Consider the following 787,753-nt stretch of genomic DNA (forward strand, 5'->3'; position numbering starts at 1 on the left):
CTGGTGTTAGTCAAAAACACAGTCTTATGCCTACCCGTTATTGTAAGTGGGTGACTGTGTCCGGCGTTTCAGGGGGCTGCTCCAGGAGGACAGCGGTTCGATCATGCCTCGATATGTTCCACGTTGAGCACCGACTTGATTGCGCAATACAACGAATAGCGCCTCCGAGTACTTCAAAGCGCGGTCCCGATCAATGTACGGGAATCCTTCTGGGAGCATCGAGATGATCGCTCTACTTACCGATGCAAGCGAAACGTTCCTTTCTCCCCTCGTTCCAGAATACTTGATCCCGTTCGAGCGGCACCAAAGGGAGGCGGCCGCACTGCCGGAAACCCCAACGATGTTCGCGACTTCCGTAAGAGTGACGTGACTTGACGCCCTGAGCGGCTCGAGATCCTCAGGTAGGTAGAGTTGGTTCGGATGGGTCTCATACCATTTGGCTACGGCGCGAGCATCATCCGTCATTCGCCGAATGCGAAGAATGGCCTCCGCAACGACCTCACTCATCGCCCCTACGACAAACTTTGTCATCGGCGGAGCACCTTTTGCCGGCCACCATCGCAGCCCATACTTTGTTAACGTACCCCCGCGCTCCGGCTGGTTAACCTCGCAATCCAAGGGGAGCGTGAGCACCTCGCTAATCCGCGACGGTGCCGCGCAAAGGATCGCAGTGATTGCGCTGAAGATAACGTCTGCGGGAGTGATTGCGCTTCTGAATATTTGCGGGAGTGCTGACATGGCAGCGTCGGACGGCAACTTTGAAAATCGTCGAGCGTCGAACTCTGCCCCAACTCGCTGAGTATCGTTTGGACGCGACATAGGATTGCGCCACGTAAAATTTCCGGTCACCAATCGCATGTCAATCAAAAAAGATGCGATCATTTCGAGTTGCTGTCCTACGCGATACGCGGCACCCACCCCAAAATTGTCTGTAGCGATCTGGGCCGCACGATTGAGCACCAGCCCGTTCAATTCATCCAGGCCCCGGATGCCGCCGACTTCAGCCCATGCCTTGTCCAGCATTCTAAGAGCTGCCAATCGAGGTCCAAATCCGACGATGGGGCTCAGCCCCTGCGTGTACCGAATGTACGATTTAGCGAATGCACCAATGTCGGGGCACATTGGCTGAGGAACTTTTGCTTGTCTGGAGTCGAATGAGGAAAAATGAAGCCGTATGACTTTCGCTTCAGCTCCACGAATGGACACGTGGGAAGTGATGTCCCATACGTCCTTGTCAAAGTCCAGATCGTGGCCAAATACGCCTAGCTTCGATTTGCAGAACGCAAGAAATTGGTCAAGGTTCTCCCTTGCGGCCCGATCTGTCCGGGGAACAAAGTTTAGAATCGCGCTCATTTCAGACGCACCAATCGCGCTTCGTCGCAACGTCGTACGACTTCTGCTACTGCCAATATCGTGCGATCGTTGATCGCCGAAATGCGCGCGTTACCCGCTCCGCGAAGCCTCTCTCGCTCTTTCAAAAGATGATCGAGCACCTCATCATGAGGCCCATCGAGCCAAGGCTGGAAGCTCACACATGTGTAGCATGCAATTGGGGCCATCGCCCCACAAAATCCGAAGCTTCCACAATTGCCCATGGGTGCATCGCTCATTGCGACATTAGGCCCACGTATTCGACTGGAGTGATCCCCACTGCGGTCGGCGCAAGACTCATCGCGAATGAGCTTTCCTGAAAACGCTTGCGCGAGCGGTGCAAGCCTGAGAGCCATGGCTCGGTCAATGCGATCCCCCATCGCTCGACGCGCCTCCACGTACACGCCGACGTTTTGAGTGTCGGAATGATCGAGCATTTCGGCAATGACGAGTTCACCGTGGCCCTCTTCTGCAGCTCGGGTACCAACTGTGCGACGGAATCTGTAGGCAGCCACATGAATTGGTGCCCCCGTTCGCTCCGAAATCACTCCAAGGCTGTCCACAACTGAAATCAAGGACAGAATCAACGAACTGGACGTACGGTGATATGCAAATCCGGTCGGCTCATTGCGACGGCTCAAATGTGCTGGGAAAAGTGGTGCTTCATCTGAGTCTTCAAACAAAGAGGCGAGTTTTTTTCTAACGTCGATCACGTGCTCAACTACGATCTCTCCTACGGACGGTATCAACAGCCGTTTTTTGAAATTTTCTCGAATCGACTGGAAGCGCTGCTTTGCGCGCGGCACGCAGATGATGACGTTGAGCTCTCCCGCCTCGGACCTGGAAACAAGTATGTCTTTGAGCTTAAGAGCGGCATACTGTATTGGACGTTGGCCAAGAAGCAGGAAGAGTGAAACAAGCAGATAGTTCGCTCGAGAAATACGGCGTTCCCGAAAGGCTAGCTCGAGTCGAACATGAATCGCGCCAAGCTCTATGTCGGTAAACGGCCCGTGGCAGGGGTCCGCAGCTAGCACTGCCTCTCCCTTTTGATTCCCCTTGATCGTCAAGCGATCAAGCAAACGTATTACGTCTTGCTCGACCCCTACGTATCCAAGAGCATGCCATTTCCGAATCAAAGCTGCTAATTGCCCGACGTACCATGTTTTGGAGGGAGGTAGACGAGAGAAGTACCCCATCAAAGCAGCGGAGTCGACAGTCTTTAACCTGCGTCCGGATACCAAAAACGCGTCTTCATAGAAGCGTTTGAATCGTTCAAATAGATTGACAACGTATGACGGTGAGGCGTGTCGCACAAACCATGCCAACGTCATCTTCAACGAGCTCCGCAAATCAACGCTTTCAGCCCCCATGAATGAGAAGTCTAGGCTGACGGTTTTCGCAACATCCCTGTATTGCCAGAGATCGTCGCGCGCGTTGAACACCACGCCGGAAAGAGTCGTGACCTGGGCCGGCAGAGAAACGGCTAAGTTTCGGTTAGGTCGGGCGGCCGTCATTCTGACTCCCCGTACAAGGAGCGTTGCAGCGCGATCGACGCGCGCTGCGCCTTTTCACGGACATGTCTACGTGTGTACGTAGAAGCAGCGCCTGAGAACTCCGACCATCCCATCAGATATGAGCGGAGCTTTTTCTCCTCGTCCTCTGGAACGCGTCTCTCGTCCATCAGCTCAGAAAAGCGATCATTCCAGGTATGACGCAACGTATGCGGGCTAAACGAGGATGTGATTTCCGGGCAAGCGCTACGGATTTGGGAGAACAACTTATTGAGGGACGCAATGGAGAGAGGAGCACCCGTAGAGGATGTGCAAAACAGGAAATCGTGGCGTGACGCGCCTCTTGTTTGAGTCCTGATTCGCGTGAGGTACTCCAGCGTCTGCGCACATAACTCTTCTCCGATAGGAAGCACTCGTGCGCGAGTCTTGGTTAAGGGTTGTCGAATGCGGGGGTCGTCGAGGTCGTCTGCGCTGCGATGAACTGTGACTGAGTGCCGTCGAAAATCGACATCATGTGTTCGAACGCCGAGGAGTTCACCACGCCGAACTCCCAACGCCAGGAACAAGTTAACTATCAACTCATTTCGTAGTCTGCAGTTACCTCGTGCCCACGGATTGTTTGGCGAATCCCCCCGAATCGTGTCTAGCAAGACACGCAGATCCTGTGGCGAGAGGCCCTCCCTTGAATCAAGCCGTGCACTCCGTTTTGGAGGCACTCGCGATGTCATAGCCTCAGAGATCAGCTTAATTGAGGCAAGCAATGTTGCCGAGTATTCTGAGTTCGCAGGATGCTTCGTTGCTTCACGATGCGCGCACCAGACGATGAAGTCTCTTGCGTACCGTATTCGCATCCCCGTGTAGGCGGGAACAACTGAACCATCGTCGCGCCCTTTTAGTGACGACCGCCACCGCTCGATACTCGTGATGTTGGAGCTTTTTGTCGCAGCGGATGTTCTGAGCTTATCCGACAGGAATGGCTCACGGCACTCGGCAACAAAGGCGTCCACTTCGTCGAGTGCGAGCAACCGCCCCTCAGTACGAAGCCGCTTAGACAGGTCGATATCGGCTGACGACAGAAATCGGAGCAAATGCCGAATTGCGTAAAGCGAATTGCTCAACGTACTCGAAGACGCCCCTTTGCCTCGCAGCTCTGAGAGCGCGTAGACCGTTGGCTCCCAAAGTGGCATCCCATTATCGCTGACCAAAAGCGGAAGCCGCTCGCCGTCTTGAAGCTTGACGACCCTAACCTTGGACAATTCGGACATTGTTTACGTCCCCGAAAAGGTAGTTGCCTACCAATTTTTCAGGTGCGCATGACAATTCGATGTAAACAATGAAAAAACCCCGGTAGCACAAGGCTCCGGGGTATTGTTTACATTTACCGAAAAAGTGTACTCTACAACCCTTATGAGTACCTTCGTACTGTAACTAGCGTCGAAACTATTGGTCTGAGGCCCTATCAGCTTGCAAGCGCTTGGAGAAATGTAAACAACTGACTGCGCCAGATAGAACTTATTTACATTTTTCGACCGACGGGCCGAGGCCGTGCTCCCTCGTCGAGTTTGATCGTTAATTGGACAGGGAGGGGGTATCGCTGTGGTGCCCCACTTCCTTCAACAGCGCAGTGGAATCGAACCAAGCCTCACATTCTCGTCCCCGATCCGCTTCGCGAGACGTTGGGCGAGTCGCTCGTACAGAGGATCGAGGTGCTCCGAATGAAGCCCTTTTATATAAGGTTCGTGCCGAAGAAGCATTTCTGGCAAAAACAGCGACGTGCTCGGATCGCTATTCCGTTCTGCGAGATCCGCAAGGAATGACGCCAATGTACAGTGTCCCAGTCGCACCGCCTCAAGCACGCGATCTAACTGGTCGACACTAAGAATTACCGGCGTTTGCTCATCTGAAGCCCCATCCCACAGGATGCGAGCATTTCCGAAAACGAGGTCGCTTGAGGTAACGAGTATCTGCCAAACTCTAAAATCCGCATACACCGGGTTGGCTCGAATCTGGGCTGCAACGTTCGCCAGTTGAAGCTGCCCTTTAAGCACCGTTGGTTCCAGCCTACGTTGATACGCTTTAGCCCCCGCTACGGCCGGCATGTCGTGCGCGAGCCACTTATTCTTCACCTCTAGCAGCACGATATTCCCATCGTCGACCTGAGAGTAGTCGCAGCATTTTCCTTTGACACCGAATCGTTGGCGCGTGCTCTTCTCGTCAAGAACCTCACCTGGAACACGCCGGAGCGCATCTCCAACGTAAGCCTCTAAATGTTGATCGAACGCCTGTCGCACACCACTGTCTTCTGACACTGCGATCAAGTCAGAGAACGCGTGCTCAAGATTCCGGCGTAGGTTGTGACCACCAAAGAAAAACTCTTGACTTCCCACGGTCGCGAATGGCGTACGGTATAGAAGCACAGGTTGGTGCCACTCGTCGACATGCGGCTCCCCAAGTTCCTCGCGCAGTCGCTCTTGCGACCGCATAACTCTGGCAAAAAAACTCTTCATCACTTCCTCAGGAAACGACCGCTTCACTGCAGGCCAGTGTCTACTATCGGCGAAATCGACCATTGTTCCCGTTGATTTCGTCCAGAAATACAGCGCCAGCTCAAGGAAATCGAAAAGCGGCATCCCCAAGGCGGTCTGTAGATACCTTCGAAGGCGGGAGTCTGGCGTCAGTCTCTCCGCAAGGTCAAATTGCCGAGCAAACGCGTCGAACTCGAACCCACTTTGATATGGCAGCTGGGCCAAGAGGGTCGAGCGCAGTAGCAGCTCAAGTGGCAACTGCCCTACGATGGCGAGGCCTTGGTTTAGCGTTGTGAACGCCCAATGTATGCAGTGTTCAACCTCACTTTCCGGTAATGGTCTATGTCCGTAAAGGCGCCTGTCATCCCGCAAGAGACAAAGGACAATTCGATCGGCGACCCACGGGAGCTGGGAGATCACTGCTTCATGAGAACTACCAGCAGGAACGGTACGTGTTGCAAATGCGGATAGTGCGGAGATGTATGAATACTTCCGCAATCGGTTGCGTATTACGCGAAACGTTTCCCTGTATAGGTCGTTGTTTCTCGATCGCGAGTTGCGGCGATGACTTTCTCCCAGAACAGATTCTTCCATTCACCATCTTTTATCGTTAGACACTACAAGAGGTCGAGCGGAGACCGAACCGCTTACCTCGCGGTTTTATGACACCGAGTTCTTCGCACCACGTTGTCGGGCGTCGATAAACGGAGATCCGGTGGCTGTAAAACTCGTCAGGCAGTCTAGTTTATGCATACGGCGTATGCCGTTCGCGAACCACGAATCTGCCGCAAAGCAAGTGTCCTCAGTCAAGGAGCTGACGAACAGCGATACGGCTCTCGATGAACAGTTCGTGCAGACGACTGCGTTGCGACATGCGCATCGGATCGGGTCGTTTTTCATGCCTTAATAATGCGGCTGTACGCAGCCCAATCAATTGCCGGCACCGTTCCAAGACTTTGTAGCCTCGCGAGTAGGCGGAACAGGAAGAACATCATCGCGCCCTGTTCAGACACAATGAGAGGATCACCGTCATACCTGTCGTAGCCCCCATGGTCGAGCGCGCATATACAGTCAAGGGCTAGGGTATCGTCACTGCTAAGGTTACCAAGAAATGTGTCGTCGAGACCATTGACCCAGCCCGAGCGCGGCGCGAGCAACCCCGCAAGGATGCGGAAGTGTGGCTTCGGTTGGAACGTACCGCCAGCATGGGAGATTGCCACTGAGGTCCGAGTCATGCCGCGAACCGACGCGGCCTTCTTTTCGGCATACGCGATGTAGCCTTTGTTCACCTCGGGCTTGCACTCAAACATCGCGTATACCGCCTCTGCCGGAACGTAGCGATGGTTCTTCTGATCAAGTAGCGTGGGGGTGAAGTGCCGGTCGAAGATGACCACGTCGATTTGTTCGCTACGGTTTCCCATCGAGTCGATGACGATACCGGTCGCTACTTCGTAGCGGTTCGGCAAGTAAGAGCGCAGCAGCGACAGCCAATGCTCTTCATTCACAGAGCCCATCGTGCCGGCGTGGCTTATGGATTGGGTAGCGAGCGCCATCTGACTGCCGAGGGCGGTCTGGACGTTCGCAAAGGCCTGCTTGAGCCAAGTCGTATCGTTTGCAGCCGCGCCGAGTGCGGTGGCCGTGGAGATGGTTGGGTTCTGAGTCATGGACGATTCAGGATAGCGGGAACTTCGGACCGAACAGGGCACGCCAAGCCTTCAGCGCTTCTCCGTTCTGACCTTTGCGAGCCAGGTGGATGGCGTTGGAGGCTTCACGGCTCGCAGCGAGCAGCAGTTGGTGCGCGCGGTCTTTGCGCGCGCCGTCCATACCGTCGCTGACGGGCGAGCCCAGGCCAGCCGGATCAGGCCATGCGTCCTTAATACGGTCTGCCAGCGACGAGAACATCGTCTGCAGTTCGTAGTCGAAGCGGCCTTTCCAACCGCCGTGCAGACACTCGAGTGCCATCACTTCGATGAGGAAGGACGGCTTCACGGGCTTGTCTGCACCGTGCTTCGGGTTGTTGTTCCAGTACTTGACCATCCGCACTAGGCCTTTCCACTCGCCAGAGAAGGCTTGGTGGGCATCCCGCGCTTCGGCAGCGTGGATGTCGGGGTTGGTTTTCATCCACTTGCCCGTGTCGCTGTTTGGGATCTCGTAATCGGCACCGGCCTCGACTGCGGGAACAACGTCCACGCTTAGGACCCGGTAGTCCGTGTTGTCCTCAATATCGACGACCACACCGAAATCGACGTTGATGGAGCGCCCCTGCTTGCGGACAGCATCCTTGCCGTACTTTTCCACTAGCGCCTTGTAGAAATCGTCAAGTACCACGGACGGCGGCTGTGATCGGTACCTCTCCTGCTCAGTGTCGGACAACACAAAGAAGATGTCGATATCCTTCAGCGGTTTGGTCTTCGTGTGCCGGGCGTATGAGCCAGTGAGGAAGTCCCGCCGAATCGAGAACTTCGAGCGGATGTGTTCTCGAACTTCAGTGTGGCGCTTGGACGCGTTTGCTTGCTCGCGATCATTGAGCTCAAGCCGGGACTTGAACTTGCGAAATGCATCGTCAAGGGAAATCATCAACGGTTCCTCCAGTACGCGGCGTTGGCCCCGAGGCCGTTATGTTCAACAGTCGAGCCTAAGGTCTGGCGCACCATGCCTTCGGTCGAACGGGACGGGCAAGGGCCCCAACCAGCAACGTCCGGCCGCCCAGGTTTGAGCCTCAGAATGACCTCGTAGTCCGCGTTCTCAGGTGCCACGCCGGCCTTCTTAATGGCGTATTTCAGCTGCTCAGTGTCCGTGTAAAACGAGCCGTCGCCATCGGACCACTGGTAAACGATGTCTAGGTCCCAGCGAAGAATCAACGCGTTTGTGAGCGGGTTGTAGATTTCCAGTTCAACGCGCTCGAGGTGCCGGGACTCAATCCACGCCTTGATAGCGCGATGCTTGCTCTCCCAACTGTTGACCAGATTCGCAGGAGAGAGACCGCTCAACCGGATGATGTCCTTCAGGCTCTTCAGGACGTTGTCGGTAACATACGTGACCGAGTGGGTATAGGAGTAAACAGAAACGGTGCTCATGACTTCAGGAACCCCTCCAGGTCGAGCATCACGGTGGACACGTTGGCTGACTTCTTGTCTGCATCAACCACGAAGCCACTGTCCATATCACGCGCGACCACTCGGCGGGTTTGTTTCTTCAGCGCGGCCTGAATCCAAGACAGGTCATCGGTATCAACAGCTACAGACACCTGCCAGTTGCCCTTGGTCGCATCGAACCCGAGTTTTGCCTCGTTGCTCGACTCATCAAGTGCGTCGTCGTCATACAGGCAGTAGATGCGGGTACGCGCGCCGTCGCAGGTTACGACGATCGGGCTGGACTTCGGGGTCTGGTCGGTGATGGCGCTTGCCAGAATTCCCGTCACGCTCATTAGTTCCTTGCGGGCATCCTCGTTGGGGCTACTCGCGGTGATGAGGTCGACAACGGCGCTCCACGTGTCGGCCGCGTCCCGGAACGGAACGCTACGAATGTCTCGACGGACGGTGCTCACTTGCTGGCCTCCTTGTGCGAACGCGCCGCCTTCGCATCCTTCCCAGCAGCAAGCAGATGGGCGGTCGTCAGCTTGTTCGGGTCGGCAGCCACCTCACGGTTCATGACCATCGCGTTCACAATCATCTTGCGAACTGCGCGACCGTCCAGGCCTTCGCACGCGCGTGCAATCTTGCCGATGTCATGGGAGTTTGCGATCACCTCGAGCGCCGGAAATTGTCTTGCCAGGCCGCTCAGGCATTGCTCGAGAATCTGGACGATGGCCTCCTGGCCGGGTGGCGGCACTTCGATGACCAGATCGCAGCGAGACGTGAACGCGTCGTCGATGGCTTGGGGGAAATTGCTGGTGGCGATGAACAGGATGTTCGGGTGTAGCTCCGCGAGCGAATCAAGCTGGACGAGCACTGCGTCTGTGGCCCGATGGATGTCCACCGGATTAGCGTCCAGGCTCATCCGCGAACGGTCCGCCACCAGCGTTTCGACTTCGTCCAGAAGAACGACGGTCGGGCCGTTGCTCGCCTGTTCCGAGATGGTCTGCGAGAACAGCTCGCTCACGGCCCGCTGCGTCTTACCCATCGCCGAACTCGTCAACGCATGAGGGTCAACTTCGACCAGCCGCGGCTTCGCCTTGGGCATATAGCCAGCAAGCTTGCTGGCCAGGCCCCGCGCCAAGGAGGTCTTACCCGTTCCCGGAGGGCCGACGAGAAGAATCACCCCGTGCATCGGCAACTGGTCACGCGATACTTTAGGACGCAAAGCGAAGTTCAGGATGGCCTGAGATAGCAAGCGCTCCTTGATGTTATCAGCGACGATGATGCTGCCCCAAAGCGCGTCAAGAGACTCATCGGGAAGCGCGCGGACAGCAGAAATGCCGCGAGGAAGGTCTTCAGGTCGCATCAGATACTGTGCGTTGGTGTTGGCGTTCAATTTTGTCCCGTCCTGTGCGGACGCTTTAGTTTAGATGGACATAATGTGCCAGCAAGCCGGCAAGGGTTGGTGGAAGGCTGGTTCAGGTGTACTGGCCACGCTAGCGATGGAACAAGTTTCCGGAAGGCACGGTCTTCATTTCCTGTCCCGGCCACCCCTTGATTAAGAAACCTGAACCGCTTGCCTGTAAATCCTGCATGCAGATATGAGATGCTATAGGCCTCCCTAAAACCGTCTTCCGAGGCCCTAATGATCCACATCGCTATCATCGAAGACGTACGCGAGGACAGCGACAATCTGAAGGCGCTGATTCATGGCTCGCTGGAAGCAGAGGTGCGGCAGGCGTTCAACAAGGCGGAAGCTGAAAGCCTGCTGAAAGGGGGGAAGTTCGACTTGGTCATTATGGATATCGAGCTTGGGGCTGGGCCGAAGAACCGATATGCCGGTCTAGGCCTGCTGAGTGATATCCGCGCGAACTGGCCGACCATAGTTGTTTCTGGGATGCCGGAAGACAACCTCAGAGGGTTGGCGCTCACGCTACATGCGTATGACTTCATCGCAAAACCCGTAGATGAGCGGGACCTCATCAACAAGATTGAGCATGCTCTTGAATGGTCGAGATCTGACGCTGGCAAGGACCTGACGACCCAGCACGGCTTACCAGAAGGTCTAACTGCTGACCCGCAGCGGAAGAATCGATACCTGTGGCACGGAAGACCTGTGCCGCTGACCCTAACCGAACTCAGCATACTTCAGTGCTTGATAGAGCCACCAGGCACCGTGGTGGAGACACGGAACCTAGCGAAAAACCTCAAATCGGGAATGTCAAATAAGGCAATCGCGACCCAACTGTCGAACGTACGCGCGAAGTTCCGCGATGTCGACCCAGACTTCGACCGAATTGATAACGAGCCGGGCCGTGGCTACCGCTGGAAAACCTCAACGTAAGCGCTGGCTGCAACGCCTGCAGAGCTGGGACTTCACGCTCATCACCGTAGCGCTCCTCACCCTCCTAATCCTTTGTTTGGTCGGGGCGGTCGTCGATATCAGCATCTCAGCAAATCGAAAGGAGCGGTTGGTTCAGGAGTCGGAGCTGAAGGGGCAGCTCGCCCAGTTCCTGCTCAGCACGCGCGAACCTGACGGCTCATCGCTACTTGAGAATCCGACGGAGTTCTCTGCCGTTTCCCGGCCGCTGAGCATCGTCACGTTGCGGAGGTCATTCTTCTCCTACATGCTGCAACGGGGCAACGCGAAGGTGTTCAAAGCCGGAGACATTAACTTTGAGCCTCCTCGCGCGTGCCAGGTGGAGTATCCGGGGAGTCGAAAGGACGGTCCGCTGTCCGGGAACCTCCGAGTCTGCTTCGCAGCGGTACCGGGGGACCAGACTGGACGGTACGTTTATTTCTCACTGCGCTATCCGTCCAGCAAGATTGAGCGCCACCGTCCTGGTCGGCCGCTAGCCGACGTGAATCGCGTGGTATTCACATTCGGAGGACAGCCAGAAGGTCGGCTCACGTTGGCCTATCAGGTACCGCCATTGGCCCGCTCACGTTACCCCTCACAGTTGGCACGCTTTGAGCAGGTTCACGAGCTTTCTGGCTTCGCATTGGGCGAGGGTGGGGTGCCTTCCCGTCTTGTGAGCGGCCAGGCTATCGAAACCCAGCTGGAAGAGGATGGAAGCGCACCTCAGCACTTCGTGACAGTGGTGGGCCGCATTGACGCAGCGTTTCTCCAGCCATCAGGCTCGGATGATACTTGGCCATCAGAGACCCTGAAGAAGATCACCATCGGCTTGAAGGTCTACGACAAGACAAGCCCTGACTTGCAGCCGGAAGTTCTTTTTGATGTCCCGCCGGGGAAAGCGGGCACGCCGCTGGTCTCGCTGACGCAGGCGTACCTGGCAGCCGTCCCGTCACGTGCGTCCTTACACGTCAGTTCAACCGGCGCAGGAGGGGCTCGGCACTCCATCTGGCGCTCTGACGATGCGGGCATCAGTCAATCAACAACACGACTGGGCGGTTGGTGGCAAGACATCGCCGACCGCTGGTCCGAGTTCGTTCTTTCCAAGGGGATTCTTCAGAGGGAGCCAGTCTCCGCGACGCAGTCCGTTCGAATCGTGGGGCTAATGAACGCCAGCGCCACGCTCACAGCTACTCCGTTTACGTTGCCTGACCTAGCCACACGCGCGTTCACGTGGATTTCAGGTGCGGTCGCGCTCATCGTAGCCTTGGCCCTCTACTGGGGGCATAACGTCTTAAAGCTACGTCGCCTTCGGGCGATGGCTTACGCGATGGCGGCGCAACCAACTTGGGACGGCGACCTGAAGCAGTTCGCCGCGCGAAACGAAATCGGCACGTTGGCACGCGTTTTCCACCTACTGCTGAAGCGAAGCCGCTCACGCGATGCGAATCTGGTCAAACGACTACGCAAGCAGGAGACTCGACGCGCCGAAAAGCTGCGCCTGACGGAAGCTCATGTGCAGAACCGGAAGGCGATTCTGGATGCCATCGGACACGAAATTCGAGCTCCGCTGCAATCTCTTGTTAACACAACAAAGGATCAGCCGCCAGTTCAACAAAAACTCTCCCGCATTCGTCGCGCCGTGGAGGCACTTCATGAGGCGACCGGCGTCGAGGACGGACTTCGATCTGGTGAGATTGCGATGGCACCACACGACCTAGTCGATTGGCTTCAGAGATTTGCCCACAACCTGAACCAAGACAACCGGGGCGTGGAATACGTTGGACCTAGGCATGAGGTTGTCGTGCAAATGGATTCCATCCAACTGGAGCAAATACTCGATAACCTCCTTGACAACGCTCAACGCTACCGTGAGCCTGGAACGAACATTGAGCTTCGTCTCTCGGAGTCCGGTGACCTTATTGAGCTGGCCGTCTTCAACCGCGGAGTACCTATTCCGGAGACGGACATCGAGAGAATCTTCGATCTTGGTGTATCCGACAGCGATGCGCCAAGCAATAGTGGACTTGGTCTTTTCGCGTCCCGCATCTACGCGTTGGCTATGGATGTAACCCTCCGGGCTCGCAACGAGGAGGACGGTGTCTCGTTGGTCTTGCAGTTCCCACGATCAAGTCAAGATTGAGCGGCTTCGCGTCGTAATGCAACACGCCGCAAGAAAGCCCGACAAGCCGGTAGGCGCGGCGCGCCGAGATGTTGACTGGACAGGTCAGCCTTTCGTAGACATCCTCGAGCCATAATTTGTGGCAGCCGAGAAAGGCTGTATGAGCGGCAAGAGTTACTCAGCCATTAGGGCGAGCTCCGGGCAATCGAAGCGGCCGTTTCAATCTTGATCGACTTCAGCCCGCACATAACGCCGCACAGCGCACTGAATTACCTCGCGCCATCGGAGTTCGCGGAGAAACACGGGCAACCGCGGATGCTCCTGCCGCAGTCCCGGAGCTAGTTTAAAGGGACTTTGCTAGAAGTCCGTTGGTCCTATTGAAGGGGGCAGGTCACCAGCCCTCTCGGTGCAACAGACGACGGCAACGAATGGCCGCCATATACCCACGGAAGTAACCGGGCGACGTTAATGGCATCATCAAGTGCGCGATGGTGTCTTCCTAGAAATGAAAGCCCAGCAAGGTCACACGCCTTAGCCAACCCTACGCGCTTTCCGATGCGTTGCACCTTTGCGAAAGTCCGTTTTGCGTCGTCGTGATCGAGGTTAATGGGGAATGAAATCCCGTGGAGCGAACTATCCCGGACGAGTTGAGTATGGTCATATTTTCCCCAGCTCACCCAAACGGCACCCGCTATTCTATGTTTAGCGACGAAACGTGAAAATCCCTCAGCCGCCTCAGAAAAGGTGGGGGCAGCATCCACATCGCTTTGTACGATGCCAGTCAAATTGCTACAGAACGGGGTCAAGATAGGATTAATGACGGGCCGGACAAATGTGCAATATGTGTCGATGGGGTCACCAGCAATCGATGCCCAACATGCACCGATTTCGATCGTCTCCATTCCCGCTTCATTAATGGACCCGTCTTCGGAACACGTGGCTTCGATATCAATAGTGAGGAAGCGATCACCAGGAGGTGGCATTTTTTTAATCTTGAATGTACTGGGAGTGAGACGCCATATCGCTTTTCGCTCAGCGTCCGCGGACCTTACCAGAAATTCTCGATCGATGCGAAGTGCTACTTGGTAAGCTCTGGCCTCGGTCGACAGAGGGTAGCGGTTGATTCAAAAATTCGATGCCTAAGTTTCTCGCTTGCGCGTTGTAAGCCCAGCGAGCGAATTGCGCTAATAGCTCTTTATTCTCGGCCACTAGCCTTTGATTCTCCGCTTCGAGTCTCGCAATTCTGTCAATCGCGACCTGTAACTCAGGTGAGCATGCTTCGCGCTGCGCTTTGTTTTCACCAGATACGGCAGCCTTTCGGACATTGAACGCTAAGCGAATTCGTTCGTGTTTGAAAAGCGTCTGCCGAGTATAGGTCAGCCGCTCTCGCGTCTGGACCGCGTCGGTGAGGGCGTTCCACGTCAGCCGCCCTTTCCAGCCATCCAGGATGTCCACGATTGCCTCGATCACCCTGTCATCAAGGTTCTTCTCTCGTCCACGTCTCACGTCTTCATCCTGGATTTTTAGGGAGCGATGACTTGAAATTCATCAGACGTACTCGCGTTTCGTCGGCCTGGTCCAATCGAGAGGGTATCTGCGCGGGCATCAACTGAATGAGCGAACCGTGAGCAACGGCTGGATCATCGAGTATTTTGATCAACTCTCTGACGCGGCTGAGCTGGAGTTTGTGATGGTCAGCCCAGTTGGCGGCACCTAGTACACCGTCTTCGGCAGCTCTTTCCGCCATTGCCAATAAACGCGTCGCTTCCGATTCGGTTTGCCGAATGCGCCGCTCCTTTTCTGAATCGCCCTTTACGCACACCAGCTCTCCACAATTGAGGCAGTCACGGTGCATTGAGCAAGACGACATCACATAGTCATGTATGCAGTAGCCAAAATCTGTAGTGTGCGCCGTTGGCACCTTAAGACGCGCAAATTCGTCGCGCTTGATGAGTTGTCTTCGAGGCGCCTCGGACAGCGGACCGAACATACGAGTGTCGCAGCCGATAGCTGATCTGATCCGATCAACGATCGCACCAGTGGGCTCCTGGTCGTAGCTTTGATTCTGTCTCACGTCAGTCCGACCAGACCACTTGGCAATGTCCAACTGACTCATGCCGCCCGCTTGAGCTAACGTATTCAAATAGTGGCGAAACTGATGTGTCGTCACGCAGATTTTCTCTCCATCTGGCTCAGTAAAATCAAAATTCTCGAAGATTGATCGAATACCAGAACCCGATCTTCTCCCCAGCCGCGCCTGCACATGAGTGTATGAAATCGGCTCGATAATACAACGATAGTGGGATTTTCCAACGTGCAAAAAATGCCGCTGCATTACGAATAGCGTCTCACTGTATTTAAGTCCGGTTAGCTTGCTGGCGCATGGAAAGCCGACAGGCAACTTTTTTAGAACGATGTCCTCTAGTTCGGAGAACTGCACAAGCCAACGCTTCCCAACTTTCCGTCTCAGCGGCACATCATTCACGATGCACCAAGTTCGCGATGTCTGGGGTGGGACCGGGGTTGCGTAAAGAATGAGACCGACCTCTTCCAACGTCAGCCATTCGCGAGACCTGAAATACTCAAGCTTCTCCGGCAAATATATTTGCGTAGGGTGACTCTCATACCATCGCGCGATTTCTCGGGCGCCCTGCGTAAGCTTCCTAATCTTGCCGACGGCCGACTCGACAACACCCACCATCGCGGGAACGATCCATTTCACCATTGGATCAGCCCCTTTGACAGGCCACCACCTCAGGCCGTAAGCGACTCGTGCTGAGATGTCACGAAATTTACGCACCTCGCATTCGGCCGGAAGCTCGAGAACCTCGCTGATGCGGTCTGGCGCAGAACATAGGATTGCGAGTATCGATGAGACAATCACGTCCCCAGGCGAGGTCGCCAGCGCGAATATTCGTGGAAGGGCTTCTAGTGCCGCTGCGCTTGGTAGTCGAGACGCACGCAACTGGTCTCCCTTTGCACCAACCACGTGGCAATTTGGTGGATACTGAAACGGGTGTCGCCATCGAGTCCTCGTAACAGTCAGGCTATTCTCAGCAAGGAAATTCGCAACTCTCTCCACGATTCTGCCAGTGTCGTATGCACAATTTTCCGAGTATCGATCGGCCGCAATTTGCACGGCTCGATTGAGCACGTGACTATCGATTCGCACCACTTCGGCATCAGCCCCCTCACAAAGCGCAGCCTCGATGACTCTTAATGCACGAATACAAGAGGAAACTGCAATCCTGCCCATTCCGTACTGGTAGCGAATGTACGCCTTGGCGAACGAAAGAAATGGCTCCCGCATTGCATCGAACTTACTAACGGTGCAAGTATCAAGATTGCTAAATACAAGCGTTGATGATCTTTGACCTCGTCTCTTTATCGTGCAGTCCAACGGCCACGTATTTGAGGAAAAGTCTAACGATGCACCGAAGACCGTTAATTTTGACCTGCAGAGCTCGACAAACTCACCGAGGTTATCTCGTGCATCACACTCCACTTTCGGCGTGAACCCAATGAGATTAGACATCACTCCCTCCCGCCCTCACCACTCATCGCCTGGCAGATCTGAAGGACTTCGGCTACGGCGAGAATTGTGCGATCATGAACCGCAGCTATGCGTGCATCGCCCAATGCCATCAACCGCTCACGTTCATCAAGCAAAAACTTCAATACCATGTCGTGCGGGGCGTCGGCCCACGGTTCGAAGCAAATACACGTGTAACAGGCTATCGGTTTGAGGAATCCACAATGTCCGTTTCTTCCACATGTGGCGATTGCATCAAACGAGCCAACAATCGATGGAGCAAAGATCATGCGCTCCGGCTTCAAGACCTCAGCCTCACCACTTGGTGTGTTTCGAATCTCTCCGACAAATGCCTGTGCCAGCGGGGCTAGATGCATCGCCAGCGCTCGATCAATGCGATCAATAATTGCCGATGTCGCCTGAACGTAAATGCCAACGTTCTGCGTGTCCGAATGATCGAGCAACTCAGCTATTACGAGTTCACAATGCCCTTCTTCGGCCGCCCGAGTTCCAATCGTGTATCGGAATCGTCTGGCTCCCGCTCGCAACGGTTCACCCGTCCGCTCCGACATGACGCAGAGGCCCTCTAACAAATTCTTCACCTTTTGGCAGATCATTCCAGCGGTCAAGTGGAAGTTGAACCCTGGAATCACTCGATCGGTGCAACTCCGAGGAAACAGTGGAGCTTCACCCGGGTCAGCCAGCGCCCCATTGAAACGATCAATCACGGCCTTCGATTGTTTGACAACAAGAGCCCCTAATTCAGGTGTGAGTAAGCGATCTTTGAACTCGCCACGTACGTTCCCGTGACGCATTTTTGCCCTCGGCAACCGTATCGAATAGGTCACGACGTCATCTTTCTCGTGCAAGAGAACAACGTCTTTAACCTTTAATCTGGCAAACTGGGTCGGCCGTTGGCCCAGCGCCATCGTGAGCCAACAAAGCACATAATCATCGAGACTAACCTTACCTGCCTCGTACTCCAAATTAAGTGCGGCTTGCAACGCATCAAGCTCGATAGCTGTTAGTGGACCGCGCACCGGGTCCTGAGTCAACACGTTGCGCCCTTTTGGGCATCCCTTTAGATGCATTTGCTCGAAGAGCCTGCAAGCGTCCGCACACACTCCGGCGTAACCCATTGCGCGCCAGCGCTTCAGAAGCGTGGACACAAACTGGAGCATCCACGGCTTTCTCTCAAAATGGGGGCAAAAGTTGAGGACATGCGTCCCGGTTATCTCAAGCAATGGCTGACCGCTTTCGCTGTGAACAAACCAAAAAAACTTGCGCGCCATCGAGAAGAGACCGAAGGAGTGAGAAGTCGACCAATTTTCAACGTACCAAACCATGATCGCCTTAAACGCGAGCTCAAAGTTCGGCGACATCGGAGGCAGCTCGTCGAACCGAAGATGGAAATCATAGGTCGTGGCTTCACGGAGCGTCCACGTAGAGTCATGGGGGTCGAATATCGATCCGCCGCGAGCCATAACTCTCCGGGGGAGCGTGAGTTGATCTGACTCTTCTGAGGCGGACTCAACTTTACGCTTTGTCCTCATGGCAAGGCCTCACCATTTTTCGCTGCAGCAGCAACGAGGCAGTTCGCGCCTTCCGCTCAGTTTCTCGTCGCGTGTAAACCTCAGCGGAACCTGACGTTTCCGACCACCCCATAAGCTGAGAGCGCGTTTTCCTTTCCATCTCTGGCTCCATACCCATTGCGTCCGCGATCTTGGAAAAGTTGTAGTTGTTTGTGTGACGAAGTATGTGTGGAAACACATCTCGAAGCTCCGAGTGCCTTTTTCCAAGGGAGGCAAAGATTCGGTTAAGCCCTCGTAGCGAGAGTGGAGCTCCTCCGTTTGCGACGAGGAGAAATGCATGCCCTCGGGCGGCGGGAAATACGCGCCTTTCGTTCAGGATATACAGTCGTGTGCGACGAGCCAGATCGTCACTGATCGGAAGCAATCTATCTCGGGTTTTTGCATTTGGCTGACGAACTCTTGGATCTCTAAAGTCGTCCGCTCGACGAGCGATGAAAACAGTGTTCGACTGGAAGTCAATGTCACTGATCTTGATTCCTAGGAGTTCCCCTCTACGTACTCCCAGCCCCATAAACCAGCGGATGATGAGTTCATTGCGGACTCTTGAATGCGCTCCGTGCCATGGGTTCTCTAACGAGTTGGCATGGACAACTTGCCAGAGACGCTCCTGCATAGAATCGTTAAGAGCCCTTCGGGAGCGGTTCGATGCCCCGGTTCTGCCCCTCGCGGGGATTCTCCCCGTCAAGCCGGATTCCACTCGGTCTTTGGCCACGAATAACGTAGCTCGCAATGCATGCTTTGCGTTCATGCTCAGCAGGTACCGGTCCGCTAGCCAGCCAATGAACTGCCGGATGTACCGAATTCTGATGCCGCAGGAATCCCCCGCCACTTCGTGATGACCGCTCCATGATCGGAATCGAACACTTTCGAATGAGGTGGAAATATGACCTTCCCCGACAGGCCGGAGGTCACTGAGCGCCTCGATAGCAGCCATTGGCAGACGACACAACTGCGCGAGAGCGTTAATCTCACCCAAACTTAGCAGTCGCCCCTTGGATATTCGAGCAACTAGATTGATCTCGTAAAGATCGCAAAAGATCTCAAAGACCTTAATAGCACGAAGCGCCTGTTCGATTGTGGCACTGGCGCGGTTACGCGCCCTGAGCTCGGACAAGACGAACACAGTCGGGTCGAACAGTGGTACACCACTTCTTACGTCTACCAACAATGGGAGACGCTCCCCTGACTCCAGCACTGTCAATCTGACCGTGTATCGCTCAACCATTTATCTACACAAACACAAGTGCCTGAATCTCCACCCTCCCAAGCTTAGGTCAGAATTCTGTAAACAACAAAAAGCCCGCTTCCATAAGGAACGCGGGCCCGAAATTTACAATTTACCGAAAGTGCTCGTCAGAACGGAATATCGTCGTCCATGTCGTCGAAGCCGCCGCCCGACTGCTTGGCTGGGGCTTGCTGACGGCCACCGCCACCACCGCCAGCGCCACCCCCGCGCGAATAACCGCCACCGCCGCCTGCGCCGCCACCTTCATCGCCGCCACCGCGCGAGTAGCCACCGCCACCACCGCCGCCTTCACCGCCACGGCCACCCAGCATTTGCATCTGGTCAGCCACGATTTCCGTGCTGTAACGGTCCGTGCCGTCCTGCGCCTGGTACTTGCGCGTGCGGATGCGGCCTTCGATATACACCGACGAGCCCTTCTTCAGGTACTCGTTGACGATCTCGGCGAGACGGCCGAAGAACGACACGCGGTGCCATTCCGTCATCTCCTTGAACTCGCCGGATTGCTTGTCCTTGTAACGGTCGGTCGTCGCCAGACGAATGTTCGCGACCGCATCGCCGCTCGGCAAGTAGCGGACTTCGGGGTCGGCGCCAAGGTTACCGACCAGGATCACTTTGTTGACTGATGCCATAAAACTTTCTCCGGTATTGCTGAAATCCGATCAGGATTGACGAGGCGCTGGCGTCCTCATCGGTGCGGCGATTATAAGCCACACGAAAGCCCCGGCTGCGCATGTGAGGAATATTGCGTTTTGACCGTAGTGGGTCATAAGAAAACCCCCTAGTGCCCCGCCGCAGAACAACCCAAGTGCCTGTGTCGTATTGTAAACACCCACCGCCGCGCCCTTGCGCTGCCCCGGTGCGAGCTTCGAGACCAGCGACGGCTGCGATGCTTCCAGCACATTGAAGCCCAGGAAGTACACGAACAGCACCGTCGCGATCACGGCCACCGTCGGCGGCAAGCCGCCCAGCGCCGCCTGCGCTATCGCCACCAGCGCAATCGCCGAAAGCAGCACCATCTTCATCTTCCCGCGCTTCTCGGCCGCAATGATCGCCGGCACCATCGCCACGAACGACAAGCCCATCACCGGCAGATAGACCTCCCAGTGTTGAGCCACCGGCAGCCCCGCCGCCACCAGCATGCGCGGCATTGCCACGAAAAGCGCCGTCTGCGTGGCGTGCAATACGAAGACACCGAAATTCAGACGCAGCAGTTCCGGGTTGTGCAGCACCTCGGAAAACGGCGCCGGGCCAGCCTTGGGATGCACCGGCGGTGTCGGCACGACCCACAACACCACGAAGATAGCCAGCACCGCCAGAATGCCAATGGCCGAGAACAGGCCACTCATGCCCAGCCAGTGATACAGGAACGGCGCGCACACGATCGCCACGGCGAACGACACGCCAATGCTACCGCCAATCATCGCCATCGCCTTCGTGCGATTCTCGTCGCTCGTCAGGTCGGCCACGCAGGCCATGACCGCCGATGAAATTGCCCCGGCGCCCTGAATCGCCCGGCCAACGATGATCCACGTCAAATCGTGCGCCAGCGCCGCCACGAGCGAGCCGATCGCGAACACGATCAGACCGAAGATGATGACCGGCTTGCGCCCCAGCCGGTCAGACGCCCAGCCGTAAGGGATATAGAGCAGCGACTGCGTGAGGCCGTAAATGCCGATCGCCAGTCCGACGAGAAAGGTGTTATTGCCGCCCGGAATCGTCTGAGCGAACACCGAGAACACCGGCATGATCAGGAACAGGCCAAGCATGCGCAGCGCAAAAATCCCCGCGAGCGACGCACTCGCGCGCACTTCTAGCGGGGTCATGCGGCTACCTCGGCCGCGTGTCGTGGCGGGGGAAGCGGAAGTCACGGAATCAGTCGACATTACGTCCTGGGAGATGGAAAAAACGCGTGCTGCCTCGGAGTTTTCTGATGATTGCAGCCCGGCCCTGCGGCATGCCTGCCACCCGGCGGGCGCGTCGATGGCTGGTCTCGACAACGCTCGGTCGCCGGCCTCTGGAAATCGGGCGGTTCGTCCCCATCTGTGCACTTGTGCGGTATGCCGCCCGAGACCGCCTGTCAGCAGGTTCAGCCCCGGCAATCAAACTTAGGTATATTAGCAGGTTTAGCCGCCCGGATTTCCCCCCCAGCGGCCCGTCCGACCGCTCCCGCCGCCAGTCGCGTCGACACCGGCCAACGCCGAGCCGACTCGGTCCGGCGTCCCGGGAAACTCGGACACTCTTGGGGGCCGGAACCCGCCCCGCGACAATTCGCCGCGCGGATTCCTCGGCGACGACCCGGAACCGTCAATGGAAACCATTCGTATTCGTGGGGCTCGTACCCACAACCTCAAGAACGTCAATCTCGACTTGCCGCGTCACCAGCTCGTGGTGATCACCGGCCTGTCCGGCTCCGGCAAATCGTCGCTCGCCTTCGACACGCTTTACGCGGAAGGTCAGCGGCGCTACGTCGAGAGTCTGTCGGCGTACGCGCGTCAGTTCCTGCAACTGATGGAGAAGCCTGACGTCGATCTGATCGAAGGTCTCTCGCCGGCGATCTCCATCGAACAGAAGGCCACGTCGCATAACCCGCGTTCGACGGTCGGCACGGTCACGGAAATCCACGATTACCTGCGTCTGCTCTACGCCCGCGTCGGCACACCTTACTGCCCCGACCACGGGTTGGCGCTCGAATCCCAGAGCGTCTCGCAAATGGTCGACGCGGTGCTTGCGCTGCCGGAAGACACCAAGCTCATGATCCTCGCGCCGATCGTCGTCGATCGCAAAGGAGAGCACGCCGACCTGTTCGAGTCGATGCAGGCCCAGGGTTTCGTGCGCTTTCGCATCCGCTCCGGGGGAGGCGCCGCCAATGAAGGCCGCGCGCGCGTGTACGACATCGACGCCCTGCCCAAGCTCAAGAAGACGGAAAAGCACTCGGTCGACGTGGTGATCGACCGCGTGAAGGTGCGCGCCGATTTGAAGCAGCGTCTGGCGGAATCGTTCGAAACGGCGCTGCGTCTGGCCGATGGCCGCGCCATTGCGCTGGAAATGGATACCGACAAGGAACACGTCTTCAGTTCGAAGTTCGCGTGCCCCGTGTGCTCGTATTCGTTGCAGGAACTCGAGCCGCGCCTGTTCTCGTTCAACAATCCGATGGGCGCCTGCCCGACCTGCGACGGTCTGGGCCAGATGACGTTTTTCGATCCGAAGCGCGTCGTCGCCTTCCCGGCGCTCTCGCTCGCGTCCGGCGCGATCAAGGGTTGGGATCGTCGCAATCAGTTTTACTTCCAGATGCTGCAAAGCCTCGCGGCGTTCTACGACTTCGATGTCGATACCGCTTTCGAGGACCTGCCGGAAGACACGCAGAAAATCGTGCTCTACGGCTCAGGCGAGCAGACCATTCCCTTCACCTATGTGAACGAGAAAGGCCGCACGTCGGTGCGCGAGCATGCGTTCGAGGGCATCATTCCGAATCTGGAACGGCGTTATCGCGAAACCGATTCCGTCGCGGTGCGCGAAGAACTCGCCAAGTATCAGAACAACCGCGCCTGCCCCGATTGCGAGGGCAGCCGCCTGCGCCGCGAAGCCCGTTTCGTGAAGGTGGGCGAAGGCCCGCAAGCGCGCGCGATCTATGAGATCGGCAATCTGCCGCTGCGCGAAACGCTCGGTTACTTCCACGAATTGGTGTTGCACGGCGCCAAGCGCGAGATCGCCGACAAGATCGTGAAGGAAATCGTCGCGCGTCTCACGTTCCTGAATAACGTCGGTCTCGACTATCTTTCGCTGGAGCGCAGCGCCGATACGCTCTCGGGCGGCGAAGCGCAGCGTATCCGTCTCGCATCGCAAATCGGCTCAGGGCTGACCGGCGTGATGTATGTGCTCGACGAGCCGTCCATCGGGCTGCATCAGCGCGACAACGATCGTCTGATCGGCACGCTCAAGCATCTGCGCGATCTCGGCAACTCGGTGATCGTGGTCGAGCACGACGAGGACATGATTCTCGCGAGCGACTACGTCGTCGACATGGGGCTCGGCGCGGGCATTCACGGCGGGACGGTGATTGCCCAAGGCAGCCCCGCGCAGATCGAGCAAACGCCGGAGTCGCTGACCGGGCAGTACCTGTCGGGGGTGCGACGCATCGAAGTGCCGGCGCAGCGCCACGCGCCGCGCGAGGAACGTCTGCGGATTTTCGATGCGACGGGCAACAACCTCAAGAGCGTCAATCTGGATCTGCCGGTCGGCTTGCTGACCTGCGTGACGGGCGTGTCCGGCTCGGGCAAATCGACGCTGATCAACGACACGCTGTATCACGCCATCGCGCGCCACCTCTATGGGTCATCGGCCGAGCCTGCACCGTATGACCAGATCGAAGGGCTGGAACACTTCGACAAGGTCATCAACGTCGACCAGTCCCCCATCGGACGCACGCCACGCTCGAACCCGGCCACTTATACGGGCGTGTTCACGCCGATTCGTGAACTCTTCGCCGGCGTGCCCGCAGCCAAGGAACGCGGCTACGATCCGGGCCGCTTCTCGTTCAACGTGAAGGGCGGACGCTGCGAAGCCTGTCAGGGCGACGGCGTCATCAAGGTCGAAATGCACTTTCTACCGGACGTGTACGTGCCTTGCGACGTCTGTCACAGCAAGCGCTACAACCGCGAAACGCTGGAAGTGCAGTACAAGGGCCGCAATATCTCGGAAGTGCTCGACATGACGGTCGAGCAGGCGCATGAGTTCTTCAAGCCTGTTCCGGTCGTGGCGCGCAAGCTCAAGACGCTGCTCGACGTGGGTCTGGGCTACATTCGCCTCGGCCAGTCGGCCACCACACTCTCGGGCGGCGAGGCGCAGCGGGTAAAACTCTCGCTCGAACTCTCCAAGCGCGACACTGGCCGGACGCTCTATATCCTTGATGAACCGACAACCGGGCTGCATTTTCACGATATCGAGCTGCTGCTGACGGTGATTCACAGGCTGCGCGATCAGGGCAATACTGTCGTCATCATCGAACACAATCTGGACGTGATCAAAACGGCGGATTGGGTGATCGATCTCGGGCCGGAAGGCGGCGCGGGCGGCGGTCAGATCATTGCACAGGGTACGCCCGAGCAAGTGGCGGCGAACAAGGCCAGCTTCACCGGCAAGTACCTCGCCCCACTGCTCAAGCACGAGAAGTAAGACGCACTGCCAAGCCGTCACGGCATCGCTTTTTTGAAGGACGTCATTGCATGGAACCGCGCTCTGGCTGGAATCCGGATCGGAATTTCTGGATCGAACTGGCGAGTTATGTCTTCGCCGCCGTGGCCCTCTGGCTAATTCTGAGCATTCACCTGCTTTCGGTGGTGCTCTCGGGAATGGTCGTTTATCAACTCGTGCATGTGCTCGGGCCACGCTTGGAACTGCGTATCTCCAGCGAGCGCGCACGGCTGGTTGCCGTTGCCCTGCTGTCGGCGGTGATCGTCGCGCTGATGACCGCGCTCATTTTCGGCATCATCACGTTCTTCCGCAGCGATGCGGGCCACTTGCAGCACATCAACGGCAGGATGATGGAAGTCGTCGAGCAGGCGCGTGCGCAGTTGCCTGCATGGATCACCGCACGGCTGCCCGCCGACATTGACGACATTCACCAGTCGATCACCGGCTACCTGAAAGACCACACGCAGGAGATGTCGCTGGTTGGCAAGGAAGCGCTCAACGCGATGGTGCACATCGTGGTGGGCCTTGTGCTCGGTGCCCTCGTGGCGCTCTCCACCATCCGGCCCGTGCACAGCATGCGTCCGCTCGCGGCCGCGCTCACGCGCCGGGTCACGCTGTTTGGCGATGCCTTTCGCCGCATCGTGTTCGCGCAGGTGAAGATTTCGGCGATCAATACCGTCTTTACCGCAATCTTTCTGATCGGCGTGCTGCCGCTGTTCGACATTCACCTTCCGCTACGCAAGACGATGATCGTGGTGACGTTCGTCGTCGGGCTGCTGCCGGTCGTGGGCAATCTGATCTCGAACACGTTCATCGTGGTGCTGGGTCTGTCGGTGTCGCTGTATGTGGCCATCACGGCGCTGGTCTTCCTGATCGTGATTCACAAGTTCGAATACTTCCTCAACGCCCGTATCGTCGGCACGCAGATCCAGTCCCGCGCGTGGGAACTGCTGCTGGCCATGATCGTGATGGAAGCGGCATTCGGGCTGCCAGGGCTTATCGCCGCACCGATCTATTACGGATACATCAAGAGCGAACTGGCGGAAAAAGAACTCGTCTGAGCGCACCCCGGTCGCCCCCTGTCCGCTGCCTCCACCCGAGGCAGAAGGACACCGGGCGATTTTTTTGGCCGAAATTTGACATTTCGTCATTGATCGACATAATGTCAAATCATGAAATCTGCCAAATCTCCCGCCACGGGCAAGCTCGACGAGAACACGCTGTTGTTGCGCGAAGGGCGCAAGATCGTCGAGGCGCTCGGCCAGACGTTCGCGCCGCTCGTCGAAGTAGTGCTGCACGACCTGACCGATCCCGACCACGCCATTGTGGCAATCTCCAACAATTTGTCGGGGCGCAAGCCGGGTGATGCCGTCACGGAGATGGGGCTTGCGCGCATCGCCGATCCGGCGTTTCCCGAGGTCATCGCGAACTATGCGAACCGGTTTCCGGACGGACGACCGGTCAAGAGCACGTCCATCGGGCTGAAGAACAGCAGCGGCGAGTACGTCGCGGCCATCTGCCTGAACATGGACATCTCGATGCTCACCGCAGCGGCGGCCAGCATGCAGCAATTGGTGAACGTACCGAATCGCGCCCCGACGCCGGTTCGCGAGACGCTTTCCAGCCGGCGGCTCGACGACATCTCCCCACTCATCACCGACTTTGCCGCGCAGCGCAACACGACCCCGCAGGGCCTGACGCTCGCGCAACGTCGCGAGGCCATCCGTCTCATCGAAGCCCGCGGCCTGCTCGACCTGCGTCACGCTCACGCCGAAGTCGCACGTGCGTTGGGTATCGCCCGCTCAACCGTCTACACCTACCTCTCCGACCCGAAAGACGCATCATGACCGCTCCTCCTCTGGCAATCACTTATGGCGACGTCGTCGCCGCCCACGACCGGATTCGCGAAGCCGCGCATCGCACGCCGGTGCTCACGTCGCGCACCGCCAACGCCATGACCGGCGCCAGCCTGTTTTTCAAGGCGGAGAATTTCCAGCGCATGGGCGCCTTCAAGTTTCGCGGGGCGTTCAACGCGATCTCGCAATTCACGGCCGAGCAAAAACGCGGCGGGGTGCTGGCATTCTCGTCTGGCAATCATGCGCAGGCGATTGCACTCTCGGCGCGCGAACTGGGCGTGCCCGCAGTGATCCTGATGCCGCAAGATGCGCCGCAGATGAAGATCGACGCGACACGTGGCTATGGCGCGGAGGTCATTCTTTTCGATCGCTACAAGGAAGATCGCGAAGCGCTTTCCAGGCGGCTGGCGCAGGAGCGCGGCATGACGTTGATTCCGCCGTACGACCATCCGCATGTCATGGCGGGACAGGGCACGGCAACCAAGGAGTTGATCGAAGACGTGGGCGAGCTGGACACCCTCGTGGTGTGTCTCGGCGGCGGCGGACTGCTCTCGGGTAGTGCGATCGCAGCGCGCGCGCTGAATCCCGAGATCGAGATTTTTGGTGTCGAGCCGGAAGCGGCCAACGATGCTCAGCAGAGTTTTCGCGCGGGCAAGATCGTGCACATCGAGACGCCGCGCACGATTGCAGACGGTGCGCAAACCCAGCATCTCGGCGCGCTTACGTTCCCGGTGATTCGCTCGCTCGTGGACGATATCCTGACCGTAACCGATAACGAACTGGTGCAGACGATGACGTTCTTCGCCAGCCGCATGAAGATCGTGGTCGAGCCGACGGGCTGCCTGGCTGCGGCGGCAGTTCTGCAAGGCAAATTGGATGTGCGAGGCAAGCGCGTGGGCGTCATCGTGTCGGGCGGCAACATCGATATGGAACGCTTCGCCAAACTCACGCTCGGGGAGGCCGTATGAGCGCACAGAAACGTGGTATCGAAGCGGTCAACGTACCGGCGCTGCAACCGCCGCGCGGTCACTATTCGCATGGCGTGTGCGCGGGCGGCTTCGTGTTCGTGTCGGGACAGTTGCCGATCACGCCGGAGGGCGAACGCCTCGTCGGCGCGCCGTTCGCGGTGCAGGCGAAACAGGCACTGGATAACGTTGCGGCAATTCTTGCCGCTTGCGGCACACGTATCGATCGGCTGGTGCAGGTGCGCGTGTACATCACGAACGTCGACGATTGGGGGCCGTTCAACGAGGTCTACGCCGCCTGGGCGGGCGACGCGAAACCCGCTCGCGCCGTCGTGCCGGTGCCCGCACTCAGCCACGGCGTCGCGGTGGAGATCGAGGCGACAGCGTTGGCGGGGTGACGACAGGGTGTCGTCTCCGTGAGCGTTAGCGCAGTGCCCGTACCGCCCTCGTCGTGATATGCCCTCCCCCAAAAAAAGGGCGCATATCGCGGCGATTGAGGGAACTGCTTCCCAAAAGGTTACATGTAGAAGCAAAAGAAGCCCCCCGCACATAGCCATCTACGGAAAACCCCGCTACGCTAGGGGCTTTTGAGAAACTGGCGTCTGCGCTGGGTCGCGGCACGATACAAAGTCGCGACCGTCGACGTTGGTCAATTCTGATTGCCCATGACGACTCCTCCCATCTCCCCCCAAGATTCTGCCGACCCCACGCCCGCGCCGGACATGTCGATATCGCCGGAAAGCGCCCATACAACGCCGCGGCCGATGGCCGACGACGAACCCATGCAGTTGATCACGAGCTTCAACGACGTATTCGTCGTGGTGGCGTCGGCGCTGCTCGTGTTCGGCACGGTGTGGCTGACGAACACCCTGCCGCCATGGCTCATCGCACTGATTTGTGCAGCCCTGTTCTGGGGACTGTCTGAAGTCTTCGTGCGGCGCCGCCGCATGGCGTTGCCCGCACTTTTCTATAGTTTCGGGTTCATTGCCGCGCTCGCCTGCGCCGGCTTTGCGGCAATCCCCGCGATGCATGGGTACAGCGGCGCTTCCGACGTGCACATCGAAACCAGAGGGCTCGCGTGGTACCTTCCGCAGCTGGTTGCGAGCTACGTCGGCATCGCCATCGGCGCCGTGACTTATTGGCGACGCTTTCGGGTACCGGCCACCATCGCATTGGGGGTTGGCGGTGCGGTCTGCCTGACGTGGTTCCTCGTTCTCGTTGCCGGCCAGGACTATATCGGCCCGATGCGGGTGGCGAACATCGTCGCCGGTCTCGCCATCTTCGTCTGGGCGCTGCGCTGGGATGCGCAAGACCCGCAACGTAAGACCATCCGCTCGGACGTCGCCTTCTGGCTACACCTGCTCGCCGCCTGCATGGTCACGCACCCGATCTTCTGGGCGCTCATGCCCGGCTATCCGATCGCCGTCATCGCCGTCTTTGTACTGCTGACCGGTATATCGCTCGCTATCGATCGCCGCGCGCTGATGATGTCGTCGCTGCTGTATGTGATCAGTGCGATTCTGAGCGTTGTCGTGACTTCGGCAGCCACACATGCGCTGGCGGTGGTCGCCGTCGTTGTGGGAGGCGCGCTGTTGCTGTTGTCCGCACTCTGGCGCCCTGCGCGCGCCGTCGTGCTGAAGTTGCTTCCTGCTGGCTGGCGTGCGCGTCTGCCTCAGTAGTTGCCACGCAAACGCACTCGGTCATCACGTCGGGGAGGGCCGCGCCCTCCCCGGTCAATGAATCGGCGCACTGCTGCGGCTTTCTGCACGTCAGCGCGTCCCGCCCTTACTGCAGCGTCACCCGTTCCAACACCTTCATGTAGTGATCGAGCGACGGCGTCGCCATGCCGGCAACCTTTGCCCGATCGTCCCAGCGACGCAACCGAAGCGCCGCCCCGGCGTGCTCACGAGCGAGAAACGTCTCCGCCTCGTCATCACTGAATACTCCGCCCTGCAATGCCAGACTGCGCACCGAATCGGCCGAGAGCTTGCCGTAATACTCGGGATCGATGGCGCACAGACAACGCTTGGCGTCTACGTGCAGACGAATCGGATCGAGCACCGCGTCGCTGAACAACGGACGCAGGAAAGGCAACGCGAAGTACTGGTGCAGATCGTCGATGCCGCGCTCGGTGGGTGTTTCGCCCTGAAGATTGAGCAGATGGCCGAGATCGTGGAGGAAACTGGCCGCGACGAGCGCCTCGTCGGCGCCTTCGCGCTCGGCGAGCGCGCCGCTTTGCAGCGCGTGCTCCAGTTGGGTGACAGGCTCGCCGCTGTAGGCAAGCGAGCCGAATTTATCGAACAGGGTGCGGATGTCCGGCAGGCTCAGGGCCATCGTGTGAACTCTCGTTATCGTCGCGAGAACTTGGGGCAGCGGCCGCCGCGACATCGGCAAGCGCCGCCAGCTTCGACACTTTCGTTTCCTTCGGTGTCTTGGTGTCCTTCATCTCCTTGCCGTCCTTCGGCTTGTCTCGCATGCGGCTCTTGCGCAATGCGCCGGCGTCGTCGAGCACCGGGTACGCCGTCGAGCAGAACAGCGAATTAAGACGCTTCATGTCGCTGATGATGTCCAGATGCAGCGAACTTGTCTCGATACTCTGCACCGACTGGCCCGCCAAACGGTTCAGGTGCGTGTACGAATAGGCGCGCTCCAGATCGCGAAAGCTCTCCTTCTCGGCCATGAGCCGCTGCGCACTCTTGAGGTCCGTGTTCAGGAACACCGACAACCCGAGTTGCAGGTTCGTCACCAGACGCGCGTGCATGTCGCAGATTTCCTGCAACCCCGCCTCGGAGAACGACAGTTTGTGCGAGATTTTCTTCTCCTCGACTTCCGTCACCATGCGCTCGATGATATCGCCCGCATGCTCCAGATTGATCGTGAGCGAGATGATGTCCGTCCAGCGCCGGCTGTCCTGCTCGCTCAGGTTCTCGCGCGACACGCGCGTGAGGTACATCTTCACCGCGGTATAGAGATGGTCGACGTCATCGTCCATCCGGCGCGTCTCGCGTGCCCGTGCCACGTCGTTGCTGCGAATGACATCGAGCAAACCATTGAGCATCTGCTCGACGATATCGCCCATGCGCAACGTTTCGCGCGTTGCATTGGCCAGCGCCACCGACGGCATCTCCAACGCACTCTCATCCAGGTGGCGCGCACGTGTCACACCGTCGGCTTCCGGCTTGTCGGCGAGCAGACGCACGCACAGGCGCGCCATCGGCTCGGTGAACGCGAGGAACACCACGCAGCGCACCAGGTTGTAGAGCACATGGAAGTTGACGACGGCTTGTGCGGGGGCGTCCGAGAGCCAGTTCACGAGCATCGGCGCATAGTCGACGAACGGCAGCACGAGCAGGCAGCCGATCAACTTGAAGAGCAGGCTGCCGAAGACCACCCGACGCCCCGCCGCGTTCTGTCCGGCCGAGGTCAGCATGGCGAGCATGCCGCTGCCCAGATTCGCGCCGATCACCAGGCACAGCGCCACCTTGAGCGAAATCACACCCGACGATGCCAGCGTCGCCGTGAGCAGCACCGCCGCCAGACTCGAATACGACACCATGGCAAAAAGCGCGCCGATGAGCGTATCGAGCATCACGTCGCCCGTCAGCGAGCCGAACAGCACCTTCACGCCCGCCGCTTCGGTCATCGGCGTGGTGGCGCCCACGATCAGTTGCAACGCCAGAATAATCAGGCCCAGTCCAATCGACACGCGGCCAAGTTGACCCGCGCGGGTCTGTTTGCGCGACAGGAAAAAGATGACGCCGAAGAAAATCAGCAGCGGCGAGAGCCAGCGCAGATCGAACGTCAGTATCCGCGCCATGAGCGCCGTGCCGACGTCCGCACCGAGCATGATCGACAGTGCGGGGGCCAGCGAGATCAGACCCTGCGCGCCGAACGAGGAGACGATAAGTGCCGTCGCGTTGCTGCTCTGCACGAGGCCCGTCACGAGCACCCCCGCCGCGAACGCGAGGAAGCGATTCGAGATGCTGTGCGACAGAATGCGCCGCAAGTCGGCACCGTAGACGCGCAGGACCCCGGTACGCACGATGTGCGTACCCCAGATCAGCATCGCCACGCCGGAGAGAAGGTTGAGCAGTGTCAGCATGCCAGTGTTCCGTGATCTTATTGTCGACGGGACAGGCAGCGCTTCGCGCCGCCGACATGACGCACCCACTGGTTTGCCAAACCGGCATCCCGCGTCAGTCCAACACTGGCGTCGGGATGCGTATGAAGTTCACGCGTCATGCGTATCCCCAATCGACACACCGTACACCAAAACGACCATTGCAACAATCGTGTCATCAATTTGTCACAATTTTTTTTCTGATTCTGCTAAGCCTTGTTGCGTAAGGGGGACAGGCCGAGCCGACCGGCCGTGCAGCGCCCCCTTCCAGCCCGTTTCATCGTCCCCCGGCCGCCGCTGTCGCATCCTGAATTCGACCTCAGATTCCCCACGGCAGCGTAAAGGTTTTGGTGTTGGTGAAGCTCTTCATCGCTTCCTGCACACCTTCCTTGTAGCCCAGACCGGAATCTTTGATACCGCCAAAAGGCGTCAGTTCGATGCGATATCCCGGCACCTCCCAGACATTGACCGTTCCCACCTGAAGCTCGTTGGTGAAACGCGTGACGTAGTCGAGGCGGTTCGTACACACCCCCGATGACAGACCGAATGCCGTGCCGTTCGACATGGCGATGGCTTCGTCGATGCTGCCGAACGTGAGGATCGGCGACACCGGCCCGAAGGTTTCTTCACGCACGACGGTCATTGACGGATCGACACGATCGATGACGGTGGGCGAGTACAGCGCGCCATCGCGCTTGTTGCCCACGAGCAAACGGGCTCCCTGCGAAACCGCCTCAGTCACGCGCGCCTCGAACAGACGGGCCGCCGCTTCGTCGATGACCGTGCCCATGTCGTTCGCCCCATCGGCCGGATCGCCGTACTTCCAGGCGAGGGTCTTCTCCACGACCAGTTCGGTGAAGCGTGCCGCAACGTCACGGTGCACGAGCATCCGCTTGACCGCCGTGCAGCGCTGCCCCGAATTCTTGTACGAGCCCTGCACCGCGAGATCCGCAGCGCGCTCAAGGTCCGCATCTTCCATCACGATCAGCGGGTCGTTGCCCCCCAGCTCCAGCACGATGCGACGATAACCCGCCTTCGACGCGATGTATTTGCCGATCGACACACCGCCCGTAAACGTAATCATGTCGACGTTCTCGTTCGTGATCATCTCGTCGGCAATCTCCATCGGATCGCCCGTGATGACCTGAAGCATCTCCGGCGGCAGACCGGCTTCGTAAAGCGTGTCGGCCAGATAAAACGCCGAGAGCGGCACTTTCTCCGACGGCTTGAGCACCATCCGGTTGTTGGTCGCAATTGACGGCGCCACCTTGTGCGCGACCTGATTCATCGGATGATTGAACGGTGTGATGGCCGAAATCGCTCCCAGCAGCGGCTCGCGCTGCGTGACCACGCGACGCTTCTTGCCATGCGGCGTGAGGTCGCAAGAGAAAGCCTGACCGTCGTCCTTGAGCGCCTCGCCGGCGGCGAAGCCGAGAACATCGGCCACGCGCCCGATCTCGTAGACGGCATCTTTCTTGCACAGCCCCGACTCCATCGTGATGATCGCGGCCGCCTCGGCAGCACGCCCACGCAGCAGCGCCGCGGCCTTATCGAGGACGTTGGCGCGCTCGAAGCGAGTGAGTGTCGAGCGGTACTGTTTGGCAATCGAGAACGCGCGGCGCACGTCGTCGAGCGAGGCCTTCGGCACCGTGCCGACCAGATCGCCCGAGTACGGGTTGAAGACTTCGATGATGCGTTCGCGGGTCACTTTCTCGCCACCGATGCGAAGCGCTTCGGTGCGGAACTCGGGAGACAGCTTGTGCGGCGCGTTCATGGGGTTCTCCACTGCATATCCAACGGGACAGGGGCCCGGCGACGCCAATGTTCTGAGGTTTGCGCACCGTTGGTTCTCATTGGCAGATCCTCGCGGCGCGGGCTCAAACGTGATTGAGCGCGACGTCGAGAATGTCGAAGTTGCGTAGCCGCGCCTTACCCGGAATACCTTCCGTCTTCCGGTTAAAGAGCAGCGGCACCGTCTGTTCCGAGATCCCGCCGTGCGAGCGCAGCGGCACCGTGAGACCGGTCAGATCGTGACGGCTCGCACTCGTGCCCAGCACCACCGATTGACCGCTCACGACGACGAGATCGCCCACGCGGTCGGGCGGCAGTTCGAAGCGCGCACATGCTTGCGCATTGGTGAGCACGACCTCGATGCCGGGCAGCGCGGCAATGCGCTGGCGGACGGCGTCGCGATCCACGTCGCGCGGCAGATAGATCGTGGCGAACGATCCCAGCGCGCCGTGATGCACCACGTACGGATCGGTAATCGGCAGAATCACGCGCGCACCACCGGCTTCCACTCCCTTGCCAAGCCAGTCGTCGAGCAGATCCTGCAAATAAATGACGTTGGGCTGACCGGTCTTGGGATCGTGCTTGGCGTTCATGCCGTGATCGGCCGTCAGGCCGATGACCGCGCCCAGTTCGTCCATGCGGCGCAGGTACTTGTCCATCATCGCGTAGAAGTCGTTCGCGCCCTGCGTACCCGGCGCCCACTTGTGCTGAACGTAATCCGTCGTCGAGAGATACATCAGGTCGATCTGACGCGTCTCGAGCAGGCGAACGCCTGCGGCGAACACAAACTCGGAGAGTGCCGCGCTGTAGACGTCGGGCACCGGCATGCCAACGAGACCCAGCACGTCTTCGATACCGTTCTCGGCGAGCGTGACCTGATCGGACCTTTCCGACGAGAAGCAGATGCCTTTCATGCGATGGCCGAGCAACTTGCGCAGCTTGTCCTTGGCGGTCACGACCGCGACGCTCGCGCCCGCATCGGCGGCGGCCGCCGGCACGGTGCCGACACGCAAATAGGCCGGGTCGTTCATCATAACTTCCGCGCCGCGACCACCGTCGGCGGCCGGGTCGAAGAAGTAATTACCGCAGATGCCGTGCACGGCAGGGGGCACACCGGTCACGATCGACAGATTGTTCGGGTTGGTGAACGACGGCACGACACAGTCGCCCTGGAAGACCGCGCCTTCGTTCAGCAGATGCTTCAGGTACGGCGCAACACCTGCCGCAGCAGCGGCTTCGAGATACTCGAACTGACAGCCGTCGACACACACGATGACGGTCGGCTGTTGCGGCAGCCGGTACTGGCGGCCGTTCACCTGGATCTGCACGGACTGGCTCACGTCGGGCCTCCTCAAACGCAACTGGGTTGACCGCCGCTGACATCGTCTTCGATACGATGCCCGCGCGGCGGCCTGATATTCAACAAGACATCCATTTCACCGACCGTCGGGCGACACTTAGCCGGCCTTCGCCCGCGCCGGGGCACCCGGCGCCCGCGAGAGTGCGTCGCGGATGCGGGCCCGGCCGCGCGCCAGATGCTCTCGCGTGACCTGCGCTGCCCGCTCGGGATCGCGCGAGGCAATCGCGCTCACGATGTCGCGGTGCTCGCGCTCCGACTTCGGCGGCGCGGTCGTATCGCCCGTCAAGGCTTCGTGACGGAACAAGCTCAACTCCTTGACCAGCCGCCGGTAGGTTTCAAGCAACGTGCGGTTGCCGGCCATCTCGACGAGCGAATCGTGAAACGACACGTTCAATTGGTAGTACGCTTCGCTGTCGCCCGACGCCACCGCACGATGCATCGCTTCGACCGATTCGCGCAACCGGGTGAGTTGCTCGGACGTGATCGTCTCGGCCAGCGTGCGGCTCACGTATTCGTCGAGCACACCACGCAACGTGTAAATCTCTTCCGCCTCTTCCAGCGAAATGGCTCGCACGAACACGCCGCGATTCTTCTCCGTGCGCAGCAACCCCGCCTCTTCCAGCGCACGAAATGCCTCGCGCACCGGACCGCGCGACACACCCAGACGGCCGGCCACCTCGATCTCGTTGAGCTTGGTGCCGGGCGTGAGCGTGCCCGCGACGATCTGGCGCTCGATCTCATGCTGGACCAGCGTGGTGAGCGACTGGCTCTGCAACAACTCGATTGCCGTGGGCGACGTGGGCTTGTGGGTCATACCGGTCTTCCTTATCTCTGAACGCTGACGCTATCGCGTACCGCCAGCCACCCAAAACGCCAAATTGCTTCGACAAGTGAACTTGGCGATTTGTGGCATTACGTGACTATTTTTGTTGTTCAACATTCAAACATGATCGTTTGTATATTGTCAACAAACTATGTCTAACTTGGCGGGTGAGTTTTTCAACATCGCCGGAGGAGCCGCCGCAACAAGCGATAAAACGCTATCTTAATCAACGATCTCCATACTATTAAAGGTATTTGACGAACCGATGACAAAGATTGTCACCTTCAATAAAAAGACATAAATTGCCAATAATATGCAACACATTGCCTCATAAGAGACGTTTGCCGCACAGAACACTGCGCCATGCGTGCTACCGCTGCGCTCACCAGGCAGCTCATGCCGGTCGCAACACGAAGGTCGACAGTGTTGTCACTTCCCTAGCTTGTTTTCCTGCTTGATAGGAGGCGCTCATGATTCTCGGTCAGGAACCGATTCTGCTCACCCCCGGCCCGCTCACCACGTCGCCGGCGACCCGACAGGCCATGCTGCACGATTGGGGCTCGTGGGACGCCCAATTCAACTGCATCACGGCCTCGCTGTGCCGCGATCTGGTAGACGTCGTGCATGGCGGCGACGACTATGTCTGCGTGCCGCTGCAAGGCTCGGGCACGTTCTCCGTCGAAGCGGCCATCGGCACGCTCACGCCCCGCGGCGCGCGCATTCTCGTGCCCGATAACGGCGCGTACTGCCAACGCATTCTGAAAATCTGCCGCTATCTGGGACGCGACGCCGTCGCACTGCCCATCCCCGAAGATCAGGCAGCCGGCGCCGCCGCCATCGACGACATGCTCACGCGGGACCCGTCTATCACGCACGTTGCGCAGGTGCATCTGGAAACCGGTGCAGGGGTACTCAATCCGCTCGCCGACATCGCACGGGTCTGCCAGAAGCATGGCAAGGGACTTATCGTCGACGCCATGAGTTCGTTTGGCGCGGTCGAGATCGACGTGCGGTCGATGCCGTTCGATGCCCTCATCGCCGCGAGCGGCAAGTGCCTCGAAGGCGTGCCGGGCATGGGCTTCGTGATCGCCAGGAAGTGGGTGCTGGAGGCTAGCGCCGGCAACAGCCATTCGCTGGCGATGGATCTGCACGACCAGTACGCCTATATGCAGAAGACCATGCAATGGCGCTTCACACCGCCCACGCATGTCGTCGCTGCATTGCGCGCGGCCGTCGATCAGTTCCTGACCGAAGGGGGACAGGCGGTACGCGGCGAGCGTTACCGGAAGAACTGTCGCACGTTGATCGACGGGATGGCCTCGTTGGGCTTTCGTCCGTTCCTTGCGCCGGAAGTCCAGGCGCCTGTCATCGTGACGTTTCATGCACCTGCCGACAGCAAGTACGATTTCAAGGCGTTTTACACGGCCGTGCGCGAGCGCGGCTACATCCTCTATCCGGGCAAGCTCACGCAGATCGAGACGTTCCGCGTCGGCTGTATCGGCGCCATCGACGACAACGAGATGCGCAACGTCGTCACGGCAATTGCGCAGTCGCTGGCGTCGCTCGGTATTCGGCAAGTGGCGCCACTCACGCGTGCCGCGTAGGACGCCAGCGGCAAGACAACGGGTGGCCTACGCGGTCGCCCATCTTCGATGATTTCCGCCAATGTAGGGAATCGTCCGAAACCAGTCATTTCCACCGACGATGCAATGGCATCGCCGCGTCATCGCACGGCCTTGATTCCCCAGCCAATTCCCGCTTCGCTGCCCGGTCTTTGCCCGCGCGTGCCACCGGCGCGCAACGGGCACCTTCCCATCGCGCTTCCTAGAATGTCCCGCACATCGCCCGCGCATTAGCGCTTCATCCGGCAAGACATTAAACGGTTCGCTACACGCATTGACCGTTTGTCGGCCGCTGTCGTCGCCTCCCCCCGAATGTCGGCTGTCATAGGCACGCGCTCGTCTCGCGCGCCGCCTTCCCGCTCTGCACGTCATTTGAGAACCCGAGCACGATGAACAAGCACCTCTATCGGTTGGTATGGCGGCATTGCCGCGTTGACGTCGTCCCTGCGCCGGAGACTGCCAGTCAAAGTGCGGGCGCACCGGCATCGCGCGTGCGCCGCGCGCGCAGCGGCAAACGCTCGTCATCGCTCCCGCTCCCGCTCGCGCTTTCGCTCAGCCGCGTTTGCCTTGCATGCATCGCTCTGCTCGCGGCCGCGGCACCCGGGACGGTGTGGGCGGTCTGCACGGCAGCGGGCAGCGCGGTGACGTGCAGCGGTGCCGCCAATCCGCTGGCCCCGTCGTACGCGAATGCTGCGGATAACCTTCAAGTGAACGTCAACAGCAGCGCAGGCGTGGGGGTATTGCTCGGCCTTGGCGGCACGGCGATGTCTCTGACAGGCAACAACGTGACGCTGGTGAATGGCGGCACCATCGACCCCTCCCTGCTCGGCGGCATCGGCATCCTTGCGAGTGGCGCCGTCATCGGCAATGCCAATGCGGGTGGCAGTACGCAAACGGTGACAAACGACGCGATCATGCGTGGCACAGTGGGCCTTCTCGGCGCGAGCCTGCCGGACCTCTCCGGCCTCGCGTTGACGGTGCAGAACGCCACCGGGGGCACCACCACCATCAACAACAGCGGCACCCTCGGCGCCACACCGCTGCTCGGCATCTCGCTCACTGGCACCGGCAGTGCCCCCATAGCCGCGGCTTACGGAGGCGGGGGCGTGGACTTCAGCAACACGGGCACCGTGCTGGGACGCATCGCGTTTCAGGCGAACGGAACACCAAGCGCCGGCAACACTTTCACCAACGAGGGTTCGCTTAGTGGCAGCGTCTCGCTCGGCGCAAACAGCACGAACACGTTCACGGCAGTCACCGGCTCGACGGTCGACGATGGCGGCAGCACAGGCCTCGGCGCCCTGAGCGTCGCCGGTTTCGATCTCGCATTTGCGGCCACGGGGGTGATCGACGCAGGCGCGGGCGGCACCAATTCGCTGGTGCTGCGCAACTCGGCGAACAACGCCTCGACGACCGGCACCGGCGCAATCAACGGGGCGAGCTATCTGAACTTCTCGCAAGCCACGGTCAGTGGCGGCACGTGGACGCTCCACGGCCCATTGGCCGTCACCTCGACAACGCTTGACGGCGGCCTCAGCATCTTCGACGACCCCGGCAGCTTCGGCACGGGTTCGCTCACCGTCAACGGCGGTGCCATACAGGCCGCGAGCACCGGGCTGAGCATCGCGCTTCCCGTCATGCTCGGGACCAATGGCCTGACAATCTCCGGCGCGAATCCGCTCGTCCTCAGCAACGCGGTCACCGGTAGCGGCAGCATGTCGCTGACAGGCACCGGCAGCCTGACGCTCTCGGGACACAACACCTATTCCGGCGGCACCTCGCTGGCCAGCGGCACGCTGATCGCCGGCAGCAACACGGCGCTCGGTGGCGGCACGGTGCAAGTGTCGGGCACAGCCGGTGTGCTGGATGCCAGCACCCCCGTCACGCTCGCGAACCGGATCGCGATTGGCGGTGGCAGCACTTTGACACTCGGCGGTAGCGCACCACTCACCCTGTCGGGGCAAATCACCGGCGGCGGCAGCGTCACCAAACAAGGCGCGCAGACAGTCACGCTCTCCGGCGCCAATACGTTCAGTGGGGGTATCAACGTTACGGTGGGAACACTGGCGCTGTCGGGCGCCGGCACGTTGCGGATCGGAGGCTCGCCGCTCACGCTCTCGGGGGCTGGGGCGATCTTCGATATGTCGAACGCGGACGGCGACCGGACAATCACCGAGCTGTCGGGCGTCGCGAACACACAAGTCCATCTGGGCAGCCACAACCTCACCCTGGGCAACAGCGCAGGCGGCGCATTCGCCGGCACGATCAGCGGCACGGGCGGCATCGTCAAGACGAACGGCGACACGCAAACGCTCTCGGGGGCGAATACCTTCACCGGCGGCACTACGATCAACGCTGGCGGCATCGCACTCGGTGCTGGCGGTTCGCTTGCCAGCACCGGCGCCGTATCGCTGCTCGGCGGGGGCACCACGTTCGACATCAGTCAGGCGTCCGCGCAAACCATCGGCGCGTTGACCGGCATTGCCAACACATCCATCGCACTGGGCAACAACACGCTGACCTTCGGCGATGCCACCAGCCAGACGTTCGCCGGGATCTTCACCGGCAGTGGCGGCGGCATCGTGAAGCAAGGCACCGGCTCGATGACGCTGACCGGCACCAATACCGCCGGAGGCGGTATCAATGTCCGGGCAGGCACGCTCGTGCTTCAGGGCAGTGCGTTTGCCAACGCCACGCCGCTTGCCCTCACGGGCAACGGCGCCACGCTCGATCTCTCCACGGCCACCGGCATGACGTTCGGCGCGCTCTCCGGGGTGAACGGATCGACGGTGTTGATCGGCAATCAGACGCTAACCGTCGGCGACGCCGGAAACTCGACGTTCGGCGGCACGATCTCGGGGGCAGGCGGCATCGTCAAACAGGGCACAGGCTCGCTACTGCTTTCGGGAGCGCAAACCTTCACTGGCGGCATCGATGTCGCGGCCGGCCGGCTCGCGCTACAGGGCAACAACACGCTCACCGGCAGCAACGTGCTGACCGTTGCCGATGGCGCCACGTTCGATATCGGTGGCGCGGGTTCCGCGAGCATCGGCTCGCTGATCGGTACGTCCAATAGTCAGGTGACGCTGGGCAGCACCACGCTCACGCTCGGCGATGCGGCCAGCGAGACCTTCGCAGGCAGCATCGGGGGAACGGGCGGTATCGTCAAAACCGGCGCGGGCACGCAAACGCTGACCGGACAGAACGCATTCACGGGCCAAATCAACATCGTCGGCGGCACGCTGGCCCTGAGCGGCACCGGTACCCTCTCGGCCAACCGCGTCAGCATTGCGGGCGGTGCCGCACTCGATATCAGCAACGGCGAAAACCAGACCATCAGCGCCTTGTCAGGGGCGGCAGGCAGCACGATCAATCTCGGCGGCAACACGCTCTCCTTTGGCGACAGCAGCAATCGAACCTTCGCGGGCACGCTGACCGGCAGTGGCGGGAGCATCGCCAAGTTCGGTACGGGCACGCAGACGATTACGGCACCGCAAACGTTCACCGGGAGAATTGTGATCGGCGGCGGCACCCTCGCCATAGGGGCGGGCGGCAGTTTGTCGTCGCAGAATGCGGTCACACTGGGCGACAACACAACGGCACTGGACATCAGCGCGGCAGGCAATCAGACCATCGGTTCGTTAAGCGGCGGCGCCGCACAGGTTTTTCTCGGTTCGAACACGCTGACCTTCGGCGACAACACGGGTGAGACATTCAACGGCAGCATTCACGGCACCGGGGCACTGGTCAAACAAGGCAGCGGTGTGGGGACGCTGGCCGGCGCCAGCGACTTCACAGGCGGAGTCAACGTCACCGCCGGCGGGCTTCAGTTAGGCAACGCCAATGCCATCGGGACGGGCGTGCTCACGATGAGCAATGGGACAACGCTCGATACCACGCAGACGCTCACCCTCGGCAACAACATCACGCTGAACGGCACGTCAGACTTCCTCGGCAGTCGCGATCTGACGTTGACGGGCGGCGTCTCGGGCAACGGCGCATTGCAAAAGGCCGGTGCGGCGACATTGACACTGAACGGTGCAGGCGGATGGACGGGCGGCACGACGATCAGCGACGGCGTGCTCGCACTCGGTGCCGGAGGCTCGCTTGCCACTCAAGGTGCCGTCGTACTTACCGGCCCTACGGCAACGTTCGACATTAGCGGCGCGTCGGGCGCACAAACGATCGGCGCACTCTCGGGCACGGGCGGCACGCTCGCCCTGGGCGCCAACACACTGACCTTTGGCGATGCGAGCGATCAGACATTGGCCGCGACATTGACCGGAACCGGGGGCATCGTCAAGCAGGGCGCGGGGCGCCAAACGCTTTCGACGACGCAGACCTTTTCCGGAGGGATCGGCATCGCCAACGGCACGCTGGCACTAGGCAGTGGCACATCGCTTCAAGGGGCGAACGCCTTGACGCTGAGCAGCGCGAACAGCGCGTTCGACATCAGCCAGGGCGGTACCTCGGTAATTGGTGCGCTGAATGGCGTGACCGGCAGCACCGTATCGCTCGGCTCGCAAACGCTGACATTCGGCGGGAATAGCGACGCGTCGTTTGGCGGCGCGATTCACGGGGCGGGTGCGCTCGTCAAGACGGGCACCGGCGTACAGACCTTTCTGGGCGCGAGCGATTTCACCGGTGGCGTGACCGTGAGCGCAGGCGGCCTCGTCGCAGGTAACGATCACGCTTTCGGCACGGGTGCGCTCACACTCGGCGGCAACACGAGCCTCGACAGCACGCAGGCGGTCACGCTTGGCAACAACGTCGGTTTGTCGGGGACGTTGACGGTGCTTGGCGGTCACGACCTGACGCTTAACGGCGTATTGTCCGGTGCCGGCGGGCTGACCAAGCGCGGCGCAGCAACGCTGACGCTGGGTGGCAGCAGCACCTACACCGGAGCGACCATCGTCAACGCGGGCACGCTGGCGCTGGGCGCCGGGGCGTCGCTCAACGCCTCGGGCACGATCAACATTGCCAGCGGCGCAACGCTCGATCTGTCGGCAGGCAACGGAACGCAGGTCATCGGTGGCATCGATGGCGCGGGAACCGTCAACATCGGTGCCCTCGTGACCGAAATCGGTGGCACCGGCAGCGATACCTTCAGCGGCAACCTCACGGGTTCAGGGTCGGTCGTCAAGATCGGAACCGGCACGGAAACGCTCACCGGACAAAGCACCTATACGGGCGGCACGGTCGTGCGGGTGGGCACCCTGGCATTGGGCGGCGCAGGCACCCTCGCCCCGAATGGTGCGCTCACGCTGAACAATGCCGGTTCGACGTTCGATATTTCCGGTGCGAACGGATCGAGAGCAGTCGGCGCACTCTCTGCCGATGCCGCGACCCAAATCCAGCTTGGCAACAACACGCTGACCTTCGGCGACGCGACGAGCCATACCGTCGCGGCGATCATCGGTGGCAGCGGCGGCATCGTCAAACGCGGCAGCGGGATAACGACGCTGCTCGGCGCCCAGCAGTACACCGGAACCACGACGATTGCCGATGGCACACTCGCCATCGGCACGACGGGCAACTTGGGAACCGGTGCGGTCGTGGCATTGACGGGGGCCAATGCCGTGTTCGATGTCAGCGCGGCGGGCAATCAATCCATCGGTCATCTGTCGGGCACCGGCGGCGGTGTCGTCCTCGGGGGCGGCCGTACCTTGCGTGTGGGCAACAACGACAACGCCACGTTGGCGAGCGCCATTTCAGGCACAGGTGCACTCATCATGGACGGCAGTGGGCGGTTGACGCTCGGTGGCGTCAACACGTTCACAGGTCACGTGGGCGTGAACAGCGGCACGCTCGCGCTGGGCGCAGGCGGCACGTTATCGAGCGCGAACGACGTGACGCTCGCGTCCGGCGCAACGTTCGATGTGAGCGCCGCCACGGCCCCCGTCATCGGATCGCTGACGGGGGCCGCCGGCAGTGCGGTCAACACGGGCACGCAGGCGCTCACGCTCGGCAGCGCAGGAAATGGAACCTTCACCGGCACGCTGAACGGCACCGGCGGCCTCATCAAGCAGGGCAGTGGCACGCAAACGCTCGATGGCGGCGCGGCACTGACCGGGAACGTCCGCATCGACGCCGGAACGCTGGCGCTACGCAATGGCACGCAGTTGGGCGGCAACGCGCTCACCCTCGACGGCGCGACGGGTGTGCTCGACATCTCGACGGGGCCGAACCAAACCGTCGCGTCAATGGCGGGTGTCGCCGGCAGCAGCATCAACCTCGGCAACACGGCACTGACACTCGCCGACGCGGCGGGCAACACATTAGCGTCCGACATTCATGGTGCCGGCGGCAGCCTCGTCAAGCTCGGCAACGGTATGCAAACGCTCGCGGGCAACAACGACTTCAGTGGCGGGGTGGACGTTCGGGCCGGCGGCGTCGCGGTGAGCAGCAACACCGCCTTGGGGACGGGTGGCGTGCGCTTCGCCGACGGCACGTCGCTCGACGCGGCACAAACCAGCACGCTGGGTAATCAGATCACGCTCGCAGGCAATCTCAACGTCGTTGGCTCGAACGATCTCACGCTCAATGGCGCGATCAGCGGCGTGGGGGGCCTCACGAAGAACGGCGCGGCAACGCTGACCCTCAATGGTCAGAACACATACACCGGTGCGACCCACGTCAACACCGGCACTCTGGCGCTCGGCGCTGGCGCGAGCCTCAACGCGGCAGGCGTCGTCAACGTGGCAACGGGCGCGATGTTCGACCTGTCGGCGGGCAATGGCACGCAGACGTTCGGCGCGCTCATGGGCGGCGGCGCCGTCAACATGGGAAGCAACACGCTTGAAGTCGGCGCGAACGGTCTCGACGAAATCTACAGTGGCGGGATATTGGGCACCGGCACCCTCGTGAAAGTCGGCACGGGGACCGAGACGATGACGGGCGCGAATACGTTCACCGGGGGGACGGTCGTGCAGGCGGGCGCGCTCGCGTTGGGCGGCGCCGGTACGTTGTCGGCATCGGGCGCCGTCACATTGCAGAACCCGGGGGCGACGCTGGACATTTCCGGCGCGAATGGCAACCGCGCTATCGGCGCCCTCACGGCACAGGCAGGCACGAGTGTCATGCTGGGCAATAACACGCTGACATTCGGTAACGCGTCGAGCCACACCGTGAGCGGCACGATCACGGGCGCGGGCGGCATCGTCAAGCAAGGCAGCGGAACGCAAACGCTCATCGGGCAACAACAGTTCACGGGCACGACCACCATCGCCGATGGCACACTCGCACTCGGTGCTACAGGGCGGCTTGCGAACAACGCGAATGTCGTCGTGACGGGGGCCAACGCAACGTTCGATATCGCCGCGGCGGGAAGTCAGACGCTTGGAACGTTGGCGGGCACCGCTGGTCACGTAAACCTCGGCGGCAATACGCTGACGTTCGGCAACGGCAGCAACCTGGCACTGGCTGCGTCCATCGCGGGCGCTGGCGGCATCGTCAAGACCGGCGCGGGCACGCAAACCCTGACGGGACAAAACACCTTCACCGGTGCCATTCACGTGGTAAGCGGCACGGTCGCGCTCGGCTCGGGCGGCACACTTTCCGGTGCCAACAACATCACGCTCGCTGCCGGGACGGCGCTGGATATCACGCACGCCACAGCACCCGCCGTTATCGCAGGCATTGACGGTGCCACCGGCTCCGCAGTGTCGCTCGGCGCGCAATCACTCACGCTCGGTGGCGGCTCGACGAACAGCACGTTCGATGGCGTCATTAACGGCACAGGGGGCATCACCAAACAAGGCAACGCCACGGTCACGCTCGGCGGCACCAATACCTACACCGGCGCGACGTCGGTAACCGGCGGCACGTTGGCACTCGGCGCATCCGGACAAGTCAGCAGCAGCACGGGTCTGGCGTTGCGCAATGCCGGGTCGACGTTCGATGCCTCCGCATCTGCTGCACCACTGGCATTCGCCTCGCTCGAAGCGGACACGGGCACACAGCTTGTGCTCGGCAATGGCGGGTTGATCACCGGCGGCAACGGGAATCACTCGTTCGGCGGCACATTGTCGGGTGTGGGCAGATTGTTCAAGAACGGGACGGGAACGCTTTCTCTCAGCGCACCGAATACGTTCACCGGCGGCACGACGCTGAACGCCGGGACGCTATCGCTTGGCAACAGCGCGGCGCTCGGTTCGGGTGGCCTTACGGTGAACGGGAACGGTGCGCTCGCCGCGAATGCGCCGGCCAACGCGCCAGTCGCAATCGGTAACAGTGTGACGCTAAACAACGGCGCGCCGCTCAGTGTTTCCGGCGCTTCGCCCCTCACCCTCAGCGGCAACGTTTCAGGTACCGGCGGCCTTTCCCTGAACAACCCGCAGGGAGTCACGCTAAGTGGCAACAACAGCTATTCGGGCGGTACGGCCGTCACCGGGGGGAGTGTCAGCGTCACCTCGCCGACCGGCCTTGGCACTGGCGGGCTCACCGTCTCGCAAGGTACGGTGGCGACACAGGGTGTCAACGTCGCATTGCCGTCGTTGAGTGGCACGGCGCAAGGCAGCGTCGCCATCAATGGTGGATCGGTCACGGTCTCGGCAGGCGCTTTCCCCGGCAGTGTCTCTGGTAGCGGTGGCCTGACCAAAACCGGACCCGGCACACTCACGCTCGGCGGGCAAAACCCGCTCACCGGACCGACGACCGTGGCGGGCGGCACACTCAGCATCGGCAGTCTTCCGAACTCGCCGGTGACGGTGCAAGCGGGCGCCACGCTCACGACCCCTGCCCCGGCATCGCCGGGTGTGGATACCGCGCCGTTGCCCCGCAGCAGAAGCGCAGGCGCGTATATGCGGCGGTTAACCGCCAGCACCGGCGCAGGCGCGCAAACCGGGCCGCTGACGGCAAGTAGCGGCAGCCAGATCGTTGTCGCCTCCCCCGGCACGACGCTGAGCGTCAATGGCAATCTCACGCTTGCGCCGGGTTCGACGCTGCAAGTGAGTGTCGCCCCCGGCACCGCACCCAGTCAGGTGAAAGCGAGCGGCAGTGCATCGATCGGCGGCAGCAATCTTGTCGTCAACGCGGCGCCGGGCACGCAACCCGCCGACGCCTCGGACGCCGTGATCGTCTCGGCACCCGGCGGCGTCTCCGGGCAATTTGCGTCGACGTCGACCAATCTGCTCTACCTCACGCCGCAAGTCAGCTATACGCCGACATCTGCATTGCTGACGTTCGCACCCAACGGTACGCCGTTTCCCGCTGGCGCAGTCACGCCGAATCAGCGGGCGGTCGCGGAAGCGGTCTCCGCACTCGACGCAGGCAGCGCGCTCTATCAGGCCGCGCTCGGTCTGAGCGCCGCGTCGGCACCCGCAGCCTTCGAGAGTCTCGACGGCAGTCTGCACGCATCGATTACGTCGATGTTGCTCAGCCAAAGCCAAATGGCGCGCGATGCCGTCTCGCAGCGGCTGCGGGAGAGCCTTGCTCTTTCGCAGGAGTGCGAGCCTTCGTCGTCCGCTGACGAGCGCTCGTCCAGCAGGCCAGCGCGGGCCGACCGCAGTAGTGATTGCCGCACGCGGTCACGCGCAACACAAGCCTGGGCGTCGGTCTATGGCAACAATGGTCAGATGCGCGGCAAACCGGTGGCGCACGGCGGATCAGGCGCATCGACATTGCACCGCCGCGGCATGAGTGTGCTGGCCGGTGTCGACGCCCCACTCGCCGGCACATGGCGTGCAGGCGGCTTCGGCGGCCTCGGTCACAGCACGTTCAACACCAGACCGGGTGCCTCCGGGAACAGCAACGATGCGCAGATCGGCGCCTACCTGAACCGTCGCTTCGGACGCCTCGGCGCCACGATTGGCGGTGCCTACGGATGGCAGCAAATCACGTCGCAGCGTAGCGTGGCCATCGGCCCCATCGCGCAAACGGCACGGGCGAGCTACAACGCCGCGGTATGGCAAGTCTTCGGTGAAGCCGCATGGCGATTGGACGCTGGCCCCGCGAGTTTCGAGCCGTTCGCCAACGTGGCGTACGCGCGTGTGCGCACCGATGCATTCGACGAAACGGACAGCATCGCCGCACTTCACGCCGACGAACAATCGCAAGGCATCACCTTCTCGACAGCCGGCTTGCGTGGCGAGATGGCCTTCGGTACCGGCGCGATGGCATGGGGACGCCTGCGGGTGTCGGCAGGCTGGCGTCACGCTTACGGCGCGAACACGCCCGACATGCGGTTCGCGTTCTCCGGCACCTCGGCAGCCTTCACGGTGGGCGGCCTTCCCATCGCACGCGACGCGGCTGTCGTCAGCGCCGGTGTCGACGCCTTTATCGGCGATGCGTTGACGCTGGGCGTGAGCTACTCGGGCCAGTTCGGCGGGCAGGTCAGCGACAACACGATCTACGGGAATCTCAACTGGCGCTTCTGACGGATGCGCCGACTTACCGGCACAAACAACGCCATGTCGAAGACAGGGGAGGAGGTGCCATGGGCCGGCGGCGCGATCTGGCGTCGCCGGTCGAAGGCGAGACTCGCCTGTGCCGATCGCCTCCGGTAAGCTCTCGGGTGTCGCGCGCTTGCGCGCCCACCCCCGGAGGTTGTCCCCCATGTCGTCATCGAAAGCCACTGACGCTGCGCCGCCAACCAAGGCCGGCGCGGCTCGCAAGCGCGGCGTCAAGCCCCCCGAGATTCTCTTCAAGCGCGTCTACGACGCCCCCGATCCCGCCGACGGACAGCGCATCCTTGCCGACCGTCTCTGGCCGCGCGGTCTCGCCAAGGTCAAGGCGCACATCGACTTCTGGGCCAAGGACGTCACGCCGAGCACAACGCTGCGTCAGTGGTTTCACCAGCACCCCGAGCAGTTCGACGAATTCCGCCAACGCTTTCTCGACGAACTCGCCGCGCTCGATGCCGCGCGCAACGCCATGCTCGCCGAACTTCGAACGCGATTGACCGAAGGCCGCGTCACGTTGCTCACCGCCGCCCATCAGCTCGAAGACGACGAAGCGCACACGCACCTTCGCGTGCTGCAGGACTTCCTCGAATCGCGTTAGACCGGTTTGCCCATCACGGCGAGCCGATGAATCGACGAAGGCCTGAGCGCCTGCATCGCCAACGGGGCACCGGAGGCGTAGTTCGCCAGACACATACTGCGACACGGCATTCCGCCCTTTAAAACGAAGCCGCAAGACGCCGATGCCGTGGAAACCCACATGACGTCTGGCGTCGCACACGAACGCGACGGGCGGCGGCGAAGTTTGCTATAACGCACACAGCGCAGCCCCCATGTCTGCCGTGTGCGGCGCAGCCTGCCTATCGTCCACTGCGTCCGCTGCATCCGCTGTCCCCGACGACGCACGAGATGACGTGCACCGTCTCGAATTTCCAATACTTATTCCCGCTGCCGCCACGGCAACACCACGCCTCATGCTCGTTCCGCTGATAGTTGCCTGCGCGCTGTTCATGGAGAACATGGATTCCACCGTGTTATCCACCTCGTTGCCGTTGATCGCGAAAGATCTCGGCGAGAGCCCTATCACGCTCAAGCTCGCACTCACCACCTACCTCATCAGCCTTGCGGTCTTCATTCCGGTCAGCGGCTGGATTGCCGACCGCTTCGGCACGCGCAACGTCTTTCGCACCGCCATCGGTGTGTTCGTCCTCAGTTCGATTTGCTGCGGCATTTCGACCAATCTGCCGGAACTGGTCATCGCACGCTTCGTGCAAGGCATGGGCGGCGCGATGATGGTGCCGGTCGGACGCCTCGCGTTGCTCAAGTCGGTGGAGAGGCGCGACATGGTGCGTGCGCTCAACTACCTGACCATCCCCGCGCTGGTCGGCCCGGTACTCGGGCCGCCGCTCGGCGGCTTCATCACGACGTATTGGCACTGGCGCTGGATCTTCTTCATCAACATCCCGATCGGCGTGCTCGGCTTCATCCTTGCCACGAAGTACATTCCCGATCTGTATGAGGACGAAGTGCCGCCGCTCGACATCCGGGGCTTCATCCTGTCGGGCCTCGGGCTATCGATCCTGATGCTTGGTCTGTCCACCATTGGCCGCCATCTGATTCCCACGCCGCTCGCGTTGGGACTCGTCGCTATCGGCATCGCGCTGCTGGCCTCGTATCTGCGTCACGCGAAAGGGCTCACGCACCCGTTGTTGCGACTCGACCTCTTCCGTATTCCGACGTTCCGCGCCGGTGTCGCGGGTGGCACGCTGTTCCGCATCGGGGTGGGCGCAACGCCGTTCCTGCTGCCATTGATGCTGCAACTCGGCTTCGGCATGACACCGATGGAGTCGGGCGCGCTCACGTTCGTTTCGGCGGCGGGCGCGATGTTCATGAAGACGCTCTCGCTGCGCATTTTGCAGCGCTGGGGCTTCCGCCGGGTGCTGATGACCAATGCGCTCATCGCCTCGGCGACCATTGGAAGCTATGGGCTGTTCACCGACCAGACATCGCATCTGGTGATCCTTGGCACGCTGCTGTTCGGCGGATGTTTCCGCTCGTTGCAATTCACCAGCCTGAACGCGATCTCCTACGCCGATGTGCCCTCGCATCGCATGAGTCAGGCGACCAGTCTGGCCAGCGTCGCGCAACAAGTGTCGCTTACGCTGGGCATCACCATCGGGGCGGCCGTGTTGCAGACGTCGTCCTGGCTGCACGGCCGCGATCATGTGACCGACGTCGACTTCCCGTGGGCTTTCCTGATCGTGGGGCTGGTCGCCGTGAGTTCGACGATTTCGATTGCGCGTCTCGCACGCGATGCCGGCAGCGAATTGGCGCGGCGTAGTTAGCGTGCCCACCGACAATACGCCGCCAGAAACGACAACGCCCGAGACATGATGTCCCGGGCGTTTTCTCTTCTACGGCGCACGACAGTGCTTAGCGGAAGATCACCGTCTTATGGCCGTTGAGCAGAATACGGTGCTCGGCGTGATAGCGCACGGCACGCGCAAGCGCCACGCATTCCACATCGCGACCGATGGCGGTCAGTTGCTCGGGGTCCATCGTGTGGTCCACGCGCTCGACTTCCTGTTCGATGATCGGACCTTCGTCGAGATCGGACGTTACGTAGTGCGCCGTCGCCCCGATCAGCTTCACGCCACGGTCGAACGCCTGATAGTACGGCTTCGCGCCCTTGAAGCTCGGCAGAAACGAGTGATGGATGTTGATCGCACGGCCGGCGAGCTTCTTGCAAAGATCGCTGGAAAGCACTTGCATATAGCGCGCGAGCACCACCAGATCGATATTGTTGTCCTGCACCAGCTCATACACCTTCGCTTCCTGTGCGGCCTTCGACTCCGGCGTCGAATTCAGGAGCGGCAGATGATGGAACGGAATGTTGTAGCTCGCCGCCAGTTGGTAGAAATCCTTGTGGTTCGAGACGATCGCGGGGATTTCGATGTTCAGCTGGCCAGTCTTGTAGCGGAACAGCAGATCGTTCAGGCAGTGGCCGATCTTCGAGACCATGAGCATGACGCGCGGCTTGATCGCGGCGTCGACCAGTTCCCACTGCATCTCGAACTGCTCGGCGAGCGGGGCGAAGTCGCGCTGCAACGTGGCCAGATCGCTCTGCCCCGTCAGTTGCTGGAAATGCACGCGCATGAAGAAGCCGCCCGTGAAGCGATCGTTGAACTGGGCCGAGTCGAGAATATTGCCGCCGCGCTCGACCAGGAAACCGGCCACCGTGTGGACGATGCCGGGACGGTCCGGGCAGGACAACTTCAGAATGTAGCTATTTTCGATCGGTGCCATGATTGCTCCTGGGCAAAAGCTTGCAATGTCGTTGCAGTGTTGAAATTCTTGTCGGTGACCCTGCGGCCGATTGCCGGATTATTCGTCGGCCGGCTTGAACAGCGCTTCGATACCGGCGCAGTCCTTTGCGCGGACGGCGCCTTCGCGCAGCAGAAAATCCAGGCTCGCGAGGCTCGCGTCGACGGTCATCTTGCCGCGCGCGATCACGTCGCGCACATCGCCGGCAGAGCACAGCCAGTGTGCGCTCGCCTCGCCGTCCTGATTCTTGGGCGCGAAACCGCGCGGCAGGGCGAGATCGTAGACGAATATCTGCTCGGACTGCACGCCCTCCGGAATCTCAGCGAGGATGTGCAGCGTGCGGCCCGGCCGTGCTTCGTTGGTCAGATAGGCCGGAATGCCTGCTTCTTCCCAGCATTCCTTGACGAGCGTGTCGCCCACGCCAATGCCGTTACCGATGCCGCCAGCCGCCGCGTTGTCGAGATAACCGGGATCGGTCGCCTTGAGCACGCTGCGCCGTGCGATCCACATCTTCGGCGCTTCTCCGACGAAGCGGGCCGGCACGTAGCCATTCACATGCACGGCGAACGTGCGCGTGCCGAAGAAGCGGGAGGCCGCGCGTTCGATCCACGCAAGCGGTGCGTCGTAAAGCCGTTGACGGATCGCGTAACGCTCGTTTCGCCAGCCGGTAATGCGCCCTTGCGCCGCCAGCGTCTCGATCACCGGTGCTAGCGCCTGCGTGCGCGCTTCGCACGTGTCGTGACGTGGATGAATACGGACCGCCAACGAACTGATCTCGAACACGTCGGGCCAACGGCGCAGCGATTCGACGTCGCGACGGCGAATCCATCCATAACGCTGCGAACCGATCACGAGCGGCAGATGCGCCGTGTCGTCGAAGCGGCGCGCCGCCGCAATACAAGCAAAAGACATACGTCAAAGACCTGACGCGCCCCTCATGGGAAGCACGCGAAAGCGAGGCAAAACCGGCATTTTACAGAAGCGGCGGCGAGTCCGCCCGTGTCCGGTGTCACGGCCCGCCCCGGCCCCAAGGGCTCAGCCCGGCTTCGTCAGCAAATTAAGGAGACGATCCCCCGCCTGCGCCAACGCGCCGTCATTGGCAATCACCGTGAGGGGAGTGCTTTCGGGGGGGGCCCATTGCACCTGATGCGCGACGCGCTTGTCGAGGGCGTCGCCGGTTTCGCGGCCGCGGCTGGCGAGGCGCTGGGCACGCACGGCCGGATCGACGCGGACTTCCACCAGATGCAGGCGCTCACCGTAACGATGGACCGCTTGCTCCAGAAACGCGCGCGACCCGTTGATGACGACATTCGCCCCGGCCGCCAGCCAGGCATCGATCTCGATGCCGATGCCGTACCGGCAGTCGTGGCTCGTCCAGTCGAGTGCAAAGCAACCCAGCGAGTGCCGCACCGCGAATTCGGCGGGCGACAACGCGACGTGGTTTTCCCCCTCGGATGGCGCCCGCGTGATGTAGCGATGCGCGAAAAGCACCGGCGTGCCACCGGGCGACGCCACACCGATCCGTTCGCGTGCGTATGCCAGCAACGAGTCCTTGCCCGCGCCCGAGGGTCCCATCACGTAGAAGAGGCGTGCGTGATTCATGCCCCCTCCCCGAAGACGAAGCGCTCGTGCAGCAGGAACGGCTCGCCGGGCGACGGTTGCACGAAGAGCGCCAGACTGTCGACGCGCATGACCCCAAGCGCCTGCACGCGCGGTTGCCACCAGCCGGCAATCGCGGCCGCGTCGTTCGCGTCCACACGATCGGACAGCGTCACATGAAATCGGAATTCGTCGAACACGTACGGATATCCCCACTGCGCGAGCAATTCGCGTTGACGTGACGATAACGGTTGCGCGTGGCGTTTGGCCAATTCGGCGTCTGTCGGCGGCGCACGCAGATCGTCGAACGCCTGCACGCAGTCGGCAGCGAGGGCGTCGACCGCCTTCGCGCCCGCTGACCCGACGGTGGAGCGCAGCGCGACAAAGCCCGGCCGCTTGCCGTTGTCGGTATCGACGACATCGGTGCGCACTGCGAGATCGAACGGTGCGTGACGCGCGGCCACTGCGGCAGCGATACCGGATAAACGCGCAAGCGCGTCCTGAGACGCGAGCCTCATCGGCGCCTTGAGCGTCGCGTGTAATCCATAACGCCGCGGATCGGCCGTCACGTCATGCAGCGGACGTGACAGGCCAGTCACTTGCGGCGCATTGAGCAGACGCCCGGTGATCGCGTCACGTCCCAGCCACCGACTGCCTTCGTTCCACCAACACGAGCCTGCGGATGGCGCGTAGTAGATCGCGAAGCGCGCCACGGACAAATCGAGCGGCGGTTGCGGCGCGCCGCTCATGCCATGTCTCCCTGCACCACGAGTTGCATGCGATCCGCCGGGAAATAAGCGATGCCGTACTTGACGGGCTTGCCCGCTTCGTCGACGTCGGTGCTCTCTACACTCAACACCGGCTGCTGACGATTGATGCCGAGATGCCGTGCGATCTCGCCGTCCGGAAGCCGCGCCCCGATTCGGCTCTCGCGCCGCGTGTAGTCCGTGACACCGAAGCTCGCAAGCGCTGCACTGACCGATGTGTGCTGCGCGAAGACTTCGGGGAAGTCGGGAAAGCGCGCCGCCGGAAACCAGTTCTCGCTGTACGCGAGCGGCAGCTCGATGCCTTGCGCGTCGAGACTGCGGCGCGTGAGTTCGACACGATACACCGGCGCACCCACGCGAATCTCGAGCGCATGCGCCACGGTGGCCTCGGCCTTCACCTTCTGCGCCGAGAGAATCTGCTGCGCTGTCTTGAGATTGTGCTGAGACAGATTTTCGGTAAAGCGCGTGCGGCGTCCGATCACGTAGCCGATGGCCCCCGCCTGCACGAAAGTGCCGCGACCGTGCTCGACATTCACGAGTCCCTGCTCCGAGAGCCCGAGAATGGCGCGGCGCACTGTGTGACGGTTCACGCCAAAGCGCTGCGCGAGTTCGGTCTCGCTCGGCAGACGGTCGTCGGGCAGACCTTCGCCATAGCGGCGCTCACCGATTTCCGTGGCGAGAATCTGCGCAATCTGCCGCCAGACGGCGACGCCGCCGCCACGTTCGAGTTGTGCTGTCATCAAATTGACACCCGGCAAAGTTGTAATGGGTTCGCTTGCATTACCTCATCCGAAGTTATTGTAATCATACACACGTCTATACGACTAGACAATCATGCCGAACACATCTTCCTACATTGCGTGCGGCGAAGGCGATGCCGCCCCGCCCGCCCGCGCGCAATGGCTTGCGCTGCTCGCCCGCGCCACGCGCGACGAGCTTGACGACGCCATCGCCCGCTGTCCGGACGCCCCTGAATTCGTCTGGCTGCGCGCACCGCAGACCGGACTGGTGATGGTGCAGGGCCGCGTCGGCGGCTGCGGCGATCGCTTCAACCTCGGCGAAACGACCGTGACGCGCTGCACGTTGCGTCAGCACGACGGTGTCGTCGGCGCCGGTTACGTGCTGGGGCGCGACGCCGAGCGAGCCGCGCGCGTGGCGCGTGTCGATGCGCTCATGCAGATGCCGCGCCACCGCAACGTACTCGCCGCCGGCCCGCTCGCCACGATTGCCGAACGTCTGGCGGCCGCCGCGGCCCGGAACGACGCCGACACGGCCGCGAGCCGCGTCGAGTTCTTCACCATGGTCCGGGAGGCCTGAATGTTGATGGCATCGATACCTGACTGGTCGCAGTTGCAACCCGGCTTCGCCGATCCCGTTCATGACGCACAAGGGGTGTTCCGCGCGGTGCTCGACGCGCTGGCGCGCCCCGGTGGGCTGCGCAGTGTCGGCAGCCGGCTCGCGCCGAGCAAAGAAACGAGCATCGCCGCGCGCGCCACGCTGCTCGCTCTGGCCGACGCGACAACCTCCGTCTGGCTGCAATTTCCGTTGCCCGAAGTGGCGAGCGCGCTGCGCTTTCACACGGGTGCCCCATTGCTGAGTGGCGAAGCGGATCTGGCGACGGCGCAATTCGCGCTGCTCACCGACCCCGCACGCTGCCCCGCACTCGAGCGTTTCGCGTTCGGTACGGCAGAGTCGCCCGAACACAGCGCCACGCTGATCGTCGATGTGCCGGCGCTCGCCGCCGGTCACACCGGCACGGGCGGCCTGCATCTGCGGCTGCGCGGCCCCGGCATTGCCTCGCATGCCGACGTGACGGTCGGCGGGCTCGACACGGCTTTCTGGCAAGCGCGCGCCGCGCTCGCCCCGCGCTTTCCCGCCGGGCTCGATCTGTTGATCGCCGCTGGCGACACGGTGCTCGGCCTGCCGCGCACTACGCATGTGGAGGTTTGCTGATGTACGTCGCAGTCAAAGGTGGCGAGCGCGCCATCGAACAATCGTGGGATCTGCTCGCCCGGGCGCGACGCGGCAATCCCGAGGTGCCCGCGCTGAGCGTTGCGCAAATCCGCGAACAGATGCGTCTGGCCGTGGCGCGCGTGATGAGCGAGGGCGCGCTGTATGACGAAACGCTCGCGGCACTGGCGATCAAACAGGCGGCGGGCGATCTCGTCGAAGCGATATTCCTGTTGCGTGCCTATCGCACGACGCTACCGCGTCTGGGCACGACAACGCCCATCGACACCGCCGCGATGCGCTTGTCGCGCCGCATCTCCGCCACGTTCAAGGACGTTCCGGGCGGTCAGGTGCTGGGCGCCACGTACGACTACACGCAACGGCTGCTCGACTTCGCGCTGCTCGCGGAAGACGAGACGCATGCGCACAACGGCCGTGAGCCATTGCCCGGAGAAGTTGGTGCCGATACCGATACCGATGCCGCGCACGGCACCGCACGCGCCGAATCGCGCAGCGCCGTCGCACAGGGTGATGTCGCCATCCCTGGCGTGCCGCCCATCGGCGTCACACCGCGTGTGACCGACATTCTGGGACGCGACGGTCTGCTCGAAGCGCTGCGTGCCGATGGCACCGACCCCGAGCCGCATGACCTCGTGCACGCTCCGCTATTCACGCCCGCATCGCGCACGGCACGGTTGCAGAATCTCGCTCGCGGCGACGAAGGCTTCCTGCTTGCCCTCGGCTACTCTACGCAGCGCGGCTATGGCAACGACCATCCATTCGCGGGCGAAATCCGCATCGGGCATGTCGCCGTGGAGATCGTGCCGGAAGAACTCGGCTTTGCCATCGACATTGGCGAGATCGCTGTCACCGAGTGCCAGATGGTCACGCAGTTCGGCGGCAATCAGAACGTGCCGCCGCAGTTCACGCAAGGTTACGGTCTCGCGTTCGGCCACAACGAGCGCAAGGCGCTGGCCATGTCGCTGGTCGACCGCGCACTGCGCACGCAGGAACTGGGCGACGCCGTCACTTCGCCCGCGCAGCAGCAGGAATTCGTGCTCTATCACAGCGACAACGTCGAAGCCTCCGGCTTCGTCCAGCATCTGAAGCTGCCGCATTACGTCGACTTTCAGGCCGAGCTGGAATTGGTGCGCCGTCTGCGCGCCGAGCACACTGCGAAATACGGAACACAGGACGCTGGCGACGACACCGGCCCCGCCGTTCAGAACACTCGGGAGGCCGCATGAGCGACGCCGCGCAAACGCTTTCGCCCGCGGCCGGTGCCGCAACCGTGGAGGGCTACAACTTCGCGTTCCTCGACGAACAGACCAAACGCATGATTCGCCGCAGCCTGCTCAAGGCGGTGGCGATTCCGGGCTATCAGGTGCCGTTCGGCAGCCGCGAGATGCCGCTGCCCTATGGCTGGGGCACGGGCGGCATTCAGGTGAGCGCCGCCGTGATCGGCGCCGACGACACGCTCAAGGTCATCGACCAGGGCGCGGACGACACGACTAACGCCGTGAACATCCGCCGCTTCTTCGCGCGCACGGCCGGTGTGGCCACGACGACGAAAACGTCGGAGGCCACCGTCATCCAGACTCGTCACCGCATTCCCGAAGCGGCGCTGCACGAAGGCCAGATCATGGTCTATCAGGTGCCGATGCCCGAGCCGCTCTTCCGCCTGGAGCCGCGCATCGCCGAGTCGCGCAAGCTGCATGCGCTGGGCGAGTACGGCCTCATGCGCGTGCGTCTGTACGAGGACATCGTGCGGCACGGCGCCATCGCGACGACCTACGACTATCCGGTCATCGTGAACGGGCGCTACCTCACGTCGCCCTCCCCGATTCCGAAATTCGACAACCCCAAGCTGCATATGAACCCGGCGCTGCAACTCTTCGGTGCGGGACGCGAGCGGCGTCTGTACGCGATTCCGCCGTACACGCCGGTCGAGAGCCTCGACTTCGACGACCACCCGTTCCAGATCCAGAAGTGGGACGCGCATTGCGCCTTGTGCGGCGCGACGGACAGCTTCCTCGACGAAGTCATCACGGACGATGCGGGTACCCGCATGTATGTGTGCTCGGACAGCGACTACTGTGGCAGCCGCACGGCAACGAAGGAGGCCGCATGAACGCGCTCTCGAATGCGTTCTCGAATGCGGCCCTGCCCGCCGTACCGCCGATGGACGAACCGCTGCTGCGCGTGGCGGGTTTGGGCAAACACTACGGCGAGCGCATCGGCTGCGCCGACGTGACGTTCGATCTCTGGCCCGGCGAAGTGGTTTGCGTGGTAGGCGAATCGGGATCGGGCAAGTCGACGCTGCTCAACGCGCTGGCGCTGCGTCATGAGATCGACGCCGGCACGCTGCACTATCGCGGCACCGACGGCACGTTGCACGACCTGAGCACGCTGGACGAGGCAAACAAGCGTCGTCTGCTGCGTACCGAGTGGGGCTTCGTGGAGCAGAATCCGCGCGACGGGTTGCGCATGAATGTCTCGGCGGGCGGCAACATCGGCGATCGCCTGATGGCCGTCGGTGCGCGCCACTTCGGCGACATCCGCACCACGGCCCGCCACTGGATGGCACAGGTCGAACTCGACCCGGCCCGCGTCGACGAAATGCCCGGCGCGTTCTCCGGCGGGATGCAGCAACGTCTGCAAATTGCTCGCAATCTCGTGACCGAACCGCGCCTCGTGTTCATGGACGAGCCGACCGCCGGTCTCGATGTATCGGTGCAGGCGCGTTTGCTCGATCTGTTGCGCTCGCTCGTCGAGCGCCTTCATCTTGCCGCCATCATCGTCACGCACGATATCGGCGTGGCGCGGCTCATCGCGCATCGCCTGATTGTGATGCAGGCCGGCCATGTGGTCGAGGCCGGGCTGACCGATCAGGTACTCGACGATCCCCAACATTCCTACACGCAATTGCTGGTTTCCTCGGTGCTGCCCGTATGAACTCCGGAACGAATTTTCCCACGGCTGCCTCGTCTCCCAACGGGGCAGCGCTCCGGCAGGAATCCATTACCCTCGCCACGCGCGAGCACGACGTCATGCTGCGCGCTCAGGGCCTGCACAAGACGTTCCGGCTACACGCTCAGGGCGGCACGGCGATTCCCGCGCTCGACGGCGTGGATCTGTGCGTGCGGCACGGCGAATGTGTGGCACTGGTTGGCCCATCGGGAGCGGGCAAGAGCACTCTGCTGCGCTGCCTCTACGGCAACTACCTCGTGGGCGAAGGCCGCATCGAGATCCGTCACGACGACGGTCACACGCAGCGCTGGGTCGATCTGAGCACCGCCACCGCCCGCGAAGTGCTCTCGGTACGCCGCACTACGCTCGGCTACGTCAGCCAGTTCCTGCGCGTGATTCCGCGCGTGAGCACGCTCGACATCGTGGCGGAGCCATTGCGCCGTCTGGGGTATGGCGACGGCGACGCCGCAGGCCGTGCCCGCGATCTGCTCGCCCGTCTGAATATTCCCGAACGGCTGTGGGCGCTCGCCCCAGCGACGTTCTCGGGCGGAGAGCAGCAGCGCATCAATATCGCACGCGGTCTGATTGCCGCCGCGCCAGTGCTGCTACTCGACGAACCGACCGCATCGCTCGACGCCCAGAACCGGGCCGTGGTCGCACAACTGATTGGCGAGGCGCGTGCCGCCGGCAGCGCGATCGTCGGCATTTTCCACGACGAAGCGACCCGCGATGAGGTTGCCTCCCGCACGCTCGCCATGCGCCCCGTGCTTCGTCCCGCTCATTGATCCACCGGAGTTTGTCATGCTTATCAAGAACGCCCGCATCGTCACGCCCGAAACCACCTTCACCGGGGTCGTCGACGTGCGCGAAGGCCGCATTCATTCCGTGGAAGAAGGCACGACGCAGGTGCCGGAGGCCATCGACTGGGAGGGCGATCATCTATTGCCCGGTCTGGTGGAGTTGCATACCGACAATCTGGAAAAGCACCTCGCGCCACGCCCCGGTGTGCTCTGGAACACGCACGCCGCGTTCGCAATTCACGACGCACAAGTCGCCGCCGCCGGCATCACCACGGTCTTCGACTCACTGGTGATCGGCGAACGCGACGCGTTCGGCCTGCGCAGCCGAAAAGTGCAGAACGAGTGCGGTCAGGCACTGCTCGACACCGCCGCCGCCGGTCTGTTCCGTGCCGATCACTTCCTGCATCTGCGCTGCGAGGTCGCCACGCGCGACGCGGCAGAAGCGTTCGCCGAAATGAGCGACCACCCGCTGCTGCGGCTCGTGTCGGTCATGGATCACACGCCGGGGCAGCGCCAGTGGCACGACCCCGTGCAGTATCGCCAGTATCACGAGCGCAACGGCAAGGTGTCGGACGAGACGTGGCAGGCGATGCTGACCGATCTGAAGGCGCAGCAAGAGACATTCGCCTTGCCGCATCGCCGCACCATCGTGGCAATGAGCCGCGAGCGCGGTCTGCCGCTGGCGAGTCACGACGACACGTCGATTGAACACGTGGATGAAGCCGTGCGCGACGGTGTGGCACTCTCGGAATTCCCAACGACGCTCACCGCAGCACGCGCAGCGCGCGAGAAGGCGATTGGCGTGATCATGGGCGCACCCAACATCGTGCGCGGCGGGTCGCACTCGGGCAATGTCGCGGCAGCCGATCTCGCACGCGAAGGCATGCTCGATATCCTCTCGTCGGACTACGTGCCGTCTAGCCTGCTGCAAGCCGCCTTCCAACTCCATAGCGATATCGGCTGGTCGCTCTCGAAGGCAATGCGCACCGTGTCGTGGACGCCCGCGCAGTCAGTCGGCCTCACCGACCGTGGCGGCATCATGCCAGGCTTGCGAGCAGACATGGTACGCGTCGCCATCCGCCCCGGCATGCCGCCAGTGCCGCGTGCCACGTATCTGGAAGGTCAGCGCGTCGCCTGAGCCCATAGCGAACCAACTCCCCTCCCCCAACACCTCCCTCCCGACGGACCGGGGCCCCTTTCCGCCTCTCAGACATAAACCCAACTCGCTGCAGAAAGAGGCCCCGGTCCATCCCCCTCCACGCCCTTGGTACTTCCGCCGACACCCCTCCCGGCTTCATTTTTCCCCCGCGGAAACGCAAAACGCCAATCTCCTGGGATCGGCGTTCTGCTTTCTGTCGACTGAGCCCTTGTTCGGCTTCAGATCACCTGTTTCCGCACGCGCGCCGAGAAAACGTCAATGCACGTCACTACGACGATCATTATCAACATCACAGCACACGTCTGCGCATACTGGAAACTACGGATCACCTCATACAGCACCACGCCGATTCCGCCCGCTCCAACCATCCCGACCACCGACGCCGAACGCACGTTCGACTCGAAACGGTACAGCGTGTACGAAATCCACAAGGGCATGACCTGCGGCAGCACCCCGTACAAGATTTCGTCAATGGCTCGCGCTCCCGTAGCACGCACGCCCTCCACCGGACGCGGATCAATCGCTTCAACCGCTTCGGCAAACAGCTTCGAGAGCGTGCCCGTCGTATGTACCCACAGCGCAAGCACACCCGCGAATGGGCCCAGACCCACCGCGACGATGAAGAGCATCGCGAAAACCATTTCGTTGATCGCGCGGCAGGAATCCATCACGCGACGCACCGGCTGATACACCCACGCCGGCACCATGTTCGACGCCGAGAGCAACCCCATCGGAATCGAACACACAACCGCGAGCACCGTGCCCCACACCGCGATATGAATAGTCACGAGCATCTCGTGCACATATACACGCCAGTCGTGGAAATCGGGCGGGAAGAAATCGTGCGCGAACTGGCTCATGTTGCCCGAATCGCGAATCAGATCGAGCGGACGCATGTCGGCGCCGCCCCACGACCACACCAGGATCAGGAAGAATGCCCCCCAGCCGATCAAGGACAACCACGAACGCTTGGGCGGCTCGCCCGACAGGCGGCCATTTGCAATGAGGGATTCGCTGGTGTTCATGTCGAGTACCACAAGTCATACCGGCATAACATCGGCCGGAGAATAATCGGACCGCAGAAGACACGGCGGATACGAGGGTCCGGCTCGCAGGTATTCGTCACAGAACAACACGCGCGTGCTGCCCTGTGACGTCGCTTGAATCAATGACTGACTTCTGTGCGGTGAAACGCTTACTTCGCTTTGTTCAGTTCCTGGTCGAGCGCGGCAAGCTTGCCGTCGATTTCAACCAGTTGCGACTTCTTCTTGGCAGCGTCGATGTTGGCATCCGACTCGAGCTGTACCTTCTGCTTGAACAGTTCAAGCTGGCGGATCGGCAGCAGTTGAGCATCGGTCGACGCACGGAAACCACCGTAGTTGTAGATGTTCTTCAGCACTTCCTTCTCGTGCGCGTCCTTGCCGTAGGCCAGGAAGAAGTCGCGGATCTTCTTCTTCGTGGCATCCGGCAAGTCCTTGCGCCACAGCATCGGGTCCGACGGGATCAGCGGCGACTTCCAGATCACATGAACCTGCTTGGCCTTCTCCGGCTGCGTTGCCTCGAGCTTACTCAGCTCTTCGGTGTTGTTGGTCGCCACGTCAACCTGGTTGTTGAGCACGGCCATCAGGTTCGCACCGTGGTTCGAGCTGCGCGCAGTCTTGAAGTACGTGCGCGGATCGATGTTGTTCTTCGCGAACACGTAGTATCCCGGCACCAGCGTGCCCGACGTCGAGGTCGGATCGCCCAGGCCGAAGTTGATCTTCTTGCCGTTCTTGATCACGTCGTCGAGCGTCTTGTACGGGCTCGACTTGTTCGAGATCAGCAACGAGTAGTAACCCTCCGTGCCGTCGGCGTACACGATCTTCGCGAAGACTTCGCCTTGCGAGCGATCCACGGCTTCCATCGCGCCCTTGTTACCCATCCAGGCGAGCTGCACCTTGTTGAAGCGCATGCCTTCGATCACACCGGCGTAGTCGGTGGCGAAGAACGGGGTCACCTTCAGGCCCGTTTGCTTCTCCATGTCGTCGATCAGCGGCTGCCAACGCTGGCGCAGGGCCGCGCTCGAGTCGGTCGAGATAATGCCGAAATTGATTTCCTGCGCGTGCGCTGCCGCCACCGAGGCGATCATGGCCGCGCCGGCCAGCAGGGTTTTCCACAGTTTCATGAGAGCAAGCTCCAGGTCAGGTCAGACTTAGGGACATCGAGGTAAGAAATGGCGCTTCGGCATCGGCCGGCTTCGTGCCCGTCACGTTCTCCGGGGCATCGGCGTCTTCGTTGAGCAACTCGCTCGCCTGCACGCCATAAAGACGGCGCAGCAGGTCTGGCGTGAGTGCCGCAGACGGGCCGTCGTAGACCACACGCCCCTGATGCAACGCCACGGTGCGCACGCAGTAGCGCATCGCTACGTCCACCTGATGCAGGGAGACGACTACCGTCAGCTTGTGATCGCGGTTCATGCGCGCGAGCATGTCCATCACCTTGCGGGCAGACTCCGGATCGAGCGACGCAATCGGTTCGTCCGCGAGAATGATCTTCGCGCCCTGCACAAGCGTGCGCGCCAATGCCGCACGCTGTTGCTGGCCACCCGAGAGCGTGCTGGCACGCTGGAAGGCCAGATCGGCAATGCCCACTTCGGCCAGCGCCGCGAGCGCCGCCTGACGCTCTTCAGCAGTGAAACGGAACATCAGGCTGCGCCACACCGGCACACGCGCAAGCAGGCCCGTCAGCACATTGGTAATGACCGGCAGGCGACCCACCAGATTGAACTGCTGGAAGACGAAGCCGATATCGCGGCGAATCTGGCGCACTTCGCGCACGATACGACCGTCGCGCTGAATCGGACGGCCCAGAATTTCGATGCTGCCCGGCTGCTGATCCGCAGCCACGAAGCCCGCAATGTGACGCATCAACGTCGACTTGCCCGAACCCGACGCCCCGATGAGCGCAACCATTTCGCCCGGCATGACTTTGAGCGCCACTTCGTCGAGGGCACGGCGCCCGCTTCCGAAAGTCTTGGTCAGTCGCTCGATTCGAATCGCTTCGTCCACGGTTCACCTGTCAGTCGAATCGCCGGTCAGACCCGATGCATCCGTGTCGACGGCCCCCCCTGAAAATGGAGTGCTTCGCCCGCATCGCTCGACTAGCTGTTTTGTGGCAATTTGTGCCAAAAGTGAACGCAGTCTAAAAAGCCTCGGTGACAACACAGTGACAATCGATCAGCTTTTTCATCGCCCGCGGAAACCCTTATCCGGTCAATGCTTTGGGAGTGTTTTCGGGGCTTCGGCGGGTGTTGCCGCACAGACGTCGCCGTCGGGACCGGGTGGCACGAGATAACGTCGCCCCCGGCACATGCACCGATTTTGTCTACATATTTTCGAGAGACTGGCGAGGAGCGCCGGCGAGGCAACAAGCGCCGCAAGGCCGCGCCACCGGCAACACCGCAAAGGTGTAGAGATGAGACCGCCGGTCGAATGTCTGCCCGTCGTGGCGACGTGTGGCGTGCTGTGGCGAACCGTGGTCGCGTTTGCGTAGATCGGCAGGGAGGCGAGGATGGCATCGTCGAACGGAGATGCCTGACGGTCTGCGGAAGATGGGCCGTCAGGCCGCCCGCTCGCCCCCGCTCGCGTGCTTACATACTTACGTGTCTAAGCGATGAGGAGTTCCGGGCCGCGTGCGCGCAGTTGCGCCAGCATGCTCTTGTGCGGTGCGGCATCGCTGATGAGGTAACGGGCGGCTTCGAAATGGCGAATGCGCACGGGCGTCACACGACCGAACTTGGTGTGGTCCGCCACGACGGCCGATACGTTGGCACACAGCAACATGCGAGCGCGCAACTCAGCCGCCGCGCGGTTGAAGTCGGTAATGCCACCGTCTTCCGTCACGCCGCCCACGCCAATGAAAGCGAAGTCGGCGTGGTATTGAGAGATCTGGTTGATGGCGTCCCAACCTTGTACGGCGTCTTCGTTATCCTGCAACTCTCCGCCAAGCAGCGTCACCCGGTTGTCGTGGTGACGCCCCAACAAACGCGCAATCTGCCAGTCGTTCGTGTAGATGCGAAGACGATGCTTGGAGAGCAACGCCTGCGCCACGGCGCGCGTGGTCGTGCCGTAGTCGATGATGACCGACGCGCCGTCGGGCACGAGTTCCGCCGCGCGCACGCCGATGGCGCGCTTGCCCACGGCGTTGACATTCTCGCGCAGCGTCCAGTCGGGCTCGCTGCGGTCGGCGGCCAGCGCGCCGCCGTGCGTCATGAGCAACAGGCCGCGCGCGGCCAGCGTGTTCAGGTCACGACGCACCGTCTCTCGTGAGACACCCAACTCACGCACCAGATCGCTGATCGCGAGGGCTCCGGTCTTGGCGAGTTGTTCGAGCACGTATTGTTGGCGTTGTTCGGCAAGCATGATCGGACAATGTCGGTTGGACTACGAAATCTCTGGCGGCATCGGCAAAGCCGATGCCGGTCATGCACAAGCGCTGGCGCCGCCCGCCAGTGTCGTCGTTACCCCTGCAATGCGACACGCAGACCCAGGCCGATGAAGATCGCACCGGCCACGCGGTCGAGCCAACGCCCCGCGCCCGGACGGCGCTTGAGCCACGTCCCCAGCACGCCCGCGAACCAGCCGTACGCGCTGAACACGCCGATGGTCTGCCCCATGAACACGAGGCCGAGCAGCAGCATTTGCCCGCCCGGGTGGGCCGCGTCGGCGCGCACGAACTGCGGCAGGAACACGAGAAAGAAAAGGGTGACTTTCGGATTGAGCATGTTCGCGAACACGCTCTGACGAAAGACCGCCGAGAGCGGTTGCGGTGCGGCGTCGTTGGCCAGTGCCATGGCGCCACGCGCGCGCAGCGCCTTGATGCCGATCCAGATGAGATAGGCCGCACCCGCCAGCTTGATCGCTTCGAACGCCCACGGCGACGAACGCAGCACGGCGGCCAGGCCGACGGCCGCGACGGTCGTGTGGAATAGGCAACCGAACGTGAAGCCGGCCGCAGCAGCCAGCCCGGCACGGCGTCCCTGCGCAATGCCGCGCGCGATGACCTGCATGTTGTCTGGGCCCGGCGCAAGCGTGATCGCGACCGAGGTCAGCAGGAACAGCCAGAGATTGGGCATCGACGCGGTCCAGGTCAGCGAGAAAGGATGGGGGGATGGAGGCGGGCCAGGCGTGCGGTCAGTGGCCTTCGAACGAGCACAGCAGGAACAGCGGCAATCCGGCATCGCGAATCAGACGCGAGCCGCCCAGCTCAGGCAAGTCGACGATGGCCGCGCCTTCAATGACGGTGGCCCCCAGACGCTCGAGCAGTTTCTTGCCCGCCAGCATGGTGCCGCCAGTGGCGACGAGATCGTCGATCAGCAACACGCGATCGCCCGGACCGCAGGCGTCGGCGTGAATCTCGACGGTCGCACTGCCATATTCCAGCTCGTACTCTTCCGCGACCGTCTGATACGGCAGCTTCCCCTTCTTTCGAATGGGGATGAAGCCGATGTTCAACTCGTACGCCAGAATCGAACCGAGGATGAAACCGCGCGCGTCGAGCCCGGCAATGTAATCGGGCCGGTGCTCCATGTAGCGATGCACGAATACGTCGATCAACACCCGCAAGGTGCGCGGGTTCTTGAGCAACGGGGTGATATCGCGAAACTGCACGCCGGGCGAGGGCCAATCCGGCACGGTGCGGATCTGGCTTTTGATATAGGCGGCAGGAGACTCATCGATCTGCACGGGGATCCTTCTTGGGGTACTGATAGGTAACACGCCACATTATGCCAAAAAGGCCCGGCGCCCCGTCGTCATTTGGGGAAGACGCCCCCGAGCAGGTGCCCTGCCTCCTCTGCACACGTCCGGGCGTCTTCGAACGTCTGCTATTCGCGCCCCAACAGACGGTGTTCGGCCGCCATCAGCTTTTCGGGCAGACCGCGCAGCACCACGATGTCTTCGGCCATCAGACGCGTTTCCGATACCGGCTCGACCCCGCGGATACCATGCCGGCGGATGGCCGTGACCGTCACGCCGAGCTTGTCGAGCCGAAGTTCACCGAGCGTGCGCCCGACGGCATCGGCGTTCAGCGACAGTGGCACCGATTGCAGACGGACCTGCTCGCGCTCGCCACCTTCGTCTTCGTCGTCAAAGCCGTGGAAATAGCCGCGCAGCAGGCTGTAGCGCTCGTTACGCGCCTGCGCCACCCGGCGCAGCACACGGCGCATCGGCACGCCCATGAGCACCAGCGCGTGCGACGCCAACATCAGACTGCCCTCCACGATCTCGGGCACGACTTCGGTCGCGCCTGCGGCAATCAGGTCGTCGATGTGCGTGTCGTCGACCGTGCGCACGACGACCGGCAAGGTTGGCTCCAATGCCTGAACCTGCGCCAGCACCTTTAGCGCAGCCGGGGTGCTGTCGTACGTCACCACGATACCGGCGGCGCGGTGAATCCCCGCAGCGACGAGCGCTTCGCGCCGGGCCGCGTCACCGAACACGACCGTCTCGCCGGAACTGGCCGCCTCCATCACGCGGTCCGGGTCGAGGTCGAGCGCCACGTACCCGATGCCTTCCTGCTCAAGCATGCGCGCCAAGTTCTGGCCGCATCGCCCATACCCGCAGATGATGACGTGCCCCGAGGTCTTGATGCTCTGCGTGGCGATCTTGGTCATCTGCAACGACTGCATCATCCATTCGTTGGCGACGAAACGCAGCGCGATCCGGTCGGCGTTGATGATGAGAAACGGCGCGCACAGCATCGAGAGCAGCATGCCCGCCAGCACAGCCTGCGACAGCGAGGGGTCGAGCAGTTGCCGGTCGATCACCAGATTGAGCAGCACGAAGCCGAATTCGCCAGCCTGCGCCAAGCCCAGACCGGTACGGATCGCCGTGCCGGGCGGGCTGCCGAACAAACGCGCGAGACCCGCGATCAGCGTGAATTTGACGACCAGCGGGCCGACAAAGAACAACAGCACGAGCAGCGGTTGCTTCATGACGATGGCCGGGTCGAGCAACATGCCGGTCGTAATGAAGAACAGGCCCAGCAGTACGTCACGGAACGGCTTGATGTCGTCTTCCACCTGATGACGGAACGGCGTCTCTGCGATCAGCATGCCCGCGATGAACGCGCCCAGGGCCATCGACAGGCCAAGATGCTCGGTGATATACGCAAGGCCCAGCGTGAGCAGCAACAGGTTGAGCATGAACAGCTCTTGCGAGCGCCGCGCAGCCACGATGTGGAACCAGCGGCCAACCAGCTTCTGACCAACCCACAACAACAACGTCAGCGCGCCCGTAATCTTGAGCGCAGCCAGCGACAGCGCCAGCACCAACGCTTTCGAATTGCCGCCAAGGGCAGAGATCACGATCAGCAGCGGCACGACGGCCAGATCCTGGAACAGCAGCACGCCCATGATGTTGCGGCCGTGCTCCGTCTCCAGTTCCAGACGCTCCGCCAGCATCTTGGTAACGATGGCCGTCGACGACATGGCAAGCGCGCCACCGAGTGCTACCGACGCCTGCCACGAGAACGACCAGAACAGATTGACGACCGCCCCCAGCCCGACCGCTACGAACAATGTCCCCAGGACCTGAGAGACACCGAGCCCCAGCACCACGCGGCGCATGCTCTTGAGCTTGGGTAGCGAAAACTCGATGCCGATGGAGAACATCAGGAAGACGACACCGAACTCCGCGAGGTATTGCACACGCTGCGAATCGGCTGCCAGCCCCAGCGCATGCGGACCGATCACGATGCCTACGCTCAAGTAGCCGAGCATCGGCGGCAAATGGAGTATGCGGAACAACACCACCCCAACGCAGGCGGCAAACAACAGGACGAGAGTGAGTTCGAGCGGTGATGCCATCAGCTAAGGTGGGTTTCCTGGGTGAATCCGAATACGCACGGCACGGATGACGCAAATGCCGTGCCAGATTGCGTCCGTGCGGCGGCATCCGAGAGGGACTAGGCCGCGTCGCTAGACGACGCGAACGCTGCGGGGCCAAGCCTGGCGCGGCTGTCCTCGGCGCCGCGTCCGTTTTGATATACTCCGCGCATGATAGCGAAAATCAATCCAGGCCGGGCACTCGAGGTCGCCCGGGAGGTGTTGCGCACGGAAGCCGACGCCATCGAACGCGTCTCCGCACACCTCGACGACAGCTTCTTCGAAGCGGTCTCGCTGCTGCTCGATTGCCGCGGGCGCGTGGTCGTCACCGGGATGGGGAAATCCGGTCACATTGGCCGCAAACTGGCCGCCACGTTCGCCAGCACCGGCACCCCCGCATTCTTCGTTCACCCCGCCGAAGCCAGCCACGGCGACCTGGGCATGATTACGGCCGATGACGTCGTCGTCGCCTTGTCCAACTCGGGCGAGACGGGCGAACTCGTCAGCGTCCTGCCGATGATAAAGCGCATCGGCGCGAAGCTCATCGCCATGACCGGCAACGCCAGCTCCAGCCTCGGACGCCTGTCCAATGTGCATCTCGACGCGCACGTCGACCGGGAAGCCTGCCCTCTGGGGCTCGCCCCCACGGCCAGCACCACGGCTGCCCTCGCCCTCGGCGATGCGCTGGCCGTCGCGCTGCTCGACGCCCGCGGGTTCGGCGCAGAGGACTTTGCCCGCTCGCACCCGGGCGGTGCCCTCGGCCGGCGTCTGCTCACCTTCGTGCGCGATGTCATGCGTACCGGTGAACGCATTCCGCGGGTGCACACCGATGCCAGCCTGTCCGATGCCCTGCTTGAGATGACGGCCAAGGGTCTTGGCATGACGGCGATTGTCGATACCGACGATCGCGTGGTGGGTATCTTCACCGACGGCGATCTGCGCAGATTGTTCAAACGTACGCTCGACTTCACTACGCTCACCCTGGCCGACGTCATGAAAGCCGGCCCGCGCACCATCGGCCCCGATCAACTCGCCGCCGAAGCCGCCGAGCTGATGGAGCGTTTCGGCATCACACAACTGCTCGTGACCGAGAACGACCGCCTCGTCGGTGCGCTGAACGTCCACGACCTGTTCGCCGCCAAGGTCGTGTGAGTCTCCAGCCCATGAGTCAACCCAGCATCGCCCAATCCACTTCGTCCAACACGGTCCATGCGGCCGACGCGCGCGCGCGCGCCGCTCGCCTGCGTGTCATGGTGTTCGACGTCGACGGTGTGCTCACCGACGGCGGCCTGCGCTACGGCCCGGCCGGCGAGGTCATCAAGACGTTCGATTCGCTCGACGGGCACGGCCTGAAGCTGCTCGCCGACGCCGGCATCGTCACCGCCATCATCTCCGGCCGCCACTCCGACATCGTCGCCAAGCGCGCGGCGGATCTTCGCGTCGCCCACGTCTATCAAGGCGTGCACGACAAACGTGCCGCGTTCGAAGACCTATGCGCCAAGGTGTCGGTGACGGCCGATGTGTGCGGACATATCGGCGACGACTGGCCCGATCTGCCCGTGCTCACACGCGTCGGCTTCGCCGCCTGCCCGGCCAATGCCCACGCCGAAGTGCGGGCGCGTTGCCACTGGATTGCCGGCACGCGTGGCGGTGAGGGCGCCGCGCGCGAGCTGTGCGACTTCATCCTGCGCGCTCAGGGACGTTACGACGCCCTGCTCGCCGAAGCCCTGGTTTGACACGCAGAGGAAGCCGATCACTCATGGCCATTCAACGCGTCTCATCTGCCTCCCTGATCGCCGTCGTCGTGCTGGCCAGCCTGGCGGCCGGCACGTACTGGCTCGTGCAACGCACGCTGCCGTCCGACGCCGATCGCGCACCGTACGTGAAGCGGCACGTTCCCGATTACTATGCCGACGATATGGCTATCTCCACGCTGTCGGCGAGCGGGCTCACGCAATACCGCATCAATGCGGTCCACATGACGCATTTCGAGGACGATCAGACCACGGCACTCACGATGCCCGCCGTGCGCGCGTTCACGCCGGATCAACCGGAAGTGACGGCCACGAGCAAGCGCGGCACGCTCAACGCCGATATGTCGATCGTCGATATGTACGACGATGCGGTAGTCGTGCGTCAGGCCGGACCGCGCGATCCGGAAATGCGCGCGCTGTCCGAACACTTCCAGGTGCTTGTGAATGAAGACATCGTACGCACGGAACTGCCCGTCCAGCTCTTCCGAGGGTCTTCCGTGATGTACGGCGACGGCATGATTTTCAATAACATCTCGCGCGCCGTACAATTGCTCGGCAATGTTCACGGCACGATCCAGCCGGCGGAAATGGGCAGCAAACGCCCGGCACCGCCCGACGTAACCAACGCGCCTCTCCAGACCAAACAGGGCTCCAAGACCCCATGACCGATCGCCGCAACCCGCGACCCGTTTTCCTGTCGATGCGTACCCTGCGCGCGCTGGCCACCGCCTTCGCCGTGCTCGGCGCACTCGTGTCGCCGCTCGCCCACGCCGAGCGCGCCGACCGCGACAAGCCGCTCAATATCGAGTCGGATCACATGAGCTATGACGACCTCAAGCAGGTCAACATCTTCACCGGCAACGTGACGATGACCAAGGGGACGATTCTCCTGAAGGCCGATCGCGTCGAAGTGACTCAGGACCCGGAGGGCTATCAGTACGCTACGGCCTACTACAAGCCAGGCGGCCCGCTCGCCTATATGCGCCAGAAGCGCGACGGACTCGACGAGTACATCGACGGCTGGGGCCAGACGATTTACTACAACGGCAAGACCGAAGTCGCCACGCTCACCACGCAAGCCACGCTCAAGCGTCTGGCCGGCGGCACGAAGGTGCTCGACGAGATCCACGGCAGCGTGATCACGTACGACACGTATAACGAGGTCTATACCGCGAACAGCGGTGCAGATCAGGTCAATGCCAACAATCCGAACGGCCGCGTGCGCGCCACGCTCGCCCCGCGCAATGCAACAGGCGCAAATCAGGTGCAGCCCGGCGGCGCGAGCAAGCCGGCCGCAGCCGCCAAGGGCGATCTGCCGCCGCTGTCTCCCTCAAAAAGTATCGGGAATCCGCGTGAGTAATTCTGCCAACAGCAACGCCTCGACCATCAATCCCGGCCTCGGCCCGGCGGGCAAGCCAAGCGCGCTCGTCGTACGCTCGCTCAAGAAGCAGTACGGCGCCCGTACCGTCGTCAAGGATGTCTCACTGGACGTGAAAAGCGGCGAAGTCGTGGGTCTGCTGGGCCCGAACGGCGCAGGCAAGACAACGTCGTTCTACATGATCGTGGGCCTCGTGCCGGCCGACGACGGTGAAATTCAGCTCGACGGCAATCTGATCAGCGAACTGCCGATTCACGAACGCGCCCGCATGGGAGTCTCGTATCTGCCGCAGGAAGCGTCGGTATTTCGCAAGCTGACGGTCGAGGACAACATCCGCGCCGTGCTCGAATTGCAGCTCGATGCGCAGGGCAAACCGCTCAAGCGCGACGAAATCGAACGCCGCATCGAAGCGCTGCTCGACGAATTGCAGGTGAGCCATCTGCGCGAAAATCCGGCAATGTCGCTCTCGGGCGGCGAGCGCCGCCGTGTGGAAATCGCCCGTGCACTGGCCACGCAACCGCGCTTTATTTTGCTCGACGAACCATTTGCAGGTGTCGATCCGATTGCCGTGTTGGAAATCCAGCGCATCGTGCGCTTCCTGAAGGACCGCGGCATCGGCGTCCTGATTACCGATCACAACGTGCGCGAGACGCTCGGCATCTGCGATCACGCCTACATTATCAGCGAAGGCTCGGTGCTCGCTGCCGGCACACCCGACCAGATCGTGGCCGACGAAAGCGTTCGCCGCGTCTATCTGGGCGAGAATTTCCGGATGTAAAGCAAATTTTTCGCATGTAAACCCTGCCTCCGATAGGGGGCGGGGCCGGTTCCGCTGGCGTGACAAAGCCTCTACAATGAAGGCGAGATACGCTATGAAACCGACTCTTCAACTCCGCACCTCCCAGCACCTGACCCTCACGCCGCAGTTGCAACAATCGATCCGGTTGTTGCAACTGTCCACGCTCGAACTTCAGCAAGAAGTCGAGCACGCCCTCACCCAGAACCCGATGCTCGAACGCGAGGACGATTGGCTCGCGGGCTCGGTACGCGTGGGCACGGACGGGTCCCTGCGCAACGAGCGGAGCACGTCGGGTAGCGGCGCGAACGACAGCTCGGAACCCGCCAGCGGCCGCGACGAAACCCGCGAACTCGACGGCGAGACCCGCTTCGACGACAACGCCCAGGACAGCGGCAGCGACTGGAGCCTGAACGACTTCGCCCGCTCGGGCAGCGCGTCGGACGACGACGACAACGCCCGGCCGCAACTTCACGTCGACCACCCCAATCTTCGCGAACACCTGTTGGCCCAGTTGCGCCTGACCAAAGCCAGTCCGCGCGACCGGGCGCTGGTGGAATTCCTGATCGAATCGCTCGACGAAGATGGCTACCTCGGCACCATGCTCGACGAAATTCAGGCGGAAATGCCCGAAGAGCTGGCGCTCGAGACCGAAGAGATCAACGCCGCGCTCGCGCTGCTGCAAAGCTTCGACCCGGCGGGCGTGGGCGCCCGCACCCCGGCAGAGTGCCTGCGGCTGCAACTCCAGCGCCTGCCCGCGAGCAACGTTCGCACGCTTTCGCTGCGAATCGTCAGCGACCACCTGGAACTGCTCGCCGCACGCGATTACACCCGTCTGCGCCGCCTGCTGGGCGTGAACGAAGACAGCTTGCGCGCCGCCCATCAACTGATTCGTTCGCTCGACCCGTTCCCCGGCGCCGCCTATGGCTCGCCCCAGGCCGATTACGTCGTGCCCGATGTGCTTGTACGCAAACAGGGCAGCGGCTGGACTGCGGAACTCAATCCCGATGTCATGCCGCGCCTGCGCATCAACGAAATGTATGCGCGCATACTGCGCAATAACCGCAACGATCCCGGCACCGGCAACCTACAGCAGCAGCTTCAGGAAGCCCGCTGGCTGATCAAGAACATCCAGCAGCGTTTCGATACGATCCTGCGCGTAGCGCAGGCGATTGTCGAGCGTCAAAAGAACTTCTTCACGCATGGCGAAATCGGCATGCGGCCCTTGGTTTTACGCGAGATTGCTGATACGCTGGGTTTACACGAATCCACGATTTCACGCGTGACTACCAGTAAGTACATGCTCACTCCATTTGGAACCTTTGAGCTGAAGTACTTCTTTGGTTCACATGTGGCAACGGAAGCCGGGGGCGCAGCGTCATCGACTGCTATCCGAGCACTCATCAAGCAACTCATAGGAGCAGAAGACCCGCAGACCCCCCTTTCCGACAGTCGTATCGCGGAACTGCTGGCAGAGCAAGGGTTCGTGGTGGCGCGGCGCACCGTCGCGAAATACCGCGAGGCCATGCGAATCCCGGCAGTGAACTTGCGCAGATCTTTGTAGGACAGTCCTGGTGCGCCATGTTGGCTCGCTGGGGCATAACGCCGCAGTGCGACATTGCGTCACGTCAATGGCTTGCACTCCCGCTAGCCAGCGTCGTTCATGACGCAGCCTGCACTTCGGCATTTCAGCAAGGAGAGCAGCTATGAATCTGAAGATCAGTGGACATCACCTCGAACTCACGCCATCATTGCGCGAATTTGTCGTCAACAAGCTCGAACGCGTGTTGAGGCATTTCGACCAGCTCATTGGTGCCGAGGTGATCCTATCTGTCGACAAGACTAAGGAGAAGGCCGGACGCCAGATTGCTAGCGTCACCGTGTATCTCAAGGGCAAGGAGATTTTCGTCGAGAAGTGTGACGAAAATATGTATGCTGCCATCGACAAGCTGATCGACATGCTCGACCGCAAGGTAATGCAATACAAGGACAAGGTTCAGGATCACGGTCGCGAGGCCCTCAAGCACCAGCAACCTCCCGAGGCAGAGCCGCTGCAATGAGTCTGTCCGGGCGAGGTAGTCGCATCGACTGACAGGCATGTGAGTTCTCACGGAACCACCCGAGCGCATACCCGTCTGTCATAAGTCTGGCATCACCCACCGCGGGGCCGTTGAACGGCCCCTTTTATATGGTTCCGCCAAGTTCCATGGATTGCCGCGAGCGCCGCGGCGGGTGGTCTATAATGCGAGGTCAATCGGGGGTTGGAGGGCGACGAAGCGTTCGCCCGCATTACAAGATGAACCGTTTAGTCAAACTCTTACCTGCGTCCAACATCCTGCTTGGACTGTCCGTCACCAGCAAGAAGCGCGTCTTCGAGCAAGCCGGGCTTCTTTTCGAGAACAATGCCGGCCTGTCGCGCGCGCTTGTGACCGACAATCTGTTCGCCCGCGAGCGTCTGGGCTCGACCGGACTGGGTGAAGGCGTGGCCATTCCGCATGGCCGTATCAAGGGCCTCAAACATCCGATGGCAGCATTTGTGCGCCTCGAAGACCCGATTCCCTTCGAAGCGCCCGACAGTCAGCCGGTTTCCCTGCTGTTTTTTTTATTGGTGCCTGAGCAGGCAACGCAGCAACATCTCGAGATTCTTTCCGAAATTGCCCAGTTGCTCTCCGATCGCGCGATGCGCGAGACGTTGAGCCACGCACCGAGTGCCGACGAGATCCACGCCGCACTCGCCAACTGGCAGCCCTGAACCGGCGCATGTGCCGGTATCCGCCGCGAAACTCAGAGAATTCGTAGCTCCCACACCCAACCGAACGAGGCGACGCGGTGGAACTGACCGGCATCAACGCGCAAAGCATTTTCGACGACAACGCCGCCACGCTGCGGTTGTCGTGGCTGACCGGCCATGAGGGATGGGAGCGCGGTTTCACGCCCGAGAGCGTGGCTACCGCCACCTCCAGCGCCGACCTCGTGGGTCACTTGAACCTCATCCACCCGAACCGGATTCAGGTGCTGGGGGAGGCTGAGCTGCGCTACTATCAGCGCCTCACGGACGAAAACCGCAAGCGTCATATGGGCGAAGTGATTGCGCTCGAACCGCCGTTCCTCGTGGTAGCCGACGGTCTCAAAGCCCCGTCCGATCTGGTATTGCGCTGTACCCGCTCCTCCACGCCGCTGTTCACTACGTCGATGTCGACGGCAGCAGTCATCGACAGCCTGCGTTTGTACATTTCGCGTGTGTTCGCCCCGCGATGCACGATGCACGGCGTATTTCTCGACATTTTGGGCATGGGCGTGCTGCTCACCGGCGACTCCGGTCTCGGCAAGAGCGAACTCGGTCTGGAACTGATCAGCCGGGGTCACGGACTGGTCGCAGACGACGCCGTCGATTTCGTGCGCCTCGGGCCGGATTTCGTCGAAGGCCGTTGCCCGCCACTACTGCAAAACCTGCTGGAAGTGCGTGGCCTGGGCCTGCTCGACATCAAGACGATCTTCGGTGAAACGGCAGTGCGCCGGAAGATGAAGCTCAAGCTGATCGTCCAGTTGGTGCGCCGCCCCGACGGCGAATTCCAGCGCCTGCCGCTCGAAGCGCAGACGGTGGATGTGCTGGGCCTGCCCATCAACAAGGTCATCCTGCAAGTGGCAGCCGGGCGAAACCTCGCCGTGCTGGTCGAAGCCGCCGTGCGGAATACGATCCTGCAACTTCGCGGCATCGATACCCTCAAGGACTTCATGGAGCGCCAGCGGCAAGCCATGCAGGACCCGGACGGCATGCAGAGCAAGCTGCTCTGAATCCCCCACGGGGGGCGCCTACCGTCGCCCGAAGCGCCGGGGTTTACCGCAATTTCCGCTTTTTTCTGTCAACGCCGCGCGATTGCGGCGCGTTTTCTTTCATGTTGTAATCGCCACGCGGTCCCTTCCCGTGCGTGTCGACCTTATGGAGAGACAATCATGAAAAAAGCACTCGCTGCATTGCTTCTGGTATCCCCGCTGCTCGCATCGCCCGTATTTGCCCAGACGGCCGCCCCGGCGACTGCTCCCAAGGCAGCCAACGCCCAGCAGAACAAGATGAGCACCTGCAACACGCAAGCAGCCGGTAAGAAGGGTGACGACCGCAAGGCGTTCATGAAGGAATGCCTGTCGAGCAAGCCCGCCGCCGCCAAGCCGACCCAGCAGGAAAAGATGAAGACCTGTAACGCACAGGCGGGCGACAAGAAGGGCGATGATCGCAAAGCGTTCATGAAGTCGTGCCTGTCGAACAAGCCGGCGGCCTGAAGCCTTTTCCCCGCTAACGCATACCCAGCGGCGCCCTACGGGCGCCGCTGTCGCATGTGCAACGCTTTTTTCTCGTGAAACGAGAGAAATCCCCGGGAACGTTCTTGTTTCTGTCGGCTCGACACCCGTAAGACACAATCGCTTACCATCATGGTTGTATTCGGGGAATGTCATGAAGATCGTACTGATTACCGGCGTTTCGGGTTCCGGCAAATCGCTGGCCCTGAACGTCCTTGAGGACGCAGGTTACTACTGCGTCGACAATTTGCCGTCGCGCTTCCTGCCTGAACTCGCCGAATATCTCGAAACGCAGAACTACACACGTCTCGCGGTCGCCATCGACGCACGCAGCGGCGGCTCGCTCGCCGATCTGCCACCGATCATCGGCGGACTGCGCCGCTTCGGCCACGACGTGCGGGTACTGTTCCTCAACGCCACCACGCAAACGCTCGTGCAGCGTTTTTCCGAGACGCGCCGCCGTCATCCGCTCTCTGTCCTGGGCGACGATACGGTGTCGGCCACTGGCTCGCTCGTCGAAGCGATCGAGAAAGAGCGCGAAATGCTCAATAGCGTGACCGAACTCGGTCACCAGATCGACACCAGCAATTTGCGCGCGAGTGCATTGCGCCGCTGGATCCGCGAATTCGTCCAGCACGATCACGCCGGACTCACGCTGATGTTCGAGTCTTTCGGATTCAAGCACGGTGTGCCGCTGGACGCCGATCTCGTGTTCGATGTCCGCTCTCTGCCCAATCCGTATTACGACGCGCAGCTTCGTCCGCTAACCGGCCGCGATCAGCCGGTGATCGACTTCCTCTCGTCCATCCCAGAAGTCGACGAGATGACCAACGATATCGGCGCGTATCTGCAGAAGTGGCTGCCGAGCTACATGCGCGACAACCGTAGCTACCTGACGGTGGCGATCGGCTGCACGGGCGGCCAGCACCGCTCTGTCTTCATCGCCGAAAGGCTGGGCGAGCGCTTTCGCGCGGAAGCCAGCGTGCTCGTGCGGCATCGCGAACTCGCCCCCCTCGACCCTGCAACCTGACTCAGGCCGGCAGGCAGAGTTGGCCGTCGCCCGGCGAAACAACGCGCAGCGCGTCGGCAATCTTGCGGATCGGCGACGGCAATCCGGCCGCGTCGATGCCCGCCGAGTCGAGCCATGCATGGTGTGAATCGCTCGATCGGGCAGCAAACGCCCGCTGCGCAGAAGCCCCGGACAGCGCCACCAGCCACGGACGCAAATGCAGCCGGAAATGCGTGAAGACGTGTGTGAGCCCCTGCAGCGGCACAAGTGACTGCACGGTGCCTTGCGTTGCACCAAGGGCGGCGGCATGCGCTGTCAGACGCTCACGCAGCGACGCGTCGTCCACCTCGCGCTCTCCGGTGGGCGGCGTCAGTTCCGGCAAGCTCCATAGCCCGCCCCAGATGCCACTGTCGGGGCGCCGCTCGAACAACATATGCTCGCCCGAGCAGATCACCAGCACGTCGACGTAACGCTCCGGCTGAACCTTCTTCGGCTTGGACGTCGGCAATATCCGCTCGCGTCCCGTCGCATGCGCGACGCAATCGCTGTCGAACGGGCACTCGCCGCAACGCGGCTTGCCGCGCGCGCATAGCGTCGCGCCGAGATCCATCATCCCCTGCGTGTAGGCGGGCAAATCGCTTCCGGGCAGCAACGATTCGGCCAACGCCCACATTTCCCGCTCGATTTTCGGCGTGCCCGGAAACCCTTCGATACCGAACACGCGCGCAAGCACCCGCTTGACGTTGCCGTCGAGAATCGCGGCGTGCGCATCGTAGGCAAACGCGGCAATCGCGGCGGCCGTCGAGCGGCCAATACCCGGCAGCGTGGCGAGCGTCTCGGGGTCCGCCGGGAAACGTCCGCCATGCTCCGCGAGCACGACCTGCGCGCAACGATGCAGATTGCGCGCCCGCGAGTAGTAGCCGAGGCCGCTCCAGAGTGCCATCACATCGTCCTGCGGCGCGTTCGCCAACGCGGCGACATCGGGGAAGCGTTCGAGAAATCGCGCGTAATAGGGGATCACCGTGGCGACCTGTGTCTGCTGCAACATGATCTCGGACAGCCAGATGCGATAGGCGTCGCGCGTGTTCTGCCACGGCAGATCGTGGCGGCCATGCTCGGCCTGCCAAGCGATCAGACGCTCGGCAAAAGTGCCCGCAAGCGGGTTGGCAGGAAGGTCGTTGGACAATTCGTTCATAGCGTTTTTTAGGGTGTCTTGTACGGCGATCGGTGGCAGTCGGGCCGGACTTTCCGGTCATCCCTCTTGCCGCCGCAGCAGCGTCATTTCTGACAATGCGGGCAGAAGAACGTGGAGCGCTGGCCCTGCACGATCTGCCGGATTGGCGTGCCACACACGCGACATGGCTGTCCGGCACGGTCGTAGACGAAATACTCCTGCTGGAAATAGCCGCTCTTGCCGTCGCTACCCACGAAGTCGCGCAACGTGCTGCCACCTTTCTCAATGGCTGCGGCGAGCACATCCTTGATTGCTTTTGCGAGCTTTTCCGCGCGCGGCCGGGAGAGTTTGCCTGCCTGCATGCGCGGGTGGATGCCAGCACGAAAAAGACTCTCCGACGCATAGATGTTACCCACGCCCACGACGATGCTGCCTGCGAGCAATGCCTGCTTGATGGCGACCGTGCGCCCGCGTGTGCCTGCATACAGGCGCTGTCCGTCGAAGTCGTCTGTCAGCGGTTCCACCCCGAGACTGGCGAGCAGCGGATGCATGAGCACGTCGCCTGCCGAGCGCGGGTGGAACAGCACCGCGCCGAAGCGGCGCGGATCGCGATAGCGCAGCGCGCACCGCTCGAACACGAGGTCGATGTGGTCATGCACGCCAGCGGCGGGCAGCGCGTGCGGCTCGGACATGACGCGCAACGTGCCGGTCATGCCCAGATGCACGAGCAACCAGCCGGGGGCATATTCGAGCAGCAGGTATTTGCCGCGACGGGTCACGCCGACGAGCGTTTCGCCACGCAGGAGCGTGTCGAGGCCGTCGGGCACCGGCCAGCGCAGCGAGGCGTTGCGCACGTCGATACGCGCGACACGCGTGCCCGCCACGTGCGGCGCAATACCGCGGCGGGTGACTTCGACTTCCGGGAGTTCAGGCATGCCTGCGAACGTTTGCTGAGGATTTAGACTCTATTGTATCGGGCGCGCTACAATCGCTCGAAACTTGCCGTGGATCCCTATGCCGAACACCCGATTCCAGTCCATTCCCGCCGCCGAGAACACGGTGGTCACCGTGGCACCCGTGGTCTTGCGCCTGCGCGGCGCCCTGGCACGCGGGGCGTGGGCCGGCGCAACGGCGCTCGGCGTCACCTGCGCCAGCGCGATCATGGCATTCCTGCCATCTTCGAGCGCGTTCGCACAAACCAGGCCCGCCACGCAAACCGCACAGAAAGCGCCGGCGCCTCCCGCCAGCGCCCCGGCGGCTGCGCCGTCCAAGGCAAGCGCTCCGCGCGCGGCCGGCGAGGCGGACACCGATAGCGACGACTTCAAGTCGAATGCGAACGCCCCCCGCGAAAATCTCCCGAACGTCGCGCTCTCCAGCGAGATCGTCTTCGAAGTGATGGCCGCCGAACTGAGCCTGCAACAGGGCAACCTGGCCCCGGCGTTCAACACGTACATCGCACTGGCGAATCGGACGAAGGACCCGCGCATGGCGCGCCGCGCCGTCGAGATCGCGCTGGGTGCGCGCCAGCTCGGCGACGCGCTGGTCGCCGCGCGGCTGTGGCATCAACTCGATCCCGCCTGGCGTCCGGCCTCGCAATTGCTCGCAAGCCTTCAAGTCGGCACCGGCCATTTGGCGGAAGCCGAACCGCTGCTCGTCGACGAACTGAACAAGGTGCCGGAGGCGCGTCGCGGTCAGGCCATTCTCGAACTGCAGCAGATGATTGCGCGCAGTCCGGAACGCGCCACAGGCATCGACTCGCTCAAGCGCATGCTGGCCAACGACATGCAACGCCCCGAGGCACAACTGGCCATCGCCCGCTCGCAACTCGATGCCGGCGACACAGTCGGTGCGCGCACGTCGCTCGAAACGGCGCTCAAGCTCAAACCCGACTATGAAGCCGCCGCCCTGCTTTACGGCCAGATGGGCCCGGAAGAGCGCACCAGCGCCATCGCCGGATTGAAGACTTTCCTCGATCGCAATCCGAACGCCAAGGAAGCCCGCTTCGCCTACGCCAAGCTGCTGCTCGCGGACAATCAGCTCGACGCCGCACAAAAGCAGTTCGAGACGCTGGAGAAGCGTTTTCCGCATGAACTCTCGACGCTGATGGCGCTCGCATTGCTCAACCTGCACGCCAAGCATCCGGAGCAAGCCGAACAGTATTTGCAGAAATACGCGGCAGAGGCGGAGCAACAGAATACCGACGGCGCGCAAGCGTACGTTTATCTCGCGCAGATCGCGCAGGATCGCAAGGATTACCCGGCCGCCGACAAGTGGCTCTCGAAGATTCGCGAAGACAGCAACGCGTATCTGCCCGCACAGATCGGGCGCGCGCAATTGCTCGCCGATCAGGGCAAGGTCGAGGAAGGCCGCGCGCTGCTGCATGGCATCAAGTCGAGCGACCCGCGCGAGCAACTCGCGCTCAAGCGAGCCGAGTCGGATCTACTCGTCAAGGCAAAGCGCTACGACGACGCCGAAAAACTGCTTGCCGCCGAGGTCAAGAACAATCCCGACGATCCGGATCTGCTCTATCAGTACGGTATGGTGGCCGAACTGAACAAGCACTACGACGTGATGGAAAAAGCGATGCGTCGCGTGATGACGTCGCAGCCCGAGAACGCGCAGGCCTACAACGCACTCGGCTATTCGCTGACCGAGCGCAACACGCGTTTGCCTGAAGCGCTCAAGCTGCTGCAGAAGGCGGCGTCGCTCGCACCGGAAGATCCGTACATCATGGACAGCCTCGGCTGGGTGAAATACCGCCTCGGCGACAAGCAACAGGCGCTCGATCTGCTGCGCCGCGCCTACGGCATTCAGGCGCAGGCGGAAATCGGCGCGCATCTGGGTGAAGTGCTGTGGGAGTCGGGCCAGCAGGACGAGGCGCGCAAGACCTGGCGCGAAGCCTTGAAGCTCGACGGCGACGACGACACCCTGCGCTCGACCATGAAACGTTACAACGTCGCACCGTAATGCAGAAGATGTCGACGTTTTCGTTTCGTGCAGCATCGCTCTCGTTCGTTGTGTCTCGCTCGCTTCGCACCATGACGCTGGCGCTGGCTTGCGCGAGCGCCGTGTTGGCGACGGGGTGCGCGAGTCTTGCGCCACCCACGCCTGTCACGCCACCGGACGGCGCCAGCGTCGAGCACTATCGCGGTCGCTTTGCGGTGCGTTACGAGCAAAACGGCGAGGCGCGCAATACCTACGGCAATTTCGACTGGCAGCAAAGCGGCGAGAACGCGACCGTCCAACTGCTCGACCCGCTTGGGCAGACGCAGGCGATCGTGCGCGAGAGTCCGCGAACGGCATCGCTCGAATTGCCCGGCAAGGCCCCGTTGACCGGTCCACGTCTCGAAGACGTCATGCACGATGCATTGGGCTTTGCACTGCCGGTAGGCGGCCTGCGCTATTGGCTGCGCATGCAGGGTGCGCCGGGCTCGCACGCGAGCATCGAGCGCGATCCGCAGACACAACGTCCGACCCATTTGAAGCAGGACGGCTGGACGATCGATTACCAGGCCTATTTCGACGGCTCGCCGCTGCGGGTCAAACGCATCGACCTCTCGCGCGACCTCGACGGCTCGCCGCTCGCCGTTCGGCTGGTGATCGACGAGTAAGTCTCGGGCGGTATTGCCTTATTCTCCGCTTCGCTTTCGCCATGGTGACGTCGATACCCGTACGGGCATCGTCACCGCGACGGTGCTATCCTTGGCCCCGCCCCATCAGACGTATGTCGACATCGTGAGCGCTCATGCGAGTGCGGCGTCTTTGTCGATTGGACTGCATCGGGACCATCTTCCCCTTTTCCGGATACCCGCGTCGCGGCATTGCGATGCGGGTGTCCGATAGCCATCGTTTCGCATCGCCATGTACGAAATCCTGCGTGACTGCCCGGCTCCGGCCAAGCTGAACCTGTTCCTGCACATCGTGGGACGCCGGCCCAATGGCTATCACGAGTTGCAAACCGTCTTCCAACTGATCGACTGGGCCGATACGCTGCATTTCGAGCGCCGGAGCGATGCCCGGATCGTGCACACGAACCCGCTGCCGGGCGTGCCGCCGGAGACCGATCTGACCGTGCGGGCGGCCCGTTTGCTTCAGGAACATTGCGGTGTGCACTTCGGCGTGGACATCGCCATCGAGAAGCGGCTGCCGGCCGGCGGCGGTATCGGCGGCGGCAGCTCCGATGCCGCGACGACATTGCTCGCACTCAATCGCATGTGGCAACTCGATCTGCCACGCGCAGAACTCCAGACGCTCGCATTGAAGCTCGGCGCCGATGTGCCGTTTTTCGTTTTCGGCCGCAATGCCTTTGCCGAGGGACTGGGCGAGGAGTTGTACGCGGTGGATTTGCCGCAGCGACACTTCCTCGTTGTGAACCCGCGCGTACACGTCGCGACAGACAAAATATTTCGTGATCCCCTGTTGACAAGGGATACGAAGATCGTCACAATGGCGTTCTTTCTTGAGCACGCCAGCAAAAATTTGCTCGAAACGGATGAAATTTTCCGTAACGACATGCAGGCGGCAGTGACTCGAGAATACGCGGAAGTCGCTGCTGTGATTGACTGGTTCAGAACCTTCACCATGGCACGCATGACAGGATCTGGCGCCAGCGTGTTTGCCGTATTCGACACGAAGGCAGAAGCAGAAGCCGCATGCAAGCGATTGCCGGAACGCTGGCTCGGTCAAGTGACCACCAGCCTGGCCGAACATCCGATGTTCGGATTCGCGTGAAATGGTTTTACTTTGTTGCGTTTCCTACGACGCAGCAAGGGCATCGGTTAGTGTAGGGGAGTCGCCAAGTTGGTTAAGGCACCGGATTTTGATTCCGGCATACGAGGGTTCGAGTCCTTCCTCCCCTGCCAATTTCTCTGTCGCGCAGTGTCAGCATTCAAACGTTCCGCAGGTAGCCAGATGAGTAGTGATAACCTAATGGTATTCACCGGGAACGCCAATCCCGCCCTGGCCCAAGCGGTCGTCGACACTCTCGGTATTCCGCTCGGCAAGGCAATGGCGAGCCGGTTCTCCGACGGTGAAATTCAGGTCGAAATCCAGGAAAACGTGCGTGGCAAGGATGTCTTTGTCCTCCAGTCGACGTGCGCTCCGACCAACGACAATCTGATGGAACTGATGATCATGGTCGACGCGCTCAAGCGCGCTTCTGCCGGCCGGATCACCGCTGCCATCCCGTATTTCGGCTATGCCCGTCAGGATCGTCGTCCCCGTTCGGCGCGTGTGGCGATCTCGGCAAAGGTCGTAGCCAACATGCTGCAAATCGCAGGCGTCGAGCGCATCATCACGATGGACCTGCATGCCGACCAGATTCAGGGTTTCTTCGATATCCCGGTCGACAACATTTATGCTTCGCCGCTACTACTTGCAGACGTGCGCGGGCAGGACCACGAAAACCTGCTGGTGGTGTCGCCAGACGTTGGCGGTGTGGTGCGTGCTCGTGCGCTCGCAAAGCAACTGCACTGCGATCTGGCCATCATCGACAAGCGCCGTCCGAAGGCCAACGTGGCCGAAGTGATGAACGTCATCGGGGAAGTCGAAGGCCGTACGTGCGTCATCATGGATGACATGGTCGACACCGCCGGCACGCTCTGCAAGGCAGCGCAAGTGCTAAAGGCGCGTGGCGCACAGAAGGTTTATGCGTACTGCACGCACCCGGTGCTTTCCGGTGGTGCCGCGGCGCGTATCAACGCCTCGGAGCTGGACGAAGTGGTCGTGACGGATACGATTCCGCTGCGCGACGACTCGAAGGGCGGCAAGATTCGCCAGTTGAGCTGCGCCAATCTGCTCGCCGAAACGTTCTCGCGTATTCGTCGCGGCGACTCGGTGATGTCGCTGTTCGCGGAATAAGCGTCCGGTAGAATTTTGCGGCGGCGCCTGTGTGGCGCCGTTGTTATGTCGGCGGGGAGCATCTCCCCGCCTTTGTCGTTCCTGAAGCCTGCGTTTTTTGGCATGATCTTCGGGAAGAAATCGCTGCCTGGTCGCGGGCAGTACAAGGAGTTGTTATGAAAGTCGTCGCTTTTGAGCGTAATCTGCAAGGTACGGGTGCGAGCCGCCGCCTGCGCAATGCCGGTAAGACCGCGGGCATCGTGTACGGTGGTAATGTCGATCCGAAGCTGATCGAACTCGATCACAACGCCCTGTGGCACGCCCTCCGCAAGGAAGCTTTCCACTCGTCGATTCTCGAGCTGGAAATCGCTGGCAAGACCGAACAAGTGCTGCTGCGCGATGTGCAGTACCACCCGTTCAAGCAACTGGTTCTGCACGTGGATTTCCAACGTGTCGACCCGAACAAGTCGATCCACATGAAGGTGCCCCTGCACTTCCTGGGTGCTGAGAACGCCCCGGCCGTGAAGCTGGCTTCGAACGTGATCAGCCACACCATGAACGAACTGGACATCAACTGCCTGCCGGGCAAGCTGCCGGAATTCCTGGAAGTTGACCTGTCGAAGCTGGAAGCCGGTCAATCGGTGCATGCCAAGGACGTCAAGCTGCCCGCCGGTGTGACGCTGACGCTGCACGTCGAGCAAGAAAACCCGGCAGTGGCGCAAGCCGTTCAACCGGCTGGTGTTGCTGCTGACGAAGCGGCTGCCCCGGCTGCCGAAGGCGAAACGCCGGCTGCCTAAGCCTAGTGCGTTAGCTTTCAGCGGCGACGCTGGACGCAAGACCCGCCGCGACATCATGTCCGGCGGGTTTTTTATTGGCGGTGCGTAGACCTGACGGCGAGCGCGCCAAGATCCTGATACCGAAATGATCAAGCTGATCGTAGGGCTCGGCAATCCGGGCGCCGAATATACAGCGACGCGTCACAATGCCGGCTTCTGGTTCGTCGACGCGCTGGCGCAGCAATGCGGCGCATCGCTCACGAACCAGAAGAACTTCCACGGTTTCGCTGCGCGTGCGCGCATCGCCGGTCAGGAAGTGTGGCTGCTCGAGCCGCAGACTTTCATGAACCGTTCGGGGCAGTCGGTCGTCGCGCTCGCGCGCTTCTATAAGATCCTGCCGGACGAGATTCTTGCCGTGCACGACGAACTGGATCTGCTGCCCGGCAGCGTGAAGCTCAAGCGGGGTGGCGGCAGCGGCGGTCACAACGGCCTGAAAGACATTGCCGCACACCTGACGACGCCCGAATTCTGGCGCCTGCGCCTGGGCATCGGCCACCCCCGCACACTGCAACCGGCGGGCAGCCAGCAGCAGGTGGTGGACTTCGTGCTCAAGCCGCCACGCAAGGAAGAGCAAGCGCAGATCGACGACGCGATGTCGCGCTCGCTCGACGTCGTCGATCTGGTCGTCAAAGGCGACATGGAAAAGGCGATGATGCGTCTGCACGCCACGCCGGGGAAGTAAGACGAAGCAGAAAAATGAGCGGCTATTCGCCGCTCAGGCAGTCTTGTTTGCTTGCAGGCGGGTGTACTTCTCGAGCAGTTGCTCGGGCGTCTCGACGTGTTCGGGGTTGATGGGAATGCACTCCACCGGACACACTTGCACACACTGCGGTTCATCGAAGTGACCGACACACTCGGTGCACTTGTTCGGATCGATCTCGTAGATCTCGACCCCCATCGAAATTGCGTCGTTCGGGCACTCCGGCTCGCACACGTCGCAATTGATGCACTCATCGGTAATCATCAAGGCCATACGGCACCTCCAGTCGTATCGCAATACCGGTCAGCCGTCAGGCACCGACCGGCGCGCACGATACTCATTCCTTCGCCGACAGGTCGCCGACTTTCGTCACCAGCCATTTTTCGACGGAAGGAAACACGAACTTGCTGACGTCGCCGCCCAATTGTGCGATCTCGCGCACGATCGTGCCCGAGATGAACTGGTATTGGTCGGACGGCGTCATGAACATCGTTTCCACATCGGGCAACAGATAGCGGTTCATGCCTGCCATCTGAAACTCGTACTCGAAGTCGGACACGGCACGCAAACCGCGTACGATTACTCGGGCTTGATGCTTGCGCACGAAGTCCTTGAGCAGCCCGGAAAACCCTTCCACGCTGACGTTCGGATAGTGACCCAGAACCTCACGCGCAATGTCGATGCGCTCGTCGAGCGAGAAGAACGGCTTCTTGTTTCGGCTATCCGCCACACCGACAACGAGCTTGTCGAAGATGCCCGCCGCACGGCGAACCAGATCTTCGTGTCCTCGGGTAAGCGGGTCGAACGTCCCCGGATAAATCGCCACTACCATGCCAACGTCTCCTCGCGGCTGGGGACCAGTGCTACGTACTTGTTCATTGTGGTCTCTAGGTTTTCGGAATCGATTCAAGCAGATGATAATGCACCGCTCCAGCTTTCGCCCGGCGCAGGCACACGAGGCCGAGTGCGGCAAGCGCGTCGTCCTCCAGCGGGCGGTCGGATTCGGCGTAGATCACACCGTTCGGGGCCAGCAGGCGACCTGCGGGCGCCAGCAGGCCGCTCAGCCAACCGCTCGCAAACGGGGGGTCGAGAAACACCACGTCGAAAGCCCCAGGTGCGAGTGTGGTTATCAGACGCCTCGCGTCGGCCTGCACGATCTCGATCTGGCTCGCGCCGAGCTTCGCCTGATTGGCGCGAAGCTGCCGTACGGCCGGTGCGGCGTGTTCGATCATCAGCACCCGTGCGGCGCCCCGCGACGCCGCCTCGAACCCCAGCGCGCCGCTTCCGGCGAACGCGTCGAGACACTGCATGCCACTCAGATCCTGGCCGAGCCAGTTGAACAGCGTTTCGCGCACGCGATCTGGGGTGGGGCGCAAACCGTCGCCCGAGGGTACCGGCAACGGCGTACGCTTCCACTGGCCGCCGATGATGCGCACCTGCTGTGGCGCGCCGCGTGCCACGTTACCTGCACCGGACTTCATACCGTCCTCCGCGACACAGCCCTGCCGATTGCACCGCCACCGGGGCGAAAATGAGTTCGCGCGCATCGCTGCGCACACCAGAAATCCAAAATCATGACATTTCACGCTACATTGTTGAGGCGAAACATACCACATCGCCCGCAATGGCCGCCTCATAGGGGCACGCAATCTGTCAGGCGATGCGTCAGCCCCGGCGGGCCGGTGTCAGACAATGCGCAGATGCCGCACGAGGAACTCGCCCAGCCACTCAACAGGAAACCGCCCGACTTGCCATGACCGATGCCGCCATCGAGGTAACCGAACTATGCAAGGCCTACGACGGCCGCCCCGTCGTCGATCACCTGTCGCTGCGCGTGGCGCCGGGCGAATGCTTCGGTCTGCTCGGACCTAACGGGGCCGGCAAGACCACCACCTTGCGTATGCTGCTGGGACTGGTCACCCCCGACGCCGGTGAAATCCGCCTCGGCGGCATGCCCATCCCGCGACTGGCGCCGCAGGCGCGGCGCCACGTCGGTGTCGTGCCGCAATTCGACAATCTGGACCCCGACTTCACCGTGCGCGAGAACCTCGCGGTGTTCGGCCGCTATTTTGGGCTCTCTTCGGCTGACCTTCGCGAGCGCGTGCCCGCCCTGCTCGCGTTTGCGCGTCTCGAATCGAAAGCGAATGCCCGCGTCAGCCAGCTCTCGGGCGGCATGAAACGACGTCTCACCCTTGCCCGTGCCCTCGTCAACAATCCGGATCTGCTGATACTCGACGAGCCGACCACCGGTCTCGACCCGCAAGCCCGGCACTTGATCTGGGAGCGGCTCAAATCGCTGATGAACGAGGGCAAGACGATTCTGCTCACGACCCACTTCATGGAAGAAGCCGAGCGCTTGTGTCATCGCCTCTGCGTGATCGATAACGGCCGCAAGATCGCCGAGGGCACGCCGCCCGACCTCGTCGCCCGGGAGATCGGCTGCGACGTCGTAGAGGTGTTCGGCGACGTGCCTCAGGCGTTGCTCGCCCGGCTCGCTCCGCTCACCGAACGCCTCGAAACCAGCGGCGAGACCCACTTCTGCTATGTGCGCGACGCCGTCCCGGTCGTGAACGCGCTGCAAGATCAGCCCGGTGTGCGCTATCTGCATCGGCGCGCCAATCTGGAGGACGTCTTCCTCAAACTCACGGGACGGGAGATGCGCGATGACTGAACACGATCGACACGGCCCCGGTAGTTCAGCCCACGCGGAAGGCGCCGCTGCCGCCACGGCGAGTGCACCTCGCGCCGCCTCTCCGAAGGGACATCCTCCCGACGCGCCCCGCTATCTCCCGGGGATCACGCCGTGGACGGGCGTCTGGCGGCGCAACTTCCTCGTATGGCGCAAGCTCGCCATTGCGTCGATGTTCGGCAATCTGGCCGACCCGATGATCTACCTCTTCGGGCTGGGATTCGGCCTCGGGATGATGGTCGGCGAAGTCGACGGCACCTCGTACATCGCGTTTCTCGCCGCAGGTACGGTGGGGTCGAGCGTGATGTTTTCCGCGAGCTTCGAATCGATGTATTCGGGCTTCTCACGCATGCACGTTCAGCGCACATGGGAAGCGTTGATGCACACGCCGCTCACATTGGGCGATGTGGTGCTTGGTGAAGTCGTATGGGCTGCCAGCAAGGCGGTGCTCTCGGGCCTCGCCATTCTGGTGGTGGCCTGCGTACTCGGCTATGCGCGCATCGACAGCCTGCCCATGGTGTTGCCAGCGGTTCTGCTCGCGGGTCTGGCGTTCGCGAGTCTGGCGATGGTGATGACGGCGCTCGCACCGAGCTACGACTTCTTCATGTTCTACCAGACGCTCGTGATGACCCCGATGTTGCTGCTCTCCGGCGTGTTCTTCCCGCTGTCGCAACTCCCGGCAGCGGCACGTCACGTGACGGAGTGGTTGCCGCTCGCCCATGCCGTCGCGCTGATCCGTCCGGCCATGCTCGGACGCGCCATCGATCTGCCGTGGTCGCACGCCGGTGCGCTTGCCCTATACGCCATCGTCGGATTCGCGGTCGCACTGGTGTTACTGCGCCGGCGGATTCTCCGGTAACACTCGCAGCGTGTGCGCCACGCGCTTTGTCACCCACGAAAAACGGCACCGGGAATCTCCGGTGCCGTTTTTTTCGTTCATCGCGCCAATCACGCGACGTGTGCCGCGATACCGCGATTACTTCGCCTTCGCTGCTGCAATGGGCTTGCCGCCCGGCGCAGCAGCGCCAGCGCTGGCCGCACCGAAGACGTCGTTCGGGCCAACGACCACGGTGACAAGCCGCTCCGGCTGCACGTGACGCACGAAGGCATCCCGTACCTGCGCTGCGGTGACGGCCTGAACCTTGTCGGTCCATGTGTCCAGGTAATCTAGCGGCAGGTTATAGAAGCCGATGGCGGCAATGTTCGCCAACAGTTTGCGGTTACTGTCGAGGCGTAGCGGGAAGCCATTGATCAGGTTGTCCTTTGCGGCCTGCATCTCCGCATCGGTCGGCCCGTCCAGCACAAATCTGGCGAGCGTTTCACGCACAACCTTGAGCGCTTCGGGCGCTTGCTCGCGTCGCGTCTGCAAGCTGATCTCGAAGGGCCCCTCCTGCAACTGCGGAACGAAGCCGCTCGACACGCCGTACGTCAGACCGCGTTTCTCGCGCACTTCTGCCGTGAGACGCGAGACAAACCCGCCGCCGCCCAGCACGTAGTTCCCCACGAGCAACGGGAAGTAGTCGGGATCGCTTCGGGCCACCGATGCCTGTCCGGTCACGATGTGCGCCTGCTCGGCCGGATGCGGCAGATCGATCTGCACCGCGCTGCGCAGCGCCGCCACCGGCGGCATGGTCGGCGGTGTCACCCCTGCCGGCATTGCATCGATCAGCGTGGCGACGAGCTTCTCCGCCTGCGGACGATCAATGTCGCCGACGATCGTGACGACCGCCCGCTTCGGGCTGTACATATCCCGGTAGAAGCGCACCACATCTTCGCGCTTCACGGCCTTGACGCTGGCCACCGTCGGACTCACGCCATAAGGATGGCTCCCGTAGATCGCGCTGCGAAACGCCTTCTCGGCAATCGCTTCGGGCTTCGTGTCGGCTTCGGCAATCGCCGCAGCCAGACGCGCAGCTTCACGCTTGAGCACTAGATCGGGGAAGGTCGGATGTTGCAGGAACTGCGCCATCGTGCTCACGGCGGCATCGCGCTCGGTCGCCGAGGACAGCGTGCGCATGGTGACGGTCGCGGCGTCGCGGCCGGCGCTCGTCGACTCCATCGCGCCCACATCGGCAAAGCGGTCGGCAATCTGCGCTTCGCTCAACGCCGGGCGCCCCCCCGCAGCAGACGCCCCGGAATCGAGCAGACCTGCCGTGAACAACGCCAGTCCGGACTTGCCCGGCGGATCGTAGCGGCTGCCCGCATCGAAATCGATATTCACGTCGATCATCGGGATCGAACGACTTTCCACGAGCAGGACCTTGGCGCCCGACGGCGAGACCCAGCGTTGAATCGGCAGCGCCGCCTGGGCGCCAATGGGCATCACCGCCACCAACACGCCTGCGGCAACCGAAGCCAGAAGGCCCGTACGCGCAGGCACCGAGAACGCACGCAACAGTGCGGAAATTTTCATCATCGTGTGGCCTCTCTCAGCGCATGTTCTTCAGGTCTTCCGCCCCTTGGGCGCGGCGCTTGCGTGTCGCTTCGTCGATCGGCTGCGGCACGAGCGTCGCCACCGTCAGCGACGCGTCGCCGAAATACTTGCCGGCCACCGCCTGCACCTGCGCAGGCGTCACCGCCTTCACCTTCTCGAGCATGCGATCGATCTTCCGCCACGAGATTCCCGACATTTCGTTCAGACCGATTTCCATCGCCTGACCGAAGACAGAATCCCGCTTGTAGATCTGCGAAGCCACCACTTGCGCCTTCACGCGCCCCAGCTCCGCCTCTGTCACGCCGCGTGCCGCGATGTCGGCCACCTGTGCACGCAACGCCTTCTCGATCTGCTCGGGCGTCTTGCCCTGTGCTGGCGTGCCATCCAGGATAAAGAACTGCGGACCACGACCCACGCCGTCATAACCGGCGCCGACATCGTTAGCGATACGTTGCTCGCGCACGAGACGGCTCGTCAGACGCGCATTGGCATAGCCGTCGAGCACGGCGGCGAGTACTTGCAGCGCATAGACATCGTCATCCTTCTCGATGTCGGTCAGACGCGGCGCACGCCACGCGAGCATCACGTGCGGATTCTCGGCAGGCGCTTTTACGAATATCCGGCGTACGCCAAGTTGTGCCGGTTCGTTCTGCGCACGGCGCTCCGGCAACGCACGCTGCTTGAGCGGACCGTAGTACTTCTCGGCGAGTTGCTTGACCTGCGCCGGGTCCACGTCGCCGCTCACCACCACCACGGCATTGTTCGGTGTGTACCAACGCTCGTACCAGTCGCGCGCGTCCTGCACGGTCATGTGCTGCAAGTCGTCCATCCAGCCGACGATCGGGCGACGATAAGGGTTGGCGACGAGCGCCGTGGCCATCAGTTGCTCGTAGAGCAATGCGCGCGGCTGGTCGTCCGTACGAAGACGGCGCTCCTCCATGACCACTTGGATCTCTTTGGCGAACTCGTCGGCCGTGAGCGCGAGGTTGGCCATGCGATCGGCCTCAAGACGCATCATCTCCGGCAAGCGGGACTTCTCCGTCTGCTCGAAGTACCCTGTGTAGTCCTTGCTGGTGAACGCATTCTCGCGGCCGCCGAGGGCGGCGACCTGACGCGAAAACTGGCCCGGCCCGACCGTCTTGGTGCCCTTGAACATCATGTGTTCGAGCGCATGGGCCACCCCCGTCGTGCCATTGAACTCGTCGAGCGAGCCCGCGCGGTACCAGACCACATGGGCAACCGTCGGTGCCCGATGATCTTCGCGCACGATCAGCCGCAGGCCGTTCGATAGCGTGAATTCCGAAGTGTTATCCGTCGTTTTGCTGCCCGCGGTGTCCGCAGCATGGCTCAGGCTCATCACACCGGCCAAGGTCAGTCCGACCAAGGCATGTCGCCAGCGCATGGTTCCCGTCATGGATCCCCTTTCGCCCGTCATGGACGTCGATACGCGTCTGATAAAATACGTCGCATTTCCCGCGTCGGAAATCACGACCCGCCCATTGTAGGGCGTTTTGTGCGACGCGAATGGCAAGACAAATCACAGACGCACGCCGACCGCGCGCGCCCACGTCGAGTTCTTCACCCCATGTTCAGCTTCTTCAAGCGCTTCAAGTCAGGCGGCAACAAGACCGTCGAGACGAGCCCCGCATCGGCCGAATCGCCAGAATCCGTCGAATCGGCAACATTGCCGGAAACGCCCGAATCGCCGGGCACTGCGGTTGAACGCAGTGCCGCGAAGGCCGAGGTTACGCAGGCTCAGCCCGCCACGCCTGCGCCGCTTACCCCGCCGCAGCCTGTCGTACCGGTCGCTGCGCCCTCTGCCCCCCCTGCCCCGGCAGCCGCCACACCACAGGCACCTGCCGCGCCGGTGGACACGCCGCGTGCGTCCGTCAGCGCTATCGAGAATACGGCGCATTCCGAGTCGTCACCGGCGAATGTCCCAGCGCTCGGCACGCCAACGCAGCCCACCCTCACGCCTGCCCCGCAAATTACGGCCGAACCCGTCGCGCCGGCCCCGGCACCGGTCGTCGTGAAGGATTCGCGTGGCGAAGCCATTGGCGAGATCGTGGCCGCCCCGGCGCCGGCGCCGGCCGCCAAACGCTCCTGGCTCACGCGCCTGAAGGCCGGCCTGTCGAAGACGAGCGCCGGCCTCACCGGCATCTTCGTCGGCGTGAAGGTTGACGAAAACCTGTTCGAAGAACTCGAAGGCGCTTTGCTGATGAGCGATGCGGGTGTCGAAGCCACCACGTTCCTGATCGAAGCGCTGCGCAAGAAGGTCAAGACCGAACGGCTGACCGAAGGCGAGCAGGTCAAGCGCGCCCTGCACGATCTGCTGGTCGATCTGTTGCAACCGCTGGAGCAAAGCCTCGTACTCGGCCGCGAAGCGCCGATGGTCGTGATGATCGCGGGCGTAAACGGCGCAGGCAAGACGACGAGCATCGGCAAGCTCGCCAAACACTTCCAGCACTATGACCAGTCGGTGCTGCTCGCCGCCGGCGACACCTTCCGTGCAGCAGCACGCGAGCAACTGACGATCTGGGGCGAGCGCAACAACGTCGCCGTCGTCTCGCAGGAGAGCGGAGACCCCGCCGCCGTCGTGTTCGACGCCGTGAATGCCGCCCGCGCCCGCAAGATCGACATCGTGATGGCCGACACGGCCGGCCGCCTGCCGACGCAGTTGCATCTGATGGAAGAACTCAAGAAGATCAAGCGCGTGCTGGCCAAGGCCGCCGACGGCGCGCCGCACGAAGTGCTGCTCGTGATCGACGCCAATACCGGTCAAAACGCGCTCGCACAGGTCAAGGCATTCGACGACGCGCTGCAACTCACCGGTCTCATCGTCACCAAGCTCGACGGCACGGCCAAGGGCGGCATTCTCGCCGCGATTGCGCGCCAACGTCCGGTGCCGGTGTACTTCATCGGCGTAGGCGAAAAGGTCGAAGACCTGCAACCGTTCTCGGCGCGCGAATTCGCCGATGCCCTGCTGGGATAAACGCTTCCCGCGACACGCGTCACAAGACAAACGGCCCGCCATTTCACATGAGCGGGCCGTTTGCATTTTCGGACGACACGGGACGGCCATACATCGCCGCCACCGAACGATACGTTACAACTGCTGGGCGACGAGTCCTGCGCACAACCCCCACATCATCATGCCGACGATGCCGTCGAGGATCTGCCATGCCCGTGCGCGAGAGAATAGTGGTGCGAGCAAACGCGCACCGTAGCCAAGGACGGTGAACCACAGCACGGAGGCCGTCATCGCGCCTGCGGCGAACCAGACATTGCCGGGCGACGGCTCACGCGCCCCGATGCCGCCGAGCAGAATCACCGTATCGAGATAAACGTGAGGATTGAGCAGCGAGAGCATCAGCACAAGTATGAACGCGCGTTGCCACGTCATGCTCTGCGTGGCCGCGCGGCTGCCATCGGCCTGCAACGCACCCGCTCCGCGAAACGCCGCGTGCCACGCGCGCAGGCCGTACCAGAACAGAAATGCCGCACCGCCCCACGTCACTGCCGTGAGAAAGCGCGGATACGCGGCGATGAGCCCGCCCATGCCTGCCACGCCTGCCGCGATCAACCCCATATCGCTGATCGCGCACACGGCCACGACCACGCCCACGTGACGCTTCAGAATGCCCTGCCGCAGCACAAATGCGTTCTGCGCCCCGATCGCCATGATGAGGCTGGCGCCCAGCGCCAGGCCCCGCCAGAAAGCCGGATCGAGCATTGCGGGACTTACTCGGCGTCGGGTTGCGCTTCGGGCGCAGCACGGCGGAAGGCGTCGAGCGTTTGGCAATGGGCGTCGATGGCGGCAATTCGCGGGAACGGCGTCATGTCGACCTTGAAGCGGTTCGCGTTGTAGACCTGCGGCACAAGGCAGCAGTCCGCCAGCGTCGGCGTGTCGCCGAATACGAACCTGCCCTGCGACGATTGCACCGCCAGCCTGGCTTCCAGCGCAGTGAAACCCTCCACGATCCAGTGAACGTACCAGGCGTTCTTCTGCGCTTCGCTCACACCCAGATCGTGCTTGAGGTACCTCAGCACGCGCAGGTTGTCTATCGGGTGGATGTCGGCGGCGATGTCCAGCGCCAGTGCCCGCACCTGCGCGCGCGCCACCGGGTCGGCCGGCAGGAGTGCAGGTGTCGGATGCACCTCTTCCAGATACTCGATGATGGCGAGCGACTGATGGATGTTCACTTCGCCATCGATGAACGTCGGCACCAGGCCGTTGACGTTGAGCGCGCGGTACGCCGGTTTGAGCTGTTCGCCGCCGTCACGCACCAGATGTATGGGCGCGGTGTCGTAATCGAGCCCCTTCAGGTTCAGGGCGATCCGGACACGATACGCGGCGGAACTGCGGAAATAGCTGTACAGCGTGGACATGGCAGACCTCGAAAGCGGAATGTGGGAAGACGCGGAAGGTGCGAGAAATCTCGGGTCACGCGCGTCTGAACACGAGATGGTACTTCAAGCGCCGCCCCCGAGGACACCCGATTGCGTATGATGAACGGATACGAATTCAGATGCCCCGTGTCATGACCTCTGCCGCCCCTTTCGCCTGTGCGCCGCTGCTCAAAATCATCGCCCGAGGCGCAAAAGGCGCGCGCCCGCTCGACGCCGGCGAGGCACGCACCCTGTTCGACGCCATCCTCGCCGAGCGCGTGGCACCGGCGGAACTGGGCGGGGTTCTGATCGCCTATCGCATCAAGGGCGAGACGCCCGTCGAACTGCGCGCGATGCTCGACGCCGCGCACGCAACGTTCACGCCGCTCACCTCACCGGCCGATGCACCGCCGCCGGTCTTGCTGCCCAGCTACAACGGCGCACGCAAACAACCGAATCTCACGCCACTGCTCGCCTTGCTGCTCGCCCGCGAGGGCATTCCGGTGCTCGTCCATGGCCAGCATCACAGCGGCGCGAATCGTGTCGGCACCCAGGCGATCTTCGAGGAACTGGGCCACGCTGCCTGTGGGTCGGCCGCCGAGGCCGAGGCAGCGCTACGGACGCGCCGTGTTGCCTATCTGCCGATTGCCGCGCTCTCGCCCCCGTTGGAGCGACTACTGGAAATGCGCGCCGCACTGGGCGTACGGAACTCCGGCCATACGGTGGTGAAGTTGCTGCAGCCGTTTGCCGGGCCCGCGCTGCGGCTCGTGAACTACACGCATCCCGAATACCGGGAAACGCTCAGCGAGATGTTCGCCGACGCCGCCAACAGCCCGGCGCCGGGCGTGCTGCTCGCGCGCGGCACGGAAGGCGAACCGGTCGCCGACGCCCGCCGTCAGGCCGCCATCGACGGATTTTCGGACGGGGTGTATCACATGTGGCAAACGGCGGAGGAAGGTGCCACAGGGATACCGCCGACGCTTCCTGCCGCCGACGCCCCATCCACGGCCCGGTGGATTGAAGCCGTACTGGCCGGTGAGATCGCCGTGCCCGCCCCGATCGCACGGCAGGTCGAAGTGATTCGTCAGGTGCTGGGGATGGTCAGTTGAATGCGACGGGCGTTTCTGCTGCTTATTTGGCCGCTCATTCGGACGTTATCCGGACACCATGCCAGCCCGTTTGTCCGAAATTCATCGCAAATCGCCGGAAATCGATAAATTCAATATTTTTCGGAACATTTTATCCCGAAATTCATCAAATCTTCTGATAGGAGAGTACGTCTGATGAGTATCGGGCGAGGCAGTCGGCGAATCCGCCGACTGCCAACCGGCGATTCATTCGGCCGATGCCATGCGGGTCGCCTGCCAGGAGATGAGATGCCATTCATCGGCCTCGAGCACATGGACGGCCGTATAGGCCATTTGTGATTCGAGCGAGCCGGTCGCGGTTTCCAGTTCGACCTTGAGCTTGCCGGTGACGACGACAGTGTCGCCAAACTGGCGCAGTTCCTGTGCCCGGATATCGATATCGAGATATCGACGGCGGCCCGAGGTCAGGGCGTCGAGAAATTCGCGCTTGGTTTCGCGTTTGCCGTTTGAATGCACGTAGTGAAGGCCGTCTGCCAGGAGAGCATCGAGTTGTTCGACGTCACCCTCGACCATTGCGTCGAAGCGCGCCGATTCGCGCTCTCGCACTACGTCAATGTGCTTTCCTGCCATGTTGACCTCCCGTCTTCGCCGACCTCAAACGCTCGCGACGTGGGTTGCAATTTACACCATCCACGCGACATTTGCGCCAGTGACTTATCCGGTTTTTCGGGGGGTGCTGGAAAACCCCGAGGCGCCGGAAACTTCCCGCCCGGTAAGGGTTCTAACGTCCTTAGCACTCATCTGAAGAGAGTGCTAAAATGTTTTCCCAGAGGCTAACCAGGAGTCCACCACTTGAGTACTGCCGCCACTTTGCATCCGACGACGCCGGCCACCGGCACGGCGCCGAATTCTCGTGCCCTTGCTCTCGCCCCGTCTGCATTGATGCTGCCGGGCAGTCTGGGCAATATCGACAGCTATATTCAGGCTGTCCACCGCATTCCCTTGCTCACCGCCGAGGAAGAGCAGTCGCTCGCCAAGCGCCTACGTGAGAACGACGACCTCGAAGCCGCTCGTCAGCTCGTGCTGTCGCACCTGCGTCTGGTGGTGTCGATCGCACGTAACTACCTCGGCTATGGTCTGCCACACGCCGACCTGATTCAGGAAGGCAACATCGGCCTGATGAAGGCCGTCAAGCGCTTCGATCCGACTCAGGGGGTACGACTTGTGTCGTACGCCATGCATTGGATCAAGGCGGAGATTCACGAGTACGTTCTGCGCAACTGGCGCACGGTCAAGGTCGCCACGACCAAGGCCCAGCGCAAGCTCTTCTTCAATCTGCGTAGCCAGAAGCAAGGCTTGCAGGCGTTCACGCCGGAAGAGATCGATCAGGTCGCCCGTGATCTGAACGTGAAGCGCGAAGACGTCATCGAGATGGAAACGCGTATGTCGGGTGGCGATATCGCCCTCGAAGGTCACAGCGACGACAGCGACAGCCCAAGCTTCGCTCCCATCGCGTACCTCGCCGACACGCACCAGGAACCGACCGCCGTGATCGCCGCGCGCGAGCGCGACCATCTGCAAAGCGACGGTCTGCAAACGGCACTCGGCCGCCTCGACTCGCGCAGCCGCCGCATCATCGAAGCGCGCTGGCTGTCGGTGGCCGATGACGGTAGTGGCGGCGCCACGCTGCACGAACTGGCTGATGAATTCGGTGTATCTGCCGAGCGCATCCGTCAGATCGAAGTCGCAGCAATGAAGAAGATGAAAGGCGCGCTGCAAGCCTTCGCGTAATGCATTGATCTGACGGGGCCGTGGCAGCGCGGCAAATTGCCACACGACCCACCAGATCGCCGTCGGTCATTCATGGCCGACTCGCAAGCCCCGTGAGACTCACGGGGCTTTTTTATTGAACTTCGAAAGTTCACGGGGCATTTGCATCGGACTTGATGCATCGCAAGGTCGCCCGGACGGTCGGTCGCTAGAATCAACTCGTACGTGGCCATGCTACGTGCGAAGGACGGCCCGGGGGCCGTTCGCCGCGCCGGACCCTTGTCTCGAATTCGCTTCCCGTCGGCCATCTCTGCAAGTGGCAGATTCGCATCGAACCAGCGTCATCCGCGTGTCATCGATCCCCCGTGCTCCGCGGTTTGACATTTTCATGCGATAAGGCAAAATGCGCCGAGAGTCGCCGCTGTTTCCAACACTACGACTTTCGACGCCAGGAGCCGTCACGGATGGACACCCACTCTCCTAGCAGTCTGAAGCCTCCCGCGCCCGTCGCGGGGTCGCGCTCCGCCGCCGTCGTCGCCTGGCTCATCAGGCGCTGGCGCACCCGCCCTTCCCGTTTCATGGTCGAAATCCTGATCGTCCTTGCGATCAAGGTAGTACTCCTGTTCATTCTGAAACACGCGTTCTTCGACGCTCCCATGGCCAAGCATATGCAATTGCCGCCGGACGTCGTGGCTCGTGCCCTGATCGGGCCGCAAGCCGTCGAAGCGCAGTCCACCACCACAAGTCAAGGTGTCCGCCATGATCAGTAGCGAAGTCGTTGACCTCTCGCGCTTGCAGTTCGCCATAACGGCGCTGTATCACTTCCTGTTCGTCCCGCTCACGCTCGGCCTGTCCTGGCTGCTTGTCGTCATGGAGTCGGTCTACGTGATGACCGGCAAGCAGATCTACAAGGACATGACCCAGTTCTGGGGCAAACTCTTCCTGATCAACTTCGCGATGGGCGTGACCACGGGTCTCACGCTCGAGTTCCAGTTCGGCACCAACTGGGCTTACTACTCGCACTACGTCGGTGACATCTTCGGTGTGCCATTGGCCATCGAAGGTCTGATGGCGTTCTTCCTCGAAGCCACGTTCGTCGGCCTGTTCTTCTTCGGCTGGAACAAGCTCTCACGCATCGGCCACCTTGCGACCACGTTCGCGGTCGCGTTGGGCTCGAACCTCTCGGCGCTGTGGATTCTCGTAGCCAACGGCTGGATGAACAATCCGGTCGGCGCGCATTTCAACTTTGAGACTATGCGCATGGAGCTGAACAGCATCTGGGACGTGATCTTCAACCCTGTGGCGCAGGTGAAGTTCGTGCACACGCTCTCGGCCGGCTACGTAACCGCCGCCATGTTCGTGCTCGGCATCTCGGCGTGGTATCTGCTCAAGCGCCGCGACGTGCCGTTCGCCCTGCGCTCCTTCGCGGTTGCCGCGGGCTTCGGTCTGGCCTCGACGCTGTCGGTCATCGTGCTGGGTGACGAATCGGGCTACACCACGGGCGAAGTGCAGAAGGTCAAGCTCGCCGCCATCGAAGCGGAATGGGAGACGGCCAAGGCGCCGGCATCGTTCACGCTGTTCGGCTTCCCGAACCAGAAGGAAGAGCGCACCGACTACGCCGTGAAGATTCCCTGGGCGATGGGCCTGATCGCCACGCGCTCGATCGACACCCCGGTGATCGGTCTCACGCAGTTGCGCGACGAACACAAGGAGAACATTCAACGCGGCATGATCGCCTTCGCGGCGCTCGAGAAGCTGCGTAGCGGCGACAAGTCGCCGGCTGTGCGCGCCGAGTTCGACAAGTACAAGGACGACCTCGGCTACGGCCTGCTGCTCAAGAAGTACACGGCCAATGTTGTCGACGCCACGCCGGAACAGATCCACATGGCGGCCAACGACACGATCCCGCCGGTGGCCCCTGTGTTCTGGTCGTTCCGCATCATGGTCGGCCTGGGCTTCCTGTTCCTCTTCACGTTCCTGTGGGCGTTCTGGCTGTGCGCGCGCCGCCGTCTGCTCAAGCCGCGTTCGGCCTGGTTCCTGCGCTGGACGGTGTGGGCGATTCCGCTGCCGTGGCTCGCCGCCGAATTCGGCTGGATCGTCGCCGAGGTGGGCCGTCAGCCGTGGACCATCGCCGGCATTCTGCCGACGCACCTCTCGACGTCGTCGCTCTCGGCTGGCGACCTGTATCTGAGCCTCGCGGGTTTCATCATTTTCTATACCGCGCTGCTCATCATTGAAATGTTCCTGATGGTGAAGTACGTCAAGCTCGGCCCGTCGTCGCTGCACACCGGCCGCTACCACTTCGAGAACGAAGCCACGAACGGTGCGGCCATCGCTGGCGACCGTCCGGCGACCTCGGTCTGATCGTCAGGGAGACAAGACATCATGATGATCGATTACACCGTACTCAAGCTGATCTGGTGGGTGCTCGTCGGCGTGCTGCTGATCGGTTTCGCCTTCTTCGACGGCTTCGACATGGGCACGGCCACGCTGCTGCCCTTCCTCGGCAAGACCGACGCGGAACGCCGCGTCATCATCAACACCGTGGCCCCCACGTGGGAAGGCAATCAGGTGTGGTTCGTGACGGCAGGCGGTGCGATGTTCGCCGCATGGCCGCTCGTCTACGCCGCAGCGTTCTCGGGCTTGTACTGGGCGCTGTTGCTGGTGCTCTTCGCGCTGTTTCTGCGTCCGGTCGGCTTCGACTACCGCAACAAGCTGCCGAGCGCACGCTGGCGCAATTCGTGGGACTGGGCGCTGTTCGTGGGTAGCGTGGTGCCGTCGCTCGTGTTCGGCGTGGCCTTCGGCAATTTGCTGCTGGGTCTGCCGTTCTCGTTCGACAACACCATGCGCTCGACGTACACCGGCTCGTTCTGGGCGCTGCTCAATCCGTTCGCGCTGCTATGCGGCCTGGTGAGTGTGCTGATGCTGGTTACGCACGGCGCGGCCCACCTGCGCATGAAGGCCGATCCGGTCGTGGCCAAACGCGCGGGACGCATCATGCGCCTCACCGCGCTGGGCACGCTGTTGCTGTTCCTCTTGGCAGGTGTGCTCGTCGCCACGCACGTCGACGGCTTCGCCATCACGCAGATGGGCCCGACCGACTCGCCGGCCAACCCGCTGCTCAAGCAAGTCACGACCGGCCCCGGCCTGTGGCTCACGAACTATCACACCTATCCGTGGATGATCGCGGCACCGGTCGTCGCCTGCCTGTGCGCCCTGCTCGCGGCACTGCTCGCAACCAGCCGGTCCTACGCATGGACGTTCGTCGTCACCGGGCTGATGATGGCCGGCGTCATCCTCACGGCCGGCTTCTCGATGTTCCCGTTCGTAATGCCCTCGGCCACGGCGCCGGGCAGCAGCCTCACGGTCTGGGATGCCACGTCGAGCCAGCTCACGCTGCAAATCATGCTGATCGCCGTGGTCGTCTTCCTGCCCATCGTCCTGCTCTACACCGGCTGGGTGTATCGCGTGGTCCGCGGCCGCGTGACGATCGAGACGGTCAACGACAACCCGCACACGATGTATTGATCAAGGAGTCGCGACATGTGGTACTTCTCTTGGACTCTCGGCCTCGGCCTCGCACTCGCGTTCGGTATCATCAACGTGATGTGGTTCGAAGCACACGACGACCTCGAACGCCGCAGTCAGGAAGGTAACTGACCCTGACTGGCGGGAAGCAGAAATAAAAATCGCGCCCCAAGGGGCGCGATTTTTTATCCTTCAGCGTCTTGTCCATCCGCCCGTCGGCCGTGCGGCATCGACCCGCTTCATAGACTCCGCTCGCTCAGCTCAACAACGTCTTCAGATCCTTGGCCATCGCGTCGACCGGCTCGTCCGGACGCATGAACAGGCGCAACTGACCTTTCGGATCGAAGATGTAGATGCCGGCGGTGTGATCGATGGTGTAGTTGTTCGGCGTCGAACCTTCCACCTTATTGACCACCACGCGGAACGACTTCGTGACTTCCTTGAGCGCGGCGTCGTCTGCCGGGCGCAGGCCCACGAACGCCGGGTTGAACGCCGGCACGTACTGGCCCATCAGTTCCGGCGTATCGCGCTGCGGGTCGACGGTCACGAAGAGTACCTGCACGCGCTGCGCGTCGGCACCGAGTTTCTGCATGACCTGATTGAGCTCGGCCATCGTGGTCGGGCAGACGTCGGGGCAATGCGTATAGCCGAAGAACATCACCACCGCTTTACCCTTGTAATCGGCGAGCGTGCGCGTTTTGCCTTGCGGGTCCTGCAACGAGAAGTCTTGCGCGAACTCCTTGTTCCCGGTGATATCGAGACTCTGGAACGTCGGACCGTCTTTGCCGCACGCGACGAGCAGCACGGTGAGTCCCATCAGCAACATCGCACGACGCAACCAGATGACAGCAAGATTCATGAACGAATGACCCCAGGATGTATGGAAAAAATGCCTTCCGAAAATACAACAGGCGCGCCGGTCAGAAATACCGTAACGCGCCTGTCATCGTGACTCACACCGCCACGGGCAAACTCCCGCTATGCCCGCCCCCCCCCCAGCGTCAGCCGAGCAGGAAGATCTGGACATAGTGATCGACCAGCAGCGCCGCAAACAGCAGCGACAGATAGACGATCGAGTAGCGGAACATCGAACGCGAGAGCGCATCGGAATAGTTGCGCCACAGCTTGATCGCGTACCCGAGGAAGATGCCCGAGAGCACAACCGCCGAGACAAGATACAGATAGCCGCTCATGCGATGCGCGAACGGCAGCAACGACACCGCGAACAGCACCACGCTATAGAGCAGGATTTGCAGGCGCGTGTACTTCTCGCCATGCGTGATCGGCAACATCGGCAGGCCCGAATTCACGTAATCCTGACGGCGATAGAGCGCGAGCGCCCAGAAGTGCGGCGGTGTCCAGACGAAGATGATGAGCACCAGAATCCACGCGTCGGCCGGCACGGCGCCGGTGGCAGCGGCCCAGCCGAGTGCCGGCGGCATCGCGCCCGACGCACCGCCGATCACGATGTTCTGCGGCGTGGAAGGCTTGAGGATGACGGTGTAGATCAGTGCGTAGCCGACGAACGTGGCGAGCGTGAGCCACATCGTGAGCGCGTTGGTGAACGTGTAGAGCACCACCATGCCGGCCGCGCCGAGGATCGTCGAGAAGACGATGATCTGCCACGGGGCGATCTCGCCGCGCGCGGACGGACGCCACGCGGTGCGGCGCATGAGCGCGTCGACGCGTTGTTCGATCAGACAGTTCACGGCAAAGGCGGACCCGGCCAGCAGCCAGATACCGATGGTGCCGCCGATCAGCACCTGCCACGGCACCATGCCGCGTGTGGACAGGAACATGCCGATGACGGCGCAGAAGACGGCGAGCTGCGTCACACGGGGCTTGGTCAACGCCCAGTACTGTGCGATACGGCTAGACGGCGGATGGGGAAGGGTCGTGCTTTTCATACACTCAGAGGCAATGCGCTACGCCGAGCCAGTCGGGGCGCCAGCGAGTGGTGCAGCCGGCTCCGCTGACGGGAGGGGCTTCTGGCGGGCCGGAAGGTCTGCCTGATCCGTCAGGCCGGCCGCAATGGACGCCGCCGTTCTGGCGGCGCGAATGCGGTAGTTTAACATAACGAGCAATAGCAGCAGGACGGCCGCCCCGCCGTTATGTGCGATGGCGTTGAGCAGCGGCCATTGGAAAACGATGTTCGACAATCCCGTCGCGAATTGCACGAACACCAGTATCAATACCAGCATAGACGGTTTTCTGAGCGCGGCATGATGCCGCAGCCGGGTCGCCAGCCACGCCAAATACAGCACGACCGCCACCGCGAACGTCCGGTGCACCCAGTGAATCGCCACGAGCGCGTCCATCGGAATCACCTCGCCACCGGCCGTTTTGCCCAGCTCACGCCAGAGCTTGAAGCCGTTGTGGAAGTCCATCGGCGGCACCCACTGTCCCTGACACGTCGGGAAGTCGGTACAGGCCAGCACGGCGTAGTTGGTGCTCACCCACCCGCCGAGCGCAATCTGGAACACCAGCAGCGCCAATCCGATCAGTGCCGCCCAGCGCCAGCGCAACGCGCCCGGATCGGCCGCCACGCTCGTCTGTGACATTTGACGCGACGCCAGCCACCCAAGCGATCCGAGCAAAGTCAGCGCTAACATCAGGTGCGTGGTGACGATCACCGGCTGGAGCCTCATCGTGACGGTCCATGCGCCGAACGCACCCTGCACGCACACGAGAATGAATAGCCACGTGGCGAACCAGGGCGATTGCTTGAGTTCGCGCCGCTTCACCCACGCCATCACCATCAGCACGATGATGAGCACGCCCACCGACATGGCGAAGTAGCGATGGATCATCTCGATCCATGCCTTGACGAACGTTACCGGCCCGGTGGGCAGCAGCGACTGCGCGGCGTGAATGTCCGCATGCGCGGCGAACGGCGACGACGTGCCGTAGCAACCCGGCCAGTCGGGGCACCCGAGCCCCGAATCCGTGAGCCGCGTGAAGCCGCCGAACATGATCAGGTCGAGCGTGAGAAAGGTCGTCACCCAGGCCAGCTTGCGGTACTTGTTCGCATCGCGGCGCAACAGCACCCAGCCGAGCGGCAGCACGGCAATACACAGGCCGATGAAGCCCAGTTCCAGAAGGTAAAGCATCGGTTTTACGTCAGTTCTTCGTCATCTCCCGTGCGCCGTTGCGCCCGGTCTCACTTACATTGCGGGGCGTGCCCGTTCAACCCGTTCCCGACCATTTGAGCAGTCGGGACAGATCGCTCTTAATCTTGCCCGGATCGGCGTTTTTCGGGAACGCCATCATCAGGTTGCCCAACGGGTCAACGAGATAGATATGGTCGCGCAGCCCCGTACCGTCCTGCGTCGGCAGCCACGACGCCAACGCCACCGGATCGGTCCGCAGACGGCGCGTGTCTTCATACGCCGCGTCGAGCTTGTCAGACACCGGCGCGTCATCCGTGACCAGCCACAGGGTATCCACACGCGTACGCTCGTTGCCCTGTAACACGCGGATCTGTCGCATGTAGAAGAGCTTGCTTACGCAATTCTCGTCACACGCGGCGGTGTCCGCGCTGATCATCAGCCACTTGCCCTTGAGCGACGACAACGGCAGCATCTCGCCCGTCTCATCGTCTCGCACCAGCAGCGCGGGCAGCGGCCGCTGCGGTTCGATCAACCTCCCATAGGCCGACGTGCCGCCCTGCGGCTTGAACACGTAATACATCAGGTACGCCGCCACCGCAGGCGCCGCACACACCACGAACAGCAGCACCAGCATGCGCCGCGCACGGCGTCGTTGCATGGGATCGATAGCGGGGCTTCCCGTGCGTTGGGAACTCACGTCTGTATTCATGCTCGCCTCATGCCCGCTTGAAAGGGTCGGTGGCTGTCGCCAGCCGGCGTCCGCGCCGATAAGCCAGACGAAGTCCCAACAGCGCGAGGATCAGCGACATGCCGAACCATTGCGCCATATATCCATAATTGCGATCCGCGCCGTTCGCTGGCGCAGGCCAGTCGCGCAGCAGATGATCGCCCGTGTCGTTGGTCTGCATGACGACGAACGGTTGCAGCGGCAGCGACGTCTCACGCGCGTAGTCCGCCACGTCGAGATTCTGACGAATGACCAGTCCTGCCGCCGAACCACCCTGGCCCAATTCGAAGGCGCGCGACGCATCAGGCTGCGCGATGCCCTCGATGGTGATATCGCCCGCAGGGGTCGCATACGGCATGATCGCCGCGCGATCGCGCAAGTCGCGCGGCAGCCATCCGCGATTGACGAGCACCACATGGTCCGGTGCCGTCTGCAACGCCATCACCACGTAAAAGCCGGGCAATTCGTTGCGCGGACGATTGTCCAGATACACCACCCGGTTCTGCAGGAAGCGACCCGTGACACGCACGCGCCGATTCACCACGTCGCTCAGCGAATAGGTCTGTGCGCCCAGCGCGATGACCGGCGCATGTTCGGCCTGCTCGATCAGTGCCTGACGTGCCAGACGCATCTGCGCGCGCTGATACTGCCACGCGCCGAGCGCCGCGGTAAGCATCACGCCCAGCAAAATCAGCAACGCCGGTACCGGGCGCATGCCACGCAAGAGAGTTTTCAACGCGTACATTCCTTGTCTGGCAGCGCAATGAACGCCGGCGCAATACACTGCATTGCAGCATGCCAGCGCGTGCCCGTTGCCCGATAATGGCGAATTCCCGTCATCGGACAAATCATGCGCATCATCGTTGCCATCGCCTTCGTCCTGATTCTTGGCAGTCTGGCGTCCGCATTGTTTTTCATGATGCGGGACAAGGGCCGATCAAGTCGCACCGTGCATTCGCTCATGGTGCGCGTCGGCCTGTCGGTGACGCTGTTCCTGCTCATCCTGTTCGCCAACTGGATGGGCTGGATTCACAGCACGGGCATACGATACTGAGTCCCGCGCCGCACGCCTGCGGCAAATCGCCGCACCCCATCCCCGCTGTCCGTCATCGCTCCACGTAACGCTTGCGGCCATCGCGCGGCGCCGTGACTTCGGGCGCCTCACCGGCTGTGCGACATAAGGCCGCATTCGGCCGCCCTCCCGTCGCTGTCGTGCGCAAAGCCCCCACTGCTCTATCGGGTGACGACAGCGTCTGCAAATGGAAACGCCGCCGGAATCCGGCGGCGTCCCGATCGTTTTGCCGGTCCCGGCGTCAGAGCCAGTAGACCACGACGTACAGGCCCAGCCAGACCACGTCGACAAAGTGCCAATACCAGGCAGCGCCTTCGAAACCGAAGTGATGCTCCGGCGTGAAATGCCCTTTCATCAAACGAATCAGCATGACGCTGAGCATGATCGCCCCCAGCATCACATGGAAACCGTGGAAGCCGGTAAGCAGGAAGAAGGTCGAGCCGTACACGCCCGAGGTGAGCTTCAGGTTCAGTTCGGTGTAGGCGTGGTGATACTCGTACGCCTGGAAGCCCAGAAACACGAAGCCCAGCACGACGGTGGCGAACAGCCAGAAGATCGCACTGCCGCGATGGTTCGCGCGCAGGGCGTGGTGCGAGATCGTGAGCGTGACGCCCGACGTCAGCAACAGCGCCGTGTTGAGTGTCGGGATCGGCCACGGGCCCATCGTCTCGAAGGCATCGACGACACCGGCCGGGCCGGTGTTCGGCCACACGGCGCTGAAGTCGGGCCACAGCAGCTTGTTGTCGAGATCGCCGAGCCACGGCATTGCAAGCGTGCGGGCGTAGAACAACGCGCCGAAGAACGCCGCAAAGAACATCACCTCGGAGAAGATGAACCAGCTCATGCCCCAGCGATAGGACGCATCGATGCGCTTGCCGTACAGCCCGCCTTCGGACTCGGCAATCGAATCGCCGAACCAACTGCGCAGCACCCACAGCACCCACAGCAGGCCGGCCAGCGCCGTCCACGGTGCCCACGATTGACCGTTGACCCACGCGGCGGCCGAGCCGAGCACCACCAGCAAGCCGACACTGCAGCTCACCGGGTGACGCGAGGGGGCCGGCACGAAGTAGTAAGGCGCCGTTTGGTGTTGACCGCTCATACTTATCTCTCCAGGCTTGGTTCTCTTTATCTATGCCATTCACGTCGCGAGCCGAATGGCGAGCTTCGCCAACAGCACCAGCGCCACGACAAACAGGATGCCCCCGATCAGTCCCGCCAGGATCAGATGCACAGGGTTGAGCTGCGCCATGTCGCGGTCGTGATCACGCCCTTTACGCACGCCGAAAAACGACCAGAACACCGCCTTGACGGTCTGGACGAATGACAACTTGCGCTGAGTCGCCTCTTTCAGGTCATCCATTGCTGCCCTTGCCTCCTCCTGTCGCTCCTGTGCTCAACTTGCCGTTTTGCGCATCCGCCGTGGCGTCCGCGCGCTGATTGGCATCATTCTTGCCGAGATCGAAAAAAGTATAGGACAGCGTGATCGTATTCACATCCTTGGGCAGCTTCGTGTCCACCACGAACACCACCGGGAATTCCTTGGCCTCTCCGGCCTTGAGTGTCTGTTGCGTGAAGCAGAAACACTCGATCTTCTTGAAGTAGCTCGCCGCCTGCGCCGGTGCGTAGCTCGGAATCGCCTGCGCACGAACTTCATGCGGCTGCTGGTTCGCCACTTCGTACTCGATGGTCGCCATCTGTCCGGGGTGCACCGTCAGACTGCTCTTCGCCGGCTTGAAGCGCAGCGGTCCCTGCGCGTTGGCATCGAACTCGACGGTGATCGTGCGGCTTTCGTCGATCTGCGAGTTGCGCGCCGCAATCTCGGTCGTGCGATCGCCCAACTGGTTGATGCCCACGAGATCGCAGAATGCGCGGTAGAACGGCACCATTGCGTAGCCGAAACCGAACATCACCGCGACCAGCAGCAGCAACTTGCTGAAGGTACGCACGTTGATTCGTCGCAAACCGCCCATATTCGCCTAGATGGCTCCCCGTTCAATGGTGTCTATGCCGTGCGGCGTTCTGGCCTCGTGGCATCACCGGGTGCCCCGCCGCATTGGCGAGGCGTCCGATTCAAATACCGCCCATCAGCTTGGTCTTGATCATCACCCCGACGAAGAAGACCACCACGACCGAGGCGAGAATCAGCCCCGTGCGCAGGTTCTTCGCTCGCTGTTCGCGACTGGCTGCCATGTTCAATGCACCTTCGGCGGCGTCTCGAACGTGTGGAACGGTGCCGGGCTCGGCACGGTCCACTCCAGGCCTTCCGCACCATCCCACGGCTTGGCTTCGGCGGCCGGGCCGCCGCGCCACGTCGGCAGCGCCACGAAGAACAGGAAGTACACCTGCATCAGGCCGAAGCCGAAAGCGCCGATCGTCGCGAGTTGGTTGAAGTCCGTGAACTGTGCCGGGTAGTCGGCATAGCGGCGCGGCATACCGGCCAGCCCCAGGAAGTGCATGGGAAAAAACGTCACGTTGAACGTGATGAGCGAGCCCCAGAAGTGGAACTTGCCGCGCCACTCGTTGTACATGTGGCCCGTCCACTTCGGCACCCAGTAGTAGAACCCGGAGAAGAGCGCGAATAACGAACCGGCCACGAGCACATAGTGGAAGTGCGCCACCACGTAGTAAGTGCCGTGCATCTGAATGTCGAGCGGCGCGAGCGAGAGCATCAGGCCGGTGAAGCCGCCCATCGTGAACACGAAGAGGAAGCCGACGGCGAAGAGCATCGGCGACTCGAACGAGAGCGAGCCCTTCCACATCGTGGCAACCCAGTTGAAGACCTTCACGCCGGTCGGCACCGAGATCAGCATCGTGGCGTACATGAAGAAGAGCTGGCCTGTGACCGGCATGCCCGTCACGAACATGTGGTGCGCCCACACCATGAACGACAGAATCGCGATCGACGCCGTGGCGTACACCATCGAGCTATAGCCGAACAACGGCTTGCGCGAGAACGCCGGAATCACCTGCGAGACGATCCCGAACGCCGGCAGAATCATGATGTACACCTCCGGGTGTCCGAAGAACCAGAAGATGTGCTGATACATGACCGGATCGCCACCGCCCGCCGCGTTGAAGAACGACGTGCCGAAGTGACGATCCGTGAGCAGCATGGTGATCGCGCCGGCGAGCACCGGCATTACGGCGATGAGCAGATAGGCGGTGATCAGCCACGTCCACACGAACATCGGCATCTTCATGAGCGTCATGCCCGGCGCGCGCATGTTCAGGATGGTCACGATGATGTTGATCGCGCCCATGATCGACGACGCCCCCAGAATGTGCGCACCGAAAATCGCCAGATCCTGGCCGGGGCCCATCTGCACCGATAGCGGCGCGTACATCGTCCAGCCGGCTGCCGTGGCGCCACCCGGCACGAGGAACGACGAGATCAGCAGCAGACCGCCGACCGGCAGCAACCAGAAGCTGAAGTTGTTCATCCGCGCGAAGGCCATGTCCGACGCGCCGATCTGCAACGGGATCATCCAATTCGCGAACCCCACGAACGCCGGCATGATCGCGCCGAAGATCATCACCAGCCCGTGCATGGTGGTGAGTTGGTTGAAAAACTCCGGACGAATGAACTGCAAGCCCGGTTCGAACAATTCCGCACGGATCATCAACGCCATCACGCCGCCCGAGAGCAGCATGACGAACGAGAAGATCATGTACATCGTGCCGATGTCCTTGTGATTCGTCGCGAACAGCCAGCGTCGCCATCCGTGCGGATGGTCGTGCGCGTGATCGTCGTGACCCGCCACGTGATCGTGAGTGATGGAACTCATACCCAATCTCCTTCCTCGAACTGGTCGAACGACACTTAACTGTTCTTCGCTGCGCCAGCGTCGGCAGCCCCTGCGGCATTCGCCGACTTGTTGCCACGCGCTTCGCGCACCTGCGCCGGCTGAACGACGTCACCGGTCTTGTTGCTCCACGAGTTGCGCTCGAACGTGATGACGGCCGCAAGCTCCACATCGTTCAGATGCGACCAGTTAGGCATCGCATTCTTGCCGTGCAGCACGATGCTGATGTGGTCTGCCACCGGGCCGTTCACGATCTTGCCGCCATCGAGCGCCGGGAATGCACCACCGCCCTTGCCGTTGGGCTGGTGGCACACCGCGCAATTCGACGCGTAGACCTTCTGGCCGCGCTCCATCAGTTCCTGCACGGTGTACGTCTTGTTCGGATCGTCGGCAGACGCCGCCATCTGCTTCTTCTGCGTATCGACCCACTTGTTGTAATCGTCTTCGGAGACCACCTTCACCACGACCGGCATGAACGCGTGCTCCTTACCGCACAGCTCGGTACAGAAGCCGCGATACTCGCCGACCTTCTCTGCCTTGAACCACGTGTCGCGCACGAAGCCCGGAATCGCGTCCTGCTTGATACCGAACGCGGGCACGTAAAACGAGTGGATCACGTCGTTGGCCGTAGTGATGAGACGCACCTTCTTGTTGACCGGCACGACCATCGGGTTGTCGACTTCCTGCAGATAGGTGTTGCTCTTCGGCGCCTGGCCGTCGATCTGACTGCGCGGCGTGGTGAGCGTGGAGAGAAACCTGATGCCTTCGCCTTCGCCCTTCAGGTAGTCGTAGCCCCACTTCCACTGATAGCCGGTCACTTTGATGGTGATGTCGGCGTTGGTCGTGTCCTTCATGGCGACCACGGTTTTCGTGGCGGGCAGCGCCATCAGAATCACGATGACGAACGGCACGATCGTCCAGATCACCTCGACCGTGGTGCTCTCATGAAAATTCGCGGGTTGATGGCCCTTGGATTTGCGGTGCTTGAAAATCGAATAGAACATCACACCGAACACCGCGATGAAGATCACCAGACAGATGATCAGCATCATGGTGTGAAGGCTGTGAAGCTCTTGCGCGAGTTTCGTGACCGGCGGCTGGAAGTTGAGTTCGTTGACGGCCGGCCCCCCCGGCATATCGGTGACCGCCGCCAGTGCCGGAGCGCCGGCGAGCAGTGAGGCGCCCGCAAGGAAAGCCGCCAAGGCGTGTTTCGTTTTTTTCATAGCTTCCTTACCCAAAATTACCATCCAAATCCTCCCTGGCGGTCGCCCGAGATCGTCTCCATCTCTCAGGCCTGTTGGGCAAGACAACGGCGCAGCTCGCGCGCAAACGTTTCGCGGCGATGCGGCGCAAGATAGGCACCGACAGTGACCGAGCGGCTACCCGAGCGCAAAACAACGCGCGTACGTGGCGGCTTCTCGATGTCGATGCGCACCCAGCGTGGATTGAACTCGTACTGCGTCAACCTCTGTGCTGAACGTTGCTCGACCACAAGGCTCACAGGCGACAACCGAATGACCTCGTAATCTGTGGCATGCCGGGCATGAATGACAAACGCAACGCCCACCACGAACAAGTCCAGGCCTGTGAACGGCAAGACCAACCACCCACCGCGCCACGCCGCAATCAAGGCAACACCCAGTGAAACGGCGGCCAACGACAGGTAGAACAGGACAAACTGGCGCGGCGATATCGCGCAGTTGCGCTTGTGCGTCCATTCCTTCGTCACCGATTCAACGTCGGAGGAAGAGGCTGCGAGCATCGCCGTCACCCGTGGGGCATCTTGGGTCTTTCATGTCCGACGGCCGGGAACCAGTTGCGTCCGGGCCGCGACAAACTGCCGCATTATAGAACGCGCATTCTCGAAGCGACAACATTGATACCGAGTATTTGGCGCACCATAGCATCCTCTTGAACTCATTGATGCAAAAGGGAAATCCGGTTAATCCCCTAGCTGAAAATCCTGACAGCCAGGCGACTACGGGATACTCCCTATGCGTCGCCGGTTTGACACGTTGCAACACGACACGACTCGTTGCGGTGTCCTGAATACCCGAACCGCACTCACTCGTGAACGATGCTCCCCCGTCGTCAAACGCCTTTCCCTCGAATCGCGCGACGCGCCCCGCGCATCATCGCCTTCGCTGCGATGCGGGATTCGTCCGATATCCGTTATCACTAGACACTGCGCCGGGTTCCGCATGCGACGTTATGTCGCGCCCGGCGAGCGTGCGTGACACACGCTCGCGCGGCAAACCCTCGCGTCCCGCTCGGCGACCCTCGATGCGCGCGTCCATATCACGCATGCTACAAGCGAAACATGTTCCCTACATCGATATGTCATGCGTGCCACGCGTTGCATCACTCCCCGCTCGTTTGCCGACGGTCTGAGCGCCTTGCACTCCGTCACCGACTTCGATGCCTTGCGCGCGCTGTTGCAAGCGTTATGCAGTGCGCTCAGACATTGCTATTTCAGCTATCGCGGACATTTCCCCTTGCCGGGAGGAAAGCTGGCGACACCGCAACTCGGTAACCTGCCCGCTGCATGGCAAAAGCACTACGACGCCCAGCAGTACGCAAGCATCGACCCGGTGCTGTCTCGGGCGCACAGACAACTCACACCCGTCGAATGGATGCCTGCGCTATACACCTCGCCCGAGGCCCGGCAACTGCTTCGCGACCAGCATGCCGCGGGTTTGCGCTCGGGCATCACCTATCCGGTATTCACCCCGTCCGGGGCATCGGGGACATTGAGCCTGTCCTCGTCGCGTCGTCCGCCCCGCCATCCGCGCACCCCCGGTGCACACGCCTGGACACAGCACGGAGGCGCCGTGCTGGCGATGCATGTGCATGAAGCTGCATGGCGTATCGTGCAACGCGACGCCGCGCGTCACCATGCCCTCGTACTGACGCCACGCGAACGCGAGTGTCTGCGTTGGGTGGCACGCGGCAAGACTTCGTGGGAGATCGGACGCATCCTCACGATCTCGGAACACGGCGTCGTCTTCCATTTGCGCAGCGTCATGCGCAAGTTCGACGTGTCGAGCCGTCACCGGGCGGCGAAGCTCGCCAGCGATTACGGGCTGCTCGACGACTTCGCCTCAGCGGGTCCACAAGTCGTTACTTCCGCGCCGCAAGGTCGGCGAGCGTCTTGTAACGCGTCAACGTGAAAGTATCGCTGGCGGTATTCACAAACGATCCGCCCCCCAGCCGTCCGACCGGACGCAACCCCTGCAAATCCACCTGATGGGTGACCGGGTCGAGCAACGCGTCGTCAACATGCGCCGCCAGCACCGTGCCGAGCACGACCCATCCTCCCCCTGGGGCGGCACTGATTTCGATGATGTCGCGCACGCGGCACTCGTACGCCACTGCGGCCTCGAGCACACGCGGCGGCCGCACGCGCGACGACGGCACCGGGGTCACGCCCGTCAGATCGAATTCCGACTCGCCTGCGGGCAGCGGTGCTGCCGAGAGATTCACGGCGTCGATACACGACGCACTTGCCACGTTCACGACGAACTCGGGCACGGCCTCGACATTGCGAAGGGTGTCCTTCTTTCGCTTCGGCGCGGGGGGCACTACCGGGCAGAACAACACCGTCATCGGCACACAGCACACCCCCATGAAGTAGGCATACGGCGCGAGATTCGGCCGCCCCTGCGCATCCACCGTGCTGATCCACGCGATGGGACGCGGCAGGATCGTACTCATCATGAAGTTGTAGATGCTCGCTTCGTCGAGCGTCGCCGGATCGAGTTCCATGTCGCTTCCCAGAGTTGTGGTGCCTGCCCGGCCGTCTGCGGGCACACGTTAATTTGTCGTTGCCAGCCCTGCCAGACGCAGAACATCGTTCGCACAGCCCCACGACAACGTGAAGCCGCCGCCCCCGTGACCATAGTTGTGAAGCAAACGCGGATGACGCTCGTCGACCGCCACTCTTGCAACACTTCGCATCGGCCGGAATCCGGTGCGAGCCTCGATAACGCGCAACACAGCGACCCCCTCACACAGTTGGGTACAACGACGCACGATGTCGGCGATTTGCCGGTCGCCAATGACGGTCGACGTCAGCTCCGGGTCAGCGGTGCCGCCGAGAACGATGTCGTCATCCCGCTCCACGATGTACGTCGGCGCTGCCGGATCGGAGTCGTCGATGAAGCAACCACGCACCGCAGCGTCGCGCCAGGCACGCAACACAATGGCGCGAGAGAGCGACAATGCGTTGTCGCCGAACTGCCGGCTGCCGTAACCACAGCAATTCACCACGTAGTCGGCGGCGTCGAACAGCGATGCCGGATCGTCGACACGTCGCTGCTCGAAACGCCCACCGAGATCGAGGAACATGTTCATCAGGTAACGAAGATAGATCGCCGTGTCGGTGACGGGCACGGCCATGCGATAAGCACATGCGAAACGTGACGGCACGTCGGTCTCCGGCAGACACGTGAGATCGCTGGCGCACTCGGCCCACCATGGCACACCCGCGTCTCGCCGGAAATATTCGGTGAGCGTTCGCATGAGCACGCCCGACGACGGGTCGGCAGACATGCGAACCATCGTCGCGTACGTCTGACGGGCTCGTTCGAGATAGACGAAATCGGGTGCCTGATAGAACGGATGCCAGATCGCTGCGGCGAGTGCCGACGTTGTCTGCCCCGGCCCTTCCGCAGCGTGAATAGCGACGTCGCATCCCGCCAATGCCATCGTCACGGCCGTCGTCAGGCCACTGACACCGGCGCCGATGACGATGATGCGTTGCCGCGTCACGTCTGCCCCTCCCCACGACAATGCCGGCGTTCTTCGGGGATGCCGCGAGGCACAGCTTCGGCATAATCTTGCAGGTGCCCTGGCGCCACACTGTCAAAGTCTTGCGGGGCCTTCAGCCCCGTTCCCGTGCCGAGCAGCACTACCCGCGACCCGGCCTGGATTCGGCCGGTAGCGAGACATTCATGTAGCGCAGCATATCCCGCGGCTGTCGACGGTTCGAACCATAGCCCGAAGCGCCGCGCCAACGTTTGCGACGCGGCAAGAATGCGGGCATCGTCCAGCGCGACGCATGCGCCGCGCGTTACGCGCAACGCGTGCAGCGCCGCGAAATGATCGCGAGGGCGGCTGACGGATAGGCTGTCGGCGACCGTTTCCGGACTGACAACGGTGGGAGACTGAGGCAAAGCCGTGTCTTCATCGTCGTCCTGCCAATCGCGCGTGATGCTGTTCGAACTATCGGCCTGCGCCGCGAGCAAGCGTGGCACCGCAGACGTGATGCCCAGTGCATAGAGATCCAGGAACCCCGCCGCGATTCCGGAAAGAATATTGCCGTCGCCCGTCGGCACGACCACCCAATCCGGCACACACCAATCAAACGCCTCCGCCATCTCGAACGCGCAGGTTTTCTTGCCTTCACGCGTGAAGGGATTGATGCCCGTATTGCGGCAGCACACACCGGCATCGTCGGCCATCCGTTCAGCGATCTCGAACGCATCGTCGTAAGTTCCGTCGATCTCACAGACCTTTGCGCCATAGGCGCGGATCTGCGCGAGTTTGACGAAAGGCGTGCTGGTCGGCACGACAACGGTCGCCGACATCCCCTGTGACGCGGCGATGCACGCCAACGACGCACCGGCATTGCCTGTCGACGCCGCTACGGCATGTGTACATCCCGCGCGCTTCGCGACGGCCAACACCACTTCGGTGGCGCGATCCTTGAGCGATCCGCTGGGATTGCGCGCCTCGTCTTTCACCCAGAGATTGACACCCCCGTCGTCGCCACAGTCGATCAGCGGCGTTCCCCCGACGACCAATCGACTGCCCCAGCGGGACTCGACGGGCAGGAGCGCACGGTATCGCCACATCCCTCGGCCGCGAAACGTGCTCACGATATCCCGCGCCGACGGCACCTCCCCATTGACCTTGCGTTGGATGCGCAGATTTTGTCCGCACAAGTGGCAACGATAACGGATCGCGCCCCAGGACTGCGGCGCCGCGCATCTCACACACGCATAGCGATAAGAGAAGCATGACGTCACGCGAGGCACCCTGGATTCAGTAAATGCGCCATCACGGCGTTCTGCGCATGAAGCCGATTCCCGGCTTGCTGAAAGACCCACGACGACGGGCCGTCAATCACGTCGTCCGTCACCTCTTGCCCTCGGTCTGCGGGCAGGCAATGCAGATACCCGGCGCCCGGTGCGGCAAGTCGCATCACGTCGGCGTCGACACGCCAATCTCGATGGCGCTCGAAGGTCTCTCGCATCGCCGTCTCGTCGACTTCATCACCGTGGCGCACCGGCAAATGCGCGAGGCTGCACCACGATTTCGCATAGACGGCATGCGCATCGGCCACCCCGTCGCGCAGGTCGTGAGTGACGCGAATGCTTGCGCCGGTCTGCTCGGCAAACTGCGTGGCCGCCTGCATGACTTGCGGATCGAGACCGAACGACGCCGGATGGGCAAGCGTGACATCCATCCCCGCTTTCACGGCGGCGAGCAGCAGACTCTGCGGCACCGCCACGGGCTTGTGCCAGCTTCCGGAGTAGGCCCAACTGATGCAAAGCCGCCGCCCGGCGAGTCCTCCCAATTGCTCGCGCATCGTCATCACGTCGGCAAGCGCCTGACACGGATGAAAGCGATCGCACTCCATGTTGATGATGGGCACCCGGCTCCATTGCGAAAACGCCTCGAGATGACGATGTGCCGCGCCGTACACCCAACCGGCCGGCGCGCCGTACATGCGAATGGCAATCGCATCGCCGTAGGACGAAAGCACCCTCGCCACATCGGCGATACGCTCTGTCGAATAGGGAATCTCGGCCTCAGGCAGTGCTGGCGTATAGATTCCGTGATGCGGATCGAGCACGATGGCATGCCCGCCCATTCGCGACAAACCGGTCTGGAAGCTGCTGCGCGTGCGGAGTGAGGCGTTATAGAAGAGAAAGTAAATCGTCCGGCCGCGCAACGCGTCTTCGGTGCACCGCGGATATCGACGCTTGAAGGAAAGTGCCGCGTCGAGCAGCGCACGATAGTCCGGCGCGCTCATGGTCAGATCGGGGGCAAGCCAGTTGCGAGTCACGTATCTCTCCTGATCGTCTTTCAGTAATGCTCCCGAGACAGCATCACGCTGCCTGTCGTGTTTGACGCCATCTCGCGGACATGCGCTTACCGCAGTACCCACCGCACCCGATGGGTTATCCCGTCAGGGAGGACGCCAGCAGCTCACCCTCTGTGCAAAGTGCTCGGCACAGGACAGGCCCAACCGTTCGAAAAGACGCCGTGGCACGAGCGCCGCGTCCATCATCTGCACGCCCACTTCCAACGGATCGGTGCTTTCCCGGATCACGAGATCGGCTTGCGCAGCATCGAGCCCGATAGCGCACAAGTGGTCTCGCCACGCGGGAAGCTCGGGGGCGAGAAACGCCATCATCAGATCAGGCAGAAGCGCATCGAGAAACGCACGCTCGCCAGCCGACAGCGACGGCACCCACTCACTCGCAAAGCGGACGAACGCGGCCTGATGCCGCATCTCGTCCGATGCGTGATCGCTCAGCAACACACGCACGGGTGGATAAACGTCGTCGCATGCTCCCGCTTGACGCAGCGTGCCGGTAATCAACGTCTCGGTGACCGATGCCGCCGCCACGATGGACATTGCGCGATGCGTCTCGGGGGCCGTCTCGCACAACGCCAGCACGCGAACGACACTCGACGACGGCCCTTGTCCAAGCACGTATCCCGTATGGCGCTGCAGATGCCTGCGAAAGCGCTCCATCATCCACGTGTGAAACCCCTCGTCCGTGTAGATCGCCAGCAGGTCGTCCCGGCTAACTGATGCAATGCCAGACACGTCGAGCATCTGTTCGATAGCCCGATTGACGATATGCAGCTCGACCCGCTCCGTCTTGTTCAGGTAGTCCGCCAACCGTAGCGCGCTCAATTGCTGCCGGGCGGCCTGTCCACGTTCGCGGACCATCGGATGCCTGGCGTAAGGCATCAACGCCACGTTGAAGAACACCTGATCGGGTCGCAACGGCGGGAACGGCGCCTGCGTCGCACGACGAGCGACGGCCGCCACTTCCCGCCACGGCCGTTGCCCATGATCGCACCCGCTGCCACCACCTGGCACGGGTTCGGCGCCGTCCGGCAAACGTGGATCAGACATGGGGGGAGGCAGAGACGGCTGGCGCCGGATCATGCTCGGCCAGCGATATCAAACTGGCCCGTTCCGGCCCGAGTCCAATCCCGGCCAGCGGCGCACCGATGTGCCGCTCGACGAAATCGACAAAGCCGTGCATCGCGGCGTCGAGCGTTCCCTCACGCCCGAGCGTGAGCGAACGCTCGTTCAGCCCGGGATAAATCATCACGTCCGGCATGACCTCGCTCGACAACACGTCAGGATGCACGCGCATCGGTACGCCCTGATACGCCGAATGAAAATAATGCGTCAGGCAATCGACCTTATTGAGATACACGCAGTCCACCGCGTGCGCCTTGATGACCTCTCGCAACTGCGCGAGGTCAAGCATGCCGATCCGACGCGGCCGTCCGGTTCCCGTGCCGTACTCGCCTGTCAGCATTCGAAGTGCAGTGCCCACATCGAACGGATCGTTGGAGCGCAGTAGCTCGTCCGGCGAGTAGCGCACTTGCTCTTCCGCTGCACCAACGTGTGACTGCGACGCGCCGTGGCAGTACTGTGCCGAGCGCTCGCCGCCCAGTTCCGAAGGAAACGGGCCTCGCCCGACACGCGACATGATGGCTTTCGCCACGCCAATCGTTCGACGGTGATACTTCGGCGACAGATCCCCCCCTACATAGGCGTAGGCCGGTACGGTGTGGCTCGACGTAACGTACGGCTGGCTGCCGTCGACGACGTCGAGCAACACCGACTGCGCCCCTTCGAACAACACGTTGGCACCGTCCTTCACGCGATCCGTGAGCCATCCGCGATCCGGCTCGATGTACCCCCGCAAGGTCTGCGTGACCTTCGGCAGGCCCAACAACATGTCCGACATTTCGGCGATCCACGGCGACGTGCCACCTTCCGCATTGATCATGCGCGTGAGCACGTCTCGCATCGAGGTGATGGTGTCCGCTTCGTTCTTCAGCAGATCTCCGAGCATCAGATTGACGCGTGTGTCGTTGCGCACGCGCATGGCACGATCTGCATAGCACGGCCCGATGCCGTTGCCCGTGGTGCCGATCGTGCCGCTCCCGCGCCGATCCATCGCGATGTGGTGCGGCTGCACAAGTGCTGCGCGCGCGCTGATATGCAGCCGGCCTTCGAGCGAGATACCCATCTCGCGCAACCGTTCGATCTCGTTGGCCAGCTTCCAGGGGTTGAGGGCGCACCCCGACCCGATGTAGAGCGTTGCGTGCGGATGAAATACGCCGGATGGCAATTGCTTGAGCGCGATGCGTCCGGAGGGCGTGTCGATGGTGTGCCCCGCGTTGGCACCGCCATTGAAACGGGCGATCACGTCATACCTCGGCGCGAGGGCGTCGATGATCTTCGCCTTGCCTTCGTCGCCATACTGCAAGCCGACGAGTACATCGGCGAAACCTTCGGCGGATTGCGAGGCGAGGTGGGAGGTGTGAAGCGAGGGGCTGGAGGATACAGAGGTCATGCGCGTTGCATATCGTAGAAAAATTGGGGAACCGGTGCTTGCTGCGCCGCCAGCCGGTCGTAGACCCAACGTCCGACGGCAATGTCGAGAATGCCCAGGCCGAAGGGGGAAAACACGATTGGCCGGTCACGCGCCGGAGGCTCGCCACCACAAAGCAAATGCGGCAGCGATGTGGTGACGAAGCGCCGATGGCCAGCCTCGACCTCCGTGAGATGAAGCGAGGTCATCGCGCGCAGGCAATGATCGATGTCGTCGACCACGTTGTAAGACTCGAGAACAATCGCGGGCGCGAGGTCGCGCAGCGAGAGATGCAGCACGATTGGGCAATGCGAGAACCAATCGGGGTTCTCGAGATAGGGCGACGCCGCCGTTGTGGTGAGCACGATGACGTCGGCCGCGCGAATGGTGTCTTCGAGCGACGCCTCCGGGCGAGCTTCGTAACCGAGGCGCTTCCCGATTCGGGTCGCAAGCGACACCGCATAATCGCTGTTCAGATCGTGCACCGTCACCTCGCCGATCGGCAGCGTCGCGAGCGGCAAACACTCGGCCACATGACGCGCGATAACGCCCGCGCCGACAAACGCCACGCGCAGGTTTTTCGACGATGCCTGCCTCGTGGCGGGCGCGTTGTTCGCGAGGCAGCGTAGCGCACTAATTGCACTGGCCGCCGTGCGCGCCGCGCTGATGATGCTCGCTTCCATGCACGCCATCGGATAACCGGTCGTAGCGTCGTTCAGAATGAGGACAGCCGATGCGCGCGGCATTCCACGCTCGACGTTCTCAGGAAAACTCGATATCCATTTGATGCCGGTGACGCCATCGCCATTACCGTCGCGATCACGAATGTGCGCCGGCAGCGCGATGATTCGATTGCGTTGTCCGTCGGGAAAACGGAGAAACTGACTTTCCGGATTCACGGTACGGCCGGCGTTGTGGGCTCGATATGCCGCTTCGACCGTATCGAGAACGGCAGACTTGCTCTGCCCGATGGCAGCATCAATCTGCTCCCCGGTGAACACGCGGAATTGCGGTAGCGGCAATGCATTCATAGCAATGAAGGGCTCACGATGTCGAGGGTGTGGGATGCCCCGCGTGGCGCACCGGAAAGATCGTCAACGCTGGCAGCGGCCCAGTCTGGGTCGTAGAGAGTGTCCAGATACTTGTCGCCCATGTCCGGTGCGATGGCGACAACCGTGTCGTTGGCCGCGATGTCCCCCGACGACATTTGCACGGCGCGCAACACGCTGCCCGTCGACCCGCCCGCCAGAAATCCGCGTGCGGCCAGCATGTGACACATGCGCAGTGTGTCCGCTTCGGGGATGTGGACGATGGCATCAGGAGGCTCCGCCTCCAGCGATTCGCACAGCGGCGGGCGACAGCTTGTCCCCAGTCCTGGAATGCGTCTCGGTCCCGGCGGACCACCGAACGTGACGGAGCCGACGGCATCCACCGCGATGATGCGCGTCGGCAGTCGATGCGCTCGCACGTAGCGCAAGCATCCGATCAATGTGCCGGTCGTGCCCGCGCCGACGAACAAATGGCCGGCATCGGGATAGGCCGCGAAGATTTCAGGCGCCGTCCAACGGTAGTGCGCCCGCCAATTGCCGGGATTGGCATATTGATTGACCCACACCCATCGCGCGTCGCGCGCCACTTGTTCCCGGATCCACGCGATGCGTGTACCGAGATATCCGCCCTGCGCATCGCGACGCTCGACGCACACGACGTGGGCGCCTGCCGCTTGCATGGCGCGGACGGCCTGACGCGAGGTATTGGGATCGGTCACACAGGTGAAGCGGTAGCCGCGATTCGCACACACCATCGCCAACGCCACCCCGAGATTTCCGGACGACGACTCGACGATCTGCGTGTTCGCGTGAACGCGCCCCGTCGCTTCCAAATCTTCGATCAGTTGAAGCGCCGTCTTGAGCTTGATGGAACCGGCCGGATTCAGTCCCTCCAGCTTGAGGTGAACCGCGGCGAGACACAAACCGCCAATCGCCGTGAAGACGGGAGCCGTCGGTTGCAGGAACGCGCCACCGACGCGCAACGATAGGCCATCGCGCGTTCTTTCGCTTGCTTCGGGCCCGACCTGCGGCGGCACCGCCAACGTTTCGTGCTGATACCCCACCCCCACCTCCCGAAGTCCCGCCCGAAGGCGACGCAATGGCGTGGTGAAGGGATTGCGGTTCGCAAGGGCCTTCGTTCATGCACGCCGTGAAGCGTCATTTAAGCGAACCGGACGAGCGCGGAACACCTGCATAGTCGTGTAGGACGCAGGATGCGGCGGGGTATTTGGGAACCTGCGGAGCACGCTACGCCCGCAACCGCAGCTTGGGGAATCGGGATGAATCGGGAAATCGGCGGGAAATCGCCGTGAACCCGTCGAACGCGCAGGTATATGCCGAAACGCGTTCGCGGATGACGCTCAGCGAGGCCGGCCGCCGCGTCCGATATCCTGAATGCGAACGACGGCGTTGCCCGCCGCATCGGTCTTCTCAGGAATTTTCCAGGCGTGGCCGTAGACAAGCTCGAAGGTCAGCGCAATCGTGCCATCCTGTCCGCGCTGACGCTCCAGCGCCGCGCGCAAGGCCGCAAGGCGCGCCCTCCCCGTGAGCCCGCTACGACGCTCCGGCAACGGATTTACCCCAAGCAGACGGACGTCGCGCAACAGCGTATCCGGAGATTCGAACGTGAGCGTGAGGCGCTCCATGTCCGTGACAGGCGTATCGAAGCCGCTCGCCACCATCATGTCGCCCAGATCGTGCATGTCCGTCGGCTCGAGCACATGCGCAATGTCATCGACTTCCGCCCATGCCGTGCGCAATTCGCGCAGCGTGTCGGGGCCGTAGGCCGAGAACATCAGCAAGCCATCCGTACTCAGCACGCGATGCCACTCGGGAATGACGCGATGCGGCTCTCGATACCAGTGAAGTGCGAGATTCGACCACACCAGATCGAATGTGCGCGAGGCAAACGGGAGTGCCGAGAAATCGCCCTGCACCACACCGTACGGCGGCGCAGTGCGCAGCAGCCGGCGCCAGCCGGTGGTCGCCCCGGCCGCAGCGGCCGCAGCGGCCGCCTTGACCATCGCGAACGAAGCGTCCAGGCCCACGCGATAGGCTTCGGGGTAGCGCTCGCCGAAGCTCAGCAGGTCGCCGCCCGTGCCACATCCGACGTCCAGCACGCGTTTGGGCTTGAGTTTGATGTAATCGAGCCGGCTCGCGAGCCGTGACGCCACCTCCCGCATCAGGAAATCGGCCTCCTGCCAGTTCGGCGCGCGCCGGTCGAACGCGGTGCGCAAAAAGCGGGCGGAGAACGCTGAGGACGGGGTTTGGGGAGCGACTGAAGGCTTCATGGGACGGGCGAAAAGGCGAGTCGGCAGTATACTCGTTGCTGTCCGAATGCATCGGACACCGCCAAGCGGCCCGGCCAAGACCGATCTCCACACCTGACGGCACTGGCCGCTCGGCCCGCCACATCACTCTGTCCCTGCTATCGCCTTGCCCATCCTTCGCGCCACTTTCCCCATGCTCGCCAGACTTGCCGGTGGACTGCTCCGCGTAGCGTTGCCGGATCACTGCGCGGTCTGCCGCCGGCGCGCGACGAGGCAAGTCTGCTCGGATTGCGCGCAGGCATTCGACGACGCCCGGTCCGATGCGCCGCTGCGCTGCCATCGATGTGCCGCAGCATTGCCATCGCTGGCGGCGCCGACCGAAGACGCAACGACACCCAACGCCGATGATGCGACAATTTGCCGCACACAATCGCCCATCGTCTGCGGACAATGCCTGCGGCACCGCCCCGCATTCGACGCCGCGTTGACACTCGCAGACTACGTGGCGCCACTCGATATGCTGATGATTCGTCTGAAATACCAGGGCGCCCTGCCGTTCACTCGCGAATTCGGCGAACGCCTCGGCGACGCGCTGACAGCGCGGGGCGACGCGACACCGCTGCTGGTCCCCGTACCGCTTGCGCCCTCACGACTCGCGTCGCGTGGCTTCAATCAGGCTTGGGAACTGGCGCGGGTGGCATCCCGTCGTGCGAATCTGCCCGCCAGCGCCCATGTGCTGCGACGTGAGCGATCGACTGCCGCACAGCAGCGTCTGTCCCGCGAAGCGCGCAGGTGCAATCTGCGCGGCGCTTTCGTCGCGAGCGACCACGCTCGCGGACGCCGCATCGTGCTGGTCGACGACGTCATGACCACCGGCGCGACCTGCGATGCCGCAGCCGCCGCACTCAAGCATGCGGGCGCAACGCATGTGCTTGCGGCTGTCGTATTGCGTACCCCGTCTTCTCTGTAACTCTGCCCCCACGCTCATGTTCAACGTCGTTCTCGTCTCACCTGAAATTCCGCCGAATACGGGTAACGTGATTCGCCTGTGTGCCAATACCGGCGCACGGCTGCATCTGATCGAACCGCTCGGCTTTCCGCTGGACGACGCGCGTATGCGCCGCGCGGGGCTTGACTATCATGAGTACGCAGAGATGAAGGTCCATCGGGACTGGGACGCGTTTCTGGCTGCCGAAACGCCCGACCCGACGCGGATGTTCGCGCTGACGACACGCGGTTCGCGTCCCTTCGGGGAGTTGTTCTTCGCACCCGGCGATTGGTTTATCTTCGGCTCGGAAACGCGTGGCCTCGCGCCGGAATTGCTCGACACGTTCGCCACTACGCAACGCGTGCGCCTGCCGATGCGCCCCGGCAACCGGAGCCTCAATCTGTCGAATACGGTCGCCGTGGTGGTCTTCGAAGCGTGGCGTCAGCAGGGTTACGCCGAAGGGTCCTGACTGGCCAGTTCCGCTTGATAGCGTGCCAGCATCGGGGCGTCGAAGCAGACGAACTCCACGCGTTCGATGTTCGGGAAGTGAGGCAGCGCATCGAGCACGGTGAACACGGCCAACGGCACGGCGAGTTCGGCCGGATAGCCAAAGATGCCGCAACTGATCGCCGGAAAGGCCGCACTCCGGCAGTCATGTTCCGATGCCAGACGCAAGCTTTCCCGGTAGCAACTCGCCAGCAGGGCGGGTTCGTCGTCAGCGCCACCGCGCCAGACAGGGCCGACCGCATGGATCACGAACCTCGCCTTGAGGCGAAATCCCGGGGTGAGCTTTGCCTGCCCGGTGGGGCAGCCGTGAAGTTTGCGGCAAGCTTCGAGCAGTTCGGGGCCGGCCGCGCGATGGATCGCGCCATTGACGCCGCCACCGCCGAGCAACAATTCGTTCGCGGCATTCACGATGACATCGACGGGGGATTGGGTGATATCGCCTTGAGAGGCGTGCAGACGGGAAACTTGCGACATGGGCTCGACTCCCTTGTGGCGAGTGCCGGCGACGGGATTGTGCCGCCGGGGAAACGGCTTACCGGCAATCCCGTAGCGGATCATCGATAAGCCACGCGAAACCTGACACCGCTGCGTTGACGACGCAACATGCGGTGACGCGTTTAGCTCGCGTCATCCTCGCGTTCGGCGCGGGCATCGCGCCGCAGCAGGGCTTCCACCGCCGCGCGGGCAGGCAAACCCTCGAACAATGTGGCGCATACCGCGTCGGTAATCGGCATTTCGACGCCATGCGCACGGGCCAGATCACGCACCGCACGTGCACATCGTACGCCTTCGGCGACATGTCCCAGCGACGCCAGCACGTCGTCGAGCGACTTTCCTGTCGCCAGTCGTAACCCCACCGTACGGTTACGCGACAAATCGCCGGTTGCCGTCAGTATCAGATCGCCCATGCCCGTCAGCCCCATGAACGTCTCGGGCTTACCGCCCAGCGCGACGCCCAAGCGGGTCATTTCGGCCAGACCACGCGTCACCAGCGCTGCGCGGGCGTTCAGCCCCAGACCCAGACCGTCGCTCACACCTGTCGCGATCGCGAGCACGTTCTTCACGGCGCCCCCCACTTCGACACCGACGAGGTCGTCACTCGAATAGATGCGCAGGGCACCGAAATGGCAGGCAGCAATCGTCAGCTCGCACAGCGACGGCACCGCGCTGGCAATGGTCAGTGCTGCCGGGAGGCCCTGCGCGACTTCGCGCGCAAAGCTCGGCCCCGAGAGCGGACCACCCGCAACCCGCGGGAAAACCTCGGCAACGATCTGATGCGGCAGCAGCCCGGTGTCCGCCTCGAACCCCTTGCAGAGCCAGATCAGGTTCTGCGGCGGATTGGCGGCGAGCGCCATATGGCCAGCCAATGCGCGCAAGCCTGCGACAGGTACGGCAGCGACGCACAAGGCGCGTTCACCCGTGCCATGCGCCAGCGCCGTCGCAAAATCGGCCTCGAATCGCAAACGGGAAGACAGCGTGGAACCAGGGAGGTAGGCGGAATTCTCGTGGGAGGCGGCCAACTGCTTCACGAGTGCAGCGTCGCGCGCCCAAAGAACAACGTCATGGCGTGCAGCCATGTGACTCGCCATTGCGGTGCCCCAGGCACCAGCACCGAATACGGCAATCTTCATGAAGGGGGCCTCAACGCGAAAGCCGGCACAGGGCCGGCCGTCGCGCCGATCAGCGCAAGCGCTTAGTGAGTCTGGGCAGACGAGCCGTCGGGCATGACGATGCCCGGTGCCGGCGTCTCGCCGTTGGCCGCTTGTTGCTCGGCCAGTTGTGCCAGACGTTGCTCGTACAGCGCCTGGAAGTTCACTTCGGCCAGGTGGATCGGCTGGAAACCGGCACGGCTGATAGCGTCGGCCACGTTGGCACGCAGGTACGGATAGACGATCGTCGGGCAAGCGATGCCGATGAGCGGATCGAGCTGTTCGGCCGGCACATTGCGGATTTCGAAAATACCGGCTTGTTTGCCTTCGACCAGGAACGCGACCTTGTCCTTGATCTTGGCCGTCACGGTGGCGATCACGACGACTTCGAAGATTGCCTCGGCCAGACGCTCAGCAGCGACGTCCAATTGCACTTCAACGGTCGGCATCTCCTGCTCGAGGAAGATCGCGGGCGAATTCGGCTGCTCGAGCGACAGATCTTTCAGGTAAGCGCGCTGGATGCTGAAAAACGGCTGATTCTGGTCGGACATTTCGTTTCCTTGGGTATAAGACAGCCACGTAGGCACGCGGCTGGGCGCACTATTTTCAGGCGGTATCAGGCCGCTTGCAAGAGCGGCAGGAGGCCACCAGCACGATCCAGTGCCGACAGATCGTCGTAACCGCCAACGTGACACTCATCGATGTAGATCTGCGGTACCGTACGGCGCCCCGTGCGCGTCATCATTTCCTCGCGGCGAGCGGGTTCCTTGTCGATCAGGATCTTCTCAATGTCCTGAACGCCGCGCTGGCGCAGCAGACGTTCCGCCATCTGGCAATACGGGCACACTTGCGTGCTGTACATCACGATCTTCGGCATGACTTGCAACTCCTCGATTACTTGACGACCGGCAGACCGGCTTCCTGCCAGGCGGCGATGCCGCCCTGGAGACTGAATGCCTCAGCATAGCCAAGATTGCGCAACAGCGTCTGAGCGCGCGCCGAGCGCTGACCGCTCTTGCACACGATAAGTACCGGTGCTGCCTTGTTTTTGATGACCTGAGCAATTTTCTGCTCCACGTCGTCGAGCGGCACGTTTCGCGCGGACGGCAGGTGGCCGGCGGCGAATTCCTCTCCCGAGCGCACGTCGAGCACCACTGCGCCCTTACGGTTAATGAGCTGGGTCGCTTCGATGGTCGACAGTCCGCGACCGCCGCGCTTGAAGACCGGCCAGGCCAGCATGCCACCCGAAACGAGGGCAATCGCGATCAGCGCGAGGTTGGTGTAATCGGAAAAGAACTTCACAAACCACCTGAAAAAGATCAAAAGAATCCGATCATTATAAAATAATCCGTGATTGCGCCGACGGATCGCGTTGCCAATCGCTGCGCCGGACGTCGGTGGCCGCTTCGCCGCCCCCCCGAACGTCCCTGAATTGCTGCCACAAAGCCCTTGCCGGGCGTTGTCGCACAAGGCGCGGCGAACTGCCTTCGTGCCGCCGGCTGCCCCCGCTTTCCAACTCTGACTGAAGTTTGCTCATGTACAAGCTCGTTCTCATCCGCCACGGCGAATCGACGTGGAACAAGGAAAATCGCTTCACCGGCTGGATCGACGTCGACCTGACCGAAAAGGGCGTCGCCGAAGCCAGCCAGGCCGGCAATCTGCTCGCCGAAGCCGGCTTCAAATTCGATCTCGCCTACACGTCGGTCCTTAAGCGCGCGATCCGCACCCTGTGGCACGTGCAGGACGTCATGGACCAGATGTGGATTCCCGTGGTGCATAGCTGGCGTCTGAATGAGCGTCACTACGGCGCTCTGGCTGGCCTGAACAAGGCCGAGACCGCCGCCAAGTACGGCGACGAGCAGGTCCACGTCTGGCGCCGCAGCTACGATACCCCACCGCCCCCGTTGGCAGCGGACGACGAGCGCAGCTCCTACAACGATCCGCGTTACGCCAAGCTCAAGCGCGAAGAGATTCCGCTCACCGAGTGCCTGAAGGACACCGTGGCTCGCGTGCTGCCCCTGTGGAACGAATCGATCGCGCCGGCTGTGCGCTCCGGCAAACAGGTGCTCGTTGCCGCCCACGGCAATTCGCTGCGCGCGCTCATCAAGCACCTCGACAACATTTCGGACGACGACATCGCCAGCCTGAACATCCCGAACGGCACGCCGCTCGTGTACGAGCTGGACGCCGATCTCAAGCCGATCCGCCATTACTATCTGGGCGATCAGGAAAAGATCGCCGGCGCACTGGCTGCCGTCGCCGCACAAGGCAAGTCGAAGTAATCCCCGACGATCGTCCGATGCGATAGCCGGAACCGGGCGCACCGCCACCGCGGTGCGCCTCCCTCTCCTCCCGCCCCGCCCGTAATACCCGGTAACACGATTTCGGCGGCGTTGGCGACATCTCGTTTTTCACCTCCCGTCGCCTGCCGAAGCGCATTCTGCCTGCCAACGCCACGCGCTATCGGAGGACGCCCGCCCAAAATCCCGTCACAACGGCAGGTCGAACGGAACTTTTTGTCGAACCACTCAGGAAAAGTTCCTGTCGAATGGGCAATGTCCGCCCTGCGGGCAAACGGTTATACTTCGCCAAAGTGTGCGCGCCCATTGGCGGGCGCCCCGAAAAATCCGGAATTTCCACGCCTATATGCGCCAAACCCTCAAACACATCGGCCTGATCGTGCTGGGCCTCGCGACTGGTGCTGCTGCCACCCTCGCGTTTTCGCAGGCATCCGCACAAAGCGCTACCACGCCATTGCCGCTCGAGCAGCTTCGTCTGCTGGCCGAAGTGTTCGGTCAAATCAAGCGCGAGTACGTGCAGCCGGTGGACGACAAGAAGCTGCTGACCGCAGCGATCAAGGGTATGGTGTCGAGCCTCGATCCGCACTCGTCGTACCTCGACAAGGACGAATACAAAGAGCTGCAGGAGCAGACGCGCGGTCGCTTCGCCGGTCTCGGCATCGAGATTTCGCAAGAAGACGGCCTCGTGAAGGTGATTTCCCCTATCGAAGACAGCCCGGCCTTCAAGGCCGGTCTGAAGCCCGGCGACCTAATCACCCGTATCGACGACAAGCCCGTACGCGGCATGACCCTCGACCAGGCGGTCAAGCGCATGCGCGGCGCCCCCGGCAGCAAGGTCACGCTGACGATCTTCCGCAAGTCGGAAGAGCGCACCTTCCCGGTGTCGATCGTACGTGCGGAAATCCGTGTGCAGAGTGTGAAGGGCAAGATGCTCGAGCCGGGTATCGGTTACGTCCGCATCACGAGCTTCCAGGAACGCACCGTGCCGGATCTGGCCAAGAAGCTCCAGGAACTGGCCAAGGATCAACCGCTCAAGGGCCTGGTGCTCGATCTGCGTAACAACGGCGGCGGCATTCTCCAGTCCGCAGTCGGCGTGTCCGCAGCCTTCCTCAAGGAAGGTGCCACGGTCGTGACGACCAACGGTCAGATCGAAGACGCCAAGCAGAAGTACACGGCCACGTTCGACAACTACCGTCTGTCGGCGAGCCCGGACGATCCGCTCAAGGGCGAAGCCGCCATCTGGAAGACGGTGCCGATGGTGGTGCTGGTGAACGCCTACTCCGCGTCGGCCTCGGAAATCGTGGCGGGTGCCCTGCAGGATTCGAAGCGCGCGCTGATCATGGGCAAGACGACCTTCGGCAAGGGATCGGTGCAGACCGTGCGCCAGTTGTCGCCGGACACCGCCCTGCGTCTGACCACGGCGTACTACTACACGCCGAGCGGCCGTTCGATCCAGTCCATCGGTATCAAGCCGGACGTGCCGGTCGACCAGAATCCGAAGGGCGATCCGGACGACGTGCTGGTCACGCGCGAAATCGATTACCAGAACCATCTGCACAACACGCAAACGCCTGACGAGCAGAAGGAAATCGACGCCCGCGAAGCCCGCCGCCTGGAAGAACTGCGCCGCCTCGAGGAAGAGAACGCGAAGAAGACGCCGGAAGAGCGCAAGAAGGAACGTGAGGAACGCCTGCCGGATCTGGGCAGCACCGACGACTTCATGCTCCAGCAGGCCATCCACCAACTCAAGGGCGAGCCGGTCCAGCGCACGAAGTCGCGCCTGGAAGCCAACGCTGGCCCGATGCCGAAGGACGCTTCGAAGGCTGCGGCGCCCACCACCGGCGCCAAGGCAGACCCGAAGACCGACACCGTCGTACCGGCCAAGCCGGCGGACAAGAAATAAGCATCCGCTTTACACTACAAACCGTGCCCGCGAAAGCCGGCACGGTTTTTTTTATTCCACTCCGGTTTGCGATGAACGACGACCAGTTGCTGCGTTACTCCCGCCACATCCTGCTCGACGAACTCGGTATCGAGGGCCAGGAGCGTCTGCTCGCCGCCCATGCCGTGATCGTGGGGGCTGGAGGTCTGGGCTCGCCCGCAGCCCTCTACCTGGCGGCATCGGGCGTCGGACGCATCACGCTGATCGACGACGACGATGTCGATCTCACCAATCTGCAACGCCAGATCCTCCACGACACGCGGAGTGTGGGCCGGCCCAAGGTAATCTCCGGACGCGAGCGCATCGCGCAAATCAACCCGGACGTGATCGTCGACGTCGTCAACGAACGTGTGGACGAAGCACGGCTCAAGGCACTGGCGCGCGACGCCACCGTGGTGCTCGACGGCTCGGACAACTTCGCCACGCGTCACGCCGTCAATCGTGCCTGCGTGGCGGCGGGCGTCCCGCTCGTGTCCGGCGCGGCCTTGCGCTTTGATGGCCAGATCAGCGTCTTCGACGTGCGCAATGACGCCTCGCCCTGCTATGAGTGCATCTTCCCTGCGGACGAGCCCTTCCCCGAACAGGCCTGCGCGACGATGGGGGTACTGGCCCCGCTCGTGGGCATCATCGGCAGCATGCAGGCCGCCGAGGCCATCAAGCTCATCACGGGTGTGGGCGTGCCGCTGGTCGGCCGTCTGCAATTGCTCGACGGGCGCAAGATGAGTTGGCACACCATGCACTGCGCTCGCAATCCCGAGTGCAAGGTTTGCGGTCAGCGGCATTGAGCACCGTGAGCCGGATCGCCGTAAAAAAAGCGGGCGCCCCGTTATCGGAGCACCCGCTTTTCGTTTCAGGGACGTTCAGGGACGTGGCCCTGCGGTCAGTCCGTCACGCGACGGCCAGACGCGCCAGCGCCGCCTGCATCTCTTCCGGTTCGGTCGCGGCCAGCAGTTCCTGAACCGGCCGCTCCAAATCCGGCAGGTGCGCTCGCAGGATCTCCTGCTTGACCTGCAACAGTTGGCTTGGATGCATCGAAAACTCCCGCAGTCCCATGCCGAGCAGCAACCGCGTCGCCGTCGGATCGCCCGCCATCTCGCCGCATACCGCCACCGGCACGCCGAATGCATGTGCCTCGCGGATGGTCATGGCGATCAGACGCAGCACGGCCGGATGCAGCGGATCGTACAAATGCGCGACGGCATTGTCCGCACGATCGATCGCCAGCGTGTACTGAATCAGATCGTTCGTGCCGATGGACAGGAAATCGAGCCGCTTCAGGAACATCGAGACCGTGAGCGCGGCGGCCGGCACTTCGATCATCGCTCCCAGCTTCACCCCCGGATCGTAGAGCAGACCTGCCGCATCGAGCTGCGACTTCGCTTCTCGCACGAGTTCCAGCGTCTGATCGATCTCCTGCGCATGCGCGAGCATGGGGAACAGGATTTGCACCTTACCGAATGCCGAAGCCCGCAGAATCGCCCGCAACTGCGTCAGGAACATGCGCGGCTCCGACAGGCTCCAGCGAATGGCCCGCAAGCCCAGCGCCGGATTCGGCGCCGTCTCATACGTTTCGTGACTGTCGAGCGGCTTGTCGGCGCCCACGTCAATGGTCCGGATCGTGAGCGGCAGCCCCTTCATCGCCTCGACGGCGCGCTTGTACGCCTCGAACTGCGCCTCTTCCTCCGGTGCTTCCTTCTCGTTCATGAAAAGGAATTCCGTGCGGAACAGCCCCACGCCGACGGCACCGGCGGCCACGGCGGTCTTGGCATCCTCCGGCAACTCGATGTTGGCAAACAGATCGATGGGCGTGCCGTCGATAGTCTGCGCGGGCGAGTGCTTGAGACGCTGCAAGCGACGCTCTTCCAGCGCACGCTCGCTTTGCCGGTAGCTGTACTCTTCGAGCACGATCGGGGCCGGGTCCACGATGACGATGCCGCTGTCCCCGTCGATGATGATGACGTCGTCCTGCTTGATGAGCAGGCTGGCCTGCGCCACGCCGACAGCCGCCGGAATCCCAAGACTGCGGGCCACGATGGCCGTATGCGACGTCTTGCCGCCCAGATCCGTGACGAACCCTTTGAACGTCTGCGACTTGAATTGCAGCATATCGGCCGGCGCGATGTCGCGGGCCACGACGATCATGTCGTCGCGCGGCGTCTCGGCGACCACATGGCGGATGCCGGGCGCGCCAGCAAGCGCCTTGAGCACGCGCTCGGCCACCTGTTCGATGTCTGCGCGGCGCTCGCGCAGGTACTCGTCGTCGATGTCTTCGAAGCGGGCGACGAGCACGTCAAGCTGCGTGGTCAGCGCCCATTCCGCGTTATAGCGGCGTTCGCGAATCAGCTTGATGACGGCATCGGCCAGCAGCGTGTCGTTGAGGATCAGCGAGTGAACGTCGAGGAACGCCCCCATCTCACCGGGCGCGTCGTCCGGTAGTTCTGCCTTGAGGGTATCGAGTTCGTGCTGGACGCTCGCCTGAGCGCCGTGAAAGCGCGCGATTTCGTCGTCGATCTGGGAAGGATCGAGCAGATAGTGCGGCACATCGAGCGTGGCGGGCGCGAGCAAATAGGCGCGTCCGATCGCGATGCCGCGGGAAACGGGAATGCCGTGCAGGGTGAAAGACAAGGAAGTCCCCCCAGTTCAGAGGCGAATGATTCGATCGTAATCTATGTTTTTTCGCTGCGTTCGGGATGGCGTTCGAAGCGACGGGCAGCGCGCCGGCGCAGGCACGGTCCGCGCCCGGCGGTGCGCCTGCGATGCGCCGCACTCCACCGCATTTCGCCGCAGCGCCGCCTTATTCCCCTTCGCCGAACTTGTTCGCGATGAGGGCCAGGATTTCATCCATGGCTTGTTGTTCGTCAGCGCCTTCGGTCTCCACTTCGACCGTCGAGCCGATCCCCGCAGCCAGCATCATGACCCCCATGATGCTCTTCGCGTTGATGCGCCGACCATTCCGGGTCAGCCAGACCTCACTCTGAAATTTCGCCGCCAGTTGCGTCAGCTTTGCAGATGCCCGGGCATGCAGGCCCAATTTATTTACGATCGTCGTTTCTTGTCGAAGCATGTTTCAGTGTGACGTAGTGTGTATGGCCGGCGCACCCGCGCCGACTTCGAGAATACCTTTAGATCCGCCCGAAAGCACCTTCTCCGTCAGCGTGTCGAGCGGCACGGAGCGATAGCACACCGCCTTGATGAGCATCGACAGATTCACCCCGGCGAGCACACGCACTTTCGGTCCGACGAGTTGCGCCGCGACATTCGACGGCGTGGCGCCGAACAAGTCGGTGAGGACCAGCACGCCATTTTCTTCCTGCAACTGTGCGAGGCGCTCACGGGCGGTGTCGACGAGTGCCGCCGTGTCCTGATCGGGAACGACGTCGATCGCGCCGATGTTCGACGGACAACCGCCGTAGATGTGCGAAACACACTCGCGAAGTGCCGAGGCGAGCGGTGCGTGGGCAATAATCAGAATTCCAGCCATGATGCTAGGTACGCCGAGCGCCGCGGGTGTTCGGGATACAAACACAACAACGAACGCGCACCTGTCGATTTTGGGATTCTTATTTTAGCAGGCGCGCAAAAACCCCGAATTTTCATAAAGTTAGGGGCCGCTCCAAGCGATTTGCCGGACAATGGCCCCGCTTTTCCTCAGACTGCCAGTTCCAGCGCGTCGATGAACATCTTCGGCACGTCGAAACCGGTTTGCGCCGTGATTTCCTGGAAGCACGTCGGACTCGTGACGTTTACTTCCGTGAGGTAATCGCCGATGATGTCGAGCCCCACGAGCAGCAGGCCACGCTGCCAGAGAATCGGTGCAAGTGTTTCAGCAATCTGACGATCGCGCGCAGACAGATCGCGCGCTTCGCCCACCCCGCCGGCGGCGAGGTTGCCGCGCACTTCGTTGCCTTGCGGGATGCGCGCCAGCGAATGCGGCACGACCTTGCCGCCAATCACGAGCACTCGCTTATCCCCCGCCTTGATTTCGGGAATGAAGCGCTGCGCCATCACCGAGCATGCACCGTATTCGCCAAGCATCTCGACCACCGAGCCGAGGTTGCGGCCGTCCGGGCCAATGCGGAACACGCCCGTGCCCCCCATGCCGTCGAGCGGCTTGTAGATCACGTCGCCATGCTCGGCGTGAAAGGCGCGCAGTCGTGCCGCGTCACGCGTCACCAGCGTCGGCACCACGAACTGAGGAAACTCGGCAATGGCGAGCTTTTCGGAGTGATCTCGAATCGCGCTCGGCTTATTGAATACGCGAGCCCCGGCGCGCTCGGCAATTTCCAGCAGCCACGTGGCGTTGATGTACTCCATGTCGAATGGCGGGTCCTTTCGCATGAGCACGGCGTCGAATTCGGTGAGCGCCGCCACACGTATGCCGGCGACCTCGTACCAGGCATCTGCATCACCCGTCAGGCGAATTTCCTTCACGCGCGCATCGACCTTTGCGCCATACCACGCCATCTCATGCAGCTCGCACGCGAAGATGCGGTGCCCGCGACGCGCAGCCTCGCGCATCATCGAGAAGGTGGTGTCCTTGTAGGTTTTGAACTGGTCAAGCGGGTCGGCGATAAAGAGAATCTGCATCGATCGGCGGAGGTCTTGGGGGGTTCGGATGCAAACACCGCAGGCTGCGGCGACAGGCATCTATTCTAGCCGAGGCGCCGTTTTGCCGCTGCGCACCGGCAGGCCGTCCGGCACGCGCACGGCCGCGCAAACCTCACATCCGCTCGGGGTTTCCGCTCGCCCCCGAACCGCCAAGACCCAGGAGTAGCGACGCATCTCGCACAGGGTCGAGACGCGAGCGCATGAGGGATAGATGCGTCTTGAGCGTCTGCACGCCGATTGCACAAGCCTCGCGCGTCTGCGAGCGTGACTGACCGGCCAGCAGACGCATCGCAATCTCCCGTTGGACGGGCGTGAGCGCTGTCCCCCAGAGCCGTTGCAACAGGCGGATAGCGGGCGGCACGGCAAGGTGCAGGGCGATGCGCACGCGGTCGGTGGCCCTGCCACCCATGCCGCACAAATGCGTGGCGTGCAGATGTAATGTGCCGCCGGGCACCACCACCGTCTTGTCGACCTGCACGCCCGCCGAAACGGCGTCCGACGGGTGAAGGGTCAGCTCATCGGCCAGCGACTGACACGCTTGCACGACCACACACGCATCGGGCCACGCGCGCCCCGTCATGGGCCGCCAAACCCGGTGCATGAGCGCCAGTGCGGCAGGATCGGCCCACTCTGGCTGCCGCCGATGCCAGACGAGCGTACCGGCCACGTCGTCGCCGATTGCGCCGCACGCCGGCCACAAATTGGGCGCGGGTGGCGCCATGGCCGCCAGCGGCGGGAACGCGGGGCGCTCGGGGAGCGTAGTGAACTCTGCGGCAGCCGTCTCGAACGCGGTGACTTCACGCGCACTGAAACGCGGACGCGATCTGCGGCGCGACACTAGCAATCGCAAGGCGACGACGGGCGCGGCAGCCGACGCATCGGCTCGCGCCTCCCCCTCTCCGGCCGCCCCCGCCGCTCTGGGCATCGGCAACAGGCAGACGTCGAGCAAGTCGCCGTCGGGAAGACAGCGATCCAGTTCGAGGGGACGACGAAACGTCGTGGGTAGCGCCCCCGGACAGCCCCGCGATCGCCGCGCGTGACCACGCAGCAGGTCACCGTGCGAAAGCGAGCGTTGCAACTCCGCCACCGACGGCATCGCCCAACCGGTGGCCGCGAGCCGTTCGCAGGCCGACATGGGGGCTTGCGGCGCGTACCAGCAGGTGGCGTCCGATATGTCTGATACGTCCGATACGTCGGCCGATTCACCGGACGCGTGACACCAGAATGCCGCCACGCCGTCTGCCGCCAGCCATATGCGCAGCGTCTCCAGCCATAGCGGCAGATAGCCGAGCATGGGCACCGGCAATTGATGGATTTGACGAAGGCATGTACGCATATCCCCCTGCATTCCGGTATTCCTCCCAGCGCAGACAATTCCGAGGAAATTTCCTATTCCACTCGATCACGTACGGACATCCCCCATTCGGGGGATGTTGGACGCGTCAAACGGTCGCATCATCAGGCCATTGCTGATGAAAACCGGACGACGGATCGGCACAGTACACCGATCCGAAAGTCGAAAGGAACGCACAGGAACCAGTTTGCGGGGGGGCCCTCTCAGGGAAACCCCGATTTCCGGCCGTTGCATGAGGCGGCCGGTAAATGTGACGCCCGGCTAGTCGGGGGGCCAGCCGGGCGTCTTTTTCTTTTCGTCTCTCAGCACGAGGGACGACAGAGGCCGCCGCACAAGCGCGACCTCACATCAAATTCAGAAATTTCTCAAATAGATGGCAAGACCGAAAAGCGGCAAGCGGACATCACTCGCAGCAGTATCGGTCCTGCGTCGTCAATAGGTTTCCGGGTCCGGATCGGTGCGTTCGAGTTCGACCGAGGCCGCCAGCAGCGCGAGACGCGCCACCACGCCATACATATAGAACCGGTTGGGCGGCGCCGCGCCCGGCTTCGCATGGACGTCGGGCAGCGCCGTGTGCTCGAAGGCGAGCGGCACGAAGTGCATGCCGGGGGCGTTGAGGTTCTCGTCGGTGCCGCGTCCGGTGTGCACCCGGTAGAAGCCGCCAACCACATAGCGGTCGATCATGTACACAACCGGCTCGGCCACGGCTTCGTTGATGCGCTCGAACGTATAGACACCTTCCTGCACGATCACATCGTGCACTTCGAGGCCCTCCTTCACCACGCTCATCTTGGTGCGCTCGCGCCGGTTCAGGTTTTTGATCTCGGCGGCGTCGTGCACCATCATCACGCCCATGCCGTAGGTACCGGCATCGGCCTTGATGACGACGAACGGCTTCTCGGTGATGCCATACTCCCGGTACTTCTTGTTGATCTTCTTGAGTACCGCGTCGACCGTATCGGCAAGTTTCTCCTCGCCGACGCGCTCATCGAAATCGATGCCCTCGCACTTGGCGAAGTACGGGTTGAGCATCCATGGGTCGACGTCGATCATCTTGGCGAATTTCTTGACGATGTCGTCATACGCCGAGAAGTGCTGACTCTTGCGGCGCACAGCCCATCCCGCATGCAGCGGCGGCAGGAGGTACTGCTCGTGCAAACCTTCGAGAATCGGCGGGATACCGGCCGACAGATCGTTGTTGAGCAGGATCGAGCACGGATCGAAATTCTTGAGCCCCAGCCGGCGGGGCGAACGCTCGAGCGGCTCGATCACAACGTGCTGGCCGTCGGGCAACTCGATGGTCGTGGGCTCGGTGATGTCGTCCGACAGACTGCCCAGGCGCACATTCAACCCCGCGTGGCGCATGATCGTCGACAGGCGGGCAAGGTTCTGCAAATAGAACGAATTGCGCGTGTGCCGTTCGGGAATCAGCAGCAGGTTCTTGGCGTCGGGGCAGATCTTCTCGATCGCGGCCATGGCGGCCTGCACGGCAAGCGGCAGAACTTCGGGCGCCAGATTATTGAAACCGCCGGGGAAGAGATTGGTGTCGATAGGCGCGAGTTTGAAGCCCGCATTTCGCAAGTCGACCGAACAGTAGAACGGCGGCGTATGTTCCTGCCACTCGAGCCGGAACCAGCGCTCGATGCCGGGCGTCGCATCGAGAATCTTCTTTTCCAGGTCGAGCAAGGGGCCTTTCAGGGCCGTGACGAGATGCGGAACCATGCTTCGCTCATATCCAGATGGAATATCGATTGTAGAGCATACGCCCGGCGCCCCCGCCGTTCGCCATGCCCCCGGAAGGGGCACCACGCCATGTCGTCCGCGCAGGCCCGGCGCTGGTCGGGCAGCCGCAGGGGAAAACATGCGCTCAGGCGGGATCGGGGGGGTGCAGTGCCATGCTGCGATGGGAGGAGATGGGGGCGAAGCCGGCAATCGCAAGCGAAAAAAACGGGCCCTCTCGGGGCCCGTGCAAGGCTGGGACCGGCTGTCCGACCGGTGCTCAGCAACTCCTCTCGCTTGCCCCCAGACGGGGCTCGATAACGAATTGGCGAATCCTTGCCGATTCGTTGCTGCTTGTTGACGTCAGGCCCGGCCGAAGCCGAGCCTAAACGGTGCGATGAGATAGATTGAGACGAATCGGTTGAAATCAGTTGTGATAAGCCGATTCACCGTGCGAGGTGATGTCCAGTCCCTCGCGCTCTTCGTCTTCCGGCACGCGCAGACCCAGCACGATGTCGGCAATCTTGAAAGCGATGAACGCTACCACCCCCGACCACACGAGCGTGGTCAGCACGCCCTGGAACTGAATCCAGACCTGACCGGCGATCGAGTAATCCGGTGCGACCTTGTTGGCCACGTAGTCGTAGATGCCCGTGCCACCCAGTGACGGGGCAGCGAACACCCCCGTCAGAATCGCGCCGAGCATACCGCCCACGCCGTGCACGCCGAACACGTCGAGTGCGTCGTCGGCCTTGAGCAGACGCTTCAGACCGTTCACACCCCACAGGCAGATGACGCCGGCCAGCAGGCCCAGCACGATCGAGCCCATCGGGCCGACGAAACCGGCAGCCGGGGTCACGGCCACCAGACCGGCCACGGCGCCCGACGCGCCACCGAGCATCGACGGCTTGCCCTTGCCGATCCACTCGCCAGCCGTCCACGACAGCGTGGCAGCCGCAGTGGCGAGCAACGTGTTGACGAATGCGAGCGCAGCGCCGCCGTTGGCTTCCAGACCCGAGCCGGCGTTGAAGCCGAACCAGCCGAACCAGAGCAGCGAGGCACCGATCATCGTCATCGTGAGCGAGTGCGGCTTGAATGCTTCCTTACCGAAGCCCACACGCTTGCCCACCATGTACGAGCCGACCAGACCCGCGATAGCGGCGTTGATGTGCACCACCGTACCGCCAGCGTAGTCGAGCGCGCCCTTTTGGAAGAGCCAGCCAGCGTGTGCATTGGCGGCGTCGGCGGCAGCCGCGTCGGTGTAGGCATCCGGACCCGGCCAGAACCAGACCATGTGGGCCATCGGCAGATACGAGAACGTGAACCAGATCACGGTGAAGAGCAGCACGGCCGAGAATTTGGTACGTTCGGCGAAGGCACCCACGATCAGCGCGCAGGTAATGGCCGCGAAGGCTGCCTGGAACGCCATGTATGCGAATTCCGGCACATTCACGCCCTTACTGAAGGTGGCGGCGACCGAGTCCGGCGTCATGCCCTTCAGGAACAGACGATCGAAGCCGCCGAAGAACGCCCCGCCCTCGGTGAACGCGATGCTGTAACCGTAAATCGCCCAAAGCACGACCACCAGCGAGAAGATGATGAAACACTGCATCAGCACCGAGAGCATGTTCTTCGAGCGGACGAGACCGCCGTAGAACAGGCCCAGACCGGGCAGCGTCATGAGAATTACGAATGCGGTGCAGGTCAGCAGCCAGGCCGTGTCGCCCTTGTTCGGCGGCACAGGGGCAGGCGCGGCGGCGGCAGGTGCTGGCGCTGCTGCTGCGGCTGCCGGTGCAGCGGCTGGCGTCGCGGCAGAAGCGGCAGGTGCTGGCGACGCCGCCTCGGAAGCGGCGGCGGGCGCCGAGGCGTCCTGAGCTAGCGCGGCGGTGGAGCCGAGGCTCACGGTGCCGGCAACGCCGAGAAAAGCGGCGGCAAGCAGGAGTTTGGCAAGCAGTTTTTTCATGATTGTTGTCTCTTTTATGTAGGACCTTTACAGCGCGTCTTCGCCGGTCTCTCCCGTACGGATGCGGACCACATGCTCGACGTTTGACACGAAAATCTTGCCGTCGCCGATCTTGCCGGTGCGGGCGGCCTGCTCGATGGCGTCGATCGCCTGGTCGAGCAAGGCGTCGCCGATTACCGCCTCGATCTTCACCTTCGGCAGAAAGTCGACGACATATTCTGCGCCACGATACAGCTCGGTATGGCCCTTCTGACGGCCGAAGCCCTTGACTTCGGTCACCGTAATGCCTGCCACGCCAATGTTCGAGAGGGCTTCACGCACCTCGTCGAGCTTGAAGGGTTTCACAATTGCGGTAATCAGCTTCATGATGAGTCGCTCCTTAGAATGTCTTCGACAACCCTACGACGACCGTTGCCTTGGAAAGCACTTTGCCGGAATTCGCGGCAGTGTAGTACTTCTCGTCGGCATTCGTATCGACGTAAGAGACCGACACGGAGAAGTTCTTGCCCAGGTCTTTCGACAGGCCGATCTTCCAGTCGGTATAGCTCGCCGCGCTGAAGTTGTGCACCCACTGGTGACCCACGTGGCCCACGGCGGAAATGCCCCAGAAGCCCAGATCGTAGGTGCCCGTCAGGTCGAGATAGCCACTGTTCGACGTATCCTTGCCATCCGGGCTCACCAGACCGAACAGACGGGTCAACGAGTGCGAGTACTTCAGCGTCACGGTCTTCCAGCCCACGGCGGCATACAGCTCGAACGTATGCGGACGCGGGAAATACGCCCCGGACGGGTAAGTGCCCGGGTAGTAATACTGCAAACCGCCGAAATCGACGGTCCAGTCAGGAATGATCTCCTTCTTCCAGCCACCGTAAAAATCCATCTCGATGGGGGCGCTTACCGCCGAATTCCCATCCGAAATCCAACTGATGTTCGATGCCCACACGCCGGCATACAGGCCGGATTCATGCGCGAGATCGAAACCGCCCTGTATCGCCGGACGCTTGCCTGTTTGCGAAATACCGCGGAAGCGGTAGTCCGAGAACAGACCGATGTTGGCGGTAATCGTCAGCGGTTCGGCCGCGGCGGCGGCTGCATCGGCCGGTGCCGCAGCCGGCGCTGCGGCGGGTGCGGTAGCGCCATCGGCACTCGCCTGCGCAAAAGCGCCGGCGGAAATTGCCATCGCACCAGAAAACACAACGCCAGCCATCGCAGTTGACACTTTTTTCATCACTTTCCCCTAAGTTGATATTCGACGTCTTGGTACAGCGTGCGGCAGGTTGCGGACTGGTAGAGCAACTCCCGTGCCAGCTCGGAATCTGCGTGCGCTGCGACGCGCAAGATACGAATTTCGAGATAAAAAATTGGCAAAATTGCGGTGACGATGAGGCCTGCGAACAACGCGAGAAATGGCAACCATGCCCCGTGACTCGTGTCAGATCCTTACCGGGTAACGGTTAGACGGCTTCCTGCGCTGGCTGGGCGCGGGAAACGGTGATAGAGTTGCGCCAACATTGATGTCCGCACCTGATGCACCACCTTGCACCGGTCAGACCGGCCCGTCGAAGCACACAGACGGTGCAAGCACCATATTGGTGCGAAGAAACGAAGAGAGGAAGGCTATGAAACCGAACGAGATCCTGCAAGACATGCAAGCCAAGGTGAGCGAGATGCTCAAGCAATCGCCCGCCAAGGATATCGAGCGCAACGTCAAGAGCCTGCTCAATCAAGGCTTCACCCGGCTCGATCTGGTGACTCGCGAAGAGTTCGACGTGCAAGCTCAGGTGCTCGCGCGTACGCGTGAGCGGCTCGAAGCGCTGGAAAAGCGCGTGGCTGAACTCGAAAACCTGCGCGACGAAGCGCAAGACTGATGAATCGTGGGGGCGCCACGGCGCCCCCTGTCGTTTTCGGGGCCTGCGTGCCTGCGCAAGCCCCTGATGGGCAGTTTCTCTCGCCCGCTTGAAGTCTCTCCCGAAATCCCCGTTTCGCTATCGGAATACTCCTAAGTTCCGACGGGCATTTCCGGCCTATCGCTGCCGCGACTCCGAAAACACCCCCACTCCCCGTATTTCCTCCGATAAGACGTTGCACCACACGCTGCCTGACGACGACCATCGACGCATGCGATGCATGTCGCGATGTTCGGGGAACGAGGAGGAATCATGTCATTGGCAGTTGTCAGCAGCCGGGCGATCACCGGAATGGCGGCACGCGCCGTCACCGTAGAGGTGCATCTGGCCAACGGGCTGCCGGGTCTGTCGCTGGTCGGCCTGCCCGACACAGAGGTCAAGGAAAGCCGTGAGCGTGTGCGCTCGGCGTTGCAGAACTGCCGGTTCGAATTCCCCGCGCGACGCATCACCGTCAATCTGGCGCCGGCCGATTTGCCGAAGGCGTCCGGCTGCTTCGATCTGCCCATTGCGCTCGGCATTCTGGCGGCCAGCGGTCAGTTGCCCGAGGCTGGGTTACGCACGCACGAGTTCGCGGGGGAATTGTCGCTCACCGGGGAGTTGCGCGCCGTGCGTGGCGGCCTGGCCATGGCCAGCGCCATTGCGGCCGAACCCTCGGCTCGCGCGCTGGTACTACCTGCTGGCAGCGCGCAGGAAGCGGCGCTGGTCGAAGACGCCACGGTCTACGGCGCGCATACGTTGCTCGACGTTTGCGCGCATCTCGCCGAGCCTGAGGTGGCGACGCCGCTACCGCGCGCCGTTGTCCCGAGTGGGCTCGCGGTGTCGGCAATCTGCGGCAGCGCTGCCGCAGGCCTCGCCGACATCCCCGACATCGGCGATGTCAAAGGACAGGCGCACGCCAAACGCGCGCTGGAAGTCGCGGCAGCAGGCGGACATCACATCCTGTTCTACGGACCGCCGGGTACGGGCAAGTCGATGCTGGCGACGCGGCTGGCAGGGCTGCTCCCGGCGTTGAGCAAAGCGCAAGCCGTGGAGGCCGCTACGCTGGCCAGTCTGAGTGCGCAGGGCTTCGACATGCGGCACTGGGGACGGCGGCCGTTTCGCGCGCCGCATCACACGGCGTCGTCAGCAGCGCTTGTGGGTGGCGGCAGCGCCCCGCGCCCCGGCGAGATCAGTCTCGCCCATCGGGGGGTGCTCTTCCTTGACGAATTGCCCGAATTCCAGCGACGCGTGCTCGAAGTCCTGCGCGAACCGCTGGAGCTGGGCCACGTGACGATCTCACGCGCGGGCGGCCATGCCACCTTCCCCGCCGCCTTTCAACTTGTCGCCGCCATGAACCCGTGCCCATGCGGCGATCTGGGGCATCCGTCGCGAAGCTGCCGTTGTACCAGTGAAGCCGTTGCGCGCTATCGCGGCCGTCTCTCGGGTCCGCTGCTCGACCGTATCGACCTGCATGTGGAGGTGCCTGCTCTGAGCGCCGAGACATTCGCCGCACCGGCCAGCGGCGAGCGCAGCGAGATCGTGGCGGGGCGCGTCAGGCGGGCGCAAGCGTGTCAGCTTTCACGTCAGGGGCAGTTGAATTGCGGCTTGTCGGGCCGCGCACTGGAAACGCAATGCGCACTGCGACCAGACGCTCAGGACGTTCTGCACCGGGCGGTGACGCAACACCATTGGTCGGCACGCACCTATCACCGTGTGCTGCGCGTGGCGCGCACGGTCGCCGATCTCGCGGGCTGCGAAGCGATTGACGCTCACCACGTCGGGGAGGCGGTGCAGTATCGCGAAGCGCCGTCATCGTAACGGCATCACTCCAGCGTGAAGGAGTCCAGAAACTGATCGACTTGTTCCTTCGTGGGGGCCTTGGTCGCGAGCACGACAACCTGATAGACGTGGTTACCGCGTCCGACGAATCGGGCTGCGACGTAGCGCTCGGTCTTGTCGCTGGCCGGGCCTCGTGCGGAGACAGCCAGCCCCGGAATCGCGGGCGCGTCGCCCGCTTGACGCACCATCACCTGCACAGGCGCGGCGGTGCCCTCGTTCACGTTGGCGAGTAAGCCATGCTGCAACTCGGTCAGGACGGTCTGACGCAGCGTTGCATCGTCGCTCGGGAGGGTCACAACGCCAACGGCAAAGAGGGCTGCATCGACCCGCGCGGCTTGCATGCGCATCGGCAGCGGCCCCGAGGCGAACTTCACTTCGCGGGCGTCCTGAGTCGGTTTCGTGGGATAAGTCACCGCATACGCGCCGTCCTTGTCGTGCACCTCACGCCAATCGTAGCGAGGGGAACAAGCGACCAGCACCATCGTCGCAGCAAGCATGACGCAAACACGGACAACGCGATCCATAGACGAGAGAGGAAGTTGGAGGAGAAGAAAACGCCCAAACGCCCAAACGCCCATTATCCGCCATGTGTTGCCACACGAAAAACGCGTCGTCACGGTTCCCGGTATCATCGGCGGCATGAAACGCGTCATTGCCCACCTGCCCCGCGAGTTGTTCACCGGAATCTTCGAGTCTTGGTGCAAGCGCCCGTCTGTGCGCCGGCCGGCAGAACTGCTACGAATCGCCATCCCACTGGCGGCATCGCTGGCCGTGCTGACGGCAGGGCCGGCCATTGGCGCGGCCGCCGCCGCATCGGCCAACCTCGCACCGGCCAGCGTCACAGACCCGGCCGTGCCGAAACGCGAATTGGCGCAAGCAACGGGCGTCACCTATCCGCACGAGGGTGCCTTGGCAACGGCGCCGATCGACGGCAAGATGGCCGCGAAACAGCAGACTGCCGTACCGGTGGCGACGGACTTCTCGACCCACGGCCGCCGCGCGGCGTCGCTCGACGTGCCGCTGATCGTGCTGGTGTCGCTGCGCGACTGCGTCTATTGCGGCCCGATCCGTCAGCGCGAACTCGCGCCGCTCGTGCGCAGCGGGAAATATGAGGTGCGCGAGATCGGTATGGACAGCAGCGCGACCGTGCGCGACTTCGACGGCTCGACGACAACCGGTGTCGCGTGGGCACGCGCGCATGGCGTCAAGGTGTCGCCGACGGTTTTGTTCCTCGATACGCGCGGCCGCCCCGTGGCCGACCCTTTGATCGGCGCAGGGTTGCCCGACTTCTACGGTGCGTATCTCGACGACGCCATCGCCCGCGGACGCGCGCGTATGCACACCGGGGGCGACATCACGACGCGCTGAGATTCAGAGTAGAATCGACGTCACCTTACAAACCCCATCACCCACACGGCTGTGTCATGAGCGCGACGACCTCCCGCAAATCTCCCCTGAGCAAGATTCTCGCCGTGGCGATCATCGCCGTGGTGGCGATTGCCGCGTACTTCACGTTCGCCGGACAGAAGCGCGCGCCCGAAGCGACGTTCACGCTGCTCTCCGGTCAGAAAGTCGGTACCGAACAACTCAAAGGCAAGGTCTATCTCGTCAATTTTTGGGCGACGAGTTGCACAACGTGCATGAAGGAAATGCCGACGATGGTGCAGACGTACGAGAAGTACAAGGGCCAGGGTCTGGAATTCGTCGCGGTCGCCATGAGCTACGACCCACCGATGTACGTGATGAACTACGCCCAGTCGCGTCAGTTGCCGTTCAAGGTGGCAATGGATTCCGACGGAAGCGTGGCCAAGCAGTATGGCAACGTGCAACTCACGCCGACGACCTTCGTCGTGGATCGTGACGGCAAAGTGCTCAAGCAGTACGTTGGCGAGCCGGAATACGCCGAACTCGACAAGCTCATCGAAAAGGCGCTGGCCAAGCAAGCCTGACGCCGCCTCACCTCACCTCGCGTCACCTCACCGCATTGCATCGCAGGCGCCCTTCGGGGCGCTTTTGTTTTTTCGGCGTCGCCTCTGACACATGCAACGCGTCAACGCCCGCCGTCGCCCCCCTCGCCGTGACCGCGTGTGTGCAAGCCGTAACGCTTGAGCTTTTCGTACAGCGTCGCCTTGGGCACATGCAACGCCTCGGCAGTCGCCGCCACGTTGCCTTTGCTGTGCTCGAGCGCTTCTTGCAGCACGGCGCGCTCGAAGCGCTCCACCTGCTCCTTGAGCGGCAGCGGCGCGAGCGAATCGCCCTCGGGCGCACTCGCCACGCCCAGCACCAGACGGTCTGCCGCGTTGCGAAGCTCGCGCACGTTGCCCGGCCAGTCGGCCTGCATCAATTCCTGACGCATCCGGTCGGAGACCACCGGTGCCGGACGTCCATAACGCACAGCGGAATCGAGCATGAAGTGTTCGAACAGCGGCAGGATATCCTCGCGCCGCTCGCGCAGCGGCGGCAACGCCAGCGTTACCACGTTCAGCCGGTAGTAAAGATCGCGACGGAACGTCCCTTCGCGCACGAGCGCTTCCATGTCTCCCTTCGCCGCCGCGACCACACGACAGTCGACGCGGATCGACTGGTTCGACCCCAGTCGTTCGAGCACGCCGTCCTGCAATACGCGCAGCAGTTTGACCTGCAACGCCGCCGGCATGCTCTCGATCTCGTCGAGAAACAACGTGCCACCCGACGCGTGCTCCAACTTGCCGATACGACGCTTCGCCGCCCCGGTAAATGCCCCGACCTCGTGCCCGAACATCTCGCTCTCGAAGATCGCTTCGGGCAGCGCGCCGCAGTTCAGCGCGACGAACGGCGCATCGCGGCGACGCGACAACTCATGCAGGCTGCGCGCCACCAGTTCCTTGCCGGTACCGGTATCGCCGTTGATGAGCACCGGGGCGTCGGTCATGGCCACGTTGGCGATGAGCGTGCGCAGCGTCTCCATCGAGGGGCTGCGGCCGATGATGCGTGAAGCGCGTCCGCCCTGCTCCGCCAGTTCGCGCCGCAGCGCCTGGTTTTCCAGCATGAGCTTGCGCGTTTCGAGCGCGCGCTTGGCCGACTCGATCAGACGATCCGGTGCGAAGGGTTTCTCGATGAAGTCGTAGGCGCCGTCGCGAATCGCCTGCACGGCCATGGAAATATCACCGTGACCGGTCACGAGAATCACCGGCACTTCCGGCGCGTGCTGACGCAGATGCGCGAGCAATTCGAGCCCGCTCATGCCGATCAGACGAATGTCCGACACGACGATGCCAGCGAAATCCGGCGTGATGCGCTCACGTGCCGCCTCGGCGGAGGCAAGCCCGAAGGCATCGAGTCCGGCAAGTTGCAGGCTCTGCAGCGTGGCGCGCCGCACGAGTTCGTCGTCTTCGACGAAAAGGATCTGAAGGTTCTTATACATCATGCGATTGTCGTGCCAGTGCGCTGCGCGCGGCGCAGCGTCACGAGAAATTCTGCGCCACCGCCAGGAACGTTGCGCGCGACCAACTGGCCGCCGTTCTCCTGCGCGATGGACGACGAGATGGCGAGCCCGAGCCCCATGCCCTGACCGCCTTCCTTGGTACTGAAAAATGGCTCGAACAAACGCGGCATATGCGCCTCCGAGATGCCCGGCCCGTTGTCGCGCACATAGATGCGCACCCACAGGTCGTCGGCGTCCACATCGATCCAGATCGACGGCGGTGCATGCTCACTCGCGGCACTCACTACGGCGTCGATGGCGTTCCCCACGAGGTTGATCAACACCTGTTCGAGGCGCAATCCTTCGCAGGCCACTTGCACGGCTTCCAGACCATCGGCAAACGTTGTTGTCACATGAATGCCCGCGAGACGTCCTCGCAGCAGCATCAACGTATTGTCGAGCGCCCGATGCACGAGCGCCTCCATGTCGCCATGCCGCGCCCGGCCCGCAAAGAGCCGCAGTTGCCCTGTGATCTTGCCCATGCGATCGGTGAGTGACGCGATGGCTTCCAGATTCTCCTGCGCCGCCGCGTACTCACCTCGTTCGAGCAGCACGCGCGTATTGTCTGAGAAGCTGCGCAGCGCGGAGAGCGGTTGATTGAGTTCATGCGTGATGCCGGCGGCCATTTGCCCCAACGCCACGAGTTTCGAGGCCTGCACAAGTTCGCTCTGCGCCTCGCGTAGCTCGTGCTCGGTACGCGAGCGCTCCTGCACTTCCGTCTGCAACCGCTCGTTCGCCGATTGCAGGTCGACTGTGCGCTCCGCCACCCGCTCGCCCAACTCCGCATAAGCCGACTGCAACAACTCGCGGCTCTTGAGCATGTCGCGAACGCGCTGACGGCGCTGGTTCCACGCCACCCCCAGCAAGCAGGTGAACGCGGCAAGACAAGCGGCGGCCACGGCCGCGATCCGTGCATTCGCGATCACCTGATCGAGCGGCGCGAAATACATTAGCGTCCAGTCCGGCTCGCCCAGCTTGCGTTGTACCGCAAGAAAACGTCGCGTCCTGCCCGCACCGCGACCGTCGCGCACGGTCACCACCTCGCCGTCGGCATCGAGCCGTTCGTCCTTGGTCCAGGCGAGCGGCGTGATGTTCTGGTTGTAGTACTGGCGTGTGCTGTCGAGCGCCGCCTTTACGTCGGGGCTCAGCGGGGTGAGCGCACGGTACTGCCAGCGCGGCTCGGACGACAGGAACACCACGCTGTGATCGTCAGCGACGACAACCGGCTCGGCGGCGTCGGCACCGGCGCGCTGAAACCACTCCAGATTCAGCTTGACCACGACCACGCCTCGAATCTGACCGTCCACGACAATCGGTTGAGAGACGAAGTACCCCGGCTCGCCGGAGGTCGTCCCCACGCCATAAAAGCGGCCCAGCGCGCCTTTGATCGCGTCGATGAAATACGGACGGAAGCGGTACTCCTGTCCCACGAACGTGGCCTTCTCGCGCCAGTTGCTGGCCGCCAGCGCCAACCCGTTGGCGTCGATCACATAGGCCGCCGACGCCTTGGCGCGCTGATTCACGTCGAACAGGTAATCGTTGGCACGCTGCACGACCGCGCGATCTTCCGGGTGGAGCAGCAGATCGTGCACATACGGATGCAGCGAGAGCAGATACGGCAGGAATTCGTAACGGTCGACGGTGCTGCGCAGGCTGCCCGCGTAGCGTTCGACGCGCGCACCGGCGTTCACGCGCAGATCGGCCACGCCGCGCTGCCAGCTCAAGGCGTACGTCAACCAGCAAAACAGGACGCTCGCCAACAGCATGACGACGACCCATGACCAACGACGCATCGGCATAGTCCTCTCGAGATCGATGGGGACTTCGTCGCGCCGGGGGCCCGCAGGCGGGGCAGCGTCACCAAGCGGTGCGCAGATCGTGTTGTCGTACAGGGTGGCCATTGGGCACAGCGTGCGTGAACCAAAGGACCACCGGGCGGCGAAGCTCAGGCGCTATTGTGCCTGTGCCGCGCCGCCCGGTGGCGAACGTTGCGTGGACAGCGGGCCGGGCACTCACGCGAGACAACTCACGCGCGGCACCGGGCGCCCCTGCCGCCGGCTATCAGGCCAGTTCCGGCTCTCGCTTGCCGGACATGGCTTGCGCCAGCTTCTTGCGATCCAGCTCTTTTTCCCAGGCCGACACGACGATCGTAGCAACGCCGTTGCCGCAGATGTTCGTCAGCGCACGGCATTCGCTCATGAAGCGGTCGATACCGAGGATCAGCACCATCCCGGCCACCGGGATCGTCGGGATCACGGCGAGCGTTGCGGCCAGCGTGATGAAGCCGGCGCCGGTCACGCCCGAGGCGCCCTTCGAGGTCAGCATCGCCACGGCGAGCAGCGTGAGCTGTTGGCCCCAGGTCAGGTCGATGTTGGTCGCTTGCGCAATGAACAACACGGCCATCGTCATGTAGATGTTCGTGCCGTCGAGGTTGAACGAGTAACCGGTCGGGATCACCAGACCCACCACCGACTTCGAGCAACCGGCCTTCTCCATCTTTTCCATCAGGTGCGGCAACGCGGCTTCCGACGAGCTGGTACCCAGCACGATCAGCAGCTCTTCCTTGATGTAGGCGAGGAAACGGAAGATCGAGAAGCCCGTGAACCTGGCGATCAGACCCAACACGACGATCACGAACAGGAACGACGTCAGGTAGAACGTGCCCATGAGCTTGGCGAGCGGCACCAGCGAGGCGATACCGTACTTGCCGATCGTGAAGGCCATCGCACCGAAGGCGCCCAGCGGGGCGACCTTGGTGATGATGTGCACGACGCGGAAGAGCACGCCCGAGACGCTGTCGATCCAGCCCGTCACCACGCGGCCGCGCTCACCGATGGCACCCAGTGCTGCGCCGAACAGGATGGCGATCACGAGGATCTGCAGAATCTCACCCTTGGCGAACGCATCGGTAATCGTGTTCGGAATCAGGTGCATCAGGAAGTCGACGAACGTGTCGCCGTGGGCCGCCTTCTCGGCATAGCCCGCGATCGCCTTCGGATCGAGCGCGTTGATGTCGACATTGAACCCGGCACCCGGCTTCAGGATGTGGGTCGCGAACAGGCCGATCATGAGCGCGAGCGTCGAGACGACTTCGAAGTAGATGAGGGCCTTACCGCCGACGCGGCCAACCTTCTTCATATCTTCCATGCCGGCGATACCGGTCACGACCGTACAGAAGATCACCGGGCCGATGATCATCTTGATCAACTTGATGAACGCATCGCCGAGCGGCTTCATCTGAACGGCGAGTTCGGGCTTGAAGTGCCCGAGCAGCACGCCGATGACGATGGCGAACAGCACCTGCACGTACAGGATGCGGTAAAAGGGTTTTTTAGTCTGGGTTTGCATGTTGTTTCCTCTCCAGGCGGCGGGGCAAGCCACCGCCCTTGTAATCAATCCGCAGTGACCCCGCGGATCTCGCTTTGCGCGAAGCGCATTTGCTCCTCCATCACCATCTGGGCCAGCGCCTTCTTCAATTCATTGAATTCGCTGCCTGCCGTGTCGCGCGGACGGGGTAGTTCGATGACCATGTCCCGCTTGACCGTGCCCGGCCGGTACGTCATGACGACGACCCGGTCGGCCAGATAGATCGACTCCTCGATGCTGTGTGTGACGAAAACGATCGTCTTCTTGAATTCCTCCCAAATGCGCAGCAGCTCGTCCTGTAACGTACGGCGCGTGAGTGCGTCGAGCGCACCGAACGGCTCGTCCATGAGCAGGATCGGGCTGTCGAGCGCGAGCACGCGGGCAATCGCCACGCGCTGACGCATACCGCCCGACAGGTCGCGCGGGAACCGGTCGCGAAACTCGCGCAGGTTCAGCTTGCCGAGCAGCAAGTCCACGCGCGCGTTGATCTCGGCGCGGCGCATTCCCTTGATTTCCAGTCCGAAGGCGATGTTCTGCGCCACCGTCATCCACGGAAACAGCGCGTACTCCTGGAACACCATGCCGCGATCCGGGCCCGGCTCGGCTGCCGCATCCGAACGGCCATCGATACGGATGGCGCCCGAGGTCGGTTGCACGAAGCCGGCGAGCGCGTTGAGCAGCGTCGACTTGCCGCAACCCGACGGGCCCAGCAGGCAGACGAACTCCCCGGCGCCGATGTTCAGATTGATGTTCTTGAGGGCGTCGACGGTGCCCCCCGGAACGGGGAACTGTTTATTGACGTTGTCGATTTCGATCAGCATGTCGTTCGCCTCACTTGGTTTCGAGACCACGATGCCACTTGAGCAGGTGGTTGTTGAGACGATCCATGCCCAGATCGATCACCAGACCGAGCAGACCGATGGTCAGCATGCCGGCGATGATCTTGTCCGACCACATATACTCGCGCGCTTCCAGAATGCGATAGCCAAGGCCGTTGTTCACGGCAATCATCTCGGCCACGATCACGACAATGAACGCCGTGCCGATACCGATGCGAATGCCCGACAGGATGTACGGCGTGGCCGCCGGCATGATGACGCGGCGAAAGATCGTGAACTGGCTCGCGCCGAGATTGCGGGCCGCACGCAGGTAGATTCCGTCAACGTGACGCACGCCTGCGATCGTGTTCATCAGCACGGGGAAGAACGCCCCGAGCGCGATAAGAAAGAACGCCGGCGGGTTGCCCAGGCCGAACCAGAGAATCGCCAGCGGGATGTACGCGATCGGAGGAATCGGGCGCACGACTTGCACCAGCGGATTGAACAGCCCGTAGACGCGGGGGCTCGTGCCCATGAGCAAGCCGAGCGGCAGCGCGATCACCGTGCCCACGAGAAAGCCCATGATCACGCGGTACAGGCTGTTGGCGGCGTCGGTGAGCAGTTCGCTCGAATGCAGCCACGCGCCGAAGCCGTCGGCCATCGTGGCGGTCGGTTTGAGGTATTGCCACCACTTGGTCACGACAGCGACCGGCGATGGGAGAATGATCGGGTTGATCCACTCGAGGCCCGTGACGATCTGCCAGATCACCACGACCGCGAGCGGAATCAACACACCACGCAGCAATCGCGCGGTGCGCGAGGCGCCCGGAGAAGCAAGCACAGCGGCCATCCGTTCGCCTCGCCTTACTTGATGTTCAGCTTGGTTTTCGCCTTGGCGAGCAGGTCGAGCTTGACCCAGTCTGCCGCCTTCGGCACCGGATCTTGCAGCTTGCCCACACCGTACTTCTTCATGAGGTCGGTCGTGAGTTGCACATGCGCAATGCTCAAGTCGTAGCTATACGGCGAGTTGCCGATGGCGTCCGTAAAGTCCTGAGTCGTGATCTGGTTCTTGAACATGTCCTCGCGCACGTACTTCTCAGCCGCTTGCGGGTTCTTGATGAAGTAGTCGGTCGCTTCGACGAACGCATACATCAGGCGTTGCGCCACGTCCGGTTTTTCCTTGTAGAGCTTCTCAGTAATCACGAGCGCGCGCACCGGCTCGCCGATAGGCGTGTCGTACGGCTTGAGCACTTCCACGCCAAAGCCCTTGTTGATGGCTTGCGACGCCTGCGGCTCCGACTGGCACATCGCATCGATGCTGCCAGCGGCGAGCGCCTGGTTCAGATCGGCGAACGCCATGAACATGATCTGCACGTCCTTGCCCGGTTGATCCGACCACGTCAGACCGGCCTTGGCCAGTTCCGCGTACAGAATCAGTTCCTGAGCGCCGCCGCGGGCGACGCCCACTTTCTTGCCCTTGAGATCGGCGACCTTCGTGATCGGCAGGCCCTTCTTCGCGACGAGACGCACACCGCCCTTGGCAAAACCGGCCACGGCGTAGATCGGCGCCCCCTGCGCACGACCTGCGATGGCGGCGTCAAGGGCGCTCGCCGACACGTCGATCTGCCCCGCCACGATCGCCGGCATGATGTCCACGCCCTTGGCGAACATACGCTCCTCGATCTTCAGGCCGTACTTGGGTCCGATAACCTTCATGTACGACACCGCGCCGTAGTGGGCGAACTTCAGGTTGCCCAGACGCACCAGATCGTCGGCAAAAGCGTGTAGCGAAGCCGCGCACAACGCTGCGGCGGCAAGACATTGCTTGAACATAAGGTCTCCTCTCTTATTTGATCGGCTTGCTCTGCGTTTCTGGATTCCCGTCGGGTTTCCAGACATCGCGGCAGCACGCGCGTTAGAAAGCAATACTTATGCCAGATACGTAAGCGACTGATTTTATTGAGTGAAACTGTGGAAAACCCGATGGTCGGTTATACGGAAAACCGGAAAATTTGCGTAGATATTTTCTGAATTTCCAGAAAATCAGGTGAAATTGGGAGATTTCACGCGAGGCATCGGGACAAATCCCGAGGCTGGCCGCATACAACGGGCCATTGAATCATTCGTTACCGATCATTCGCTTCCGCTCTTGAATGCGTTCGCCGAGGCAGCGGATGACGCATTCAAGAGACGACGGCCGGCGACACGTCAGGCCGACAGCGCTTCCGGCACAGGAATCTGATAGCCGAGTGCCGCAGAGATCTCGGCAGCGCAGGCCGACAGGCGCGACGAAATGTCGGGCAGCAGCGCGCGTGTCATGCGCGACGACGGGCCGGAGGCGGACAGCGACGCGATCACTTCGCCAGACGCATCGCGCACCGGCACGGCCACCGACACGGCTTCCGGGGCGAGTTCGCCGAAGCTCACGGCACAGTCCTGACGACGCACGTTGAGCAACTCGGCCGCCAGTTCGTCGCGCTCGATGAGTGTGCCCGCCGTGAAGCGCTTGCGCGGACGGCCCAGCACTTGGGCACGAACGTCGTCGGATGCGAACGCCAGTAATACACGGCCCGACGCCCCCACATACAGCGGACGGCGATTGCCGACCACGCCATGCACTCGTAACTCGTGCGTCGACTCGACGCGCGCCACGCACAGCGACTCAAGACCGTCACGCACCCGAAGCTGGATATTCTCGTTGAGCGCGCGATTGAGCGCCTGAAGATGACGATGCGCCACCTTCACGAGATTGACCTGTTCGTGCCCCGCCACACCGAGCACCAGCGCCTGCGCGCCAAGCACGTAGGTGACCGGGCTGCCCTCGCGCACGACCCAGCGGTGCTGTTCGAGCGTCGCCAACAGACGAAACGCTCGCGACTTGTTCAGGCCAGCGCGCTGCGCCAGTTCCGTCACACCCAGACCGGGGCACTCCCCGACCAGCGACAGCAGCGTAAGCGCCGTGTCGACCGAAGCGACTGTGTAGTCCATCAAACTTCCTCGCTATGTTGTTCGGCATAAGCGGCGAGCGCCGCCGCGAATTGGCCAAGTTGCGATTGCAGCGTCGTGAAGCCTTCATGCTTCTCGCCGCGTGATTCGTTCAGGTAAAGCGCCTGATTCAGTTCGATCTGCACACTGTGACGACGTTGCGCCGGGTGCCCGAAGTGGCGCACCAGATCGTCGCAGCCGTCGTGATGACCCGGCGTGTTGTAAGCCACGCGATAGCCCAGTCGCGTGAACTCGGCAATGATCCAGCGCGAGAATGCCGGGTCCGCCGTGGTGCCCTCACCGTCGCTCACGCGCACGTCCGCGCGCAAAATGCCCGCATCGGGGTCGAGCGCGCTGCCGCGCTCGCGCATCGAATGACAATCCAGATGCCAGACCACACCGTGCCGGCGCCAGGCGTCGTCGAGCGCGTCGCGCAGGGCGTGACGGTACGGCAGGTAATAGTCATGAATGCGTCGCTCGACCTCGGCCACGGACAGGCGCCGGTCGTAGAGCGGCACGTTCGGCGCGGCAAAGCGGTGGAGCAACCCGACACCGCGCTCGCTACAGGCTTGCGGACGCGCATCGTGCGGCCACAGACTCGCAAGCAGCTCGGGGTCGATGTCATGCTCGGCGCGGTTCGGATCAATATAGGCACGTGGGAAGAGCGCAGCCACGAGCGTTGCGCCGTGATGCGTAGCCACCGACCACAACTCGTCGACATAGGCATCGCCGCACGCGAGAATTGCCGCCGTCGGGGCAATGGTGTCGAAGTTCGCCGGAAACACATGACCGCTGTGCGGCGCGTCGATCACGAGAGGCAAACGCCTCCCTTGGCCCCCTTGTGGCACTTCCACAAAATATCGGCCTTCGGTGACCTGACGGGACATGCCTTCTCCTTGCACGCATCCGGAACTGCCCTCCGTCAATACCCATGACGGATACATTGTTTTGTCAAGCAAAACAAGGTTTCAATATTCTGAAACAATGAAGGGACGGCGGCAAGGTAAGGGTTGTTACAACATATTTCGAGGCAGGATAGCGGGGGACTGGAGGGCGAGTCGGTCAGTTCGGCGACGTTCCTCACAGATGGCGCCGTGTTTTTGACGAGTTACCGGCGCACACCCCTCTGGGTTGACCGTATTACGTATTGAACCGGGCACCGGTTGTGACGCGGCGTAATCCGCGCGTCGCTGTCCGCTCGGTCCGGACATACCGGTGGGGACAACGAGCCCATACACACCCAAAAAAACGCGGACCGTCTTTCGACGACCCGCGTTCTGTGTCTGACGACGATGCGAGGTTTTCGCGAATCAGATAGCGTCGGCAACACCGGCCTCATGCGCCTGCACGTCGGCGTGATAGCTCGAGCGCACCATCGCACCCACGGCGGCATGCGTAAAGCCCATCTTGATGGCCTCTGCCTCGAACATCTTGAACGTATCCGGCGTCACGTAGCGACGCACCGGCAGGTGGTGCTCCGAGGGCTGGAGGTACTGGCCGATCGTGAGCATGTCGACGTTGTGTGCCCGCAGATCGCGCATCACTTCGAGAATTTCTTCATCCGTTTCGCCCAGACCGACCATCAGACCCGACTTGGTCGCCACGTCCGGATGCTTCGCCTTGAATTCCTTGAGGAGGGTCAGCGAGTGCTGGTAGTCCGAACCGGGACGTGCCTCCTTGTACAGGCGCGGCACGGTCTCGAGGTTGTGGTTCATCACATCGGGCGGCGCGGCGTTGAGAATGCCCAGTGCGCGATCGAGACGCGCGCGGAAGTCCGGTGTCAGGATTTCGATGCGGGTTTGCGGCGACAGCTCGCGCACGTGACGGATGCAATCGACGAAGTGCTGGGCACCGCCGTCGCGCAGGTCGTCGCGATCCACACTCGTGATCACCACGTACTTCAGGCGCATCGCCGCGATGGTCTTCGCGAGGTTGAGCGGCTCATCGACGTCGAGCGGGTCCGGACGGCCGTGGCCAACGTCGCAGAACGGACAACGGCGCGTGCACTTGTCGCCCATGATCATGAACGTGGCCGTGCCCTTGCCGAAGCACTCGCCGATATTCGGGCAGCTTGCCTCTTCACACACCGTGTGCAGATTGTGCTCGCGCAGAATCTGCTTGATCTCGTAGAAACGGGACGTGTGCGTCGCCGCCTTCACGCGAATCCAGTCCGGCTTCTTCAGACGCTCGATCGGTACGATCTTGATCGGAATGCGCGCCGTCTTGGCTTGCGACTTTTGCTTGGCGGTGGCGTCGTAATCGCCGTCGATCGTGCGAACTTCCTTGTTCGCGGTGTCGTTCTGAGTCACGGTGGTGGTCATGATGGGGGCTTTCCAGACGTCCAATCAGGCGGCGGCGTTTGCGCTGGCGGCCGGGTCGGCCTTCGGCGCGGCTTCGGCCGTCGCGGGGTGCTGTTCGAGATGATGACCGAGTTGCTGCGCCAGTCGCGCGGCCACTTCGTCCCAGCGGGGGGCCACGCCGAGCGTGGCCATGTCTACGGTTTGCAGGCCGGCGTAACCGCACGGATTGATCCAGTCGAACGGCCGCAGATCCATCGCGACGTTCAGCGACACGCCGTGATAACTGCATCCGTTGCGGATTTTCAACCCGAGTGCGGCGATTTTCGCACCGGCATGCGCTACGGCACCGTCGCCCGGACTCACATAGATTCCCGGCGCGCCGGCCCGGCGCTCAACGTCGAGATTATACGCGCCAAGGGTATCGATCACCGCCTGCTCGATCAAACGCACCATTTCACGCACGCCCAGCTTGCGCCGGCGCAAGTCCACGAGCAGGTAAATCACCACCTGTCCCGGGCCATGATAGGTAATCTGGCCGCCGCGGTCGACTTTGACGAGCGGAATCCCGGTATCGGCAACAAGCAGGTGGGCGGAGTCGCCGGCCAATCCAAGCGTATAGACGGGCGGATGCTGGACGATCCAGAGCTGGTCGGGGCCGTGCGGGCCGCGCGTGTCGGTGTACGCACGCATGGCGTCGAACGATGTGGCGTAGTCTTCGGTGCCGCGCCAGCACACTTCGATCGGGGAGGTCATAGACGCAATTTTAGCGAAACCGGGGCAGTCTTGCTCGACGCGGCCCTCGCCAGCCACCCCCGCCCACCCCGCGATCACCCGCGGCGTTGCCCGGGCGCAACGGCACGTCTCATGCTCCCCCGGCCCACGGCTTCAGGCCACCTTCTTCGCCGGCGCCACACCGAGACCCCGGGCGTAAAAGCCGGCGGCCAGCAGAATCATCACGCCGCCGAGCCACTGCGTCGGATGCAGCACGATGCCGAACGCCAGAAAGTCGACGGCGACCGCAACGACCGGATAGACGAAGCCGAACACGGCGAGGCTCGATGTTGACGCCTTCTGGAAAGCGCCATAGAGCAACAGATACATGAACGTCGTGTGGAAAAGCCCCAGCGTCACAACGGCGCCGATCTCGCGCGGTGCCGAGGGCAGATGATGGAAATCGGCCATCCACACAAAGACCACAGCACCGATCGCCATATGCAGCGCCGCAATGATCTCGGGACGGATCGTGCCGGCCAGCTTCTTCGTGAAGAGCGTGGTCGCGGCGTAAAGCGACGCGGCGGCAAGCGCACTCGCCACGCCGATCAGATACCCCGCCCCATGCACGCCGCCCGGTTCCGCCAGAATCACCAGCCCGGCGAACGCCACACCAAGGCAGCCGAGCGTAGCCAGCGACGGCCGCTCGCGCGTGACGATCACACTCGCCAGCACGAGCAGGAACGGTTGTACGTTGTAGACAACCGTCGTGATGCCCACGGACGTCAGCCGATAGGCCGTGAACAGGAAATACCAGTTCGACACAAGCGTAATGGCCCCGAGGGTCACATTCACGACCTGCCAGCGGGCCATGCGCAACCCGCGCCAGTAGCCTCGATACGCACACCACGCACACAGACTGACCGCACCGATCAGGCAGCGGAAGAAAACGACGTTGAGCGCCGGTTGCCCCGACATCAGCACGAACCAACCGATCGTGCCCGAGATCACCATCGCGGCGATCATCAATAAACGACCGAGACGTTCGTCGGCGTGCGGATGGCGAAGTGCGGCAGGGGCCGGCGGTGAGGATGGCAAGGGGGCCGTGCGGGGGGCTTCGGTCATCGGGAAACGACTTCTCTTATTTCGACGCGTTACCGACGTGTTTCGAGGTCGATTATTGCGCGTCTCGTTGTGAAATCCGGTAACGCATTGACGGTGCGGGCATCGGCCCTTGAAACGGAACACGCGCCCTTTGGCCTTCGCTGCCAGAGAGCGCGTGCTATCGATGGCCCCACGACCAGGTGTTTATCAGGCGGCGGCGGTGCAGGAGTTCGCTTCGCGGGCCGCCCGGCGGCCGGCAAGCCACTTGCCCAGCACTCGGGTCAGCGGGAATCGACGGCTGACTTCGCGCTCCAGTTCGGCTTCCGCCATGTTGTCGGACGACACCCAGTGACGGCGTCCCGGCTCGACGGCAAGTCGTTGGCCCGGCATCAGCCAGTAATCACGCGGATCGCCTGCGCGCGTCACCCAGACTGCCGAGCCGCGGGCAACAAGCGTATGCTCGTGGTGCAAGTCGAGGGTGATCACTTCGCCCGGACGGATACCGTAGAAGTACTGCACCTTTGTTAAATTGTTTTGCATTTTACGACCCCCACTCAGTGCGAGACAATGACTGAATCATAGGGACTGGCAAGCGCTATACCAAACGACATATTTTCACGGCCTTGCGAATAAAGCTCACATGGATCTTCGGAGACTTCCTAACCTGAGTGCCCTGCGCGCCTTCGAGGCGGCTGCCCGCCTGGAGAGCTTCTCGCGTGCGGCGGAGGAGTTATTCGTCACGCACGGCGCCATCAGCCATCAGATCCGCGCCCTGGAGCAAGAGCTGGGCACGACGCTCTTCGCCCGCAACGGCAAGCGCATCAGCATTACGCCGGCGGGACGGCAGTACGCCGCCTCGATCCGCAGCGCCCTCGGCGACATCGCCCAGGCGACGCGCAAGTTGCAAGCGGGCACGCGCAGCGAACGGCGTCTGGTACTGACTACCATGCCGTCGTTTGCGAGCCGGTGGCTCACACCGCGCATCGGCCGCTTCATCGACCGGCATCCCGAACTGGAAGTGGAATTGCGGTGCAGCGCCCAGCTCATCGACTTCGAGCGCGACGACGTGGACATCGCCCTTCGCATGGGCAAAGGCAACTGGCCTGGGCTGCACATCGAGAAAGTGCTCGACGACGTGTACTTTCCTGCGTGCAGTCCATCCTACAACCATGGGAACCTTCCACAGACGGCGGAGGAATTCCGTCGAAGCACGTTGCTACGCTCGGAGGGTGAGCCGTGGGCACCGTGGTTCGCGGCCGCCGGCTTCGATCTGCCTGAACCAACGCAAGGCATGATGTACGGAGATTCGGGAATGTTGTCGCAGGCGGCCATCGTCGGCCAGGGCGTGGCGCTCGTGCGACGCTCGCTGGCCGTGGGCGACATCATGGCCGGACGCCTCGTCCGGCTGTCTGACGTCGACACGCCATGCGAATGGGATTACTACTTCGTATGTCCGCCCGCAGTGCTGGAAACGCAGCGCGTTCAGGCGTTCAGAACGTGGTTTCTGAAGGAATTGACGGCGTTCGAGTCGGTGAAGCACATGCAGCGCCGCCCGGCGCAGCCAAGTCCCGCAGCGCTGGCGGCCGGCATGGCCGCTACGGCGGGCGAGATGACGACGGACGCACAGTTGGGACTGAGCCCTGCGTTGCCGGCCGACGACGGTGCACCGACGCACGCCTGAGGCGTGAAGCGCGTGCGCTCGCACCCGCCCCACTTGCCGGACACCCGGCTTACAGCACGACCTTGACCATCGGGTGGCCGGTCAACGCACAATAGATATCGTCGAGGTGCGCCTTCGAGTGAGCGCGCACCGTGACGGTCAGCCCGAGATACTTGCCCGAGCTGGACGGCCGCATTTCCACCGTCGCCGCGTCGAATTCCGCGTCGAACTCCTGCAGCAGCGCCACGATGGCGTCGGCAAATCCGTCCTGCGTGGCCCCCATCACCTTGATGGGGAAATCGCACGGAAACTCGAGCAGGCTTTCCTTCTTTTCCGTCGTCATAGTGCCTCCTTGGCACGTTGATAGGCCGCATACAGCGCGCGGAAGACGGGGCCCGGCTTGCCGTCGCCCACCGGTTTGCCGTCGAGCGTGACGACCGCCAGCACTTCCTTCGTGGCCGACGTGATGAGCAGTTCGTCGGCATTGCGGACTTCCGCTTCGCTCACCACGCGCTCATGGAACGCAATGCCGCATTCCTGCGCGAGACTTTCGAGCACACCGTAACGAATGCCTTCGAGAATTCGATTATCGCGCGGCGGTGCGAACATTTCACCGCCCTTGATGACCCACACGTTGCTCGACGACGCCTCGGTCAGATTGCCGTCACGGAACTGGATAGTCTCCTGAACGTCGTGATCGGCGGCGTATTGCGCCATCAACACGTTGCCCAGCAGCGAGGTCGACTTGATGTGGCAGTTCAGCCAGCGGCGATCTTCATGCGTGACCGCGCCCACCCCGTGCTCCACCTTCTCGCGGTTCGGCAGCGTGAGCGGCGTCGCGATACCGAACACCGTAGGCGTGATGCCCTTCGGGAACGTGTGCTGGCGCGGCGCCACGCCACGCGTGACCTGCACGTAGATGCTGTGCGGGTCGGCCGGACAGGTAGCCGACAGGCGTGCGAAAAGCGCTTCCCATTCGGCGCGCGTGTACGGATTTTCGATGCGAATCTCGGCGAGACTGCGCTCGAGGCGAGCAAGATGCTGCGCGAGACGGAACGGCTTGCCGTGATAGACGGGCACGACTTCGTAAATGCCGTCGCCGAAGAGGAAACCGCGATCGAGTACGGAGATTTTCGCGTCGCTGAGCGGAATCAGGTCGCCATTGAGCCAGACGGTGGGGTTATCCATGTTTGCAAGGTGCGCGCCAGATGCGCGACGAAAGGAAAAAACGCGCCCACCGGGCGCGCCTTTATGTTGCAGCAGACCCCGCAACGCGAGCCTGCCGACCGGACGCCGGTTCGACGCCGAGCCAATACCTACCGCAATCCTACGCGTATTACCGGCGAACGTCCCGCAAGCGGGACGTCGCAGCCAATCGTTACTTCTTCACGAACATCAGGCGCAGGGCGTCCCATGCACGGCCGATGAAGCTGGCCTGCGGCACGTCGGCGAGTGCGACGACCGGGAATTCGGCCAGTTGCTTGCCGTCGGCCATAACCTTGACGGTGCCGACCGGGGCACCGTTGGCCAGCGGGGCGATCAGCGGCTCGCGCAGTTCGAGCTGCGGCTTGATCTTGTCGGCCATGCCCTTCGGCACGGTGATGAAGGTGTCCTTCTTCACGCCGATCTTCAGCTCGCTTTCCTTGCCCTTCCACACCTTGGGCGTGGCCACGACCTGATTCGCCCCGTACACGCGCAGCGTGTCGAAGTTCTGGTAACCGTAGTTCAGGGCCGAGAGGCTGTCCTGCACGCGGGCACGCTCGGTCGGCTCGCCCACGACCACCGACAGCACCCGGCGGTTCACGCCCGGCGTGCCCGGCAGCGGGCGCGACGCCGTCGACACGAGGCAGTAACCTGCTTCCTTCGTGTGGCCGGTCTTCAGACCATCGACCGTGGGGTCGAGATACAGCAGACGATTACGGTTCGGCTGACGGATGTTGTTGTACGTGAAGCTCTTCTCCGAGTAGATCTTGTAGTACTCGGGGAAGTCTTGAATCATATGGGTCGACAGCGCGGCGATGTCGGCCACCGTCGTGTAGTGCTGCGGGTCGGTCAGACCGTCGACGTTCGTGTAATGGGTGTTCTTCAGACCCATACGCTGCGCCGCGCGGTTCATCAGCTCGACGAAGCCCGGCTGCGAGCCGCCCACGAGTTCGGCCAGCGCGATGGAGGCGTCGTTACCCGACTGGATAATCATGCCGTAGACGAGATCGTGCACCGAGACCGGCTTGCCGGCTTCGATGAACGTGCGCGATTCGTCGCGCCCCACCTTGCGAACCGACTCGCCCGGAATGACGGTCTGATCCATCGAAATGCGCTTGTCGCGCAAGGCTTCGAAGATCAGGTACGACGTCATGATCTTCGTGAGCGAAGCCGGCTCCACGCGCGCATCGGGGTCACCGGCGGCAAGCACCTGACCGCTGGTGACGTCGACGATGGTCCACGCCTTGGCCGTCATCGGCGGGGGCGGAATCTGTTGAGCACGGGCGGGAAGTGCAGCAAGCGAGCCGCAAGCGACGAGCGCCGCGGCAGCGGCGGCACGGGACAGCGAAGCGTTGAATGTCATTGGCGAAGAGGAAAACGATGTGAGACTCAGGGGCATCTGCGCTTGAAGAAGCGTCGTGCAACCGACGTTTCGACAAACGCGCGGCACGGCGAAGAAGACAGCGGCACCGTAGCGCCGGTGTCATGTCTGTCCGGGACATAGACCCGGCACGGCACGACATGGTTCAGATGCGAATTATACCCGTCGCGATTTCACGCCCCCAACGCGGCGGCCCGGCGCCGCCGAAATCGGCAGAAATTCGCGCCGGGTGTGTCAATGACGCCACGCGTCGACCACGATCTGTTTCAGCAGGGGTAACAAGCCGTGAAAGAAGTGTTCGCCACCGGGAATGACAACCACCGGCAGCGTCTGCGGACGCGCCCAGTCCAGCACCGATTGCAGCGGCACGGTGTCGTCCATTTCGCCGTGAATGACGAGCGTGTCGGCCGGCACTGTCGCCACGTCCCAGTTACTCGCCGCCGTGCCCACGAACACCAGACGCTGCGCGGGCGTACCCGCCGCTTCCAGTGTCTTTGCCACATGCGAGACCACGAACGTGCCGAACGAGAACCCCGCGAGGGCGAGCGGCAACGTTTCCCAGCCCGGTTGCCGACGCATCCAATCGATCACGGCGAGCAGGTCGTCGCGCTCGCCGATGCCCTTGTCGTGCTCGCCCGCCGACTTGCCGACGCCGCGGAAGTTCGGACGCACCACGGCGTAGCCAAGCTGGACGAATGCACGGGCGAGCGTTTGCGCAACCTTGTTGTCGAGCGTGCCGCCGAAAAGCGGGTGCGGATGGGCCACGAGCGTGATGCCGCGCGACTCGCCGGCCGGGCGGTCGATGGCGATTTCGATGGCGCCGACCGGGCCGTCGATGGTGAAGCGTTCAGTCTGAGCGTTCATGAGCGATGTTGGGCTGAGGTGCGGCAGCGCAAAAAAGTGCGGCCCGCAGGGCAGCGAAACGGTAAATCAGTGAATCGATGAAGCGGCCTGCGGAATCAGTCGATCAGCAGACGCTCGACGATCTCGCCTTGCGCCAGATGCTTCTCGACGATCTCGTCGATATCGGTTTCGTCGATATACGTGTACCAGGTCCCTTCGGGATAGATCACCACGACAGGCCCTTGCTCGCAGCGATCGAGGCACCCGGCCTTGTTCACTCTCACCTTGCCGGGACCCGCGAGGCCGAGTTGCTTGACCTTCTGCTTTGCATACTCCTGCATCGCCTGCGCGTTGCAGTTCGCGCAGCAAGGACGGTCCGCGCCAGGTTCGCGCTGATTCAGGCAGAAAAACACGTGATGCTGGTAGTACTGCGACTGGGTGGCCATATCGGTGCTTTTGGGGGAGTGGCAACGTGTTGCGGGCCATTCTAACCGACCTGCCCGGCAGTTGCGGGCGTGCGAACCGTGCGGGCCCGGCGTGCCGCACGGCAGGCATGAGGAAATACGGAATCCGGGACAGAACGAGGTGCGCCAGGCGGCAGGCCGGGCTCACCCGAAGACCGGTCAGCGCAGACGTCGCTGCAATGCCATGAAGACGGCACAGAATGCGGCCATACACGCGAAGCCGAAGAACACGTTCACGCACGCCAGCACGAGCGCCTGTTGCGACGCCAGACTGCCGACCCACGCCGACGCCATATGCGACGCGGTCGTCGCATCGACGCTCGCCCCGAACGCCTGCTGCACCTGCGACACCGCTGCGTTGTAAGCCGGATTGAGCGGCGTCATCGACGGCGTGAGCTGATGCGTGAAGACGGCTTGCCGATCCTGCATCAGCACGGCCATGACCGACACCGACATGGAACTCACCAACTGACGCACGATGTTCTTCGACTGATAGCCGTGCTGGAACACATATTCGTCCATGCCGCGAAACGTCAGTTCCGCAATCGGCACCATGGCGAACACACCGCCCAGCCCACTCAGCACCATCGGCAGGATCAACCACTGGCTCGACACACCCGGATAGGTTTGCGAGAGCAGGAAGGCATAGCCAAGCAGACACAGATAACCCAGCAACACGAAGGGTTTTAGCCGCACGAACTTCGGACGCGCCATCGTGTACATCACAGCCACGACAAGACTCGTCACCGACGCCACCGCTTGCAGATAGCCCGTGTGCTCGACACTCCAGTTCAGCCCCTGTTGCATGTAGATCGGGAACAGATACGACGTCGAATAGGAGAAAAAGTAATAGACGGCGTAACCGCCCAGCCCCAGCACATAGACGGGATTACGCACCAGCACACGAAAATCGATCAGCGGCTTGTGGTGCGAATATTGATGCCACATGTAGCCGATAGCGCAGGTCGCGCCGACCAGACACAGTTCGAGCAGATGCAGCGGATTGGAGAAGAAGTCGAAACGTGAGCGCTGCATCATCACTTCGACGAACAACATGCCAGCGGCAAAGAACACGATGCCGCGCATCTCGAACTCGCCCTCGTCGCGCAAACGCCCGCGAAAGTCGGGGATCACGAGCCACGCGGCAAGTGCGCCGGCAAGCGCGATCGGCACGATAGAGAAGAACACGGACGACCACAGGAAATGATCGACGAGATAGCTCGCCAGCAACGGTGCAGAGATCTGTCCGCCGAAAAAGCCGTAGGTGAAAAAGAGCAACGCCCGCAGCCGTAATTCGGGCGCGAAGCACAGGTTGATGAGAATACGGCTGGCGGTGAACAGCGACCCGGCCCCCAGACCAAGCACGAAGCGCGCGACGGCAAGTTCGGCCGGCGTGCGGGCCATACCGCACAACCACGCCCCGGACGCCATGAGCGTGAGCGCGCCCGTGAGGAAAGTGCGATACCCAAGACGCGCGGCCAGCCAGCGCTGCTTCAGAATGACGAGAATCCCGGCCACGGCGTAGAGCGTGGAGACGAATGCGTACTCCTCGGGTGCGGCACCGACGCCGCCCGCGATATGAGACGACGCGAACACGAACATGCCGTTCTCCAACATTTCGATGCCCGTGATAGCGGAGATCACGGCCATCAGCACTCGCTGTCGTGTCTTGTGCGCAAACATCAATCCCCAGGTACTCATCGCCGTCTCACCAATGAAAAACGCCCGGGATCTGCCTGAAGATGCCGGGCGGTCGAGACACACCGAGAGCCAGCGTGCCTTACAGGAGAGTTTAGGATTGACGGACCGCCCCACCAATGGGTTGGCGGCCAATACGCTATTGCCGATTTGGAAACAATCCACCACCCTGTCTCGCCGCTTATCCAGGCGGGACGGGGCTCAGCGCTGATTCCCGACGTTGCGGGCGGGGCCGCGATGACTCGGATCGAACATCGCGAGCAGATAGATCAGCACGAGGTACGGCCACGTCCAGGCAAGCCAGCGCGCCAATACGTTGAAGTGCACGTAGCGGCCTTGACGCCACGACTGAAGCGCTGCTTCGTAGTACGGGTTCGCGGGCAGGAGATTGACGAAGACGAGCAGCACGACAAGCGCCGCCAATGCGACGGCACCGCGCAGCGCGCGCGGCCCACGTCCGGCGACGAGCAGGACAAGGGCGCCGGCGGTCACGCCGTAGATGGCTCCGGCCGTCACCCAGTCGAACGCCTGCGCCGACGAGAACTGCCACGCCGACGCGATGGCCTTGATCGCAAACGCGCTGACGAACATCGCGCACAACAACGGCACGTGCGGCGCCGAGCGACGCATCGCGAGCGTGGCGAGCAGCCCGGCCAGAATGGTGCCGCTGGCGCTCACGACCGCCTCCCACAAGGCATGACTGGCAACGGCATCGAGTTCGGAAAGGTAGTCTTGCAACTGTCCGAGTCGCGGTACCCAGTCGAGCACCAGATCGGTCACGTCCGGGTCCTGCCAGAGCCAGATTTGCCGGACGAGATCGCCGTCGCCGAAGAGAAACTGCTGCGGATAGGCCTGCGCCCACGGCCATAACGCCAGCAACACGAGCAGCAAACTTGCGTGCCGTTCGAACCACGCGAAGCGCAGATGCCGCAGCCATCCGCGATCGAGCAGCGGACTCGTGAGCGGCACCGCAATGGCGGCACCGATGAGGGCGCCGAGGGCGTTCGTTGCCAGATCGACGTTCGACGCCACACGTGTCGGTATATACGTCTGCAAAGCCTCCATGCCACACGAGAGCATCGTGCCGAGCAGAAATGCCGCGAGCACGGCGCGCGTACCGCGCCACGCGGGGTGCAGCGCCAATACCGTCAACATGCCGAGCGGGATATAGCCCAGCACGTTGGTGACGACATCGAACATCGTCATCCAGCGGGGTAGCGGCGCGAACAGGTAGTCGAACGGTCCGACGGCCGCGCGCTGGAACTCAAACGGGTACAGGCTCGCGTAAGCGATCAGCAGAATCAGGCAAATCAGCGCCTGACGCATGAGCGGCGAGGCGCGTCGTTGCCAGGGTTTGACATCCGGCTCAGGCATCGGCGGTGTGCGCTATCGCGCTGGCGCGGTGGCACCCGATGCCGACGAGGCAGCAGGCAATGCCCGCGACTGGGCCGGCGCACGTGTCGTTGCTGGCGCGGCGGGCACACGTCCGGCGAGCCACTGGATCAGTTGGGTTTGCACGGCGTCGCTGGCGATGGCGAGCGCACGCGCGCCGCCTGCGGCGTCCGCACTCGCAGCGGGGGCCTGTGCACGGAGCGTCGTTTGCGCGAGCAGTTTCGATCCGTCGAACAGTGTAGCGCGCACTTGCACCACACCGTGGCTCGCCGACGTGCTGTCGAAGTATTGCGCGAACTCTTCGAGTTCCACGCGCAGGGCGGGCGCGGCGGTCGGGTCGCCGGCCGCCAGTACCGGCCGGTCGACCGACAAGGCTGCGCGCAGACGATCGCCGAAGAGCCGCGAGGGCGGCGCCAGCCATCGGCTGTTCGCATACACGCGGGCCTGATCGCCATCGCTGGCGGGCATACGGTAATAGATCACGTCGGCGTCGAGCCAGCTCGGCGCGTTGACCACCACTTTCAGCGGCGACATGCGCGATGCCCCCGCGGCCGTGATGTCCGATGCGGGCGCCGTAACGTTGGTTGCATTGGCTGCATTGGTTGCATTGGCGGTAGCCGACATGGCGGGCATCGTCGGCGGGCCGAGATCGAAGCGCGTCAGCGAGGCCGACGGCGTCGAGATGGCACATCCGGCCATCAACGCGGCCGTCCCGGCATAAAGCAGCCAGGTGGTCAGCGTGCGCAGCCGGCGGGCGTCACGTCTGCTCGGTCCCGTTGCGGCGGGTGCCTCGGTTGCCCGGATCGCGCCGATTGGCTCAGTCATCTCGATATCCCCTTGCATGACAGTGTCGCGCATCATTGACCTGCCTTGCCCGGCCACGAAAAGCCAGCCTCACCCGGACCGGGTGGCGGCGGCGACGTACCGAACAGCAGTGCGCGCGGATTGCGATTGATTGTCTCGGCGGCCTGCCCGACGGCCTGCGTCGTTGAGCGCAGATCGTCCGACAGCGTGTTCAGACGCGGCAGCGCCTCTTGTTGCAGCGAACCTTCGAACGTCTGCATCGTTGCCTGGAATGCCGCCAGACTCGACGTGGCCTGGTCGGCCGCACGTCCCACGCTATCTAGATTGCGGATCAGCGGCCCTTGCGGATCGGACAGTTGATTCGTCAGACGATGCGTGCCGGCGAGCGTGCCGTTGAGTTCGCGCACGGTGTCGGGCAGTTCCTTTGTCACTGGTTCAAGTTGCTGCGCCACGCGATTCACGCTTTGCGCCGCAGTCTTCACGCTGTTGATCGAATCCAGAATGGCACGCTGGTTGTCGGGCGAGAGCAGTTCATTGACCGACGACGACGCCTCCTCCAACTGCTGCACCAGATTGTTGCCGCGCCGTTGCAGTTCATCGATGAAGCTCGGACGCAACTGCAATTGCGCAACGTGCGCCGCAGACGACGGCAATAGCGTGCGGTCGTCCCCATCGTCGTCCAGTTGCACGAAGGCCAGCCCCGTCACACCCTGATAGTTCAGCGTGGCGAACGTCGACTTGGTCATCGGCGTGCCTTGGTTCACGAGAATGCGAATCAGAATCTGACCGGGCGTGCGCGGATCGAACTTGATCGAATCCACCTTGCCCACGCTGAGTCCGCGATACCGCACTGCGGATTCGGGATTCAGGCCGGTCACATTGGTGCGTGAGACTAGATCGTAGGGCACGCGAACGCGATTATCGCGATTGAACCAGTACACCGCAGCGGCAATGGCGGCGAGCAACGCCAGTGTGAAGAGGCCCGCCATGAAGGCGTGCGATTTATTTTCCATCGTCGAGTAACTCCGAAATCTTGGTGCGCCGCGCCGCGGGCAGGGCCAGCAACGCGCGTCTGCCGCGCTCACCGAGGAAGAAACTGCGGATAAACGGGTGATCGACACATACCGCGTCTTCCACCGGTGCGTTGACCAGCACCTTGCGGTCGGCCAGCACGGCCACACGTGTGGCGAGCATCATCACCGTATCCAGATCGTGCGTGACCATCACGACGGTCAGGCCGAGCGAGCGGTGCAGGCCACGAATCATGTCCACGAATTCGTCCGACGCCTGCGGGTCGAGCCCGGCCGTGGGCTCATCGAGAAAGAGGAGTTCCGGCTCCAGCGCGATCGCCCGCGCAATCCCCACGCGCTTGATCATGCCGCCCGATAGTTCAGCCGGCATACGATTCGCCATGCGTCCCGACAGCCCGACCATGTCGAGCTTGTACATCACGACATCGCGAATCAGATCTTCCGAGAGCGTGTGCAGTTCACGCAGCGGTTGCGCAATGTTGTCGAACACCGTCAGCGCGGAGAACAGCGCGCCGCGCTGAAACAGCATGCCCGAGCGGCGACGCAACAAGTGCGCGGTGTTCCGGTCGATCATCGTGATGTCGTGACCGAAGACGCTGATGTGGCCGCTCGTGGGTGCCTCCAGCCCGATGATCTGCCGGATGAGTGTCGTCTTGCCCGAACCGGAACCGCCGACGAGCGCGATGATCTCGCTTTGCCGCACGGTGAGATCCAGATGCTCGTGAATCGTGTGGGTACCGTACCGCTTGGTGAGATCGCGCACTTCGATCACCGGCTCGGCGTCACCGGGCAGCGTCGACGATATCGGCGGACAGCCGGCGGTGGCGCCTGAGCGCGCGTCGCTGCCGAGCGCTGGCGACGCCGGGGTCGCCGGCGTAGTGGACGGATCGGGGACCGTAGACTCGCGCATTAGCCGATCCCCACGTTACGGAACAGAATCGCAAAGACGGCGTCCGCGAGGATCACGATGGTGATCGATGTCACGACCGATTGCGTCGTGCCCTCTCCTAGACTCTGTGTGTTGGGCTTGACGCGCATGCCGAAGTGACAGGCCACGAGAGCAATCAACATGCCGAAGACGACACCTTTCCCCAACCCGATCCACAGGTTGGCAATGTTCACCGCGTTAGGCAGCGTTGTGAAGAAGTAATGCAGGCCGATGCCCAGTTCGTACTTCGCAGCGAGCGCGCCACCGAGCAATGCGACGATATTCGTCCACATGACGAGCAGCGGCATGGCGATGGCCAGCGCGATGACCTTCGGCAGCACGAGCCGCAGCCCGTGTGGAATATCCATCACACGCATCGCGTCGAGTTCTTCGTTCACACGCATCACGCCCAACTGGGCGGTAATGGCCGATCCCGAGCGCCCCGCCACGAGAATGGCGGAAAGCACCGGCCCGAGTTCGCGTATCACCGCGAGACCGAGGATGTTCACGATGAACGTACTCGCCCCGTACAGCTTCAGTTGCTGGGCAGACAGGTAGGACAGCACAATGCCGATCAGGAACGCGACCAGCGCCGTGATGCCGAGCGCCCTGGTCCCGGCGCTGTATATATTGGCGGACATCTCCAGCCACGGCGCACGCACCGGATGGCGAATGACACGGCCAAGGTCGATCACAAAGCGGCCGAACATCGTAATGCCGTCGCGCAAATGCTCGCCCAGCGTGAACAGCGAGTACCCCAGACGGCTGATCGGATCGACCCGACGCGTGGGCACCGGGCTTTGTCGCGAGCGATCGAATTCGGCAAGGTGATCGAACAGCGCGCGTTGTGTCGGCGTCAGCGCGATATGTTCGGGGTACCGACGTTGCCAGTAGCGCCACAGGGCTTGCGCACCAACGTGATCGAGCCGCTCGACACAGGTCAGGTCCCACGCCAGTTCACCCTGAGGCAACGCTCGCACGAGACCCAGCAGCGTCTTCTTGCGCTGCGAAATCGCCAGTGCTGTCCACAGGCCGCGCAGCATGACCACCGGCCCTTGCGACGAGGTGGTCAGCTCCAGAGTGGGCACGGCATCGAGGTTCAAAACAGACGATCTCCTGGCAAAAAAAGCTGGCGGAATCCGGCAAAGCGGGGTCATTGTACGGTACAGGCGTGACCAGTCGATAGCAACCCGCCACAGGCTGAAAACGCGCCGGAATCGGCTGACTTACGTCTCGGACGATGCCGAATAACAAGGATCGATGCCGCCCAGACCGGCGCAGCGCCGGCCTCGCCGCTACAATAGCAGCCATGAATAACGCCGCATCTTCCTTGCCCAACACCGCCCTTACCGCCACGGCTGCGGGCTCGCCCGAGCGCCCGTCCGGCCCGGGTGGCGAGCCATTGTGCGACACCGTGTCGCGCTCGCTCGATGGCGACCGGATTCGCTTGCGCCTGGTTGCCGCTTGCCGTCACTGGCAGGTCGAAGTCGTGGATACCACCGGCTCCACGAATCTCGACCTTCTCGCACGACTTCGCGAAAATGCCTCATGCGCGCCCGTGGTACGCGCCGCGATGCAACAAACAGCAGGACGCGGGCAGCGCGGCCGGGCCTGGCAAAGCGTGCCGGGCAACAGTCTCACGTTCTCGCTGGCGTACGTGATGCCGGGCGGTCCGGCCGAGTTGGCCGGACTGTCGCTTGCCACGGGGGTGGCGGTCGTAGAGGGCCTATCGGATCTGCCACTGTCAGCGCCCCATGCCCTGGGTCTCAAGTGGCCCAACGACGTGCTGCTACGGGGCGGCAAGCTCGCGGGTATTCTGATCGAGACCGTTCCGGCAGGTCCGGGACGCGTCGGGGTAGTGATCGGCATCGGGGTCAATCTCCGGCAGGCCGGGGATGTCGCCACGCGCATCGACAACGCGGCCGCCGCCGGCGCTGCAACGTCTGGCATCCCGGCCACGCTGCCGGCCGCGCTCGAATCGGTGCTGCCGGCGCCGGACATGTCATCGGTCTTCATTGCATTGATGCAGCGTCTCGCCGCCATGCTGGACCGTTTTGCCGATCATCGATTCATTGCGTTCCGCGACGATTGGGAGGCCATGCATGCTTATGGCGGGGCATCGATTCGCGTCATCGAACACGGCCGCGATTTGCTGCACGGTGTAGCGCTCGGTGTCGATTCGCAAGGCTGCCTGCGCGTGGCGACGGACGCCGGCGAGCGCGTCATCGCCAGCGGCGAAGTCTCCGTGCGATTGCTCGATGCGTCCACGGCGCCGGGCGCCCAAGGAGGCCGCTGATGGCCGCCTCCCGACGCCCCCCCCCGCCACAAGCGACCGGTACGGCAAAAGCTGCGGCAGTTGCGACGCAGAACCACACGACGAATGGCACCGGGCGCACAGGAGGCGCCGATGGCGCGCCGTGGCTACTGGTCGATGCCGGAAATAGCCGAATCAAGTGGGCACTGGCGCCGGCCGTGCGCCCTGCCGAATGGCGCGCCACGTCGCCGTCGTTTTTGGCCAGCGGCGCGGTGGACCACGCCGAATGGCGCACACTCGCGACACAAATCCGTGCAGGCTGGGCAGCGCTGGTCGCCGGGAACGGTAGCGAGGCCCACTTCGCCCCGAACACGGCCCCGCTCGCGATTGGTCAGGGCGGGCAGGACGAGGGATTCATTTGCCCCGCACCCGCCGGTGTCTGGCTCGCGAATGTCGCGGGTGACGCCGCAGAGCAAGCCGTTCGCATGACGCTCCAAACACTGTGGGGCATGGCATCTGCCGATTGGCTGCAAGTCCTGCGCGCCAGCGAGTCGCGTGCGGGGGTTCGCAATGGTTATCGCACGCCCACGCAACTTGGCAGCGATCGATGGGCGAGCCTGATCGGTGCGCATGCCGCCTGGCCCGGCGAGCATCTGCTCATCGTGACGTTGGGTACCGCGACGACCGTTGAAGCCCTGTGTGCCGACGGCACCTATCTCGGCGGTTTGATCGCACCGGGCCCCGCATTGATGCTTCAGTCCCTTGCACAAGGCACGGCCCAGTTGCCAACGCTCGACGCCACCATGCCCGCCGGCGGACAAGACTTCGCTCGCAGCACGGACGAAGCCATTCTGCGCGGCTGCGCTGCCGCTCAAGCCGGTCTCGTCGAGCGCAGCCACGCGCAGTTGCAAGCGCAATTGGGTGCCCCGGTACGTTGCGTACTCTCGGGTGGGGCCCGTCACGCGCTTGCGCAAACGCTCACGCTGCCCGTTACCGAACACGACCAACTGGTGCTGGCCGGCTTGTACGAGGTGGCGTTGTGCGCGGCTGGCACCGACGCGACTGAGGCCGGGGTAACGAGCGCTGCCACGACCGATTTACCGGTACCCGCACCGCGAGATGCCGGACATGTACGAGGAGGTGCCTGAGATGTTGCGTGCGCTGTTGCTTGTCATGTTCCTGGCGGCGAACGCGGCGCTCGCCGCGGTGCAGTTAGGCTGGTTGAAATGGCGTGACGTACTGCCCGCCACCGGTCGTGAACCCGCACGCGTCGAAAAGCAACTCGAGCCCGGAAATATCCGCCTCACAGGTGTTGAGGTCAGCGCGAATGCGCCGGGCGATGCGGCGAGGGCGAGCAATGTCGGCGGCACTGGCTCCGCGAATGACGACGGGCACCTCGACACAAGCGCCCAACCTGCCTCGGCATCGTCTGTGTCTGCATCGGCGGCAGCGGCGGCCAGCCAGGCCCTTGCCGCCACGGCACCCGCCGCGGTATCGGGCGACGCGGCAGCATCGCAAGCAACGGCCGCCGTTGCGGCGACCGCCTGCCTCGACATCGGGCCGTTCGCCTCCAACGACGCGCAGCAAGCACGTGGCCTGTTGCTCGCGGCATTGCCGGCAGGACAGGGCGACCTGCAGTCCCTTGCGCTCGACAAGCGGTACTGGGTGCATCTCAGCCCGGTGCCCAACAAGGCAGCGGCCGACAAGCAGGTGGCGCAACTGCGCTCGGCGGGCGTCACGGAGTACTTCCTGCTCAACGACGACAGCGCGAATCTCGTCGTCTCGCTTGGACTCTTCAACGACCGGGAACGTGCGGTGCGCCTGATGGCTGCGGCACAAAAGAAAGGCATCACGCCGCAATTGAGCGAGCGGGCAAACGCGAAGAGCCGGATTATCTACCGGATCGCCGGGATCAATGCGAATGCCGCCACGCAGGTGCGCAGCGTGGTGACGCAACAATGGTCGGCACAGTTGGTACGGGCCTGCCCGTCGCCGGCCGGCAGCCCGCCCGAAGGCGCTCACTGACCGAGCTGGGTACCTTGGGCCAGACCACCGAATCAAGCGCAGCGGCCCAAGCGAACGGCGCGGCCGGGGCGGGCCGCGTCCAGTGAGACAGGCTTACCCGACGCGCTTCAATTCGACAACGGAACGCACAACCCCGGTCTGGGTGCCGCGCGCGTTCTTGATGACCGGCGACACCCACGGCGCCAGCCCTGTCGTCTCGGGCGATTCGACAAGACCGAGTGCCTTGAGCACGGCAACCGCCGCCGTATAGAGCGCGCGCATATTGCCGTCGACCACCTTGATCGCGATGCCGAGTCCTGCGGAGCGCACACCGATCGTCTGGACACCATCTGCCCCGATCTTCGCCACCCAGTCGCCCGGCGCCATGCGCATGAAGGCGAGATCGTTGCGTGCCGTGCCGGACACCATCTCCGGCTGCTGCGTCATGGCAGCGAAAAGCGTCGACAGGCCGGCATCGTCGCTCGCTGCCAGCCGGGCATAGGCCGCCGCCAACTTGTCGAGCGGCAACGCGTAGTTCGGTGCAGAGCATCCGTCGATGCCCAGCGGCAGCGTATCGCCCTTCACGCCGACGACATCTCCAACGCGCGCACGAATCGCCTGTTGCAGCGGATGCGCCGGGTCGAGATAGGTGCCGAGCGGCAACCCGTGCTGTGCGCAATACGCGAGAAAGCCCGCATGCTTGCCCGAACAATTGTGGTGCAGCGGCGTCGGCTTCAGATCGGCCGGCGGGCGCTTGCCCGTCGCAGAGTAAAACGTCGGCGTATGGCAGCCGCACTGCAAATGATGCTCGTCGCACCCCGCCTTGCTCAACAGGCTTTTCACGCCATCGACGTGGAAGGTCTCACCAGAATGGCTCGCACAAAGCAGCGCAAGCTCGGATTGCGTCAGTCCGAAGTGCCCGACGCCGTCGCCCTCAACGAACGGCAGCGCCTGAAACGGCTTGAGCGTGGAGCGCGAGAACGTCAGGAACGACGGATCGCCTGCGGCATATCGTAAGCGCCCTTGCGCGTCGACAACCGCGACGCTACCGTAATGCACGCACTCGACCGTGTCGATGCCATTGGCGCCACGAGTGACTTCAACGAGCGGCGCAAGGCTCATGATTGGGCCCGCACTTTCTTGAGCAGGGTCGTGGTCGAGCGTTGATGCTCGAACGCAATGGCCACCGCCTTGCCGCCCCAACCGCGAACGAGCGCAGACTCCGGCAGCTTGTCCATGTCGTAGTCGCCGCCTTTGACAAGAATGTCGGGACGCAGCGCGGCAATCAGTGACTCCGGCGTGGTCTCGCCGAACGTCACAACGTAGTTGACGCTTTGCAACGCCGCGAGCAATGCCGCGCGGTCGTTTTCGTTGTTGATCGGACGGTCGTCGCCCTTGCCCAGCGTGCGCACCGACGCATCGGTATTCACACCGACGATCAGACAAGCGCCGAGCGAGCGTGCCTGCGCGAGGTACGTCACGTGACCGCGATGCAGGATGTCGAATACACCGTTGGTAAACACGAGCGGCCGCGGCAGCGTCGGCGCCAGCGCCACAAGGGCTTCACGCGAGAGAATCTTGGCCTCGAAATCGGCCGGAGAAGTGACTTGGGAAGATGACATGACAATCGATCGAAGTGGACGCGCTATTCTCCCACGCCACGTGCGGGCCAACAAAAAAGGGGCCGAAGCCCCTTTTCCGCTGATGCGCGATGCTACCTATGGATTACGACGAGGTTGCCACGGCCGGTGCCGGTGCGGTCACCGCAGCCAGGCGGCTGGTGATTTCCTTGCGGTAGCGGTTCAAGTCTTGCGCCGTCGCAAACGTGCGCTCGAACAGCAACGACATGTTATGCAGAATGCGCTCGACAACCTTCTTCTCCCAGCTATCGTCGAACTTGATCTGTTCGTCAAGCCAGTGCTCGAGCCATTCCGGTTCCGGCAAACGCGACTGCACCGTGTCGTTCGGGAAGAGATCCTTGTTCACGTGCAGGTTGGTCGGGTGCAGCGGCTTTTCGGTACGACGCGCCGAGGCCATCAACACGCCAATCTTGGCGAACGCGGCACGCGCGTTATCGCCAAAGCTCGTCAGCGCCTTCTTCATGTAGCGCAGGTAAGCGCCGCCATGACGGGCCTCGTCACGCGAAATGATTTCGTAAATAGCTTTGATCACCGGCTCGGTGTGCCATTCGGCCGCACGGCGATACCAATGGTTCAGGCGGATTTCGCCGCAGAAGTGCAGCATGAGCGTCTCGAGCGGCGGGGCCGGATCGAACGGGAAACGCACGGCGTGCAGTTCGGCCTCGGTCGGCACGAGGTCCGGGCGGAAGCGGCGCAGGTATTCCATGAGCACCAGCGAGTGCTTCTGCTCTTCGAAGAACCACACGCTCATGAACGCGGAGAAATCGCTGTCGTCACGGTTGTCGCGCAGAAACATCTCGGTGGCCGGCAGTGCCGCCCATTCCGTGATGGCGTTCATCTTGATGGTGCGCGCCTGATCGTCGGTGAGTTGGCTGGCGTCGAACTTGTCCCACGGAATGTCCTTCTCCATGTTCCAACGCACTGCCTCCAGCGACTTGTACAGCTCGGGATACAGCATTTCGTTCATTTCAATTACCCCCAAGGTCGCGAGACCTTACACCAGGACTCAAGATAGTATTGTGAAAGTTTACGCCGAATTTCGACAGACAAAACGGTGAGCGTGTCGCGGGCGGCCCCCGCCGTCCGGCTTCACGTCTTGAACCCTGCCGCCGCAGAAGGACGACGATTTAACGCCTGTTATCTGGCCGCACGTTGGCGATATGGCTTAGAGCGACCCTACTAAAATATGGGCAAACTCTTGAATCATAACATAAAAGCCTTTCAAAGCCGCCCTCGCTGACAGCCACATGACGGTAATGCGTCGTAATTTTGACGTCCGTCAAATTGTCACGCAAAGCGCCTAAGCTCAAGGGGCGACAAGCTTCCCGGCAATCATTCGGCGACCCAAAGGCCCTGCGCACTGCTCATCGCGCTAGCCGGCAACAGGCCTGGCACGAACGTAATGGCAGCGCGTCAGGGTATGTCCTTGTGCCACGAGCCTGCGCGGGCGGCGTCCGATGGTCTACGCTGAAAGTAATCGCTCCGTACTTGCGGTCTGAGTCGTGAAAGCAAGTCTGCCGACGCGCTGTATTGCCGATGGCAGTCCCTCGCTTTGAGGATAGTTCTCAGTCGCAATTACGCAACAAGTTGTACCGGCCGGTGCGTGGGCAGAACGACGTGCGCGCCGCCAACGGGCCTTCCTACTCGACTGGATCCTTGACCGATAAGGAGCCGAGCATGGCAACTCGTCCCGCATTTGCTGTATGGCTGCGCACCGCCTGTTTTCTGGCGGCGGTGGCGACCGCCCCCGGTGCTTTGGCGTTCGACGCCGGACAATTGGCCTCCCAGGAGATCCCGGCCGCACATCTGGTCGGACACGGCTCGTTCACGCGCCTGGGCTTCCATCTCTATGACGCAGAACTCTTCTCAGGCGCCGATCGCCTCAACGCGAATTGGGGTACGCATCCGCTAGTACTAGATCTGCGTTACGCACGCAGCTTCAAGTCCCGTACGCTCGTGCAGCGAAGTCTGATCGAGATGACCAAGCTGCAAGTGGCGACCGATGCGGAACGGCAGCGTTGGGCCGACGAACTCGCACGCATCCTGCCTGACGTATCGGCCGGACAGCATTTGACGGGCGTCTTCCGGCCCGGCGACGGCACACGCTTCTTCTCTGACGGCAAGCTCATCGGTCAGATCGCGGGCGACGCCTTCGGGCGTGCCTTCTTCGCCATCTGGCTCGACCCGCGCACGAGCGCGCCCGACCTTCGCGCGGAGTTGATCAGCGACGCGCGCTGAGCGCTGTGCTGCGAACGCCCTCGGGTGTCTCATCCGCGCCACGCGCACCGCGAGGCCGCTATGCAGGTGTAACTTACACAATGCCAGTCCCGGCGCCACACACCCGGGACGGATGGGAGCGCTCCCCTGAGCCAGCCACGGATTGTCCATCGAATCGCGCTGTCACGGCGCCCACGCGAGCGTGCCTATGGATATCGATCATGCTGCGGCGCTCACGCGCCTGACGCGCTACTTCGAGACCCTCACCCGCCTGAGCGTCGGGAATCTGGGCGAGTTCTACACGCCCAACGTCTATCTCAAGACACCGCTGCATGAGGTCCGTAGCGCTGCGGAGGTCGCCGCGCTGCTCACCCAACTGTTCGAACGCGTCGACGTGCCGCGCTTCGAGGTCGCCGCCACACTGCTGCAACACAATCAGGCGCTGCTCGTCTGGAATCTGCATTTCCACACCAAACGATGGCTCGACGACGAGCAGATCATCCACGGCGCATCGCACCTGCGTCTTGCCGTCGACGGGCGCGTTACGTACCAACGTGATTATTGGGACGCGACTGAAGACCTCTACGCCAAGCTTCCCCTCGTTGGACGCTTATTGCGTTGGTTACAACGACGCCTGTTTCGCTGAGACACCGGCATCGAGCCAATCGCCAAAGGGCAGTTTTCTTCAATACGCGGCGCACGCCCCAGCCTACATTCGGAACCTCGTTTCACACGCTTGTTCAGCATTGAGGTTTCCGATGACACTTTTCTACTCGATGGCCGCGTTCGCGCTGGCCGCGTCGATCACCCCCGGACCGGTCAACGTCGTGGCACTGGGCGCGGGCGCACGCTACGGACTCTGCCCAAGCCTGCGTCACGTTACAGGAGCGACCGTGGGGTTCGTGGTGCTGCTTATCGCGGTCGGCTTCGGGGTGTACGAGTTGCTGCAACGCATGCCCGTTCTGCTGCACGCGATTCAGTGGTTCGGCGTGGCGTTCCTGCTTTACATGGCGTACAAGCTGGCGATCGACAATGGCGAACTGGGCGACGCCGACGCGCAACGCGGCCCGACAATGTCGCACGGGGCCGTCATGCAGTGGCTCAACCCGAAGGCATGGCTCGCCGCATTGGCTGGGATGGGCGCGTACACGGCAGGCGATTCCGCCCGCATCTGGCAATTCGCGGCGATCTACTTCGTGGTCTGCTGGTTATCGGTCGGGTGCTGGGCTGCCGCCGGTGCGATGCTCCGGCATCACATGCGTGACGCGCGGCGCATACGGCGGCTCAATCGAGTAATGGCAGCGTTGCTGGCGGGCAGCGCGGTGTATCTAGTCGCTGCGACGTAGCGCGATGTGGCGCGATGTAACGCGGCGACAAGCGCGACTCGCAAGACCCGCGATGCGGGGAAGCGTCATCTCAGAGGTGTCGCGCCGCGCCGCATCATGCCGCGCGTGGCTCCCGGTAGTGTCCGGGCGTGGCGGCAAGTAGTTGCTTGAACGTGCGCTGGAAATGCGCCTGATCGGCGAAGCCGGCGTCGAGCGCTACCTCGGCGATGGCGTGCCCGCGACGCAATCGCCCGCGCGCGTATTGAATCCGCTGATTCATCAGAAAGGCGTGCGGCGTCAGCCCGTACTGCACGCGAAAGGCCCGCGTCAGATACGACGCCGACAGGCCCGCCGCCGCACAAATCTGCGCCAGCGTCAGCGCCTCGCAGCAATGTGCGCGGATGAAGCCGGCGGCATCGCGCAGCTTGTGTGAGTCGTCGTGCATCGGCTGTGGCGCGGGGTTCAGGCGCTCATGCGCATCGATGAAGAACTGCTGCACAACGCTCTCGCGCTCGAGCCGGTCACGCGTCATGTCGGTGCAAACGTCATAGAGCCGATTCAATCCCGCATACAACACCGGATCGGTCGACGACATCGGGTCGAACAGATGCAGATCGTGTCCGTGCCCGAATCCCAACTCGCGCTGCAAATCGCGTAACCACGCTGTGTCGACGAACAGCATGCGATAGGCCCACGCCTCGTCGCCGATGGGATTGCAGGCATGCACCGCATCGGGGTTCATCACCACGACGCTGCCACGACCTACGGTCTCACGTGCCCGCCCGTTCAGGTAGGTGCTCCGCCCGCCGGTGACGGCACCGATAGAGAATGTCTCGTGGCTGTGCAGTGCATAACAGACGCGACGACCGTCGAGCACTTCGCGCGCCTCGAGAAATGGCAGCGCCGGATCGCGCCAGAACGTAGAGGGGTAAGGACAAGCGACGGTGGATTTCGACATAAGCGTGTGATTTCGTGAAGGCAGCCGACTCATGCCGCCGGCTTGCCGGTGTCCGCGACGGCAGCATCGGACGGCTCCACGGAAAGCGGTGAATTCGCCGACAGTTCGACGCTGCCCACCGCACCGGCTTCGACATCGTCGAATGGGCTGGTGCCGTCTGCCTCGGCCACGAGCCATGCGGCGATCGCGTCGCGTTGTGCGTAGGCGTCGGCCTCCCCCAGCGCAATGAGTTCCTGAGTGTACGACGATTCGAACAGCAGATAGCTGGCGAACGCCGCGCCGCGCGCTTCGTCGGCACCGATCGCGCCGAGTATCGTACGCACGGCACGCGGCAACTGTTGCAAGTGACGCGCCGCAATCGGTTCGATGCGTTGACTTGGCGAGATCACCAGCGTTTCGATGGGCCGCCAGCCGCTCGACTCGCGCTGCGCTTCCGGCACATGCCGCAGCACGTTGTTAATGTGCTGAAGACGCTCCAGATCCGCCGACAGTCCGTCGATGAATACGCTCGCGAGCGCTTGTCCGCCGATCTGCGCAAGACTCGGATAGCCGCCGATGCGCTCGCCGCTGCTATCGAGCCCATATTGTCCGTGCGCGGCGCCGATGATAAGGATGCGGGTCGCGCCCAAATGAATCGGCGGACTCAGCGGCGCGATCTGGCGCATCGATCCGTCACCGAAATACTCGGGTTGGCCGTCGAGATCGAGTTCGATGGCCGGAAAGAGAAACGGGATCGCACTCGACGCCAGCAGGTGTTCGACCGTCAACGGCACCGCGCGCGCCAGACGCAGCGAACGCTTCCACGCCTGAATCGGCTCCGCGCTTTGATAAAAAGTGACGTGTTGACCCGACGAGTACGACAGCGCCGTGACCGACAGCGCCTGGAGCGCGCCCGATGCGAACACTTCCGGCAACCGGTCGAGACGGATCGCGCTGCGCAGCATGTCGGCAAGCGGCGACCAGTCGAACAATGAACGCGGAGAACGGCGCAGCGCCCAGCCCAGCGAGAGCGCCGCCAGCCAGCGTGCTCCGGTGCCCGCGATGCCGAGTGAGTCTGCGCGGAACACCTGGCCGGCGTGAAACTGACGCCACACGGCATCGAGCTTCATGACACTGTGCTGGAAATCGTCGGCGTGCGAGGCAAGCGATGCAGCGTTGATCGCGCCCGCCGACGTGCCGCAGACAATCGGAAACGGAATCGCCCGCCGCGACGGCAGAACTTCACGCTGAATCGCAGCAATCGCCGCGAGCACGCCAACCTGATAGGCGGCACGTGCACCACCGCCCATCAGGACGAGGCCGGTACGTTCGCCTGAAATCATGGGAGGCCTCCTCCTGCCTTGACTGTCGTTGCGCTCGTTGTCGCCATCGCCGTGGCTTTTGTGACTTTTGCCCGCTGTTCACCGTGGCACGTGTTGCCGGCCCGACGACGTTACCACTTCCACGCGGCTTGCTTGCCCGGCGTCTTGCCTACGGCGCGGGCCACTTTCTCGGTGGCTTTCCCGGCCGCCTTCGACGGTGTTTTTGCCGATGTCTTCGCAGACGTCTTCGCCGCTGCCGATTTCGCCGGCGTCTGCTTACCAGCTGGCGCCCGCTTGGCGGCAGTCTTGCCGGCCGTCTTCGCCGCGCCAGTGGCTCGCTTGGCTGCCGTTCCTGCCTTGCCCGGTGCTTTGTCGGACGGCTTCGGCTCACCCGATTCCGCCGGGTTGGCCTGCGGGGCGTGTGTCGCTTTGGCCGCTGCCTCGGACATTTGCGCCGCTGCCGCTTCCGTCATCTGTGCGGCCGACATGCCGGCCGCCTGTGCGGCTGCGGCAATCTGATCGAACTGGGCGCGCATGGCGCTGAACCACAGTGACGGGTCCAGCGCGCCATACGCATTACCTGCCTGGGCAAATGGCGATTGGGCCTCGCCACCCCCCGGCGGTGTTTCCTCTGTGGCGGCCGCCGCTTCCGGCTCGGGTTCAGGCTCAGGCTCAGGCGCGCGGGCCTGCGATTCGACGTCTTGCGCCCGTTCCGTCGACGCGAACGGCGAGCGCCAGAGGTTGGCCGCGCCTGCCTGTCCGAACGGCGGGGTAAATGGTGGGGTAAACGGCGAGGTAAACGCCCCGCCACTCTCCGGCGCACTCGTCGCGCCCGCCTCGGCACCGCTCGACGCGCCGAAGTTGCCGGTGCCGAACGCACGCAGTGTCGCGTAAGTGGCGCGTTGCACCTCGAACGCCTGAATGGTCGAGCGCAGCACGTTCAGATTGAGCGTGAGCCATTGCTCGACGGCGCGCATCTCGGCGATGCGGTTTTCGATTTCGTCGGGATCGAGCAACGGCGCGGCACTCTGCATCAACTGTGTGAGCGGCGAGGTGAATGTCGCTGGGGGGCTGAACGCCTCCCACATTTTCTTGAGAATGTCGAAACCGTTAGGCATGGCACTCGTCGAATCGCTCATTACAGTCTCCAGTCACGGTCAGGGACGGATGGCCTGCGGGCCGGTCCCGGCAATCAAGCGCTAAGCCGCAGCGGGCGTATGGGTATCGATCATACGCCGAGCGTGCACCAATGGTGTTTCAGAACGGCGCGTCGCCGCTGTAGTCCGGCGCCCGGCGCTCACGCAGGGACGCAATGCCCTCGCGCACGTCCGGTCCGGCGAAGCCCATGAATTCGAGCGCGAGCGACGCGTCGAACGACGGCCCCGCGCTGCGCAGCCAGTTGTTGAGTGCGTACTTGGTCCAGCGAATGGCCGTGGCCGAACCGCGTGCGAGCTTGTCCGCGACTTCGAAGGCCTTGGGCAGCAGGTCCGCCTCGTCGACGGTAAGCGACACGAGTCCGATACGCTCGGCCTCCTCCCCCGACACCGGTTCGCACAGCAGCAGGTAGTACTTCGCTTTGGCCATGCCGCACAACAACGGCCACACGATGGCGGCATGGTCACCCGCCGCCACGCCCAGGCGCGTATGACCGTCGATGATGCGCGCGTTCTTCGCGGCAATGGAGATGTCGGCGAGCAGGCCCGCGACCAGTCCGGCACCGACGGCCGGGCCGTGCATCGCGGAAACGATGGGCTTGCTGCAATTGATCACGTTGTAGACAAGGTCGCGCGCTTCGCGCCACACCCGCGCACGCACCGCGAAATCGTCGGCCATGTCCTCCACGAGCGACAGGTCGCCACCGCCGGAAAAACCTTTACCTTCCCCACGAATGACAACGGCACGCGTTTCGGTGTCGCGGTCGATATCGCGCCACACGTCGGCCAGTTCCCGATGCATCTGATGGTCGGCTGTCGACAAGCCGCTCTTGTTCGCCCCGGCGCCCATGATGAGTTCGAGCACGCCGTTGGGATGCCGCTTGAATTGCAGCGACTGGTAGTGTTGATACAGGTCTTGCGACATGACTTACCGCTCCAAAAAAATATCCCCGCACGGGCGGGGATCGGAAAACAGCGGCACCGGCCGAAGCCAGCGCCGCCAACGGTCAACAGGGCGATGTGAGCGACGTCGGGCCCGCCACATCCGTCATTTCAGTTGCCGGCAATGATCATCGCGCTCACACCGCACTCACGGTGCGAGCAACCACTTGCCGTTGTCGATCTTGACCATCACGCGCGCACGCTGATCCAGGCCAAGGTGATCGGTCGGGCTCATGTTGATCACACCATTCGACACGTGCACTTCCTTGCTGGTCTCCAGCGCATCGCGCAGCGCCTTGCGGAATTCCGGCGTGCCCGGTTTGGCCGTCTTCAGGGCAATCGGAATAGCGCGCTGGAGCAGAATACCGGCATCCCACGCATACGAACCGAAGGCCGCCACCGTGCCGGCGCCGTACTTGGCTTCGTACTTCTTGATGTAGTCGAGCGCAACCGCCTTGGCCGGATGATCGCTCGGCAGTTGCGACGCCACGAGCACCGGGCTCGCCGGCAGGTACGTATTGTTGCAATCCTTGCCGCACACACGCAGGAAGTCGTTATTCCCCACGCCGTGGTTGTGATACACGATGCCCTTGAAGCCACGCTCGGCCAACGCCTTCGGCGGCAGCGCGGCAGGCGTGCCGGCCGCGCCCACGACGACGGCGTCCGGGTTGGTCGCCATGATCTTCAGGATCTGACCCGTCACACTCGGGTCGGTACGTGCGAAGCGCTCGTTAGCAACTATCTTGATCTTGTGCAGGCCGGCGAACTTGGCGACTTCTTCGTAGAAGGCTTCGCCCAGAGCGTCACCCTGACCGATGAACGCGATCGTCTTCACACCATGGCGGCTCGCATGCTCGGCAATCGCCGAAGCCATCTGCGCATCGGTCTGCGGCGTCTTGAACATCCAGTGGCGCTTGGCGTCAACCGGCTCGATGATGCGCGCCGACGAAGCCAGCGAGATCGTCGGCGTGGTTCCGCTCGCTATCACGTCAAGCATCGCCAACGTATTCGGCGTGATCGACGAACCAATGATGGCGTCTACGTGGTTCTCGGAAATGAGCTTTTTGGTGTTCTGAACGGCGGTCGTGGTATCCGACGCATCGTCGAGCACGATGTAGTCAACCTTCTGCCCGCCAATTTCAGTCGGCAGCATGGTGACCGTGTTGCGCGCGGGAATGCCGAGCGAGGCAGCCGGGCCGGTAAGCGAAATGCTCACGCCAATCTTGACTTGAGCGGCAGCGCCACCAGCCAACGCCAGCAACATCGCACCCAGCAGGGCAGTGCGCACGGGGTTTCGCATGGAAAATCTCCTGGTCTGGCCTGCGCTGGTTTTTTTAACGCCAGCGCCCCCGAAGGACACCTCGCGCCGCGCCGGCAAAAGTTAGGGCCAGCTCGCTCACCCGATAGGGGGCAAACCGACTCAAGGAGACAAAGAATAGCGGAGCCGGAATTCTTCGCCATATACGGGTTCACCCTATGCACGTGTCCCCACGCCCCCCCCCACTCGTGAAGGCTCGTCTATTTCTTTGGCGCTGTTGTCTCCCTTTTAACACCTCCCCCCAGATGGACCGGAGCCCCTTTCCGCCTCTCAGACATAAACCCAACTCGCTGCAGAAAGGCGCCCCGGTCCATCCCCCTCCACGCCCCCTGGTACTTCTATCGACACCTCTCCCCCCCCCCGCTCCGCCAGCAGCAGCTTGCGTCTTACTCGCTTACTCGTCCAGTGGAGAGACCGCCTGATTAATGGCGCCAAAGATTGATTTGCCCTGCGTATCGAACATTTCAATGCGCACACGATCGCCATAGCGCATGAACGCCGTCTCCGGTGCACCCCGCTCGATCGTCTCCAACATCCGCTTCTCAGCAATACACGCACTGCCCCGACTCCGATCCTTGTTCGAAATCGTCCCCGAGCCAACGATGGTGCCAGCCCGCACATTGCGCGTCTTGCACACGTGCGCCACAAGCTGGCCAAAGTCGAACACCATGTCCTCCCCACACTCGGGCACACCGAACTTTTTGTCATTCCACTTCACCGTTAACGGTCGGTGCACCCGGCCACCACGCCAATCGTCACCTAGCTCATCAGGCGTGACGGCCACCGGCGAGAAACTGCTCGCAGGCTTGCTCTGGAAGAAACCAAAGCCCTTGGCCAACTCGGCCGGAATCAGGTTGCGCAAACTCACGTCGTTGACCAACATCAGCAACCGAACGCCCTCGAGCGCGCGCGCCGGACTCGCCCCCATCGGCACGTCAGCCGTCACCACCGCAACCTCAGCCTCGAAGTCGATGCCGAAATCCTCCGATGCACACACGATGTCGTCCGTCGGCCCTATGAAGTCGTCGCTGCCACCCTGATACATCAGCGGGTCAGTCCAGAATTCCGGCGGCATTTCCGCCCCCCGAGCCTTACGCACCAACTCGACGTGATTCACGTACGCCGAGCCGTCGGCCCATTGGTACGCCCGCGGCAACGGCGCCATGCACTCGGCCGGGTCGAACGCGAAAGTGTTGCGCGCGCGGTGGTGATTGAGTTCGGTGTAGAGCGTCTGAAGCTGCGGGGCATAGAACGTCCAGTCGTCAAGCACACGCTGCAGCGTGGGGGCGATGGCGTCGGCAATGCAGGCGATGGACAAGTCGCGCGACACGACGATCAACTGGCCGTCGCGGGTGCCGTCCTTGCGGGTAGCGAGTTTCATGTGATGAAGTCTGCGGGCCATCTCAAGCCCGATAGAATGGCGCGTGAAGCCGAAGATTCTACCTGAGGGCATCGGCCCGCTACTGGTCAGCTACCCGCCGGCATTGCCCGACGATTGCCCGGGAGCACCGGCGGCCCACGCATTGATGACGACTTGCACCGCCGCGACGACGAAGACGGAGACACATGACAGTGCCTGAGAATGACAACAATATCGAGAACGACGACAACACGGCAACCCCCGATGAGGAGAAAACCCGCTCGGGCATCCAGTCCATCGAAGTCGGCTTCCGGCTCATCGAGGTGCTGACCGAGGCATCGAACGCCATGATGCTGCGTGACCTCGCACACGCGGCCGGCATGAACCCCGCCAAAGCACACCGGTATCTCGTGAGCTTCCAGCGGCTCGGCCTCATCGTGCAGGACCCGGTGAGCGGGCGTTACGACCTCGGCCCGTTCACGCTGCGCATGGGGCTCGCCCACCTCGCCCGCATCGACGCCTTCAAGGCCGCCCGCTTCGCACTGTCCGAGTTGCGCGACGCCATCGACCAGACGGTAGGCCTTGCCGTCTGGGGCAATCAAGGACCGACCGTCGTGCATTGGCTCGATTCAACCTTCCCGATGCGCGTGCCGCTCCGCCTGGGCGACGTCATGCCCATGCTCGAATCGGCCGCCGGCCGCCTGTTCGCCGCTTACCTGCCCGAGCGACAAACGGCACCGCTCATCGACGCCGCTCTCGCAGGCTTGCAACACGCGTCGCGACATCATCTGCCCGCCACGCGCGCGCAATACGATGCCTTGCTCGACGATGTGCGCGCACACCGCGCCTCACGCGTCGAGGGCACCGTGCTGCCGTCGGTCAACGCGTTCTGCATGCCGGTGTTCGATGCGACCGGGCAACTCGTGATGGGCCTCATGGCACTAGGCCCTGAGAGCCGTTTCGACGCCAGTTGGGGGGGCCCGATCGACACCGCCCTGCGCACGCTCGCTCAGAAACTCTCGGCCGACCTCGGTCACGCCCACGCACCGGGCGCCAAGCCTTGAGTGGCGGGGCTGACAGGGCGGTCTCGACACCACGGTGCGAAGGCGTTGCCGCGCCATGAACGGCCCTTCGCTCGATCTGTCGAACCGACATGCACCGCAATGTGCGATCCTGATGCCCTGACGTTCCAGCCTATCGATTCTCGTGTTATCGCGCGACCCTCGTCCCTCTCGATCCCCTCGCCAGACAGCGCCTAACGTGCCCCCGGTTTCCGACGATTCCAGCGACGCCGTCTCGACACCCTCCGGCCCAACGCCGCCAAGCTCGCGCGGAGGCTGGATCGTCTGGGCAAGTGTGCTCGCCGCAGTGTTCGTCGCACACGTGCTTATCGCGTTGTGGGTGGCCGGCCATCGGACTGCGCTCGACGACACGCCGCTTCCCGAAATTCCGATCACGCTGATCCCGCTCAAACCCGTCGCACCGCCCGCGCCCCCGGCGCCACCGGCGCACAAGCCGAAGCCCGTGGCGAAGCCGAGCCGGCCGAAACCCGCGCCGCCAGCGCCGCCCGACACGCTTGCCGCGCCAGCAATGACCGACTCACCGGGGCCACAGTCAGCCTCGGAGACGGTTGCGGGCGAAGAGAATACGCCGGGTGCCCCTGCCAGCAATGCGCAAGCCGAATCGCCGGCAGGGCCGCCGCTGACGGCGGCAGCCGCCAACGGCGACAAGTTCGACCCGCCGTCGTCCGTCACGCTGACGTACGACGCACTGATGAATGGCGTGCGCAACCAGACCGGTGAGTTGCATTGGGTGAACGAGAACGGACACTATCGCTTGCGAGTGGCCGTGCCGATCATCTTTTTCGGTACTTTTGAGTTCGTCAGCGAAGGCGGTTTCGACGCGAACGGCATCGCGCCATCCCGCTATATGGAGAAACGCGGTCGCCGCGCCGAGTACACCACCGACTTTCATCGGGACGGCACACCGACGCTGAGCTTTACACGCTCCGGCCAGTCCCTCCCGCTGGCGCCAGGCGCGCAAGACCGCTTCAGCGTGATGATGCAACTGGCGGGCTATGCGAGAGGTAACCCGGAACGCTATACCCAGGTGGGGGTGACGCACGAGTTCACGGTAGCCGACACGGACAGCAGCGAGGTCTGGCCGGTACAGTACGTCGGTAGCGAGACCTTGCGCACGCCGCAGGGTTACCTCGAAACCCGCCATTTCACCCGTTTGCCGCGCAAAGCGGGCGACGAACGGCGTGTCGATATCTGGCTCGCACCCTCGCTGGGCTGGTTGCCGGTGCGCGTGAAACAGACCGAACCCTCCGGCAACGAATTCGAGCTGATCTTCACGCAGAAGACGGCCCACTAAGCCTGCCCAGGACGATACTCTGCCGATATAGCTCAAATCGTTAGAGATTCGAGCGATTCAGACGTCATGCGGCTCCACAGCAAAGTGTTGCCTCACTACTACGAAACGCCCTGCACAAGTTGGATGTTCCTGACATAATCAGAAACATCCCACTGCATCGACGCCACATCGTTAGCAGACGCATCGACGAGATCAGGGAGGGCCGCTCACCATGAAAGTCAGTGCCAACGGTGCATCGATTCATTACGCGGTGGACGGCCACGGCCCGTGGCTGACGCTGGCGCACCCGTTGGGTGCGGATCTTACGGTCTGGGACGATCTGGTGCCCGACCTCGCAGCCCGTTTCCGGGTGCTCCGTTACGACAGTCGCGGACATGGCGGCAGCGACGTACCGCGTGGCCCATACACCATCAAGCAACTGGCGGCTGACGCGACCGCACTGCTCAGTTCGCTGGAAATCCCAAGAACGCATTTCGTCGGCATTTCTATGGGGGGAGCGGTCGCTCAGCAGGTGGCGCTCGACGCCCCCGAGCGCATCGCCAGCCTGGCGCTCATCGACACCACCGCCGGCTACGACGATGCCGATGCGAAGGTATTTCTCGAACGCGCCGCCAAGGCCCGCGAGCAGGGAATGAAGGCACTTGCCGACGGCACGCTGGAACGCTGGCTCGGTGAACGCTTCCGCAAGCGCCATCCCGAGCAGGCCGAGCGCATTCGGGCGCTCGTGGCACACGCACGCCCGGAGGGCTTCGCCGCCTCATGCGAAGCACTGGCGGCGTTCGATGTGCGAACACGATTGGCGGAGATCGACGTGCCGACGCTCGTGCTCGTCGGGGAAAACGACCCGTCGACCCCGCCAGCCGTGGCTCGGCGCCTGGCCGACGGCATTGCGGATGCCCGGCTGGAAATCGTGCCGGACGCGGCGCATCTGTCGATCGTCGAGCAGAAACAGTTCGTAACCAACGCCCTTGCAACATTTCTCCAGGGAGCCGCCTCTAACGTCTGACACCTGCAATCTGCGGTACCTGAAACGGGACCTTTGACAAGGAGGGCAAAAAACCATTGAATTCGTCAGCCGGTGTGCCGATAAGCGAATCATGGGGCACTGCCTCTTGAAATCGCGCCGCGTCGCCCCTATGTGGGTTATCAAGGACCATGCAGGAACACCAGGAGAGTTGCCATGCTCATGATTTACAACAGCCCGAACTACTGTGTCGTTGAGTTTTCCGCCGATAACGGCAATCACGCGCTGTCTGCCGGTGGCTATGAAATCGTGGACAAAACCGCTGGCCGTGAGATTTTCCTCGACGGCACGCTTGCCCGGCAATTCCGTGAAGAAGTACAGAAGCTGATCGCTTCCGAACCCTCCGAGGACGAAGTCGATGAGTTCCTCGGTCAGTTCGATACCTTCATGACGAACCCGGTCGTGCTCCATTGATGCAAACACCGTACGCGGTGCCGCCCCATGAAAAAACCCTCGCAGTGGCGAGGGTTTTTTCATGGGGCGGGCGCCTGACGCAATGTCGGGCTCTGCCTTCCCCTCGGATCCGCGTGCCGTCTGCTGCCTCAGCACTGCTCCCACGGCAGCCCTTCGAAACGCCAGCCATTGACCGCGTTGCGGTGATGCGTCGCGTCCAGATCGCCCTCGAAGCCGTGCTGCACGCCGTAGACATTGAGGAAACCCGCCGCCTCGAGCGCTTCACCTGCGGCCGTACTGCGGTTGCCGCTGCGGCAGATCAGCAGCACGGGGCGCTCGCCCCCCGCGCCGGCAAGCTTGCGCACGCTCGGCACGAAGTGAGGATTGATTTCCCAATCCGGGCCATCGTTCCAGGCCACATGGATCGCCCCGGCCGGGTGTCCCACGAACAGGTATTCCATCTCGCTTCGGCAGTCGACAAACAGCGCGTTGGCGTTGGTTTGCAGAAACTTGTGGGCAGCGCCCGGAAGTAGAAATTCCATATCGTTGGCAAAAGAGGTTGAAAACGGCGTGCCGGGGGCTTCGTGCCGAAGCACGACCGTCCGTGCCCACGCCGCCCGGCAAGGCAGCGGTACGCGGCCGACGGGCGCGAAAGCCATTACAATTATAGGTTTTCCGGCTACTCCAAGGCGACGTCCGTCATGACTACCGCAACCCCATCCGCCGCCAACGCCCATACGGGAACCGCACCGGCTGCGGCCCAGGCTTCTGTGCAGACCCGCTACACGCGCGGTCAGGCGCTGCCTGCGCTGCTTGAATCGCGCATCCTGATTCTCGACGGCGCCATGGGGACGATGATCCAGCAGTACAAGCTGGACGAAGCGCAGTACCGGGGCACGCGCTTCGCGGACTTCGCGCACGATGTCAAGGGCAACAACGAGTTGCTCTCGCTCACGCGCCCCGACGTTATCGGCGAGATCCACCGCAAATACCTCGCGGCAGGCGCCGATATCATTGAGACGAATACGTTCGGGGCGACGACGATCGCGCAGGGCGACTACCACATGGAAGACCTGGCCGACGAGATGAACCGCGAGTCGGCGCGTCTGGCGCGCGAGGCCTGCGAAGCGTTCAGCACGCCAGAGAAGCCGCGCTTCGCCGCCGGCGCCATCGGCCCGACGCCCAAGACCGCGAGCATCAGCCCCGACGTGAACGACCCGGGCGCACGCAACGTCGACTTCGATCAACTGCGCGACGCTTACTACGCTCAAGCCAAATCGCTGCTCGAAGGCGGTGTCGACCTGTTCCTCGTCGAGACGATCTTCGATACGCTCAACGCCAAGGCCGCGCTCTTCGCCATCGACGAGCTGTTCGAAGACACGGGCGAAGTGTTGCCGATCATGATTTCGGGCACCGTCACCGACGCCTCCGGACGCATTCTGTCCGGCCAGACGGTCGAGGCCTTCTGGAATTCGCTGCGTCACGCGCGCCCGCTCACGTTCGGTCTGAACTGCGCACTTGGCGCGACGCTCATGCGTCCGTATATCGCTGAGCTGGCCAAGCTGTGCAACACGTACGTATCGGTTTACCCGAACGCCGGCCTGCCCAACCCGATGAGCGATACCGGCTTCGACGAGACCCCGGACGTGACGTCGGGCCTGCTCAAGGAATTCGCCCAGGCCGGACTCGTAAATCTGGCAGGCGGCTGCTGTGGCACCACCCCGGAGCACATTGCCGAGATCGCGAAGGCGCTGGCCGACGTGAAGCCGCGCCGGTGGCCCTCGCAGTACCGCGATGCCGACGGCGACGCCGCATAAGCCCTGCCGTCTGCCCGAAGCCAACACCATCGATTGCAGAAGCCCGGCGCGCCGCCATCGCCCCCGCGCGATCGCCATGACTGGCGCGTCAACCACTGAACGGATTGCCCCATGAGCCAAACGCCCTTCCTGAAGCCTGTTGAACCAGTGCAGCCGATGCGCCTGTCCGGCCTCGAGCCCTTCAACATTGGCGAGGGCTCGCTTTTCGTGAACGTCGGCGAGCGCACCAACGTCACGGGTTCGAAAGCGTTCGCGCGCATGATTCTGAACGGCCAGTTCGACGAAGCGCTCGCGGTCGCCCGCCAGCAGGTCGAGAACGGCGCACAGGTCATCGACATCAACATGGACGAGGCCATGCTCGATTCCAAGGCGGCGATGGTGCGCTTCATGAACCTGATCGCCTCCGAGCCGGACATCGCGCGCGTGCCGATCATGATCGACTCCTCGAAGTGGGAAGTGATCGAGGCGGGCCTGAAATGCGTGCAGGGCAAGGCCATCGTCAACTCGATCTCGCTCAAGGAAGGCCGCGAAGCGTTCGTGCATCACGCCAAGCGCATCCGCCGCTATGGGGCCGCCGCCGTGGTCATGGCCTTCGACGAACAAGGTCAGGCCGACACCTACGCGCGCAAGACCGAGATCTGCGAGCGCAGCTATCGCGTGCTGGTCGACGAGGTGGGTTTCCCGCCCGAGGACATCATCTTCGATCCGAATATCTTCGCGGTAGCCACGGGCATCGAAGAGCACAACAATTACGCAGTCGACTTCATCAACGCCACACGCTGGATCAAGCAACACCTGCCCGGCGCGAAGATCAGCGGCGGCGTGTCGAACGTCTCGTTCTCGTTTCGCGGCAACGACCTCGTGCGCGAGGCGATTCACACGGTGTTCCTGTACCACGCGATTCAGGCGGGCATGGACATGGGCATCGTCAACGCCGGCCAGCTCGGTGTGTACGAGAACCTCGATCCCGAACTGCGCGAGCGCGTCGAAGACGTGGTGCTCAACCGTCGCGAGGACAGCACCGAGCGGCTGCTGGAAATCGCCGACCGCTTCAAGGGCGGCGCGCAAAAGCGCGAAGAAAATCTGGAATGGCGCAACCAGCCTGTCGAAGCGCGTCTCGCCCACGCGCTGGTGCACGGCATCACGACGTTCATCGTCGAAGACACCGAGGAAGTGCGCCAGAAGATCGAGACCGCCGGCGGGCGTCCGATTCAGGTGATCGAAGGCCCGCTCATGGACGGCATGAACGTCGTGGGCGATCTGTTCGGCGCGGGCAAGATGTTCCTGCCGCAGGTCGTGAAAAGCGCGCGCGTGATGAAGCAAGCCGTCGCGCATCTGGTGCCCTTCATCGAGGAAGAAAAGGCGCGCATGGCCGCTGCCGGCGAAGACGTTCGCTCGAAGGGCAAGATCGTGATGGCCACGGTCAAGGGTGACGTGCACGACATCGGCAAGAACATCGTGACCGTGGTGCTCCAGTGCAATAACTTCGAAGTCGTCAACATGGGCGTGATGGTGCCGTGCGCCGACATCCTCGCCAAGGCGAAGGAAGAAGGCGCGGACATCATCGGCTTGTCGGGTCTCATTACGCCGAGCCTCGAAGAGATGGCGTATGTCGCCTCGGAAATGCAGCGCGACGAGTACTTCCGCCTGCGCAACATTCCGCTGCTGATCGGCGGCGCAACGACTTCACGTGTGCATACCGCAGTGAAGATCGCGCCGCACTACGATGGCCCCGTGATCTACGTGCCGGATGCGTCGCGCTCTGTGTCGGTCGCCTCGAACCTGTTGTCGGACGAATCAGCCGAGCGCTACCTTGCCGAGATCAAGACGGACTACGAGCGTGTGCGTCAGCAGCACGCGAACCGCAAAGCCACGCCAATGGTCTCGCTCGCGACCGCCCGTGAGAACAAGTTCAAAGTCGACTGGTCGACCTACGTTCCGCCCAAGCCGAAATTCATCGGCCGGCGCGTGTTCAAGAACTACGATCTGGCCGAGTTGGCGGCATTCATCGACTGGGCGCCGTTCTTCCAGACGTGGGACCTCGCAGGCCCCTACCCGGCGATTCTGACGGACGACATCGTCGGCGAATCGGCCCAACGTGTCTTCGCCGACGGCAAAGCCATGCTCGATCGCCTGATCAAGGGCCGCTGGCTGACGGCCAACGGCGTGATCGCGATGCTGCCCGCCAACGTGGTCGGCGACGACGACATCGAAATCTATACAGACGAATCGCGCTCGGAAGTGGCCTTCACATGGCATAACCTGCGCCAGCAGAGCGAGCGCCCCGTCGTGGATGGCGTGCGCCGCCCGAACCGCTCGCTGGCCGACTTCATCGCCCCCAAGGACAGCGGCGTGGCCGACTACATCGGCGTGTTCGCGGTCACGGCAGGTCTTGGCGTCGACGCCAAGGAAGCCAGCTTCCTCGCGACTCACGACGATTACAGCGCGATCATGCTCAAGGCGCTGGCAGACCGTCTGGCCGAAGCGTTCGCGGAGTGCATGCACGCCCGCGTGCGGCGCGACTTCTGGGGCTACGCGAGCGCCGAGCAACTCGATAACGACGCCCTCATCAAGGAGGCGTACGTCGGCATTCGCCCAGCGCCGGGCTATCCGGCGTGCCCGGAACATTCCGTCAAAGGCCCGATGTTCCATTACCTGCAGGCCCACGAGATCAACATGAGCGTGACGGAATCGCTCGCCATGCTGCCCGCAGCGAGCGTCTCGGGCTTCTATCTGTCGCATCCGGACAGCACGTACTTCAGCGTCGGCAAGATCGGCCCCGATCAGGTCGAGGACTTCATGGAACGCGCGAACGTGGACGAGGCGACCGCCCGGCGTCTGCTCGCGCCGCAACTGTCGTAGGAACATCCTGCAAATGCGATCCGGCGTGCGGTGGAGCTACCGCACACCGGATCGGGATGCCATAATCGCGGCGGCGCACCGACGCGGCAATCGCAGCCATTCGACCGGCAGCCGGGCAGACCCGCCGTCTGTCTTCCCCGGTGTCACGTGTCTGTCGCAACCGAAGCGTAATGTCCCGCCCGTTCGGGCTGATCCAGCCGATCGGATCCCCGGCCTCCGGCCCCCGCCATATGCCGGCTGGCTCACTTCGAGACGTTTCATGCACGCACTGCAAAGCATCCAGAATTTCCAGCTCCTCCCGCTGCTCAACACGGCAGTCGCGCTATTCGTCGCGTTCGCGCTCGGCACGATCATCGGCGTGGAACGGCAAGTCCGCCAACGCACGGCCGGCCTGCGAACCAACGTCCTCGTGGCCGTGGGCTCGGCGGCATTCGTCGATTTGTCGATGCGGCTCATGCCTGGCGACACCCGCGTGATTGCCTATGTGGTCTCGGGGGTCGGCTTCCTCGGCGCGGGCGCGATCATGAAGGACGGTGCCTCGGTGCGCGGCCTGAATACCGCCGCCACGTTGTGGGGCTCGGCCGCTGTGGGCGCCGCCGCCGGGGCGGGCCTGATCGTCGAAGCCTGCGTAGTGGCCGCATTCGTGCTGGCCGCCAACACGCTGTTGCGTCCTATCGTGAACAGCATCAACCGTACCCCAATCAATGAGGCAACGTCCGAAGCAACTTACGCACTGTCCGTCATCTGTGCACGCACAACGCAGCGCGAAGTGCTCGACAAGGTGGAAGCCTGGCTCGAAGCGTCGAACTATCCGGTGCGGGCGCTGGACATCCATCCGTTCGGCGAAGCGGAAGTCGAGATCGAGGCGCTGCTGCTGCCCACGGCAGTCAAGGCAGGCGAACTCGACGCACTCACCGATCATCTCGAAACGCTGCCCGGCGTCAATCAGGTGTTCTGGTCAAGCCGTTCGGACGATTAAGCAAAAAAGCCGAATTACAATCGATTACAAAGCCTTACAGCACCACACGCAGTGTCTTCTTAGACTGGAATCTCACTAACGCAAGTGATGCCTGCACCACAGACGTTCCTTCGATGTGCAGCGCAAAGTAAAGGAGTCCATCTGATGAAGAAGCTGATTATTTCGGTTGCTGCCCTGACCCTCGCCGGTGCCTCGGCACTGAGTTTCGCGCAAGGTTCCGCCAGCGGCAGTGCGGCAAGCCCCGGCCGCAGTGCGGCGACGGAGCCGTCGACCCCGATGGCAATGCCGATGCCGAGCCAGGCTTCGCCGAACGCGCGTCAGACCCCGACGCCGGGCGCACAAACCATGACGCCGTCGGCCCCGCATTCCAACTCGCATGCGCAGAAGTCGCGTCACACCAAGAAGGCGCCGGGCAACGGTAGCGCGGGTAACGACGCCGCCAATGCTGCGGATAATGCACCGGGCAAGGTGCAGTAGTACCGGCACAGCGGTAACACATCAGGGAATCGGCGCCGCCATGGTTCGCGGCCTTTCACGGCATGCAGGATCTTCACGTCCGGTAAAGCTCGTTAAGGCCGGCACCCTCCTCGCCTGGAGGCGGCCCGTCTGCCATATTCCACAGGACACAAAAAAAGCAGGCCCGCGATTTGCGGCCTGCTTTTTTCATTCCACGCGCTCGGTTCCCTTATCGGGCGAGCGGTGTCGAGTGTTCAACGATTACCGACTTCCCACATCACGGCCACGTTTTCCTTGCGGGACTCACGCAGCATGTCGAGCAGCGGATAGGCACGTTGCGCCAGACGCAGGCGATCGTCCTCATCGCGCTCTTCGGATTTCTTGCCCTCGCTTTCCTTCTTCGCAGCGGCATTGTCTTCCGCGATGGCAGCCTCGAGCTTGGCGATGGCCTCGCCCATTTCGTCTTCGCCGATCGCACCGCGCTCCCCGAGCTTCTTGCCCACCAGCCCGAGCAGAAACTGCGCGAGATTCTCCAGCATGGTGATCGTGGGCGAGGCGTGCGATTTGAACGTTACCAGCATGGTCGTCTCCCTATTCGAGTTATCACCACCGCCGCCCCGAGCTTGTCACGCAACGAGGGTGGACCGGCGGGTACCGTGACTTCATCATACACCTGTTAAAATCCGGTGCTGACGATTCAATTGCCTGTCCGGACGTGTCCGGACGCACCCGAAACACCCGCCAATGCTACCCGCCCAAAAGAATGCTCTCGTCGAGTTGATCGGCGATGTCGTCGCCGGTTTGATACCCGCAGACGGCACCGCGCCCGTCATCCTGCTCGAACGCCCGAAAGTCGCCGCACATGGCGATCTGGCCTGTAACGTGGCGATGCAACTCGCCAAGCCACTGCGCGCCAACCCGCGCGAGCTGGCCCAAAAGATTGCCGACGCCATCCTCGCCGACGCCCGTGCGAAGGGACTCGTCGATGCCGTCGAGATCGCCGGTCCCGGCTTCATCAACCTGCGACTGGCCAACGCCACCAAGCAGTCGGTCGCCCGCGCGATTCTGACCGAAGGCGCCGCCTTCGGCCGCAACGCCGCCAGCAACGACGCCGCGCCGGTGCTCGTCGAGTTCGTTTCGGCCAACCCGACTGGTCCGCTGCATGTGGGCCACGGCCGTCAGGCCGCGCTCGGCGACACGATCTCGGCATTGCTCGGCACGCAGGGCCGTCCGGTCCACCGCGAGTTCTACTACAACGACGCGGGCGTGCAGATCCAGACGCTCTCGACCTCGGTGCAGGCACGTGCGCGCGGCTTCAAGCCGGGTGACGCCGAGTGGCCGGAATCGGCTTACAACGGCGACTACATCGGCGACATCGCACAGGATTTCCTCGCAGGCAAAACCGTGCAGGCATCCGACGGCGCGCCCGTCACCGGCAGCGGCAACATCGATGACATCGACTCGATCCGCGCGTTCGCCGTGGCCTACCTGCGCCGCGAACAAGACATCGATCTGCAAACGTTCGGCGTCATCTTCGATCAGTACTACCTCGAGTCGTCGCTGTACGCCGACGGCAGTGTCGAGCGCACGGTGCAAGCCCTTATCGACGCCGGCGTCACGTACGAACAGGAAGGCGCGCTGTGGCTGCGCACGACCGACTACGGCGACGACAAGGACCGCGTGATGCGCAAGTCCGACGGCACGTACACCTACTTCGTGCCGGATGTCGCCTATCACGCACGCAAGTGGGATCGCGGCTTCCATCAGGTCATCAACGTGCAGGGCTCGGACCACCACGGCACCATCGCCCGTGTGCGCGCCGGTCTGCAGGCACTGGGCATCGGCATTCCGAAGGGCTATCCCGACTACGTGCTGCACAAGATGGTCACCGTCATGCGTAACGGCGAAGAGGTGAAAATCTCCAAGCGCGCAGGCAGCTACGTGACCGTACGCGACCTGATCGAATGGTCGGGCGGGATTACCGCGGAAACGCCAATCACGGACCCCACCGAGCGTGAAGCCGCACTGCGCCGTGGCCGCGACGCCGTGCGTTTCTTCTTAATTTCACGCAAGGCCGACACCGAATTCGTGTTCGACGTGGATCTCGCGCTCAAGCAAAACGACGAGAACCCGGTGTATTACGTGCAGTATGCGCACGCGCGCATCTGCTCCATCCTGACGCAGTGGGGTGGCGACGAGACCCAACTGGTCAACGCCGGCCTCGCGCCGCTCGACAGCGAGCGCGCGCTCGCGTTGTTGCAGTTGCTCGCCGAATACCCGGACATGCTCACGCGCGCCGCCGAGGAATTGGCACCGCACGCGGTGGCTTTCTATCTGCGGGATCTGGCGGGGGCGTTCCACTCTTTCTACAACGCCGATCGCGTGCTGGTCGACGACGAAATCGTCAAGCACGCGCGTCTGGCGTTGCTGGCGGCAACGCGTCAGGTGTTGCGCAATGGCCTTGCCGTGCTGGGTGTGTCTGCCCCAGCCAAGATGTAAGCCCCGGCAAGGTCTGTTCACGCCAATTACCCAACCATTCCGAACGGCAAACGCATCGGAACTCTGTAAGGACGGAATCGACTCGATGGCAAACACACGTCGACCACCCCGCCAGCGGGGCGGTACTTTCCTGGGCATCGTGCTCGGCCTGATCGTTGGGCTGGCCGTTGCCGTCGTCGTTGCGCTGTACATTACGAAAACGCCGACACCGTTCGTCGAAAAGACGCCGCCGCGTCCCTCCGAGAACTCGCCGGCCGCCCAGGCGCCCGATCCGAACAAGTCGTTGCAGCCCCGTACGCCGCTGCCTGGCGCGGCATCGGCGCCTGTCGCACCGGAAACGGCTTCGCAGGCAGTGACGTCGCCGCTCGTGCCGGGCACGCCGGTCGAACCGGCCGCCCCGCCGACGGCCTCCGCCCCGACTGCACCGGCCACACCGCCCGCCCATACCAAGCCGTCGCCGGCCGACATCCTCAATGGAAAGTCGACGGTTCCGGTGGCACCGCCGACCACGCCGCCCGCCAGCGCAACGGATAACGCCAACACGGGTTACTACCTGCAGGTAGGCGCGTTCAAGTCGCAGACCGACGCCGAGCAACTGCGCGCCAAGCTGGCCCTCTCGGGCTTCGAGGCAAAGGTCACGCAGCGCGATGCAAACGGTCTGACACTGTACCGCGTGCGCCTCGGCCCGTACGGCAAGCTCGACGAGATGAACCACGTGCGTCAACGCCTGCAGGATGGCGGTTTCGACACGGCAGTCATCCGTTTCACGAAGCAATAAGCGCAAAAGGCGTTGCACCCTACGTGCAGCGCCTTTTGTGTCTCCCCCCCGAAACCGCCGCGCCCGTCAGCAGAAACGCGGAAAAGAACGCATCATTCGGGAGGTTCCGGCATCGCCGGACCGTTGAACCCGGCGGCACATCGCCGGTCATATGCACTGTCTCATTTGCCTGAATCCGGGATATGGTTTCGCAGGAGCGCCGCTCAACCGATTGCTGGTGCGTCTGCCTCACTCCTAAATAACGATCATGAAAAAACTTCTTGGTGCCGTACTGATTTCTTTCGGTTTCCTCTCCGGCGCGGCCTCGGCCTCGCCTGAAGCCCCTGTCGCGGGGAGCGATTATCTGGTGTTGCCGCAGGCGCAGCCCACATCGGCCGGCGCGGGAAAGATCGAAGTGACCGAGTTCTTCTGGTACGGTTGCCCACACTGCAGCGCGCTTGAGCCGTCGCTCGAAGCCTGGGTGAAGAAGCAAGGCAAGGACGTCGTGTTCAAGCGCGTGCCGGTCGCGTTTCAGGACCGTTTCGAACCGCACACCCGCATGTTCTACGCACTGACCGCGCTGGGCCGCGAAGGCGAACTCACGCCGAAGGTCTTCAACGAGATCCACGTCAAGCACAACTACCTGCTGACGGCGCAGACGCAAGCCGACTTCCTCACGCAGTTCGGCATCGAAAAGCAGAAGTACATGGATGCCTATAACGGCTTCTCGACCCAAGCCAGCGTGAAGACGGCCAACAAGACGTGGCAGGATTACAAGATCGACGGCGTGCCGACGATCGCGATCCAGGGCAAGTACCTGGTCTCGCCGGCCACCTCGGGCGACGCGCTGCAAAAGGCCGGTAAGCCGGTCACAAACGAGCAGCAGACGTTCGATGCGGCGCTCAAGACAGCCGACTCGATCATCAACCAGATCCGCGCGAAGAAGCTGTAAGCTTCGCCCATCACAAAGCCCGGCCCCGGCCGGGTTTTTGCGTTATATGGCCACACACACGACATCACCGAAAGTCTTCATCACGGGCGCCTCGAGCGGGTTGGGCGAGGCGCTCGCGCGTCACTATGCCGCCGAGGGCGCCATCCTCGGGCTGGTGGGCCGTCGCGGCGACAAGCTCGCCGATCTTGCCGCCACGCTCCCGCATCCGCACGCCGTGCATTGCTATGCGCTCGACGTGCGCGACGCGCTCGCCCTGCACGCCGCCGCGGAAGACTTCATGTCGCGCCATGGTGTGCCGGACATCGTGATCGCCAATGCGGGTATCAGCCATGGTGTGCATACGGAAGACGCGGCCGATCTGCCGCACTTCGCCTCGGTGATGGATACCAACTGGTTGGCGATGGTCGCCACCTTCTGCCGCTTCGTCGCGCCCATGCGCGAGCGCAAGCGCGGCACGCTTGTGGGCATCGGCAGCGTGGCCGGTGTGCGCGGGTTGCCGGGGCACGGGGCCTACAGCGCGTCGAAGGCAGCGGCGATGACGTATCTGGAGAGCCTTCGGGTGGAACTGCGTGCCGACAAGGTGGCCGTCGTGACGATCGCGCCGGGCTACATCCGCACGCCGATGACCGATGACAATCCGTTCCCGATGCCGTTCCTGATGGACGCGGATAAGTTCGCGCGCAAGGCGGCCGCAGCGATTGCGCGTCGCAAGCGCTTCGTGGTGCTGCCGTGGCCGATGGGCATCGTGGCTTGCGCCATGCGATGCCTGCCGCGCTGGCTCTACGACATGCTTTTCGCCCGCGCACCGCGCAAGCCGCGTCTGTCGGAGCGCAAAGCGAAAGATAGCGCGCCGGCAAACCCGGACAAACCGCCAGACACACCACCCAACGGCACCGCATAGCCGATCTCGCGGGGACATCCCCCAAAGCACCGAGCGAGCCGGGGAAACGCGGTGAGATGCACGTTACAGTGCCCCAAACCTCTCACCCGCGACGTCCCTCATGAACGCCATGTCAACGCAAGACGCGTCAAGCGCTTGCCTCAATCGCGGCGTTGCCCCCCTCCGGCGCATCGCCCTCATTTTTCTCGCACCGCTCGCCTTCGTCGTTTCCGGATGTGCGGTGATGGACCCCGATAACTGGCAGGTCTTCGGCCCGCCGCAATCGTACGTTCGGCCAGCGCCGGTCATCGTGGCACCTGCACCGGTCATCGTCACACCAGCGCCAATGATCATTGCGCCGCAACCGCCCGTGTACATCGGTCCGGCACAGCCTTACATCGTTGTGCCGCAGCCCCGGCCGCGCTCCTCTCGCGATACGGCTCACTTCCTGAGAGAGCGATGCTATCTCGAGAAGGGCGGTTGCTACACCACCGAGTATCAGCAGCGCTACGAGTACGACCCCTACAGCGGCACGTGGGGATGGGTCGGACAGCGCGACTACCGCTGGAAGGGCAGCCGCAGCAATCGCTGAACCCCGCCGCGCCGCTACCCCCCGCCTGAAATCCACTTCCCTGTGACGGTTGTCCGGAATTTTGACCCGTTGTGGTGCATTACCAACCTGCGCTAGAGTGCCTGTGTAACTTGAATAGAGGTACACACGACGTTAAACCGGTCTTGCCGCCATAGAGCGGGCGTATGCCGACGCACGTTACATCGCATACCGATCCGACTGCGGCATTCCCAACCAAGCAGGAGAGGTATATGCAGGCAACCCCCACCGGCGCGCCGGTTATCGATCCGGCATTGCGACGCAAAGCCGTGATCGGTTCCACGCTGGGCAATGCATTCGAGTGGTTCGACTTCACCGTCTACGGCCTTTTCGCCGTCGTCATCGCAAAACTCTTTTTCCCCGCAGACAACGATACGAACTCGCTGCTCGCGAGTGTGGCCTCGCTTGGCGTGGCGTTCTTCTTCCGTCCCATCGGCGGGCTCGCGTTCGGTTTGTACGCCGATCATGCCGGCCGCAAGTCGGCGCTCTCGGTCATGGTGTTGCTCATGGCGCTTGGCACGGGCCTGATCGGTCTTGCACCGACGTACGCGACCATCGGCTTCGCCGCGCCGCTGCTGATCCTGCTTGCGCGGGTGATTCAAGGCTTCTCGGCAGGCGGTGAATTCGGCGGCTCGACGGCCATGCTCATCGAGTTCTCGCCGGCGCATCTGCGCGGCTTCTACGGCAGCTTCCAGATGTGCTCGCAGGCGTTGGCCGTGGCACTCGCCGGGCTTTGCGCCTATCTGCTCAACACCGGGCTGACGAAGGAAGCCCTCGAATCGTGGGGTTGGCGTCTGCCGTTCCTGTTCGGGATTCTGATCGGGCCGGTGGGCTTTTACATTCGACGCCGCATGACGGAGTCGCCCGAGTTCCTGGCCTACGCCGCCGCGCGTGAACCGACGCGCCGCACGCCGCTCGCCGACGTCTTTTCGAAACACTATCGTTCGCTCATCGCGGGTTTCGGCCTGACGGTGGCGGCAACAACGTCGTTCTACGTGACGCTGATCTACACGCCGATCTACGCAGTCAAGCAGTTGGGCCTGACGCAGGGTTCCGCAAGCCTCTCGACGTTCATCGCCGCCATCCTGATCGCCGCAATGTGCCCGTTCACAGGGTGGATTTCGGACCGCGTCGGCCGCAAGCCGCTGATTCTGCTGTTCGTGCTGCTCTACGGCCTGGTGTCGTTCTGGATGTTTACGCGTTTGCACGGCTCGCCGTCGATGGGCAACCTGCTGCTCGCGCAGATTCTCCCGGCCGTCTGCATGGGCTTCGTGTGGGGGGCGTTCCCGACAGCGGTCACGGAAGTGTTCCCGGTCGGCGTTCGCTCGACGGGTGTGTCGATTCTCTACAACCTCTCGGTGATGCTGTTCGGCGGTCTCGCGCCGTTCTGGATCACGTATCTGATCAAGGCGACGCAGAATCCGCTGGCACCAGCGTATTACATTCTGCTGACGGTGGCGATCAGTCTGGTGACGTACGGCCTGATGGGCCGCGAAGGCCGGGAGGCGCCGGCGTCGGCGCTGCACGCCTGAGACGCCGCATTCGCGACACGATGAGAAATGCCCCGGTGACGACGCGCTCACCGGGGCATTTTTTCATTGCCGCCGAAGGCGGTGGGAGATCCGGCCGGAGATCAGACCGGAGAGAAGCGCCAGACGCCCTTCGCGTCGCGCTCGCGCTTGAGTTCACCCGCCCGCCAGAGCATATGCAGATGCGCCAGCGCTTCGCCCATGGCGAAGGTCGTCTGGTGCGCATCGAGCTTGCGATGGAACATGATGGGCACGATATCGCCCGCGCTCTGCGGCGACCTTGCGCACGCTTCGCGCACCTCCTGCAAGCGCGCGGCATGATGGTCGCGCAGTTGGCGAATGCGCGTGTGCAATCCGGTGAACGGCCGGCCGTGCGACGGCAGCACGAGGCAATCGGCCGGCAGATCCAGGTACACGCCCAGCGAGTCGAGAAACAGTTGCAGCGAGTTGGCTTCCGGTTCGATGTCGAACACGCTGACGTTGGTCGAGATGCGCGGCAGCACCATGTCGCCCGAGATCAGCACGTTATGCTGCTCGGAGTACAGCGCCATATGTTCCGGCGAATGGCCGTAGCCCGCGATCAAACGCCAATCGCTACCGCCAATGCGCAGCGTATCGCCATCGCGCAAGCGGAAGTAACGCGAAGGCACTTCGGGGACGAGATCGCTGAAATAGGTCTTCCGGTTGCGAATCTGGTCGATCATCGCTTCGTCGGCCAGCCCGTGCGAGATGAAGTGCGTCACCGCGAAGTCGCCACCGGCATTAGCCGCATTGTTGTTGTCGCCCTCCGACATGAGACGGCCCCACGCGTAGTCGCCCAGCGACATGGCGAGCCGCGCTTCCCAACGTTGCTTGTCGCCGCCCTTGCAGATCCAGTGCGCAAGACCGAGGTGATCGGGGTGGCAGTGCGTGACGACAACGCGCAATACCGGCTCGCCGCCCAGGGCACTGTCGAACACCTGCTCCCAGTACGCCTTGATCTGCGCGTGCGTGATGCCGCAATCGACAACCGTCCAGCCTTTGACGCCATCCACCTCGTCGCGTAGCAGCCACAAATTGATGTGGTCGAGCACGAACGGCAGCGGCATACGTACCCAGAAGACGCCGGGCAACACTTCGTGCACCGTGCCGCCATCCGGCAGGAAATCGCCAAGGGGATAGTTCAGTTGTTGTTCGAGGGCATTCACGGGGGGACCACGCTCCAGATGGACTTGTTCTCTTATTGTCAGGTTAACGCCGTCACCGATTGCATACGATGCAAGTTGACGCTAACGTAAACGGCAATTCTATCTGCAATGGTAAGCACTTGCTTAACCCGATGCTCACATACACGATCACCGACCTCGCCCGCGAGTTCGACATCACACCCCGTGCGATCCGCTTCTATGAGGATCAGGGTTTGCTCACGCCGGCCCGCGAAGGCCCCGGCGGACGCCATCGCGTCTACACTGGGCAGGATCGCACACGTCTGAAGCTTACGCTGCGTGGCAAACGTCTCGGGCTCACGCTCTCGGAGATCAAGACCATTCTCGATCTCTACGAGTCGCCCAAGGATACGGTGCCCCAGCTCAAGGTGTTCCTCGAGACCCTCTCGCAACACCGGCAAGTGCTCGAACAGCAGCTTGAAGACCTGCACGCCACGCTGGACGAAGTTTCGCAGCACGAAGCCCAATGCCTCGCGTTGCTCGAGGCAGCGGGTGAAGCCGCACCCGCCTGCGTCGTCCGGCGGACGAAAGCGGCAGCCACGTCGCACTGATTCGCGGCGGCCCGGCTTCCGGTGCCCGCTGGCGTGCGCCCAGCCCAGCGGGTTCCCTTCCCTCCTGACGATGTCGTTTCGCGACTCAGGAAACCCCTTACTTTACGTTTACGTAAACGTAAAGTAGTATCTCCGAACTCAATCTTGCCGGCGCTTTTGCCTCCCTCACCATGGTCAACACGCCTGTCTCTCACGCCGCACCGCTCGACGATGACGTCGCCGCGAGAATTCGCGGCAGTTTCGACCAACAGGGCGTGATGACCCATTGGGGTGCACAACTCACGCATCTCGCCGACGGTTACTGCGAAATCTCGCTGCCGTTCTCGGACAAGGTCAACCAGCAGCACGGCTTTTTTCATGGCGGCGTGATCGGCGCCATTGCCGACTCGGCGGGCGGTTACGCGGGCTACACGCGCATTGCGCCGGATCAGGAACTGGTCACGGCGGAATACAAACTGAACATTCTGGCGCCCGGCAAGGGCGATACACTGGTCGGACGCGGTCAGGTCGTGAAATCCGGACGCACGCTCATCGTCGCCACCGCCGAATTGTTCGCCATCGACGACGGCAAATGGACGCTGTGCGCGCTCATGCAGCAAACGCTGTTCGTGCTGGCGGGCACGCCCCCGGCCGCCTCGGCATCCGTCTCACGCTGAGCGCCGCCGCACCGGACTCACCGAATCAACGCCGCTCGAATCACCCTCGAACATCAGCGCAGGCAAGCCGCCATGCGCCACCCTCTGGAGACTGTGTCATGACTACGTTGCCCGGCCTCAATTTCATGCTCGGCGAAGACCTCGACATGCTGCGCGAATCGGTCGCGAACTTCGCGTCCAAGGAAATCGCACCGCGCGCGGGCGAAGTCGACCGCACCGACCAGTTCCCGATGGATCTCTGGCGCAAGATGGGCGAGCTCGGCGTGCTCGGCATGACGGTCTCGGAAGAGTACGGCGGCGCGAACATGGGCTATCTCGCCCATATGATCGCGATGGAGGAAATCTCGCGTGCCTCGGCGTCGATCGGTCTGTCGTATGGCGCGCACTCGAACCTCTGCGTCAACCAGATTCATCGCAACGGCACCGCCGCACAGAAGGCGAAGTACCTGCCGAAGTTGGTATCGGGCGAGCACGTCGGCGCGCTCGCGATGAGCGAGCCGAACGCGGGATCGGACGTCGTCAGCATGAAGCTGCGCGCGGAAAAGCGCGGCGACCACTTCGTGCTCAACGGCACGAAGATGTGGATCACGAACGGCCCGGATTGCGACACGCTGGTGGTCTATGGCAAGACGGATCCGGAAGCCGGCGCGCGCGGCATGACGGCGTTCCTCGTCGAAAAGGGCATGAAGGGCTTTTCGGTCGCGCAAAAGCTCGACAAGCTCGGCATGCGAGGCTCGCACACGGGTGAGCTCGTGTTCGAAAACGTGGAAGTCCCGGAAGAGAACGTGCTCGGCCAGGTGGGCGGTGGCGTGAAGGTGCTCATGAGCGGTCTGGACTACGAGCGCGCCGTGCTCGCCGGCGGCCCGCTGGGCATCATGCAAGCCGCCATGGATGTGGTCGTACCGTACATCCACGACCGCAAGCAGTTCGGCCAGTCAATCGGCGAATTCCAGCTCATCCAGGGCAAGGTTGCCGACATGTACACCATCCTGCAGGCAAGCCGTGCATATCTGTACGCGGTGGGCCGTCAGCTCGATTCGCTCGGCAGCGATCACGTGCGTCAGGTGCGCAAGGACTGCGCGGGCGTGATTCTCTACACGGCCGAAAAGGCGACATGGATGGCTGGGGAAGCGATCCAGATTCTGGGCGGCAACGGCTATATCAACGACTACCCGGTCGGCCGCCTGTGGCGCGACGCGAAGCTCTATGAAATCGGCGCGGGCACGTCGGAAATCCGCCGCATGCTGATCGGCCGCGAACTGTTCGCGGAAACCCTGTAACCGAGATCGACCCACGACGGACATTCAGGCGCAGGCAGCGGCGCTACAATCCACCGAACCCGCCTCTGCGCCTGTTCCGACCGGTATGAATCACTTCCCGAAACTCCTGTCGTCGCAGTTTGCTTTCGACGTCGCCCGCACGATGCTGGACGGCTTCGACAAGCATTACCGCATCTTCCGCGAGGTATGCGTCGCGGCGCAGGCATGTTTCGAGGCGGGCGACTTCACGGGCATCCAGAAGCTCCAGCGCGAGCGCATCGCCTATTACGACCAACGCGTGCGCGAATGTACCGTGACGCTCGAAGACGAGTTCGACGCCCAGTCGCTCGACGACGATGTGTGGCAGCAAGTGAAACTGCACTACATCGGCTTGCTCACGGACCATCGTCAGCCCGAACTGGCCGAGACGTTCTTCAACTCAGTGTGCTGCAAGATCCTTCACCGCTCGTATTTCAACAACCGCTTCATCTTCGTACGCCCCGCCGTGGCAACGGAGTACATCGAGAACGACGCGCTCGCCGCCAAGCCCACCTATCGCGTCTACTACCCGGCGCAAGACGGCATGGCCGCCACGCTCACGCGCATCGTCACGAATTTTCAGCTCACCCGCCCGTTTGCCGATCTGTCGCGTGACGTCGGCTATGTGATGCGCGCTATCGACGAGGCGTTCGGCGAGTTCGAACCGGCACCGAATTTTCAGATTCATGTGCTCGCGTCGCTGTTCTTCCGAAACAAGGCGGCCTATATCGTGGGCCGTATCGTGAACGGCGACGTGACCATGCCGTTCGCCGTGCCGATCATGCACGACGCGAACGGCAAGCTCGCGCTCGACACCGCCCTGCTGCGCCGTGACGACCTGCGCGTGGTGTTCGGCTTTACGCATGCCTATTTCATGGTCGACATGGAAGTGCCGTCGGCCTACGTGCAGTTCCTGCGTACCATCATGCCGAGCAAGCCCAAGGCCGAGATCTACACGTCGCTCGGTCTGCAAAAGCACGGCAAGAACCTGTTCTATCGCGATTTCCTGCATCATCTGAAACACTCGAGCGACAAGTTCGTAAGCGCGCCGGGCATTCCCGGACTGGTGATGCTGGTGTTCACGCTGCCCTCGTATCCGTATGTCTTCAAGCTGATTCGCGAGCGCTTCGCGCCGCCCAAGGAGACCACGCGCGAGCAGGTGAAGGCGAAGTATCTGATGGTCAAGCAACATGATCGCGTCGGCCGAATGGCCGATACGCTGGAGTTCTCGAGCGTGGCGTTCCCGCTCTCGCGCTTCGACGACGCCCTGCTCGCCGAGCTTCGGCGCGAAGTGCCATCGCTGCTCGAAGTCGACGGCGACGCGCTCGTCATCCGCCATTGCTATATCGAGCGCCGCATGACGCCGCTCAATCTGTGGCTCCAGGGGGCGTCCGACGCGCAGGTGGAGCACGCCATGCGCGAGTACGGCAATGCCGTGAAGGAGTTGATGGCGGCGAACATTTTTCCGGGCGACATGCTGTACAAGAATTTCGGCGTGACGCGTCACGGCCGGGTGGTCTTCTACGATTACGACGAACTGGAATACCTGACGGATTGCCACATCCGTCGCGTGCCGGAACCGCGTAACGAAGAAGAGGCGATGTCGGGGGAAGTCTGGTACCGTGTAGGCCCGCACGACGTGTTTCCGCAGACGTTTGAAACGTTTCTGACGGGCGACACGCGCGTGCGGCACTATCTGAGCCAGCATCATCCGGATTTCTTCGACCCCGGCCTGTGGCAGGACTATCAGGACAGGGTGCGAGCCGGACAGATGCACGACTTCTATCCGTACGATGTCTCACTGCGTTTCGTCAATCGCTACGGCACCGGCAGCGGTGCCACGAACGCCCCGCCCCGCGCGGCGGCCGCTTGAGCGTGCGACGTCTCCCAGCCCACGACATATCCGCCGGATGACACGATCATGACCGAAGACCAAGACCAACCTCTCATCCATCTGCTCGACAACAATCGCGCCTGGGTTGCCAGCGTGAACGCGGAGGACCCCGCGTTTTTCGAGCGGCTGTCGAAGCTGCAAGCGCCGGAGTATCTCTGGATCGGCTGTTCCGACTCACGCGTCCCTGCCAACCAGATTACCGGCCTTGCGCCGGGCGAAGTGTTCGTCCACCGCAATATTGCGAACGTGGTCGTGCACAGCGATCTGAACTGCCTGTCGGTATTGCAGTTCGCCGTCGAAGTGCTGAAGGTCCGCCACATCATGGTGGTCGGCCATTACGGCTGCGGCGGCGTGGGTGCGGCACTCGACGGCGAGAAGATGGGCCTCGTGGATAACTGGCTGCGCCATGTGCGCGACGTCTACGAGCAGCACATCGAGCAGATCGACGCGCTGCCCTCGCGCGACGCGCGTCACGACCGCCTTTGCGAGCTTAATGCCATTGAACAAGTCGTGAATATCTGCCACACGACGGTATTGCGCGACGCCTGGGCCCGCAACCAACCCGTGACGGTGCATGGCTGGGTGTACGGCCTGCGCGACGGGCTGGTGCGCGACCTGCGCATGTCCGTCAACAGCCTCGAAGCCCTGCCGCGCATCTACGACCGCTGTGTCGCGGCGATGGACGAATTACGCAATCCACGCGCTTGAGCGATCGGCGCCGTCAGGCTGCGCCGGGCACCCCTTCATCCGAAGGGGCGCATGGACGATGGAAGGACTGAAGCATTGGATATTCGGGGGCTGACGAGCCCGTCTGCGAAGACGAATCGCTAGCCCCACCACCGATTACAGGAGACTGCCATGCAACAAGACCCGATCGTTATCGTTTCCGCCGCTCGCACGCCGATGGGCGGCCTGCAAGGGGTATTCGGCGAAGTCGCGGCACCGCAACTGGGTGCTGCCGCCATTCGTGCCGCTGTCGAGCGCGCCGGTCTGAGGCCGGAGCAGGTCGACGAAGTGGTAATGGGCTGCGTGCTGCCCGCCGGTCAGGGCCAGGCCCCGGCGCGTCAGGCCACGCTCGGCGCCGGGCTGCCGCTCGCCGCGGGCGCCACCACCGTCAACAAGATGTGCGGCTCCGGCATGCGCGCCGCGATGTTTGCGCACGACATGCTCGTCGCCGGCAGTGCCGACGTCATTGTCGCCGGCGGCATGGAGAGCATGAGCAACGCGCCTTATCTGCTGCCCAAGGCGCGCGTCGGCATGCGCATGGGGCACGGTCAGGTGATCGACCACATGTTCTTCGACGGTCTGGAAGACGCCTACGACAAAGGCCGCCTGATGGGCACCTTTGCCGAGGAATGTGCCGACCGTTACGCCTTCACCCGCGAAGCGCAGGACGCCTTCGCCATCGCCTCGCTCGAACGTGCCCAAAACGCCATCAAGGACGGGTCGTTCGCGTGGGAAATCACGCCGGTGACGGTGGCTGGCCGCAAGGGCGACACAGTCGTCGATCAGGACGAACAGCCGCTCAAGGCAAATCCCGAGAAGATCCCGACCCTCAAGCCCGCTTTCCGCAAAGATGGCACGGTAACGGCCGCCAATTCGTCGTCGATCTCGGACGGCGCCGCCGCGCTCGTGCTCATGCGCGAATCGACGGCCACGCGCCTCGGGCTCACGCCGCTTGCCCGCATCGCCGGTCACAGCACCTTCGCTCAGCAACCGGGCCTGTTCACCACTGCACCGGTCGGCGCCATGCGCAAGCTGTTCGACAAGACCGGCTGGTCGACCAAGGACGTCGATCTTTACGAAATCAACGAAGCCTTCGCTGTCGTCGCGATGGCCGCGATGCAGGAGTTCGACCTGCCGCACGAGAAGGTCAACATTCACGGCGGCGCCTGCGCGCTCGGCCACCCGATTGGCGCATCCGGCGCACGTATTCTGGTCACGTTGATCGGTGCGCTGCGCAAGACCGGCGGCAAGCGCGGTGTCGCCAGCCTGTGTATCGGCGGCGGCGAAGCCACGGCCATGGCCATCGAACTCGTCTGACGCTCTACCCCTCTGACTCCGGCACTGCCCGACAGGACAAACCCGCCATGAAAACTGCGCTCATCATCGGTGCTTCGCGCGGCATCGGCATGGAATTCGCGCGGCAGTATCGCGAGGACGGCTGGCGCGTGTTTGCCACGGCGCGCGACGACAATGGACTGGCGGCCCTGCGCGAACTCGGCGCCGAACCGCTCAAGCTCGACGTCACGCGCGTCGAGTCGCTCTCCGGCCTGTCGTGGCAGCTCGACGGCGTGGAACTGGACGTCGCGGTCTACAACGCCGGCGTGAATTCGGACCGCACGGCGGGCCTTGCGCCGATCACGAAAGAAGCCTTCGACCGCGTGTTCCACACGAACGTGCTCGGCGCCATGCAAACCGCACCGCTCGTCTTGCCGTTCGTCGAAGCCGCAGGCGGCACGTTCGGTTTTCTCTCGAGCCGCATGGGCAGCGTTGCGCTGATGGAGTCGAACGGAAGCTGGCTCTACCGCGCGAGCAAGGCTGCCGTGAACTCGGTGGTCAAGGCCGTATCGCTCGAAGCGCAGCGCGCCACATGCGTTGCCATGCATCCGGGCTGGGTACGTACGGATATGGGCGGCGAGGACGCCGACATCGACGTGCAGACAAGCGTGGCCGGCATGCGCCGCGTGTTCGCCCGAGCGCCGGGCGAACGCGCAACGCACAACGGCGGGTTCTTCAATTACGACGGCAACGCGCTCACGTGGTAGCCACTGGGTCATGCGGGCCGCAGGCGTGAGCCATTCACTCAGGAACGGCGCACGGAGACGAGACAAGACAAGTAGCGACCGGGCAGAAATCGCCCGGCGTCAGACGGAATAACAAGCTGTAGCACAAGCTGTTGCCACACCGCCGTATCTTTTGATTCGCGGGCCAGACACGTCACTCGGAAACGGAGCCAACATGACGTCCGCCATCGACTTTTATTTCGACTTCGCATCCCCTTATGGGTATTTTGCGAGTACCCGCATCGACGACATCGCCGCAAAAAACGGACGCGGTGTCGCGTGGCACCCAATCCTGCTCGACATCGTCTACAAGGTGAACGGTACGGGGGCGCCGGTGCAGCATCCGATCAAGACCGAGTATCTGCGACACGATGTGGAGCGCACCGCGCGCTTTCACGGCATTGCATACAAGCGCCCGACGCACTTCCCAATCCCGACGCAAGCCGCCGAGCGCGCCATGCTGTGGGTGCAGGATCATCGCGGCGGCGACCTGTCTGCGGAGTTCGCAAAATCGATCTTCCAGGCGTTCTACGTCGACGACGTGAACATCGGCGACCCGGGCGAGCTCGTGCGTCTGGGCGAGGCGCTGGGCATCGACGGTGCGGCGCTCGACGCCGGCATGCACTCCCCCGCCGCCAAGGATCACCTCAAGGCCGAAATCGATCTGGCCATGGCGCGCGGCGTCTTCGGCTCGCCCTTCGTGATCGTGGACGGCGAACCGTTCTGGGGCTTCGACCGCTTCTCGCAGGTCGAGGCCTGCCTGAAGCAAGGCAAGATCTGACAACAAGGCAAGACACACGATGGCAAGACCTCAACCGTCGCACAGCATCACGACACCGGCCCTCGATCGCGAAGCCTGCCCTTGCGGCGGACTCACGTTCGACGACTGCTGCGGGCGCTATCTGGAGCGCGGCGACATTCCCCCCACGGCCGAAGCGCTGATGCGCTCGCGCTACACAGCGTTCGTGCGTCACAACGCGCCGTACCTGCTCGACACATGGGCGGCACGCACACGTCCCGCCACGCTCGACTTCGACGACGCACCGCAGTGGCTCGGCCTTCAGGTCAAAGCGCATCGGCAAAGCGACGACAGTCACGCCGAAGTCGAATTCGTGGCCCGTTACAAGGTCGGCGGACGCGCCCACCGCTTGCACGAGCGCAGCCGCTTCGAGCGCTCCGACGACGGCCGCTGGCGCTATATCGACGGCGACCTGTTCGACTGAAATCGCGCGGGCCCGCGTACCGAAAACGAATTCAACGACAACTCACCCTCCACCGGATTTCGTCACATGCCGATTCTCGAAAGCAAACTCAACCCGCGCGGCGAAGACTTTGCACGCAACGCGGCCACGATGCAGACCCTGGTCGACGACCTGCGCGAACGGGTAGCGCAACTGGCCGGTGGCGGCGGTGAGGCCGCGCGCAAGAAGCACGTGGGGCGCGGCAAGCTGCTGCCGCGCGAGCGCGTGCAGCAGTTGCTCGATCCGGGCTCGCCGTTTCTGGAACTCTCGCAACTCGCCGCCATCGGCATGTATCACGACGATGCGCCGGGCGCGGGCATCATCACCGGCATCGGACGCGTCTCAGGTCAGGAATGCGTCATCGTCTGCAACGACGCCACGGTCAAAGGCGGCACCTACTACCCGATGACGGTCAAGAAGCATCTGCGCGCGCAAGAGATCGCCGAGCAGAACCATCTGCCGTGTATCTACCTTGTCGACTCGGGCGGCGCCAATCTGCCGAATCAGGACGACGTCTTCCCCGACCGCGATCACTTCGGCCGCATCTTCTACAACCAGGCGCAGATGTCCGCGCAGGGCATTCCGCAGATCGCCGTGGTGATGGGCTCGTGCACGGCCGGTGGCGCCTACGTGCCCGCGATGAGCGACGAGTCGATCATCGTCAAGGAACAGGGCACGATCTTTCTCGGCGGCCCCCCGCTTGTCAAGGCGGCGACGGGCGAGGTCGTCAGCGCCGAAGACCTCGGCGGGGCCGACGTCCACACCCGGCTGTCGGGCGTGGTAGATCATTTCGCGCAGAACGACGCGCACGCGCTCGCCATCGCACGCAGCATCGCCGCCAACCTCAATCGCCAGAAGCCGGCGACGGTCGCGGTCAAGCCGCCTGTCGAGCCGAAGTACGACGCCCGCGAACTGTATGGCGTGATTCCGTCCGACACGAAGAAGCCGTTCGACGTCCGCGAAGTGATCGCCCGTCTGGTCGACGGCTCCGAATTCGACGAGTTCAAGGCGCGCTACGGCACCACGCTCGTGTGCGGCTTCGCGCATCTGTGGGGCTATCCGGTCGGCATCGTGGCGAACAACGGCATTCTGTTCTCGGAGTCGGCGCAAAAGGGGGCGCACTTCATCGAGTTGTGCTGTCAGCGCAAGATCCCGCTGATCTTCCTGCAAAACATCACGGGCTTCATGGTCGGCCGCAAGTACGAAAACGAAGGCATTGCGAAGCACGGCGCCAAGATGGTGACGGCTGTCGCCACCGCGAACGTGCCGAAGTTCACCGTCATCATCGGCGGCTCGTTCGGCGCCGGTAACTACGGCATGTGCGGTCGCGCGTACTCGCCGCGTTTCCTGTGGATGTGGCCCAACGCCCGCATCTCAGTGATGGGCGGAGAGCAAGCCGCGTCGGTGCTGGCCACGGTCAAGCGCGACGGCATCGAAGCCAAGGGCGGTCAGTGGAGCGCCGAGGAAGAAGATGCCTTCAAGCAACCGATCCGCGATCAGTACGAACGTCAGGGGCATCCGTACTACGCGAGCGCTCGCCTGTGGGACGACGGCGTGATCGATCCGGCGGATACCCGCACCGTGCTCGGACTGGGACTGTCGGCGGCATTGAATGCACCGATTCCCGAAACACGCTTCGGCCTGTTCCGCATGTAACCGCCTGCACCGGTCCATTGAGGAATTCCCAATCATGAATCTCGCCACGCTAAAACTCAGCGTCGACGCCCACGTCGCCACGATCACGCTCAATCGTCCGGACGTGCGTAACGCCTTCAACGAAACGGTCATCGAGGAATTGACGGGGGCGTTTCGCGCGCTCGCCACGAACGACGACGTGCGCGTCGTCGTGCTCGCGGCGGAAGGTGTCGCATTCTGTGCTGGCGCCGACCTGAACTGGATGAAGAAGATGGCCGGTTATTCGGACGCCGAGAACCGCGCCGACGCGATGACGCTCGCCGTCATGCTGAACACCATCTACCGATGCCCGAAGCCGGTGATCGCCCGCGTGCAGGGCGACACTTACGCCGGTGGCGTGGGTCTCGCCGCCGTGGCCGATATCGTCGTCGCCGTGGACACCGCGCACTTCTGCCTGTCCGAAGCGAAGCTGGGGTTGATGCCGGCCACGATCGGCCCCTATGTCATTCGCGCCCTCGGCGAGGCGGCCTCGCGCCGCTACTTCCTCACCGCCGAGCGTTTCACCGCGTCCACGGCGCAACGGCACGGCCTCGTGCACGAAGTCGTTACCGCAGACGCACTCGACAGTACCGTGCAGGCGCTCGCCAAGGCGCTTGCCGACAACAGCCCGAACGCCGTGAAGGAGTGCAAACGCCTGGTGCAGGACTTCGCGGGCCGTGCCATCGACGACGAGACCATCGCCGAAACGGCAGACCGTATCGCGACGATCCGCGCATCGGACGAAGGCCGCGAAGGGGTGCAGTCGTTCCTTGAAAAGCGTTCACCGTCGTGGCGCGAGGTGTCCTGAGCCCTGCGCACGCGCCAACACGCATCATCGGTTACAAATTTTTTTGAGGAGGGCCGACGGCGGAGATGCCGCAACGTTATCGGCGGGTTTTACGAATTTATCGATAACGTCTTGCTACAGCACGCAAATCAGCGATTTTTTTCGCCAATTCCGCCTATTGCCCTGTCAAAACGCTTTGCCTACCATGCGCCCATCCCCCACCTCCGGCCCCGTGCGGCAACGCCCCGTGCGACGCCCGCCACCGGCCAGCCGGACGAACGGCACACGCCACCGTGCGAGTGTCGTCCGTCGCGGCCAAACAAGGAGTCAATGATGGACGCCCCCACGCGCCCCCACGCTGGTCCCTCCGATCTCGCCGCGCGCAGTCTGCGACAGGTCTGGCACCCCTGCACGCAGATGAAGCAACAGGCAAAGCTGCCCCTCGTCGCACTGTCTCACGGCGCAGGCCCCTGGCTCGTCGATACCGACGGCGAGCGCTATCTCGACGCCATCAGTTCCTGGTGGGTCAACCTCTTCGGCCACGCGAATCCGCGTATCAACGCGGCGCTCGTCGATCAACTCGGCCGCCTCGAGCACGCGATGCTCGCGGGCTTCACGCACGAGCCGGTCGTGGCGCTGGCCGAACGCCTGTCTGCGCTCACGGGCAGTGTGCTGGGCCATGCCTTCTTCGCCTCCGATGGCGCGTCTGCCGTTGAAATCGCCCTCAAGATGAGCTTTCACGCGTGGCGCAATCAGGGCCACAGCGACAAGCGCGAATTCGTGTGCGTGCGCAACGGCTATCACGGCGAAACGCTGGGTGCGCTCGCCGTGACCGATGTCGCGCTGTTCCGCGATGCCTACGACCCGCTGCTGCGTCACGCCCACGTAGTGGCCTCGCCCGATGCGCGTCTCGCTCGCGATGGCGAAACGCCGATCGACGTGGCACGCCGTGCCGCCGCCGAACTCGACGCGTTGCTCACCCAGCGCGAGGGGCGCGTCGCCGCCGTCATCGTCGAGCCGCTCGTACAATGCGCGGCCGGTATGGCAATGCACGACCCCGAGTACCTGCGGCTCGTGCGTGCGTTGTGCGACCGGCATGACGCACATCTGATCGCGGACGAAATCGCCGTCGGATGCGGACGCACCGGTACCTTCTTCGCGAGCGAGCAGGCAGGCGTCTGGCCCGACCTGCTTACGCTGTCCAAAGGGATCAGCGGTGGCTATCTGCCCCTCTCGCTCGTGCTCTCGCGCGATGCGATCTACAACGCCTTCTACGACGACGACACCGCGCGCGGCTTTCTGCACTCGCACTCGTACACCGGCAATCCGCTGGCGTGCCGCGCCGCGCTCGCCACGCTCGACATCTTTGCCGACGACGACGTACTCGCGCGCAACGCCGTTCGCGCCGCTCGTCTCACGCAAGCGCTCGCGCCGTTGGCGGACGATCCGCGCGTGCGGCATTTCCGCCATCGCGGCATGATTTGGGCGTTCGACGCTATGTTACCGGAGGCGCCCGGCGCCGCCGGTGCCTTCGCGAAGCGCTTCTACACTGAAGCCCGCGCACGCGGCGTGCTGCTGCGCCCCATCGGCGCCACGGTCTATTTGATGCCACCGTATGTGCTGGACGACGGCACCGTCGACTGGCTCGCGCAACAAACGCTCGCGGCGTTCGACACCACGATGACGCACGACATGGAGGTGCCGGCATGACGTCCCATCCCCTGCTCGCCCGCCTCGACGCCGAACTCGCGGAGATCGACCGCGCGCACCTGCGCCGCCGTCACCGCGTGGTCTCCACGCCATGCCAGCCGCATATGCGGGCCGACGGCCGCGACGTTCTCGCATTCGCCAGCAACGACTATCTCGGTCTGGCCGCCCACCCGAAGGTTGTCGAGGCGCTCATCGAAGGCGCCCGTCGCTATGGCGCGGGCAGCGGCGCATCGCACCTCATCAGCGGTCATTCCCAGGCCCACGCCGAACTCGAAGACGCGCTCACCGAGTTCATGTCGCCGCATCTCGTCGACGGCCGCGCACTGTACTTCTGCACCGGCTACATGGCGAATCTGGCGACGATCTCGGCGCTCGCCGGCAAAGATGCCGAAATCTTCTCCGAGGCCCTGAACCACGCGTCGCTGATCGATGGCGCCCGTCTGTCGCGTGCACGCACGCATGTCTATCCGCACGGCGACGTCGACGCGCTGGCCGCACTGCTCGCCGCCAGCACGGCCGAGACGAAGCTGATCGTCACCGACGGCGTGTTCTCGATGGACGGCGACATCGCACCGCTGCCGCAACTGCTCGCGCTTGCCGAACGGCACAACGCGTGGCTCGTCGTGGACGACGCGCACGGCTTCGGCGTCGTGGGGGAAAACGGCCGTGGCGTGTTCGAGCATTTCGATCTGCGCTCGCCCAACCTCGTCATCATCGGCACGCTCGGCAAAGCCGCGGGTGTCGGCGGGGCGTTTGTCGCGGCGAACCATCGCGTCATCGACTGGCTTATCAATCGTGCACGGCCGTACATCTTCACAACGGCAGCCGCCCCCTCGCAAGCGCACGCACTGCTCACGAGCGTTGCCCTGATTGCGGGCGAGGAAGGCCGCGAGCGCCGCGCCACGTTGCAGGCCCGTATTGCCCAACTGCGCGATTCGCTCACGCTGCGGCATTGGCGGCATATCGTCTCGCCGACGGCCGTGCAGCCGATCATCCTCGGTGAAAACGCCGCAGCGCTGCACGCGCAGGCGGGCCTTGCCGAAGCCGGGTTGTGGGTGCCTGCCATTCGTCCGCCGACAGTGGCGCCGGGCACGTCGCGCCTGCGCGTGACGCTCAGCGCCGCTCACACCGCGCACGACATCGCACGGCTGGCCACCGCCATCAACCAACTCGACCGAGACTGGACGGAGCACGCGCATGGCTGATCAGACCCTTAATGCTCGCGTCGATACCCCGGCCGAACGAACGACGCCTGCCCGTCACGCGTTCTTCATCACCGGCACGGACACCGAAATCGGCAAGACGCTCGTTTCGTCGGCACTGCTGCACGCGGCGGCGCGTCGCGGACTGGTGTGCGCCGGACTCAAGTCGGTGGCGGCGGGCGCGTCCGAACACAACGGGCGCTTCGTCAACGACGACGTCGAGCAGTTGCATCAGGCAAGCACGCTGAAGCTGCCGGACGCCTGGTACTGCCCATACCTCCTCAAGGACGCCTCTGCACCCCACATCGCGGCCGCCGCCGAAGGCATCGCGCTCGATTGCGGCGTGATCCGGGCGGGCTACGCGCGTGTGGCCGCGCGCGCCGATCTGGTGATCGTCGAGGGGGTGGGCGGTTTTCGCGTGCCGCTCGGCCCCGATGCCAGCGCACCGGACACGGCCGATCTGGCAAGGCAACTCGGCCTGCCGGTGATCCTCGTCGTCGGCCTGCGGCTGGGCTGTATCAGCCACGCGCTGCTCACCGCCGAGGCCATTGCCTCGCGCGGTCTGACGCTCGCGGGCTGGGTCGCCAATCACGTCGATCCCGATATGCGCCACGTAGAGGCGAACGTCGATGCGATTGCCGCGCGCCTGAGTGCACCGCTGCTCGGGCGCGTGCCGCATCTGCCCCACCCCGACGCCGCGACGGCGTCCGGCTATCTGGACATTGCCCCGCTGGTCGACTCGACACTGCCGCGTGCAGTCGAGGCGTCGCTAACGACGCGCCCGCACACGGCCCCCTGAGCGCGCGGCCACCCATCGCGCGACACCCACTCACACAGAATTCAAGGAATCACACTATGCAAGTTCACGCCCACACCGCCGCTCACGGACACGACGAAGCCCTGCGCCGCAACGACAAGCCCTGGACCGTCGCCGAGATCGAGGCGCTCTTCGCGCTGCCGTTCAACGATCTGATCTTCCGCGCGCAGCAGGTGCATCGCGACCATTTCGACGCCAACGCCGTGCAGCTCTCGACGCTGCTCTCGATCAAGACCGGCGGCTGCCCGGAAGACTGCGCCTATTGCCCGCAATCGGCCCGCTACGACACGGGTGTGGAGGCCGAAAAGCTCATGCCGGTGGAGGAAGTCGTCGCCGCCGCGCAGCGCGCCAAGGACGCGGGCGCTACGCGCTTCTGCATGGGCGCCGCATGGCGCAGCCCGAAGCCGCATCAGGTCGACGCCGTAGGCGAGATGGTGCGCAGCGTCAAAGCACTGGGTCTGGAGACGTGCGTCACGCTCGGCATGCTGCGCGACGGGCAGGCCGAACAGTTGCGCGAGGCCGGTCTCGATTACTACAACCACAATCTCGATACGTCGCCCGAGTTCTACGGTCAGATCATCACCACGCGCACCTATCAGGATCGTCTGGACACACTCGCCCGCGTGCGCGACGCCGGGCTGAAAGTCTGCTGCGGCGGCATCGTCGGTCTGGGTGAAACGCGCCGCGAGCGCGCCGGTCTCATCGCGCAACTGGCCAACATGTCGCCGTATCCCGAGTCGGTGCCCATCAACAACCTGATGAAAGTCGAGGGCACGCCGCTCGAACACAACGAGACTGTCGACCCGTTCGATTTCGTGCGCATGATCGCAGTGGCGCGCATCACGATGCCGCGCGCGATGGTGCGTCTGTCGGCCGGCCGCGAAATGATGGACGACGCACTGCAATCGCTGTGCTTCCTCGCCGGCGCCAACTCGATGTTCTACGGAGAGAAGCTGCTCGTGACGCAGAACCCGCAGGCCGAGCATGACCGCGCGCTGCTCGCGCGCCTCGGCATGCGCACGTCGACCGAGGAAAAGCTCGGTGCCGGGAACGCAGGCGAGTGCGACGGCCTTACGGCCTGCGCGACTCACTGAGCGCGTTCGGCAGGCGGCGAAACTGGCGACTGGCGTTCAAGGATGTGTTGACGAGTTGAGCGCCGCGACGGCCGCGAGATCGCAAGAGACGATCCGCCGTCGCGGCGAAGTTGGATAGCAATGAGAATGGTGCAAGTGCAGTGGCCCGTCGTCACAAGCGAAGGTGCCATGCGCCACGCACCGCCCCAATCGATCGTTTTACGGAGGCAATATGTTCGACAAGATCCTCATCGCCAACCGCGGCGAAATCGCCTGTCGCGTCGCGGCGACGGCTGCACGGCTGGGCATTCGCACGGTGGCCGTCTATTCCGACGCCGACGCCCACGCCAAGCACGTTGCCGTGTGCGACGAAGCGGTGCACGTCGGCGGGGCCGCCGCGCGCGACAGCTACCTGCGCATCGACGCCATCGTCGACGCCGCCAAGGCCACCGGCGCACAGGCCATCCACCCCGGCTACGGCTTCCTGTCCGAGAACGAGGCGTTCGCCGCCGCGTGCCACGAGGCCGGCATCGTCTTCATCGGCCCGCCGGTTGGCGCCATCCGCGCCATGGGCAGCAAGAGCGCCGCCAAGACGCTCATGGAGGGCGCCGCCGTGCCGCTGGTGCCCGGCTATCACGGCGACAACCAGGACGCCGCCTTCCTGCACGCACGCGCCGACGACATCGGCTACCCCGTGCTGCTCAAGGCCAGCGCAGGCGGCGGCGGCAAGGGCATGCGTGTGGTGGAGCGCAGCGAGGATTTCCGCGCCGCACTGGCGTCGTGCCAGCGCGAAGCGGCGAGCAGCTTCGGCGACGAGCGCGTGCTCGTGGAGAAGTATCTGACGCGTCCGCGTCACATCGAGATTCAGGTGTTCGCCGACACGCATGGCAATTGCGTCTATCTGTTCGAGCGCGACTGCTCGGTGCAACGCCGTCATCAGAAAGTGCTGGAGGAGGCGCCCGCGCCCGGCATGACCGGCGAGCGCCGCCGCTCGATGGGTGAAGCCGCATGCAACGCCGCGCGCGCCGTGGGCTATGTCGGCGCCGGCACGGTCGAGTTCATCGCCAATCAGGACGGCTCGTTCTACTTCATGGAGATGAACACGCGCCTGCAAGTCGAGCACCCGGTCACGGAAATGATCACCGGCCTCGATCTGGTGGAATGGCAATTGCGCGTCGCCGCAGGCGAAGTGCTGCCGCGCAAGCAGGATGAGTTGCGCATTCACGGCCATGCGCTCGAAGCACGCATCTACGCCGAGAGTCCGGACAACAACTTCCTGCCGTCGACGGGCACACTGTCCACGCTGCGTCCGCCCGCTGCGGTCCAGTTCGAGATCGGTGGCGCCGCGACACCGGCCGCCGTGCGCATCGACTCGGGCGTGCGCGAAGGCGACACCATCTCGCCGTTCTACGATCCGATGATCGCCAAGCTGATCGTGTGGGGACAAGACCGCGAAGAAGCCCTCGCGCGCATGCGCCGTGCGCTGGGTCAGTACCGCGTCGTCGGCGTGCAGACGAACATCGCATTCCTCTCCCGCCTGGTCGCCAGCGAGCCGTTCGCCGGCGCCGATCTCGACACCGGGCTGATCGAGCGCCACCGCGATACGTTGTTCCCGGCCGCCGCCCCGGTGCCGGCAACCACGCTGGCGCTAGCCGTTGCCGCACAGCTCAGCCGCGAAACCGTGATCGGACGCCGTAAGTATCAAGACAGCATCGATCATCACTCGCCGTGGCAACTCGCCACGGGCTGGCGTCTGAACGCCGACTACCAGCGCACGCTGTCGTTCGATCACGGCGAAACACGTCTCGACGCGGTGCTCACGAGCGGCCCGCAGGCCAGCACCCTGACGGTCGACGGGCAGACCTATCCGTATCGGTACGCCCACGACGGCGGCGTGTACCGCGTGACGCTCGGCGAGCGGCGCGTGCAGGGTCACGTCGACTTCGAGCAGCAAACCGCCCACGTCTTCGCCGATGGTCTGTCGTGGACGCTGCGTTGGCATGATCCGCTGGCGCAGGCCGGGGCCCACGAAGGCAGCGAAGGCCGGTTGACTGCGCCGATGCCGGGCAAGGTCATCGCCGTACTCGCACAGGCCGGCACCAAGGTCGAAAAGGGCGCGCCGCTGCTCGTGATGGAGGCGATGAAGATGGAACACACCATCAGCGCGCCGGCGGACGGAGAGATCGAAGAAGTGCTTTACGTGGTCGGCGATCAAGTGCCGGAAGGCGCGCAGTTACTGGCGTTCAAGCGGTAGGCGGTAGGCGGCGGGCGGTCCGCCGGCGGACTTCAGCCGCAGACCGCGCGCGCATCGCACCACGTCAGTCATCGATCAGCGCGAAGCCGGTTGTGTGTGTTCGCGCATCATGGTTGGCAGTCAAGGAGGCCGCCTTGAGGGCACCTCATTGCGCGTCGCTGACGGGCTCGAAATGCACCACAGCGAGCTTGTTGCCATCGAGATCGCGGAAATAGGCGACATACATGCGCGGGTGGTAATCCAGACGCGGCCCGGGAGCGCCTTCGCATTGGCCGCCTTGTGCGATTGCCGCTTCATACGCGGCGTCGACCTGCTGCTTCGATTCCGCATGCAGCGCGATCATGCTGCCGTTGCCGCGTGTGGCCGGTGCGCCGTCGAAGGGCAGCGTGATCGTCAACACCACCTCTTCGCTGGGGGCATCTTTATGTCCATAGAAGGTTTCATGCGAGAACGGGGTCGGATGCAAATCGAGGGTGGCCAGCACACGGTTGTAGAAGACCGTCGCGTTTTCCAGATTGTTGGTACCGAGCGTTGCGTAGCGGATCATGGCGGTTCTTCCCAAAGGGGTAAACAAGCCGCGAGTCTATAGCACGAGAACCGCCGTTCGGGTGTACGCACCCAAACCACGGGTGAACGCTGCGTTGGCATGATCCGCCAGCGCTGGCCGGTTTTCGCGTGCCGCTCGGCACCAATGCCGGAAAGCGGTAACGGTCAATGAAGTTGCGCACCGGCATCACGCCGGATCGTGCTCGGCAGCGCCAAGAATCGTCTGACGGCGGAACAGCTCCGGCGTCAAACCCGACTGGCGCGTGAACATCTCGATAAAGGCGGAGGGCGTGGCATAGCCCAGATCGAACGCAATCGACTTGACGGTGCGCCCGGCTTCCAACCCCTCGATGGCGCGCAGAAAGCGCATACGCTGCCGCCACTGTCCCAGCGTCATCCCCAGCTCCGTGCGGCAATGGCGCGCCAGCGTGCGCTGCGTCATGGAGACGGTCTCGGCCCACGCTTCGAGTGTGCGGTTATCTCCGGGTTCACGCTGCAATGCGTCCAGTACCCGGACCAGCGACGGCGACCTCGCCTGCGGCAGGAAACGCGGTTCGGCGGGAGCAAGCGCCAACTGATCGATGAGCACGTGCGCGAGGCGACGATCGGCCTCGGTGCGCGGACACGCCACACCTCTCTCGGCGAAATCGGACAGGATGGCCCGTAGCAGGCCGCTGATACGCAGCGTCGCGGCGTTCGACGGAAGTGCTCCGGCAAGTGAAGCGTCGATATACACCGACCGGTAGACCACGGCATTCGCGTTGAAGCTCGCGTGCGTGGCTTTCGGCGGAATCCACACGGCGTATTGCGGCGGCGACAGGAACCGGGCGCCTTCGATCTCCAACTGCATCACGCCGTTCGCCACATAGTTGAGCATGCCCCAGTCGTGACGATGCGGCACCCACGCCGTCTGCGCGTCGAACTCGTCGTACCGGAAATACACCGGGTATGGCAGCTTCTTGAAACTCGGCCAGTTGTTGCGAAGGGTCATGGCGATGGCGGGAACGGGCGCGCCCGGCGACGGATGGCATCACGCGCATCTTACCCGTGCCAATCCGAGCGCCGCTCGGGACGCGTTTTCTGCACTTGCTGCGGCAACTCGGCGGCGTGTCTCCTATGCATCAACTCCCGTTCGGTGTCATGCTTTCGGACAACGCGGCCGGCATCGGCACGTGGCGCACTAGTCTGGTGGCCCTCGCCCTTTGCCCGCTTCCCCCCGCGCTGCACCTACATTCTTGGCATCAGGAGAACGCATGAATATCGGATTTCTCGGACTCGGCACGATGGGCGCGCCCATGGCCCGTAATCTACTCAAGGCGGGATTTGCATTGCGTGTGTGGAACCGCTCGCGCGGCCCCGTCGACGCACTGACCTCCGCCGGCGCCACGCCCGGCGCCACCCCGGCCGCTGCCGCTCGCGGGGCAGACATCCTCATCGCCATGCTGGCCGACGACGACACGTCGCGCGCCGTGCTGTGCGAAGGGGACGACGGCGGTGCGCTTGGCGCGCTGCCGCGTGGCGCCATCGTCGTGAACATGGCCACCGTCTCGCTCGCTTTCGCCCGGGAGATGGTGGCGCGATGCGAGTCGCTCGGCCTGCGCTATCTCGCCGCCCCGGTGTTGGGGCGTGTGACTGTCGCAGAGGCAGGCAAGCTCAACATCCTGGTGGCGGGCGACACGAGCGTCATCGACACCGTTCAACCGATCTTCGACGTGCTTGGTCAACGCACCTGGCGCTTCGGCGATTCGCCCGAGCGGGCCAACGTCGTGAAGCTCGCCGCGAATTTCATGATCGCCAGCGCCATCGAATCGATGAGCGAAGCGGCTGCGCTCGCGCAAGGTCACGGCGTGGCCGGTGCCGACTTCCTCGACATGATGACCACCACGATCTTCGCGACGCCGGTTTATACGGGTTACGGTGCAGCGATTGCGAAGGAGGTCTTCGAGCCGGCCGGCTTCAAGCTAGCGCTCGGCGCCAAGGATGTTCGCCTCGCATTGCTTGCGGGTGAGGCCGCGAACGTACCGATGCCGTTCGGCACCGTGTTGCGCGACAACCATCTGGACAGCCTCGCCCACGACGAAGGCCAGCTCGATTGGGCCGCGCTGTCGCGCGTAGCGCTGCGTCGCGCCGGCCTGCCGAGAACCCAATCTTGATACCCGTAGCGTGGAGGTTTTCGCGCTACCGCTTACTGCGTTATTCAGCAGAAAATATTGAGGAGGGTTCCTAGAAACTTCGGCAGCGACCCAGAGAAGCGGTCGCTGCCATGCGGATTTTCGTTCATTCGGAATTTTCATAAGGAATCCGAACAGGTGTTAGGAAATATTCTCGGTGTCGATTTCAACCATGCGCAGCAAGGCGCTCGACACCATGACTCAACACCCACATATGCCCACTGGTCTGCGCGCCCTCGCGCTGGCTGCAACCCTTACGCTGCTGTCGCTGCCCGCCAGTGTCAGCGCACAGAGTAACGTCACCCTCTACGGCACGATCGATTCGGGCTTCGTGCACGCGAACCACACGGCCACCGCCAACGGCCCGCAATCTCGCTCGATGATCACGAGCAACATTCTCTCCGGCAGCCGCTGGGGGCTGCGCGGCACGGAGCCGCTGGGTCAGGGGCTTTCCGCACTGTTCCAGTTGGAGAGCGGATTCAACGCGGTCAACGGCGAGATGGGCAACGGCGGCCGTGCGTTCGGACGCAAGGCCATCGTCGGCCTGACGAGCACCCAATGGGGTGAAGTCACCATCGGCCGCCAATACGACCCGGTGGTCAACCTCGTGCAGGGCACAACTGCCGACGGCTACTTCGGCGGCTTCTTCGCCACGCCTGGCGACGTCGACAATTACGACAACGGCGCACGCGTCAACAATTCGATCCGTTACGCCACGCCGAACTTCGGCGGCCTGCAATTCGAAGGCATGTACGCCACGGGCAACGTGGCCGGCAAGGAAGGCGCGGGTCGCACGTATGGCTTCGCGGGTGCCTACAGCAATGGTCCGGTATCGCTCGGCGCGGGCTACTTCTTCGCAGATGGTGGAAGCCGGCAAGTGAGCGACTTCACGCGTTCCGACTTTGGTTATCGCGACTGGACCAGCAGCGCGGGCTCGCTGTTCAACTCGCCGATCAACAGCGGCTTCCGTACGGCGAGCAAAGTGCGCATTGCACGCGTCGGCGCGAAATACGCCATCGGCCCGGCGATTCTGGGACTGTCATTCTCGAACGCGCAGTACGCGAGCGATGGGCTATCGAATTTCACCGGCACGGCAAAATTCGACACAGTGAACGCCTTCGCGACTTACGCGCTCACGCCGGCGATCAACACGGGTATCGGCTACAGCTATACCCGGCTGCGCGGCGGCCGCAATGTCGGCGCCCATTACAACCAGTTCAACGCCGGTGTGACGTATGCGCTGTCCAAGCGCACGTCGACCTACGTGATCGGTGGCTATCAGCAGGCTGTCGGCAAGACACTGGATCATGGCCGCGTTGTGGAAGCCAACGCCTCGGTCGGTTCGTACGGTCTGGACGCAGGCGCACGTACGCAATTGCTGGTCGGCATGGGCCTGAAGCACAGCTTCTGATCCATCACGTCGCTATCGGCCCGAGCACGTTGAAGCACGCGGGTTTGGGCCGATCTTCCTAATGAATTCGATTACCTGAAATTCAAACGATCGTTTGGACTTTTTGGACTTATTCGTCTAGAAAAATACATTATTTTTAATTTTAAGTGTTTACCCTATTAGGGAATCTATTTAGAATTCGTCCTCATTGAAATTCGTTGCGGTCGCAACCGATGATAACCCGCTCTTTGAATTTCCCTTTGAATTCGACGCGCGCCGGTTTTTCAAAGGCGGCAGTCATCAGGGAGAAGTGTTGTGGTTTTCGTCAGTTGGTTGGTGTTTGCAACCCTCGCCGTGATGGTCTCGGCAACGCGTGTAATGCAGTTGTATCGTCGCGCGGCACGCACCGCGGCCGTGACTCACGTCGAGCGCGTGTTGCGATTCCGCCGTAGCCATCGCCATGCGCCTTGCTCACGCATTCAGTTCAAGGACGCCGCGTAAATCGGCGTCGCCCGCAGTCCTGCAGCACAGAAGGTCTCGCATCACCGCACCACCCGTTGCCGGCATCCGGCAACAGCAGTTCTCGTCGTGAATTCAAGCCGTACCCGCAGTTGCAGTTCGCAGTACTCATGCTGTTTCCGGCGCCTGTGTCGTGGCCGGATGGAGAGTCATCCCTCCCTGCTGTTACGAGGCATCGCTCCCACGCGTCAGAGCCTTATCGCCGCCTGCGCTCCAGGCGACGGGTTGCTCGCCCACAGCCTCGTATTGCCCACACGTTGCACAAGACAACCCGACGCCCCGGTCAGGCAGACATCGCCAGAACGGACATCGGCGCCACGATGGCGTCTTTCCGTCCGTTTGACGCGTTGGTCACACTGACCGATCGCACGCCGTCGGATCACGATCGCCCACGTTATCGCGCGGGCGCTCGGCATACGCGCTATCCGCGCGGCCTGCCTTATGTTTTAAAAGAGAAGATTGACAGACATGAACACCGACCCAGAGCGCATCACCCTGACGATCACCCTGCACCCGAACGATCTGAAACAGCTTGATAAGGCGTGTCAACGCGTGGGGATGAATCGGGAAGATTTCTGCTTGCTGTCCACGCATCTGGAAGGCGCTCGCGTGCTCAACGGCGAGGGGCTGGCTACGCTGGCACGTCCGTTCGGCTTCGCCGCCGCGCTGCCCGCCGCCCTGCGCGGGGCGCTTAACCGCCTCTGCAGGCGCTGATTAGCGTGAATCGGCGGTAGCGTCCGTGTCGGCGTCACCGCCACACCCGACTTCGCGCGCCGTCCTGACGGCACCCTCCGCATCGAGGACAACCATGCCGTCGCGTCCCCCGCGTTTCGCGCGATACAGCGCACGATCGGCGTGCTGAAGCCAGGATTGCGGCGTATCAAAGGTCGTGGAAAACGGCACCAGCCCAATACTCACCGTGCACTCGGCCAACGATATGGACTGCGTAGTCTGCGTCTGAATCTGCGCCTCGGCCTGTGCGACCCGGGCACGCAGATCGGCAAGCAGGCGGTACATCAGATCCTGCCCCGCCACGTCGCCGGTGTTCACCAACACTGCGCCGAACTCCTCTCCGCCGTATCGGCCAACGGCATCGATCTCACGCAGACGCTGCCGCAGCAGTCCGGCAAAGCGCCGCAACGCCATGTCGCCCGCCGCGTGGCCCAACGTATCGTTGATTCGCTTGAAGTGGTCCAGATCCATCAGCACCAGACACGCCGGCTCTCCCGTGAGCACGCAGTGGGCATGAATCTCAGCCAGCCGTTGCTCCCACGCGCGGCGGTTAAGCAACCCCGTCAGTCCGTCGTGCCGTGACAGGTATTCCATCTCGCGCGAGCGCTGCGCCAGTTTCTGGGCGAGGTCGTATGTCACCTTCCCCAAGGCAATGGGATACAGAATCAACATCGGCAAGCTGGTGACGACATTGAACGTGTCGGACGCCGGGGCCCATACGAAGCCAAGCGCGGCGATGCCGATCAGCAGCCCGGCCACGTTCGCGAGCAACCCCTGAAGAAACAGCCGAATGCCTCCGGCACCGATGTTGTCCATCGACATCATCGTCAGTATCACCACGCTCGGTAACAAATTGAATTGCATCGCGGCAACCCAAAAGCCCCCGAATACGGCATCGATCAACAGATTGGCGCGCTCGGCACGATACGGAACCGGTCGCGACAGCGCCAGCACACAAGCCAGATGCGGCCAGATAAACCCATTGAAAATCAGCAACGCCCATAGCCCAAGCGGGGTGGACGGCTCGTGCCGATAGAAGACGCCGGCGACGCAGAAAAAGCCGATGCCCAGGCCAATCGTTCGCAGACGATAGATACGTCGCACGAAGCGCTTGCCCTTCCCCGCAACGGCCGGGGCGTTAGCGGAGAGGGGCGGCGCAGTGCGCCGTTGCTGCGAATCGTCGGCGCGCGCCGAGCGGTCTTGCTGACTCACTGCCACCATGCAGCTCCGTTCACATATCACGAAACGCGCACGATGCCTGCGCATCGTGGGTCAGGCGCGGCGTGTCGCGTACGCGATCTACGTCTCGACCCCGGAATGGCGTCATTCTACCCGCGGCTTAGGACAGCTAGCCAATATTGGTCAAACCGGTCTAACCAGCGAGCGTCGCCGGGCAGCAACATCGCGTCCGAAACGCCTTATCGTTTGTCTTAAATTCACTATGTCACTCGCCGCTTTCGGGCGGACAATTCGCAACGTCGTGTGCGTCGACGCGACGCCCCATGAGCGGCATCGCCGGGCCCCACGCCTAGACTCCCGCACCGTTTCCCCGATTGGCCGGCCCGCCGGCACCGGACTCAGACCCATGTTCAATTTCATCCTGCCGCTGACTGCCGTACTGATCTGGTCAGCCAACGTGATCGTCAACAAACTTGCTGTCGGTCACATCTTCCCCGCAGAGATCGCCTTCCTGCGCTGGTTCGCCGCGTGGCTGATGCTCACGCCGTTCGCCTTGCCGGCACTGTGGCGCGAACGCCGGGCGTTTCTGCCGCATCTGCCGCAGTACGCAACGCTCGGCGTACTCGGTATGGCGATTTATCAAGGCCTCGCCTACTCGGCGGCACACTACACGAGTGCCACGAACATGGGGATCATTCTCGCATTACTGCCCCTCGCCACGCTGACGCTCGCCGTCATTGTGCTGGGCGACGCACTTACCGCGGGCGCGCTGGCCGGCGGCTTGCTGTCGATCGGCGGCGTGCTGTTGGTGGTCGGGCACGGTTCCCTGCTGCATCTGGCGGATCATGGTATCGGCATCGGCGACGCGATGATGTTCGCCGCCATGCTCGCCTATGCGATCTATTGCGTGCTGCTGCGCAAATGGCAATTGCCACTCGCGCCACTCCCGTCGCTTTATGCGCAGATCCTGTTTGCCGTTGTCGTCCTGCTGCCCTTTTATCTGTTCTCGCAGAAAGCGGGCGTGTCGATGGACAACCTGCCCCAACTGGCCTTCGCCACCCTTCTCGTCTCGATCGCCGCGCCGTTCATCTGGATGATCGGTGTCGCACGTATCGGCCCGAGGCGCGCCACCGTCGTCATCAATCTGGTACCGATCTTCTCGGCGCTGATCGCGGCGTTCGGGCTCGGCGAACATCTCGCGGGCTATCACCTCGTGGGTGGCGCCCTGATTCTGGCGGGCGTCGCACTGGGCGAGCACTGGCATTTACCGATCCGCAAAGCGCGTGAACCGATGCCGGCGTTGTCCGACGAATTGGGAAGTGTCCGATAAATTTTGCGCTATTAGCGTCACCGACTCTTTATAGAGGCCCGGCTGTCACGCATGGGGAGGAGAGCGATATAACGTCGCAGGGCGCGGGGGGATTGATTACGCTGTGTGACTCGTCAACGGAGTTCCGCCATGCAAACGAATCCACTCGCGCTGTTCGGAGACCATCTGGCCCGCCTGCGAAAGGCGCGCGGCTGGTCGCAGGAGAAACTTGCTCTCGAGAGCGGTCTGGCACGCTCATATGTCAGCGGTATCGAGCGCGGCAGGCGCAACGTCGCCCTCGTCAACATCTGTGTGCTCGCCGATACGCTCGGCGTGCCAACGTCGGAGATGCTGCGCTTCGCTCAGGCTGCGTCCGGCGCCGAGGACGGCACCGCGCCGTCCGATCACACACCGGCGCCTCAGATCAGCCGCTTCCTGTGCCGGCTCGAAAACCGCGATCAAGTCTGGCTCGCCGAAATCATCCGAAGTCTCAGTGCCCGTCTGAGCCATGCCGCCCCGCCCGGGAGCGCGCGCGCCGGTTCGAACACCCCCGCAGCATCGCCCGCCGCACGCGACGACCTGGCCGACGAGGACGAAGACCTCGATGACGCCGATGACGTCGATGGTGCCGACATCGCTCGCCCCGCCTTAGGCAGAGTCCCCGAGCGCACCGTCATCGACCGCGGTTTTCCCGCGCATCATCACCTCGCCGCACCGAGCGAAGACGGCTACCGTGTCGACGACGACGAGGGTAAGCCCGCCGATACCGCCACGCACATCCGCGAGCCGGAGCGCGCGTCGTTCGGCGACGCAGACGCCTCAGGCGAATCCACCGGCGCACACCGATCCGATGCCACCGCGCGTGAGGACTCGCGGCGTTTCCCCAACGACGATGAAGAGTGAGCGATATGCGGGCAATTGATTCTTAGGACATGGCGCAAAGTCCCCCGAGTATCGCGGGGGCATTGCGCGATTGTTCGTCCAGTAAGAGTTACCAAGCCCCCTATCGAAAGCGATCACTTCAGCGGGCGTCGAACAATGCGCCGAACAACGTCTCGCGGCTTCGTGCCGAACGCCCATACGCCAGTCACCACGGGCATGACAGCAAGTTGATGCCCGCTGCAGACTCGTGCGCACCACTGCGGCATAACACTCGCCGCGTCGACATCGAGTGACATCCCAAAGCGGAACCTTTCAGAATCCCCTCATGGCTTGGTTCCGCATGTCCGGTGTCACACTGCGCGGCTCGGGTTGACGGGAGTGCGACAACACGTATGGCAATGCCTTCACAGCGGTACGCAGACTGGCACCGTCACTACCCTCGGAAAGCTCACGCATTTTGTGCCTTCTCCGAAAGCTCGCAAAAACTCCGCATCGCAGACCAGGTAGTTCGTGCCTCACAAACGGGGGACACCCGAGGCACCGCCCTCAATACCGGATTTTTGTTTCAATCTTCTCGTCCCTAACAAGGAAAACATTCTTATGGACACCAACTTATTTCGATTCGGCAGACACCTCGCCGGCTTGCGCAAGAAGTACAACTGGGCGCAAGACAAGCTGGCGCTGGAAAGCGGGCTGGCGCGCTCTTATCTGAGCGGTGTCGAGCGTGGCAAACGCAATATCTCGCTGCGCAACATCTGCATTCTGGCGGACACGCTGGGGCTGCCCCCGCATGAGCTGCTGGCGTTCGATTCGTCAAACGGCATGGCAACGGATACCGGGCCGAGTGCGGCGGCGCCCTGCGATCCGTATCCGTCGCTCAATCGCGCCATGCAGAAATTGTCGGACCGCGATCAGGCGTGGATGGCCGATCTGGTCCGTACACTGAGCTTGCGTCTGGGTCACGGCGTGTTGCGCGACGAATGAGAGTGAAACGCGACGTCGAGACGACGGGCTCGCGTCAAGTGTCAGGCGACACCTCTGTCCAGACGTTCGGCGTCTGCGGACGTTAGTCGTTCCCGAGGAAGGCGTCCACCGCGCGGTGAAACGCAATCGGATTGGCGAGGTTCATGCCATGCGAGGCGTCCTGAATCACCATGCGGCGGGCTTCCGGCATGGCGTGCGCGAGAGCGTTCAACACCTCCGGATAGGGCGCGGGGCTCTCCGCGCCGCCCATCAGCAACACCGGTGCATGCAACGCACCAAGCGCATCTATCGGCAACGGCGTGCGCGGCTCTGCCACCTGACCAATCAAGGTAAGCGCGTTGTCGCGCACCATCTGCTTGAACCAGGGCACCATGCGACGCCAGGTGTCCGGCCCGCTCACCGTGTCGATGAAGATCGCCAGACCGCCGTCGATGTCGCCCGCCTCGATGGCGGCAAGCGCCGCCTGGCGGAAGTTGCCCCGCTCGCTGTCGAGCGGCACCTGAATCGGGCCGCCGCTGATTTCCACACCCGGATCAGCAAGGATGAGCGAGCGTACCGTGTCCGGCGCCAGGAGTGCCGTGCGCAGCGCGACATAGCCGCCGCGCGAATGGCCGAGCACATGAACCGGCCCCACGCCGAGCGCCGCCAGGAACGCGGCCAGATCCTCGGCGTGCTGTTCACCGGAGAACGTGCCGTCGCGGCCGTTCCAGGCTTCCGGCCAGTAGTGGCGCAGGCTCACCGAGATAACCCGCCGCCGTTGCCCCAGCGGTCCCATATTCGGTTTGAAGTAGCGACAATCGCAAAGCGAGCCGTGAACCAACACAAGCGGCGTACCAGCGGCGTCGGCAGGTGCGGGAGTTTCGACGTACGCCATCGGATAGCCGTTGACGTCGATCGTTTGCGGTGCAGGAACCGGCATGGGGACACATCAGGTAAGGCGGGCCGCCAGTATACCGAGCTTGCGGCCCCCTTGCTGCGGCGCGCCATCGGTACAGCCGGCCGGGCCGGGCAAATGAGCGGGCATCGGCGCCTGGTGTATGCTTGCGACTTTCTTCATTCCAGCGGTTTCCCGGCATGGCACTCAAAGCCACGATCTACAAGGCCGAGGTGCAAATCACCGACCTCGACCGCCACTATTACGCTTCCCATAGCCTGACGCTGGCCCGGCATCCGTCGGAAACCGACGAACGCATGATGGTGCGCCTGCTCGCCTTCATGTTGTATGCGAGCGAGCGCCTCTCGTTCGGTAAAGGCATCTCGACGGCCGACGAGCCCGACCTGTGGGAACACGACTTCGGCGGCGACATCGTCCGGTGGATCGACGTCGGTCAGCCCGACGCGCGCCGCCTCGTCAAGGCCGCCGGCCGCGCAGAGCACGTGGATGTTCTGGCGTACGGCGGCAAGCCTGCCGCCATCTGGTGGCAAGCCACCGAATCGCAGATCACCCGCCTGTCGAACCTCACCGTGCGCATGCTCGATGAGGCGTCCGCCGACGCGCTGACGGCACTCGCCTCGCGTACGATGCGTCTGCAATGCACGATTCAGGACGGTGACGTCTGGGTCGCGGACGACCACCACAATCTGGCGGTCAACCTCGTTACGCTGCGCGCCGCCGCCAACGACTGACCGGTTCCGGGTCGAGCCATCCACCGGAGCGGATCTCTCAGCCGCTCCGCTCCCTCTCCAATCCTTCCCCCCACCTCCGGCCTCGCCCCAATACGCGACGCGCCACAAGCTGCGTTACACTTGACGTTAACGTCAATCGAGTCACCGCGACCGCGCCGCTGGCGCGCACCGAAAGGATCGGCTTATCGTGTTGAGCGCACGCCCCGGCGGCCTTCGGGGCGCGCATCTGTCGCGCGTCCGCTGCCCCTGTCGCCGTACCTCATTCCTATAAGCGTCTGCCTCGCACCTCATGGACATCCTGATCTTTTCCCCGGACGGCAAGACCGCCCCGTACGAAACCGGCCTCGCCGAGCATTTGCCACAGGCCCGCATCCGCGGTTGGCAGCCCGGCGATACGGCCCCGGCCGACTATCTGGTGCTCTGGAAGCCGAATGCGGAAGTGCTGCAACCGCGCGAACGCCTGAAGGCCATCTTCAACATGGGGGCCGGGGTCGACGGCGTGCTCGGCATGCGCGGCGAAGGCGCCCAACGCCTGCCGGCGGGCGTGCCGCTCGTGCGTCTGGAGGACGCCGGCATGGCCAACCAGATGGCGCAATACGTTAGCGCCGCCGCGTTGCGCTACTTCCGCCGTCTCGATGTATTCGACGATCAGCAGACACAAGCGCAATGGAAGTTTCAGAAGCCGAACCGTCTCGCGGACTTCCCCGTCGCCGTGCTCGGCTACGGCACGCTCGGCGCGCACGTCGCCAAGGCGTTGAAGGCGTTCGGTTTTCCGGTTCGCGCGTGGAGCCGCAGCCAGCGCAGCGAGGGCGCGTCTGGCAGCGGCATCGAGTTGCACCATGGCAGTGCCGGCTTCGATGCCTGCGTGTCCGGTGCGCGCATTCTCGTCAACTTGTTGCCGCTCACACCGGAAACGGTCGATATCCTTAACGCGGATCTGTTCGCGAAGCTGGCGCAGGGCGCGTATCTGATCAACGTGGCACGCGGCGCCCATCTGGTTGAAGCCGACCTGCTGGCCGCGCTGGAAAGCGGTCAAATCGCGGGCGCCACGCTCGACGTGTTCCGCACGGAACCGCTGCCCGCCGACCACCCGTTCTGGCGTGCACCGCGCGTCACCGTCACACCGCATATTTCGGCCCTGACGCTGCGCGACGAGACGGTCGCGCAGATCGCGGGCAAGATCGCCGCCCTCGAGCGCGGTGAAGCCATTACCGGCATCGTCGATCTGGCGCGCGGCTACTAAACCGCCGCCCGTCAGATCCCGCGCCTGCACCCCCTACGAGGAGACAACTCATGGTGACGCCCCAACTGCCGCAACACGTGAAAGTGGTCGAAGTCGGCCCCCGCGATGGCCTTCAGAATGAGAAGCAGCCGGTACCGACCGACATCAAGATTGCCCTGGTCGATCGTCTGTCGGCCGCTGGTTTCGCCAATGTCGAGACGGCGTCGTTCGTCTCCCCAAAGTGGGTACCACAGATGGCCGACGGTGCCGAAGTCATGGCCGGCATTACGCGTCGTCCCGGCACGATCTACTCGGTGCTCACGCCGAACATGCGCGGCTTCGAGGCCGCAGTGGCTGCCAAGGCGGACGAAGTCGTGATCTTCGGCGCCGCGAGCGAAGCGTTCTCGCAGCGCAATATCAACTGCTCCATCGAAGAGAGCATCACGCGCTTCGAACCCGTGGCACGCGCGGCGAAAGACGCCGGTCTGCGCCTGCGAGGCAGCATCTCGTGCGCCCTCGGTTGCCCGTATCAGGGCGAAGTCCCGGTCGCCAGCGTGGTCGACGTCGTGCAGCGGCTCGCTGCCCTCGGTTGCGACGAGATCGACATTGCCGACACCATCGGTGTAGGCACACCCTCGCGCACCCGCGAAGTCATGGAAGCCTGCGCAAAGGTGTTCCCGATCGAGCGCCTGTCCGGTCACTTCCACGATACCTATGGGCAGGCCACGGCCAACATCTACGCGGCGTTGCTTTCGGGCATCACAATTTTCCATTCGTCTGTCGCCGGCCTTGGCGGTTGCCCGTACGCCAAGGGCGCAACCGGCAACGTGGCGACGGAAGACGTGCTCTACCTGTTGCAAGGACTCGGCATCGAGACGGGCATCGATCTCGACGCCGTGGTGCGCACCGGCGACTTCATTTCGCAGGCCATTGGCCGCCAGAACGCGTCGCGCGTGGGGCGCGCCATGCTCGCGAAGCTGCAAGACGCCGCTTCCGCCTGCGCCTGACACCGCGCCGGGCAACGCCTGGCCCCCACGTGAATCGAGAGCATCGACCCGACCATGAGCGAGACACCCCAGACTCCCGAACCTGCGAACGCGCAGGATCTTCCCGAAGGCGCGCGGCACGTTGCGCGGCTGCTCTCCGGCATGGGCCACGATCAACCGATCGTGTTGCTGCCGGCCACCGGCAAAACGTCGGCCGAGGCCGCCGCCGGACTCGGATGCGACGTGGCGCAGATTGCGAAATCGATCATCTTCCGCCGTGTGGCCGACGACACACCGGTGCTCGTCATTGCGAGCGGCGTCAATCGCGTCGACGAGAAGAAGGTTGCCGCGCAAGTCGGCGAACTCGCCCGCGCCGACGCTCGCTTCGTGAAGGAAAAGACGGGCTATTCGATTGGGGGCGTAAGCCCGATCGGGCATGTCGTCTCGCCGGTCACGCTGATCGACGAAGACCTGCTCAAGCTCGCGAGCCTGTGGGCGGCCGCCGGGCACCCGCATGCCGTGTTCAGCCTCACGCCGCAACAACTCGTTGCCATGACGGGCGCGCCCGTCGTCGATGTGGCGCTGCGAGGCTGAACCACCGCCGGCGTGACCGCGCCGGCAAGGTTGACCGTCGTACCCAAGAACAACATCAAGGAGACGTGCCATGCCGAGCCCCGAACTTGTGCCGGGCCTGACGTTCGAGTGGACTTATCGCGTGCCGAAAAAGGCCGTGGTCCCCGAACTGTACGACGATGTCGAACTGTGCCGCGATATGCCCGCCGTGCTGGCCACCGGCTATCTCGCGGGCATTCTCGAATGCGCCTGTCTGCAAGCGATTCGCCCCTACCTGGACTGGCCGCGCGAGCAATCGCTCGGCACGCTCGTTTCTTTCTCGCATCTGGCCGCCACGCCGGCGGGCGACACGCTGCGTATTCAGGGCAAGCTCGTGGCCATCTCGGGCCGCACGCTGCGCTTCGAGGTCGTTGCCTGGGACGGTCTGGACAAAGTGAGCGCAGGCACGCATGAGCGCGTCATCGTCGATCAGGAACGTTTCCACGACAAGCTGCGAGAGAAGGCCGCCAAGCTGGGCCTGTCCGTTTGAACCACACGTCGCTCTGCGTCGCCCGATGGCTATCATGATTACACACGCGTCCCCCGTTCCGTCTCCCTGCACCAATATCTGCCGCATGAATCCGGCGACCGGCTGGTGCTCGGGCTGCTGGCGCACGCTCAGCGAAATCGCCGCCTGGTCGACCATGGCCGACGACGACAAGCGCCGCATCTGGTCGTTGCTGCCCACTCGGCGCGCCGAGCACGAGGAGCCACCGGTACAGTACCGCCGCATCGTCATCCGCGACCCTGACACGGGCAACGCCTGAAGTGCCCCGCACCCTACTCTTTCGTGAGCGCATATGGGAAAAATCGTTGAAGTCGGCGAGACGTTCTCCGCCACCCATCACTTCTCACCTGACTCGATCCGCGAATTCTCCACGCTGGCGCACGACTTCAATCCGCTGCACCACGACGCCGGCTACGCCGCCGCCGATCCGCGTTTCGGGGGCTTGATTTCGTCCGGCACGCAACAGATGTCGTATCTGGCCGCGCTGCTCGCCACGCACTACGCGAAGACAGCCCAACCGCTCGGGCTCGAATTCGACATGAAGCTGCGCCGCGCCGTGCACGCGGGCGACGACATCACCGTGCGCTGGACGGTCACGGACAGTCTGTGGAAAGAGAAGCTCTCGGGCGACATCGTTTCGCTCGACGGCGAGGCCGTCAACCAACACGGCGAGACAGTGATTGCGGCCACGGCCAAGATCCTCGTGTGCGCCAAACCGGCCTGAAACGCCGCTCATTGCCCGTGTCCCCCCTTTCACGAGATACGCCCATGACCTCGCTTGCCCTTCCTGCCGGGCTGCGCGTGTTCGAGCGCGGCTGGCTCTCATCGAACAATGTCCTGTTCCTCGGCGACGAGCCCACACTGGTCGACAGCGGCTACGTCTCGCACTCGGAACAGACGCTAGCGCTCGTCGCGCAAGCGCTGCCGGACGGTCAGCCGCTCGCGCGGCTCGTCAACACGCACCTGCACTCCGATCATTGCGGCGGCAACGCCGCACTACAGGCGCGCTACGGTTGCCGCACGTGGGTGCCGGCCGCAGAGGCCGATCCGGTCCGCCATTGGGACGAGCGGCGTCTGTCGTTCGAAGCGACGGGGCAGCAATGCGCGCGCTTCACCTTCGACGACACACTCTCGCCCGGCGATTCCATGACACTGGGCGAGCGCGAATGGCTGGTGCTCGGCGCCCCAGGTCACGACCCGCACGCATTGATGCTCTATAGCGCCGTCGACGGCATCCTGATTTCCGGCGACGCGCTGTGGGAACGCGGCTTCGGCGTGATCTTCCCGGAACTCGACGGCGAGTCGGGATTCGCCGAGCAAGCCGCCGTGCTCGATCTCATCGGGCAACTCGATGTCTCGCGGGTCATTCCCGGACACGGCAAGCCGTTCGACGATATCGACGGCGCACTGACGGCCGCACGTGCACGCCTCGACTATCTGCAAAGCGACCCCGCACGTAACGCCCGCAACGCGCTCAAGGTGCTGATCGTCTTTCGTCTGATGGCCGAGGCTGAGATGGCAGGTGCAACGCTCAAGGCCACGCTCGACACCGCGCGCGCGTGGCGCAGTGCGGCAGCGATGCTCACGCCGCCGTCTGGCTGGCCCGGTCTGCTCGACACACTCGTCGCGGAACTGGCGAAGGCTGGTGCGCTGCGCTACGACAGCGCAACGGATACGTTGTACGCCGCGTGAGCGTCACGCCGCCGCCCAAAAAACAACGCCACTTGCCAGTGACGGCAAGCGGCGTGAGGACGTGACGTGCCGGACGAGCGCCGCGGTCGCTAACGCTGCGCTCGTCCTGCGCCATCGTGAAACTGACGTCGCCTGGCACGCGCTTTTATCCTAGACGCCACCTGCACGCGACCCAAGGGGACTTTCCCTGATACGGGGACATCCAGTGCGCCGGAACCGAAGACTTCTTCGAGTGTCCGCTCACCGGACAACGGGCGAATCCCCCTATAATCGAACGATCGTTCGCGAAAATGGACCACAGCAAATTGCGCGCCGGCGCAATGGGTGCCGAACGCCGAACGTCCTGCTCAAGGAGACTTCATGGCACTTCCCAAGATTCTGCAAAACCTGGCGCTGCCCGTGGTGGCGTCGCCGATGTTCATCGTAAGCTACCCGGAGCTGGTACTCGCGCAGTGCAAGGCCGGTATCGTCGGCTCGTTCCCCGCACTCAACGCGCGCGAGCCGCAGATTCTCGAGGACTGGCTCTCTCGCATGACCGAGGAACTCGCGTCGTACAAGGCGGCGAATCCGGACGCGGTCGTCGGCCCGCTCGCCGTCAATCAGATCGTGCATCAGTCGAATCAGCGGCTCGAACATGATGTGCGCGTGTGCGTGGAGCATCGCGTGCCGATCTTCATCACCAGCCTGCGTGCGCCCCCCAAAGAAGTGCTCGACGCGGTGCACAGCTACGGCGGCATCGTGCTGCATGACGTGATCAATCTGCGTCACGCGAACAAGGCGCTCGAAGCCGGGGTAGACGGGCTGATTCTCGTCGCGGCCGGCGCAGGCGGGCACGCGGGCACGCTTTCGCCGTTCGCACTGGTCGGCGAAGTGCGCAAGATTTTCGACGGTCCCCTCGTGCTCTCCGGCGCGATTGCCAACGGCGGCTCGATTCTCGCAGCCCAGGCGATGGGCGCCGATCTCGCCTATATCGGCACGCGCTTCATCGCCTCGACCGAAGCGAATGCGAGCAACGACTACAAGCAGGCCATCGTCGACGCGAGTGCCAACGACATCGTCTATACGAACCTGTTCACCGGCGTGTCGGGCAACTATATCCGCCAAAGCATCCTGAACGCCGGTCTCGATCCGGACGACCTGCCCACGGCAGACAAAACCGCCATGAACTTCTCGAAGGCGAAGGCGTGGAAGGACATCTGGGGCGCCGGTCAGGGTGTGGGCCTGATGGACGACGTTCGCCCGGTGGCAGACATCGTCGCGCAGTTGAAGCAGGAATACGACGACACCCGCCGCCGGCTTGCCGGCTGAGCGCCCACAACAACCCCGCGCTCCCGCACGCGCCGAGCGTGCGCGGCACCGCCGGACGAACAGCGGGGCACCCAAAACCGACAGCGTGCCCCGTCGAAGCACAAGCCCGGCGGGCGCACGATATGCCATCGTCTTTCCCGGACTGCCGATAGCGCACGCGTCGCTAACGACACGTACTACGGCAGCCCTTCCAGGAGAGGAGTTGCCATGCCATCGGTTTCGAATCAACGCGCTATCCTTACCACGCCTCACTACGATCTTCCGCCTGCAGCACGTCGCACTCGTCATTCCACGTCAGGTCGTCTCGACGCATCACGTTGCCGTCATTCGCCTTCGGCTCGCGAGCATTTCTCCACCACGTTTCTCGCTGCACGATGCACACGTGCATCCACGAGTCTGCGTGAAACGACATCACGTTGTCGGGACGATGCGTCGTCACAACCCGCCGCCGTCTGGCCCGCGGCCCTTGCGGTGATGCTGATCACCCATCTCGCAACGCCTGCAACAGCAGCGCTCCCGGATCGCGCCATCGCCGCCCCCCCACTCGACACCAACCCTCCTGTCGGCGGCCATCTCCCCCGCCAGCCGTCGGATCATTTGCCCGACGGCGGCGTCGCATTCGACCCCGCCGTTGTGGTGCGGCCCGTGGAACACTCGGTATTCAAGTCCGAATACACGTTTCCCGAGGTACTGCGCTCAGTGAGTTCGGCACGCGAGCCATTTCGTCAGTTGGGCGAGTCGGTCGGCGACGCCATCGAGATCCTTCGCGGGCACGAAATGACAACGAGTGTCCGTCAAGGACTCACGGTAGGCGGCGAGGTCGTTGATATCGCCACGGGGCTCATCCCCGACGTGCAACTCGTGCGACTGCCCGGCGAACTCGCCGGCGTGCTCGCGGACGGCATCGACGGCAAGGTGCCGACCGGTGAAACAATTTCCGGTCTGATGCAAAACGGGGACCCGCGCGCATTCGGCTCGCACATGGCCCCTCACGCGAGACGCCGGCTACTGCGCCCGATGCGAAACGAATTGCCCGTCGAGCCAGCCGCCCCCCTCAATCGCGGACTTCATCCGGTACCTCGCGCGCAAATGGCCGCTCGACGAAAACCCTCCCCCGAGAATGAGATTGAACAGAGCAGAGACGCGACCGCTGTGGTCGATGCGGTTGATGAGCTTGATGCCGATCATTTCTTCCTTGCCGCAGAGCAAGCAGACGACGCCCTGCCCGCGCCCTCAACGCCACTGCATATCGAGGGCGAGGCAGAGCACCTGCGCGGTTATGAGACAGTGTTCACCGCCGAGCAATTTCCCTCAGGCGAGCACCCGCGTCTGCTGTTGATCCACGGCGAACGCTACATCGGCGGCGAAGCAGGCTACTACCGTGCGGTGCGCGGGCGCAGTGACGATCATTGGCTGATCGACGCGCCGAGACGTGACAAAGCGCAGGTTCCCGTGACATTCGACAGGACAAGCGGGCAATGGCAGGCGCACGCCCCCTTACGCCTGTGCGGAGGCGGTTGCAGCCAAAGCAAAGGCATATCGACAGACAGTATCGACGGGCGATATTCGGAAATCGAAGCGGCCGTCAGCCACCTTCAAGAGGAGAAAATGCAGTTGGCGATCCTGCACGGCATGGAGGAGCTGGCCCATATGCATCTACTTCGAACGAACCGTCCCGACACGAGAGGTAGGAGCGACAATTCAATCATGGTCCACCGTGCGGCGTTGCGCAAAGCGATGGAGCATATCGACCGTTACGCACCGCTGGCAAAGCAGCAACGGCAAGCGGCAGCGGTCACGTCCATGCACTACTACTGGAACCACTACGCAGAGGCCTTTTGCCACGAGAACGCGGAAATCCTCTTCCATCAGTTGTTGCAGAACGGGGTATCGGAAGACCGGATTCGCATCATCAGCATCACCCCGAAGCGCCGCTCGTCACACGTGCTCGTGCTCTATACCGAGACGCACGATCTCACCACACTGCTCGATCATGCGACGCCTCAGCCCCCCGTCGTCAATCACCACGACGGCATCAGCGGCGTGACGTTCAGCGGCTTCATCTACATAAACAGGGGAACGACGATTCTGCTCGATCCATGGAGTACAACCAAAGCCATTGAATTCTCCGGTGCGCGCGACGAAAGCGACGTCATGCGAACGCTGGACGACGCCTTTGCGGACATCGGACACCAAAGCGGTCAGCCCTTCACGGTGTCGGTCACCCGGCCATTCGGCTCTCGCATCTTCGGCGCTCGCCAGCGCAGCATAGCCAGCCTTAGCGCATCCGGCAGCCCGGCAAGGCTCGGAGACGCGTTTGGCGGCGAGGGCTCGGCCCCCTTGCATCCCGAGCCGTTGAGCAACCCCGAATCCGAGTCGCGCGACAGCGCCGATTCGGTGTCGAACGGCGACGCCGACTCTCCCACCTGACATGGCCTGGATTCCGTCGCTGCCTTGCTGCAATGCGACGAAATCGATAACGCGCTCAGCCGAAGCGCAAACACGCCCTGTCACCTGATGGCAGTCTTCCCCCATGGCTGGATCGGCATTGGGACAGTCCGGCCATACCCACATTCCGCCTATCTTCGGGAGGTCATTTCATGCGGTATTCGTCGCATTGTCGTGCGATCAATGCTCCCCCTTGTTACCAAGCCGACCGTCACCCACCGTCTCGTGAAACACACCCGTTCGCCACACCTGCCTTTCCTCACGCGTTGCAATGCACACGCAATGCGCGGAGATGCCCCGGCAGTACCCTATCGCATTGCACCTCCCCTGCAAGTACCGGTTCAGCATCGCCCGGTCCTTGGTCGATCGCGTTTACCGTGATGCTGGTCGCCAATCTCATGGCACCCCAAGCCCTGGCAACCCCTATGCTTCCGCGTCGATCAAATCGATGGCGGGAGGGAGATAGCGCGCACGACATCACCACAACACTCCCGCCCGGGGAGCCGACGCAAGCGCAGCACGAAATCCAGAGACATCCCCTCGATCGCCCACGGATCAAATCCAACTACACCTTTCAGGAGTTTCTCAGGGCCGTCGCCGCAGCCAGTGCGCCGTTCCGGAATCTTGGCAGAATGGTGGGCGACGCTTACGAGGCAATGAGTGGCGACGAAGCGGACCCGTCGGCGATCGCGACGGCGCAGCGTGTCGGCAGCGTTGTCGATGCCGCCACCGGGCTGATTCCGAACGTTCAGATCACCCGGCTACCCGGACGTGTCGCCGATGTCGGCGCCGATGCCCTCGATGGCAAGCCGCCCCAATCGTCGAAGATCACCGACCTCCTGCAGTTTGGTGACCCTCGATCGTTCGGGGGTCAGGTGCCTGCGCCGCAGGACTCGCCGTCAGGTCAACCCGTGGTGTTCCGGCGTGTGCCTGTACTCGAGGCAGCCCCTGCTGACGGCATCGATGCCGGCCAGTTGCCGGTGGACGGAAATCCGCCGGCAGTGCCGCCGGAAGCGGCCTCGCCGAACGACGACGATCCCCTGGGGCCGCGCGGGTCCGCCGCTGACACTGGCAGCGTCGATGACATCGATGCGCTGGATGCTCCCGATGACGCCGATAGCACGTTGCGCATCGAAGGCGAGCGCGAATATCTTCAGGGGTACGAACAAACGCTCCCATCAGCGCAAGTCACCACCGGTTCACGGCGGCAGTTGGTGGCGATCGAGGGCCGTCGCTATCTCGCCGGAAGATCCGGCTACTACCACGTGACACCCGGGCAAAGTGCCAACCAGTGGCTGATCAACGCACCGCGCGGCACGCGCGCGCAAGTGCCGGTGACATACGATGCGCAGACGCAGACATGGCGCGCAGACCCACCATTGCGTCTGTGCGGCGGCGGATGCGGCCCGAGCCGGGCGTCCTCACCGGACAGCGTTGACGTGAGCAAGAACGGCGTCGCCGAGGCCACTCTCCATATTGCCAACCTCGACGTGCGCAACGCGATACAGCAGGCCTACGGCGATCTGGCGCACTTGCACCTGATGCGCACCAACCGAGAAGACCTGCGGTCATTGCGCGACAACTCGATTGTCGAGCACCGTCGTATTCTGGTGCCGCAGTTGATGCGAATCGATCCGCATTCCACGTTGTTCGAACAGCAACGCGAGGCGGCTCTCATCACGGCAATCCACTACGACAACTACGTGGATAACAGTCTCCTGGACCTCAGCCCTGAGGCCTTCTGTCAGGAGAACGCGGAGATCCTTTTTCACTATCTGCTCGCGCGCGGAATTCCCGGCAACAACATCCGGATGATTACCGTAAGGTCGCAAGGCCGGCCGCCCCACGTCATGGTGCTTTATACGGAGTCGGACCCGTTTATCGATATGCTCGATCTGACGACGCCGCAGCCGCCCATCCTTGGGCACGATGACGGCATTTCGGGTGACGTGTTTGCGAGTGCTCTCTTCCTGTCTCGCGACTCCACCGTGCTGCTCGACCCCTGGAGCCGAGTCAAGGCATCGTCGTTTCCATGGACCAACGACGTCGACGAAGTGAGGCGCGTGCTCGACATCGCATTGGCCGATACCGCGCGCATTCCTGGCAGCCCCTATACGGTATCCCTGACCCGGCCATACCCCGCGCCTCGGGAGCGCTCCGTATCCTCGAGCGGGAGTTCCACCAGCGCGCGAAGCCAAAGTAGTTCGGCGGGTGACTCGATAGGCTCCGGCCCATCTCACCAGAACCCGCTCGACTCATTACCGAAAGGTGGCCGCGACACGCCGCTTTGACCCCGGCTTGACCATCCCCCCGGAGCACTTTCGCATAGGCGGCGCCGATGCCGTCCGTGAGCCGCCGGGGGCTATCCCTCTCAACGCGTCGCACACCCTACGGAGATGTGGTCATGCCATATCTGTCATGTCATCGCCTCACCAACGCAACAGCCCACTACGGCATTCCGTCCACGGCAAGTCACAGGGAATCCGGACCACGCTCGCCCTTCGCGAGCGAGCTGCGTCACGTACGCATCGCGCGAGCCACGATGCAGAAGATTTCGAGCGTGATCGACACGGCGGCCCACCTGATTCCGCAAGTCGAACAACGGCCAGTCCCGAGCCATCCGGCCGATATGGCGACGCCATCGCCCACCACCGTCCAGATCGAGAACGAGCATGCATTCCCGCAGGGTTATGAACACGTCCTGCCGCGAGAGCGGTTACCGGCCGACGCACGCACACGACTGATGGTGAACGGCCATGACAACATTCTGGGCGAGGCCAGCTACTACCGTGCTACGCCGGCCCGCGACGGCAATCACTGGCTCATCGACGCCCCCCAGGGCAGCGATATGCGGGCACAGGTTCCGGTGACATACGACAGGGCGACCGGTCAATGGCTCGCCCATACGCCGTTACGTCCGCGCGGCGGCGGTTGCACACCGAGTCGAGAGGACGAGCCCGACAGTATCGAGATCCAGGACCCGCAGATCGCCGACGCTGTGCGCCATGTTCCCGAGGAACATGTGCGCGCCGCCATCGAACGTGCGTTCCACGAAGTGAGCCGTTTGCATCTTGTGCAATCCCATCGGGAAAACCTGAGGTCGATGCCTGACGACTCGATGACGCAGCACGGAGCTGCATTGAACGAAGTCATGAAGCAGTTCGATCCCACCGTCTCTTTGCTCATCCAGCAGCGCGAAGCCGCGCTCTCGACGGCCACGCATTACTACTGGAACCGCGGATCGGAGGCCCTCGGTCAGGAGAATACCGAAGTGCTTTTCCATTATTTGCTGGAGCACGGTGTGCCCGGTGATCGGATTCGCATGATCACCGTTCAGCCGAGCAACCGGCCACCGCATGTCATGGTGCTCTATACGGAATCGCAGACCTTTCTCGACCTGCTGGAGCTGGCGACACCGCAGCCGCCCATGATCGACTATTTCGATGGTGTGGACGACGCCTCGTTCTCGGGCTGGCTATACATGACGCGCGAAACCTCGGTGCTGCTGGACCCCTGGAGCACGGTCAAGATCAGGTCGTTTGCGCACACGACCTCCGAGCGAGAACTGATCGACGCGCTCGACGGCGCCCTCGTCGACACAGGCCATCGCCCCGGCAGCCCGTATGTCGTGTCCATCACGCGTGCGCTGCGTGGACGACACAGCACGGACGGCCACGGCAATGGGGTGAGCCCGGAAAGCGCCGGAGCTTCAGACCCAGACGACCCGGGCCACACATCGTCCGCATCCGGCACGAGCGGTGGCGTCGCCGTATAGCTGCCCGACGATCTCCGACTCGCCTCATCGCATTCCGGCCTTCCGCACGTCAGCGCTTCAGCCATCTGGAGGGGTTCATGCCCTTTGCTTCGCACCACCACGTCACCCGCCATTCTCCGTGTTACGGCCCTCCTCAGACGCTCCGGCACCGCGAGAGCGGGCCAGACGCCACGGCGGGGTTCCCTCGCACCTTTCGCAGTGCGCGCTGTGTGCCTTCCGAGATCGGTCCGCGTGCGCTACGGCATCCCGGGCGCACGGACACGGGCCGAGCACCGCGCGACACCCTCTGGCCCGCTGCACTCGCCATCATGCTTGTCGCCAATCTTGCTGCGCCCGCGTCCAGCGACGTGCCGCGAAGCGCATTTCCCCCGGACGACAGCAACGAAGCGACGGAGCCCCGCTTCCGGGCGCTCGACGCCGGCGCGCGACCCGCTGTCGAGACGCCTATCTCCCCGGTGCCCGACGACGTGATCGTCAGGCCCGTGCAACATTCGTCGCCGATCAAGTCCGAGTACTCTTTTCAAGAGTTCCTCAAGGCGGTATCCACGGCAAGCGCCCCATTCCACCACCTCGGGGAATCGGTGGGTGAAGCCTATGAAGTGCTTAGCGGGCAGACCGTCGGGCCGGACGTGCGCAGCGGCGTTCGGCGAGGCGCAGATGCGCTGGACGTCGCGACCGGGCTACTGCCGCAGGTCCGTCTGACGCGCCTGCCCGGCGATCTTGCGGGCATCGTCGGCGATGAACTGGAAGGCAAGACCTTCAATCCCGAAAAGCTCGTTGGCATATTGCAATTCGCCGATCCTCGCACGCTGGAATCGGGGCCCCACCTTCACGCCGATTCGCGTGTATCGATGCAGTCGCCACCAGTGCCTCGGCCAGCGGAGAGCGCCCAGATGGCGCCTCATTCCGACGCGTCACGCGCAGAACCGGGAAGCGAGAGCGTCGATGCGGCTAACGCTCAAGACGCGCCGCCGCCGGTCTCCGGCCTCGCGAACGACCCCGCGTTGGCAAGCCCCCTGCGCATCGTGGGCGAGCAGGAACATTTGCAAGGCTATGCACAAATACTGACAGCGGATCAGCTTCCTGCCGGCAGGTCGTCGCGTGTCGTCCTGGTAGATGGACATCACTACCTGAAGGGCGAGGCAGGCTATTACCAGGCGCAGCAGGGCATCAGCGCCGATCATTGGCTTGTCGATGCCCCCAAGGGCAGCGACAAGCGGGCGCAAGTGCCGGTGACGTATGACGAGAGCACCGGAGAATGGCAAGCCCACGCTCCCCTACGGCTGTGCGGTGGCGGGTGTAGTTCGAGCAAGGTCGATTTTCCGTCCGACAGCATCGTGGATAGCGTTGAAGATGTTGCCAGGGCGATTCACCATATCCCCGACGAAGTCACGCGAGAAGCCATTCCCGAAGCGTTTATCACATTGGGGGGATTGCATCTGCGGCGATCGAATCGCGCCGATCTGCAAGCGCTTCGCGACAATTCGATCATCAATCACCGTGCCGCCCTGCGCGCTGACATGCGGGAACGAATCGATCCGAACTTGCCTTTGATAAAGCAGCAGTGCATCGCGTCCGAGATCACGGCAATGTATTACTCGTGGAACACGGCGGCCGAGGCATTTTGTCAGGAGAACGCTGAAATTCTCTTTTTCAACCTGCGCCAGAATGGCCTGTCGAGAAGTCAGATTCGCATGATCACGATCAAGCCGAAAAACCGCCCCCCCCATGTCATGGTGCTTTACTCGGACTCCAAACACTTTATCAAGTTGATGGACCGCACGACGCCACAGCCGCCGAACGTGGGGCATCCGGACGGCATCAGTCACGAACTCTTCCGGGAGGCTGTCTACCTGACACGTCAATCGACAGTACTTCTCGATCCGTGGAGCACCACAAAGGCGATCTCGTTCGCCGGCGCAAGGAACCGGATCGATGCAGGACGCATCATCAATCGGGCGCTGATCGACATCGGACATACCCCTGGAAATCCGTACACGGTTTCCGTCACGCGTCCGCTGGGTATTCACAGGGTCACGGTGAGAGAGCGGGGAAATTCGGTGAACTCGGACAGCGTGTCGAGCCAATCGGCAGCGAGCCCCACGAGCCGGGGCGGCAGCCCGATGTCGGGAGATTCATTGACTTCGCAACAGGAATACGCCGAGTCTTCAAATTAACGCCCGGCCAACGCCCGCCACCGGCGCGACATCCGCGCCGGTTCCCCCCCTTCGCGCCGTCGTCAATACGTGTACACACCACGCCCGGTCTTGCGGCCGAGGTACCCGGCGGCGACCATCTCCTTGAGCAACGGGCACGGACGATACTTCGAGTCCGCGAACTCTTCGTAGTAGACGTTCATCACGGACAGGCAGACGTCCAGACCGATCATGTCGGCGAGCGCGAGCGGTCCGATCGGATGGTTGCAGCCGAGCTTCATGCCTTCGTCGATCTCTTCGGGCGAGGCGAGATTCTCGGCCAGCACGAAGAACGCCTCGTTAATCATCGGCACCAGAATGCGATTGACGACGAAGCCCGGTGCGTTCTTCACCGTGATCGGCGACTTGCCGAGCTGGCGCGCGAGCGCGTCGACACGCGCGTGCGTCTCGTCGCTCGTCTGCAAACCGCGAATGATCTCCACGAGCGCCATGAGCGGCACCGGATTGAAGAAGTGCATGCCGATGAACTGCCCCGGCCTGGCGACCACTGCCGCGAGTTTGGTAATCGAGATCGACGACGTGTTCGACGCGAGAATCGCGTCGGCCTTCGCCACCCCCTCGAGCTGCTTGAGGATCTTGATCTTCAGATCGAAGTTCTCGGTGGCCGCCTCGATCACGATGTCGGCGCCGGCAAGCGCAGCGTAGTCGGTCGCCGTCGAAATTCGTGCGAGCGCCGCCGCTTTGCCGGCCGCAGTGAGCTTGTCTTTCTTGATGAGACGGTCGAGACTGCCGGATATCGTCGCCACGCCCTTTTGCACGGCCGCATCGCTGATGTCGACCATCGTCACCGGCAAGCCGGCCACCGCACAGGCCTGTGCAATGCCGTTACCCATCGTGCCTGCGCCAATGATGCCTACGTGTTGAATCGTCATGTCGTCTCTGCTCCGTTTGTGCTGAAAGGTGGCGGGAATACCGTCTTGCGCGGCGCACAAATCATAGCGCGGACGCGTCGGATCGGTGACACACGAAACCGCTGTGCGAAACGTTACGACGCCGATGCGCGGTATGGCGGGCGCACCGGCATCGGTAAACGAATGAAGGGGGCAGACGCGCCCAAACGGCGTCGGCCCCCTTCGATGATCTTCCCCGGCACGCGTCTCGCTCACGCGTGCGCCGGAACATCAGAACTTCATGCGAACGCCGCCGCCGAAGGTGTCGCCGCCCGAGAGCGAACTCACCTTGTCGTTCATGTAAGCAGCGTAAATGTCGGTGCGCTTCGACAGGTTGTAGTCGTAGCCGAGCGCCCATGTCTTGCGATTGACGTTGCTCGCTCCCGAACTCTTCATGTATGCGTACGAAGCCAGCACGCTGCCACCGCCCAGCGGCACGGACACGCCGAGCTGACCGCCGTTCTCCGACACACCGCCGCCGGTGACGTTGTTGCGGATGTACTGATACTGACCGAAGAGCTTCACGACCTGGAAGTCGTACGTCGCGCCCAGTTGCACGGCCTGCTGGCTGCGAAAGCCTGCCATGCCGGCGAGGTCGTCGGGCTGCGAGTCGAACTTCACCTGCTGATAGGCGACGGTCGCGGCAAAGGGACCGTTGAAGTACAGCGCCGATGCGCTCCACTTGTTCTGCCCGGTTTCGCCCGCCTTGTTGCCGAAAGCATACGACACGCTTCCCGACAGACCCTTGAAGTTCGGCGTCGTGTACATCACGGCGTTGCTCCAGCCGGAGTCGCCCACAATGCCCTGACCGGCCTGGCCGATGTATGTGTGGAACACCATCGGGCTGAAGGTGTACGAATCGACGAACGGGTTGAACAGAATCGTCGAGACGAAGTACGACGTGGTGAGACGGCCCATCGTGACCGTGCCCGCGGTGTCAGACGACAGACCGACGTACGCGTTGCGCGAGAACATCGTGTCGCCCTGAAAACGGCCGTACTGGCCGTTCTGCGGACGGAAGAAGTCTTCGAGCACGAACACGGCCTTCAGGCCACCGCCAATATCTTCTTTACCCTTCATGCCCCAGTAAGACGTCGACATGCCGCCGCCGGCCTGTGTCCAGGCACGATTGCCCCCCGGATTCTTGACCGCACCCACCCAGGCGTCGACCTGACCGTACAGCGTGACGTTCGATTGGGCGAATGCCGGTGCGCTCACGCACGCACCCAAAACGAGTGCCCCGCCAATGCCCTTGGCCATGCTTCGCTTCATTGACTTCTCCTTGGTTTATGTATTTTGTGTGCCTGTTCCCACATTGCGTGGGACCTGCCGGCGCCCGCTGAAGAAGCGCCTCCCTGTGAAACGGCCGTGATTCTCGCATAGCCCCGGCACGCACAGATAGGCCGGAACCGTACGGAAAAAGCACCACACGAAGTGGCCGGGAAATGGTGGGGAGACAAAAATCGGACGGCCACCCGCGCCGCTATTAATCCCGGTATAACAAAATCGATATATTCCTTACATCGGCGGGTTGGCGATGACTCACATACGCCATGATGTGCGGGAATAATAGGAGGTGGGCAAGCGCGACCGGCAGACGCCGTTGGAAAGGGTCAGCCAAATCCGATGTTGCACGTGTGCAACATCGGGGCATCCGGGAAAGGGGGAGAAAAAAATGGGAACCCGGGCAGGGCGAGCCGCCGGGTGTCATGAAGCACGGATGAGGGGGAGCGACGTCGCAGCATGGCGGGAGGGAAGTCCCCTCGGCAGCGACAAACGTCGGAGTGCTGTGATGGCGGCTAGCGGCTAACCGTTAGCGATTTCGACGGTTGCCCTCGCCGCCGCGCGAGCCACGCGGTTCGCCTTGCGGCGTGTACTGACGCTCACGCGGTTCCGCCGGTGCCGCCCAGTTCGGATAGGCCGACTGTCCATGGCCGCGATCGGCATTGAAACGGCTGATGTCTTCCCGAAGCGACGCCTTGTTCACGTCCAGCACATCGCGCCCTCGCCCGCCTCCAGCCCAGGCAGGGTAGGCACACACAAACAGCAACAGGAAACAGTAACGAAATCGGGCACGCATTTGGGTTCAACCACGGCACCCGGCCCTGAGTGGGGCCGGTTGGCACGGGACGCATTCGGCACCTGCAGGTTGCATGTGCGCCATACGCCTCAAGGATGACTGTACCGGGTCGGCCGAACGAGCGTCGACCGAAAAAATGTTAATGCCTGACGGGGTCTGCAACCGTTTGTAACTGCCGCAACACGGCCACGCGAGAAAGCCCGGGACGGTATATCCGGCACCGTCTGGCAGCCACGTGACGGGCGAGCGTCGAGAGGACGATAGACCGCTGCGAGCGCGGCGCCCGCCTTACTTCTCGACTTGTTTCTCGACGGACAGCGAGATTTCGCGCAGACGCTCGCCACGCTGCGTCATCAGATCCTGCGCCGTGACGGTGAAGTTGACGACACGCGTGTACTTCTTGCTCACACTCTGCCATTCGGCGGGCAAGCCGGCCGGGTTCGTCGTCGTGGTGCGCAGGGTGGTTACACCCCGAGTGCAGCGCGAGACCTGCGTAGCGAACGCTTGCGCCTGATTGCGCAGATCCATCGGCGTGATCTTCTGGTAATCCCAGATGCATTCATAGGTCGGCGCGAGGCCCGTGGCCCGGAACACCTTGCAGTCGCCGCTGGGCAGCGAATAGGTGGCCTGATAGCTCTCGCCGCGGTCGTTCTTGGCCGCGAGCGGGCCGGTGACATCTTCAAAACCGTTCTGCGCGCTCTTGGCCAGCATGAGGATGCCCTCGCACTGGTCCGCAGCATAGGCCGACTGCGCTGCGCAAAGGCAAGCCAGCAAGGCCCATCGTTGTCGTGAGTTAGTTGCCATCGTTGGAATGTTATGACTGGATGCCGTGGCGTGCAGCGTGGCTGCCGTATGGGATTGCGCCACTTGCGATATGAATGGTGCCATTAAAACGCAAAGTCGGCGCGGACGAAACCATGGTCACAGGGGAAATCGTGCGCCAATTCGAGTGCGGGCAGCGCTGATAGTTCGCGCACGGCGTGCGCTCATCCAAAAGACCGATTCACGAGTGCCGTTGGCGACCTATACTCAAATCGCAGTGAAACTGCATGGGCAAGGCCGAGAACCGATGGTGGTTCGTGCATGACGGCAATACCCTCAGGTGCCAAGTCTCCTTGGCCCTTACCATGCCGCGCCGGTACACGCGGCTGGCGATGCCCCGATGGGGCCTCAACCGGCGGCTCAGTCCGCCGGTTTTCATTGGTATCGCTCACACAGAAGCGCGCCCCCTCGCGGGCAGGCGAACTTGCGCCGCACCTCATGCCGACGGATTAAGCGAAAGTGCGGATTTCGCGCGTGGCATCGCTCTGCAACTATCAAGGCACAAGATCAATATTCGCCGGGCACTCACTTTCGGGAAGTCAACGGAGTGTTTGTGGATTCGTGGACGTCATCAGCGGCGCATGGCAGACAATGCGCTCGCGTCTTTATGCGTTACGCGGGGTGAACCATGGGACACCTCGCCCTTCCTGGCGGTCTTCGCCCAGATAAACCGGTCGCTGGCGCGGCACGCGATACGGCGCATACGATGCGGCACGTTCGCGGCCACGGCGGCACGCTCGCCCACGTGCTCGGCGCCATCGGCAAGTTCCGGTTCCGCCACGGCCACCGGCCCCAACGGTTGTATCTGTACCCCGAGACACTTGCCGCGCTCGTGCAGGATCTCACGCCACTGGGTTTCTACCGATTCCAGCAACGGCTCGACATCGTTGCCGATCTCGAGCGAGATCTGTACTGTGCCGACGACAGCGGCAACGTGTCGATCTACCGTATTCAGATGGCCTCCGATCCCGCAAGCCTCGAGGCGGCGGCGATCTGGCTGGACCTGTTATCGATAAGCTGAGAGAAGTCATGAACCGACTCGCGATCGTTCTGGATGGTTTGATGCTGCTCTATCTCGCCGCAGCCACAGTCGCCGGCGTGCAATCGAGCGCTGCCGATGGGCACGAGTTGCTCGCCAGCGTGCTCGGCGTGTTGCTCGCGCTTTGCGCGTTGGCCCTGCTTGCCACGCCGTTCTATGTCTCGCTCGTGGTGCTGATTGCGCAATCCGAACGGCATCTTCGTCTGGCTGCGTGGCTGCACCGGGCGATGCTGACACTCATGATCGGGCTGACACTCATCTCGCTTCTCGCCCGCGACACTATCGAAGTCTCGGCGCCCCTCTTCGTGCTGGTCGCCGCAGTGTGTGTCGTCAATCTCGTTGCGCTCTCCCGGTGGCGCACGCACTTCGAAGCGTTTCATCTGTTCGAGCATTGACGAACGCGCCACCCTCACGCCGATTTGCGAGTATGGCGCGGGCGATGCTAGACTGCGCGGCATGAATCGCTGGCGCAAACTTCTCGTGTTGTGGCTGTTGTGCGTAACCATGCCGTTGCAGGCCATGGCCGCACTGCGCACGCATTGCGCGCCGGGAACTTCGGCATCGGCAATGCAGAGCGCCACTACTGCGGCTGAGAATGACGCCACCGCCTCGATGGCCATGCTTCACGCCATGACGATGTCCGCACAGGGCGACGCCATGCCGGCCATGCATCACCATGACAGTGCCGCCCCGGACGACGCGAAGTCGCATCCGATGGCGCAGCAGGACACATCGCTGAACCACGCATCGTCAGACAGCAATACGCACAGCCATTACACTAGTTGCTCGGCCTGTGCCGCCTGCGTTGTCTGCACGGCGCTGCCGCCAAGTGTCGTTATTCGCCTGCCGGACGCACAGCCGTCCACCGCCATTCCCTTCCTGCGCACATCGGCCGCCAGCGCCGTGGTCGCCGTGCTTGAGCGTCCTCCCAAAAACCTCGCCGCCTGACGGTCGCGCGTCGGGCCGAAGGTCACAGCGGCATCGTCTGATGCCGTACCCTCCCCGGCCTACCGCCCACCGTCTCTGTTCCCCGTCGGACTGACTTTCCGCACTATTTCTTTGTGACTGGCCTGCGTTCGCCCGTCATTCGTGCCGTGAGTCCGTCCGCCCGACGAACGTGCGACGCCGGACTACCCCGCCGCTTTGCGGCACGGCCACGGCATCGCCAGCTTGACGAGCGTATCAATGATGCTTCTTTCTCTACGACGGCACGCGTGGATCGTGCCGGTCGCGCTATCGCTGTTGGGCGCATGGTCTGCGCCGGCCGCCAACGCGACAAGTGCCACGGCACCGCCAGCTCATGACGACCACACCGGCGTGACCGGTGCCGATGATCCCGCTGCACCTGAGGCCCCAGCCGGGCCGCCGCCGGTCGGCGTTCTCCATGACTTCTCACGGCCTTCGTTGTCCGTCCCAACGGGCGATTGGCGCAAAGTGAATGCCAGCGTCGCCGCAATGCCGGGCATGGCCGGTATGTCTGGTATGGCCAGCGGTAGCCACGACATGTCCGAACAGTCCGCCGGCAGCATGAACGCGCCGCCATCGAACGGCCATGCCGGATATAGCGAACATAGCGGAAATGCGGGACACAGCATGCAGGGAGACTCGCGATGACGGTCTCACATCCCTTCCCCGGCTTACCGCTGTCGTCCGTCGATAGACGCGACGCGTTAGTCGTATCGCGACCGCGCCACCGCCACCGCCGCCGCGCGCCATGGGCCGCTGCAGTGCTCGCCACGCTGGCGCTGTCGGGCTGCGCGACGTTCAGCAGCGACGGCGGCTTCGGTGCGGTCGCCGACGCGGCGCAGCAACACCTCGGCCAACCTGTGACCTGGGCACGCGACGATGCGGCGGCGCAAGACCTTGCGAAGGCGCGCGACGATCTGCTCTCTCGCCCGCTCGACATCGACGCCGCCGTACGTCTGACCTTGCTCAATCATCGTGGCTTGCAAGCCACGTATGAGGAACTCGGCATCGCCGAAGCCTCGCTCGTGCAAGCGGGCCGCCTGCCGAATCCACGCTTCTCGTTTCAACGGGTGCAAGGCGGCGGCGACATCAGCATCGAGCGCACATGGGGACTCGACTTCGTTCGCGTGCTCACGATGCCGCTCGCCTCGCGGATTGAAGCGCGCCGCTTTGCACAGGTGCAGGCGCAAGTGACGCAGGCGATCATCGAACAGGCAACGCTTACGCGCCGCGCCTGGATCGAGGCCGTGGCGGCGCAGGAGCGCGTGCAGATTCTCGAACAAACGAGTCTCGCCACGCAGGCCGCTAGCGAGCTGGCCGACGGCATGGCCCGCGCGGGCAACTTCAGCGCGATGCGCCGCACGCAGGAGAATCTCGTCTACGCCGACACGGCGGCGCGTCTCGCGCGAGCCCGGGAGCAGGCGGGCACTGCGCGAGAGCAACTCGCCCGGCAAATGGGCCTGTGGGGTCAGCAACTGCCATTCACGCTGCCAGCGCGTCTGCCCGCGCTTCCGCGCACGCGTCCGGTGTGGCCCGACGCGGAAGCACAGGCGTTGCGTGATCGCGCCGACATTCGGGCCGCCCGCGCCGCGCTCGACAGCACGGCGAGCGATCTGGGGCTTACGCGCATTACGCGTTTCGTGAACGTGCTCGATACCGCCTATCGCAACAACAGTGCGACAGGCTCGCCCAGCGAGCGCGGTTACGAGATCTCGCTGGAGGTACCGCTCTTCGACTGGGGCACCGCTCGCGTGGCCGGTGCGCAAGCCCGCTATCGCCAGAGCGTCGATCGCCTCGCGGACACGGCGGTCGCAGCACGCGCCGACGTTCGCACGCGTCGCGCCCAGATGCTCGCCGCCTGGGACATCGCCGAGCACTACCGCGTCACGATCCTGCCAATGCGCCAGCGCGTCTCCGACGAATGGCTGTTGCGCTACAACGGCATGCTCGCCAGCGCCTTCGACCTGTTGACCGATGCTCGCGAGCAACGCGATACGGTGCTCGCTTACATCGACGCAACGGCCGATTTCTGGCTGGCCGAAGCGTCGTTTCGCGAGAGCCTGGGCGGCGGTGAAGCCGGCAGTCACGACACCGCCGGTACGGCTTCCGCGCCTGCGGCCCCGCAAGGCACGGTCTCACCGCCCACCCCTGCCGTATCGCCCTCACAACCTTCTTCCGCTCACCAACATGGAGGTGGCGCATGACTTCGCGCCGACGATTCCTGCGTAATGCGAGCCTCGCCGTGATGGGCGCGACCGCCGTCGAACGCACCGCCCTGGCCGCCCTGCCCGACGCCGCCACGCGTAGCGACGCCAGCACTGCCAAACCGCACTCACCGCCTAACGGCCGCCCATATCGTCCGGTCGTGACGCTCAACGGCTGGACATTACCGTGGCGCATGCGCAATGGCGTCAAGGAATTTCACTTGATCGCCGAGCCCGTCGTGCGCGAGATCGCACCTGGCATGCAGGCGAACCTGTGGGGCTACAACGGGCAGAGCCCCGGGCCGACCATCGAAGTCGTCGAAGGCGATCGCGTACGCCTGTACGTGACGAACCGTCTGCCCGAGGCGACAAGCGTGCACTGGCACGGCCAGCGTCTGCCGAACGGCATGGATGGCGTGGCGGGCCTGAACCAGCGTGCCATCGCACCGGGACAGACCTATGTCTACGAGTTCGAAGCGAAGCGTGCCGGCACCTTCATGTATCACCCGCACGCCGACGAGATGATGCAAATGGCCATGGGCCTGATGGGCTTCTGGGTCACACACCCGAAAGACCCGTCTTTCATGCCGGTCGAGCGCGACTACGTGTTCCTCATCAACGCCTACGCCATCGACCCCGGCAGCCGCACGCCGCGCGTAAACGAGATGACGGACTTCAATCTCTGGACATGGAACAGCCGCGCGTTTCCGGGCATCGATCCGCTGGTGGCGCGTCAGGGCGACCGGGTGCGCATTCGTATCGGCAACCTCACGATGACCAATCACCCGATCCATCTGCACGGTCACGAGTTCAAGGTGACCGGCACCGACGGTGGTTGGGTGCCGCCCACGGCGCAGTGGCCGGAAGTCACGACCGACGTTGCCGTGGGCCAGATGCGCACCATCGAGTTCGACGCCACCGAGCCCGGCGACTGGGCCTTCCATTGCCACAAGTCGCACCACACGATGAACCCGATGGGTCACGACGTGCCGACCATGCTGGGCGTGAACCAGCGCGAGATCGCCACCAAGATCGCCCGCATCATTCCCGACTATATGGCGATGGGCGAAACCGGCGCCTCGATGAACGGCATGGAGATGCCGTTACCGGAAAACACGTTGCCGATGATGACTGGCACCGGCCCGTACGGCCCCATCGAAATGGGCGGCATGTTCACCACCTTGAAAGTGCGGCAGGACCTGCCGCGCGACAGTTATCGCGATCCCGGCTGGTATCGCGCGCCGCGAGGCTCGGTTGCGAGCCCGTGGCAAGGCAGCACTTCAGCGTTACCCTCTACCCATCGTCAGCCTGCTAACGTAGGCAAAACCGGAGTCAAATCATGATTCGTTCACGTGTCTCGTCGCGCTTCACCCGTATCTTCGCAGTTCCCTTCGTGTTCGGCGCCGCCTCGCTGGCGTTCGCCCTTCCCGCGTTGGCCGAAGATCCGCACGCCATGCACATGCAGCACGGTCACGGCGGCGCAGCGGCAACCATCGGAGAACCTGGCGACGACGCCCAGGCCACGCGTACCGTGGACGTCGACATGCGCGACACCATGCGCTTCTCGCCTGCCACGCTCACGGTGCGCCGCGGCGACACGGTGCGCTTCGTCGTCACCAATAACGGCAAGATCCGTCACGAAATGACGCTTGGCACGGGGGCTACGCTCGCAGAGCACGCCAAGATGATGCAGCAGATGCCCGGCATGTCTCACGCCGAGCCCAATGCCGTGACGGTGGAACCCGGCGAGCGCAAGACGCTCGTGTGGCACTTCACCCAACCGGGGACGGTGGAATTCGCCTGCCTCGAACCGGGGCACTTCGAAGCCGGCATGCGCGGCGTAGTCAACGTGCGCTGATCGCAGTGCGGAGGTGACGATGCCGGCACGCCGGGGACGCGCCGGCATCGGCGTCGTCCCCGTGCAAGGCCGATGCATGTCCGGTGCGGTTGCCGCTTTTCAGGCGGTCAGTCGCACCGCACCAGACCGCCGCTGAGCGCTTCGGTCGCGTCGGCTTCGAACGCTGCCACGTCACGCACCTTCAGCCGTAACCGGAGCGTGACGGCGTCGTCGTAGGCGGCGTCGAGCACCTCGGCCGAATGACGCTCCGCCAGCCGGCGCAGCGTCGCTTCGTGTGCAAACGTACAGCGGTAGCGCGGCTCCGTCGTCGGTTCGACGGCAGTGAGCGTCGCGAGCTTCAGCGCTTCGCTCACCGCCTGTCCGTAGGCCCGGGTCAACCCGCCCGCGCCGAGCTTGATGCCACCGTAGTACCGCACGACAACCGCCAGCACATTCGCCAGCCCCTTGTGCATGAGCACGTTGTACATCGGCTTGGCCGCCGTGCCTCCCGGCTCACCGTCGTCGTCGAAACCCGACGCGCCTTCGCACAACAACACCCAGCAGTAATGCGTAGCGTTGGGGTAACGCACACGCAACGCGTCGAGTTCGCGCATTGCGGCCTCTCGCGAGGTCACGGGCGTGACAATGCCGATGAACCGGCTTTTCTTGATGTCCAGCTCGGTCTCGACCGGTGCTGCCAATGCATACATACGGCGCTCTTCCCCGGCGCCTTACAGGCGCACCTCGCCGCGTGCGAGTTCGATAACGTTGCCGCCTACGCGAATCTCCCGATTTGCCGTGACTTCAAGCGTCAATCGGCACGGACGCTCGATGGCGTCGCCCTGCGTCACGCGTGCGCGCACCGGCAGCGGGTAGCCCTGACCGATGAACCAGCCGCCGAGGTTCGCACAAGCTGAACCGGTGCCCGGATCTTCGCTCACCCCGCCCCCCTGTGTCGTGAAGAAATATCGTGCGCTCACCTGCAACTCGCCGTCCTTCTCGCCATCGATCGAAAACACGTAACCGGTCTTGCGCTCGAGGCTCGAAAGCGGCCACCGGTCCATACGTGCGCTGTCGGGCTGCGCCTGCGCGACAGCGTGGGCGTCACGCAGCGGAATCAGCAGTTGATCGGCCCCGGTATCGACCCATTGTGGCGATTGCGCGAGATCGTCGCGGCTCAGTTGCACCAGCGCGGCGACGTCGGCATCCGCTTCGCTCGCCTTCTCGATTTTCGGCTCGCCCGACGAGGGCGCCGTCAGCGTCCAGTGATCGCCGTTGGCCTTGACCGGCACGAGTCCGGCGGCGAATTGCAGTGTCACGTCGTCGCCCAACTCGCGCATGGCGCGCAATACGTGTGCCGTACCCAGCGTCGGATGCCCGGCGAAACGCATCTCATAGCCGGGCGTGAAGATGCGCACATGGGCGTCGGCCGTCTCCGAGGGAAAAATAAATGTCGTCTCCGACAGATTGAACTGCCGTGCCAGCAATCGCATTTCCTCATCGCTCAGGCCGCGCCCGTCTTCGAACACGCACAGCGGATTGCCACCGAAGGTGGTTTCGGCGAACACATTGACGATACGAAATGCATAGGTGCGGCTCATGACAAATCTCCAGTTGGGGGCGTCGAACAACGGCACGGCCCTCGGGCCTTGTCAGCCAGAGGTGCCGATATCGGCCTGCCGCGCCAGTTTGCGCCGCAGTGGCCGGCCGGCTGGCCTTGCGAAAGAAGGTTCGTAGTCTCGCACATCGCGCGGCGGCACGCGCACCCATGCTGGCGCTTTCGGCCATTTGTACCCCGCCCGATAGGAATCATCTGCCTCCCCACCGGACGGTGAGCTATCGCCAACCGATCTTTATTGTCACATATTAGTTGACAATTATTCGCAAACCATACGGATTGTAGTTCTCCGTCAGGACTCTAAAATGACATTCATCGAGGCCAATCAAGCCTCCTAACGAAACGATGAAGACACAGGAGCCCATCATGCTGGACATCAGAAAAGCTGCAGACCGAGGCGTTGCCGATCACGGCTGGCTTAGTTCGCGCCACACGTTCTCGTTCGCCAATTATTACGATCCGAAGCAAGTCGGCTTTTCCGATCTGCTGGTGATCAACGACGACCGCGTGGCCCCGGCACAGGGCTTCGGCAAGCACCCGCACCGCGATATGGAGATCTTTTCGTACGTGCTCGAAGGCGCGCTCGAACACAAAGACACCATGGGCACGGGGTCGGTGATCGAGCCGGGCGACGTGCAGTTGATGAGCGCCGGGCGCGGTGTTGCGCACAGCGAATTCAATCACTCGCCCACGTCGCCGGTGCACTTCATGCAAATCTGGATCGTGCCGAATCAGACGGGGATTGCACCGGAGTATCAGCAACGGCGCTTCACGCCTGAGGAAAAGCGCGGTCGACTGCGCATGATCATCTCGCCGGACGGCAGCGATAGCTCGCTGCGTATCCATCAGGATGCGCGGGTGTATGCCGGTCTGTTCGACGGTGACGAGTCGGCCACGCTGACGCTCGCGCCGAACCGCTACGCCTATGTGCATGTGGCACGCGGCAGCGTGAGCCTGAACGGGGTGGCGCTGGGTGAAGGGGACGGGGTGCGCGTGCGCGACGAAACCGCGCTCACACTCTCGAACGGCACCGACGCCGAAGTGCTCGTGTTCGACTTGCGGCCGGTGGAAACGCCCAACTTCTAAGGCGAGGCAGGTAGACGCTGCGTACGGTCTGCTTCCCCACGTATGTGGCGTCTTGGACGCGACTCTCCACGCGCCCGCGCGGCCGGCACCTCACGGTGCCGGCCGCGTTTTCTTATGGCGACGCCCGGGATTCCTCAGGCCATTCAGGCATCGCGCATTGTGAGCGAGCAGGCGTCGCCACGTGCGTCGCGGCTGACCGTGACCCGCGAGAGCCCGGCCAAGTGCGGCGCCAGCGCGCGCCAGATAAACGCACAGAGATTTTCCAGCGTGGCCGGGCCGAGACCGGCCACATCGTCGAGCAACCGGTGATCGAGCCGCTCGCTCAACCGGCTCAATTCGGCATCGAGGCAAGCGAGATCGAGCACCATGCCGCTCTCGCTCTGCGGACTGCCCGTCACTTCGACCGTCGCCCGGTAGCTATGGCCGTGGACGCGACGGCTCGCGTCGATACTCGGCGAATCGATGTCGCGCCGAATCAGCGTGTGCGCCGCTTCGAACACGAAGCTGCGCGCGAGCGTGAACTGTGCCCGCTTTTGTGTGACGGCGAGACTGCGGGGGCTGCGCTCCATCGTCCGCTTCAGCGGGCGCTCACGCTCGCCACGCGACTTGCCCGATCCCTCACGACTCATGCGTTCTCGCTCGCCATCTCGCTTTCCATCTCGATCGGCAGCGCATGTTCGGCATCGCGCCACGCACGATCGCCCTGCGACAACTCGACAGCACTCAGACAACACGCGTGGAACGCCCGTTCGATGGCACCGCGATCCATGTCGCGGCCGATGAAGACCACCTCGTTGATGCGATCGCCCCACGGCGCTTCCCAATTCGCCTCGATAGCCGCACGCTGCGGGTCGCCTTCCGGCGGCCATTGCTCCGCGTCTGCGGCGGCCCACCAATGACCCACGGGCTCCAGCGTCGCGGTGTTGCCCGCACGGGAGTAGGCCAGCGCCCACGCCGGTCGGTTCGCGGCCCAGACATACCCCTTGGCGCGAATCAGCCCATCGAACGGCATCGACATGAACGATGCGAAACGCGCCGGATGCAGCGGCTCACGCTGGCGCAGCACGAAGCTCGTCACGCCGTAAGTGTCGGCTTCCGAGTCGTGCTCGCCGGCGAGCGCTTGCGCCCATCCGGCCATCTGTTGCGCGCGCTGCGCATCGAACAGCCCCGTGCCCAGCACTTCGGGCAACGGCACCTGTCCGCGCCCGCCCAACACGATGCGGGCCGACGGATTGAGGCCCGCAATCAACGCCTTGACGGCGCCGAGCCGCGCCGCATCGACGCAATCCACCTTGCTCACCACCACCACGTCCGCGAACTCGATCTGCTCGGTCAGCAGTTCGGCAAGACGCCGCTCGTCGTCCTCCCCTGCCACTTCGCCGCGCTGTGCAAGCGTGTCGAGGCTGTGGAAGTCTTCGAGCACATGCAGGGCGTCGACGACCGTCACCATCGTATCCAGACGCGCAATGTCGGCGAGCGACTGGCCGGCCTCGTCGCGAAACTCGAACGTCGCGGCCACCGGCATCGGCTCGGCGATGCCCGTCGACTCGATGAGCAGGTAATCGAAGCGGCCGTCCTGCGCAAGCTCACGCACGGCGATAAGTAAATCCTCGCGCAGCGTGCAGCAGATGCAACCGTTGCTCATCTCGACGAGTCGCTCTTCCGTGCGCGACAGTGCCGCACCCGCGTTGGCCGCGCCGCGCTCCACGAAAGAGGCGTCGATGTTCACCTCGCTCATGTCGTTGACGAGCACGGCCACTCGCAAGCCGTCGCGATTGCGCAGCACATGATTGAGCAGCGTGGTTTTGCCCGCGCCGAGAAAGCCGGAAAGCACGGTGACGGGCAGGCGGCGATCGGCGCCGCCGGATTTCACGAGAGGGAGAGTCATGGCAACAAAGTCCTGTGATCTTGTGGGGCGGGCGAGGCGCGCTCAGCACACGCAATCCCCCGAAGGATGCGCGCCGACGACACCCGGCCGGAATGTCTCGCCGCACCCGCCGCCTGGGATGGCTGGCACGGCAATGCGTGACGCCGCTGGCGCGCGCCGTCGGGGGACCGGCACGGCATCACGCACGACGGGTACGTCGGCGCGCATTCGTGGCGGTGCCCGCCGTTCACCGGACACCGCGTAGCAAACAACCCCGGCGGGGGTGAGGCGACACCAACACGTCGCACCAGCGTCATCGCCCATCGCCCATCGCGCCGCGCTGTCCGCAGGCAAATTAATGCAACAGAGTTGCAATATGTCGCGATGATACGGTGGCAATTCTATTTTTGCAACTCAGTTGCACATACACGACAGGCAGTGCAACGGCTGACGCGACACATCGCCGCGCGAAGCCTGTCGCCGGAACCCACGGGCGGCTGCACGGGTCAGCAAGGTCTGCGATACTGCGTGAGCGGCGCGGGTCGCGTATCCATGCGGGCCGGATCGGCCGCCGACTGCCCCGGCGTCGGGTGCACGACGGGCTGTGCCCAAGTCGCCGGTGCGCCCGCGAGTGCCGCTTTCCAGACCTTCCCGACCTTTCCGTCTTTTTTTGCCGAACTCGATATGCGTTCTTCCAAGATCCCTTCCCACGCGCCTCGTACCACTGCCTTGTTGCGTCGTGCGACGCAGGGCCTCGCGCTTGCGACAGTTCTGGGGCTAGCCGGGCTCTCTCAGGGGGCATGGGCACATGCGCACGCCGTATCGAGCGAGCCCGCCGCACAGGCCACTGTCGAAGCGCCGAAATCGGTGCGTGTCACGTTCGACTCGGTGCTCGAAGGCGCCCTCTCGAAGCTGAGCGTCGTCGACGCCCAGGGCAAGCCGGTCACGCAGACGAAGTCAGAACTCGACGCCGCGCGCAAGACACTCACGCTATCGCTTCCCGCACTGCCTGCGGGCGACTATCAGGTGAACTGGACCGCCGTGGCGAGCGACGGCCATCGGACGCAAGGCCGCTTCAAGTTCACTGTGAAGTGATGTCGAGCGATCTGGCCGCCGGGGCGTGGCAACCCGCCACGGCGGGACTGCTGAACCTCGCGCTGGCGCTCGCACTCGGCGTATTGCTGTTGCGCAGTCCACATGCCGTGCGGCGCAGTCTTACGATGCGCGTGCTGCCCGCGTTTGCCGCCGGGCTTGCCGTGCTCGCGTGGACTGCATACGTCGTCGCAAGTACCGAGGCGATGACCGGTGGCGACTGGGAAAACACGTCCGCCATGCTCAGCGACGCGTGGCTGGTGCTCACACAGTCGCACTTCGGCCGGATGCAGTGGGTCGCGGGGCTCGGCGTCGCGCTGCTGTGTGCGGGGGCATGGGCCTGGTACGACGCGCGCCGCCGTCTGCGAGCCGTGCTGCCTATCGCCGACGATCCCCGCGACCGGCATCATCGGCGCGAGCATCGTCAGGAGCGTTACGCTCGCACGGTCTACGCCGTCGGGGCCGTCGTGCTGACGCTCGCTCGCGCCGGCACGGGGCACGCGGCCGATGCGTCGACGCCGTGGCTCGCCATCGGCGTTCATGCGCTGCATGTCGGAGCAGCCGCGTCGTGGGCAGGCGCGTTGCTCGTGGCCGGATGTGCGATCCCGAGTTGGCGTCATTGGCCGGTCGGTGCGCGCGCCGCCTACGGTGAACGGCTGTCGTCGGTCGCCGCGCTGGCGATGTTCGTGGCGCTCGTGACGGGAGCGTTCAACGCCTGGCGCATGCTTGGTGAGACGCCCTCGCTGGGGGTCGCCGATCAGAACGCGCCGTATCTGGCGTGGCTGATGACGAAGCTCGTGCTTGTGGCCTGTGCCGCGTTGCTCGGGGCCTGGAATCGTTGGCATTTCCTGCCCCGTCTTGCGCTCGATACGGGTGAGACCCCGCTCGATACGACGGCTTTCGCACGCGTCGTCGCCATCGAAGCCCTCGTGCTGGTGATGGTGATGAGTCTGGCTGCGAAACTTGGCACCACGATGCCCCCGGGCGTCTGATCGAATTCGATAGCAAGAAACGGAGCGCAGCGTCGCGCCCCGCTCCCTACACTGAAGGCAACACTTCAGTCATCGGGAGAACACCGTGATGCGTACCGACCAAATGACCGCCAAACGTCCGCTTCGCCCCGGCACCGCCACCTCTGGCTCGCGCGATGCGCAGGCCCGGGCAGCGTCTGCCCCGGTCACGCCGCGCTATGCGACCGACAACGCCAAGTGGGCGGCGGTCGTTGCCCGCAGCAAGCAGGCAGACGGCGAATTCTTCTACTCCGTGCGCACGACCGGCGTGTATTGCCGCCCATCGTGCGGGGCGCGGCTCGCACGGCGCGAGAACGTGGCGTTCCATACGGATCGGGCAGCGGCCGAACGGGCGGGCTTTCGTCCGTGCAAGCGCTGCAAGCCGGATCAGGACGCACTCGACGCTCGGCACGCTGCACTGATTAGCGCCGCGTGCCGGCGTATCGACACGGCCGAGGCGCCTCCACGTCTGGAAACCCTCGCCGCCGAGGCAAGCCTGAGTCCGCATTATTTCCACCGGCTCTTTCGCGCCGTCACGGGTGTGACGCCTCGCGCCTATGCCAACGCCCGCCGTGCCGAACGTGTGCGCAACGCGTTGCCTTCGGCCGAGAGCGTCACGTCGGCGTTCTACGATGCCGGATTCAATTCCAACGGTCGCTTCTACGCGAAAGCCGATGCGTTGCTCGGCATGAAGCCGGCCGCGTTCCGCGCAGGGGGCAAGGCCGAATCGATTCGCTTCGCCGTGGCGCAGTGCTCGCTCGGCGCACTACTGGTTGCCGCCACCTCGCGCGGCCTGTGCGACATCTCGTTGGGCGACGAACCCGAGCAGCTCGTGCGGAATTTGCAGGACCGTTTCCCGAAGGCAGAGCTGGTTGGCGCGGACGCCGAGTTCGAACACTGGGTCGCACAAGTCGTCGGGTTTGTGGAGTCACCGCGCATGGGTCTGTCGTTGCCGCTCGATATACGTGGCACCGCATTTCAGCAACGCGTCTGGCAAGCGCTTCGGGAAGTCCCCGCAGGTGAAACCGCCAGCTACGCGCAAATCGCCGAGCGCATCGGTTCACCTCGTGCAGTGCGTGCGGTGGCGCAAGCGTGCGCGTCGAACAAGCTGGCCGTGGCGATTCCGTGTCACCGGATCGTGCGCAACGACGGCGCGCTGTCGGGCTATCGCTGGGGGGTCGAGCGCAAGCGCGCGCTGCTCGCTCACGAGCGTGGGGAAAGCGGCGAAGCGTCGAACCCGGATAAGGGGGAACTGTGAACGCTCGCCCCTCGCCGCTCACGTCCCCCGAGTCGGTCAAATCGCTCGATTGGGCCGCACTGGAAGACGAACTCGATCGCTTCGGTGCGACGCGCATTCCCCGTCTGCTGAATGGCAACGAATGCGGCGATCTCTGCGCGATGTACGGCGAGACGAACGGGAGAATGAACACTATGCCGACATCGCCCCGCTTTCGCAGCCGTGTCGTGATGGCGCGTCATGGTTTCGGACAAGGGGAATATCAATACTTCGCCTACCCATTGCCGCCGCTCGTCGCCGAACTGCGCGAAGCGTTCTACGCGCCGCTGCGTGAGATCGCGCACCGCTGGCACGCGGCGATGGGCATCGATGTCCGCTACCCGCCCACACACAGCGTCTACCTCGCGCAATGCCATGCGGCCGGGCAGCGCCGCCCCACGCCGTTGCTGCTGCGTTACGAGGCGGGCGACTACAATTGCTTGCATCAAGACCTCTATGGGGAACACATCTTCCCGTTGCAGGTGGCCATTTTGCTGTCGCAGCCCGGCGAGGATTTCACGGGCGGCGAATTCGTCCTCACTGAGCAGCGTCCGCGCATGCAGTCGCGTGCCGAAGTGGTGCCGCTCACGCGCGGCGACGCCGTCGTGTTCGCCGTGCACCACCGTCCGGTGAACGGCACGCGCGGGGTGTATCGCGTGAACATGCGACACGGCGTGAGCCGCGTGCGCAGCGGCCATCGGCATACGCTCGGCGTGATCCTGCACGACGCCACATGACACTCGATCTCTTCGGCAACGCAAACGACAACGCCCGCCACGACAGCCCGCCAGCCGACGAACTCGGTCCGGGGGCCTTCGTGCTACGGGGGTTTGCGCAGTCGCAACTGACCACGTTGCAGGCCGACATCGATGCGGTCATTGCCCAGGCGCCGTTGCGTCACTGGCTGACGCCGGGCGGCAAGCGCATGTCGGTCGCCATGACGAATTGCGGGGAAGCAGGCTGGATCAGCGACCGGCAGGGATATCGCTACGGCACGCACGATCCGCTCTCGAAGCAACCGTGGCCACCGATGCCTGCCTCGTTCGTTGCACTCGCCCGTCACGCCGCCGAGGCGGCCGGTTACCCCGACTTCAGACCCGACGCCTGCCTCATCAATCGCTACGCGCTGGATGCGCGACTCACGCTGCATCAGGATCGTGACGAACGCGAATTGGGGGCACCCATTGTGTCGGTCTCGCTGGGACTGCCCGCGACCTTCCTGTGGGGAGGCCTCCAGCGCAGCGATCGCACACGCCGCGTGCGTCTTGCGCCGGGCGACGTGGTCGTGTGGGGCGGGCCGTCGCGGCTCGTCTATCACGGCGTTGCGAGCGTCGAAGGCAGCTTCGACGCTCAGGCCGTGCGTTACAACCTCACGTTCCGGCTGGCGCGCTGATCGTTCTCGCGAGCGGCGCGCACCGCCGTCGTGCTGCGCTCAATACCCGACCGTGAAACGCGCGCGCGGGTGCTGATTCTTCTCGAGTTCGTCGACCAGCGCGATAGCGTAGTCTTCCATCGAAATCCAGCTCTTGCCGTTGGCGTCGACCAGCAGGCCGTCGCCACCCACGCGGAACTTGCCCGTGCGCTCCCCCGGCTCGAACAACGCCGATGGCGACAGGAACGTCCAGTTCAGCGGCGAGTCTTTCGGCTCGGCGCGCAGCACTTGCAGAAAGACGCGGCCGGCGCTGGCTTCCGGCTTATAGGCCTCGGGAAATTCCGGCGTGTCGATGAGCGCCTTGCCCGGCGCGATTTCCAGACTGCCCGCACCGCCCACCACGAGCAGACGCGGCACGCTCGCGTGCTTCACCGCGTCGATAAGCTTGGCCGCATCCATCGACGCGAAACGACCGGCGCTGATCACGGCGTCGTGACCGGCGAGCAGCGGCGCGAGCGCCGCCGGGTTCGCCGCGTCCCCCTTGACGACGGCGAGACCCGCCTCGGCTTCGACCCGCTCAGGGTTCCGGGCAATTCCAGTGACGGTGTGACCACGTTGCAGCAACTCGGCGGCAACGCGCGTACCCACGCGGCCGGTAATACCAATCAAGGCGACTTTCATCAGGAATCTCCTGGAGGTGAGGGGGAATTCGGAATAAGGGGTGGAACGCTCAGCGCGCGCAGCCGTCGGGACCGCATTGCGGCAACACGCCCGCGTCGCCCTCGTTAGACGCCTTCATCTGCGCCGCCAGCAAACGCTCGCGCAGCGCATCGCGCCAGGCATCGGGTTGTGCCAGATAGCGGCCCGGTTCGAGCCGTTCGATCTGGCCGCCGATCTCGAGCGCGAAGGTCGGGAAGCCGCTGCCGCCCACCCGGGTGAGCCACGCACGGCTGTCGCGGAAATGCCGCATGAGCGCGGCCGCATCCTGTGCGTCGAAGGCGTTGGCGAAGGCGTCCCGGTCAAGGCCGAGATCTGCCGCGATACCGACGAGCACGTCGCGATCGGCGATACGCTTGCCGTCGACGTAATGGGCGCGCTGCAACGCGGCGAACATGTCGAGGCCACGCCCGGTCAGCGCCTGGGCAGCCAGCACGGCCGCCGTGGGCGGTGCGGAGTCGAACACGGCGGTGCCGTCGCGCAGCAGCCCTTCGAAATAAGCGTCGCCGAACGGCTGACCGGTGAGCGCTGCAATGCGATGGTCGTGCGGCACGACGTAGTTGCGAAGCTGCGGTGTGACGGGTTGCGCGTTCGGGCCGGCCATCATGCCGCCGCCGTGAAACACGACGTCGAGGCCCGCCACGTCGCGTGCCGCACGCACCAACGGCGCGGCGGCGTAGCACCAGCCGCACAGCGGATCGGCGATGTAATGCAACGTTGCCTGAGTCATTTCGGTATGTCCTGTGGGGTGCAGTGCCGTCGTTCGACGGCGTCTTATGAATGTCATCGTAGTCGCGTCAGTCGCTCAAAAAAAGCCCATAATGACGATCACTTTGTTGCATCGATCGAGCAAATCATGGACCGTCTGACAGCAATGCGTGTCTTTACCGAAGTGGCCGAACGCGGCTCACTCACGGCAGCGGCGCAGCGGCTGGACATGTCGCGGGCGATGGTCTCGCGATATCTGGCGGAACTCGAAGCGTGGCTCGGCACGCGGTTGCTGCACCGGACCACGCGCGCAGTGAGCCTTACCGACGCCGGTAACGATGCGCTGCCGCGCTGCCGCGAAATGCTCGGGATCGCCGACGATCTGGCGGGCGCCTCGCACGCCGACAGCACGCCGCGCGGTCTGCTTCGCGTAGCTTGCAGCACCTCGCTTGGTCAGGCGTTTCTCGCCTCAGCCGTCACGCGTTTCATCGTTCGGCACCCAGGGGTGGCCATCGATCTCGTGGTGGCAGACCGCACCGTCGATCTGGTGGACGAGCGCATCGATCTGGCGATTCGCGTGACCAACGAACCCTCGCCCGGTCTCATCGCGCGACGCCTCGCCACATGCCACTCGGTGATCTGCGCCGCACCGTCGTATCTCCAGCGTCATGGCACGCCGGAGCGCGCGGAAGACCTCGCGCTGCACAACTGTCTGACGTACACCTACTTCGGCAAGAGCCTCTGGCAGTTCACGTACAACGGCACGCCGCTCGGCGTGCCCGTCGGCGGCAATCTGTCGGCCAATGAAGTGAACGTGGTCTTCGCCGCCACACTGGCAGGCGCAGGCATCTCCATGCAGCCCGTCTATGCGGTGCTGCCGCATCTGCGCGACGGCACCCTGAAAGCCCTGCTGCCCGACTACGTGCCGCGCGAGATGACCGTCTACGGCGTATACATGTCGCGCAAGCAAATGCCGAGCGCTCTGCGCGCGTTGCTCGACGATCTGATCGAACAGTTCCGCACGGGGCTGTTCGAGGACACCGGCTACCCCGGGCGTCAAGCCGCGCCATCCGCCTGAAGCGCCTCGCAGCGTTTCGTCTGTCGTGACGCCATCGCGGCGTCACCGAATTGTCACACTCCCCGCGTAAAAACGTCGTCTGCCTCGCCCGCTCCGGCAAGCTGACGACGCCGTTCCCGTACGTCGACGTCAGCCCCTGCCAACCGGTTGCGGATGCTCGCGCGCGCCTGACCGAGCGCCGCTGCCCGATACGCCAATCAAGGACATCATGACGAACGACGCCACGCCCCACCCCCACAAGCCCGCTCTGGATGCCGATCTCGCACACGACGACAATCCGTCGGACCCGTCGCGTCGCCGTCTGCTTCAGGGCCTGGCCGCCATCGGTGCCGCCGGTGCGGCAGGCGCCACCACGGCATTGACCGGCTGTGCCGCCGAAGGCGGCGCCGGCGCCCCGACGGCGGTGGCCGCAGGCGGCACGTTCGACGCGCAGCTCAAGGCCAACATCAAGACGGTCGTCGTCATCTATCTCGAGAACCGCAGCTTCAACAATCTGTTCGCCGATTTCCCCGGTGTGGAGAAGCCGCTCTCGAAGGTCGCCGCGTCGGCCTACACGCAGCTCGATCGCGACGGCAAAACGCCGATGCCGCTGCTGCCGCCGTTCTTCGACGGCGTGGTGCCGCGCGCACAGACCCTCGGCGGGAAGAAGTACCACATCACCGAAAAGGACATCGCGCGTCAGCCGAACGCGCCGTTCATGCTCAAGGACATCGAGGGCCAGTTGCTGCCGACATCGGTCATCACGCGTGACCTGTGGCACCTGTTCTGGCAGAACCAGATGCAGATCAACGACGGCGCGAACAACCAGTTCGCCGCATGGGCCGATTCGGGCGGTCTGGTGATGGGCTACTACGGCGAGACCGCCAAGACGCTCGACATGTACAAGATCGCGCAGCAGTACACGATGTGCGACAACTTCTTCATGGGGGCATTCGGCGGCTCGTTCCTGAATCACCAGTTCCTGATTTCGGGTCGCCCGCCCGTGTATCCGAACGCGGCGCAGAGCCCCGCCAAGGACAAGATCGCCGTGCTGGCCGATGGACCGCAAGGTGTGCGTCTCGCCGTGGCCCCCGACTCACCCGCATCGGCCGCCGACGGCAAGCCGAAGTTCGTGCGCGACGGCGCCATCACGCCCGACAACTTCGCGGTGAACACGATGATGCCGGCTTACCAGCCGTCGCCGATCAAGCCGGCGGCGTCGGGCGACAAGCGTCTGGCCGATCCGTCGAACCCCGCTACGCTGCCGCCTCAGACGTTCGCCACTATCGGCGACCTGCTCTCGACGAAGGGCGTGTCGTGGGCATGGTATGCGGGCGCGTGGCAATCGGCGCTCGATCACAAGGGCGGCGCAGACAGACCGAACTTCCAGTACCACCATCAGCCGTTCAACTACTTCGCACAGTTCGCGCCGGGCACGGCCGCCCGTGAAGCGCATCTGCGCGATGGTGGCGAAGGCGACAGCCCGATCGCGAACAAATTCATCGCCGACGCCATCGCCGGCAAGCTGCCGGCCGTCACGTTCTACAAGCCGCAAGGCAACCTGAACCAGCACGCCGGTTATTCGGATGTGGAGTCGGGCGACCAGCACGTGGCGAACGTGCTCGCGCACCTGATGAAAGCGCCGCAGTGGCAGAACATGCTGGTTGTGATCACGTACGACGAGAACGGCGGCTGGTGGGATCACGTCGCGCCGCCGAAGGGGGATCGCTGGGGTCCGGGCTCGCGCGTGCCAGCGCTCGTGGTCTCGCCGTTCGCCAAGCGCGGCAATGTCGATCACACGTTCTACGACACCACGTCGATCCTGCGCTTCGTCACGCGTTTGCACGATCTGCCGACGCTCGAAGGCATCGCTCATCGCAACGCGGCTTTCGTCGCACGCGGCGCGATGCCGCCGGGCGATCTCACGAAGACGCTGACGTTCGCGTGAGCAAGCGATCGGCTTAGGCGAGAACACATAAGGAAAAGGGCACCTGCGGGTGCCCTTGCTTTTTTGGGGTGGCGCAACGCGCGGGGTGAGCGTCACTCAAGCGCGTCGAGTTCGTCCGAGCGCAACAACAGTTTGTCGAGCAGACGCTCGTACACGCGCATTTCGTCGTCTGTCAGCGCTTCGAACAACCGGTCGTAATGCGCGCGCGCCGCTTCTATCACCACACGCCACACACGCTCGCCTTCCGGCGTGAGCGCCACCTTGACCGCGCGACCGTCGTGCTCGTCCGGCCCGCGACGCACCAGCCCGCGCGAGACCAGACCATCCGCTCCCCGGCTCGCCTGACTCTTGTCGAGATTCGCCCGGCGCGCCAGCTCGGAATTCGACAACGCCCCCGCCGTGCCCACGGCGGCGAGCACGCGAGACTCGGCCAGACTCAACTGCGCCGCATCGGCATACGACTGCGCGATACGCTTGTCGTGCTGCTTCATTAGACGGTGCATCTTGTACGTCAGGAACTGATCGAGCAATTTGTGGGCTGGCCGCATTTCAGTGTTTTCCCCTAGACGAAATGGGTCGATATTTTGTTGCGAGCGCAACCTTAGCACACTAGAATTGTTGCGTTAGCAACTAAATGCTCGGTGGCGTTTTCGTCATTCGCACGATGTGCAACCGTTGTCTCTCCGCTGACACGAGACCCGCTGCACACGTGCCGAGCGGCTTATTGAGTGCCGCATCATGCATCGACCAGAGACCACCCCACGCGCGTCGCTTTATCACGCGTATCGCGTTCATCCCCACTTTGCGCCGCAGGGCGACACCCCGGAGGTGCCCGTCACCGTCGTCGGCGGCGGCCCCATCGGCATGGTCACGGCGCTCGCGCTGGCGCGCCACGGCGTGCGCTGCGTCGTGCTGCAAGCCGAGCAACAAGTCTCGGAAGGCAGCCGTGCCATCGTCTTCACACGTCGCTCGCAGGAGATTCTGCAAGCCGTGGGGGTGGCCGACGCCGTCGTCGCCAAAGGCCTGCCCTGGACCAGCGGAAATTCGTACTATCGCGGCCAGCGCGTATTCCGCATGGAATCGCCGGTGGACGAGGACGATCGCTTCGCGCCGCTCATCAACCTGCAACAGAACGTGCTCGAGAGTTATCTGGTGGACGCCGTCGAGCGTGAGCCGCTCATCGACATGCGCTGGGGCAACAAACTCGTCGCACTCGCACAGGATGCGCATGGCGTTGCCCTGCAAATCGACACACCCGACGGCGAGTACACGCAACGCACCGGCTGGCTCGTCGCCGCCGATGGGGCGCGCTCGACCGTGCGTACCGCGCTGGGCCTGCGCTTCGAAGGCGCGAGCTACGAAGGCCGCTTCGTCATCGCCGACATTCGTATCGATCTCGATCTGCCGACCGAGCGCCTCGCCTACTTCGCCCCCGACTGGAATCCGGGCAACACCGTGCTCATGCACCGTGAGCCGGACGGCATCTGGCGCGTGGATTATCAATTGCCCGCATCCGAAACCTCGGAGCACGCGCTGCAATCCGAGACGATTCGCGAGCGCATCGACGCGCAACTCGACATGATGGGCCTCGGCGGCAAACCGTGGGAACTCGACTGGTGCTCGGTGTATTCGGCACGCGCGCTCACGCTACCCGACTACGTGCAGGGCCGCGTGCTCTTCGCGGGAGACGCCGCGCATCTGCTGCCGATCTTCGGTGTACGCGGCGCCAACACCGGCTTTCAGGACGCCATCGATCTGTCGTGGAAACTCGCGGCCGTCGCGAAAGGCGCGGCGCCCGCGCCGCTGCTTGCCTCATACACGCACGACCGCGTGGGCGCCGCACGCGAGATCATCGCGGAAGCCGGCAAGAGCACGCGCTTCATGACGCCGCCATCGCACGGCTTTCGCGTATTGCGCGACGCCGTGCTGGATCTCTCGCTCGATCATGAATTCGTGCGGCCGCTGTTTCACTGGCGCACATCGCGGGCGCACGATTACCGCGACTCGCCGCTGAACTGCCGCGACGACGACAACGCGCAGATGACGGCAGGCCCCGCCGTCGGTGCCCCTGCACCGAACGTGAAGCGCGGCGAAAACGACTATCTCTACGACCATCTTGGCGCTGCATTTCATTTGATGACGTTTGGCGATGCACCGCTCGACGAGGGCTTGCGTCATGAAATATCAACGTGGCGTGAAAGCGGTGTGCCGGTAAAGGTGATCGCGTTTGCGGTGTCGCAGCGCTCCGTCGCAGGCGCGGACATCACGCTGCCCGATCCGGATGGCCGCGCCGCCGCGAAATATGGTGCGACCGGCGGCACGGCGTATCTCGTGCGTCCCGATCATCACGTCTGCGCACGTTGGCAGCGGCTTGACGCAAGGCGTCTTGCCAGCGCGCTCGCGCAGGCGACAGCTCGCGCCTGAGTCGTCGCGCCCTTCAAGGAAACACCGTCATGACTACCGAACAAACCGCCATCGCCGGACTCGAGGAAATTTACGACACCCTCGCACTGGCCATCGACGCCGCGCCGGAAGACAAACGCGAGTTACTGCTCGCCAAGGTTGCCCTGCTGCTGGCCCACGAGATCCGCGATCCGCAACGGGTGATCGATCTCATCGGACGTGCGGGGAGTCGCGCGCAGGATGCATTGACTCAAGCGAACTGACGCACCGTTCGGCCCCCTTCCCTTTGGCGTCCGCCCTCGACGGCGGCGCCGTTTTCATTACACCGCCACGTACAAACCAAGGCGGGGAGCGTTGGAGAAGACCCCTATCATGAGTCGCATCACGTCTGCCGCCGGCCTCGCCAGCGGCGTTGCCGCATCCGCATCCGCGTCCTCCGTCGCAGCCGCCTTCGATGACGCGCACGCGAAACAGGAGGCTCCGAACGACGCGCCGGAACGCGCCGTCGTCCGCAAGGTTTCCCGCCGCTTACTCGGCTTCCTGTTCGTGCTGTTCCTGTTCTCGTTTCTCGACCGCATCAACGTCGGCTTCGCCGCGCTCACGATGAGTCAGGATCTGGGGCTCACGAGCACGATGTTCGGCATGGCCTCGACCGTGTTCTATCTGACCTATGTGCTGTGCGGCGTGCCGAGCAATCTGATGCTCGTGAAGTTCGGCGCACGTCGCTGGATCGGCGCGATTCTGATGGCGTGGGGACTCGCCTCGAGCGCCACCATGTTCGCGCACGACGCCACGAGCCTCTACCTCATTCGCGCCATCGTCGGCATCACCGAAGCGGGCTTCCTGCCGGGCATGCTGCTCTACATGGGCGACTGGTTTCCGTCGGCCGCCCGTGCCCGGGCTAACGCCTGGTTCATGATCGCGATGCCGGTCACGTCTGCGCTGGGTGCCGCCGCATCGGGTTATCTTCTGCGGCTCGACGGTGTCGCCGGGCTCGCGGGCTGGCAATGGCTGTTCGTGCTGGAGGGACTGCCCACGGTGCTGCTCGGTCTCGTCACGTGGGGGTATCTCGACGACAAGCCGGCCGACGCGCACTGGTTGAGCACCGCCGAGAAGCAAACGCTCGACACGATGATTGCCCGCGACCGCGCTACGGCCAGCGCGCAGCAGGCAGGTACGCCGTCGAGCGAGGGCGGCAGCGTGTGGCGTGCGATCCTCACGCCGAGCGTGGCGACGTTCGCCCTCGGGTACTTCTGCCTCGTCAACACGCTCTCGCTCGCGTCGCTGTGGATTCCGCAGATCGTGAAGAGCTTCGGCACAACGAGCAGCAACGTCACCATCGGCCTGCTCGCGGCCATTCCGTCGGTGTGCACGATTGCCGGCATGATCTGGTGGGGACGCCGCTCCGACCGGTTGCAGGAACGTCGCTGGCATCTGGTGCTGCCGATGCTCTTCTCTGCCACAGGCTGGGTCGTGACGTGTTTCGCACCGAACCCATCGCTGCGACTGGCGGGGGTGGCCATGGCCTCGACCGGCGCCTATACCGCGATGGCGATCTTTTGGACGGCGCCCGATCGCAGTCTGGCGCCGCATACGCGCGCACTCGGACTGGCCGTCATCAACGCTGTCGGCAATCTCGGGTCGGCGCTGAGCCCGATCGTCGTCGGCATGCTCAAGGACTGGACACACTCCTTCACCTCGGGCCTGATGTTCGCTGCGGCGAGCTTGCTCGTCGGCATTGCGGTGCTGTGGTTCGCGCCATTGGGGCAACGGGCCCGGCAAGGTCGGCATCGCGGCGGCGCATACTGACCGGCATCAAGGCATGGCGGACACGGTTCCGGGCCATAATGCGGAACGTCTTCGCGATCAAGGAACCTCGCCATGCCTGAAAAAACACCGGTAGCCGCCCAGGGCCCCACGCTCGTCGTTCTCATCGATGCCGATAATGCCGCCCCCGCTATCGTCGAAGGCCTGCTCACCGAAGTGGCCAAGTACGGCGTGGCGAGCGTGAAGCGCATCTACGGCGACTGGACGAAGCCGAACCTCGACGGCTGGAAGAAATGTCTGCTTGAATACTCGATCCAGCCAATCCAGCAATTCCGCTACACCGTCGGCAAGAACGCCACCGACAGCGCGATGATCATCGACGCGATGGATCTGCTCTACACGGGGCGATTCGATGGCTTCTGTCTCGTCTCCAGCGACAGCGATTTCACGCGCCTCGCCTCGCGCATCCGTGAGCAAGGTCTGATCGTGTACGGCTTCGGTGAGCGCAAGACCCCGCAGCCGTTTGTGACCGCCTGCGACAAATTCATCTACACGGAATTGCTGCGCCAGGACGACGAGCCCGACGGCGACGAGGCGCCCGCGCCGCGCAAGCGCCGCACCGCGTCGGATCTCAAGCGCGACACACGCCTCGTGCGGCTGCTACGCAATGCCGTGACCGGTGTCTCGGACGAAGACGGCTGGGCCAGCCTGGGCCCCATCGGCAGTCACATCGCCAAGCAGGCACCCGACTTCGACGCGCGCAACTATGGCTTTGGCAAGCTGAGCGACCTCGTGACGACTATCGGTCTGTTCGACGTCGAGCAGCGTGCAGGCAGCGGAGGCAACAAGGGACTCTGGGTGCGCATCAAGCCGAAACGCGGGCCGGCGAAGCGCGGCGAATGAGCGCGCCGGAGACTTTTTCCGGCTATTTCGTGCGAAACACTTGCCAGGTTTAGAAATTGACCCTATAATCGCGGTCTTTCTAGGCTCGTAGCTCAGCTGGTTAGAGCACCACCTTGACATGGTGGGGGTCGTTGGTTCGAGTCCAATCGAGCCTACCAACGAATCAAAGCACAAGGCGTTGCGCGTTTTCGCGTGACGCCTTTTGTTTTTTCCGCAGCCGATTTTTCTGGCCTGCTTCTCTCGTCGATTCGTCCGGCACGCACGCTGGCGAAGCCCGTCCAGTCGCGTTACAAAACGACACATCCCAGACAAACTCGTAGCACCTGCTACGCGGCCTCGTCGCTACACTTGCCTCAACGGTTCGACGACAGGCATCGCTTCCCAACGCTTCACCCGCCTTCGCGAATCGATCCGACTCACTGGCTACATTGCCTACGCGCGCGCAGCATCCTCGCCCTTTGCGTCAACCTGCGAGCGCCCCTGGAGGTCATCATGAAACGCATGCTTGTCATCGCTGCCCTCGGCGCCGCCGCCGCTGTCGCTTCGACCGCCGCATCGGCCCACGTAGACGTTGGCGTATATCTGGGCATGCCCGGGCCGATCGTCGCAGCCCCGCCCGTCTACGTCGCACCGCAACCGGTCTATGTGCAACCGGCTCCGGTGTACGAAGCCCCGCAGCCGGTCGTCTACTACGGCCGCGAGCGCTGGCACGATTGGCGCGAGCGCCGCTGGGACGAGCGCCACGATCGCGGCTGGCACCGTGGCTGGCGTCGCGGCGACGACGACTGACCCCATCAAGTACGAAGCGGCCCGCCGGTTGGCGCCGGCGGGCTTTTTAAGCGGGAAGCGGCACTGCCGCTTTCCGCGTTCTTTTATCTGACGCCCGCGTATTCCCTGTCGCACGCGCGCGCTCACACCATCGGCACGTCGCGCAACTCGCGCTTCATCCACTCGACGAACGCCCGCGTACGCGACGGCAGCAGCCGCGCATGCGGATACACGATATTGACGGGACGTGCCGGCCCCTCGTAGTCCTTGAGTACGCGCACCAGACGTCCATCCGCCATCGGTATGGCCACCTGATACGAGAGGAAGCAGCCGTAGCCCATCCCGCCGATGCACGCCTCGACCGCGGTGAAGCCGTGACTGATTTCCAGATTGCCGTCGACCGGCACAACGAACTCGCGCCCGCCATCCCAGAACCGCCACTGCCCATAGCCGCCCCCATGCGAGCGGATGCAGTTCTTGCCGACAAGCTCGCGCGGATGCGCGACCTCGCCCTGCTCGGCCAGACATTCGGGGCTCGCCACCACCACACGACGAATCGCCCCGATGCTCTGCGCAACCAGGCTGGAGTCCTCCAATGGCGAGATGCGAATACCGACGTCGATGCCCTCCTCCCAGAGATTCACCACGCGGTCGTTGAGTAACAAACGGCACTTGACGGCCGGATAGGCGCGCAGAAAGCGATACAACGCAGGCGCGACATGCAGTTGGCCGAAGAGCACCGGCGCCGTGACCACGAGTGTGCCCGTCGGCGCTTCGTGCCGTGCCGCCAGCCGCGCTTCGGCCTCCTCTAGCTCGCTGAGTATCTGGCGGCATGTGTCGAGATACGTCCGCCCCTCTTCGGTCAGCGCGATGCGGCGTGTCGTGCGGTTGAGTAAGCGCACGTCGAGCGAAGTCTCAAGCGCCGCCAGAGTGCGCACCACCGCCGGAAGCGACGAATCGAGCGAGCGCGCCGCAGCGCTCAGGCTGCCCTGATCGACGATGGCGACAAACGTCTGCATGGCGCGAAGTTTATCCATGCCGCGCATCATTACTCCGATTTTCGGAGTAGTCAAATCAGCATTAGGGCATTTATCCGGAAATCGGCAGGATGGACAATTCGCTCATGGTGTGACGGCTCCCGCAACGGGGCCATCAACCGCCCGTCATTACCCGGAGACGTTTCATGACTCATCCTGCCGAAGCCCAAGCGCAACATCCCGTTCGCCCTGCGCGCCCGATCCGCCTTTATCGGCACGTGCTCTCGGGGCATTGCCATCGCGTCGAACTGATGCTGCACTTGCTGGATCTGCCCTACGAGACCATCGATATCGACCTTCTCGCGGGAGAACACAAGCAGCCCGCGTTTCTCGCCATGAATCACTTCGGTCAGATCCCCGTGATCGACGACGACGGGCGGGTGATCGCCGATTCGAATGCCATCCTCACGTATCTGGCGACGCGCTACGACACTCGTGGCACATGGTTGCCGCGCGATGCCGTCGCTGCCGCGAAGGTGCAGCGCTGGCTGTCGGTGGCGGCGGGCGATCTGGCATTCGGGCCGGCGGCGGCACGTGTCGTCGTGGTGTTCCAGCGCCCCGTTGACGCGAGCGCGATGATCGAGCGCGCTACGCTTTTGCTCTCGCGCACCGAGACCTATCTCGCCGCACCGCAAGCCACGCGGTTCCTCGCGGGCGACACGCCGACGATTGCCGACGTTGCCTGCTACGCCTATCTCGCACACGCCCCCGAGGGCAACGTCTCGCTCGCCCCCTATCCCGCCGTGCGTGCATGGCTGGCTCGTGTGGCCGCGCTACCGCGCTTCGTGCCGATGGTATCGACGGCATGCGGCCTGAACGCCGCCTGAACCTCGGGAGGAAATCATGACCGCGCCCGTAGAAACTTCGTTCGCTGCCTCGCCGTTCCATGCGGGCGAGATCGCCGTCCAGACACTCGCCGGTTCCCGCGAAGCCATGGCGGCTATCGGCGCACGCGTCATTCGTACCGCAATGCCGGATCAGCATCGCCAATTCTTTGCGCAGTTGCCGTTTCTCGTCGTGGGCGCGCTGGACGCACGCGGGCAGCCCTGGGCGACGCTGCTTAGCGGCACGCCCGGCTTCGTGCACTCCCCCGACGCAACGCGGCTGCGCGTCGACACGTTGCCGCCCTCGATCGATCCGCTGCATGGCGCGATGACGTTGGGCGCGCCGATCGGCATATTGGGGCTGGAGCCATCGACGCGTCGCAGGAATCGCGTGAATGGGCCGGTCGTCGAAGCCGACGCGCAGGGCTTCGCGATTCGCGTCGCGCAGAGCTTCGGCAACTGCCCGCAGTACATCCGCAAACGAGACATTTCGCCGGACGGTCACGACGAAGCACCCCGGGCCGAACCGGCGCAAACGTCGCTCGACGACGACGCGCGATGGCAGATCGCCAGCGCCGACACGTTCTTCGTCGCCACGCATTACGCCGGCGACGGCGCGACGCAACACAGCACCGGGGCCGACGTGTCGCACCGCGGCGGCAAGCCGGGCTTCGTGCTTGTTGAGGACGCACACACGCTGACGTGGCCCGATTTTCGGGGCAACGCGTTCTACAACACCCTCGGCAATTTGCACGCCAATCCGCGAGCGGGACTGGTGTTCGTCGACTTCGCGTCCGGCGACTTTCTTCACGTGGCGGGCGACGCCGAAATTCTCTGGCAGGACGAAGCAGAGAGCGGCTTCGAAGGCGCGCAACGACTCGTGCGCGTATATGTGCGCGAAGTGCGTCGCGTGCGCGGCGCGCTGCCCGCACGGTGGCGTGACGGCGAGACATCGCCCAGCGTCGAACGCACGGGTGCGTGGCCGACGGCGTGATCCCTCGTCGAGGTTAGGGCTTGCCGCGTGCAAACGCGACGTGTACATTACGAGCACGCCCGTCGAGTGACGGACATCGTTTGTTTCTTCATCGATCCATGACTGCTCGCGCGTCTCTCCGACTTGCCAAGTCCGACGTCGCACCGCTGCAATGCGGTGCCGGCTCGCGTCTGCGCGCGCGATTCACAGCAGTCGTACCTCCGCCGGCGCCGCCGGCCAGTGTAGCACCGCCCGCCGTGGTGGTTGCCGACGTCAGCGTCGTGGCCTGACGCCACGTCTGGCGCGCTGGGTGCCCAACACCCGGCACAACACCTTTTCATCCGAATTTCAGTGCTGATCCGCCTGCCGGCGCGTCGTCCGTCGTCCGTCGTACGCGACGACACGTCTTCACGTTGCGCATGCGCCCTGTGTTGCGTCACGGGAAATGGCGTTCTCTAGCCGTTTTCGTCGACGCGACGCCCGGCAGGCCGGACATCCTTTTCAGGGGAAGATCGATGCAAGTGGAAAGTCTCGCGTGGCGCCGGCATGGCGCAACGCTCTTGTTTGTTCTGTTGTGGAGCGGCGGCGCACTGGCCGCCAAATGGGGGCTGACGCATGCGTCGGCGTTTGCGTTTCTCGTGGTGCGGCTTGGCGTAGCGCTTGCCGCGCTTACGCTCATTGCGTTGACGCGCCGTCAATGGTGGCCGGCGGCGGGCACCCGATGGCAAGTCGCGGGCACCGGAGTATTACTCATCGGCGGTTATCAGGCGGCGTATCTGCTGGCGCTCGCGAACGACATCACGCCCGGTGCACTCGCGACGGTGCTGGGCGTGCAGCCGATTCTCACGCTCGTGGCGCTTGAGCGGGCGCACAGCGCGCGGCGTCTTGCCGGGCTTGCCCTTGCGCTTGTGGGACTGGCGCTCGTCGTCGCGCAGAGTCTGATGTCGGCGAGATTGTCGGCAGCGGGCTCGGTGTGGGCGCTAGGTGCGCTCGCGTGTATGACGCTCGGCACCCTCGCGCAGAAAAGCTCGCGCCAGACGCCGCTCGACGTGCTGCCGCTGCAATACGCTGTTGGGCTCGCGTTGGCACTGCTTGTCGCACCCACGCAGCCGTGGCACTTCGATGCATCGTGGGGCTTCTGGCTGCCATTGCTGTACATGGGCCTTGTGATTTCGGTCGGCGCTACGCTGCTGCTCTACCGCATGATCGCAACGGGCAACCTCGTCACCGTCACCAGTCTGTTCTATCTGGTACCCGTGGTGACGGCGTTGCTCGACTGGGGCATCTTCGGCCATCGCCCCACAACGCTCGCCGTCGCAGGCACCGCTGCGATCTTGTTGGGACTGCGGTTGGCGCTTCGATAGCGACGCACAAGCGGTGAAAACGGCACGAGCAGGGCAACGCCCTCGTCGGCTAAGATTGTCAGCTACCGGGTGACAATGACGGGATAAACCCTCTCGTTGTCACCCGAACTCTCTTACGACTGGAAACGACTGGAATCTTGCCGATGGATTTGCTCGACGATATGCGCATCTTCGTCACCGCCGTGGACGCGGTGAGCTTTACGGGGGCGGCGGCGAAGCTCGGGCTCTCGAAGCAGTTCGTGAGCCGCCGCATCTCGTCGTTGGAGCAATCGCTGGGCGTGCGGCTGCTGCTGCGCACGACGCGGCGGCTGGCGGTCACGGACCTCGGCCGGATCTATTACGAGCGTGCACGGCGAATTCTCGATGACGTGGAGGCTGCCAACCTCGCCGTGAGCAGTCAGGGCGAGCGCCCGCGCGGCAATCTGCGCGTCTCGGCGCCCATGTCGTTCGGGACAATGTTCCTCGGATCGGTCATTCCGTCGTTTCTCACGACATATCCCGACGTCACGATCGAGCTTGAACTGAACGACCGCACCGTCGACATTATTGCCGAAGGCTACGACGTGGCGGTACGCATCGGCGAGTTGGCCGATTCGTCGCTGATCGCCCGAACCGTCGCCCCCATGCGAATGGTCACGTGCGCCAGCCCGCGCTATCTGGAAGCCCGCGAAGCGCCGCAAACCCCGGAAGACCTGCGCGAGCACGCCTTGCTGCCCTACGGCCACACCCAGCGCGTAAGCTGGACCTACACACGGGACGGGCATCCAGTCGACATTCCAGTGGCCGGACGCTTGCGCGTGAACAACGGCGAACTAGCGCGCGACGCGGCCGTGGCCGGGCTTGGCCTGACGTGGCTGCCGGTGTTCATCGTCGCGCCGGCTCTGCTGAGCGGGCGGCTGGTCACCGTACTCGACGACTTCGCGCCCGCGCCGACGGCAATTCACGTGGTCTATCCGCAGCATCGTCAGGCATCGCTCGTGATCCGGGCGTTCTCGGATTTTCTGGCCTCGGCGTGCAGTGTGGCGGGTACGCAATGGTGAGAATTTGGGAGGTCGCGGCCGTCGCGGCACACGGGAATCGGCCGTCAGACTTGACCATCCATAGCCCAGACAGGGATACTTGACAGGTTAAAAACCCAGCTTTTTCACGCCGATGACCACGATTCTGCAACACATTCCCACGGGACAACGGGTCGGCATCGCCTTTTCGGGCGGTCTCGACACCAGCGCTGCGCTGCTTTGGATGCGCCAAAAAGGCGCGATTCCGTACGCCTACACGGCCAATCTGGGTCAGCCGGACGAACCGGACTACGATGAAATCCCTCGTCGCGCCATGGGTTATGGCGCCGAGAATGCCCGCCTGATCGACTGCCGCACGCAACTCGTGGCCGAAGGCATCGCCGCCCTGCAATCGGGCGCATTCCACATCTCGACCGCCGGTGTCACCTACTTCAACACCACGCCGATCGGCCGCGCCGTCACGGGCACGATGCTCGTCGCTGCGATGAAGGAAGATGACGTCAATATTTGGGGGGATGGCAGCACGTACAAGGGCAATGACATCGAGCGCTTCTACCGCTACGGTCTCTTGACCAACCCAGGCCTGCAAATCTACAAGCCGTGGCTGGACCAGACGTTCATCGACGAACTCGGTGGCCGCAAGGAAATGTCGGAATTCCTGATCGCCAACGGTTTCGATTACAAGATGTCGGTCGAGAAGGCCTATTCGACGGACTCGAACATGCTGGGCGCGACGCACGAAGCCAAGGATCTCGAGCACCTGAATTCGGGCATCAAGATCGTGCAGCCGATCATGGGCGTGCCGTTCTGGCGCGACGATTGCGCGATCAAGGCGGAAGAAGTCACCGTGCGCTTCGAAGAAGGCCAACCGGTGGCGCTGAACGGCAAGACGTTCGCCAATGCCGTTGAACTGTTCGAAGAAGCTAACCGCATCGGCGGCCGTCACGGTCTGGGCATGAGCGACCAGATCGAGAACCGCATCATCGAAGCGAAGAGCCGCGGCATCTACGAAGCCCCGGGCCTCGCGCTGCTGTTCATCGCTTACGAGCGACTCGTGACCGGCATCCACAACGAAGACACCATCGAGCAGTACCGCGAGAACGGCCGCCGTCTGGGCCGGTTGCTGTACCAAGGCCGTTGGTTCGACCCGCAGGCCATCATGCTGCGCGAGACGGCGCAACGCTGGGTGGCGCGCGCCGTGACCGGCGAAGTGACTATCGAACTGCGTCGCGGCAACGATTACTCGCTGCTCAACACGACCTCGCCGAACCTCACGTACAAGCCTGAGCGCCTGACGATGGAAAAGGGCGACTCGGTCTTCACGCCGCTCGACCGCATCGGCCAACTCACGATGCGCACGCTCGACATCGTCGACACGCGCGAGAAGCTGATGACCTATGCCAAGGCCGGTCTGCTCACCGCATCGAGCGACGATGCCCTGCCGCAGCTCGAAGGCAAGAAGAAGTAAGTCAGCCGGCTAATGCATCGCCCCACGGGGTGCTGCATCTGTGTTGTCTGTCACAACAGGCGGCGCGCCCCGAGAGGAGCGCGCCGCCTTTGTTTTTGGCCTGTCACGGTTCACGCGCTAAGATAGCGTCAAATAAGCTGAATCCCCAATCCTCCCGCATTCGGGGCGCGCGCTTTCTCCGTGATCGGCGGGATGGGCGCATGCGATGGAGACCTAACGTTGGTACGTCTGATACTGCTGTTGCTTGGCGTTGATTACCTGCGCCGCCGGGCGCGCGCACTGATCTGGATCGGTGCGATCTTCTTTGCCTTCGGGCTGGCCCTCATCTGCGACGCACTCGACGGTGTGGTGCACTTCCCGCTCAAGGTGTTCGCCTGGCTGCTCCTGCTCGAAGGGTTGGCAACGCTCGCCATCGTCACCATCGGCGTAGGTGGCCAGCGCATCGTGCGTGGGCTCAAAGGAGGCACGTTCACGATGGCCGCGTTGCTCGTGCTGTTCTTCGACCAACGATCCGGCAACTTCTGGCTGTCGATGCTGTTCGGTACCCTGTTCCTCGCCGACGGCCTGCTGCAATGCGTGGCCGCATATGTCGTGCGGTATCCGCGCTGGGCGTGGGCCATGGCGGGCGGGTTGCTTGAAATTGCCGTCGCGATCTTCTTCTACCAACCGTATCCGACGCACTACAAAGGCACGCTGCCGTATGCGATCGGGCTGGGACTCGCGTTCACTGGCTGGAACGTATTGGTGCTCGCGATGCGAGCGCGACGCATGCGCCGCGACTTCCGCGTCGAGCAGATTCTCGGCAGCCCGGAGGACAAGCGGCACTTGTGGGAAGAGCGTCTGCGTGCGCCGCGCTGGGAAGGCCCGCCGGCCGATTCCGAGCCGGCGTTGACAGTCCATGTCTGGACACCCTCGGGCTCGGCCAAAGCGCCGGCGCGCCGACACCCGGTGATCGATCGTTACATCGCCGCCGTCGACAAGAACGGCGTGATCTCGACGGGCCACGCGGCGCTGGAAAGCCATGAAGGCATCTACGTGAGCCTTTACCCGGCCAAGGAAATCGACCGCTCGCCGGACCAGTTCGGGCAACTGCTGCGCGCCACGCGCGAAAACGATGTGCCCGGCGTGTTCCAGCCTGACTACGCGACGGAATCGAAGGCTTGGTGTCCCTCGACGGTCAAAGTCCGCATTCGCAACTACAGCCCCCGGCAACTCAGCGCCTTTTGGCAGACTTACCAGCAGAACGCCACGTATAACCTCACGCACCGCAACTGCTCGAGCAGCGTCGCCAAGGCACTCGAAGCCGCCATCGAAGGCCGGGTCGGGCAACTGCCAAACGGGGCGGACGCCGGCTGGTGGACATTCGTACGCTTGTGGCTCACACCTGAGCTATGGGTCGCGGCCCAACTGCGCAAGCGAGCCAAGACAATGGCCTGGACACCGGGTCTGGTGCTTGATTACGCCCGTGCGGTGAGCATGCTCGTCGATCCGCGTCCGTTCGGCTGGATCACGATGTCATCGCTCGCGCTGCGTCGCATGCGGCGGTCGCGTCGCGCGTGGCGTGAGGCCGCAGAGCAAGCCGCCGTCGCGCAAACGCAAGGCAATCCGGCGTCGCACGGTTGAGCGCGGGTTGACGATGGATTGAGGGCGGGCCCCCGTCGAGACATTCGGAGGGAGACGGTGTAACGTCACCCGTACCGGCCAAGGCAACGACAGCCGGCATGCGGACGACGCGTATTCGTCGCTCGTGCGAACTTTGGAAGCACAACCCAAGACGAGGACAGCTCAGCATGTTCAACCGCCTGTGGCACTTCACGAGCGCCGCCCTGTTCGCCAGTCTGGTCATCGGCCGCGCTGCCCACGCGATCACGCCCGAAGCCGCTCCCGCCACCCTCCCTCACGGCGCCATCGTCGACCGGCAGCCGTTCGAAGCCGACCACGGTCTATCCGAGGCCGGCGAACAATTCCGCATTCGTTACAGTTCCATCGACGGCGTTGGCGGCATCGAGGCCCGCGAGGACACGGGCGCAGTCTTTCTGCCCAAGGGGCCGACACCGCCCGGCGGCTGGCCCGTAGTGGTGTGGGCGCATGGCACCGTGGGTGTCGCCAGCGCGTGTGCGCCGTCACTTAACGTACGCAGCCAACGCGACACTCAGTACCTTGGCACCTGGCTCTCGCTCGGCTTCGCGATTGTGGCGCCCGACTACGCGGGCCTTGGCTCGCAAGGGCTGCATCACTACCTGAATGCGCGTGCGGAAGCCTATAGCGTGCTCGACAGTCTGCTCGCCGCACGCAGCGTGTTCCCGTTGCAGAACCGCGTGGTCATCGTCGGGCAGTCGCAGGGGGCGCATGCGGCGTTCGCGGCGGCAGGCTATCAGCCGTTGTACGCGCCGGACGTCAAAGTGATCGCGACGGTGCTCACGGGCACGCCGTACTTCAATGCCCAGACGTCCGCCGCCATGCTGTTCGCGAGCCAACCCGATCCGGGCGCGCCGGACCCGAAGATTCCCTACGCAATGTACCTGTTCCTGTCGGCTGCCGACCGCGATCCGACATTGCAGGCAGCGCGGTACTTCTCACCGCAGGCGCTGCCTGTGCTCGACGAGGCCCGCACGCTTTGCATCGACGAGTTGACCAGTCACTCCACTGCCGCAGGCCTGAACGCCGGCAACAGCCTTCAGCCGATGATCCAGAAGCTGCTGAATCACCAAACGCCATCGCTGCGCTATCCGACACTTCATATCAAGCATCCGGTGTTCATTGGCTTTGGCAGCAAGGACATCGACGTGCCGGTCATCATGCAGCAAGCATTTGCGCACGACGTCGCCAAAGCGGGCACCACGACGCGCGTGCACCTATATGAGGGGCTCGACCATGACGCGACGCTCAATCCGTCCCTGCGCGATTCGGTGCCGTTCATCCTCGAGCAAATGTCGACAAAAAGACGTGCGCACGCACAATAGCTAGAGGAAGAACTCGGAATTCAGGAAGAGAGACAGGCTGGGACGTGTGTTAGCAAGGGAAATAAAGCATTGATTTCATGAAATTTATCTACCGTTGCAAGTATGCAACATGTAGAGACTTACGTAAAAATACATATGGTGCATTGCAGCACGTCGTCCTATACTGAATTCGTCTCCTCCATGTCTCCTCCTGATATGGATTTAGCCCGCAGCTTGCGGGCTTTCTTTTTTTCTACGTCCGGAAAACCGGCTGCCGTCCGGCCGCTCGTCACGCGGGCCGATCAGTCGATGGCCGCTGCGCAAGCGTCCGTCGGCGCGGCCAGCACGCCCCCGACGCCTGGAATGATCTTCAACCCCGCCGACGTCACCCGGCACGGCGCGGCCATCAATCCACACCCCGACACCGAAGTCACAAACGGAAGAATCGCGAACAAGGCCCACCAACGGCGCAGGTTGCGCGGCGCGGGCTTCGACGCCGATGTCGCGTCATTCGTCTCGGCGATGCGGAGATCGTGTTCGTCGGCCGCTACGGGGTGCGCGCGCGAAGCGGCAATGGCCTGGTGCATCGGGGGGAGTGAGGTCATGGGAGGGAGGTCCTGAAAATGGCGAGGTGAGGTGAATCGTGCGGTTCGGGCGCGCCGATACCAAGCGCGCGGGCGCGCAAACACGATGGCTCACGCGGCGGGGGTAGTGTGACCGATGTACGTGAAGCGCGGCACCGGCCCGCTCTGGGTCATCACCGGTTCGTTCCAAATGCGCAGCAGGCGGGTGCTCATGGGCAAGCCTTCACGTGGATAGAGTCGCGTATAGACGACGACCGGTTCATTCGTCTCGTCGGCGCGGGCGATGCCCAGCGCGAGGTAGCAATTGCCTTTGTAGTGACGGTAGACACCTGGGCGGAACGCCTCGATTTCCGGTGTGGATTCCGCCGACGGCATTGGCATATTCGAATACATCGTTCTCTTCTCCTCCTTACGACAACCGGAACCGATCCGGGACAAGAAACGCTCGCGAAACGCCCGCGTCAGCGTGTCACCGCGATACCCACCGATTTCGCCAGTGGCACAGGCGAAATGGCCGACACACCGCGGAACGGTTCATCCAGATTGATGATCAGGGCAATCACCATCCCGATGGCACCCATATGGATCGCAATGATGAAATTTCCTTTCCACGAACCGGGATACCGCCCATTCATCGCCATTGCCGCCAGCATGAAGAGCGAAATGACCCACCAGAACACGCCGGGTACCGTCTTCGTCGAGTTCTCGAAGCGTCCCTGGCGCGACTCCTCCAGCCGATCGAGCAGTGTACGGATCGAACTGGCGCTGTCTTCGTGCCTCGTGATCACGCGGCGCGTGGCACCGACAAACGCCGTGAGCGCTTGCTCCGTCACCGGCGACAAGTCGGGATCGGCCGTGCCCAACGTTGCCCATTCGTCGGTGACCGCAGACTTCACGTAACTGCGCAGCAGCACGCGCGCGGCCTGCGCATCGGCGTCTCCTACCGCTTTGAGTTCCCGATCCAGACGCCTTACCACCGACGCCTCGTGCAATGCCTGATCGTCGGCGCGGCCAAGATTGCCGCGCACGTCGGTCAACACGTGAGCAAGCACGAAGACGATGAACGCCAGCAGGCTGCCATGGACCACATCGGCCGCCGTGCCGCGCACCTCGGACGGGTCGGCCAGCCGGTCGAACAACCAGATACGCACCAGCCAGGCGACGACGACAGCGACCAGCGCCGTGCCGAACGCCATACAGATAAGCAACAGCCCCGTCGGCAGCAACGTCAATTGGTCAACCAGCCATTGCATTTGCATCCCCTCGCATGCGTCTTTTGAAGTTTCTATGAAAACGGCATGGCAGCGATGCGCAACGCCCCGCCGCCAATGCGGCGACTATACCTGATGCGCAAAAGAGGGCAACTTCGGAAAATTTCCGTGTCTGACAACGGAAACGTGGCGAGAGTTTTCGCGGCTCAGAGGGCCTTGGTCAGCAACACGGTCGTGAAGCCGCTATCCCATTCCTCGTCGGGATACATCGCGACCTCGGCGTAACCGTGTCTGGCATAGAACGCGCGGCTTTGTGTGTTGAACGTGTCGGTTTCGAGCCGGGCGATGCGATGTCCAAGCGCGCGCATGTGCGCCTCGGCGTGCGCCAGTAACAATGCGCCGATGCCACGACGCTGCTGCGACGGCGCCACATGCAAGGCGTCGACGAAGTCGCCTGCAACGTGCACCATGCCGACGACCGAATCGTCATCCACGTCCAGCGCCGCCACCACGAACGCGTTCCAATGGGCCTGCACATACGCTTGCGTGCGTTCGCCGGAGCCGAACGCTGCCGCCACCTCGGGCCGCAGCATGGGTGCCCACGTCGTGTGATAGGTCTGCATGAGCAGCGACGTCAACGCGGCCGCATCCGACTCACGCGCGTCGCGCAAAACAATCTCAGGACCACGCATTGCGGAGCTTCCTTGCGACATCGATGTGGACGGTCACGTCGCCCACCGGACCACGCGGAACATCGCCCTCGCGCGGCTTCGGCAGCATCTCGTACAGCGGCAGCATCTTGTCGGAGACGAAACGGCTGCGCGTGCCATACACGTGACGATCTCCCAGACCGGTTTGCTGATGCACGTAAAACCGCTGCGGCACCACCAGTTGCAGCGACACTTTCGCCCGCGTCATCGCCACGTACAACAGCCGCCGCTCTTCCTCGATGTCCGCGTCGTCGCCCGTACTCATGTCGGACGGAATGCATCCGTCGATCACGTTGAGCACGTAGACCGAGTGCCACTCCTGCCCCTTCGCGCTGTGGATGGTCGACAGAATCAGGTAATCCTCATCGAGCAACGGCACGCCGGATTGCGCGCTCGTGGCGTCCGGGGGATCGAGCGTCAATTCGGTCAGGAATGTCTCGCGAGAGCCATACGTGCCCGCAATGCGGGCGAGCTGTTCGAGATCGGCCTGACGCACGGCGGCATCGTCGAAGCGTTGCGTGAGCATAGGTGCGTACCAGCGCAACGCGAGATCGACATCGGCAGGCCATGCAACGCGTGTGTCATGCAGCGCCATGAAGACTTCCACGAACGCCCGCCAATCGGCGGCTGCCGCCGACGGCGGTTTGAAGTCTGCGAGCACCTGTGCGGGCGTGGCCGATTGCGCCATGACGTCGAGCAGACGTGTTGCGCTCACCGGGCCAATGCCCGGGATGAGTTGCGCCACCCGAAACCCCGACAGGCGGCTGGCCGGGTTGTGCGCCCAGCGCAGGATCGACAGCATGTCCTTCACATGCGCCGCCTCAAGGAACTTTAGCCCCCCGAACTTCACGAACGGGATGTTGCGGCGTGTCAATTCCAGTTCCAGCGCTGCGCTATGGCTGCCAGTACGAAACAACACCGCCTGCTGCTTCAATGGCGTGCCGGTCTCGCGCTGCGCCAGCACCTGATCGGCGACCCAGCGCGCCTGCCCCGATTCGTCGCTCACGTTGACAAGCTGCGGCAAACGCGTCGAGTGGCGATCGGTCCACAGTGCCTTCGCATAGCGCTCGCTAGACTCGGCGATCACGGCATTGGACGCATCGAGAATCGGTTGCGTCGACCGGTAGTTACGCTCGAGCGTGACCACATGCGCGGGCTCGGCGAACTGTGCCGGGAAATCGAGGATGTTGCGGATCGTGGCCGCGCGAAAAGCATAGATCGACTGCGCATCGTCCCCGACAACAGTCAGGCCGCGCCCATCGGGCTTCATCCCGAGCAGAATCTGCGCCTGCAAGCGGTTGGTGTCCTGATACTCGTCAACAAGAACATGATCGAAGCGCTCACCCAACTCGCGCGCGAGTTCTGGTGCGCCCATCGTTTCAGCCCAGTACAACAGCAAGTCGTCGTAGTCGAGAACGTGTTGTGCCTGCTTCGCGTCGACATAAGCGCCAAAGAGCGTTTTGAGTTGCGCCTCCCATTGCGCGCACCATGGGAAGTGCTTCGCGAGTACCTCCGAGAGCGGTGCCTGACTGTTCACCACGCGCGAATAGATCGACAGGCAGGTGCCCTTGAGCGGGAAGCGCGACTGCGTGCTGGAAAAACCGAGTTCGTGACGCGCGATGCCAAGCAGATCCTCGGCGTCGCTGCGATCGTGAATGGTGAACGCTTCCGACAGACCGATGCGCGAGGCAAAGTCACGCAGCAAGCGCGCACCGATGGCGTGAAACGTTCCGGCCCACGGCAGCGACGGCGGTTGCGACGACGCCAGCCCCAACACCTTCTGAAGCACGGCCCCCACGCGCCGCTCCATTTCCCCCGCCGCGCGGCGCGAAAACGTGAGCAGCAAGATGCGATTGGGGTCCGCCCCGCGCACGATCAGGTTGGCCACGCGATGGGCAAGGGTGCTGGTTTTGCCCGAACCCGCCCCGGCAATGACGAGCAACGGGCCGCCGGGCTCGCCGCCGTCACCCACACCGTGGTCGACGGCCTCGCGCTGGCGTTCGTTGAGTTCAGCCCACGGATTGCGGGCAGCGGCAGTCGGCTGTTCTGACATGCGAGATCTGGGAGAACCTCGAGAATGCGGACGATTGCCCGAGGTTACGCTCAAAGAGTACTGTATATTTATACATTATAACGGCGGCGCCAATGCCCATCGAGCCCCTTTTGAATTCGAGACAATTCGGGACAATTCGAAACGAACCGCAGCGGCTTCCCCGCCAGCGCCCTATTGAAGCCCCACCGACCAGCCTCATGACGATTCGCACCGGCACCTCGTCATGGACCGATCCGACACTCATTGCGTGCGGACGGTTCTACCCGCCGGGCGTCGCTACGCCCGAGGCGCGGTTGCGTCACTACGCGTCGAAGTTCGATCTGGTGGAAGTCGACAGCAGCTATTACCGTTTGCCCGATGCCGCCGTGGCATGGCGATGGACGCAACGCACGCCGCCGTCGTTTCGCTTCCACATCAAGGCATTTCGCGCGTTCACCGGCCATACGACACCGCTCGCGGCATTGCCCCCCGACATCGCCGGCGCACTTGGCGCGAGCGGTGGGGCGAGACCATGGCCTGCGGGCGGCGTCACGCCGGATGACATCCCCACCGAGCTGCGCGACGAACTCTGGCGACGCTATCTCGAAGCCGTCGAGCCGCTGCGTCAGAGCGGACAACTGACGGCGATTCACTTCCAGTTCTCGCCACGCGTGCGCAACGACAAGGCAGGCCGGGCGCTCGTCTTCGAGACAGCACGGCGGCTGGAGGGCGAGCGGCACGCCATCGAATTTCGGCACCGTAGCTGGTTCGACACGTCATCGCGCGAAGCCGCCACGCTGGCCATGTTGCGCGAGACTGGCGCGGCGCACACCATCGTCGACAGTCCGGAGGGATTCGACAATACGGTGCCCGCCGTGTGGGCGACGACGCGCGACGACCTGTGCGTCGTGCGTCTGCATGGCCGGAATGCGGACGCGTGGAACCGGCAGGGCGTTGTCGCCTCGTCCGGACGATTCGTCTACGAATACAGCGCGAGCGAATTGATCGACATTTCGGCTCGCGTCCAACGCATTGCGGCGCTGGCCGACGACACACATGTCCTCTTCAACACGAATCACGAGGATCAGGGCATGAAAAACGCGGCGGCATTTCAGCGAACGCTGAGGGATCTGGCGCGCGGCACCGTTTAGCGGCGGTGCGTGTCCTGCGCGTCCTCCGTGGCACGGCGACCTGCCCCGAGCGACTTGCGCCATGCCGGCAGGTCGGCAAGTCGCGTGCCTTCCGGCACTGCGCCATGTTTGCCGTGCCCGACGCGCTGTGCACGATATATCCCCGTATGCCCGGAACACAGATACGCCAGCACGCACGCGATCGCAGCGTAGCTCCCGATCTGCGGGCCGAAGATCTCGATGGCCATCAACGTCGACGCAATGGGCGTGTTGGCAGCCCCGGCGAATACCGCGACAAAACCGATGCCCGCGAGCACGGCAGCGGGCAACGTCAACACATGCGAGAGCGCATTGCCGAGCGTCGCGCCGATGTAGAACAACGGCGTCACCTCCCCGCCCTTGAAGCCCGAGCCCAGCGTGACCACCGTGAAGAGCGCCTTGCCGAGGAAGTCGTACCAGGGCAACGTAGTATGAAACGCGTCGACGATGGTCGGAATGCCGAGGCCGAGGTACTGCGGCGTGCCCAACGCCGTGGCAGCGGCCGCGACCAGCACGCCCCCGGCCACGGGCCGCAGCGGAGCGTAGGCGATGCGCCGTTTCATGAAGGCAGACATTGCATGCGTCGCCTGCGCGAAGGCCATGCCGGCCAGTCCGCAAAGCACCCCGGCGACCGCGGCACTGAACGCGCCCGAGAGCGACATCGACGCGGCAAATAAGCCAGGTGCGATCGTGTACGCAGTGTGATGCACTCCCCAGGCACGCGTGACGGCGTCGCCGACGAGCGCCGCGACGAGACACGGCAACAGGGCGTCATAACGCAGGCGGCCGATGGCGAGAACTTCCAGACCGAAGACAGCGCCCGCGAGCGGCGTGCCGAATACCGATGCGAACCCTGCGGCAATGCCCGACATCAGCAGCACACGACGCTGTTCGCCAGACAGCCGGAAGACGTGGGTGAGTTGATCGGCCAGAGCGCCGCCCATCTGCACGGCGGTGCCTTCCCGCCCGGCGGACCCGCCAAACAGATGCGTGACGACAGTGCCAACGAGCACGAGCGGCGCCATGCGCAACGGCACGACGCGTTGCGGATCGTGAATCTCGTCGATCAGCAGATTGTTGCCGGCTTCCACACTGGCGCCGAGGCGCAGGTAGATCCAGCCGACCCCGAAGCCAGCCACGGGGAGCAGCCAAAGCAGCCACGGATGAATCAGCCGGGTATCGGTCGCGAGATCGAGTGCAACGAGAAACAGCGCCGACGCGCTGCCGGCCATCACACCGGCGAGCGCGGCAAGCGCACTGACATGGGCGGCACGCGGCAGTACACCGAATAGGTCACGCAACGGGGAATCGTGAAACATCTTCATGGGCTCAAACATCGGGACGAGCGACGTCGTCGACAAATTGCCTGAACACTGCCGGGAGGGAATCGGGATTCGAAGGGAACGAGAGAAATGCTCGTACGCATAGCCCGCAACCTCCCGGCACGCCAGGATCTTGCAGGCATCATCAGCCCCGGGGAGGGGCGGTTTGCGAAACGAACGCCGGAGGTATGCCATCTCCGTGTAGCAGTCGTCATGCTATCAGGAAGCACGCGCACTCACAATGAGTGACAATTTTTGCACCGGAATAACGAACCGGATCGGCGCGTCGTCAAACTCGACGCAAGACGTGACACCGAACGCTCCCCCTACGAAAACGGCGGGCGCGACGCCATGCATCGCGACCCGCCGCAGTCGATAGCGTGGCAAAAAACGCCTACTTCTTGGCGCTCTTCACCGCTTGCTCGATGCGCGCACCGACATCCCTGTCGATCTGCTTCCAATAGTCGAAGGCCCGCTCGAGTACCGGGCTGCGCACCCCGGCCAGCAACGCGCCCGACACGGTCTCGACCAGACGCGTGCGTGCCGCATCGTCGAATACGTGACGCACCAGATTGCCCGGTTGCGAAAAGTCGTCGTCCTCTTCGTGCAGCGTATAGGCACTGCGCACCATAGCGCCATCCGACTCCCAACCGTCCTCCGCCGGGCCCGTCTGATCGGCATACGGACGGCCACCGCTATTCGGCACATAAGTCGGCGCATTGCCGCTGTGTTCGAACGCCATGTGGCCGTCGAACATATACGACTGCACCGGCACCTTCGGGCGATTGACCGGCAGTTGATGGAAGTTCGTCCCGATGCGGTTGCGCTGCGCGTCGTTGTACGCGAAGGCGCGTCCGAGCAGCATCTTGTCGGGCGACAGGCCGATGCCCGGCACGGTATTGCCTGGCGAGAACGCCGCCTGCTCGATCTGCGCGAAGAAGTTCTCCGGATTGCGGTTGAGCGTCATCTTGCCCACCTTCATCAGCGGATAGTCCTTGTGCGACCACGTCTTCGTCAGGTCGAACGGATTGAAGCGGTACTGTTTCGCGTCGGCATACGGCATGACCTGCACCCACAGAATCCAGCTCGGATGCTCACCGCGCACGATGGCGTTGAACAGATCCCGGCGATGGAAGTCGGCGTCCTGACCGGACATCGTTGCCGCTTCGGCGTTCGAGAAGCATTCCATGCCCTGCTCGGTATGGAAGTGATACTTCACCCAGAATTTCTCGCCGCTCGCATTGATCCACAGATAGGTATGCGAACCGTAGCCGTTCATGTGCCGCCAGGTACGCGGCAAGCCACGGTCGCCCATCAGATACGTCACCTGGTGCGCCGACTCCGGATTGTTCGTCCAGAAGTCCCATTGCATATGGTTGTCGCGCAACCCCGAGTCCGGCAAACGCTTTTGACTGCGGATGAAGTGCGGGAACTTCATCGGGTCGCGCACAAAGAAAACCGGTGTGTTGTTGCCGACGAGATCGTAATTGCCTTCGTCGGTATAGAACTTGAGGGAGAAGCCGCGCACGTCGCGCCAGGTATCGGGGCTGCCTGATTCGCCCGCGACCGTGGAAAAGCGCGCGAGCATTTCCACCTTGGCGCCCTTCCTGAATAGCGAGGCCTTGGTATATCGGCTGACATCTTCGGTAGTTTCGAATATGCCGAAAGCGCCTGCACCTTTCGCGTGGGGCTGACGCTCGGGCACCTTCTCCCGATTGAAGTGCGCCATTTGCTCGATGAAGTGAACGTCGTGAAGCAGCAGCGGGCCATCCGCCCCGACCGATAGCGTGTTTCGGTCGCTTGCCGCCGGCGCACCGGCGCCTGTCGTTGATCCGGTGTCCGAACTATCTTTCTCTTTGCTCATGCATACCTCCGATGTGAAGGTGGGTGGGGAGAGGGAGAGAATGGCAGTCAGCAGTGTCGCAAGTCGTTCAAAGCATAATACAAGACGGCGACACACACCCTTCGGCGTTCGGCGCGTTGGAGCGCCGAAGCAAGCGGCAAACGTGATCTCAGGCGGCTAATGCCCGGCACTGACAGACGGCGCGTTCGAAGCAGGCAATCGCGAAGTCGACGCAAGCCTCGTCGGTAAAGCGACCGAGGCTCACGCGCACGGTGCGGCTCGCCGCTTCACCGTCGAGTCCGATGGCACTCAGCACGTGCGAAGGCTGCCCCGAGGCCGAGTTACAAGCCGACGTCGACGACACGGCGAGATTACCGTTGAGCATGAACGTGTAGAACCCGGGATGCCGGACCGTCAGGCTCAGCGTATGCGGAATGCGTTGCGCATCGGACGCGTTGTGCACCACGCCGTCAAATGCCAGCACGCCGTCGAGCAGGCGGCGGCTCAGTTGGGCAATGCGCGCGTTATCGGTCGTCATGGCCTGCATGGCCAACTCGCACGCCGTCCCCATGCCAACGATCTGATGCGTTGCCAGCGTGCCGGAGCGCAAGCCGCGTTCATGACCGCCGCCGTGCATTTGAGGCGCGACGCGCGGCATGACATCCTTGCTCACGTACAGCGCGCCGACCCCCTTCGGCCCGTACACCTTGTGTGCCGACATCGAGAGCATATCGATGCCCATGGCCTTCACGTCGATGGGCGTCTTGCCTAGCGCCTGCGCAGCATCGACATGCAGCAGCGCCCCTGCCGCGTGCACGACTCTGGAAATGGCCGCGACGTCGGTCAGCGTGCCGAGTTCGTTATTGACCAGCATGAGCGACACCAGTCCCGTATCGGGACGCAGCGCCGCCGCCACCGCATCGACCGTGATCTCGCCGGTGACCGAAGGCGTCAGATACGTTACCGGCACGCCGCGCTTTTCCAGATACGCCATCGTGTCGAGAATCGCCTTGTGCTCCAGCACGCTCGTCATCATGTGCGCGCGCGCCTGCCCCAGCTCCGCGTAGCCCTTGAGCGCCAGATTGTTCGATTCGGTGGCGCCGGACGTCCACACGATCTCCGTCGGGTCGGCACCGATGAGTGCCGCGACCTGCGCGCGCGAGCGCTCCACGAGACGGCGCGCGCTCACGCCCGCCGCATGCGAACTCGACGCGGGATTGCCGAAGACGCCATCCACGCCGAGGCAGTCGGACATCGCGGCAATCACAGCCGCGTCGGCGGGCGTGGTGGCGGCATAGTCGAAGTAATGGAGTGTTTCTCTCTCGCGCATGATCGGCCCCGGATAAATAAGTGCGTCGATCCTACGCGGCGGAAGTGAGAAAAGGCTTGCCGAATCACCCATCCGAGACAGATTTTATGGAAAATCCATCCCAACAATCACAAAAATCAGGAAATTTTATCCAGACCCAATCCAACAGCCCTCACCGGCCGGGAATCGCACGGTGACTTCGAGCCCGCCGCCGCGTCGGCGAGCGACGCGGCGGCGCGCTTCTTGCGTCAGGAGAGGGATTCGATACGCGTCGAATGGGCGTAGACCTGACCGAAGCGATTGGCCAGAAAGTCCGGCAAGGCAATCTGCTCCTGCCGTATGAAGCCGCGCTGCGGTAATTGTCCGGCAAAGAACATATCGACCGCTGCACAGATGGCCGATGCCGTCGTGATCTGAATCGCACTGGCACTGTGTCCGTTATTGCGCTCCGCGAAGATCTTCCGCGCAAAGACTTCTTGCGTGAGCACCCCGCCGCGCAGACCGCTCACGACCACGAAGATGAGCACCACGTCCTGCAAGGTGCTCGGCACGGCGCGCTTGAGCATTGTCTTAAGCGTCTCCTGATCGTCTTTCAGACGCAGTTCGTTCAACAACACCTTCATCAACGCCCCATGGCCCGGATAGCGCACCGACTTGTAATCGAGATCGCGCACGCGCCCACTGAGTGTTTCACACAGCGTGCCCAGCCCGCCCGAGGTGTTGAACGCCTCGTACTCCACGCCATCGAGCGAGAAGTGTTCCAGGTCCTCCAGCGGCTGTACGGTCAGCCTGACGCCGTCGCGAATTGCCTCGCACGGCTGGCAATACTCGTTGATCAGCCCGTCGACGCTCCACGTCAGGTTGTATTTCAGCGAGTTGGTGGGGAACGCCGGCAACGCGCCGACGCGCATCTTCACGGAGTCGACCTGATCGAACGCCGCCGCCAGGTGATGCGCCGCGATAGCGATGAAACCCGGGGCCAGACCGCACTGGGGCATCAGCGCAGTCGATGCCCCTTCTGCGAGTTGCTGGATGGCATGGGTCGCGGCCACGTCTTCGGTCAGGTCGAAGTAGTGACAGCCGGCCGCCACTGCGGCCGTCGCAGCACTCGTCGCCATCGTGTAAGGCAGCGCATTGACGACGGCGTCGTGGCCCGACATGGCCTTCCGTAATGAGCCCGTGTCGCTACCGGTCAGTTCGACAAACGCATCCGCATATTCATGGACCACCGCAGACGCCAGCGGGTTGCGGTCGAAAACCGTCACCCGGTAGTCGCCGCTGTCATGCAGCAGGCGTGCGATGGTCTGGCCGATATGTCCCGCGCCAAGTAAAGCGATCTTTTTCATGTTTTTTCCCCGGATCAAGATGTCGAACAAGAGGGCTCGCATCACGCCCGCGTCATCCCGTCGGCGTTCGTGCAAGCACCACAACATCAATTCTAGGGAGGGTGTCCGATGAAATGTAGCGTCAATTCGTCGTAAAAACGCATTCATTCGTCTAAATGACGATTTTTATGACGAATCATATAAACAGCCTGCATAACTCGGCCAAGTGCACGAGCGCCAACGACGGTGGGGACTCGCCGGCAGGGACACTCCCCAAAGCTGTCGCCAAGGGGGAACGTCTGCGCGCGTCGAAGGCACTAACGCGCACCGCCCGGCACGACATTCGGTGCCGACCTCATGAAGGAACCCCGGTGCAACTCTCCGAATACTTCCCCGTCCTGCTGTTTCTGATTGTCGCTCTGCTCATCGGCGCGGGCCTGCTGGTGGTCGCAAAGCCGATTCGGCCACATCGTCCGGACGCCGAGAAGAATTCCCCGTACGAGTGCGGGTTCAACGCTTTCGGCGACGCCCGCAAACAGTTCGACGTGCGCTACTACCGCGTCGCGATCTTTTTCATCGTGTTCGATATCGAATTGGCATTCACCATTCCGTGGGCCGTGGCGATGCGAGACGTGGGCTGGCCCGGCTTTATCGCCATGATGTTCTTCCTGTTCGTTCTCGCGGTCGGTTTCGCTTATGAATGGGGCAAGAAAGCGCTGGATTGGGAGTAAGGGTTAAGCGCAGAAGTCAAAACTGAACGCGACCGTCACGAATCGTGTTGCTCTCTTCGTCGATAAGTGCGCCTGCGGCCGCTTCTACAGCGGGAGGCGTTGCTGCGATATCCTCTCGAATTACTCCTGAAGCAAGCGGTGCCGCTCGATATCGAAACGATGGCACTCCCGCTTGATCCAATCGGAAAAAATCAGGGTTCGACGGTCGTGAGGGTCACGAGAGAGCAGCACGTATCTCGCAGGCGCTTTCACCGGCTTGCCCATGATCGCGACCAGACGGCCGCTTCGAATGTCGTCGTAGACAAGTGCCGTCCGTCCCATGGCGACGCCCTGGTGACTGAGTGCCGCCGCCAGCGCAAGGCTCGACAAGTTGAATTGGGGGCCGTCGATATGGCGCGGCCCGTCGGGGCAATTCACTCGCATCCACGTTCGCCACTCGACGAATTCCGCCGCGCCGACCCACGGCGACGCGTCGTGCAGGAACACCACGCCGTCCAGCGAGGTGGCGTCCGCGAGCCCCGGATGGGCCGCCAGATACTCCGGCGTGGCGACCGCCACCAGATATTCGTCGAGCAGCACGTCGGCCCGGACCTCCGAGTATGTCGTGGGGTCGTAGCGCACGGCGACATCGATGTCTTCCACACGCATGGACTGCCGGTCCACGCTCTGAAATTCGGCCCGCAATCGCACGGAAACGTCCGGCTCCTGCCGGTGGAACTCCGTCAGGCGCGGCATCAGCCATTGCAGCGCAAAGGACGGCAGGCAACTCACCTGAAGCGGCGCATTCGATAGCCCGAGCCTCTGCAATGTCGCCTGAATATCGCCCAACGCGCGCGTGGTGACCTCGAACAGCACCTCGCCCTTGCCGGTGAGTTTCAGACTCCGCGCTTGCCGCACGAACAACCGATACCCAAGCCGCTCCTCCAAATGCCGAATCTGTTGGCTGACGGCACTTTGCGTGAGATTCAGCGACCGCGACGCCTGCGTGAAACTCAGCAGTCGCGCCGCCGCTTCGAAGCATCGCAGCGCCCCGAGCACGGATGAATCCAGTTGCATATGAATTAGCCCAGCTAATGCGTTCATTAGAATCCAGCGCTATTTTTACCCGAAACCAGACGCTAGCATCGTGCCAAGTATCAGTAAATTGTGAGCAAAATGCCAATGATGTCTGCCCTCCTCCAGTTCGGAACCCTATTAGCCAAGCTTCAAGCAAGGATTCCTGCACTCTGGTTGAACGACCGGCTCGGACAGCCGCTGCCCTCGAGCGCCCCGTCGACGGCGCTGATCGAAGACGCTCAAGAGCGCATGGCCCGCTGCGCGCCGCTTCTCGCCGAGCTTTTCCCCGAACTGAGCGACACCGGCGGACACATCGAGTCGGTGTTGATGCCCGCCGACAAACTGAAAACCGCGCTGTCGGGCGACAGTGCCGCCAGCGCGGGTGCATGGTTCCTCAAGCGAGACGATGCCTTGCCCGTGGCGGGTTCGATCAAGGCGCGTGGCGGCTTCCACGAAGTGTTGGCGGTCGCCGAGGAAATTGCGTTGACGCGCGGATTGATTTCGCCGGACGACGACCGCCGCCGTCTCAACACGCCGGAAGTGCGAGCCGTCTTCGCTCAATACACCGTTGCCGTGGGCAGCACGGGCAATCTCGGCCTGAGCATCGGCGTGATGGCGGCCGCGCTGGGATTCGACACCGTGGTCCACATGTCCGCCGATGCGAAGGCCTGGAAAAAAGACCGTCTCCGCAAGCGCGGCGTGCGCGTTATCGAGCATGTCGGCGACTACGCGGAAGCCGTCGCCGGCGGTCGTGCTCAGGCGTCGGCACTGCCGCACAGTCACTTCGTCGACGACGAGCGCTCGGACCTGCTCTTCTTCGGCTACGCCGCAAGCGCACGTCACCTCGCCGCCCAATTGCAAGACGCGGGCAGGCCTGTCGATGCGCAACACCCGCTGTTCGTCTACCTGCCGTGCGGTGTGGGCGGTGCGCCCGGTGGCATCACCTATGGGCTGAAAGCGCTGTTCGGCCCGCACGTTCACTGCTTCTTCGTCGAACCGGTCGCGTCCCCCTGCATGCTGGTGCAACTGGCCTCGCATAGCGACACACCTGTCTCCGTCTACGACATCGGCCTCGACAACAAGACCGACGCCGATGGCTTGGCCGTGGGCGAAGCCTCCCATCTGGTGGCGCCGCTCATGGCATCGCAGCTCTCGGGCGTGTTCACCGTCTCGGATGTGGCGCTTTTCCTGAACCTTCGCGCACTGAAGTCCAGTCTCGGGGTGTTGGTCGAACCGTCTGCTGCGGCAGGCGTTAGCGGCCCGCAGTGGATCAGCGATTCGCCGGAGGGCCAGGCCTACGTTCGACAGCACGGCCTCGACATGACTCAGGCGACTCACGTGATCTGGTCGACCGGCGGCTCGCTCGTGCCCCCCGAAGAACTCAAAGCATTTCACGACCATGCAGAGGCACTGGCGCGACGCGGGGAATCCGCCTTGCAGACCAGTTGATTCCACGAACGTCCATACCCGCCGCGGGAGTTAGGCTCATGAAACAACAGGCAACGATTACACCGGACATCGGCGCAGGCATCGAGCGCACGACATTCGAAGACGCGACCTATCGGAAGGTCGCCATGCGGTTCATCCCCTTCCTGATGCTGTGCTACGTGGTCGCGTATCTCGACCGCGTGAACATCGGTATCGCGAAGCTCAACATGCTGGCCGATCTGCAATTCAGCGAAGCGGCGTACGGGTTGGGCGCCGGTTTGTTCTTCGTCGGCTACATGCTTTTCGAAGTGCCGAGCAACCTGATCATGCATCGCGTCGGCGCACGCCTGTGGATCGCACGCATCATGATTTCCTGGGGCTTGCTCTCCGGGATCATGGCGTTCGTCAGCGCGCCGTGGCAGTTCTACGTGGTGCGCTTTCTGCTCGGCGTGGCGGAAGCCGGGTTCTACCCGGGCGTCATTCTCTTTCTGACGTACTGGTTCCCCAATCGCCGCCGCGCGAAGATGACGGCCATCTTTCAGGCAGGCATTCCGGTCGCGGGTCTTATCGGGGGCCCGCTTTCCGGCTGGATTCTCGACACCTTCCATCAAGTCGGCGGACATGCCGGCTGGCAGTGGGTGTTCGTGCTCGAAGCGTTGCCTACGATCCCGCTGGCCATCGGTGTGCTTCTGATCCTGACGGACCGCGTCAAAGATGCCAAATGGCTCACGCAAGCACAACGCGAATTGATCGCACACGATATTGCGCAGGATGACCAGGGGCGCCCGCATATGCCCATGTCGCAGATCGTGCGCGACGTGCGCATCGGCAAGATCATCCTGATGACGTTCCCCGCGATGATGGCGCTCTACACGCTGGGCTTCTACCTGCCCACGCTCATCAAGGACGCCGGTGCAGTGGGCGGTCTTCAGGTCGGGCTGCTCAGCGCCATCCCTTACTGCGTCGCTGCGGTCGCAATGGTCGCCGTCGGCAGAAGTTCGGATCGCCGGCGCGAACGCCGCTGGCATCTGGCCGGCATCATGCTGCTCGGATCTGCCGGACTCGTCGCCAGTGTGTTCGCCTCACAAAATCTGACGCTCGCGATTATTTCGCTTTCGGTGGCTGCCGCTGGCATCATCAGCTTCTCGCCCATCATGTGGACGTTGCCGACGGCATTCCTCGGCGGCGCCACGGCGGCGGCGTCGATCGGTGCCATCAACAGTCTGGCCAACCTGGGAGGCTTCGTCAGCCCGTACCTGATCGGCTGGATTCGCGACACCTATCACAGCACCGCCCCCGCGATCTTCATCATTGCAGGCTCGCTCGTCATCAGCGCGCTGATCGCGCTGAGCTTCGACCCGAAGACGGTGAACCGATAAGCCTAGTCAGAATGACTCAGGAGAACATGACCTTGACCATGGAACGAACCCCTGTCCGGTTTGCCGTCGCCGGCATCATCCACGAGACCAACACCTACGCGGCCGAATTCTCCGGCATGACACCGTTACGCGCGTTCGAGCAATACTGGCACGACGCGATTCCCGTCGCCTTCGAGGCGTCCAACCATCAGGTTGGCGGCTTCATCGAAGGCGCGCGCCAGGCGGGTGTCACGCTCGAATACACGTTTGTGGGACAAGCCACGCCGTCCGGCACGATCGAGGCGAGCGCCTATGCGTCGATGAAGCACGAGATCCTCGAAGGCATCCGTGCGAAGCTGCCCGTCGACGGCGTATTGCTGGCGCTGCATGGCGCAGGGGTTGCACACGGCACGGAAGACGTCGAAGGCGATCTCGCCACTGCGCTCAGAGCGCTTGTCGGCCCCGGCGTACCCATCGCAGCGGTCTATGACCTGCATGGCAACTTCACGGAGGAAATGCGCAGCGCTTGCGACATCACGCTGCCCTGCAAGCTATACCCGCACACAGACTTTTTCGACCGTGGCGTAGAGGCCGTCGAGTTGTTGACACAGATCCTCGACGCACGTCTGAAACCCGTCGTTGCGATGCGACGCCTGCCGATGCTGCCCTACATCGTCACCACGCAAGACGGCTTCACGCCGGCGCTCGTCAACGACCTTTGCGCACGGCTCGCGCAGCAGGAAGGTGTGGTGGATTGTTCATGGTTTCATGGGTTCCCGTATGCGGATATTGCCGCCCCGTGCCCCACGGTCGTGTGCACGACGAACGGGGACGCGAAAAAGGCTCAGGCTCTGGCGGACGAAGTCGCCGATTGGATCTGGAACCATCGTGAAGCGTTTCGCCCGTCTTTCCCGTCGCCCGCCGAAGGCGTCGCCACGGCGCTCGCTGCCGCCGTCGGCCCCATCGTCGTGAACGAATATGCCGATAACCCCGGCGGCGGCACGCCCGGCGACGGCACACATCTCTTGCGCGCGTTGCTGTCGGCCCGCCCGGCGCCGGGAACCGCCTGCTTTGCTTCCATCAACGACGCCGCAGTGGTCGCACAGGCACAAGCAGCAGGTGTTGGCGCCACGATTCGCGTATCGCTGGGCGGCAAGCTGGGCCGCTACCAAGGCCAGCCCATTGAAGCCGACGCCTACGTGAAGTCGATCACCGACGGAAAGTTCGTGAACCGGCCCGGCGCCATGTTCGCGGGCGTGCGATTCGATCTGGGGGCGATGTGCCGGCTCGTCATCGATGGTGTCGATGTCATCGTGGCCTCGCGCTCGGAGCAGATCTACGACATTGAGCCGTTCGCGCTTCACGGTCTCGACGTCAGTGAGCACCAGATCATTGCGTTGAAGGGAGCGAACCACTTCCGAGCCTACTACCAGCATCTGGCGAAGCAGATCATCTCGGTGGATAGTGTGGGCTTGAGTACGGCAGACATTACGTCGTTCACGCGGGAACGTCTGCAAGGTCAGTATTGGCCGCTCTCGGATGCCGCGCAGTTTCAAAGCAGCTGACGGCGAAGAGGCAAGGAACGTCGATCAAATACCGGCGTCCCGCCGGAAAATCGTCTGCCAATGAAACGGAAGCGCATCTCACGGCGAGCGAGCTGCGGACTTGCATTTGTCCCGGCTATCAGGAAAATACCCTCAGAGTATTTTCCACCCACCGTTCAATCACGGATTTCGCCATGTCGAGCCTTACCAAGATGCTGTCGGTTCTGGACGTCTTCTCGTCATCGGAAAGGTCGATGACCGCTGAAGCCCTCGCCGAACAGCTAGGCTTTTCCCGAACGACCTGCTACCGGTACGTGAAGGAACTGGCATCGGTGGGCCTCCTGGTCAGTCACAACGGTGAATACACGCTCGGGCCTCGCATCATTCATCTCGACTACAACATGCGTCGCTCCGACCCGATGCTCAAAGCGGCGGAGCCTGTGGTGCAAAAACTGGTTCAGGTCACCGGTGGGACGGGGTTGATTTCCACGCTCTACGACGAAGAAATCATCAACGTTCTGCACGAGAATGGCATGGAAGACCTCCAGCTCGGTTTCGGCCGCGGACGCATCATGCCCCTTTTTCAAGGGGCGTCGTCAAAGGTGATCGTCGCGGCCATGTCACGGCCTCGACTGAAGCGCCTGCACGACCGGCACAAGGAATCGATGGGCGACTTCGAGGACTGGACGCTGTTCTGGCGCCATTGTCAGCACATCGTCGAGACCGGCTATGCCATATCCCGAGGAGAATTGGACGCCGGGCATGTCGGTATCGCCGCCCCCATCGTCTCTGCATCCGGAGGGGACGTCACGAGCAGCGTCTCACTCATCTTCCGCCCCGAGCACTTTGTCCTCTTCGACGAACATGCCATCGGGAAGATACTTCGCGAAGCCGCCGCCCGTATTGGCGAAGCGACCTGACGGCGGAGGGCACGCTCGTGCCCCCTTCTCCCTCAGACGCCAATGCAAAGATACTTGGTCTGTACGTAGTCCTCGATACCGTACTTCGACCCTTCCCGCCCCATCCCCGACTGCTTCACTCCGCCAAACGGCGCAACTGCGGTACTGATTAGTCCCGTGTTGATGCCGACCATGCCGTATTGCATTCGCTCGGCGACTCGCCAGACACGGCGCAGGTCGTTGGCATAGAAGTACGACGCCAATCCATACTCGGTGTCGTTGGCAAGTGCAACGGCATCGGCCTCGGAATCGAACGCGTAAAGCGCCGCCACCGGTCCAAATATCTCTTCGCCTGCAATCGACATTGCTGGCGTCACGTCCCGAAGCACTGTCGGTTCGTAATAGGTTCCCCCCAGACGGTGCGGCTTCCCGCCGACGGCGATCGACGCGCCGTGCTCCACGGCGTCGGCAACCAGCGCCTGAACCTTGTCCATCGCTGCCGCATCGATCAAAGGCCCCTGCACCACGCCAGCGTCGAGTCCATTTCCGACGCGCAGCTCGGCGACGGCACTCGCCAGCTTCTGCGCAAACTCATCGTAGACGCGACGCTGAACCAGGAAGCGGTTCGTACACACGCAGGTCTGCCCGGTGTTTCGGTACTTCGAGGCAATCGCGCCCTGGACTGCCGCGTCGATATCAGCGTCGTCGAAGACAATGAACGGCGCATTCCCGCCCAATTCCATGGACAGCTTCTTGAGCGTCGGCGCGCACTGCGCCGCCAACTCCCGTCCGACTTCCGTCGACCCTGTGAACGACAGCTTATGTACGAGCGGATTGGACGTCAGTTCCGCGCCAATCCTGGCTGCGCTTCCCGTGACAACATTGATAACGCCAGACGGGATACCGGCTCGTTCGGCAAGGACTGCGAGCGCCAAGGCTGACAGCGGTGTCTGGGACGCCGGCTTGATAACCACCGTGCAACCGGCGGCCAGCGCGGGGGCGACTTTCCGCGTAATCATCGCCGCGGGGAAATTCCAGGGCGTGATTGCAGCGCAAACGCCAACCGGCTCCTTCAGGACGACGACCCGCTTGTCTTCCCAGGGGGACGGCACCACGTCTCCGTAAATGCGGCGCCCCTCTTCTGCAAACCACTCGATATACGACGCCGCATAAGCAATCTCGCCACGCGCCTCGGCCAAGGGCTTTCCTTGCTCCAGCGTCATCAGTGTCGCCAGGTCGTCCTGGTTCTCCATCACCAGCGTGAACCAGCGACGCAGCAACTGGGCGCGAACTTCTGCCGTCACGTCGCGCCACGTCTGGAATGCGGCGTGCGCAGCGTCAATCGCCCGGCGGGTTTCGCTCTGTCCCGCACGCGGTACGCTTCCCAGCACCGTTCCATCGGCGGGGTTCGTGACGTCGAGCGTATGCCCGTCGTCGGCGTCAACCCATTGCCCTCCGATAAAACACTTCGACTGCTGTAGAGAGATGTCGTTAAGCTTCATATTCATTGCTTCGCTCATGAATGCATTTGCGTGACGAATTTGGTGACCAGGTAGCCATCGAACGTCTCGGTTCCCCCTTCACTACCCAAGCCACTGTCTTTGATGCCACCAAAGGGAATTTCCGCGGGCCCCATACCGAAATGGTTGATGTTCACCATGCCAGCTTCCAACTCCCGGCTAATCTTGTGCGCGTACCGCGCGGAATCGGTGAACGCATACGAGGCAAGCCCGAAGGGCAGCCGGTTGGCTTCGGCCAGTGCTTCGTCAATATCCTGAAACGGCACAATGCCGACCAACGGACCAAACGGCTCTTCATTCATCAGGCGGCTTTCCGGAGGCGGCGCCAAAATCACCGTCGGCTCGAAGAAGTGCCCCACGGCCTCGGGGGAACGTCCGCCGGTGGCCACCTCGGCGCCGTGGGCTTTGGCATCCTCCACGAACCCGGTCATCGCGGTAAGTCGCCGGCCGTGGGCAAGCGGCCCCATGGTGACCCCGTTCGAAAGCCCGTGACCGAGTTGAATCTTGCGCACCTCGTCGACATACTGGGAGACAAAGTCCGCGTACACGGCGCGCTGAACGAAGAAGCGCGTCGGCGAGACGCAAACCTGTCCGGCATTGCGAAACTTGTAGGCCGCCAGCATGGTTGCGGCGCGCGCCACATCGGCGTCTTCGCAAACGATGACCGGTGCGTGCCCGCCCAATTCCATCGTCATGCGTTTCATCTGGCCAGCCGCGAGCGCCGCCAGGTGCCGCCCGACGGGCACCGACCCTGTGAACGAAATCTTGCGCACGATCGGAGATTCAATGAGCTGCGTCGAAACTTCGGATGGCTCGCCCCAAACGATGTTGAAGCAACCATGGGGAAGCCCCGCGTCGTGGAAGGCGCGGGCAAGCGCCACGATTGCGCTCGGAGACTCTTCCGGACCTTTCAACACGAGCGTGCAGCCGGACGCCAATGCGGCCGCCACCTTCCGAAGCGCCTGATTGAACGGGAAGTTCCAGGGCGAGAATGCCGCGCACACGCCCACGGGTTCGCGCAGTACCGTCTGTTGTACGTCAGGATTGCGGGGCGGTACCACGCGACCGTAGATTCGACGCCCTTCTTCGGCATGCCAGTCCAGATACTCGGCTGACGAAAACACTTCGGCAACGGCCTCGTGTAGTGGTTTGCCCTGGTCGAGCGTGATGCATCGGCCAATGTGACTGGCGCGCTCCCGGATGAGTCGCGCAGCCTGACGCAGGATGTCTGAACGCACCAAGGGCGATTCACGCTTCCACCTCGCAAATGCACGCTGGGCTGCGAGAATGGCGTCGTCGATATCGGCGCGCTCCGCAAGCGGCAGCTCGCCAATCACCATCTCCGTCGCCGGGTCATAAACGGGTAGCGACCGCCGCGAGCCAGCCCCGATGAATTTGCCGTCGATATAGAGAGACAGCGGCACATAGGCGGTATCCGGCTCATATGGCAGCCCGAAGAACGTCTGTCCGCTCGGCGCCTGTGCTGGGGATTCATTCACTGCTAGTACCTCTCACCTTTGAAACGGCCACTGACACGTTCCACGTAACGCTTCAAACCCGGGCATTCTTCCGACGTCGCCATCTCTCGGTGAAAAGGCCCTCACCTCGGCGCCTCGATGCGGCAACGTGGAAGAATTCGAACAGCGCTGGTTAGAGAGCCCGAGGCTCCAGGCCGATTTCCTGCCGGAGAATCTGGTTCTCCTGCCTGACGAGCAAATGTCGAACCTTGCTGCGGAACACCTTGAAACGCTCGTCCGCCATCAATTCGGCACGACGCTCGCTTCGCTGTTGCAGCGATTCGAACGGCCAAAAGTAGACGAGTTGATTCAGCATCCCGACCTCGGTCGTGTAGCACCCGAGCATCTTTCCGAGAATCCGCTCCTGCGACTCGCGGCCAAACTCTGCGTAAAGCCGCAGGTATTCGGCAACACCGCCCGGGACTAATGTGTAAGTTCGTTGTTCAAGCAACATTTCCCAACTCCATCGCCGGCGATCGCACCTGCGGGACAAATTCTCCGAATGCTTTGGAAAGCGCGGACAAATCGGACGGCTGGCACTGGCCCGCGACATAGCGGTCGGGACGCACGAGCGCGACGCTCTGACCTGAGGCCTCAAACCAATCGGCCAGGGCGTTATCGACATCCTCTACACACTCGGTACCGAACGCGCTGCAGACCCGTCCTTCCCTTGAAGCGCCACTACGGGAGCGCTGGACTTGCACGAATTTCACGCCCAGCGACGCCCACCGTGCCCGCTCCTGAGGACTGAGGGCCGACTGCGGGTCATGTCGCCACCCGACAATGGCGAACCAGGGGCCAAGCACGTCATCGAGCTTGCGGCGCACGCCACCGGCCGTCTCGACGTCCGGCTGGACCATCATTTTTCCGAGCATCGGCGATTGCCCCGTGACCAGCACGCCGTTCGTGTATCGAGGCATGGGCTTGAAGCGCATCTGCAAAACGTAGTTCCGCAGACCGGGGGCAAACCTGGCGAGACTGAAGAAGCTATCGCGCAAGAAAGCGACCGAGCGGCTTGTCGGCATCAGCATCGCCCCGAAGGTGTCTGCCAGATCGATCATCGCGCGCGCATGGTCTCGCCGCTCGGAGTCGTATGTCCGCAGCACGCCTGGCGCCAGCACCCCCTTGATGACGGCAGCGACCTTCCACGCGAGATTGCCAACGTCCCGCAGGCCGGCGTTCAGCCCCTGGCCAATCCAGGGCGGTGTCAGGTGAGCCGCATCGCCAATCAGGGCAACGCGCCCCACCAGGAATCTATCGGCCACACGCGAGTGATGCGTGTAGGTGCGCGCCCGCACAATCTCCAGTCGCTCGACGTCCTTGACATACGGCGCGACCAAACGACGAATGGACTCCGGTTGGGCAATTTCGTTTTCGTCTTCGTGCGGGAAGACAAGAAACTCCCAACGGCGGTAGTTGAACGGCAGGTAGATGCAGACGTTCGGACGTCGCGGATCGCAATTGAGCGCGGTACAAGGTTGCTCGAGGTCAGCGTTCTTGACGTCCACCACGACCCATTTGATCGGGTGCGTTGTCCCTTCGAGCTTTACGCCGAGCATCTCCCGCATGGGGCTTCGCCCGCCATCGGCAGCGACAACATAATCCGCCTCAAGCGAATACGTTGAGCCGTCGTCACGTTTGACCGTGAGTGTCACACTGCTATCGTCCTGGGCGATCGCCGTGACTTCTTCACTGGTGCGAAGCGAGACGTGCGGATAGCGCGCGAGCCCCTCCCGCAACGTCTTTTCCGCCAGTTGCTGCATGAAGATGTTTCGACGCCACCACCCGAACTCCCGGACGGTCGGTCGAATGTCGGCGAAGCACTCGCCATTTGCCTTGTACATCCGTAGCGGCACGTTCTGAATCATGTCGCGCGCAAGCTCGTCGGCAAGTCCTGCCGTCTGGAAAAGGCGAAGCGCCTCGTCGTCCATGCCGACCGCGCGCGGAAATTCAACGATGGCCGGCGTCTTCTCTATCACGACGGTGTCGATGCCGTACAGTCCGAGCATGTTCGCCATCGCTGCGCCGTTGGGTCCCGCGCCTACAATGGCGACCGACGTTCTTTGAGATTTTTCTTCACTCACTTTTCAGTTCCCCTTCCGCCAAACGGCGTCGTCCAGGCGGTCGAGCCAGTCGCCAAGCACTCGATTGAATACATCGAGTTGGTCGTCGTGGACGTAATGCGTCGCACCGGCGATGCGGGTCGCACAGAGGTTCGGGTTGACCAGCGCCATTTCGTTCAGCGTGGTCTCCGATAAGAAATCCGAGTCCCCACCGCGCATGACAAGGGCTGGCGCCTCCAGGGAGGTCACATACGGCCAGAGGTCCACCAACTGCGCCGGGCTCGCATTGACCCGGGCGACGGCAATTCCCGCCGCGTCGTGCCGCCAGACAACCCGTCCGTCATCGCTCGTCTTCAAGGAGTACTTCACCCGGGAGTCGAGCGCGGCTTCCGAGATGTTCGGTCGCTGGCGTCGCCAGAACGCCCTGGCAGCCGCCCAGGACGGGAAAGCATCGGGAGTCGCTTGCAGCTCACGCTTGATTCGTTCGGAGCCTTGCGAACTCGCGGACGCTCCCGGCCCCATGTCTTCAATGACAAGGCCAGCGAGCAGGTCGGGGCATTCCCCGGCGTATACGAACGCATTCGCACCCCCCATCGAGTGCCCGACAAGGACGAAGCGGGTGAGCCCGAGCGCGTTCACCATGGCTTTCAGGTCACGGACGTAAGCGCTGGCGTAGTAGTCCCGCTTCGGATCCCAATCGCTCATCCCGCGCCCGCGTTGGTCGAGTGCGATGACCCGGTAGCGGTCGGTCAGCGTAGCGGCCACCGGCTCCCACGTGTGGGCATAACTGCGCAGGCCGTGAAGCATGACGATTGGCGGAGCATCCTCTGCCCCCCAACTGACATAGCGCAAGCGCAGGCCATCGCTCTCAAGCCAGCCTTCCTTTGCAGGTAGCGTGTTCATGCTCGACTCGCTCGATCGTGCGATTAGACGAGACCGTCTTTGCCGACGATCTCGCTGGCCTTGAGGCCGCCAAGGCGGGCATGCAAGCGGCCACGCGTAGCGAAAGCGAAGATGACGAGCACTTCGTCCGCGTTCGGTGCGTCGGGGAAAAGGCACGTCACGGTGTCGTAATGCGAGCGCACATAGAGCGCGTCTTTGTGGGCCAGCGGAACATCAATGACGGTATTGATAGGGCCGCGCTTGCCGCTGGACGGAACCCACGATTTGCCACCGCCCAAAGCTGCGCGAATCGGCTCGGCGAAAATCGACGTCAGAAACGCGTTGCCGTGCTCGTACTCGCCGTCGGTGCCGACCAGACAGGCCTTGCCATAGCTTTCGATCTTGCGCCCGGCAGCCAGCGCCTCGATGCGACGCGCAAACTCGACACCCAGCGCAGGCGAAGGCTCCACCAGTGCATCGAGGTTCTGACTGAATCGACCCGCATACGGGTTATGCACCGCAGCGGCAATCACAATCTTGCGAAGTGGTTCGCCGTCGGCGAGTTCACCGGTCTCGTTGGCCAGCGAATCCTCAATTTGGGTGTACCACTTACGGATATGGAAGCCTTCGAAGTTGGCGGCTTTGCTCATGGGGAAATCTCCAGCGAATAGGGTTGGTATTTGTTGCCAGGCAGGTCTTCCTGCGGCGTGCCGAAACCGGTGGCGCAGGAAGACCGCAAGGGTGTCAGTCGAAGATCGGTTCGAGTTGGGTGGGGTCGCTCGGCGCGTTGTACTCGTTCAGAACGCGCTTCCCTTCCTCGTCATCGGTGACCGTTTCACAGAAGAACTCGAGGCGGTTTCCATCCGGGTCGTTGAAGTACACGCCGATACCCACTTTGTGGTCGGTAATCTTGACGATGGGCACCTTGCGGCGAATGAGCATCCCGTACAGGCGACGCAGCTCGCGAAGGTCACCGGCAATTTCCAATCCGTAGTGCTGCAGGCCGATGGTGCCGATCTCGGCGTCGGATACCGCACGAATCAGAGCGATGTCGTGGTGCTTCTGCCCGAACGACATGAATACCCATTGTTCCGCCCGGGCCGTCTGCGTCATGCCGAGCACATCGGCATACCATTTCCCGGATTGGATAGGGTCACGCACGAACAGCGAAAGGTGCGTGCGCTGAACACGCGGTTGACGCATCGGCAGGTTGTTGATGTTCGCCAGGTCTGCGCGAAGCAGCGTCTCTTCAGGCAAGGTCATCACGGCAAGTCTCTCCGGTCAGTGAGTCGATTGGGCGTGAGCGACAAGGGGCGCCTCAAAGGGGGTCCACGCAACCGCAGTGATTTCGCTGAAATCGCGCCACTCCTTCTCCCAGCGGCGACCGCCATCACGCGAGCGGAACAGATGCCCGTACTTGGTGCCGGCGTAAATCAACTCGGGTTGCGCTGCGTTGACACCGATCGCCCAGAACGTGGAGTTGGGGGGCGACGCAAGCGCCATTTCCGACCACTCGTATCCACGATCGGTCGAGCGATAGATTCGGGTTCTGCTCCCGGGCGTTCCGTCGCCCACCGCCATGAGCAGGTCGCCGTCAGGCTGTGCGAGCTGGGTGACGGTGCGCGTGTAGTACAAACCATCGAATCGGTCGCGAGAGAGCTTCCCGTCCCAGGTCACGCCGTCGTCTTCGCTGATGTAGACAGCATTGACCGTCAGCAACAGAGTCGTCTTGGGTTGGTGTTGGGTCGCACTCAGCACCGTAATGGCGTGAATATCGCTGTTACGAATCGCCGTGCCGGGACCATCCACGCGAACCCAGGACGCGCCGGCATCGCGGCTTCGCCAGGCGCCCCCCTCTTCGACGCCAAACCACACGTTGTTGGCGTCGTCGGGCTCGACACAGATGGTCAGCAGGCGTGGGCGGTTGACCCCTTCGCAGAACTCGGGAATTTCCGGCGGGAGCTTCTCCCAGGTTTGCCCGGCGTCAGTGGACTTGAAGATTCCCGCACGGGAAGGGGCGCCAGTGCCGGCGTACAGAACGCTGGAATCGTGCGGGTCGATGGCGATCGACCAGACCGTTTGCCCGTTGAGCGCATTCACGGGGCGATGCCAGTGAGCGCCGCCATCATCGCTGATGCACAGGCCGGCATCCGCACCGGCGTAAATCCGGGCGGGATTGCGCGGGTCCACCACAAGCGAGCGGACGATGCCGTCGAACTCGATGGGTTCTTTCAACCCCAGGCGATGCCAGGTCTTGCCGTCGTCGTTGGAACGCAGGATGCCTTGCCCTGCGGTGGCAACCAGTACGGTGGCGCTCATGTGGAAAATCTCCTTGAATCAGATAAAAATGCCGCGCGTCAGACCGCCGTCGCAACCAATGGATTCGCCCGTAATCGAGCCCGACTTCGGCGAAGCGAGGAAGGCGACGATCCAGCCCATTTCCTCAGGCTGCAACACCCGGCGAATCGGCGTGACCTTGACGTAGTTGGCCTCGACTTCGGCAGCCGTCAGCCCTTGCTTTTGGGCTTCCTTCTCGTAAAGCTCGTGGATATGCGGCGTCTCGACGACACCCGGGTGAATCGTGTTCACGGTGATACCGTGCGGACCCAGTTGGTCGGACAACGTCTTCGTCAGGTGAACAATGGCGATGTTGCGCATGCCGGAAAGTTGCTTGCTACCGCGACCGGTCAATCCACCGATATTGATGATTCGACCGAAACCGTTCTGACGCATGTAGGGAGCCGCAGCCTTAGCACAACGCATGTAGCCGACCACCTTGATGTCGATGTCTTGCAGCAGCCCCTGCGGGTCGGCGTTCTCAAGCTCGGTGCGAACCAACCCCCCCGGGTGAGCCGCACCGTTGAGCAAGATGTCGAGACGTCCGAATTGGGCGACGTGCGCGGCCATTGCCTTCTCGATAGACGCCATGTCGGTGGTATCGACGCTCTGCGGCAGAACCTGCCCAGCCGCGCGCCCCAGACCGGCGAGCGCTTCACGAATCTCGCTCGCGGCAACCTCCAGGTGCTCCATGCGCCGGGCGGCTATGGTGACGTTCACGCCTTCGCGAGCCAGTTCTAGGGCAACAGCCTTGCCGATGCCCATGCTGCCGCCCGTGATGAAGGCGGCCTTTCCGTTGAGTTCCAGGTTCATAGCTAAGTCGGATAAGTCAGGATTTCAGAGAGATGCCGAGCACTTCGATAGCGCTACGGAAGGCACATTTCGATGAGGCACGGGCCGTCGGTGTGGGCGAGCGCCTTTTCAATCGCGAGCACGAGCGCTTGCGTCGTCGCCGCACGCTGGGACGGCACGCCGTACCCTTTCGAAAGGGCTTGCCAATCGATTGCGGGGTCGTCCAGCAACGTCAGGCGCTTCGAGTTCGGCGCGTCAGTAGGCAAACCGCTTCGGTTGAGTTCGGTTTGCAAGATGCCGTATCGCTTGTTCGACGTGATGAGCATCACGATCGGTAGCCGCTCTCTAGCCATCGTCCAAAGCGATTGAATCGTGTACTGAGCGCTGCCATCGGATTGCAACGCGAAGACACGGCGCTCCGGGCAGGCCACTGCTGCACCGAGCGCCACCGGCAAGCCTTGGCCGATAGCGCCACCGGTGTTGGTCAGGATGGTGTGACGCGCGGCACGTGCGGAGGCCGTCACGAACGGATAACCACACGTGCCACCTTCCACGGAAACAATGGCGTTTGCGGGAAGTGCGTTGGAGAGGATTCGGCCAACGGCCTGCGGCGTGAGGTCGCCGTCGGCAACCTCCCAACGTTGGGCTGCGACACCGGCGACGGGGTGATGTCCAAGGTCCAGTTCGAGGGCGAGCGACTCAAGGGCTTCATCGGCTGCCTCGCCGGGGGTCGCCAGCGTGACCATGTCGCCGGGCGCCGCCAGTTCGCTGGGGATGCCCTCGTAGCCGAAGTACGTAATAGGTGCGAGCGCGCCGGCGAGCACAACCTTGCGAGCGTCGAGCGCGGAGAGTGCGGGCTCGGGGAAATACGGCAGGCGATCAATGTCGGGGAGCCCACCGCCGCGCTCCGTGCGCGCCGGGAACGTTTCGCTGTAGCAGCGCGCGCCTGTCGCCGCCGCGATGCGGGCCGCCGCTTCTTGTCCGCGTGCCGAAAGCGCCCGGTCCCCCATCAGAATGACAGCGGGCGTGCCGCTTTGAAGCAGCGCAGCGACTTCAGAGACACGCGTCGGTTGAAAGCCTTTCGCCGGTGTCTCGGATGCCTCGACTTGTTGCAAGGCATCGACACTCACTGCTTGCAGGTCGACGGGCAATACGAGTGTTGCGACACCACGAGTACCGTCGCTGCCCATGGCAGCAGCTATCGCATCCAAGGTGTCCCGCGCCAGATCGCTCTGGTCAGCCACACTGCGATACCACACGGAAACGGGACGGGCCAGCGACTCGATATCGGACGTCAGCGGCGCATCGTATTTCACGTGTGCTCGCGTATGGTCACCGATGATGTTCAGAATCGGCGTACGCGCGCGCCGAGCGTTGTGCAAGTTGGCAATCCCATTCGCGTGCCCCGGCCCGAGATGCAACAAGGTCATCGCAGGCTTCCCGGCCATCCGGCCGTATCCGTCGGCGGCTCCCGTACAAACGCCCTCGAACAGCCCGAGGATGGGACGAACACCGTCCACCATGTCCAACGCACCGACAAACGGCATTTCGGTGGTGCCGGGGTTTGCGAAACATACGTTGACACCAGCCGCTCGCGCGGCCTTCAACACCACACATGCACCATTCTGTTGTTGAAAGTCCATTTCCGGGATTTCCACCAAAAAAAACACAGAGAAAAATTAATTTTGTTTACTTTAATCCCGAATAAAGGGATTTGTAAAACAGAAAATTATTTCAGCAGATGATCCCGGCGGCACGGCAAAAGCGCGAAACCCTTGATAGACGGGGCTTTTCTGGTGACAAGTGCGGGAGCTAGGGGTTTACACGAGCCGCGCTTCGGAACGTGATTTCGCAGAGATGGGGCGACGGTTCCGCAATTTGGGATTCACGTCGGTCCCCGGTATTCATATCCGTCACCCGCCGCCCTCAGAACGAAAAGCGCCGCACGAAGCTACCGAGCGGCGATTCAAGGATGAAGGTGACGGCGCGCCGCGGCACGCTTGCGATCAGGCGACGTGACCCGCCGGGGCCGGTATCTGCGGCGCTTGCCGCGGAACCAGGCGGAGCAGAAGCACAGCCCCCACCAGTAGTAATCCGGCGACGAGAGTGAGTCCGGCGTACGGTGTGCCGGTGCGCGCCATCATGCCGCCAACAAGCCACGAGCTGAAAGCGCCGCCAATGGACCCAAGCGAGCTGATGATGGCGATGCCAGCCGCAGCACTTCGACCGAACAGTTGCGCCGCGGGAATCGTCCAGTAGACGATGGGCACCGTGAAAATGCAGAGCTGAGCGATCGCCACAAGCACCACAGTCGCCGGGACATTTCCTGCGGCAAATCGGAGCAGGAACAGGCTAACGGCAGTCGCCAGCATGCAGGCCGCGATGTGCCAACGCCGCTCCATTCGACGATCCGAGCTATAGGCAATTGCGAGGTTGCCGATCATCGTGCAGACGGAGATGAGGCCCGACAACCAGCCAATCGTCGCAACACTCGTCACTCCCGAGGACTTGAGAATGGTCGGGGCCCAGAAGGTGACGGCCACCATTCCCACGTAAATGCAGAAATACACCGCGGCCAACCCGAGAATGCGCCGATTCCGGAGGATTTCCATGAGGCCGATACCACTGTGCCCAATCACCGCCTTGCTTTGCGTCGCCCTCAAATCGCGCTCGAGCACCGCACGGTCGGCGTCCGTCAGCCACCGGGCCTTCCCAGGACCGTCGCTCAACATGAAGGGAGCAAGCAAGCCGAGCAAGATTGCCGGCGTTCCCTCGATCAGGAACAACCATTGCCATCCACGCAGCCCGAGATACTCGTGCATCTGGCTCATGATCAAGCCGGATAGCGGCCCGCCGGTCATGCCGGCAACGGGCACCGCCAGCATGAGCACGCTATTGATACGCGCTCGCATGTGGTCAGGAAACCAATACGAGAGATACAGAATCAAGCCGGGAAAGAACCCCGCTTCCGCAGCCCCCAACAGGAATCGCAGGAAGTAAAGCGACCATGCGCCGGTGACGAACATCTGGGCTACCGTGCAGGCCCCCCACAAAACCATGATGCGAAGCAGCGTCTTGCTCGCGCCGATGCGCGCGAGCAGCAGGTTGCTTGGCAACTCGAAGGCCGCGTAACTGATGAAGAAGATGCCTGTCGCCGCGCCGAAGACGGCTTCGCTCAGTCCAAGGTCTTGAAGGAACTGAAGCTTCGCGAACCCGATGTTCACCCGGTCGATGAAGTTCAGTACATAGCAGAGAAACAGGAATGGGATGATGCGCAACGCGACCTTGCGATAGACGTGCGCGGAAGACGAATGGGGCATGTTGCTCTCCTATCACCACCCCGAATATCGGGATGAAGACCATTAATATTTGCAAATTCATGGTCTATTTTTTCTCAAAATCCCGCAACAAGGGATTTATAGGTGGTTAACCTAAGATAAGAGGCGACGTCGAGGAGGCGGTGCCCAGACGCACGGCGTCAACCACTCTGGGGAAATGCAGAGGGGGAGGCGGCGCGACTCGGCATGCGGAAAATTCGGAACGATACCCCCGATTCAAGGGGGCAATTGACCGGTTCGCAACGCGAAAAAAAAGCCGGGACGTTGATGACGTCTCCGGCCTTATGTGACAGGTGTCTCAAAGAATCATTGCCCGCTTCTTCGCGGGCAATGTCGATGTCGAAAGATGCGCTTCTATATTTTTGAACTGCGACGCGCCCGGGCGACTTACTCCACCGTCACCGATTTAGCGAGGTTGCGGGGCTTGTCGACATCGGTGCCGCGCGCGCAGGCGGTGTGATAGGCGAGCAGTTGCAGCGGCACGACGTGCAGAATCGGCGAAAGCTGGCCGTAATGCTCCGGCATGTGGATCACATGAATACCATCGGCGTTTGCAATCTCCGTGTCGGCGTCGGCGAACACGTACAACTGGCCGCCACGCGCACGCACTTCCTGCATGTTCGATTTCAGCTTCTCGACAAGCGCGTCGCGCGGCGCGACCGTCACCACCGGCATCTCTTCCGTCACCAGCGCAAGCGGGCCGTGCTTCAGTTCGCCCGCCGGGTAGGCCTCGGCGTGGATGTACGAGATTTCCTTGAGCTTGAGCGCGCCTTCGAGCGCGATCGGGTAGTGCAGACCGCGTCCCAGGAACAACGCATTCTCGCGACGGGCAAACTCCTCCGCCCACGCGATGATCTGCGGTTCCAGCGCCAGCACGCTGTGCAGCGCCGCCGGGAGGTGGCGCAACTGCGTCAGGTAGTCGGCTTCCTGCGCCTGCGTCAAACGCCCCCGCAGTTTCGCCATGGTCAGCGTCAGCAGAAACAACGCCGTCAACTGCGTCGTGAACGCCTTCGTCGACGCCACGCCGATTTCCGTACCGGCGCGCGTCAGGTAATGCAACGCCGTCTGACGCACCATCGCACTGGTGCCCACGTTGCAGATCGCGAGCGTGTTCGTCATGCCCAGCGATTGGGCGTGCTGTAGCGCCGCCATCGTATCGGCCGTCTCGCCCGACTGCGAAATCGTGACCACCAACGTTCTCGGATTCGGCACGCTGTCGCGATAGCGGTACTCGCTTGCCACTTCCACTTGCGTCGGGATCTGCGCCAGCGATTCCAGCCAATACTTGGCCGTCATGCCCGAGTAGTAGCTCGTGCCGCACGCCAGAATCAGGATCGAGTCGACGTTGCTCAGCACCGCTTCCGCCTTCTCGCCGAAAAGCGTCGGCGAAATGCCTTCCACGCCTTCCATCGTGTCGCCGATCGCTCGCGGCTGCTCGAAGATTTCCTTCTGCATGTAGTGACGATACGGACCCAGTTCCACCGCGCCCGTGTACGCCTGCACCGTGCGAACCTCGCGCTCGACGATCTCATGGTTGCGATCCATGATCGTCACACCTTCGAGCGTGAGTTCGACGACGTCGCCCTCCTCCAGATAGATGAATTGGTCCGTCGTGCCCGCGAGCGCCAGCGCATCGGAGGCGAGGAAGTTTTCGCCCTCACCCACGCCCACGACCAGCGGCGACCCCGCGCGCGCGCCGATTACCCGGTGCGGCTCCTGCTTACGAAAGACGGCGATGGCGTAGGCACCGTGCAGACGGCGCGTTGCCAGGCGCACAGCGTGATACAGATCGCTCGCCGCACCGTTCGTCAGAATGTGATGAATCAGGTGTGCAATGACTTCGGTGTCTGTCTGCGACACGAAGTCGTAGCCCAGGCCACGCAGTTCCTCACGCAGGCTCTCATGGTTCTCGATGATGCCGTTGTGGACCAGCGCCACTTCGTCGCGCGAGAAAATCGGATGCGCGTTGTTCGTGGCCGGTGCACCGTGCGTCGCCCAACGGGTGTGGGCAATGCCCGTCTCGCCGCTCAGGTGCGTTTGCGCAAGCTGCTCGTCGAGATCGGCCACACGCGACACGCTGCGCGCGCGCTGAGGCACGCCGTCCTTCAGCACGGCTACGCCGCACGAGTCATAGCCGCGGTATTCCAGACGACGCAGACCTTCCACCAACACCGGTACTACATTACGTCGCGCCACCGCGCCGACAATGCCGCACATATTCGCTTCCCTTTATGCCAGAGAGCCCTGGCTCATTCGATCGGATTCGATCCGTTTTGACTTTGCCAGCGCACGCTCTGCCTCGCGCACCGGCCCATAACCGCCAATTTTACCGCTTCTGCTTGCGCGGACGGACGTAACCCATCTTCGCTTCCTGCGTCTTGCCGTTGAGCACCAGCGAGTCTTCCGGTGTGTCCTTCCACACGGTAGTCCCGGCGGCAATCGTCGTGCCGCGACGCACGGTCACGGGCGCCACGAGTTGCGTGTCCGAACCGATGAAGACATCGTCCTCGATCACCGTGCGATGCTTGTTCGCGCCGTCGTAATTGCACGTGATGGTGCCCGCGCCGATATTCACGCGCGCCCCCACTGTCGAGTCGCCCACGTAGGCCAGATGGTTAGCCTTCGAGCCCTTGGCAAGCGACGCGTTCTTCACTTCCACGAAGTTACCGATGTGCACCTCGTCGGCCAGATCGGCCCCCGGGCGCAGGCGGGCATACGGCCCGACGTGCGCATCGGCGCCGACCACGGCGCCATCCAGATGACTGAACGCCTCGATGCGCGTGCCCGCCCCGATGGTGCTGTTGCGAATCACGCAGTTCGCTCCGATGGTCGCGCCGTCGCCAATCGTCACATGGCCTTCGAATACGCAATTCACATCGATAGCGACATCGGTGCCGCACGCGATCTCGCCGCGCAAATCGAAGCGCGCCGGATCGATCAGGGTGACGCCCGCCGCGAGCAATGCGCGCGCCGCGTTGCGCTGATAGTCGCGCTCCAGCTCGGCAAGCTGCACTTTGTCGTTCACACCGTTGGGCTCCCACGCGAATGCCGGTTGCGTGGTGACGACCGGCACGCCGTCGGCCACCGCGCAGGCGATCACGTCCGTCAGGTAGTACTCGCCCTGCGCATTCTGATTCTTCAGGCCGCTCAACCAGCCTTTGAGCGCACGCGTGGGCGCCACCACGATGCCGGTGTTGATCTCGCGAATGGCCAATTCGGCCTCGTTGGCGTCCTTCTGTTCAACGATGCGCAGCACATTGCCCGCCGCGTCGCGCACGATCCGGCCGTAACCCGTCGGGTTCTCCAGATCGACGGTGAGCACGCCCAGCTTGTCGTTGCCTGCGGCGTCGAGCAACGCCTGCAACGTCTCGGGGCGCGTGAGCGGCACGTCGCCGTAAAGCACCAGCGTCGGCACCGATTCGTCGAGCAGCGGCGCTGCCTGCTGCACCGCGTGCCCGGTGCCCAACTGCTGCGCCTGCTCCGCAAAGCGCACGCCATCCCCGGCAACCGCTTCGCGCACGGCGTCGCCACCATGCCCGATCACCACAATGAGTTGGCCCGGCGTGAGCTTGCGTGCGGTCGCAATCACATGCGACAGGAGCGGCCGGCCGGCCAGCGGCTGAAGCACCTTCGGCAGCTTCGAGCGCATGCGCTTACCCATGCCTGCGGCGAGAATCACAATATTCATGGCGTCGTGACGATTCGAGAGTCGGAGTGTCGGTATTTTGCGGCCCACCGGATGGGTCGGCAGAGCCGCGTCAAGGAATGAACCAGCGAGCGAGGAGAATTCCGCTCAGTCGTCGAATTGCGTGATGCGGATGATGCCCGCGTCGTTTTCGTCGCCGCACGGTGCTTCGTCGAATGCAATATCGCCGAACGGATCGGGCTGCCCCGTTGCCTGCAGATTCTTGAAGTCGTGAAGGTTCGTATCCATCAGGTGTGAGGGAATCACATTCGACAGTGCACTGAAAATCGACTTGATGCGCCCCGGATGCTGTTTCTCCCACTGACGGATCAGCGCCTTCATCTCGGCACGCTTCAGGTTCGGCTGGCTGCCGCACAGCGTGCACGGAATGATCGGGAATTGCTTGTACTCGGCGTAACGCTCCAGATCCGATTCGCGCACATACGCCAGCGGGCGGATCACCACGTTCTTGCCGTCGTCCGATTGCAGCTTCGGCGGCATGCCCTTGAGCTTGCCACCGTAGAACAGGTTCAGGAAGACGGTCTCGATGATGTCGTCGCGATGGTGGCCCAGCGCGACCTTGGTCGCACCGAGTTCGCCGGCCACGCGGTAAAGAATGCCGCGGCGCAGGCGTGAGCACAGCGAGCAAGTCGTCTTGCCCTCAGGCACCACGCGCTTGACGATGGAATACGTGTCCTGATTCTCGATGTGGAAATCCACGCCGATGGAACGGAAGTAATCGGGCAGCACATGCTCCGGGAAACCCGGCTGCTTCTGGTCGAGATTGACAGCGACGATCGAGAAGTCGATCGGCGCGCGCTCGCGCAGCTTGAGCAGGATATCGAGCATGGCGTAGCTGTCCTTGCCACCGGACATGCACACCATCACACGGTCGCCTTGCTCGATCATGTTGTAGTCGCCGATGGCCTGCCCCGTCAGACGGAACAGCCGCTTCTCGAGCTTGTTGTTCTCGAACGCGAGCTTCTGCGCTTTTTTCACGCTGTCGGCGGCAACGTTTCCGCTCGCGGCCAGTGGCGCGCCGGTCTCGGGCATGACGGCACTCATGTCAGGCACCCTTCATCTTGAAGACTTCGATGCCCACCGAGTGGCAATCGGGGTACACGTCGGGCTTCTCGGTCGACACGCCCACCGCGCGCACGCGCGGATGCGCCAGCAGCGCACTCGCGACGTCGTCGCACAGGGTTTCCTGCAAATGAATGTGGCCCTGCCCCACGCGCTTGGCAATCGTCTCGCGCATGAAGTCGTAGTCGACAACCTCGTCGAGCTTGTCGGCCACGGGGGTGCTCTCGGCGAGCGGCACGAACAGTTGCACGTTGATCAGCACGCGCTGTTCGCCCCGCTTCTCATGATCGTGCACGCCGATGTTGATGAACACCTCATAGTCGCGCAGAAACATGCGACGGCAGTCCATCAGGCGAGGGTGGGAAAGAGCGCTATGCATTTTGAAAACTCGTAATGACAATCAACGAGACCGGTCGGCATCGGCCGGCTCGGTCAGAAATTTCACGTCGCGCGACGAACTCGCGAGATGTTGCCCGCCGTCGACATACAGCACCGTGCCTGTCACAGCAGGGGCTTCGGCCAGATACGCTACGGCCTGCGCAATATCCTCCGGTGTCGACGATGCGCCCAGTGGCGTCGACGCGTGCGCCGCCGCGAAGCCCCCGGGTGTCTGATCGGCCGACAGCAGCGTGACGCCCGGCGCGACGCCGACCACGCGCAAACGCGGGGCGAAAGCCTGGGCCAGCAACGTCGTCGCCACGTCCAGCGCTGCCTTCGACAGCGTGTACGACAAATAATCGGGGTTCGGATTCGCCAACTTCTGATCGAGCAGATTGACGACGACACCGCGTTGCGTCTCGCCCAGTGCGGCGTGCATTTCGCGCGCGAGCACCAGCGGTGCGCCCGCATTCACGCGCATGTGGCGCTCCAGCGCCTGATAGCCGAAATCGTCGGCGCTATCGTACTCGAAGCGCGACGCATTGTTGACGAGGCAAGCGGGCACGCCAAGCGCGTCGATACAACGGGCGATGAGGCCGGCCGTGGCGGCCTCATCGGCAAGCGACGCCTGCAACGCCACTGCCCGGCGTCCCAATGCCTCGATGGCCGCGACGGTCGCCAACGCCTCATCGTGCGAACGCTCGTAGTGAACGGCAACGTCCCATCCCGTGGCGGCAAGCCTCAATGCAATCGCGCGTCCGATCCGGCGCGCGCCGCCCGTCACGAGCGCCACGCGCGGCACGGCACGCGCGCTGGCGGAATCGCTTGCGGCAGGCGTGGGGCGTGGCGTCGATGCAACGGTCATACGGCAGATTCCGGTCAGTGGGCAAGCAAGCAGACGAACTTCGGGCGGCACGGCAGGCTAGGCCCGGCACCGGGCGTCGTGGCTCGCGACAGCCTCGCAAGTCGTCCGGACAAAGGGCACATATCGCAAAAACTGGCGAAAACCATGCAAAAACGGCCAAAAACTGACGAAAATCGGCGGAATTTGCGCCGATATCGCCCGCAGACGCGCTTTAACATCTCAAGCAGCCAGTCTGCACCGTCTCCGTTACAATGCCCGCATGAATCAGGCCGCACCGAAACCGCATAGTTTACCCGTTCCGGAGCCGGACGCGCTCGAACACTCGCGCCGTCTTACGGCTCATCTCGCCGACGCCATCGACGCGGCCGGCGGCTGGCTGCCGTTCGATCGCTTCATGGAACTGGCCTTGTACGCGCCCGGCCTCGGTTACTACGCCGCCGGCGCCGCCAAATTCGGTCGTCTCGCCGCCGACGGCAGCGACTTCGTCACCGCACCGGAACTCACGCCGCTCTTCGCCCGCACGCTCGCGCGTCAACTCGGCGAGATCTTCGAACAGACGGGCGACGCACAGGTGCTGGAATTCGGCGCAGGGTCGGGACGTCTGGCCGCCGATCTGTTGCTCGCCTTCGAAGCCGAAGGCACGCCCTGCGAGACGTACTCGATCATGGAACTCTCCGGCGAGCTGCGCGCACGCCAACGCGAGACCATCGCCAGCGCCGCGCCGCATCTTCTCGCGCGTGTCACCTGGCTCGATCGGTTGCCCGACGCCTTTCGCGGCGTAATGCTCGGCAACGAAGTGCTTGATGCCATGCCGGTCCACCTGTGGGCGCGCCGTCCGGACGAGACGGGACAGCCCGTCTGGTTCGAGCGCGGCGTGGTGCGCACGCCCACGGGTTTCGGGTGGGAAGAACGTCTGTATACCGGCCCGTTGCCGGAAGCCCTCGATGCATTGGCCGATCTGCCGCCGACACAGGAATATCTGACGGAAACACACGAAGCCGCATCCGCCTTCGTGCGCAGCGTAGCGCCGCTGCTCGCGCGCGGCGTGTTGCTGCTCATCGATTACGGATTCCCGGCGCGGGAGTACTATCATCCGCAACGCGCTCACGGCACGTTGATGTGCCACTATCGACACCACGCGCACGACGATCCGTTCTATTACCCAGGCTTGCAGGACATCACCGCGCATGTGGAATTTTCAGGAATCGCCGATGCAGGCGTCGACGCCGGGCTCGATCTGCTGGGCTTCACGTCGCAGGCGCGATTCCTGATGAACGCAGGCATCATCGACCTGATGAGCGCGCTCGATCCGACTGATCCGAAGACGTTCCTGCCCGCAACGGCTGCCGCACAGAAACTGCTGTCCGAGGCCGAGATGGGCGAACTCTTCAAGGTCATCGCCTTCGGACGCGGTATGGACGAGTGGGCCGGCCTGATCGGCTTCGCCACCGGCGACCGCAGTCACGCGCTCTAACGTCTTCCCTTCACACGAGGCCACGCCGATATGTTCCGCTGGATGTTTACGATCTTCATCGCGATCTGCATCCTCTCGGCAGCGTCGCCGTGGCTCACCAAACTCGGCATCGGCCGATTGCCCGGCGACCTGCGTTTGCGCTGGCGAGGCCGCGAAATGCTCTTTCCTTTCGCCTCCACCATCGTGCTCTCGCTCGTCTTCAATCTGCTGATTCGATTGCTGTGAGTCCGACGACAGGCGCAACACCTGTTGCACCCCCCGTCAGTCTCTTCCCGCCGTCTCTCCCTGCCTGATGCCTCCCACGCATTCGCGGCCTCTCGTAAGGCTGGCGCGGCGACGGGTGCGTCAACACCGCCCCTTGGCCCCAAACCCATACCATCGCTAGGGTTAACGACCATTTGATCATTTGTTGCAAAAAAATTATCATGAAACAAATGATTCAATCATGAATCACGGGTGAGGCCATTTCAGGAGCAGGGCATGATCAAGATGCGATTGACCGGGGTAATGCTGGGCGTAGCGATGTGTGTTGCGGCAGGCGCGGCACGGGCCCAGCCCGCATCGGAGACGCTGCAAAAGATCGAGAGCAGCGGCGTGATTTCCATCGGGCATCGCGAGTCGTCGATTCCGTTCTCGTACTACGACAACAACCACAACGTCATCGGCTACTCGCAGGATCTGTGCAACAAGATCGTCGACGTGGTGAAGACCCGTCTGAAGAAGCCCGATCTGCAAGTGCGCTTCATCCCCGTCACCTCGCAGAACCGCATTGCGCTCGTGCAAAACGGCACGGTCGATATCGAGTGTGGCGTGACGACGAACCTGAAAGCACGCCAGGCACAGGTCAACTTCTCGAATACGTTCTTCGTCGCGGGCACGCGGCTGCTGGTGAACAAGAATGCGGGCATCAAGGACTTTCCGGATCTCGCGGGCAAGCCTGTCGTGACCAATGCGGGCACGACGTCGGAGCGCATCCTCAACAAGATGAACAACGACAAGAAGATGAACATGAGCGTGATTTCGGGCAAGGACTACGGCGAATCGTTCACCATGCTCCAGGGCGGCCGTGTTCAGGCGTTCATGATGGACGATGTGCTGCTCGCGGGTGCGCGCACGATGGGCCGCAATCCGGACGACTGGATCGTGACGGGAACGCCGCAGTCGTTCGAGGCTTACGGATTCATGATGAAGCACGGCGATTCGGAGTTCAAAAAGCTCGTCGACGACACGCTGGCGGGCGTGATGAAGAGTGGCGAGATCAACACGATGTATAAGAAGTGGTTCGAATCGCCGGTGCCGCCGAAGAACACCAGCTTCAACTTCCCGATGAGCGAACAGCTCAAGCAGCTCTACGCGAATCCGAACGACAAGGCGTTCGAATAAGCCTTGCCAATCGTGTGCAAGGGCGTACGTACTCGCTGACTGCGCTGACTGCGCTGACTGCAAATCCGTAATTCTCGCGTCAGGGGCAACATCGGCCACGGGCAAAGACCTCCATCATGGGGTCTTTGCCTTTTTGTCGTTTCTGGAGCCCCGCTCATGATGTCACTACCCCGCAGTCATCAGCGCACCGCCGACGCCACCGCGGCGCCCTTGGTCACATTGAGCCATCCCGAAGGTCACGCGCTACCGGGGAAATGCTTCAGTGCCACGCTGCATTTCGCCGGGAATGTCCCACTCCCCGAACCCGACGCACTGACGCTGCCCGATACCCCCACGCATTACTACAACTTCGCCGTCGCCTTTCTGAAGGCCAACCGGCAAAGCATGGACATGTATTGGGCCGACCAGGATGCCATTCCGGCGCTCATCCGCTCGGAGATGTCGCTTTATCCCGGTTTGCGAATCACTCATCACCCGACGCCCGCGGCGTTTGCAGCCTACGTCAGGGAACAATGCCGAACGGAAGCCTCGCATCGCGAGCAATGTCTTATCGAACTCAGCCCGACGGAAGGACATTGTGTGGGCGTCGACCTGAGCATCGATGCGAGCGAACCCACCATCATCGTCATCGAATCCAGCACGTTGAACGCGACAGGCTCGGCCATGCTGCTCCTCCGATTGATGAACGCGCTGAAGGACACCGTCACATGCGTCGCCCGCAACGGCCTCGGCAGGCATTTGATGTTCTTCGAGACGGGTGCCCAGCAAAGCCCCGTCGATTGCGCGATGTTCAGCCTGTGCGCGTGCAAGTCCATGTTCAGAAGTACGGCAGCCTTCACGTCGTTGCATGCACGCCTGCGCGCAGGTGAGTTCAGCGAGATGCTGGAAAAAGGCTATGCGACAAGCGGCGAGGCAGACCTGTTGCTGCCCTCGGCGCTCATGCAACACACGCAGTCGTCGACACGACTCGCGGACTACGCACGACGCCGCATCCTGCACGATCCCACGCAGGCGCAAACGATCGGCAAATTGATAAGGCGTCAGAAGGGCCTCGTCTTCGCCCGCGACGACCGGACTTACAGCGTATCGATCGAAATGGCGAGAATAAAGATGGCGGGGCGCGCGCTCCCGCCCCCAGCGCAAGACATGACGTTGCTCGCGCCGCCGCGTCGCGACGGCTTCATGTCGTCCACGGAATCGCTATAGCCATCGCGCGCCCTTCGAGAACTGCGCGGGTGCGACGCGAACGGCTTCCTCCCCTCACACCCGCTACGCTCACTCGTCTGCGGCGCGCAACCCGGCCGCTTCGACGGCCTCGATTCTTGCGGCCTGCACGGCGTCGCGGATCTTCGCGGGATTGTCGGCGTACCGGCTTGCGACAGCCCCTGCATCAATACCGCGCGCCGCAGCGAGCGCGGCCATCAACCGGTCTCGCTGCGGATAGGGCGCGCTCGCGAAATCGCCTCCGCGTCCGCGGGCGTCGGCCTCGCAGGCTTGAAGCACTTCGACAAACCGGTCGGGCTTGCGTAGAGCGTCACACCGTTCCAACAAACGCACCAGCGCCGCCGCGCCGAACTTCTGGCTTCCGTGAATATTGCCGTGTTCGCGCGCAACGACCTGCGCCAATTCGCGGCATTCGACCGGCACACGCAAACGCGTGCACAACGGGCCGAGCAACCCGACACTACGGCTCTCGTGCCCGATATGACGCGGCAACACGTCTTCCGGCGTCGTGCCTTTGCCGAGATCGTGCGTGAGCGCGGCAAATCGCACCGGCAACGAATAGCCCTGCGTCGCGGCGTAGTCGACCACCATCATCACATGCACGCCCGTATCGACTTCGGGATGAAAGTCGGCCCGCTGCGGCACCCCCCACAACTGGGCCAGTTCGGGAAGGATGCGCTCGAGCGCGCCTGCCGCACGCAACACGTCGAACATGCGCGACGGCCGATGCTCCATCAGCCCGCGCGAAATCTCCTGCCAGACACGCTCGGCGACCAGCGCGTCGACTTCGCCGTTGGCCGTCATTTCGCGCATCAGTACGAGCGTCTCGTCAGCCACCGAGAAATCGGTGAAGCGAGCGGCAAACCTCGCGCAACGCAGAATTCGCACCGGATCTTCCGCGAAAGCTTCGCCGACATGGCGGAACAGCCTCGCGTCGAGATCGCGCTTGCCGCCGTAGGGATCGATCAGCTCATCCGACAGACTATCGTCGGGCATGACTTCGCGCGCCATCGCGTTGATGGTGAAGTCGCGCCGTGCGAGATCTTCCTCCAGCGTGACTTCCGGGGCGAAGTAGAACGAAAAACCGTGATAGCCGCGCGCCGTCTTGCGCTCGGTTCGGGCGAGCGCGTATTCGGCACGGGTTTCGGGATGGAGAAACACCGGAAAATCGCGGCCTACCGGTTTGAAACCCTGCCGCACCATTTCTTCGGGTGTCGCGCCGACCACCACGTAGTCGCGATCCTTGACGGGCAGTCCCAGCATGGCGTCGCGAATTGCGCCACCGACAGCGTAAATCTTCATGGGCGCACTTCGTAATAGGCGATGCGCACCGTCTCGCCACGCCCCCCCGCCACCCACGCCTGCACGGCGGCCACTTCGCGAATGCGGTCGGCATACGCCTGCGCATGCGCCGACAACGACGGCTCGAAGGTCGCGAAGCGCATCACCACCGGCGCATAAAACGCATCGGCAATGGTGAAGTCACCAAACAGAAACGGACCTTCGTAACGTGCGAGGCAATCCTCCCAGATCGCTTCGACACGACGGATATCGCTCAGCACCTCGGGCGTCGTGCCTGCGCCCGGCCAATGCGCACCGACGTTCATCCACATGTTCGTGCGCAACGCGGTGAAGCCGCTGTGCATCTCGGCACAGATGCTGCGTGCATGGGCGCGTGCCTCGCGCGACTTCGGCCAAAGAGGCAGATGCGGATAGCTTTCGGCCAGATATTCGCAGATGGCCAGCGAGTCCCAGACGGTAATGCCGTTGTCGATCAGACACGGCACTTTGCCCGTGGGCGAGTAGCGCAGGATCTGCTCGCGCGAGTCGGGCTGTGCGAGCCAGACGTTCCGCTCGTCGAACACAATGCCGAAATGCTTGAGCACGACCCACGGACGCATCGACCACGACGAGTATTTTTTGTTGGCGATGATCAGTTGCATGAGGACTTTCCTTGCGCGCGTCACGTCGAGGTGCCGCGCGTTTGATGGGGAAGCGTGCGGCGTCAGCGCCCCGCGTACCGCCGGTAGTCCGACAGACGCCGCTCCCAGTTGTCGCCATCGAGATAATCGACGGCAATTTCGAGGCCGTTCGGCGTGAGTCCGAGTTCGGGCGCCAGCGGACCGCTCATGACGTTGTCGACTTTCATGGAGTCGAGATTGTCGCGCGTGATGATCGGCTCGCCCGGCAGCTTCTCGAAGATCGCCGCCTGCAAACGTGCCGTGCTGTCCGGCAGCGGAAGAATCGGCCGCTCGCAACCACAGGCCGCACCGGCAAAGCGCACGAGGGCTTCGAGCGTGTAGACGTCGGGGCCGCCCAATTCGTAGGTCTTGCCGACGGTTGCGTCGTTATCGAGCGCGCCTGCGAAGGCTTGCGCGACGTCCGTCACATAAATCGGCTGGAAGCGTGCCTTGGCACTCGCCAACGGCACCACCGGCAGACGCCGTTGCAGCTTGGCAAACGTATTCAGGAAGTGGTCGCCCGGACCGAACACCACGGATGGGCGGAAGATCGTGACGGGGATGCCCGTCTCGCGAATCGCCACTTCGCCGTCGCCCTTGGAGCGCTGATACATGCTCGGGCCGTTGGAGTCGGCACCGAGTGCGCTCATGTGAATGAGCCGGTCGACGCCCCGGTCGCGGCATGCCTGCGCGATCTTGCGCGGCAGTTCCACGTGAGCGCGTGCAAACGCACGGCCGTAAGGCGTGCCCCGGTCGCTGTGCAGCACACCGACGAGATTGATCACGGCGTCACTCCCCGCGATCACGCGCTCCAGCGCGCGCGGGTCATGCACATCGCACTCGACGAGTTCCACCCCCGGCAACACACCAAGCGCCTTGGCGGCCTCGACACGCCGCGTCGGCAGACACACAGCGTGCCCCATTGTCACCAGCCGGGCGACCAGATGGCTGCCGATGAAGCCGGTGCCACCGACGACACAAACGTTATAGCGCATGCGTCACCTCCTCCGCGTCATGACGATGGGACTGCGGCCCGTCACTGGGGCAAGATGATGCCGAGCCGCTCCTTGAGCGATTGCGGACGGCCCGTGATCAGGACCGAGTAATACGTCGTGTTCGACAACACGTTCTCGACGTACGTGCGTGTCTCGTTGAACGGGATCGTTTCGGCAAAGATCGCGCCCTCGACCGGACGGTCCAGCGTGGAGCGCCACGTGCGCGGACGCCCGGGGCCCGCGTTGTAGCCGGCCGACGCCAGCACGGCCGAGCTGTCGAACTTATTGTAGATATCCGACAGATAGCTGGTGCCCAGACGGATATTGGTATCGATGTCGTGCATCATGCCCGGCTGATAATCCATGCCGATCTGCCTGGCCACCATCTTCGCAGTGGCCGGCATGATCTGCATCAGCCCGCCGGCGCCGGCCGACGAACGCGCATTGATGATGAAACGCGACTCCTGACGGATCAGGCCGTAGGCCCACGCTTCGTCCAGATCGACGGCGGCGGCGAGCGGTTCCACCTTGCTGCGGAACGGCATCAGATAGCGTAGCGTGAAGTCGTGCTCGATCTTCGTGCGATCTGCCGTATTGACGGCGCGATCGAACAGCTCGATGCCATTGGCGTACTGCGCGGCGGCGATCAACTGGCGGTCCGTCATGTTGCGCAGTTCCCAGTTCCACTCGCGATTGCCTTCGAAACGCAGGCCCAGATCGTAGAACTTGGCGGCCCGCTTGAAGCCCGGGTTCGCGCGGTTCGCGTCGATCTCCGCCTTGGTGACGGCAGTGCGCTGCGGCAGCAACGTCTTGTTGCCCAACTCCTCGTTCGCCAGTTGGCCGTAGAAGTTCGTCTGCATGGCGATCTTCTGGAATTGAGCGCGGGCGGCGTCGCCTTGCCCGGCTTCACGCAGGGCGCGGCCGTACCAATACGTCCAGACACCGTCCTCGCGCAGTGCTGCGGGCATCGCTTCGATGCCCGTACGCACGAGATTCCAGTCGCCCGCGCGCAGTGCCGCGCGAATCTTCCATTCTTGTGCCGTATTCGAGAGTTTGGCGCTGCCGGCCTGGCGGTACCAGCTAATCGCCATCGGGTTCTGCGACAGCGCACCGCGCATGCCGATGGCGCCCCAGCCGATGGCGCGCTCTTCCTGCGACAAGCTGCCCGCCACGCTCGAGAAGTTGCTCGCGGCAAGCATGGCGTCGCTGCGGGCCATACGCACGGTGGCAAGCAATGCCAGTTGGCGTGACGCCTCCGAGCCGTCAACGCCACGCGCGAGGATCTGCGCCGGACGCGTTGCCGCCATATCGAGCAGGCTATCGTCCGGCCGCGCGGCGCCGAGCGCATCGGCAATCTGCTTGCCCAGCGACGTGTAGTTTTCCTCGTAAGCCAGGCGAATCTGGTGCCAGACTTCCTTGCGCGGCAACTGACCGCTCGCGGCCAGCGTATTGATCATGTCGACACAGCCCTCGCCGTAGGACTTCGGCGTGGTTAGCAGATCGGTGGCGGCCTGAGTGACGTTCTCGCCGCGTGCCGCACGCGACATCATCGAGTAGCACTTGACCTGGGTGTCGTCGTCGAGCGCGAACTTCGGATATTCGGCATTGAACGTCTGCCAGTCGTGGCGTTTGCCCAGCACCAGCAGCCAGTCGTTGCGCATCCGGTCGGCAATCGCCTGACCGTCATACGTGCGCAAGAAGGCGCGGATATCGTCGTCGGGCGCATCGATGAGCGCCTTGCCCGAACGATCGAACATGCGCGGCTTGATCTGGAAGTACTGGACGTACGACGGCACGTCGTAGTCGGTGAGCATCGCGGCGAGCGCAGTGGCGCGCGGCGCGTCGTTCGCGCGGGCGGCTTCGCGCAATTGCACGAAGATGTCGTCGGGCGAGCGCTGCGAGAGCAGGTCGGCAGATGTCGCCGAGCGGCTTGCCGCAGATTGCGCCTTGGGACGGCCGGTCGCCTGGGTCGTGCTGCAGGCGACAAGCGCGGCAGCGGTCAGGGCCAGCGCAGTGGCGCGATATACTCGGGTCAAACGTTCTGACATCTTCGGGGAGCGTGGGTGAAAAGGTGAATTCAAGCATAGCACGGGACTCCGCCCTACCGGCGGCCCAAACCGCCGGAAATGGGATGGAATCGACCACCGGGAAGGCACGTTTGCGCAAGGCATTGCTGGACGTACGCGCGACACTCGCCGCACGCGAAGCGCGCGACGCCGCACTCGCCGCACGCCTGCGCGACGAACTGACGCACCGTACGCCGCGCTGCGTGGGCTTCTACTGGCCGATTCAAGGCGAATTCGACGCCCGCGAGGTAGTCTCGGCATGGCTCGCACAGGCGTCGCCCGAAACGCTGCGTCTGGCTGCGCTGCCGGTCGTTACCGCGCCAGCCGCGCCACTCGTCTTCCACCACTGGACACCCGCGACCCCCATGAAGGAAGGCCGCTACGGCATTCCCATCCCGGCAGACGCCGAAGTGCTGGTGCCCGACCTGCTGCTAGTGCCTTGCGTGGGCTTTACCCGCGACGGCCTGCGACTGGGCTATGGCGGCGGCTTCTACGACCGCACCCTGCATTCGATGACCCCCGCCCCGCAAACGCTCGGCATCGCCTACGATGCGCTCGAGATCGAACATCTCGGCGCCGAAGCCCATGATCTGGCGCTCGACGCTATCGTGACGGAATCCGCCACCTTTGCACGCCCTCGCGATACCCATCGCTAACCCATGACAACACTCAAGATTCTGCCTCTCGGCGACAGTGCGCTTGTGTGCGAGGCCGGTGCCATGCCCACGCTTGCGACACAGCGCCGCGTCTGGCACGTGGCGTCTCTCGCACACGAATGGCCCGACGTGCGCGAAGTCGTGCCGGGCATGAACAACCTCACGCTGCTGTTCGACCCGCTCGCCACCGACATCGAGGTGCTGAGCGAGCGGCTACGCGACGCCTGGCAGACGCCGCCGGCCGCCGGTCACGTCGGACGCGACATCGAAATCCCGGTGCACTACGGCGGCCGGCATGGCCCCGATCTGGCCGAAGTGGCCAAACTTGCGCGTCTGCAACCGAAAACGGTCGTACAGCGCCATGCTGCGCCGGAATACATCGTCTACTTCCTCGGCTTCCAGCCGGGCTTCGCCTATCTGGGCGGCCTCGACGATTCGATCGCCACACCTCGGCGCGCAGAGCCGAGACTGTCGGTGCCGGCCGGCTCAGTGGGCATCGGCGGCAATCAGACCGGCATCTATCCCCTCACCTCGCCCGGCGGCTGGCAGATCATCGGCCACACCGCCAGCGTTCTGTTCGACCCCGCCGCGACCCCGGCCGCCTTGCTTGCCCCAGGCGACCGCGTGCGCTTCACTATCGCGAGTCTCGACCTGTGATCGACATCCAGCGTGCCGGCCTGCTCACCACGGTTCAGGATCTGGGCCGCCCCCGACAGCGAGAATTCGGCGTGGCCAGCGGCGGCGCCGTCGACCCGCTCGCCTGCGCCGTTGCCAACCGTCTCGTCGGCAACGCCCCGAACGCCGCCACCCTCGAAATCACAATGGGGGCGTGCGTGCTGCGCTTCAGCGCCGCCACCCTCGTTGCGCTAACCGGTGCCGACTGCCACGCCGACCTCGACGGCACGCCCGTGTGGTCGTGGTGGCGATTCCCGGTGGCGCGCGGTCAGACGCTGACACTGCGCCCGGCCCGCTTCGGCATGCGCACCTATCTGGCCGTGGCGGGCGGCATCGACGTGCCCGAGACACTTGGCTCACGCAGCACCGATCTGGCTGCCGGCTTCGGCGGCTTCGAAGGCCGCGCCTTGCGCGACGGCGACCGCATCGCGGTCGGACACACCAGCGCCGCCATGCGCCACGTCGAGCCGTTGGGCGTGCGTCCGCCGCTGTGGCTGCCCGACCCGCTGGCGCAACATGTCCGCGTGCTGCCCGGGTCGGAGTACGACGACTTTACCGCCGCCGCGCACAAGCACTTCTGGGAAAACCCATGGCAGGTCACGCCGAACAGCAACCGCATGGGTTACCGCCTGTCGGGACCGGAGCCGCTCGCGCGCAAGAAGAATCGCAGTCACGATCTGCTCTCGCACGGCGTGCTGCCGGGCGTGATTCAGGTACCGCCGTCGGGGCAGCCGATCATTCTGCTGGCCGACGCCCAGACCACCGGCGGATACTCCAAGATCGGCACCGTCATCACCGCCGACCTGTGGCGGCTCGGACAGGCCCGGCTGGGCAGCACCCTTTATTTTTCGGAGTGCAGCGCCGCCGAGGCACGCGAAGCGCTGCGCGAACAGTTACGCTATCTTGCCCAGATCGAGCGCGCGCTTGCGTGGCACGACCGCGGCATTCTGACGACACCACGGGTGCCAGCCATCACACGCAAGCGCTAACCCAGCACTCAAGCAGCACTCAAGCAGCGCATACGCGGCGGCATACCCCGGCAGGAGAACACGTGATGAAAATCGATCTGAACGTCGACCTCGGTGAAGGCTGCAATTACGACGAGGCACTGCTGGCACTGGTCAGCTCGGCCAACGTAGCCTGTGGCTGGCACGCGGGCGACGCAGGCACCATGCAGCAAGTGGTGCGCTGGGCGCTGGAGAATGGCGTGGCCATCGGCGCACACCCGAGCTTTCCCGACCGCGAGAATTTCGGCCGCACCGAAATGCAGCTCCCGCTCGACGAGATCCGCGCGGGCATGCTGTATCAGATCGGCGCACTCGCCGCGATGGCCAGGGCGCAAGGCGGCTGGCTCTCGCACGTCAAGCCGCACGGGGCACTCTACAATCAGGCGGCGCGCGACCCGGCACTGGCCGAAACGCTCGTCGAAGCCGTGCGTGCGTTCGACACCGATCTCGCCATCTTCGGGCTGGCGGGCGGTGAATTGGTGAAGGCGGCGCGTGCCGCCGGCATGCATGCGGTGGAGGAAGTCTTCGCCGACCGCGGCTACAATCCGGACGGCTCACTGGTCAAACGCGGCACCCCCGGCGCCCTCATCGAGCGTGAGGAAGATGCGCTGGCGCAAACGCTGATGATGGTGCGCGAGCAGCGCGTACGCGCCATCGATGGCACGCTCGTGCCGATTCAGGCGCAAACCGTGTGTCTGCATGGCGACGGCGAACACGCCCTCGAATTCGCGCAACGCATTCGTAGCTTCCTGCTCGACGAAGGCATCGAAATCGCACCGGTTCGCTGATCGGCGCGTACGGTCCCCATCAAAGAAAACGCCGTCGACGGGCTTCCCCGGACGGCGTTTTCATTTTCATTCGAAGGCCGGCGCACCAAGCGACCCGGCAGGTGACATCGCTTACGCCGTCTCGCGAATGGCTTCCGCCACGATACCGAACAGCTCGTCGATTTGCGCTTCGCTCACGATGAGCGGCGGCGAGAACGCAAGGATGTCGCCCGTATAGCGCACCATCGCGCCCTTCTCGAAGCACTTGACGAACACCTCGTGTGCACGCGCGCCCGGTTTGCCATCGCGGGTGGACATTTCGATACCGCCAACCAGCCCCAGGTTACGAATGTCGATAACATTCGGCAGATCGCGCAGACCGTGAATGGCCTTCTCGAAATACGGCGCGAGTTTCGCGGCACGCTCGAACAGGCCCTCGTTCTTGTACAAGTCGAGGGCGGCGCAAGCGGCGGCGGCGGCCAGCGGGTGACCCGAATACGTGTAGCCGTGGAAGAACTCGATGGCGCCCGTGTTACCGGCATTGACGATGGTGTCGTGCACGTTCGTCTTCACCGCGACCGCCCCCATCGGGACTGCCGCGTTGTTCACGCCCTTGGCCATGGTGATGATGTCCGGCGTCACGCCGAAGTACTGGGCGGCGAACGGCTTGCCCAGACGGCCGAGCCCGGTGATGACTTCGTCGAAGATCAGCAGAATGCCGTGCTTGTCGCAGATCTCGCGCAGCTTTTGCAGATAGCCCTGCGGCGGCACCAGCACGCCGGTGGAGCCCGCGAGCGGTTCGACAATCACGGCGGCGATGGTCGACGCATCGTGCAGGGTGACCAGGCGTTCGAGTTCGTCGGCCAGATGCGCCCCCCACGTCGGCTGGCCCTTCGTGAACGCGGCTTCCTTGATGTTGAGCGTATGCGGCAGGTGGTCGACCGCCGGCAGCAATTGGCCCGAATAGGCCTTGCGATTCGGCGAGATGCCGCCGACCGAAATGCCGCCGAAGCCCACACCGTGGTAACCGCGCTCGCGGCCGATGAGGCGCGTGCGCTGACCTTCGCCACGGGCGCGGTGATACGCGAGGGCAATCTTCAGCGCGGTGTCGACCGACTCCGACCCCGAGTTCGTGAAGAAGATGCGATCGAGCCCCTGCGGCGTGATGGCAGCGATCTTGCTCGCCGCTTCGAACGCCTTCGGGTGGCCCATCTGGAACGTCGGCGCAAAGTCCATTTCACCGGCTTGCTGACGGATCGCCTCGACGATCTCGGTACGGCAGTGGCCGGCATTTACACACCACAGACCGGCGGTGCCGTCGAGAATCTGGCGATTGTCCGACGACGTGTAGTACATGCCCTCGGCCTTCACCAACAGACGCGGTGAGCTTTTGAACTGACGGTTGTTGGTGAACGGCATCCAGAACGCCGTCATGTCGAGATTCAGGTCTTTCATGTTCATCGCGGGGGGCTCCTCAGGTCTTGGCTCGATCAGGATGTCCTGCACACAGCACGACGGATCGCCACGGGTGGATGGGATCGATCCTACGAGAGGTCGACCGGTACAGACATGTACAGTTACCTGGAAAATGTATATTCTGTATCGGTCAATTGCTCCAACTGTATTGGCAACAGCCCATACCCTGCCATCATGGTCCAGCCGCTCGCCTTTTCCCTGAATCGCGCCCAACCGGAAGCCCTCGTCGACCAGATCGTGCGGGAGGTCGAGCATGCGTTGCAGCGCCAGACGCTTCATGCGGGCGTGCGAATGCCGTCGATTCGCTCGCTGGCCAAGGCGCACGGCATCAGCACGTTCACCGTGGTGGAAGCCTACGATCGTCTCGTCGCCAATGGCATGCTCGTGGCCCGGCGCGGTGCGGGGTTCTTCGTGGCGGGCGCGGCCGACGCGCGCGACGCGGGGCCGGCCAGTCCGGGCAGCGGTCTGACAACCGGTGCGGCGGCGAGCGAAGTGACGAACGCGTGGCTGCTTTCCGAAATCTTCGCGGACGACTCCATTGCGGTGAAAAGCGGTTGCGGATGGTTACCGGACAGTTGGCTCGACGAAGACGGCCTGCATGGCGCGCTGCGCTCACTCTCGAAAGGGCCGGGCGCGCATTTCGCTCACTACGGGCATCCGCATGGGTACGGCCCGTTGCGTCAGTGGCTGGCGCGACGTCTCGGCGAGTTGTCCATCGATGCGCCGCCCGAGAACATCGTACTCACCCACGGCGCGACACAGGCGCTGGATCTGATCGTCCGCACACTGCTCAAGCCGGGCGACACTGTACTGGTCGAGGCCCCGGCGTACTGCAATTTGCTGGCGGTATTACGTCTGGCGGGGCTGAATGTCGTGGGCATCGAGCGCACGGAAGCGGGGCTGGATCTCGCCGCGCTGGAGCAGGCCGCCCAGACGCATCGCCCACGCGCGCTGTTCGTGAATCCCGCATTGCAGAATCCGCTGGGGACATCGCTCTCACCGGCGTCGGCGCATCGCATTCTTCAGTGCGCCGAGCAGCACGGTTTCTGGGTCGTCGAGGACGACATCTATCGAGAGCTGGCCCCCGCCGGCACGCCGTCGCTCGCAGCAATGGACGGTCTGTCGCGAGTAATCTACGTGTCGAGTTTCTCGAAGACGATTTCGCCGTCGGTACGCGTGGGCTATCTGGCATGTTCGCGCGATCTGGCCCACGAGATTGCGCGCAGCAAGATGGTGGCAGGCCTCACGTCATCGGAAATTAACGAGCGCATCGTGCACGCGATTCTGACCGAGGGGCGTCACCGCAAACACATCGAACGCCTGTCGGACCGGCTGACGCGTTCGCGCGCGCGCCTCATCACGCAGTTGCAATCGCACGGGGTGACACTGCTGGCGCAGCCGGAGGGCGGGATGTTCGTGTGCGGCAGCTTGCCGCAAACGTCACGCCCGGCACGCGAACTGGCCGAGGCCGCATTGCTGGAGAGCATCATGCTCGCGCCGGGGGAGTTCTTCCTCGCGCACAACGAGCCCTGTCACTGGTTCCGCTTCAACGTCGCATACTCGGACGACGCACGCCTGTTCCGCTTTCTCGATCGGGCAGCAACGGGGAAGCAGGCGGCATAGGCGATGAAGGTCTAAGGCGCTCGCGGCATCTCCCGGCGAGGCGGCACCTCCAACCGCTCGATCATGGCAAACCGATGTCGCTCGTTATCGTGAAACACGATGCGGTTGCGTAACACGTCCATGCCAATGGCGCCCAGACTTGCCGTGCCGCCGTCGTGCGCCTGCGTTTGTGCCGCCACCGGATCCCGAACGATCCGCCGGCCATTGATCGTCAAATCGACGAGCAGCATCCGGGCGGGTTTTCCACCAATCCTCACCGTGATGAAGGGGTCCGCCTTGCGCGACGGATCGCCATATCGGATGGACGACTCGAACAGCGGTTGTACCGATGGCCAAGGTGCAGTGCGTCGCGCTGCACTTGCCTGAGCCAACAACGGCATCGCGCAGAGAAGCGAGAAAAACGTCGAAACGATATGTCGTTTGATGGGATTGAAATACATCGTTTGAATTCGGCGATCGAGTGATGGGCGGGGCCATCAAGTATCGATCGACGACAAACAATTCGAAATCGGCAGATTCCGAAATATGGTCGCTCAGGCCGTCGCCACGTCATGTTCGCGGGCACCCTAATAACGTGCCGGGCACGACGCTTACCGCCCGTCCCCCATCCCGAACCTCTCCCGATACGCCACCGGCGTCACACCGTACTGACGTTGAAACGCGCGGCGCAGGTTCTGTTCGTCGCCAAAGCCGACGCGCGCGGCAATGCGCTTGAGCGGCGCCTCCGAGTCGAGCAATGCGAAACGCGCCGCTTCCAGACGCATGCGCTCGACCGCCTTCGCCGGTGTCGATCCCGTACGCGCAAGGTAGCTTCTGGCAAACGTGCGCGGACTCATGTTCGCCTGCTCCGCCAGACGCACCACCGACAAGTCGCCGTCCAGCCGCTCCGACATCCACGCGTGCAAATCCCCGAACGGCGCCCCGGCGGCCACCTGCTCCTGCAACGGCGGACTGAACTGCGATTGCCCGCCCGCTCGCTTGAGGAACACCACGAGCCGGCGCGCCGCCTGCAACGCCACGTCCACACCGCAATCGTCCTCGACCAGCGCCAACCCGAGGTCAATGCCCGCGGTGATCCCGGCCGACGTCCACACCGCTTCATCGCGTACGTAAATCGGATCGGACTCGACCCGCGCCTCGGGGAAGCATGTCTGCAACATCGCCGTATCCAACCAGTGCGTTGTCGCGCGCCGCCCGTTCAACAACCCGGCCGCTCCCAGAATGAATGCCCCCACGCACACCGAACACACGCGTCTCACGCGCGGGGCATAATCGCGCAACCACTCGCCCACCGCATCGGGCACCGCCGGGCGATGCGACACTGCGCCACCCACCGCGATCAATGTGTCGACCTGCATCGCTTCGAGTGCGCGCATCGGCTCCGTATGCAACGTGATTCCCGAGCCGGTCTCCACGGGGCCGCCGTGCTCGGACACCACCACGGTGCGATAGCTGCGATACGGCGCCATCTTTCCCGACTCGGCGACATTGCGGATGACAGCGTGAAACGCATCGAGCGGCCCGGCGAGATCCAGCAGCACGAACGGCGGCACGATGAGAAAGGCAACGAGACGGGGTTGGTTCATGGTCATGGACAAAGGAGAGCGTCAGGCGGGCGCTTGCACCGGACGGCGTTTTGCATCGAGCGCGTACCACACGGTCGCCAGCGCTGCGAGCGCCAGCAGCGGGAAGGTCGCCTGATTGATAGTGGCCCAGCCGAAGCGGGCAAGCAATTGTCCTGCAAACAGACTGGCAAGGGCCGTGCCGGCAAAGGTGATGAATTCATTCGCGGCCTGCGCACGCGCACGCTCCGACGGGCGATACGACAAGGTGAGCAACGTCGTGCCCCCCACGAACATGAAGTTCCAGCCCACACCGAGGAACGCCAGCGCCGCATAGAAGTACGGCAGACTCGTCGACATCAGCGCCAGCACACCGCAAAGTGCGCTCATCGCAATACCGGCCAGCAGCACCGGCACCACGCCCCAGCGCTTGACGAGATGCCCCGCGAAGAACGACGGCGCATACATGCCCACCAGATGCCACTCGATGATGTGAGCCCCATCGTCGATGCTGTGTCCACACGCCACCGCCGCAATCGGTGTCGCGGTCATCACGAACATCATCACCATGAAGCCGATCAGGTTGTTGGCCAATGCCGCCATATAAATAGGCTGACGCATGATCTCGCCCAGCGGACGTGCCGGTAACGCCGCCACGTCGCCCGCTGCGCCGCTCACCGTGTGCACGGGCAAATTGCGCAGGAAGCCGACAAGCAGCAACAGCGAAATGCCGGAGAGCAGCGTGACCACCAGATACGATCCTGCGAACGTCACCGGCGCGAGCCAGTCCTTGCTGCCCGCCGCGAGCGCAGGTCCAATCACCGCCGCCAGCACGCCGCCCGTGAGTACGATGGAAATCGCACGCGGCTTGTCCTCGACGGGCACGACGTCCGCCGCCGCCAGCCGGTAATAACGCGCAAACGCCTGAAACACCCCGACGCACGCCGTACCCGCACAGAACATCGCGAAGTGCCGCTCGTAGATCGCCATGACCGACACCAGTCCGCCCGCCGTGCCGAACAACGCCCCCAGCGCGAAGCCCAGCCGCTGACCGAAACGCTGGATCAGCATCGACGCGAAGATCGTCGTAATGGCCGAGGCCACGGTAATCAGCGAGAACGGCAGTGTCGCATACCCCTTGTCGGACGCCAGCATGTAGCCGACGAGTCCCGTCAAAGTGAGGTCGACGGACAACGCGGCCGTGTACAGCGCCTGACACGCCGCCAGCACGGCGGCATATCGGCGGCCCATACGGCGCTGGCGTTCAGCGTGGCCGGGATCGGTGGGGGGCGCGGTGCGCCCGGCAATGGCATCGGTCATGAGTGTGATGTCGAACAAGTCGGGAAGTCGTCGGGAGCCCTAATCTTGCCGTCGGCCGGTTTGGCACGAATGCCAATCATGCATCAAAAAATGCCACTTCGCGCCATCCGCGCCACCAATGCCATGTACTGGCTGCCGGGAAGACGACCGGGCACCACGGCGTTGCAGTGGACGCTCGCCTCGTCATTCGCGCCAATTCGGTGCGCACCAACTCTGCGCGCGGTCGCACCAACGTGCTTCGCCCATCGGCCGAAAGGCGGATACCCGAGACGAATGCCGGCACATGCGTCGCACGTCGCCTCAGCCCCATTTCGCCGCCTTGTACACCAGATGGGGTCTTGACTTGTACACCAGTCGACGTCTTGCAGCGGCCTTTTCGCCAGCCCTTCGAGGGCACCGAACCCTGTTGACGCCTCACCGCTGGCACGACCTTTGCGTAAGTCCCCCCATACCGGATCCACCGGTCTAACCAGGAAAGGGGAAGACGTACCATGAAACGACGCACGCTACTCCAGATGGCGGCCCTCTCGGGCGCCGCATCGCTTACCGGCATGGCGCCCAACTTGTTTGCACAGAGCAAGCAGCCCATCAAGGTCGGCATCCTGCACTCCCTCTCGGGCACGATGGCCATCTCGGAAACGTCGCTCAAGGATGTCGCGCTCATGACCATCGCCGACATCAACGCCAAAGGTGGCGTGATGGGCCGTCCGCTCGAAGCCGTCGTGGTCGACCCGGCCTCGAACTGGCCGCTCTTCGCGGAAAAAGCCCGCCAGTTGCTCACCACCGACAAGGTCGCCGCCGTGTTCGGTTGCTGGACGTCGGTGTCGCGCAAGTCGGTGTTGCCTGTCTTCGAAGAACTCAACGGCCTGCTCTTCTACCCCGTGCAGTACGAAGGCGAAGAGATGTCGAAGAACGTCTTCTACACGGGCGCCGCGCCGAACCAGCAAGCGATCCCTGCCGTGGAATACGTGATGAGCAAGGAGGGCGGCGGCGCCAAGCGCTTCTTCCTGCTGGGCACCGACTACGTCTACCCGCGCACGACGAACAAGATCCTGCGCGCCTTCCTGCATTCGAAGGGCGTCGCCGACAAGGACATTCAAGAGGTCTACACGCCGTTCGGCCACAGCGATTACCAGACCATCGTCGCCAACATCAAACAGTTCGCTCAGGGCGGCAAGACCTCGGTCATCTCGACCATCAACGGCGACTCGAACGTGCCGTTTTACAAGGAACTCGGCAACCAGGGCCTGAAGGCCACCGACGTGCCGGTGGTGGCGTTCTCGGTGGGCGAAGAAGAACTGCGCGGCATCGATACGAAGCCGCTCGTGGGGCACCTCGCAGCCTGGAACTACTTCATGTCGGTGAAGAACCCGACCAACGATGCGTTCAAGAAAGAGTGGTTCGCCTACGTCAAGGCGAAGGGTCTGCCGGGCGGCGACAAGCGCGTCACGAACGATCCGATGGAAGCCACCTTTGTCGGCATGCATATGTGGAAACAGGCCGTCGAAAAGGCCGGCAGCGTCGATGTCGACAAGGTGCGCGCCGCCATGATCGGCCAGACATTCAAGTCGCCGGACGGCTTCGACATGGTGATGGACGGCAACCACCACCTGCACAAGCCGGTGATGATCGGCGAGATCCGCCCGGACGGTCAGTTCAACGTCGTGTGGAAGACCAAGTCGACGGTGCGCGCGCAGCCGTGGAGCCCGTACATCGCGGGTAATGAAGGCAAGCCCGACAAAGTCTGACCTTCCTTTCACTCCTTGCGCCGGAGCCGCGTGGACGGTCTCCGGCGCACGCAGAGGTTTTGATGATAACGATAAGACGCTGGACCGCTGCCGCCCTTGTCCTGATATCACTGGGCGCCGCGCTGAGCACTCCCTCCACGGCCCTGGCCGCCCAACCGGGCATCACCGACGCCGACCTCACCGCGCTCGCCGGCGACGACTTCGACGCCAAGGCGCAAGCCATCGATCACCTCGCGGCCGACAGTTCACCGCAGGCCGCCGCGCTGCTCAAGGCATTGGCCGACGACTCGGCCGTGACCGTGGGCAATCGCCTCGCGATTCAGAACGGCGACAAGTACGTCGATCCGATCACCGGCGCCCCCGTCAAGGCAGACGACGCCGGATCGCTCACGCTCAACAACGTGCTGCGCGCCAAGGTCGCCACGGCCGCGGCGGCCGGCGCCCTGCTCTCAACGGATCACGACGCCCGCGCGCAAGCCATCGACACGATGCTGCAAAATCCGTCGCCTGCATTCAAGATGCTCATCGAGCAAGCACGCCAAAAGGAAACCGACCCGGCGCTGCGCAAACGTCTCGATCAGCTTTGGGCGCAATCGGCGTTGCATGATACCGATCCCGCGAAGCGCCGCGAGGCCATCGAGTTGATCGCCACTGCGGGCGACCCGCAGATGCGCGATCTGCTGCTGCCCATCGTCGCCAAACAAGCGGACGGCGCCTACGCCGAACCCGACGCCAACGTGCGCAGCGCTGCCGACATCGCGCTCACGCAACTGGCCGCCGCGCAACGCCGCAGCGAGTTCTTCGGCACTTTATTCGCGGGCCTGTCGCTCGGCAGCGTGCTGCTGCTCGCCGCACTGGGGCTGGCCATCACGTATGGCCTGATCGGCGTCATCAACATGGCGCACGGCGAATTCCTGATGATCGGGGCGTATGCCACTTACGTGGTGCAAACGCTGTTCCAGCGCTTTCTGCCCGGCGCGTTCGATTTCTATCTCGTTGCGGCCGTGCCCGCCGCGTTTTTCGTTGCCGCCCTTCTCGGCCTCGTGTTGGAGCGCACCGTCATCAAGCATCTGTACGGACGGCCGCTCGAAACCCTGCTCACGACCTTCGGCATCAGCCTGCTGCTGATTCAGGGCGTGCGCACGCTGTTCGGCGCGCAGAACGTCGAAGTGGTCAATCCGTCGTGGATGAGCGGCGGTATCGCGGTACTGCCCAACCTGATGCTGCCGTACAACCGCATCGTGATTCTGATATTCGCGCTGGTGGTCGTGGCGCTCACGTGGTCGGTGCTCAACCTCACACGTCTCGGTCTTTTCATTCGCGCCGTAACGCAAAACCGCTCAATGGCCGCCTGCGTCGGTGTCAAGACGGGCCGCGTCGACAGCTACGCTTTCGCGTTCGGCGCAGGCATTGCCGGGCTGGGCGGATGCGCACTCTCGCAAATCGGCAACGTCGGGCCGGATCTCGGTCAGAGCTACATCATCGACTCGTTCATGGCCGTGGTGCTGGGCGGCGTGGGACAACTCGCGGGGACGATCGTCGGCGCGTTCGGTCTGGGCATCGCCAACAAGCTGCTCGAACCGATGTGGGGCGCCGTGCTCGCCAAGATCGCCGTGCTGATCCTGATCGTGCTGTTCATCCAGAAACGCCCGCAGGGCATGTTTGCGCTCAAAGGGCGCAGCGCGGAGGCCTGAATGCAGACGTCGAACTTTTTGCCCGAAGGCACCACGCCTTCGATCTCGCTGGATGTGCCCTCGCGCGCCCGTCTCCTGCCGAAGCATGTTGCGCCTTTGCTACTTGCGTTCGTGATCGCCGTGGCGATTCTGGTGCCGGTGTGCGCGTTGGTGCTGCCCGCTACGCATCCCTTGCATCTGTCGGCCTACGCCATGACGCTCGTCGGCAAGATCATGTGTTACGCGATTGCTGCGCTCGCGCTCGATCTGGTGTGGGGCTACTGCGGCATTCTCAGCCTCGGCCACGGTCTGTTCTTCGCGCTGGGCGGCTATGCGATGGGCATGTACCTGATGCGCGGCATCGGCCGCGATGGCGTGTATCACAGCGACCTGCCGGACTTCATGGTGTTTCTCGACTGGAAGTCGCTGCCCTGGTACTGGACCGGCACAGAACACTTCGCCTGGGCGATGTTTCTCGTCGTGGCGTTGCCCGGCGTGGTCGCATGGATCTTCGGCTATCTGGCCTTCCGTTCGCGTGTGAAGGGCGTGTATCTGTCTATCATTACGCAGGCGCTCACGTTCGCCGCCATGCTGCTCTTCTACCGCAACGAGACGGGCTTTGGCGGTAACAACGGCTTCACCGATTTCAAGCGCATTCTGGGCTATTCGATCACGTCGGCGAACACACGCACGGTGCTCTTTCTCGTGACGTTCGCGGTACTGGTCGGGGCCTTCCTGCTGTGCCGCGCGCTGGTCGTGTCGAAGTTCGGCCGCGTGGTCACCGCCATTCGCGACGGCGAGTCGCGCGCCATGTTCCTCGGCTACCGGCCGCTGAGCTACAAGCTGTTCGTGTGGACGCTGTCCGCCATGCTGTGCGGTATTGCAGGCGCACTCTACGTGCCGCAGGTCGGCATCATCAACCCGAGCGAGATGGCGCCGGTCAACTCGATCGAGATGGCGATCTGGGTGGCCATCGGCGGACGCGGCTCGCTCGTCGGCGCGATTGCCGGGGCGTTCCTCGTCAATGGCGCGAAGAGCTTCTTCACCGCGCACTTTGCCGAGTACTGGCTGTTCTTCCTCGGCGCGATGTTCGTGCTCGTGCCGCTGCTGTTGCCGCAGGGCGTGATGGGACTCGTCACGCAATTCTCACGCAAGCGCAATCGACACGCACCCGCCGCCGCCGAGGGCGATGCGCCGCGCCCCGTGACCGGAGACCGCGCATGAACAATTACATGGCCGATATCAGTTGGCAACTCGCAGACACGCCCGACGCCTCCGTTGCCGTCAACGTCAGCGGTGACACCACCGGCATGTCGCACTTCGTGGTACCGGGCGAGATCGACACCTCGCACGGCCTCATCCTGTATGTGGAGAACATCTCCGTATCGTTCGACGGCTTTCGTGCCCTGAACGACCTGTCGCTGTCGATCAAGACCGACGAGCTACGCTGCATCATCGGCCCGAACGGCGCCGGCAAGACAACCATGATGGACGTCATTACCGGCAAGACCCGCCCCGACGCCGGACGCGCGTACCTCGGTCAGACACTCGACCTCACGCGGCTCGACGAGCCTGCCATTGCGCAGGCTGGCGTTGGCCGCAAGTTTCAGAAGCCGACGGTGTTCGAGCATCACAGCGTGTGGGAAAACCTCGAACTCGCCTGTGCGGGCGACAAGCGCTGGTTCCGCTCGCTGTGGGCCATGCTCACACCGGCCATCCGTCATCGCATCGAAGAGGTGCTCGCGCTCACGCATCTGGAACATCAGGCGCATGTGCGCGCAGGACAGTTGTCGCACGGTCAGAAGCAGCGGCTAGAGATCGGCATGTTGCTCATGCAACAGCCGCAGCTTCTGCTGCTCGACGAACCCGCCGCCGGCATGACCGATGAAGAGACCGCGCAGCTCGCCGAGTTGCTCAACCGCCTGCGCGGTCATTGCTCGATGATGGTGGTCGAGCACGACATGGCGTTCGTTGCCGCGCTCGCGGGCGAGACGGGTCTCGTCACCGTGATGGCCGAAGGGCGAGTGCTCGCCGAAGGCACGCTCGATGTCGTGCAGCGCGACGAACGCGTGATCGAATCGTATCTGGGACGCTGACCATGCTGGAAATTCACGCACTCAATCAGTACTACAGCGGCAGCCACATCCTGCGCAACGTGGAGTTCACCGTGCCCGACGCGCAACTCACCGTGCTGCTCGGGCGCAACGGCGTTGGCAAGACGACGCTGCTCAAATGCCTCATGGGCGTGGTGCCCGTCAAGTCCGGCAGTATCGCGTGGCGCGGCCATACGCTCACCTCCGCGCCGCCGTATGCACGCGTGGCAAGCGGACTCGCCTACGTGCCGCAGGGACGCGATATCTTCCCTCGACTGAGCGTCGAAGAGAATCTGCTGATCGGTGCGGCGAGTCGTCCCGCTCGTGAGGCCAAACGCGGCGTGCCCGAACACATCTACGAACTCTTCCCCGTGTTGCGCGACATGAAGCAGCGTCGTGGCGGCGATCTGTCCGGCGGGCAGCAGCAACAACTCGCCATCGGCCGCGCCCTCATGAGCGATCCACAGTTGCTGATTCTCGACGAGCCGACCGAGGGCATTCAGCCGTCCATCATCAAGGATATCGGCGCGACGTTGCGGCGACTGGTCGACGAGCGCGGCATGACGGTGCTGCTCGTCGAACAGTATTACGACTTCGCGCTCGAACTCGCCGATCACTATCGCGTGATGAGTCGCGGCGCCATCGTGGCAAGCGGACTCGGCAAGGACATGGAGGCCGACGGCGTGCGGCACATGGTGGCGGTGTGACGCGCGACCGGCGCGCCCTGCCCGTTGCGCTACCGCACATGCCCGCCGCGTGCTAGATTCGCGGCATCCACGGCCTACCCTCTTTCATGAATTCCCTGCACGCTTCCTCCACCGGCTGGCATGCCGAGCTGACGCTGGGCTTCGCGCGACACGAGGCGCGCACGGTGCTCGCCACGCGTCGCCATCAAGGCCCGCTCGTCGTCCAGAAATCCCTTCATCCGGAAGGCCCGGGCATCTGTCATGCCGTAGTCGTGCATCCGCCCGGCGGCATTGCGGGCGGCGACACGCTGTCCATCGACGTCGATGTCGGTGACAGCGCGCATGCCGTGCTCACCACCCCCGGCGCGACCAAGTGGTACAAGTCACAGGGCCGATTCGGCACGCAAGAGGTCACCCTCACCGTGCACGACGGCGCGAAGCTCGATTGGCTGCCGCTCGAGAACATCGTGTTCGAGCAGGCCGACGCTCGCCAGCGCATCACCGTGCGGCTTGGCGACGGCGCGACCGTGATCGGTTGGGACGCCACATTGCTCGGCCGTCAGGCCGCCGGAGAACAGTGGACACAAGGCCGCTGGCGTTCGAACTTCGAACTGCGCGACGCGAAAAATCGCCTGCTGTGGGCCGAGCAGGCCGTGCTCGGCGCCGGCGACGCGCTACGCACGGGCACCACCGGCCTCGCGGGATTCCCGGTCTTCGCCTCGCTGTGGGCGGTGAGCGACGCGTGCACGCGAGAGTTGGCGGAATCGCTCGCGCAATGTCTGCCGTTCAACGACGACCTGCGCGCAGGCATCACCTGCCTGCCCGGCAACGTGCTCGTGCTGCGCGTGCTCGGTCACGACATGGAAACGGTGCGGCAGTTGCTGATCTCGCATTGGCTCAGGCTGCGTCCGCTGGTCCATGGCGTGCCCGCCGAACCGCTGCGTCTGTGGTCGACGTGATGGCGATGTCGCGCGCATCTACGCTACGCCGCGTGCACATCGATCGAATGCGATCCGCATAGGGCGGTATCTTTGCGCCATGTCCGAGGACACCTCCCAAAACGCGTCGGTATCCTCTGCGCTTCCCCAGCACTCGGCAAGAATTCGATGCACGTCCGCCGGTTTCCGGCGCGCACATCGCATCGTTCCGAAAAGGGGAATGTCTCGTGAAATCGAGTTGCAGCACGTCGTCGTCGGCTAGCGGGGTTAGCGCAGGCTCGTCCATCTCCTCTCTTGCGCCCCATGCGGACGCCTTCAGGCACCGGCCGTGTAGCTTCGCGCAGGACTTCAGCGCGACAAGACAGATACCTCGTTATCAAAGCGATATCGGCATAATGACGACTGGCGCACACCCGCACGCCATCCAGACGCGCGCGACGCCTACGCCTTTCGTAGAGACCGCAGCCCCCGACGGAGCCGACGACATTCCCGAGGCCTTCGGCGACAATTTCGTCGATTGGGGACGCGCCCCCGACCTTGGCCCGCCCCCTGTCGCCTCGACCGCGAAAGTCTTCTGGCTCGACGAAGCAATGCGCGTGCCGGTGCCGAACATCATTAGTTATATCTGGGTCGGCGGGAACCGGATCAGCGGCGCGAATTACAACAACATGCTGCACGCCGCCCGGCTGAATCCGGACGCGACACTACTTCTCTATATCGACAGCGAAACGCGGGATATCGAGCTTGAAGCGCTCGCCACGCGCAGCGGTTTCGACGCCGGATGCGCGTTACGTCAATGTCCGAACGTAAAACTGGTACGGGTGAGAGACAGTGCCTTTGGCGACGCATTTTCGATAACGCATGGCGACACCTATGCCTTTTACGAGCGTTGCATGGCTGCCGGGAAATTTGCCATGGCCTCTGACACCCTGCGCTATCCGGCCGTGTACCGCACCGGCGGTGCGTACTTCGACGCCGACGACGAACTACTGACACCCATCGATTTCCAGCGGCTGAGTGCAGCCCCCGACGAGATCCTTCATCAGATGCCCTACGCGTTGGCGCCCCAACATGGTGGGGGCATCTTCTTCCCCAGTTGCCCATTCGCGGCGCGCGTGGGAAGCGAGTTGCTGCTCGAGGTCATCGACCGCTGCGGCGCCAATTACCAGCGCTATGTCCGAATGGAAAAGGGGGACTACAAGCCACAGTACTCCTTCGAGGGTTCAATTCCGTACTACGAGATAAACCGCATGTGCGGCCCCGGCGTTTTGACCGATGTTCTGATTGAACACGATCCGAGGTCGGCGCGACTTTACGAGTTGCATACGGACAAAGAGAAAGCGTCCGGCCCACTTCCGGCGGGAATCAAACGTCACGTCCCGTTCGCCAACCATGACGTCACCGCATGCGCCTTCAGTTCCGGTTCCGATCACAGTTGGGATACGACGAAAGCCGTCTCCCCTTTCGAACATCTCGCCGTGGAAGAACCCGAAGGATTACCGCTGCCGAACGCCGACGGGGTACGCCTCGACGAGCGAGGCAACGGATTCGTCCGAGCCGGAGGATTCACGTTCCGGGTCGCCCCGAGAGGCCCCGACAACGTTCGATGCGTCCTTACGCCCGGCGGACGGGTCTCGTCCGTGACAGTCAAACGCAGCGAAAGCGGTATCTGGAACGCGCAAGACGCCGCGCCCCCTCCCATCCCCCCTGACGCCTGAGCGCGCCCCGGTCGATGCGGCCGGGGCCGATCATCGACCGCACAAAATGGTCGAATGCACCAACACGGGGAATGCTTGCGTACCCACTGGTGGATTGCACCAACAAGAGGCCTCCGCTTCGGCTCGGCGTCCGTGCAGATCCCTGACGCACGGCGCAGCAGCCACGCCCTGCCATAGATCTCTCGGCGCGACACCCTCGGGCACGATTCCTGCTACCTCACTGTATCGACCGGTCAGACCAGATGATCCGGCCGCCGGAACACTCCTGTTGCCGGAATACTTCGCCCCGATACCCGAGGTCGCCGTCATGCTGCCGTTCACCCGTACCGCCGTCTCTCATGAAGCCGTTACCGCCACGCTCGGCGCGCGCGCCCGTGCCCGCCGCGCCTTCACCACGTTGATGCTCGCCGCCAGCGCGATCGCTGCCTTCACCGTAGCGATGCCGCGCGCCGCACACGCCGACGAACTCGACGACATCGTCAAACGCGGCACCCTGCGCGTGGCCGTACCGCAGGACTTCCCGCCGTTCGGCTCGATCGGCCCGGACATGAAGCCGGCCGGCTACGACATCGACACTGCCGCCCTGCTCGCCAAGGGCATGGGCGTGAAGCTCGAACTGGTTCCCGTGACGAGCGCCAACCGCGTGCCCTACCTCACAACGAACAAGGCCGACCTCGTGATCTCCAGCCTCGGCAAGAACGCCGAGCGCGAGAAGGTCATCGACTTCTCGGAAGCGTATGCGCCGTTCTACAACGGCGTCTTCGGACCGAAGGATCTGATGGTGACCAAGCCTGCCGACCTCTCGGGCAAGACCATCGGCGTGACGCGCGGCGCCGTCGAAGACCTCGAACTGTCGAAGATCGCGCCGGCCGACGTCACGATCAAACGCTTCGAAGACAACAACGGCACGATCTCGGCCTTCCTCTCGGGTCAGGTGCAACTGGTCGCCACGGGCAACGTCGTGGCCGCCGCGATTCTCGCCAAGCATCCGCCCAAGCTGCCGGAGCCGAAATTCCTCATCAAGAATTCGCCCTGCTTCGTCGGCCTGAACAAGAACCAGCCGCGACTGCTCGCCAAGGTCAACGACATCCTCACCGCGTCGAAGAAGGACGGCTCGCTCGGCAAGATCTCGCAGAAGTGGCTCGGCATGCCGCTGCCGGCCGATCTCTGATCTGCGCGCGCTTTCCGGCCCGCCTCACCCCAAGACTCATCACCGGCCTCACATGCATTACGTCCTCGACTTTGCCGATCTTCGGCAATACCTGATGCTCTTCGTGCGCGGCGCCGCGCTGACGATTGCCCTCACGGCCGTGTCCACGGTCGTGGGCGTGATCGTCGGTGCGCTGTGCGCCGTCGCCCGCGAGGAAGGGCCGACGTGGCTCAAGGCCGTCGCGGGGCTGTACGTCGAACTGATCCGCAACACGCCGTTCATCGTGCAGCTCTTTTTCATCTTCTTCGGGTTGCCCAGCCTCGGCATTCGTATCGACGAGACGACCGCCGCCATCGTCGCCATGAGCGTGAACCTCGGCGCGTACGCCACCGAGATCATTCGCGCGGGCATGCGTGCCGTGCCGCGCGGGCTATCCGAAGCCGGGTTGTCGCTCGCCATGACGCGCGGCCAGATCCTGCGCCACGTGATCCTGCCGCAGGCGTTCGCCAAGGTGTTTCCGGCGCTCGCCAGCCAAATCGTGATCGTGATGCTCGGTTCGGCTGTCGTCTCGCAAATCTCCGTACCCGATCTGTCGTACGCCGCCAACTTCGTGCAGTCGCGCACCTTCCGGGCGTTCGAGAGCTATCTGATCGTCACCGCGCTGTATCTCGTGCTCGCGATTGCGCTGCGCCGCGTATTGATGCGCTGCGCGCGCCGCCTCTTTCGCGGCACGGTCAAGGTCAGGGGAGGTGCACGATGACCGAGTTCTCCACGTGGGACATGTTGCACGGCCTGCTGCTGGCCGGCCGCTGGACGCTCGCGCTCTCGGCCATCGCCTTCGTCTTCGGCGGGCTGGTGGCGTTGATGCTGCTCGTGGTGCGCGTCGGACGCGTGCAGTGGGCGGCGAATGCCGTAGCGCTGTACATCGAAGTCTTTCAGGGCACGCCGCTGCTCATGCAGTTGTTTCTGGTGTTCTTCGGCCTGCCGTTGCTCGGCCTGGACGTCTCGCCGTGGGTGGCCGCGGCCGTTTGCCTCACGCTCTACACGAGCGCCTACCTGGCGGAAATCTGGCGCGGCTGCGTCGACGCGATTCCGCACGGTCAGTGGGAAGCGTCGTCGAGCCTCGCCATGCGCTACGGCGAGCAACTGCGTCACGTCATCCTGCCGCAGGCGCTGCGCATCGCCATCGCACCCACGGTCGGCTTCTCGGTGCAGGTGGTCAAGAGCACGGCGCTCGCGTCGATCATCGGCTTCGACGAACTGACCAAGACCGGCACCATGCTGACCAATGCGACCTTCCAGCCGTTCACCGTGTACGGCCTCGTCGCTCTGCTCTACTTCGCTGCCTGCTATCCGCTGTCGCTGTGGGCGCGTCATCTTGAAAGGAAACTCCATGTCGCTCATTGAAGTCAGGGGCATGCAAAAGCGCTTCGGCGAGAACCCGGTGCTCAAGGGCATCGACATGGACGTCGAGCGGGGTCAGGTGGTATCGATCATCGGCAAGAGCGGCTCGGGCAAGAGCACGTTGCTGCGCACGCTCAACGGCCTTGAGCGGTTCGACGCCGGCAGTGTCGCCGTCGACGGTGTGCACGTCGGCGCACGCGACACCGACCTGCGCGCCCTGCGCCTGAAGGTCGGCATGGTGTTCCAGCAGTACAACCTGTTTCCGCATCTGTCGGCCGGTGAGAACGTAATGCTCGCGCAGAAGGTCGTGAAAAAGACCTCAAGCGCCGACGCGCGCGAAGTCGCCCGCACCATGCTCGCCAAAGTGGGGCTGGCCGACAAGTTCGACAGCTACCCGTCGCAACTCTCGGGAGGACAGCAGCAACGCGTGGCGATTGCGCGCTCGCTCGCCATGAACCCTGCGGTGCTGCTGTGTGACGAAATCACCTCGGCGCTCGATCCCGAACTGGTCGCCGAAGTGCTCAAGGTGCTCGAAGACCTCGCCGCCGAGGGCATGACGCTGATTCTCGTCACGCACGAGATGCGCTTCGCCCGTCACGTATCGGATCGCGTGGTGTTCATGCATCAGGGCAAGATCTGGGAGTCGGGCGAACCGGAGCAGCTCTTCACGCAGCCGGTCACGCCGGAGTTGCAGCGGTTCATCTGCCAATGAAAACGCCGAAGCGTGACGTCGCCCGTGCCCGCGCGTCGCACAAGTCTGGTGCGCGCCGGCTCGACCGCAAAACCCAGTGGCGCAGACGTGAGCGCGCGCCTATGATGTGCGGCAGCGGCGTCATCCCACTGAACCCTTGGCACTGAAATTTCTTCGTCACGATGAAGCTCACTCCGCGCGAAAAAGACAAGCTGCTCATCTTCACCGCCGCCCTGCTCGCCGAACGCCGGCGTGCGCGCGGCCTGAAGCTCAACTATCCGGAGGCCGTGGCCTTCATCAGCGCCGCCCTCATGGAAGCCGCGCGCGACGGACGCACCGTGGCCGATCTGATGCACTACGGCACCACGCTGCTTACGCGCGAGGATGTCATGGAGGGCGTGCCCGAGATGATCCCGGACATCCAGGTCGAAGCCACCTTTCCGGATGGCACCAAGCTCGTGACCGTGCATCACCCGATTCCCTGAGATGCGCTGATGCGAGTCCATGCCGGCACTCCCCCCCCGTTGCATTCGCACTCGTGCGCGATCCGGTGCCCGGTGTCGCTTGGTACCCCCTTCGTACCCCGTTTCTCTGTCGTCGACAACAACATCCTAAGGACGTCTCATGTCAGTGGACCGCCCCCTCAATGCCCATGACGCCGGCGAAGTGTCCGCCACTTCGCTGACCGCTTCCGCTCGTTCCCCCCGTCACGCGCGTCGCCACCTCGCGCGCGCGGCGACCGGCCTCGCGCTGCTTGCCGCGTCGGGCGTCGCGCTCGCGCACCCCGGTCATCCGGGGCACGACGCCGCGAGCAGCTTCGCCGCCGGCTTTCTGCATCCGCTGACCGGGGCCGATCACCTTTGCGCCATGATCGTTGTCGGCTTGTGGAGTTCGCTGACGTCCAAACGCGTCTGGCTTGCTCCGGTGGCGTTCGTCGCCATGCTCGCCGCTGGCGGACTCCTCGGCATGTCGCATTGGTTCGCGCTGCCCAGTGTCGAGCCGATGATCGCCGTCTCGCTGCTCGTGCTCGGACTGATGCTCGCCACACGCGCGAAGCTGCCGGGTTGGGCAGGGGCTGCCATCGTGGGCGCGTTCGCGATCTTCCACGGTTTCGCTCACGGCGCCGAACTGCCGGCTGAGGCGAGCGCCATGCACTACGTGGCAGGCTTCCTGATCGCGACCGGCATGCTGCACGGCATCGGTATCGCAGCGGGCGTTGCGCTGCGCCGTCGCACGGCATGGGTACCGCGCTTGCTGGGGGCGGGCGTGCTGGCGTACGGCGTATCGCTGCTCGCCGCAGCGGCCTGAGTCGCCGTCATGCCTTTTCGGAGACGCTCATGATTCCCGGAGAACTGTTACCCGCCTCGGGTGAGATCACGCTCAACGAAGGTCGCCCGACCCTCAGCGTGACCGTCGCCAACACTGGCGACCGCCCGATCCAGATCGGTTCGCACTTCCACTTTTATGAAGTCAACGATGCCCTGCAATTCGACCGCGAAGCGGCGCGTGGCTTTCGTCTGAATATTGCCGCCGGCACGGCAGTGCGCTTCGAGCCGGGGCAGCAACGTACCGTTGAGCTGGTCGCGTTGGCGGGAGATCGCCGCGTGTTCGGTTTCGCCGGTCGTGTCATGGGGGCGCTATGAAGATTTCACGCCGCGCTTATGCGGAAATGTTCGGCCCGACGACAGGCGACCGCCTGCGACTGGCGGACACCGAACTCATCATCGAGATCGAGCGCGATTACACGACCTACGGCGAAGAGGTGAAGTTCGGCGGCGGCAAGGTCATTCGCGACGGCATGGGCCAATCGCAGCGCACACGCGCCGATGTGGTCGATACCGTCATTACCAACGCCGTCATCATCGACCACTGGGGTATCGTCAAAGCCGACATCGGGCTCAAGGACGGCCGCATCTGGGGCATCGGCAAGGCCGGCAACCCGGATATCCAGCCCGGCGTGACCATTCCGCTAGGCGGTGCGACGGAGGTGATCGCCGGCGAGGGGATGATCGTCACGGCCGGCGGCATCGACTCGCACATCCATTTCATCTGCCCGCAGCAGATCGAGGAGGCGCTCTCGTCCGGCGTGACCACGCTGCTCGGCGGCGGCACCGGCCCCGCCACCGGCACGAACGCCACCACCTGCACACCCGGGCCGTGGCACATGGAACGCATGCTGCAAGCCGCCGACGGCTGGCCAATCAACCTCGGCTTTCTCGGCAAGGGCAATGTCAGCCAACCGGCTCCGCTGCTCGAACAGATCGAAGCCGGCGCCATCGGTCTGAAGCTGCACGAAGACTGGGGCTCCACGCCCGCCGCCATCGACGCCTGCCTGTCGGTTGCCGACGCGACCGACACCCAGGTCGCGATTCACACCGACACGCTCAATGAAGGCGGCTTCGTCGAGGCGACCGTCGCGGCGATCAATGGCCGCACGATCCACACGTATCACACCGAGGGCGCCGGGGGCGGACACGCACCGGACATCCTGAAAGTATGCGGCGAGCCCAATGTCCTGCCGTCGTCCACGAATCCGACGCGCCCGTACACCATCAACACGCTCGACGAGCATCTCGACATGTTGATGGTCTGTCATCACCTCGATCCGGCCATTGCGGAAGACATCGCCTTCGCCGAATCGCGCATCCGGCGCGAGACGATTGCCGCCGAGGACATCCTGCATGACCTGGGCGCGCTGTCGATGATCTCCTCGGACTCGCAGGCGATGGGGCGCGTAGGCGAAGTCGTCATGCGCACTTGGCAGACCGCCCACAAGATGAAGGTGCAGCGCGGTGCGCTGGGTACCGATACGGCGCAGGCCGACAACTTCCGCGTCAAACGTTACGTTGCAAAGTACACGATCAACCCCGCGATCACGCACGGCATGGCCCATGAAATCGGCTCGGTCGAAGTGGGTAAATGGGCCGATCTGGTGTTGTGGGAACCGGCATTCTTCGGCGTGAAGCCGACGCTGATTCTCAAGGGCGGCATGATTACGACGGCGCTCATGGGCGACCCGAACGCGTCGATTCCGACACCCCAGCCGGTGCACTACCGCGAGATGTTCGGCGCACGCGCCGGGGCGATGGCGCGCACGTGCCTCACGTTCGTGTCGCAGGCGGCGTACGATGGCGACGTGGCTGGCCGTTACGGGCTGACCAAGCGCATCGTGCCGGTGCGCAATATCCGGCAGGTGACCAAGGCCAACATGATCAACAACGACTGGTTACCGCACATCAGCGTCGACCCCGAGACCTATCAGGTCATCGCAGACGGTCAGTTGCTGACGTGCGAGCCGGCGACCGTGCTGCCGATGGCGCAACGTTACTTCCTTTTCTGATCCATGCCGCAAGATTCCGAATCGCCCACCTCCGCGCAGAACGCGTCGTCGTCGACGCTGCGTCGCGTCGAGAAACGCCTGGAAGCCGGACGTATCGCTGCGCCACTCGCGCGGCGTGCCCCGGCGCTCGTGTTGCCGTTCGACGCCCGCAGCAAGAGCCGCCTGCGCGCCACGCTGGAAACCGGCGAAGACGTCGCACTATTCCTGCCGCGCGGCACCGTGTTGCGCGGCGGCGACGTGCTCGTGGCCGACGACGGCGGCCTCATTCGGGTGGAAGCTGCCGCCGAGACGGTGCTGCTCGTCACGGCGGCCACGGCGCTCGCGCTCACCCGCGCGGCGTACCACCTCGGCAACCGGCATACCCCGGTGGAAGTCGGCGACGGCTATCTCAAGCTCGAATACGATCCGGTGCTGCGCGACATGCTGCTGCGACTCGATGTCGACGTGGCCGAAGCCCTGATGCCATTCGAGCCCGAAGCGGGCGCCTATGGCGGCGGACACAAGCACGGTCACGATGCGACTTTTGCCGAAGACTTTGCGATCGCTCAGCAGGTGTTCCACGAGCATCACGGACATTCGCACGATCACGATCATGACCATAGTCATGGGCACTCGCACGCTCATTCACACGACCACGATCATGGTCACGTCCATGGCCCGGGGTGCAGTCACGATCACGCGCCGGGTCATGTGCACGGCCCCGATTGCGGGCACGACCATTCCCATACGCCGGCCAGCAGCAGTGCTGGCGGCGAGGCTTTCCCTGTGAGTCCGACCGATGACGGCAAGTCTGGCCAGCCCGCTCACTGAACCGGTTGCCACCGCGTCGCTGCAATCGCTCGCCGCGCTGCTGCATCTCGCCTCGCCGGCGCTGCCCATTGGCGCCTTCAGCTATTCGCAGGGCCTTGAAGCCGCTGTCGAGCACGGCATCGTTCACGACGCCCCGAGCGCCGAGCGCTGGATCGCCAGTCAGCTCGACGGCGTTTTCACGACGGGCGAGATGGCACTACTCGCCCGGCAGTGGCGTCACTGGCAAGCGAACGACATCGCGTCGCTCACCCGCGTGAACGACTGGCTGCTCGCCACGCGCGAGGCAGCCGAATTACGCGCAGAGACCGAGCAGATGGGCTGGTCGCTCACGCAACTCGCGCTCTCGCTCGAATGGGGCGAGCCTGCGCAGCGGGAGCACCTGGCCGCGCTGCGCCCGATGGCGTTGGCGACGGCATTCGCCTTTGCGGCGTTGACGCATGGCGCCCCGCTAGCCGACACGCTGGTCGCTTACGCGTTCAGTTGGCTGGAGAACCAGGTGGCCGGTGCGCTCAAGGCGGTTCCGCTCGGACAACTCGCGGCGCAACGCGTGATTGTCGCGCTGCGCCCTCGCGTGGTCGAAGCGGCCCGCCGGGCGGCGTCGCTGCCTGACGACGAGATCAATACGTTTTCCCCGGCGCTCGCCATTCTCGCGTCGCGTCACGAGACACAGTATTCACGCCTGTTCCGTTCGTGAGACACGATACGTCGCGTCTTCTTTTGGCTTTTTCGCCCCTTTCGCCTGCTCTCCGCCACCCACGACATTCGCCATGACGACTTCTGCCAACGCCCGTCGCACCAAGAAGAATCCGCCGCTGCGTGTCGGCATCGGAGGCCCGGTCGGCTCCGGCAAAACCACCCTGACCGAGATGCTCTGCAAAGCCATGCGCGAGCGCTACGATCTCGTGGTCATCACCAACGACATCTACACGAAGGAAGATCAGCGCCTGCTGACGGTGGCTGGCGCGCTGGAGCCCGAACGTATTCTTGGCGTCGAGACGGGTGGCTGCCCGCATACGGCCATTCGAGAAGACGCGTCGATCAACCTGGAAGCCGTCGAGCGCATGCTCGAACGCTTTCCCGACGCCGATGTGGTTTTCATCGAATCGGGCGGCGACAACCTCGCCGCCACGTTCAGCCCTGAACTGTCGGATCTCACGATCTACGTCATCGATGTCGCGGGCGGCGAGAAGATTCCACGCAAGGGCGGGCCAGGCATTACCAAGTCGGACCTCCTCGTCATCAACAAGACCGATCTCGCCCCCTACGTCGGCGCGTCGCTCGACATCATGCGTTCGGATACACAGAAGATGCGCGGCATGCGCCCTTTCGTCATGGGGAATATGAAGGAAGGCAAAGGCCTTCAGGAGATCATCCGCTTTATCGAGGCGCGGGGCATGCTGGCTTGAGATGATGTGCGAGGACGCCCGGTCGTGCTATGACATTGGGATAGCCTGCCGCTTGACGTGATGTACGGTCAGGACCTCCACGTGCTCCTCTCCAATTTGATAAATGACCCGATAGTTTTTGTGAACCGTCAGATAGCGCGTTCCCGGGATATCACCTCGGCGGCCAAATCCTGGGAACGTTTGCAGTCGGTCAACAGACGCCTTGAACAATTGATTCATACGCTTCGCAGCCGACCTATCCTGCTCGGCAATACCTCTCAGTATTCGCTTTCGTTCATCTGCCGCTTCGACGGTCCACAGGACCCGTCGATAATTCGTGGCTGCGGCTCACGTCATCCGAACAGGGCTTCACATTTCGCTTCGACGACATCCCCCGTGAGAACGCGTCCGGCAGCGACATCTTCGAGGCCACGCCTCACTTTCTCACGAACGATCCATGCTTCGTCGGCATCGTGAGTCATCGCTTGGCGTTGGGAAATGGCATGCTCCGACGGTCGGCATATAAAGGGACCGAAGGTTTGATCGGCAACTTGCATCGTGACTCCTGACTAGGCTTTGGGCGGGGGGCCACTCACACGCGTGTTGCCAAAGTAGTCGTCCGGGATGGAGGGAGTCAAGCGGGTCGGCAGAATTCTCGGGCGATTCCTAGCTGGATTGCCCGCCCTTCCGATGGGCACATCAGACTACCGCTGCGCCACCGAAAACCCGTGCTCGCGCAGCAGTTGCAGCACGCCATGCGGACCGCCGAGGTGGAGGGTGCCGATGGCGACGAAGACCGGCTTGCCCGAGTCTGCCAGGAACAGCATGCGCGCCAGAAAACGCCGGTTGCGCGAGTACAGAATGCGCTCGTCGATGGCGTCGGCCAGTGCCACGTTGTGGCGCACTTGCGCAGACTTGCTCTGCGACCAGTCGAATACCAGTTCGGCATCTCCCGCCCGCCACAGGCGATGCAACTCCTCCACCTGTGCCGTCGCCGTCTTTGGCGTGAGCACCAGTTCCTGCGCCAGCAACTCGTTCTGCTGGGCCGCCGTCAGGCCGGTGAAAGCATCCATTTGCTCCGCAAGCGACTCGAGGCCGACGATGCGCCCGCGATAGATGTTCTCCAACTGGTTCTCGGTGCCGTACTCCGTTTGCAGGTCGGCCCCTATCGAATCCAGTGTCTCAACGAGCAGCGCCGCCAGCCACGGACGCATATGACGAATCTCGGCAAGCATCGCCGGATTGTTTTTCAGACGGTCGCGCAACTTACGCCATAACGGCGCCGGAATCATCTTCGGCAGACAAGCCCGCGAACACATGCCGTACTTCTGGACGTCGTCCTGCGACATCGTCAGATCGTCGGGCGATAGCTCGAACGCCACCGCCGCCGACACGCGCAACGCATCGACCACCACTTTGCGGAACGGATAGTCGTCGGGCTTGCCGACGTGCAGGGTACCCATCACGTAGATGGTCATGTCGCCCTTGCGGGCTTCGTAGAATGGGAGATTGGCGCCCGGCGGCGCCTCGCCGGGCTCGGGCACCACCAGCGGCAGCGCGCGCTGCGGCATAGCACCCGGCGTCACGATCGACGCGGCGTCCAACGTGACTGCGAGCGTCATCAGCAGGCAGCCGAGCAGCCAGCCGGTCAATGCAACGCCCCGGCGAACCTGCGTCGCGCGTGGTGGTCCACCCAATCTCGTTATCCCTCAATGTCTTCAACCCGATGGCACGCCACCAGACGTCCTTCGAGCTTGCGCAATTGCGGCACTTCCCTGCGGCAACGGTCGATGGCATACGGACAGCGCGGCGCAAACGCACACCCCGGCGGTGGCCGCAACGGCGACGGCAGCTCGCCGATCAGCGGAATCTTCACGCGCCGCTCGGACGGCTTGATCGCCGGTGTCGCCGACATCAGTGCCTTGGTGTACGGATGCAGCGGCTTGCCGAACACGGCGGCCTTGGGACCGTGTTCAACCGCACGGCCGAGGTACATCACCATGACGTCGTCGGCCACATGCTCGACCACCGCGAGATTATGCGACACGAATACGTAACTCGTCGCGTATCGGTCCTGCAAATCCATGAAAAGATTCAGGATCTGTGCCTGAATTGAGACATCCAGGGCCGAAACGGGCTCGTCGGCAACCACAATGGCCGGCGACATGATCATCGCCCGGGCAATCGCCACCCGCTGCCGCTGACCACCCGAGAACATGTGCGGATATCGCGCCACATGCTCCGGGCGCAACCCGACCGTGCGCATCATCTCGGCAATCTTCTCGCCCCGCTCCGCACGGCTGAGCGACGTATTGATAGCCAACGGCTCGTCAAGCGCCTGCCCCACGGTCTTACGAGGATTGAGCGAGGCGTATGGGTTCTGGAACACCATCTGAATGCGCGTGCGCAGCGGCGCCAGCGCTCCCGCCGACGCCCCCGTGGTTTCGATGGCATCGATGGCGAGTCTGCCGGACGTCGGGGGTTCGATCAACGTCAACACCCGGGCCAGCGTCGATTTGCCGCACCCCGATTCGCCAACCACCGCCAACGTACGCCCCGCAGCCAGCGTGAACGACACGCCATTCAGCGCCTTGACGGTGGCCTGTCCGCGCATCAACCCGCGGTTCACCGTGTAGAAGCGCGTCAACTCCTGCGCGGCCAACACCAACGGGCCGCCGTCGCGTCCGCTGCCGTTGGGGGCAGGTGCCTCGGGAGCCCCCGGAGGCGTCGCGAAAACGGTCTCACTCATTGCGCTCCTCCTGTCGTCTGTACGCCTGCCGTCACATGCGGCAGCGGCTTGAAGCACCGCACCAGCGGCGAACCGATGGCCTGCGGCCCGGTATATGGCTCGAGCGAGGGCGGCACGGTGCGGCAATGGTCGTCGGCGTACGGACAACGCGGTGAGAGCAGGCAGCCCACCGGACGATCATCCCTGCCCGGCACCACGCCCGGCAGCGTGCGCAGACGGCGCACGCCCCGGTTGTGCTCGGGAATGGCCGAAAGCAAGGCTTCCGTGTACGGATGATGCGGCGCGTCGAACAACGCCGGCACCTGCTGGACTTCGATCACCTGTCCGGCATACATGACTGCCACCCGGTGCGCGACCTCCGCCACAACGGCAAGGTCGTGCGAAATCAGCACCAGCGCCATGCCGTAGTCCTTCTGCAATTGCAGCAGCAAGGCCATGATCTGCGCCTGAATGGTGACGTCGAGCGCGGTCGTCGGCTCGTCGGCAATCAGCAGCTTCGGACGGCAGGCAATCGCCATGGCGATCATCACCCGCTGGTTCATCCCGCCGGACAGTTGATGCGGATAGGCGCCGAGCCGGTTGGCCGCATCGGGAATCTCGACCTGCTCCAGCAGTTCGACGATGCGATCCTTCAACGCCTTGCCACGCAGTCCCATGTGACGGCGCAGCACTTCGCCGATCTGGTAGCCGACGGTGTAGCTCGGGTTCAGACTCGTGAGCGCGTCCTGAAAGATCATCGACACGTCGCGCCCGACGATGCTTCGCCGCTCGCGCGCCGACGCACCCAGCAAGTCGCGCCCGTCGAAGCGCACTTCGTCGGCATGCACACGGCCGGGCGCGTCGATGAGCCCCATGAGCGCGAGCATCGTCACGCTCTTGCCCGAGCCGGATTCACCGACCACGCCGAGAATCTCGCCCTGGCCGACGTTCAGGTCGATGGCGTCGACGGCACGCGCGCCGTCGAAGTCGACCGATAGGTTTCGAATGGAGAGCAGACTCATGCGATTCGCTTCAGTTTGGGGTCGAGGGCATCGCGCAGGCCGTCGCCGACCAAGTTGATCGCGAGCACCGAAATGACGATCGCAAGTCCCGGCAGCGTGACAATCCACCAGGCACTTTCCATGTAGTCGCGTGCAGACGCGAGCATCGAACCCCACTCCGCGAGCGGCGGTTGCACGCCCAGGCCGAGAAAGCCGAGCGCTGCCGCATCGAGAATGGCCACCGAGAAGCTCAACGTGGCCTGCACGATGAGCGGCGCCGAACAGTTCGGCAGCACCGTCGAGAACATCAGCCGCGGCGTGCCCGCACCGGCCATGCGCGAAGCCACGACATACTCGCGCTGCAACTCGCCGATGGCCGCCGCACGCGTCAGACGCACGTAGGCGGGTAACGTCACGATAGCAATGGCGATAGTGGTGTTGGCGAGCCCCGGACCAATCACGGCCACCACGGCCACGGCCAGCAGCAGCGACGGCAGCGCCATCATCATGTCCATCAGGCGCATGATCGGCGTGTCGAGCCAGCGCGGGAAAAACGCCGCGAGCAGGCCAAGCAGGATGCCCGGAATCAGCGAAAGCACCACCGACGACAAGCCGATCCAGAAAGACAGTCGCGCACCGAAAATCAGGCGCGAAAGAATGTCGCGTCCGGCCTCGTCCGTCCCCAGCAGGAACTGGGCGTTGCCGCCTTCGAACCACGCCGGCGGAATCTTCACGAAGTCGCGGTATTGCTCGATGGGGCTGTGCGGCGCGATCAGCGGTGCAAAAATTGCCGCCGCGAACATCAGCAACAGCACAATGGCCGCAGCCGTCGCGCCACGATTAGCGGTAAAGCTGCGCAGAAACTCCCGGACCAGATGCGCGCGCGGCGTGGCCGTCACGGCGGCGGGAGGCGGCAGCGTAGCAGGCATGTCACTCATCGTTGACCTCCCTTAGTGCCGAATGCGCGGGTTGACGACGCCATAAAGCACGTCGACCAGCAGGTTGACCAGAATCACGCCCGTCGCGATGAGCAGAATGCCGCCCTGCACCACCGGATAGTCGCGTCGCAGAATGGCGTCGATCAGCCATTTGCCGATGCCGGGCCACGAGAACACGTTCTCGGTGAGCACCGCGCCGGCGAGCAAGGTACCGACTTGCAGACCGATCACCGTAATGACGGGAATCAGCGCGTTGCGCAGCGCATGCACCACGATCACGCGCCACGGCGAGAGCCCCTTCGCGCGTGCCGTGCGGATGTAGTCCTCGCGAAGCACTTCGAGCATGGCCGAGCGGGTCATGCGGGCGATCACCGCGAGCGGCACGGTGCCAAGCACGATCGTCGGCAGAATCAGATGGCTCACTGCCGAGCGGAAGGCGCCTTCGTCTCCCGAGAGCAATGTGTCGATCAGCATGAAGCCGGTGACACTGGGCACGTCGTACTCCACGCCGATGCGCCCGGACACCGGAGTCCATTGCAGGTCGACGGAGAACAGCATGATGAGCAGCAGACCCCACCAGAAGATCGGCATGGAATAGCCCGTGAGCGCCGCGCCCATCGTGGTGTGGTCAAGCATCTTGCCGCGCCTGAGCGAAGCGGCGACGCCTGCGGGCAAACCGATCACAAGCGCGAAGATCATCGCGCACAGGGCCAGCTCCAGCGTGGCGGGGAAGCGGGAGAAGAACTCGTGAAGCACACCTTCATTGGTGACGATGGAGCGCCCGAGGTCGCCCTGCGCCGCATGCTTCAGATAGACGAAATATTGCGTGGTGAGCGGCTGGTCGAGGCCAAGCCGTTTCATTGCTTCCGCGTGCATCACGGGGTCGAGGTTGCGCTCGCCCACGAGGACTTCGATCGGATCGCCAGGAATCAGGTGTATGAGCGCGAACGCCAGGATAGTGATGCCGATGAAGGTCGGGATCACCATGCCCAGTCGTCTCAGGACGAATCTCAGCATAGGAGGGTTCCGTGGGGGCTTCGCGCACCGCCCGGCCCCGGCGCAGGGACGGATGGCGCAGTGCCGCGTTAATCAGTGGTAGACGATCGTTTGTCTTGATGCGGCAGGCAGATCCGGGCGCGGCGGCCGGGTCTGCCTGCTTGATACCTATAGGTTGCCGTGCTGCGAGACTCGATCAGTCCAGCGACACACCGGCGAAGCTATTACGGCTGAACGGGCTGAGCTTGAAGCCCTTCACGTTCGTGGCCATCGGCTTGTACTGCGTGGAGTGCGCGATGGGCGAGAACGGCAGCTGCTGCGCGAAGATCTCCTGCGCTTGCGTGTAGAGCTTCGTACGCGTTGCAACGTCCGTGGTCTGACGTGCCTGCTTGATGAGGTCGTCGAACGGCTTGTAGCACCACTTCGAGAAGTTGTTGCCGTTCATCGAGTCGCAGCCGAGCAGCACGCCGAGCCAGTTGTCCGGATCGCCGTTGTCGCCGGTCCAGCCGATGAGCATCGCGTCGTGTTCGCCCGCCTTGGCACGCTTGATGTACTCGCCCCATTCGTACGTGAGGATGTTGGCCTTCACGCCGATCTTCGCCCAGTCGGCCTGAATCATTTCAGCCATGAGCTTGCCGTTCGGGTTGTACGGACGTTGCACCGGCATTGCCCACAACGTGATCTCGATATTCTTCACGCCTGCCTTGTCGAGCAGTGCGCGGGCCTTCTCGGGATCATAGCTGGCCGACTTGATGTTCTTGTCGTAGGACCATTGCGTCGGCGGCATCGGTGCACCGTTCGACAATTGTCCGGCCGAGCCGTAGACGGACTGAAGAATCGCCTTCTTGTTGATCGCCATGTCGAGCGCCTGACGCACTTCCGCGCGATCGAGCGGCTTCTTCTGCACGTTGTACGCCACGTAGCCGAGGTTGAAGCCGACCTGATCGGGCATCTTCAGCTTCGAGGCTTTGCCCTGTGCCGAGATATCGGTCTTGAGCGCATCGACGTCGGCCGGACGCGGATAAGTCGCCACCTGGCATTCGTTGCGCTTGAGCTTCTGGATACGGACGTTCGCGTCGATCGTGATCGCGAAGATCAGCTTGCCGACCTTCGGCGGCAGATTCGTGTTCCAGTAATCCTTGTTGCCATCCAGGCGCAGCGTGGCGTCCTTCGTGTAGCTGCGGAAGATGAACGGGCCGGTGCCGACCGGCTTGAGCGCGATGTCGCGGGGGTTGTTGGCCGCGAGCAGCTTGTCCGCGTATTCCTTCGAGAGGATCGACGCGAACGACATCGCCAGATTCTGAATGAACGGCGCGTCGACCTTCTTCAGCACGAAACGCACGGTGTACGGATCGACGATCTCGATGCGGTCGATGTCCGCCTGAAGCCCCATGTCGACGAAATACGGAAACTCGGCCGGATAGGCCTTGCGGAACGGCATCTCCCGATCGCCCATGCGATCGAAAGTGAACTTCACGTCCTCGGCATTGAAGTCGCGCGTGGGCGTGAAGTATTCGGTGGTGTGGAACTTGACGCCGCGGCGCAGATGGAAGGTGTAGACCTTGTTGTCCGGCGAGATGTCCCATTTCTCCGCGAGCGACGGCATCACACCGGTTTCTCCCGGTACGAAGGCGATGAGGCGGTTATAGATGGCGTCGGCGGGATCGAAGTCGGTGCCGGTGGTGAGTTGCCCCGGATCGAAACCGGCGGGGCTGCCCTCGGAGCAATACACGAGGGTTTTGTTCGGGAGCTCGACTGCTGCAGCGGGCGGGATCGCGGCCGCACCGGCAAGCAAGGTCGCAGCCAAAAGCAAACGCAGGGTGTGAGTCTGTTTCATAGGCTCCTCGGGATCTGAGATGACGCCCGGCGACGATCGGCCGCCGGGCCCACGAGGGATATTACTGAAGCTTCCCTTGCGTCACAACACGCCAAATCCCTAGCAAACTGCCTATTTGTGGTGTTTTTGATTAGGAAATCACTTAATTATTATCAGGATTGACTTCCAACCCGCCCATCCACTAGCCATCGATTGCGCGGCGGCTCACAGACCGAGGCGCTGCCACATCGTTTTGGTCGCCGAAGCAGCGTTGAGGGTATAGAAGTGCAACCCCGGCGCCCCGCCGGCGAGCAAGCGCTCGCACAGCGCCGTCACCACATCGAGCCCGAAGGCGCGGATCGCCTCGCGGTCGTCGCCGAAGCCCTCGAGGCGTTTGGCAATCCAGCGCGGCACTTCGGCACCGCACATTTCCGAGAAACGCATCATCTGCGAATAGTTCGTGATGGGCATGATGCCCGGCACGATCGGCACCGCCACGCCCAGACGCGAAGCGTCGTCGACGAAGCGGAAATAAGCGTCTGCATTGAAGAAGTATTGCGTGATCGCGGCGTTCGCACCGGCTTTCACCTTGTTGGCGAAATGCTCGAGGTCCAGACGCGGCGACTTCGCCTGCGGGTGGTATTCCGGATACGCCGCCACTTCGATGTGAAACCATTCGCCCGTCTCCGCGCGAACGAACTCGACCAGCTCTGACGCATAACGGAACTCGCCGATCTCGCCCATCCCGGACGGCATATCGCCGCGCAACGCCACGATGTGACGGATGCCGTTCGCGCGATACGTCTCAAGGATCTGGCGAATATTTTCCTTGGTCGAACCGACACACGAGAGGTGCGGCGCCGCTTCCACGCCTTCGCGTTGGATTTCGATGACCGTATCGAGCGTACCCTGCTGCGTCGAGCCACCGGCGCCGAACGTCACCGAGACGAATTTGGGGCCCAGCGGGAACAGTTGCTGACGCGTGGCGCGCAGCTTTTCCGCGCCGTCGGCGGTCTTGGGCGGGAAGAATTCGAAACTGAAGGAAGGTTGCGTCATGATCGTCTTGTTATCGAGAGAGCCGCTCATGCCGCGCGCGTCGCATGCACGAAAAACTCCCGGTTGCCGTCCCCCCCGGCGATGGGGCTGTCGAGCCACGCGGCTACCGTCAGTCCCAGCGCTTCACAGGCAGTGCGGATCTTTGTCTCCACTTGCGCATACTGCGCGGCGTCTTTCACGAGGCCTCCGCGACCGATGTGCTCGCGCCCCACTTCGAACTGCGGCTTGACCAGCATCAGCAGATCGCCCGACGCGGCCAGCAGGGGAGCGAGCGCAGGCAGTATCAGCGTGAGCGAAATAAACGACACGTCTCCGACGATCAGGTCGAAGCCCGCTTCCGGTACTGCGGCGATTGCCGCGACCGTGGCGTTGCGCGTGCCGTCTTCGGCTTCGGGCTGCGCCAGACGTTCGTCGAGCGTCTCGCGCGACAGATGCCGCGCGTTGATCCCTTCGAGCGAGACGAGGCGCGAATCGCCCGCCAGACGTTGATGCAGTTGCCCGTGACCGACGTCCACGCCAACGACCTGCGCGGCGCCCGCCTGCAACAGGCAGTCCGCAAAGCCGCCGGTCGACAGGCCCACGTCGAGCGCGACACGGCCAGCAACATCGAGCCTGGTCTGCGCCAGCGCACCGGCCAGCTTCAGCCCGCCGCGCGACACATAGCGGTCCTCGCCGGGCAGCCCGTCGGCCGCCGCCCGCACTTCGAGGTCTTCGTCGCTCGCCACGACCTGACTGGCCTTTTTCAGCGCCGTCTCGGTGCCTGCGTAATACACGCGACCGGCATCAATGAGACGTTGAGCCGCAGTACGCGATGCGGCCAGCCCCCGGTAGACGAGAGCCTGATCGGCACGAAGAGCTTGCGACATGACTACGAGTTTCCTGCAAAGAACCGTCGACGGCGATGCGTCGACACTTACACGCTGGTGGCGCGGTCGCCGCCGAACACCAGCGCCGAGAGAATCCACGAAATCAAGCTGTACAGCAGCGAGCCGAAGAGCGCCGCCCAGAATCCCGAGACTTCGAAGCCCTTCACGACGTGCGAGGCGAACCAGAAGAGCAAGGCGTTAATCACGAAGATGAACAACCCCAGCGAGAGCACTGTGACCGGCAACGTCAGTACGACGAGCAGCGGTCGCAGAAACGCGTTGATCAGGCCAAGCACGATCGCAACGATCAGCGCCGTGCCGATGCCCTTGAGCTGAATGCCCGACACGATGTACGGCAGGATAAGAAGCGCAATGGCATTGATGAGCCAAATCAGCAGCAGACGCATGGCAAGCTCCGAAGAACAGACCCGTGCGGGACGCCAGCCCCGGCACCGGCAGTGATAAAACCCGGCGCGGCGGCAACAGGCCCCGCCGCGCCATACCGTGCCCCGTCGCCTGTGCGTTCGTCACACACAGGCGAGGGCTCGATACCGATCAATAGCGATAGTGCGCCGGCTTGAACGGACCGTTCTTGTCGACGCTGATGTACTTTGCCTGATCGTCGGTCAGCACGGTCAGGTCGGCACCGATACGGCCCAGGTGCAGACGCGCCACCTTCTCGTCCAGATGCTTCGGCAGCACGTACACGCTGTTCTTGTACTTGGCGCCGTCAACGAACAGTTCGATCTGTGCGAGCGTCTGGTTGGTGAACGAGTTGCTCATCACGAACGACGGGTGGCCCGTGGCGCAGCCCAGGTTCACGAGACGGCCTTCCGCCAGCAGGATGATGCGCTTGCCGTCCGGGAAAATGATGTGATCGACCTGCGGCTTGATGTTTTCCCACTCGTACTTGCGGGTCGACGCCACGTTGATTTCTGAGTCGAAGTGACCGATGTTGCACACGATGGCCTGATGCTTCATGGCGGCCATGTGGTCATGGTCGATCACGTGGAAGTTGCCCGTGGCCGTCACGAAGATGTCGGCCTTGTCGGCAGCGTATTCCATCGTCACCACGCGGTAGCCTTCCATGGCAGCTTGCAGGGCGCAGATCGGATCGATTTCCGTGACCCACACCGTGGCGCCCAGACCACGCAGGCTTTGCGCACAGCCCTTGCCCACGTCGCCGTAACCCGCCACGAGGGCGATCTTGCCGGCGATCATCACGTCGGTCGCGCGCTTGATACCGTCGACCAGCGACTCGCGGCAGCCGTACAGGTTGTCGAACTTCGACTTGGTGACCGAGTCGTTCACGTTGATGGCCGGGAACGGCAGCGTGCCGTCTTTTTCCATCTGATACAGACGGTGCACGCCCGTGGTGGTCTCTTCGGTCACGCCCTTGATTTGCGACAGGCGCTTGCTGTACCACTGCGGATCGATTTGGATGTGACGCTTGATGGCGGCGTACAGCGCGACTTCTTCTTCGTTGGTCGGGTTGGCGACGACCGACAGATCCTTCTCTGCCTTGCTACCCAGAATCAGCAGCAGCGTGGCGTCGCCGCCGTCGTCGAGAATCATGTTGGCGAATTCGCCGTTCGGCCATTCGAAGATGCGGTGGCTGTATTCCCAATACTCGTCGAGCGTTTCGCCCTTGAAGGCGAACACCGGAATGCCGGCCGCAGCGATGGCCGCCGCGGCGTGGTCTTGCGTCGAGAAGATGTTGCACGAGGCCCAGCGCACTTCGGCACCGAGGGCGACGAGCGTTTCGATGAGCACGCCCGTCTGGATGGTCATGTGCAGCGAGCCGGCAATGCGCGCGCCCTTGAGCGGCTGGCTGGCCTTGAACTCGGCACGCGTGGCCATCAGGCCCGGCATTTCGCTCTCGGCGATGGTCAGCTCCTTGCGGCCCCAGCCGGCAAGGTTGATATCGGCAACGTGGAAATCGGTGAATTTCGAATCGACTACGGCGTTCATCACGCCTCCTTTCTCTAAATAATGACTAGATAGTGGGACGTGAGCGCCGTTCTTGAGGCTCACACGCCATGCTACCCGTAGGAAAACCGGCGGCCGGCGCGGCCAATAGGAAGGATCTTGAGCCTGGCAGCACGATGGCTGTCGCAACGCTCCTCAAGATCCGGGCATTGTAGCAAAACTGATGCGCGAGCGGCAGGCGGCAGCCTAGCCTGAAGGGTTATTTTTTACGAGGAAGATGACAGCCGTACGACCTGCACGCGGCGGCCCCCTCTGGCCCGCACGCTCAGGGCGCCGAACCGTCAGATAGGCAGATGCGCGAGCAGCGGCGCGGCGAACACCATCAGAATGCCGTTGATCATCATGACGAGGCTGGCCACCACCCCCTCTTCGCTACCGATCTGGCGAGCCTTGGCGGTGCCGAAACCATGAGCGCCGGCACCGAACGGTGCGCCGCGCGCCATGCGGGTACGCAACGGCAGCCACGAGAGCAACCCCTCGCCGAGCAACATGCCGATGAACCCGGTGATGATGACGAAGAGCCCCACCAGATCGCGCGAGCCGCCGACCTGATCGGACACCGCCAGCGCAAACGGCGTCGAGATCGAGCGGGCAAGCAGACTGCGCGCCATCTCGGGCGGCAGCTCGAACAAGCGGGCAAGCACGAAGGAACTGCCCACGGCCACGATCATCGCGACGAGCACGCCAACGATCAGCGCAAACGCATGCCGGCGAATGATGTCGCGGTGCTCATAGATCGGTACGGCAAATGCAATCGTCGTGGGGCCGAGCAGCCAAACCAGCCAGCGCGAGTCGGAGATGTATGTCGCGTAAGAAATGTCGCCGCCAACCATCACGGCGATGAGCAGGATCGGCGCGAGAATCGCCGGGCCGAGCCACACCTTGCCGAAGCGCGCGTAAAGGCGCTTCGACACGTAATAGAGCACGACCGTGAGAACGAGCAGCAGCAGCGCCGTATGATTCATGGCAAGACCCGGCAAGCGCTATCGAGAGGAATGACGGTGAAAACCGGCCCGCGCAGCATCAGCGGGCGTCGTGCGCATGCGCGCGGCGAACTGCCGGGATGCGAACGAAGGCACGCTTCATGCGACGTTCCGCACGGCAAGCCAGATCGACGGCCAGCGCGGTCGATACCATCACGAGCACGGTGCCGACGCCGATCACGGCGAGCAGTTGCAGGCCTTCGTGACGCAGCAGATCGGTGTATTGCATCACGGCCGCGACCATCGGCACGAAGAAGAGGAGCATCTCGGCCAGAAACCAGTCGGCCCCTCGCTTGATCTTCTCGGTCTTCAACACGCCGCTCATGAGCAGTGCCACGACGGTGAGCAAGCCCAGCACGCCGCCGGGCAGCGGCAAATGAAAATGACGCGATGCAGCATCGGCCACGAGATAGATGCCCGTGAGCAGCGCAATCTGCCAGACCACGTCGACAATGCGCTTGCTGCGGCTATACAGACGGCTGGCAATCATCTTGGTCATGTCGGGCTCCCGGGTTTGGCATCAGTATGAAATGCAGTATAAGAAGCACCGCAACATAAATATAATGAATTAGTCTCATCGGAATGATTCCAAATTGGAATAATTTAAGTATTAACCCTAATAGTGCATGAGAGAGCCTTACGGGACGGGGCTTTCCGCGAAATAGCACCAACATGGTGCGAATGAGAGAACCAAAATGGAACTGCGCGCGTTGCGAGGATTTGTGGAAGTTGTGCGACAGCAGAGCTTCACGGCGGCGGCCGAAGCGTTGTTCATCACCCAGCCGACCGTGAGCAAGATGGTCAAAGCGCTGGAAGACGAACTGGGTACACCGCTAATGTTGCGCGAAGAGCGCGGCATGGGCCGCCGGCTTCAGTTGACCGATGCCGGACGCGTGGTCTTCGAGCGTGGTCAGGATGTGCTCGCCGCGTACGCCCGGCTACGGCAGGAGCTGGCCGATCTGGAAACGGTCGCGCGCGGCGAGTTGTCCATCGGCATCCCGCCACTCGGCGGCGATCTGTTCATCCCGGTGATCGGCGCGTTTCATCAGCACTATCCGGATATCGAGATGAAGCTCTTCGAAACCGGCTCGCGCGCCATCGAGCAGGCGCTGCTCGCGGGCGATATCGAACTCGGGGCGGTGCTGCTGCCGGTCGATCCCACCATTCTCGACGTGCTGCCGGTGTGCCACTACCAGTTGCGTCTGATTGCCCCGCGCGACTCGCGTTGGGAGGGGCGCGCCTGGGTTGGTCTGGGTGAGTTGCGCGACGAGCCGTTCGTCTTTTACGGCGAAGGCTTTGCGTTGTCCGAACTCGTGATTGCCGCGTGCCGCCGAGCGGGCTTCACGCCCAAGATTGCGGGACGGTCGAGCCAATGGGACTTCATTGCGTCGATGGTGGACAACGGCGTGGGCATCGCCCTGCTGCCCGAGCCCTTTTGCGCACGGCTCGATCCGAAACGCTTCGTGATGACGGACGTGCGCGATCCGGAGATCCCGTGGGATCTGGCGATGGCATGGCGGCGCGACTCGTATCTGTCGCACGCGGCACGACGCTGGCTCGCACTGGCACGCGACATCCTCGGCCCCGGCGGCGACGGAGACGCGCAGGCGGCCATCGCGGGCGGCGCCCGCCGGACGTAAGGTCCCTGTCTTGCCTTCGTCTTGCCCCCTGTCTTCCGCGCAAAACACAGACCGGCGGGCCACGAGCGGCGCAACCCGCGTCGTCCGACGCCGCCTCGCGATTGCGGTATCCTTGCCGCTGACCTATTTCCCCTCATGCCGCGCGAGCGCGGCGCATCGACACTCATGCGCATCATTACCGCGAATCTGAACGGCGTGCGATCGGCCGCCAAAAAGGGCTTTTTCGAGTGGTTCGGCAATCAGGAGGCCGACATTCTCTGTGTGCAGGAAATCAAGGCGCAGTTGCCTGACATGACGCCGGACTTCCTCAAGCCGCACGACTATCAAGGCTATTTTCACTACGCGGAAAAGAAGGGTTACAGCGGCGCCGGCGTGTACGTGCGACGCGAGCCCGACGACGTCGTCATCGGTTGGGGCAACGCCGAATTCGACGCCGAAGGCCGTTACGTCGAAGTGCGCTACGGCAATCTGTCGGTGATCTCCGTGTACATCCCGTCGGGATCGAGCAGCGAGGAACGTCAGGCCGCCAAGTTCCGCTTCATGGCCGACTTCATGCCGCACCTGCTCGCACTCAAGGCGGCAGGGCGCGAAGTCGTCCTGTGCGGCGATGTGAACATCGCGCACAAGGAAATCGACATCAAGAACTGGAAGGGCAACCTGAAGAACTCGGGTTTCCTGCCCGAAGAGCGCGCCTGGCTCACGCAGTTATTCGACGACCATGGCTATGTCGACGTCTTCCGCACGCTCGATTCGCGTGCCGACCAGTACACGTGGTGGAGCAACCGCGGACAGGCTTATGCAAAGAACGTCGGCTGGCGCATCGACTATCAGATCGCCACGCGGGGCATCGCGGGCAAGGCCAAGACCACCTCGGTATTCCGCGACATCAAGTTCAGCGACCACGCGCCACTGACCGTCGACTACGATCACCCGCTGTAATGGATAGCACGATGAAGACGCTGTTGTTTTGCACCAGCTACATGAAAGATGCCGATGCCTGGCAGCAACGGTATCGGCGCTGGCTGGACTACTATCGGAACGGGCCGATCAAAGCCCACAAGATCCTCATGATCGACGACGGTTCGCCATATCTGCCCCCTTCGGAAACGATCCAGACGGTGCGGGCGAACAGCGACATTTCGGCGCACCAGCCCGTCCATGGCATCGTTCGTTTCGAGAAGAATCTGGGAAGGCAAAGCATGAGTCTGTATCCCGGATGGTGGCGCAGCTTCCTTCATTGCGTGACGATTGCACGCACCATCGGTGCGGACAAGATCGTCCACATCGAATCCGATGCGTATGTGCTGAGCCAGCCACTCGCAAACTTCATCAACGACACGCAGTCGGGCTGGCATGTCATGTGGGCCCAGCGTTACGCGATGCCTGAGACCGCCATCCAGATCATTGGCCAGGACCAATTTGCCGCGCTGGAGAAGCTGAGGGACGATTACCCGAATCTGGATTTCCCGGACATCGCGGAACGCCTTCTGCCTTTCACGTCGGTGAACCGGCAATTCAAGGGCGATCGGTACAGCGAATTCAAACGCAACCGTGGCATCTTTCGCTCGAGGAAATTCAACGTTCTCCCGATCTTCCAGTGGGACGTCTTCTGGGAGCCGATTCCGCGTGACGCAGACTTCGCCACCCAGGTCGTCACGCGTCAGAAGGTGGCCTTTCGGGGCCCCTGAGCCGCACCGCGACACGACAACGGCGCCCGGGACGGGAGGCCCCCGTCCCCGCTCAGCGTGATCCGCTCGTCACGGGCACGCCATCGCCGTCATCGTCGTCGGCGCCCCAGGGGGCGACCTTCGGCAGCAGCAGCATGCCGGGCAGCGCAAGCGCCGTGCAGATGAGGAAGAACGTCAGCCAGCCAACGCCGTCCACGATATAACCGGTGCCCGCGTTGGCAAACGTGCGCGGCACCGAGGCCAGGCTCGTGAACAGTGCGAACTGCGTCGCCGTATAGCGCGGGTCTGTCGTGCGGGCGATGTATGCCGTGAACGCCGCGGTGCCCAACCCTGCCGTGAAGGCTTCGAAGGCGATCACCACACCGAGCCCGGTGACGACCGGGCCGGCTTTCACGAGCCACGCGAAGCCGAGCACCGACACCAGTTGCAGCACGCCGAAGACCCACAGCCCGCGATTGATGCCGAGCTTGATCAGCCAGACCCCGCCGATGATGCCGCCCGCCACGCTGGCCCAAAGGCTCGTCGCCTTGGCCACGACACCGATTTGCGTCTTCGTGAACCCCAGATCGAGATAGAACGACGTGGCCAGCGACGTCGCCATCGAATCGCCGAGTTTGTAGAGAAAGATGAACGCGAGCACCAGCAGCGCCTGCGACCATCCGCCGCGCGTGACGAACTCGTGAAACGGTTCGACCACGGCCTCGCGCAATGTCTTCGGCGGCGTGCCCCGAATCTCCGGCTCCTTGACGACGAGCGTCATCACGATACCCGGCAGCATGAACGCCGCCGTGGCGAAGAATACCTGCGACCACGGCAGGTGGTCGGCCATGATGAGGGCCAGCGAGCCCGGCACGAGCCCGGCCACCTTGTAGGCGTTCACGTGTATGGCCGTGCCCAGCCCCTGTTCGCGGTCGGAGAGCAACTCGCGTCGATAGGCATCCAGACAAATGTCGAGACTCGCGCTGAAGAACGCCAGCGCTGCCGCCAACGCGGCAATCGTCATCAGATCGCGCTGCGGCGAATAGGTCCCCATCAGCGCCACTGCGCCGGCCACCAGCAATTGCGTGACGAACATCCAGCCGCGCCGCCGCCCCGGTTTCCATCCGAAAACGTTGGGGGCGAAGCGATCCATGAGCGGCGCCCACAGAAACTTCCACGTATAGGGAAACTGGATCAGGGCGAACAGGCCGATCGCCTTGAGATCCACGTGCTCGCTGCGCAGCCAGGCCTGCACCAGATTGAGCAGGATGAACAACGGCAAGCCGGAGGTGAAGCCGAGAATCACGCAGATGAACATCCGCGTGGGGTGAAAGACGTGCCCGTCGGCGGGCGGCAGCGAATCGGTCATGGAAAGGACAGTTGGGGCCAGCCGCCTGCGGTGCGCGGCACCCGGCCCCCGGTGTCTTCAGCCGTCAGGGGCCCGGCGCCTCGCTGCCCCGTTAGCTGCCGTCGGTTCAGGAACGCTTGACGCGATAGACTGCAAGACTACCACGCCAGTTCGCGCCCACGGACACGAGTCGCCCATTGTGAAGCACCGCGCGATCGAGAATCTTCACGCCGGCATCCGGCGCCAGCGCCTCAAAGTCCTTGATGGTCAGCACGCGCACGTTCGGCGTGTTGTGCCACTGGAACGGCAGGCTCTTCGACACCGGCATGCGGCCTCGCAATACCGACAGGCGGTGCGGCCAGTAGCCGAAGTTCGGGAACGACACGATCGCTTCGCGGCCGACGCGCACCGTCTCGCGCAGAATGTCCGCGGTATGGTGAATGGTTTGCAGCGTCTGCGACAGGATGACGGTATCGAAACTCTGGTCCTCGAAGAGCTTCAACCCGTCTTCCATATTCTGCTGAACGACGTTGATACCACGCTGCGCCGAGGCGAGCACTCCGGCATCGTCGATCTCGATGCCATAGCCGCTCACGTCGAGTTCGTCCATCAACAGGCGCAGCAGCGAGCCGTCGCTGCATCCCAGATCGAGCACCTGCGACGACGGTTCGATCCATCGCGCGATGACCCGGAAATCCGGCCGGTCGGCCAGCGACGCCGAAATACGGTCACGCGACGCGGCCAGATAAGCCGCCTGCGCGCTCGTGGTCGGTACAGTGGACTGACTCATACCCCGACCTCCTGGGCGATACGTTCGTAATAGGCGCGCACCAGGTTGTGATAGCGCGAATCGGTGAGCAGGAAGGCGTCGTGGCCGTGCGGCGCGTCGATCTCGGCGTAGCTCACGGTGCGGCGCGTATCGAGCAGCGCCTTGACAATTTCACGCGAGCGCGTCGGCGCGAAGCGCCAGTCGGTCGTGAACGACACGATCAGGTACTTGGCCGTGGTGTGTGACAGCGCCTTGGCCAGATTGCCGCCCACGGTTCGCGCAGGGTCGAAGTAATCGAGCGCGCGCGTAATCAGCAAATAGGTGTTGGCGTCGAAATACTCGGCGAACTTGTCGCCCTGATAGCGCAGGTACGACTCCACTTCGAACTCCACGTCGAAGCTGAAGCGATAGGCATCGTCCTGCCCATTGCCATTGCCGTTGCCATCTTCCTTGCCGGCGGCTTTCACACCGTCGACCAGCGTTTCGGCACGACGCAACGCCCGGCCGAATTTGGTCGCCATGTCCTCGTCGGACAGATAGGTGATGTGACCGATCATGCGCGCCACCCGCAACCCGCGTCGCGGCACCACGCCGTGTGCGTAATAGTTGCCGCCGTGGAAATCGGGATCGGAGAGGATGGCGGAGCGCGCCACTTCGTTGAACGCGATGTTCTGTGCCGAGAGCTTCGGCGTGGAGGCGATCACCAGACAGTGACCGACGCGCTCGGGATACATGATGCTCCACGCGAGCGCCTGCATGCCGCCAAGACTGCCGCCCATGACTGCGGCAAACTTTTGAATGCCGAACGCGTCGGCCACACGGGCCTGTGCGTTGACCCAGTCTTCCACCGTCACGACAGGGAAGCGGGCGCCGTAGGGAGTGCCGGTGGTTTCATCAAGGCTCATCGGTCCGGTCGAGCCGAAGCACGAGCCGAGGTTGTTCACCCCGATGACGAAGAAGCGATCGGTGTCGAGCGGCTTACCGGGCCCAACCATGTTGTCCCACCAGCCAACATCCTTGGGATTGTCGGCGGCGATACCGGCGACGTGATGCGACGCGTTGAGCGCGTGACAAACCAGTACGGCGTTGCTGCGATCGGCATTGAGTTCGCCGTAGGTCTCGACCATCAGGTCGTAGCCCGCGAGTGTGCTGCCGTTTTGCAGCGCCAGCGGCTCAGCGAAATGCATCCGCTGCGGCGTGACGATTCCGATTGAAGATTCCATAGATCCCTGTCCGAAACATGCCGTGGCCGGCGTCCCTGTCGACAATGATCGACGGACGGCGTCCTGAAACGTTCTGTGCGGGAAAAGGGGTCGACGGAAAAACGGCGGGGGGCGCGCACGACCTCTTTAGCCGCATTTTTAATGAATGCCAGTGCGCGGGAAACCCCGGCAGCGTCATTCGCGCGCCCGCAAGCGAGTCACCAAATCGGCGCGCCAATCATCGCGACAAAGCCGACCGAATCTCCGGCGGCCCCGTCACGGGTTGCAAAAGTATAACGTAATCCGCGCTGAGGGCGCAGACCACCCGGTCTTAGCGCAGAAGTGCTGCGACCTGCGGCTCCGCGCCTTCGGCGGGCGAGCGCTTGAAGCCGCTCTTCGCGAAACGGTGCCAGCGGCCAAGCACGTAGGACACGAGCAGGTTGGCGCGCGAGTTGGCGTCGAAGGTTTCGGGCAGCGCGCCCTGCGCCGTCGCCAGACGCAGCACCTGGCGCAGCGACGCCTCGATGCGGTCGAGCAACTGGTTCATGCGCTCTTGCAAACGCTCATGCTCGCCGACCAGCGCTTCGCCTGTCAGCACACGCGTCATGCCCGGGTTCTTTTCGGCGAAACCGAGCAGCATCAGCACGATGGCGCGCGCTTGTGCCACGCCGTCCTGATCCTGAGCGGAGATCTGATTGATCAGGCCGAAGATGGTCTGTTCGATGAACTCGATGAGACCCTCGAACATCTGGGCCTTGCTCGCGAAATGGCGGTAGAGCGCCGCTTCGGAGACATCGAGGCGTGCGGCGAGCGCGGCCGTGGTGATCTTCTCGCCCTTGGGCGTCTCGAGCATGGCCGCGAGGGTCTGCAACACTTGCACGCGGCGCTCGCCCGGCTTGGGGCGGGTTGTCTTGACAGGCGCGGGCGCGGCCTCCAGCGCATCGGCAGCGCCGTACCCGGCACCGCTCGAAGAGTTTTCCTGCTGCATCGTCTGGTCGTTATCGGTAGGGATTTGATTGTCGGGCGGCCTGGGCTAGAACCCCGGTCGCTAGGCGCGCCCGTAACTCGCGCAGAGATTGTACTTTGATATCCACGTAGTGTGGGCGCCCACTGCGCGGCATCACGTCGCCATGACTGTTTCTGATCGGCAGATGCCCCGTGATCCAGACCGTCTTGATGCCGAAATGCCGTAAGTGTTTCAGGTGCGAACGGGTGTCCTCGACCAGCCATGTGCGATGCGGTGCGAGCCCCTCGCGCACCAGCAGCCGGCGCAGCATGATCGCGTCGGGCTTGGCCCGCCAGGCGCGCCGGTCTGCCATGTCTTCGATGCTCACACAACGCTCGAAATAGCGACGAATGCCCAACGCTTCGACGATCGGCAGCGCGTAGTGTGCAGGCGCGTTGGTCAGGAGAATCTTGCGCCCCGGCAATCCGGCGAGCAGACGGGCGACGCCCCGTTCCGCCCGCAGCACCTCGACCAGCGGCGGCAGCTCGTGAACACGGGCCAGAAACTCGTGCGGATCGATGGCGTGATGCTTGATGAGACCGAGCAGCACCGCCCCGTACCGCTCAGTATAGGAAAACCGCAGGTGATTGGCCTCGTCTCGCGACAGCCCCAGCTTCTCGGCGATATAGGCGGTCATCGCGCGGTTGATGCGCGGAAAGATCGCGTGCGACGCGCGATGCAGCGTGTTGTCCAGATCGAACAGCCAGACCGGACCACGCGTGCCGTATTCGGTGCGGGCGCGGGGCGCCCGGCGTCGCCGGCTCAGAACGTGAGAAGAAGGCACGGGGATAACGAATTCATGCGAGGAGATACGTGAAGGTGGCCACACCGTCCGGGCCTTCGCCCGGTTTGCCGGAGAACGCGATGCAGCCACGGCAATGCACGATGCTAGCGCGCACTGCCCGCTTTGACAAATCGACTCGGCCAGCCGGTTGGGTCATGTGCAGAACTTCGCGATGCGGATTCGGTGGCGCAACAGATGAAACGCCGGGAAAGAAATCGCAGGGGATACGACGTGCGGTGGAAAAAATGCGGCCCGGGAAACCCTTCGCACTTGCGGCGAGGATCATCGCCCGGGCCGGACAGGAAAATCGTGCGCAATGGCGCAGCTCGGGGAATGTACGGCTGCGCACGGTCATGCCGCACGACGTCTGCCAGATCACTCTCTCGTGGCGCGCGGCGCCGCTACCACGTCGCATGCCGCGCAACAGGGAGTGACGCCGCGTCGCGTCACGCGCGACCCGTCCCCCCCGGACGTTTCGCGCGTGTCAGACGCACGCGCTGCGGCGCTTTCTGGCGTCGTCAGGACACCCGCTCAGAACGTGTGCTGAATGCCCAGCATCGTACCGAACTGATTGCCGCCCGTGACGACCGAGCCGCCTGCGGCAATGGCCACGGCGCCGTTCTGGCTGTTCGCCACCCAGCCGGCCATGCCATACAGCGACGTGCGCTTGGACAGCGAGTACGTGGCGCGGCCGATGAGCATCGTGGCGTTGGCGCGGCTCTTCAACTGATAACGAATGGCCTGCGCGTCGAACGCCCAGGTGATCGTCGGCAGATAGGTGACGCCGATGAAGTAGATGTCCGAGCGCAGCGATGCGGCGTCGGCGCTCACGTTGCGGTGAATCCAACCACCGCCCACGCGCCCCGTCGACCACTTGTAGTACGCGTTGACGACCGAGTGCGAGTCGGTGTACTGCGAGCGGGTGAGCGGTGCCGCAGCGCCCGTGTTGCCGCGCATCTGGTCATACGACGCCGAGATACCGAAGTTCTCGTAGTCGTAGCCGATCAGGCCGGTGAATTGCTTACATGCCTGGTAATTGCCCGCCACGTTGCCCGCACAGTTCGTGGCCGAAGGGCCGCCGGCGGCCGAGCCATCGCGTCCGAAGCTGTACGTCGCGCCGAGCGTCACGCCGGAGAACTTGCCCATATAGCCGACAGCACTGTCGCTACGTGCATTGGCGATGTACGGATCGATACTGGCCAGCGAGAAGATCGACGGCCCGATCACGTCGGCGTTGCCCGTCACGTAGAACGTCATGTTGTTCTGACGGCCGACGAGGAACGTACCCCACGCCCCCGACAGACCCACATTCGCCTGACGGCCGAACAGACGTCCGCCATAGTTCAGGTTACCGGTGCCCGGCTGGAAGCCGTTTTCCAATGTGAAGACGGCCTTCAGACCTCCGCCCAGATCTTCGACACCTTTGAAGCCGAAGCGCGATGGCACCTTGCCCGTGAGATTCGGTTCACCAACAAAGCTGCCGCCCCCGGCTGCGTTGTTGTAGAAGGCGATGCCGGTATCGACGATGCCGTACAGCGTCACGTTGCTTTGCGCGTGAGTCAGTCCTGCACTCAACAGCAGGCCAGCGGCCAATGCATGTTTCACTTTCACTTCTGTCCCCTTGTTTTTGAAATACACAGCGACGAGGGTCTGCTCACCCTCACGACTCCAACCTCCGGGCCGATGGCAATGTCGCCGGCCCAACCTTCTTCAAGACGGCGCTCCGCGCCGGCTCGGGTACTGCCCTTTTCACTGCTTTCACTGCCATGCCGGGTGATCGCTGCCGCCTCCTGAACTGCGCTTTCGGCATCGATCCCCGGTCACTTTTTTGCGCGACGTGCGGTGCTGATTTTTCCTCACGCCTCGCGAATAAATGTGAAACGCGCTTCACGGCGGGCGATGCGCCAGCCCTGCGCGGTGCGAACGAACGTGTCTTCGAATTCCCCCATGACCTGACGGCCTTGCGCCGGGCGGCCGAACGGCCCCGGCGTGTCTTGCACCGACCCGCTCCAGAGCAGCACGGTGCTACTGCCGACGGCGCTCGCGGGTGACGTCACGTCGATCAACACATTGCCGACGAGATGCCGCGTGAGCCGGTCCGCCGGCCGGTCGGCATAAGCGGCGGCAATGGCGGCCGGCCCGACGAGCGTGTCGCCGTTGGGCCGCACCAGTACGCCGTTCTCGGCAAACAGGGCGGCAAGTCCCTGCGGGTCGCGCTGGTCGTTGCAGGCGACGAAGCGCATCACGAGGTTGTGGCACGCCTGTTTGGCGAGCAGTGCATCGAGCGTTTTCGGTTCGACGCCGGGTGTCATGTCGTGGGGAGCGGTGTCGTGTGTCATGCCGGTCGAGCCTGTGAGGAGAACGTGGGAGATAACGGGCGCGCAAGCCACGCCTGCATGGCATCGGCCACGTCTTGCGCACGCTCCATCGGGCTCATATGACCGCTGTCTTCAACAACGCTCAATACGGCATTGGGCATCAGTCCTGCCATGACCTCGTGGCGCGCGAGCGGGCTCCATGTGTCCTGACGTCCGCAAAGCACGAGCGTCGGACAATGCACCTCGCCCAGCAGCGACGTCGCGTCCGGGCGGCCGAGCAGCGCATGGATCTGCGCGGCAAATTGATCGGGATGGCTGCGCTCGATCATGTCGAGAATCGCGTCGAAGAGCGGCGTGCCGATCTGATCGGGATGCACCATGCCCGTTGCCCACACCTGGCCCATCGCTCGCATACCGGCCTCACGCGCACGCGCGAGCAATGCCGCCCGCCCGCTGCGCTCCTTCTCGGCAGCTTCGCCTTCGGGCAATGCCTGGTAACCGGTGTCGAGCAGCGCGAGATGCGTCACGCGCTGCGGTGCGCGACGCACAACTTCGAGCGCCACACGTCCGCCCATCGAGTGCCCCGCGAGCGCGAAGTGCGGCTCGGACGTACTCGCCAGCACGTGATCGGCCATTGCCCCGATGGTATCGAGTGCGCCCCACGCGGGCACGCGGCAATCGTATTGCGGCAAGAGCGCCGCGGTCGCCGCCCATGCCACCGGGTCGCAGAGCAAGCCGGGAAGCATGAGCAATGGGAGACGTTCGGTGGTCATGACTTCCCTCCCTGCGCCCAGACACGGGCGGGTATGCAGACCTCGCCGTCGAACAGCCAGCGAGCCGTGCGCAGCAGACCGGCGCTCGTAACCGCCGGCGTGCCGTCGGCATCGGCGCCAAGCGCCAGACGTACGGTGAACTCGCCCGTCGGATGTTCGACGGCAAGCAGCGGCGCATCGCCCTCGGGCACCACCGCCATCTCATGGCAGACGGTGCCCGGCAGTGCTGCGGCCGTCGCCACACTGACCGCCGCGAGCACGCCGATGGACGAGTGGCAACGGTGGGGAATGAAGCAACGCGTCGCGAGGGCTCCCCCGGCTTGCGGCGGCGCCACGAGACACATCTTGGGCACCGTGCGCAAGCGCACGTCACCCAGATTCATGCGGGGACCGACGGCCAGACGAATCGCCTCGATCCGGTCGCGCATCGCCTGAAACGCTGCGTCCGCCTCGAGCTGTTCGCAGGACTCCACGCCGGTACACCCCAAGTCCGCCGCGCGCATGAGCACGAGCGGCATGCCGTTATCGATGCACGTCACCGTGACACCTTCCACGACATCCTGACGTTGTCCGGTCGGGAACAATGCGCCGCAGGACGAGCCAGCGGTATCGCGAAACATCAACGGCAGCGGGGCAGCCGCGCCCGGCACGCCGTCGATGGCAACGTCGCCGTCGTACTTCACGACACCAGCCGGGGTCTGCACGGTGGCCACCGCCACCTGTCCCGTGTTGACCATGTGAATGCTGACTTTGGTCACGTCGCCCGCGGCTGCGACGAGTCCGCGCTCGATCGCAAACGGCCCCACACCGGCGAGAAGGTTGCCGCAGTTCTGCCCGTAGTCGACACGCGCTTCGTTGACCACGACCTGTGCAAAGAGATAGTCGACGTCGGCGTCGGCGCGCGTCGCGCGCGACACGATGGCGACCTTGCTCGTGAGCGGATTCGCACCGCCCATTCCGTCGATCTGACGCGCATCGGGCGACCCCATTGCGGCGAGCAGCACAGCGTCGCGCGTGGCGGCATCCGCAGGCAGATCGTCGGCGAGGAAGTACAGCCCTTTCGACGTGCCTCCGCGCATGACGGCCGCGCGGATACGCGTTTGGGAATGCATCATGTCGGTCAAGTCGCCGTCCTCACTCGCCCTGCAACTCGTCGAGCGAGTCGACGTAGCGCAAACCCTTCGCGGCAAGACGCTCGCGCATCTTGTAATAGTCCAGCCCCAACATGCCGCCCGCGAGCACGCCACGCTTGTATGCCTCGTCGGCACCGCGTGCGGCAGCGGCCTTGGCCACGGCTTGCGCCGTAGCGAACGGCACCACGACCACACCGTCGTCGTCGGCCACGATCACGTCGCCGGGATTCACGATCTGATTGGCGCAAACAACCGGCACGTTCACCGAGCCGAGCGTCTCCTTCACCGTGCCCTGCGACGAGATGGCTTTCGACCACACCGGGAACTGCATCTCGGTGAGCGTACCGATGTCGCGGCACCCGGCGTCGATGACGAGACCGGCCACGCCGCGTGCTTTCATCGACGTGGCGAGCAGATCGCCGAAATAGCCGTCGTCGCAAGGCGACGTCACCCCGACCACCACGATATCGCCCGGCTGCGCCTGTTCTACCGCAACGTGCAGCATCCAGTTGTCCGAGGGGGGCGCAAGCACGGTCACGGCGCTACCCGCGACAGCCGCACCGGCATAGATCGGACGCAGGTAAGTCGCCATCAGGCCGAGGCGGCTTTGCGCTTCGTGCACGGTGGCGCTGCCTGCGCTGCGCAGAATGTCGAGCGTAGCGGCATCGACACGGGAAATCTGACGAACGACGACGCCGCGAATCATGACAGTTGCTCCGTGACGACCGGCGTGAGGCGCATCAGCCCTTCGGCGTATCTGATGTCTCGCGCGGCCGTGATGCCGATGTTGCGTTTGGCCTGCACACCGCGTTGCAACGCCACGCGCGTGTAGTAGTCCCACAGGTGTTCCTGACCGGCCATGCACTCGATGGCGGCACGCTTCTTGTCCCACACCGGCGTGATATCCACGAAGGTGTTCGGAATCCACTCGCACTGCTCGGTCTGATGCGGTTCGAACGCGAGTACTGCCGGCGCGCCGATGATCGTCTCGCCCGGCTTGTGACCTTCTGCCTGCGCGATCACGCGGGCTTCCTGCGTGACGTGCATCGCCAGCGGGTGATCGAAGTTGTACGGGTCTTTTTCCGAATGGCTCAGCACGAACGACGGCTGCACATCCCGATAGATGTCGACGAGTCGAAACAGCGTCTCGTCGGACACTCGCATCGGGTAGTCGCCGATGTCGAGGAATTCGATTTCCGCGCCGAGAATGTCGGCGGCCCGCTGTGCCTCTTCGCGGCGCGCGGTCTTGACCTTCGCTTCGGTCATCTCTGCGCCCTTGCGCCAGAGCTTGGCCGACTCGCCGCGCTCGCCGAACGACAGACAGACGATCTTCATGCGATAGCCCTGCGCGACGTGCGTGGCTATCGTGCCGGCAGCGCGCCAAACGAAGTCCGCCGAATGGGCGCTGACGACGAGGCCCGCCAATGCGCGGGAGGAGGTGTTCTGTGATGTGCTCATGTGTTTGACGTCAATTCGTGTTGTGCGCCGCTTGTTCAGGCGCTTTCCAGTCCGACCAGCGTGGCGAGCAATTCCGGCGACGCCGCAAGGTCGCTGCTGCGCCCCGCCCAGACCTCACGGCCCCGGTCGAGCACCAGCGCCCGGTCGGTCAACTCCAGCCCCAGTTCCGCGTGCTGCTCCACGAGCACCACGCCCATGCCGCCGTTGGCGCGCAGCTTCCAGAAGGCGTCGACCAGTTGATCGACGATCACCGGCGCGAGCCCTTCGAACGGTTCGTCGAACAGAATCACGCGGGGGTTGCCGATCAGCGCACGGCCGATGGCGAGCATCTGCTGCTCACCGCCCGAGAGCTGGTTGCCGAGGTTGCGGCGGCGTTCGTGCAATCGCGGGAACAGGTCGTACACGCGGTCGAGCGTCCAGCCGTTGCCGCCGCGCTCTCCTCCGTTACCGTCACCCATCGCAGAGACCTGAAGGTTCTCTTCGACGGAGAGCGACTTGAAGATTTCGCGCTCCTGCGGCACCAGCGCCAGCCCCGCGCGGGCTCGCTTATAGGCGGGCCACGACGAGATGTCCTCCCCCCGATAACGCAGCACGCCGCCGTGGCGCGTGGTCAGTCCCAGCAGGCTGAGCAGCAAGGTGCTCTTGCCCACGCCGTTACGGCCAAGAATGGCGACGGCCTCTCCCGCGCCCACGCGAAGACTCAGGTCTTCGAGCACGATGGTCTCGCCATATCCGGCACTGAGTCCGCTGGCGTCTAGCAGGAAGTCAATCATGATGGCGACGCCCCAGATAAATGTCGCGCACGCGCGGATCGGCGCGCACTTCGTCCTTCTCGCCTTCCATCAGTACCGCGCCTTCGACCAGCACCGTGATGCGGCGCGCGAAGCGGAAGACCAGATCCATGTCGTGTTCGATGACCATCACCGCAACGTCTTCGGGCAGGCGTTCGAGCAGTTCGAACAGCTTGCGCCCCTGCCCGGACGGCACGCCTGCGACGGGTTCGTCGAGCAGCAGCACCTTGGGATCGAGCGCGAGGCCCAGCGCGATTTCCACCTGACGACGCTGGCCGTACGCCAGTTCGTCGATGCGTCTGCCCGCGAGATCGAGCATGCCCAGTTCGCGCAAACGCTCCGCCGCCTCTTCCACCACCGCCGGACGGCTCGCGAGCGGCTTGCCGATGCAGCCGTCGAGACCGCGCCGCGACGTGAGCGCCAGCGCCACGTTCTCGGCCACCGTGAGCGTGTCGAACAGCGTGTTCAACTGGAACGTGCGAGCCAGCCCCAGCTTCACGCGTTTGTGCGAGGGCATCGACGTCACGTCCGTGCCGCCCACGCGCACCACGCCGGCATTCGGCTTGAGCACGCCCGTCAGCAGATTCATCAGCGTGCTCTTGCCTGCACCGTTCGGGCCGATCAACGCGTGTCGCGCACCGGCGGGCAACGACAGGCTCACGTTGCGGGTCACGTCCAACTGCCCGAAGCGTTTCGACAGTCCTTGAATTTCCAGTGCGGCGCTCACGGCGTCACCTCCTTGTCCGTGGCGGTTGCCTTGGCGTCGCCGGTCTCCTGCGGCGTGACCGCCTGGCGGGGACGGCGAATGCGTGCCGCGCAGCGATCCACCACACTGATCAGGCCATCGGGCGCGAAGCGCACCACGACGATCAGCAGCACACCGAGGGCGGCGAGCCAGTTCGTCGGGTCGATGGCCGCTATGCGGTCGGACAACACCATGAAGACAACCGCACCGAGCACCGCGCCGTAGAGGCGTCCGGTGCCGCCCAACGCGAGCATCACCAGCACGTTGGCCGAGAGCGTGAACGACAGCGTGTCGAGTGCGACGATGTTGTTCACTTGCGCGGAGAGTGCGCCCGCGACACCGGCCACCGCAGCGGCGAGGGTGTATAGCATCAGGCGGCGCAGACCGACGCGCACACCGAGCAGCGACATGCGCACGGCGTTCTCGCGAATGCCCTGTACGGTCAGGCCGAACGGCGAGTTCACGAGAAACTGCGTGAACAGATACACGACGAGTAACACGGCCAGCGCATAGAGATACGCCGTGTGACCGTAGATATCGAAACTGAACAAGCCGAGCACGGGAGCGATGGTGTAGCCGGTCAGGCCGTCGTCGCCCATGGTGATCGACTTCGCGACGTTGCCCGCCTCGTAGAGCAGCGTGGCGCATACCAGCGTCAGCATGATCTGGGTGAGCCCGGTGACGCGCAGCACGACAACGCCGGTAATCAGCCCCACGACCGCCGCGACAACGGCGCCCGCCACCAGTCCCAACAACGGATCGGGCGATACATGCAGCGCGAAGAGCCCGGCAGCGTAAGCACCGCTACCGAAGAACGCCGCGTGCCCCAACGTCTCGATACCGCAGTAGCCCTGCACGAGATCGAGCGAGAGCGCGAAGATGATCATGATCAGCACGCTCGTGGCGAGTGCGAGGTACAGATCGGCGAAAAAGTACGTGGCGACGGCGGCAACGAGCAGCACCGCGTCGAGCACGCCAAGACGTTTGCGACGCAGCGCGGGAGCCACTTGCGCCGTACCCGCGACCGGCGGCAGAGGATTCGTATGAGACATCGTCACCCTCCGCTCAGGCACGGCCGACCAACCCTTGCGGGCGGATCAGCAGAATGGCCAGCACGGCCAGATAGATCATGAAGGCACCGAGTGCAGGCACGTAGTAGCGGCCCAGCGTATCGATCAGGCCCAGCAGCAACCCTGCATAGAGCGAGCCCCGCAGACTGCCCAGACCGCCGGCAGCCACGACAATCAGCACCAGCACCAGATACTTCAGGCCGTAGTACGGTTCGAGCGGCAGGATCTGACTGGAGAGCGCGCCCCCCAGTCCCGACAGCCCGCAGCCGATGGCGAACGTGATCGAAAACACGAGCGGCACATCGATGCCGACGCAACGCGCCATGCGCGGATTGTCGACCGCGGCGCGCAGCTTCGCACCGAACGGCGTGCGCTCCAGCCCCCACCAGATACCGAGGGCCACGACGGCGCTGCACACCAGTGCGAAGATGCGATAGACGGACACCGAGAACGCACCGAAGTCCCACGTACCGCGCAGCCCCTGCGGCACGGGAATCGTTTGCAGCTCCGTTCCGGCGAGATGCTTGGCAACCGCGCAGATGATGAACGCGAGTCCGATCGTCATGAGCAACTGCCCCAGACCGTTGGCCGTGTAGACCCAGCGATACAGCGTGCGCTCGAGCACGGCGCCCAGCACCATGGTGCCAAACACCCCGACGAGCAGTGCGGCGAAGAAATCGAGCCCGGCGCGCTGCATGGCCCATAAAGTGAAATAACCGCCGATCATGGCGAAGGCGGAGTGCGCGAGGTTCACCACGCGCATGACACCCAGCGTGACGGTGAGACCCACGGAGATAAGAAACAGCAACATCCCGTAGGCCACACCGTCTATCGACAACGACAGGAAAGTGGCAAGCGATTGCGTCATGACAAATTACCGAACGAACTAAACGACGACGCCTGCGTTACTTGGCAGCCACCTGGGGGTGGCTCACGTGCCACGGCTCGACCACCGACTTGTAGGTCTCGATGGGCTTGTTGCCAAGCTTTCCGTCGATGGACTCCACGCGCCGGATGTAGACGTTCTGGATGATTTCACGCGTCTTCGGATCGATCGACACCGGGCCGCGAGCGCTGGTCCAGGCATAGCCCTTGACGGCAGCGATGGCCTTCTCCCCGTCTTTCTTTCCCTTGGTGGCCTTGATCATCTGCGCGATGAGCGTCATCGAGTCGTAGGCCGCCACCGAAGCAATCGACGGCAGCGCGCCCGGGCCGTACTTCGCCTTGTAGGCTTTCACGAACGCGGTGTTCTCCGGCGACGTCAGATACGGCGAGTAGTGCAGCGCGGTGATCGTGCCGAGGGCGCTGTCGCCAATGGCCGGCAGATCGGATTCCATCGTCTCCGTCGTAGCGAAGAGCCGGATACCGGCCTTGTCGAGTTCGCGCTCCTTGAAGGCCTTCACGAAGCCTGCCGACATCGGGCCCACGGGCATGAACATGAAGACGGCGTCTGGCTTTGCATCGCGCACGCGTTGCAGGTAGCTCGAGAAGTCGGTGGTGCCCAGCGGCACCTTCACTTCGACGGCCACCTTGCCGCCCGCCTTCTTGAACGTCTCGCTGTAGGCGTCGATGGCGTCGTAGCCCGTGGCGAAGTCGGCCACCACGATGGCGGCGTTCTTCACGCCCTTGCTGGCGGCGTATTCCACGAGCGGCACGCTCACGGTCCACTGCGTGAACCCCGTGCGCACGAAGTACGGCGACTTGAGCGTGACGTTGGACGTCCCCGAGTTACCGATCACGAGCGGCGTCTTGGTCTGGTTCGCCACGTCGGCCATGGCCAGCACGTTCGGCGTGTACGAGCCGCCGAACAGGTACTGCACCTGATCGCGCACCACGAGTTCCTGCGCAAGCTGGCGCGTGCGCTGCGGATTCACGCCGCCTTCGTCGCGCTCCAGGATCACGAGCGTATCGTCGCCAACCTTGTTCTTGTTTTGTTCGAGCCACAGGTTAATGCCGCGACGGTACTCCGTGCCCCACCACGACGCCGAGCCGGAGAACTGGCCCAGCACGCCGACCTTGATTTCCTCCGCGCGTGCCGAGACGGCAGTGAGTTGAAAAACGCTCGCAAGTGCTACCGCGAGCCACAGATGGCGCTTCGTCATGGTGTCGTCTCCTCGTCGGCGTCGTGCGCCGCTCCGCTTTTTTGATGTGGCGCGCCGGGGGGTTGGCGCACCTTTTCAATGTGTCCGGAACAGCTTAGGCAACCGAGAAGGGGACGTCGAATGAAACTCCCGCGTCGAGCGTTGCGTTTTTCGTATATCCCCGAGATTTCCCCTACGTTATGTGACGTTTTTTTGCGAGGGGAATTTCGCGCTGCGGGACACGCGGCGCTCTCTTGGCGAAACGCCCGCCGCACAAGGCTCGGCGAGCACTCATCAGCGACGGTCTCGCAAACCGGAAACGGCGCGCGCGTGAAGGAGATCAGACATGCAACTCATGGCGAATTCGGCGATTTTCGCCGCGCTCGCCGACGATTTCACGAACACAGCATGCGGATTACGTCGGATGCTGCATCGTCGGCGCAAGCGCACGGAGTTCGTCGAGCAACTGCTCCGCCGCCGGCGACAGCAAACCATCGCGGCGGGTGGCGACACCGATGGCACGCCGCGCGTGGTGCAGCGGCACCGGCACGACGGCCAGCTCTCCCGTGCGCAACTCCGACGTGATTTGCACCGGCGAGAGCAGCGCGAGCCGGTCGCTCGACGACAACAGCCCACGCACGACCGGCGAACTGCTCGCGTGGACCTGCGTCTGCGGCAGCGGCAGCCCTTCCGCATGAAACACGCGCTCGAAGACACCGCGCGCGGGCGTACATGGCAGCGGGCTCACCCAGCCGTACCCCGCGAGGTCCGCAAGCGTGGGCGTGCGTCCCGACGTCAGACACGGATGGTCGGCACGCGCGACCACCGATAGATGATCTTCGAACAGCGCCTCCTGACGAATGTCCGGCGGCACGTCGTTCGCACGCAACGCGCCGACGATCAGGTCAACATCTGCCTGACGCAACTGCCGCACGAGCGCTTCATAGGTGCCGTCGACGACGGTCACGCTCAGATACGGCGACTTATACAGCAGGCTGTCGATGGCTTTGGGCAGCAGAAAGCCGCTGGATAGCGGCAACGCGGCCACGATCACCGTACCTTGCTGACGGCCGCCGAACGGCGCGAGTTCGTCTTCGGCAATCGCCAGTTCGGCCAGCGCCCGTTTGACCGGGCCAAGCAACGCCTGCGCTTCGTCCGTCAGACGGGTGCCGCGCGGCGTGCGGCGAAAGAGCTTGATGCCGATGAGGTCTTCAAGCTGATCGAGATTGCGCTGAATCGTCGGCTGCGAGCATTGCAGGCGACTCGCTGCGAGCGGCCCGCTCCCCAACTCCGCCACGGCGATGAAGCTCGTGAGGTGCTGAGGCGCGACGACCGCCGCGAAACGGCTCGCCGCGCGTGCGCCGCCATCGGCCTGCGACGCCGTAGCGGCGAACGCCTCCCGGTAACCGTTGGCCAGTTCGGCAAGCGCGCGCGAAGCACGCACCCCAAGGCGCTGGCCGGCCGCATTCGGAATCAGACCGCGCCCGCTGCGATGAAAGAGCGGGAAACCCAGTTCTGCCTCGATGTCGGAAATCGAGCGCGCAACGGCGGACTGCGAAAGATGCAGCATGCGCGCGGCGCGTGCGACCGAATCGCATTCGAGCACGGCGACCATCGCGCGCAAGCCTCGCAGCTTGCGGCACAGCAACGCCGCCTCGTTGCTCTGCGGCGCCCGGCTCCAGGTGCCGCGTTCGTGGCACGCCAGCCGGGGTGCGGCCGGCGTATTGGTCAGACTGACGACGGCGTCGATGGACATGCCCGGCTCAACGCATGGTCGGCACGCGACGCGTAGCCATGAACTCTTCGAGCGTCTCGCCGCGCATGAGGGCATAGACTTCGAGATTGGTCTTGCGCACCACGCGAGCGAACTTCTCCAGCACGAAGAAATTCACGCCGTGACGCACCAGACCCAGCCAATCCTGCGCCAACACCATCGCCTGCTCGTCGGCGCTCAGTCCGGCCGCCGTCATTGTAGCGACGGGATCGCTCAGATACGTCTCTCGATTCTCTGCGCGAATCATGTGCCAGAAGAAGCGATTGAGCTTGAGCGTGCGGTTGCTCACGCGCAGATCGAACGCGTAGGTACCGGTGATCGCCTCGATCCCTTCGAGTTGCGGGTTCATGCGGCGTTCTCCTCGTAGAGCGCGACCGTCATGGCAGTGGTCGTCGCCAGGTAATAGTTCAGATGCAGACGCCTGATGTTCGGGCCAAGCGCGCCGCGCATCGACAGCCACATGATCTGCTCGACGCTCTCGGCGCCGCCGCGCTCGACATAGTCCACATGCTTGAGTTCGGTCAGCTTCTCGGGCTGGTGCTCGAGCAGTTCCAGGAATTCACGATCCCACGCTTCGTCGTTGTAACCCGCGCGCTCGCCGTGAATCTGGTGCGAGAGACCGCCCGTGCCCACCACGACCACACGCAAATCTTCCGGATACGACTCGATGGCGCGACGCACCGCCTGACCGAGGCGATAGCAACGGCGGCCCGTCGGCAACGGGTATTGCAGCACGTTGATGGCAATCGGCACGACCGTGCCCGGCCAGTCCGGCTTGTGCGGCCAAAGCAACGGCAGCGGTGACGCACAACCGTGATCGATGGGTTTGTCCTGGAACACGGTGATATCGAATTCGTCGTTCACCAGCGACTCGGCAATGTGAGCCTGCAACGCCACGTCGCCCCGGATCGGCGGTAGCGGACGCAGCCCCGCGCCTTCGTCGGCAATCGGGAACGCCTCGCCCACGCCCAGCGCAAACGTCGGGTACATGTCGAAGAAAAACGTGGTGGCGTGGTCGTTGTAGAAAAACACGAGAACGTCTGCCTGCTTCTCGGCCAGCCACTTCGCTACCGGCTCGTAGCCCTGAAACAGCGGCGCCCATGCGGGGTCCTGCTGCTTGCCCTTGTCGTACGCCACGCCGATGGTCGGCACGTGCGACGTACCGATCCCCCCAATGATGTTTGCCACGCGAAGTCTCCGTCTTTTGTCTTGTGGTGCCGGGCAGCCGAATGACACTACCCGCATTTATGCAGCGCCGAGTCTATCTGGGATCCCATATGAACATAAAGCAGGGTATCTACTGATGCGTTTTGCCATTATGGGATCCCATAATAAGCAAAAGCCGGATCTGGCAGGCTCCAGAACGACCGGCAGGCATTCCAGAAAATCGAAAGGAGACGCATGCTGCATCCCACCCCGACCACGGTTCAATTGCGCGAGATGATCCTCAAGGGCGACCTCGCGCCGGGCGAACGTCTGGCCGAAGCCAAGCTCGCGGAGCAACTGGGGGTCTCGCGCATGCCGGTCCGGCAAGCGCTGCCGGTGCTCGCCGAGGAAGGACTGGTGGTGCGTGCCGGGCAGCGAGGTTATGCCGTGCGAGCGCACACGCGGGAGGAGAGTGTCGAGGCGCTGCATCTGCGCGGCGCCCTCGAAGGCTACGCCGCGCGCCTGCTTGCCGAAAAAGGCGCGAGCGCCGAGTTGCTCCATCAGTTGCGCGATCTGCTGGCCGAAGGCGACAGCCTGCTCGCCGGGCACACCATGACCGCTGAAGTGCAGATCGGCTACGCGTCGCTCAACGCGCGCTTTCACGATCTGCTCGTCACCGGTGCGCGCAATCCGCTGCTCGAAGGTTTCATCGCGCGCTGCAACCTGGTGCCGTTCGTCGCGCCGCGCACGGTGGCGTTCGGGCATGACGATCGCCGTCAGTATGCGGACATCATCGCGTATGCCCATCGCCAGCATCACGCCATCGTCGAGGCGATTGCCGCACGCCAGCCCGATCGCGCCGAGTTCATGTGCCGTGAGCACATCGTCACACAGGAACACAGCATGGGCGCGCAGTTGCTCTGACACGCGCCCCCCCCGACTTCATCCCTACCATCCCCTATAGAAACGAGATCGCACCGCTCGAAGGTGCGCCAAGGAGACAAACGATCATGTTCCTCAAAAATACCTGGTACGTCGCCTGCACCCCGGACGAATTTGCCGAGAAGCCGCTGGGCCGCAAGATCTGCAACGAACCGATGGTGTTCTTCCGCGACGGGAACGGCAAGGCCGCCGCGCTGGAAGACTTCTGCCCGCATCGCGGCGCGGCGCTGTCGCTGGGCTTCGTCAAGGACGGCCACCTCGTCTGCGGCTATCACGGCCTGACGGTCGACGGCGGCGGCAAGTGCACGAAGATGGTCGGTCAACGTGTCGGCGGCTTCCCGAAGACGCGTGCGTTTCCCTGCGTCGAGCGTTACGGCTTCATCTGGGTCTGGCCGGGCGACCCCGCACTCGCCAACGCCGACGAGATTCCGCATCTGGAGTGGGCGGTGAGCGATCAGTGGGCGTATGGCGGCGGGCTGTACCACATCAAGTGCGACTATCGCCTGATGATCGACAACCTGATGGATCTGACGCACGAGACGTATGTGCACGCGACGAGCATCGGTCAGGAGGAAATCGAAGAAGCGCCGCCGAAGACGACCGTCGAAGGCGACATGGTGATTACGGCGCGCCACATGGAGAACATCAAGGCGCCACCGTTCTGGGCAAGCGCGCTGCGGGCGAACGGTCTTGACGATCAGGTGCCATGCGACCGCTGGCAAGTCTGTCGCTTCACGCCGCCGAGCCACGTGATGATCGAAGTGGGGGTTGCGCACGCGGGTCATGGCGGTTACCACGCACCGGCCGACAAGAAGGCCGGCAGCATCGTGGTCGACTTCATTACGCCCGAGTCGGACGAATCGATCTGGTATTTCTGGGGCATGGCGCGCAGCTTCAAGCCGGAAGACGCCGAACTCACCGCTGCGATCAAGCGTGGGCAGGGCGGTATCTTCGCCGAAGACCAGGACGTGCTCGAAGCCCAACAACGCAATCTGTCCGCGTATCCCGAGAAGCCGATTCTGAAGCTCAACATCGACGCGGGCGGCGTGCAGTCGCGCAAGGTGCTCGACCGTCTGATCGACGCCGAACGCGCCAGTGCCGCCAACGTGCAGCGTCTGGGGAGCGCGGCATGAAAGTCAGGCTGGCGAACAAGCGCGATGTCGCAACCGACATCTGCGAATTCGAGCTGGTGAGTGTCGACGGCAGCCCGCTGCCGGCATTCACTGCGGGCGCACATATCGACGTGCATGTGGCCGACGGCCTCGTGCGTCAGTACTCGCTGTGCAATGCGCCCGGCGAGACGCATCGTTATTGTGTGGGCGTGTTGCGCGACCCGGCGTCGCGGGGCGGCTCTACCGGCATGCATGCGCTCACGGCCGGCACCACGCTGGAGATCAGCGCGCCGCGCAATCACTTCCCGCTCGCCGAGCAAGCGCAGCACAGCATTCTGCTCGCCGGCGGGATCGGCGTGACGCCGATTTTGTGCATGGCCGAAGCGTTGTCCGCAGGCGATGCGTCGTTCGAAGTGCATTACTGCACTCGCGAGCCCGCACGTACCGCGTTTCGCGATCGCTTCGCGCGAGACGATCTCGCGGCGAAGACGCGTCTGTACTTCGACAATGATGGCGAGCGCGCCGATCTCGACGCCATCCTTGCGCAACCGTCCGGCGGCAAGCATCTGTATGTCTGCGGCCCGGCCGGCTTCATCGAGGCAGTGCTCGCCCGCGCGGAAGCGGCGCAATGGCCGGAAGGCAATGTGCATCGCGAGTACTTCGCCGCACCGGCACAGGCAGACACCGGCGGCGACCAGTCGTTTCAGGTGAAGCTGCATTCGAGCGGCCGTGTGATCGACGTGAAGGCCGGAGAGACTATCGTTGCGGCGCTCGCCGCTCAGGGCGTGGAAGTGCAGATGTCGTGCGAGCAAGGCGTATGCGGCACATGTCTCACGCGCGTGATCGACGGCACGCCCGATCATCGCGACGTCTACCTGACCGACGAAGAACGCGCTGCCAACGACCAGATCCTGCCGTGCTGCTCGCGCAGCAAATCGGCCATGCTGGTGCTCGATCTGTAACTCGATATGTAATGCATCGCCGTCTGCGTCGGAAGACAACAGCCCCGCTCGCGATGCGAAGCGGGGCTGTTGTCTTTTCATGAATCGCCGGACCGCGTTACAGCGTCCGGTCCTTCGTCTCGCGCACAAGGACGGTCGAGATCAGCGCCATCGCCGCAAGGACGAGGAAGTAGACGATGACCGGCCAGATCTGTCCGTGACTCCACGCCAGCAGACTCGCCGCGATCATCGGCGCCATTCCGCCGCCCAGCACCGTGCCGATCTGCTTGCCGAGCGACACGCCCGAGAAGCGCACGCGGGTGTCGAACAGTTCCGAGAAGAAGCTGCCTTCCGGGCCAAACATCATCGGATGAATCACGCCCGCACCGATCACAATGGCCATCACGACCAGCGCCGTCTCTTTGCTGCCCATCATCAGAAAGAAGGGATAGATGAAGATCACGGTGGCGGCCAGTCCCATCAGGAACATCGGGCGGCGTCCCAGCTTGTCGGAGAGCATGCCGAATGCAGGGATCGTCAGCATCGCGAGAATGTTCGCGTACAACACGCCGTCGGCCATCATATTGCGCGGCAAGCCCAGCGTCTTGGTGCCGTACGACAGCGAGAAGATCGCCACCAGATAGAAGAAGCTCGTCTCGGCCAGACAGATGAAGAACGTGACGAGGGTCGGCCGCCAGTAATGCGTGATGACTTCCACAACCGGCACCTTCGCGATATCGCGATGCTGTTCTGCCGCCTTGAAGCTCGGCGACTCCTCCACCTTGAGACGCACATACGTACCCAACGCCACCAGCAGCAGACTCACGAGGAACGGCAAACGCCAGCCCCAGGTGAGCAAATCGTCTTCCGGCAGCCGCGTGATGAGCACGATGGCGAGCGACGCGCCCACGATCGATGTCGGTCCTGCGGCCTGAATCAGTCCGCCGAAGAGCCCGCGCAGATGGGCAGGCGCACCTTCGACCGTCATCAGCAAGCCGCCGACGGATTCCCCGCCGAGCGCGAAGCCCTGCACGAAACGCAGCGTCACGAGCATGATCGGGGCCCACATGCCGACCTTGTCGTACGTGGGCAGCAGACCGATCATCGTGGTGGCCACGCCCATCAGAATCAGGGTGAACAACAGAATCGACTTCCGGCCGATGCGGTCGCCGAAGTGGCCGAACACGATGCCGCCGATGGGCCGCGCGATGAAGCCGACGGCGAAGGTGGCGAACACGGCGATCATCCCCGTCATCGGATCGAGTTGCGGGAAGAACAACCGGTCGAACACGATGGGCGCGAGAAAGCCGTAGATGAAAAAGTCGTACCACTCGATGGCGGTACCAAAACAACTGGCCGCCACCACACGGCCGTAGTTTGCCGATGTGCCCGGCGTGGCTGTCGCGGCGGCAACGCCGGTGTCGTGGGGGTGAGCCTCGCCGGGGCTGGCATGGCCGGACGTTGCACCCGCCCCCGCGGGGGCGGTTTCGTACTGTTGTGACACGGTTGTCTCCTCCGGCCGTCTGTTCCGGTCTCCCGGCTGCGGCGGTATGGTGGGTCTTGCGTTACCTTATGTGGCGCCCGTGACGTCCGGGGCGTCGGGCGTCGCTCAGAATGGGTAGTGACGCGGGGTGGTCTGCACCGTCATCCAGCGCAGATCGGTGAATTCGTGAACGCCGGCCTTGCCGCCGAAACGTCCCCAGCCGCTCGACTTCACGCCGCCGAACGGCATCTGTGCTTCGTCGTGCACCGTGGGGCCGTTGATGTGGCAGATGCCCGATTCGATGCGTTTGGCTACGCCCATCGCCCGCGCGATGTCGCGGCTGAAGACGGCGGACGACAGCCCGTAGGCGTTGTCGTTGGCGCACGCGATGGCCGCTTCGTCGTCCTTCACACGCACGATGCCCTTGACGGGACCGAACGACTCTTCGCTGTAGATCTTCATGTCGGGTGTGACGTGATCGAGCAGCGTGGCAGGCATGAGCGTGGTATCGGCACGGCCGCCGCACAGCAGCTTCGCGCCCTTGGCGAGGGCATCGTCGATCAGCGTGTTGCAGCGCTCGACCGTCGCCATGTCGATCACCGAACCGAGCACGACCGGGCCTTCGCGCGGATCGCCCAGCGGCAGCGCACGCGCCTTGGCGGCGAGCTTTTCCACGAAGGCGTCGGCAATCGACTCCGCCACGACGATGCGCTCTGTCGACATGCAAATCTGTCCGGAGTTGGCGAACGCCCCGAATGCAACGCCGTTCACAGCGGCATCGAGATCGGCATCGTCGAGGACCAGACACGGCGCCTTGCCGCCCAACTCCAGCACGGCGGGTTTGAGATGTTCTGCACACATCGTGGCGATGATGCGGCCCACGCGCGTCGAACCGGTGAAGTTCACGCGACGCACGGCGGGCTGCGCGATCAACGCTTCGACGATGGCGCCGGCGTCCTTCGGCGCGTTCGTGATGAAGTTCACTACGCCCGGTGGCAAACCGGCTTCCTCCAGCGCGTCGGTAATCAGGCCGTGCGTGGCCGGGCACAGCTCCGAGCCCTTGAAAACCACGGTGTTGCCGCAAGCCAGCGGCAACGCCAACGCGCGCACGCCGAGAATGACCGGCGCGTTCCACGGCGCAATGCCGAGCACCACGCCCGCGGCCTGACGCACACCCATCGCGAGACTGCCCGGCACATCCGACGGGATGATTTCACCAGCGATCTGCGTCGTCATCGCGGCAGCTTCGCGCAGCCCCTGCGCGGCCAGATGTACGTTGAAGCCCGCCCATAAGCCGGACGCGCCCGTCTCCGCCGCCATGGCGGCCTGAAACTGTTCGACTTTCGCTTCCAGTTGATCGGCGGCCTTCATGAGCAGCGCGCGGCGTTCGCCGGGGCCTGTGTTCGACCATGCGGGAAAAGCGTCCCACGCGGCGTGCACGGCGGCGCGGGCGTCGTCGGCGGTGGCAGCGGGGGCGCGCGAGGCGACTTCGCCGTCGAGCGGATTGCGTCGCTCGAAGGTGACGCCGTGCGTCGCGCCGACGCGCTTACCGGCAATCAGCATCGTCAGGGCTTTGGCATCTTGTTGGGTAGGCATTGGCATTCGTCTCCTTGCTCGATGGTTCGTCACGCAATGGCGCGCGGCGCGCGGGAGGACCGGCGCACGCACTCGCCGTGCATCATGCCACTACGATTTCGACGAGACGTGTCTCGCCACTCGCCATGGCTTGCGACAACACGTCGCACAACTCGCTTCCCTGTTCGGTGCGCTGTGCGCGCACGCCCATGCCCTCGGCCAGACGCACGAAATCGAGATCGGGCAGATCGGTGCCTTGCACCGGGTCTTTCGGCCCAAAGCCGAACGACGGCGCGAAGTCCTGCAACGCGGCATAGCGACGGTTGTTCAGAATCACGAACGTGATGGGCAACCTGGCTTGCGCTGCACTCCACAGGCCCTGAATCGAATACATCGCAGAGCCGTCGCCGATCAGGCAGATGACGCGCCGCGCCGGATGCGCCATCGCTACACCGACCGCCGCAGGCATGGAGTACCCGAGGCCGCCGCTGTTCATCGTGTAGAACGTGCCCGGCAGCGTGAAGGGCAGGTATTGCTGCATGACCGAGCGCGCACTCGGCGCTTCTTCGACAACGATGTCGTGGGCATCGCGCACTTCGGCAAGCGTTTGCAGCGCAAAGGCGGTTGTCATACGTTCGCCCGGCGCGTTCGCCGTAGCCACGGGCGGGATGGCGCGCGCGGGCGGCAATGCGCGCTCGCCAGCGATGTCGCGGGCGAGCAGCGCCTCCACACCGAGCCGCACGTTGCCCACCACGGATGCGCCGACCGGCGTCCACGCCGCCACGCCCGGATCTTCGATCAACTGGAACAACGATGCGCCCTCGGGAATATGTGGCCCCGCGCCTTCCACGTGATAGGTGAACGCCGGGGCGCCGATCACGAGAATCAGATCGTGACCGCCTAGCAGACCGACGATCTTCTCGCGCATCGGCGGCAGGAAGCCGGCGAACAGGCGGTGATTTTCGGGGAACGCACAGCGGGCGCACATCGGTGCGGTGAAAACGCGAGCGTTATGCCGTTCGGCCAGCGCAACCACGGCGTCGAACGCCCCAGCCCGGTCGATGGACGAACCGACGACGAACGCCGGACGCGCGCACGCATCGAGCGCCGCCCCCAGTTGCGCAAGCGCCACCGGATCGGGCTGCACACGTGTGCTCACCTGACGCGGCGGCAACGCCTCGGCAGGACGATCCCAATCGTCCACCGGAATCGAGACGAAGACCGGCCCCTTCGGCTCCTGCATGGCAATGTGATATGCACGGGCAAGCGCCAGCGGCACGTCTTCGGCACGCGCCGGTTCCAGACTGAATTTGACGTACGGCTGGGGCAACTCCGTCGCGCGCACCGATGCGAGGAACGGATCGAACGGCAGAATCGAGCGCGCCTGCTGGCCGGCGGTCACGATAAGCGGCGTCTGATTCCTGTAGGCCGTGAAGATGTTGCCCATCGCATTGCCGACACCGGCGGCCGAGTGCAGATTAATGAAGGCCGCGTTGCCGGTCGCCTGCGCGTAGCCGTCGGCCATGCCGACGACTACCGCCTCCTGAAGACCCAACACGTATTCGAAGTCGGCGGGGAAGTCGCGGAACAACGGCAACTCGGTCGAACCGGGGTTGGCGAACACTTTGGTCATGCCGTGGCGGCGCATCAGGTCGATGACCACCTCACGAACGCTCAGGACTTGTGGCGTACCGGCGCGGTGGCCCGCACGAAGTTCTCGGCTGTCTGTCATGGATGCGGTTGTCTCGTGCCGCCGTCGACGCGCGAGCGTGACGGCGTGGTTCTAGTATGGGCTCGGGCTGCGCGGCCTGAAGCCGGCGCGGCAGGTAGATCGGTAGATCGATTGCGACGAGCGATGCACACGAGTATAGGCAGCCGATATATGCACCGGAATTGCTTTTACGTACCGAAGTCATTACGCTTTTGCATGACTTTTCGGTGCCGCTGCGCGTTGCCATCATCGCGATCGGCCTCCCCGTCTTCCTCTCGAGTTTCCATGAGCCTCAATCTCCAGCAATTGCGCGCCTTCACGACCATTGTCGCGACCGGCAGTCTCGGTCGGGCCGCCACGGAGCTGCACCTCACCCAGCCCGCGTTGAGCCGCACCATCAAGCGGCTTGAATCCGATCTGGGCGCGCCGCTGTTCGAGCGTCACAGCAAGGGGATGGAATTGACGGCGTTCGGGCAAGCCTTGTTGCCGCACGCGATGCTGCTCGAGCGCGAGGCCGACCACGCGCGCGAAGAGATCGATGCGTTGCGCGGGCTCGCCAAAGGCATCATCAAGGTTGGCGCCGTCGGGGCCATCGCGAGCCACGTGCTGCCGCTCGCCGTCGATCGTGTGCTCAATCGCTGGCCGAATCTGCGTGTGGAGATCATCGAGGGGGTGTGGGATCGGCTCGCGCAAGGGCTCATGCGGCACGAGATCGATCTGGCGCTCTCGACCGTCGCACCCGACACCGAGGACATCGTCGCCATCGCCGACTGCCACTGGCAAGACGACAGCTACGTGGTGGCCGCGTGCGATCACCCGTTGCGCCGGCGCAAGACCCTTGAACTGGCCGATACACTTTCGCAACGCTGGGCGATTCCGCCACGCGGCACCGCACCGTACGCGCATATGCAAGGCGTGTTCGCCGCACACGGGCTGGGGCTGCCGAACATCGTCGTGGAAACGCGCTCCGTGCCCGTGCTCAAGAGCATGGTCGCGCGATGCGGTTTTCTGACATGGATGCCCGAGCCCATGTACGACGTCGAAGCGCGGGCGCAGGTGATGGATACGTTACCGATTGCGACCGTGCGCGCCACGCGCACGCTCACGGCGTTTCGCCGCCGTCAGGGGATCTTGCCGAGCCCCGCGGCCAAACTGCTCGACGAGTTGCGCCAATTGACGGCGCCCGGCTGATGTCCCGCGACTGGCTCAGCCCGGCGCGGACACGATGTGCGCGCGGTGGTACGGCGTGCCGCCGTATTCCTTGGGGCCGTGAATCGTCTCGACCCGCTCGATGCGCCACGGCACCGCCTGCGTGAAGCGCGGGCCATCGTAGGCGAACGTGTGGAACTCGCCGTTCTCACCGCACGCGTCGACACCTGCCGGAAGATCGGCCAGCAACGACGCGTCGTATTCGCGGCCAACGAATTCCGGCCCGAGATGACGCCCGTCCACACAAACGATCACCGCGCGATAGCCTAGTGAGATGAACTCATGCGCGAGCGTCAGACGCTCGCGCTGCCACAGCGGCAGCACGGCGGTCATGCCCGCTGCCGCGCACACTTTCTCTTCCCAATCGCGATGCGGCTGCAAATCGATGTCGCCGAACAAGCCATGCGTAATGCCGTCGGCCCGCATCGCCTGCAATCGGGCGACGAACGCCGTCTCGTACTCGCGCCAGCCGGCATGTCCGACGTCGAGCGCAATACCGAGCGCATCCGCCTGCGCCTGCATCAATTCACGTGGCAGGCCATGCGAGCGTGAGCTGTCGCCGGTGTCGTCGAACATCGCCAGCAAACGCCGCACGTCGTAGTGCGGCGCGCCGCTCGTGTCGCACGACAGGGCGTGATGCAGGGCAAGGCAAGAATCCTTGCCGCCACTCCAGGAGAAAAAGGCAGGTGTGGGCATGGGGTCTCGTAAGCCGGTCAATGGGGCGAGTCATCGATCCATCGGAATGACGGATCGCACAAATGCAAAGCGGACCCCGCAGGGTCCGCCCTTGAGACTTGCGGGTTGCGATGTTTCCATCGACGTGGCCCGCATGACGTCGCGCTCAGTGCGAGCGAATCATCGTGCCGAACGGCTGCTCCGTCAGAATCTCGAGCAACACCGAGTGCTCGATGCGGCCGTCAACGATGTGCACCGACTTCACGCCGCTCTTCGCAGCGTCGAGCGCCGACGAGATCTTCGGCAGCATGCCGCCCGAGATCGTGCCGTCCGCGAACAGTTCGTCGATCTCTCGCGCCGACAGATCGGTCAGCAGATTGCCTTCACGGTCCATCACGCCCGGGATGTTGGTCATCATCACGAGCTTCTCGGCGCCCAGCACCGTAGCGAGCTTACCCGCCACGAGATCGGCGTTGATGTTGTACGCCTGACCGTCTTCACCCACGCCGATCGGCGAGATCACGGGAATGAAAGCGTCGTCCTGCAACGCGCGCACCACCGCCGGGTTGATCGAGTCGACTTCACCGACGAAACCGATGTCGAGGAACTGGCCCTCATGTTCGCGATCCGGCATCAGCATCTTGCGAGCGTTGATGAGACCACCGTCCTTGCCGGTGAGACCCACTGCCTGGCCGCCGTACTGGTTGATCAGCATGACGATGTCCTGCTGGACTTCGCCGCCGAGCACCCACTCGACCACTTCCATCGTCTCTTCATCGGTCACCCGCATGCCCTGGATGAACGTGCCCTGCTTGCCGATCTTCTTGAGCGCCTGATCGATTTGCGGGCCGCCGCCGTGCACCACCACCGGGTTGATGCCGACGAGCTTGAGCAGAATGACGTCGCGCGCGAAGCCCTGCTTCAAACGCTCTTCGGTCATTGCGTTGCCGCCGTATTTAATCACCACGGTCTTGCCGTGGTACTTGCGGATATACGGCATCGCCTCAGCCAGAACTTCGGCTTTGAGAGCAGGTGCGATGTCGTCGATGGAAGACAGTTGCGGATCGGACATGGCGGGAAGGTTCTTCGCAGATGGACCAGAAACACGGCGCATTGTACAACCAAGAAGCCTTTGCGTGCGGGGCCTTGACGGGTTTCGGAAGGGTCTGGGACTTGCCTCGGCCAATGCCTATGGCGACCTTGCGTCGAGTGTCGGACGGTAACCGCAAAAGCGGCGATTTTCGCCCGCTCAGCGGCACAGAATCGCGTGTGCGTATCACCCCTTTCACTTGGCCATGGACGCCCGTCAGTGGCCGATTTTTGCCGCATTGCCCGTCGCCCACCGATTTCGGCGCCGCAAGCGCCCGCGGGTGGCCGGCCGATGACAGCGGGCGCGCTGTTGCAGTTGTGCAACTCGTGCCGGCGAACACCCCGGCCAGACGCCCGCGCAGTGGCCTCGCCGCCACTCACGGCTTGATAATCTATAACGATGGAAAAGAGATCGGGAATCGGGAACATGGCTGACACGAACCCTCCGGCGCCGGTCGGCATGGCGCCCGATCCTGCGCGCTGCCCCCAGTGCGGCGCCGTCGTGGCGTGCGGTGTGCTTGCGTCTACGCACAGCGCCGCCAGCGTGCGCTGCTGGTGCTTCGATTGGCCCCACCTGCCCGCGTCGGCCCGGCTCGGTGCCGGTGCCTGCCTATGCCCTGACTGCCTTCGTGCGGCGCTCGCCGCCGCCGGTGTGGCGATCGACGGCACCGCCGCCGATCCCGGCTAAGGCTCGCTAGGCACTACATCAGGCGTTGAAGTTATTGGCTGTGCGTGCCGTGTGCCATGCCGGACATGCCGCCGCCCGCAGCAGGCGCGCCTGCCGTCAGATCGCGCACCGGCACCTGAACCTGCTGCTCGGACTTCTTGTGATCCGCCGATTCGAAGCGCAACGTCATGGGCACGGTGTCGCCCTTCTTGAGCGCGGCCTTCAGGTCCGTGAGCATGATGTGATAGCTGCCCGGCTTGAGCTGCACCGGCTGATTGGCCGGCAACGGCAGGCCGTTGGGCAGCGCGCGCATTTTCATCAGCGTGCCCTCGAGCTTCATTTCATGCACTTCGGCATTCGCGGCAGCCGACGTGCTCACGCCGACAAGCGTTGTCGCCTGATGCGCCTGCAACGTCATGAAAACGCCGGTCGCGGTCTGGCCTGGCACCGTACCGCGCGCCCACGCGTCGGAGACATCCACCTGTGCATAGGCCGAGGCCATGCCGAAACTCAGCGCGGCAACCCCCCAAAGCTTGTGTTTCATGCAAACTCCTTTTCGTTGTCGACGGACACGCATCCGCCCTGTATCGCAGGAGACGTCGCGCGACACTCCGTCGCGCGAGACGCGGACGTTCATTGTAGTCGCGCCTCGCCGCACGCGCGCACGAGCGGCGTGATGCGGGCCATTCCCCCCATGCGGCAGAGTGTCGCAGCGCCTGGAGACGCGGGATAGCCCGTGACCCGGACTTGGTACACTTGTCGTATGACTCATTTTCCCATCGAGCGAACCAACGTCGTCCAGCTCTTCTGGCTGCGCTGCCTGGCCATCGTGGGCCAACTGGCGACGATCGGGGTCGCGCAACTCTGGCTCGGCGTACGCCTGCCGCTTGAGCCGATGCTCACCATCGTCGCTCTCGAAGTGCTGTTCAACGTGCTCACGTGGATACGGGCGCGACGCGGCATCGAGCGCGCCAGGCGCCACACCGATCTCGATCTGATGAGCCAGTTGCTCGTCGATCTGGCCGCGCTCACCGCGCTGCTGTTCTTCTCGGGTGGTGCGACCAATCCGTTCGTCTCGCTCTTCCTGCCGGGTCTGGCAATTGCCGCTGCCGTGCTGCCGTGGCGTAACGCCTCGCAACTGGCGCTGCTCTCGCTGGTCGCCTATGGCGCCCTGAACTTCCAGTACGTGCCGCTCGACCTGGCCGACCCAGGCAATCTGCTGCGCCTGCATCTGGCGGGGATGTGGGTCAACTTCGTGGTCAGCGTGCTCGTGATTGCGTGGTTCGTCTCGCGGATGTCCCGTGCGCTGCGCGCCCGCGACGCGCAACTCGCCCGTGCAGAACAACGGCTGTTGCGCGACGAACGCATGGCCGCACTCGGCGCTCAGGCCGCGAGCGTGGCGCACGAACTCGGCACGCCGCTCTCAACGATGGCCGTGGTCATCGGCGAACTTCGCAGCGAGAGTCTGACCAACGCCGCGCTGAAGCCCTTCGAGTTGGATCTTCAGACACTTGAGCAGCAAATTGCGTTGTGCAAGAGCGCCATCGGTCACGTGCAGACGCGTGCCGCTGCGCCCGTGCGCCAGGCGGTGGCCGAGTGGCTGCCCGCTTTCACCACGCAGTGGCGCTTGCGTCATCCGCAGGTGCAGTTCCAGTTACGTGTACCGCCACAAATGACCGCGCGCATCGAAGACACGGTACAGGTCGGTCAGATTCTCACCATCCTGCTCGATAACGCGGCCTACTTCAGCCCGACGTCGGTCACGCTCGACGTGAGCGTCACGCCGGACGATGCCCGCTTTACCGTCTGCGACGAAGGCCCTGGCATGACCGCCGAGTTGCGTACCCGAGTGGGGACCTCCCCCGTCATGAGCACGCACGGCGGGCACGGCATGGGCCTGTATCTGGCCTTTGCCAGCGCACAGCGTCTCGGCGGCGACATCGTCCTCACCCCCAACACGCCGCAAGGCACGCGCGCCGAACTGCGCCTGCCGATGGCTACCCTCTTCTTCGGCTCGCGGAGTCAGACATGAACGCCTCGCATTTCCTTCTTATCGACGACGATGTCGTCTTCGCTGAAACGCTGGCCCGCGCGTTGACCCGTCGCGGCTACGACGTGCAAATCGCGGCCGACAGCGCCGCAGCGCTGCTCGCGGCGCGCACGCGTCAGTTCGATCTGATCTCGGTCGACCTGCATCTGGGCCACGACTCGGGCCTGCCGCTCATCGCCCCGCTGCGCGCGTTGCAACCGAAAGCCCGCATGCTGGTGCTCACGGGTTACGCGAGCATTGCGACAGCGGTGCAAGCCGTCAAGGACGGCGCCGACAACTATCTCGCCAAACCCGCCAATGCGGACACGATCCTTGCGTCGCTGCGCAGCGACGCAAGCGAGACCCAGGCCGACGAAGCCTTCGAGAACCCCTCGCCCCTGTCGGTCGCGCGTCTCGAGTGGGAGCATATTCAACGCGTGCTCTCCGAACACAACGGCAACATCTCGGCCACGGCACGCGCACTGAACATGCATCGCCGCACGTTGCAGCGCAAGCTGCTGAAGCGGCCGGTGAAGCAGTAACGCTCGCGCCGCCATCAGACGAAAAAAAGGCCCCGCGAGGGGCCTTTTTCACATCACTTCGATCTCACAGCACGTAGCGCGACAGATCTTCGTTCTGCGCCACTTCTTCGAGGAAGCGATTGACGTACTCGGCGTTGATCGACACCACCTCGTTCGCCTGCTTGCCTGCGTTGTACGAAATCTCCTCGAGCAGTTTCTCGATGACGGTGTACAGACGTCGCGCGCCGATGTTTTCCGTCTTCTCGTTGACCGAGAAGGCGATTTCCGCGAGACGCTTGATGCCGTCCGGCGCGAATTCGAGATGCACGTCTTCGGTCGCGAGCAACGCCTGATACTGCTTGACGAGGCTGGCATCCGTTTGCGTGAGAATCGCTTCGAAATCTCCGACCGAGAGCGATTCGAGTTCGACACGGATCGGGAAGCGGCCTTGCAGTTCCGGAATCAGATCGCTCGGCTTGGCCAGATGGAACGCACCGCTCGCAATGAACAGAATGTGATCCGTCTTGATCATGCCGAACTTCGTGCTCACGGTCGTGCCTTCCACGAGCGGCAACAGATCGCGCTGCACGCCCTGACGCGACACGTCGCCGCCGCCCACTTCGCTGCGCGTGGCGATCTTGTCGATTTCGTCGAGGAACACGATGCCGTTCTGCTCGACGTTACGCAGGGCCAATTGCTTGACCTCTTCGTCGTTGAGCATCTTCGACGCTTCTTCGTCGGTCAGCACCTTGAGCGCGTCCTTGATCTTGAGCTTCTGGCGCTTCTTGCGCTGATTGCCCAGATTCGCAAACATGCCCTTGATCTGCTCGGTCATCTCTTCCATTCCGGGCGGGCCCATGATCTCCATGCCCTGTGCCGGAACTTCCACTTCCAGTTCGACTTCCTTGTCGTCGAGCTGGCCCTCGCGAAGACGCTTGCGGAAGGTCTGACGCGTGGTGTTGTCTTCCGCGCTCGGCTCGACCTCATGCGATGCCGAACCGAAACGGATATCGCGCGACGATTCACGCCCGGTCGGCAGCAGCAGATCGAGAATGCGGTCCTCGGCGCGATCTTCGGCCTTGGTGCGCACTTTCTTCATTTCGGCTTCCCGCGTCTGCTTGATCGCGATTTCCGCGAGGTCGCGCACGATGCTGTCGACGTCGCGGCCCACGTAGCCGACTTCGGTGAACTTGGTCGCCTCGACCTTGATGAACGGCGCGTCGGCCAACTTGGCCAGACGGCGTGCGATTTCGGTCTTGCCGACACCGGTCGGACCGATCATCAGAATGTTCTTCGGCGTAATTTCCTGACGCAGGGGCTCAGCCACCTGCTGACGGCGCCAACGGTTGCGCAAGGCCACCGCAACGGCCTTCTTGGCCTTCTGCTGGCCGATGATGTGTTTGTCGAGTTCGGAAACGATCTCGGAGGGGGTCATATGGGTCATGACGTTCGCCAAATTTGGGGGTTCGCACAGAGGGTGACGCCCGGCCGGCTGGCTGTCGTTCAGCCGCCGGCCGGCAAGTCGCACCGCAGGAGTCCACCTGCTGCGGTGCGCGCGTCATCACTTCGCTGCCTTCGGCGGCAGCGTTTCGATAATGTGGTTGTCGTTCGTGTAGATGCACATCTCGCCAGCGATCGTCAGCGCTTTCTTGACGATCTCGCCCGGCGTCAGATCGGTGTTCTCGACCAGCGCGCGGGCCGCAGCCTGTGCATACGATCCGCCCGAACCGATGGCAGCAACGCCGCCCTCCGGATCGAGCACATCGCCGTTGCCGGTGATGACCAACGTGGTCTCGGCGTCGGCGACGATCATCATCGCTTCGAGCCGACGCAGCATGCGGTCGGTACGCCAGTCCTTGGCGAGTTCGACGGCCGAGCGCGTCAGATGCCCCTGATGCTTCTGAAGCTTCGCCTCGAAGCGGTCGAGCAGCGAGAAGGCGTCCGCCGTTGCCCCAGCGAAGCCAACCATGACCTTACCGTCATAAATCGTGCGCACCTTGCGTGCGGTGCCCTTCATCACGATGTTGCCGAGCGTGACCTGGCCGTCGCCGCCAAGCGCGACCTGATCGCCGCGCCGAACGGAGACGATGGTGGTGCCGTGATATTGCTCCATGCCTGTTCCTTTTCGGGGGGCGACACGCGCCCCGTAACGATTGGCCCGGACGCCTGACGCGTCCTCACGACTGTGACGACGCACCCGACCGGGCGAGACGTGACTGTAGTTTAGGGCAATCGAAAGAATATCAAGAGGCGTCGACGGCGGCGGGCGCGCCGCACTTTTCAACAGCGGGTCGATGTCGAAAAAAGTGGCATGGATCGGGAGATTCGCGCGGCATTGCACCGCGCGAATCGGATGCGACGAAGCAATTTCTCGGAAATTGCTTCGTTTTTGCGGAGCACTGCCGCTTAGAACGTGGTGCGCAACCCCACACGAACCGAGCGTCCGCCCTGCGGCGCAATGTCGCGCAACACCGAACTGGCCAGACGCACTTCCTGATTGGTCAGGTTCTCGCCCTTCAGATACGCCAGCCACTGAGCGCCGCCGGCCTTGAACTGGTACGTGAGCGAGGCGCCGAGCGTAGTGTAGCCGCTCGTCGTCAGATCGTTCACGGGCACACGGCCCTGATTGCTCGCGTGCACCATTTCCAGACGCGCGCCCCAGTGCCCCAGTCCATAGGCCAGCGCCGCCGTCAGACGCAACGGTGCGATGCGCGGCAGCGGTTCCCCCGTATCGCGGTTGCGTCCCAGGGTGTAATCGCCGCGCAACTCGAGATCGAGATTGCCGTAGCCCTGCCAGATCCGGGCATGGCCTTCGGCTTCCACACCGTAGAGGTCGGCCGGCACGCCCGCGTATTGATAGACCGGCAGGTCCCGGACGTCCCCGGCGATCGTCTGCCCCGTGTTGTTCAGCGCGATGAAATTGGTGAAGCGGCTGTAGAACAAACCGACACTGCCCTTGTTCGGACCGCTTTCATAACGCAGCGACAGATCGGTCGAAAATGCCTTTTCGAGCTTGGCCTGCGGGTTGCCGATTTCCCAGACGCCGGTCGCCAGATGCGGGCCGTTGGCATATAGCTCGTAGAACGTCGGCGCACGCTCGGTGTACGACGTGTTGAGCGCAACCGACCACGCGGGCGCCAGCGCGAAGACGGCCCCGGCCGACACGCTGCCGGGCGTGAAATTGCGCGACGGCAGGTTGTCGAGACGCTCGTTGCCGCCGGCAGCCGGCTTGACGCTCGAATGTTCGATACGCGCGCCGAACGAGAGCTTCACCGCCTGACTCACGGCCCACTCTTCGAGTGCGAAGAGGGCCACATTGCTCGTATCGCTCTTCGGCACGAACGCCTCTTCGCCGAGCGCCGAGAACGTGTTCTGCGAGAATTGCACCCCCACGGCACCTTCGAGCGGCCCGATCTTCGCGTGGTGCGCTTCGATGCGCCCTTCGTAGCCGTGATTCTTGAACGTCGTGCCCGTCTCGCCGTTCTCGATTTCCTTGTGCTCGTAATCGGTGTAGCCGAAGTTGAACTTGAGGGCGGTGAACGGTCCGCTCAGATTGCGCACCTCGCTAGCCAACGCCAGACGCTGCTGTCGGAGCCGGATGCGCGTGTCGGCTTCGGCCACCGTGCCGTAGTCGGAGTCGTAACCGGAGTACGAAAGGCCCGTGTAGCCGTTGGCCCACGTCCACGACGCCCCCACGGCCGCTCCGCTCACCTGCCCGTTGCTGTTCGGCAACGTGCCCGACGATTGCGGCGTGCCTTCGTCGTCGCGTGCACGTTGTTGTGCCGAATGCGCGAAGCCAGGGATGCGCAGGTCTGCACTCTTTCGTGCGAAGCCGTCGACATGGAACGCGAACTGGCCATTGCCGAATTCAAGCTGTGCCGCGCCCGCACGTTCGCGGTTGGCGCCACCGTAACTGAAGTCCGTCGCCCCGGAAATGCCGGTGATGGATTCGCGCGGAATACGGTTGTCGATGGTGTTGATTACGCCGCCGACCGCATTGCCGCCATACAGCAAGGCCGCCGGGCCGCGCACGATTTCCACGCGCTCGATCGTCAATGGGTCTTGCGCCACGGCGTGGTCGTATGACAGCGACGAGGCATCGAGCGCGGCGGTGCCGTTCTGGAGCACACGAATACGGTCGCCGTCGAGACCGCGAATGATCGGACGGCTGACGTTCGGGCCGTAGGACGTGGCCGAGACGCCCGGCAGGCCGTCAAGCGTTTCGCCAAGCGTGCCGGCTCGACGCAGCGCGAGCGCTTTCCCGTCGAGTTCGGTCACAGGTGCGGCGAGGTCGGCAGCGGCGCGTCCGAGGGGGTTGCCCGTGACGAATGTCGTCGGCAATGCCGCTTCGGGTGCCGCTGGGGCGGCAGTCGCAGAGGGTCGTTCGGCGGGTGCGCCGGCAGCTTGTGCAGACAAGCTCGTGATGGCGAGCGCACCGAATGTCAATGCGGCAGCCAACGGCAGCGGCGTCAGGTTGGGCCGCGCGCGACGCGCACAAGGCGCGGCGGGAAGCGATGCGTGAGCGAGCGAAGACGCCGCGCGCTTGCGCGCGACGTTCGAAGAAATGTGTGCCATGTCGTTATGAGTTCTGTTGGATCTGTCCGGGGGGAGCCCCGCCCGAGGGCGCAAGACTCCCGGGTATCCCGTGCATCGGCGCGAGCGAACCCGCCGCGTCGGCGCCTGTCGGCGAACGAACGCGCAGCAACACGCCGCCGTCGCAGGCCTGAAGGGCTGCGAAGCTCAATGCTGGCGTTGGCAGGGATTCGCGCAGGAAGCGCGGAAAAACGCGAGAAAACGCGTGGGGTCAGACGGCGACCGGCGGGGCGCGAGAGTCGAACGGCAGTTCAAGCGCGCTGGCGTGAGTGCGGCCGGTGGCGCGCAGCGGGGTGTTCGCCGTGGGGTTGGCACCGCGCCATTGCAGGACGGCCACCGCCATGCCGGCCGCCAGCGTCGCCCCCTCGAAGAGATGGCAATGATGGTGATGGCCGCCGACACCGAATGGCGTCGTCGACGACACGTCATCATCGTCGCCAAACGTGAGGTCCGAGTCATGCGAATCGACTGGCGCCGACGCACTCTGGACGCTGCCGGACAACTCGCGCGCATGCAGGATTTCGTGTTGCAAACCCCACATCTGCACGCAGATCAGCGCGACGATGAGCCAGACGATCCAGCCGCTTCGCCCATGGCCGGCCAGCGTGCGCAAACGCGCACGCCATTGGCGGAAGACGGGTTCGATGGGCGGCATGGAAACGCTTAATTGCAACTGAGTTGCAATTCTGCCATAAAGCCGCCCATGCCGCGAGCGCTACCTTGCGTTGCGCGCAGGCGACAGTGCGGGGCTGGCGTCGCGCGGTCGACCGGCCGGCATCGAAAAGGCAACAAAAAAGGCATGTCGTAAAGACATGCCTTTGGCAAACCGAGGGGCCCGATTGACTAACGTGCCGCCACCGCGCGGCATCGGGCCGGATTGCGTGATGCGATCAGTCGCCGAACAGCTTTTGACGCAGTTCGCGACGTTCCTGCGCTTCGAGCGACAGGGTGGCCGTCGGGCGTGCGAGCAGACGCGGAATGCCGATCGGCTCACCGGTTTCCTCGCACCAGCCATAGTCGCCGGAATCGATCCGGGCGAGCGATTGCTGCACTTTCTTCAGCAGCTTGCGTTCACGATCACGGGTACGCAGTTCAAGTGCGTGCTCTTCTTCGATCGTGGCGCGGTCAGCCGGGTCCGGGACGAGAATGGTTTCCCGAAGGTTCTCGGTCGTTTGACCGGCATTGCGCAGAATGTCAGCTTGCAGAGTTTCCAGACGATCCTTGAAGAAGGCGAGTTGATCTTCATTCATGTAGTCCTTCTCGCCCATCTTCAGAATTTCGGCCTCGGTCAAAAGTCTTTTCTTGCTCATGGGTTTTTGTGGCGTCTCTTTCGGATAGTCCGGCGACGCCCCTGCAGCAGATGGGACGTCTTGCTTACCGGCGATGCCGCGGGCGGCTTCTTGGGTTACGTTCCTGCCGGACGATTGGGGCGCGGCCTTTTTGGCGGCGACCTTCTCGCCCGTCTTCGATTTGCCTGCTGGAGCACGCTTGGCACCCGCATCCGGCGCCGGGTCAGACCCGCGCGTGGGGCGTGCGGTGGCAGTCTTGCGAGAGGCGGTGGCCATGGCGGTGCTCCCCTGCCTACCCCCCGGAATGCCGCGTCGATTCGCTGGCGGCAGCCCAGTGGGCAGGTATTGTAACCGAATCAACGGGAAGCTCCGGTTAAGGGGTTTCCCGTTGATCGATTCGGCAGTCCCGCTCAGACCAGACAGCGCTCCAGCCCTTGCAGGATGATGTCTTTCGGCAGCTCGGCACCAATGAACACCATCTTGGTGTTCGGCGTCTCTCCGGGTTGCCATTTCGTGCCCACGTCACTACCCATCATTTGGTGCACGCCCTGGAACACGACCCGGCGGTCGATGCCGCGCATATTTAATACGCCTTTATAACGCAATAAGCGTTCGCCGTACACCTGTAGGATGCTCCCGAGGAAATCCTCCAGCTTGGCCGGATCAAATGCCTTTTCGGTGCGGAAGACGAACGACTTGATGGCGTCGTCGTGATGGGCATGGTGGTGCCCGTGGTCATGACCCTCGTGAGCGCATTGGCCATGATCGTGATCGCAGTGCGCGTGGTCATGGTCATGGTCATGGTCATGGTCATGGTCATGCGAATGCTCGGCGGCGGCCAGGAAGTCCGGATCGATATCCAGTTTGTCGTTCAGGTTGAAGCCGTGGATATCGAAAATCTGCTTGAGGTCGGCCCGGCCGAAGTCGACCACCTGCTGCGGCGCGCGCGGGTTCATGTGCGCGAGACGATGCTTCAGATCGTGCAGCACCTCGGGCGTGACCAGATCGGCCTTGGTGATGAACAGGCGGTCGGCGAAACCGACCTGACGCTGCACCACTTCGTGTTGATCGAGCTGCTGCGGGCCATGCTTGGCGTCGACCAGCGTAATGATGGCGTCGAGCCGATAGGTGTCGGCCACTTCGTCGTCGATGAAGAAGGTCTGCGCCACCGGGCCGGGGTTGGCCAGGCCGGTCGTCTCGATCACCACGCGATCGAACTGGATCTTGCCCGCATCGCGCTGGCTGTTCAGATCGGACAGCGCCTGCACCAGATCGCCGCGAATCGTACAGCAGATGCAGCCATTGCTCATCTGCACGATCTGCTCGGCATTCTCCTGCACGAGGATGTCGTTATCGATGTTTTCTTCACCGAATTCGTTTTCGATGACGGCAATCTTCATGCCGTGCGCTTCGGTCAGGATGCGCTTGAGCAGCGTGGTTTTCCCGCTGCCGAGAAAACCGGTCAGGATGGTGACGGGGGTCATGAATGCAATGTCCTGTTGTGAAGCGGCTTGCCCGTTGCCGCCTGAAAGTCACTCACTCTACCCGAGGTGACGAAAAGCGGCTTGGGACGCGTCAGTTGGGGGCGCCCGCGCACTGTGCGCAAGTGCCGTGAATCAGCAGCTCGACCTGTTCGCCCACGAAACCCTTGGGCAGGCGCTTGAGTTCGCGCTCACTCAGTTGGGGATGCTGGGGCCAATCGTCAAGACAGAAGGTCCGGTGACAGCGTACACAGCGGAAATGACCGTGTTGCGTATGCGGACGCGGCGACGTGGCACGTTGCGGGTCGACATGCTCGGCCATGACGAAGCGGAAGATCCGGTCGTCGCCCGCCTGCTTGATGGCCCACCCCTGCGCGACCAGCCAGTCGAGCACGCGGTAGGCCGTCACGCGGTCGAGCGGATCGGCGTCGGTGGCCAAATCGGCCAGCACTTCCTGATGAGTGAGCGGCCTGCCAGCCTTGAGCAGCAAGGCCAGCACACGCACACGCCCCGAGGTCACGCGGCCCGATTGCTCCTGCAAGCTCGTGCGCGCAGCTTCCAGATACGGTTGTAGTTGAGTAAGGCTCATGAATCGATTTAAGCACAGCGCCGCCAGCACTGCAACCGAGTTGCAAAAGTGAGGACTCGGCATCGAGCGTCGGGAGACATCGCTCGAAAGTGACTGAAAGTGGACGGGCAATACGTCATACAATTGACACAAAAAACACCCCTAGCCATGTCACCCACCGCTCTCGCCCTAGTCGTTACCGCCGCATTCCTGCACGCCACGTGGAATTTCATCGCCAAGCGCATTGACACGAGCGAAGGGGGCGGCCCGCAACTCGTCTTCCTCTATGCGCTGCTCACCGTCGTGCTCTACACGCCGCTGGCGCTGTTCTTCCTGATCGGCGCCGACGCCGGTTGGCCGACAGCACTCGGCTGGGTTGTCATCGTCATCAGCGCCTTGCTGCACTATGGCTATACCCTGGTCTTGCAGCGCGGCTACCGGGTGGGCGATCTATCGGTCGTCTACCCGCTCGCGCGCGGCACCGGGCCATTGCTGTCGTCGCTGGGCGCCATCGTGCTGCTGGGCGAACGCCCGGGCTGGCTGGCGCTCGCTGGCATCGCGCTCGTGGTGGGCGGCGTGCTCGTGATCGCCGGCGGCGAGCGCCTGTTCCGGCGTGGCAGCATGCATGCGGGCGCCGGCTGGGGCGTGCTGACGGGCGGATTCATCGCCGCCTACACGCTGGCCGACGCCTACGCCATTCGTACGCTGCTACTCGCGCCGCTTGTCTATTACTACCTGGAGAACGTGCTGCGGGTGGTGCTCTCGGCCCCGATGGCGTGCTCGCGCCCTGCACGCATGGCCATGCTTTGGCAATCGAACTGGCGCAAGATCGTGCTTATCTCGCTGATTTCGCCGATGTCCTACTTCCTGATCCTCACCGCGCTCAAGTACGCGCCGGTCTCGCACGTCGCCCCGGCGCGGGAGATGTCGATGATGGTCGCCGCACTACTGGGCGTACGTCTGCTGGGAGAGGGTGAGATGCACCGCCGCGTGGGCGGTGCCGTGCTGATCGCGCTGGGTGTGGTCGCGTTGACGCTCGGCTGATGCTCGCAATAGCGAGCACTTACATACGCTGTAACCAAAGTCCCTTGAGGTATTCGCCCTCGGGGAATTGCGTGAGCATCGGGTGATCCATGCCTGCCGACAGGCGGCGCAAAATGCGTGCGTCGACACCGGCATCGACCGCTGCCCCCGCCACGATCTTCTGGAACAGCGCCGCGTCGATGGCGCCCGAGCACGAGTACGTCAGCAACTGACCGCCCGGACGCAGCAGGCGGAAACCCGCCATATTGATGTCCTTGTAGGCCCGGGCAGCACGATCCACGTGATGGGCTGACGGGGCGAACTTGGGCGGATCGAGCACGATCATGTCGAACGTGCGTCCCTCTTCGCGCAAAGCGCGCAGGGTCTTGAAGACGTCGGCATCGCGCCACTCGGCGCGGTTGGCGTCGAATCCGTTAAGTTCGACGTTACGCGCGCCGATGGCCAGTGCCTCGCCCGACGAGTCGACGGACAGCACGCTCTGTGCGCCGCCCGCCAGCGCCGCCAGCGAAAATCCGCCGGTGTAGCAGAAGCAATTGAGTACGTCGCTGCCCTTGGCCTGTTGCTGCACGAGCAAACGGTTGTCGCGCTGGTCGATGTAGAAGCCGGTCTTGTGCCCGTTGCGCACGTCGACGTAATACTTCACGCCGCACTCGTCCGTCGTCAGGAGGTCGGGCGCTTCCGGCGGCTCGGCGCCCGCCAGCACGCCGGTGATGCTCGGTAGGCCTTCGCGCTCGCGCACGGCGGCGTCGGAGCGCTCGTAGACGTTCGGGCAACCGGTCGCGCCGGTGAGCGCGCGCGTGATTGCATCCTTCCAGGCTTCTACGCCCGCGGCCATGAACTGACACACGATCTGGTCGGTCACCGGTGCACCGGGGGCCGATTGATAGCGGTCGACGATCAGGCCCGGCAGACCGTCGGCTTCGCCGAAGATCAGGCGCGTCGCGCCCGTGTCGTGCACCATCTGCTCGCGATAGGCCAGGGCCGCCGACACGCGACGTTTGAAGAACGCGTGATCGACCGGCTCGTTTTCGTCGAACGTCCACACGCGGGCACGGATGGCAGAGACTGGGCTGAACGCGGCGCGCGCGAGAAAACGCCCGTCGGCGGCTCGCACCACGACCGTTGCGCCGGAAGCCGGCTTGCCGTCCACGCGCGCCACGGCGGTGGCGTAAATCCAGGGGTGACGGCGCAGCAAGGACTTTTCTTTGCCGGGCTTGAGGGTCAAGGTGTTCATGCGGGACGGACCAACGGTTGCAAACGGAATGGCGGCAAGTCGCGCGGGGCACGCGGCGGTGTCGCCTCGCGGAGGCGACGTCCGGCAGACGGACAACATGCGGGACTTACTGGGGAAGGACGCGATTCTACACCGAGTCGCATCGCCCGCCGCAAAGCTCAGGTCTTCTTGCGCGAGCGCGGATGCGCCTGATCGTAGACCTTCGCGAGATGCTGGAAGTCGAGCTTCGTGTAGATCTGCGTGGTCGAGATATTGCTGTGGCCGAGCATCTCCTGCACGGCACGCAGATCGCCGGACGATTGCAGAACGTGCGTCGCGAACGAGTGACGCAACATGTGCGGGTGGACGTGCGTCGGCAGCCCGGCCGCCAATGCGTGACGTGCCAGCCCCTGCTGAACCGCGCGCGCACCGATACGTTTGCCGCGCGCCGAAAGGAAGAGCGCGTGCGGCTCGGCCGTCGCCAGTGCCGTGCGCATGTCGAGCCAGAGCGAGAGCGCCTGCGCCGCCTTCTCGCCCACGGGCACACGACGTCGCTTATTCCCCTTACCGGTCACGACCACTTCGCGTTCGGGCAAGTCCAGCCAGCTCGCGGACCGATAACCGTCGGCTTCCATATAGCGATGATCGAGCCCGGTCAGTTCCGACAGACGCAAACCCGACGAGTACAGCAGTTCGAACATCGCCCGGTTGCGAACGGCCTCGGCGGACGTGCCGGAGGCATACTCGACGAGCGCCGACGCCTGATCGGGCGACAGCGCCTTCGGCAACGGCTTGGGCTGTTTGGGGGCGCGTACCCCTTCGACAGGGTTGGCGGCCAGCGGGGTTCGCTGTGCGAGCCACGCGAAATAACCTCGCCACGCAGAGAGCTTGCGGGCAATCGAACGACCGACGAGACCCTCGCTGTGCAACTGCATGGCAAAGCGGCGAATGTCGCCATGCGCAAGCGATTCGAGCGAGCGGCCATGCGCCAGACGCTGCAACTGACGCAGGTCGCGCGTGTAATTCTCGAGGGTCAATGCCGCGAGCTTGCGCTCGCTGGCGAGCGAGGTGAGGTAGCTGCGAATGCCGGGTTCGAGCGGCGTGTCAGGCAATTCAGGCGTTTCCGCCTTGCCGGAAGTCTCGTGGACGCCGGACGACTTGGGCTTGCGTGCGCGAACCGGCAAGGTGCCGCCGGTTCGGGTGTTGGCTGCGGCGCCGCTGGTAGTGCGTGGCGATCGAGTCGACGTGACCATGAGGTGCAGGAGATGAAGTCGTCAGCTCGCCACGGACCCGGCGGGCATTAGTTGCTCAGTCGTCTGCGCGCAGCTTGCCGAGCGCCGCCCCCGCCAACTCGCCGATCTGCGTCAGGAAATCGGTCGCCATGCCTTCGTGGAAACGGCGGGCGTCTTCCGACCCCATGACAAGCAGGCCGAAGATCGGGCCTTCCGGCATTTGCGGATCGCGCAGCGCAAGCAACGCGACGGACGCCGGATCGCTCGACGCACCTAGCCACGTCACCGCTTCGAAGCCGGTATTGGCGCCGCAATACGGCGTGACCAGGCTCGACGCGAAAATCTTCACCTCTTCGCTCACGCTGCGGGCGAAGTCGGCGGGTTGATAGGGTGCAGCCACGTTCCACAGGCGCACTGCCGCAAACGGCACATCGAAGACGTCGCGCAGGCCCCGGGCAATCGCCTCGGGCAAGGCATGAGGATCACGCTCACCGAGCAGACCGAGGGTCCAGCGATGCAGTTTGGCCGAGATGTCGTCGTTTTCGTGACCATAACGCATCAGTTCGGCGAGGCGTCGCTCGATCTGTTTGGTCTTCTCGCGTTGCATCTCGATCTGGCGCTCTTGCAGCGACACCGCACGCTGGCCGTGCGGGCTGGTGAGCCGCACACCGGCCAGCAATTCGGCATGGCGCTCGAAGAAGTCGGGATGCGCGATCAGGTATTCCGCAATATCTCGGTCGTTCATGAGTGTCCGTCTGCTGTTCGTCAACTGCTGCCAGCCGCCCTCGAGCACAAGGGTGGCCCGCGGCCGCCTGGGTCGCTAAATCAGAATCCGTGAGAAACCAATATCGTACTGTCCTGCTCTCTGGCACCGCACCATAACCAGCGTTTTGCGTCAGATCTCGATTGTGCCTTCGAAAACCGTGGCGGCCGGCCCCGTCATGATGACCGGGCCGCTTGCGCCGTCCCAGTCGATGGTGAGCGTGCCGCCATGCGTTTCGACGGCTACGGGCGCGCTCAGCAGCCCGCGGCGAATGCCCGCCACCGCAGCCGCGCACGCACCGGTGCCGCAGGCGAGCGTCTCGCCGGCACCGCGCTCGTACACGCGCAGACGCGCCCGATGCTTGTCCACCACCTGCAGGAAACCGGCGTTCACGCGGCTCGGAAAGCGGGCGTGACGCTCGATCAGCGGGCCGTCCGTCTCCACCGCGGCGGTGTCGACGTTATCCACCACTTGCACGGCGTGCGGATTGCCCATCGATACCACGGAAATCCACGTCGTCTTGCCAGCCACGTCGAGCGGCCAGAGCGTGTCGTCGCCCTCGCGGCGGCCTTCCAGACCACTGGCATCGAACGGCACGTCGGACGGCGTGAGGATCGGCGCGCCCATATCCACGCTGACCTGACCATCGTCGCGCATCGTCAGCGAAATCACGCCCTGCTGGACTTCGACGCGCACCGAGCGCTTGTCGGTCAAGCCCGTGTCGCGTACGAACTTCACGAAGCAGCGCGCGCCGTTACCGCAATGCTCCACCTCGCCGCCGTCGGCGTTGAAGATGCGGTAGCGGAAATCCACGCCCGGCAGCGTCGAGTGTTCGACGAGCAAAAGCTGATCCGCGCCGACGCCGAAATGACGGTCGGCGAGCGCACGCCACTGTTCGGGCGTGAAATCGATGGTCTGCGAGATGCCGTCGATCACGACGAAGTCGTTACCGGCACCTTGCATCTTGGTGAATTTGAGCTTCATGCCCGCTATTGTAGTGGAGAAGGTCGACGTGCATCCGGTGCTGTCAATACACACCCGGCTCGCCGGGCGGACGCGTCTTGAAGCGCTTGTGCACCCAGTAGTACTGCTCCGGCATCTTGAGAATCTGTTCTTCGAGGAACGCGTTCATGCGGCGCGCATCGGCGTCCGGGTCGCCGCTCGGATAGTTTTCCCAAACGGGGAACACCTTGAGACGGTAGCCCTTGTAGTTAGGCAGCACCTCGCCGATAAACGGCAGGATCTGCGCCCGGCCAACTTCGGCGAGGCGAGAAACCGACGTCAGCGTGCAAGCCGGAACGCCGAAGAACGGCACGAACGTGGAGTTTCGCGCCCCATAGTCCATATCGGCCGCCAGCATAACCGGCTTGCCCTTACGGAACATACGCAGTACGTCGCGGGCGCTGTCGCCGCGCGGAATCATTTCCGCGTCGAAACGGCCGCGCTGCTCGCGCGCCATGGCGTCGAACGCCGGGTTCGACATCGGCGTGTAGAGCGAGGCGCAAGGCCGGTGCAGCGAGTAATTGATGAACACCGAGCCCGCTTCGATGCCGACGAAATGGAATCCGAGCAGAATCGTCGGCGGCATGTTCGGGTCGCGCAGATCGACCGCCGAGTCGAGTTCGATAAGCCGTTCCAGCTTCTTGCCGTCGGCGAACCACTGCACGCTGCGCTCCGCATAGCTGCGAATGGCGTGCACGAACGACGCCTTGGCAACGCGCTCGCGCGTCGCGTCGTCCCAATGGGGGAAACACAAACGCAAATTGGTGTGCACCACACGCTTGCGCGAGCTAGGAAGTGCGTAAAGCACCCGCCCCAGGCCAGCGCCGAAACGCGCGACCCAACTATAAGGCAGCAGATTCAGCCCGCGCAGCAGGCCAACGCTAAGGTAGTAGCCGATGGACTTCTTGGGAGTAGTTGCCATGTCGCCAGCAAAATTTCTTCAGGGGCGTATAATAATCGACATCGCCGAGTTAACTGACAACTTGCGGGGCGATTCGAGTGAGCCACCCTCTAGGCAGCCCATTCGACTGATTTTCCGCTAAAGCGTCGCCGCTTCGCTCTGATGACGGCTACGTGAGTCGCCAATTTTTTAGAGGAGCCCGAAGTGGCGAACAATTATCTCTTTACCTCCGAATCGGTTTCTGAAGGTCACCCGGATAAGGTCGCTGACCAGATTTCTGACGCCGTTCTCGATGCCATCCTGACGCAAGACAAATACGCCCGCGTTGCTGCCGAGACGCTTTGCAACACGGGTCTTGTCGTGCTGGCTGGCGAAATCACCACGTCCGCCACGGTCGACTACCAGCAAGTCGCACGCGATACGATTCGCCGCATCGGTTATGACAACACCGACTACGGCATCGATTACAAGGGTTGCGCAGTGCTGGTCGCCTACGACCGCCAGTCGCCGGACATCGCCCAGGGCGTGGACCGCGCACATGACGACAACCTCGATCAAGGGGCCGGCGATCAGGGCCTGATGTTCGGTTACGCCTGCGACGAAACGCCGGAACTCATGCCGCTGCCGATCTACCTGTCGCACCGTCTGGTCGAGCGCCAGTCGCAAGTGCGCCGTGACGGCCGTCTGCCCTGGCTTCGCCCGGACGCTAAGTCCCAGGTCACCATCAAGTACGAAAACGGCCGTCCGCACAGCATCGACACCGTCGTGCTCTCGACGCAGCATGCGCCTGACATCGGTCTGGAAGCCCTGCGCGAAGCCGTGATCGAAGAAGTCATCAAGCCCGTGCTGCCGGCCGACCTGATCAAGGGCGACATCAAGTTCCTGGTGAACCCGACCGGCCGTTTCGTGATCGGTGGCCCGCAAGGCGACGCCGGCCTCACGGGCCGCAAGATCATCGTCGACACGTACGGCGGCGCCGCGCCGCACGGCGGTGGCGCGTTCTCGGGCAAGGACCCGTCGAAGGTCGACCGTTCGGCAGCCTACGCCGGGCGTTATGTCGCGAAGAACATCGTGGCCGCCGGTCTGGCTACGAAGTGCGTGATTCAGGTGTCGTACGCCATTGGCGTGGCCCGTCCGACATCGGTCATGGTCAACACCTTCGGCACCGGCAAGATCAGCGATCAGCGCATCGCCGAACTGGTCGAGAAGCACTTCGATCTGCGTCCGAAGGGCATCATCCATATGCTCGACCTGCTGCGCCCGATCTACGAGAAGACCGCCGCCTATGGTCACTTCGGCCGTGAAGAGCCGGAATTCTCGTGGGAAGCGACCGATCGCGCCGACGCCCTGCTGGCCGACGCCGGCCTGCGCGCCGTGGCCTGATCGAGAACGCGTTGCCCGGCGCTCACCGGTTTCGACCGGTGGGCGTCAAACAAAACCCCCGTTCGGGTCAAACCGGCGGGGGTTTTGTTTTGTCCCGGCCCCATCGCCCGACGCGAGGGATTCCGGCAGAGGTCCGTCAGCGCAGCAACTGGCGGATCATCGCGGCGAACACCTTGCCGTAGGGCGGATTGAGTAGCCCGGCACCGTTCCAGCGCGCCTGCCGGAAAATCGGCTTCTCTTTGGAGAACGTGCGAAAGCCCGCCTCGCCGTGATACCCGCCCATGCCCGACGCGCCCACCCCGCCGAACGGGAGCGCATGCTCGGCAACGTGCAGCAGCGTGTCGTTGATCGTCACGCCGCCGGAAATCGTGCTGTCCACCACCTGATCGATGCGCGAGTTGTCGGTATCGAACACGTACAACGCCAGCGGACGCGGGCGCTCATTCACATACGCGATCGCGGCGTCCAGGTCGTCGTAGGGCACCACTGGCAACAACGGCCCGAAGATTTCCTCGCGCATCACCCGCATGCCGTCGTGCACGCCGGTGAGCACCACGGGCGGCAGACGTCTGCGCGACGCCTGTGCCGGGGTATCGAACAGCGCGTACGACATGGCGCCCTGCGCCGCCGCCTCGGCCGCCAGCCCGGACAATCGTTCGAAGTGCCGTGCCGACACGATGCTCGTGTACTGCGGATTGTTCACGGCATCCGGGTAAAGACGTGCCGCCACCTGTTTCGCCGTCGCCACGAAAGCATCGAGCTTCTCGCGCGGCACGAGTACGTAGTCGGGCGCCACGCACGTTTGCCCGGCGTTGACCAGCTTGCCGAGCATGATGCGCTCCACGGCATGCTCCCAACGTGCGCCCCGCCCGATGATGGCAGGCGACTTGCCGCCCAGTTCGAGGGTCACGGGGGTGAGATGCTCGCTCGCTGCACGCATCACATGATGGCCGATGGACGTCGCTCCGGTGAACAGCAGATGGTCGAACGGTAACGTCGAAAACGCGCGGGCGACCTGCGCATCGCCGCTCACGACCGTCACCCATTCCGGCGCAAACGTCTCGGCCACCGCCGCCGCGAAAACCTCGGCAAAGCGTGGCGTGACTTCCGACACTTTGATCATCACGCGATTGCCTGCTGCCAGTGCATCGGTCAGTGGGCCGACGGCGAGGAACAGCGGGTAATTCCACGGCACGATCACGCCGACGACACCCAACGGCTGCGGGACGACCGCCCGCCGCGCAGGCAGCAGCCATCGATTGGCCCAGCCTCGCGAGCCGCGCATCCAGCGACGCGTGTGCGAAAGTGCATGCTTCAGATTGCCGTGCGACGGGAATAGCTCAAGCATGTCCGTTTCGTGGACCGAGCGGCCGCCGAAATCTTCATCGATGGCGTTGGCGAACGGCTCGCGATACTTGTGCAGCATCGCTTGCAGCGCCTTCAGATGACGCTTGCGCGTAGGCCAGTCGACGTGCGGTGCGGCGTCGTGGGCACGACGCATCGCGTCGAAGCGGGGGGACAGCAGCGCGCGCGCAACGTCCTCATCGGTCGAGCTATCCTGCCCCGACGTTACCGGCTCCGCCTCATGTAAACCGTCCAGCTCAAGGTTATGTCCCATGCCATCTCCTCCCTATGGCCGCCGGCGACGGAACTGCATGCCGCCCGGCGTCCGTCGATGTGTGTCATACGTTATGCGAGAAACGCCCGGTCGAGCCAGGCACGTTGGACACCCGCCGCGAGCGTGTCCGGCATGACGCCATAAACCCGCCCCCCGGTGCTCGAGAAGCGGCTCTCGATGAACCCGTGCGCCAATTCGGCCGGTGCGTGTTCAAGCAGCAATGCCGCCTGCGACAGCAATACGATCTGCTGGGCGATGGTGCGTGCACGGACCGCATGCGTTGCGGGATCGGCGGCCAGCCAGCCATGCAGTTGCGCCAACGCGGCACGCAACGTCGCATGCGATCCGGTGCGCTTTTCGAGCCACTGGAACCAGTGCTGCGCAATGTCGGGCTCGCGGCCGATGGCACGCAACACGTCGAGACACATCACATTGCCCGAGCCTTCCCAGATCGAATTGACGGGAGCCTCGCGATACAGTCGCGCGAGCGGCCCCGTCTCCACGTAGCCATTGCCGCCCCACACTTCCATGCACTCGCCGGCGAGTTCGAGCGCGCGTTTGCACACCCAGAACTTCGCCGCGGGCAGCACGATACGCCGCCACGCACGCTCAACCGGTGAGTCGTCGTCGGAAGCGTTCGCATCGAACGCCTGCGCGAGGCGCATCGCCAGCCACGTCGCGGCCTCCGATTCCAGCGCGAGATCCGCGAGCACCGTCGTCATCAGATCCTGATCGATGAGCTTCGCACCGAATGCCGTACGGTGCCTTGCATGATGAATCGCCTGCACGACGCCCGCGCGCATCATCGCCGCGCTGCCGATCACGCAATCGAGCCGCGTGTATGTCGCCATCTCGATGATCGTGGGAATGCCTCGCCCCGGCGCGCCGACGCGCGTGCCATACGCGCCCTGAAACTCGACTTCGCTGCTCGCGTTGGAACGGTTGCCCAGCTTGTCCTTGAGACGCTGAATCTGCACGGCGTTCTTGCGGCCATCCGGGGTGTAACGCGGCACGAAGAAGCAGGAGAGCGCATCGCTGTCGCTATCGCGTGCGAGCACCAGATGCGCATCGCACTGTGGCGCCGAGAAGAACCACTTGTGACCGACGAGCGAAAACGTACCGTCGCCGCACTCGGTTGCCGTGGTGGTGTTGGTGCGCACGTCCGAGCCGCCCTGCTTCTCCGTCATTCCCATGCCGATGAGAATGGCGTGCTTCTGCGCGAGCGGCATATCGCGCGGATCGTGCTGCGGTGCGAGCAACTTGTCCTTGATCGACGCGAAGAGCAAAGGCTCCTGGGCGAGCACCGGAATGCTCGCGAACGTCATGGTCGTGGGACACAGCGCGCCCGCCTCGTTCTGGGCGTGCAGAAAGTACGACGCCGTACGCGCCGCCATCACGCCGCCGCGCGGACGTGCCCACGGCAACGACTGGAGTTGTGCACCGCGCAACAGGCCCATGAGCGCATGCCACGCGGGATGAAACTCAACGTGATCGATGCGATTGCCTTGCGAATCGAAGGATTGCAGCTCCGGCTCATGACGATTGGCCGTCTGCGCCCATTGCTGGACCTCGGCTTCGCCCAGACGCGCGCCCTGACGATGCAGCGTCTTCGCATGCCAGTCGGCATTGAAAGCCGCCACCGCGGCTTGCAGGGCGTTATCCGTAGCGTAAAGGTTGTAATCCGTGAGCGGCGGCACCTGATTGGTGACGTCGTGGGTCTGCCAGGCTTCAGTCATCCGTGTCTCCGTATGCCCATATGCCGAACTTGGGACGATCACCTCAATTGCATCCTTTCATCATAGCGGCTAGGCCTCCCCCATTCGCACAAATTAGAGGAATGCTTCACTTCGCCCCCGGGCACCGGCGATGTCTGTCTACAATAAGTGCCGCTGCAAGACGTCACCCACGGGGTACGAATCGCGCAGGTGCGGCACCGAAAGAAAGCGCGCATAACGATAAGCAAAAATGCAGCGATCAGTTGATGCAGTGCCCATCCAAGGGAGGATGACAGCATGGACTACGACTACGTCATTGTCGGCGGCGGCTCTGCCGGTTGCGCGCTGGCCGCGCGGTTGGCCGACGGCGCACCGCAGCGCACGATCGCGCTCATTGAAGCCGGTCCGCCCGACGACAGCTTTCTCATACGGCTGCCGCTCGGCATCGCGGCGCTTGTGCCGTTCCGATCGCGTCGCAACTACGGCTATCGCACCACACCGCAGGCGGGACTCACGGGACGCCGGGGCTATCAGCCACGCGGACGCGGGCTGGGGGGCTCGAGTTCGATCAACGCGATGATCTACACCCGCGGTCATCCGGACGATTACAACGATTGGACACAGGCCGGCTGCCCCGGCTGGGGATGGGACGACGTGCTGCCGTACTTCCGCCGCAGCGAGCACAACGAGCGCGGCGCCAACGCCTGGCACGGCACCGGCGGCCCGCTCAACGTCTCGGATCTACGTACGGTGAACCCGTTCTCGAGACACTATGTCGAGGCGGCGCGCGAAGCCGGGTTTCCGGTCAGCGACGACTTCAACGGCGCGCAATACGAAGGGGCGGGCGTCTATCAGGTAACGCAAAAAGACGGCGAGCGATGGAATGCCGCACGCGCCTATCTGCACGGGAAATCGCGTGCAAATCTGCATGTCGTCACCGACGCACTCGTGCAGCGCATCGTCTTCGACGGCAAACGGGCGACGGGCGTCAAACTGCAACGTCGCGGCACCCTGGAGACGATTCGCGCGCGAGCGGAGGTGGTACTGAGCGCGGGGGCGTTCAACTCGGCGCAGTTGCTGATGTGCTCAGGCATCGGCCCCGCCGGGCATCTGCGCTCGCACGGGCTGGAAGTGCACGTCGACGCGCCGGGCGTGGGTGAGAATCTGCAAGATCACATCGACTTCATCATCAACAAGTACGTCGCGCATCGCGATCTCGTGGGCTATACGCCCGCCGGGTTGTGGCATCTGCTCGCCCAAGGGCTGGACTATCTGCGTGACAAGCGCGGCTTGTTCGCCAGCAATATCGCCGAGGCGGGCGGCTTCCTCAAGAGCGATCCCTCCCTCGCGCGCCCCGATTTGCAGATGCACTTTCTCGTGGGTATTTGCGACAACCACAATCGTCGACTGCATTTACGGCGCGGCATGTCGCTGCATGCGTGCGTGCTGCGTCCAAAGAGCCGCGGACGCGTGACGCTCGCCTCCACCGACATGCGCGACGCCCCGCAAATCGATCCGGCGTTCCTGCAAGCGCAAGAGGACGTCGACACGTTGCTGCGCGGTGCGCGCGTGATCCGGCGAATTCTCGCGGCGCCATCGCTCGCGCAGTTCGGCGGGCAGGAGTTGCACAGCCGGGGCATCGAGTCTGACGAGGCGCTCACGGCCCTGATCCGGGCACGCGCAGACACCATCTATCACCCGGTCGGCACGTGCCGGATGGGCAGCGACGCGGTGTCGGTCGTCGACCCGGAATTGAAGGTCCGTGGCGTAGAGGGACTGCGTGTGGTCGACGCATCGATCATGCCGACACTCGTCGGCGGCAATACCAACGCACCGTCGATGATGATCGGAGAAAAGGCGGCGGATCTGATGTTGGGACGTGCGCCGGCGTCTGTGCCGTACGTTAACCCGGTAGCCGTGGACGCATCACGCACACCGTCGACCGGATCGACCGTGTTAGCCACTCGTGCGCAGCCACAGGTTTAGGAACGGCTCGCCCCACAACAGGCTCGCCAGCGCCCCCAGATTCAGCCACGGACCGAAAGGCAGCGGCTCGCGCAACGCGCGGCCGCGCCACAGCCCCAGCACCGCGAAGGCGAGTGTCGCCGCGACAGCACCGAATGCCAGCATCAGCGGCACGCCGATCCAGCCGAGCCACGCGCCACACGCCGCGACGAGCTTTGCGTCGCCACCACCGAGTCCGTCTTCGCCCGTCAGCGTTCGATACGCGCCGGCGATCATTCCCATGACGCCGTAGCCCAATGCTGCGCCAAGCACGGCATCGTCGACGGATAACGTCAGCCCCGCGACACTGCACAGCAAGCCGGCCCACAGCAGCGGCAATGTGAGCGTATCGGGAAGCAGCCGCGTGTCGCTGTCGATCAGCGTGAGCGCCAGCAGCACTGCGCCGAAGCCGCACCACGCCAGCATTGTGAGGTACTGCATCGATGGCACGAACTGCCATGCGACGCCCGCGAACATGACCCCGACGGTGAGTTCGACGAGCGGATAGCGCAGAGAAATCCCCGAACGGCACTGCGCGCAGCGGCCGCGCAGAAGAAGAAAGCCGAGCACCGGGACGTTGTGGCGCGCCAGGATACGTGTCTCGCAATGCGGACAGCGCGACGGCGGCCACGCCAGATTGAACGTGGGCGTGACCGGTGGCGGCTGCCCGGCCCACGCAGCGCTCTCATGCGCCCACTGCGCCTCGAGCATACGCGGCAGACGATGCACGACGACGTTCAGAAAACTTCCCACGAACAGCCCCAGCATGGCCATCGCCGCCACGACCGCTTCACGTGGCAGCGCCCGGAATTCGTGCCACAGGAGTTCGATGAGCGACGCCATCGTCAGAACATCGATTCCGCGTACTCACCCGCCGCGTGCCCGATCTGAAGCATACCGGCCACGGTGAAGATGATGGTCAGACCGACGAGCGCCATCAGCACGGAGCGAAGTGCGGCGGAACGCATCTTGATGCGCTCGGCAACTTCCTCGATGGTCATCAGACCGATCTTGCGAATGCCGGCGTCGAAGTTGGAACGTCCCGAGTATTCGACCAGACGATCGAAGACCTCCTCGTTGAAGATGCCGGTATCCATCGCCTTGACCATGCTCCGCTCGCTTTTGAGCGACGCACGCATGCGCAGCAAATGAGAGCGCATCCAGGGCGACGCCCCTGCGAGCAGCAGCGAAATGGAATCGAACACCGATGTCTTCGCGCCGGTCAGCGCGGCAAGCGACACGAGAAACTCACCGGCGCGCACGTCGCGATATACGGCGAACGGGCCGAAGTTATCGACACGCCGCCGCAACGGTCCTGTCCATCGACTGAGCGAGAGCAACACACCCACGATGGCCAGCAGCGGCATGCCATAAAGAAGCGGCCACCAATTCGCCACGAATCCCGACACGATATACAACCCCGCACCGATCAGCGGGAACTGCTCGGGCGGCATGATCTCGATCATGATCGGCATCATGCCGTAGGCCACCCCCAGTTGGATGGCGGCGAGCAGGACCGACATGAAAATCGGCAGCACCACGGCGCCGGCTATCGCCGCGCGCGTCTGCTGCTGGAGCGTGACCACGCGTGCCAGAAATCGCAACGCGCCCGGCAGGTCGCCCTTCTCGCCGGCGGAAATCACGATCAGATCTTCGTCGGGAATGGTGCCTTCCCACGACTTGCGCAAGTTCTTCGAGCTGGCGCGATCACGCCACAAGGCGTAAAGCGGCGCCATCAGATTGCGCCGCTCCTTCGCGCGCGCACACCGGCGTGAGAAGAGTTCGAACGGGTTCGCACCGTCTTCGATGGCATCGGCGAAGTCACTGTAGAACTTCGCGCGCATCTTGCGAAAATGGCGCTTTGCCCGGCTCAGGCCCGGATACGGGTCCCGCGCGGGGGACAGCTTGGAAAGCAGACGATTGGCGGCTTCTAGCATAGGGATTAGCGCTGCGTTTCAGACGAATTGCGTGAGGATGACTTACACACTCGCCAGACGGCGGGGGGGTTGAGGCGATGACGAACCGCCCTTCCATATCTGGAATTTCTTGAGCTTGTGGAATCCGGCTTCTATGTCACTGGGGTCGATAAGTCCCTGCGCCATCTTGTAGATCGCATGCTCCATGGCCGACTTGCCACACATGACCGGACTCGTGAGGTCGCCGTCGTGTTGGGCGCGCCAATAGCGCTGCGCCTCCCAGAATTTCGATTGACGCAGCAGGTCGAGCAATTCGTCGCACAATTCGCACACTTCCGCCACGACCGTCTGCCCTGCCGTGCCTCGCCCCTTGCAGTGATCGCAGCCCGGGCCTGCGACACGCACGCGAGCCGTGTCGATGCCGAGGCCGGCGATGACGCGCAACGTCGTCTCGTCGAGACGCCCGACGGCCGGCAACTTGCAGTGATCGCACAGCACCGGAATGAGCTTCTGATACACCATGGCGGTGAGAAAGTTGGGGGACGTCACGGCCGCGACCGGCATGCCGATCTCTTCGCTAACTAAACGCGGAATGATGCCGAATGCGCTCGACGCGTGAACCGTGGACAACACCTGATGGCCCGTCTCGGTCATCGACTTGGCGAACGAGCCCGTCTCGCTGTCGCGGATTTCACCAGGCATGAGTTTGTCCGGATCGCCACGCAACAGCACTTTGGCCGCCGCGCCGAACGCCGATTCGCCGTGACCGTCTTCGGCACGCCGCTGAATCGGGATCTGCGTCACATGCGGCTGGATGTATTCGACCGGATCTTCGATGGAGAAGAATTTCTTACCGGAGTCGCGCTCGTACATCATCATCGTGCGCAAGGTCGTCGACTTGCCCGAGCCGGTCTCACCCGCGATGATCGTCAACCCTGGGCTGCGGTGCACCGCGTTCTCCAGCACCTCGATCTGATCGGCGGAGTACCCGAGTTCGGAGAGCGACAGCACGTCGTCGTCCACGGCTTCGTTGACGAGCAATCGCAAAACCACGTCGACACCCCGGTTCTCGCGAATGCTCTGCAAGCGCAGCTGATACTTGCGATTACGCAGGTTCAGCGGAATCGAACAACTCTGATGCTGATCTTCATCGAAATGGTTGTGACTTCGGCTGCTGGGGTCGGCACGCGAGTTGTACGCCGCCGACACCGCATCGAGCATCGCGTGATAGTCGCGCGAGATGCGATCGGTCTCGCTGGTTGCGCGCAGCTTGCCGTGAATGCGCATGCGCACGCGCACGTGCTGGCCTTCGCGAAATTCGAAGTGGACGTCGGAGGCTCGCGCGTCGATGGCGCGCTCGATGATCAGATCGAAATTCCGGTAGGCGCCTGTGCGCTGCTCTTCGGTGCGAACACCGGTACCGCTCTGCTGTTGCAGGCGCGACTGCATGAGCAACATTTCTTCTGTCGTGCCGACGTAAATCCCTTCGAGATCCAGCCGATGTGTCGCTCGAACGGCCTGTTCGAAACGCGAGAGCAAGTCGGAGCCCTGCATGCGCACGAACGTGGTGTGCTCGAGCAATACCAGAAAGAGCCGCGGCTTCGGGGCGACGAGCACCAGCGACCCGTTTTCCGCCCCGGCCAACGTGATGCCGAGATCCTGACGCCAGCCTTGCATCTGGATATCGTCGACGCGAAGATCTGCGATGGGCCGGGCTACCGTGCCGCTGCGTGAATTGACGCGTGAGAGCGCCGCCTGGAAACGATCAGAAATCTTCGCCATTGCGCCGCCCCGATGAACCGAGTCTCGCGCGACCCGCCTGCGCTTCGCCGGCTGGCGACGCCCCCATCGCATTGGGCAGCAGCAGACGTTGGGCTTTGCCGCCTCGTGTCACGTCCACGAAATCGCTGCCGATCTTCACCACCTTCCAATCGCCGAATCGGTCGCCGTCGCTCACGTTGTAACCAAAGCGGCCATCGACGCGCAGGTAAGCCACGGCGATGTCGTCGACGCCGTGAATGAACATCAGCTCCGGCAACACATCGGGCGTTGCGCTGATCGCAGCGGCCGACGACGCACCATCGGCCGTCAGTGTCTCCTGCGACGACTTGAGATGGGCGCGGGCAAAAACGTCGATCGTTTCTGCGGCATGCGCAGGTATGGCAAACATCGGGGACGTTGCCGCCACGGCCGTCGCAATCCATGCCATCCGGCGGAGCTTAATGAACATAGTAGGTTCCCTTAGCGGAGAAGACGGGTTTGGTGTCGTCGATCACGATCGTCAACTCGTGCAACGACATGTTGCCGGCGCGCATCATCAATCCGGCCACGGAATCGACGAACGCCAGATGACCGGCAATCTTCCATTCCCCTTTGGCGATCGGAGGCGGCACGTCGCTGCGTGCGGTCACCGCCCGTGGCGCCTGAACAAGCGGTTGGGGCATCGACAGCGAAATGTCCATGCCGTAGTCGCCGAGCGATTGCAGACGCGCCCCGGCGGTGCGCAGGAACTGTGTGCGCGGCACGGGTGTCACGCGCGCCTCGCCGTCGTCGACCTCGTCTTCGCTCTCGGCGAGTCCTTCCGCGCTCGCAGACACCGGCATCGCTTTGGCCTGCCCGGATACCGGCGCAGCGGTGTCAGCGGGCGTTATGGCTTCGCGCGCGTTGTCGAGATCGACGATCCGGGCATTCGGCCGTTGCGAGAGAAGCAGATCGAATGTGCCGCCCTCCTGACGGCGCCACTGAATCTCACATTGATTGCCCTTGCACTCGATGGACGCGGGGCGCCATCCGCCAGCGCTCACGGGTAGCGACTGCACCGCGTATTGCACGCGCCGGGCATACGACGCTCCCGTCGAGAAGGGTTCTGCGGCGATTGCGCGGGCAAGCGCGCGCCGGTAGGCATCCACCGGATCGACCTGATTGGCCGCTGCGAGCTTTGCTTTCTCCCTTTCCTCGTACCAATCCCACCCCCACCATCCGGCCACGCAGACGAGCGAGAGCGTTGCGAGCGAGATCGCGGCGATCTTCAGTTGCCGCGCCGGTAACGGCTTGCGCACGCCTTGCAGACACGCGTCGCGCGGCGGTTCCTTCGCTGCGTGTGCTGCGATATCGTCGAGCGTGAGCGTCACATCGGCGCCGCTGCCGTTCAATGGCGCGATACCTGCAATCGTGATTCCGCCCTCGGTCTCTGCTGCCCATTGCTCCATTCTTGCGTGCAGCTCCGATGCGGGCACGACCAGATCCAGCTCCGGCCGGCGATCACGCAACGTCACGAAGAACACGGCAGACAGGTTGTCGGGATCGGGATGCACGAACGCCACGTTCGGCGCATCGACCATCGCACCGAGCACGGCACCCAGGGCATATAACTCGGGCGCGCCCTGCTCTTTGATCGAAGGGGCCAGCGAGAACAACCCCACCGTGCGCGTACCGGCGCCATCGTCGGCCACGGCGTAATGGGAGGCGTCGCGGCTGCGGGCGAGCCCGCGAATCTCGGTAGGCTCCTTCTGCAGACCGATCAATGTCTCCCACTGCGCACCGACGACGAGCCGGTTGGACAATATGCGCGTCATATCACACGCCCTCGGTCAATTCCGGCGAAATCAGGATGACGACCTCCTTAACCTGCTGGCGCGCCTCCTTGGTGCCGCCCTGGTAATTGAAGAGCCCATCGCGATCGGTCGAATCGTCGCGGCGACGGAAACCGCTGAGCACCAGCGTATCGCCTGACTTGAGCGACGCCCGTTGCATGGTCTGGATCGACGCCGTAATCGGCAACTGCATGAAGGTTCCGACGCCAAGGCCGTCATCGGACCCCGATTTCCCGTCCTTGCCGCCCACGCCCACCTTCACGCCATCGGGGCCAACCTCCGCATTCACTCCCGAACTGCCGCCGCCACCCTCCACGTTGGTGCCGCTGGGCGCTTCCTTACCCGTGCGCAGATTGATCTTGTCGAGCTTTTTCAGGTCGGACATGTCGATCTGTACCTGCAACATCACGCTGCGGTTGTCCATCAGCGTGGGCAACAGGTTCATCACGAAGCCTGTGGTCAGCACCGACTGTTCGGCCGTCACAACCGCCTGTCCGCCATAGTTGCCGGGCGTCATCTTCGTTTGCGCGACAAAACCCTGATTCTGAGTGACGGCGACGGGCGCCGGCTGATTGTTCAGCGTGACGACCGTGGTGTCGATCACGGTGCTCACACGCCCCTGCTGGCTGAGCGCGCGGATGAAAGCGCCGGAGCCCTTGAATCTGCCGCTGTCGATCTTGTTGAGTTGCAGGCCGCCCTTGCGTGCCATGAGCGTGCCGCCCGCCGCAGGACCGGCCAGGCCCAACGTGATACCGCTCGCAGCCTGATACACCAGATCCCAGTCGACGCCTGCGGCCGAGTTTTCTTCCAGCGCCACGGAATACACCTGCACGCGCAACTTGACCTGACGGCCCAGTACGGCGTTCTCCGATTCGATGTAACCCGCAACGCGTTCGATGACGTCGGCCGTGTCGCTGACGACAAGCGAACTCGTCACGACCGACGGCGTGACACGCCCTCCCTCGGAGAGCATGTCCGTCACTGTGCGAACGAGATCCGACCAGTAATCGAGTTCGGATTCCACGCTCACGTTAGCGTCGGCGTTGAAGCTCAGATCAACGCCGCCGGCGGAGCTTCCCGGCCCGCTGCCGCCCGCCGCACCGCGATTCGCCTTCATCTGCGAGGCCTTGCCCACCGACGCCGAGTAGGAGGAGCTGCCGGGCATCATCTTGATCTGGAACGTCCGTGTGACGTAGCGCGCAAAGTGAACCACGCCGTCACGATAGCTCCAGTGGGTGCCCGTGCGGTGAGCGATGGTGTCGAGCAACCCCGAGAGCGTGCCCGAGTAGTGCAGTGGCACGGTCGGCTCTCCCGCATCGGAGCAGTTCACTTGGAACAGGTTGGCGGGACTGCCACCGCGATTGGCGCCGCGGTTGGCGCCGCCCCCGTTCCGCTCGCCACCGCCGCCGCCACCAGCCAGGCACGACACGTCCGACGCCATGCGGATGGTCAGGCCATTGCCGCGCGCCACCTGAGCAAGCACGATCGACATGGGCAACGGCGCACCGGTAGCGAATCGCACGTTGCGCTTGAAAAATTCGGGTAACGCTATCGAAGCATTGATGGGCACGGAGCGCTTCGCGAGCCACGCCCCCTCCACATGCTCGATGGGGCGAATCGGCGCCGCCGAGTAGGTATCGAACGCCGATTGCCCATCCGTCTGCGCCTGCGATACGTTGGCATCAGTCTTGGTGAGCATGCCTGGCGTGCCGCACGCCGTCAGAAACGTTGTGGCGCACAACACGCCAAGTCGCTTTCTCATGGATTACCGCTTCCGTCATGATGGCCGCGCCGGGGGGTGCGCAGCGCTTGTTATTGTGTGGCGTGAACGACGCGCAGCACGCGGTTGGCCTCGTAGACTTTCACGCGAATGGGCGCATCGGTGTTCTGCAGGGAAACCACGATCTGCTCGACGATGCCGAGGAAGTCACCTGTGAACGTGGCCGGATACTCGATAGGGAAGTCACGGTCGATTTCCCACGCGAGCTGCCAGCCGTGCCCCTTCAAATAGCGCTGGAGCGCCACGGAAACACGGCCATCGCCCGGTGACATGAATAGCTCGAGAAGCTCGCGAACTTCGGCCCGCGCAGGTGGCTCGAGAGGCTCCGCAGCCTGTGCAGACGGCACAGGTTGCGAAGGTGACGCTGGCGACGCTATCGTCGCGGCCACATCCGACGACACATCGACCGCCGGCAGCGGCTCCAGCACGCTCGCAAGAGAACTCGCCGGCGGTGTCGCCGCTACCGCTGCACCGCCGGACATCAGCGGTTTATGGCTGGCGAAGGCGACCTGGATAGCGGGCGACCGATGCGCCTCTTGAGACCTCTCCAAAGCGACAACCGTACTCGACCATACGGTTGACGCCACTGCCGCAGTTAGCATCCTTTTGATGCGCATCTTTTCCTCACGTCGAATTCAATGCCGAATTGCCGGATGGGGTTCGATCACGGGATCAGGAGCCGCCGATGGTGAACTCGACATCCGCCTTGGTCACGTCGTCCTGACCGGAGTCCTCGCCCACCTGCTTTGAAGATTTGCATGCCGTCGCCAGTTTGTTCATCTCGAAGGCTGAGGTCATGGTCTTCAGATCCGTACTGTTCACCTTGATCGTGGCAAAGCTCGGATGCATCGAGGAAAAGAGCTTCTGACATTGCTCGCTCGGCATATCCTTGGATGCAATCTTCAGTCCAAATGCCGGCATGCCTGCCTGGCCTGCCTTAATCACTTCCGGGGTCACTTCTCCGCCGAAGCGGTTGAGATATTTGTCACTGGTACCCACTCTCTGCATCGAACCGAAGATCCCCAGATCGTGCAAATTCCCCAGCGTAGTCCCGTTGTTCAACTGCCCCGACATCACCGCGTTCTGCACCGAGACCACCGCCATCTGCCAGTCCTTGATTTCCTGGTTCACCCGCACCGAATTCATCAGTCGCGGCACCCCGACCATCGCGCCGGCCATGATCAGGCCCATCACCGCCACGGCCACCGACAGTTCCACCAGCGTCACACCGCGCTGACGACGCTTGTTCAAGCGGCTGACCATTTTGCTTTTCATCTGCACGAGTGCGCCCCTGTTCACTTGCATGTTCATATCCCTCATCCTGAGCAGTTCGATTGGAAAAAATGTGCGGCAAAGCGATGTCTCCCCTAAGCCGCGACAGGGGCGATTTATGCCTGAACACCAAGCACTCCGTTATCGCGTGTTATCCGTACATTTCGCAAATTGACAATTGCGAGGAGCAAGAACCCCCCCGTCGGCCCACCAATTCCGATAAGTCGATGCCCATCGGGAAAGTGCAGTGCCATGCCGTCGATGGCATGCCGAGCAAGGGGGAACGCGGATCACCGAGCGCCGGCGCCGCTATGGAGAACTTTGCGATCGTCGGAATTAGCCCAACCGCAGTGAGAGTATTCACAACGTCGTTTGCCGACGGTGTTATTCAGCGATTTCACAAGGCACATTGCATGCCATGGGTACGCGAGTTTGCTGCGCGCATGAAGCGCCGAAGGCAGGTGACGCAGACGAGGCGTTTGCCTCGCCTGCCTTCGGTTTCAGGACGTCACCGTCTCACGGCGCTGCGCCCGCGTGAGTGCCGTCGACGACGCGGGCCGAACCGTGCGCATTCGCGTCGCTGCGGTCCGGCTCGTGGCTATCGTTCGCCGCCTTGTCTCCCGGCAGCACGAGCGGCCCCTTCCCCGCGAAACGGTCGAGGTAGAGATAGATCACCGGCGTGATGTAGAGCGTGATGACCTGCGAGAACAGCAAGCCCCCGACCACCGCCAACCCGAGCGGCTGACGCAACTCCGCGCCGGCCCCGAGGCCCAGCGCTATCGGCAACGCGCCCATGAGTGCCGCGAGTGTCGTCATCATGATCGGCCGAAAGCGCAGCGCACATGCCTGACGAATGGCTTGCGTGGGTGTCATGCCGCCGTTGCGCTGCGCGTCGAGTGCGAAGTCAATCATCATGATCGCGTTCTTCTTCACAATGCCGATGAGCATCAACACGCCGATCACCGCGATGAGCGACAGATCCATGCCGAACAGACGCAGCGTAATCAGCGCCCCGACGGCCGCCGACGGCAAGCCCGCGAGAATCGTGATCGGATGGATGTAGCTCTCGTAGAGCACACCGAGCAGCACGTAGATCACGAGCAACGCACCGACCAACAGCACAATCTGACTCGACTGCGACTTCTGGAACGCTGCCGCGTCGCCCCCCCAACTCGTGATGATGCTCGGCGGGAAGCCCAGTTGATGCTGGAAGCCGACGATCTTCTGCGACGCATCGCCCAACGCGGCACCCGGTGCGAGATTGAACGACAGCGTGACCGCCTGCAACTGGCCCTGATGGTTCACCGACACCGGCCCCATCTTGCGCTCGACCGTCGCTACCGCCGAGAGCGGCACCAGCGCACCGCCCTTGCCGCGCACGTAAATTTTGTCGAACGCGCCTTCGTCACGACGGTCGTTGTCGTCGGCCTGCAAGATCACCTGATAGCTGTCGCTGGGCGTATAGATGGTCGACACCTGACGCTCGCCGAACGCGCTGTACAACGCGCTTCGAATATCGCCGATGGCCACGCCAAGCGTATTCGCCTTGTCGCGGTCGATGGTGAGCTGCGCTTGCAGGCCTTTCATCTGCGCGTCGGTCGTCACGTCGCGGAAGATCGGATCGGCCCGCATGAGGGTCATCAGCCGGCTGGACCACAATTGCATCTCTCCCGGCTTCACGCTCTGCATCACGTACTGATAGCGGCTCTTGCTCTGCTTACCGCCCAGTTGCAGGTTCTGCACCGGATTGAAGTAGACGTTGAGCCCCGGCACCTGCTTGACGTCGCGCCGCAACCCTTCGAGCACCTCACTCATGTGCGGACGTGCGCCGTGCGGCTTCAGGTTGACGAACATGCGCCCCTGATTGCTGTCGCTGGCCGACACGATCACCGTCTCGACGGCCGGGTTCGCGCGGACGATATCGCCCGCCTGACGCAGCAGCGCCGACATGGCCGTGAACGAAATGTCCTGCGCGCCTTCGGCCGTCACCTGCACCTGTCCGATATCTTCGCTCGGGAAAAAGCCTTTCGGAATCGTAGCGAACAGCACGCCCGTGGCAACAAACGTCGCGGCGGCAGCGCCCATCACCCACTTGCGATGCGCGAGGCACCAATCGACGCTGCGCACGTAGCCGTTCTGCACCCACACAAAGCCGTCTTCGAACCACTGCGTCGCGCGCAGTCCCAGCCCTTCGTCCTGCTCATGCTTGAGAAACCGGCTACACAGCATCGGAATCAACGTGAGCGAGACGGCGGCCGACACCAAAATCGCAAGCGACACCACCACGGCGAACTCGTGGAACATCAACCCGATCACGCCCGGCATGAAGAAGATCGGGATGAACACGGCTACCAGCGAAATCGAGATCGACAGAATCGTGAAGCCCATCTCGCGCGACCCGACCAGCGCCGCGCGTAACGGCGGTACGCCGTTCTCGATATGACGCACGATGTTCTCGAGCATCACGATGGCGTCGTCCACGACCAGCCCTACGGCGAGCGTGATGCCCAACAGCGAGATGTTGTCGATGGAGTAGCCCATGCCCTTCATGAGCGCAACCGTGCCGATGAGCGACACCGGCAGCGACATGACCGGAATCAACGTGGCGGCCAAACGTCGCAGAAACAGGAAGATCACCAGCGTGACGAGAATCACCGTGAGGCCGAGGGTGAACTGCACGTCGTCGATCGATTCTCGAATCGACACCGAACGATCGTTGAGCAGCTTGACCTGAATCGACTGCGGCATCTGCTCAGCCAGACGCGGCAGCGCCGCCTTGACCTGATCGACGGTGGCCACGGTGTTGGCATTGGGCTGACGCAGCACGGCGAGCACAATCGAGCGTTCGCCGTTGACCCAACTGCCCGTCTTCACGGACTCGACACTGTCCTGCACCTCGGCCACGTCGCGCAGATACACCGGGTTGCCGTTGACGCTCGCGATAATGAGGTTCGCGAACTGTTCGGCCTTGGTCATCTGACGGTTGGCCTCGATGGTCAGCGTCTGGCGGGTGCCGTCGAGCGTGCCCACCGGGCTGTTGGCGTTGGCCGACGCCAGCGCACGCGCCACGTCGTCGAGCGTGAGCTTGCGGGCGGCCAGCGCGTCGGGACGCGCCTTCACCCGCACGGCGAAGCGCTTCTGCCCGAAGATCAGCACCTGCGCCACGCCGGGCAGCGTGGACAGCGTGGGAGAGACGAGGTTTTCTGCGTAGTCGTCGAGTTCGGCCAGCGACATCGACGGCGAATTCATCGCGAGGAACAGAATCGGCGCGTCGGCTGGGTTCACCTTGCGGTACGACGGCGGCGTGGTCATTTCCACCGGCAGCTTGCGCTGCGCGCGGAACAGCGCGGCCTGCACGTCGACGGCGGCGGCATCGATATCCCGGTCGCTGTCGAACTCGATGATGATCGAGGTGGTGCCCTGCGTATTGGTCGAACTGATGACCGCCACACCGGCAATCGTCGAGAACTGCTTTTCCATCGGCGCGGCCACCGACGCGGCCATCGTCTCCGGACTCGCACCGGGCAACGTGGCCGTGACCTGAATCACCGGCGAGTTGAAGCTGGGCAGGGCGGAAATCGGGATCTGGCCGTACGCGATCAAGCCAGCCACCACCGCCGCCACGCACAGCAGGATCGTCATGACCGGCCGGCGGATACAGAGTTCGGACAGGTTCATGGCGCTTTCCCTGCGGCGCCATCACGCGCGTCACGTGCGTCACGCGCCGCCACGACCGTCACCGCACTGCCCGGACGCAGGTTCTCGGCGCCCTCCTGCACCACGCGCGCGCCGGCGGGCACGCCTTCGACGACCGCGAGCCTGGCTTCCACGTAGCCAACCTTCACGGGCTTGGCGCTCACCTTGCCGTCTGCGCCGATGACATAGACGAACTTGCCGTCGGGGCCGGTCTGCACCGCCTGCGGCGGCACGACGCTTGCCTGCTTGAGCACGCGGCCGATCACCGCGACGTTCAGATACATGCCGGGCCACAGCGTCGCAGCGCGGTTCTCGTAAGCGGCCTTCAGGCGAATCGTGCCCGTCTGCGAGTCCACGGCGTTATCGATGAAGCTGAGTTGTCCCGTCGCGGTCGTACCGGTCGTGCCGAGCGTGGCCGTCACCGCGACGGGGCCGCCTGCGCGCGCGGCCTGCAACTCGGCCAGTGCGCCTTCCGGCAACGTGAAGCTGATATCGATCGGATCAAGCTGGGTGATGCTCACGAGCACCGCCCCGCCCGGCGTGACGAGACTGCCGGGGTGAACGTTGATCGCCCCGGTGCGGCCGTCGATACCGGCGCGAATCTGGTTGTAATCGACCGCGACCTGACTGGCGGAAATCGCGGCCCGGTCGGCGGCAACCTGCGCGGTGAGGCTGTCGACACCGCTCTGCGCCGTATCGAGCGCGCTTTGCGAGACGAAATGCTCGGCGATCAATTGCCTGGTGCGGGCGAGCGTGCGGCGGGCGTTGGCGAGATCGGCTTCGTCCTTCGCCAGTTGCGCCTGCACCTTCTTGAGGTTGGCCTCGTCCATGCGCGCATCGAGCGAGAACAGCAACTGCCCGGCTTTGACGAAATCGCCTTCCTTGATGTGCACCTGACGGATCGTGCTGGAAATCTGCGGGCGCACCTCGATGGTCTGACGCGCGGTGACCGTGCCGTTGGCGATGAGCCGCACAGGCACGTCGCGCACTTCAACGGTGGCGGTACTCACCGAGGGCGCCACCGCCGCCTTGGCAGGCTTCTCCGCACCGCGAGAGCGTAACCATGCGCCGGCCCCGCCGATCACCGCAACCGCCAGCAAACCGGTAATCCAGCGGCGCGAGCGCGCCGTGCCCCGTGGCGTACCGGCTGCGCCCCCCTGGGTGGCCGTCTGATGCCCGCGGGCGGCAGCGTCCCCCGGCGCGTGCCGGTGGGCGTTCTCGTCACTCATCTTCTTCCCCGTTACCCATGCGACGCCCATTGCCCGGCAAACCCCCGTTCGCCCGGTCGCGTCTGTTTCTTCTGTCAAAACGGCCGTGGATTACCACGGCCGTTCACGTCATGCCATTTTTCTGTTGTTGCCTTACGGCGTTGCGTCATTCCACCTTCATGCCCGTCAGTTCGGGCCTGCCGGGCGGGTAGGACAACTTCAGATCGGTCAGCGCCTGCACCAGCAACTCTGCCACCATCAGGTTACGGTGACGCTTTGAGTCGGAAGGCACGATATACCACGGCGCATCTTCCGTCGAGGTGGCCGATAAAGCCGCCTCGTAGGCCTTGGTGTATTGCGGCCAGAAGCTGCGTTCCTTGAGGTCGTTCAGTTCGAATTTCCAGTGCTTGTTCGGATCGTCGATGCGCTCCTGAAGCCGCTTGCGCTGCTCTTCCGCCGAGATGTGGAGGAAGCACTTGACGATGCGCGTGTGGTTGTCCGCGAGCAGATGTTCGAAGTTGTTGATGTGGGCGTAGCGGCGCTTGCACTCTTCGGCGTCGATCCAGTCGTGCACGCGCGTGATGAGTACGTCTTCGTAATGGCTGCGATTGAAGATCACCAGCTCGCCCGCTGCCGGCACCACCGTGTGAACGCGCCACAGAAAGTCGCGCGCCAGTTCCGTGGGCGTGGGCGACTTGAAATTCGCCACGCGAATGCCGAGCGGATCGACGTTCTGGAACACCGCGCGAATGGTGCTGTCCTTGCCGCTGGTGTCCATACCCTGCAACACGAGCAGGACACGGTGCTTGCTGTTGGCGTGCAGGATGGTCTGCAACTCGTCGAGCTTGAGCGACAGTTCGGCCATGCGAGTCTTGTCGTCGACCTTGCTGTCGCCCGAAAATGGCTTGTCGGCCGGATCGTGGTTCGACAGTTCCAGCTTCTTGCCGAGCGGTACGCGGTATTTCTCGAACATCACCCACTCCTCATGACAGGCTATCCGGCAGTATCGCGCAATTTACCGAGAGGGCAAAAAAAGCGAAGCCCAAGCGAATCGCCCGGTGCGACATGCCGCCACAAGGCGCCGCATGAAGCGCGACGCACACCGCAGACGAACAAAAGCGCGGCACCGAACCGGCTGCCGCGCTTTTGTTTGACGCTTTGCGACTGCCGCGGCGGCGGCAGTCGCAACCTTCGTCAGGCACCGAGCTTCTTCTTGAGTAACTCGTTGACCTGGGCCGGGTTGGCCTTGCCCTTGGTGGCCTTCATCGCCTGACCAACCAGTGCGTTGAACGCCTTCTCCTTACCCGCACGGAACTCCTCGACGGACTTGGCGTTCGCGGCCAGCACTTCGTCGATGATCTTCTCGATCGCGCCCGTGTCGGTGATCTGCTTCAGCCCCTTCGCCTCGATGATGCGGTCTGCCGCACCGTCGTCGGTAGCGCGCTCTTCCCACATCAACTGGAAGACTTCCTTGGCGATTTTGTTGGAGATCGTGTTGTCGGCGATACGGGCGAGCAGACCCGCGAGCTGGGCGCTCGACACGGGGCTGTCGGCAATGCCGATATCTTCGCGGTTCAGCAGCGACGACAGTTCGCCCATGATCCAGTTGGCGGCCGGCTTGGCGCTTGCCTTGCCCGCCTTGGCGACCACGGCTTCGAAGTACGCGGCCTGGGCTTTCGATTGGGTGAGCACGGCGGCGTCGTAATCAGACAGACCGTACGACTCGACGAAACGCACCTGCATACCGGCCGGCAGTTCGGGCAGCGCGGCGCGCACGCGTTCGACCCACGCGCCGTCGATCACGAGCGGCATCAGATCCGGGTCCGGGAAATAACGGTAGTCGTGCGCGTCTTCCTTGCTGCGCATCGAACGCGTTTCCTTCTTGTCCGGATCGTACAGACGCGTTTCCTGCACCACCGTGCCGCCATCTTCGATCAGTTCGATCTGACGGCGCACTTCGTACTGAATCGCTTCTTCGAGAAAACGGAACGAGTTCAGGTTCTTGATCTCGGCGCGCGTGCCGAATGCTTCCTGGCCGACCGGGCGCACCGACACGTTGGCGTCGCAACGGAACGAACCTTCCTGCATGTTGCCGTCGCAAATGCCGAGCCACACCACCAGTCCATGCAACGCCTTGGCATACGCGACGGCCTCGGCAGCGCTGCGCATGTCGGGCTCGGTCACGATCTCGAGCAGCGGCGTGCCGGCACGGTTCAGATCGATGCCGGTCATGCCGGCGAAGTCTTCGTGCAGCGATTTGCCCGCGTCTTCCTCAAGGTGCGCGCGCGTGAGCGTGACGACCTTTTCGTACGCTTCACGGCCGGTACGGGCATCCGCTTCGACCTGAATCTTCAGCGAGCCACCCTGCACCACCGGAATTTCGTATTGGCTGATCTGATAGCCCTTCGGCAGATCGGGGTAGAAGTAATTCTTGCGCGCGAAGATGCTGCGCGGCGCGATCGTCGCCCCGATGGCCAGACCGAATTCGATCGCGCGCTCGACGGCGCCGCGATTGAGCACCGGCAACACCCCCGGCAGCGCCAGATCCACGGGGCAGGCCTGCGTGTTGGGGGCCGCGCCGAACTGTGTCGATGCGCCCGAGAAAATCTTGGAAGCGGTGGAGAGCTGTGCGTGCGTCTCCAGACCAATAACGACTTCCCATTGCATAAGGTTCACCCTGTCTCAACTTGTCGGCACGGCGCATTCGCCCTGCCCTTGCCGCCGGTCGTCTCCGCTGCGGTGACGCTCCGGCCTGTTCCTGTTCGTCGGTCGCTGCTGACGCTTATCTGCCAGTTCCCGCCGCGCAAATCCCCGAGTGCGGATCGAAGCTCACCGGCCATGCATTCTCGTAGATACCCGGCGTGCAATACGCCTCGCAGTTCGCATGTCCGATGGTCACGTTGCCTGGGTCCTGCCAGATGAGCAACTTGCAACTCCCGCTGTTCGCGCGCAGCTCGATGCTCGGACGCCACTGCGTCTGGTGAAAGTCCGCCAGATTGAAGTGGCAGCTCCCGCGCTTGCCGACCCACAGACGCCAGTCGAGCGACTGCACCTGATTGGCCGACACATTGAGCGTCGCCTGTTCGCGGAAACCGTCCTCGTCCGTCTGCGAGCAATACCCCGACAGATTGATCTCGCGGTACGCAATCGGTGTCGGCCGCCCGAACGGCAGGGTGCACGACGCGAGCGTGAGCACCATGCCGGCAAGCGTCAGCCCCTTGGCCAGGGCCAGCGTAGCCGTGCGCGAACCGGCAGGCGCGAGAGACCTCACCACACGCGGGCGGCTCATGATCAAACGCCCGACGGCGCGCGCTTGTGCCAGTCGGTCGCGCGCTGGAACGCGTCGGCCACTTGCAGCAGGCGAGCTTCGTCGAAGTAGTTGCCGATCAGTTGCAGGCCGACCGGGCGTGCATCGCGTCCCGGCCCGACCGGCAGGCTCATGCCCGGCAGACCGGCCAGGCTGACCGACAGCGTGTAGATATCCGCCAGATACATCTGCACCGGATCGGCGCTCTTCTCGCCGAGGTTCCACGCGACCGACGGGGCCACCGGCCCCATGATGACGTCGCACTGCGAGAACGCGTTCTGGAAGTCCTGGGCGATCAAGCGGCGAATCTTCTGCGCTTGCAGATAGTAGGCGTCGTAGTAACCGTGCGAGAGCACGTACGTACCCACGAGAATGCGACGCTTGACCTCGGTGCCGAAACCTTCGGCACGCGACTTCTTGTACATGTCGAGCAGATCGCGGTACTCGGCGGCGCGGTGGCCGTAACGCACACCGTCGAAACGCGACAGGTTCGACGAGGCTTCGGCCGGGGCCAGCACGTAGTACACGGGGATCGACAGTTCCGTCTTGGGCAGCGACACCGGCACGCGCACGGCGCCAAGCGTCTCGAACTCGCGCAAGGCGTTGTCGACGGCTTCGCGCACGTCGGCATCGAGACCTTCACCGAAATACTCAGCCGGCAGTCCGATGCGCAGTCCGGCCAGCGGCTTGTCCGCCGTGGCGCCGTCGAGCGGCTTGCCCAGCGCGCGCGCGAAGTCTTCGTCGGCACGCTCGAGGCTGGTCGAGTCGCGGGCATCGAAGCCCGCCATGCCGTTAAGCATCCACGCGCAGTCTGCCGCGCTGTGACCGAACGGGCCGCCCTGATCGAGCGACGACGCGAACGCGATCATGCCGTAGCGCGACACGCGCCCGTACGTCGGCTTGATACCCGTCACGCCGCAGAAGGCGGCCGGCTGACGGATCGAGCCGCCGGTGTCGGTGCCGGTCGCGACCGGCGCGAGACGCGCAGCCACCGCAGCGGCCGAACCACCCGACGAACCGCCGGGCACGGCACGCTTGTCCCACGGGTTCTTCACCGGACCGTAGTGCGAATTCTCGTTCGACGAGCCCATCGCGAACTCGTCCATATTGGTCTTGCCCAGCGTGACCATACCGGCCTGCGCCAAACGCTCGACCACGGCCGCGTCATACGGGCTCACGTAGTTCTCGAGCATGCGCGAGCCTGCCGTGCTGCGCCAGCCGCGGGTGACGAACACGTCCTTGTGCGCGACGGGAATGCCCAGCAGGGACTGGTTCGCGCCATCGCCCGCCGCAATGCGGGCATCAGCTGCACGTGCCTGCGCAAGACTGGCCTCGGCATCGACGTGCACGAAGGCGTTCAGATCGGCAGCGCCGGCAATACGGTCCAGATAGTGCTGCGTCAGTTCGACGCTCGAGACGCGCTTGGCGTCGAGCGCGGCGCGCAAATCCTGCAAATGAATCAGATCTTGTTCCATGATGGCTGCTGTGTAGCGCGTGAGGGAATGAGGTGCGCCAAGGGCGCGCGGCGACACGTTGCGTAAGCCCCAGCCGGGCCGGGCAGGCCGGACGCCAGACAACGCGCCGGACTCATTCGATGACTTTCGGCACCAGATAGAGGCCGTCCTGCACGGCAGGGGCCGGACGTTGATTGGCGTCGCGGTCGACCACTTCCGTCACGACGTCGGTACGCAGCCGCTGGGCAACTGCCTGAATTTGCTCGATCGGATGCGCAAGCGGAGCAACGCCCTTCGTATCGACCGACTGCATCTGCTCGACGAGCGCGAAGAAGCCGTTCAGCTCCTTTTCCATATGAGCCGCCTCGTCTTCGGCCAGCTCGAGACGCGCGAGATGAGCGATGCGTTTGACGTCTGAGAGATTCAAAGCCATGAAGAAATCCCGAAAAAATGCGCATTGGAGAGCAGCCGGATGCGCACCTGACGCCAATATTAGGGACAGAATGCGGAGAATGCGCGAATGAGATCGAACTCGTCTGCGGTTTTACTCCGTGCACCGGGCCGCGCAGGAGGGCTGGCGCGCCGCGCCACAAGGCTCCCGGCACAAACGCCGAGGGCGCCGAATGTGGTGTCAACGTGCTCGTTTTTCCTGCAAAACCTGCGAAATTATAAGGTATCATTGCGCATTAAATTTGCGTCGGAGCGTGTTTTTGCACCCTTCGCCGCTGTCGCGCAGGTGGGCCACGGTCAATCCGGGGGGCGTGACAGATGATCGCGCAGTCCATTGGAAGACCCTGACGCGACGGATTTATAACGGCAGCCCCGCCTCCTGCCCGGTACAGCATTCCTCGGTTTGTCCGCACGTTTCGCGAGCCGCCGCGTGGCGCCTGGCGATTTTTTTGCGAACAGTCCGGAACCCAGATGACAGGCAGTCGTCCCAGTCACATCCCTTGGGGCGTCCTCACGCAAACACAGGATTTTGCATGTTCGGTTTTCTTCGCAGCTATTTCTCCAATGACCTGGCCATCGACCTGGGCACGGCCAACACCCTCATTTATATGCGCGGCAAGGGCGTCGTTCTCGACGAACCGTCGGTCGTCGCCATTCGCCAAGAGGGTGGCCCGAGCGGTAAGAAGACGATTCAAGCCGTCGGCAAGGAAGCCAAGCAGATGCTCGGCAAGGTGCCGGGCAACATCGAGGCGATTCGCCCGATGAAGGATGGCGTGATCGCCGACTTCACGGTCACGGAGCAGATGATCAAGCAGTTCATCAAGATGGCACACGAGTCGCGCCTGTTCTCGCCGTCGCCGCGCATCATCATCTGCGTGCCGTGCGGTTCGACTCAGGTCGAGCGCCGCGCCATCAAGGAAGCCGCACACGGTGCCGGCGCCTCGCAGGTGTATCTGATCGAAGAGCCGATGGCTGCCGCCATCGGTGCCGGCCTGCCGGTCTCGGAAGCCACGGGCTCGATGGTCGTCGACATCGGCGGCGGCACGACCGAGGTGGGCGTGATCTCGCTGGGCGGCATCGTCTACAAGGGTTCGGTGCGCGTCGGTGGCGACAAGTTCGACGAAGCCATCGTCAACTACATCCGCCGCAACTACGGCATGCTGATCGGCGAACAGACCGCAGAAGCGATCAAGAAGGAAATCGGCTCGGCCTTCCCGGGTTCCGAAGTCAAGGAAATGGAAGTGAAGGGGCGCAACCTCTCGGAAGGGATTCCGCGTGCCTTCACCATTTCGAGCAACGAAATCCTCGAAGCGCTGACCGATCCGCTCAACCAGATCGTGTCGTCGGTGAAAATCGCCCTGGAACAGACCCCACCCGAACTCGGCGCCGACATCGCCGAGCGCGGCATGATGCTCACCGGTGGCGGCGCGCTGCTGCGTGATCTGGACCGTCTGCTCGCGGAAGAAACCGGCCTGCCGGTGCTCGTGGCAGAAGACCCGCTGACCTGCGTGGTGCGCGGTTCGGGCATGGCACTCGAGCGCATGGACAAGCTCGGCAGCATCTTCTCCTACGAGTAGAGCAACGTGCGTGGTCCGTCGTCCGGCGCGGTGGGGCAATCCCTTCCACACCTCGCCAGACACGGCCGACCCCGCAGCAAGACCACGCGCGCGGAGCTTGCCGTCAGGCGGTTCCGTCGCGCCCGACTGACACCATTCGCGCACCGCAGCGGCTCGCTGCGCGTGCTTCCCTGAAGGGCCTACCATGCAGTACAGTCCGCCGCCACTGTTCAAACAGGGACCGTCGGCGTTGGCCCGGCTGATCTGTTTCGTCGCGCTCGCCATCGGCCTGCTCGTGGTCGACTCGCACTACAACACGCTGGAACGGGTTCGGGCCGTTGTCGGCACCGCCCTCTATCCGGTGCAACGCATGATGCTGTTGCCGCGCGACGCCATTCTCGGCGTGGCGGGCTTCTTCTCGACCGAATCGCAACTCACTGGCGAGAACCGCACGCTTCGCGAGCAAAATCTCGAACTCTCCGTCCAGGCCCAGCGCAATAACCAGTTGATGGTCGAGAACGAACATCTGCGCCAGATGCTCGCGCTGCGCGAGCGCCTGCCCGTGCCAAGCATTCCCGCCGAAATCGAATACGACACACGCGACCCGTTCACGCAGCGCGTAGTCATTGATCGCGGCACGAGACACGGCGTGAAGCTGGGCGCACCGGTCGTCACGGAACAGGGGCTGCTCGGCCAGGTCTCACGTGTATTCCTGCTGCAAAGCGAAGTCACGCTGCTCACCGACAAGGAACAGGCCGTGCCCGTGCAGGTCACGCGCAGCGGTGTGCATAGCGTGATCTACGGCGGCATGCGTGGCGACGTGCTCGACCTGCGCTTCATTCCGCTGTCGGCCGACGTCAAGGTCGGCGACGAAATCGCCACCAGCGGTCTGGACGGCATCTACCCCGCCGGTCTGCCCGTGGCCCGTATTACCAAGGTCGACCGCGTCTCGGATACCGCGTTTGCGCGCATTCTGTGTCAGCCGGTGGCCAATCTGCGCAGCCAGCGTCAGGTGCTGGTGCTGCAATACACCACGCCGCTCGCCCTGCACCCGGACGCCGCCGCCGATCTCGCGCGCGCCTCCGATCCGTCGGCAAGCGGCGAAAAGCCTGGCCAGAAGGGTGCCACGCGCGCCGATCCGAAGCGCGCACCGACGCTCCGAAAGGGCCATTGAGGAATCGACATGTCACGACCGCAATACATTCTGCTGCCGGTCAATCCGTACTTCATCGCGCTCAGTCTCGTGGTGGCGTTTCTGGTGAACCTGATGCCGTGGGGCCATGCCCCGGCCATGCCCGACTTCGTCGCGCTGGTGCTGATGTTCTGGAACATCCACCAGCCGCGCAAGGTGGGCATGGGCGTGGCATTTCTCGTCGGGCTGTTGATGGACGTGCACAACGCCGGTTTGCTCGGCGAACATGCACTCGCCTATACGCTGCTGTCGTACGGTGCGATCATGATTCACCGTCGCGTTCTGTTCTTCACGCTGCTCGGGCAGGCGCTGACGGTACTGCCGCTACTGCTGCTCGCCCATGTGGTGCCGTTCATCATTCGTCTGGCAACCGGCGCGGCATTTCCGGGTTGGTGGCCGCTCGCGGCGAGCTTCGTCGAAGCCTTGCTCTGGCCGGTAATCAGTATCCTGCTGTTGGCGCCGCAGAAACGCGCTGTCGACCGCGACGACACGCGACCGATCTGATGGGCCGCCCACCTGCAAGAGCGCACCATCGAGTTCCGCCCGCCCAGCCAGAATGACCGAGTTCAAGAACCCCCAGCAACAACTGCAGACGTTTCATCTGCGGGTGACGGCGGCTGCGTTTTTCGTGCTGATCTGCTTCAGCCTGCTCGCGGTGCGTTTCGTCTACCTCCAGGTCTTCCGTCACAATCAGTACGCGCTGCAAGCCGACGAAAACCGCGTCTCGCTCGCGCCGATCGTGCCCAACCGGGGCGTGATCATGGATCGCAACGGCGTGGTGCTCGCGCGCAACTACTCCGCCTACACGCTGGAGGTCACACCGTCGAAGATTGGCCGTCCGCTCGAGGACCTCATCACCGATCTGTCCGACGTGATCGAGATCACGCCGCGCGACCGCGCCCGCTTCAAGAAGCTCATGGACGACAGCAAGAGCTTCGAGAGCCTGCCGATCCGCACGCGCCTGACCGACGAAGAAGTCGCCCGCTTCACCGCACAGCGTTTCCGCTTCCCCGGCGTGGATGTGCACGCCCGCCTGTTCCGTCAGTACCCGCTCGGCGAGACGGCCGCGCACGTGATCGGCTATATCGGCCGGATCTCGCTGCGCGATCGCCAGCGGATCGAAGCGATGAGCGATGAGAACGACAGCGATAGCGCCAAGTACGATATCCGCCGCGACGTCAATAACTACAAGGGCACCGATTACATCGGCAAGATCGGCGTCGAGCAGAGTTACGAGACGCAGCTCCACGGCATCACCGGTTTCGAGGAAATCGAAGTGACCGCCGGCGGCCGGCCGGTGCGCACGATTTCGCGCACCCCCGCCACCCCGGGCGATAACCTCGTGCTGTCCATCGACATCAAACTCCAGCAGGTGGCCGAGCAAGCCTTTGCCGGACGGCGAGGCGCCGTCGTGGCCATCGAGCCGAAGACGGGCGACGTGCTCGCGTTCGTGTCGGCCCCGAGCTTCGATCCGAACATGTTCGTCGAAGGCATCGACCAGCAGAATTGGGACGCGCTGAACAACTCGCCCGACCGCCCGCTGCTCAACCGTCCGCTGCGCGGCACCTACCCGATCGGCTCGACGTACAAGCCGTTCATGGCGCTCGCCGCACTCGAACTCGGCAAACGCACGACCAATTGGGGCTTCCAGGACACGGGCTCGTTCACGCTCGGCAACCACACGTTCCGCAACGACATTCGCAACGGTCAGGGCTGGATCGACATGTACCGCTCGATCGTCGTGTCGAACGACACGTATTACTACATGCTCGCGCATGACCTCGGTGTGAACGCCATCCACGACTTCATGGCGCCGCTCGGCTTCGGTCAGTTGACGGGCATCGACATCGAAGGCGAAGCGCGCGGCATTCTGCCGTCGACCGAGTGGAAGCGCAAAGCCTACAAGAAGCCCGCGCAGCAGAAGTGGTACGACGGCGAAACGATCAGTCTGGGCATCGGCCAGGGTTACAACTCGTTCACGATTCTGCAACTGGCGCACGCCACGGCCACGCTGGCCAACAACGGCGTGGTGATGAAGCCTCACCTGGTCAAGGCCGTCGAAGACCCGGTGTCGCACTCGCGCCAGTTGACCGTGCCACATGAGAGCGCGCGGCTGCCGTATAAGCAGGCGGACGTCGATTTCGTCAAACGGGCGATGGTCGGCGTCATCAAGGAAGGTACGGGCCGTCAGGCGTTCGCCGGTGCCCCGTACGACGCCGGCGGCAAGACGGGCACGGCGCAGGTCTACTCGCTGGGCAAGAACGAGAAGTACAACCACAACGCGATTCCCGAATTCAAGCGCGACCACGCGTTGTTCATCGCTTTCGCCCCCGCCGAAGATCCGAAGATCGCCATCGCGCTGATCGTCGAGAACGCCGGTTGGGGCGGCGCACAGGCGGGTCCGGTCGCGCGCCGTCTGCTCGATTACTACCTCATCGACGAACCCAAGGAGCGCGCTGCGGAAGCGGCAGCGTTGCAGGCTTCGGCGTCTGCGCCGCGCGCCGCCTCGGGGGCGTTGGGTGTGTCCGCCGCACCGGACGCGCCGCCCGCCAGCGCCGCCGAACTCGGAGGCCGTACCGCCGGCGCCCCGGCGAGCGTGGCGCGCGTGGCTCCGGTTCCCGCCACGGCATCGGGGCCCACCGCAGGCGCGCCGCGCGCGACCGAAGGCAAGGCCGCCACAGTACCGGCAGCACCGGAAACGCCGAAGCCGTCCCCGCCACGTCAGCCCGCCGTGAGCCCGACCATCGCCGACGAGGCCCGCCATCGCGCCGCCATTCGTGCGCAAGGAGGAACGCCATGATGGCGCTCGACAAACATACGTGGAGAGAGCAGGTCAAACGCCTGTTCGTCGGCTTCGACAAGCCGCTGGCGCTGATCGTCTTCCTGCTGCTGTGCGTGGGACTGGTGACGCTCTACAGCGCCAGTATCGATGTGCCGGGCCGCGTTGAAGACCAGATCCGCAACATCGTGCTCACGTTCATGCTGATGTGGGTGCTGGCGATGATGCCGACGCAAACGCTGATGAAGTTCGCGGTGCCGCTTTATACGGCCGGCGTTGCGTTATTGATCGCCGTCGCGATGTTCGGACTGACGAAGAAGGGCGCGAGGCGCTGGCTGAACATCGGCATGGTGATTCAGCCGTCCGAGATCATGAAGATCGCCATGCCGCTGATGCTCGCCTGGTACTTCCAGAAGCGCGAAGGCAACATTCGCTGGTTCGATTATCTGGCTGCGCTGGCGCTGCTCGGCGTGCCGGTCGGACTGATTGCGAAGCAGCCCGACCTCGGCACCGGCCTGCTCGTGGCGGCGGCCGGCCTTTATGTGATCTATCTGGCCGGCCTGTCGTGGAAATTGATTCTGCCGGTGCTCATCGCCGGGGTGCTTGGCGTCGGCACGATCCTCGCGCTCGAAGACAAGATCTGCCAGCCGGACGTCGAATGGCACATCCTGCACGACTATCAGAAGCACCGCGTGTGCACGCTGCTGGACCCGACGACGGACCCGCTCGGCAAGGGCTTCCACACGATTCAATCGGTCATCGCCATCGGCTCCGGCGGCACCATGGGCAAAGGCTGGCTCAAAGGGACGCAGGCGCACCTTGAGTTCATCCCCGAGAAGCACACCGACTTCATCTTCGCCGTGTTCGCGGAAGAATTCGGGCTGATTGGCGAAGGCGTACTGCTGGTGCTGTATTTGTTGCTGGTGGCGCGCGGGCTGATGATTGCAGCTTCCGGCGCGACCCTGTTCGGGCGGTTGCTCGCCGGGTCTGTCACGATGATCTTCTTCACCTACGCCTTCGTGAACATGGGGATGGTGAGCGGCATTCTGCCGGTGGTCGGCGTGCCACTGCCGTTCATGAGCTACGGCGGTACCGCGCTGGTCACGCTCGGTCTCGGCGTCGGCATTCTGATGAGCGTTGCGCGCGAGAAGCGGCTCATGCAGAGCTGACGGTGCTCTGACGCCACGGCGCCGGGAAGTTGAGAAGCGGCAGGGTTATCGCCCTGCCGTTTTTATTTTGGCGGGTGGCTTAGCGAGCCGGGGACGATGCGGGAAACGACGGCTGCGTACGCTCGCGATTCATTGCGTCGAGTTTGCCCTGAGCCGCCACGTCGCCCTGTGCGGCGGCCTTTTCGTACCACAGACGCGCCCGCTCGAGATCCGGTGTGACGACCCCATAGCCGCGCTCGTAGTAGCTCGCCACGATGTACTGCGACGGCAGGTCGCCGCCGCGCGCCGCCTTTTCGTACCAGCCGAACGCGGCCTTGTAATCCTTGGGGACACCGCGTCCGATGAAGTACTCGTTGGCGATGGCCGCCTGCGCTTGCACATGCCCCTGCTTCGCGGCCTTCTCGTACCAGAGATTGGCCTGAGGAATCGACTTGCCGACGACGTAACCGTCGTCGAACATCTTCCCGTAGACGTATTGCGCCTGCGTCATGCCTGCATTCGCGGCGCGCTCCAGCCAATGCACGGCGCCGTTCGGATCGGCGGTGCCCCCTTCGCCGTTGAGCAGCATCATCGCGTAGTCGAACTGCGCCAGACGATTGCCTTGTTCGGCCGCCCGGCGGAACTCCTCTAACGCCTGCGACTGCTGCCCCGCTTCATACTGATGGACGGCCTGATCGGTCAGTGTCTGCGCGGGGGCCTGTGCGGCAGCCACCGCATAGGGAATCGGCTGGCACGCCACACTCGCGAGCGTAGCGGTAAGACCGGCGAGCAGCCGGCGCATGGCGAAAGACGGCGACATGACAAACCTCCGGGGCGAGCCTGCATCTATTGTGCGCCAATCGAAAAAGACATGCCGGCGCCGCCCGTCTTCGACGTCTGGCCAATAAAAAACCCCGGCATATGGCCGGGGTTGGGTGCCTCGGAAAGCGGCCGGCTTACGGCTTGATGTAAGCGTAGCCCTTCTGCTGCAAGCGCGTGAGTTCGACCACGCCCGAGGGGGTGAAGTCGGCGTCGAGCACGAACTGGTCCTTCTTCAGATTGCGCTGCTTGAGCGTAATTTCGCACACCTCGAACTTGACGCCACGGGCATGCAGCGCCGAGATCAGCGGCCCGACGGTCGCGGCGTCCTTGTAGCTCTCCATCAGGAAATCGACCCCTTGTGCATGGGCGACGACCACAATGTCGGAATCCGGCACGGTGTCGAGCTGGTTGCGGATGTTGCGCAAACCGGCAAGTGCCTGATGCTCGGCGTCGTTGATGTGATACACGACCTTGTCGCGCGCAAACGCCGGCGTGGCGGGCAGCGCAAACGCGGTGAGCAGGAATGCGGCCAGCAAGCCGCGCAGCAGCGTCTTCATGTGTGGAGTCTCCCCTGTTGGTTACGTCGTTCCAGCCGCATCATAGCGCGTTGGCACGCTGCGGGGCATCGATGAAACACGCCGGCCCAACCGGTGTCAGACAGCCGAACTCGGATAGCCGTGTCGCAAATACCATTCCAGGCTCGGCGGACTGTACGCAGGCGGGGAGTCGGAGAGCGGCGCGCTCGGAAGGGCTTGGTGAGGCGCGATGTGGCTTGCCGAATAGGGCGGCGGCGCGCCCCATGCACCGCCGGTCTGCGTTGCCGAATACGGCGGTGGTACGTCTGGCGCACCGTCGGTCTGCGCCGGCATATCGAATGACCAGAGGTGAGCCGCTCGCGCCGCGTCGGGCGATGCGATGCCGCCAGCCGATCGTGGCCCCGTAAAATCCGCCCGAAAATCGCCACGAGGGAGCGGAGGTGCGCTCGGTCGCGGCCGAGCAGACACCACGGCGACGGGTCGATTGACCACGCGATCGAGCGAGGTCAGATTCCCCTGTGAATCCACTCGGCGCATCGAGATGAACTGCACGTCCGTCTGACTATCGTAGGCAACCACATTGTTGCCCGCTGAAATTCTTGGCATGACCGTTCCTGTAATGAAAAAACCCGCCAGACATCGAGATCTGGCGGGTTTGGACTTTCAGTCATGTCATCGCCGGCGGCCATCGACTTCGCCGGTGGAGTTTCGAATTTGTCGTGCTCTAGGCGGCATCCCAGTCCATTCAGGTGGCATCGGCTCAATTGCGCCGGCGGTGCGAACGAATGCCGCGTCGACGGACGCAACCCCTTACGCCGTGACTTCCGACCAGCAATTCGGTGTTTCGTACAGGCGCAAACGCACAAGGCGCAGGTCGTGACCATAGTGCGTGTCGAAGACGCTGCTCAGCTTGTCGAAGGCCGCAGCAGCCAGATTCTCGACGGTCGGCACGCGATCGAAGACCACCGTCTTGTGATCGGGCATCGTCTCGAGGAAGGTGCGCACGGCTGTATCGCCTTCATAAACGAGGAACGCGTGATCCCACACCGATACGAGGTGTTCGTTGGCCAGCGCCTTCACGTCGGCGAAGTCCATCACCATGCCATTGTCGGACGCACCGCTCTCGCGGCTCACTTCGCCCGCTAGCGTGATCTCGAGCACGTAGCGATGCCCGTGCAGGTTACGGCACTGGCTTCGGTGATCGGGAATGCGGTGGCCCGCATCGAATTCGAGTTTCCGGGTAATCGTAATCACGGCAACGGCTCAGGGAATATTCAGGTATTTGTGCGTCTGCATCGACAGCGACCAGCGCGGATGCGATTTGCAATAGTCGATCGCCAGCTTCGTATTGGTGTCGCGCAGCGGGCCATCCATCGGCTGGAGATAGAAGTGCTGGAAATCGAGCGCTTCGTAATCGGCCAGACGCTGACGATCCTGCGGCACCACCACCTTCAGTTCATCGCCACGTGTGACGACCATCTCCGCATCGGCCTTCGGGCTCACGCACACCCAGTCGATGCCCTCGGGAATGACTTGCGTGCCGTTGGTCTCGACCGCGATGCGAAAGCCCTCGGCGTGCAGCGCATCGATGAGCGGCGCGTCGAGTTGAAGCAGCGGCTCACCGCCGGTGCACACGACGAACCGATGCGCACGGTCGCCCTGCGGCCACAACGCCACGATCTGCGCGACGAGATCGGCCGGCGTGCGGTACTTGCCGCCATTTTCGCCGTCGGTGCCGACAAAGTCGGTGTCGCAGAACTGGCAGACGGCGTCAGCGCGGTCCTCTTCGCGGCCGGTCCACAGGTTGCACCCTGCAAACCGGCAGAACACCGCCGGGCGGCCGGCGTTCGCGCCCTCGCCCTGCAAGGTGTAGAAGATTTCCTTGACTGCGTACGTCATGATTCTCTCGATAGTCGAAGGATCAGGCCGCGCCGCGATCCTGATCGTTACTGCGGGCGCGCCACTGCTCGTAGCCGCGCTGGCGCAACTGGCACGCCGGACACTCGCCGCAACCGTAGCCCCACGGGTGCAGCACGCTGCGCTCGCCCAGATAGCATGTGTGCGTGTCTTCGCGCACGGTCTCGACGAGCAACTCGCCGCCCAGATCCTGCGCCATCTGCCACGTATCGGCCTTGTCGATCCACATGAGCGGCGTCTCGACGATGAAGCGCTGATCCATGCCCAGATTGAGTGCAACCTGAAGCGCCTTCATGGTGTCGTCGCGGCAGTCGGGGTAGCCCGAAAAATCGGTCTCGCACATCCCGCCCACCAGCACACGCAAACCACGCCGATACGCAATAGTCGCACCAATCGTCAGAAACAGCAGATTCCGGCCCGGCACGAAGGTATTCGGCAAATGGTTTGCCGCCATCGCGATCGTGGTCTCCCGCGTGAGCGACGTCTCGCTGATCTGACCCAGGATCGACAGATCGATCATGTGGTCGTCGCCCAGACGCGTTGCCCACTGCGGGAAACGCTCACGCAGCTTGGCCAGCACGTCGGTGCGGCACTCAAGCTCCACGCGATGGCGCTGGCCGTAATCGAAGCCCAGCGTCTCGACGCGCGCATAGCGCGACAGTGCCCACGCGAGGCAGGTGGTCGAATCCTGTCCACCGGAGAACAGAACCAGAGCGGAATCGGTGCTTGTCGTCATGATCATGCGCTAGCAGTATCGCCTTTGCCGTCAGGACATCCGACGACAAGGGCCGGGGCACGCGCTTGCGTGCCACCCCTCGGGCAGCCCGCGTGCGGGATATGTCACGCGATTTTGAACCGCGATGCCCCGCGTCGCTATCGCCGGGACGTTATACCCATCATCGGGCAGCGTTTTCGTTCAAACGCAAAAAGGGCTTGCGATGTGCGCAAGCCCTTCGAATTTGGTGGCCTGGGTCGGAATCGAACCAACGACACGCGGATTTTCAATCCGCTGCTCTACCAACTGAGCTACCGGGCCAAGAGAAAAGCGATTATAGAGACTGCGAGCGCTTTATGCAAGCCCCATATCGAAAAAATCCGCAGGAACGCGGCATCGCAGCGCGCCTACGCGCGCCATGCCGCTATCAAGTCTTGCTCTTGGAGAGTTCCACGCCCAGTTGCTTGAGCTTGCGATACAAGTGCGTGCGTTCCAGCCCGGTTTTTTCGGCCACGCGCGTCATGCTGCCGTGTTCCTTGGCCAGGTGATAAGCGAAGTACGCACGCTCGAAAGCATCGCGCGCTTCGCGCAGCGGAACGTCGAACGAAATGTCCGCCGACATGCCCGTACCGCCCCCCCCTGCGGCGCCCTCGGCATCGTGCACGCCAAGCGGCGCGTGATGCGTGGCCGCACCGTTCAGGCCCGTGCCCGCGTGGCGCGTTTCGCTCTCACCGAAGACGCCCGTATCCAGCGCGTCGTCGTCGGCATCGAATGCACTCGCGGCGCCACCGGACGGATCGCGCTTGCCGCGTGCGAGCCCCTGTTCCACCGCTTGCAACAGCTTCTGCAAGGCGATGGGTTTTTCGAGGAAATTGAGCGCACCGATCTTGGTCGCCTCGACGGCGGTGTCGATCGTCGCGTGGCCCGACATCATGATCACAGGCATGGTCAGCAACTGCTGTGCCGCCCACTCCTTGAGTAAGGTCACGCCGTCGGTATCGGGCATCCAGATATCGAGCAGCACGAGGTCGGGCGTGTGCGTGGCGCGGAACGCACGCGCTTCCTGCGCGTTCTCCGCCACCTCCACGACATGCCCTTCGTCGCTCAGAATCTCCGAGAGCAGCTCCCGGATCCCCATTTCGTCGTCCACCACCAAAATGGTTGCCATTTACGCTACCTTCGTGTGTTCTGCCGGCTTGTTGCGCGGCAGGTCCTGGTCGTCAGCCAATTGAGTAAACAAGATCGAAATCTGCGCCCCTGCACTGCCTTCGCCCTCGGGTAACGACCGGTTGCGAATGTCGATGCGCGCCTGATGCTCATCGATGATCTTCTTGACCATCGCGAGCCCCAGCCCGGTGCCCTTCGACTTGGTCGTCACGTAAGGCTCGAATGCGCGGGTCAGAATACGGGCCGGAAAACCCGGCCCATTGTCCGTGATCGTCAAACGCACCGCGGTGCGCTTCGGCTCACCGGGATGCACATCCGATCCTGCGTATTCTACTGTCTTCGTTTCCACCGTGATAATAGGGTTTTCGGTTCCGGCCACGGCATCTTGAGCATTCTGCAGCAGATTATGAATAACCTGACGCAATTGCGTCGAGTCACCACGAATTTCCGGCAGCCCCGCGTCAAGATACGGACGAATCACACCACGCCCTTCGTCCACACCGTACAACGTCAACACCTCACCGATCAACTCGTTGAGTTGCAGCGGATGCATGATCGCCGGCGGCAAGCGCGCGTAATCGCGAAAATCGTCGACCATACGCTTCATCGCCGCCACCTGATTGACGATGGTCGTCGCGCCGCGGCGCAGTACCTCGGCATCGGCCGGCGGCAACTTGTCCGACAGTTTCATCTGCAATCGCTCGGCCGACAGTTGAATCGGCGTGAGCGGATTCTTGATCTCGTGCGCCAGACGCCGCGCCACTTCGGCCCACGCGACCGAGCGCTGTGCCGAGATCACGTCGCTGATGTCGTCGAACACCACCACATAACCGCCGCCCGCGCGCGTCGGCACCCCGGCCACCGCCACCATCGGTTCCGGCAGATGCGAGCCGCGCACGAGAAGCGTGACGGCGTCGGTCTCGCCCGGCAGCGTCAGGCCAATCTGCTGCTGCCAGTGTCCGCCCGGCCCGAGATCGGCATTCGCGTCGCGATCGGCGAAAGCACGGCGCAACGTCTCGCCGAACTCCACCAGCGCCGGAATATGCGCGGGCGAACGGTTCAGCTCGCCCTGAAAGCTCTGCTTGAAGATGCGTTCGGCGCCGGCGTTGGCCGTCGTCAGCCGGAACTCCTGGTCGAAGACGAACACCCCGGCCGTCAGACTCGACAGAATACTCTCCAGGTGAGCCTTAGAGCTTTCGAGCGCGAGACGGTTGCGCTCGACTGTCGCCCGGGCGTCCGACAATTGACGCGTCATCGCATTGAACGCCTGCGTGAGGAAGCCGAGTTCGTCGTTGGTACGCACTTCCCCCTTCGGCGACAAATCGCCTGCCGCCACTTCCTGCGTGCCGCGTGCGAGCAGGAACAGCGGCCGCGCAAGCTGATTGCCAAGCGCCAGCGCGAGCATCATCGCGACGAACGTCGCCAGGAACAGCGACAGCGTCAACGTGCCGATATACATCTTGCGCAAGCCGGTACGGCCAAGCGCCTTTTCCTGATATTCGCGATAGGCGTTCTGCACCGCCTCGGCGTTCTGCGCGAGATTGGCCGGCACCAGTTGCGTGACTTGCAGGAAACGCTCTTCGTCCTGCAACGACGACGAGTAGCCCGACGGGATACGGATCACTACCCGCCAGCGCAATTGATCGTTGCCCTGACGCTTGTCGTAACCCTCGCTGCCGCCTTCGATGGCCGTATAGCCGCGCGACTGCGTGCGTGCCTGACGCAGCATGAGTGTCGTTGGCAGTTCGGGCACGAGCGCATTGAAGTTGCCCGACGCCGACGCGAGCACACGCCCGTTACCGTCCACGATCGTCGCGTCTTGCAAACCGAACTGGTCACGCATGCGCAGCAGCGTCAGCGTGCCGCCCTTGTCGCCGCTCGACGTGAGATTGTCGGCAACGAGCTGCGCTTTCGCGCTCAGATCCGACAGGCCGTTATTCAGAATGGCGCGGCCGAGTTCGAGTCCCGAGTCGAGCGCCGTCTCCACGCGCACATCGAACCACGATTCGATACTGCGCGAGACGAACTGCAACGACACCAGATAAATGATGCCGCCCGGCAGCACGCCGACCAGTGCGAAGAAGATCGCGAGCTTGGCCAGCAAACGCGTGCCGAAGCGGCGCTGACGCAGGCGTACGAGAATGATCCAGACAAGCGCACCGACGATGAAGATGAAGATGATCGCCACCGCAATGTTCGCGGTGTAAAGCAGTGAATAGTAACGATCGAAGAATTCGGTATTGGCCGATGCGAGCGCGAGCAGGCAGAACAGCCCGATGGCGACCAGCGCCATCGTGACGAGCAGCGTGCGAATGATGATGTGCTTGAGCAGGCCGCCGCCGTTATTTGACACGGGCAGCTCCGGGCGGCAATGCCGCACTGAAGGCCAGCGGCAGATTGCCCGTCAGACGGGGTGAGGCATCTGCGGTGCCGAATGCTGCCGTTGCCGCGACAGCCTGCCCCGCGGTGCCGGCGCTCGCAGACGCGCTTGCCGGAGCGACAATAGGCGCGCTCGCCGGGGCAGCGGCACCGGACGACGCCTTCGGTGCGACGCTCGACGTTGCGACGACAGGTGACGCCGACAGGCTGGCCGCTGCCGGAGGCGCGGTCGGTGAGAACATGAAGCGCGCCCAGTCCGAACTGAGATTCCAGTCACGGTTGTTCACGGCATCAATCTGGAACGGCTTGGGCATGAGGGCATTGTCGAGGCGCATGCGCACCGACGCCTGATACTGGGTGCCCGGTTTGGCGACACCTTTTTCAATGACGCGCCAGCCGCTCACGTTGCGCACGAGTGCAAGCGCATCGCGCAACGAGGTGAAACCGAGCTGCAGCCCGCCGCTGTTGCTGTTGCCGTTGTTGCTCGAGACACGGTATTGACGCGTGAGCGGCTGGAACCAAAGCCGCACGCTCTGCGAAGTGGCCACGACCTTCTCGTCGAACCAGTACCAGCGCGAGCGCGTGAGTTCGAAGTCGGTCGTGAAGTAAAGCGAGACGCCGCGATTGACCGCGTCTTCAAGGCTGCTGTTGAGTTCGAACGCGAAGCGCGCGTCGAGCGACCAGCCGCCCTCGGAAGGCTCGAGTCGAGCTTCGCGCACCTGAATTTCGTTTTCGGCGCGTGCGGGCGCCGCGAAGCCGAGCGCAAGAACGCACAGCAGCAGCGGCAGCAAACTGGCCAGGAGCCGTTGGGAGAAAGTCACCGTTTCTGGAAGCGAGCGTAGTAGAAGCCGTCGTGGGCGCCGCCGGCGGTCATTAGCAGTTGCCCGAGAGCGTCCAATCGTACCGCATCTGTGCGAACACGTTCAAACCATTGCGCTTGCGCTTCGTTTTCCGCCGGGAAGACGGAGCACGTTGCATAAATCAGTTCGCCACCCACGGCGAGGGTGTCCCAGAGCGCGAGCAGAATGCGCTGCTGCTCTTTCACCAGGGCCGCGATGTCGGCCTCGCGACGCAACCAGCGAATGTCGGGGTGACGCCGCACGATGCCGGCCGCCGAACACGGCACGTCCGCCAGGATGCGGTCGAACGGCACGCCGTCCCAGCCGCCGCCGGACCACTTCGACGGGGTGCCGGCGTCGCCGATGCGCACGTCTGCGCTCAACCCCAGACGCTCGAGGTTCTCGTAAATGCGCGGCGCCCGAGTGCGATCCGACTCCAGCGCCGTGACCTGTACGTCGGCCATTTCCAGCAGATGGCCGGTCTTGCCGCCGGGGGCTGCACAAGCGTCCAGCACGCGTAGCCCCGCGCGCGGGTTCTCGCCAAGTACGAGCGGCGCAGCCAGTTGTGCGCCGGCGTCCTGCACCGACACCCATCCGTCGGCGAACCCCGGCAGACGGTCTACCGGCACCGCCTGCGCCAAACGCAACGCCACCGGGCCGACGACTTCGGACGCCATGCCCTCCTGCGCCAGGCGCGCTTGCATGGCGGCCACGCTGACGCGTCGTGTGTTGACGCGCAGCGTCATCGGGCCGCGGCTGTCCCCTGCGGCAAGCAACGTCTCCCATTGATCCGGATAGGCCCGGCGCACGGTGTCGATCCACCACGTGGGGTAATTCCAGCGCGCTTCGGGTTGCTTGGCAATCTCGGCCAGCAGCGTGTCGCGCTCGCGCAGATAGCGGCGCAGCACGGCATTGGCCAGCCCCTTCGCGGCGACGGTGCGGCGCTGCGCGGCAATCGCCTCGACGGCCTGATCGACGACGGTAAATTCGGTGTACGCAGCGTCCTCCGGGGCGTCCTGCAGCAGGGCGAGAGCGCACAGCAGGATGTCGCGCACGCGGGCTTGCAGCGTGGACTTGACCAGCAAAGCGAGCAACGCGCGGCTGCTGCCCAGACGGCGCACGGCGCGGTAAGCGAGATCCTGTGCGGCGGCGCGCACGGCCGGCGCGCACTGCGCGGTGGCTTGCGCCAGCGCTTGCGGCAACGCGGTGCCCTTCTGGACGGATTCGAGGGCCTGCGCAGCACGTTGCAGCGCAAAGGCCAGAGATTCAGTGGGCAGACTCGGTTGCGGCATGGGCTTTCTACAAACGAACATGCCCGCGCGACGGCGGGCATGGGAGGCTATCGGACGGCTGTCGGGCGACAGGATAGCAGACTGGCGAGCCGTGCCCGAGGGCAACCCGCGCGCCAGCGGATTGGGCCATCGCCTGCGATGTCAGCCCTCACTTTCCAGCGCATCGCTCATGCGATCAGGCCGGATACTGCCCGGTGCGCGCCATCTCCATCAGACGGGCAATGCGCTCTTCGGTCGCCGGGTGCGTCGAGAACAGATTGGCGATCGTGCCGCCGGAGAGCGGGTTCATGATCATCATCTGCGCCGTGGCCGGGTGTTGCTCGGCCGTCTCGAACGGAATGCCCTGTGCGTAGCGGTGGATCTTGTCGAGCGCTATCGCAAGCGACTGCGGATCGCCGGAGATTTCCGCACCGCCCCTGTCTGCCTCGAATTCACGGGCGCGCGAAATCGCCATCTGAATCAGCGATGCGGCCAGCGGCGCGAGAATCGCCACGGCAATGCTCGCGATCGGATTGGCGGGGCGGCCGTTCTGATCGCGTCCGCCGAAGAACATGGCGAAGTTGGCAAGCGCCGAAATGGCACCGGCCATCGTGGCAGAGATGGTCGAGATGAGAATGTCGCGATGCTTCACGTGCGCCAGCTCATGCGCCATCACGCCACGCAGTTCGCGATCGGAGAGCACGCGCAGAATGCCCGTGGTGGCAGCCACGGCGGCGTGCTCCGGATTACGCCCCGTCGCAAACGCGTTGGGGGAGTCTTCGTTGATCAGGTAGACCTTCGGCATCGGCAGGCCGGCACGCTGCGACAACTCGCGCACCATGTTGTAGAACTGCGGTGCGCTCGTCTCGTCGACCTGCTGCGCGTTGTACATGCGCAGCACCATCTTGTCCGAGAACCAGTACGAAAAGAAATTCATTGCGAGCGCGAACGCCAGCGCGAGCATCATGCCCTGCTTGCCGCCGATCATGCCGCCCACCACCATGAACAACGCGGTGATGGCCGCCATCAGCAGGGTGGTCTTCATCCAATTGAACATGGTGTTCTCTTCTCCTCTGCAAATCTTGATGACCCGAGGAGCCACGTACTTTACGTGTCCTCGGGCGTTAGATGGTGCCGGGCGTCGAAAATTCAACGGCTGCGGCTTCAGCTTAGATACTTTTCAGATGTTTGCCTGAATTTCCTGCCAATTCACCGATGTTTTGCGCCATTTCCGTGCTGTTTTGATGGCAGGAACGCGCCAACCGGCAGGTAATCACGCCGCCGCCGGGCCGACCGTCACGAACCTGTCGCCCGGCGTCAGCGCAAACCCCGCCAGGAATTCACGAACCGGGAGGCGCTTGCCGCCCGGTTTCTGACATTCGGTCACGCGCAATTCGCCTTGTCCGCAAGCGACGACGATGGCGTCAGCGCTCACTTCGAGAACGGTACCGGGCGTCGCGCCCGCCTTACCCGCTACAGCGCTCGCGCGCCACAGCTTGATGGGCGTGTCGTGCACCGTGCCGAGCGCGCCGGGGAACGGGTCGAACGCCCGCACCTGGCGCGCCAGCACCTCGGCCGGCTTGTGCCAGTCGAGCACGGCCTCCTGTTTCGCGATCTTCTCCGCGTAGGTCACCCCCGCCTCGGGCTGGGCGACGCACGGCAGATGCCCGTCGCGCGCGAGTTGGTGCAACGCGTCGACGATCAGCTTGCCGCCCAGCGCCGCCATGCGGTCGTGCAGCACCGCTGTCGTGTCTTCGGGGCCGATGGGCTCGGCCTCACGCAGAATCATGGCGCCCGTATCGAGCCCTGCGTCCATCTGCATGATGGTGATACCGGTCTCGGGGTCGCCCGACTCGATGGCACGGTGAATCGGCGCGGCGCCACGCCAGCGCGGCAACAGCGAGCCGTGAATGTTCAGGCATCCGTAACGCGGCAGATCGAGTACTTCCTGGGGCAAGATCAGCCCGTAGGCGGCCACGACCATGACGTCCGGCGCCAGCGCGCGCAGTTGTTCGATGGCGGCCGCCGCTTCCTCGGGGTACTTGCCGTTACGACGCAGCGACGGCGGCTGCGACACCGGCATGCCGTGCGCCAGCGCGTAGCGTTTGACCGGGCTGGCTTGCAGCTTCATCCCACGCCCGGCCGGACGATCCGGTTGAGTGAGTACCAACTCTACGGGAAAGCCGGCGGCATCGATGGCGGCAAGCGCGGTTTGTGCGAATTCCGGCGTACCGGCGAAAACGATGCGAAGCGTCATGACGAACTTCCTCTTGCTGAACGCAGTAACTTATTTGGCGGCACCGGTGGCCGCATCGGTGGAAGCGCTCGGCGCGACGAAAGCGCGGAAGCGCTCGTTGGTGTCGCCTGCTCGACCGCCCTGCCAGATCTCGCGCCAGCCGGGAGGCGCAGGAATGCGCGCGTCGGCCTTGTCGAGCAGCAACAGCACGCCGCAGCGCGACGCCTGCGTCAGATCCGGGAGCTGCACAGGACGCACGTCGATGAAATAGTCGAGCATTGCGCGCTCCGACTCGCCGACGTTGAACGACCCGATGCAAGTGTTCGCCGCCGGGGAGCCAGCGGGCGCCAGGCGATCGAGCGATTCGCGCAGCGCAGCGAACGGCGTGCGGTAACTGCGAGCCTCGTTGACCCACGGCAGCAGCAGCGTCGAGAGGGTGCCCCAGACGAACATCAGCCCGGCGAAACCGAAGACGAGGGCGCCCAACTGGCGACGATGCACGATAGCCGTCACCCAGAGTCCAGCGATGACAAGCGCCGCGAGCAACAGGCCCGGCGAGAACGGCAACACGTAGTCGAGCGGCAGCCACTTGCCGATCGGCCCGGCCGCGACGTGTCCGTTGCCGGTCAGTTGCAGCCCCCAGCGCACCCACAGGAACAGCCCCAGCACACTCATGAGCACGAGCGCCACGCCCGACCACGTCTTCTCGAGCCATGCTGGCAGGCGCACACCCGCGCCGAGCACGGCGATGGCCGGGAAGAGCGGCAACATATAGATATCGCGAATGGCCGACGAGACCACGAGCGTCAGCACGAACAATCCTGAGTACAGCCAGAGCATGACCTGCTCCGGACGCTCGCTCAGAAAGCCCCGCACCCCGCCCCCCTGCCGCAGTTGCGCAATCAATGCACCGACCGCCAGCCAGCCCGCGGGGAACGTCAGCCCGATCAGGCTCCTGACGTCGCTCCAATACGACTTGCGCTCGCCGCCCAGATGGACGAAGCCGAAGAAGCGGCCGAAGTTGTTGTCCCAGAACCATTCGATGAAGAGCGGCTCGGAGGCATGCCAAAACAGCACCGGCCAGATGACGACCCAAGGCAGCGCCGCCAGCACTGTCCATGCCAGCGCAGCGGCGTAACGACGCGTGCGATAGGCTGGCACGACAAGCACCGCCAGTGCGGTCAGGCCCAATACGCCGGGCACGAGCAAGCCTTTGCTCAGAAATGCGATTCCGGTGCCCGTGCCAAACAGCAGCCCCCACAGGCGGGGCGAATTCTCGGTCCTGGCCAGACGGGCCAGCGCCGCGAGAGCGAGCGCAGCGCCCGCCAGTTGCGGCACGTCTGCGGTGAGTTTGTGAATGTTCTCAATGGTCCCGAAGCTCCCCACCATCAGCATGGGGGCGAGCCAATTGAACCTATCCGTGTTGTGCGGGTGGGCCGGGCCGTGGAGGCGTTGCGCCAGACGGCCGACACAAAGCACCGCCATCACGAGCCAGGCGAATACCGCGAGTTGTGCGCCATCGAAGACCGGCAGCACGCCAGACGTCAATCGCGCGAAGAGCGCGCCCGTCCAATACATGACGGGCGGCTTCTCCACGAAGGGATCGGCAGCCACATGAGGCACAACCAGATTGTGGCCGCGAAAGAAATTCAGGACCATGCCGACGGAATACGGCTCGTCGGCCTTCCAGGGGTCGCGATCGAACAGTCCCGCCAGTACGAAGGCGAACAGGAGTGTGGCGCTTAGCCAGTAGATCGTGCGGGTGCGGGAGGACGACGAAGTGATGGCGATGGACATCTCGGCAAACAGTCGGGAGTTGGCCCGACGGCAGACGTTCGAGACGCCCCGTCGCAGCGGCGGAAGGCGAGCCCAAGGGCCCGCGAGCGCTGCAAGTATAGAGGACTTTACCGGGCTCGCCCACGGCGGGCGAGCCGGGCGAGGTCAGGCGCGCTCGACCTGCTTCTTCATCTTTTGCTTGATTCGATTGCGCTTGAGCGGCGAGAGGTACTCGACGAACACGCGGCCCTTGAGGTGATCCATCTCGTGCTGAATGCACACGGAGAGCAGCCCGTCGGCGTCGAGTTCGAACTTCTCGCCCTTCTCGTTCAGGGCACGCACGCGCACGCGGTCGGCACGCTCGACTTCGTCGTAGATGCCGGGCACCGAGAGGCAACCCTCCTCGTAGACCTTCTGTTCGTCACTGCGCCAGACGATCTCGGGGTTGATGAACACGCGCAGTTCGTCGCGCGTTTCCGAGAGATCCATCACGATGACCTGCTCGTGCACGTCGACCTGCGTTGCCGCAAGGCCGATGCCGGGGGCGTCGTACATGGTCTCGGCCATGTCCTTGACGAGTTGCTGGATCCGGTCGTCGACCTGGGCGACCGGCTTGGCCACCTTATGCAGACGCGGATCGGGATATTGAAGAATTGTCAGTAATGCCATGATGAAAACGGGAATTCGCCGCATTGCCTTGGGGTGGCCGCGAACGCACAATCTTGCAATGGTGACTGCGTCGCGAGGCTCGCGCCGCTGCGGATGCCACCCTTGGCCCCCCGGTCAATGCTTACCGGATAATGAAAAATTTTAGCATAGCGCCCTTGTCGGCGCTGGTGGCCGGCGATACCCTGCCGGCCCGAAACGCCCGCTCCGACGCCCTTTCTGACGCTGGTTCCGGCACCATCGCCGGCGTCGCTGGCGAAAGCCCCCCCCCAAATGCCCAATAGCAATCAAATCGGTGCCGACGGCGCGGAAATCAAGGACTGGCTGCGGCTGTGTCACACGCCCGGCGTGCCGCCCGCGGCAATACGGCGTCTATTGGCGGCCTTCGGGCCGCCCGAGGCGGTCTTTCGCGCGCCACGCCGCGACCTCGCTCACGTCGTGCCCAATGACGTCGTAGCCCGGTTGCTGGCACCGGTTTGCACCGATTTGGCCGCACAGATCGCCCACACCATCGACTGGGCCAGCCGGCCGGGGTGTGCCGTCGTGACGTTGTCCGAACCGGCCTATCCACGCGCGCTCCTGACGCTCGGCGACGCCCCTCCCATCCTTTATTGCCGCGGCGACATCGGTCTGCCGAACCGGGCGGGCGACATGGCGGCAGCCCTCGTCGGCAGCCGCCGCGCCACGCCCCAAGGTCGCGACAACGCACGGCATTTCGCACGCGTGCTGGGGCAGGCAGGCGTTACCGTCGTGTCCGGACTGGCCGCCGGCATCGACGCCGCCGCGCACGAGGGCGCGCTGGAGACGGCGGGACGCACCTGTGCGGTCGTCGGGACGGGCGCCGACATCGTCTACCCGGCGCGCCATCGCGCGCTCGCCGGGCGCATCGCGGAGCACGGCCTGTTACTTTCCGCATTCCCGATCGGCACACCACCCCGGCCGGATCACTTCCCGCGCCGCAACCGCTTGATTGCGGCGTTGGCGCGGTGCACGGTGGTCGTGGAAGCCGCAACGCACTCGGGCTCGCTCATCACGGCGCGTCTGGCGGGCGAACTGGGCCGGGACGTGCTCGCCATTCCCGGCTCGATCCACGCGCCGCAAAGCCAGGGCTGTCACACGTTGATCCGGGATGGCGCGACGCTCGTGACTTCCCCCGAAGACGTCTTCGAGGCGCTGGGCATCGTGCCGCTTGGCGCGAAGGCCAACGCAAAGGGGTCTGGCGAGGGGCGTGTGCGCCCTCCTGGACAAAAGCACGCGCCACAAGGGCCGCAAGCGGCCGGCCAGAACGACGTGGACAACGACGGGAACGCTCACGGCGTACCCACTGTCCATGCCACCGTGACGGCGTCTGCGAGCGTGCTACCGGGCATGACGGCGATCGTGGAGGCACTGGGTTATGATCCCGTCAGCGCGGACACCCTCTGCGAGCGCACCGGCATGGGAGCCGGCGCAGTGCTCGCACACCTGAGCGCGCTCGAACTCGATGGCCGGATCGCTCGCCTGCCCGGCGGCCGGTTTGTCCGGCTGACAGCCATGGGCGTACGCTAGCGAATGCGCTGCCTGCCGAGGTCGAGACCGAATCATGCAAGACCGGGGCATCGCAGACGATCACGCTTCCCAAATACTGAGATACCAATATCACCGACACCATGCCCGTTTTCGATCCCGTCGCCGACCGTTCTGCGCTGGCCGCCGCACTGGCCAATGACAACACGCGTCTCGTGGCCTGCTTGTGCGCGGCGTGGTGCGGCACCTGCCGCGAGTACGCGCAGACGTTCGAACAACTGGCGGCCAGTCATCCGGAATTGTGTTTCGTCTGGGTGGACATCGAGACGCACGCCGACTGGCTCGACGATCACGACATCGAGAATTTCCCGACGTTGCTGGTTCAGGACGCGCCGCAGCCGGCCGGACAGGCGCGTTTCTTCGGTCCGGTGCTGCCCGCCGTCGGCATTCTCGAGCGCATGCTCGACGCCCGCGTGCTGGGCGACGCCACCGTTATCGCCCCCGCGCTGCGCGAGCATCTCCTTGCCGGATAATGCCTGCCGGAACCCCACAACCGGAACGCCGGGCGCGGCAGGGTGCCGCGCCTCTTGCCTGACGTCGCCCCACCGGCCCCGCGCTTGCCGCCGGCCTGCGACGCGCTTATGATGTGCCGCTTTCAGGCACCCCTTGTGCCCGATCCGACGGCAACGCCGGATTGGCTATATGTTATAAAGCCAACGAATGTCGCTTGGCGACACCCCCTCAACATTACCTAACGTCATGTCAAAAGCTCTGATCATTGCCGAGAAACCGTCTGTCGCGAATGACATCGCGCGGGCGTTGGGCGGCTTTACCAAGCATGACGAGTACTTCGAGAACGACGATTACGTCGTCTCGTCGGCGGTTGGCCACCTCGTCGAAATCGGCGCGCCGGAAGACTATGAAGTCAAACGCGGCAAGTGGAGCTTCGCCAACCTGCCCGTGATTCCCCCGCACTTCGACCTCAAGCCGATTGCCAAGAGCGAATCGCGTCTGAAGGTGCTCACCCGTCTTATCAAGCGCAAGGACATCGATGTCCTGATCAATGCCTGTGACGCGGGGCGCGAAGGGGAACTGATTTTCCGTCTGATTGCGCAGCACGCGAAGGCAAAGCAGCCGGTCCAGCGTTTGTGGCTGCAATCGATGACGCCGCAGTCGATTCGCGACGGCTTCAAGCGCCTGCGTACCGACGACGACATGTTGCCGCTGGCCGACGCCGCACGCAGCCGTGCCGAGGCCGACTGGCTGGTGGGCATCAACGGCACGCGCGCCATGACCGCCTTCAACAGCAAGGGTGGCGGCTTCTTCCTGACGACAGTCGGTCGCGTGCAAACGCCGACGCTGTCGATCGTGGTGGAGCGCGAAGAGAAGATTCGCAAGTTCGTATCGCGCGACTACTGGGAAGTGAAGGCCGAGTTCGTCGCCGCCGCGGGCTTCTACGAAGGCCGCTGGTTCGACCCGAACTTCAAGCGCAACGAATTCGATCCGGAGCAGCGCGACTCGCGCCTCTGGAGCGTGGCAGCGGCCGAATCGGTCGTGGCCGCGGTACGTGGCAAGCACGGCACGGTCACGGAAGAATCGAAGCCGACGTCGCAACTCTCGCCGCTGCTGTTCGATCTGACGAGCCTGCAACGCGAAGCCAACAGCCGCTTCGGTTTCTCCGCGAAGAACACACTGGGTCTGGCGCAGGCGCTGTACGAAAAGCACAAGGTGCTGACGTACCCGCGTACCGACGCACGCGCCCTGCCGGAAGACTATCTGGACACCGTCAAAGAGACGATGGCCGTGCTCAAGGAGAGCAACAATTATCACCAGTTCGCCAGCCAGGTCCTGAGCAAGGACTGGGTCAAGCCGAACAAGCGGATCTTCGACAACAGCAAGATCAGCGATCACTTTGCCATCATCCCGACGCTGCAAGCGCCGAAGAACCTCTCCGAGCCGGAGCAGAAGCTGTACGACCTCGTGGTCAAGCGCTTCCTGGCGGTGTTCTTCCCGGCGGCCGAGTCTCTGGTGACGACCCGCATCACCGAAGTGGTCGGTCATCACTTCAAGACCGAAGGCAAGGTGCTGGTCAACGCCGGCTGGCTCGCCATCTACGGCAAGGAAGGCGCGGGCGACGGGAAAGACGGCAAGGACGGCAAGGAAGAACAGCCGAACCTCGTGCCGGTCGCCAAGGACGAGAAGGTCGGCGTGGACAAGGTCGAAGCCGTCGGCCTGCAGACCAAGCCCCCGGCGCGCTACAGCGAAGCGACACTGCTCTCCGCCATGGAAGGCGCCGGCAAGCTGGTCGAAGATGGTGAGCTGCGTGAGGCGATGGCGGGCAAGGGACTCGGCACACCCGCCACGCGTGCGGCCATCATCGAAGGCTTGCTGACCGAAAAGTACCTCGTGCGCGAAGGCCGCGAGCTGCACCCGACGGCCAAGGCGTTCCAGTTGATGACGCTGCTGCGCGGCCTCGGCGTGGACGAACTCACGCTGCCCGAACTCACGGGCGAGTGGGAAGCCAAGCTCTCGCAGATCGAGCGCGGCGGCCTCAAGCGCGATGAGTTCATGCACGAGATCGCACAAATGACGCAGACCATCGTCAAGCGTGCGAAGGAATACGACTCGGACACGATCCCCGGCGACTACGCAACGCTCACCACGCCGTGCCCGCATTGCGGCGGTGTGGTCAAAGAGAACTACCGTCGTTTCGCGTGCACGAATTGCAGCTTCTCGATCTCGAAGATCCCGGGCGGACGGCAGTTCGAAATCCCGGAAGTCGAAGAACTGCTCAAAAACAAGACGATCGGACCGCTGTCGGGTTTTCGCAGCAAGATGGGACGTCCGTTCTCGGCCATTCTCAAGCTCTCGCCCGATGACGAGATGGGCTACAAGCTCGAGTTCGACTTCGGCCAGGACAATGGCGACGAAGACGGCGAAGCCCCGGACTTCACGGGACATGAGCCGGTCGGCAGATGTCCGAAGTGCGGTGGGCGCGTATTCGAGCACGGCATGCGTTATGTCTGCGAGAACGCGGTCGCGAACCCGAAGACCTGCGATTTCACGTCGGGCAAGGTGATTCTCCAGCAGGAGATCACGCGCGAGCAGATTCACAAGTTGCTGACCGAAGGCAAGACGGATCTGCTGACGAACTTCAAGTCGTCGCGCACGGGCCGCACGTTCAAGGCCTATCTGGCCAAGCAGAAGGACGGCACCATCGGCTTCGAATTCGAGGCGAAGGCCCCGAAGAAGACGGCGGCGAAGACAGGCGACGCCGAGGGCGACGAGAAGGCCGCACCGGCGCGCAAGACAGCGTCGAAGACCGCTGCCGCCAAGGTGCCGGCGAAGAAAACAGCCGCCCGGAAGACGACAGCGAAGGCCAAACCGGCCCCGAAGCCGGCTTCGGAGGCATCGGACGACGCTGCCGCTTTCGACGACGACGACGCACCGTTCTAAGCAGGTCGAGCATCGCGTTACGCCGTCCTCCACGGGGCAATGAAAAACGGCCACTTCCTCACGGGAGTGGCCGTTTTGCCGTCTGGCGGTGCGACGGATGTCACACTGGAATTTCGGTAATCGGCGCGGCCGACGACGGCAGTTTGGGCGGCACCCAGCGCTCGGCGGCCGAGATACCTTCGTTCTGACGGAAATATTCGACCGTCAGATCGATGAAGCCACGCGTCTTGGCCGACAGATACTTGCGGCTCGGGTAGACCAGCGAGACATCGACCGGTGTCTGCGAGAAGTTGCGCAGCAGCGCGACGAGATCGCCGTCGCGCACGTCGTTCCCCACGAGATACGACGGCAAGAACGCAATGCCGTGCCCCAACAGCACCGACTGGCGCAACAGTGCCGTGTTGTTGCAGATGAACTTGTTCTGCACGCGCACACGCACTTCACCATCCGGGCCGGCGAACACGCGATCGTCGCTCCAGAAGTCGTTCGGCAGGCCCAGCACGCCGTGCTCGCCCAGTTCCTGCGGCGTCACGGGCTCGCCGTGCTCGGCGACGTACGCGGGCGATGCGCACAGCATCACGCGCGTCTCGGCAAGCACACGCGAGATCAGGCTTTCGCTATTTATCATGCGTGTGAGCAGAATGCCGCAGTCGTAGCCTTCTTCCACCAGATCAATCGCACGATCGGTCAGCGTGAGATCGACCACCACTTTCGGGTGCATCTCCTGGTACTTTTTGACGAGCGGGGCGAGGTTGCGCAAACCGAACGAGACCGGGGCAACAACCTTCAGGGTGCCTTTGGGATCGCGCGACGCGCTGGAGATGAGGGCGTCTGCCTCGTCGACTTCGTCGATGATTTGCCGGCAGCGTTCGAGATACACCTGTCCCGCGCCGGTCAGCGACAGGCTGCGAGTCGTGCGGTTGAGAAGACGAACGCCGAGATGCGATTCCAGTTCGGCGACGTGCCGCGTGACCACGGCCGCCGACAGATCCATCTGGGCAGCCGTACGGGCAAAGCTCCCGTTGTCGGCCACCTTGACGAAAACGCGCATCGATTGCAGTCGGTCCATGTTCTTTCCAATCGTGATGTGCCGCGTCGTTCAGGCAAAAACGAGCATGGGCGGACCGGTGATTCACCGGCACTGAGGATACCCGCGGGCACCGGCCGGACCGCCACCCCGAACCGTTCCGGGGCGCGCGGCGCGCGTGCCGCCAGGGATGTCGACACGGCGGGGAGACTTCAACAACGCGTAGCTTACCGTAGACGGCCAAAATTTGCCCGACACGGCAACGATCTCGGTGCACGGCCGCCGCGTGGCATGCACATCGTGATGTCCGAATCTGCATCCGACGGCAGTTTTGACGCAGCTTCACCTCGAATCACGCCATTCGCGCGCAGCTTACCGGCTGCCAGCGAGAGGTTTGACGCAGGTCAGGGCGCGGCGTTCGCCGCGACGCTACAGTCGACTATCACCGATCGTTACAGGCTTCGTCATGAACTCCTTCCCCCTTTTGTCGACGCCGTGCACCAACGCCTCAGCCACCGGCGAACCACGCACCGCCGGTTCGCGGTGCCCCGGCTGCACGTCGCACGCGTCCACCGAAGGACATGGACAATCGCGGTGCGCGACACGTTCGGCGCCGCAAACAGCCCTCGCCATCCCGCCCGCCCCGATTCACTTCGATGCGCGGCTGCTCGGCCGGTATGACGTCAACGGGCCGCGCTACACGTCGTACCCGACGGCGCTGCAATTCCACGACGATTTCGGCGCCAGCGACTACGCGCGCGCGGCGGCCCAGTCCAAACGCACCGGCAAGCCGCTCTCGCTCTACGTACACGTTCCGTTCTGCGACACCGTGTGCTTCTATTGCGCGTGCACCAAAATCGTCACCAACAATCGCGCCCATGCCGAAGCCTACGTCGAGCGCCTGCACTTGGAGATTGCGCGTCAGGCGTCGCTGCTCGGCGCGGGCCGCACGCTCGCGCAGATGCATTGGGGCGGTGGCACGCCCACCTTCCTTGCGTTGGAACAGATCGCCTCGCTCATCGACGCCATCGGCCGTCAGTTCGTGATGACGACCGGCGACAGCGCCGAATACTCCATCGAGATCGATCCCCGCAGCGCGGGTCCCGCGTCGATTCGTGCCCTACGTGCGCTTGGCTTCAATCGCCTGTCCATCGGCGTACAGGATTTCGACCCTCGCGTTCAGGAAGCCATTCATCGCGTGCAACCGCGCGCGCTGGTCGAAGCGGCACTCGATGCCGCGCGAAGCTGCGGCTTCCGTTCGGTCAACTTCGATTTGATTTACGGCTTGCCGCACCAGACGCCCGAGTCGTTTTCCAACACGCTCGACGCCGTGATCGAGATGGCGCCCGAACGCCTGTCGGTCTTCAGCTATGCGCATCTGCCGCAGCAGTTCAAGATGCAGCGTTGCTTGCCCGACACCTTGCCGGACGGCCCGCAAAAGCTGGCGCTGTTGCAGACGATCATCGCCCGCCTGACGGCGGCGGGCTACGTCTACATCGGCATGGATCACTTCGCCCGGCCCGACGACGAACTCGCGCGCGCGCAAGCGGCCGGCACCCTGCATCGCAACTTCCAGGGATACAGCACGCGGGCGGATTGCGATCTTATCGGCGTCGGCATGTCGGCCATTGGCCGTGTGGGCGATAGCTACGCACAGAACGCCAAGACCCTGAAGACCTATTACGACGCCGTCGATTCGGGCGGACTCGCCATCACGCGCGGCGTGCGCCTCGATGAAGACGACCACATCCGGCGCGACGTCATTTCGCGTCTCATGTGTAATATGTCGCTGAGCTTCGCCGACATCGAGCGGGCCTACGACATCGATTTCGTCGCCTATTTCGCGAGCGAACTGGGCGAGTTGGCCGATCTGGCCGCCGACGGCCTCGTGACCATCGACGCCCACGGGCTGCGCATCCTGCCTGCGGGGCGCCTGCTCGTACGTGTCGTGGCGCAAGTCTTCGACAGCTATCGCCGCAGCGCCGCAAACACGCGATGCGCGAAAGTGATGTAAGCGAAGCGCGGTTCACATCATAAAAAGAAACGCCCGGTGGATATCCCACCGGGCGTTTTCGTCGTGAATGCCGACGTTGCGATGCTATCGGTACGTCAGCATCAGCAGCATCGTCCACCGCTCTTGCCACCGTAGCGCGCTTCCTGGCGCTCGCGGAAGAAGGCCTCGTAGCTCATGGCCTCCTGGTCTGGATGCGTGGCGCGCACGTGCGCCACGTACGTCTCGTAGTCGGGCAGGCCGACCATCAGACGCATGGCCTGTCCGAGATACCGGCCAACCTTACCGACGTCGTCGAGCATGGCGTCTCTCCCGGTGTCAGACCTGACGGCCGGCCGGCATCGGCTCGAACGGCGTTTCCCGGGCCGTCGGCTTGTTGGCCTGGCGCGCCACGACGATGGTGCGCAGACCGAAGACCGCCACGGCCACTACCACGAACATGAAGACACCTGCGAGCGTTGCATCGACGTAATCGTTGAACACGATCTGCTGCATCTGCGCGACCGACTTCGCCGGTGCGAGCAGCTTGCCGTCTGCGAGTGCCGCCTGATACTTCCCGGCGTGGGCGAGGAAGCCGACCTTCGGGTCCGGATCGAACATCTTCTGCCATCCGGCGGTGAGCGTGCAGGCGAGCAGCCACAACGTCGGCAGGATCGTCACCCAGGCGAAGCGTGCGCGCTTGAGCTTGAAGAGCACGCACGTTGCGAGAATCAGCGCGATGGCGGCCAGCATCTGGTTGGAGATGCCGAACAACGGCCACAGCGTATTGATGCCACCGAGCGGATCGACCACCCCCTGATACAGGAAGTAGCCCCACGCGGCGACACAAAGTGCCGTGGCGATCAGGTTCGCGGGCAACGACTCCGTACGCTTGAGCGACGGCACGAACGTGCCGAGCAGATCCTGCAACATGAAGCGGCCGGCACGCGTGCCTGCGTCGACTGCCGTCAGAATGAACAGCGCCTCGAACAAGATGGCGAAGTGATACCAGAACGCCATCATCGCTTCGCCGCCCGCCACCTGATGCAGGATGTGGGCCATGCCGACGGCCAGCGTCGGTGCGCCGCCGGCACGCGAGATGATCGTGTTCTCACCGACCGCGCGGGCGGTGGCGGTCAGCACGTCGGGCGTGATGGAAAAGCCCCAGCCCGAGACAACTTGCGCCACGGCTTCCGGCGTCGTACCGATCACGGCGGCCGGGCTGTTCATCGCGAAGTACACGCCGGGGTCGATCACGGAGGCCGCGACCAGCGCCATGATGGCCACAAACGACTCCATCAGCATGCCGCCGTAGCCGATGAAGCGCGCGTTGACTTCGTTATCGAGCAGCTTGGGCGTGGTGCCCGACGAAATCAGCGCATGGAAGCCGGAGACGGCACCGCACGCAATCGTGATGAAGAGGAACGGGAACAGCTTGCCCGACCAGACCGGACCGCTGCCGTCGACGAACTGCGTGAGCGCCGGCATCTTCAGCTCAGGCGCGACCACCAGAATGCCGATCGCCAAGGCCAGAATCGTGCCGATCTTCAGGAAGGTGGACAGATAATCGCGCGGGGCGAGCAGCAGCCACACCGGCAACACGGACGCCACGAAGCCGTAGCCGATCAACATCCACGTGAGTTGCTTGCCGTCGAACGTGAACAGCGGCGCGAGTGCGGCGCTGTCGTGCACGCTTTGGCCGAAGTAGATCGCGGCCATCAGCATCACGAAGCCGATGATCGACACCTCGCCGATACGGCCCGGGCGAATGAAACGCGTGTAGATGCCCATGAAGAGCGCGATCGGAATCGTCAGCCCGACGGTGAACGTGCCCCACGGCGAGCCCGCGAGCGCCTTGACCACGATCAGCGCCAACACGGCGAGAATGATGATCATGATGAGGAAGGCACCGAACAACGCGATCACACCAGGGATCATGCCGAGTTCGGACTTCACGAGATCGCCCAGCGAACGGCCGTCGCGACGCGTGGAGATGAACAGCACCATGAAGTCCTGCACCGCGCCAGCGAACACCACCCCGGCGAGAATCCACAACATGCCCGGCAGATAACCCATCTGCGCGGCGAGCACCGGGCCCACGAGCGGCCCCGCGCCGGCGATTGCGGCGAAGTGGTGACCGAACAGCACGTAGCGATTGGTCGGCACGTAGTCCAGTCCGTCGTTATGACGCCAGGCCGGCGTCATGCGCGTACCGTCGAGTTGCACCACACGCGTGGCGATGAACTTGCTGTAGAAACGATAAGCGATCAGATAAACGCAGATGGCTGCGATCACGATCCAGAGTGCGCTGACGGTTTCGCCGCGCGAGAGTGCTACCGTGCCAAGCGCGCAAGCGCCGACGACGGCCACCGCTGCCCAGGGCAGTTGTTGCCAGATGCGATTCATTGTCTCTCCTCGGAACTGCCTCCTGCGGGCAGCAACCCGGAACCGTGCCGTTGCAGCACTGTCCCGCCTCTTGGTGTGGCGCCATCGAGACGCCTCGAATCGCGGCTCGCTGCGAACGCCCTTCTTTCGGGGGTCTGTGTACAGCGAGAACCGGCGGCGTTGCGCGCAAACGCCACATGCGGACATATGAAGTTGCGCAACACTTGCGAGATACAACTCGGCAGCCCCGGCCACGATTCGGCGTGTAGTATTGGCGTTTGCCCACTGCGCCACAAGCGCGGAACTACGCAGGTCCGCTACGTGCTACTACGTAGCCAAATGCTGTGGAACACGGCATTGCAGGCTTTTCGAATGGCATGAATCTCCGACAGAAATTTTTCGTCCTGGCACTGTTACCGGTCGCATTGGCCATGGTCGCCATCGCGCTGGCGGTACGGCATCAAGGCAACGAGCTTTCGCGCGCGCAGCACGAAGCCGTGCAAACCACGTCGCTGGCCAACAAGCGGGCCGAGCTGCTGCATTACGTGGGTCTGGCGCGCAATGCCATCGAGCCGCTGTACAACGGCCCCGACACCCCTGCCGCGCGCGAACAGGCCCTCGCCACCCTTGCCCGCATGGAATTCGGCAAGGACGGCTACTTCTTCGTCTACGATCTCGAAGGCCGCAGCCTGATGCATCCGCGTCAGCCCGAGCTGGTCGGCCACAACCTCTGGTCGCTCAGGGACGAGTCGGGCGCCCCCACCATCCAACGCTTGATTGCAGCGGCACGCGCGGGCGGCGGCTACGTGCAGTACCCGTGGGAGAAACCGTCCCGCCAGCAAATGACGCCGAAGCTCGGCTACGTCATTGCCCTGCCACGCTGGAACTGGATGATCGGCACGGGCATTTATCTCGACGATGTCGAAGCCACGCTGCGTGAGTCGGACGAGCGTGCGCAGGCGAACATCGATCGCACGCTGATCTGGATCACGCTCATCGCTTCATCTTGTCTGGCAATCGTCGGCCTGTGCGGGCTCGTCGTGAACATCACCGAACTCAAGACTGCCGACGCGAAGCTGCGCCAACTGGCGCGTCAGGTCGTGGAGTCGCAGGAACTCGAGCGATCGCGTATCTCGCGCGAGTTGCACGACGGCATCAGCCAGCTCCTGGTCTCGGTCAAGCTGCTGCTCGAGTCGGCATCAATGCGTCTGCCGGGCTCACCCGCCGCCGCCAGCACCACGTTGGGCGTTGCCATCGAGCGGCTGAACGGCACGCTCGGCGAAGTGCGCCGCATCTCGCAGGCGTTACGCCCGGCCATGCTCGACGATCTCGGTCTGGCTGCCGCCATCGATCAGCTCGCACGGGAATTCGGCTCGCACGCAGGGCTTCCGGTCGAGATGAATGTCGAGGGCGACGCCCCCGTTCTGGACGACAACATCAAGACGATGCTCTACCGCATCGCGCAGGAGGCGCTCACCAACATCGAGCGCCATGCGCAGGCGTCGCGCGTCTCGATTCTGCTGATCTTCAAGTCCGACGGCATTCATCTGTCGATTGCCGACGACGGACGCGGCTTCGACGTGTCCGACGTGCACCACGATCCCCGTCACGGCATCGGCCTGCGCAACATGCGTGAACGCCTGGACGCCGTCGGCGGCGTACTCGGTATTCAGTCGTGGCCCGGTCTTACCACCGTCAGTGCGTGGGTACCTCTCACGCCTGCCGCCGCGAAAGCGGCGCTTCGTGCAACAACACGCAAATGACGCAAGCTCACCCTATCCGATTGCTGCTGATCGACGATCACCCGCTCGTCCGCGACGGACTCCGTGCGCGCTTCGACGCCTCGCCCAATCTTCAGGTCGTGGGGGAAGCGGGCAATGCGCAGGAAGCGCTCACGCGAGCGAAAACATCGTCGCCTGATCTCGCGCTGATGGACATCAGCATGCGCGGCACGAATGGTATCGAACTGACAGCCCAGTTCCGCGAGCAGTTTCCGCACATCGCCGTGTTGATACTCTCGATGCACGACAATGCCGAATACGTGCGTCAGGCCGTTCGCGCCGGTGCACGCGGCTACGTGCTCAAAGACGCGCCCGCGCACGAGATCGTGACCGCCATCGAACGCGTCGCTCGCGGCGATGCGTACTACAGCGCCGCCATTGCTGCGCGCGTGGTGCAGGCCTCGACGTCGCATGCGCCGATCGATTCGCTCACGCCCCGCGAACGTGAAATCCTCACGCGTATCGCCCGCGGACTGGCGAACAAACAGATTGCGACGGAAATGGATTTGTCGGTCCGGACCGTGGAAACCCATCGGCTCAATATCAAGCGCAAGCTCGGCATCGAAGGGCAAGCGGAGTTGATCAAATTCGCGGTGGAGAATCGACTGTAAGGTGTCGACGGGACAATCGCCCGGCATCGATCTACTGCTGAAACGGGTTGTACACCTCCACGCCTGTGCCGGAGAAATCCTTGACGTTACGCATCACTACGACGAATGAATCGCTGTACACCAACGTCACCTCCCCTCAACTTCCTGCACTCACTGATCACGTTCGTATCGAACAGATACATTGCAGTACTCAATTGGCTCAATTGACACGCGCGAAATCGCTGTCGAGTCCGACGTTAGGGAAATTCATGATCGCTTCCCCGACGCATCGGAACCCCGGAAGCCTCGCCACGTTATCCAGAATGGCCAGCACCTCTGCCTCCGGCGTTCTGTCATGCAATGCCGCGCGCGATCGGATCGATCTCATGAGCGGTTCATCAATCCCCTCGATCAACATCATGTGCATACGCCCCTCCCTTCATTCATCAACAAAAGTCGGCGTCCGAATTGAACACCCGAACAACAGGAGAAATGCTAGCACCGGAGAACTTTCGAAAACCGGCCAAAACCTCGCCCGGTGCAGCTTTCGGAAGGATCACAAGACAATAAAAAAATCCCACCGAGGATTCCCTCGATGGGATCGTGTGGTGCACCCCGTTGGCGCTGCCGCCGATACCGGTAATCGCACAGGGTCAGTGCACTACCGCCGCGATATCAGACGAATCACGACTTCAGGCGACGCTCGATGTCGGCCTTCGTGTCGAGCAGCGCCTGCGGCAGGTGATGCTTGAGCGTATCGAACAACTCGGCGTGAAGTTTCAGCTCCTCATGCCATGCGGCCGGCTCCATCGACGTCACATCGTCGAACTGTGCCTGCGTGAACGACAGGCCGTTCCAGTTCAGATCTTCGTAGCGCGGCGTGATGCCAAACGCGTTCTCCACCCCCTGCGCCGTGCCGTCGATACGGCCGAGCATCCATGCCAGCACACGCATGTTCTCGCCGAAGCCCGGCCACACGAACTTGCCGTCGGCCCCCTTGCGGAACCAGTTCACGCAATAGATCTTCGGCAGCTTCGCGCCCGTCTTGTCGAGGTGCGCGCCGGTGTCGAGCCAGTGCTGGAAGTAGTCGCTCATGTTGTAGCCGCAGAACGGCAGCATAGCGAACGGATCGCGACGCACCACGCCCTGCTGGCCCGCCGCAGCGGCAGTCGTCTCCGAGCCCATCGTCGCGGCCATGTACACCCCTTCGGTCCAGTCGCGGGCTTCGGTCACCAGCGGCACAGTCGTGGAGCGGCGGCCGCCGAAAATGAATGCGTCGATCGCCACACCGGCCGGGTTTTCCCAGCCGGCATCGATCGACGGACATTGCGACGCCGGCGCAGTGAAGCGCGAATTCGGATGCGCTGCCTTGCGGCCTGTCGCCTTCCCGCTTTCCGGTGTCCAGTCCTTGCCCTGCCAGTCGATCAGATGAGCAGGCGGCGTGTCGGTCAGGCCTTCCCACCACACGTCGCCATCGTCGGTCAGCGCCACGTTGGTGAAAATGACGTTCTCGCCGAGCGTGGCCAGCGCGTTCGGGTTGGTCTTCTCGCTCGTGCCCGGCGCCACGCCGAAGAAGCCGGCTTCCGGGTTGATCGCGTACAGACGGCCGTCTTTGCCCGGCTTGATCCAGGCGATGTCGTCGCCGAGGGTCTCGACCTTCCAGCCGTCGAAGCCCTTCGGCGGAATCAGCATCGCGAAGTTGGTCTTGCCGCATGCCGACGGGAACGCCGCCGCCACGTGATACTTCTTGCCCTCGGGCGACGTCACGCCAAGAATCAGCATGTGTTCGGCCAGCCAGCCTTCGTCGCGGCCCATCTTCGAGGCGATGCGCAGCGCAAAGCACTTCTTGCCCAGCAGCGCGTTGCCGCCGTAGCCCGAGCCATAGCTCCAGATCTCACGGGTTTCCGGGAAGTGAACGATGTACTTCGTCGTGTTGCACGGCCAGGCCACGTCCTTCTCACCGGCCGCAAGCGGCTTGCCGACCGTGTGCACGCACGGCACGAACGCGCCGTCGGTGCCAAGCACGTCGTACACGGCGCGGCCCATGCGCGTCATGATGCGCATGTTCACCACCACGTAAGGCGTATCGGACAATTCCACGCCGATATGCGCAATCGGCGAACCGAGCGGCCCCATCGAGAACGGCACGACGTACATCGTGCGACCGCGCATGCAGCCCGCGAACAGGCCGTCGAGCGTCGTGCGCATCTCACGCGGATCGATCCAGTGGTTGGTCGGACCGGCGTCTTCGCGCTTTTCGCTACAGATGAACGTGCGGTCTTCCACACGCGCCACATCCGACGGATCGGACAGCGCGAGGAACGAATTCGGACGCTTGGCGGGGTTGAGCCGCGTCATCGTGCCGGCGGCCACCATCTGTTCGCACAGACGGTCGTATTCCTCCTGCGAGCCGTCGCACCAGACAACACGCTCAGGCTGGGTGATCGCCGCGATGTGCGATACCCAGTCGATCAGCTTGCGGTGACGCACCCAGGTGGGCAGATCACGTGTAGCGACATTGGACGAGGAGGCGTCGAGCGCGCTGGCGCTCACACTGGCTTGCGTCATGGGGGTTGTCTCCATGCAGAGTCGAGAAGTCGATGCGGACGACGGGCGTCTGTTGCGCGGGCACGTTGGATCGCCGGGCAACCCATCCGGTTGGGGATACCGGACAGGCGGACATGCCCCGGCGGTTACCGCAGGCGCTGGCAATCCGGGCGCTCGCAGGTTCAGGCCGCGTGAAGAATGGTGTGTGTTGTACGTCTTGCGACGCACGCAGCAACACACACGGGAAGGCAGAGGGCAACACGCGCATCGATACGTGCGCTTCAAGCGTCTCGTTCACCGGGTCCGATTTGTGTGTACGGGGTGGATTCGATTTTTTGCCATCGTGTTCAGGCGGTTTCGCCATGGTTGCCAGGACACCTGCCATACTATGCAAAACGAGGCGTCAGCATACCACCGCGCAAATCGCACCGGTGCTGCGTCGCAACAAGGCCGGCGGGGGATTTGCCCTGATAACGCCGTCCGTGTCAACGACCAGAGCACCCGCCCGTGCGACGGCCTCCGACAATTGTTCCGTCCCCGCAGGACTCCCCGGTTCCGCGCCGATCCGATTACGTTTTGCCATGAAAATTGCCATTCTCGACGACTATCAGGACGCCGTTCGCAAGCTCGACTGCTTCTCCCTGTTGGCCGGTCATGACGTCAAGGTCTTCAACAATACGGTCAAGGGCGTCGGGCAACTCGCTGCCCGCGTCGGCGAAGCCGAAGTGCTCGTGCTGATCCGCGAACGTACCGCCATCACGGCGCAGCTCATTGACAAGCTGCCGCGTCTGCGGATCATCAGCCAGACCGGACGCGCCGGCACTCACATCGACATCGACGCCTGCACCGCCCGTGGCGTGGCGGTACTCGAAGGCGTGGGCTCGCCCATCGCACCGGCCGAGCTTACCTGGGCGCTGATCATGGCCGCCCAGCGCCGCATTCCGCAGTACGTCTCCAGCCTCAAGCACGGCGCGTGGCAACAATCGGGCCTGAAATCGTCGAGCATGCCGCCGAACTTCGGTCTGGGTCAGGTACTGCGCGGCCAGACGCTCGGCCTCTGGGGTTACGGCAAGATCGGCCGCCTCGTGGCAGGCTACGGCCGCGCCTTCGGCATGGAAGTGATGGTGTGGGGCCGCGAGGGTTCGCGTGAAGCTGCCGCGGCCGACGGCCTGCGCGTGGCGGACAGCAAGGAAGAACTCTTCACGCAAAGCGATGTGCTCTCGCTGCACCTGCGCCTGAACGACGAGACGCGTCACCTCGTCAAACTCGAAGATCTGCTGCAAATGAAACAGACCGCCCTGTTCGTGAACACGAGCCGGGCGGAACTGGTGGAAGAAAACGCGCTGATCACGGCGCTGAACCGCGGCCGTCCGGGCATGGCGGCCATCGATGTCTTCGAGAGCGAGCCGATTCTGCAAGGCAACCCGCTGCTGCGCCTGGAGAATTGCGTGTGTACGCCGCACATCGGCTATGTCGAGCGTGAGAGCTACGAACTGTATTTCCGCGTGGCTTTCCAGAACATCGTCGACTTCCTGAGCGGCGACCGCGCTCACGTCGCAAATCCGGCTGCGCTGCTCGGCTTCGGTCGATAACGCCACCGCACACGCTTCGCGCGCCCGCGAGGCGTGCCCTATTTCATCGTGTCCAGATGACGCAGGAACGTCTCGCCGTCCTTGCGACCCAGCGCGAATGCCGGGCCCATCATGTCGGGGCGCGTGTAATCCCAACTGGAAATCGGTACGGGCACGCTCGGCTGCACATATAGCCGGTCTTGCCCGCCGTGATGCTGCGTGAATATCTGCGGACGCGGATAGCGCCGCGTCACCAGCACAAGCACCTGGCCGGGCATGGCATCGAGCGCGTCGACGGGCACGTTGTCGACCATGCCGCCATCGAGCACGGCCCGTCCGTCGCGACGGAGAATCGGCGTGAACGGCGGCGTACAGGACGATTGCAGCATCAGATCGGCCAGATCCTCGGTGGACCGGCAATCCTGCGCGCGCACGAATTCGGGAGTGAAGCCAAGCCGACGGGCGAGCGTCGGGTGCAGAGTACGGCGCACGTGCTTGTCGATGTTGTAGGCCACCAGCGCTGCCGCCGTGGCCGTGCGTGGCCCGAGCCAGCGCGGGATGTGCGACACGCCGACGCGAATCTCCGGTCCGGCGGCGAGCTTGTCGAGCTGGCCCTCATAAATGTCGAGCAGCGCCTGCCGGTAGATGCGGTAATGCGGAAACACCCGCTCACGGCGCAGCAGGTTGCCCCAGTAGGCGTTCTTGCGATTGTTCGCGAGTGCCCGCCGGTAATAGTCCATCACCCAGTCCGATTCGCGCATGTGCAGCATGCACGCGGTGGCCGCCCCGGCCGATATCCCGGTGATGACGCGCGGGCGCAGCGGCACCTCGCGCACGACGCGTTCCCAGAATCCCGCCTGCCACCAGCAACGGTTGCCGCCGCCGGCGAATACGATCTGATCGAACACCTGGCCCCCTTCGGTGATATCGCGTTATCGACGCTGAACGTCTTGCAACGGTACGCTCAAAGCAGCGCGTAGGTCGTGGTGGCGTGCACCGCCATCTTGCCCGATGCATCGAGAATCTCGATCTCGCCGAACACCAGATTCTTGCCGCGACGCAGAATCCGCGCGATCACGCGCAAATCGCCCTCGGCCACCGGGCGCATGAACTGCGTGTTGAGCGTGACGGTCGTCATCGGCTGGAAGCCGCCAAGCGAGGCCGAGAGCGCCACCACCATGGCCGTGTCGGCCACGGCCATGAAGACCTGCCCGCAGATGACGCCGCCGCCGTGTTTGAACGCAGCGTCGAACGGCAATCGCAATTCGCTTTGTTCCGGCCCGGTCGCCTCGACTTGCAGATTGAGTTGCCGCACCCACGGCGCGACGAGTTCATCGAGCATCTTCTGCGCCTGCACCCGCTCCATCCCGACCCTCCTCCAATATCGTTGTGACGCCGATGATAGCGCCAAAACAACAGCGCCACCCGGCAAGGGGTGGCGCTGGCGTCATGCGCGCGATCCGTAATCAGCGGCAACTCATCCGTTCGTCTTGTCCTGATGAACTCGCTGGCTTTGGTGATTTTCGCGATGCTGGATGCCTGCCTGCTCGCCCTTGCTCACGTGACCGTTCTGGCCCGCGTGCGCTTCGGCGGTGTCGACATGGGCCTGCCCGCGCTCAAGACTACCGACCTGGCGATTATTCAACGTACCGGCGGCCTGTCCCTGGGCGATGCGCTTTTCCTGGTTGACGTTACGTTGCACGTCGGCCTGCATGCGCTCCGACGACTTCGACGTGGGATTCGCCACCTGGCCGTTGTGCTTGAGCTGATCAATCTTCGCGCTCTCCTTGTTCTGCGCGTTGGCGATGCGCGCCTTCTCGGCGGCGGTATCTCCCGTGTGATCGGCGTGCGCTTGCATGCGGTCGATCTTCGCCTCTCCCCTCTCGATGCTCGACGCTTCCTTGGTCGTCAGTTGACCGCTCTTCAGTCCGTTCTCGACGCGCTGCTGCTGGTGGATGTCGCGCGCCGTCTCGGTGGGGGTGCTTTGCGCAAACGCCTGCGAGGCGAACACACCGCCGAGGGCAACCGTCACGGCACTCAGAATCAGCGTTTTACGAACGTTCATGATGGAATCCTTATTGACTTTGGCTGTGCTTTCGAAATACCCGGACACGATCGGGTGGATGCGTGTTCGGGGAACCGGCGGGACCGGGGCCGTTGGCGGGATTGCCAGCGAATGACCGTGTCCTTATGCGGATTAACGAAGCGCGCGAGCATCGCGCCGACAGCCGTCGTGTAACCGGGCAGTCCGAAAAGTAACGGCTTGTAATCCGCGCGCCGGGGCAGAGGCGGGCTATGTCCCTGAAATCGCTCAGACAGTCGCAGACAGCGCGGTAACGATTTGATACAGTGGTGCCCATTTGGTCGGCACGCCCTGCCGCAGAGCGCGCCACCCCATTTCCCCCCATCAGTCCCCATACGCGAACAAGCGAGTCAAGAAGGAGCCTTCACCATGCAGAGCACCAGAGACGACCTCGGCAAACTCATCCTGCGCCTTACCCTCGGCATCCTGCTGCTGTTTCACGGCGTCAGCAAAGTGATCAACGGGGTCGGTTTCATCGAGGGCATGGTTACCTCGCACGGCCTGCCGAGTTTCCTCGCCTACGGCGCCTACCTGGGTGAAGTGCTCGCGCCGGTGCTTCTGATTCTTGGTGTGCTCACCCGTCTGGGCGGCCTGCTCGTCGTGTGCAACATGCTTGTCGCCTTCTCACTGGTTCACCTGAGTCAACTGGGCGACCTCTCGAAGACCGGCGGCTGGGCGCTGGAGCTGCAAGGCTTCTATCTGCTCGCGGGCCTTTGCGTGATTCTCTTCGGTGCCGGGCGCTACAGCGTGTCCGGTGGCCGTGGCGCCTGGGACTGACCTGAGACCAGCTAACGTCGCCCATCGGGAACCGGCCGCCGCGCGCAGTGTTGCGCCGGCGGTCGCGACGGCCCGCGCTTGCCGCCCTTGTCGATGGGCGGCAAGCGCGGGCCGAGTCGTTTCGGCATATTGCATACGCAGGCGCCGGTAACGTCGGGTAATACAGCGGTTGCACTTTGCAACTTGTTCCGCGCGGCAATGACTTACTCTGAAACTGCCAATTCCGGCAGTATCAACAGGAGTCAACACCATGCGCAAACTGAAGATCGCCGCCGCGTCGGCAATCCTCGTCGCCACCTCGATGTTCGGTATCGCCCATGCCGCAGACGCCACCGCACCGGCCACGGGTCCGCACGCCGCCATGCACCCGATGCGCGGCGACCACGGTCCCTGGGGGCTCGGTGACATTCGTAAGCTGCACGATCAACTCAAGCTCGACGCTCAGCAGGAACAAGCCTGGCAGCAGGCCGTGAACACGTCGAAGCAGAACCACGACGCCATGCGCAAGAACGGCGAACAGTTCCGTCAGATGATCGCGCAGGCGAAGGATCAGCAAGTACTCGATCTGGCTGGCATGCGTGCCGCGCGCGAAAAGGTATTCGATCAGAACCGTCAGCTTCACAGTCAGACGGAAGATGCCTGGCTGAACGTCTACAACGGGCTGAACAACGATCAGAAGATCCTCGTGAGCAACGCCATCAAGGCGCGCTGGGCCAAGATGAAAGCCTGGCACGACAAGGCGATGCAGCATCGCGGCCAGATGCCCATGGGCGCGCCGGGGATGCAAGCGCCGGCCGGTCAGGCGCAATAGCCGCAATAAGCGCGAGGCCAGCGCCGCCGGCGCCCGACTGCCCGGCATGTCGTGAGACGCCCGGCCCCCGCCGTCGTGCAGGGCCGGGCGTTTTTTATCGACGTGAGAATGCCGAACGAATCGCCCCGTCGGCGTGATTGCGGAAGTGCATGCCTTCGCCATAGCGGTTGAACATCGGCGCGTAGACCCTGTTCGGCAACGCGGCGCTGACGAATAGCGGATGGCGCTCCAGCGCGCCGAGAATCACGTCGCCCAGTGCGCGAGTTGCCCTGTGATAAATGGGAATGATTTGCATTACAAGATGATCGATTTGCGATACTCCCCTGAAATCACGGCATTTCCCGCAATACGTCGTAAGGCAAAAGCACCCACGCAGGGCGTGCCATCGGTAAGGCGATGAAATCACAACGATTGCTTCATCGACACGGAATCGATATTCGCCCGCGCCTGTACGCGAATTCGCGGGTTTTCCCTAGGATCAACAGCACGACAACTGCGGAGCTTTTGAGCAAATCGTGAGTGGCCTGGTGTGCTGCGCAGGTTTCGACTGGGGATATTAGCGATCCGGCTTGCGTCATATCGATATGACGGCGACCTTGCTATGCAAAGACGAATCGCTTATTGGCGCGTGCGACTGGCATCGCGATACAAGGAGGAATCACTTGCATGCCCGGCGCTTCCCGCCGCGTTGTCACGACTTTCAGAACTCTCGCTTCGCCATGTCCCGTCAAATCGAGTGCCTCCTACCCGCCCAAACACATCACGTCTGCGAAACGGCGCCGCAATATCCGCAGCGCCGCCGCTTTCTTCAACGCGCAGGTACGGCGATGTTCGCGGGGAGCGCCGTGCAGGTCTTCGGTGCAGCGGGCGCATTGACGCTCAGTGACAATGCCCGTGCGGCTACCTCGCCGCTCACGCTGCGCATTGGCTATCAGAAGTCGTCGACGCTCATCGTGCTCGCCAAGGCACGCGGCACGCTGGCGCGCGCGCTTGCGCCGCACAACGTCACACTCACGTGGCACGAGTTCACGAGCGGGCTGCCGCTGCTCGAAGCGCTCAACGTCGGGAGCATCGATTTTTCGGCCGACGTGGCCGATACGGTGCCGGTGTTCGCGCAGGCCGCGGGGGCGCGCATCGCCTATGTCGCACGCGAGACGCCGTCGCCGGATGCCGAAGCGATACTGGTGCCGCAAAACTCGCCGATCAAGACGCTCGCGGATCTCAAAGGCAAGCGCGTTGCCGTGACCAAGGGCGCAGGCGTGCATTACTTGCTGATCGCCGCGCTGCAAAGCGTTGGTCTGCGCATCAACGACGTGCAGCCGGCCTACCTCACGCCCGCTGACGCACGCGCGGCGTTCGCCAGCGGCAACGTCGACGCCTGGGTGACGTGGGACCCCTTCCTGGCGGGCATCGAGCATCAAGACAAGGTGCGCACGCTGACGAGCGCGCGCGGGCTCGCGGGCTATCAGCGCTACTACCTCGCGACCCCCGCGTTTGCCCGCGATCACGACGCCGTGCTGCGCGAGGTTTACCGGACATTGCGCGAGACAGGTCAGTGGGTACGCGCTAACCCGCGCGATGCGGCAGCGCAGCTCGCCCCCCTCTGGGGACTGGATGCTGCCACGGTCGAAGCGGCCAACAAGCGTCGTAGCTACGACGTGCAACCGGTGGTACGCGACGCCATCGCCGAGCAGCAGCGCATTGCCGACGCCTTCACCCAGGCGGGTCTGCTGCCCAAGCGGGTTGACGCCGCCGATGCCATCCTCTGGCAACCGCCAGCCTGAACGTCGCGACAGGCCACGCATTACCTAGTAAAACTGATAGTTCGGTCAGGAAAGCGCCGCCATGGCGTAATTCCCACAATATCGTGTGAATTTCTCAGGTATTCCCAACGAAATTCATACACGTGTTTATACTTGAGAATGTAATACCTGAAGCATTCGGCCGGAGCCCCCCCGGAACGGCCTTGGCGTCTCGCCAGATTGCCGGACTCGGCGCCGACGGCGGCCCCTCGCTGCCTTCCGGAAACGTCGGTCTGGCTCGACGACATCATGAAATTCGCGACACCGGTGCAACACGTAAAAGTGTGCGCCGGTGTTGCCTATTCGCCGTCCAGGGATAATGCAAGCCACCAGATCGCTCTACCTGCTCGGACCGATGCGGGTCGAAAAAGGCAAACAGGCATGCGCCGTGAAATACACGAAAGCGCGCGGGCTGTTGGCCTATCTCGCTCTTCAACCGGGCTATCACACACGCGGCGCACTCGCCGACCTCTTCTGGCCGGATGAAGACGGCCAGGGCGGTCGCGACAAACTCAAGCGCATGCTCTTTCACCTGCGCGACACCCTCGGCGACGAACTCTTCGAATCGGATCGTCAAGTCGTGCGCTTGCGCCCCGAGACGGGTCTGTGGATCGACGCCCACGTCTTCGCGAGCATGATCGAGCAGGCGGATCGCACGCTCGACGGCGTCACGGGTCTGGATCTGGCGGCGCATCTCCAACATCTGGCCGACGCCGTCGCTCTTTACCAGGGGCCTTTCCTGCACGGCCTGTCGGTACGCGAAACGCCCGATCTGGAACAGTGGATCGAGCTGCAACGCGACGAATACCAGCGCCGGCGCGTCTTCGGCGAACGACTGCTCGCCGACGGCTACGCCCGTCTGGGCGACCTCGATCAGGCACTCGCTCACGCACGACAGCTCGTGGCACTCGCCCCGTTCGACGAATCGTGCTGGCAGTGCCTGCTTGCGCTGCTGTTGCGCGCGGGGCGTCGCGACGAGGCCGAAACCGAATACCGCCGCTTGTGCGACATTCTGCGCGAAGAACTTGGCGAGACACCCGGCGCGGCGCTCACGCAGCTGCTGGAAACACCGCCTGCGCGAATGGAACAGCGCGCCACGGGGCCCGAGCGTCGCCAATTGACGGTCGTGGCCATCGAATTCGCGCCCAACGGCATCGACGATCCCGATCAACTCGTGGGCATGATGCGCCCGCCGCTCGTGCAATGTGAAACGATCCTGCGTCAGTCGTGGGGTTACACGATGCGCACGCCAACCGGCGGCCTGCTCGGCTATTTCGGATATCCCACCGCACTGGAAGGCGCCGGACGCCACGCCGTCGAAGCCGCCATGCGCTGCGTGCAGGCAAGCACCGCGCGCGTGGGCATCGGTGTGGGCGTTCACACCGGACTCGTCATCAGTTCGGTCGCCGACGACAGCCCCGACACCGGCGGGCGCGTCTCGCGCTCCGCAACGCAGTTGGCCGACATGGCGCTGCCCGGCGAAGTGGTGATCTGCGATGCCACGCAACGCCTCATTGGCGTCGCCATTGCGACCACGCCTCATGGCAGTGTGCGCGAGCGCCACGCGAATCGAGATATCCCGGTGTTTCGCGTCAATCCCGACCCCACACCGGAGCGCCGCTCGCGCCGGCGTGCAGCCATGCTCTTCGGCCGCGATGCGGCGCTGGCCGAACTCGCCCGCGCACACGCGGCTATGCGCGACGCCGCTACCGGTCAGGGCACACTCTCGCTGGTGATCGGCGAGGCGGGTATCGGCAAGACGGCGCTGGTTCGCCATTTCATCGAAACACGCGGTCTGCGCGCGATCGATCTGGCCTGCGCACAAGACGGCGCAGGTACGCCGTTCCATCCGATTGCCCGCTGGCTGCGCACGCAATCCGCGGCCGAGGCCTCGCAACTCCCGCAACCCGCCCTGCTCGCGCATCGTCGCCTGCGAGCGCTGTTCGACATGCACGCCGACGGCAACGTGCCGCATGCATGGAAGCAGGCCGTGCTCGACGAAGCCCCCGCCCTGCTCGCCGCGCTGCTGCCCGATGGTGGTGTGCTGATGCTCGACGACGCCCACTGGACCGATCCATCCACGCAGGAATTGCTCGCGCTCATGGCGGAGAATCCGCCGTGTGGCCGTCTGTTGATCGTATGCGCCCGCCCCGAATTCGAGCTGCCGTGGCATCACACGGTGAGCTTGTGCCGCATCGATCTGGCGCCGCTCGACGCGGGTGCAGCCGCCTCCATCGTGCGCGCGGCGACGCCACGCGTTGCGCTGCCGGCGGCCATGCGCGAGCGCATCGTGCATCTCGCCGAAGGGGTACCGCTGTTCCTGCAAGAGCTGGCGCGGGCCACCGCCGCACAGCAAGCCGGACGCGGCCCGGTCGGCGCCATGCCGATGCCGGCCAGCCTTCAGGAATTGATGATGGCGCGCATCGACGCCGCCGGCAGCGCCAAGCCGGTGGCTCACTTTGCGTCGTGCCTCGGCCCGGAGTTTCAGGCCGACGTACTCGCCATCGCAAGCGGACGTTCGATGGCCCTTGTCGAGCGCGCGCTCGACACACTCGTTGCCTGCGCCCTCGTGCAACGTCAGGACAGTGGCCACTACGTCTTCCGTCACGCGCTGCTGCACAAGGCCGCCTACGATGCGCAACCGCAGGAACGCCGTCAGGATGCGCACCGCCGGATCGCGCTCGCCATGCGCGAGCATGACGCGTCAGCCGTGCAGACCGAGCCCGAAGTGCTTGCCTGGCATTTCCGCCAGGCGGACGAGCCGCAGGCGGCCATCGAGCACTACCGTCTTGCAGGCGAATTCGCAACGGGGCGCCAGGCATTCCGTGAAGCGTGCGCGCACTATCAAAGCGCACTGGATGTCTTGCGGCAGACGGGCGCTAACGCCCAGACCGCGCAACAGGAATTGCAATTGCGCATGGCGCTCGGCGTGCCGCTCATCTCGCTACATGGTTATGGTTCGGAACCCGCGCGTCACAATTTCGAAACGGCGCTCGCGCTCGCACAGCCGATGGGCGACGACGTCGCGCTGTTCCCTGTCTACTGGGGGCTGTGGCTTGGCTCCAGTTCGTGGAGCAACTTCGACCGAAGCATCGACCTTGCACGCAAACTCATCCTCATCGCCGAGCAGGCCGATGCCGGGCCGTTGCTCGCGCACGCGTACTACGCGCTGGGCAACAGCCTGTGCTGCCACGGCGACTTCAACGGTGCGGTAACGGCACTGGAAACCGGGCTCGCGCATTACCGGCCCGAACACGCCGACACGGGTCTCGGCGAAGACGCCCGCATCACCGGACTGTCGTTCCTTTCGTGGGCGTACTGGTTCACCGGCCGCCACGACGCATCGCTTGCGGCCAGTGAAGAAGCGTTGGCGATGGGACGTCAGCAAGGCCGTCACTACTCCTTCTCGTTTGCGCTGGTGTTTGCGGCGATGTTGCGACGCTTGCGTCGTGAAGTGGCGTCTGCCGAGGCACTGGCGAGCGAAGCGACCGAAGTGGCGACGGAGGCGGGCGTGGCCCTTTGGGCGCTCGCCGGACAGACGATTCGTGGCTGGGCGCTCGCCTCTCGCGGCGACGTGAACGGCCTCGAGCGCATTACCGACAGCGTGGGCCGTCTGAGCGAGATCATGGGCGGCGTCGAAGGCATGTTCTTCGGTCTGCTCGTGGAAGGGTGCGCGGGAACGGGCGACATCGCGCTCGGGCTGCACGCGGCCGAACGCGGTGCCCACGTGGCAGCACGCCGCAGCGACGCCCATTGGCAGGCGGAATTCCTGCGTCAGAAGGGCGACTTCCTGCGCGCCGGGCATCATCCCGACGACGCGGTGCGCCCTTGGCTGGAACAAGCCTTACAGATCGCGCAGGCGCAGGCGTCGCCGTCGCTCATCTTGCGTGCGACGCTCAGCCTGTTGCGCCTGAGTGGCGGCAACGCGCCAGGCGACGACGAACGGGTGCAGCTGCTGCGCGAGGCGCTCGACGCGCTCGAAGGCGGCGAGATGCTTGCCGATGTCCAGGAAGCCCGCACCCTCATTGCCGACGTCTCGGCGCCGCAGCCCGCACGCTACACTGCCCGCTACGGAAGTTGACCGGGCGCACCGGCACGGCAAAGTCATTGCCGGTGCGGGGCTCGCTCAGGCCCCGCGAATAGGCGCTATCAGGCACGTCGTATGTCCGCCGGAGGCCCGGCCGCTATATTGAGGCGACCGGTGCCCCCAACCCATCCGACATGCCCATCGACCCCATGCGTCTGCCGTCCGGCGCTTCGCCGGACCGCCGCCTTACCGCCAGCAACGCGCCGCTCACGCGGGTGAGCGCCGTGCGCGAAGCTCCTACTCCGCTCGTCTCGCGCGAAGTCGTCGTCTCCGGCTGCGTCAATCGCCGTCACTCGTTCGATCTCTGTTCGCTCATGCGTCTGCCGACGCAACTGACCGGGCCGCTCGATGTCGGCACGCTCGCCGTCTATGAACGCGACGGCCTCCCGCTTGGCGACGACGAAGGAGGCATTGGCCTAATTTCGACGGGCGACCTGCGCGTGGCGCTACGCCAGGTGCGAGCCCTCAAGCGGCTCACCGTCCATCTGGCCGATCCGCACACGCGCTGCCCCCCTTCGCGACGACCGTGAGCCACCTACACTGGTGGCACTCTTCCAACGGTAACGCGAACTATGACCGCATCTCACCGCAATTCCGACTCGACAGGCGCGAACGCCATCGGCCGCTGGCGCATGCCGCCCGAGTGGCATCCGCACGCCGCCTGCTGGATGGCGTGGCCGAGCCACACGGTGGTATCGGGCGCGCGACGGCATGAGGTGATTCAGGAACTGGGCGCGATCGCCCACGCGATTGCGCAATTCGAACCCCTGCACGTCGCCGTCGATCCGGCCCACATGGACGAAGCACTGCGTTTTCTGCCGATCAGCACCACGCTTCACCTCATGCCTGTAGACGATCACTGGATGCGCGACACCGGCCCGACCTTCGTGTTCGACGACGCGATGACATTGCACGCCGTGCGCTGGAACTTCAACGGCTGGGGGCAGAAGCTGCAACCGATGCCCGGCGCCGATCCAAGGGTGGCGGAACGCGTTGCCTATGCGCTCGGTGCTGGCACGGCACCCGCGTCGCTCGTGGCCGAAGGCGGATCGTTGCATGTGGATGGGCAAGGCACGTTGATCGTGACGGAGACCTCAATTCTCAATGAGAACCGCAATCCCGGTCTGACGCGCCGCGAGGCCGAAGATGTCTTTCGTCACTGGCTGGGCGTCACGCACATCGTATGGCTGCCGGGTTCGTGGCTCGACGTGATAACCGACGGTCATGTCGATGGCGCCGCATGCTTCGTGCGGCCTGGCGTGTTGCTCGCGACAGGGACTTGCGACGACGACGAATGGTCGCGTGAGACGAGAGAGAACCTGCGCGCGCTACGGCTCGCGCGCGACGCCTGCGGACGGCCCTTCGAGATCGGCCTGCTGCCATCGCCCGACTTCGACGCCCTGCCCGCCGACATTGCCGGCGATCCCGACTTCGCGCCGGTGTACGTGAACTTCTATCTGCCCAACGAGGGGGTCGTCATGGCGTCGTTCGGCGATCCCGCGGCCGATGCGCATGCGCACGACATCGTGAAACAAGCGTTCCCCGACAGACACGTCGTGCAGTTGCCGCTTCGCGGGATTGCCCGGCGCGGCGGCGGCATTCACTGTTGCACGCAGCAACAACCGGCCACCGCGCGGCCCTAAGCCGTCAGGCTGTCTTAACTCGACGCCGCACGGCGTTTGCGCGGGGCCGTCACCTTCGCCGCCACCCCCGCCTTCGTGCTTGCCGTCTTCGGCTTCGCCGACGTCTTGCCGGCAGTCTTCGCGAGAACCGTCCCCTCGCCCGCCGCCTTACGCACGGTCCGCTTCGGCGGCACGGTGCCAGCTTCCGGCGACATCTTCACCGCCGCAGACTTGCGACGTGGTAGCGGCGGCGCACCGGCCCCAAGCTGCGAGCGCACGCGCTGCTGCATGTCAGCGATATCCGAGTCGAGAATCAGACGGCCGCGCAGCTTCCCGTTCATCCGCTTGATATAGGTGCGCGCCTCCTGCATATGGAAATGCATGAGTTCGCGCACGCGCTGCGCGTCGCCGGCGCGCGCCGCTTCGGTAATCTCGCGATGAATGTTGACGTTCGCCGTGCCGAACTTCTCATGCTCGCGGCGCGGGGTCTCGTTGCCGAACACGATCAACTGGCGAATCATCTCGTTGACGAGTTCGCAGGTGAAACGCAAGAAACTGTTGGGATTGGCGGCCGCGAGAATGTCGTGAAAGTCGACATCGGCCTGACGCTGACGCAGCAATTCGCGGCGATCGTGCGACGCCGGGCTGCAACACGCCATGTTGTGCTCCAGCGCTTCGAAGTCGGCCTCGGTCAGATGCGGCACGGCACCGGCAGCCAGCTCCGGTTCGAGCAACTGACGCACCGTATAGATGTCGTCGATGCTCACTTCCTTGAAGAAGAGATAGTTCTGCATGAGCTGAAACGTGCGCTCAAGCGGCACCTCCACCACCATGCCGCCGCCCGACGGCCCCGTGCTCACTTTGATGAGCCCCTGCACTTCGAGCGACTTGAGCGCCTCTCGAATGGTGCTCTTCGACACCCCGAACATCTGCTGCAGTTCCACTTCACGCGGCAGACGATCGCCGGGCAACAGATTGCCTTCGGTAATCAGACGCTTGATGGCTTCGGCAACGAGATCGCCGCGTTTTTGCTGTTTGATTTCCAACGGCTCTCGCACCATTTGCGCGTCCAATGCCATGTAGCGCCTCAAAAAGGTCTTGTTCACACGAATTTCCGACTGTGCCGCCTCGGAATTTTTTCCGATTGACACTCCAAAGCATTATACCTACGATCAAATCCATCCTATTTATCATTATAAATATGACGGATAGGGATAAGGCCCCGGACGTTGCAAGTCGTTACCGTCAGGTCGCTGCCCCGGATCGATTTTTTAAGGTCTGCGGCCGGTCAGCGGGTGACGCGCTGCACGTTGGCACCCCATGAACGATTGCTCTCTTTGCTGGAGACCCAATTGAATCGTCGTGAACTGTTGAAGCTCGCCGCTGCGGCGTCTCTGCCTGGCTCCCTACTCACCGCTCGCGACGTGTTCGCGCAAAGCACCGGCGCCATTCAATTGGCGTGTCCGGTGCCGATGTCGGGGCCGTTCGCCGCCAACGGCAAATTCGCCGATCTCGGCATGAAGCTCATCGTCGAGCAGTACGGCAAAGTGCTGGGCCGCCCGCTCGCCTATACCACCCTCGACACCGAGGGAAAACCCGCCACGGCCATTCGCCGTGTGCAGGAAATCGCGCAGCAGAAGGGCGCGCGCTTCTTCGCGGGCGGCATTCTGTCGTCCGAGGCGCTGGCGATGGGCAAGGAAGCCGAGAAGGCCGGCGGCATCTTCATCACCACGGCCGGGGCCGACGAAATCACGGGCAAGGATTGCAACAGCGCCACGTTCCGCTGGTCGGTGCCGACCTTTGGCGCCATAGAGCAAACGGTGCGCCCGCTCATCGAATCGATGCCCAAGGCCAAGCGCTGGTACACGATCACGCCGCAATACGTGTTCGGCGAAGGTCTGCTCACTGCCGCGAAGAACATCTTCAAGGAGAAAGGCATCGAGCACGTGGGCAACAGCTATCACTCGCTCACGGAGAAGGAGTTCTCGGGCTATCTCACGAACGCGGCTGCCGCCAAGCCCGACGTGCTGCTGATCCTGAACTTCGGCTCGCAATCGTCCGACACGCTACGTCAGGCGGTGAGCTTCGGCATGAAGAAGAACTGCACGATCCTGATGGCGTGGGCATCGGGCCTGGAACAGTTCGAGACGCTCGGCGCCGATCTGTGCGACGGTGTGTACTTCGGCGCGCAGTACTGGCACGCCGTGGCCTCGCCGCTGAATCTCGATCTCGTCAAACGCACGCAGGACCGCTTCAAGCAGAACCCGAATTACAGCCTCGCGGGCTCGTACATCTGCACCAAGCTCATGCTCGACGCCATGGTCAAGGCGGGCAGTGCCGATCCGAAGGCGGTCATCACTGCGATGGAAGGCATGAAGTACGACGGTCTCACCGGTCCGGAGGAAATCCGAAAGGGCGACCATCAGGTACTCAAGAACTACTATCTGCTCAAGGGCAAGCCCAAGTCGAAGATGAAGAATGCCGACGACTACGCCGACATTGTCAGCGCCGGGAAATCGTTCCTGCCACTCGACAAGACCGAGTGCAAGATGGCGTGACGAAGCAGCGCAACGCCATCGCTGTCTGAAGTGTCGCTCGCGGGGACGCCTTGCCGTCCCCGCATGTGTCGTCTGTGCCGCACGGCGAAAGCCGCACGGCGCACGGTGCTCCACGTCCACTCAAGTTCTCCGGGACGCGCATGAACGTCTATTTGCTGCAAGTCATCAATGGCGTCGGGATCGGGATGTTGTACTTCCTGCTCGCCGTCGGGTTATCGATCATCTTCGGCCTGCTGCGCTTCGTGAACTTCGCACACGGCGCCTTCTATCTGCTCGGTGCCTATTTCTGCTATCAGGCGCTGCAATGGGGGCTGTCGTTCTGGCTCGCGCTGATCCTGTGTCCGATCGTCGTGGGCGCGCTCGCGTGGATCGCCGAAAAGGTGCTGCTCTCGCATATCTACGAGAAGGCGCACGAATTCCACATCCTCGTCACGGTCGGCCTCGCACTGGTTGTGCAGGAACTGGTCATCATCGTGTGGGGGCCGCTGGGCGATAACGTCGCCGTGCCCGAGGTACTCGACGGCGTGGTGATGTGGGGCAGTTTCATCTATCCGAAATACCGGCTCTTTCTCATCGGCTTCACCGCAGTCTTCGCCGCCGTGCTCTGGTGGCTGCTCGAAGGCACCCGTCTGGGCAGTGCGGTGCGCGCGGGCAGCGAGTCGTCCGAGATGGTGTCGCTGCTCGGCATCAACGTGTTCCGGGTGTTCAGTCTCGCCTTCGCGCTTGGCGCGGGCACGGCTGCGCTTGCGGGCGTGCTGGCCGCACCGGTGCGCGGTGTCGAACCGTTCATGGGCATCGAGGCGCTGGGCATTGCCTTCGTGGTGGTCGTCATCGGCGGCATGGGCAGTTTCGCTGGCGCGCTCGTGGGCGGTCTCGTGATCGGCATCGTGCAGAGTCTGATGAGCACGATCTGGCCGGAAGGCGCTCGACTGATGATTTATGTGGCGATGGCAGCCGTGCTGCTCATGCGTCCGCACGGCCTGCTCGGGAGGGGATGATGCTGGTACGTTACCGTTTTTGGCTGCTCGCCGCCGCTGTCACACTGATCCTGCCGGTCACGTTGTCGTCGGGCACGCTCGCGACCGAAGTCCTCGTCTACGCGCTCGCCGTGCTCGGTTGCAATCTGCTGCTCGGCTACACCGGTCTGCTCTCGTTCGGTCAGGGCATCTTCTTCGGCCTGGGCAGCTACACGCTGGGCATCATGCTCACGCGCACGGCGTTGCCCATGCCGCTCGCCGTCGTCGCATCGATCGTGCTGGGCGCGGTGATCGCGGCCGTCGTCGGCAGCTTCGCGATCCGTCAGAAGGGCACCTACTTCGTGATGCTCACGCTCGCGTGCGCGCAGATGTTCTACTTCCTCGCCTACACCGCAACGGACTGGACCGGCGGCGACAACGGGCTGCTCGACATCCCACGCAAATCACTGGCCATCGGCGGCAAGACGCTCATCCCGCTCGAGACGCCGTGGCAGTACTACACCTTCGTCGCCATCGTCTTCCTGATCGTCTTCGCGGCACTGTTGCGCGTGGCCGATTCGGTGTTCGGCCGCACGCTGCTCGCCATTCGCGACAACGAAACCCGCGCCGCCGCCATCGGCTATCACGTGAAGACGTTCAAGCTCGTGGCGTTCGCCATCTCGGGCGCCGTCACGGCGCTCGCCGGTGCCTTGCATGCGCTGATGACGGGTATCGCGCCGCTGTCGAACATCGAATACCACACGAGCGAGATGATCCTCGTGATGACGGTGATCGGCGGCACGGGCAATCTGTTCGCTTCGGTGCTGGGCGCTGCGTTCTACGTGCTCGCCGCCGACTGGCTCTCCACGCTCTGGCCGCGCTGGCTGTTGTTGCTCGGCCTGCTGCTTATCGCCGTGAGTTTGTTCATGCATCGCGGCCTGTGGGGTGTAGGGGAATCGCTGTGGTATCGCATCACCGGCAAACGCGGCGACACCAACGGCAAACTGGATACGCAGGGAGATGCGACATGAGCGACGCGCCTAACGCGCTTATTGAAGCCAGCGGCATCGTCAAACGCTACGGCAAATTCACAGCGCTGCATGGCGTGGATCTGCGCGTGGCCCCGCGCACGGTGCATTCCGTCATCGGCCCGAACGGCGCGGGCAAGACCACCCTGTTCCACATGCTCACCGGCACCGTGCCTGTCTCGGGCGGACGCATCCTGTTCGACGGTCACGACGTGACGACCGAAGCCGATTACCGCCGTGTGCAACGCGGCATTGCCCGCTCGTTTCAGGTGACGGCGCTGTTCCAGAACCTGTCGGTACGCGAGAACCTGCGACTGGCTGCGCTGGGTGTCACACCGCGCCACGCGCTCTCGTGCTGGCGCAAGGCCGACGGCCCACGCGCCTGCGCCAGCGTCGTCGACGACGTGCTCACGCGGCTCGCCCTCACGCGTCACGCCGACACTGCGGCGGGGGCGCTCTCGCACGGACAGCAACGCCGCCTCGAAGTCGGCATGGCGCTGGCGGCGCGTCCCAAAGCCATCTTTCTCGACGAGCCGACGTCCGGCATGGGCATCGACGATCTCGACGACATGAAGCAACTCATCCGCGGCCTGCGCGACGATCACACCGTGGTGCTCATCGAACACAACATGAACATCGTGATGGACATCTCCGACACGATCACCGTCATGCAACAAGGCCGCGTACTGGTCGAGGGCAAGCCGGACGTCATTCGCGCCGACGATCGCGTGCGCGCCGCCTATCTCGGCAACATGATTACCGGAGGCCGCGCATGATTCTCGACGTCGCAGGCATTCACAGCTATTACGGCAAGAGCCACATCCTGCAAGGCGTGTCGCTGAACGTCGGCGACGGGGAACTCGTCACGCTGCTGGGCCGCAATGGCGCGGGCAAGTCGACGACGCTCAAGACCATCGCCGGCGTGGTCACGCCCAAGGCAGGCAGCATCTCGTTTCTGGGCAAGCCCGTCGCCGGGCAGCCCGCGCACCGCATCGCGGCAAAGGGCGTATGTTTCGTGCCCGAGCATCGGGGCATCTTCAAGCTGCTCACCGTCGAAGAGAATCTCAAGCTCGGCGCGCGGCGCGATTCGCCGTGGCAGCTTGCCGACATCTACCGCATCTTTCCGCGCCTGCAGGAGCGTCGCAAGAATGGCGGTGCGCAACTCTCCGGCGGCGAACAGCAAATGCTCGCGATCGGCCGCGCGCTGATGAATCATCCGCGCCTGCTCATGCTCGACGAGCCGGTCGAGGGCCTCGCCCCCGTGATCGTCGAAGAGATCGTGGCGCAGTTGAAGCTCATCAAGCAGGCGGGTGTGGCCATCCTGCTCGTTGAACAGAATCTGGAAGTCTGCACGCAACTCGCCGACCGGCACTACATCGTCGAGCAAGGCGTGATCGTGTATGGCGCGGACAACGCCGCTTTTCTCGCCGACGAGGTCGTCAAGGACCGTTATCTCGGCGTGGGCGTGGCGTGAGCCGCGCGTCCCGCATTCCCCCGACGCGCGTCGTCAAGCCGCTAGGCGAGCGCGCCGTTCTGCCAACGCATGCGCCAGCGTAAACCGCGCGGCGCACGCTCTGAAGGACTTGTGAACATGGAACGTCTCGATCAACCGGCTGCCGCAGTGCGCGTCGACGGCGCGCGCCTGTGGGGCAGCCTCATGCAACTCGCGCAAATCGGCGCGACCGCCAAGGGCGGCGTCTGCCGCCTGGCGCTGACCGAACTCGACCGGCAAGGCCGCGATCTGTTCGTGAAGTGGGCAAAGGAGATCGGTTGCACGGTGCGTATCGACGCCATCGGCAACATCTTCGCGCGCCGCGCCGGACGCAACGACGCACTGCCGCCCGTCATGACCGGCAGCCACATCGACACCCAGCCGACCGGCGGCAAGTTCGACGGCAACTACGGTGTGCTCGCCGGACTAGAGGTGCTGCGCGCGCTCAGCGACCACGGCATCGTGACCGAAGCGCCGCTCGAAGTCGCCGTCTGGACTAACGAAGAGGGGTCGCGCTTCGTCCCCGTGATGATGGGGTCCGGCGTCTACGCGGGCGCCTTCACGCTGGAACACGCGCTCGCACAGAAAGACCACGACGGCGTGAGCGTCGCCGAAGCGTTGTGCGCCATCGGCTATGCCGGCGCGGCGCCGGCGGTCGGTCAGACAGGGGCCGTCGGGGCGTACTTCGAAGCCCACATCGAGCAGGGCCCGGTGCTCGAAGCCCACGAGAAAACCATCGGCGTGGTGCAAGGCGCGCTGGGTCAGCGCTGGTACGACGTCACCGTCACCGGCATGGAGGCGCATGCGGGCCCCACACCGATGGAGTTGCGCCGCGACGCGTTGCTCGCCGCTGCCCAGTTGATTCAGGCAGTGAACCGCATCGCGTGCGAGCACGCACCGCACGCACGCGGCACCGTCGGCTGGGTCGACAACTATCCGAACTCGCGCAACGTCATTCCGGGCCGTGTGAAGCTCTCCGTCGATCTGCGCGCGGCAGACGACGCCACGCTCGACACCCTGAACGCCAAGCTGCGCGCCGAGTGCGCCGCGTTGAGCACGAAGGGCATCGACGTCGCCATCGAACAGGTGGTGTACTTCCCGCCGCAACCGTTTGCACCGGAACTCGTGGGCGCGATTCGCGATGCCGCCAAAGCGCTTGGTCTGTCGTCGATGGATGCCATCAGCGGTGCCGGGCACGATGCGGTTTATCTGGCGCGCGTGGCCCCGACGGCGATGATCTTCGTGCCGTGCAAGGACGGCATCAGCCACAACGAAATCGAGGATGCCGATCCGGCGCACCTCGAAGCCGGTTGCAACGTGCTGTTGCAGGCGATGCTGCAACGCGCAGGAGGTGCCGCATGAAAGTCATGATCGCGCGGATGAATCACGAGACGAACACGTTCTCGCCGGTGCCCACGCCGCTCGAAGCCTTCGGCAATCACGGACCGGCGTACGACGAGGCCGCCTATCGCGACAACAAAGGCATGCGCACGGCGATGGCCGCGTTCATCGATCTGGCCGAAGCCGCAGGCGCCGAGATAGTGACGCCCGTCTCCGCCAGCGCCAATCCGAGTGGTCCGGTGGCGGCCGGCGCCTACGACGAACTCTGCCGCCGGATCGTGGCGGCGGCGAGCGGCGTCGACGCCATCCTGCTCGATCTGCACGGCGCGATGGTCGCCGAGAACAGCGACGACGGCGAGGGCGATTTGCTCGAACGCCTGCGCGCGGTAGCGCCCGCCACGCCGATTGCCGTGGCACTGGACCTTCATTCGAACATCACACCGAAGATCGTGACCCATGCCGATATCGTCGTGGGCTTCAAGACGTACCCTCACATCGACATGTACGAAACCGGTGAGCATGCCGGACGGCTTCTCTTCGACATGCTCGCAGGCAAGCGCCGCCCCAAGGTGGTGTGGCAACAGCCGCCGTTGATGGTGCACACGCTGCGCAGCACCAGTCACGGCGGAGCGATGAAACGCGCCCTCGACGCCGCGCGGCGTGCCGAAGCCGAGGAGGGCATTCCGGCGGTGTCGGTGTTCTCCGGCTTCTCGCTCGCCGACATTCCGGCGCCGTGCATCAGCGTCGTGGTCACGGCGGACGACGGCGAGGCGGGCGTGGCGCGTGCGCAGGCCGTCGCGGATCGTATCGCGGCACAGATTTGGGACGAGCGCGACGGCTTCGTCTATCGCAGCGCACCGCTGGCCGAATCGATTGCGCAAGCGAAACAATTGGCCGACGGCGCCGACAAGCCGGTGCTGCTGCTCGATCACAGCGACAACTGCATGTCGGGCGGCACCTGCGACACGATGGACGTGCTCGAAGCCGCACTCGCGGGCGGCCTGACGGGCATCGGCGTCGGCCCGCTGTGCGATCCGGAAGCGGTGGCGACGTTGATCGCCGCAGGCGAGGGCGCCGAAGTCACGCTGGCCGTCGGCAACAAACGGCCACTGTCGCAATTGGGCATTACCAAGACGCCCCCGGTCCTCACGGGCATCGTGCGCAAGATCGGCGATGGCGAATACGTCGTCACCGGACCGACATACACGGGCCAACGCTGTTACATGGGACGCACGGTGCTGTTCGATATCGGTGCGGCGCGTATTGTCGTCACCGAACGCACGCACGAGGCGTGGGATCACGGCGTCTTCACCTGCGTTGGCCTCGATCCGCGCAACGAACGCTTCCTGCTGCTGAAGTCGCGCATGTATTGCCGTCCGGTGTTCGTGCCGATCTCGGCAGGTCTCGTCGAATGCGACAGCGACGGTGTGACAAGTTCGAATTACGCGCTGTTCCCGTTCTCGCACCTGAACCGTCCGGTGTATCCGCTGGATCGGGAGGTGAAGTTCGGAGGATGAGTGCAGTGGCGAGCCTTCACGGCCCGCCCCCTCTCAACCTCTCCCACAAGGAATCCCGTCAATCGGGCACTCTTCAGTCCCGGGTGTCGAGCGGGTGATGGCCTCGACTTTGCGCTGGGTGCCTTCCGGGTCGGTGACCCAATCGCGGTAGAACCCGAACGGGCAATCGGCGACGCCGTTCACGCTCTCGCCGGAATGGATCGTCCCGGTGTATCCGCGGTGAAGCAACTTATACAGATGGTTCTGCGACTGCATGTTCTTGCGCGCGTCGCGAATCGCGCTCACGGACAGCTCCGCGTATTGCACGCCCATCTCCTCCTCGCCGCACTCACCGAGTGTGCGGCCGTCGAAGCCGACGATCGCCGAGTGGCCGAAGTACGAATACACACCGTCCCAGCCCGTCGCGTTCGCGACAGCCACATACGTGTTGTTCATCCACGCCATCGCCTTCGCCACAAGCACCTGCTGATCCTTGGCCGGGTACATATACCCCTGACAACGCACCACCAGTTCCGCACCGCTCATCGTGCAATCCCGCCAGATCTCCGGATAGTTGCCGTCATCGCAGATGATCAAACTGATCTTCAGCCCCTTCGGCCCCTCCGTCACGTAAGTGCGGTCGCCGGGGTACCAGCCTTCGATGGGTGTCCACGGCATAATCTTGCGGTACTTCTGCACGATCTCCCCGCGATTGTCGATCAGCACCAGCGTGTTGTAAGGTACCTTGTTCGGATGATCCTCGTGCCGTTCACCCGTGAGCGAAAACACGCCCCACACATTCGCCTTGCGACATGCCGCCGAGAAAATGTCCGTCTCTTCGCCCGGCACCGTCGCTGCGGTGTCGAACATCTCCTGACGGTCGTACATGATCCCGTGCGTCGAGTACTCGGGAAAGATCACGAGATCCATGCCGGGCAACCCCTGCTTCATGCCGACGACCATGCCGGCGATCTTGCGCGCGTTCTCCAATACCTCAGCCTTCGTATGCAAACGCGGCATCTTGTAGTTGACGACCGCAACGCCCACACAGTCGCGGCTACTCGAAATATCCCCATGTCGCATGAATCCCTTCTCCTTCAAAACTCGCGGTCCCGACGCACGGCCCGGAGACCCCGGGCCGTGCCGAACCCTTCCAAAAGAATCAATGGCTGATCATCCAGGGCCGTCCCGCCGGCCGCTTCAGCCCGCCCGTTGCCGTGGACGTCTGCCCGCTCGCCCCCGCCAGCGACACCTTGCCGCCGGTGCAGCAACTGCACCCCGGTCGATGACGCGACGACGGCCCGTCGCCGGAATGACGCGGTGCATGTGCAGCCCGCTCGTTCGTGGCGTGCGCCGCGCGACTCGCACTTCCCATCAACGCAAGCGATGGCGCCGTCATCACGCGCGTGCCCTCACCCCCACAATCCGGGCAGTGGCACGGTGTGTCGCGATCCGCCATGCGCCGCATGACGGCGAACGGTCCGCACGTCGTACATTCGAAGTCGTAAATCGGCATCTCCGCCTCCTGTTGTCTTATCTCGTGAGTGATGCTCGTGGCGCACGCCGCGTCAGCCCTTCACCAGATCTGGCGAACACGGCATGTCGACACTACCCGTCACATGACGAATCGGTCCGTCGGCATTCGGACGGATGTCGAAGTCGAAGATCTGCGTCGGCAACCACAACGTCGCACACGCATTCGGAATGTCGACCACGCCGCTGATATGCCCCTGCACCGGCGCACAACCGAGCAACGAGTACGCCTGCGCCCCCGAGTAGCCGAACTTCTTTAGATACTCGATGGCGTTCAGGCACGCCTGACGATAGGCGACCGTGACATCCAGATAGTGCTGCCCGCCCTGCTCGTCGACCGAGATACCCTCGAAGATCAGATAGTCGTTGTACGCCGGCGTGATGGGACTCGGCTGGAACACCGGATTGCGAATGCCGTACTTCGCCATGCCGCCTTTGATCACGTTGACACGCATGTGCACCCACCCCGCCATCTCGATGGCGCCGCAGAACGTGATCTCGCCGTCCCCCTGACTGAAGTGAAGGTCGCCCACAGACAGCCCTGCGCCATCGACATACACCGGGAAGAAAACCTTCGAGCCGCGCGAAAGATCCTTGATGTCGCAGTTCCCGCCATGCTCGCGCGGCGGCACCGTGCGCGCGCCTTCGGCGGCAGCCTTGTTGCGCGCGTCGCCCGTCAGCTTGCCCATGTGCGCCGTCGCGGCGAACGGCGGGTTGGCCAGCGGCGGCACGCGGTCCGGCTCCGTCGCGATCAGGCCGACCTCGCGCGCGTTCCACGTCTGAAGCAATTTCGGATCGGGCAGACAGCCGATCAGTCCCGGGTGAATCAGCCCGGCGAAATTCACGCCCGGAATATGCCGCGAACTCGTGTAAAGCCCGTGGAAATCCCAGATCGACTTCTGCGCATGCGGAAAATGATCGGTCAGAAAGCCACCGCCGTTCGTCTTCGAGAAGAAGCCGTTGAAGCCCCACTGACTGTCCTGCTTCGCGCCGATGTCGAGCAGATCGACGACCAGCAGATCGCCGGGCTGCGCGCCATGCACGCCCACCGGCCCCGAGAGAAAATGCACGATCGACAGGTCGATATCGCGAACATCGTCGGCGCTGTCGTTGTTCTTGATGAAGCCGCCGGTCCAGTCGTACGTCTCGAGAATGAAGTCGTCGCCGGGATTCACCCAGCACGCCATCGGGATATCCGGATGCCAACGGTTGTGCACCTGCTCGTTTTCGTACGCGGATTGGTTCAGGTCGACCTTGATAAGAGTTTCGGCCATTGCACTCGCTCCTGGTTTCAAATGCCGGTGCCAGACACCGGCGATCAATGACGCCACGCGGCGTCGGATTACACGGAGAGGTATTCGCGTATGCGCCCGGCATCGCCGGCGTCCCGCGTGCTCTGATGAACGAAACGCCCGCCCTCGATAACGAACAGTCGGTCCGCCACGTCCATCGCGAAACTCAGCACCTGCTCGGAAACGACCACGGCGATGTTGCGCGTCGCGCGAATGTGATTGAGCGCCCGTGCAATGTCCTTGATGACGGACGGCTGTATCCCCTCGGTCGGCTCGTCGAGCAGCAGTACCTTGGGATCGGTTGCGAGCGCGCGCGCAATGGCGAGTTGTTGCTGCTGTCCGCCGGAGAGATTGCCGCCCTTGCGGCGGCGCATGTCGAACAGCACGGGAAACAACGCGTAGAGATCGTCGGGAACGGACTGGCTCGCCGCATTCTCGAGCCCGGTCTGGATGTTCTCTTCGACGGTGAGCGATGCAAAGATCTGGCGACCCTGCGGAACGTAACCGATCCCCTTGGCCACGCGCCGGAAGCTCTCGTCCCTAGACACGTCGACACCGCCCACACGAACGGTGCCGCGATTCGCGGGCAACATGCCAATCAACGACTTGAACAATGTTGTTTTGCCCATCCCGTTGCGGCCCATCACCGCAACGCTTTCGCCGCTGGCGACGGAAAATCCGATGCCGTGCAGCACCTCGCTCTGGCCATAGCTGACGACAAGATCATCGACTTCCAACATGATGTGTCCTCCAATCAGTGTCCGAGATAAACATCGATCACACGCGGGTCGGATTGCACCTTGGCCATTGGGCCCTCGGCGAGAATCTTTCCCTGATGCATCACGGTGACCTTGTGCGCGATCCGCTCGACGAAAGCCATGTCGTGCTCGATGACGATCATCGAGCGGTTGCGACAAATTCGATCGAGCAGCTCAGCCGTCAGCTCGCGCTCGCGCACGCTCATGCCGGCAATCGGCTCATCCAGCATCAAAAGTTCGGGGTCCTGCATAAGAAGCATACCAATTTCCAACCACTGCTTCTGTCCGTGCGACAGTAAACCGGCTTCGAGGTCGAGCGAGGCCGACAGACCGATCTCCTCGGCAACGGATCGGACACGGTCCGCAACCTCGCTATCCGTGCGGTAGAAAAGCGCGCCGAACACGCCGCGCCCACGCGGGAACGACACTTCGAGGTTCTGCGCGACGCTCAGGTTTTCGTAGATCGACGGCGTCTGAAACTTGCGGCCTATCCCCTTGTGCACGCGTCTGAACTCGGCCAGTCGCGTGATTTCCTCGTTGCGAAACTTGATGCTGCCCGCCGTCTCCTTCGTCTTGCCGCAGATTAGATCGAGCAGCGTCGTCTTGCCGGCGCCGTTGGGACCGATCACGACACGCAACTCACCACGCTCCAGATACAGATTCAGGGAATCGATGGCCTTGAACCCGTCGAACGAAACGGTGAGGTCTTCTATCGCCAGAAGAAAGTCGGTGTTGCTCATGCTTTACGCTCCCATTCTGTCTTGCCCCCGGCGCCGAGAAAACGGCGAATTCGCGGGCGCACATGCGCATCGAAAAGACCGGCCAGACCGTTCGGGAAGGCCATCACCACGCCGATGAACATGGCCGCCATCAGATACAGCCAGAGGTTGGGGAAACTCTCGGAGAACCAGCTCTTGCCCAGATTGACGAGAATCGCGCCGTACACCGCGCCGACAAGCGACATACGTCCGCCGACCGCCGCATAAATCACCATCTCGATGGACGGCACGATGCCCACGAACGACGGCGACATGAAACCGACCTGAAGCGTGAACATCGCGCCGCCGATCGCAGCGAGCAACGCGGCGAAGCAGAATGAGAACACCTTGAACATCGAAACGTCGTAGCCCGAGAACCGCACACGGTCCTCCTTGTCTCGCATGGCCAGCAGCAGCGTACCGAGCTTGCCGCGCTGCACCCACCGGCACAGCAGCAACGCGACGATCAGCAACGCGGCGTTGACGAAGTAAAGAACGAGCTTCGCGTGGTCCGTGCGAATGTCCCAGCCGAGCAGCGTGCGCAGATCGGTGATGCCGTTCACCCCACCGGTATAGCCCTGTTGGCCGATGATGAGCACCGACAGAATCAGCGCCACGGCCTGCGTGATGATGGCGAAATACACACCGCCGACCCGCCGTTTGAACATCGCGTAACCGATCACGAAGGCAAGCGCCGTCGGCACGACGAGCACCGCGATGATCGAGAACGGCAGATAGTGAAACGGCTTCCACCAATCCGGCAGCGCGGTGAGCTGATTCCAGTCCATGAAGTCCGGAATGCCCGGGGTGGTCTGCGTACTCGTGGCCGCGGCGCTCGACGCTTCGAGCTTGAGAAACATCGCCATCGCATAACCGCCAAGCCCGAAGAAGACGCCCTGCCCGAGACTGAGCACGCCGCCGTAACCCCATGCGATCACCAGTCCGACGGCGACGAACGCATACGTCAGGTACTTGCCCATGAGGTTCAGGCGAAACGCGTCGAGCGCGAGCGGAAACACGACGACGATGAGCACGGCCAGTATCACGATGCCCGCGTAGCCCGAAGCGTCGAAGCGCGCCAGCATTGCGCGCCAGCCGACGGGGGGGACGGGGGCCTCGGATCGGAGGGAGACGCCGCCCGCCGAGGTTTGGATGGGTTCCATGTACATCTCTCCATACAGAGGAATCGGTCGACGACCGAGGCACCGGCACACCGGCGGATCACGCGCGCCGGACTTTCGAAGCGAACAGGCCCTGCGGGCGCAGCATCAGAATGACCACCACGGTGAGGAGCGTCAGCACGCGGGCAATCGAACCGGAAAGGAAAAACTCGCTGATCGACTGCATCTGCGCAATGCCGAAGGCCGAGGCCACCGTGCCGAGCAGGCTCGCCGCGCCGCCGAACGTCACCACCAGGAACGAATCGACGATATAGAGCGAGCCGCTGGTCGGCCCTGTCGACCCGATGGCCGTGAACGCCGCACCGGCGACGCCGGCGATGCCGCAGCCGATCGCGAATGTCATCCGGTCGGTGCGGCGGGTATTGATGCCCGCCGCATTTGCCATCGGCCGGTTGGCGACGGTCGCGCGCACACGCAGCCCCCAGCGCGAGCGGTACAGCGCCAGCAACAGGCCGCCCGTCATGACGAGCGCGAGCGCCATCACGAACATGCCGCTCACCGGAATGTCGAGACCGGGTGCCGGCTCCCACGACCCCATGAGCCAGTCGGGCAGCGCCGGGCTGACTTCTTTCGGCCCGAACGTCGAACGGAACACTTGCTGCATGCCCAGACTCAGGCCCCAGGTGGCGAGCAACGTGTCGAGCGGACGCCGGTACAGATGCCGGATCAGCGCCCATTCCGCCAGCCATCCCGCTCCGAAGGCGAGCACGAAGGCGGCGACGATGGCGAAGAAGAAATACACCGGCGCGAATACCGGCCAGACGTTCTGGGTGGCCCACGAAAACATGTAGACGGTATAGGCGCCGATGGTCATGAATTCGCCGTGCGCCATGTTGATGACGCCCATCTGCCCGAAGATCACGGCCAGTCCGAGCCCCATGAGCAGCAGAACGCTGAACAGGCGCAGTCCCGCAAAGCCTTGCATCAGCGTGATATTGAGAATGTCGTTGGCGGACATCTGACGCTCCTCGCGCGACGACCGTCCGGTCGTCGCGCCTGTGCGGGTTGAGGGATTACATGTAGCCCTTCGGGAACGGATCCGGATGGATCGGCTCCGGCGAACTCGCCACGACCTTGAACTGTCCGTCCGCCTGCCCTTCGCCGATCAGCGATCGGCTCCACAGGTGATGGTTCGGATCGACCTTCGCGTAGCCCTGGGGTGCGTTGGGCAGTTCAATGCCCGCTGACGCGGCGACCACCTTGTTCACGTCGAAGCTGCCCGCGCGCTCGCACGCGGCCTTCCAGATCCAGGGGCCGAGGTAGGCCGCCTGTGTCACGTCGCCGATCACCGATTTCGCGCCGTAGCGCGCCTTGAACGCGGCGACGAACTTCTTGTTGTTGTCGTTATCCAGCGACTGGAAGTACTTCATCGAGGAGTAGAAGCCCGCGAAGTTTTCGCCGCCAATGCCCAGCACTTCGTCTTCCGTGACGGAAAGGGTCAGCAGGAATTGCTTCTGGGGCGTGATGCCCGCTGCCTTGAGTTGCTTGTAGAACGCCACGTTCGAGCCGCCCACCACCGTCGCGAAAATGCAGTCGGGACGTGCGAGCTTGATCTTGTTCATCAGCGAATTGAACTCGGTCGTGCCGAGCGGGTAATACTCTTCGCCGACCACCTTCGCGTGAAGATGCTGCTCGATATGACGGCGCGCGATCTTGTTCGACGTGCGCGGCCAGATGTAGTCGGAACCAATCAGGAAGAACGTCTTGGCCTTCTTCGTGTTCGACGCCCAGTCGAGCGCCCAGAGAATCTGCTGCGTGGCTTCCTGACCGGTGTAGAAGACGTTCTTCGACTGCTCCAGACCTTCATAGAACGTCGGGTAGTACAGCAAGCCGTTGTCCTTCTCGAACACCGGCAGCACCGCCTTGCGCGAGGCCGACGTCCAGCAACCGAAAACGGCCGCGACGTGGTCGTTCTCGAGCAACTTCTTGGATTTCTCGGCGTAGGTTGGCCAGTCGGACGCACCGTCTTCCTGAATGATGTTGATCTTACGTCCGAGCACGCCGCCCATCGCATTGATCTGTTCGATGGCAAGACGCTCTGCCTGAATCGAGCCCGTCTCGGAGATCGCCATCGTGCCGGTTGCCGAGTGCAACTGGCCGACCGTGACCGTGGTGTCGGTTACGGCGAGGCCGGTGGTGTTCACCTTAGCCGTCGGCGGCACCTGTGCGAACGACGTTCGCGGCAGGCCCAGCGCCATGAGCGGGGCCGCGGCAAGGCCGCCGAGCAACCGCCTGCGCAACGGCGAAGCCATGCGCTCGTCATCTTCGAATCGATCGTCTGCGGACATCACGTTCTCCTGGTCATAAGCCCTGTGCGAGAAGCGCAGCGGGCGGGTTTCACGGGTTTGAACGCAATGTAGGGAGCCAATTTGACGATCGGAATACGTCGATTGACGTATTCCCCGGGCGGGGGGGTGGAATGTAATTTGCTTTGGGCTTTACACCCGACGCTTTTTGCACCAATCCGGATCGTCTTCACGTCTTCATGGCCAAGATGCACCAAAGTTCAGTCAGCGCGCTCAGCACTCAGCGCATCGTGAAGGTGCGGCGGGATTACAACGCCTGGGTCGGCGACGAGACGCTGGAAGACTATGCGCTGCGCTTCACCCCGCGCTCGTTTCGCCGCTGGTCGGAATTTCGCGTCGCGACCACGGCAATCGGCGGCGTGTCGTTTCTGGTGCTGGAGGCCATCGGCGGCAGCCTTGTCATCAATTACGGCTTCACCAACGCGGTCTGGGCCATCGCCGCCGTCTCGATCCTGATTTTCCTGACGAGCCTGCCGATCAGCTATTACGCGGCACGCTACGGCGTGGACATGGATCTGCTCACGCGCGGCGCCGGCTTCGGTTACATAGGCTCGACGGTGACGTCGTTCCTTTACGCCATCTTCACATTCCTGTTCTTCGCGCTCGAAGCGGCCATCATGGCGCTGGCGTTACAGCTCTATTTCCACATCTCGCTGGCGCTCGCGTATGTCGTGAGTTCGCTCGTCGTGATTCCGCTGGTGATGTTCGGCATCACGCTCATCAACCGGCTGCAAAGCTGGACGCAGCCGCTGTGGATCGTGCTGTTCGTGTTGCCCTACGCCGCAGTGCTGTGGCACCACCCCGGGATGATGCGCGAGTGGACCACGTTCGCGGGATTCGCCCCGCAAGGCCGGGCGTTCAGTCTCATTGCGTTCGGGCAGGCGTCGACGGTCGTGTTCGCGCTGATCGTGCAGATCGGCGAACAGGTGGACTATCTGCGCTTCCTGCCGCCGCTGACGGCGCGCAACCGCAAGCGCTGGTGGCTCGCGCTGCTGTCCGCCGGTCCGGGCTGGATCGTACCCGGTGCGCTGAAGATGCTCGGCGGCGCCTTCCTCGCATTTGTGGCGATCCAGAATGAAGTGGGGGTCGCACAAGCCGCGCAGCCCACGCAGATGTATCTCGTCGCTTATCACATCCTGCTCGATCCGGCAGGGCTGGCCAGCTGGGCGCTGCCGGTCATGACGCTTTTCGTCATCGTCTCGCAACTCAAGATCAACGTGACGAACGCGTATGCGGGATCACTGGCCTGGTCGAACTTCTTTGCGCGTCTCACGCACAGTCATCCGGGGCGCGTGGTGTGGCTCGTCTTCAACGTGATGATCGCGCTGCTGCTCGTGGAGATCGGTGTCTTCGAGGTGATCGGCAAAGTGCTCTCGCTGTATGCGAATGTCGCCGTGGCCTGGATAGGCGCGCTGTGCGCCGATCTCGTCATCAACAAACCATTGGGATACAGCCCGCGTCACATCGAGTTCAAACGCGCGCATCTCTATGATGTGAATCCCGTCGGGCTGGGCGCGATGTTGCTGGGCGTCGTGGCGGCCCTCACGGCCCGGGCTGGCGTCTTCGGCGAGCTTGGCGAGGCGATGTCGCTGTTCCTCGCCTTCGGCGTGGCGTTCGTCTGCGCGCCGATCATTGCCATCGCGACACGCGGCAAGTACTACCTCGCGCGCATGCCGCAATCGACCGGCGACGCCAGATCGCTGCGCTGTGCGATCTGTGAGCACGCATTCGAGCCGGAGGACACGGCCCACTGTCCGGCATATGGCGGCACGATCTGCTCGCTTTGCTGCTCGCTGGACTCCCGTTGCCACGATCGCTGCAAGCCGCATGCGCGCTTCTCCGCGCAGGCCGATCGCGCATTACACTGCGTGTTTCCGCGCCTGCGACTGGGGCCGGCGGCGTTGCGGCTCATTCGCTATGCGAGCCTCGTGCTGGCCATCCTTGCCGTGTTGGCCGGCGTTCTGTTTCTGATCTGGTCGCAGAGTGTGGCGTCGATCAGCGCGGCGGAAGTCGGGGTCATAGGAAGCAGCTTCCTCAAGATCTTCTTCTCGCTCGCCCTCGTGGGCTGCATCGCGGCATGGTGGTTCGTGCTGGAGCGCGAGAGCCGCCGCGTCACGGAAGAAGAATCGCAACGGCAGAACGAATTGCTGATGCAGGAAATCGAAGCGCACCAGAAGACCGACGAGGCGCTTAAGCGCGCGACTGCGGCCGCCGAGTCGGCAAATCAGGCCAAGAGCCGTTATGTATCGGGCCTCAGTCACGAACTACGGACGCCGCTCAACAGCATCCTCGGCTATGCGCAGCTTCTGATGCAGGCGAAGGAAGAACTGTCCCCAACGCGCTACAACGCGGTGCGCACCATCCATCGCAGCGGCGAGCATCTGCTTGCGCTGGTCGACGGACTGCTGGACGTCGCGCGCATCGAGGCCGGCAAGCTGCAATTGAACATCACGAAAGTGTCGCTGACCGATTTCGTGTCTCACGTGTCGTCGATGATGAGTCCGTTGGCGATGGAAAAGGCGCTCGCCTTCGATGTCCAGACCGTCGGTCGAATTCCGGGGACGGTGAAGTGCGATCAGAAGTACCTCGGGCAGATTCTCACCAACCTGATCGGCAACGCGATTCGCTTCACGTCAGCAGGGACGGTGACGCTGCGCGTGAGTCACGCGCTGGACACGCTGAAGTTCGAAGTGATCGATACCGGACCCGGCATCGCGCCTGAGGAAATGGCGCGTCTCTTCCTGCCGTTCGAGCGCGGCGACGCCGCCCAAGCGGACGATCACGGCGCGGGCCTCGGACTGACGATCTGCCGATTGCTCACGCATGCGCTCGGCGGCAGTCTGGACGCGCACAGCGAGGTCGGACGCGGCACGCGCTTCATCGTGAAACTCTTCGCACCGGCGGTGCGAAGCGCACCCGACGTCTACACCGAGTTGGCGGGCATTCGCGGGTACGCCGGTCCGCGCCGCACGATTCTGGTGGTGGACGACCTGGCCGATCAGCGGGGGATCGTCGTCCAACTGCTCACGCCGCTGGGCTTCGGCGTGACCGAAGTCGCCAGCGGTCCTGACGCGTTGCGATGGCTGGGCACCCACACCGCCGACGCGATCATCATGGACATCTCCATGCCGTTGATGGATGGCTACGAAACCAGCCGCCTGATTCGTGAGAATCAGCTCTCGGAGGCGCCCGTCGTATTGCTCTCGGCCAACGCTTTCGCCGACGATCGCGAGCGTGCCGGCGCGTCCGGCTGCGCAGGCTATCTGGCCAAGCCGTTGCAGGTGAATCTGTTGCTCGACAAGCTCGCGCAACTGCTTTCGCTGGAATGGATTGCGTCGGAACCGATGGCGCCGCCCAGCCCCGCGCGGGCGGAGACATCGGCGGCGGCGTCCGGCGCCATCCGGCTCGCGCTGCCCGAGGGGGTCTTGCAGCGTATCCGCGAGCATCTCGACGTCGGCTATGTGCAGGGGGTCGTCGAGCAACTCGACGAGGCGCGTCGCGTCCACCCGGCGTTGTCCGCCCAGATCGACACGCTACGCGCACTTGCCGAACGCTTTCAGCTAAGGGAACTTGAAAATGAGCTTGTCCACCTGCCCCGCGCCACCGGTGCATGACGTGCGCACGGAGGCGAGCGACCCGCCTGAGTGGCTGGGAAACCGTCCCGTCGTACTGATCGTGGACGACACGCCCGACAATCTCGCCTTTCTCTCCGATACCCTGCAAGCGAACGGTTATGCGGTGCTCGTCGCGTTAAGCGGCGAGGCGGCATTGAAGTGTCTGTCGCGGGTCACGCCAGATGTCGTGCTGCTCGACGCGATGATGCCCGCGATGGACGGCTTCGAGACCTGCATGCGGATCAAACAGGATCCGCGTCACGAGCATCTTCCGGTCATCTTCATGACGTCGCTGACGGAAAGCGAGCATGTCGTGCGGGGCTTTCGCGTCGGGGGCATCGATTACGTGACGAAACCCGTGCGCCCGGAAGAGGTGTGCGCGCGCATTGGCGCGCATGTGGTGCGCTCGCGCGCGCAATCCTATGCACAGGCGGCGCTCTCGCTCGACGCGCGCGCGGCGCTCATCGTCTCGGAGGACGGCACGATCCGCTGGCAGAGTCCTCAGGCGGCGCGGCAAATCGCGGCCTACGGTGCGCCGCACGAGGACGTCGTCAAACCGCGTTTGCCTGCCCCATTGCTGCATTGGTTCGTGGCCTGGCTTGCGCACGGCGCGCAGGCGGACGTCGTCCATGAATGCGTACTCGAGAACGTTCGCCGTTCCGCCACGGCTGCCCCGGCCCCGAAGACCGGCGAGTGGATCATCACGCTCACGGAAGCCGACGACACCGCTTACTGCACGGCGCTTGCCCTGCGCTTCGGCCTGACCGCACGCGAAGCCGAAGTGCTCCTGTGGGTGTCGCGCGGCAAAGCCAATCGCGACATCGGGGACATCCTCGGCATGGCGCCCCGCACAGTCAACAAGCACCTCGAACATCTGTTCCGAAAGCTCCACGTGGAAACTCGCGCGACCGCCGCCGCGCTGGTGGTGAAAGTCCTCGATCGGCGGTGAGGTCGGCCTCATGCAGTGAAACTGATTGGCACTGCGTTCGCACTGAGCTACCTACCTCGGACGATTACTCGTCGAGCGCCCTGTTGCCGGTTTCTTCAAACATCGACACGGCGATGAGCGAGATGATCACGCAGGCGATCATGTACCAGGCCGGCGCCATCTTGTTACCGGTCGTGCGAATCAGCCAGCCCGCGACGAGTTGCGCCGTACCGCCGAACACCGACACCGCGATGGCATACGCGCTCGACATGTAGCCCGCACGCAGATGCTTCGGGAAGTTCTCCGGCATCAGCGCGTAAGCCGGGGCCGAACCCATCGTGTAGCAGAGCATCAGCACAATCAGGGCGGCGAGCACCACCGGCAGCGACGGGAAGTGCGTCATGATCCAGAACGCCGGATACAGCAGCACGATGAGCCCCACGCGGCCGGCGATCGTGAGCGGCTTGCGGCGGCCCATCTTGTCCGACAACGCGCCGTAGATCGGGCACATCACCAGCGAGATCGTGCTGGCGGCAACGCCGGCGAGCATCGACATCTTCGGCGGCAGGCCCAGGTACTGAATGCAGTACGTCGGCATGTAATACATCATCACGTACGTCGACACCGACATCCCCATGATCGAGAAGATCGTGAGGAACCAGTTGCGCACGTACAGGCCATGCTTGGGATCGTCGCGACCGGCAACGGTCTTCGGCTTCGGCGGCTCTTCCTGAATGTGACGGCGCAGGTAGATACCGACCGGTGCGATCAGCGTGCCCAGCAGGAACGGGATACGCCAGCCCCAGCTATGCATGGTGTCGTCAGAGAGCAGGAAGCCGAGGCTTGCGGCAAGACCCGAGCCGAGCAAAGCGGCCGCGCCCTGGCTCGCCAACTGCCAGCTTGCGCGGAAGCCACGGCTCTTCGCGCCCCCCATTTCCAGCAGCGTGGCCGTCGCCGCGCCGAACTCGCCGCCTTGCGCAAAGCCTTGCAGCAAACGCGCCGCCACGATCAGCAGCGGTGCCGCCAGACCGATCTGCGCATACGTCGGCGCGAGGCCGATGGCCACCGAGCCGAGCGCCATCAGCCCGATGGTAAGCGTGAGCGCCGGCTTGCGTCCGGCACGGTCGGCATATCGGCCGATCACGATGCCGCCGAGCGGACGCATCACGAAGCCCACGGCGAACACCGCGAACGCGAGCAGCGACGACGTGATGGGGTCGTCCGCCGGGAAGAACTGCTTGCCGATGGTCAGCGCGAAATAGCTGTAGACCGTGAAGTCGAAGAACTCCAGCAGGTTGCCGATGACGGCGGCAAAAACGATCTTGCGCTGCTGCGCCGGGCTCATTGTCGACGGCTGTGCGCCGTCAATCGGAAGCGATTGCGTTGCGATGCTCATGCGCGATCCTTGCTGAGAAAGCGTTCGACCAGTCGCGTCCAGAAGGCGGCCCCGATGGTCAGATTGTCGTCGTTGAAGTCGTACTTGGCGTTGTGCAGCATCGGCTTGCCTTCGCCGTTACCCAGGCGGATGAAGCAGCCCGGCACCTTCTGCAGGTAGTAGGCGAAGTCCTCGCTGCCCGCGATCGGCGGGAACGGCGAGATGACGTGCTCGGTACCGACCAGCGCTTCGGCCACGCTGCGCGCAAATTCCGTCTCTGCCTCGCTGTTCACCAGCACCGGATAACCCCGGATGTACTCGATGTCGGCGCTCGCGCCGTAGCCTTCCGTATGCGACGTCACCAGCGCGCGGATGCGCTCTTCGAGCGTGGCGCGTACTTTCGCAGAGAACGAGCGCACGCTCATTTCCATCGTGGCGTCTTCGGGAATCACGTTGGGGGCAAAACCGGCATGGAACGTGCCGACGGTGACCACTGCGGCTTCTGTCGGGTCGATATTGCGCGCGACCACGGTTTGCAGCGCCATCACGAGGCTGCTGCCGATCACCACCGGATCGATGGCCAGGTGCGGGCGCGCCGCGTGGCCGCCACGGCCGTGGATGCGGATCTTGACGGTGTCGCACGCAGCCATGAGCGGACCGGCGCGAAAACCGAACGTGCCCGTAGCCACGCCGGGGTGATTGTGCAGACCGAAGATGGCTTCGCACGGGAAGCGCTCGAACAGGCCGTCGGCAATCATCTGCTCGGCGCCGCTGTTCGAACCGGCTTCTTCCGCCGGCTGGAAAATCAAATGGACGGTGCCGTCGAAATTGCGCGTCTTCGCCAGATGTTGCGCCGCGCCGAGCAGCACGGTCGTATGGCCGTCATGGCCGCAGGCGTGCATCTTGCCGTCGTGCACGCTGGCATACGCGAGACCCGTCTGCTCGTGAATCGGCAGCGCATCCATATCGGCGCGCAGCCCCACGGTGCGACCGCTCGTGCCCACGGTGAGCGAGGCCACTACGCCGTGACCGCCGACGTTACGCGTGACCTGATAACCCCAGCTTTCGAGTTTCTGCGCCACGTAACGCGACGTGTCGACTTCCTCGTAGGACAGCTCGGGGTGTTGGTGGATATGGTGACGAATGTCGGCCAGTTGCTCGCGGGCATCGGCCAGATCACCCACTTCGCAATAGCGAATCTCGCTCATCGGGGACTCCTCGTTTTTCTGAATATCGCGGAGTATTGCACCGACGAAAATCCCCACCCATGACGCAAACCACGGCAAAATGTTGCTCTCAAGTCAACAATCAAACTCGCTGCCACAGCAGGAAAATGTTGGCATCGACGGAAAAATCATCTCCGATTCAATAACTTATAGAGAATCATCGGCGCATTGGACGCGCCCAGCGGCGGCCACCGGGTCAACGCCGGGTCGGACCGGTGTATTCGCTCGAACGTCACAGTGAAGCAAACATGGCAAACGAGTCGTGGATGGACGACATTGGCGAGCGTCCGCTCAAATATCTCGCCGAAATTGCCGCGACGGGCGGCGTGCGCATGGCCGCCGAAGCGCTGGGCGTGAATCCGTCCGTGGTCAGCCGGCAGGTCGCCGCACTTGAGCGGCGTCTGCGTTTCCCGTTGATCGAGCGGCGCGGACGCAATGTGAGCGTCACCGAGATCGGTCAGGTGCTCATCGACTACTACCGCGACGGCCAACGCCGTCAGCACGACCTGTCGGCGCGGCTGGAGGAATACCGGCATCTGAAGCGCGGCAGGGTCGCGATCGGGGTCGGGGAAGGTTTCATCGGCCGCCTGATCGCGCAGGCATTGCAACGATTCTCGATGAGCTATCCGGACATTCTGGTCGAGATTCGCTCCGGCCCAACGCCCGCGGTACTCTCGCTCGTGCGCGACGACGTGGTGGATATCGGTCTGTGCGCACGCTCGGCGGACGATCCCGCCATGCGCATACACCCGTTCGCACCGAAAGCCCTTTGCGCCGTGGTCGCCCCTACGCATCGCTTCGCCAGGATGACGAGCGTGCCGCCGTCGGAACTGGTGCACGAGCGGCTCATCTTCATGACCGAGGCGCACGGCGTGCAGCACTTCGTGCACTCGGTGCTCGACACGGCACGTCTGAACGTGACTCCCGCCTATCGCGTCGATCTGTTCAACACAGCGCAAACGCTCGCGGCGGCCGGTCTGGGCGTGGCCTTCATGTCGGCCATTACGGCGCGGCGCGGCATCGAACTCGGCGAGCTGGTGGCCGTGCCCATCGACCACCCGATCGCGATGGGCTTCTCCAGCCAGATGATGACGCGCGTGGGCCGGCGTCTGTCGCCCGCCGCAGATCACCTATGGAAACAACTCGCGCAAAGCCTCGCACACCGCTGATTTGCCCGCGCGGCGTCGCCAGTTGCTGCGGATGGCGTATGATCGGCCCGGTGTTGGATATGCCGGCCTGTTGATGACAACCGACTCGAACCCACCCGCCCACCGGCGACTCCGTGCGCGCTTCGTCGCAATTTCCTGGCGCGATCTCGCCGTATCCTTCGGCCCCGTGGTGCTCATCGCGATTGCGGCCGTCTGGCTCGCGGTATGGCTCGTGAAGCCGGCACCGCCGCGCACCGTCACCCTGAGTGCCGGCCCGGAAGGCAGCTCGTTCTGGAACGCCGCACAGCGCTACAAGACGATACTCGCGCGCGACGGAATCACGCTCAACGTACTCACCTCCGAAGGCTCGCGCCAGAACGTCGAGCGGCTCGCCGACGAAACGCAGAATGTGGACCTCGGACTGGTGCAGGGCGGCGTATCGCAGGGTCTCGATGTCGACGGTCTTGTGTCGCTCGGCAGCGTCTTCTACGCCCCGATCTCCGTGTTCTATCGCGGCGCACGCGTGACCAAGCTGTCGGACCTGACGGGCAAGCGCATCGCCATCGGCCGCGAGGGTAGTGGCGCACGAACGTTGTCGCTCACGCTACTCAAGGCGAACGGCATCGAGCCGGGCGGTGCAACCACGCTCACCGCCTACGACGGACAAGAGGCCGCGCAAGCGCTGATCGACGGCCGTGTGGACGCCACCATGCTCACCGGCGACACCGCCACCGGCCCGACGATGGGCAAGTTGATGCGCACCCCCGGCGTGCATCTGATGGATTTCGCGCAAGCCGATGCGTACACACGCCGCTTCACCTATCTGAATCAATTGACGTTACCGCGCGGGGTCTTCGATCTCGGACGCAATCTCCCGGCGCAACCGGTGCACGTCATCAGCCCGACGGTCGAACTCGTGGCGCGCGACAGCTTGCATCCGGCGCTGTCGGACCTGCTCATCGAAGCCGCCAAGGAAGTGCACGGCAAAGCCAATCTGTTGCAGCGTGCCGGAGAGTTTCCGTCGGCGCAGGCGCATGAATTCCCGATCTCCGACGACGCCGCGCGCTACTACCAGTCGGGCAAGGGTTTCCTGTACCGGCACCTGCCGTTCTGGATCGCGAGCCTCGCCGACCGCATCGTCGTACTGCTCGTGCCGATCATCGTGGTGTTGATTCCGGCATTCCGGCTGGTACCGTCGCTGTATAGCTGGCGCGTGAAATCGCGGTTGTATCGCTGGTACGGGGCGCTCATCGCATTGGAACGCGAAGCGCTGGCCAACGACGCGCACGTCGAGTACCGGAGCCTTCGCCACCGGCTCGATGCCATCGAAGCCGCCGTCAATCGTCTGAAGATTCCGCTCGCCTACGCCGACCAGTTCTACGTGCTGCGCGAGCACATCGGTTTCGTGCGTCAGCGGCTCGACACCATGAATGCAGAATCGAGCGCTGCCGGAGGCGAGGAAAGCGTAGAGGGCGCCTGAGCATCTCAAAGTCATGCTTATGCGATTCATAATCAGCACCAGCTTTTCTTATGAACGGACAAAGCGCAAACTGCTGACAGTCCTGGGCCGGAACACCGGCCCGTCGTGAAATTCAACGTCCTGGTCTGTTCGTATGCCGTCGTCCTCCTCACCTTCCTCCGCTCCCGGTGCACCGCAACGCGCCGGCGTCGAACTGGCGCGCAGCGCATGCACGGTGCGCGCCGTGTGCGACGAGGATCTGCCGGCCATCACGGCCATCTACGCCCATCATGTGCGTACCGGCACCGCATCGTTCGAGGAAGTGCCGCCCGACGAGGCCGAAATGCGCTCCCGTTGCGCGAAGGTGCTCGACGCGGGACTGCCGTATCTCGTCGCCGAACGCGACGGCAAGCTGCTCGGCTATGCGTACGCCACGCATTACCGGCCGCGTTCGGCCTACCGCTTCACGCTGGAAGACTCCGTGTATATCGCCGCCGATACGACCGGGCAGGGCGTGGGTCGCGCGCTGCTGCTCACGCTCATCGCGCGCTGCGAAGGCGGTCCGTGGCGGCAGTTGATTGCCAACGTCGGCGACAGCGGCAATGCGGCGTCGCTCGCCCTGCATACCGCGTGCGGCTTCGTGCAGGCCGGCGTGCTCAAATCCGTCGGCTTCAAGTTCGGCCGCTGGATCGACACCGTGCTCATGCAACGGCCGCTGAGCGCGGGCGACACGACGCTGCCGGCCTGACCCGCCCGCCGCGTTAAAACGGCGAGGCGCGATCCAGTTCCTTGTAGTGGCGGAAGATGCCGGTAGTGTTGAACGGGGTGCGGCGCGACGACTTCAGATACGCTGCGATCCGCGGCACGCGCGCCACGGCGTCATGCGTCGCCTGACAGCGTGGAAACGCCTTGGCGAATCCCGACATCACGCGCGGGAATGCGTAACGCAGGCCCTCGACGACCTGAAACAGCGAAAGGTCGGCATACGACATCGCGCCTTCGGAAAGCCAGCCACCGGCGTACGGATTGTTCGCCAGCACACGTTCGAAGTAACCTAAGAATTTCGGCAGACGGTAGTCGATCAGTTCCGCGGTGCGCTTGCGCGCTTCCATGCGTTGATTGCTGTAGTACAGACGACTCGCGATGGGATGGTGAGCGTCGTGCACTTCGGCCACGAGATCGGCCAACGTCAGTTGCAACTGGTTGACCCAGCGGCGCGCACGGGGCGACTCGCCCACGAGGCCGAGCAACGGCCCGAGATACGCCAGAATGTTTGCCGTCTGCCCGATCAGTTCGTCGCCCACGCGCAGGAAGGGCGGCGCAAAGGGCGGGTCGGTGCACACGGGATCGTCCATCGTGCGCAACAGGCCGTCCATGCCCTGACCGGGCGGCTTGCCCTGCACGATCTCGACATACGACGTGCCGGTAGCCTCGAAGGCGAGGCGGACAAACTCGCCGCGCCCTTGCAGGCCCGGCCAATAGAACAGTTCGAAGGTCATGTACCCCCCTCAGGCTTCAGGAAGCGCCCGGCTGCATCTCCACGCGATTCTTGCCCTGTTGTTTGGCGCGATAGAGCGCCAGATCCGCCGACTCGATCAACGAGGTCGACGCCATGTGAGTGCGCGGGACCAACGCGGCGCCGCCGAGGCTGATCGTCACATGGCGGCCGCTGGCCGAACCCACGTGGGGAATCGCCATCGCGTCGATCTGAGCGCGCACCTTCTCGGCGATGACGGCTGCGCCGTCGCCCGTCGTATTCGGCAGGACCATCACGAACTCCTCGCCACCGAAGCGCGCGGCAAGATCGGCCGGACGCGACGCGGCATCGGCAATCGTGCGGGCAATGCGACGCAGCACGTCGTCACCCGCGATGTGGCCGTACGTGTCGTTATAGATCTTGAAGTTATCGACGTCGATCATCAGCAACGCCATCTCGCGCTGCTCGCGCAACGCGCGACGCCATTCCGCACCGAAGTACTCGTCGAAATAGCGGCGGTTCGCCAACCCGGTGAGGCCATCGGAATGCGTCAGCCGCTGCAACTCCAGATTCGTTTCCAGCAACTGCTGCTGACTCTCGCGCAGCGCACGGTACGCCTCATCGCGCTGAAGCAGGTTCATGTACGAGCGCGAGTGGTAACGAATGCGGGCCACCAGCTCGATGGTGTCGGGCAGCTTCACCAGATAGTCGTTGGCCCCCGCCGCGAAGGCTTCGCGCTTGACCGTCGACTCTTCCTTCGTCGAGAGCACGATGATCGGAATGTCGCGCGTGAGCGGACTGCCGCGATACTGCCGTACCAGCGACAGACCGTCGGTGCCCGGCATCACCAGATCCTGCAGGATCACGGTCGGGCGCGTCTGTTCTGCCACGCGCAGTGCATCTTCGGGATTCGCGCAGTAGTGGAAGTCGATATTCGGCTCGTTGGTCAACGCTCGCCGAATCGCTTCGCCGACCATCGCCTGATCGTCGACGAGCAACACCATCGCCGACGAATCGTTCAGGCTGCTCGCGGCGCCTAGCGTTTGCTCCGCCGGCTTCGGTTGACGTGGGGTCGTGGTCATGATTTACGTCCTGTCATACAGTTCCAAACAACGCCGCCAACTGTGGCGCAATGGTCGGTAGCGCCAGAATCTCCGACGCTGCGCCCGCTTCGGCTGCCGCTTTGGGCATGCCGTACACGGCACTTGTCGCGCGATCCTGTGCAATCGTAATAAAGCCACGCGCACGCATGGCGCCAAGCCCGGACGCGCCATCGCGTCCCATGCCCGTGAGCAGCACACCCACCGCGCTCGAGCGCCAGTTCTCGGCCACGCTTTGCAGGAAAACATCGATGGATGGCCGGTAAACGGCGTCCTTCGGCTCGTCGGTATACACGCAACGGCCGCTCGCCTCGACACGCAGATGACGATTGCCGCCTGCGAGCAGCACCACCCCCGCCGCCGGGCGCTCGCCCGCCTGCGCCAGACGCACGGTAAGCGGTGTTTGCTGATCGAGCCAGGTCGCCATGCCGGGGGTGAACGCATCGTCCACATGCTGTACGACGATCACGCCCGCGGCGAAGTTCGCGGGCAGCCGTCCGAGCAGCGTTGCGAGCGCGGCCGGCCCGCCAGCGGACGCACCGATGGCCACCAGCGCGTCGGTACCCGTAGCGGCGATGGGTGCGATCACGGGTTGCGGCACCCGTGCATCGGCCTGCTGGGCAGCAATGGCGTCGATCTTCGCGAGCAGCGACGACGCCGGGCGCGCCAGATCCGACGCCCCGAGCACCGGCGTGTCGACGGCGTCCACGGCGCCCGCCCCCATCGCGTCGAACACGAGGCTCGCATGATGGCCGACGTCCGAGGTCACGATGAGAATCGGGCAGGGCGTGCGGCGCATGATCTCGCGTGTGGCGGCCACGCCGTCCATCACCGGCATGACAAGATCCATCAGCACGAGATCCGGCGGCGCAGGCGCACACATCGCCACCGCCTGTGCGCCGTCGTGCGCCACCCAGGCCACATCGAATCCCGGGCGTCGCGCGAGCGTGCGGCGCAGCGCTTCGACGGCGACGATCGAATCGTTCACGATCCCGATTTTCATGATCCCGACTCCCCGATGAGATCCACCACGGCACGCAGCAGCGTGTCGTCGTGGAAGCTGCCTTTCGCAAGGTAATAATCCGCGCCCGCGTCGAGTCCGCGCTGGCGATCTTCCTCGCGATCCTTGTATGAAACGATCATGACCGGTACATCGGCAGTGCGCGCGTCGCGCTTGATGAGCGAGACCAGTTCGATGCCGTCCAGGCGCGGCATGTCGACGTCCGTAATCACCATGTCGAAGGTTTCGCTGCGCACGGCATTCCAGCCATCCATGCCGTCGACGGCAACGCTGACGTCGTAGCCGCGCGCGGCGAGCAGTTTGCGCTCGAGTTCGCGCACGGTCAGGGAATCGTCGACGACCAGCACGCGCTTGCGGCTACGCCCGCTCGCCTGTGCGGCTCGCACTGGCAGCCGTTCGAGCGCCCCCATCTCCACGGCCTTCGCAATCGAGCGCACCAGATCGGCCGTATCGATGATGAGCAGCGGCGAGCCGTCTTCGGTGAGCGCACCGGCAGCGATGTTGGGCACCTTGCCCAGCCGCGTATCCAAAGGCTGCACAACGAGCATACGTTCGCCGAGGAATTTGTCGACGGCCAGACCGTAGCGCGCATCGCCCTCGCCGAACACGACCACCGGCTGATCGCCGGCCACCGCAACAGGTTCGCTGCCGCACAACACCTGCTGCGCACTCACCAGCCCGATCTGATTGCCGTCCAGCGTAAAGTGCGGGCGGCCTTCGAGCATGTCGATATTCTCCTGCGGCAGCGCCAGCGTGCGCGACAGACTCGACAGCGGCAGTGCATACGGCTCGCCGTCGATCTCGACAAGCAAACTGCGCACCACCGAAAGCGTCAGCGGCAATTGCAGGACGAACTTCGTGCCGCGCCCCGGCGCATGCTCGATGCGCACCGTGCCGCGCACCAGCGCCGCCATGGCCCGCACCGCATCGAGGCCGACGCCTCGGCCCGAGACATCCGTCACCGTATCGCGCAGTGTGAAGCCGGGCAACATCAGGAATTCGAGCAGTTCGTTGTCGTCGAGCTGCTGCGCGGTGTCTTGTGCAACCAGCCCACGTGCGATGACCGATCGCCGCACGCGCTCGAGATCGATACCTGCGCCGTCGTCGGCCACGCTCACAAGCAGCAGACCCGCGCTGTGCCGCGCACTCAGCGTAATGACACCCTCGGCAGGTTTGCCTGCCGCAGCACGCTCGGCCGGGCTCTCCAGTCCGTGGTCGACGGCGTTACGCAGCAAATGGCCCAATGGCGCTTCGAGCTGATCGAGAATGTCGCGGTCGACTTGCGTGTCCGCACCGCGAATTTCCAGCCGCGCCGGTTTGCCGAGCGCGCGGCCCAGATCGCGCACCATGCGCGCGAATCCGCACAGCCGGTCGTCGAGCGGCCGCATACGGCAAGCGAGCGCTTCGTCGTACAACCGCTGCGACAGTTGCGTCGAGCGCCGGTCGAACTGGTCAAGTTCGCGGATCTGTTCGGCCAGCAACGATCCGCCTACACCGAGTGCACGCCGCAGATCGGCCAGTGCCGCGAGAAGCTGCTGACGATCTTCGTCGGAACGATCTGCCGCTTGCGCGAGCGCCGAGCTTACCCGGTCGAGCGCATCGCCCGCTTCGTGCTGGTGCCGCTTGAGCCGTTGCAGCGATTGTGCGAACGGCTGCGACCAGCGCGAAGCCACCAACGCCTCGCTCGATAGCCGCAATAACCGGTTCAGGCTGTCGGCCGATACGCGCAGCGCGCGCGAGGCGTGGTCCGTGCCTTCATCGTCTTCTCGCGCGCGATATTCGGGGTGCGCGGGGTGCGCGGGGTGAGCGGGCGGGTGGGTATCCCGCGTGTCGTGCGACGCGGGGGTAAGCGGTGGTGCCTCCGCCCCCGCAGGTACCGGCCGGGACTCAACGGATGGCTGCGCCGTCTCCATGCCATAGCTGGCGTAATCGAACGCCGTGGGCGCATGTGAGGTGGCAGCTTCCGGCGTCGCGCCGCTCGTCAACGTGGCGAGTTGTTCGGTGAGCACGGAAACGAAGGTGTCGATCTCGGCCTTGCCTGCGCCTTGCGTCCAGCCCGCGTAGCGGCCCGGTGGATGCGCCAGCCGCATGAGCAGATCCACGCCCTGCAGCAGGCGGTCGATGATCGCCACGTCAAGAACCAGCGCGCCGCGTTGCGCCGCCACGAAGGCGTCTTCGAGCACGTGCGCGAGCGAGACGCCGGCCTCGATGCCAACGATACGCGCCGCGCCTTTGAGCGAGTGCGCCGCGCGCATGCAGACTTCAAGGCGCGACGCATCGGCCGGTGTTCGCTCCAGCGCCAACAGCCCGTCGCCAAGGACTTGCGCCTGCGCCTCCGTCTCCATACGGAACAGGTCGAGCAATGTGGCGTTCTGCAGATCGTCGCTCATGCGAGACTCCGGTCGAACGCCGCGCCCACGCGCAACGGATCGAGTACGCCAACGACATGTTCGCGCCAGCGCAGCACCGCGACGGCGAAACCATCGGTCGCACCCAGCGTCGTAGCAGGCACCGCCCCCATTGCCGTTTTGGCCGGTGTGACGGTGCCGTGGACTTCCGTCACGGGAAACACACTCAGATGGTGACCATGACGCAGCGCCAGCAGACGCGACGCCCCCGTGCGCAAGGGACTCGAGGGTGTGGCCCGAGCTTGCGGTGCGGGTAGCACGCCGAGCAGTTCCTCCAGCGACAGGCACGGCACCAGCGCGCCGCGCAAGTTGACCAGTCCAAGCAGCGCTCGCTGGCGATGCCCCGGCACCGAATGCCAGGCACGCATCGGCGCCACCTCTTCGATGGTCGAGACGGGTAACGCCAGCCATTCGTCGGCCACACGGAACAGCAGCAGCGACGGGCCGCGCGCCACTTCGTCCTCGCCGGGAACGGCGCGCCAGGGCGATGGGTCGACGGGCACGACCGGCAACCGGTCGAGCAACTCTGCCGCCTGCCGATGCAAGGCATGCGTGTCGGCGTTCAGCCTGAGATTCGGGTTGCGCTCCCCGGAGGTGAGACCGGTCTCACGCGCGATTTCGCGATTTGTCATCGATGTCGAGTCCCGTCGCGATGCGCGTGGTCATGAGGTTCGGTGGCCGAGGGACCAGCCGTGCCCGCCGCGCCTGCCGAGCGTTGTGTGCGTTCGGCGCGTTCGAGCAGTCGTTTGGCGCCGGCAGTGTCGCCTCGCGCATCGAGCTGCGCAGCGCAATGCACGAGCGCTTCGTAATGTGCCGGATCGAGATACAGCGCACGACGGTAATGAATGAGCGCCCCCTGCGCGTCGCCGCGCGCGTCTTCGACCAGTCCGAGCAAATATTCTGCCTGCGCATTGGCACGATCCGTCGCGAGCACGTGTCGACACAACGCCACCGCGCGGACGAAATCGCCGGCGTCGGCAGCAACGCGCGCCTGCTCGAGTTGTTCGCGAATATCGGCAGAGGCGGCGGCGCGCGGCGCAACGGACGGGGTCACCGGTGGCGTTGGCGGCAACGGCACGAATGCGCGTGCGGGGCCGGCGTGCGCCACATGAATCGCCGGCGTGCGCCGTTGCGCAACCGCATCGACGGGACTCACCGGCAGTGTCGTGTTGAACGAGTCGAGTGTCTCAGCAATAGGGAATACGCCAGCGGGCGAGGGCGCCATATCGCTTACGGGCCCGGTCGCACGGAACGAAAACGCCTGTGCGTGGCCGGTCGACGTCATCCCGTTGCTGGTCAGCGTGCCGCCTTCGGCCGGTCCGGCGAAGAGCGTCGCGCCCAGGCGCATGAGACGCAAGAGCGCGGCAATCGCGCGGCACTGTCCCTCGCGGTCGAAGTAGATCAGCACGTTACGGAAGAACACAAAGTCGAACGTGCCAAGCCGATCGACGAGCGACGCATCGAACAGATTGCCTGAATGCCAGCGCACCTGGGTACGCAGCGCGTCGACGACGCGAAAGTTGTCGTCTTCCTTCGTGAAATAGCGTTCGCGAAACTGCATCGATGCGGGCGGCCCGCGAAACGAGTTGCGGCCGTATAACCCCTCGCGGGCCACGGCGAGCGCACGCTCGCTGATGTCGAGCGCGTCGACGGTGAATTCGTTCGCGGCGAAGCCCACGTCCAGCATCGTCATGGCGATGGAATACGGCTCCTCACCGGTAGCGCAGGGCAGACTCAGCAGTCGTAATGCCTGCGCCTCGCGCATCGTCCCGCTTCGCGCATTGCGTTCGTCGCGCGCCATTTGCGCCAGCGCCGTGAAGGCGTCGCGGTGACGGAAGAACCAGGTCTCGGGCACCACCACCGCTTCGATCAGCGCCTGAAGCTCCTGCGGCGATTGCTGCAATCGCTGCCAGTACTGCGAATAGGAGGACGCATCGTGCAAGTCATGCAGGTCGGGCGACAACGCGGCGAGCCGGGCGTGCACGGCGCGCGAGATGGCATTCGCCCCGAGCGTTTGTGCGTCGAGGCCCATGGTGTCGCGCAGCAGACGTTCGATGCTTCGCACGTGGCTCATGACGACGCCTCCGGCGCTTCGGCCAAGGCATCGCGCGACGCATCGAACAGCAGCGCGCGCACCTCGTCGGTGAGCAGTTGATCGACGCGCACCCACTGCACGAGTCCTTCATCGGTATCGAGCACCGGGCCGAGATAGCGGCCTTCGGGTAAATCGACGCCGCTTGCCTGGAAGGCTGAAGCGTCGGCACGCAGCATATCGGTCGCGCGTTCGGCGAGGATGCCGAGGCGACGCGCGTTGGGGCCGGGTTCCGGGTAATGCACGAGTACCAGACGCGTCGACCGGCGCTCGGGCGCCCCCGCGCCGGTGGCGAGCCTCGTCAGATCGATGACGGGCACCGACTCGCCGCGATAGCTGAACGCCCCCGCCACCCAGGCCGGTGCGGCGGGCATGCGCTTGAGCGCGAGCCACGGCAGCACCTCGGCCACATGGTTGGCTTCGATGACGTAATGATCGGTCGCGATGGCGAAACGCAGGAACAACATGGCGATGTCCGCGAATGACGAAGAGGGCGTTACTTCACACCAGACCCGAGGGCGGCAGAGCCAGTACCTTGAAGCGCGACACGCCGCTCTTGAGGCCGTTGGCGACGTGATTGAGTTCTTCGATGGCCTGGCTCGACTGTTGCAGCGATTCGGCCGTCTGCTGTGCCGCCTCGGAGAGTTGCACCAGCGCCTGATTAATCTGTTCGGCACCGGTGGCCTGCGCCTGCATGCCCTCGCTGACCACCTGGAAGCGCGGCGGCAGCGTCTGCACCTGCGCAATGATTTGTGCGAGCTGATCGCCGACCTGACGCATCTCGTCCATGCCGCGCCGCACTTCCTCGGCGAACTTGTCCATGCCCATCACGCCCGCCGACACCGCCGACTGGATCTCCTTGATCATCTGCTCGATGTCGTAGGTGGCGACAGCCGTCTGGTCGGCCAGACGCCGGATCTCGGTGGCTACCACGGCAAAACCACGTCCGTACTCACCTGCCTTCTCGGCCTCGATGGCCGCGTTGAGCGAGAGCAGGTTGGTCTGGTCGGCGACCTTCGTGATCGTGGTGACGACCTGATTGATGTTGCCCGCCTTCTCGTTGAGGATGCCCAGCTTGCCGTTGACCGAACCCGCCGCTTCCATCACATGACGCATGGCGTCTTCCATGCGCGTGAGGCCGACGTGGCCGGTGCCCGCGAGCGACGCTGCCTGGTTGGCCACCCCCGCCACTTCGGTCATGGTGTGCGCCAGATCGCGCGACGTGGCGAAGATCTCGCGCGATGTCGCACCGATCTCCGTCGTGGTCGCCGCCGTTTCCGACGCCGTGGCCTGCTGCTGACGCGACGTGGCGGCAATCTCGGTCACCGACGTCGTCACCTGTAATGCCGACTTCTGCGCCTGCCCGACGAGCCCCGTCAGTTCATCCGTCATCCGGTTGAAACCGGACTCCAATGCGCCGAATTCGTCACGGCGCGCCAGATCGAGACGCTTGGTCAGATCGCCCGAGCGCATGATCTCCAGAATCTGCATCACACTTGCGAGCGGCACGCTGATCGCCCGGAACAGCAACCAACCGCACAACACCGCGCACCCCAGCGCCACGGCCAGCGTGATGAGCAATGTCGCCTTGGCCGCCGTCACCGCCTCGGCAATGTTGCGTGTCGACTCGTCGGCAAAGGTCTTGTTGGTGTCGACCAAGCGCTGGATCGCGGAGCGACCGCGGCCCCATTCGGGGAAGAGCTGATCCGATAGCATCGCGCGCGCAGCGGGCATCTGGCCGTCGCTCACCAGCTTGAGCACCTGACTGCTGACGCGGCCGTATTGCTGGCGCACACCGCGCACCTCGTCGTACTGCATGCGATCGATAGGGCGGTTGACGGTGGTGCCGTAGTCCTTGATCCAGCCGTCGATCCTCGTGTCCACAGTACGAAGAGCGTCGAGATCGATCGCGCGGGTCTTGTCGTTCTCGTCGATGACCACGACTTGCTGGAGCAACTGATAGCTCTCGAACCAAGCGCCGCGCAGCATCGTGCTGTAGTACAACCCAGGCGTGGAGTCGGTCTCCACGCTGTTCGCCTCCTGCTCGATGGCAGCCAGCCGGGTATAGGCGACACCCGCCATAAGGGCCATCAGGGCAAGGATCAGGCCAAAACTGGCCAGAATGCGATGTCGGATCGACCAGTGTTTCACGCCGCGCTCCCGTTCGTTGTTCACGCCCGGTGCCGGGGGAGGGCGACGCGGGCCTCATTGAGGTTACGCCGATTCTATTACAGCGGCCCGGCCGGACAACGCCGGTCAGGGCATGTATTTGCGTTTATTTCCGATTTCGGTGGGCCGGCAAATGCGAGCGAGGCTCGGGCGTGCGCTCAGCGGGTGAGCTCGCGCAAGGCGTCCGCCGTCATGGGGACAAGCGAGAGCGGGGTTGCCGCCGCAGTCAGTGCTGCGAGCGACGCCGCGTTGTCCGGCGAGACGCTGCCATCCGGCAGGTAGAGATTGTTTTCGAAGCCAATGCGCGCGTGGCCACCCTGCAACACTGCCGCCAGCGCGCACTCAGCCTCGCGCGGGCCAAAGGCGCACATCGCCCAGGGCGGGACGGCGGCGGCTTCGCCCAGCGCCTGCGCACCGTTCTGCCAGGCCGAGAGAAACGGCAGCAGATCGGAGGGCGACGACAACTGCCCCTTGCTGTACCGGCCCAGCACGAACAACACCCAATGGCGGCCCGCACGGATCGCCCCGCTCGTGCGCAGACGCCAATAGTGCGCCACGTCTTCGGTGTCGTACAGGATGTATTGCGCGGCGATGTGCTCCTGCCAGAGCCACGAGAAGAACGCTTCGGCCGCCGGCGCGTGCGCCGCATCGGGCGACACTTCGCGCAATGCCACCGAAATCGCTTCGGGATGCAGCGCTTGCACAGTCGCGATCTGCTGCGCCGGGGAATAGATGCCTACCGCCTCGGTCGTCACCTGCAATACGAGTTCGCGGCCCACGGCTCGCTGCACTGCGGCGATGCCGGCCGTGTAGTCCGGCACTTCGAGACTGTGCGTGCCGTCGGCCTTGCGCACGTGCAGGTGGATCATCGCCGCGCCGGCGTCCAGACACGCCTTCGCGCACGCGCCAAGGGCTTCCGGCGTCATGGGCAGCGCGCGATGGTCGACATGCGTGCGACGCGCGCCGTTGGGCGCCACGGCCAGGGCAAAGGCTCGCGTCATGCGGCGCCTGCGGCTTTCACGCCAGTGACATCGGCCACCGCCAGCGCCAGCCGTTCGACGATGCGATCGATGTCGTCCGGCCCGCAGATGAACGGCGGCGCGATCAGCGCATGGTCGCCATGCACGCCGTCGACCGTCCCGCCCATCGGATAGATGAGCAACCCGCGCTCCTTGGCGGCGGCCTTCAGGCGCGCATGAGTCTTGTCAGCCGTGGGCAGCGTTCGCTTGGTGGCGCGCTCGGCCACGAATTCGACACCGACGAAAAGCCCCCGGCCGCGTATGTCGCCCACGTTCGGGTGATCGGCGAAGACTTCGCGCAGACGGGCACGCAGTTGCTCGCCGCGCGCCTTCACGTTATCCAGCAGATGCTCTTGCGCAATCGTGCGTTGCACGGCCAGCGCCGCCGCGCAGGCCATCCCGTGGCCCAGATAGGTATGACCGTGCTGGAAGAAGCCCGACCCGCCGACCACGGCGTCGAAGATCTTGTCGGAGCACAGCATTGCCCCGATGGGCTGATAACCCGCGCCCAGACCCTTGGCGATCACCAGAATATCCGGCACCACGCCGTCTTCTTCACAAGCAAACAGATAGCCCGTGCGGCCCATGCCCGACATCACTTCGTCGAGCAGCAGCAGCACACCGTACTTGTCGCACACGGCGCGGATGCGCTTGAAGTAGTCTCCCACCGGCGGCACGGCACCGGCCGTGGCCCCCACGACGGTCTCCGCCACGAACGCGATCACCGTGTCGCCGCCGAGTTCGAGGATTTTCGCTTCGAGTTCGTCGGCCAGCCGCTGCACGTACGTCGCATCGCTTTCGCCCTCGAACCGCTCGCGATACGCGAAGCACGGCGAGACGTGGTGTGCCGGCACCAGCAGCGGGAGGAACGGCTCGCGTCGCCATGCGTTGCCGCCGATGGCCAGCGCGCCGAGCGTGTTGCCGTGGTAGCTCTGACGGCGCGCGATGAAATACCGGCGCTGCGGCTGTCCAATCTCGACGAAGTATTGCCGCGCCAGCTTGAGCGCCGCCTCCACGCCTTCCGACCCGCCGCTGACAAAGTACACGTGGTTCAGATCACCAGGCGCGTTCGCGGCCAGCATATCGGCCAGATGCTCGGCGACTTCCGTCGTGAAGAACGATGTATGCGCATACGCCAACTGAGCCGCCTGCTGCTGCATCGCCTCGATCACGCGGGGATGACCGTGCCCAAGACACGAGACCGCCGCGCCACCGCAGGCGTCGAGATAGTGCTTGCCGGTGCTGTCGATCAGCTCGATTCCCTGGCCGCCGACCGCGACGGGCAACGTCTGGCGCGGATTGCGGTGAAACACATGAGTCATGCCTGAACCCCTGACGGAAAGATGGCGCGTCGCGCGATGGCCCCAACCACCCGCATGCGAACAATGTCGCCAAGTGTAGGCGCATCTCCTTGTGTTTGCAACATATGTTTCATTCATTTTATCATCGCAACACTTCGCGCAATCCCCTGACCATCTTCAATGTCTCCGCGACGTCCGCAGGCATCGGGGAAAGCACGTGCGCGGCCGGGGCATTTCATGCAACAATCGTTACATTATTTCGTTGCCGTGTTGCGATCCCCGATGCCAGAAGCCCCAGCGCTGCCACAGACGCTCGACCAACTCAACGCGCAGTTACGTGAGCGCTATCCCCAGCTCAGCCCGCAGTTTCAGGCAGGCGCGCGTTTCCTGCTCGATCATCCGCAGCGCGTACCGATCAGCTCGATGCGTGCCATTGCCGCCGAGGCCGGTGTGCAGCCCGCAACTTTCGTGCGGCTCGCGCAGCATCTCGGTTTCGAAGGCTGGCATGGCTTGCGTGAATTGTTCCTCGAATCGATCCGGCTCGGGCCGCAACCGTATGCGAGTCGCGCACGTCAGATGATTCGCGAAGGCGACGCCACGCGCATGGTGCCCGAGATGTTCCGCGTGCAACACAACAACCTCGACCTGACCGAGGCAGGCGCCAATGCCTCGCTGGGCGCCGCCGTCGATCTGCTCGCCAATGCGGGCACCGTCCATGTGGCAGGCTTTCGCGCGTGCTTCCCCATCGCGTTCACGTTTCAATACGTCTATCGGCTGTTCCGGCCGACGGTGCACCTGATTCGCGGCGAGGCCGGCACGTTGGAGATGGAGTTGCGCGCGCTCTCCGCACGCGATGTGGTCGTCGTCATCAGCTTCGCGCCCTATTCCAACGAAGCGCTGATCGTCGCACGCGCCGCCCGGGCCGCCGGTGCGCGCGTGCTCGCGCTCACAGACTCCACGGTCTCGCCGCTCGCCCTCGACGCCGACGTGACGGTGCTCTTCTCGCACGAAAGCCCATCGTTCTTCCCCTCGATCACCGCAGGCATCGCCGTGGTGGAAACGCTCGTGGAAATGCTGCTCGCCCGCAAGGGACGCGGCGCGGTGCGCGCGCTGGCGCTGGCCGAAGACCAACTGCATGGCACCGGCGCCTACGTCAGCCCGGGCGCGGCGAGCGGCGCAGACGGCGAAAGTGCTGCCAGCGGCGAGCGCGTCAAACCGGACGTGTGAATTGTGACGTGTCCCAGCGACGCGCCGGGATGACGCCGCGCGCAGTTTCTTTTATGATCGACGTGCTCCCTGCGGCCGAACCGTCGACGCAAGACCCGACACGGCCTTACGCAGGACTCATCCCCTGTCGACAATCTCAAGGACTCCGAATGTCGCATTCTCATTTGTCGCGTGCCCGCCGGGTCGCACTCGGCACGGCGCTCGTCATCGGCGCCGGCCTGGCCGCCCCCGCGTTTGCCGCGTCCAATCTCATGTTCATGAGCAACTCGCCGCTGGCCTACATGAAGAAGGCCGACAACGAGTCACTCGCCAAAGCCGCCAGCGAAGTCCTGTCCACCAAGCAGGACCACGAAACCGTCGAGTGGACCAACAAAGGCACGCACAACTCGGTCGCGATCACGGCTCACCTCACGCCGACCAACACCCGGAAGGACGACACCAAGACCTGCCGCGACCTGACCGTGCTGCTCGGCGCGAAGGGTCAGGAAGTCTTGCTCACGCTCCCCACCTGCAAGACGGGCGACGCCGGCCACTGGGAACTGCAAAAGCGCAGCACGCAGTAATCCCCCCGTTGCCTTCGCAGCATCGGACAAGAAAAACGCCGGCCCGAGATTTCGGGCCGGCGTTTTTCATTGCGTCGCCGGTGTATGGGCACCGGCGAATCCTGCATGCAGCGAGCTCAGGCCACAGCCATCTTCTTTTTGCCTTCGACATCGGGCAGCAGAATCGTCACGATACCCAGCAGCGGCAGATAGGCGCACACGTGATAGACGAAGTCGATGCTCGTCGAGTCGGCGAGTTGTCCCAACACGGCGGCACCGACGCCTCCCATCCCGAACGCGAAGCCGAAGAACAGCCCCGACACGGTACCGACCTTGCCCGGAATCAGCTCTTGCGCATAGACGAGAATGGCCGAGAACGCCGAGGCGAGAATGAGGCCGATCGCGACCGTCAGAATGCCGGTCCAGAAGAGATTCGCGTACGGCAACATCAGCGTGAAGGGTGCCGCGCCGAGGATCGAACCCCAGATCACATACTTACGGCCGATCTTGTCGCCCAGCGGCCCGCCGATCATCGTGCCCGCCGCCACGGCGAACAGGAACACGAACAGATGCACCTGAGCGCTTTGCACCGACACGTGGAACTTGCTGATCAGATAGAACGTGAAGTAGCTGCTGATGCTCGCGAGATAGAAGTACTTCGAAAAAATGAGCACCAGCAGAATGCCGATGGCAAATATCACCTTACCGCGCGACAGATGCGCGTGACCGCTCCGGCGCGCCGCCGGCTTTCCCTTGCTCGCGGCGCGCTGCGAGGCATACCAGCGACTCACCTGGAACAGCACCGCGATCGCCACGAGCGCCGCCACGGAAAACCACGCCACGCTGCCGCGGCCGTTCGGCGCAATGATCAGCGCGGCAAGTAACGGGCCAAGCGACGAGCCGACGTTACCGCCGACCTGGAAGAACGATTGCGCCATGCCGTGGCGTCCGCCCGAGGCCATGCGCGCGACGCGCGAGGACTCCGGATGGAACACCGACGAACCCATGCCGACGAGCGCAGCCGCGACCAGTAGCACGCCGAAGTTAGGTGCAACCGCCAGCAACAGCAGGCCCACGAGCGTGAAACCCATGCCGACCGGCAGCGAATACGGCTTCGGATGCTTGTCGGTGTAAAGCCCCACAACCGGTTGCAGCAACGACGCGGTGATCTGATACGTGAGCGTGATCAGACCGACCTGGCCGAAGCTCAGGTCGAAGCTCGCCTTGAGCAGCGGATAGATGGCCAGGATCAACGACTGAATCATGTCGTTGAGCAAATGAGAGAAGCTGATCGCAGACAGCACGCGAAACGCCGTGCCCTTTGCAGCCGGCGAGGAGGCGCCGGGGAGGGACGTTGCAGGTTGACTCGACATGGGATGGAGGATTTACGTCAAAGGCTTTGGAAAGGCGGCGTTTCCGGCGGTTTTCGTGCAGATATGCATGAAAGTTGGGATATATCCCATTTTTTGCCGAAAATCGAATAAGTGAAGTGTAGAGCATGCGTAAATCGTCGTTACGCCAAGTTTTGTCGCGATTCCGCCATCCCAGCCCACCGCTGTATGCGTTGTAGAAAACGACAAGAGGGGCTCGGCAGGTGGTCGCGGATGTGGCCCCCTGATATACCACCGCCGAGCCGACCAGGCCCTTTATTTCAAGGGTCTGTGCGGGTTTATCGGGCGTTGGTCGGCGTCGGGGATTCGTGTAGAGTCGATGACGAGTTGTGCCATGCAGCACAAAGCACACACAAGGGCCCTACTCCTTCCTTGGTTCGCGGCAAAACATGATTCAACACTCCAGAGTCGCGCAGTGGCTGGTGACCGGGCTTGTGGTGACGGTCACGCTCCTTGTCGTTCTCTTGCTCGGCTGGTTACGCGTAGTCGGTGCGTCGCAAGCGATTTTGCAGGAAGAGACCGAACGCCAACGCGATGCGCTTGAGCGCATTGTCGACAGTGCCGACACCGCTCTTCAAGGCGCCACCGCCTGGGTCGGGCGCAACTGTAGCGAGGTCAACGGTGCGCTCCAGGCCGAAGGCACGCTCAGCCCTTACTTTCGTTCCATCTGGCTTGTGTCTCACGGCAAGATGTATTGCTCGTCGGTGGCGCGAACGGACCAAGCCATCGATATGCCGCTGCCGAACGAGCTGGTGCCGTTACTCACGGGAACGCGCGCCATTTTTGTCGCCAGCACGCCTTATGTTCGAGACGCCCCTGCGTTGGCGATTTTCGTTCCCACCTCCGCCACCGACGGCGTGCTGGGATTTGTCGACGGGGTGTACCTCACCGAGTCTTTGCATAGTGTGAAGAACAGCAATCTCGAATGGACGGCGATGACCATCGGGAAGCTATCGCTGACGTCTGAGGCGCCAACGCTTGAATCCGCCAGCGTCGCTACGCGCGGCGCGCAGTCCACACTTACCTCGGAACTCTTCACGACGTCACTCGCGGGTAGTCCGTCGTTGACTCGCAGGCTGATTGCCAATTACGCCCCCATCTTTCTGTCCTTCGGCGCCGTGATCGCGGTCTTGCTGGGCATTCTGACGTTCCGCCATCTCAGCCCGGCGCAGTTCATGCGGCGACAGATTGCACTCGGCATCAAACGCAACGAATTCAAGGTGTACTACCAGCCCGTGATGGAGCTGGCGACGGGACGTTGCACCGGTGCCGAGGCGCTGGTGCGCTGGCACCATCCGGTGGCCGGTCTGGTCCGGCCCGACGCCTTCATTCCCATCGCGGAAGGCAACGGTCTGATTATCGAACTCACGCGTTCATTGCTTAAGCTGATTCGCAACGACGTTGCGAAGGGCGCGTTACCGCAAGGCTTTCATATCGCGATCAATCTCGCCGAGCGGCACTTGCGGGATAACACCATCGTGCAGGATATCGAACGGATTTACGGGTCGCTGAACGACACCTATCCGCTCATCGCCGAGATTACGGAACGTTATGTCATTCGCGACTCGGCGGCCGCGCGCAACGTGATGGCGGAACTCCAGCGCCGGGGTATCGAAACGGCACTGGACGACTTCGGCGCCGAGAACAACTCCATCGGCTACCTGAAGCGCTACGACTTCAATTATCTGAAGATCGACAAGGAGTTCTTGCCGGTCACCGAAGACGACGTGGTCACGCGCAACATCTGCGACTCCATCATCGATCTGGCAGAGCGCATGGGGATGACGATCGTCGCAGAAGGTGTCGAGAGCGAAATGCAGGCGAAGTATCTGCGCCAGCGCAACGTCACCTACGCACAGGGATACTTGTTCGCGCGGCCGATCTCGTTCGACGAATTGGTGCCGTTTGCGATAGCCCACGCGGGCGCGGGACTGACGACGGTGAAGCAGGTGTCTGCGACCGTCACGCCGATCACGCCCCTGACGCAACCCAAGGCGGTTTGAGCGCCGCCAGCGCAACGCACGACGAAAACGACGAAAACGCCTGGCCGGGAAACACAACCGGCCAAGCGTTTTTCCTGACGGTACTGCGAAGAGGTCAGAAGACCAACTGCGGCATATTGTTGCGCGGTGCGGGCATGGCGGCCGCACGCGCGCTGTCCCTCATTTCAGCGCGCAGCAACCACAATCGCTGTGCGACGAAACGTCTGAAGCGCATTTCACCCGCGGAGAAAGAGATTTGCATCTGATGTCGCTTGCCGTTGGGCAGCGTGCGAACCAGACGATAGTATCGAGCCCCGTCAACCGTTTCCTTGATATTCCTGACGCGCATCATTTCACCCCGTTTCTGTTGTGTCAGGTGAGTGGGCACTTCGGCAAACGTCGCATTCCCGGTCAAACCGCATCAAACCTGGATTTCAGCCTGACGCGACGCCGACCGGCATTGGGGGGGCATGCGGCGGAATTCAATGTAGTGGAGAAACGTCCCCCATTCGTCCCCCAAAAGAACGGCCGAAGTGCGCTTCGTTGGTGCGCCGCAACACTTCCGCGTCCAGCGCCGGTTTTCGCTGGCTCGTCCGCCCTCTACAATGCGCTCACCTGCTGCGTTTGAGCGAGAAAATCACTATGGTTTCCGAACCTTCTTCAACGTCGGACGGTGTTTTACACAACGAAATGAATGACGCCCTGCAAGTGAGTGGTTCGCTTTGGCTGCATCGCGGCAACTCGTCGCTCGGTGGTCAGGCCCGGATTGCGCTGCTCGAACAGATTGCCGCGCACGGATCGATTACCGCAGCGGCAAAGGCCGCGGGCATGAGTTACAAAGCGGCATGGGATGCCGTGGACGCAATGAACCAGCTCGCCGGCGAGCCGTTGGTCGCGCGCAGCACAGGTGGTCGCGGCGGTGGCGGCACACGCCTCACCGCGCGCGGCGCGAAGCTCGTAGCGGCCTTTCGGGCGGTAGAAGCGGCCCAGCGGCAATTCCTCGCGCGCGTGGCCAACGATCTGGAACATTTCGACGAACAGTGGCCCGTGATCGCCCGGCTCGGTCTGCAAACGAGTGCACGCAATCAGTTGCACGGCACCATCACCAACATTCGACGCTGTGGTGTGAACGACGAAGTCACACTGACCTTGCCCGGCGGCGAAGCGATTACGGCGTCACTCACGCATCACAGCACGCAAACGTTAGGGCTTGCCATCGGTGGCGATGCGTTCGCGCTCATCAAGGCGCCGTGGATCGATATCGCGCGCGGCGCAGATCTCGCAGGACTGCCAACGGCCAACCGGCTCTCGGGCACGGTCGACGCCATCACCGACGACGCCGGACAAGCCGAAATCATGCTGGCGCTGCCCGGTGGCGGCCGGCTCGCCGCCGTTATGCCGCACGACACGCTGGCGGCACGGGGACTGGCGGCAGGCGTTGGCGCAACGGCCGCATTCCCGGCCGCCAGTGTGATTGTGGGTGTGATGGCCTGACGCACTTGTGTCAGGCCATCGAGCACGTTACAGCGCAGGTGTTTCACAGTTCGTCGCGACTTGCAGCCTCGCATCGCGACGGTCCAGGCGCAGGCTGAGCAGCGCAACACCCACGCCGGCCAGCGGCACGAGCGCGGCCACCCAGGGCACCGCCGCCAGACCCGGACCATGGTCGATGACGAAGCCACCCAGCCACGCGCCAATGGCGTTGCCGAGATTGAAGGCGGCGATGTTGAAGCTCGATGCGAGGCTTTCCCCCGCCCCCGAGGCCTTTTCCATCACCCACAGTTGCAGCGGTGCGACTGTCGCGAACGCTGCCGCGCCGAGCAGGGCCACGAACACGATGGCCAGCCAGTGCGAGTGCAGCGCAAAGGTCATCAGTCCGAGAACGACGGAGAGTGCCAGCAAGCTGCCCAACACGGTCGGCACCACGCGACGATCCGCGAGTTTGCCGCCAAGCAGGTTACCGACCACCAGGCCTCCGCCGAAGATCAGCAGAATCGGCGAAACGGCGCCTTCGGCAAAACCGGTGACTTCGGTGAGCAACGGTGCGATGTACGTGAATACGCCGAATACCCCCACCCAGCCGAGCACCGTCGTGAGCAAGCCGAGCAGCACCGGACGACGTGCCAGTGCACGCAGATCGGCACGCCAGTCGCCCGCATCCTTCGGTGCTGCAATCTTCGGCACGAACCAGGCGATCACGAGGAACGCGAGCGCACCAATGACCGTGACCGCCCAGAAGCTGGCGCGCCAGCCGAAGTGCTGACCCAACCACGTACCGAACGGCACGCCGAGAATGTTGGCGACGGTCAGCCCCGTGAACATCACGGCAATGGCCGACGCACGGCGCTCGCGCGGCACCAGACCGGTCGCGACGACCGAACCGACACCGAAGAACGTACCGTGGGCGAACGACGTCAGCACGCGGGCAGCCATCAGCGCCCCATAGCTCGGCGCGAGCGCGCACGCGGCGTTACCGATGGTGAAGATCGCCATGAGCACCAGCAGCACCGTCTTGCGCGGCCAGCGGGCGGTGGCGGTTGTCATGAGCGGAGCGCCAACAACGACACCCAGCGCGTAACCGGAGATAAGCAGGCCTGCGGCCGCAATCGAGACACCGAAATCGGCACCGACGTTGAGCAGCAGACCCATGATGACAAATTCCGTCACGCCAATGCCGAAGGCACCGGCGGTCAGGGCGTAGAGGGCGATGGGCACAGAAAACTCCTGTCTGAATATAAGGAAAGGTCACGCCGCCGAGGGGACAGCCGTCACCGATGTGCGCAATATAGACGTCCCGACATTGATGAAATAGACTGCGCGAAGGAAAATGATTTGTGACTTGACGTCACAGCATCGCGCAAAGCCAGTCGTGGCAAGGGACAGGGGCACATTCGATGGGTCGGCAGGACGTCAATCGCTCAGGCGATATGGAAGTTTTCGCGCGTGTTGTGGAGCACGGCGGCTTCTCGGCGGCGGCGCGCGCGTTGCATATGACGCCGTCTGCCGTAAGCAAGCTGATTGCCCGGCTCGAGGCGCGCCTGGGAGCACGCCTGTTCAATCGCTCGACGCGTCGTCTGCAACTCACGCCCGAGGGCACGTCGTTCCATGAGCGCGCGTTGCGTGTACTGGCCGACATCGAAGCAGCCGAGCGTGAAGCGGCGGCGGGGGCCGTGCCGCGCGGCCTGCTGCGCGTGAACTCGAGCGTGCCGATCGGCTCGCTCTATCTGTTGCCGGTGATTCCGGCGTTTCTGGCGCAGTATCCCGAGATTCGTCTCGATCTGACACTCACCGATACGGTCGTCGATCTGCTGGAGCAGCGTGCCGACGTTGCCGTGCGCGCAGGTCCGCTGCGTGACTCGCGGTTGGTGGCCCGCAAGCTCGGCGAGAGCCGCTTGCACGTGGTCGCGTCGCCCGAGTATCTCGCGCGCAACGGCCCGCTGCGCTCGCCAGCCGACCTGATTCATCACAACGTCATGGCCTTCAATTTCGACCGTCAGGTGCAGGGGTGGCCGTTTCTCGACGGCACTGGCGGCATCACGCACTATCCGCAGATCGGCAACATGGCCGTGAGCGACGGCGATACCATGCGCAAGCTCGCGATCGAGGGGCTGGGTCTCGCCCGCCATTCGCGCTATCACGTCGATGCCGATTTGCGTGCGGGACGACTCGTCACTGTGCTGGAAGACTACAATCCCGGCGATCTGGAACCGGTGCACGCGGTGTATGTCGGGCAGGGCGGCCACTTGCCCGCGCGCGTGCGCGCGTTTCTGGACTTTCTTGTGGCCAACGTTCACCTGCCCTGATGCCGTGCGAACGTATTGACGTTCAGACGCTCACGCGGGTGTCCGGTCCCGATGCGACCAGACGAAAAGCGGCCACGCCAGCGCGGCGCAAAGCAGCCCCCCCGCCCATACCAGCCCCCAGCCGCCAATCGACAGCAATAGCGGGATCGTCAGCGGCGTGAGGAACATCGTCAGGAAGACGCCGGTATTGCCGATGCCGAGCGCCGTCCCGGCGCGAGAGGCACCGGCAAGCGTTGCCAGTTCAGTGAACGCGACCCCGTGCCACGCCGACGCCACGACACCGCCGGCGATCAGCAGCCCGATCATCCACGGCGTGCCGTGCACCAGCCATTCGGGATGGTGCGCCAACACCGCCACCAGTAGCGCCAGCAACGCGAAAACCGCACCGACGACAATCGTGCATGCGCGCAGATACGCGGGGCGATTGCGACGCTTGTCCGTAAAGCGCCCGCTCCACACACGCGTGATCGCAGCCCCCGTCTGCACAGCAACTAGCGTGAACGAGATCATCGCCACGCTCACGTGGGCAAAGTCATGCAGAAACACGGTGCCGAAGGTCAACACGGCGACTTGCGGCATCACGAGCACTGCCATGCCCAGCGCTGTGCTCAGCAAACGCGCGTCGCGCAACGGAGTGTAGCTCGCGGCCGGACGCCCGCCCGTGGCGCTCGCTGCACGGGCCGCCGTGCACGCCTTGTCATGCGGTTCGTGCGGTTCCTCCGGTGGCTCAATCAGCCACAGCCACGCCATGAACGCTGCGGCGACACACGCGAGCGCCAATTCGAAGTACACGGCGCGGAAGCCGAAATGCAGCGCCGTGCCCGGCAATACCAGCGCGCCGATACCGCCGCCCATCGGCACGGCGCATTGCCGCACGCTCATCGCCAGACCGCGCTCGCTATCGTGAAACCAACGCATGACCGCGCGCCCGCTCGATCCGTTCACACTGCCCCCGAGTACGCCGATGGCCAGCATCCCCGCCGCGAGCATCGGCATCGACGGCACGAAATGGGCCGTCGGCACCCCCCACAACGCCAGCCCGGCGAGCGCCACCGCCGTCACCAGCAGCCCGACAAGCAGCACCCGCCGGTCGCCCCAGCGGTCGGTGAGCATGCCCCACGGTAATTCGGAAATGGCGATACCCAGGCCGATCATGCCGAGCACGATGCCAAGATCGCCGTTAGCCAGCGCATACGCGCTGCGCATCTGCACGGCGGTGGCGGGAATGCCGCCCATGGCGGCAGCAAAGCTACCGTTGGCCGCCACGCCGACACCCAATACCTTCCAGCGATGGTTACGACCGAGTGCGTGGGTGAGGGACGGCGCAACCGCAACAGGCAGAACAGGTGAAACAGGTGGCGCCTGATTAGCGGTAGCAGGGGCAGTACATAGGCGTTCATTCATGTGTGACACGGTGCGCGGCCCGCAGGCACGCGGCTCAGAGGAGAGAAGTCGCGGCGTCCATCCCCCTTGAAGCCTGGGCTCAGGACACCATGCTCCGCATCCTACGGATAGACAATCCATCGGAAAAGCGGGAAAATTCGATGCCTTATATCGTTTTTCCCGGATTAACTCCGAATGTGGGTGGTGCGCGGTGTGCGGTGCGCCTCCGACGCCTCTCCAAAAGCGAGACTTCCCAAGAGCCGCCATGAACGCCCGCGCCTTCGATCTCACGCAGTTGCGTACCTTTATCGCCGTTCACGACGCCGGCAGCATTTCGGCAGCCGCGGAGCAGATCTTTCTATCGCAATCGACCGTCAGCGAGCAGCTCAAGAAGCTCGAAGCGCGTGCCGGACAGCCGTTGCTCGTGCGTTCGCGCAAAGGCATGCGCCCCACGCCCGCCGGCACGCGACTGCTCGCCTATGCGCGGCAGATCTCGGCGCTGTCCGAGGCGGCGTTCGAAGACCTGCAAGGCGTGCTGCTCGATGGCGAGTTGCGCATCGCCATCACCGATTACTACCGTCCGCACGACGTTGGCCGTGTCCTCAAGCGATTCACGAGCCTGTACCCGCGCCTGCGCCTGCATGTGAGCGCCATGCAAAGTGCGCAGATCGAGCGCACCGCGCTGACCGGCGAACACTTCGATGTGGGATTGGCGTTACGCCTGATGAACGAGGATGTCGGCCGCGGCGCCAAAGCGCTGGGCTATCGAACGCCGGGCACGCTGGTGCGCCGTGAGCGTCTCGTGTGGGCGATGTCGTCGTCGCTGGCCGAGCCCGTCGGTGAACCACTGCCGCTGGTGACGCTGCCGCCCTCGTGCGCGTTGCAAAGCCTCGTGCTCGGTGTGCTTGAGCGGCACAAAGTGCCTTACCGCGTCTCCCACTCCGCAGCGGGCGTGGCCGGCATGCAACTGGCGCTCGGCGCAGGGCTGGGCATCTCGTGCCTGAACGAATCGGCGCTCACGTCCGATCTCATCGTGTGTCCGCCGTCCCTCGGGCTGCCGTCGCTGCCGCGCGCCGAATTCCACCTGCTGCCCGGACGCGCCGACGAAACCGATCTGATCCGGCACGCCCGCAATGCGCTGTTGCGGCTCTTCGCGTGATACCTTTGCCCCCTGATCCCGATTTTGTCCGCTTAATGCGGTTGCCGTCATGCCGGAAGCCACGCCGATTCGTCTGAATTTCAACACCCGCCGCGCGCTGCTGTTCGCGTTGACGGCCGAGCGTCTGTCGGCGTTCTACGAGCATGGGCAATGGATGACGGACAAGCAGGGCGCCACACTCGCGCAAATGTGGCTATCGCGCTCGAAGCTGCAATTGCCGTTGGAAGAACGGCGTCTGCTTTCGATGCTGAGCGACGACTTCGCGCGCGAGCTGGCCGGCTCACTCTCTCGCGAAGCCGGCTTGTACACCGCGCATGAAATGATGGAATCGCTCGACGCGGACTACGCGTACGCGTCGGTCGTCGCGCAGGATCTGTTGGAAGACTGCACGCGACGCCTCGTCGAGGCGGGGGCGACGGAATAACCGCGAGGCATCACGACGCATCGGGAGCGTCCGCAACACCTGTTCGTTATGCGACGATGCCGCGCTCCTGCACCAGCACCCAGGGCGCCACGACGACGGCCCACAACTCCGGCGTGCGCGCGGCGAAATCGGTCGCGTGTTCGGCCTGCATGCGTTGCACCATACCCGACGAAAGCCATTGGGACACGATGTCCTTATCGTCGTTGGCAACTGCCTCGGCGACCGACACGAGGTCGACACCGGGGGCAACGTATAGCAGCACGCCGCGCGCGAAAAAAGACGCCAGATCCTTCCAGTCGATCTTGGCGGTTTCGCCGAGCAGACGCACATAGACATCGCTCGCCCCCGGCGTGGCGTTTTGCGGCGATTGACCGGCTTGGGCGGGCTTGGGCGACTTGGGCGAATCCATGACAGCGTGACTCCAGGGCGGCGCAGGCCGAAGAGCGGCGGCGTGCGGAAAACCGGAAATATCGAAAACCCGCATTGTAATGCGCCCCGGCGTGCGTGACGGTGGTAGCATCGGAACCCCACGTATGACGTCGGTGTCGCAGTGACATGGCACGGCCGCTACGTGGTGACTAACGTTTTACCGAGGAACCGCATGTCCAAACAAAAAACCGATCCCAAGCTGGAACAAGCCCTGACGCGCGGCGATCTCGCCATGCGCCAGATCAACTCTGCCCGTGCAACTGCGCTACTGCGCGCGCTTGGCGAGATGATCGTGGCGGCGTCGGCAACGATCGGCGTCGAGGCGGTGGTAGACGTGCCTAATGGCGACAAGGTCTACGACCCGGAAGACGGTGTGTGGCCGCAGGCACTCGTACTGTCGTTCGACGGCCCCATCGATGAAGCCGAAGAAGAAGAGCTGCGCACCGTGCAACTGATCGCCGACAAGTATCCGGAGGCGTTCCAGGTAGTGTGGCATCGTGCCGATGGCAAGATGGGCCGCCATGAAGCGCGTCCGCTCGCGATGGTCGCGTTCCTGACCGACGTCGAAGTGCCGTGGCTCGACGACGACGCCTGATACCGGATCGACACCGCCAGCACAAGGGACGGCGTCGCCGCACCCCCGCATGACACGTGCCGACCAACCGCCGCCCGAGGCTAACGCCCGGGCGGCGGTTTTGTTTGTTCACTCGGCTGATGCGCTATGCAAACATCGGTCGGGCCGATGCCAGACCGCAATCAGGAGCCCCACCGCGATCAAACCTGCGCCAAACATCCCCGCATCACTCAATCGGTCGCCAAAAACCATGAATCCAAAAAACGTGGCAAACAGGGGATCGCTGGTCTCGATGATCTGCACCTTGCTGGCTTGCCCGCCTTCCACCGCACGCGTTGTGAAATAGAAGCCACCGATGGTGGGAAGCAAGACGAGCGCGCACAAGGTTATCCATGTGGAACCCTCAGGTATCGCGAAGCCCTCACGCAAAAGCGGCAACAGGAGAAACAGGCTTCCAAATCCGAAGAGCCATACCAGTTGAGGCAATCCCGCCCCGATCCTGAACCACTTGGAAAGGAAGATGAACAGCGCATAGCCGCACCCGCCAGCCAACGCCAGCACAATGCCGGACAAACTGCCGGTCACGCCGTGCTCGAACAGGCTCATCAACCCCACACCCATGACGATCGCAGCGAAGGCGCCAATCTTCTGGCGCGTGACCTTTTCCCCAAGAAACAGGCCGGATAACGCGATAGTGGCGCCGCCTGCGGCATAGGTGAGGAAGGAAACCAGCGGAATCGACGCTTGCGCGAACGCCTTCGTTTCAAAGTAGTAAAGACCGAAGATGCCCAGTAGCGAAAGACACGCAAACTGCGGCCAGCGTCTGGCAAGACTGACGGTTTGCAGGCTTAGCTGCGGCCGACATGCGCAGAGTCCGGCGACCAACAGGAACGCGCCGAAGCACTTCCAGAAGGCGATCAACGCGGGCGTCGCCCCTTGATCGAATCCGGTGCGCGTCAACACACCGATCGTGCCGTTCAAGAGGGCGGCGAGCAACGCACAGGCCTCGGGCCCGTAGCTCGTTCGAGAGAAGAAGCGCATTTCGGAATATGGCGTTTGCGGTGGCGCTGAAACGGCACCGTTAAGGCTTCGGAGGTGTTTTCACGAAGTGGATAAAGGACACTCGGCTTTTACGGTCCGACGAGAAGATGCCGCCCCACCTATCGTCCCATTCCGCGAATGCGCGGTCTGCCCTGAGAATCCGGGTCGCGGCAGCGAGATGCCAATGGGGAACGCCGGGCAACAGATGATGTGTCAGGTGAAACGAGTCGCCATGCATGCCGATGAACAGGCGCTCTACCCAGAAAGAATATCGATTTCGTGAGCTGAATGGCCACTCGTTGGCCGCATCCATGAATGGGTAATGCTCCGATAACTCGCTGAACCAGCCGATGACGGGAAACACCAGAACCAAAGGAATCCACCAAAAGAGCATCAGGCTCCCCAACCAGCCGTGGGCGTAGGCAGTGGCAGCGATGGACCCATGAAAGGCGAGAATCAACCAGGACTCGATCTGCGTCTCGTTCGGCCGGGATGAGAACGACAAGCGACTCAGGAGGAGAGATTTGATGTACCGGATCGTCAAACGACCGCCTATCGCGCTTAGAACGAATCGCCGGAAAAAGCGCGGACCTCGTGGGGTCTCGTACACTCCCGCGTCGTTCAATTCCCGGAAATCCGGATCGTGAACGGCATCGCCCAATCGGGCGTGGTGTGCGATCACGTGAGATCGGCGATAAGCCAGCATGGATTGCATGACTGGCCAGCCGCAAAAGACTCGGCCCGCAACACGGTTCAATCCATGGAATCTGAACAAGGTTCCGTGCGATGCGTCATGAAAAAGACTTGCCAATGCGCGCTGTCGTGTCCCGATAATCAGGATCGACAAGGGGTACAGCAACGGATGTACTTTTAGCGACAGCGCACAAGCCGCAAGGATCCAGACGTAGTCGAAAACAATGGAAACAACCCCTCGGTAGTTGTTTCGCTCGCACAGTGCTTTGATGCTGCGCTTCTGGTCTTGGGTCAGTTCGAGATTCGTATATTTGCGTACCATGCTCCCCCCATCGAACGTGCCGACGACGGTTGAGGGGCATCCCCATCTCCCGTCGTCCCATCTCACGCTCCGAGGGGAAAGCGCGCATCCAATTTGACCTTGCATTCTGCCAGCGGAAGTGCGCCAGCAGAACGCGATCGGGTGCGAAAAGTCAGAATTCGGAATTTTCGGACGACTGATCTTTCACGGCGTCATCCGTCAGATGCGCAGCCGCATCGAATCCGCACAACTCAGATCGACGCCAGCGCAAACGTACTACCCGTCGCGATCTTGTCGACGGCGCCACCCTGTCTGAAGTGCAGCGCGTCGAACTCGCCGAGCACCGTGGCGTTCTCCCCCTGCACGTGCAGTGCCGTGCCTTCGGGGATACCAACGACGCTCTCATCCGGATTGATCGCCAGATACTCGGCCAGACGCTCCTCGCGCGACTCTCCGTTATGCCCGGCCGGTTTGCCGCTGATGAAGTGCGGATTCACCTGAAACGGGATCAGGTTGAGCGCCTTGAGTGTCGGCGGCTCGACGATGGGCATGTCATTGGTCGTGCGGATGGTCGGGCAGACGACGTTCGCCCCGGCGCTCCATCCCACGTACGGCATGCCGGCGTTCACGCGCTCGCGCAGCAGCCCCACGATACCTGCGTTGTACATGCGGTCGAGCAGCGCGAACGTATTGCCGCCCCCCACCACAACGGCTTGCGCCTGTTCGATGGCCGCCCGCGCATCCTGATGGCGATGAATCGATTCGAGCCCATAGCCCAGCCGGTCGAACATCGGTTTCACGCGCGCTTCGTACTCGTCGTAGCTGAAGGTAATGCCCCCGGCGTAAGGCACGAACAGGACGCTTTTCACGCGCCCCCGGAGCACCGCGTGCACCTGATCGTCGGCGTGCGCCAGAAAGCCCAGGTTGCCCTTGCGGGAGCTGCTCATCATCAAGATCTGTTTCACGACTCATGCCTCCTGGGCAGATGTTCTCGGGGGGAGGGGTGTGGCCGGGTTCCGGCGCACAACGTGCATTCGGTGCAGACGAAGAGTGTACCCGGCGCCCCGGCCCACGCATTTCCCAGCCAAGCGCAGACATCGCAATTTCGCATTGGCGACGCCCGCGCTTCTCATGAAGTGAAATGCCATACCGAATGTTGCAATCGCACATCAGAAATCGAGCACCGGGCGCAAAGCCTTATGTCACGGGTGTCATATGCCAACCCATATGCCACCTATAAGCTACGGGGGTCTGACGGATCGCAATCCCGGGTTTCCGATCGCCCGGAGAAGGATTACACTCAGACTCTTATATAAGACTGCCCCTTTTCGTCTGTCTTGTCTGTCCTGTCTGTCCTGGCGAAGCGCTTGCCGGCAAACAATGTGCCGTTACGCGCGCCGGGGCCGGACGAAATCGCGTCAAACTGGTTTTCAAACTCGAGTACAGCATCATGACTTCCACTTCCCAGCGTGGCGGCCTGAAGGTCGCAGACAATCTGATCGCGTTCATCGAAAAGGAAGCCCTGCCGGGCACCGGCGTCGATGTGGATGCGTTCTGGAAAGGCTTCGACGCCATCGTCCACGACCTCGCCCCGAAGAATCGCGCCCTGCTCGCCGAGCGCGACCGCCTGCAAGGCGAACTCGACGGCTGGCACCGCGCCAACCCGGGCCCCATTGCCGACGCCGCCGCCTACCGTGCGTTCCTCGAAAAGATCGGTTACCTGCTGCCGGCACCGGCCAGCGTGAAGACCACCACGGCCAACGTCGACTATGAAATCGCCGAACAGGCCGGCCCGCAGCTCGTCGTGCCGCTCTCCAACGCCCGCTACGCCCTCAATGCCGCGAACGCGCGCTGGGGCAGCCTGTACGACGCGCTTTACGGCACCGACGCCATTGCCGAGACGGGCGGCGCCGAGAAGGGCACCGGCTACAACCCGAAGCGGGGCGAACTCGTGATCGCCTTTGCGCGTGGCTTCCTCGATCAGGCCGCGCCGCTGGCCGACGGCTCGCACAAGGACGCCACCGGCTACCGCGTCGAGAACGGCAAGCTCGTGATCGCGACCAAGGGCGGCAAGACCGCACTGGCGACGCCGGCTCAATTCATCGGCTATCAGGGCGACGCCGCCGCACCGGTCGCCGTGCTGCTCAAGCACAACGGCCTGCACTTCGAAATCCAGTTCGACGCCACGCACCCGATCGGCAAGACCGACGCGGCCCATATCAAGGACGTGCTCGTCGAAGCCGCCGTGACGACCATCATCGACTGCGAAGACTCGGTCGCCGCCGTGGACGCCGACGACAAGGTCGACCTGTACCGCAACTGGCTCGGCCTGATGCAAGGCACGCTGACGGAAGACGTGTCGAAGGGCGGCAAGACCTTCACCCGCCGCCTGAACGCCGACCGCGAGTACACCGGCGCCGATGGCAAGCCCGTGAAGCTGCATGGCCGCTCGCTGCTGTTCATCCGCAACGTCGGACACTTGATGACCAACCCGGCGATCACCGACCGCGACGGCCGCGAGATTCCCGAGGGCATTCTCGACGGTGTGGTCACCGTGCTCGCTTCGCTGCATGACCGCAAGCATCAACTGAACTCACGCACCGGCTCGATCTACATCGTCAAGCCGAAGATGCACGGCCCGGCCGAAGTCGCTTTCGCCGACGAGTTGTTCAGCCGCGTTGAAGACCTGTACAGCCTGCCGCGCAACACGCTCAAGATGGGCATCATGGACGAAGAGCGCCGCACCAGCGTGAACCTCTCGGCCTGTATCGCCACCGCCGCGTCGCGCGTCGCGTTCATCAACACGGGTTTCCTGGATCGCACGGGCGACGAAATGCACACCGCGATGGAAGCCGGTCCGATGATGCGCAAGGGCGACATGAAGTCGTCGGCATGGATCACGGCCTACGAGAAGAGCAACGTGCTCGTGGGTCTGGCCGCGGGCCTGCGCGGCCGCGCACAGATCGGCAAGGGCATGTGGGCCATGCCGGATCTGATGCACGCCATGCTCGAGCAGAAAATCGCGCATCCGAAGGCCGGTGCGAACACGGCCTGGGTGCCGTCGCCGACCGCCGCCACGCTGCACGCGCTGCATTACCACATGGTCGACGTGCAGGCCGTCCAGCAGGAACTCGAGAAGATCGATTACGCCAAGGAGCGCGACACGCTGCTCACGGGTCTGCTGACGGTGCCGGTCGTGGCCAAGGCCGAGTGGAGCGCCGACGAGATCCGCAAGGAAATCGAAAACAACGCGCAGGGCATTCTCGGCTACGTCGTTCGCTGGATCGATCAGGGCGTGGGTTGCTCGAAGGTGCCGGACATCAACGACATCGGCCTGATGGAAGACCGCGCCACGCTGCGCATTTCGAGCCAGCATCTGGCGAACTGGCTGCGTCATGGCGTGATCACGCGCGAGCAGGTCGAAGAGACGCTCAAGCGTATGGCCGCCGTGGTCGACAAGCAGAACGCCGGCGACAAGCAGTATCGTCCGATGGCGCCGAACTTCGACGACTCGCTGGCGTTCAAGGCCGCAAGCGCGCTGGTATTCGAAGGTCTGACCCAGCCCAACGGCTACACCGAGCCGCTGCTGCACAAGTACCGTCTCGAGTTGAAGGCCAAGCAACGCGGGTAATCGCCTGAGGTGATCGTCCGACGATAATTCAGAGTCGCACGGGACTTATCATCCGACGCCCGACGGGGTAACCTGTCGGGCGTTTGTATTTTCAGGAGCCGGCCTGCGCATGGACCCCGCCATCGCCCTGCAACGCGCCGAACGGCGTGCCTTGTCCTACCTGCTGATCGCGCTGGCGATTTTCATCGCTACGCTCTTCATGCCCGTGCACTTCGCTACGGGCTGGATTCGCGCCGCAGCCGAAGCCGCGATGGTCGGCGGACTAGCCGACTGGTTTGCGGTCGAAGCGCTGTTCCGGCGCATTCCAATCCCCGGCCTCGCCCAGCATACCAACATTCTGATCCGGAAAAAGGACGCCCTCGGTGACGGCCTCGCCCGCTTCGTGCGCGAGAAGTTTCTCGACACGCCGTCGGTCGTACGGCTCATCCAGCAACAAAATCCGGCGGATGCCGTCTCGCACTGGCTCGGCTCGTACGAGAACACGCGCCAATTGAGTGCGGTGCTGGTGAAAGTGGCGAGCGGCGTGCTCGACGTGATGGACGAGCGCAACGTGCAGGCCTTCATCCGCCGCGCGCTCGACACGATGATCGACCGGCTGGACTTGTCGCAATCGGCGGCCGCCATTCTGGACACGCTCACGCGCAACGGCCGCCATCAGGCCCTACTCGACGAGACGCTCGACTACCTTGTCGAACTTCTCAACGAGCCGCAGACGCGCGAATTCATCTCGGCGCGCATCGTCGACTGGCTCAAGACCGATCATCCGAAAAAGGAGAAAGTGCTGCCGTCGGAGTGGCTCGGCAACAAGGGCTCGGACATGATTTCGGCGGCCGTCACGCGCCTGCTCGCGCAAATGGAGGCCGACGAGTCGCATCAACTCCGTCAGGCATTTGATCGTGCGGTGGCGGGGCTGATCGAACGGCTGAAGCGCGACGCCGAATTTCAGGCGAAGCTCGACACGCTCAAGACACAACTCAAGGGCGACACGGCGCTGAACGCCTACGCAGGCGGCTTGTGGAACGAATGGCGAAGCTGGGTGAAGCGCGATCTTGCACGCGACGATTCGGTGATCGGCGCCAAGATCACCGGCGCGGCAGCGTGGATCGGTCAGGAACTGGCGCACAGCGCATCGCTGCGAACAGCGCTCGACGCGCAATTGCTCGATGCCGCCGAGCGCATGGCGCCGGGCTTCGCCGACTTCGTGACGGATCACATCCGCTCGACGGTGCATGGCTGGAACGCCGAACATCTGTCCCGGCAGATTCGCCTGAGCGTGGGGCAGGATCTGCAATATATCCGCATCAACGGCACCCTCGTCGGCGGACTGATCGGTGCCGTGCTGTATCTGATCGCGCAAGCGCCGGTTCTACTCGCGCGCGCCTACTGACGACGCCCCCTCCGGCAACCCGGCAGACACCGCCGCTCAGACCGGTGTCTGCCTCGCGCAACGCTAAGGCGGCGGGTCACGACACTCGCTCAACGTCCGCCTTCCCAAGACGCCACGCGGCTTCCCCCGCTTATATCGATTCAATTTATCGATATATAAAAAATCAAAATTATATTTATACAACCTCGTTCCCTATAGTTCGGTCCCAGCCGCGCCGTCTCTCGCAAGCGCGCAGATGCTTCCCGAATACCCTAGAGAACGCCACACCTCATGAAGACCACGATTCTGGCCCGTATGGGCTTTGCCGGCGCATGCGCCGCAGTGAGCCTTGCCGCGACCACCGCGCATGCGCAAAGCAACGTCACCATTTACGGCCTGATTTCGGGTGGTGTGGGCTACGTGAGCAATCAGGGCGGCAACAAGACGTGGCAGGCGCTCTCGGGCACCAACCAGAATCCGCGCTGGGGTTTCCGAGGCTCGGAAGATCTCGGTAATGGCACCAAAGCCATCTTCACGCTCGAAGCCGGCTTCAGCATCGTGAACGGTACGGGCGCCCAGAACGGTCGCGCCTTCGGCCGTCAATCGTTCGTCGGTCTGTCGGACAACACCTGGGGCACGCTCACGCTGGGTCGCCAGTACGACACCATTCACGATTACGTCGGCCCGATCATCATTTCGAGCAACGGCGTGAACATCGGCGACAACGACAACGGATACAACGATATCCGCATGCAAAATTCCGTGAAGTGGGTGAGCCCGACGCTCGGCGGCTTCCACGGCACGGCGCAATACGGTTTCTCGAACTCGGCCACGGGCTTCCGTAACAACAATGCCTACAGCTTCGGCCTCGCCTACAAGTACGCCGACTTCGACTGGAATGCGGCCTACGCGCAGTACAACAACCCGTTCAGCGGCACGAACAACGACGGCGCCATCGCCAACGATTACGCCAGCCCGTTGCTGATCTTCTCGAAGAGCGCCACGCGTGCGAACGTCTACGCGAACCAGCAACGCATCTTCGCCACGGGCGGCTTCTACCGCTGGGGCCCGGCCCTCATCGGCGCGATGTTCTCGGACGTGCGCTATACGTACCTCGATGCGTCGCACCTGCATCTGCAGAACTACAACCTGACGCTGAACTACAACATCACCCCGGCCCTCGTGCTCGGCGCTGCGTATGGTTTCACGTCGGGCAAGTACGATGTGATCAATACGCGTCCGCAATGGCATCAGGTGAACCTGCAAGCCGACTACTGGCTGTCCAAGCGCACGGATGTCGCGCTCACGCTCAACGCCCAGCAAGCCGCCGGCGATGCGCGATACGCACAACTCTTCGGTTACGCGGCCTCGAGCACGAAGCGCCAGATGGCCGTGACGCTCGGCATGCGCCACACGTTCTGACACGCGCTGTCTTTCTCAATACATAGCAAGTTCGACATCATGGCCGATCTGAACGAACCGAACACACGGCTCAACACGGGCGCATCGCGCCATCGCAGCCGTCGCAGCTTCCTGCGCACGTCGCTCGCCGCCTCGCTCGCCACGTTGGGCTCGACCGCTGCCGGCAGCGCTTTCGCAGAACTCACGTCGACCGAAGGCGCCACCCGTCTGGCGGCCGCCAGCACCGCGCGCCGCAGCGTCATCATCGACTGCGACCCCGGTCAGGACGATGCGATCGCCATCCTCTTCGCCCTGGGCGCGCACGACCAGATCGACCTGAAGGCGCTGACCGCCGTGGGCGGCAACGTGCCGTTGAATCTGACCGAGCGCAACGCCCGCATCGTGCGCGACTGGGCGGACAAGACGACGACGCTGCCGGTCTACGCCGGTTGCCCGAAGCCACTCATGCGTGAGCTGATTACCGCTGCGAACGTGCACGGCCGCACGGGTCTCGATGGCGTGACGCTGCACGAGCCGTGCGGCCCGCTCGCCCCGCAGCACGCCGTAACGTATCTGATCGATACCCTGCGCGCCGCCGCGCCGGGCAGCGTGACACTCGTGGCGCTCGGTCCGCTAACGAACATCGCCACCGCACTGACCGCCGCGCCGGAAGGCGCCAAGGCCCTGCGCGAGATCGTGTTGATGGGGGGTGCGTGGTTCGAGCGCGGCAACATTACGCCAGCGGCCGAATTCAACATCTACGTCGACCCGGAAGCCGCAGGCATCGTGCTCGGCGCGGGTGTGCCCGTGACCGTGTTGCCGCGCGACGTCTGTGTGAAAGCACCGATCACGCCGGAACGCGTGGCCCCGTTCCGTGCGCTGAAGAATCGTTGCGGCCCGATCGTCGCGGACATTCTCGCGGCGGAAGTCGCGTATCAGAAGGGACGTCGCGGTGTGGAATCCGCGCCGATGTACGACCCGTGCACCATTGGCTACCTGGTCGATCCCACGATGTTCGGCGGCCGCCGTGTGAATGTGGCCGTTGAGACGACGGGCCAGCTTACGCTGGGCGAGACGGTCGTGGACTGGAACGGCCGCTCGAAGCGCGCGGTGAATGCCACGTGGATCACCGATGTCGACGCCGGCCGCTTCTACGACACGCTGCTCGCCCGTATCGCACGCCTGCCGTAAATTCGTCGACGTGAAGACGCCGGCGTAGGAATAACGCGGTGGCCCGGAACGGCCGCCGCGTTATTTGCATGACGCGCGGTGCGCGGGCGATCACGTTGCGAGATGCCGCGCGATCCAGTCGCGGCAGGCGCTGACCTGAGGGCCGCGCTCCTTGCCGTCGAGCGACATCAGCGCCACGGTGCGCGTGACGCGCGGTGCCGTGACCTCGAGAGCGACGAGCGCCGGGTCGTGCAGATGCAAGGTATAGAGCCTGGGCAGAATCGCCAGGGCAAGCCCGCTGCGCACCAGCGCGTAAAGCGGCTCGGTGTACTCCATGCGGTACTTCGGTTCGAGCCGCAGATTCTGCGAGCCACCGGTGCGTTGCAGGGAATCGCTGACGTTACCGCGCACGAAAACCGCGAGGTCGCGCTCGGTGAGCTGTGTCCATGTGACAGACGCCACCGAAGCGAGCGGGTCGTCGCGACGCGTCACGAGCACGATCTCGTCGTCGAACAGGTCGTCGCACCGAAAGCCATCGGCACGCGCGGCGTGACCGGCCTCGTCGGCATCGTCGCGAACCCCGACGCCGAGGTCGATTTCACCGCGCGCGAGGGCCGCGACGAGTTCGCTGTTCGGCAGATCGGACAGCGCGAAGCGCACATTCGGATGTGCCTCGCGCAACATGCCGAGCACCGGTAACAGACGCGCCGCGACCGACGGAATGAAGCCGATGCGCACCGTCTGGGCTTGCAGTGCGAAGGTACTCGTCATGTCGTCGAACGTGCCGCGCGCGGCGTTGAGCAGACGTTCGGCGAGCGGCAGGATGGTCGTACCGGCTTCGGTCAGCGTGAGGCGGTGCGCCGAGCGCTCGAACAACCGGCCACCGAGCAGGAATTCGATTTGCCGGATGGCCGCCGTGAGGGCGGGCTGCGTCACCGAGAGCGCCTGCGCCGCCTGCGTGAAACTGCGCGAGTGGGCGAGCGCGACGAAGTACTGCACCTGACGCAACGTGAGCGCGGGTAGCGGCGGCACCTGCGAAACGGCGGAAATCGCCGAACCCGCCGAACCCGGCGTCGCCGTCGTTGGGGCAGCCTTGGATGCTTTCGGCTCGCTCGCGTTGGCCGCAGCGTTCTGGGTACGTCGGGACGAAGTCGCCATGGCGAGTTCCTGTTGTGTGTCCTGACGAGGCGACAGGACAACGATTTCGCAAGACCACGGGAGCCCCGGATACCCCCGGAATCCACGGTCGTCGTGAAGAATAGATTCGAATTATCGAATCATAAGTAATTTCATTTTTTATTTATAGTCGCGTGCACGTAAAGTGCCACGCAAAGACCCCACTATTCTTGGCTTATGCAGACTTCTACTCCTGAGCGCGACACGGCGCGTCCGACGGCTCGCGCGACGCCCCTGGGCCAGACTGCGCCCGCCCAGGGCGGCTGGCTCGAGCGCCGCTTCGCCATCGCCAGGCGCGGCTCCAGCGTACGCACCGAAGTGCTGGCCGGCATCACTACGTTCCTCGCCGCCGCCTATCTGCTCGTTGTCATTCCATCGCTGCTCGCCACCGGCGGCATGGATCGCGGCGCGGCCACCACGGCCGTCATGTTGGTCTTCGTGTTGTTCTCGGTGCTGATGGGTCTGTACGCGAACCTGCCGTTCGTTGTCGGGCCGGGCATCGGCGGGTCGGTCATCGTGGGTGTCACGCTTGCCGCCACCGAACATGTGGCTTGGCAGACGGGCATCGCCATTGCGTTCCTGTCGGGCGTGCTGTTCCTGTTGTTGACAGTCGTCGGGGCACGCAGCGTGGTGGCGCGACTGATTCCGACGGCTATCAAGCTCGGTCTGGGCGCTTCCATCGGCTTGTTCATCGCCGTGCTCGGCGTGCGCAATGCCGGCATGGTCGTCGCCAACGCCAAGACCAACGCGTTCGCGCTGGGCGACTTCAGCAAGCCGGGCACGATCGTCGCGCTGATCGGTCTGGGCACCGCCGTGCTGCTGCAAGGCCGCAAGGTGCCGGGCGCCATCCTCTGGTCGATTCTGGCCGCCGCAGTCGCGGGTGTGCCACTCGGCGTGACCAAGTTGCCCGAGTCGTTCGTCTCGCTGCCGCACAGCATTGCGCCGGTGGCCTTCCAGCTCGATCTGAGCAGTGCGCTCACGATTGCGGCGCTGCCGTATCTGTTCGCGTTCTTCGCCGCCGAATTCTTCTCGACGTTGGGCACCACGCTCGCGGTGGGCGGCAAGGCCGGCCTGCTCGATGAGCACGGCAATATGGAGAACATCAACCGTCCGTTCCTCGTCGATTCGATTGCCGCGACGGGCGGTGCATTGCTGGGCATTCCTGCGCTGACGGCGCTGGTCGAGTCGGCGGCGGGCGTCGAAGCCGGGGGCCGTACCGGTCTCACGTCGATTGCCGCTGCCGTGATGTTTGCGCTGATGTGCTTCTTCGTGCCGGTCGCCTTGGCCATCCCCAAGGAAGCCACCGCACCCGCGCTGATCCTCATCGGCCTGTCGATGTTCAGCACGATCCGTCACGTGCCGTTCGACGATTTCAGCGACGCGTTCCCGGTGCTGGCCATGGTGCTGCTCACACTGCTCTCCAACAGCTTCGGCGCCGGCATTGCGGGCGGTCTGCTGTGCTACGTGCTGGTCAAGGCACTGATGGGCCGCTTCAAGGAATTGCCGTGGGGACTGTACGTGCTGGCACTGCCGCTGGCGTATTACTTCTGGACGGTGGTCGGACGCCATTGACCCGCACCCCGTTCGCCCGGCAGATGCTCCGTCTGCCGGTGGATTCAAGACAAGACCAGACGTTATGACAGAGACACTGGGCTACATGCCCGCCGCACGCACCGGCGTGCAGATTCAGGAGGCGCATCGCACGTTCTTCCTTGCGATGCCGAAGGTTGAATTGCATTGCCATTTGCTCGGCGCGGTGCGTCACGACACGTTCGTGGCGCTCGCGCAGAAATCGAACGCACCGCTTGCCCGCGTCGAGATCGATGCCTTTTACACGCGCGACGAAAAACCCATTGGGGTGTTGCGCGTGCTGCGCGCCCTCGACGAGCATCTGCTGAGCACGCCGGACGATCTGCATCGCATCGCCTACGAATATCTGGCCGACGCGGCGGCTCACAACGTGCGCTACAGCGAGTTCTTCTGGAACCCGACGGGCACCGTGCGCACGTCCGGCATTCCTTACGTGAACGCGCAGGACGCCATCGTCGCCGCCATTCGCGATGCCCAGCGCGATCACGGCATCATCGGCCGTCTCGTACCGAGCATCGATCGTGAAGCCGATCCGCGCGAAGCCGTCGAGATGGTGGAGTGGATGCGCGCGCATCGTGCCGATGAAGTGATCGGTATCGGCATCGACTATCGCGAGAACGACCGGCCGCCCGAGCTGTTCTGGAAGGCGTATCGCAACGCGCGTCTGGCGGGTTTCAAGACGACGGCGCACGCGGGCGAATTCGGTATGCCGTGGACGAACGTCGAGACGGCCGTCGAACTGCTCAAGTGCGACCGCCTCGATCACGGTTACACCATCGTCGACGCCCCGGACTTCGCGCGCGAGTGCGCGGAGCGCGGCATCGTCTTTACCGTGGTGCCGACCAACTCGTATTACCTGCGCACGCTCACGCCGGAGCGCTGGGCGCAGGATCACCCGATTCGCCGCATGCCGGGCCTCGGCCTGAAGATTCACCCGAATACCGACGATCCGACGTTGCACCAGGTCAACCCGGCACAGGCATGGGAACTGATGTACAGCCACTTCGGCTTTTCGCTCGACGACTTGCGCGCCTTCATGCATAACGGCCTCGATGGCGCATGGATGGACGACAGTATGCGTCGCGAATGGCACCGCGACTTCGCTGTGGAATTTGACGCGGCACACGACACGCTTACCCGAACGCTGGCGGCCTGACGCCGCTACAACTGTGCTTTTCCTTGGTCCCACCCGACCTTCAGCCGCCTTCGGGCGGCTTTTTTTGGTTCATCGCAGGAAACCGTGGAGCCTTGGAGAGCGATTGCGTAACCTGATGCCTGACTTTATGGAGGTCAGGAGGAAGAATTGCTCGATCGCAAGGCACTTCAGGCACTGGGTTGCTGGACAGGCTATCGGCTGGAGCGGGTGGAGTGGCTGGGCCGCTACCAGCGGGTGACCGAGCGATTCGCCAAGGCCTGCGAGAAGCTGCTGCAGGCGGCCAGCGTGCAGGCGGTAGCGGCCTTCTACGACCTGGGCTGGCATACGGTCAAATCGATCGACAAGATGCGCTTGCGCGCACGCGTGGCCGAGCCGGACGGGTCAACGATCCGCTATCTGGCGATGGACGAGTTCGCGCTACATAAAGGCCATCGCTACGCCACGGTGGTGGTCGATCCGATCAGCCGGCAAGTGCTCTGGATCGGACAGGGGCGCTCTCGCGAGACGGCCAGGGCCTTCTTCGAACAACTTCCCGCGGGCGTCGCCGAGCGCATCGAAGCGGTCGCGATCGACATGACCACGGCCTACGAGCTGGAGATCAAGGCGCAGTGTCCGCAAGCCGAGGTGGTCTACGATCTGTTCCACGTCGTCGCCAAGTACGGGCGCGAGGTGATCGATCGGGTACGGGTGGATCAGGCCAATCAGCTATGCCATGACCGGCCGGCCCGGAAAGTTCTGAAGTCCAGTCGATGGCTGCTGCTGCGCAACCGCCGCAACCTGAAGCAGGAACAGGCCGTGCATCTGAAGGAACTGCTGGCCGCCAATCAGCCGCTGTTGTGCGTCTACCTGCTACGCGACGAACTCAAACGGCTCTGGTTCTACCGAAAGCCAGCGTGGGCGGAAAAGGCTTGGGAACAATGGATTGAGCAAGCCCGGCAAAGCGGGATCGCGGCGCTGCAACTGTTTGCTCAGCGCTTGCAGGGCTACTGGCACGGAATCCTGGCACGTTGCCGACACCCACTCAATACCAGCGTCGTTGAAGGTATCAACAACACCATCAAGGTCATCAAGCGTCGGGCTTACGGGTACCGCGACGAGGAGTACTTCTTCCTCAAGATCCGCGCCGCGTTCCCCGGTAATCCTCGACGAACCCAAAAAAAGCCGGCCTGAGCAGGCCGGCTGTGTCGCATCGCTTGGGGTCGATACGTTAGGGCAACTTACGAACGGTTGTCCCGATCAAGCAGGTTGCGGTCGTTCAGTTGGGCACGTACATCGGCGCGCGTCAGCGAATCCGCCGGCGCAGCCTGTTGCGTTTGCGTCGCCGTGACCAGCGGCGTGCCGGTTTCGACTTGATTCAGTTGACCGTTGGCGCTGGCTTGCACCAGTTCGCTGCGCACTTCGGCGCGAGTGACCTGGCTTTGGGCAGCCACTTGCAGGTCGGAAACATTATTGTCGTAACGGGCATCAGCGAAAGCAGAGGCCGAGACGAACGAAGTGGCGGCGACAACGGCAGCAAGGATACGGGCGTTCATGGTAAGACTCCTGTCAATAGTTGATAACTGCTTCATCAGCTAGCGTTCGGGGCATCGGCAGCGGGGGTGCCCTGAGGCACTTCGTTTTGCTGCGTTGCGGTGTCCGTCGCGTTGGCATGGATGAATCTTAGGGAAAACCCGTGGTTTTTTCGCAACTGAGCGTCTACAAAACGCAACCGATCGTCCGATTCTAAAAATCTGTTTAAAATCAATCAGTTATTCCCAATAAATCGGGTGAATGGCGTACAAATGGCGCTTGCCGGGCAGCGACTCGACGGGAAACGCCGCGATGTGCAATGACTTGTTTGATCTGAAGGGGTTACTTGCAGAGGGTGACAGCAGTAGAGTGACTGCATGATGAAGTCAATCGGCATCGTCAGTCGCAAGGTGCGCCGCACCGGGAACGACGCCGGTTCGTACAAGGAGCAATACCATGGCTGCCCTCGGTTCTTTCCTTCTGCTGGCGTGCGCTTCGCTGCTCACCGCTTCGTATCTGCGCAGCCGTGCCGATCGTACGCGCCGTCAACAGGCACGGGTGACGCGTCGCTGATCCGGTTCACCGGTCAACTCGTTCTCCATAGGTATCGCCGGTTCGTTCGCGCGGTCTCATCGTTTGGCACGATGAATCGGTCTTTCAGACGTTTCATTATTTCGTTTTCAGCAATGCGCCCTTCCTCGGGATCGCATTTTTCTCCTTCGCGTGCGGGCGTAGATTGGCGGCAATGACGGCGCCCACGGTGGACGTCTCGCCAGACAGGAGAAATGAAAATGAAACAAGTTCTGATCGCTTCGGCCTTCGTTGCCGCATGTCTTACCGCAGGTGCCGTGAGCGCCGCCGAAAAGTCGCAACCGGCCGCACAGCCGCAGCAAACCCAGCAACAAGCACAAACGCAAGTGCAGGTGCAAACGCAAGCCCAGCCGGGCCCTGTGGCCGCCTCGGTGCAAACGTCGACGGTCGCACCGGTGTATGAAGTGCCGGGCCGCGTGAACCGCGCCGGATCGATTTACTTCGGTCAGTAAGTCTGTAAAAAACGGCAGGCTGGGGAGTCATCCACCGGCCTGCCGGGGTCCCGGTTCGCGGGACGTTCTGCTCGCTTCCTCCTCACTCCCCCTCGCTCCCCCTCAGTAGGTTCGCGTCATCGCGAAGGCAGTGCCTGACGGGCCACCTTCGTCGAAGTCCATCGCTTTACAGAGACTGACTTGCGGCCAGCACGACGGCCGAGGCCACGAGACAGTAGATGCCGAACAGATACCAACGGCCGTGCTCGAGCCAGCGCGACAGCCAGCGCAGCGCCACCAGACCGGCGAGGAAGCTGAACACCATGCCGACGAGACTCGGCGTGAGCACCGTCATGAAATGGCCCGAGAATGTCTGCGCACCGCCGGACTTGTACAGCCGATAGGCCTCTTTGACGATCACCGGCGGTGTGAGCACCACGGCAAGCACGAAGCTGAATTCTTCGACACGAACTTTATCGAGTCCTCGCAGCATGCCCGTCGAGATGGTCGAGCCCGAGCGCGAGAAACCGCGAAAGGGCAGACAGATGCCTTGCACCGCACCGATCCAAGCCGAGTCGGCGCCGCGCATCGGACGGTCGCCCATCGGCGGACGCCGGGCGCCGGAGATCAGAATCAGAATTCCCGCCATCGCTAGACCGGCCGAGATGATGTACATGTTGCCGAACAGATGCTCGATCTCGGAATGCCCGGTGCCGCGCATCAACACCTTCTCGATGAAGAACATCAGCGCCAGCCCGATCACCCCGGTGAAGGCCGTCGCGATGATCACCTGTTTGGCGTTGTGAATGAAATCGTACTTCGACGAGAAGTAGCGCTCTCTCCACGACTTCCAGAAATAGACGATGACGGCGAGCATCGTGCCGGTGTGCAGCATGACCAGCAACAACGTCATGGCAGGTGCAGACGGATCGAGCCCCATGAGCTTCTCGGCCATGATGACGTGTGCCGAACTCGACACGGGAAGCAACTCCGCCACGCCCTGCACAATCGCGAGCACAAGCACTTGCAGATAATCCATGCGTAATCCTTGAGAAATGGGCAAGGACAGTACGCCGCATTCGTGACATTTTCGTGACAGTCACATGACGCCGGCAGCCGATTGCCTGCCCCCAACCGGCTGCCCGGAATCATACTCCGACTGAATTGGCAGGAAATGAGGTATTGAGTCGGCGAGACGATCAGCCTGCCAGACGGCGCAGCGCCTGGTCGAGATCCGCGAGCAGATCGTCGATGTGCTCGATGCCGATCGACAAGCGCACCGTCTCTTCGCTCACCCCCGCCTTGCGCAGTTCGTCCGGCGAGAGCTGACGGTGCGTGGTCGACGCCGGGTGCGTGGCGAGCGACTTGGCGTCGCCGATGTTGACCAGACGCGTGAAGAGTTGAAGCGCATCCTGAAACGCTGCGCCCGCCGCGCGTCCGCCCTTCACACCGAAGGTCAGAATGCCCGGGCCGCGCCCCGACAGGTACCGTTCCACAAGCGCGTGATCCGGATGCTCCGGCAGTCCCGCGTAGTTGACCCATTCCACCTTCGGATGCGTCTTGAGAAACTGCGCGACCTTCAGGGCGTTCTCGGTGATGCGATCGAGCCGCAGGGCGAGCGTTTCGATGCCTTGCAGGATCTGGAACGCGTTGAACGGCGAGATGGCCGCGCCGGTATTGCGCAGCGGCACCACGCGCGCGCGGCCGATATACGCTGCCGCACCGAACGCCTCCGTGTACACGACACCGTGGTAGCTCACGTCGGGCTCATTCAGGCGCTTGAAACGCACCTTGTGGTCGGCCCACGGGAATTTGCCGGAGTCGACGATGGCGCCGCCCAGACTCGTGCCGTGGCCCCCGAGATATTTCGTAAGCGAATGCACGACGATATCCGCACCGTGCTCGAACGGGCGCAGCAGATAGGGCGACGGCACCGTGTTGTCGATGATGAGCGGAATGCCGTGACGGTGCGCAATCTCCGCGAGCTTCGCGATATCGGTGATGTTGCCCAGCGGGTTGCCGACCGACTCCGCGAAGATGGCCTTGGTGTTGGCGTCGATGAGCGGCTCGAACGATTCCGGCTCGCGCGGATCGGCGAAACGCGTGGTGATGCCCGAGAGTGGCAGCGTGTGCGCCAGCAGATTGTAGGTGCCGCCGTACAGCGTGCTGGCGGCAACGATGTTGTCACCGGCCTCGGCAATCGTCTGAATGGCGTAAGTGACAGCGGCCTGACCGGACGCGAGCGCCAGCGCCGCCACCCCGCCTTCGAGCGCGGCGACGCGCTGCTCAAGCACGTCCTGCGTCGGGTTCATGATGCGCGTATAGATGTTGCCCGGCACCTTGAGGTCGAACAGATCGGCGCCGTGTTGCGTGTCGTCGAAGGCGTAGGCCACCGTCTGGTAGATCGGCACCGCCACCGCGCGCGTGGTCGGATCGGGCCGGTAGCCGCCGTGTACGGCCAGCGTCTCGAGACGCCACTGCGAGGCTTGCTGGGGTGCGTCGGTCTTGTCGGTCATGTCGAATGTCTCCGGATAAACGCGATGTTCCATTGGTGGAACGATTTGATTAGGTATCCAACGGCATTCTAAACGGCAGCGCACACCGGGCTTATCTCCGATTGGCAGATGCTTAGCGATGCACGTCCTGCAATCGTTCGTAATAAGACAAGCGACGGGCCCGCTATCTGACGCGTTACCGGCTGGCTATACTCGTTCGCACGCCGTCACAGCGCCTTTCGGGAGACGCATTTACATGCCAGTCAGCCTCATGGATCTTGCGAGCCAGACCTATCGTCTGGGCCACGTCTCCCTCCGAATTGCACGGCGCGTCAGATCGTCGCTCGCCATTGCAGTTGCCTGTGTCTCGTTGGGATGGCTAGGCAGCGCCTTCGCGCAGGAGAAGGTGAGCCTCCCTTCGCTGGATACCGGCAACGGCGTGCCCGTGATGATCGACGCCTACTTGTTTCGAGCGGCCAACGCCGGCGGCCCCACGCCTGCCGTGGTCTTCATGCATGGCTGCAACGGGATGTTCACACGCAAGGGCAAGATCGACGGCCGCGAACTCGATTGGGCGCGGCGATTGAACGCGCAAGGCTACGCGGTGCTGGCGGTGGATAGCTTCACCTCGCGGGCGCAGCCCAGCGAGTGCGCCAACAACGGCCCCGTACGGCCTTCGGTGGAGCGTCCCGGTGACGCCTACGGTGCATTGCGCTACCTTCAGACCTTGCCGGACATCCGCCCGGATCGCATCGCGTTGATGGGCTGGTCGCACGGCGGCGGCACGGTCTTGTTCTCTATTGGCCCCATGAGCCCCGGACGCGCGCAGGACGCCCAACCGGCGCCGGATTTTGTCGCCGCTATCGCGTTCTATCCTGGCTGGTGCAACACGAAGGCGCAGGGCGCAGACTGGTCGACGCGTATCCCGCTGTTGCTCCTCACCGGTGCCGACGACGTCTGGACCAAGGCCGTTCCCTGCGACGCCTTCGTGCACGACGCGACCGCTCGGGGCGCACCGATCACGTTCCACATTTATCCGGGTGCGGTGCACGACTTCGACTACCCCAATCTGCCCGTACGCAATCGTCCGGAATTCGCCAACCCGCGCACCCACCTCGTGCCGATCACCGGCACCCAGCCGGAAGCCAGAGACGATGCCATCGCACGCGTGACAGCATTTCTTGCAAAGGCGTTCGGGAAGTAATTTTCGAGCGAATTCGGTGGTGCATTCGCTGCATCGGCCGGAAGTGCCCGTCCCATGGTCGTTTCCGAGTGAGACGACGAAACTTGCCCACCGGAAATCCACAGCTTATTCATGGAAAAAGCCGAGGATATCCACAGGATATGCACTGGTTATCCCTATTGTTCAGGCGACTTATCCCCCGGCTTTCCACCGACTATCACCTGACTATCCACAGGGTTGCCCACAGGGGCTTCACAGCTTACTCACAGCGTTATCGACAGACTTGTCCACAAGCGCAACCTCCCTGTGTGTAAGCACTCTCCGCATCAAGTGACGTATCAAGAAAGCGCACGCTGCATGGCCCCCCAAAAAAACAGGACGCCATCAGGCGTCCTGTTTGTGGCCGGCGAACTGCACGAACCGAGGGGTGACTCAACCGGCTACTTCGCCGTGGCGGCCTCCTCCGACTTCGTTGCCGACACCCCCGACGCCGCCGTCTGCGCGAGCACCGGTTTGAGCGCAACACCGGTATGACTCGCAGCGACCTTCGTCAGCGCATCGGGCGACATCGCCGCCACCACTGTCCCGCCATTCTTGCCGCCTTCCGGCCCCATGTCGACGATCCAGTCCGCTTCGGCAATCACATCGAGGTTGTGCTCGATCACAACAACGGTGTGCCCGCCGTTCACCAGCCGATGCAGCACATTGATGAGCCGCGCCACGTCCGCCATGTGAAGGCCAACCGTCGGCTCGTCGAGCACATACAGCGTGTGGGGCGATTTCTGCCCGCGCCGCGTGATGTCGTCGCGGACCTTGGTCAACTCCGTCACCAGTTTGATACGTTGCGCTTCGCCGCCCGACAGCGTCGGCGACGGCTGTCCCAGTGTGAGGTAGCCAAGCCCGACGTCCTTCATCAGTTGTAGCGGATGGGCAATGCTCGTCATCGACGCGAAGAATTCGACGGCTTCGTCCACTTCCATCGTCAGCACATCGCCAATGCTCTTGCCGCGCCAGGTGACGGCCAGTGTCTCGGCATTGAAGCGCTGACCGTGACACACGTCGCACAGCACCTTCACGTCGGCGAGGAAGCTCATGCCGATGGTGCGCACGCCTTGTCCTTCGCATGCCGGACAACGGCCGTCGCCGGTGTTGAACGAGAATCGCGATGCCGAGTAACCGCGCGCGCGTGCTTCGAGCGTATCGGCAAACAGCCGTCGAATCGTGTCCCAGAAGCCGATGTATGTGGCCGGGCACGAGCGGGGTGTCTTGCCGATGGGCGTCTGGTCGACTTCGAGTACGCGATCAATCGTCTCCCAGCCGGTTACCGACTCGCAGCCATGCCACGCGTGCACCACCGGACGGCGCGGTTCTGCGGGGGCCTCCGACTTCGCGCGCGGCTTGCCATCCGCTTTCACCGCATGACGCACCGTGCCCTTGCGCGCACGTCGCTCTGCCGGTGACGATAACACCGAACGCCCCACCGCATCGAGCAGGTTCGTCATCAGCACGTCGCGTGCAAGCGTCGATTTGCCCGAGCCGGAGACGCCGGTAATCGCCGTAAGCCGCGACAACGGCAACGACGCCGTCGCGTGCTTCAGGTTATGCAGCGTTGCCCCATGCACCGTCAGCCAGTTCGGCGGCACCGCCTCGACGCCCTTGGCAGACGTGCTCACCTCACGGCGTGGTTGAAGCGGATGCTGCAACGGGTGCGCCAGGAACTTGCCGGTGAGCGACTCGGGATGCGCCGCCAGATCGGCCACACTGCCCTGAGCAACGAGCGTGCCGCCTCGTTTGCCAGCGCCCGGACCAATATCGATGATGTGATCTGCGCGACGAATCGTGTCTTCGTCGTGCTCGACCACGACCAGCGTGTTGCCCTGATCGCCCAGCTTGCGCAGCGCGCCGAGCAGAATGCCGTTGTCGCGCGGGTGCAAGCCGATGGTCGGCTCGTCCAGCACATAGCAAACGCCTTGCAGGTTGCTGCCCAACTGCGCCGCCAGACGAATGCGCTGCGACTCGCCGCCCGAGAGCGTCGGCGCAGCACGATCGAGCGTGAGGTAGCCGAGCCCGACTTCCTCCAGAAATTCCAGACGCCCCTGAATCTCGCTGATCAGATCGCGCGCGATGCTCGCATCGCGGCCGTGCAGTTCGAGTCGCTGAATCCACGCGCGCACGTCGCTCACGGTCCACTGTGCGACGTCGGAGATCGCGTGTTCGTCGAACGTCACCGCGCGCGCGACGGTGTTGAGTCGCGCACCGTGACAATCCGGACATGGCTGATCACCCACGCCTTCCGGCTCCTGCTCCTCCGACGGCAGCGAATGCTCGCGCCCCCGGTTGTCTTGATTGAGCACCGTGTCGTCGAACGCTTCGCGCTGCTCGCGCGTGAGCGCGAGACCCGTGCCCACACACGTCGAACACCAGCCGTGCTTGCTGTTGAACGAGAACATGCGCGGATCGAGATCCGGATAGCTCGTGCCGCACACCGGGCACGCGCGCTTGACCGAGAACACCTCGATCTCGCCCACGCCTTCACCCGGCTGCTCATTGGACATGGTGTCGCCGAGGCCGTCGAGCGGGGCGAGCAGATGCATGACGCCCTTGCCCAACTCGAGCGCCGCCGCCAGCAACGTGCGCAGCAAGCCTTCGTTCTCGGGCGTGATCACCACGTCGCCCACCGGCAGTTCGATCGTGTGCTCACGGAAGCGGTCGAGCTTCGGCCACGGATCGACCGGCAAGAACACGCCATCGACACGCAGGTGCGAATGCCCGCGCGCCTTGGCCCATTTCGCCAGATCGGTATAAATCCCCTTGCGGCCCACCACCAGCGGTGCGAGCAAGCCCACGTGCTGGCCGCGACGGTCGCGCATCAGTTGCGCAACGATGGAATCCGGACTCTGCGCCGTGACAGGCGCGCCGTCATGAATGCAGTGCTGAATGCCGAGCTTGACGTACAGCAGACGCAGGAAGTGCCAGACCTCCGTCGTCGTTGCCACGGTACTCTTGCGCCCACCGCGCGACAGACGCTGCTCGATGGCGACGGTCGGCGGAATGCCGTACACGGCGTCCACTTCCGGACGCCCCGCCGGCTGCACGATGGACCGCGCATAAGCATTGAGCGACTCGAGATAACGGCGCTGCCCTTCGTTGAAGAGAATATCGAACGCGAGCGTCGACTTACCCGACCCCGAGACACCGGTAATCACACTGAATTTGCCACGTGGAATCGCAACGTCGAGCGATTTCAGGTTGTGCTCGCGTGCATTGACGATACGAATGTCGTCGCCACCCGCAGGCTTACGATGCGCGCGCGCTGCACGCAACGCCGTTTGCAGCGGCATGCCGGGATCGCCAGCGGGTCTGGCCGCCGCCACCGCTTGCCCGGGCGCGACCACCGTGCGTTCGTAGTCGGCCAAGGCGCGTCCGGTATGCGAACCCTCGCACGCGATCACCTGCGCGAGGGTGCCCGCGCACAGCACTTCGCCACCGCCTTCGCCGCCTTCCGGCCCAAGGTCGATGATCCAGTCGGCGGCGCGCACCACGTCGAGGTTGTGTTCAATGACGAGCAGCGAGTTACCGCCGTCGAGCAACTTGCCGAACGCCCGCATGAGCTTGGCGATGTCGTCGAAATGCAGGCCCGTCGTCGGCTCGTCGAAGATGAAGAGACGACCGCGATGCGCGACCTTCTGTCCGCTCGCGGTCTTCTTCTGCGCAGCTTCCGCGAGGAAGCCCGCCAGTTTCAGACGCTGGGCTTCGCCGCCCGAGAGTGTCGGCACTGGCTGACCCAGCTTCACGTATTCGAGACCGACGTCCACGATCGGCTGAAGCACCCGCAGCACATCGCGATCCGACGAGAACAGCTTGACAGCCTCGTTCACCGTCAGCTCGAGCACGTCCGACACGCTCAGTTCGCGCATCGCCTCGCCCGGCACGGCACGTCGAATCTTCACGTCGAGCACTTCGGCGCGATAACGCTTGCCGTCGCAGTCCGGGCAACGCAGATAGACGTCGCTCAGGAACTGCATCTCCACATGCTCGAAACCCGAGCCACCGCACGTCGGGCAGCGTCCGTTGCCGGAATTGAAGCTGAAGGTGCTCGCGGTGTAGCCGCGCTGCAGCGCCACCGGCTCGGCCGCGAACAATTTGCGAATCTCGTCGAAGGCGCCCACGTAGCTTGCCGGGTTCGAGCGCGCCGTCTTGCCGATGGGTGACTGATCGACGAACACCACACCCGACAGTTGTTCGGCACCGAGGAGTTCATCGTGTGCGCCCGGCGCTTCGGTCGGGTCGCCAAAGTGACGCGCCAATGCCGGATTGAGCACGTCCTGCACCAGCGTCGATTTGCCCGAACCGGAGACACCGGTCACGCACACGAGGCGGCCGAGCGGAATCTCGACGTCGACATGCTTGAGGTTGTGCTCGCGAACGCCGCTCAACGTCAAACGCGGTGTGTCGGCATCGACCGGACGCGCGCGCCAGTTCGACGCGTTCGCCACATGCTTTCGTCCGCCCAGATAGCTGCCGGTCAGCGTGTCGGCATGACGCACTTCCTCAGGCGTGCCATCGAAGACGATCTGCCCTCCACGCTCGCCCGGCCCCGGTCCCATGTCGATCACGCGGTCGGCGGCGAGCATCACCGCCGGGTCGTGTTCGACCACCACGAGCGTATTTCCCGCGTCGCGCAGACGATGCATCGCGGCGACGATACGGTCCATATCGCGTGGATGCAGGCCGATACTCGGCTCGTCCAACACGAAGAGCGTGTTGACGAGCGACGTGCCAAGCGCCGTCGTGAGGTTGATACGTTGCACTTCGCCACCCGAGAGCGTACGGCTCTGGCGGTCGAGGGTGAGGTAGCCGATGCCGACGTCGCACAGGTACTTCAGACGCGTGCCGACTTCCTCCCGCAACAGTTTGAGAGCATCGTCGAGCAGGCTCGACGGCAAGGTGAGCGAATCGAAGAACTGACGCACGCGCGAAATCGGCATGAGCATCAGGTCGTGCATGGTGAGGCCCGGCAGCGCTTCGAGTTGCTCGCGCGACCACGACACCCCACGCGGCATGAAGCGCTGGGCGGGCGGCAGCACGGCGTCGGCGTTCTCTTTCGAGCCGAGGCGCCACAGCAGGCCTTCCGTCTTCAGGCGAGCGCCGCCGCAAGTCTCGCAGGTCGTGTAGCTGCGGTACTTCGAGAGCAGCACGCGGATGTGCATCTTGTACGCCTTCGACTCGAGATACCCGAAGAAGCGACGAATGCCGTACCACTGCTTGTTCCACTCGCCTTTCCAGTCGGCATCGCCTTCGATGACCCACTCGCGATGCTCGGGCGAGAGCTTCGACCACGGCGTATCGCGCGGAATGCCGGCACGGCCGGCGTACTCGAGCAGGTCGTCCTGAATCTCTTTCCAGGCGGGTGTCTGGATGGTCTTGATCGCGCCGCCCCGCAGCGTCTTGCGCTCGTCGGGGATGACCAGACCGAGGTCGACGCCGATCACGCGGCCGAAACCGCGACAGGCCTCGCACGCGCCGTAGGCGGAATTGAACGAAAAGAGCGCCGGTTGCGGGTCAGCGTAGTGCAGGTCGCTGTCGGGACAGTGCAGATCCTGCGAGTAGCGCCAGATGTCGGGCTCGCCATCGTCGGCCAGCACGTAGACGTTCACCCGCGCGCGACCGCGCTTGAGCGACGACTCGATGGCTTCCATCGCGCGCACTTTCTCGGTGTTCTGCAAGCGGAACCGGTCGGCAACGACATCGAGCACCTTTCGGGTGCCGTCGGCCGTTGCGACTTCACGCTCGGCCTGCACGCGCGTGTAGCCCGACGCCGACAGCCATTGCTCGACTTCATCCGCCGTGACGCTGCCCGGCAATTCGACCGGGAACGTGACAACCAGGCGCGGATCGCCTTGGGCAGTGCGTGCCATCAAGTCGGCGTAGATCGTCTCGGGCGTGTCGTGGCGCACGGGTTGCGCCGTCTCGCGATCGAACAGCGCCGCCGCGCGGGCGAACAGCAGCTTGAGGTGATCGTTGAGTTCGGTCATCGTGCCGACCGTCGAGCGCGAGCTGCGCACGGGGTTGGTCTGATCGATCGCGATGGCCGGCGGAACGCCTTCCACATGGTCGACCTGCGGACGATCCATGCGGTCGAGGAACTGACGCGCGTAAGCACTGAAGGTTTCGACGTAGCGACGCTGGCCCTCGGCAAACAGCGTGTCGAAGACGAGGCTCGACTTGCCGGAACCGGATGGACCGGTGACGACCGTCATCTCACCAGTCTGGAGATCGACGTCGAGGTTCTTGAGGTTGTGCTGGCGAGCGCCACGAATGCGAATGGCGTGGCTTGCCGATGGGTCGGGTTTCGAGGATGACTTGTCCACTTGGTATCAGGGCCGCTTGATTGACAATGAACAGCGTGAAGATAAACAGCGTGACATCTGACAGCGCGCATGCGCGCCTCGGGGGAACTACTGTATCAGGCCGATAAGACAGTCGCTGGCAGCATCCTGCGCTTCGCTCGGCACGCCGCGATTGTACTGTATATTTGTACAGCACAATCGATTCCCCCATTGCCGGTGTTCCTAATTCGAACGCCCGGGATTGCCCCGGCATCGATGGAGTAGCATGGCGGCTTCCGGGCTCTCTTTCGCACGCCATGGGTGCAATCCTTGCCGCGCGCAGTGCCATCCTGCGCGCCACCACACACGTCCCACCGGGTCGAACGCCGGGGAATGCCCGCCGTCGCGTCAGCTTCCTCGCGTGGCTCGTGCCGCTCGCCATGCTCGCCGCCTGTGCGAGCGCACCGCGCGCCCCCTCGGCATCATCGCCGTCTACGGCAACCGCGACGGCCGTCCGCTACAACGTCGACCGTTTCCCCATCGAGCATTACGATCAGGACGTCGATCACTGGATTCGGCCCGACGCCCCTGGCTACGATCAGCCGCTGCTTTCCGCGCAGGAACAAAGCCGACGCTTCGACACCTTCCGTGCGCGCTACTTCGGCACCGCGCCGCGCGACCCGTCGCCGTGGAACGGCGCATGGCTCTCGACATCGCTGCTCAATGCCGCCGGTGCGCAGCAAATCGCCGATTCGCAGGGCCGCCGCGTGAGACGTTTCGACAACAGCGCCCCCGGCGTGCGCACGACCTACGGTGAGAACTTCCAGCCGCACACCGCAGCGTGGAATCGCGCGATCGAAGCCAACATGGCGCTGGCGCAACTCAATGCCGATCACACGGATTGGCAATACGATCCGCGCCGTCGCGGCATCACCGTCGACAACGCGCTGGTGCGCCAACTGCCGACCAACGATCCGGCGTTCTACGATTTCCGTCGGGCCGGCGAGGGCTATCCGTTCGACGCACTGCAAGACTCGGCGCTGCGGCCCGGCACGCCGGTGTACACGCTCGCCCGCAGCGCCGATGGCGCGTGGCTGCTCGTCTATTCGCCCGATCTGATCGGCTGGGTGGATGCCCGCACGGTGGCGTCGGCCGACGAGCGTTTCGTCGCGACATGGCGTGACGCCGCAATGCGCAGCCTCGGCGCCATCGTGCGCGCTGACGCAGCACTCGCCGACACGTCGCCCGGCGCCACACCTCCCGTCTACCGGACCTTTGCGCCGATCGGCACCGTGCTGCCGCTGACGTCGTTGCGCGACGGGCGGCAGGCGGCGATGTTCCCCGTGGCCGACATCCATCGGCGGGCGCAGATTCGCACCGCCGTGCTCGACACGTCGACTATCGTGCCGATGCCGTGGACGCTCACCCCCCGTCATATGGCGCAAGTGATGAAACAACAGATCGGGCGTCCTTACGGCTGGGGCAACACGCTGTTCTACAACGACTGTTCCGCAGAAACGCGCAGTCTTTTCGCCCCCTTCGGCGTGTGGCTTCCCCGCCATTCGTCGGATCAGTTACGCGCCGGGAAACGCACCGATCTGCGCACGGCCGATATCGACACGCGACTGCGCACGCTGACCGAGCGCGGCCGTGCGCTGATGACGCTGATTCATATCAACGGACACATCATGTTGTATTTGGGCAGTGTCCAGCGCGACGGCGTAAGTGTGCCGATGACTTATCAGAACGTGTGGGGGCTGTCGCCGGCGGATAACAGCCGGCGCGACGTCATCGGCGGCTCGGTGATCCTGCCGCTGCTGAAGACCTATCCGGAAGATCCGGGGGCGCGCTCGCTCGCCGGCAAGTCGTTGTTCGAGATCAGTGTGATCGGCGGCGACATTCCCGAGGCGGGTGCAGACGCGGCACACGCACCGGGCGTCGATTCTCCGGAAGAGATGCCGCAATAAGGGCAACGCCGCCGGTCGGCAGCTCAGAACCTCAGCGCGCTGAAGGGCGCGGGGTCGACGACCGGCGTCTCGCCCGTCATCATCTCGGCCACCAGGCGGCCCGTGACCGGCCCTAGCGTCAGACCGTGGTGCGCATGACCGAACGCAAACCACAGACCGCGATGCCGAGGCGCGGGGCCGATGATCGGCATCATGTCCGGCGTGCAGGGGCGTCGGCCGAGCCACGGCTCGGCGTCAACTCGCTCGCCGAGCGGGAACGTCTCACGCGCGAGGGGTTCGACGGCAGCCAGTTGCACAGGCGTGGGCGGCGTGTCGCGAAGGCCGAGTTCCACGCCTGTGGTGAGCCGGATACCACGCACCATCGGCGTGATGAGATAACCGTGCTCGGCATCGAGCACCGGTTGATTGAGCCGAGCGCCCGGTTGTGCGCGGTAATGCATGTGATAGCCGCGTTTGACCGCGAGCGGCAAACGGTAGCCCAGCGCCGCCGTCACCGTATCGGCCCACGGTCCGAGTGCGACGACAGCGCGTCGCGCTTCGATGCGACCCTCCTGCGTCTGCACCGACCACTGCGGCTGCAAGGTCGTGGCGTCGCCGTTGAGCACGCGGCCGCCCAGCGACGCAAAGTAGCGTGCATACGCCGCCACCAGCGCGCCCGGATCGCTCACGGAATCCGACGCCGTGTAACGCAGTCCGCCCACGAGCGCGTGCGTGAGTGCGGGCTCGTCGTCACGCAGACGGGAGACGTCAAGCCGCTCGAACGGCACGCCGTACTCTTCTCGCCACCGCTCGGCATCGCGTTGTGCGGCACTCATCGCGGCGGCCGTGCGGAAGACCTTGACCCAACCGCCTTCGCGCAACAGATCCTGCGCACCGGATGCCGCGATGAGTTCGCGATGCTCCGTCACGCAATGAGAGATGAGTGTGCTGTAGTGACGCGCGATCTCCGCGTGCCGCTTCGGGGCCGAGTGGTACCAATAGCGCGCGAGAAAGGGCGCGATCGTGACCATCGCCGAGGGGTGATATCGCACGTCCGTCGAACGATTGCCCGCGTAGCGCAGCAGCGTGCCGAGGTCTCGCGGAAAGGCATACGGATACACGCCTTCGCGCTGAATCAGCCCGGCGTTGCCGAACGAGGTTTCGTTGCCCGGCGACTTGCGGTCGACGAGCGCCACCGACAGGCCGCGCCGCTGCAAATGCACGGCGACGGACACACCGACGATTCCGGCACCAAGCACTAGCGCGTCGAATCTCATGAGCGTTGCGTCAGACAGTCAGGAGCGTGGGGAGCGCAGCAAGGCTCACACGCGATGCAAACGAGGTGCACGGCGGTGAGCCTGTGTTCGCGCGGTGCGAGATTACGCCAGCGCGGTGACGGCGATTTCGACGTCAAGGCCGGCGCGCATGAGCGGCGACTGCACGCAGGCGCGCGTCGGTGCGTGACCTTCGGGCACCCAGGCGTCCCACACGGCGTTGAATTCGGCGAAGTGCTTGGCGTCGGACAGCCAGATGTTGGCGGTCAGCAGACGCGACTTGTCGACGCCGGCTTCGGCGAGCAACGAATCGATACGGGTAAGGATTTCGGCGGTCTGCTCCGTGACCGACGCGTTGGTCATAGCCGGCACCTGACCGGCCAGATACACCACGCCGTTGGCGATCACGATCTGGCTCATGCGAGCGTTGGTATGCAGACGCTTGATTTCGTTCGACATAGGGGGGGGCACCGTAAGAAGAAAACGGGCCGGGAGTCGGCCCGGGTGGCGCTATCTTATACGACGCTTACAACACCTGCGCGCCCCGTCATCCCGGGTTCACTGCCGAATCAGCGCCATGGCGCAATCGAGCACCGTGCGCTTGAGATCGGCCATGCCTTCGGGCGGCAGGAACGGGCCCATCATGTGGCGGTACGAAACCGTCTTGCTGATGGCGGACGTGAGCATGAAGAACATCACATCGGCGTCCGCCACGGGGCGCTTTTGCGCCTCGAGCCAATCGGCCACCAGCGGCACCATCACGTTGCGATACGGACGCACGAGCCGCTGCGTGAGAACGTCGAGCCGCTCGCCTTCTTCGGTCGCGGCGGTCGAGAAGAACATGCCGACGTCGGGATTCTCGAATACCGCATCCACGAACACGCGCACCGCCTGTTCGATACGCTCGGCCGGTCCCAGCGGGGAGTGCTGCAGGGCATCGGTCTGCTCGATGAGCGAGTGCGTAAGCGATGCGATCTGATCGACGACTGCGACCCACAGCGCCTCCTTCGAGCCGAAGTGGTGCGAGATCAGCGCCGCGTCGACACCGGATGCCTCCGCGATTTGCCGCACGCTGCTCGCATAGAACCCTCGCTGCGCGAAGATGCGCCGGGCGTTGAGTAACAACGCGTCGGCGCCATGCGTGCAGTCGCACGTGGGGCGCCCACGTGTGCGTTTGCGGGGCGGAGCGGCTTGCGGGACGGCTTTGTTCGGAGTCATTGAGCGATGGGGTGTTCGAATTCGCAACAGCAATGCGCCAAGTCTACCCGACCCGAACGCACCTGCCTGCCCAGACATTTGCTATTTGACACGCCCGGGCCACGCTCGCTATTATGCGCTTATTCATCACTTGTTGAATTTGACATTTCCCCCCAAATGTCTCGCGCAAACCGGATCGTGATTGTCGGTGGCGGTATCGCCGGCCTGAGGCTGGCAACGCGTCTGGGCCGTACGCTCGGGCGTGCCGGTGCTGCACGCGTGACACTTGTCGACAGTCATCCTACCCATCTTTGGAAGCCGATGCTGCATACCGTAGCGGCCGGCACGCGCGACGGCGCGCACACACAGGTGACGTATCTTGCCCATGCGTGCAGCAACGGCTTCACGTATCAGGCGGGTCGCATGTGCGGGCTGGACCGTTCGCGCAGGGAGGTCGTGCTGGGGGAGATGGAAGCGCCGGACGGTTCGCGTTTGCTGGGCGAGCGCCGCGTGCCATACGACGCGCTCGTGCTCGCGCTCGGTTCGCAAGCCGACGATGCCGGTCTGCCGGGCGTACGCGACGTCTGCCATTTCATCGACAGTCAGCCGCAGGCCGAGGCTTTCCACGCGGCGTTGCGCTGCGAGGCGTTACGCAGTGCCGTGAGCGACGATGCGTTGCGTGTCGTGATCGCCGGCGGCGGCACCACGGGTGTGGAACTTGCCGTCGAGTTGAGCCGCACGTTTGCGCTGGCCGCCGGTTACGGCGATCCGCAGATTTGCGAGCGCCTGAAGCTCACGCTCGTCGAGGGCGGCCCGCGTGTGCTGGGAGCGTTCCCTCCCGAGGTGTCCGAGGCGTCGCAGGCGCAGCTTGAGCGTCTGGGTTTTCGTGTACTGACGGATACCCGCGTCGTGTGTGCGGACCGCGACGGCTTCTATCGAGACGACGGTCAGTTGATTCCCGGCGATCTGCTGGTCTGGGCGGCGGGCGTGAAAGCCCCGGACTGTCTGCGAGACATCGGAGGGCTTGTGACCAACGATGCCAACCAGATCGTGGTGCGTAATACGATGCAAACCGCGCAGGACGAGCGGATTTTCGCGCTCGGCGACTGCGCATCGCTCACGCTTGCGCAGGGCGAGTGCCCGTTGCCTCCGACGGCTCAGGTGGCGACACAGCAGGCGACGCATCTGGGCCGTCATCTTGGTGCGTGGCTCGAAGGCCGCGCAATTCCGCCGTTCGCTTATCGCGATCCTGGCGCGTTGGTATCGCTGTCTGACTACAACGCGTTCGGCACGCTCGGGCGCTTCGGCTTTTTCAAAGGTGGCATCGTGCGCGGACAGTTTGCGCAATGGAGCCACGCCATGTTGTACCGACGTCATCAGCATGCACTGCACGGGTTTGCCCGCGCTACGGTGCTGCTGGGCGCGGAAAAACTCGGCGGCCTTCGCGGGCCGCGTATCCGGCTGGCCTGACCATGCGAAGCGACCGAACCGATTGCCCCAACCGAAGCGGCAGCAGCCGCGCCCAGGGGACATCCCCGACCTCACGTGCCTCGCGCACGTCACGCAGCGCCTTGCGGACTCAGGGTGTCTGGCAGCACACCGTTGCGATGCTCGATGCCGAGCCCGTCGTGTGCCAGCCGGTCATTCCCTACACGCGACGCGCGCCCAGCGTCCGGGTGCTGGAGATATCCAGCGAACTGACGATCACCGTGTCGTGGAACGACGCGACGGGTGGCAACTACGGTGCGCAGATCTGGCGCATTCGCCGTGCGCATCATCCGGGCGTTTGTGCGTTGACGGGTGAGACGATCGACGTTGGCGACTTCGTCTACCGTCCGCTATTCGGTGACGTACCGCCGCTCAACGCCGACGCGATGATCTCGGCCGACGCCATTCGGGTCATGCGCGCATCCCATAGCCGCGAACTCGAACCGGCGTAACACGTCGACCGGCACCCCGCAGCGATACTTCGGCCGGGGTGTCATTCACAGATTCCGCCTTCTTATCGAGCATTGTGCGCACGCACGCCACAGTGCCGACACCCGATCTTTGATTCGTCCGAGTCGACGATCGACCATGGCGCATCGGACGATACTCCGCACCCAGCGGAGCTTTGCCTGACGGCGAGCCGCACGATCTCCCACATTCCTGCCGCGCCAAACCGAACCCAGGTGCCGACCGCCCCGTCATGGGCGGTTGACGACTGACGGGTTCGGAAGTGGCGTTCGATGCATCCAGACTCGAAACAATCCGATCAATTACAAGAAGTCGGTCTGGGAAATAAACCTTAGGCTTGCTAACGTTTTTCGCTGCCCCCCACCGCTCGGCCGCGGTGAAGGCCAACGTATTAACGCCCCCCGCTCGTCACGTTCAGTGACATCCCACTCTGGCATCGCCCTTGTCGCCCCACGCTGCGTAGGTCGATTGCGCTTTGACACGAGTGGCTGCCGTTGACGGCTATCCCCGCGTCGTCCGTTCTCCGCTCGATCCGCACCCTCGAATCGCCACAAAGCCGTGAAACCGAAAACCAGAACGAAGGCCACGTTGCTGGCCTGTTGGCTGCTCGCAACGCAAGCGCAGGCGCAGGCGCAACGAATGCCAGCCCCAACTCCCGCCGAAGCGGCGGCCGCAGCCCGCGTTGGTGCCGAACAGGATCAACAGCTTCAGCAACAGCGCGACACACAACAACGCGAGGCGATGATCAACGCACCATCCGTGCGCTCGACGCGCGAACCCCCTTCGGACTGGCCCACGCTCCCGGACGAGCGTCCATGCTTTCGGATCGACGCATTCGCATTCGAGAACCTCGCAGCGTCGCTAACGACAGCAAGCAACGAGGATAGCGACATGCTATCGCCGCGTAGCAGCGGGTGATGTGAATATCGGCGAGATCACCGAGACACACGAGTTCCACAGCCGTCAGGAAGACAGTGGCGGCGGGCAAGGACATGAGCGTGCGGGGAAGCACGATTGTCGGCGCCAAAGACGTTGCCCTTCAGGCTGGTCGCGATTTACGCATCGAATCAGCGGAGAACGTGAGCGAGAGCCACACGTTTCGTGAGGAGAAGCGATCAGGGTTCGGCGCGTCGGGAGGAGTGGGCCTCTCATACGGGAAACGAGAGCAGCGCGACCGCACCAATGACAGCAGCGTGACGCAGACGGGAAGCCTCGTCGGTAGCGTGAACGGTAACGTCACCATGGTGGCGGGCAACGATCTTCTGGTGCGAGGCAGCGACATCGTCGCTGGCGGTAACGTGGCAGGCATCGGACAAAACGTCACGGTCGAGTCGTCGGTCAATCGACAGCATCACGACGAGTCGCACGAAATGACGAGTTCGGGCTTCACGTTGGCGGTGAAGTCACCCGTGATCGATTCGGTGCAGAACGTCGCGAATCAGACGCGTGCTGCCGCCGATTCCGGCGGCGATGCTCGCGTTTCAGCCTTGCGGGGTTATGCAGCTGCCAGCGGTGCCGTTGGCGCACTGGGTCAAGGCAAGGGCGCGCTCGACGCGCTCGCCGGCGGTGGCAAACCGGAAGCGAAGGTTGAGCTGAGCTGGGGATCGTCGAGCAGCAAGTCAACGTCTTCGTCCGACAGCACGCAGAACGTGTCGAGCAACATCAAGGCCGGTGGCACGGCGGCGTTCATCGCGACCGGTGACGCAGCATCGGGCAAAGGCAACGTCAACATCATCGGCTCGAACATCGATGCAACGGACGTGCTCCTGCAAGCCGCCCATCAGGTCAATTTGAGCCATAGCACGGATACCGAGTCATCGCGCGGCGAAAACGAGTCGAAAAGCGGCAGCGTGGGTGTGTCTTACGGCACAAGCGGATGGGGCGTGTCCGCATCGCTCTCCCGAGCGAACGGCAGTGCAAATGCCGATGCGAACTTCCAGAACAACACGCACATCAACGCGAACAGAACAGCCGTCATCGTGAGCGGCGGCGACACAAATATCGTCGGCGCAAATGTGGACGCCGACAGGGTCGTCGCGCGCGTAGGCGGTGATCTGAACATCGCGAGTGTGCAGGACACGAGCGAAAGCGAAGCGCATCAACGAAGCATAGGCGGTGGGATGAACGTGAGCATGGGGGGTGCATCCGGCAGTTTCAACGCCTCGCGCGGGAACGCGAGCGGCAGCTATGCGGGTGTGGCGGAACAGTCGGGGATTCAGGCGGGCGATGGCGGTTTCGACGTCAACGTCGCTGGCAACACGGACCTGAAGGGCGCCTACATCGCGAGCACGGCCGATCCGTCCAGGAATCAACTGACCACAGCTACGGTGACCTTCTCCGACATCGAGAATCACTCGGACTACAGCGCCAACAGTGTTGGCGTCGGTGGCGGATTCACAGTCGGCGACGGCGGGGCGAACGAACGTACGACGGGAAACACGTCGGGTAAGAACACAGGTGGGATTTCTCCGATGTTGCCGCAATCGGAGAACGGCAACGAGCGGGCGAACACGCGCACCGGTGTAAGCGAAGGCACGATCACGCTGACCGACGAAGCGAATCAGACGCAGAATTTGGCGAACCTGAACCGCGATACTGCCGACTTGAACGAGACGGTAACTCGCACGCCTGACGTGCAGACTCTGCTCAATGACCAGTCACGCCTGATGCAAGCGGCAACGGCAGCGGGCGAGGCCGTGGCACGCGACATCGGCGCGTATGCGGACAGCAAAGCGAATGAGGCGCGAAAGCTAGCGGCGAAGACCGACGATCCTGCGTTGAAGGCTCAGTACTTGCAGGATGCAAAGAACTGGTCGGAAGGCGGTGACTATCGCGCGACGATGCACGCGGCAGGCGGGGCGCTGGTTGCCGGGCTTGGCGGAGGTCATGCGTTAGGTGGCGCGTTAGGCGCAGGCGCGACATCAAAGCTCGGCGGAGTCCGGAACGACCTTAGCAACGAGATCAGGAGCCGCCGCCCGACGGGGAATGCGGATATCGATGAGGCACTAGGGCAGATCGTCGCAACGGGGGTGGGGACTGCGGTGGGTGTTGTGGTCGGAGGGACGTCCGGGGCGTTTACCGGGTTCAATGCGGATCGGTTTAACCGGCAGTTGAATTTGGAAGATCGAAGGCTTGCGCGACACATTGCGGACAAAAGCGACGGCCAATACACGCAAAGTCAGGTGGAAGAACAACTACGGCTTATGGGGGTTTCATACCCTGACGGTGTGTCGGTGCCGCCGGGAGCGGCGGAAGAGTTGAACGGACGAGTTCCAACCGATCCGGGCTCGGTATGGGTCGACACGGGATTGATAAACGCAAACGGGAAACCGCTAATTGTCCAGTCGTTACTGGTCGACCTTCGCAGATTATTGGAGTGGCAGACAATGAAAATACCACTCGTTGAAGATGGAAATTTTTCTCAATGGGTTCGCACGATCCTGCTAGTTGCGGGGCTATCGCTCATGATCATCGCGTGCATATACATACCTGCCGCCCCGTTTGGGGGATTTCTGCTGCTTCTCGGGTTTGGTATTGCTGCAGTTGGAGGTCTATCAAGCAGAGCGCATCTCTTGAACATAAAGCCCTTCGGAAAAAACAACGCAAAATCCAGAAGAACCTATGAAAAGAAGGCGAACGGGAAAGACCAATCTTGACGAACACCACTCGCTTTGAAGCTGAATAACAAAGTAATCTCCGGAAAAATTAGGTTCGTAGAAAACGGAGAGAATCAACGACTCGATGCCGCGATTGAATTTCCTCTTTCGATGCAGGGAACGCCGACCGTAAAAATTGCTGGCGGGTGTGTGCCGATCAGCGAGGCGCTGTCGGAAAATGGAGGAGCGGTTTGGATCGAAACGGGCCGACGTTGTTCGTTCACACGGGGAAGAGTGAACATTCTGAAAGACCTGGTTTTCACCTTCTGATTGCAGAAATCATTGGCTGTGGAGTATGACGTACGAGGGTGTCTTTACCTCTCCCTCCGTTGCATCCATTACATCGGTTACGTCCGTTACGAGGCCATATCGCCTGTGGACAGCCATATGCGATTACGCTTCGGGCATGGCTCGCCCCGCTTTACAGTGACGCTGAATCGCCTCTGCGCCTTTCCGTCCGAAGAGCCTCCCCACACGGAGACGACCCTCGATGACAAGACCCTACCTCACCCTTTGTGCCGCGCTTGCGGCGACGGCTGCCATTGGTTGGATGACGTTCAGCACCCACGGTTACGCTGCCGAGCGCGGTGCCGCAGCCCCCACCGAGCCCCGGCAAGCCGAAATCAAAGCGCTCGTCGGCAAGACGATCACCCCGCTCATGGCCCGGCAGAACATTCCAGGTATGGCGGTCGGCGTCGTCTTCGACGGTCGGACCTATGTCTTCAACTATGGCGTAGCGGACAAAGCCACAAAGAAGCCTGTCACGGCCGACACGCTTTTCGAAATCGGCTCCGTCAGCAAGACCTTCACCGCAACGCTCGCGGCCTACGCGCAAACTACTGGCGCGCTCTCGCTCAACGACAAGACCAGCCGCTTCGTGCCCGAACTCGCCGGCACCCCGTTCGGTGACGTGAAGCTGGTAAATCTCGGCACGCACACCACCGGCGGCATGCCGCTTCAGGTGCCCGACGATATCCACAACACCGACCAGATTCTCCAGTACCTCAAGGCGTGGAAACCGGCGCAACCGACCGGCACCGTGCGCACCTATTCGAATGTGAGCCTCGGCGCGTTAGGCTGGATCACTGCACGCGCCATGCATGGCGACTTCTCCACGCTCGTCACCGAGCACGTCTTCAAACCGCTGGACATGAAACACACCTTCATCCGCGTACCGGAAGATCAACAGGCGAATTACGCATGGGGTTACGGGAAAGACGACAAGCCCGTTCGCGTCACAACGGCAGTATTCGAAAAGGAAGCCTATGGCGTGAAAACCACCGCGAGCGATCTGCTGCGGTTCGTGCGAGCCAACCTCGGAACGCCCGTGCACGACAACTCGCTGCAACAGGCAATGCGCGCGACACACACCGGCTATTTCTTCGACAAGCCGATGACGCAGGATCTGGCTTGGGAGCAGTATCCGTATCCGGTCAGCGTGGACGCGCTGCTCGAAGGCAACTCCACCCGGATGGCGCGCGAATCAACGCCTGCGCGTGAACTCTCGCCCCCCATGGCGCCGACGCCCGCCGCATGGGTCAACAAAACGGGATCGATGAGCGGCTTCGGCGCCTACGTCGCGTTCGTTCCTTCAAAGCAGATGGGCATCGTGCTGCTGGCGAACAAGAACTACCCGATGGACGAGCGCATCCGAGCGGCGCATCACATCCTGACGACGCTCGACGGCGGCACGCGCACTGCCGCATCTTCACGAGAGTAATATCGTCTGTGGTGTTCTAACGCCCCCCAATCGCGCCGATGAGGAAGTCCGTTCTGCCGCTCGCCTTGTGCCTCGTCACTGCCGTCGCAACGCCATCCGCTGCGGCCGCAGTCGTGTCGACGGAGATTCAAGCGGCGGGACCGAAAGGCTTACAGGGCCCGCTCGCAGGCACCTTCGAAGCCCCGGCAGACAGCCACGCCACAGTCCTCATCATTCCAGGCTCCGGCCCCACGAATCGTGACGGCAACAATCCGCTCGGCGTGCGCGCAGCCCCCTATCGGCGCCTGGCCGACGGACTCGCGCAGTACCGCATCGGCAGCGTGCGCATCGACAAGCGCGGGATGTTCGGAAGCGCCAAGGCTGTGCCCGATCCGAACGCCGTCACCGTAGACGACTATGTGCAAGACACGCTAGCCTGGATCGACACAATTCGCTCGAAAACCGGCACACGTTGCGTCTGGCTGTTGGGACACAGCGAAGGCGGGCTGATCTCGCTCGCCACGGCGGCGCGTCATCCCGATTCACTCTGCGGACTGATTCTGGTGTCGGCAGCGGGGCGTCCGCTGGGCGAGGTGCTGAGCGAACAGCTTCACGCCGATCCCGCGAACACCACTGTCGCCGAGGCCGGCGACACCGCCATTCGTTCACTCACAAGCGGGCATCGGGTGGACGTGTCCACCCTACCCGCGCCGCTCGCACCGCTATTCAACCCAGCGGTGCAGGGCTTTCTCATGAGTTTGTTCGCGCAGAACCCTGCGGCGCTGATTGCGCAGGTGCAGGTACCGGTGCTGATCGTGCAGGGCGAGCGCGATTTGCAGGTGAGCACGGCGGATGCGGAACGACTCAGGCAGGTGCATCCCTCCGCCACACTCGCGCTGCTGCCCGACACCAATCACGTCTTGAAGACGGTAACGACTAACGACCGTGCGGCCAACATCCAGACCTACGGCGACGCCTCTTTGCCACTCGCGCCCGGCGTAGTCGAGACCATCGCCCACTTCATCGACACGAATTCCCCCGCACCCTGATCCTCTGCACCGCCGGCGCCTTACTTCCCGAAGACCTGCTCGAGCGCCGCCACCATATCCTCGATCAGGTCCTGCGGATCTTCCAGGCCGATATGCAGACGCACGATCGGCCCCACCGACGTCCAGTCCTCACACGTGCGCGTGCCGGCAATGTTCGTGACAGTCGCCAGACTCTCGAATCCGCCCCACGACGCGCCGATGCCGAACAGCTCCAGCGCATCGACGAAACGATCCGCTTGCGCCGTCGTGGCATTCGCGAACTCGAACGAAATCAGCCCGTTCGTGCCGATGCAATCACGCTGCCACAATGCGTGGCCCGGATGCGTCGGTAACGCCGGACAGAACACACGGGCGACGTCGGGGAGACTTTCAAGCCAGTGCGCGATCTCCAGCGCGTGACGTTCGTGCATCTGCAAACGGGCCGCCAGCGTGCGCGTACCGCGCAGCACGAGATAAGCATCATCCGGACTCACCGCCACCCCTTGCGCATCGGCCATGGTGGAGAGCGTCTGCCAGACTTCCTGCGTCGTGGTGACGGTGCCCATCATCACGTCCGAGTGACCACTCAGATATTTCGTCGCGGCCATCACCGAGACGTCGGCCCCCAGCATGAGAGGACGGCACTGTACGCCGGAGCCCCATGTGTTGTCGGCCACAAGCAGCGCGCCGCGACGGTGTGCAAGATCGGCCAGCGCCGGGATGTCGCACATCTCGTAGACAAGTGAGCCCGGCGTTTCCACGTAGATCAATTTGGTGCGCGCCGTGAAGTGTTCAGCGGCATCGCTGCCATCGGCGCGGAAATAGGTCACCTGCACGCCCCACGGTTTCAGAAATGTCTCTACGAAGTGACGCAACGGCTGATACACGCAGTCCGAGATCAGCACGTGGTCGCCCGGACGCACGTAAGCGAGAAACACCATCGAGATCGCCGCGAGCCCCGTCGGGAAGAGACGCGTGCGATAGCCGCCTTCCAACTCGGCAACGACGTCTTCCAGCGCAAAGCCCGTCGGATTGCCGCGAGCGCCGTAGGTGAACATGCGCTCGGTGCCGCGACGGCGGCGAGCATTGTTCATGTCGTCCATGGTGTCGAACAGCACGGTGGACGCGCGCACCACCGGCGGATTGACGGCGCGTCCGCCAACGACAGTGGTATGCGTACCGCCCTTGATTAAGCGGGTGGCGAGACGTTTGGGGGGCGATTGTCGGGACATGATCGGAGGCGTGGATGAAAACGATTCGAACGATTCGAAAGGCGTGTCGTGGCGTGCGCAAAGGAACGCGCACGCCGATGCCGGAGCTTACTTCGCGGTGGCGGACTCACCAATACGGAAAGCACCGCGCTCCTTCTCGTCAAGCTGCGCGAGAAGACCCGTCTCCCACGCCAGATACTGCCGCGCCGCCGCCTTGTTGCCGTCGTGACGGTCGTGCACGAAGAACAGATAGTCGATGCACTCGGCGTCCGGCGGCAGGTCGGGCGTGCTCTCGACCGGGTGTCCGGCCACGGCCCATGCCTTGAAGCCGCCAGTGAGCACCGAGACCGTACGCGGGTCGCGGGCATTCGCACGGCGCCAATCGGCCGCGAACAGTTCTGCGACGCCGCGCTCGTCCGCAATGAGCGCGATGTTACGCGACGCGCTCAGATTCGGCAGATGGGGACGAATCGCCCACCGCGCGCCCGCGACATGCTCGCGGCGATAGCTCATGCTCGAACGCACATCGACCACGGTCACGCTGCCATCGGCCAGCGCGGCGGCCAGCGCAGCGACATCGATCTCGGGCAGCGTCGTCTCGACCGCCGGCGCACGCACCGGCAACGACGCGCCACTGGCAAGTCCATCGCGCAACACATAGGCGTCGTGACCCAACTGACGCAACCAGCTTGCGACGATAGGCGCACGCACGCCGTCGTTATCGAACAGCACCACGCGGGCATGACGCACGCCCACATACTGATCCGTCGCCTGAATCAACTGGCCGCCCGGCGTATGCTGTGCGCCCGGCAGCGACCCGGCGGCGAACTCTTCCGGCGTGCGCACATCGCACAGGAACAACGAGCGCGACGTATCCGATGCCCATTGCGCGAAGGTCCGCGCATCGACTTCCGGCACGGCGAAACGCTCGGCCAGCGCGCGACTCGCTTCGCGCATCTGCACAAGGCTCGACGGCGCCACCGCATCGGGGTAGCGGCGCGTGCTGCCATGCTCCAGCGGCAGGTCTTCCAGATACCAGCCTTGCGTGCCGTTCTCCAGCGCCATGACCGGATTGGGAATGCCGAGGTTGATGAGCGTCTGCGCGCCGATGATGCTGCGTGTGCGTCCGGCACAGTTCACGACGATGGGCGTCGTGGGGTTCGGCACCAGTTCACGGATGCGGTAGCCCAATTCGCCGTTCGGGCAGCAGATCGACGACGGGATCGTCATCTTCAGATACTCGCTCACGGGACGGCCGTCGAGGATCACCAGGTCGTCGCCGCGCTCGCGCATCGCCGCAAGGTCGCGTGCCGTGATGCGCGGTGTGTGATATGCCATCTCCACCAGTTCACCGAACGTCTTCGACGGCACATTCACGCCGGCGAACAGCGCGAAGCCGGCCTGTTGCCAGGCATCGGTGCCCCCTTCGAGCACGTACACGTCGGTGTAGCCGAGTGCGGCCAGACGCTGCGCCGCCTGCACGGCAACACTCGCGTCGGTGTCGTAGAGCACCACACGGGCATCGCGACGCGGGGCCAGCCGCACGATATCGAGTTCAAGCCGACTGTAGGGCAGCGTCACGCCATAGAAGAGATGCGCCTCGCCGTACTGTCCGTGCTCACGCACGTCGAACACGGCGATCTCGGCGCCATCGTGCAGCCATTCCTTGAGGCGGTCGGACGGCACAAATTGAGGAGTGAACGAGGTCATAGCGTTGCGTCGTTGTCAGGTTTCGCCCGGCCATTGCCAAAGCGTAGGGATGAGCAGGCCCGCACCGCCCGTGGGGCGATGTGATGCGGGTGGCGCGAAAAACGTTCGCGCCGTCAGGGATTTCGCCGCCGGTCTTTCCCGGCGGTCACGGCGGAACTAGCGGCGAGTCTTCACGCCGATATCCATCACTTGATACGTGCTCTTGGCAAGATCGAAGGTAATGCGCTCGGTGAGCGTCTCCAGCGCGCGGCCATACATGTGCAGGTGACGAATCGGTGCTTCGCCCTTGATCTCGACCGCATGAATGTCTTCCGAGGCCAGCGCAATGCCATTGCCCGGATCGACCACGACGGTGTCGCTCACTTCGAGCGTGCCGACGCCTGGCGTCTTGCCGTCGTCCGTACGACGGTAAACGTAGTTGTATTCCACACCGTCGACCGCCGCGATGCAGGCCCACGTCGTATGGTTATGCGGCGTAATTTTCTTGCCGGGACGCATGACGTTCAGATACAGCGCGTAGGTCTTATCTGCGTCTTCGTGAATCAGATAGCGCGCTTGCAATTCACCGTCGGTCGGCGGCGGGAAATCGGCCTCGCTCCACAGCGCGGTGCGCGCGGCGAGCGATTTGACCTGATCGAGCACGGCGGCCAGCGCGGGACGCGTCTCGCCCTCGGGCGCCAATGCGGCCTTCATGGCGTTGATCGCGTCGCTGACGACGCTCTGACGTTGTTCGGAAACAGTGGGCGTGGACATGATGAAAGTCTTCTCCGTAGTACTTTGTTTTGCGAAGTGCCCGCTCGGGGCGCTGTCGTGTGTTTGTGGGCTCGCCGTCAGGCAGGCACGGCATCGCTCGGCATACCGATCGTCGGCGACGGACGCAGCACGTCTTGCAGGAAACGCTGGGCGCGCGCGTGCTTCGGCCGGCTGAAGAACTCCGCAGGCGGCGAGTCTTCGAGCAACTCGCCCTGATCCATGAACCAGACGCGACTCGAAACGTCGCGTGCGAAGCCCATCTCGTGCGTGACGATCATCATCGTCAGGCCATCGCCGGCCAGCGAACGCATGACTTGCAGAACCTCCTGCACCATCTCCGGATCGAGCGCGCTCGTCGGCTCGTCGAACAGCATGAGCGGCGGCTTCATGGCGAGCGCGCGCGCAATCGCCACACGCTGCTGCTGACCGCCCGACAGGTTCGCGGGCATGGCGTCGATCTTATGGGCGAGGCCAACCTTGGCGAGCAGCGTCTCTGCCTGAGCGACCGCTTCGTCGCGCGACATGCCCAGCACTTTCGTCGGCCCGAGAATCAGGTTCTGGCGCACCGACAGGTTCTGAAACAGGTTAAAGCTCTGGAACACGAAGCCGATACGGGCGCGCAACTGATTGAGCTTCACGTCGCGCGCGGTGACGTCCCTGCCTTCGAACAGGATGCGTCCCTTCTGGATAGCTTCGAGCCGCGTGACGGTGCGAATCAGCGTCGACTTTCCCGAGCCCGACGGTCCGCACACGACAACGACTTCGCCGCGTCCGATGGTGGCGTTGATGCCCTTGAGGACATGATGTTCGCCGTAGAACTTATCGACATTCTCGAATGCGAGCATGCTCATGATCGCGTTCTCCTTCTTGAATCCTGCGTTCACGCCAACCCCGCGCGCTGACGGGCGATGCGACGCTCGAGCCAGCCAGCGAAGCGCGAAATGGCGAAACACAACACGAAATAGAAAGCTGCGAGCACGAGGAACGTCTGCAGCGGCTTGGTCAGCACGATCGTATTGACCTGTGCGGCCGAGTACGTCAGCTCCGGCACCCCGATCACATACGCCAGCGATGTCGCCTTGATGATCGACACGAACTGATTGACGATGGACGGCAGCATGTTCGCGAGCGCCTGCGGCAATTGCACGTAACGCATGCTTTGCAGCCACGACAGCCCGTTCGAGCGCGCCGCTTCCATCTGTCCGCGCGGCAAGCCCTCAAGGCCGGCACGCACGATCTGCGACAGGAAGGCGCTTTCGTAGACGATGATCGCGCACACGGCCGTGGTGAACGCCGACACCTCGGCGCCTACGAGCAGCGGCACCGCGAAGTACGCCCAGAAGATAATCATCAGCAGCGGAATGCCGCGCACCAGCCGTGTCCAGACACCGGCCACGCGGCGCATCCAGCGCCACGGCGAGACCTGCGCCATGCCGATCGCGACCGAGATGGGGAACGAGATCACCAGCCCGAGCGCCGAGAGAATGAGCGTGATCGCCACGCCGCCGAGCGGGCCGTTAGGCCAGCTCCCGACGAGGAACAACGCGAGATAGTCATGCAGAATCTCGTACATCGTCTCAGACTCCCGAGGGCGCCGTGCGGCGTTTGGCGAAGTGCTCGGAGAGCGCCATCAAGGCCAGCGTGCCGATCAAATACAGGATCGTCGCCACCAGAAACACATCGAAGGTGCGGAAGGTCAGGTTATCGATCTGACGCGTGCGGTACAGCAATTCGTGCACCCCAATCGCCATCGCCAGCGAACTGTTCTTGAAGAGCAGCAGTGCCTGGTTGAGCAACGCGGGCAATGCCACGCGAATACCCTGAGGCAGGATGACGTAACGGAACGACTGCAAATACGTAAGACCGATCGACCACGCGGCTTCCTGTTGCGTGTGCGGAATCGCGCGCAGCCCCGAGCGCAGGTCTTCCGAAATAAACGCGCCGGCGTTGAGCGACAGCGCGATCGTCGCGAAGAAGAACTCGGTATTGCCTGCGTTGATCCAGTCACGCAGGCCTTCGGGCAACAGTTGCGGCACGCCGAAATACCACACGAGGATCTGCACCAGCACGGGCACGTTGCGGTGATACTCCACCACCACGATCACGAAGGCCTTGAAGAGCTTGACCGGCAGGGCGCGCAGCGTGGTGAGCGTGATGCCCACCACGATCGACAACAGGCCCGACACCACGAACAGCCGAAGCGTGGTCAGCACACCGTCGCGAAACAGCTTCAGGTAGCCGTCTTCGAGCAAAAACGAGAGATCGAACATTGCGTGTCGTCTCGCTTACTGCACCTTGATCGGCTCGACCTTATAGTCGCGCGTGAACTTGTAGACCGACTTGCTGCCAAGCCATTTGTCAAAGCTCTCCTGCAAGCCGTTCGACTTGTCGTAGTCGAGCAGGATCTTGTTCACGGCAGCGAGCAACGCCGGCTCGTTCTTGTTCATCACCACGCCCCAACGCTCTTCGAAGACCGGTTTGGCGAGCAAGCGATATTGCTGACCGCCCTTGGTCGCCGCTTCGTTGGCAAAACGCGCCAGAATCAGTTGGCCCGCCACCAGACCTTCGACCTTACCCTGTTGCAGCGCGAGAAACGCCGACGAGATGTCGTGGAAGGTCAGCAGGTTCGAGTCGGGCAGACGCGTGACAGACACGGCGGCCGAGCTGGAACCCTCGGACGCGGCAATCTTCTTGCCCGCGAGTTGATCGAGCGTTTGCAACGGCGATTCGGCGCGCACCAGCACGCGGATCGGCGCGACGAAGTACTGATCGCTGAAGTCGACCTGTGCGGCGCGTGCGGGCATCCAGGCGACAGCGGCCGCGAGCACGTCGACGCGTCGCGTCTTGAGTTCGGGAATACGGGCGTCGGTCGACAGGGCACGGTGTTCGAGCTTCACGCCAAGCCCCTTGGCGATCGCGCTGCACACATCGACGTCGAAGCCAACGATCTTGCGCGTAGCGGCGTCGGGGAACGCATACGGTTCGCTGGCGTTTTGCGTGCCGCAAACGAGCGTGCCGCGGGCCTTGATGTCAGCCAGTTGGTCGGCGTGCGCGACGCCCGCCATGGCGAGTGTCGCGAACAGCGCGGCTGCAAGGTGTCTTTGCCACATGATCCTGAGTCTCCTTGAGTTCGACCTGAGGGGCGAATCGATTAGCGGGGGACCGGTCAGCGCCGGCTTCCGCCCCGGTCACATAAATATTGCTTGAGTGTTAGGCAGGTTATCGACCAAAATTCCTGAGAACAATTTAATTTTTATCCCGGAAACATTAGCGCCTCTGAAGTATCGACCCAAACGACCATGCGAAACCTCGACATCGATCTATTGCGTACTTTCGTGGCGATTGCACAGCACGAAACCTTCGTGGCGGCCGCCGCGCGCGTGGGTCGCACACAGTCCGCCATCACACAGCAGATGCAGCGGCTGGAGCAGGAAATGGGGTGTGCGCTGTTCGAAAAGCAGGGGCGGCAGAAGACGATGACGGCCGACGGCATGCGGCTCGTCGCCTATGCGAACAAGATCCTCGCGCTCAACGATCAGGCCGTGCAGGTCATGCACACACGCGGCCCGGTGGAGAAACTGCGCATCGGCTCGCCGCACGATGTGGCCGATTCGATCCTGCCCAGCATGTTGCGACGGCTGTCGAAACTTTCGGCAGAGTTGCAGTTGGAGATCAACGTCGGACGCAGCCCGCACCTCATGGATGCGCTGCGCGACAAGGAACTGGATCTGGCGATCTCGACGCGTTACGACGAAGGATTTCCGGGGATCAAGCTGCGCACGTCGCCAATGGTGTGGATCTGTGCGGACGATTTCATCTTCAACTCGGCCGCCCCGGTACCGCTCGTGATGGCCGACGAGTTGAGCCTGTTCCGGCGGCTGTCCATCGAACGTCTGAACGCAGCGGGTATCGCGTGGCGCACGAGCTTCATCTCACCGACGCTCACCGGCATCAAGGCGGCGATCAGTGCGGGCCTCGGTGTCACGGCCCGCACGACCGAGTTGCTCGACGCCAACATGCGCGTGCTATCGGAAGCGGACGGTCTGCCCCGCCTGCCCGACGTCGCGTTCTATCTCTACGTGCAACCGACGTGTACCAGTCAGGTGCTGCGCGAACTGTTCGAGTCGACGGAGCACATCGCCACGCGTTTCGGACCGCCGTTTCTGATGGGCGAGTAATCGGCGCACCAGCACTCATCCGCGCAGCGGCAAGGTCAGCCCTTCGGCGCGGTGCCCGGGCGCAGATACGCGAGCACATGCGCGACGTAGTCGGCCTTGCCCAGCGCTACGCCATGCTGACGCAGAATCCCGTACGCGGTGTTGGTATGGAAGTAGAACTGTGCGAGCAGCCAGTCGCGCGCATATTGCTCGCCGGTCATGTCGAAGACCACGCCGTTGTGGCAATTCGAGAGTGATGTCGATGTACTCGCCGGCGTCGAGGGCATTGCCGGACAGCGTGTCGAGAAACGCAATGGTGTTGGCGAGACAGGCCTTCGCCTCGGCGAACGTGCCGGGACGATGCTCGGCATTCCAGCCTTCGCGCTGCAGGGCGAGCAGGGTTTCCGGAATCGGCTCGCTGCGCAACCGGTACGCGGGCTCCATCGCCTGATAGCTCGCGAAGCGCACCTGCGCGGCGAGCGGATACATGTCCGGCGCGAGACGCAATGTCATCAGCGCATCGGGGTCCTTGCTCTTCGATTTTTCGTATGCCGCCGCCTTGTCGAGCCATGCCGACAAGCCGCGCAACATATGCGAGAACGTAGGGATGAGAAGCTCGGTCAGCGTCATGCCACACTACTCCGTAGTTTTATTTTTGTGGGAACTCCGCAGCGCAGCATATCGTGATCCTGCCGGTTTCGCACGGCAGGATGAAGGAGGCCAGCGCGTGCTTACGTCGTTGCGATAAGCAGTTCTTCGGCGTTGGCCGGTGGGCGCAAGCCATCGTCGCGGTTCGAGAAATAGCGTTGGGTCAGGGCCGTCGCCGACACGTGCGTCGCGTCTTTGAAGCCATTCTCCCGGGCGAACATCATCATGTCCTCCGGTGTGAAGAAGCTGATGAACGGCGTGCCGCTCGCGCGTGCCCCTTTTGCGGCCATTTCGAGGCCGGGACGCACCTCAGGGTCGGCCATCTCCAGGGGCAACAAAAACGTCATCGCCAGCGTGGAGCCGGGCGCGAACGACGACACCTCGCGCAACGTCGACGCATTCGCCTCGCGCGTCAAGTACATGCTCACGCCTGTGGAGACGATCACCGCCGGCCGGCTGGCGTCGAAGCCGTGCTGTAAGAGGGCGTCGCGCCACGACTGTCCGGCCTCGAAATCCACCGGTACGAAGTGAAGCCAGTCCTGCACACCATAACCCAATGCGATGAGCCGGTCGTGCTTCCAGCGTTGCGGCCCTGGGCGGTCGATTTCGAAGATCGTGAGCGATGCGGCGAGTTCGGGGTGCCGCTGCGCGAAGCTGTCGAGGCCCGCGCCGAGAATCACATACTGGGTGACACCGTGCTGCAGTTGCTCTATCACGAGGTCTTCGACGAAGCGCGCACGGGCAACGATGGACGCGCGAAACGGTCGCGTGAACGCCGGGTTCATGTCGCCGCGCTCACGCCAGTCGTCCGGTGGTTCGAGCAGCTTCAGACCAACGTCGTCGGCGAGGACGTGCGGCGTGGCGTCGACTTCGAGATGCAGCGCACGCCATAGTGCAACGCGCGCTGCCGTGCTGTCGGGGGCGATGTCTTTGTGATCGGTCATGGCGCATACCTCGTGGGTCGGGTACGGGATGCGTCGATTCTTGCACAGCTCCGGCAACGCTGCCGGGCAATCGCTCACGGCCGGCGATAGTGTTCCGGCTAGCCTTTGAAGAAGAGGTGAACCGCGCCTTGATAGCCGACGTACAGCCCGACCAGAATGATGAGCCCGCCCGAGAAGTACGGCGCCTTGCGCGCGAACTCGCCGAAGCCGCTCCATCGGCGCGACACATGCCGCACGCTGAGCGCCGCCAGTGCACCGGACGCAACCATCGTCATCGCAAGCCCAATGCTGAAGCACAGCACAAGCCCCGCGCCCAACGCAAAACGTTTGAGTTGCAGGCAGAGCAGCAAGACTGTGATCGATGCCGGGCACGGCACCAGGCCGCCTGTCAGGCCGAACATGACGATCTGGCCGGTCGTGACTTCGCGGCCGGTGAATCGCTTCTGAATGTCGCGGGCATGAGCGCGCTCGTGGGCATCCTGATAATCGTCCGAGGACAGGTCGACGCCATGCGAATGCGACGCGTGGGCGTGACCGTGATCATGGCCGTGGTCGTGGTCGTGGTCGTGGTCGTGGTCGTGGTCGTGGTCGTGGTCATGATCGTGCGCACGAGCATTGTCGCGCCACGTGCGCCAAAGCATCCAGCCGGCGACTGCCAGAATCAGGACGCCCGACGCGAGTTGAAAGTACGGCTCGGAGGCGTCGGCGTCCCAGTTTCGGCCGAAGTACAGCCCGGCAAACGCGACCAGCCACACCACAGCGGTATGCGACGCCGTCGCCGACAGACCAAGCAACACCGCCTGCCCCACGGTGCCGCGAATGGCGACAATGAACGCCGCCATCATCGTTTTGGAATGCCCCGGTTCCAGCCCATGCAGCGCGCCGAGCAAGATGGCGCTGGGGATGAACAACCAGGCGTTACCTTGCTGAAGTAGGGTCGAAAATTCGGTCATGTGACATCTCACGAACTATGAAAAAGAGGAGGGACGGCGGCCGTCAATATACTCCCCTATAGTATTTTTGTGTTAGAGTTTTTCGCGATTTGACCCACCTGAAACAGGAGCGCGACCCGCCCGTGCATACGATTCGAGACAAGAACAAGCTGTTGGCACGCGTTCGTCGCATTCAAGGGCAGACGCAGGCGCTTGAGCGCCAGTTGGACCAAGAGGGCGATTGCGCCGAGATCCTGCAGCAGATTGCCGCCATTCGCGGCGCCGTGAACGGCCTGATGGCTGCCGTCATCGAGGGGCATCTCGTCGATCATCTTGTCAACGAGCCCGAACTGGCGAATCGCGAGGCCGAGTTGGACCCGGTGCTGCACGTCATCAAGGCCTACCTGAAATAACCCCCACTGTGTGCCGGAGTTGCGCGTGATGCTGTCCCTTCGATTGCATTGGTACGCCCTGGAGACGTCGCGAGTGCTGCGCAGGCACTGGCAGGTCCTTTGCCTGACAATCATGCTGGTGCTCCCGTCGATGCCGGTTTTCGCGCAAGCGCGAATTCTCGGGGCGCCTGTGCTCGCCACGCTCGCCCCAGCGCGCGGCGCCGAATGGCAGTTCCTTTGGGTGCACGCGCTTGAAGCCGTTGGCGTGCTGTGGGTGCTCGCGCAGCGACGTGCCATCTCCGGTGGCTCGTTCGCCACCTTCGTCCGGTCGTTGCCCGTTCCCGCATGGCGTCAGCGGGGTGTCGATGCGGCGGTGGTGGCGCTCGCCAGCACACCGCTGTTGCTCAGCGTGGCAGCAGCGCTCGTCGCGCTCGCCCTCACGCCCGAGAACGGCATCCCTTCCTTCTATGTGCTCGATCTGACGCTCATTACACTCGGCGCGCAATTGGCTGTGCTCAATCGAAGCCTGCGAAACGCCGTGCCGCTCGTCATGGCCAACGCGCTGCTCGTGGCGGGCCTGCAAACGTCGGGCTCGCTGGCGTTCTCGATGCTCGCAGGTGCGCTGGGCGTCTCGGTGTGGACGTTGATCCGCGTACCGGCCGTTCCAGCGCCGCGCCAATGGCGACTGGGCTCGCTGCATACCATCGCTCCTACCGCAGGTTTGCGCCGTCTGCTCTCCCCGAGTGGGTGGGTGCAGATCGGGATACTGCGCTCGCATGCGAGCACGGTTGCTGGCCGGGGCGCGCTGATGGCCGCAACGGCCGCCGCGACGTGCTATCTCAGCGCGCTCTGGGCGTTCGACATCCGTGCCAAGGCGCTCGTCTTGATGGCCCAGGCCGTGATCCTTGTGATCGCCGCCATGCATTTCCGCGAGTTGAGTCAAGCCCACTACCGGGCGGCACATTTCACCCGTTCGCTGCCATGCCGGCCGATCTGGCAGACGCTCGCCGATATTGCGACGGTGCTCGGTGTTGCATTGGTGTTTGTGGTCATTGGCCCCGTCTTTCTCGCGATAAATGGCGCGATGCCTCTCTGGCAGACGCCGCCTCTCTTACTCGCCGGTATACCGCTCGTGGCATTGCTGCGCTTACCGCAACGATTTGCTCCACGCCAGTCCGTGTTGCTCGGTGCGACACTTGCCGCGTTGTGGGTCGCCACCGTCTGGCCGTGCTTCGTTTACTGATTTCCCTCCGCTCATGCTCCGCTTCGCTAATCTCACCAAACGCTTCGGCACCCGTACCCTCTTCGAGAATCTGCACTTCAACGCAAACGCAGGTTGCGCGGCGTTGAACGACGAAAACGGCAGCGGCAAATCCACCCTGCTCGGCATGCTCGCGGGCACCGTCGATGCGGATGGTGGCGATATCTGGCTAGATGGGCATTCCCTGCGCGAAGCGCCGCTGGCCGCAAAATCCGCGCTCGCGTACGTGCCCGACGATTGCCTCGCGTATCCGTTTCAGACAGGGCGCGCGCTGCTTGACCTCGTGGCGTCGACCAAAAAGACGAGCGTCGATGCGGGCGTAATCAATCTCGCCCACCGTTTCGGGTTGGCACCCCACATGGAAAAGCGCTTCGAGCAGATGTCGCTGGGTACGCGCCGCAAGTTCTTCCTGAGCGCAACGCTAATTGGCGCGCCGCGCGTGATCATCGCGGACGAGCCCGGCAACGGCCTGGACGCCGCCGCGCGCGCTGTCCTCATCGACTTGTTCACCACACTGGGTAAAGATCGCTGCGTGTTCTTTTCCAGCCACGATCCGGATCTCACACGCGCCTGCCACGCCACGACGGCCGCCTTTGCCGACCTCACACCGCACCGCGCCATCTGACACACCGTTTCGCTTTGCACGCGCCGCGATAGTTCATCACGCGTCGAAACATCCTCGCGTCACGCGCCCCTAGACTTCGGCCATCGTCATCACCGGCTGGAAAACCATGAATACCGATTGCGGCGCACGATCTCCTGAGCGCGCCAGCGCCGTACAATACGATGCGTCCAACGCGCGACGGATTCTGAACGCCACATGCGTCAGCTACGTCGTCGTTCTGCTGGACACGTCGATCGTCAATGTCGCACTCGAGCCGCTAGCCCATGCCTTCGATGTGCAAATGACCGGGCTGCAATGGGTTGTCAGCGCCTACACACTGTTGTTCGCGAGTCTGCTGCTCACGGGCGGCACACTCGGAGACCGATGGGGCGCGAAGCGGGGCTATCTCGCTGGCCTGCTGATTTTCATGATGGCGTCGCTCGGCTGCGCACTCGCACTCTCGCCGCCGATGCTCATCGCCGCCCGCGCGCTTCAGGGCATCGGTGCGGCGTTGCTCGTACCGTGCTCGCTCAAGCTCATTCATCAGGCAACGCCCGACCCCGCCGAGCGGGCACGGGCCATCGGCCGATGGGTCGGACTGGGCGGCGTCGCACTGGCCGCCGGCCCGCTCGTCGGTGGCGCGCTGATCCACTGGCTCGGCTGGCGCAGCATTTTCCTGGTAAACGTGCCGGTCTGTCTCGCCGGCGCGGTGATGGCGGGGCGCATCGCCTGCGCGCCGCCTGCGCAGTCCGGTGCCAACCGCATCGATCTTTCCGGGCTGATGACGGGCATGGTCGCGCTTGCCACCCTGATCGGGGTGCTCATCGAGGGCCATGCGCTCGGCTGGACGTCCGCGTGGATCGCCGCGGGTGCCGTCTTGTCCGCCCTTGCGTGGCTTGCACTGCTGCGCATCGAGGCCCGTCATCCCCATCCGATGCTGCCGTTGACGCTGTTCCGAAGCGGGGTATTCACCGGCTCGGCGGCCGCGTCGATGGCCTCCGCTTTCGTGTTCTACGGATTGTTGTTCGTGGTGAGCCTGCATTTTCAGCAGGTGCGCGGATACACCGCCCTACAGACGGGCACGGCGCTACTGCCCATGACCGTCATGGTCGCCGCCGGAAGTCTGCTGGCGGGGCGTCTGGCAGGCCGCTTCGGCCCGGTGCGTCCGGTGCTTTGGGCGTTCGTTGCCTACGCTGCGGGAGCCATCGGGCTGGCATTCGTCACGGCCGATGTACCGTATGCGTTCGCCGTGTTGCCTATGCTGGCCATTGGGGTGGCGTCCGGCGTTGTTTCACCCATTGCAACGGCGCCGGCGTTGCAGACGGTTGCGCCAGCGCGGGCGGGGGTCGCAGCCGCCGTTCTGAACACTGCGAGACAGGCGGGTGCGGCGCTCGGCGTTGCGATCTTCGGCTCGCTCGCGGGCACCGTTCCGCCAGCGGAAACCGGGCTGTACCCAGCGCTGGGGCTAGCTGCCGGGGTCAGTCTCGCGATGTTGCCGGCGTGGCGCCTGGCGTTACGCGAGTGGGGCAGGACTTCGCCGGGTCGGGGGTAACGGGAAGGGATTGCAAGGTGAACAAAGGCCCTATTGGCGGCCGGCGAAGTGCGACACACGCGCATTGATCTCGAATCATTAAAGTTACTGCCTCAATGCGCCGTAAGCGCAGAGAGTAAAGCAGTCATGTATCGATGCGATGGCACCGGCGGTACTGCCGGAGCGGTAAATCCCCCTTTTTCAACGGCTCGCTTGCGAGCCTACCGATGAAAGCCCATGAAAGTCACTTCGTTGCGAACCCGGATTCTGCTCATCACCTGCCTGACGGTGGTGGGGGCACTAATTCTCTCTGGCATTACGACTTACGTGATCGTGCGCGACAGCATGATGTCGAGCATTGCGCACACGCTCTCGGCCGTAGCCAACGGCAATGCGAGCGCCATCGAGCGCTGGTCGGCCGACAAGGCGCAGGCGGTCGTGGCGACGTCGCAGGTCGTCGAGAAAGGGGACCCGGCTCTGGTGAAGCTCATGGGCAAGACCAACGACTTCCCGATCACGACCATCGGCTGGTCGGACAAGACGTTCTTCTCCACCACCAACACCACGCCGCCGGGCTACGACCCGACCACCCGTCCCTGGTATAAGAGCGCAGTCGCGGCGGGCAAGCTGGCCATCACCAAGCCGTATGGCGATTCGGGGACCGGCATTCTGTACGTGGCCTTCGCCGCTCCGATCGTGCGTGACGGCCAGACTGCTGGTGTGGTCAGTGGCGCCGTGCCGCTCACCGGCGTGCAGGACATCATCAAGGCGGTGCACCCCACGCCGTCGAGCCTCGCACTGGTCGTGGCAAGCGACGGGCAGGTGATCGCCCACCCGGACAACAAGTTCTCGCTCAAGCCGTCGACGGAGGTGGCCGCCGCGCTTACCGCCGACTCGCTGCCGGGCATGACCGCCGACGACGCCGCACCGGTCGCCATGGAACTCGCGGGAGCCCCCAAGCTGCTCAAGGCCAAGCGCATTCCCGGCACGGACTGGTATCTGGTGGTCGCGCTCGACCGTGCGGAAGCCACGGCCGGCCTGACGCATGTGCTGAGCGCAACGATCATCACGCTGATCGTGCTGACGTTGATCGCGCTGGCCATCGTGTCGCTTTTCACGTCACGCGCCTTCAAGCGTCTGTCGACCGTACGCGACGCCATGGACACCATCGGTTCGGGCGACGGCGACATGACGCAGCGCCTGGACGTCATCGGCCACGACGAAGTGGCGCAGATTTCGACGTCGTTCAATGCATTCGTCGACAAGATCAGTACGGTGATGCTCGATGTGCGCTCGGGCGTGTCGTCGATGACATCGGCCACGAGCGAGATCGAGATGGGCAACCGCGATTTGTCGCAGCGCACCGAAGCCTCCGCAGGGTCGTTGCAGGAGACGTCGTCTGCGCTCACGGAGCTGACCTCCAGCGTCAAGCAGACGGCCGATACGGCCGAGCACGCGACGCGTCTGGCCAACGAGGCGAGCGCTGCCGCCGCGCGGGGCGGCCAGGTTGTCACCGATGCCGTGGGCACGATGGCGGCGATCACGCAGTCGTCGGAGCGCATCACGGAGATCATCGGCGTGATCGACGGCATTGCATTCCAGACCAACATTCTGGCGCTCAACGCCGCGGTGGAAGCGGCGCGCGCGGGCGAGCAGGGACGTGGCTTTGCGGTGGTGGCAGGCGAAGTGCGCACACTGGCCCAGCGCAGTGCCGCTGCGGCACAAGAGATCAAGACGCTCATCGAGACGTCGGTGCACAACGTGAAGAGCGGTACGGAACGCGTACAGGCTGCGGGTACGACGATGCACGAGATCGTCGACGGGATTACGCGAGTGCAGCGTCTGGTGAGCGAAATCCACGCGGCGATGACCGAACAGAGCGCAGGCATCAGCCAGATCGACCGTTCGGTTTCGGAGATGGATCAGGCGACGCAGCAGAATGCGGCGCTGGTCGAAGAGTCGGCGGCCGCGTCGGCGATGTTGAGTGAACAGGCCCGCATGCTCGCCGAAACGGTGGCACGCTTCCGTCTGCGAGAGGAGCATCGCAGCGATTCGCACGGCTTTGGCGCGTCGCATGCGCCGTCGCTGTCGGCGGTGGGCTCGTCGCAGCGTCTGGCCGCTTGAGGGCAGGGCGAGGGCGGCGCGGTATACGGGAAAAGGCCGAGTGGCGATGTGAACGCTTCGTACGCGAGGCGTTCACAAAATCCGATTTTCCCGTTACAATCGCCGTCCCCTGCCCAGGTGGCGGAATTGGTAGACGCACTATCTTGAGGGGGTAGCGCCGAGAGGCGTGCGGGTTCGAGTCCCGCCCTGGGCACCAAGGCAGCCTTATCTGGCAAGACTTCCCCGGTAGTTTGGCGTAATTTTGGCGTAGGTACGCGAAAATGCCGCATGCAAGGGGGGTGTCAGAATTTCCGTGTTCGAGGCGGGTTGAAAATCACACGGACGGTCGCACGAAACGATCCGCATAGAGGATAGCGAATTGGTTCATGGCCGCTTTCCAATCCTTGGCAGCGCGCCCCCAGTCGGCGCAGATATTGCGTAGTGCCAGCCAAATGAGTTTCGTTGCGGCATTATCGCTCGGGAAATGCCCTCGCGTCTTGATGATCTTGTGCAGTTGCGAGTTGATATTCTCAATGGCGTTTGTCGTGTAGATTACCTTGCGGATGTCCGGCGCAAACGCAAAAAACGGAATCACGCGATCCCGGGCATTGCGCCACCACGCGCTCAGCGTCGGGAATTTCTGGCCCCACGGCCCTTCGGTAAATGCATCAAGTTCGGCCTGAGCCGCCTCCGCGCTTGGCGCGGTGCAGGTGGGTTTGATCGCTGCAGCCAGTCCTTTGCGATTCTTCCAGCTCGCGTAATCGAGGCTGTTGCGGATCAGATGGACGATGCAGGTTTGTAGCGTGGTCGCCGAGAACACGGCGGCCAGTGCCTCGAGCATGCCCTTGAGGCCATCGGTTACCGCAATCAGGATGTCGTTCACGCCGCGCGTTTTCAGATCGTTAAACGCCTTCATCCAGAACTTGGCACCCTCGGTGTTTTCGATCCAGAGCCCCAGGATGTCGCGCGTACCGTCGGGCAGGATGCCCAGCGCCAGATATACCGCCTTGTTGCGTACGACGGCATCCTCGCGAATCTTCACGCGCAGCGCGTCGAAGAACACGACCGGATACATCGGTTCGAGCGGGCGGGACTGCCAGGCGGTGACTTCACTCGTCACCTCATCGGTGACCGAGCTGATGAACTCGGGCGAGACTTCCGTGCCGTACTGTTCCAGTACGAAACCCTGAATTTCACGTACGGGCATGCCACGGGCATACATGGCGATGATCTTGTCATCAAAGCCCGCGAAGCGTCGTTCGTGTTTGGGAATCAACAGTGGCTCGAAGCTGCCGTCGCGGTCGCGCGGCACCTCGATCGGATCGGGCCGTCCTCTGTCAGGACCGTCTTGGCACCACGGCCGTTGCGCTGGTTCGTCACGCTGGCCGGTTTGGCCGTGCCCGACGGGTAGCCGAGATGGTGGTTCATCTCGCCGCCCAGCGCACGCTCGATCAACGCTTTTTTGAAGGCCAGCGATGCGGCATTGATGGCGTCGGCCGTCATCGGGCCGTGGCCGAACTACTCAAGCAGCTCGGCGGGGATCGTCGGCAATTCCGCCGGTGGGGTTTTCGGTTTGCGAGGCATAGCCACTCCTTGGCGACATGTTATGCCTCAAACACGAAATTAATGACAGGCCCGGAAAATTCGCTGCCATTGTCCACGAACAGGTGTCGTGGAGCTCCGCGTCTGACGGCGATACGATTCAGTGCCGACACCACGTGTTCGCCTCTCAAACGCTGTCCGACTTCGATGGCCAATGCTTCTTTCGTGAAGACGTCCACGATCGTCAAGGTGCGGAACTTCGACCCGTCTGCGAGTTGGTCTGCGACGAAATCCATACTCCAGGCGTCGTTCGGTTTGCCTGGCACAATCTTCTGCACACGAGTCACAACCATCTTGCGTCGCTTAGGCAGTTTTGAGCGCAACTGCAGCCGCTCTTCGCAGTACAGCCGGTATGCTTGATCACGGCCCAACTGCCAGCCCTCGCGGAGCAACAGCACGAGAACACGCCGATAGCCGTAGCGCACACGCGTGTGGGCAATCTCGCGCATGCGTGCACGCAGCTCCCGACGGGGATCTTTGACGCTCCGGTAATACTGGATCACGAGCCGACAGGCCCGCCTCATCGTCAATCCATAGTGGCTTATCACGTAATCCACCACGTCTTTCCTCAGCGCGGGCCGGGCCACTAATAGGATGGTCCGCCCCTCCCCGAAGGGGGTGGAGTTGCCCCTGTAACTCAGGACACGCGGACACCGTTAGGTTGATGACAACGCAGCACGCCTGAACTCGCGAGGCGAGCGGTATTTCAGGGCTTTATGCGGGTGGCGCTCATTGTAGTGTTCAAACGCGATAGCCAGACGCGAGAGTGCCGTTTGCGCGTCAGGCTTGTCCATATAGGCGACGTAATTGTGCTTCATGGTCTTCACGAACGATTCGGCCATGCCATTGCTCTGCGGCGAACGTACCGGCGTGGTCAGCGGCTCAAGACCCAGTTCGCGAGCGAAGCTGCGCGTGCGGTGGTCGATGTAGGCCGAGCCGTTGTCCGTCAGCTATTCGATGGGCTGCGCGGCCTGCGTGGTGCCGAAGCGCTGTTCGACGGCGGCCAGCATCACGTCGCGCACCACATCACCGCTATGCCCGCCGGTCGTCGCTGCCCAGCTAATCGCTTCCCGATCGCAGCAGTCCAGCGCGAACGTCACGCGCAGCGGCGTGCCATCGTCACACCGGAACTCGAAGCCATCGGAGCACCAGCGGGTGTTGCTGTGGTCTACGGCAACGCGACCGTCCTGTCGCCGCTTGTCTCGCCGCACGCCGAGGCGGCGCAGCAGCAACTGATGCTCACGCATCACGCGGTAGACACGCTTGTGGTTGATGCATGGCGCACCGACCAGTTCGCGACTGCGTCGCAGCAGCGCCCAGATGCGCCGGTAGCCATAGGTCGGCAAGTGTCCCACATGAGCCCGGATTTCCTCGACCAGTTCCGTGTCGTCGGTCGGCCTGGCGCTGCGGCCATCCTGCCAATCGGACGAGCGAGTCTGCTTCACCGTCACACCAGAGCGCGCCACGCCGAGAACTTCGCAGACCGTTTTCAATGGTCGTCCCCCGGCAACAAGGGCGAGCGCGCAATCAGGTTTTTTGAGCGGCCCCACTCGACGGCTTCTTTCAAAATTTCGACTTCCATCGTCTTCTTCCCGAGCAGCCGCTGCAACTCCTTGATTTCCTTGATCGCGGCGGCCAGCTCCGATGCGGGCACAACGGTTTCGCCCGCTTGACCTGCGGCCAGGCTGCCCTCTTGGTATTGCTTGCGCCAGCCGAACACTTGGTTCGGGTTCACGCCGTGCCTCCGCGCTACGGCAGACACCGATGCGCCCGGTGCCAGTGTTTCCTGCACGATGGCGATTTTTTCCTGAGCCGTGCGCCGACGACGACGCTCCGGTTCGGTCAGAATTTCAATGGGTTCCACGTAATGACTAGGCTTACTGATAGGCACAAGACTATCCCCTATTTTAAAAGAGTCCTTGTGTCCTCAGATACGTGGGGCTGCTCCAGGGGGATACTGAAACCCCGAAACCGTTGGAGAATGATCATGCGTATCGTTCCTCGCAACTGCGCCGTCTACGGTGTCGATCTGGGCAAGACGACATTTCACATCGCCGGAGCCGACCAGCATGGACGTCCCACACTGAGAATCAAGCTTCGCCGTGACGCGTTGCTACAGTTCTTTGCGACAGCTTCTCCCGCGCGCGTGGGCATGGAAGCTTGTCCTGGAGCGCATTGGCTGGCAAGGAAACTGATCGCGTTCGGCCACGACGTCAAGTTGATACCAGCCCAATTCGTCAAGCCCTACCTGAAGTCAAACAAGAATGACGCCCTCGACGCCGAGGCAATCGCCGAAGCGGTAACGCGCCCAACAATGCGCTTCGTCCCTGTCAAACGCCACGAGCAACTTGATATGCAAGCGCTACATCGTGTGCGAGCCCAATTCGTTCACCAGCGCACGGCGATTGTGAGTCAGTTTCGCTACTTTCTGCTCGAATACGGCATCGCCATCCACACTGGTATCGGCATGTTCCGACGCGATGCGACTCGCATTCTCGCGGATGATTCAAACGATTTGACGCCGACCATGCGACAGCTGCTGACGGATCTGTGGTCGGACTTCCTGCGCATAGACGAGCGCGTCACCTCACTTTCCGGTCAGATCGAAGCGTCCGCCAAGCACGATGACGTTGTACAGCGCCTCACGACGATTCCGGGCATTGGCCCGCTTGGGGCAAGCGCTTTGTGCGCAGCCATTGGAAATGGCAAGCAGTTCCGCAGCGGACGCGACTTGGCTGCATGGATCGGCCTCGTTCCGCGTCAGCATACGACGGGTGGCAGGCCAACGCTTCTAGGTATCAGCAAACGCGGCAATACGTACCTGCGCCGCTTACTCGTATTGGGTGCCCAATCCTGTCTGATGCATCTGGACCGCTCAAAAGATCGGCTCGGGCGATGGCTCGATACGCTCGAGAGCAGGATGCATCACAACAAGGTCGTGATAGCGTTGGCCAACAAGCTCGCCCGAGTCGCATAGGTTGTGCTTACGCGTCCAGGCACCCTGTACGAAAAAACGGATCCACGCTTTTAAAACCGAATCGACCTCAAGTTTGCAGGGACGTGGAATTGAGATGACGCAACAGCTGACCGGCGTGCTGTAAGCCTTGGTCAAAAAAGCAGGCTAGCAAGCCCAGGCCAACTTATTAGGAACGGTACGCGCAGATCTCATCATGGCCTGAACGCCAGGAGCGTTCGACTCGCGAGAGGCCGGATACATTTACGCAAACTGACATGCGTCGGATCGACAATGCTCGCCTTGCAAAGCCGGGGCGGACCATACATTTTTTGACAGAACGTCCTGCAGGATGGCCTTATCCAAGCTCAGTTCGGCGACCAGCTTCTTCAGCCGCGCGTTCTCTTCCTGCAGCTGCTTAAGTTCGCGTACTTGATCAGACTGCATCCCGGCGTATTGCTTCTTCCACCGATAGAACGTCTGTTCCGAGATACCGACCTGCCGGATCACATCGGCCACCGGCATCCCCAGCTCGGCTTGCCTCAGCACTGCCACAATCTGTTCGATCGAAAAGCGTTTCCGTTTCATGACAAACCACCTCCCGGTTCAGGGTGAAGTTTGCCGCAAAACTCGCGCTCAGATCGGTCCAAGATTCCTAAAGCCGATCAGGAAGGGGGCGGGGAGGGGGGAGCACTGCGAGCCGCTCGATGCCGATCGAACATCCAGCGGCTCACGGCCTAGAGCCAAAATCTAAATCACCAACAAACTAGCTTTCTAACGAACTAGCCTGAGCTTGCTCGTTATCACGTTACCGCGTTGTCGCAATAACGCGTCGAACCAGAACTACGCAAATACTTGCAAACACGACCAGCGCGAGCCATTCGGCTGTCGGGGCAAAGCCATTCCCCACGATGGCCAACGGGGAGTCGGAGCCGGTGAAGCCAACGACCATTGCCATCGCCACACCGACAAGACTCTCACCGACGATCAAGCCCGACGCGAGCAACACACCACGTCGTTCAGCCGCCTCAGCAAACGGACCATAGTCTTTGCCCTGCGCCTTCGCACGCGCTTTCAACACGCGCTGTGCGATCCAGCCCAACAGTGCGCCAATCACCAGCACGGAACCAATCGTGGGTGGCAAATAAATGCCGATACCTACGGCGATCACCGGCAAACGCGCGACGCCGCCTCGCTTGGCCAGCACCGCATCGATGGCGATCAACACGAGCCCGAGCAATGCGCCAATGCCAAGCATCGACCAGTCGAGCTGGTGTGTGAAGATGCCCTTCGCAATGGCCGTCATCAAAATCGCCTGCGGCGCGGAAAGCGCTTGCGATGGGTCCATACCCGGACGCGGCAGCGCATCGACAAAGCCATAGGCGTTGTACAGCAGGTTCAGCACCGGCGGAATCACCGCGGCGCCGATCACACAGCCGATGAGCAGCGCCACCTGCTGACGCCACGGCGTGGCGCCCACAAGCCAACCCGTCTTCAGATCCTGCAGGTTGTCGTTCGAAATCGTCGCAATGGCGATGACGGCTGACGTCGTGAACAGCGCCAGCGCAATCGCGAGTTTGCTACCCTCGCTCGTGTCGAGCAACCCGCTTGCCTGACTGACACTGAGAATCAGCAGCGAGACAAGCATCACCGCAACGATCCCGATACCCGAAATCGGGCTGGCCGACGACCCCACCAATCCGGCCATATAGCCGCAGGCTGCCGCGACGAGAAAGCCAAAGACCACCGCAAACACCACGCTACAGGCCACCAGCGTCGCAATGGTGCCAAACGACAAAGGCGCCTCCGCGAGAAACACGCCGAATGTGACGACCCACACGGCCACGCATACAAGCGTGAGCCCGATCACCCAATATGGCGAGAGGTCTTGCTCGGTGCGTCCCAACGCGGTGCCCCTGCCGCGCGCGCCGCGTGACTGTCCCAGTGCAGTGAACGACGTCTTCACGCCATCGACCATCGGTTTCGCGAGCGTAATGAGTGTCCAGATGGCTGACACGCCGATGACACCCGCACCGATGAACCGCACCTTATGTTGCCAAAGACCATTGGCAAACGCGGCAATCGCCTGGCCATCGGTGTTGGGGGTCACGGATGTCAGCACCGGCACGGCAATGCCCCAGCTAAAGACGATGCCAAGCAAAATCGCCAAGCCCGAAACAATGCCGATGAGATAACCGGCACCGATCAATGCGAGGGAGAAACCGGTCGTCAGACGGAAGACCGCAGTGCCGGCCGGAATCCACGCCGTAATGCTCTCGCCCAATACTCTCAACCCGCCCGTCGCGAACGCAAACAGTGCGGACACTACACCGCCGAATGCGATTTCTCGCACGCCACTGGCTTCGTTGGCCCCCTCGCGTCTTGCCGGCGAAGCCTTTGCGTCAACCGACGCGACATCGTCTCCTTCACTGCCAACGCGCAGAATTTCCGCCGCCGCCACCCCTTCGGGGTAGGGCAGATTGCTGTCGACAACCATCGCACGCCGCAGCGGAATGGTGAACAGCACGCCGAGTATGCCGCCCGACGCGCAGATCGCAAGCGTCAAGCCGAACGGAAAGCCCTGCCAGTGACCAATCATCAACAGACCGGGCAACACGAAAATGATCGACGAGAGCGTGCCGGCCGCAGACGCCTGCGTCTGCACCATGTTGTTCTCGAGGATGTTGCCGCCACGCAGTGCGCGCAGCACTGCCATGGAGATGACGGCTGCGGGAATCGATGAGGAGAACGTCAGCCCGACTTTCAGGCCGAGGTAGACGTTGGACGCGGTGAACACCACGGTGATCAGGGCGCCGAGGATCACGCCACGCACCGTCAACTCGGGGAGCGAGACGGCGTCGGGAATTCGGGTCGGGTGAGATGCCATGTATGAATCGGGGGGGATTTTTCGCCCAATGAGAATGAGTGGCGCAAATTGTATGCGCCCCCGTGGTGCGCCGCCAGTCTTGACGGCCGACATAGAACGACCGTTCGAATTTCATTTTTCCCGAAGGATGGAAGCTGCTACTAACTGACTTCGATTCGATCTGGCAAATGGTTAATTCCAAAGCATCGACATCCCATCTAATTATTTGATGGAATCCAACTTTTCTTAATTGATTTATTGATGGATGATTCGGGCTCCCCTAAAAGATAAGAAGAGAACGTGCGCACTCCCAACGGGAACGGGGCCGCGCAGTAAAAGGAGCTTTCCGATGTCTAGTCTGCATACTTCATCGCATCCGATAAACGAGTCGAGCGGCGCGCGTCGCTGGCTGGTGCTTGCCGTTGTCTCGGTGGCGCTGCTGCTCATCGTGATCGACATGACGGTGCTCTATACGGCATTGCCTCGCCTGACCCACGATCTCGCCGCGACGGCCTCCGCCAAGCTGTGGATCGTCAACGCCTACGCCCTTGTCGTGTCAGGCCTGCTGCTTGGCATGGGCACGCTGGGCGACCGACTTGGCCACAAGCGTCTTTTTCTTGCCGGACTGGTGGTTTTCGGTGTGGCGTCGCTCGCGGCGGCATTCGCCGCTAACGCCAACTTCCTGATCGGCGCGCGCGCATTCCTTGGCGTCGGTGCGGCCATGATGATGCCCGCGACCTTGTCGCTGATCCGCCTGACGTTTGCCGATGCACACGAGCGAGCACTCGCTATCGGCATCTGGGCGTCGGTCGCCTCCGGTGGTGCGGCCTTCGGGCCGATCGTCGGCGGTGCGTTGCTCGAGCATTTCTGGTGGGGATCGGTCTTCCTGATCAACGTGCCCATCGTGCTGGTCGCACTGCCGCTCGCTTGGTGGCTCATTCCGAAGGGCGGTGCGACCTCGACGCAACCGTGGGACTGGTTCGGGTCGCTGCTCTTCATGGTCGGCCTGATCGGGCTGACATACGCGATCAAGAGCGCTGGCAAGCCGTCTCCGGATTGGCCGGCGCTCGCTGCCGCACTGATCGTAGGCACCGTTTTCCTGTGGGCTTTCGTGCGCCGGCAGCAACGCAGCGAGCATCCGCTGCTCGACTTCGCCCTTTTCCGCAATCCGGCATTCTCGGGGGCGGTGGTCGCGGCGTTGGTGGCGGCTGCCGCGTTGATCGGAATGGAACTGGTGTTCAGCCAGCGTCTGCAACTGGTTCTTGGCTATTCGCCGCTGGACGCCGGAGTGGCCATCATGCCGCTGGCGCTGGCCTCGTTCGTGGCCGGGCCGATTGCCGGGCGCCTGCTGCCACGCATGGGTGCTGCGAGGATGTTGCCGATCGCACTGCTGACGTCGGCGCTCGGTATGGCGGGCTATCTCATGGTCCTCGACATGGGCCTTGTGCTGTCGGTGCTCTCACTGGCGATACTTGGTTTTGGCATCGGTGCGACGATTACCGCTGCATCGAGCACCATCATGCAGAGTGCGCCGCCCGAGCGCGCCGGCATGGCGGCGTCGGTCGAAGAGGTCTCTTATGAACTCGGTGGCGCGCTAGGCGTGACGTTCATGGGCAGCCTGCTGACGTTCATCTACGGCCGGTCGATGGATGTGCCGCAAACAGCGGCATTGCCCGGCACCGTGCGCGACAGTCTCGACGAAGCCCTGTTGGTCGCGGAGCATTTGCCACCGGCGCTCGCCGATGTGCTAACGAGCGTGGCGAACACGGCCTTCAATCAGGGCTTCAACGCCGTGATCGGTGCGAGCGCGCTGTTGCTCTTCGCAACGGCCGTCTGGAGCCGTTGGCACGCGCGCAGGCGCTAACCGGCGAGTCCGAGGCGGGTGCTCACTTTCCCGCGAGCGCGCGCTTCACTGCAACGAGCATGACAACCAATGGGCGATGCGCACACCGTCGAGGCGCGAGCCTTCCGGGGTGTCGCTGCCGAGCATCGTCACAATGACGGGCCGGCGGTTGTGCACCATCACGCGCATCACCATGCTGTGCCCCGACTCCTTGATGAAGCCGGTCTTTTGCACACTCGCATTCACTTTCCCGAAACGCACGAGACGGTTCGTATTGACGTACTGCAATTGTCCCTTGCCCGTGTGCACCTGTTGCTGGTGATCGATTGAATAGCGTCGAATGAGCGGATACGCATTCGACGCTCGCACCAGACGCGCCAGCTCGCGCGCCGTCGACACATTGCGCGGTGACAATCCGGTCGAATTTTCAAAGCGTGTGTTCGGCATGTTCAAGGCGCGAGCCTTGGCGTTCATCGCAGAGATGAACGCCTTGCGCCCGCCCGGATAGTCGCGGCTCAATGCAGCGGCCGCACGATTCTCCGATGCCATGAGCGAGATATGCAGCATGTCGGTGCGGGAGAGCGTCGACCCGACGGCCAGACGAGAATGCGTGTACTTGAGCGTATCGAGATCCGCCTTGGTCACGGTGAGAGGGGCGCGCATCGCCGGCCTACTATCGAGCCAGACCACGGCCGTCATCAACTTGGACAGTGATGCAATTGGCCTCACCTGATCCGCATTGTGCGCGAACAGCGGCGTGTTCGTTTTCTCGTCGACGATATAGACAGCCCGCGAGAACAGACGCTTACGTGACGCTGGCGTAAAGCCGCAACGTGCAAGCAACCTGGGTTTCGCGTCGGTGCTGACTTGTGCATGGGGGACCTTGGCAGCCGCAACCGGGACAGCGGGGGCAGCACGGGCAACGGTTGCGGCTGTCGAACGCTTCGCCCCGGCACTGCGCTTCGCCGCTGCAGAGGGACGTTTCACCGCAGCTTTCGCCTCACGCGGCGGTTTTGTGGCCTTACGGCCTGCAGGCCCCTTTGCCCGAGGGCTCGCGGTTCGCTTGCGAGACGTACTCGCTGCCACCGCTTTCCGATGGGGGGGCTTCGACGGTTTTTTCGCGGTCGCTTTCTTTTTCTTGACGGCATCGTCGCGGCGCTTGCCGGTGCTCGCGTGATGGCCCGTTGCGGCGAGGGCATCGCTCACTGGTAATCCCGCGATGAGCAGTATCACGCTGAAGAGCACTAGACGTGCGAGCGCGACGCCGCGCGGCGTCAAACCATAGAGACGGGGCAGGCAGGGGCTGAGCAGCGGGTACCACTGGGTAGACATCTTCGCGCGGCTCCGTAGTGAGAGGGTGACGGTCGACGCGTGTATGCAAGAGCACCGCCTCGCACGGCGGTGACCGCCATGCAGGACACAGACGCAATACACGGGAAACCTGTTGGACGGCGTGTCGCCGAGGAGTTCCTGAGTTTCCCGGTGGCGCATCATAAAAAGTCACATATATCGAACCTTCGGCGTATGAATGCTCTGCGCTGCACGCCGTATTTGCTTTGCGCATTTGGTTATTGGACGGTATCGAGGGCGATTTCCTAAACTGTGCCTTCACCTGAATCTGCACCTTCGACACCCAAAGCCAAAGGAATCATCCATGCAACGTCGCCAATTGTTTCGCCTGCTCGGCAGTTTCTCGCTCGCACTGGCCATCGGCTCGATGGGGACGATGGGTGCGCATGCTGCCGACAAGCCGCTCAAGGTCGGCGTGCGTGGTGGTGTCGACGAGGAGATTTGGGAAGTTGTCGCGAAGGTCGCGAAGTCGCGCGGTCTGAACGTCGAGCCCGTAGTGATCACCGGCACCGCGAGCCCGAACGAAGCGCTCAACAACGGCGATCTCGACGCCAACTCGTTCCAGCACATTCCGTTCCTGCGCGATCAGGTCAAGCAACGCGGTTACAAGATCGTGGCGGTGGCTGACACACTGATTTCGCCCATCGCGTTCTATTCGAAGAAGTACAAATCACTTGAAGCGTTGCCCACGGGCGCGAAGATCGGCTTGCCGAACGACCCGAGCAATCAGACCCGTGCGCTCGTGATTCTGCGTGACCACGGCCTGATCAAATTGCGCGACGGTTTCGATCCGTACACCGGCACGGCAACGCTCGCGGATGTCACGGCCAATCCGCGTAAGCTCGACTTCATCGAGAGCGCCTCGGTCGTGCTGGCCCGCTCGCTGCCCGACGTCGATGCCTCGGCCATTGTCAACAGCTTCGCCTATCAGGTGGGTCTCATCGCCACGCGAGATGGCATCGCCGTGGAAAAGCGCGCGAACAATCCTTACGTGAACATCATTGCCGTGCGAGAGAAGGACAAGAACGCCGCGTGGGTCGCGCCGCTGGTCAAGGCGTATCAGTCTGAAGAAGTGCGCAAATTCATCGAGACCAAGTATCAGGGCTCGGTGGTCCCGGCGTTCTGAGGCAGGACGCGACGCCACACGTCACCAGCGAGGAACATGCGATGACTACCCGACACACGTCGACGGCACCCGTCACCCGGCTGCCCACGGCGGCCGCACGCGAAGTTGCCCACATCACGTTCGATGGGCTCGGCAAGATTTACGCGGGGGCATCGAGCGCCGCGCTTCAAGACATCTCGTTTGCGGTGCAACGCGGCGAGAGCTTCGGCATCATCGGCCGCAGCGGCGCCGGGAAATCCACGCTGCTGCGCACGATCAATGCGCTAGAGCTGCCGAGCAGCGGACACGTCAAGGTTGACGGCATCGATGTCGCGACACTCGGCGAAGACGCACTCGTGGGCCTGCGCCGCCGCGTCGGCATGATCTTCCAGCACTTCAATCTGCTTTCGGCGAAGACTGTCTTCGAGAATGTTGCGTTGCCGCTGCGTGTAGCGGGCGTGCCCAAAGCACAGATCGCCTCGCGCGTGAACGAACTGCTCTCGCTCGTGGGGCTGGCGGGCAAAGCCGAGGCCTATCCCGCGATGCTCTCGGGGGGACAGAAGCAACGCGTCGGTATTGCGCGGGCGCTCGTGCATCGCCCCGAGATTTTGTTATGCGATGAGGCGACATCGGCACTCGACCCCGAGACGACCGATGCGATCCTCACGCTGCTCGGCGACGTGCAGCGCGAGTTCGGGCTGACGGTCGTGCTCATCACCCACGACATGGGCGTGATTCATCAGGCGTGCGAGCGCGTGCTGGTGCTCGATCAGGGACGCATCGTCGAATTGGGCACGGTCGACGACGTCTTCGCGAATCCGCAGGCCGACGCGACACGTGCGTTGCTGCGTCCGCTTCAACATGCCTGGCAAGGCCGGCTTGCGTCGCCGGCGGTGCGTGCGCAGGCGCAGGTTCACGCCCTCTGAATTTCCCGGAAAGCCCATGATCGATAAATATCTGCGCGCGCTTGGCGAAACCTTGTTGATGGTGACCAGTGCGTGCGCCATCGTCTTCGCGATAGGGATGTTGCTGGCCGTGGTGCTGGTCGTCACCGCACCGGGCGGTCTGGCGCCGCGACCGCGGCTGAACCGGGGGCTGTCTGTCGTCGTGAACCTGTTTCGCGCCATACCGTTCATCATTCTGTTGGTCGCATTGCTGCCCGTCACGCGCTGGATCGTCGGCACGACGATGGGGACATGGGCGGCCGTGGTGCCGCTGGCCGTGCACCTGATTCCGTTCTTTGCTCGCGTGACGCAGGTGGGTCTGCGCGAAATCGAGCAGGGGCTGATCGAGGCGGCGCGTGCGATGGGCTGCCGCCGCTGGCATATCGTGCGGCATGTGTTGCTGCCCGAGGCACTGCCCGCGATTCTGGGCGGCGCGACGGTGACGGTCATTGCGATGGTCGGCGCGTCGGCGATGGCCGGTGCCGTCGGTGCGGGCGGTTTGGGCGATCTGGCGGTACGCTACGGCTACGAGCGCTACGAGACGAGCGTCATGTTCAATGTGATCGCCATTCTTGTCGCACTCGTCACGCTCGTACAGTTCGCCGGCGAGCGGCTGGCGCGTCGCGTCGATCACCGTCGCTGAGGGCTTCGCAAAAAAAAATGGGGCCGCGCGAGCGGCCCCATCGGCTGACCGGGACCCGGACTCCGTCCGGATCACGTCATGCTTCAATACCCGAGTGCGAGACCCGTATTGCGGCGCGGATCGTTCGAACCGTAGTAACGGTTCTTGCCGATCGGCTTGCCGCCGAGCGACGGCGCGCCGACGAGAATGGCGGCGATGTGGTTCGCCGGTTGCGGACCGGCAAACTTCTGACCCCAGCTCTCGAGGATCTTCTGTGTGTCCGGGCTCAGCGCGAACCGCTCGATGTTGGTGGCTTCCGGCATCCACTGCTGGTGGAAGCGCGGTGCATCGACGGCTTCCTGCAGATTCATGCCGTAGTCGATGACGTTGAGCATCGTCAGCAGCGTTGCCGTGATGATGCGGCTGCCACCCGGCGTACCCACGACCATGACCGGTTTGCCATCCTTCGTGACAATAGTCGGGCTCATCGACGACAGCGGACGACGGCCCGGACCGATGGCGTTCGCTTCACCCTGAATCAGACCATACAGGTTCGGCACGCCCACCTTGGCGGTGAAGTCGTCCATTTCATCGTTGAGCAGCACACCGGTGCCGTTGGCCATGACCTTCGCGCCGAACCAATCGTTGAGCGTGTAGGTGACCGACACGGCGTTGCCGTCGCGGTCGATGATCGAGTAGTGCGTGGTGTTGCTGCCTTCATGCGGCGGCACGCCCGGCTTGATCTCTTGCGAGATACCGGCCTTCTGCGGGTTGATGGCCGCGCGAATCTTGGCGGCGTAGTTCTTGTCGAGCAACTGCGCGATCGGGTTCTTTATGAAGTCCGGGTCGCCCAGATAGCTGTTGCGGTCGACGTACGCATGACGCATCGCCTCGATGGTGTACTGCACCCCCTGTGCCGAGTGGTAACCCAATTCCTTCATCGGGTAGCCTTCGAGGATGTTCATGATCTCGCAGATCACAACGCCGCCCGAGCTGGGGGGCGGGGCCGACACCACGTGATAGCCGCGATAGTCGCACTCGACGGGCGCCAGTTCGCGCGTCTTGTATTGATCGAGGTCCGCTTGCGTGATGATGCCGCCGCCCGCCTTCACCGACGCCACGAGTTTGCTGGCGACTTCACCCTTGTAGAAGCCGTCGGTGCCCTTGGCGCTGATCAGCTTGAGCGTGCGTGCGAGATCCTTCTGCACCAGGCGCTCGCCCGGCTGGAACGGCTGCCCCTTGTTCAGGAAGATGGCGCCGGAGTTGGCTCGGTCCTTCTCGAAATCCTTGGTCGACGTCCACAGCATGTCGACATCGCCCTGATCGAGCACGAAGCCCTTGTCCGCTAGCGTGACGGCCGGTGCGAGCAGTTGCTGACGCGTCTTCGTGCCGTACTTCTCGCGCGCGTACTCCATGCCCGACACGGTGCCCGGCACGCCCACGGCCAGATAGCCGGTGGTGGAGGCCCCCTTGATGACGTTGCCGTCCTTGTCGAGATACATGTTCGCCGTCGCGGCGAGCGGGGCCTTCTCGCGGAAGTCGAGGAAGGTCTTGCGGCCGTCGGCGAGCTGGATCGTCATGAAGCCGCCGCCGCCGATGTTGCCTGCGGCTGGATACACCACGGCGAGGGCATAACCCACGGCAACGGCGGCGTCGATGGCGTTACCGCCAGCCTTGAGCACGTCTACGCCGACTTTCGACGCGAGGTGCTGGGCCGTGACGACCATCCCGTTCTCGGCACCGACCGGTGCTTGCGAGGCTGCGTGAGCGTTGAATAGCGCACAGCCCAGGGCTGTCGCCAGAAGCGCTTTGGTGAGAGTTGGGTTTTTCATCGTCCTTCTATGGTTTTTGTCTGAGCGGGATAAATGGAACTTCCACTGCACCGGCGACGGACGCACGACCGGCAGTTCGCCCGCGCACAGTGCCTGAGGCCGGCGCTGTTCCGGGGCGACGTCTCCGCTGCCATATGACTGACGTGCGTAAAAGTTCCGTCGACTATCGAACGTTAACGCATAACGGGTAATTGGGGAAAGATGTGCCAAAAGTCCGGGTGGCGGGCCACAACGCGATATCGGGTGGCTCTGGACATTTCGCCAGAATGTGCTCGCGCCTTCACCGGCAAGCGTTTGTCGATATTTAGGGTCGGATGTGGACGAGGGATTGTCCGTCGAAATCGGGCGAATCGCGAGGCGCAAAGCGGCGAAAAGATTAGATTCCCCCCCCCGATGCTGTTGCGCTGTCACCACGTCGTCATGGTCTTGGCGTCAGCGCAATGAGGCGTCTTTGCACTCTTACGCCCCTATGCCCTTATGCCCTTTTACGCGGGATGGCAGTGGAGTTGGATCGAAGGCGGCGCCGAGCGGCAACCTGGTGCGATGCCGCTCGCGGGGCGAATCAGACCAGCAAGTCCTCATAGAACGCGCCGAACGCACGCGTCGGGTGCGCGATCTGGATCTCCAGAATCCACAGGCCCCCGCTGGGGGTGTCGGTCAGGTCGGCCAGTTTGCCTGCCTTGTAGATGGCGTGAGGGAAGTCGCTCACGCGGTGGCCTTTGATGTCGAGGTTGAGCACCCAGCCCATCGCCTCGGCTTGCTGCTTCGCGAACTCATACAGGGCCTGGCCGCTCACGCCGTGGGTGCGCCAGTGATCCTGCACGATGCCGAACAGGCGCTTCGCGTCGTCGGCACAGCGTTGCATCTCGGGGTCGGTGCCGGTCGTGCGCGTAAAGCCGCAATCGCCCTCGTGTGCACCGAATACCACGCCGATGTCGACGAAGTAGATGTCGTCTTTGCCGAGCACCGGATCGTCGTCGCTGCGCTCACTGAACGTGCGCAAGGTGTTCTTGCCGAAGCGAATCAGTACCGGATGCCAGATGCGATCCATGCCGAGCGTGTCGAGCAGCGCCTTGCTCGCGGCAATGGCTTCCGATTCGCGCATGCCGGGCCTGATGATCGCGGCGATCTTCTCGGTCGCTTCCCACGTAAGAGCCTGAGCGTGTTGCATGGCGGCGGCGCTGAACTTCGCCCCGACCGCTTCTCTTTGTGCCAACTCCATCGAATCTCTCCACTGATCTTCATGACTTTGAGGGACCACTTGTCGCGTTGCAGTCTGCGGCACAAGCGTCACGGCGATAAGAATACGGTCTGACTTGTATAATTCGAAGCGCCAATTATTGCATTGTTGATTGGGCCACTTTGGGTTTGCCGTGTGGCGTCACATGCCTTTGCGAGCCCTTTTCCATCCCTGCGCCCCCTCCACATATCCACTGCCATGCGCCGACGACACCTCAGCCAATCGCTCGAATTGCCGCTTGCGGGCCGTCACGAGAAGGAGACGCGTCAGGCTTGGGTCTACCGCTGTGTGCGAGAACGCATCGTGGCGGGCGAGCTGCGGCGAGGCGACAGGTTGCCGTCCACGCGCACGCTGGCGGAGCGATGGGGAGTGTCGCGTGGCATCGTTACGCTGGCTTTCGAGCAATTGACGCTCGAGGGCTATGTGGCGAGCCGCGTCGGCGCGGGCACGGAGGTCGTGGCGGATTTGACTACGGCGGCGACGTCATCTCGCGCCATGCCGGCCGCTGGGACGCCGATCGTGCCGTTACCCGAAAACGCCGCGTCGATTGCGCTCAAGACGGGCCGTTCGGTCGATGCCGCGTTGTTCTCTCTGTCTACGTGGCGCAAACACATGAACCGCGCGCTGCGCGCCGTCACCCCGGAGTTGCTGACGGACACCGATCCTCGCGGCTATTTGCCGCTGCGAGAGAGTATCGCGCGATATGTGCGCATGACACGCGGCATTGCTTGCGACGCCGCCGAGATTGTCGTGACGACTGGCATCCGCCATGCGATCGATCTCGTCACCGACGTGCTGGCGGACGACAACACGGCGTTCTATCTCGAAGACCCCGGATACAAGAATCTGGCGTCGCTGCTCAAAGTGCCGCCGCAGCGCTGCGTGAGCGTGCCGGTCGACGACGAAGGCTTTGTCGTGGCGGCCGCAGATCGTGCGGGGGCGGCTCGCCCGGGCATCGCCTACGTCACGCCCGCGCATCAGGCGCCGCTGGGTACCACCATGTCGATCAACCGGCGTATGCAACTGCTCGAATGGGCGGCGGCGCGCGACGTGTGGATCGTCGAGGATGACTACGACAGCGAGTTCAGCTACGGCAGCGCGCCATTGCCGGCGCTCAAGGCCATCGATACCCACGCCCGCGTGATTCATTGCAGCAGCTTCAACAAGTCGCTGTTCCCGTCGCTGCGCATCGGTTATCTGCTGGCACCTCCGGCGTTGCTCACCCGCATTGCCGCGCTTCGCTCGGCATCGGGGCGGGCCAACAGTCTCGTCGAGCAGATGGCATTGGCGAGCTATATCGATGCCGGCGATTTCGCGCGGCATTTGCGTGCTTCGCGCAGCGTCTATCTGCGCCGCCGCAATCTACTACTCGATGCGCTTCGCGCACGGATGACGACGCCCTGCCGCATTACCGGCGAGCATGCAGGCTTTCACTTCTTGCTTTGGTTGCCCCTGCACGTCGACGAGGCGGCGCTTGTTGCGACGCTGCGTGGGCAGGGCGTATTCGTGGAAGGACTGGCGGAGTTCACCCGGTCGCAGGTTATCGCCCCGGGACTGGTGCTTGGCTACGCCGCGCTGGACGACGCACGGCTGCCGGCGATTGCGACGCGGATCGCCGACGCCATTGCGGCGGCGGCCGCGTGAGTCCGCGTCGTTCCGGGTTTTACTCGGCGCGCTTGCGCAGTTCGAGCCGGATGACGAACCCGCCGGCCACCGCCGACATGAGGGCCAGCGCGTACCACGTCAGCAGATAGCTCATGTGGTTGTTCGGGAACTGCACGACGGTGAGTCCGCCCACAGGGTAGTCGCGTGCGGGGGCCTTGCCGGTGACGGCTTCGGCGTCGCCCCGGACGGCGTTGGCGCCAGCATCCGCACCCGGCTTGCCGTCGGCGTCGATGAAGTACGGCGCCACATCAGTTGCCGTCAGGCCGCGAGCGGCGGCAATGCCGGCGACGTCGCGCGAATACCAGAGGTTGTCCGCCGGTGCGTTCTTGCGCAGGAAGCCGCCGCCCGGCTCGGGCATGCGCAACAGACCTGTGACGGTGACTTCGCCCGCCGGGGCGGGCGGCACGGCTTCTTGCCAGCCGGGCGGCACGAAGCCTCGGTTGACGAGCACTTCGCCGCCGTCAGGCGTGCGCAGCGGCGTGAGCACCCAATACCCGCCACCCAGATCGGTGACGGCTTGCACGAGCGTGTCTTTGTCGAACTGATACGCGCCGGTGAGCGAGACGTGACGATATTCGTCGTCGGCCGCGTTGACGGCGGCCCACTGCGAACGCACCGGGGCTGGGGCAGGCGGTGCATGCACGCGGGAATTGACGCGCTCGATCAGATCGAGCTTCCAGGCGCGGCGCTGGAGTTGCCAGGTGCCGAGGGAGGCGAACACGGAGATCAATACCAGCGTGATGACGCCGAGGACGACCAGCCGAAGGGGAGAGGGACGGGCGGGCGCGCCGGAAGCGCGCGGGGGACGCTGTGCGCCCCCCGAATCATGAAGTCGATTGCTGCTCAAGGGAAATGCCGTTCAAGGAAGGTTTTTCGTATCCTGCATCATACCCGGCATCATGTTCTGGTTCAGGTGATACATCACCCATAGCGAGCCCGACAGCGTGATTACCACCAGCACGATCGTGAAGATCAGCGACAACAGGTTCCAGCCGCCTTCGGACTTCCCGTTCATGTGCAGGAAGTAGATCATGTGCACGACGATCTGTATCGCGCCCAGAAACAGAATCATGATGGCGGTGGTGCTCGATTTTTCGAACACACCGCCCATCACGAACCAGAACGGAATGGCGGTAAGCACGACCGAGAGGATGAAGCCGGTCGTATAGCCGCGCAAGGTACTGTGCGGTCCCTCATCGTCATGTTCGTGGTCGTGATCGTCGGCATCGTGCAACGTCGAGTCGTGGGTGCTCACGGCAACGCTCCCATCAGATAGACAAACGTGAAGACGCCGATCCACACGACGTCGAGAAAGTGCCAGAACATCGACAGGCACATCAGACGGCGGCGGTTGGGCGCCGTGAGGCCGTGCTTGCCGACCTGCGCCATCAGGGTGATGAGCCAGATGATGCCGAACGTGACGTGCAGCCCGTGCGTGCTCACCAGCGCGAAGAACGAGGACAGGAACGCGCTGCGCCACGGTCCGGCGCCCTCGTGAATGAAGGTCGCGAATTCATACAGTTCCAGCGAGAGAAACGCGGCGCCGAGCACGCCGGTGACGGCCAGCCAGCCGAGCACGGCGCTTTGGTGGCGCTTCTGCATCTCAAGCATCGCGAAACCGTAGGTGATCGACGAGAGCAGCAGGAAAGTCGTATTCACCGCCACGAGCGGCAGCTCGAACAGCTCCGCGCCGGTCGGCCCGCCCGCGTAGTTGCGCCCGAGCACGCCATACGCCGCAAACAGACAGGCGAAGACGAGACAGTCGCTCATCAGATAAACCCAGAAGCCGAGCAAGGTCCCACCCGGCGGGTGGTAGTCGCTCGTCATCATGAACTTCAACTCGCCGTCGCGCGGCGGGCTTGGGGCTTGGGCTCCGAGCGGGGCGCCCCCTGGCGGGAAGGTAGCGGTCGTGTCAGACATTCTGGGCGAGCAGTCGCGTGCGCGATGCCTCCGTGTGTTCGACCTGATCGGCCGGGATGTAGTACTCGCGGTGATAGTTGAACGTATGACCGATCGCGACCGCCAGCAGCGCCACGAACGCGACGATCACCACCAGCCACATGTGCCAGATGAGCCCAAAGCCGCAGACCGTCGAGAGCCCCGCGAGGACGATGCCCGCGCCTGTGTTCTTCGGCATGTGAATCGGGATGAAACCGGTCTCTGGACGCTTGAAGCCGTGCTGCTTCATCTGCCACCAGGCGTCGTTGTCATGAACGATCGGCGTGAAGGCGAAGTTGTAGGCCGGCGGCGGCGAGGACGTCGACCACTCCAGCGTGCGGCCATTCCACGGGTCGCCCGTGTTGTCGCGCAGTTGCTCGCGGCGCATGAAGCTCACCACGAGCTGGATGATGAAGCAGCCGATACCGATGGCGATGAGCAGGGCGCCCACGGCAGCGGTCTGGAACCAGATTTGCAGCGACATATCGTCGAAGTGGCTCACGCGGCGCGTCACGCCCATCAGACCGAGCAGATACAGTGGCATGAAGGCGACGTAGAAGCCGATGAACCAGAACCAGAACGAGCACTTGCCCCAGAACGGATCGAGACGATAACCGAAGGCCTTCGGAAACCAGTAGGTGATCGCGGCCATGACCCCGAAGATCACGCCGCCGATGATCACATTGTGGAAGTGCGCAATCAGAAACAGGCCGTTATGCAGCGAGAAGTCCGCCGGCGGTACGGCGAGCAGCACGCCGGTCATGCCGCCGATGACGAACGTCACCATGAAGCCGACCGTCCAGAGCATCGGCACCTCGAAGTGGATACGCCCGCGATACATGGTGAACAGCCAGTTGAATATCTTCGCCCCGGTCGGTATCGAAATGATCATCGTGGTGATACCGAAGAACGAATTCACACTGGCGCCAGAGCCCATCGTGAAGAAGTGGTGCAGCCATACGAGGTACGACAGCACGGTAATCACGACCGTCGCATAGACCATCGACGCGTAGCCGAACAGCCGCTTGCCGGAGAATGTGGCGACAACTTCGGAGAACACGCCGAACACCGGCAGCACGAGAATGTAGACCTCGGGGTGGCCCCAGATCCAGATCAGGTTCACGTACATCATGGCGTTGCCGCCGAGATCGTTCGTGAAGAAGTTGGTGCCCGCGTAGCGATCCAGCGCCAGCAGCACGAGCACGGCGGTCAGCACCGGGAACGCGGCCACGATCAGCACGTTCGTGCACAGCGAGGTCCATGTGAAGACCGGCATGCGCATCATCGACATGCCCGGCGCGCGCATCTTCACAATGGTGACGAGCAGGTTGATCCCCGAGAGCAGGGTGCCGATCCCGGCGATCTGGAGTGCCCAAATGTAGTAATCGACCCCGACGTCCGGACTCTGCAGCACGCCTGACAAGGGCGGATACGCCAGCCAGCCGGTGCGGGCGAATTCGCCGACGAACAGCGACATCATCACGAGCACGGCACCGCTCGTCGTCATCCAGAAGCTGAAATTGTTGAGAAACGGAAATGCTACGTCGCGTGCGCCGATTTGCAGCGGCACCACGAAGTTCATGAGGCCGGTCACGAGCGGCATCGCCACGAAGAAGATCATGATCACGCCGTGCGCGGTGAAGATCTGATCGTAGTGATGCGGTGGCAGATACCCCATGTTGTCGCCGAACGAGACCGCCTGTTGCAGACGCATCATCGCGGCGTCGGCAAAGCCGCGCAGCAACATGACGATGCCGAGGATCACGTACATGACGCCGATCTTCTTGTGATCGATGCTCGTGAACCACTCGCGCCACAGATAGCCCCACAGTTTGAAGTACGTGATGGCGCCTAGTACGGCAATGCCGCCGATCGCCACGCCCGCAAACGTCGCGAGCAGGATCGGTTCGTGGTACGGGATCGCCTCGAGCGTGAGGCGGCCGAAGATCAGCTTGACGATGTCCATAAGCGAGAGCCTGGAATCATTCGCGCGCGAGGCGCATCATTGTCGGGGGTTGCGCGCGGTGTGCGTCACTGCGTGAGCCCCTCACCAGGGGCGCGCCGCACGCCGGAAGCGAACTGCACGGTGTTCTTCGCCGTGCACATTGCATCGGCAAGCAATGCATCGGTTCTGCCTGCGGGCGCTCGGCTCGCGTGCTGGTGATTGGGCTGATCCATCATGTCCTTCAGACAAGGCTGCCCAGGTTGCACGCAGCGGTTCAGAATCGCATCGTAGAGATTGGGCGCCACGTCGCCGTAGTAATGCACGGGTACCCATTCGCTCGGCTTCTCGAGCGCCGCGTACTTGTCGTGCGTGAGGTTGTCGCCCTTTGTCTTGACCTGCTGCACCCACGCATCGAAATCGTCTGCCGAGAGGCCGTGGAACTTGAAGCGCATGCCCGAGAAGCCTGCGCCGCTGTAGTTCGCTGAGAAACCGTCATAAATGCCGGGCTTGTTGATGATGGCGTGGAGCTTCGTCTCCATGCCTGGCATCGCATAGATCTGACCCGCCAGTGCGGGCACGAAGAACGAGTTCATCATCGTGGTCGACGTGATCTCGAAGCGGAGCGGCCGGTCCACCGGCGCCGCCAGTTCGTTGACGGTCGCAATGCCTTGATCGGGATAGAAGAACAGCCACTTCCAGTCCATCGCGACCACTTGCACCGTGAGCGCTCGCGTATCGGGCGGGAGATCGCGTTTGGCGTCGATGCGCTCAAGCGGGCGGTACGGATCGAGCTTGTGCGTGCTCACCCAGGTGAGCGCCCCGAGCGCGATGATAATCAGCAGCGGCGCGGCCCAGATGAGCAGTTCGAGCAGCGTCGAGTGATCCCATTCGGGGGTGTAGACCGCGTTTTTGTTCGAGGCGCGGTAGCGCCACGCAAAGAGCAATGTCAGCACGATCACCGGAACGATGATCAGCAACATCAAGACGGTGGAGACGATGATGATGTCCCGCTGCCTTACCGCGAGATCGCCCGAAGGCGACATCAAGACGGTATTGCATCCGGACAGCAACGCGGCGGCGGGGAGTAAAAGTGCCCCGCGAAGGAACTTGGGGGAAGTCATGCTGCGATCGATGGAACCGTAGCCTTGGACCGGGTCCATCATGGACTCCCCACCCTGATGCAGCAATTGAGGGTAAACCCTATAGCGTCGATTCGCGATACCTGCGATGCTTTTCTGGCACGAGTGTCATGGTCATCCCGATCCGCAAGGGGGTCCGATAATGTCAAGCAGTGCTCATCAACCGCCGACGCCGCCGGGCGTTACCGTCGCGACGACGGCGCACGATCACGGGAGCAAGTCCCGCATTGCGCCGGAGGAAATCGCGGTCGGGGTGGTCGTCGGCCGCACCTCCGAGTACTTCGACTTCTTTGTGTTCGGCATCGCCGCCGTGCTTGTCTTTCCCCACGTTTTCTTTCCATTTGCCGACGGTCTGCGCGGCCTGTTGTACGCGTTCACGATCTTCTCCTTCGCGTTTATCTCACGTCCCTTCGGCACCGCGCTGTTCATGACCGTGCAGCGCCGCTGGGGACGCAGTGTGAAGCTCACCGCGGCGCTGTTCGTGCTCGGCACGGCGACCGCCGGCATGGCGTTTCTGCCGGGCTATTCGGTGTTGGGCGAGCGCTCTATCTGGCTGCTCGCCTTCTTCCGTCTGGTGCAGGGCATCGGCTTTGGCGGCTCGTGGGACGGCTTGCCGTCGCTGCTCGCCATGAACGCCCCGCCGCAGCGGCGCGGGTGGTATTCGATGATGGGGCAGTTGGGCGCGCCGATTGGCTTCATCATCGCGGCGGGGCTGTTCCTGTTCCTGCACTGGAGCCTCGAGTCCGACGACTTCCTCTCGTGGGGCTGGCGTTATCCGTTCTATGTCGCTTTCGCCGTGAACGTGGTGGCGCTGTTCGCGCGGCTGCGTCTGGTGGTGACGCACGAATACACGGAGATGCTGGAAGAGGGTCAGCTGGAGCCGATCAGCACGCGGGAGATGGTGCGCTCGCAGGGCTATAACATTTTTCTCGGTGCATTTGCGGCGCTGGCCAGCTATGCGCTCTTTCACCTGGTGACGGTATTTCCGCTGTCGTGGATTGCCTTGCAAAACACGCAGGATCTGAACAGCGTGTTGATTGTGCAGCTATGCGGTGCGGCGATCGCCATCGTGTGCACGGTCATTTCCGGACGCATTGCCGACCGCATCGGCCGGCGCACCACGCTGGGCCTGTTCGCCATCTTCATCGGGGTGTTCGCCCTCTTTGCGCCATTCCTGATGGGCGGTGGCTCGACACGGCAGGACATCTTCATTCTGGTCGGCTTCGCGCTGCTCGGGTTGTCGTACGGGCAGGCGGCCGGGACGGTGACCTCGAACTTCGAGCAACGCTTCCGCTACACGGGGGCGGCGCTGACAACCGACTTCGCGTGGCTGTTCGGTGCGGCGTTCGCGCCGCTCGTGGCGCTGGGATTGTCGGCCGAGTTCGGGCTGATCGCCGTGAGTGCCTATTTGCTCTCGGGCACGGTCTGCACGTTGCTGGCGTTGCGCATCAACAAAGCCTTCGAGACACGCGACTGACACTGCGCGTCACATAGTTTCTGCCGACGGCGCGACGAGTTCGCGCCGTTTTTGCGTTCAGAGGGGAATTCACACGTCTTGCAGCATGCCGGCGATGGCGGCCGTGATGTTGTGCGTGCGCGAATCGTGTTCGCGATGAATCATCCCGACCATGCGCAGCAAAGGTGGCTGTGCAATCGGAACGATGCGCAACAGCGGGTCGGATTGCCAGTCGCCGCGATGCAGCAGCGGCAGAACGGACACACCGACGTTCTTGCGCACGAGTGCGGCAATCGTCTCGATGGAGTTCAGCTCGAGGTACTCGGACACACCGAGCTTTGCCGCGCGCAACGCCTGCTCGACCACCATGCCGGTGCGAACGCGCCGGTCGAAGCGCAAAAACGCGTGTTCGTCGAGAATGCGCTGCGGGTCGGTCTCGCGGGGTTCCGTCTCGATCACGTCGCGATTCACAATCATGACCATCGGCTCGGCGTAAAGCGGCGTCCATACCAGTCCATCGGCACGGGCATCGTCGGCGCGTGCGACCACGGCGGCGATATCGACTTCGCCTTGTTCGACGAGTTCGGTGAGTTCGTCCGAGCGTGCCGACGTGAGCCGCACGTCAAGCCGGGGGTGTGCCGTCTTCAGATCTGCGACCACGAGCGACAACGCGCCGATGACCGACACCACTGCGCCGATGGTGACCGGGCCTTGCATGGCATCGATGGGGGTAGCGGTCAGTTCGGCCGTAAGTGCCAGAATCTGCTCCACCCTGGGAAACAGGTCGCGCCCCTGACGCGTGAGCGTGATCTGCCGCCCGCGTCGATCGAACAACCGCTGGCCGATGGCGTCTTCGAGCCCACGCATTTGCAGGCTGACCGCAGCCTGGGTCAGCGCGGCACGCTCGGCCGCCGCCGCGAACGACCCGGTTTGCGCCACCAGCCGGAACGTCTTCAACATCCGCAATGTCAGCATTTGGTAGTTAAGAATAATTTAAGCATGAAAAAGAAATATTAATATTTCCTTTGGTCGCGTGGGAGACATAATCGTGTCATGCACATCCCTCATGACCGGTTTGCCGGCACGCAGGGCAAGAAGACCGACCCACACAACGCGCCCATGACCATGCCCGCAGACGCTGGGCCGGTGCTCGATGTCACCGGACTATCGCTGAAATTTTCCAAGGCGTCCGACGCGCCCAACCTGATCGACGGCGTCTCGTTCGCCGTGCATCCCGGCAAGACGCTGTGCATCGTCGGCGAATCGGGATGCGGCAAGAGCGTGACGTCGCTCGCGCTCATGGGGTTGTTGCCGAGCCCGCCGGCCAATGTCGTGGCGGGCCGGGCGATGTTCGAAAGCCGGGATCTGCTGGCGCTGGGTGAGCGGGAGTTTGCCGATCTGCGCGGCAATCGGCTTGCGATGATCTTTCAAGAGCCGATGACCTCGCTGAATCCGGCGTTCACCATCGGTCATCAGATCGAAGAAGGCATTCGCCGCCACCGGGGGCTGGACCGGCGCGCCGCGCGTGCCGAGGCGCTCGACATGCTCAAGCGGGTGCGCATTCCCGCGCCCGAGACGCGGCTCGACAACTATCCGCACGAGCTCTCCGGCGGCATGCGCCAGCGCGTGATGATCGCGATGGCGCTGGCCAATCGACCCGCGCTGCTCATCGCGGACGAGCCGACCACGGCGCTCGACGTGACGATTCAGGCGCAGGTGCTCTCGCTGATTCAGACGTTGCAGCGAGAAACCGGTACCGCAGTTGTCCTCATTACGCACGATCTGGGCGTGGTGGCGGAAGTCGCCGACGACGTGGCCGTGATGTATGCGGGGCGCATCGTCGAATATGGCACCGTCGATGAGATTTTCGACGACCCTCAGCATCCTTATACCATCGGTCTGATGGGGGCGATTCCGTCGATCGGCAAGCGCGAAGGCACGCTCGCCACCATTCGCGGCACCGTGCCGTCGCCGGAGCGCATGCCCGCCGGCTGCCGTTTTGCGCCGCGTTGCCCGTTCGCCGAAGCCCGCTGCGCACGCGAGGCGCCTGTGCAGCGCACGCTGTCCGGCGCGCATCGCGTTGCCTGTTGGCTTGCGCCAGTCGAAGCGCTGACACCTCCCGCCGCGCCGATGGAAGAGGTTGCCGTATGAACGTCCCATCCCCATCCCCGCTGCTCGAAGCGCGCGACCTGACCAAGCACTTCGGCGGACATCGCGTCGGTTTTTCCCGTGCGCCCACGGTGTATGCCGTGGGCGGCGTCTCGTTTGCCGTACAGGCGGGCGAGACCTTCGCCATCGTGGGCGAATCCGGATGTGGCAAATCCACCCTGGGACGGCTGCTGCTGCGCCTGCTCGACGCCACGCGCGGCGAAGTGCGCTATCAGGGCGAAGACATCATGACGCTGGGCACCGGGGCGATGCGTCGTCTGCGGCGCGAATTGCAGATCATCTTCCAAGACCCGTTCGCGTCGCTCAATCCGAGCATGACGGTGGGCGGACTGATTGGCGAACCCATCGCCCTGCATGGGCTCGCGCGCGGGCGAGCCCGCGACGAACGCGTGGCTGAGCTGTTGCGCACCGTTGGTCTGCAACCTGACTATGCGCAGCGCTTTCCGCACGAATTCTCCGGCGGACAGCGTCAGCGCATCGGCATCGCCCGCGCGTTGGCCGGGGAGCCGCGAGTGATCGTTGGCGACGAGCCGGTCTCGGCGCTGGACGTCTCCGTGCAGGCGCAGGTCATCAATCTGCTGGAGCGCCTCAAGCACGACTTCGGCCTGACGCTCATCATGGTTGCCCACGATCTGGCGGTGATTCGTCACATGAGCGACCGCGTGGCCGTGATGTATCTCGGCGAGATTGTCGAACTGGCGAGCACCGACGCGCTGTTCGACAATCCGCTGCACCCCTACACGCAGGCGCTTCTGCAAGCGATTCCGGCGAGCCGCCCGCGCCTGCGACGCGAACGTGCGCCGCTGGGCGGCGAACTGCCGAGCCCGACCGCGCCGCCGCCCGGTTGCCGTTTCCACCCGCGGTGCCCGCATGCAAAGCCGGCGTGCCGTGAGCAACGGCCGATCGACGAAGTGCTGCCCGACGGGCGGCAGGTGGCCTGCCATTTCTGGCGCGAGATTCAGAACGCCGGTGCGAGCCCCGCGCGCGCGGCGGCACCCAGCGAGAAGCTGGGGGAGCGTCTCGCGCTGTATCGCGCCCGACAGGCACAGGCGGACATTGCGATCGTCGGCTAACCCTCATTTCACCATTCCATCACCCACAAGGGATCTCACGCATGCGCAACGTTTTGCTCGATCTTGCTCTGGCGGCGTCTTTGACAGCCGGTGCGGCCTCTGCGATGGCGCAGTCGACCCTTCGCATCGGTTTGCAGGAGGACATCGGTTCGCTCGATCCCGCTCGCAGTTCGCAGGTCGTCGATCGCATGGTGCTGCGCTCACTGTGCAGCTCGCTGGTCGATATCAGCACCGATCTGAAGTTCGTGCCGATGCTCGCCACGTCGTGGAGCGTCAGCGCCGACGGGAAGACATGGACGTTCAAGCTGCGTCAGGGCGTGAAATTCCACGACGACGAGCCGTTCAACGCGCGTGCCGTCAAGGCCAACCTCGACCGCGCCCGCAGCCTGCCGGCCAGCAATCGCAAGAGCGAACTGTCCTCCATCGATCGTGTCGACGCCGTCGACGACACGACGGTCAACATCGTGCTCAAGGCGCCCGATTCCGCGCTGCTCGCCACGCTGTCCGACCGTGCGGGCATGATGCTCGCGCCCAAGACGCTAGCCGACGACGCCGCCGTGCAGGCTCGCCCCGTGTGCTCCGGGCCGTACAAGTTCGTGCAACGTGTGCAGAACGATCGCGTGGTGCTGGAGAAATTCGCGGGCTTCTGGGATGCCGACAAGTATCCGACACAGAAGGTCATCTTCCTGCCGATTCCCGACACGACCGTGCGATTGGCCAATGTGCGTTCGGGCTCGCTCGATATGCTCGAACGCCTCTCGCCGTCCGATGTGAAGTCGGTCAGGCGCGATGCCAACCTGAACTTCATCTCTATCGATGGGCTGGGTTATTACGGCCTCACGTTCAACGTGGCGGCGAACGCGCCGAAGGCGTTGCGTGACAAGCGCGTGCGTCAGGCGTTCGATCTGGCGATCGATCGCGACGCCATCAACCAGGTCATCGGCGGCGGCATCTTCACGCCGGCTAATCAGGCGCTGCCGCGTTCGGGCCAGTACTACGATACGTCGATCAAGACGACCCGGCGCGATGTGGCCAAGGCGAAGGCACTGCTCAAGTCTGCGGGCTTCGAGAAGGTCGACGTGACGCTGAGCTTCGGCAATAACACGGTGTCCAATCAGATGGCGCAGATGTTGCAGGCGATGCTCGCCGAGGCGGGCATTACGCTGAAACTGCGTCCGATGGACTACGCGGCGGCGCTCGACGCGGCCCACCGCGGCGACTTCGACGTGCTCTATAACGGCTGGTCGGGACGCGTCGACCCCGACGGCAATCTGCATCAGTTCGTCACCTGTAAAGGCAACCTGAACTACGGCCAGTACTGCAATGCCGACGTCGACAAACTGCTGAACGAGGCGCGCGTGAAGTCGAGCGTGGCCGAGCGCAAGCCACTCTACGATGCCGCGAACAAGATCCTGATCGACGAGAATCCCATCCTCTATCTGTACGTGCAGCCGTGGCCGTATGTGCTTAGCAAGAAGGTGCAAGGGTTCGTCGCCTATCCCGACGGACTGATTCGCCTGCGCGGCGTGAGCGTGAAGGGATAAGCGGGATAACCGGGATAAGGAGAAGGAGCCGCCATGCTGCGCCTCGTCGTTCATCGTGCGCTGGTTGCGATCCCCACGCTCATCATCGTGTCGATGATGATCTTCGGGCTTCAGAAGATGTTGCCCGGCGATCCCGTGCTCGCGATGGCCGGCGAGGACCAGAACCCGCAGGTCATCGCGGCACTGCGCGAGAAGTATCACCTCGACAAGCCGTTGCCCACGCAGTACGCGCTATGGATCGGCGATGTACTGCATGGCAATCTCGGCACTTCATTACGCACGGGCGAGCCGGTGACGACACTCATCGCGCAGAAGCTGCCCGTCACGCTGCAACTGGCGATGTTCGGTCTGGTGATCGCCATCGGGATCGGCATTCCGCTAGGCATTCTGTCGGCCGCCAATCGAGGCAAGGCGGTCGATTACGGCGCGAACGTGCTGGCGTTGTCGGGCATGTCGATCCCGAACTTCTGGCTCGGCATTCTGCTGATCTTTCTCGTCTCGGTGCGCTGGCAGTTGTTGCCGTCCTCGGGCTATGTGCCGCCGGGCGAAGACCTGTGGATGAGCTTCAAGACGATGGTGATGCCCGCGTTCGTGCTCGGGGCGGCGCTGGGCGCGCAATTGATGCGCCACACGCGCAGCGCCATGCTCGGTGTGCTGCGCACCGACTACATTCGTACGGCGCGCGCCAAGGGCCTGCTGCGCGGCACCGTCGTGCTCAAGCACGCGCTGCGTAATGCCTTGATTCCCATCGTGACGGTGCTCGCGCTCCTCTTCGGCGAGTTGCTCGCCGGTGCCGTGCTCACCGAGCAAGTCTTCACGATTCCGGGCTTCGGCAAGCTGATCGTCGACGCCGTGTTCAACCGCGACTACGCGGTGGTGCAGGGCGTCGTGCTGGTGACGGCGGCTGGCTTCATCGTGCTGAACCTGCTGGCCGACGTGCTTTACGTCCTGCTCAACCCGCGCCTGCGTCGCGCCTGAGACCTTTCCGAACATGGCCGCATTGCCAACGACTTCTTCTGCATCGCCGACCCCCGAAGGGAGCCGTCCCGTCGCGGCCGCAGCCGGCGCCGAACGTTTGCCGCGACGCCGGCATCGCGGGTTGCGCAAGTTCGCGCGTAACCGGGCGGCGGTCGCGGGCGCCGTCATCGTGGCGTTCGCGGTGATCGTCGCGATCTTCGCGCCGTGGCTGTCGCCTTACGATCCGATTGCCACGAGCTTCATGACCGTGCGGCAGGCGCCAAGTGCGCTGCACTGGTTTGGTACCGACGAGCTGGGCCGCGACGTGCTCGCCCGCATGATCTTCGGTGCGCGCGCGTCGCTGGCGGCGGGCGTGGTGTCGGTGGGCATTGCGGTAATTATCGGTGTGCCGCTGGGCTTGCTCGCGGGGTACTTCGGCCGTTGGGTCGACGCCGTTGTCTCCCGACTGGCCGACGCGCTGCTGTCCATCCCGTTCCTGATTCTGGCGATTGCGATGGCGGCGTTCCTGGGCGCGAGCCTCACGAACGCGATGATCGCCATCGGCGTCTCCGCGATGCCGCGTTTCGTGCGGCTCGCACGGGCGCAGGCGCTCACCGTCAAGGCGGAAGAGTATGTGGAAGGGGCACGCGCCATTGGCCTCACCGACACGCGCATCATCGTGCGCTACGTCCTGCCGAACGTGCTGCCGCCGATCATCGTGCAAGCGAGCCTGACAGTGGCCACCGCCATCATCGCCGAGGCAAGCCTGTCGTTTCTGGGGCTGGGGCAATTGCCGCCTTTGCCGTCGTGGGGCTCGATGCTCAACACGGCAAAGGACTTTGTCGAGCAGGCGCCCTGGATGTCCATTTTTCCCGGTATCGCCATCTTTCTGACGGTACTCGGCTTCAACCTGCTGGGCGACGGCTTGCGCGACGCGCTCGATCCGCGCGAGCAATAGCACGACGAGAGACGCGATACTCGACGGCATCGCCACCTGACAGGCCCATTCCAACCATTCGAGACAAAGGTCAACAGCGAGTCCCATGACGCAATTCAATTGGCAGAATCCGTACCCGACACCGCGCCTGCCGGTGTTCGCCCGAAATATCGTGTCGACGTCGCACCCGCTTGCCGCACAAGCCGGTCTGCGCATTCTTTGGCAGGGCGGCAATGCCGTCGACGCCGCGATTGCCGCCGCCGCATGCATGACGGTCGTCGAGCCGGTGTCCAATGGCCTCGGCGGCGACTGTTTCGCGCTGATCTGGGACGGCAAGGAACTGCACGGCCTGAACGCCTCGGGCGTCGCACCGGCCGCGTGGAACGTCGACTATTTCCGTAAAAAGTACGGCGAGCAGCATGGCATCGCCAAGCAGCCGATGCGCGGTGTCGACACCACGACCGTGCCCGGCGTGATCGCCGGCTGGGAGGCGCTGCACGCCAAGTTCGGCAAGCTGCCGTTTGCCGATCTCATGGCGCCGGCCATCGAGATCGCCGAGCGCGGGCACGCCGTGGCGCACATCGTCGCGCGCAAATGGGCGGCGGCGGTGCCGGAGTTGAAAGACTTTCCGGGCTACGCGCAGACGTTCATGCCGAATGGCCGCGCACCAGCGACGAGCGAGATGATCCGCATGCCGGGCCATGCGCGCACATTGCGCGCGCTCGCCGAGCACGGACCACGCGCCTATTACGAAGGCGAGATTGCGCAGCGAATCGCCGCATGGTCGGCGCAGCATGGCGGTGCGATGACGACCGACGATCTGCGCAACTACCGCGCGGACTGGGTCAAACCCATCGAGAAGGACTATCGCGGCTACACCGTGCATGAGATTCCGCCGAACGGGCAGGGCATCGCAGCACTCATGGCACTGGGCATTCTCGAGAAGTTCGACGTGTCGCGTCTGGCCGTCGACCGGGTGCATTCGCAGCACTTGCAGATCGAAGCGATGAAGCTCGCCTTTGCCGATCTCTACAAATACGTTGCCGATCCGCGTTCCATGGAAGTCACGCCCGAGCAGATGCTCGACGACGCCTATCTCACCGCGCGTGCCAAGCTCATCGACCCTGAGCGCGCATCGCATTTCGACTTCGGCATGCCGAAGTCCGGCGGCACGATCTATCTCGCAGCGGCCGACGAGCAGGGCATGATGGTGAGCTTCATCCAGTCGAACTACATGGGCTTCGGCTCCGGCGTCGTGGTGCCCGACCTGGGCATCGCGCTGCAAAATCGCGGCTGCGGTTTCTCGATGGACCCGAAGTCGGCCAACGTGGTCGAGGGCGGCAAGCGTCCGTTTCATACGATCATCCCGGCGTTCCTCACGCAGAAGGTCGACGGCAAGCACGAGGCCGTGATGAGCTTCGGCGTGATGGGTGGCGACATGCAGCCGCAAGGCCATCTGCAATCGATCGTGCGGATGATCGACTACGGCCAGCAGCCGCAGGCGGCGTGCGACGCACCGCGCTGGAAGGTCAATCGCGACTTCACCGTCGATATCGAATCGACGCTCGACCGCGAAACGGTGGCCGGGCTGGTGGCGATGGGCCATCGGCTGAAGTCCGTCGACGACCCGTACATGGACTTCGGCTCGGGCCAGTACATCTGGCGTCTGGACCGAAACGATCCGGAGCGCGGCTATGTCGCCGCCAGCGATAGCCGTCGCGACGGTCTGGCCGCAGGCTTCTGAGCCAAGCGTGGTCTGAACAGCGCCGGTAGCGCGGTGTGCCTTGCACCGTGCCACCGGCGCTGTTCTCGTTTCTAGGGGACGTTATGCGGACCGGCGCGAGGCATGCGGCGATGTTTGTGCGCACTCACTCATCTCGGATTCCTACAAGGCGTTGCCGCATCGAGGATACGTGAAGCTTCTGTTGATTCATCGAATCGTCACGATTCACCCGCAATAATCACGTCGCACGAGGAATCTACAAACTAATTCGGCGGCCGATCTACTGCGTCAATTCACGCGTGGCACCGGGCACCGGTGCGACCCCGGGGAAACGATGCAATGACGATCCGTCATCGAATAACGCTATTGGTGATCCTGACGTTTGTGGCGCTCTCGATCATTGGCGGCTACGCGGTCTATCAGACTCGCGCCAGCGCTCATAAGGTGCGGCAGGTTACGGAAGGCGTAGTGCCGAGCGCGCTGGCTTCCGCCGATCTCGTCTCGCAGGTCAAGGCGGTGCAGATCGCCACCATGACGCTGGTCTACGCGCCGGACGACACCGTCGTCGAGCAGGCGCTCGACAATCTCAAGAAGCTGCACGGCGAAATCGACCAGTCGCTTGCCCGTCAGGCGCAAGGCGCTGCGAGCGACGCCCAGAAGGGGTTGGTGACGCAAGCCCGCGAGAGTGTCGAGAACTACTTCAACGCGATCAACGACACCGCCAAGCTCAAGCAGGCGGGCAAGACCGAGATGGCGCAGGCGTTTCTCTTCGCGATGGTCGCGCAGTATCGCGACGAACTCGAAGGCGTGGTCAACACGCTTCGTGTCGAGAAGAACCGTCAGAAAGACTCGGCCATCGCCACGCTCAACGACACGCTCTCGACCACCACCACGGCCATCGCGCTTGTGACCGGGTTGGCGATCGTGTTGCTCACGGCCATCGGTGCATTGCTGTATCGCCAGATCACGCGTCCGCTCTCGCGCATGCAGGCCATGATGAGCGAGATCGCAAGCAGCCAGGACTTCACCCGCCGCGTGCCGGTCGGCCGTATGGATGAAATCGGGCATTCGATCGTCGCGTTCAACGGCATGATCGAGAAGATTCAGGAGCGCTCCGCGCAACTCAAGCAGAAGACGGCCGACATTCAGGCAATGTTGCAAAACATGCAGCAGGGCATTTTGACGGTCGTCGACGGCTCGAAGGTTCATGGGGAGTACTCGGCTTACCTCGAGGCGATCTTCGAGACGCAGGACATCGCCGGGCGCCCCGTCATGGAACTGGTCTTCGGCGAGAGCGATCTGGGTTCGGACGCGCTCTCGCAGGTCGAAGCGGCCGTCGACGCCTGCATCGGGCAGGACGCCATCAACTTTGCCTTCAACGAACACCTGCTGGTGGGCGAGATCGGTAAGCGCATGCCCGACGGCCGCGTCAAGCAACTCGATCTGACGTGGTCGGCGATCACCGACGAGAGCGACACGATCCTGCGTCTGATGTTGTGTGTGCGCGATGTGACGGAGCTGCGCGAACTCGCCGCCGAGGCGAACGAGCAGAAGCAGCGGCTGGAGATGATCGGCGAGATTCTGGCGGTGAGTCAGGAGAAGTTCCACCATTTCATCGAAAGCTCGACCGGCTTCATTCGCGAGAATGAACGCATCATCCGCAAGCACTCGCAAGCCGACAGTGCGGCCATTGCGGAGCTGTTCCGCAATATGCATACCATCAAGGGCAACGCGCGCACTTACAACCTGCAATATCTGACGAACGTCGTACACGAGACCGAGCAGCGCTATCACGATCTGCGCCAGCCCGACGTCGCTCGCCTGTGGGATCAGGACGGTCTGATGCGCGAGCTCGAACGCGTGCGTGAAGCGGTCGACACCTACGCCCAGATCAACGAAATGAGTCTTGGCCGCAAGGGCCCGGGCAGAGCCGCCGACGAACAGTCGATGGTGGTCGATCGCGCACACATTCGGGCCAGCCTGCGCATGCTCGAAGCGGCCGATCCGAACGATCCGCTGCAACTTGTCGCCATGCGCGATGCCGTGCACCAGACGCTACGTCTGCTGGGCACCGAAGGCGTGGGCGAAGCGCTGGGCGGTGTGCTGGATTCGTTGCCGTCGCTCGCGGCCGAACTCGGCAAGCCGGCTCCGGCGGTGCGAATCGACGACAACGGCTACCGCCTGCGCTCACCCGCCGTGCGGATTCTGCGCGACGTGTTCATGCACTTGCTGCGCAATTCGATGGATCACGGGCTGGAGAGTGCGGACGAGCGTCGTGCGAAGGGCAAGCCGCCGGCGGGCACCATCGACATCGAAGTCGGCCTGGACCACAACATGCTGCAAGTCACGCTCACCGACGACGGTCGCGGACTGGCGCTGCAGCGTATCCGCAACATCGCCGTTCAACGCGGCTGGATTACCGCCGAGACCTATGTGACGGACGAGCAGATTGCCCAGTTCATCTTCCGTCCGGGCTTCTCGACGGCAGCGCAAGTCACCGAAGTGTCGGGGCGCGGGGTGGGCATGGATGCCGTGCAGGACTTCGTGCGCCGCGAACATGGCCGTATCGAACTGCGCTTCACCGACGAGCGCAAGGGCGCCGAATTCCGTCAGTTCCAGACGGTGGTGTGTCTGCCCGACAACCTGGTGGTCGATGGCTTCGACCTGAACAGTGTGGCGGCCGATGCCGTGGACCTGCCGGCCATCGATGCTGGCGAGCGATCGGCCTCGCGCGATGGTCTGTCGCAAGCCGACAAGGTTTGAGGCACCGCCACATCGTTGGCGCCGTTGGCACAGTAAGCACGATGGGCAGGGCGGCGCAGGCCTGACGGGTCTGCCGCCGCCGTGCCGCTTTCGGAGACGAATGGCGTATGGAAGCAGTGGAATGGCTGTTGGCAGGGGCGCTTGCCGGCGTGATCGGTGCGGGTGCGGCGGCGTTTGTCGCGCATCGCTGGCGCATGGCGCGGGCCACCGCGCATTGGCGCGCGCTGACCAAGACGCACGACGAAGCGTTGGCGCAGGCACTGGAGCGTGAGCGTCTGGCCGTGACAAGCCAGGAGGAAGGCGCCCAGGCGCACGACGAGGCGCTCGCCGCGCTGCAGGCAAGTCTGACGCAGGCGGAGTTGGATTTGCAGACGGCACGCAAGTCGGAGGCGGCTGTGCTCGAGGCGAAGGGCCTCTGGCAGGCCGAGGCGCAACGCATTGCCGCAGAGGCGGCGCGCCTGCGCGGTCTGGCGGCGACGTTCGAGCGCTGGCACGAGCAGATGATCTCGCTCATGACGCAGAACCAGGACATGCACGCGAAGAACCACGAACTGGCGTCGATTGTCCGGCATGTGCTGATCGTGTCGCTGAACGCGTCCATCGAAGCGGCGCGTGCGGGCTCGGCAGGGCGCGGCTTTGGCATCGTTGCCGGCGAAGTGCGCTCGCTTGCTACGCGCTCGGAGGAGCTTTCGAAGAGCTACCGTGACAGCCTGCACCGTAACGACGTGACGACCACCGCGACGTTTCAGGACATTCAGGCGGGCGGCAAGATGATTGCGGCCTCGCTCTCGAGCGTCGAATCGCTGGCCCAGCAGTTGCATTCCCGTCTTCACTAAGCAGGCAGGTTTCGTTGTGATCAGCGCCCATGCACGCGATAGTTTCGAACGTATTCTGCTCAAGGCGGCCCGCACGCGGCTGGCCCGCACGCCCGACACCGCCTGCGACATCGTGCCGCTCAAGGTACGTCAGACAGGTTCGGCCGCCTCGGATGCCGACGTCGATATGGTGACGCGGCACGCCAACGTGGTCGTGCTCACGATCTCGTCCATCGGTTTTCGCATGCTGCTGGTGCTGCATTTCGACGAGGACGACGTCACCACCCGGTATTTCGCGGGTGACGCGCAGGACAAGCCGTTTCGTGAAGTCTTCCTCGAAATCAGCAATCTCTGCTGTGGGGCGATCAATCAGGAACTGCTCGCCTACTTCCCCGATCTGGGCATGTCGACGCCGTACGTGCTGAGCGCGCGCTGCGTGCCCCACCTCATGCAGCTCAAACCGAACCATCTGGCGTCGTGGGATATCACGCTCGACGGCTCGGTGCGTCTGGCCGCCACGCTGTGCGTTTGCGCGCATGCGCCGCTCGACTTCAACGCCGAACTCAGCGAGACGCAGAACAGCAGCGGCGAACTGGAATTGTTTTGAATCGGCGCACGCCATAGGAAATTACGACCATGAACCGAAGCACCCCCCGCGAGTCGGCCAGCCAGTTTTTGATCCTCGAAGACAGCGTGGAGCACGAATATCCCGAAGCGCTTGTGCGCGGCATGATCGACATCACCGATGGCGTGTTTCGTGGGCTGTTCGGTGAGATCGCCATGCACTGCGAGCCGCCCAGCGTGGTGCGCGATCGCATCATTTTCGGCGAAGTCTTCAGTCTGATCCCGCTGGAGAGCGCCTGGTGTCGAGGCTACATGATGATGCAGGCCGAACAGGTGCCGTTCATGCAATTGCTCGAGCACACGGGCCGTTGCGAAGGTCAGGCGGGCTTTCGCGAACTCAACGGCATGCTCGGCGAGTTGACGAACCTGATCTGGGGGGCGTTCAAGAACCGCTATATGGGCGACCCGTTGGCGGTGGACCGCGCGCAGGTACAAGTGCCTCTGCTGATCAATCACAAGCAGAAGTACATCTCGTTCGGCACCGACAACCCACAGTTGTGCTTCGTCTATCGACTCACCGATCCGGTCAACGCACAGACCGTGACGTTGCATCAGCATTTCGTCTTCAGTCTGAACTGGTCGCCCGAAGCGTTTCGCGAAGCCGCGCAGGCGGCCACTGAGCCCGTCGAGACCGGGGCGCTGGAATTGTTCTGAGATCCCGGCTCGCACACCTACTCCCTCTTATACACAAGGACAACACCATGTCGAAGATTCTCGTGGTCGATGACTCGAGCACCGTGCGCGACGAAGTCGCGGGTTTCCTGCGCAAGAACGGCCTGGACGTGGACACGGCCGTCGACGGCCGCGACGGTCTCGCCAAGATCAAGGCCAGCCCGGGCGTGAAGCTGGTCATCAGCGACGTGAACATGCCGAACATGGACGGCCTGACGATGGTCGAGAAGATTCGCGGCGAACTCGCGAACCAGACCGTCAACGTGGTGATGCTCACCACGGAAAGCAGCCCGGCGATGAAGGAGCGCGGCAAGGCGGCCGGGGTGAAGGGCTGGATCGTCAAGCCGTTCAAGGGCGACGCCGTGCTCGAAACGTTCCGCAAGCTCGCCAGTTGAACGCACGGCCGGCGCAAGCCGGTCGCGACGCTCATCGTCGTGAGGAATCGCGGGTCGACCGTCGCCACCGCGTGGCGGCGGCGTTACACTGCTGACTTTCCCGCACCACGCGATACGCTGCGCATACCTCGTGCGCTCGATCGCCATCTCACCATGAGCGTCGTACCTCAGAAAAAGAAGTCTGCCGCCGCAGCGGCCGCCCGTGACATCCCCGCGCCGGAACCCGGCAGCGAAACGCTTGAGGAAACGCCGGGCTCGGCCGATGCGCGTCCGCGCCGCTCCAAACTGCGACTGACGTACGTCATCGCCAGCCTCGACCGCCTGCTGCGCCGCCACATGTCGGAAGCGCTCGCGCCGCTCGGTCTCACGCTGGCCCAGTTCACCGCGCTGTCGGTACTCGACGCACGCGGCAAGCTCTCCAACGCGCAGCTCGCGCAACGTTCGTTCATCACCCCGCAGTCGGCCAACGAGGTCGTGAGCATCATGGCATCGCGCCAGTGGATCACGCGCGAGCCCGACCCCAATCACGGCCGCATCGTACTGTTGCAGCTGACCGACGAGGGCCGCCGCGTGCTCGCCCGGTGCGAGGTCGCGGCCAAGGAAATCGACGCACGCATGCGTGCCGACGTGAGCCGCGAAGACGCCGCGGTGGTGCAACGCCGTATCGAAATGTTCGTGCGGAATCTACGCGACTGACTCCGGGTTTGTCCTGACCTGCCGGTTGCTTGTATTGTCAGGTTGCTTGATATTAAATGGAGTCCGTCGACGTGAAGATACGCGCGACCAAATCCCAGTGACACGGTAAGACGACAACGACGAGCCGCACTTGCGGCATCACCGTGCCTGTCGCACTTGCGTCTTTAATATCAGGTTTCCTGATTAAATGATCGGTGTTGACGAGCCCCCGCGTGTGTCGTCGCCGGTGTCGACTGACTTCGAATCAGGCACTGCCCGTACGGGCGGTGACCGAAGACCATCAAGAAGATCACAGGAGACACCATGGAATCGAATCGGGACGGCAACGCAGGAGCGTTGTCTTTGGGGACAGACGGGGCGCAGAGCAACGCCAGTCCGGTCGTGCTGACGCTGGCGTTGTGCTTTGCCGTGGCATTGCTCGAAGGTCTTGACCTCCAGTCGGTCGGGGTTGCAGCGCGTGGCATGGCCAAGGAGTTCGGCCTGAGCGTTGCGCAAATGGGCATCGCGTTCTCGGCCGGCACGTTCGGTCTGCTGCCCGGCGCCATGGTGGGCGGGCGGCTGGCCGATAGCATTGGCCGCAAGCGCGTGCTGATGCTCTCGGCGGCGCTGTTCGGCGTGTTGTCGATCGCCACCGCCTTCGTGTCCGACTTCTGGATGCTGGTGATCGTGCGTGTTCTCACGGGCGTCGGGCTGGGTGGGGCGATGCCCAACCTGATTGCGCTGTCGTCGGAAGCCGTGGCGCCGCGTTTGCGCGGTACGGCCGTGAGCATCATGTATTGCGGCATTCCGCTGGGCGGCGGCATCGCGGCCACCATTGGCATGCTGGCGGTGAGCGACGCCGACTGGCGGCACATCTTCTACGTTGGCGGTGTCGGCCCGCTGCTGCTGTTGCCGTTGCTGGCCTGGTGCCTGCCCGAATCGCGTGCGTTTGCCGCCGCGACCGCGCAAGGCCAGCGTGCCACGCCGGCACCGATGATGTCGGTGCTGTTCTCCGAAGGACGCGGCGTGTCGACCGTCCAGCTCTGGCTGTCCTACTTCTGCACGCTCATCGTGCTGTACTTCCTGCTCAACTGGCTGCCCTCGCTCATGGGATCGCGCGGTTTGGCGCGCGGCGAAATCGGCTGGGTGCAGATTCTCTTCAACGCGGGTAGTGCCGTTGGCGTGCTCGTGCTCGGCTATCTGATGGACCGGGCGCGCATGTCGCTTGTGATCGGCGGCATGTATCTGGGAATGATCGCTTCGCTGATCGGTCTGGCCGCAGCGCAAGGCTTCAGCGTGCTCGCCACCGCCGCGTTCTTCGCGGGCATGTTCATCATCGGCGGCCAGTCTGTGCTCTACGCGCTTGCCGCCGCTTACTACCCGACCGCGATGCGCGGCACCGGTGTGGGCGCGGCCGTGGCCATCGGGCGCATCGGCTCGGTGGTCGGGCCGCTCGCCGCAGGCATGCTGCTCGCCGTGGGCAGCAGCGCAGCCGTGGTGATCGGCGCCAGCATCCCCGTGACGATCGTGGCCGCGCTGGCCGCACTCACGCTCATCCGTCGTCCCCGCGCGGCTGACTGACCAGCATCAACCGGTTGGCCTCGCTTGCACGCGACGGACGGCATTCGGCTGCCCCGTCGCGTTTTTTCGTGCGCGTATCGCGCGCGCACTCGCCGCCGCAAGATTGCATACATAACGACATCGATAATCAGGAGACTCGTATGGCATTTCCCTCACGCACTCGTGCGCTCGCAACCCTTGGCGCGGCCGCTGCGCTGGCTGCCCCCGGCATCGCCGGCGCGCAATCGAACATCACGCTGTACGGTATTGTCGACACCGGGATCGAATACGTCTCTCATGCGAGCGCGAATGGCGCGGTCTGGCGTATGCCGGGGGTGACGGGAGAACTGCCGTCGCGTTGGGGACTGCGCGGCTCGGAAGATCTCGGTGGCGGCCTTGCCGCGATCTTCCAGTTGGAGAGCGGCTTCAACATTCGCGGCGGTGATCTTGGTCAGGGCGGCCGAATGTTCGGCCGTCAGGCCTTCGTGGGCGTAAAAGGGCCGTACGGCACGCTGGCGTTGGGCCGGCAATACTCCATGACGTATTACGCGCTGCTGGGCTCCGACGTGCTCGGCCCGGACATCTACGGCATGGGCTCGTTCGATGCCTACATCCCGAACGCGCGTACCGATAACTCCATCACGTATCAGGTCGGCTGGCAGGGGCTGAGCTTCGGCGTGGGCTATTCGTTCGGCCGCGATTCCGGCGGCACGGGCAACTCGCCGGGGCAGGGCACCTGCGCGGGCCAGGTGCCGGGGCAGGCGGTGCAGTGCCGCGACTGGTCGGTGATGCTCAAGTACGACGCGAGCAATTTCGGCGTGGCTGCGTCGTATGAAGAACAGCGTGGCGGCACGAATGCTTCGGCCAACTTCTTCGACGGACAGGCACCGTCGGCCTTCAACAGCAGCAGCGACAAAGACGCGCGCGCAACCTTCGGTGCGTACTACAAGTACGGCGCATTCAAAGTCGGCGGCGGATGGCTGGGCCGTCGTGTCTCGACGGCCGTCGTGAACACGCACTCGAATCTGTTCTATCTCGGCGCGGCGTACAACATCACGCCAGCATGGCTGGTGGACGGGGAGGTGTATCGCATCATCAACAACGATCACGACACACGCGGCACCATGACCACGCTGCGCGCCACCTATTCGCTGTCGGTGCGCACCGCTGTCTACGCGCAAGCAGCCTATCTTTTCAATAGCGCACGCGCCGCGTACTCGGTCAGCGGCGGCGGTGGCGGCACCACGCCGCCCGCAGGCCAGGGCCAGACCGGCGTGATGCTCGGCATGCGTCATACGTTCTGACATTTCCGGCTAAGGGTTTTCACCGAAAACGCAATCCTTGCAATGTAAGGTTGCCTGATATTAAATGTGTGTGTTGGCAACACCGCGCGCCACTCCCGGCGCGCGGCGCAGGTTGCCCCGCACACTTGGAAATTACGCAAATGAATGCATACGAAGGGCGCTGGAAAACGGTCGACGTGAAGGTCGAGGGCGGTATTGGCTGGGTGATCTTCAATCGCCCGGAAAAGCGCAACGCGATGAGCCCCACGCTCAACACCGAGATGAATCAGGTGCTCGACGCCGTTGAACTCGACGGCGACATCAAGGTGGTCGTGCTCACGGGCGCGGGCTCGGCCTGGACGGCCGGGATGGATCTGAAGGAATACTTCCGCGAGATCGACGGCGGGCCGGAAATCGTGCAGGAACGTGTGCGCCGCGACGCATCGGATTGGCAATGGCGCCGTCTGCGCATGTACTCGAAGCCGACGATCGCGATGGTCAACGGCTGGTGCTTCGGCGGCGGCTTCTCCCCGCTGGTGGCCTGCGATCTGGCGATCGCCGCCGACGAGGCTGTCTTCGGCCTGTCGGAAATCAACTGGGGCATTCCGCCGGGCAACCTGGTGAGCAAGGCGATGGCCGATACGGTGGGGCATCGTCGTGCGTTGCACTACATCATGACCGGCGACACGTTCACCGGTGTGGAGGCCGCCGACATGGGGCTGGTCAACCAGAGCGTGCCGCTCGCCCAACTGCGCGACGCGACGCTGGCGCTGGCCGCCAAGCTGCTCGAGAAGAACCCGGTGGTGCTGCGTGCCGCGAAGCACGGCTTCAAGCGCGCTCGCGAACTCACGTGGGAGCAAAGCGAGGACTATCTGTACGCCAAGCTCGATCAGGCGCAACTGCGCGACCCGGAGCACGGCCGTGAGCAAGGCCTCAAACAGTTCCTCGACGACAAGTCGATCAAACCGGGTCTGCAAGCCTACAAGCGCTGAAGCGCAACGACCATCCGTAACCGAACAGACGAAAGAGGAATCGCGCAATGCATGAAGTGCAGATGCTGATCGGCGGCCAGTGGCGCGGCGCACAAGGCGGGGCGACGTTCGAGCGAATCGACCCGGTGACGGGCGAAGTCGCCACGCGAGCCCCGGCAGCCACACTGGCGGATGCCGATGCTGCGGTCGACGCGGCACAGGCGGCATTCCCCGCGTGGTCGGCGCTTTCGCCCACAGCGCGTCGCCAGCGTTTGCTCGCGGCCGCAGAACGTATGGATAGCCGCGCGGCCGACTTCATTGCCATTGGCGCGGCCGAGACCGGGGCGATGGCCAACTGGTATGGCTTTAACGTCATGCTCGCGGCCAACATGCTGCGTGAAGCGGCGGCCATGACCACGCAAATCGACGGCAGCGTCATTCCGAGCGACGTGCCCGGCAGCCTCGCGCTGGCCGTGCGCTCGCCGGTCGGCGTGGTGCTGGGCATCGCGCCGTGGAATGCGCCGGTCATTCTGGCCACGCGAGCGCTGGCCATGCCGCTCGCATGCGGCAACACGGTCGTGCTCAAGGCGTCGGAACAGTGCCCCGGGGTGCATGCGCTGATTGGCGCGTGCCTGCATGAGGCGGGGCTCGGTGACGGTGTGGTCAACGTCGTCACGAATGCGCCGGAAGACGCCGGCGAGATCGTGGCGCGTCTGATCGCACATCCGGCGGTGCGCCGGGTGAACTTCACCGGTTCCACTCACGTGGGCCGCATCATCGCGCGCCTCGCGGCCGAGCATCTCAAACCGGCGTTGCTGGAGTTGGGCGGCAAGGCACCCGTGCTTGTGCTCGACGACGCCGATCTGGATGCCGCAGTCGACGGCATTGCGTTCGGCGCCTTCTTCAATCAGGGGCAAATCTGCATGTCGACGGAGCGGGTCATCGTCGACGCGCGCGTCGCCGACGCCTTCGTCGAGAAGCTCACCGCCAAGGCGGCGAAGCTGCACGCCGGGTCGCCGACATCGCCCGACAGCGTGCTTGGCGCGATGGTCAGTGCGCAGGCAGCGTCGCGCGTGGCGGCGCTGGTGGAGGATGCCCGCGAGCACGGCGCGCGCTTGCCGCTTGGTTGCCGCGTCGACGGCGCGGTCATGCAGGCGACGATTGTCGATGGCGTGACGCCTGCAATGCGTTTGTACCGGGAAGAGTCGTTCGGACCGGTGGTGACGATTCAGCGCGTGCAGAGCGACGACGAAGCGGTGACGGTGGCCAACGACAGCGAATTCGGCCTGTCGGCGGCGATCTTCAGTCGCGACGTGTCGCGGGCCATGCAGTTGGCCAAACGTATCGAGTCGGGCATCTGCCACATCAACGGCCCCACGGTGCATGATGAAGCGCAGATGCCGTTCGGCGGCGTGAAGGCGAGTGGTTACGGTCGCTTTGGCAGTAAGGCGTCCATTGGCGAGTTCACTGAGCTTCGCTGGATCACGGTGCAAACGACCCCGCGTCACTACCCGATCTGATCAGGTCAGGGGATGAGGATGTACCCGCCCGCGAACGCGACCTAGAGCGCGACGCGGCGGGACTGAAGCAGGAGACAGTGTTTTGAATCAAGGCAACAACACGACGGCGGTGCAGACGCCGGAGATCGCGGCGCATCGCTACCGGCCGGTGAGCATCGGCAATCCCGGCGTAGAAGTGCGGCGCGACGGCGAGTTCTGGTATCTGCGCTCGCGTGAAGCGCTCGGCGATTTCCCTGAGCGTCTGACCGACCGGCTGGTGTCGGGCGCTGCTCAGCATCCGGAACGGTGGCTGATCGCGCGGCGCGGTCCCGACGGTGCCTGGATCGGCATCACCTATGCACAGATGCTGTCGCGTGCGCGCGCCATTGGTCAGGCTTTGCGCGATCGCGGCCTGTCCGCGCAGCGCCCGATCGCGATTCTGTCCGGCAACGATCTCGAACACTTCCAACTGGCCCTCGGCGCGATGTACGCAGGCGTGCCGTTCGCCCCGATTTCACCCGCATACTCCATCGTGTCCACGGACTACGGCAAGTTGCGTCACACGCTTGGCGTGCTGCAACCGGGTCTCGTCTACGCGACCGGCGTCGATGCCTACGGACGCGCGATGGATGCCGTGCTGGGCGACGGCGTGATTCGTGTAAGCGCTGGCGGCGACGGTGGCACGCTGGCGTTCGACGCGCTGCTCGACACTGTGCCGCGCGATATCGACGCCGTACACGCGCAGGTCACCGGCGATACCATCGCCAAGATTCTGTTCACATCCGGCTCTACGCGTCAGCCGAAAGCCGTGCCGACCACGCAGCGCATGTTGTGCAGCAACCAGCAGATGCTGCTGCAGACGTTCCCGACCTTCGGCGAGACGCCGCCGGTGCTGGTGGACTGGCTGCCGTGGAATCACACCTACGGGGGCAGCCATAACGTGGGCATCGCGTTGTACAACGGCGGCACCCTTTACATCGACGACGGCAAGCCGGTGACCGGCAAGTTCGAGGAGACGCTGCGCAATCTGCGCGAGATATCGCCGACGGTGTACTTCAACGTGCCGAAGGGGTGGGAGGACCTTGCCATTGCGCTCGAGAGCGATGCCGCGTTGCGCGAGCGTTTTTTCGCGCGTGTGAATCTCTATTTCTTCGGCGGTGCGGGGTTGTCGCAGGCCGCCTGGAACCGTCTTGAGCGCGTGACCGAACAGCACTGCGGCGAGCGCATCCGGATCATGTCCGGACTCGGCATGACCGAGACCTCGCCAAGCTGCATGTTCACCACCGGGCCAATCATGCGGGCGGGCTACATCGGTCTGCCAGCGCCCGGCTGCGAGGTGAAGCTGGCCCCGGTGGGCGGCAAGCTGGAAGTCCGGTTCCGCGGTCCGAACGTCATGGCGGGCTATTGGCGTCATCAGGCCAGTGAGCCAGTGTTCGACGAAGAAGGCTACTACCGCACGGGCGACGCCGCGACGTTCGTCGACGTACAACAGCCGGAGATCGGTCTTCAGTTCGATGGGCGCATCACCGAAGACTTCAAACTCAGTTCCGGCACGTTCGTGAGTGTTGGCCCGTTGCGTGCTCGTGTGATTTCGGAGGGGGCGCCGTATGTGCAGGACGCCGTGGTCACGGGCATCAATCGCGACGACATCGGGCTGATGGTCTTCCCGCGCGTGGAGGACTGCCGCCGCCTGAGTGCGCTGGCGAAGGACGCCCCCCTGGCGGACGTACTCGCGTCCGCCCCGGTGCGAGAAGTCTTCGCGGCGCTGCTGACGAAGCTCAATGCCACGGCAGGTGGCAGCGCCACCTATGTCGCACGCCTCATGCTGCTCGATTCGCCACCTTCGCTCGATAAGGGTGAAGTCACCGACAAGGGGTCGATCAACCAGCGTGCCGTGCAGGATCATCGCGCGTCGACGGTCGATGCGCTGCACGCGGCTCAGGCGGAAGGCGCTCATATTATTCTCGCTCCGGCACGGCGCTGACATGGACTATCGGGCATTGCAAAGTGCAGCCGACGATATTGCGTTCGTGCTGGACAAACTCGGTGTCGGGGAGGCGCTGACACGTCTCGCGCCGTTCCGCGAATTCGATACGGCGACGTTGGTGCAGGTGGTCGACGAGGCGGCGCGCTTCTCGCGCGAAGTGCTCGCACCGCTGAACGCCGTCGGCGACCGGGAGGGCTGCGCCTGGCGCGACGGCGAGGTCCGCACGCCTGCCGGATTTGCCGACGCCTATCGTCAGTATCGCGACGCTGGCTGGCCATCGCTGCCATGCGATCCGGCGTCAGGCGGGCAGGGGCTGCCGGTCGTCGCACAGGTGGCGGTACAGGAGCTGACGGCGGGCGCGAATCTGGCATGGACCATGTATCCCGGCATTCTGCACGGCGCGTACGAATGCGTGCACCGGTTCGGCAGCGACGCGTTGCGCGATGCGTGGCTCGGTCCGCTCGTGAGTGGCGAATGGCTCGCCACGATGGCGCTGACGGAACCGGGGGCGGGCAGCGATCTGGGGCAGATTCGCACGCGCGCCGAGTGGGTCGGTGGGGCGAATGACACCGTAAGGGTGACCGGCGAGAAGATTTTCATCTCCGGCGGCGAGCAGGATCTGACGCCGAACATCGTGCATCTCGTGCTGGCGCGCACGCCGGACGCGCCCGCCGGAAGCGGCGGCCTGTCGCTGTTTCTCGTGCCCAAGATACTTGCGAATGGCGAACGCAACGCCGTGCGCTGCATCGGCATCGAGCACAAGATGGGGATTCGCGGCAGCGCCACGTGCTCGATGGCGTTCGAGGGGGCGACGGGGTATCTCATCGGCAAACCGCATCGCGGACTCGAGGCGATGTTCGCGATGATGAATTCGGCACGTCTGCATGTGGGCGCGTCTGGGGTCGGACTGGCGCAGAACGCCTATGAAATGGCCGTGAAGCATGCGTGGGAGCGCGTGCAATCGCGCGTACCGGGTGCGGCGCCGAACGCTCCCATCGCGCAACACCCGGCGGTGCGGCGTCTGCTCGAAGGGCAGCGGGTCGCCGTCGAAGGTGCGCGCCTGCTGTTGTACCGCGCCGCGCTTGCCATCGACGAGGCCCATCACGCCGATACGGCCGACGCACGCACGAAGGCCGACGCGCTGGCGGCGCTGCTCACGCCAGTCGTCAAGGCGATGCTCACCGAGCAGGCGTTCGAAGGCGCGAGCGCCGCGTTGCAGGTCTTCGGCGGGTATGGCTATATCGAAGAGACCGGCGTCGCCCAGTATCTGCGTGACGCGCGCATCCCCATGATTTACGAAGGGACTAACGAGATACAGGCTATCGACCTGATGCTGCGCAAGGTCGTCAGAGACGACGGCGAGACGCTGCGGCAATGGCTCGAATGGACACGCAGGCAAGTGAATGACGCGCGAGCCGTCGCGACGCTCAAGGGCTTCGACGCCGCGCTGGCGACGCTGGACGAGTGGGCCGCGCTGCTGCCGTCCGTCATCGCATTGGCGCAATCGTCGGCACGTGCGGCGTTGTGCGTGGCAGGGGAAGTGATGCGCGTCGTGCACGGGCTGTCGATGGCCGGGTTATGGGCGCACGCGGCGCTGGCCGAGCATCGCGCCGAAGTGGGGGCTGACAGGGGGGGAGTCATGCGCGACGGCAAGCGCCGGGCCGCACGCTACTGGTTGAAATTCGAACTGCCGGAGACGCGCCGCGCAATGGCGATCGTCGCGGCGCAAATCAGCGATCCGGAGACGGCCGAATGAATCTCGACAAACTCGTCGCCATCGATACGCATGTGCACGCGGAAGTGTCGTGCTGCCAGCCGCCGGATCTCTTCGGCAAGGCTTTCGACGACGCCGCGGACAAGTACTTCGGTACGGTTCTCAAGCAGAACCGCCGGCCCACGATTCCCGAGACCATCGAACATTACCGCGAGCGCAACATCGGCTTCGTGATGTTCACGGTCGACTGTGAGGCGAACATCGGCCGTCGCCGTATTCCGAACGAGGAGATTGCGGGCTTCGCGCAGGAGAATGCGGACATCATGATCGCGTTCGCGAGCATCGATCCGCACAAAGGACGCATGGGCGTGCGGGAGGCGCGGCGGCTCGTCGAGGAATTCGGCGTGCGGGGTTTCAAGTTCCATCCCACCATGCAGGGGTTCTTCGCCAACGATCGCATGGCGTATCCGATGTATGAGTTGATCGCGGAGTACAAGCTCACAGCCGTGTTTCACAGCGGGCATTCGGGCATTGGCTCAGGGATGCCGGGCGGCGGCGGGTTGCGGCTCAAGTTCTCCGAGCCGATCCATCTGGACGACGTCGCGACCGATTTCCCGGACATGAACATCGTGATCGCGCATCCGTCGTGGCCGTGGCAGTCGCAGGCGCTTTCCATCGCGTTGCACAAGCCGAATGTCTATATCGATCTGTCCGGCTGGTCGCCCAAGTATTTCTCACCGGAACTGATTCAGTACGCCAACTCGTTGCTGCGCGAGAAGATGTTATTCGGTTCGGACTTCCCGCTCATCGCGCCAGACAGGTGGTTGCGCGACTTCGAGGCCGCAGGATTTCGCGACGAGGTCAAACCCCTGGTGCTCAAGGACAACGCGGTGAGGATGCTCGGGCTCGTGGCTGAGCCGGTCCATGCGGCGAGTGCCGCGGCACCGGCTTCGGCACAGGCGTGAGCGGTGCCATCCTCAGCGCGACCCCGGCCCGCCGTAGCGCAAGCGCGCGGCTTCGCGCATGGCGCTGATGAGGGTCTGCTCCGGCGGGGTGGGCACCGTGTCGTTGCGCCACAAGATGCCGATGGACTCCTCGGTGCCTTTCATCGCGAAGGGCAGCGCGCACAGTACGCCGTCGGCCAGATCGTCCTGCACGGTGATCTCGGAGGCGATCCACACCACGTCGTCTCGCAGGGTCATGGCGCGGGCGAGCGACATCGACAGCAACTCCGAGTAGTCGTCGAGCGTGCCCACGCCGTGAGCGCGCAAGAAACTGTCGGCCGTGTGGCGCAAGATCGTGCCGTGCGGCGGCAAGATCACGTGATGGTTCGCGAGGTCGGCCATCGACACGCTGCGCTGCTGCACCAGCGGATGCGCCGGGCGCACGACCACACTGAGCGGTGTAGCGCAAAGATGTTCGAAAGTGAGTCCCGCCATCCCCTCGGGATCGGACATCCGGCCGAGTGCGAGCGTCGTCTCGCCGGACTTCAACTGCGTGAGCAATTGCTGGTTCGCCCCGGTGTGCACTTGCACCACGATGCCCGGCCATTCGCGCCGGAAGGTCTCGAGCACGCTGGGCATCATGGCGGCGGCCAGCGTGGGCAATACGGCGATCTCGATCACTCCGCCCGTCTGGCCCACGGCGCGCGAGAGCACGTCGATGCCCTGACGCAGCGCACTCACGCTCGCCCCCGCATGCCGCAGGAACAACTCCGCCTGCGCAGTCGGTCGTGCGCCGTTGCGTCCGCGGTCGAACAAGCGCACCCCAAGCAGTCCTTCCAGTTCGGCAATCGTCTTGCTGACGGCCGGTTGCGTAATGGACAGCGCTTCGGCCGCGCGCTGAAGGCTGCCGTGCTGCGCCACGGCCAGCAGGCATTGCAAATGACGCAGCTTGATTCGCCCGTCGAGTCGGTGTCTTTCCATGCCGAAAAGTTATGAAAAACCTAAGAAAATGTCAATAAATATATCCATTGATTATGGATATAGTGTCGAAAACAAGCTGGCGCCAAGCCAGATCAGTCAACACATAACGGAGTGAGACCATGTCGGAAACGACCACCGTCCTGCGCCCCCGCGACTGGGATTCCCATCCCAAGCTCATCGACAGCGGGTACAAGTCCACGGCGCTGCGCGGCCCCAAGCAACTGCTCGTCCCGGTCAAGCAGAACCTCGCGAACCTTCGCTCGCCGGTCTACGGCCACGGCATCATCGGCGAACTCGACGGCGATCTCACGCGCAACGCGGTTCGCAACGGCGAGCCGCTGGGTGAGCGCATGATCGTGACCGGCCGCGTGCTCGACGAAGGTGGCCGTCCGGTGCCCAATACGCTCGTGGAACTGTGGCAAGCCAACGCCTGCGGCCGCTACGTGCACAAGGTCGACCAGCACGACGCACCGCTCGATGCGAACTTCCTCGGCGCTGGCCGCGCGTTGACCGACGCGCAGGGCCGTTACAAATTCCTCACCATCAAGCCCGGCGCCTACCCGTGGAGGAACCACCACAACGCGTGGCGTCCGCAGCATCTGCACTTCTCGGTGTTCGGTCAGTATTTCGCGACCCGCCTCGTCACGCAGATGTACTTCCCCGGCGATCCGCTGCTGGCCTACGATCCGATTTTCCAGGCCACGCCGGCGCATGCCCGCGACCGTCTGATCGCGCGCTTCTCGATGGATGTCACCGAACCCGAGTACGCGCTGGGATACGAATTCGACATCGTGCTGCGCGGTGCCGACCAAACGCCGATGGAGTTCTGAGCCATGTCCGATTATCAGCAAACGCCGTCGCAGACCGTCGGCCCGTACTTCGCTTATGGCCTGTCGCCGGAGCAATATCGTTACGACTTCAAGAGCGCTTTCACGCCCGTGGTGGCGCTGGATCGCGCCGAAGGCGAAGCCATTCGCCTGATCGGGCAAGTGGTCGACGGCGAAGGCAATCCAATCAACGATGCCCTGATCGAGGTCGTGCAGGCCGATGCCCATGGCCGCTACGTGCAGAACGCCGACGAGATCGAGCGTACGGGCTTCGCCGGCACGGGCCGTTGCGGCACCGGCACGGATGCCGAGAACCGTTTTGTCTTCGAGACGATCAAGCCGGGCTCGAGCGCGCCAGGCGAAGCGCCGCGCATCGATGTGATTCTGACGATGCGGGGCTTGCTCAATCATCTGTTTACGCGTATCTATTTCGACGACGAAGCAGCGGCCAATGCACTTGACCCCGTGCTGCAACAAGTGCCGGCCGAGCGTCGCCACACGCTGATCGCGCGCCGCGAGGTGAGCGGCGGTCGCGTGTCGTACCGTTTCGATATTCGCATGCAGGGTGACGAGGAGACGGTTTTCCTCGACCTTTGAAGTCGGTCGTGCAAGGCTGAAACTGGCGCGGCTTCGGGCTGCCGGCATGAAAGTGCCGGCGGCCTGTGGCCGTATCTGCATTTTGCAACGTACAAGGGTTTTGGCCGCGAATCCCGAATTCGCGGGCAGACCTTCACCACCATCGACTCTCCGATGACGGAACTGCTTGACTCCTTGCTGCGCGGCTCTGCCGTGACGGCGCGTTTCTCGCGCGACGCCACGCTTCAGGGCATGCTCGACTTCGAAGCGGCGCTGGCCGCCGCCGAAGCCGAAGCCGGTCTGATTCCGGCCGCCGCCGTCGCCCCGATCACCGCCGCCGCCCGCGCCAGCGAATTCGACTGGACTGCTTTGCGCGACGACGCGGCTCGCGCGGGCAACCTTGCTATTCCTCTGGTCAAGCAACTGACGGCCCGCGTGAAAGCGCTCGACGCCGACGCCGCACGGTTCGTGCATTGGGGCGCCACCAGTCAGGATGCCATCGATACCGGTCTCATCCTGCAAGTGCGCGGCGCCCTCGACGCCATTGGCACCGATCTCGACGGCCTCATCGGCCAACTCGCTGCGCAAGTGGGGCAGCACCGTGCAACCGTCATGGTTGGCCGCACGTGGCTGCAACATGCCTTGCCCATCACGTTTGGACTCAAGCTCGCGGGCACGCTCGACGCCCTGCTGCGCGCGCGTGCCGATCTCGCGAGCGTGCGTGAACAGGTGTTGTGCGTGCAGTTCGGCGGCGCTGCGGGCACGCTGGCGTCTCTCGGTGCACAAGGTCCGGCGGTCTCGGCGGCGCTTGCCCGGCACCTTGGCCTGTCGGAGGCGGCCACGCCATGGCACGGCCAGCGCGATCGCATCGTGCGCGTGGGGGGCTGGGCGGCGTCGCTGACCGGCCTGCTTGGCAAGTTCGCGCGCGATACGGCGATGCTGACGCAAACCGAAGTCGGTGAAATTGCCGAGGCTTCCGGGCCGGGCCGCGGCGGTTCGTCCACCATGCCGCACAAACGCAACCCGGTCGGCTGTGCCGCCATGCTGGCCGCCGCCGCCCGCACGCCGCAACTCGCTGCCACGCTCTTCGCCGCGATGCAGCAGGACCATGAGCGTGGTCTGGGCACCTGGCATGCCGAGTGGGAAACGCTGCCCGAACTGCTCATGCTGTGCGGCGGCGCACTGGCTACGGCGCGCACGCTCGTTGACGACTGGACGGTGGATACGGCGCGCATGCGAGCGAATCTCGAGGTCACGCACGGGCTCATCATGGCCGAAGCCGTCACGATGGCGCTTGGCGAAGCGATGGGGCGGCTCGAAGCACACCGCCGAGTCGAGGCGTGTTGTCGCGAGGCCATTGCCCAGCAACGCCATCTGTTCGACGTGCTGCGCGAAGACGACGAGATCACGCGCGTGCTTTCCGTCGACGCACTTGAGCGTTTGATGAACCCGCAACATTATCTGGGCGCTGCCGAGACGTTCGTGAGCCGGGTGCTCGCGCTCGCCGACGCCGCAGCGCCGACCCCTCAACCCGGCAGGAAATCGAAATGAACGATCAGGAACGTTACGATAACGGTATGCAGGTGCGCCGCGCTGTTCTCGGCGATGCTCACGTGGACCGCACGCTCACGCGCCGCAACGAATTCAACGACGACTTTCAGAACTTCATCACGCGCTTCGCCTGGGGCGACGTGTGGACGCGCCCGGGGCTCACGCGCCACATGCGCAGCATGATTACGCTCTCGCTGCTGATCGCACTCAATCGCGGCGACGAGTTCCGCATGCATGTGCGCGCCGCGTTCAACAACGGCGTGACACGTGACGAAATGAAGGAGCTGTTCATGCACGCTGCGCTGTATTGCGGTCTGCCTGCGGCCAATCAGGCGATCCACGACGCCGAGAAGGTCTTCGCGGAGATGGAAGCCGCCGAGCCGGGCTCGACCACGCGTGTGCGCGACGACGCACAGCGCTGAGGAGACGAGCCAAATGACGATGGAACGTCTTATCGAGGTGGGCGACGCCATGCTGCGGGTGGCCATCGACGGCGACGATCGGGCACCGGCGCTCGTGCTGTCCAATTCGTTGGGCACGACGCTCGACATGTGGGCGCCGCAAGTGGCTGCTCTCGCGCGCGAATTTCGCGTGATCCGTTACGACACGCGCGGACACGGCGGTTCGTCCGTGACGCCGGGACCGTATGCCATCGACCAATTGGGCCGCGACGTGATCGCACTGCTCGACGCATTGCATATCGAGCGTGCGAGTCTGGCCGGGGTCTCGATGGGCGGCATGACGGGCATGTGGCTGGGCATTCGTGCGCCGCAGCGGCTCGAGCGTCTGGCGATCGTCTGCTCGTCCGCACACATCGGCGGCGAGGATGGCTGGAACGCCCGCATTCGCACCGTGCAGGCCGATGGCATGAGCGCAGTCGCCGATGCGGTGGTGTCGCGCTGGTTCACGCCTGAGTTCGCACAACGCGAACCCGCGCTCATCGAACGCATGAAAACGATGTTCCGCTCGCTCTCGGCAGACGGCTACGCCGCGGCGTGCGCAGCCGTGCGCGACATGAATCAGCTTGACGAGATTGCGTCGATCACGGCGCCGACGCTCGTGATTACCGGCTCGGGTGATCTGGCGACGCCGCCCGCGATGTCGAGTGCGATGGTCGAACGTATTCCCGGTGCGCAGCAGGTCATCGTGCCGGGCGCGCATCTGTCGAACATCGAGTGCGCGCCGGCCGTCACCGAGGCGCTGCTGACCTTCTTGCAGGGGAAGACGCCGGCGGGCGCGTAAGCGCTGACTGCCCGCGTGAGCACGGGGGCGAGGCGCTCGACGGAGCCGCCTCGCCAACCCGGCCGAGTGTTGTCATTCGTCGCCCAGATGGGTGTTTTGCGCCGTGCGCCGGAAGGCCGACGGCGTGACACCGACATGCCGTTTGAAGACCCGGCAGAAATACGCGGGGTCCTGAAAGCCCAGTTCGTAGGCAACGTGCGAGACGGGCGCGGGGATGTAGATGAGCTTGCGGCGCGCTTCGAGCATCAGGCGGTCCTGCACCAGGTCGAAGGCCGATTTGCCGGCGATACGGCGGCACAGCCGGTTGAGCTTGCTCTCGGTGACATGCAGCCGTTCGGCGTAGGCCGGCATGGCCCAGGCTTCGGTGTAATGCGTCTCCACCAGCGCGCGAAATCGGGCGAACAGATCCAGCTCCGTGCGCCCGGAGCGTGCTGCGGAATCGTGAAGCGCATGCAGCCTAGCGAGCAGCAGCAGCACGCTGCGCGTGAGCCATCCGACCATTTCCGCGTGCCCCAGTTGCGGGCGCGAAAACTCGTCCATGATCAGGCCAAGCAACGTGTAGAGGCGGTCGCGCGTTTGCGGCGCATCGCCCAGCGAGAAGAGCCACGGCTTGCTCAGCAACGACTCCATATCGGCGTCGGCCCCGATGGCTGCGTCGAAAGGCACGCTCTGCGCCATCGTGAGGACGAAGCCATGTGCGCCGCGCGAGAAGCGGAAGTTGTGCACGGCGGACGGATGCACCGTGATGACGGCCGGACCTTCGACTTCCCATGTCGCGTCGTCGACGTTTGCCTCGACCGTTCCCTCGAAAATCGCCAGCACCTGAAAGAGTCCCAGATGCCGATGGGTATCGATATGCCAGTCGTAGAGGCGGCTGCGGGTTTCGATCCACTCGATATGGACGAAATCGGCACTGTCGGTTTCCGTCAATTCTCCGTACAGCGAGAATTCCGGAATCGTCTCGCGCGCCGCGCGCAGTCGGGGTGACGCGCCTGACATACTGGTTTTCCCTTGGAAGAGGTTGTCAAAAAAGTACAAGAAAGTCGTCGATTCATCCATTCAACACGCCGTGCGTGCTCCATAAGATATGACGCATTCGCCCCTCGTGACAAGGCGTGAACGCATTTTTAGACATGCTCGTTTACGCGCAGTCCTAAGCTGGTGCAGCGTGCGCAAGGCAACCAAGAAATGCAATCCGCACGCATGCCGTTCACCTGTCGCGACATGACCCGGCCCGAACGTGCCGGACGAGAGCGGTGCAAATCTGAGGAGACAATTCATGCGTACCCATTACCCCGTCGTCATCGTCGGCGCCGGTCCCGCCGGCTTGCTGCTTTCCCATCTGCTGCACCTGCAAGGTATCGAGTCGATCGTGCTCGAATCGCGCTCGCGTGCAGCCGTCGAGTCGACCATTCGCGCCGGTGTGCTGGAGCAGGGCACGATGGACATTCTCAACGAGACGGGCGTGGGCGAGCGTATGCGGCGCGAAGGCGCGGTGCACCACGGCGTCGAGTTGGCGTTCGATGGTCAGCGTCATCGCATTGCGCTGACCGAACTGACCGGGCGCGCCATCACTGTCTATGCGCAGCACGAGGTCATCAAGGATCTGATTGCGGCGCGTGAAGCGGCACAGGGCGAAATTCTGTTCGACGTGTCGGACGTCTCGGTGCACAACATCGACAGCGCACAACCGAGCGTGCAGTTCACCGTGCAGGGCAAGACGCAGCGTTTGACGTGCGACTTCATCGCGGGATGCGACGGTTTTCACGGGGTGTGCCGCCCGGCCATGCCTGCATCGGTGCGCAAGGAATACCAGCGGGTGTACCCATTCGGCTGGTTCGGTGTGCTGGTAGAGGCGCCGCCGTCGTCCGACGAACTGATTTACGCCGCGCACGCGCGTGGGTTCGCGCTGATCAGCACGCGCTCGCCTACCGTGCAACGGATGTACTTCCAGTGCGATCCGACCGAGCGCGCGGAGGAGTGGAGCGACGAACGCATCTGGGGCGAGCTGCACGCGCGCACGCAGACCCACGACGGCTGGCGTCTCAAGGAAGGCCCGATCTTCCAGAAGAACGTGGTCGCCATGCGCAGCTTCGTCGCCACACCGATGCAATACGGCCGCCTGTTTCTCGCGGGCGACGCCGCGCATATCGTGCCGCCGACGGGGGCCAAGGGGATGAACCTGGCCGTAGCGGACGTCTGGCGTCTGGCGCGTGCGCTCGACGACTTCTTTCATCGCGACAGCGAGACGGGGCTGCAAGGCTATTCCGAAGCGGCGCTCAAGCGGATCTGGCGCGCCGAGCACTTCTCGTACTGGATGACGCGCATGCTGCACCGGATCGACGATGCCACGCCGTTCGAACAACAAATGCAGCGCTCGGAGCTTGAGTACGTGGTGAGTTCGCGCGCGGCGTCGCTCATGCTGGCAGAGAACTACGTGGGGCTGCCGCTCGTCTGACGACCGGTGGCGCCGGGATAGCGCCACCGGTGTGCGATAGCCACCGCCGGTGGCCGCTTGCATAACCGTCCGTTATAGATGACCTGACGAAAGATCATTTTGACGGGCAGTTGAAAGACGTACAGTAGCGGCAGAAATCGACGCCGCCGCACCGCTACGTCAAGACAGTAACAGGCGCTTTCCCCCCCAGACGGCCTAGCGTACAGAGGCGGCGACGAATTCAGAATAATAATGGGATGACAAACGGGGCGGCCACGCCCCGAGGAGACAGTTTCATGAGTCAATCGCGCGCGGTGGACGTGCCCGCCTATATCAACGCACAACGATTTTCCGGCTATCAATGGCTGGTGCTGATCCTGTGTTTCTTCGTGGTGGCCATCGACGGCTTCGATACGGCTGCCATCGGTTACATCGCCCCCTCGCTCGTGCAGCAATGGCATATCGATCGCGGCTCGCTCGGGCCGGTGCTCTCGGCCGCGCTCTTCGGTCTGGCCGGTGGTGCGATCTTCGCTGGGCCGCTCGCCGACAAGCTGGGACGCAAGACGCTGCTGGTGCTCTCGGTCGTCTTCTTCGGCGTTGCGAGTCTTGCCACGGCCTTTGCACAGGATCTCGACACGCTGACCGCGCTGCGCTTTCTCACGGGGCTGGGGCTTGGCGCGGCCATGCCCAACGCCGTGACGCTGATCTCGGAGTACGCGCCGGAGTCGCGTCGCGCCGTGATCGTCAACACCATGTTTTGCGGCTTCCCGCTCGGGGCATCGATCGGTGGATTCGTCGCCTCGTGGCTCATTCCGCACTTCGGCTGGCATAGCGTGCTGGTTCTCGGCGGTGTGCTGCCGCTGGCGCTCTCGGTGCTGCTCATCCTGTGTCTGCCGGAATCGGTGAAGTTTCTCGTCGTGCGGCAAAAACCGATTGAACACGTGCGTCGCATTCTGTCGCGCATCTCGGGCGAATCGCTCAGCGATGTCGACGAGTTCACCGTCAACGAAGCGGCACCGAAGCGCGCGGGTTCTGCCGTGAGCGTGGTGCTCTCGAAGCCGTACGGTTTCGGTTCGGTGATGCTGTGGCTCACGTACTTCATGGGGCTCGTGATCTTCTATCTGCTCACGAGCTGGATGCCGATCCTGTTCAAGGATGCGGGCTTTACCATCGAACGCGCCGCGCTCATCACGGCCCTGTTCCCGCTGGGCGGGGGCATCGGCACGGTTCTGTCGGGCTGGCTGATGGACAAGTTCAACGCCCAGAAGGTGGTGGCCGTGGGGTACGCGCTCACCGCAGTGCTGGTGTATGCGGTCGGTCAGGCGATAGGCAATATCGGCTTGCTGGTGGCGCTGATTTTCCTTGCCGGCACCGCGATGAACGGTGCGCAGTCGTCGATGCCGTCGCTCGCCGCCATGTTCTATCCAACGCATGGTCGCGCCACAGGCGTGGCGTGGATGCTCGGCATCGGGCGCTTCGGCGGCATCGCGGGGGCATTGTTGGGGGCAGAATTGATGCGCCGTCATCTCGGCTTCTCTGCGACGTTTTCCCTGCTGGCCATTCCGGCCGTGATCGCCACCGTCGCGCTGCTGGCAAAAAACGCGTGGGAGCGTGCGCGCGGTCATCTTCCGACGACGTCGAACGACGCACGCAACTCTGCCGCCATGCATTGACGTCCGTCGGGTCGATTGATCGTAGTCGTGGCAGTTTGTGATGCGGCGCTCTGAGCGCCGCATTTTTATTGCGCGATGCGCACCTGCCGGGATGCTGTCAGCGTTTTGCCAATGCGTCGATCATTGCCATCGCGGCAACTGGATTGCGTTCCTTGAAGCCGCTGATGATATAGAGAAACACATCGCGGTGTTTCGCCTTGGGCGGGGCGCCAGCGATGGTGTCGAGATCCTTCGGTGCGCCGCCCTGCGCGAAAGTTTTTGCGCGCGTCAGCCACTGCGTCATCGCCTTCGGGGCGTAGCCGAGCGTGTAGCGTTCTTCCGTACCCATGAGACGCGCGTAGACGAACGGGGCGGTGACGTCGGCAATGCAGGGGAATTTCGCGTCTCCGGCAAGGACGATTGCCATGTGGTACTTGCGCGCCAGCGCGACGAACTCGGGCACGGCAAAACTCTCGTGCCGGACTTCCAGCGCATGACGGATCGGATGGCCGCCCGCTTTCGCCGGCAGAAGACTCAGGAAATGCTCGAAGTCTTGCGCATCGAACGCTTTCGTCGGCGCGAATTGCCAGTTCACCGGGCCGAGTTTCTTGCCTAGTTCCAGCACACCGCTGTCGAAGAAGCGCTCGACCGATTCGCCCGCTTCACCGAGCACGCGCCGATGCGTGGCGTAGCCCGATGCCTTGACCGAAAACACGAAGTCGTCCGGGGTTTCCTCGAACCAACGGCGAAACGTCGACGGCTTTTGCGAGCCGTAGAACGTGCTGTTGATCTCTATGGAAGTGAGGTGCTGGCTGGCGTATTCGAGTTCGCGGCGCTTCGGCCACTTCTCGGGATAGAACGTACCTTGCCATGGCGCGAAATTCCAGCCGCCGACGCCGATACGAATGCGATTTCCGGGCGACGTGCGGGTCGCGGCCGGCGCTTGGGAGGTGGGAGTCGTCGCCATCGGGTGTCGCGCATGGCGTCATGCGCATTCGGTGGGATGAAACTCCCGATGGTGAAGCCATGAGGCGACGCGCGTCAATGGGGGCGACGGCACGTCGCCGTGCCGGCGATCAGTGACGTCGGCGTCCGAGATGAAGCATGCGCTCGCGCACCTCCTCTTCGGCGCGCCAGTGCTCGGCCGGTTTGACCAGATCGCTGCGGCTGACGATGCCGATGAGCTTGCGCGAGGTCGCATCGCTCACCACAGGCAGGCGCTCCAGTTGGTGCGCGGCGAAGCGTGCCGACACGATCCGCCCGGTCTCCGAAGGCAGCGCAACGAGCGGTGGATTGACACCGTACAATTCGCCCAGCGTTTTCAGCCCTTGCGCCTGAGCGCGCGTGAGCGCCTGCCGGTCGACCATGCCCAGCACGGCGTGCGACGCATCGACCACCGGGTACGCGCGATGGCGCTGACTCGCACCAAAGGCTTCCTTCGTCGCATCCTCAATCGACATGATGTCGCCCAGCGCTACCGGCTCGCGTGTCATCAACTCGCCCACATGCAGGCGTTCCAGCGGGTCGACGCCGTATTCGCGATGGATGTGACGCCCGCGTCGCGCGAGCTTCTCCGTCATGATCGAGCGCGGCATGATCCAGATCGTCACGCCATACGATACGCCGCAAGTGAGCAGCAGTGGCAGCAATGCATTCACGTCGTGCGTGAGGCCGAGTGCGAAGACGATGGCGGTCAGCGGTGCGCCCAGCACGCCCGCGAGGGTGGCGGCCATGCACACGAGTGCCCACAGCGAGACGTCGCCGCCGGGCAGTACCGGCGCGAGCAGCGTGCCGAGCCCTGCGCCGATCATGAGCAGCGGGGCGAGCACCCCGCCCGAGGTGCACGAGCCCAGCGCAATCGCCCAGATGATCGCCTTGACGAGCAGCAGCGCCAGCGCCGCATGCAGGGGGAAGTGTCCGGCGAGCAAGTCTGCGATGACGTCGTAACCGACGCCCAGTGCGCGCGGCTGGAAGTAGCCGCCGATGCCGACCGCCAGGCCGCCGATGGCGGGCCACCACATCCAGTGCACAGGCAGCTTGTGAAAGCCGTCTTCGATAGCGTAGAGGGCGCGCGACATGCCCGCAGACAGGATGCCCGCACACCCCCCCGCGAGCAGACACGAGAATAGCGCGATGGGGGCGACGTCGGGGGTTGCCATGGGGAAGAGCGGGCCGGCTTCGAGCATCAGCGGCCGGGCGAAGCCTGCGACGGCACAGGCGACGATCACCGGCAGCAAACTGCGCGGACGCCATTCGAACAGCAGCAGTTCCACTGCAAGCAGGACGGCAGCGACCGGTGTGCCGAACACGGCCGTCATACCGGCGGCGGCGCCCGCGACAAGCAGCGTCTTACGTTCGGCGGCGCTCAGATGGAAGTACTGGGCGATGAGCGAGCCGATGGCGCCGCCCGTCATGATGATCGGACCTTCAGCGCCAAATGGGCCGCCGCTGCCGATCACGATGCCCGACGACAGCGGTTTGAGAACGGCCACGCGCGGCGACATCTTGCTCTTGCCGAACAGAATTGCCTCGATGGCTTCCGGAATACCGTGGCCGCGAATCTTGTCGCTGCCGAATCGCGCCATCACTCCGACGATGAGGCCGCCGATGACCGGCAACACGATGACTACGGCCCCCAGCGTGTGATTGGCGGGCGAGCGCGGGGCGAACGACAGTGTCTGATAGAAGAAAAGGTTGGTGAAGCCTTGAATCAGGTGCAGCAGCAGCCACGCGGCGGGCACACCGCAAAAACCGATGACGGCGGCCAGCGCAAGCAGCCGTGGCAAACCCGGCGCCCGTGCGAAGTCACGCGCATGCGGGGGCGCGGCCATGGGCGAGTGAGGTGAAGCGGTATGGGGTGCGGAATCCATGATGGTGCCGTGATTACAGATGAACGCCACGAATGTGGAAGATGTCTGCGAAGGTGCTCAACTCGTTGCGATGCTGGGCGGCGAGGTTGGCGAGACACGCGTCGCCTGCCGCCGACAAATGCACTTCCACCACGCGCCGGTCGCTCTCGTTCTGACGACGGGTGACGAGCCCGGCTCTCTCGCAACGGGCGACAAGTGCCACCACGCTGTGATGCACGGCTTGCAAACGTTCGGCCAATTCACTGATGGACGCCCAGTCGCGCCCCGGTATACCTTTGACGTGCAGCAGCAACAGATATTGCTGAGGCGTGATGCCACCTTCGCGCGCCGCTGTCTCGCTGAAATTGAGGAAGCGGCGCAAGCGATAGCGGAATTTCGAAAGTGCTTCGAAATCGCTCTTGGTCAGCGCGTCGGCGGTGATCGGCGAACCGGGCGAGGCAGATGCAGACATGGGCGGAAGGGCGTGGGACGCCGGAAGGTCCGAAAGCCGAAAAATATATCACAATGCGATATATTCGGTGGCCTTAGGGATAGCCGGGATGACAAACGGGGCCCGTAACGTGCAGAATCGCGAAAAAACGAGACTCAGCAGTTGACTGGAACTCGATCCCCGCCGAGATGCTGGAGTGTGGTTGCCATGTATTGGTGACGAGCGTCGTTCGAGCGGGCCGACCTCTGACAGGGAGGAGACATGGCTTCCACGGTCCGACGCCGCTGGCGTACGGGAACGTTGTTGTTGCTGTCGGTGGCACTCGGCTCCACAGTTGCCGCCTATCACTACGCCACCGGTTTCGAGCTGGGCGGCGGTGTCTTTGAGCAGATCGGATTCGGACGTCAGGGCACGTCGTCCGGGCCGGTCGCGCATGCGCGCGGTGCGCCATCGTCTTGTCCAGGAGGCGATTGCCGCGGCGCGTCGACGTCGCAGGCGCACTGAATCTGCTTGACGCCGCCCCTCGTTGGCGGGCGCGGCACTCCCGCTTGGAATACGTGACGCAGGCCGATGGCCATGGTGTGCCGGGTCGTATCTCGGGCCGGGGCTATGCATGCCCCACGCGGTAATATCGCGCGATGGACTCCCTCATCGCCGCTTCCGCCCGCGCGTTGGCTGCGGGCGACCCGCTGGGCGCGTTGCACCGTGTCGCGCTTCGCGACGATCCGCCTGCGCTCGCGCTGCGCGGTATCGCGATGGCGCAGCTTGGCGATTACGCGCGAGCCCGGGAACTGCTCAAACGCGCCGCGCGGGGCTTCGGAACCCACGAGGCACTCGCCCGCGCGCGATGCGTCGTCGCCGATGCCGAAGTCGCGCTCGCCATGCGTGATCTGAGCGGGACCACTCGCTCGCTGCAAGACGCCGCGTCCCTGCTTGCAGCGCATGACGACTTCCCCAACGCCATGCTCGCGCGGCTACTCATTGCTCGCCGCCTGTTGCTCGTCGGCAAACTCGATGCCGCCGCGCAGGCGCTGCACGACGCTCCGTTGCCCAACGTACCGGCGCGACACGTTGCCGTTCATGCCCTGATCGTCGCGGAATTGGCGCTGCGCACGCTGCGGATTGGCGACGCCCGCAATGCGCTCGCCCGTGCGCAGGACGCAGCGGTTGCCGCTGGCGTGCCAGCGCTGCGTGCCGAAATCGGGAGCCTGAACGATGCGCTGGGGCGTCCGGCCGCGCGGCAGTGGCAAGCGCACGGCGAACGTGCGCTGCGCCTCGACGAGGTGGTGACGCTGCTTCACTCGAACGCATTGGTGATCGACGCCTGCCGTCGTGGCGTGAGCATCCGCAACACGTGGCGGCCGCTCGCAAAACGGCCCGTGCTTTTCACACTGGCGCTGCAATTGGCGCGCGCGTGGCCCGGCGACGTCGACCGGGAAACGCTGATTGCAGAAGCCTTTCGGCTGCGTCACCCGGACGAGACGCACCGCGTGCGTCTGCGTGTCGAAATCGGGCGTCTGCGCGCGCGACTCAAGGGCATTGCGGAGATCGACGCGACACCGCGCGGCTTCGCCTTGCGAACCGCCACCGCTGCCGCGATCACCGTGCTGTTGCCGCCCATCGACGGCGAACGTGCATCGTTGATCGCGTTGCTGGCAGATGGCGCGGCGTGGTCGACCTCCGCGTTGGCGCTAGCGCTCGGCGCCAGCCAACGCACCGTGCAACGTGCCTTGGGCGAACTCGAATCGCAAGGCCGGGTACGTGCCATCGGCCGCGCCAGAGCGCAGCGCTGGATGACACCGCCGCTCACCGAATTCACGACGATTTTGTTACTCCCTGCCGGATGGTCGTTTGGCTAGAGTGGTCTTGCACGCCGGCCATGGCGTAACGACAGGAGACTGACATGACGAGCAAACCGCAACGAAACCTTCGCACCGCCGCAGTGAGCGCGGCCGATATCACCTGCGAATACGGCCCTTTCCCCGATGCCGATCGCATCCATGGTGTGACCTTCGATGGGCAGCAGGTCTGGGCCGCCACCGGCGAAAAGGTGTTGGCCTTCGATCCGGCGAGCGGCGAGGTTAGCCGCATCATCGAAGCTCCGAGCGATGCCGGTACCGCCTTCGACGGCACCCACCTCTATCAGATCGGCGAAGACCGCATCAACAAGATCGAACCGTCCACCGGTCGCATCGTGCATTCGATCCCGGCACCGGACAGCGGCAGCAATTCGGGGCTGACGTGGGCCGAGGGCAGCCTTTGGGTCGGGCAGTACCGCGACCGCCGCATTCTGCAAGTCGACCCGGCCACCGGGCAGGTGCTGCGCAGTATCGAGTCCGACCGGTTCGTGACAGGCGTCACTTGGGTTCGTGACGAACTGTGGCACGGCACGTGGGAGAACGACGAGAGCGAGTTGCGTCAGGTCGACCCGACCGGCGGCGAAGTGCTCAAGCGCGTGCAGATGCCCGATGGCGTTGGCGTGAGCGGTCTGGAGTATGACGGCCACGGCCTGTTCTATTGCGGTGGCGGCGCCAGCGGCAAGGTGCGCGCCGTGCGCTACCCCAAGGACTGACGAACCTCTCTCGGGCATGGCCGTTTGCGCGTGGCCGCCATCATAGGAGACAGACTATCGCGAGCGATAGCCTGTCTCAATTGCATAGATTCCAATAATCAATTTCAACTTGTCGATAGTGGCCGGCATACTGTCAACACTTTCCACCCCGTCAGAGAGACAACGACATGCCGATCATCAACACCCAGATCAAGCCGTTCAAAGCCAACGCCTATCAAAACGGCGATTTCATCACCGTGACCGACGAGACCCTGAAGGGCAAGTGGTCGGTGGTGGTGTTCTACCCGGCCGACTTCACCTTCGTGTGTCCGACCGAACTGGGTGATCTGGCCGACCACTACGAAGAATTCAAGAAGCTGGGCGTCGAAGTCTACAGCGTCTCGACCGATACCCATTTCACGCACAAGGCGTGGCACGACACGTCGGACACAATCCGGAAGATTCAGTACCCGATGGTCGCCGACCCGACGCTCGCGATCTCGCGCAACTTCGATGTGCTGATCGAAGAGGAAGGCCTGGCGCTGCGCGGCACGTTCGTGATCAACCCGGAAGGCGAGATCAAGCTGTGCGAAATCCATGACAATGGCATCGGCCGCGACGCGAAGGAACTGCTGCGCAAGGTGCAGGCAGCGCAGTACATCGCCGCGCACCCGGGGGAAGTCTGCCCCGCCAAGTGGACGCCGGGCGCTGAAACGCTGAGCCCGTCGCTGGACCTGATCGGCAAGATCTAAGCGCCACAAGCGATTATCGTAGCAAGCGCCGCTCAGATCACAGAGCGGCGTCCCCGCCGGCGCGGCGGCCCCCCTGAACCTGTCGCGCCGGCACCTAATCCCGAATTGCCGACGCTTACCTGCGCCCGCCTGCGGCTGACGCGGTGGCCTCTGCTCGCCTTTTCACCCCATCGAGACGGATAAACGCCATGTTGGACGCGAACCTCAAAGCCCAGTTGCAAACGTACCTCCAGAAAGTCACGCGCCCCATCGAGATCGCCGTGTGGCTCGACGATAGCCCCAAGGCGGCCGAGATGAAGGCGCTGGTGGATGAGATCGCACCGCTCTCGCCGCAGATCGCCATCGTGACGCATCACGACGTCAATCGGGATGCCGGCGAGCGCCGTCCGTCGTTTGCCATTGGCACGCCGGGTGAAGCGCCGCGTATTCGTTTCGCCGGGCTGCCCATGGGCCACGAGTTCACATCGCTGGTGCTTGCGCTGCTGCAAGTGGGCGGTCATCCGATCAAGCTCGACGACGACACCATCGCGCAGATTCGTGCACTCGATGGCGATTTCCGTTTCGAGACCTATATCTCCTTGTCGTGCCAGAACTGCCCGGAAGTGGTGCAGGCCTTGAACGTCATGGCGCTCATCAACCCGCGTATTCAGCAGGTCACCATCGACGGTGCGCTGTTCCAGGGGGAAGTCGAAGCGCGTCAGGTGATGGCCGTGCCCACCGTATTCCTCAACGGCGAATCTTTCACGCAAGGCCGTACCAGCGTGAAGGAACTGCTCGCAAAGCTCGATAGCGGTGCGAGCGCACGCGCTGCGAAGGCCCTCGAGACCAAGCCAGTCTACGACATGCTGATCGTGGGTGGTGGCCCGGCAGGCGCCGCCGCTGCCATCTATGCGGCGCGCAAGGGCATTGCCACGGGCGTGGTCGCCGAGCGTTTCGGCGGTCAGGTGCTCGACACGATGGCTATCGAGAACTTCGTCTCGGTGACGCACACCGAAGGGCCGAAGTTCGCCACGGCGCTGGAACAGCACGTCAAGACGTATGACGTAGATGTGATCGACACACAACGCGCCGATGCCCTGATGCCGGGCAAGATTCACGAGGTGCGTCTGGCCAGCGGCGCCGTGCTCAAGGCTCGTGCCGTGGTGCTTGCCACCGGTGCCCGCTGGCGCGAAATCGGTGTGCCGGGCGAGCGCGAATATCGCAACCGCGGCGTGGCGTACTGCCCGCACTGCGACGGCCCGCTCTTCAAGGGCAAGCGCGTCGCGGTCGTTGGCGGCGGCAACTCGGGTGTGGAAGCCGCCATCGATCTGGCCGGCATCGTCAAGGAAGTCACGCTGATCGAATACGGCGCGCAACTGCGTGCGGACGAAGTGCTTCAGCGCAAGCTGCGCAGCCTGCCGAACGTGCGTGTGCTGATGAACGCGCAAACGACCGACATTCACGGCGACGGCCAGAAGGTGAACGGCCTGGCGTACCGTGACCGTGTCTCCGGCGAGGCGGCCACGATTGCCCTCGAAGGGGTGTTCGTGCAGATCGGGCTGGTGCCCAACACCGAATGGCTCAAGGGCACGGTGGCGCTCTCGCGTCACGGCGAGATCGAAGTCGATGCCAAGGGCCGGACGTCGGTAGCGGGCGTGTTCGCGGCGGGCGATGTCACGACCGTGCCCTTCAAACAGATCGTGATTGCCGTCGGCGAAGGGGCGAAGGCCTCGCTGGGCGCTTTCGAGCACCTGATGCTCAGCTCGGTGGAAGACGAGGCAGCGACGCCCGAGAAGATCGCCGCCTGACATTTGCGGAAGCGGCCTCGTGCCGCATTCCCTCCACAGCAAAGCCCTCACGCAGGAAACGCGTGAGGGCTTTTTTCATTTTCTCCGGCCCATGCCGGTCTGCGCGCCTTGCATCGTTGGTCTATCGGAAATTGACCGATGAGGTATCGATTTCCGCGTTAATGGGAAAACGCATCAAAGTTCCGACGAGGGTACAGACGATGCCCAAAGACTACGCAGATCTTCGTTAATTGGCCGATTCGTTGTCACCATGTGCTCCTTCAAATTGACACCCGACGCGTGAGTCTTATGCGTTACGCCTTCGACGAGTCACCGATATCGAATTTCGATCCGGACGCTCAACAACGAGGCAAGTGAATCGACATATGGGAATCGACAATATCTTTCGTGCCTTTCGTACGTTAGGCAGCGCTGGCACGCGATCGCGTGAGCGATGGGTGAAGTGGCGCGCTCAGCCATCGGGCTTTGCCGGACAATTGCGCAGCGCATTGCCGCTCGTCGTCGCTGCCGGTGCGATTACCGCAGCCACGCTCGCCTGGTACTCGCACGATACGGGCTACGCGCCGCTTTTCGGGCAGAACCAGCGTATTCCGATCGCGCAGGCCACGGGTGTGCTCGACGCCGAGAAAATCCCGTTTCGCATGCATCCGGACACCGGCGCGATTCTCGTGCCGCACGACCGGCTCGGACGTGCGCGCCTCGCGCTGGCCGCCAAGGGCGTGACGCCGGAGTTGCCGCCGGGGCTGGAACTGGTCGACCGGGACGAGCGCCTGGGCGTACGTCAATTCGTGCAGGACGTGCGTTTTCGTCGCGGTCTGGAAGGGGAGCTTGCGCGCACCATCATGTCGATCGACGCGGTCGACGCCGCTCGTGTGCACATCGCGCTTGCGCCGCAGACGTCGTTCGTCACGCATACCAAGGCGTCGGCCAGCGCGTCGGTGCTGATCTCGGTGCGCCCCGGTCAAAAGCTTGCGCCGCAGCAGGTGAGTGCGATTGTCAAACTCGTTGCCGGCAGTGTGAACGGACTGGCCGCGGAGAACGTTTCCGTCGTCGATCAGCAAGGCACGCCACTCACCGCGAACCTCGATCTTGACGACGCAACAAACGGCAACGCGCAAGCGCGCACACGTTCACGCGACGAAGCACTTCGTAATGTCCGGGGTCTGCTCGATGGCATTCTCGGCCCCAATCGCTACCGCGCGAGTGTGAGTATCGATCTTGACGAGGATGTGGTGTCCAACACCACCGAGGCGCTCGGCGCCGATCCGCGCGTCATGCAGGAAGCCGTGCGCGAAGCGCGCGACGACGATGCGGTCGTCGGTGGTGTGCCGGGGGCCATGGCCAATCGTCCCGTCGACGCGGCACCGATGCTCGGCGGTGAGGGAGGCGCAACGCGCACTACCTCGTCCACGCGTCAGTTCGCTTACGACCGTTCGATCACGCAGACCAAGCGTCATCGCCCGCGCGTGCGCCAAATGCACGTGGCCGTCATGGTCGATGCACAGGCGGCACCGGGCGGCAACGGATGGACTGCCGAGACCATTGCCGAGATTGAGCGCACATTGCGCGCCAGCGCGGGAATTCAGGTCGATCGCGGCGACACGCTGGTCGTGAGCGCGATGCCGTTCGCCGTCACCGATGGCGCCATCGCATTCGATACGCCGGACACCGCTGCGCAGGGTTTGGCGCTCACCAGCACGCAAAAGCAATACGCCGCCATTGCCGCCATTGCGGCCGCTGCGGTGCTGTTGATCGCGCTGGTGACGTGGGCGGCGCTGGCTCGGCGAGCGCGCCGTCGCAAGGCGGCCGCGCGAATCGCCGAGGACGAGGCGCGAGAGCGCAGCCGCCGGGAAGCCGAGAACGCGGCACAGCAGGCCGCCTTGCCGGCCTTCGCCAACGACATGCCGCCCGACTCGGACGCCTCGTTCGACACGAAGCTCGGACGCCTGACAACACTGGCTGACGGCGAACCCGAGCGGGTCGCCCAGATCATCAAACAATGGATCGGTTCGCATGCCTCTGCCCGCTGAAACTTCCACTCTGACCGAGATCAATGGCGTTGACCGCGCCGCTGTCCTGTTGCTCTGTATGGGCGAGAAGGCTGCCGCCGGCGTGATGGCGCAACTCGCCCCCAATGAGCTTCTGCGCGTGGCGCACGCCATGTCGCGTGCCGGCAGCGTGAAGAAGCACGACGTGCATGCCATCGTCGACCAATTTCTCGACGCCTGCACGCAGCATGGCGGTGCGAATGCCGCACCGCGTGCCTATCTGGAGCGCTCGCTCGCCGCCGCGCTCGGTGAAGGCATCGCCAGCAATGTGCTCGACGGCATCTACGGTGATCGGATTCGTCCCAAGCTTGCGCGTCTCCAATGGGTGAGCGTGGCGCGACTCGCCGACGTGCTATCGCGCGAACATCACCGTATGCAGGCGTTGCTATTGGCTTACCTGCCTGCCGATCTGGGCGGTCAATTGCTTCGTGCATTGCCGGAATCGCAGCAGGAAGCGTTGTTGCTGGAGACGGCACAACTCAAACGTGTCGACCGGGAACTGCTGGCCGACCTGGAAGTCATCGCCGACCGTTGTCTCGCGGGCTTGTCGGCCGATAGCACCGAGGTGCCGGGCACGCGGCTCGCGGCGCAGATCATCGGCCATGTGCCAGACGATCAGAAGCGGTTGATGGATGCGTTGCGTGCCCATGACGCGTCGCTTGCAGAGTCCGTCGAGGCGAGCATGTATGGCTTCGACATCCTGGCTTACCAGGTGCCGGAAGTCATCGATCTGGCCGTGGCCGAGGTGCCGACCGACATGTGGGCCATTGCGCTCAAGGGGACGGACACCCGTATGCGGCAAGCCGTGCGTGAGCGCATGTCCCGTCTTCAGGAAGATGCCCTCACGCAGGCGATGCAGCGTCTGGGCGCCATATCGGCGGCGCGTGTCGAAGCCACACGTAACGAGATCATGGCAATGCTACGCACGCGAGCGCGTGAGGCCGACATGCTCCTGCGTCTGGCCGGCGGCGAGGTGCTCGAATGAAGCCGCATCGGTTCGGCACGAAGTCCGATGTCGCGGCCCAGCGTGGCTGGTTGCCGGTCCAGCCCGATCTGGAAACGTTGCGCGCTCAGGCCTATGCGCAGGGGATGGCCGATGGCGCAGCAAACACGCGCCCGGGGGGTTGGCAGGAAGCCTTCGACGCCGGGCGTGCAGACGGCGAGCAGGCAGCCGAGGCACGCTTGCAGGCATCGTATGCCGAGCGGTTGCGCGACGAACTCGATGCGATGGAGCTGCCGCTTGCGGCGCTTCAGGCGGCTCGAGAGCAGGTGCATGCACGCCTTGCGGCCGGTGCTGTCGATGTGCTGAGCGACGTGGCGTCGCGCGCCGTGCGCGCCGTCGTACAGCGCGAGTTGCACACCGCGCCGGCCGACATAGCGGGCATTGTGCAGCGCTTGCTCACGCAGTTTGGCGCCGGCGACGATGCCGTCACCGTCCACGTCAGTCCCGCAGATGCCCAAGTGCTTTGCGCCCGTGTCGGGAGCACATCGGCTCACGCCGATGACACCCGCCCGGGATGGCGCATCGTGGCCGATCCGTCGCTGGTTCGCGGAGATTGCCGTGTCGACGTCGACGGCCTCTGGTATGACGCGGGGTGCGACGGCCGTGAGGCGGCGGCGCAAACGATCGCGCGTAAGCGTCTGAGCGAATGGGTGGAGGCGTGCGTGCAAGCCTCGGCGTCGGCCGAGACGTCGGAGACACGATGATGAACGACGAAATTGCACTCGCCACCCCGATGGCGTTCGTCACGCGGGCCACGGGCGCCGTGCTCGAGGCGCGCGGACAGCGTTTCGCACTGGGGCAAGCTTGCCGTGTCGAGACCGCCGCAGGACGATGGACCGAGGCCGAAGTGGTCGGGTTTTCCGACGGCGCATTGCAACTGCTGACGTATGCGTCCGTGGCCGACATCGTGCCCGGCGCGCGGGTGCTGCCCGGAGCGGCGACGCCCGCGTTGCGCATCGGGCCGTCGTGGCTTGGCCGCGTGGTCGATGCCTTCGGGCAGCCGCTCGACGGCAAAGGGGCGTTAGGTGGCGATGCGTTGCTCGATACGCGCTGTTCGCCGCCAGCACCGCTAGCGCGTCGCGCCATCGACGAGCCGCTGCCCGTGGGCGTGCGTGCCATTGACGGGCTGCTAAGTCTCGGGAAGGGGCAGCGCGTAGGACTGTTCGCCGGTAGCGGTGTGGGCAAGAGTGTTCTGCTGGGCATGATGACCCGGCATACCGGCGCCCAGATCGTCGTGGTCGGCATGATCGGCGAGCGCGGGCGAGAGGTGGGCGAGTTCATCGCCGAGACGCTCGGACAGGCCGGGCTCGCCAAGGCCATCGTCGTGGCCGCGCCGGCCGATGCGCCGCCCGCGCAACGCATGAAGGCCACGGAGTTGTGTCATGCGATTGCCGCGCATTTTCGCGACGCAGGTCATGACGTGCTGTTGCTCGTCGATTCGCTCACGCGCTATGCCATGGCGTGCCGCGAGGTGGCGCTCTCGCTCGGGGAAGCCCCTGCCGCACGCGGCTACCCGGTGTCGATGTTTGCACGCCTGCCCCGGCTGGTCGAATGTGCGGGCAATGGCGCGGGCACGGGCAGCCTCAGTGCGATCTACACGGTGCTGGCCGAAGGCGACGACTTGCAGGACCCAGTGGTCGACACCGCCCGCGCGGTGCTCGACGGTCACATCGTGCTTTCGCGCGAATTGGCCGACGCCGGACATTACCCGGCAATCGACATCGGGGCGTCGGTGAGCCGGTGCATGACCCAGGCCGTGGGCACACGCCATGCCTACGCCGCGCGCGCGTTCAAAGCGCACTGGCACGCCTATCAACAGATTCGGGAGCTGATGCCGCTCGGCGCCTACGTGCCGGGCGCTCACGCCGAGACCGACCGTGCCGTATCGCGGCATCCGCTCATGCTCGAATTCCTTCGCCAGCGCGACGGCGAGGCGAACACGCCGCACGGTCTGTGCGAGCGGCTGGAGGCGCTATGCCGATGACCTCACGAACGCCGCGCGCACTGCATGCGTTGCTGTCGATGCGAGACCGCGCGCTCGCGGCGGCGCAACACGACGGCCGGCAACTCGCCGAGCAGCATGTGCGGCTCACACGCAACGTCGACCAGCTCACACGCCTGTATCGCGCTGTGGCCATCGGCGGCACGCGGGCGAATGCCTACAGCTTCCAGAATCGCGCCGATTACAAATGCACGCTCGTGCAGATGATCGAGACACAGCAAGCACCGATGGCGCAGCTGGCGCGGTGGCAGGCGGTCGCGGCGCAGGCCGTGCGCGATGCACAGCGCCGGCGCGAGGGCGTGGCAACGCTCGTCGCCCGCCATGAGGCAGCCGCGAAGCAGGCCCGGTTCAAGCGCGAGGGGCAGGAGCAGGTGGCTCAGGCACTGGCGGTTTGGCAGCGCGGCGAGGCGGCGCGGGAGCGAAATGAGGAAATTGCCTCGGGTGCTCGCATTGACAAAGCACGGGCGGCGGTCGCTTTGGTTGGGAAAACGCGTCTCGCGTTTCGCATACCTACCGAACCAGGAGCTTCGCCATGCTGCAAGTAAAAAATCGTATCGATGATATGGCCGCCGAAATCGCCCAGAGAAAGATGGGGGCGGAGTTCGGTCGTCTGGGCAAAGACAAGGCGGGGAATGACGCCCGTCAGAAAGGCGTGGCCACGCTCAAGGAAGCGCTCGGCAATTTCGAGAAGCAATTGCGGCGTGTTGGCGATAGCGCCGACCTGCATCAGCACAAGGCAACGCAATCGAGCGATTCCGCGTTCTCCGTCAAGCTGGAGAAAGGCGCGCAGCAGCTCGACTTCGACGTGCACGTCAAACAGCTTGCGACGGTGCATCAGGTGCAGATCACGGATGTGGCGGCACTGAAAGGTGGCAAGTTGACGATTAACGGGGGCAACGACGCGATCGCATTGGACACGTCGGGACTCGATCTGGCGACGGCCGAAGGGGTGCGCGAACTTGCCAGACGAATCAATGCGAACGCCGCGTTGAAGGACGCCGTGCGCGCCGACTTGCGGCACGTGCCGGGGCAACAGACGCCGTACTTGCTGCTGACCGCGACGAAGTCCGGTGCCGAGGCGAAGTTCGACGTGCAGTCCAATGCCGGCCCGAATCTTGGGGCGCCGAATGCGGCGGTGCTCGCGCAAGGGCAGAACGCCATCGTGCGGATTGGCAACCAGGGAGCGGAAGAGACCTACCCGACCAATGAGGTCACGCTGTTCACCGGCGTGACCCTCTCGCTGAAGAAAGCCAACGCGGCGGCCGAGACCACGCGTGTGTCGATCACGCCGGACATGGAGGGCACGGCCGCGAACATGCGTACTCTCGTTCAGGCTTACGACGCAGTGCGCAAACAACTGCGCGATCTGATGGACCCCGGCACGCCGGGGGCGTCGATGTCGCCCGATAGCGACGAGAAGGGTGACGTCAAACCGGCCGGGCCGTTTTATGCCGACGCTGGCGTGCGCGCCTTGCTGCGCGATCTCGAACGCACCTTCGAGCGGCCCATGACGATCGACGGCAAGACGTTCGACCCCGCCCTGTTCGGCGTGAAGCGAAATGCCGACGGCTCGGTCACTTTCGATCAGAAGCGCTTCGAAGCGGCGTATTCCGACGACAAGGCGTTGCTGAGCAAGTGGTTCGGCGAGAGCGCCGACGTGATGAAGCGCGATACCGGTACCGATCTGGACAAACAACCGGCGGGGATGCGCCTTGCCGTGCGGATTCGCGAATGGACCGACGAGATCACGGGGGTGCTCAAGCACCGCACGGATACCGACGAAGTCACCACGCAGCGGCTCGCCGCCAAAGAAGACCAGCTCAAAGCCCGTTTTCTGGCGCTCGTAGCGCGCTACACCGATGAACTCGCTCGTGCCGAGCAGGTTCAGCAACAGATGAAAGAAACACGCGGCTTTGTCGATGCGCTCTTCCGCGGATCACGCAAGTCTGACGAATGATGCGTGTGACCATCCTTTAGGGAGTCAATCCGATCATGACTTACCAGCAATACCATGCCTCCGACCTCGATGCACGCATCGCAGGCGCAACGCCCTTGCAGCTCATGCTGATCCTTCTGGATGGCCTGCTCGACGAACTGGCCCGCGCGCGCGGGCACATCGAACACGCTCGCCATGACGCGCGTCTTCGCAGCGTGACCAAATGCCTGAACCTGATCAACGGTCTGGCATCGCATATCGACGTTGCCGATGGCCCGGGTGTCACGCAGCCACTGAGCGCCGTGTACGACTTTTGTATGCGCGGTGTCGCACAGGCCAGCGTGGAACTCGATGTCGCCAAGCTCGACGAGGTCGTGGCGGTCATCACGCAACTGACACAAGGTTGGCGCGCGCTGGAGACGCGGCGTGGTTAATGCGGCGACCTTCCGGGATCTGGCGCGAGATCTGCGACGGCATTCCGCCGCGCGCGAATGGGGCTTGCTGCAAGCCACCGACGCCCTGTTTCGGCGGGCGTGGCGGCACGCACCTGCGCCCGGCGCGCGAGACGTCTCGCTGGCGCAGGCCATGGACGATGCGCTTGCCGCGCACGACCAGGCGTACCTGTTGAGCCAGCGAGCCACGTCGGAGGCACGCAGACATCTGGCCGGACTGGGTCATTGGCGCGACGGCGCGCTCGGCTACCTGAGGATGCACGATGATCGTTGAATACTCACGTCTCACGACACCTGCCAATACGGACATGTCGGCGCCGGTGGCCGACGGTGCGTTGCCCATCGGGCCCGCGCAGGATGTGCCGTCTCCCGCCGCAGGAGACGTGTTGAGCGATTTCGCCGCGACACTCGGCCGCTCGACGGTGCAGGGGCTCGAGCTGACTGCGCAAGAGAATGACGCCGATGCCGCGCCGGAAGCCGCCGAGCAAGCGCTGAAGGCAGATGCGCCGGAGCGCATCGATGTGGCCCCTGAGGTTGGCGCGCCAGTGGTAGCGGACATGCCGGAGATCACGCCGCACCTCGGGGAGTCGTCGATGGAAAACGATGCCGCGCGAGACGTTCCCGTCGCGCCGAGCGTCGTGGCTCCTGCTGTGGGTGATTCGGCGATTGTGGCGCAGGACACACCCTCACGCGGGATCGAATCGCTGCGAGACGCGGTGTCGCCACACATCGCGACGCTGCTCGCCGCGCACGAGCATCGGATGCGCGGCGCGCTTGGAAGTCATGCGCCGGCCGGGCCTGGGGAGTCAGGGGAGCCAAGGGAGCCAAGGGACGGGCCCGCCAGCGCAATGATGTCCTCGTCGGCCTCCGCCGTTCGTGCGGCATTCCCCGTGACGATACCTCCTGGCGTCTCATTGGCCCTCGGATTGGCGAGCCCGTCGCCGACGCCATTGACGGTGCTGCCACTGGCAGCGGACCCGGCAACGCAGGGCGTTGCATTCATCGATAGCGCAGCGACACAAGCGCTTCGCGCGGCGTTTGCCGCGGGGACATTCGGCAACACCTTCGTGGGCGAGCCGTCCACCGTTGCGATGCCGGGCGGATTCCCGAGTGCCAACGGGACGGCGGGCGACGGTACGTCCGTGGCCCGCACGCTGTCCGAGCGCGTGCAGACCATGATGCAGAACGGTGTCCACGAAGCGCGCCTGCGCCTGACACCGGATGAACTGGGAGACATCGCCATCGTGGTCCGGAAGTCGGCCATGCAACTCAGCGTGAGTTTGCAGGTGGCGCGTCCCGAGGCGTTGAGCCTCGTCCAGGGCACGGCGGCGCTACTGCGCGACATGCTTTCGCAGCGCCACGCCGGGGATGTCAATGTGAGCGTCGGGAGCATGCCGTCGTTTAGCGGCGACGGTGCGTCGGGCAACGGGCGTGAGCGGCATTCGCGCGACGAGCGGTCCGGCGACGCAGGGCCTGGCCTTGCCTTGGGTGAGGCGGCGCGTCAGCGCGAGGCATTCCGGTTATGAACACACCGACGTACGGCCCCGTCGTGCACAAGCGGGGCGAAAAGCGCGGTAGCACGCGCCCGGCGAAGGTCGCCGAAGGGTCGGAGATGTCGACGCGGCAGCACGACGCGAGGCTCCCCGCACCGGCCACTCCCGGATGGCAGGCCATGCCGGTAGCCGACGAGCAGGCGCAGGTCCTGGGTCTGATGCCAGTGATCGCGCGCGTCGTGCGCTCGCTGATGCCGCAGACAAGCGTGGCGATCGCGCAGGAAGACATGACGCAGATTGCGCTGATCGCTGCGCTCGATGCCATTCGACGCTATGGGCCGCCCGATGAACGTTTCACCGCTTATGCGGCAACGCGCATTCGTGGCGCGGTGCTGGATGAACTTCGGCGCCTCGACTGGCGCCCGCGCACGTTGCGCCAGGCGTCGCACCGGCGCCGTGACGCCGAACGTGAACTGACGCGTGCCCTCGGTCGCGCCCCGACCCGTGAGGAATTGAGTGCGCACGCCGGCATGGACGACGCCACGCTGGACGAAGCCGAGATGGCCGAGTACGCAGAGAGCATCGCGAGCTTCGATCAGTTGCTCGCCGATGGGGGACTCGAGGCAAACGAGGCGCTCGTCGAGCGGCGCGGTCCGGAGTATCTGGTCGCCACGCGGCAGAGCCTGACACGAGCGCTCGACGCGCTTGATGAACGAGAGCAACGCATTGTGCAGCTTTACTACGAGTTCGACATGAATCTTGAAGAGATCGGCGAAGTGCTGGGGCTGACCCGGGCGCGAATTTGCCAGATCCATCGGGCGGCGCTCGCAAAGATGAACGCCGCCATGCAGGATGCAGGACGAGGCGGCGCGCGCGCCGCACGTACACCACTACCGAATTGTTAGACGAGGCAAGGGAAATGAAACTATTGATGCTTGGGGCTGCCGTGATCGGGGGCAGCGTGTTCGGCATGTTCTGGCTCAATGGCGGCCAGTTCCAGACTGTCTTCCATTTGAACGAACTCGTGCTCGTTGTCGGCACGGCGCTGGGCGCGTTTCTCGTCGGCAATACGGCCCGCGTTCTGGGCGACTTGCGCGCCGTGGTTGTAGCGGCGATGCGGCGTCGCCGTCACGGAGATGCCTTCGAGCAGGAATTGCTCACCCTCACTTACTCGCTGCTGCAGACCTCGTCGCGCGACGGCGTTCGCGCGCTCGATGTGCACCTCGACGACCCGTCGCGCAGCCCGATCTTCCAGCGCAGCCGCCACGTGCTCTCCAATACGAAACTGGTCGACTTCACGGTCGATGCCTTGCGCGTGGCATCATTGAGCAAGGGCTCGCGGAGTGAACTCGACAGCCTGCTGGCGATGGAGATCGAGAGCCGCGAGCGCCGCATGATGCACCCGGTACAGGCGCTTCACAAACTGGGAGAGTCGATGCCGGGTTTCGGCATCATCGCGGCGGTGCTGGGGCTGGTACTTGCGATGTACGACATCGGCGCGGGTGCGGCAACCGCCACGATTACGCGTCAGGTCGCGGTCGCCATGGTGGGCACGTTCTTCGGCGTTTTCGCTTGCTATGCGGTCATCGGCCCGCTGGCGAACCGCCTGTCGCAGTCCGTCGTCGTGGAAATGACGGGCTACGAATGCGTACATGCGGCGCTTATCGCCTTCCTGAGCGGCAAGACGCCGCTACTCTCGGCCGATGCCGGGCGCCGCATGCTGCAATACGGTACGTTGCCCAGCTTCAACGCGCTTGAGGGGTGGGTGCGCAACGTCGAGAATGAGCGATGAGTACGCGTCGATCGCGCTTCGCACAGGAAGAGCATAGCGGTGCCTGGAAGGTGGCGTTTGCCGACCTGTGTCTGGTCCTCATGTGCCTGTTCGTTGTGATGTGGATACTCGAGCGGCGAGTCTTCGAAGCACCGTCGCCGGCCGACTCGCAGGCGACCAGCACTCAGCAACCGGCGTGGACGTCGTCTTCCTCCACGAGCGCCTCGCCGTCCGACGCCCAGCAACTGGCCGGCGAGACGGCGCGCGAGTTCCCCCGTGGTCAGTTCGAGTCGCCGGCCGACATGGCGCGGCTTGCTGCCGCCGTGCAGCAACTCAGCGAAATCGCGAAACTGTCGGATCACGTGAGCACCGCCATCACACCGGACGGGTTGCGCGTGCGGCTGGCGGACTCCGATGAACGTGGCATGTTCGAGCGTGGCAGCGCTGTCCCTTCGCCTGGCGCACGCGCACTCCTGACGCGCATTGGCGGGCTGCTGTCAGGTGTTGAGAATTCGCTGATGATCGTTGGTCATACCGATGCGGTTCGCTATCGCACGACGGCGGCCGATGGGTACACAAATTGGCATTTGTCTTCGGAACGCGCGCTTGCGGCGCGCACCGCACTCGTTGCGGGGGGGCTGGAACTCGATCGCGTGTTGATGGCCGTTGGCATGGCAGACCACGCGCCGCTACTGCCAGACGATCCCGTCGCGGCGGCCAACCGGCGCATCGAGTTCGTGGTGCTCACGAAGGCGAGGGCGATGCAAATGGCCCAGATGTTCAGCGCGCCGCATGCCGGCGAGATGGTGCTTTCCGGTCAGAACGCTGCGGCGGATGCGACCGAAATCGCCACGCTCCCTGCGCGTTTAACAAACGACGGCGACCGGTCGCCTGATTCGAGTGAACCGTAATTTCCAAGGACACCTCTCATGCCCAAGATCGACTCGATTGCCAACGTCACGCCCATCGACGCCACGCGCCCGCGCCTGACGGCAGGGCAGAACAAAGGACAGGCGGCGACGCCGGCCGCCACCGGCGCCGCACATGCGGTGCCTGCCGGCGCGAGCGAATGGCTCGCTAGCGCACGCGCTGTCGTCGAATCCGCGCCGCGCATCGACGCCAGCAAGGTCGCTCGAATCAAGGCGATGCTGGCGAGCGGTGAGCTGACTTTCGACAGTGAGCGCGTGGCGAACGGGATTCTCTCGCATCACGGGATGTTGCGTTGAGTCCCGAGCTACAGCGTATGCGCGGCGAGTGCGTGGCGCGCATCGTGGCGGACGTCGATGCCGATCTCGGTGACTATCGTCTGTTGATCGAGACGCTTGACGTGCTGCATCGCGCGCTCGTCGACGAGCAACTCGGCACGCTTGGACGCGCACATGACCGGGCGGCGCAGTTGGTGAGCCGATTGCAGGTCCGCGCACGGCGCCGCGTGCGATGCCTCGAACAGGCGTTCGGCCAGGCGTCGGCCAATACGATGGCCCCGGTATTAGCGTGGCTGGATGCGCCCGCGCGTGAAACATTTTCTTCGCGCTGGCAAGTCCTTCAGGCATGCGCGGCGCGGTGCAAGGCGAGTAACGCGCGCAACTTGCAAGATATCGGCATGCGCCTTCAGGCACTCGATGTCGTGCTGTCTCCTGCCTCCGCGACCTACTCGCCGCAGCGCTGAATCCCCAGTGTCGCTCACAGTGACGGGCGACCTCACGTAGCGCAAAAAAAGAAGTCAATAGACAGCAGCCTACGCAACCAGCGTCATTTGCCCAAAGCGGGGCAAGCGCTTTGGGAAACACGTCAATTTCAAGCGCTTTCGAGCCGCTTTTCGATAGTTTTGCCGACAATGGGTGCAGTCGATATCAGTGACCCACGGAGGCGGAGTTTTGCAGACATTTTTTTCTCAGGCGCTTGGTGTACACGCTGCGGCTTTGCGCGCGAGAGAGGAACGCACGCGCGTGCTTGCGGCCAATCTCGCGAACGAGGCAACGCCCGGTTATCAGGCGCGCGATCTCGATTTCGGCGAGCGGGTGCAGCGGCATCTTGATGCAGGCATGGCGCCGCTCGGCAGTGCCGATGCGTTCCATGCGGGCGACTCTTCCGACGCCTTGCGCTATCGCGTGCCGATGCAGGCGCGCGCCGATGGGAACACCGTGGAACTCGGTATCGAGCAGGCGCTTTTCGCGCAGAACCTGTCCGACTGGCAGGCCAGCCTTTCCTTTCTGAACCGGCGTCTTGCCGGATTGCAGAAGGTCATCGACGGAGGCCGTTGACGATGAGCTTCAGAGAAATTGCGGGAATCGCCGGCTCGGCGATGGCCGCGCAAACGATTCGATTGAATACGGTGGCGAGCAATCTGGCGAACGCCAACGCCGTGACGGGCGACGCCGAGACCGCGTATCGCGCCCGCAAGCCGGTGTTCGCCACCGTATTGGGTGATGCGCAGGGTGCGCAGCACGTGCAAGTCATCGACATTTATGAGAGCGAGGATTTGCCGCGTGTTGCTTACGAACCCGGTAATCCGGTCGCCGATGCCGATGGCAATGTCTTCTACGCGAACGTGAATGCGATCGAGGAAATGACGGACATGCTCGATGCGTCGCGCGCGTTTCAGACCAATCTGGAAGTGCTGGCCCGTGTGCGCACGGCGCAGCAGGAATTGCTACGACTCGGAGAACGCGGATGACGCCGCTCATTGGAAACCTCTCTGGTGCGCTGAACGCGCCGGCGAATACCTCTGCCGCACCGGCGTCCGCGGGCAAGACGGGCAAGGCCGGAGATTCGGGCGAAGACATCCGGATGATGTTCACGAAGCTGCTGGTCGCACAGATTCGCAATCAGGACCCGCTCAATCCGACCGATCCGGCGCAGTTCGTCGCGCAACTCACGCAACTCAGTCAGACCGAAACCATGCAGCAGGTCGGCCAACGCATGCTGGCGCAGACCAACATGCTTTCCGGTTTGCAGGGCTACGCGTTGGGCAGCCATGTCGGCCGGAACGTGAGCGTGCAGACGTCGAGCATCGAGCGCGTGAGCGGACAAGGCGTTCGCGGCACCGTTGAACTGCCGGTGGGCAGCGAAGCTGCCGAGATCGTGCTCACGAGCCGCGACGGCAAGACGATTCGCAAGCCGTTGCCGGCCTCTGCGGGACGAACGGAATTCAGTATCGATGACACCTGGTTCGCCGCGAACAACCTGGGCGCGGGCCAGTTCGGTATCCATGTTCAGGCGGGCACCAACAAGCTGCCGGTGCTCGTCTCGGGGCGTATCGAGCGCGTACATCTGGACGGTACCGGTGCACAGATCGACGTGTCGGGCGTGGGTCGTCGTATCGACGCGGCAAACATCAAGGAATTGTCGGCCGGTACGCCCTCGGGTGCGGCCAATAACGGGAGTGCAGCATGAGTTTCGATATCGCCCTGTCGGGCATCAACGCCATCAACAAGTCGCTTGAGACGATTTCGCAGAACATCTCCAATTCGGAGACGAACGGTTACAAGTCGGGGCGGACCCATTTCGCGTCGGCGATGGCCGAAACGCAGCCGGCGGGTGTCAAAGTGAGCGGTACCCGGTATTCGGTCGAGGCCAACGGTAGCTTGCGCAGTTCGGGCGATCGCCTGCATCAGGCGATTCAGGGGGGCGGTTTCTTCATCCTCAAGGAGACGAACGGGCAACGCGTCTATTCGCGTGTGGGCGATTTCCAGATCGACAAGGACAGCAAGCTGGTCGACGGAAGCAATCGTAGCGTGCAGGGCTTTGCCCAAGGCCAGGCGAATGTCTCGGATGTGAAGATCGACAAAAGCCCCGTTGGCGCATTGCCGAGCACGGCAATCAACGTTTCCGGCCGTTTGCCCGACCCTTTGCCGGCGGCGCCGGCCCGGGTCGGAGAGATATCGGTCACGTTTCGCGACGCCAGCGGCGAACTTGCCGTGAGAAACCTGAGGTTCGAAATGGTGGCGGGCGCTCCGGGCACGGTGCAAGTTTCCGAAATCGATGGGCCGAATGCTCCCGTTATTCTGGGCACGCTGGATCCCGCAACGATGCAATGGACCCGGGGTGGGGCCCCCAGCACGCTTCCTGATCTGGATTTCAGCGGCATGAACTTCCAGCGCGGTGCGTTTTCCGCGACCGCAACAGAAGTGGGGGGCCGCGAAGCCGGTGAGTTCGTTCGCGCGCGCATCGACAAAGATGGCTCGGTCGTCGCGGAGTACAGCAACGGCACGAGCAACACGCAATATCAACTCGCCCTTGGCGAATTCGCCAACGTGGGCGGTCTGGTGCCCGTGGACGGCACCGTCTGGCGCGAAACCGGCGATTCGGGCGTTGCCCAGCTGCGCCGGCCCGGCGAGGGCGCCACGGGCGTACTCGTCAGCGGTTCGCTCGAAGGGTCGAACGTCAACGTGACGGACGAACTGGTCAGCCTGATGTCAGCGCAACGCAACTATCAGGCGAACACCAAAGTCATCTCGACGCAAAACGAGATGATGCGCAACCTGATGCAATCGATCTGACGCGATGGACGCTCTGATCTATACCGCCATGTCCGGCGCGCAGCGTGCGCAGGATACCCAGCATATGGTGGCCCACAATCTCGCCAACACCACGACCACCGGCTTTCGTGCGTCACTGGCCGTGGCGCAGGCCAATGCCGTGCCCGGCGCCGGCCTGGCTTCGCGCCACTATGCGGTGCAGGCGCCGGCCGGTCTCGATACCACGCCCGGCGTACTCGAATCGACGGGACGCGCGCTCGACGTTGCCATCGATGGCGATGGCTATCTGGTGCTCGCGGCGCGTCCGGAAGACGGTGCGGACGCCGTCTACTCGCGCGGGGGCTCGCTCAAGCTCGATGGCGACGGCACATTGCTGTTGCATGGCCGCCCGGTCATGGGCGAGGGCGGTCCCATCGTCGTGCCGCCGCATCGCGAACTCGACATCGGCGCAGACGGCACAGTGGCCGTGGTGCTCGAAGGATCGAACGAACTGGTGCCGGTCGGCAGTCTGCAACGTGTGCTCGCCATGCCCGGCGACATGCGCAGCACCGGCGGCGGCCTGCTCGTGAGCGATGCAGGCACGTTACCCGGCGATGACGTCGTGTTGCGCGGCGCTCATCTCGAAGCGAGCAACGTCTCGGCCGTGGGCGCAATGGTGCAGAGCATGAACGCGAGCCGCGACTTCGAAATGCAGATGCGCGTGCTCAAGATCGCCGACGACATGGCAGAAGGCGGCAATCGCCTCGTGCGCGGGTAAGCCGCGCCAATTCACCCCATTCCCATCGAGATGTCATGAATCCCGCACTCCTCATCGCCCGCACGGCAGTTCGCGCGCAAGACGCGCAGTTGCAGTCCATTGCCAACAATCTGGCCAATGTGAATACCACAGGCTTCAAGCGCGACCGTCTCGCGTTCGAAGACACGTTCTATCGCGCCGTGCGTCCGGCGGGCGCGCGCACGCAGGGCGACGCCACGCTGCCCGGCGGCATGTACTTCGGTACCGGCGTGCGGCTTGCCGGCACGCAGAAGCAGTTCGTGAACGGCACCGAACAGGACACCCAGAACGAACTGGATGTCGCCATCACCGGGCGCGGCTTCCTGCAAGTCGAAATGCCCGACGGCGAGACCGCCTACACCCGCGCCGGCAATCTTCGTCTTGACGTGGATGGACGTCTGGTGACGCAGGCAGGCCACCCGCTTGTGGGCGACATCGTCGTGCCGCCCGGCGCGCGAGATCTGACGATCAGTGCCGACGGCGATATCAGCGCCCTCGAAGCCGGCGACACCGAGCCGACCTCACTCGGCCGCCTGCAATTGGCCGGTTTCGTGAACCCATCGGGCCTGCGCCCGATGGGCAGCAACCTGTTCGCGGAGACGGCCGCCAGCGGCCCGGCCATCGAAGGCAACCCGGGCGAAGAGAACCTGGGTCTGCTGCGGCAGAAGGCGCTTGAAGGCTCGAACGTGGTTGCCGTCGAGGAAATGGTGAACATGATTCAGGCTCAGCGCGCCTACGAAATGAGCACCAAGGTGCTGTCGGCGGCCGACAACATGATGCAGAGCCTTGCGCAGGTCGCGCGGTAACGGACGGGGACGATGATGACGGACACGACCCGCCACCTGCCGCGCGATGCCCGGATGGCTTATCGCGGCGTGCGCGCAGTGGTCGTGGTAGCGTTTGCTGCCGTGCTCACGGGCTGCGCCGGCTATCTGCCACCGCAGCTCGAAGAGAGCGACGACCTGCCCAGCGTGACCGAGATGTCGTCGCAGGGGCAGGCGGGCGGCCTCTTTTCCGCCGGGAACGCGCTGTCGCTGACATCGGACCAGCGCGCGTTTCGCTCGGGCGATGTACTGACCATCGTGCTGCAGGAGCAGACACAGGCGAGCAAGCGTGCAGGTACGCGGCTGGACAAGCGCAGCGGCATGTCGATCGACGAGATCACGTTGATGGGCAAGTCGACGCTAGGCGAGTCTGCGCTCGGCGCGCGACGCGGCTTTCGCGGCGATAGCTCGAGCACGGCGCAGAACACGTTGCGTGGCGCGATCACCGTCGTTGTGCATCGCGTATTGCCCAGTGGGCTGTTGCATGTGCGCGGTGAGAAGCGTCTGTTCCTGAATCAGGGCGAAGAAACCGTGCGTGTCGCCGGTTACGTACGGGCGGGCGATATCGATACGACCAACCGTGTGTCGTCGCTGCGTGTGGCGAATGCCCGCATTCAGTATTTCGGCACGGGCGCGCTTGCCGACAGCAACAATCCTGGCTGGCTCACGCGCTTCTTCAACAGCCAGTTCGCGCCGCTCTGAGGGGAGATTCGTATGTTCGGAATGCCTGGCGCGCTTGCACGTGTGCCCCGCTGGTTCGACGCATTGTCGTTGTCGACGACGATCGCCGCCATTGCTGTGATCGCGGCGTTGGTCGCGGCACCGGCGGGGCATGCGCAAACCGTGCGCAACTACGTGAACGTGGAAGGCGTGCGCGACAACCAGCTTGTCGGCTACGGTCTGGTCGTGGGGCTCCCCGGGAGCGGCGACGGTCCGCGCTCGCGCCACTCCAGTCAGTCGCTCGCCAACCTGCTCAAGCAATTCGGCGTGAGCATGCCCGATAACGTGCGACTGCGCTCGCGCAACGTCGCCGCGGTCATGGTCAGCGCAACGTATCCGTCCGGCTTCCTGCGCGGGCAGACCATCGACGTGACCGTGTCGTCGATGGGCGACGCGCGCAGCCTGCGCGGCGGCACGCTGCTGCTGACCCAGCTTCGCGCGGTCGACGGACAGACCTATGCGCTAGCACAAGGCAACCTTGTCGTGAGCGCCATGCAGGCCGAAGGGCGCAGCGGGTCTCGCGTTCAGAAAAACACCCCCACCGCCGGGCGCGTACCCAATGGGGCGACGATCGAGCAAGAGATTCCCGTGCCGGTGGGCGAGGGCGGCGCGATGCGTCTGAGCCTGAAGCGGCCAGATTTTCAGTTGGCGGCCAACATCGCCGACGCCATCAACACCCGCTTTGGCGGGCGCGTTGCGCAGGCCATGAACGGCAGCACGGTCGAGGTGAGCGCGCCCGAAGACGCCGATGCGCGCGTACGTTTTCTGGCGGACGTTCACTCGTTGCCCGTGCCGGGGGTGAGCCGGGTGCCGCGCGCGGTCATCAATGCCCGCTCGGGGACGGTGGTGATCTCGCAGGGGGTGACCGTGCGTCCGGTGGCCGTGTCGCACGGCGCGTTGCGCGTGACGGTGACCGAGTCGCCCATCATTTCTCAGCCTGCACCGTTCTCGCGCGGCCGTACGGCCGAGGCGCAACGCTCGCGCATCGACGTGCAGGAAGACGGCATGGATATTCAGGTCTGGCCGGATGGCGTCGATCTGCAAACCATCGTCGACAGTCTGCGCCGCTCGGGGGCGACCCCCGACGACGTGATTGCGATCCTGCAAGCCCTGGACGAAGCTGGCGCGCTTAACGGCGAGCTGCATGTGATTTGAAAGATCTGATGACGCCGATAACGCACAACCATTTGCTAATTTCCGCCGCCGGGTCGCCTATACAGAATGCGGGCGCGGCATCGGCTGCGCCGAGCGCGAATCTCGAGGCGGCCGCCGAACAGTTTGAAGCGATCTTCGTCGCGCGGCTGCTTGGCGAAATGCGGCGGGCCACTCAGGCGTTGCGCGACGATCGCGACGCCACCGGTGGGCTGGGCAAGCGCGACCGTTCGACCGACGGCCTGCATGACTGGGCCGACACGCAAGTCGCGCAGGCGCTGGCGTCGCGTCGCGCCTTCGGCATCGCCGACACGATCATCCGGCAAATGAAGGGCCGTTGAACGCGCGCCGCGCTAACACCGACACGACAGGCACTCAACCATGAACATGCTGAACATCGCCACGCAAGGCGTGAAAACTGCGCAGTTGTTGCTCGATAACGAGTCGCTGAACATTTCGCAGATGGGAAATTCGGCGTACACACGCCGTAATGTGCGCGTGACGTCGCGCGCCGATGGCACGGTGCAGGCGCAGGAAGTCGTGCGCGTGGCCGGGCTGGAGCAGCGGCGTCAGTTGTGGCGCGCCGTGGCTGGCGCCAGCGAGCTGGAGGTACAGAAGCCGCACGCCGATGCGCTGCTCACGCAACTGGGCGGAACCGATGTGGCGAGCGACCCGCTGGGTCTGCGTGACTTCGTCAAGGCGCTCGACCACGAGGCGCAGACGGTTGGCGGCGACGTTCATGCGGATGAAGTCTTCGCGGCGTTGGGGCGTGTCGTCGAACGCACGAACCTGATGTTCTCTGCGTTGGAACGCATGCGCGAGAACGTTAACATGGTGCGCACCGGGGATGCGGAGAAGGTGAATCGCCTGACGGCCTCGCTTGCCGATCTGAACCGTCTGCATCGGTTGGCGCCGGACGAGGCCGGCCGTCTTGCCATCGAGGATCAACGCGATCAGGCGCTGGGCGAACTGGCGACGTTCATCGACGTGGAGGTGCGCGAGGACGGCAGCGGGGCGTATCACGTACTCACGCGCAGCGGGCACCCGCTCGTGCTGGGCAATCGTGCGGCGCAACTCGAAGCCCTGCCGGCTGGCGGGTACGCGCTTGTGGCCGGGGCGTCGCGGGTGAATGTGCCGGCCGACGGGCTGGGCGGCCGCTTGGGCGGGCACGACAGGTTTCTCACACGCGAGCTGGATCAGCGCGCTGCCGACGTGACGGAAGTGGCGCGCACGCTCGCCGAGCAACTGAATCGGGCGCATGCCGACGACTCGTCCTCATCCTTCAGCGGTACGCCGCTACTGTCGCTGACGACGAGCCCGAATGGCGCGCCGCGACTGGAACGCACGCTCGCGACGGCGCAAGGTCTCGACCTCAACGCCGATAGTCTCCACGGCAACGGCAAGACGTTGCAGCGCCTGAAAGGTGCAATCAACGCGCCGGTATCGCTACCGGGCCGTGTGAGCGGAACGCTTGTCGAAGCCATGAGTGCATTGGCCGCCGACACCGGCCGTCGAGCCAGCGAAATCGAAGCCGGCAGAGAGTCTGCCGGTGCGGTGCTGGTGTCTGCGCGAACGCAGTTTCAAAAGCAGGCGGGCGTCGACGAGACCGAGTCGGGCGGTGCACTCATGTCCTACATGAAGCTCTACCGTGCGAACGCCCGGGTGGCCTCCGTTGCCAACGAACTATTCGACGCCACGCTGGCGATGGTGCGCTGATCCGGGCAACGCCCGGGAAAGGAAAACACAATGCAGATCAATCACCACTTCAGCCGTTTCGAGCGCGAGCACGCGCTGCGCGACATGAACGAACGGCTGGCGCGCATGACCGACCATGCACGTGAAGAAAAGCGTGTACTGCGTGCCTCGGACGATCCGGTCGATTTCGAACGTATCGCCCGCATCGACCGTCAACAGCAGACCATTGCGCATCGCACGAAGGTCATCGCCAGCCTTGAGGCCGATCTCAAGCAAGCGAGCGTGAGCCTGAAGAATGCTCGTGATCGGCTCAGCGCCTTCAAGAGCGAAGTGTCGCTGAAGGCCGATGCGTTGCAGGCCGGCGAGGCGCGGGCATCCGCAGACAAGATTCGCGAACTGATGAGCGGACTGGTTAGCGCGATCAACACCCGCCGTGCGGATGGCAGCTATCTTTTTGCCAGCAGCGGTGCGCCCATCAGCGACACTGCCGGGCCGGGCGCCGCGGCAGTGAACTTCGCGCTGAGTGCAGCCGCGCAAGCCCCGGCGGCCGTCGAGATCGGCGATGGATTGCACCATACCAACGCCTCGCAGGCGTGGAAAGGAATGCCGGATCTGCTCAATCGTCTCGGGGCGGCAGCCGCATCGTTGACGAATGCGGGTAACGCGAATCAGGGCACGGTATCAAGTGCCATGCTGCGCGGTCTTGCCGAATCGGTTGGCAATCAGGCCAGCCAGGTCTCGGCCGCCGAGTTTGTGAACGACCACGGCGCGAAGCGGCTCGAAGCCGTGCGCAAGGATCATGTGTTGCAGGGCGAGGTGTTGGTGAAGGCCCGTGTCGCCATCGAAGGCAAGAGCGCCAACGAGGCGTTGCCGGAGTTGTTGGCCATGTACCGTGCCATTTCGGCCGCGCGCACCGCGCACGCCGAAGTGGGTAAGTTGTCGTTCTTCGATGCGATTTAGGAGGCTCATCGTGGGCTTGCACCATCTGACCCAACAGGATCTCGTCCATGGTTGACATCGTCCGTGAGATTCCCGGGAGTGCCGCACTCGACGACGCACTGACGTCGTCGCGTCTGAATCCCCGCCGGGGCGACGCGCAGGAAGCCGGCGCTTCGGCGCGCGCGCCCGACGGCGTAGGTTCGACGAATGCCGCGCCGGGTGTGACCGGGCGCGCGCGCGTTGGCGCGTCGGCGTGGCCCACGTCGCGGGGCGTCGAGTGGTTCGACAAGCAGCGTGTCGCACAAGTGACCGAGCTGATTGCTCGGCATGCGACGGCCAGCCGCGCGAGTGCCGGTGCCCAATGGTTGTCGATGCTTCATGCCTCGGCGAGTGTGGCGATGACGTCGCTTTCGCGCTGGCAAGACGGCGACCCCGTGTCGCAGGCACAGGCACGCCGGGCGCTCGACGCTCTCGGCGCGCATTGGCAGAACCGCGAGCGCGGTAGCCTGGGCACGGTCGACGACCGCCTGCATTTCGACGAACGAGGAAACGCGCCGAGACGGTTCACGGTCGACGGTGTCGCCCCCGCGCAGTGGCGCGCGTCGAAGGCCGAGCAGATTACGCTCTTCCCCGCCGGCCCCCACAAACCAGGTGTCGAGATCGATGTGGCGAATGCGGTGTCGCAAGCAGGGCTGCGCCGCCGTGCGACGCGAGCGTTGGCGGCCTACGGCATCACCCTGGAGCCGCCCCCGCCCGAGCGCGGATGGGTGATGAGCACGCCGGGCACGGCGTGGCCGGCGCTGGCGTCGCGCATGGCCATCGCGCAAACGAGCCAGGGTGCCGGCGGCCATGCACAACGTGTAATGCTTCGGGAGGCACCCGACGCCATCGCGCCGCAGACATGGCGTCTCGATGGCGCCGATGCCGTTGCACAGACGCGCCGCGCGCTTGCATCGATGGTGCGGGCTATTCGGGCATCTCATGTGTTGGCGCAGAACACGGCGCGAGCTTCGACGCAGGCTGTCGGCAGCGCGGCGTTGGTGAATGACCGCGCCGCTATCGATGACGAAGCATTTGATATTGCATTGGCATCGGCAAAGGCATGGACGTCGCGACTGGGCAAACAGCCGCCGTTCGTTGCGCTGACGCTCGCGATGCCGAAGGGTATCCCCGTGACGCGTGCAAACGTGCGGGCGTTGCTTGGCGCGATCTAGGTAAGCATCGCGGGTCCGGCTAACGCACAGTCGAGTCGCGGATGCAGATGGGAAAAATCTCCGAGAGAAAGCATTAACAAAATTCGCGAAGGGACGCCTTAACACGGTGAGGCAGGCAATCCGGTCTGCCGAATAGCTCACCAGAACAAGGAGCCCTAGCAATGTTGACTCTGCATACCAACGTGGCGCAAATGTCGTCGCTGAACTCGCAACGCAGCACCGGTGGCAAGCTGAACGCCATCATGCGCGATCTCTCGACCGGCAAGAAGAACGACCTGTACAAGAACGACCCGGCCGCCGCCCGTATTTCGGCCATGCTGAACATGCACGCCAGCGGCACGAAGTCGGCGATCAGCAACATGAAGTACGCTCAGTCGAGCACCCGCGTTGCGCAAGGCGCGATGGACAAGGCCAACGAACTGCTCGTGACCATGAAGGATCTGGCCACGCAAGCGAAAGACGGCCTGAAGGGCGACGCCGAAAAGGCCGCGCTGCAACAACAATACACGAACAACGCACAAGCGCTGCAAGCCATCTTCGAGAACACCACGTTCGCCGGTAAGAACCTGCTGAAGATGGAGTTCACTTCTTCTTCGGGCATCACGTCGGACGGTTTGCTGGCAGCGGGCGGGATCGACCTGCAAGTCGGTGCTGGGAAGGACGAAACGAAGCGCTTTGACATCAGCACGGACCTGCAAAGCCTGTTCACCAGTGTCGGCAATGCTACGGCGCAGTTTGGGAAGCCCGTGTCGACGCTCGACGGTGTCACCAAAGTGCATGCCTTGATGGGAGCCGCAAGCGCTGCGGATGCAGCGAACACGCTGATTGGAGAACTGCACGGGAAGGCTGGAATTACCGCCATTCTGAACAAGGAGCAGGCATCTGGCGGTAACGTGAAGTGGGCGACCGCATTGGAGACGCTGCTGACGGCGGAACTCGATAAGAGCCCTGCTGACGTTCGTACGCTGAGAGATAGTCTTGCTACCGAGCTGCGCACATTGGGTCGGGCGGCTGGTAACACGCTGACCGTGGACGAAGAGCGCACCTTGTTCCAGGCGGTTGACGAACTGTTGGTTTCGAAGGTGCAATCGACGCCTGGTCAATTGCTCACTGCAAATGACGCCGGTAGCGCCCTGACCAACCTCGAAACGGCCATCAGCCAACTCGCTACCGTGCAAGCCAGCATCGGCGCTGCCATGATGGATCTGGACGGCCGTGAAGAAGTTCAGTCGACACTGATGCAGAACACGCGTGAAGCGAATTCGCGTCTGAACGAAGTGGACTTCGCGGAATCGGTGTCGGAACTGACCAAGCTGCAAACGCAGATGAACGTGAACCTGCAAATGCTGCAAAAGGCCGGCGAAATGCCGGGCATGATCCAGATGCTGCTGCGTTAATTGCGCCGCACCGGCCGGTGATGTCTTCCGGCAGGCAAGTCTGAAAAAAGAAGAGCCAACGGCTTCACGCCGTTGGCTCTTTTGTCTTATGCGCATAGAAAAAACGCCAACGACGACATGCCGTTGGCGCTTTGTCACGGTAAACCCACCTGCGCGTTGATAAAACCCTTTCCTTACCCCAACGTTCCCGCCACTTCGATCTCCTTCGTCTGCGGCACTTCGTTGTACGAGAGCACGTGCAGGCCGCTCGCAAACATCCGTGCGTAACGAGAGAGCAACGGACGCAGTTGCGGCATGACAAGCAGGACCGGTGTGCGGCCCGTTTGTTTCATGTTCTCGCGGGCCTGTGGCATGTGCGACTGCAATTGCTCAAGCAATTGCGGATCGAGCGGGAAGGCATCGGCGGTTGACTTGCCCGCTTGCTGCGCGGCCGTATAGGCGCCCAGCAGCAAGTTCTCCAGATCGGTCGTGAGTTGGTAGACGTGAAGCGTCGGCTCGTCGCCGATCAGCCCGTGCACCAGCCGTCGCTTGAGCGCGCTGCGCGCCTCAGCGGCCAGCACCAGCGGCTCCTTGCTCACCGCCGAGGCGTTGACCAGCGCCGTCGCCAGCACGTCGATATCCTGCAACGACACCGCTTCCGCGAGCAGCAGACGGATGACCGCCAATTGCTGCTGATGCGTGAGCGCCTTGTCCAGTGCATCGGCCAGCGATGGCGACAATTCCCGCAACCGTTCGCCGAGCGCCGTCACATCCTGATAGGTGAACAAGTCGGCCAGATGCGCCTTCATTGCCTCCTGAACGTGCGTGGCGATCACTCCCGCAGGATCGACGATCTGGTAACCCAGCCCTAGTGCGTGTGCGCGCTGCTCGGGCTCGATCCACACCACGGGCATGCCGAACGACGGATCGATGGCCGGCATGCCGTCGAGTTCGCCATAGCAATCGGGCGCGGCAATCGCCATGAGCCGATCGTGCGGTACCGACGCGCTTGCAACGCGTACGCCGCCAACGTCGATGGCATATTCGGTGGCGCCGAGTCCGAGGCCGGTATCGAGCCTGACCGCAGGCACCACGAAGCCCATCGCCTGCGAGAGGGTTTGCCGCATGCCATAGAGCCGTTGCACGAGCGGGGCGCCTTCGCGTTTGTCCACGAGCCCCACGATCTGGTAGCCGAGGCTGACTGTCACCGGTGAGACGAACGGCAGTTGCTGCCACATGAGCGCCGGAGGTTCGTGCGCCGTCAGTGCGGCTTCCAGCGCGCCGGTGTCGTCGGCTGCGTCGGGCACACGCCGCTGGCTCACGCGCCACGCCACGAACCCCATAACGCCGGCGAACGCCAGAAACGGCACCGTCGGCATACCGGGAATCACTGCGAGAACGAACATCAACACCGCCACGCTCGCAAGCACCGAGGGCGACGCCAGCAACTGGTTGCCCACCTGCTTCTCGAAGTCGCCCGCGTCGGACACGCGGGTCACGATGATGGCCGCAGCCGACGACAGCAGCAGCGCCGGAATCTGTGCGACCAGCCCGTCGCCAATGGTCAGCAGCGAGTACTGACGGAAGGCGTCACCGGCGCTCATGTCGTGCATCGTCACGCCGATGGCAGCACCGCCGATCAGGTTGATGAGCAGGATCAGGATGCTGGCAATGGCATCGCCGCGAACGAATTTCGATGCGCCGTCCATCGCGCCATAGAAGTCGGCTTCCGAGCCCACCTCGCGACGGCGCGTCTGCGCGGCTTCCTGGTTGATGAGACCCGCGTTCAGGTCGGCATCGATGGCCATCTGCTTGCCAGGCAGCGCGTCGAGCGTGAAGCGCGCCGAGACTTCCGAGATGCGCTCCGCCCCCTTGGTGACCACCACGAAGTTGATGATCATCAGGATCACGAACACCACGAGACCCACGACGAAGTTGCCGCCGATGACCACATTGCCGAACGATTCGATGACGCTACCTGCTGCGTGCGTGCCTTCGTTGCCCTTGAGGAGCACCACGCGCGTGGAGGCCACGTTCAGTGTCAGGCGCATGAGCGTCGTGACGAGAATGACCGTCGGGAAGACGGAGAAATCGAGCGGACGCCGCACCGACAGACTCACCAGAATCACGACCATCGAGAGCACGATGTTGAACGTGAAAAGCGTGTCGAGCAGCAGCGGCGGCAACGGCAGGATCACCATCGCTAGGATGGCGAAGACGATGAGCGGCGTCAGAAATTTGTGACGCCGAAGGTCGGTCAGTAGTCGGCTCATAAGTTTAAGGAATCAGTCGCGTAGCGGGTGGATCGGAGAGCGTCGCGGGCACGGTGGGCGTGTCCGGTCGGTCGGGTTGGGTAGTGCGCTCGCCTGTACGCCAGGCGCGCAGTTGCAGGACGTAGGCCAGAATCACGGCGACCGCGTCGTACAGGGCGGCGGGAATCTGCTGGTTGACCTGACTGGTGTGGTACAGCGCTCGCGCGAGCGGCGGGGCGCTCACGACGTCGATCTTGTGTTCACGGGCGATCTGTCGCAGCACGGCGGCCATTTCGTCGAGGCCGCGCGCCACCACATAGGGCGCTTGCGCCCGACCGGTGTCGTACTTGAGGGCAATGGCGTAGTGCGTCGGGTTCACGATCACCACGTCGGCCGTGGGCACCGTGTGCCGCAAGCTGCGCTCGGCCATGCGGCGCTGGATCTGGCGAATGCGCTGCTTCACTTCGGGGCGTCCCTCGGTCTGCTTGTGCTCGTTCTTCACTTCCTGCTTGGTCATGCGTTGATCGCGCATGAACAGGAAGCGCTGCAAGGGCAGATCGAGCAACGCGAAGGCGACGAAGGCGCCGCCCAGCACGAGCACGGCATCGCGCAACAGCCATACCCCCACGGTGATCGCCTCACCCGGCGCGCTCGCCTGCAACACGAGCAAGTCGTCCCAGCGTGCTTTTACGACAAGCACGAGCACCGTCACGACCAGCGCGACCTTGAAGACGGCGGTGCCGACCTGCGCGTAGTGCTTCATCGAGACCAGCCGGCCGAGGTTCGCCTTGGGCGAGAGACGCTGCCATTTCGGTTTGAGCAGCGTCGTGCTGAAGACGTAACCGCCAGGCAGCATGGCGGCCACGCTGATGCACAGCGGAATGGCGGCCAGCGGCGCGACGAGTTTGACGAGCAGCCACATCGCGGCGGGCAGCAGGGCCGTCCAGGCGTCGTCGAAGCCGATGCCCGCGAGATCGGCGAACGCCGCTGCGTAGAGCGAGCGGAATTCGTCGAGCTGCGCAGGCGCGGTGACCGCGAGCACGGCCACACTGGCCATGATGCCCACCGCAGTGGCGGTATCGCGCGAGCGCGCCACCTGCCCCTGCTCACGCGCGCGGCGCAGCTTCTGGAAGGAGGCGGCTTCGGACTTGTCGCCGGTGTCCTGGGTCGTCATGCGCTCACCCCGGTCGGGCGACGGGGCCGAGCGAGTCGAGTACGCGCTCGGTCAACGTCAGGTAATGGGCGGGCAGGGCCGGCACGACTGCGGAGAGCACGATCAGCCCGACGAGCGTCGTGACGGCGAAGCCCAGTGAAAACAGATTCAGGGCCGGCGCGGCGCGATTGAGCAACCCGAGACCGAATTGCACGATGAAGGTCGTCAGCACGACGGGCAACGCCAGTGTGATCGCCGCGGCCAGCGTCCAGCCGAGGGCGCGCAGCAGTCCGCTCAGGTCGGTGAGCGGCAGACCGCCGCCGATGGGCCACACCTCGAAGCTGCGGGCGACGACGGACACCGCAATCAGATGGGCATCGGCGATGAAGAAGAGCAATGTGCCGAGGCAGACCATCAGCAGCGACACCGGTTCGCTGCTCTCGCCGTTCATCGGATCGTTCATGGCCGCCATGGCCAATCCCATCTGCGACGCGCAGAGATACCCCACGAGCGTGAGCAGACCGCGCACGATGAAGAACGCCAGACCGAGGCACGCACCGATGATTGCCTGTTCCGCGGCGAGTGCAATGCCCGCGAGCGAGAACGGATCGGTCGGCGGCACACCGGTCTGGGCGAACACCGGCCACAGCGCCAGGCTGAGCACCAGAGACATGAGCACACGCCAGCGCATCGGCACCACGCCTTCGCCAACGAGTGGCAGCATGCTCAGTGCCGCAACGAAGCGGCAGAACGGCCACCACAGCGTCACGAGCTGTGCAGGCCACTGGGCGAGCCAGGCTTCGAGGCCGGGGAACGCGGCAAAGGGGAGGGGAAACGGCATGATCGTTTGTCCGGCTGCGGGCGTTGGGGCGTGCAGCGCTAACCGGCCAGTGAGGCCGCGCGAGCGAAGGTTTCGGCGGCGAAATCGGTGAGCGTGCCGGCGAGCCACGGCGCGGCAAACCCGAGCGTGAGCAGCGTAACGATCAGGCGCGGCAGGAACGACAGTGTCTGTTCGTTGATCTGCGTGGCCGCCTGAAATAACGCCACCACCAGTCCCATGACGAGGCTCGGAACGATCAGGACGAGCACGATGACGATCACGAGCCGCAGGGCGTCGAGCCCGATGTCGATGGCAATATCGCTGGTGAGCATGGCGTTCCCCTCAGACTGCCTGCACGCTGGTCAAGAGCGTGCTAACGGTGAGCGTCCAGCCGTCGATGAGCACGAACAGCAAGAGCTTGAGCGGCAGAGAGACGACCAGCGGCGAGAGCATCATCATGCCCATTGCCATGAGCACCGAGGCCACCACCAGATCGATGACGAGAAACGGCACGAAGAGCATGGCGCCGACTTGAAACGCCGTTTTGAGTTCGCTTAACAGGAAGGCCGATGCCTTGACTGGAAAACTGTGGGCTTGCGGCTCGGCAACGTCGGTCTCACCGGTCAGGCGAGCCATCAGGTCGAGCGACGACTGACGGGTCTGCGCGAGCATGAAGCGCGAGAGTGGCGCCTCGCCGGCACGGATCGCTTCGGTCAGCGTGATCCGGTTTTCGTCGTAGGGCACCACGGCTTGCGTCCAGATCGTCTCGCCGACCGGGCGCATGACAAGCAGGCTGAGCAGCAGCGCCATGCCGGTGAGCACGCGCGCGGGGAGCCCCTGCTGAAGCCCCAGCGCCTGACGCAGCAGGGCCAGGATGATGGCGAAACGCACGAACGTGGTCATCACCATCAGCATCATGGGCAGCAGGCCCAGCAGCGTCATGAGAATGAGCAACTGGGTCTTGACGGTGAAGTCGGTAGTGCCGCCCTGCGAGCGCAAGCGCATCAGGTCGCCCGCTTCATCGGCGCGAGCACCGGTGGCGAACAGGGCGAACCCGATCGCCAGAATTGCGAGGATCAAGGTCTCCGAGGCGCACAGCGGAAAGCCGCGCGCGCCGAGCGGGCGCAGCACCCGCTGACGCAAGACCTGTAGGGCGGTTTTCATCGGGCTAGCCGGTCCAGCTCGAGCGCATCGAGCGTGAGGATCTTCAGTCCGTATTGAGCGCCCGAGGCGACAACCTCCGCGAGTCCCACCGGCACGCCATTGACCAGCACCGCAAGCGGCGCACCCGCTGCGCGGTCGAGGCTCAGGACGTCGTCGGCGCGCAGGGCCGCTAGCTCACCCAGCGTGAGCCGGGTCGCCCCGACCTCGAGCGTGAGTTTCACCGGCACGCGGCGCAGTGTCTCTCGCATGGCGAGCGGCACCTGCGCCGCACCACCGGCTTGCGGCAGCGGGGGCGTCGACGTCGAAGGCGCACCTGCGTCGCCGAGCCAGTCGGCCGAAAGGTCTTGAGAGAGATCGTCCAGGGATGGCAGATCGTCGATGTGTGCGTCCGGGCGCAGGTCGCTCGCATCGGCGGCGCCGGAGACCAGACCGGAGGGGGCGTGAGGGAATTGGGTAGACATGGGAACCTTACTCAAGAGTTTCGAAGTGCGTGAGACACAGATGCGCGTCGCGCTCGATGATGTCGGCGCTCATTAGCGGGGCGTTGTCCACGCAAACGAGGGCGCGCTGCACGAAACGCACGGGCAACACGTCGCCCGGTTGCGCGTCGAGCAACGCGCCGAGCGACAGATCGACGTCGAGCCAATGCGCGCTCAGACGCACCGGAATCGTGGCGATGTCGCATGCCGGCCGGGTGTGTTGCGCTGCGCGTTCGCCGGCGTTGGGGCCCAGCATCGTGAGCCACCGGCGGGCGTCTTCGGCTGCGAGCCGGAAGGTGACGGTGCCCAGCGGCGTGTCACCGGCGCGATCCGCAATGCGCGCACCGATCCACAGAGAAGGGGGCGTCAATCGGGGATCGGGGTCCATCGTTTCGACATCCGGCGGTACCGGTGTCATCTCGGACGAGACAGCCTGACGCAGCGCATCGAGCATTTGCCTCGCAAAGCGTGTGACAAAGCGCTCGTACGTCGCTGCTGGCGGCGTGGCATGCAAGTCCGGCGGGCCGACGAATTCATCCGCGTCGTAGCGCAGACGGAACGCGTCGCGCAACAGGCCGGCGTCGAGCGTTACGTCGATGCAATGTCCGTCGACGCGAAACCGCTGCACGATGACATCGGCGGTATCCGGGGCGCTGGCGCTCACCGACATGGCGGCGACGCGCCACGCCATAGCATGGCGATGACGGACGTGCTGCGGTAATTGAACATCGAGGCGTGAGCGCAGCCGCTCGGTCAGCGGATCGAGGAGCTGCGTCGGCTGTCCGAGCCGGCACGGATCGAGTGCCCGGATCGCGCCGGGCGGCGTAGGCGCGTGCATAGTGTTCATTTGGTTGATAGACGGTTCGCAGCGCTTCAGCGCGCAGGGGAGTTCGCATCCTAAAGGCGTCGCTCGTCCTTGTTGATGGGGAAAGACTCAACCGCGTGTGCTTTAGGGGTTTGCCCAATCACGGTGGGGGCGGGTGTGCGTAGAGTGCGGAGTCAAGTCAGTGCCCCTGCGCATCGCGCGGGGGGCACACGTTCAAACGCCTCACGGAGATTCGAATGCCCGTCTCGATGGAACAGTCGCTGATGACTGAAATGCGTCGCATGCAAGCGACACAACGCGAACTGGATATGGCCGCAGGCGTGCGCGAGGCGGCGCCTGCACTGGCCGGGGCCTCGGGCAAGCCCGATTTCGGCGCGATGCTGCGGGGAGTGGACGCCGCTCAACGCGACGCGGGCGACCGGATGACGGCGGTCGATCTGGGCCGTAGCGACGATCTGACCGGCGCAATGCTGGCGAGCGCTCAGGCCGACCTGTCGTTTTCCATGCTGATGCGAACGCGCGACAAGGTGGTGGGTGCGGTGGAAGAGTTGGTGCGCATGCCGTTCTGAGCCGCGCGCGCTGTGTGGCGAGGGTGGCGTGAGGGGCGCGCCCGGCGCTCACGCCGGGCGCGACCGGATGGTTTCAGCCGTTCGCTGGTTTTGCGTTGAGCCTCGATGCCAGCGCGAGCAACGTGCCGCTTACCGTCATCGACACGACACCCATCGCCATGCCCTGCCCGATGGAGCCTTGCTCGAACTGACGCCACACGAAGATCGAGACCGTCTGAACCCCGCTGGGGGCCAGCAGCAACGATGTCACCAACTCGCGCGACGCGATGGCGAACACGATCATCAGCGACGCGCCGAGCGCAGGCATGACCAGTGGCAACGTGATGCGGCGCAGCGCCACACCGGCCGGTGCGCCGTGCACGCGGGCGGCCGCTTCGAGCGAGGCGGCCGTCTGACGCAAGGCGGCGCTGGTGTAACGCACCGGGTAAGGCAGCAGCAGGCAGCTATACGACAGCAGCAGAATGCCCCATGTGTTGTAAGGCGTCACGGGCCAGAACGGCAGGTTCCAGGCAAGGATCAGACCCACGCCGACAACGATGCCCGGCAGTGCATGCGGCAGCAGCGAGAGCCCGTCGATCAGTACGCGGGCGCGCATCGTCGACTTCACGACGCACCACGCACACAGGAACCCCAACACCCCGGTCACGAGCGACGTGCCGAGCGCCAGCGACAGACTTGTCGCCAGCGCTTCGACGCCCTCCGCGCCCTGACCCAGCAGCGCCGCGAAGTGCGCGGTCGTCAGGTTGGCGAGCGACAGGCCGCCCGAGAGCGTGCCCGAGAACGCCGTGGCCAGAATCGAGAACAGTGGCGCGACCGTGGCGAGCAGCGCCACCAGACCGAACCCGAACAGCACTGGCACTCGCCAGCGCCCCAACGCACGCGGCGGCGAGGCGATCGGTTTGCCCGTCTGCGTCTCGAAGTCCTTGCCCGCCGCGAGCCGGTGCTGCAACACGAAGGCGAACAGCGCGACGACTGCCAGCACGACAGACAGGATCGACGCGCCCGGCAGATCGATGGGCCAGTCGGCGAAGCGCCCCTCGATGGACGTCACCAGTACCGAGAAGCCTGCACGCGCCCCCAATGCGGCGGGCGCACCGAATTCCTCGATGGCCATCGTGAAGGTCAACAGCAGACTGGCCGCGAACGCGGGCAGGGCGAGCGGCATCGTCACACGGGCAAACGCGCGCCATGCCGATGCGCCGTGCACCCGTGCGACGTCGGCCAGACGCGAACCCGTCGTGGCCAGTGCGCGCGAGACGGCGAAGTACACGACCGGGAAGATGTTGAGTGTCATCACGAAGACGAGGCCCGGCAGCGAGAACAGGAACTGTCCGGCATCCAGCCCGGTAAGTTGCTGGGCGTACCCGCCCGTTTGCAGCAACAACATCCAGCCGAGCGCTGCGAGATACGGCGGCACGAGAAACGGCAGCAGGAAGCACAGATCCCAGAGCCGGGCGCCCGGTACATGAAACAGGCCGCGTACCGCCCCCAGCACGCCGCCGACCAGCGCCGTACCCAACGCCACCGAGAGTCCCAACCGCAAGGTGTTGGTCAGCAACGGTAAGGTGTTGTCATGCGACAGCGTGGGCCAGACGGCGGAGAAGGGCTCGCGAAATGCGTCCAGCGAGCCCTGCGCGAGGTGTGGAAAAACCGCCTGCAACAGCACGAACGCGACCGGCAACGCCACGACGACGGCGAGGGCTGCAACCGTCGCCGCGGTGAGTAGTCGGAACGATTTCACCGTCAGTGCTGGCCGTTGAGTTTGGCGAAACGTGCCAGGACATCGGCGCGCGAAGCGCTCGACGATTGCGCGTCGCCCTGCGGCAGCAAGCGCAGATCCTTGAACGAGGCGCGCTTGATCGCGATGTCCTCGCGCGCGGGAATCAGCCACGCCTCGGCAACCATCTGCTGACCTTCGTCCGAGAGCACGTAGTCGATGAACTGACGCGCTTCGCTCTGCTGCTTCGATGTGTTCAGGATCATCATCGGACGTGGTGCGATGACCGTGCCGCTCGTCGGAAAGATGACCTTCACTGCTTCGCCGTTCGACGCCGCCGCGTAGGCAACGTAATCGACCGCGCCGAACACGGCAGCCTTCGCGCCTTGCAGCACCGGGTTGAGCGCCTGGGCGTTCGGGCCCGAGACGACCATGCCGTTGTGCTTGAGATCCTCGAAGAGCTTCCAGGCTTCGCCGCCCAGACGCGCTTGCAGACCCAGCAACAGATCCGCCGATGCGCCCGACAGCGCCGGGTCCGGCATCGTCACGAGATTGCGGTAGGCCGGCTTGGTCAGATCGCGCCAGTCGTGCGGTTCGGGCGTGCCCGACCTGGCGTTCCAGACGATGCCGAGCGCCGAGAGACCCTGGGCGACGTAGTGCGGCGTCTTGAACGGGCCGGGCACGCGCGCGGCGTTGGCGCTCTGGAACGAGGCGAGCCAGCCGCGCTTCTCGAGATCCTGCGCGGTGTCCCACGAGGCGGAGATGAGAACATCGGCACGCGGGTTGGCCTGTTCGGCCTCGATGCGCGCCATCACCTTGCCGGTGGTGGCTTGAAACACATCGACTTTGATGCCGGTCTTCTTCTCGAAACCTGTAGCGAGCTTCTTGCTGAGGTTGCCGGGGCCGGCGGTATAGACGGTCAGCGCATGCGCGTGTTGTACGCCGACGCTTGCAGCAAAGGCCATGGTGAGTGTCGCGATAATTTTGCGGTGAAACATTATGGGCTACCTCGTAATACGTTTGTCAACGCGCCCGTGGGCGAGGATCACGATCTGGTCGGCCAGCGCCTCGGCTTCGTCGCGGTCGTGTGTGACGTAGACGGCGGTGGTGCCAAGACGCGAGAGCAGCGCCCCGATATCGGTGCACAAACGTGTGCGCAGATCGCGGTCGAGGTTGGATAGGGGTTCGTCGAACAGCAACAGACGCGGGGCCGAGACGATGGCGCGCGCGAGCGCAACGCGCTGTTGCTGGCCGCCCGAGAGCGCCTGTGGTCTGCGGGCGCCCAGCCCGGCCAGACCGACGAGAGAGAGCGCGTCTTCCACACGGTCGCTGCGCTCGGCGCGTTTGATACCGCGCATCTCGAGCGGGAACGCCACGTTGGCGGCCACGCTCATGTGCGGCCACAGCGCGTAGTCCTGAAACACCATGCCGAGCGAGCGCCGCTCGGGGGCGTGGCAAATGCTGTCGCTGGCGACGACCGTATCGTCGAAACGGATTTCGCCCCCGGTGGGGGCGAGCAGGCCGGCGAGCAGCTTGAGCAGGGTACTTTTGCCGCAGCCCGACGGGCCGAGCAGGGCGGTCGTGGTGCCGGCCGGGACATCGAGGTCGATGCCGTCGAGTACGCGCGTTGCACCGAACGTCTGGTGCAGCGCGCGCAGCGACACGGACACGCCCTGCGAAGCGCGAGTGTCGCTCGTCATCAGAACGTGTGCTTGATACCGGCCATCGTACCGAACTGGTTCTTGCCGGCGACCACGTTGCTGCCGAAACCGTTCAGACCGAGGTCGGACCCGTTGCGGTTTACGACATAGCCGAGATTGACGTAGACGTCGGTACGCTTCGAGAAGTTGTAGTCGGCGCTGACCTGGAACGACAACGGGTCGCGGTTCGTTCCGTAGAAGTCCTGATACATGGCCGTGGCCGACAGGTCGAGCGCCGGCATGGCGTGCCACGTCGTACCCAGCCAGTAGTAACCCGACGCTTCCACCGGGCTCTTGTTCAGGGCCGAGAGATGGATCGCCTTGGCGTTCAGGTAGCGATAACCCACATACAGATCGACGTTTTGCAGCGAGTACTGCACAGCGGCGGCGATACGGCGATCGATGTTGCCTTCATAGCCGCCGACCTTCGGGGTCATAGCCGCATTGAGCAGCGTCGAGCCGCCGTTCTTCTGATCGTAAGCGAGCACGAACGATAGCGGACCGCTCGCATAGCGCACACCCGCGTCGACGACTTGTGCCCGGCGGTTGTCGCCCGGCGTAGCGCTGCCGAAGCTCACGTCGTCATAGCCCTTCGAGTACTGGACCATGCCTTCGAACGCACCGAGCTTGGCCGTATAGCGAAGGCTATTGTCCAGACGGTCGGAGAACGCCGTGTCCTGCATCTTGATGGCGTACACGGCGTTGTTGAGCGGGTTGAATTTGCTCACCCAGTCAAGGAACACGCCGCCCTGGCGGCCGATCGTGAAGGTGCCGAACGAGCTGTTCGACAGGCCGACGTAGGCCAGACGGCCGAACTCGCGGCCGCCCTGGAGCGACTGACCGTTGCCGAGGTTGAAGCCGTTCTCGAGCAGGAACAGGGCCTTGTTGCCACCGCCGAGGTCTTCAGTGCCCTTGATGCCCCAGCGCGAACCGGCGAGGTTGCCCGAGGTGACGCGTGTCAGGTTGACGGTGTTGCCGGCGGCGGTCTTGTCGGCGTTGGTGAGGAATTCGACGCCCGAGTCGATCAGCCCGTAGAGCTGAACGTTGGACTGGGCCAGAGCGGGCACGGGCAGGCTGCTGGCGAACGCCAGGCAGCACCCCGCCGCCGCAATGCGGAAGTTGGGTTTCATTACAAGGTCCTCTTTGGGATTAGATTGAGCCACCAATGTAGGCGGTCAACATGTCGTGAACATGACAATCCATCGTCATCCGAAAGGATGTAGCAATGCAAACGGCCGGCGAATCGTTCGCCGGCCGCAAGGTTTGGGATCGAGGTGTGCCCGAGGAGGCCCTGGCGTCAGCCTGTGGAGGTGCCTGGGAGCGTGATGGTGAATCGCGCGCCGCCAAGCGGCGACGTGTCGACGCCAACGTGGCCGCCATGCAGCAGCGCGATGCGTCGCACGATGGCGAGCCCCAGACCGAAGCCGCCCGTCGCGCGGTTGCGACTGCTGTCGAGCCGGTGGAAGGGTTCGAAGATACGGGCGCGCTCAGGTACGGGCACGCCTTCGCCGTCGTCGTCGACGTAGATCATGACGTCGCCGCCTTCGCAGGTCTTCGCGCCGCAAACGATGCGTCGCGAGGTATGACGCATCGCGTTGTTGAGCAGGTTCTGTACGGCGCGCGCGAGCAGCTTGGGTTCGACTTCGACGCAATCCGCACCGGGTTCGGCGGCAATGTCGAGCGCAATCGAACGCGCCGCCAGCACTTCGGTGCAATTCGCCGCGAGACTGTCGAACATCAGGCGTAGCGAGACGGCGTGACGCGTGGGTGGCACCGTGATCTGGTCCAGCCGCGCGAGCGAGAGCAGTTCGGTGACCAGTTCGTCGAGTTCGCGGATGTCTCCTTTGAGCGCGTTGATGCGCTCATGGGCGTCGCCGTCATGGCGGCGCTGCTGAAGAATTTCCAGCCCGAAATCGAGGCGTGCGATCGGTGTGCGCAATTCATGCGACACCGCGTTGATCATGTCTTTCTGTGCCTTGATGGAGCGATCGATACGCTCGGCCATCGTATTGAAGACGTGTACTAGCGAGCCGAGATTCGAGAAGCGAGACACTCTAGCCCGCGAGTTGAAGTCGCCTTCTCCGAAGCGGATCGCGGCGCGATTGAGCGACTGCAAATCGCTCCAGTACCATCGAACCCAGGCCAGCACGCCGACCAGCATGAGCAGCGCGAGCAACGCGTAGGCGAGGTAGTTGATCTGCTTCAGATTCAGGTCGGTGGCGCTCTCGTAGGAGAGCACCCATTCGGAGTTGTGCAATCGAACCGCGATGTGCTCGCCCTGGGTATCGTTCACGATCGGCAGGCCGGCTTCGAGTTGCGGCCGCGCATACTCGCGTTCGAGCTTGAAGCCCTTGAGCGGCACGATCTCCATCTTGTCTTTGCCCTTGCTCTCGAATTCGGCAATGAACGCCGGCCACTTCGACTCGGGAATCTTCGAGAGAGACTCGTTGATGAGCCACACGTACGCACCTAACTGCGCTTGCGTGGAGCGGTTCATGAGGTCGTAGAACAGGTAACCGAAGGTGTGCTGGATCAGCAGAATCGCGGCCACAAGCGAGATGCCGACGAGCAGGTACAACTTCAAAATAACGCGGAACATGGCTCAGCCCTCCCAGGCAGACGGGCTGAACAGATAGCCGCGTCCCCAGACGGTTTTGATACGTTGCGGCTCACCGTCGGTGTCCTCGAAGCGTTTGCGCAACCGGTAGATGCCCACGTCGACCGTGCGGTCGATGCCGTCGAATTCAATGCCGCGCAACTGTTGCAGAATCTCGTCGCGCGTGACCACGCGTCCGGCGCTGCGCGCCAGAATCAGCAGCAGGCTGAATTCGTTGGATTTCAGTTCCACGGGCATGCCGCGCCAGAACACCATGCGATCGCGCGGCACGATGCGCAACAGACCGAACGCCAGCCCGTCGTCGTTTGCGATTTCCACCTCGGCGCTCGGCACGGCACGCCGTAACAGCGCCCGCAACCGCGCGAGCAACAGCCGCGGTTCCACCGGCTTCACGACGTAATCGTCGGCCCCGACCTCCAGACCGGCGACCTGATCGTAAGTGTCTTCACGCGCTGTGAGGATGAGGATCGGCGTGGTGCTCACCGCGCGCAACTGGCGGCAGATTTCCATGCCGTCCATGCCGGGCAGCATCAGATCGAGCACCACGATATCCGGTGAAAACGCGCGGAAGCGCTCCAAAGCGCGCGCGCCATTGGCAACGACCATGACTTCGAAGCGATAGGCGTGCAGGTATTCCGTGACAAGCGCGGCCAGCCGCGCATCGTCTTCGACAAGCAAGACACGGTACATGGCCGTATTCCTTTCGTGTTGTGCCGTGCCGCACACGCTCGGCGGCACTCCCGTGATGCGCATTCTACTGCCCCGGAGCCCCGCCGGGCGGGCGTTTCAAACCTGTGAACAAATGAAAACACTTGTTCACAACTCTCCTAAATCAGGTAACAGCCAGGCAGACGCTTCGCGCCTACCATGCGCTCACCTTGCGATCCGTGCGCAGATTGCAATTTCCCGACACCAGAAACGCATCGAATATTGTAGGAGTGCCATGAAAGGTCGCTACCCCCGTCACACCCGCCGCAATCGCCATCTCCCCTGTCTTGCGGCAAGCGCTGCGGGGCTGCTGCTGGCGGGCGCTGCATCGCATGCCTTGGCGGTCGAGCCCGCGCGATACAGCGGCATTCAGCCTGACCAGAGCCTGCCGACGCAGGCACCGGAAAGTGGCTACGAATTCACGATCGGCGGCGGTGTGGGCTACTCCCCTCGCTACATGGGCAGCGACGAGTACCGCGCCACACCGGCTCTCAACCTTGCGCTGCAAACGCCCTATGGCGTGTTCGTGGGGCTGGGCGGCATCGGCTATCGACTCTCGCTGCCGGCGGGCTTCTTCGTGTCTGCGGCGCTCTCGTACGACGAAGGGCGCAAGGATAGGGCCAAGGGGCTCGACTCCGGCTCGGACAAGCTGCGGGGCATGGGCGACATCAAGGGCTCGGTCTTCACCACGCTGCAAGCCGGTTACGCGATAGGGGATCTGGCCGTCGTGAGCGTGGCGACGGATATCCCGCTGACCCATCGCGATCGCGGCAATGTCTACCGCTTTGCCGTGGACAGCGTGCTTTTCAAGTCGCCCACGGACTCGGTCGGTGTCGGGGCCACGGCGCACTTTGCCAGCGGCAAGTATGCGCAGACCTATTTCGGCGTGAGTGCCAATCAGAGCCTCAATTCGGGCTATCGCCAGCACGCGGCGGGTGGCGGGCTTTACGGCGTGAGCCTCACGGCGAATTGGACGCACAACTTCACCAAGCACTGGAGCACCACGGTGGCCGGCGGCGTCATGCGCTACACGGGCAATGCGTCGAAGAGCCCCATCGTATTCAACAAGACCAACTATCAGGTCGCCGCAACGCTCGACTACACGTTCTGACGAACGCGTCGCGGTTGCGTTTTTCTGCGAGGCCAAAGCCATGCGAATTCTCGTCACCGGCAGTACCGGTTTTGTGGGCGGCGCCGTTGTCGCCCAGCTTCTCAACGACGGATTCGGTCCGTCGCTGTTGCTTCTCGTGCGCGCCCGCACCAGCAGCGATGGTCTGGCTCGCGTGCGCGCCGCAATGGATCGCTTTCGCGTTGCAGCCGTGCATCGGCTCGCGCTCGGCGAAGCGAACATCGTGTGCGGCGACCTCGCACATCCGGTCTCGTTCGAAGACGACCCGCGCATGCGTAGCGTCACGCATGTCGTTCACGCCGGGGCGATTGCGTCCTTTTCCGCGCATCCGCAACTCGACACCGTCAACGTCGCCGGCACACTGGCACTCGCCCGCGCGGTCGCGGCGTCGCCGGTGCTCGAGCGCTTTGTGCACGTTGGCACTGCCATGGCGTGTGGCGATTCGCTCTCGGGGCTGGTTCGCGAGTCGCACGATCTGGCGCTCACGGATCATCAGGTCGTGCCTTACACCGCGTCGAAGGCCGAAGCCGAACGGCGCCTGCGCCGCGAGTGGCCCGGCCTGCCGCTGGTGATTGCACGGCCCTCCATCGTCGTGGGCCATACGCGCCTCGGGTGCGAGCCGTCTGGCAGCATTTTCTGGATGTTCCGCATGGTGCAGTTGCTTGGCGCATTCACCTGCGGTCTCGACGACCGGCTCGATGTGGTGCCTGTGGATTTCTGCGCCAACGCGCTGATCGATCTCGCGTTCCTGCCGCATTTGCGTCACGACCTGTATCACGTCTCGGCCGGCGAGGGCGGCACGCGCACGATTCGCCAGATCGAGGCGGCATTGGCGAAGGCTCGCGGCGTGGCGCCCCTGGGCGAGCGTTTCCAGCATATCGGTGAAGCTGAGATTGCTCGCCTGACGCCCGCGTTGGCCCGTCAGTTGGGGCACGGCAACAGCCGTCTGATGGCGAAGGCGTTGCGTCGATATGGCGCGTTTGCGGCACTCGATTACGTGTTCGACAACCGTCGTCTACTGTCCGAAGGGACACCCCCGCCGCTGCCCGTCACCGATTATCTGGAGGTCTGCGTGCGCTCGTCGGAAGCGACCTCGGTGGCCGAGCAAATGGCTTGGGATTTCAAATGAGGCCGTAGGAGATCGGTCTGACGCGCCGGTCCGGCGGGCGATGCGACGAGTGCCGTGCAGCGTACGATGGGGTCGCTGTCGCGTGTCACCGCAGCGCAGCCGGACCGGAGGCGTCCCCCGCGAAGCACTGGGCGAGAAAGCGCTCCGTGGGACGCGACAGGGCATCGGCGTGCGGCACGAGTGCGGTGAGCAAACGCTTGAGACCGTGCGGCGGATCGATACGCACCGAAGCGAGTGCGGCATCTTCATGCCGCATCGACATCGCCGAGACGAAGCCCACACCCATGCCCGCCCGTACCGCCTCCTTGATACTCTCCACCCCCGCCAATTCCAGCGCCACGCGCGGCGTGAGCCCGGCCACCGAGAACGCGCGGGCCACCAGTGCCCGCACCCCCGACCCCGGTTCGCGAAGGATCAGCGGATATTCGGCGATGGCCTGTAACGACGCCCCTTCCGGTTGTTGCGCCAGCGGATGATCGACACGCGCAATCGCAACGACCTCGTCGTCGCGCCACGGACGCACCGCGATCTCCGGAGACAAGCCCGGTGGCACCGCACCCTCGATGAAGGCAACGTCGAGACGGTCGAGCTGCGCCACGATTTCGCTGGTGTTGCCGTCGACGATGTGCAGGGCCACGGCGGGGTAGCGTTGATGGAATTCCGCGATCACGTAGGGCAGCAGGTAACTGGCCGGCGTCGTGCTCGCGCCGATGCGCAGCGCCCCGGTTTCCATGCCGCGCAGGCCGTCGCGCAACGCGAGCGCCTGACGGTAGTCCTGCCGCAATTTGTTGGCGTACACCGCGACCTGCTCACCCACGGCTGTCAGCCGGATACCGCGTCCGTCGCGTCGATACAGCGGCTCGCCAAACGATTCCTGCAACAACCGCAATTGTCCGGAGACTGCGGGCTGCGATAGGTGCAGCGCCTGCGCCGCGTGGCTGATGTTGCCCAGTTCGGCGACCGTCGCGAAGGTCAGCAGTTGGTCCGGCGTCATGTCGAATTCATCGGCTATAGTGATAATTGGTTCTCATCATAGCCATTATTTGGATAATTGACTCGACGACGTGCCGTGACCGCGTTGCGCGGCGATGAGGGCTTCCACCGCCTGCCAATCCGGCGCATGGGCGCCCGTGCGCGTGCAGGCCAGGGCAGCGGCGGCAGCCGCGCGGCGCAAGTGACGGCCAAGGGGCGCGCCGGGCTCGCGCGACAGACTGGCCAGCCAGCCGCCGATGGTGGCGTCGCCCGCACCCACGGTGTCTGCCACGTCGACGTGGTATGCCGGTTGGACGAGCGCTGTGCCGTCGGGCAGAAGCAATCGCATGCCGCGTTCGCCGTCCGTCAGCAATATCGATGCTTGCGGTGCGATACGACAGACTTCCGCCAACGCATCGTCATCCGGACGACCGGGGTAAAGTCCGCGCAGGTCTTCCATCGAGAGCTTGAGCCACGTCGCAAGCTTTGCCATCTGCGTGAATGTGGCGAGATATCCGGGGCCCATCAGATTGCGAAGGTTCGGATCGAAGCTGATGGCGATACCGCGCGCATGCAACTGCGCGGCCAGTGACACGAGCGTGCCCGCCAATGGCTCTCGCACGAGGCTGATGCAGCCGAAATGCGCGACGTGAGCGGCGTCTTGCCAGCCGGACGGCAGCGTGCCGGGATCGAAGGCGAGATCGGCGGCGCCTTCGCCAAGAAAGAAGTACGCGGGCGGATCGTGACGGTGCACGACGGCCACGAGCGGCGGCGCATCGACCGGCTGCAAGTACCGTTCGTCCAGTCCGGCAGCGCGGGAGAGCGCGAGCAGTTCGGTGCCGAACGGCGCATGGGTACTGATCGCGCCACCGTACCCGGTTGCCACGCCCATCGCCGCGCTCACGCGCGCGACATTCCAGCACGCACCCCCCGCACGACTCACCCACTGGCGACCGTTGCCGCCGGGTTGACGAATCAGATCGGTGAGGGCTTCGCCGAAGACGAGCAAGGCGGGCAGCGACATGAGGTGAGGGCCGTGTGTGATGAGCAAGGCCGTCAGCATACCCGCTGCCGGCGCGCTTCGGGCGCCGGGCAAATCGACGCATCAGTGTTATCGGCTGCGTATCAGGAGCGCAACGCCCGCCGCCAGCACGACGAGATTCACTGCCCTCACGAACTGCTGGCGAGAGAGTCGCAGCGTAATGTGCTTGCCAAGCCACATGCCGGCCATCATCGCTGGTGCCAGCGATACCGCTGTCACAAACATCGACAGGTTGGCGTAGACGCCGGCAAACAGGAAGAGTGCGGCGCGTGCCAGGGTACTGAGGCCGATGAGCGTCGCCTGCGTCACCTGCATGGCTTCCACACGTTCGAGACGGCTCGTCAGATAGATCGCGAAGAGAAAGCCGCCGCTACCGAACATCGCCCCGAACATGCCGCCTAACGCCCCGAACGGTACCGCCCACGCCTGCGACAGACGCAATTTTGCGCGCGGCCCGAACAGCGAGAACACGGCATAGCAGCAGATGAACCACGCCAACGAACGCAACAGAACCTCGGGCTGCAATTTCAACAGGAGCACTGCGCCCGCGAGACTTCCGGCGATGATCGCGGGCACGAGACGGCGTAGTTCATCGACGTCTGCCGCGCGTGCGTTGCGTACGACGTTGCCCGACGCCGCACCGAAGTCGAGCAAGGCCAGCATCGGTATGATTTGGGCGACGGGCATCGCGTAGGCGAGCGCGGGGCTCGCGACGAGCGCAGTGCCGAAGCCCGCGATGCCGAAGATGACGTAGGCCACGACGAGCGCGGCGCTCATCAGCAACCAGTGACCCGGTGTGGGAAGTGCGGCGACAAGTGTGTCGAACAGGGGCAGGGAAAACGTGGAAAGCATGGTGACGGACGAAGTGACGAAGTGACGAAGTGAGATGAGAGAGGCGCAGCCTGACGAAGCAAGCAGGGTGTGCGCAGGTTTTCCGTCAGCATAGGGCCGCGTACCGGGCCCGCGCCAATATAGAATGTGGCGATATTCGATCTCGAAACGGCATGGTCATGGTGTCGCTGCGGCAGTTGCGGTATTTCCTCGAAGTGGTCGACGCCGGTGGATTTAGTGCGGCGGCCGAACGTTTGTTCGTCGCGCAATCGGCGCTAAGCCGCCAGATCTCGGAACTCGAACGGGAATTGCAGGCGGTGTTGCTTGAGCGCTCGTCAAAAGGCGTGACGCTCACGCCTGCCGGCCGCACGTTCCTGAACGAGGCGCGGCGCGTGCTGACCGAACTCGAAGGATCGGTGGCGCTCACGCGCAGCGTGGCGCGCGGCGAGCAGGGCACCGTACGGCTGGCGCACTCCAGCTCGGTGCCGTTCGCCGGGGCGTTGCCCGCTGCGCTGTATGCGCATCTTCAGGCCAATCCCGGTGTGAGCGTCGATGTCTCGACACTATCCTCCGAACAGCAGCAGGACGAGATCGAGGCCGGTCGTATCGATCTGGGGCTGGTGCGACTGCCGGTGCTGCGCCCGGCGGCTTCGCTCGTGTGCGAAATCATCTCGCAGGAGCGTTTGCTGCTGCTCGTGCCGCCGGGTCATGCGCTCGCGCGCGAGGCGTCGGTGAGTGTGGCGGCGCTGGCCGCCGAGCCGTTTGTCTCGCTGCCGCACCGGGAGCGTGGCGGATTGAGCTACCGCGTTGCGCAGTTGTGCCAGCAGCACGGCTTCTTCCCGAAGGCCGCCGTGGCGACGTCGCGCAAGGCGACGCTGGTCAATCTGGTCGCGGCAGGATTCGGTGTGGCCATCGTGCCGCAAAGCCTCGCTGCCATGGCCGGGCCGGACGTGCGGCGCGTGGCGCTCGACGACGCAAACGCCGACAGCGAAATCGCGTTGCTGCATCGCCGCGACGCGGGTGGGCTGGTCATGGCCGTGGGCGAGGCGATGCGTGCCGCGATACGCGCTGCGGCGTCTTCTGGCCGGCTCGCCGGGCAGTAAGTCCTGCGTAAGCCCTGCGTGAGAGGGTGACTTCATAAAGTCGGAAGTGCGGGGGCCGCGGCAAGCGACGAAACCCTCAAGTCGGCCATTTTTTCTCCCGTTATAATTTTCGACACATCAGCGTGCGGCGCGAACGTCTTTCCGGCGTTTTTTGCAGTTCCGGCGGATGTCGTGCCCTCGTCATAACAAGCAGATCAGCGATGCGAGGAGACTGACGATGGGGCTATTCACGCGCACAAGGGGAGCGGCGCAGACCGTCAATATCATGAACGAGGTGGCCACCAACGCGGGCACCCTCGGCGTTGAATTGTGCGACGTCGCCGGTAACGTCGACGAAATCTCGGTTCGAATCAAGCGTCAGGCCGAAGTGTTTCAGGAGCTTCGTCGCGCCGCGACAGACACCAGCGCAGGCAACCAACGCATCGCCAGCGCCGCGCGTGAGGCGCGCGATGTGGCCGATCGTGCAAGCGCGGAAATTTCGGCGTCGCGCAACACGGCAGACGCGTCGCTTGCCTCCATCCACGGCCTGGTGGAAGGCGTATCCGGCATGGCCGGCGAGATCGCCGGGCTGCGCGAAGCGCTCGACCATGTGGGGAAGGTAGCGGAGGGCATTTCGGTCATCGCCCGTCAGACCAATCTGCTGGCGCTCAATGCGGCGATCGAAGCGGCTCGTGCGGGGGGGGCCGGGCGCAGCTTCGCCGTCGTTGCCTCCGAAGTCAAATTGCTTGCCAGCAAGACGGCGGAGGCGACCCAGCAGATCGAGCGCACGCTCGCCGCGCTGGGGGAGCGCACCGAACGCCTGATGCGCGAGAGCAACGCCAACGTCGCCCGCGCCAACGATGCCCGCGAAGGCACCCGCGCCATTGCGAATGTGATCGAGACGGCCGGGACGGCGCTCGACACATTCGATCGTCAAGCCGGGCAGATTGCCGAGGTCAGCGAAGCCATCGAAAACGAGTGCACGACACTCGCCGCGCACGTCGACGAAATGGCCGACGGCGTATCGCATTCGGCGGAACACGTCGAAAGTGCGCGCGAGCGCATCAACGGGCTGCTGTCCGTCTCGGAGCATTTGATCGGGCTGATTGCCGAAGCCGACGTCGAAACGGAGGACACGCCGTTCATTCGCGCCGTGCGCCGGGCGGCCAAGCAGGTGGAGGAGAGTTTCGAGGCGGCGCTGGCCAAGGGCAAGATTAGCGAGCAGGAGCTGTTCGACCGTCGCTACGAGCCGATTCCGGGATCGAACCCGCCGCAGTTGATGGCGCGCTTCACACGCTTTACCGACGAAACACTGCCAGCTATTCAGGAGCCTCTGCTCGGACTCAACGAGCGCATCATCTTCTGCGCCGCTGTCGACGAAAACGGCTATCTGCCGACGCACAACCGCAAGTTTTCACAGTCGCCGACCAACGATCCCGTGTGGAACGCCGCCCACTGTCGTAACCGCCGTCTCTTCAACGATCGCACGGGGGCTGCGGCGGGACGCAATACCAAACCGCTGCTGCTGCAAACCTATCGGCGCGACATGGGGGGCGGGGAGTTCGTGGTGATGAAAGACGCGTCGGCCCCCATCTATGTGAACGGACGTCACTGGGGCGGCTTCCGGATTGCCTACCGGGTTGCGCGCTAAGCGCACGTCACCATTCGTTTCCTGAAAAACAACGCGCCACCGACCTCGCAGTCGGTGGCGCGTTGTACGCTCGGCGGCCGGTTAGCCGGCCGTCGATCAATAGCCATACCAGCGGCCGTGGCGCCAGTAACCGTGACCGTAGTAGGGGCGGCCGTAGTAGGGGCGGCCGTAGTACGGGCGGCCGTAATAGACCGGCGGCGGTGCGCCATAGTAGGCCGGCGCAGGCGCGACATAGACGGGGGGCGGCGCGTAATAGACCGGCGGAGGCGGCGCGACGTATACCGGGGCCGGGGCATACACCGGGCCGGGGATGACCAGCGGTACGCCAATACCGATACCGACCGAGATGTGAGCCTGCGCCGTACCGATCGCACCCGCGGCGAGCGCGATACCGGCGATGGCAAGGGCGGCAAACTTGGTTTTCATGACATTTCTCCTGCGGACTAGGCGGCGTACTGATGACAGCGCCCGAACGGCACCATGCCGTTCGACGCGCCTGGTGCCCGCCGGCACCCTGGTTCGTCACATTTCCCTGACTAAACTCTACTGAAGTTCCGAAACGCAGGCGTGGCGCAATTGTTGCAAAGTATGCGCATTGACACGGCATGGGGAACGTTCGGGCGTAGAAAAGCAGCCGTCAAACGTGTGAATTTGATGCTTATTCTATTCAAAATCAATGGTTTGCGCTCTTTCCAACTGGCGCGCTAGAAGGTGGCGGCCGGGTGCAGGCATGCCGCCTCGGGCGACACTTGTTACATTCATTTACAAGGGGGCGGGCGGCGTGTGGCGCAAAAACAGCGGCAGATGCCGCGCTCGCGGCATCTGCCTGCTGTCGGCGTCTCTCGTATCCTCAAGACGCTGGCGCGTCCCTGCCAAACCGGATCGGCCTTAGCGTTGATCTAAATTTTGGGCAATCGCTGGAGTTATTCGCGCGAATGCGCCTTCGCATCCGTCACACAAGCGTTCTTGCTGTTGCCCGTCAGGCAGCCGCGTTCAGGCGATATGCCGCGTTACTTATTGCGATCGGCTGCGCCCTGGATGGCCTCGCCACCCTTTTCGACGTCCTTGCCCGCGCCGTGAATGGTGTTGCAGCCGGCGAGACCCAGCGCGAAGCCGGAGAGCAGTGCAATGGCGATCAATCGTTTCATTTTGATTTCTCCTTTGAGAGAGGATGCCGTCCGAGGCGCGAGGAAAGCGGTGGGGCCGCCTCCCGGTGGGCATGGCGATACTCGCTTACCAGAGATTGTGCCGGTTGTTCCAGGTGTCGACTTCGCGTTCGGCATCGGCCTTGGCCTTGCCATAACGCTCCTGAATCGCGCCCACGAACTTGTCGCGGTTACCTTCGATCTTGAGCAGATCGTCGTCAGTCAGGTTGCCCCACTGCTTCTTGGCTTCGCCCTTCAGTTGACTCCACTTGCCCTTGATCAGATCCGAGTTCATGACAACTCCTTGAGGTTGGGTCCGGGTGTCACCGTACGACAGCGCGCGCAGCTTCGCGCATCGCTACCCTGTCATTACCGCGCCCTCGGGGCGGTAAGTGATTCCATCATAGGGAGTGCGAAACGTTTGCGCTGTCAGTTGGGCCAGCGTCGCGATGTAGGCGGAGTCGGGTTGCGCTGTCAGTGCATTCCGACGGGTGGGGTGGGGGGCTGGGGCGTTTGCGGTGCGGTGCTTTCGGTCACTTCCGTAGCAATGTCCAGCGCATCCGCCGGATTGCACAGCGGCAGCACGACCTGAATCTCGGTACCGAGGCGTTGCGGCAGTGAGTGAATATCGATGCGTCCGCCCTTGGCCGATACGCGCTGGCGCATGCCGAACAGGCCATGTGTCTTGGGCTTGTTGAATTGGTCCGGCGTGAGACCGATGCCGTTGTCGATGACCTCCAGGCGCACACGTTGATCGTCGCACGCCAGCGCGACGCGCACAGCCGTAGCACGCGCATACTTGCCCGCGTTGGTGAGCGATTCCTGCGCTACGCGGAAAAGTGCGATAGCCGTCGACTCAGGCAGCGCGAAGTCTTCTTCCGGCAGATCGAGGTCGAGTTGCCAGTGTTGTTGGTCGGCGGTTTCCTCGGCAAGCGAGCGCAACGCGGTGACAAGGCCGAAGTTGATCAGCACCGTCGGGCGCAGGTTCTCGATGATGCGGCGCTTGGTCTGAATGCCGGAGTCGAGATTGCGCTGCGCACGGGCCAGCTTCTCTGCGATCATCGGATCGGTGTTTCGCAGCTTGTGGTGCGCCCATGTGACATCCATCTTGCAGGCAGTCAGAATCGCGCCGAGTTCGTCGTGCAACTCGCGCGACAGGCGCGTCTTCTCGTCTTCACTGACATTTTGCAAGTGGGTGGCCAGTTCGTCGAGTTGCTCCGTGCGTTCGCGCACGAGCCGGTCCAGGTGTGCCTGCTGTTCGCGCAACTGGTCGCGCGCCAATTCCTCCTGTCGCATCTGCCGGCCGAGCGTGCGGAACAGCAGGATGAACAGCAGGATGGTGAGCACGGAGAGCGCACCGGCGCTCACGGCCGAGATTGCCTGATCGAAGCGTCCGTTGTCCTGCGCGGCACGCGCGCGTGCCAGCTCACGGTTGTACAGATCGGTGATGCCGTTTTGCACGGACTCCATAGTGCCCATGCCGAGGTTGGCGGGCGAGAGTGCCTCTTCCTGGTTTATTCCCCCTTGTTTGATCGCCGCGCGCGCCGTTTCCATGGCCGTGATGCGCTGCGAGAACAACGTCATCACGTCGGCGAATTCCTGCGTCGCCTGCGCATCGCCCACGTTTTCGTAATGCTGGATGACGCGCATTGCGAGATCGCGAATGCGCCGCACGGCCGACAGGTACGGATCGAGATAGATCGCGTCGTTCGTGAGCAGATACCCGCGCTGGCTCGACACCACGGTTGAGGTGCGCGCCATGATCTCGTTGAGTTCGTTGGCTGCGGTCATGGCTTGCAGCGCTGTCTCATAGGTGGAGGCGAGACGTCGGTGCGCCGATTCCAGACCGATCAGGCTCCCGACCGTGATGACGATCGCGGCAATCATGGCGATGATCCAGCTTCGGCGGCGCAGCCAGGACGAAAACAATCGGGGCATGAGGGGGCTTTGTCGGGTGGTTGGGGTGATCCTGCAAGGAATACGGTGGACGAGACGCGCTTTGATCATAAGTCGAAATTCACATCGTTTCGGGAAATGTCAGCGAATTCCTACGCAAAAACCAGCGCCGGCCGGGCAGTCCCGCCCGCGCGCTTTTCCTACCATGCACTTAGTGCTCGATGGGTTGCGCCGCACTATGCAACACGTTGTCAGGCCATCGGGCGCCAGGGACATCTCCGGGAAACGACGAATTAATCAAGGAGAGCGCTATGTTGAAATGGGCTTTGCTATTTGCACTGATCTCGATTGTGGCCGGCCTGTTGGGCTTCACCGGGATCGCCGCCGGTGCTGCCGGGATCGCGAAGATTCTGTTTGTGCTGTTCCTGGTGCTATTCGTGATCTTCCTGCTACTTGGACTGACCATCGCCAAGAAGATGGTTGATTAGACGGTGCGCTGCGGCGCAGGCTGTGGTCTTACGCTGAAGCCGTTCCGTAGTGCGTCGGTTATGCGGCTTATGGGCCGTTCCTATTCAAGGAGGTTGCGATGCTTCACTATGCTGTGGTGTTTTTCGTGATCGCGTTGATTGCCGCCGTTTTCGGCTTCACGGGAATTGCAGCCGGTGCGGCCGAGATCGCGAAGATTCTGTTCTTCGTCTTCCTGGTGATCTTTCTGGTCACGCTGCTCTTTGGGGTGGTCCGGCGATAGACGCGCCTATCTCGTGCAGCGCGCTCGGGCCGGACGGTTTGATCCGCCAGACGGTCCGCCCGGCGCGATGACCTCGCAGCGCGTATTGCGATTGAGAGTTACCGAGAGATGATTCATTATCTGGGCGACTAGGTACCACTACACGGTGCATGCCTGAGGAAATGCCGACGGTCGGGCAAGTGTATGCAAATGCTATACGCGATCTGCTTGAGCGCGAACAGCGGGCGACGACGGCCATGGTCTGCATGTCCAAACGTGTGGACGAGACCATCTGACCGATGGGGACAGTCTCTGGAGCTTAGATGTCATCGACAATAAAAATCCTGATTGCCGACGACCACGCAATCGTTCGTACTGGCTTCAAGCAGTTCATCGCCGACGAGTCGGACATGGCGGTGCTGGGTGAGGCCGCGAGCGGAGACGAAGTGATTCGTGCCGTTCGCGAGGCGTCATTCGATGTCGTGCTGTTGGATATCGCCATGCCCGACAAGAACGGCATCGATACCCTGCGTGTGATCAAGCAATTGCGTCCGGAGCAGGCAGTGCTGTTCCTGTCGACATATCCCGAAGCGCAGTACGCCGTCAATCTGCTGCGTGCCGGGGCGAACGGTTATCTGATGAAGGATGCGCCGCCCGAGGAGATCATTCGGGCGATTCGCACGGTGGCGCGCGGCCACCGCTATGTCAGCGAAGGGACGGCCGATCTGCTCGCGCAAAAGTTGGATCGGCCGATCGACGAGCCGATGCACGAACAACTCTCGGAGCGCGAGTTCCAGGTGTTCTGCAAGCTCGCGCAAGGGCGCACGCCTACGGGAATCGCTGACGAATTGCATCTCTCGGTGAAGACCGTCAGCACGTATCGTGCGCGGGTGCTGGAAAAGATGCATTTGAAAACCAATGCCGACCTGACGCTCTACGCGCTCAAGAACGGTCTGATCAGTTGATAGAAAAGAGAGGCTTGTGATGTCGACCGGGAACGCGGCAACGCTTACGGGGTCCCGTTTGCCCCTCAAGGTGCTGTTGATCGAAGACTCGGCGGTGATTCGCGAGAGCCTGTCCGAAGCGCTCGGCTCGACCGGGATGCTCCAGGTGGCGGGTGTGGCGGAGACTGCCGACGACGCGGTTCGCACCCTCAAGGAGGATTCGTTCGATGCCGTGATCGTCGATATTCAGTTGCGGCGCGGCTCGGGCATGGACGTGCTCTCGTATTTGCACGACGCCGGCATGTTGCCGCACCTCATGGCTATCGTGCTGACGAACTATGCATTGGCAACGTATCGCAAGCGTTGCCAGCAACTGGGCGTGCAGCACTTCTTTGACAAATCGCTGGAATTCGACCGCGTAATCGAAGTGCTCGACGACTTTGCGTCCAGCCGGCAAGCCTGACATTTTCCCATTTCCCGATTTGCCGGTTCGATTCGGCAGCTTCGCCCCCGTCAGCCACCCCCCATTCCCGCTGTACGGGAATGGAGGGGGCGTTAGCGAAATCACCTCACTTTTTCTCGTTTAAGAGGGCAGGTATCCTACTGTGCGCCCATTTCATGCTGCATTGCGGCACGAAGCGATGCCCCCATTTTCGCGCGGCGACGTGATGCGAACTTCAGTTGAAATTCGGTATAAAGAGATCAAATTTTATTATTTTCAACTATTTAGATGCATGGGCTAGAATGTCGCCTTTGCGCTATATACCGGGTCAAGGCGGCGGCACTGCGGGCGGTTTCGGCAGTGGGGCTGCCATTTTTTTGCATGATCGAACTCCAGAACATTACCCAGCGTTTTGCTGGACCCAAGGGGCCGATCGACGCGCTTTCCAAGATTAGCCTGTCGATCGAGCGCGGCGAAGTTTTCGGCATCATTGGTCGAAGCGGCGCCGGCAAGAGCACGCTCGTGCGCGTGATCAACCTGCTTAATCGCCCAAGCGATGGGACCGTGCGCGTTGACGGACAGGACCTGACGTCGTTGTCGTCGGACGATCTGCGTCAGGCGCGCCGCCGCATCGGCATGATCTTTCAGCATTTCAACTTGCTCAGTTCGCGCACCGTCTACGATAACGTGGCGCTGCCGCTGGAGTTGACGGGCATGTCGGGCGCCGAGATTCGGGCGAAGGTGCTGCCGCTGCTCGAACTCGTGGGCCTGATGGCGCAGAAGGATCGCTATCCGGCGCAGATTTCCGGTGGTCAGAAGCAGCGTGTAGGTATCGCCCGCGCGCTGGCGAGCGAGCCGCAGGTGCTGCTGTCGGACGAAGCCACGTCGGCGCTCGATCCCGAGACGACGCGCTCGATTCTCGAATTGCTCAAGCGCATTAATCGCGAACTGGGTCTGACCATCGTGCTGATTACGCACCAGATGGAAGTCATCAAGCAAGTGTGCGACCGAGTTGCCGTACTCGACGCCGGCCGCGTGGTCGAACAGGGCCGCGTGATCGATGTGTTCCTGCGCCCGCACCACGAAGTCACGCGCGCGCTCATCGGCGATGTGATTGCGCAGGAATTGCCCGCAAGTGTTCGCGAGCGTGTCGCTTCGCGCATTGGTAATGGCCACGACCATCTGTATCGTCTGGCGTTCTCCGGCGCAGGCGTGGATCAGCCGCTGCTCTCCGAGGCGATTCGCCGCTACGAACTCGATTTCAATATCCTGCATGGCCAGATCGACGAGATCCAGGGGCAGGCATTCGGATCGCTCGCCGTGATGGCGGGCGGCACCCCGGCCCGTGTGGCCGAAGCCATGGCGTTCCTCGCCAGTCAGGGCGTTGTCGTTGAGGAGCTGAGCCATGTGGAGTGAAATGTTCGATCTGTTCGTCTCCTCGTTCTGGGAGACGCTCATCATGGTCGGGATTTCCGGCCTGATCGGTGCCGTCGTCGGCGTGCCGCTTGGCGTGCTGCTCTATCTGACCGATCGCAACGGCGTGTTGCAGAACCTGCCGACCAATCGCATCGTCGGCATCATCGTCAACGCCGTGCGCTCGACACCGTTCATCATCCTGCTCGTCGCCGTGATTCCGTTCACCCGGCTCATCGTCGGCTCGTCCATCGGTACGATGGCCGCCGTGGTGCCCCTCACCATCGCCGCCGCGCCGTTCGTGGCGCGTCTGGTGGAGACCGCACTGCGCGAGGTCGATCGCGGTTTGATCGAGGCGGCTCAGTCGATGGGCGCGACGACCGGTCAGATCGTCATGAAGGTGCTGCTGCCCGAGGCGCTGCCCGGCATCGTGGCGGGCCTGACGATCACGTTCGTCAGCCTGGTCGGCTACTCGGCAATGGCCGGCGCCATCGGCGGCGGCGGTCTGGGCGATCTCGGCATCCGCTACGGTTATCAGCGCTTCCTGCCGGAAGTCATGATTACCGTCGTGCTGATCCTGATCGTCTTCGTGCAACTGGTGCAGACGTTCGGCGACTGGCTGGTGCGCCGTCTGAGCCATAAGTAATCACGTCCCCTATAACAACGTCGCCGGCGAGCCGGCACTTCACTTACACGCGAGGTTTTCTATGCAACGTCGTACGATTTTCAAACTGCTGGCCGGTGTGGGTGCCGCTACGGTTTTCGCCACGCAATTCGCAGCGCCCGCCGCCGCAGCCGATGCCATCAACCTGAAGGTTGGCGTCACGGGCGGCCCGCACGCTCAGATCTTCGATGAAGTGAAGAAGGTGGCAGCGAAGGACGGCCTGAACATCAAGGTCATCGAATTCAGCGACTACGTGCAGCCGAACGCCGCATTGTCGTCGGGCGATCTGGATGTGAACAGCTACCAGCACCAGCCGTACCTCGATGCCCAAGTGAAGGACCGTGGCTACAAGCTCGAGTCGATCGCCAAGACGGTGATCTTCCCGATGGGCATCTACTCGAAGAAGCTCAAGTCGCTGGCCGATCTGAAGTCGGGCGACAAGGTGTCGCTGCCGAACGACCCGACCAATGGCGGCCGCGCGCTGCTGTTGCTGCAAAAGCAGGGGCTGCTCAAATTGCGCGCCGACGCCGGTCTGAAGGCAACGCCGCTGGACGTGGTGGAGAACCCGAAGAAGCTGAAGTTCGTGGAATTGGACGCCGCACAACTGCCTCGCTCGCTCGACGATGTGGCCGTGGCCGTCATCAACACCAACTTCGCGATGGAAGCCGGTCTGAACCCGAAGCGTGATTCGCTTGCGATCGAAGACGCCAACGGTCCGTACGCCAATGTGCTTGTCATTCGCACGGCCGACAAGAACAAGCCCTGGGTGGCCAAGCTGATCAAGGCTTACCACTCGCCGGAAGTGAAGGCATTCATCGAACAGAAGTTCGGCGGTTCGGTCGTCACGGCCTGGTAAGTTTCGGGGGGGCGCTCCAGCGAATGGAGTCACCCTCAAAAAACGGCAACGCTTTGCGGCGTTGCCGTTTTTTTTCGTCCCCAAGCCAGCGGCGCATCCCGCTGGCGCGAGCATTCTCGTCAGGCGAGATGCCGGGGCGGGCGCATGGAGTCGGGATGTGTGGCAATTCCGGCACTGTCACGGTTCTGTCAAATAACGGCGATAGCCTGAGTGTCAACTAAAAGAGGGTGCCTGCGGGCACCGTCACAAGACGCGGACATGGGCCACAGAGCAGCTACCGCACGCGAAGCACGGGGAACACGGGTGAGACACTTCATCGGAGCGCACTTGCCTTCGGCGCGCCTATTCGCGCCCGACATATGCCCGCACAACGCATTGCGGTTTGCATGATGGCGGCGCACCGCACCGACTTACGGAGTCTCAGTTGAACCCTCCCCCGCCTGTCGCGATACGTCCGTCGGAGCGCTTTGACATCCCCGGCGCTTCGCGCGATGCGAAATCCCCGTCTGCCAATTCTTCCGCGCCTTATGCCGCCCCCGACGAGAGCGTATTGCTCGCCGAGCTTTGCGAGGGTATCGGTCTGACCTGCGTGTTTCAACCGATTCTCGATTTCCGGACGTCGGAAATCGCCGGTTATGAGGGGCTGGTGCGAGGGCCCGCCGGCACGTCGATTCACTCGCCGATGGCGCTGTTTGCCGCCGGGCGCCGTCACGGCCTGATCGGTCCGCTCGAACTGGCCTGCCGCCGTGCGGTGCTGCGGGGGTTCGTCGAGCAGGATCTGCCGGAGCGTTTGTTCCTGAACATCGGTCCTGTCACCCGTGCGCAACCTGGCGGCGGTGTGATCGAATCGCTGGGTCTCGACGAGACGTTTGCCATGCTCCAGTCGCTGCGCCTCGCGCCCGAGCGCGTGGTGCTCGAACTCACGGAGCATGCCCCCACCCTCGATCTTGCGAGCACGCGGGCATCGCTCACGGCCTATCGCGCGCTGGGTTTCGAGGTCGCGCTCGACGACATGGGCGAAGGCTACGCCAGCCTGAGACTGTGGTCCGAGTTGCGGCCCGATTACATCAAGATCGACCGGCATTTCGTGGACGGCATCGACACCGATACCCTTAAGCTCCAGTTCGTGCGCTCGATGCGCCAGATCGCGGAGACCAGTGGCACGCGAGTCATTGCAGAAGGCATCGAACACGCGGAAGAACTGCAAGTGGTGCGCGATCTCGGCATCTTCCTGGGTCAGGGGTATTTCATTGCACGCCCCGAAGCGCAGCCGCAACGCGCAATCACGGCCAACGTGCAAGATGTCGTGAACGAGCGCCGTGCCTATGTCCACCAGCAGCCGAGTCAACTGGGCTCGGGTAACGTGACGCTCGAGCGCATCGCCGCCTATGTCGAACCTGCCTCGCCCGATACTCGTAGCGAAGACGTGGTAGCGCGTTTCGAGAGCGACCCGGCGCTGGAGGTATTGCCGGTGGTCGAGCGTGATCGCGCGGTGGGACTGATCGGACGGGCCTCGCTCATCGGCCGGTTTGCCCGGCCCTTCACGCGCGAGCTTTACGGTCGCAAGCCATGCTCGGCCGTCATGGAGCCGCGCCCCCTCACGTTCGACAAGAGTGCGCGCATGGAAGACCTGAGCCGCATGATTGCCGAAGGGGCGAGCCGGCAGATTACGGCCGGTTTCATCGTGACGGATCAGGGGCGCTATTTCGGCGTGGCGCAGGGGCATGCCCTCATGCGCCACATTACTGATATGCAGCTTGACGCGGCGCGTTACGCGAACCCGCTCACGCTGCTGCCGGGCAATGTGCCGATTGACGACTACATGGATCGCATGATCGGCGAGCGCCAATCGTTCCATGCCTGCTATGTCGACCTCGACAACTTCAAGCCTTTTAACGATATGTTCGGCTACCGTCGCGGCGACGATCTGATTCAGCTCGTTGCGCGTGTGCTCATGGCCGTGCGCAATCCTGAGCGAGACTTCCTCGGGCACATCGGGGGCGACGACTTCCTGATTCTGTTCCGCAGTCCCGACTGGGAGGCGCGTTGCCGCGAAGCGCTCACGCGTTTCGGCGAGGCGGTGACGGAGTATTTCCATCCGGACCAGATTGCGGCTGGCGGGTTCGAGGCGGAAGATCGCCGTGGCATGGTCATCTTCCACCCGATCACGAGCCTGTCGATTGGCGTGGTGGCTGTTACGCCCGAGAGCTTTCCCTCGCACGTGGAGGTTTCGGCCGCAGCGGCCGATGCCAAGAAGATGGCCAAGCGTGCGCTCGGCAACAGCCTGTTCATCGAGCGCCGGCGCGCGCACCGGTGAGCGCTGGGCAGAGCCTTGTATAAAAAAATGAAAACGGTCCGCTGGACGACCTCGCAATTAGCGCGGCGTCAGAGTTTGAGTGGAGAGTCGAGAAGCGGGGAAGGTGTCGGTGGAAGTGCTGAGAGCGTGGAGGGGGATGGACCGGGGCGCCTTTCTGCAGCGAGTTGGGTTTATGTCTGAGAGGCGGAAAGGGGCCCCGGTCCATCGGGGGGGAGGTGTTGAGGGCATCTCTCCGGACGCAAATTCTTCGTTAGAAGATGGGGTAACGTTGCGTGCTTAATGCGCGAGTGCGGGCATGCCCTCCATGTCGGCGGTGTCACGCTCACGTTCCTGGCTGAGGTACGGGGTGCGCCAGCCGGCCTTTACGCCCCAGTGATAGGAGGCGAGCGTCAACGACGCCACGATCACCATGTCCCAGCCATATGGCAGCAGGCCGATACCGCCGAATTCGTTGCTGCCGGTATACGAGCACAGCGCCACGACCACCAGCATGATGATCTGGCTGGCAAGCGGCCAGCGAGTCCCAGCCACGGAAGAAGAACATGAAGACGAACGAGGTCGCCAGATTGAACCACATGGCCTGGCGCGGCACGCCGTACAGCGGATGCACGCGGCCGAAGATCTCGGGCAAGGTGCGATTTCGCTCCATGGCGTAGATCATGCGGCTCGTGGTGGCCCTATAGGTGGTGCCGGTGCCGCTCGGGCTAAGGAACGCGTCGAAGTACAGCACGATAACGAGCCAGTTCAGGCCGAGCGCAATCGCCAGTTCGGCGAACGGCGAGCTGAAGCTCACCCTATGCCAGCCCCCCATTAGTTGCTCAGGCGAGAGTGCACCGATGAAGGCCACTTGCAGCAGCAAATAGATGACGGTCGCGAGCAGAATCGAGCCCGACCACCGCAAACGGGATGCTGCGGCCCGGATTGCGCGCTTCGCCCGCGAGGTTCACTGGACTCTGGAAGCCGTTGAACGCAAATACGATGCCCGACGTGGCGACTGCCGTCAGCACGGCCGACATACCGTTCGGCGCGAAACCGCCGTGTTCCGCCAAAGTGAAGTTGCCCGGATGGAAGCCCGCGATCATCAGACCCGCAATCGTCAGGGCCGGAATCGCGAATTTGAACAGTGTGATCGCCGTATTGGCGCGTGCAAAGAGCTTCACGCCCCAATAGTTCAGCATGAAGTAGACGATGACGAGCAGCGCGGAGAGGGCAAGGCCGCCTGCGGTGAGCGGCCGTCCACGAACAGGTTATGCGCCCAGTCGTACGGCCACGTGCTCATGTACTGAATCGACGCTTCGGCCTCGATCGGAATCACCGACACGATGGCAATCCAGTTCGCCCAGGCGGCGATGAAGCCGACCAGACTGCCGTGTGAATAGCGGGAATAGCGGGAATAGCGCACCATGCCGCCCGACTCGGGGAACATCGCCCCAAGTTCGGCATAGGTGAGTGCAATGGCCAGAATGACGACAGCGCCGATAATCCAGGCGAAAAGGGCGGCAGGGCCAGCGATCTTGGCAGCCTTCCAGGCGCCGAACAGCCAGCCGGAGCCGATGATCGAGCCAAGACCGGTCAACATCAGGGCGAACGGCCCGATCAGGGCGCGGATCTCGGAGTGGGAATGTGCCTATTACAAATTATTAAAGGGTCAGATAGAAATCACATTCCGGCAAAGCAGAGATACTTCATTTCAAGGTACTCGTCGATGCCGTATCTGGACCCTTCTCGACCCAGGCCTGACTGCTTGACCCCGCCGAAGGGGGCCACTTCGTTCGAGATCAGGCCGGTGTTGATGCCGACCATGCCGGCTTCGATGCCTTCGGCAACGCGCCAGACGCGTCCGACGTCACGGGCGAAGAAATATGACGCGAGGCCGAAGTCGGTGGCGTTGGCCAGACGAATACCGTCTGCTTCGTCCTTGAAGCGGAAGACCGGCGCCAACGGACCGAACGTTTCCTCCTGCGCGACGAGCATGTCGGCGCTGGCATCGGCGACGACGGTCGGCTCGAAGAAGCGGCCATGCAGCACCTTGCCGCCGACCGTGACGCGGCCGCCCTTGGCGAGGGCGTCTTCGACGTGGCGCTTGACCTTCGCGACAGCGGCGTCTTCGATGAGCGGGCCGATCGCGACGCCCGGCTCGAAGCCGTTGCCCACGCGCAGCTTGCTCGCGGCGGCGCTGAGTTTTTCGACGAACGTGTCGTAGATGCCGTCTTGCGCGTAGATGCGGTTCGCGCATACGCATGTCTGCCCGGCATTGCGGAATTTGGACGCGATGCAGCCTTCAACGGCGGCGTCCACGTCGGCATCGTCGAAGACGAGGAACGGCGCGAGGCCGCCCAGTTCGAGTGCCACTTTCTTGATCGTCGGCGCGCATTGCGCCATGAGCTTCGCGCCGACCGGTGTCGATCCGGTGAAGGACAGGTGACGCACGCGCGGGCTCGACGTGAGCACGTTACCCACATCCGACGAGTTTTTCGACGTCACGACATTGAAGACGCCCTTGGGTAACCCGGCGCGGCGAGCGAGTTCGGCGAGCGCCAGGGCAGAGAGTGGGGTGAGGCGAGCGGGTTTGACCACGATCGTGCAGCCTGCCGCAATTGCCGGGGCAATCTTGCGTGTAATCATCGCGATGGGGAAGTTCCAGGGCGTGATTGACGCGCATACCCCGATGGGCTGCTTGAGTACCAGCAGGCGCTTGCCGTTTTCAGGGGAACAGAGCACGTCGCCGTCGATGCGTTTGGCCTCTTCGGCGAACCACTCGATGAACGACGCTCCGTAGGCGACTTCGCCTTTGGCTTCGGCCAGTGGCTTGCCTTGCTCGGCGGTCATGATGGCGCCGAGGTCGTCCTGCGCCTGCATGATGAGGTCGAACCAGTGACGCATGATGCGGGCGCGCTCTTTGCCAGTCTTGCTGCGCCACTCGGGCAGCGCGATTTCGGCGGCGACCAGGGCGCGCTCGGTCTCCTTGACGCCCAGATCGGCGACCTGAGCGATCTGCGCGCCGGTGGCCGGGTCGTTGACGACAAAGGTCGCGTGGGAATCGGCGGGCGTCCAGTCGCCGTCAATATAGGCGTCGGACTTGAGCAGGTCGGGATCTTTCAGACGGGCCAGCGCCGGATGGACGCTGGTCCGTGTGCGCGAATGCGCGGATTGGCGGGGGGATGACACGATCAGTTCTCCTCTCGATGACCGGGCAGCGCTGTCGGGCGGGGGCGCGCCGCTCGGGGGGCGGAAACGGATACGGCTTGTCGGGGTGTCGAGTGTCGGGTGTCAGCTTACTCCAATGCCGTGCGCCGTTTGTGACGCGTGAGCATCGGATAGGGGGATGCGGTGTCGAAGGGCGCTGCGCGCGCGATGCCGGCAGCCCGATGGCCGCCGGCGTATCGCGATCCGGCTCGCGTGGCCGGTCTTACAGGCCGAGATCCTTATACAGAGCCGCCATGCGAGCCTCGACGTCGGCGGTCATTTCGATGGGACGCCCCCACTCGCGTGATGTCTCCCCGGGCCACTTGTTGGTCGCGTCGATGCCCATCTTGGAGCCCAGTCCTGCTTTGGGCGAGGCGAAGTCGAGATAGTCGATGGGCGTCTGGTCGACGAGTGTAGTGTCGCGGGTCGGATCGACACGCGTGGTGATCGCCCAGATGACTTCCTTCCAGTCGCGGATATCGACGTCCTCGTCCACCACGACGATGAACTTCGTATACATGAACTGGCGCAGAAAACTCCACACGCCGAACATCACACGCTTGGCATGCCCCGGATAGGCCTTCTTCATTTGCACGATGGCCATCCGATAACTGCAACCCTCCGGCGGCAGATAGAAATCGGTGATCTCGGGGAATTGCTTTTGCAGCAACGGGACGAACACTTCGTTGAGCGCCACGCCGAGCACGGCCGGCTCATCGGGCGGTTTGCCTGTGTACGTCGAGTGGTAGACGGCGTTGCGGCGCAGGGTGATGCGCTCGATCGTGAACACCGGGAACCACTCCTGCTCGTTGTAGTAGCCGGTGTGGTCGCCGTAAGGGCCTTCGAGCGCGTGGTCGTAACTTGCCGTCGCACCACGCGACGGCGGCGGCGGGGCGCCATCGGGTATGGCCCGCGCTTGCTCGGACGGATAAATGAAGCCCTCGAGCACGATCTCGGCGCGCGCGGGAACACGCAACGACTCCAGTCCCGGCGTCACGCACTTGGTCAACTCGGTACGGCTGCCGCGCAGCAGACCGGCAAACTGATACTCGGACAGCGTATCGGGTACGGGGGTCACGGCGCCAAGCATGGTGGCCGGATCGGCGCCGAGCGCGACGGCAATCGGGAACGGCTTGCCGGGGTTCGCCAGCGCGAACTCGCGGAAATCGAGCGCGCCGCCACGGTGGGCGAGCCAGCGCATGATGACCTGATTGCGGCTGATGACTTGCTGGCGGTAGATGCCCAGGTTCTGACGTTTGCGATGGGGGCCTTTGGTAATCACCAGGCCCCATGTGATGAGCGGGGCGGCGTCGCCAGGCCAGCAAGTCTGAATCGGCAGGCGCGCGAGGTCGACGCCATTGCCTTCCCATACGATCTCCTGACACACCGGGCTGCTGACTTCCTTGGGCGCCATGTCCCAAACCGCCTTGGCCATGCCGAGCAGCTTGCCCGCGTCCTTTAGTCCGCGGGGGGGCTCGGGTTCCTTGAGTGTCGAGAGAAGGCGGCCGATGTCGCGCAGCGAACCCAGGGCGTTTTCGCCATTGTCGATGCCCATGCTGAGCGCCACTCGTTCAGGGGTGCCAAATAAGTTGGCAAGCACCGGCATGTCGTAGCCTGTCGGCCGCTCAAACCACAGCGCAGGACCTGCCGCCTTGAGGACACGGTCGGCGAGTGCCGTCATCTCCAGCACCGGCGAAACCGGCACGTCCACGCGACGAAGCTGGCCGGATCGCTCCAGTTGCGCGGTGAAGTCACGAAGATCGAGATATTTCATGAAACAAACCGTTACCAAAAATTTTTACGAATTTCCTACGTCCGGTGTAAACGGTCGTTTGAATTCGAAGAATGTCAGGGTGGCACCCTTGTAAACGCAGGGTGAGGCAGGGCATTTTACCGGTCAAGGCTCCCGAACGTCACGGCAAAACAGTCGTTACAAATTACTTTTAGTAATGTTTTTTACTGATAATAGTATTGACGGTTTATATGTGGCTGCTACAATCCGCCCGTTGAATCCAGAAAGGCGGCTTCGATGACGGGTAGGCCAACCCGCTCGAGCTTAGCGACAACTACAACATCGACGTGGATTTTCAGTGGCTGGTTTTCTCACCGAGGTCGGGAAACCAGTGTTTTAGGAAGCAGCGCGAGCGATAGCTCGTCAGCGCCGGAGACCTGAACAGGTCGGCGCGCTGCGGCGGTAGCGGCATCGTCAATGACAAACGCGATGCACCGTCTCGTTCCATATGCCGTAGATGAGCAATTAACGGGATGCCTGGCGGGCATGCTGGCTCGTTTCCTTACGCCCCGGGGCCACCCCGTGGTGACGGCGTAACCGGAGTACGTAGTATGAAGAAGTCTGGTTTATCACCCTGGCTACTGGCCGCTGCCCGTGCGCTTGGCGCACGCGGTGCGGCAACGGTAGCCGCGGCTCGCCGCGATTGGCGTCGTCTTGCCTGGCACGGCGGTCGCGTTGGACTGTATACGTCCAGCGCGGTCGGTCTGGTTGCCGTGGTCGGCACGCTGGCGTTGTGGGCCCGACCGACGTGGCGCGCCGATCTGGCGTCGCGCGTGGGTCCGCTGCTTGAGGCAGCCACCGGTACGGCCAATGCGGCCAGCCAGGGCGCCAACGACAGCATGGTCGTTCAGGGCTCCCCGTCCGACTCGTCGTTGATGGCGCAAGCCGCACAACACGTGCCGTCGGCCGCTGTCCTCGCCGCTTATATTCCGAACCAGCGTGTGGCCGCCGATGCGCGTGCCCCCAAGGCGCTGGACACGCGTGAGCAGATCGCCGTGGCCGACTATCTGGCAAGACGCTATCGCGTGGCCGGTGACGTGACGGGCAATCTCGTGCGCGCCGCCTACTCGACGGGCAAGGAAGTCGGCCTCGATCCGCTGCTGCTGCTTGCGGTGATGGCGATCGAATCGGGCTTCAACCCGTATGCCGAGAGCACCGTCGGCGCGCAGGGCCTCATGCAGGTCATGTCGAAGGTGCATCAGGACAAGCTCGAATACTTCGGCGGTCCCGAGGCAGCACTGCATCCGCTCGCGAATATCAAGGTGGGTGCATTGATCCTGAAGGAATGCATTGCGCGCGGCGGTTCGCTTACCGGCGGTTTGCGCCTGTACGTTGGTTCGACCAGCGCAGGTGACGGGGGTTATGGCGCCAAGGTGATTGCTGAGCGCGATCGTCTGCGTGGTGTGACCATGGGCCACAAGGTCTTGCCGACTGCGCCGCAAGCGCCGGTGATCGTCAGTTCGGCCAAGCCGGCGGTGAAGCCGGTCTCGGCGGGCAAGTCGGGCGAATCGACCGAATCGGCACCTACGCCGGCCGCGTCGACGTCCACGGGCAAGGCCGCGGCGGCTGCCAAGCCACTCGAAGCGGACGACAGCACCGCTGCCTGATCGGCGGGTCGACCTCGGATGTGATGCGCCATGGCCGGCGCATCGCCGTCTGGAAAATCACCTTCGGCAAGTGCAATGCTTATCTATATAGAGAGGCGATGTCCAGCCAACAAAAAACCCATCGAATCGCTTCGATGGGTTTTTTGTTTTTCTGAGGGCAGGGCGCCGGAACGATGGGCATCCCTTCGCGTCATCAACCTGCGGCAAAGACCTTTTCGATCCGGTCCATCGCCTCGTGCAACTGCTCGAGCGACGTGGCATACGACAAACGGATGTATCTGTGTGGCTCGGCGAAACCGAAGTCCAGTCCCGGCACGAGCACGACGTTTGCCTGCTGAAGCAGCGACTGCGTGAGGCGGTCGCTGTCGGCGGCGTGTGGATGCGATACGCCGGTGCAGTCTGTGTAGACATAAAACGCACCGTCAGGCATCACGGGCACCTTGAAGCCAAGGCGTTCGAGCGCCGGTACGATGTAATCGCGGCGTTCGCGGAACGCTTCCTTGCGGGATTCGTAAATCGCCAGGGTTTCCGGAAGGAAGCAGGCCGTCGCGGCATGTTGCGCCACGGCAGACGGGCAGATGAACAGATTCTGCGCGAGCTTCTCGAACGTCGGCACCATCGACGGCGGCACGACCAGCCAGCCGAGGCGCCATCCCGTCATGTTGAAGTACTTCGAGAAGCTGCTCACGACCAGGACGTCGTCTCCGAAGGACAGCGCGGTGGTCGGCTTGCCATCGTAGGTGAGGCCCTGATAGATCTCGTCGACCAGCGTGAAGCCGCCGCACGCGCGTACGGTCTTCACGATGCGGGACAACGCTTCCGTCTCGATGGACGTGCCTGTCGGGTTCGACGGTGAGGCGAGCAGCACCCCCTTCGTTGCCGGCCCCCAATGCAATTCAATGTGCTCCGCCGTGAGCTGGAAGCGGTCTGCCGGGCCCGAGGGGATCAAGACCGGTTTGCCGTCAAACGTCGACACGAAATGGCGATTGCACGGATAGCAGGGGTCCGGCATCAGGACTTCATCGCCCACGCCAACGAGCGCTGCGCAGGCCAGCACCAGGGCAGCCGACGCACCGGCTGTCACGACAATGCGCGACGGATCGACGTCAACACCGTAGTAACTACGGTAATAAGCGGCGATGGCTTCGCGCAGGGCGGGGATGCCCATGGCGCCCGTGTACTGTGTCCGTCCATCGCGCATGGCCTTCGCCGCCGCCTCGATCACTGCGTCGGGCGCCGTGAAATCCGGCTCGCCGATGCCCATGTGAATCACACGATGTCCCGCCTTTTCCCGCAGCGCGGCTTGCTTGGCTAGCTCCATCACGTGGAACGGGGCGATGTTGTCGACGCGTTGCGCGAGTTTGAGCGAGGCTGGGGAGAGGTCGAGCGTGCGGTCCATGATGTCGGGGGGGAGACAGGAGCGAATGGGTAAGGGCAGGCGAGGTTGACGGGGCTGGCGGGGGAAGGCCGGGTGGGCACCTCGAGGCAGGTGACCACGCCTTCTGGCCTATCCGGCGGCAGGCCGCTTCGGGCCTTAGGCCCGAGACGCCTTGCCGAGCGTCAGGCGCTTTTGCCGCGACCGCCGTTGCGATTGGCGGCGACTTCATCCGGACGCACTTCTGCCGAGAACTTGTCGAGGACACCGTTCACGTAGCGGAAGCCTTCGACACCGCCGAAGGTCTTGGCCAGCTCGACGGCCTCGTTGATGACCACGCGGTACGGAATGTCCAGGTGGTGAATCAGTTCGTAGGCGCCAATGACGAGCACGGCATGCTCGACCGGCGACAATTCGGCCGCCGGGCGGTCCAGGTACGGCTGGAGTTGCTGCGACAAGGCGTCCGCTTCCCGGATGCTGCCGTGCAGCAGGGCATCCAGGTGAGCACGGTCAGCCTTGTCGTAGCCGGGGGTGGTGCGCAGATGCGCATCGATCTCACCCGCGTGGTCGCGCGAGAGCAGCCATTGATACAACCCTTGCAGCGCAAATTCGCGCGCGCGGCGGCGAGCACTCTTCATTACCGATCTTCCTCTTCTTCGTCTTCGTCTTCATCCGATCCGTCGTCGCCACTGAGCATGTCGATGGCTTCGAGCAGATTGGCCATTTCCACCGCCACGCGGGCAGCATCGCGGCCCTTTTCGGCGGCACGCACTTCGGCCTGTTCGTCGTTTTCGGTCGTGAGCACCGCGTTGGCGATGGGGATACCGAAATCGAGACCGATGCGCGTAATACCGGCACCGCTTTCGTTCGAGACGAGCTCAAAATGATACGTCTCGCCGCGGATCACCGCGCCGAGCGCGATGAGCGCGTCGAACTGGCCGCTCTCGGCCATCTTCTGCAATGCCAGTGGAATTTCCAGTGCGCCGGGCACCGTCACGAGCAGCACGTCTTCGCCGTCGACGCCAAGGCGATCGAGTTCAGCCACAGCGGCAGTGCGCAGCGCCGTGCAAACGGCGTCGTTGAATCGTGCTTGCACGATGCCCACGCGCAGGCCTTCACCGTCGAGTTCCGGCTGGTATTGTCCGATGTCCATCATGGGCTTCCTCTAAAAAAGTACCGTCCAGGCGGTGCAGCCAACGTTGTGCCGGCATGCCCGAGACGGGCAATGCTCGGCGAGATGATCCTCCGCCGTTTGCCGGCGGGGAATCGATACAGAAATACTCAGGCGGTGCCGGCGCCGGGCATCGGTTGGAAACCGGTGACCTCGAGGCCATAACCTGCCATGTTGGGGATCTTGCGCGGGCTCGAGAGCACGCGCATTTTACCGACGCCCAGCTCGCGCAGGATTTGCGCCCCCACGCCGTGGGTACGGAAGTCCACCGGGCGGCGCTTGGCGCGCGCGGCCTTCTCGGACTCGTCCAGCGCTTCGAATTGGTTGAACAGGTGATCCGGCGTTTCCACGCAATTGAGCAGCACGACCACGCCCTTGCCTGCCTCGGCAATGGCTTGCATGGCGCCTGCAAGCGTCCAGGAATGGGTCGATACGCCAGTTTCGAGCAAGTCGAGCACGGAAAGCGGTTCGTGGACGCGCACAAGTGTCTCGTCAGCCGGCGCGGGCGTACCGCGTACCAGCGCCAGATGCGGATTGCCGCTCGGCTTGTCCCGGTACAGGGTTGCCTGGAAGGTGCCCCAGGCCGTCTGCATTTCGCGCGTGGCGACCGTCTCGATCATCGATTCGGTGCGGCTGCGGTAGTGAATCAGATCGACGATCGTGCCGATCTTGATGTTGTGCTGCTCCGCGAACTCTAGCAACTGAGGCAGGCGCGCCATCGTGCCGTCGTCGTTCATGATCTCGCAGATCACGGCCGCGGGCGTGAGACCTGCCATTGCCGTCAGGTCGCAACCGGCTTCCGTATGACCCGCGCGCACCAGCACGCCGCCGGGCTGCGCCATGATCGGGAACACATGGCCCGGCTGCACGATATCTTCGGGACGCGCCTCGTGCGCGATGGCCGTCTTGACCGTATGTGCGCGATCCGCCGCCGAGATGCCGGTGGTAACACCCTCGGCTGCTTCGATCGACAGCGTGAATGCGGTGCCGTACTGCGTGCCGTTGCGGTACGTCATGAGCGGCAGGTTGAGCTGCTTGCAGCGCGCCTGCGTGAGGGTGAGGCAAATCAGCCCACGGCCGTACTTGGCCATAAAGTTGATGGCTTCGGGCGTTGCGAACTCGGCCGCCATGACCAGATCGCCCTCGTTTTCACGATCTTCCTCGTCAACGAGGACAACCATGCGGCCGGCCTTCAGCTCGGCAATAATTTCTTCTGTAGTGGCCAACGGCATAGCGGACAACGCGGGGGCTGAATTTGGAAAGGCTCTATTCTACGCCAAGCCGGTGCACGGCTGCGGCCGAATCTTGTGCCGTGCCCCCCGGAAAATCGGCCGACGCAGGCAATTTCGGTAACGTCCGAATCGGATCTCGGAAGAATCTCTTCAAGGAATCGACGGCCAGCTTCTCGTCGGTCGGAAAATTCCAGATATAAAGGTATTGACCTAAGTAAATGTCGCTATTATAGTTAGGCACATGACTAACCAATCTATCCCTCTCGACCGGATCTTTCAGGCGTTGTCCGACCCCACGCGACGCGCGGTCGTCGAGCGTCTGACGCTCGGCCCTGCCTCGGTGAGTGAACTGGCACGTCCATTTTCGATGGCATTGCCGTCGTTTTCGCAGCATTTGAATGTGCTGGAGGAGAGCGGTCTGGTCGTGTCCCGGAAAAGCGGGCGCGTGCGTACCTATGCGTTGGAAACTGAGACGCTGGCCGGTGCGCAGGATTGGCTCCAATTGCAGCGCGACAAGTGGACGCGCCGCCTCGACCAACTCGATAGTTATCTGCTACAGATGACGGAGACATGAATATGAGCCGTGCAAACCTTTTCTCGATCGACCCGAAGCTGGATCTGGTGCTCGAGCGTTACGTCGACGTGCCGTGCGAGCGTGTCTGGGCGGCGTGGACACAGCCCGAGCACATCAAGAAGTGGTTCACGCCCGCGCCGTGGCAGACTGTGGAATGCGAAATCGATCTGCGCCCGGGCGGATTGTTCCGCACGGTGATGCGCTCGCCCGAGGGGCAGCAGTTCCCCAATGACGGGTGCTATCTGGAGGTCGTCGAGAATTCGCGGCTGGTCTGGACGAATGCTGTTCTGCCGGGCTTTCGTCCGGCCCCTGCGCCCGTGAAGGAACACGGCGGCTTTCATTTTACTGCGGCCGTGTTGATGGAGGCGCAAGGTAAGGGCACGCGTTATACCGCGATTGCCATTCATGGTGACGAAGCCACGCGTGTGCAGCACGAGGCCATGGGCTTCCACGACGGCTGGGGCAAGGCGCTCGATCAGTTGGTCGACCTGATGAAGTGACGTGCGGGCGATGCGAGGTACGTGACATCCTCGCCGCCGCATGAAAAAAAGGGACGCGCCCGAAGGCGCGTCCCTTTTTGCTTTTGACATTCACCGTCGGCGACGCATGTCGCAGACCGCAACGTCACGCCCCGAGATACGCGCGCTTGATGTCGTCGTTCGCGAGCAGATTGGCGGCTGAATCGGCGAGCACGACGCGACCGGTTTCGAGCACATAGCCACGATCGGCCACGTGCAGTGCCTTGTTCGCGTTTTGCTCGACCAGAAACACCGTGACACCTTCTTCGCGGATCGCACGAATGATGTCGAAGATCTGCGCGATCACGAGCGGGGCCAGACCGAGCGTCGGCTCGTCGAGCAGCAGCAGGCGCGGACGGCTCATCAGCGCCCGCCCGATGGCCAGCATCTGCTGTTCGCCACCCGACATCGTGCCAGCGCGTTGCTTGCCGCGCTGTGCGAGTCTCGGAAACAACTTGAAGACGTGGTCCATGCCGGCCTCGATCTCGTTTTTGGACGCGAAGAAGCCGCCCATCTTCAGATTCTCGATTACGGTCAGGCTCGGAAACACCCGGCGTCCTTCCGGCGAAATCGCGAGCCCCATGCGCATGATTTCATGTGTGGGACACGCGGTGATGTCGTTGCCTTCGAACATCACCCGTCCGCTCGATGCGCGAGGGGTGCCGCACACCGTCATCATCAGCGTAGTCTTGCCTGCGCCGTTGCTGCCGATGAGCGTGACGATCTCGCCCTTCTTCACTTCGATCGACACGCCGCAGAGTGCTTCGACGGCCCCGTAGTGGGTATGGATCTTTTCCAGCTTCAGCATTATTCCTCCCCGAGGTAGGCCTTGATGACGCGCGGGTCGTTGCGCACCTCGTCGGGCTTGCCGGTCATGATCGGCTTGCCGTGTTCCATCACGAGAATCCGGTCCGAAACGCCCATCACCAGACTCATGTCGTGTTCGATGAGCAGCACCGAGATGCCGAATTCGTGACGCAGGTTGTCGACGAGTTGCTGCAACTCGACTTTCTCCTGCGGGTTCAGACCGGCGGCCGGTTCGTCGAGCATGAGCAGACGCGGCTCGGTAATCATGCAGCGTGCGATTTCGAGACGTCGCTGATGCCCGTAAGACAGCGTGCCTGCTTCGCGATTGGCAACGGCAGTCAGGCCCAGACGGTCGAGCCACCACTTGGCGCGCTCGAGCGCCGTGCGCTCGGCACGACGGAACGCCCCCGTCGAGAGCAACCCTTGCAGGAAGCCGCTGTGCACACGCATGTGCTGTGCGACGAGCAGGTTCTCCACGACCGTCAATTGACGGAACAGGCGGATGTTCTGGAATGTGCGGACCAGACCGCGCCGGGCCACCATGTGGCTCGGCAGACCCGTGATGTTGTCGCCGTCGAGCATGATCGAACCGCCCGTGGGGCGATAGAAACCGCCGACGCAATTGAAGACGGTTGTCTTGCCTGCGCCGTTCGGGCCGATGATCGCAAAGACTTCGTTCTTGCGGACGTCGAATTCGACGCCATCGACGGCGAGCAGACCGCCGAAGCGCATCTGCAGGCCGGAGAGTTTCAACAGTTCTGCGCTCATTGCGGCAACTCCACATGCGGGCGGGTGGCGGGCAACAGACCCTGCGGACGCCACATCATCATCAGCACCATCACCAGACCGAAAATCAGCATGCGGTATTCTGCAAAGTCGCGGGCGACTTCCGGCAGGATCGTGAGCAGGATGGCCGCGAGAATCACGCCGATCTGCGAGCCCATGCCGCCGAGCACCACCACGGCGAGGATGAGCGCCGATTCGATGAACGTGAACGATTCGGGCGTGACCAGTCCCTGACGCGCCGCAAAGAACGCCCCGGCGAGACCCGCAAACGACGCCCCCAGCGTGAACGCGGAGAGCTTGATGCGCGTTGGGTTCAGACCGAGCGAGCGGCACGCGATTTCATCTTCACGCAGGGCTTCCCACGCCCGGCCGATCGGCATGCGAATCAGGCGGCTCGTGACGAACAGCGTGAAGCCCACCAGTGCAAACGCGAGCAGGTACAAGAAGATCACCATGTGCGAGCCGCTGTAGGGCAGGCCGATCAACTCATGGAATGTCTTCGCGCCTTCGACACTCGATGAGCGCACCATTTCGAAGCCGAATACGCTGGGTTTCGGAATGCCCGACACGCCGTCCGGACCGCCGGTGAGGCTCGTCAGGTTGTTCAGCAGCAGACGGATGATTTCACCGAAGCCCAGCGTCACGATGGCGAGATAGTCGCCACGCAGACGCAGCACCGGGAAGCCGAGCAGAAAGCCGAACGTGGCCGACATGAGGGCGGCGAGCGGCAGGCATTCCCAGAAGGTCAGGCCGAAGTACTGGTTGAGTAGGGCATACGTATAGCCGCCGACCGCGTAGAAGCCGACGTAGCCCAGATCGAGCAGACCGGCGAAGCCGACAACGATGTTCAGGCCGAGGCCGAGCACGCAGTAGATGAGCGCAAGCGTGGCCACGTCCACCGCGCCGCGCGAGCCGACGAACGGCCACACGAGCCCGACGGCCAGCAGCACCCACATCGCAGTGAGTTGTTGACGACGCCCCATGGCAGGCATGGCCGGCAGCTTCACCGCACGCTTCGAGCGCAGCAGCAAGGGCTTGATCAACTGGAACACGAAGACGATGGCCGTGGCGATCCAGACCGGGCGCCAGTGCTGCTCGAGCACAACCTGATAGCCTTCGAGCTTCAGTTGCAGGCCCAGGATGGGGGCCGTGAGAACGATCGTCACGAGCGCGGCGATGACCGCACCCTTGAGCGTGTCGCCTGCCGGCGCGCGGTTGGCGGTGCCGGACTTGAGAGTGAGTTGTTGTGTCATGGTCGACCTCAGACTTTCTCGACGTCGGGCTTGCCCAGCAGGCCGGTCGGGCGGAACAGCAGCACCAGCACCAGCAGGCAGAACGCCACGATGTCCTTGTACTCGGAGGGCATATAGCCCGAGGCGAGCGTCTCCGCCAGCCCCAGCAGCACGCCGCCCAGCATGGCGCCGGGCACACTGCCGATACCGCCCAGCACCGCCGCCGTGAAGGCTTTGATGCCGGCGATGAAGCCGATGTACGGATTGAGCTTGCCGATGGTCAGGCCGATCAGCACACCGCCAACGGCAGCGAGCATCGCGCCGAGTACGAACGTGAACGAGATCACACGGTTCGTGTCGATGCCGAGCAGGTTGGCCATGCGCATGTCCTCGGCGCAGGCACGGCAGGCACGGCCCATGCGCGAGTTGGCGATGAACAGCGTGAGCAGGATCATCAGCGCGACCGTCACGCCCACGATCAGCATGCGAGCGTAGGGAATGGTCACGGTGAAGTCGCCCATCGGAATGTCGATGGCGCCCGAGATCAGCATCGGCACGGATACATCACGTGCGCCCTGACCGATCTGCACGTAGTTCTGCAGGAAGATGGACATGCCGATCGCGGAGATCAGTGGTCCGAGACGAGGTCCGCCGCGCAGCGGGCGATACGCCACCCGTTCGATCGCGAAGCCGTACAGGCCCGTGATCAGCACCGATACCAGCAGCGCTGCCCCCAGCACGAGAGGCAAGGGGTAACCCGCCGCTGTACCGATGGCAGTCAGTGTGACAAGCCCGACATAGGCGCCGATCATGTAGATCTCGCCGTGGGCAAAGTTGATCATGCCGATGATGCCGTAGACCATTGTGTAGCCAATGGCAATCAGCGCGTAGATCGCACCCAGCGTCAGGCCATTGACCAGTTGCTGGGCGAACTGTGGGAAAAAATCGTTCATGCGGGAAGCCTCGCGACGAGCGGGGGCCGAGCGCGAATGCGCGCCGCCCGCCGGAGTCGGCGGGCGGCAGGGGAGGATTCGCTGGCCGGTAAAGCGTCAGGGAATCAGTTAGCGGCGGTCTTGGTGGCGTCTTTGTGCCAGGTGAACACCACGAACTTGAACGACTTCAGATCGCCGGCCGCGTCATACGCAACCTTGCCGATCGGCGTGTCGAACGTGTTGGCGTGGAGGTACTTGGCCACCTTTTCCGAGTCGGTGCTCTTCGCGCCGGCGATGCTCTTGGCGATCAGTTGCACGCCCGTGTAGGCCGGCATCTGGAACGGACCATTCGGATCGCGCTTGGCGTCGGCGAAGGCCTTCACCAGCTTGGCGTTGGCCGGATCGGCGGCGAAGTCGGCCGGCAGCGTCACGAGCATGCCTTCCGAGGACGGGCCGGCGATGGCCGTCACGTCCTTATTGCCCACCCCTTCCGGGCCCATGAACGTGGCCTTCACGCCTTGTTCACGCGCCTGACGCAGCAGCAGACCCATTTCCGGGTGATAGCCGCCGAAGTACACGAAGTCCACGCCTTGCGACTTGAGCTTGGTGATGACAGCCGAGTAGTCCGAGTCGCCGGCGTTGATCCCTTCGAACAGCACGACCGGGATCTTGGCGGCGTCGAGGTCCTTCTTCACCGAGGTGGCGATGCCCTGGCCATACGACTGCTTGTCGTGCAGCACGGCAACCTTCTTCGGCTTGACCTTGTTGATGATGTACTGGGCAGCCGCCGGGCCTTGCTGGTCGTCACGGCCGATAGTGCGGAAGATGAAGTGGCGCTTCTTGCCTTCGGTCAGTTGCGGGGCAGTCGCCGACGGCGTAATCATCACCACACCTTCGTTTTCATAGATGTCCGATGCCGGGATCGTCGAACCCGAGCACACGTGACCGATCACATACTTAATCTTCTGGCTGACGATCTTGTTGGCGACGGCGACGGCCTGTTTCGGCTCGCATGCATCGTCCATCATCACGGCTTCCAGCTTGTTACCATTAGCACCGCCTGCCGCATTGATTTCTTCGATGGCGGTCAGCGCACCGGCCTTGACCATGTCGCCGTATTGAGCAACCGAGCCACTGAACGGGCCGGCGATGGCGATTTTGACGGTCTCGGCATTGGCGGCCGTTCCAATGAAGGCGAGAGCAGCGGCGACGAACAGGGATTTGTGACGGAACTGCATTGTGGACATCTCCTTGATTTGTATTTTTTGACTACCCAGGCATGCGGTGGTCTTGATCGACTGCTGAACCTGTCGGTATTTGAATCATTCACGCCGTTGGCGGCACGAACGATGCGCCATAGTAGCGTAATACGCAGCCCAATTGAAACAGGTATCCGGGATGCCTTCGAAACCCGTATGAACAAAGGGTTTCAAAAGGGTCGGAAGAAAAAAATAAGAGTCGTCACAACGATACTCCGTAATACTACGCAGATAGGAAATCCATTGAAATCGATTCAAATCAATAAATCAGGGCCACGTTGAATCGACTGTGCGGATGATCGGAAAGGACATTTTGGATACAATCCGCGATTCATTGGAATCCAATCGTGAAGTTTTGCATCCGATGCCGTATATCGATGGATATGCGCACTGGCTACATGGTCAGCGTGTGACGTTGATTGCGCGAGCGCCGTATGAGCGCGAGAAAGGCCGCGAGAATCGGTGAGTCGTCGTCTCGCCGGTACATGCAGTTCAGTTCGATGTCCCGCAGGTGCTGGGATTTCAACGGCAGGTACACCACGCCGGGCAGACGCAGGTTCGCCGCCGACGCTGTCGTCACGCAAACGCCGAAGCGGCTTGCCACCAGCGCAATCGACGTCACGACGTCCTCCACTTCCTGCTCGACCCGCAGCGTGACGCCCTCGGCACGGAACGCGGCCGCGACTTCCTCGGCGAGGCCGGGCACCGGCGCGTTCGGATAAAGGATCATCCGCTCGTTGTCGAGATCGGCCAGCGTCAACGAGGCACGCTCGCATAGCGGATGACCCTCGTAGAGCGCTACCAGAAACGGCTCCCGATGAATCCAGTCGACGACGAGGTCCGGTGCGTCGGGAATCAGGCGATTGAAGCCGATGGCGATGCGCCGCTCACGCAACGCCGCGATCTGCTCTGTCTTCGACAGGTTGTGCAGACCGATCTTCACTTCGGGACGCTCGGTATGAAAGCTCGCCAACAACCGCGGAATGACATCGAGAATGCCCGAACTGAAGATGCCGACGTCGAGGCGTCCGATATAGCCTTCGCCGGCAAGGCGAGTCTGTTCTTCCGCACGGCGCGCCAGCGACAGGATATTCGGCACCTCGGCGAGCAGCGTCTGCCCGGCGGCGGTCAGTGTGGCACCCTTGGGGGTGCGCACGAAAAGCGCCGTGCCCAATTGGGCTTCGAGCGCCTGGATGTGACGGGTGAGCGGCGGCTGCGCCATGTTCAACCGCGCTGCCGCCCGCCCGAAATGTCCTTCCTGCGCGACGGCAAGAAAGTACCGCATCTGCTTGATGTCCATGGAAATCCCGTCCCGGCGCAACGACCGGTGTCATCACTCAATACCGAAATGGTATCGGAATCTGTAAATTTGGTATTGGACGGTATCCCTCCGGGGCGCGCATCATTGGGCCCGAACGCTCTCTATGCCGCATTTTCAAGGGACAGCATCATGCCAATCGTACATATCAATCTGATAGAAGGTCGCGACGAAGCCACCGTGAAGGCTTGCGTGAAGGCCGTGGCGCGCACTGTGCATGAAACGCTCGGCGCACCGCTCGAATCGATCCGTGTCTATGCCACACAGGTGCCGGCGGCGCACTGGGCCGTGGGCGAACGCACCAAGGACGAGCCGGCGGCGCCGGCCAGGGCAGGCGCGTGATGACGGTGAGCACACAACGCGACGCCGCGACGCAGGCGCGCCTGCAGCAGGCGGCCGACGCGCTCCTCGAAGCCGAACGTTCGCATCGCTTCATCGCGCCGTTGCGCGACACGTATGCGCCGCTGAGCATCGACGACGCCTACGCCATTCAGCGCATCAACACCGAACGGCGTCTGGCTGCCGGGCGCCGTATCGTCGGCTGCAAGATCGGTCTGACGTCGGTTGCCGTGCAGAAGCAGCTCGGCGTTGACCAGCCCGATTTCGGCATGCTGTTCGACGACATGGGTTACGGCGACGGCGAACCGATCCCTGCATCGATCCTCACGCAACCGAAGATCGAGGCCGAGATCGCCTTCGTCATCGGCCGGGATTTGCGCGTCGACCACCCAGGCCAGCTCGATGTCATCAACGCCATCGAATACGCGCTGCCTGCACTGGAGATCGTTGGCAGCCGCGTCGCCGACTGGAACATCCGCATTACCGACACGATTGCCGATAACGCGTCGTCGGCGGCGTATGTGATCGGCAATACGCCGAAGCGGCTCTCCGAATTCGATGTGCGCATGTGCGGCATGGTGATGGAGCGTCGCGGCGAGCCGGTGTCTGTGGGGGCCGGCGCGGCCTGTCTGGGGAGTCCGATCAACGCCGTGGTGTGGCTTGCTCGGACGATGGCGGCCGTAGGCACGCCGCTTAAGGCCGGCGACCTGGTGCTCTCCGGCGCCCTCGGCCCGATGGCCGCAGTGACGCCCGGTGACATTTTCGAAACCCGTATCAACGGCCTGGGCTCGGTCCGCGCCGTGTTCGAACCTGCCAGCGAGGCTGCGCGATGAGCCACATTCATGACTACGCCAAGTTGCTCGACGACGCGGCGCACTTCGCGCATGAGGTCGAGCAGTTCGATACCGACAATCGTCTGTCGCTCGATGACGCTTACGCCATTCAGGCCGCATCGCTCGCCCGGCGCGCGCAGCGCGGTGAGACGCGCGTTGGTGTGAAGATGGGCTTCACGAGCCGCGCGAAGATGATTCAGATGGGGCTGTCCGACGTGATCTGGGGACGTCTCACGTCCGGCATGCAGGTCGAAGAGGGCACGTCCATCGACTTCAAGCGCTATGTGCACCCGCGTGTCGAGCCGGAGATCGCCTTCATTCTGAAGAAGCCGCTTGAGGGCAACGTCACGGGTCCGCAGGCGCTGGCCGCGGTCGAAGCGATTGCACCGGCCATCGAGATCATCGATTCGCGCTACAAGGACTTCAAGTTCACGCTGCCGGAAGTGATTGCCGACAACGCATCGTCGAGCGGTTTCGTGATCGGCGCCTGGCACGATCCGCATGTCGACTTCTCGAATCTGGGGTTGGCCATGACGATCAACGGCCGTACCGTGCAGGTGGGCTCGACGGCGGCGCTGCTTGGTCATCCGCTGCGCTCGCTGGTGGCGGCGGCGCGTCTGTCGGCCGCCGCCGGTGAGCCGTTGCAGGCGGGCTGGATCGTGATGGCAGGCGGCGCTACGCCGGCCGAATACATTCAGCCGGGGCAGTACGTGTCGGTCGAGATGGAGTCGCTCGGTCGCGTGGGCTTCCACGTCTGAGCGAGCGCACGGCGGGCAGAGCGAGCCCTTCCGGGCCGGCAAAGAAGAACGGGGCGCACCGGCCGGTACGCCCCGCGTTTTCTTGCTGCTTGCCGTGAGCGCAAGGCCGGCTCAGTCGCGTTTGAAGCGAGCCATGATGCGCAGATCGCTTTCGATCATGCGCACGTCTGTAAAGCTGAGGGCGAGCTTGTCGTCGAGCGACGTGAGCGCGGGCAGATTGAACATGCCCTGTGCCTCGCCAACGATGCAAGGCGCGAGATAGGTCAGCAACTCATCCACACAGCGTTCGCGCAGCAACGAGCCGTTGAGCTTGTAGCCGGCTTCCACGTGAATTTCGTTGAGCTGACGCTCACCTAGCGTACGCAGCAGTGCAGACAGTTCGACCTTGCCGCTCGGATTGGGCAGGTCGAGTACCTCCACGCCCAGATCGCGCAGGCGCGACGCCCGGGCCGGATCGCCGTTCGCACAGACCACGAGCGCGTTGCCGTTCGTAAGGACCTTGGCGGTCGGGGAAATCTCCAGACGGGAGTCGACCACGATGCGCAGCGGTGCCCGCGTAGTCTGGACCTCGCGCACCGTGAGTGCCGGATCGTCTTCGCGCACGGTGCCGATACCGGTGAGAATGGCGCATGCCCGAGCGCGCCACGCGTGCCCATCGGCGCGTGCCGCCGGGCCGGTGAGCCACTGGCTCACGCCGTTGTTCAGCGCGGTCTTGCCGTCGAGGCTCGCGGCCACCTTCAGACGTACCCACGGCGTGCCGCGCACCATGCGCGCGACGAAGCCGATGTTCATTTCGCGCGCTTCCTGTTCCAGCAGTCCGCAACGAACTTCAATGCCCGCGTCGCGCAGCATCGCCAGGCCGCGCCCCGCCACGAGCGGGTTCGGATCTTCCATCGCGGCGATCACGCGTTTCACGCCGGCGTCGATAAGCCCCTTTGCACAGGGCGGCGTGCGGCCGTAGTGGCTGCACGGCTCGAGCGTGACGTAGGCCGTCGCGCCGCGCAACGACTCGCCGCGCGTGCGTGCGTCTTTCATGGCCTGCACTTCGGCGTGATCCTGACCGGCAGGCTGCGTGAAGCCCTCACCGATGACACGGCCGTCCTGCACGATCACGCAGCCGACGCGCGGATTCGGCGTCGTGGTGAACATCCCGCGCTCGGCAAGTGCCAGCGCGCGGCGCATGTAAGCAAAATCCTGTTCGGAAAACATGAGACGTCAGATCATCAGCGGCCGGTCGGTCAACGCATTGTCCGGCGCTGCGCCAGCGTGGGCCGGCAGGGATTCGCGCGCAATGCCGCGCAGGGTGTTCAGCGCGTCGAGCACGCTCTGGACATAACGTTCATCATGGAATCCCGCACTCATTTGGCTAACGACGGTGTCCCACGTGCGGGCCGGCACCCGCGCATGGACGCCTTTGTCGGCGATCAGCTCGATATCGTGATCGGCGATATTGATGTACAGCAGTATGCCCGTGCGCTCGCCTGTATGGGCGATGCCGAGTTGGTGAAACAGTTGCACGGCGCGTTGACGGCACGTGTGGCCGTGCCACACCGCAGCCAGCGGCATAGCTGCTTCGATGACCAGACGGATCTCACAGCGGTGCTCGGTTTCCGATTCCCGGATGGCGGCTTCGAGCGTATCCAGCGCCTTGTCGGGAAAAATCCATCGGGCGTGCGCGCGCCAAGTGCCGAAATGCCGCAACCAGCGTGAGACGTCGTGCGGCCTCTGTTGTGTCGTGATCGGTTCTTGTGTCATCGCCATTACCAGTTCCCCGACGAGCCGCCGCCGTCAAATCCACCACCCCCGCCACCGCCGAAGCCGCCTCCACCACCGCCACCGCCGCCGAAGCCGCCACCGTCGTTACGTCCCCAGCCGCCCCCCAGTCCGCCACCGAGGCCGGCGCCGAATCCGCCCGCACCGATGCGTCCGCGTTGGCCGGTGAATACGCGTGAGCGCGGGTCGTTGGGATCTCCACCCGGCAGTCCCGGACCGCGGAAGCGTCGGCGGCTCTCCATGATGACGACCATCGCAATGATGAAGACGATGAAGAGCAGCGGCAGGAAATCAGACAGATCTGAGTGCGGAGCGCGTGTCGAGGGGAGATTCGGCGCGGGCAGCGCCTCGTTGTTCATGGCGGCCTGCACCGCCGCGACACCCGCCGCCAGTCCGCCGAAGAAGTCGCCGTTGCGGAAATACGGCGCCATCACGTCGCGCAGGATACGCCCGGAGACCGCGTCGGTGAGTGAGCCTTGCACACCGCGTCCGACTTCGATGCGCATCTTGCGCAGATCGTTCGGATTGTTCTTCGCGATGAGCATGATGACGCCGTCGTCCACTCCCTTGCGGCCGGCTTTCCAGGCATCCGCCACGCGAATACTGTACTGGTCGATGGTCTCGGGCGCCGTGCTCGGCACCATCAGAATGAAGATCTGACTGCCGCGTTCTTGCTCATATTGCGCGAGTTGTGTCTCGAGGGCGTTGCGTTGCTCGGGTGTGAGCGTTCCCGTCAGGTCGGTCACGCGCGCGGTGAGTGCGGGCACGGCCACCAGCGTCTCTGCACCGGCCGGCAACGCCAGCCAGCACAGGCAGGCCAGCGCCAGTGCCCAGAGTCCCCAAAGCAGGTGCGCCGGGACCGCGTGTTGTCGAGCGCGTGCGGCGTTCGTCACCGGATGGCGCGCAGGCAACCCGCCGCAGTCCGGCATGACCGGGGAAAAGACAGCAGAGACGGCAGCCATGACGTGATCCTCAGAACTTGACGGTCGGCGCGGTCGAAATGGCCTTCTCGTTTTCCACCGTGAAGTTCGGCTTCGCCGAGTAGCCGAACATCTTGGCCGTCAGGTTGTTCGGGAACTGACGCACATACACGTTGTAGTCCTGAACCGCTTGAATGTAGCGATTGCGCGCCACGGTAATGCGGTTTTCCGTGCCTTCGAGTTGCGATTGCAAGTCTCGGAACAGGCCGTCGGCCTTCAGGTTCGGATAGTTCTCCGAGACGGCCATCAGGCGCGAAAGTGCGCCGGACAGTTCCCCTTGTGCTTGCTGGAAGCGCTTGAACGCCTCGGGGTCGTTCAGCGTCTCGGGCGTGACGGTGATGCTCGTGGCCTTGGCCCGGGCGTTGATCACTTCGGTGAGCGTCGATTGCTCGTGCGAAGCGTAGCCCTTGACCGTATTCACCAGATTCGGCACCAGATCGGCGCGGCGCTGGTACTGGTTGACGACCTCGCTCCAGGCGGCCTTGACGGCTTCGTCCTTGACCTGAATCTGGTTGTATCCGCAGGCAGACAGCAAGGACGTGAGCAGTCCCAGTGCGAGCCAGCGAACAAACGACTGACGGAACTTTGTCGGCAGCAGCATTTGCATGGTGTTTCTCCCTGTTGGGGCGGACGGGACCTGCCCGCAGCCCCGGTTCGTTACGTGAGCGAATAAAGCCGGTGACTCTGTGCCAGTGACGCGTGCGTGATGCGAGACGTTCAGGCGACGGCCCGGAAGGCGTCGCGGGCGGCGTCGAGCGTGGCGTCGATGATCGTGTCGTCGTGCGTTGCCGAGACAAAGCCTGCTTCGAAGGCGCTCGGCGCGAGATAGACGCCGCGATCGAGCATCGCATGGAAAAACTTGTTGAAACGGGCAACGTCGGACGTCGTGACTTCGGCGAAGCTCTGCGGCACGTTGGCGCGGAAGTACAGGCCGAACATGCCGCCGACGCTGTCGCCCGAGAACGGCACACCGGCTGCCCGTGCCGCGTCGACGAGCCCGGCGACGAGCTTGGACGTGCGCTGGGCCAGATCCTCGTAGAAGCCCGGCGCCTGAATCAGCTTGAGCGTGGCGAGGCCCGCGGCGACCGCCAGCGGGTTTCCGGAGAGCGTGCCTGCCTGATAGACGCCGCCCAGCGGCGCGAGGTGCGACATGATGTCGCGTCGACCGCCGAACGCTGCAGCGGGCATGCCGCCGCCGATGACCTTGCCAAGGCAGGTGAGGTCGGCCGCAATGCCGTAGAGCGCTTGCGCACCGCCCAGACCGACGCGGAACCCGCACATCACTTCGTCGAAGATCAGCACGCTGCCGTGCGCGGTGCACAGCTCGCGCAGCGTTTGCAGGAAGTGACGTGAGCCGCGCACCAGATTCATGTTGCCGGCCACCGGCTCGACGATCACGGCGGCAATCTCACCGCCTTGCCCGGCGAACAGCTCGCGAAGCTGCTCGACGTTGTTGTACTCGAGCACGAGCGTGTCGCGCGTGACTTCGGGCGGCACGCCGGCCGACGACGGCGCGTTGCGCGTCGAATCGGCGAACGTCAGCAGACCCGAACCGGCCTTGACCAGCAGGCTGTCCGCATGACCGTGATAGCACCCTTCGAACTTGACGATCTTGTTGCGGCCCGTAAAGCCGCGCGCCAGACGCAGCGCGCTCATCGTGGCCTCGGTGCCGGAGGACACCAGACGCACCTGTTCGATGGATGGCACGAGACGACAGATTTCCTCGGCCATCACCACTTCGGCCTCGGTGGGGGCACCGAAGCTGAAGCCCTGCGACATGGCCGTTTGCACGGCAGCGACGACGTCCGGATGCAGGTGGCCGACGATCATCGGGCCCCACGAGCCGATGTAGTCGATATAACGCGTGCCTTCGGCGTCCCACATGTAGGGGCCTTGTGCACGGGCGATGAAGCGGGGTGTGCCGCCGACCGAGCGGAAGGCGCGGACCGGCGAGTTCACGCCGCCGGGAATGGTTTGCTGGGCACGCTCGAAGAGAGCGGCGTTCGTCGTAGATTCGGACATGAATTCGGCTTTTTGAGACGTCTTGATGCGTCGATTCTAGCGGATGGCGATCAAGTCCGGGACTTCTCGCCGCGCGGGGCTTCTGTTAGATTGAATGCCACACTCTCAACGTCAAGGAAAAACAGGCCCGTCGACATGTCCACCGTTCACACTCAACGCCCCTCGATCACTGTCTCGACTCTCGACCTCGAACGCCTGGAAGCGCTTATGGCGCAGGCACCGCGTGCGGCATTGCCGTATGTGGAGGCACTCGAAACAGAGCTTGCCCGGGCGAGCGTCGTCGATCCGGAGCAAATTCCGGCTGACGTCGCCACGATGAATTCGGTGGTGCGCTATCGTGATCTCGCCACGCAGCAGGCGCACCGTGCGACGCTGGTGTACCCGCAGCATCTGGCGAGCACGCAAAGCGGTATTTCGGTACTGGCGCCTGTGGGCAGTGCGCTGCTTGGTCTGCGCGTCGGCCAGTCGATTCGCTGGCAAGTGCCGGGTGGCCACCTGATCGAGCTGGAATTGCTCGGTATCGATTACCAGCCCGAAGCCGCTGGCGAATACCACCGCTGATTTCCCTCTGCGCATTACCCCTGGGAGATTCGGATCTCCCGAGTCTCCCAACCTTCCCCTTCACCTCCGAAGTTCCACGTAGTGCTTCCGGCAGTCCTCACGTTTTCTTATTTCAGCGACGCAGCCAGCCGCGCGCGATCGGCCATGCCATCAGGCGGCGATAGATGCCTTCGAGGATTGCCGAGACGATACGGCTCGTTTCCCGTGCGCTCGCCGTCCGCATGATGAGTGCGACTGCAATCGACACGACCAGTCCGCCAAGCATGTCGACCGGCCAGTGAACGCCGAGATAGACACGTGCCCAGCACACCGGCAGCGCGCAAATCAACAGCAACCGGCCGAGCAGGCGCGGCGTACGTGCCGCCATCCCCATCAGGACGAATGCCGACGTGAACATGAGCGACGCGTGGTTGCTGGGAAATGCATTGGTGGGCGCATGGGGGAGCAGGTTCGTGCCGACACCGGCGACGAACGGCCGCGGCTCGGCCCAGGCCAGCCCGATGACGAAGTTGATCAGCAGCGCGAGCCCCACGCCCAGCAAACCGTGAACGGCACCTTCGCGGTCGCGTCCGCCTGCGAGCCACAGGGTGACCAGCCCCACCGGGAGCAGGACAATCAGATACTTGGCGAGGAAGATGGCGATGGCCAATTCACCTTCGCTCACATTGGGCGAGGCGTTAATGGCCAGAAAGAGGGCGCGGTTGAGTGAATCCATGAAGTCCGGGAGGCGAGAAGTGACTGCCGGTGGTCAGCGGCGCAACCGGGCTGCACACGCAGTGCCGGCGCATCGACGGCCGCCGGCAGGCGGTTTGTGACGAAAACATGACGAATTCTGACTGAGCCGCTTTCCGTTGGAAAGTTGCATTTGTCATCATTTTGTAACGCGTTGAATTGTCACTTTTCTTTCGACGCACTTGGCGGTAAAATCACGCCGTTATAGCTTTCAGGAGGTCCTTCCGTGGACAGTGGTTCTAGTGGTAGTTGCCGGTCGACACAGGTCGACACCATCACCGCGAGTTAGTCCCCGGGATCTTCCCTGCCGCTGACTCGCATAGTCGGGTTGGCGCGCGCCTCTGATGTACGTCTCGATTGCCCTGTCCCCTTGGCTCGCGTGCCAAAGGGTTTTATTGGGTCATACCGATAGCGTCCGTCTTTCGTAGCACGCTCCCTAATTAGCTTTACATCTGCCGTTCGGGCTGTCCCGCCGTGCGCGTGTGTTCGTTTTCGGGCCGTTTGCCGTTGTGCACCGGTCGCCGGACTCGATCTCATCGCCTGCGCCGGGCGGATTGCCGTGCGGCCGGGAGATTCATCGTGTTCCGTTACTCCATGACCCTTCGCAGCGGTAATCCGCAAGCCCTGATGCTGCCGAGCGAGTGCTTGCATCACTATCACGTCGATCCGCATCCGGAAGCCGCCGAAGCGGTGCGTCCGGGCGCTGGGGCGCGTCTCGGGCAGTGGCTGCGGGCGTTCGTATGCCGCGAAAAAACGGCGGGCTGAGCCTGCCTCACGACTTTTGGGGGCCGGCCGTTCACCGGTGCCCCGGACATTTTCAGGATGTATCCGATGCAACAAGCTCTCACGCTCAGCGAGCGATTGATTGCGGTGCTTGGCGCGCGCCTCGGGCTGCGCTTCTTCCGTCGCCGCGACATGCTCGAAACCCTCGACGCACCGGCGCACGGTCATGAGGCACCGCCGGGTCTCGTCGACGCTGCCCGCGACACCGGTCCGGATCTGCTCGCACGGCTGAGCACCACCCGCGATGGGCTGTCCGACGACGAAGCCGCCACCGTGCGGGCACATGTCGGCGCCAACGAAGTCGAGCACGAAAAGCCGTTGCCCTGGTGGCGGCACTTGTTCAACTGCTACCGCAATCCGTTCAATCTGCTGCTCTCGGCACTGGCCGCTGTGTCATTCGCGACCGACGACACCGAGGGAACGATCATCATCGCGTCGATGGTGATCATTTCCACGGTGTTGCGATTTGTGCAGGAAGCGCGTTCGAACAAGGCCGCCGAGAAGCTCAAGGCGATGGTGAGCACCACGGCCACGGTGCTGCGTCGCGAGGTGCTGGGCGATGGTGGCGCAGAGCCCGACAACGTGCGCCGTCTGGGCCGCATGGGCCGCGAAATTCCGTTGGCGGAACTTGTGCCGGGCGACATCGTATTGCTCGCGGCCGGAGACATGATTCCGGCGGATGTACGCATTCTCACGGCCAAGGATTTGTTTGTCTCGCAATCGGCCCTCACCGGCGAGGCGCTGCCCGTCGAGAAATTTGCGCATGCGTGCGAGTCCGGAGGGAGTAATCCGCTCACTTACGACAATCTCGCGTTCATGGGCACGAACGTTGTCAGCGGCTCGGCCACGGCGGTGGTAGTGGCAACCGGTGCGCGCACGTTCTTCGGCTCGCTCGCGCAGCGCGTCACGGCGCTGCAACCGACGGTCACGTCGTTCCAGCAAGGCGTGAATCGCGTGTCGTGGGTGCTGATCCGCTTCATGATGGTCATGACACCCATCGTGTTGCTCATCAACGGCTTCACCAAGCACGACTGGCTCGAAGCCTCGTTGTTTGCGCTGTCGGTGGCGGTCGGTCTGACACCTGAAATGCTGCCGATGATCGTGACGGCTACGCTGGCGAAGGGCGCGGTCGTGCTCTCGCGCAAGAAGGTGATCGTCAAGCGGCTCGATGCGATTCAGAACTTCGGCGCGATGGATGTGCTGTGCACGGACAAGACCGGTACGCTCACGCAGGACAAGATTTGTCTTGAGCGTCACACCGATGTATGGGGCCATGCCTCCGAAGATGTGCTCGAGTACGCCTATCTCAACAGCTTCTACCAGACCGGCCTGAAGAACCTGCTCGACGTGGCGGTGCTCGATCATGCGGAGTTGCACCAGCGTCTGGACGTGGTGAACCGCTACCGCAAGATCGACGAGATTCCGTTCGACTTCCAGCGCCGTCGCATGTCGGTGGTGGTCAGCGAGAACGGCGCGCATCACGAGTTGATCTGCAAGGGCGCGGTGGAAGAGGTGATGGCGGTGTGCGACCGTGTGCAGCATGGCGCGAATGTCGAACCGCTGACGCCCGACGTGCTGGCTCGCCTGCGTCGCGTGACGGCCGATCTGAACGCCGAAGGGCTGCGCGTGGTGGCGGTGGCGACGCGTCATTTGCCGCCTGTGCGCGAGCGCTACGGTATTGCAGACGAAAGCGAACTCGTGCTCGTCGGCTACATTGCGTTTCTCGATCCGCCCAAGGAGTCGACGGCGCCCGCGTTGAAGGCGCTTGCGGCGGCAGGCGTCGATGTCAAGGTGCTCACGGGCGATAACGATCTCGTGACGGCGAAGGTCTGCCGCGAGGTCGGCCTGAAGGTGAACGGCTGCGTGCTGGGCGATGACATCGAGGCGATGAGCGATGCCGAACTGGCACAGACCGTCGAGCGCGCCAACGTGTTCGCGAAGCTCACGCCCGCGCACAAGGAACGGCTCGTGCGGATGCTGCGTGCGAACGGTCACGTGGTGGGCTTCGTGGGCGACGGTATCAACGATGCGCCGGCGTTGCGTGCCGCGGATATCGGCATCTCGGTGGATACGGCGGTGGACATCGCCAAGGAGGCGGCCGATATGATCCTGCTCGAGAAGAGCCTGATGGTGCTAGAGCAGGGGGTGATCGAGGGGCGTCGCACATTTGCGAACATGCTCAAATACATCAAGATGACGGCCAGCTCGAACTTCGGCAATGTCTTTTCGGTGCTGATTGCGAGTGCGTTCTTGCCGTTCCTGCCGATGCTGCCGTTGCAGTTGCTCACGCAGAATCTGCTTTACGACCTGTCGCAAACGACGATTCCGTTCGACAACGTCGACGACGAGCAACTGACGCGGCCGCAGCGCTGGAACCCGGCGGATCTGTCGCGCTTCATGGTGTTCTTCGGCCCGATCAGCTCGATTTTCGACGTGCTGACGTTCCTGGCGATGTGGCACCTGTTCGGCGCGAACAGCACCGAGCACCAGACGTTGTTCCAGTCTGGCTGGTTCGTCGAAGGGTTGCTGTCGCAGACGCTGATCGTGCATCTGATCCGTACGCGCCGTATTCCGTTCGTGCAGAGCCGCGCCGCGTGGCCGTTGCTGCTGATGACGGGCGCGGTGATGCTGATCGGCCTGATGCTGCCGATGTCGCCGTTCGCGGACACGTTCAAGATGCAGGCGCTGCCGCTCGCGTACTTCCCGATGCTCGCCGCCATCCTCCTCGCCTACGCCGTGTTGACGCAGATGATGAAGGGCATGTTCGCACGACGGTTTGGGTGGCAGTGAGGTCGGTTGTGCCAGTGTGATGAACAACACCAGCGGCGATGGGATCGCCGCTCGCACTTACGTCATGCCATGGAGTCCCCGCGTCAATCATCCACCCAAGTCCCCAACGGGCGGTCGAAGTGTTGGCTGCGGGAAGCGAAGACGTCGCGGACGTCGTCGAGTTCGAGGGGCACATCGAGCGCGCCGTCGTTGTCGCGTCTGGCGCTGCCTAGCGGATCGTTGCAGCACAGCTACAGCGACATGTCCGAGGGCATCCCAACCACGCGGAGCGACATGTGCTTGCCGATGAGAAACGGCTGTCCGCCCTTGCCGAATCGCCGAATCAATTGCCCCATCAGCGCGTCGGGGCCGTGATACGGATACCCGTCATCGCCCGAGACCTTGTGCAGATACGTTGCGCCGTGAGTTCGGCGTGTGTCCGTCGGCGTCGCGGCGTCCGAACTTGTGGTCGTCCGTGCGCGTGCACCATTCGCCCGACGCACGCAGGATCACTTTCGGCGCACACTGTGCGCCGATCTTGTATCCCGTGTCCTGCCAGCCTTGCGCGGTGTACCCCCTTCAAGCGCCTGTTGATGCGATCTGCCGTCATGACCGGCTCCATCGTTGACGGGGCGCCAAGAATGGATCGCCGGCTATCGGCTTTTCGCTACGTGAACTGCGATCGGTTCGAGTGTAGACGCACCGCTTCCTCGCTTGAAGCGTAGGTGCGGAGTCCTGCCTCCAAACGGCGTTTCGGCGAGACGGCAATACCCAGCTCTGCATACAATTCGTCGAGGGCCTCGCGCGTGCCGACGAGCAGTGCTGTGGTTTGCCCGCTGATGTCGGTGACAACGCTCACGAGCGTTTTTCCCTGGCACGTCTCGCGCGCTGCGACGAACTGCGTCGACGTCAGCGCGGCGAGCGTGGCGAAGCGCTCCGCCTGCACCAGGCCGTTGATCTGGAACACCGGCTGCGCGGCACCGGTGGCGCGCGGCGCGAGCCGTACGTGGGTGCCGTCGCTGTAAGCGCCAAGCGCTGCGAACAGTTTTTCGCGACCTTGCGGCCCCAACGCGCAGTGATCGCCATGTACCCAGCGCGAAATCGTGTTGCCGGTAATACCGGTCGCGTAAGCGAGCCGGGCTAATGTGACTCCCGATAGCTTGATGAGCAGACGGGCGACGGTGCGGTGACGCTGTTCGATGTCATCCATAACGGGTGTCCTGTCGTAAGGGCTTTCAGGCGACGTACTTGGCGCGCGGTGACGGAGGGTGTCCGGATTCAGAACGCCATCGTCACTTCGAGTTGGGTGTCGATCTCTCTGCGAAGCGCGGGCGTGCAAGGCATGAGCGGACGGCGAACCGTCTCCGGGCAAAGCCCCAGTGAAGCGAGCGCGGCTTTGATCGCCACCGGGTTCGGCTCGGAAAACAGCCGGCGAATGAGCGGCTTCATCCCGTTGAAGAGCGTTGCCGCGTGGCCCATGTCGCCCTCACGCACGTAGCGGAGCAGCTTCAGATAGAGGTCGGGCCGAACGTGAGCCGCCGCCGAGATGCACCCGACGGCTCCCGCTTGCAGCGCGGGCAGCAACTGCATGTCGTCGCCGCACAGCACGCGCATGGTGACCTGCGACGGCAAATGCAGGAGCGGATGCGTGTCGCATTCCTTGATTGCCGCGAACGCGTCGTGCGACGCCAGTTCTCGGATCGTCTCCACCGCAAGCGTCACCCCCGTGCGTAGCGGCACGTTATAGAGCACGAGCGGTTTGCGCGCGCCGGCCGCCAACGTTCGGTAGTGCCAGAGAATGCCCTCCTGCGACGGGCGCAGATAGTAAGGCGGAGGTACGAGATATCCGGCAAGCGGCAGGTCTTCGATATTGCGAATTTGCTGCGCGGTATTGGCCGTATCGGCCGCGCCGACACCGGCTACCACCGGGGCATGTCCGTGCGCGAGATGGCAAGCCGTCTCGACGAGCCAGCGGCGCTCGTCGTCGTCCAGCAATGTGCCTTCGCCCGTCGTGCCGGCCACGACCAGGCCGTTTACTCCCGCAGCAAGGTAGTAGTCGACCAGACGCGCGAAGGCGTTGCGATCGATCTGAGCGCCATTGGCGCCGGTCATGGGCGTGACGAGTGGAATCCACACGCCTTCGAAGATGGCTGTGTTCATATCAGAGGGAACAGAGTTATTCGGGGAGCGCGAGACGCATCGAAGCGACGTCGGAATGCCGGGGGCTTAGGCCGCAGCGCGCAGACGCAACGCGCCAAACTCGGCTTCCGGTAACGATTGCATGACGACGTGCATTGCCCGGGAGGCTTCGATACGCGGCAACGCAATCGACACCACGGCCGCAGTATCGCGCCGGATCGGACGAATCGTCTCGACGCGCCACGGCAGCGGCAGACTCATCGCCAACGTGATGGCGAGCGTCGAGACGGCTGCGCGGCTGAGCGTGATGTCGAGCGTTGCGTCGAGGCGAACGCGAGGGGTGTGTCGATTGCGTTGCCGCGGTGTCGCGAAAACGTCGGTCGGGGGAAGGGGTTGCGTGCTCGCCGGCGTGGCGGCGATGGCGGTGCCGGTAACGGTAGCCGAAGCGCGCGCCGCAGGGGCGGGCGTGGCGCCGTAGGTGTGGAAAGCGTCGGCCGGTATGGCGTTCGCACCAGGAGGTTCGAGTCTGGCGCGCTGAGCGATGGTAGGCATGGCAACGTGTCGATTCACGACAAGAGTGACAACGAGGCCAGTCTAGGGACGCGCAGATAAAAACGGCGTCAAGATTTTGACGCCTTGCAGACAAGGGGCAGAGGCGCGTGCGGCGGCGCTACGCCTCAGCGCTGCGATGGATATTACGCGTCGTTGAACAGCACGCATGCACCGTGCGGTGCAGTGCCGACATTGTCGCGGAAGAGCCGGAACACGTTGCGCCACGGGTCGAACGGCCGCTGCGGCATGGGCTCCGGCGTGCGTGCGGCGAGCGTAGCGTCGTCGACTTCGCAATGCAGCACGTTCTTTTCGCAGTCGATGGTGATGATGTCGCCGTCCTGCACGCGCGCGAGCATGCCGCCTTGTTCCGCTTCGGGCGAGAGATGAATTGCCGCCGGCACCTTGCCCGATGCTCCGGACATTCGTCCGTCAGTCACAAGCGCCACATGGTGACCTTCGTCCTGAAGCAGGCCGAGCATCGGCATGAGCTTGTGCAACTCGGGCATACCGTTTGCGCGCGGCCCCTGGAAGCGCACCACGACGATGACGTCGCGCGTCAATTCGCCTGCCTTGAACGCGGCCTGTGCCGACTCCTGATCGGAGAACACGCGTGCCGGGGCGCGCACCGTCTGATGTTCCGGTTTGACGGCAGACGATTTGATGACCGCGCGTCCCAGATTGCCCTTGAGCATGCGCAACCCGCCCTCGCGGGCGAAGGGCCGGGATGCCGGCCGCACGATGTTCTCGTCGAGGCTGTCACGGGGGGCGTCTTGCCACGAGAGCACGTCGTCGTGCAGAAGGGCTTCCTGCGTATACGCGCGCAGACCGTGTCCCATGACCGTGGTCACGTCGTTGTGCAGGAAGCCGGCGTCGAGCAGTTCGCGAATAAGGAAATTCAGGCCACCGGCTGCGTGGAACTGATTCACATCGGCCTTGCCGCTTGGATAGACATGAGCAAGCAATGGCGTCACGTCCGACAGATCGGCGAAGTCCTGCCAGTCGAGCAGGATGCCGCCCGCATGGGCCATGGCGACGAGGTGCAGCGTATGGTTGGTCGAACCGCCCGTGGCGAGCAGACCGACAACGCCGTTGATGAACGCGCGTTCATCGAGAATGTGAGACGTATTGATGCCCGACTTCGCCAGCGCCACGGCGCGCGCGGTCGCCGCCTGTGTGAGCGCATGGCGCAGTGGCGTATGCGGATTGACGAACGACGCGCCCGGCAGATGCAGCCCCATGAACTCCATAAGCATCTGATTGCTGTTGGCCGTGCCGTAGAACGTGCAGGTGCCTTCCGTGTGATACGCGGCCAGTTCGGCGTCGAGCAGCGCCGCGCGCGTGATGCGCCCGGCGGCGTATTCCTGCCGGATGCGCGACTTCTCGTCGTTGGGCAACCCCGAGGGCATCGGGCCGGCCGGGGAGAACACGGCCGGCAGATGACCGAACGCTTGCGCAGCAATCACGAGCCCCGGCACGATCTTGTCACACACGCCGAGGAACATCGCGGCATCGAACATCTGGTGCGAGAGCGCGACGACCGAGGCCATGGCGATCACGTCGCGCGAGAACAGCGAGAGTTCCATCCCGGCGTAACCCTGCGTCACGCCATCGCACATCGCGGGCACGCCGCCGGCGACCTGCGCGCTCGCGCCGTGCGCCCGCGCAGCGGACTTGATGATGTCGGGGAACTCGACGAACGGCGCATGCGCCGAAAGCATATCGTTGTAAGCGGTGACGATGCCGATGTTGGGCGTGCGCTCGGAGCGGATCTTGAGACGGTCGTCGGCGGGGGCGGCGGCCAGGGCGTGCGCGAGGTTGGCGCACCCCAGCCTCTCGCGCCCGGGTTGCCCCTGCGTGGCCCGGGCGACGCCTTCCAGATAAGCCTGACGGGACGACCGGCTGCGCTCGATGAGGCGCCCGGTCACGCGCTCTACCACCGGATGCAGCGACACGTTGTGCGAAGACTGAGTCATGGTGATTCCGTGACGTTGTGGGGGCCGATGCAGGCGGCGCAACCGGCGCGTTAGACGCTGCGGCGCCGTTTGCATGCTGGCTCGACGTGATGCCCTGTCCTAAATCATCGGTCGATGATGTAGTCAAAGCACGAGATTTTGTTGATTATAAGTGTAGTTAAACTACAATACGGTGTCAAAGTTGCGCTTCTTCAGTGACATCAGAACGTCTGTCAAGTTCGGTTGTCGTCAGACGGTGTCGCTGAGGAGTGCCCGGTCGCACGGAGTCCACGCTCTCTATGAATACGCCCTCACCCTATACCTTTGTGTTGTTCGGCGCCACCGGCGATTTGTCGCTGCGCAAGGTGTTGCCCGCCCTGTTCCGGGCGTTCCGTACGGGCCAGTTGGGCTCGGACGCCGCCACCGATACCGGCCACATTCTGGCCGTCTCCCGCAAGCCGATGGACGCCGCTTCGTACCGTGCGTGGTGCGAAGCGCATGCGCGCGAGCACATCAAGCCCGACGTGTGGGACGAGGACGCCTGGAGGCGCTTTCTCGCCACCATCGACTATATGCCGCTCGATCTCGGCCGCGAGGATGAGTTCGGTGCGCTGGCCGAGCGTCTGGCACAGCGCAGGGGCGTGCGCATCTTCTATCTGGCGACCGGTCCCTCGCTATTCATCCCCATTTGCGAAGGGCTGCGCAGCGCCGGCCTCAACGAAAACAGCCGCATCGTGCTGGAGAAACCGCTGGGGCATGACCTGGCCTCGTCGGTGGCGATCAACGACGCCGTGGGCGCGATCTTCCGTGAAGACCAGATCTATCGCATCGACCATTACCTCGGGAAAGAGGCCGTGCAGAACCTGCTGGCGCTGCGCTTCGGCAATGCCATCTTCGAGCCGTTGTGGCGGCGCGAGTTGATCGAGAGCATTCAGATCACGATTGCCGAGGCCATTGGTGTCGAGGGGCGTGGTGAGTTCTACGAACAGACTGGTGCGTTGCGCGATATGGTGCAGAACCACTTGCTACAACTGCTGGCCATCGTGGCGATGGAGCCGCCGCTGTCGATGGACGCCGATGCCGTGCGTGACGAGAAGCTGCGCGTATTGCGTTCGCTGCGCCCGCTTAACGACGAAACGGTCGCCCGCAACGTGGTGCGCGGCCAGTATGGTGGCGGTGCCATCGACAAGTCTGCGGTGCCGGCCTACGTCGACGAGCCGGGGGTGCCGGCCGACAGCCAGACAGAGACGTTTGTCGCCCTGAAGGCCGAGATCGACAACTGGCGCTGGGCGGGCGTGCCGTTTTTCCTGCGCACCGGCAAGCGGCTCGGCGAGCGCGTGGCCGAGATCGTCGTCAACTATCGTGCGACGCCGTATCCGCTGTTGGGCGAGGCCACGGCGCACCCCGGCGCCAATCGTCTCGTGATTCGCCTTCAGCCGAACGAATCCATTCGCCTTTACTGTCTGGCGAAGCAGCCGGGCGAGGGGATGAATCTGCAATCGGTCCACCTCGATCTGGCGTTCGACCAGTTCTTCAAGGGACACAGGATGGACGCGTACGAGCGTTTGCTGCTCGACGTCATCAACGGCCGTCTCGCGCTCTTCGTCCGGCGAGACGAGCAGGAGCAGGCGTGGCGCTGGGTCGCGCCGATCCAGGCATATTGGTCGCGCCAGCACAAGGGGCCGAAGCGCTACGCGGCCGGAACGTGGGGGCCGCCGGCCGCGAGTGCGCTACTGGCGCAATACGGCACGGGCTGGGTCGAGGAAGATATTTGAGACGGATCGCCGGGCGAGTCACGGTCATCGTTCGGCGCAGCCGGTCCGCAGCCAAGGAAACCGGAGGCATACACATATGATTCATTGGCGCATATTCCCTACACGTGAAGCACAGGCGCTGGCCCTGGCCAATGCCGTCGCCGCGCGGCTCGACGAAGCGCTGACCATTCGTCCGCGCGCGCTGCTGGCCGTGTCGGGCGGTACAAGTCCCAAGGCATTTCTCGCGCAACTGGCGCAACTGCCCGTGGCGTGGCGAGACATTGCCATCACCCTCGTCGACGACCGCTGGGTGCCGCCCACGCATGCCGATAGCAACGCGCGTCTGGTCGCCGAGACACTGCTGCCCGGCGTAACGGGCGCGCAATGGTTGCCGCTTGTCGACATGGCGACCGACGCCGCGCTGCAAGTGCAAACCCTCAATGACACCTGGACGCATGGCGTGCCGCAAGTGTGCGTGCTTGGCATGGGCGAGGACGGACATACGGCATCGCTTTTCGCCGACGCACCGCAATGGCACGACGCCATTACCACTCACCGCAAGTTCGTCCTCGTACAGCCGCAGCACGCGCCGCATCTGCGCGTGTCGTGGTCGCTCACGGCACTGGCGGCTTGCGAGTGCCTCATTCTGCAGATTCAGGGCGCCGCCAAACGCGAAGTGCTGGAAGCCGCGCAAACCGAGGAACAGGACAACGCCATCTCCCGGCTGATTCACCGAGAAGGAGTAAAGATCGATGTCTTCTGGAGTGAAGAATAATTCGCCGCACTTGAGCGGTCCGCGACTGCTGGCCGACATCGGCGGCACCAACGCCCGTTTCGCACTGGAAATTGCACCCGGCGATCTCGTCGAGATCCGGGACTATGCCTGCGACGACTATCCCGGTGTTTCCGAAGTCATCCGCGCCTATCTCGACGAGGCCGATCACGCCGAGCCGGTGCTGCACGCCGCAATCGCCATCGCCAATCCCATCGAGGGCGATGAGATTCGCATGACAAATCGCGACTGGCGCTTTTCAATCGAGGCGACGCGCCGCGTGCTGGGCTTCGAGACATTGCTGGTCGTCAACGATTTCACTGCGCTCGCCATGGCGCTGCCTTACCTGTCGGATACGCAGAAGCGGCAGGTGGGCGGGAGCGAGCCGCAGCCCAACGGCGTCATTGGCCTGCTCGGCCCGGGGACCGGCGTTGGCGTGTCCGGCCTCATTCCGGCAGGCGATCGCTGGATCGCGCTCGGCAGTGAGGGCGGACACACGACCTTCGCCCCGGCGGACGAGCGCGAAATCGATGTGTTGCGCTACGCATGGCAGCACTTCCCGCATGTCTCGTTCGAGCGGCTGGTTGCCGGGCCCGGCATGGCGCTCGTTTATCAGGCGTTGGCCCGGCGTGAGGGACGTGAAGGGCGTGAGGTGAGGCCGCTGGAGACCCCCGCCATCGTGAAGCTCGCGCAAGGAGGCGATGCGCTCGCGCGTGAGACGGTCGACTGCTTCTGCGCGATGCTCGGCACGCTCGCGGGCAACGTCGCCGTCACATTAGGCGCCGTTGGCGGTGTGTATCTGGGCGGTGGCGTGATCCCGAAGCTCGGCAAGCTGTTCGAGAACTCGCCGTTTCGCCAGCGCTTCGAGGCGAAGGGCCGTTTCGAAGGCTATTTGAAGAAGATTCCGACGTACGTCATCACGGCCGATCACCCGGCGTTTCTCGGCACTTCCGCCATTCTTGCCGAGCAACTCGGCACGCATGCGGCGGGGGCGGGCGCGTTGATCGACCGCCTGCATCGGTTGCGCGACCGGCTGAGTCCGGCCGAACAGCGTGTGGCGGAACTCACGCTCAGGCAGCCGCGCGCATTGCTCGCGGAGCCGGTATCGGAAATCGCCCGTCTGGCACGAGTGAGCCAGCCCACGGTTATCCGATTTTGCCGCAAGCTCGGTTGCCAGGGCCTGTCGGACTTCAAGCTCAAACTCGCGAGTGCGTTGACCGGCACGCTGCCGGTGCGCCACGGACAGGTGCACGTGGGCGACTCGGCGGCGGAGTTCGGTGCAAAGGTGCTCGACAACACCGTGTCGTCGATTCTCCAGATGCGTGAGCATCTGGACGCGCGCACGGTCGAGGCGGCCGTCACGCTGCTCGACGGCGCGCGCCGCATCGAGTTCTATGGGCTCGGCAATTCCGGCGTGATCGCGCAGGACGCCCACTACAAGTTCTTCCGTTTCGGCATGCCGACCATCGCTTATGGCGATCCGTATCTGTTGCAGGCGTCGGCGGGGTTGCTGGGAGACGGTGACGTGGTAGTCGCGATTTCCGCGTCGGGGCGCTCGGCAGACCTGAACCGTGCCGTCGACATCGCCGTGGCACGCGGCGCGAAGGTGATTGCGCTCACCGCGCGCAACTCGCCGCTCGCGCGCAAGGCGACACTCGTCCTGCCAAACGACCACGTCGAGACGATGGGGGCGCACGTAACGATGATCGCGCGGATTCTACATCTCGCGGCCATCGACGTGCTGGCGGTTGGCGTTGCGATACGCCGCGCCGGGCCGGGGGCGGAGACGGCGGGCGAGGGCGCGCTCGACTGGCTGAGGCATGGCAGCGGTCAGAATGCGGACACGCCGGCAGCCGCCTGAACGCCGTTCGGGTTTCGGTCGATCCAAGCGGCAAATCGAATGGCCACGGCGGACACCGTGGCCATTCGTGCATAAAGGCGCTTGCGAAACACCGTACCGCAGCCTTGATGGCTTGATATTAGTTAATATGTTTAGCATAATGCTGGCGTATGAAAGTGTCCGATTCCGCCCAACGTTTCGGCTTTCTCGTGGCAGACGTCCAGCGTCTGTTCGGGCGCCGCTTAGAACAGTTTGCGCGACGCACGCTACCGATGACGCGTGCCCAATGCCGCCTGCTTGTCTACCTCGCCGACAATCGTGGCGTGAGTCGGGCAGTGTTGGGCGACATTCTCGAAACCCCGCCGCAGATGCTCGCCCGCATGCTCGATCGCATGGAAGAGGCGGGCTGGGTACGTCGCCGTCCTGACGCGCGAGACCCGCGCATCGAACGTCTGTTTATCACGCGCGCGGCTGTCGAGCAGTTGCAGGTTGCCCGCGCACTCTCCGACAAAGTGCGCAATGAGGCGCTTCATGGCCTGACGGCCTTCGAGACGGTGCAACTCATGCAATTGCTGCAAAAGGTGCGCCGCAATCTCATGAACGTCGTGCCGACGCCGCTCGATACCGTGGTGCCGGCGACGCTGCGTCGCGACCCGATCGTGTGCGAGAGCGATGACGGCAACACTGAGTCCGATCCCATCGACGGCCCCGACGGCCATCTGTCGGAATGCGCCGACTTGCACCCGCAGTAGCACACGCCTAGCATGGGAAGTCTCCAAACCAACCCCGGAGACTGTCATGACGAATCACGTGTACAAGCAGATCGAGCTGACCGGCTCGTCGACCCAGTCCATCGACGATGCCGTCAAATGCGCCATCGAGCGCGCGAGCAAGACGTTGCGCAATTTGAACTGGTTCGAGATCATCGAGACGCGCGGCCATATCGAGGACGGCAAGGTCGCTCACTGGCAGGTTACGCTCAAGGTCGGTGTGCGGCTCGAAGACTGACGCAGGCATGGTTCCCGCGACTGTCGACGTCCCGTGCTGCCTGCGCCGTGCGGCGCCTCGCCCCTGAGGCTCCGCATGACGCAGGGGCGCCGCGGACGTCATACAGTCGTGTCACAATAGGCGCATACTCGAAATAATGAAAAAGACAGAAGAGGTTTGCGCATGTCCGAACAAGAACCGGTCCATGCCACCCGATCAATCGCAGATCCGGTGGAAGCCGTCGCCTACCTGAAGACGATTTACGACGGCAACACGGCGTATCTTCGCGCCGCTTTCGAACGTTTTTCCACACAGAAAGATCAGGCGCGGCGGGTGAGCGCGCATTACCCGTTCATTCGCATCACGACGGAAGACATCACCCAACTGGACAAACGCCTGTCCTATGGCTTTGTGTCCGGCCCCGGCAGCTACCAGACGACCGTCACGCGGCCGGATCTGTTCGAGAGCTACTACATCGAGCAACTCCGGCGTCTGGCTCACAATCACGGCGTGGCGTTTGAAGTCGGCGTCTCCGACGAACCGATTCCCGTGCACTTCGCCTATCAGGACGGCGTGTACCTCGAAGGCGATCTCGATCAGACGCACTTGCGTGCCATGCGAACGGTCTTCGACGTGCCTGACCTCGCCACGATGGATGACAGTATCGTGAACGGCACGCGCGATCCGTTGCCTGACGAGATCCTGCCGCTTGCGTTGTTCACGGCGCCGCGCGTCGACTATTCGCTGCATCGTCTGCGCCATTACACGGCGACGTCGCCCGAGCATTTCCAGAACTACGTGCTCTTCACGAATTACCAGTTCTATATCGACGAGTTCGTCGAACTGGGCCGGGAACTGATGAGCGCAACGGACGATGCTGCAACGCGCGAGTACCGCAGCCAGTACACGGCATTCGTGGAGCCCGGCAACGTCACGCATTGGAATCAGAATATCGACGCGCGCGACTCGCAGGGCACGCCGCCGCCGCGGTTGCCGCAAATGCCTGCGTATCACCTCGTGCGCCCGGACAACACCGGTATCACGATGGTGAACATCGGCGTGGGGCCGTCCAACGCGAAGACCATCACCGATCACATTGCCGTGCTGCGCCCGCATGCGTGGGTCATGCTGGGACACTGCGCCGGGCTGCGTAACTCGCAGCGTCTGGGCGACTACTGCCTCGCGCACGGCTACGTGCGTGAGGATCACGTGCTCGACGACGATCTGCCGCTGTGGGTGCCGGTGCCGCCGCTGGCGGAGGTGCAAGTCGCGCTTGAGCGTGCGGTGGCCGATGTCACGCAACTCGACGACTTCGAACTCAAGCGCGTGATGCGCACGGGCACGGTGGTCACTGTCGACAATCGCAACTGGGAGTTGCGCGATCACCGCGAGCCGGTGCAGCGCATGAGCCAGAGCCGTGCGATTGCGCTCGACATGGAAAGCGCAACCATTGCGGCGAACGGTTTCCGTTTCCGGGTGCCGTACGGCACGTTGCTGTGCGTGAGCGACAAGCCGCTGCATGGTGAGCTGAAGTTGCCCGGCATGGCGGACCAGTTCTATCGCGAGCGCGTCGATCAGCATCTGAAGATCGGTGTGAAGGCGATGGAGCTGTTGCGCGACAATGGTCTGGATCGTCTGCACAGTCGCAAGCTGCGCAGCTTCAACGAGGTCGCGTTCCAGTAACGCGGCCCGGCGGTCGCGATGTTTCGACGACTGAAACTCGCCGCCGCCCCCCTCGCGCCCCGTGTCACGGGGCCTTGCAGCCCGTGCATGCACGCGGTTGCCTCCGGTAGCACAATGCCCGCACACACCGGCCGCAAGTGGCGCGCCGGTGTTCTCGTTTCCCGTCATCAAGGATCATCGTGGAGCTAGTCAACCACGTCGTGCCATGGGCAGCGCACGACACCCGCCTTCTGCTGTCCTGTCTCGTCGGCCTCGTGGCCATCATCGTTTTCATCAGCGCCCTCAAGCTGTCGCCTTTTCTGTCGATCCTGATCGGCACGTTCATCGCCGGTCTCGGCGCGGGATTACCGCTCGACGCGGTGGCCGGCGCGTTCAGCAAGGGGGCGGGCGGCCTGCTGGGTGACGCCGGCATGATTATCGCGCTGGGGGCCATGCTCGGGGCGTTGATGGCCGACACCGGGGCGGCCGACCGGATCGTGACGGTTCTGCTCACCTTCGCGAAGGGATCGGCGCTACCGTGGATGATGGCGCTGGTTGCGATGATCGTCGGCTTGCCGCTGTTCTTCGAAGTGGGTCTGGTGATGATGGTCCCGATCATCTTCGTGATGGCGCGCCGGGCCAATACGCCAATCCTTCGCGTAGCGATTCCGGCACTCGCGGGCATGACCACGCTGCACGCGCTGGTGCCGCCGCACCCAGGGCCGCTGATCGCCGTCTCGGCGTTACACGCGGATCTGGGCATGACGATGGGACTCGGCCTGCTCATCGCCATTCCTGCGGTGATTCTGGCGGGCCCGCTGTATGGCATGTGGCTCGCACCGCGTTTGCATGTCGAAGCGCCACAACAACTGGGCGAGCTGTTCACCAAGCGCGATGACGATGTGGCGCCGCCGCCCTTTGCGGCGGCGTTGCTGGTGATTCTGTTGCCCGTCGTGCTGATGCTGGGTCGCACACTGGCGAAGATCGCGCTGACGCCCGAGACACCGCTGTTCGACGCGCTCAATTTTCTGGGCGAGCCGATCATTGCGCTGGCACTGACGGTCGTCGTCGCTATCGTCGTGCTGGGGTGGAGCCGTGGCTTGCCACGCGCCGGAGTGGGCGAGACGCTGCGCCGTGCCTTGCCGCCGATTGCCGGGCTGTTGCTCACCATCGGGGCAGGTGGGGGCTTGAAGCAGGCGCTAGTGACAGCGGGCATTGCCACGACCATCGGCAAGGTGGCCGTCGGCACGCATATGCCGCTCATTCTGTTGGCCTGGCTGATTGCCGTGGCGTTACGTCAGGCGACGGGGTCGGCGACGGTGGCCACGACCACCACTGCGGGTATCGTTGCGCCGCTGGTGATGCATCTGCCGCCGGTGCAAGGTTCGCTCATCGCGCTGGCGATCGGGGCGGGATCGGTGTTCTTCTGCCACGTCAACGACGCCGGTTTCTGGATGGTGCGCGAGTACTTCGGACTCAAGCTCAAGGAGACGCTGTGGGTCTGGTCGGTATTGCAGACCATCGTGTCCGTCGTGGGATTGGCGATGACGCTGCTGCTCTGGCAGGTCTTCGTCTGACCTGATCGATCTGATTGCCGCATGGCATGAAAAGAGCGCGCAGACCTTTCGGTCGCGCGCTTTTTTTACCATCGCCAGACGGCGCCGGCACAAGCGGGGGAGAGGCTCAGGAAAACACGCGCTTGGCGTGAATGCCTAGACCCAGCGCCACGCTGGCGAGACGATCGCCGAAGACCGGTGTGGCTTTCGGGAAGGCCGCGCACATCGCGCTGGACAGGCAGCGCAGCCCGGTGGAACCCCCCGTGAAATAGAGGGCATCGACATCTTCGGGGCGCAATCCCGCCAGCGCAGCCGTGTGCACGGCACCTGCGGCGATGCTCGCGATTTCGTCGCTGACCGCTTCGATCAGTCCCGCTTCCGAGAACGCAACGGCCAGCTCGCGTTCGATCACGGACAGGTCGATGCTCGTCTCACCGCCCGACGACACCTCGATCTTCGCGTCTTCGGCATGACCGACCAGCGCGTGCCCGAGGCGTTGCTCTACGGTGCGCATGAGGCGCCGGTGATGCGCCGGATCGGCGTACAGATGCGCCGTGAGCGCGAGTTCGCCAACGCGCTTGGGCGTGTAGACGGTATTGACGAGGTGCCACGTCGCCAGATCGAAATAGATCCGGTTGGGCACTTCCTTGCCGTCCGGGCCGAGCGCTTTGTAGCCGAGTTCGCGAAGGATCGTGGCCAGTTCGATGCGCCGGTCGAAGTCGGTGCCGGCGATGTGCACGCCGTGGTGAGCGAGCACGTCGCCCTTGCGCTCCAGATGGTGAGCGCGCTCCGGTCCGACGCGAACGAGCGAGAAGTCCGACGTCCCGCCGCCGATGTCGACGACAAGAACTTGCTGCTCGCTGGTCAGGCGCGACTCGTAATCGAATGCGGCGGCAATCGGCTCGAACTGGAACTGGACGTCCTGGAATCCCACATCGCGCGCGCTTTGCTCGAGCGAGCGTTGCGCTGCGGCGTCGGCGCGCGGGTCGTCGTCGACGAAGAACACCGGGCGGCCCATGACCACCTGGCGCAGATCGCCGCCGTCTGCCTTGAGCGCGTGCGTGCGCAGATGGCGCAGGAATGTGGCGATGATGTCGATGTAGCGCATCGCCGAGCCGTTGCCGAGATCGGTGGTGCTCTCGATCAGGGAGGAGCCCAGCAGGCTTTTGAGCGAGCGCATCAGGCGCCCGTCGTAGCCATCGACATAATCGGAGACGGCTTGACGGCCGAACGAGGCGCGGCCGCCTTCGTCGGCGTTGAAAAATACGGCGGTCGGCAGCGTGCCGTAGCCGGCTTCCAGTTCGACCAGACGCATGGTCGCGCCGTCTTGCACGGCGACGGCGGAATTCGAAGTGCCGAAATCGATGGCGCAAAAACTCATGGCGTTTGCGGCCCACGCAGGCGAGCCGTAAAAGGTCGGCAGTGTAGCACGGCCGGGCGGGCGGCCGGGTGAACGCGTCGGGACCGCCCGTGCGCGGCTGTCATCCGCGAGACGATTTCGCATCCGGCTGGGCGGACGGCAATGTGCGCAGGCTGCTCACCACGGCGGCTACCGCCGCGAACGCGGCGGCGAGGTACAGCGACGCCCGGGTGCCGAAGCCTTCTGGCGAAACGCTGAAAACGAGGGCGACGAGCGCGGCACCGGTCGTCTGTCCGGTCAGGCGTGCGGTGCCCAGCATACCGCTGGCGCCGCCGCTGCGATGGGCCGGGGCGGACATGATCATCGCGTAATTGTTGGGCGACTGGAAGAGGCCGAAGCCGAAACCGCACAGGGCCATGCGCCAGACGATATCGATCGGATGCGGGTGCGCGGGCAACAGGGCGAGCGCGAGCAGGCCGAGCGCGAACGCGGCCAGACCGATTCCACCGAGCAGGCCCGGCTTGTAGTACTCGAGCAGGCGTCCGGCCAGCGGCGCGACGACAACGATGGTGAGCGGCCACGCGGTCATCAGCAAGCCGGTCTGAACGTGATCGAAGCCGAGGGTGTCCTGAAGGAAGAAGGGCAGCGAGACGAACGCGAGCATTTGCGCGCAGAACGACGCCATCGAGGTGCAGATCGACAGCCCGAAAATCGGGATGCGCAGCAGGTCGACGGGCAGCAGCGGGACGGGCTGGGTGCGTTGGCGTCGCACGAAGACCGTACCGATGGCGATGGCGGCAACGAGTTCGACGGCCACGAGCCAATATTCTTGCCCGTGTCCGAAAGCGTCGATTCCGGAGATGAGCAACCCGAAGGTGAGCGCGCTCAACACGGCGCCGGCCCAATCGAACGGATGCGAGGCGCGGGCGGTGTCGGGCAGCGAGCGGACGGCGATGGCTAAGGCGACGATGCCGAGCGGCACATTGATGGCGAAGAGCCACGGCCAGTGCGCGATGGACAGCACCCCGGCGGCAATCGTCGGACCCGCAGCGGACGACACCGCCACGATGAGCGAGTTGAGCGCGACCCCGCGCCCAAGCCAGCGCGCTGGGTAGATGGCTTTCACGAGCGCGGTGTTCACACTCATGATGCCGGCCGCGCCAAAGCCTTGGGCCACGCGTGCGAGCGTGAGCGTGACGAGTGAGTCCGAGAGGGCGCAGGCCAGCGAGGCGACCGTGAAGAGTGCCAGACCGACGGTGTAGACGCGGCGGTAGCCCACGATCTCGCCCAACGCGGCAAACGGTAGCAGTGAGATGGTAATGGCGAGCTGGTAGGCGTTGACGATCCAGATCGACGTGGCCGGACTCGCGTTCAGATCGCGCGCGATGGTGGGCAGCGCGACGTTCGCAATGGCGCTGTCGAGCACCGCGAGCGAGATGGCGAGCATGACGGTTGCAATGGCCCAGAGCCGGGCGGGCATGGGCATGCCGTCAGTGTGTGTGTCGGACATGAGAGCAGCGGAAGTCGAAACGGTCGCGCGTCCGAACGTCGTGACGCACAGGCGCGAAAGAAAACAGCCATCCTGCCCGAAATCCTGGAATGGAGCCGTATCGTCGCGCAAAGCCTTGTGTTTACAGGGATTTCAGACGACGAAGTCTGTTTTATCTGGTGGAATTATTATTTCGCTAAATAAAACTAAATCCGAACAGGCAAAAAGCACGTGTCAGGACGACGGGCCGTCCTCATGAAAACGCGCGATACGAACATTGCCGAGCGGGTGATAGGCGATGCCGTTGGCGATCGACACCAGATCGACATCGCCGTCGAGAATCGTTTGTACGCCGACGGCCGCAATCGTACTGGCAGGCGAGCGTCCGGGGCATGTGTGCGCGCCGTGTCCGAAGGTCCATGCGGGGCTCTCGGGCGAGGCAACGGCAGATCCCGCAGCAAGCACGACGAGTATCGAGTCGCCGCGCGCCAGCGTCCGTTCGTCGACGATGGCGCTCGCGTGCAGAAAGCGCCGGGTGTTCTGTACAGGCGGATCGCGCCGGATGACGTCTCCGACAGCCGCGATGGCGACGCCCAGATTGGCCGGAAGCGCCGTGCGGCCGGCGCCGGCCGGCGGTGTTGGCAACATGTGCCGCGCAAGCCTGCGCAAACTATTGGCCACGAGTCCCGCGCAAGCGTCGTGCGTTTGCGTGAAGAGGCCGACGATATTCGCCGTGAGAGCGCGATAGTCGACGGCGTCATCGCGTGCGGCACACCGGGCGGTGTCATGCAACCAGGTGTCTGAGCCGACGTGATGGTCGAGCCAGCGTACTGCACGGCCTCGCATCGTTGCGGCGGCGCTATGTCCGCGCGCCAGCACGTCGGTACGTGGAGAGGGCTTTGCTGATTCCGCCATGGCGGCGACGAGCTTGCGGACATCGTCATAAACGTCCGCCCACTGCGGGGAAGGAACGCCGAGCCATGCGGCGAGCGCGTAAATCGGCTGACGAAAGACGAAGTCGTCGAGGCGGGCGGTGAGGGTTTCGCCGCACGCGAGGTAGGCGTCCGAGCAAGCGGCTTGGCTCGCCTCTCGTAGTGCGGCGAGTGTGGCGCGATCGGCGTGTAGCGTGGAGAGGCGTGTCTTCAACCACGGTTTCATTGCGGCATGCGCGATCCCGTCGTTCATGCGGACGAGTGCACCGAACCAGCCGCCAGCGGCACCGTCGGCCAAGGCGGCGGGCACCGTGGCCCCGGCAGGCCGAACGCCGCAGGCGGGGTGACCGAGCACGGCCGCCAATGCTTGCGGCCCGGCGGCGACCCACATGCCGAGCGAGGCGTCGAAATCGAACGGACGCCGTTGCGCAAGCGACTCGTAGTATGGGTACGGATTCGGGTGGACGACTGCAGCCAACGCGTTGGCCGGAGGCGGTACGGTAGCGAAATCGACGTTGGCAGCGAACATGGCAGGGCGTCTCTACAGGAGGTCTCGACGGTGCTTATCTTCAGGCGCTATCTGTTCTGCATGCTTCATGATGCGCTGAAGTGTCGATCGGATTCGCGGGCCTATACTGCGGTTCATGTTCTTCACGGGAGTCTGTCTGTGGACATTGCAAGAGATCATGCCCCCGGTGTTAGTTCGCTGGCGGCGCTGCTCGCGGACGCGGGCCGCATGACCATGCTCTGGGCGTTGATGGATGGCTCGGCTCGCCCGGCGGGCGAACTGGCGTTGGCCGCCGGGCTTTCCCCTTCCAGCGCCAGCGGGCATCTGGCGCGTCTTGTGGATGGCGGTGTGCTTGCGCAAGAAGCGCGCGGACGGCACCGTTATTTCCGCATCGCCACGCCGGAGACGGCGGCCGCCATCGAAGCCCTGGCCAGCGCCGTGTTGGCGACGAGAGAACTGCGCCCGCGTGCGGTGCCGGTCAGCCGCGCCACGCCCGTCCCGCTACGTCACGCACGCACTTGTTACGACCATCTTGCCGGTGAGGTCGCCGTAGCGCTTTTCGAGCGGATGCGAGCGCACCGCTGGCTTCGAATCGACGGCAGCGACGTTGCGCTGACCGATGCGGGCGCCACTGGCCTCACGGCCCTCGGCGTCGACGTGTCTTCCGCCCGTGCTCGCCGTCGGCGCTTCGCCTGCACCTGTCCCGATTGGAGCGAGCGCAAGCCACATCTCGGCGGCGCGCTGGGCGCGGCATTGCTCAGCACATGCCTGCACGCCAAGTGGCTCGAACCCACGCGTGAGCCGCGCGCATTGCGCGTCACGCCGCTGGGTGAACGCCAGCTATCGGCCATCGCACGGTCTTGATCCGTTGCGACACGAATCCATGACGCGCGTGCGGCTCAGGGGATGACGAGTCCCCCGTGCGCGGCTTACTTGGCCAATTCGGCGTCGATGGCAGCCACGAGACGCGGATCGTCGGCCTTCACGTCCGGCGAGAAGCGGGCCACGACCTGACCGTTACGGCCGATCAGGAACTTCTCGAAGTTCCAAAGCACGTCGGCGGGGTTCTCGCGCTCGACACCAAATCCTTTCAGACGCTCACGGAACGGGCCTTCGCCAATGGCCTCGGGCTGTGCCGCGACAAGCGCCGTGTAGAGCGGGTGACGATCGTCGCCCAATGCCGAGAGCTTCGCGAACAGCGGGAACGTGACGTTGTATTGCGTCGTGCAGAACTCGAGGATTTCGGCGTCGGTACCCGGCTCCTGACCCTTGAAATTGTTCGCGGGGAAGGCCAGCACTTCGAGGCCGGCGGCGCGTTTCTCTTCGTAAAGACGCTCGAGGCCTTCGTATTGCTGCGTCAGGCCGCACTTCGACGCAACGTTGACGACCAGACGCACTTTGCCGGCGTAATCGCCCAGCGTTGCGGCGGCGCCGTTGTTGCGATTGACGGTAATGGTTTCGATGTTCGTGCTCATGGGAATTCCCTGTCTTTGATTTGATTGGTCAGGCGAGTGTAGCGCAAGCCCGTGACGCGCGCTGAGGGCGGCCGTCCCGATGAATATCGGCGTCGAGCAGATCTCGCGTGTGCAGTCCGAAAGCGCGTGGCGTATTGGCCGCGCCATTGTCGGTGGTAGTGCGGGCTCGGGCTTCGTGTCGCATACGGGTATCGTGCGCGTGCAGCAGCGTTTCTGATCGCCCGACACGTTCGGGCAGTGGACAGTGCCGGCGGCCGCAGTCATTGACAGGGCTGCGACCGCCGTGAAAGTATCGCGCAGTGTCCACCGCTCCCCGATTCCTTTCCGATGTCTTCCCCTTCGTCGTCCCCTGGCACGTTGACTTTCGCGCAGGCGATTGCGCTGGCGCAATCGCATTGGCAAGCGGGGCAGGCCCCGCAGGCGGAGGTGTTGTGCCGACGTGTGCTGGAGGTGTCGCCCGAGCATCCCGACGCGCACTATCTGCTGGGCCTGATGGCGCATGCCTATGGCAAGCTGGACGTGGCCATCGACCATCTTCGGGTGACCTGTCGGGCACCGGACGCGTCCGCGTCCAGCTGGTCGGATCTCGCCGAGATGTGCCGACAGGCGGGGCGTCTCGAGGAGGCGCTGGCGGCGGCTCGCCGGGCCGTCGACGTCGATCCGGCGTTCGTTGCCGGATGGAACAACCTGGGAATCGTGTTGCAGGAGACCGGGCAGCTCGAAGAGAGCCTGACATGTCTCACGCGCGTGAGCGAACTGATGCCGGCGTCGGCGGACGCCCAGAACAATCTCGGCAATACCGCGCGTCTGCTGGGGCGGCTGACCGCCGCCGAGACACACTATCGCCGCGCCCTTGAGTGCGATCCGGAACGTGCCGACGCGCACAGTAATCTGGCGTCGCTGCTCAGTGCGCAACAGCGCTTTGCCGAGGCGGAGACGCTGGCGCGCCGCGCCATCGAACTGGCCCCGCAGTTTGTCGACGCCTACCGCAATCTCGCCGACGTCGAACTCGCGCGAGGCAACGTGGCGGCGGCACTGCAGACCGTTGAGGTGATGTCGGCGTTTGCGCCGAAGCATCCGTCGACGCTCGTGGCGCGTGCGCGAATTCTGCGTCTCGTCGGGCGACTGGACGAGGCGCTGGCGAATGCCCGCGAAGCGCTCGCGCTCCTGCCCGAGAGCGCCGATGCGCGGGCGGCGCTTTGCATTGTCGAGGCGGACGTCGCGGCGCGCGAGGCAACGGGCGCGGCTCGCCCCTCCATCGCCAGCCTCCCACCGAACCATGTGCCCGAGTCGCCGGATCTCACCGCCATTTACGAAGCGGTCGTTGCACGTGTGCACGCGCAGGACTACGAGCGGGCCGAGACGATGCTCCGCGAAGTCGTGGCGACGGACGCCGCCCCCATGTCCCTGTGGCGACTGCTCGCGGTCGTGCTGCGTGCGCAGGGAAAGGCACGGGAAGGGCGAGACTTGCTCGACATGCTCGCACGTCAGGTGCCCGGTGATCTGTCGAATCGCTTCGACCTTGCCGAAGTGCTGCTCTTGCTGGGGGACTTCGAACGCGGCTGGCGTGAGTACCGCTATCGCTACAGCCTTGAACATACCCAGTCCATCGAGCGCAAGGTGCAGCGCCCGCGATGGGACGGTCGGCCGATTCCCGGCCAGACGCTCCTCATTCACGACGAGCAGGGCTTTGGCGACACATTCCAGTTCATGCGCATGGCGCGCTGGGCACGCGAGCGCAGTCAGGCGCGCGTGATTTTCGAGGTCAATCCCGAGACGTTTTCGATTGCGAAACGCATGTGGGGCGATGAGGATATCGTCGCTCGCGGGACGTTGCCTGTGACGTTCGACCAGCATTGCGAACTGATGAGCTTGCCGATGGCAATGGGCCTGACGCTTGCCGATCTGCCCGGCGACGTGGCTTATCTCAGCCCCGATGCACAGCGCGTTGCCCATTGGCGCGAAAGGCTGGCCGACGTGCCGAGACCGTGGGTCGCCATGGTGTGGGCCGGCCGCCCGGAGCACACCAACGACAGCAATCGTTCCATGCCGCTCAAGCAACTCGCCCCGCTGGGCGCGAGCGGGGCGACGTTCCTGTCGATTCAGAAGGGGCCGGCGTCGGCGCAGGCAAATACGCCGCCCGACGGCATGTCGATGGTGTCGTTGAGCGATGAAATTCGTGATTTTGAGGACACCGCCGCGATTCTGCATCTCGCCGATTTGCTGATTTCGGTCGATTCGTCGCCGGTGCATCTGGCGGGAGCGATGGGGCGTGCGGTGTGGGTGTTGTTGCCGTTCGTGCCCGATTGGCGCTGGTTGCTCGATCGGGACGACACGCCTTGGTACCCCGGCATGCGCCTGTTCCGTCAGGAGGCTCGCGCGCAATGGGCGCCTGTCGTCGAGCGCATGGCGCAGGCGCTCAAGCAGTTCGTGGCCGAGCGGCGCGATGACGCGGCTTGATCGAGGCGGTTACCGGCGCGGCGCCGGATCGTGGCGCGCTCTGCTCTGCGGGAGCATGCTGGGGCTGGCGTTGCTGGCTTCCGGCTGCGCCAGTCTAGATCGCGACGCGCACGCCGAGTCGCTTGCCAACCCCGCCGGACTGCAACGGGAAGTGCTCGCGGCGGGCGACTTCCGCCTTACTGTGTTCTCGCGCATCGGCCGTACCGATAAGCCGCTGCGTATCTACATCGAAGGCGACGGTCTTGCCTGGGTCTCGCGCTCGGAGCCGTCGCTCGATCCGACTCCGGTCGCCGCGACCGGTTTGGCGCTTGCGGCGGCCGACCCATCGGCCAATGTCGCCTATCTGGCACGGCCCTGCCAGTTCACACCGATGCCGGACAATCCTCGCTGTCAGGTCGCGTACTGGACCGGTAAGCGCTTCGCGCCCGAAGTTGTCGATGCGATGGACGCGGCCGTCGGGCAGTTGACGGCGCGTGTGCCGGGGCAGCCTGTGGAGCTTGTCGGCTATTCGGGCGGCGGCGCCATTGCCGTGCTGGTGGCGGCCCGTCGGCACGACATCGCCACCCTACGCACGGTGGCGGGCAATCTCGACGTCGAGTATGTCAATCGATTGCACCGGGTCTCGCCGATGCCTGCGTCGCGCAATCCCAGCGATGTCGCGCGGCAGGTTGCCGGCATTGCGCAGATCCATTACAGCAGCGCACAGGATGCGGTCGTGCCGCCGGAGGTTGCGCGCCGCTTTGCGTCGGCCGCAGGAGGGACGTGCGTGAAGACGCGCGTTGTGAGCGACCTGGCCCACGACGGCGATTGGGCGCAACGATGGCGCGAGTTGCTCGCGCAAACGCCGGTTTGCGACGCTCGCCGGTAACTGCGCGATGAGGTGGTGAGCGCGAAGTGGGGGGCGTTAAGGAACCGCGTCAGCTTTCCCGCACCAATGCGGCAATCGCTTCCACGAGCGTGACCTCGCCGCGTAGCGTATGTTGGCCACCATCTCGAAACCGGAAGCCATCGTTATCGCTATTGAAACCGTCCAGCATTTGAATGCGCGGCAGCGGGTTGCGCATGCCCTGCGCGCGGAACAGCGGGTCCCAACCGGCACGCGGCACGGCCTCGGCACGAACGTCTCGAACCAGCGCACGGGCGAGTGCTGCCGCAATGTCGTCGGGCGAGTAGCGATCCGGTCCTTCGATTTCCCAGATGCGTTCGTCTGTGAAGTGTTCCCGCATGGCGCGCGCGGCGAAATGACCGACGTCGCTCGTCGAGACCATCGGAATCGCCCGATCCACCGGTTGCAGATAACTCGGCAACTCGCCGCGCTCGCGTGCGGGCGCGATGTCCCATGCGAAGTTCTCCATTAGCCAGGCAGGACGCAGGAACGTCACCGGCAGCGAGAGCGACACCATCGCCGTCTCGAACATGTGCAGTGCCGTGAGCAGGCTGGGAGATTCGCAATCCGCGCCGATGCTCGAAAGGCACACCACGCGCTTTGGTCGCGTGGTCGCCAGCGCTTGGCGGATGGTGTCGATCAGATGCCGCGCGTGCGAGAAGTCCGGCTCGGGGTCGGCGTTCGGTGGAAGCATGACGAATACCGCTTCGCTATTGCGAAAGGCGTTCGTGAGCGCACCGACATCGCCGCTTTCGGCGACCGCGATTTCACCGCCGAGTGTCGCCCATCGACTGGATTTGACCGGGTCTTGAACGACAGCCCGCAGTGGCAGACCTGCCGTGAGCAGGTCGTGCCCGATGACGCCGCCAACTCGCCCCGTGATGCCCATTACGGTGTACATGGTCACTCCTTGCGCGCAGTAACGTTGCCGTAAAAGTAACACGGGAGCGGCGCCGTCTCATAAATGGATGGCGTCGACCGCGGGTTGCGCAGGAGCGTTCGGCGGGGGACGACGGGCATTGAGCAGCGCGGCCCCTGCGTCGGCCAGACGCACGGCTTCGCGCGCGCGTTCGCACATATCGCGCTCGTACGCAGCGATGGCTTGCGCCAATGTGCTGTGTCCTTGCGCCACGGCGTGCAGATGTTCGGCCAGTTGCGCGGCATCGCGCAGTGCCGTGTTCGCACCGAGTCCACCAGCAGGACTCATCGTGTGCACTGCATCTCCCAGACCGGTGATCCCGTCGACCTGCCATGGCAGCGGGCTGGTGGTGCTGCGCACGGGCATCGTACGGATGGTGTCGGGAACCGCGTGCGCAAACAGTGAGCGCAGGTGCGGATGCCAGGACTCGGTAAGCGCCTCGATGCGGGAGAGCGGGGCCGGGCCATGCAACTCGTCGTTTGCGTTTGGAGCGCTCAGCAGCTTTTGCGATGGGCCAATGAACGCCCAGTAGAGGTAATCGGATACCGGTGACAGTGGCATCCGGTCGGGGGCGATGGCGGGCGAGGAGGCGGCGTCGCCACCGGGTTGGCGGCGAAACAGCATGGCTTCGATGACGACGGCGAAGCCGTCTGCAAATACCACCGTGCTGCCTTCCATCACCGTGGCTTCGCCGTGGCCGTCCATCAGCACGAGCAGGGCAGTGGATAGCGGCGTCAGGCCGTAGCAGCAGACATTGCCGGTGTCGCGGGGTGTCATGCCCGGCAGCACGTATTCGCGCACGCGGGAGTGGCTTCCGTCGGCCGCAACGACGAGGCCCGGCGCGCTGCACGATCCGTCTTCGAAGTGGGCGATGTGACGGCCGTCGTCCGTGGTTGTCGTGCGCGAAAACGATTTGCCGAAGTGCACACGATCAAGAATGCCGTCGAGCAGAATCTCGCGAAGCGTCTGCCGATGCAGACTGAGGTCGCCGGGGATGCCCTCCGGCGGCGCTGTTCGGCGAGCGGCGGCAGAGAGGGCGCGGCGGCGAGGCCTGGCGGCACCGGTATCGGTGTGCGCATCGTGCCAACTCGGTGGCAAGGTGACGTCGGCGTTGTCGAGTTGCGGTGTGACGAAGCGCCCGCCGGTACGTGCCACGGCGGCGCGCTGACGCACTCGTTCGACTTGGCCATCGGGCATGCATTGGGTGAGGGCATCGAGGCCGTTGGCGTCGATGCGCAGGCGGTAGCCCTGGAAACGGGCTGCGGGCGCGTCGTCGCGTTCGTAGACGTCGAACGAAATCCCCGCGCGGCGGAGCCCCTGAGCGAGGCACAGGCCGCCCAGACCCGCGCCGATGATGGTGACATGTAAGGCAGACATGATTTCGAATGTGCCGCCCGGAGGCAGCCGGCAGTGGTACTTCGCTCATTGTCTGCGCGCCGTTTGCTGACCTGATAACATTGTTTGGTCATAAAACAATGCGAATCGGACAAAGCGATGAACCTCGATACGCGGAAGACCCAACCCGATGCGCCTCTGATGTCGCTTGCCGATTCGCCGTTCGCCAAATATCGGCCGAATGACCGGCCCGACGGCCCGCCGGTGTGGGCGTTTGGCGGGCACGAACACGATCGCAGTCTGTTCCGGATCGGGACACGCGAGCTGGACTGGCATTCCCATGTGCGCGGTCAGTTGTTTTGCATCCACTCGGGTCTGGTGCATGTCCATACGCCGTTTGGCGCGTGGGTGTTGCCCCCTTATCGAGCGGGGTGGATTCCGCCGGAAGTCACGCATCGTGTGTCGCTCACTGGCGTGGTCAGTGGATGGATCGTGCTCGTTGCGCCCTACGCGGCGACGGGGTTGCCGTCGGCGCCGTGTGTGGTGGGTGTGTCGGAGTTGCTGGCGGCGCTGGTCAAGCGGGCCGTGTCGTGGGCGTTGCGCGACGTATTGACGGAAGACGAGATGCGGCTCGCGCAGGTGCTGGTCGACGAGATCCGGCGCGCGCCGGCAGAGCCGCTCGGTTTGCCGATGCCGACCGATGCACGTGTGATGCGCGTGGCCCGCGCGGTGCTCGACGATCTGGGCGGACATGCGTCGCTCGAGGCGATGGCGCAGCGCGCGGGCGTTTCGTCGCGCACCGCCAGAAGGCTTTTCGTCGCCGAGACGGGAATGGGTTTCACCCAGTGGCGGCAGCAGGCGAGACTGGTGAGCGCCCTTGACCGGCTGGCCAAGGGGGAACCGGTCGGCACGATTGCCGATTCGCTCGGGTACTCCACGCCCAGCAACTTTATCGCCATGTTCCGTCGCGTTTTCGGCGAGTCGCCGGGACGTTATTTTCGGCAGGTGGGGCCGCTCAAACATCTGCATGAGGCGGATGAGGCGGAGATGGCATGAGCGCGCCGGATGCGGGTTCACTGCGAAGCGTTGACACGCTGATTATCGGCGGCGGGCAATCGGCGTTGGCGACGGCATATTTCCTGCGTCGCTGGCAGGTCGACTACGTGGTTCTGGACGATCAGGCCTCTTCCGGGGGCGCGTGGCAGCGCGCGTGGCCGTCGCTGCAACTCTTTTCCCCCGCGCAATGGAGTTCGCTGCCGGGGTGGCCGATGCCGGGTGGTGAGCGGCACTACCCGACGCGCGACGAAGTTGTGACGTATCTACGCGCGTACGAGGCGCGCTATGGGGTGCCGGTGCAACGCCCCGTGAAGGTCACAGCGGTTCTCGCGCAAAGCGACGGGCTGAGGGTGCAGACCGACAGCGGCGATTGGCTGGCTCGCACGGTGGTCAGTGCGACGGGATCGTGGCGATCGCCGTATGTGCCGGCATACGAGGGGCATACATCGTTTCGCGGCCGTCAGATGCATTCGGCCGACTATCGGGGCGCACATGAGTTGCACGGGTTGCGAGTGCTGGTGGTTGGCGGGGGGAATTCAGGGGCACAGATTTACGCGGAGGTGTCGCGCGTGAGCGAGGCAACCTGGGTCACGCTCACGCCGCCATCCTACTTGCCGGACGACGTAGACGGCCGCGTACTTTTCGAGCGAGCTACGGCGCGCTGGCAGGCCGCTCAGCGAGGCTTGCCCGATCCGTATCCGGACAACGGGCTAGGGCATATCGTGATGGTGCCGTCGGTGTTGGCGGCGCGCGCGCGCGGTGACTTGCACGCAGTGCGTCCGTTCGCGCGGTTCGTCGAAGACGGCGTGATGTGGCCGGACGGCACGCAGTCGCGGGTCGATGTCGTTATCTGGTGCACGGGGTTTCGTCCGGCGCTGGCACATTTGGATGCGCTGCGGATCACGGACGCCGACGGACGGATCCGCGTGTCGGGAACGCGTGCCGCCGCGCAGCCCCGGTTGTGGCTCGTCGGATACGGGGAGTGGACGGGATACGCCTCGGCGACGCTGATCGGCGTGACGCGCAGCGCCCGGGCGACCGCTCAGGAAGTTGTGGCATTCCTCGGCGAGCGAGAGGCGGAGACTCCGCAGAATCGAGAGGGTGGGGAGGCGGGATAGTGGGGGCTTGTACGGTGTTGCTACGAGATGGGCACTTGTTTCGTATGACGAACAATTTCGCGGGTAGCCATTTTCAGCGGCACCATGGCCGGTTCAATGGACGCCGGCAGCCGCTCCTTTGACACCCCATCGCGAGACTGAACCGAGATGCCGTGTAACTGGGCTGCATAGAAATCGGCTAACGCCTTGATGTCGGTTTCCTCGCCGAGCGCGCGATCGGCAAAGGCCCCGTCGCGATTCTTGAGGCTGCCAAGCGCTAGTTCACCTATCACTTGGGGATGGGCGTTTGGCGGCGCGGGATATCGGTGAGGTCTGCCTTCGTTCCGCCCAGACGAGCCAAACGGCGGGCACTTTCGCGCTCAATCAAAGCCTTGAGGGCTTCACGGATCAATGCCGACTTCTCCTGCAAGCCCGTGAGTGCCTGCGCTTTCGCGAGAAGCTCATCGTCCAACGCCAAAGTCGTGCGCATATGCCACTTCCATCGACAGACTTTCAGCCCATGTCCTTTTCGCCTGTTATACGTCACAAACGTTTTCGCAGCGCATCGAAACTTTTCGAGTGTCGACGCATATGCTGATGGGGACCCACGTCATTCTTCACGCATCGAAGCAGGGCGGGAAGCCGCGATTGGTGCGGTAACTTTGGTTGCGGCCCATCCAATGCGGTGGCCCGTTATCGGCAAATTCTGGATTCACCCTCGCGTTTCGCTAAGCTGCCGCCGACTGGTATTTCTCCTTCTCGTTTTCGCCAAGCAGTTGCTTGCGAACTTCAAGTTCGGACGGATAGCGTCTGACGTCAAAGCGGACGAGACGCACGCCGATGGCCCTCATCACCGCATCCTTCTTCTCGTCACGCGTTTTCTGTCGTTGTCGATCATGTGAGGGATCGTCTAGCTCGACAGCGGCAATAACGGAAAAGTCACGACGGCATATTACGTAGTCCAGCGAAAGCTGCGCCACTCGATTGAAATGCTGGTAGCTCTTGCTTCGCTTTGTTCTCACGATGCGCTTGATGTCCACCTGAGCCAGGATCACGTAGCCGGGCAAGCTGCTTTCGATGAGTCGAAAAAATGCTTGTTCTGTCGAGGTTAACGGCTTTGCCGCGTAGTACGCAGACGAATCAATTGTGCTGCCAGCGCCACGGACATTGCGCCCAGCGCGCTTCGACAGCACTGCTGCACAGACGATCAGTATAAGCACTGACCTGCTCCCCCTGAATAGTCCGGAGACGGTGTAGAGTCCGTTCCAACGAAGGGGAACGGAAGTAAAAAAGCGATTCAGCGAAGAGCAAATCATTGGGGTGTTGAAGGAAGGCGAAGCGGACCTCAAGCCGGCCGAGTTGTGCCGTAAGTACGGCATCTCGGAAGCGACCTACTACAACTGGAAAGCCAAATTCGGTGGGATGACCGTGTCGGATGCGCAGCGCCTTAAGGAGCTTGAGCAGGAGAATGGCCGGCTCAAGCGATTGCTGGCCGATTCGATGCTGGACAATGCTGCGCTGAAGGACCTGCTTGCCCGAAAGTAGCGAGCCCGCAAGCCAAACGCGAAGCGGTCCGAACGTTGATGACCGAGCGCGCGATGGGTGTCACCCGGGCTTGCGGGCTGGTGGGAATATCGAGGTCGTTGTTCCGTTATGAGTCGAGCCGGATCGACGACGTCGAATTGACGAGCAGAATGGTGGCCATTGCGGCGCAGAAGCGCCGATATGGCTATCGCCGCATTCGCGTGCTGCTGCGTCGGGAGGGTTGGCTTGCGAATCACAAGCGGGTTTGGCGACTCTACAGCCAGGTAGGACTGAGCGTGCGCAAACGAAGGCGCAAACGCATTGCCGCCGTCGAAAGGACACCTCGGCCGCTACCGACAGGCCCGAATCAAAGCTGGTCTATGGACTTCGTCTCTGATGGATTGGCATATGGTCGGCGGTTTCGGTGTCTGAATGTGGTCGACGATTACACACGGGAATGTCTCGTCATCGAGGTCGACACCTCATTGCCTGGGCAGCGCGTGAGGCAGGTTTTAGAACGATTGCGGGAGATGCGCGGATTGCCGTTATCCATCACCGTGGACAACGGGCCGGAGTTCGCTGGCAAGGTGCTGGATGCTTGGGCGTACGAGGTCGGCATCACGCTGTCGTTCATCCGACCAGGCAAACCTGTGGAGAACGCCTACATCGAGAACTTCAACGGGCGGTTCCGTGACGAATGTCTGAACGAACACTGGTTCGTCTCGCTGCCTCACGCCAAGCGCTTGATTGAATCTTGGCGTATCGAGTACAACACCGAGCGGCCTCACAGCTCTCTCGGCTACCTAACGCCCGAGCAGTTTGCTCGGGCGCATGAAGAACAGCAGTTTTTAACCTCGGACTCTAAAAGCGTTTCGGACTAAAACCGGGGGCAGGTCACCCATCGCCCATAAATGGAAAATCTCCAAAACCCTTGCCAGACAAGGCGTTGACGGGAGGCGTGTCGCGTCTACGGATGCTGGGCGCGTGTGCGAAGGCGTTCAATCCGCTGCGCCATAAACTCAAGGGTGCTGCGTATCGTTGCTCGGGATACCTCTGCTACATTGGGTTCCTGCAACATGGCAGGTAACTACGCGAGCAAAGTGGCTCACTGCTGCCAAGTGTGCTCCAGCAGTCAGCGCATGGGCGACCGCGCGGGCAGAGAGGTTGCCGGCAACCGGCCGCTAGTCCGGTGATGTGCGTGGTCGAGGCGGGCCAACTCAGACACCGGTCGGCACAGAAAGACCCGATAATCGATTGCATCGCGTGTGGTCAGGGACGACAACGCCTTGCCGCGAACAACGATGGCCCACAGGATCAGCCGTTCGGCTTTCCTTGCCCACGCCGTGGCCGACGAAACCGAGATCAAGCACGAATGACCTGGTTGAGCATTTGCGCACCGGTGCGCTCATTGCCGACAAGGGCTACGACTCGAATGCCTTCGTGCAGAGCATCCGCACTACGCGTGCGAAGGCCGTGATCCCACGCCGCGTTCAAACTGGAAAACCAAGCGTCGTTATCGCCGCGTGCTGTATCGGACCCGGAACATCGTCGAACGCGCTTTTCACCGTATCAAACATTTTCGTTGTGTCGCCACCCGCTACGACAAGCTCGCAGGCAACTATCCCGCCTTCGCTTCGCTTGCTGTGCCTTCGGACTGCTCGTGAGAATGTAAAAAGAACCTAATAGTTCGGATAGTTGGCTATGACCGGCGGTATGTGGCCTACTGCCGATTTGAGCATTTTCCAAACCGATTGGAGTCAATTTCATGAAAATCAAATCTGATGCCAAACCTGGGACTTATGAAAACCCCAAGAAATGGAGCGACATGGCTAAGATCGGTGACATTTTCATGGCAGACCCTGTATATGGGTACCCAGACAATGCTGCGGGTGATTATTTAATCGCCCAATTCGATGGCACGTCAAACGGTCGTCCCTTCCCCTATTATGGGCAAGATAACGCTGACTGGAAACACGCGTGGTCAACAACGCTGATTGAGCTCATTACCGAATTCGGTCTCCAAGAGGGTGCAATTTACTCAAACGGTCTGAATCAGATCGGCATTCTGGTTTACATCACAGCGGAAGACTCCGGGGGCAATACTGTGCCGCTTAGCCAAGATGTGCTCGATAGGGTGAAACCGACCCTTCAACTCATCGACTACACGACCGGCGATGCGCTTCCGCAGGGATGGTCGTTCACCGATCAGGAAAACGAATTTCATCATCTTCCCTATGCCATGGAGAATGCCTCTCACTCGTCCGAGCTGGAAAATGCTGTCGACAAATCCAAATTCACGCTCTATCTCTCGTGCTCTCCCACGCCGGCGATTACCCCACTTACGGTTGGCACTCAATTGACCATGGCCAACGGAAAAACGGCGGCTTCCAGCTTGGCGGATTCGATCGATCACTCATCTGTCGTAATCGACACACTCCCGCCGAAACGCTACGATCTGACCAATACCACCGTCAATTCCATTAAGCTTAATAATATTACGCTTACCAGCGATGACGGCCAAACCACCAGGACATTTGACCAGTACGTAAGTTATCTGAAAATTGCTGATCCGGGTTCTTATATTGAAAAGTACATCCTGACCAAAGGTGATATGGCCACTGCACCATGGATGGACCTATTTATTTTCTACTTGCCATATATATACTCGTCATATATATGGGATCCGAACGCGGCCGTCGTGTTGTGCAGAGCAATTGTTGGTTATAAATATAATGACGATCAAACAGTCAGTTTCACTTGGGGGCAGGGGGTTCTAAGTAACGGGGGGGAAAAAGACGGTGTTGGAATATATTCTTTATTATCTTCTGAATCGACAAATAATCCACCTCCTATCGAAAGTCCGCCAAGTATATTAAAGGACACACAGGTAAGCATATACGATCAATTTGGAAACAGTAGCTTGTTTACTGTTGTTTTCAACGGAAAAAACGGGCTGCTTTCGTTGCAAGCGGGGGCCTATCCCAGTTGGGATCCGACCGGAACCGGCACTTTCCCGACGCTCACGAAATAACTCGGCGGATCCTTTCCGAGGAGAGCGAGTGGACACGCCGACGAACAATGCCCCTTCCTTCTTTACCCAGGCCAACAACTTCGTTGGGGCGGTTGCCGGCGGTGTC

Annotated in this window: 708 protein-coding genes, 4 tRNA genes, 19 pseudogenes and 2 riboswitches; of the genes and pseudogenes, 356 read left to right on the forward strand and 375 right to left on the reverse strand. The window is 63.5% G+C overall.

The features are described 5' to 3' along the window. Positions 1-30: 30 nt before the first annotated feature. From PHO31112_RS00005 to PHO31112_RS00045, 9 genes are all read right to left on the reverse strand, one after another. Positions 31-1,353 (reverse strand): hypothetical protein, encoded by a 1,323-nt coding sequence (locus PHO31112_RS00005; RefSeq protein ID WP_150618618.1) that lies wholly within the window; start codon positions 1,351-1,353, stop codon positions 31-33. Next, positions 1,350-2,885: a site-specific integrase gene (locus PHO31112_RS00010; protein ID WP_217426995.1), complete on the reverse strand. Its 1,536-nt coding sequence runs from the start codon at positions 2,883-2,885 to the stop codon at positions 1,350-1,352. Before PHO31112_RS00010 ends, PHO31112_RS00005 begins: the two co-directional genes overlap by 4 nt. Continuing rightward, positions 2,882-4,147, reverse strand: coding sequence for a tyrosine-type recombinase/integrase (locus PHO31112_RS28085; protein ID WP_150618619.1), 1,266 nt, complete (start codon positions 4,145-4,147; stop codon positions 2,882-2,884). The genes PHO31112_RS00010 and PHO31112_RS28085 overlap by 4 nt, the downstream gene beginning before the upstream one ends. Positions 4,148-4,495: 348 nt before the next feature. After that, a complete protein-coding gene (locus tag PHO31112_RS00020) occupies positions 4,496-5,512 on the reverse strand; it encodes a hypothetical protein (RefSeq protein WP_150618620.1) in 1,017 nt (338 codons plus the stop codon). A gap of 791 nt (positions 5,513-6,303) precedes the next feature. Beyond that, complete coding sequence (locus tag PHO31112_RS00025; protein WP_150618621.1) at positions 6,304-7,071, reverse strand: DUF6602 domain-containing protein; 768 nt, start codon at positions 7,069-7,071, stop codon at positions 6,304-6,306. 7 nt (positions 7,072-7,078) lie between these two features. After that, complete coding sequence (locus PHO31112_RS00030; protein WP_150618622.1) at positions 7,079-7,984, reverse strand: CBASS oligonucleotide cyclase; 906 nt, start codon at positions 7,982-7,984, stop codon at positions 7,079-7,081. Continuing rightward, positions 7,984-8,484 carry an HORMA domain containing protein gene (locus tag PHO31112_RS00035; protein WP_150618623.1) on the reverse strand — a complete coding sequence of 167 codons (501 nt, stop codon included), beginning with the start codon at positions 8,482-8,484 and terminating at the stop codon, positions 7,984-7,986. The genes PHO31112_RS00030 and PHO31112_RS00035 overlap by 1 nt, the downstream gene beginning before the upstream one ends. After that, positions 8,481-8,954, reverse strand: a complete 474-nt coding sequence (locus PHO31112_RS00040; protein WP_150618624.1) for a hypothetical protein — start codon at positions 8,952-8,954, stop codon at positions 8,481-8,483. Before PHO31112_RS00040 ends, PHO31112_RS00035 begins: the two co-directional genes overlap by 4 nt. Next, entirely contained in the window at positions 8,951-9,880 is a 930-nt protein-coding gene (locus PHO31112_RS00045) for an AAA family ATPase (RefSeq protein ID WP_246177577.1), read from the reverse strand. The genes PHO31112_RS00040 and PHO31112_RS00045 overlap by 4 nt, the downstream gene beginning before the upstream one ends. A gap of 249 nt (positions 9,881-10,129) precedes the next feature. Between PHO31112_RS00045 and PHO31112_RS00050 the strand changes: the two genes are divergently transcribed. Both PHO31112_RS00050 and PHO31112_RS00055 read left to right on the forward strand, forming a co-directional pair. Further along, complete coding sequence (locus PHO31112_RS00050) at positions 10,130-10,828, forward strand: response regulator transcription factor (RefSeq protein ID WP_150618625.1); 699 nt, start codon at positions 10,130-10,132, stop codon at positions 10,826-10,828. Continuing rightward, positions 10,800-12,983, forward strand: a complete 2,184-nt coding sequence (locus PHO31112_RS00055; RefSeq protein WP_174995428.1) for a sensor histidine kinase — start codon at positions 10,800-10,802, stop codon at positions 12,981-12,983. The genes PHO31112_RS00050 and PHO31112_RS00055 overlap by 29 nt, the downstream gene beginning before the upstream one ends. Before the next feature lie 353 nt (positions 12,984-13,336). On the opposite strand, the gene PHO31112_RS00060 is transcribed toward PHO31112_RS00055, so the two are convergent. The 7 genes from PHO31112_RS00060 to PHO31112_RS00090 all read right to left on the reverse strand — a co-directional run bounded on the left by PHO31112_RS00060 (position 13,337) and on the right by PHO31112_RS00090 (position 21,155). Further along, positions 13,337-13,945 (reverse strand): 3'-5' exonuclease, encoded by a 609-nt coding sequence (locus PHO31112_RS00060; protein ID WP_150618627.1) that lies wholly within the window; start codon positions 13,943-13,945, stop codon positions 13,337-13,339. Positions 13,946-13,994: 49 nt separating this feature from the next. After that, the gene (locus tag PHO31112_RS00065; RefSeq protein WP_174995429.1) at positions 13,995-14,417 is read right to left on the reverse strand and encodes a hypothetical protein; all 423 of its coding nucleotides are present in this window, start codon (positions 14,415-14,417) and stop codon (positions 13,995-13,997) included. 55 nt (positions 14,418-14,472) lie between these two features. Further along, positions 14,473-16,497 carry an integrase gene (locus PHO31112_RS00070; RefSeq protein ID WP_150618628.1) on the reverse strand — a complete coding sequence of 675 codons (2,025 nt, stop codon included), beginning with the start codon at positions 16,495-16,497 and terminating at the stop codon, positions 14,473-14,475. Next, positions 16,497-18,047: a site-specific integrase gene (locus PHO31112_RS00075; protein WP_343042683.1), complete on the reverse strand. Its 1,551-nt coding sequence runs from the start codon at positions 18,045-18,047 to the stop codon at positions 16,497-16,499. Before PHO31112_RS00075 ends, PHO31112_RS00070 begins: the two co-directional genes overlap by 1 nt. Further along, positions 18,031-19,311, reverse strand: a complete 1,281-nt coding sequence (locus tag PHO31112_RS28090; RefSeq protein WP_150618630.1) for a tyrosine-type recombinase/integrase — start codon at positions 19,309-19,311, stop codon at positions 18,031-18,033. Before PHO31112_RS28090 ends, PHO31112_RS00075 begins: the two co-directional genes overlap by 17 nt. A 128-nt stretch (positions 19,312-19,439) precedes the next feature. Then, entirely contained in the window at positions 19,440-19,961 is a 522-nt protein-coding gene (locus tag PHO31112_RS00085) for a single-stranded DNA-binding protein (protein ID WP_150618631.1), read from the reverse strand. Positions 19,962-19,991: 30 nt separating this feature from the next. Next, positions 19,992-21,155 (reverse strand): MFS transporter, encoded by a 1,164-nt coding sequence (locus PHO31112_RS00090; RefSeq protein WP_150618632.1) that lies wholly within the window; start codon positions 21,153-21,155, stop codon positions 19,992-19,994. A gap of 484 nt (positions 21,156-21,639) precedes the next feature. Between PHO31112_RS00090 and uvrA (PHO31112_RS00095) the strand changes: the two genes are divergently transcribed. The 6 genes from uvrA (PHO31112_RS00095) to PHO31112_RS00120 all read left to right on the forward strand — a co-directional run bounded on the left by uvrA (PHO31112_RS00095) (position 21,640) and on the right by PHO31112_RS00120 (position 29,022). Continuing rightward, positions 21,640-24,504 (forward strand): excinuclease ABC subunit UvrA, encoded by a 2,865-nt coding sequence (gene uvrA / locus PHO31112_RS00095; protein WP_150618633.1) that lies wholly within the window; start codon positions 21,640-21,642, stop codon positions 24,502-24,504. A gap of 50 nt (positions 24,505-24,554) precedes the next feature. Further along, positions 24,555-25,583: an AI-2E family transporter gene (locus PHO31112_RS00100; protein WP_150618634.1), complete on the forward strand. Its 1,029-nt coding sequence runs from the start codon at positions 24,555-24,557 to the stop codon at positions 25,581-25,583. A gap of 111 nt (positions 25,584-25,694) precedes the next feature. Beyond that, a complete protein-coding gene (locus PHO31112_RS00105) occupies positions 25,695-26,369 on the forward strand; it encodes a helix-turn-helix transcriptional regulator (protein ID WP_150618635.1) in 675 nt (224 codons plus the stop codon). Continuing rightward, positions 26,366-27,346, forward strand: coding sequence for a threo-3-hydroxy-L-aspartate ammonia-lyase (locus tag PHO31112_RS00110; RefSeq protein WP_150618636.1), 981 nt, complete (start codon positions 26,366-26,368; stop codon positions 27,344-27,346). Before PHO31112_RS00105 ends, PHO31112_RS00110 begins: the two co-directional genes overlap by 4 nt. Further along, positions 27,343-27,741: a RidA family protein gene (locus tag PHO31112_RS00115; protein WP_150618637.1), complete on the forward strand. Its 399-nt coding sequence runs from the start codon at positions 27,343-27,345 to the stop codon at positions 27,739-27,741. The genes PHO31112_RS00110 and PHO31112_RS00115 overlap by 4 nt, the downstream gene beginning before the upstream one ends. 267 nt (positions 27,742-28,008) lie before the next feature. After that, positions 28,009-29,022, forward strand: coding sequence for a hypothetical protein (locus PHO31112_RS00120; RefSeq protein WP_150618638.1), 1,014 nt, complete (start codon positions 28,009-28,011; stop codon positions 29,020-29,022). Positions 29,023-29,128: 106 nt separating this feature from the next. On the opposite strand, the gene PHO31112_RS00125 is transcribed toward PHO31112_RS00120, so the two are convergent. The 5 genes from PHO31112_RS00125 to PHO31112_RS00145 form a co-directional block, all read right to left on the reverse strand. Beyond that, the gene (locus PHO31112_RS00125; RefSeq protein WP_150618639.1) at positions 29,129-29,677 is read right to left on the reverse strand and encodes a phosphonate degradation HD-domain oxygenase; all 549 of its coding nucleotides are present in this window, start codon (positions 29,675-29,677) and stop codon (positions 29,129-29,131) included. Next, positions 29,637-31,445, reverse strand: coding sequence for a Na/Pi cotransporter family protein (locus PHO31112_RS00130; protein ID WP_150618640.1), 1,809 nt, complete (start codon positions 31,443-31,445; stop codon positions 29,637-29,639). The genes PHO31112_RS00125 and PHO31112_RS00130 overlap by 41 nt, the downstream gene beginning before the upstream one ends. Before the next feature lie 337 nt (positions 31,446-31,782). Beyond that, complete coding sequence (gene phnY / locus PHO31112_RS00135; RefSeq protein ID WP_150618641.1) at positions 31,783-33,237, reverse strand: phosphonoacetaldehyde dehydrogenase; 1,455 nt, start codon at positions 33,235-33,237, stop codon at positions 31,783-31,785. A 103-nt stretch (positions 33,238-33,340) separates the two neighbouring features. Then, positions 33,341-34,594 (reverse strand): phosphonoacetate hydrolase, encoded by a 1,254-nt coding sequence (gene phnA / locus PHO31112_RS00140; protein ID WP_150618642.1) that lies wholly within the window; start codon positions 34,592-34,594, stop codon positions 33,341-33,343. Between the two features lie 117 nt (positions 34,595-34,711). Next, positions 34,712-35,428: a phosphonate utilization associated transcriptional regulator gene (locus PHO31112_RS00145; protein WP_150618643.1), complete on the reverse strand. Its 717-nt coding sequence runs from the start codon at positions 35,426-35,428 to the stop codon at positions 34,712-34,714. A 479-nt stretch (positions 35,429-35,907) separates the two neighbouring features. Between PHO31112_RS00145 and PHO31112_RS00150 the strand changes: the two genes are divergently transcribed. The 4 genes from PHO31112_RS00150 (at position 35,908) to PHO31112_RS00165 (ending at position 49,804) form a co-directional block, all read left to right on the forward strand. Then, a complete protein-coding gene (locus PHO31112_RS00150) occupies positions 35,908-37,041 on the forward strand; it encodes a 2-aminoethylphosphonate--pyruvate transaminase (RefSeq protein WP_150618644.1) in 1,134 nt (377 codons plus the stop codon). 407 nt (positions 37,042-37,448) lie between these two features. Further along, entirely contained in the window at positions 37,449-47,435 is a 9,987-nt protein-coding gene (locus PHO31112_RS00155; protein WP_150618645.1) for an autotransporter-associated beta strand repeat-containing protein, read from the forward strand. A 178-nt stretch (positions 47,436-47,613) separates the two neighbouring features. Next, positions 47,614-48,060, forward strand: a complete 447-nt coding sequence (locus PHO31112_RS00160) for a DUF488 domain-containing protein (protein WP_150618646.1) — start codon at positions 47,614-47,616, stop codon at positions 48,058-48,060. A 373-nt stretch (positions 48,061-48,433) separates the two neighbouring features. Then, positions 48,434-49,804: a DHA2 family efflux MFS transporter permease subunit gene (locus tag PHO31112_RS00165; protein ID WP_150619216.1), complete on the forward strand. Its 1,371-nt coding sequence runs from the start codon at positions 48,434-48,436 to the stop codon at positions 49,802-49,804. Between the two features lie 88 nt (positions 49,805-49,892). Here PHO31112_RS00165 and purU read toward each other — a convergent pair whose 3' ends face one another. The 5 genes from purU to phnF all read right to left on the reverse strand — a co-directional run bounded on the left by purU (position 49,893) and on the right by phnF (position 53,889). Beyond that, on the reverse strand, positions 49,893-50,765 hold the full coding sequence (gene purU, locus PHO31112_RS00170; protein WP_150618647.1) for a formyltetrahydrofolate deformylase: 873 nt from the start codon (positions 50,763-50,765) through the stop codon (positions 49,893-49,895). A gap of 78 nt (positions 50,766-50,843) precedes the next feature. After that, the gene (locus PHO31112_RS00175; protein ID WP_150618648.1) at positions 50,844-51,695 is read right to left on the reverse strand and encodes an NUDIX hydrolase; all 852 of its coding nucleotides are present in this window, start codon (positions 51,693-51,695) and stop codon (positions 50,844-50,846) included. A 123-nt stretch (positions 51,696-51,818) separates the two neighbouring features. Beyond that, positions 51,819-52,385, reverse strand: coding sequence for a phosphonate metabolism protein/1,5-bisphosphokinase (PRPP-forming) PhnN (phnN, locus tag PHO31112_RS00180; RefSeq protein WP_150618649.1), 567 nt, complete (start codon positions 52,383-52,385; stop codon positions 51,819-51,821). Continuing rightward, a complete protein-coding gene (locus tag PHO31112_RS00185) occupies positions 52,382-53,131 on the reverse strand; it encodes a DUF1045 domain-containing protein (protein WP_150618650.1) in 750 nt (249 codons plus the stop codon). Before PHO31112_RS00185 ends, phnN begins: the two co-directional genes overlap by 4 nt. Continuing rightward, positions 53,128-53,889, reverse strand: a complete 762-nt coding sequence (phnF, locus tag PHO31112_RS00190; RefSeq protein WP_150618651.1) for a phosphonate metabolism transcriptional regulator PhnF — start codon at positions 53,887-53,889, stop codon at positions 53,128-53,130. The genes PHO31112_RS00185 and phnF overlap by 4 nt, the downstream gene beginning before the upstream one ends. 94 nt (positions 53,890-53,983) lie before the next feature. On the opposite strand from phnF, the gene phnG reads away from it, so the two are divergent. The 7 genes from phnG to PHO31112_RS00225 all read left to right on the forward strand — a co-directional run bounded on the left by phnG (position 53,984) and on the right by PHO31112_RS00225 (position 60,007). After that, positions 53,984-54,466, forward strand: a complete 483-nt coding sequence (gene phnG / locus PHO31112_RS00195; protein ID WP_150618652.1) for a phosphonate C-P lyase system protein PhnG — start codon at positions 53,984-53,986, stop codon at positions 54,464-54,466. Positions 54,467-54,472: 6 nt separating this feature from the next. Continuing rightward, entirely contained in the window at positions 54,473-55,102 is a 630-nt protein-coding gene (phnH, locus tag PHO31112_RS00200; protein ID WP_150618653.1) for a phosphonate C-P lyase system protein PhnH, read from the forward strand. Further along, the gene (locus tag PHO31112_RS00205; RefSeq protein ID WP_150618654.1) at positions 55,102-56,346 is read left to right on the forward strand and encodes a carbon-phosphorus lyase complex subunit; all 1,245 of its coding nucleotides are present in this window, start codon (positions 55,102-55,104) and stop codon (positions 56,344-56,346) included. The genes phnH and PHO31112_RS00205 overlap by 1 nt, the downstream gene beginning before the upstream one ends. Then, the gene (locus PHO31112_RS00210; RefSeq protein ID WP_150618655.1) at positions 56,343-57,230 is read left to right on the forward strand and encodes an alpha-D-ribose 1-methylphosphonate 5-phosphate C-P-lyase PhnJ; all 888 of its coding nucleotides are present in this window, start codon (positions 56,343-56,345) and stop codon (positions 57,228-57,230) included. The genes PHO31112_RS00205 and PHO31112_RS00210 overlap by 4 nt, the downstream gene beginning before the upstream one ends. Positions 57,231-57,280: 50 nt before the next feature. After that, positions 57,281-58,054: a phosphonate C-P lyase system protein PhnK gene (gene phnK / locus PHO31112_RS00215; RefSeq protein ID WP_150619217.1), complete on the forward strand. Its 774-nt coding sequence runs from the start codon at positions 57,281-57,283 to the stop codon at positions 58,052-58,054. Between the two features lie 95 nt (positions 58,055-58,149). Continuing rightward, entirely contained in the window at positions 58,150-58,854 is a 705-nt protein-coding gene (phnL, locus tag PHO31112_RS00220) for a phosphonate C-P lyase system protein PhnL (protein ID WP_150619218.1), read from the forward strand. Between the two features lie 16 nt (positions 58,855-58,870). Continuing rightward, positions 58,871-60,007 carry an alpha-D-ribose 1-methylphosphonate 5-triphosphate diphosphatase gene (locus PHO31112_RS00225; RefSeq protein ID WP_150618656.1) on the forward strand — a complete coding sequence of 379 codons (1,137 nt, stop codon included), beginning with the start codon at positions 58,871-58,873 and terminating at the stop codon, positions 60,005-60,007. Positions 60,008-60,246: 239 nt separating this feature from the next. Here the strand turns inward: PHO31112_RS00225 and phnE are convergent, their stop codons facing one another. The 7 genes from phnE to PHO31112_RS00260 form a co-directional block, all read right to left on the reverse strand. Continuing rightward, positions 60,247-61,053, reverse strand: a complete 807-nt coding sequence (gene phnE, locus PHO31112_RS00230) for a phosphonate ABC transporter, permease protein PhnE (RefSeq protein WP_150618657.1) — start codon at positions 61,051-61,053, stop codon at positions 60,247-60,249. A gap of 170 nt (positions 61,054-61,223) precedes the next feature. Further along, a complete protein-coding gene (gene phnD / locus PHO31112_RS00235; protein WP_150618658.1) occupies positions 61,224-62,192 on the reverse strand; it encodes a phosphonate ABC transporter substrate-binding protein in 969 nt (322 codons plus the stop codon). A gap of 16 nt (positions 62,193-62,208) precedes the next feature. Continuing rightward, positions 62,209-63,075: a phosphonate ABC transporter ATP-binding protein gene (phnC, locus tag PHO31112_RS00240; RefSeq protein ID WP_010804820.1), complete on the reverse strand. Its 867-nt coding sequence runs from the start codon at positions 63,073-63,075 to the stop codon at positions 62,209-62,211. Positions 63,076-63,672: 597 nt separating this feature from the next. Further along, positions 63,673-64,428: a DeoR/GlpR family DNA-binding transcription regulator gene (locus tag PHO31112_RS00245; protein WP_039395533.1), complete on the reverse strand. Its 756-nt coding sequence runs from the start codon at positions 64,426-64,428 to the stop codon at positions 63,673-63,675. 98 nt (positions 64,429-64,526) lie between these two features. After that, positions 64,527-65,141 carry a LysE family translocator gene (locus PHO31112_RS00250; RefSeq protein ID WP_150618659.1) on the reverse strand — a complete coding sequence of 205 codons (615 nt, stop codon included), beginning with the start codon at positions 65,139-65,141 and terminating at the stop codon, positions 64,527-64,529. Positions 65,142-65,199: 58 nt separating this feature from the next. Next, on the reverse strand, positions 65,200-65,751 hold the full coding sequence (locus PHO31112_RS00255; RefSeq protein ID WP_010804817.1) for an adenine phosphoribosyltransferase: 552 nt from the start codon (positions 65,749-65,751) through the stop codon (positions 65,200-65,202). 140 nt (positions 65,752-65,891) lie between these two features. Next, positions 65,892-67,874, reverse strand: coding sequence for a monovalent cation:proton antiporter family protein (locus PHO31112_RS00260; protein ID WP_150618660.1), 1,983 nt, complete (start codon positions 67,872-67,874; stop codon positions 65,892-65,894). A gap of 189 nt (positions 67,875-68,063) precedes the next feature. Here PHO31112_RS00260 and PHO31112_RS00265 point away from each other — a divergent pair, with 189 nt between their 5' ends. The 11 genes from PHO31112_RS00265 to rapZ all read left to right on the forward strand — a co-directional run bounded on the left by PHO31112_RS00265 (position 68,064) and on the right by rapZ (position 77,146). Next, complete coding sequence (locus PHO31112_RS00265) at positions 68,064-69,044, forward strand: KpsF/GutQ family sugar-phosphate isomerase (protein ID WP_150618661.1); 981 nt, start codon at positions 68,064-68,066, stop codon at positions 69,042-69,044. Between the two features lie 11 nt (positions 69,045-69,055). Then, positions 69,056-69,628, forward strand: coding sequence for a KdsC family phosphatase (locus PHO31112_RS00270; protein ID WP_150618662.1), 573 nt, complete (start codon positions 69,056-69,058; stop codon positions 69,626-69,628). A gap of 23 nt (positions 69,629-69,651) precedes the next feature. Next, positions 69,652-70,311, forward strand: coding sequence for an LPS export ABC transporter periplasmic protein LptC (lptC, locus tag PHO31112_RS00275; RefSeq protein WP_150618663.1), 660 nt, complete (start codon positions 69,652-69,654; stop codon positions 70,309-70,311). Beyond that, a complete protein-coding gene (lptA, locus tag PHO31112_RS00280) occupies positions 70,308-71,006 on the forward strand; it encodes a lipopolysaccharide transport periplasmic protein LptA (RefSeq protein WP_150618664.1) in 699 nt (232 codons plus the stop codon). The genes lptC and lptA overlap by 4 nt, the downstream gene beginning before the upstream one ends. A gap of 25 nt (positions 71,007-71,031) precedes the next feature. After that, positions 71,032-71,802 (forward strand): LPS export ABC transporter ATP-binding protein, encoded by a 771-nt coding sequence (gene lptB / locus PHO31112_RS00285; protein WP_036663785.1) that lies wholly within the window; start codon positions 71,032-71,034, stop codon positions 71,800-71,802. A 94-nt stretch (positions 71,803-71,896) separates the two neighbouring features. Then, positions 71,897-73,384: an RNA polymerase factor sigma-54 gene (locus PHO31112_RS00290; RefSeq protein ID WP_150618665.1), complete on the forward strand. Its 1,488-nt coding sequence runs from the start codon at positions 71,897-71,899 to the stop codon at positions 73,382-73,384. A gap of 142 nt (positions 73,385-73,526) precedes the next feature. Further along, positions 73,527-73,880 (forward strand): ribosome hibernation-promoting factor, HPF/YfiA family, encoded by a 354-nt coding sequence (hpf, locus tag PHO31112_RS00295; RefSeq protein ID WP_039373742.1) that lies wholly within the window; start codon positions 73,527-73,529, stop codon positions 73,878-73,880. A 236-nt stretch (positions 73,881-74,116) separates the two neighbouring features. Continuing rightward, a complete protein-coding gene (gene ptsN / locus PHO31112_RS00300; protein ID WP_150618666.1) occupies positions 74,117-74,572 on the forward strand; it encodes a PTS IIA-like nitrogen regulatory protein PtsN in 456 nt (151 codons plus the stop codon). 77 nt (positions 74,573-74,649) lie between these two features. Further along, positions 74,650-75,615: an HPr(Ser) kinase/phosphatase gene (gene hprK, locus PHO31112_RS00305; protein WP_150618667.1), complete on the forward strand. Its 966-nt coding sequence runs from the start codon at positions 74,650-74,652 to the stop codon at positions 75,613-75,615. Positions 75,616-75,774: 159 nt separating this feature from the next. Continuing rightward, positions 75,775-76,098 (forward strand): PsiF family protein, encoded by a 324-nt coding sequence (locus PHO31112_RS00310; RefSeq protein ID WP_150618668.1) that lies wholly within the window; start codon positions 75,775-75,777, stop codon positions 76,096-76,098. A gap of 172 nt (positions 76,099-76,270) precedes the next feature. Further along, positions 76,271-77,146 (forward strand): RNase adapter RapZ, encoded by an 876-nt coding sequence (gene rapZ / locus PHO31112_RS00315; protein ID WP_150618669.1) that lies wholly within the window; start codon positions 76,271-76,273, stop codon positions 77,144-77,146. A gap of 1 nt (position 77,147) precedes the next feature. Here rapZ and mutY read toward each other — a convergent pair whose 3' ends face one another. Together mutY and mutM are read right to left on the reverse strand one after the other, a co-directional pair. Continuing rightward, the gene (gene mutY / locus PHO31112_RS00320) at positions 77,148-78,320 is read right to left on the reverse strand and encodes an A/G-specific adenine glycosylase (protein WP_150618670.1); all 1,173 of its coding nucleotides are present in this window, start codon (positions 78,318-78,320) and stop codon (positions 77,148-77,150) included. A gap of 83 nt (positions 78,321-78,403) precedes the next feature. Beyond that, positions 78,404-79,234, reverse strand: coding sequence for a bifunctional DNA-formamidopyrimidine glycosylase/DNA-(apurinic or apyrimidinic site) lyase (gene mutM, locus PHO31112_RS00325; RefSeq protein ID WP_150618671.1), 831 nt, complete (start codon positions 79,232-79,234; stop codon positions 78,404-78,406). A 79-nt stretch (positions 79,235-79,313) separates the two neighbouring features. Between mutM and PHO31112_RS00330 the strand changes: the two genes are divergently transcribed. From PHO31112_RS00330 to pth, 7 genes are all read left to right on the forward strand, one after another. Then, positions 79,314-81,266: a tetratricopeptide repeat protein gene (locus PHO31112_RS00330; protein ID WP_150618672.1), complete on the forward strand. Its 1,953-nt coding sequence runs from the start codon at positions 79,314-79,316 to the stop codon at positions 81,264-81,266. Between the two features lie 8 nt (positions 81,267-81,274). Next, a complete protein-coding gene (locus PHO31112_RS00335; protein ID WP_150618673.1) occupies positions 81,275-81,910 on the forward strand; it encodes an outer membrane lipoprotein LolB in 636 nt (211 codons plus the stop codon). Between the two features lie 250 nt (positions 81,911-82,160). Beyond that, a complete protein-coding gene (gene ispE / locus PHO31112_RS00340) occupies positions 82,161-83,030 on the forward strand; it encodes a 4-(cytidine 5'-diphospho)-2-C-methyl-D-erythritol kinase (RefSeq protein WP_150618674.1) in 870 nt (289 codons plus the stop codon). Positions 83,031-83,084: 54 nt separating this feature from the next. After that, positions 83,085-83,161: transfer RNA gene (locus PHO31112_RS00345), tRNA-Gln, on the forward strand. 49 nt (positions 83,162-83,210) lie between these two features. After that, a complete protein-coding gene (locus PHO31112_RS00350) occupies positions 83,211-84,158 on the forward strand; it encodes a ribose-phosphate pyrophosphokinase (protein ID WP_150618675.1) in 948 nt (315 codons plus the stop codon). Between the two features lie 155 nt (positions 84,159-84,313). Beyond that, positions 84,314-84,934: a 50S ribosomal protein L25/general stress protein Ctc gene (locus PHO31112_RS00355; RefSeq protein ID WP_150618676.1), complete on the forward strand. Its 621-nt coding sequence runs from the start codon at positions 84,314-84,316 to the stop codon at positions 84,932-84,934. A gap of 124 nt (positions 84,935-85,058) precedes the next feature. Continuing rightward, positions 85,059-85,655 carry an aminoacyl-tRNA hydrolase gene (gene pth / locus PHO31112_RS00360; protein ID WP_150618677.1) on the forward strand — a complete coding sequence of 199 codons (597 nt, stop codon included), beginning with the start codon at positions 85,059-85,061 and terminating at the stop codon, positions 85,653-85,655. Positions 85,656-85,688: 33 nt separating this feature from the next. Here pth and PHO31112_RS00365 read toward each other — a convergent pair whose 3' ends face one another. The 3 genes from PHO31112_RS00365 to rsmD all read right to left on the reverse strand — a co-directional run bounded on the left by PHO31112_RS00365 (position 85,689) and on the right by rsmD (position 87,154). Beyond that, positions 85,689-85,946, reverse strand: a complete 258-nt coding sequence (locus PHO31112_RS00365; RefSeq protein ID WP_150618678.1) for a YfhL family 4Fe-4S dicluster ferredoxin — start codon at positions 85,944-85,946, stop codon at positions 85,689-85,691. Positions 85,947-86,010: 64 nt separating this feature from the next. Beyond that, the gene (coaD, locus tag PHO31112_RS00370) at positions 86,011-86,505 is read right to left on the reverse strand and encodes a pantetheine-phosphate adenylyltransferase (protein WP_010804795.1); all 495 of its coding nucleotides are present in this window, start codon (positions 86,503-86,505) and stop codon (positions 86,011-86,013) included. A gap of 55 nt (positions 86,506-86,560) precedes the next feature. Next, positions 86,561-87,154, reverse strand: coding sequence for a 16S rRNA (guanine(966)-N(2))-methyltransferase RsmD (gene rsmD, locus PHO31112_RS00375; protein WP_150618679.1), 594 nt, complete (start codon positions 87,152-87,154; stop codon positions 86,561-86,563). A gap of 272 nt (positions 87,155-87,426) precedes the next feature. Here rsmD and nodI point away from each other — a divergent pair, with 272 nt between their 5' ends. Together nodI and PHO31112_RS00385 are read left to right on the forward strand one after the other, a co-directional pair. Next, positions 87,427-88,344 (forward strand): nodulation factor ABC transporter ATP-binding protein NodI, encoded by a 918-nt coding sequence (gene nodI, locus PHO31112_RS00380; RefSeq protein WP_246177582.1) that lies wholly within the window; start codon positions 87,427-87,429, stop codon positions 88,342-88,344. Beyond that, positions 88,337-89,221, forward strand: coding sequence for an ABC transporter permease (locus PHO31112_RS00385; RefSeq protein ID WP_150618681.1), 885 nt, complete (start codon positions 88,337-88,339; stop codon positions 89,219-89,221). The genes nodI and PHO31112_RS00385 overlap by 8 nt, the downstream gene beginning before the upstream one ends. A gap of 117 nt (positions 89,222-89,338) precedes the next feature. Here PHO31112_RS00385 and PHO31112_RS00390 read toward each other — a convergent pair whose 3' ends face one another. Beyond that, positions 89,339-90,778 (reverse strand): M16 family metallopeptidase, encoded by a 1,440-nt coding sequence (locus tag PHO31112_RS00390; RefSeq protein WP_150618682.1) that lies wholly within the window; start codon positions 90,776-90,778, stop codon positions 89,339-89,341. Between the two features lie 13 nt (positions 90,779-90,791). Continuing rightward, positions 90,792-92,210, reverse strand: coding sequence for a M16 family metallopeptidase (locus tag PHO31112_RS00395; RefSeq protein WP_150618683.1), 1,419 nt, complete (start codon positions 92,208-92,210; stop codon positions 90,792-90,794). Between the two features lie 171 nt (positions 92,211-92,381). On the opposite strand from PHO31112_RS00395, the gene ftsY reads away from it, so the two are divergent. Then, positions 92,382-93,788 (forward strand): signal recognition particle-docking protein FtsY, encoded by a 1,407-nt coding sequence (ftsY, locus tag PHO31112_RS00400; RefSeq protein ID WP_150618684.1) that lies wholly within the window; start codon positions 92,382-92,384, stop codon positions 93,786-93,788. Between the two features lie 114 nt (positions 93,789-93,902). Here the strand turns inward: ftsY and PHO31112_RS00405 are convergent, their stop codons facing one another. Further along, a complete protein-coding gene (locus tag PHO31112_RS00405; protein WP_150618685.1) occupies positions 93,903-94,529 on the reverse strand; it encodes a LysE/ArgO family amino acid transporter in 627 nt (208 codons plus the stop codon). 8 nt (positions 94,530-94,537) lie between these two features. Further along, complete coding sequence (gene maiA / locus PHO31112_RS00410) at positions 94,538-95,185, reverse strand: maleylacetoacetate isomerase (RefSeq protein WP_150618686.1); 648 nt, start codon at positions 95,183-95,185, stop codon at positions 94,538-94,540. A gap of 140 nt (positions 95,186-95,325) precedes the next feature. Here maiA and ybiB point away from each other — a divergent pair, with 140 nt between their 5' ends. Further along, a complete protein-coding gene (gene ybiB / locus PHO31112_RS00415) occupies positions 95,326-96,294 on the forward strand; it encodes a DNA-binding protein YbiB (RefSeq protein ID WP_246177584.1) in 969 nt (322 codons plus the stop codon). A gap of 225 nt (positions 96,295-96,519) precedes the next feature. Here the strand turns inward: ybiB and PHO31112_RS00420 are convergent, their stop codons facing one another. Next, on the reverse strand, positions 96,520-96,903 hold the full coding sequence (locus PHO31112_RS00420) for a nuclear transport factor 2 family protein (protein WP_010804785.1): 384 nt from the start codon (positions 96,901-96,903) through the stop codon (positions 96,520-96,522). A 222-nt stretch (positions 96,904-97,125) separates the two neighbouring features. Here PHO31112_RS00420 and rpoH point away from each other — a divergent pair, with 222 nt between their 5' ends. The 5 genes from rpoH to cydX all read left to right on the forward strand — a co-directional run bounded on the left by rpoH (position 97,126) and on the right by cydX (position 101,703). Beyond that, positions 97,126-98,064, forward strand: a complete 939-nt coding sequence (gene rpoH, locus PHO31112_RS00425; RefSeq protein ID WP_150583358.1) for an RNA polymerase sigma factor RpoH — start codon at positions 97,126-97,128, stop codon at positions 98,062-98,064. 443 nt (positions 98,065-98,507) lie between these two features. Continuing rightward, positions 98,508-98,813, forward strand: coding sequence for a cytochrome oxidase putative small subunit CydP (gene cydP, locus PHO31112_RS00430; RefSeq protein WP_150618687.1), 306 nt, complete (start codon positions 98,508-98,510; stop codon positions 98,811-98,813). Beyond that, positions 98,803-100,407, forward strand: coding sequence for a cytochrome ubiquinol oxidase subunit I (locus PHO31112_RS00435; protein WP_150618688.1), 1,605 nt, complete (start codon positions 98,803-98,805; stop codon positions 100,405-100,407). Before cydP ends, PHO31112_RS00435 begins: the two co-directional genes overlap by 11 nt. Positions 100,408-100,434: 27 nt before the next feature. Then, a complete protein-coding gene (cydB, locus tag PHO31112_RS00440) occupies positions 100,435-101,571 on the forward strand; it encodes a cytochrome d ubiquinol oxidase subunit II (RefSeq protein ID WP_150619220.1) in 1,137 nt (378 codons plus the stop codon). Positions 101,572-101,586: 15 nt separating this feature from the next. Next, on the forward strand, positions 101,587-101,703 hold the full coding sequence (gene cydX / locus PHO31112_RS00445; protein WP_010804780.1) for a cytochrome bd-I oxidase subunit CydX: 117 nt from the start codon (positions 101,587-101,589) through the stop codon (positions 101,701-101,703). Positions 101,704-101,827: 124 nt separating this feature from the next. On the opposite strand, the gene PHO31112_RS00450 is transcribed toward cydX, so the two are convergent. From PHO31112_RS00450 to PHO31112_RS00470, 5 genes are all read right to left on the reverse strand, one after another. Further along, positions 101,828-102,430, reverse strand: coding sequence for an SCO family protein (locus PHO31112_RS00450; RefSeq protein ID WP_150618689.1), 603 nt, complete (start codon positions 102,428-102,430; stop codon positions 101,828-101,830). A 142-nt stretch (positions 102,431-102,572) separates the two neighbouring features. Then, positions 102,573-103,478, reverse strand: coding sequence for a heme o synthase (gene cyoE / locus PHO31112_RS00455; RefSeq protein WP_150618690.1), 906 nt, complete (start codon positions 103,476-103,478; stop codon positions 102,573-102,575). A gap of 18 nt (positions 103,479-103,496) precedes the next feature. After that, positions 103,497-104,681 carry a COX15/CtaA family protein gene (locus PHO31112_RS00460; protein ID WP_150618691.1) on the reverse strand — a complete coding sequence of 395 codons (1,185 nt, stop codon included), beginning with the start codon at positions 104,679-104,681 and terminating at the stop codon, positions 103,497-103,499. Positions 104,682-104,757: 76 nt separating this feature from the next. Further along, complete coding sequence (locus tag PHO31112_RS00465) at positions 104,758-105,390, reverse strand: SCO family protein (RefSeq protein WP_150618692.1); 633 nt, start codon at positions 105,388-105,390, stop codon at positions 104,758-104,760. A gap of 7 nt (positions 105,391-105,397) precedes the next feature. Further along, a complete protein-coding gene (locus PHO31112_RS00470) occupies positions 105,398-106,123 on the reverse strand; it encodes an SURF1 family protein (protein WP_150619221.1) in 726 nt (241 codons plus the stop codon). 135 nt (positions 106,124-106,258) lie between these two features. Between PHO31112_RS00470 and PHO31112_RS00475 the strand changes: the two genes are divergently transcribed. Continuing rightward, on the forward strand, positions 106,259-106,462 hold the full coding sequence (locus tag PHO31112_RS00475; protein ID WP_010804774.1) for a twin transmembrane helix small protein: 204 nt from the start codon (positions 106,259-106,261) through the stop codon (positions 106,460-106,462). A 259-nt stretch (positions 106,463-106,721) separates the two neighbouring features. Here the strand turns inward: PHO31112_RS00475 and PHO31112_RS00480 are convergent, their stop codons facing one another. From PHO31112_RS00480 to PHO31112_RS00505, 7 genes and pseudogenes are all read right to left on the reverse strand, one after another. Continuing rightward, a complete protein-coding gene (locus PHO31112_RS00480) occupies positions 106,722-107,582 on the reverse strand; it encodes a cytochrome c oxidase subunit 3 (protein ID WP_150618693.1) in 861 nt (286 codons plus the stop codon). 39 nt (positions 107,583-107,621) lie between these two features. After that, positions 107,622-107,843, reverse strand: a complete 222-nt coding sequence (locus PHO31112_RS00485) for a DUF2970 domain-containing protein (RefSeq protein WP_150618694.1) — start codon at positions 107,841-107,843, stop codon at positions 107,622-107,624. Next, the gene (locus PHO31112_RS00490; protein WP_150618695.1) at positions 107,836-108,453 is read right to left on the reverse strand and encodes a cytochrome c oxidase assembly protein; all 618 of its coding nucleotides are present in this window, start codon (positions 108,451-108,453) and stop codon (positions 107,836-107,838) included. The genes PHO31112_RS00485 and PHO31112_RS00490 overlap by 8 nt, the downstream gene beginning before the upstream one ends. Before the next feature lie 100 nt (positions 108,454-108,553). Beyond that, a complete protein-coding gene (locus PHO31112_RS27380; protein WP_217426996.1) occupies positions 108,554-108,673 on the reverse strand; it encodes a cytochrome oxidase small assembly protein in 120 nt (39 codons plus the stop codon). Between the two features lie 2 nt (positions 108,674-108,675). Further along, entirely contained in the window at positions 108,676-110,268 is a 1,593-nt protein-coding gene (gene ctaD, locus PHO31112_RS00495; protein WP_150618696.1) for a cytochrome c oxidase subunit I, read from the reverse strand. Between the two features lie 38 nt (positions 110,269-110,306). Further along, positions 110,307-111,533, reverse strand: a pseudogene (gene coxB, locus PHO31112_RS00500) (cytochrome c oxidase subunit II); the annotation flags it as partial. A 41-nt stretch (positions 111,534-111,574) separates the two neighbouring features. Next, positions 111,575-112,048, reverse strand: coding sequence for a DUF2244 domain-containing protein (locus PHO31112_RS00505; protein ID WP_150618697.1), 474 nt, complete (start codon positions 112,046-112,048; stop codon positions 111,575-111,577). Between the two features lie 580 nt (positions 112,049-112,628). Between PHO31112_RS00505 and PHO31112_RS00510 the strand changes: the two genes are divergently transcribed. Further along, positions 112,629-113,456 (forward strand): autoinducer binding domain-containing protein, encoded by an 828-nt coding sequence (locus tag PHO31112_RS00510; RefSeq protein WP_150618698.1) that lies wholly within the window; start codon positions 112,629-112,631, stop codon positions 113,454-113,456. On the opposite strand, the gene PHO31112_RS00515 is transcribed toward PHO31112_RS00510, so the two are convergent. The 9 genes from PHO31112_RS00515 to PHO31112_RS00555 form a co-directional block, all read right to left on the reverse strand. Then, entirely contained in the window at positions 113,407-114,051 is a 645-nt protein-coding gene (locus PHO31112_RS00515) for a flavin reductase family protein (protein ID WP_150618699.1), read from the reverse strand. The two genes, PHO31112_RS00510 and PHO31112_RS00515, sit on opposite strands and share 50 nt — an antisense overlap. Before the next feature lie 48 nt (positions 114,052-114,099). After that, positions 114,100-115,056, reverse strand: coding sequence for an FAD-dependent oxidoreductase (locus tag PHO31112_RS00520; RefSeq protein WP_174995436.1), 957 nt, complete (start codon positions 115,054-115,056; stop codon positions 114,100-114,102). Further along, positions 115,053-116,165, reverse strand: a complete 1,113-nt coding sequence (locus PHO31112_RS00525; protein WP_150618701.1) for a threonine synthase — start codon at positions 116,163-116,165, stop codon at positions 115,053-115,055. Before PHO31112_RS00525 ends, PHO31112_RS00520 begins: the two co-directional genes overlap by 4 nt. A 146-nt stretch (positions 116,166-116,311) precedes the next feature. After that, a complete protein-coding gene (locus tag PHO31112_RS00530) occupies positions 116,312-117,358 on the reverse strand; it encodes an ornithine carbamoyltransferase (protein WP_150618702.1) in 1,047 nt (348 codons plus the stop codon). 123 nt (positions 117,359-117,481) lie between these two features. Continuing rightward, on the reverse strand, positions 117,482-118,444 hold the full coding sequence (locus PHO31112_RS00535; protein WP_174995438.1) for a diiron oxygenase: 963 nt from the start codon (positions 118,442-118,444) through the stop codon (positions 117,482-117,484). Beyond that, a complete protein-coding gene (locus PHO31112_RS00540) occupies positions 118,437-119,906 on the reverse strand; it encodes an adenylosuccinate synthetase (protein WP_150618704.1) in 1,470 nt (489 codons plus the stop codon). The genes PHO31112_RS00535 and PHO31112_RS00540 overlap by 8 nt, the downstream gene beginning before the upstream one ends. After that, the gene (gene sbnB / locus PHO31112_RS00545) at positions 119,903-120,955 is read right to left on the reverse strand and encodes a 2,3-diaminopropionate biosynthesis protein SbnB (RefSeq protein ID WP_150618705.1); all 1,053 of its coding nucleotides are present in this window, start codon (positions 120,953-120,955) and stop codon (positions 119,903-119,905) included. Before sbnB ends, PHO31112_RS00540 begins: the two co-directional genes overlap by 4 nt. Continuing rightward, entirely contained in the window at positions 120,952-122,037 is a 1,086-nt protein-coding gene (sbnA, locus tag PHO31112_RS00550) for a 2,3-diaminopropionate biosynthesis protein SbnA (protein WP_246177586.1), read from the reverse strand. The genes sbnB and sbnA overlap by 4 nt, the downstream gene beginning before the upstream one ends. Before the next feature lie 297 nt (positions 122,038-122,334). Then, positions 122,335-123,264 (reverse strand): methyltransferase domain-containing protein, encoded by a 930-nt coding sequence (locus tag PHO31112_RS00555; RefSeq protein ID WP_150618706.1) that lies wholly within the window; start codon positions 123,262-123,264, stop codon positions 122,335-122,337. A gap of 172 nt (positions 123,265-123,436) precedes the next feature. Here PHO31112_RS00555 and PHO31112_RS00560 point away from each other — a divergent pair, with 172 nt between their 5' ends. Both PHO31112_RS00560 and trmL read left to right on the forward strand, forming a co-directional pair. Beyond that, entirely contained in the window at positions 123,437-124,213 is a 777-nt protein-coding gene (locus PHO31112_RS00560) for a ComF family protein (RefSeq protein ID WP_150618707.1), read from the forward strand. Positions 124,214-124,229: 16 nt separating this feature from the next. Then, positions 124,230-124,700, forward strand: a complete 471-nt coding sequence (gene trmL, locus PHO31112_RS00565) for a tRNA (uridine(34)/cytosine(34)/5-carboxymethylaminomethyluridine(34)-2'-O)-methyltransferase TrmL (protein WP_150618708.1) — start codon at positions 124,230-124,232, stop codon at positions 124,698-124,700. Here the strand turns inward: trmL and PHO31112_RS00570 are convergent. From PHO31112_RS00570 to PHO31112_RS00590, 5 genes are all read right to left on the reverse strand, one after another. Beyond that, positions 124,682-125,212 (reverse strand): O-acetyl-ADP-ribose deacetylase, encoded by a 531-nt coding sequence (locus tag PHO31112_RS00570; protein ID WP_150618709.1) that lies wholly within the window; start codon positions 125,210-125,212, stop codon positions 124,682-124,684. The genes trmL and PHO31112_RS00570 overlap by 19 nt on opposite strands. 143 nt (positions 125,213-125,355) lie before the next feature. Continuing rightward, complete coding sequence (locus tag PHO31112_RS00575) at positions 125,356-126,369, reverse strand: NAD(P)H-dependent glycerol-3-phosphate dehydrogenase (protein WP_150618710.1); 1,014 nt, start codon at positions 126,367-126,369, stop codon at positions 125,356-125,358. A 62-nt stretch (positions 126,370-126,431) separates the two neighbouring features. After that, complete coding sequence (gene secB / locus PHO31112_RS00580) at positions 126,432-126,938, reverse strand: protein-export chaperone SecB (protein ID WP_150618711.1); 507 nt, start codon at positions 126,936-126,938, stop codon at positions 126,432-126,434. Between the two features lie 65 nt (positions 126,939-127,003). After that, the gene (grxC, locus tag PHO31112_RS00585; protein ID WP_150618712.1) at positions 127,004-127,264 is read right to left on the reverse strand and encodes a glutaredoxin 3; all 261 of its coding nucleotides are present in this window, start codon (positions 127,262-127,264) and stop codon (positions 127,004-127,006) included. Between the two features lie 17 nt (positions 127,265-127,281). Then, positions 127,282-127,689, reverse strand: a complete 408-nt coding sequence (locus tag PHO31112_RS00590; RefSeq protein WP_010804751.1) for a rhodanese-like domain-containing protein — start codon at positions 127,687-127,689, stop codon at positions 127,282-127,284. A gap of 233 nt (positions 127,690-127,922) precedes the next feature. Here PHO31112_RS00590 and gpmA point away from each other — a divergent pair, with 233 nt between their 5' ends. From gpmA to PHO31112_RS00605, 3 genes are all read left to right on the forward strand, one after another. Beyond that, positions 127,923-128,669, forward strand: coding sequence for a 2,3-diphosphoglycerate-dependent phosphoglycerate mutase (gene gpmA / locus PHO31112_RS00595; RefSeq protein ID WP_150618713.1), 747 nt, complete (start codon positions 127,923-127,925; stop codon positions 128,667-128,669). Between the two features lie 364 nt (positions 128,670-129,033). Beyond that, positions 129,034-130,590: a S41 family peptidase gene (locus tag PHO31112_RS00600; protein WP_150618714.1), complete on the forward strand. Its 1,557-nt coding sequence runs from the start codon at positions 129,034-129,036 to the stop codon at positions 130,588-130,590. A 71-nt stretch (positions 130,591-130,661) separates the two neighbouring features. Next, positions 130,662-131,414 carry a HesA/MoeB/ThiF family protein gene (locus PHO31112_RS00605; RefSeq protein ID WP_150618715.1) on the forward strand — a complete coding sequence of 251 codons (753 nt, stop codon included), beginning with the start codon at positions 130,662-130,664 and terminating at the stop codon, positions 131,412-131,414. Positions 131,415-131,517: 103 nt separating this feature from the next. On the opposite strand, the gene ptsP is transcribed toward PHO31112_RS00605, so the two are convergent. The 9 genes from ptsP to PHO31112_RS00650 form a co-directional block, all read right to left on the reverse strand. Then, the gene (ptsP, locus tag PHO31112_RS00610) at positions 131,518-133,254 is read right to left on the reverse strand and encodes a phosphoenolpyruvate--protein phosphotransferase (RefSeq protein ID WP_150618716.1); all 1,737 of its coding nucleotides are present in this window, start codon (positions 133,252-133,254) and stop codon (positions 131,518-131,520) included. Between the two features lie 169 nt (positions 133,255-133,423). Next, positions 133,424-133,693, reverse strand: a complete 270-nt coding sequence (locus PHO31112_RS00615) for an HPr family phosphocarrier protein (RefSeq protein ID WP_010804746.1) — start codon at positions 133,691-133,693, stop codon at positions 133,424-133,426. A 3-nt stretch (positions 133,694-133,696) separates the two neighbouring features. Further along, on the reverse strand, positions 133,697-134,110 hold the full coding sequence (locus tag PHO31112_RS00620; protein WP_150618717.1) for a PTS sugar transporter subunit IIA: 414 nt from the start codon (positions 134,108-134,110) through the stop codon (positions 133,697-133,699). 167 nt (positions 134,111-134,277) lie between these two features. Then, a complete protein-coding gene (gshB, locus tag PHO31112_RS00625; protein WP_150618718.1) occupies positions 134,278-135,216 on the reverse strand; it encodes a glutathione synthase in 939 nt (312 codons plus the stop codon). Positions 135,217-135,349: 133 nt separating this feature from the next. Continuing rightward, positions 135,350-136,573, reverse strand: a complete 1,224-nt coding sequence (locus PHO31112_RS00630) for a helix-turn-helix transcriptional regulator (RefSeq protein WP_150618719.1) — start codon at positions 136,571-136,573, stop codon at positions 135,350-135,352. 450 nt (positions 136,574-137,023) lie between these two features. Further along, positions 137,024-138,313: a glutamate--cysteine ligase gene (gshA, locus tag PHO31112_RS00635; protein WP_150618720.1), complete on the reverse strand. Its 1,290-nt coding sequence runs from the start codon at positions 138,311-138,313 to the stop codon at positions 137,024-137,026. A gap of 424 nt (positions 138,314-138,737) precedes the next feature. Further along, positions 138,738-140,273, reverse strand: coding sequence for an ammonium transporter (gene amt / locus PHO31112_RS00640; RefSeq protein WP_150618721.1), 1,536 nt, complete (start codon positions 140,271-140,273; stop codon positions 138,738-138,740). 27 nt (positions 140,274-140,300) lie between these two features. Beyond that, positions 140,301-140,639, reverse strand: a complete 339-nt coding sequence (locus tag PHO31112_RS00645; RefSeq protein WP_010804740.1) for a P-II family nitrogen regulator — start codon at positions 140,637-140,639, stop codon at positions 140,301-140,303. A gap of 13 nt (positions 140,640-140,652) precedes the next feature. Continuing rightward, positions 140,653-141,501: a TorF family putative porin gene (locus PHO31112_RS00650; RefSeq protein WP_150618722.1), complete on the reverse strand. Its 849-nt coding sequence runs from the start codon at positions 141,499-141,501 to the stop codon at positions 140,653-140,655. Between the two features lie 391 nt (positions 141,502-141,892). Here PHO31112_RS00650 and PHO31112_RS00655 point away from each other — a divergent pair, with 391 nt between their 5' ends. After that, a complete protein-coding gene (locus tag PHO31112_RS00655; RefSeq protein ID WP_150618723.1) occupies positions 141,893-142,141 on the forward strand; it encodes an accessory factor UbiK family protein in 249 nt (82 codons plus the stop codon). Positions 142,142-142,432: 291 nt separating this feature from the next. After that, the gene (locus PHO31112_RS00660; RefSeq protein WP_150618724.1) at positions 142,433-143,977 is read left to right on the forward strand and encodes a YifB family Mg chelatase-like AAA ATPase; all 1,545 of its coding nucleotides are present in this window, start codon (positions 142,433-142,435) and stop codon (positions 143,975-143,977) included. 5 nt (positions 143,978-143,982) lie between these two features. Here the strand turns inward: PHO31112_RS00660 and PHO31112_RS00665 are convergent, their stop codons facing one another. Further along, the gene (locus tag PHO31112_RS00665; protein ID WP_150618725.1) at positions 143,983-144,495 is read right to left on the reverse strand and encodes a hypothetical protein; all 513 of its coding nucleotides are present in this window, start codon (positions 144,493-144,495) and stop codon (positions 143,983-143,985) included. Positions 144,496-144,637: 142 nt separating this feature from the next. Between PHO31112_RS00665 and PHO31112_RS27470 the strand changes: the two genes are divergently transcribed. Both PHO31112_RS27470 and PHO31112_RS00675 read left to right on the forward strand, forming a co-directional pair. Further along, positions 144,638-145,366: a thioredoxin domain-containing protein gene (locus PHO31112_RS27470; RefSeq protein WP_246177588.1), complete on the forward strand. Its 729-nt coding sequence runs from the start codon at positions 144,638-144,640 to the stop codon at positions 145,364-145,366. Between the two features lie 56 nt (positions 145,367-145,422). Continuing rightward, a complete protein-coding gene (locus PHO31112_RS00675; protein ID WP_150618726.1) occupies positions 145,423-145,947 on the forward strand; it encodes a TlpA disulfide reductase family protein in 525 nt (174 codons plus the stop codon). A 101-nt stretch (positions 145,948-146,048) separates the two neighbouring features. Here PHO31112_RS00675 and PHO31112_RS00680 read toward each other — a convergent pair whose 3' ends face one another. From PHO31112_RS00680 to PHO31112_RS00735, 12 genes are all read right to left on the reverse strand, one after another. Next, positions 146,049-147,401, reverse strand: coding sequence for a sigma-54-dependent transcriptional regulator (locus PHO31112_RS00680; protein ID WP_010804733.1), 1,353 nt, complete (start codon positions 147,399-147,401; stop codon positions 146,049-146,051). Then, positions 147,401-149,362: a sensor histidine kinase gene (locus tag PHO31112_RS00685; protein ID WP_246177590.1), complete on the reverse strand. Its 1,962-nt coding sequence runs from the start codon at positions 149,360-149,362 to the stop codon at positions 147,401-147,403. The genes PHO31112_RS00680 and PHO31112_RS00685 overlap by 1 nt, the downstream gene beginning before the upstream one ends. 160 nt (positions 149,363-149,522) lie before the next feature. After that, positions 149,523-150,809: a dicarboxylate/amino acid:cation symporter gene (locus PHO31112_RS00690; RefSeq protein WP_150618727.1), complete on the reverse strand. Its 1,287-nt coding sequence runs from the start codon at positions 150,807-150,809 to the stop codon at positions 149,523-149,525. 44 nt (positions 150,810-150,853) lie between these two features. Beyond that, complete coding sequence (locus PHO31112_RS00695; RefSeq protein ID WP_150618728.1) at positions 150,854-151,648, reverse strand: ABC transporter ATP-binding protein; 795 nt, start codon at positions 151,646-151,648, stop codon at positions 150,854-150,856. A 10-nt stretch (positions 151,649-151,658) separates the two neighbouring features. Beyond that, on the reverse strand, positions 151,659-152,495 hold the full coding sequence (locus PHO31112_RS00700) for an ABC transporter permease (protein WP_174995440.1): 837 nt from the start codon (positions 152,493-152,495) through the stop codon (positions 151,659-151,661). A 14-nt stretch (positions 152,496-152,509) separates the two neighbouring features. Continuing rightward, entirely contained in the window at positions 152,510-153,478 is a 969-nt protein-coding gene (locus tag PHO31112_RS00705; protein WP_150618729.1) for an ABC transporter substrate-binding protein, read from the reverse strand. 375 nt (positions 153,479-153,853) lie between these two features. Continuing rightward, a complete protein-coding gene (locus PHO31112_RS00710; RefSeq protein WP_010804727.1) occupies positions 153,854-154,633 on the reverse strand; it encodes an IclR family transcriptional regulator in 780 nt (259 codons plus the stop codon). Next, positions 154,633-155,517, reverse strand: a complete 885-nt coding sequence (locus PHO31112_RS00715; protein WP_150618730.1) for an N-formylglutamate amidohydrolase — start codon at positions 155,515-155,517, stop codon at positions 154,633-154,635. The genes PHO31112_RS00710 and PHO31112_RS00715 overlap by 1 nt, the downstream gene beginning before the upstream one ends. A 423-nt stretch (positions 155,518-155,940) precedes the next feature. Then, positions 155,941-156,951, reverse strand: coding sequence for a lipoyl synthase (gene lipA, locus PHO31112_RS00720; RefSeq protein ID WP_246177593.1), 1,011 nt, complete (start codon positions 156,949-156,951; stop codon positions 155,941-155,943). Positions 156,952-156,975: 24 nt separating this feature from the next. Then, a complete protein-coding gene (lipB, locus tag PHO31112_RS00725; RefSeq protein WP_150618731.1) occupies positions 156,976-157,683 on the reverse strand; it encodes a lipoyl(octanoyl) transferase LipB in 708 nt (235 codons plus the stop codon). 132 nt (positions 157,684-157,815) lie between these two features. Then, positions 157,816-158,766: a DMT family transporter gene (locus tag PHO31112_RS00730; protein WP_150618732.1), complete on the reverse strand. Its 951-nt coding sequence runs from the start codon at positions 158,764-158,766 to the stop codon at positions 157,816-157,818. Between the two features lie 186 nt (positions 158,767-158,952). Beyond that, the gene (locus PHO31112_RS00735) at positions 158,953-159,285 is read right to left on the reverse strand and encodes a DUF2917 domain-containing protein (RefSeq protein WP_150618733.1); all 333 of its coding nucleotides are present in this window, start codon (positions 159,283-159,285) and stop codon (positions 158,953-158,955) included. A gap of 100 nt (positions 159,286-159,385) precedes the next feature. Between PHO31112_RS00735 and PHO31112_RS00740 the strand changes: the two genes are divergently transcribed. Continuing rightward, positions 159,386-160,426, forward strand: coding sequence for a transcriptional regulator GcvA (locus PHO31112_RS00740; protein ID WP_150618734.1), 1,041 nt, complete (start codon positions 159,386-159,388; stop codon positions 160,424-160,426). Between the two features lie 49 nt (positions 160,427-160,475). Here the strand turns inward: PHO31112_RS00740 and PHO31112_RS00745 are convergent, their stop codons facing one another. The 11 genes from PHO31112_RS00745 to PHO31112_RS00795 all read right to left on the reverse strand — a co-directional run bounded on the left by PHO31112_RS00745 (position 160,476) and on the right by PHO31112_RS00795 (position 171,252). Continuing rightward, positions 160,476-160,748, reverse strand: a complete 273-nt coding sequence (locus PHO31112_RS00745; RefSeq protein ID WP_150618735.1) for a DUF493 family protein — start codon at positions 160,746-160,748, stop codon at positions 160,476-160,478. Next, a complete protein-coding gene (locus tag PHO31112_RS00750) occupies positions 160,745-161,593 on the reverse strand; it encodes a D-amino acid aminotransferase (RefSeq protein WP_150618736.1) in 849 nt (282 codons plus the stop codon). Before PHO31112_RS00750 ends, PHO31112_RS00745 begins: the two co-directional genes overlap by 4 nt. Before the next feature lie 190 nt (positions 161,594-161,783). Further along, complete coding sequence (locus PHO31112_RS00755; RefSeq protein WP_373323732.1) at positions 161,784-163,007, reverse strand: D-alanyl-D-alanine carboxypeptidase family protein; 1,224 nt, start codon at positions 163,005-163,007, stop codon at positions 161,784-161,786. Positions 163,008-163,223: 216 nt separating this feature from the next. Continuing rightward, positions 163,224-163,853, reverse strand: coding sequence for an alpha/beta hydrolase (locus PHO31112_RS00760; protein ID WP_150618737.1), 630 nt, complete (start codon positions 163,851-163,853; stop codon positions 163,224-163,226). A gap of 95 nt (positions 163,854-163,948) precedes the next feature. Next, the gene (locus tag PHO31112_RS00765) at positions 163,949-164,278 is read right to left on the reverse strand and encodes a (2Fe-2S) ferredoxin domain-containing protein (protein WP_036663810.1); all 330 of its coding nucleotides are present in this window, start codon (positions 164,276-164,278) and stop codon (positions 163,949-163,951) included. Between the two features lie 177 nt (positions 164,279-164,455). Continuing rightward, on the reverse strand, positions 164,456-165,997 hold the full coding sequence (locus PHO31112_RS00770) for an MFS transporter (RefSeq protein ID WP_150618738.1): 1,542 nt from the start codon (positions 165,995-165,997) through the stop codon (positions 164,456-164,458). A gap of 198 nt (positions 165,998-166,195) precedes the next feature. Continuing rightward, positions 166,196-167,368, reverse strand: coding sequence for a VanZ family protein (locus PHO31112_RS00775; protein ID WP_150618739.1), 1,173 nt, complete (start codon positions 167,366-167,368; stop codon positions 166,196-166,198). 12 nt (positions 167,369-167,380) lie between these two features. Further along, positions 167,381-168,211 (reverse strand): ABC-type transport auxiliary lipoprotein family protein, encoded by an 831-nt coding sequence (locus tag PHO31112_RS00780; protein ID WP_174995442.1) that lies wholly within the window; start codon positions 168,209-168,211, stop codon positions 167,381-167,383. A 32-nt stretch (positions 168,212-168,243) separates the two neighbouring features. Next, positions 168,244-169,203, reverse strand: a complete 960-nt coding sequence (locus tag PHO31112_RS00785; protein ID WP_150618741.1) for an MlaD family protein — start codon at positions 169,201-169,203, stop codon at positions 168,244-168,246. Beyond that, entirely contained in the window at positions 169,193-170,131 is a 939-nt protein-coding gene (locus PHO31112_RS00790; protein WP_246177596.1) for an ABC transporter ATP-binding protein, read from the reverse strand. Before PHO31112_RS00790 ends, PHO31112_RS00785 begins: the two co-directional genes overlap by 11 nt. Continuing rightward, positions 170,131-171,252 (reverse strand): MlaE family ABC transporter permease, encoded by a 1,122-nt coding sequence (locus PHO31112_RS00795; RefSeq protein ID WP_150618742.1) that lies wholly within the window; start codon positions 171,250-171,252, stop codon positions 170,131-170,133. Before PHO31112_RS00795 ends, PHO31112_RS00790 begins: the two co-directional genes overlap by 1 nt. A gap of 206 nt (positions 171,253-171,458) precedes the next feature. On the opposite strand from PHO31112_RS00795, the gene PHO31112_RS00800 reads away from it, so the two are divergent. The 3 genes and pseudogenes from PHO31112_RS00800 (at position 171,459) to PHO31112_RS00810 (ending at position 174,428) form a co-directional block, all read left to right on the forward strand. Then, entirely contained in the window at positions 171,459-172,445 is a 987-nt protein-coding gene (locus PHO31112_RS00800; protein WP_174995444.1) for a biotin--[acetyl-CoA-carboxylase] ligase, read from the forward strand. Beyond that, positions 172,445-173,440, forward strand: a pseudogene (locus PHO31112_RS00805) (type III pantothenate kinase); the annotation flags it as partial. The gene PHO31112_RS00800 and the pseudogene PHO31112_RS00805, both read left to right, overlap by 1 nt. 91 nt (positions 173,441-173,531) lie before the next feature. Further along, the gene (locus PHO31112_RS00810; protein WP_174995446.1) at positions 173,532-174,428 is read left to right on the forward strand and encodes an SPOR domain-containing protein; all 897 of its coding nucleotides are present in this window, start codon (positions 173,532-173,534) and stop codon (positions 174,426-174,428) included. Between the two features lie 93 nt (positions 174,429-174,521). On the opposite strand, the gene PHO31112_RS00815 is transcribed toward PHO31112_RS00810, so the two are convergent. From PHO31112_RS00815 to PHO31112_RS00825, 3 genes are all read right to left on the reverse strand, one after another. After that, the gene (locus PHO31112_RS00815; RefSeq protein WP_150618746.1) at positions 174,522-175,529 is read right to left on the reverse strand and encodes an asparaginase; all 1,008 of its coding nucleotides are present in this window, start codon (positions 175,527-175,529) and stop codon (positions 174,522-174,524) included. Continuing rightward, on the reverse strand, positions 175,526-176,029 hold the full coding sequence (rfaE2, locus tag PHO31112_RS00820; protein WP_150618747.1) for a D-glycero-beta-D-manno-heptose 1-phosphate adenylyltransferase: 504 nt from the start codon (positions 176,027-176,029) through the stop codon (positions 175,526-175,528). Before rfaE2 ends, PHO31112_RS00815 begins: the two co-directional genes overlap by 4 nt. Positions 176,030-176,132: 103 nt before the next feature. Further along, positions 176,133-177,014, reverse strand: a complete 882-nt coding sequence (locus PHO31112_RS00825) for a ferritin family protein (protein WP_010804704.1) — start codon at positions 177,012-177,014, stop codon at positions 176,133-176,135. Positions 177,015-177,724: 710 nt separating this feature from the next. On the opposite strand from PHO31112_RS00825, the gene PHO31112_RS00830 reads away from it, so the two are divergent. The 3 genes from PHO31112_RS00830 (at position 177,725) to PHO31112_RS00840 (ending at position 179,610) form a co-directional block, all read left to right on the forward strand. Continuing rightward, on the forward strand, positions 177,725-178,285 hold the full coding sequence (locus tag PHO31112_RS00830; protein ID WP_174995448.1) for a chalcone isomerase family protein: 561 nt from the start codon (positions 177,725-177,727) through the stop codon (positions 178,283-178,285). A gap of 187 nt (positions 178,286-178,472) precedes the next feature. After that, on the forward strand, positions 178,473-178,910 hold the full coding sequence (locus PHO31112_RS00835; protein WP_150618749.1) for a nuclear transport factor 2 family protein: 438 nt from the start codon (positions 178,473-178,475) through the stop codon (positions 178,908-178,910). Positions 178,911-179,022: 112 nt separating this feature from the next. Further along, on the forward strand, positions 179,023-179,610 hold the full coding sequence (locus tag PHO31112_RS00840; RefSeq protein WP_150618750.1) for a LysE family translocator: 588 nt from the start codon (positions 179,023-179,025) through the stop codon (positions 179,608-179,610). A gap of 94 nt (positions 179,611-179,704) precedes the next feature. On the opposite strand, the gene PHO31112_RS00845 is transcribed toward PHO31112_RS00840, so the two are convergent. The 6 genes from PHO31112_RS00845 to PHO31112_RS00870 all read right to left on the reverse strand — a co-directional run bounded on the left by PHO31112_RS00845 (position 179,705) and on the right by PHO31112_RS00870 (position 186,643). After that, entirely contained in the window at positions 179,705-180,547 is an 843-nt protein-coding gene (locus PHO31112_RS00845; protein WP_150618751.1) for an AraC family transcriptional regulator, read from the reverse strand. Between the two features lie 29 nt (positions 180,548-180,576). Then, the gene (locus PHO31112_RS00850) at positions 180,577-181,869 is read right to left on the reverse strand and encodes a patatin-like phospholipase family protein (RefSeq protein WP_150618752.1); all 1,293 of its coding nucleotides are present in this window, start codon (positions 181,867-181,869) and stop codon (positions 180,577-180,579) included. Positions 181,870-181,979: 110 nt separating this feature from the next. After that, the gene (locus PHO31112_RS00855; protein ID WP_150618753.1) at positions 181,980-182,987 is read right to left on the reverse strand and encodes a PhaM family polyhydroxyalkanoate granule multifunctional regulatory protein; all 1,008 of its coding nucleotides are present in this window, start codon (positions 182,985-182,987) and stop codon (positions 181,980-181,982) included. 118 nt (positions 182,988-183,105) lie between these two features. After that, a complete protein-coding gene (locus tag PHO31112_RS00860) occupies positions 183,106-183,927 on the reverse strand; it encodes an enoyl-CoA hydratase/isomerase family protein (RefSeq protein WP_150618754.1) in 822 nt (273 codons plus the stop codon). Between the two features lie 165 nt (positions 183,928-184,092). Then, positions 184,093-185,244 carry an ABC transporter substrate-binding protein gene (locus tag PHO31112_RS00865; RefSeq protein ID WP_150618755.1) on the reverse strand — a complete coding sequence of 384 codons (1,152 nt, stop codon included), beginning with the start codon at positions 185,242-185,244 and terminating at the stop codon, positions 184,093-184,095. 412 nt (positions 185,245-185,656) lie between these two features. Continuing rightward, positions 185,657-186,643: a fumarylacetoacetate hydrolase family protein gene (locus PHO31112_RS00870; protein ID WP_150618756.1), complete on the reverse strand. Its 987-nt coding sequence runs from the start codon at positions 186,641-186,643 to the stop codon at positions 185,657-185,659. A gap of 185 nt (positions 186,644-186,828) precedes the next feature. Here PHO31112_RS00870 and PHO31112_RS00875 point away from each other — a divergent pair, with 185 nt between their 5' ends. From PHO31112_RS00875 to PHO31112_RS00890, 4 genes are all read left to right on the forward strand, one after another. Then, positions 186,829-187,686 (forward strand): IclR family transcriptional regulator, encoded by an 858-nt coding sequence (locus tag PHO31112_RS00875; protein ID WP_150618757.1) that lies wholly within the window; start codon positions 186,829-186,831, stop codon positions 187,684-187,686. Positions 187,687-187,882: 196 nt separating this feature from the next. Next, the gene (locus PHO31112_RS00880) at positions 187,883-188,998 is read left to right on the forward strand and encodes a DUF3108 domain-containing protein (protein WP_150618758.1); all 1,116 of its coding nucleotides are present in this window, start codon (positions 187,883-187,885) and stop codon (positions 188,996-188,998) included. Between the two features lie 211 nt (positions 188,999-189,209). Continuing rightward, positions 189,210-190,004: a 3-oxoadipate enol-lactonase gene (gene pcaD, locus PHO31112_RS00885; RefSeq protein WP_150618759.1), complete on the forward strand. Its 795-nt coding sequence runs from the start codon at positions 189,210-189,212 to the stop codon at positions 190,002-190,004. A 174-nt stretch (positions 190,005-190,178) separates the two neighbouring features. Next, entirely contained in the window at positions 190,179-190,436 is a 258-nt protein-coding gene (locus tag PHO31112_RS00890) for a BTH_I0359 family protein (protein ID WP_010808411.1), read from the forward strand. A gap of 128 nt (positions 190,437-190,564) precedes the next feature. Here PHO31112_RS00890 and PHO31112_RS00895 read toward each other — a convergent pair whose 3' ends face one another. Next, a complete protein-coding gene (locus PHO31112_RS00895) occupies positions 190,565-190,957 on the reverse strand; it encodes a rhodanese-like domain-containing protein (RefSeq protein ID WP_150618760.1) in 393 nt (130 codons plus the stop codon). 159 nt (positions 190,958-191,116) lie between these two features. Between PHO31112_RS00895 and PHO31112_RS00900 the strand changes: the two genes are divergently transcribed. The 4 genes from PHO31112_RS00900 to PHO31112_RS00915 all read left to right on the forward strand — a co-directional run bounded on the left by PHO31112_RS00900 (position 191,117) and on the right by PHO31112_RS00915 (position 196,550). After that, the gene (locus PHO31112_RS00900) at positions 191,117-192,232 is read left to right on the forward strand and encodes a homocysteine S-methyltransferase family protein (protein ID WP_150618761.1); all 1,116 of its coding nucleotides are present in this window, start codon (positions 191,117-191,119) and stop codon (positions 192,230-192,232) included. A 156-nt stretch (positions 192,233-192,388) separates the two neighbouring features. Further along, positions 192,389-195,094, forward strand: coding sequence for a methionine synthase (gene metH / locus PHO31112_RS00905; protein ID WP_150619228.1), 2,706 nt, complete (start codon positions 192,389-192,391; stop codon positions 195,092-195,094). 268 nt (positions 195,095-195,362) lie between these two features. Beyond that, complete coding sequence (locus PHO31112_RS00910) at positions 195,363-196,073, forward strand: MgtC/SapB family protein (RefSeq protein ID WP_150619229.1); 711 nt, start codon at positions 195,363-195,365, stop codon at positions 196,071-196,073. Positions 196,074-196,217: 144 nt separating this feature from the next. Further along, complete coding sequence (locus PHO31112_RS00915; protein WP_150618762.1) at positions 196,218-196,550, forward strand: hypothetical protein; 333 nt, start codon at positions 196,218-196,220, stop codon at positions 196,548-196,550. A 233-nt stretch (positions 196,551-196,783) separates the two neighbouring features. Here PHO31112_RS00915 and PHO31112_RS00920 read toward each other — a convergent pair whose 3' ends face one another. After that, on the reverse strand, positions 196,784-197,110 hold the full coding sequence (locus tag PHO31112_RS00920) for a DUF1840 domain-containing protein (protein WP_150618763.1): 327 nt from the start codon (positions 197,108-197,110) through the stop codon (positions 196,784-196,786). Between the two features lie 163 nt (positions 197,111-197,273). Here PHO31112_RS00920 and argS point away from each other — a divergent pair, with 163 nt between their 5' ends. The 6 genes from argS (at position 197,274) to PHO31112_RS00950 (ending at position 203,759) form a co-directional block, all read left to right on the forward strand. Further along, positions 197,274-199,028, forward strand: a complete 1,755-nt coding sequence (argS, locus tag PHO31112_RS00925) for an arginine--tRNA ligase (protein ID WP_150618764.1) — start codon at positions 197,274-197,276, stop codon at positions 199,026-199,028. Positions 199,029-199,113: 85 nt separating this feature from the next. Continuing rightward, a complete protein-coding gene (locus PHO31112_RS00930) occupies positions 199,114-199,806 on the forward strand; it encodes an SPOR domain-containing protein (RefSeq protein WP_150618765.1) in 693 nt (230 codons plus the stop codon). A gap of 247 nt (positions 199,807-200,053) precedes the next feature. Further along, a complete protein-coding gene (locus tag PHO31112_RS00935; protein WP_150618766.1) occupies positions 200,054-200,737 on the forward strand; it encodes a thiol:disulfide interchange protein DsbA/DsbL in 684 nt (227 codons plus the stop codon). A 46-nt stretch (positions 200,738-200,783) separates the two neighbouring features. After that, positions 200,784-201,638 carry an SDR family oxidoreductase gene (locus PHO31112_RS00940; protein ID WP_150618767.1) on the forward strand — a complete coding sequence of 285 codons (855 nt, stop codon included), beginning with the start codon at positions 200,784-200,786 and terminating at the stop codon, positions 201,636-201,638. Between the two features lie 100 nt (positions 201,639-201,738). Further along, positions 201,739-202,209: a hypothetical protein gene (locus PHO31112_RS00945; protein ID WP_150618768.1), complete on the forward strand. Its 471-nt coding sequence runs from the start codon at positions 201,739-201,741 to the stop codon at positions 202,207-202,209. Between the two features lie 230 nt (positions 202,210-202,439). Further along, the gene (locus PHO31112_RS00950) at positions 202,440-203,759 is read left to right on the forward strand and encodes an MFS transporter (RefSeq protein WP_150618769.1); all 1,320 of its coding nucleotides are present in this window, start codon (positions 202,440-202,442) and stop codon (positions 203,757-203,759) included. Between the two features lie 101 nt (positions 203,760-203,860). On the opposite strand, the gene PHO31112_RS00955 is transcribed toward PHO31112_RS00950, so the two are convergent. Then, entirely contained in the window at positions 203,861-204,943 is a 1,083-nt protein-coding gene (locus PHO31112_RS00955; RefSeq protein WP_150618770.1) for an MBL fold metallo-hydrolase, read from the reverse strand. A 131-nt stretch (positions 204,944-205,074) separates the two neighbouring features. Here PHO31112_RS00955 and PHO31112_RS00960 point away from each other — a divergent pair, with 131 nt between their 5' ends. The 16 genes from PHO31112_RS00960 to PHO31112_RS01035 all read left to right on the forward strand — a co-directional run bounded on the left by PHO31112_RS00960 (position 205,075) and on the right by PHO31112_RS01035 (position 222,904). After that, positions 205,075-205,512, forward strand: a complete 438-nt coding sequence (locus PHO31112_RS00960) for a MerR family transcriptional regulator (RefSeq protein ID WP_150619230.1) — start codon at positions 205,075-205,077, stop codon at positions 205,510-205,512. A gap of 170 nt (positions 205,513-205,682) precedes the next feature. Continuing rightward, a complete protein-coding gene (locus PHO31112_RS00965) occupies positions 205,683-206,168 on the forward strand; it encodes a PaaI family thioesterase (protein WP_150618771.1) in 486 nt (161 codons plus the stop codon). A gap of 98 nt (positions 206,169-206,266) precedes the next feature. Further along, positions 206,267-207,448 carry an isovaleryl-CoA dehydrogenase gene (locus tag PHO31112_RS00970; RefSeq protein WP_150618772.1) on the forward strand — a complete coding sequence of 394 codons (1,182 nt, stop codon included), beginning with the start codon at positions 206,267-206,269 and terminating at the stop codon, positions 207,446-207,448. Positions 207,449-207,533: 85 nt separating this feature from the next. Further along, positions 207,534-209,339: a bifunctional isocitrate dehydrogenase kinase/phosphatase gene (aceK, locus tag PHO31112_RS00975; RefSeq protein ID WP_150618773.1), complete on the forward strand. Its 1,806-nt coding sequence runs from the start codon at positions 207,534-207,536 to the stop codon at positions 209,337-209,339. 48 nt (positions 209,340-209,387) lie between these two features. Beyond that, a complete protein-coding gene (gene can / locus PHO31112_RS00980) occupies positions 209,388-210,068 on the forward strand; it encodes a carbonate dehydratase (RefSeq protein ID WP_150618774.1) in 681 nt (226 codons plus the stop codon). Between the two features lie 150 nt (positions 210,069-210,218). Then, positions 210,219-211,403: an acetyl-CoA C-acetyltransferase gene (locus PHO31112_RS00985; RefSeq protein WP_150618775.1), complete on the forward strand. Its 1,185-nt coding sequence runs from the start codon at positions 210,219-210,221 to the stop codon at positions 211,401-211,403. A 47-nt stretch (positions 211,404-211,450) separates the two neighbouring features. Next, on the forward strand, positions 211,451-212,128 hold the full coding sequence (locus PHO31112_RS00990) for an SDR family oxidoreductase (RefSeq protein ID WP_150618776.1): 678 nt from the start codon (positions 211,451-211,453) through the stop codon (positions 212,126-212,128). A 193-nt stretch (positions 212,129-212,321) separates the two neighbouring features. Further along, positions 212,322-212,927, forward strand: a complete 606-nt coding sequence (locus PHO31112_RS00995) for a 2-hydroxychromene-2-carboxylate isomerase (RefSeq protein WP_150618777.1) — start codon at positions 212,322-212,324, stop codon at positions 212,925-212,927. A 19-nt stretch (positions 212,928-212,946) separates the two neighbouring features. After that, positions 212,947-213,369, forward strand: a complete 423-nt coding sequence (locus tag PHO31112_RS01000; protein ID WP_150618778.1) for a YchJ family protein — start codon at positions 212,947-212,949, stop codon at positions 213,367-213,369. Between the two features lie 66 nt (positions 213,370-213,435). After that, positions 213,436-215,043 (forward strand): carboxyl transferase domain-containing protein, encoded by a 1,608-nt coding sequence (locus PHO31112_RS01005; protein ID WP_150618779.1) that lies wholly within the window; start codon positions 213,436-213,438, stop codon positions 215,041-215,043. 34 nt (positions 215,044-215,077) lie between these two features. Next, positions 215,078-215,869 carry an enoyl-CoA hydratase/isomerase family protein gene (locus PHO31112_RS01010; RefSeq protein WP_150618780.1) on the forward strand — a complete coding sequence of 264 codons (792 nt, stop codon included), beginning with the start codon at positions 215,078-215,080 and terminating at the stop codon, positions 215,867-215,869. A 312-nt stretch (positions 215,870-216,181) separates the two neighbouring features. After that, positions 216,182-217,558 (forward strand): adenosylmethionine--8-amino-7-oxononanoate transaminase, encoded by a 1,377-nt coding sequence (gene bioA / locus PHO31112_RS01015; RefSeq protein WP_150619231.1) that lies wholly within the window; start codon positions 216,182-216,184, stop codon positions 217,556-217,558. Then, on the forward strand, positions 217,555-218,763 hold the full coding sequence (bioF, locus tag PHO31112_RS01020; RefSeq protein WP_150618781.1) for an 8-amino-7-oxononanoate synthase: 1,209 nt from the start codon (positions 217,555-217,557) through the stop codon (positions 218,761-218,763). Before bioA ends, bioF begins: the two co-directional genes overlap by 4 nt. Next, entirely contained in the window at positions 218,756-219,559 is an 804-nt protein-coding gene (bioD, locus tag PHO31112_RS01025) for a dethiobiotin synthase (RefSeq protein WP_150618782.1), read from the forward strand. The genes bioF and bioD overlap by 8 nt, the downstream gene beginning before the upstream one ends. Positions 219,560-219,615: 56 nt before the next feature. Then, positions 219,616-220,671, forward strand: a complete 1,056-nt coding sequence (gene bioB, locus PHO31112_RS01030) for a biotin synthase BioB (protein WP_150618783.1) — start codon at positions 219,616-219,618, stop codon at positions 220,669-220,671. Between the two features lie 211 nt (positions 220,672-220,882). Continuing rightward, complete coding sequence (locus tag PHO31112_RS01035; RefSeq protein WP_150618784.1) at positions 220,883-222,904, forward strand: acetyl-CoA carboxylase biotin carboxylase subunit; 2,022 nt, start codon at positions 220,883-220,885, stop codon at positions 222,902-222,904. Between the two features lie 145 nt (positions 222,905-223,049). Here PHO31112_RS01035 and PHO31112_RS01040 read toward each other — a convergent pair whose 3' ends face one another. Beyond that, a complete protein-coding gene (locus PHO31112_RS01040; RefSeq protein ID WP_150618785.1) occupies positions 223,050-223,451 on the reverse strand; it encodes a VOC family protein in 402 nt (133 codons plus the stop codon). Positions 223,452-223,637: 186 nt separating this feature from the next. After that, on the reverse strand, positions 223,638-224,441 hold the full coding sequence (locus tag PHO31112_RS01045) for an AraC family transcriptional regulator (protein ID WP_150618786.1): 804 nt from the start codon (positions 224,439-224,441) through the stop codon (positions 223,638-223,640). A 262-nt stretch (positions 224,442-224,703) separates the two neighbouring features. Between PHO31112_RS01045 and PHO31112_RS01050 the strand changes: the two genes are divergently transcribed. From PHO31112_RS01050 to PHO31112_RS01065, 4 genes are all read left to right on the forward strand, one after another. After that, on the forward strand, positions 224,704-225,603 hold the full coding sequence (locus PHO31112_RS01050; protein WP_150618787.1) for an NAD(P)-dependent oxidoreductase: 900 nt from the start codon (positions 224,704-224,706) through the stop codon (positions 225,601-225,603). Between the two features lie 214 nt (positions 225,604-225,817). Beyond that, positions 225,818-227,032: a porin gene (locus PHO31112_RS01055; protein ID WP_150619232.1), complete on the forward strand. Its 1,215-nt coding sequence runs from the start codon at positions 225,818-225,820 to the stop codon at positions 227,030-227,032. A gap of 294 nt (positions 227,033-227,326) precedes the next feature. Continuing rightward, complete coding sequence (locus PHO31112_RS01060; protein ID WP_150618788.1) at positions 227,327-227,512, forward strand: hypothetical protein; 186 nt, start codon at positions 227,327-227,329, stop codon at positions 227,510-227,512. A gap of 486 nt (positions 227,513-227,998) precedes the next feature. Then, positions 227,999-228,244: a hypothetical protein gene (locus PHO31112_RS01065; protein ID WP_010808375.1), complete on the forward strand. Its 246-nt coding sequence runs from the start codon at positions 227,999-228,001 to the stop codon at positions 228,242-228,244. Here the strand turns inward: PHO31112_RS01065 and PHO31112_RS01070 are convergent, their stop codons facing one another. Further along, the gene (locus PHO31112_RS01070) at positions 228,245-229,483 is read right to left on the reverse strand and encodes a diguanylate cyclase (RefSeq protein ID WP_150618789.1); all 1,239 of its coding nucleotides are present in this window, start codon (positions 229,481-229,483) and stop codon (positions 228,245-228,247) included. A gap of 364 nt (positions 229,484-229,847) precedes the next feature. Here PHO31112_RS01070 and PHO31112_RS01075 point away from each other — a divergent pair, with 364 nt between their 5' ends. The 3 genes from PHO31112_RS01075 to PHO31112_RS01085 all read left to right on the forward strand — a co-directional run bounded on the left by PHO31112_RS01075 (position 229,848) and on the right by PHO31112_RS01085 (position 232,616). Then, positions 229,848-230,771, forward strand: a complete 924-nt coding sequence (locus PHO31112_RS01075; protein WP_150618790.1) for a DMT family transporter — start codon at positions 229,848-229,850, stop codon at positions 230,769-230,771. A gap of 129 nt (positions 230,772-230,900) precedes the next feature. After that, complete coding sequence (locus PHO31112_RS28005; protein WP_343042688.1) at positions 230,901-231,653, forward strand: helix-turn-helix domain-containing protein; 753 nt, start codon at positions 230,901-230,903, stop codon at positions 231,651-231,653. Between the two features lie 579 nt (positions 231,654-232,232). Next, positions 232,233-232,616 carry a helix-turn-helix domain-containing protein gene (locus tag PHO31112_RS01085; RefSeq protein WP_150618791.1) on the forward strand — a complete coding sequence of 128 codons (384 nt, stop codon included), beginning with the start codon at positions 232,233-232,235 and terminating at the stop codon, positions 232,614-232,616. Between the two features lie 82 nt (positions 232,617-232,698). Here PHO31112_RS01085 and PHO31112_RS01090 read toward each other — a convergent pair whose 3' ends face one another. Beyond that, positions 232,699-233,535, reverse strand: a complete 837-nt coding sequence (locus PHO31112_RS01090; protein ID WP_150618792.1) for an alpha/beta fold hydrolase — start codon at positions 233,533-233,535, stop codon at positions 232,699-232,701. A gap of 155 nt (positions 233,536-233,690) precedes the next feature. On the opposite strand from PHO31112_RS01090, the gene PHO31112_RS01095 reads away from it, so the two are divergent. The 9 genes from PHO31112_RS01095 to PHO31112_RS01135 all read left to right on the forward strand — a co-directional run bounded on the left by PHO31112_RS01095 (position 233,691) and on the right by PHO31112_RS01135 (position 240,570). Next, entirely contained in the window at positions 233,691-234,242 is a 552-nt protein-coding gene (locus PHO31112_RS01095; protein WP_150618793.1) for a YaeQ family protein, read from the forward strand. A 289-nt stretch (positions 234,243-234,531) separates the two neighbouring features. Continuing rightward, positions 234,532-235,485 (forward strand): 2-hydroxyacid dehydrogenase, encoded by a 954-nt coding sequence (locus tag PHO31112_RS01100; RefSeq protein ID WP_150618794.1) that lies wholly within the window; start codon positions 234,532-234,534, stop codon positions 235,483-235,485. 50 nt (positions 235,486-235,535) lie between these two features. Further along, entirely contained in the window at positions 235,536-236,471 is a 936-nt protein-coding gene (locus PHO31112_RS01105) for a hydroxymethylglutaryl-CoA lyase (RefSeq protein ID WP_150618795.1), read from the forward strand. A 54-nt stretch (positions 236,472-236,525) separates the two neighbouring features. Continuing rightward, positions 236,526-237,044 (forward strand): YbaK/EbsC family protein, encoded by a 519-nt coding sequence (locus PHO31112_RS01110; RefSeq protein WP_150618796.1) that lies wholly within the window; start codon positions 236,526-236,528, stop codon positions 237,042-237,044. A gap of 70 nt (positions 237,045-237,114) precedes the next feature. Continuing rightward, on the forward strand, positions 237,115-237,552 hold the full coding sequence (locus PHO31112_RS01115; RefSeq protein WP_150618797.1) for a thioesterase family protein: 438 nt from the start codon (positions 237,115-237,117) through the stop codon (positions 237,550-237,552). Positions 237,553-237,586: 34 nt separating this feature from the next. Continuing rightward, positions 237,587-237,829, forward strand: a complete 243-nt coding sequence (locus PHO31112_RS01120; protein ID WP_343042690.1) for a DUF1289 domain-containing protein — start codon at positions 237,587-237,589, stop codon at positions 237,827-237,829. Positions 237,830-237,862: 33 nt separating this feature from the next. Further along, positions 237,863-238,294 carry a MaoC family dehydratase gene (locus PHO31112_RS01125; protein ID WP_150618799.1) on the forward strand — a complete coding sequence of 144 codons (432 nt, stop codon included), beginning with the start codon at positions 237,863-237,865 and terminating at the stop codon, positions 238,292-238,294. 44 nt (positions 238,295-238,338) lie between these two features. Continuing rightward, complete coding sequence (locus PHO31112_RS01130; RefSeq protein WP_150618800.1) at positions 238,339-239,262, forward strand: MBL fold metallo-hydrolase; 924 nt, start codon at positions 238,339-238,341, stop codon at positions 239,260-239,262. A 360-nt stretch (positions 239,263-239,622) separates the two neighbouring features. Next, on the forward strand, positions 239,623-240,570 hold the full coding sequence (locus PHO31112_RS01135) for an NAD(P)H-dependent flavin oxidoreductase (RefSeq protein ID WP_150618801.1): 948 nt from the start codon (positions 239,623-239,625) through the stop codon (positions 240,568-240,570). Positions 240,571-240,808: 238 nt separating this feature from the next. On the opposite strand, the gene PHO31112_RS01140 is transcribed toward PHO31112_RS01135, so the two are convergent. Continuing rightward, the gene (locus tag PHO31112_RS01140) at positions 240,809-241,009 is read right to left on the reverse strand and encodes a hypothetical protein (protein ID WP_150618802.1); all 201 of its coding nucleotides are present in this window, start codon (positions 241,007-241,009) and stop codon (positions 240,809-240,811) included. A 35-nt stretch (positions 241,010-241,044) separates the two neighbouring features. Between PHO31112_RS01140 and PHO31112_RS01145 the strand changes: the two genes are divergently transcribed. From PHO31112_RS01145 to PHO31112_RS01160, 4 genes are all read left to right on the forward strand, one after another. Continuing rightward, entirely contained in the window at positions 241,045-243,000 is a 1,956-nt protein-coding gene (locus PHO31112_RS01145; protein WP_150618803.1) for a hypothetical protein, read from the forward strand. A gap of 395 nt (positions 243,001-243,395) precedes the next feature. Beyond that, complete coding sequence (locus tag PHO31112_RS01150; protein WP_174995452.1) at positions 243,396-245,309, forward strand: hypothetical protein; 1,914 nt, start codon at positions 243,396-243,398, stop codon at positions 245,307-245,309. A gap of 113 nt (positions 245,310-245,422) precedes the next feature. Then, a complete protein-coding gene (locus PHO31112_RS01155; protein WP_150618805.1) occupies positions 245,423-246,793 on the forward strand; it encodes a hypothetical protein in 1,371 nt (456 codons plus the stop codon). A gap of 209 nt (positions 246,794-247,002) precedes the next feature. Continuing rightward, positions 247,003-248,970 (forward strand): hypothetical protein, encoded by a 1,968-nt coding sequence (locus PHO31112_RS01160; protein WP_150618806.1) that lies wholly within the window; start codon positions 247,003-247,005, stop codon positions 248,968-248,970. Positions 248,971-249,032: 62 nt separating this feature from the next. Here the strand turns inward: PHO31112_RS01160 and PHO31112_RS01165 are convergent, their stop codons facing one another. The 4 genes from PHO31112_RS01165 to PHO31112_RS01180 all read right to left on the reverse strand — a co-directional run bounded on the left by PHO31112_RS01165 (position 249,033) and on the right by PHO31112_RS01180 (position 252,690). Next, positions 249,033-249,881, reverse strand: a complete 849-nt coding sequence (locus PHO31112_RS01165) for a 3-hydroxybutyryl-CoA dehydrogenase (RefSeq protein ID WP_150618807.1) — start codon at positions 249,879-249,881, stop codon at positions 249,033-249,035. A 249-nt stretch (positions 249,882-250,130) separates the two neighbouring features. Then, complete coding sequence (locus tag PHO31112_RS01170) at positions 250,131-251,171, reverse strand: porin (protein WP_150618808.1); 1,041 nt, start codon at positions 251,169-251,171, stop codon at positions 250,131-250,133. A gap of 541 nt (positions 251,172-251,712) precedes the next feature. Continuing rightward, on the reverse strand, positions 251,713-251,979 hold the full coding sequence (locus tag PHO31112_RS01175) for a hypothetical protein (RefSeq protein ID WP_150618809.1): 267 nt from the start codon (positions 251,977-251,979) through the stop codon (positions 251,713-251,715). 288 nt (positions 251,980-252,267) lie between these two features. Beyond that, entirely contained in the window at positions 252,268-252,690 is a 423-nt protein-coding gene (locus PHO31112_RS01180; protein ID WP_150618810.1) for a hypothetical protein, read from the reverse strand. Between the two features lie 739 nt (positions 252,691-253,429). Between PHO31112_RS01180 and PHO31112_RS01185 the strand changes: the two genes are divergently transcribed. The 7 genes from PHO31112_RS01185 to PHO31112_RS01215 all read left to right on the forward strand — a co-directional run bounded on the left by PHO31112_RS01185 (position 253,430) and on the right by PHO31112_RS01215 (position 258,868). After that, complete coding sequence (locus PHO31112_RS01185) at positions 253,430-253,822, forward strand: hypothetical protein (RefSeq protein WP_150618811.1); 393 nt, start codon at positions 253,430-253,432, stop codon at positions 253,820-253,822. An 8-nt stretch (positions 253,823-253,830) separates the two neighbouring features. Then, the gene (locus PHO31112_RS01190) at positions 253,831-254,235 is read left to right on the forward strand and encodes a hypothetical protein (RefSeq protein ID WP_150618812.1); all 405 of its coding nucleotides are present in this window, start codon (positions 253,831-253,833) and stop codon (positions 254,233-254,235) included. Positions 254,236-254,296: 61 nt separating this feature from the next. Next, a complete protein-coding gene (locus PHO31112_RS01195) occupies positions 254,297-254,788 on the forward strand; it encodes a hypothetical protein (protein WP_150618813.1) in 492 nt (163 codons plus the stop codon). 237 nt (positions 254,789-255,025) lie between these two features. Next, positions 255,026-255,454: a hypothetical protein gene (locus PHO31112_RS01200; protein WP_150618814.1), complete on the forward strand. Its 429-nt coding sequence runs from the start codon at positions 255,026-255,028 to the stop codon at positions 255,452-255,454. Beyond that, a complete protein-coding gene (locus PHO31112_RS01205) occupies positions 255,451-257,010 on the forward strand; it encodes a TolC family protein (RefSeq protein ID WP_150618815.1) in 1,560 nt (519 codons plus the stop codon). The genes PHO31112_RS01200 and PHO31112_RS01205 overlap by 4 nt, the downstream gene beginning before the upstream one ends. Beyond that, positions 257,007-258,353, forward strand: a complete 1,347-nt coding sequence (locus PHO31112_RS01210) for a multicopper oxidase family protein (RefSeq protein ID WP_150618816.1) — start codon at positions 257,007-257,009, stop codon at positions 258,351-258,353. The genes PHO31112_RS01205 and PHO31112_RS01210 overlap by 4 nt, the downstream gene beginning before the upstream one ends. Continuing rightward, positions 258,350-258,868, forward strand: a complete 519-nt coding sequence (locus PHO31112_RS01215; protein ID WP_246177599.1) for a cupredoxin domain-containing protein — start codon at positions 258,350-258,352, stop codon at positions 258,866-258,868. Before PHO31112_RS01210 ends, PHO31112_RS01215 begins: the two co-directional genes overlap by 4 nt. A gap of 107 nt (positions 258,869-258,975) precedes the next feature. Here PHO31112_RS01215 and PHO31112_RS01220 read toward each other — a convergent pair whose 3' ends face one another. Further along, positions 258,976-259,557: an IMPACT family protein gene (locus PHO31112_RS01220; RefSeq protein WP_150618817.1), complete on the reverse strand. Its 582-nt coding sequence runs from the start codon at positions 259,555-259,557 to the stop codon at positions 258,976-258,978. 21 nt (positions 259,558-259,578) lie between these two features. After that, the gene (locus PHO31112_RS01225; protein WP_150618818.1) at positions 259,579-260,448 is read right to left on the reverse strand and encodes a PhzF family phenazine biosynthesis protein; all 870 of its coding nucleotides are present in this window, start codon (positions 260,446-260,448) and stop codon (positions 259,579-259,581) included. A gap of 383 nt (positions 260,449-260,831) precedes the next feature. On the opposite strand from PHO31112_RS01225, the gene PHO31112_RS01230 reads away from it, so the two are divergent. Then, positions 260,832-261,551 carry a pirin family protein gene (locus PHO31112_RS01230; RefSeq protein WP_150618819.1) on the forward strand — a complete coding sequence of 240 codons (720 nt, stop codon included), beginning with the start codon at positions 260,832-260,834 and terminating at the stop codon, positions 261,549-261,551. A gap of 143 nt (positions 261,552-261,694) precedes the next feature. Here the strand turns inward: PHO31112_RS01230 and PHO31112_RS01235 are convergent, their stop codons facing one another. Next, positions 261,695-262,180, reverse strand: coding sequence for a 6-pyruvoyl trahydropterin synthase family protein (locus tag PHO31112_RS01235; protein ID WP_343042692.1), 486 nt, complete (start codon positions 262,178-262,180; stop codon positions 261,695-261,697). Beyond that, positions 262,177-263,439, reverse strand: coding sequence for a GTP-binding protein (locus PHO31112_RS01240; protein WP_150618820.1), 1,263 nt, complete (start codon positions 263,437-263,439; stop codon positions 262,177-262,179). Before PHO31112_RS01240 ends, PHO31112_RS01235 begins: the two co-directional genes overlap by 4 nt. A gap of 663 nt (positions 263,440-264,102) precedes the next feature. Between PHO31112_RS01240 and PHO31112_RS01245 the strand changes: the two genes are divergently transcribed. From PHO31112_RS01245 to alkB, 5 genes are all read left to right on the forward strand, one after another. After that, positions 264,103-264,513: a copper resistance protein CopC gene (locus PHO31112_RS01245; protein WP_150618821.1), complete on the forward strand. Its 411-nt coding sequence runs from the start codon at positions 264,103-264,105 to the stop codon at positions 264,511-264,513. Continuing rightward, complete coding sequence (locus PHO31112_RS01250; RefSeq protein WP_150618822.1) at positions 264,513-265,502, forward strand: copper resistance D family protein; 990 nt, start codon at positions 264,513-264,515, stop codon at positions 265,500-265,502. The genes PHO31112_RS01245 and PHO31112_RS01250 overlap by 1 nt, the downstream gene beginning before the upstream one ends. Positions 265,503-265,590: 88 nt before the next feature. Then, positions 265,591-266,778, forward strand: a complete 1,188-nt coding sequence (ada, locus tag PHO31112_RS01255; RefSeq protein ID WP_246177602.1) for a bifunctional DNA-binding transcriptional regulator/O6-methylguanine-DNA methyltransferase Ada — start codon at positions 265,591-265,593, stop codon at positions 266,776-266,778. After that, a complete protein-coding gene (locus PHO31112_RS01260) occupies positions 266,775-267,533 on the forward strand; it encodes a 2OG-Fe(II) oxygenase (protein ID WP_150618823.1) in 759 nt (252 codons plus the stop codon). Before ada ends, PHO31112_RS01260 begins: the two co-directional genes overlap by 4 nt. Beyond that, positions 267,530-268,189, forward strand: coding sequence for a DNA oxidative demethylase AlkB (gene alkB, locus PHO31112_RS01265; protein WP_150618824.1), 660 nt, complete (start codon positions 267,530-267,532; stop codon positions 268,187-268,189). The genes PHO31112_RS01260 and alkB overlap by 4 nt, the downstream gene beginning before the upstream one ends. A 39-nt stretch (positions 268,190-268,228) precedes the next feature. Here alkB and PHO31112_RS01270 read toward each other — a convergent pair whose 3' ends face one another. Next, a complete protein-coding gene (locus tag PHO31112_RS01270; RefSeq protein ID WP_150618825.1) occupies positions 268,229-268,849 on the reverse strand; it encodes an NAD(P)-dependent oxidoreductase in 621 nt (206 codons plus the stop codon). A gap of 49 nt (positions 268,850-268,898) precedes the next feature. Continuing rightward, entirely contained in the window at positions 268,899-269,615 is a 717-nt protein-coding gene (locus PHO31112_RS01275; RefSeq protein ID WP_150618826.1) for a DsbA family protein, read from the reverse strand. Positions 269,616-269,741: 126 nt separating this feature from the next. On the opposite strand from PHO31112_RS01275, the gene PHO31112_RS01280 reads away from it, so the two are divergent. Further along, positions 269,742-270,671, forward strand: a complete 930-nt coding sequence (locus PHO31112_RS01280; protein WP_150618827.1) for a LysR family transcriptional regulator — start codon at positions 269,742-269,744, stop codon at positions 270,669-270,671. Positions 270,672-270,879: 208 nt separating this feature from the next. Next, complete coding sequence (locus PHO31112_RS01285) at positions 270,880-272,598, forward strand: acid phosphatase (protein ID WP_150618828.1); 1,719 nt, start codon at positions 270,880-270,882, stop codon at positions 272,596-272,598. A 92-nt stretch (positions 272,599-272,690) separates the two neighbouring features. On the opposite strand, the gene PHO31112_RS01290 is transcribed toward PHO31112_RS01285, so the two are convergent. Beyond that, complete coding sequence (locus tag PHO31112_RS01290; RefSeq protein WP_150618829.1) at positions 272,691-273,146, reverse strand: MarR family winged helix-turn-helix transcriptional regulator; 456 nt, start codon at positions 273,144-273,146, stop codon at positions 272,691-272,693. Between the two features lie 190 nt (positions 273,147-273,336). Between PHO31112_RS01290 and PHO31112_RS01295 the strand changes: the two genes are divergently transcribed. From PHO31112_RS01295 to PHO31112_RS01320, 6 genes and pseudogenes are all read left to right on the forward strand, one after another. After that, a complete protein-coding gene (locus tag PHO31112_RS01295) occupies positions 273,337-275,022 on the forward strand; it encodes an FAD-dependent monooxygenase (RefSeq protein ID WP_150618830.1) in 1,686 nt (561 codons plus the stop codon). Between the two features lie 29 nt (positions 275,023-275,051). Next, a complete protein-coding gene (locus tag PHO31112_RS01300) occupies positions 275,052-275,264 on the forward strand; it encodes a DUF2783 domain-containing protein (protein WP_150618831.1) in 213 nt (70 codons plus the stop codon). Between the two features lie 109 nt (positions 275,265-275,373). Further along, positions 275,374-276,810: an MFS transporter gene (locus PHO31112_RS01305; protein ID WP_150618832.1), complete on the forward strand. Its 1,437-nt coding sequence runs from the start codon at positions 275,374-275,376 to the stop codon at positions 276,808-276,810. Between the two features lie 72 nt (positions 276,811-276,882). Further along, positions 276,883-277,668: pseudogene (locus PHO31112_RS01310) on the forward strand (NYN domain-containing protein); the annotation flags it as partial. Positions 277,669-277,752: 84 nt separating this feature from the next. Next, positions 277,753-277,829, forward strand: a tRNA-Val gene (locus tag PHO31112_RS01315). A gap of 334 nt (positions 277,830-278,163) precedes the next feature. Further along, positions 278,164-278,460 carry a hypothetical protein gene (locus PHO31112_RS01320; RefSeq protein WP_150618834.1) on the forward strand — a complete coding sequence of 99 codons (297 nt, stop codon included), beginning with the start codon at positions 278,164-278,166 and terminating at the stop codon, positions 278,458-278,460. Positions 278,461-278,582: 122 nt separating this feature from the next. Here the strand turns inward: PHO31112_RS01320 and PHO31112_RS01325 are convergent, their stop codons facing one another. Further along, positions 278,583-279,476, reverse strand: coding sequence for a LysR family transcriptional regulator (locus PHO31112_RS01325; RefSeq protein ID WP_150618835.1), 894 nt, complete (start codon positions 279,474-279,476; stop codon positions 278,583-278,585). Positions 279,477-279,622: 146 nt separating this feature from the next. Here PHO31112_RS01325 and PHO31112_RS01330 point away from each other — a divergent pair, with 146 nt between their 5' ends. The 7 genes from PHO31112_RS01330 (at position 279,623) to PHO31112_RS01360 (ending at position 288,087) form a co-directional block, all read left to right on the forward strand. Next, the gene (locus PHO31112_RS01330; protein ID WP_150618836.1) at positions 279,623-280,303 is read left to right on the forward strand and encodes a glutathione S-transferase family protein; all 681 of its coding nucleotides are present in this window, start codon (positions 279,623-279,625) and stop codon (positions 280,301-280,303) included. A gap of 16 nt (positions 280,304-280,319) precedes the next feature. After that, positions 280,320-281,294 carry a pyridoxamine 5'-phosphate oxidase family protein gene (locus tag PHO31112_RS01335; protein WP_150618837.1) on the forward strand — a complete coding sequence of 325 codons (975 nt, stop codon included), beginning with the start codon at positions 280,320-280,322 and terminating at the stop codon, positions 281,292-281,294. A gap of 494 nt (positions 281,295-281,788) precedes the next feature. Further along, the gene (locus PHO31112_RS01340; RefSeq protein WP_150618838.1) at positions 281,789-282,637 is read left to right on the forward strand and encodes a DMT family transporter; all 849 of its coding nucleotides are present in this window, start codon (positions 281,789-281,791) and stop codon (positions 282,635-282,637) included. Between the two features lie 143 nt (positions 282,638-282,780). Continuing rightward, entirely contained in the window at positions 282,781-283,677 is an 897-nt protein-coding gene (locus tag PHO31112_RS01345; RefSeq protein ID WP_150618839.1) for a LysR family transcriptional regulator, read from the forward strand. 112 nt (positions 283,678-283,789) lie between these two features. Further along, positions 283,790-285,124 (forward strand): argininosuccinate synthase, encoded by a 1,335-nt coding sequence (gene argG / locus PHO31112_RS01350; protein ID WP_150618840.1) that lies wholly within the window; start codon positions 283,790-283,792, stop codon positions 285,122-285,124. 219 nt (positions 285,125-285,343) lie between these two features. After that, complete coding sequence (locus PHO31112_RS01355) at positions 285,344-286,747, forward strand: HdeD family acid-resistance protein (RefSeq protein ID WP_150618841.1); 1,404 nt, start codon at positions 285,344-285,346, stop codon at positions 286,745-286,747. 167 nt (positions 286,748-286,914) lie between these two features. Beyond that, the gene (locus tag PHO31112_RS01360; protein ID WP_150618842.1) at positions 286,915-288,087 is read left to right on the forward strand and encodes a lipase family protein; all 1,173 of its coding nucleotides are present in this window, start codon (positions 286,915-286,917) and stop codon (positions 288,085-288,087) included. Positions 288,088-288,368: 281 nt separating this feature from the next. Here PHO31112_RS01360 and PHO31112_RS28095 read toward each other — a convergent pair whose 3' ends face one another. From PHO31112_RS28095 to PHO31112_RS01385, 5 genes are all read right to left on the reverse strand, one after another. Beyond that, positions 288,369-288,539 carry a DUF6726 family protein gene (locus PHO31112_RS28095; protein WP_036663866.1) on the reverse strand — a complete coding sequence of 57 codons (171 nt, stop codon included), beginning with the start codon at positions 288,537-288,539 and terminating at the stop codon, positions 288,369-288,371. A gap of 222 nt (positions 288,540-288,761) precedes the next feature. Beyond that, positions 288,762-289,043, reverse strand: a complete 282-nt coding sequence (locus PHO31112_RS01370) for a DUF1653 domain-containing protein (RefSeq protein WP_174995455.1) — start codon at positions 289,041-289,043, stop codon at positions 288,762-288,764. A gap of 68 nt (positions 289,044-289,111) precedes the next feature. Further along, positions 289,112-289,903, reverse strand: a complete 792-nt coding sequence (locus PHO31112_RS01375) for a bestrophin-like domain (protein ID WP_174995456.1) — start codon at positions 289,901-289,903, stop codon at positions 289,112-289,114. Positions 289,904-290,067: 164 nt separating this feature from the next. Continuing rightward, positions 290,068-290,553: a GNAT family N-acetyltransferase gene (locus PHO31112_RS01380; protein ID WP_150618845.1), complete on the reverse strand. Its 486-nt coding sequence runs from the start codon at positions 290,551-290,553 to the stop codon at positions 290,068-290,070. After that, on the reverse strand, positions 290,540-292,624 hold the full coding sequence (locus PHO31112_RS01385; RefSeq protein WP_150618846.1) for an ATP-dependent helicase: 2,085 nt from the start codon (positions 292,622-292,624) through the stop codon (positions 290,540-290,542). The genes PHO31112_RS01380 and PHO31112_RS01385 overlap by 14 nt, the downstream gene beginning before the upstream one ends. Positions 292,625-292,821: 197 nt before the next feature. On the opposite strand from PHO31112_RS01385, the gene PHO31112_RS01390 reads away from it, so the two are divergent. Continuing rightward, complete coding sequence (locus PHO31112_RS01390; RefSeq protein WP_150618847.1) at positions 292,822-293,754, forward strand: DUF72 domain-containing protein; 933 nt, start codon at positions 292,822-292,824, stop codon at positions 293,752-293,754. Here PHO31112_RS01390 and PHO31112_RS01395 read toward each other — a convergent pair. The 4 genes and pseudogenes from PHO31112_RS01395 to PHO31112_RS01410 form a co-directional block, all read right to left on the reverse strand. Continuing rightward, positions 293,751-295,097, reverse strand: coding sequence for a voltage-gated chloride channel family protein (locus tag PHO31112_RS01395; RefSeq protein ID WP_425495144.1), 1,347 nt, complete (start codon positions 295,095-295,097; stop codon positions 293,751-293,753). The genes PHO31112_RS01390 and PHO31112_RS01395 overlap by 4 nt on opposite strands. Positions 295,098-295,223: 126 nt before the next feature. Continuing rightward, positions 295,224-295,302, reverse strand: a riboswitch (Fluoride riboswitch). Positions 295,303-295,488: 186 nt separating this feature from the next. Further along, positions 295,489-296,958 carry a catalase gene (locus tag PHO31112_RS01400; protein WP_150618848.1) on the reverse strand — a complete coding sequence of 490 codons (1,470 nt, stop codon included), beginning with the start codon at positions 296,956-296,958 and terminating at the stop codon, positions 295,489-295,491. Between the two features lie 151 nt (positions 296,959-297,109). After that, a pseudogene (locus tag PHO31112_RS01405) lies at positions 297,110-298,267 on the reverse strand (cysteine desulfurase family protein); the annotation flags it as partial. A 227-nt stretch (positions 298,268-298,494) separates the two neighbouring features. Next, positions 298,495-299,592, reverse strand: coding sequence for a saccharopine dehydrogenase family protein (locus tag PHO31112_RS01410; protein ID WP_150618850.1), 1,098 nt, complete (start codon positions 299,590-299,592; stop codon positions 298,495-298,497). 350 nt (positions 299,593-299,942) lie between these two features. Between PHO31112_RS01410 and PHO31112_RS01415 the strand changes: the two genes are divergently transcribed. Continuing rightward, positions 299,943-300,302, forward strand: a complete 360-nt coding sequence (locus PHO31112_RS01415) for an NADH-quinone oxidoreductase subunit A (protein WP_174995458.1) — start codon at positions 299,943-299,945, stop codon at positions 300,300-300,302. 120 nt (positions 300,303-300,422) lie between these two features. Here PHO31112_RS01415 and PHO31112_RS01420 read toward each other — a convergent pair whose 3' ends face one another. Further along, a complete protein-coding gene (locus PHO31112_RS01420) occupies positions 300,423-301,358 on the reverse strand; it encodes a LysR substrate-binding domain-containing protein (RefSeq protein ID WP_150618852.1) in 936 nt (311 codons plus the stop codon). 99 nt (positions 301,359-301,457) lie between these two features. Here PHO31112_RS01420 and dsdA point away from each other — a divergent pair, with 99 nt between their 5' ends. The 4 genes from dsdA to PHO31112_RS01440 are packed head-to-tail and all read left to right on the forward strand — an operon-like array spanning position 301,458 to position 306,608. Beyond that, the gene (gene dsdA / locus PHO31112_RS01425; protein ID WP_150618853.1) at positions 301,458-302,807 is read left to right on the forward strand and encodes a D-serine ammonia-lyase; all 1,350 of its coding nucleotides are present in this window, start codon (positions 301,458-301,460) and stop codon (positions 302,805-302,807) included. A gap of 38 nt (positions 302,808-302,845) precedes the next feature. Continuing rightward, on the forward strand, positions 302,846-304,165 hold the full coding sequence (locus PHO31112_RS01430) for an MFS transporter (RefSeq protein WP_217426997.1): 1,320 nt from the start codon (positions 302,846-302,848) through the stop codon (positions 304,163-304,165). 38 nt (positions 304,166-304,203) lie between these two features. Beyond that, a complete protein-coding gene (locus tag PHO31112_RS01435; RefSeq protein WP_150618854.1) occupies positions 304,204-305,709 on the forward strand; it encodes a M81 family metallopeptidase in 1,506 nt (501 codons plus the stop codon). Next, complete coding sequence (locus PHO31112_RS01440) at positions 305,670-306,608, forward strand: IclR family transcriptional regulator (protein ID WP_246177611.1); 939 nt, start codon at positions 305,670-305,672, stop codon at positions 306,606-306,608. The genes PHO31112_RS01435 and PHO31112_RS01440 overlap by 40 nt, the downstream gene beginning before the upstream one ends. A 32-nt stretch (positions 306,609-306,640) precedes the next feature. On the opposite strand, the gene PHO31112_RS01445 is transcribed toward PHO31112_RS01440, so the two are convergent. The 16 genes from PHO31112_RS01445 to PHO31112_RS01520 all read right to left on the reverse strand — a co-directional run bounded on the left by PHO31112_RS01445 (position 306,641) and on the right by PHO31112_RS01520 (position 325,047). Further along, the gene (locus tag PHO31112_RS01445) at positions 306,641-308,095 is read right to left on the reverse strand and encodes an NAD-dependent succinate-semialdehyde dehydrogenase (RefSeq protein ID WP_150618855.1); all 1,455 of its coding nucleotides are present in this window, start codon (positions 308,093-308,095) and stop codon (positions 306,641-306,643) included. A gap of 8 nt (positions 308,096-308,103) precedes the next feature. Beyond that, entirely contained in the window at positions 308,104-309,558 is a 1,455-nt protein-coding gene (locus PHO31112_RS01450; protein WP_150619240.1) for an NAD-dependent succinate-semialdehyde dehydrogenase, read from the reverse strand. A gap of 199 nt (positions 309,559-309,757) precedes the next feature. Next, positions 309,758-310,078, reverse strand: a complete 321-nt coding sequence (locus PHO31112_RS01455) for an NIPSNAP family protein (RefSeq protein WP_150618856.1) — start codon at positions 310,076-310,078, stop codon at positions 309,758-309,760. Next, entirely contained in the window at positions 310,068-311,642 is a 1,575-nt protein-coding gene (locus PHO31112_RS01460; protein ID WP_246177613.1) for a bifunctional 3-(3-hydroxy-phenyl)propionate/3-hydroxycinnamic acid hydroxylase, read from the reverse strand. The genes PHO31112_RS01455 and PHO31112_RS01460 overlap by 11 nt, the downstream gene beginning before the upstream one ends. Positions 311,643-311,711: 69 nt before the next feature. Next, positions 311,712-312,590, reverse strand: coding sequence for an alpha/beta fold hydrolase (locus tag PHO31112_RS01465; RefSeq protein WP_150618858.1), 879 nt, complete (start codon positions 312,588-312,590; stop codon positions 311,712-311,714). 23 nt (positions 312,591-312,613) lie between these two features. Next, complete coding sequence (locus PHO31112_RS01470) at positions 312,614-313,219, reverse strand: amino acid synthesis family protein (RefSeq protein ID WP_150618859.1); 606 nt, start codon at positions 313,217-313,219, stop codon at positions 312,614-312,616. 94 nt (positions 313,220-313,313) lie between these two features. After that, the gene (locus tag PHO31112_RS01475; protein WP_150618860.1) at positions 313,314-313,832 is read right to left on the reverse strand and encodes a VOC family protein; all 519 of its coding nucleotides are present in this window, start codon (positions 313,830-313,832) and stop codon (positions 313,314-313,316) included. A gap of 18 nt (positions 313,833-313,850) precedes the next feature. After that, positions 313,851-314,888: a WD40/YVTN/BNR-like repeat-containing protein gene (locus PHO31112_RS01480; protein WP_150618861.1), complete on the reverse strand. Its 1,038-nt coding sequence runs from the start codon at positions 314,886-314,888 to the stop codon at positions 313,851-313,853. 18 nt (positions 314,889-314,906) lie between these two features. Beyond that, on the reverse strand, positions 314,907-315,719 hold the full coding sequence (locus PHO31112_RS01485) for an SDR family oxidoreductase (protein ID WP_150618862.1): 813 nt from the start codon (positions 315,717-315,719) through the stop codon (positions 314,907-314,909). 53 nt (positions 315,720-315,772) lie between these two features. Further along, positions 315,773-317,341: an acetolactate synthase large subunit gene (locus tag PHO31112_RS01490; protein WP_174995460.1), complete on the reverse strand. Its 1,569-nt coding sequence runs from the start codon at positions 317,339-317,341 to the stop codon at positions 315,773-315,775. A 363-nt stretch (positions 317,342-317,704) separates the two neighbouring features. Next, positions 317,705-319,018: an MFS transporter gene (locus PHO31112_RS01495; protein WP_150618864.1), complete on the reverse strand. Its 1,314-nt coding sequence runs from the start codon at positions 319,016-319,018 to the stop codon at positions 317,705-317,707. Between the two features lie 405 nt (positions 319,019-319,423). Beyond that, positions 319,424-321,253, reverse strand: coding sequence for a glutamine--fructose-6-phosphate transaminase (isomerizing) (gene glmS / locus PHO31112_RS01500; protein WP_150618865.1), 1,830 nt, complete (start codon positions 321,251-321,253; stop codon positions 319,424-319,426). A 109-nt stretch (positions 321,254-321,362) separates the two neighbouring features. Further along, positions 321,363-322,724, reverse strand: coding sequence for a bifunctional UDP-N-acetylglucosamine diphosphorylase/glucosamine-1-phosphate N-acetyltransferase GlmU (gene glmU / locus PHO31112_RS01505; RefSeq protein ID WP_150618866.1), 1,362 nt, complete (start codon positions 322,722-322,724; stop codon positions 321,363-321,365). 105 nt (positions 322,725-322,829) lie between these two features. Continuing rightward, entirely contained in the window at positions 322,830-323,774 is a 945-nt protein-coding gene (gene ttcA, locus PHO31112_RS01510; RefSeq protein WP_150619241.1) for a tRNA 2-thiocytidine(32) synthetase TtcA, read from the reverse strand. Positions 323,775-323,787: 13 nt separating this feature from the next. Then, positions 323,788-324,183 carry a dihydroneopterin aldolase gene (locus tag PHO31112_RS01515; RefSeq protein ID WP_150618867.1) on the reverse strand — a complete coding sequence of 132 codons (396 nt, stop codon included), beginning with the start codon at positions 324,181-324,183 and terminating at the stop codon, positions 323,788-323,790. Between the two features lie 21 nt (positions 324,184-324,204). Continuing rightward, entirely contained in the window at positions 324,205-325,047 is an 843-nt protein-coding gene (locus PHO31112_RS01520) for an SDR family oxidoreductase (protein WP_174995462.1), read from the reverse strand. Between the two features lie 259 nt (positions 325,048-325,306). On the opposite strand from PHO31112_RS01520, the gene PHO31112_RS01525 reads away from it, so the two are divergent. From PHO31112_RS01525 to PHO31112_RS01540, 4 genes are all read left to right on the forward strand, one after another. Next, positions 325,307-326,521 carry a class I SAM-dependent methyltransferase gene (locus tag PHO31112_RS01525; protein WP_150618868.1) on the forward strand — a complete coding sequence of 405 codons (1,215 nt, stop codon included), beginning with the start codon at positions 325,307-325,309 and terminating at the stop codon, positions 326,519-326,521. A 30-nt stretch (positions 326,522-326,551) separates the two neighbouring features. Further along, on the forward strand, positions 326,552-326,746 hold the full coding sequence (locus PHO31112_RS01530) for a DUF2905 domain-containing protein (RefSeq protein WP_150618869.1): 195 nt from the start codon (positions 326,552-326,554) through the stop codon (positions 326,744-326,746). Positions 326,747-327,001: 255 nt separating this feature from the next. After that, positions 327,002-327,904 carry a glutamate/aspartate ABC transporter substrate-binding protein gene (locus PHO31112_RS01535; protein ID WP_150618870.1) on the forward strand — a complete coding sequence of 301 codons (903 nt, stop codon included), beginning with the start codon at positions 327,002-327,004 and terminating at the stop codon, positions 327,902-327,904. A gap of 156 nt (positions 327,905-328,060) precedes the next feature. Next, positions 328,061-329,110 carry a YopJ family acetyltransferase gene (locus PHO31112_RS01540; RefSeq protein ID WP_150618871.1) on the forward strand — a complete coding sequence of 350 codons (1,050 nt, stop codon included), beginning with the start codon at positions 328,061-328,063 and terminating at the stop codon, positions 329,108-329,110. 69 nt (positions 329,111-329,179) lie between these two features. On the opposite strand, the gene PHO31112_RS01545 is transcribed toward PHO31112_RS01540, so the two are convergent. From PHO31112_RS01545 to PHO31112_RS01560, 4 genes are all read right to left on the reverse strand, one after another. Further along, the gene (locus tag PHO31112_RS01545) at positions 329,180-330,430 is read right to left on the reverse strand and encodes a multifunctional CCA addition/repair protein (RefSeq protein WP_150618872.1); all 1,251 of its coding nucleotides are present in this window, start codon (positions 330,428-330,430) and stop codon (positions 329,180-329,182) included. Next, positions 330,427-331,071: a glutathione S-transferase family protein gene (locus tag PHO31112_RS01550; protein ID WP_150618873.1), complete on the reverse strand. Its 645-nt coding sequence runs from the start codon at positions 331,069-331,071 to the stop codon at positions 330,427-330,429. Before PHO31112_RS01550 ends, PHO31112_RS01545 begins: the two co-directional genes overlap by 4 nt. A gap of 62 nt (positions 331,072-331,133) precedes the next feature. Next, on the reverse strand, positions 331,134-332,084 hold the full coding sequence (locus PHO31112_RS01555; RefSeq protein ID WP_150618874.1) for a complex I NDUFA9 subunit family protein: 951 nt from the start codon (positions 332,082-332,084) through the stop codon (positions 331,134-331,136). Positions 332,085-332,125: 41 nt separating this feature from the next. Beyond that, positions 332,126-334,132, reverse strand: coding sequence for a lytic transglycosylase domain-containing protein (locus tag PHO31112_RS01560; RefSeq protein ID WP_150618875.1), 2,007 nt, complete (start codon positions 334,130-334,132; stop codon positions 332,126-332,128). 83 nt (positions 334,133-334,215) lie between these two features. Between PHO31112_RS01560 and PHO31112_RS01565 the strand changes: the two genes are divergently transcribed. The 4 genes from PHO31112_RS01565 to pxpA all read left to right on the forward strand — a co-directional run bounded on the left by PHO31112_RS01565 (position 334,216) and on the right by pxpA (position 337,276). Further along, a complete protein-coding gene (locus PHO31112_RS01565) occupies positions 334,216-334,806 on the forward strand; it encodes a 5-formyltetrahydrofolate cyclo-ligase (RefSeq protein ID WP_246177615.1) in 591 nt (196 codons plus the stop codon). 3 nt (positions 334,807-334,809) lie between these two features. Next, entirely contained in the window at positions 334,810-335,463 is a 654-nt protein-coding gene (gene pxpB / locus PHO31112_RS01570) for a 5-oxoprolinase subunit PxpB (protein WP_150618876.1), read from the forward strand. Next, the gene (locus tag PHO31112_RS01575) at positions 335,460-336,470 is read left to right on the forward strand and encodes a 5-oxoprolinase subunit C family protein (protein ID WP_150618877.1); all 1,011 of its coding nucleotides are present in this window, start codon (positions 335,460-335,462) and stop codon (positions 336,468-336,470) included. The genes pxpB and PHO31112_RS01575 overlap by 4 nt, the downstream gene beginning before the upstream one ends. Positions 336,471-336,535: 65 nt before the next feature. After that, positions 336,536-337,276 carry a 5-oxoprolinase subunit PxpA gene (pxpA, locus tag PHO31112_RS01580; protein WP_150618878.1) on the forward strand — a complete coding sequence of 247 codons (741 nt, stop codon included), beginning with the start codon at positions 336,536-336,538 and terminating at the stop codon, positions 337,274-337,276. Positions 337,277-337,387: 111 nt separating this feature from the next. Here pxpA and aptA read toward each other — a convergent pair whose 3' ends face one another. Further along, entirely contained in the window at positions 337,388-338,716 is a 1,329-nt protein-coding gene (gene aptA / locus PHO31112_RS01585; protein WP_150618879.1) for an omega-aminotransferase AptA, read from the reverse strand. A 189-nt stretch (positions 338,717-338,905) separates the two neighbouring features. Here aptA and PHO31112_RS01590 point away from each other — a divergent pair, with 189 nt between their 5' ends. After that, positions 338,906-340,354: an aminotransferase-like domain-containing protein gene (locus PHO31112_RS01590; protein WP_150618880.1), complete on the forward strand. Its 1,449-nt coding sequence runs from the start codon at positions 338,906-338,908 to the stop codon at positions 340,352-340,354. Between the two features lie 11 nt (positions 340,355-340,365). Here the strand turns inward: PHO31112_RS01590 and PHO31112_RS01595 are convergent, their stop codons facing one another. The 3 genes from PHO31112_RS01595 to PHO31112_RS01605 all read right to left on the reverse strand — a co-directional run bounded on the left by PHO31112_RS01595 (position 340,366) and on the right by PHO31112_RS01605 (position 343,254). Beyond that, on the reverse strand, positions 340,366-340,794 hold the full coding sequence (locus PHO31112_RS01595) for a hypothetical protein (protein ID WP_150618881.1): 429 nt from the start codon (positions 340,792-340,794) through the stop codon (positions 340,366-340,368). A gap of 150 nt (positions 340,795-340,944) precedes the next feature. Continuing rightward, the gene (locus PHO31112_RS01600) at positions 340,945-341,940 is read right to left on the reverse strand and encodes a GlxA family transcriptional regulator (RefSeq protein ID WP_150618882.1); all 996 of its coding nucleotides are present in this window, start codon (positions 341,938-341,940) and stop codon (positions 340,945-340,947) included. A gap of 21 nt (positions 341,941-341,961) precedes the next feature. Further along, positions 341,962-343,254, reverse strand: a complete 1,293-nt coding sequence (locus PHO31112_RS01605; protein ID WP_425495145.1) for an MFS transporter — start codon at positions 343,252-343,254, stop codon at positions 341,962-341,964. A 533-nt stretch (positions 343,255-343,787) separates the two neighbouring features. Here PHO31112_RS01605 and urtA (PHO31112_RS01610) point away from each other — a divergent pair. From urtA (PHO31112_RS01610) to ureG, 18 genes and pseudogenes are all read left to right on the forward strand, one after another. Further along, on the forward strand, positions 343,788-344,984 hold the full coding sequence (urtA, locus tag PHO31112_RS01610) for an urea ABC transporter substrate-binding protein (RefSeq protein WP_425495149.1): 1,197 nt from the start codon (positions 343,788-343,790) through the stop codon (positions 344,982-344,984). 62 nt (positions 344,985-345,046) lie between these two features. Beyond that, positions 345,047-346,678 (forward strand): urea ABC transporter permease subunit UrtB, encoded by a 1,632-nt coding sequence (gene urtB, locus PHO31112_RS01615; protein WP_150618884.1) that lies wholly within the window; start codon positions 345,047-345,049, stop codon positions 346,676-346,678. Continuing rightward, the gene (urtC, locus tag PHO31112_RS01620; protein ID WP_150618885.1) at positions 346,679-347,881 is read left to right on the forward strand and encodes an urea ABC transporter permease subunit UrtC; all 1,203 of its coding nucleotides are present in this window, start codon (positions 346,679-346,681) and stop codon (positions 347,879-347,881) included. Positions 347,882-347,889: 8 nt separating this feature from the next. Then, the gene (gene urtD, locus PHO31112_RS01625) at positions 347,890-348,753 is read left to right on the forward strand and encodes an urea ABC transporter ATP-binding protein UrtD (protein ID WP_150619245.1); all 864 of its coding nucleotides are present in this window, start codon (positions 347,890-347,892) and stop codon (positions 348,751-348,753) included. A 2-nt stretch (positions 348,754-348,755) separates the two neighbouring features. Further along, positions 348,756-349,457 carry an urea ABC transporter ATP-binding subunit UrtE gene (gene urtE / locus PHO31112_RS01630; protein ID WP_010805544.1) on the forward strand — a complete coding sequence of 234 codons (702 nt, stop codon included), beginning with the start codon at positions 348,756-348,758 and terminating at the stop codon, positions 349,455-349,457. A gap of 86 nt (positions 349,458-349,543) precedes the next feature. Beyond that, entirely contained in the window at positions 349,544-350,395 is an 852-nt protein-coding gene (locus tag PHO31112_RS01635) for an urease accessory protein UreD (protein WP_150618886.1), read from the forward strand. 374 nt (positions 350,396-350,769) lie between these two features. Then, complete coding sequence (locus PHO31112_RS01640) at positions 350,770-352,092, forward strand: glycosyltransferase (protein WP_150618887.1); 1,323 nt, start codon at positions 350,770-350,772, stop codon at positions 352,090-352,092. Between the two features lie 400 nt (positions 352,093-352,492). Beyond that, a complete protein-coding gene (locus tag PHO31112_RS01645; RefSeq protein ID WP_246177689.1) occupies positions 352,493-353,263 on the forward strand; it encodes a transporter substrate-binding domain-containing protein in 771 nt (256 codons plus the stop codon). A 52-nt stretch (positions 353,264-353,315) separates the two neighbouring features. Beyond that, the gene (locus PHO31112_RS01650) at positions 353,316-354,002 is read left to right on the forward strand and encodes an amino acid ABC transporter permease (protein ID WP_150618889.1); all 687 of its coding nucleotides are present in this window, start codon (positions 353,316-353,318) and stop codon (positions 354,000-354,002) included. Next, on the forward strand, positions 353,999-354,649 hold the full coding sequence (locus tag PHO31112_RS01655) for an amino acid ABC transporter permease (protein ID WP_150618890.1): 651 nt from the start codon (positions 353,999-354,001) through the stop codon (positions 354,647-354,649). The genes PHO31112_RS01650 and PHO31112_RS01655 overlap by 4 nt, the downstream gene beginning before the upstream one ends. Further along, the gene (locus PHO31112_RS01660; protein ID WP_150618891.1) at positions 354,636-355,358 is read left to right on the forward strand and encodes an amino acid ABC transporter ATP-binding protein; all 723 of its coding nucleotides are present in this window, start codon (positions 354,636-354,638) and stop codon (positions 355,356-355,358) included. Before PHO31112_RS01655 ends, PHO31112_RS01660 begins: the two co-directional genes overlap by 14 nt. A gap of 161 nt (positions 355,359-355,519) precedes the next feature. Beyond that, positions 355,520-355,822 carry an urease subunit gamma gene (locus PHO31112_RS01665; protein ID WP_150618892.1) on the forward strand — a complete coding sequence of 101 codons (303 nt, stop codon included), beginning with the start codon at positions 355,520-355,522 and terminating at the stop codon, positions 355,820-355,822. Between the two features lie 139 nt (positions 355,823-355,961). Then, positions 355,962-356,645: a HupE/UreJ family protein gene (locus PHO31112_RS01670; protein WP_150618893.1), complete on the forward strand. Its 684-nt coding sequence runs from the start codon at positions 355,962-355,964 to the stop codon at positions 356,643-356,645. A gap of 29 nt (positions 356,646-356,674) precedes the next feature. Then, positions 356,675-356,980 carry an urease subunit beta gene (locus tag PHO31112_RS01675; protein ID WP_010805553.1) on the forward strand — a complete coding sequence of 102 codons (306 nt, stop codon included), beginning with the start codon at positions 356,675-356,677 and terminating at the stop codon, positions 356,978-356,980. After that, the gene (gene ureC, locus PHO31112_RS01680; RefSeq protein ID WP_150618894.1) at positions 356,977-358,677 is read left to right on the forward strand and encodes an urease subunit alpha; all 1,701 of its coding nucleotides are present in this window, start codon (positions 356,977-356,979) and stop codon (positions 358,675-358,677) included. Before PHO31112_RS01675 ends, ureC begins: the two co-directional genes overlap by 4 nt. A 57-nt stretch (positions 358,678-358,734) precedes the next feature. Continuing rightward, positions 358,735-359,367, forward strand: a pseudogene (gene ureE, locus PHO31112_RS01685) (urease accessory protein UreE); the annotation flags it as partial. Positions 359,368-359,455: 88 nt separating this feature from the next. Then, positions 359,456-360,181, forward strand: coding sequence for an urease accessory protein UreF (locus PHO31112_RS01690; RefSeq protein WP_150618895.1), 726 nt, complete (start codon positions 359,456-359,458; stop codon positions 360,179-360,181). 73 nt (positions 360,182-360,254) lie between these two features. Continuing rightward, positions 360,255-360,893, forward strand: coding sequence for an urease accessory protein UreG (gene ureG / locus PHO31112_RS01695; RefSeq protein ID WP_042113987.1), 639 nt, complete (start codon positions 360,255-360,257; stop codon positions 360,891-360,893). Between the two features lie 27 nt (positions 360,894-360,920). On the opposite strand, the gene PHO31112_RS28100 is transcribed toward ureG, so the two are convergent. The 14 genes from PHO31112_RS28100 to PHO31112_RS01765 form a co-directional block, all read right to left on the reverse strand. Further along, a complete protein-coding gene (locus PHO31112_RS28100; protein ID WP_150619247.1) occupies positions 360,921-361,193 on the reverse strand; it encodes a type II toxin-antitoxin system RelE/ParE family toxin in 273 nt (90 codons plus the stop codon). Positions 361,194-361,225: 32 nt separating this feature from the next. Next, positions 361,226-361,429 carry a hypothetical protein gene (locus tag PHO31112_RS01705; RefSeq protein WP_150618896.1) on the reverse strand — a complete coding sequence of 68 codons (204 nt, stop codon included), beginning with the start codon at positions 361,427-361,429 and terminating at the stop codon, positions 361,226-361,228. Between the two features lie 147 nt (positions 361,430-361,576). Further along, the gene (locus tag PHO31112_RS01710; RefSeq protein WP_246177617.1) at positions 361,577-362,569 is read right to left on the reverse strand and encodes a TraB/GumN family protein; all 993 of its coding nucleotides are present in this window, start codon (positions 362,567-362,569) and stop codon (positions 361,577-361,579) included. A gap of 5 nt (positions 362,570-362,574) precedes the next feature. Next, a complete protein-coding gene (locus PHO31112_RS01715; protein ID WP_150618897.1) occupies positions 362,575-363,621 on the reverse strand; it encodes a peptide ABC transporter ATP-binding protein in 1,047 nt (348 codons plus the stop codon). Next, positions 363,618-364,622, reverse strand: a complete 1,005-nt coding sequence (locus PHO31112_RS01720) for an ABC transporter ATP-binding protein (RefSeq protein WP_150618898.1) — start codon at positions 364,620-364,622, stop codon at positions 363,618-363,620. The genes PHO31112_RS01715 and PHO31112_RS01720 overlap by 4 nt, the downstream gene beginning before the upstream one ends. Continuing rightward, a complete protein-coding gene (locus PHO31112_RS01725) occupies positions 364,619-365,539 on the reverse strand; it encodes an ABC transporter permease subunit (protein ID WP_150618899.1) in 921 nt (306 codons plus the stop codon). The genes PHO31112_RS01720 and PHO31112_RS01725 overlap by 4 nt, the downstream gene beginning before the upstream one ends. A 12-nt stretch (positions 365,540-365,551) precedes the next feature. Next, the gene (locus PHO31112_RS01730) at positions 365,552-366,556 is read right to left on the reverse strand and encodes an ABC transporter permease subunit (RefSeq protein WP_150618900.1); all 1,005 of its coding nucleotides are present in this window, start codon (positions 366,554-366,556) and stop codon (positions 365,552-365,554) included. Positions 366,557-366,731: 175 nt separating this feature from the next. After that, positions 366,732-368,372: an ABC transporter substrate-binding protein gene (locus tag PHO31112_RS01735; RefSeq protein ID WP_150618901.1), complete on the reverse strand. Its 1,641-nt coding sequence runs from the start codon at positions 368,370-368,372 to the stop codon at positions 366,732-366,734. A 204-nt stretch (positions 368,373-368,576) separates the two neighbouring features. After that, positions 368,577-369,407, reverse strand: a complete 831-nt coding sequence (gene metF / locus PHO31112_RS01740) for a methylenetetrahydrofolate reductase [NAD(P)H] (protein WP_150618902.1) — start codon at positions 369,405-369,407, stop codon at positions 368,577-368,579. A 26-nt stretch (positions 369,408-369,433) separates the two neighbouring features. Then, positions 369,434-370,273: a TlyA family RNA methyltransferase gene (locus tag PHO31112_RS01745; RefSeq protein ID WP_150618903.1), complete on the reverse strand. Its 840-nt coding sequence runs from the start codon at positions 370,271-370,273 to the stop codon at positions 369,434-369,436. Positions 370,274-370,320: 47 nt separating this feature from the next. After that, positions 370,321-370,680, reverse strand: a complete 360-nt coding sequence (locus PHO31112_RS01750) for a phage holin family protein (RefSeq protein WP_150618904.1) — start codon at positions 370,678-370,680, stop codon at positions 370,321-370,323. 148 nt (positions 370,681-370,828) lie between these two features. After that, positions 370,829-372,244 (reverse strand): adenosylhomocysteinase, encoded by a 1,416-nt coding sequence (ahcY, locus tag PHO31112_RS01755; protein ID WP_150618905.1) that lies wholly within the window; start codon positions 372,242-372,244, stop codon positions 370,829-370,831. Between the two features lie 34 nt (positions 372,245-372,278). Continuing rightward, a riboswitch (S-adenosyl-L-homocysteine riboswitch) is annotated at positions 372,279-372,405 on the reverse strand. A gap of 138 nt (positions 372,406-372,543) precedes the next feature. Next, entirely contained in the window at positions 372,544-373,227 is a 684-nt protein-coding gene (locus PHO31112_RS01760) for an LrgB family protein (protein WP_150618906.1), read from the reverse strand. A 58-nt stretch (positions 373,228-373,285) separates the two neighbouring features. Then, a complete protein-coding gene (locus PHO31112_RS01765; protein WP_150618907.1) occupies positions 373,286-373,744 on the reverse strand; it encodes a CidA/LrgA family protein in 459 nt (152 codons plus the stop codon). A gap of 196 nt (positions 373,745-373,940) precedes the next feature. Between PHO31112_RS01765 and PHO31112_RS01770 the strand changes: the two genes are divergently transcribed. The 3 genes from PHO31112_RS01770 to PHO31112_RS01780 all read left to right on the forward strand — a co-directional run bounded on the left by PHO31112_RS01770 (position 373,941) and on the right by PHO31112_RS01780 (position 376,573). Then, positions 373,941-374,885: a LysR family transcriptional regulator gene (locus tag PHO31112_RS01770; RefSeq protein WP_150618908.1), complete on the forward strand. Its 945-nt coding sequence runs from the start codon at positions 373,941-373,943 to the stop codon at positions 374,883-374,885. A gap of 135 nt (positions 374,886-375,020) precedes the next feature. Next, entirely contained in the window at positions 375,021-375,824 is an 804-nt protein-coding gene (locus tag PHO31112_RS01775) for an exodeoxyribonuclease III (RefSeq protein WP_150618909.1), read from the forward strand. Positions 375,825-375,835: 11 nt separating this feature from the next. Next, complete coding sequence (locus PHO31112_RS01780) at positions 375,836-376,573, forward strand: hypothetical protein (protein WP_150618910.1); 738 nt, start codon at positions 375,836-375,838, stop codon at positions 376,571-376,573. A gap of 52 nt (positions 376,574-376,625) precedes the next feature. On the opposite strand, the gene PHO31112_RS01785 is transcribed toward PHO31112_RS01780, so the two are convergent. From PHO31112_RS01785 to PHO31112_RS01880, 20 genes are all read right to left on the reverse strand, one after another. Further along, on the reverse strand, positions 376,626-377,921 hold the full coding sequence (locus PHO31112_RS01785) for an AmpG family muropeptide MFS transporter (RefSeq protein ID WP_150618911.1): 1,296 nt from the start codon (positions 377,919-377,921) through the stop codon (positions 376,626-376,628). 106 nt (positions 377,922-378,027) lie between these two features. After that, on the reverse strand, positions 378,028-378,690 hold the full coding sequence (metW, locus tag PHO31112_RS01790) for a methionine biosynthesis protein MetW (RefSeq protein ID WP_246177618.1): 663 nt from the start codon (positions 378,688-378,690) through the stop codon (positions 378,028-378,030). Further along, on the reverse strand, positions 378,687-379,892 hold the full coding sequence (gene metX / locus PHO31112_RS01795) for a homoserine O-acetyltransferase MetX (RefSeq protein ID WP_150618912.1): 1,206 nt from the start codon (positions 379,890-379,892) through the stop codon (positions 378,687-378,689). The genes metW and metX overlap by 4 nt, the downstream gene beginning before the upstream one ends. Before the next feature lie 310 nt (positions 379,893-380,202). Then, a complete protein-coding gene (gene slmA, locus PHO31112_RS01800) occupies positions 380,203-380,859 on the reverse strand; it encodes a nucleoid occlusion factor SlmA (protein ID WP_150618913.1) in 657 nt (218 codons plus the stop codon). A 10-nt stretch (positions 380,860-380,869) separates the two neighbouring features. Then, a complete protein-coding gene (locus tag PHO31112_RS01805; protein ID WP_174995464.1) occupies positions 380,870-381,661 on the reverse strand; it encodes an HAD-IA family hydrolase in 792 nt (263 codons plus the stop codon). A gap of 13 nt (positions 381,662-381,674) precedes the next feature. Next, complete coding sequence (locus PHO31112_RS01810) at positions 381,675-382,016, reverse strand: hypothetical protein (RefSeq protein WP_150618914.1); 342 nt, start codon at positions 382,014-382,016, stop codon at positions 381,675-381,677. A gap of 176 nt (positions 382,017-382,192) precedes the next feature. Continuing rightward, positions 382,193-383,272 (reverse strand): porin, encoded by a 1,080-nt coding sequence (locus PHO31112_RS01815; RefSeq protein ID WP_246177620.1) that lies wholly within the window; start codon positions 383,270-383,272, stop codon positions 382,193-382,195. A 245-nt stretch (positions 383,273-383,517) separates the two neighbouring features. Then, a complete protein-coding gene (locus tag PHO31112_RS01820; RefSeq protein ID WP_150618916.1) occupies positions 383,518-384,000 on the reverse strand; it encodes a nuclear transport factor 2 family protein in 483 nt (160 codons plus the stop codon). Beyond that, positions 383,997-384,752 carry an alpha/beta fold hydrolase gene (locus tag PHO31112_RS01825; RefSeq protein ID WP_150618917.1) on the reverse strand — a complete coding sequence of 252 codons (756 nt, stop codon included), beginning with the start codon at positions 384,750-384,752 and terminating at the stop codon, positions 383,997-383,999. Before PHO31112_RS01825 ends, PHO31112_RS01820 begins: the two co-directional genes overlap by 4 nt. Next, positions 384,749-385,867 (reverse strand): 4-oxalomesaconate tautomerase, encoded by a 1,119-nt coding sequence (locus tag PHO31112_RS01830; RefSeq protein ID WP_150618918.1) that lies wholly within the window; start codon positions 385,865-385,867, stop codon positions 384,749-384,751. Before PHO31112_RS01830 ends, PHO31112_RS01825 begins: the two co-directional genes overlap by 4 nt. A gap of 19 nt (positions 385,868-385,886) precedes the next feature. After that, a complete protein-coding gene (locus tag PHO31112_RS01835; RefSeq protein ID WP_174995466.1) occupies positions 385,887-386,591 on the reverse strand; it encodes a 4-carboxy-4-hydroxy-2-oxoadipate aldolase/oxaloacetate decarboxylase in 705 nt (234 codons plus the stop codon). Continuing rightward, positions 386,588-387,343, reverse strand: a complete 756-nt coding sequence (locus PHO31112_RS01840) for a PIG-L deacetylase family protein (protein ID WP_150618919.1) — start codon at positions 387,341-387,343, stop codon at positions 386,588-386,590. The genes PHO31112_RS01835 and PHO31112_RS01840 overlap by 4 nt, the downstream gene beginning before the upstream one ends. 35 nt (positions 387,344-387,378) lie before the next feature. Then, positions 387,379-388,116, reverse strand: a complete 738-nt coding sequence (locus PHO31112_RS01845) for an ABC transporter ATP-binding protein (RefSeq protein WP_150618920.1) — start codon at positions 388,114-388,116, stop codon at positions 387,379-387,381. After that, a complete protein-coding gene (locus PHO31112_RS01850) occupies positions 388,109-388,861 on the reverse strand; it encodes an ABC transporter ATP-binding protein (RefSeq protein ID WP_150618921.1) in 753 nt (250 codons plus the stop codon). Before PHO31112_RS01850 ends, PHO31112_RS01845 begins: the two co-directional genes overlap by 8 nt. Next, the gene (locus PHO31112_RS01855; protein ID WP_150618922.1) at positions 388,858-389,931 is read right to left on the reverse strand and encodes a branched-chain amino acid ABC transporter permease; all 1,074 of its coding nucleotides are present in this window, start codon (positions 389,929-389,931) and stop codon (positions 388,858-388,860) included. Before PHO31112_RS01855 ends, PHO31112_RS01850 begins: the two co-directional genes overlap by 4 nt. Before the next feature lie 13 nt (positions 389,932-389,944). Next, positions 389,945-390,817 carry a branched-chain amino acid ABC transporter permease gene (locus PHO31112_RS01860; protein ID WP_150618923.1) on the reverse strand — a complete coding sequence of 291 codons (873 nt, stop codon included), beginning with the start codon at positions 390,815-390,817 and terminating at the stop codon, positions 389,945-389,947. A 37-nt stretch (positions 390,818-390,854) separates the two neighbouring features. After that, a complete protein-coding gene (locus tag PHO31112_RS01865; RefSeq protein ID WP_150618924.1) occupies positions 390,855-392,051 on the reverse strand; it encodes an ABC transporter substrate-binding protein in 1,197 nt (398 codons plus the stop codon). A gap of 394 nt (positions 392,052-392,445) precedes the next feature. Beyond that, a complete protein-coding gene (locus tag PHO31112_RS01870; RefSeq protein ID WP_150618925.1) occupies positions 392,446-393,786 on the reverse strand; it encodes a LysR family transcriptional regulator in 1,341 nt (446 codons plus the stop codon). A 7-nt stretch (positions 393,787-393,793) separates the two neighbouring features. After that, on the reverse strand, positions 393,794-394,153 hold the full coding sequence (locus tag PHO31112_RS01875) for a protocatechuate 3,4-dioxygenase (RefSeq protein ID WP_150618926.1): 360 nt from the start codon (positions 394,151-394,153) through the stop codon (positions 393,794-393,796). Continuing rightward, positions 394,150-394,992 (reverse strand): gallate dioxygenase, encoded by an 843-nt coding sequence (locus PHO31112_RS01880; protein ID WP_150618927.1) that lies wholly within the window; start codon positions 394,990-394,992, stop codon positions 394,150-394,152. The genes PHO31112_RS01875 and PHO31112_RS01880 overlap by 4 nt, the downstream gene beginning before the upstream one ends. 213 nt (positions 394,993-395,205) lie before the next feature. Between PHO31112_RS01880 and PHO31112_RS01885 the strand changes: the two genes are divergently transcribed. The 3 genes from PHO31112_RS01885 (at position 395,206) to PHO31112_RS01895 (ending at position 397,966) form a co-directional block, all read left to right on the forward strand. Then, positions 395,206-395,874, forward strand: coding sequence for a GntR family transcriptional regulator (locus PHO31112_RS01885; protein ID WP_010805592.1), 669 nt, complete (start codon positions 395,206-395,208; stop codon positions 395,872-395,874). Between the two features lie 86 nt (positions 395,875-395,960). After that, positions 395,961-397,025, forward strand: coding sequence for an aromatic ring-hydroxylating oxygenase subunit alpha (locus PHO31112_RS01890; RefSeq protein WP_150618928.1), 1,065 nt, complete (start codon positions 395,961-395,963; stop codon positions 397,023-397,025). Next, entirely contained in the window at positions 397,022-397,966 is a 945-nt protein-coding gene (locus PHO31112_RS01895) for a PDR/VanB family oxidoreductase (RefSeq protein WP_150618929.1), read from the forward strand. Before PHO31112_RS01890 ends, PHO31112_RS01895 begins: the two co-directional genes overlap by 4 nt. A 97-nt stretch (positions 397,967-398,063) precedes the next feature. On the opposite strand, the gene PHO31112_RS01900 is transcribed toward PHO31112_RS01895, so the two are convergent. From PHO31112_RS01900 to mdlC, 3 genes are all read right to left on the reverse strand, one after another. Next, complete coding sequence (locus PHO31112_RS01900; RefSeq protein WP_150618930.1) at positions 398,064-399,449, reverse strand: MFS transporter; 1,386 nt, start codon at positions 399,447-399,449, stop codon at positions 398,064-398,066. Positions 399,450-399,554: 105 nt separating this feature from the next. Further along, positions 399,555-401,024: an aldehyde dehydrogenase gene (locus PHO31112_RS01905; RefSeq protein WP_150618931.1), complete on the reverse strand. Its 1,470-nt coding sequence runs from the start codon at positions 401,022-401,024 to the stop codon at positions 399,555-399,557. Between the two features lie 82 nt (positions 401,025-401,106). Next, positions 401,107-402,735: a benzoylformate decarboxylase gene (mdlC, locus tag PHO31112_RS01915; RefSeq protein WP_150618932.1), complete on the reverse strand. Its 1,629-nt coding sequence runs from the start codon at positions 402,733-402,735 to the stop codon at positions 401,107-401,109. A 264-nt stretch (positions 402,736-402,999) separates the two neighbouring features. Between mdlC and PHO31112_RS01920 the strand changes: the two genes are divergently transcribed. Further along, positions 403,000-403,905, forward strand: a complete 906-nt coding sequence (locus PHO31112_RS01920; protein ID WP_150618933.1) for a LysR family transcriptional regulator — start codon at positions 403,000-403,002, stop codon at positions 403,903-403,905. A gap of 15 nt (positions 403,906-403,920) precedes the next feature. Here PHO31112_RS01920 and PHO31112_RS01925 read toward each other — a convergent pair whose 3' ends face one another. Next, positions 403,921-404,619 (reverse strand): adenine nucleotide alpha hydrolase, encoded by a 699-nt coding sequence (locus tag PHO31112_RS01925; protein ID WP_150618934.1) that lies wholly within the window; start codon positions 404,617-404,619, stop codon positions 403,921-403,923. Positions 404,620-404,764: 145 nt separating this feature from the next. Further along, complete coding sequence (gene argB / locus PHO31112_RS01930; RefSeq protein ID WP_010805600.1) at positions 404,765-405,670, reverse strand: acetylglutamate kinase; 906 nt, start codon at positions 405,668-405,670, stop codon at positions 404,765-404,767. Positions 405,671-406,114: 444 nt separating this feature from the next. On the opposite strand from argB, the gene PHO31112_RS01935 reads away from it, so the two are divergent. Further along, entirely contained in the window at positions 406,115-406,375 is a 261-nt protein-coding gene (locus PHO31112_RS01935; RefSeq protein ID WP_174995468.1) for a cysteine-rich CWC family protein, read from the forward strand. A 31-nt stretch (positions 406,376-406,406) separates the two neighbouring features. On the opposite strand, the gene PHO31112_RS01940 is transcribed toward PHO31112_RS01935, so the two are convergent. Beyond that, a complete protein-coding gene (locus PHO31112_RS01940; protein WP_150618936.1) occupies positions 406,407-406,898 on the reverse strand; it encodes a copper chaperone PCu(A)C in 492 nt (163 codons plus the stop codon). 219 nt (positions 406,899-407,117) lie between these two features. Between PHO31112_RS01940 and PHO31112_RS01945 the strand changes: the two genes are divergently transcribed. Beyond that, entirely contained in the window at positions 407,118-408,386 is a 1,269-nt protein-coding gene (locus PHO31112_RS01945) for an ATP-binding protein (RefSeq protein ID WP_150618937.1), read from the forward strand. After that, positions 408,383-408,925: a response regulator transcription factor gene (locus tag PHO31112_RS01950; RefSeq protein ID WP_150583562.1), complete on the forward strand. Its 543-nt coding sequence runs from the start codon at positions 408,383-408,385 to the stop codon at positions 408,923-408,925. The genes PHO31112_RS01945 and PHO31112_RS01950 overlap by 4 nt, the downstream gene beginning before the upstream one ends. Before the next feature lie 64 nt (positions 408,926-408,989). On the opposite strand, the gene hslU is transcribed toward PHO31112_RS01950, so the two are convergent. The 7 genes from hslU to PHO31112_RS01985 form a co-directional block, all read right to left on the reverse strand. Beyond that, complete coding sequence (hslU, locus tag PHO31112_RS01955) at positions 408,990-410,348, reverse strand: ATP-dependent protease ATPase subunit HslU (protein ID WP_150618938.1); 1,359 nt, start codon at positions 410,346-410,348, stop codon at positions 408,990-408,992. Positions 410,349-410,465: 117 nt separating this feature from the next. Then, positions 410,466-411,017: an ATP-dependent protease subunit HslV gene (gene hslV, locus PHO31112_RS01960; protein WP_150618939.1), complete on the reverse strand. Its 552-nt coding sequence runs from the start codon at positions 411,015-411,017 to the stop codon at positions 410,466-410,468. 293 nt (positions 411,018-411,310) lie between these two features. Then, positions 411,311-413,479 carry a TonB-dependent receptor gene (locus tag PHO31112_RS01965; RefSeq protein WP_246177621.1) on the reverse strand — a complete coding sequence of 723 codons (2,169 nt, stop codon included), beginning with the start codon at positions 413,477-413,479 and terminating at the stop codon, positions 411,311-411,313. Between the two features lie 229 nt (positions 413,480-413,708). Beyond that, entirely contained in the window at positions 413,709-414,152 is a 444-nt protein-coding gene (locus PHO31112_RS01970) for a hypothetical protein (protein ID WP_150618940.1), read from the reverse strand. Positions 414,153-414,387: 235 nt separating this feature from the next. Further along, positions 414,388-414,807 carry an RNA polymerase-binding protein DksA gene (gene dksA, locus PHO31112_RS01975; protein ID WP_150619253.1) on the reverse strand — a complete coding sequence of 140 codons (420 nt, stop codon included), beginning with the start codon at positions 414,805-414,807 and terminating at the stop codon, positions 414,388-414,390. A gap of 389 nt (positions 414,808-415,196) precedes the next feature. Further along, positions 415,197-416,270, reverse strand: coding sequence for a CobW family GTP-binding protein (locus PHO31112_RS01980; protein WP_150618941.1), 1,074 nt, complete (start codon positions 416,268-416,270; stop codon positions 415,197-415,199). Between the two features lie 91 nt (positions 416,271-416,361). Next, positions 416,362-416,856 carry a Fur family transcriptional regulator gene (locus tag PHO31112_RS01985; RefSeq protein WP_150618942.1) on the reverse strand — a complete coding sequence of 165 codons (495 nt, stop codon included), beginning with the start codon at positions 416,854-416,856 and terminating at the stop codon, positions 416,362-416,364. A gap of 147 nt (positions 416,857-417,003) precedes the next feature. On the opposite strand from PHO31112_RS01985, the gene PHO31112_RS01990 reads away from it, so the two are divergent. Beyond that, on the forward strand, positions 417,004-417,879 hold the full coding sequence (locus tag PHO31112_RS01990; protein ID WP_150618943.1) for a DMT family transporter: 876 nt from the start codon (positions 417,004-417,006) through the stop codon (positions 417,877-417,879). A 19-nt stretch (positions 417,880-417,898) separates the two neighbouring features. On the opposite strand, the gene PHO31112_RS01995 is transcribed toward PHO31112_RS01990, so the two are convergent. From PHO31112_RS01995 to PHO31112_RS02015, 5 genes are all read right to left on the reverse strand, one after another. Next, a complete protein-coding gene (locus PHO31112_RS01995; RefSeq protein ID WP_150618944.1) occupies positions 417,899-419,113 on the reverse strand; it encodes a class I SAM-dependent rRNA methyltransferase in 1,215 nt (404 codons plus the stop codon). Positions 419,114-419,271: 158 nt separating this feature from the next. Then, entirely contained in the window at positions 419,272-420,345 is a 1,074-nt protein-coding gene (gene xerC / locus PHO31112_RS02000; protein ID WP_150618945.1) for a tyrosine recombinase XerC, read from the reverse strand. 55 nt (positions 420,346-420,400) lie between these two features. Next, entirely contained in the window at positions 420,401-421,069 is a 669-nt protein-coding gene (locus tag PHO31112_RS02005) for a DUF484 family protein (RefSeq protein ID WP_150618946.1), read from the reverse strand. A 150-nt stretch (positions 421,070-421,219) separates the two neighbouring features. Continuing rightward, positions 421,220-422,071: a diaminopimelate epimerase gene (gene dapF, locus PHO31112_RS02010; RefSeq protein WP_150618947.1), complete on the reverse strand. Its 852-nt coding sequence runs from the start codon at positions 422,069-422,071 to the stop codon at positions 421,220-421,222. A gap of 43 nt (positions 422,072-422,114) precedes the next feature. Beyond that, a complete protein-coding gene (locus PHO31112_RS02015) occupies positions 422,115-423,011 on the reverse strand; it encodes a lipid A biosynthesis lauroyl acyltransferase (protein ID WP_010805617.1) in 897 nt (298 codons plus the stop codon). Positions 423,012-423,194: 183 nt separating this feature from the next. Here PHO31112_RS02015 and metK point away from each other — a divergent pair, with 183 nt between their 5' ends. Continuing rightward, positions 423,195-424,373, forward strand: coding sequence for a methionine adenosyltransferase (gene metK, locus PHO31112_RS02020; protein ID WP_150618948.1), 1,179 nt, complete (start codon positions 423,195-423,197; stop codon positions 424,371-424,373). 136 nt (positions 424,374-424,509) lie between these two features. Here the strand turns inward: metK and PHO31112_RS02025 are convergent, their stop codons facing one another. Beyond that, positions 424,510-425,874, reverse strand: coding sequence for a coniferyl aldehyde dehydrogenase (locus PHO31112_RS02025; protein ID WP_425495150.1), 1,365 nt, complete (start codon positions 425,872-425,874; stop codon positions 424,510-424,512). 188 nt (positions 425,875-426,062) lie between these two features. Continuing rightward, positions 426,063-427,727 (reverse strand): isovaleryl-CoA dehydrogenase, encoded by a 1,665-nt coding sequence (locus PHO31112_RS02030; RefSeq protein ID WP_150618950.1) that lies wholly within the window; start codon positions 427,725-427,727, stop codon positions 426,063-426,065. A gap of 276 nt (positions 427,728-428,003) precedes the next feature. Here PHO31112_RS02030 and PHO31112_RS02035 point away from each other — a divergent pair, with 276 nt between their 5' ends. Continuing rightward, a complete protein-coding gene (locus tag PHO31112_RS02035) occupies positions 428,004-429,692 on the forward strand; it encodes a GMC family oxidoreductase (RefSeq protein ID WP_246177623.1) in 1,689 nt (562 codons plus the stop codon). Here the strand turns inward: PHO31112_RS02035 and PHO31112_RS02040 are convergent. From PHO31112_RS02040 to gatC, 15 genes are all read right to left on the reverse strand, one after another. Next, entirely contained in the window at positions 429,663-430,553 is an 891-nt protein-coding gene (locus PHO31112_RS02040; RefSeq protein WP_150618951.1) for a prepilin peptidase, read from the reverse strand. The genes PHO31112_RS02035 and PHO31112_RS02040 overlap by 30 nt on opposite strands. Positions 430,554-430,555: 2 nt before the next feature. Further along, positions 430,556-431,647, reverse strand: a complete 1,092-nt coding sequence (locus tag PHO31112_RS02045) for a type II secretion system F family protein (RefSeq protein ID WP_150618952.1) — start codon at positions 431,645-431,647, stop codon at positions 430,556-430,558. A 42-nt stretch (positions 431,648-431,689) separates the two neighbouring features. Then, the gene (locus PHO31112_RS02050; RefSeq protein ID WP_174995470.1) at positions 431,690-433,408 is read right to left on the reverse strand and encodes a GspE/PulE family protein; all 1,719 of its coding nucleotides are present in this window, start codon (positions 433,406-433,408) and stop codon (positions 431,690-431,692) included. Beyond that, the gene (locus PHO31112_RS02055; RefSeq protein WP_150618954.1) at positions 433,392-433,856 is read right to left on the reverse strand and encodes a hypothetical protein; all 465 of its coding nucleotides are present in this window, start codon (positions 433,854-433,856) and stop codon (positions 433,392-433,394) included. The genes PHO31112_RS02050 and PHO31112_RS02055 overlap by 17 nt, the downstream gene beginning before the upstream one ends. Then, positions 433,846-435,201: a type 4b pilus protein PilO2 gene (gene pilO2 / locus PHO31112_RS02060; RefSeq protein ID WP_150618955.1), complete on the reverse strand. Its 1,356-nt coding sequence runs from the start codon at positions 435,199-435,201 to the stop codon at positions 433,846-433,848. The genes PHO31112_RS02055 and pilO2 overlap by 11 nt, the downstream gene beginning before the upstream one ends. 1 nt (position 435,202) lies before the next feature. After that, positions 435,203-436,981, reverse strand: a complete 1,779-nt coding sequence (locus tag PHO31112_RS02065; protein ID WP_150618956.1) for a secretin N-terminal domain-containing protein — start codon at positions 436,979-436,981, stop codon at positions 435,203-435,205. Positions 436,982-437,031: 50 nt separating this feature from the next. Then, positions 437,032-437,550, reverse strand: a complete 519-nt coding sequence (locus PHO31112_RS02070; protein WP_174995472.1) for a toxin co-regulated pilus biosynthesis Q family protein — start codon at positions 437,548-437,550, stop codon at positions 437,032-437,034. Between the two features lie 121 nt (positions 437,551-437,671). Next, positions 437,672-438,310: a type II secretion system protein gene (locus PHO31112_RS02075; protein ID WP_174995474.1), complete on the reverse strand. Its 639-nt coding sequence runs from the start codon at positions 438,308-438,310 to the stop codon at positions 437,672-437,674. Positions 438,311-438,787: 477 nt separating this feature from the next. After that, on the reverse strand, positions 438,788-441,949 hold the full coding sequence (locus tag PHO31112_RS02080) for an efflux RND transporter permease subunit (protein ID WP_150618959.1): 3,162 nt from the start codon (positions 441,947-441,949) through the stop codon (positions 438,788-438,790). Then, positions 441,946-443,196, reverse strand: a complete 1,251-nt coding sequence (locus tag PHO31112_RS02085) for an efflux RND transporter periplasmic adaptor subunit (RefSeq protein WP_150618960.1) — start codon at positions 443,194-443,196, stop codon at positions 441,946-441,948. The genes PHO31112_RS02080 and PHO31112_RS02085 overlap by 4 nt, the downstream gene beginning before the upstream one ends. A gap of 145 nt (positions 443,197-443,341) precedes the next feature. Continuing rightward, positions 443,342-444,148, reverse strand: a complete 807-nt coding sequence (locus PHO31112_RS02090) for a polyphosphate kinase 2 family protein (protein WP_150618961.1) — start codon at positions 444,146-444,148, stop codon at positions 443,342-443,344. 221 nt (positions 444,149-444,369) lie between these two features. Continuing rightward, positions 444,370-445,842 carry an Asp-tRNA(Asn)/Glu-tRNA(Gln) amidotransferase subunit GatB gene (gene gatB, locus PHO31112_RS02095; protein ID WP_174995510.1) on the reverse strand — a complete coding sequence of 491 codons (1,473 nt, stop codon included), beginning with the start codon at positions 445,840-445,842 and terminating at the stop codon, positions 444,370-444,372. Between the two features lie 115 nt (positions 445,843-445,957). Then, positions 445,958-446,464 carry a hypothetical protein gene (locus PHO31112_RS02100; protein WP_150618963.1) on the reverse strand — a complete coding sequence of 169 codons (507 nt, stop codon included), beginning with the start codon at positions 446,462-446,464 and terminating at the stop codon, positions 445,958-445,960. Positions 446,465-446,466: 2 nt separating this feature from the next. Beyond that, a complete protein-coding gene (gatA, locus tag PHO31112_RS02105) occupies positions 446,467-447,957 on the reverse strand; it encodes an Asp-tRNA(Asn)/Glu-tRNA(Gln) amidotransferase subunit GatA (protein ID WP_150618964.1) in 1,491 nt (496 codons plus the stop codon). A gap of 112 nt (positions 447,958-448,069) precedes the next feature. Next, entirely contained in the window at positions 448,070-448,369 is a 300-nt protein-coding gene (gene gatC / locus PHO31112_RS02110; protein ID WP_010805636.1) for an Asp-tRNA(Asn)/Glu-tRNA(Gln) amidotransferase subunit GatC, read from the reverse strand. Positions 448,370-448,919: 550 nt separating this feature from the next. On the opposite strand from gatC, the gene PHO31112_RS02115 reads away from it, so the two are divergent. The 5 genes from PHO31112_RS02115 to rodA all read left to right on the forward strand — a co-directional run bounded on the left by PHO31112_RS02115 (position 448,920) and on the right by rodA (position 455,082). Next, on the forward strand, positions 448,920-449,963 hold the full coding sequence (locus tag PHO31112_RS02115) for a rod shape-determining protein (RefSeq protein ID WP_010805637.1): 1,044 nt from the start codon (positions 448,920-448,922) through the stop codon (positions 449,961-449,963). A gap of 184 nt (positions 449,964-450,147) precedes the next feature. Next, positions 450,148-451,116 carry a rod shape-determining protein MreC gene (gene mreC / locus PHO31112_RS02120; RefSeq protein ID WP_150618965.1) on the forward strand — a complete coding sequence of 323 codons (969 nt, stop codon included), beginning with the start codon at positions 450,148-450,150 and terminating at the stop codon, positions 451,114-451,116. Between the two features lie 9 nt (positions 451,117-451,125). Beyond that, positions 451,126-451,638, forward strand: a complete 513-nt coding sequence (gene mreD / locus PHO31112_RS02125) for a rod shape-determining protein MreD (RefSeq protein ID WP_010805639.1) — start codon at positions 451,126-451,128, stop codon at positions 451,636-451,638. Positions 451,639-451,690: 52 nt separating this feature from the next. After that, a complete protein-coding gene (gene mrdA / locus PHO31112_RS02130) occupies positions 451,691-453,934 on the forward strand; it encodes a penicillin-binding protein 2 (RefSeq protein WP_150618966.1) in 2,244 nt (747 codons plus the stop codon). Continuing rightward, complete coding sequence (gene rodA / locus PHO31112_RS02135; protein WP_150619254.1) at positions 453,934-455,082, forward strand: rod shape-determining protein RodA; 1,149 nt, start codon at positions 453,934-453,936, stop codon at positions 455,080-455,082. The genes mrdA and rodA overlap by 1 nt, the downstream gene beginning before the upstream one ends. Positions 455,083-455,161: 79 nt before the next feature. Here rodA and PHO31112_RS02140 read toward each other — a convergent pair whose 3' ends face one another. The 14 genes and pseudogenes from PHO31112_RS02140 to def form a co-directional block, all read right to left on the reverse strand. Then, a complete protein-coding gene (locus PHO31112_RS02140) occupies positions 455,162-455,881 on the reverse strand; it encodes a tetratricopeptide repeat protein (RefSeq protein ID WP_150618967.1) in 720 nt (239 codons plus the stop codon). A 136-nt stretch (positions 455,882-456,017) separates the two neighbouring features. After that, positions 456,018-456,440, reverse strand: coding sequence for a DsrE family protein (locus tag PHO31112_RS02145; protein WP_010805643.1), 423 nt, complete (start codon positions 456,438-456,440; stop codon positions 456,018-456,020). Between the two features lie 789 nt (positions 456,441-457,229). Then, the gene (gene queD, locus PHO31112_RS02150) at positions 457,230-457,673 is read right to left on the reverse strand and encodes a 6-carboxytetrahydropterin synthase QueD (protein WP_150618968.1); all 444 of its coding nucleotides are present in this window, start codon (positions 457,671-457,673) and stop codon (positions 457,230-457,232) included. Positions 457,674-457,682: 9 nt separating this feature from the next. Then, positions 457,683-458,318 carry a 7-carboxy-7-deazaguanine synthase gene (gene queE / locus PHO31112_RS02155; protein WP_150618969.1) on the reverse strand — a complete coding sequence of 212 codons (636 nt, stop codon included), beginning with the start codon at positions 458,316-458,318 and terminating at the stop codon, positions 457,683-457,685. Between the two features lie 22 nt (positions 458,319-458,340). Continuing rightward, entirely contained in the window at positions 458,341-459,078 is a 738-nt protein-coding gene (queC, locus tag PHO31112_RS02160; protein ID WP_150618970.1) for a 7-cyano-7-deazaguanine synthase QueC, read from the reverse strand. 218 nt (positions 459,079-459,296) lie between these two features. Next, positions 459,297-459,372 (reverse strand) — tRNA-Phe (locus PHO31112_RS02165). A gap of 106 nt (positions 459,373-459,478) precedes the next feature. Continuing rightward, positions 459,479-460,219 carry a response regulator gene (locus tag PHO31112_RS02170; RefSeq protein ID WP_150618971.1) on the reverse strand — a complete coding sequence of 247 codons (741 nt, stop codon included), beginning with the start codon at positions 460,217-460,219 and terminating at the stop codon, positions 459,479-459,481. Further along, entirely contained in the window at positions 460,220-462,511 is a 2,292-nt protein-coding gene (locus PHO31112_RS02175; protein WP_281355078.1) for a sensor histidine kinase, read from the reverse strand. Positions 462,512-462,830: 319 nt separating this feature from the next. Further along, positions 462,831-463,418, reverse strand: a pseudogene (locus tag PHO31112_RS02180) (DUF4390 domain-containing protein); the annotation flags it as partial. Next, a complete protein-coding gene (rsmB, locus tag PHO31112_RS02185; RefSeq protein ID WP_150618974.1) occupies positions 463,415-464,728 on the reverse strand; it encodes a 16S rRNA (cytosine(967)-C(5))-methyltransferase RsmB in 1,314 nt (437 codons plus the stop codon). The gene rsmB and the pseudogene PHO31112_RS02180, both read right to left, overlap by 4 nt. Positions 464,729-464,903: 175 nt before the next feature. Beyond that, positions 464,904-465,764 carry a zinc metalloprotease HtpX gene (gene htpX, locus PHO31112_RS02190; RefSeq protein WP_150618975.1) on the reverse strand — a complete coding sequence of 287 codons (861 nt, stop codon included), beginning with the start codon at positions 465,762-465,764 and terminating at the stop codon, positions 464,904-464,906. 216 nt (positions 465,765-465,980) lie between these two features. Next, on the reverse strand, positions 465,981-466,964 hold the full coding sequence (fmt, locus tag PHO31112_RS02195; RefSeq protein ID WP_150618976.1) for a methionyl-tRNA formyltransferase: 984 nt from the start codon (positions 466,962-466,964) through the stop codon (positions 465,981-465,983). 30 nt (positions 466,965-466,994) lie between these two features. After that, on the reverse strand, positions 466,995-468,740 hold the full coding sequence (locus tag PHO31112_RS02200; protein ID WP_150618977.1) for an ArnT family glycosyltransferase: 1,746 nt from the start codon (positions 468,738-468,740) through the stop codon (positions 466,995-466,997). Positions 468,741-468,884: 144 nt separating this feature from the next. Beyond that, positions 468,885-469,388 (reverse strand): peptide deformylase, encoded by a 504-nt coding sequence (gene def / locus PHO31112_RS02205; RefSeq protein ID WP_150618978.1) that lies wholly within the window; start codon positions 469,386-469,388, stop codon positions 468,885-468,887. Positions 469,389-469,658: 270 nt separating this feature from the next. On the opposite strand from def, the gene dprA reads away from it, so the two are divergent. The 3 genes from dprA (at position 469,659) to PHO31112_RS02220 (ending at position 474,347) form a co-directional block, all read left to right on the forward strand. Beyond that, on the forward strand, positions 469,659-470,933 hold the full coding sequence (gene dprA / locus PHO31112_RS02210; RefSeq protein WP_150618979.1) for a DNA-processing protein DprA: 1,275 nt from the start codon (positions 469,659-469,661) through the stop codon (positions 470,931-470,933). Between the two features lie 101 nt (positions 470,934-471,034). Beyond that, positions 471,035-471,424 carry a thioredoxin family protein gene (locus tag PHO31112_RS02215; protein ID WP_150618980.1) on the forward strand — a complete coding sequence of 130 codons (390 nt, stop codon included), beginning with the start codon at positions 471,035-471,037 and terminating at the stop codon, positions 471,422-471,424. Positions 471,425-471,650: 226 nt separating this feature from the next. Continuing rightward, positions 471,651-474,347 carry a DNA topoisomerase III gene (locus PHO31112_RS02220; protein ID WP_150618981.1) on the forward strand — a complete coding sequence of 899 codons (2,697 nt, stop codon included), beginning with the start codon at positions 471,651-471,653 and terminating at the stop codon, positions 474,345-474,347. A gap of 100 nt (positions 474,348-474,447) precedes the next feature. Here PHO31112_RS02220 and PHO31112_RS02225 read toward each other — a convergent pair whose 3' ends face one another. Beyond that, entirely contained in the window at positions 474,448-475,416 is a 969-nt protein-coding gene (locus PHO31112_RS02225) for a LysR family transcriptional regulator (RefSeq protein WP_150618982.1), read from the reverse strand. A gap of 424 nt (positions 475,417-475,840) precedes the next feature. On the opposite strand from PHO31112_RS02225, the gene hemN reads away from it, so the two are divergent. Next, entirely contained in the window at positions 475,841-477,388 is a 1,548-nt protein-coding gene (hemN, locus tag PHO31112_RS02230; RefSeq protein WP_246177626.1) for an oxygen-independent coproporphyrinogen III oxidase, read from the forward strand. 101 nt (positions 477,389-477,489) lie between these two features. On the opposite strand, the gene PHO31112_RS02235 is transcribed toward hemN, so the two are convergent. Together PHO31112_RS02235 and PHO31112_RS02240 are read right to left on the reverse strand one after the other, a co-directional pair. Then, a complete protein-coding gene (locus PHO31112_RS02235; protein WP_150618983.1) occupies positions 477,490-477,687 on the reverse strand; it encodes a YbdD/YjiX family protein in 198 nt (65 codons plus the stop codon). A gap of 16 nt (positions 477,688-477,703) precedes the next feature. Further along, positions 477,704-479,770 (reverse strand): carbon starvation CstA family protein, encoded by a 2,067-nt coding sequence (locus tag PHO31112_RS02240; protein WP_150618984.1) that lies wholly within the window; start codon positions 479,768-479,770, stop codon positions 477,704-477,706. A gap of 356 nt (positions 479,771-480,126) precedes the next feature. On the opposite strand from PHO31112_RS02240, the gene PHO31112_RS02245 reads away from it, so the two are divergent. Both PHO31112_RS02245 and PHO31112_RS02250 read left to right on the forward strand, forming a co-directional pair. Next, the gene (locus PHO31112_RS02245) at positions 480,127-481,512 is read left to right on the forward strand and encodes a cache domain-containing protein (protein ID WP_150618985.1); all 1,386 of its coding nucleotides are present in this window, start codon (positions 480,127-480,129) and stop codon (positions 481,510-481,512) included. Then, positions 481,509-482,141 carry a response regulator gene (locus PHO31112_RS02250; protein ID WP_010805664.1) on the forward strand — a complete coding sequence of 211 codons (633 nt, stop codon included), beginning with the start codon at positions 481,509-481,511 and terminating at the stop codon, positions 482,139-482,141. The genes PHO31112_RS02245 and PHO31112_RS02250 overlap by 4 nt, the downstream gene beginning before the upstream one ends. Before the next feature lie 199 nt (positions 482,142-482,340). Here the strand turns inward: PHO31112_RS02250 and PHO31112_RS02260 are convergent, their stop codons facing one another. Continuing rightward, a complete protein-coding gene (locus PHO31112_RS02260) occupies positions 482,341-482,541 on the reverse strand; it encodes a FitA-like ribbon-helix-helix domain-containing protein (protein ID WP_246177628.1) in 201 nt (66 codons plus the stop codon). 263 nt (positions 482,542-482,804) lie between these two features. Then, the gene (locus PHO31112_RS02265) at positions 482,805-484,688 is read right to left on the reverse strand and encodes a phosphoenolpyruvate carboxykinase (GTP) (RefSeq protein WP_246177630.1); all 1,884 of its coding nucleotides are present in this window, start codon (positions 484,686-484,688) and stop codon (positions 482,805-482,807) included. Positions 484,689-485,248: 560 nt separating this feature from the next. On the opposite strand from PHO31112_RS02265, the gene PHO31112_RS02270 reads away from it, so the two are divergent. After that, the gene (locus PHO31112_RS02270) at positions 485,249-486,259 is read left to right on the forward strand and encodes a D-2-hydroxyacid dehydrogenase family protein (protein ID WP_150618986.1); all 1,011 of its coding nucleotides are present in this window, start codon (positions 485,249-485,251) and stop codon (positions 486,257-486,259) included. Between the two features lie 38 nt (positions 486,260-486,297). Here PHO31112_RS02270 and PHO31112_RS02275 read toward each other — a convergent pair whose 3' ends face one another. From PHO31112_RS02275 to PHO31112_RS02285, 3 genes are all read right to left on the reverse strand, one after another. Beyond that, on the reverse strand, positions 486,298-487,146 hold the full coding sequence (locus PHO31112_RS02275; RefSeq protein ID WP_150618987.1) for a patatin-like phospholipase family protein: 849 nt from the start codon (positions 487,144-487,146) through the stop codon (positions 486,298-486,300). 56 nt (positions 487,147-487,202) lie between these two features. Continuing rightward, positions 487,203-487,604 (reverse strand): PaaI family thioesterase, encoded by a 402-nt coding sequence (locus PHO31112_RS02280; protein ID WP_010805670.1) that lies wholly within the window; start codon positions 487,602-487,604, stop codon positions 487,203-487,205. Between the two features lie 111 nt (positions 487,605-487,715). Continuing rightward, positions 487,716-488,303 carry a hypothetical protein gene (locus tag PHO31112_RS02285; protein ID WP_150618988.1) on the reverse strand — a complete coding sequence of 196 codons (588 nt, stop codon included), beginning with the start codon at positions 488,301-488,303 and terminating at the stop codon, positions 487,716-487,718. A gap of 387 nt (positions 488,304-488,690) precedes the next feature. Between PHO31112_RS02285 and PHO31112_RS02290 the strand changes: the two genes are divergently transcribed. Continuing rightward, on the forward strand, positions 488,691-489,098 hold the full coding sequence (locus PHO31112_RS02290; protein WP_010805672.1) for a DoxX family protein: 408 nt from the start codon (positions 488,691-488,693) through the stop codon (positions 489,096-489,098). A 250-nt stretch (positions 489,099-489,348) separates the two neighbouring features. Continuing rightward, positions 489,349-489,909 carry a Spy/CpxP family protein refolding chaperone gene (locus tag PHO31112_RS02295; protein ID WP_150618989.1) on the forward strand — a complete coding sequence of 187 codons (561 nt, stop codon included), beginning with the start codon at positions 489,349-489,351 and terminating at the stop codon, positions 489,907-489,909. A 115-nt stretch (positions 489,910-490,024) separates the two neighbouring features. On the opposite strand, the pseudogene PHO31112_RS02300 reads toward PHO31112_RS02295, so the two are convergent. After that, positions 490,025-490,171: pseudogene (locus tag PHO31112_RS02300) on the reverse strand (PKHD-type hydroxylase); the annotation flags it as partial. Between the two features lie 565 nt (positions 490,172-490,736). On the opposite strand from PHO31112_RS02300, the gene PHO31112_RS02305 reads away from it, so the two are divergent. From PHO31112_RS02305 to PHO31112_RS02320, 4 genes are all read left to right on the forward strand, one after another. Beyond that, a complete protein-coding gene (locus PHO31112_RS02305; protein ID WP_150619258.1) occupies positions 490,737-491,693 on the forward strand; it encodes an aliphatic sulfonate ABC transporter substrate-binding protein in 957 nt (318 codons plus the stop codon). Between the two features lie 337 nt (positions 491,694-492,030). After that, entirely contained in the window at positions 492,031-495,792 is a 3,762-nt protein-coding gene (locus PHO31112_RS02310) for an ATP-binding protein (protein WP_150618990.1), read from the forward strand. A gap of 140 nt (positions 495,793-495,932) precedes the next feature. Then, entirely contained in the window at positions 495,933-496,328 is a 396-nt protein-coding gene (locus PHO31112_RS02315; RefSeq protein ID WP_150618991.1) for a hypothetical protein, read from the forward strand. A gap of 42 nt (positions 496,329-496,370) precedes the next feature. After that, complete coding sequence (locus PHO31112_RS02320) at positions 496,371-497,441, forward strand: agmatine deiminase family protein (RefSeq protein WP_150618992.1); 1,071 nt, start codon at positions 496,371-496,373, stop codon at positions 497,439-497,441. Positions 497,442-497,686: 245 nt separating this feature from the next. On the opposite strand, the pseudogene PHO31112_RS02325 reads toward PHO31112_RS02320, so the two are convergent. After that, a pseudogene (locus PHO31112_RS02325) lies at positions 497,687-498,499 on the reverse strand (FadR/GntR family transcriptional regulator); the annotation flags it as partial. 273 nt (positions 498,500-498,772) lie between these two features. Between PHO31112_RS02325 and PHO31112_RS02330 the strand changes: the two are divergent. The 7 genes from PHO31112_RS02330 (at position 498,773) to PHO31112_RS02360 (ending at position 506,312) form a co-directional block, all read left to right on the forward strand. Then, positions 498,773-499,978, forward strand: a complete 1,206-nt coding sequence (locus PHO31112_RS02330) for an ABC transporter substrate-binding protein (RefSeq protein ID WP_150618993.1) — start codon at positions 498,773-498,775, stop codon at positions 499,976-499,978. Between the two features lie 140 nt (positions 499,979-500,118). Next, on the forward strand, positions 500,119-500,976 hold the full coding sequence (locus tag PHO31112_RS02335; RefSeq protein WP_150618994.1) for a branched-chain amino acid ABC transporter permease: 858 nt from the start codon (positions 500,119-500,121) through the stop codon (positions 500,974-500,976). Next, the gene (locus tag PHO31112_RS02340; protein WP_150619260.1) at positions 500,976-501,965 is read left to right on the forward strand and encodes a branched-chain amino acid ABC transporter permease; all 990 of its coding nucleotides are present in this window, start codon (positions 500,976-500,978) and stop codon (positions 501,963-501,965) included. The genes PHO31112_RS02335 and PHO31112_RS02340 overlap by 1 nt, the downstream gene beginning before the upstream one ends. Beyond that, the gene (locus PHO31112_RS02345) at positions 501,962-502,738 is read left to right on the forward strand and encodes an ABC transporter ATP-binding protein (protein ID WP_150618995.1); all 777 of its coding nucleotides are present in this window, start codon (positions 501,962-501,964) and stop codon (positions 502,736-502,738) included. The genes PHO31112_RS02340 and PHO31112_RS02345 overlap by 4 nt, the downstream gene beginning before the upstream one ends. Further along, a complete protein-coding gene (locus PHO31112_RS02350; protein ID WP_150618996.1) occupies positions 502,735-503,436 on the forward strand; it encodes an ABC transporter ATP-binding protein in 702 nt (233 codons plus the stop codon). The genes PHO31112_RS02345 and PHO31112_RS02350 overlap by 4 nt, the downstream gene beginning before the upstream one ends. A 117-nt stretch (positions 503,437-503,553) precedes the next feature. Next, positions 503,554-504,816 carry a Zn-dependent hydrolase gene (locus PHO31112_RS02355; RefSeq protein ID WP_150618997.1) on the forward strand — a complete coding sequence of 421 codons (1,263 nt, stop codon included), beginning with the start codon at positions 503,554-503,556 and terminating at the stop codon, positions 504,814-504,816. Beyond that, a complete protein-coding gene (locus PHO31112_RS02360) occupies positions 504,813-506,312 on the forward strand; it encodes a M81 family metallopeptidase (RefSeq protein ID WP_150618998.1) in 1,500 nt (499 codons plus the stop codon). The genes PHO31112_RS02355 and PHO31112_RS02360 overlap by 4 nt, the downstream gene beginning before the upstream one ends. A 33-nt stretch (positions 506,313-506,345) precedes the next feature. Here PHO31112_RS02360 and PHO31112_RS02365 read toward each other — a convergent pair whose 3' ends face one another. The 8 genes from PHO31112_RS02365 to urtA (PHO31112_RS02400) all read right to left on the reverse strand — a co-directional run bounded on the left by PHO31112_RS02365 (position 506,346) and on the right by urtA (PHO31112_RS02400) (position 514,101). Continuing rightward, positions 506,346-507,374: an aliphatic amidase gene (locus tag PHO31112_RS02365; protein WP_150618999.1), complete on the reverse strand. Its 1,029-nt coding sequence runs from the start codon at positions 507,372-507,374 to the stop codon at positions 506,346-506,348. 79 nt (positions 507,375-507,453) lie between these two features. After that, positions 507,454-507,807: an FmdB family zinc ribbon protein gene (locus PHO31112_RS02370; protein WP_150619000.1), complete on the reverse strand. Its 354-nt coding sequence runs from the start codon at positions 507,805-507,807 to the stop codon at positions 507,454-507,456. Between the two features lie 52 nt (positions 507,808-507,859). Next, positions 507,860-509,098: a formamidase gene (gene fmdA / locus PHO31112_RS02375; protein ID WP_150619001.1), complete on the reverse strand. Its 1,239-nt coding sequence runs from the start codon at positions 509,096-509,098 to the stop codon at positions 507,860-507,862. 68 nt (positions 509,099-509,166) lie between these two features. Beyond that, entirely contained in the window at positions 509,167-509,856 is a 690-nt protein-coding gene (gene urtE / locus PHO31112_RS02380) for an urea ABC transporter ATP-binding subunit UrtE (RefSeq protein WP_150619002.1), read from the reverse strand. Between the two features lie 14 nt (positions 509,857-509,870). Next, positions 509,871-510,614: an urea ABC transporter ATP-binding protein UrtD gene (urtD, locus tag PHO31112_RS02385; protein ID WP_150619003.1), complete on the reverse strand. Its 744-nt coding sequence runs from the start codon at positions 510,612-510,614 to the stop codon at positions 509,871-509,873. After that, positions 510,611-511,795 carry an urea ABC transporter permease subunit UrtC gene (urtC, locus tag PHO31112_RS02390; RefSeq protein WP_150619004.1) on the reverse strand — a complete coding sequence of 395 codons (1,185 nt, stop codon included), beginning with the start codon at positions 511,793-511,795 and terminating at the stop codon, positions 510,611-510,613. The genes urtD (PHO31112_RS02385) and urtC (PHO31112_RS02390) overlap by 4 nt, the downstream gene beginning before the upstream one ends. Positions 511,796-511,853: 58 nt before the next feature. Beyond that, positions 511,854-512,771 (reverse strand): urea ABC transporter permease subunit UrtB, encoded by a 918-nt coding sequence (gene urtB / locus PHO31112_RS02395; protein WP_150619005.1) that lies wholly within the window; start codon positions 512,769-512,771, stop codon positions 511,854-511,856. 55 nt (positions 512,772-512,826) lie between these two features. Next, positions 512,827-514,101, reverse strand: coding sequence for an urea ABC transporter substrate-binding protein (urtA, locus tag PHO31112_RS02400; protein ID WP_150619006.1), 1,275 nt, complete (start codon positions 514,099-514,101; stop codon positions 512,827-512,829). A 206-nt stretch (positions 514,102-514,307) separates the two neighbouring features. Between urtA (PHO31112_RS02400) and PHO31112_RS02405 the strand changes: the two genes are divergently transcribed. Both PHO31112_RS02405 and PHO31112_RS02410 read left to right on the forward strand, forming a co-directional pair. Further along, positions 514,308-517,733: an ATP-binding protein gene (locus tag PHO31112_RS02405; protein WP_425495151.1), complete on the forward strand. Its 3,426-nt coding sequence runs from the start codon at positions 514,308-514,310 to the stop codon at positions 517,731-517,733. After that, positions 517,696-518,682 (forward strand): response regulator transcription factor, encoded by a 987-nt coding sequence (locus tag PHO31112_RS02410; protein WP_246177634.1) that lies wholly within the window; start codon positions 517,696-517,698, stop codon positions 518,680-518,682. Before PHO31112_RS02405 ends, PHO31112_RS02410 begins: the two co-directional genes overlap by 38 nt. Positions 518,683-518,746: 64 nt before the next feature. On the opposite strand, the gene PHO31112_RS02415 is transcribed toward PHO31112_RS02410, so the two are convergent. Further along, entirely contained in the window at positions 518,747-520,057 is a 1,311-nt protein-coding gene (locus PHO31112_RS02415; protein WP_150619008.1) for an MFS transporter, read from the reverse strand. After that, positions 520,054-521,244, reverse strand: a complete 1,191-nt coding sequence (locus tag PHO31112_RS02420; RefSeq protein ID WP_150619009.1) for a M20 aminoacylase family protein — start codon at positions 521,242-521,244, stop codon at positions 520,054-520,056. Before PHO31112_RS02420 ends, PHO31112_RS02415 begins: the two co-directional genes overlap by 4 nt. A gap of 266 nt (positions 521,245-521,510) precedes the next feature. Between PHO31112_RS02420 and PHO31112_RS02425 the strand changes: the two genes are divergently transcribed. The 3 genes from PHO31112_RS02425 (at position 521,511) to PHO31112_RS02435 (ending at position 524,617) form a co-directional block, all read left to right on the forward strand. Beyond that, positions 521,511-522,431, forward strand: coding sequence for a LysR family transcriptional regulator (locus PHO31112_RS02425; RefSeq protein WP_150619010.1), 921 nt, complete (start codon positions 521,511-521,513; stop codon positions 522,429-522,431). A gap of 73 nt (positions 522,432-522,504) precedes the next feature. Further along, positions 522,505-523,890, forward strand: a complete 1,386-nt coding sequence (locus PHO31112_RS02430) for a TAXI family TRAP transporter solute-binding subunit (RefSeq protein WP_150619011.1) — start codon at positions 522,505-522,507, stop codon at positions 523,888-523,890. 133 nt (positions 523,891-524,023) lie between these two features. Then, positions 524,024-524,617, forward strand: coding sequence for a GNAT family N-acetyltransferase (locus tag PHO31112_RS02435; RefSeq protein WP_150619012.1), 594 nt, complete (start codon positions 524,024-524,026; stop codon positions 524,615-524,617). Between the two features lie 13 nt (positions 524,618-524,630). Here PHO31112_RS02435 and PHO31112_RS02440 read toward each other — a convergent pair whose 3' ends face one another. From PHO31112_RS02440 to PHO31112_RS02485, 10 genes are all read right to left on the reverse strand, one after another. Beyond that, positions 524,631-525,368, reverse strand: a complete 738-nt coding sequence (locus tag PHO31112_RS02440; RefSeq protein ID WP_150619013.1) for a glutathione S-transferase — start codon at positions 525,366-525,368, stop codon at positions 524,631-524,633. Positions 525,369-525,384: 16 nt separating this feature from the next. Then, the gene (locus tag PHO31112_RS02445; RefSeq protein ID WP_425495146.1) at positions 525,385-526,428 is read right to left on the reverse strand and encodes a diguanylate cyclase; all 1,044 of its coding nucleotides are present in this window, start codon (positions 526,426-526,428) and stop codon (positions 525,385-525,387) included. Between the two features lie 13 nt (positions 526,429-526,441). Then, positions 526,442-527,449 (reverse strand): chemotaxis response regulator protein-glutamate methylesterase, encoded by a 1,008-nt coding sequence (cheB, locus tag PHO31112_RS02450; RefSeq protein ID WP_150619014.1) that lies wholly within the window; start codon positions 527,447-527,449, stop codon positions 526,442-526,444. After that, a complete protein-coding gene (locus PHO31112_RS02455; RefSeq protein WP_150619015.1) occupies positions 527,446-529,857 on the reverse strand; it encodes a hybrid sensor histidine kinase/response regulator in 2,412 nt (803 codons plus the stop codon). Before PHO31112_RS02455 ends, cheB begins: the two co-directional genes overlap by 4 nt. Next, positions 529,854-530,507, reverse strand: a complete 654-nt coding sequence (locus PHO31112_RS02460; protein WP_150619016.1) for a chemotaxis protein CheW — start codon at positions 530,505-530,507, stop codon at positions 529,854-529,856. Before PHO31112_RS02460 ends, PHO31112_RS02455 begins: the two co-directional genes overlap by 4 nt. Then, positions 530,504-531,949 (reverse strand): CheR family methyltransferase, encoded by a 1,446-nt coding sequence (locus PHO31112_RS02465; protein WP_150619017.1) that lies wholly within the window; start codon positions 531,947-531,949, stop codon positions 530,504-530,506. Before PHO31112_RS02465 ends, PHO31112_RS02460 begins: the two co-directional genes overlap by 4 nt. After that, a complete protein-coding gene (locus PHO31112_RS02470) occupies positions 531,946-532,434 on the reverse strand; it encodes a chemotaxis protein CheW (protein WP_150619018.1) in 489 nt (162 codons plus the stop codon). Before PHO31112_RS02470 ends, PHO31112_RS02465 begins: the two co-directional genes overlap by 4 nt. A 34-nt stretch (positions 532,435-532,468) precedes the next feature. Next, a complete protein-coding gene (locus PHO31112_RS02475; protein ID WP_425495147.1) occupies positions 532,469-534,142 on the reverse strand; it encodes a methyl-accepting chemotaxis protein in 1,674 nt (557 codons plus the stop codon). 152 nt (positions 534,143-534,294) lie between these two features. Further along, on the reverse strand, positions 534,295-535,137 hold the full coding sequence (locus PHO31112_RS02480) for a beta-keto acid cleavage family enzyme (protein WP_150619019.1): 843 nt from the start codon (positions 535,135-535,137) through the stop codon (positions 534,295-534,297). Continuing rightward, positions 535,134-536,477 (reverse strand): aspartate aminotransferase family protein, encoded by a 1,344-nt coding sequence (locus PHO31112_RS02485; RefSeq protein WP_150619020.1) that lies wholly within the window; start codon positions 536,475-536,477, stop codon positions 535,134-535,136. Before PHO31112_RS02485 ends, PHO31112_RS02480 begins: the two co-directional genes overlap by 4 nt. 261 nt (positions 536,478-536,738) lie before the next feature. Between PHO31112_RS02485 and PHO31112_RS02490 the strand changes: the two genes are divergently transcribed. Then, entirely contained in the window at positions 536,739-537,683 is a 945-nt protein-coding gene (locus tag PHO31112_RS02490; protein WP_150619021.1) for a MurR/RpiR family transcriptional regulator, read from the forward strand. A 149-nt stretch (positions 537,684-537,832) separates the two neighbouring features. After that, the gene (locus tag PHO31112_RS02495) at positions 537,833-538,246 is read left to right on the forward strand and encodes an RT0821/Lpp0805 family surface protein (RefSeq protein WP_150619022.1); all 414 of its coding nucleotides are present in this window, start codon (positions 537,833-537,835) and stop codon (positions 538,244-538,246) included. Positions 538,247-538,362: 116 nt separating this feature from the next. On the opposite strand, the gene PHO31112_RS02500 is transcribed toward PHO31112_RS02495, so the two are convergent. Further along, positions 538,363-539,598, reverse strand: coding sequence for an MFS transporter (locus PHO31112_RS02500; protein WP_150619023.1), 1,236 nt, complete (start codon positions 539,596-539,598; stop codon positions 538,363-538,365). Between the two features lie 407 nt (positions 539,599-540,005). Between PHO31112_RS02500 and PHO31112_RS02505 the strand changes: the two genes are divergently transcribed. From PHO31112_RS02505 to PHO31112_RS02515, 3 genes are all read left to right on the forward strand, one after another. Then, complete coding sequence (locus PHO31112_RS02505) at positions 540,006-541,619, forward strand: EAL domain-containing protein (protein WP_150619024.1); 1,614 nt, start codon at positions 540,006-540,008, stop codon at positions 541,617-541,619. Further along, positions 541,616-541,864, forward strand: a complete 249-nt coding sequence (locus PHO31112_RS02510; protein WP_150619025.1) for a hypothetical protein — start codon at positions 541,616-541,618, stop codon at positions 541,862-541,864. The genes PHO31112_RS02505 and PHO31112_RS02510 overlap by 4 nt, the downstream gene beginning before the upstream one ends. Positions 541,865-542,240: 376 nt before the next feature. After that, positions 542,241-543,092 carry a TOBE domain-containing protein gene (locus PHO31112_RS02515; RefSeq protein WP_150619026.1) on the forward strand — a complete coding sequence of 284 codons (852 nt, stop codon included), beginning with the start codon at positions 542,241-542,243 and terminating at the stop codon, positions 543,090-543,092. Positions 543,093-543,119: 27 nt separating this feature from the next. Here the strand turns inward: PHO31112_RS02515 and PHO31112_RS02520 are convergent, their stop codons facing one another. Then, complete coding sequence (locus PHO31112_RS02520; protein ID WP_150619027.1) at positions 543,120-544,313, reverse strand: MFS transporter; 1,194 nt, start codon at positions 544,311-544,313, stop codon at positions 543,120-543,122. A 179-nt stretch (positions 544,314-544,492) separates the two neighbouring features. Between PHO31112_RS02520 and PHO31112_RS02525 the strand changes: the two genes are divergently transcribed. After that, complete coding sequence (locus PHO31112_RS02525) at positions 544,493-545,401, forward strand: LysR family transcriptional regulator (RefSeq protein WP_150619028.1); 909 nt, start codon at positions 544,493-544,495, stop codon at positions 545,399-545,401. Positions 545,402-545,431: 30 nt separating this feature from the next. Here PHO31112_RS02525 and PHO31112_RS02530 read toward each other — a convergent pair whose 3' ends face one another. Further along, complete coding sequence (locus PHO31112_RS02530; protein ID WP_150619029.1) at positions 545,432-546,805, reverse strand: MFS transporter; 1,374 nt, start codon at positions 546,803-546,805, stop codon at positions 545,432-545,434. A 244-nt stretch (positions 546,806-547,049) separates the two neighbouring features. Here PHO31112_RS02530 and PHO31112_RS02535 point away from each other — a divergent pair, with 244 nt between their 5' ends. Together PHO31112_RS02535 and PHO31112_RS02540 are read left to right on the forward strand one after the other, a co-directional pair. Continuing rightward, on the forward strand, positions 547,050-547,943 hold the full coding sequence (locus PHO31112_RS02535) for a LysR family transcriptional regulator (protein ID WP_150619030.1): 894 nt from the start codon (positions 547,050-547,052) through the stop codon (positions 547,941-547,943). 49 nt (positions 547,944-547,992) lie between these two features. Beyond that, positions 547,993-548,367 carry a hypothetical protein gene (locus tag PHO31112_RS02540; protein ID WP_150619031.1) on the forward strand — a complete coding sequence of 125 codons (375 nt, stop codon included), beginning with the start codon at positions 547,993-547,995 and terminating at the stop codon, positions 548,365-548,367. A gap of 46 nt (positions 548,368-548,413) precedes the next feature. Here the strand turns inward: PHO31112_RS02540 and PHO31112_RS02545 are convergent, their stop codons facing one another. Continuing rightward, positions 548,414-548,776 (reverse strand): DUF2288 domain-containing protein, encoded by a 363-nt coding sequence (locus tag PHO31112_RS02545; protein WP_150619032.1) that lies wholly within the window; start codon positions 548,774-548,776, stop codon positions 548,414-548,416. 192 nt (positions 548,777-548,968) lie between these two features. Between PHO31112_RS02545 and PHO31112_RS02550 the strand changes: the two genes are divergently transcribed. Then, positions 548,969-549,391: a hypothetical protein gene (locus PHO31112_RS02550; protein WP_150619033.1), complete on the forward strand. Its 423-nt coding sequence runs from the start codon at positions 548,969-548,971 to the stop codon at positions 549,389-549,391. A 108-nt stretch (positions 549,392-549,499) separates the two neighbouring features. Here the strand turns inward: PHO31112_RS02550 and PHO31112_RS02555 are convergent, their stop codons facing one another. The 3 genes from PHO31112_RS02555 to pepE all read right to left on the reverse strand — a co-directional run bounded on the left by PHO31112_RS02555 (position 549,500) and on the right by pepE (position 552,370). Next, positions 549,500-550,411, reverse strand: a complete 912-nt coding sequence (locus tag PHO31112_RS02555) for a DMT family transporter (protein WP_150619034.1) — start codon at positions 550,409-550,411, stop codon at positions 549,500-549,502. Positions 550,412-550,451: 40 nt separating this feature from the next. After that, entirely contained in the window at positions 550,452-551,426 is a 975-nt protein-coding gene (locus tag PHO31112_RS02560; protein WP_174995478.1) for a fatty acid desaturase family protein, read from the reverse strand. A 230-nt stretch (positions 551,427-551,656) separates the two neighbouring features. Continuing rightward, on the reverse strand, positions 551,657-552,370 hold the full coding sequence (pepE, locus tag PHO31112_RS02565; RefSeq protein ID WP_150619036.1) for a dipeptidase PepE: 714 nt from the start codon (positions 552,368-552,370) through the stop codon (positions 551,657-551,659). 485 nt (positions 552,371-552,855) lie between these two features. On the opposite strand from pepE, the gene PHO31112_RS02570 reads away from it, so the two are divergent. The 4 genes from PHO31112_RS02570 to PHO31112_RS02585 all read left to right on the forward strand — a co-directional run bounded on the left by PHO31112_RS02570 (position 552,856) and on the right by PHO31112_RS02585 (position 558,994). Further along, positions 552,856-555,036 (forward strand): malate synthase G, encoded by a 2,181-nt coding sequence (locus tag PHO31112_RS02570; protein ID WP_150619037.1) that lies wholly within the window; start codon positions 552,856-552,858, stop codon positions 555,034-555,036. 109 nt (positions 555,037-555,145) lie between these two features. Further along, positions 555,146-556,423, forward strand: a complete 1,278-nt coding sequence (locus PHO31112_RS02575) for a DUF445 domain-containing protein (protein ID WP_150619038.1) — start codon at positions 555,146-555,148, stop codon at positions 556,421-556,423. Positions 556,424-556,717: 294 nt separating this feature from the next. After that, positions 556,718-557,824, forward strand: coding sequence for a porin (locus PHO31112_RS02580; RefSeq protein WP_246177692.1), 1,107 nt, complete (start codon positions 556,718-556,720; stop codon positions 557,822-557,824). Positions 557,825-557,863: 39 nt separating this feature from the next. Then, complete coding sequence (locus tag PHO31112_RS02585; RefSeq protein WP_150619040.1) at positions 557,864-558,994, forward strand: nucleoside hydrolase; 1,131 nt, start codon at positions 557,864-557,866, stop codon at positions 558,992-558,994. A 90-nt stretch (positions 558,995-559,084) separates the two neighbouring features. On the opposite strand, the gene PHO31112_RS02590 is transcribed toward PHO31112_RS02585, so the two are convergent. Then, positions 559,085-560,131, reverse strand: a complete 1,047-nt coding sequence (locus tag PHO31112_RS02590) for a LysR family transcriptional regulator (protein WP_150619041.1) — start codon at positions 560,129-560,131, stop codon at positions 559,085-559,087. A gap of 195 nt (positions 560,132-560,326) precedes the next feature. Between PHO31112_RS02590 and PHO31112_RS02595 the strand changes: the two genes are divergently transcribed. From PHO31112_RS02595 to PHO31112_RS02610, 3 genes are all read left to right on the forward strand, one after another. Next, entirely contained in the window at positions 560,327-561,721 is a 1,395-nt protein-coding gene (locus PHO31112_RS02595; protein ID WP_150619042.1) for an NCS2 family permease, read from the forward strand. 64 nt (positions 561,722-561,785) lie between these two features. Beyond that, on the forward strand, positions 561,786-562,895 hold the full coding sequence (locus PHO31112_RS02600) for an adenosine deaminase family protein (protein WP_150619043.1): 1,110 nt from the start codon (positions 561,786-561,788) through the stop codon (positions 562,893-562,895). 147 nt (positions 562,896-563,042) lie between these two features. Next, the gene (locus tag PHO31112_RS02610; RefSeq protein ID WP_150619044.1) at positions 563,043-564,065 is read left to right on the forward strand and encodes an ISL3 family transposase; all 1,023 of its coding nucleotides are present in this window, start codon (positions 563,043-563,045) and stop codon (positions 564,063-564,065) included. Between the two features lie 47 nt (positions 564,066-564,112). On the opposite strand, the gene PHO31112_RS02615 is transcribed toward PHO31112_RS02610, so the two are convergent. Then, positions 564,113-564,427, reverse strand: coding sequence for a DUF4148 domain-containing protein (locus PHO31112_RS02615; RefSeq protein WP_174995480.1), 315 nt, complete (start codon positions 564,425-564,427; stop codon positions 564,113-564,115). 768 nt (positions 564,428-565,195) lie between these two features. On the opposite strand from PHO31112_RS02615, the gene PHO31112_RS02620 reads away from it, so the two are divergent. After that, positions 565,196-565,447: a hypothetical protein gene (locus PHO31112_RS02620; RefSeq protein ID WP_150619046.1), complete on the forward strand. Its 252-nt coding sequence runs from the start codon at positions 565,196-565,198 to the stop codon at positions 565,445-565,447. Positions 565,448-565,613: 166 nt separating this feature from the next. On the opposite strand, the gene PHO31112_RS02625 is transcribed toward PHO31112_RS02620, so the two are convergent. Together PHO31112_RS02625 and PHO31112_RS02630 are read right to left on the reverse strand one after the other, a co-directional pair. After that, positions 565,614-566,465: an undecaprenyl-diphosphate phosphatase gene (locus PHO31112_RS02625; protein ID WP_150619047.1), complete on the reverse strand. Its 852-nt coding sequence runs from the start codon at positions 566,463-566,465 to the stop codon at positions 565,614-565,616. A 160-nt stretch (positions 566,466-566,625) separates the two neighbouring features. Then, positions 566,626-567,942, reverse strand: a complete 1,317-nt coding sequence (locus PHO31112_RS02630) for an O-acetylhomoserine aminocarboxypropyltransferase/cysteine synthase family protein (protein ID WP_150619048.1) — start codon at positions 567,940-567,942, stop codon at positions 566,626-566,628. A 235-nt stretch (positions 567,943-568,177) separates the two neighbouring features. On the opposite strand from PHO31112_RS02630, the gene PHO31112_RS02635 reads away from it, so the two are divergent. Further along, positions 568,178-569,125, forward strand: a complete 948-nt coding sequence (locus PHO31112_RS02635) for a dienelactone hydrolase family protein (RefSeq protein ID WP_174995482.1) — start codon at positions 568,178-568,180, stop codon at positions 569,123-569,125. A gap of 419 nt (positions 569,126-569,544) precedes the next feature. Here PHO31112_RS02635 and uvrA (PHO31112_RS02640) read toward each other — a convergent pair whose 3' ends face one another. Next, the gene (gene uvrA, locus PHO31112_RS02640; protein ID WP_150619050.1) at positions 569,545-575,475 is read right to left on the reverse strand and encodes an excinuclease ABC subunit UvrA; all 5,931 of its coding nucleotides are present in this window, start codon (positions 575,473-575,475) and stop codon (positions 569,545-569,547) included. A 275-nt stretch (positions 575,476-575,750) separates the two neighbouring features. Here uvrA (PHO31112_RS02640) and PHO31112_RS02645 point away from each other — a divergent pair, with 275 nt between their 5' ends. Beyond that, a complete protein-coding gene (locus PHO31112_RS02645) occupies positions 575,751-577,400 on the forward strand; it encodes an SH3 domain-containing C40 family peptidase (RefSeq protein WP_150619051.1) in 1,650 nt (549 codons plus the stop codon). 23 nt (positions 577,401-577,423) lie between these two features. Here PHO31112_RS02645 and PHO31112_RS02650 read toward each other — a convergent pair whose 3' ends face one another. The 3 genes from PHO31112_RS02650 to PHO31112_RS02660 form a co-directional block, all read right to left on the reverse strand. Continuing rightward, on the reverse strand, positions 577,424-578,656 hold the full coding sequence (locus tag PHO31112_RS02650) for an NAD(P)/FAD-dependent oxidoreductase (RefSeq protein WP_150619052.1): 1,233 nt from the start codon (positions 578,654-578,656) through the stop codon (positions 577,424-577,426). Positions 578,657-578,758: 102 nt separating this feature from the next. Then, positions 578,759-579,112: a RidA family protein gene (locus tag PHO31112_RS02655; RefSeq protein ID WP_150619053.1), complete on the reverse strand. Its 354-nt coding sequence runs from the start codon at positions 579,110-579,112 to the stop codon at positions 578,759-578,761. Positions 579,113-579,211: 99 nt separating this feature from the next. Continuing rightward, positions 579,212-579,871: a TetR/AcrR family transcriptional regulator gene (locus PHO31112_RS02660; protein WP_150619054.1), complete on the reverse strand. Its 660-nt coding sequence runs from the start codon at positions 579,869-579,871 to the stop codon at positions 579,212-579,214. Positions 579,872-580,027: 156 nt separating this feature from the next. Here PHO31112_RS02660 and PHO31112_RS02665 point away from each other — a divergent pair, with 156 nt between their 5' ends. The 7 genes and pseudogenes from PHO31112_RS02665 (at position 580,028) to PHO31112_RS02695 (ending at position 588,210) form a co-directional block, all read left to right on the forward strand. Then, positions 580,028-581,320 carry an NAD(P)/FAD-dependent oxidoreductase gene (locus tag PHO31112_RS02665; protein WP_150619055.1) on the forward strand — a complete coding sequence of 431 codons (1,293 nt, stop codon included), beginning with the start codon at positions 580,028-580,030 and terminating at the stop codon, positions 581,318-581,320. Between the two features lie 2 nt (positions 581,321-581,322). Beyond that, positions 581,323-581,790 carry a DUF3331 domain-containing protein gene (locus PHO31112_RS02670; RefSeq protein ID WP_174995483.1) on the forward strand — a complete coding sequence of 156 codons (468 nt, stop codon included), beginning with the start codon at positions 581,323-581,325 and terminating at the stop codon, positions 581,788-581,790. A 574-nt stretch (positions 581,791-582,364) separates the two neighbouring features. Further along, on the forward strand, positions 582,365-582,724 hold the full coding sequence (locus tag PHO31112_RS02675; protein WP_217426999.1) for a hypothetical protein: 360 nt from the start codon (positions 582,365-582,367) through the stop codon (positions 582,722-582,724). Between the two features lie 74 nt (positions 582,725-582,798). Next, positions 582,799-585,462, forward strand: coding sequence for a hemagglutinin repeat-containing protein (locus PHO31112_RS02680; protein WP_150619058.1), 2,664 nt, complete (start codon positions 582,799-582,801; stop codon positions 585,460-585,462). Between the two features lie 84 nt (positions 585,463-585,546). After that, positions 585,547-585,732, forward strand: a pseudogene (locus PHO31112_RS02685) (hypothetical protein); the annotation flags it as partial. A 220-nt stretch (positions 585,733-585,952) separates the two neighbouring features. Then, positions 585,953-587,182 (forward strand): PNC family class C beta-lactamase, encoded by a 1,230-nt coding sequence (gene blaPNC / locus PHO31112_RS02690; protein WP_150619059.1) that lies wholly within the window; start codon positions 585,953-585,955, stop codon positions 587,180-587,182. A 38-nt stretch (positions 587,183-587,220) separates the two neighbouring features. Further along, positions 587,221-588,210 (forward strand): alpha/beta hydrolase, encoded by a 990-nt coding sequence (locus PHO31112_RS02695; RefSeq protein WP_150619060.1) that lies wholly within the window; start codon positions 587,221-587,223, stop codon positions 588,208-588,210. Positions 588,211-588,230: 20 nt separating this feature from the next. Here the strand turns inward: PHO31112_RS02695 and metC are convergent, their stop codons facing one another. From metC to PHO31112_RS02730, 7 genes are all read right to left on the reverse strand, one after another. Beyond that, positions 588,231-589,421 carry a cystathionine beta-lyase gene (gene metC, locus PHO31112_RS02700; RefSeq protein WP_150619061.1) on the reverse strand — a complete coding sequence of 397 codons (1,191 nt, stop codon included), beginning with the start codon at positions 589,419-589,421 and terminating at the stop codon, positions 588,231-588,233. Between the two features lie 87 nt (positions 589,422-589,508). Beyond that, positions 589,509-591,110 carry a rhodanese-like domain-containing protein gene (locus tag PHO31112_RS02705; protein ID WP_150619062.1) on the reverse strand — a complete coding sequence of 534 codons (1,602 nt, stop codon included), beginning with the start codon at positions 591,108-591,110 and terminating at the stop codon, positions 589,509-589,511. 156 nt (positions 591,111-591,266) lie between these two features. Next, the gene (locus PHO31112_RS02710) at positions 591,267-591,863 is read right to left on the reverse strand and encodes a cysteine dioxygenase family protein (protein WP_150619063.1); all 597 of its coding nucleotides are present in this window, start codon (positions 591,861-591,863) and stop codon (positions 591,267-591,269) included. A gap of 77 nt (positions 591,864-591,940) precedes the next feature. Beyond that, positions 591,941-592,714: an amino acid ABC transporter ATP-binding protein gene (locus tag PHO31112_RS02715; RefSeq protein WP_281355077.1), complete on the reverse strand. Its 774-nt coding sequence runs from the start codon at positions 592,712-592,714 to the stop codon at positions 591,941-591,943. Positions 592,715-592,743: 29 nt separating this feature from the next. Beyond that, entirely contained in the window at positions 592,744-593,436 is a 693-nt protein-coding gene (locus PHO31112_RS02720; protein WP_150619064.1) for an amino acid ABC transporter permease, read from the reverse strand. A 4-nt stretch (positions 593,437-593,440) separates the two neighbouring features. Continuing rightward, on the reverse strand, positions 593,441-594,133 hold the full coding sequence (locus PHO31112_RS02725) for an amino acid ABC transporter permease (protein ID WP_150619065.1): 693 nt from the start codon (positions 594,131-594,133) through the stop codon (positions 593,441-593,443). A 15-nt stretch (positions 594,134-594,148) separates the two neighbouring features. Beyond that, positions 594,149-594,973 carry a transporter substrate-binding domain-containing protein gene (locus PHO31112_RS02730; RefSeq protein ID WP_150619066.1) on the reverse strand — a complete coding sequence of 275 codons (825 nt, stop codon included), beginning with the start codon at positions 594,971-594,973 and terminating at the stop codon, positions 594,149-594,151. A 189-nt stretch (positions 594,974-595,162) separates the two neighbouring features. Here PHO31112_RS02730 and PHO31112_RS02735 point away from each other — a divergent pair, with 189 nt between their 5' ends. Further along, positions 595,163-596,041 carry a LysR substrate-binding domain-containing protein gene (locus PHO31112_RS02735; RefSeq protein WP_150619067.1) on the forward strand — a complete coding sequence of 293 codons (879 nt, stop codon included), beginning with the start codon at positions 595,163-595,165 and terminating at the stop codon, positions 596,039-596,041. 35 nt (positions 596,042-596,076) lie between these two features. On the opposite strand, the pseudogene PHO31112_RS02740 reads toward PHO31112_RS02735, so the two are convergent. The 3 genes and pseudogenes from PHO31112_RS02740 to PHO31112_RS02750 all read right to left on the reverse strand — a co-directional run bounded on the left by PHO31112_RS02740 (position 596,077) and on the right by PHO31112_RS02750 (position 598,565). Then, positions 596,077-596,650: pseudogene (locus tag PHO31112_RS02740) on the reverse strand (DUF1993 domain-containing protein). A 101-nt stretch (positions 596,651-596,751) separates the two neighbouring features. Continuing rightward, the gene (locus tag PHO31112_RS02745) at positions 596,752-597,612 is read right to left on the reverse strand and encodes a class I SAM-dependent methyltransferase (protein WP_150619068.1); all 861 of its coding nucleotides are present in this window, start codon (positions 597,610-597,612) and stop codon (positions 596,752-596,754) included. 98 nt (positions 597,613-597,710) lie between these two features. Next, positions 597,711-598,565 (reverse strand): nickel/cobalt efflux protein RcnA, encoded by an 855-nt coding sequence (locus tag PHO31112_RS02750; RefSeq protein WP_150619069.1) that lies wholly within the window; start codon positions 598,563-598,565, stop codon positions 597,711-597,713. Positions 598,566-598,654: 89 nt separating this feature from the next. On the opposite strand from PHO31112_RS02750, the gene PHO31112_RS02755 reads away from it, so the two are divergent. The 6 genes from PHO31112_RS02755 to PHO31112_RS02780 all read left to right on the forward strand — a co-directional run bounded on the left by PHO31112_RS02755 (position 598,655) and on the right by PHO31112_RS02780 (position 604,652). Further along, positions 598,655-598,957: a metal/formaldehyde-sensitive transcriptional repressor gene (locus tag PHO31112_RS02755; protein ID WP_246177636.1), complete on the forward strand. Its 303-nt coding sequence runs from the start codon at positions 598,655-598,657 to the stop codon at positions 598,955-598,957. Between the two features lie 28 nt (positions 598,958-598,985). After that, positions 598,986-600,179 (forward strand): hypothetical protein, encoded by a 1,194-nt coding sequence (locus PHO31112_RS02760; RefSeq protein WP_150619070.1) that lies wholly within the window; start codon positions 598,986-598,988, stop codon positions 600,177-600,179. Positions 600,180-600,192: 13 nt separating this feature from the next. Next, entirely contained in the window at positions 600,193-600,822 is a 630-nt protein-coding gene (locus PHO31112_RS02765; RefSeq protein WP_150619071.1) for an ABC transporter ATP-binding protein, read from the forward strand. Between the two features lie 106 nt (positions 600,823-600,928). Then, positions 600,929-602,353, forward strand: a complete 1,425-nt coding sequence (locus PHO31112_RS02770; protein ID WP_150619072.1) for an MFS transporter — start codon at positions 600,929-600,931, stop codon at positions 602,351-602,353. Positions 602,354-602,569: 216 nt separating this feature from the next. Next, positions 602,570-604,456, forward strand: coding sequence for a methyl-accepting chemotaxis protein (locus PHO31112_RS02775; protein ID WP_150619073.1), 1,887 nt, complete (start codon positions 602,570-602,572; stop codon positions 604,454-604,456). 111 nt (positions 604,457-604,567) lie between these two features. Continuing rightward, positions 604,568-604,652, forward strand: a tRNA-Leu gene (locus PHO31112_RS02780). Between the two features lie 117 nt (positions 604,653-604,769). Here PHO31112_RS02780 and PHO31112_RS02785 read toward each other — a convergent pair. From PHO31112_RS02785 to PHO31112_RS02795, 3 pseudogenes are all read right to left on the reverse strand, one after another. Beyond that, a pseudogene (locus PHO31112_RS02785) lies at positions 604,770-606,019 on the reverse strand (IS256 family transposase). Between the two features lie 38 nt (positions 606,020-606,057). Further along, positions 606,058-606,624, reverse strand: a pseudogene (locus PHO31112_RS02790) (DDE-type integrase/transposase/recombinase); the annotation flags it as partial. Positions 606,625-606,693: 69 nt separating this feature from the next. Beyond that, a pseudogene (locus PHO31112_RS02795) lies at positions 606,694-607,892 on the reverse strand (IS3 family transposase). A 132-nt stretch (positions 607,893-608,024) separates the two neighbouring features. On the opposite strand from PHO31112_RS02795, the gene PHO31112_RS02800 reads away from it, so the two are divergent. Further along, positions 608,025-609,014, forward strand: a complete 990-nt coding sequence (locus PHO31112_RS02800; RefSeq protein WP_217427003.1) for an IS110 family RNA-guided transposase — start codon at positions 608,025-608,027, stop codon at positions 609,012-609,014. 300 nt (positions 609,015-609,314) lie between these two features. On the opposite strand, the pseudogene PHO31112_RS02805 reads toward PHO31112_RS02800, so the two are convergent. After that, a pseudogene (locus PHO31112_RS02805) lies at positions 609,315-609,578 on the reverse strand (transposase); the annotation flags it as partial. A gap of 220 nt (positions 609,579-609,798) precedes the next feature. Continuing rightward, positions 609,799-611,877: an OPT family oligopeptide transporter gene (locus PHO31112_RS02810; RefSeq protein WP_150619076.1), complete on the reverse strand. Its 2,079-nt coding sequence runs from the start codon at positions 611,875-611,877 to the stop codon at positions 609,799-609,801. Positions 611,878-612,205: 328 nt separating this feature from the next. On the opposite strand from PHO31112_RS02810, the gene PHO31112_RS02815 reads away from it, so the two are divergent. After that, complete coding sequence (locus PHO31112_RS02815) at positions 612,206-613,720, forward strand: MFS transporter (protein ID WP_150619077.1); 1,515 nt, start codon at positions 612,206-612,208, stop codon at positions 613,718-613,720. 45 nt (positions 613,721-613,765) lie between these two features. Here PHO31112_RS02815 and PHO31112_RS02820 read toward each other — a convergent pair whose 3' ends face one another. Further along, positions 613,766-615,031: a serine hydrolase gene (locus tag PHO31112_RS02820; RefSeq protein WP_150619078.1), complete on the reverse strand. Its 1,266-nt coding sequence runs from the start codon at positions 615,029-615,031 to the stop codon at positions 613,766-613,768. Positions 615,032-615,353: 322 nt separating this feature from the next. Here PHO31112_RS02820 and PHO31112_RS02825 point away from each other — a divergent pair, with 322 nt between their 5' ends. The 3 genes and pseudogenes from PHO31112_RS02825 to PHO31112_RS02835 all read left to right on the forward strand — a co-directional run bounded on the left by PHO31112_RS02825 (position 615,354) and on the right by PHO31112_RS02835 (position 617,741). Further along, the gene (locus tag PHO31112_RS02825) at positions 615,354-616,175 is read left to right on the forward strand and encodes a MetQ/NlpA family ABC transporter substrate-binding protein (protein WP_150619079.1); all 822 of its coding nucleotides are present in this window, start codon (positions 615,354-615,356) and stop codon (positions 616,173-616,175) included. Positions 616,176-616,216: 41 nt separating this feature from the next. Then, a pseudogene (locus PHO31112_RS02830) lies at positions 616,217-617,020 on the forward strand (methionine ABC transporter ATP-binding protein); the annotation flags it as partial. A gap of 76 nt (positions 617,021-617,096) precedes the next feature. Next, positions 617,097-617,741 carry a methionine ABC transporter permease gene (locus tag PHO31112_RS02835; protein ID WP_150619081.1) on the forward strand — a complete coding sequence of 215 codons (645 nt, stop codon included), beginning with the start codon at positions 617,097-617,099 and terminating at the stop codon, positions 617,739-617,741. Positions 617,742-617,824: 83 nt separating this feature from the next. Here the strand turns inward: PHO31112_RS02835 and ggt are convergent, their stop codons facing one another. Next, complete coding sequence (gene ggt / locus PHO31112_RS02840) at positions 617,825-619,552, reverse strand: gamma-glutamyltransferase (RefSeq protein ID WP_150619082.1); 1,728 nt, start codon at positions 619,550-619,552, stop codon at positions 617,825-617,827. Between the two features lie 562 nt (positions 619,553-620,114). After that, positions 620,115-620,774, reverse strand: a complete 660-nt coding sequence (locus PHO31112_RS02845) for a M24 family metallopeptidase (protein ID WP_150619083.1) — start codon at positions 620,772-620,774, stop codon at positions 620,115-620,117. A gap of 216 nt (positions 620,775-620,990) precedes the next feature. Here PHO31112_RS02845 and pdxR point away from each other — a divergent pair, with 216 nt between their 5' ends. Then, positions 620,991-622,436, forward strand: coding sequence for a MocR-like pyridoxine biosynthesis transcription factor PdxR (pdxR, locus tag PHO31112_RS02850; RefSeq protein WP_150619084.1), 1,446 nt, complete (start codon positions 620,991-620,993; stop codon positions 622,434-622,436). Between the two features lie 19 nt (positions 622,437-622,455). Here the strand turns inward: pdxR and PHO31112_RS02855 are convergent, their stop codons facing one another. The 5 genes from PHO31112_RS02855 to cyoA all read right to left on the reverse strand — a co-directional run bounded on the left by PHO31112_RS02855 (position 622,456) and on the right by cyoA (position 627,503). Further along, on the reverse strand, positions 622,456-623,304 hold the full coding sequence (locus tag PHO31112_RS02855) for an SURF1 family protein (RefSeq protein WP_425495148.1): 849 nt from the start codon (positions 623,302-623,304) through the stop codon (positions 622,456-622,458). Positions 623,305-623,316: 12 nt separating this feature from the next. Next, positions 623,317-623,712 carry a cytochrome o ubiquinol oxidase subunit IV gene (gene cyoD / locus PHO31112_RS02860; protein ID WP_150619085.1) on the reverse strand — a complete coding sequence of 132 codons (396 nt, stop codon included), beginning with the start codon at positions 623,710-623,712 and terminating at the stop codon, positions 623,317-623,319. Continuing rightward, positions 623,709-624,377 (reverse strand): cytochrome o ubiquinol oxidase subunit III, encoded by a 669-nt coding sequence (cyoC, locus tag PHO31112_RS02865; protein ID WP_150619086.1) that lies wholly within the window; start codon positions 624,375-624,377, stop codon positions 623,709-623,711. Before cyoC ends, cyoD begins: the two co-directional genes overlap by 4 nt. Beyond that, a complete protein-coding gene (gene cyoB / locus PHO31112_RS02870; protein WP_150619087.1) occupies positions 624,370-626,361 on the reverse strand; it encodes a cytochrome o ubiquinol oxidase subunit I in 1,992 nt (663 codons plus the stop codon). The genes cyoC and cyoB overlap by 8 nt, the downstream gene beginning before the upstream one ends. Before the next feature lie 65 nt (positions 626,362-626,426). Then, positions 626,427-627,503 carry a ubiquinol oxidase subunit II gene (cyoA, locus tag PHO31112_RS02875; RefSeq protein ID WP_150619088.1) on the reverse strand — a complete coding sequence of 359 codons (1,077 nt, stop codon included), beginning with the start codon at positions 627,501-627,503 and terminating at the stop codon, positions 626,427-626,429. A 118-nt stretch (positions 627,504-627,621) separates the two neighbouring features. Between cyoA and PHO31112_RS02880 the strand changes: the two genes are divergently transcribed. Further along, positions 627,622-628,956 carry an MFS transporter gene (locus tag PHO31112_RS02880; RefSeq protein WP_246177637.1) on the forward strand — a complete coding sequence of 445 codons (1,335 nt, stop codon included), beginning with the start codon at positions 627,622-627,624 and terminating at the stop codon, positions 628,954-628,956. Positions 628,957-629,025: 69 nt separating this feature from the next. Here the strand turns inward: PHO31112_RS02880 and PHO31112_RS02885 are convergent, their stop codons facing one another. Further along, complete coding sequence (locus PHO31112_RS02885) at positions 629,026-629,910, reverse strand: LysR substrate-binding domain-containing protein (protein WP_150619090.1); 885 nt, start codon at positions 629,908-629,910, stop codon at positions 629,026-629,028. Positions 629,911-630,060: 150 nt separating this feature from the next. On the opposite strand from PHO31112_RS02885, the gene PHO31112_RS02890 reads away from it, so the two are divergent. The 19 genes from PHO31112_RS02890 (at position 630,061) to PHO31112_RS02980 (ending at position 653,261) form a co-directional block, all read left to right on the forward strand. Next, entirely contained in the window at positions 630,061-631,086 is a 1,026-nt protein-coding gene (locus PHO31112_RS02890; protein WP_217427004.1) for an ABC transporter ATP-binding protein, read from the forward strand. Then, positions 631,083-632,177 (forward strand): ABC transporter ATP-binding protein, encoded by a 1,095-nt coding sequence (locus PHO31112_RS02895; RefSeq protein ID WP_150619091.1) that lies wholly within the window; start codon positions 631,083-631,085, stop codon positions 632,175-632,177. Before PHO31112_RS02890 ends, PHO31112_RS02895 begins: the two co-directional genes overlap by 4 nt. A 41-nt stretch (positions 632,178-632,218) precedes the next feature. Beyond that, positions 632,219-633,721 (forward strand): ABC transporter substrate-binding protein, encoded by a 1,503-nt coding sequence (locus PHO31112_RS02900; protein ID WP_150619092.1) that lies wholly within the window; start codon positions 632,219-632,221, stop codon positions 633,719-633,721. A 33-nt stretch (positions 633,722-633,754) separates the two neighbouring features. After that, on the forward strand, positions 633,755-634,699 hold the full coding sequence (locus tag PHO31112_RS02905) for an ABC transporter permease (protein WP_150619093.1): 945 nt from the start codon (positions 633,755-633,757) through the stop codon (positions 634,697-634,699). A gap of 13 nt (positions 634,700-634,712) precedes the next feature. Continuing rightward, complete coding sequence (locus PHO31112_RS02910; protein ID WP_150619094.1) at positions 634,713-635,636, forward strand: ABC transporter permease; 924 nt, start codon at positions 634,713-634,715, stop codon at positions 635,634-635,636. 85 nt (positions 635,637-635,721) lie between these two features. Further along, positions 635,722-637,359 carry a gamma-glutamyltransferase family protein gene (locus PHO31112_RS02915; RefSeq protein ID WP_150619095.1) on the forward strand — a complete coding sequence of 546 codons (1,638 nt, stop codon included), beginning with the start codon at positions 635,722-635,724 and terminating at the stop codon, positions 637,357-637,359. Between the two features lie 318 nt (positions 637,360-637,677). Next, positions 637,678-640,101, forward strand: a complete 2,424-nt coding sequence (locus tag PHO31112_RS02920) for an MCP four helix bundle domain-containing protein (RefSeq protein WP_150619096.1) — start codon at positions 637,678-637,680, stop codon at positions 640,099-640,101. A 107-nt stretch (positions 640,102-640,208) separates the two neighbouring features. Further along, on the forward strand, positions 640,209-640,937 hold the full coding sequence (locus tag PHO31112_RS02925; protein WP_150619097.1) for a methyl-accepting chemotaxis protein: 729 nt from the start codon (positions 640,209-640,211) through the stop codon (positions 640,935-640,937). 16 nt (positions 640,938-640,953) lie between these two features. Then, positions 640,954-641,523 (forward strand): hypothetical protein, encoded by a 570-nt coding sequence (locus tag PHO31112_RS02930; RefSeq protein ID WP_150619098.1) that lies wholly within the window; start codon positions 640,954-640,956, stop codon positions 641,521-641,523. A gap of 29 nt (positions 641,524-641,552) precedes the next feature. Next, positions 641,553-642,194 (forward strand): chemotaxis protein CheX, encoded by a 642-nt coding sequence (locus PHO31112_RS02935; protein WP_150619099.1) that lies wholly within the window; start codon positions 641,553-641,555, stop codon positions 642,192-642,194. Positions 642,195-642,241: 47 nt separating this feature from the next. Next, entirely contained in the window at positions 642,242-642,607 is a 366-nt protein-coding gene (locus PHO31112_RS02940; RefSeq protein WP_150619100.1) for a response regulator, read from the forward strand. Between the two features lie 153 nt (positions 642,608-642,760). Next, positions 642,761-643,303: a MarR family winged helix-turn-helix transcriptional regulator gene (locus tag PHO31112_RS02945; protein WP_150619101.1), complete on the forward strand. Its 543-nt coding sequence runs from the start codon at positions 642,761-642,763 to the stop codon at positions 643,301-643,303. A gap of 303 nt (positions 643,304-643,606) precedes the next feature. After that, complete coding sequence (gene mhpT, locus PHO31112_RS02950) at positions 643,607-644,863, forward strand: 3-(3-hydroxy-phenyl)propionate transporter MhpT (protein WP_246177639.1); 1,257 nt, start codon at positions 643,607-643,609, stop codon at positions 644,861-644,863. A gap of 140 nt (positions 644,864-645,003) precedes the next feature. After that, positions 645,004-646,146, forward strand: a complete 1,143-nt coding sequence (locus PHO31112_RS02955) for a porin (protein ID WP_150619102.1) — start codon at positions 645,004-645,006, stop codon at positions 646,144-646,146. A gap of 140 nt (positions 646,147-646,286) precedes the next feature. Further along, positions 646,287-647,117, forward strand: a complete 831-nt coding sequence (locus tag PHO31112_RS02960; RefSeq protein WP_010804527.1) for a p-hydroxycinnamoyl CoA hydratase/lyase — start codon at positions 646,287-646,289, stop codon at positions 647,115-647,117. Between the two features lie 47 nt (positions 647,118-647,164). Further along, the gene (locus PHO31112_RS02965) at positions 647,165-648,616 is read left to right on the forward strand and encodes an aldehyde dehydrogenase (RefSeq protein ID WP_150619103.1); all 1,452 of its coding nucleotides are present in this window, start codon (positions 647,165-647,167) and stop codon (positions 648,614-648,616) included. Positions 648,617-648,698: 82 nt separating this feature from the next. Then, complete coding sequence (locus PHO31112_RS02970; protein ID WP_150619104.1) at positions 648,699-650,579, forward strand: feruloyl-CoA synthase; 1,881 nt, start codon at positions 648,699-648,701, stop codon at positions 650,577-650,579. 1 nt (position 650,580) lies between these two features. Then, on the forward strand, positions 650,581-652,338 hold the full coding sequence (locus tag PHO31112_RS02975; RefSeq protein ID WP_150619105.1) for an acyl-CoA dehydrogenase family protein: 1,758 nt from the start codon (positions 650,581-650,583) through the stop codon (positions 652,336-652,338). After that, positions 652,335-653,261 carry an amidohydrolase family protein gene (locus PHO31112_RS02980; protein ID WP_150619106.1) on the forward strand — a complete coding sequence of 309 codons (927 nt, stop codon included), beginning with the start codon at positions 652,335-652,337 and terminating at the stop codon, positions 653,259-653,261. The genes PHO31112_RS02975 and PHO31112_RS02980 overlap by 4 nt, the downstream gene beginning before the upstream one ends. 12 nt (positions 653,262-653,273) lie before the next feature. Here PHO31112_RS02980 and pcaQ read toward each other — a convergent pair whose 3' ends face one another. Next, the gene (gene pcaQ, locus PHO31112_RS02985) at positions 653,274-654,221 is read right to left on the reverse strand and encodes a pca operon transcription factor PcaQ (RefSeq protein WP_150619107.1); all 948 of its coding nucleotides are present in this window, start codon (positions 654,219-654,221) and stop codon (positions 653,274-653,276) included. Between the two features lie 119 nt (positions 654,222-654,340). Here pcaQ and pcaH point away from each other — a divergent pair, with 119 nt between their 5' ends. The 5 genes from pcaH to pcaD (PHO31112_RS03010) all read left to right on the forward strand — a co-directional run bounded on the left by pcaH (position 654,341) and on the right by pcaD (PHO31112_RS03010) (position 658,417). Next, entirely contained in the window at positions 654,341-655,051 is a 711-nt protein-coding gene (gene pcaH / locus PHO31112_RS02990) for a protocatechuate 3,4-dioxygenase subunit beta (RefSeq protein ID WP_150619108.1), read from the forward strand. A 3-nt stretch (positions 655,052-655,054) separates the two neighbouring features. Next, entirely contained in the window at positions 655,055-655,645 is a 591-nt protein-coding gene (pcaG, locus tag PHO31112_RS02995; RefSeq protein WP_150619109.1) for a protocatechuate 3,4-dioxygenase subunit alpha, read from the forward strand. Positions 655,646-655,798: 153 nt separating this feature from the next. Beyond that, the gene (locus PHO31112_RS03000) at positions 655,799-657,175 is read left to right on the forward strand and encodes a 3-carboxy-cis,cis-muconate cycloisomerase (protein ID WP_150619110.1); all 1,377 of its coding nucleotides are present in this window, start codon (positions 655,799-655,801) and stop codon (positions 657,173-657,175) included. After that, the gene (pcaC, locus tag PHO31112_RS03005) at positions 657,172-657,597 is read left to right on the forward strand and encodes a 4-carboxymuconolactone decarboxylase (protein WP_010804518.1); all 426 of its coding nucleotides are present in this window, start codon (positions 657,172-657,174) and stop codon (positions 657,595-657,597) included. The genes PHO31112_RS03000 and pcaC overlap by 4 nt, the downstream gene beginning before the upstream one ends. Positions 657,598-657,610: 13 nt before the next feature. Then, positions 657,611-658,417: a 3-oxoadipate enol-lactonase gene (gene pcaD / locus PHO31112_RS03010; protein WP_150619111.1), complete on the forward strand. Its 807-nt coding sequence runs from the start codon at positions 657,611-657,613 to the stop codon at positions 658,415-658,417. 72 nt (positions 658,418-658,489) lie between these two features. Here pcaD (PHO31112_RS03010) and PHO31112_RS03015 read toward each other — a convergent pair whose 3' ends face one another. Further along, entirely contained in the window at positions 658,490-659,416 is a 927-nt protein-coding gene (locus tag PHO31112_RS03015; RefSeq protein WP_174995486.1) for a helix-turn-helix domain-containing protein, read from the reverse strand. 280 nt (positions 659,417-659,696) lie between these two features. On the opposite strand from PHO31112_RS03015, the gene pobA reads away from it, so the two are divergent. After that, positions 659,697-660,875: a 4-hydroxybenzoate 3-monooxygenase gene (pobA, locus tag PHO31112_RS03020; RefSeq protein WP_150619113.1), complete on the forward strand. Its 1,179-nt coding sequence runs from the start codon at positions 659,697-659,699 to the stop codon at positions 660,873-660,875. A 275-nt stretch (positions 660,876-661,150) separates the two neighbouring features. Further along, a complete protein-coding gene (locus PHO31112_RS03025; RefSeq protein ID WP_150619114.1) occupies positions 661,151-662,527 on the forward strand; it encodes an MFS transporter in 1,377 nt (458 codons plus the stop codon). Positions 662,528-662,624: 97 nt separating this feature from the next. Here the strand turns inward: PHO31112_RS03025 and PHO31112_RS03030 are convergent, their stop codons facing one another. The 3 genes from PHO31112_RS03030 to PHO31112_RS03040 form a co-directional block, all read right to left on the reverse strand. Then, complete coding sequence (locus tag PHO31112_RS03030) at positions 662,625-663,473, reverse strand: DUF72 domain-containing protein (RefSeq protein WP_150619115.1); 849 nt, start codon at positions 663,471-663,473, stop codon at positions 662,625-662,627. 109 nt (positions 663,474-663,582) lie between these two features. Further along, positions 663,583-665,337, reverse strand: a complete 1,755-nt coding sequence (locus tag PHO31112_RS03035; RefSeq protein ID WP_150619269.1) for a chloride channel protein — start codon at positions 665,335-665,337, stop codon at positions 663,583-663,585. A 52-nt stretch (positions 665,338-665,389) separates the two neighbouring features. Continuing rightward, positions 665,390-665,827: a MarR family winged helix-turn-helix transcriptional regulator gene (locus PHO31112_RS03040; RefSeq protein WP_150619116.1), complete on the reverse strand. Its 438-nt coding sequence runs from the start codon at positions 665,825-665,827 to the stop codon at positions 665,390-665,392. Positions 665,828-666,067: 240 nt separating this feature from the next. On the opposite strand from PHO31112_RS03040, the gene PHO31112_RS03045 reads away from it, so the two are divergent. The 32 genes from PHO31112_RS03045 to PHO31112_RS03200 all read left to right on the forward strand — a co-directional run bounded on the left by PHO31112_RS03045 (position 666,068) and on the right by PHO31112_RS03200 (position 694,798). Beyond that, complete coding sequence (locus PHO31112_RS03045; protein WP_150619117.1) at positions 666,068-666,310, forward strand: hypothetical protein; 243 nt, start codon at positions 666,068-666,070, stop codon at positions 666,308-666,310. 134 nt (positions 666,311-666,444) lie between these two features. Further along, positions 666,445-667,665 carry a helix-turn-helix domain-containing protein gene (locus PHO31112_RS03050; RefSeq protein WP_150619118.1) on the forward strand — a complete coding sequence of 407 codons (1,221 nt, stop codon included), beginning with the start codon at positions 666,445-666,447 and terminating at the stop codon, positions 667,663-667,665. A gap of 44 nt (positions 667,666-667,709) precedes the next feature. After that, the gene (locus tag PHO31112_RS03055) at positions 667,710-668,378 is read left to right on the forward strand and encodes a Vgb family protein (protein WP_150619119.1); all 669 of its coding nucleotides are present in this window, start codon (positions 667,710-667,712) and stop codon (positions 668,376-668,378) included. Positions 668,379-668,545: 167 nt separating this feature from the next. Continuing rightward, positions 668,546-669,109, forward strand: coding sequence for an alkyl hydroperoxide reductase subunit C (gene ahpC / locus PHO31112_RS03060; protein ID WP_150619120.1), 564 nt, complete (start codon positions 668,546-668,548; stop codon positions 669,107-669,109). A gap of 188 nt (positions 669,110-669,297) precedes the next feature. Further along, entirely contained in the window at positions 669,298-670,896 is a 1,599-nt protein-coding gene (ahpF, locus tag PHO31112_RS03065) for an alkyl hydroperoxide reductase subunit F (RefSeq protein WP_150619121.1), read from the forward strand. Between the two features lie 365 nt (positions 670,897-671,261). Beyond that, a complete protein-coding gene (gene fliF, locus PHO31112_RS03070; protein WP_150619122.1) occupies positions 671,262-672,926 on the forward strand; it encodes a flagellar basal-body MS-ring/collar protein FliF in 1,665 nt (554 codons plus the stop codon). Then, on the forward strand, positions 672,910-673,929 hold the full coding sequence (locus PHO31112_RS03075) for a FliG C-terminal domain-containing protein (protein WP_150619123.1): 1,020 nt from the start codon (positions 672,910-672,912) through the stop codon (positions 673,927-673,929). The genes fliF and PHO31112_RS03075 overlap by 17 nt, the downstream gene beginning before the upstream one ends. After that, on the forward strand, positions 673,926-674,651 hold the full coding sequence (locus tag PHO31112_RS03080; protein ID WP_150619124.1) for a FliH/SctL family protein: 726 nt from the start codon (positions 673,926-673,928) through the stop codon (positions 674,649-674,651). The genes PHO31112_RS03075 and PHO31112_RS03080 overlap by 4 nt, the downstream gene beginning before the upstream one ends. Beyond that, positions 674,648-675,931 (forward strand): FliI/YscN family ATPase, encoded by a 1,284-nt coding sequence (locus tag PHO31112_RS03085; RefSeq protein WP_150619125.1) that lies wholly within the window; start codon positions 674,648-674,650, stop codon positions 675,929-675,931. Before PHO31112_RS03080 ends, PHO31112_RS03085 begins: the two co-directional genes overlap by 4 nt. Beyond that, positions 675,928-676,494: a hypothetical protein gene (locus PHO31112_RS03090; protein ID WP_150619126.1), complete on the forward strand. Its 567-nt coding sequence runs from the start codon at positions 675,928-675,930 to the stop codon at positions 676,492-676,494. The genes PHO31112_RS03085 and PHO31112_RS03090 overlap by 4 nt, the downstream gene beginning before the upstream one ends. Beyond that, complete coding sequence (fliD, locus tag PHO31112_RS03095) at positions 676,482-677,906, forward strand: flagellar filament capping protein FliD (RefSeq protein WP_150619127.1); 1,425 nt, start codon at positions 676,482-676,484, stop codon at positions 677,904-677,906. Before PHO31112_RS03090 ends, fliD begins: the two co-directional genes overlap by 13 nt. 35 nt (positions 677,907-677,941) lie before the next feature. Then, complete coding sequence (gene fliS, locus PHO31112_RS03100) at positions 677,942-678,319, forward strand: flagellar export chaperone FliS (RefSeq protein WP_010804499.1); 378 nt, start codon at positions 677,942-677,944, stop codon at positions 678,317-678,319. Beyond that, positions 678,312-678,611, forward strand: coding sequence for a hypothetical protein (locus PHO31112_RS03105; protein ID WP_150619128.1), 300 nt, complete (start codon positions 678,312-678,314; stop codon positions 678,609-678,611). Before fliS ends, PHO31112_RS03105 begins: the two co-directional genes overlap by 8 nt. Then, the gene (locus PHO31112_RS03110; RefSeq protein ID WP_150619129.1) at positions 678,601-679,863 is read left to right on the forward strand and encodes a flagellar hook-length control protein FliK; all 1,263 of its coding nucleotides are present in this window, start codon (positions 678,601-678,603) and stop codon (positions 679,861-679,863) included. The genes PHO31112_RS03105 and PHO31112_RS03110 overlap by 11 nt, the downstream gene beginning before the upstream one ends. Continuing rightward, positions 679,860-680,735 (forward strand): FliA/WhiG family RNA polymerase sigma factor, encoded by an 876-nt coding sequence (locus PHO31112_RS03115; protein ID WP_217427001.1) that lies wholly within the window; start codon positions 679,860-679,862, stop codon positions 680,733-680,735. Before PHO31112_RS03110 ends, PHO31112_RS03115 begins: the two co-directional genes overlap by 4 nt. A gap of 14 nt (positions 680,736-680,749) precedes the next feature. Beyond that, positions 680,750-681,622 carry a motility-associated protein gene (locus tag PHO31112_RS03120; RefSeq protein ID WP_150619130.1) on the forward strand — a complete coding sequence of 291 codons (873 nt, stop codon included), beginning with the start codon at positions 680,750-680,752 and terminating at the stop codon, positions 681,620-681,622. After that, positions 681,619-682,512, forward strand: a complete 894-nt coding sequence (locus tag PHO31112_RS03125) for an OmpA family protein (RefSeq protein WP_150619271.1) — start codon at positions 681,619-681,621, stop codon at positions 682,510-682,512. Before PHO31112_RS03120 ends, PHO31112_RS03125 begins: the two co-directional genes overlap by 4 nt. 18 nt (positions 682,513-682,530) lie before the next feature. Continuing rightward, positions 682,531-682,827, forward strand: a complete 297-nt coding sequence (flgM, locus tag PHO31112_RS03130) for a flagellar biosynthesis anti-sigma factor FlgM (protein WP_150619131.1) — start codon at positions 682,531-682,533, stop codon at positions 682,825-682,827. Then, positions 682,824-683,270, forward strand: coding sequence for a flagellar export chaperone FlgN (gene flgN, locus PHO31112_RS03135; RefSeq protein WP_150619132.1), 447 nt, complete (start codon positions 682,824-682,826; stop codon positions 683,268-683,270). Before flgM ends, flgN begins: the two co-directional genes overlap by 4 nt. A 208-nt stretch (positions 683,271-683,478) precedes the next feature. Then, the gene (flgB, locus tag PHO31112_RS03140; protein WP_150619133.1) at positions 683,479-683,865 is read left to right on the forward strand and encodes a flagellar basal body rod protein FlgB; all 387 of its coding nucleotides are present in this window, start codon (positions 683,479-683,481) and stop codon (positions 683,863-683,865) included. Positions 683,866-683,867: 2 nt separating this feature from the next. Continuing rightward, positions 683,868-684,278: a flagellar basal body rod protein FlgC gene (gene flgC, locus PHO31112_RS03145; protein WP_150619134.1), complete on the forward strand. Its 411-nt coding sequence runs from the start codon at positions 683,868-683,870 to the stop codon at positions 684,276-684,278. Beyond that, a complete protein-coding gene (locus PHO31112_RS03150) occupies positions 684,275-684,997 on the forward strand; it encodes a flagellar hook assembly protein FlgD (protein ID WP_150619135.1) in 723 nt (240 codons plus the stop codon). The genes flgC and PHO31112_RS03150 overlap by 4 nt, the downstream gene beginning before the upstream one ends. Beyond that, positions 684,994-686,103 carry a flagellar hook protein FlgE gene (locus tag PHO31112_RS03155; protein WP_150619136.1) on the forward strand — a complete coding sequence of 370 codons (1,110 nt, stop codon included), beginning with the start codon at positions 684,994-684,996 and terminating at the stop codon, positions 686,101-686,103. Before PHO31112_RS03150 ends, PHO31112_RS03155 begins: the two co-directional genes overlap by 4 nt. A 4-nt stretch (positions 686,104-686,107) precedes the next feature. Then, the gene (locus tag PHO31112_RS03160; protein WP_150619137.1) at positions 686,108-686,839 is read left to right on the forward strand and encodes a flagellar basal body rod protein FlgF; all 732 of its coding nucleotides are present in this window, start codon (positions 686,108-686,110) and stop codon (positions 686,837-686,839) included. A 35-nt stretch (positions 686,840-686,874) separates the two neighbouring features. Beyond that, positions 686,875-687,663, forward strand: a complete 789-nt coding sequence (gene flgG / locus PHO31112_RS03165; protein ID WP_150619138.1) for a flagellar basal-body rod protein FlgG — start codon at positions 686,875-686,877, stop codon at positions 687,661-687,663. 12 nt (positions 687,664-687,675) lie between these two features. Next, on the forward strand, positions 687,676-688,383 hold the full coding sequence (gene flgH, locus PHO31112_RS03170; protein ID WP_343042701.1) for a flagellar basal body L-ring protein FlgH: 708 nt from the start codon (positions 687,676-687,678) through the stop codon (positions 688,381-688,383). 12 nt (positions 688,384-688,395) lie between these two features. After that, positions 688,396-689,556 (forward strand): flagellar basal body P-ring protein FlgI, encoded by a 1,161-nt coding sequence (locus tag PHO31112_RS03175; protein ID WP_217427002.1) that lies wholly within the window; start codon positions 688,396-688,398, stop codon positions 689,554-689,556. Between the two features lie 8 nt (positions 689,557-689,564). Further along, entirely contained in the window at positions 689,565-689,894 is a 330-nt protein-coding gene (locus tag PHO31112_RS03180) for a rod-binding protein (RefSeq protein ID WP_150619139.1), read from the forward strand. 40 nt (positions 689,895-689,934) lie between these two features. After that, the gene (locus PHO31112_RS03185; RefSeq protein ID WP_150619140.1) at positions 689,935-691,269 is read left to right on the forward strand and encodes a FlgK family flagellar hook-associated protein; all 1,335 of its coding nucleotides are present in this window, start codon (positions 689,935-689,937) and stop codon (positions 691,267-691,269) included. A 30-nt stretch (positions 691,270-691,299) separates the two neighbouring features. Then, positions 691,300-692,208, forward strand: a complete 909-nt coding sequence (locus tag PHO31112_RS03190) for a hypothetical protein (RefSeq protein ID WP_150619141.1) — start codon at positions 691,300-691,302, stop codon at positions 692,206-692,208. A 47-nt stretch (positions 692,209-692,255) separates the two neighbouring features. Next, positions 692,256-693,401 carry a hypothetical protein gene (locus PHO31112_RS03195; protein WP_150619142.1) on the forward strand — a complete coding sequence of 382 codons (1,146 nt, stop codon included), beginning with the start codon at positions 692,256-692,258 and terminating at the stop codon, positions 693,399-693,401. A gap of 161 nt (positions 693,402-693,562) precedes the next feature. Continuing rightward, the gene (locus PHO31112_RS03200) at positions 693,563-694,798 is read left to right on the forward strand and encodes a flagellin N-terminal helical domain-containing protein (protein WP_150619143.1); all 1,236 of its coding nucleotides are present in this window, start codon (positions 693,563-693,565) and stop codon (positions 694,796-694,798) included. 173 nt (positions 694,799-694,971) lie between these two features. On the opposite strand, the gene PHO31112_RS03205 is transcribed toward PHO31112_RS03200, so the two are convergent. The 7 genes from PHO31112_RS03205 to PHO31112_RS03235 are packed head-to-tail and all read right to left on the reverse strand — an operon-like array spanning position 694,972 to position 701,492. After that, positions 694,972-697,050 (reverse strand): flagellar biosynthesis protein FlhA, encoded by a 2,079-nt coding sequence (locus tag PHO31112_RS03205; RefSeq protein WP_150619144.1) that lies wholly within the window; start codon positions 697,048-697,050, stop codon positions 694,972-694,974. Between the two features lie 4 nt (positions 697,051-697,054). Continuing rightward, positions 697,055-698,203, reverse strand: coding sequence for an EscU/YscU/HrcU family type III secretion system export apparatus switch protein (locus tag PHO31112_RS03210; protein ID WP_150619145.1), 1,149 nt, complete (start codon positions 698,201-698,203; stop codon positions 697,055-697,057). A 4-nt stretch (positions 698,204-698,207) separates the two neighbouring features. Continuing rightward, complete coding sequence (locus PHO31112_RS03215) at positions 698,208-699,023, reverse strand: flagellar biosynthetic protein FliR (protein WP_150619146.1); 816 nt, start codon at positions 699,021-699,023, stop codon at positions 698,208-698,210. A 38-nt stretch (positions 699,024-699,061) separates the two neighbouring features. Further along, entirely contained in the window at positions 699,062-699,334 is a 273-nt protein-coding gene (locus tag PHO31112_RS03220) for a flagellar biosynthetic protein FliQ (RefSeq protein ID WP_010804475.1), read from the reverse strand. 10 nt (positions 699,335-699,344) lie between these two features. Continuing rightward, positions 699,345-700,166, reverse strand: coding sequence for a flagellar type III secretion system pore protein FliP (locus PHO31112_RS03225; protein WP_246177641.1), 822 nt, complete (start codon positions 700,164-700,166; stop codon positions 699,345-699,347). Then, the gene (locus PHO31112_RS03230; RefSeq protein WP_150619147.1) at positions 700,163-700,627 is read right to left on the reverse strand and encodes a FliM/FliN family flagellar motor switch protein; all 465 of its coding nucleotides are present in this window, start codon (positions 700,625-700,627) and stop codon (positions 700,163-700,165) included. The genes PHO31112_RS03225 and PHO31112_RS03230 overlap by 4 nt, the downstream gene beginning before the upstream one ends. A 7-nt stretch (positions 700,628-700,634) precedes the next feature. Beyond that, the gene (locus PHO31112_RS03235) at positions 700,635-701,492 is read right to left on the reverse strand and encodes a FliM/FliN family flagellar motor switch protein (RefSeq protein ID WP_150619148.1); all 858 of its coding nucleotides are present in this window, start codon (positions 701,490-701,492) and stop codon (positions 700,635-700,637) included. Positions 701,493-701,707: 215 nt separating this feature from the next. Between PHO31112_RS03235 and fliE the strand changes: the two genes are divergently transcribed. After that, positions 701,708-702,040 (forward strand): flagellar hook-basal body complex protein FliE, encoded by a 333-nt coding sequence (fliE, locus tag PHO31112_RS03240; protein ID WP_150619149.1) that lies wholly within the window; start codon positions 701,708-701,710, stop codon positions 702,038-702,040. A 73-nt stretch (positions 702,041-702,113) separates the two neighbouring features. Here the strand turns inward: fliE and PHO31112_RS03245 are convergent, their stop codons facing one another. The 6 genes from PHO31112_RS03245 to PHO31112_RS03270 all read right to left on the reverse strand — a co-directional run bounded on the left by PHO31112_RS03245 (position 702,114) and on the right by PHO31112_RS03270 (position 708,764). Continuing rightward, positions 702,114-703,781, reverse strand: a complete 1,668-nt coding sequence (locus PHO31112_RS03245) for an ABC transporter permease (RefSeq protein ID WP_150619150.1) — start codon at positions 703,779-703,781, stop codon at positions 702,114-702,116. 2 nt (positions 703,782-703,783) lie between these two features. After that, complete coding sequence (locus tag PHO31112_RS03250) at positions 703,784-704,722, reverse strand: ABC transporter substrate-binding protein (protein ID WP_246177643.1); 939 nt, start codon at positions 704,720-704,722, stop codon at positions 703,784-703,786. A 39-nt stretch (positions 704,723-704,761) separates the two neighbouring features. Then, positions 704,762-705,457 (reverse strand): ABC transporter ATP-binding protein, encoded by a 696-nt coding sequence (locus PHO31112_RS03255; RefSeq protein WP_150619152.1) that lies wholly within the window; start codon positions 705,455-705,457, stop codon positions 704,762-704,764. Then, complete coding sequence (locus tag PHO31112_RS03260) at positions 705,457-706,587, reverse strand: porin (protein ID WP_150619153.1); 1,131 nt, start codon at positions 706,585-706,587, stop codon at positions 705,457-705,459. The genes PHO31112_RS03255 and PHO31112_RS03260 overlap by 1 nt, the downstream gene beginning before the upstream one ends. A gap of 167 nt (positions 706,588-706,754) precedes the next feature. Further along, entirely contained in the window at positions 706,755-708,056 is a 1,302-nt protein-coding gene (locus tag PHO31112_RS03265) for an ATP-binding protein (protein WP_150619154.1), read from the reverse strand. 3 nt (positions 708,057-708,059) lie between these two features. Next, positions 708,060-708,764, reverse strand: a complete 705-nt coding sequence (locus PHO31112_RS03270) for a response regulator (protein ID WP_174995488.1) — start codon at positions 708,762-708,764, stop codon at positions 708,060-708,062. 253 nt (positions 708,765-709,017) lie between these two features. Here PHO31112_RS03270 and PHO31112_RS03275 point away from each other — a divergent pair, with 253 nt between their 5' ends. Both PHO31112_RS03275 and PHO31112_RS03280 read left to right on the forward strand, forming a co-directional pair. Continuing rightward, positions 709,018-709,893, forward strand: a complete 876-nt coding sequence (locus PHO31112_RS03275; protein WP_174995490.1) for a MipA/OmpV family protein — start codon at positions 709,018-709,020, stop codon at positions 709,891-709,893. A gap of 40 nt (positions 709,894-709,933) precedes the next feature. After that, positions 709,934-711,040: an SDR family oxidoreductase gene (locus PHO31112_RS03280; protein WP_150619157.1), complete on the forward strand. Its 1,107-nt coding sequence runs from the start codon at positions 709,934-709,936 to the stop codon at positions 711,038-711,040. Between the two features lie 85 nt (positions 711,041-711,125). On the opposite strand, the gene PHO31112_RS03285 is transcribed toward PHO31112_RS03280, so the two are convergent. Genes PHO31112_RS03285 through PHO31112_RS03295 form a run of 3 tightly spaced genes read right to left on the reverse strand, consistent with a single transcriptional unit; the run spans position 711,126 to position 713,906 of the window. After that, on the reverse strand, positions 711,126-712,034 hold the full coding sequence (locus PHO31112_RS03285; protein ID WP_150619158.1) for a LysR family transcriptional regulator: 909 nt from the start codon (positions 712,032-712,034) through the stop codon (positions 711,126-711,128). Between the two features lie 45 nt (positions 712,035-712,079). Further along, positions 712,080-713,075, reverse strand: coding sequence for a carbohydrate kinase family protein (locus tag PHO31112_RS03290; RefSeq protein ID WP_246177646.1), 996 nt, complete (start codon positions 713,073-713,075; stop codon positions 712,080-712,082). Positions 713,076-713,123: 48 nt separating this feature from the next. Continuing rightward, positions 713,124-713,906 carry a sulfite exporter TauE/SafE family protein gene (locus PHO31112_RS03295; protein WP_150619159.1) on the reverse strand — a complete coding sequence of 261 codons (783 nt, stop codon included), beginning with the start codon at positions 713,904-713,906 and terminating at the stop codon, positions 713,124-713,126. A 152-nt stretch (positions 713,907-714,058) separates the two neighbouring features. Between PHO31112_RS03295 and PHO31112_RS03300 the strand changes: the two genes are divergently transcribed. After that, positions 714,059-714,988: a LysR family transcriptional regulator gene (locus PHO31112_RS03300; RefSeq protein ID WP_246177653.1), complete on the forward strand. Its 930-nt coding sequence runs from the start codon at positions 714,059-714,061 to the stop codon at positions 714,986-714,988. Positions 714,989-715,205: 217 nt separating this feature from the next. Beyond that, complete coding sequence (locus tag PHO31112_RS03305; RefSeq protein ID WP_150619160.1) at positions 715,206-716,618, forward strand: methyl-accepting chemotaxis protein; 1,413 nt, start codon at positions 715,206-715,208, stop codon at positions 716,616-716,618. Between the two features lie 96 nt (positions 716,619-716,714). Here PHO31112_RS03305 and PHO31112_RS03310 read toward each other — a convergent pair whose 3' ends face one another. From PHO31112_RS03310 to PHO31112_RS03325, 4 genes are all read right to left on the reverse strand, one after another. Further along, positions 716,715-717,044: a hypothetical protein gene (locus PHO31112_RS03310; RefSeq protein ID WP_246177656.1), complete on the reverse strand. Its 330-nt coding sequence runs from the start codon at positions 717,042-717,044 to the stop codon at positions 716,715-716,717. Positions 717,045-717,628: 584 nt separating this feature from the next. Further along, complete coding sequence (locus PHO31112_RS03315; protein ID WP_039374867.1) at positions 717,629-717,766, reverse strand: entericidin A/B family lipoprotein; 138 nt, start codon at positions 717,764-717,766, stop codon at positions 717,629-717,631. Between the two features lie 85 nt (positions 717,767-717,851). Beyond that, complete coding sequence (locus PHO31112_RS03320; RefSeq protein ID WP_150619161.1) at positions 717,852-718,058, reverse strand: CsbD family protein; 207 nt, start codon at positions 718,056-718,058, stop codon at positions 717,852-717,854. Between the two features lie 179 nt (positions 718,059-718,237). Beyond that, a complete protein-coding gene (locus PHO31112_RS03325) occupies positions 718,238-719,701 on the reverse strand; it encodes a sensor histidine kinase (protein WP_174995492.1) in 1,464 nt (487 codons plus the stop codon). Positions 719,702-719,970: 269 nt separating this feature from the next. Between PHO31112_RS03325 and PHO31112_RS03330 the strand changes: the two genes are divergently transcribed. The 8 genes from PHO31112_RS03330 to PHO31112_RS03365 all read left to right on the forward strand — a co-directional run bounded on the left by PHO31112_RS03330 (position 719,971) and on the right by PHO31112_RS03365 (position 727,022). Then, complete coding sequence (locus PHO31112_RS03330; RefSeq protein ID WP_010804454.1) at positions 719,971-720,147, forward strand: DUF1328 family protein; 177 nt, start codon at positions 719,971-719,973, stop codon at positions 720,145-720,147. A 98-nt stretch (positions 720,148-720,245) separates the two neighbouring features. Continuing rightward, positions 720,246-720,407: a DUF1328 domain-containing protein gene (locus PHO31112_RS03335; RefSeq protein WP_010804453.1), complete on the forward strand. Its 162-nt coding sequence runs from the start codon at positions 720,246-720,248 to the stop codon at positions 720,405-720,407. A gap of 302 nt (positions 720,408-720,709) precedes the next feature. Further along, the gene (locus PHO31112_RS03340) at positions 720,710-721,351 is read left to right on the forward strand and encodes a response regulator (RefSeq protein WP_150619163.1); all 642 of its coding nucleotides are present in this window, start codon (positions 720,710-720,712) and stop codon (positions 721,349-721,351) included. 19 nt (positions 721,352-721,370) lie between these two features. Then, entirely contained in the window at positions 721,371-721,793 is a 423-nt protein-coding gene (locus PHO31112_RS03345) for a response regulator (RefSeq protein WP_150619164.1), read from the forward strand. Between the two features lie 360 nt (positions 721,794-722,153). Further along, positions 722,154-723,188, forward strand: coding sequence for a methionine ABC transporter ATP-binding protein (locus tag PHO31112_RS03350; protein WP_150619165.1), 1,035 nt, complete (start codon positions 722,154-722,156; stop codon positions 723,186-723,188). Beyond that, positions 723,178-723,831, forward strand: coding sequence for a methionine ABC transporter permease (locus tag PHO31112_RS03355; protein ID WP_010804449.1), 654 nt, complete (start codon positions 723,178-723,180; stop codon positions 723,829-723,831). The genes PHO31112_RS03350 and PHO31112_RS03355 overlap by 11 nt, the downstream gene beginning before the upstream one ends. Before the next feature lie 61 nt (positions 723,832-723,892). Beyond that, positions 723,893-724,705: a MetQ/NlpA family ABC transporter substrate-binding protein gene (locus PHO31112_RS03360; RefSeq protein ID WP_150619166.1), complete on the forward strand. Its 813-nt coding sequence runs from the start codon at positions 723,893-723,895 to the stop codon at positions 724,703-724,705. A gap of 424 nt (positions 724,706-725,129) precedes the next feature. Beyond that, positions 725,130-727,022, forward strand: coding sequence for a GGDEF domain-containing protein (locus PHO31112_RS03365; protein ID WP_150619167.1), 1,893 nt, complete (start codon positions 725,130-725,132; stop codon positions 727,020-727,022). Positions 727,023-727,298: 276 nt separating this feature from the next. On the opposite strand, the pseudogene PHO31112_RS03370 reads toward PHO31112_RS03365, so the two are convergent. From PHO31112_RS03370 to PHO31112_RS03380, 3 genes and pseudogenes are all read right to left on the reverse strand, one after another. Further along, positions 727,299-728,601, reverse strand: a pseudogene (locus PHO31112_RS03370) (APC family permease). Positions 728,602-728,681: 80 nt separating this feature from the next. Further along, a complete protein-coding gene (locus PHO31112_RS03375; RefSeq protein WP_150619168.1) occupies positions 728,682-730,190 on the reverse strand; it encodes an NAD-dependent succinate-semialdehyde dehydrogenase in 1,509 nt (502 codons plus the stop codon). A 241-nt stretch (positions 730,191-730,431) separates the two neighbouring features. Beyond that, the gene (locus PHO31112_RS03380) at positions 730,432-731,982 is read right to left on the reverse strand and encodes a UbiD family decarboxylase (protein WP_150619169.1); all 1,551 of its coding nucleotides are present in this window, start codon (positions 731,980-731,982) and stop codon (positions 730,432-730,434) included. Positions 731,983-732,551: 569 nt separating this feature from the next. Between PHO31112_RS03380 and PHO31112_RS03385 the strand changes: the two genes are divergently transcribed. Continuing rightward, the gene (locus tag PHO31112_RS03385) at positions 732,552-733,607 is read left to right on the forward strand and encodes a lytic transglycosylase domain-containing protein (RefSeq protein WP_150619170.1); all 1,056 of its coding nucleotides are present in this window, start codon (positions 732,552-732,554) and stop codon (positions 733,605-733,607) included. A gap of 193 nt (positions 733,608-733,800) precedes the next feature. Here the strand turns inward: PHO31112_RS03385 and PHO31112_RS03390 are convergent, their stop codons facing one another. The 4 genes from PHO31112_RS03390 to ribBA all read right to left on the reverse strand — a co-directional run bounded on the left by PHO31112_RS03390 (position 733,801) and on the right by ribBA (position 737,385). Further along, positions 733,801-735,006 (reverse strand): pyridoxal phosphate-dependent aminotransferase, encoded by a 1,206-nt coding sequence (locus PHO31112_RS03390; RefSeq protein ID WP_150619171.1) that lies wholly within the window; start codon positions 735,004-735,006, stop codon positions 733,801-733,803. Positions 735,007-735,167: 161 nt separating this feature from the next. Beyond that, the gene (gene nusB / locus PHO31112_RS03395) at positions 735,168-735,620 is read right to left on the reverse strand and encodes a transcription antitermination factor NusB (RefSeq protein WP_039375864.1); all 453 of its coding nucleotides are present in this window, start codon (positions 735,618-735,620) and stop codon (positions 735,168-735,170) included. Beyond that, positions 735,620-736,135: a 6,7-dimethyl-8-ribityllumazine synthase gene (gene ribH, locus PHO31112_RS03400; protein ID WP_010804440.1), complete on the reverse strand. Its 516-nt coding sequence runs from the start codon at positions 736,133-736,135 to the stop codon at positions 735,620-735,622. The genes nusB and ribH overlap by 1 nt, the downstream gene beginning before the upstream one ends. A 128-nt stretch (positions 736,136-736,263) precedes the next feature. Continuing rightward, positions 736,264-737,385 (reverse strand): bifunctional 3,4-dihydroxy-2-butanone-4-phosphate synthase/GTP cyclohydrolase II, encoded by a 1,122-nt coding sequence (gene ribBA, locus PHO31112_RS03405; protein WP_150619172.1) that lies wholly within the window; start codon positions 737,383-737,385, stop codon positions 736,264-736,266. A 241-nt stretch (positions 737,386-737,626) separates the two neighbouring features. Here ribBA and PHO31112_RS03410 point away from each other — a divergent pair, with 241 nt between their 5' ends. Continuing rightward, complete coding sequence (locus PHO31112_RS03410) at positions 737,627-737,959, forward strand: ArsR/SmtB family transcription factor (protein WP_150619173.1); 333 nt, start codon at positions 737,627-737,629, stop codon at positions 737,957-737,959. 2 nt (positions 737,960-737,961) lie between these two features. Beyond that, a complete protein-coding gene (locus tag PHO31112_RS03415; protein WP_150619174.1) occupies positions 737,962-738,459 on the forward strand; it encodes an SRPBCC family protein in 498 nt (165 codons plus the stop codon). Between the two features lie 124 nt (positions 738,460-738,583). On the opposite strand, the gene PHO31112_RS03420 is transcribed toward PHO31112_RS03415, so the two are convergent. The 6 genes from PHO31112_RS03420 to PHO31112_RS03445 form a co-directional block, all read right to left on the reverse strand. Next, positions 738,584-739,285 (reverse strand): ABC transporter ATP-binding protein, encoded by a 702-nt coding sequence (locus tag PHO31112_RS03420; protein WP_010804436.1) that lies wholly within the window; start codon positions 739,283-739,285, stop codon positions 738,584-738,586. Next, entirely contained in the window at positions 739,285-740,052 is a 768-nt protein-coding gene (livG, locus tag PHO31112_RS03425; RefSeq protein ID WP_010804435.1) for a high-affinity branched-chain amino acid ABC transporter ATP-binding protein LivG, read from the reverse strand. Before livG ends, PHO31112_RS03420 begins: the two co-directional genes overlap by 1 nt. Continuing rightward, positions 740,049-741,323, reverse strand: coding sequence for a high-affinity branched-chain amino acid ABC transporter permease LivM (locus PHO31112_RS03430; RefSeq protein WP_150619175.1), 1,275 nt, complete (start codon positions 741,321-741,323; stop codon positions 740,049-740,051). Before PHO31112_RS03430 ends, livG begins: the two co-directional genes overlap by 4 nt. An 8-nt stretch (positions 741,324-741,331) precedes the next feature. Continuing rightward, on the reverse strand, positions 741,332-742,255 hold the full coding sequence (gene livH, locus PHO31112_RS03435; protein ID WP_010804433.1) for a high-affinity branched-chain amino acid ABC transporter permease LivH: 924 nt from the start codon (positions 742,253-742,255) through the stop codon (positions 741,332-741,334). Positions 742,256-742,359: 104 nt separating this feature from the next. Beyond that, on the reverse strand, positions 742,360-743,472 hold the full coding sequence (locus tag PHO31112_RS03440) for a branched-chain amino acid ABC transporter substrate-binding protein (protein ID WP_150619176.1): 1,113 nt from the start codon (positions 743,470-743,472) through the stop codon (positions 742,360-742,362). A gap of 415 nt (positions 743,473-743,887) precedes the next feature. Further along, positions 743,888-744,793: a LysR family transcriptional regulator gene (locus PHO31112_RS03445; protein WP_150619177.1), complete on the reverse strand. Its 906-nt coding sequence runs from the start codon at positions 744,791-744,793 to the stop codon at positions 743,888-743,890. Between the two features lie 150 nt (positions 744,794-744,943). Between PHO31112_RS03445 and PHO31112_RS03450 the strand changes: the two genes are divergently transcribed. Genes PHO31112_RS03450 through PHO31112_RS03460 form a run of 3 tightly spaced genes read left to right on the forward strand, consistent with a single transcriptional unit; the run spans position 744,944 to position 746,741 of the window. Next, complete coding sequence (locus PHO31112_RS03450) at positions 744,944-745,153, forward strand: tautomerase family protein (protein ID WP_150619178.1); 210 nt, start codon at positions 744,944-744,946, stop codon at positions 745,151-745,153. Positions 745,154-745,158: 5 nt separating this feature from the next. Then, entirely contained in the window at positions 745,159-745,983 is an 825-nt protein-coding gene (locus PHO31112_RS03455) for a 2-keto-4-pentenoate hydratase (RefSeq protein ID WP_246177663.1), read from the forward strand. Beyond that, on the forward strand, positions 745,980-746,741 hold the full coding sequence (locus PHO31112_RS03460) for a 2-keto-4-pentenoate hydratase (RefSeq protein ID WP_010804428.1): 762 nt from the start codon (positions 745,980-745,982) through the stop codon (positions 746,739-746,741). The genes PHO31112_RS03455 and PHO31112_RS03460 overlap by 4 nt, the downstream gene beginning before the upstream one ends. 111 nt (positions 746,742-746,852) lie before the next feature. On the opposite strand, the gene ribD is transcribed toward PHO31112_RS03460, so the two are convergent. From ribD to hemL, 5 genes are all read right to left on the reverse strand, one after another. Next, on the reverse strand, positions 746,853-747,950 hold the full coding sequence (gene ribD, locus PHO31112_RS03465; RefSeq protein WP_150619180.1) for a bifunctional diaminohydroxyphosphoribosylaminopyrimidine deaminase/5-amino-6-(5-phosphoribosylamino)uracil reductase RibD: 1,098 nt from the start codon (positions 747,948-747,950) through the stop codon (positions 746,853-746,855). A 6-nt stretch (positions 747,951-747,956) separates the two neighbouring features. Beyond that, positions 747,957-748,442, reverse strand: coding sequence for a TPM domain-containing protein (locus PHO31112_RS03470; RefSeq protein WP_174995494.1), 486 nt, complete (start codon positions 748,440-748,442; stop codon positions 747,957-747,959). A gap of 59 nt (positions 748,443-748,501) precedes the next feature. Next, positions 748,502-749,476, reverse strand: coding sequence for a TPM domain-containing protein (locus PHO31112_RS03475; RefSeq protein ID WP_246177665.1), 975 nt, complete (start codon positions 749,474-749,476; stop codon positions 748,502-748,504). 10 nt (positions 749,477-749,486) lie between these two features. Next, positions 749,487-750,101: a LemA family protein gene (locus PHO31112_RS03480; protein WP_150619182.1), complete on the reverse strand. Its 615-nt coding sequence runs from the start codon at positions 750,099-750,101 to the stop codon at positions 749,487-749,489. A gap of 110 nt (positions 750,102-750,211) precedes the next feature. Beyond that, positions 750,212-751,516: a glutamate-1-semialdehyde 2,1-aminomutase gene (gene hemL, locus PHO31112_RS03485; protein ID WP_150619183.1), complete on the reverse strand. Its 1,305-nt coding sequence runs from the start codon at positions 751,514-751,516 to the stop codon at positions 750,212-750,214. A gap of 135 nt (positions 751,517-751,651) precedes the next feature. On the opposite strand from hemL, the gene rnk reads away from it, so the two are divergent. Continuing rightward, positions 751,652-752,077 (forward strand): nucleoside diphosphate kinase regulator, encoded by a 426-nt coding sequence (gene rnk, locus PHO31112_RS03490; RefSeq protein WP_150619184.1) that lies wholly within the window; start codon positions 751,652-751,654, stop codon positions 752,075-752,077. Between the two features lie 112 nt (positions 752,078-752,189). Here rnk and PHO31112_RS03495 read toward each other — a convergent pair whose 3' ends face one another. Next, on the reverse strand, positions 752,190-752,792 hold the full coding sequence (locus tag PHO31112_RS03495) for a phosphatase PAP2 family protein (protein WP_150619185.1): 603 nt from the start codon (positions 752,790-752,792) through the stop codon (positions 752,190-752,192). Positions 752,793-753,388: 596 nt separating this feature from the next. Between PHO31112_RS03495 and PHO31112_RS03500 the strand changes: the two genes are divergently transcribed. Continuing rightward, positions 753,389-753,574: a hypothetical protein gene (locus tag PHO31112_RS03500; protein ID WP_150619186.1), complete on the forward strand. Its 186-nt coding sequence runs from the start codon at positions 753,389-753,391 to the stop codon at positions 753,572-753,574. A gap of 66 nt (positions 753,575-753,640) precedes the next feature. Continuing rightward, positions 753,641-756,382: a magnesium-translocating P-type ATPase gene (gene mgtA, locus PHO31112_RS03505; RefSeq protein WP_150619187.1), complete on the forward strand. Its 2,742-nt coding sequence runs from the start codon at positions 753,641-753,643 to the stop codon at positions 756,380-756,382. Between the two features lie 230 nt (positions 756,383-756,612). On the opposite strand, the gene PHO31112_RS03510 is transcribed toward mgtA, so the two are convergent. From PHO31112_RS03510 to edd, 5 genes are all read right to left on the reverse strand, one after another. Further along, entirely contained in the window at positions 756,613-756,864 is a 252-nt protein-coding gene (locus PHO31112_RS03510; protein ID WP_150619188.1) for a hypothetical protein, read from the reverse strand. A 164-nt stretch (positions 756,865-757,028) separates the two neighbouring features. Beyond that, entirely contained in the window at positions 757,029-757,571 is a 543-nt protein-coding gene (locus tag PHO31112_RS03515; protein WP_150619189.1) for a hypothetical protein, read from the reverse strand. Between the two features lie 68 nt (positions 757,572-757,639). Next, complete coding sequence (dapA, locus tag PHO31112_RS03520) at positions 757,640-758,521, reverse strand: 4-hydroxy-tetrahydrodipicolinate synthase (RefSeq protein WP_150619190.1); 882 nt, start codon at positions 758,519-758,521, stop codon at positions 757,640-757,642. A 66-nt stretch (positions 758,522-758,587) separates the two neighbouring features. Then, the gene (locus PHO31112_RS03525) at positions 758,588-759,052 is read right to left on the reverse strand and encodes a hypothetical protein (protein ID WP_150619191.1); all 465 of its coding nucleotides are present in this window, start codon (positions 759,050-759,052) and stop codon (positions 758,588-758,590) included. Between the two features lie 143 nt (positions 759,053-759,195). Further along, positions 759,196-761,025 (reverse strand): phosphogluconate dehydratase, encoded by a 1,830-nt coding sequence (edd, locus tag PHO31112_RS03530; RefSeq protein ID WP_174995496.1) that lies wholly within the window; start codon positions 761,023-761,025, stop codon positions 759,196-759,198. A gap of 278 nt (positions 761,026-761,303) precedes the next feature. Between edd and zwf the strand changes: the two genes are divergently transcribed. From zwf to PHO31112_RS03565, 7 genes are all read left to right on the forward strand, one after another. Then, on the forward strand, positions 761,304-762,779 hold the full coding sequence (gene zwf / locus PHO31112_RS03535) for a glucose-6-phosphate dehydrogenase (protein WP_150619192.1): 1,476 nt from the start codon (positions 761,304-761,306) through the stop codon (positions 762,777-762,779). A gap of 76 nt (positions 762,780-762,855) precedes the next feature. Next, on the forward strand, positions 762,856-763,533 hold the full coding sequence (gene pgl, locus PHO31112_RS03540) for a 6-phosphogluconolactonase (RefSeq protein ID WP_150619193.1): 678 nt from the start codon (positions 762,856-762,858) through the stop codon (positions 763,531-763,533). Then, positions 763,511-765,391: a bifunctional transcriptional regulator/glucokinase gene (locus tag PHO31112_RS03545; protein WP_150619194.1), complete on the forward strand. Its 1,881-nt coding sequence runs from the start codon at positions 763,511-763,513 to the stop codon at positions 765,389-765,391. The genes pgl and PHO31112_RS03545 overlap by 23 nt, the downstream gene beginning before the upstream one ends. Positions 765,392-765,540: 149 nt before the next feature. After that, a complete protein-coding gene (locus PHO31112_RS03550; protein WP_150619195.1) occupies positions 765,541-766,122 on the forward strand; it encodes a MarR family winged helix-turn-helix transcriptional regulator in 582 nt (193 codons plus the stop codon). Between the two features lie 46 nt (positions 766,123-766,168). Then, positions 766,169-766,378, forward strand: a complete 210-nt coding sequence (locus PHO31112_RS03555; RefSeq protein ID WP_150619196.1) for a dodecin — start codon at positions 766,169-766,171, stop codon at positions 766,376-766,378. Between the two features lie 162 nt (positions 766,379-766,540). Continuing rightward, on the forward strand, positions 766,541-768,040 hold the full coding sequence (locus PHO31112_RS03560) for an AMP nucleosidase (protein ID WP_150619197.1): 1,500 nt from the start codon (positions 766,541-766,543) through the stop codon (positions 768,038-768,040). A 179-nt stretch (positions 768,041-768,219) separates the two neighbouring features. After that, positions 768,220-769,596: a GntT/GntP/DsdX family permease gene (locus tag PHO31112_RS03565; protein WP_150619198.1), complete on the forward strand. Its 1,377-nt coding sequence runs from the start codon at positions 768,220-768,222 to the stop codon at positions 769,594-769,596. A gap of 106 nt (positions 769,597-769,702) precedes the next feature. Here PHO31112_RS03565 and PHO31112_RS03570 read toward each other — a convergent pair whose 3' ends face one another. The 3 genes from PHO31112_RS03570 to PHO31112_RS03580 all read right to left on the reverse strand — a co-directional run bounded on the left by PHO31112_RS03570 (position 769,703) and on the right by PHO31112_RS03580 (position 773,885). After that, the gene (locus tag PHO31112_RS03570) at positions 769,703-770,956 is read right to left on the reverse strand and encodes an Hsp70 family protein (RefSeq protein ID WP_150619199.1); all 1,254 of its coding nucleotides are present in this window, start codon (positions 770,954-770,956) and stop codon (positions 769,703-769,705) included. 100 nt (positions 770,957-771,056) lie between these two features. Continuing rightward, on the reverse strand, positions 771,057-772,445 hold the full coding sequence (locus PHO31112_RS03575) for an MFS transporter (RefSeq protein WP_150619200.1): 1,389 nt from the start codon (positions 772,443-772,445) through the stop codon (positions 771,057-771,059). Positions 772,446-772,658: 213 nt separating this feature from the next. Further along, a complete protein-coding gene (locus PHO31112_RS03580; RefSeq protein WP_150619201.1) occupies positions 772,659-773,885 on the reverse strand; it encodes a cytochrome P450 family protein in 1,227 nt (408 codons plus the stop codon). Positions 773,886-774,092: 207 nt separating this feature from the next. Between PHO31112_RS03580 and PHO31112_RS03585 the strand changes: the two genes are divergently transcribed. Then, the gene (locus PHO31112_RS03585) at positions 774,093-774,728 is read left to right on the forward strand and encodes an ArsR/SmtB family transcription factor (protein WP_246177714.1); all 636 of its coding nucleotides are present in this window, start codon (positions 774,093-774,095) and stop codon (positions 774,726-774,728) included. A 65-nt stretch (positions 774,729-774,793) separates the two neighbouring features. Here the strand turns inward: PHO31112_RS03585 and PHO31112_RS03590 are convergent, their stop codons facing one another. After that, on the reverse strand, positions 774,794-775,339 hold the full coding sequence (locus PHO31112_RS03590) for a glutathione peroxidase (protein ID WP_150619203.1): 546 nt from the start codon (positions 775,337-775,339) through the stop codon (positions 774,794-774,796). 79 nt (positions 775,340-775,418) lie between these two features. Here PHO31112_RS03590 and PHO31112_RS27060 point away from each other — a divergent pair, with 79 nt between their 5' ends. The 4 genes and pseudogenes from PHO31112_RS27060 (at position 775,419) to PHO31112_RS03600 (ending at position 778,667) form a co-directional block, all read left to right on the forward strand. Further along, a complete protein-coding gene (locus PHO31112_RS27060) occupies positions 775,419-775,556 on the forward strand; it encodes a hypothetical protein (protein ID WP_174995498.1) in 138 nt (45 codons plus the stop codon). A 110-nt stretch (positions 775,557-775,666) separates the two neighbouring features. Next, positions 775,667-776,407 (forward strand): annotated as a pseudogene (locus PHO31112_RS28105) (tetratricopeptide repeat protein); the annotation flags it as partial. Positions 776,408-776,620: 213 nt separating this feature from the next. Further along, positions 776,621-777,799, forward strand: a complete 1,179-nt coding sequence (locus tag PHO31112_RS28110; RefSeq protein WP_425495152.1) for a glycosyl transferase family 8 — start codon at positions 776,621-776,623, stop codon at positions 777,797-777,799. A 55-nt stretch (positions 777,800-777,854) separates the two neighbouring features. Beyond that, on the forward strand, positions 777,855-778,667 hold the full coding sequence (locus PHO31112_RS03600; RefSeq protein ID WP_174995520.1) for an alpha/beta fold hydrolase: 813 nt from the start codon (positions 777,855-777,857) through the stop codon (positions 778,665-778,667). Between the two features lie 49 nt (positions 778,668-778,716). Here the strand turns inward: PHO31112_RS03600 and PHO31112_RS03605 are convergent, their stop codons facing one another. Beyond that, entirely contained in the window at positions 778,717-779,586 is an 870-nt protein-coding gene (locus tag PHO31112_RS03605) for an NmrA family NAD(P)-binding protein (RefSeq protein WP_150619206.1), read from the reverse strand. 57 nt (positions 779,587-779,643) lie between these two features. After that, positions 779,644-780,981, reverse strand: coding sequence for an FAD-dependent oxidoreductase (locus tag PHO31112_RS03610; RefSeq protein ID WP_150619207.1), 1,338 nt, complete (start codon positions 780,979-780,981; stop codon positions 779,644-779,646). Between the two features lie 117 nt (positions 780,982-781,098). Here PHO31112_RS03610 and PHO31112_RS03615 point away from each other — a divergent pair, with 117 nt between their 5' ends. Both PHO31112_RS03615 and PHO31112_RS03620 read left to right on the forward strand, forming a co-directional pair. After that, on the forward strand, positions 781,099-781,995 hold the full coding sequence (locus PHO31112_RS03615; RefSeq protein WP_343042703.1) for an AraC family transcriptional regulator: 897 nt from the start codon (positions 781,099-781,101) through the stop codon (positions 781,993-781,995). Continuing rightward, on the forward strand, positions 781,992-783,113 hold the full coding sequence (locus tag PHO31112_RS03620) for an ArsO family NAD(P)H-dependent flavin-containing monooxygenase (RefSeq protein ID WP_150619208.1): 1,122 nt from the start codon (positions 781,992-781,994) through the stop codon (positions 783,111-783,113). Before PHO31112_RS03615 ends, PHO31112_RS03620 begins: the two co-directional genes overlap by 4 nt. A gap of 20 nt (positions 783,114-783,133) precedes the next feature. On the opposite strand, the gene PHO31112_RS03625 is transcribed toward PHO31112_RS03620, so the two are convergent. Continuing rightward, the gene (locus tag PHO31112_RS03625; RefSeq protein ID WP_150619209.1) at positions 783,134-783,385 is read right to left on the reverse strand and encodes a hypothetical protein; all 252 of its coding nucleotides are present in this window, start codon (positions 783,383-783,385) and stop codon (positions 783,134-783,136) included. Beyond that, positions 783,382-783,582 (reverse strand): type II toxin-antitoxin system VapB family antitoxin, encoded by a 201-nt coding sequence (locus PHO31112_RS03630; protein WP_150619210.1) that lies wholly within the window; start codon positions 783,580-783,582, stop codon positions 783,382-783,384. The genes PHO31112_RS03625 and PHO31112_RS03630 overlap by 4 nt, the downstream gene beginning before the upstream one ends. Positions 783,583-783,717: 135 nt before the next feature. Between PHO31112_RS03630 and PHO31112_RS28115 the strand changes: the two are divergent. Further along, positions 783,718-783,906 (forward strand): annotated as a pseudogene (locus PHO31112_RS28115) (hypothetical protein); the annotation flags it as partial. On the opposite strand, the gene PHO31112_RS03640 reads toward PHO31112_RS28115, so the two are convergent. After that, on the reverse strand, positions 783,821-784,312 hold the full coding sequence (locus tag PHO31112_RS03640) for a DUF2726 domain-containing protein (protein ID WP_174995500.1): 492 nt from the start codon (positions 784,310-784,312) through the stop codon (positions 783,821-783,823). The pseudogene PHO31112_RS28115 and the gene PHO31112_RS03640 overlap by 86 nt on opposite strands. A gap of 91 nt (positions 784,313-784,403) precedes the next feature. Between PHO31112_RS03640 and PHO31112_RS03645 the strand changes: the two genes are divergently transcribed. From PHO31112_RS03645 to PHO31112_RS03655, 3 genes and pseudogenes are all read left to right on the forward strand, one after another. Then, a protein-coding gene (locus tag PHO31112_RS03645) for an IS3 family transposase (protein WP_425495153.1) occupies positions 784,404-785,497 on the forward strand; the annotation gives its coding sequence in 2 pieces (ribosomal slippage) (positions 784,404-784,635 and positions 784,635-785,497; 1,095 coding nt in all). Between the two features lie 481 nt (positions 785,498-785,978). Then, positions 785,979-786,288, forward strand: a pseudogene (locus tag PHO31112_RS03650) (transposase); the annotation flags it as partial. Between the two features lie 93 nt (positions 786,289-786,381). After that, complete coding sequence (locus tag PHO31112_RS03655) at positions 786,382-787,647, forward strand: hypothetical protein (RefSeq protein WP_150619213.1); 1,266 nt, start codon at positions 786,382-786,384, stop codon at positions 787,645-787,647. The last annotated feature ends 106 nt before the right edge of the window (positions 787,648-787,753 follow it).

Origin of the sequence: Pandoraea horticolens (assembly GCF_902459555.1) — a bacterium.
In the GTDB taxonomy this organism is placed as follows: domain Bacteria; phylum Pseudomonadota; class Gammaproteobacteria; order Burkholderiales; family Burkholderiaceae; genus Pandoraea; species Pandoraea horticolens.

Bases quoted from the DNA above. Each gene is read 5' to 3' on its own strand.
- PHO31112_RS00185 (WP_150618650.1), bottom strand. From the start codon at position 53,131: ATGAGCGGCGCGCCGCAACCGCCGCTCGATTTGTCCGTGGCGCGCTTC.
- PHO31112_RS01320 (WP_150618834.1), top strand. From the start codon at position 278,164: ATGAAACGCATGCTTGTCATCGCTGCCCTCGGCGCCGCCGCCGCTGTC.
- PHO31112_RS03600 (WP_174995520.1), top strand. From the start codon at position 777,855: ATGCTGGGGCTGGCGTTGCTGGCTTCCGGCTGCGCCAGTCTAGATCGC.
- PHO31112_RS00560 (WP_150618707.1), top strand. From the start codon at position 123,437: ATGCTCGCCAGACTTGCCGGTGGACTGCTCCGCGTAGCGTTGCCGGAT.
- PHO31112_RS00990 (WP_150618776.1), top strand. From the start codon at position 211,451: ATGAAAACTGCGCTCATCATCGGTGCTTCGCGCGGCATCGGCATGGAA.
- PHO31112_RS02175 (WP_281355078.1), bottom strand. From the start codon at position 462,511: ATGGCGCTGGTCGCCATCGGGCTGTTCTGCCTGCTCGCGCTCGCATCG.
- PHO31112_RS00695 (WP_150618728.1), bottom strand. From the start codon at position 151,648: ATGCTGATCGAAATCGACAACGTCAATAAACAGTTCCCCGTTCCGGGG.
- urtA (WP_150619006.1), bottom strand. From the start codon at position 514,101: ATGTCCGCAGACGATCGATTCGAAGATGACGAGCGCATGGCTTCGCCG.
- PHO31112_RS01650 (WP_150618889.1), top strand. From the start codon at position 353,316: ATGCATTACGTCCTCGACTTTGCCGATCTTCGGCAATACCTGATGCTC.
- htpX (WP_150618975.1), bottom strand. From the start codon at position 465,764: ATGTTCAATTGGATGAAGACCACCCTGCTGATGGCGGCCATCACCGCG.
- PHO31112_RS00710 (WP_010804727.1), bottom strand. From the start codon at position 154,633: ATGGACTACACAGTCGCTTCGGTCGACACGGCGCTTACGCTGCTGTCG.
- PHO31112_RS03225 (WP_246177641.1), bottom strand. From the start codon at position 700,166: ATGAAAACCGCCCTACAGGTCTTGCGTCAGCGGGTGCTGCGCCCGCTC.
- PHO31112_RS01895 (WP_150618929.1), top strand. From the start codon at position 397,022: ATGAAAGTCAGGCTGGCGAACAAGCGCGATGTCGCAACCGACATCTGC.
- PHO31112_RS01640 (WP_150618887.1), top strand. From the start codon at position 350,770: ATGACGACTGGCGCACACCCGCACGCCATCCAGACGCGCGCGACGCCT.
- PHO31112_RS02655 (WP_150619053.1), bottom strand. From the start codon at position 579,112: ATGTCGAACGAAATCAAGCGTCTGCATACCAACGCTCGCATGAGCCAG.
- PHO31112_RS03580 (WP_150619201.1), bottom strand. From the start codon at position 773,885: ATGTTCGCTGCCAACGTCGATTTCGCTACCGTACCGCCTCCGGCCAAC.
- PHO31112_RS02630 (WP_150619048.1), bottom strand. From the start codon at position 567,942: ATGACCGACAAGACCGACGCACCCCAGCAAGCCTCGCAGTGGCGTCTC.
- PHO31112_RS00705 (WP_150618729.1), bottom strand. From the start codon at position 153,478: ATGTTCAAGCAATGTCTTGCCGCCGCAGCGTTGTGCGCGGCTTCGCTA.
- PHO31112_RS01005 (WP_150618779.1), top strand. From the start codon at position 213,436: ATGCCGATTCTCGAAAGCAAACTCAACCCGCGCGGCGAAGACTTTGCA.
- PHO31112_RS00125 (WP_150618639.1), bottom strand. From the start codon at position 29,677: ATGGCCCTGAGCCTGCCGGACATCCGCACCCTGTTCGATAAATTCGGC.
- PHO31112_RS00395 (WP_150618683.1), bottom strand. From the start codon at position 92,210: ATGACGGGAACCATGCGCTGGCGACATGCCTTGGTCGGACTGACCTTG.
- PHO31112_RS00155 (WP_150618645.1), top strand. From the start codon at position 37,449: ATGAACAAGCACCTCTATCGGTTGGTATGGCGGCATTGCCGCGTTGAC.
- PHO31112_RS03585 (WP_246177714.1), top strand. From the start codon at position 774,093: ATGACCATGCTCTGGGCGTTGATGGATGGCTCGGCTCGCCCGGCGGGC.
- PHO31112_RS03460 (WP_010804428.1), top strand. From the start codon at position 745,980: ATGAGCCACATTCATGACTACGCCAAGTTGCTCGACGACGCGGCGCAC.
- PHO31112_RS01325 (WP_150618835.1), bottom strand. From the start codon at position 279,476: ATGGATAAACTTCGCGCCATGCAGACGTTTGTCGCCATCGTCGATCAG.
- ureG (WP_042113987.1), top strand. From the start codon at position 360,255: ATGACGACTTCTGCCAACGCCCGTCGCACCAAGAAGAATCCGCCGCTG.
- PHO31112_RS00865 (WP_150618755.1), bottom strand. From the start codon at position 185,244: ATGCGAAACCCCGTGCGCACTGCCCTGCTGGGTGCGATGTTGCTGGCG.
- PHO31112_RS01515 (WP_150618867.1), bottom strand. From the start codon at position 324,183: ATGCATAGCGCTCTTTCCCACCCTCGCCTGATGGACTGCCGTCGCATG.
- PHO31112_RS00745 (WP_150618735.1), bottom strand. From the start codon at position 160,748: ATGACGACGGAAAAGAAGGAAAGCCTGCTCGAGTTTCCGTGCGATTTC.
- PHO31112_RS01665 (WP_150618892.1), top strand. From the start codon at position 355,520: ATGAAGCTCACTCCGCGCGAAAAAGACAAGCTGCTCATCTTCACCGCC.
- PHO31112_RS01950 (WP_150583562.1), top strand. From the start codon at position 408,383: ATGAACGCCTCGCATTTCCTTCTTATCGACGACGATGTCGTCTTCGCT.
- PHO31112_RS02555 (WP_150619034.1), bottom strand. From the start codon at position 550,411: ATGCGCTTCTTCTCTCGAACGAGCTACGGGCCCGAGGCCTGTGCGTTG.
- PHO31112_RS01825 (WP_150618917.1), bottom strand. From the start codon at position 384,752: ATGACCACCGAACGTCTCCCATTGCTCATGCTTCCCGGCTTGCTCTGC.
- ribBA (WP_150619172.1), bottom strand. From the start codon at position 737,385: ATGCCGTTGGCCACTACAGAAGAAATTATTGCCGAGCTGAAGGCCGGC.
- PHO31112_RS03000 (WP_150619110.1), top strand. From the start codon at position 655,799: ATGACGGAACTGCTTGACTCCTTGCTGCGCGGCTCTGCCGTGACGGCG.
- PHO31112_RS00150 (WP_150618644.1), top strand. From the start codon at position 35,908: ATGATTCTCGGTCAGGAACCGATTCTGCTCACCCCCGGCCCGCTCACC.
- cyoC (WP_150619086.1), bottom strand. From the start codon at position 624,377: ATGTCTGACACGACCGCTACCTTCCCGCCAGGGGGCGCCCCGCTCGGA.
- PHO31112_RS00420 (WP_010804785.1), bottom strand. From the start codon at position 96,903: ATGGCAGGAAAGCACATTGACGTAGTGCGAGAGCGCGAATCGGCGCGC.
- PHO31112_RS02075 (WP_174995474.1), bottom strand. From the start codon at position 438,310: ATGAACATGCAAGTGAACAGGGGCGCACTCGTGCAGATGAAAAGCAAA.
- PHO31112_RS02600 (WP_150619043.1), top strand. From the start codon at position 561,786: ATGACAGAGACACTGGGCTACATGCCCGCCGCACGCACCGGCGTGCAG.
- PHO31112_RS00115 (WP_150618637.1), top strand. From the start codon at position 27,343: ATGAGCGCACAGAAACGTGGTATCGAAGCGGTCAACGTACCGGCGCTG.
- PHO31112_RS02445 (WP_425495146.1), bottom strand. From the start codon at position 526,428: ATGACCACGACCCCACGTCAACCGAAGCCGGCGGAGCAAACGCTAGGC.
- mhpT (WP_246177639.1), top strand. From the start codon at position 643,607: ATGGAATCGAATCGGGACGGCAACGCAGGAGCGTTGTCTTTGGGGACA.
- PHO31112_RS00075 (WP_343042683.1), bottom strand. From the start codon at position 18,047: ATGAGGACAAAGCGTAAAGTTGAGTCCGCCTCAGAAGAGTCAGATCAA.
- rsmB (WP_150618974.1), bottom strand. From the start codon at position 464,728: ATGCCGCAACCGAGTCTGCCCACTGAATCTCTGGCCTTTGCGCTGCAA.
- PHO31112_RS03285 (WP_150619158.1), bottom strand. From the start codon at position 712,034: ATGACGCCGGACCAACTGCTGACCTTCGCGACGGTCGCCGAACTGGGC.
- PHO31112_RS02745 (WP_150619068.1), bottom strand. From the start codon at position 597,612: ATGACCGATCACAAAGACATCGCCCCCGACAGCACGGCAGCGCGCGTT.
- PHO31112_RS00160 (WP_150618646.1), top strand. From the start codon at position 47,614: ATGTCGTCATCGAAAGCCACTGACGCTGCGCCGCCAACCAAGGCCGGC.
- PHO31112_RS00930 (WP_150618765.1), top strand. From the start codon at position 199,114: ATGGCAAACACACGTCGACCACCCCGCCAGCGGGGCGGTACTTTCCTG.
- PHO31112_RS03315 (WP_039374867.1), bottom strand. From the start codon at position 717,766: ATGAAACGATTGATCGCCATTGCACTGCTCTCCGGCTTCGCGCTGGGT.
- PHO31112_RS00510 (WP_150618698.1), top strand. From the start codon at position 112,629: ATGCGTGCCACGCGTTGCATCACTCCCCGCTCGTTTGCCGACGGTCTG.
- PHO31112_RS01235 (WP_343042692.1), bottom strand. From the start codon at position 262,180: ATGAGTCGTGAGGGATCGGGCAAGTCGCGTGGCGAGCGTGAGCGCCCG.
- PHO31112_RS02810 (WP_150619076.1), bottom strand. From the start codon at position 611,877: ATGGCATCTCACCCGACCCGAATTCCCGACGCCGTCTCGCTCCCCGAG.
- PHO31112_RS03045 (WP_150619117.1), top strand. From the start codon at position 666,068: ATGGCTTCCACGGTCCGACGCCGCTGGCGTACGGGAACGTTGTTGTTG.
- mdlC (WP_150618932.1), bottom strand. From the start codon at position 402,735: ATGACAGACAGCCGAGAACTTCGTGCGGGCCACCGCGCCGGTACGCCA.
- PHO31112_RS02355 (WP_150618997.1), top strand. From the start codon at position 503,554: ATGGAACGTCTCGATCAACCGGCTGCCGCAGTGCGCGTCGACGGCGCG.
- PHO31112_RS00105 (WP_150618635.1), top strand. From the start codon at position 25,695: ATGAAATCTGCCAAATCTCCCGCCACGGGCAAGCTCGACGAGAACACG.
- PHO31112_RS03605 (WP_150619206.1), bottom strand. From the start codon at position 779,586: ATGTACACCGTAATGGGCATCACGGGGCGAGTTGGCGGCGTCATCGGG.
- PHO31112_RS01200 (WP_150618814.1), top strand. From the start codon at position 255,026: ATGATGCTTCTTTCTCTACGACGGCACGCGTGGATCGTGCCGGTCGCG.
- PHO31112_RS01390 (WP_150618847.1), top strand. From the start codon at position 292,822: ATGACGATTCGCACCGGCACCTCGTCATGGACCGATCCGACACTCATT.
- urtC (WP_150619004.1), bottom strand. From the start codon at position 511,795: ATGGAACCCATCCAAACCTCGGCGGGCGGCGTCTCCCTCCGATCCGAG.
- metF (WP_150618902.1), bottom strand. From the start codon at position 369,407: ATGACGCAACCTTCCTTCAGTTTCGAATTCTTCCCGCCCAAGACCGCC.
- PHO31112_RS02525 (WP_150619028.1), top strand. From the start codon at position 544,493: ATGGGTCGGCAGGACGTCAATCGCTCAGGCGATATGGAAGTTTTCGCG.
- dsdA (WP_150618853.1), top strand. From the start codon at position 301,458: ATGCCAATGATGTCTGCCCTCCTCCAGTTCGGAACCCTATTAGCCAAG.
- PHO31112_RS03215 (WP_150619146.1), bottom strand. From the start codon at position 699,023: ATGCCGTTTCCCCTCCCCTTTGCCGCGTTCCCCGGCCTCGAAGCCTGG.
- PHO31112_RS03265 (WP_150619154.1), bottom strand. From the start codon at position 708,056: ATGTTCCGCGTTATTTTGAAGTTGTACCTGCTCGTCGGCATCTCGCTT.
- maiA (WP_150618686.1), bottom strand. From the start codon at position 95,185: ATGTCCACGCTGTACAGCTATTTCCGCAGTTCCGCCGCGTATCGTGTC.
- PHO31112_RS02550 (WP_150619033.1), top strand. From the start codon at position 548,969: ATGTCCAAACAAAAAACCGATCCCAAGCTGGAACAAGCCCTGACGCGC.
- PHO31112_RS01835 (WP_174995466.1), bottom strand. From the start codon at position 386,591: ATGATTCGCGGCGTCGTCGTTCGTCAGATTTCCCGTGTCGATGCCGCT.
- PHO31112_RS01340 (WP_150618838.1), top strand. From the start codon at position 281,789: ATGCAAGTGGAAAGTCTCGCGTGGCGCCGGCATGGCGCAACGCTCTTG.
- PHO31112_RS01360 (WP_150618842.1), top strand. From the start codon at position 286,915: ATGTTCAACCGCCTGTGGCACTTCACGAGCGCCGCCCTGTTCGCCAGT.
- PHO31112_RS02615 (WP_174995480.1), bottom strand. From the start codon at position 564,427: ATGAACGCCCGTATCCTTGCTGCCGTTGTCGCCGCCACTTCGTTCGTC.
- PHO31112_RS01285 (WP_150618828.1), top strand. From the start codon at position 270,880: ATGACGAACGACGCCACGCCCCACCCCCACAAGCCCGCTCTGGATGCC.
- PHO31112_RS01645 (WP_246177689.1), top strand. From the start codon at position 352,493: ATGCTCGCCGCCAGCGCGATCGCTGCCTTCACCGTAGCGATGCCGCGC.
- trmL (WP_150618708.1), top strand. From the start codon at position 124,230: ATGTTCAACGTCGTTCTCGTCTCACCTGAAATTCCGCCGAATACGGGT.
- ahpC (WP_150619120.1), top strand. From the start codon at position 668,546: ATGCCGATCATCAACACCCAGATCAAGCCGTTCAAAGCCAACGCCTAT.
- PHO31112_RS02270 (WP_150618986.1), top strand. From the start codon at position 485,249: ATGAAAATTGCCATTCTCGACGACTATCAGGACGCCGTTCGCAAGCTC.
- PHO31112_RS01545 (WP_150618872.1), bottom strand. From the start codon at position 330,430: ATGAAGATTTACGCTGTCGGTGGCGCAATTCGCGACGCCATGCTGGGA.
- PHO31112_RS00875 (WP_150618757.1), top strand. From the start codon at position 186,829: ATGACAGTGCCTGAGAATGACAACAATATCGAGAACGACGACAACACG.
- PHO31112_RS01730 (WP_150618900.1), bottom strand. From the start codon at position 366,556: ATGCTGAGATTCGTCCTGAGACGACTGGGCATGGTGATCCCGACCTTC.
- PHO31112_RS01420 (WP_150618852.1), bottom strand. From the start codon at position 301,358: ATGCAACTGGATTCATCCGTGCTCGGGGCGCTGCGATGCTTCGAAGCG.
- flgH (WP_343042701.1), top strand. From the start codon at position 687,676: ATGATGACGGACACGACCCGCCACCTGCCGCGCGATGCCCGGATGGCT.
- PHO31112_RS02765 (WP_150619071.1), top strand. From the start codon at position 600,193: ATGCTCCGCTTCGCTAATCTCACCAAACGCTTCGGCACCCGTACCCTC.
- PHO31112_RS27380 (WP_217426996.1), bottom strand. From the start codon at position 108,673: ATGGCAGCCAGTCGCGAACAGCGAGCGAAGAACCTGCGCACGGGGCTG.
- urtA (WP_425495149.1), top strand. From the start codon at position 343,788: ATGGCGCCCAACTTGTTTGCACAGAGCAAGCAGCCCATCAAGGTCGGC.
- pilO2 (WP_150618955.1), bottom strand. From the start codon at position 435,201: ATGACGCGCATATTGTCCAACCGGCTCGTCGTCGGTGCGCAGTGGGAG.
- PHO31112_RS02815 (WP_150619077.1), top strand. From the start codon at position 612,206: ATGTCTAGTCTGCATACTTCATCGCATCCGATAAACGAGTCGAGCGGC.
- PHO31112_RS01280 (WP_150618827.1), top strand. From the start codon at position 269,742: ATGGACCGTCTGACAGCAATGCGTGTCTTTACCGAAGTGGCCGAACGC.
- PHO31112_RS00810 (WP_174995446.1), top strand. From the start codon at position 173,532: ATGTACGAGGAGGTGCCTGAGATGTTGCGTGCGCTGTTGCTTGTCATG.
- pxpA (WP_150618878.1), top strand. From the start codon at position 336,536: ATGAAAATCGATCTGAACGTCGACCTCGGTGAAGGCTGCAATTACGAC.
- PHO31112_RS02975 (WP_150619105.1), top strand. From the start codon at position 650,581: ATGGACTATCGGGCATTGCAAAGTGCAGCCGACGATATTGCGTTCGTG.
- urtE (WP_010805544.1), top strand. From the start codon at position 348,756: ATGCTGGAAATTCACGCACTCAATCAGTACTACAGCGGCAGCCACATC.
- PHO31112_RS02880 (WP_246177637.1), top strand. From the start codon at position 627,622: ATGTCAAGCAGTGCTCATCAACCGCCGACGCCGCCGGGCGTTACCGTC.
- PHO31112_RS03345 (WP_150619164.1), top strand. From the start codon at position 721,371: ATGTCGACCGGGAACGCGGCAACGCTTACGGGGTCCCGTTTGCCCCTC.
- PHO31112_RS01785 (WP_150618911.1), bottom strand. From the start codon at position 377,921: ATGACCGATTCGCTGCCGCCCGCCGACGGGCACGTCTTTCACCCCACG.
- PHO31112_RS03610 (WP_150619207.1), bottom strand. From the start codon at position 780,981: ATGTCTGCCTTACATGTCACCATCATCGGCGCGGGTCTGGGCGGCCTG.
- PHO31112_RS01050 (WP_150618787.1), top strand. From the start codon at position 224,704: ATGAATATCGGATTTCTCGGACTCGGCACGATGGGCGCGCCCATGGCC.
- queE (WP_150618969.1), bottom strand. From the start codon at position 458,318: ATGACGTACGCAGTCAAGGAAATCTTCTACACCTTGCAGGGCGAGGGC.
- PHO31112_RS00890 (WP_010808411.1), top strand. From the start codon at position 190,179: ATGCTCATGATTTACAACAGCCCGAACTACTGTGTCGTTGAGTTTTCC.
- PHO31112_RS02720 (WP_150619064.1), bottom strand. From the start codon at position 593,436: ATGTACGAGATTCTGCATGACTATCTCGCGTTGTTCCTCGTCGGGAGC.
- gatB (WP_174995510.1), bottom strand. From the start codon at position 445,842: ATGCAATGGGAAGTCGTTATTGGTCTGGAGACGCACGCACAGCTCTCC.
- PHO31112_RS03030 (WP_150619115.1), bottom strand. From the start codon at position 663,473: ATGGCGACGACTCCCACCTCCCAAGCGCCGGCCGCGACCCGCACGTCG.
- cyoB (WP_150619087.1), bottom strand. From the start codon at position 626,361: ATGGACATCGTCAAGCTGATCTTCGGCCGCCTCACGCTCGAGGCGATC.
- PHO31112_RS00225 (WP_150618656.1), top strand. From the start codon at position 58,871: ATGCTTATCAAGAACGCCCGCATCGTCACGCCCGAAACCACCTTCACC.
- PHO31112_RS01375 (WP_174995456.1), bottom strand. From the start codon at position 289,903: ATGCAATGGCTGGTTGACCAATTGACGTTGCTGCCGACGGGGCTGTTG.
- PHO31112_RS00825 (WP_010804704.1), bottom strand. From the start codon at position 177,014: ATGAACGAAATGCTGTATCCCGAGCTGTACAAGTCGCTGGAGGCAGTG.
- cheB (WP_150619014.1), bottom strand. From the start codon at position 527,449: ATGAAAATCGGGATCGTGAACGATTCGATCGTCGCCGTCGAAGCGCTG.
- PHO31112_RS00615 (WP_010804746.1), bottom strand. From the start codon at position 133,693: ATGCTTCGACAAGAAACGACGATCGTAAATAAATTGGGCCTGCATGCC.
- PHO31112_RS01290 (WP_150618829.1), bottom strand. From the start codon at position 273,146: ATGCGGCCAGCCCACAAATTGCTCGATCAGTTCCTGACGTACAAGATG.
- PHO31112_RS02030 (WP_150618950.1), bottom strand. From the start codon at position 427,727: ATGACTGAAGCCTGGCAGACCCACGACGTCACCAATCAGGTGCCGCCG.
- PHO31112_RS00130 (WP_150618640.1), bottom strand. From the start codon at position 31,445: ATGCTGACACTGCTCAACCTTCTCTCCGGCGTGGCGATGCTGATCTGG.
- hpf (WP_039373742.1), top strand. From the start codon at position 73,527: ATGAATCTGAAGATCAGTGGACATCACCTCGAACTCACGCCATCATTG.
- can (WP_150618774.1), top strand. From the start codon at position 209,388: ATGACCGAAGACCAAGACCAACCTCTCATCCATCTGCTCGACAACAAT.
- PHO31112_RS01925 (WP_150618934.1), bottom strand. From the start codon at position 404,619: ATGCCCACACCTGCCTTTTTCTCCTGGAGTGGCGGCAAGGATTCTTGC.
- PHO31112_RS03620 (WP_150619208.1), top strand. From the start codon at position 781,992: ATGAGCGCGCCGGATGCGGGTTCACTGCGAAGCGTTGACACGCTGATT.
- PHO31112_RS01525 (WP_150618868.1), top strand. From the start codon at position 325,307: ATGAATCAGGCCGCACCGAAACCGCATAGTTTACCCGTTCCGGAGCCG.
- PHO31112_RS01720 (WP_150618898.1), bottom strand. From the start codon at position 364,622: ATGAGTCTGCTCTCCATTCGAAACCTATCGGTCGACTTCGACGGCGCG.
- hslU (WP_150618938.1), bottom strand. From the start codon at position 410,348: ATGACCCATATGACCCCCTCCGAGATCGTTTCCGAACTCGACAAACAC.
- PHO31112_RS02835 (WP_150619081.1), top strand. From the start codon at position 617,097: ATGATCGATAAATATCTGCGCGCGCTTGGCGAAACCTTGTTGATGGTG.
- fmt (WP_150618976.1), bottom strand. From the start codon at position 466,964: ATGACGCTTCGCATCGTTTTCGCCGGTACGCCGGAATTCGCACAAACC.
- PHO31112_RS00895 (WP_150618760.1), bottom strand. From the start codon at position 190,957: ATGGAATTTCTACTTCCGGGCGCTGCCCACAAGTTTCTGCAAACCAAC.
- PHO31112_RS02920 (WP_150619096.1), top strand. From the start codon at position 637,678: ATGACGATCCGTCATCGAATAACGCTATTGGTGATCCTGACGTTTGTG.
- PHO31112_RS02455 (WP_150619015.1), bottom strand. From the start codon at position 529,857: ATGAGCGACGATCTGCAGAACGCCACATTGCTCGACCTGTTCCGTATG.
- PHO31112_RS02560 (WP_174995478.1), bottom strand. From the start codon at position 551,426: ATGGTACGCAAATATACGAATCTCGAACTGACCCAAGACCAGAAGCGC.
- PHO31112_RS01670 (WP_150618893.1), top strand. From the start codon at position 355,962: ATGTCAGTGGACCGCCCCCTCAATGCCCATGACGCCGGCGAAGTGTCC.
- PHO31112_RS02845 (WP_150619083.1), bottom strand. From the start codon at position 620,774: ATGGAGTTGGCACAAAGAGAAGCGGTCGGGGCGAAGTTCAGCGCCGCC.
- PHO31112_RS02485 (WP_150619020.1), bottom strand. From the start codon at position 536,477: ATGACTCATGTGTTTCACCGCAATCCGCGCCAGACGTTGCCCGTCGCG.
- PHO31112_RS00860 (WP_150618754.1), bottom strand. From the start codon at position 183,927: ATGTCGCAAGACCTGTATCAACACTACCAGTCGCTGCAATTCAAGCGG.
- PHO31112_RS00100 (WP_150618634.1), top strand. From the start codon at position 24,555: ATGGAACCGCGCTCTGGCTGGAATCCGGATCGGAATTTCTGGATCGAA.
- PHO31112_RS01860 (WP_150618923.1), bottom strand. From the start codon at position 390,817: ATGACGCAATCGCTTGCCACTTTCCTGTCGTTGTCGATAGACGGTGTG.
- PHO31112_RS00470 (WP_150619221.1), bottom strand. From the start codon at position 106,123: ATGCGCCCGGTACCGGCGTTGCTGATTTTGCTGGGCGTGATGCTTACC.
- PHO31112_RS02910 (WP_150619094.1), top strand. From the start codon at position 634,713: ATGGCCGCATTGCCAACGACTTCTTCTGCATCGCCGACCCCCGAAGGG.
- PHO31112_RS03545 (WP_150619194.1), top strand. From the start codon at position 763,511: ATGTCTTCTGGAGTGAAGAATAATTCGCCGCACTTGAGCGGTCCGCGA.
- PHO31112_RS03385 (WP_150619170.1), top strand. From the start codon at position 732,552: ATGAAGAAGTCTGGTTTATCACCCTGGCTACTGGCCGCTGCCCGTGCG.
- coaD (WP_010804795.1), bottom strand. From the start codon at position 86,505: ATGGTAGTGGCGATTTATCCGGGGACGTTCGACCCGCTTACCCGAGGA.
- PHO31112_RS28090 (WP_150618630.1), bottom strand. From the start codon at position 19,311: ATGGTTGAGCGATACACGGTCAGATTGACAGTGCTGGAGTCAGGGGAG.
- PHO31112_RS01980 (WP_150618941.1), bottom strand. From the start codon at position 416,270: ATGACCCCCGTCACCATCCTGACCGGTTTTCTCGGCAGCGGGAAAACC.
- PHO31112_RS02695 (WP_150619060.1), top strand. From the start codon at position 587,221: ATGAGGAAGTCCGTTCTGCCGCTCGCCTTGTGCCTCGTCACTGCCGTC.
- PHO31112_RS01400 (WP_150618848.1), bottom strand. From the start codon at position 296,958: ATGAGCAAAGAGAAAGATAGTTCGGACACCGGATCAACGACAGGCGCC.
- PHO31112_RS01145 (WP_150618803.1), top strand. From the start codon at position 241,045: ATGCTGATCACCCATCTCGCAACGCCTGCAACAGCAGCGCTCCCGGAT.
- PHO31112_RS03280 (WP_150619157.1), top strand. From the start codon at position 709,934: ATGCGAATTCTCGTCACCGGCAGTACCGGTTTTGTGGGCGGCGCCGTT.
- PHO31112_RS01565 (WP_246177615.1), top strand. From the start codon at position 334,216: ATGGAATCGACCACCGGGAAGGCACGTTTGCGCAAGGCATTGCTGGAC.
- PHO31112_RS01830 (WP_150618918.1), bottom strand. From the start codon at position 385,867: ATGATGCATTCCCAAACGCGTATCCGCGCGGCCGTCATGCGCGGAGGC.
- PHO31112_RS01780 (WP_150618910.1), top strand. From the start codon at position 375,836: ATGAAGACGCTGTTGTTTTGCACCAGCTACATGAAAGATGCCGATGCC.
- PHO31112_RS02420 (WP_150619009.1), bottom strand. From the start codon at position 521,244: ATGAGCGAGATTCGCTATTGCGAAGTGGGTGATCTGGCCGATGCCCGC.
- PHO31112_RS27470 (WP_246177588.1), top strand. From the start codon at position 144,638: ATGAAACGCGTCATTGCCCACCTGCCCCGCGAGTTGTTCACCGGAATC.
- PHO31112_RS02200 (WP_150618977.1), bottom strand. From the start codon at position 468,740: ATGTCCATCGCCATCACTTCGTCGTCCTCCCGCACCCGCACGATCTAC.
- PHO31112_RS27060 (WP_174995498.1), top strand. From the start codon at position 775,419: ATGAATATCGGCGTCGAGCAGATCTCGCGTGTGCAGTCCGAAAGCGCG.
- ttcA (WP_150619241.1), bottom strand. From the start codon at position 323,774: ATGCCCGAGACCGGCGCGCCACTGGCCGCGAGCGGAAACGTTGCCGCC.
- PHO31112_RS01225 (WP_150618818.1), bottom strand. From the start codon at position 260,448: ATGAGCCGCACCTATGCATTTCGTATCGTCAATGTGTTCGCCGAAACC.
- PHO31112_RS00685 (WP_246177590.1), bottom strand. From the start codon at position 149,362: ATGGCCACCCTGTACGACAACACGATCTGCGCACCGCTTGGTGACGCT.
- PHO31112_RS02245 (WP_150618985.1), top strand. From the start codon at position 480,127: ATGAATCTCCGACAGAAATTTTTCGTCCTGGCACTGTTACCGGTCGCA.
- PHO31112_RS00175 (WP_150618648.1), bottom strand. From the start codon at position 51,695: ATGTCTTTTGCTTGTATTGCGGCGGCGCGCCGCTTCGACGACACGGCG.
- metC (WP_150619061.1), bottom strand. From the start codon at position 589,421: ATGTCCCGACAATCGCCCCCCAAACGTCTCGCCACCCGCTTAATCAAG.
- PHO31112_RS00785 (WP_150618741.1), bottom strand. From the start codon at position 169,203: ATGGAAAATAAATCGCACGCCTTCATGGCGGGCCTCTTCACACTGGCG.
- PHO31112_RS01245 (WP_150618821.1), top strand. From the start codon at position 264,103: ATGCGTTCTTCCAAGATCCCTTCCCACGCGCCTCGTACCACTGCCTTG.
- PHO31112_RS00005 (WP_150618618.1), bottom strand. From the start codon at position 1,353: ATGAGCGCGATTCTAAACTTTGTTCCCCGGACAGATCGGGCCGCAAGG.
- PHO31112_RS01865 (WP_150618924.1), bottom strand. From the start codon at position 392,051: ATGACGAAGCGCCATCTGTGGCTCGCGGTAGCACTTGCGAGCGTTTTT.
- PHO31112_RS01995 (WP_150618944.1), bottom strand. From the start codon at position 419,113: ATGAACACCTTGACCCTCAAGCCCGGCAAAGAAAAGTCCTTGCTGCGC.
- PHO31112_RS02410 (WP_246177634.1), top strand. From the start codon at position 517,696: ATGAGCTTGTCCACCTGCCCCGCGCCACCGGTGCATGACGTGCGCACG.
- PHO31112_RS00385 (WP_150618681.1), top strand. From the start codon at position 88,337: ATGACTGAACACGATCGACACGGCCCCGGTAGTTCAGCCCACGCGGAA.
- PHO31112_RS01875 (WP_150618926.1), bottom strand. From the start codon at position 394,153: ATGAACCCGCAACTCGAAGGGATCGAGGCGATCACCGGTACCTACGCG.
- PHO31112_RS03570 (WP_150619199.1), bottom strand. From the start codon at position 770,956: ATGAGTTTTTGCGCCATCGATTTCGGCACTTCGAATTCCGCCGTCGCC.
- PHO31112_RS01845 (WP_150618920.1), bottom strand. From the start codon at position 388,116: ATGATTGACTTCCTGCTAGACGCCAGCGGACTCAGTGCCGGATATGGC.
- PHO31112_RS02225 (WP_150618982.1), bottom strand. From the start codon at position 475,416: ATGGACCGACTGCAATCGATGCGCGTTTTCGTCAAGGTGGCCGACAAC.
- PHO31112_RS01095 (WP_150618793.1), top strand. From the start codon at position 233,691: ATGGCACTCAAAGCCACGATCTACAAGGCCGAGGTGCAAATCACCGAC.
- PHO31112_RS01765 (WP_150618907.1), bottom strand. From the start codon at position 373,744: ATGACCAAGATGATTGCCAGCCGTCTGTATAGCCGCAGCAAGCGCATT.
- PHO31112_RS03630 (WP_150619210.1), bottom strand. From the start codon at position 783,582: ATGCGCACGACTTTGGCGTTGGACGATGAGCTTCTCGCGAAAGCGCAG.
- PHO31112_RS03590 (WP_150619203.1), bottom strand. From the start codon at position 775,339: ATGAGCACGAACATCGAAACCATTACCGTCAATCGCAACAACGGCGCC.
- PHO31112_RS01125 (WP_150618799.1), top strand. From the start codon at position 237,863: ATGGGAAAAATCGTTGAAGTCGGCGAGACGTTCTCCGCCACCCATCAC.
- PHO31112_RS00085 (WP_150618631.1), bottom strand. From the start codon at position 19,961: ATGGCATCAGTCAACAAAGTGATCCTGGTCGGTAACCTTGGCGCCGAC.
- dapA (WP_150619190.1), bottom strand. From the start codon at position 758,521: ATGAACACAGCCATCTTCGAAGGCGTGTGGATTCCACTCGTCACGCCC.
- PHO31112_RS02260 (WP_246177628.1), bottom strand. From the start codon at position 482,541: ATGATGTTGATCGAGGGGATTGATGAACCGCTCATGAGATCGATCCGA.
- PHO31112_RS00090 (WP_150618632.1), bottom strand. From the start codon at position 21,155: ATGACCCCGCTAGAAGTGCGCGCGAGTGCGTCGCTCGCGGGGATTTTT.
- sbnB (WP_150618705.1), bottom strand. From the start codon at position 120,955: ATGAATGCATTGCCGCTACCGCAATTCCGCGTGTTCACCGGGGAGCAG.
- PHO31112_RS02470 (WP_150619018.1), bottom strand. From the start codon at position 532,434: ATGTTGTTCCTGCGTTTCGCCATCGCGACCGATCATTACGTCATCGAA.
- PHO31112_RS02545 (WP_150619032.1), bottom strand. From the start codon at position 548,776: ATGGATTCGCCCAAGTCGCCCAAGCCCGCCCAAGCCGGTCAATCGCCG.
- PHO31112_RS02725 (WP_150619065.1), bottom strand. From the start codon at position 594,133: ATGTTCGATCTCTCGTTTTTGCTCGAAGACGGCTACCTGAAGCTGTTT.
- phnY (WP_150618641.1), bottom strand. From the start codon at position 33,237: ATGAACGCGCCGCACAAGCTGTCTCCCGAGTTCCGCACCGAAGCGCTT.
- PHO31112_RS03110 (WP_150619129.1), top strand. From the start codon at position 678,601: ATGATCGTTGAATACTCACGTCTCACGACACCTGCCAATACGGACATG.
- PHO31112_RS03275 (WP_174995490.1), top strand. From the start codon at position 709,018: ATGAAAGGTCGCTACCCCCGTCACACCCGCCGCAATCGCCATCTCCCC.
- PHO31112_RS01940 (WP_150618936.1), bottom strand. From the start codon at position 406,898: ATGAAACACAAGCTTTGGGGGGTTGCCGCGCTGAGTTTCGGCATGGCC.
- ahcY (WP_150618905.1), bottom strand. From the start codon at position 372,244: ATGAACGCCGTAGTCGATTCGAAATTCACCGATTTCCACGTTGCCGAT.
- PHO31112_RS02250 (WP_010805664.1), top strand. From the start codon at position 481,509: ATGACGCAAGCTCACCCTATCCGATTGCTGCTGATCGACGATCACCCG.
- mutY (WP_150618670.1), bottom strand. From the start codon at position 78,320: ATGAACGAATTGTCCAACGACCTTCCTGCCAACCCGCTTGCGGGCACT.
- fliE (WP_150619149.1), top strand. From the start codon at position 701,708: ATGCCCGTCTCGATGGAACAGTCGCTGATGACTGAAATGCGTCGCATG.
- flgM (WP_150619131.1), top strand. From the start codon at position 682,531: ATGCCCAAGATCGACTCGATTGCCAACGTCACGCCCATCGACGCCACG.
- PHO31112_RS00485 (WP_150618694.1), bottom strand. From the start codon at position 107,843: ATGGATGACCTGAAAGAGGCGACTCAGCGCAAGTTGTCATTCGTCCAG.
- PHO31112_RS03655 (WP_150619213.1), top strand. From the start codon at position 786,382: ATGAAAATCAAATCTGATGCCAAACCTGGGACTTATGAAAACCCCAAG.
- ggt (WP_150619082.1), bottom strand. From the start codon at position 619,552: ATGAAAAACCCAACTCTCACCAAAGCGCTTCTGGCGACAGCCCTGGGC.
- pdxR (WP_150619084.1), top strand. From the start codon at position 620,991: ATGCGCCGACGACACCTCAGCCAATCGCTCGAATTGCCGCTTGCGGGC.
- PHO31112_RS00265 (WP_150618661.1), top strand. From the start codon at position 68,064: ATGATAGCGAAAATCAATCCAGGCCGGGCACTCGAGGTCGCCCGGGAG.
- PHO31112_RS01470 (WP_150618859.1), bottom strand. From the start codon at position 313,219: ATGAGCAAAGCCGCCAACTTCGAAGGCTTCCATATCCGTAAGTGGTAC.
- PHO31112_RS01270 (WP_150618825.1), bottom strand. From the start codon at position 268,849: ATGAAAGTCGCCTTGATTGGTATTACCGGCCGCGTGGGTACGCGCGTT.
- PHO31112_RS02240 (WP_150618984.1), bottom strand. From the start codon at position 479,770: ATGAATCGCATCTGGCAACAACTGCCCTGGGCAGCGGTGGCCGTCGTC.
- PHO31112_RS02530 (WP_150619029.1), bottom strand. From the start codon at position 546,805: ATGAATGAACGCCTATGTACTGCCCCTGCTACCGCTAATCAGGCGCCA.
- PHO31112_RS02915 (WP_150619095.1), top strand. From the start codon at position 635,722: ATGACGCAATTCAATTGGCAGAATCCGTACCCGACACCGCGCCTGCCG.
- PHO31112_RS01775 (WP_150618909.1), top strand. From the start codon at position 375,021: ATGCCGCGCGAGCGCGGCGCATCGACACTCATGCGCATCATTACCGCG.
- PHO31112_RS01045 (WP_150618786.1), bottom strand. From the start codon at position 224,441: ATGACCCTTCGCAACAACTGGCCGAGTTTCAAGAAGCTGCCATACCCG.
- PHO31112_RS02145 (WP_010805643.1), bottom strand. From the start codon at position 456,440: ATGAAGACGCTGCTGCGCGGCTTGCTGGCCGCATTCCTGCTCACCGCG.
- PHO31112_RS01220 (WP_150618817.1), bottom strand. From the start codon at position 259,557: ATGTATGCATTGGCAGCACCGGTCGAGACCGAGCTGGACATCAAGAAA.
- PHO31112_RS00355 (WP_150618676.1), top strand. From the start codon at position 84,314: ATGAAAGTCGTCGCTTTTGAGCGTAATCTGCAAGGTACGGGTGCGAGC.
- PHO31112_RS03125 (WP_150619271.1), top strand. From the start codon at position 681,619: ATGAGTACGCGTCGATCGCGCTTCGCACAGGAAGAGCATAGCGGTGCC.
- ribH (WP_010804440.1), bottom strand. From the start codon at position 736,135: ATGGACATCGGACAATACCAGCCGGAACTCGACGGTGAAGGCCTGCGC.
- PHO31112_RS00675 (WP_150618726.1), top strand. From the start codon at position 145,423: ATGAGCGCGACGACCTCCCGCAAATCTCCCCTGAGCAAGATTCTCGCC.
- PHO31112_RS03080 (WP_150619124.1), top strand. From the start codon at position 673,926: ATGAAGCCGCATCGGTTCGGCACGAAGTCCGATGTCGCGGCCCAGCGT.
- PHO31112_RS02345 (WP_150618995.1), top strand. From the start codon at position 501,962: ATGAGCGACGCGCCTAACGCGCTTATTGAAGCCAGCGGCATCGTCAAA.
- PHO31112_RS02905 (WP_150619093.1), top strand. From the start codon at position 633,755: ATGCTGCGCCTCGTCGTTCATCGTGCGCTGGTTGCGATCCCCACGCTC.
- PHO31112_RS01455 (WP_150618856.1), bottom strand. From the start codon at position 310,078: ATGTTGCTTGAACAACGAACTTACACATTAGTCCCGGGCGGTGTTGCC.
- PHO31112_RS01820 (WP_150618916.1), bottom strand. From the start codon at position 384,000: ATGACACACGACACCGCTCCCCACGACATGACACCCGGCGTCGAACCG.
- dprA (WP_150618979.1), top strand. From the start codon at position 469,659: ATGCCCAATAGCAATCAAATCGGTGCCGACGGCGCGGAAATCAAGGAC.
- PHO31112_RS00270 (WP_150618662.1), top strand. From the start codon at position 69,056: ATGAGTCAACCCAGCATCGCCCAATCCACTTCGTCCAACACGGTCCAT.
- PHO31112_RS00330 (WP_150618672.1), top strand. From the start codon at position 79,314: ATGCCGAACACCCGATTCCAGTCCATTCCCGCCGCCGAGAACACGGTG.
- PHO31112_RS00010 (WP_217426995.1), bottom strand. From the start codon at position 2,885: ATGACGGCCGCCCGACCTAACCGAAACTTAGCCGTTTCTCTGCCGGCC.
- PHO31112_RS03320 (WP_150619161.1), bottom strand. From the start codon at position 718,058: ATGAACTCGGATCTGATCAAGGGCAAGTGGAGTCAACTGAAGGGCGAA.
- PHO31112_RS00645 (WP_010804740.1), bottom strand. From the start codon at position 140,639: ATGAAGCTGATTACCGCAATTGTGAAACCCTTCAAGCTCGACGAGGTG.
- PHO31112_RS03120 (WP_150619130.1), top strand. From the start codon at position 680,750: ATGAAACTATTGATGCTTGGGGCTGCCGTGATCGGGGGCAGCGTGTTC.
- urtB (WP_150618884.1), top strand. From the start codon at position 345,047: ATGATAACGATAAGACGCTGGACCGCTGCCGCCCTTGTCCTGATATCA.
- PHO31112_RS01690 (WP_150618895.1), top strand. From the start codon at position 359,456: ATGACGGCAAGTCTGGCCAGCCCGCTCACTGAACCGGTTGCCACCGCG.
- PHO31112_RS00120 (WP_150618638.1), top strand. From the start codon at position 28,009: ATGACGACTCCTCCCATCTCCCCCCAAGATTCTGCCGACCCCACGCCC.
- PHO31112_RS01870 (WP_150618925.1), bottom strand. From the start codon at position 393,786: ATGTCCATCGACGCCGTCGTCAGTCTGACCAATACGCCGGCCGCACCC.
- PHO31112_RS02115 (WP_010805637.1), top strand. From the start codon at position 448,920: ATGTTCGGTTTTCTTCGCAGCTATTTCTCCAATGACCTGGCCATCGAC.
- PHO31112_RS00830 (WP_174995448.1), top strand. From the start codon at position 177,725: ATGGCAACTCGTCCCGCATTTGCTGTATGGCTGCGCACCGCCTGTTTT.
- PHO31112_RS01035 (WP_150618784.1), top strand. From the start codon at position 220,883: ATGTTCGACAAGATCCTCATCGCCAACCGCGGCGAAATCGCCTGTCGC.
- PHO31112_RS02585 (WP_150619040.1), top strand. From the start codon at position 557,864: ATGGCCGATCTGAACGAACCGAACACACGGCTCAACACGGGCGCATCG.
- PHO31112_RS01195 (WP_150618813.1), top strand. From the start codon at position 254,297: ATGAATCGCTGGCGCAAACTTCTCGTGTTGTGGCTGTTGTGCGTAACC.
- PHO31112_RS28085 (WP_150618619.1), bottom strand. From the start codon at position 4,147: ATGTCCGAATTGTCCAAGGTTAGGGTCGTCAAGCTTCAAGACGGCGAG.
- PHO31112_RS00730 (WP_150618732.1), bottom strand. From the start codon at position 158,766: ATGACCGAAGCCCCCCGCACGGCCCCCTTGCCATCCTCACCGCCGGCC.
- PHO31112_RS02435 (WP_150619012.1), top strand. From the start codon at position 524,024: ATGCCGTCGTCCTCCTCACCTTCCTCCGCTCCCGGTGCACCGCAACGC.
- PHO31112_RS02460 (WP_150619016.1), bottom strand. From the start codon at position 530,507: ATGACAAATCGCGAAATCGCGCGTGAGACCGGTCTCACCTCCGGGGAG.
- PHO31112_RS03350 (WP_150619165.1), top strand. From the start codon at position 722,154: ATGATCGAACTCCAGAACATTACCCAGCGTTTTGCTGGACCCAAGGGG.
- PHO31112_RS03235 (WP_150619148.1), bottom strand. From the start codon at position 701,492: ATGAACACTATGCACGCGCCTACGCCGCCCGGCGCGATCCGGGCACTC.
- PHO31112_RS03250 (WP_246177643.1), bottom strand. From the start codon at position 704,722: ATGGCCTTTGCTGCAAGCGTCGGCGTACAACACGCGCATGCGCTGACC.
- PHO31112_RS03495 (WP_150619185.1), bottom strand. From the start codon at position 752,792: ATGGATTCACTCAACCGCGCCCTCTTTCTGGCCATTAACGCCTCGCCC.
- PHO31112_RS01230 (WP_150618819.1), top strand. From the start codon at position 260,832: ATGCTGGACATCAGAAAAGCTGCAGACCGAGGCGTTGCCGATCACGGC.
- PHO31112_RS01445 (WP_150618855.1), bottom strand. From the start codon at position 308,095: ATGAATATGAAGCTTAACGACATCTCTCTACAGCAGTCGAAGTGTTTT.
- PHO31112_RS02015 (WP_010805617.1), bottom strand. From the start codon at position 423,011: ATGGCAACTACTCCCAAGAAGTCCATCGGCTACTACCTTAGCGTTGGC.
- PHO31112_RS00735 (WP_150618733.1), bottom strand. From the start codon at position 159,285: ATGCAAAACAATTTAACAAAGGTGCAGTACTTCTACGGTATCCGTCCG.
- PHO31112_RS03200 (WP_150619143.1), top strand. From the start codon at position 693,563: ATGTTGACTCTGCATACCAACGTGGCGCAAATGTCGTCGCTGAACTCG.
- PHO31112_RS01170 (WP_150618808.1), bottom strand. From the start codon at position 251,171: ATGAAGCGAAGCATGGCCAAGGGCATTGGCGGGGCACTCGTTTTGGGT.
- pcaG (WP_150619109.1), top strand. From the start codon at position 655,055: ATGTCCGATTATCAGCAAACGCCGTCGCAGACCGTCGGCCCGTACTTC.
- PHO31112_RS00715 (WP_150618730.1), bottom strand. From the start codon at position 155,517: ATGTCCCGTCAGGTCACCGAAGGCCGATATTTTGTGGAAGTGCCACAA.
- hslV (WP_150618939.1), bottom strand. From the start codon at position 411,017: ATGGAGCAATATCACGGCACCACCATCGTCTCCGTTCGGCGCGGCGAT.
- blaPNC (WP_150619059.1), top strand. From the start codon at position 585,953: ATGACAAGACCCTACCTCACCCTTTGTGCCGCGCTTGCGGCGACGGCT.
- PHO31112_RS02465 (WP_150619017.1), bottom strand. From the start codon at position 531,949: ATGAGCCACGTGCGAAGCATCGAACGTCTGCTGCGCGACACCATGGGC.
- rodA (WP_150619254.1), top strand. From the start codon at position 453,934: ATGGCGCTCGACAAACATACGTGGAGAGAGCAGGTCAAACGCCTGTTC.
- PHO31112_RS02650 (WP_150619052.1), bottom strand. From the start codon at position 578,656: ATGAGATTCGACGCGCTAGTGCTTGGTGCCGGAATCGTCGGTGTGTCC.
- PHO31112_RS01885 (WP_010805592.1), top strand. From the start codon at position 395,206: ATGCTGCATCCCACCCCGACCACGGTTCAATTGCGCGAGATGATCCTC.
- ptsN (WP_150618666.1), top strand. From the start codon at position 74,117: ATGAACCGTTTAGTCAAACTCTTACCTGCGTCCAACATCCTGCTTGGA.
- PHO31112_RS02820 (WP_150619078.1), bottom strand. From the start codon at position 615,031: ATGTCTACCCAGTGGTACCCGCTGCTCAGCCCCTGCCTGCCCCGTCTC.
- PHO31112_RS01165 (WP_150618807.1), bottom strand. From the start codon at position 249,881: ATGACGATTCAACACGTAGGCATCATTGGCGCAGGCACGATGGGTAAC.
- pobA (WP_150619113.1), top strand. From the start codon at position 659,697: ATGCGTACCCATTACCCCGTCGTCATCGTCGGCGCCGGTCCCGCCGGC.
- PHO31112_RS02735 (WP_150619067.1), top strand. From the start codon at position 595,163: ATGCGAAACCTCGACATCGATCTATTGCGTACTTTCGTGGCGATTGCA.
- PHO31112_RS01300 (WP_150618831.1), top strand. From the start codon at position 275,052: ATGACTACCGAACAAACCGCCATCGCCGGACTCGAGGAAATTTACGAC.
- PHO31112_RS02885 (WP_150619090.1), bottom strand. From the start codon at position 629,910: ATGCTGACATTGCGGATGTTGAAGACGTTCCGGCTGGTGGCGCAAACC.
- PHO31112_RS00060 (WP_150618627.1), bottom strand. From the start codon at position 13,945: ATGCCACCTCCTGGTGATCGCTTCCTCACTATTGATATCGAAGCCACG.
- PHO31112_RS00025 (WP_150618621.1), bottom strand. From the start codon at position 7,071: ATGACTCAGAACCCAACCATCTCCACGGCCACCGCACTCGGCGCGGCT.
- PHO31112_RS01435 (WP_150618854.1), top strand. From the start codon at position 304,204: ATGGAACGAACCCCTGTCCGGTTTGCCGTCGCCGGCATCATCCACGAG.
- rapZ (WP_150618669.1), top strand. From the start codon at position 76,271: ATGAAGATCGTACTGATTACCGGCGTTTCGGGTTCCGGCAAATCGCTG.
- PHO31112_RS03150 (WP_150619135.1), top strand. From the start codon at position 684,275: ATGACGCCGCTCATTGGAAACCTCTCTGGTGCGCTGAACGCGCCGGCG.
- pcaQ (WP_150619107.1), bottom strand. From the start codon at position 654,221: ATGGAAAGACACCGACTCGACGGGCGAATCAAGCTGCGTCATTTGCAA.
- ispE (WP_150618674.1), top strand. From the start codon at position 82,161: ATGTACGAAATCCTGCGTGACTGCCCGGCTCCGGCCAAGCTGAACCTG.
- PHO31112_RS00535 (WP_174995438.1), bottom strand. From the start codon at position 118,444: ATGTCTGATCCACGTTTGCCGGACGGCGCCGAACCCGTGCCAGGTGGT.
- metH (WP_150619228.1), top strand. From the start codon at position 192,389: ATGCGCCTGTCCGGCCTCGAGCCCTTCAACATTGGCGAGGGCTCGCTT.
- urtD (WP_150619245.1), top strand. From the start codon at position 347,890: ATGGCCGATATCAGTTGGCAACTCGCAGACACGCCCGACGCCTCCGTT.
- PHO31112_RS02235 (WP_150618983.1), bottom strand. From the start codon at position 477,687: ATGCTCGACGACGTCGGTAAGGTTGGCCGGTATCTCGGACAGGCCATG.
- PHO31112_RS02370 (WP_150619000.1), bottom strand. From the start codon at position 507,807: ATGCCGATTTACGACTTCGAATGTACGACGTGCGGACCGTTCGCCGTC.
- lptA (WP_150618664.1), top strand. From the start codon at position 70,308: ATGACCGATCGCCGCAACCCGCGACCCGTTTTCCTGTCGATGCGTACC.
- glmS (WP_150618865.1), bottom strand. From the start codon at position 321,253: ATGTGCGGCATTGTCGGCGCGGTGGCGCGACGTAATGTAGTACCGGTG.
- PHO31112_RS03185 (WP_150619140.1), top strand. From the start codon at position 689,935: ATGAACATGCTGAACATCGCCACGCAAGGCGTGAAAACTGCGCAGTTG.
- uvrA (WP_150618633.1), top strand. From the start codon at position 21,640: ATGGAAACCATTCGTATTCGTGGGGCTCGTACCCACAACCTCAAGAAC.
- PHO31112_RS00465 (WP_150618692.1), bottom strand. From the start codon at position 105,390: ATGAATACAGACGTGAGTTCCCAACGCACGGGAAGCCCCGCTATCGAT.
- mreD (WP_010805639.1), top strand. From the start codon at position 451,126: ATGTCACGACCGCAATACATTCTGCTGCCGGTCAATCCGTACTTCATC.
- PHO31112_RS01770 (WP_150618908.1), top strand. From the start codon at position 373,941: ATGGAACTGCGCGCGTTGCGAGGATTTGTGGAAGTTGTGCGACAGCAG.
- PHO31112_RS02635 (WP_174995482.1), top strand. From the start codon at position 568,178: ATGCCAGTCAGCCTCATGGATCTTGCGAGCCAGACCTATCGTCTGGGC.
- PHO31112_RS03575 (WP_150619200.1), bottom strand. From the start codon at position 772,445: ATGTCCGACACACACACTGACGGCATGCCCATGCCCGCCCGGCTCTGG.
- nodI (WP_246177582.1), top strand. From the start codon at position 87,427: ATGACCGATGCCGCCATCGAGGTAACCGAACTATGCAAGGCCTACGAC.
- PHO31112_RS01655 (WP_150618890.1), top strand. From the start codon at position 353,999: ATGACCGAGTTCTCCACGTGGGACATGTTGCACGGCCTGCTGCTGGCC.
- PHO31112_RS02770 (WP_150619072.1), top strand. From the start codon at position 600,929: ATGAATACCGATTGCGGCGCACGATCTCCTGAGCGCGCCAGCGCCGTA.
- PHO31112_RS00950 (WP_150618769.1), top strand. From the start codon at position 202,440: ATGCAGGCAACCCCCACCGGCGCGCCGGTTATCGATCCGGCATTGCGA.
- pgl (WP_150619193.1), top strand. From the start codon at position 762,856: ATGATTCATTGGCGCATATTCCCTACACGTGAAGCACAGGCGCTGGCC.
- phnG (WP_150618652.1), top strand. From the start codon at position 53,984: ATGCCGAACACATCTTCCTACATTGCGTGCGGCGAAGGCGATGCCGCC.
- PHO31112_RS02065 (WP_150618956.1), bottom strand. From the start codon at position 436,981: ATGAGAAAGCGACTTGGCGTGTTGTGCGCCACAACGTTTCTGACGGCG.
- queC (WP_150618970.1), bottom strand. From the start codon at position 459,078: ATGATCATGACGACAAGCACCGATTCCGCTCTGGTTCTGTTCTCCGGT.
- mgtA (WP_150619187.1), top strand. From the start codon at position 753,641: ATGCAACAAGCTCTCACGCTCAGCGAGCGATTGATTGCGGTGCTTGGC.
- PHO31112_RS02490 (WP_150619021.1), top strand. From the start codon at position 536,739: ATGCCAGAAGCCCCAGCGCTGCCACAGACGCTCGACCAACTCAACGCG.
- fmdA (WP_150619001.1), bottom strand. From the start codon at position 509,098: ATGGCCGAAACTCTTATCAAGGTCGACCTGAACCAATCCGCGTACGAA.
- mrdA (WP_150618966.1), top strand. From the start codon at position 451,691: ATGACCGAGTTCAAGAACCCCCAGCAACAACTGCAGACGTTTCATCTG.
- PHO31112_RS03230 (WP_150619147.1), bottom strand. From the start codon at position 700,627: ATGTCTACCCAATTCCCTCACGCCCCCTCCGGTCTGGTCTCCGGCGCC.
- PHO31112_RS03560 (WP_150619197.1), top strand. From the start codon at position 766,541: ATGTCCGAACAAGAACCGGTCCATGCCACCCGATCAATCGCAGATCCG.
- PHO31112_RS03340 (WP_150619163.1), top strand. From the start codon at position 720,710: ATGTCATCGACAATAAAAATCCTGATTGCCGACGACCACGCAATCGTT.
- PHO31112_RS02750 (WP_150619069.1), bottom strand. From the start codon at position 598,565: ATGACCGAATTTTCGACCCTACTTCAGCAAGGTAACGCCTGGTTGTTC.
- ribD (WP_150619180.1), bottom strand. From the start codon at position 747,950: ATGTTTTCCGAACAGGATTTTGCTTACATGCGCCGCGCGCTGGCACTT.
- PHO31112_RS00540 (WP_150618704.1), bottom strand. From the start codon at position 119,906: ATGACCTCTGTATCCTCCAGCCCCTCGCTTCACACCTCCCACCTCGCC.
- PHO31112_RS02620 (WP_150619046.1), top strand. From the start codon at position 565,196: ATGAAACAAGTTCTGATCGCTTCGGCCTTCGTTGCCGCATGTCTTACC.
- PHO31112_RS02310 (WP_150618990.1), top strand. From the start codon at position 492,031: ATGCAAGCCACCAGATCGCTCTACCTGCTCGGACCGATGCGGGTCGAA.
- PHO31112_RS00480 (WP_150618693.1), bottom strand. From the start codon at position 107,582: ATGAGCGGTCAACACCAAACGGCGCCTTACTACTTCGTGCCGGCCCCC.
- PHO31112_RS01295 (WP_150618830.1), top strand. From the start codon at position 273,337: ATGCATCGACCAGAGACCACCCCACGCGCGTCGCTTTATCACGCGTAT.
- PHO31112_RS00605 (WP_150618715.1), top strand. From the start codon at position 130,662: ATGAACGACGACCAGTTGCTGCGTTACTCCCGCCACATCCTGCTCGAC.
- PHO31112_RS01105 (WP_150618795.1), top strand. From the start codon at position 235,536: ATGGTGACGCCCCAACTGCCGCAACACGTGAAAGTGGTCGAAGTCGGC.
- PHO31112_RS01965 (WP_246177621.1), bottom strand. From the start codon at position 413,479: ATGGCACACATTTCTTCGAACGTCGCGCGCAAGCGCGCGGCGTCTTCG.
- PHO31112_RS01745 (WP_150618903.1), bottom strand. From the start codon at position 370,273: ATGTCGCAAGCTCTTCGTGCCGATCAGGCTCTCGTCTACCGGGGGCTG.
- PHO31112_RS02305 (WP_150619258.1), top strand. From the start codon at position 490,737: ATGTTCGCGGGGAGCGCCGTGCAGGTCTTCGGTGCAGCGGGCGCATTG.
- argS (WP_150618764.1), top strand. From the start codon at position 197,274: ATGCTACCCGCCCAAAAGAATGCTCTCGTCGAGTTGATCGGCGATGTC.
- PHO31112_RS00475 (WP_010804774.1), top strand. From the start codon at position 106,259: ATGCGCATCATCGTTGCCATCGCCTTCGTCCTGATTCTTGGCAGTCTG.
- argG (WP_150618840.1), top strand. From the start codon at position 283,790: ATGACCACGATTCTGCAACACATTCCCACGGGACAACGGGTCGGCATC.
- PHO31112_RS02085 (WP_150618960.1), bottom strand. From the start codon at position 443,196: ATGAGTGACGAGAACGCCCACCGGCACGCGCCGGGGGACGCTGCCGCC.
- PHO31112_RS01705 (WP_150618896.1), bottom strand. From the start codon at position 361,429: ATGCAAGTTGCCGATCAAACCTTCGGTCCCTTTATATGCCGACCGTCG.
- argB (WP_010805600.1), bottom strand. From the start codon at position 405,670: ATGTCCGATCCGCAACTGTCTTCCATCGACGACATCGCACCTGCTCTC.
- metX (WP_150618912.1), bottom strand. From the start codon at position 379,892: ATGGAATCTTCAATCGGAATCGTCACGCCGCAGCGGATGCATTTCGCT.
- PHO31112_RS02265 (WP_246177630.1), bottom strand. From the start codon at position 484,688: ATGACGCAAGCCAGTGTGAGCGCCAGCGCGCTCGACGCCTCCTCGTCC.
- PHO31112_RS02140 (WP_150618967.1), bottom strand. From the start codon at position 455,881: ATGTCGCCGTCTTTCGCCATGCGCCGGCTGCTCGCCGGTCTTACCGCT.
- urtC (WP_150618885.1), top strand. From the start codon at position 346,679: ATGCAGACGTCGAACTTTTTGCCCGAAGGCACCACGCCTTCGATCTCG.
- PHO31112_RS02580 (WP_246177692.1), top strand. From the start codon at position 556,718: ATGGGCTTTGCCGGCGCATGCGCCGCAGTGAGCCTTGCCGCGACCACC.
- hemN (WP_246177626.1), top strand. From the start codon at position 475,841: ATGAACTCCTTCCCCCTTTTGTCGACGCCGTGCACCAACGCCTCAGCC.
- PHO31112_RS00310 (WP_150618668.1), top strand. From the start codon at position 75,775: ATGAAAAAAGCACTCGCTGCATTGCTTCTGGTATCCCCGCTGCTCGCA.
- PHO31112_RS02705 (WP_150619062.1), bottom strand. From the start codon at position 591,110: ATGACCTCGTTCACTCCTCAATTTGTGCCGTCCGACCGCCTCAAGGAA.
- mutM (WP_150618671.1), bottom strand. From the start codon at position 79,234: ATGCCTGAACTCCCGGAAGTCGAAGTCACCCGCCGCGGTATTGCGCCG.
- aptA (WP_150618879.1), bottom strand. From the start codon at position 338,716: ATGAACATGAAAGACCTGAATCTCGACATGACGGCGTTCTGGATGCCG.
- PHO31112_RS00620 (WP_150618717.1), bottom strand. From the start codon at position 134,110: ATGGCTGGAATTCTGATTATTGCCCACGCACCGCTCGCCTCGGCACTT.
- rfaE2 (WP_150618747.1), bottom strand. From the start codon at position 176,029: ATGTCATCTTCCCAAGTCACTTCTCCGGCCGATTTCGAGGCCAAGATT.
- PHO31112_RS00575 (WP_150618710.1), bottom strand. From the start codon at position 126,369: ATGAAGATTGCCGTATTCGGTGCTGGTGCCTGGGGCACCGCAATGGCG.
- PHO31112_RS01990 (WP_150618943.1), top strand. From the start codon at position 417,004: ATGTCACCCACCGCTCTCGCCCTAGTCGTTACCGCCGCATTCCTGCAC.
- PHO31112_RS00335 (WP_150618673.1), top strand. From the start codon at position 81,275: ATGTCGACGTTTTCGTTTCGTGCAGCATCGCTCTCGTTCGTTGTGTCT.
- PHO31112_RS03355 (WP_010804449.1), top strand. From the start codon at position 723,178: ATGTGGAGTGAAATGTTCGATCTGTTCGTCTCCTCGTTCTGGGAGACG.
- PHO31112_RS03290 (WP_246177646.1), bottom strand. From the start codon at position 713,075: ATGCTGACGGCCTTGCTCATCACACACGGCCCTCACCTCATGTCGCTG.
- PHO31112_RS03085 (WP_150619125.1), top strand. From the start codon at position 674,648: ATGATGAACGACGAAATTGCACTCGCCACCCCGATGGCGTTCGTCACG.
- metW (WP_246177618.1), bottom strand. From the start codon at position 378,690: ATGAGTCAGTCCACTGTACCGACCACGAGCGCGCAGGCGGCTTATCTG.
- PHO31112_RS03175 (WP_217427002.1), top strand. From the start codon at position 688,396: ATGTTCGGAATGCCTGGCGCGCTTGCACGTGTGCCCCGCTGGTTCGAC.
- gatC (WP_010805636.1), bottom strand. From the start codon at position 448,369: ATGGCTTTGAATCTCTCAGACGTCAAACGCATCGCTCATCTCGCGCGT.
- gshA (WP_150618720.1), bottom strand. From the start codon at position 138,313: ATGGTTCCGCATCTCGTCACGGCCCTGAAAGGCCCCTTGCTCGACCTG.
- PHO31112_RS03515 (WP_150619189.1), bottom strand. From the start codon at position 757,571: ATGGATGACATCGAACAGCGTCACCGCACCGTCGCCCGTCTGCTCATC.
- PHO31112_RS01535 (WP_150618870.1), top strand. From the start codon at position 327,002: ATGATCAAGATGCGATTGACCGGGGTAATGCTGGGCGTAGCGATGTGT.
- PHO31112_RS00660 (WP_150618724.1), top strand. From the start codon at position 142,433: ATGTCATTGGCAGTTGTCAGCAGCCGGGCGATCACCGGAATGGCGGCA.
- PHO31112_RS02425 (WP_150619010.1), top strand. From the start codon at position 521,511: ATGGCAAACGAGTCGTGGATGGACGACATTGGCGAGCGTCCGCTCAAA.
- PHO31112_RS03035 (WP_150619269.1), bottom strand. From the start codon at position 665,337: ATGGCCGCGCCCCCGCATGCGCGTGACTTCGCACGGGCGCCGGGTTTG.
- urtE (WP_150619002.1), bottom strand. From the start codon at position 509,856: ATGTTGGAAGTCGATGATCTTGTCGTCAGCTATGGCCAGAGCGAGGTG.
- PHO31112_RS03550 (WP_150619195.1), top strand. From the start codon at position 765,541: ATGAAAGTGTCCGATTCCGCCCAACGTTTCGGCTTTCTCGTGGCAGAC.
- dapF (WP_150618947.1), bottom strand. From the start codon at position 422,071: ATGAAGCTCAAATTCACCAAGATGCAAGGTGCCGGTAACGACTTCGTC.
- PHO31112_RS00915 (WP_150618762.1), top strand. From the start codon at position 196,218: ATGAAGAAGCTGATTATTTCGGTTGCTGCCCTGACCCTCGCCGGTGCC.
- PHO31112_RS02965 (WP_150619103.1), top strand. From the start codon at position 647,165: ATGCATGAAGTGCAGATGCTGATCGGCGGCCAGTGGCGCGGCGCACAA.
- PHO31112_RS00965 (WP_150618771.1), top strand. From the start codon at position 205,683: ATGGTCAACACGCCTGTCTCTCACGCCGCACCGCTCGACGATGACGTC.
- PHO31112_RS01760 (WP_150618906.1), bottom strand. From the start codon at position 373,227: ATGAATCATACGGCGCTGCTGCTGCTCGTTCTCACGGTCGTGCTCTAT.
- ftsY (WP_150618684.1), top strand. From the start codon at position 92,382: ATGTTCAGCTTCTTCAAGCGCTTCAAGTCAGGCGGCAACAAGACCGTC.
- PHO31112_RS03440 (WP_150619176.1), bottom strand. From the start codon at position 743,472: ATGCAGTTCCGTCACAAATCCCTGTTCGTCGCCGCTGCTCTCGCCTTC.
- PHO31112_RS01330 (WP_150618836.1), top strand. From the start codon at position 279,623: ATGACTCATCCTGCCGAAGCCCAAGCGCAACATCCCGTTCGCCCTGCG.
- PHO31112_RS03480 (WP_150619182.1), bottom strand. From the start codon at position 750,101: ATGCAAATGCTGCTGCCGACAAAGTTCCGTCAGTCGTTTGTTCGCTGG.
- secB (WP_150618711.1), bottom strand. From the start codon at position 126,938: ATGTCCGACCAGAATCAGCCGTTTTTCAGCATCCAGCGCGCTTACCTG.
- PHO31112_RS02170 (WP_150618971.1), bottom strand. From the start codon at position 460,219: ATGGCAACCATTTTGGTGGTGGACGACGAAATGGGGATCCGGGAGCTG.
- PHO31112_RS00245 (WP_039395533.1), bottom strand. From the start codon at position 64,428: ATGCTTGCCGAACAACGCCAACAATACGTGCTCGAACAACTCGCCAAG.
- cyoE (WP_150618690.1), bottom strand. From the start codon at position 103,478: ATGAAAAGCACGACCCTTCCCCATCCGCCGTCTAGCCGTATCGCACAG.
- PHO31112_RS02050 (WP_174995470.1), bottom strand. From the start codon at position 433,408: ATGGCGAAGATTTCTGATCGTTTCCAGGCGGCGCTCTCACGCGTCAAT.
- PHO31112_RS00780 (WP_174995442.1), bottom strand. From the start codon at position 168,211: ATGACTGAGCCAATCGGCGCGATCCGGGCAACCGAGGCACCCGCCGCA.
- PHO31112_RS03195 (WP_150619142.1), top strand. From the start codon at position 692,256: ATGGTTGACATCGTCCGTGAGATTCCCGGGAGTGCCGCACTCGACGAC.
- PHO31112_RS00650 (WP_150618722.1), bottom strand. From the start codon at position 141,501: ATGAAAAAAGTGTCAACTGCGATGGCTGGCGTTGTGTTTTCTGGTGCG.
- PHO31112_RS01385 (WP_150618846.1), bottom strand. From the start codon at position 292,624: ATGTCAGAACAGCCGACTGCCGCTGCCCGCAATCCGTGGGCTGAACTC.
- phnE (WP_150618657.1), bottom strand. From the start codon at position 61,053: ATGAACACCAGCGAATCCCTCATTGCAAATGGCCGCCTGTCGGGCGAG.
- rsmD (WP_150618679.1), bottom strand. From the start codon at position 87,154: ATGAAGTCCGGTGCAGGTAACGTGGCACGCGGCGCGCCACAGCAGGTG.
- PHO31112_RS01520 (WP_174995462.1), bottom strand. From the start codon at position 325,047: ATGACCGTTGCATCGACGCCACGCCCCACGCCTGCCGCAAGCGATTCC.
- livG (WP_010804435.1), bottom strand. From the start codon at position 740,052: ATGAGCGCAGAACTGTTGAAACTCTCCGGCCTGCAGATGCGCTTCGGC.
- PHO31112_RS01430 (WP_217426997.1), top strand. From the start codon at position 302,846: ATGAAACAACAGGCAACGATTACACCGGACATCGGCGCAGGCATCGAG.
- PHO31112_RS01180 (WP_150618810.1), bottom strand. From the start codon at position 252,690: ATGCTGGCCAAGAGCGCGCAGAACGGTTTTGAAGATGTCACCGGCCCG.
- PHO31112_RS02415 (WP_150619008.1), bottom strand. From the start codon at position 520,057: ATGAGCATCGCAACGCAATCGCTTCCGATTGACGGCGCACAGCCGTCG.
- PHO31112_RS00145 (WP_150618643.1), bottom strand. From the start codon at position 35,428: ATGACCCACAAGCCCACGTCGCCCACGGCAATCGAGTTGTTGCAGAGC.
- PHO31112_RS02945 (WP_150619101.1), top strand. From the start codon at position 642,761: ATGAGCGTCGTACCTCAGAAAAAGAAGTCTGCCGCCGCAGCGGCCGCC.
- PHO31112_RS02215 (WP_150618980.1), top strand. From the start codon at position 471,035: ATGCCCGTTTTCGATCCCGTCGCCGACCGTTCTGCGCTGGCCGCCGCA.
- gshB (WP_150618718.1), bottom strand. From the start codon at position 135,216: ATGCAGATTCTCTTTATCGCCGACCCGCTTGACCAGTTCAAAACCTAC.
- PHO31112_RS03050 (WP_150619118.1), top strand. From the start codon at position 666,445: ATGGACTCCCTCATCGCCGCTTCCGCCCGCGCGTTGGCTGCGGGCGAC.
- PHO31112_RS00205 (WP_150618654.1), top strand. From the start codon at position 55,102: ATGTACGTCGCAGTCAAAGGTGGCGAGCGCGCCATCGAACAATCGTGG.
- PHO31112_RS02500 (WP_150619023.1), bottom strand. From the start codon at position 539,598: ATGTCGAGTCAACCTGCAACGTCCCTCCCCGGCGCCTCCTCGCCGGCT.
- PHO31112_RS00775 (WP_150618739.1), bottom strand. From the start codon at position 167,368: ATGCCTGAGCCGGATGTCAAACCCTGGCAACGACGCGCCTCGCCGCTC.
- glmU (WP_150618866.1), bottom strand. From the start codon at position 322,724: ATGAATATTGTGATTCTCGCCGCAGGCATGGGTAAGCGCATGCGCTCG.
- PHO31112_RS01345 (WP_150618839.1), top strand. From the start codon at position 282,781: ATGGATTTGCTCGACGATATGCGCATCTTCGTCACCGCCGTGGACGCG.
- PHO31112_RS02025 (WP_425495150.1), bottom strand. From the start codon at position 425,874: ATGCGTCGTGCCCACGACGCCGCACCGCACGTCGACTGGCCTACGCGC.
- PHO31112_RS00505 (WP_150618697.1), bottom strand. From the start codon at position 112,048: ATGCTCGCAGCCTCTTCCTCCGACGTTGAATCGGTGACGAAGGAATGG.
- PHO31112_RS01185 (WP_150618811.1), top strand. From the start codon at position 253,430: ATGGGACACCTCGCCCTTCCTGGCGGTCTTCGCCCAGATAAACCGGTC.
- PHO31112_RS02935 (WP_150619099.1), top strand. From the start codon at position 641,553: ATGAACCGAAGCACCCCCCGCGAGTCGGCCAGCCAGTTTTTGATCCTC.
- PHO31112_RS01120 (WP_343042690.1), top strand. From the start codon at position 237,587: ATGATTACACACGCGTCCCCCGTTCCGTCTCCCTGCACCAATATCTGC.
- PHO31112_RS01100 (WP_150618794.1), top strand. From the start codon at position 234,532: ATGGACATCCTGATCTTTTCCCCGGACGGCAAGACCGCCCCGTACGAA.
- PHO31112_RS02900 (WP_150619092.1), top strand. From the start codon at position 632,219: ATGCGCAACGTTTTGCTCGATCTTGCTCTGGCGGCGTCTTTGACAGCC.
- pcaC (WP_010804518.1), top strand. From the start codon at position 657,172: ATGAACGATCAGGAACGTTACGATAACGGTATGCAGGTGCGCCGCGCT.
- PHO31112_RS02340 (WP_150619260.1), top strand. From the start codon at position 500,976: ATGCTGGTACGTTACCGTTTTTGGCTGCTCGCCGCCGCTGTCACACTG.
- PHO31112_RS03310 (WP_246177656.1), bottom strand. From the start codon at position 717,044: ATGAAAACCAAGTTTGCCGCCCTTGCCATCGCCGGTATCGCGCTCGCC.
- PHO31112_RS00020 (WP_150618620.1), bottom strand. From the start codon at position 5,512: ATGCCGCTTTTCGATTTCCTTGAGCTGGCGCTGTATTTCTGGACGAAA.
- PHO31112_RS02220 (WP_150618981.1), top strand. From the start codon at position 471,651: ATGTCAAAAGCTCTGATCATTGCCGAGAAACCGTCTGTCGCGAATGAC.
- PHO31112_RS01000 (WP_150618778.1), top strand. From the start codon at position 212,947: ATGGCAAGACCTCAACCGTCGCACAGCATCACGACACCGGCCCTCGAT.
- PHO31112_RS28005 (WP_343042688.1), top strand. From the start codon at position 230,901: ATGCAAACGAATCCACTCGCGCTGTTCGGAGACCATCTGGCCCGCCTG.
- PHO31112_RS00405 (WP_150618685.1), bottom strand. From the start codon at position 94,529: ATGCTCGATCCGGCTTTCTGGCGGGGCCTGGCGCTGGGCGCCAGCCTC.
- PHO31112_RS02100 (WP_150618963.1), bottom strand. From the start codon at position 446,464: ATGAGCCGCCCGCGTGTGGTGAGGTCTCTCGCGCCTGCCGGTTCGCGC.
- PHO31112_RS02955 (WP_150619102.1), top strand. From the start codon at position 645,004: ATGGCATTTCCCTCACGCACTCGTGCGCTCGCAACCCTTGGCGCGGCC.
- phnF (WP_150618651.1), bottom strand. From the start codon at position 53,889: ATGACAGCACAACTCGAACGTGGCGGCGGCGTCGCCGTCTGGCGGCAG.
- PHO31112_RS01675 (WP_010805553.1), top strand. From the start codon at position 356,675: ATGATTCCCGGAGAACTGTTACCCGCCTCGGGTGAGATCACGCTCAAC.
- PHO31112_RS01905 (WP_150618931.1), bottom strand. From the start codon at position 401,024: ATGCCTACCCAACAAGATGCCAAAGCCCTGACGATGCTGATTGCCGGT.
- PHO31112_RS00835 (WP_150618749.1), top strand. From the start codon at position 178,473: ATGGATATCGATCATGCTGCGGCGCTCACGCGCCTGACGCGCTACTTC.
- PHO31112_RS03220 (WP_010804475.1), bottom strand. From the start codon at position 699,334: ATGCTCACCAGCGATATTGCCATCGACATCGGGCTCGACGCCCTGCGG.
- PHO31112_RS03615 (WP_343042703.1), top strand. From the start codon at position 781,099: ATGAACCTCGATACGCGGAAGACCCAACCCGATGCGCCTCTGATGTCG.
- PHO31112_RS01010 (WP_150618780.1), top strand. From the start codon at position 215,078: ATGAATCTCGCCACGCTAAAACTCAGCGTCGACGCCCACGTCGCCACG.
- hemL (WP_150619183.1), bottom strand. From the start codon at position 751,516: ATGTCCGAATCTACGACGAACGCCGCTCTCTTCGAGCGTGCCCAGCAA.
- PHO31112_RS03420 (WP_010804436.1), bottom strand. From the start codon at position 739,285: ATGCTGAAGCTGGAAAAGATCCATACCCACTACGGGGCCGTCGAAGCA.
- PHO31112_RS00050 (WP_150618625.1), top strand. From the start codon at position 10,130: ATGATCCACATCGCTATCATCGAAGACGTACGCGAGGACAGCGACAAT.
- PHO31112_RS00035 (WP_150618623.1), bottom strand. From the start codon at position 8,484: ATGAGCACCGTTTCTGTTTACTCCTATACCCACTCGGTCACGTATGTT.
- PHO31112_RS02660 (WP_150619054.1), bottom strand. From the start codon at position 579,871: ATGACTCCGAACAAAGCCGTCCCGCAAGCCGCTCCGCCCCGCAAACGC.
- PHO31112_RS02710 (WP_150619063.1), bottom strand. From the start codon at position 591,863: ATGTCCACGCCCACTGTTTCCGAACAACGTCAGAGCGTCGTCAGCGAC.
- phnD (WP_150618658.1), bottom strand. From the start codon at position 62,192: ATGAAACTGTGGAAAACCCTGCTGGCCGGCGCGGCCATGATCGCCTCG.
- PHO31112_RS02005 (WP_150618946.1), bottom strand. From the start codon at position 421,069: ATGAACGACCGAGATATTGCGGAATACCTGATCGCGCATCCCGACTTC.
- PHO31112_RS02665 (WP_150619055.1), top strand. From the start codon at position 580,028: ATGTCTCGCGCAAACCGGATCGTGATTGTCGGTGGCGGTATCGCCGGC.
- PHO31112_RS00970 (WP_150618772.1), top strand. From the start codon at position 206,267: ATGACTACGTTGCCCGGCCTCAATTTCATGCTCGGCGAAGACCTCGAC.
- PHO31112_RS02940 (WP_150619100.1), top strand. From the start codon at position 642,242: ATGTCGAAGATTCTCGTGGTCGATGACTCGAGCACCGTGCGCGACGAA.
- PHO31112_RS00460 (WP_150618691.1), bottom strand. From the start codon at position 104,681: ATGCTTTACCTTCTGGAACTGGGCTTCATCGGCCTGTGTATTGCCGTG.
- PHO31112_RS00030 (WP_150618622.1), bottom strand. From the start codon at position 7,984: ATGATTTCCCTTGACGATGCATTTCGCAAGTTCAAGTCCCGGCTTGAG.
- PHO31112_RS03210 (WP_150619145.1), bottom strand. From the start codon at position 698,203: ATGACGACCCAGGACACCGGCGACAAGTCCGAAGCCGCCTCCTTCCAG.
- flgG (WP_150619138.1), top strand. From the start codon at position 686,875: ATGAATCCCGCACTCCTCATCGCCCGCACGGCAGTTCGCGCGCAAGAC.
- PHO31112_RS00490 (WP_150618695.1), bottom strand. From the start codon at position 108,453: ATGGGCGGTTTGCGACGAATCAACGTGCGTACCTTCAGCAAGTTGCTG.
- PHO31112_RS00070 (WP_150618628.1), bottom strand. From the start codon at position 16,497: ATGTCTAATCTCATTGGGTTCACGCCGAAAGTGGAGTGTGATGCACGA.
- mreC (WP_150618965.1), top strand. From the start codon at position 450,148: ATGCAGTACAGTCCGCCGCCACTGTTCAAACAGGGACCGTCGGCGTTG.
- PHO31112_RS01205 (WP_150618815.1), top strand. From the start codon at position 255,451: ATGACGGTCTCACATCCCTTCCCCGGCTTACCGCTGTCGTCCGTCGAT.
- PHO31112_RS01600 (WP_150618882.1), bottom strand. From the start codon at position 341,940: ATGAACCAACCCCGTCTCGTTGCCTTTCTCATCGTGCCGCCGTTCGTG.
- PHO31112_RS02280 (WP_010805670.1), bottom strand. From the start codon at position 487,604: ATGGAGCGGGTGCAGGCGCAGAAGATGCTCGATGAACTCGTCGCGCCG.
- pxpB (WP_150618876.1), top strand. From the start codon at position 334,810: ATGACAACACTCAAGATTCTGCCTCTCGGCGACAGTGCGCTTGTGTGC.
- PHO31112_RS03380 (WP_150619169.1), bottom strand. From the start codon at position 731,982: ATGAAATATCTCGATCTTCGTGACTTCACCGCGCAACTGGAGCGATCC.
- PHO31112_RS00750 (WP_150618736.1), bottom strand. From the start codon at position 161,593: ATGGATAACCCCACCGTCTGGCTCAATGGCGACCTGATTCCGCTCAGC.
- phnH (WP_150618653.1), top strand. From the start codon at position 54,473: ATGGCATCGATACCTGACTGGTCGCAGTTGCAACCCGGCTTCGCCGAT.
- bioD (WP_150618782.1), top strand. From the start codon at position 218,756: ATGGCTGATCAGACCCTTAATGCTCGCGTCGATACCCCGGCCGAACGA.
- PHO31112_RS00740 (WP_150618734.1), top strand. From the start codon at position 159,386: ATGGATCTTCGGAGACTTCCTAACCTGAGTGCCCTGCGCGCCTTCGAG.
- flgC (WP_150619134.1), top strand. From the start codon at position 683,868: ATGAGCTTCAGAGAAATTGCGGGAATCGCCGGCTCGGCGATGGCCGCG.
- phnK (WP_150619217.1), top strand. From the start codon at position 57,281: ATGGACGAACCGCTGCTGCGCGTGGCGGGTTTGGGCAAACACTACGGC.
- PHO31112_RS03360 (WP_150619166.1), top strand. From the start codon at position 723,893: ATGCAACGTCGTACGATTTTCAAACTGCTGGCCGGTGTGGGTGCCGCT.
- PHO31112_RS01540 (WP_150618871.1), top strand. From the start codon at position 328,061: ATGATGTCACTACCCCGCAGTCATCAGCGCACCGCCGACGCCACCGCG.
- PHO31112_RS01040 (WP_150618785.1), bottom strand. From the start codon at position 223,451: ATGATCCGCTACGCAACGCTCGGTACCAACAATCTGGAAAACGCGACG.
- PHO31112_RS01090 (WP_150618792.1), bottom strand. From the start codon at position 233,535: ATGCCGGTTCCTGCACCGCAAACGATCGACGTCAACGGCTATCCGATG.
- PHO31112_RS00450 (WP_150618689.1), bottom strand. From the start codon at position 102,430: ATGAATCTTGCTGTCATCTGGTTGCGTCGTGCGATGTTGCTGATGGGA.
- PHO31112_RS01840 (WP_150618919.1), bottom strand. From the start codon at position 387,343: ATGAGCACATCACAGAACACCTCCTCCCGCGCATTGGCGGGCCTCGTC.
- cyoA (WP_150619088.1), bottom strand. From the start codon at position 627,503: ATGATGGACCCGGTCCAAGGCTACGGTTCCATCGATCGCAGCATGACT.
- PHO31112_RS00940 (WP_150618767.1), top strand. From the start codon at position 200,784: ATGGCCACACACACGACATCACCGAAAGTCTTCATCACGGGCGCCTCG.
- PHO31112_RS02430 (WP_150619011.1), top strand. From the start codon at position 522,505: ATGACAACCGACTCGAACCCACCCGCCCACCGGCGACTCCGTGCGCGC.
- PHO31112_RS01810 (WP_150618914.1), bottom strand. From the start codon at position 382,016: ATGACCGTGCGCAGCCGTACATTCCCCGAGCTGCGCCATTGCGCACGA.
- PHO31112_RS02365 (WP_150618999.1), bottom strand. From the start codon at position 507,374: ATGCGACATGGGGATATTTCGAGTAGCCGCGACTGTGTGGGCGTTGCG.
- aceK (WP_150618773.1), top strand. From the start codon at position 207,534: ATGAATCACTTCCCGAAACTCCTGTCGTCGCAGTTTGCTTTCGACGTC.
- PHO31112_RS03160 (WP_150619137.1), top strand. From the start codon at position 686,108: ATGGACGCTCTGATCTATACCGCCATGTCCGGCGCGCAGCGTGCGCAG.
- PHO31112_RS03450 (WP_150619178.1), top strand. From the start codon at position 744,944: ATGCCAATCGTACATATCAATCTGATAGAAGGTCGCGACGAAGCCACC.
- PHO31112_RS01335 (WP_150618837.1), top strand. From the start codon at position 280,320: ATGACCGCGCCCGTAGAAACTTCGTTCGCTGCCTCGCCGTTCCATGCG.
- phnL (WP_150619218.1), top strand. From the start codon at position 58,150: ATGCTGCGCGCTCAGGGCCTGCACAAGACGTTCCGGCTACACGCTCAG.
- PHO31112_RS01475 (WP_150618860.1), bottom strand. From the start codon at position 313,832: ATGACCTTGCCTGAAGAGACGCTGCTTCGCGCAGACCTGGCGAACATC.
- PHO31112_RS01460 (WP_246177613.1), bottom strand. From the start codon at position 311,642: ATGGCGAACATGCTCGGACTGTACGGCATCGACACCGTCGTGATAGAG.
- PHO31112_RS00870 (WP_150618756.1), bottom strand. From the start codon at position 186,643: ATGAAACTCGCTACCCGCAAGGACGGCACCCGCGACGGCCAGTTGATC.
- urtB (WP_150619005.1), bottom strand. From the start codon at position 512,771: ATGTCCGCCAACGACATTCTCAATATCACGCTGATGCAAGGCTTTGCG.
- PHO31112_RS03205 (WP_150619144.1), bottom strand. From the start codon at position 697,050: ATGAGCCGACTACTGACCGACCTTCGGCGTCACAAATTTCTGACGCCG.
- PHO31112_RS02925 (WP_150619097.1), top strand. From the start codon at position 640,209: ATGGAAGCAGTGGAATGGCTGTTGGCAGGGGCGCTTGCCGGCGTGATC.
- PHO31112_RS01075 (WP_150618790.1), top strand. From the start codon at position 229,848: ATGTTCAATTTCATCCTGCCGCTGACTGCCGTACTGATCTGGTCAGCC.
- PHO31112_RS03295 (WP_150619159.1), bottom strand. From the start codon at position 713,906: ATGCTTTCCACGTTTTCCCTGCCCCTGTTCGACACACTTGTCGCCGCA.
- PHO31112_RS00995 (WP_150618777.1), top strand. From the start codon at position 212,322: ATGACGTCCGCCATCGACTTTTATTTCGACTTCGCATCCCCTTATGGG.
- PHO31112_RS00570 (WP_150618709.1), bottom strand. From the start codon at position 125,212: ATGTCGCAAGTTTCCCGTCTGCACGCCTCTCAAGGCGATATCACCCAA.
- livH (WP_010804433.1), bottom strand. From the start codon at position 742,255: ATGAACGATTTTTTCCCACAGTTCGCCCAGCAACTGGTCAATGGCCTG.
- PHO31112_RS02890 (WP_217427004.1), top strand. From the start codon at position 630,061: ATGCCCGCAGACGCTGGGCCGGTGCTCGATGTCACCGGACTATCGCTG.
- zwf (WP_150619192.1), top strand. From the start codon at position 761,304: ATGAATACGCCCTCACCCTATACCTTTGTGTTGTTCGGCGCCACCGGC.
- xerC (WP_150618945.1), bottom strand. From the start codon at position 420,345: ATGGTCACGTCGACTCGATCGCCACGCACTACCAGCGGCGCCGCAGCC.
- PHO31112_RS01210 (WP_150618816.1), top strand. From the start codon at position 257,007: ATGACTTCGCGCCGACGATTCCTGCGTAATGCGAGCCTCGCCGTGATG.
- urtD (WP_150619003.1), bottom strand. From the start codon at position 510,614: ATGAGCAACACCGACTTTCTTCTGGCGATAGAAGACCTCACCGTTTCG.
- PHO31112_RS00435 (WP_150618688.1), top strand. From the start codon at position 98,803: ATGATCAGTAGCGAAGTCGTTGACCTCTCGCGCTTGCAGTTCGCCATA.
- pcaH (WP_150619108.1), top strand. From the start codon at position 654,341: ATGTCGGAAACGACCACCGTCCTGCGCCCCCGCGACTGGGATTCCCAT.
- PHO31112_RS01370 (WP_174995455.1), bottom strand. From the start codon at position 289,043: ATGTATTCGAATATGCCAATGCCGTCGGCGGAATCCACACCGGAAATC.
- PHO31112_RS02495 (WP_150619022.1), top strand. From the start codon at position 537,833: ATGTCGCATTCTCATTTGTCGCGTGCCCGCCGGGTCGCACTCGGCACG.
- slmA (WP_150618913.1), bottom strand. From the start codon at position 380,859: ATGCAGCAGGAAAACTCTTCGAGCGGTGCCGGGTACGGCGCTGCCGAT.
- PHO31112_RS03025 (WP_150619114.1), top strand. From the start codon at position 661,151: ATGAGTCAATCGCGCGCGGTGGACGTGCCCGCCTATATCAACGCACAA.
- PHO31112_RS01635 (WP_150618886.1), top strand. From the start codon at position 349,544: ATGAATTCCCTGCACGCTTCCTCCACCGGCTGGCATGCCGAGCTGACG.
- rnk (WP_150619184.1), top strand. From the start codon at position 751,652: ATGTCCACCGTTCACACTCAACGCCCCTCGATCACTGTCTCGACTCTC.
- PHO31112_RS03330 (WP_010804454.1), top strand. From the start codon at position 719,971: ATGTTGAAATGGGCTTTGCTATTTGCACTGATCTCGATTGTGGCCGGC.
- PHO31112_RS03415 (WP_150619174.1), top strand. From the start codon at position 737,962: ATGAGCCGTGCAAACCTTTTCTCGATCGACCCGAAGCTGGATCTGGTG.
- PHO31112_RS02800 (WP_217427003.1), top strand. From the start codon at position 608,025: ATGCGTATCGTTCCTCGCAACTGCGCCGTCTACGGTGTCGATCTGGGC.
- PHO31112_RS00350 (WP_150618675.1), top strand. From the start codon at position 83,211: ATGAGTAGTGATAACCTAATGGTATTCACCGGGAACGCCAATCCCGCC.
- PHO31112_RS00770 (WP_150618738.1), bottom strand. From the start codon at position 165,997: ATGAGTACCTGGGGATTGATGTTTGCGCACAAGACACGACAGCGAGTG.
- PHO31112_RS01485 (WP_150618862.1), bottom strand. From the start codon at position 315,719: ATGAACCTGGAACTCAACGGAAAGGCCGCCTTCATCACGGGCGGCAGC.
- PHO31112_RS02625 (WP_150619047.1), bottom strand. From the start codon at position 566,465: ATGGATTATCTGCAAGTGCTTGTGCTCGCGATTGTGCAGGGCGTGGCG.
- PHO31112_RS02715 (WP_281355077.1), bottom strand. From the start codon at position 592,714: ATGAGCATGCTCGCATTCGAGAATGTCGATAAGTTCTACGGCGAACAT.
- PHO31112_RS03260 (WP_150619153.1), bottom strand. From the start codon at position 706,587: ATGAAACCCAACTTCCGCATTGCGGCGGCGGGGTGCTGCCTGGCGTTC.
- PHO31112_RS01660 (WP_150618891.1), top strand. From the start codon at position 354,636: ATGTCGCTCATTGAAGTCAGGGGCATGCAAAAGCGCTTCGGCGAGAAC.
- PHO31112_RS00700 (WP_174995440.1), bottom strand. From the start codon at position 152,495: ATGGCCGCTGTGCTTGCTTCTCCGGGCGCCTCGCGCACCGCGCGATTG.
- PHO31112_RS02895 (WP_150619091.1), top strand. From the start codon at position 631,083: ATGAACGTCCCATCCCCATCCCCGCTGCTCGAAGCGCGCGACCTGACC.
- PHO31112_RS02360 (WP_150618998.1), top strand. From the start codon at position 504,813: ATGAAAGTCATGATCGCGCGGATGAATCACGAGACGAACACGTTCTCG.
- PHO31112_RS03075 (WP_150619123.1), top strand. From the start codon at position 672,910: ATGCCTCTGCCCGCTGAAACTTCCACTCTGACCGAGATCAATGGCGTT.
- PHO31112_RS02035 (WP_246177623.1), top strand. From the start codon at position 428,004: ATGGACTACGACTACGTCATTGTCGGCGGCGGCTCTGCCGGTTGCGCG.
- PHO31112_RS01395 (WP_425495144.1), bottom strand. From the start codon at position 295,097: ATGAAGATGTTTCACGATTCCCCGTTGCGTGACCTATTCGGTGTACTG.
- PHO31112_RS03155 (WP_150619136.1), top strand. From the start codon at position 684,994: ATGAGTTTCGATATCGCCCTGTCGGGCATCAACGCCATCAACAAGTCG.
- PHO31112_RS00760 (WP_150618737.1), bottom strand. From the start codon at position 163,853: ATGAACGCTCAGACTGAACGCTTCACCATCGACGGCCCGGTCGGCGCC.
- PHO31112_RS03115 (WP_217427001.1), top strand. From the start codon at position 679,860: ATGAACACACCGACGTACGGCCCCGTCGTGCACAAGCGGGGCGAAAAG.
- nusB (WP_039375864.1), bottom strand. From the start codon at position 735,620: ATGAAGAGTGCTCGCCGCCGCGCGCGCGAATTTGCGCTGCAAGGGTTG.
- PHO31112_RS01560 (WP_150618875.1), bottom strand. From the start codon at position 334,132: ATGTCAGAACGTTTGACCCGAGTATATCGCGCCACTGCGCTGGCCCTG.
- pcaD (WP_150619111.1), top strand. From the start codon at position 657,611: ATGACGATGGAACGTCTTATCGAGGTGGGCGACGCCATGCTGCGGGTG.
- PHO31112_RS01735 (WP_150618901.1), bottom strand. From the start codon at position 368,372: ATGAAACAGACTCACACCCTGCGTTTGCTTTTGGCTGCGACCTTGCTT.
- PHO31112_RS02570 (WP_150619037.1), top strand. From the start codon at position 552,856: ATGACTTCCACTTCCCAGCGTGGCGGCCTGAAGGTCGCAGACAATCTG.
- def (WP_150618978.1), bottom strand. From the start codon at position 469,388: ATGGCATTACTGACAATTCTTCAATATCCCGATCCGCGTCTGCATAAG.
- PHO31112_RS00855 (WP_150618753.1), bottom strand. From the start codon at position 182,987: ATGAGCGATTCGACGAGTGCCATGCCTAACGGTTTCGACATTCTCAAG.
- PHO31112_RS02540 (WP_150619031.1), top strand. From the start codon at position 547,993: ATGCCGGAAGCCACGCCGATTCGTCTGAATTTCAACACCCGCCGCGCG.
- ada (WP_246177602.1), top strand. From the start codon at position 265,591: ATGCGTACCGACCAAATGACCGCCAAACGTCCGCTTCGCCCCGGCACC.
- pth (WP_150618677.1), top strand. From the start codon at position 85,059: ATGATCAAGCTGATCGTAGGGCTCGGCAATCCGGGCGCCGAATATACA.
- PHO31112_RS03390 (WP_150619171.1), bottom strand. From the start codon at position 735,006: ATGGACCGCACGCTCGACCTCTCCCCAGCCTCGCTCAAACTCGCGCAA.
- PHO31112_RS00260 (WP_150618660.1), bottom strand. From the start codon at position 67,874: ATGGCATCACCGCTCGAACTCACTCTCGTCCTGTTGTTTGCCGCCTGC.
- PHO31112_RS02440 (WP_150619013.1), bottom strand. From the start codon at position 525,368: ATGACCTTCGAACTGTTCTATTGGCCGGGCCTGCAAGGGCGCGGCGAG.
- PHO31112_RS02295 (WP_150618989.1), top strand. From the start codon at position 489,349: ATGCGCAAACTGAAGATCGCCGCCGCGTCGGCAATCCTCGTCGCCACC.
- PHO31112_RS03445 (WP_150619177.1), bottom strand. From the start codon at position 744,793: ATGGACATCAAGCAGATGCGGTACTTTCTTGCCGTCGCGCAGGAAGGA.
- PHO31112_RS00800 (WP_174995444.1), top strand. From the start codon at position 171,459: ATGAATAACGCCGCATCTTCCTTGCCCAACACCGCCCTTACCGCCACG.
- PHO31112_RS03525 (WP_150619191.1), bottom strand. From the start codon at position 759,052: ATGCCTACCATCGCTCAGCGCGCCAGACTCGAACCTCCTGGTGCGAAC.
- PHO31112_RS00815 (WP_150618746.1), bottom strand. From the start codon at position 175,529: ATGAGCCTTGCGCCGCTCGTTGAAGTCACTCGTGGCGCCAATGGCATC.
- PHO31112_RS02760 (WP_150619070.1), top strand. From the start codon at position 598,986: ATGCTGTCCCTTCGATTGCATTGGTACGCCCTGGAGACGTCGCGAGTG.
- PHO31112_RS00665 (WP_150618725.1), bottom strand. From the start codon at position 144,495: ATGCTTGCTGCGACGATGGTGCTGGTCGCTTGTTCCCCTCGCTACGAT.
- PHO31112_RS01240 (WP_150618820.1), bottom strand. From the start codon at position 263,439: ATGACTCTCCCTCTCGTGAAATCCGGCGGCGCCGATCGCCGCCTGCCC.
- ctaD (WP_150618696.1), bottom strand. From the start codon at position 110,268: ATGAGTTCCATCACTCACGATCACGTGGCGGGTCACGACGATCACGCG.
- PHO31112_RS00680 (WP_010804733.1), bottom strand. From the start codon at position 147,401: ATGTATAAGAACCTTCAGATCCTTTTCGTCGAAGACGACGAACTCGTG.
- PHO31112_RS00935 (WP_150618766.1), top strand. From the start codon at position 200,054: ATGAAAAAACTTCTTGGTGCCGTACTGATTTCTTTCGGTTTCCTCTCC.
- PHO31112_RS01275 (WP_150618826.1), bottom strand. From the start codon at position 269,615: ATGACTCAGGCAACGTTGCATTACATCGCCGATCCGCTGTGCGGCTGG.
- PHO31112_RS03300 (WP_246177653.1), top strand. From the start codon at position 714,059: ATGGTCATGGTGTCGCTGCGGCAGTTGCGGTATTTCCTCGAAGTGGTC.
- PHO31112_RS01890 (WP_150618928.1), top strand. From the start codon at position 395,961: ATGTTCCTCAAAAATACCTGGTACGTCGCCTGCACCCCGGACGAATTT.
- PHO31112_RS01155 (WP_150618805.1), top strand. From the start codon at position 245,423: ATGCCATATCTGTCATGTCATCGCCTCACCAACGCAACAGCCCACTAC.
- PHO31112_RS00945 (WP_150618768.1), top strand. From the start codon at position 201,739: ATGAACGCCATGTCAACGCAAGACGCGTCAAGCGCTTGCCTCAATCGC.
- PHO31112_RS02285 (WP_150618988.1), bottom strand. From the start codon at position 488,303: ATGAACGTTCGTAAAACGCTGATTCTGAGTGCCGTGACGGTTGCCCTC.
- PHO31112_RS01250 (WP_150618822.1), top strand. From the start codon at position 264,513: ATGTCGAGCGATCTGGCCGCCGGGGCGTGGCAACCCGCCACGGCGGGA.
- fliS (WP_010804499.1), top strand. From the start codon at position 677,942: ATGACTTACCAGCAATACCATGCCTCCGACCTCGATGCACGCATCGCA.
- PHO31112_RS02960 (WP_010804527.1), top strand. From the start codon at position 646,287: ATGAATGCATACGAAGGGCGCTGGAAAACGGTCGACGTGAAGGTCGAG.
- cydX (WP_010804780.1), top strand. From the start codon at position 101,587: ATGTGGTACTTCTCTTGGACTCTCGGCCTCGGCCTCGCACTCGCGTTC.
- edd (WP_174995496.1), bottom strand. From the start codon at position 761,025: ATGACTCAGTCTTCGCACAACGTGTCGCTGCATCCGGTGGTAGAGCGC.
- lptC (WP_150618663.1), top strand. From the start codon at position 69,652: ATGGCCATTCAACGCGTCTCATCTGCCTCCCTGATCGCCGTCGTCGTG.
- PHO31112_RS00515 (WP_150618699.1), bottom strand. From the start codon at position 114,051: ATGGAACTCGATCCGGCGACGCTCGACGAAGCGAGCATCTACAACTTC.
- PHO31112_RS02595 (WP_150619042.1), top strand. From the start codon at position 560,327: ATGCAGACTTCTACTCCTGAGCGCGACACGGCGCGTCCGACGGCTCGC.
- PHO31112_RS03090 (WP_150619126.1), top strand. From the start codon at position 675,928: ATGACCTCACGAACGCCGCGCGCACTGCATGCGTTGCTGTCGATGCGA.
- PHO31112_RS01465 (WP_150618858.1), bottom strand. From the start codon at position 312,590: ATGAACACGCTACCTGCAAAGGAAGGCTGGCTTGAGAGCGATGGCCTG.
- fliD (WP_150619127.1), top strand. From the start codon at position 676,482: ATGCTGCAAGTAAAAAATCGTATCGATGATATGGCCGCCGAAATCGCC.
- PHO31112_RS00920 (WP_150618763.1), bottom strand. From the start codon at position 197,110: ATGCTGGTAACGTTCAAATCGCACGCCTCGCCCACGATCACCATGCTG.
- PHO31112_RS01070 (WP_150618789.1), bottom strand. From the start codon at position 229,483: ATGGTGGCAGTGAGTCAGCAAGACCGCTCGGCGCGCGCCGACGATTCG.
- PHO31112_RS03040 (WP_150619116.1), bottom strand. From the start codon at position 665,827: ATGTCTGCATCTGCCTCGCCCGGTTCGCCGATCACCGCCGACGCGCTG.
- PHO31112_RS00850 (WP_150618752.1), bottom strand. From the start codon at position 181,869: ATGATTTCAGGCGAACGTACCGGCCTCGTCCTGATGGGCGGTGGTGCA.
- alkB (WP_150618824.1), top strand. From the start codon at position 267,530: ATGACACTCGATCTCTTCGGCAACGCAAACGACAACGCCCGCCACGAC.
- PHO31112_RS01855 (WP_150618922.1), bottom strand. From the start codon at position 389,931: ATGTCTCATACGAATCCTCTGCCGCCGGTCGCGGGTACGGCGCAAGTG.
- PHO31112_RS00290 (WP_150618665.1), top strand. From the start codon at position 71,897: ATGAAACCGACTCTTCAACTCCGCACCTCCCAGCACCTGACCCTCACG.
- purU (WP_150618647.1), bottom strand. From the start codon at position 50,765: ATGGCACCGATCGAAAATAGCTACATTCTGAAGTTGTCCTGCCCGGAC.
- PHO31112_RS02045 (WP_150618952.1), bottom strand. From the start codon at position 431,647: ATGCTAGAAGCCGCCAATCGTCTGCTTTCCAAGCTGTCCCCCGCGCGG.
- lipB (WP_150618731.1), bottom strand. From the start codon at position 157,683: ATGACCTCCCCGATCGAAGTGTGCTGGCGCGGCACCGAAGACTACGCC.
- PHO31112_RS01215 (WP_246177599.1), top strand. From the start codon at position 258,350: ATGATTCGTTCACGTGTCTCGTCGCGCTTCACCCGTATCTTCGCAGTT.
- PHO31112_RS00765 (WP_036663810.1), bottom strand. From the start codon at position 164,278: ATGGCCACCCAGTCGCAGTACTACCAGCATCACGTGTTTTTCTGCCTG.
- fliF (WP_150619122.1), top strand. From the start codon at position 671,262: ATGGGAATCGACAATATCTTTCGTGCCTTTCGTACGTTAGGCAGCGCT.
- PHO31112_RS00165 (WP_150619216.1), top strand. From the start codon at position 48,434: ATGCTCGTTCCGCTGATAGTTGCCTGCGCGCTGTTCATGGAGAACATG.
- PHO31112_RS02505 (WP_150619024.1), top strand. From the start codon at position 540,006: ATGATTCAACACTCCAGAGTCGCGCAGTGGCTGGTGACCGGGCTTGTG.
- PHO31112_RS02080 (WP_150618959.1), bottom strand. From the start codon at position 441,949: ATGAACCTGTCCGAACTCTGTATCCGCCGGCCGGTCATGACGATCCTG.
- PHO31112_RS02290 (WP_010805672.1), top strand. From the start codon at position 488,691: ATGCAGAGCACCAGAGACGACCTCGGCAAACTCATCCTGCGCCTTACC.
- PHO31112_RS02320 (WP_150618992.1), top strand. From the start codon at position 496,371: ATGACCGCATCTCACCGCAATTCCGACTCGACAGGCGCGAACGCCATC.
- PHO31112_RS02980 (WP_150619106.1), top strand. From the start codon at position 652,335: ATGAATCTCGACAAACTCGTCGCCATCGATACGCATGTGCACGCGGAA.
- PHO31112_RS00390 (WP_150618682.1), bottom strand. From the start codon at position 90,778: ATGATGAAAATTTCCGCACTGTTGCGTGCGTTCTCGGTGCCTGCGCGT.
- PHO31112_RS01725 (WP_150618899.1), bottom strand. From the start codon at position 365,539: ATGAGTGACATGCCTGCTACGCTGCCGCCTCCCGCCGCCGTGACGGCC.
- PHO31112_RS01945 (WP_150618937.1), top strand. From the start codon at position 407,118: ATGACTCATTTTCCCATCGAGCGAACCAACGTCGTCCAGCTCTTCTGG.
- PHO31112_RS00555 (WP_150618706.1), bottom strand. From the start codon at position 123,264: ATGAAGCCTTCAGTCGCTCCCCAAACCCCGTCCTCAGCGTTCTCCGCC.
- PHO31112_RS00210 (WP_150618655.1), top strand. From the start codon at position 56,343: ATGAGCGACGCCGCGCAAACGCTTTCGCCCGCGGCCGGTGCCGCAACC.
- PHO31112_RS03255 (WP_150619152.1), bottom strand. From the start codon at position 705,457: ATGACGAGCGACACTCGCGCTTCGCAGGGCGTGTCCGTGTCGCTGCGC.
- PHO31112_RS01175 (WP_150618809.1), bottom strand. From the start codon at position 251,979: ATGCGTGCCCGATTTCGTTACTGTTTCCTGTTGCTGTTTGTGTGTGCC.
- bioB (WP_150618783.1), top strand. From the start codon at position 219,616: ATGCAAGTTCACGCCCACACCGCCGCTCACGGACACGACGAAGCCCTG.
- PHO31112_RS00845 (WP_150618751.1), bottom strand. From the start codon at position 180,547: ATGTCGAAATCCACCGTCGCTTGTCCTTACCCCTCTACGTTCTGGCGC.
- PHO31112_RS03325 (WP_174995492.1), bottom strand. From the start codon at position 719,701: ATGCCCCGATTGTTTTCGTCCTGGCTGCGCCGCCGAAGCTGGATCATC.
- PHO31112_RS01970 (WP_150618940.1), bottom strand. From the start codon at position 414,152: ATGCCGCCCATCGAACCCGTCTTCCGCCAATGGCGTGCGCGTTTGCGC.
- PHO31112_RS03430 (WP_150619175.1), bottom strand. From the start codon at position 741,323: ATGACACAACAACTCACTCTCAAGTCCGGCACCGCCAACCGCGCGCCG.
- PHO31112_RS00600 (WP_150618714.1), top strand. From the start codon at position 129,034: ATGCGCCAAACCCTCAAACACATCGGCCTGATCGTGCTGGGCCTCGCG.
- PHO31112_RS00250 (WP_150618659.1), bottom strand. From the start codon at position 65,141: ATGCCCAATCTCTGGCTGTTCCTGCTGACCTCGGTCGCGATCACGCTT.
- PHO31112_RS01130 (WP_150618800.1), top strand. From the start codon at position 238,339: ATGACCTCGCTTGCCCTTCCTGCCGGGCTGCGCGTGTTCGAGCGCGGC.
- PHO31112_RS01065 (WP_010808375.1), top strand. From the start codon at position 227,999: ATGAACACCGACCCAGAGCGCATCACCCTGACGATCACCCTGCACCCG.
- amt (WP_150618721.1), bottom strand. From the start codon at position 140,273: ATGAAAAAACTGCTTGCCAAACTCCTGCTTGCCGCCGCTTTTCTCGGC.
- PHO31112_RS00900 (WP_150618761.1), top strand. From the start codon at position 191,117: ATGACTACCGCAACCCCATCCGCCGCCAACGCCCATACGGGAACCGCA.
- PHO31112_RS01495 (WP_150618864.1), bottom strand. From the start codon at position 319,018: ATGCCCCATTCGTCTTCCGCGCACGTCTATCGCAAGGTCGCGTTGCGC.
- PHO31112_RS01085 (WP_150618791.1), top strand. From the start codon at position 232,233: ATGGACACCAACTTATTTCGATTCGGCAGACACCTCGCCGGCTTGCGC.
- PHO31112_RS00690 (WP_150618727.1), bottom strand. From the start codon at position 150,809: ATGCAAACCCAGACTAAAAAACCCTTTTACCGCATCCTGTACGTGCAG.
- PHO31112_RS02775 (WP_150619073.1), top strand. From the start codon at position 602,570: ATGAAAGTCACTTCGTTGCGAACCCGGATTCTGCTCATCACCTGCCTG.
- gpmA (WP_150618713.1), top strand. From the start codon at position 127,923: ATGTACAAGCTCGTTCTCATCCGCCACGGCGAATCGACGTGGAACAAG.
- PHO31112_RS02680 (WP_150619058.1), top strand. From the start codon at position 582,799: ATGAGCGTGCGGGGAAGCACGATTGTCGGCGCCAAAGACGTTGCCCTT.
- ybiB (WP_246177584.1), top strand. From the start codon at position 95,326: ATGCCCCGTGTCATGACCTCTGCCGCCCCTTTCGCCTGTGCGCCGCTG.
- PHO31112_RS03055 (WP_150619119.1), top strand. From the start codon at position 667,710: ATGACGAGCAAACCGCAACGAAACCTTCGCACCGCCGCAGTGAGCGCG.
- cydP (WP_150618687.1), top strand. From the start codon at position 98,508: ATGGACACCCACTCTCCTAGCAGTCTGAAGCCTCCCGCGCCCGTCGCG.
- PHO31112_RS01920 (WP_150618933.1), top strand. From the start codon at position 403,000: ATGAGCCTCAATCTCCAGCAATTGCGCGCCTTCACGACCATTGTCGCG.
- PHO31112_RS01555 (WP_150618874.1), bottom strand. From the start codon at position 332,084: ATGCGCTATAACGTTTGTGTCGTCGGTGGCACCGGCTTCATCGGCAGC.
- PHO31112_RS01480 (WP_150618861.1), bottom strand. From the start codon at position 314,888: ATGAGCGCCACCGTACTGGTTGCCACCGCAGGGCAAGGCATCCTGCGT.
- PHO31112_RS01055 (WP_150619232.1), top strand. From the start codon at position 225,818: ATGACTCAACACCCACATATGCCCACTGGTCTGCGCGCCCTCGCGCTG.
- PHO31112_RS02535 (WP_150619030.1), top strand. From the start codon at position 547,050: ATGAACGCCCGCGCCTTCGATCTCACGCAGTTGCGTACCTTTATCGCC.
- PHO31112_RS02040 (WP_150618951.1), bottom strand. From the start codon at position 430,553: ATGGCGTCGCTCATCGAACTCCTGTGGCACGAATTCCGGGCGCTGCCA.
- PHO31112_RS01410 (WP_150618850.1), bottom strand. From the start codon at position 299,592: ATGAAAAAGATCGCTTTACTTGGCGCGGGACATATCGGCCAGACCATC.
- PHO31112_RS00960 (WP_150619230.1), top strand. From the start codon at position 205,075: ATGCTCACATACACGATCACCGACCTCGCCCGCGAGTTCGACATCACA.
- PHO31112_RS00630 (WP_150618719.1), bottom strand. From the start codon at position 136,573: ATGCGTACATGCCTTCGTCAAATCCATCAATTGCCGGTGCCCATGCTC.
- PHO31112_RS02480 (WP_150619019.1), bottom strand. From the start codon at position 535,137: ATGACGCGAGCCTTTGCCCTGGCCGTGGCGCCCAACGGCGCGCGTCGC.
- PHO31112_RS02645 (WP_150619051.1), top strand. From the start codon at position 575,751: ATGGGTGCAATCCTTGCCGCGCGCAGTGCCATCCTGCGCGCCACCACA.
- PHO31112_RS02575 (WP_150619038.1), top strand. From the start codon at position 555,146: ATGGACCCCGCCATCGCCCTGCAACGCGCCGAACGGCGTGCCTTGTCC.
- PHO31112_RS00365 (WP_150618678.1), bottom strand. From the start codon at position 85,946: ATGGCCTTGATGATTACCGATGAGTGCATCAATTGCGACGTGTGCGAG.
- PHO31112_RS01595 (WP_150618881.1), bottom strand. From the start codon at position 340,794: ATGTATTTCAATCCCATCAAACGACATATCGTTTCGACGTTTTTCTCG.
- PHO31112_RS01935 (WP_174995468.1), top strand. From the start codon at position 406,115: ATGGCTGACACGAACCCTCCGGCGCCGGTCGGCATGGCGCCCGATCCT.
- bioA (WP_150619231.1), top strand. From the start codon at position 216,182: ATGGACGCCCCCACGCGCCCCCACGCTGGTCCCTCCGATCTCGCCGCG.
- PHO31112_RS00110 (WP_150618636.1), top strand. From the start codon at position 26,366: ATGACCGCTCCTCCTCTGGCAATCACTTATGGCGACGTCGTCGCCGCC.
- PHO31112_RS03410 (WP_150619173.1), top strand. From the start codon at position 737,627: ATGACTAACCAATCTATCCCTCTCGACCGGATCTTTCAGGCGTTGTCC.
- PHO31112_RS00840 (WP_150618750.1), top strand. From the start codon at position 179,023: ATGACACTTTTCTACTCGATGGCCGCGTTCGCGCTGGCCGCGTCGATC.
- PHO31112_RS03270 (WP_174995488.1), bottom strand. From the start codon at position 708,764: ATGTACCGTGTCTTGCTTGTCGAAGACGATGCGCGGCTGGCCGCGCTT.
- PHO31112_RS03475 (WP_246177665.1), bottom strand. From the start codon at position 749,476: ATGGCTGCCGTCTCTGCTGTCTTTTCCCCGGTCATGCCGGACTGCGGC.
- PHO31112_RS02825 (WP_150619079.1), top strand. From the start codon at position 615,354: ATGCAACGTCGCCAATTGTTTCGCCTGCTCGGCAGTTTCTCGCTCGCA.
- PHO31112_RS03190 (WP_150619141.1), top strand. From the start codon at position 691,300: ATGCAGATCAATCACCACTTCAGCCGTTTCGAGCGCGAGCACGCGCTG.
- PHO31112_RS02590 (WP_150619041.1), bottom strand. From the start codon at position 560,131: ATGGCGACTTCGTCCCGACGTACCCAGAACGCTGCGGCCAACGCGAGC.
- bioF (WP_150618781.1), top strand. From the start codon at position 217,555: ATGACGTCCCATCCCCTGCTCGCCCGCCTCGACGCCGAACTCGCGGAG.
- PHO31112_RS01135 (WP_150618801.1), top strand. From the start codon at position 239,623: ATGGCACTTCCCAAGATTCTGCAAAACCTGGCGCTGCCCGTGGTGGCG.
- phnN (WP_150618649.1), bottom strand. From the start codon at position 52,385: ATGAATCACGCACGCCTCTTCTACGTGATGGGACCCTCGGGCGCGGGC.
- gatA (WP_150618964.1), bottom strand. From the start codon at position 447,957: ATGGAACAAGATCTGATTCATTTGCAGGATTTGCGCGCCGCGCTCGAC.
- PHO31112_RS01985 (WP_150618942.1), bottom strand. From the start codon at position 416,856: ATGAGCCTTACTCAACTACAACCGTATCTGGAAGCTGCGCGCACGAGC.
- pcaD (WP_150618759.1), top strand. From the start codon at position 189,210: ATGAAAGTCAGTGCCAACGGTGCATCGATTCATTACGCGGTGGACGGC.
- ahpF (WP_150619121.1), top strand. From the start codon at position 669,298: ATGTTGGACGCGAACCTCAAAGCCCAGTTGCAAACGTACCTCCAGAAA.
- grxC (WP_150618712.1), bottom strand. From the start codon at position 127,264: ATGCCGAAGATCGTGATGTACAGCACGCAAGTGTGCCCGTATTGCCAG.
- PHO31112_RS02670 (WP_174995483.1), top strand. From the start codon at position 581,323: ATGCGAAGCGACCGAACCGATTGCCCCAACCGAAGCGGCAGCAGCCGC.
- PHO31112_RS03015 (WP_174995486.1), bottom strand. From the start codon at position 659,416: ATGTCAGGCGCGTCACCCCGACTGCGCGCGGCGCGCGAGACGATTCCG.
- ureC (WP_150618894.1), top strand. From the start codon at position 356,977: ATGAAGATTTCACGCCGCGCTTATGCGGAAATGTTCGGCCCGACGACA.
- PHO31112_RS01715 (WP_150618897.1), bottom strand. From the start codon at position 363,621: ATGAGTGAGACCGTTTTCGCGACGCCTCCGGGGGCTCCCGAGGCACCT.
- PHO31112_RS00790 (WP_246177596.1), bottom strand. From the start codon at position 170,131: ATGCGCGAGTCTACGGTCCCCGATCCGTCCACTACGCCGGCGACCCCG.
- PHO31112_RS01380 (WP_150618845.1), bottom strand. From the start codon at position 290,553: ATGCGTGGTCCTGAGATTGTTTTGCGCGACGCGCGTGAGTCGGATGCG.
- PHO31112_RS03335 (WP_010804453.1), top strand. From the start codon at position 720,246: ATGCTTCACTATGCTGTGGTGTTTTTCGTGATCGCGTTGATTGCCGCC.
- PHO31112_RS02730 (WP_150619066.1), bottom strand. From the start codon at position 594,973: ATGTGGCAAAGACACCTTGCAGCCGCGCTGTTCGCGACACTCGCCATG.
- PHO31112_RS01750 (WP_150618904.1), bottom strand. From the start codon at position 370,680: ATGCGTCTGCTGCTGATTTGGCTCATCAATGCCATTGCGCTTCTTATC.
- lipA (WP_246177593.1), bottom strand. From the start codon at position 156,951: ATGACCACCACCGTGACTCAGAACGACACCGCGAACAAGGAAGTTCGC.
- PHO31112_RS01530 (WP_150618869.1), top strand. From the start codon at position 326,552: ATGTTCCGCTGGATGTTTACGATCTTCATCGCGATCTGCATCCTCTCG.
- PHO31112_RS03305 (WP_150619160.1), top strand. From the start codon at position 715,206: ATGGGGCTATTCACGCGCACAAGGGGAGCGGCGCAGACCGTCAATATC.
- PHO31112_RS01190 (WP_150618812.1), top strand. From the start codon at position 253,831: ATGAACCGACTCGCGATCGTTCTGGATGGTTTGATGCTGCTCTATCTC.
- PHO31112_RS00755 (WP_373323732.1), bottom strand. From the start codon at position 163,007: ATGCCCCTGAGTCTCACATCGTTTTCCTCTTCGCCAATGACATTCAAC.
- PHO31112_RS02515 (WP_150619026.1), top strand. From the start codon at position 542,241: ATGGTTTCCGAACCTTCTTCAACGTCGGACGGTGTTTTACACAACGAA.
- PHO31112_RS01305 (WP_150618832.1), top strand. From the start codon at position 275,374: ATGAGTCGCATCACGTCTGCCGCCGGCCTCGCCAGCGGCGTTGCCGCA.
- PHO31112_RS01110 (WP_150618796.1), top strand. From the start codon at position 236,526: ATGAGCGAGACACCCCAGACTCCCGAACCTGCGAACGCGCAGGATCTT.
- PHO31112_RS00985 (WP_150618775.1), top strand. From the start codon at position 210,219: ATGCAACAAGACCCGATCGTTATCGTTTCCGCCGCTCGCACGCCGATG.
- PHO31112_RS01490 (WP_174995460.1), bottom strand. From the start codon at position 317,341: ATGGACTTTCAACAACAGAATGGTGCATGTGTGGTGTTGAAGGCCGCG.
- PHO31112_RS02405 (WP_425495151.1), top strand. From the start codon at position 514,308: ATGCACCAAAGTTCAGTCAGCGCGCTCAGCACTCAGCGCATCGTGAAG.
- PHO31112_RS02055 (WP_150618954.1), bottom strand. From the start codon at position 433,856: ATGTTCATTAAGCTCCGCCGGATGGCATGGATTGCGACGGCCGTGGCG.
- PHO31112_RS01550 (WP_150618873.1), bottom strand. From the start codon at position 331,071: ATGCAACTGATCATCGCCAACAAAAAATACTCGTCGTGGTCGATGCGT.
- PHO31112_RS03555 (WP_150619196.1), top strand. From the start codon at position 766,169: ATGACGAATCACGTGTACAAGCAGATCGAGCTGACCGGCTCGTCGACC.
- PHO31112_RS02090 (WP_150618961.1), bottom strand. From the start codon at position 444,148: ATGTTCGAGAAATACCGCGTACCGCTCGGCAAGAAGCTGGAACTGTCG.
- PHO31112_RS01590 (WP_150618880.1), top strand. From the start codon at position 338,906: ATGGTCCAGCCGCTCGCCTTTTCCCTGAATCGCGCCCAACCGGAAGCC.
- PHO31112_RS00655 (WP_150618723.1), top strand. From the start codon at position 141,893: ATGAAACCGAACGAGATCCTGCAAGACATGCAAGCCAAGGTGAGCGAG.
- PHO31112_RS02335 (WP_150618994.1), top strand. From the start codon at position 500,119: ATGAACGTCTATTTGCTGCAAGTCATCAATGGCGTCGGGATCGGGATG.
- PHO31112_RS01115 (WP_150618797.1), top strand. From the start codon at position 237,115: ATGCCGAGCCCCGAACTTGTGCCGGGCCTGACGTTCGAGTGGACTTAT.
- PHO31112_RS02350 (WP_150618996.1), top strand. From the start codon at position 502,735: ATGATTCTCGACGTCGCAGGCATTCACAGCTATTACGGCAAGAGCCAC.
- PHO31112_RS03180 (WP_150619139.1), top strand. From the start codon at position 689,565: ATGACGCCGATAACGCACAACCATTTGCTAATTTCCGCCGCCGGGTCG.
- PHO31112_RS02315 (WP_150618991.1), top strand. From the start codon at position 495,933: ATGCCCATCGACCCCATGCGTCTGCCGTCCGGCGCTTCGCCGGACCGC.
- dksA (WP_150619253.1), bottom strand. From the start codon at position 414,807: ATGAGCAAGAAAAGACTTTTGACCGAGGCCGAAATTCTGAAGATGGGC.